The sequence below is a fragment of the Candidatus Borkfalkia ceftriaxoniphila genome (genome assembly GCF_004134775.1).
GTDB classification, from domain to species: Bacteria; Bacillota; Clostridia; order Christensenellales; family Borkfalkiaceae; genus Borkfalkia; species Borkfalkia ceftriaxoniphila.
This window is the reverse complement of the sequence record NZ_SDOZ01000002.1, coordinates 1,095,761-1,925,355: the sequence shown is the minus strand read 5'-3', so window position 1 is coordinate 1,925,355 and position 829,595 is coordinate 1,095,761. Positions and strand designations below refer to the sequence as shown.

Genomic DNA, 829,595 nt, shown 5'->3' with positions numbered 1-829,595 from the left:
ATCGTACCCAAAATAAGGCAAAAAAAGCCCCGTATTCGGCTTTTCTCCCACAAGAAACCAACCAAATACAGGACTTTTTTCAATGAAATTGCACAAAACCGTGCAAAAAACAGGCATTGGCGCAGAGAAAGGGATTTGAACCCTTGTTACCCGTGGGGTAAACACGATTTCGAGTCGTGCGCGTTCGACCGCTCCGCCATCTCTGCGTTACTTTTGATATTTTACCACTTTATTCTTGCTTTGTCAATCTTTCGGGCAGATATTTTATCAAGAATACGGCCAAAACGCCGATGACGATCCCCGCGCAGACGCTGAAAATACAGACGGCGGGAAGTTGTATAAACAGCGACGGCGCATCCATCAGCCAGACGCCGACCGCCGTACGCGCAACGTTGCTCAGGACCGCGCCTGCGACGCTGATTGCGACAAGGCTGACTTTCGGAAAGACAAATCGATACAAGAGCACCATGACCGCGTACGCCGCCAAACTGCCCGCGAGATTGAACGCGAGCGCGAACAAGGAACCGAACAGCGCGCCCAGAAGATTTTTCGCCAGCACAAACAAAAAAGCATCCCTTGCGCCGAACAGGACGATAACCAAAAGGACGATGCTGTTCGCCAGTCCGATCTTCACATAGGGCGCCATCGGCAGCAACGGGGGGATCAGGCTTTCCACCAGAAACAATACGAGCGCCGCGGCGAGCAGAACCGCAAGCGCGGCGAGCCGCCTTGCCGTGCGCCTCACAGATCCGTCTCCCAATCGTCGGAGACGATCCTGAGCGTCATGCGGTGCGGCAGGCAGACTCCGTTGCCGAAACAAACTTTGTCCGCACAGTCGGACGCGACGACAGACGCTTTGCCGTCCTTGACCTCTATGACATTATAATCGGAAAGCCCGTCCGCGTCTCCGCCCGCAATCACTTTGCCTTTTCCTCCGTCGATATAAAACACATACAGCGCGTCCTTTTCCAATCCCGCCATAAAGATGACTTCGCCGCGATAGGAAATTTCCAGCCGCGTCCCCTCCTCTTTCCTGCCCGAAAAGGAAAAAAAAGTAAACAGCAGAACAAGCGCGAGCAGAACCGCGTACACGGCGAGATCGCCGAACGCAAAAAATGAATTGTGCCTGCCGCGGCAGATTTTAAGAGGTTCACTCATGTCCGCTCACACTTCGAAATGTATTCCTTTTCTTTTTCGCAGGGTATTACCCGATCGGTCGCTTCGGAAACGGCGCCGCGCGTAAAGACGTCGGTATAGGATTCGGAAACTTCGCTCATATTCAGAACGGAAAGATCCCCGATGGTATAAAACTGAAAATCCGAACAGATGACGACGGCGGAAACGCCTAAAGATTCGGATAACCGCCCGTAAAAGTTGAGCGAATCGGTCAGATCCATGCAAAATCCCGCCGTGGACAGCGCGTCCGCCAGCGCGCCGCAATCGGGGACTGTATTCGGGACGACGACCGTAATGCTGATGATCCCGCGATCCGCGGGCCGCCCCGTTTCGGGATCGAGAATATGGCAGTATATCTTGCCGCCGTAGGAGTAAAAGCGGTACATATCCGAACTGGTCGTGATCGCCGCGGAAGACACTTCGGGCAGCATCATGCACTGCATATAGGGCGTAACGCGGGCGCGGGGGTTGTCCACGCTCACTTTCCACGGTCTCGTGCTCTGCGCGCTCTCGTGATAATTCCCGAGCAAAATCGTGTTGGACATGACGGAAACCGAGCCTTCCACCTTTTTCCCTCGGAAACGCTCTTCCAGAAGCGCGCGCAGACAGTCGCTCATGTATCCTTTGGCAATGCCGCCCAGATCGAGTTTGAGCGCAGCGTTCTTTTTCTGCACCCGCTGCCCGTCCAACAATTCCAGATCGGAAAAATCGCTGCCTGCAAGCGCGATTTCGATCTGCATGAGAGAAGGCTCGGAGCGCGAAACATTGTATTTCCCTTCGCAGTCGGGCGAAAAGCCCCAGATCTCGGAAAGATTATAGAGCGCGGGAGAAAATTTCCCCGCCGTGAGCGAGTGCAGTTCGCCGCAAAGTTCGAGCATCCGATAGGTATGCTCCCCCACGGCGACAGGCTCGTACGCCCCTGCCGCGTTGATTTCGGAGAGATCGCTGTCGGGAAATTCGACGCTGATCTCGCGCTCGATCGAGCGGATCAGTTCGCCCGCAACGGCGTTTAGCGCGCGGTATTCGGCATCGGAAATCTTCTTCCCATCGATATACAGTTGCGCGGCGTTTATCTCATACTCCACAAAATACCCCTTTTGCCCGCTGTCGGCGCTTTGACAGGCGGTAAAGGAGAAAAAAACGAGCATGAGCGCCGCCGCGAGCGCAAAAAGGCGAATTTTTCTTGTTTTCAAAAGTTTCCTCTTAAAAAGCGCAAGGCTTTCGCCTTGCGCCGCAATTTATGATTCAGCGGGATTCCCCGTGGAAGATCACGCCGAGCGTTCCGGGGCCGCAGTGAGAGGCGATGACGGGACCGACGATCTGATAATCGATTTGAATATTTTCTCCGAATTCCGCTTTGAGCGCGTCCACGAACGCGTCGCCCGTGTCCTTGCAGTCCGCCTGCAAAACTTCGACGCGGTAATTCTGCACGTCGCACTTTTTATGGCGCATGATGCGGATAAATTCGCTGAATACGCGCTTGGCACCTTTGACTTTGCCCACGCTCTTCAAACTGCCGTCGGGCATGATGGAGATGATGGGTTTAATATTTAAGAGAGAGCCGAACGCCGCGGTGAGCGCGGAAATACGTCCGCCGCGTTTCAGATAGACCAGATCGTCGACGATGAAATAGACGACGGTATGCGCCGAAATATCCGCAAGGTAGGCTTCCAACTCGTCCATCGTGGCGCCTTCCTTATATTTCTTTGCGGCATAATAGACCTGAAATCCCGCGCCGAGACTGATGCTCTTGGTATCGAACGTGCGCACGGTGCGCTCGGGATAGCGTTCTTTCAAGGTTGCGATCGCGCGGTCCATACTCTCGAAAGTAGCGGAAAGTTTGTGTGAAAAAGTGATGTAAAAAATATCGTCCCCTGCTTTTAAGATCGGCTCGAAATAGTCTATATAATCCTGCTCGTTGATGGCGGACGTCGTGGGAACGGCGCCCTCGCGCATTCTTTTATAAAAATGATCGAAATCCGTCGCTTCGCCCATGTCGTAAAAATATTCTTGCCCGTCGAGCACGTACGGCATGCGGATGACGTTGAGCCCGAGTTCTTTTATCGTAGTATGCCACAATTCGCAGTTGGAATCGCAAAATAATTGATACATTGATTTTACTCCGTTCTTTGGTTTGTTTCCTTCATTATACAACACAATCGCCCGATGTGCAAATGATTTTTCTTAAAAATTAAAATCGGGGTACAATTTTCAGAATTTTTTGACCGCTACGCCGCTTTTGCCCTCTTTTTCCAATCCGTGGCAGTTGACGATGACGCCCGTCACGAAACAGATCATCAGAATGTATACCCAAAGCAAAAACACGATGAGCAATGTGATGGCGCCGTACAGTTTTTCCATGGAACTTAAACTCAGATACAGGGAAAACCCGAAGGAGGCGACGCCGCCCATCAGTACGGTGAGAAGGCTGCCCCACACCACGTTTTTCAGATTGACGCGGTACGGGCACACGTGCAGATTGAGGATGAGAACGAGCAGGAACGCCAGCCCCGCCAAAATGATATAGACGGCGATCTGCGCGAACACGGTATGAAAGAGGCGGCGGATAAACCCGCCGAGAAAGAGGAACACGCCCACTTCGGCAAACAGTAAAAGCATGATAACGAACAGAAGAATGAGCGCGCTGATGCGAAGGAGAATACCGCTCTTGCGGCGGCGATAATCGTAAATGATCTCCCCGCTGCGGCGCATATGGTAAAAAAGCGTGGTGGAAGAATAGAGCGTCGTCAGAGCGAGAATGACGGACGCGCCCGCGGTGGCGCTCTGCGCTGCTTCGAGAAAATAGGAAAGCACGTCGCGGATCCCCGCGAAGATAGACAGCGAAAAAATCTGGTCGTAATCCAGATTCAGATTGCCGAACAGCAGCGTGAGCCAGAAGATAAAGGGAACGATGGACAGAATAAGAAAAAACGCCAGCGTGCCCGCGATCGTAGTATATTTTTTTGAGGAAAGATACGCCAGCGTATTCTTTGCCTTATTGTAGACTTTTCGCACGAAACCCATACTCTTATTGTATGCAGTTTTTTGCGGGAAAATAAATATTCGGGCAAATTAAAAAAGGCGACTGTACGTCGCCTTCGTATTCGAGGATCTGATATTGCGCGTCATCCCGCCGACGCTCCCCTTCCAGATATAAAAGCAACAGGAAGATAGACGCAATCGCAACGAACAGGAGAAAGACGACGATCATTTTCAAGTAGAATTTTTTCATATGTAGCCCTACCTTTTACTCCATAATATGCGATCCGCGCCCCGCGCGTGAAGACCCCGAAGGATTCTTCCTTCGGGGTCTTTCTCAAAATTTATTTATGCTTTTTGGGAATGATCAGTCCGACGTCGCCGCTTTCGCGCAGATACACCACGCGCACTTCGTTGGTTTCGGCGTCCTGAAAGATATGGAACGAGTGCCCCAAAAGATCGAGTTGGGTGATCGCCTCGTCGACGTTCATGGGCGTAAGTTCGAACGTCTTGGTCTTTACCAGTTTGCTTTCGGGCACGGCCGCATCCTGGAAAAAGATCTGCTTGTCGAAAAAGGCGTCCTTTTTGAGTTTGGAAGAAATCTTGCTCTTCTGTTTATAGATCTGCCTTTCTATTTTGGGGAGAACGGCGTCGATATCGTCGTAGAAATTATCGCCCGAAACTTCCGCGCGCACGAGGCTCCCTTTATATTGAATGGAAACTTCCATCTTGCTCAGTTTGCCCTCTTCTTTGAGCGCTACTTTACAAACCGCGTCCGACTCGAAATATTTATCGAGTTTGGAAATCTTTTTTTCCACCAGATCTTTGAGTTTGTCGCCGACGGTAAAACTTTTTGCCGTAATTTCGATGCGCATAGTGATTCCTCCTTACGCTTGTTTATTTCACGGGCTGAAACACGAACGCGCCGTCCTTTACGTCTACGTTCACTTTCTGCCCCGTGGATACCTTGTTCAATAAGATCTCTTCGCTCAGCGCGTCCTCGATGCGCCGCTGTATAACGCGTTTTAACGGACGAGCGCCGTACACTTCGTCGTAGCCCTCGTCTAAAAGTTTCTGTTTGGCGGCGTCGCTGACGTTCAGTTCGATGTCGCGGTTTTTGAGGCGCTTTGACAGCGTTTCCAAAAACAGGTCGCACACCTTTGCGCCGTCTTCGCGCGTCAGTTTATGGAAAATAATGATCTCGTCCACGCGGTTTAAAAATTCGGGTTTGAACTGCGCTTTCAGTTCCTCGGTGATATTGTCCTTCATCTTGTCGTACTCGGCGTCTTCCGCGGGGGTATTGAACCCGAGGCGGGAAATGCTCTTCACCTTGCCCGCGCCCACGTTCGAGGTCATGATCACGACCGTATTTTTAAAACTGATCACGCGCCCCTTGCTATCGGTCAGACGGCCGTCGTCGAGGATCTGCAACAGGATATTGAATACGTCGGGATGCGCCTTCTCGATCTCGTCGAAGAGCACCACGCTGTACGGTTTGCGGCGTATCTTTTCGGTGAGTTGGCCGCCCGATTCGTCAAATCCCACGTATCCGGGGGGCGCGCCGATGATCTTGCTCACGGCGTGCTTTTCCATGAATTCGCTCATATCCAGGCGGATCATCAGTTTATCGTCGCCGAACATCGCCTGCGCGAGCGCCTTTGAAAGTTCGGTCTTGCCCACGCCCGTGGGCCCCACGAAAATGAACGAGCCGATCGGTTTGTTGGGGTCTTTCAGCCCCGCGCGCGCGCGGCGGATGGCTTTCGCCACGGCGGAAACCGCCTCGTCCTGCCCGATGACGCGCTTATGCAATTCTTCTTCAAGGTGCAGAAGTTTTTCGCTTTCCTCCTGCGTGAGTTTCAAAACGGGGATCCCCGTCCAACTGCTCACGATCTTTGCGACCTCGTCCGAGCCGATAGACGCCATATTTTCGTTGGGGCGGCTCTTCCAGTCGGCCTGTATCTTGTCGATCTCGGCGCGGATCGCTTTGATCTGATCCATGATCTCCTGCGCCTTGCCGTATTCGTCGCGCCGCACCGCCTTGTTCTTTTCGGCGTTCAGACGCTCGATCTCCGCCTCTTTTTCCTTGACTCCCTTCGGTCCGTTGTAACTGTCCAGCCGCGCGCGGGACGCCGCCTCGTCGATGAGGTCGATCGCCTTGTCGGGAAGGAAACGGTCTGTGATATAGCGGTCGGAAAGGCTCGCCGCAGCCACGATCGCCTCGTCGGTGATGGTCACTTTATGGTGCGCCTCGTACTTATCTCGCAGCCCGCGCAGAATTTCGATGGTTTCGGGCACGCTGGGCTGCTCCACGTTGACGGGCGTAAAGCGGCGTTCCAGGGCGGGATCCTTTTCGATATATTTTCTGTATTCGTCGATGGTGGTCGCGCCGATGGTCTGCAACTCCCCGCGTGCCAGCATGGGCTTTAAAATGTTCGCCGCGTCCATGCTGTTGTCCGCGCTCGCGCCCGCGCCCACGATGTTGTGAATTTCGTCGATGAATAAAATGACGTTGCCGCTCTTTTGCACCTGTTCGATGGTTTCTTTGAGCCGCTCTTCGAAATCGCCGCGGTATTTCGCGCCTGCCAGCATGCCGGGAAGGTCGAGCGCGTACACGATCTTGTCGCGCAAAAGATCGGGCACGTCGCCGTGAACGATCGCCTGCGCAAGCCCCTCCACGACTGCGCTCTTGCCCACGCCGGGTTCGCCGATCAGCACGGGATTGTTTTTGGTGCGGCGGGATAAGACCTGAATGATCTTATCGATCTCCTTTTTGCGCCCGATGACGGGGTCTATTTTCCCCTCGCGAGCCTTCTGCGTGAGGTCGGTCCCGAATTTGAAATTAGCGAGCGGGCCCTTTTCCGCACGCGCGCCGTTTTGCGCTGCGGCAGGATTGGCGGCGTACGGCTCCGCCGAAAAACGGATAAAGGTCGGCGCACTGTACTCGTCGCGCACGTCTGTATCCTCTTCGGAAAAGCCCATTTCCTTGTCGAGCGCGGAAACGAGCCCGGAAATATCCGCGCCGAGCATTTTTAAAATGCGGAAGGCGATGGAATCTTCGTCGTCGAGAATGGCGAGAAGCATATGTTCGGTGCCGACCATGGCGCCCGCGCCGTCGCAGAGGGCGAACTCGCACGCGCGCTCGAACATATTTTTGGTGCGCGGCGTAAAGCCGGCGACTTTGGTGTTCTTGTCGAGGCTGCGCACGAATACGGCGCGGTACGCCCCTTCGTTGACGCCCGCCGCCTTTAAAAGTTTACAGGCGCGGCACTCAGGCACGTTTAAAATGCCGAACAGGATATGTTCGCTCCCGATATAACTGCTCCCGAAATGCTTGGCAGCATCCGAGGAAACTTTGATCGCCTTTTGCAAATTGATGGTGAATTTATCGAAATAACTCATAAAAGAAGCCTCCGTTATCCTTATTTTGCCGCTTCAAGGAGTGCGGACGTACATTTAGCCGCGCGGCAGACGTTCTGTTCCAGTTCGCTCACTTCGCGGTCGCTGAATAAATTGATATTGGCGGGGCGCACGGCGACGATCAGGTCGTCGATCTTGGATATATCGCCGATGGGCACATAGCCCAGCGCCGCGCCCAGTTTTACGTTGGAGATCAACTGCAGGAATTCCTTAAAAGAAACTTTTTCGCAGTTGGTGAGAATGCCGAACGAGCGGCGGCAGTCGTCCTTGACGCCGATGAGATCGTTTTTGACGAGTTGTTCCCTCGCGCGGGCTTCCAGCCCGACGACTTCCAATACGGCGTTTTCCACTTCGGAAAGTATGGTTTCCTCCTCCACGCCCAAAGTCACTTCGTTGCTGATCTGATACATATACCCTTCCGCAACGCTCCCCTCTCCGTACACGCCGCGCACCGTGAGCCCCAGGCGGGAAATGTGGTGAATGAGATTGTTCATCTTATTGAGGCGCGTGAGTCCCGGCAGAAAGAGCATGACCGAGGCGCGTAAGCCCGTGCCCAGATTGGTGGGACAGGCGGTCAGATAGCCCAACTGTTTGTCGTACGCAAAGCGTATGGATTTGGACAGCATATCGTCCATTGCGGAAATTTTTTCGTAGGCGCGGTTCAGACGAAAGCCGCGCAAAAGATACTGTTCGCGCAGGTGGTCCTCCTCGTTGATCATGATGGAGAACTTCTCTTCCTCGTCGATGAGCGCCGCGCCGTATTTTTTGTTGGCAATGAGGTCCGCGCTGATGAGATGATCTTCCATCAGACAGCGCGCCACGATATCGGAAACTGCATCCATAAAATAGAGATTGAACACGCCCACGCGGCTCGCCTCGGTATTGACGAGTCGGATGATCTCTTTCGCCTGTTCGGTATTTTTCAGTTTCGAGGGAAAAGGATAGCCCGCGATATTGCGCGCGAGACGCACGCGGGTGGAAACGATGGTGCTTTCCAGATCTCGGTTGTTAATCATCGCTCCCTCCGAAATCGCCTCTGTATATTATTTTGTTGATGGCGCGGATATCTTTGTTGATGCGGTCGGCGTCCTTCATCCGCTTTTCTTTGAGCGCGCGTTCCAGTTCCGCGCGCAGCAGGCGCTGTTCTTCCAGAAGTTCGTAATAGGTGCTCTCGCCCGAGGGGTGCTTGCCCTTATGCGTCGTCTTGCCGTGGATCTTGCGGATGGCGGGCATCAGTTCCTCGCGGAACGCCTCGTAACACTTTTCACAGCCTAAAATGCCCGTTTTGGAATATTCCGCGAGCGTCGTGCCGCAATTTTCGCAGCAGCGGCTTTCCTCGGAAATATCCTTCGTGAAAAAGGAGGCGAAAAGGTCGGGCCCGAACACGGGATCCTCTTGCGCCCGCGCATAGCATTCCTCGCAGAGGAACATTTCTTCCACGCCCGCCTCGGTATCTTTTTTGATGCAGTGCGCCGCCTGCCTTTGTTTGCATTGATTACAGAGCATCAGTCTTGTCTCTCCTGTATGAGTTCGAGAATGATATTTTTGAGGATCTGCGCCCGCAGGCGGTCTTTGATGACGATGGGCGAAGACAGGGAACTGTCGGACATCGCCAGGTTTAAAAGCGCGCTTTCGCGCCGCGTGACGACGTTTCGCTCGGCGAGTGTTTCCAGAATGCTCTGCGCCCTGCGGCAGGAGATCTCTTCCCCGATCTCGCGGCACAATATTTCGTTTAAATAACCGTCCTTGCTGACGTCGATCTTGCGTATTTCGATGTATCCGCCCCCGCCGCGGCGGCTCGCGGTGAGATAGCCCCTGTCGGCGGTAAAGCGGGTGGTGAGCACGTAATTGATCTGGCTGGGCGCGCAGTCGAAATGCTGCGCCAGATTGTTGCGCGAAATGAGCACAACGCCGTCTTCGGAAAACGCGTCGAGCAAAAATTGTTCTATCGCGTCGCAGATATTCATATGCCGCCCTCCTTTATAGACTTTCTTTGACCTTTGACTATATTATAGCACCGAGCCGCCCTTCTGTAAACGATTTTCGGAAAATTTGTGATAAAATTTTTAAAGCCGCCGCGAAAACACTTTCGCGGCGGCGGAATTTTGTTCAATCCATAAAAAAATCGCAGCGCTTCAACTCTTCGCGCACCTTTTCCACGGCGCGCTTTTCGATACGCGATATGTACGAGCGGGAAATTTTCAAAAACTTGGCGACTTCGCGCTGCGGCAGCGGCGCGCCCCCTTTCAGCCCGTAGCGAAGACACAAAATGGTGTATTCGCGCTCGGTCAGGACCTGTTCCAACACTTTCATGAACTTTTCTTTGAGCAGTTTGGATTCCACCGTCTTGAAAACGCCCTCCTCCTTTTCGAAGAGAAGGTCCATCAGCGTCAGTTCGTTCCCGTCCTTATCCACGCCCACGGGATCGGAAAGCGATACGTTGTTCTTGTGCTTTTTGTTGCTGCGTATCAGCATAAGCATCTCGTTTTCGATGCAGCGGGCGGTATAGGTCGCAAGTTGGGTACCCCGCCCCGGCTCGTAGGTGTTGATCGCCTTGATGAGCCCGATGCTGCCCACGGAAATCAGATCGTCGGTTTCCGCCGCGCCGTTGTATTTTTTGACGATGTGCGCGACCAGGCGCATATTGTGACGCACGAGTGTATCCTTGGCATTTTTGTCGCCTTCGCGCGCGAGGCGCAGGTACTTCGCCTCGTCCTCGGGAGAGAGAGGTTTGGGAAAAGAACTTTTTCCGCCGATGGCGGAAGTGAAAAAGACCAACTTGCCTAAAACGGCATACAGAAATTCAAAAAACATACGTCACCTCATTGTAGGTTTAATGTATGTTTTTCTCTGCTTGTACTATTACGCCGCGGGCAATTTAGGACAGGCGGAGCCTGTTTTTTTTGCGATGGCGACGGAGCAGGAAGACTGCGGCACACGCGGTGAGTATCTCCGCCACGGGAAAGGAGAGCCAGACGCCCGTCATGTCAAAGAGCGCAGAGAGCGCGAAGGCGGCGGGAATGATGAATATAAAGCCGCGCATAAGCGAGATGGCAAAAGATTCGCGCGGCAGATCTATGCCGCCGAAGTACACCGCCGTTACGATATTGACGCCCGCGAATACAAAGCCCGCAAAATACAGATACAGTCCGTGGACGGCGATCTGCGTCAGTTGCGCGTCGTTGTCGCGGTTGAAGATATTCACGATGGGGTTTGCGAACAGCGCGCCGAAAAGATACGCCGAAAGCGCGAATCCCGCCGCCGTCAAGAGGGCGAGTTTCATCGCCTTGGCGGCGTTTTTCTCCTCTCCCTGCCCCAGATAGCGGCTGACCACGGGCTGCAAGCCCTGCGCGATGCCCGTAAATACGGACAGCACGACGAGCGAAATATTGGCGATCACGCCGTACGCCGCAACGCCGACGTCCCCGTTCAGTCTTAAAATAATCACGTTGAACACGAGAATGACCAGCCCCGAGGAAAGTTCCGTGATGAAAGACGACACGCCCAGCGAGCACATATCCCCCAAATGACGGAAAGACGGAAGCGCGCATACAAGGCGGAAAGTATTTTTTCGCTGCAAAAAATGCACGGACGAGAGCAGTACGCCGAGCATGGGTGCGAATCCCGTCGCGAGCGCCGCGCCGAACATCCCCATATTGCATGGAAACACGAACACGTAATCGAGCGCGATATTCAAAAAACTGCCGCTGAGCATGGAGATCATGGCGAGATTGGGATTTTTGTCGTTGCGGATAAAACACAGCATCACGTTATTGACCATGAACGCGGGCGAAAATTTGAGAAAAGTGCCCAGATAGTCGGCGGTCATGTCCAGAACTTCGCCGCGCGCGCCGAGCGCGTAGGAAATCGGACGTGCGAGAAACAGCCCGCACAGCAGGTATAAAACGCCGAACGCCAGCGCGAAACAGAGGGCGCTCGTAAATACGCGGTTTCCTTTTTCCGTTTCGCCCCGCCCTTGCAAGAGAGAAAAGCGGGTGGCGGCGCCCATGCCGATCATCAGCCCCGTACCGTGCAGGACGCTGTACGCGGGCAGCGCGAGATTGAGCGCGGTCAGTCCGTCCCGCCCCACGCCGCGCGCGATGAAAAAAGTATCCGCCAGGATATAGCAGGAAATGCCCACCATGCCCAGCACGCTGAAAAAAGTATACCTTAAGAACGTTTTGCCGACGCTTGCCGTTTGCACCCCTAACCTCCATAAAAAAAACGTCCGATCATCCCTCTCCTTCTTCGGCCTACGGAAAGGGCATCGAACGTGCAGCGGAAGGGAGATCCGGCGATCCCCGCCCGCTTTTGTTTTTTTATCATGTTACCATTTTTACGGAAATTTGGCAAGCGAATGCCGCCCGAAATTCACGCTTTTTTCAAATAGCGGAGCATCGCCTCGTACGTTTCGCCGCTGATCATATGCTCGAAACGGCAGGCGTCCGCCTCCGCGGTCTCCTCATTTACGCCCAGCGCGCATAGAAACGCCGCGATATTTTTGTGCTTTTCGTACACGGCTTGCGCGTATTCCCGTCCTTCGTCCGTAAGAACGATATGGTTGTTTTCCACTTCCACATAGCCTTTGGCGCGCAGGATCTTCATCGCCTTTGTAACGGCGGGCTTGGATACGCCCAGTTTGCGGGCGACGTCCACCGAATGCACTTCCCTTTCGGACGAGGCAAGTTGCAATACCGCTTCGAGATAGTCTTCTCCCGATTCGTTATCGATCATGCGTCCTTTCCCTCCTTCTTGCGTTTTTCTTCTTCTATCCAGGAAGCGAGGCAAGCCTCTTTATCTGCAGTCAGTTTTAAAAGTTCGGTAAGTTCCTCTATATTGTCCGCGCCCAACACTTCGATATATTTATCGAAATATGCGAGCAGAAAATCATACTTTTCGTCGAGGTAACTCTTTCCCGATTCCGTGAGCAGCACCGTCATCTTACGGCGGTCTTCCTCGGAAATATCCATCGTCACATAGCCCTTTTCGCGCAATGTGCGCAAAATGATGGCGGTGCGCGCGCGGCTGATACGCAGATTGTCGCTGATCATGGAAGGGATAATTGTCGTATCTCCGCTGACGTTTAAAAACCACAACGTGGCGAGTTCTCCCTCGATAAATTCGCGCAGGTGCGTGACGATATCCATTTTATTCATGCGCCAAAGTTGCTGGATCAGCGCGTCGCGCAATTTTTCATCTTCCATCAGACAGTTCCTCTCCTGTGTTTATTCGTTGGACTTTAAGGAATCCGCCATATTGATCTTATTGAGTTTGATCAGCATGAAAGCATAGACGATTCCCGCGAACAGTACCGTAAGTCCCAACGAATAAAAATAACTTCCGACGCCGATGACGCTCGCAAACATCATGGCGACGCCGTTGATACGCGTGACCAGAAACATATGCAGAAGTACGCCAAGTCCCAGGCCCAAAAGCGCGCCGATGACGGTCAGAACCGCGCTTTCGCGGTAAATATAACCTGCGACCTCCCGCTTGCGGTAGCCCAGAACGCGCAGCGTCGCGATCTCCCGCCGCCTTTCGTCGATATTTATATTCGTCAGATTGTAGAGCACGATCGCCGCCAGCGCTCCCGCGCAGACGACAAGGACCGCGATCACAAAGCCCATGGTCTGTTCCAATCCCTCGTAAGTCTTTCTGTTGTTAGCCGTGAAGGTGACCCCGTTTACCCCGCTGTCGGAAAGGAGCGTTTTCGCAAGGTCGTCGTAATCTTCGGGGGAGATCCCCGTCTTGACGAAGAGCGTGTTGTCTTTCTTTTCTCCGAACAGTTCGGCGTAATACGCGCTGTCGACGTACAGATAATTACCCATATAATTTTCCGCGATCGCCGTAACGGTCAAGGTTTCCTTCGTTCCGTCGGAACGCCTGTAAACAATGGAATCGCCGACGGCTACCCCATAGCCGTCCGCTATATTTTCCGAAATCGCCACCCCGTTTTTACTCAAATCTATTATAGCAGACTTTTTGGAATTACGCAAGGCTAAAAACGAGTTAAATTTTTGATCGTCCGCTTTTACGGCGTAAAGTTCTACCGATTCGGTGAATTTTTCCCCGTCTTTTTGCAGTTCCACGTGCCCGTCTTCACCGTACAGCGAAACGTAATCTTCGCAATCCGTTCCTTGGAGAAAAGATTCGAGCGCGCCTCCCTCGTCGATGGCGCTGTACTCCACGAGCGCCTCGTATTGAACGATCTCGTTGAACTGCGTGTCGATGGCAGCCGTTACCGAATCGTTCAGCCCGAACCCTACGAGCATGAGCGCGGTACAGCCCATGACCGAGAGAATTGTCATAAACATATTCCGTTTATAGCGGAATATATTGCGCAGCGTCGCTTTATACTTGAATTTCAAATGATTCCACACGAATCCGACGCGTTCGAGAACGATGCGTTTGCCCGCTTTGGGCGCCTTGGGCTGCATGAGTTGGGAAGGCTTTTCTTTGAGCGACGAGCGTGCCGCAAAGTAAGTGACCAGCATGGTGCCCGCCAGCGCCACGGCGAGCGTGATGACGGCGAACCAAGGGGAAAACGCGAGCGAGAGCGGCGGCAGATAGTACATGATCTTATATGCCTGCCAGAAGATGGTGGGCAAAAGGCTGAATCCGAACAGCACGCCGACCACGCAGCCCACGATGCTCGCGATACAGCAGTAGATCATATATTTAGACATGATGCGCCCGTTCGTGTAGCCGAGCGCCTTGAACGTGCCGATCTGCATGCGGTCCTCTTCGACCATGCGCGTCATGGACGTGAGCGCGACCAGCGCCGCGACCACGATAAAGAATACGGGAAAAATACCCGCGATGTCCGCTACTTTTTCCGCGTTCATTCCGAACCCGATATAACTTAAATTCGTGGTAACGATATCCAGCACGTACCATTCCGCGGCGGGCAGATCTCCCGCGAGCGAGGCGAATTTTTCCAGTTCGGCATTGAGCGCGACGCACTGCTTTGCGCCGAGTTCCTTGTAATCTTCGATGCGCCCCTTGACGAAATCTTCGAAAGCGGGCGTAAACGCCATCCGTTCGTCCGAACCTTTTAAAAGCACGGATATATCCGTGTACATGGAATGCCCTTCCTCTTCGTAAAACAGATTGTTATACAGGTATTTGAAGAGCATATTGTTCGTCAGGTCGAAAACGCTTTCCTGCGCGTAAAAGATCGTGCCGAGAACGCCCGTGCCGAGCGTGGTCACTTCCCGCGCGTCGAAATAATAATAATCGGGCGAGGAAACCACGCCGACGACTTCGAACGTCGATTCCGTAAGCACGGATTTGCTCAGAGGCACGTCGAAATCGAGCGTCGTATCGCCCGTCACCGTAATCACGTCGCCCACCTTCACGTCGAGAATATAATTCGTCTTTCGCTGAACGACGACTTCGTCCGGTTTTTCGGGGAAACGCCCTTCGACCAACGTCAGGCGGTTGACGCCGCCGTCGCCCTGCAACGCCGCGAAATCGACCGCGTTGACGCGCGCGATGGTTTCGACGTCCGCCTCCCCGCCGCGCGTGATCGTTACGGGCGCGTCTGCGGAAGTGTAGGCAAAAGCGCGCTCGGTGAGCGCTTTTCCGTTCTCGTCCTGTAAAGCGAGTACTTCGGCGACGTCGTCCTCGGAAAAAGCGTAGACCGATTTGAGTCCCAGATCGAACGCGGCGTTTTCCTCGTAATATTTGTCCATGGAATTTTTCATGTCGGGCGTGGCCTGCATCACGCCGATCATGAAACCGACGCCGAGCGCGATGATCGCCATGATGGCGATAAAACGCCCGAACCCCGACGTGAATTCCTTTGCGATTGTTTTGGTAAATCTTTTCATACTAACACCGCCCGTAAGGAATTATTTTTACCATTCGATGACATCCACGTCGGCGGGATGCGCATTGAGTTCTTCGCCGCTGACTTTGCCGTTTTTGACGTGAATGACGCGGTCGGCCATGCGGGTGATCGCCTGGTTGTGCGTAATGACGATGACCGTTTTATGATTTTCGCGGCAGATCTTTTGCAGAAGTTTGAGGATATTTTTTCCCGTTTCGTAGTCGAGCGCGCCCGTCGGCTCGTCGCAAAGTAAAAGTTTGGGATTTTTCGCAATGGCACGCGCGATGGAAACACGCTGCTGTTCGCCGCCCGAAAGTTGCGCGGGGAAATTGCTCATGCGCTCGGACAGCCCCACTTCTTCCAGCGTTTTTCTGGCGTCCAGCGGATTTTTGCAGATCTCCGAGGCGATCTCCACGTTTTCGAGCGCAGTCAGATTCTGTATCAGATTGTAAAACTGGAATACGAACCCGACGTCGTAGCGGCGATAGTCGGTGAGTTTCCGCTCGTTGAAGTCGCTGATCTTCACGCCGTCCACGAAAATCTCTCCGCCCGTGACCTGATCCATGCCGCCGAGCATATTCAGAACGGTCGTCTTGCCCGCGCCGCTCGGCCCCACCACCACGCAGAATTCGCCCTGCCCGATGCTGAAATTGACGTCGTCCGCCGCCTTGATCACGTTGCTGCCCATTATGTAGTGCTTGCTCACGTTTTTGAATTCCACAAAGTTCATATTGTTCCCTCCGAAGATGTTGTCACCCTATGTAACGTCCTTTTTGACAAAGTCAGCGCAGTCTGTTACAATATCACTAATTGTTTTTACTGCTAATCAATTTCATTTTTATTATATTCTAAAGATGTGAAAAAGTCAACCCCTCCGCGGTTAAAATTATGTGAAAAAAAAGCGCCGTGAAAGCGCTTTTTTCCCAAAGATTAATAATCGTATTTGGTGAATCTCAGGTATCCGCGGGCGAATACGGTCGAAATAATCAGCCAGATTGCGGCGAGCGCGATGATGACATAGGTAATGATCGCACCGATACTTCTATCTCCCATAAACACGGCCGAAACGAGATTGAAATTAAAGGCCCCGTACAATCCCCAGTTAACTGCTCCTAAAAGCACGAGGATGTAAGAAACTAAATTTGCAATAAACATTTTCCACCTCCGAATAACAGTTTGCGCAACAATCCCTATTCTATACGCCGCGAAATCTCTTGCTTTTTGCGCGCATTTCGTGTAAAATATATAATACGCGAGTGTGTTGGAACTGGCAGACAAGATAGACTTAGAATCTATTGCTTCGGCGTGCAGGTTCAAATCCTGTCACTCGCACCAAAGGCGCGGAAGGGATCCCTTCCGCGCCTTTTTCATGCGTCCATATATTGCGAGAGCGCGTTATTTTTCAATAACGCCGCGGGCGGGGCGAAATCGACGATTTTGCCCCCGTCCATGACGCAGATATAATCGTATTTTTCCAATAGGTCTGCGTGCAGTTTATGCGATACGTTGAGAACGGTCTTATCCCGCAGCGCCAAAATATTTTTTTCGACGCGGTAGGCGGTTTCCTTATCGAGCGACGAAGTCACTTCGTCTAGCAACAGAATATCCGTGTCCTTGTAAATCGCGCGGGCAAGCCCGACGCGCTGCTTTTCCCCGCCCGAAATCTGGTTGATCTCCTCGCTGATCTGTTCGTCCAAACCGTTTTTCTGCGCGAGCACGAAATCGCGGAGTTCCGCAATTTCGACGGCGTGTTCCAAAAGTTGCGCGTCGCCCGTCCCGTTGAAATCGATATTTTCACGCACCGTAAGATCGAACAGATAACTTTTCTGCTGGGCAAACGCGATGTTTTTGTAGAGTTCGCGCTCGGAAATATTTTTGTAATCGACGCCGTCTATCTCGATTTTCCCGACGTATCCGTTGAAAGTCTTGCCGATCAGTTTCAACAGCGTGGACTTTCCGCTCCCCGACTTTCCGACAATAAGATATTTTTTTCCCTTTTCGAATGCGGCGCTCACGTTTTTTAAAGTGAGATCTTCATGATCGGGATAGCTGAAACCGACGTTTTCGACTCTGATCCCTCTCTCGAAACCGAAAAGTTTTTCACCCTGCGCTTCGGGCGGCTGCGCCATCGCGAGCAAAGTTTCATCGAGTTCCCTTATCCCCGAAATGAGCGCGGCTTTGCCCGCGATCTGCATGAGCGGCGAATACATATTGCCGCTGAGTTGCACCACCGCGATGACGGCGCCGATGAGAATGACCGATTGCAGCATCATATAGCCCGCGATCGCGATACTGCCCAGTTGCAGGAGCACCACGATAAAAATTCCGACGTCCCCCGCATACAAATTCAGTTTGTCGAGCACCGTGTTCTTTTTGCAAAGCGTTTCGTTGATACGCGCGATCTCGCGCTCCGTCCGCTCTTCGCTGCCGAAATTTTTCACGACGTCGATCCCGAGAAAGGTCTGTTTGAGCGCGGCGGTATATTGCTTGACGGCGTCGGACAACCGCACGTTCGCGCGGTTGAGCGGCTTATTGAAAACGACGGGCACGATGAAGATGAGCAGCGTGAGCCCGAGCATGGTCAAAGCGACCACGTAATTGATGAAAAACGCCGCGGCAACCGCGAAAACAAATGTAAATATTTCTTCGGGAAGTGTGATCACGGAATTAAAACCGCTTACGGCAACGGTTTTGATATCGTTTGTGAGATGGGAAAGGTATTTCGCCGTGTCGTTCGAGGCGAAATCTTCGTAGCGTTCGTGCAGAAGGCTGTGCGTCAGATCATTGCGAAGCAGCATGACCGCCTTGTTGATATATGCCGTGCTCGCTTTATCTTTTAAAAGCAGGATCGCGGTGAATACCGCGACGTACCCGATCGCTATGCCCACGCAAAAGAATAACTGATCGGCCGTCGCCCCGTCGGCAGTGATCGTGTTGACCAGCCATTGCAAAATGAGCGCGAAACCTACGAACGCGGCGGCGTACAGCGCTTTGAACAGGACGAGCGCGATAAACTTGATTTTACTGTAAACGATGTACCGTTTCATTCGACCGCCTCCGCAAGCGCGACCGCCAAAGGAGCCAGAGCGCCCTTTTCCATATTAAGCATATTTTCGACGACGGTCAAAAATTCTTGCAGACGAAGAACGGAAGACGACTCTTCCTCCGTAAAAAATCTGTCGTTAAACATAAACTGCGCGGCGATGAGCAGCGTTTCCACAGTCGTTTTCGGAAACTGCACGCGGCACAGCCCCTGTTCGTTGCCCTCCTCTACGATATCCGTCAGAACGGGCACCAGACATAGTACGGACACGACAAGACTTTTGAGATGCAAAAGTTCGTTGCCCTCCTGATGGATCGCCGCGACGATGCGCTGTTTGAACAAACTGTCGGAACAACTCGCCTCGACGATGACTTTGATAAACTTTTCGACCGCGTTCAGATCGCTTTCACGCCCGATTCCGTTCAGTTTCGCCGTAAGGTCGCGGGTGTACATTTCGATCGCCTCGTCCAAAAGTTCTTCCTTTGATTTGAAATAATAGTAAAAAGTCCCCTTTGCGATATTCACGGCCGCTAAAATATCGTTGACCGACGTGTTCCGAAATCCCTTTTCCGCGAATAACCGCACGGCTTCGTTTACGATCTCTTCGCGCCGTTCGTCCGCTTCTTTGACAATCCTCATAGATGTGGCTCCCTTTCAATTGTTATAGACCGACCGTCGGTCTATAAACATTATATGTGCTTTCCAAGGAAATGTCAAACGTTTTGCAAGAAAAAAAAGGATATGCGTTTCGCAAATCCTTTTTATGTATTATTCTTTGATACCCGAGCCGTAGCGGCAGAAAAATCCGTTTTTAGAGTGGTGCTCCTCTTTTTGCCGATACATTTCCTTTTCCGCGCGCACCATCAGCGTTTCGAGCCGAACGCCCTTGTCGTCGTAACAAGAGCCGACGGAACAAGGAAGATTCTGCGTTTGAATATGTTCGCTCAACTGCCGCATTTTTCCTTCCGTCTTTTCTTTGCCCAAATCGGGCAGGAACAGTACGAATTCGTCGCCGCCCGTGCGGAAAATATCAATATTCGGAAAGACGTCGGTCAAAACTTTCGCGGTTTCGATGAGATATTTATCTCCCAGATCGTGCCCCAGCGTATCGTTGGTCTCTTTTAAATTATCGAGATCGAGATAGACGACGCCCATATTGGCAAATTTTTCTTTGCGCAGGCGCATGACCGTATCCTTGAAACAGTTCCGATTTTTAAGCCCCGTGAGCATATCCGTATAACTGGCGTAAGCGAGTTGCTCGATAAGGCGGCGCTTTTCCATTTCCTGCCAGATAAATTTCGACGCCGAGTGCATGAGCGTGCGGTTTTCGAGATTGGAAGACGGATCGTCCACCCCGAAAAACCCCGTCACTTTTCCTTCTTTGAAAAAAGGTACCGCCATCAAACTGCGGATATTCTGCGCTTCCAGAATGCGGAAATCTTCGCCTTTCGGATCCATTTCGTCATATAGCGAAGATATGAAAAACTCTCCCGTCTTTTCGAATTTATCGATCCAGTCGGAAAGCAGATCGAGCGAAAGCCCCTTCAGATTATCGATTTGCGAAGTGACGCCTTCCGAGCACCATTCGAAGGTGTTGTCAGCCACCTTTTTATCCGTATCGAATTCGAAGATATAGGAGCGCGCAGCCTGGTAAAAACGCCCCACGACTTCCAGAAATCGATTGACCGCCTGGGAAATTTCCGTCCCCTCAGACAGAGCGCTGACGCATTCCAACAGCGCCTGTTCGCTCGTCAGTTTTTTCGACAGACGCATGATCTCGTCTTTTTGCAGAAAAAAGTCGTGCACGACTTCCAGCCGATACTCCCTTCCGTCGATCTCTATGATGCTGTCCTCGATCGAGGCGCTGCGTTTAAGCGTTTCGTTGAAATGTTCCCAGCAATATTTTTCCCCTCGCACGAGTTTCGCGTTCGTGCAGTAAGGACAAGGCGAGTTTCTTCCCTGCAATATCTCATAACATTTGCGGCCGAGATAGTCCTTTTCCGACTGCAAGCCGAACATACGCAATCCGGGATCGGACAGAAACAGCATTTCGTATGTTTCCATATCGGAGATATAACAAACCATGGAGAGATGGTCGATGATAAAAGTATTGAGTTTTTCGCGTTTCATGTATGTTATTCTCCCGATTGATACTATCATTTTACACTAATTTTATGTTAAAAGCAAGGGCTTTTGCCGCTTTCTTTTTGGTAAAATAAAAGCGCGCGTACGTTTCCATACGCGCATAATCTTTACAGGCTGTCGGGAGAAAATTTTTCAACGGATTCGTTTAGACATCAAAAAAGGTACTCTGCGGCAGGTCTGGATGGCGAGAATGCCTAAAATTGAGCAGCACAGCGGCTGGATGCTGTCCAGCGCGAGGTTTAAAAGCGCCGCGCTCCACCCCACAAGAAATACGGAGTTGAACACGTAATAGCCTGCGAGCATCCATACCGACGCGGCGACCGCGCCGAGTACGCAGCGCCAAAATGTAGGCTCTTCTCCCGCGATCAAACAGAAAATGAGCGCCATGACCGCCTTGATGATCAGCGTGGCGGGCGCGTATACGGGAAAGGCGATGACGTCGGCCAGCGCGCTGCCCATTGCAGACGCGGCGATCGCATACGGTTTTTTTAAGAAAAAACAGGCAAGAAAGATAAACGTGTCGCCCAGATGGATATATCCCGTGAGCGGCAGCGGGATCTTGACGAATGCCGTCGTGACCATGACGAGCGCCATGAACAGGGCGGCGACCGCCAGCGATTTCGTTCGCATAACAAATTCTCCTTATAATACAGAAAGCCCCGCACGGGAACCGTACGGAGCTTTTTCCTTTGGATTTACACCACGCCGTGCGCCATCATCGCCTCGGCAACCTTTTCGAAGCCCGCGATATTCGCGCCGACAACGTAATTGCCCTCAAAGCCGTATTTCTTCGCCGCAGCGTCGATATTTTTGAAGATATTTACCATAATGGTGCGGAGTTTCGCATCCACTTCCTCGAAAGACCAGAAGAGCCTGCCGCTCGACTGCGCCATTTCCAGCGCGGAAGTCGCAACGCCGCCCGCGTTCGCCGCCTTTCCGGGCAGGAACACGACGCCCGCCTCCTGCAAAATATGCGTCGCCTGCAAAGTCGTGGGCATATTCGCGCCCTCGCCCACCAGCGTCACGCCGTTTTTGACGAGGATCTTTGCCGATTCTTCGTCCAGTTCGTTCTGCGTCGCGCAGGGCAGAGCCACGTTGCAGGGGATCGTCCAGATGCCCTTGCAACCCTCGTGATATTCGGAGCCTTTCACGCGGTCGGCGTATTCTTTGATGCGTCCGCGCTCCACTTCCTTGATCTGTTTCACGACGTCGAGCCGAATGCCGTTCCGATCGTAAATATAGCCGTTGGAATCGCACATCGCGACCACTTTCGCGCCCAACTCCATCGCCTTTTCGCAGGCATAGATCGCGACGTTGCCCGAACCGGAGATGACGCAAGTCTTACCTTTGAGGCTGTCGCCCCTGCTCTTCAACGCCTCTTCGGTGATATAGACGAGACCGTAGCCCGTCGCCTCTTTTCTCGCAAGGCTGCCGCCGTAGGAGAGCCCGCGGCCGGTGAGAACGCCCACGTGTTCGTCGCGGATACGTTTATACTGTCCGAACAAAAACCCGATCTCACGCGCGCCCACGCCGATGTCGCCGGCGGGAACGTCGGTATCCGCGCCGATGTGGCGATAGAGTTCGGTCATAAAACTCTGGCAGAAACGCATGATCTCGTTGTCGCTCTTGCCCTTGGGATCGAAGTTGCTGCCGCCCTTGCCGCCGCCGATGGGCAGCCCCGTCAGGCTGTTTTTGAAGATCTGTTCGAAACCGAGAAATTTGATGATGGAAAGATTGACGGAAGGATGAAAACGTAGGCCTCCCTTATAAGGACCGATCGCGCTGTTAAACTGGACGCGGTAGCCCTTGTTCACGTGCACGTTGCCCTGATCGTCCACCCAAGGCACGCGGAAAAGAATGGTGCGTTCGGGCTCGACAAGGCGTTCCAGAAGCCCCGCTTTTTCATAGGCGGGATTGGCGTCGATGGCGCATTGCAAACTGTTCAACACCTCGGTCGCCGCCTGGTGGAACTCAGGCTCGTTGGGATTCTGCTCTTTCAAACGCGTCAAAACGCTCTCTACATAAGACATGGCTAAATAAACTCCTTTGTTTAGTTCAGGATTATTTTAGCATTTTCCGCGCACGAAAGCAATCGTTGCCGCGCACAATATCTATTCGAAATTATTATATCTCTTATAACTTTGCGTTAACGACTTCAATAACGTCCGTACTTATGCGCCGCGTTGTACATGGCGACCACGTTTTCCACGGGCGTATTATCCTGGATCTGATGCGTGGGCGCGAAGTGATAGCCGCGCACTTGCATCATGATTTCCAGCGTGTCTTTGCATACCTGCTCGGTCTGCGCGGCGGTGCCGTAGGCGAGCGGACCCGCCGTGGAAATACAACCGCGGAAATTCAGCCTGCCGCCGAAAGTCTTTGCAAGATACGCGGGGCTCATGTTCACAGCCTCGGGCTGCAAGGTATCCACGCCGCGCACGCCCATTTCGATGAAATCTTCGTAAGCCCAACTGCTGCTGCCGCAGGTATGCACGATAGCGGGAAGACGGTAATGCTTTGCAAGGTCGACGAAAGTTTTGTGAATGGGTTTGATCTGCGCGCGGTATAGTTCCAGGCTGATCATGGGCGCGATCTGTGTGCCGAGATCCTCTCCCAGCCAGATGAAATCGAGATGATCTTTGCATTTTTCCACGAGCCGTTCCATCATGCCCAACTGAAACGCCGCCCTGCGGCGGATAAAGCGCATGGCTGCCTCGTCGTCCAGCATGACGTGGCACAATACGTCCTCCACGCCCATGATGCGGCCGTTGGAGTTGAGAACGTCGGGCACGCCGGCGCTGCCGACGTACAACCCCATATCTTTTCCGTACGCCTTGCACTGCGCGAGCGCCGCGTCGTAATCGAAATCGTCGGGGTCGGGAACGGGGAAATCGTCGAACATTTCGTCCGTCGCGTCTTTCAAGGGAAAATCGCAGAAATCCCAATATCCGCCCGTTTCGTGTTCCACCCAGCGCATCACGCACCCTTCGAGCGGGTCTACCCGCCTGTTCTCGGGCGCGCGGTACAGCGGCTTTCCGATATAGGGCGCGGCAATGCCGCGGTAATCGACGCCCAGTTTTTGCAGCAGCGTTTCGTAGTCGTCCTCCCGCACGCCCAGCGCGCGGCAAAGGTTGCGGTGAATGACGGGGTTAGTGTCGTAACCGATGGTCACGCGGTCGGTCTTTTCGTATTCGAACGTGCGGCGCACGCGCTCTTTCGCGCTCATGCGCTCGGGTGCTTTCAGAATTTCCATAAACGATCCTCTCTCGCTTTACTTTTATCTCTCTTTATTATATAATAAAATCGAACTGTAAACAATGCACTAAACAACCTAAAAATTATAGTTTCGCACAATTATGGAATCATTTACCGCACAATTCAGAGTGATCAATCATTTCCCCTGCGAAAAGGGATTTTCCACGCCGCCGCGCGTGTTCGATTACCCCTATCTTTTGTACGTGCACGGCGGCAGGGGCGCGTATAAAGTGAACGGCCGCCGCTACGAATGCGAACGGGGCGATCTTTTTTATTGCCCGCCGTTCGAGGAAAACGTCATTTTTGCGGACGAATACGAGCCGTTTATTCTCTCGGGGCTGGAATTTACCGTTTCCGACGTGCACTTTCTGAACGAGAATATGCCGCGGCGGGCGAACCTGAACGACGATCCGTTCGCGGCGAGTTGCATTTTAAAAATGATCGACGAATACCTGTACGACAAGACGGGCGCGGGCGAGATCTGTTCGCACCTTTTAAGCGCGCTTTTGCTGGAACTGTTCCGCGCGCAGACGCGAAGCGCGGCGCCCCCAAAACGCCCCGCCCGCGAAATCATGCGGTATCTTTCGCAGAACGCGGCGAAAAAGGTGACGTACGCGGAACTTTCCGAAAACTTCCACTATCACAAAAACACCATCAATCGGCTTGTGAAAGAGGCGGCGGGCGTGACGCCGAAAGAATACGCGATCCGGCAAAAGATCAAAGAGGCGCAGAAATTTCTGTGCTTTACCGATATGAGCGCGGAAGAGATCTCGCAGGCGCTCGGGTATTCCTCCCCCTGTTTTTTCAGCCAGCAATTCAAGCAGAAAACGGGTTTCACGCCCGCGCAGTTCCGAAACCGCAACAAAACGCCGTGAAAAAATTTCACGGCGTTTTGCAGTAGAATAATATATCGGAGAATGTGTAATCATTTTCTGCGCGGACGGGCATAAAACGCGCGTTCGCTCACGTTCAGCCCCGCAAGAAGGCTGAGGCTTTCGATCATTTCGTCCAACTCGTCGCCCGAGCCCGCAAACGATCCGAATACCATCGCGCGGCGGGCGGGCACAGCACTTTCCGCACCGAGCACGCGCCGAACGCGCGAAAGGTACGCTTGCGCAAAATCGTCGTCAAGACGCGCGATTTCCGCGTGTCTTTCGCCCCGCGTGACTCTGTGTTCCCCAAACGACAGAGCGGGCACATAGCACGCGCTTTTCTCTCTTTTCATCCGTTTTACGAGCGAAGATAAAATTTTCATAACTTGTCCTCCTGTTTACGCGCCTATTATAACAAATAATACTTGACAGATATTGTCATATATTCTAAAATAATTCTAAAAAGTTTTCAATAAAAGGCGGAAATCTCATGAAATTCGAAGTGATGCTGGGCATTTTGTTCCGATTGCTGCGCAGAACGAAAGCGAGCGCGGCGGAATTGGCGGATCTTTACGGCGTTTCGCAGCGCAGTATTTATCGTTATGTGGAAGAACTTATCGTATCGGGTGTCCCGATAAATATTATACGGGGGCGCAACGGCGGAATATTCCTTCCCGATACATATAAATTGCCTGAAAATTTTTTATCCAAGGAGGAATACGCCGCGGCGGTTGGCGCGATGGAAGTTTTTTACGCGCAGACGCGGGACGAGAGCCTGCATGCCGCGCTGGAAAAAATGAGCGCGCAGCAGAAAGACCACAGCCGAAACCTGTCCCTTTCGGGAAATATTTTAGTGGACAGCGGCACCTGGGGCGACGCCTACAATTTTTCGGAAAAACTGAAAGTACTGGAAGAGGCGGTGGAAAAAAATCTCTGCCTGGACGTTTCCTACATCAACCGCGGCGGCGAGGAGAGCAGGCGCGTCATCGAGCCGCACATTCTCGTGTATAAACAGAACGTGTGGTACGTGTACGCCTGGTGCCGTCTCAGGGAAGAATTCCGCTTATTCAAGATCGGGCGCGTTAAGGCGGCGCGGCGGACGGGCGAGATCTTCGAAAAGCGCCCCTTCGAGCGGGAAAAGATCCCCTTGAAATTCAATTTCGAATCGTACGAACTCATTCCCGTGCGCCTGCGCATCGAAAACGCCGCCCTGCCCGACGTAGAAGAATGGCTGGGCACAGACAATATCCGCCGCGAGGGCGGCGCCCTCGTCGCGGACGTGACTCTGCCCGACAGCCCCGCGCTGATCTCCAAACTCGCCTCCTTCGGCAGCGGTATCCGCATCGAGTCCCCTTCTTCGCTCATCGAAAAAGTGCGATCATACGCGCGGGAACTTGTTTCTTTATATGAAGGCAACTAAAAAAAAGAACGGCTGCATAACAGCCGTTCTTTTTAATCTTCCAATATTTGCAACGCGTTGCCGTAAAAAATTTTTTCTTCCCATAAAGGGGGCAACCGCATGGCTTTGAGATAAGCGAGCGTACGCGCGGGGGTATCCCACGGGCAGTCGGTTCCGAACAGAACGCGCTCCGCGCCGAACGCTTCTATCACTTCGCGCCCCGCCGATAGCGGAACGTACTGCGAGGAAAACGCGGTGTCCGTAAATACGTTGGCAAGGGGCGCCAGAAATTCGACGCTCTCCTTCGCCGAGCGCATTCCGCCCAGATGCGCGAAAATAAAATTTGCCGAGGGAAACGCTTTTGCGGCGCGCGCCATGCGCGCGGGCGAACACTTTTCGGGCGGCGAAAACGCCAGATCGGCGCCGCCGTGGAAGAGCATGGCAAGCCCCAGCCGCCCGCATTCCGCGTAAACGGGAAAAGCCTTTTCGTCGTCCGCAAAAAAATTCTGATATTCGTTATGGAATTTTACGCCCTTGACGCCAGCCTCTTTCAATGCGAGAAGTTCCTCTTTCCAGCGGGCGGAATCGGGATGCACCGAGCCGAACGAGGGATGGCGGGCGCTGTTCGTCTGCCGCGCGAACGCGTTCACGTTGCCCTCGTTTTTCGGCGACGTGGCGATGTGCAAAAGAACGAACCGATCCACGCCCTCCCTGTCCATCAGCGCCGTAAGAGAGCCGAGCGTGCCGTCGGTATAGTGCGGGATATGCGCCTTTGCGCCCAGCGTTTCCACCGTGCGCGACGCCAGTTTTTCGGGATAGATATGCGTATGAAAGTCAATCAGCATAGATCGTTTTTATGTTTCTCCCTGTATTTTTTATTGCGTTTGATATAGATCGCCGCGGCGGTCGCGGCAAGCGCGGCGACGACGGCGACGACAGCCGCCAGCGTCCAGCCGAATACGTCGTCGGCAGACAGATTTTCGACGCCGAGCGTGAGCAGAACGGTATCCCCCATGGCCTCCACCGTGAATCCGTCCTTTTGCATTTCCCGCGCCATAGCGAAAAATTCCACGACGCGGTCGGAATTTTCATCGATACGCAGGCGATATTTAAAGAGGGATACGACAATGCCCTCCTCCGTTTTGCGATGCGAATAACCGTATAAGTCCGCCTCTTCGACGTCGCCGCGGAATAAGACCTTAACCGCGTACTTTCCGACTTCTTCTTCGGTTGCGGGCATCTCTTCCGAAACGATCTCCCACGGGTATGCTTTGAACAGCGGCGCGTCCTCGGCAAAGGCGACGAATTCCTCTTCCGAACCGAATATCTCCGTACGGACGACGGCCGCTTCCCTTCGCATATCCATCTGTTGCAGCACGACGGCGCCGACGGCCGCCGCGAGCACGACGATACCGCAAAGGAGCGTAAAACTTTTGGCGCGGAAGCGGGCATAGCCGTGCTCGGACGCATCAAAGCACTTATTTTTGCCCGCTGCCGCAAGGCAGACGGGATAACCGATCAGCAAGAACAGCACGGCGCCGACGAGCCCGAACCCGAGCGCATAGGGAAATTCGAATCCGAAATGCGGCGGGATAAAAGCATTGGGCAGGATAAATCCGAAAGCCGCCGCGTCTATCAGAAGGACGCGCGCCGCCGTACGGAACAGGTATTTCCGAAAATCTTTTAGTTTATCGCCCTCTATTTCGTCCGACGACACGTTAAAAAGCAGGCGCTTATACACGACGACGATACATACGGCGGAGGCGATGAGCACGACGGTACCGAGAAGAAAGCCCAACAGGCTCTGATACGCCACGGCGGCGAGAACGAGCGTTAAAATCATTGCAAAGACGGCAAGCCCGCCGCAGATCCACGACGCCGCGTTCGCCGTGCCGCGGCACCGTTCCAGCCGCAGGGCGAGAGATTTTTCCAGACGTTCCCACGAAATCTTTTCGGGCTCGCCCGCGTGTATGCGTTCCCCGCGCAAGAGTTCGTCGCAAGTCACGCCGTATAATTCGGCGATGGCGGGCAGCATGGAGATATCGGGGCACGAGCCGCCGCATTCCCAACTGCTCACCGTCTTGTTTGAAACGCCCAGAATATCCGCGACCTCCTGTTGGGTATACCCCTTGGATTTTCGCAGAACGGACAAAAATTCTCCCATCGGCAATTTTGACATAAAATTCTCCTTTTCCGTGTTTTCTTAAAAGTCTAACGCCTACGGAGAGAAAAAACAACACGAGAGAGTCGGAATTTATCTCATATCCTTGGAATCGGCAAGTTCCGACTTCAATTTACGCACGATCGGCGCGTCGGCGGGCGCCCAGTTATTTTCATCCAACTCGTCCCCGCGTAAAAAGTCCGCACGTTCGTGTTCCAAAACCTGAAAGTCCGAAAGGAAGCGGCAAAGATAGGTTTGCAGCGTCACGATAAAATCGGGATATTCGTGCGTCACCGTCATGTAATGGGAAATCACTTCTATTTTTGCGCCCATCTCCTCGCAAAGTTCGCGCGTAAGCGCCTGTTCGGGCGTTTCGCCCGCCTCGATCTTGCCGCCGACGAACTCGTATTTGTGCGCGACGTACGCGTATTTGCTTTCGCCGCGCATGGAAGCGAGCACTTTCCCTTTTCGGATAAAGATCCCGCCGACGACCTCTATATGCTTTTTCATGATTCCTTCCCGCCCTTACAGAATTTTTCGAGATAACGCACGTCCAGTTTCCATGCGGGCACGAGGTTGCGGCGGCGATGGTCTTCGTTGGCCTTGCCGAGCGCCGCGCGGTACTGCGCATATGTACAACCGTTCACCTTTTGAAACCATGCCTCCGCCTCGCGCTCTCTTCCCATCAACTGCGTGCGCCCGATATGGATCACCTCGTGGCACCGGCGGCAAACCGCCACCACGTCGGCAAGTTTCTGCGTCTGCGTGCTTTCGTCGTATTCCCAACGCTCGTGCGCTTCCAAGCGCTTGGCGGGACAGCCGCAGATCATGCATCTCCCTTCCGCACGCGCGTACGCGTCTTTCCGCACCACGTCCCATTGGGCGGGCGTAAGAATGGAGCGCAGATTGCTGTACCAACAACTGTCGGGCACCAGTTCGAAATTCAATTTGTATTCCATATCTTTTATTATAAACCTTTCCGAAAAATTTTACAACAAAAAAGCCTTTCCTCATGCGGGAAAGGCTTTTTTCTTATGCCACCAGATTGAGTTTGTGCGTGACGATATATTTCGTGGAAAGGAAACAAACGGCCGCTATCGCCGCGAAAAATAAGATCGACAGCAAGGTACTTACATATTGATTGAGTTGATACAGCCACGTGTACAGATCCGACAAAAACGGTTGCAGAAAGAGAACGATAAAAAATATAACCACATAAAATAAAACGGTCACCATGCTCTTGCGCGATTTGGAAAGTTGCCCCACGCAGATCCCCGTAAAAATAAACAGGATACCGCTTACGGATGCGACGAGCGCCAGGACAAGTTGTTCAGCAAAGAGCAGCGGATCTTTCGCGACATCATGGAAAAATTCGTTGAAGAACGTCGACCATTGACTGAGCGAGTTCTCAATATCGAAAGATCGGAGCGAGAGCGAAAACAATAAAGAGAAAACAAAGAAGAGCAGCAGCGTATATATCCATAAAATCATAGCGGAAACGAGTTTCGCGACGATTAATTGTACGGGCGTGGCGGGAATGGAAAAAGTCATATAACCCTCGCCCGAAAACATCGTTTTTCGGAACCGTTTGGCAATGGGGCCTAAAAGCATGGCGATCACGCCGTAGATCAAAACGACGAGCATGATGAGCGACAGCATCCAATAAAAGAGCGAATTTTGCGCAAACGACATGATCCAGGAAAGAACGGTCAACCCCAGTACCACGATGGTCACGGGCCAGACCGAGCGGAAATAGGCATACAATTCGTGTTTGATCAATTTTTTTACCATCGGAACACCTCCCTGAATATTTCGTCCAGACTTTTCCCTTTTTCGCTGCGCACGATCTCCGCGTCCTCATCGAGCACGACGCGCCCGCGGTTCAAAAAGATCGCGTGCGTCAAAATGGGTTCCACGTCCGCGATCAGGTGCGTGCACAAAAAGATGGTCGCATGCGCGGGCTTATTGGCAAGCACGGTTTCGAGAATGAAATCGCGCGCGGCGGGATCGACGCCCGCGATCGGCTCGTCGAGAATGAAAAGTTCCGCTTCCCGCGCCATGGTGAGGATCAGCCCCAACTTTTCCTTATTGCCCTTGGAAAGCGTGCGGATAGGCTGTTTCAGCCCGATTCCCAGCCTATCCAGCATGGCTTCCGCCTTTTCCCGCCTAAAGTCGGCGAAAAAGTCCATGGAATAGGCGAGCGCCTGCTCCACGCGCATCCAGTTCGACAAAAAATTCGTGTCGGGAAGATAGGCAGTGACAGATTTGGTCGCGGGACAGGGTTTTAAGCCGCCGATGCGCACTTCGCCCGACGTAGGCTGCAGCATCCCCATCGCAAGTTTGATGAGCGTGGATTTGCCGCTGCCGTTGGGGCCTAAAAGCCCCACGATCCCCCCTCTTCCGATATTCAAATCCACGTTATCCAGCGCGAGCGTAGATGCGTACGCCTTGCATAATGCGGAACATTCGAGAATGTTTCCGTCGGTACGGATCTGTAATTGTTCTTTTTTCAAATCTCTCCTCCCAATAAAATGCTTGGATACAGTATAACACACCCCGCCGCCGATTGCAACGTATCCGTGAAAAAACCCCGCGGAAATTTTCCGCGGGGAAATGATTAAAATGCAGACATCAGACCCGAAACGAGAATGGCGATGAGGCAGACGGGCGCGACGAATCGTATCATGATCTTAAAATACTTTTCGCGCGCGGACTTTTCTTTCAGTCCGATCTCTTCGGTAATGAGGCGCACGTTGGTAAAATATCCGACGATGACGCACGTTCCGATGGCGACGAGCGGCATCAAAACGCTGTTGCTGATAAAGTCGAACATATCTAAGATCGTCTTACCGTTCAGTTGTATGCCGTTCAAGACGCCGAACCCGAGCGAAGACAAAGTGCCCAGCACCACGATCACGCCGAAAACGATAAAACAGGAAACCAATCGTTTGAGTTTGAAATGTCGGCACAATACCGCGACGATCGCCTCGAAGAGCGATATGGCGGACGTGAGCGCGGCAAACAGCACCAAAAGGAAAAAGAGCATTCCTATGAGATTTCCGAACGAGGAAAAAGCGCCGAATACGTTGGGCAAAACCACAAACATGAGCGAGGGGCCCGAACTTGCCAGATCTCCGTCGGGATTGGCGGAAAAGGCGAAGATGGCGGGAATGATGATGAGACTTGCCACGATCGCGAACGACGTATCGCACACGCTGATCTGCCGTCCGCTCTTTTGGATATTCGCGTCCTTTTTCATGTACGAGCCGTACGTGATCATGATACACATGGCAAGCGACATGGAATAGAACAGTTGTCCGAGCGCGTCCAGCAGCATCTCCCCCGAAAATTTGCCGAAATCGGGCACGAAAATGTAACTTAACCCTTTCCAGGCGTTGGGCTGACAGAGGACAAACACCGCCAGAACGACGGCGAGGATTGCGAGAATGGGCATGAGGATCTTACTGACCTTTTCGATGCCTTTCTGCACGCCTAACACGACTACGACGAAAGCCATCGCCGCGAAGATGAGAAAATAAATAAGCGGTTCCCAACTGCCCGAAATAAACGTGGCGAAAAAGTCGCCCGTCAATGCGCCCGTCGCACCCATTCCGTTCATATAGGAAACGAGGTATTTGAGAACCCAGCCGCCGATCACGCAATAGTACGGCACGATGATGACGGGCACCACCAGGGAGAAAAAGCCGAACCATTTGGTCTTTTTGTTGAGTTCGCCGAACGCGCCCACGACGTCTTTCCCCGTCTTGCGTCCGATCGCGATCTCCAGAATCAGCAGCGCGAATCCGAACGTGACGGCAAACGCAATGTAGAAAAGGATAAAGATCCCGCCGTGCCTTGCGGCAAGGTAGGGAAAGCGCCACAAATTTCCAAGTCCCACGGCGGAACCCGCCGCCGCGAGCACAAAGCCGAGTTTGCTCGAAAAACCGTGATGTTTCTTTTCGTGCGCAGCGCCCTTTTCTTCCTGCACTGCGGCTTGTTCCTGGTTTTCGTTCTCGCTCATACGAACCTCTCTGTTTTTTAATTTTCTCGTTATGCGTGGAATTTATACGCCGCGGACATAGACCGACACGCGGCGCTTGGCGTTCATTATACTAAAATTTGCCCGTTCTGTCAATCTTTCCCGCGGGAAACGAACAGATTGTTCAATGCGGCGCACAGCGCCTCGAAGGAGGATTGTATGATATCCTCGTCGATGCCGGCGCCCCAGCCTGTTTTTCCGTCCCCTTCCACGCCCACGAAGGAGAGCGCTTTGGAAGTCGACTGCTCGCCCAGCGAATGTTGTTCGTAGGTCGTGAGCGTGTACGCTGCGCCGAAATGTTTTTTAAGCGCGTTGGAAACCGCGTCCAGCCGCCCGTTTCCGACCGCCTGCACGACGCTCTTTTTTCCCTGTTCCGCGACGGTGACCGTCGCCTCGATACCGCCCGCAAGTTGTTTAAAATGACATTCGCTCACGTCGAACAAGGGACGGTTTTCCACGAAACGCTCCAAAAATACGCGGTATACCTCGTCGGGTTTCAACTCTTTGTGCGTCTTATCCGATACGTCTTTGGCGGCGTAGCCCATCGCCTCTTTGAATTTGGGAGGAAGGTTCACGCCGAAGTTTTCCTGTAATATAAAGCCCACGCCGCCCTTTCCCGACTGGCTGTTGATACGGATGACGTCCGTCTGATATTCGCGGCCCACGTCCGCGGGATCGATGGGAAGATACGGCACTGTCCAGAATTCGCATTTTTTGTCGCGCCGCCACTGCATGCCCTTGGCGATGGCGTCCTGATGGGAGCCGGAAAAAGCCGCGAACACGAGCGCGCCCGCGTACGGCTGACGGGGTGATATTTCCATCTGCGTGAATTCCCTGTATTTTTCGCAGATCTCGGGCATAAAGGAAAAATCCAGTTCGGGATCGACGCCCTGCGAAAAGAGGTTCATGGCGACGGTGACGATATCGGCGTTGCCCGTGCGTTCGCCGTTGCCGAACAGCGTGCCTTCCACGCGGTCGGCGCCCGCCAAAAGCCCCATTTCCGATGCGGCGACGCCGCATCCGCGGTCATTGTGCGGGTGCAGGCTGAGCACCACGTTCCCGCGGAATTTGAGATTTTTCGAGATATATTCCACCTGTTGGGCGAACACGTGCGGCATGGCGTTTTCCACGGTCGCGGGTATGTTGATGATCGCCTTGCGGTCTTTCGTCGGCTGCCATACGTCTAAAACGGCGTTGCAGACTTCCAGCGCGTATTCGGGTTCTGTGCCCGTAAAACTTTCGGGACTGTATTCGAAACGGTAGTTTTCCCCCGCTTCGTCCGCTAGTTTTTTCAATAATTTCGCGCCGTCCACCGCGATCTTCAAAATTTCTTCGCGGCTCTTTTTAAACACCTGCTCGCGCTGGGCGACCGACGTGGAATTATACACGTGCACGATCGCGTTTTTCGCGCCTTTGATCGCCTCGAACGTCTTGCGGATGATGTGTTCGCGCGCCTGCGTCAGAACCTGCACGGTAACGTCGTCGGGAATGAGATCGTTTTCGATGAGGGTGCGCAAAAACTCGTATTCCGTTTCGCTCGCGGCGGGAAAGCCCACTTCGATCTCCTTAAAGCCGATCTTTAAAAGGAGTTTGAAAAATTCGACTTTCTGACCGAGGCTCATCGGTTCGATGAGCGCCTGGTTGCCGTCGCGAAGATCCACGCTGCACCAGACGGGCGCTTTCTCCACGCACGTTTTTTCAGCCCAATCCATGCTGCGCACGGGCGGCATGGAGAACATTTTGGTATATCTCTGATAATTTTTCATTATAATCACTCCTTTTCTTGTTCAGAATAAAAAAATAAACCTGTTTTCGTCTTTTTTGAAGACGAAAACAGGTTCCGCGGTACCACTTCATTTCACGCGATTTCCTTCGCGCGCTCTTACAAAGAATACTTGTCTTTTCCGACGCATATCCCTCTCTTGTAACGGTGAGATACCGTTTTGCTTCTACTCGTTTCCTTTCGAGCAAACCGCTCGGCGGGGAGTTCTCCCAAAACCATTGACCGTCTCGCATCATCCGACGGTTTTCTGCAACCCGTTTTTGAGATACTGTTCCGCTTCACAGCGTTTCCATATAAAACTATATGTTGATAACATAATAGCATATCCCGCCCGATTTGGCAACCGTTTTGTTGAAGATTTTTAAAAAATTTCTATTTTTGTCAGGCGACGTTTGCGTTTACGCGCGAGATATTTTCGTCGATCACGGTGAAATCCACGGCATTGCCGCAACTTTGATGCGTCAGATCGAATTTCATCGTGATGACCGATACGAGTATCATCGTGCCGTCGAGTTTGACGAGATCGTAATAATCTTTGCCTTCGAGACGGGCGCGGGTAATATTCAGCGTCAGTTCGCCCAAGGCGGAATCGCCCGCGATCGCGCCCACGTCGAGTTTCAGCGTATGCACGTCGTTTGCGAAAGAATAGCCCTTCACCATTTCGCCCGCGTCCTTCGTCGTGCCCGAGCCGCCGTCCGAGGAATTTATCTGTTTGGAAATATAACTTTTCGCGCCGTCGCTCAGATTGATCGCGAAAAAGATCTGATCCATCGCGTCGCCCGCAAATTCTTCCAGCGACATTTTGCGGTACTGATATTCGGGCGTGATCGGTAAGAAAGCGTATGAGATCCAATTTTTCTTCTGCCAGGAGGTAGACTGCACGCGCGTCATGTAAATCGATCCGTCTTTGAACGTAATGTCCGTTTCCGTATCGCCGTTTGTTACGACCTGCGTACCGAAAATAGCGAGAACCAAGATATTATTATAACCGTTCGTTTTCAGATTTACGTTCAGATACGGCGTTCCGTCCGTCTCTACGCCGACTTTCAGTTCGATGTTCACCGTAAGGTCGAGGTCTATCCCCAAAAGGCTCAATCCGAGCGAACCTTTGAGTTCATAGCCCGTATCGGTATATTGATAGGCGTTGAGCAGATCTTCGAACAACAGCGAAACCGAAGAGATATCGATATACGTTTTGCTCGTATCGACCGCTATTTCACCCGCTCTTTGCGCCGTGATCGAAAGCGAAAGCGTTTCGCCGTTTCCGACAGACAGCCCGCTCAGCGTGAAAGAAATATCGCCGTTTTCGTTTGCGCCGAACGCAAACAACGACAGATTTTCCGACAGCGCCGCCACGCCGTCAGCCGATACGCCCTGCGCCTGCGGTATGCCGTCAAGCAATTTTAGAAGATCCGCAAACTGGATCGCACTGAAAATACCCGTCGTAAACTGCGTTTCGCCCGCGGAAAGGAGATGATCGATCAGATCGTAATACGGAGCGTTCGCGTCCAGTCCCATGATGGGCAGAAGCATATTTCCGATCTTATACAACTGCTCTACGGGAATACTGACGTACAGCGCGGTATCGGCATTGTAGCCACTCAACGAATAGGAAACATAAGCCGTTTCGCCCACCGCCGTCATATTGAGGTAATGGGAGCCTGCATCGATTTTCTCCGCCGCATCGTTCAACGCGAAGGTATGGATCTCGGCGCGAAGATCGAAATTGATAGAAAGTTCTGTTCCCGTATCGGACGCGGGCACAAATTCGAACAATCCGCTCACGTTCGCCTGCAAAAGTTCGGAATCGTATTGCGCCGAAACGTTGAGGTATTTCGTATCGAAGAGCGCAACGTAAGCGTTGAGCGCAAATTCGAATACGTTGCCGCATTCTTCCGCGCCCGAAAAATCGTACGGGAATTCGTCGGCGGCAGGCCAGAGCGATACTTCGAGCATATTCACGGGCAAGCCGAAAACAACCGTGCCGCCGACAAGGCCTGCGGACAATTTCTGTCCGTCCGTCGATATCTCTATTCGTGTTTCCGAAAGCCGCTCGTCAAGAAGTCTCAGATCCGCAAACAAGCCGAGAATGGTTTTCCCTTCTTCCGTACGTCCCGAAAGGCACAGGCTCTCCAGAAACGCCTGCAAATCGATGCCGTCTTCGCTGAATAACAGGATCGCCGCCTGCAAACCTTGATCTGCGGTTTCACCCTTCGAGGCAAACAATCCGCCGAGTTTTTGCGCGATCTGTTGCAATTGCGATACGGGCACGCGCATCATCTTGCCTTCATAGACCAGCGTTACGTAGTCGTCGCGATAAGTCAACTCTATCACTTCATCCGCAAATCCGTCCACAAAGATCTCCGCTTTCAGATACGCCTGCATATCCTGTCCGATATGTTTGATCTCGACCGAAAGCGCGACCGTCATTTCGACGTCGTGAATTTTTGCGCCGAATTCCAGAGCAATCGCGATATCGTCGCTCTTTACAAGATTCTGGACAGGCTCGATAAACTTTTCAAAAAGTTCAAGCGAAACGTAATCGTCCGCGTCCGCGGGCGCGCCCGCTTCGCGGGCGGTCACGCCCTGCATTTTCGCCGTTACGCCGTATACGGACAAACCGAAAGCGTTTTCCGCGGGCATGAAGTTTGCAGAGAGTTCGCCGAGGTTCATATCCGCTATGAGCGCGTCCATGTCAACGGTAAGCGAAAGACTTTCGTCGGAGATCGTAAACTGTTTTATGAATTTTGTATAGTCCGCAGTAATGACCGCGCCCAGAATCTCCGTCACGTCCACGCCGCCAACGCTCGGCAAACTGACGTTGAAATATTTCAGTGCGCTTTCGATGGCATATGCGGCGTATTCCGCGGTCGTCTGTATTTTTACGTTGTAAACTTGCAGATAAATATTTTTATTTATGTAAGTAAAGTTTACGGGTATCGTCAGTCCCGCGTAACTTACGGTCAGTTCGCCCGACACTGCTGCATTTTTCACGTTTGCGTAGATCATGCCGTTGACGGACAGCCCGAGGCCGTTATTCTCATACGCCGCAGTGATCTCGAAACTCTGCTCTTCCGCGAGTTTATAAATGCTGTCGAGATACGGTTTTAAATCTACGGAATTTGCAAAATCGTAGGCGTATTCATTTTCCGCCGCGCAGACCGACGCTTCCAGTTTGCCAAGCGAGATCCCGAACAGATCTACGGGTTGGATCGCGGAAACGAACAGTTTATGTCCGTCCGTCGTGATTTTCGCACCGATGTCGGTAAGATTTTCGTTGAGGATTCCCAAGTCCACGAACAGATTCAGGATAGCCGCGCCGTTTTCTTCCACGCCCGTAAGACGGATACTTTCCAGCAGCGCCTGCAAATCCAGTCCTTCCGCGGAGAAGAACGCGAGAAGATCTTTTTCACCTTCCGTGTTTCGGAACAATACGCTCAGTTTTTCGGCGAGCACCGTCAGTTCGCTTTCCGCGAGTTTTACTTTTTGACCCGCAAACCCGAGATACACGTTATTGTTTCGGTACAACACTTCGACGGTCTTGCCGTTGAGCGTGATCTGAAGATATATTTCAAGAGCGTTTTCGAACTTGATTTCGCCGAGGATCTCGCCGGTCAACGCGATATTTTCCACCGTCGTTTCCACGGCGAAACGGAACGCGATATCCTTTGCGTTCGCAAGTTCCAGGACAGGCTGCACGAAATTTTCGAACAGACTCAGTTCCATAAAACTTTCCGCGTCCGCGGGCGCGCCCACTTCGCGGATAGCCACGCCCTGCATTTTCGCCGTTACGCCGTACACGGACAAACCGAACGCGTTTTCCGCGGGCATGAAGTTTGCAGAGAGTTCGCCGAGGTTCATATCCGCTATGAGCGCGTCCATGTCAACGGTAAGCGAAAGACTTTCGTCGGAGATCGTAAACTGTTTTATGAATTTTGTATAGTCCGCAGTAATGACCGCGCCCAGAATCTCCGTCACGTCCACGCCGCCAACGCTCGGCAAACTGACGTTGAAATATTTCAGTGCGCTTTCGATGGCATATGCGGCGTATTCCGCGGTCGTCTGTATTTTTACGTTGTAAACTTGCAGATAAATATTTTTATTTATGTAAGTAAAGTTTACGGGTATCGTCAGTCCCGCGTAACTTACGGTCAGTTCGCCCGACACTGCTGCATTTTTTACGTTCGCGTAGATCATGCCGTTGACGGACAGCCCGAGGCCGTTATTCTTATACGCCGCAGTGATCTCGAAACTCTGCTCTTCCGCGAGTTTATAAATGCTGTCGAGATACGGTTTTAAATCTACGGAATTTGCAAAATCGTAGGCGTATTCATTTTCCGCCGCGCAGACCGACGCTTCCAGTTTGCCAAGCGAGATCCCGAACAGATCTACGGGTTGGATCGCGGAAACGAACAGTTTATGTCCGTCCGTCGTGATTTTCGCACCGATGTCGGAAAGATTTTCGTTGAGGATTCCCAAGTCCACGAACAGATTCAGGATAGCCGCGCCGTTTTCTTCCACTCCCGTAAGACGGATACTTTCCAGCAGCGCCTGCAAATCCAGACCTTCCGCGGAGAAGAACGCGAGAAGATCTTTTTCACCTTCCGTGTTTCGGAACAATCCGCTCAGTTTTTCGGCGAGCACCGTCAGTTCGCTTTCCGCGAGTTTTACTTTTTGCCCCGCAAACCCGAGATACACGTTATTATTTCGGTACAACACTTCGACGGTCTTGCCGTTGAGCGTGATCTGAAGATATATTTCAAGAGCGTTTTCGAACTTGATTTCGCCGACGATCTCGCCGGTCAACGCGATATTTTCCACCGTCGTTTCCACGGCGAAACGGAACGCGATATCCTTTGCGTTCGCAAGTTCCAGGACAGGCTGCACGAAATTTTCGAACAGACTCAGTTCCATAAAACTTTCCGCGTCTGCGGGCGCGCCCACTTCGCGGATAGCCACGCCCTGCATTTTCGCCGTTACGCCGTATACGGACAAACCGAACGCGTTTTCCGCGGGCATGAAGTTTGCAGAGAGTTCGCCGAGGTTCATATCCGCTATGAACGCGTCCAGATCGACGACGAGCGAAAGTTTCTCGTCTGTCAGTCGGAGTTTTTGAATGATCGAGTCGTAATCCGCGGTGATAACGGCGGAAATCGCCGCTTTCAGATCCAGCGCGCCGAGATCGGGTAAAGTTACGTCCGCAGCGCGCAGCGCCGCTTCGAGCGCCTCAACGAGATATTCCTGCGAAGTTTTCAGTTTGATTTCAAAGACCTGCAGATAGACGGTTTCGTCTATAAACGTAAATCGTACGGGAATATCCAATCCCGCATAGGCGATGAAAATCTCGCCGCGAAGCGCGGGACGCAAGGCGTCGATATACAATTCGCCCGAAACCGAAAGTCCGAGGTCGGCGTTATCATAGCCGAGCGCGAGCGTGAAACTCTTGGAATTTACGATCTCGAAAATACTATCGACGTAAGGTTTGAGATCGACCGCTTTCGAGGCATCGATCTTTGCGACGGCGTCGGCGCCTTTAGCGGGCGCGAAGGACGCTCCGATATCGATCGGCTCGAACCGCAAGGCAGCCGAAACGTCGACGAACGAAACGCCGCTTTCCGTTTCGAGAAAACGGAAGGTCAACGGCAGATGCAGTCCCGCCAAATCAAGAGCGCATTCGATGGTGACGTTTTCCCCATCCTTGGAAATGCTGCCCGAAGCGAGTTGTTCCATCAGTTTATCGGGATCGACGCCTGCAAAACCGCCTCCCGCCAGTGAAATCAGGTCGGAAAGCGCCAATTTGCCCGTCAACTCTTTATATTGTACGTAGAGCGAATCGCTTTCGACATTGAGGAGAAGATCGCCCAAAGACGCGCGGATCTCCAGACCGTTGGCGAGATCGAGCGTCACGCGCCCCGCAACGGTATCGCCGTTGACCGCGATCTTCAGATCGAACGTGGAAGGCTCGGCGAGATACCCCGCAAAACCCTGTTGGAGATAATCTACGACGGTAAGCGGCGTTTCGCCGCCGCCCGTAACGGGAGCATCGGCATAGTTTTTGAAATACGATTCGTACGCGGAAACGTCCACGGCGCTCTCTTCGTATGTGTACACGATAGATGAAGTCGCCTTGCAGGATACGTTGAGCACCGAAACGGAAACTTTGTATTCTTCCTCGATATCCGCACGCAAAACCGACCATGTGTCGTCGAACGTAAACGTGATCTGCACCGACGAGAAAGAGGGATAATCCCCGAGATTCCCCATAGTGCGCATCTGACGCTTATAATAATAGGTCGAGCCCGAGGGATCGAGCGTGAAAGTCTGCACGAAATTTCCGTTCTCGTCGCGGGCAAGGTCGGAAACGTCGCTCACGGTTTCGGCATTGAGCACGTAATCGGAAAACTCGTCCGCCCAAAGCCCGTACGCTTCCAGATATTGCGCCTCGTCGAGCACGGAAACGGGCTTATCGTTCGACCACTCGGTATGTATTCCGTTCCACTTGCCCTTGTCATATCTGGGTCCGCGGACGACCACTTTGCCGTCGCCGTAAAATTTCTGCTGCGCGACGCTCGCAAAGGCGCTGGTGCTCACCGATTGCGTGATGAGAATGCCGTTATAATAATCCTTGGTCCCCACTACGTTCTGTTTTGCGATGGTGTCCACCAGTCCCGTATTCTCGCTGTGAAAATACGTACGCGCGGAAAGCCTGCCCGCCATATAAGCGAGATTTTCCAGCCCATCGTAATCTTCGGGAGAAGTTCCGTCCTCGGGCGGCGCCATGCTGACCGTATGCCCGTTTTTGGGCGGCGGCGTGGCGGCCGGTTTGGGCTGACAAGCGAAAAAGACCACGGTAGCCGTGGCGATGATCGCGATGACGACGATTATGATCAGCACTTTTTTCGATAAATGTTTCATTCTCTTAACTTTCCGTAATAAATGTCATGATTAACTATTACATTTTCTATTATATTATTTCTATGCCGATTTGTCAAATATATCACAAAAATTCATGACAAAAATTACAAAAGCAGTCGAAATTCGACTGCTTTCTTTCTGAGTTAACGGGCGATCTCACGATCTTCGAAGGGAGAATGATGTTTTCGTTTTGGCGTTTTGGCGGTGGGAATGGATTTTTTGGCGAGCACCGCGTATACGATGACGAGAATGACGTCCGCCCCGAACCATGCGGCGGGATTGGCGGAACACACGCCGATATATCCCCAATAACGCGCGAATATGAGCGCGGCGACGATACGCATGACGAGTTCCGCGCCGCCCGCAAGCATGGTGACGGCGGAAAAGCCCATGCCCTGGATCCCGTTCCGATAGAGAAAGATAAGCCCCAGAAGCAGATACGTGCCCGCGTTGATATACAGGTACATGGCGGCATTGTCGTAGATCCTCTCGTAATCCTCCCCCGCAAATAGGAGAATGAGCGGTTTTTTCAAGAGCAGAATGAGTAAAAACCCCGCGGCGCTGAAAATAACGGTGAGCAGCAGTCCGATATTCATGCCCTTTTTGATGCGCCCGTACTGCTTTGCGCCGTAATTCTGCGCGCAGTAGGTGGCAATGGCCGCGCCGATAGCGACGAAGGGCTGCTGCGCGATGCTGTCTATTTTGGAGGCCGCGGTATAGGCGGCGACGGTGTCCGTACCCATGGTGTTGAGCACCGACTGCACGACCATGACCCCGATGGCCGTAATGGAGAATTGCAGCGCCATCGGAAGCCCCACTTTCAAATGTTTCCAGCCAAAGAGCGCGTTCGTCCAGAAATGGCGGCGCCGCGTGCGCAGGATCTTATATTTTTTCAGTGCGTACAAAAGGCATAATACGCCCGATACGAGTTGGGACAAGACGGTGGCGACGCCCGCGCCCGCCACGCCCATGCGAAATACGAGAATGCACAGATAATCCAGCCCGATATTGAGAACGGAGGCGAAGATGAGAAAATACAGCGGCGCGCGGCTGTCCCCGATGGCGCGGAGCATACACGACGCCATATTATATAAGGTAGTCGCGCCGATGCCCCAGAAAATGACGATTATGTAATCATAAGCGTCGCCGATAATGGCGGAATCGGTGCGCATCAGTTTTAAAAGGGGCATGGCGGTCGCGACCGCAACGGCAGTGACGACGGCGGTGACGGCAATGCAGAGCACATAGGAAGTGCCGACCGAACGCCTGACGTTTTCTTCGTCCCCCGCGCCGTAAAACTGCGCGATGAGAACGCCGAATCCGCTGCATACGCCCGATATGAAGCCGAGTATGAGAAAATTGACCGAACCCGTACAGCCGACCGCGGCGAGCGCGTCGAGCGAGATGGTCTGCCCCACGATGATGGTGTCGACCATGCTGTAAAGTTGCTGAAAAATATTCCCGATAAAAATGGGAATACAAAAAAACAAAATATTTTTAAACGGACTTCCCGTCGTCAGGTCTTTATAGCCTTTCATATGGCGCGCTCCTTATTTCGCGCAACAATGATACAGCAATTGCGGGCAAATGTCTATTGATTTGAGGCAACTTTTTTCATAAAAAAACGGCGGGGATTTCCCGCCGTTTTTTTGTTTATAAAATCTTTTCGGAAAGCAGTTTGATGCCTCTTTCACCGAGCAATTTCACAGCGCGTTCGGTATCCTCCACGCGCATCAGGATCTTTGCGGAATTGTGATTGGTGAGCACGAAGGAGTATAGATATTCGATATTTATATTCTCTTCTTCGAGCAGCGCGATGACTTCCGCCAAGGCGTTGGGCTTATCTTCCACTTCCACGCCGATCAACTCCGTCTGCCCCACGGTAAAGCCCGCCTGTTTCAGAATTTCGTATGCGCGGTCGTTGTCGCGCGCGATGAAACGCACGATGCCGTAATCCTTGGTGTCCGCGATGGACAGGGTGACGAAATCGATGCCCTCCTGCCCCAGCGCGTGCGTCAGTTTGTACAATCTTCCGGGCCTGTTTTCCATAAATACGGAGAGTTGTTTTACCAACATCTTATTTTCCTCCTTTCAATGTTATTTTCTGCGGTCGACGACGCGCTGCGCTTTGCCTTCGCTCCGCTGAATGGAGCCCGATTCGCAAAGTTTGATGCGCGCGCCCACGCCGATATAGGAATTGACTTCCGTTTCCACTTTCTTTTTGATGGATTCCAGATCGCTCACCATGTCGGGCGCGATATTGCCCGCAAGTTCGATATGGATCTCCATGGTATCGAGATTGTTCACGCGGTCCACGTAGATCATATAATGCGGCGACACGCCCGCAACGTTCATGATTGCCGCCTCGATCTGCGAAGGGAACACGTTGACGCCGCGCACGATGAGCATATCGTCCGAACGCCCCTTGACGCGCCCCATCTTGACCGTGGTGCGGCCGCAGGCGCACTTCTCGTTTGAGAGGGTGCAAAGATCGCGCGTGCGGTAGCGTATGAGCGGCTGTCCCGTCTTGGTGATCGTGGTGAACACGAGTTCCCCTTCGCTGCCGAACGGCAGCGGTTCCAGCGTTTCGGGATCGATGATCTCGGGAATGAAATGGTCTTCCTGCACGTGCGAACCGCTCTTTTGCAGGCACTCCATCGCAACGCCAGGCCCGCAGATCTCCGAAAGGCCGTAGATATCCAGAGCGTCGATATGCAGGGTGCGTTCGATCTCGCGGCGCATATTGTCCGTCCAGGGTTCGGCGCCGAACGCGCCGCCCACCAGGGAGAAATCTTCTATTTTCATGCCCGCCTTTTCGATCTCCGTTCCCAGAAAGATGGCGTAGGAAGGCGTACAGCAAAGGTGCGTCGCGCCGAAATCCCTTAAAAGCGTCAACTGGCGGATGGTGTTGCCCGCGGACGCGGGAACGGTGGAAGCGCCGATCTTCTGCGCGCCGTAGTGCGCGCCCAGCCCGCCCGTAAACAGGCCGTAGCCGTAAGCGACGTGCACCATGGAATCCTTGGTCACGCCCGCCATGGAAAGCCCGCGCGCGACGATCTCGCTCCATACTTCCAGATCGTTGCGGCTATATCCCACCACCGTGAGTTTGCCCGTGGTGCCGCTGGACGCGTGCACTTCCACGATATCCTCTGCGGGCGAAGAATAAAAGCCGAACGGGTACGCCTCTCTTAAATCGTGCTTGACGGTGAACGGCAGTTTATAAAGGTCGGAAACCGACTTGACGTCGGAAGGTTTCAGTTTGAGTTCGTCCATCTTTTTGCGGTAAGGCGCGCAGTTGTTGTAGACGCGTTCCACCGTCTTTCTCAGCCGTTCGCTCTGCAGATTCTGCATTTCCGAACGGGACAAACACTCGTATGCGGGATTGAAGATATGATCTTGTATCTTTGTTTTCTGCATCTTTTCGCCTCTGTAAAGAATTTTTATACGGCGGCAAAGCCCAGTCCGAACGCCTTTTCGTTCATTTCCGCCAGTTTCTGCGGAATGGAGGATATGAGCGCCCGTAAAAACGCCTCTTTATCGAATCCGAGTTTTTTGCAGAGCGCGCCGAGCATGACCGAGTTTGCGGCTTTGGAGTTGCCCGCCTCCAAGGCGAGATCCAAAGCGTTCACGGCGCAGCCGTTCAAGACGCTTTCGATGCCCTGCGGATATTCCGCCGCGCCCGTAACGACGGGCATGGGCATGATCTCCTGCGTCGAATACAGCACGACGCCCCCCTCTTTCAGATAATGAAGATAGCGCAGCGCTTCCAGTTTTTCGAACGCGAGGATCACGTCTGCGCCGCCCTCGTCGATGATGGGCGAACGCACGGCGTCGCCCATGCGGACGTACGTCATGACGCTGCCGCCGCGCTGCGCCATGCCGTGCACCTCGCTCAGTTTGACGTCCTGTCCCTGTTTCAGCGCGTATTTGCCCAAAACGCGGCTCGCGAGCAGCGTTCCCTGCCCGCCTACGCCTACGATCAAAATATCCATTATTTGTTCCTCCCCTGAATAGCGCCGAATTTGCAGACGTTCTGGCAAAGACCGCATTCCGTGCACAGCGAAACGTCGATGGTCACGCCGTTTTTGCCGTTCACGATGGCGGGACATCCGAGTTTCAGACACATTTTGCAGTTCTTGCATTTGTCCGTAATGACGAAACTTTCATACAATTTTTTGGTGAGAAGAACGCACGGACGCTTTGCGATGATGACGGAAACTTCCTCTTTCAAAAGTTCCTCTTTCAAAACTTTTTCAAACGTTCCGATATCGTTGGGATCGACGGTGTTCACGCTCTTCACGCCGACCGCGCGGCAGACCTGTTCCAGGTCGAGTTCGTACGTCGGCTCGTTTTTGATGGTCTTGCCCGTGGCGGGGTGGTTCTGATGCCCCGTCATGCCCGTGGTGCGGTTATCCAGAATGATGACCGTCACGTTGGAACGGTTATACACCGCGTCCATTAGCCCCGTCACGCCGCTGTGGCAGAAGGTGGAATCGCCGATGACCGCGACCGAATGTTTATGCGCTTCGGGGTCGGCTTTGTCGAACCCGATCGCCATGCCGATACTCGCGCCCATGCACACGACCGCGTCCATGGCGGAAAGCGGCGCCACCGCGCCGAGCGTATAGCAGCCGATATCGCCGAGCACGTTGAGTTTGAGTTTGGACAAAACGTAGAACACGCCGCGGTGCGGGCAGCCCGAACAGAGCACGGGCGGGCGCGCGGGCACTTCCGCCGCCTTGTGTCCGATCTTTTCCCCGAGCACGCGCTCGCGGATGAGCGACGCGGAAAATTCGCCGTTGAGCGGGAAAAGGTTCTTGCCCTCCACTTTGATCCCGTGCGCCTTGACGAGCGTTTCGATGTGCGGCGCAAGTTCTTCCGCAACGATACAGCGTTTGACGCTCTTAGCGAATTTTTCGATCAGTTTATACGGGAGCGGATAACTCATGCCGAGTTTTAAAACGCTCGCGTTCGGCAGCGCCTCTTTGACGAACTGGTAGACGCCGCCCGCGCAGATGATGCCGATCTCGCCGTCGCCCTCTTCGATTTGATTGAATGAAAATCCGTTCGCATCCTCGGAAAGTTTTTCGAGGCGCTCCTCCACCACCACGTGCTTGCGCTTGGCGTTGGCGGGCATCATCACGTATTTGGCAATGTCTTTTTTGTATTCTTTGACGGGGCGCTCTTCCCGTTCGCACAACTCCACCTGGCTCTGGGAGTGGGCGACGCGCGTGGTGATGCGCAAAATGACGGGCGTATCGTATTTTTCCGAAATTTCAAACGCCGCCTTGGTAAAGTCCTTCGCCTCACGGCTGTCGGAAGGCTCAATCACGGGGATCCTCGCGCTGACCGCAGTCAGGCGGGTATCCTGTTCGTTCTGCGAACTGAACACGGACGGATCGTCCGCCACGGCGATGACCAGCCCCGCGTTGACGCCCGTATATACAGACGTAAACAGCGGATCGCACGCCACGTTGAGCCCCACGTGCTTCATGGAAACGAGCGTGCGCGCGCCGCGGATCGCGGCGCCTATGCCCACTTCCAGCGCCACCTTTTCGTTGGGGGACCATTCGCTGTACACTTCGTCGTAGCGCGAGATCTCCTCGGTGATCTCCGTGGAAGGCGTTCCCGGATAGGCGGTCGCCACTTTCACGCCCGCCTCGTACGCGCCGCGCGCGACGGCGAAATCGCCTAACAATAATTTCTTCATCTATACATACCTCACAAAGTTTTTCGCTGTTATTTGCTGCGCAGATCGATCACGCGCTTGACTTTTCCTTCGCCGCGGCGGATGGACATGGGCTCAACCAGTTTGACTTTCACGTCCAACTGCACGACCACACGCAAATTGTGGCGGATACGCGCGACCAACTCTTCCAGCTTTCCGTAATCGGTCAAAAGGTTGGCGTCGTCCACCTCCACGCGCACTTCCAGAGAATCCATGTAATTTGCCCTGTCCACGATGATCTCGTAATTCTTGCCCAGTTCGCGCATGCCCATGAGCACGCTTTCGATCTGCGAAGGAAACACGTTGACGCCGCGGATGATGAGCATATCGTCCGTTCTTCCCACCACGCGGGACATACGCGCCGTCGTGCGGCCGCACTTACACGGCGCATAGGTGAGTGAAGTGATGTCCTTGGTGCGGTAACGGAGAACAGGCATTCCCTCTTTCGCGAGCGTCGTGATCAGAAGTTCGCCGCTCTCGCCCTCTTTAAGCACCTCGTTCTTTTCGATATCGACGATCTCGGGATAAAAATAATCTTCGTTGATGTGCATGCCAGCCTTTTCGCGGCATTCACCCGAAACGCCGGGGCCGCCCACTTCCGTCAGTCCGTAGTTTTCCGTGGGGAACACGCCCGAAATTTCCCGCAAAGACGCGTGCATTTCCGCGGTCGAAGCCTCGGCGCCGAGAATGGCGAGGCGCAGTTTGAGATCTTTGAGCATGCCGTTCCGCCTTGCCGTTTCCATCAGATACATGGCGTAACTGGGCGTTGCGACCAGCCCCGTCGCGCCGAAATCTTTTAAAAGCATCAGTTGGCGCTCGGTATTTCCCGAGGACATGGGAACAACGGTGGCGCCCAGTTTTTCGATGCCGTAATGCAAACCGAACCCGCCCGTGAACAGTCCGTAGCCGAAAGACACCTGTATGATGTCCTCGTCGGTCGCGCCCGCCATCGCCAGAACGCGGGCGATGCAAGTCGCCCAGTCGTCCAGATCTTTGCGGGTATAGCCGCCCACGACGGGTTTGCCCGTGGTGCCGCTGGACGCGTGCAGGCGGATGATCTTTTTCATGGGGACGGCGAACAGCCCGAACGGATAATTTTCGCGCAGGTCGTCCTTCGTGGTATAGGGAATGAGCGAAACGTCTTTAAACGTCTTGATATGCGAGGGTTTGAGCCCGATCGCGTCGAATTTACGCCGATACATGGGCACGTTATCATATGCGTAGCCGACGATATATTTTAAGCGTTCGAGTTGCAGCGCCTCGATCGCTTTTCTGTCGGCTGTTTCGAATTCGGGACTGAACATGACCATGGATCTTCACCTTCCGTGCAAATTATTATAAAATCTATTTTATCACGCTTTCCCGAATTTTGCAATATATTTGCCCTATTCATTTTGTATAAGCATTGCATTTTGTATATGTTTATGCTATACTTCATCTATCGGCCTTTACGGCAACAGGAGAAAAAATGTTAGAAATTCGCAATCTTACCAAAATTTATACCGCCAAAGGCGGGGTTAGCGTGCGCGCGCTCGACGGGGTGTCCCTCACCTTCGAAGATACGGGCATGGTTTTTCTTCTCGGAAAATCGGGAAGCGGCAAATCCACCCTATTAAACTTATGCGGCGGCCTGGACAGGCCCGATTCGGGAGAGATCATCGTAAAAGGGCGGGGCAGCGAAACTTTCACGGCGGGCGACTTCGACAGTTACCGCAATACCTACATAGGTTTTATCTTTCAGGAATACAACATTTTAGACGAATTTACGGTGGAAGCGAACGTCGCGCTCGCCCTCGAATTGCAGGGCAAGGCGAAAGACAGGGAAAAAATCCAGGAAATTCTGCGCGCGGTGGAGTTGGAAAACTTTGCAAAGCGCAAGCCGAATACCCTTTCGGGCGGACAAAAACAGCGCGTCGCGATCGCCCGCGCGCTCGTCAAGGAACCCGAGATCATCATGGCGGACGAACCGACGGGCGCGCTCGATTCGGCAACGGGGCGGCAGGTTTTCGATACGCTGAAAAAACTTTCCGAAGATAAACTCGTCCTCGTCGTTTCGCACGATCGGGAATTCGCTGAATTGTACGCCGACCGCATCATCGAACTCAAAGACGGGAAAGTGATCTCCGACGTGAAAAAGAACAAGATCGCGGCGAAAAAGGCGAGCGAAAACGTGTCCTTTATCGGCACGGACCTGATCAGCGTCAAGAGCGGCGCGGCTCTTACGGACACGGATCTGCAAAATATCCGCGCGTTCATCGCATCGTCCGAAAAACAGGTTCTGATCGCCAACGGAAACGCCGATATCGAAAAATTTTATCGGCAGGCGCACGTGGACGAAAACGGCTCGCGCGAAGAATTTTGTGAAACGAAACCCGAAGATATCCGTATCAGGCACTATCGGCAGGACGAGAGCGAATTTATCAAGTCCAGACTTCCCATGCGCCACGCGGCAAAGATCGGCGCGAGCAGCATGAAAGTAAAACCTTTGCGCTTGTTCTTTACCATCTTTCTGACCTTTATTTCTTTCGTCATGTTCGGACTTTTTTCCACGCTGATGCTGTTCAACGAAAAACAGGTCCTGGGCGAGAGTTTGAAAGTTTCGAACGACGAATATCTGCAAATCGTCAAGAAATATCAAGTCACCATAAAAGAATTTAACGCGAACGGCTTGACAGGCACGTACGAGAACCCCACCTTGACCCAATTCAAGGAAAGCGACGTGGACGAGATCCGCACTGCTTACGGCAACGAGGCAGTCATTGCCTTTACATACTCAGATTACAGCATAGTCTTTTCCATCGAGAACATATCCTCCCAAGACGCGCCCCCGCTCTACGAAAATCAAATATTCGGTTTCGGCATAACTGGCCAGGGCAGTTCCTACCGCTCCGACAAGATACTTTGGGGAAAATATCCCGCAGGGACGGACGAAGTCATGATCTCCGACTATACCTTCGAGTGCCTCAAAGCGGCGGGTTCGATCATATCCCCCGACGGAACGGAAACAGAAATAAATAGTTTCGGGGATTTGAAAAACGTAAAAATCAGTTTATGGAATAATCGTTATTATACGGTTTGCGGCGTCTATAAGGCGCAGACCGTTCCCGATAAATTCGACGATTTAAAAACGGGAGGAATCGGTCAGTCGCGGCTCAAAGAGCAATGGGAAACCGAAATCCGCACGGGTTTTTATAATTACCTGCTCGTTTCCGATGATTTCTACGCGGCGAACGAAAAATATTTTACGCATTCTTATCAACCGGAAGAGATCATAGGCGTATCGACGTATTTCAAAGACTATACATATGATTACGACCTGACAGACGAAAACAACAATACAATAAGCCTGAATTATTTTTCCAAACATACGGAAAACGGACTTCCCCTATACGGATTTGAAGGAACGCCCCTCGCTTCCCTGCGGCCCGACGAGATCGCGGTATCACGGGAAGTCTGGGCGGAATGGCTTTATAATGCGATTCAAAATTCCGACGGGTATTGGCATCTCTCTGACGAGGACGAACACGGAATATCCTATTACGACAAATTGCAAGCATTGCAGTACGGCTATTATGATGACGACGATAACAACAGAGTCTACTTAGACGAAGAAAAAAGCGTAGAATTTTATCGGGATATCAAAAAGGGTATCATCGACGCGTACAACGTACCTTTGCCCAAAACCGAATATGAATTTGCAAACGGATACACGCAACTCTCGACGACGGCAAGCGTCGCAGGATTTTATATAGAACCATGCGGGGTCAACGATAGCTGGTACGAAGCGGCGTATCTCGGCGATTCGCTGTACGATTTCGTTTTGCACGATCCCTCCAACACCTGGACCGAATACGAAACCAAGTACGATGCGGCGGGCGGCAAATATGCGGCTGTTTTCGTAGAAAAATCGGACGCAGCGATCGACAAGACGCTCGATAAACTGTATCACGTGAAAGAGGACGATTCTTTCTTCGACGTGAACAGCGAAACCAAAGAAACGATCGGCGGCATCGTCGAAACGGTGAGTATATTTTCCAAAGTTTTTTTATACATAGGGCTTGCCCTGGCGCTGTTTGCCATGCTGATGCTGTTCAATTTTATTTCCGTTTCCATCACCTACAAGAAGAAGGAGATCGGCATTCTGCGCGCGGTCGGCGCGCGCGGGACGGACGTCTTTAAGATCTTTTACGCGGAATCCGCCATCATTACGGCGATCAGTTTGGTTCTGTCAATCATCGCGAGCATCGTTCTTTGTTCGATCATCAACAATATCATACTGCAAAAACTCGCTCTCCCTCTGACGCTATTCGTGTTCAGTCCGCTGTGCGCCGCGCTCTTGGCGGGAATTGCCGTTTTCACTTCCGTCGTTTCCACGTTCCTGCCCGTTTATTCCATTGCAAAAAAACGCCCCGTGGAAAGCATACGCGCCTTATAATTACCAGAAAAGAGCGTTCGGCAAATGCCGAACGCTCTTTTACAAATAAATTTATTGGTTTTCGATTCTTTTACGGAGTTCCATCATCTTTAAGTCGGTGGCGGCGATGGTCTCAGCGCACGTTTTGAGTTCGTCGGAGATCTTTTTGGCGGCGGCGTTGTCGTTTTTATAGCGCATCTGGTGTTCCAGACTCGCCCAGAAATCCATTGCCACGGTTCGGATCTGTATTTCCACGCGCATATTCTCCTTGCGGTCGGAAAAAAACACGGGCACTTCCACGATCATGTGATAACTCCGATATCCGTTAGGCTTGGGATCTTTGATGTAATCCTTGACGCACACGACTTCGATATCGTCCTGCTTTGCGAGCATTTCCGCGACCGAGTAGATGTCGTCCACGAACGAGCAGATGACCCGCACGCCCGCCACGTCGTTCAGATTGTCGCGGATGGATCCCACCGTGACGGGGTATCCTATTCTTTTGAGTTTTTTGGCGATGCTGATGGGCTTTTTTACGCGGGAGGAAATGCTCTCGATGGGATTGCGGCTGTTTCTGAGCGACAGATCGTCGTTGAGCACCTCGAATTTTGTGCGGATCTCGCGGATCGCGGAATTGTAGCGCATGAGCATTTCGCTGAAATTTTCCAGCGTTTCGAACAGTTTATACTCGTCGTCGCCCATCAGTTCGCGTATGATGGCCTGTTTATCGTAATTCGTCTTTTCTTGCGTATCCATAGTGTTCCTCAAACGAAATATTCGGCATAACTGTGCTCGGCAACGAACGCGCCCGACCCCGCCAAACGGTATCCGCGCGAACGCAGAATATCGGCGCACTCGAGGAGCGCGTCGTCATAATCGCGGTCCGAGATCTGAACGGGCACCCTACCCCCGTATACGGGAAAAGAAAAAACGAGTATGCCCTCGCCATCGAAACTTTGCCCGCGCGCCTTGACGGGCGTGATATCGGTATGTACGACTTCGAAACCGAGTTCCTTCCGCAAGCGAGCGCAGAAGGAGTCGGCTATCTTTTTGCTTCCCCCCGTAGGACTGAAAAAAACGTTTCGTATCCGCATGGTTTATCCCTCTCAGGGCGTATTATATCATTTTTTCATACTACGGTCAAGAAAGTTCGCTCAGTTGAATTCTTTGTTGCGGTAGATGCGAAGGGACACGAAATAAGAAATCGCGAGGATCGCAACGGAGAGCACGGCGAGCAGCACGAGCATCCAGGGCGCCTGCGCGGCAAAATTCAGCCGTTCGAATAAAGAAATGCCGCCGACCATCAACGCAACGGTGAAAACAATGACGATCATGTAAATGACGCGCGCCTTTTCCACGCCGAAACGGAAAAAACAGGGCAGGACGATGCCGACGCTTAACACGCCCGCAAAGGAATAGGCGACGACAGGCAGAAAATCCACCGCCTGCCGATACCCGAGCGCCAACGCCAAAATCAAGCCGAGCGCCAGCGAACAGAGTATGGTTACGACTGTAAAAACATACTTCGACAAGACCGCCGTGCGTCGGGAAACGCCCGAAGAGAGGGCATAGCGGTCCCATTTATCCTGCGCGTCGTAGGAAATGGTCGAAGAAACCAATCCCACGGAAATAAAAATCATAAAGCCGCAGAAAAAATAAATATTGGAACTGACGACGGACACGACGGCAAAGACGGCCGCGACCAATGCGTAATATGAGATCAGGTTTTTCACGTTGTAAAAATCTTTTAAAAGCAAACCTTTCATGATTCCCCTCCTTACGGGCGCTCGCCCCGAATAAAGTAGAGCATAATATCCTCGATTTCCGCGCGCTCGACGAGATATCCCGCGGGAATTTTATCGCGGTAAACGAGCGCCCATACGCCGTATTCCGAACGCGTATAGCCGACCACCGCGCCTTTATCGAGATTTGAAAAATCCGAAACGCCGCATTTGAGCACGCCGAATTTTTCCCGCAGCGCGTCCTTTTCCTCGAAAAATACCACTTCGCCATGATGGATAAAGCAGATATAATCGCAGATTTTTTCCAGATCGCTGACGATATGGGAGGAAATGAGAATGGAATGCTCCTCGTTCTGCATAAATTCGTATAAAATATCCAGGATCTCGTTGCGCGCTACGGGGTCGAGTCCCACGGTCGCCTCGTCGAGCACGAGTACGCGCGCGTCGTGCGACAGCGCAGCCGCGACGGCGGCTTTCTGTTTCATGCCCTTGGAGAGATCCTTATATTTTTTATCGAGAGGGAGAGAAAAATCTTTCAGATATTTTTCGTACGCGCTCTCCTGCCAGTTTGCAAACAGATTGCGCATGATATTGCCGATCTGCTTTAAGTTGAGATTTTTCGGCAGGCACTCTTCTCCGAGCACCACGCCGATCTCGCTCCGCTCGGCAGCGGTAAGCCGCGACGCGTCCTTGCCGAAAATGCGGATACTGCCGCCGTCGGGATTCGCGGAACCCAGTATACAGTTGACGGTCGTGCTTTTACCCGCGCCGTTCTCGCCGATAAATCCGACGACGGCGCCTTTGGGAATATCGAAAGATACGTTTTTGAGGGCAAAATCCTTGTAACGTTTCGCCAGTTTGCGAATTTCTATGTTGTTCTCCATATTCTAAACCTCTTCCGCAACGACGCGGAGCATCTCCGCGAGTTCGGCTTTCGAAACGCCGCACGCGCGGGAAAGTTCATACGCTTTCGAAAGCGCCGCTTCGATCTCGCGCAAAATCTCTTCTTTGAGCATCTGCGGATTGGAAGGCGCCACAAAACTGCCCTTCCCCTGCACGGAATGAATAAATCCGTCCCGTTCGAGATCGTCGAACGCGCGCTTGGTCGTGATCACGCTGATCTTTAAATCCCTTGCGAGCGCGCGGATGGAAGGAAGGGCGTCCCCTTCCTTCAACACGCCTTTCATAATAGCCGACTTGACCTGACTGTAGATCTGATCGTAAATGGGCTTTTCGCTCGCATTGCTGATGATGATATCCATGGTTCTCCGTCTTTTTCAGTTAACTGTATATATAGTATATATACACTATAATCATTTGTCAAGCATTCGGCACAAAAAAAGAGAGGCATTAGCCTCTCTTTTTTTTAAAATTTAATACGCTCTCGCGAAATAGACGACTTTTTCCGCTTTTTTGCCGCAGCAGGCGCAGGTTTCGGCGGTTTCGCCCTCGGCGATGACGCGCGAACTCGCGGCGGTCTTTTCTTTGATTTTATCCTCGCATTCGCGGCAGCCGCACCAGCCCGCCTTTACGAAGTTGCCGTTTTCCACGCCCGCAAGGATCTCGTCCATGTTCGTTGCGGTGACGACGCGGCGCTCCTTGTTCTGTTTCGCAAGTTCGTAAAGATTTTTCTGAATCTTTGCCAAAAGTTCTTTGACCACGGTTTCGGCGTTGCAGAGGTCCGCCTCGATCTTTTCGTGCGTGTCGCGGCGGACGAGCACCATTTTGCCCGCCTCGATGTCGCGCGGTCCGAGTTCGATGCGAAGGGGCACGCCCTTCATTTCCCACTCGTTGAACTTCCAGCCGGGGCTGTTGTCGGAAACGTCGCTGTCCACACGGATATCCGCAGCCGCGAGCCGCTCTTTGAGCGCTGCCACCGCTTCCAGAACGCCCTCTTTTTTGGCGGCGATGGGAATGAGGATCGCCTGCACGGGCGCGACGACGGGCGGCAATACAAGACCTCTCTGGTCGCCGTGCGCCATGATGAGCGCGCCGATGAGCCGCGTGGATACGCCCCACGACGTGGTATATCCGTATTTATGCGTGCCGTCCTTATCCAGAAACTGAATGTCGAACGCCTTGGCGAAATTCTGTCCGAGATAGTGCGAAGTGCCCGCCTGCAGGCTCTTGCCGTCGTGCATCATCGCTTCCATACCGAAGGTCGCGACCGCGCCCGCGAATTTTTCTTTTTCCGTCTTGCGGCCCGTGAATACGGGTATGGCGAGGCAGGATTCGGCAAATTCTTTATAGACGCCCAGCATTTTCATGGTCTCTTCCATCGCCTCTTCCTCGGTAGCGTGGACGGTGTGCCCTTCCTGCCACAAAAACTCGCTGGTACGGAGGAACGGGCGGGTGGTCTTTTCCCAGCGCACGACGTTCGCCCACTGGTTGACGAGAATGGGCAGATCGCGGTAGGATTGCAGCCACTTGGAATACATTTCGCCGATGATGGTCTCGCTGGTCGGACGGATCACGAGCGGCTCCGCGAGTTTTTCGCCGCCCGCGTGCGTGACGACGGCGACTTCGGGCGCAAAGCCCTCCACGTGCTCCGCCTCTTTCTTTAAATAACTTTCGGGGATCAGCATGGGGAAATACGCGTTTTGGTGCCCCGTCGCGCGGAAACGCTTGTCGAGTTCTCTCTGAATATTTTCCCAGATCGCGTAACCGTACGGGCGAATGACCATGGTGCCCTTGACGGGACCGTAATCCACCAGTTTGGTCTTTAACACCACGTCGGTATACCACTGCGGAAAGTCGGTTTCGATATCCGCGATGTCCTTTACGAATTGATTGTCCTTAGCCATAAGATCCTCCGAAAAAAACTGTACTTTTTTTATTTTACCACAAAATTCCGCGTCCGTAAATCCATTTTAACGGAGAAATTATTTTTCACGGAGAAATTATTTTTCGTTGCGAAGTTCTTTGCTCGTCCAGATCACGGAAACCGAACCGGGGCCCACGTGCGAACCGATGACGGGCCCCATGATGGTGACGGGCGGCGTGTAACCGTATCTCTCTTCCACCATTTTTTTGAGTTCTTCCGCGTCCTGTTCGGCGTCGGTATGTACGATGCTGATCATGCGGTCGCGCTCTACGGGCGGCATGGCGCTCATTTTATCCAATGCGTAGGCAAACGCCTTTTTCATGCCCTTGCACTTTTCGACGACGGAAAGTTTCCCTTCGCGGTCGAACGTGAGTACGGGTTTGACTTTTAAAAGCGTGCCCGCGACGGCCGCCGCCGCGGAGACCCTGCCGCCGCGTTTCAGATAATACAGATCGTTCGCGATGATCACGTGCTGGATATGGTGTTTCATTTCGTTGACGTAATCGGCCGCCTCTTTCGCGCTTTTCCCCTCGTCGCGCAGGCGCACCGCCGCTTTGACGAGTTCGCCCTGTCCGATCGTCGCCGTCAAGGGGTCGATAACGGTGATATTCAATTCGGGATAATCTTTTTTGACCATCTGGAACGCCTTTTCCGCCACGGTATAGGTGGTGGCAAGTCCGCTGGAAATGGTAAAGTGCAGCACGTCGCGGCATCCCTCTTTTGCGAGTTTCAGAAAATGCTCGTAGTGGCTTTCCAGATTGAGCATCGACGTTTTCGAAAAGCCGCCCGCGCGCAGTTTGGCGTAAAAGTCGACGTATTGCTGATAAGAAGTAAAGGCGTCCAGTCCGTCTGTCAGCGTCCCCTTTTCTTCGACCGTAAAAGTCAGACTGACGAATTTGACGTCGTTCTCGTCGACGTATTGCCTATAAAGGTCGCAGGTAGAATCGGTGGAAACCGTAAATTTAACCATGATAATCCTCACTTTGAAAGCATAAGCGATGAGCCGCCCCCTTTCGAATGTATTATATCATACCTTGCGCAAGAATGTAAACGATTTTAAACAGTTTTCTGTTTCCGCAAAATGCAGACAAATGTAACGAAATCACTTGTATAAATCCGCCTTTTTATGTATAATGATAGGGAAACGTGAACGGGAGGCAATCATGCGCGAAGAAGATTTTCTGAAATTGAAGAGCGGCACGGACGTGCGCGGCACCGCGCTCGGCGAAAAGACCGATCTGACGGACGAAGCGGTAGACGCAATCGTGCGCGCGTTTTTGTACTGGATAGAAGAAAAGACGGGAAACCGCGCGAAGATCATCGCCGTCGGGCACGACTCGCGTCTTTCCGCGGAGCGCATTTGCAAAACGGCAGTTTCCGCGGCGCAGGCAAGCGGCGCGAACGTGCTCTTTTGCGGGCTGTCCTCCACGCCCTCGATGTTCATGCTGCTGCAGGAAAAAGAATTTTGCGCCGATGCCTCGATCATGATCACGGCGAGCCATATGCCCAGCGATAAAAACGGACTGAAATTCTTTTTGCCGGACGGCGGGCTGGAAAGCCGCGACGTGACGGAAATTTTAAAACTCGCGGCGAAGGGCACGACGCTTTCGGGCGCGGGGCGCGTACAAACGCTCGACTATATGCCCCGCTACGCGGCGGCGCTCGTTGAAAAAGTGCGCGCGGCGACGGGTAAAGACAAGCCGCTCGCGGGCAAGAAGATCATCGTGGACGCGGGAAACGGCGCGGGCGGTTTTTATGTGGACAAAGTGCTCGTTCCTCTGGGAGCGGACACCGAAGGCAGCCGTTTTTTAGAGCCTGACGGCAATTTCCCTAATCACATACCCAATCCCGAAAACGAACGGGCGATGAACGCGATCTGCGAACAGGTGAAAAAAACGGGCGCGGATCTCGGCATCATCTTCGATACCGACGTGGACCGCGCGGGTGCGGTAGACGATACGGGTGCGGAGATCAACCGAAACCGGCTCATCGCGCTCGTTTCCGCCATATTGTTATCCGAACAGGCGGGCGGCACCATCGTCACCGATTCGGTGACGAGCGAACATCTGACCGAATTCATCGAAAAGTATGGCGGGCGGCACCACCGCTTCAAACGCGGATATAAAAACGTCATCGACGAGGCGAAACGGCTGAACGACGAGGGCGTTTATTCCCCTCTCGCCATCGAAACGAGCGGGCACGCCGCGCTCAAAGAAAACTACTTCCTCGACGACGGCGCGTATCTCGTGACGCGCATCCTCATATCCGTCGCCAAGGGCGAAAACGTGCGGGATCTGATCTCGGGCTTAAAAACGCCCGCCGAGGAAGGAGAAGTCCGCCTGCCGTTCTCGGACGGCGCGGATTTCAAAACGCTGGGTGAAACCGTTTTACAGGATTTAAAGTCCGCCGCGGCAGGCGAAGGGCTTTCGCTCGCCGAAAAGAATTACGAGGGCGTGCGCCTCCTCTTCGGCAAGGGGCGCGGCGACGGCTGGGCGCTGGTGCGCATGAGCCTGCACGAGCCGATCATGCCCGTCAATTTCGAAAGCAACGTAAAAGGCGGCATGGCGGTCATCGCAAAAACGCTGTATTCCCTGCTCGGGAAGTATGATTTTCTGAAAGCAGATCCACTGAAAAAATTTTTTTAAGGAGAAACACATATAATGAACGTTCGTGAGCAAACGGTAAACGCCATCCGCGTCCTTTCCGCGGAGGCGATCCAGAAGGCCAATTCGGGACACCCCGGACTCCCCTTGGGCAGCGCGCCCATCGGCTATACCCTGTTCGCCGATTTTCTCAAATTCAACCCGAAAGACCCGAAATGGGACGACCGCGACCGTTTCGTCCTGTCCGCGGGACACGGTTCCATGCTCAACTACTCCCTTTTGTACCTGTTCGGCTACGATATCTCCAAGGAAGATTTAAAGAACTTCCGCCAACTCGGTTACAAGACGCCGGGCCATCCCGAATACGGCCATACCCCCGGCGTGGAAACGACGACGGGCCCGCTCGGTCAGGGCATCGCGAACGCGGTGGGCATGGCGCTTGCCGAAGCGCACCTTGCGGCAATCTTCAACCGCGAAAATTTCCCCGTCGTGGACCACTACACCTACGCGCTGTGCGGCGACGGCTGTCTGGAAGAGGGCATTTCCTATGAGGCTTGCTCGTTCGCGGGTTCCCATAAACTGGGAAAACTCATTCTCTTTTACGACGACAACGATATCACCATCGAGGGAAATACCGACTGCACCTTTACCGAGGACGTGCCCGCGCGATTCAAGGCGCAGGGCTGGCAGGTGCTCAAAGTGGACGACGCCAACGATATGGACGCGCTCAAACGCGCCGTAAAAAAGGCGAAAGCCGAAAAAGATAAACCTTCGCTCATCGTCTGCAAGACGGTCATCGGGTTCGGTTCCCCTCTCGCAGGCTCCGAAAGTTGCCACGGCTCCCCGCTCGGTGCAGAAAATCTGCAAAAAATGAAGGAAAATCTGGGATGGTCGGAAGAGCCTTTCGAAATTCCAGCAGAAGTCGCCGAGCACTGCGCGCAGATCGCCCGCCGCGGCGCCTCCCGCCAGGGAAAATGGAAGAGAATGTTCAAAGAATACGCCAAAGCGTATCCCGAACTTGCGGCAACGTACAAAAAGTTCCAGAGCGGCGAACTCCCCGATCTCAAAAACAACGAAGACCTGTTCAAATTCGAAAAGCCCGACGCGACGAGAAATACCAGTTTTGCGGTTCTCAACAAACTGGCGGATCTTCTGCCCAACCTCATCGGCGGTTCGGCCGACCTCGCGCCCTCCAATAAATCCAATATGAAAAAACGCGCCGATTTCACGGCGGCGGATAAAGCGGGGTCCAATATTCATTTCGGTATCCGCGAGCACGCGATGGCAGCGATCACAAACGGAATGCAGTTGCACGGCGGACTGAAAGCCTACTGCGCGACTTTCTTCGTGTTCACCGACTACATGAAAAACGCCATGCGCCTTTCCGCACTGATGCACCTGCCCGTCACCTATATCCTCACGCACGATTCCATCGGCGTGGGCGAGGACGGCCCGACGCATCAGCCCGTGGAACAACTCATCGGGCTGCGCTCCATTCCCAACATGAAAGTGTACCGTCCCGCGGACGGCAAAGAAACGGCGGCGGCGTGGATCTCCGCGCTGTCGGGCAACGCGCCCACCTGCCTCGTTCTCACAAGGCAGAATCTGCCGCAGTACGAAAAATCGGGGCTTGATGCGCTCAAAGGCGGCTATATCCTCGCCGACAGCGACAAAAAGACGCCTGACGTTCTGCTCATCGCCTCGGGTTCGGAAGTCGAACAGTGCATGCAGGCGAAAGTTCTGTTGAAAGAAAAAGGCGTGGACGCCCGCGTCGTATCCATGCCCTGCATCGAAGAATTCGAAAAACAGTCCAGATCCTATCAGGACGTGGTGCTGCCGCCGCACGTCCGCGCGCGCGTCTGCGTGGAGGCGGGTTCCCCCTATTCCTGGTATAAATACGCGGGGGATCTCGGCGAGATCATCGCAATGAATACATTCGGCGCCTCGGCGCCTGCGGGCAAACTGTTCGAAATGTACGGCTTTACCGCCGAAAACGTTGTGGAAAAGGCTTTCCGCACCATCAATAAGCAGTAGATCCGTATATGGACATGAGGTATTTTTATGGATATCCGGTCTTTTCAAAAACTTGTCGTTGAAACCGTGGAGGCACCCCTGTATGCTTATCTGCAAGAGGAACCCGAATGTGGGTTTTCCAAACGCGATATAAAAAAATGCAAAAACCTCATGTTCTCGTATCTCGGCAAGTTGAAAAAAATCACCGCAGTTACAGATGAAAAAATCTTAAAGCAAGTCAAGAAAACGGTGCTTGCCCTGAACAAACTGAACGAGCGCACCGATTATTGTCTTTTGGAAACGGATGAAAGAGAAGCCCTGTGGGAAATCTTTCAAAACAGCGCCGTCGCCTGCGGTCTTCGGGATACGGACGGAGACGTGACCGAAGAATGGCGCGAATGGTAATTTAAGGAGAACTTCTTTATGGATATCGAACAACTGCTTTTGACGCGGCAGAGTTGCCGCAACTATCAGGAAAAGCCCGTTGACGAGGAAACGCTGCGAAAAATCGCGGAACTCGCGCATCTCGCGCCCTCGGCGTGCAACGCGCAGCCCTGGAAAATTTATGCGGCGACGGGCGCCAAAGCGAAAGAAGTGGCGCACGCCCTGCAAGGTATGGGCATGAACAAGTTTACGGAAAAGTGCCCCGCTTTCTTTGCCATTGCCGAGGGCAAGACGAGTTTTATCGGCAAGGTCGGCGGCGCGTCGCATCTCGTGCCTTACGACGTGGGCATATTCGCGGCTCATATCGTCCTCGCGGCGCAGTCGCTGGGCGTCGGCTCGTGCATCATCGGCTGGCGCAACGAAAAGACGCTGCAACGCGTTTTAGGGCTCAAAGATAAGCAGTGTATTCCCCTCGTCATCGCGCTCGGCTATCCCGCCGAGGACGATCCGCTCCGCCAGAAACGGCGAAAACCGCTTGAAGAAGTTTTCGAAATTTTATAGTAAAAATCTCCGCAGGATTTGCGGAGATTTTTACTATACAAAAGTTCGGCTTACGTTTTTACCGAAAATTTTAAAACAAGTTCCCGCCCGCCGAGCGAGGTCGAGACGGCAAAGACGCCGCCGTCCGCGGGGAAAGTCTTTTCGTATTTCTTTTTGCCGCGCGTCGCCGTCATTGTGATGGTCTTCGCTTTTTCGTCGAAAGAGTAGTTGCCCTCCTGCCGCACGGTAAAGCCGAATTTCGGTTTTGCGATCACGAGGAACGTACCGCCCTCTTTGAGTTCCAGCGTGACGATCTTGAATCGGGACAAAATGTCTTTTCCTTCGAGCGTTGCGCTCTCGCATTCGTAAACGCCGATGTAAGGCTTCGTCAGAGAATACAGCGAAGAAAGTTCGCTCGTTTTACAGCCCGTAAACGCCGTCGTGCCAAAAAAGCACAGCAAAATTAAAATGAGGCATCCTATCTTTTTGATTTTCCGTTTCACCCTGTTCCTTCCTTTAAAATAACTTGCTTTTTCCTGGAATTCCAGTTATAATTAGTATCGTACAAATCACGAAAAAATACTCTTGAAAAGGCAAAATTATGAAATACGACGTGGAATTGGTGGGAAAGATCGGTTCGATGGCGCTCATCGACAAGGCCGACAATATGATAGATTATACGCGCGTGGCGCGTATTTCGCGGGAACTGAAACCCGGATATATCTGGATCTCCAGCGGCGCGACGGAGATCGGGAGGCTGGATTACCGCATGCGCAACGGCTGCGATCTGCCCGACACAGAAGAATCCAAAGCGGACTATTCCTCGCAGGGACAGACCATTCTCATGCAGACCTACCGCCAGTTCGTGGACAGCAAATATTCCGTGCGTCAGATCCTCGTGGAGCACCATCACTTCAACGACGAGGTGAAGAAAGAATATCTCAAACGGTTGCTATTGCGCTGCAAAGAACAAAACGCCGTGCCCATCATCAACTATAACGACGCGGTGTCGCAGTCGGAAAACCGCCGTCTGGAACTTTCCGCACTATCCAAATCGCACGCCAAAGTGTACGAATGCGTGGACAACGACGAAACCGCGTCGCTCGTGGCGTGTCTCGTGCACGCGGAAACGCTGCTCATCTTAACGAGCGTCGACGGCATCTACACCGACCCGCACGACCCTTCCACGATTATCGAAGAGATCGGCGGCAAAAACGCCTACGAATTGGTGGAAAACATCGAAAACTATAAAAAGTACTGCGACGGCGCCTCCCGCAAGGGCGCGAACGGCGCGAAAGCCAAACTCGAATACGTGAAAGAGGCCGCGGCGCAGGGCACGAAAGTGCTTATCGCCAATGCAAAATACACGCTCAAAGAGATCCTCTCGGGCAAAGCGCGCTGTACGAGAATCCAGATACGCTAAAAAAGAGGCTTGCGCCGTACGGCGCAAGCCTCTTTTACATTGTTAAAATGAACAAATCATTTCCATCCTCTACCCTTAACACCTCGAACGAACCGTGTTCTTTTTTATATTTTTTTAAAATGCGCACGATCTTACGCCACGAAATAAATCTGAAACCTGACAATTTTTTTAATATGAAAACTCCTAAAAAACAAGGTATATAAATTTTCTTAACGTCCGAAATCGTTTTTTCCGAAATTGTAAGATACATCATTCCACCCAAATTTCGACAGAATCTTCGCCATCTTCAAATTCCAACAATTTGCCTGCCACACCGATATCGACCATCTGTAAAAGTTTTGAAAAGTCTATCTTTTCTAAAATGTCATTCTGTATTCCCTTCCAAATGCCTCCGTCGGAGATAAGCAGTTTCACTGCCTCCACGGGAATATTCAAATTCGTCGTCGACGAATCGTCCCGCGCTTTTATTTTCAGCAATTTCATTTTTCGTCCGGAATCGTTTAGATAGACGGTCGATTCTCTGCCGAGAAGTTCGTCACAACTGATTTGAAAAAGGTCGGCAAGAGTTTTAAGCAACAAGATATCGGGATACGTACTGCCGTTTTCCCATTTAGAAACCGCCTGTGCGGAAACCCCGCACCGTTCTGAGACCTGTTCTTGCGTAAGTTTCGCATCCTTTCTCAGCCGCGCCAATCTTTCTCCGAAATGATCCATAAAACCCTCCTTGAATCTATATCTGCATTGTACTATACTTTATTCAGTTTAACAAGAGAGCATCGGTTGAACAGGTATCTGAACGGTTGTATTTTTATCAACCAACGATTGAGTTTTATAAATTTTTCTGTTTTTTGATGAGGAACATACGGGTATACATACAGCCCGAATTTTCGCGCGCGGACGCATCGTCGTAAAAGTCGGGGAAAAAGAGTTCGCCGCACATCAAAACGTCGCCGCCCGCCGTAAAGGAAAGATTATTTTCGTAATTTTCTTGTCTGCGCGCGGTCACTTCGTAAACGTAAGCGGGATTGAGCCCCTTGAACGCGACGCGGGGCGGCGGAACGTTGGTGCGCTTTTCCGCGGCAATTACGGCAATCGCCGCGCCGCGGTCGGGGGACACGGAAATAAACCCGCCGTAATCCCCTCCGAAACTGTCGCCGAGGCGATAAAAATTTCCGAATTGTAAAAGTTTTCTGTGTTCTTTGTAAAAGGAAATTTGCGCAGCGACCGTCTTTTTATCCTTTTCGGAAAGTTTTCTCACGTCCAGTTCGTATCCCAAAAGCCCCCCGCAGGCGACGTTGAACCGCGTTTCCAACGGGTGCGAATCGCCGCTCTGATGGTTTGGCGAGGCGGACACGTGCGCACCCATGACGCTCTGCGGATAGCCGTAAGAACTGCCGTCCTGTATTTGCAGACGGTCGCGCGCGTCGGTATTGTCGCTCGTCCATATCTGCGGGAAATAACTCATCATCCCCAGATCGAACCGCGCGCCGCCGCCCGCGCAGCCCTCGAACAGCACGAACGGAAAGCGCTTTACGACTTTGGAGATCACTTTATATACGCCCAGCATATAGCGGTGAAAATATTCGCCCGCCGCCACGCCTTTGCCGAAACAATCGGTGAGCATACGGTTATAGTCCCATTTGACGTAGGAAGCGCCGCAGCGCGAGATCACGTCGCTGACGGTGCGGACGACGAAATTCTGCACTTTTTCGTCCGCCATGTTGAGCGCGAGTTGATTGCGAAGCCGCACGGGCGTCCTCCCGGGAACGCGCATGGCGTAGGCGGGGCGGGATCGGAAAAGTTCGCTCTCTTCGCTGATCATTTCCGGCTCGATCCAGATACCGAATTTCAGACCGCAGCCGCGCACGCGTTCGGCAAGTTCCGCGAGCGTGCAGCCGAGTTTTTCGACGTTGTCCGACCAGTCGCCGAGCGAAGACGTATCGTCGTTCCGCCTGCCAAACCAGCCGTCGTCCAAAACGAACAGTTCCGCCCCCAGGTCTTTGGAAACTTTCGCCATTTCCACGACGGAATCGGCGTTAAAATCAAAATACGCGCCCTCCCAACTGTTGACGAGCACGGGGCGCTCTCTTTTCTTCCATTTACCGCGCACGACGTGCTCCGCCGCAAACGCGTGCATCTGCCGCGACAGCGCGTCTTCCGTTTCGGCATAGCACATCGCCGCTTCGGGCGCGCAGAATTCTTCGCCCGCGCCGAGCGTCCAGTCGAACATAAAGTCGTTAATCCCCGCGATCACGCGGGTGACGCCGTCGTATTCGGTCATGCTCTCTTTGTGGTTTCCCGAATACAGGAGATGAAACCCGAACACGCCTTTTTCCCCTTTCGCCATGACGAAAGGATTGTGCGCGTGCGAGGACGCCCCCGCGCGGCTCTCGTTGACGAAGGTGCCGCCGCATACGGCGCGCGCGTTCTTACGGCGTTCGCGCGCCCATGCGCCGTTGAACGTGATAAACTCGAAACGCCCCGTCAATTCCGCCTGGACGCTCGCAAGTTTTTTGATATGTATTTCCTTTTTCGCGCCGTTCACGATCTTTGCGGACACGGCGATCGCGTCGGTGTCCTCAAACACGGTATAATACAGATAGAGCGCGACTTTCGTCGCATCGACGTATTTCAGTTCGAGCGTCTTGCTCTCGCCGTAAGAAGAAGGCAGATTTTCAAGAACGGGTTTTTCGGCAAGGATCTTACTTTTGGAATAGACGAAATTCGTGGAAAAGCCGCCGTCCGCATTGACGAGCAAAACGCTCTGCTCGTTAAAATCCCCCTGCCCGTATTCGGAAAAAAGACGGCAGGGCGAAGATCGCAGCGCCTCGCACCAGTCGGCGGAAACCAGTTTTTTCCCGTAATAGAGGATCTGCGCCGTATCCGCTTTGAGTACGAGCGTCGTGGCGGGCGTTTCCAGACGATATACAGTGCCCTTTTTCTTGATCATAATTGCCTCCGTTTTACTTAGAATCGGTTAAAAATCAGGGGGATTATATCATATTTTTCTTTATTTGTACAGCAAAAAGCCGATAAAGCGCAAAATCGATTGCGTTTTATCGGCTTTTTGAAACTTTTTGTTCAGCCCTGAGCGATTTCTTTGGAAATTTTCGAAAAATCCTGCGTTTTCTGATCGAGCATCAGTTTCTGCGCGGGCTGCAATTCATAATAGCCCTTTTCCTGCATCTGCTTGAAAACGGTGTACTGATCGTCCGCCGCCTTGTTGAAATTCTGCATGAACATGGTGCGCAGGCTCTTGGTGCTGCCTTCCTTGATCGCAAGAAGATAGTTGTCCATGAGCATTTTTTCCGTATTGAGCATATCCTGCAAAGAATCTTGCTCGTTCAGTTCGCTTTCCTTTTTACTCAATTTAGCCATGATAATTCCTCCTTATTTACCCGTCAGCATCTGCAAAAGCGTATTAAAGCGCTTTTCGTGACATTCCGCAATGCCGCACATACATTCCGCCAGCGACTGGTCGGTCAGCGTTTTGGAATACATTCTCGCCTTTTTGCACGCCATGCCTTCGCTCGCGAGCAGAGAAGAGAGCACTTCCAGATCTTTTGAACTGAAATTTGACATATTTACCTCCGTCAAAAAAGATGTACGCTAAGTATGCTCGTTCTAAAGAGGAATTATACGGAAGAATTATAACGTATAAGGCAAAAATTTCGATGTTTTTGCATAAAGAGGATGGCGTGGATTTCCCTGTTTCGTCCTGCCGATCATGAGATAATTGCCTTGAAATCCGTCATGTAAAAGGTCGACGATACGTTGCAGACACGTTTTCAGGTACTTTCTTTTAGAAATCAGATTGCCGTAAGCGAACAAAACGTCGCAAGCGGGATATGTTTGGAGCAGGTTTCGGATATGTAATAAGTTCGTCTGCATTAAACCGAAATCTTCTGATACGGACAGATCGTTCGGATCCGTTGCCCTCTGCGGATAAATATTTAACATAACCCAGTTTTTATAACCGTTGAAATGCGCCAACCGTATGGTACTTTTCAGCGTCTGATCGAATTTTTGCAATGTTGCCGTGCTCGGGTTGATCCCGAAACATAATAGCGTGCGCGAACGAGGATCCGCGACCTCACCCAACACAAAACGCGACCTGTCCTCTTCGTCGGTTTCGTACAGCCAAGCCATATTTACTCCTTTGTGTATAAAAATTTTCAGTTTTTGGGGAATATTTCGCGGGCTTCTGCCGCCATGATCTTCTGATAATTTTCGTCGGAAGAGAAATCGCGCTCTTTGTTGTATTCGCCGCCGAGAGCCTCGATGGCGAATTTGAGTTCCTGAAAGAGCACGTAATCGATATCCTCGCGCTCGATGGTCCCCATGAAAACGGGCAGCGCGCGCTCGTCGCCGTAGGAGGCGAGATAGGCGCATAAAAGGGGCAGTTCGCGATCGTCCGCGGCAAGAAATGCGTTCATCAGCGCGGCGTATGCCCTGTCGTCCTTGTTTTTCAGTTTGGAGAGGATCTCCAGAGCGTACGGTTCGGTCTCTTTGTCCTTGCAAAGCGCGAGCACCTCTTCGAGCAACAGATCGGCGTTGGGTTTGAGCATATCCGCAAGGCTGTCTTTCACGTGCTCGTCGTACGCGTCCTCTTTCAGCATTTCCGCATAGCGCACGGCGGCTTTCGGATTCGTGTTCAGAAGATTGATCGCGTATTGCACGAGTTGTTCGTCCGTTTCGTAGAGAAGTTTCAATAGCGGCTCGGTACAGTCGCGCCCTTCGAGCGCCTCGCACAGAAAATCGGGCACGGAAATATCCTGCAAAAGATATTCTTTGAGCGTTTCGACGAGCGCCGACTCGCTCATCGCTCCGAAATACGCGCGGGGCGTGGCGCCAAGTTCTTTCAAAGGCGTGTCCCCAAACTTTTTGTATAGATCCGCGATCAGATCTTCCCACTCGCTTTCGGTATGCTCCGCGGCGTGTTTTTCGATCATCTTCGCCATCTTGTTGTTAAAAATACCGTCGAAATCAATGAGTTTCATTTTTATCTCCTTGCCTGACCGCTTCCAATAAGGTGCGGACGTTCGTTTCGTCGGCGCGGAACGATTCCAGCGCGCCCTTGAAATCGCCCTTTCCCTTCCGCGTGAAGAGGAAAATCGCGCATGCCAGGCTTTCCTTGTCCGTCACCAGCGTCAACAGATTTTTTTCTTCCAGAATATTATACATTTTAACTGCCGCGCGGTTGAATTTATGCGTATGTTCGTTGCCGAGCAGACAGAATTTCGCCGCGCACATCGAATAGGCGGAAACGAAGATCTTGTGTTTGACGCGCCCCACTTCCAAACGCACGAATTCCAGTTGTTTGAACACGTCGCAGAGCACCACCGCGATGCTCGCGTCTTTGTTTCGCTCGAAGATCTTCCGCGCCGTTTCGATCTTGATGACGTCGTTCACGGTGCTGTCCAGAAACATTTCCTGCAAAAAACCGTACTCGCCCGCACGCACCGCCACATTCACGGCCAATAGCTGCAATTCGGGCTCCTGCCCGTCAAACTCGTCGAAACACCAGCGAAACAGCGGCACGAGGTCGTATTCCCTGCCGTAACGTCTGAGTTCGTCGCTTTTGACGTCCGAGAGCGCCGCCAACAACTGCACGCGCTTATCGCGCTCAGCTTTGGGAAGTTTATAAAAATAGTCGACCGCGGGCGGCTGTCCGCCCTCTTCCAGATACAGGCGCATCGCGTTATAATAATAGCGCGCGACTTCCGCATGGGGGAACACGTCTATGATCTTGCCGAACCCTTCCAGGCTTTCGCGGTATTTGCCGCATTTGCAGGCGGCTACCGATTTAAAGTAGATAAGAGTCAGATCGTAACGGACGATCTCCTCCAAAACGCAGAATTTTTCGTATGCCTCTGCGTCCAGTCCGCTTTCGCAGCAGACCGTGGCGATTTTGTACAGTTCGTCGGGATTTTCGGTGGAGATAGAAGCCAGTCTGCGCGCGATCTCGCGGCTCTTTGCCGTCTGTTTCTTTTCGATGAGCACGGCGCAGTAAGTGGAAAGCGCCTGCACGTCGTCGGGATCTTTTTCCAGAAGTTCCAGACAATCCTTTTCCGCCGCATCGGAATCCCCCGTGACGAGATGGCAGACGGCGAGATAATTTTTCGCCGCGCCCGCAAGGCGAGAGGCGGGATGCACCTTGGAAAACGCCGTCGCGGCGTCCTCGTACTTTCCCGATTTCAAAAGTTTGACGCCCTCGTCCACCGTTTCGCCGTAATCCGCTTTTTCAGGCGGATAGACCACCTTGAAAAGGCTCTTGGGCGAACGGGTGAACATACGCGCGATCTCCATTTTGCTTTCGGCGGGCACGTCGTCGTCTTCGGAGAGCATTTTATTGTAATAATAGGCGGACTGCGCTTCGTTTCCCACATTGTAATAACAGGCGGCAAGCCCTTCGTATGCGTCCGCGAGCGCCTCTATCTCGCAGACGGCAAGATAGCGGAACCAGCAGTTGATCGCCATTTCGTACGTTTCCATGTCGTCGTAAATTTCCGCCAGAAACATCCAGTCGTCGGGCTCCGCACCGTAAAGGTTGATCTTTTTATGGATCATGCGCAGCGCCGCGCAAAAATTCTTTTCGTCGCAGTAACGCTCGGCGAGTTCGACAAGACGATCTTCGCCCGCATCGAACGCGATTACTTTTTCATCCATTCGGGTACCTCTTATGTACGGGCGCCGGCAAGAAGTTTTTCGACGTCCTCCGCCGAAAAAACATAGTCCGTGTTGCAGTAATGGCAGTGCACGCAGATCTTCCCCTCCTCTTCGAGCGCGTCCATAAGTTCTTTTTCGCCCATGGAGAGAAGAACTCCCTCTATATAATTTCTGCTGCAATTACACTTGTATTCGGGTTTTAATGTGTAATATTTGACATTCCCGAAATATTTTTCCGCGATCTCTTCTGCGGAACCCTGTTCCACGAGCGAGCTGACGCTGCGGAAATTTTCCATGATCTCTTCGGTTTTGCGGATATTTTCTTCGCTCGCGCCGGGAAGCGGCTGCAAGATCACGCCGCCCGCACCCAGACAGGTCCCGTCTTTTCCCACCTTGACGCCCACTGCGATGGCTGTGGGGATCTGTTCACTGTACGCGAAATAGGCGGCGAAATCTTCTCCGATCTCTCCGCTTATCAGTTCCGTCGTCCCCACGAAAGGCGCTCCCTCGCCGTCGCTGCGGACGACGCTCAGGTATCCCTTGCGCCCGACGCAGCCGCCCACGTCCAGTTTCCCCGCCTCGTTGGGGGGAAGAAAAGCCGCGGGATCTTCGATCGTGCCGCGCATATGCAGGTCTTTGTCCCCGCTCACGCAGATGGGGCCGCCGACGCCGTCCCCTCGGATATTGACGGAAAGCGCCGCGTTTTCGCTCTTCAGGGAAGAACACATATATGCCGCCACGGTAAGCGTGCGCCCCAGCGCCGCCGCCGCCAGAGGCGAAAGGTTATGTATGCGGATCGCTTCGTTGACGAGTTCGGTGGTGTCGAGCACCGCCAAAGAAACTTCGTCGTCGAACACCAGCCCTCTTAAAATTTTATTTTCGGTCTTACCCATTTTCAGTTCCTCACACAGATAAAGTTCACGCGCGTTTTGTCGCCGTCGTCCCCGAACGCGCCCGTCTTTTTCACGAGCGTAAAATCAGCCTCGCGCAGGCAGCGTTCCACGTTCTCTTCTGTGTGGATATACTGCACGTGCCGCTCGTCGCCGCGCTCGAACGCGCCGTCTTCGCGCTTGGCGAAAATGGTAAAATCCATTTCCACACTGTCGCCTTTCAGTCGGTTGAACCACAGATACGCGACTTCTTCCCTGTCCTCGCAAAAGGTATTGTTTCCGACGATCTCTCTGAGTTTGTATTCGGAAGAGATATCGAAAAGATATGCCCCGCCCTTTTTCAGCGCGCCCGCCGCGCGACGGAAAGCGGCCGCAAGTTTGCTTTGCGGCACATAGTTGAGGCAGTCGTTCACGCACAGGGCGAAATCCGCCTTTTCAAACGTTTTCAATTTTAACAGATCGCACAGGATATAGCGCGGCCGCACCCCTTCGGAAACGGAAAGAGAGTTTGCTTTGGCGAGCATGCGTTCGCTCACGTCGTATCCCGTCATGGAATAGCCGAAACGGGCAAAGGCGCGCGAGAAACAGCCGCTGCCGCAGCCGATATCCAGCCCCGCGCCCGCGCGCACGCCCAAAGAAAGCAACTCGTTATGCAAATACTGCGACCATTTTTCATAGTCGCAGTCTGCATTCAGATATTCGAACCAATCCGCCAACGCGAAATACGCGGGAAAACGGCGCATTATTTGCCTTCCCCCTTGGGTCCTGTGCCCAACTTGTCCTTGGATTTTTTGGATTTTTTTCCTTTTTCGGCTTCTTCCGCGGCCTTCGCCTCAGCCTCCTGCTGTTCGAACATGGCATTGTATTCGACGTATTTCTTGTCGTTTTTATGCTCGTTCTCGTAGCGTTCGGAATCCTCCGCGATCGCCGTTTTGGATTCGCGCAGTTTTTTCAGATCTTCGCGCGAGAAAGCGTCGGGCAGTTCGTACACTTTCAGATTATCGGTGATGGGCTTGATGGGACGGGACGCGAGTTCGGATTTCGTGCTCGCGAGCGCCGCGTTGTATTCCTGCACCGCCTTGCTCTCCGCGCCGCCCTTGCCCGCCTTCGCGTAGATGCCGCGGTTGACTTTGCCGCCTTCCCTCTTGGATTCGAAGAATTTATCGAACGCCCACTGCGAGTAGTCGAACCACACGAGGAGCATGAAGGAAATGCCGAAAAGGATCATGATGACGATGCCGATCATCATAAAGAAAGAGCCGAGGAGCAGCAAAATGAGAGGGATCGCCATCAGCGCGATGAAGAAAATATTCTGGAAAATAAGCCCGAACGTCATCAGGAAGGAATTTTTCAGAAGTTGGAAAAATTTGAGTTTGTAATTTCCGCCCATGGACAGCATCCACAGATACATGACCGTCACGACGCCGATCGCGATATACGAAAGGACTTGTGACGTAACAAGGAGAAAGGCGACGCCGCCGTCTACGGACAGAAGATAGTTCGCCCAACTGATGCTCATGGTAAACAAAAAGAGCATGACCGCGTAAAATAGAGTAGACTGCATGACGATGACGAAGTTGATCTTGATGCCGCGCCAGAAATCATTGGCGATAAAGATGCCTTCCGTCCAGACCATGTTGCGGATGACGTAGATGCCGCCCGAAAGCCCGACCGCCGCGATGACGCACGCGACGATGATAAACAGACCGAACATGAGGTTGGTGGACATCGCCACGTTTTCCTGCAGGCCCGCGAGGTTGGGGATCGCGCCGAAGCCGCCGCCCATACCGGAGGCAAAGGGCATCAGCCCGCTCTGCACCTGAATGTAGAGAGAGCGGAACACGATCACGAGAATGAGCGGAATGAAAAAGATGAGCATCAAAAGGTTTAAAATGACGAGTTTGGAAAACCTGCCCTTGAATATATCCCAAAACAGCCCCCAGCGGTTGGAAGGAAGCGTGCTCCGTGCGTACGCGTCGTCCCTCTCCTTGCCTTCGAGCATGCGGGCGATAAAGCCTTTCTTTTCTCCTGTTGCCATATGTCCTCCGAAATTATCTTCTTACTAAATAAATAGCGAAACGACTTCGCAGTTTAAAATACCAATTCATTGTACTACAAAACAAAATTTTTTTCAATTAAATTGCTGTCGGGAAATAAAATCTTTGACTTTTTTTTCGCTGTATGGTAAGATACTGTTGCTAAATAGAGGAGCGGATGAACAAAAGTACCGTGCGCGCGGACAAAAGGCAGATTTTGGTGCGCGGGAAAGGGTATCTCCGCCGAAGCGCCGTTCGTTTGCCCGAACGGTTCGCTGGGCGCAAAGGTCAATACCCTTGCGACTGTCACCGACGTGGAGAACTATTTTTGCAGGCTGTTCCGACAAGGTCGGTTTCGGCGTTTCGCGCGCCCGCAGACAGAGTTTCTTTATTATTACGGCGGTGTCGGATTCGGCGCCGTTTTGTTTTACGGAAAAATTTTTGAGGAGCATAGAAAAATATGAAACAGTACAACGTCGCGATCATCGGCGCGACAGGAATGGTCGGTCAGAGATTCAGTCTTTTGCTTGCGGAGCACCCCTGGTTCCGCGTCGCCGCTTTGGCGGCTTCCCCCTCTTCCGCGGGGAAAAAATATAAAGACGCGGTCGGCAAACGCTGGGCGATGACCTCCCCCATCCCCGAAAAACTCGCGGACATGATCGTCTACGACGCGGAAGCGGATCTTCAAAAGATCAAAGAAAAAGTCGATTTCGTATTCTGCGCGGTCAACATGAAAAAAGAGGAGATCAAGGCGCTGGAAGAGCGCTACGCAAAGGCGGAGATCCCCGTCATTTCCAACAACTCCGCGCACCGCGCGACACCCGACGTGCCCATGATCATTCCCGAGATCAACCCCGATCACGCGAAAATCATCGACGCGCAGAAAAAGCGTTTGGGCACAAAGCGCGGCTTTATCGCGGTCAAGAGCAACTGCTCGCTGCAAAGTTACGTGCCCGCCCTGCATCCCCTTATGAAATACGGCGTAAAGGCGGCGGCGGTCACCACCTATCAGGCGATCAGCGGCGCGGGCAAGACGTTCGAAACCATGCCCGAAATTTTAGACAACGTGATCCCCTATATCGGCGGCGAAGAAGAAAAATCCGAACGCGAACCGTTGAAGATCTGGGGGCATATCGAAAACGGCGCCATCGTGAACGCGAGCGCGCCCGTCATTACGGCGCAGTGCCTGCGCGTGCCCGTTTCCGACGGGCATACGGCGGCGGTGTTCGTTTCCTTTGAGAACAAACCTTCCAAAGAAGAAATTTTAAAGGCGTGGGCGGAATTTTCGGGCGAACCGCAGGCGTTGAAACTTCCCAGCGCGCCCGCGCAGTTTATCCACTATTTCGAAGAGGACAACCGCCCGCAGGCGAAACTCGATAGGAACCTGGAAAACGGCATGGCGGTCAGCGTGGGGAGGCTCAGGGACGACATCCTGTTCGATTACAAGTTCGTCTGCCTTTCGCACAATACACTTCGCGGCGCGGCGGGCGGCGCGGTGCTGATGGCGGAACTTCTGGCGGCAAAAGGATATTTCGGCTGAGCCAAAGCCGAGGGAGAAATCTATGTTGAATTTTTTCAGAGGCAGCGCGACTGCCATGATCACCCCGTTCACGGCGGAAGGCAAAGTCAATTTCGAAGCCTTCGGCCGCATGATCGAGTATCAGATCGAGAACGGGACGGACGCGCTCGTGGTGCTGGGCACGACGGGCGAACCCGCAACCATGACCGAAGAAGAAAAAGAAGACGTGATGCGCTTTTCCAAAGAGCGCGCGGCGGGCCGCGTACGTTTGATATTCGGCAGCGGCAGCAACTGCACCGCCCACGCGGTGGAAGCGAGCGTCAAGGCGCAGAAACTGGGCGCCGACGGGCTTTTAGTCGTCACGCCCTATTATAACAAGTGTACGCAGAACGGGTTATACGAATATTATAAGGCCGTCTGCGAGGCGGTGGATATCCCCGTCATCTGCTACAACGTGCCGCCGCGGACGGGCGTCAATATTCAGCCCGCCACCATGGGCAGGATCGCCGAGATCCCCAACGTCGCGGGCATCAAAGAGGCGTGCGGCAATATGGAGCAGATCATGCACACCGCGCGCGAGGTGCGCGGCAAATGCGAGTTGTATTCGGGCGACGATCACCTGAATTTACCCATGCTCGCGATCGGCGCCGCGGGGCTCATCTCCGTCGTGTCCAACGCGCTCCCCCGCCAGATGAAACAACTCTACGAATATATGGCGGCGGGCGAGTTCGAAAAGGCGTATATTTTACAGGACGAACTGCTGCCCTTTACCGATCTCATGTTCTGCGAGGTAAATCCCATTCCCGTCAAGGCGGCGGCGGATATGCTCGGGCTTTCGGGCGGCGTCCCCCGCGCCCCTTTAACGGAATTGGAAGAGGCGCACAAGGCGGCGGTGAGAGATTCTCTCCGCGCGCTCGGCTATAGGGTGGACTGACATGACGAATCTGATCATCAGCGGCATTTTCGGGCATATGGGCCGCACGGTTTTGGAACTCGCGCAGGCCGACAAAGAATTTTGCGTGCTTGCGGGCGTGGATATGAAAAACGGCGAAACGGCGGGCGTGCCCGTCTACGACGGTTTCGATAAAATTTCCGCGGCGGCGGACGCGGTCGTGGATTTTTCCGCGGCGGCAAATCTTTATAACGTGCTTTCCTACTGCGAAAGAACGGGCGCGGCTGCAATTTTATGCGCCACGGGCTATTCGGAGGAAGATCTCAAAACCATCGAACGGGCGAGCGGAAAGATACCACTCTTCAAGACGGCGAACCTCTCCGTGGGAGTCAATCTCCTGCAAAAACTCGTAAAAGAGGCGGCGGCGTTCCTCGGAGAAAATTTCGACGTGGAGATCATCGAAAAGCATCACAACCTGAAAAAGGACGCGCCTTCGGGTACGGCGTACATGCTCGCGGAAAGCGTGAACGAGGCGTTCGACGGCAACAAAAAATACGTATACGGTCGCGAAGGCATGACGGGCGCGCGCGACAGGCGCGAACTCGGTATCCACGCGGTGCGCGGCGGCACCATCGTCGGCGAGCACGAAGTGATGTTCGCGGGCGAAGACGAGATCATCACCCTTTCGCACAGCGCGCGCAGCAAGCGCGTGTTCGCGGCGGGCGCTTTAAAAGCCGCCAGTTTTATGAAAGGCAAACCCGCCGGAAGATACGACATGAAAAACGTCATCGACGGTATGAAAAAATAAAAATGCATTTCGAAAACACACCATGCATCGAAACCGAGCGCCTGCGCCTACGAAGATTTACGGAAGACGACCTCGGTGCCGCGTTCCGCATATTCAGCGATCTCACGGTGAATACGTATCTGCCGTGGTATCCCGCGAAAGATTCTGAACAAACGCGTGCGATCCTGGAAGAGCGGTTCTTTCAAGTATACAGGCAGCCGCGCGGTTACAGTTACGCGATCTGTCTGAAAACTGACGATATCCCGATCGGATACATACATGCGAGCACGGAAGAACACCACGATTTCGGCTACGGGCTTTTGCCTGCGTTTTGGCATCGCGGCATCGTAACCGAAGCGGGAAAAGCGCTCATCGAGCAACTGAAACAAGACGATTTCCGCTTTATCACCGCCACGCACGACGTAAACAATCCCCGCAGCGGCAAAGTCATGCGGCGGCTGGGTATGCGCTATCGCTATTCCTACAAAGAGCAGTGGCAGCCGAAAAATTTCCCCGTTACGTTTCGGATGTATCAGTTAAATTTCGACGGCCGGGATCAGAACGTTTATCGGAAATATTGGGATCTTTCGGCCGTCCGCTTCATAGAAGATTTCGATAAAACCGAATAAGAGAGCGTCCGAAATTTCGGACGCTCTCTTTTTTACGAAAACATAAACAAACATAAACCGAATACGGCTAAAAAATATCCGCAGCCACGAACAATATAAACCGCCAAATCGCTCGGCTCGGAACTTACCTCGTAGCGATGGCCAAAATAGCCTTGGATGAAATTGGAGAATTTACAAAGATTGTACGCGTAACGGGCAATCAAACCCCCCGCAAAGTAAGAGAATACTGCTAAAATCAGCATCAATGTCTCTAAATGGCGCACGCAAAGAGCAACGACAAACGAGAGTATACCCAACGCATAGAGCGAAGCCGTAAATAATTTTCGCCTGGTATAATTAGACATGGTAATAATCCCCCTCTATGCTCTGTATCGTAATTTCGGCAGGGATTACATTCGAAGCGTTAGGATCTTTTTTTACATGAATCGTGCAATCTTCCGAAAAGCGACTGTCCGTCTTTAAATGCCCCGATAGAGTGATCGTTTCCGCCGTCACGCCGCCGACCGCCGAAACAAGAACGGTGACGGAAAAGTTTTCAATTTCGTACTTTACTCCGTACGGGATTTGCACACTGACAGAAAAGTAAGCATTAAATTCGGTCTGGGTCGCGTTTGATATATAATCAGAACCCTTTATATTCACGAAATCCTCGTAGTTGTCGAGCGTCAGCGTGCCTTTCGCGGGCTTGTAATTCATAATTGCGAGCGCCGTGCCGACAGCGAAGATCACCGCGAGCAGCGCGGCTGCCAGCCATTCATATTTTGTGATTTTTTTAAAAACGACTTCATAATACGTACCGTCATCTATCTCGTCCATTTTCATTTTCCCTCTTCGTTGAACATTTTGAAAAATTCTTTGACCGCGTAGGAAAGCGGCTGGTTTTTAGGGAAGGCAATGCCGACGGCGCGCGCGGGAAGCGGCGGATCCGTGCGGATCTCGACGAGCGATTTTTCTTCGTTGAGTTCGCGCCTGACGTATTCGCGCGGCGCACACGCGATGCCCACGCCGTTTTTCGCGAGTTGGATCAGAAGTTCCAGGCTTCCGCATTCAATCTCGGGATGCAGATGCACGCCGATGGAATGGGAAAACTGAATGATCGCCTTGCGCGTGACCGTGCTCATGTCCAGCATCAGAAGCGGATAATCGTGCATGGAATTGAGCGGCTGCACTTCCTTGGAAAGTTCCGCGTAATTTTCGTTGGCGACGAAAATATCGTGCAGCGGCATGACCACGCTCGTGAGGTTGATGTCTTTGTCCTCGATGGGCAGATTCAGAAAGGCGATGTCGCACTTGTTGTTCTTCAATAAGTCAAGCGTTTCCGTGGTGATGCAGTTGACGAGATTGAGTTTGACGCTCGGGAATTTTGCGTGATATTCCGCGATCTTGTCGATGAGCACGTAAGAAAAAATGGTATCCGACGCGCTGATACGGATAGTGCCCGTCGCGGTCTGGTTGATCTCTTTCAGTTTGTTTTCCGCCGTTTCCAATTGACCGAGCGCGCGCTCGACGATGTCGAATATCTGCTTGCCGCCCTGTTCGGAAAGTTCCATGCCGCGGTGCGTGCGGTTGAACAGCGGCGTATCCAACTGCCCTTCCAACTGTTTGATCGCCTGCGAGACCGCAGGCTGGCTGATAAAAAGTTCCTCCGCCGCGCGCGTCAGGCTGCCGCACTTCGCGACGGTATAAAAGACGCGGTATAATTCCAGGTTTACCATAAAACTCTCCTTTATTTGCCCACGCAGAATTTTGCGAATATTTCGTCGATGATCGCCTCGTTCGCAGTCATGCCGCTGATCTCTCCCAGAGCGTCCCACGCGGCTTTCAAGTCGATCCCGAGAAGATCGAGCGGCGCATTGCCGCAGGCGCGATATGCGGCTTCGACGCCTTCGAGAGCCTTCCCCAACGCGAAATAATGGCGCTGCTCGATAAGGTATTCCGCGTCCGCGCTGTAACCTTGGAGGCTCTTTTCCAGCATCATCTGTTTGAGCGTTTGGATATTTTCGCCCGTTTTCGCGCTCACGCGGATATCGGCACGCATCCCGCGCGCGTCGGACAGGTCGGATTTATTGTATACGACGATCTTATTCTTGTTTTCGATCTTTTCGGCGATCGATCTGTCCTCTTCGGAAAATTCTTCGCCCGCGTCGAGCACGAAGAGCACGAGGTCGGCGCCCTCCGTAAGTTGCCGCGCGCGCTCGATGCCGATATTCTCAATCTCGTTCTCGCTCTCGCGCTGCCCCGCGGTATCGTAGAGATTAAAGCGTACGCCCCCGATCTCGAGCGCCCCCTCCACCGCGTCGCGCGTGGTGCCCGCAACGGACGAAACGATCGCCTTATCCGCGCCGAGCAATGCGTTCAAAAGCGAACTCTTCCCCGTGTTCGGCCGCCCCGCGATGACCACGTTGACGCCCTGCCGTATCTTTTGCCCCACCGAATAGGTGCCCCGAAGTTCGATCAGTTTATCGCGGATCGCGCCGATTTTAGTTTTGACGTCGGCAAGGTCGGTGTGTTCGAGATCTTCCTCGGGAAAATCGACGTCCGCGTCGATGCCCGCCAAAATTTCCGTCAGCGACGCTTGCAGTCCGTCGGCGACCTTTTTCAGGCGCTCGCAGTACAGCATATATCCAGCGCGCACTTCCGCCTCGCTCTCGCCGTTGATCATGTCGATGAGCCCCTCCGCGGAAGAAAGGGAAAGTTTTCCGTTTAAGAACGCGCGCTTGGTGAATTCGCCGCGCTGCGCGCCCGCCGCGCCCAGTTCGAAAGCGCGCCGCAGAACGCCGCGCGCGATGCTTGACCCGCCGTGGCAGTGAAATTCCACCACGTCCTCGCCCGTAAAACTTTTGGGCGCGCGGAAATAGACGCACAGCCCGTAATCTTTAAAATCGCCCGCGTCTATCTCGCCGGGGTACATATGATTGGGCGAAAACGCCGCAACCGCCGTTTTGCCCGCGGGAACAAACATTTTTTCCGCAATGGAAAGCGGGTCGCCGCCGCTGATGCGGATGATCGCGACGCCGCCTTTCCCGGGCGGCGTGGATATCGCGGCTATATTGGGATTTTTCATACGCTGCGCCTCTTCTGCCTGTCGTTTTTTATCATCCCGATTATATCATAAGCGAGCCTTCTTGTCAATCGGCATAAAATAAAGCGCGGCCTGAAAAGCCGCGCTTTCGTTCAGTTAAAGAAATCGTCGGGGTCGTTGTCGTCCTTCTTGCCCCCCTCGTTCTTGTCTTGGGAAGAAAATTCGTCGAACGGATCGTCGGGCGGAGCAGGCGCGTCGCCGTTGTACGAGTCCTGCCCGTAAGGAGTATTGCCGTACGGATTGTAGGGATTTCCCTGCTGTGCGCGGCGCATGCGCTCCATCTGCTCCTGCATAAATTTTTCGTAGTTGACCGCGGGATTGTTGCGGATGGCGAACAGGAAAAACGCCGATACGGGAAACAGCGCGGAAATGATGGTGAACAGCACATGCCCGCGGGCGTAATAGGTGCGGAAAATAGCGATATACAGGAATACGAACACGAAGAGATAGATCCACGACAAAATACTGTACACGATATCGCCGACCTTATAGAGGTTGAATAACCATAAAGGCACGGAATCTACGATCTGCAGTCCGCCGCTGCCCTTTACGGGTTCGAGATAATAGCCGCCGTCGATGATATAGTACTGCGGCACGTAAGAGCAGAGAAACGCCAGTATGACGACGATCTCGGTGATCATGGCGATCAGCCCGATCTTCTTGAACGTATGATTGAAAAAGCGCGTGTCGCCTGCAAGTTCCCCCATCAGATAGGTGCTGGCGACGGGCACGAAGGCGCACCAGACGAGTTTATCTTTGCCCGCGTTTTTCGCCATGGTGGAAAGCGCGATCGCCTTGAACACGTAGATCACCGCGTACAGGCAGAGGGACACGATGAGAGCCGTCGAGCAGTCCCATACGCGGAATCCCGCTTCGACGCCCAGCAATGGATTGCAGAACGAGAAAAATATCGAAAATAATACGAATAATTCCATTTGATTTACTCCTTTATCGCTCTCGGAAAGAGCGGAAAACCGTAGTCTACGTTCAATAAAGTCAGCCCCTTGGCGGGCATCGTTTTGCCGAGCAGAGCGCGTTCGCCGCTTTCGAACGCCCGCAAAATATCCTCCGCGCGGATTTTCCCCTCTCCGACGGCAGCGAGCGTGCCCGCAATGATGCGCACCATATTATACAGAAACCCTTTGCCGCACACGTCGAGCACGATATCGTCGCCGCCGAGCGATCTTTCGAGAGATATTTGTGCGGAGAGCACGTGCCGCACGGTGCTTTTTGCCGCCGAGCCGCTCGCGCAGAAACATTTGAAATCGTGCTCGCCTTCTATCAGTTTCGCGGCGGCGCGCATTTTTTCCGGATCGGGCATGCGCTTCAACTGCGCCGCGTAGCGTTCTTTGAGTGGATTTTGCCGCGCGCTTACATAAAAGCGGTAGCGGTAGGTCTTTTGTTTCGCCATGCGGCAGGCGTCGAACCCTTCGGGCGCGGCGGCGCTTTCGAGCACGCGGACGTCCTCGGGCAGAAAGCGGTTGAGCGCGTCCGCCACCCTCTCGGGCGCAATGCGGTTTTCCAAGGAAAGCGAACACACCTGCCCCGCCGCGTGCACGCCCGAATCGGTGCGCCCGCTCGCGGCAACGCGCACGTTTTCGGAAAACGCATCGTAAACCGCCCTTTCCAGCGCGCTCTGCACGCTGTCGGCGTTCGACTGCGTCTGCCAGCCCGAGAGCCGCGTTCCGTCATAGCAAACAAGCAAAGCGATCGTCATACGCGCCTCACTTGTTGAACCAGGCGAGAAAGGCGAACTCGTTGCCGAAATACAGATTGATAAATACGATGCCCGTGATCAGTCCGCCGAGAACGAGAAGCCCCAGAAGATCGCGCCAGGTAAAGGTGAGTTTTTTATATTTCGTGCGCCCTTTCGCGCCGCTGTAACAGCGGGCGTCCATCGCGTCGCCCAGATCTTCGGCGCGGCGGAAGGCGCTCACGAGCAGCGGGATCAGGATCGGGAGCGTCGCCTTGGCGCGCTTGATCAGCCCGCCCGTTTCGAAATTCGCTCCGCGCGCCTTTTGCGCGCTGATGATGCGGTTGGTCTCGTCGGTCAGCGTGGGGATAAAGCGCAGCGCGATGCTCATGATGAGCGCCAGTTCGTGCACGGGGAATCTGATCCATTTGAGGGGCGTGAGCAGGCTCTCGATGCCGTCGGTCAGAGAGACGGGCGTGGTCGTGAGCGTGAGCACCGACGTGCCCATGACCAAAAGAAAGAGCCGCAGCGCCAGAAAAGCCATGTTGACCAGAGATTCCTGCGTGATGGTGATGATCCACCAGTCCACGAGCGGCTTATACGCGCTCTCGCCCGAATAGAAAAACAGATTGAGGATCGCGGTGAACACGATGAGGAAGAGGATCATCTTGACCGAGCGCAGCACGCTGCCGAAAGGCACGCGGGACAACAGCACGACAAATATCAGAAATAAAGTCACCGCGCCCAGCGCGATAAAATTGTCCGCCAGAAATATCGCCACGATGTAGGCGATCACGAAGACGATCTTCGCGCGCGCATCCATGTTGTGCACAAAGGACTTGGCGGGATAAAATTGTCCGAAAGTAACGTCGTTTAACATATGCCCTCTTTGGAACGCCGATACAGCGCGAGAACTTTGGCGGTAAAATCTTCGGTGGAAAAATCCGTGTCTATCTCGATGCCCCGCTCCTTTAAGAGCATACAGATCTTGGCGGTCACGGGCACGTCCAGTCCCAGCGACACGAGCGTTGCGCCCTTCTTGAACAGTTCGTGCGGCTTGCCCTCCATCACCACTTTCCCGTCGGCAAACACTGCGGCGCGGGTGCAGTTTTCGCTGATCTCGTCCATGTCGTGCGACACGATGACGATCGTCTTGCACCATTTGCCGTGAATGGCGTGCAAAAGCTGCATAACTTCTTTTTTACCGAGCGGGTCGAGCCCCGCCGCGGGTTCGTCGAGAATGAGCACCTCGGGTTTGGTGACGATGACGCCCGCAATGGCGACGCGCCGTTTCTGTCCGCCCGAAAGTTCGAAGGGGGATTTGTCCTTGATCTCGGCGTAATTCAGATCGACGATCTCGAGCGCCTCTCTGACGGCCGCTTTCATCTCCTCTTCCTTCATGTCCTTGGCAAAGTTTTTCAGCCCGAACATGACGTCCTTTTCCACCGTTTCCGCGAACAGCTGATATTCGGGATACTGGAACACCATGCCGACTTTGCTGCGCAGTTCCAGAAAATTGCACTTTTTGTCGGCGAGGTCGTATTCCCCCACTTTGAGAGAGCCGCCCGTCAGCCGTATGAGCGCGTTGAGGTGCTGCACGAACGTGGATTTTCCGCTGCCCGTGTGCCCGATGATGCCGAAAAATTCGCCCTCCTCAATGGTGAGCGTAACGCCGCAAAGCGCTTGACTTGCAAAGGGCGATTTGGCGTTATACGTATATGTCAGATCCTGCGCAACGATTCGCATATTTCCTCCGCGACGGTTTCCGCGTCGAACGCGGTCGCGACGGGCATTCCCCCCGCCGACAGTTTTTTGGCGATGGCCGCCGCACGCGGCAGCGCGAGATTGTAGATCTCCAGTTCGTCGCTCCTTCGAAAAATTTCTTCGGGTGTGCCCTGCATGACGATCTCGCCCTGGTTCATGACGATCGCCCTGTCCGCTTCGAGCGCCTCGTCCATAAAGTGCGTGATGAGGATGACCGTCATGTTTTCCTCTTTATTGAGCCGTTTGACGACGTCCATCACCTCCCGCCGCCCCTTGGGATCGAGCATGGCGGTGGATTCGTCCAAGATCATGATCTTCGGCTTGATCGCGAGGACGCCCGCGATGGCGATGCGCTGTTTCTGCCCGCCCGACAGGCGCGTGGGCGTAGACGTGCGGTACTCCTCCATGCCGACGGCTTTGAGCGCGAAACCGATGCGCTCCCCGATCTCTTCCCGCGGCACGCCGATATTTTCGGGGCCGAACGCCACGTCGTCCTCCACGATGGAGGCGACCATCTGGTTATCGGGATTCTGAAAGACCATACCCGCGTTTTTGCGGATCTCGAAGGTCTTTTTATTGTCCGAAGTGTCCATGCCGAACACTTCCACCTTGCCCGAAACGGGCGTTAATAGCGCGTTGATCAGTTTTGCCAGCGTGGATTTGCCGCTGCCGTTTCTGCCGAGCACGGCGACGAATTCCCCCTCTTCGATCGAGAGAGTGACGCCGTTTACGGCAAAGCGTTTGCCGTTTTCGGTATATGAATATTTCACGTTTTCGAAATGAACTGCTTCCATACCTTGATATTATAGCAAAAGCGGAAAAAATTAACAACAGTTTTCAAACACATTCTTTTCAATTCACAAAGCCGAGACCGCCTTTTAACGAAATAACCACAAAAGGATTGACTATTGACGGGAAAAATATTATAATAATATAGGCTTTCGGTGCGATTTTGCACGAAACGCCGTGAAACTTATCAATCGGAAAAAATAATAGTATTCGGAGGTTATATTTTTTTATGAAAAAGATGACGATCGACGGCAATACCGCCGCCAGCCACGTCGCCTACGCATTCTCGGAGGTTGCGGCCATTTACCCCATTACCCCTTCTTCCCCCATGGCGGAAGTGGCGGACGAATGGGCGACTGCCGGACGCGTGAACATGTTCGGCCAGAAACTCAAACTTGCCGAAATGCAGTCCGAAGGCGGCGCCGCGGGCGCCGTGCACGGTTCGCTCTGCGCGGGCGCGCTCACCACGACGTATACCGCCAGCCAGGGTCTTCTTCTGATGATCCCCAATATGTATAAGATCGCGGGCGAACTCATGCCCACCGTGTTTCACGTCAGCGCGCGCGCGATCGCGGCGCACTCCCTGAACATTTTCGGCGATCATCAGGACGTGATGGCGTGCCGTCAGACGGGTTTTGCCATGCTCGCCTCCGGTTCCGTGCAGGAAGTTATGGATCTCGCGCTCGTGGCGCATCTGTCCACGCTCAAAGCGAAAGTCCCTTTCCTGCACTTCTTCGACGGATTCCGCACCTCTCACGAAGTTTCCAAGATCGACGTGATCGACTACGACGAGATGAAACCCCTCGTGGATATGAAGGACATCGAGGATTTCAAAAACCGCGCGCTCAACCCCGAACACCCCATCCAGAAAGGCACCGCGCAGAACGGCGATACGTATTTCCAGAACCGCGAGACCGCGAACGAATACTATAACGCCACCCCCGCCATCGTGCAGGAAATGATGGACAAGGTTTCCGCTCTCACGGGCAGAAGTTATCACCTGTTCGACTACTGCGGCGCTCCCGACGCGGAGAACGTGGTCGTCATCATGGGCTCGGGCGCGGACGCCATGGAAGAGACCGTGAACAAGATGAACGCCGAAGGACATAAAGTCGGCATGATCAAGGTACGCCTGTACCGTCCGTTCGTGACCGACGCTTTCGTCGCCGCCATTCCCGCCACCTGCAAGAGGATCGCGGTACTCGACCGCACCAAGGAACCCGGCTCGATCGGCGAGCCCCTCTATCTCGACGTGTGCTCCGCGCTCTTCGAAAAGGGCCTCAAAAAGATCAAAGTCGTCGGCGGACGCTACGGCCTCGGCTCCAAGGAGTTCAACCCCTCCATGTGCTACGCCGTATATAAAAATCTGGAAAAAAGACGTCCCAAAAACCACTTCACTGTGGGTATCTACGACGATCTTACGAAAACTTCCCTCGACTTCTCCGAAAAATACGACGCGGCTCCCGAAGGCGCCATTTCCTGCAAGTTCTACGGGCTCGGCTCGGACGGCACCGTGGGCGCGAACAAAGATTCCATCAAGATCATCGGCGACCACACCGATATGTACGCGCAGGCGTATTTCTTCTACGATTCCAAAAAGTCGGGCGGCATCACCGTTTCGCACCTGCGTTTCGGCAAGACGCCCATCCAGTCGTCTTACCTTATCGACAGCGCCGACTTCGTCGCCTGCCACAACCCCTCCTACATCACCCGCTACGATATGCTTTCCGACGCGAAAGAGGGCGGCAAGTTCCTTTTGAACTCTTCCTGGAATACCGTGGAAGAGTTGGAGAAGAACCTTCCCGCGCGCGTCAAACAGCAGATCGCGAAAAAGCACCTCAAATTCTACAACATCGACGCGATCAAGATCGCGCAGGATATCGGCCTGAACGGCAAGACCAGCACCATCATGCAGTCCGCGTTCTTCTATATCAACCAGGCAATCATGCCCTACGAGCAGGCCGCCGATTACATGAAGAAGGCCGTTTACAAGAAATTCTCCCGTAAGGGCGACGCCGTCGTCAACATGAACTACAACGCCATCGACAGCGCGATCTCGGGCCTCGTCGAAATTCAGGTACCCGAAAGTTGGCAGACTGCCAAGACGGGCGCTCCCATGGTCAAAATCGCCAATAACGAGTATTTCAAGAACGTGGTCCATCCCATTCTCGCGCTCGAAGGCGACAAACTGCCCACCTCCGCGTTCAACGCCGACGGTTCCGTTCCCACGGGCACCACGAAGTATGAAAAGCGCGGCGTAGCGGTCAAGGTCCCCAAGTGGATCCCCGAAAACTGCATCCAGTGCAACCAGTGCTCTTTCGTCTGCCCGCACGCATGCATCCGCCCCGTCGTCATTGCGGAAGGCACGGAAAAACCCGATTCTTTCGTGACCAAGCCCACCACGGGACTTGCCGGCACGCAGTACAGGATCCAGGTTTCCCCGCTCGACTGTATGGGTTGCGGCGTGTGTGCGAACGTGTGCCCCGCCAAGAATAAGGCGCTGGAAATGGTTCCCCTTGCGAAACTCGTGAAAGCCGAGAGCAAGAACTGGGATTATTCCCAGAGCGTAGAGCAGGCCGACACCGCGGCGTTCAAGCGCAGCACGGTGAAGGGAAGCCAGTTCAACCAGCCTCTGTTCGAGTTCTCGGGCGCGTGCGCGGGCTGCGGCGAAACGCCTTACGTCAAAGTCGTCACCCAGATGTTCGGCGACCGCATGATCATTGCCAACGCCACGGGCTGCTCCTCCATCTACGGCGGTTCCTCCCCTACGTGCCCCTACACCGTGAACAAGGACGGCCACGGCCCCGCATGGGCGAACAGCCTGTTCGAGGACAACGCGGAATTCGGCTTCGGCATGAATCTTGCGTATAAAGCAAGGCGCGAAAAACTGGAAACGGAAGTCAAAGCGCTTGCCGAAAACGGCTGGAAAGAGTACGCGGAAGGAAAGGCGGCCTGCGAAGAATGGCTCGCGAACATGAACGACGCGGAAGGCAGCAAAGCGGCGGCGGAAAAACTGGTCAAAGCGCTGGAAAGTTGCAAGGACTGCGGCTGCGAATGCGACGCGCTCTGCAAGGAGATCTATAAGGCCAAAGACTGCCTCGTCAAGAAATCCATCTGGATCTTCGGCGGCGACGGCTGGGCTTACGACATCGGTTACGGCGGCCTCGACCACGTGCTCGCCTCGGGCGAAAACGTGAACGTGCTCGTCCTCGATACCGAAGTGTATTCGAATACGGGCGGCCAGGCTTCCAAATCCACCCCTACGGGTTCGGTCGCGAAGTTCGCGTCCGCGGGCAAGCGCGTCAAGAAAAAGGATCTCGGAATGATGGCGATGAGTTACGGCTACGTATACGTGGCGCAGGTATCCATGGGCTCCAACAAACAGCAGTTCCTCAACGCGATCGTCGAGGCTGAAAAGTACGACGGGCCTTCGCTGATCATCGCTTACGCGCCCTGCATCAACCACGGCATCAACATGAGCAAGAGCCAGGACGAAGAAAAGCGCGCGGTGGACTGCGGCTACTGGCAGTTGTACCGTTTCAATCCCGAACTTGCGGACGAGGGCAAGAACCCCTTCACGCTCGACAGCAAGGATCCCACCGCCGATTATCAGGAATTCATCCTCGGCGAGACCAGATACTCCTCGCTTAAAAAGACGCAGCCGGATCTTGCCGACAAACTGTTTGCGGAAACGGAAAAAGAGAGCAAAGAACGTCTGGAAAGTTACAAAAAATTGGCAGGCAGGGAATAAAATATCCCGCGCCTTCGAATCAAAAGCCCCGCGGCGCTGCCGCGGGGCTTTTTATGGCGTTTTCGTGGATTTTTTCGGAAAATCGTGCAAAAATCTTTCCAATGATATTGACTTTTCGGCAAAAATGGAGTATTCTATTTAAAATAAGAACCAAGGAGGGGATTTTTATGCATTGTCCGAAATGCGGCAATAAATTAGTATTGAAATTTTGCGAAAACGAAGGTCTTGTCCCCTACTGCGAAGTGTGCGAAAAATTCAAGTTTCCGCCTTTTTCCACAGCGGTCAGTATGGTCGTCGTCAACAAGACGCAGGATAAAATCTTAATCGCAAAACATACGAAAAACAACGATTTTCTGTTGTTCGCGGGCTATATAAAAAAGGGCGAATCGGCAGAAAAGACGCTCGTGCGCGAGATCAAAGAAGAGACGGGACTCAACGCCGTCAAATATAAGTACATGAGTTCCAAATATCACGAACCGAGAAACGTTCTGATGCTCAACTTCATCGTCGTCGTCAGCGACGGCGAGATCGTCTTCAACGAGGACGAGATCAGCGAGATCAAATGGTGCGGATTCGACGAAGCGCTTCAAACGGTCAGCCGCGATTCCACGGCGGAATTTTTTCTGCAAAACGCAATTGCGGAACTCAAAAAGAACAAAATTTAAAAGAAGTCCGTACCGCAAGAATGCGGTACGGACTTCCTCTTTTTCCTTATTTTCTCTTAAAATTTTCGCAGCAAGTGCATTTGTCGGCTTCGCAATCGCAGGTGTTTCCCACGGTGATCTTATCCAAAGAGCAGTTTCTGCCTTCGCAGTTAAACATGCATTCGGTCACTTCGCAGCCGATGGAATGATTACATCTATCCATTTCAACTTACCTCCTATATGCTATTATGCGCAGAAAGCGGCGTCTTCATACAAAGAAGGGTTGACATTTTCGCGCTTTCCATGTAAAATAAAACCATATCATCTGAGGTGACAATTATGAAAGTAATTTTAAAACAGGACGTAAAAGGCACGGGTAAAAAGGGCGCGATCCTCGAAGTCAGCGACGGCTATGCCAAAAACTTCCTCCTGAAAAAAGGATTGGCGGAACAGGCGTCCTCCGTGGCGGTCAACAGCCTGAAACTGCAAAAAGAGGCGGAAGAACGCAAAAGAGCGGAAGAGATCCGCGAGATCAAAGAACTTGCCGCAAAGATCGACAAGACGGAAGTGACGCTTTCCATCAAGTGCGGCGAAAACGGCAAAGTATTCGGCAGCGTGACTTCCAAAGAGATCGCTTCCAAATTGGAAGATCTGGGATTTGCCGTCGATAAAAAGAAGATCCAGTTAAAGGACGCGATCAAAAACGTGGGCATATATCCCGTAGAGATCCGCATGATGGAAGGCGTGATCGCCAAAATCGCGGTCAAAGTGATACCCGAAGAAAAATGAGGACCGAACGGGAAATGTTTGCGCTTTTGCGCGGTTTCGCCCTGTCGGACGAGCGCATCCGCGCCATGTGGCTCAACGGCTCACGCGCGAATCCCGACGCGGATAAGGACGTTTTCATGGATTACGACGTCGTATGCGCCGTGACCGACCTTGCGCCCTTTGTCGATGCAACCGACTTTTTGCAACGATTCGGCGAAATCGCCGTCATGCAGGAGCCCGAAGGCCCGCCCTACCGCGAAAACAAATCGCGGGAGCGCTACGCGTATCTCATGCAGTTTGCCGACGTCAACCGCATCGACCTGGGTTTCGTTCCGATGGAAACCGTGCTTGCCGAATACGGCAAAGATTCGCAGACGCTGCTTCTTTTGGATAAAGACGGCATCCTGCCCGCGATCCCGCCCCCTTCCGACAGAGATTACCGTGTAAAAAGACCGACGGCACAAGAATTTGCGGCGTGTCTGGGCGAATTCCGCTGGGTGGCGCCTTACGTCGCCAAGGGCATCCGACGCGGCGAGCCGACCTACGCGCAGGCGCAGATGAACGGCTGCGTGCGCCCCGAACTTTTGAAAATGCTCTCCTGGAAAGCCGCCCTTGCCTCCGGTTTTCAAATCAGCGCGGGAAAGTGCGGAAAATATCTTCGCCGTTATCTTTCGCAGGAGGAATACGCGTTGCTCCTTTCCACGTACAGCGGCGCGGCTGCCGAAGAAATGTGGAACGCCCTTTTCGCCGCGTTCGATCTGTTCATGCGGAGCGCGCGAAGCGTCGCCGAGTCGCTCGGGTTCGACGACGAACGGCAAAAGTCGCAGGCGGCGCTCGATTTGATACGTAAAATGAAAAATTTATAAAAGGCAAGCGCCCCGCAACGTATGCGGGGCGCTTTTTTACAGCGATGTAACGCGCTGTGTTTTGCGCAGTCTTTCGGCGGGCTGCGCGGGGCGCAGGCGGCGCACGACGAATTTGTAAAGTTCGCCGACAGGTATGATAGCGAGCGATGCGGCGAACACGAAAAGCCACTGTATCGCCGTCAGTTGCACGATGCCGAACGCAGCGCGGAATACGGGCACGAAACACAGGATCATATTCACGGCGATGCCGATAAATACGGTCAGAAACATCATTTTGTTGGAGAAAAATCCTTTCCCGAAAGTCGATTCGACGTCCGAACGGATATTGAAGGAATGGAACAGTTCCAAAAAGGACAGGACGAAGAAAGTCACGGTCACAGCCACGGCGTTGCCGTATGCATTGACGCAGTAGATGAAAGCGAGAATGACGATGAGCGCCTGCACCGCGCCGAAAAAGAGCATGGAAACGACGGAGGGCGCGGCAAATATCTCCGACGCGCGTCTGGGCGGGCGTTCCATCACGTCGCGGTCCGCGCCTTCCGCGCCGAGGGCGAGAACGGGCAGGCTGTCCGTGATCAGGTTGATCCACAAAAGTTGCGTGGACGTGAGAAAATCGAATCTATACAGCACGAGCGTTACGGCGAGAATACATAAAACTTCCGCCAGATTGGTCGCCAAAAAGAACTGAATGGTCTTTTTGATGTTGGAAAACACGCGCCGTCCCTCGCGCACAGCCGTGACGATGGTCGTGAAATTATCGTCGGTAATGACCATGTCCGAAGCACTCTTTGTCACGTCCGTGCCCGAAACGCCCATCGCGATGCCGATATCCGCCGTACGGATACTGGGCGCGTCGTTAATGCCGTCGCCCGTCATTGCCACTACGTTGTCCTTTTTCTGCAAAGCGCGCACGATCATCGTCTTGTGTTTGGGGCTGACGCGCGCGAATACTTTATACTGCGCTATGGACTCGAAAAACGCGCTCTCCGCCATGGCGTCGATCTCCGCGCCCGTGATCACCTCCGACTCGTTTTGGGCGATCGTGAGCCGTTTGGCGATGGCAAAAGCGGTGTCGGGATGATCTCCCGTGATCATCACGGTCGTGATGCCCGCGCGGCGGCATTCGCGCACCGCCTGCGCCACGCCCTGCTTGGGCGGGTCTATCATGCCGCAAAGCCCCACGAAGATCAGATCTTCTTCGAAAATTTCTTTTTCGTATTCGCGGCAGGCAAACCCCAATACGCGCAGCGCGCGCTTTGCCATATTCTGCACCGCGTCGGAAATGGCGCGCCTGTCGGAAAGCGTCAGCGCACGCACGCCCGACGAGGTCAATATCCTCGTGCATTTTTTCAGGACGATGTCCGCCCCGCCCTTTACGTAGCATAGCGGGTATTCTTTTTCCGCCGCCACGCTCATCATTTTCCGTTCGGAATTAAACGGAATGGTGCCGAGGTGCCGATAGCCCTCGGCGGTATGATCCCATTTTTTCGCGAAATTCACGAGCGCGGTTTCCGTGGGATCGCCCAGAAGTTTGTCGCCGTCCGCTTTCACGCTGTTGCAGACCGCCATGCAGGCGAGCAGCGTCCGGTGCACGGGCTTGTTCTTATCCGCGGTTTCCGAAGCCGTGAAATCCGTCCAGATCTCCTCGACCGTCATCTTGTTTTCTGTGAGCGTGCCCGTCTTATCCGAACAGATATAGTTGCAGCCGCCCAGCGTTTCCACCGCGTGCAGTTTTCGAACGACCGCGCGCTCGCGGCTCATTTTCTGTACGCCGAGCGCCATGATCACGGTGACGACCGCGGGCATGCCTTCGGGTATGGCTGCGACGGCCACGGCGACCGCCGCCATAAAGTTGCCGAGGATCCCGCCGTCTTTAAAGAACAGTCCGAATATAAAGATGACAGCCGCCACCGAAACGACGAATGCGGTGATGATCTTTCCGAGTACGGACAAAATCTTTTCCAGCGGCGTCATAACCGCTTCCGCGTTGTCGATGAGATCCGCGATCTTGCCGATCTCCGTATTTTGTCCCGTGCCGACGACGAGCGCTTTCGCTTGTCCCCCGACCACGAACGTAGAGGAAAAAAGCATATTCTTCCGATCGCCGAGAGAAGTCTTTTTGTCGCTCAGAATATCCGCGTTTTTCTTCACGCCCTGCGATTCGCCCGTCAGGGCGGACTCGTCGCATTTGAGCGCATCGCATTCCAAGATCCTGCAATCGGCGGGAACCATGTTCCCCTCTTCCAGATAGACGATATCGCCGGGTACGATGTCCTCGCTGCCGACCATCTGCGTGCGGCCGCCGCGGAGCGTCTTCACTTCGCATATAGAAAGGCTTTTCAGTTTTTCGATGGCGGTATCCGCGCGGTACTGCTGGATAAAGCCGACAAAGGTGTTTAAAAGAATGATAAAAAGAAGGATACCCGTATCCACCAATTCGCCCCTGTCTCTCGTGATAAAGGAGATACCTGCGGAAATGGCGGCAGCGCAGATGAGAAGGATCGTCATGATATCCTTGAACTGCGCAAAAAACAGGCGCAGGGCGCCCCCCTTCTTTTGTTTTTTCAGCGTGTTGGCGCCGTGTTCTTTGAGGCGCTTTGACGCCTCCTCTTCCGAAAGTCCCTGGCCGCTTGTCTTTAATTCATTCAGACAAGCCTGCGTGCCCATAAGATGATAATCGCGCATTACAACCTCGTGAAAACATTTTACTCTAAATTATGTTATTCGCCGCCCGCCGCGTTTATGTTCGCCGCCCGAAAACATTTCGATTTTGTCCGTGAAAATTTTTCTTAAAAACCGCAAAATGATTTGACAAATCCCCCCCGAACATGATATATTTATAAAGTCATCTGCGGGGGTGTAGCTCAGTTGGTTAGAGCGCATGCTTGACATGCATGAGGTCATAGGTTCGAGCCCTACCATCCCCACCACGTTTAACCTAAATTGAACATCTCAAAAAGGTGTTTGGTTTAGGTTTTTTCTTTTGCCGCGGAAAGCCGTTTAATCGCGTTTAAGGCTCGAAATCGGCAATTTACGGCGCACAATGCTTTCGGTCGAGTAAATCTCCGTAACGGTGAGCGGCGGCGGTTTATGCCGCGAAAGGCTCTTGACGCGAGTCGGAGCGTGTTAGGCTGTTTCCGCCGAAGGCAAACCAAAACCCCGTACCCTGTTTGGGTGCGGGGTTGCATGGTTTCGCCCGTATTTGCCCTCAAACACGCTCCGAGAGAGGCTCGTGTCAAGAGCACCGTGGAATAAATAGCCGCCGCTTATACGGTCATGATCACTCGTATCGCGCGCATGGCGGGATTAGGTTTATTCTGTATGATATACGGCATGAAAGCAATTTCATCGTAAAAAGAAAAGCCCTGACTGTTTCCGTCGGGGCTTGTTTGTATGGGGCTATTGTAGTAAACTATCATTTTGTCGTTATACAATACGATTTGCTTTATAAGCAGGTTTATCAGCATTTGCGGCTCTTTCAGTAAAGCCTGTTCGTAATATTTCCGTATCTTATCTTCGGATAGGGTTATCTTTGTTTTGCTCTGTTCTATCAATATATTTCTTTCGAGTTCCGTAAGTTTGTTTTCGAGTTCGTGCAAACGCTTATTTGTCGTAGCGGAGATAATACCCTGTTCGATAGCGGACATCAAGTTGTTCAATGCCGTTTCCGTCTGACGCTTTTCCGAAAGCAATGTTTTGAGTATCGGGCTTTCTTTGTTCTGCATTTCCTGTATCTGCATAAGCCCGTCAACGACCTTGTTCATTGTATCGGGCTTGGAGAGTTCGCGCAGGATAGTTTCAAGTACAAAGTTTTCCAAAAACTCTTTGCGTAATGCCGTTTTTTCACAACCGTTGCGATACTTTTTTCTGCCGTGGCATTTGTAGTAGTGTATCACTTCACCGTTTGAGGAAGTACCGCTTTCCGCGCTTATCGGGTGTCCGCAATATCCGCATTTCAGTTTATGGCGCAATAGGTATGTTACCTGTACGCTCCTTTTGCCGTACTTGTTCTTTTGTACTTTTGCCCGTACTTTATCGAAAATTTCAATCGGTACGATTTGCGGATAGATATTGTCGTATTCTTCGCCTTTATTGCGGTAAATGCCGAGATACTTTTCATTTTTCAGTATATGGTACACGGTATTGGGCGCAAACGGTTTTCCGTTATGGTAAACGCCGCGCTCCGTCAAGGCTTTGATAATCGTAGGCACATACACGCCGAGGGCATATTGCGAAAATATGTAACGGACAATATCGGCTTTTTCGGCATCATCAACGATTTTGCGGGCAACCACTTTGTACCCGTAAGGCACGCCCCCGCCGCAGTAAAAGCCTTTCTTACGGCTCTCGTTCAACCCGCGCAATATCTTTTGGGAGAGTTCTTCGGAATAATATTCGGCAAGCCCGATATACATATTTTCAAGTAAAATGCCGTCAAGGTTCTTGGTGCCGTCTATATTTTCCGAGGTGCGTTGCGTAGCGGAAATAAGCGTTTTACGGTTCTTTTTCAAGCGTTGTTTATTGACGGCTATCTCAATGGAATTTCTGCCGAAACGGTCGATTGCATATACAAGCACGATTTCCCACGTTACGGGCTTTTCGCTGTCGGACAATAACTTTTGAAATGCGGCGCGTTGGTCGTTCTTGCCTGTCATGGCGCGGTCGATATAGGTATCGACGATTTGTAAATCGTTGTCTTGTGCATACTTTTTGCAAACGTCTAATTGCCCTTCGATAGACTGCTCGGTCTGGCTTGCGCTGGAATAGCGTGCATAGATAACTGCTGATTTCATGATACATAACTCCTTTGAATTGTTTTTTGTCTTTCGACGGAAACGGACGAAACGGAAACGCAAAGTCTTTCCCTTATCTGTCCGTGTGTTGTCTTTCCGTCAAGGGTTGCCGCAGGCAATGTATTTTACCCTTGACGGAAAGGGTGTTTTCGTTTACGCTCCGACGGACGAAAGACAAAAAGGATTGTTTTCCATTTCTTCTTTGCTCAATTCTTTTATTTCTGCCAATACCGCGGAGAAAAAGGCATTTGTTTCGCAATCTGATAAAGGCGCTATATACAAGTCATTCCCCGCGATATAAGTTAAATCCTGTCGTTTCATATTCTTTCCCTGTCCGTAAAATCTTTATGGACAGATTATATCAAAAACGAATTCAAATTGGTACGGACTGTTCCCGTACAAAAACCATTATCAATCGGATTGTTTTCATTAAATATCGTTTTTTTTCGTACTCTTCCCGCAGATATACGGTTGGGGAAAAGAGAAAAGCCCTCGGACAAAATTCCGAGGGCTTTCAAAAGACTTTTATTCCTTTACTTGTATAAAAGACAAGCGCACGTATTACTGCCATTTGCGAAAAAAAGGGGGGAACAGCAGAATAAAAAAGTATGCGCGACGGTATGCGCGGGAGTGACCGCCGAGCGGTTTAGCGGCGCCACCCCGCGCCGCCGCGCTTTTTTTGTGCGTTCCGCTGTTGCGTTGTTGCTTTGTTTGGGGCGCGTGCTTGTCTTAGGCGCCCGCGAGCGCAGCGAGCGGGTGACGAGGCGGCTCTGCCGCCTCGTCAGCGTAGCCGCCGTACTTGTATCAAGACAAGCACGCGTCCCATCGTCACTTACCTACCTTATCTCGGACTTTTCCCGCGATTTCCGTTTGCTGTGAACATGAAAAAAAAGACGCTCGAAAGCGTCTTTTTCAGTACTGATTTTTATTAAATTATTTGAACCGAAATTCATTATTTGGGGTTATGATTTCCTGTATATCCGTTCCTCGGAATGTCAAGTACCATACTGTATAACGTTCATATTCGTTTCTGTTTTCCATTAAAAAATGTATTTCAAATTTTTTGTCTGTGCGGTACAACTCGGCGGCAATCACCATGCTCCAACCGCTGTTGGGGATATCCGCGTTCCATGCAAACAGTTTTTCTTCCTCCCTTTCGAGTATTTCTCCGTTTTTGATAAGCAATTTTTCGCCGTTGTCAAACAGTAAATAGATATCTTCGTTTTCAAAAATGATATCTGTTAAAAACAATTCCGTGTATTCGCTTACCCCGAGCCTTTTTGTCAGATATTTTTCCGCTTTTTCCGTTTCGCGTTCTGCTTGTTTCAGTACACCTTTACATTGCCGTTTCAATTCTCCGCAATAGGGTTTTAATAATCTTTTTACTTCCTCGCTTACATATCCGAACGCAAAAACACCGATATCTGCAACCTTATCCAATATCGTCGGCGGCATATGCTGCAATAATTCTATCTTTTGCCGCAAGCCTTCTTCGAATTTACGGGCGGCATGGTTTTCATCGAACACAAACGGCGCGCCTGCCGCTATCCGCTTTTCGCAAGTTTTTGCATAATACCTGTATATACATTTTCTGAGTTTTCGTTCCTCTTCGGTTATCCCTTGCTCGTTCATTCTTTGTTCGCACAATTCTAAATCCTTGCAGGGATCCGAATAGATTTCGTCAGATTTTTCAATCTCGATAAATTTTAAATAGCGATTTCGATAAAGGTTGTTGTAATAAACGATATTTTGAGTTTGAGCCTGTTTAGACTTCTTTGTGACGCTGTTTATATATGATAATTTGTATTGTATCAGCCATTCTTTCGTTAAATATTTCATTTTGCACTCCTTTCCTTGTATTCTATATATTTTCGAATGTCAATAAATTGTTCAAGAATATGTTCATAATTGTTACATAGTTGACTATAATTCTATTATATGGATTGTGGGTCAATTAGTCAAGGAATTTTATGAGATAAACTATAAGTATGAAATTCGAAGATTTTAGCATAAATTTAGCAAAAGAAAGAATGGCTGCAAATTTATCCGCTTATGAATTAAGTTTAAGAATTGGTAGAGATGCAAGTTATATTCATAAAGTAGAAAACGGTAAAATTAATATAAGTTTGAAAATGATATTGAAGATTTGTGAGGTTTTAGAAATTGAACCCGTTGAACTATTTAAGCCCCCAAGTAGCAATTAAAAAAATCTATCGAAAATTCGATAGATTTTTTTTCGTTCAATTTACGATATAGGCACTCCACCAAATCAAAAAACACAATATATAGTATTTTTGATCAATTACTATATATTGTGTTTTTTTATGTCCTGCTAAAATTCGTAATTCATGGATTATTTTTGTTTTCAAAGATAAAAAGGCGACAAAGGTCAACCCTTTATCGCCTTTTTGAATGACGTCGGAAATCTGTTTTATCCTCTCCCGTAATCATAATCGGGATCATATCCGTTCGTCCAGCCCCGCGTATCAATGTTCAGCGCCGAAATCATCGTTTGGGCTCCCTCGTACAGTTTCTTATCGTATGATGCAAGAAATCTTGCGTCGTCGTATCTTCCTGCGATCCAATACTGAAAACTTTTCGACATCGAACTTTGCGTTGCAACCGTAACGCCCGTCGTCCACTGGCAGGAAGGCGTGCGGGCAAACTCGCCGCGGATATAATCCTCGATTTCCGCGGGGATGATCGTACCGTAAACGGCGCCCACGTACTCGCCCGCCTTTTCATCGACCATGCGGTTGATATTTTCGGGAACCGTTAACCACATCAAGAACAACTTTGCCGCTTGCAGTTGACCTTCACCCTTTTTTTCGACCGCTTGTTTGCAGATATTGAACGATTCCGCAATCGGCGGATTATATGCCCCCTCCCCGAATTCAAAATCCGCACAGTATTCGGACGTTTTTGAATCGGCTAGGGGCGTTGCGAAAATACCGTATTCGAATTTGCGCTCGGCGTTCACGTTTTCCGTGCCGATACGCCACATACCGTCTTCCATCATCGCTACTTTGCCCTGGTTCCAAAGCGGTTCGTAATCGGTGTTTGCCGCGCCCGTCTGCAAAATATTTTCGTATTTGTAGCGCACTTCGCCGTACATCGACATGAGATTATCACGGTTGGGCCCCTGTCCGTAAAAAACGCCCTCATATACGGCGCGCAGCATTTCGTCCTGCGTCATATATCCGTTTTTATCGTAATCCCACTGGTCTTGAATGGCTTTCGCATAGGTTGGTCCGAGCGAAAACTGAATATCCCATGTGTCGACGTTCGCCTCTGCGTTCAATGACCACGGCGCGACAGGTATGTAACCCGCATCTTGTATGATCTTACAGACATTTTTAAACTCCTCCCATGTGCGCGGGATCGACAGGTTCAACTCCTCAAAAATATCTTTATTGTAAAAATACGCCGTCGCCGTTCCGGGATAACACATGACGGGAACGGCGATTGTATTCCCGGCAGCGTCGGTGGTCATATCGCTCGTCCACATATAGTTCGGGAACATATCTTTCCAATGTTCGCTGCCCCGTTCGCCTTCTTCCACAAAAACGTTCGGTTCCTGCAAAATATCGTCCAGACCGATAAACCACCCCCTGTCCGCATATTCCGCGCCGTGCATCATTACAATGTCGGGCGGCTCGTTCGAAGCGATCTGCGTAGTCATCCACTGTGCCCAATCGCCGACGCTTTTCTTATTATACGCCCATCTTACCGTTACATTCGGAAACATCTCGCAAAACTCGTCGGTGATATCCTGAATGGAACGAAAAACGATGGGCTGCTGTTCGGTCGGTTCGGTATTGGTCGTAGGAAGAAGACCGTTCAGATCCACCAACAGAGTCACGGGTTTTCCTTCATTGATCACGATATCGTTCCAGCCGCCGGAAATCGTTTCTTTCTCACCGCCGCAGCCGACGCCCGCCAGGCAAAGCGCGGCGCCGATCACGATCGCCATAGTCCGTTTTAGTAATTTATGCACATTCGTTCCTCCGAATCAAAATTTGACTGCCGCGCTCGTAAGCCCTTCCACATAAAATTTATTGGAAAAGACATAGAGAAGTATTAAAGGTATCGACGAAATCAAGTAACCCGCAAACAGAGTGGGATAACTGCCTGAATTCGCTGATAAGAACTCCTTTTTGATCGCCGCGGCAATGGTCAGCCTGTCCGTTGCCGAAGGTATGGCGATCATCGGCCAGATATAATCGTTCCAGGTGCCGGACAACTGCATGATCGCAAGCGTAAGCAAAATCGGCGCGGAAAGAGGCATACATATGTTGAAATAACAGCGGAGATCGCCCGCTCCGTCGATTTTTGCCGCTTCGAATATGCTTTCGGAAATGCCTTCGAAAAACCCGCGCAGCAGAAAGACCCCGAATACCGACCCGCCCGTGATGATCGGAATGATCAAAATCAGATAAGTATCGGTACCGACCAACTGCTTATACAGCATAAAACTGGGGACGAGCGTCATGATCGCAGGAATCATCATCAGCGCGATCACCATTCCGTAAAGAAAATTTTTAAGGAAAAATTTTATGCGCGCAAACGCAAACGCCGCCAGCGACGATACGACAATGACGCCCAGAGTGCCGACGCCGCCGACAAACACCGTATTTAAAATATAGATCCAGAGTTCATTGACGGCAAAGGCTACGTTTTCGAAATTCAGCGGCAAAGTGGGATACCACTTGGAAATATTGAATTCCGCGGTCGACTTAAAGGAGCACCAGACCGCCATAAACAAGGGATAAACCATCAGAAACAGCAGAACGACGAGCAAAATATGGTCGATCAACTGAGCGGCGTGCTTTCTTTTACGTAACATTAAATCTGATCCCCCTGATTTTTTTTGCCGAGACGGAACGCAAGCAAAGTGAACAGCATAATGACGGCGAACAGAAACGTACCGATCGCACTGGCATATCCCATGCGTCCCGACTGAAATGCCGCCTGGTACATATAGTAGCCGGGAACCATCGTATCATAGCCGGGGCCGCCCTCGGTGAGCAAAAACTGAACGGAATAATCCTGTATGCCTGCAATGAGCCCGTTGATCAGGAAAAATTTGACCTGGCCGAAAATTTGCGGCAAATCGATCAGAAAAATGATCTGCCACGTACCCGCGCCGTCGATCCTCGCGCTTTCGCGGGCCTCCGCGGAAGTTGCGTTCAAACCCGATGTATAAATGAGCACGCTGGTACCCCCGATCCACGGGAACCCCATAAATATGATCGCAGGGATGACCGTGCGCGTATCGTTGAGCCAGTCGACGGTTTCACCGCCGAACATCGTCCATAATGCCGAAACCAAACCGAAATTCGGATCGTAAATATAATCCCATACCAACGTGATGACGACTCCGGGCGCGACCATAGGAATAAGCACCCACAGCCTGTAAAACGATTTCGCCTTGTTACTATTTAAATTGAAAATCATTTCGGCAATGACGAGCGGGACCACGATATTGATGATCAGTTTCGGGATCATGATTTTCAGCAGCGTCAGGCACGACGGCCAAAACACCTCTGTGTCCGTAAACAGTTCAACGTAGTTTGCAAACCCGATGAACGACGATTCTCCGATATCCTTCCAGTCGAAAAAAGAATGATAAATTCCGCTGAAGGCAGGATAATAGGAGAATAAGAGCAGAAAAAAGAAAAGCGGCAAAAGAAACGCATAAGCCTTTTTGGACGCATACAGTTTTTTTCCGACCGAAACGACGCCCCGTCCGACTTCTGACAATGATTTTTTAATAGATCGCATTTCATACCCCCGTCTTTTAAATATCGTAAAAAATATCGTCCGTGGTCATGCCGTCGCCGTCGCTTTGAGAGGGTTTGTACATTTCCAGATCGTACGACCGCTCGGCAGGAACAAAAATAAACAAAGAGTTGTTTTCGTCCCGCACCGTAACCGTGACAGGCTCGGCTTTCGCCGTCGTTCCCGCCCTGTAACACCGATAATCGAACCGTGCATAACCGTCTTCGTCGGTAACGACCCTGCCGACGACGTTTCTGTTCGTCTTGATATACAACGTGTGGTTTTTCCGGGGCGCGCCGCCCTGCGTCACGCGGACGACGAATTCCACGTAAGTTTCCCCGTCCGCCACGCCGATATCCTCTTCCAGCAGCGAGCCGTCGTCGGTATAAACAGGATCCCCCTGCCGCCGTATAGAGATAAATTCGATATCGTACGTCAGCGATATAAGAAAATCCACCAACGCGCCGAGAGCAAAGACGGCTATCAAAGCGCCTATTACGATCAATTTTTTAATCGTGTTCATTCCTATACCCTTCCAAAGAATACGCCATAGCGATATTTTCGTCGCCGTTGTAACAAACGTGCAATTCTTTTTCTCCGTGTACGCGAAAATACAGCCAGGAAATGCCGCTCCATATATCCGTTTCGACGCTGCTTTGCAGAACTTTTTCGCCGTCTGTAACGATCAGCCCTTCCGGATATCCGAGAAGACTGCGCAGCGGCAGACCGTTTCGCTCAAACCGCAAAGCTACGTCTTTTCCATTCGTGCAAAGGACCAGTTCGCTGTGCGCGTCCAATACGAGTTTGCCCTCGCGGGAAACGCGCTGCAAACGTTTCCAACGGAACAGGCGGTAACCGTTCGGAGAAATTTCGCCCGTATAGTTTGTAAAGATCTTTTCTTCCGAATTTACCTTTTCGCCGTTTTCTATGATGCGCTCCACCACGATCGAACAATTTTCCCATTCGGGAAGGCTTAAGGAAAACGGACGGGCATAGGTAGCGGGATTGAGTATCACCGCGTAACCGGTATCGCCTTCCGAAATGCTGTAACCGTACACTTCTGCGCGGCGCGCATCGCCGAGTATGCAGGATGTTTCGTAAATCCCGGCGTTGATATCGTCAAACACGTCGGATACTTCGCGCATATATTCCAAGTCAGAATCGTCCAGAAGATCTACTTTTCCGTATAAATGCAGTTTTCCGCCGCCGCGCATCGCGTTCATCAGCCAGCCGCAACGGAACAACTTTTTGCCGAGCCTGTAAATCGTGGCGGTATCCCCGATCATGGTACCGTGATCGTCGATCCCGCCGAATGGCATCAGCGCGTCGTAGAAATTGCGGATCATGGCGTCCGTATAATACACGAGCGAATCGGCAAGATCGGGGGTTACGATCTCGCTCGGGCGCGGATCGCCGCAATATACATAGTCTACGGATCTGCTCCAATACGGCGAAACCGCAAACCCGCTCTTCTGCTTTACGCTGCCGATCCAATCCAGTTCCGTCGTCCAACCGTTGTAGCAGATAATTTTCAATCCGGGATCGATTTCTTTGAGCCGCTGCGTCATGCGAATAAAGTTTACGATGCTCTTTTCTTTTGATTCCACAAAATCGATCGAATGTCCGTGCGTCGGATTCTTACATTCGAAATACGCAAAATCCAACTTGATCAACTGGACTTTATGGTTGAGGATATGATATCGTATCGCCTCGAACATCATGTCCGCGATCTCGTCGCAGGCAAAACACAGCGAGCCGTTCTCCAAAAGCGTGTCGTATTTTTCCATTCCTTTCAGATGCACGTGTATACAGTTGAGATCGAACCATAACCCGAATTTGATCCCCTTTTCTTCCAGCATTTGAATAATGTAGTCGATGCCTTTGGGAAAAGTGCGCTCTTTAAAACAGATATACGGCTGATTCTCTTCAAACCAGAATGCGTCCATCAAATAATAATCGAAACGCACGCCCGATTTTTTCATCAGTATATCCAATTTATTAATGTTGTTGCGCGTCATTTCTTCGGTCAGTTCGATGTTATCCGACAGATCGTCATGCAGTCCCCAATCGCAGTAGATCTTTAAATTTTCGCGCGGACGCATCTGCTCTATATATCTGCGGAAACTGTTTTCCAAAGAATTTCCGCGGCTGAACGCGAACACGACATCGAACGACTCGAAAGGCGTATCCAATCTGCAGAACGGCGCCTGCATTAAATTCAGCGACTGCCCGTCCTGCCCGTTGTTCGCGGCGGGAAATTCGATCCCGCACCACATAACGTTCCCGATGAATACGGGCTGTCCCTCGCCGCCTCGCTGTAAGGCAAGATTGCATCGGCGATTTTCGCACGCAATGCGGACAAGTTTCCGCTTTGCGTTATCGGCGATACGCACGCGCTTTATGATACGGTAATCTTCGATTTTATAAGAAACTTCCGCCTCGAACCCGTTTCCCGCAAAACAAAACGTTCCTGCGCCCTGTTTGTCCGAACGAAACGTTTTTTCCATTTCGGAAGAAAAATAAGGCCGTATCGCTCCGTTTTCGCTCACATACAGCACAAATTCATCCGCGCCTGAAAAAACGATCGTCGTTCCCGTATACTCATCCTTGCAGACCATTGCCGTATCCGTGAAACAAATATGTATGTGCTCTTGCTTTAAAATAACTTTATTCATCGTTCCTCCGCGTGACTTTTCCGTTTTTCTGAATTGATTTGCGCACTACCAACTCACACGGCACCAATAATTTTACAGGAAATTTACGCTTGTAATTGATTCTTTCCAACAGAAGATCGGTCACAAGCCGCCCGATCTCTTCCTTATATATGCGCACCGTTGTGAGCGGTACGCGGCTGTAACTCGATTTGAGTATATCGTCGTGCCCCGTGACCGACACGTCCTCGGGCACGCGCAATCCCGCGTCCAAAGCCGCATTCATGACGCCGAGCGCCATTTCGTCGTTCATGCAGCACATCACCTGCGGAGGTTTCAGTCCTTGTTCCAGGCGCCATTTCATCATTTCATAGGAACGCCGCATCTCGTTCTCCGCATTGAAACTGAATTGTTTTACAATGTGAAGCCCTATACTTTCCGCATACGTAAAGAGCGCGGGTTCGCGATGTCTGTCTCCGCTCACGATGCCGATCTCTTTGTAACCGAGTCTGGCGATATAATCCAGCATCAGATTGATCGTGCTCGACAGATCGCTGCCGACGAAATCCGCGTTTTCGATGATGTCGCCGTAGATACTGGAAATATACAGACTTTGCCGCCGCAGCCATTGGATCAGTCCGTCGTCGTCGATCGACCCGAATAGAACCAATCCGTCCAGTTTTTTTTCGCATAACGGCTTCTTCTGCCGATATAATTCGTGTACTTCGTCGATGTAATATTGATAAACCTGACAACGGGAATTGATCAGGATCGCCGTGATACCTTCGATGATGCGGTCAAAAAAGGGATTCGGTTTCATAACCGCGCCTTTGTATGTGATATAACCGATACGGATATCGCTCTCCTCTTTTACGGAATTATTCGCCAGCATCCGCGCGTTATAATTCGGGGTATACGACGTGCGTTCGATCTCCCGCAAAATTTTTTCCCGCGTTTGCGGGGTACAACGCAAAGTTTCGTCTCCGTTCAATATCCTCGACACCAAACCGACCGAAACCCCGCATGCACGCGCTATGTCCTTAATGGTTGTCTTCAATGATTCCTCCGATTTGGCCATTCTGTATTGTACCGCGCGTTTTTCAACGCGCGGTACACAGTTTTGCTTATCGTATTATTCTTTACGACGTTTTATTGCAAGCATAAACACCGCGCCGCCTATCGACAAAACCGCTATGGCAACGGATCCTCCGAACAAATAGGAACCGCAGCCTTTCTCCGTATCGTCTTTGTTCGGATCGTCTTTATCCGTATCGTCTTTATCGCCGCCTGGATTGAGCGCCTCTTCCCTGCTAATCGTCTTGAATTTGGCGAGTTGCGAATATCCTATCACGTTGTCGTCGTTGTCATACGCTACGATTTGGATCGCATATTCCGTCGTTGCGGAAAGCCCCAAAAATTCTTCCGCATAAGACGCGCTGCCCGCGTACACAGGTCCCTCGACGGAAAGATGCGTGTACGGCTCTTCCGCGCCCGCAGCGTTTACGGCGTAAACGTAAAATTTGTATGTTTCCGCCCCCTCGAATTCGTTCCATACGGCGCTCGCTTTATTGTAGGAAATATCTTTGACGGATGCCGTAAAACCTTCCGTCGGTTCCTGCGGGCGAATCGTGGTATCCGCCGCTTCGCCGAAAGTCAGAATCTGATCGAAATAAATGGTATGTTTATAATCGTTATCTGCCCAGGCTTCAGAACTGCTGCGCGAATCGCGATGTTTTACGCATAGGCGGATAGTCGCGCCTGGTTCATAGGCGTCGGGAATATAAAATCCGTAATCGAACGTATATTTGCCCTCACCGTAGCCGGTCTTATCCTCCGCCGTCGTAGACATAGCGAGGAGCGAAGGGCTTCCCAGATCGTTATGAATGTGATTCAGCCATAAATCATAATTGCCGCGCGTTTCCAGATAACAATCTTCGGTCCCAAGATATACGTAAATGCCGTCTTTGTTGAAACACGTCGTGGGATCGTTTACTTCCATGCGGAAATAAATATTCTTTGCGGCGGTAAACACTTTCACCGTGCCCGTCGCACCGCTGAGATTGCCGTTGTTCGGCAGCATTTCGTAGGCAGTAGCATTCTCCCAATCCGCTTCTTTCGGCTGCGAAACAAGGTCGGTGACTACAATCTGCAGATCTTCATTGTCGGGCCCGGGCGTCGGCTCAGGATCGGGGTCGGGCTCAGGATCGGGGTCGGGATTCGGAGCAACGGGATCTTTCTCCGAATATTCTCCCAAATACAGAGTATCCGCAAAACGGATCGCGTGCGGGTACGAAGTATAATTATCCGCCCATTCGTTTTCTGCTGTTTGCGCATCGGCGGCAGATATATCCACTTGAATATGCGCTCCCGTTACGAATAATTCCTTTCCGATGTCAAACCCCACTTCCAAATTGTACACGCCGTCGGTATAGACAGAACTCATCTTGATCGGCTGCCCGAAATCTGTATTCCTGTCCGCCATCCAGGGAGCGCCTGAAGGCGAATCCCAGAATTTGCCGCGCGCGCTCGCCGTCTTGCCGCCGATCGTGATCGTGTAATCGGGGCGGTCGGAATCGAATTTCGTCGCGTCCTGCACCTGCATCAAAAAATACAGGCGCGTTCCCGTCGCGAGAAAACTGACCGTACCCGTTGCGCCGGAAGTTCCTTCGCTCACTGCGGTCATCTCATATTTTTCGGCGGAATCCCAATCCGCTTGCGTGATCTCCGTTGTCAAGACGGGAATGACGTTTGTATCCCCGCCCGTTTCCGCGCAGACGCTCACCGCACCGAATGCCAGACTACAGCACAATATTGCCGACAGCAATGCCGTCCATAATTTTTTCATAATTTCCTCCTCCTTATTTATCCATAAAATACATTTCGCCCGCCTTGCGATAATCGTAAGAAGCGTGACAATCGTTCCATGCGATCAACGATTTGAAATCTTTGCTATCACGGTTATCGAACACATAGCAATCGAACCCGAACCCTTCGTATTGCGCGAAGGACGTGCGTATACGCCATTGCATTCTGATCTCCGCCGTATATCCCTGCGCCGAATCCTTTACGACGACTTCCGCGTTAGAAAGCGGATTCCCGTCCCCGTCCGAAACGGTCACCGCGCCGTTTCTCTGCAATTCGATATTTGTCACTTGAGAAAGTTCTTCCGCATAACGTTTTTCGTCGATCAGGCAAAAGACGCTGTCGCTTTCGTGCATGAAAGAATCTTTCACTTCTATAAAGATATAGAGCGCCTGCTCGGTATACCCCATGCGGAAATTTGCCGTTGTATCATTCGGTACCGCGCGGTAATCGGATACCGCCCGCGAAACGGAAAAAGTTTCCGAAACGCCGTACAGATCGTCGCACGTGCCGTCTACCTTCGGTCCGCCGTTCAGTTTATGAATGCCGCACAGCAGATCCGCATACTCCTTGTGCGTTTCCCTGTACGGGGCGATCGTATTTTGCGTGACGACGTGACCGTCAGGCAATACCTGCGTACGGTTGCCGAACTCTTTCGGATTGACGGCCGCAATATGAATATCCCATGTATTGCTGTATTGCCGCCAGTCCTGCCCCGAATCCGCCATCGTTCCTTCCATGTAAGCGACGTAAAAGGTATGGGTATTTACATTGCCGTGCCCGTCGGATATAAAATCGGGATAACAGCGAACGAATCCGCCGCCCGTACTGAGTATATCCGTATTTTTGCCTGCATCCGAAAGCCCCGCATAGGTAAATTCGATCCCGTCGTCCGATTCCATATAATACACGCGCGAAACGCCGTTCTGCGTATATTCGTAAGCCATCATGAATTTCTGCGTCAGCGTATTGAACTTTACGCCGCAGTTGGCGCGGTCGAATACCCTCTGCCCTTCGGAAAAATGGATCCCGTCGTCCGAGGTGAATACATACATCCGATCGCCCTGCTCCAAGGAATAGGTGCAATATACGTAGTATTTCCCGTCATGATATAGAGCCGAAGGCTGCCCGATCCCGTAATAGCCGTTCCCTTGCGCTTGATACTGCGCCATGCTGGCGGCCATCTGTTCATCGGTCATGCGGATCACGGGATACGGCTCGCCGGCATCGCCCTCATACATTTCCCAGTGAATACCGTCCTCCGATCGCGCCATCAAAACGTTATTGTCGAACTCGTAATCGAGCAAAGTCGCGGGCGCCTCGAAATACATGATATACTGCCCGTCTACTTTCAGAACGGAGGGTTTGCCCACGTGCATCTTGATCCAAGTCGTATCCTGCTCGACCGTCATCAATTTCTGCGCGTTCGTCCAGTGTTTCAGATCTTTGCTTTCCGCATACCAGATGGTATCGTAACCGGAATTTCTGCACCACCACATTTGATACGACTGCGTTTCTTCATCCCACAGAATGCTCTGCCCCCAATCGTATTTATCGTCGTAAGGATAGGCGTCCAAGAGACAATCCCCGAGATCTGTGACGGCCATGCTGTTGCCCGACCAACCCGACGGGTCGCCGAAATCGTAATTTTCCGCCAACGTCTCATCTTTTTCGCCGTCCTTATCCGGCTCGGGAGGCGCGCACGCCGTCATGCCTGCCAGCAATGCGATCACCAGCAACAGCAGGACTGCTTTTATACCTTTTTTCATTCCCCCTCCTATTTCGCTTTAATCAGATACACGTCTCCCATCACGTCCAGATAACGGAATGCGTTCCCCGTATTGTCGCTCCAACTCTGCAGCGCTTCCCTGCCGACTTTTCCGCCCATGCAATCGTTGATCTGAAAATCCATGCCGATACATTTATTTTCTTCGATGCGGTCCGCGATGAACTCGTACCATTCGACACGAAACTCGAAAGAATAACCGTAATCGGTTTTGCGGACGCGATGGCGCGGTGCGGAAACGACTCCGAATTCATCGGTGATGTCGTTTGACTTCTCGCCGCCGCTCTTGATGATAAAATCGGTATTGTTGGAGCCCGTGCAAATGATATACTGATCCAGCGTATACGGAACTTCCGTCCCCGTATGATCGTTCGGCACGTCTACGAACACGTCGACGCTGTCCCGCATATACGTATCCAACATACTCGAAATCGCGTAACTGTTATCGACGGTTTTGTCGTATACCTGACCGTATACGTACAAAAATTCTTCGTTCCAAGCCACGTATATTTCCGCCCAACTGTCCGTAAACGTGCTGCCCCATTCGTAGACGGGACGCGTGACCTCGATCTTTGTCGCGCCTGTATACGCCTCATCCTTCTCTCCGTCGATCGCGATCGCGTTGTCCGCCACATAGATCGCATCCGCCGTCGGTCTGGAATACACCTGCGTTCTGTCCCGATATTCCTGTATATTTTTTTCCGTTGCCTTGCCGCCGTTCGGAAGCGTGAGCGGCCTGTTTTCGTATTCGCAAGGATTTACGGCATGAATGTGCCCGTCCCACGTTTTATGCTCGCCGCGCCAGTCGCCCGTCGTGGATTTCGCGCCCTGTAAATGAATGGTATAGAAAGTTTCGGTATCCACCAGCCCGGAAGGATTTTTCACAAACTCGCAAAAACCCGTCTGCACGGAAGAGGTATCGTATGTATAGTAAGTATAAGATTTTGCGGAATTGAAATCCAAAGTATCGCTTTCATAGATCTTTTCGGGCGTGGCCATCATGTATTTCTCGGTTTTCGTATTGTAAGTAACGCCGTACCCGTTGCCGCCCGAGATCTTCCTATGCGTCGATACGTCACCGAACGTTTTACCGTCCTCAGAACTCGCAACGCGAATTTCCGCTATATTCTGCGAATAGATCACGTAACAATACGTCACGTAAAATTTGCCGTCTTTATAGAACGCCGAAGGTTGTCCCGCCCCGTATTCTTTATCGTTCGTATTGCCCATCAACTCTTCGGGCATCGCGATGACGGGGATCGGCTCGCCGTTTTCGTCGCAATAAAATTCCCACTCGATCCCGTCGGAAGAAGTTGCAAGCAAGACTTGGTTATCCCATTCGAGCACCGTTTGCGTAATGTCGGGATCTTCCGAGGCGGGCGCTTCAAAATACATATAATACGTTCCGTCGACATGCAACACGGAAGGTTTGCCGATCATGCCCTTGATATTATCGTATTTTTTAACGTTTGTAGAATTGGGAGAAAGGCAGATGACCCGTTGGACGTTCGTCCAGTTTTTCAGATCTTTGCTCTCCGCATAGTATATGGAATCGTAAATGGCAGGACGGACCCACCACATCTTATATGTACCGTCCTCATAGATAACGCTGTGTCCCCAATCGTAGACGGTATCGTTTATGACGTCCTGCAAATACACGCTGCCCAGGTCCAAAGACGCATAAGCATCGCCCGCCCAACCGCTATCGGCGCCGTAATCGTTGTCTGTATCCACGATTTTCGCAACGGGCATTTCCTGCTTTTTACGCGGAATAAACCCCTCGCTATCGCCGCCAGGATCGACGACAGGCGGTTTGTTATCGTCACCGCCCGAATCATCCCGCTGCGCGCATGCCGCGACCGAAAACAGCATGAGCAGTACCAGAAAACAACACAATATTTTTTTCAAAAAAACCCCTCCTTTCGATGCGGATTTTCTGCTTCCCGCCTCAAATTCGTTTGTACTATATCATACAACATTTGGTTCGTCAATACTAAAAAGCGGTAAAACGTTATACCAAATATTGGCTGTCTTTGATGCGTTTTTGAAACTTTTCGGCAGTATAACGTTATACCCTAAGCGCATATTGACAGAATAAACCAAATATGTTACAATACAAATAAAAACCTTAGGAGCAGATTATGTATTCTTGTTTTCGCCCCGGTAAAACCTGGTACGATACGGACGGAAAGCCGATCCAGGCGCACGGAGGGTCGATTCTGTTTGCGAACGATACCTTTTATTGGTACGGGGAAAATAAAGAGGGAATTACGGGCAGGGCAACGGGTACCGCCTGCCGCTATTGGCATCACGGGGTAAAATTATATTCTTCGAAAGATCTATATAACTGGAAAGACGAAGGGTTGATCATGCCGGAAAGCGCTGACGAGAATAATCCTTTTTATCCCGCACATATCATGGACAGGCCGCACATCATATTCAACAAAAAAACCGGAATGTACGTAATGTGGGCGAAAACGGCGCGGGGAAGTTTTGACGGCGCCGCCTTTTCCGTATGTATCAGCGACGATATAAAAAAGCCGTTTCGTTTTTTACACGAAATCAACTTACCGCCTTTTCACGCGGGAGATTTTGATTTGATCGAGGAAGACGGAAAAGGATACGTCGTGTACGAAAACCCGCACACTTCCATGATCTGCCAGACGCTGACCGAAGATTTTACTTCGTTAACAGACGAATATTCCGAGCATATGAAAGAAAAATGCCCGCCCTTCGTCAGAGAAGCGCCCGCATTCTTTCAGCGCGGGGGCAGAAAATTTTTGCTGACGTCGGGAACGACAGGATATTTTCCCAACCCTTCCCGTTTTGACGAGATCAAAGAACTTCACGGCCGCTGGGTTACGCTCGGGAATGCTTGCCGAAACGATACCGCAAACAATTCTTTTCACGCGCAGTTTTCGTCCGTATTCCGTCATCCGTATAAAAAAGACCTTTATATCGCCCTCGGCGACCGCTGGCTGACAGATCTTTCTCCGCAAATGCCTGATATTCAAAAAGTTTTCCACGGGCTTTTTGACGAAACGGCGCCGAAGATCGCTGCGAATGCCGATCTGTCGACGTTTTCCGATGAAAACACGAGCGAAGCCAAGTATGTCTGGCTCCCCGTCCGATTCGATAAAAACGGCGATCCGTATATCGAGTGGGCTTTCGAATGGCGCATCGATGCGTTTGAAACAGTTTAAATTATAAGGGAGCGTGCCATGCAGCAAGTCTGGTGCAAGCAATTGCTGAAAGAAAAAAATATTACCCTCGCTTTCGTATACACAGCAAAAAGCGAAACTTCACTGCGCCTGAAACTCGCCGCATCCAACGAATACCAGGTATTCGTGAACGGAAAGTTTCTTGCCTACGGTCCCATGCGCAGCGCGCACGGTTATTCGCATATACGGACATATCCGCTCGTCCCCGACGAAAACGGCCGCATCGCGGCTGCGGTTCTCGTATGCGGCGCGCAGATCAATTCTTACGACCGCGTAAACGAACAGCCTTTTTTTGCCGCGGAGATCCTTTCTTCGGGGCAAATCATCGCAAATTCGCTCGATTTTAAAGCGTTTCATGTTACAGACCGCCTGCAAAAGGTGCAGCGTTACAGTTTTCAGCGCACCTTTACGGAAAGTTACCGCATAACTTCCGACAGAGAAAACCTTTTGCGCGGCTTGCCTTGTAATTTCCCTGTGGTTGCCCTTTCGGAAATAAACGGCAATACCCTTTTGCCCGAAAATTCTCTTTCCGAACCCGATTACCATTTTGTGACGGGCAAGGCATACGAGCAAGGGAGGGCATTTACGGACGAAAACCGTCCGATCTACCGCGACCGTTCCCTCACAGGCGAAACTTGCGTCGATGGATTTTTGCGCTTTGACGAAAATATTCTGGAAGAGGTCCTCAGCGCGGAAGCGGGAAAAATCGTATGCCGACCCGACAGCGATCGGGAGCATCGCCTGACTTCCAACAGATACGTCGCTTACGACCTTGGGCAAAATACTTCCGGATTCTTTCGTTTTTGCGTGAATGTTTTCACAAAAACGACGCTCTACTTTCTTTTTGACGAGATCGCGACTCCCAAAGACGGCGAAGGGCTGTTTATCGATATCAACCGACTGCAATGCTGCAATGCGATCAAATACGTTTTCGAAAAGGGAAACTACTCCGTTACATCGTTTGCCCCCTACACCGCAAAGTATGTCCGCGCCGTTGTGTTGGAAGGCGCGGCCGAAATCAATGATTTTGGCATGGTGACTTACGAAAACCCTGACGATTCGTTGGATTTTACTTGCGAAGACGGGGATCTGATGAAAGTGATCGGCGCCGCCCGCGCGACTTTTCGGCAAAACGCCGTTGACGTTCTGACCGACTGTCCCTCCCGAGAACGCGCAGGCTGGCTATGCGACAGTTATTTTACCGCCCGCGCCGAAAAATTTTTAACGGGCGAAAACCGCGTAGAAAAGAATTTTCTGCAATCTTACCTGCTTGCCCCCGAATTTTCTTTCGGCAAAGGCATGGTGCCGATGTGTTACCCCGCCGACCATATAGACGGCGTCTATATCCCCAACTGGGCGATGTGGTTCATCGTCGAACTCAAGGATTTCCTTGCCCGCACGGGCGATCGTGAATTCGTGGAGCAATGCAGAGATAAAGTATACGGTATCATCCGCTTTCTAGATTGCTATCTCAACGAGTACGGACTTTTGGAAAATTTGGAAAGTTGGGTGTTTCTGGAATGGAGCAAAGCGAACGAATTTGTCGGCGGCGTGAATTTCCCAAGTAATATGATGTATGCGCTCGCACTGCAGAGCGCCGCCGAACTCTACGGCGACGAAGAATTTTCGATAAGACATAAAAAAATGCAGAAAACCATCTGCGCCATGTCATATAACGGCGAATTTTTTGTAGACCAGGCTTTGCGCGACCGAAATCACGATCTGATTCTGACAAACAATATCAGCGAAACATGCCAGTACTACGCTTTTTGGACAGGTATTGCGCAAAGAGAAGACTACCCCGTTTTATACGAAACCATGTTAAAATATTTTTCAAACAGGGATCCCGAAAAGGTTTATCCTTACGTGTACCCTTCCAATGCGTTTATCGGTCGTTTGTTGAGAATGGACTACTTTTTAAGGCAAAAGGAATACGCGACCGTATTGAACGAAGCAAAAAAATATTATCTGCCCATGGCGCAAAGCACGGGAACGTTATGGGAAAACCTGACTACGATCGCCAGTTGCAATCACGGTTTTTCCGGATACCTCGCATATATTCTGATTCATGCGTATAGAGCCTCCGACGGCCTTTCCCTATGATCGCATACAAATAAAAAAAGCCTGAAACGTTACACCTTTTCAAAGATGTTCGGTTCGGGCTTTTTGACTGCGCAACTATAATTTTTCGGCAAAACACATAAAATTGGAAAAATGAGGCAAATTAGGAGAAAATAACCGTTAAGGAGGTTTTCCCCAATGAAAAAAAGTAAAATCGTTTTGCTGACGGCCGTCATCGGCTTGACATCGCTCATATGTGCGGGCAGCGTATGCGCGTTCGCCGATACGACGGAAACGACGGCAGGCATCGACAACGCGCATCTGATCGTCATGGGTTGCGCCGACGTACAGGGCGAAGCGGACGAATGCGTCATCAGCGGCAGCATCGAGGCGATCGGCAACGACATGGCGGACGCCGAAAAAAAGAGCGGCGAAATTCTCGCAAAGGCGCGGGAAATTTTCAAGCCCTACGGCGAAGTTTGCGAAAATCATTACGGCGTATATCCCATGTACGAGAGCAACGGCTATACCGCAACGCGCTATCTCACTTTTACGACCGATAAGACGGACAACATGAACGAGATCCGCGAAAAACTCGCATCTGCGGGTGTGAATCGTCTGGACGGCGTCTGCTACCGCATGAAGGACGATTCTGCGCTCAAACTGCGCGCTTTGCAACTTGCGGTGGAAAACGCAAAGGCGAAAGCCGCGGCGCTCGGCGCGAGCGGCGAACTCGTGAAAGTGGAGGAAATTTCCTGTTACCCCACCTTCCGCGACTGCGGCGACGGTAAATACGACAACGGCGTGACGTACACCGCCAGCGTGCGCGCGGTATTCGCAACTTTTCCCAAAAAAGAACACGAACAAAAACTCCCCGAAAACAAGAACGAACCGCAGGAACCCGCTGCGAACCGATAACAGAAAAGAGCCGCCCAAAGGGCGGCTCTTTATTCAAACAGACCGAGAAAATATGCGTCGAGTTCGTCCCAGACGGGGGAATCTGAAACGCTATCTCCCGCCGCGAGACGGATTTCCTCGAGCGAACTTTCGATATATTCCTGCAGGGCGGGCACGCGGGCGATCATACTCGTTTCCATGCCCTCTTTTTTCTTTTGCAGCAATGCGTCCACCTCGCGGATAAGCGGCTCGGGCAACTCCTCTTTGACAAGCGTATCGAACAGTATGGGCGGCGGCAGATTTTTATCGATGATCCAGCGGCAGGCGAGCAGCGGCCTCAATGCGTAAAGATACTTTTTCATGCGCACCGTTTCGCCCTGCAAAAAGTTTTTCTTCACCCCGTACGCAGTGCTCCAATAGTGATAGAGCGCGGCTTTGGGTGAAAAATAACGCAGCGCGAGCGCGCGGAAATCGTCAAACTTGCGGCTCGTGCGATAGACGATGGGAGAATTGCACCATTCGAACAGCGTCGGGTTGGATTTATAGAGCAATACGAGCGCCTTGCGGATATCCCAGCCGTTGATGTCGAGCACCTCGTCGAGCTGCCATTCGATGACGTCGCGCGGCGGTTGCAGTTTCAGATAATCTTCCCTGCTGCGCACGTAGAGAAAGCGGACGTCGTAGTCGCTGTCCTTGGAGGCGAAGCCCCAGGCGCGGCTGCCCGATTCGACGGCCATGATGACGGTGACGTTCTCTTTCTCTTCGATCTCTTTCAGTTTTCGTTCGATCTCTCGGGTTATGCTCTGCATATCTGCATTATATCACAAGCGACGCCGTTTGTCAAAAGGGATTTTCGTCGGGATACAGGCAGTTTGCTGGGCGGGGCGTACCTACGTTTGCGACGCCGAGAAGTTTCAAGACTTCGAACAGCGCTTTACCGACGTTGCCGCGCGCCACGCCCGCGTGGTGCGGGAAGTTGTTTTCTATGAGCACGTGGCGGTAAAAGCGCCCCATTTCATGCACTGCGAACACGCCCACCGTACCGAACGTATGCGTGGGCAGATCGAGCACTTCGCCCTCCGCGACGTACGCTTTCAGGCGGGTATCCGCGCCGCTCTGCAAGCGGAAAAGCGTAACTTTGCCGTCGGCGATCTCCCCTTCCAGCGTGCCGCGCGTAATATCGGGCTCGCCGTCGGGTTCCAAAGAGCGTTTCATGATGAGTTGATATTTCATTTTGGGTTTTTTCAGCAGACAAGGGCTGCCGTTTCCGCAGTGGAATCCCATAAACAGGTCGGTGATGCGGTAATTTTCGACTTCCTTCGCAAGGTCTGCGGGCACGGTGTTATTGATATCGAGGAGCATTGCGGGCGCATCGGACACGCATTCGAGAATAAACTCGGTGAGCGCGCCGTAAATATCCGTTTCGCAGGCGACGGGAATGCCGCGCGCGGCGAGCCTGCCGTTCACGTAACAGGGAACGAAGCCGAACTGCGTCTGGAACGCGGGCCAGCACTTGTTCGCGAACACGCCGAACTCGCTCGCGCCGAGATGGCTTTCGTACCAATCGAGCAGCGTGATCTCGTACTGCGCGAGTTTGGGAAGGATACCGGGATAACAGTTGCCCTCGCCGAGTTCCCCTTCCATTTCCGCAACGAGCGCAGGAATGCGCTTATCGTCCTTATGCGCGTGAAACGCCTCGAACAGGTCGAGTTCGCTGTTCTCCTCGATCTCCACGCCCAGATCGTACAGCGCCTTGATGGGCGCGTTGCAAGCGAAAAAGTCTTTGGGGCGGGGTCCGAAGGAAAATACTTTCAGTTTTTTGACGCCCACGATCGCGCGGGCGATCTTTGAAAAATCGCGTATCATCGCGGCGACTTCCGACGCGGTGCCGACGGGATATTCGGGTATGTAGGCGCGGATCCCTCGGAGATTGAGATTGTAACTCGCGTTGAGCATGCCGCAGTAGGCGTCGCCCCTGCCCTGCACGAGGTCTTCTTTGCTCTCTTCCGTAGCGGCGGCGAACATGACGGGTCCGCCGAATTTCTGCGCGAGCATGGTTTCGGGCGCTTCGGGGCCGAAATTGCCCAGATAGACAACGAGCGCGTTGACCTCCGCCCTTTTCAGTTCTTCGAGCGCGGCGAGCACGTCCTTTTCGTTTTCCACGACGACGGAACAGTTATACAGCCCTTTGCCGTATTCTTTGACGACGCGTTCTTTTCTCTCTTTGGAGAGAGTGACGGGAAAACAGTCGCGCGAAACCGCGACGATGCCGACCTTGATTTCGGGCAGTTTTAACATAATTCTTGCAACTCCTTAAAATTATTTTTCAAAGCGGGATACAATCCGCAATAAATCCGATAGAATTTCCGATATTCGCGCGTTTTTTCGGGGTCGGGCGAAAAGCGTTCGGTAATGCGTATCATGTTGCGGCAGGCGGTCTCCACGTTTTGATAGACGCCCGCGGCGACGCCCGCAAGGATCGCCGCGCCCAGCGCGCCCGCCTCGCCCGAATTGGTGGCGACCGTCTCGCAGCCGAATACGTCGGCGATCATCTGTTTCCACAGCGCGCTCTTCGCGCCGCCGCCGCCGATACGAATCTCGCGCGGCGAATTGCCCATTTCCCGCAAGATTTGCAGACAGTCCAGAAGGGAAAAACTCACTCCCTCCATGACCGCGCGCGCGAAATGCGCTCTCGTGTGGCGGGGCGTAATGCCGAAAAACACCCCTTTCGCGTCCGCGTCGAGATGGGGCGTACGCTCGCCCATCAGATACGGAAGGTACAAAAGCCCCTCGCATCCGACGGGAACCGACGCTATGTCGGCGTTCACGATCGCATAAATGTCGTCCGTCTCTTTCGCCCGTTCGGCGTAAAAATGATCTTTGAACCATTTCATGGACAGCCCCGCGCCCTGCGTGACGCCCATCACGTGCCATTTGCCCCGCACCGCGTGACAGAAGGTGTGCACGCGCCCTTTCGCATCCGCACGGGGCGTTTCCGTATGCGCAAAGACGACGCCGCTCGTGCCGATGTTGCAACTCACGATACCGCTCTCCACGATGCCGTTGCCGATGGCGGCAGCCGCCTGGTCGCCCGCGCTGCCCGCGACCGCGGTCCCCTCTTTCAGCCCGCAAACTGCCGCGGCGGCAGCACAGACCCTTCCGCCGCACTCCGCGCTTTCCACGATGCGCGGCAGGAAACGGCGTTCGATATGTAACTTTTCGAGCACCTCGTCGGAATAACAACGCCCCGCGATATCCATCAACTGCATACCGCTCGCATCGGAAACGTCGGTGATGAATTCGCCCGTCAACACAAAGCGCACGTAATCTTTGGGAAGAAGGATATGCGCGGTCTTTGCCCATATTTCGGGCTCGTTTTTTTGCACCCAGCGTATTTTCGAGGCGGTAAAGCCCGTGATCGCGGGATTGGCGGTGATCTCCGTCAGCCGTTCTTTGCCGACGATTTCCGTGATCTCGTCGCATTCAGCCTGCGTGCGCTGATCGCACCAGATAATGCTTTTCCTGAGAACGCGGCACGCTTTGTCGAGCAGAACGAGCCCGTGCATCTGCCCCGATAGCCCGACGCCTTTGACCTTGTCGGGCGCGATCCCCGATTTTTCCAACACCTCGCGGACGGTCGCAAGGACGGCTTCCGCCCAGTCCCTCGGATCCTGTTCCGCCCAGCCGCTCTTGATCTGATAGAGCGGATATTCCCGAAACGCCGTTTCGACGATCTTTCCCGTTTCGTCGAACAGCACCGTTTTCGTGCCCGACGTTCCCACGTCGCTGCCGATCAAATATTGCATTGTTACTCCTTTCGTGCACGTGCACGGTCATCTACGAAAATTGCCCCGTACTACGGGGAAAACTCAAATATTATACTGCATACGGATCGCCAGATCGGTATAAAAGCGCTCGTTTGCGGGACGCTCGCCGAGCAGGATATCGAACATATTTTTGAGCGCCGCGTAACCTTGCCGCGCGGGCTGTTGGTCGATGGTGGCAAGCACCCTCCCCTGCCGCACGTATTCGCGCGTGGCGGGAATGAGATCGTTGGCGATGATAAAGAGCGGTACGCCGCTTTCCGCGACCGCCTCGACCGTGCCCGCAACGCCCGCCGCGGCGACGTAGACGGCGCAGAGCGCAGGACGGTTTTTCAGAAGACGCGCCGTCTTTTCGTACGCGGTTTTGTCGTCGTCGTTACATTCCAGAATTTCCGCAACGCGCAGATCCGTATCTTTTAAAACCGAGCGGAAGCCGCGCACGCGGTCGTTATGCCCGAGCATCTTGAACGAGCCCGTGACGATCGCGACTTCTCCTTGTCCGCCCGTGGCGAGCGCAGTGATTTTTGCCGCCGTCTGACCGCTCTTGTAATAGTCGCACCCCACGTACAGCACGCGGTCGCTCCCCTCCACGTCCGCCGTGACGGTGACGGCGGGCTTTCCCGCAGCCGCATAGACGCCGATCTCCCGCGCGATCTTCGCATCGTCGATGGGCGTGAACACGAGCCCGTCTACCTGATCGAAGAGCGAACGCATGGCAGAAATCTGTTCCTCCACGTCGTACCCCTTGATCTCGCGGCGCAAAACGGAAAAGCCGTAATCGCGGTATTCCCCGAGCGCCTCTTCCACGCCGCGGTACACCTCTTCGAAAAAAGGATTGCCTATGGAGTTGGTGATCACACCCACGACCATGGGCCGTTTGCTGCGCACCAGCGCCACGCCCGCGCGGTTCGGGGTGTAACCGCTTTCCTCGACGATGCGGCGCACCCTCTTTTCCGTTTCCGGATTGACACCGCCGCGGTTTTTCATCACGCGGTCGACGGTGCCGCGGGATACGCCCGCCCGTTCGGCAATTTCTTTCAGCGTCATTATATCTTCCTTGCGTGCACGTGCACGATCTTTGTTGATCCGATTATATCACGCGCCGCCGCGCTTGTCAAGATTTTTATAAAAAAAGATGCCCCCTAAACGGGAGGCATCATATCTTTGATTTGTTGCAGAATTTCGTCGGGAAGAATACCCGCATACAGGAGTGTCGGTCTGCCGCTGCCGCGCGACCATGCATCCGAAAGTTGAATATTTTCCGCCTGTGCTTGCCAATCGACGATGGCAACCGCGTCGGAGCCGTCGGCAAAGTAACTTTCGCTGTCGACATAAACGTTGTGACAAACAACGCCGTCCGCTACGCTGCCCATGCCCGACATTGCTTCCAAATCGACATCGCCGACCACGGATCCCTCGATCCAACCTTCCCCGCCGCCGTTCAAGGCTGCCAGCGCGAACGCGCTGTCGGCTATGATGAAAGCCCCGCATACCTCCGCGTCGGAAATTTCGCAATCGTACAATCTGGCGCATATGCCGCCCGCTAATGCGCGGTACAGATCGCCCATATACGACTCGTTGCGGATCTCGCCCGAAAATTTACAGCCACGGATCTCGCTCTTTGTCATCACGCCGTCGAGCAAGTCGGAATAGGAACCGTATTCTACCCCGGCGTCCCCGACGATCCCGCCGAAGTACGTATATTCGCCGATGGGCATATCCGCCCGCTCGGGAAAGGAAATGACGCCGCTGAATGCGGACATCATCAGATTGCTGCGCCACAATTGACCTACAATGCCGCCCGCGATCAGCGCGGAATAAATATTCGCGTCGCTCTCGCAGCCCGCGATGACCGCCTCGTCGCAGCGCCCCACGACGCCGCCCGCGACAATACCGCTCTCTATTTTCCCGCTGAATTTACAATTCAGCATGACGCTCCGGCGCAATTCGCCCACCACGCCGCCGAGCATACCGACGCGCGGATACACCGTGGGGCTTTCTCCGAAAAGCCCCAGATCGCTCGTGACGCTGCAACCTTCTATATAACTCTGGTTCGCAAATCCGACGAGCCCGCCCATATTGCTGAACGACCAACTGCCGCTTTCGAAATTTTCTTTTCTGCCCTGTACCAGTTTACAGTCGGTCACTACGCAGTTCTGCGCAAAACCGACGAGCGCGCCCACCGTGCGGGTGTAACGCACTTCGACGCGGTAATCTTCCAAGGTCACGTTTTTGAATTCACAGTTTTCCGCATAGCCGAAAAGCCCGACGCCTTCCGACTGATAACTCCAATCGAATCGCTGTATGGAAAGGCGGGCGATCTTGAAGCCGTTTCCGTCAAAATGGCTGCGGAAAGGATATGCGGCCGTGCCGATGGGTTTCCAACGGTCTACGGGCGCATTTTCGCCGTTCTGATATTTTTCGCCCGTATCCACGGCGGAAAGGTCGATGTCGTTCGCCTGTCTGAAATAAGTGCCCGCAGGATATTCGATCATATCGAGCAGCATTTCCGCGTTGTAGATGAGATAAGGATTTTCCTCCGTGCCGTCCCCCGTGCGCGTGGGAAGAACGACGGGCTTATACTCGTCGGCAATGGTCACGTAATAACGGATGGAAAGATCGCTCATGATGACGATATCGTCGATACCGTATGTATCGGTCACGCCGTCGTAGACGAGTTCGACGGAAAACGTCACGGTCTTTTCCTTGCGGTCGCGTTCGGTATTTCCAAGCACGCCGTCGGAATTTCTGTATTTGATCCCGTTGATGACGACCGTATAGATAAAATCGACGGTATCTTCCAGATCGATGAGCGTCACGTCGATATAAAACGTGTCGCCCTCTTTAAGATACGCGGCGGAAGAAACCGCCCGCAAAGACGATTCCTTTTTTGCCGCCGTGCCGCGAAAGGTACAACTGTACAGTTCGACGGTGTCGCTCACGGAAAAATCATCGTCCTTGTCGTCCGGCTTTTCCGTTTCGTCCTCTTTGCCGCCGCCCTCGACCTGATCGGTCGGCGGGCGGTTTGCCTCGATCCTTTTATCCGCGCACCCTGCAAAACCGAGCGCCAGCACGCAGACCAACAAAAACACCAGTATTTTTTTCATAATTCCCTCTTTCCTTATTATATGTCATCCAAGATAGGAAGTTCCCGGAACGTTCGGATAACTCCCCATCGCGATCAAAAGTTCCAACCCCAACTGCCGCGCGGAGAGCACGGCTTCTTTTACATTGTCCGCTTTGCCCGAAAACGCGAGGATCACTTCGTTGGAGTGCCGCGTTCCCTTGTCGGGCGTCATGTAGTTGACGATCTCCACTTCCGCCGCCTTGACGGCGTTATCCGCCATCACCAGCCCGATGGACGCGGGCGAGCCCGCCAAAAAGCCGAACGCCTGCCCGAGTTTTGCGCCGAACGCCTTTTCGAGCACCTTGCCCGCACTCGAAGAATAGGCGAATTCCAGATGCCCCGCCTCGCTGATATACAATTCCCCTGCATACTTATCGGTGAGCGAAAGCGCGATCTCGATCGCCCTTCTCACGTCGGAGGGCGTATCGCCGCCGATGACGGCGTAATTTCCGTGCCCGCCCCAGCCTTTCGTGTCGCGCGGCAGTTCGACGGAAAGAATTTCGGTATTCGTGGACTTGACCGCCTCGTCCAGCGCGGTGAGTTGCCCCGCCGCGCCCGTGCGCGAACTGTACACGCCGAGCGAGCGGTATTTCATACCCAAACCCATCTGCCGTAACAATTGTTCGTCCGCGCCGCTGATGACGAGGCCGATGGTATCTAAAACGGCGGTCCCGACAAATTCGGTGCGCGTGCAATTTTTGGAAATAGAAGTCACATCCATGATAAACACATTGTAACAGATTGTATCATAAAAGTCAAGATATTGAAAAAATCCCCCGAAAAATCGGGGGATCTTGTTAATTTGTTTTCTTTTTCCCGAACAGGCGTTCGACGAGTTTGACCAATTCGTTCAAAAGGACGATACTGAAAGCGAGCGCGACGACTTTGAGCCACATGAGCGCATCCAGCGGCACGGTGTCGAAGAACAGCCCGCCGAACTGCGTGATGACGACCTGCAAGGCGAACGTGACGGCAAAACTCAACAGCATCAGTCTGTTTTTGAAGAGATTTTTGAAGATGCTCTCTTTGCCGAGTTCGCGGCAGTTGAAGGCGTTAAACAGTTGGAACAACACGAACAGCGTAAAGATGACGGAGGACATCATCGCCTCGTTCCCTTCGGGCACGCCGAGGAAGTTGAAAAGGTGCTGCATAAGGCATATCACGGAAACGTAAACGCCGTTGAGCACGATGCGCCGCAGCATTTTCGCGGACACGATGCTCTCGCCGCGCGCCGTGGGCTTGTTTTTCATGAGATTGTCGCTCATCGGCTCCAATCCGAGCGTCAGCGCGGGCGGGCCGTCCATGATAATATTGATCCACAGAAGTTCGAGCGCGGTAAAGGGCATTGTAAAATCCGGAATAATTAAACGAATGATGACGGACGCGAAAACCATGATAAAGGAAGACACGTTGACGGTCAGTTGAAACTGGATAAAGCGCTTGAAATTTTCGTAAATGCCCCTGCCCCACTTGACGGTGGTGGCGATGGTGGAAAAGGAATCGTTCAAGAGCACGATATCGCTCGCCTCTTTGGAAACTTCCGTCCCCGAAATGCCCATGGCGATGCCGACGTCGGCATTTTTGAGGGCGGGCGCGTCGTTGATGCCGTCGCCCGTGACGGCGACCACGTTGCCCTTGGATTCGAGTTCCTTGACGACGCGCATTTTCAGAAGCGGCGTGCTGCGCGCGATGACGCGGATCTTGGGCAGAACGTCCGAAAACTCCTCGTCGGAGAGCGATTCGAGCGCGGACGCTTCCACGGCGATATGCTCCTCGTCCAATATGTTCAGTTCGCGCGCGATGGCGGAGGCGGTCACGATGTTGTCGCCCGTGAGCATCTTGATGTCGATGCCCGCGCTCTGGCAGGTCTTGACCGCGTCGTACACCTCGGCGCGCAGCGGGTCGGTGATCGAGGCGAACCCGTCGAAAATCAGCCCGCTCTCCGCGTCCTCGCGGTCTTTCGGGCGGGACGGCACGACTTTATGCGCAAAGGCAAGCACGCGGCACGCCTTTTCCTGCTGGGCGGTAATTTCTTTTTCCGCGTTCTCGCGCTCTTTCTCCGTCATGTTACAGAGGGAAAGAATCTTTTCGGGGCTGCCCTTGGAGTACACGACGATCCCCTTGTCCGTTTCCACGGCGGTGGTCATGTTTTTGGTATCCGAAGAGAAAGGATACAGGTCGCACACTTTCGCCGCGGCGCGCACTTCCTTGTAGGCAAGCCCGCACTTTTCGGCATTGACGAGCAGCGCGCATTCGGTGGGATTGCCCACGAAGGTGACGCCGTTCTCGTTTTCGAAGAGATCCGCCGTACTGTTGATACAGCAGTTTTGCAGCATGAGAGGATCGCACGTTTCGCCCGCGCCGCGCATCTTTCCGTCGGTATACGCGCCCACGACGGTCATGCGGTTTTCGGTGAGCGTACCCGTCTTATCCGAACAGATGACGTTGATACAGCCGATGGTCTCGCAGGCGATCATCTTTTTGACGAGCGCGTTCTGTTTCGCCATGCGCGCGATATTGATGGATAGGGAGATCGCCACGATGGTGGGAAGGCCTTCGGGCACCGCCGCCACGATGAGCACGATGCTGGTGATGAAAATATTGCTCACGCTCTCGAAAGATGCCGCCCCCTGCACGCACAGGACGATGAGTTGAATGATAAAGATGAGCGCAGCCGCCGCCGAACCGATCAGGGTGATGACCTTGCCGAGGCGCGCCATTTTTTCCTGCAAGGGCGTCTGACCGCCCTTGTCCGTCTGGATCTCGCGCGCGATCAGCCCGAACTCGGTATTGTCGCCCACGTTCGTGACGACCATTTTACCCGTGCCGCCCGTGATGAAACAGCCCGAATAGAGCATATTTACCCGCTCCGCAACGGGTACGTTTTCCGATTCGAATACCGCGTCCGCGTTCTTTTCCACGGGCATGCTCTCGCCCGTGAGCGAGGATTCGTCGCACAGAAGGGATTTGCTTTCCAAAAGCCTGCCGTCCGCGGGGATCTTGTTGCCCGTTTCCACATAGACGATATCGCCGGCGACGATCTCCTGTTGGGGAACGTACTGCACCACGCCGCCGCGCACTACTTTGATCTCGATGCCCTCTTTGATCTTGTTGAGTTCCGCGAACGCCTTGGCGCTGCGGCCTTCCATGACCACGGTCAGGACGACGGACACGGCGATCGCAAAGACGATGCCGATGACCTCGAAAAAGTCGCCCGTTCCGGGGTTCTGCACTTCGCGCACGATGTTCACCGCCATGGTGATGATCCAGGCGAAGATGAGCAGGATGAGCATGGGCTCGGTCGCCGCCTCGAAGATGCGGCGGAAAAGCGATTTGGGCTTGGTACGGGTAAATTCGTTCGTGCCGTATCTTTCGGCGTTGCGCTTTACCTGTTCGGGCGAAAGCCCCGACCGGGCGTCTGATTCGAAATCTCTTACCACGGACTCCGTGTCCGTATTGAAAAATGCCACTACTACTAACCTCCCGACGGTAAAAACAAAAAACTCACGCACGCAGACGCGTACATGAGTTCAAAACAAGCGAAAAAAGACGAAAATGATCCCATGTAAACGTTTTGTGCGTTACATGAGTCTCATTATTTAAGACAAGCCTATGCCTGACGGCACGGGTTGTAGACTTGCCACGCCCAAAAGAAATTACGGGCGCTAACTACTCCCTCACGAGTTATTTTTTTATTATTATATTACACGGCGGCGCAAAAGTCAACGAAATCGCCGAGGTTGCCGCCAAATTTTTCCGCACCTTACGATTTTGCGCTTTTCCGCCGCTTTTTAAACTTTAGGTATGAGAAAACCGCGCACGCGGAGACTCTCTTCGATGCCGTCGAGCACCGCTTCGCTGTCGGCGCTGACCGTGTGGTAATGATAGTCGGAAGTGATGCGTTTGAGCGGCGTGGATTTTCCGCTTTTCAGTTTTTCCACCATTTCCTCCACCTGCGCGCGCGCATGCACGCGCATATCCGCGCTGATGCGCCCATACACCTTGTGGTTGACGAAAACGTCCTCCACCGTTCCGCCCGCGTCGACGATGAGCAGCAATTCTTCCGCCGTCTCTTCGTCGGTGTGCCGCACCTTGAATACGCGCTCACAGCGCTTTTCGGAAAGGATATAGCCGCGGTTGGTGGCGATGACGGGGTGACCGCCCGCGCGCAGAAGGGCGATATCCTGCACGATCACCTGTCGGCTCACGCCGAATTTTTCGGAAATTTTCGTTGCGGAAAGCGGAGCCTGACCGAGAGCGTTCAGGATCCCGCGCCGCCGTTCTTCACCGTTCAATCTTCCTCCCTCCTCATCGTTACTCTTACCGTACGGGATGCAGATTTTTCAAGGATACGTCCAGAATGGGCGCGGAATGCGTGAGCGCGCCCGACGACACGATATCCACGCCGATATCCGCAAGGCGGGAAATATTTTCCAGGGTGACGTTGCCCGAACACTCGACGATCGCGCGATGGTCGATATAGCGCACCGCCTCGCGCATTTCCTCGTCCGTCATGTTGTCCAGCATGATGATATCGGCGCCCGCTTCCACGGCGTCTTTCACCATCTGCATATTTTCCGTTTCCACCTCAATTTTCATCACGAAGGAGGCGTACTCTTTGGCGGCTCTGACCGCCTGTTTCACGCCGCCCGCCGCGCCGATATGATTATCTTTGAGCAGAATGGCGTCCGAAAGGTTATAGCGGTGGCTGCCGCCGCCCCCGACGCGCACGGCGTATTTTTCGAATACGCGCATATTGGGCGTGGTCTTGCGCGTATCCACGAGGCGGATCCCCGTCCCTTTCAACAGACCGCAAAGGCGCGCGGTGTACGTGGCGACGCCGCTCATGCGCTGCAAATAGTTGAGCGCGGTGCGCTCGCCCGTCAAAATGGCGCGCATATCGCCGCGCACTTTGGCGAGAAGATCGCCCTTTTTCACGCGGTCGCCGTCCTTTTTCAGATATTCCACCGTCACGCGGTCGCTGAGCAGCGAAAACACGCGCCCGAACACAAAGAGCCCCGCGATGACGCCCTCTTCCTTAGCGATCAGATCCGCCTCGCCTTCCGCGTATGCGGGCAGCACGCACGCCGTCGAAACGTCCTCGTTGGTCACGTCCTCTTTGAGCGCCATTAAGATCAGATCGTCCGCATGGATCTTTAAAGTAATTTCGTCAATCATATTGTTCCTCCTCCTGCATTGCGTCGAGTACCGCGCGCCGGTTTTCTTCTTTGAGCGCGGCGTAGTTTTCGTATCGGGAAAGATCAACGGCGGGCATAGAGTCGGAAACGCCGTTTAAAGCCATCGTTTCCGCCGCCCGTTTCGCCCAGATCAGGCTTTCCAAAAGCGAATTGCTCGCCAAGCGGTTTTTGCCGTGTACGCCGTTGCAAGCGGTCTCCCCCGCCGCGAACACGCGCGGCATGGAAGTTTCGCCCTTCCCGTTCACGGCGATGCCGCCCATAAAATAATGCTGGGCGGGCACGATGGGGATCGGCTGCCGCATCAGGTCGTATCCCTCTTCCAGACACCGCGCGCGTATGGTGGGAAAATGTTCGGCGATCATCTTTTCGCCGAGCGGCCTTACGTCCAGCCAGACGTGTTTCAGATTTTGTTCCTTCATCTTCGCGTAAATGGCGGCGGTGACGATGTCGCGGGGCAAAAGTTCGTTGACGAACCGTTCGCCCTTGCCGTCCAGAATAAACGCGCCTTCGCCGCGCACCGATTCGGAGATGAGAAAGCGCCTGCCCGCCTTTTCCGAATAAAAGGTGGTGGGGTGGATCTGCACGTAATTCAAGTGCTGCGTTCGTATCCTGTGTTTAAGTGCGATCGCCACCGCGTCGCCCGTCAGCAGGGAGAAATTCGTACTGTTTTCGTACAGTCCGCCCACGCCGCCCGCGGCGAGCAGGACGTTATCCGCATAGACGGGGAAAATTTTTGAATCTTTCCTCACGACAACGCCGCGGCAGACGCCCTTTTCTTCGACGACGTCAAGCATTTCGGTATATTCGGAAAAGGAAATATTTTTGCGCGATCTCGCTTCCCGCAGCAGTTTGCTCGTAATTTCGCGGCCCGTGACGTCGTCGTGAAAGAGAATGCGCGGACGGGAGTGCCCGCCCTCGCGCGTAAAGCGCAGCGCGCCCGTTTCGTCGCGGGCGAATTCCACGCCGAACCCTATAAGATCGTCAATGATCTCGGGAGAAGAGCGGATCATCTGTTCGACCGCCCTCTCGTCGTTTTCGAAATGTCCCGCACGCATGGTGTCCTTGAAGTAGGCGTCGAAATCCTCTTCGCCGCGCAGCATACAAATGCCGCCCTGCGCGAGATAAGAATCGCTTTCGTCCAGCGCGCCCTTGCTCAAAACGAGCGCCTTTGTAGCGGCGGGAAGATTGAGGGCGCAGAACAGCCCCGCAACGCCCGCGCCCGCGATGACGGCGCCGTATTTTTTTTCGATATTCATTTTCGTTCGGCAATCTCCAACATGGCTTTGAGAGGTCTTAACGCGTTTTCCGCGACCGATGCCGCGAGCGTCACTTCCCCGCAGCCGCTTTCCAGACAGGAAAGCACTTTATCGAGGGTGATCGTCTTCATATCGGGGCAGCACATGCCGCCTTCGGTCGTATAAAAGAATTTCTCGGGGCAGGCGTTTTTCAACTCGAACAGCACGCCGTTTTCCGTGCAGACGATAAATTCGCGCGAGGCGCTTTGCCTTGCGTATTCGATAATGCCCGCCGTGCTGCCCGTGTACGACGCGAGCGCGAGAACGCCCGCGCGGCATTCGGGATGCGCCAGAACTTCCGCGCGCGGGTGCGCCGCCTTTGCCGCAAGCACGGCGCTTTCGCGCAGGTTTGCATGAATGGGACAGCAGCCGCCGCAAAAGAAAAATTTCTTTTCGGGAAGAAAGGACGCGATATAATGCCCCAGATTATCGTCGGGAATGAACAGAATATTTTTTTGTTTGAGCGCGCGCACGATTTTGAGCGCGTTGGAAGAAGTCACGCATACGTCGCAGTGCGCTTTCAACTGCGCGGTGGAATTGATATAACAGACCACCGCGAGATCGGGCACGCTCTTTTTGAGTTCTTCGATCTGTCCGATGCTCGCCATGTGCGCCATGGGGCAATCGGCGGAAAGTTCGGGAAGGAGCACCTTTTTATCGGGATTGAGGACCTTCGCGCTCTCGCCCATAAACTGCACGCCGCAGAATACGAGCACGTCCGCCTTGGTTTCGGCGGCGACTTTCGCCAAATAAAAACTGTCCCCCACAAAGTCGGCGGCTGACTGCACCTCGTCGGGCACATAATAATGCGCCAGTATCACGGCGTTTTTTTCGGTTTTCAGCCGCTGTATCTTCGCTTGTACACTTTCCAAAATTTTTTCCTGCCTTTGATGGAATCCAAAATACTATACACTAAAATTTGACAACTGTCAAGACAATCGGGCGTCGTTTATAAAAACAAGCGGCGCAAAAACTCGCGCCGCCTGCAAACGTATGAAATTATTCGGTACGGAGGGCGATGACGGGATCTTTTTTCGCCGCCGCACTCGCAGGGATCAGCCCCGATACGAGGGTGAGCACGACGCTGACCAGAATCATGATCCCCGCCTGGTACAAGGGCAGCGAAGCCAGCCCCGCAATGCCCGTGAGAGGCGTCAGGATCAGGTTGACGATGAGGCACAGCGCGTAGGACACGAGCACGCCGATGAGCCCCGCGCACAGCCCGATGATAAAGGTTTCGGCGTTGAACACATGCTTGATATCGCGTTTCCGCGCGCCGATGGAGCGCAGAACGCCGATTTCCTTTGTTCGCTCTACCACCGAAACGTAGGTGATCACGCCGATCATGACCGAGGAAACCACGAGCGAAATGCCCGTAAACGCCACCAGAACATAGGTGATCGCGTCGAGTATGGTCTGCACGATAGACATCATCAAGCCGATCTGGTCGGTGTATTGAACGACGTTGCCCTCGTCGCCCAGTTTTTCCTGTTCGTCGTTCCAGGCGTCGAGATAATTGAGAATATTGTCTTTGGTTTCGAAATCTTTGGCATACAGCGCGATCGAGGTCGCCGTATCGTTGCCGCCGAAAGCGCGGATTGCGCTGTTCCAGGCTTCCTCGTTTTCATAGCGGGTAGCGGGAGGGTCGGCTTTCCAGTCGTCAAGCGAATAGGCGAGATATTTGATAAGATTGGTTATGCAGGGAACTTTGTAGACCGTACCCGATTCGCTCGTTGCAATCCCCTTTCCTTCCGTTGTCATCCACTCGATGATCTTGGATTTCAGACTGTTGGCGCGCAGTTTGTTCACCAACGCTTCGGTGCAGTTCAGCCCCGAGGAAAGGCAGCCGTAATTCATGTCCTCTTTGGGACGCAGGATGCCGACGATATTCAGATTGATACCCTCGCTCTCGCTTGCATCGAGCGAATCGCGTTCATAGGCGTAAGTATACGGAAATCCGAAATAATTCGCGACTACGTCTGCAATGTTATCGGTTGTGGGATTGGTGGCGGATTTGTCCGTATCGGGATAAATCGTGTCGTTATAATAGAGAGTAAATTGTTTGTTGAGCACGGTTTCGAAATCGATGGAGATCTCTTCGTCCGTTTTGTCCTCCCCTTCCTCTTTATCGGTGAAAAGGCCTAAAAATTCTTCCTGCGACAAAAATCCCAACTGCGCGAGCACCAAGTCGGTGACTTCGTTTTTCGAATCGATCACGAGCACGATCTCATCCTCGCTCTCGGGCATTTTTCCCTCGATGACCTCGTACTGGGAGAGCACGTACTGTCCGTAATCGTCGGACGTAAGATCGTCCGTGCCGGGCATCTTGCTGAATGTGGAACCCAGCGAGGACAGGAGCGACGCCATCGAAGAATATTCGGCGGCCGCGTCGGAATTGAGCAGCATGCTGTAATAATCGTAGATCGCCCTGACCGACCAGTTTTTGCTCTGCCCCTTATCGTCCGAAGTATCTGGCGTCAGCACGCCGGGATTGATCTCCACTTCGGTATATAAGTTCTCGTTGAGCGACATGCCGTACCCGTACTGGATCGCGCCGTACAGCGAGGGATCCATGGCGGCAATGTAATCGAGATATTCCCGGGTGATATTGTTTTTCACCGTCATGCCTTCGGAAAGTTTCGTAAGGAAAGAATTGACGTACACCTTATCGTCCATGCGGTCGAGGTCGGGTTTCATCATGCCGTTCATCATGTTGTTCATGATGGTTTCGTAATCCATGGTCGTTTCGGTCACTTGTATGGGATAGGCGGAAAGCATATCTTCTTCCGTTCTGGTTATGTAACCGCCGAACCCGCTGGAAAGCGCGAGCACGAGGCACACGCCGATAATGCCGATGCTGCCCGCGATGGAAGTGATCAGCGTTCTGCCCTTTTTCGTCAGAAGGTTTCGGCCGCTCAGTCCGAACGCGGTGAGAAAAGACATGCTCGTCTTTTTCTGTTTTTTTCCTTTGACTTTGGGCTGTTCCGCGAGCGGCGCGGCGATCTCTTCTCCCGTTTCGTCCTCGACGAAAGGATCGCTGTCGTCCACCACTACGCCGTCCGTGAGGCGCACGATACGCGTGGAATATTGCTGGGCGAGTTCGGGGTTGTGCGTGACCATGATGACCAGTCGTTCGCCCGCGATCTCCTTGATGAGATCCATGATCTGCACGCTGGTATCCGAATCGAGCGCGCCGGTCGGTTCGTCGGCGAGCAAGATCTCGGGATCGTTGACCAGGGCGCGCGCGATGGCGACGCGCTGCATCTGCCCGCCCGAAAGTTGGTTGGGCTTTTTATCGATATGTTCTTCGAGCCCCACGCGCACGAGCGCCTGCCGCGCGCGTTCCTTGCGCTCCGCCGCGGAGATGCCCGAAAGGGTGAGCGCAAGTTCCACGTTTCCCAGAACCGTCTGATGCGGAATGAGATTGTACGATTGAAATACGAATCCGATACTGTGATTGCGGTAAGCGTCCCAGTCTTTGTCGTTGTAATTTTTGGTGGAAGTACCGCGGATGACGAGATCGCCGCTCGTATAGTGATCCAGCCCGCCGATGATATTCAGAAGGGTGGTCTTGCCGCAGCCCGAATGTCCGAGAACGGACACGAATTCGTTTTTGCGGAAAGAAAGACTGACGCCTTTGAGCGCGTGCACGACGGTATCGGCAACTTTATAGTCCTTGACGATGTTTTCCAGTTTCAGCATTGCTTTTGCCATAATAATTTCTCCGTTATTTATTGTCCGTTTAAACGATGGGGATCGTTTCCGCGTACTGGTCCTTGATCTCGCTCAGCGCGTCGATAAAAATATTGGTGACGCGTATGAAATCTTCCATTTCCTTTTCCCCGATCTTGGCGATCAGTTTTTCGAAAAAGAAATTGGTTTCGCCGCGCAGTTTTTCATAGTATTTGTAGGCGTCGGAACTCAGTTCGATGTAGGCGATTTTGCGGTCCTTTTCGTCCGCGACGCGCCGCACGATATTTTTCTCTTCCAGTTTGTTCACCATCTGCGAAACCGCCGAGCGCGTGATGCCCAGCCTTCTGGCGATCTCGCTCGAGATCAGTTTCTGTCCTTGTTCGGACGCGACGACGACCTGCTTCAAAAGTTGTAATTCCGAACTGTTGAAAGGGATCTTTTTGCTGAACAGCCTCATCTCTTCGAACTTTTTGCAGATCGAATAGATTTCCTGCATCGTCTTATTATTATCTAACATATTTGCCTCCCCTCCTCGCTTCATTTGTTAAGCTCTTAATCGTTTATTATGATACTAAATTGCTTAACAAAAGTCAAACGAAAAAACGTCGGTTAAGCGCATTTCACAGACTTTTCATGCGGCGCACATTTTGTGATGATTTGTCGCAAAAAGACGAAAAAAACGCCCGCTTTTCAACAAGCGGACGCCACATTTTACCAATCCTGTTTTTTCAGAGAATTGCTCTTCACGTCGTCGTAATAGGAAAAATATTTTTCCTTGTAGGAGCGATCCCGTTCGTTCTCCCGCCCCAGAAGGCGCGTAAGTTCCTCCACGGTAAAGTCGGAAAGATCCACTTCGCCGTCGTATTCGGAAAATAATTTGTAAAGGTCGCGTTCGGACAAATTTCTCACCTCTTTTTCATGCGTTTCAGGTACATGGTGGTGCCGTCCACCTCGGTAAAACTTTCGTATTTATTGAGCGTGGGCAATATTTTTTCCATCAGTTTTTTAAAAGAGTTGCACTCGTAGTTTTTGGGAATGAAGTCGGCGTGTTTCTGTTTCATTTCCGCGCTGACGCGGGCGTAGTACGCCTTGCCGTCGTTATCGTCGATGAGCCGCTCGATGATCTTGATGAGATCGTCGCGCTTTTTGCGCTCGGCAAGTTCCGCCTTGTCGGGCACGGGCGGCGCGGCTTTTTTGCCCGTACCGCTCTTTTTCTGTTCCTTTTCGGCGCTCTCGCCGTTGTCGAGATAGACGTATTCGCTGAACGCGTTTACGAACGCGGGATTGACGTTCCTTCCGCCCATGCCCACCACGACTTTATTGCGCTCGCGAAGTTCCTGCACCAGCCGCGTGAAGTCGCTGTCGCCGCTCACAAGACAGAAAACGTCGATATCCTTTTCGAAGAGCACGACCATGGTCTGAATGATGAGCGCGATGTCGCTGCAATTTTTTTTGCTCACGATGCCGAATTGCTGCTCGGCGGTGATGGAATAGCGGTTGATCTCCTCGCGCCAATTTTTCAACGCTGCTTTCGACCAGTCGGCGAAGATGCGCTTGACGATGATATCGCCGTAGTTCGACGCCTCGTCGAAGATCTGTTTGGCGTTGCCCGCCCCTACGTTTTCCGCGTCGATAAAGACCGCCACGTTTGTATTTCTCGGCATAATTCACTCCTATATCTTCATTATAACACTCGGGCGGGCGCGCTGTCAAACGAAAACGGCGGCGGGAAACTTCCCGCCGCCGCAAACGGCTCTTACGCCGCGTTTTCGAACTGAGAATTGTAGAGGTCGGCGTAGAAGCCTTTCTTTGCCAGAAGTTCCTCGTGCGTGCCGCTCTCGATGATGTCGCCGTCCTTCATGACCAAAATGAGATCGGCGTTCTTGATGGTGGATAGGCGGTGCGCGATGATGAACGACGTGCGCCCCTCCGTCAGTTTATCCATGGCGCGCTGGATGAGCACTTCCGTTCTGGTATCGACCGAACTCGTCGCCTCGTCCAAAATGAGCATGGGCGCGTTTTCGACCATGGCGCGCGCGATGGTCACGAGTTGTTTCTGCCCCGCGGACAGATTGGCTTTGTCGCTCATCACGGTATCGTAGCCTTCGGGCAGCGTCATGATAAAGTGATGCAGCCCCACTGCCTTGCACGCCCGCACGACGTCCTCGTCGGAAACGCCCTCTTTACTGTACACCACGTTTTCGCGGATGGTGCCCTCGAACAGCCAGGTATCCTGCAAGACCATACCGAACAGATCGTGCACGTTCGCGCGGGTGAGTTCGTCCGTGGGCACGCCGTCGATCTTGATATCGCCTTGATTGACTTCGTAAAAGCGCATTAAAAGATTGACCATGGTCGTCTTGCCCGCACCCGTGGGACCGACGATGGCAACTTTCTGTCCCGCTTTGGCGATCGCGGAAAAGTCGTGAATGATGGTCCTGTCCTCGTCGTATCCGAAAGTGACGTGTTCGAAGGCGACCTCGCCTTTGACGTTTTCGGGCAAAAGTTGAACTTTCTTGTCTTTCTCGTCGGAAAGTTCTTTTTCGCCCAAAAATTCGAATACGCGCTCGCTCGCAGCCGCCGCGCTCTGCATGCTGGTAAACGCCTGCGCAAGTTGCGAAAGAGGCGAAGTGAACAGTCTGACGTACAGCGTGAACGATATCACGACGCCGAAACTCATGCCCTTGGAAACGAGCACCGCGCCGACGACGCACACCGCCACGTAACCCAAATTTCCGATAAAGTTCATGAGAGGCATCATCAGTCCCGAAAGAAACTGCGATTTCCACGCACTCGAATAAAGGTTGCGGTTGATGGAATCGAACTCGGCCTTGACCTGTTTTTCGGCGTTGTACGCCTTGACGACGTTGTGCCCCGAATAGACCTCCTCCACGTGCCCGTTGAGATCGCCGAGATACCGCTGCTGGCGCATAAAGTATTTCTGCGATTTGCCCATGATAAGGAACATGAACACGAACCCGATCAGGCTCGCGACGATGGCGGTGACCGCCATGATCGCGTTGGTGACGAACATCATGATGACGCTGCCGATGAGCATGACGACGGCGGTAAACACGGTCACGAGCGACTGATTCAGCGTCTGACCGATGGTATCCACGTCGTTGGTAACCCGGGAGAGCACGTCGCCCACGCTGTTGGAATCGAAATATTTGAGGGGCAGCAAGTTGATTTTTTTGGAGATCGCGCGGCGCAGCCCCTGCGAGTTTTTCTGCGTGACCGTCGCCATGATGACGCCCTGCAAGTACGAGCAGAGCAATCCCACCGAATAGATGACGACGAGGAAGATACATACGGAAGTGACTTCCTGCAAGTTCACATCGCTCAAAATCCACTGTAAACTGTTCTCATCGAAATCGAAAGACGCTTGGATCAGATTGGTCAGATCGCCCAGTTTGTTGGGACCGATGAGATTGAGCACGGTGCCCGCGACGGCGAATAAGAGCGCAACAATGATGGGTACGATAAACGGTTTTATGAAACCGTACAGTTTTCCGAGCGCTTTTTTAAAATCTTTGGGCTTTTCCGCTACGGCGGGGCCGGGTCCCATGGGTCCGCGGTGTCTGTTATTACTCATTTTCCAGTTCCTCCTTCGAAAGTTGGGAGTAGGCGATCTCTCGGTACACTTCGCACGATTCCATCAGTTCCTTATGCGTGCCCTTGCCGACCACTTTGCCCTCGTCGAGCACGACGATGCAGTCCGCGTCGCGGATGGTGCCGATCCGCTGCGCCACAATCAGAGAAGTCGCGTCGCCCGTCTGTTGTTTGAGCGCCGAACGGAGCACCTTATCCGTCTTATAATCGAGCGCGGAAAAGGAATCGTCAAAAATGTATATTTCGGGACGACGGTAGACCGCCCTCGCGATGGCAAGACGCTGTTTCTGCCCGCCTGACACGTTGGTGCCGCCCTGGGCGATGTGCGCGTCGTATTGTCCTTCCATATTTTCCACGAACTCCTGCCCCTGCGCGATGGCGACGGCGCGTTTTACGCCTTCTTCGGAATACTCCAGTCCCTTCTTTTCGCCGTAGGTCACGTTGTCCTTAATGGTGCCGCTGAACATGACGGCACGCTGCGGCACATAACCGATCTTATCGTGCAGCGCGTCGAGGGTGTAATCTTTGACGTTGACGCCGTCGATCAGAATTTCCCCTTCCGTCGCGTCGTAAAATCGGGGCACGAGATTGATGAGCGTCGATTTTCCGCTGCCCGTCGAACCGATAAAGGCGACCGTTTCCCCTTGTTTGGCGGTAAAACTCACGTTTTCGAGCACGTATTCCGAGGCGTCGGGATATTTGAAGGAAACGTTTTTAAACACCACATTGCCCTGCCCGCCCTCTTTGGGGGACTGCGTCACCGTGCCGCCCTTGATCTGCGCCTCGGTAGAAAGCACTTCGTTGATACGGCGCACCGAAACCATGGCGCGCGGCAGGATGATAAAGATCATGGCGAGCATCATGAAGGCGGAGACCACCATCATCGCGTAGCCCGAATAAGCCGCCATCTGCGAAAACATTTCTGCACGGCCGGGTCCGTCGGGAACGCCGCCCACAAGATAAGCGCCGATCCAATAAATGGCGAGGGATAACCCGCTCATCAATATCGTCATGAACGGGGATACGATCGCCATCGAACGGCTGGTAAACAGTTGCGTGTTGGTCAGATCGTCGTTCGCCTTTTCGAATTTCTTTTCCTGATACCCTTCCGCATTGTAGGCGCGCACCACGCGCACGCCCGACAGGTTTTCGCGCGTGACCGCGTTGAGGTTATCCGTCTGTTTCTGCACTTTTTTGAATTTGGGAAAGACGATGACGAGAATGAAGAGCATCATCAGCACCATCGCAATGACCGCCGCCGCGGTGGCGACAGACCACTGCCAGCTCTTGCCCGAAATTTTGACGATCGCCCAAACCGCCATGATAGGCGCCTTGATGACCACCTGCAATCCCATGGAAATGAGCATCTGCACCTGCGTGACGTCGTTGGACGTTCGGGTAATCAGGCTCGCCGTGGAAAATTTATTGATCTCTTCCATGGAAAAACTCTCCACTTTTTCGAAGAGCTGCCCTCTGAGCCTGTAAGAGAGCGCCGCGGCGATGCGCGCCGTGAAATACCCGACGATGACCGCGCCGAGCGCGCTCCCCAAGGCGCAGGCGAGCATGATGCCGCCGTTTTTCCATATTTCCGCCATCCCCGCGTTAGAGATGGCCAACGCGGTGATCTTCTGCATATAATCGGGCAGCAACAGCTCCAGCCATACCTGCAAAACGATAAAGCCCAGCGACAGAACGGCGTACAGCCATTCCTTGGGTTTCAGATTTTTGAGCAATCGTAACATAAGCACTCCTTATTTTGCGCCTTTCGCGAAAGATTACGCAATAAATTATAACACGCTGAAAAAATACTGTCAAATGCTTCATATGTGTTAAATATAAATATTTGTGAAATATTAGTGAAATGATTTGACTTTTCCGTCGGTTGAGATTATAATAAAATACGAGGTCAGACAAATGAAGGAAGAAAAAATCAGACAGATCATCGACAATTTATGGTATATGGCATTGAAATCGCGCAAGCACATGGACGAACCGCGGCGCGCGGCGCATGAGAGAACCGTGGCGCACCATCAGATCTTCTGCCTTGCGATGCTGCGGGATACGGGCGGAGGCTCGATGAGCGAACTCGCGCGCAAGATGGGCGTTTCCAGCCAGCAGATGACGCGCGTCGTCAACGATCTGGAAAATCTGGGCTGTGCCAAGCGATATATCGACGAAAACAACCGACGCCACGTATTGGTGAAAATCACCGAAGAGGGCGAACGGACGCTGGACGCGCAGTTCAAGGCGGCGTACGATTACATGGCGCATAAGTTCGAGATATTTTCGGACGAAGAACTGGACGAGTGTCTCTGTCATCTCGCGGCGCTCACAAAATACTGGGACAGATTGCAGGACTGACGGGGAGCGGATTCGCTCCCCTTTTTTCATATTTCGGGCGATGATTGACAAACGTTCGGTAATACTATATAATGAACTTAACATAGTATCGGGAGGTATCGAAAAATGTTTTACTTATTATTGCCCGGATGGGTCGTGCCCACCATCATCGGCGGCGTCATCGCCCTCGTCGTCATCATTCTCATCGGCGTCATCGTCGGGGCATATAACGCGTTCGTACGGATGCGCAACACCTGCGAGGAAGCATGGGCGACCATCGACGTATATCTGAAAAAGCGCTACGATCTGATCCCCAATCTCGTGGAAACGGTCAAAGGCTATGCAAAACACGAGAGCGGCACGCTGGAAAAGGTCGTCGCGGCGAGAAACGCGGCGATGAACGCGCAGGGCGTCGAGGCAAAGGCGGAAGCGGAAAATATGCTTTCGGGGACTTTGAAATCTCTATTTGCGCTGAGCGAGGCGTACCCCGATCTGAAAGCGAACGCCAATTTTATCGATCTGCAGAATCAACTCAAACAGATCGAGAGCGAACTCGCCAACGCGAGGAAGTATTACAACGCCACGGCGCGCCAGATCAATACCAAAATGCAGTCTTTCCCCAGCAATATCGTCGCGCACTTCATGCACCTTTCCAAATTCTCTTATTACGAGATCGAAGAGGAAGCGCGCCAAAACGTGAAAGTACAGTTCTGACGGCTTCGCCATGAAAAACAAAATCGGATTATTCGTTTCCGTCTGCGTTATGATGGCGGTGTTTATAACGCTCGCGGGCGTATTGCCCTCGCTTTCGTCCGAACCGCCGCGGGCGGACGATTCGTTTACCGTCAAAAGTTACGACGCGACGTACGAATTCGAACACGACCGCACGTTCGGCGTTTCGCTCGACTTAGTCGTCGAGTTCAACCGCAACGGCAAGCACGGCATCATCGTCGACCTTCCCTACAATTCGGGGGAATCGTACCGCGACATTGAGTCAGACTCGCATATCGAAGTCAAGAGAGACGCGAAAAATTTTATTTCCGTCTATCTCTATTTCAGCGAAACGGGCACGGCGCCCGTACACACGCCGCTCGAACTCAGCCTGTTTTACAGAATGAGCGTGCCCGTCGCGACGGATATAAAGCAACTGAGCCTCAACGTTTTGGGTTCGGGCTGGACGGCCGAGATCGAAAGCATGCGCGCGAAAGTCATTTTGCCCGAGACGCCCGCAAGTACGGCGGGCTGGCGCGGAACGAATTCTTCGATCGATCTGACCGTAAAAGAAAACGTGATTTCGGTGACGGCGCAGGATCTCAGGCCCTTTACGCCCGTGACTTTCGACATGAATATGCGCACGGACGCGCTGGGCGGCAGATACGTGGAGCCGTCGGTCTATATTTATATCGTCGTCGCACTGCTCTTATTGGCGGCGGTGATTTTGGCGAACGTATTCACGAAAAAAGAGAATATCGTGCCCGTCGTCAACTTTTCCACGGAAAAGGATCCGCTGTACGTGGGGCTCGTCATCGACGGGAAGACCAACCGCGAAGATCTGACGTCGCTCATATTTTACTGGGCGAACAAAGGATATATCCGGCTCAATCTAGAAAACGAGGACGACCCGATCCTTTTAAAGGATAAAAACCTGCCTGACGGCACGCCCGATTACGAGAGCATTTTGTTCGACGGCATTTTTTCTCGCGGCGACGAAGTGGCGGTGAGTTCGCTCAACGAATCTTTCTACACGACCGCAAACAGCGCCGTGAACGCCGCAAAGGCGCATAAAATGCCCTGTTTTAAATCGAAGATCACCGCTCTTTCCGTCTTATTCGCGCTCGCAGCCGCGCTTTTGGCGGCGCTGCCGCCGTTCATTGCGGCGCAAAACGTGCATCCGACCTTTATCAACGCGTGGGGATTTCTGATGTTTTTGCCCGTGATCGTCCTCGCGCCCCTCGGCGGCTATATCGTGCAGACCGAACTCAAATGGACGAAAGCGAAAAAGATCGGTTACGTCGTCCTGTTATTCGCGCTCGCGGCGGTTGCGGCAGCCGTTTACGGCATCTTTACGCCCGCGTACGTATTTCCCGTGTGGGCGCGGTTCGTCGTGGGAATACTCACGGCGGGCACGATGGCATTTTCCGCGCTCTATCGCCGCCGTACGCGCGAGTACGCCGAGGCGCTCGGCGGCATCGTGGGCTTCCGCGACTATATCCGCCTGGCGGAAAAAGATAAAATGGAAACGATGCTCGAAGAGAACCCCTCGTTTTATTACGACATTCTCCCCTACGCGCAGGTGCTGGGCGTTTCGGATATCTGGACGGATAAGTTTGCGGGGCTTTCGATGCAGCCGCCCTACTGGGCGATGAACACGCACGTGAGTCTGTTCGACGTTTACGTCATCCACTCACTTCTCCGCAGTACTTCCGCGACTTTGTCGCATTCCTTCCATTCGCTCCCGCAGGGCGCGAGCGGTAGCGGCGGCGGTTTCGGCGGAGGAGGTTTCGGTGGCGGCGGCTTCGGCGGTGGTGGCTTCGGAGGCGGCGGCGGACGCAGTTTTTAAGCGATGAAAAAGACTTCCCGTATTTGCGGAAGTCTTTTTTTTCACTCTTTTCTTTTGTATCTCTCGAGAAAGGGATATTCTTGTCCCTTCGTATCGAAAGAGATCAGCGTATCCGCGTGCACGTTGTACATACTGCGGAATATATTGATATCTACGTTATGATCTTCTTTTTTCAGCGCGGCGATCAGTTTTTTGACCGCAAGGCGCTTGGACGTTTCCTCTTTGTCGTTTTCGCAGGCTTCGGTAAACCGGCAGGCGCAGCGGAGAAATTCCAGATCGTTATAATTTTTCCAGGCGACGATATCGCACTCTTTGACGTAATACAGCGGGCGGATGAGTTCCATGCCCCCGAAATTTTTGCTCTTAATTTTGGGCGGCATGCCCTGCACCTGCGCGCCGTACAAAATACTCATCAGGAGCGTTTCGATCACGTCGTCGAAATGGTGCCCGAGCGCGATCTTGTTGCACCCCATCTTTTGCGCGCGGTCGTACAGAAAGCCGCGGCGCATACGCGCGCACATATAGCACGGATTTTTCCCGATCTCCGCCACCGCCTCGAAAATATCGCTCTCGAAAATTTCCGCGGGAATGCCCAGAATTTCGGCGTTGCGTTCGATGAGTTTACGGTTGGCGGGATTGTACCCGGGATCCATCACCAGAAATTTCAGTCCGAATTTCACGGGGCTGTGGCGCTGCAATTCCTGCATGCACTTGGCGAGCAGCATGGAATCCTTGCCGCCCGAAATGCACACCGCCACGTTGTCGCCCTCGTTGACCAATTCGAATTCCTTGCAGCCCTTTAAAAAGCGGCTCCATATGAGTTTGCGGTACTTGGTGATGATGCTGCGCTCGATCTCCTTGCTGCGTTCCATATCAGCCCTTTAAGCAGGCGGGAACGCGCGAAAAGGCGATGCCGCTCTCCTTTTCCCAGGTTTCGAGTTGCGCGCGGTATCCTTCCGCACAAAAATCTCCTTCGCCCTTTTGACAGGAAACGAGTTTTACGCCCCGCTTTACAAGGGACAAAAACTGCGTTTTCCCCGCAACGAGAAAGAAATCGCCGTCCCGCTCCGCGACGGCGATCTTGCCGTCCTCTTTCGGAGAAAGCGGGTAGATCCGTTTGGGAGAGAGCACGTATTTATCGAACTTTTTCCCTTCCCGCGCCATCTTATAATATTTGAGGACGGTGTCCGCTACTTTTTCGGGCGGCACGAAGGAAGTGTCCAGAACGAGGTCGTAGTTATCCATATTTTTGATATCCACGCCGTACATGGAAAGGTAGCGGCGGCTTTCGCTGGCGCGGCGCAGGCTGATGGACTCGATCGCCTCGTCGATGCTCGCGAACGGCTCGCTGTCGCGTTTGGCGTTCATGATGCGGCGCGCGGAGATCTCGGACATGGTCGTCATATACACGGCAAAGGAACTCGGCACGAAATGCCACGCGAGCCGCGAATCGATGACGAGGTTTTTATCCGAGTTTTCCAGCGCTTTCAGCCCGTTGTCGATCTCGTCGTCGATCTCGGGATGGTCTTCCATATAGCGGTTGAGTTCGTACGTGGTCATGCCGCGCTCCAGCGCGATCTTTCTCTGAATGGTGCCCGTCGAATAAAATTCCAGGCCGCACTTTTCTCCGATGATGCGGCCGACGGTGCTTTTTCCGCTCCCCAGATCGCCCGCGAGTGAAATTTTCATGCTTTCCATACTATTCCCTTTCAAACAATAATGTGTATTTTATCACAGATCCCGACCTTTGTAAATAATATGAGCCGCGTTTTCCATCGGATAAGCGCGGCTCGCTTTCGGATTTATTCTTAAACGCTGAACAAAATGTCGCCGTAAGTCGGGAAAGGCCAGTACTTTTTGGCGGTGACAAGTTCCATTTCGTCCGCAAACGCGCGGAGTTCGTTCATTGCGGGGATCACCTTTTCCGCAAAGAACACCGAGCAGACGGCGACGTCAGAACACGTCTTTGCCTCGGCGAGCAGTTTTTCGATCTCGTTCGCCTTATCGTACATGGATTCGTTGGCGGCGGAAAGTTTTTCGATGAGTTCGCATTCCGAGCGCACGGAAATAGTTCCGAAAACGGCGCGCTTTTCGCGCACGCACGCGCACAGATCGGTTATATAGGCGGCGACGGCGGGATAGATGTCCTTTTTCGCCATGTCCAGCATGGTGAGGCATTCGATATTGACGACCTTGCAGTAATTTTCCTGCATGATCTCCTGTCTGGATGCCGCTTCCCGCTCGGTAAACACGCCCATGCGGCGGAAGAGTTCGATATTTTTCGGCGCGGTGAAGTACGGCAGCGCTTCGGCGGTATTTTTAAGGTTTAAAAGCCCGCGCTTTTCCGCCTCGGCAGTCCATTCCTTGCAATAGTTGTTGCCGTTGAAAATGATGCGCTTGTGCTTTTTGATGGTATCCACGACCAGACGGTGCAGCGCCGCGTTGAAGTCGGGGGCGTTTTCGAGTATATCGGCAAATTCGCGCAGGGTATCCGCCACGATGGTGTTGATCATGATGTTCGGGCCCGCGATCGAAAACGTCGAGCCGAGCATACGGAATTCAAACTTGTTTCCCGTAAAGGCGAAAGGCGACGTGCGGTTGCGGTCGGTCGTATCCTTGGGAAGTTCGGGCAGCGTGTCCACGCCCAGTTTCATGATCTTTTTGCCGCGCCCCGCGGGTTTTTTATCCGCTTCCAGCGCTTCGACGATCTCTTCGAGTTCTTCGCCGATGAACACCGAAACGATGGCGGGAGGCGCCTCGTAGCCGCCCAGACGGTGGTCGTTGCCCGCGCTGGCGACGGAAAGGCGCAAAAGATCCTGATATTCGTCCACCGCCTTGATGACCGCCATGAAAAAGAGCATGAACTGCCCGTTTTCGGCGGGGGTGGAACCGGGATCGAGCAGGTTGACGCCCGTATCCGTCGTCATGGACCAGTTGTTATGTTTGCCGCTGCCGTTGATGCCCGCGAAGGGTTTTTCGTGCAGCAGGCAGTACAGATTGTGTTTGTGCGCCACCCTCTTCATGATGTGCATCATCATCTGGTTCTGGTCGCTCGCGACGTTCGTTGTGGTGAAAATGGGCGCAAGTTCGTGCTGGGCGGGCGCCGCCTCGTTATGCTTGGTCTTAGCGAGAATGCCTAACTTCCAGAGTTCTTCGTCCAGATCGCGCATGAATTCGCTCACACGGATCTTGATGGCGCCGAAATAGTGGTCTTCCAACTCCTGCCCTTTGGGCGGGCGGGCGCCGAACAGCGTTCTGCCCGCAAAGCGCAGATCCTTTCGCGCATAGTACATGGAGCGGTCGATGAGAAAATATTCCTGCTCCGCGCCCACGGTGGGCAGCACCGCCTTTGCGGTGGTGTTGCCGAACAGGCGCAATATCCTGAGCGCCTGCTTGTTGAGCGCGTTCATGCTCTTTAAAAGGGGCGTTTTTTTATCCAGGACCTCGCCGCTGTACGAACAGAAAGCGGTGGGAATGAACAGCGTACCGTCCTTGACAAAGGCAAAAGAGGTGGGATCCCACGCGGTATATCCGCGCGCCTCGAAGGTCGCGCGCATGCCCCCGCTGGGAAAGGAAGAGGCGTCCGGCTCGCCGCGCACGAGTTCTTTTCCCGAAAAGTCCATGATGACTTTGCCGTCCTTAGTGGGCGTGATAAAACTGTCGTGCTTTTCGGCCGTGACGCCCGTCATCGGCTGGAACCAATGCGTATAATGCGTCGCGCCCTTTTCCACCGCCCAATCTTTCATGGCGTTGGCGACGATATTCGCAAGACTGTTGTCCAGAGGCCTGCCCTCTTCGATGGTCTTTCTTAAAGACCTGAAGATATCTTTGGGCAGTTTATCCTGCATCACCTGCCAGTTAAAGACGTTTGAAGCGAACATTTCGGGTATGTTCATAAAAGATTTTATCTCCTTGGATTCGTTCGGTCTGTATGATAGAAAAATTATAGGTTAAAAACGCAATTTTGTCAAATAAATCGGGGGTGCGCAGGGAATTCTTGCGCGCATAAATCGGCAAATATGTTGACAAATGAAAGCATTTGTCATATAATTATCTTATAAAGCGCATGAAATATTCGCGCTCTTTGTAAAAACAAACATTTAGGAGGATATCGAAAAATGGCAAAAAGCGGAAAAGGCTATCTGAATGCGGGGCTCCCCTGGATCGTGAATCTGATCCTGGCGATCATTCCCTTTACAAGTTGGTTGCTCGGCGGTGTCACCCGTATCATCAGAGGACATCTCGTCGCGGGTATTTTACAACTCATCCCGCCCATTACGCTGGTATTCTGGATCCTTGATATCGTCGGCGTGGCGACCACCAACGATCTGAAATTTTACGCATAACAAAAACGAAAACGGCTGCGCCCTCGGCGCAGCCGTTTTTATTTGTCTTTGCCTTCGTCGCTTATGATCTCCCCTTTTTTCGGGCGCATGAGCCTGCCGCCCTTCAAATCCATGGTAAGGCTGGCTTTATCTTCGAACATGATGCCCCGCTGCAACTTTTCGTAGCCGTATTTGCTGCGGATCTTTTCCACTGCCTGCTCCGCGCGGGCTTTTTTTTCGTAATCGCCCGAGAGAAAACCGAACGTGAGTTGTTCCACGCCCTTATCGAAGCCCGAAACGGTGACGCCCAGCCCGCGCACCGCCCGCCGCAAAGCGTAATGTTCGCAAAAAAGCGCGTACGCTTCCTGCGCGATCTCGCCGCAAAGCGCGGTCGGACGCACTTTTTTCTGATAGGAATAGTCGTTCAGATCCCTGTCGCGCACCCATAAATGCACGGTATTCGCCTTGCCGAGGCCCGCGTCTTTGAGCCGAGAGGCGACGCTTTCGCTCAGAATATACAGCACCCGCTTGACGTCGGACAGATTGAGGATATCTTCGCGCCAGGTGGTGGAATTGCCGATGGATTTGAGTTCCTGCGCCTCTTCGATATGTCGCACGGGCGAATCGTCCTCGCCGCGCGCGTAAGTTGAAAGCGTCTGTCCCCACTTGCCGAGATAAGATTGCAGAAAGGCGGGTTCCGCTGCCGCCAGAGCGCCGATCGTGCGGACGCCGATCTTTTCCAGCCGCGCCGCCATCGACTTTCCCACGAACAAGAGGTCTGTGACGGGAAGCCCGTAGATCTTATCCCGAAAATTCGAACGGTCTACGACGGAAACCGCGTCGGGCTTTTTCAGATCGCTGGCGAGTTTCGCAAATACTTTGTTGAAACTCACCCCCACCGAAACGCTTAAACCCAGTTCTTCGCGCACGGCCCTGCGGATCTGTTCCGCGATCTCGTATCCGCTGCCGAACACGCCGCTTTTCGTCACGTCCAGCCAGCATTCGTCGATACCGAAAGGCTCGATGTGATCGGTAAAACGCCCGTAAATATCGCGGACTTCTTTCGAAAGTTTGGTATATACGGAAAAACGCGCGGGACGGATGACGAGATGAGGGCATTTTCTCTTTGCCTCCCAGATGACGTCTCCCGTGCGCACGCCGTATTTTTTCGCCTCTTCGCTCTTGGCGAGCACGATGCCGTGGCGCGCCTTTTCGTCGCCGCACACGGCGAGCGGCTTATTCTTAAATTCGGGAAAGAGGATACATTCCGCCGATGCGTAAAAATTATTCAGATCGGAATGAAGGATCACTCGGTCGGGCATATTTATCTCCGCGCGCTCAAAAGTTGTACGGCGCGGTTGAGTTCGGCGCCGTCCGCGCCGCAGGGAATGCACAGTTCGCCCGACGCAAGCCCGATAAAGAGTTTCGCCGTCGCCGCGACGACGGCTCCCTTACCCTCGGCGCTTTCGCCTACCGGGCGCGTTTCGCGCACGGCGCGCGCGCAGACGATATCGCGGTAGCAGACCTCCGCCACTTCTTCGCGCGCATATCGCCTGATGACCGAAAACAAGTACGAGTACAGAAAAATGCGGTCTGAGCCGAAATACAGGTGCGTGACGCAGTAATTGGAACTGACGGCGCTCCCCTTTTTCCTGTCGGTGCCGACAAGACAGGGGATCTTGGAAATTTCGCCGTATTCGAAAGAGGACAAGACCACCTGCTCGAGTTCGGAAACGAAAGAGGCGATGCCCGTCCGTTCGACCGCGCGGCGCTTGATGTCCAGTCCCTCGAGTACGTCGCCCAGCAATTTGCAGTATTTTTCCGATTCGCCCCTCTTTATGTATTTTTCAGCAAGGCGCGCGTTTTTGCCGTCGGGCGCCGTATCGCTATGTTTCTTCATGATCATTTTCTCCTTTTATTTTTTATCTGCAACGGGCCGCCGTAAAATATCCCCCGCGCGTAGCAGATAAGGACAGCCTATACGTAGCGTCTGCTGCACGAGTTTCGCGTCTTCTACGGGATTTCCCTCCGCGTCGCACAGTGAATCCACGACAAATTTTTGATTACACGTATCCGTCGGCGACAGAATTTCCAGCGTTTCGCCGACGCGGAAACGGTTGCGCATTTCCACGAGCGCAGAACATTCGCCGCCCTCTTTGACTTCCGCGACGAAATCGCACGTCCCCTTTGTCTGTGAATCGGCGTAATTGACGGTCTTTTCGTTTTCGCCCAGCGCGTAGGCTGTCGTAAAATCGCGGTGCGCGCATTTTTTCAGTTCCCCGAAGATATCCGCATCGGAAAAAGCGGACGGCTTGCCCGCCAACCTGTCGAAGGCGCGGCGGTAAGCGTTCACCACGGTTGCGAGATAGTACGCGCTCTTCATGCGCCCCTCTATTTTAAAGGAATCGACGCCCGCCTCGGAAAGTTCTTTGAGATGTCCGATGAGATTGAGGTCTTTGCTGTTAAAGATATAGGTGCCGCGCGCGTCCTCTTCCACGGGACAAGACGCGCCTTCCGCCCGCACCTCGTATTTCCAGCGGCATGCCTGCACGCATTCGCCGCGGTTGGAATCGCGCCCCGCGAGATAATTGCTCAAAAGGCACCGCCCGCTGTACGAGATGCACATGGCGCCGTGCACGAAGGCTTCCAACTGCAGTTCGGGGCAGAAATCGCGTATCTCCGATATCTCCGCGACGGACAGTTCGCGCGCGAGCACGACGCGCTCCGCGCCCTCTCCGTACCAGAATTTCGCCGCGTATTTATTGGTGGTGTTCGCCTGCGTGGAAAGGTGCAGTTTGAGCGCGGGCGCGGCGGCTCTTGCGGCGGCGAACACGCCCGCGTCGGTCACGAGCGCCGCGTCTGCGCCGATTTCGCTTAAAAAACGAAAATAATCGGAAAGCGCCGAAAAGTCCGCGTTGCGCGCGAAAATATTGGCGGTCACGTAAACTTTTTTGCCCGCCGCGTGCGCAGTTTCCACCGCCCGTTTCATTTCGTCGGCGGTGAAATTATCCGCAAAGGAGCGGAGCGAAAAATCCTTTCCGCCTAAGTAAACCGCGTCTGCGCCGAAATACAGCGCCGTTTTCAGTTTTTCGAAATTGCCAGCAGGCGCGAGCAGTTCGCTAAAACGTTTCTCTTTCATCCTATTATAACCTGACCGAAACCGCCACGCCCTCGCCGAGGGGAAGAACGCTGGTGATAAAATCGGGATCTTCCAGCACGGCGCGAAGATACGCGCGGATCTTTTCCACGAGCGGGCGGCGCTTTGCGGGCATCGGCTCGCGCCCGTCCACCCAGCCGTACAGCAGCACGTCGTCCGCGAACAGCACTCCGCCCGACCGCAGCAATGCTTTAAGACAAGGAAAATAGTTCAGATACTGCGCCTTGGGACCGTCCAAAAAAATCAGATCGTACGCGCCGTTCAGATGCGGGAGCACTTCGCCCGCGTCCCCGAAGATCAGATCTGCGCGGATCGAAAGCCCCAGATCGGCGAAATTTTTTTTCGCAGTGAAAAACCGCTCCTCTACGCACTCGATGCTCGTAAGCCGCGCGTCTTTTGCCGCAAAAAGCATCGCCGCGCCCGACAGCCCCTCACCCGTGCCGATCTCCAAAATGCGGGAGGGACGGAGCGTTTGGATCGTATAGAGAAGATAGTTGAGCGTTTCGTCGGGGGTGGAAGGATCGCGCCCGCTCTTTGCTTTTTCCCGAAGGCAGGCAAGGCGTGCGTCTATCCGAAGTTGACCGAACGATAAAAGATTTTGCATAACTTCCTGAAATGTTTAAAATCGCGGCTGCGCCGCGATTTTTTCCGTCAGATACGGATGATATTTACCATGACGACGGGATTTTGTTTTGTCTTTTTGTAAATGAAATTTTTGACGGATTTCTGTACCGCCGCCTTGTATTCGGTATTGTCGCGGTCGCCCCTGACGTTAACCTGCGAGGCGCAGCCGACGACGATCTGACGGATATCCGACGCATAATCGGCATTTTCGGGCATGACGAAACCGCGGTTGATGACTTCGGGTTCGCTCAGAAGTTCGCCGCTGCGCTCGGAAACGCAGGCGGTGATGACGAAGATGCCGTCTTCGGACAGGCTCTTTCTGTCCTTCATCACTTCGCTGTTTTCCCTGTCTTCCAGGCTTCCGCCGTCCACGAGACGCGAGCCGGAAGAAACGCTTTCGCCGAACTGCATGGTTTCCCGCGTCAGTTCGACGCAGTTGCCGATCCCGCAGATGAGCATATTGTTTTCGCCCATGCCCAGATCCGCCGCCAGTTGCACGTGGCGTTTGAGATGGCGGTATTCCCCGTGCACGGGAATAAAGAATTTGGGCTTTAACAGAGAGTGCATGATCTTCAGTTCTTCCTGGCAGGCATGTCCCGAAACGTGGATCTTTTCCAGCGATTCGTAGACGACGTTCGCGCCCTTGCGATAAAGATTGTTGATGACTTTATACACCATCTTTTCGTTGCCCGGAATGGGCGAGGCGGAGATAATGATGGTGTCGTTGGAGCCGATGGTCACTTTATTGAAATCGCCCGACGCCATGCGCGTGAGCGCGCTCATCGGTTCGCCCTGGCTGCCCGTGGAAACGATGACGATCTCCCTGTCGAAATAGTTTTTGATCTTTTCCACGTCGATGAGCACGCCCTCGGGAATGTTCAGTTCTCCGATCTTGCCCGCGGCGTCCACCACGTTGAGCATGCTGCGGCCCGACAGCGCGACTTTTCTGCGGTACTTTGCCGCAAGGTCGATGATCTGCTGCAAACGGTGCACGTTGGAGGCGAAGGTCGCCACGATGATGCGGCGGTTGACGTGTTCCGCGAACAGATGGTCGAGCGTGGTGCCTACCACCGTTTCGCTCATCGTGTATCCCTGCCGCTCCACGTTCGTGGATTCGCACAGCAAAAGGTTGACGCCTTCCCTTCCGATCTCGGAAATGCGGGGAAGGTCTATCTGGTCGCCCGCGACGGGCGTCAGGTCTATCTTGAAGTCGCCGCTGTGGAAGATGCGTCCCTGCGGCGTGTCGATGCACAGCGCCACCGCGCCCGCGATCGAATGGTTCACATTGATGAATTCCACGCCGAAACAGCCGAGTTTGATCTTATCCTTGGGCTTGACGCAGCGCATATCCACCTTGTTGAGGCGGTGTTCGCGCAGTTTGTTGTCCGCGAGCGCGAGCGTCAGTTTGGTTCCGAACACGGGCGCGCTGACCTCTTTTAAGAGGTAGGGAAGCCCGCCCACGTGGTCCTCGTGCCCGTGCGTGATGAGAATGCCGCGCACCTTTTTGCGGTTGGCGACAAGATAACTGATGTCGGGAATGACCAGATCGATGCCGGGAAGTTCCTCGTCGGGAAAGGTAAGCCCCGCGTCGATGACGATGATGTCGTTGCCGTATTCGATGGCGGTCATGTTTTTGCCGATCTCGCCGACGCCGCCTAAAAACATGATCTTGACGGGATTGCCGAAGCGTTTCGACTTGCCGCCGCCCTTCCTTGCGCCCTTTTTCTCGCCCTGCACGTTTTGCGGTTCCGCCGCGGGCGCGTTCTGCGGTTTTCCCGACGCGGGTTCGTTTCTGCGGCGGTGCTGTACAGGGGCGTTCGCATTGCCGCCGTTGTTCCTGTTTCCGCCGTTGCCTCCCGTATTTTCCCTGCGCGCGTCATTGTCTTTGGGGCGCGCGGCGCGCGGATGAACGGGACGCTTGTCCCCCGTTTCCGCAAGACGCTCCTGCGGCTGTCTGTTCGGATTCGGCGCGGCGCCGCCCTGCGGTTTTCCCGCCGCGGCGCCGTTATTGCCTAAAAACAAGCCGAAATTCGGCTTGGCGGCGCGCTTCTTTTTTTCCTGCGGTTGGTTCGTTTGATCTTGTTCTTTCATGAAACTCCTTAGCAAAAGCCGTTTTTTAAAACGCAACAAAACAAAAGGCTGAACGAAAAAATCAGCCTCGTATACACGAAATCTTCTTCTGTCTGAAAACGCGGCGCGCAGCATAAGCGGCGGCACGGCTTTTGCGGGTACCCTGTACCCCTAAATTATTATTTCCAAACCCGCGTAAAGCGGGTAAAAATCTTATTGAATACTCAAAGTCCGCCGCGCAAAAAACGCGCGGCGGGCGTAATTATTTGATCATGCTGTTTGCGATCTTCTGCGCGACCTGCCCCACAAGCGCTTTGGAAAGCGCGTCGGGATTTTCTTCGCTCGCCTTGATACTGCGGCGCACCACGCGCAGAGGCTGCACGACTTTTTCCGTCTTGTTGTCTTTGGAAGAAACGGCGGGGCGCAGAACGCGCGCTTTCTTCACGCGGACGTTCGGGCTGTCCTTTTTGACTTCTTCGAGTTTGCTTTCCGTCGGTTCTTTCGCCGCCGCAACGGGCTGCGAAACGATTGCGACCGCCTCGGGGATCTTGATATTAGAAATGGCCTCCAAAATGGCCTGCGTATCCACGTTGTCCGTCTTTTCGGGCTGCGCCGCGACGGGTTCGAGTTCAACGAAATAGGAAAGGTTGAAACTCATCAGTTCCTTTTTCAATGCGCCGATATTGACGATCGTAGTTTCCGAAGGCAGTTCGCCCGCGGGGATCTCCGCGAATATTTCCAGAAGTTCGCCCATGGTGTCGTTGTCGAACTGCGCCAGATCTACGTCGTTGAGGAGCGCTTTTTTGGTACGAACCACTTTTCCGACCAACTCGTCGCCGCAGACGGCGGGGCTTCTTTCCAACTCCGCGCACGCCTCTTTGAACTCGGCGAACGCCTCGTCGCTGAGGGTTTTAGGCAAAGAATGCGTCTTGATCGTGTCTTCGATGACGACGAGCGCGCCGTATCCGCCGAGCGCCACGTTGCGAAGGCGCGCGCCCAGATCCGCGAGCATTCCCTCGCCGCGCAGCGTGTTGCCGCCCGCGATGTGGCGGTTCGCCTTTTTGCGTATCTCGTCGGATAAGATCAGAATATCGGGAATCGTGTCGTAAGAGAGCGTGCGGAGATACTCCTCCACCATCGTATCCAGTTTGCGGAACTCGGGCATCTGCTTGACGCTCATGATACCGCTCAAAGCATACTGCATCTCTTCGAGGCGCTGCTCGATGGCGCTCAGTTGCATTTTGGGCGAGATCGCGTTTTCGGCGTAGGACGTCATCAAAGCCGCCACGCGTTCCGCCAGAACGTCGTAATCGATCTTTGTTTCGGTGAGTTTTTCGCTCACCTTTTCCACGATGCAATCGTAATCGACCGTTTGCAGCGCGTTGAGTTTTTCATCGAGCGTATTGAGAACCTGCAAGGGTTTGAGTCCCTCTTCGAGCGTGTTCGCATCGATGGTTTTGATGGATTCTATCTTTTCCGCCAGATCGTCGTAGATGGAGATATCCTGCTTGTAGGAATATTTCATTTCCTGCAAAATATCGTCGCGCATCTTTTCGATGTCCATGGAAAGTCCCGTGTAGAGCCCTTCGATGGCAAGGGCGTTGTCGCCTTTTCTGAAACTCGTGACCGCGTTGTCGTTTTTGGTGGGCGCGAGCGTGGCAAGTTCCTGTTCGCGCAGCGCGAGAGCCGCCTGCATTTTGAGTGCCTCTTCCTTGGCTTTGAGCGCCTCGTCGCGGGCGCGGATGGCTTCCTGTTTTTCTTTCTGTTCGCGGGAAAGTTTTTCTTCGTGCGCGGCGCGCTCTGCGCGAAGGCGCATGAGTTCCCTTTCCTTTTCGGCAAGTTCCGCTTCCTTTTTCGACAGAAGTTCGGATTTATCCTTTTCGGTGCGCGCGGCCTCGCGCGCTTTCAATTCTTCGATCTCCTTTTCTTTGACGGAAAGTTCCTTCTCTTTGGCGGCGACCGCTTCGTTCTTTTCCCGTTCGATGGCGGAAAGCAGCATTTCCCGCTGTTTTTCCAGTTCGGAAACGAGTTTTACGACCGACGAACGCTTATACCCCCCGATCTCGTCGGAATCGGCGTCCTTGTCGCCGTTCGCGCGCTTGATGCGCGAGATCTCATCCATTGTGGACAGAACGTCTTTCATTTTCGCTAAATATTTTTCCGTGGCTTTCAATTTCTCATAAGAAGTCAAGGTATTCCCGCTATTCGGATTGTTGTCAGAAAACGCCATTTTAAACCCCGCGATCGATTATTTTTTCTCCGAGAGAAAGAATATAAACTATTCCGATATCTATTTTACACTATTTTTCAAAAAAAGTAAATACTTTGCCGATTTATTTTTGACAACTTACCCGAATTTTTATACCCTTTCCGCGCAAGCAGAATTTTTTTACCCGCAAAGCGCCGATTGTCGGCCGATTTACTTGTCAAAAAATACAGTTTATTGTATAATAATTCACGATATACCCTGTTAAACAAATCTTGAAGGAGATTTTAAGATATGAGAGTTTACAATTTTTCGGCAGGCCCTTCCATGCTTCCCGCGGAGGTTCTGGAAGAGGCGCAAAGAGAGCTTCTGGATTTTGCGGGCACAGGCATGAGCGTGACCGAGATCAGCCACAGGGATAAGGCGTACTCCGCCGTCGTGGAAGAGGCGGAACGCAATTTAAGAGATCTTTTGAATATTCCCGAAGATTATTGCGTCATCTTCGTACAGGGCGGCGCGAGCCAGCAGTTCGCGGCGGTGCCCCTTAATCTGATGCACAAAGGCAAAGCCGACTACCTCGTGACGGGCAACTTCGCGAAAAAGGCGTGGCAGGAAGGCAAGATCTACGGCGCGGCGCGCGTCGCGGCCTCTTCCGAAGATAAAGTTTACACATATATCCCCGATCTCGACAAAGTGGAATTCGACGACGACGCGGACTACGTGCACTTTACCTCCAACAACACCATTTTCGGCACGCGCTTTACGAAATTTCCCGAAACCAAGGCGCCCCTCGCCTGCGATATGAGTTCCGACATCCTTTCCCGCGAGATCGACGTTTCCAAATTCGGCGTTATCTATGCGGGCGCGCAGAAAAACCTCGCCCCCGCAGGCGTGACCATCGTCATCGCGCGCAAGGACCTCATCGAAAATCCCCGTCCCGAATGCCCCACCATGCTCAAGTGGAAGACGCAGGCGGAAAACGGCAGTCTGTACAACACCCCTCCCTGCTTCTCCATCTACATGGCGAACCTCGTTCTGCGCCATCTCAAAAAACTGGGCGGCGTGAAAGAGATCAACAAGATCAACGAGTATAAAGCGGGACTCCTGTACGACTTTATCGACAACTCCTCTTTCTACTCCAACGGCGTCGTGAAAAAAGACCGCTCCATCATGAACGTTCCCTTCGTCACTCCCTCCAAAGACACGGACGAAAAGTTCGTCAAAGAGGCGAAAGCCGCGGGGCTCGTTTCCCTGAAAGGCCACAGGCTGGTGGGCGGCATGCGCGCCTCCATCTATAACGCCATGCCCGTCGAGGGCGTGAAAGCGCTTATCGAGTTCATGAAAAAGTTCGAAAACGAGAACAAATAGGGAGAAAGATCATGGCAAATATTTTAAAACTCAACGAGATCAGCGAAGTCGCGGACAAATTTCTGCCCGCAGGCTACGTATTCGGAAAGGACGTAAAAAATCCCGACGGCATCATGCTGCGCAGTTTCAATATGCACGAATACCCTTTAAACGACGAACTTCTGGCGGTGGCACGCGCGGGCGCGGGCACCAACAATATTCCCATCGACAAGTGCACGGAAAAGGGAATCGTCGTTTTCAATACCCCCGGCGCGAACGCGAACGCGGTGAAAGAACTGGTGTTATGCGAACTTTTCCTCGGCGGGCGCAAGATCACGGACGCCATCGACTGGGTGAAAACGTTAAAGGGCGCGGAAGGCCTTTCCAAAATTGTCGAAAAGGGCAAATCGAGTTTTGTGGGACATGAGATCTCCGGCAAGACTCTGGGCGTGATCGGACTCGGCGCCATCGGCGTGAACGTGGCGAACGCGGCTGTCGGACTCGGCATGAACGTGCTCGGCTACGACCCCTATCTCTCCATCGACGGGGCTTTGCACCTCGACACGCAGGTCAAGACTTCCGACCTCGATACGCTTTTGAAAACGGCGGACTTTATCACCGTGCACGTCCCCTTCACCCCCTCGACCGCCAATATGTTCAACGCCGATACCTTTGCGAAAATGAAGGACGGCGCGGTGCTCATCAACAATTCGCGCGGCGAACTCGTAGACAACGCGGCAGTCGTCGCGGCAGTCGAGAGCGGAAAACTCGAACGCTATATCACGGACTTTCCCGCCGACCAACTGATCGGCGTCAAAAATATTATATGCGTACCCCATCTCGGCGCGTCCACGCCCGAAGCGGAGGACAACTGCGCGATGATGGCGGCGAAAGAACTCGCGGAATACATCGAAAACGGAAATATCGTCCACAGCGTCAACTATCCCGACGTTTTCTCGCCCCGTTCTTCGGTGAGCCGTATGACCGTCATGCACGACAACGTAAAGGAAGTTATTTCCAAGATCACTTCCATCATTTCTGCTGCGGGCATCAATATCGCCAACCTTCTGGATAAATCCAAAGGCGACAAGGCGTATCTCATCGTCGACCTCGACGAAAAGCCTTCCGATAAAGTGATCGCCGACATCGGCGCGCTCGAATTCGTGACAAGATTGAGAGTTTTATAAAAGAAAAACGAACGCCCCGCGCCGACAGACGCGGGGCTGTTTTTTACGCATAATTTCAAAACGTTTTGTCCATACTGTTGAAAAACCCAAAGGGAGTGTTTTAGTATGTCAAAAAAGAAAAAAAACAAAATAAAAACTCTGACGGATCAACAGTACAACGATTACTTGATGGCATTGAAGGACGAACGCCCCGTAATGGTGGCCGATAAAGACGGAAATCTGCACCCGCAGCATTAAAAAGAGCGGAACGCAAAAGCGTTCCGCTCTTTTTTATTCGCCTCTCGCAAACTGCGAATTATACAAATGATAGTAAAATCCTTTTTTCGCGAGCAGTTCCGCGTGCGTCCCCTGCTCGATGACGGAGCCGTGGTCCATCACCAGAATGGTATCTGCATCCAGTATGGTCGATAGGCGGTGCGCCACGATAAAACTGGTTTTGCCCTTCATGATCTTCTGAAACGCTTTCTGGATACGCATTTCCGTCATGGTGTCGATATTGCTCGTCGCTTCGTCCAATATGAGCATGGGCGGATTGACGAGCATGATGCGCGCAATGCACAACAACTGCTTTTCGCCCTGCGATACGTTCACGTTGTCGCTCAGCCGCGTATCGTACCCCTCTTCCAGATTGCGTATAAAAAAGTCGCAGTACGCCGCTTTCGCCGCTTGTTCGATCTGTTCGCGCGTCGCGTTTTCCGCGCCGTAGGAAATATTGTAAGCCACCGTTTCGCCGCTCAAAAAACTCTCCTGCAGCACCATGCCGAACAGTTTGCGGTATTCGTCCAGCGGAATGTCCTTCGCGTTGACGCCGTCCACGTAGATATTGCCCGCGTTCAGATCGTAAAAGCGCATCAAAAGATTGATGAGCGTCGTCTTGCCGCACCCCGTGGGTCCGACGACGGCGATCTTGCTGCCCGCCTTCACGTCGAGATTGAGGTTTTCGATCAGTTTTTGTTCGGGCGAATAGGAAAAACCGACGTTTTCGAGCCGGATATCGCCGCGGCAGACGGGAAGCGCGGCTTCGCCCGCCAGATCTTCGCCGGGTTCGTCGATGACTTCGAACACGCGCCCCGCGGACGCGAACGCGTTTTGCAACTGCGTGACGACGTTGGAAATTTCATTGAACGGTTTCGTATATTGGTTGGCGTAACTAATGAACGCCGAGAGCATGCCCACGGAAAACGCGGGAAGGGTGAACGCGCCTAAAACGAGCGAATCGCCGACGGTGAGAATGCAGAAGATCGCACCCAGAACGCCCACCACCGCGCTGATGACGGCATTGACAAAACGGGTGCTGGGGTTGACGAGCGCGGAAAAGGACTGCGCTTTCCAGCCCACGTCGTACAGCCGCTGGTCGATCTCTTCGAATTTTTGCACGGAGTATTTTTCTTCGTTGAAGAGGATGACCGTCTTCTGTCCGCCCAAGAGTTCCTTGGTGTGCGCGGTCAGTTCGCCCTGCACCGCCACCTGCCGTTTGTAACTCTTAAAGGTATTTTTAGCGATGAACGCCGCCACGAACATGGAAACGGGCGTTAACACGACCACTACGATCGCGATGATATAATTGATGACGAACATGACGGCGAGCGTCGCCAGAATGGTCATTACGCCCGTAAAGAGTTGCGCCACGCCCTGCAACAGGCCGTCGGAAATGACGTCCACGTCGTTGACGACGCGGCTCATCACGTCGCCCTGGGCGTGCGTATCCACGTATTTGACGCGCGCGGAAGTGATGCTGTAAAAAGCCTCGCGCCTGAGATCGCGCACAAGTTTATAACACAGCGAATTGACGCAGTTATTCAGAAATTTTTGCGAGAGCGAGGAAAAGACGACGCTGACGATAAATCCCGTCGTCATTTTCGCGACTTCCGCGAAATCCACCGCGCCCTTGCCGATCATCGCGTCGATCGCCCAGCCGTAGAGCACGGGACCGATGAGCACGCAGGCGACGTATAAAATACTGAATACGAACGCGCCCGCCACATAACCGCGATACGGCTTGACGTAGGTCAGAAGCCTGCGGGTGATCCCGCTCTTGACGCCTTTCAAACGTTTATTTTTCATGCTTCCGCCCTCGCCTGCGAATCGCAGATCTCGCGGTACACGCCGCAATTTTCGTATAATTCTTCGTGCTTTCCCCTGCCCGCAATGCGGCCGTCCTCCAAAACGAGAATTTCGTCCGCGCCGCGTATGGACGAGGCGCGCTGGGAAATGATGACCGTCGTCGTGCCTTCCAGCGCGGCGAGATTGGCGCGCACTTTGGCGTCGGTGGCAAAATCCAATGCCGAACACGAATCGTCCAAAACCAGCACGGGCGGTTTGCCCGCGACCGCGCGCGCGATGGTCAATCGCTGTTTCTGTCCGCCTGAAAAATTGCGTCCCGATTCCGCCACGGGCTGATCCAGCCCGCCCTTTTCCATGACGAAATCATAGGCGCAGGCGATCTTCAAGGCTTCCGCAAAATCCTCGTCGCTCGCCTTGTCGTTGCCCCAGAACAGGTTGGAGCGCACGGTGCCCGAAAACAGATTGCCGTTTTGCGGCACCACGCCGAAGATAAAACGCAGGCTTTCCTGCGAATAGTCCTTCACGTCGTGCCCGAACACTTTCACGCTGCCCAACGAGCAGTCGTACAGGCGCGGAAAGAGGTTCACGAGCGTGGTCTTGCCGCTGCCCGTGCCGCCGATGATCCCCAAAGTCTTTCCCTTTTCCAGAGAAAAAGAAACATCGGTGAGCGCGTATTTATCCGTGCCCGCATAGGAAAAACTGACGTTTTCGAATTGGATCGCGGGCGCGGTGAAGTCGGGCTGCGCGTTCCCCCCGTCGCGGATACATGACTGCAGATCGAATACCTCGCTGACGCGGTTCATGGAAGCGTGCGCCTTGGTGAACAGCGAAACCATATTGGAAATGACGATCATCGCGTTGAGGATCTGCGCCATGTAACTGATGACGGCGATGATCTCGCCGCTGGTGAGCCTGCCGATATTGACTTTTACGCCGCTGACGAAGAGAATGGCGGCGATGCCTAAGTTTACGAGCGCAAACGTGAGCGGATTGAGATAGGCGGAAATACGGCCGATGCGCATGGAATTTTGCAGCATCGCCTCAGCCGCACCGTCGAACCGCGCGCGCTCTTTGTCGCGCTTGGAAAAGGCGCGCACCACGCGGGCGCCCTCTAAATTTTCGTTGGTGATCTGCGACATTCTGTCGAGTTTTCTTTGATTGGTCGCGTAAAACGGCACGCTCTTTTTCATGATGATAAAGAGGACCAGCCCCACGAGAACGGAAACGAGGGTGACCAGAAGCCCGATCTGCCAGTCCGTGATCATGCACAGCACGATGGCGCCCGCCGCGATAAAGGGAGCGCGTACGACGAGCCGCAGGATAATGGCGACCGCGCTCTGCATCTGGTTGACGTCGTTGACCACGCGCGTGACGAGCGAGGCGGAGCCGACTTTGTCGATCTCGCGATAAGACAGCGTATTGATATGCGAAAACAGGGCGTTGCGCACGTTGGTCCCGAACCCCTGCGACGCAATGGACGCGACGCGTTGGCAGAACACGGCGCACCCCAGCCCCAACGCGCCCATCGCCAGCATGACGCCGCCGTATTTGAGCACGTAAGGAATGTCGCCGTTGGCGACGCCCACGTCGATAATTTGTTTCATTACGAGCGGCACCATCAGTTCGAGCGCCGCCTCGATCCATTTCAGGAGCGGCCCGAAAATGCAGTGCCATTTATATTCTTTGAGATATTTGAAATACCGTCTCACCTGTCGTCATTCCTTTGATTATTCTCTCTTATTATAAAGAATTTTCGCGCGTTTAGCAAGCGAAAAAGGACGCCCTTTCGGGCGTCCTCTATTCGTTTTTATTATAACAGGATGCAGATGACTCCGCCGCGGCCCTCGTTGACGATGCGCGTCACCGTGCGGCGCATTTTGCGCTTCGCGTCCTCGGGCATGGCGACGACTTTGGCGTTTAAGCCTTCGCGCACCATGTCGCGGAAGGTCTTGCCGAAAAGGTCGGTCGACCACAGCGATTCGGGGTCGTTGTCATATTTATCCAGCATGCCCTTGACGAGTTCCTCGCTGCCCATCGCCGTTCCCAGAACGGGATTGACTTCGCTCTTCACTTCGATCTTCATGATATGATAACTCGCGGCGTTGCCTTTTAAACGGATGCCGCAGCCCCTGCCCTGGCGCACCATGTCGGGCGCGTCCAGAACGAGATCGCCCTCGGCGGGATTCACCACGCCGTAGCCCGTCTCTTCGGCAGCGGCAAGCGCGTTCTTGAATTTCTCGTAACAACTTTTCGCCTCTTTGAGCGATTTCACGTACCGCATGAGCGTGAAGTCATCGGAGATCTCTTCGCCGCACTCTTCGCTGAGCGTCGAATAGAATAACCCCTCTTTCGCACTCAATTCCACTTCCGCGCGGCCTTCGCCCAATTTTAAGGAAACGGAAAGCGGATTGTTGAGCGGAGCCTCCGCCTCGAACATAGAATCGAACAGCGAACAATCGCGCATTTTGCGCACTTTACAGCACGTTTCCTTGACTTTGGCAAGAATCTCCGAAATAATGCGGCTCTCCGCGGGCAGCGCCTGCATCCACAGAGGAATTTTGAAATCGACGGTGACGACGGGGAATTCGAACAGCACTTTTTCCAGAACGCCCATCAGTTCTTCGCCGTCCGCGCGCTCGCAGTTGAGGGCGAGAACGGGCACCGCGTACTTTTCTTCGAGCGCGGCGCGCAAGATCGTGCTCTGCTCGCTCTGCGGTTCGCGGCAGTTGAGGACGATGACGAAGGGCTTGCCGATGGCTTTCAGTTCGTTGACGGTGCGCTCTTCCGCAGCGATGTAGCCGCTGCGCTCGATGCCCGCCACGGAGCCGTCGCACGTGACCATGATCCCGATGGTGGAATGTTCGCGTATGACCTTCTGCGTGCCCGTTTCCGCCGCCTTGTCAAAGGGTACGGGAGTGTCGCTCCACGGGGTGGAAACAAGTCTGGGCTTTCCGTCTTCGGTGGCGCCCTGCGCCCCTTCGACCATAAAGCCGACGCAATCGATCAGACGGACGCGCACGTGCGCATTGTCCTTCACGTCGATGCCGACCGCCTCGCCGGGAACGAATTTCGGCTCTGTGGTCATCACCGTCTTGCCCTCCGCGGCCTGCGGAAGTTCGTCCGTCAGCACGGCGCGCTTATTCGCGTCCTTCACGTTCGGAACGATGAGCTGTTCGGCGAATTTTCGGATAAACGTGGATTTACCCGTACGCACGGGACCAACCACCCCCACATAGATATCGCCACCCGTGCGCCGCGCTATATCCTCGTAAATCTGATTATTGAACATAGAAAAAAGCCTCCATACACTCTTTCGATACAGTTTAGTATATGAAGGCATTTTTTTATTTAGTACGAAATTTTTTCAACTTTCCTTCTTCCCGTGCGAAAGTTTTCTGACGGAAGTGCGGTGTTCTTCGCCCGCCAAAAGCGCCACGATATTTTTGCGGTGCGCAAACCAGGTGAGAAAACAGTTGAACGCAAGAAGCATGAATACCGCGATCACATAGGGATTGTTCAGTTCCCCCGCGTAGCGGAAATAGAAGATGAGTCCCTGCGCCACGGTCAAAAGGCTGACGCCGAACAGCGAGCCCATCGAGCCCCATTCGCTTTTGAATATGTATAATAGCGTGAGTACGAGTATACCGAGCGCCGCGAAAAACATCCACCAATAATCGCAGGTAAGCGCAAACCAGAACATTCCGAGCGTGGAAGCGATGCCCTTCCCGCCCTTGAATTTCATGGTGACGGGGTAGATATGCCCGACGATCACGCACACGCCGCAGACGTAGCGGGCAAGATCGGAAACGAGAAAATCCGTGCCCGCGAATACCTTTCCACGAAAAACGAAATACCCGACGAGCACCATCGCGCCGCCCTTGAACATATCGAGAAAGAGAGTCGCCGCGCCGATCTTCAATCCGAACTGACGGCTCATATTCATCGTGCCCGGGTTGCCGCTGCCCATCTTGCGCACGTCCTTATGCTTGATCTTGGAGATCAGCAGCGCGAAATTGAAACACCCCACGAAGTAGGACGCAACCGCCAGCACCGCAAAGATCCACCATACGTCCCGAAACAAAATTTCATTCATAACTGATTCCTCAATATCCGCCTTCCGTTTCGCTGCGCTTGCGGCAGACGATGCGGATAGGAGTGCCCGAAAAGTCAAAAGAGCGGCGGAGAACGTTTTCCAGATATCTTTTATAAGAAAAATGCATCAGTTCCTCGTCGTTGACGAAGAGCACGAAAGTGGGCGGGCACACGGAAGGCTGCGAACAGTAATAGATTTTCAGCCGTCTGCCGCCCGTGGCGGGCGGTTCGTTGGTGCGCACCGCGTCGAGCATCAGATCGTTGAGCGTGCCCGTCGTGATGCGGCGGTTGGTGTTTTCGAACGCCTCGCGCGCGATCTTCAAAACTTTGTCGGCGCGTTGCCCCGTCTTCGCGGAAATGTAGACGGACTTAAAATAATCCATGAATTTGAGGTCGAAATGCAGTTTCTCTTCGAACTTATTGATGGTCTTGGAATCCTTTTCGATGACGTCCCACTTATTCATGACGATGACGGAGGGTTTGCCCTGTTCGTGCACGTAGCCGATGATCTTCACGTCCTGCTCGGTAAGCCCTTCGGCGCTGTCCACCACCAGAAGGCAGACGTCGGCGCGGCGCACCGCGTCGAAAGCGCGCATGACGCTGTAATATTCCACGTCGTCGCTCACGTTCTTCTTGCGGCGGATCCCCGCCGTGTCGATGAGCGTATATTTCTGCCCGTCGAGCGTGAATCTGGTATCGATCGCGTCGCGCGTCGTGCCCGCGATATCGGTGACGATGGAACGCTCGAACCCCAAAAGGCGGTTGACGAGGCTGCTCTTGCCCGCGTTGGGCTTGCCCACCACGGCGATCTTTAAACTTTCGGTATCCTCTTCTTCCCCATCCCCGAAATAGGTGAGCGCCTCGTCTAAAACGTCGCCGATCCCCTGCGAATGTTCGGCGGAAACCGCGAACGGCTCCCCGAGACCCAACGCGTAATATTCGGAAAGTTTATCGGGCGAATAGTTATCCACCTTGTTGATGACGAGAATGACGGGTTTTTTGCTGCGGCGCAGTTTTTCCGCCACGTCGTAATCGGACGCGGTCAATTCTTCCCGCCCGTCGAGCATCAGCAAAATGACCTCTGCGGTTTCGATGGCGGTATCCGCCTGCCGCAGGATCTCTTTCCACATGACGTCCTCGCTTTTCAGTTCGATGCCGCCCGTGTCCACCACGGTGAAGTTTCTGCCGCGCCAACTCGCGTCGGCGTACAGCCTGTCGCGCGTAACGCCGGGACGGTTTTCGGTAATGGAAATTTTCCGTCCCGCGATTTTATTGAAAAGCGTGCTCTTGCCGACGTTCGGACGTCCGACGATCGCGATCAAAGGATTTGCCATGTTCTCTCCGTACTGTTTGAATTCCTATTCATTGTACCAATTTTGCGGCGGTTTGTAAAGAAAAAAGGCGGCAATGCAGCCGCCTTTTCCGTTTTATAAGGTTATTTTCCGATATTGATGTTCAGCATACCGAATACGCAGCCGAGCACATAAATCACCAGTGCAATCCAGAATACGATTTTCCAACCTTTATTCAATCCTCTGCTGAACTGATACGCGGGGAACGCGATCGCGATGAGCAAGGCGATCTTCGCCACCAGGTTGAGGATATCTCCCACGATGGAACCGTTAAACAATCCGCCGAACGTAAATGTGAACGCCGCGATGATCAGCGCGACAAACGCGCAAAGTTTCACCAAGTCCCTCTTCGCCTGTCCTTCCGTTCTTTGTTTTCTAGACATAACAAACTCCTTTTTAGTTTTAATTCTGTATTATTTTACCACGATTTATACAGCCGCGCAAGCAAATCGACGGAAATAATTTTTATTTGTCGCAGATATACACGGCGTTTTCGCCGTCGGTTTCCCGATACCGCACGAGGATGCCCTCGCGGCGGGAGGAAGGGACGCTTTTGCCCGTAAAATCCGCCTTGAAGGGAAGTTCGCGGTGCCCGCGGTCGATGAGCGCCAGAAATTTGATGCTGCGCGGCCGCCCCAATTCCAACAGCGCGGAAATAGCGGCGCGCACCGTGCGTCCCGTGTAGATCACGTCGTCGCACAGCAGCACGTTTTTGTCGGTCACGTCGAAATCGATGACGCTGTCCAGAACGCGCGCTTCGTCGGGCAGCGTTTCCAGATCGTCGCGATACAGCGTAATGTCGAACTCGCCCAAAGGAACTTTTTTGCCCTCTATCTTAAATATTTCTTCCGCGACGCGTCGCGCCGTGGGGACGCCGCGAGTGCGGATACCGACGAGCGCGAGATTTTCCGCGCCGCCCTCCGATTCCAGAACTTCGAACGCGAGACGGCGGAAGGTATTCTCCATGTCCGCGCCGTCCATCAGTTTTCCCTTGATCACCATGGTTTTCTCTCCGTATATCCGCCCTTTTTCAGCGTTTCCAATACTTTTTCGAACGCTTCGGGAAGGGGCGCTTCGAAAGTCATGCGCTCGCCCGTGGCGGGATGATCGAGCGAGAGCCGCGCCGCGTGCAGCAACTGCCCCGCAAGATTGAATTTCTGTTTTTTGACGCCGTACACGGGATCGCCCGCGACGGGATGCCCGATATACTGCGCATGCACGCGTATCTGGTGCGTCCGCCCTGTTTCCAATTTGAACAGTACGAGCGTAAAGCCTCTGTCAAACCGCGCGAGCACCTCGTAATGCGTCACGGCGCGCCGCCCCTTGTCTTCGCTCACGACCGCCATTTTCACGCGGTCGGTCGGGTGCCTGCCGATGTACGTCGAGATCGTGCCTTCGTCGTCCTTGAATATCCCCTCGCAAAGGGCGAGATATTCGCGCGCGCAGGTCTTTTCGGCGATCTGCGCGGACAGCGACAGATGCGCGCGGTCGTTTTTGGCGACAACGAGAAGCCCCGTCGTGTCCTTGTCGATGCGGTGCACGATGCCGGGACGCACGACGCCGTTGATGCCGCTCAACGAATCCAGCCGATACAAGAGCGCGTTGACGAGCGTGCCCGAAAGATTGCCACTGCCCGCGTGCACCGTGAGCCCCTGCTGCTTATTGACGACGGCGATGTCCGCGTCCTCGTAAACGATGTCGAGGGGAATATTTTCGGGCGTCAGATCGAGCGTCTGCAAAGCGGGGATCTCTACCTCGATCGTTTCCCCGACGGCGAGCGGGCGGGAGGCTTTGACGGGCCTGCCGTCCACGACGACGCGTCCCTCGTCGATGAGTTTTTTCGCCGAAGAACGGGTGATATCCATAAGCGCCGCCAGTCCTACGTCCGCACGTTCGGCGGCGGTTTGTACGAGAAAAGTTTTTTTATCCATCCTGCTCGGCAGAATCGGAAACGTCCTTTTTCAAAGAACCCGCGGCGTCGTCCAGATCCCTCTTCTCCTTATCCTTTTTCCCGAAACGGAAGATCGCGTCCTCGTCGATAAACAGCAGATCGAGAATGAGCATGACCGCGCCCGCGGTGATGGCGATATCCGCAACGTTGCAGTTGAAGTTGAGAAAAGAAATATTCCCGACGCTCAGCGCGATGAAATCGCGCACGCCTTCCAGAACGACGCGGTCGATAAAGTTGCCCAGCGCGCCGCAGAGAATGAGCGCCAGCGCCGTGCGCATAAAGCGGCGGCTCGGTTTGGTCTTTACGAGCAGTACCAAAAAGACGACCATGGCGACGGACGTGACCGCGATGAATACGGGGATCGCCCATTCCTTGTCGCCCAGCATGCCGAACGCCATGCCCGTATTCATAGTTTTATCCAGCGCCAGAAGGCCGGGTATGATCGTAAGTCCTTCCACGTTGAAGGCAAAGATGAGCGCTTTGCTCAACTGGTCGGCGAAAAGTACCGCAAAGATGATGATCGCGTAAGCCATATATACTCCGTTATTTATTCCTCGTCCATGAGTCCCAGTTCACGGCACAGTTTTTCTAAGTCCAGTTCCTGTTTGGGATTGAGAACGTCGTCGAGGTTGAAACCCGTATCGCTCTCCTCGGCTACGTATCGCTCGATCCGCTTTTTGGGATCGAACGGCATCTCCTCCGCGGAGGGCGGATCGTCGCTGAAAAAGGCGGTGCTTTCCCTCCCTAAAAGGGCGGCGAGATGGTCTGCGAACGCCGCGTATTTCTCGCCTTCGCCCTTGGGCATGCTGTCCGCCATCTGCGCGGCGAGCCGCTTCCATTTTTCCGCAAACATTTGCAGCGTGCGAAGTTCGCATTCCGCGTTCAGGCGGTACAATTCCTTAATTTCCGAACCCTTTTCCTCGGCGTCCACGATGGCCTGTCCCACCCGTTTTTCACGCGACTGGTATTCCGCGCACGCGGCGCGCAGGTTCTTGTTTTCCACGTTCAGCCTGTCCACCCGCTCTTCCAACTGGCGGATACGCTGCTCGTATGCCGTTTTCATGCCTTCGGCGAGTTTTTCGAAATCTTTTTTGGAATAACTCTTTTTAAACATTTTTGTTCCTTATTTCCGAAATCATCTCGTTCTTGACGTTATATAATTTTTCAGACAAGTCTACTTTATAAATATGCGGATTATCCAGCCGCTTATACTCGTCCCAGAAACTTTGCTTTTCTCTCTCCGCATACGCGCACACTTCGGCAAGGCTCGGCGAAGGCGCGACGGGTTTTCCGCCTTCGATGACCTTTCGGGAAAGGCGGCGCACCGTATAATTCGTGAAGGTCGTCCGCTTCCAGGTATCCTTGGGATGGAAAATCGTGAGCGGTTCGCGCTCGTCGATCTCTTCTCCTTTCAGACAGATCAGATCCGCCTCCGCCTTCCCGCTCTCCTTATCGTAAATGCGGAACACTTCTTTGAAGGCGGGGTTCGTGATCTTATCGGAATTGTCGGAAAGTTTGATCTTGTTGATCTCGCCCCCCTCGGCGGGATAGAGCGCCGCCAGTTTATAGACGCCGCCCAGCGCGGGAAGGTCGGAACTTGTGATAAGTTTCGTGCCCACGCCCCACAGATCGATCTTCGCGCCCTGGCTTTTGAGGGAAGCGATGAGTTTTTCGTCCAGATCGCCCGAGGCGCAGATGATCGCGTCGGGATAGCCCGCTTCGTCGAGCATGCGGCGCGCCTTTTTGGAAAGATAGGCGAGATCGCCGCTGTCGAGGCGGATGCCCTTGGGCTCGTGCCCCGCCGCGCGCAGTTCGTCGAACACGCGGATGGCGTTCGGAACGCCGCTCTTCAAAGTGTCGTAGGTGTCCACGAGCAGCAGGCAGGCGTCGGGATAAATTTCGGCATAGGCGCGGAACGCCTCGTATTCGGAGGGAAAATTCATCACCCAACTGTGCGCGTGCGTGCCCGCGACGGGAATACCGAACAGTTTGCCCGCAAGCACGTTGGACGTGGAACTGCAACCGCCGATGATCGCGGCGCGCGCGCCGTACAGCCCCGCGTCGGGCCCCTGCGCGCGGCGCAGACCGAATTCCATGACCGAGTCTTCCCCCGCCGCATACGCCACTTTGGACGCCTTGGTAGCGATCAGCGTGGCGTGGTTGACCACGTTTAAAAGCGCCGTTTCCAGAAACTGCGCCTCGCAGATGGGCGCGCGCACGGTTATGATAGGCTCTTCGGGAAAAACGAGCGTGCCTTCGGGCACCGCGTACACGTCGCCCGTAAAGCGGAATTTTTCGAGATACCGTAAAAACGTTTCGTCGAATAAACGCAGAGAGCGAAGGTATTCGATGTCCGAGGGTGTAAAGCCGATGTGCGTGATATAGTCGATCGCCTGTTCCAGCCCCGCCGCCACCGAATAGGTGATGACGGCGTTTTTACGGAAGAACAGATCGAACACTGCGACGTCCTTTTCCCGCCCGCACCGCAGATACCCGTTCATCATGGTAAGTTGATAAAGATCGGTCAGCATGGTCAGATCTTTCATGTCATTTCTCCGGATCGTCGTCGGCAGGCGGCGCGTTTGGTTTCGGTTCTTCCGTTTTTTGTTCGGAAATCTTTTTCGCCTCTTCTTCCTGTTTCATCTTTTTCAGTTGCTCTTTGGTATATAAGCGCGGCATGATCGCGAGCGGCTCTCCCGACGCGGCGCCGACGAACTTGCCGTGCTTTTTGTAATTCCAGATCAAAAGGCCGATGGCGAGAACGACTCCGCCCACCGCCATGATGATCGCCATCACCTGCGAAACGGGTATATTCGAACCGAGAATAAACTCTCCGTCGCGCAGCGGTTCCATGACGGAACGCGTCGTGCCGTAGGCGAACAGATACCCGCAAAGCGCCAGGCCGTTGGGTTTTTTGAAAAATTTCCACATGAACGTGAACAGCAACGCGAACACGATCAGATTGAGCATACTTTCGTAAAAGAAAAACGCATAGTGCCATTCCTGCAACTTATCGATGAATACTGCGAACGGAAACCATTGCAGCGCCTCGTTGGTGACGACGCCGCCGTACACTTCCTGATTGACGAAGTTGCCCCAGCGCCCGATCCCCTGCCCTAAAATGAGCGCGGGAACGACGCAGTCGGCAATGCGGAGAAAGTTCACTTTATGGAGGATACAGAAAATCGCGACGCCGACCGCTCCGCCGATCACGCCGCCGATGATGGAAAGCCCCCCGTCGCGGATACCCGAGATCCATTCGCTGATCGGGACCTGATCCGTGATACAGTAAAAGACGCGCGCGCCGATAATGGCGAGCGGGAGCACGCAGATGACCAGATCGAGCACCCAGTCCACGGGCAGATTGCGCCGTTTGAAAAGGAGGCACGCCACGCCGATCCCCAAGATCATGCCGCACACGATGATGACCGCGTAATAATATATCGCAACGCCGAAAACGGTGAAATGCGGGTTGTCGTTCGCTAATAGCGTATTCAGGTTCATATCGACCTCCTTGCCGTCTTACTTTTATTATAACATATCGCCCATGAAAATTAAAGTTATTTTATGAAAAATTTACAAGTGAAAACCAAAACCCCTGCGGAAAATTTCCGCAGGGGCGTTTTTTCGGGCGATCAAGCCTCTTCCGACTCGAACATATCCTTGCCTACGCCGCATAAGGGGCAGGTAAAATCTTCGGGAACGTCTTCCCACTTGGTGCCGGGCGCGAGACCGTTATCGGGATCGCCCGTTGCTTCGTCGTATTCGTAACCGCAGATCGAGCAAACGTATTTCGCCATAAATAAAATCTCCTTTTGAATTTTTATTGAAACCATTATAACAGAAATTATTGAAATTTCAAGCCTTTTTTCCAAATTTTCCCGTAGAACCGAACCCGCCTTCGCCCCGCGCCGTATCGGAAAGCGTTTCGCATTCGGTAAACTCCGCCCTGAGATAGGGCGCGATGACGAGTTGCGCGATGCGCTCGCCGTCCGCGATGGTGCGCGGCTCGTTCGATTGGTTGTAGAGCGCGACCATGATCTCGCCGCGGTAATCGCTGTCGATGACTCCCACCTTGTTGGCGGGCGCGAGCCCCTTTTTGCAGGCGAGGCCGCTGCGCGCGTACACGAGGCCTACGAGGTTTTCGGGGATCTCCGCGGCGATGCCCGTATGGACGAACGCCGTTTCCCCCGCGCCGATCGTGATCTCTTTGTCCGCAAGCGCGTACAGGTCTGCGCCCGCGGCACAGTCGCTGCCGTACGTGGGCGCGATCGCCCTTTCGTCCAACTTTTTGAATCTGACTAAAATTTTGTTCAAAATAATTTCTCCGTCGGATGTATTTTCAGTTTGTGCAAATGTTCTATCTATATTCGCCCTGGCGGTAGAAAACCAGCCCGCCCGTTTTCAGGCACTCCTTCACGTCTAAAATGCGCTGGTTGGAAGAACCGCGGAATTGCAGTTTCAGATCCTTTTTCTCTTCCACGAACTCTCCGTCTACGAGAACGTCGATGAAAGACAGCATTTCGTCCGTCGCCTCGCAGTGCGCCCTGCCTCCCTCGCACAGATCAGAGTCGTACAGATAACCCGTGTAGCACCAGACGGTCTTTTGCGGATATTCGCGGCGTACGCGCCGTAAAAGTTTTACGAGCGCGCGCTGGTTGGCGGGTTCGAACGGTTCGCCGCCCAACAGGGACAGTCCCGCGATATAAGAGGGCGCCAAAGCCTCGACGATCTCTCGTTCGGTTTCTTCGGTAAATTCTTTGCCGAAAGAAAAATCCCACGCCTCGGCGTTGAAACAGCCCTTGCAGCGGTGCGTGCAGCCGCTGACGAACAGCGAAACGCGCACGCCCACGCCGTTCGCCACGTCGTGTTTTTTAATGGTCGCGTAATTCATACGTTCTCCTCGCGCCGACGGCGCAAAATCACAGATGCAAAACGCGCGACTTGATCTCCTTGGTCTTGCCGAGGTTCCAGAAATTTTCGCCGAGATAACCGCACGTGCGGCGCGTCACGTTCATCTTTTTGTGATCTTTGTTGTGGCAGTTGGGACATTCCCACTCATTGTCGTCGTTGATGATGATCTCCCCGTCGTAGCCGCAGACGTGGCAATAATCGCTCTTGGTATTGAATTCGGCATACTGGATGTTGTCGTAAATATATCTGACGACTTCTTCCATGGCTTCGAGGTTGTTCTGCATATTGGGGATCTCGACGTAGGAAATGCAGCCGCCCGAAGAGATGGGCTGGAATTGGCTTTCGAACGTGAATTTGGAAAAAGCGTCGATATCCTCGCGCACGTCCACGTGATAGGAATTGGTATAATACCCCTTGTCCGTCACGTCGGGTATGGTGCCGAATTTTTCCTTGTCGATGCGCGCAAAACGGTAGCAGAGCGATTCCGCGGGCGTTCCGTACAGCGCAAATCCCAGTCCCGTCGCCTTTTTCCATGCGTCCGTCTTGTCGCGCATATGCTGCATGACGCGGACGGCGAAATCCTGCCCTTCCTCTTTCGTGTGCGTGACGCCCTTCATCAGTTTGGTCAGTTCGTACAGCCCGATATAGCCGAGCGACAGCGTGGAATAGCCGCCCATCAGAAGTTTGTCGATGGGCTCGCCCTTTTCCAGCCGCGCGATGGCGCCGTACTGCCAGTGGATGGGGCTGACGTCGGACTTGGTGCCTTTGAGCGCGCGGTGGCGGCACATGAGCGCCTCGTAGCACAGATCGAGCCGCTCGTCGAACAGTTGCCAGAACTTTTTCTCGTCCCCTTTCGCCACGATGCCGATCTGCGGCAGGTTGATGCTCACGACGCCCTGATTGAAGCGTCCCTCGAATTTATACTGCCCGTTTTCGTCTTTCCAGGGGGAAAGGAAGGAGCGGCAGCCCATGGGAGCGAACACGTTGCCCTCGTAGATCTCGCGCATCTTTTTGGCGGAGATGTAGTCGGGATAGAGCCGCTTGGAAGAGCATTTGACCGCAAATTTCGTGATGTAATCGTATTTGCCGCCTTTCAGGCAGTTGAATTCGTCGAGCACGTACACGAGTTTGGGGAACGCGGGCGTAACGTAGACGCCTTTCTCGTTCTTGATGCCCTCGTAACGCTGGCGCAAAATCTCCATGACGATCATGGCGTTCTCTTCGAGATACTCGTCGTTTTCATCCAGATGCAGAAAGAGCGTGACGAAAGGCGACTGCCCGTTGGTCGTCATCAGCGTATTGATCTGATACTGAATGGTCTGTACGCCGCTTTTCAGTTCGTCCTGCACGCGGTCTTCCACGAGTTTTCCGATCGCCGCATCGGTTAGGTCGGGGCAGGTCTCGCGGTAATGCTTTTCGAATTTCACGCGGCTCTTGCGCAGATATTTGCCGAGATGACGGGTATCCACCGACTGACCGCCGTACTGAGAGCAGGCGACCGCCGCGATGATCTGCGTGACCACGGTGCAGGCGACCTGGAAACTTTTCGGGCTTTCGATCATCTTCGCATTCATCACCGTGCCGTTGTCGAGCATATCTCCGATATTGATGAGACAGCAGTTGAAAATAGGCTGCACGAAATAGTCCGCATCGTGGAAATGCAGAATACCGTCCTCGTGTGCCTTGGAAATTTTTTCGGGCAGCAGAATGCGCTTGGTGAGATCTTTGGAAACTTCGCCCGCGATCAGGTCGCGCTGCGTCGCCGCGGCGAGCGCGTTTTTATTGGAGTTTTCCTCCATCACGTCCTTATTCGCATTGCGGATCAGGCTTAAGATCGCCTCGTCCGTAGTGTTCGCCTTGCGGACGAGCGCGCGCGTATAGCGATAAATGATATAAGTTTTGGCGAGTTCGAAATGCCCCTGTTCCATCATCTTTTCTTCGATGATATCCTGGATGTCCTCGACGAGCATTCTTTTCTTTTTCTTGCTTTCGATATAGTCGAGAATGTCTTCGATCTCCTCTTTCGAAACGCGTTCGGATTTTTCCACTTCGGCGTTTGCCTTGCCGATGGCTATTGTTATTTTCGCCCTGTCGTATTCGGCAATGCTGCCGTCTCTCTTGATCACCTGCATAGTTGTCCCGTCCTTCTTGTTTTTGCATCACATATTATAATACGAAACGTAAAAAAAAACTGTTGCTAAAACAACAATTTCAAAAAAATACAATATGTAGTGTTTTGTGCGACATTTTTATTCTATATGTAGAAAACGCGATCAGTAGCGTATGATGCCGAAAGGCTTGATCTCGTTCGCCTCCGCCTCGATGGAAATGCGGTAGGAATCGCCCTTTTCGATCTTGATGGAAACGGGCCCGAGAAGGGAAAAATATCCTTCGAGCACCCGTTCCAGATCGGCGAGCACGACGGCTTCGCATTCCGCAGAAAGAGGCGACTGCTCGCGTTTGAGTATTTCGCGCGCACGCGCCGCGTTGTTGTTTAAAGCCTTCATACACCTTCCCTACAAACTCTTTTTCAGGCTCCTTCGGATACTGCCGAAAAAACCGTGATATTTATACGTCACGTTAAAGATGCGCCGCTGCCCGCGCGCAATGTTGCCCGCCAGAAGTTTGAACGCTTTCTGTGCGTCGCCGCCCGCCACGCGTTCGCCCAGAAATACGCCGTCGTCCTGCGGAACGATGCCGATAAGGGGGATTTTCAGAATGTCGGAGATCTCCTTGGGCGTCAGTATTTCGCCGTCGATGATCATATCCCCGCGCACCATGTTGATGACCAGTTCCACACTCTTCAATTTATAACTTTTGAGCACGGAGATCACCTTATCGGCGTCGCGGAGCGATGATATATGCGGCGTGGTGACGACGATCGCTTCTTCCGCGGACGCGACCGCGCGGTGAAAACCGCCCTCGATGCCCGCGGGGCAGTCGATGAGGATATAATCGAAACGCGGCGAGAGATTGTCGAGAATGAGCCGCACCGCCTGCGGCGAAACGTATTTGTCGGGTTCGCTCTTGTTCGACGCCAGAATAAATAGGTTGGCGTACTGCGGATGGCGCACGAGCGCCTGTTTGGGACGGCAACGCCCTTCGATGGCGTCCACGAGATCGTACTGGATCAGCCCTTCCACGCCGCATACCACGTCGATATTGTTGAGCCCGAAATCGGTATCGCACACGATCACGCGTTCGCCCGCAAGCGCGAGCCGTATTCCGAGGTTGGCGGCGAGCGTGGTCTTGCCCACGCCGCCTTTCCCCGATGTTATGACGATTTTTCTTGCCATATCCTGTCCTCTGCGCACTGGTAAATCTTACCGTACAGTATAACGCCCGCGCGCGGACAAAATTTGAATTTTTTCGTCGTTTTTTACCGAAAGCGGGAGTATTTATTCTTTCCCTTTCTTTTTTCGGGAGCCCCAGGTCGTCTTCATGACGATCTTATCGCACAGATACAACAGCGAAGGCAGCGCAAAGAAGATCATGACGACGGAAGAGATCGTACCCACGCCCAACAAAAGTCCCACCGTTGCGATGGAATTCTGGCTGGATATGATGCGGATGACGAAACCGCAGCACATGAGAACGGAACCCGAACTGAGAATAGTCGGCATGGCGGCGGAGACTGCGCCCGACAGCGCGTCGAATTTTTCCGATTTCTTGCGGAGCGCCACGTAATTGGAAGAGAGCAGAATGCCGTAGTCGATGGTCGCCCCCATCAAAATACAGTTGGTCACGATATAACTCATGAAAAAGATCGGGGACGAGGCGAGCGCGAACACCGACAAGAATATCCAGACCGCGCCCTGGATGACGGCGACGAGCAAAACGGGTATGGACAGCGAACGGAATATGATGAGCACGATGAGGAAAATCGAAACGATGGTGAACACGCCGATGAGGATCTGATCGCTGCCGAAGGACTGTTTGAGATCGCTTGTGGACATGATCTCCCCCGCCACGTGACCGTTGCCCTCGAACACCTCCGCGGCGAGCGCGTTGGCATATTCGGCAAAGGCGTACGTTTCCGCGCCGTCGTTCGGCACGTCTACGTTGAAGAGTACGCGCGTATAATTGTCGCCGAGGAACAATTCCGTCGCGCGGTCGATCTCTTTTTGCGATGCGGCGACTTTCGCGCGCATTCCGTCGTCCATTTTATAGAGAAGAAGGGCGTTTTTATCCATATTTTCCGAAACGAATCCCAAAAGATCGCGCGCGGCGACGGGAGACGCGGGTATATTTCCCCCGTTCATTAAAATTTTGAAGTACACGCCCGAGATCTGGTCTGCGCCCACTGCGGGTATCCCGCTCATCGACTGCATGGAATCGGCGAGCGCGGAGAGTTCCTCCGCCACCTCTACGAAGGTGTACTCGCCTTCCTTTAAAAACGTCTGATAGACAGCCGACATATCCTGCACGCTCGCAAGTTTACTGCCCAGAAAGATGCGGATGGTCGGATCGGAGAGCATAAAATCAACGAGGACGTTTCCCTCGATCGCCGAATCGGCGGGAATGCCCTGCTGCTTGCCGTACAACGCGTATACAAATTCGATCTGCTCCTTTGTAACGTCCGCAAAGCCCTCCATCGCGCCGCTCGTCAGCGTTTCGTAAAACTCTGCCGCGGTATTCTCGGAGTGCATGAGCGCGTTGACGGTATACAGCCGTTGCACGGTGAGCGCCATATCCGCGGGCAGCATTTCCTGCGTTTCGGGATCGTTTAGGACGAGTCCGTTCGCCGCCGATAAAAATTCCGTCATCGTCATTTTCAGAATTTCGGGCGCATCGTACAGATGATAGAGCGCGAACAACTGCGAAACCGTTTCCTCATCTATTTCCAGTTTTTCCGCAGCCGTTTCCACGCTGTACTCTTCGAGAACGGTATTCGTATAGGCGGAGTAGCCGACGAGCGCGGGGCGGCCGTCTTCGAAACGGTAGTTCGCCAAGCCGTCGATAAACCGCTGCTGTTTTTCCACACCCTCGTCGCTCTTATACACGAGCACGACGGTATTGCTGTTGCCGAACGTCTGAGCGATGGCGTCGTTGGCTGCGCCGCTGTCGGTAAAGGTATAGACGTTGCCCGTCTGCACGAACGCCGCCCCCGCGACGAGCGCGACGACGAGGGGCACGATCACGAGATTGCCTTTCTTCGCGACGTTTGCCAGAAAATGCGCGCGCACGGCGATATGTTCTCTCTCGCCCTTGGTTTTTTTGTTTTTCGCGCGGAGTTTGGTCTTTATTAAAATTTTATCGAAAAGAAGGATCACGCACGGAAAGAGGGTGACGGAAACGAGCGCGGAGATCACGATGCCTTTCATCAGCACCATGCCGATGTCGAAACCGATGGAAAAGGACATGAATAACAGCGCCAAGAGTCCCGCGATGGTGGTCAAAGAACTTGCGGAAACGGGTTTGATACATTCCGCGATGGAATCGCTCATCGCCCGCTTCGGGTCGGGCTGCGTTTCTCTGTTCTTATGATAGGAATGCAGAAGCATGATGCTGTAATCCATCGCCAGAGCCAACTGCAATATGGCGGCGATGGAATTGGTTATGTAGGATATGCTCCCGAAAATGATATTCGTGCCTAAATTGATCAGCACGGCCATCCCCGCCGTGGCGAGAAACAGGAGCGGTTCGAGCCAGGAACGGGTGGTCACGACCAGGATCCCGTAAGCGATACAGATGCAGATGGCGAGGATCATCGGGATCTGCCTTGTGATCGCCTCTTTCTGGCTCTGTTTCTGCGCGGCGGTGCCGCCGAATTCCGCGTCGTAACTCGCGACCGCCTCTTTGATATCGGAGATGACCTCGGCAGCCGTTTCCGAATAGTCGTCGCCCTGGATCAGTACGATATACAGCGCCTTGCCGTCCTTGAAATAGTTGGTGCTCTCCGCGTCGAACTCCACCTGGGATACGTTTTCGATGTCCGAGAGCATTGTCTTGATCTCCTTCGCGGCGCTCTCGTTTACGCCCGAAAGCATGACCTGCACGTTGCCCGTCAGCCCGAACTCGTCCTCCATGATATCCAGCGCGATGCGCGTTTCGGTATCTTTCGAAAGATAGTCGGAAAGATTATAATTGACTCCGATCTTCGGCAAAAAGATACAACTGACGACGAGCAGCGCCGCGCACACGGCAAAGACGACGTATTTTCCTTTGATGATCCGATCCGCTATTTTTTTCATGGAAACTCCTTATTATTGATACAGTTGAAAGTTAATTGACATTTGTAACGGATAATATTATAATAAAGATAAGAAAAAAAGTCAATGACCAATCTGGGCGCAAATGTCAAATAATTGACGTTTTGCCGACGAACGTTTCCGTACGAGAGGAGAAACATGGATCTTCGCATTCAAAAAACATACAAAGCGCTGACCGACACGTTTTTGGAACTACTCGAAGAAAAGCATTTCGAGGACATCACCGTGGAAGAGTTGTGCAGCCGCGCCATGATACGGCGCGCCACCTTTTACAAGCACTTTGCCGATAAAAACGACTTTTTCATATTTCTCGTACGGGAGATACAGCAAAAGTTTATCGATGAAAATCTTGTCAACGCCTGCGCGCCTTATTGCAACGAAGGCGCTCTCCGCTCGTTTATCGAATTTATGTGCGAACACGAAAAACTCGTAAAATCGATCTCGGAGAGCAGTATGTTCTTACTTTTGGCGGATATGATCTGCGAACAGATCGCGTTCAATATGCAACTTTCTTTCAAAGAAATACAGCGCGGGAGCGCATATTTTCCCGTACAACCGGAAATCGCGGCGCATTGTTTCGCGGGCGCGCTCGTTCAGACGGTAAAATGGTGGGTACTGCAAAAAAATAAAATATCCAAAGAGCAACTCGTGGAACAACTTTCAAAACTGTTATTTCCGCTGTTTCCCGCGCAGTCTTAACCGAAAGAGCGGCGTCCCCCGTAGACGCCGCTCTTTTATTGTATGCTTTATTCCGCGTCGATGTCGATAAACGAAAATTTCGTAACGTCGAACAATCCGCGGTCGGTCAGTTTGAGTTCGGGTATGACCGCAAGTCCCAAAAAGGAAAGGCTCATGAACGCTTCGTAATCGCGGCTCACGCCCATCGCGTAGGCGCGTTCGAGCAGCGCTTCCGACGCCCCGACGAATTCTTCGGCGGAGGCGCTGCTCATCAGCCCCGCAATATCCAGCGGATAAGAATACGCCTTTTTTTTGTCGATGACCGCCATGCCGCCGCCGATGCGCTCGAGTTCCGCGACCGCCGCCGCCATATCCTCGTTATCGTCGCCGAGCACGACGATATTGTGGCTGTCGTGCGAAATGGTCAGCGCGATCGCGCCCCCTTTCAGCCCGTACCCTTCCAAAAGCGCCTTGCCGATATTGCCCGTCCTGTGATGCCGCTCCACGATGGCGAGTTTCAGAAGATCGGTGCCCTTCAACCGCACGTCGCCGTTCGCGCTCTTCACTTCGCGCACGACTTTTTCCGTCACCACGCCGCCTTTGACGATGCGCATGACGTTCGCGCGCGCGCCTTTGAGCGCGATCTTGAAATCGTCCGCCGAAACAGGCTTGATCTTGACGGTGTTTTTCACTGCGTCGGGAATATATTTTTTACAGGTAAAGAGCGGTTTCCCCTCTTTCGCGACGACTTTGCCCGCCTTGACGACCAGTTTCGCATTGAAATTTTGTAAATCGTCCACTACGACGAGGTCGGCGTCGTAAGCGGGCGCGACGGCTCCCTTGTACGGCAAGCCGTAACATTCCGCCGCGTTGAGCGTGGCGATGGTGACCGCCCGAACGGGGTCGAGCCCGCTTCTAACCGCGACGCGCAAGGCGTTGTCCAGATGCCCGTTGGCGACGAGGTCCGCCGCGTGCCTGTCGTCCGTACAGAAAAGAAAGCGGCGCATATTGTTCGCGTCCACCGCCTGACTGTTCAAAGCGGCGTTGCGCGTTGCCGAGCCTTCCCGAAGGTGCACGTACATGCCCTTTGAAACTTTTTCCCGCGCCTCTTCGGGCGTGGCGCATTCGTGGTCGGTACGGATCGCCGCCGCGATATAGCCGTTCAGTTCCCTGCCGCCCGTAGAGGGCGCGTGGCCGTCAATCACTTTTCCCGCGTCGATCGCCGCCTGCAATTTTTTCAGAACGTCCGCGTCGGTGTTGACGACGCCCGGATAATTCATGAATTCGCCAAGACCGAACACGAAATCTTCGCGGATATATTTTTCGGTATCCTCGCCCGTGATGACGGCTCCGCTCGTTTCAAAGGGCGTTGCCGGCACGCAGGAAGGCAGCATGACGTGCACTTCGAGCGGGGTGCCCGCCGAAGCCTCGGCAATATACCTCGCGCCCTCTATACCGCAGACGTTGATGATCTCGTGCGGGTCGGCGATGACGGTCGTGGTGCCGCGCGGCAGAACGAGTTTGGAAAACTCCTCGGGCGTGAGTTGCGAACTTTCGATGTGCACGTGCGCATCGATATACCCGGGAAGGACGATTTTGCCCGAAATGTCTATTTCCTCTTCCCCCTCGTACGCGCCGAACCCGACGATCTTGCCGCCGCAGACCGCGATATCCGCCGCAGTCACCTCTCCCGTGAACACATTGACGAAACGCCCGTTTTTCAATACGAGGTCGGCCTTTCGGCGGCCCGTACCCTGCTCGATCTCATTTTTCAGCATAGCCTTTTTACCTCTCGTGAATTATGCCGTTATTATATCATATTTTCCGATTTTAGCAAAGCAAATCGCAAAAAAATAAAAGCCCCGCATTTGCGGGGCTTTCGGTCGATGATTTAGTGCGTGAACAGGAAGGTAAACAGGAAGATGAGCGAAAGGATCGCCGTAACGGGGCTGATATCCTTGTATTTACCCGTGCACAGTTTGATGATCGTGTAGGAAATGAAACCAGCCGCGATGCCGTACGAAATGGAATACGTAAAGGACATCATGGTGATGGTCAGGAACGCGGGGACAGCCGCCGCGGGGTCTTTCCAATCGATATCGACGACGTTTCTCATCATCAGAACGCCGACGTACATCAAAGCGCCCGCCGTAGCCGCGCTGGGGATGAGTTGCGCGACGGGACTGAGGAACATTGCGACTGCGAAGAAGAGCGCGACCATCAAAGAGGTAAAGCCCGTTCTGCCGCCTTCGGACACGCCCGAAGAGGATTCCACGAAGGTCGTGACGGTGGAAGTACCCAAAATAGCGCCCGTGCAGGTTGCGATGGAGTCGCAGAGCAGCGCTTTCTGGATATTTTTCACTTCGCCGTTTTCGTCGATGAGCCCGCTCTCTTTGCCGGCAGCCTGGCAGGTGCCCATCAGAGTACCGATGGTATCGAACATATCGACCATGGCGAACGCGATGAGCGCCGCGACAAAGTCGAAGATCTGATTGGCGCCGATGCCCTTGAAGCCTTCCATAAAGACTTGTCCGAAAGCCATGTTGCCGAAATCTTTGAACGCGTTCAGAGGATTATTGAACTCGATCTGGTTGAACATATCGATGCAAACCTGCGAACCCGCCGCCACGCCGATACCGGCAAACACGTAATAGAGAACGGCGCTGCCGACGATGCCGATGACCATAGCCGCTTTGACTTTCAACTTGGAAAGAATGGCAATGAGCAAAAGCGAGATGATCGAAACAACCGCCGCGATCATGGCAAGACCGTTCGACGTGAAATTTAAGACGTTAAAGGAAATGAGCGCTACTTTCGTGGATTCATTCAAAACCACCAAGCCCGCATTCTGCATGCCGACAAAGGCGATAAAGAGGCCGATACCCGCGGGGATCGCGATACGGATCGACTGCGGCACCGCTCTGACGATGGCGCGGCGCGCACCGACGAGAGTGAGGATCAAAAACAGAACGCCCGAGCACAGCACGATAAGCAAGCCGTTGGCATACGAATATCCCATGCCTACGCAAATCGTATAGACAAAGAAAGCGTTGAGCCCCATGCCCGAAGCCTGCGCGAACGGCAGTTTCGCGAGGAACGCCATGAGCAATGTACCCACGATCGCGGAAAGCGCCGTAACGATATACATCGCGCCGAACGACACGCCCAAAACGAGTTGTCCCAATTCGTGATTTCCGGTGCTGAACGGATCGCCGAACATATTCGCGTTTACGATGAGGATATAAACCATCGTCATAAACGTGGTCAAGCCCGCTAATATCTCGGTCTTGAAGTTGGAGCCCATCTTGCTGATGCCGAAAAAGTTATCGAGTTTGCCCTTAAATCCCGTATATACGGGAGCGGCGACGGCGTCGCCGACGGGCGCGTTCTCCGCAGGCTGTTTCTCTTCGACTTCATCGGTCTGTTGATTATCAACCATCTTAAACCTCCGTGAAAATAATAAACTATAACTATTTTATCACAAGACCGTAACAAACGCAATCGAATGAACACATTTTTTAAAAATTTTGTCATATTGCGCCGTGACAAAAAGAGAGCGCGTTTTAATACGCGCTCTGTGTCAAATCATTATTTTTACTCTTCGCGGGAACGTTCGCAGCAGCCGCCGCAGGTACAGGCGGTCTCTTTGCCCTTCCCGTTTGAAAAGCCCGTCCGCGTGCGGAAAGAATTGAGCACCGCGAGCATCATCACGCCCACGTCAGCCAGCACCGCCACCCACAAAGGCACGATATCCAGAAGCCCTAAAACCATGAGGATCAATTTGACGGCGATGGAAAATGCGATGTTCTGCACGACCACCGCGCGGGTCTTGCGCGCGATGCGCACCGCGAGCGGTACCTTTGAAAGATCGTCGGAAACGAGCACCGCGTCCGACGCCTCGATGGCCGCGTCGCTGCCCACGCCGCCCATGGAAACGCCCGTATCCGCCTCGATGAGCACGGGCGCGTCGTTGATGCCGTCGCCGACATAGGTGAGCGCGCCCTCTTTTTTGAGTTTCGACGCGATCTCCAGTTTTTGATCGGGCAAAAGTTCGCTGTACGTTTCGTCCAGCCCCACTGCGGCCGCCACCTTTTCGGCGCGGCGGCTGTTATCGCCCGTAAGCATGACCGTACGGGAAACGCCGAGTTTTTTGAGCGCCGCGAGCGACTCCCGCGCGTTTTCTTTGATCTTGTCTTCGATCTCCAAAAACCCAAGATACTTATTATCGTACGCCGCGTACACGAGCGTGCCGTCCGCCTCCGCAGGCTCGAACGCGACGCCGTTTTCCGCGAGTAGTTTGGCGTTGCCGACGAGCGCGGTCTTGTCGTTTATCCTGCACTTTATCCCGCGCCCCGAAATTTCGAAGACGTCCTCCGCCTCGCCCAAGGGAGCGATCCCCGCAAAAGCGCGCGCCAAAGGATGCGAGGATTTTTGTTCGGCGGCCGCGGCGACGGCAAGCAGAAATTCGCGTTCCCCCTCCTTTACGGGATGCGCGGCGGAGACGCAGAAGTCGCCCAGCGTCAGCGTGCCCGTCTTGTCGAACGCGGCGATCTTCGTGCGGGCGAGCGTGTCTAAGGAGGTGGAACCTTTGACCAGTATCCCGTGTTTCGCCGCAAAGCCGATGCCGCTGAAATAGGAGAGCGGCACGGATATGACCAATGCGCAGGGGCAGGAAATGACTAAAAAGACGAGCGCGCGGTAGACCCAGTCGCCGAAATCGGCGTAATGATTGCCCGTAAACAGGGGGACGAGAAACGCCACCACGGCAGCCGCCAGACAGACGACGGGCGTATAGATCTTTGCGAATTTCGTAATGAATTTTTCGGGTTTCGCCTTCTTTGCCGTGGAATTTTCCACAAGGTCTAAAATTTTGGCGACCGTGCTGTCGCTGTACGCCTTTTCGGCGCGCACTTCGATGACGCCGCCCGCGTTGATGCTGCCGCCCAAAACGGCGTCGCCCTCCGAAACGTCCGCAAACGCAGCCTCGCCGCTGAGCGATTTGACGTCCAGCGCCGTCCTGCCTTTGACGACTACCCCGTCCACCGCGATCTTTTCGCCCGCTTTTACGAGCATCACATCCCCGATCTCTATTTGTTCGGGCGTTACGGTCTTCTGCCCGTTTTCGGTTAAAACGGTGGCGCTCTCGCTCTTTAAGTCCATCAGGTCGGCAATGGACTTGCGGGAGGCCCCCACCACGATGCTCTGCAGCAGTTCGCCCAAGCGGTACAGCAGCATGACCTCGATCGCCTCGGCGTATTGCGCCAGACAGATCGCACCGATCGAAGCGATGGTCATGAGAAAATTTTCATCGAAAATGCGCCCGTGCGCAAGATTTTTCACGGTCGTCCACACGATGGACGCGGCGACCGACGCGTAGGAAAGCGCATACAGCACGTACAGCGCGACGGAATAGCGTTCGGGAATGAAAAACGTCGCCAACAGAAGCGCCGCCGAAAACGCGATACAGAGGATGTCCGCCCGATAGGTCTTCCAGACGTTCGGTTTTGCCGCACGCAGCGGCTCTTCTATGACTTTCACCTCTTCGAAATTCGACGCCACCCGTTTGACTTTTTCCAGCGTTTCTTCATCGTCGCATTCGAGCGACAGCCGCTGTTTCATAAAATCCACGGAGGCGGAGCGCACGCCCCGCACGCGGCGGATCTCCTCTTCCAGTTCGAGCGCGCACGCCGCGCAGTCCAGTCCGGAAAGTTGTATGTGTTTCTGCATAAAATACTCCTCGTTCAGCAAGAAAGATGCTCGCGGCTCATTTCAATGATTTTCGCCACGTGTTCGTCCGCAAGGGAATATAAAATATTTTTTCCGTCGCGGCGGGATTTGATGATACGGCTGTCGCGCAATATCCGCAGTTGATGCGATACCGCGCTCTGCTGCCCCTCCACCGCCTCCGCGATGTGATACACGCACATTTCCCCTTCCGCCAAGGCGAGAAGGATCTTCATGCGCGAAGGTTCGCCCAACGCTTTGAACGCCGCGCACATCGTCGCCACGTCCTCCTCCGAGGGCATACTGCACCGCACCTTTTGCACGGACGCTTCGTGTTCGCAGCGGCTCCTTTCGTCGTCCGCCATGCTCTTATCTTGCTCGATTTCTTTTATTTCCATAACGATTTTCCTCTCTTATATAAATTTAACTTCGGTTTACACATGAATAACTATTCATATAATAATATATTCATAATTATTTGTCAAGCGTTCCGAATAAAAAATTTATTTTTTCATAAAAAAAAGCGTTCCGCAAAAACGAAACGCTTATGATGCAGTTTATTCAGTCCCAACGCTCCGATTCCACGGCGGCGCAGAGCAGATGATACAGAGGCAGATGCAGTTCCTGCACGCGGTAGGTTTCCGCAGCGGGCACGTTTAAAAGCAGGTCGCATTCTTCTTTGAGCGCGCCGCCGCTTTGTCCCGTCATCGCGACGGTAAAGACGCCCTTTCTTTTTGCGACGCGCACGGCGCGCAGAACGCCCGCCGAATTGCCCGAAGTGGAAAGCCCGATGAGCACGTCGCCCGCGCAGCCCAGACCGTACACCTGCTGCGCGAAGATCCATTCGCCGCCGATATCATTTAGAACGGCCGTCGCAAGCGGAGAACTTTCCCCCAGGCACAGAGCGGGCACGGCGCCCTCCAATTTTCCGTAAACGGTTTCATCCCCGTCGGAGAGCGCAACGGGGCGTTTTTTCAAAAACGATTTCATCAGTTCGCCCACGATATGGCCGCTGTCGGAAAAACTGCCGCCGTTGCCGCAAGTCATGATCTTATTCGGCAGATAGACCCCCGCCATCTTTTCGACGGCAAGGCACGCGCGATCGAAAAGATAGGACATTTCGGGGTGCTCTTTGAAAAACGTTTCGATGAGACGATGCGTCGTTTCTTTCATTTAATCCTCCTGTCCGTCGGACTCGCCGACCAGATTCGCCGAGGCGAGAATTTCCACGTTCCCGATCTTCGACGTCACGATTTTGATTTTTTTCTTTTTGATGGAGCCCTCTTCCACGATCTTTTGCAGCCGCGCGGCAAAGATCTCTTCAAACCGATAGACGATCTCACCCGCGAATACGACCGCGTCCAGCGCAAACGAGTTGACCGCGTTGACGAGCAGGCGGCCGAGGTACAGCGTTTCCCGCCCGACAGCCTCCTTGCAGAGCGCGTCGCCTGCGAGGTACCCGTCGGCGATCCCCTCCCACGAACGATACGGGCAGCCGAGGCTCTGCGCATAGCGCAGGAGCGCTTTCATCGAGGCGTACAACTCCGCGCAGCCGAAATTGCCGCAACTGCATTTTTCGCCGTCCGAACGAAGGGAGGTGTGGCCGAATTCGCAGTCGAACCCCACGACGCGCCCGTCAGCATAGAGCATGACGCCGCTTCCGAGCCCCGAATCGACGATCAGTTCCATAAAACTGACGCCGCGCACATCGGGATTGTAGAAAGGTTCCGCCTGTGCCGCTGCGTTGGAATTGTTATCGAGACATACCGGACAGGAAAACGCGTCTTCGAAATATTTTCGGACGGGGAAATCATTCCACGCGGAGAGATTCGGGACTTTCAAAAGCGCGCCGCTCTCTCTGGAAAGCGGCCCCGGCATGGTGACGCCGATACCGAGGAAGACGCCTTCCGCCCCCTCTTTCATCGCCCGTATTATTTCGCAGATCTCTCCGAGCGCTTCCGTCGGCGCAAGATCGGCCGAAATTTCTTTCCGAAAGGAACGTATGATCTTGCCCCCGAAATCGACCAGGCCCAGCGTGTACGCCTCGCGCGAGATATTCAGCCCGATGCGGTGCCCGTAGCCGCCGCGCGTACGCAGCCCCACGGATCTGCGCCCAACCGCCGAAGGATTTTTGTCGCCCTCTTCGAGCATGCCGAGACGCAGGCACTCGTCCACGATTAGCGAGACCGCGGCGCGCGTGAGCCCCGTCCTTTTGGCAAGTTCCGCGCGGGAACAGCCCGTCTGCCGTATAAGCCGCAATATTTCCGCGCGGTTGCGCTTTTTCATCCGCGATGCGTTCAACGTGTTTTCCATTTCCTTTATTATACCCCGCGCGGAAAAATTTGTCAATCAAATAAAATTATTTGTTAATTCGATTTACAAATGAAAAAATTAGCGTTATACTATATTTGTCAAATCATTTAATTATCGAGGAAACAATGCAGATATTTCAAAAAGGTTTCAACTATTCGCAGGACGGTCCGGGCAATCGGCTGGTGTATCATCTGACGGGCTGCAATATGCGCTGCCCGTGGTGTTCCAACCCCGAGTGCATGGAAACGGGCGGCGAAAACTTATCGCCCGAAGAAATTTATTCGGAGGCGCTCTCCTGCCGCGCGCTGTTTTTCGACGGCGGCGGCGTGACCTTTACGGGCGGGGAGCCGACTTTGCAGTTCGAAGAATTGAAAACGGCGCTGATTCTTTTAAAAAAAGCGGGGATCTCCGCCGCCATCGAGAGCAACGCGACGCACCCGCGCCTTGCCGAACTTTTTCCCCTGCTCGACGCTTTGATCCTCGATTTCAAGCACTGGGATGACGGGGCGCACTTTGCGGCGACCGGACAGCATAACCGCGCGGTGAAAGAAAATCTTTGCGCCGCGTTTTCCCTGCACCCGAATCTGCTCGTCCGCACGGTGCTGATCAAAGGTTTCAACGACACGCAAAACGACGCGGAGGCGTTCGCCGCGTTTTATCGGAAAAACGGCGGCGAACGGGCGAAATTCGAGTTTTTGCCCTATCACGAGTACGGAAAGGCAAAGTGGAAAAAATGCGGGCGCGAATACGCCGTGACCGACGCGTTCGTGTCCGAACAGACCGTGCAGACTTACGCCGAAATCTATCGGCAAAATCATTTGAACGTCGTAAAGACGTAAAGGAGTAAGATATGCAGAAGGATAGCGTTTATACGGACAAAATCCTGGACGAAAAGGCGCGAAGGCTGTTCGCGAACGAGCGCAAGATCAAAAGGCTGGACGGATGGTTTCTGATCCGCGAGATCAGCGAAGAATACGAAAGCGCGCACCCTTTTATCCCCGCGGCACTGAGAAAAGCGCGCGCGCTTTTGCGGGTATGCGAACGCATTCCCCTCTCGCTCGACGAAAACGCGGTGTTCGCGGGCACCCAGAGGGACGCGTTCGCCAAGAGTTACGCGCTCATCAATCCCAACTTCAAAGTGAGCACTTTCAACGGCTACTGCGACCCTGCCGCGGTATTTCGCGACATCGAGCCGAACGAGGAATTTACCGAGGAGCGCATCGACAAGGTACGCCGCTTATCAGAACGGAGCGAATACGTCCGACGGCTGAAAATAGTGTACGAAGAGGCGGAAAACGATACGCGCGAGGCGGCGTATTTCGTCGAACAGGTGACGGGGCATCTCGTGCCCGACTTTCGCCCCGCCCTGCGGCGCGGCACGCACGCCCTGCGCGAGGAGGCGGAAAATGCGGCAAACGAGTGCGCGGACGCGGAGAAAAAGACCGTGTTCGAGGCGATGGATATAGCGCTCTCCTGCGCGGAAGTACTTGCAAAGAGGTACGCGGAACTTGCCAGACGGCTGCAAAAAACCGCGGACGGACAGCGCCGAGAAGAACTCGCCCTCCTCATACGCACGTTGGAAAAAGTGCCCGCGCGCGGGGCGGAGAATTTATTTGAGGCGCTGCAAAGTTTTATCTTATTGTGGCAGGTCATGTGCATGGAGCAGGCGCCCAATCCGTTCGCCTTTTCCGTGGGCAACGCGGACCGCATTTTCGAACCTTTCCGCGCCATTGAAAACACGCCGCGCGAAACGGCGGCGGGGCTGTTCAAACATCTGCTCGTCTTTTTCAACGTGGGCGACCGAAGTTGGGCGATCTCGCAGAATCTGATCGTCGGCGGCAAAAGCGCCGACGGGCGGGATCTGACGAATTTAACCTCTTACGCCCTGCTCGACGCTTATTACGAAATGAACCTGCCCCAGCCCATTCTTTCCGTCAAAGTGCACGGCGGCACGCCCGACGAACTGTATCGGGAAATGGGAAAATTCTTCTTCACGCCCGGCTGCCTTACACCGTCCGTATTCAACGACGATTCGCTCTTTCCCGTCTTAAAAAGCCGCGGCGCGGACGAAGAAGATCTAGAAAATTACGCGGTGGCGGGCTGTCAGGAACCGCTGATTTCGGGAAAAGACAACGGAAACACCACCAACAGTTGGCTCAATCTGGCAAAGATCCTCGAACTGACGCTCACGGACGGCGTTTCGCTCATCAGCGGCGCCGAGATCGGCGAAAAAAGCGGCAAAAGCGCGAAAGAGATCCTGCAAAACGTACGCGCGCTGTTTTACGAAAACGTCGAAAAGTTCGTATCGCGCATGGTGAAAGCCGCAAACGGCGCGACGGAGGCGGTCGCCGCCCTGCCCGTCCCCTTTCTCTCCGCCTTTCTCGGCGGCATGGAAAGCGGCGTCGACGCGCGCGACGTGCGGCGTCAGGGCACCAAATACAACGGCAGCGGGTGCCTGATCCACGGGCTCGCGGTGGTCGCGGATTCCTTCATCGCCATAGACGAATTTTTAAAAGACTATCCGAACGAAAGCGAACGGCTGATCAACGCTCTGAAAAATAATTTCGAAGGGGACGAACCGCTGCGGGAATACCTTCTTTCCCGCCCCAAATACGGCAACAATCTGGACGCGCCCGACAAGGAGGCGGCCGAGATCGCGGACAGGATCTCCCGACTCGTTTCCGCGCAGAGAAATTTGTTGAACAATCCTTTCCGCCCCGATTGGAGCAGTCCGTCCACCCACCTTTTGTACGGTTATTGGGTGGGCGCGACGCCCGACGGGCGCAAGGCGCGCGAAATGCTCGGCTACGGCGTCGATCCGCTGTACGGCGAAGCGACCAGCGGTCTGGGGTTCCGCCTGCTCTCGACAATGAAACTGCCCTTTGAGCGATTCGACGGCGGCTACGCTTCCCATCTCGGTCTGAATCCCCGCTATTTTACGGGAAAAACGATGGAAGAAAAGGGTCTGGAATTTAAGAAAAAGATTTTCGGTCCCCTGTTTTTCAGCGCCGATAAAGGCAAACCCGCGCCGTTTTACGTATATTTCAACGTGACTACTCCCGAAATGCTGCGAAAAGTGCTCGAACAGCCGCAAATTTACGCACCGAGCGGCGTGTATATCGTGCGCATTCACGGTACGTTCGTCAATTTTCTCGACTTGTCGCCCGAGATACAGAAGGATATCATCCGACGGCTGGACCTCGGTTCGACGACCTGTTAGGAGGCGGCATGAAGATCATCGGTATCGACGTGGGCACCACTACCGTGTGCGGCGCGGCGCTCGACGCGGACAGCGGAACTCTTTTGAGGGCGATCACGCTTGCCAACGACAGCGCCCTTCCCGCACGCCCTTTCGAACGGTTGCAGGACCCGCGGCGCATTTTCGAAATATGCAAGAAGTTGTACGGGGCGCTGCTCGCCGAATTTCCCGACGCGGCCGCCGTGGGGCTGACGGGGCAGATGCACGGCATGCTCTATCTCGACGGCAAGGGCGAGCCGCTCTCGCCCCTCTACACCTGGCAGGACGAGCGCGGGGAACGGTTGTTCGAGCGCGGCGAATCCTACGCGCAAGCCCTGACGCGGACGACCGGCCGTCGCATGGCGTCGGGCTACGGGCTGACGACGCTCTTTTACAATGAAATAAACCGACTTACGCCCGCGGGCGCGGCAAAAATCTGCACGATACACGATTTCGTCGCCATGAAACTCTGCGGCGCGTCCGCACCCGTCGCGCACGTTTCCGACGCCGCGAGTTTCGGTCTGTTCGATCTCGATCATCTCCGTTTCGATCTCGGCGCGGCGGAACGCGCAGATCTGCCCGTTTCCTTTCTGCCCGAAACGGCTTGCGGCTTAAAGATCATCGGCCGCACGGCGGAAAACGTCGCGGTGTGCGTCGCCGTCGGCGATAATCAGGCGAGCGTCCTCGCCTCCGTTACAAAGGACTCGGCGCTCGTGAACGTGGGCACGGGGAGCCAGGTTTCCGTCGTTTCGGATTGTTATCTGCCCGAGAGCGGCGCGGAATTCCGCCCCTATTTCGAGGGCAAATATTTAATGACGGGTTCGTCGCTCGCAGGCGGGTATGCCTATTCCCTTCTCAGAAATTTTTTCGCCGAAACGCTGAAAATGTTTTCGCTCTCCCTGCCCGATGACGCGTACGAACGCATGAACGGAGGAGCGAGGGAGACGATGCGCGCGCCGCGTAAGATCGAGTGCGCGCCCTATTTTTGCGGCACGCGCGAAAACCCCGCGCTGCGGGCGTCCTACGCGAATATCGGCGCGCAGGAATTTACGCCGCAGCAGTTCGCGCTTGCAACGCTTTCGGGCATATGCGAGGAACTGTATCGGGCGTTTCGCCGCTTTCCGCTCGAAAGAGCGCCGCAAACTTTGGTGGGTTCGGGAAACGGCATCCGAAAAAACGCGCTTTTGGCGCAACTCGTTGCCGAACGCTTTTCCCTGCCCCTTTTAATCCCCCTATACGAAGAGGAAGCGGCTGTCGGCGCGGCGCTCTGCGCCCTGTCCGCGCTGGAAAATACGCCCCTTTCCGATCTGAGCAACATGATACGCTATCGAGGAGAACAATGATGGAAGATACAAAACTCTGTACGCGCCCCCTGTTTTTCGAGCGCAACCGCGTGAGCCGCGTGTACCGCGGCGGACTTTTATTCCACGACTTTTTCGGCGACGAGCCGAAGGATTCCCGCAAACCCGAAGAATGGGTGGGAAGCCTTGTGCGTGCGATGGACAAAGAGGACGGCGAAGGTCTGTCCGTCGTGCGCGGCGAAAACGTTTCCTTTGCGGAACTTGCCGCACGCCGTCCCGAACTGCTGTTCGGAGAAAACAACCGTTTCGACGTGCTCGTGAAGGTGCTCGACAGCGCCGAACGGCTGCCCGTGCAGACGCACCCCGACAGGGCGTTTTCGGAAAAATATCTAAATAGCACGTTCGGCAAGACGGAAATGTGGCTGATCCTGAAAACGCGTCCCGATGCGTGTATTTATCTCGGGTTCGGACGAAAAATTTCCAAAGAAAGATTTTCCGAACTCGCGGAGCAAACGAAAACAGCCCCCGACGCGATGCTCCCCTATCTGAACCGCGTAGAGGTACGAGAGGGCGACGTCTATCTCATCCCCGCGCGCACGGTGCACGCGATCGGCGCGGGATGCCTGATCCTCGAAGTGCAGGAGCCGACCGATTTTACCATCCAGCCCGAATATTGGTGCGGCGACTATCTTTTAAACGAGCGGGAAATGTATCTGGGACTGAAAAAAGACGAGGCGCTCGACTGTTTCGACTTCGGGTCATGCGGGACCGACGTCGCTCTGCGCGCGAAAAAACGCCCGAAAATCATCCGAAAAACAAATGCCGCGCTTTGGGAATCTTTGATCGGCGAAAAAGACACGCCCTGTTTTTCGGTAGAGCGCCTGTCGATCACGCGGGGAAAAGAAACGCTCGGCCGCGCGCCCGCCCTGTGCGTCGTCCTCGAAGGCGAAGGCATGATTCGGGGCGAAAATTACGGCGAACAACTGAAAAGAGGCGATTATTTCTTTTTGCCCGCCTGCGCCGCGGATAAATATTTTATTTCTTCGGAAAGTTCTATACAGATCGCCGTATGTAAAAACTGAAAAAGCCCCGTACCGACATTTCGGTACGGGGCTTTTCGTTATGCGATTTTATATGCGTAATTGAGCCTGCCGAGGGGCGCGCTGTCGCCCGAATAGTAGAAATCGTCGATATCTCCGAATTTTTGCAGATTGTCGGTCGCTTTGACGCCGACGACGGTATGCTCCCTGACGCCGAGCAAGGAGAGCGGGATTTGGTAAAGCACGGTCTTATCGGAAACCGAACAGACCGCGTTTCCGACGGCGCTCGCCGCACTGCCGACGCCCGTGAATTTCTCCACGCGCGCGCTGTTGCCTTCCATGCCGCGGCCGACGACGAAATCGTAATTCTCCCAGCCCTTCCCGCCGCAGGAAAGATAGACGTTCATCCAGTTTTCGTCGTTTCCCGCGCGCTCGGTGATCTTCTCCTTGCAAATCACGGCGACGTACAGATTATTTTCGTCGTTGCCGATCAAAACTTTTACGATATTGTTGCGGTCGGTGCGGTCAGTATAATCGTAAATATCGCCTACCGAAAAGGACGTGCGCGGCGCGGCGTCCGCGCCGACGTCGCAAAACACGGCGGGAAGCGCGGAAACGTCTGCGGCGGAAGCGACGGACGCCTTTTCGAAGAGCGCCACGTTATCGGTATTGTTTACCGATTTCCCCTTGAAATTCCGCACGTTGCGGGCGATCTGCATATAGTAGTTGTCACCGTAGCCGCCCTTCATCATCTCCGCATCGCGCGAAAAAGCGCAGTTGAACAGGTCGTTGAACACCGCATACGAAGTGGAGTAACTGATCTTGGGCGCCGCCCACTCGTTCCAGCCCGTGATCGTGACCATGTTCAGATCGTCTTTCGCGTTTAAAGCGTTTTTCCACTGAAACTCGAAATTGGTGCCCGCAAGCACGTTGTCGGGATCGACGCCGTATTCGTTCGGTTCGTTCTCCGTCCAGCCCCGCGCGCGGTATGCGTAACTGTGCCCGCCCTTCAAACTGTCGAGATAACTCGTGCTCGACCAGGAGCGCACGTGCTGCGCGACGGAAACATTCATCGTGCCGCCGTGATTCGGCTGGCTCGTGCCCGCCTCGTTCCATTCGATCCAAGGAAAAGAGTTTTCGTCCGCGGAGTCCGAAGGCCACTGCATCTCTTTGAGCCACAGATTTTTTTGGATCTTTTCGTCCGTGACCTTGGAAAAATGCCCGACGACCATGGGTTTATACGCGGGATTGATCTCCCTGTCGCCGCGGAACCAACAGGTTTTGTATTTGGAATCGGTGTACCAGTTTTCGTAGAGCGAGGAAACTTTCGCCGCGCTGTCCGACTCGTTGTCGGGAAGCATAAAGGTGAGAAGGGGCACGTTTTCATACCCTTCTTCCTGCAATTCCAGAATGACTTTCAAAATCGCCTGCACGGCAGTCGAATATTCGTAGGTGGAATTGGAATAATCCAGATACAGAAAATCGATGCCCGCCTGCATGAATAACTCCATATGGCGGCGTATCACCCACTCGTCCTCCGACTTATAGTAGCCGTAAAGCGGCTCGCCCCAGTAATGAAAGGAAGTGTACGGGCTGATCTCCGCATCGTACGCGGCGCTGTCGGGAAGGGCGAAGAGCGGATTGTTCTCCGTTTCGCTGCCGTATCGTTCCAACAATTTGGAAATGTCGTAGATCTTGTTATGACCGCTCGCGCCGAGGTTGACGAAATAGAAGATGCCGACGTATTTGTTTTCGACGCCCGCGGTCGGCTCGACGCGCCTGCCGAGACTGTCCGTTCCCATGAGTTGCGAATAGGTGAATTCCTCTTCGGAAAGCGCAGCCAGCATTTCGTTGAGTTCTTTTTGCTCCGCGGATATCTGACCGCCCGGCGGATCGTCGCCGCCGCCCGACGGCGCGCAGCCGCACAGTCCCGCAGCGAGCAGCGCCGAAAGAATTAAGGCAAGAAATTTTTTCATGGATCTCCCTCCCTGATTCATGCGATTTTATACGCGTAATTGAGCCGCCCCATCGGCGCGCTGTCTCCGTGCGTGTAAAATTCGTCCGCGTCGCACAGTTTCTGCAAATTATCCGTTGCTTTCACGCCGATTGTCGTCTTTGACGTTACGCCCAAAAGGTTTAAGGGAATGCTGTAAACGACGGTGTTGCCCGAAACGGCAAAATTTGCCTCGCCCTTGTCCGTCGCTTTTCCGTCCGCGGAGAGCGACTGCACGCTCGCTTTCTTTCCGTGAAACGAGCGCCCCACGATAAAGTCGTAACCCTGCCAGCCCGCGCCGCCGCAGGACAGGTACAGATTCATCCAGTTTTCGTCCTTGCCGTTATATTCTTCGATATCGCTCTTGCAGGTGACGGCAACGTACAGATTTTGCGCATCGTTTGCGATTTTGAGCGATTCGATGTCGTTGCGGGCTGTATCGTCCTCGTACACGAGCGACGGATCGACCGACTGATAGTTCCGCGCGATCGTGGAAACGCCCAGATCGAGGTATTTGCGCGAAACTTTATCCCAGGAAGAAAGATCGTCGATATCGATGGAGGTCTGTTCGAAGAGCGCCACGTTGTCGCTTTCCTCGACGGTGATGCCCTTGAATCTGCGGATATTCTCCACGAGTTGCATATAATAATTGTCCCCGTAGCCGCCCGCCATCATTTCCGCGTCGCGCGAGTACGCCATGTTGAAACTGTCCACGTACATACCGCGGTCGGATACGGAACTTGCGGGATCGTCGGGCGGAAGTTTGCGCACGATCCACTCGTTCCAGCCCGTGACGGTGACCATGTTCACTTCCGTTTCCGATTCGAACACGTTGTTCCATTGATAATCGAAATTATCGCCGCGCAGCACGCTCTCGTCGTCCGCGCCGTGGTCGAGGCCCAATTCGGGTTTCCAACCGCGCGCGCGGTAATCGGCTTTGGGATTGAAATACGCCTCGCTGGAAGCCTCTCCTCCCTGCGATACGGAAACGTTCATGATGCCGTTATGGTTTTTCTGATATACGTTCCAGTCCATCCAGGGGATGGCGTCGGCGTTGAATATCTGACCAGGCCATTGTATATATTTCAGCCAGAACATATCCTTGTATTCCTCTTCGCAATTCGACCAGTTGCCCACGAGCAGAGGCTTTTGCGAGGGGTTCATCGTTTCGTCCGCGCGGAACCAGCAGGATTCGTATTTTTTCAAATTGCTGCCGCTGAAATACGTGGATACCACGCTCGCCATCGTATATGCCGCGCCGCCCGGATCCATGCCGCTCAAAAAGAACGTGACCTGCGGCACGTCGTAACCCTCTTTCTGCATATCTAAAATTGCATCCAGAAGGGCTTTCGTCGCCTCGGGATAAATAATGTTATTCGTGTAATCCAAATACAGAAAATCGATATCCGCATAGGCGAAAAGTTCCAGATGTTTTCTCAAAACCCAGGGATCTTCGCTGCAATAATAGCCGTAGAGCGGTTCGCCCCAATAGTGCGCCAATTCTTCGGGACTGAGCGAAGGGTCGTAGTATTCGCTGGTCGGCCCCGTCGAGATCGCGGTGATGGGACTGGTGTAGACGGTCCTGTCGGGAAACTGTTCCAACAGTTTGGTGATGTCGTAAATTTTATCCGTGTGGTAGCCGTTGGCGACGAAATAGAACATACCGACGTATTTTTCGTTCTGTCCCGCGGTCGCGCTCACCTTGCGCCCCAAAGCGTCCGTGCCGTTCATCTGCGCGAGCGTAAACTGTTCGTCGTCCAGTGTCGAAAGCGCGTCGTTGACCTCTTTCTGCGTATCCTTTGCAGGCGCAGGCGGCTCGGGAGAACCCGAACCGTCGCATCCGAACAAAGATAAAGCCATGATCAGCGCAAAGAAAAACGCGGCGCATTTTTTGAAAATTCTCATCTTACCTCCTATCCTTTAAGACCGCCGATCTTGATGCCCCCGATCATCTGTTTCTGGAAGATCAGATAGAGCGCCATCGGCAGGAACGTCATACATACCGCCATCGCCATTTTCGCGTTGGAGAAGATCGCCGCGGCGCCCGAAGAACTGAACTGTTTATAGAAGGCGACCGCAATGGTCATCTTTTCCAGCGTCGTTAAATAAATGAGCGGCCCCTGAAAATCCGACCAACGCCCGATGACTGTGCTGATGCCGATAAACAACAGCACGTTTTTACACATCGGCAGCATGATATACAGGAAAATCTGGAACATATTCGCGCCGTCGATGGTGGCGGCGTTGTCGTAATCGCGCGGAATGGCGCGCAAAAACTGGATCATGAGGAAAATGTTCATGGCGCCGCCGCCGAAAAAGGCGGTCACCCACTGCGAGGCGAGATTGTCCACCAGCCCGAACGCGTTGAACATGACGTACGTCGGCACCATGACCACCGCGCCCGGCAGCATGACCGTGCTCATCATGATCATGAACATGGCGTTCTTGCCCTTGAAATTTCGGCGCGCGAAAGGATAAGCCGCCATAAAGCCCGTAAGCGGGATAAATATTCCGTTGATGAGAACGACGATCAAGGAATTTTGAAAGTACGTCCAGTATTCCAGAAATATTTTATAATTGGAAAAATACACCCCCGACTTCGGGAACAGCATGGGCGTCGGCGCGTTCGCGTCCACGAGGTTCATCAGGCTCTTGGAAACCATAAAGATATAGGGAAACAGAAGAAAGAGCGCGAGCAGGACCATCACGAAAAATTTCGCGACGAGAACGATTGTTTCGCGCAATTTTTTGCGGGAACGGCTTCTTCGCAAAAACTCGTGCGATGAGATCGGAATTTCTTTCATCTTATTCGCCCTCCCCGTAATTCACCCATTTATTGGTCTTGAACATGACGAGCGTGAGCGCCGCGATGACGATGAACATCAGCCAGCCGAGCGAGCAGGCGAGTCCGTATTGGTTGCTGCCGCCGAACGCCGTTTCGTATATGCGGATACTGATAAAATACAGACAGTCGTTCGGTCCCCGCCCGACCATCGCGTAGACGTCGAACGCCTGCATCGCCGCGATGAGCGCGTTGATGAGATTGTAGAAGATCATGGGCGTGGACATGGGAATCGTGATGCGGAACAATTTGGTAAAGTACCCCGCGCCGTCCAAACTGGCCGCCTCGTACAGTTCGGGTCCGATGTTGCGAAGAGCCGCCAGCCACATGATGATATTGCCGCCGATGCCCCACACGCCCGTTAATATCAACGTGGCGAGAGCGGTGTTCTCTCCTTCCAGAAATTTACTCGTCGGGAGCCCCAGCGTCAGGAGCAGTTGATTGGCAAGCCCCGCCTCGCGGAATACGTCCGCCCAGATAAAAGACATGGCGATGCCGGGGATAATGGTGGGCATATAATAGAGAAGGCGGAATACGCCCACCCCCTTCACTTCGCGGTTGACGAGCAGCGCGACCATGAACGAGAGGACCATGCCGAGCGGGATCGAAATGATCGCCCACAAAAACGTGATCCCGAAAGAAAACGCCACGCCCTTGAACAGACCGTTCTCGCTCGGGTCGAACAGTTTCGCGAAGTTGAAAGCGCCGATCTTGGAAAAGAAAATCCCGTTATAATCGGTAAAACTGTACAAGAGCGACGAGATCACGGGATAGACCGTGAAGATGAAGAATCCCAGAATTACAGGCAGTAAAAACAGATAACAGCCGTAATCTTTTTTGAGCCATTTGAAAAACTTATTGCCGTGATTGGGTCCGCCCGCGCGCCCCGCGCGCGGCTTTGCAACCGTTTGCACCTTTTCTAACATGAAAGCCTTCCTTTAATCAATCAGCCGTTGGCAGTCTTGATATCCGACACCATTTTGTCCGCCGCCGCTTTCAGATTCCAGGGGAAGTTGGCCGTGGAGCCCGAAATACACGACTTGAACGCTTCTTCGATACGTGCGGTCACGTACGCCTGCGCGGCAAAGGGCACGTAGGGATAAAAGTCGTTTACTGAGCACGCGGCCTCGTCCATTTTGTAGATAAACGCGTCGTGATTGAAATCGGAACCCAGTTTTTCGGGCAGGCAGGTGCGCCAGGTCGCGGTTGGGTCGGTCAAAAGACTGGTGCGTACGGGTACGCAGTCGCCCGTTTCGGAATAGGCGTTCTGTCCCTCGATACTGACGACGTGTTTCAAAAACTGCCATGCTTCCGTGCCGTGCGCGCAATTTTTGTACATGGCATAGCCGCTGCACCCCGCGCCTACCGCGTATTCGCCGCCGAAGTTGGGCAACGCCGCCACGCCGAGATTGTTGTTCCCGATGCCGAGGTAGGTCTGTCCGCCCATCGTTTCTTCATTCAGGATATCGCTCATGACCGCGCGCGCGTGCAGGTAAATGGGAGATTGCTGCATACGGAACTGTACGCCGTTTCTGTCGGCGCCCGTAGTCAGATCGATCGCTAAGGCGATCCCTCCGACCTTTGTGTTGACCAGATCTCCCCAATATTGAATCGCCGCGGTAGTTTCGGGGCTGTCGAATACGACTTCGCCCTGTTCGTTGACGACGCTGCCGCCGAACGATTTCACCAAAGGGTAATCGAGCGAACTCCACGCGACGTTGCAGTCCACGATATAATTGCACACATCCGCATACACGGCGCCGTAATCGTTGGTTTTATCGTCGAGTTTTGCAATATTGGTGGCGAGTTTTTCGCACATCGCCTTGAATTCCTCGCCCGTCATCTCATCGGTGGGATAGTCAACCTTGGCGGCTTTGAACATTGCCTTATTATAATACATGACGACCTGATTGTAATCGCGGGGCATCATGTACAGTTTGTCGTTTACAGAAGAAACTTTCAGCATCTGCGCATTCAGATCCTCCTCATCGATCGACTCATCCGCATCCATCAGAGATTCGAGGGGCGAAAGGATGTCAAGATCGATCCACTCGTTGATATAATTCTGGTCCAGCCAAAAAATATCGTACATATTGGCGGGATCCTTCATAGACGCAGCCGCGACGCGGCCGATCGACGCCTTGTAACCGTTCAAGTCAAGATAGGTGGGTTCCACCTTGATTTTGGGATATTTTTTCTGAAACGATCCGATAAACGCGTTCAGTGCGTTTCTGTGACTCGCAACGTCGGGCGCGGCAATTTTTAAAGTACCTTCGAAGCCGGAATCGGGATTGAGCACGATGTTGCCGAGCATCTCCTGATTCCCTTCGCCGCCTCCGCCGCCCGGACGGAAATCGCATGCGGTGAACATGCTCAGCGCAAGAATGACCGTTAAGATAACCGTAATAATTTTTTTCAAACTTTTTCTCCTTTATCGGGTGAATATGCGTTCATCCCGTCCCGCATCTCATCGGATAAACGAGAGATGCGGCGGGAATGAACGGGGGTGCGATTTTAACTTTGAACTCTTTTCTGATTATCTTGCTTTTTTCTTTTTGGCGAGCGCGACGGCCGCAACAGTCAGCAATACGACAGCCGCCGCCGCGGAAGCGGAAACAGCCGCGACGCTACCGCATCCTCTTTGATTCGCCTCCCATTTCGCATAGACGGTAACGGTATCGGATACAGCCGTGTTAAAGTCGAATTCCTTGGTGCACTCTTTGTCCGTAAACCAGCCGACGAACGTAAATCCGTCCTTTTCGGGAACTTCGGGCGCGACGAATTTATCTCCGTATGCAGCGGTCGCCGTCTTGTATTTGTTCTCGCCGTCCATAAAAGTGATGGTGTATTGGTTCGCATCGTACTTGGCATACAGCGTCGTCGCCTGCGACACGACGGTGTTTTCAAAGTCGAACGCCTTTGTCAACGCTTCGTCTTCGAACCAGCCCGCAAACGAATGCCCCGTCTTTTCGGGTGCGGCGTCCACGTCGAACTCGTCGATGATCTCGCCCGCAAGAACGTACAGTTTTTCATTCACTTCTTTGCCGTCCGCCATAAAGGTAACGGGAACCGAAAACTTCACGGTCACTTCGCTCGCCCCGAAAGGCATATTGAAATAATAACTCTTCTTGGTTTCGTCGTAGCCTACGGATACTTTGGCGCCGTCTGCAAACACGCCTTCTTCCGAAAATTGATAGCCCTCCGCGGGAGTCGCGGTAAAGTACACGCGTTCGCCCGACAAAAGTCCCGTCGCCGCCTCGGCGGTATCGATGGTGAACGTTCCGTTGCTCACAGCGCCCTTGGTGACGGTCGAAACCTGCGAAGCGCGCGCGCTGAGCCAGGTTATGCGGGTAGTTTCCAATACCAGATACATTCCGTCGGGGAACATTTTCTGCGTGGCGTCCATGGTCGCAATTTCCACCCAATTGCCTTCTTTGAGTTGATAAATTTTTGTGTTGTCCGTGCCGATCGTAATTTTCAGATCGACGGGTTTCCCCTCTTCATAGGTAAAGGAATTCTTTTCGGAACTGCCGCCCGTCAAAACATTGATCTTGCCCGCGCCCATCGTATCGTTTGCCTGCACTTCCGTATTGACTCTGTGACCGAATACGGCGATCGAACCAAAGTTAGTTTCATGCATCTGCCCTTGGTTGATCAAAGCGCCTGTAAGGCTGTTGAACATGCCCACGAAGAAATGTTTCTGTTCGTGTTTGGGACCGTCTTTATCGTTCGCGCTCTCGTTTTTGGAATCGAGCGTGTAACTCAGATAAATATCTTTGGTCACGTCGAATTTACGCGTATTCGCGATATAGCCGACGTAATCGATATTGATGTCGGAATAACCGTCCACGGATTTCATCGCTTCCGCGCTGCCGTACTTGGAGTTGGGCGCGAGCGTCTGATTTGCCGTCAGAACGTTTCCGTCGGCGTCCTTGCCGCCCGAGCGGTTGCGGTCCCAGCCGTCGGCGTTGGGGCGAACGTATTCGTTGGCAATTTCGATATCCTTGTCTTTGATCGCAGCAATAAATGTGAGGGGGCCTTCTACCGTGACGCCGTTCGCGCCGAAGTTGACCTTTTCCGCCATCGTCGCGTCCGTGTACCAGACAAGTTCGATATTCGTATATTCGGGGAAGCCCGTGATCTGCCCGAAGGAAGGCATCATCTCTTCGGTGATCTTACCGCCGTTCATGACGGGAACGACAGCCGTCTGCGTATTTGCGTTTTTGCCGTTAAAGCCGAGGACTTTCGCCGTTACGTTATAACCGAAAACAGCGTAAACGTCGGTCGTGCCCGTGATCGCTTTATCAAAATCGAAAGCCGTCTTGCCGTCGGGGGCGGTAAACCATCCGATAAAGGTCATTCCCTCTTTTTCGGGATCGGCGGGTTGAACAGCCTTTGCTCCGTCGTCGATATTCTGGAAGGAAAGCACCTCGTCTCCGTCCTTGAAATTAACGACCAGAACGTCTACCGTTTTTGCATACAGTGTGGTATCCGCCGTAAGCGCCGTATTGAAATCGAACGCCTGTGTCAGAGCCGCGTCCGCATACCAACCCGTTATGCGTTTGCCCGCAATGGCGATATCTTTGTCATACGCCTTGTCACCGCTCTTCAAAACGGTATCCAGCAGTTTGGTCTCGCCGTGCATATAGGAAACGGTGAAATCCCCTTTCGACACGCTGACCTGACCGCTCGTCGCGCTCGAAGGCAGCGTGAAACTATAAAATCCATCCGTGTCGATGTCTACCCGCGTTCCGCCTATGGTCACGTACGGCATACGGTCCGTACCCGACGCCAACGCAAAGCGCGTGAGCACGTTTTTAAAGACGCATATATTGTATAAATTTTCTTTATAAATATTGGAACTGCCGTCCAGAGAGATCGCATATCCCTCTTCGAATCCCGACCAATTCCAACTATCGTCTATACCGCTGAACGTGAGGCCATGGCTCAAGTTTACGGCGATAGATTCTATGCCGTCGCCTTCGGCAACGATCGTTATGTACGCTTCATCCGGTCCGTACCAGACCCCGAGCGTATCCGTCTCATCGTTCAGGCAGCACTGCTGATATTCGCCGCCGCCCATCGTGAAAGCCTTGGATATCCCGCTGTTCGTTTCGGGATAGCGGATCTCGCCGCCGATGGCGCTGAATTTATCGAATATGAAAGAGACGGGCTGACCCGCCGCGACCTGCTTTCCGTTGAATCCGTTGTTCACGCCGCCCGCGGCGACAAGCGACGCTCCGCCGATCTCCATGGTTCCCCAGTACATATCGACTATCGTATCGCTGTAAGTCCGCTCGCCGGTAGAAGGGTCGACCGTGGCGAGTTTTTTCGCGGAGACCACCCATTTGATATTGCCCGTACCTTTCCCTTTTATGTCCAATCGGAAAGGAATCTGGTTCGATAGTTGCTTGCCCGACCCGAAAACGTCCTGAAAAGGAATTTTGACCGCCTCGGAAAAAGTGATCTTATCTCCGTTTTGCAGATCGGTGAACGTGGAATAGCCGTCGTCGCCGACAGAGTGGCCGACGTCCGCCTTCGCATCCCCGCGCGTTACCTGCGTGTTCCAGCCGTTTTCATCTACGGCTGCCGCCGATGCGCCGTCGGCAAACGTAAACATGCAAACTCCGCACATCACGCACGCGACGAAGACCGTCGCAAGCAGCGTACAAAGTTTCACCCTGAATTTAGTCATATTTTCCTCCTGTGAAGAATTTTATTATTGACTGCCCCAAAGGGCAGTTCAATTTCTTTGAATGGATTTGCCCAAAATCAAAGATTTTGGGCTTTTTTGTATACAAAAAAGAATTTCTCCGTATCTGATTCAATTATAAAACTTAAAATGAACGCGTTCCTCTCGTCTTTATGCAAACTTGTTTCAAAAATTGCGTTATTCGACGGGTTCGATCGGAACGACGCACGAACAGTCGACCGTGGCGAGTTTATCCGGGTTGTACGCCCAACGCACTGCGTTTTTCAAAACTTTTTGCACGAGCGGGTGATAAAAAGTGGGGAAAGTTTCGTGCCCGGGCTGAAAATAAAACACTTTTCCCGCGCCGCGCTCGAACGTGACGCCGCCGCGGAACACCCTTCCGCCCTGATACCAGCAGGTGAAGATCGTCCGCGAGGGTTCGGGGATCCCGAACGGCTCGCCGTACATTTCTTCTTTCGGAAGATCGATATAGGCAGGCAATCCCTTGGCGATGGGATGTCCCGGCGCGCAGACCCAAAGGCGCTCGCGCTCGCCGTCCTCGCCCCAGCAAAGTTGGCCGCTCGCGCCGATGATGCGCTTGAACGGTTTGCTTAGATGCGACGAATGCAGCAGGATCAATCCCATACCGCCGTGCACGCGGCGGGCGATCTTCTCCACGAGTTCGTCCGACACGTCATCGTGGCGGCAATGCCCCCACCACACGAGCACGTCCGTTTCGTTCAAAAGCGAATCGGGCAGCCCTTGCCCGGGCATACCCATCGTGACCGCCGTCGCCGCGATATCCCCTTCGGCGTTCAAAAATTCTTTAATCGTTTCGTGATGTCCCTTCGGATAGACGGCGAGCGCCGCCTCGCACTGACAGGAAAACGAAAATTCGCTCCAAACCGTTACTTTGATCATAACTTTACCTCCTTACCCTCTTTAGCGGAGCGATAGATCGCTTCTAAAATTTTGACCATGTTTTCGCCCTGCGCGTTGTCGAAGTCCGCCGCCTCGCCATAGAGGACTACGTTCACGAAATGGCGGAGATTGTCGCGGTGTCCGTTTGCGGGACCGAGTTTGGGAACGACGTCGACGAGCGCGCCGTTCTTCTCGTTGAACACTTTGACCTGTTCGTCCTTCCACGTGCAGCCGCCCTTGGTGCCGCGAAGTTCTACAAAGCGCGATTCCTCTTCGATATTGCTCGCCCAACTGAACTCCACCTGTAAACTCGCGCCGTTCTCGAATCTGATAAAGCCCGTCGCAAGATCCTCCACGTCGAATATGCCGTCCTCTTTCTTTTCGCCGAACGAGGAATGCTCGGAATCGGATATATCGTCCGCCTCGGCGAATTTGCAGTACGTGCTGCCCGAAACCGCGACCGCTTTCGGGTTGCCCATAAGGTAGATCGCAAGATCGAGCATATGCACGCCCAAATCAATGAGCGGCCCGCCGCCCGAACGGCTCTTGGTGGTGAACCAGCCGCCCTTGCCCGGGATCCCGCGGCGGCGTATCCAGCCGCAGCGCCCCGCGTAAATCTCGCCGAACTCGCCCGCATCGACGCATTTTTTCAGATACAGGCTTCCCGCGGTATGTCGGTTATTGCGCATGACCATCAGAACCTTGCCGCTCTTTTGCTGTGCCGCGCTCATTCTTTTGCGCTCTTCGAAAGAAATCGCGTCGGGCTTTTCGCAGAAAACGTGCTTGCCGTGTTCGAGCGCGTACACGGCAATTTCCGAATGCAGATCGTTCGGCGTGCAGATATCCACCGCGTCGAGCGATTCCTTTTCGAGCATCTCGCGGTAATCCGCGTACTTTTTCGCGGTCGCGGGGATCTGATCGTAATTCATTTTTTCGGGAACGATATCCGAGACCGCGACGATCTCCACGTCTTCCATTCCGTTATACGAACAAATATGCGCGACGCGGGCGATACTGCCGACGCCTACGATCCCGATACGCAACTTTTTCATTCCATGCCTCCGTTCGATAAATTTTCGGTTTTGCTATTGCTTTTTTATGAAATTTATTATATACTACATATGCGGCCGATTCATCTTGATTTTGTATGCGACCGTATCAAATATTGCAGTAAATCAAAGGAAACGTTTTGGATAAAAATAATTCGAATTACGAATTGACGCAGGATCGATACCCCCACATTTATACTGCTTCGGGACGCGACCAATGCTGTACCACGCATTTTCACCGCAAGATCGAATTGCTTTATAATATGGAGGGCGTAAAAAAAGTCACCGTAAACAATCGGGATTACGTTTTGAAGCCGCACAATCTGTGTATCGTGGACAGTTATTCCCTGCACTATTACGAACCGACGGAAGGAAAACAGTCCATTCTGACGCTGACGACCGCCTGCAGCGAGCACTATTTTCAGTATCGGCGCAATAAAACGCTGCGCGGCAACGTGGTCGCCGACCAAACGTACTGCCGCGAAAATTTACTGCCATACTTCGAACGCCTTCTCGGGTACGAAAAACTGGACGCCTTTTCCGTACAGGCGAACGTAGACATGCTCCTTTCGGGCATCTGCGCGGCGGTGGGGTTGCAGGAATCTTCCGAATCGCTCGAGCCCGAAAGCATGGATTCCATTCTCGCTTATATCGAACAGAATTACCATACCGATCTGACGCTCACCACGCTTGCGGATCATTTCGGATACAGCAAATATTATTTTTCGCGCATTTTCAACAATATGTTCCACACCAGTATCAACGACTATTTAAGCGTCATTCGCCTGGAAAAGACCTTTCAGTATCTGGAGGCGAACAAGTGCAGCATCACGACCGCCGCTTTCAACAACGGATTCAACAGCATGCCGACTTTCTACCGCGTGCTCAAAAAGAATCACGGCGTGCTTCCCGCAAAAAAATAAATGATATAAAAGCCCCCCGACTAATACAGCCGGGGGGCTTTTTTGTCTTGCAGATCAAAGTTCGAAACAATAATTCAGCCGTCCGTACGGCGCGCTGTCGCCCGTCGTATAGAGCGCCATGATATCCGCAAGCAGATCGACGTTATCCGTCGCCTTGAGTTGCAGCGAAGTAATATCGCCCAAAAGCGATCTGGGAAGGGTAAACTGTATGGTCTTGCCGCTGACTGCGTAAGCCGCCTCTCCCACGGTCTGCGCGCTGTCGCCCGTCAGCCGTTCGACGTTCGCCCTGTTTTCCCCGCGCGAGCGGTTGATGACGAAATCGTACCCCTGTCCGCCGCCGACGTTCAGCCAGACGTTCATCCAATTCTGTCCGTCCGCGCGCGTGATCTCCTCCGCCGCGGTCAGAAGGATATAGATATTTTCACTGTCCTGCGCGGCGCGGATCTCTACGATATCGTTGCGCTTGGAAGTATTCTGATAACTCGCGCTGCCGTCGCTGTTGATAAAGTCGCGCGTCTTCCGTCCCGCGAAATCGGCAACGCCCGAAGTCACCGTGTTCCAGCCCTCGTCCACGCGCTCCCGTGAGATCGTTTTTTCCTGCACCTTGATGCCGCTGCCGCTCTCGCCGCGGAACGCGCGCATGTTGCGGATCATCTGCATATAGAAATTATCGCCGTAATAGCCTTTGATCGGCTCGATATCGCGGGAAAATTCGGGCGTGGCGCAGTCGAAAAAGACGACGGTATTGCCGATGCCCTCGACCGTGGTGGCGAGTTTGAGCGCCGACCACTCGTTCCATTCGAGAAGAAACACGATGCGCGCGTCGGATCTCATCGCCACGTCCCACTGTTCCTGGAAGTTCGCGCCCTCGTCGACGCGGTCTTTGCTGTTTTTGCCCTCGTCCGTGTAGCCGCGCCCCCAGTTCTTGTTGTAGTAGTCGATGCCGTTGGGGCTGTTTTCGAACTGTACCGAATCGCTCATGTGCATGCCCGAATTCTGCGCCACCGATACGCTGATGACGCCGTTGTGCACGGGCTGCGGGCGGGTGAATTCGATCCAGGGGAATCCGTTTTCCTTGAAAGGTTCGTTGGGCCACTGGCTGTCGCGGAAATAAAAGGTATCGCGTACGGCGCGCGGCAGATATACTTTCTGCTCGCTGCGCATGGTGAGCCACGGCTTGCCGTCGGGGTTGCGCCCCTCGTCCGTATCGCAGAACCACAGTTCCTTGTAGCGCTCTTCCTTGTACATAAAATCATACAACTGCTGCACGCGTTCGTGCGAATTCGTATTGGTGAGGAACATGATCTTGGGCACTTTATAGCCCGCCTGGCGGTAAAAATCCAGAATTTCCAACAATACGGCGAGCGGTCCTTTATAAATATTGTTGTTGGTCGCGTCGATCCCTAAAAAATCCACGCCGGCGGCGATGAACATCTGTACGTGCCGCTCCACGACCCATGCGTCGCGCATATTGTAGTAGCCGAACAGCGGTTCTCCGTAAAAGTGCATTTTCAGAAAGGGAGAGCCGCTGCCCGAATAGATCTCGTTGAAATCCATTTTGGACATATCGTAGATCCCGTCGAAATAGGGCGTGCCCTCGTCCGAATAGTCGTTGCCCAGCCACAGCACGTAAAAGATGCCGACCAGTTTTCCGTTGGTTTCGCCCGCGGGCGAGATCTCCCGCCCCAGAGCGTCGGTGCCGCCGAGCGCGCGGCTCACGTTCTGACGCTCCGTCAGGGGTGTGATTTTCGGCTGTTCCATTTCCTCTCCTTTTTTATCCGCGGGCGCGCACGCGCCGCAAGCAAGCAGCAGGCACGCGCCCATGATAAGACTGACTATTTTTTTAAAACTCATGTTAAACCTTCCAGGTATAGCCCAGCCGCCCGATGGGCGCGCTGTCTCCCGAAACATAGTAATCCATGATATCTTCGGGATGGGTGACGTGATCGGTCGCCTTGATCTTCAGCGTGAACGAATCCCCCACGCCCAAAAGCGCTTTGGGAACAGACAGTTGCAGATATTTGCCCTGTACCGAGCATTTCGCCTGCCCGATCGTTTCGAACGAATAGCCGCCGAGGCTCTTTTCCACAGACGTGACCGCGCCGTCGGGCGTACGGTTGACGACGAACTGGAATCCCTCGAACGAGGGCGCGTCGCTCCCCTCCACCCCGATGAGAACGTTCATCCAAGTCAAATCGCCCGCCTCGTGCTTTGTGATCTCTTCCGCCGTAGAAACGAGGATATACACGTTGTCGTTATCGTAAGTCAAACGGATCTCAGAAAGATCGTTGCGCGCGGAAGTATCCGTATAGGTCGCGATCTCCGCCGCGTCCTTATAATTGCGTTCGACGGCGTCGCCCACGAAATCGCGGAAGGAAGAGGTGACCTCATTCCACTGTTTGACCGAGCCCGCGACGTCTACGGTAAGTTTCTGCCCCGCAGAAACAATACCCGTTTCGCCCTTATAGGCGCGGATATTCTGTATGAGTTGCAAATAGTAATTATCGCCGTAGCCGCCTTTCATCGGTTCGATATCGCGGGAAAATTCTTCGTTGAGCGTATCCACGAAGAACACTCTGCGGTCGGGAATATTGGGGCGCGTGGGAACGCCCGTCGTGACGGTAATATCCTCGAAAAATTTGACGGCGATCCACTCGTTCCAGCCCGTTACGAATACCGTGGAAGGCGATTCTTCGAGCGCGTTGTTCCACTGCTCCTGAAAATTCGCGCCTTCGTCGATCTTAGACGGGTCGTTTTTGCCTTCGGTCGTATAGCCGCGTCCCCAGTTGGCGTTATAGTACGTGCCGCCCGTTCCGTCGGAAACGTCTTTATATTGCACGGAGTCGGAGAAGGGCCAGCCCGGATGCTGTGAAACGGAGACGCTCATGATCGAACCGCCCTTGGCGCCGCCATTCGGGTACACTTTCTGTTTGCGGTTGAAGTCGATCCAGGGGAAGCCGTCCTCTTTGTCGGGCGTTCCGGGCCATTGGCTGGAACGGAAATCGAAGAAATTCTGAATTTCCTTGGAACAGCCCGCCTTGTTGGCGCAGATGATGAGCGGTTTGCCGTTGGGAGAGAACCACAGATCTTTGTAGAGCCCTTTGGAGTACAACTGCGAATACAACTGCGTCACGCGCTGGTCGGATTCGGTATTCGTATAGAACGCGATCTTCGGCACGGCAAAGCCCTGCGCCGCGAATTCCTCCATGATGGGGAACATCACCTGCCACACCTGGTTATACGTGAACTGGTTGGTCGCGTCGAAAACCAGAAAATCGACGCCCGCCATGGTGATCATTTCCAGATGGCGGCGAATGACGAAGGGATCCTGCGCGTTGTAATAACCGAACAGCGGTTCGCCCCAATAATGATATTGGTTGGGCGGCGAAGTCAGAATTTCCGTTCCGTCCCAGAACTCGTCGCCCAAAAGTTCCATCAGGCGCGTATTGTCATAAATTTTGGTCTGCTTGCTGCGCTCCTGCCCGTTCCACAGGAAATAGAACATTCCCACGTATTTTTCGCCGTCCGTCCCCTTGATCGCGGGCACGTTGCGGCCGAGACGGTCGGTCGCCGTCAGGCTCTCGACCGTCTGTTCGCAGGTATTTAAAAGCGCGATGGTATCTGCAGGCGCGGGCGTATCCGCAGGCTTACAGCCTGCAAACAGCACCGACGCGAATGCGAGCGTCAAGATCGCACAGATCAGTTTTTTCATACATTTCCTCCGAATAAATTACAACTTCATGCCCGATGCGAAATCGCCGTTGATAAAGTATTTGAGCCCTATCAGCGAAGTGATCGCAAGCGGCACGCCCGCCAAGAGATACATGGCGTACGCCACGCCCGGTTTGGTCATGTTGACCGATTCCGCGAGATATTTGAGGCGCGGCATGAGCGTCTGGATAGCGTCGTTGCGCACGACGAGCGTGGGCCAGAGAAAGTCGTTGTACATCAGGCTGAACGTGCCCAGCCCCTGAATGATGAGAACGGGCACGGCGAGCGGAAGCGTGATCTTCGCGTACAGCACGAGATCGTTCGCCCCGTCGAGCGTGGCGCTCTCGAAAAGCGACGCGGGCTGTTGGGAAAAGAAAGTCCGGAACAGAAAGATCGCCCCGACCTGTCCGCCCGCGATGCCGGGCAGAATGAGCGCCCAGCGGGTATTGAACAGCCCGAGTTTGAGTACGGTGAGATAGGAAGGCGTCATCGTCAGCACGCTCGGCACCATCATCAGCGCCAGGACCAGCGAAAAGAGCACTTCTTTCCCGAAAAAATGATGTCTGGAAAACACGTACGCCGTCGCCGAACTGAAAAAGACCACGCCGATCGTCGTGACGACGCAGACGATCAAACTGTTGAACATATTGCCCCAAATGCCGTGAAAGGCTTCGCCGTAGTAGCCCCACTGGGGATCGCTCGGCCAGCGCCAGATGCTCATCATGTGTTCGTAGGGAAGTTTGAGCGAATACAAAAAGGTGATGACGATGGGCATGAGCACCAGCGCGATGATGACGGCGAGCGAGAGGTATAAGAGCGTCTGCGCCACCGCGCCTTCGATGCCGTGTTTTTTATGTTTCAGCATAGAATACCTCCCTTAAAAACTGCTTTCCGTCTTCTGCGCTTTCAGATTGACGAGCGTCGCGCCGAATACGATGATAAAGAGCAGCATTCCCATCGCCGCCGCCCTGCCGTAGCCCGAACCTGAATTGAGCGTCATATACATTTGCAAAGCGGGAATATTGGTCGCGCTCGTCTGTCCTGTGGTCATGTACACCCTTCCGAAATCCTGAATGGAGGTGATAAAGGTGATGATGAACACGTATTTGAGTTGCGGGCGGATCATGGGAAAGTCGATGTAAAGAATACTTTTCAGCCACGAACAGCCGTCCAGTTTTGCCGATTCTTTGTACGATTCCGGCACGGACATGAGCGCGCCGTAGAACAGAATATACTGCCCGACCCACGGCAGCCCGATCATGACGAGGGACATGAGCGCGGTCTTGTCGTTGCCCAGCCAGTCGGTTCCCCTGCCGCCGAACAATTCCACGATTGAGTTCAAAAGCCCCATATCGCCGTAAATACCCTTTGTCCAGATGAGAAGTACCGCAACGCCCGGCAGAATGCCCGGGATATAGATGAGCACGCGCACCCAATACTGCGCCTTTTTGGAATTGAGCGCCAGAATGAGTTCCGCGATGAGCACCGCGGGCACAAGCGCCTTGATAAGGTCGGTGACCAGAAAGATGAGCATATTGCCGATGCCGCCCGTAAAGAAAGGGTCTTTGAGCACGGCGACGAAATTTGCAAAGCCGACGGGGCGGGTATACACACCGGGTACGTAATCGAAAAACGAGAGGATCAGCCCCCACACCGCGGGCACGTACATGAACAGACCCAAAAGCACGAACGTGGGCAGGATAAATGTATAACTCTTCCAACTCTTGCGAAATCCGACTTTCAGACGGCGCAGTCCCTTTTGCAGGGTGACGCGGCGCTTGTCGCCCACGGCGAACCAGCCCGCAACGGCGACAGGTATCGACAGAACGGTCAGCGCCAGTCCCACGTATTTCGCCCAGCCGAAAAACAGCAGGGTGCCGATGCGGTCAATATCGTAGAACTGCGTGCGGAACCCGCGGTATTCGGAAAGGACGATGACGCCGCTGTCGGATACGGAGATGCTCTGCACTTCGGTGGGCGCGGAAATTTTCGTCACTTTGCCCGTATTGACGTTGACGATCGCCGCCTTGCCGCTGACGTTGGCGGCGACGACGGTCTCCGACGTATCGTTCGCGGCAAAGGCACACAGCGTCATGCCCGTGTTGACCGACCGTTCGAGGCTATTGCCCGAAAACACGTTGATATAACCCGTGGTATCCGCGACGATCAGTTCGCCGCCCGAAAATCCGAGCGCCAGAGGCTCGTAGGGAACGGAGGCGAACCGCTCTGAAACGAGCGCGCCCGAAGCATTTTCAAACGTGAATATATTGTAATCGGTGCTGACCCCGTACAGTACTTTGCTCTGCGGATGAATTTTCACGTCGCCGATCACATTGGACAGGGAGAGCGAAACGCCCTCTTTCTCCTGCGCGTAATCGGTGAAGTGATAGATCTCGCTTCCCTTCAAGCCGCCCTTTTTCGCCGCCACGTACACGTTTGCGTCGTCCGCGTCCAGGGACAGCACGGGGTAAGGAATTTCCAGCGTATTCAGTTTTTCGCCGTTCTCCTTGTCGAACACGTCCACTTTCCGCTCGGAAACGTATCCCGCGACCACGTATTCGGACGTCACGACGACGTCCGAAGTGCGGTCGGCGAGCGCGGCTTCCCACTGTATTTCACTTCCGTTTGCGCAAACGAGCCGCAAATCGTCGGTGGAAATATAGGAAACGTCGTCCTCCGACTGCACGGAGATCACCTTCATGTTCTTTTCGGGAAGGGAAAACCCGCTCGTCTTTGAAGAAAGGACAAAGCCGCTGATCGTGAACGCCAGAAAGAGCGCAAAAGCGAATATCGCCGCCCCGAATAAAATTGTCTGTTTTTTCCATCCGCTCATGGTTGTTTTCTCCTGTCAGGGAAAACCACGCTTTCCGCCCTCGGGCGGAAAGCGTCTTTTCCGTTTGTGATTCAATTAACTGTTTTTGCGCTTTTTCACCGCCAGTACGACTGCCGCGCCTGCTGCTGCAAGCCCCAGTGCAGCGGCTCCCGCCGCAAAGCCGATTTCGCTTCCGCAGCCGCCCTTCGACGCGCCGCCTTCGGCCGTCACCGTCACGGTGATCTCTTCGCTGAACAGGCTGCCGACGCGCACGTAAATTTTGACCGTGCCTTCCTTGACAGCCGTCACTTTGCCGTTTTCGTCCACCGTCGCGATGCGGTCGTCGCCGCTGGCGAACGTAGCCTTGATCGAAGAGGGATCAACGGTCGCGGCGATCTGGTAGGTCTCGCCGACTTTCAGGCTCTTTTCATGTTCGGAAACGGTCAGTCCGCCGACGACGGTCACCTCGCAACTCGCGCTCTTGCCGTCAACCGTATACGTGATAGTCGCCGTGCCGCTCTTGACAGCCGTCACTTTGCCCGTTTCGTCTACGGTCGCAACGCTGTTATCCGAACTGCTCCACTCTGCAGAGGTAGGAATATAACTGTTGGGGTTGGTCGTGCCGTTCAACTGGAAGGTCGTACCCTGTTTCATCTGTTGGGTGGAGCGGCTCACTTCCACGCCGTACAGAACGCCGACGTTCACGTTCTCCACGGAAAGTTCCGCTTTCGCGGAGTTTGCGGCGATCGTGTTGCCCTCGCCTACCGCGATGCACCACGTACCATCGTTAATGCCCTTGGAAACCTGCGCCCAATCGAACTGCATGGTGTAAGGGCCGACATAATCGTAAGGCGAACCGCTGGGATAAGTCATGTTTTCGCTGCCGTCGGGCACTTCGCCCTCGGTGAATACGGGCGTGAACGCCACGAAGAACGAATCTCCGTCCTTCCACATTTTCACCTGTATGCGGGTGCCGTCGCAGAATGCGCGGGCAAAGGCGTTGCCGTATCTGTCCGTGCCTGTCAGATCGCCCTTATTTTCGGGTGTCTGTTTCTGCTCTACCGTGCCCGAAACGCCCGTCTGGTACGGGAGCATGAATTTAAGACCGTAATTCCACCATTCGGCGTTGGTCGTCAGATTGACTTGCAATCCGCTGTCCGCGCCGAGCGCGAAATCCGCCGCCGTCATAGAGTTTGCGTCGCCGTTTTTGATGCTGATGCCTAAAAACCTTCCGAACTGGTTGGCGTACGTCGTATTGCTCGCGTCGAATTTATTGATAATATCGAACGTGACGGGTTTATCGAAAGTCACGCCTTCGCCGATCACCGCGTACGTATAGCCGTTCTGAATATTTCCGTTGAAGGAAATGCCCTTATCGGTCTTTTCATAGCCCGTGCCGCGCGCGATCAGGTTTTCGGAATAGAGATAATGCGTTCCGTCGCCGTGCACGTCCTCGGGCTTTTCATAAGCCTTGACGGTGACTTCGCACGTCGCTTTCAGTTCCAGTTCTCCGCTCTCGAAATTGAGGATCTTCGCGGTGACGGTGGAAGTACCCGCTTTGAGCGCCTGCAAAACACCGCCGTTCACGCTGACGACTTCATCGTCGGAAGAACTCCACACAACGCTGAGGTTTGCGGGATTGGTGGTAGCGATCAGATTGGAAAATTCGCCTACCTGCATTTCCTTTGCGTCGGCGTCGAGCGTGATCCTGTTGGCGACGGTGACGTACGCCTCGCCCTTTCTGCCGTCCGCAGCGGTCGCGACGATCTTGGTCGTGCCCGCTTTCAAAGCGGTGACGAGCCCGCTTTCGGAAACGCTCGCGATCTCGGGATTTTCGGAAACATACGCGACGTCAGCGACAGCCTCGGAGGAGATCGCGTCCTTTGCGGAAAGTTGTTTGGTCTGCTCGGGTTTCAAAAACACCGATTCGGGTTCGAGCGTCAAGCCCGCCTCTTCGGCGGTGATCGCGGAAACTTCCGCGTCTACGCTGCGCTCGGTCGCGTTCATATTGGCAAATTCGAAAGCAACATAATAGGGAGATTGATTTTCCGTATCTTTGACGAGATCGGTCAGAGGGAACGAAATCTTGGATTGGCTGACCGCAGGTCTTTCAGGCGTGCGGTCAACTGTGATCAAAATATAGAATTGATCGATCCCGCCCGCTTTTTCGGTGCCCATTTCGATCGTGAAAGGTTTATTCTGAGAAATTGCCCAGCCGATATCCGTAACGCCCTCGCCGTGCGTATTTCCGTACATGGAATCGGTATTGACAATGTCGCGTCTTCCGAAAGTCGAAATATTTACCATACCGCGGTAATTGCCGCCCGTATCGGGGGAGAGATCCTCCGATGAAAACAGGTGCAAAGAAGCGCCGTTGCCTTCCGTGCGGGAATTTTTAAAGTCCGCCGCATCGAAGCCGTTCTCCCCTTTTTCCGCCTGCGCGAAGAAGAGCGAGAAATACACCTGCGATTTCAGGTCGCCGCCGTTCAGGCCCGAATAGTCCTGATCGACGCGCGCCGTAAAACTGACTTTGCTGCCCAACTGATAGCCGTGGTCGTACACCGCGACGGTGCGGCTGTCCTTTTGTTTGCCTGCGACGGTAAAGCCGCCGTCTTTTTCCGTGAGCGCGACGGAATTGCTTCCGACGGGCTCGCCTTCGTTCGTCGCCGTGTCGGTCAGAAGCACGAATTTGTCGGTATCCGCCGCCCGCGCCGCAAGGGGCGCGAGGGACAGACAGAACATGACCGCAAACACGAGCGCGAGAAGAGGCAACAGAATGGTTTTTGTCTTGTTTCTCATAATTCCTCCTAAATTAGTTTTTATGAAAGGTTCCTTTTACAGTCTGGGATCCTTTTCGGGCGTCAGATAAGCATCCGATTTCCAACCCATCTGCGTGAAGTAGGTGGGAATATCGTTCTGGAAAGCCTTGGTGAGTTGTTCTCCGAATCTCGCCACGGTGATGTCGCCGTTGAATACGTTTTTGCACAGCGCTTCGAACATCTGATAGGAAGAGCCGTTCATGCTCGCGAGGTTTCCGAAGAACTGCCCCACGGGATTGTTGTGGCAAAGTCCGGGGAATTCGTATTCCTTTGCGGGATAAATTTCCGCGGGCGTATCCACGTCTTTCACGAGAGAGTTGCCGCTGATATACGCGCCCTGCTCTTTGAGGCTCTGATTGTAAATGTCCTGTCCCTCTTTCGAGCCCCAGAACATCATGAAGTCCATGACCAGATCGTTCTGTTTTTTGTCCTTTTTGACGACGCCGTACCAGCCGACCGCACCGCCGACCGAGCGCACGGTATCCGCATCGGGTTTCGCGTCCCCCGTTCCCGTCATGGGAGGCGCGGGGAAGAAACCGATCTCGAATTTTTCCGCGTCGGGGCGCTGGGCGAATATCTGTTTATAGGTGTTGAAAAAGTCCGTGGTGTTGTAGACCATCGCGGCGTTGCCGCCCCAGAACAGTTCCTCCGCCTGATAATAGTTGTTGGAAATAAAATTATCCTGACAGTACACGGGAATGAGTTTTTTGAGATTGGTGATCATCGCCTGATACTTGGCGTCCTTGGGCGTGATCTGGTTGTCCATCAGCGCTGCATAAAAACGGAGCATATTCGCCGTGTAATTGGAGGGAGAATCGTTGTTCTTGTCTGTAATGTCCAGCGTCCAGTCCGCGTCGATATCGGGATCGTAACAGTAATCGCCCGCAACCGCGTGGATGTCGTCGGCAATGCCGCGGTAATACTGGTCGCCGTAAATGTTCAAAAGCCAACTCATCGCGCCCGTGGTATACGTGGCGCCGCCCACCGCAAAGGGAACTTTATCCTGCGTGTTGCTCTCGATCTGCGCGCAGAATTCGAGCAGTTCGTCCCACGTTTTCGGGGCTTTGTCCGTACCGTCCGCGTTGGTCAGGCCCGCCTGCTTCCACAGCGTCTTGTTGTAGAAGAAAAAGCTCATGTTCGTGGTAAAGTTGAGCGTGTAGATGCCCGAACGGTCGGTGGAAAGCGGATACGCTTCCTCTTCCATCGTGTCTTTCCAACTCTTGTTCTGATTATAAGGATTGGGCTTGACGAGATAGGAACTGTAATCCACCATCTTCGTCGTGAGATAAGCGTTGCTGATCAAAAGCGTCTGCACGATGTCCGCGTCCGTCACCGACGAGCCGCCCGCAAACTGCGAATCCAGCCAGTCCTTATAGGTGGAAGAAGTCTGCCCCTCGACTTTTACGTCCGTTTCGGGGTGCTTATCCATGTATGCTTCCGCGACAGCCTTTAAGGCGATATCCTCAAAGGGATAGTCCTTGATGGGCAGATTGATATTGATCGTACCGTTATAGTCGATCTTGTCCGTCGTAGTGTCGGGCGGGTTATCGTTTCCGCCGCCGCAGCCCGTAAACGCCGCAAAGGCGCCCAAAAGCAGCAAAGCGGAGAGCAGTAGTGCCGAAAGTTTTTTCATTCAGATGACCTCCTTATTTTTGATCACAGTGCCCGTGCAGCGAATTTCCGTGTGAACGGGCTGCGCGAGTTCTGAAAAATCCGTCCAGATTTTAATTTCTTCGGGTGCGTCGACCGTGACGAGCGTCCTCCCCTCGTCGATGGAAATTTCCAGATCGAGATTGCCGTACAGAGTGGGGACGCGGCAGCGCACGAAGCGGCAGTTCCCGAGGTGCGGTTTTACGAGCACTTCCGTAAAGCCCGCTTTCAGGGGCATCACGCCCGCGATACGCGAAGACAACACGCCGCAGATCCCGCTGTCGGGGTGCGAAAGATCGCCCCAGTTGAGATTATCCCCGAAATCGCAGGGGGGATTGTGCATACACTCGTACACCGTTTCGGGAAGATCGGGATTGTTCACCACCGACATCCAGTCCACGTTGCTGTAAAAGTGCCCGTCCAGATAAAGAGGAAGTTTTCCGCAAAGCATTTCTTCCGCCTTTTCGGGATAGCCGTAATCGTACAGTCCGCGGATCATCAGGACCGCGATCTTTCCGTAAGCGTGCGTGATTTTTTCCGCCTGCGCGGCGATCTGTTTTGCCTGCGCGCGGCTGACCATGCGCTTTCCCATCGCGTAGGGATTGGACATATCGCACAGTTCGCGCCAGTCCTTTCTCTTGACGAAGCCGCCCTGCACACTGTCGTACAGATGGGTGAATATCCCCTCCCGCATGATTTTCGCGCGGTCGCGGCACGTTTTTGCGTACGCCGTTTCGCCGCAGAATTCCGCAAACGGAGCCAAACGCTCAAAAGCGTCCAGAATCATAAGATTCGTATATGTGTTCTTGCCGGTATCCCCCAGATAGTGGTCCCATAGCCCCTTGCTCGTTTCAAAGCGCTGTTCGAAAAGACCGTCTTCCTTATCGACGTAGCGCCACAGATAATCCATGCAGCGGCGCAGCGTACCGAACAGTCCTTTTACGCGCATATCGGCGCTCAGTTCGTAGTACGTGAGGGCGGAAACGACGTACCATGCGGCAAACATATCCGACTGATAATCGCCGTATTCGCCGTTGTTCGGGGGAACGGTATTTTCTGGATAGCAGGTGCCGAATATGTAGCCTTCGGGCGACTGGTGCACCGCTAAGATCTGCAAGGTGTTGAGCGCGTCCATGCGCTCCCCGAACGAATACCAGCCGCAGTCGAACGCCCAGTCCAGATCTCCCGACCAGGGCAGGCGGTCGCGCTTGGCGCCGTCCGAAATGAAAAAGCCGCTGCGGCGGATATCGAAATCTTCCGTTCCGCCCTGCCATTCGTAGACTGGTTCGCCTTTTACAAAGACGGACAAAGCCTCGCAGACGGCGCGCCATTCCGTATCCATCCAGAATCCGAAACTGCCGCCCGTTTGCAGGGGGGCATCGAAACGCAGGATCTCTGTTCCTTCTAAAAACACAGCCGCGCCAGACGCGGCGGCGTCGATCTCCAAATGATAGGAAACGTTATCGGTAAGAGGCGCAACGCGCGAAGCGGCGAGGAGGACGCGATCGTCTTTCCCCGTCTGCCAGAGCGAAACCTCGCCTTTTTCGGTGATTTCGAGAAGGGCGCCTTCTCTCGGAGTTTGTGCAAAAAAGAGGATACCGATACCCGTCGGGTATTCGGGATTGCGCGAAATCTGAAAATCGCAGCAAAGGCGCATTTCGCCGAGATCGAATTCTCGGGCGAGCGCTGCGTTCTGCCATTTGGTCAGTTTGCGAAGGCATAATTTACCCCGTACGTCCTCCCACTGATTCGCCTGCACGCTCGCGAGCCGCAGCGTGCGCGCGCTGGCGAGCCAGAGCCTGTTCAGATCTTCCCGATCGCTTTGAAAATACCCGACGGGAAGAACGGGGGCGGAATCGTCGACGATGGCAAACTCGGAAAGGCTCACCTGCCCCGCCGAGCCTTCGGGCACGGAAATGCACACGAACCGCTCCTGCCCCTGAATGAGGGGATAGACGAACTGTCCCGTGCGGCGCACGGAATAGTCTTCGAAACGATAGGGATTGGCGGGCATGACGGGAAGTTCTACCCCCAAATAGGTGCAACTGCCGCGCGTGAAATCTCCCTTTTCCATCGTTTCTTCCTTTTCAAACGGCGCGAAGCGGTCGGAATAGGAAATATGCAGCGCAGGTTCGCCCGAAAAGGCGCTGACGCGGAAAGTCGGATACCCGCCCACTGACGGCGCGCCCATATCGTATACGACATAACTGCCGGCTGATAGCGTGAGTTCTCCGCTGCCGCCGCACAGCGTCGCGGCGCCCTGCGCGTTTTTCTCTTTGCGGACCGAAAGCGGATAATTTATCTTCTTGTAAAACTCGGCAAAAACTTCATCCATCATAAAAAAATCTCCGTTTACAAATTTATTGTATCACGGAGATCGGAGTTTGTATTTAGACAATATTTTCGTATCTTTGGATTTTTCGATTAAAAAAAGCATACCCCCGTCAAGAGGTATGCTGTAAATTTTTGATAAAAGCAGTGGGCGAACACCCTACTTTCTGTTTGAATAGGCGGGAAAAATAATGCATATCGTCGTACCCGACCATGTAGCCCACTTCGGAAATATTGTATTTTCCCGTCAGGAACAACTTTTTCGCCTGTTCCATGCGATAATCAATGATATATTCCAGCGGCGCGCGGTTCATCTGATGTTTGAAAATAGCGCGGAAGCGGCTGGGCGAAATACCGTAATCGCGCACTACCTTGTTGAGGTCGATCTCTTCGGAATAATGATTCATGGTATAATCGATGAACTGCGAAACGTAATCGGCGCCACTTGCATTTTCCGCATCTTGATTTTTCAGATCGTCCAGAAATTCGGCGATAATGAGGATCATATACGCTTTGGTGCAAAAGCGGCCGCCCACCGATTTATCCTGAAAAGTTTCGTAAAGTTTGTTGAAAAGTTCCACGAATCTGGGTTTGTTGCGGACGGGATAACTCTCGACGAGTTCCATGATGGCCGGTTTATAACTCTTTCTCGCCGCGAGGTCGGGGCGGATCGGAACGGTATTGAGTTTGCGCTCGCACGGCTGTTTATAAACTTCCCACGCGGAAAAATCGGGGCTGCTCTCGTCGAACATAAAATCGAGATGCACGCCGTAATAGGTCGTCGCCACACGTTCGGGCACGATGCGCGTGTGCCGCACGAACGGCGGCATGATATGAAGGCACCCCTCTCCGATCGTGTATTCGGAATCATCCTTCAAAACTTTCAACGCGCCCTTAGTGACGAATATCACTTCGAAATCGTACAGAATGCGCCAGGGCACGATGTGATTTTCGTGGACGGAGCCTTCCAGCCGATTTACGTAACGGACGTAGGGATTGAACTGCGCCACGCCGATCTCACGGATCTTTTCATCCATCTTTTTTTCCGCCTTCAAATTTGCGGCCATCCGCCGCTTCTTTTTTCAGTATATCATAAACGGCCGAAAAAATCAATCTGCCGCAAAAAAAATTACGGGCGCCGCGAATGTGGCGCGGCGCCCGATCGGGTTTTTAAGAATTTTTCTTTTTACGCAGGACGAACAGCGCCGCCGCGAGAAGCAGTCCCGCAGGAACTACGGACGCAAACGCGACCGCGGAAGCACAGCCTTTCGGCGCGGGTTCGGGATCCACGCCGTCGTCTTGCTCTTCTACCGTGACCTTATAGGTGATCGTCTTGCCACCGTAGGAAACGGTGATGACGTTGTCCCCCGCTTTCAGCAAGTCGGCTTCCACGGTATAACCCGTGTACAGAAGTTCGCTGATGCCGTCCACATAGTTGATCTTGATCACAAGTCCTGCCGACACATACGTATCTCCGGGCCGATAATCCTGCTCTGCGGGCAGCGTTTCCACCTCGATGGATTCGATGGCGGGTTTATTGACCGTCACGTTGAGCACGGTGGACAGTCCCTCGTACTGAATGGTAACGGTACGGTTGTTCAGCGTGAGCGGCTTATCGCCGCCGACGATGCTATATCCTTTCGTGATCTCCTCCCTGGAACCGTCGGACCAGACAAGTACGAGCACCATGCCCGCGGGATCGAATTTTTCACCGCGCAGATAACTCATCTTCGCCGCTTCCTTTCCTACGGAAATGCTCTTGCGGGTAACGATTTCGCCGAAATCGGCGGCACGCTCGCGCATGGCCTCTTCCACTTGATAGAGAGTTTCGGCGTTGGTAACGAATCGACTCTGCGTTGCGGATACCAGATTTAACGCTTCGCGCGCGGCAGCCGCCGCGGAACGGTATTCTTTCCATGCGGCTGCGTCGCTCTTATCGAGCGCAAGCACCGTTTCCGCCGAAGGGAGTTGCCCGATCAGAGCGAGCGCGCTGCGCGCGTTGTCGTCCGCGATGATTTCGCTCGTGCGCCTGTCGGAGAAATACGCCGCATAAATCCGCCCGTCAAAGCCAGTTGCGTTTTCGGGGCAGACGAGTTTTAATTGCAGATCATCCTTGCCTACGATGCCGTTTTTGCCCGCAAAGAGTACGAGCGCAACGTAGTCTTTAAAGTTTGCGTAGAATTTTTCGCTGGCAATGCTGCCCGCATCGTCGAGAATACGGTACATTTCAGAGCCCGCCGCAAAGTCGTCCGCAGTCAAGGGCTTGGCTTCGAGCACGGGCGCTTTCAGACAGCCGAACACGTATTCGCCCGCGCCGCAGTTGAAGAAGGCTCTATTCCCGACCGCTTTGAATACGTACGGGAATTCGACGGAAGTGATGCGGGTGGCATTTTCAAAGGAACTGGCAGCCACGCGCACGGTACGGTCGTTCAGCACGACTTTACCCGTTTTTCCCGCAGGGCAGGCAAGAATCTGCACCCCGTTGGGCACGCGCTCATACAAAACGCCGTTTTCAACAAAGTATTTATCGTGTTCGCCCATAGAGAAAGCGGTGATAAAAGTCAGTCCGCCGAGCGCGCCCTCGCCGATCTTTTCGATGCCGGAAGGAATCGATAACGTGCCGTTTGCGCCCGCGATTGCGGTATTGAAGAACGCGTAATCCCCCATCGTTTTGATATTGGGGAAATCCAGACTTTTCACGCCCGAGGCCTCGAACGCGCGCGCGCCGACCGCCGTGACGGAAGGAAGGTCGAACGAAAGCGATTTTACGCAGCCGTAGAACGCTTCTTTGCCGATGATCTGCAACTGACTGAGATCGCCCGCCGCAAATACGGAACAGTTTTTGAACGCCGCGTCGCCTGCGGTTTTCAGTGCGGAAAGATCTATATTTTTGAGCGAAGTACAATTTTCGAATGCGGAATCGCCCACGCTGACGGGGACGAACGGCACGCCTTCGAGCGCTTTACAGCCGCGGAACACGCCGTTTCCGATCTCGGTGAGCGCTTTCATGCTTTCGGGAAGTTCCAAAAGGCGCAAAACGGCCTGACGAGAGAAAGTATTCGTGCCAAGCGCGCTGCTGCCCATGGCAAAGGAAACGCTGACGAGCGCTCCGCTGCCGTGCACGGCGAACACGCCGTCGCCCATGGAAACGATCCTGCCCAGTTTCACGCCGACGAGTTTTTCGCAATTTTCGAACGCGCCGTCGCCGAGCGCGCTCACATTCGTCGCGCTGAGATCCACGTCACCGAGTTCCGTATAGGCGAAACACTGCGCGCCGATTTCCGTGATGTTTGCGCCGAACGATACCTGTTGCAACGCCGCGTTGTAGAACGCCTGTTCGGGCAATGCGCCGCGGAAAACGGAAAGGTCTGCGCTCGTCATGAACTCGCACCAGGAGAAAGCGCCTTTCCCGAGTTTTTCCAGCGTCGCGGGCAGTTTGACGGAAGTCAGTCCCGTGCCCGAGAAAGCGTACGCGCCGATCTCTTTTAAGTTGCCGCTCTCCGCAAAGTTGACGGAAGACAGTTTCGAGTTACCCGAAAACGCGTTCGCCGCAATGACTTCGACTGAGGCGGGAACCGTGAAAGAAACCGCGTTCTGCCCCACCCGTATAAGCGTCTTTTTGTCCTCGCCGCGGTAGATCGCGGAAACGCCGTTCACTTCTTCCATGACGAAAGCATCGCCGCCGCCGAGGAACGTGATCTCCCGTATATTGCAATTTCCGAAAGGCGACACCTTGTTGGGATACGTGATGACGTCTATCTGATCGGGGGTAAGGTCGGTGTAGACCAACTGAGTAAGATTTTTACAGTTGAGGAACATATCGTCGCTGATGGCGGTAAAGCGGCTCAGCGTGACTTTTTTGAGCCCGATACAGTTGTAGAAAGCCCCCTGTCCCGCGACGCGAAGCCCTGTGATATCCAGTGCTTCAAGGCCGCTGCATCCCGCAAAAGCCTCGTCGCCGATGGACGCCATATGCGCGGGAATACGCTTGAAATCCACACCCTCTTTCAGATCGAGGATCTGTACGTCCTCTTTTTTGAGTCCGTTCAGAAGTTGCACGTTGTTGATGCGTTTGAGCGATACGCAGTTTGCAAAGCACTGCGCACCGAAAGAGATCGCCCGCGAATGCAGATCGATCTGTTCGAGTTTGGAACAGCCGTAAAATGCGTTGCGGTAGACGAATTCAATGGTTTCGGGGAAAACGACGCGTTTGAGCGATTTCATGTTTGCAAACGCCAAGGGCTGGATTTCCGTGCAGGGCGCGGAAATTTCCAGTTCCGTGATGTTCACGTTGTCGCGGAACGCTTCTTCGTAGATATAGTAGACGTTGAGCGATTTGGGAATGGTCACCTTGCCGCCCGCGCCGTGATACTCTCTGAGATATCCGTTCTGCACCACGAATTCGGGGCCGACCGCGAGCGTCGTGGACACGGAATACAGGCTGGGTTTTCCGTTGATCATCAGGGTTCCCTTGATGACGGTACTTCCCTCCGAAAGCGTCTTGACGTAGCCCGTATCCTTACCGATGGAAGCGACTTCGGGCACGGAAGATTCCCACTCGATGACGGGCGGCACGGAGGTATACCACGGTTCCAGAGTCGCACGCAGGCGGAAACTTTCGTTCGGGTGCACCTTAACCACCGCATTTGTCGGATTGACGAGGTTATCGTCGGTATTCTGAATGAGTCCCAACTCCATTTTATTGACGCCCGGCTCACTCTTGACTTCGTCCGAAACGGTCACGAGAATGCCGTCCGATGCGCTCGCATATTCGTTCTTGCCGCCGTACACGCGCACCAGCGCGGTGCCGGGACCGACGCCGAACAGTTCGCCGTCTTTGACGCGCACGACGTTCTCGTCGTCCGAACTCCAATACAGGTTGACGGACGTCGCGTCGGCAGGCGCGATCAGCGTTTCAAGTTTATACGCTTCGTTGACGCCGATGGTGACGGCCTTGGAATAACCTTCGCCCGTCGCGTCTTCGCCGCTCACGATCTCGATGGATTCGGGATAATTGACCGCGTCGGCAAGCGATTTGAAGTTATTGATGCGATAAGCCCGCGCGTTGAGCGCGTAATCATCTACCTGCAAATATAAATCGACGTTCTGATCGTAATAGTCGGTGATATCCAGCGTCACGGTGGTCGTCGAGTTCTTTTCGCTGTAAATAGGCGTCATGTTCGCATCGAGAAGTTCGAGCGTCATGGTAGAATAATCGGCGAAACACAGCGCAATGGACTGCGCGTAATGATTGTCGTATACGTCCACGTCGAGATATACCGAATAACGGATCTTTTCGCTCTCGTCCTTATACGGCTCGTAGCGCACGCGGTAATCGACGATCTCGGGCGCTTCGGTATCGACGTAGAAATTGAAGTCGAAAGATTTGCCGTAGGCATACTGACTCGCGTCGTACGGGCGGTTTTCCATGCTGGCGAGTTTTCCGTCCATATGGAATACGTACTGCTTGTTGTTATCCAAGCCCAATTCCTTGGCGCTCCATTCCAGTTCGACGACGGCGGCACGCGCGGTGCTCGAACCGCCCGTGTACGCCTTGCGCACGTTCTTGTCAGTCTTTTGGAACACGACTTCGCCCGTGACGGCGTCGGTGATGGAGATATTCATATATTCTGCGCCGCGCAAAAGTCCCGCATATATCGCGTACAACTGGCTGACTGTGCGGTGTCCTTTCGTATCGTAGATGGAGATCGCCGCCTTGTCCGACGAAGAATAGATCTGGCGCACGCCCGCTTCCTGTTCGTAGAGATAGGTGCCGAGAGGAATAATATATTTGTTTTCGTTATAGGAGCCGAGCGGTACGGTGGGATAGATGGCTGCCTGCGGCTTTTCGTCGTCGGGAATGCTGTCGTCCTGCAATGCTTCGCTCAGTTCGTATTCGGAAATATCGAACATGGGCGCGGCGTACCAGTCGCCGTAAAAGCCCAGCCAGGGAATGTTCAGATCGACGGGCGTATCGGTCGAAGTGTCCGTAAGAGTTACGAAACCTTCGACGTACATTCCGTTTTCGAAATTCTTATCGATATACGCTTTCGCGCTTGCGCCCAAGTTGATCTGTACGGCGATCTCCACGTCCGCGCCGGCGGCGAGCACGAGTTTATCGCCCGTCACGCCCTTGCCTTTGAACGAAATATCCGACATATTGTCGAGCATATACGCGCGTTCGGCGACGGTCATGCCGTCGGATGCGATCGTTTCGGTCATCGTCTTGGTGCCGAGTGTATACGTACGCTGTGCGTCGGACATATTCTTCACGCGGAATTTCAGCGTATATTCGCCCGTTTTTTCGGGATCGTCGCCCACTTCTATTTTCGCTTTGTCGCCCTTGTCCACATACAGATACGCCTTGGTGGACATCGCCTTTTTGATGTCGGCAAGACCCGCGCCCTGTTTTCTCGGCGAATAGGGCTGATCGGCTTCGTCGCGGGCGATGGTCGCCGTGCTCATCACGAGGAAGTTGGACATTGCCACCGCGTCGCGGTCGGTGTTGTTCTGATCGTATGATACGTTTTGTTTGACGTAAGAAAGGATCAGGCTCATCGCGCCCGCCATATTGGGCGAAGCCATACTTGTGCCGCTGTATTCCGCCCAACCGTTGGGAACGGTGGATGTGATCTCGCCGCCGTGCGCGGAAATTTCGGGTTTGAGTTTCAGATCGGGCGTCGGGCCCCAACTGGAAAAGTCGGACATGAACGGACCCGCTTTCTGCGATTCGTTCACATACATGGTCCCCTTCTGGAAGGAAACAAAGTTGTTCGCCGCGTCCATGGTGATCGAGCAGGTTGGAATGGGATCGTTCAGGTTGCCCAGACTCATGCGGATAATGCCCGACACGTTGTTGTAGATGACGCAGGCGATCGCGCCCTTCAATTTTGCAACGCGCACCTTTTCCTCGAACGTGACGTTTCCGCCGCGGCGGACGACTGCGATCTTGCCCTTCACGTCGATATTGCGCGTATAGTTGACGGACAAGCCGTACCCGGGAACGACCACGTAATCGAGTTTGATGTCGCCAGTCTGGCTGTTCACGAGTTCGGGGTGTTTGGCTTTCAACTCGGCAATGAAATCCTTCTGATTTCCGTTGCCGTCGCTCGCCTCGGTATAGTACAGATATTTATCGTTACCCGCCACGTTGACGCGGATATATTTCGCCTGCTGACCGTTGATGCTCGCAACGCTCAGAGCGCCCGCGTAGGTGGAGGGAGAGCCGACCGTGGCGGAATCGGGATTGCCCGAAAGGTTGGTGCCGTATGCGCCGCCGTAATTCGAACTGTAATCGTTGCTCGCCGCGACCACGAGAGAAATCCCCGCTTCGCGCACGCTGTCGTACACGGTCTGCATATATTCGTCGTCGCCCGTCGAAAAGCCCGCGGACGAGCCCAGACTCATATTGACGACGTCCACGCCCAGTTTCACGCAGTCTTCGAGCGCCGCGAGAATGTCGGCGGTTTCCGCGCCGCCCAAAGTTTCTTTGGTTTCGCTGTCCGTAAATACTTTGCAGATGGCGAGTTGCGCCTGCGGCGCGACGCCCGTAAAGGTCATGGGATTGCCGTTTTTATCGAGGATCTCGTTGCCGTCCTGATCCTTGATGGTTTCCTGTTCGCCGTTATCGTCGAGAATGGGAGAACCTGCTATGATGCCCGCCACATGCGTGCCGTGCGCGGAATAGGAAGGATATACGTCCGCATCGTTATCGGCGTAGTCGTAGGCGAAGGGAACTTTTTCGCTGTAATAGACGTCGTTCACGGTAACCGAAGAATTTTTCGCCTGCACGCCCGATCTGGCGCCGTCGAACACGCGCGCGCCCACATCGTCCTTGGTCAAAAGGGCTTCCTTATCCGAAGGGTTGGTCAAAAAAGCCTTGTGGCTGGCGTCCAGCCCCGTATCGAGGACGGCGACGACCATGCCCCTGCCGTTATACTCGGCGGCGATCTCCTCGTCTACTTTATAGATACCCGTGCCCCACACGTTGGCGTCGTTGGTCACGGCGCTGTCCTTGGGGGCATAGTAATATTCGGAAATATTCACCGATTTTACGCCGTCCATGCCCGAAATACGGTTTGCATATTTTACGTCCGCCTTGATGGCGACGGCGTTGGCGAGCAAAGTATATCCGTACTTGTATTCAAAGGGAATTCCTTCGCCGCGGAGCGCGGAAAGAAACTTCGCCTGCTTGGACAAAAGTTTATCCGCTTCGCGCTTGCCTCGCGCGGATTTCGCGTACTCCTGCAGCGAAGAGCCGTGTGTTTCGGATAGGCTTTCGCCTTTCAGCGATACGATCATCCAGTGTTTTCCCTGCACGTTCGCGTTTACATTGACTACGTTGCTTTTGTCAAAGGCTGCGGAAGTGTCGGCAAAGCCCAGAGAATCGTCTTCGCTCAGGCTGAATTCTTTGGAAGAATCCGCACTGATGTCTACGCGTTTCCCCTCGGGAAGCAGCGCCGAAATTGCAAACGTGGCGCACATGACGAGCACGAGTACCCACGACAAAAATTTAAACTTCTTGTAAACCATAAACTCCTCTTTAACCCCTGCGGCACTCTTCGTCGTAGAGGTGGCAGGCTACGTAATGTCCGGGCGCGTATTCACGGAATACGGGCTCTTCCCTTTGGCAGATCTCCATGCACTTTTCGCAGCGCGTATGGAATTTACAGCCCAAAGGCGGATCCGCGGGCGAGGGAATGTCGCCCTTTAAAATAATGCGGTTCATCTTGTAATCGGGATCGGGAACGGGAACGGCGGAAAAGAGCGCCTCCGTATAAGGATGCAGCGGCCGCTCGAAGATATCCTCCGTTTTGCCGTATTCCGCCATGCTGCCTAAATACATCACGCCCACTTCGTCGGAAATATGTTCCACGACGGACAGATCGTGCGAAATGAAGATATAGGCGATGCCGTCCTTTTCCTGCAAAGATTTCAAAAGATTGATGATCTGCGCCTGAATGGAAACGTCGAGCGCGGAAACGGGCTCGTCGCAGATGACCAGTTTGGGTTTGAGCGCGAGCGCGCGCGCGATGCAGATGCGCTGGCGCTGTCCGCCCGAAAATTCGTGCGGGTACCGCTCGAAATATTGCGGCTGCAAGCCGCATTTTTGCATAACTTCCAGTATGTATTTTTTATATTCGGAGGGCGGGACGATCCTGTGCTCGCGCACAGCCTCTCCGATGATCTCCCCGACCGTTAGGCGGGGGGAAAGGCTGGAATACGGATCCTGAAATATCATCTGGATCTGGGGACGGATCTTGCGAAGTTCGCGCGCTTTCATCTTTCCCAGATCGTAGCCGTTGAATTTCACGTCGCCGCCCGTGACCGAATAAAGACGAAGGATCGTTCTCCCCATCGTCGTTTTGCCGCAGCCCGATTCGCCGACGATGCCGACCGTCCGGCCGGGGTACACGTCGAAAGACACGTCGTCGACCGCGCGCAGATATTTCTTATTCTTGCCGATGCCGCCGACGGGAAAATATTTTTTCAGATTCCGCACTTTCAGAATGGGCTCCGACGCCTTGAAGTCGTTATAAACCTCGATATCTTCGTTCATTCTTTTTTGCCGCCCTCCGTATAGCGATGGCACGCCACGCCGTGCGTGGGCGAGACCCATACGAATTCTGGATACGCGCCTGCGCAGTCGGCGACGCAGCGGTCGCAACGTTCCTTAAAATAACAGTAATCGGGCATATTGATGGGATTGGGTACCTGCCCCGGTATACTGTACAGTTCTCTGACTTCTTTCCCCACGACGGGTTTGCTCTTTTGCAGCCCCACCGTATAGGGATGCAGCGGATCTTTGAAGATCTCCTGCACGGTGCCGCTCTCCACCACTTTGCCCGCATACATGACGTACACGTAGTCCGCCATCTCCGCGATGACGCCCAGATCGTGGGTAATGAGCATGATCGAGCCCTTCATTTTCTTGCGCACGTCGCGCAGAAGATCGAGGATCTGCGCCTGAATGGTCACGTCGAGCGCGGTCGTAGGTTCGTCCGCGACGATGAGGCGCGGATTGCACGCGAGCGCCATGGCGATCATCACGCGCTGGCGCATGCCGCCCGATATTTCATGGGGATAAGATTTATAGACGCGCTCCGGCATGGCGATTCCCACCTGTCGGAGCATATCCAGACTCCGCAGTTTCGCCTCCTGTTTATTTGTGCCCGGAATGTGCAGAAGCGTCACTTCGTCCAGTTGGTTGCCCACGGTAAATACGGGATTGAGCGAAGTCATGGGCTCCTGAAAGATCATGGCGATCTGCCGCCCGCGGATACGCGACATCTGCGCGACGGGCATTTTGGCAAGATCGAACACCTTTTCTTCCATTTCGAAACACAAGACGCCCGCTTCGTCGCGCTTTTGCAGCGGAACCATCACGGGTTCGCCCTTCGCATCGCATATTTTGAGCCCCGTTTTGTCGCGCTTTGCGACCATGACGGGACGTTCTCCGCCCTGTCCGTCGGGTTCCGTGCAATAAATCGGAATAGGCTTTCCGTCCGCGCCCAGTTTATATTCGCTGGATTTAAAACGGATCTCGCCTTCCACGATCTGTCCCTGCGGCGCCTGCACGAGGCGCATGAGCGACAGGCTCGTGACAGACTTTCCGCAGCCCGACTCGCCGACGATGCCGACGACGGAGCCTTCCGGCACGTTCAACGAAACGCCGTTGACCGCTTTCGAAACGCCCGAATCGGTAAAAAAGTAGGTATGCAGATTTTCGAATTCTACGATATTATGCTCGTCCGAGAGCGTCGCCGTATATTCCGTTTCGTCCGCCTTGCGGCGCTTGTTTTTTTCCAGAACGCGGATAAAGCGCTTGTTTTCGCTTGCGATCTTACGCGATTCTTTTTTGGAAAGGTAATGATTCTTTTCTTCCGACATGTTCTACCTCTTCATTTTGGGGTCGAACGCGTCGCGCAGACCGTCGCCGACAAAGTTGAAGGCGAGCACCGCGAGCACGATACAGATACCGACGGGGACCCACTGGTTCGGATATGCGCCCCAATAGGAAACTTCGCTCGTAAGCACGTTGATCATGTTGCCCCAGGTCGCAAAGTCGGCGGGAACGCCCAGTCCCAAAAATCCGAGCGTCGCTTCGGTCAGAATTATGCCGCCGAGCCCCAGCGTCATGGAAACGATGAGTTGCGGCAGGACGTTAGGCAAAAGGTGTTTGAATAACTTTCGCCATACGCTGATGCCCGTACATTCGGCTGCCATCATATATTCCTGCTCCCGAAGATAGAGGATCTGCCCCCGTACCATGCGCGCGACGCCCGCCCAGCCGATCAGCGTGAGCATCGCCATCATGATATAGAGTTTCGGCATGTCCGCCACTCCGTTTGCGTCAAGCATATAACTGATAATCAACATGATCGGCAGCGTCGGGATACAGTTGAATATATCCACGATTCGCATGATGAGCATATCCACCCACTTGCCGAAATATCCTGCCAAGCCCCCCAGAAAAACGCCTAAAAGCGTTTCCAGGATGACGACGACAAAACCCAACGTCAAAGAGATCCTTCCCCCGTACATCAGACGGGAAAAAATATCGTAGCCGTTTCTGTCCGTACCCAGTAAATGCGTGGGACTGACGGGAGCATCGAAATTGAAACTGTTCGGCGTGGCGCTGTATTCGTAAGCGACCTGCGTTTCGCCGTCTGCGTCCTGATATTCGTAAGGACGATTGATCTCGATGATCTTGCCCTGGCTACGGTCCACTTCGTCCTGTTGCCAGATCGCGGGACAGACGAGTTGCAAAAGCGGTCCGAAAAAGGAAAATGCGAATAAAAGTATGAGCGTCACCAGCCCTACGACCGACAGTTTGGAACGGAAGAACCGCTTTGCGACCATCGCCCCCGGCGATAACGTCTTGATGCGGTCTTCGAGTTTTTCTTCGGGGGCTTCGCCGCGGGAAACAAGCGCCGTTTCGGCGTACTCTGTTGCGCTGTCGTTGACGGGCCGCCCCGTCGCCTGCAGGGGCGACAGGTTTTCGAATTCTTCGTTGGGCACGACCTCGTCCGCGTTTTTATTTTGATCTTTCTCGCTCATGTCGGTCTCCTACTTCAAAATTTTAACGCGGGGGTCGACGACCGCGTACATCAGGTCGGCGAGCAGCGTTCCCAAAACAGTCAGAATGGCGAGGAACATATTATATCCCATGATAAAAGGAATATCGCCCGCTTTGAGCGCCTCATACGCTTTCAGCCCGATACCGGGAATGGCAAACATCTGCTCCGTGATCATCGCGCCGCTGAAAAGTCCCGGCAGCGTGCCCGCAAGCAGCGTGACGAGCGGGATCAAAGTATTTCTGAAAGCGTGTTTATAGATGACTTTCCCCTCGCTCAGACCCTTGGCGCGCGCCGTACGGATATAGTCTGCATTGAGCACTTCCAACGTGTTGGTGCGCGTGTATCGCATCAGCGAGCCGACGGAAAGGAATACCATGATGAACACGGGTATGACCAGATGCCAGATCTTATCCCAGAACCTTGTCCACTCGGTTGCGTCGGACGGGAGCGTGCTCGTCAGTCCGTTGACGGGGAACCACCCCAACTGCACCGAGAACAACTGGATACAGATCGCCGCGAAGAAGAAGGTCGGCAGAGCCGTTCCGATCATCGAAAGGACGCTTGCGGAATAGTCTACGACGCCGTATTGGTTGGTCGCCGCCTTGACGCCGAGCGGGATCGCGATGATGAATTCGAGAATGAGCGCCGCAAAGGCAATGCCGAAGGAGATGCCCATGTTCTCGACGATGATCGTGCTGACGCTGTCTTCGTACTTGAACGAGCGGCCGAGATCCCCTTGGAACACATTGCCGATCCATGTGAAATACCCTTTTAAGATACCCCAGAACGAACGATCCGCAAGACCGTACACCTCTAACAGGCGGTTGAATTCTTTCTCGCTCATCTTGCCGTCGATAACCATCTGCATGAATTTATTGGTAATGAAATCTCCCGGCATCATGCGGACGAGCGAATAAATGATGACGGATACGCCGAACAGTATGACGATGGCGAGCAGTATCCTCTTGATGATATATTTAACCATGAAAACTCTCCGAGGCGAACGCCGTTATCTGACGTATCCGACTTCCCAAATTTTCGCAAAGATACCGTCGTAAGACGTAGGATTCTGATTGACCGTTTTTGTATCGATCTTAGAAATGTTATAGACGGTCAGATCGTTACGCTGATACGTGGGCATTTCCACGGCAAGTTCCATAATGAGATCGAGCGCCTTGGCGTAAATATCCTTGCGGGGAGGTTCTTCGATAAAGGTACGGGCGCGGTCGATCAGATCGGAAAGTTCCTCGATAACGCCCCATTCGTAGGCGTATTTCTGTTTGTCCGCCTTAATGGCGCGGTAGCCCCAGTTCAAGGTGCTGCCCGCGTTGGAATCTTTGTGGTAAACCTGGTACATATCCGGATCGATCGTGCTCGACCAGGCAGCCGCCCAAACGGTAAGTTCGCCCTTGGAAAGTTTTTGCAGCGCAAACTGATCGGTCTTTACGTCGATCGTGAAACCGATGCCTTCCAGAACATTTTCCGCGTTCTTGAACATCTGCCATGCGGGGTGATCGTTGGATTCGCCCGCGATGGTAAAGGTGATCTTGGGCAATTTATTGCCGTCGGGATCGGCAAGGACTTTATTATCGTTGCTGACCTGATAACCGTGAGCGGCAAGCATTTTCGCAATATCGGCGCCCGAACCGTCGTAAACGTAATCCACTTCATACCCCAGATCGTCGGTAAAGGCGTAAGGCCTCTCAGCCGCGTCGTTTTTCGGATACGCCCAGGATTCCATGGATATGGGACGGTAAATCAGGTCGCACAGGCCGCCGTTGTAATAACCGTTGCTGATAATCGTGGTATCCATCGCCTTCATGATCGCGCGGCGCATCCAGACGTCTGCAATTTTGGCGGCGTTGATTCCCACGTAACCGTAACCGTTGGTGCGCGTGGTGTCGCCCTTTAAATAATCGATGCCGTTGATACGCTTGACGTTTGCGGCCGTCGCGTTAACGTTCCCCACGTCGATTTCTTTCTCGGAAAGCGAATCGAGCAGAAAATTCGAGTTGACGATCTGATATTGCAAATATTTGACCTTTGCATTCTGAATTTCGCCGCCCTTTTTGCCATCGACCAAATCAAAATAGGTATTGCGCTCGTAATAGACGCGGTTGTTCTTTTTGAATTCGTTCTTGGAGGGATACAATTCGTTTTCGCCCAGTCCCCTCTCTTTGCTCGCCTTGTAAGGGCCTGCTCCTACGGGAACGCCCAGTTTTTCGCTGTCTTTTAAGACGTTGTTCATAAAATCGGTATCGTTATAGCGGACGCCGAAATTATTTTTGACGTTCCATTCCCCTTCATCTCCCGCGCCTGCGTACGAATAATAATGCAAGGGAGCCACCGTAAAGGCAAAGTTCCAGATCGCCTTGGGGTCGACGTTTTTAATTTTAATGGAAAGCATATCGTACTCGCCGTCCAACTTTTCGCCCGCAAAGGTATCGACTTTCGAGGTGGTGATGCCCGAAATCGACCTTACGAGATTGTCGCCCGCCGTATTGTCGATGATCTTGGATTTTTCGTCCGCCTGCATTTCGGTCAACAGCGTATTCGTGCTGCCGCTGGAAAGAATGGTCAGGGCAAACTGGGAATATTCGTATTTGAATTTGCCGTTCTCGTCGTTTGCGCCGACCGTCGTACTGTAAACGAGTTCGATCGCCGCTTCCATTTTTGCGTTGTTGTGCTTTTCAAGCGTGGTCGCGCCCGACATATTCTCCCAGTTTTCGGCGTCGTATTCTTCTATGTAATCCTTTACCCATTTGCAGCCGTTGGTCATGGTAGGATCGTCGGCAAAGTTGAACGTATATAGTTCGACTTTGTCATCGCCCGTGCCGACCGTCGTTTTTATGGGTTCGCCCTTCGCGTTGTACGCGATGTCGATAATGCCGTACATATACAGGAAAGACTGCCAGTATTCGCCATCGTCATAAGCGTAAGTATTTTTGCGGTCGTCTTCAAACGAGGAAATTGCTGACTGATAATTCCCCTCTACTTCCTGACGGTAATACGGAATGAAAAATTCGATATCCTTGTTGATTTCGGCTTCGTATTTTTCCAAACCCATTACGTACTGTTTCTTCTGTTCGGCAGTGAGTTCTTCGTATTTTCCGTTCGGCGTATCTTCGAGGAGCGCCTGGTTGTTCAGCCAGTCGGATGCGCGTTTCAAACGCGTCTGCGCGTTGACGGCCGCCTGTTCCTCGAGCGCGTCGTTCGCGCTTTCGTCTTTGGACTGCGTTCTGTATTCGTTCAGCCCCACGATATCCGTCGAATAGATGGTGGCGCTGCCCGTATAGACGGGATCGAGATACACGTAAAGGTTGAAAAGAACGTCTTTGATCGTCAGATCGACGCCGTCGGAGAATTTAAGGCCTTTTTTAATAATAAAATCATAGCGGGTAAACTTTGCGTCGCTCGCATTTTTGATCTCGTTTCCCTGACTATCCAAATAAACGCTGCGATGATCTTTCGCCACGCAGGCATAATTATCGCCGCTTTTCAGTTCGCCGTTATCCGTAGTGAGCATACCGAGTTGCGTCTGGCCTACAATCTCAGAATCGTACGCGGCGCTGGAAAAGAAGGGGCTGAATACGCCGTCCGCGCCGTCGATCCCGAATACCAACGCTTTTGTCTGCTCGTCTTCCGTGGGAACGTACACTTCCTTATCGGGCGGATTATCGTCTCCATTATCCTTTTTCCCGCAACCGGCAAAGATGCCGAGACAGAAAACAAAAGCAAGCATGACTGCCAAAATCTTTTTCATTCTAAACTCCTCGCAATATTATTCGTTCGGGCTTTCGCCCCTGCAATCTATCCGTTTCCGAAAATGTTCGGAAAAATTGTAAAAAATATTTATTCGACGGTCACGGATATTGCCGTGCTGCCCGCAACGGGCGTAAAATTCTGTTCGCTTTTCAGCGTTCCGAAAATCCCGAAATGCGTGCTCTCACCCGTCTTTACTGGCATATCCACTGCCGCGACTTCGCGCTTGACGTTCAAGACACAATTTCTGAATCCAAGTCCGACAAAGTTTTCCAGATCGAGCGCCTCGCCGTTCCCGCAGAAAAATCCCACATTGAAACGCGCCCCCACGCCCGTAAGTCTGGACGTTAACGTGACCGCCAACGTCGCGTCTGCAAACGTCACGTTCTTCACGCAGCCTCTGCCCGCAAAGGAAAACAATCCGACCGACGATACCTGACCGCCCTGTCTGACAGAAGTTTCGAAATTGGAGATCGTGTGTCCGTTTCCGTCGAACGTGCCCTGATAATTCGTCGGCGTCTTGAATTCCCTTCCGCCCATATCGATGTCCGCGTCAAGGATATAATTGCGCTGTCCCATGTCGGATAATCCGTCGGCGGAAGTGACGATATACCACTTGCCCGTCAGCCAGCGAACGTAAATAGTCAGTTCGGGAGTTTCGTCATTCAAAACCAGTTGCGCCCAATCTTCAGAAGTTCTCAAACGTTTTCCGTCTTCCGTATAATAATAGTGGAAAGTATATCCGTTCCATTCGGGGTTGAGTCCGGGCTGCGAAATAGGACCTGCTTCGGTAAAACTCTGATTGACGATGTTTTCCACGCCCGCTTTGCGGGCTTCTTCGCCTACGTCGATGGTGAGTTTATAGTTCATTCCCCACTTCGCGACCAAATACAATTTATAGCCCGCCTCGTCGGGAAGGCGATCCGCCGAAAAATCCCAGGGCTCGTCCGCAAGTTGAAAAGAGCCGTCTTCGTTTTTCAAGGGTGCGCCGTTCTCGTCGAGAAGGGCCGGAAACCACGCGATGACATGCTTTGAGGACATGCTCGGCGCGTTAAACTGCAAATTATGTTTTCCGCCCGGTTCCATGATGGATACCGACGGTTTATATTTATACGTCTTGATCCCCGTCGTGTCGGAAGTGCCGAAACTGCCGCCGTTCGCATCGTACACGACGAGAGCGGTGAAGCCGTGCTCCTCGGGCAGAAACGTTTTGCTGCACGCCGCGAGCGCAAGACACGAAAGAAACAGGAGAAAAAGACATAGAATCGTTTTCCGCTTTGAAAGGTGAAAGTTCATAGGTACCTCAAGATTTCAACCAAAGCCGCAATAACAGGTAAATGAGCGTAAAAGCGGCGATAATACAAAATAGTACGGGCAGCATCGCAAGATATTGCCCTTTGACCGCGTCGCGAAATTGTTGTTTTTCCGTCTTTTTGTCACGGGCAGCGCGTTCGCGCTTGCGGCGTTTGCCGCGCCTGACGATACCGCGGTTCCACGGCATCCAATCGAAGGACATATCGGCAATCGTGCGCCCGTCGTCCGACGGATCGGTTGATTCGGGTTTTTCGTTCATAAAAATCGACTCCGAAACGGCATCCTTGCCCCCGCGGACCGCGGGGGCAATGCCGTAACGCTTTACATTTCGTTCCCCTTCTTATCGAAGAGTGTTGTCTGCGGTTTTACGCCGCCGTTTTTTCCGTAACCGTCATCTGGTTGTTTTCGATCTTCGCCTCGTAAGTCTTGCCGTCTACGTTAAATTCAAGAGAAGACATATAGTCGCTGTATTTCGCGGTCGTCGTACAGGATTTTCCGTCATATGTAACGACAAACGAAGGCGCGTTGAATCCGGCAAAACCGTCGTCGTCCTCTATTGATTCAGAAGAAATCAAAATCGTCAATTCTTTGCCGTCCTCGGTGGTATGCGATCCCATGAATTTAGCGGTGGTACCCGAATTATAAACGAGAACATAGTCTACATAGAAATCATCGACAGGATTTAAATAGATACGATAAGCATAATAACTGAGTGTCGCTAAAATATAAGAACCGTCCGAACTGAGCACTCCCTGATACGTTCCGCTTATGCTTCCGGAACATTCGATATTGAACAGAGCGCCTTCGCCCGACATGCCCGCAAAAGTAATATTCATCATCGTTTCATGATACGAATAATACGTATTGTAAACATACGTGTTTCCTTTAACGAACTGCATGACCGCTGCGGGAATCTCTTCAAGCGCGAAAGAAACTTTTTCATTTTCGATCGTCCAAGTCACGTAATAATATTTTCCGTTCAAGACCAAAGTAAAGGAATTTGCGTTGAAATCGGGTTTGATATCCACGGCATCGGCGCCGTCATACGAAGCGGTATAACTTCTGACGCCTGCGGCAATGCTGCGCTCGATCACAAGAGTTTTTCCGTCTACGGTAAACTCGCCGTCAAAGAGATATTCGCTCTCTGTATAGAGAACAAACGTACCGTCCGCCTGTTTTTCGAGATATGCGGTCACGGAATCTGCCGCAGCCGTTTTTCCCGTCAGTTTATAAAGATTTTCGTTTACACGGACAGAAGTCGCCAGGTTGAGATTCGTACCGCGATAACTATCGTCGAAATAGAAACCGAGAACGGCTTTTCCGCTCGTCTTATCAAACGACACAAAGCGGACGAGAATCTGTACGTCATCCAGAACGCTTCCGTACTCGCCTTCGTTCACTGCGCCGCGGAAATCGCTGCCTTCGGGCAAAACGTCGCTATATAATTGTTTTGCGGCAATGTCGTAAGCATAACTCTGGGTTGCGGTTTCGAAAATCAAAATGCCTTCGGTATAGAGATACTGCGCATAGATAACGCTCTCTTCGCCGTATTTCGCATTCGTCAGATCAAATTTGATCGCATAGCCGTTCACGTACTCTGCAAAATCGCCGGATATCACAACAGGCAGGGAAAGCGCTTTGCCCTCTACCGTATTCGTAAAGTTTTCGGTATAGAAGAAATCATATTCAAACGTCTTGTATACGGCAACGTTGACAGACCCCGTTTTGCTCATGACGCCCTTATACGTAACTCCGTCCAAAGTAAACGTCATCATTTTACCGCCCGTTATATCTTCGAACGCAGGTTCTATCTCTTCGCCGTTGAACGTCGTTTTCAATACGGTGGCGGGCTGATCCTCCGCGCCGCCCACGGTGATTTCAAGTTTGACCGTATTGCCGTTGAATTTGTATTCGCCGTCATAATCTTCCCACCAACTTTCGAATACGAGAAGCGGCAGAATATCTTTCGTTGCAGAATCGCTGTTGCTGCGCAAGAAGTACTCTTTCCCGCCCAACGTCACTCTGAAATTCTGGTAATCCTCTTTCACGAGCGTAGCGGTTTCGCCGTCGTACAGCACGACGAGCGAAGGCATCAAATCGGTGCTGTCGGGTTTGGTGGTCACGCCTACGGCAATGGAAAGACTTTTACCGTTAAACAATTCCGAGCCGATCAAGTTCGCAAATTTATCCTGTACGGCAAGGTAAGGCAATTTCGCCGCCGTGGCGCCATCGGTATTTTTGATCAGATATGCATTGTCGCCGTAGTTGAAATTGATCACAGGCGTGATCTCGCCGTTCCGAACGATCAGTTTACTGAGTTTGGGCGCATAATATGAGGTATCATTCGGATTGTAACTCATTTTAATGCCGCCGGAATTGCCGTTATAGACGATATAATCTCCGACAATATCGTTCAGGTCGAAAGATACAGGATTGTAAGTGATTCCGTTATAAACCAAAGAAATAACGCCTTGGGCGGTTTTGGTAAATATTGCGGTACGATCGCCCAATTTCATCGTTGCGCCGCTCTCCGTAGGGATGACGCTGAAAGACGTGGATGAAGTTTCGTCATAATAAACGGTTTTTTCCGCGAAATAGAAGGCTTTCGTACCGTCTGCGGAGATATATGCGCCTTTAAAATCGAAAAACGCCGCAAAATAATAGGGAACTTCATAGACGATGGAATCGTTAAATGTAATATTCGTCGCATTTACCGAAAAGGAATAATAATACAATTTCGAATCCTGATAGAAATCAAAATGCGTATAGGTGTTTGCGGAATAGACAAATATTTCTTTTCCGCGGAACATCATTTTTCCGTCCGCGCCCAGTTTGAATGTGTTTTCGGAATCAACCGTCGGCTTGAATTCGCTGCCGTAAATGCCGCCGAACACTTCCGCTACATACACTTCGCCGTTTACTTTGAGTACCGCCTGCGAATAATGCACGATCGTATACTCGACCGCGCCGAGTTTGCCTTTCACCTGCAAAACGTTTCTGCCGTTTTCATTGCCGTCGTCGACCAAAGAGAACGAAAGGTCTGTTAACGGGGCGTCGTTGACAAAATAAGTATCGTCGACGAATTTTACGACGTCATCCCCCGAAACGTAATTCATGCCGGAAGTTCTGCCGTCCGTATCTCTCGCCATCTCGCTGTAAACGAACAGATCGTTTCCGTTCACGGTCAGGTAACGGTTATCTGCGCCCCATTCGACCGTACGCGTTTCGCCGCCGAAATTCAGCGTTAATTTCGTACCGTTATCCGTTTTCTGAATGGTATAATCGCCGGTAGTCTCGCCGCCGAGCGTAAACGCACCTTGATTGTCGTAAGAAAGGTGTTCGCCCTTTGCGTTGCCATAAATATATTTGCCCGCATAACCTGCATATTCTATCAGACTCTGTACTTTCAGGAATTCGGAATCTCCGTTCGCAACGGTTATACCGTCCGTAAACACAACGTCAAAAGCGGTTTCGCCTTCTCTCGTCAACGTTGCGGTCAGAACGTCTCCGTTCAGTACAAATTTGACCTGCCCTTTCAGATAATCGTAAGTGACGGAACCGACTATTACGGAATATTGTCCCGAATATTCCATGAAAGAAATCTTATCGCCGCTGTGCAGACCGTCGTTATCTTTCAGATAATAAATACCGAAGAACTGACTGTAATCCTGAGGAAGATAGATATATTTATAAATGCTCAGTTGGAAATAATCTTTATCGATCACAAAATTCTGTTCGCGATTGTTGGAATTATAGGAAATATAGCATTGAACGGAAGCGTTGTACATCGAGCAATAGATCGTGACGGGATACCCGTTATAGAAAATTTCCCCGTTTTCATTTGCCGTTATCGTACCGGTGTTATCGTAATTCACGAACGTTCCGACAGGCATGTTTGCGACGTATGCGTCCGCCTCTTCTTTGGCCGCAAGGTAAACGCCGTCCGTATCGATCACATTGAAATCGGCGGGATTTGCATAGTTGTCCAATCGCAGGTATTTCGCGGCGAAGTCGTATCTGAACTCCCAATCGACGCCTTCCACGGCGATCACGGCGTCTTCCACGTCGCCTTCGTCCGCTACCGTTAAGGTTACGGGACGAGTGACGGACTCTTGTCCTTTCAATTTGGAAACGAGGTTTGCCGTGCCGTTTACTTTATCGAAAACGAGTTCGAATTCTTCGACCAACATGGAATACTGCCCCGCAAAACGCGCCAGCGCGCTTTCGGAAACAAGCGCATATGTACGATCCGCTTTTTGTACGCGGAGAACGCCGCCCTTTACGGTAACGGAAATATAGCCGTCAACGGGTATGACGGCGTTGCCGTCCGCATCGTATTCGAACGTTTCGTAATTACTCGTCGTTCCGTCGAAAGTAAACGTATCCTTATCGAAAACCGCGGAAATCAAAGTTCCTTCCGAAATACCGAACCAGGGTTCGAGATCGACTGCGCTCGCTTCCAGGATCCTCCAGGTAAGGACGCATGAAGTCAGCGTATAGTTTTTGTTCGAACCCGTAAAGTTTGCGGTCGCCTCATAATAGCCTTTTTCCGTAGCCTTGACCGCCTGATTATCCTTCGCGGTAAAATTGTTTAAAGAAATCCCCTCGGGCATCCCTTCGCAGGTTGCCGCAAGTTGTATTTCCGTCCCCGTATAAAGATAACCGGTGTTTGACCAGATGAGTTCGGAAACGTCGAACTGCGCTTTTTCAATGGATATCGTCGCAGTCTTCTCGACGGTAGCGTAATTTTTCGCGCTGATTTTGATCTGCACGAAATATTCGCCCGCGTCGACGGCTTCGTCCACTTTGTTCGCTTCAACGGCGCTCGTGCCGCTGTAAACGGTGTATTCGATCTTCGCATCCTTGGGAGCGCCTTTCACTGAAGGAAGGACGGGCTCGCCCGTATAAACCGCGGAGGCGTTTTCCACGGTTACGTCCATTGCCAGAGGATTGACCGTTACTTGCAGAGTCGTCGTGCCGCCCATACAGTTGACGGTAAGCGAATGCGTTCCGATCTCCGACAATGAAAGTTTGTCGTCTTCGGAAATCATTGCGGCCGTAAGTTTGACCTTCTCGGGTGCTTTCTTCCCTTCGTAAGTCACGGTAATTTCAAAATCGTCATAATTCAGTTCTTCGCCTACCGTCAAAGCCGCCGAAGCGGGTTCGATCGCTATAGACGAAATTTTGTCGCCGTCATCTTTTTTGGCGGGTTCGCACGCCGCCACAGCAAACAGTACGGCAAGTACGAACACGCACAATAGCAATCTCAGAAGTATTTTTTTGACCTTCATCGTTTATTCTCTCCTTTAAAGATTCAGGATTTACACAAGCGCGGCTTATCGCGCTGCTTTTACAGTTTTCCGAAAGAGGCGCCGTCTTCGGAGAGTTTTTTCAGATCCTCCGTTTCGACGACTACGTAGCGGCGTACGCCGGACTCGATAAACTGTCCTCCGTCACGCACGATCACAAATTGATCGCTCCCCTCTTCCCGTCGAATGCTATACATCGCGTTGCCGTTTGAATCGAAAGCGATAAAATAGAGTACGTCCCCGGTTGCATTGGTAACGGAAATAAAATATTCCACATCGCCTTTTTCCAAGGCCTTATAAGTTACATTGCCTTTGATATCGAGCACATAAGAATACTGTACATACTCGGTGTTTCCGTAAATATCTACGGTGAGGTCAAATAATTTATAGCCGAAATCGTCATATGCGCTGACCACCGTTTCCTCATGGTCGGTATAGATCGAGGCGATCTGTCCGTACCATTGCGCATCGCTGTCCTCGTCCGACCAGGCGGAAAGCGTTCCGAAATCATACAGGATCCACATATTTACCGTTTCATCCGAGACGGGCTCGCCTTTCTTATCCACTTTTACGCCGCTGAACATCAGTTCGTAATAAGAAGCCCCGTTTGAAACAAAACCGTTATAGTCGTCGTACGTGCCCACATACATATCGCAGATATCGTCGTCATGCTCGTCGAGAATATACATATTCCCGTAGCCGTCCGTTTTGACCGTATAGTAATATAGCAAGGTGCCGTAGAAATTTTCGGTCAGGACCAACGTCATGTCTTCCGAATCGTCGTAGCGGATATAATTTTTTTCACCGATCTTAAACGAACCGCGATTATCCTTTGTTTGCGCCGTCCTGGTATTTCCGTCGCTGTCCGTGATAGAAAACTCCGCGCCTGCGCCGTATTCGACCGTGCCGAACGATATCATATTATTGACTTCATCGTATTCGCGATAATACGCCGCTGCGATCGTTTCTTTCTCGTCAAAAGAAACGATATAGATAGAAATATTTCCGAGAACCTCGACGGTCGAAAGGCGGGTATAACGCCAAAAATCATCGTTTACGTCGGTACTGTATTCTGGCATATGGATTTTTACGGAAGATACGTAATCATACGTATAACGATACCAGCCGGAATCATACGTGACGTTCAGTATGGTATAGGAAAACTCTCCGACCGTTAAATCGATACAGGAATAGTTTCCGTTCATATAGTCGCGGAAAACCGCACTGCCATCCAGCCCCGATACCGCCGTACCGTCGGATTTGAATTGAACAAGCCGTACGGTATATCCTTCCTCGCCGAATTTCTTCTGCGAATCTTCGATGACCGAACAATTATATTTGACTTTCCCGTTTTCTATACTGACGATGGCGCCGCCTCTGCCATCCAGATACAATTCGTTGGAATTGTTATAATATGCGTTGGTCTGCAACGTCATGTAGTCTTCGCTTTTCGGATAAATCGGCGAAGACCAACTTGCCGTCACATCATTATAACGGACGAAAACCTTTTCGTCGATCACCTTATAATCTTTGTCGAAATAGGTGAAAGTATAGGAAATGTCGTCGTCGGTCATGCGGGAATAGAACGTCCCCGCAGGATCGGGAATCGCGTCGAGGTAATAGAACGCGCCGTCTCTCATGACTTTGTTCAGTTGCGGGACTCCGTAGGCATTGGTGCCTATCACATAACTGCCTTCCGCAGTAGCGCTGCCGAAATCGGCATTTTTATAGCCTGTTTTTTCCAGTACGGGCAAAGCGACGCGGGAGCCCTCATATCCGTAAGGAAGATCGCTGATCATAAAATACAGATCGTCGAGGACCGTGCCGTCGTAACTGACGAGTTCGGGATGCCACAGATGCAAAAGCGTCTGATTTTCGTATAATTCTTTGGCATGCGTGCCCGCGTTCTTGCCTAACGCCTTTTTCGCATATGTTTCCGCATCGATGAATTCGTACATCATCGGATAATACGTACCGCACGTTGCGCCGTAAGTCATTTCACCGAAATTCAGATAATCGATTTCCGAAATGAATTTTTGTTCGGGATCGGTCACGAACACGATGCTTCCGTCGGTAAATTCGAATTTCGCGTCCCACGAGGAACCGTCTTTCGACCAATAGGCAGGCGCGCGGCTGCCTGTCGCCGTATAAATATAGGACGTGTATTCCGCCCAGTCGGGATCGAGCAGGTACTCTTCCGCCGCGGCCGTAGGCACGTAAATACGGAAACTGTCAAATCCGATATTATAGCCATCCGAACCGTTATCGGTCAGAGTATTGCTGAAACACTGTTTCCCGTCGAGTTCGGGAACCTGCGTGCCCTTGAAAACGACTTCGGACAAGTTGGAGCATTCCTCGAACGCCATGACGCCGATGTAGGTGATGCCCGTGCCGAATTCGATGTTCAGCGCGCCGTTGAGCGCAAAGGCAAAGTTTCCGATCGATTCGAGCGAATCGGGAAATTTCAGTCCCGAAACGGAGAGCGTATAGGCGAACGAGCGCTCGCCTATGGTCTTCAATTTGTTGCCGAATTCCAAGGAATCCAACGCGGCGGCAAAATAGAACGCCTCGTTTCCGACACTCACGATATTGTCGAGTTTCGGAATGGTTTTCAAACTGTTGAAAGGATAAGCGTATGTAATCAGGGTTGCGGTGTAACTCGGCAACTGTTCGCCGTAAGGATAGATCACCTTGACGGAAGATTCGGTGTTGCCCGTGTAGGATTTGAACGCCGCTTCGCCGATCGTGCTAACGTAACGCAACCAGGCGGGACTGACCGCAATACTGAGCGCGGCATTGTAGCCGAAAGAAATGCAGTTTTCAAAGGCGGATTTGCCGACCTTGTCCAACGCCTCGGGGTAATCAAGCACAACGTTTTCGAGAGCGTAAGCACTGTAAAAGGCGCCCTCGGCAAATTCCTTCGTCTTTTCGGTGACGCGCACCGTCTTTAAAGAGAGGGGCAGGACCTGATTTTCGAAATGCTGGTCCCCCATATAGAGCGAAGAGCCGTCGGTATAGCCTGCGAAAGAATAGGTGTTCTCGTCGTATTTCTTTGCGCCGAACGTGTACGCCAAAAAGCGGTTCGCCGTGCGGCTGCCGCCTATAAACGGCACGGTAAGCGATTCTAACGCGGTCAAGCCTTCGAAAGCGCCGCAGGCGATCTCTTTATACGTTGCCGGCACGATGAGGGAAGTCACCTTTTCGCTGTTTTTATTGTTCGTAAAAACTCCGGCAGCGATCTTTGTCGCCCCCAGAGGGAGAGTGAGAGAGGTGCTCTTGCCGTTATATGCGACGACGGTGCCGTTCTCGATGGTATAATCGCCCGCGTCCTTTACTTCATAACGCGCATAGAGAGTAGCCGTGCCGCCTTTTTCCGCAAGATTTTTGACAGTGTCGCCGAGAAGGAAATCCGCCTCGCCGTCTTCCGTCTTGGAAAATCCGACCGCAAGCGAGCCCATGGGCGCGATATCGGGCAGTTTTTCGTTGACGCCGCGGCGGAGTTGAAAATGCAACTGTCCGCTCGTTCCGTAGTCGAGCACGAGATTGTAATACTGCAGATTCAACTTATAATACAGCGTTACGTTCTTGTCGGGAACGACGTCGTTTTCATAGCGCACCTGATAGCCGCTGTCCGTCCAGTACCCCTCGAAATCCCTGTCCTCTACCGAAAGCACGGGCAGAGGGTCGCCGGGCTTGGCCTCGACCTCTTTTTTTTCGAGCGTCTCGCTGATCAAAGTGACGGTCACGGAATCCTTGATCTGCCGCTGGCAGGCTACGATTCCGAGCGCAACGCAGACGAGCGCCGAAACAGCCAAAAGAGTGATGAGAATCTTATGGATGACTCCTTTCATAAACACCTCTTGCAATATTTACGTCTAACAAAAAAGCCGGGAACGCCCCGGGGATGTTGACGGTGCTGTCGAACAAATATTTCGGCTGTCAATATCATTCGTTTTCTTGCAACGCAAGAAAACGAAAAAACAACCGGTTGTTTTTAAAATGAATACACTACTAGTTTGTGTTTAATTATACATTTATTTTTACAATTTTGTCAAATAGTTTCCATGTTTTTTCACAATTATTTCACGAATAATCACTTATGGAATGTATTACCAAAATTTATCCTTGTCACGATGCAAAAAAAGAAGCGGTTGAAATTCAACCGCTTCCCTTTTTCTCAGAACCAAAAATCGCAAAACATACAGTAACAACAGCAGTCGCAGCAATCCTGACAACTCCGGCTGCAGGGATAGTAATACGGCGTAAATCTCGGACGGCGGCGAACGAGCGTCGTGACGGGGTTGCTGTAATAGACGCCCTCGTTATCCGTCACATTCGATACGTTGACGATCGTATTCATAGCGCTACACCACCTTTACGTCGAATTCTACCGTAACGCTCTGCCCTACCGCGAGATCGCTCAGAGGGAACCCGACCGCGGGGTTATACGCGGGATAGGACACGCCGTTGATCTTCACGCTGCCCGCTACGAAAGTCGTGCCCGCGGGGATCGGATCATAGAACACGAGATTGGTTTTGTTCAGAGTGCCCGTATTGGTGATCAAAGAAGTGTAATGCAGAATTTCTCCGCTGACCGCGTACGCCTTATCCACGCTCTTGACCACGCTCATACGGGTAGAGATCAGAGCGATGGTGACGGGGTTGGTGTTTTCGGTATACGTCACGGGGCCGCGCACGGGATCGTTGACCGTGTACGTGACGGCGCCGTTGTTGGTAACGGAATTGTCCGTTTTGGGATTATTGGCAAGAATGGTGTATTCGACGGTCACGCTTCCGCCCGCAGGCAGATCGGGAAGCGGGAAGCCCGCGGACAAGTCGTACGAAGGCTGCGCCACGCCGTTGATTGCCACGCTGCCCGCGACGTAAGTTGCGCCCGAAGTCATGATGTCTTTGAAGATCAGTGCGGCAAGATACGCCGAACTGTTGTTCGTGACGACGACTTTCTGCCGCGCCGTTTCGCCTTCGTTCAAAAAGGCTTTATCCGAACTCTTGACTTTGGATACAGACGAAGAGAGCACTTCCGTTTGCACGACGTTGCTGTTTTGTTCGCCGCTCTGCGTGGATTGGTCGGGCAAAACGTAATCGAACGTTACGTTGGATTGGTTGAGTATGATCATTTGTATTTTTTCTCCTACGGATTGATTTGGACTTGAAACGTTACAATCGCGCTCTGCGCGGGAACCAGGCTCGGCAGCGGAAACCCGACGGACGGATTGTAAGCGGGAAAGGAAACGCCGTTTACCGTGACGGAACCCGCGATAAAACTCGTTCCCGCGGGAATCGGATCGGTAAATCGCACATTGGTGAGAGGCAGATTTCCGTGATTCGTCACGACGGAAGTATACGTCAGCGTTTCGCCTGCGACGGCATACGCTTTATCCACGCTCTTGACGACGTCGAGGGCAATGCGGACGATATACACGGCGACGTAATTGGAATCGGAAGAACTCGTCACCACGTTGCCCGGGAACGGGATAAAGGTGTAATCCGCCTGCGCTATATTGAAGATCGGATTGGAAACGGGCAAAGAATTCACACGGACGGAAAATTTGACGACGGCCGTGGCGCCCGCATTCAAAGGCCCGAAAGTCACGGGCAGCGCGCCGCCGTACGGAACCCCGTCTATGGTGATCGAGCCCGCGATCAGTTCGGCCTCGTTGGGAAGAAGATCCTGTACGGTCACCGTTTCCGCGCGGATGCTGCCCGTATTCGTGATCTGCAAGGTGTAACCGATGGCTTCCCCGACTTCCGCAACGGTCTTATCGACGCTCTTTTGCACGATGAGCTGCGCGCCTTTGCTGTCGATCTGCAAGGCGAGCGCGTTGGCGACGTACAGATCTCCGTCGGTCGTAAAGCGGATGGCGGCAGTCGTCATTCCCGCGGAAAGAAGGGACGAAACGTCTACCGCCGTGATGTCCCAGCCCTGTCGGCAGGCCGTCGAATTCGTGCCCGCAGCGGCGTTCGCGTTGCGCGTTCCGAACGTCCCGCTCGTATCCAGTACGCCGTTCGAATCGTTGATCTGAGAGGCGAAAAAGTTTCCTACGGGGTTGTTCGGCCCCGATACGGGCGTGAGCGAAGCCGAATCCGGCCCGAACAGCATTCTGTCACCCGTGAGCACCGCGTCCCCTTCCTGCGCGGATATAAACAGTTTTCCCGCAATGGGAAGGGCGTCGGGCGTGATAAAATCGGTAAGCGTCACGTCGGTGCTGCCCGAAGAGGGCGAAACCACCGTGCCGCCGCCCCATAAAGTGAGATCGCGCAGGGGCAGCGACGCATTTTCGTAGACGATTGCCAAAGTCCAGCCCGCGTGGTTGGTTTCCGAGGTGCGCGAATCGATCGCCTCGATGAGCGACGGGATCGAGCCCGCCGAATACGTGCCGTTCATCGCCGTTTTCACGAGGGAAGTCACATTCGCGCTGCGCACGTAAAAACCGACGGTCTGCCCGTCGTTGGTGATGTTGAAATTCTGCCGCGTCTGCGTGTCGGGGACGATCGAATTGACGCCCTGCGGCGTCGTAAACGTGACGGCGTTATCCAACAGGTTGGAAATATTGTTGACACTCGAACGGAACAGGCCGCCCCAGATCAGTTCCGCATACAGCACGCTGCTGCCTGCGGGAAGATTCAGGGAAGCCGCCGAACTGTTTTTGGTGTAATCGAGCGTGGTCCCCGGGGGAAACGCGCCCACTTGCAGCGACGTATCTAAACTGACGAACGCACCGATGGAACCGAGCGTGCCGGGTGCGTTCGCATTGGCAGCCTTGCTCAGCCCGAGCGTATTTCCGATCAACACGATCCCGCCGTTTTTAATGTTGGAATATCGTTGTAGGATTGGCATTATTTATGAACCTCAAAAAAATTACATAACAATACCGCCCTCCGCACGCAAAGAGAGATACCGTTATGTAATCAAAGTCTTACTATAATAATATGAAAAGCGGGGCGGCAAATGTGCCGCCCCGCGATCCTGTTTTTTCAAACGAGAACGCTCGCCGCATATAAACCGCGGCTGTCGCGAAGAAGGATATAATAATGCCGTTTGTATTTTTCTGCGGAAACGAATACGTATCCGCCGCTTAGCGTGGCTTTTTCTTCCGCCCACTCGGTCGACGAATCGACGGTTTCCGAAAGAGTATAGCGCTGTACAGCCTCGGAAACCTTTACGCTTTCGGGCACGGCGATCCCGATCTCGCCGTTTTCGGGGAAGGTCAGAACGCGGACGAGCGGCGTCTTTTTCAAACAGATTTCGTCGGCAAAGGCGAACACTTCCCTGACCTCGGCGCCCTGCGCGTGACCGTGCGTCAGCCCCGGTATGACGGTTGCCGCGCCGTACTTTGCCGCGCGGATGCACCGCGCCATCGAATCGAGTGTAAAGTGCGTGTCCGTATCGCTGTTCACGAACAGAATCGGCGCATTGCCTGCCGCGAGCGCGCCCGTATCGTCCCACAGGTCCGCGCCTTCGTTATTGCGGATATAACTCCCGAATTCGCCCGCCCCTTCCGCGTTGGAAAGGCACCCGTAAACGGGCGCCGCAAAGGCGTAACGGTCGTCATACCCCACCGCAAGACAGGTGAGAAAACCGCCGTAGGAAACGCCCGTAATGCCCATGCGGGAACTGTCAACGCCCGCAAAACTCTTTAAAAAACTGGCTGAGGCGATCACGGACGCGAGCGCGTGATAAACCCACTGTTCGCCGATCGGTTTCGTGCAGTCGGTAAACGACGCGTTGGCGGGACCGTGCGGCATGACGCTCGTTTCATATACGGCGTTGTAGGTAGACGTATCGGTTTTCGGCATACGCCCCTCCGTATCCATGGCAACGGCGGCATAGCCGCGGTCGTTCCAGGCGCGCACCCAGTCGTAAAACGCCGTGCCGAGCGCGCCGTGAACCAGAACGACGGCGGGAACGGGATCTTCCGCGCTCGCGCCTTCGGGCAGTCCCACGTAGCAGAATACTTTCGTATCGTCGACGGACTGAATGAAATACGCCTTGATCTCGCCTCTGTCGAGCGCTTCATATCGTTCGGAAGCGGGCGTCTGCCACAGCGACGCGGGAAATTCTACGCCTTCGGGCGCGTAGTACTGCCCGTCCTCTTTCATCTGCGTCCTCTGCGGATAGTACGGGAACGTATCCTCGGGCGTTCCCGCGCCTTTATCGGTACAGCCGACCATCATACACACCGCCGTCAGCAGTCCGATCGCAAGCGCCGACCACTTTTTGATTCGTTTCATCGCATTCTCCTATTTCTATGATAAATTTACCGTTGGTAAGTTCGATCCCGTCCCGGACCGAACGCCCGTTCATGCAAAGTTCTTTGCCCGCCGCGCGCACGACGAGCCGCGTGTTCGCGGGCGTGTCTACGGACAGCACGATCGTTTTACCCGTTCTTTCCCAACGGACGGAAATTTTGCCGCGGACCGTTTCGAGCGATGCCGAAACGCTTTGCAGGCACTTTACGAAACAAGGCTCGACGACGATCTTCTGAAAGGCATTTTCGCATTCTTTCGTGCGGATCCCCGCCAGATAGTTGAAGAGAAACCCGTCGTAGGCGGCGAACATGGGATGATCGAAAGAGTGCATATCCGTGCCCACGTCCGATTCCCATCGTTCCCATACCGTCGTTGCGCCCTGTTCGAGCATATAGCCCCAGCCGGGGTATTCCTTGTTCAGAAGCAGGCGGCAAAGTTCCTCCGCGTACCCCGCCTCGGCGAGGCGGTAAAAGAGATGCCTGTATCCCTGATTTCCGCACGTGGTATGATACCCGCGCGCGCGCAGATCTTCCGCGGCGCGCTTTGCCCATTCTTTGCAAAGTTCCGACTCTTCGGGAAAAATCGTCATCGCCACGGCGCATTCCGTCTGCGAGCCGCCGCCGATTACGCCGTCTTTGACGTACTTTTCGAAAAACGCGCGCTTGCCCTCCGCGAAAAGCGCGCCCCAGCGCTCCGCGTCCTCGTTTTTTCCTAAAATTTCTGCGATCTTCTGCGTAAGGGAGAGGTTCCACAGATAATATGCCGCGCCCATGAATTTGGGCGTGACCATCGCGGAATGGGTGCCGTCGCCGCCGTTGGAATAGGCGAACGCGGGGCACCAGTCGCCGTATATGCCCCATTCGCACACGCCGCCCTTCACGAATCCTGCGAGTTTTTCGTTCCAGCGGCAAAAACTTTCGTAATTCTTTTCCAGCACCCGCCGATCGCCGTAAAAGCCATAGGCGACGAGCGCGAGCAACTGAAACGCGTCCACCGCGTCCGCCGTGTCCGAACCGACGGTAAAGGGCACGGTATCGCCGAATGCGCCCGTATCGTCCTGCGAGTCGGAGATCATATCCACGAAATTGGGAAGAAAGACGGACAGATCGAAATTACATACCGATTCGAACACGCGCGACGACAAATCGTTGAGCCAGCCGAGCCGCTCGTCGCGCTGGGGACAGTCGGTGAATACGCCGTGCAAATTGTTCGCCTCCGTCAAAAAAGCCATTTCATGCAGGCGGGACAGGCACTCGTCGGAACAGGCGAATTCGCCCGCCGGCGTCACTGCGGTGCGCATCTGCTGCGCCGTCACGCCGAGGATCTCCACGTTTCCTTCCGTCACGATCTCGGCGTAACGGAATCCGTGATAGGTGAAACAGGGCGCGTACGTTTCCTCTTCCTTCCCCGCGGCGATATATACGTCGCGGCTTTTCGCCGTGCGCAGGTTCGCGCGGTTCACCCGACTTTCACCGCTTATAATTTCCGCATACCGCAGCGTGATCTTCGCACCGCGCTCCGCCCGAACGGTGATTTTCAGCCGTCCCGAGATATTTTTGCCCGCGTCCGCGAGATACCTGCCTCCGCCCATGCCGCGCACATAGAGCGGCGCGAAACTTTCGCTCACCGCGACGGGCGGCAAAGGATTGGAACAAAGTTTTCCTTCGGGCGCATCCGTACAATACGCCGCGACGAATTCCGAAGTGCTCACCGCGTAATCGGGCGAAAACCAATCGCGTTCGCGCCGCGCGTCGTACACTTCTCCGCCGTAAATGCTGTTTTCCGTCACCGCGCCGCCCGTCACGTTCCACAGTCTGCCCGCCACGGTAGGAACGGTTTCGCAAGAGCCGTCCGCGTACTCGACGAACAGTTCGCCCTTCATTTTTTTTGCGCCGTAAAAGCCGTAGCCTATCTCCATGCAAAGGGCGTTGCGCCCCTCCCGTATCTCGGGCGCGTACACGCTGTAATATACTTTTTTCCGATAGACGGATACGGAACCGTTAAAGTAACTGTCCTCCGCGAGTTTACCGTTGCAATAGCAGCGCCCCGTGCCGAGCGCAGCCACATAAAAACGGGCGCGGCGCACGGGTTTGCGCGCCGAAAAGTCCAGCCGGACGACGTCCGTGCCGCCCGCGTACGAGAGCGGCATGCCGATCCAGCGCGCGCAGGGCATCGGTTCTCCGAGATAGGAAACTTCGAACCGCGCGGGAGAAGAAAGCGCGCCGTTGACCTCCACCGTCCAAACATACTGCCCGTGCTCTTTCAGCGGCGTTCCCTCGTAGCATACCCCGGACGTTGCGTCGGATACGATCGTACCGCTGTCCCAGGCTTCTCCTGTTTTCGACAAAGCCGCTTCTTCGGAATAGTCGACGCGGATCCTGTACGTCTGCTGAAAGACGTTCTCGCCGCGTATCTTCCAGGAAAACGCGGGATGCGCCGCGTCGATGCCGAGGGGCTCCTGCCGCCCTTCCGTTCTTAAATCGTAAATTTCCATTGCCGTACCCGAATTTTCATCCGAAGCGCGGAAAAAACCGCGCCTCGGACAAAACGTTATTTATGCTTTTTTCTTTTTCAAAAGGACGATCGCCGCCGCGCCCAAAAGGAGCGCCGCCGCTGCCGACGAAACCGCAGCCACGCTGGAGCCGCAGCCGCCCGCCTTGCCGACCTGGATCGCAATCGTGCCCGTAACAGACTTGCCGTCCACCGTTAAGCGGAACGTAAGCGTCTGTTCGCCCGAGGTATCGGCGTCGTAGCCCGTCACGCGCGCTTTGGTAAGATCCACGCTGTCGCCTTCGGCGCCCGACGCGAGCACTACCGTGCCTTTCAGTCCGAATTTTTCGATGAGCGAAGCGACGTCGAGTTCGGCTCCCAAGTCTAAGCGGATCGCCTTGTCGGAAGTGAGTTTCAGCCCCGCGACCGCGTCGGTGACTTTTACTTTGTAGGTGACCGTTTTGACGATCGTGCCGTCGGAAGTCTTCAAAGTGGCGGTCACGGTGGTTTCTCCGATGCCCTTGCCGCTGATCAGCCCGTTGGCGTTGACTTTCGCGATCTTGTCGTTTTCTTCGGTAAAGAACCATTCGCCGTTGGTGGCGTAAGAAGGGATCGTTTCCACGTTGGAGGCGTGCGTTTCGCCCAGGCCCACTTCGACGATCTCTTCCAATACCCTGCCGTCGGCGGGCGCGATGTTCCAGGCAAATTTACCCTGCGCGTTGTATCGGATGACGACGTCGTATTTGATCTCGCCCACTTTTACGAAATCGCCGTCGCCCTTGGGCGTGTTGGTGCCGTCCGTTTCCCCGAACCATTTATAGAAACACAGCCCCTTTTTGAGGGTGATCGTGTCGCCCGTTTTGTATTCGGTGATCGCTACGCCGTCGATTTTCGGCGTGAACGCGAGCATATTCGTGAGATATCCGGGGTTATCCACCGTGACCGTGGCGCCTTCGCGGGTATAGGTCACGAAATCGGTGATCGTCTTGCCTTCCTCTTCGGTCAGATCTTTGGGGTATACGTTCGCCTGGTTGGGGAAAGTTTTCTGGAAGTAGATGAGGATCGTCGTGCCCGACCACGCGTTGTCGTCGTTGCAGGTGAGGTTATCGGGATAGGTTTCCACGACAGGCTGTACGTCGACGGAAACGGTCACTTTGGCCTCGATATCCACGCCGTTGACTTTGAGCGTGCATTCGATCTCGACGTTCTTCCTGCCCGCCGAGGCGGTATCCAGCGTAAACACGGCGGTCGCGTCGGTAAGCGCGATCTCGTCGCTTAAAAAGCCGTCGCCGTAATCGATCTGCACTTTGACTTTGGAAACGTCGAAAGTTCCGTTTTGCGCAACGTAGAAGGTGCGGTCGTTTGCGACGACGAGCGAAACGGAATCGGGCGCCTTGACGTTGACTTTCAAAACTTTCGTCTTATCGCCGAGTTTCAAAGTGATCTCCGCATTGCCCACGTTTTTCGCGACCAGTTTGCCGCCCTCGACCGCCACGATATCGGCAGCGGAAGAAGTCATCGACAATGTTGCAAAGGAGCCCTCCGGCAGCAGTTTTACGTCGGGCGAGAACGACGCGCCCTTGGGCACGACGAGTTCGGTTTTCGCAAGTTCGAAATCGTCGGCGTCCGCCACATAGTTCTGCCATGCGGCGCCGTCCCACACGTAGGAAACGGGGCCGTCGAATTTGTAAGAGGCGATCCAGGTTTCATCGACGTACCGATAGAAACGGAAATTTTCGTTCAGCGTCAGCACGCCCCCGACGGGGAACTTTTCGGGTTCGGTGGCTTTATAATTGTTGAACGCCAGAATGCACTGTTTTTCGGAAACCTGTCCGATGGTGTACAGTTCGTACGACGCACCCGCTCCCGTCGCGGGATCGCGCAACGTCGCGATCGTATTGTCGATGCCGTATTCGGGTTTCTGGCGGAAATCAATCGTTTCGACGAGAGCCGACTCGTTCCCGTCGATCACGTCCGTAAACCAGAGATCCAGAAAATCTCCCCAGGACACCACCTTATCGGGCGCCAGGGCGTCGACTTTCGTCACTTCGTACACGTACACGGGCACGTCGCAACTGACATCGTCCTTGGTGACGGTGATCGCCGAAACGCCTTCTTTCGTAAGATCGAGTTTGGAATCGGAGATCATTGCGGCGGTCACGTCGAACGTGTCGCCGAAAGTTCCGTTTTCATATTCGATGGTCGCGTTCAGGCGGGACGCCGCAAACGCCGCGTCGAACGCCCTGTCGGTATACTCGACGAGATACTGCTTGCCGTCCTTTACCGCAGCGCCCTTGATCTCGAAAGTAAATCCCTTGATCGCGGATTCCGCGTTGACCGTGATCTCGATTTGCGCGCTCACGTTCAGAAAATGTGCGGTGATCGTGACCGTCCCTTCCTTGACGCCGTGCACCACGCCCGTTTCGTCTACGGTGGCGATCGCGGGATCGGAAGAGGTGAACGCAGGCATAGGCTCCACGGCGCCCTCGTTGATCTTCCATTTCAAAGGCACGTAGTTGCCCACGCAGACGCTGTTCAGTTCTGCCTGGGTATTGGTGAATTCGGCGCTCGTCGCAAAATTTTCGACGGCGTTCCATTTGTTTCCTTCGAACTGAAAGACGAGATCTTTTTGCAAGATCATGACGGGGTGATAATTATTTATGCCCAGACAGTAATCGCTGTTCAAAGCCTCGTCGATATGCCCCACTTCATATACGGGCAACCCTTTGCGCAAAATCAGTACGGCGCCCTCCTGTACGATCGTATCGGTGACGGCGATCTTTCCGTTATTGATCGCAATGCGCGTAAAAGCGTTTACCTCGTTTCCGTTGGTAAGTTGGATATATTTCGCGATCTTATTGAATATGACTTGCGGCTTATTGCCGAAAGTCGCGTACCACCCGCTCTCCTTATCGCATAAAGCCCCCTTCCCCGCTACGTTCGTCAGATTGAAATCCACGATGATGCAGTTTCCGGAATTGATGGTATGCGTTTTAAAATCTCCGTTGGAAACCGCCGCACCCGTCACCTTGTCGCTGACGAGATCGCCGCTCCAACCGTCGGCGGTGTAGGTGATCGTCACGTCTTTCGCCGTCGCGATGCCCAAGTCGCCGCCGTCCCAGTTTTTAAAGGTAAAGCCGCTTGCGATCTTCAAAGTGTCCCCGACCTCGTAAACGACCGCTCCGTCCGTAACAGTGTCTTCATTGAACGCAAAGACGAGTTTGCTCACCGCGTCGTCGAAGACGTATGAGATATTTTTCAATGTTCTCGTGCCGCCGGAAGCCTTTGTATACGTTACTTTATCCGTCGAAGGAGAACCCACGTTGAACGAGTTTTCGCCCAAATTGGTATTGATGACAAACGCTACCGACTGTTTGTCGGTCTCGCCCTGCGGATCTGCGGACGTGACCGCGACGAAACCGAAATTTGTGCGGGCCGCGTCGATCCCTTCGGCGCGCGCAAACAGCAGCATTCCCGTCAAAAGGGAAAGCGACAGTATGAGCGCCGCGGCCAGTGATAACAGGACGCCGAATCTTTTTTTGCTCATAGTTTCCTCCATAAATTTTTTATTTTGCGCCGCGATCATGCGGCTTTCGGATCAGTTTAATAACCGTACGCGTAATTCAGTCTGCCGATGGGCGCGCTGTCGCCCGAAATATAGTAGTCCATAATGTCGGTATATTGCGTCACGTTGTCGGCCACTTTGAATTCGAATACGAAATTTTCCGCGGAAAGCCCGAGCATGGCAAGCGGTATGGTGATCATCATCTGATTTTTTTCGATCTTCATGTCCGCCGCGCCTACGTTCTTCCAGTTCCAGCCGCCGACGCTCATATCCACGCTCGCCTTGCCGTCTACGGGAGCACGGTTGATGATGAAGTTATAGCCTTCCCAACTGTTTTCCGCCGTACTCGCTTTGGTTTTGACGAGCACGTTCATCCAGTTTTCTCCGCCCGCGTAAGGCGTGATATCGTCTTTCGTCTGGATACGCAGATACACGTTTTTCCCGTCGTGCACGATCGCCGTCTCCACGATATCGTTGCGGTTGGAAGTGTCGGTGTACCAACTCCCTAAAAGATTCGCTTCCTTCGAGCCCGTGCGGATATCGAAGCCGTAGAAATCCCGCACGCGCGCATCGCCAACGAAATCCTTGTATTTCGCCTGCACTTTGTCGAAGTCGGAAAGAGAAGAGACGGTCTTTTCCTCCCATTCGTAATCATCTTTTGCCGCGCCGTACTTGTATTTACGCACGTTGCGCACCAATTGCAGATAGAAATTATCCTGATAGTAATCCCGGTCCATTTCCAGATCGCGGGAAAACTGATTGTTGAAGTTATCGACGTACAGGATGCTGTCGCCCGCGGGGTTGTATTTCCAGGCGAGCCACTCGTTCCAGGCGGAAACGGTGACCATTTCCACCTCTTTCCCGTTTTCTTCGTAGCGGAACACGCTGTCCCACTGGTCTTCGATATTTTTACCCGATTCCCAGTCCTCGTCGATGGAAAACTCCGCTTCGTTCCAGCCGCGGGAACTCCTGCCGTCCGCGGGCCGCCCGTAGTGCGTGTAAGCCGAATAGGAAGTTTCGCTCGAACCGTGCTGGGCGACGTTGACGTTCATCACTTTATTGTCTTCGAAATAGAAGTTCTGGTTGCCCTCCGACCAGTCCATCCAGGGAAAGCCGTTGCTTTGCGAGGCCTGATTGGGCCACTGCGATTCGCGCACGTCGAAGTATTCCTGCATATCCGCGGAAATATCCACGCGATTGTCGCCCGTCTGATCGGTGCCCTTGTTTTTGTCGGTCGTACCGACGATCATGGGCTTGCCGAACGGGGCGAACCAGATAGAATCGTATTTGCCGCTCGCATAAAAATCTTCGTAGATCTCTTTCACGCGTTCGCCCGATTTATTGTTGGTATAAAAGACGACCTGCGGCACGTCCCACCCCTGGTCGGAAAGTTCCAGAATGGTATCCAGAACCGCGTACGTCGGGCGGCTCAACTGCACGTTTTTGGGATCGGACGGGTCGGAAACAAAGCCCGTATGCTCGTTCTCGGCATAATCATACTCGTTGGTGGTGTCGAAAAAGATAAAATCGACGCCAGCCATCGTGAGAAGTTCCATATGGCGCGCGACGACCCAGTCGTCCGCGGTGTTGTAATAACCGTAGAGCGGCTCATTGGTCCAATGCACGTAATTGGTGGGGCTTTCCATGCCGTCGGGATAACCCTCCTCCGCGTTTACGGTATTCGGGACTTTCTGCCCCAGACGATAGGATGCGTCGAACACGGCCGCCGCCCCTTCCGCCGTCTTTTGCAATTTTGTCACGTCGTACACGCCCGCCGACGACAGGTGCGTGCCCAGCCAAAGGAAGTAGAATACCCCCACATACCGTTCATGGTCGGTCTTTTCCTTATGCATGGGCGTGATCTTCCGTCCCACGCGGTCTGTCGCGGAAAAACTCGCTTTCGTGAACGAATATTCGTCCATTCCGCGCCGTATATCAGTCATCGTATCCCCTCCGCAAGCGCTCATACAGGCGGCGCTCACGCATAAGAGCAGCGCCGTCAGCAGCGATACTAATTTTTTCTTCAAATCATTTACCTCCATTATCCTTTCAGTCCCGCCGTCTGTACGCCTTCGATCAGATATTTCTGGAACACGGCGAATAAAACGGTGGGGACGACCGACATGATCGTCGCAGCCGCAAAGATCCATTCGGGGTGCACGGAATTCGTTTCCTTGCTCGTCATATCGTAGAGCGCGTAGGCGAGCGTAAACGGCGCGTCGGTGCTGTTGTTATACATGGAAGGCGTGAGATAATCGCCCCATGCAGCGATGAACGCGTTGACCGCCAGATAGATGAGGATGGGCGCGCACAGCGGCGCGCAGATGACGAAACACCGCACGAACGCGTTCGCCCCGTCGAGTTTCGCGCTCTCTTCCAACTCCTTGGGCACGCCGAGCAAGAACTGCCTGGCGAGGAATACGTTCATCGCCCCCGCGAAAAAGAGCCCCGGGAGAAAGAGAGGAAACAAGGTGTTCGTCAGCCCCATATCGTTGTATAAAACGTAGAGCGGCACCTGCGTGACGATGGAGGGAAGGAGCGCCGTCACCATCATAACGGCAAACACGGTATTTTTGCCGATCCATTCCAGCCGCGCGAACGCGTAGGAGGCGAGCAGCGTCGCCAACGGCGTGCTCACGCACACGATGAGGCAGACGATCAGACTGTTCACGAGCGGCATACCGTAGCCGCCGTCGCTGAACGCGCGCACGTAATTGATAAAATGCAGCCCGTCCGTCCAATAGTACATATGCGCATCCAGCACCCGCTCGTTGGACATCAGCCCGCGGTTGAGCATAAATCCGTAAGGAAACAGCAATATGACTGCGATCAGTACGAGAAAGAAGTAAACGATCGCCTTTCCGACAACTCTTTTTACTGTTTTTTTCTTTTCAACTGTCATACTGCACCCACTTATTGGTTTTGAAAACCAGCCCCGTCAGCAGCCCGACCGCAACCACGAGCACCCACGCCAAGGCGCAGGCGTAACCCATGTTGTAGCGGCGGAACGCCTCGTGATAAATTTTCAGCCCGAACATATAGGTAGCCTTGTCGTTGCCCCGCCCGCCGTTGGGCGCAAAAGTGAGCGTGCCGTTGAATTGCAGCGTTACGATAAAGGTGGTGATCAGATTGTAAAAGATCATGGGCGTGGACATGGGCAAGGTGATGGAAAAAAATTTCCTTCCCGCGCCCGCGCCGTCCATTTCCGCCGCCTCGTACAGTTGTTTGGGTATATTTTTGAACTGCGCCAACCAGATGATGGTGCCGCCGCCCAAACTCCATAAATTCATCAGCACGATGGAAAGGATCGCCGTCAGGTTTTCCGCATTGAAAAATGCAGAGGAGGAAAGCCCCAGCGAGATCAAAAACTGGTTGAATATCCCCGGCGTTTCGGGATTATCCCGCATGAGATAACTCCATACGATACCCCCGACGATGGCGGGCATCACGCACGGAAGATAATAAAGCACGCGGAACACCTTGATCCCCTTTACGTTTACGTTCAGAAACAGCGCTAAAAGATAGGAGCCGCACATGACGACGGGTATATTCACGGCGGCGAAAAACAGCGTGTTCGTCACGACCTTGCTCATTTCCGATTCGGTAAACACCTTGATATAGTTTCCGAATCCGACAAAGTCGAAGACGGAAACCACGTCGTAATTAAAAAAGGAATAATAAAAGGACTGCACGATGGGCACGAGCGTAAAGACGCAGATGCCGACCGTCATCGGGAGCACGAACAGCCAGCCGCTCACGCTCCCCCGTATCCTTTTTTTAAGCGTTACGGAAATCATGCGAACGATACCGCCTCCTCCAACTGCTCCTTGCAGGCGATCACAAGCGAATCCACCGACTTATCGGTATCGACCAGTTTCATCATAAATTCCTGCATGGCGGTGAGGATATCGAATGTGCAGGAAGGCGCCTGCGAAACGAAAAATTTGGAGGAAACTTTGTATTCTTCCCCGACGAGCCAGGCGTCGAGATTGAGGTCCTGATAGCCCTTCGACCAAGCCTTTTCTTCCGCAAGATCGATACGCACGGAGGGCGTGGCAAGCCCCGCGTTGATGAGCGCGCTCTGCCCTTCCTTGGAGATCATGTATTGGAGAAACTGCCAGGCAAGGTCGCGCTTGGCGCCGACAGGCGTCGTGGAACTGATGCCCCAGCCCGCGAAACCGCAGCCGATTTTCGGATCTTTTCCGATCAAAGGGAACGGCAGCGCGTCGAATTTACCTTTGATCGCCGCGTTCAGATCCATTCTCGCGGGTCCGAGGGAGGAAAAATGAAATGCGCAATTTCCGTTGCCGAACGTGGAGCCCGAAGTACTCGTGCGCAGGATCCTCCCCGCCTCCGCCAGTTCGCGGATCATTTTCGCCATGGTTTTCATGTTTTCCGATTCGACGGCGACTTTACCTTCCCCGTCGAACACTTCCGCGCCGTAGGAAAGCATCATCGCGTTGAACACCGCTTCCCAATCGAAATCCGCGTGCAGAGCGAAAGCATTGCCGTAGCCCGCCGCTTTGCCTTCCTCGCTCGAAAAGTAAGCGTTCAGATCGTAGCAGACGGAAACGAGGTCTTCCCAAGTCCAATCGTTGGAAAAGCGCTCGTCCGTTTCGGGATCGATGCCCGCCGCCTGCAAAATTTCCGTATTGTAATAGGTGACGACGGAATCCATCGAGCGGGGCACGACGTAGCGCTTGTTTTCATACGTGCTCATGTTGAAAAACGAATTGTAATAATCCGCTTCCAGATCGAGCGTGCCCGCCTTTTTCGTCGCCTCGTAGTAAGGTTCCAGGCTGACGACGCAGTTTTTGCTCACGAGATAGTAATAAAAGACCGTGTTGGTGTAAAACAGGTCGGGAACGTTGCTCGAAGCGATCGCGCTGCTGATGGACTCCGCATATTTCGCATCCGAAATGGTGCGGCGGTCGAGTTTGATCTCCACGTTGGGGAACATTTCCTTAAATCCGGGCTTTAACGCCTCGATATAGGATTCTTCCAACCCGCCGTCGTTGCTGGGCACGAGTATGGTGAGCGTTTCGGAAATGTTTTTATCGACGTTGAGGTTGACCTCGTATTCGTCGTCGGGTTTGTCGATAATGTTCGGGCGACAGCCCGCGCCGACCGCGCAAAAAAGTGCCAGCGTCAAAAACGCACAAAGTATTTTTTTCATCTGAATTCCTCCTGTTTTCCTCTTTATTTCGCCGCGAGGGCGTCAAAATCGAATATCGCGCTCAGTATATTCATCGCATAAAAGCGGTGAATAAAATCGTTGGGATGGTTGGCGTTGTTTCCCGCCACTTCGTAATAATTTTTCGTTTCGAGCATATCGCGCACGCCCTCGTACAGGCTCACGTACGCCACGTCGAGTATGTTTTTCGCCGCACAACTCTCCGAAATGCTTTGCAACGTACGGCAAATGAGTTCGTGGCTGTGCGCGGATTTCACCTTTTCGTTGGACGGAAAGGGCGCAATGAGAAGGATCTGACATTCGCTGTTGGCCGCTTTTGCCGTTTCGATGATCTTTTCGATATTGGCGCGGTAAGTTTTCCCTTCCAGATTGTTCAACGAATCGTTCGTGCCGAACGCGACGAGCAGAAGATCGGGCGCGAGAGAGGTCAGTTTCGCAAGTTGCTCCTCGTCCGCCGCCCAAGAAGAATCCATGCCTCCCTTGGAAATGTTTTCATAGCCCACTTTGATGCCGCCGAACAATTCAAGCCCCTCTTTGACGAGTTTCGCATACGGGGGCGAATACGGCGCGTGCCCCCACAATTCGCTGGAAGAGTGCCCCTCGGAGATACTGTCCCCGAATACGACCATTTCGATATCCTCTTTCTTTCCGATTTTTTGCGACAGCCCGTACAAATCGTCCGAAAACTTTTTGAAATTCGAGCGGTCCGCAGCCGCGGGGTCATATACATAGGTCACGTGAATGTAATTCTTATAAATCAATCCCGTTTCCGTATACATAACGCTGTTGCCGTCTCCGATCATCACATAGCCCGTCCCCGCGTTGCCCTCGGGGTAAACTTCGGGCACGTTCACGCCGCGCGACCATTCGTCGTCGAACACGGGAATGGAACTTCCCGCGGGAAGCGTGATCGTATCGCCCTCTATCATGTAATCTTTGCCCGCCTCGTATTCTTTTTCCAGCGTCCAGTCGCGCACGGAGATCACGCGTTTTGCGTCATATAACAGACGTCCCTCCGTCTTGCCGTCCTTTTTCACGACCATGATCTGTTCATTGTAAATGACGTTGCCCTGCCAGAACGGCTGAATGCGTTCGCAGGCGGTATAACTGTAATTCAAACTGTCCGTATCCTCCACATAAAAAGGTAAATCCGCCGCGTCGAATCCGGGTTCGGGCGGCGCGGACTGCGCGCAGCCGGCCGCAAAGCATAACGTCAGCACGAAACCGAGAAACGAAGCAAACTTTTTCAATTTCATTGCCTTTCTCCTTTCTTTGAATCTCGTTTTTCGGGTTTTTATAAAAACCCGAAAAAGGGCATGCCCTTTTAAATGATCTTTCTGTATTTATTTTATCATAACAATGCGTAAATGAACATAGATAAATCCTATAATAAATTGTAAAAGTCCTACATTTCCCCCTGTAAAATATTGACAAGCGAAACGCCGCGGAGTACAATGAAAGAAAAACGGAGCGCGCTTGCATGAACGATTTTTACAATTTTTTTCAATCTGCGAAACTGGACGTCGATATGGCGGCGTATCTGGATATCGGCACGGAATGGAAACACATGGTCAGCGCCTTCCAATACGTGCGTATCTATTATATCCGCTCGGGTTCCGCACGGCTTACCCTGACCGACGGGATTTTGCCATTGGAAGAAGGATATATGTACTTTATTCCCGCTTTTTCCATACTGAACGGCACCTGCGACCATCATTTGGGGCATTATTTCATTCATATCATTCCCGACCTCGTCACCGAGCACTTTTTGAAACTTCTCCCCTTGCAGCACCGGATCAAAATGGACAGAGATACCGCGGACTACCTGTTCTGTCTTTTATCGAAAACTTTTAATCAGCGTTCCTTTTATTCTCAATTCGCCATGGACAGCGTCTTAAAATTGATACTTTCCTATTTTTTCGAGAACATGCAGGAATTATCCGTTCCGTCGGGCATGGAACGCTTCACCAAAGTTTTCGAATACATCGACAGCCATATCAACGAAAAGATCCATATCAAAGACCTTTCCGCGCTCGTCTATATGGACGACGCCTATTTTTCAAACCTGTTCAAAAAAACATTCGGCGTCTCACTGCAAAAATATATTCTCGAAAAGAAAACCGATAAGGCGCGGTATCTGCTTTCCACCGACATGACAATCGCGGACATCGCCAACGCGCTGGATTTTTACGACGCCGCCTCTTTTACCAACTTTTTCAAAAAGCAGACCAATCTCACCCCGAAAGATTTCCGCAAACAACTTTTCACCCTCAAGCCCTAAAAAGGGAGCCTGACTTTTGTCAGGCTCCCTTTTTAGGTACTTCTATTTATGTCAAGGAAACATTTTTTCAAATTTTTTTAACCAAAAAAATATAGGAGCATACTTGCTGTTATTCAAATATTTTTCTGCTTTTTCCCTCAGCGGTACGGGAATACCATAATATGCTTCTGCAACCGAACCCGTAATTGCGGCAATCGTATCACTATCTCCTCCGATACTGATTGCATTCCGTATGGCATCCTCGAAACCGACCGATTCAAAAAAAGCCTCCAAGGCTTGCGGAACGCTCCCCTGACAATCAACATGGTACTCATACGAATCGCGGATTTGCGCCAACCTAAAATCGATCGAATAATAATTTTTTAAAATTTCGGAGCGAATTTCTTCTTTACTTTTACATTGTCTCGCAAGCAATATTGCCATAGCGACGGCTTCCGCACCTCTTAAACCTTCCGGATGATTATGACTAATCTCCGTCACTGTTTTCGACATTTGTCTAACTTCTTGCGCATTCCGCGCCGCAAATCCAACTGCACAGATTCTCATTGCTGCCCCATTACCATAACTTTCGTACGGTTCCGGCTTTTCGGAATATATCCAGTCATAGAATCTAGAACCATATCCGCAACGCGGATATGGTCTTCCCAACTCTTGCATACAGCGTATCGCACGAGCCCCGAGATTTTGATACTCTCCTTCAATCTCCAAAATAGCTTTCCCGACAGCCACAGTCATGATCGTATCATCGGTAGGAAAACATTCTTTGGCAAAAAGCTCAAAATTTTTGTTTTTACAATTGTCGTATTCAAATCGGCTGCCCACGATATCTCCGATTACCGCACCTATCATTTCCTACTGCTCCACTTTATTTATTTTAAAAAAGTCTTTTACATCATCCATTATTTCATTCTTTACTGAAAATGGTTTCCCCGTCCTATTACGAACGTAAACAATAAGTTTTTTATCTTGTTGATAGATTTCTAATTCAGGCCCGTGGGGTGAATGTTTTTTTAAAATCAAGCAATTCTGTTTTAATTGAAAAGATTCCAGCACTTGTTGCCATTCTAAGGAAATGAGTACAACGTCGGGCGATAATAATTCCAATAATTTTATAAACAGCCCGAACTGATTTATTGAATTTTTTTTAAATTTATTTAACTTACCCCAAGTCGGATTTGTCGCGATCGATGAGTACATGTCTATATGAATCGCCGTATTCTTTTTTCCGTATGTAAAGTTATACGTTGCAATCTGAGTTTCCAAAATTTTACTAAAACAATTAAAATAATTTCGATACGGGTTAACTTTAAAATAATCGTTTAAAACACAATACAATTTTTCCACAGAAAAATCTTCACTACCTATATGAAATCTACTTTCAGAAAACTCTTTTAACGACGGATTTAAACCTACTGTAATCACCTTCTTTGAAGAATTCAGATAACCTTCTATATCCCCGAACCAAATAATAGGAATAGATGGTTTGACAACAAAATCTAAATCTCTTTTCTGACTAAAATCAGAAACATATTCTTCTGTTATTTGTTTTAATCTTTCATCCACAGCCGTTTTTTTCTCCGATTTTCTATCCTATCCATGGCGTTCTTTCTCTCAATATCTGACTCTAAGATTTTTTTCCAACTTGTCGAAATTTCTTTATCGTCGCGAAATTCATCCACCGCTAAAACTAACGCTTCGTTGAAACAATTTCGTATTCCGCGGACATCACAAGAATACTGTGCAGCCCGATCCGCAGATATACCGATTTGCCCCGCTGTTGTGACAGTGTCTATATTTGCGCCTAAAAACAAAAATTCCCATGAATACTTTTCTTTCTGATGCGTAATTTTTTCACGTATTTGTTCTGATGTATATAAACAGCTTGCATTTTCCTTACCATCCGTCATAATAACGAATAAAATTTTAGATGGACGATCTTCCTCCGAAGTATATAACAATGTTTTTCCAACCCCGTCAATTGTCTTTCCGATAGCATCCAACAATGCCGTTGAGCCACGAGCAAAATATTCTTTATTTGTAAGAGGTCTGATTTGATTAACGTTTTCACGTTTATATAATACCTTGTATTCATTATCAAATAAAATTACAGTCAGCAATGTTTCCGTTGAATTTTTTCTTTGCTTATCTACCAACGAATTAAAACCAACGATCGTTTCTTCTTCTAAATTATGCATGGAACCGCTCCTGTCCAAAATGAAAACGAGTTCCGTTAAATTTTCTTTCATAAACTTTACCCTCCATTATTTTTTCAAATATTGTTTTAATTTTTTCATATTCACGTTACTTTGTTGCGCAATCAATTTTTTTTGTAATCTCATTTTTTCTAATTCATCTAATTTTGAATTTTTAACTAAATTTATCAGTGTTTCACTTTCTGCTTTGGTAAATTCGTTTTTATTTAAATAATACCCTTTTCTTTTTACAGAAACAATGTCATACCCCGCGGCAATCAACAACTTAATATGCCTGCCGACGGTCTTTCTGTCACACCATACATCACAATCCAATACACCTCCTATATCATTTACCATCTTTACAAGATGAATTTGAGAAACAGGATGCGCCATATCACTCATCTGTTCCAACGCTTTTAAAACCAAAATCAACGAAATCTTTTTATTTCCTTGACGATTATTCATCTTTTATTTCCCCCTCATTTATATTATAACAAACCGATTGTACCAAAAATCGCCCCTAGCACCGCTTGAAGTAAAATCTTTTGTTGTATTATATCTTACTCTTTCTCAAAAGTATGCTGTCACTTGGAATGCACTGAATGTTTTGGCAAATTCTAATAAAAATATAGCCAAATTTCCCCCTCTTAAAAGAAATAAAAATATGAATGATCTTGTCGATCTCACAAATGCGGCATCGAACACGCCCAACTCCGGGTTCTCTAAAAAAGATGGATTTAATACGATAGTAGATTCCACACTGGCAACAAAATTGCAAATAGTTTTAAAATAGCATATTCCGTTTTTTGCTGATTGCTTCAAACTCATATCACTCAATCCAGAACTGCTTTTAAAAGTATTGGAATTTTTACTTATGAATGATTTAACATCTAAAAATTTTACCCCCATTATCAAGCACGGTATCAACACAAACGGAATTTCTGCGGAACATCGGGCACTGTTGCTCGATATCCGAAAAAATTTTCTTAACATAAAAACAATCAATCGTCTCGTCCGTCCATTTTCCCTCTAACGGATATTAAAAAAATTTTAATCCTCACGGAAACTTTTTCTTTTATTAGATATCATCCAGTATAAATTATTACAGTCATAATAAAAAAGAGCACCAAATTGGTGCTCTTTTTTGGCTGCCCCTGACAGACTCGAACTGACGACACTTCGGTTAACAGCCGAATGCTCTACCGACTGAGCTAAGGGGCAATATTAGATGCGGCAACTACCTATCCTTCCGGGGTAATGAAACCCAAGTACTTTCGGCGTAGGAGAGCTTAACTTCTGTGTTCGGTATGAGAACAGGTGGATCCTCTCCGCTATCGTCACCGCAATGGCTATATAAACCGCTTATCGCGGTATACATACACGGCTCTGTCCGCTCCGTTTATCCCCCGTTGCGGACATTCTTTTTCTCAATCTGCCTGTTTTCCCAAGCAAACTGACAACTACACAGCAATATTCTTTCCATAGCACTTTCGGCAAGGCTCGTAAAAATTGTTCTTTCTTTGTATATTTAAGGATTGTATTACGCCTTTTCTCATTTTATTGAGATCAAGCCCTCGACCTATTAGTATCGGTCAGCTGCATGCATTGCTGCACTTCCACCTCCGACCTATCAACCTTGTTGTCTTCAAGGGGTCTTACTACCTTACGATATGGGATATCTTATCTTGAGGTGAGTTTCACGCTTAGATGCTTTCAGCGTTTATCTCATCCGCACTTCGCTACCCTGCTATGCCGCTGGCGCGACAACAGGTGCACAATAGGTGCGTTCATCCCGGTCCTCTCGTACTAAGGACAAAGCCTCTCAAATATCCTGCGCCCACGATGGATAGGGACCGAACTGTCTCACGACGTTCTGAACCCAGCTCGCGTGCCACTTTAATCGGCGAACAGCCGAACCCTTGGGACCTGCTTCAGCCCCAGGATGTGACGAGCCGACATCGAGGTGCCAAACCTCCCCGTCGATGTGAACTCTTGGGGGAGATAAGCCTGTTATCCCCGAGGTAACTTTTATCCGTTAAGCGACGGCAATTCCATTCTCTACCGCCTGATCACTAAGCCCTGCTTTCGCATCTGTTCGACATGTCTGTCTCACAGTTAAGCTCCCTTCTGCCTTTACACTCTTCGCATGATTTCCAACCATGCTGAGGGAACCTTTGGGCGCCTCCGTTACTCTTTAGGAGGCGACCGCCCCAGTCAAACTGCCCACCTGACAATGTCCCCACACCGGTTTCACGGTTGCAGGTTAGAATCCCAACAATTAAAGGGTGGTATCCCAACGTCGGCTCCGCATTCCCTGACGAGAATGTTTCTTAGCCTCCCACCTATCCTGTACATCAATGGTCGTGATTCAATATCAAGTTACAGTAAAGCTCTACGGGGTCTTTCCGTCCAGTCGCGGGTTAATACGCATCTTCACGTATACTACAATTTCGCCGGGCCCACTGTTGAGACAGTGCCCAAGTCGTTACGCCATTCGTGCGGGTCGGAACTTACCCGACAAGGAATTTCGCTACCTTAGGACCGTTATAGTTACGGCCGCCGTTCACCGGGGCTTAAGTTCGGTGCTTCGGATTGCTCCTAACACTTCCCCTTGACCTTCCGGCACTGGGCAGGCGTCAGCTCCTATACGTCAGCTTACGCTTTCGCAGAAACCTGTGTTTTTGATAAACAGTCGCTTGGGCCTCTTCACTGCGGCCACGTTGCCGTGGCTCCCCTTCTCCCGAAGTTACGGGGTCATTTTGCCGAGTTCCTTAACAATGGTTCTCCCGTTCGTCTTAGAATTTTCTTCTCGTCTACCTGTGTCGGTTTGCGGTACGGGCACCTTCAGACGTATTTAGCAGCTTTTCTCGCCAGCGTGGATTCATTCGCTTCGCTTCTCTAATCCGCTCCCCGTCAGCGCTACGTTTTGCGACAGCCGTACTTCACTAACTGCCAACGCTTCGCCTTGGACGCACTTTTCCATCCGTGCGCTCGAACTATCCTTCTGTGTCACTGCTTCATTTAGATGTCTGTCGGTGGTACGGGAATCTCAACCCGTTGTCCATCATCTACGCCTTTCGGCCTCGACTTAGGTCCCGACTTACCCTGGGCGGACGAACCTTCCCCAGGAAACCTCAGACTTTCGACGGCGGAGTTTCTCGCTCCGCTCTCGCTACTTATGCCGGCATTCTCTCTTCCATACCGTCCACTGCCGCTTCCGCTACAGCTTCTGCCAGTATGCATTGCTCCTCTACCGATAGAATTACTTCTATCCCCAAGCTTCGGTGTCAGGTTTGAGCCCCGGTAATCTTCGGCGCATCATCACTCGACCAGTGAGCTATTACGCACTCTTTTAATGTGTGGCTGCTTCTAAGCCAACATCCTGGTTGTTTCTGCAATGACACATCCTTTACCACTTAACCTGTACTTTGGGACCTTAGCTGTGGATCTGGGCTGTTTCCCTTTTGACAATGGCACTTATCTGTCACTGTCTGACTCCCATGAATCAATTTTCCGTCATTCGGAGTTTAATAAGCTTCGGTAAGCTGTGAAGCCCCCTAGGCCATTTAGTGCTCTACCTTCGGTAATCTTTCATGAGGCTAGCCCTAAAGCTATTTCGAGGAGAACCAGCTATATCCTGATTCGTTTGGAATTTCTCCGCTATCCACAAATCATCCCCGACTATTTCAACAGGCGTGGGTTCGGTCCTCCACAGCGTTTTACCGCTGCTTCAACCTGTTCATGGATAGGTCATCAGGTTTCGGGTCTACGTCATGCTACTTACCGCCCTTTTCAGACTCGCTTTCGCTTCGGCTCCGCGACTTTATCGCTTAACCTCGCAACACAACGTAACTCGCCGGCCCGTTCTACAAAAAGTACGACATCACACGCGTGTGGTGCTCTGTCTGCTTGTAAGCATACGGTTTCAGGTTCTCTTTCACTCCCCTCCCGGGGTGCTTTTCACCTTTCCCTCACGGTACTATTCGCTATCGGTCACATGGTCGTATTTAGCCTTAGGAGATGGTCCTCCTGTCTTCCGTCAAGATTTCTCGTGTCCCGACGTACTCCGGATACCCCCGGCCTTTGAACAATTTCGCCTACGGGCCTGTTACCCTGTTTCGATGTGCTTTCCAACACTATTCGGCTATCGTTCTCCGTGCTTTTCGGGGTCCATACCCCGCACATATTGCTATATGCGGTTTGGGCTTCTCCGATTTCGCTCGCCACTACTTTCGGAATCGTTTTTACTTTCTTTTCCTCCGGGTACTAAGATGTTTCAGTTCCCCGGGTTCCCCTCATACACCTATGGATTCAGTGTATGATAACGCGGCATTACCCGCGCTGAGTTTCCTCATTCGGACATCTGCGGATCTCGGCTCATTTGCAGCTCCCCGCAGCTTTTCGCAGCTTGTCACGTCCTTCTTCGGCGCCATGTACCAAGGCATCCTCCGTATGCTCTTTGTAGCTTGATCTTTTTCGTCTACTTTCCTTTAGCTATACAAAAAATTCTAATTTTTACTCGGCTATTTGATTCTCGCTTTCTTAGGCTCCTTCCGGTGCTTAATTTCGCATACTTTCGTATTAACCAATTAGCTCTTTTTTTATTTTTCTTTGCCTTCTGTACTATTTCTTTTCTATTGCTATGCAGTTGTCAATCTACTTAAAACTCTCGACAGAGAGAAAACTTAAGCTGCCTCAATCGACAGCTTAGATATAATACCATTATTCAAAAAATAAGTCAAGTAATTTTTTTAGATTTTTTTAAATATTTTTGTATTTATTTGAGCATTTTTTCGAAGGCGCCGCGCATCCTTTCTAAAGCCTTTTCCGCCGACTCCTCGTCTTTCGCTTTGACCGAATAATAAATTTTCAGTTTGGGTTCGGTGCCGCTGGGCCGCACGCAGATAAAACTGCCGTTTTCCAACTCGTAATAGACCGCGTTGGAGGTCGGGATATCCATTTTTTCTTCCGTGCCGTCCGCAAGCCTACGCACGGCGGAGGAATAATCGCGCACCGCAACGACGTTGTAGATATCGAACTTTTCAACGCTCTTGCTTTTGAGCGAATCGACGACCGCGTTCATTTCTTTCATGGCGTTGAGCCCGTCGAATTTGATACTCACGTTGCGGTCGAGCACATACTGGTATTTTGCGTAAATATCCATCAGATGCTGGTACACGGTCTGCTGTTTATAGGTGTAATAGCAGCAAAGTTCGGCAAACAGCATGGAGGCGACCACCGCGTCCTTATCGCGGCTGCCGTCGGTGCCGCGCAGATATCCGCAACTTTCTTCGAACCCGAATAAAAAGGTATGCGAACCGTCCGCTTCGAATTCCTTGATTTTTTCGCCGATAAACTTGAACCCGACGGGAACGTCCAAAAGTTCCACGCCGAAATCGTCGCAGATGGCCTTTGCCATGCCGGTCGTGACGAAACTTTTGACGACCGCGCCGTTTTCGGGAAGTTTGCCCTCCTCTTTGAGCCGCGTCAGGATATAATCGAGCAACAAAATGCCCACCTGATTTCCCGAAAGCGCGACGAATTCGCCCTTTTCGTTTTTGACGGCGACGCCCAACCGATCGGAATCGGGATCGGTGCCGAACACGGCGTCCGCATGTATCTTATCCGCAAGCGCGATGCCCTTGGACAGCGTTTCCTTGAACTCGGGATTGGGCACTTCGACGGTGGAAAAATCGGGATCTTTGGCGACCTGCTCCTCCACGACGGAAACGTTGATTTTCAACTTTTTCAAAATGGTGGTGACGGGAACGTAGCCGCTGCCGTGCACGGGGGTATAAACGAGTTTGAGATCTTTGCCGACTTTGCGCACCGCGCGGCGGGAAAGCGACAGTTTGGTCAGATTTTTATAATAACTCTTATCGACGGAGGCGGGCACGCGGCGGATAAGGGCGTTTCTCTCCTCTTTCACCGCGAAACAATCGCCGATCGCGGAAATAAACTTCACGACGTCGGCCGTCGCATCGGGCGACATTTGCGCGCCGTCCTCGCCGTACACTTTATAACCGTTATATTCTTTCGGATTGTGGCTGGCGGTGATCATGATGCCCGCGACCGCGCCCAGTTTACGGACGGCATAGGAGAGCATGGGAACGGGATGCACGTCGTTATACAGCCAGACGCGTACGCCGTTGGCTGCGAGAACGCCCGCCGCGGCTTTGGCGAACTCGTCCGACTTTCTGCGGGTATCGAAAGAAATCGCCACGCCGCGGCGGCAAGCCGCCTCGCCCAGCGATCTGACGTATTCCGCAAGTCCCTGCGTTGCGCGGCGCACGGTGTATACGTTCATCATGTTCGTGCCGTAGCCGATGATGCCGCGCATGCCCGCCGTGCCGAACTCGAGTTGTGCTCCGAACCGGTATTCTATCGCCTTTTCGTCGCCCGCGATCGACGAAAGTTCCGCTTTCCCCTCTTCGCAGAGAGCCGGATCCTTCAACCAACTCTCGTACTTTTCCTTATAATCCATAAAACCCTTCTTTAACCTCCGATATATTTGATTCAGTTTATGCTGATATTGTCGTAAAAATTCTCGTCTTTGCGCGTTTCCTCGGGTACGACGATCTTATCCGCCGCCACGAAATATTTTTTCTTTTCGGACGTGTAATAACTGACGAATTGAATACACACCAACAAAAGATAGGACGAGGGAATCGTTATAAGGAGCGCGCTGCCGAACGTGACGAGCGCCGCAAGGATGTTGAGCCCCATGATGAGATAGCACGTCACGAGATAAGTGGAAAACATTTTTCCGAATCCGTCGAGCGAAGCGCGGAATCCCTTTTTGATGGCTTTGCCCATCTTTTGCCGATCGGTGACGATGGCGGGAACCATGCTGTTTGCGAACGTGAGTTTGATCGCCTGCGAACCGACAAAGAGCGTGACGGAGAGCATCAGCGCCGCGAGCGTGGCGATGACGCCCACCTGAAAGACGGCGAGCATGAGGAGGAAAAACGCGTAGCAAAGAAGAATGACGAGCACGTCGTAAACAAAGGTGACGGGCACGTAAAAGAGTTGCCAGAGGCTGCTTTTCCCCAGATTCTTGATAAATGCGCCGCTGAACGAAGTGTTCGCGTAACTGGAAAGCCGGTCGTCCAAAAGGCTTCCCAACGTAAAATTACCCATGCCGCCCAAAAATTTGGAAACGAGCAGGATCACCACGGCGGATACGGCGGTAAAGACGATATTCGAAGTTTTCGACTGCAAGAGCGTGCCCATGTCGGCGACAGCCGCAGTGAGTCGTTCGGAAAATCCCGCCAAAAACTCCGTGTCGCCTTTGGCGATCGCGTCGAAAAAATCTTTGAAAAGCCCGACGAGCGTGGATAGTTCCGCGCTCGAAAAGATGAAAGAGATATTCGGAACGATGAGCGCCGCGGACAAACCGACCGTCAAGAGCACGACGATGATCTTATACAACAAATATTTATAATTGAGTTTGAAATTATCGATAAACAGATTGAACGCGTTTCTGAAAATCACGACGGCGCCTCCCGCAACGTTTAATATTTCTTTTTGAGATCCAAGCGTTCCTCGCCGTTGGCATCGAAGAACAGGACGTACATCAATACATTATAATATAAGAATACGAATATGTAGATGATCTCTATGCACAGGAACACGACGGGCCGCATATCCGCGAAAGCGGAAACGGTGACCACGATCCCCTGCAAGAGAGAGCAGGAAAGATAAGGAATCAATACCGCAAGGAATATGTTTCCTCTCTTACCCGTCGAGATCTGCGAAGAATAGGAGAGCGAATCCATGAAACTGTATCCCGTGATCTGGCGGCAGGGCAGCCAAAGCAGGAACAGAGAAACGAGGTAGCATAGAAGCACCATCATGCCGCACGCGAGCGCGATGCCGAGAATGCAGCGCGCAAGCCCGTTGGTCACGATCAGAACGACGAGCGAGCACAGCCCCGCCGTGACGAGCGCCCAGAATTCGTAGGCGATCAGCGCCAGCAAGAGAATGAAGAACGTGCTGCCGAGGTTGTAATCTATTCTTTTGAACAGGTCGCGGAAGGAACGCGAACCGACGCGCATATGCTTTTCCATCATGGACAGCAACATCGCCATGAACAGGAGGGTGAGCACGAACGCCGCGAGCGCGAAAGGCCAGCGCTTCAACGAGAACAGCGAAAAAAAGTTGAAAAGTTGTACGAAACTGAGATCGAATTCTCCCGTAACGATATTATCCGCCACCGCGCCGATATTATGGATATCCGTGGACATGGCGAAAAAGAACGAAGGGATGAGCGCGAAGAAGAAAATGAAGATGAAATTTTTAAAGATATATTTGAAAGTCATTCCCAGATAACGCATATCTCATCCTCCTTTTGTAAAACTCAAATACTGCTACCGCTCTATTATATAATAAAAACGGCGTTCTGTAAAGCCCTTATTTTGCCTTTTTTTGACTGAAAGCGAAAAGGAGGGGCGAAAATCCCCTCCCGTATCAGTTTCCGCATTCGATGGAAATCTCGTTGAACACCTTTAAAAGATCGTCCACGCTCGTGTTTTTCTTGTCTTCGCCCGCTTTATCGAGCACCACGCGCCCTTTGTCGAACATACACAGCCTTGTGCCGTACTGCTCGGCAAAGCGCAGATTGTGCGTGACCATCAGCGCGGTCAGTTTCTTTTCGGATATGATCTTGTCTGTGAGAAGCATGGTGATCTCGCTCGTTTTCGGATCGAGCGCCGCCGTGTGCTCGTCCAACAGCAACAGATCGATGGGCGTCATCGTGGCGATGACGAGCGTCAGCACCTGTCTTTGCCCGCCCGAAAGCGCGCCGACGGGCACGTTCATGCGCTCTTCCAGGCCGAGGCGCAGGGGCGCGAGCATGTCGCGGTACCCTTCCACCCGTTTCTTATTGAGCCCCGCCGTCAGATTATAGGGCTTTCCTTTATTTTCGGCGAGCGCCATATTCTCCGCGACCGTCATCGAATTGGCGGTGCCGCGCGAGGGGTCCTGAAACACCCGCCCGATGCGCCGCGCGCGCACGAATTCTTTCTGGGCGGTGATATCCTCCCCGCCCAGCAGAATCTTGCCGCCGTCCGCAGAAACCGAGCCGCTGATGAGATTGAGAAGCGTGGTCTTTCCCGAGCCGTTCGAGCCGACGATCGAAACGAATTCGCCTTGTTTCACGGTAAAAGAAAAATCGTCGAAGAGCACCGATTCGTCGGGCGTGCCGCGGTTGAATGTTTTACGGATCGATTGCAGTTCCAGCATCGCCCTTCCTCCTTTTGCGAAAGATTTTTTTCAAAGTGCGCCCCGCCAGCCCGCTGTCGAAGAGCAGCACGAGCACGAAGAGGATCGCCACGATGAGTTTGGTATATTCGCTGCCGCACAGGAACAGCGCCGCGGTGAGCACCGCGTAATAGAGCACCGAGCCGACGGCGACGCCCGCCGTATCCGACAAAAAGCGGATATGCTTTGCGACCACGCAGCCGATGATGACGCACGCCAGGGCGATGACCACCGTGCCCGTGCCCATGTCGGAATTATATACCGAACCGTATTGACAATAGATGCTGCCCGCCAGCGCCACCAGACCGTTGGCGAGCATCAGCCCCAGCATTTTATAGTTGTCGGTATTTTTTCCCATCTGCGTGACCAACTGCGGATTATCCCCCGTGGCGCGCAGCAGGAAGCCCGATTTTGTCTTTAAAAACAGATCGAGCAAAACTTTGCACAGCACGACGAACAGCAGAATAAATCCCGCCTGTACGTAATTTCTCGCCGTGCGCGGAATCGAACTTAAAAACCCGCCGCTGAGCAGCGTTTCCGTCTGCGAAAAGGACACCGACGGCCCGCCCGCGATGAGATAGTTGACGGACAGCAGCGCGGTCATGGTAATGATACCGGAAAGAAGATTGTTGATTTTCAGTTTGACGTGCAGAATGCCCGTCACAAATCCCGCCGCACAGCCCGAAAAGAAGGAAACGGGCATTGCCAGAAACCAGGGACAGCCGTTCGTGACGAGGACGGCAAACACCACCCCGCCGAGCGGGAAGGTGCCGTCCACCGACAGATCGGGAAAATCGAGTATTTTATAGGTGATATATACGCCCAGCGCCACGATGGCGTATATAAACCCCATTTGCAGTACCGTGCTCGCCTGATTGAGAAAATCCATGGTTTTATGCCTTTACGTCGTTCGCGTCCTTGTACGCGTCGGCGAGCGTCATGCCGAGCGTTTTCAGCACTTCGGAATTGTAATCGACGGTGTAGCCGTCCTCGATGAACAGATATTCGATCTCGTCCGCCTTTTTGCCGTTTAAAATGTCCGCGATCATGTAGCCCGTGCGGCGGCCCAGTTCCACGTAATCGAGGGAACAACTGGCAAGGCACCCTTTTTCCACCTGCTCGATCTCGCTGCCGAACACGGGGATCTTCGCGCCGTTCGCCCTGTCGAGCACGGTGTTGAGGTTCTGCACCACTTTATTGTCCGTGAGATTGTTGAGACAGTCTACTTTTTTGCCGATGAGCGTATCCACCGCGCCCGGGATATCCGTGGCGGCGTTGATGCCCTGCGTTACGATCTCGATGTTCTTCTCCGCTTCGAACGCCTCGAATTCCGCGATCTGCGAAACGGAATTCGCCTCGGACAGAGAATAGACGATGCCGATCTTTACAATCTTGTCGGCGGGATAAAAAGAGCGTATCAGGTCTATCTGATTTTCCACGGGCAGTTTGTCGGAAGAGCCGGTCAGGTTTTCGAATTTGCGGAAATCCATGCTCTCCGCATACGGGTCGGAAACGGCGGTAAAGACCACGGGCACGTCGCCTTTGGAAGCGTTCGCGAGCGCGTACGCCGAGGGCGTGGCGATGCCCACCGCCACGGCGGGATTGCCGTTGATCAGAGAATTTGCGTAAGTGGTATTATCCGCGTCGATGCCCTTCGCGTTTTTGAAATTGAAAGACACTTTGTCCGCGCCGTACCCTTTTTCCGCAAGCCCCTCTTTGAGCCCTTGATAACAATTGTCCAAAGAGCCGTGTTCCGCGTACTGCAAGACGGCGATTTTAATTTTTTTGCCGAAACTGCCACGGCTGTCGCACGCGGTAAGCGCAAATGCGCAGGAAACGGCCGTAAGCGCGGCCAGCAGAAAAGTCAACAGTTTTTTCATAGGAATACCTCTGATAAAAAAATTTTGCAAATAAAAAAACACGGTATATCCGTTTGGGACGAATACACCGTGTTGCCACCCAATTTCGCAGTCCGTAAAAGGACCGCCTCGTTATGAATACGCGGGCGCGACGCCCTGAATATCCTCTTTCTGTAACGTGAAAGCCACGTCGCCCGCTACCCGCGCGAGATTCCGCGCGCTCGAAGACGCCCTCGGCAGTCCATTCAACTTTCGTGCAGCCGTTTTTTTCCACCAACCAAAAACTCTCTTTGCGCTGACGACGAAACCTACTCTTCTGCCTCATCGGTTTTTTTATAATACTATCCTATCACCGCCGCGCCCGTTTGTCAAACGTTTTTTTATGGAAAATAAATCTTTTTTTAAAGTGACATTTTCAAAAGTTGTAAAAGATAATCGTAATAGACGCCGAGATATTCCTTCGCGACCTCGTCTTTCATACAGTCTTCCACCGCCTGCGCCTTGTCGTCATAGGCGAGATAGTAATTTTTGACGGTGACGTAGCGCTCCCGCATGGGCAGGGAATAATCCACTTCGTAGGGCGCGTCGGTACTGCCGCTGCCCCCGCCGCCCTGCTCGTTTTCCAGATACAGCGCGGCGAGGCTCTCGTCCAGATCGTCCTGTATTTTTTTGAGCGCGCGGTCGCACGCCTCTTTGAGATCCGTCTTGACAAACCCGAAGATCGTCGAGCGGGCGGTGCGGTTTTTGAGCGCGGCGCCCTCCGCTTTTGCATACGCCGCCGCGTACTTGCGGTTTTGCTCGGCGCTCAGATCGTTTGCCTCCGCGATAAGTTTTTTCACCGCCGCGTCCAGTTCTTCCTGCGTCATAGTTTTCCTCCCCGCGAGAGCGCGAACAGACAATCTATTTCCCCGAGCGCCGCGTCCGCGGCGTCCGTTTCTAAAGTCAGGCGGAACACGTCGCCGTACAGTCCAGCGTATATTTCCGCCCGACCGTCTTTGAACCGCACGGGCGCAGTGCGGCTGCGCCGCCCGCCCTGCACGCGAAGAAGAAAGTTTCCTCTGCCGCGCACGATTACGCGTTCGAGCACCTTGTTTCGCGCCTCGCCCAGATCGCACGCGCCGCTCTCCCATGCGGATACGAGCGGTTCGCCGCCCGCCGACCATTCGCACGCCCGCCCGTCCCGCAAAAATACGCACGCGTTTCCGTACCCGCACACGTCGGAAATTTCCGCGCGGAAAACTTCCGTGTTTTCTTTAAATCGCAACAGATACGTTTCGCCCTCGGCGGATCTTGCCGACAGTTGATAACAGCCCTCGGCATACGCGCCGCAGATCCCGCGCGCGGAAATCCCTTCGGGCGCTTGCAGGCGCGAAAAACTTTCGCCTTTGCCTCGGTACGCGCCCGCGTCCGTACAGAACCATACGTTTCCCCCGCCGCAGGCGATCGTATCTTTTAAGATATGTTCCGAAAAGAGCGCCGCGTCCCGCAGGCAAAAATCCGTCGGCTCGCCGCGCACGTCCAATATCTGTACGCCCCTTTCGCGGAAAAGCAAAATTCTGTTTTCGAAAGGAACGAGCGCGAGCACGCCGCCCGCCCCGTCGGGCGCTTCGATCTCGCCGCCGCCGTCTTTGCGCACCGAAAAATCGTCGTAGGCAAGGGGCGCGCTGAATTTCAGTTTGCCGCCGCCGAAGATCCACAGCCGTTCGTAGGCATAACACGCCGCCGTAAACGGGGGCACGTTTGCGGCATACAAAGCGCCCGACAGAAAGACGTACGTCTTTTCGCCGTCGGAAAAGAGCGGCGCTGCCGCGCTGCCGTCGAACGCCCCGCAAAACGCGGGCGCGGCGGCAAAAACGCTTTCAAGGGCAAGGAACGCGCCGCCCTCCGAAGAATAGATTTTTTTGTCGTCGCACCACGCAAAGAGCGTTTTCCCCGACGCATACAGTTTTTCGGCGCGCACGCCTTCGGGAAGAGCCGCGATTGCAGAAATGCCCGCGCACTTTCGCAAGGTTTTGTTTTCCTTGCGAAAATTGACGGCGCGCCCCGCCTCGGCGGGAAAAAAACGGTAAACTTTTGCCTCTCGCTTTTCCGAAAAAAGGCTGTTATTTGAAAATATCATACCCACCTCCGCGCTTTCAGCGTGCCGCCGCGGGCGCGGCAGAGGGCGGCGAGCGCGTCCTTGTACCGCTTATCCCACAATACGGCCTCGTCGTACAGTCCCGACGAGAGCGCATATTCGCAGCAAGTGCCGAGGGCGAGGGCGCGCGCTTCCCCTTGCCCGTATTCGCTGTCGTCCTCCGCAGTCTTTGCGGCGGGCGCGTAGCGGTACAGGACTTCCACTTCGCCCGCAGCCGTTTTCAGTGCGTCCGCAAGGAGAGTAAAGTCTACTTCTTCGCCCCCTTTCCGGACTTTTTCCACGTTCACGGGGCGCTCGGAAAGCGCGGAATAGGCGATCGTTCCGTCCGCCGAGGAAACCTTTTCCGAAAGGCGCAGAGGGCGGTAAACGAGCGCAGTTTCCGATTCCGTCAGGTTGTAGGCGCGGAGAAGGGCGGAAACCTCCCCTTCCAGCGCCCGCACGTCCGCTCCCACGCCGTCCGTCAAAAACGCAGCCGCGTCCACGCGCCCCAGCATGCCTGCGGCGGCGCAAAGTATCTCTCTCACTTTCATATCGTTTCTCCCTGCGCCCGTAAAGATCACGCCTCCGTGATGCCCGTGAGCATCGCCTGTCCGCAGGGGCGCGCGCAGACGAGGTCGGCGTACTTGACCAAAGTCGCCGTATAGAGCGGTTTGCCCGCGATCTGTTTGAGCACTTTGCCGTCGTCCCCTTCCAGCCACTTCCAGTCGCATAACTGATGCAGGCAGAAATCGGAGGTATTGAGAAGGTACATGGTGCCGTCGGGACAGAAACGGTCGGCGACCACGGGAATGCCGTTGTAAGTCATCGCCTTGTACCCGCCCGCGAGCACTTCCACGTCGGTCGAGCGTCTGTTTTCGGACAAGAGGTTTTGCAGCGCGCGCTTGACGCCCCAACTGCATACGATGAAATCGACGCGGCTGCCCGCGCGTTCTTCCAGCCAATCGATCGCCTTTTGCATGACGGTCTCGCTCAGCGTGCCCACCGAGGACTGCATATAGGGGATCATCCACTTGTGCGTCGCCCTGTCCAGCCCGTAGAGAGAGCCTGTGTCCTTGAAAATAGCGCCGAGCCCCGTCAGTTCGAGATTGTACGAACCCTGCACGCACACGAGATTATCCTTCGCAACGCCCGTCAGCGCGTCGCCCGAAAGGGTAAAGGTCTTCGCCGCGCGGTCTACCGCGACTACGCGCCGCCCTTTCGCGCCCGAAATCGGCGCGCCGCCCGCGGCCAGAACGTCCACGACCATGCCTTCGATGAGATTTTTCACGCCGTCCGCGGTGACGGTATTGCCCGAAACGGACACCACCTTGCACAAAACGCCGCTGCCGTCGCCGAACAGCATGCGACCGAAATTGAACGCGGAAGAGCGGATCAGTCCGTCCATTTCGGCGTTGAGTAAATTGACGAAAGCGCCCACGTTGTTTTCCGAAGCGCGCACCGCCTTGTCGCTGATCTCGATGGTGCCGTATAAATTTTTGAGGGTGGTCACGAACTGCTCGTAATTGTTGCCCGCGGCGGAGGGCAGATCCCCCTCTTCGGTGCCCGCGCCCACGCCGCCGTTCACGCCGTACTGCGCGAGGCGGCGCACCTCTTTGCCCCACACGTCCGCCGTCGATCTCTGTATTTTTGCGAGCAGCGGGTTGATGGCGGTGTCGAGTTGTTCGGACACCGCGCCGAGGTAAACGCTCTTTAACGCGTTGTCCGCGCTTGTCATTGTTACCATAAATTTTATTCTCCCTGAACAGATTTTTTAAAGAGTTCTGCCGCCTGTCTGGCGGCTTCTTCCAGCGTTTTCGCGCGCGCTTTGGGAGCGCCCACGTACGAACCGCCCCCCGCCAGAACGTTGGGCGCCTCGTTTCTGACCTTGGAAAGATATTGCGCGATGATTTTCTCCCTGAGCTCGTCGGGAACCGCCGCCGCAACGTCTTTCGGGCCTCCGTCCGCCGAATGGACGGACTCTCCCGCGTCGGTCGGCAAGACCGCGGCGGCAGGTTTCTGTCCCGCGCCGCTCTCGCCGTTTGCCGATCTCCCCTCCAATTCTCTCAGCCGCTGGCTGCGGCGGGTAAACTCCGCTTCGAGAGAATTGTACGCATCCAGAAGGGCATCGACGCTCTTGAATTTCCCCAAGAGCGGCGTTTCCGCCGTACCTTTTGTTTCCTGCGCCTCCGCGCCCTGTACCGAAACGCTTTCCTGCATGTTTTCCTTCATAAATTACTCCTTTCCCGATTATTTCGATCGATCCCGATGCGCGCGCAGATGCCGTTCGAAGCGCTCCTTGGCTTTCTGATCTTTCGACTTGAACTCGTCGGAAAGCAAAAAGCGCGTATGCTCGGCGATGTGCGCGCCGTCGTCGTCGTAACTGTCCGCGGCGACTTCCTCTTTTAAAAGCCGCCTGTTTTCTTCCGCCGCCTTATTCGTATGCAGCGAGGTGAGTCCGCGCGCGTTTTCCAGCCCGCCGAACCCCAGAGCGTCCAGGATCTTCTGGCGCATCTCGTCGGAAACTTTTCCGTTTTCGTCCGCTAAAAGCCCCATGTTGTACAATTCGTAAATGAGCGAGCGCCGCTGTGCGGGTGATACCGCCGATTCGTTTTCCACCTCGAATATTACGTCGTCCGAGGAAATATCGCTGCCGCTGAAATAGTAAAGTTCCACCCGTTTCCCCTCGCCCGTCATGCGCAGGACGCGCTCGCTCGTCGCAAACTGCCGCGTCAGGCGCAGGATATGTTTGCCGATCTCCTTGACCGCGCGGCGTATGCTTTCCGTCGTCACCGCGAGGCGGGTGTCGTCCTGATCGATCAAGAGCTGCAAGCCCGTCGCGCTCGTCACGTTCGTGCGGTTTAAAGACGTGGAACTGATCTCGCTGACGCCGCTCACGAGAATAAATTCGTTCAAAAGGCTCGCCTCTTCTTTTTCGAATTCGGCGGGCAGCGTATCCGCGCCCAGCATTTTGGGCGGCTCCGCCCCCTGCCTGTACACGAGCACTTTGCCGGGCGAAAGCCCCTCTTCCAGAAGTTCGTCGGTGTCGAGCGAGCCGTCCTCCACCGCCAGAACGCCCATGGTCAGTCGGTTCAAAAATTCGTGTTTGCGGTTTTTGACCGCGTTGAACGCGCGCTGTACGGGGATCATGCGGTCCACGATGCTCCCGCCGAAAAAGCAGCCCGAAAGTTCGATCGCGCACTGCCTGATGAACGGATAGGAACGCGCGCCGCCCGCGCCGTTGAGATAGGGCAGCGCGCCCATATACACGAGCCGATCGCCCGCCACGATGGTGAGACGTCCGTCGGGCAATTCTTCGCTCGGCTTTTCGTAACGCTCGATGACGAGTTCCGCCCCGCGTTTGACGCTCTCCGTCCGCGCCGTCTGCCCGCCCGCAAAGTGCGCGTACTGCGAATAGGGCGCGAGTGAAAATTCGGAGATGTCCCGCCCTTTGAGTTTCACGCCGTAACGCGCCTCGATCTCCTCCGCGCTCACCGCCTTGGCGTGCAGAATGCTGCCGCACTCCTCCACGCTTTCCGCGCAAAGCGAATCGGGATAAATTTCGAAGGGCGGCACCGCCACGATGCGCACGCAACCTTCGAAAATCGGCTCTCCCTCTGAATATCCCAAAAAGTTGCCGCCGCGTACATCCCAGAGCACCTTGTAAAAACTGCTCCCGCACGTTTCGCTCCACATGGTCGCGCGCATCATCACGTCGTCCAGAGCGCTTTCGCGGCTCACCGAGCGGATGATCGCCGTCGATAGTTTTGCGGTGCGCAGATCCCCCTCCTCGTCGCTCGCGGCGCGCACAGTGAGCGACGGCCGCACGCGCGAAAGTTTTGCGCAGCGCGTGTCGATGGCGGGCGCGATGTGGTTGAACACCCTGCGGTACTGCCAGTAAAAGCGCGGCTCTTCCTCCTCGATCTCCCCCGCGGCGTTCAGAGCGCAGTACTGGTTTCCCGCCAGAAAGTTCATGTTCAGTTCCCAACTCTTTTCCAAAAAGCGCCGCTCGCTCTGCCGCCGCAGAAAATCCTCTTTGACCTCCCGCACCGTCCTTTCGGCGAACCGCTCGTCGAAATCAGTCATGTCTGTTCCTCCTTCAATAATAATAGAAGCCTCTCTTTCTCCTTCTGCAACTGCTCGTCGGAAAGGGAAGTGAGCGGCGGCGCGCCGTCCAGCAGCATTTTCGCCGCCTGAATATCGGGCGGCACCCGCTTTTTGGTCACTTTCCGCTTGACGAGCACCGCCTCGCCCTCGGAAAAACCGTATTCTTCCACCACCTCGTCGGCGTCGTAGCCGAGCGCCCGCTCCAAAAGCGCTCCCTTGATCTTTTCTCCGTCCAAAATTTCACACGCTCCTTTTGCGCCCCCGCGAAAGCCGCAGTTTATCCCGCTGCACCGCCGTCAAGGGCTTTTCGGGCGGCGCGTTGTGCGGCTTGCTCATGATATAATAGCGCAGTTCGTCGAGGGCGTGGTCGTCCCTCTTTTTCGGCACGTCGCCCGTACCCCAGAAATATCCTTTCAGTTCGCGGATGAGATGGACGCAGTTGCTGAAAATATACAGCCGCGGCTTTCCCCCTTCCCCTTTCAATGCGTTTTTCACCCGCGCGATGCCCGCAAACAGGTCTTTGTTGACGTTGGCGTTCACCTGAATACCGCGTTCCCAGAACAGTTCGCTCACGCTTTTCGAGCCTGCCAGCGTGCGCTGGTTCGCCGCCGAATCGATGAGCGCGCCGACGCGCCCCTTACCGTCCGTGTGCCAGCCGAGCGCCGCGCTGATCCGCTTGATCGCCGCCGCGTGGTAATCGATGTCCCGTTTCGCCTCGTAGTGTTCCGCGACCACGTATATATTGTCGTCGAAATCCACGCAGTACCAGTGCGCGGAGAGAGGATTGTTGAGCCCGGGATCGATGGAGATCGTGTCCTGCCACTCGAAGGGAACGGAAAACGGCTCGATCACGTGTATATTCTCATCGAACTCGGGATAGACGAGCCCCTCGTTCACGGCGAATTTCCCGTAACGGCGGCTCAGAAGTTCGTTTTCCCCCATCGCCTCCGTCAAAAGCGCGATCTCGCTCTTTTTTAAAAAGGGATTGTCGCCCCACTCCATAAACTCGTACCAGATCTCGGGATTTTCGTATCGGTTTAGGTAAATCTCGTCGTATAAAAAGGTGATGCCTTTGAGCGGCGTCATGGTGCCGAAAATGTCGCCGCATTGATCCAGCACGCGCATTCGGCATTCGTCGTAGATATCTTTGGGCGGCTCCTCGTCGAACCACACGTAATCCAGAGAACTGCCCTGAAACTTTTCCCGCCCCTGGTCGCAGCTCTTGAACCCGATCACCGAAATGCCGCCGAACACGTTTCTGACGCGGATCTGGTCGATCACGCCCGACTCGGCGCTGTCTTTGCGCCCCGAAAGCATGGTGACGGACTCGATCCAGTCGGGACGCAGATAGTGTAAAACTTTCTTTTGCGCCACGTCCCTCTGCACCTGCTGCGAAAGGGACACCACCCAGCCGAAGGTGTCCTTTTTGTTCTTGCGGTAGGGATGGACGCCCCGCGCCATATAGACGCATTCCACCGCGCCGCACTCGGTCTTGCCGCTTCGGTTGCCGCCGAACACCCAGCGGTTGCGCTTTCTGCATTTATGAAAAGCCATCTGCTTTTTGTGTTTTTTGCGCCCTGCATTGTATTTTGAAAGAAAGTCGCCCGCGCGGCGGCGCGCTTCCTCCGCCTCGATCTCGCGTATCCGTTCGATAATTTCCCGTTCAAGCATATGACAAAACCTATCGTGTTTTTACATATTTCTCCGATATCTGCCCCGCCGCCCGCGGTACAATAGTCACTGTTCCCCCTTTTTACGGGACGATAAGACATAAGGAGATCTGATATGAAAAAACTCATCTTTCCGTTGCTATTGGCGATGCTGCTCATACCTTTCGCCGCCGCACGGACTGCATATGCGGACGATACCCAAAGTTACGCGCGCATCGAGTCGGAGGGAGTCTATCTGTACGGCTCGCCCGACGAATCGGACGGACTGTTCACCCTGCCCCGCACTTATTTCGTGCAGATCCTCGGCGAGACGGCGCAGTTTTATTACGTTTCCTATCTCACCGACCGTTCCGACTACAAGGCGGTCAAGGGCTATTGCAAAAAGACGGAAATCGTTCCCGTGGACTACACGCCCGTCACGCCCTTTTTGGAATACAAGATCACCGTTACATATTCGGTGGACGGCTCCTTTCTTCCCGACGATCCGCTCTCCACGTTTACCGCGGAAGTCGTGTACTACGGCGAATTCAATTTCGGCACGAGCGTCTATTATTACGTGAACCGCGACGGCGCCTTCGGCTACGTGCCTGCCAAGAGTTGTTCCAAGCCCGAATATCCCGTCAATACCGAACATACCGAAGTCAATAAACCCGATACGGGCCAAGGAACGATTTCCGCGCAGGGCAATGCCGTGCGCATCGTGCTCATCTGCACGCTCGCCGTGTTCGCCGTCGGCGCGGTCTATTTTCTCTTCCGCCCGCAAAAGACGGCGAAAAAGCCGCGCGATCCCTTTTACGACGAAAACGAAAATTACTGATCATTCCGCCCGCGCTCTTGCGCGGGCGTTCGTGCAGGCAAGCCCTTTTACGCTGCGCTTGTCCGTCATCGAACCGCGGCCGCGCAAGTTCTCTTTCGCGCTCATCATGAATCCCACGTGGGAAAAATTTCCCGTAAACCACGCCTCGTCCATGCCTTCGTGCAGAAACGAGGCGTTCAGTTTTTCCGAAAGCCGCGCCTGACGGCGGAAATAGGTGCGCTCGTTGCAGTCGAGCGCATAGCCGCAGAATTCCCCTTCCAGTTTGCTGCGGCGCCGGAAATATTTATATTCGAGCATATACCGCTCGTCTTTCGTCAGCCGCGACAAAATATTTTCCAGCGCGCCCTTTAAAATAACGAAACTGCTCTTCGCACACATATACCCCGCGATACGTTCGGCGGTTTTTTCGCAACTTTCCGTGCCGAAACAGCAAAAAGCCTGCGCCTCGACCATTCCGTCGATATCCCGAATGATCTTCCCGATGCGCGGATATACGTACAACATCGCTTTTTGATAATCTTTCATCGATTTACCCCGCATAATGTTCCCTTCGACCTCTATTATGGCATACGAAACGCTGTTTTGAAATGATAACTGACACAAAAAACAAACATATGTTCGTATTTTATCCATATTTTACCATATAAATCAAGCACCCGTTCGCCTGTTTTATAAAGTTTTTGGGAAATTTTGCGGGAGTGCAAAACGAAAAAGAGAGAATATTGTCGACAAAGAAAAAAAAGTATGCTATAATCAAACCGTATTTACAAATAAAGAAATTACGGGAAACTCATGAAAAAACTCATTGCATACCTGACAACGATATTGACGCTCTGTTCCCTTTCCGCGGCATTCGCGTTTGCGGAGCCTTCGGCATCGGACGATCATCCCGGCGCGCTCTTTCTGCCCTCCTCCTACGAGCAGTATCTGGAACTGACTAAACCCTCGGACTTTGCCATCTCCGAGCGATACATCGCGATCGCGGATAATCAAAGCGTTGACAGCGCGGTCATCTATTTGTACGATAAATCCTCGCAAGAGTACCGTTCCTATTCGTACGCAACGCAAAACACGCTGTCTTCTCTCAATTTTTACAGTTGTTCGTCGGGCGATTATCTTTTCTTTTTAGAAACGGGAAATTACGTTAATTATATCTCGTGCAGCACATTCTCGTCCCACGAAAGGATCGAATCTTTCAGAGCGTCCGCCATGCTCATCAATGGCAACGAAATATACTACGCCATTCAAACAGGCTCAAACAGCAACGTATATTATGCGACGATAGAAGAACTGAACATTCAGTGGCAAGACAAACAGATAAATGAAATTCCCTTTAATACCGATATTAAGCCTTCTTTTTCTTTATACAACGGAATTATTTACTTTTCTTCCAATAAAAACGTTTACAAATGCTCGCCTGACTCCGTAGATCATACATACGACACGGCAGATACGATCAGCAACTTTACAATCATTGGAGAAAACAAGTACGATATCGTATATTCCAATACCGGCGGTTTTCTCTATCTTAAAAATGAAAGTGAAAGCGTTTGTAAAACAAAAAACATTACCGTCGTTAAATATTACAAAGATTTGATCTACGCGCTGACGCCAAACGGGATCATACAGTACGATCTGACGAAAAAAGATTTTACCGATTATGAAATCGGCAAGTATTCCTTGTCCGACAACCGACTCAACGCCGCCACAGACCTTTCCGTCTATGACGGCAAACTCGTGATCGCGGATAACGGGAATAAGCGCGTCACCGTGTACGACGGCGTATCATACAAGAACGCCGCGCCCGCGACCGCCCCCGAATTCGTATGTGCAGGAAAAGACGCATATCTCGTTGTGAGCGGCTCCAAAGCCTATTTATACGATTACGAAAATAATTCCTTGGGCAACATCGAAACGATCGAAAATTCAATTATTTCCGTTACCTATGCGATGGGCACCTTCTATATTCTTTCAAACGACGGGGCCAACAGTTACGCCGTCGACGAAAGCACGGCGACGATTCGCGAAGCAGGCACACCGAATATCGAGAATCCCGTCAGCGTCGCGGCGGATATTTACGGCAATCTGTTTGTGCTTTCCAAATCGGGCCAGATCGATAAATATGTAGAAGCGCAGTTTCTGGCGAGCGGGACCAGTTCTTCCGTAAAAATCACTCAAATGGATTCTTCATGCAAAAAACTGCTCGTCGACTTCGCGGGCAATTTATACGGTCTCAGCGAAAACAAAATAACCATCTTTTCTCAAGGAAAAACCAATACGCGCGAGATAAATTTTTCCGAATACGTATACGGCGGCGGCAATAAAAAAGCGATCTCCTTCGCATTCGGTCTGACCGACGGCAGCGCATACATTCTCTCCGACGGATTTATCGTGCGCACAGATCTCGGAATTTCCACGCTCAACAATATTTCGGCGGACGGGCTGTATAACTCCCTGTACGAAACGCAGCCCTCAAAAGATGATCTGATCGTCGAAGTGAAGGCGGGCTCCGTTGCGGTGTCACTCGATATCAAATCGCTCGAAAGCGATTCGGCTTATCTTCCCTACCGCTCCTACCGCCGTTTGGAGGAAGATTGCAAGGGCGTCGTTTTGGGAGAAACCGACGCGGGATATGTCGTTCTGTTTTATGAATATATCCCCGTAGGAGAGGGGATCACATCGCCCATTCATACGTATGACGTCTGTCTGATCGCAAAGGGAAGCGCGGAAACGCCCGCAGTCGTTGCGGATTATTTCAGCGAAATCAAGAAGACCGGCTATCTGTCCAGCGACGTCAATCTGTACAGCCGCCCCGCCATGCAGGAATTTACGATAAAAGATCGACTCAAACGCAGCAGCGCGGTGGCGGTATTGGGAAAAGTTTCCCTTGCGGACGGCTCGCTCGACAACGAGTATTATTTCGTACAGGTCGGCGACGCGTACGGATTTATTCCCGCGACCTTTGTGACCGACGCGAATATCGCGGCGCTCGAAAACGAGAATTTCCACTATCAGCAACTGAAAAAAGGAAAGAGCGTCACGCTCGAAAGCGAACAGGGCGCGCGTATCACGCTGGAAAATAAAGAGCGTCTGAAAGTCTACGACGGCGCGACGGACAAAGAAGGATACTGCTTGGTTTCCTATGAACAGGACGGCGTCGTGTATTTCGGAGAAATAGAAACCTCCTCCTTGAGCGAAGCGTCCCCCCTCGTCATCGTGACGTTGGTCATCGTGATGGTGGTCACCGCTGCGGTGCTGCTCAGCGTATGCTACTTACTGTTACGAAGAAAACCCACCTTGGAATAAAACAAAACGCAGCCCCCGACGGATACCCGTCGGGGGCTGCGTTTTGTTAGTACAAAATTTTAAGTAAAGCGCCGTTTCTGAATTTCCGAAACGGCGCCTTGCCTTTAAGATATTTTTTTGAGATCTTGCGCGGGCCGCCGCAGGCTTTTGAGCGTGGCGTAAACGCTGTATACCAGCCCCACCCCCACCGCGACGCAGGAAAATACCAACGTGACGATAAAGCGCGACGCATAGCCTTCCTTTTCGGCAAACAGCCGTTTCAACTCCGCGAAAAGCCCCGCATCGGGCTTGGAAAGCGCGATCTGCACGAAATAACAGGCAAAAAAAGATGCAAGCGTAAATACGAGGCAGACGACTCCCACCGTGACGATTTTCTTTACCGAAGGTTTCCCGCCCAACGCGCCGTACAGATAATGCGCGGCGACGACGCCGATAACGGGCGCGATCACCTCGAAATATCCCCACGCGAACAGCCCGACGAAAGCAAGAGCGCCGATCAGCGCGCCCAAAACCGCGCCGAGAAATCCTCTTCCGTAACGGTCGGGAGAACTTTTTTCTTCTTTTTCCGCTTCCTTTACGAGTTGCAAATTCGCGTTAAAACACGCTTCGTGCACGTAAAAACAATGACCGCCGTCGGAAACGAGCGTTTTTTCCGTCATCTTTGCGCCGCAGTACGGGCACGTATCTCCGCCCGCCACGTTTTTGGATTTCAGGAAATCCGCCACCGTCTTGAATATCTTTTCGATCTGTTCGTAAACCGAAAAATACAGCGCGGGAAACAAAATGACGCCGACGCCCAGAACGTCGAAACCCGTCAGTTTCAAATCGTCCTTTTTCTTTTTGAGAAAGGATCTGATCTGCTCCGCCGCCGCGGCGGTGTGCGCGGAAATACAAAGCACGTACTGCGGATTGGCGAATCGGTTGATATACAGCCCCGTCTGGTATCCGAAAAGTTGTCCGTAACAGCCGTTTTTGCGCAGGGTAAGGGCGTTTTTTTCGGCAAACGCCCGCAATTTTTCGTTCATCTTACAGTTCCCGCAACTGCGCTTCGATCTTGGCTTTCATCTCGATGAATTTTTCCAGTTTCGCGCGCTCCGCCTCCACGAGATTTTTCGGCGCCTTGTCCATAAATCCGCGGTTATGCAGTTTGCCGTCCGCGCGGCCGATCTCGCCGACGACGCGTTCGAGTTCGCCCTGCAATCTGGCGCGTTCCTTTTCGAGGTCCACCATATCTCCGAGCGCGATATACACGGTGCACAGTTCCGTCACCTGCGAAACCGTCTTTTCGCCGATGCACGCGCCGTTGTCGCAGAACACGATCTCGCTCGCGCCCGCAAGTTTCAATATACTCGTCGTGTTGGCGTTAACGTAGGCTTTGTTGGAAGTCGAAACGAACAATTTTACCTTTTTCGCCGCGGGACAGCCCACGGACGCCTTCATGTTCCGCACGACGCGGATGACTTCCATCACCCGCTCGAAAGCCTTCGCCTCCTTTTTATAAGCGAGTTTGGAATTGTAACGGGGAAATTCCGAAACCATGATACTGCCCGAAACGTTGGGCAGGTTTTGGTAAATTTCCTCGGTGATATACGGGATATAGGGATGCAACAGTTTGAGCGCGTTTTCCAGAACGAAACACAATACGCCGAGCGTTGCGCTCTTTTTCGCCTCGTCGTCGCCGTAGAGGGCGCTCTTGCAAAGTTCGATATACCAGTCGCAGAAATCGCTCCACATAAAGTCGTATAAGATGCCGGCGGCAATGCCCAGTTCGAATTTCTGCAAGTTGAGCGTCACTTCTTTGACGCACGATTCCAACCGCGAAACGATCCATTTGTCGGCGGCGGAAAGTTTCACGTCTTGAATATCGGGAATAGTTCTGCCCTCCGCGTTCATGATGACGAAACGCGAAGCGTTCCATATCTTGTTCATGAAATTGCGGCTCGCCTCGACTTTGGAACGGCTGTAACGGGTATCGTTGCCGGGCGACACGCCGTTGATGAGCGAAAAGCGCAGCGAGTCGGCGCCGTATTCGTCGATGACCAGCAGCGGGTCGATGCCGTTGCCGAGCGATTTGGACATCTTGCGCCCCTGTTCGTCGCGCACGATGCCGTGCATCAGAACGTCGCGGAACGGCACTTTTTTCATGTGTTCCAGACCCGAGAAAATCATTCTCGCCACCCAGAAAAAGATGATGTCGTAGCCGCAGGACAGCACGTCCGTCGGATAAAAATATTTGAGGTCTTCACTCTTGTCGGGATAGCCCAGCGTGGAAAAAGGCCACAGCGCCGAGGAGAACCAGGTGTCAAGAACGTCCTCGTCCTGTTTTAAATCATGCCCTTTACAGTGCGGGCAGCAGTCGGGATCGGTCTTGGAAACGACGGTCTCGCCGCAGTCTTGGCAGTACCATACGGGAATGCGGTGGCCCCACCACAATTGACGGGAAATGCACCAGTCCTTGATGCCCTCCATCCAGTTATTATAAACTTTCGTGAACCGTTCGGGCGTGAATTTGATCTTGTTGCGCGCCACGGCGTCGAGAGCGGGCTTTGCGAGCGGCTCCATTTTCACGAACCACTGTTTGGAAACGATGGGTTCCACCGTGCTCTTGCAGCGGTAGCAGTGCCCGACGTTATGCGCGTGCGGCTCGATCTTTACCAGAGCGCCGCACGCTTTGAGATCTTCCACGATCTTTTCACGCGCGATAAAGCGGTCGAGTCCCTCGTATTTGCCCGCGGCGGCGTTCATAGTGCCGTCGTCGTTCATCACGCGGATCACTTCCAGATCGTGGCGCAGCCCCACTTCGAAGTCGTTCGGATCGTGCGCGGGCGTGATCTTCACCGCGCCGCTGCCGAATTCCATATCCACGTAATCGTCCGCAACGACGGGGATCTCTCTTCCCACGAGGGGAAGAACGAGCGTCTTGCCCACTAAATCTTCATACCGCTTGTCCGCGGGATTGACGGCCACCGCCGTATCGCCCAGCATGGTTTCGGGACGCGTGGTCGCCACAGTGATGGACCTGTTTTCGCCCTTCACGGGATATTTGAGATGCCAGAAAAAGGACTCGTCCTCGGTGTATTCGACTTCCGCGTCGGAAAGCGCCGTCTTGCAGCCCGGGCACCAGTTGATGATGCGGTCGCCGCGGTAGATGAGCCCCTTTTCATAGAGGTTCACGAACACTTCGCGCACGGCGCGCGAGCAGTTGTCGTCCATGGTAAAAGCGAGACGCGACCAGTCGCAGGAAACGCCCATTTTTTTGAGTTGTTCGACAATGCGGCCGCCGTACTGTTCTTTCCAGCCCCAGGCGCGCTCTAAAAATCCCTCGCGGCCCACGTCGTTTTTCGTCAGCCCCTCTTTTTTCATCTGCTCCACGATCTTCACTTCCGTGGCGATGGACGCGTGGTCGCAGCCGGGAAGATACAGCGCCGAATAGCCCTGCATGCGCTTGAAGCGGATCAGAATGTCGATGATCGTGTTGTCGAGCGCGTGCCCCAGATGCAGTTGCCCCGTAATGTTGGGAGGCGGGATCACGATGGTAAAAGGGATCTTCGAAGGGTCCGCCTCCGCCCTGAAATAGTTGTTTTTCTCCCACTCTTCGTACAACCGCGCCTCGAAATCTTTGGGGTTGTAAGTCTTTTGCATTTCCATATCGAACCGTCCCTTTACTTTATTTGCTCCGTTCTTTGACCAACGAACGGCGTAATCGCCCAGTTTGTTCTATTATAGTAAATCGCTCGCATAAAGTCAAACGTTTACTTTTTCCCCTTTTAAATTTTTTGCGTCGGCTGTCAAAATTGCACACGCGCGCATACCATGTAATATTGAAAGTTTTTGACTTGAAACCAATTTTAAGGAGAACTACGATTGAAAAAACTACTTACGGCAATTTTATGTTTTATGATGGTCATTCTTCCCCTCTCGGCGTGTGCGAATAACGACGACGGACTGAAAAAGGTGCGCGTGAACGAAGTGACGCATTCGATTTTTTATGCGCCCATGTACGCGGCGGACTCGCTCGGTTATTTTAAAGAGGAAGGCATCAAAATCGAACTCACCAACGGCGGCGGCGCGGACGCGGTCATGTCCGCGGTCCTTTCGGGCAGCGCGGACATCGGATTCTGCGGTCCCGAGGCGGCGCTTTACGTGCTCATCGGCGGCAGCAACAACGTGCCCACCGTTTTCGGCCAACTCACCAAGCGCGACGGTTCGTTCCTCGTTTCCCGCAAAGACGAGAAGGCGACCTTCAAATGGTCTGATCTCGAAGGCAAAGAAATTCTGGCAGGCAGAAAGGGCGGCGTTCCCGCCATGACGTTCGAATACGTGCTCAACGCCAACGAACTTTACGACGGTCAGAACGTGAAAATGAATTACGACGTCGCCTTCAACCTGATGACGAGCGCTTTCGAGGCGGGCACGGCGGATTACTGCACCATGTTCGAACCCGTCGCCAGCGAATACGAAAAGGCGGGCAAGGGCTACGTGGTCGCCTCCGTGGGAGAAGCCTCGGGCGAAGTCCCCTACACCTGCTATATCGCGAAAGAGAGTTATATCGAAAAGAACACCGACACGGTGAAAGGATTCCTCCGCGCGATCATGAAAGGCATCAAATATATCAACGAGACCGCAAGCAACGAGGCTGCGAAATATCTGACCGCCTATTTCGACGGCACGGACGAGGCGGCTATCGCGACCTCCCTGGACAGTTACAAAAAGATCGATTCCTGGCAGAAAGACATGACGATGACGACAGACAGTTTTGACCGTTTGCAGGATATCATCGAAAACGCGGGAGAACTTTCAAAACGCGCGGAATTTTCCGAACTCGTGAACACCGAATATTCCACGGCAATATACAAAGAAGTTTACGGACTCTGACGACTATCTTATACGCCCGCAAAAAAAGAGACTTTGCATATTTCGCGCGGGCGGCACCATGCCGCCCGCGCCCATTTTACAGAGGTTATTATGAACGAAAATACAAAAGCAATTTTGGAGTTTCAGGGTGTCACCATGAACTACCATACTCCGCAGGGAGAAACGCTGGCCGCGCAAGATCTCTCGTTTTCCATTTATCCGGGCGAGTTTATCGCCGTCATCGGTCCCTCGGGCTGCGGCAAGACCACCGTTTTGTCGCTGGCGGCCAATTTATTGAAGCCTTCGGGAGGCGAGATCTACATTCACGGCAAAAAGGCGGACGGCCGCTATAACAATTTCGGCTATATGCTGCAAAAAGACGAGTTGTTCCCCTGGCGCACCATCGAAAAGAACATCACGCTCCCTTTGGAGATCCGAAAGGCCGACACGGCGGAAAACCGCGAACGCGCCCTCTCGCTCGCCGTCAAGTACGGGCTGGGCGATTTTTTGAAACACTATCCCGATCAGTTATCGGGCGGCATGCGCCAGCGCGCGGCGCTCATCCGCACGCTCGCCTCGGCGCCCGAACTGCTCCTTCTCGACGAGCCGTTTTCGGCGCTCGACTACCAGACCCGCCTGTCCGTCTGCAACGACGTGTATTCCATCATCAAAGGCGAAAAAAAGACGGCTATCCTCGTCACGCACGACATCAGCGAGGCGATCTCGCTCGCCGACCGCATCATCGTTTTAAGCAAGCGGCCCGCCACGGTGCTCTTCGTGCACGACATCGATTTTAAGGGGATCGCGCCCTTAAAGCGGCGCGAATCCCCGCAGTTTTCCGTCTGGTTCGAAAAACTTTGGAAGGAGTTGAACGTATGAAAAACGAAACTTATTCCCGCGAACATCTGCTCTATCTCAGAGGCCGCCGCCGCTCCCGCATCGCCGTCTGGTGCGCGCGCGTCGGGCTTTTGGTCATCTTTCTCTCGGTATGGGAACTCATCGCGGCTTTTCAACTCGTCGATCCCTTCATCATCAGTTCGCCGTCGCGCATCTGGAAAGCCATCGTCGATCTGTACCGGAACGGCACGCTTTTCTATCACATCGGCACGACGCTCTGGGAAACGCTTCTGGGCTTTGCCGTGGCGGTTGTGGCGGGCACGATCATCGCCCTGCTTCTATGGTGGAGCGACACCGTGCGCAAGGTTTTAGAGCCGTACATCGTGGTTCTGAACTCTCTGCCGAAGATCGCGCTCGGGCCCGTCATCATCGTGTGGTTCGGCACGGGTGCGAAAGCCATCGTATTCATGACCATTCTCGTCGGCATCATCGTCGTCATTCTGAATATGCTGGCGGGATTTCTGGCGACCGACAAAAACAAGATGCTTCTTTTGCGCTCGATGGGCGCTACCAAATTTCAGATATTGCGGAAACTCGTCATTCCCTCCGCGCTGCCCGCGTTCATCAGCATGCTGAAAATCAGCGTCGGCATGGCGTGGATCGGCTCGATCATGGGCGAATATATCGTTTCCAAAGCGGGGCTCGGATACCTCATCGTGTACGGCGGCCAGGTCTTCAAACTAGACCTCGTGATGGCGGCGACGTTCATTCTGTGCATACTCGCCGCGGCCATGTACTTTATGGTCGTACTGCTGGAAAAGATCGTCATCAAGCGCACGTATTGATCTCGTTTACAACGCGTTTTTTGAAACGCGAAGATATAGATGCGGGCACGCAAGGTCTTACCTTGCGTGCCCGTTCCTTTTCGCCCTGCGCGGTGATGCGAGGCGCTCGCGGTCTTTGAAAAGCCGCACTGCCAGAAAGACGCCGAATACCAGCCCGAACGCGCCCAGCGCGGGATAAATGGTTTCTATAATGCCTTTGAGCCCTACGCGCGCGAGCAGGATCGCGCCCAGGCACAGAAATACGCGCAGCAACTCTCTTTTCTTCTGATGCTCCGTGGCGGCGTGCAGCGGATAATAGGAAGAAAACAGCGTCGTGACGATGCCGCACAGGCTCACGAGGGAAAACACCTTTCCGAGCACCGCTCCGCGCTTACCCACGACGTATAAAAGAGGCATATCCGCGCCCAGCGCGTTGGCGCCCTCGCGACAGATGACGCCGAGAATAAGCGCGGCGCAAAAGGCGATGCAAAAGGACGCCGTCAAAGATACGGGGAGCGGCGGCGCGCTCTTTCCCAGATCGCACACGACGGGCGCGGCGAGAAAGGCGTTCATGCCCACATACAGCAGCGTGTACAGCAAGCCGCGCGAATTGTCCGCCATGGTAAAGTCGTATTCTCCCCCCTTCTCGGTAAAGGCGAAGGCGACGACAAAGACGAGGATCACGGGCACGAGCACGAAATTCACCTTGCCGATGCCGCCGATGCCCTTGCGGCAGATGAAAAACACGGCGGCAAGCACGGCGGCGGAGAGGACGGGCACGCTCTTCGGGATGCCGAACGCTTCGAAAAACACGCTGTCTATCCCCGCGAGCATGGTCGCGCATATGACGAAACAACACAAACCGAACACCGCGTGCACGGCGGGCGCGAATTTTTGAAAGAGCGCGGATAGCACGCCGTCGAATCCGCCGTACTTTTTCCCGCAGGCGAGCAAGAGGGCGAAGTAAGCGAAAAAAAGCACGCCTGCGGCGTAAACATAGGGCAGATAGTTGGACGTAGGAAAAAATCGGACAAGTTCGCCGCCCGAAATAAACCCCGCGCCTACCACCGAGCCGATGATGATAAAGGCGGCTTGCAGCCAGCCGAAAATATACGACGATCTTTTTCCCATACAATAATGTATGCCGCACGTCGCCGAACTTTGCGCCTTTTTGTCCGGAATTGTTGACAAATCGGGCGCGGTGATTTAAAATAAAGAAAAGCCGCTTAAAAGCGCGGCAATTCAGGAGGTAAAAAAATTGTTTAAGAAAACCGAAAAATTCTTCGATATCATCGGCGAGATCCTCGCCGTCGTGATGGTTCTCGTCTACGCGCTGCTCATCCTCAACGCGAATTTCGAGTTCATACCCGAGGGAACGTTTATGAACGTTTTAGAGATCATGCGTACATACGGCTCGCTCCTTTTGGTGGGCGTGGTCGGGCTGGAAGCCATGTCCAAGCGCAATTTCATTTTCCAGATCATCTTTCTCGCGCTCCTTGCGCTCATCGTCATTTTCCTGTTCTTCCCCGGCACCTACGAAAACCTGATCGGCATCGTGAAAAAGTAAATCAAAAAAAGACCGTTCTTTCGGAACGGTCTTTTTTTAATCCAGTTTCACGTCGGCAAGTTCTTTCGGCGGCACGGCCTCTGCGGAACCTTCCACCATTTTACGCACGAGCGCGGTCGCCTTGCCTATGGGAATATTGGTGCCCGCGCCCGCGACGCAGCCGCCGGGACAGCCCATTCCCTCGATCAGGCAGCCGTTCTTTTTGCCCATTTTGGCAAGGAGCAGCATCTTCCTGCATTCTTCCAGCCCCTCGCAGTGCTCTATTTTGACTTCGGTTTCGGGATAATATTCGCGGATACACTTGTCGATGGCGTTGGCAACGCCGCCCGCCACCGCGTAGCCGCGCCCCGCGCCCGTCGCGTCGTTGAGTTTTTCATCCTCGTCGAAATGCTCGAAATCGATGCCTTTCGCCTCGAAAATGGCGGAAAGTTCCTCGAACGTGATGACGAAATCCACGTCGCTGCGCACCGTGCGGCGGGAAGCCTCCAACTTTTTCGCCGCGCAAGGTCCCACGAATACCACGCGCGCCGCGGGGTGTTTTTTCTTGATGGTGCGCGCCGTCGCCACCATGGGCGTCAGGGCATTGGAAATTTTGTCCACCGTTTCGGGGAAATAACGCTTTGCCAGCATCGCCCAGGACGGACAGCACGAGGTGAGCATAAAGGGCTGCTTTCCGCTCGCCACTTCCTCCACGTAATGGTGCGCCTCGGTGACCGCGCCCATATCCGCGCCGAGTGCCACTTCGAATACGTCCCGGAACCCGAGTTTCAAAAGCGCGGCTTTGATCCGCCCGGGCGTCGCCTTTTCTCCGAACTGTCCCACGTATGCAGGCGCGATCTCCACCATGATCTCGTCGCCACGTTTCAAAGCGCGTATCAACTGAAAGATCTGCGATTTATCCGCGATCGCGCCAAAGGGACAACTGACCATGCACATGCCGCAGGATACGCACTTGTCGTTATTGATCTTGGCGCGGCCCAGATCGTCGCTCTCGATGGCTTTCACGCCGCACGCTTCCGCGCACGGGCGCGTGTGGTGGGCGATGGCGTCGTACGGGCAGACGGCCTTGCACCGCCCGCACTTGATACACTTGGACTGATCGATGAACGATCTTCCGTCCACGATGGAAACCGCGCCCTTGGGGCACACTTCCGTACAGGGATGCGCCACGCAACCGCGGCAGTTATCCGTGACCTTGTAAAGGTTGGGCGCGCACGCCGCGCACGCGGAGGGAATGACCTGCATCAGAGGCGGTTCGTAATACTTGTCCGCGATGTCGCTTTCCCGCAGTCCGCTCGTGATATGCACGGGTACGTCCTCGGGGCGCAGCGACAGCCCCATCGAAAGGCGCACGCGTTCCGAACAGATGGCGCGCTCGCGCCAGATGCTTTCGCGGTAGATCGGTCTGTCGCCCGGGGTGATCTTATAGGGAATGGCCTCGATCGCGTCCTTCACGTCGTTTTCCGACTCGAAAGCGACGCGCGCCACTTCGACAAACACCTGTCTTCTCAGTTTCTTTAAGGGTGTCAATAATCCTCTTTCCATGATTGCACCATTTTACCGCGCGGAACGCGCTTTGTCAAACACTCTTGCGCGCCCTGCAAGAAAAATTCACGAATTTTTCAGAGCCGCGCGGATAAAGCCCGCAAAGAGCGGGTGCGGCGCGTTGGGGCGGGATTTGAATTCGGGATGGAACTGTACGCCCACGTAAAAGCGCTTTTCGGGAAGTTCTACCGCCTCCACGAGTTTTCCGTCGGGCGAAACGCCCGAAATACAGAGCCCTTTTTCCTGCAATTCTTCGCGGTACTCGTTGTTGAATTCGTAGCGGTGACGGTGCCGTTCGGAAATCAAAGAAGCGCCGTACAGATTTTCGAGGAGCGTACCGTTTTGTACCGCGCACGGATAAGCGCCCAGACGCATGGTACCGCCCATCTTCACGCCGTGCTGGTCGGGCATCAGATCGATGACGGGATGGGAACTGTTTTTTGCGAATTCCGAAGAGGCGGCGTCCGCCCAGCCGACGACGTTTCTCGCAAATTCGATGACGGCGATCTGCATGCCGAGGCAGATACCCAAAAAGGGAATATCCTTTTCGCGCGCGTACTTCGCCGCGACGAGTTTACCCTCGACGCCGCGGTTCCCGAAGCCGCCGGGCACCAAAATGCCGTCCGCTTCCCGCAAAACTTTTTCCGCGTTCTCCTCGGTCAGTTTTTCCGTATCCGTCCAGAGGATCTCCACGCGCGCACCGTTTTCGAATCCCGCGTGCGTGAGCGCCTCCGCAACGGAAAGATAGGCGTCGTGCAGCCGCACGTATTTGCCGCAGAGCGCGATCTTGACCGAACGCGCGCGCGAAGCCGCCTGCCCGAGCATGCGATGCCAATCGCTAAGGTCGGGCTCGCGGTCGGCAAGCCCCAGGATACGGCAGACCGTGGAGGCGAGTTTTTCTTTTTCCAGCATGACGGGCGCTTCGTACAAAAGCGGCAGCGTGCGGTTTTCCACCACGCAGTCCCTGCCGACGTTGCAGAACATGGCGATCTTTTCGCGGATCTCTTCGGGCAGAGGCTCGTCCACGCGCGCGACGATGACGTCGGGACGGATCCCCATCCCCTGCAACTCGCGCACGGAATGCTGCGTGGGCTTGGATTTGAATTCGCACGAACCCGCGATATACGGCACGAGCGTCACGTGGATGAAACAGCAGTTTTCCCTTCCGATCTCCATGGAAATCTGGCGGATCGCCTCGATAAAGGGCTGGCTCTCGATGTCGCCCGTGGTGCCGCCGATCTCTGTGATCGCCACGTCCGCGCCGCTGTGCGCGCCTACGTTATAGATAAAGGACTTGATCTCGTTGGTGATATGCGGAATGACCTGCACCGTCTGTCCCAGATACTCGCCGTTTCTTTCCTTGTTCAAAACGTTCCAGTACACTTTGCCCGTCGTCAGGTTGGAATATCTGTTCAGGTTTTCGTCGATGAACCGCTCGTAATGCCCGAGGTCCAGATCGGTCTCCGCTCCGTCCTCGGTCACGAACACTTCTCCGTGCTGATACGGGCTCATGGTGCCCGGGTCGATATTGATATACGGGTCGAGTTTCTGCGCCGTCACTTTGTAACCGCGCGCCTTCAAGAGCCTTCCCAGGCTCGCCGCCGTGATGCCCTTCCCCAGCCCGGAAACGACGCCGCCCGTCACAAATATATATTTCGTCATAAAAACGCCCCTACATTTCCACAAACGCGTCGCGCTCCGCGCCTACCGACACGTAGCGGATCTTACACGCGCATTCCTCTTCCAGCCGCGCGATATAGGCGAGCGCCTCTTTGGGAAGATCGCCCTTTTTGCGGCAGGCGGAAATATCGCGGTTCCAGCCCTGCACCGTTTCGAAAACCGGCTCGCAGGAATCGAGCAGGTCGGGGAAAGGAAACTCGGTCAGTTTTTTGCCGTCCAACCGATAGGCGGTGCAGATCTCCAATTCCTTGAACCCCGACAAAACGTCGAGTTTCGTGAGCGCGATCTCGTCCGCGCCCTGCATGCGGATCCCGTAGCGGGAAGCGACCGCGTCGAACGGGCCTACCCTTCTCGGCCGACCCGTCGCGGCGCCGTATTCGCCGCCCGCCTCGCGCAGCGTATGCGCCTTTTCCCCGAAATATTCGGCGGTGAACGGCCCTTCGCCCACGCAGGTGGAATACGCTTTCATAATGCCGATCGTGCGATCGAGTTTCAGATTCGGCACGCCCGCGCCGATGGGCGCATAAGCCGCGATGGTATTCGACGACGAGGTATAGGGATAGATGCCGAAATCGATATCTCTAAGCGCCCCCAACTGCGCCTCGAAGAGGATCTTCTTTCCCTGTCTGTGCGCCTCGCTCAGATACAGCCCCGTATCCGTGATATAGTCGGAAAGCGGAAGCCCGAACTGTTCGAAATAGTGCAGGATCTCTTCCACGCTCGTCCCTTCTGCGCCGTACGCGCCCTGCAATGTGAGATTTTTCCAGTCCACGATATCGGGAACGCGCTTTTTCAGCCGATCCCATTCTTTGAGTTCGCCAATGCGGAAGGCTTTTTTGAGATACTTGTCCGCGTACACGGGCGCGATGCCGCGCTTTGTCGAGCCGAATTTTTTATCGGCGAGGCGCTCTTCTTCCAGACAGTCCTGCGCCACGTTGTAGGGCATCGTGACGACCGCGCGGTCGCTGATTTTCAGATTTTCGGGAGAGATTTTCACGCCCGCCTCGCGCAGTCTGCGCATTTCGCCCGCAAGATGGCGGATGTCTACGACCATGCCCGGACCCATCACGCACGCCACGTTTTCGCGCAAAATGCCCGAAGGCAGCAGATTTAAAATAAACTTTCCCCGTTCGTTGATGACGGTGTGCCCCGCATTGTTGCCGCCCTGATAACGGCACACCACGTCGTAATCGGAGGACAGCAAGTCCACCATTCTTCCCTTTCCCTCGTCGCCCCAGTTGATGCCCACGATCGATGTTAACATAAATACTCCTTTGGCTGTTTTTTCCTTTCTTCCCTATTATAAACGCCGCGCACGCACTCCGTCAAGCGCGCAGGCAAAAGCCGAAACCTTGTAATTTTCAATAGAAAGTATAAGCAGGAATTATTGCAAATATCTTTTTGCCGTGCTATAATATTTTTATCATGAATAATGTCATTCTCGGCTCGTTCGATCTGTACGAACTGTTCGTCTATTTTTTCGTATATTCCTTTATCGGCTGGTGCAGCGAAGTCGTGTTCGCGGCGGTCAAACACGGAAAATTCGTCAACCGCGGCTTTTTAAACGGGCCTTTATGCCCCATCTACGGCGCGGGCGCGGTATGTATTCTCCTCGCGCTCACCCCGCTGCAAAAGGGTCGGTCGTGGGATTTTCTCGCCGTGTTCGCGTGCTCGGCGCTTTTATGTTCCGCGCTGGAATTTTTTACGGGATTTATCATGGAAAAATTCTTTCACCGCAAATGGTGGGATTACGGCGACAGGCGCTTCAACCTGATGAGTTACGTGTGTCTGGAAATGACGCTTTTATGGGGCTTTGCGTGTCTTCTGCTCATGTACGTACTGCATCCCGCGATCGCGGCGGTCTTTTCGCATATCCCGTACAAGGCGGGATTCTGGCTCCTGATGGCGGCGATCGCCCTGTTTATCGTCGATCTCTTCTTTACCGTATTGCAGGTCACGAGCCTCGGCAAGAAGATGCGCGAACTGGAAAACATCAACAAAAAACTGCGCGCGGGATCGGATTTCATCGGCGAAAAACTGTACGGCATCACAGCCAAGAGCGAGGCGCGCGTCGCCGCTTTGAAACAAAAGATCGAAAAGAGCCGTCTCGGGAAGGCTTTTCCGAAACTGATCAAAGAACACAAAAAAGACGAAACCAAGAAACAATGAGGAAACGGGACGCAAAATTTTGCGTCCCGTAGTTTTTTCCCGTTTAATTGACTTTGCATCCCAGACTGATTAAAAGCGCGCTGTCCACGTCGCGCATGGTTTTGGCGGGGAGTTCGCCGATGCGCTCTTTCAAGCGGCGCTTATCCAAGGTGCGGATCTGTTCGAGCAGAATGACGGAGTCCTTCGCCAATCCGTAATTGGCGCAAGGAAGTTCGATGTGAGTGGGAAGTTTGGCTTTGTTGATCTTGCTCGTAACGGCCGCCGCTATGATCGTCGGGGAGTACTTGTTGCCAATATCGTTTTGCACGACGAGCACCGGCCTTACGCCGCCCTGCTCGCTGCCGACTACGGGACTTAGATCGGCATAATACAGTTCTCCCCTTTTGATATCCATTTCGTACCTCTCAAAATTTTTTTCGGGTACTTCCCCCTCTTTTCCATTATATGTAGAAATCACGCGGAATGATTTCGAGGAAAGTTGCCCGTACTCGATTTTTGACAGGAAACGCTTATTTTATACGCGCGAGCGATTCTAATTTTTTGACGGTCTTAGGGATCTCCTGCAAGAGGTCGGAAGCGCACACGCCGTATTCGCCCAGTGTCTGGGAAAGAGAAATTGCGCTTTCGCCCAAAATGAACGACGCGCAGGCGCACGCAAGGAGAGTATCGTCCGTGCGCGCCGCGATCGCCGCCGTCAGGCCCGCGAGCACGTCGCCGCTGCCGCCCTTGGCGAGGGCGGGAGAACCCGCGCTGCTGACCGCCGCGCGGCTTTGATCGCTTATCAGCGTCGCGTTGCTTTTGAGCATGAGCGTCACGCCGTATCTTTTTGCGAACGCGCGGGCGAGCGCCGCGCCGTTTTCGCAAACCTCCTGCACCGTCGTTTGGCACAGCCTGGAAAATTCCTTGACGTGCGGCGTCAGAATGACCGTGCAGCGCTTGTTTTCGAGCGCGTTCACGCCGAACTCCGCCAGCGAATTGAGCGCGTCCGCGTCGAGTACGAGCGTACCCGTAAAATGTTCGAGAAGATAGCGGACGATGCGATAAATTTCCCGATCCTTGCAGCAGCCCATACCGACGGCGATGCTGTCCGACTGCGCGGCGATTTCCGAAAGCGCCGCCTCATCATAGGCGAGCACGCCGTTTGCGGAAGGCATTTTTTGCAGAATGGCTTCGGGATATTTTCCGATGAGCGGGGAAAAGATACAGTCGGGCACGCACAGGCGCACATAGCCCGCCCCCGCTTTGAACGCGCTCATGCCCAAAAGGGGCGCGCCCGAATAGCGCTCGCTGCCGCCTAAAATCGCAACGCGGCCGTAATCGCCCTTATTCGAACGGCTCTTCCGTTTGGGAAAAAGCGCGCAAAGATCCTTCGGGGCGTACATCCGCATATAATCTTTTTCGGGCAGAACGATGCCGATATCGCACACGCGCAATTCGCCGCAGAGATCGGGCCCGTCATTGAATAGGTGCCCCGCCTTGAACTCGCCGATGACCGCCGTCATATCGGCGCGCACCGCCTCGCCCGCACATAAGCCGTTGTCGCCGGCAAGCCCGCTCGGAATATCCGCCGCCAGCACGAACGCGCCGCTTTCGTTGATCTCTTTGACGATCTGCGCCGCCCGTTCGTTCAGCGTTCCGTGAAAACCCGTTCCGTACAGACAGTCTATGACAAGCCCGTAACCTTTTTTCAGAGTATTGATCCGCGGCGTCCTGCATCGCGCATTTTCCAGTTGACATTCCACCGTTTTGGGGGGAAACGCCTCGAACACGACGACGGAGAACCCTTTTTTCGCCAAAATACGCGCGGCGCAATACCCGTCGCCGCCGTTGTTCCCGCTGCCGCAGACTACTGCGACGCTCTTTTCGGAAAGATAAGAAAGCGCCTTTTCGGCAAGTTTGGCGACCGCCTTTCCCGCGCGCTCCATCAGCGTGCGGGAAGATACGCCGCTTTCCATGGTAAACTCGTCCGCTGCGCGCATTTCCGCGTTCGTCAGCACGTATCTCATCGCTATTCCTCCTCCGTTTCCGCGCCGAGGCGTTCGAGCGCGGCCCTCGCGTCGTCGTAATCGAACCCCTTGCCCATCAGGTATTTAAAACCTCTGGACAGATTTTCCCGCGAAAATTCGCGGTTTTTCATGTACTTGGAAAGGACTGCGAACGCGGAATCCGCGCCCCCTTCCAGCGAGGCGAGCGCCTCCTCGACGCACTCCGCTTTCGCGCCCCGCTTTTTCAGTTCCGCTTCCAGAAGCCTGCGCCCCTTGGTCTTGGAGGCGGAGGCGAGATAGGCGCGGCAGTATTCGGCGTCGTCCACATATCCGTAGCCTTCCAGCCGTTCGCGCACGTATTCGCACACGGCGGGCACGTAACCCTTCTTTTTAAGATAGTCCGTCACCTGCCGCCCCGTCTTCATGCTCGCGGACAAAAAATTGAGCGCGCGGTCCATTGCCTCGGACTTTTCGTTTTCCAACTGGATCTCGTCTAAAAACGCTTTTTCCACGTGCTGCCCGACTTTCAGGCGGCTCCTGACTGCCGTTTCCAGTTTCATGCCGCAGTAAAAACTGCCGTCCACGTAGATATTGCAGCGGTTTTTATCCTTGACCTGCGGCGAAATTTCGGTGATTTCGGACATAGTTTCTCCTCAATAGAAATACCGCACCGAAGATCGGTGCGATAATAAAATTTATTCCGCTGTCAGAAACAGCATTTTTTCTTTGAGCGATGCGGGGTACTGTTTTGCAAGGCTCTCCCCCACGCGCTTTAAATACGCATCGTTCGCGTGATGAAACACGAACCGCATGGGCTCGCTCTCGGTATCGAAAGAAAAATCGTAGGCGACTTCGGCATCGATGCAGCACCGTTTCAGCCCGTCCTTGATACAGGAGCGGACGAAAATATAATCGTCGGTGTCCTCGTCGTCCTTCACGATGACGTCCAGATAAAAATCGCTGCGCGTCTGAAATTCGTTCCAGAACTTGGCGATCGTCTTTTCATTCGGTTTTTTCTCGAATAATTTTGCGAAGATCAAAGTTTTACCACCCAGTTATGCGTATCGGCAAGCCGTCCCGTCTGAATGCCCGTTATGGTGTCGTACAGCCATTTGGTGATCTTGCCCATCTCGTTATTATTCACGACGTAATCTCTGCCCTTGTATTCCATCATGCCCACGGGCGAGATGACCGCCGCGGTGCCCGTGCCGAACGCCTCGTCCAGTTTTCCCGCAGCCTGCGCCTCAATGACTTCGTCAATGGAAATTTTGCGCTCGCTCACTTTATAGCCGTTGGCTTTCAACAACTCGATGCAACTCTTTCTCGTAATGCCGGGGAGAATGGAGCCGGTCAGCATGGGAGTGATCACTTCTCCGTCGATGACGAAGAACATATTCATGGAGCCGACTTCCTCCACGTATTTTTTCTCGTTGGCGTCCAGCCACAGCACCTGGTCGAAGCCCTTTTTCGCAGCCTCTTCGCCCGCCCTCAAAGAAACGGCGTAGTTGGCGATACACTTCGCCTCGCCCGTACCGCCCACGGTCGCACGGGTGTAGAAATCCTCCACCAAAAGGCGCGTGGGCGCCAGTCCGTGCGCGTAGTAACTGCCTACGGGCGACAGGATGATAAAGAACAGGTATTCGGTGCCCGCGTGCACGCCGAGCGCCACGTTGGTCGCAACGATGCTGGGACGGATATAGAGCGCCGTGCCGGGCGAGGTGGGTATCCAGTCCTTTTCGATCTTCAAAAGTTCGAAAAGCCCTTCGAGCACGAGTTTTTCGTCGATCTCGGGAATGCACATGCGAACCGCCGAACGGTTCATTCTCTTGAAATTCTCTTCGGGACGGAATACGCGGATCTCGCCCTTCTCGTTTTTAAAGGCTTTCAGACCTTCGAAAATGCCCTGCGCGTAATGGAACACGGTGGTGGCGAGATCGAAGGCGATGGGACGGTGCGGTTCGATCTGCGCATCGTACCAGCCCTGTCCGACTTTGTATTTCATCGTGAACATATAGTCGGTAAAAATTTTGCCGAAACCGAGTTTGCTTTCGTCCGTCGGTTTTTGTTTCAACACGTCTGCCTGAATGAATTTCATACCGTTTATCTCTCCGTAAATTTAAGGCGTTTTCACGCGCCTTTATTTTTTTATCCTATTATACCACGCCCGCCCGCTTTTGTAAACAATTTATAAAATTGATAATTTTAATCGTATCCATCGATTTTTTCGATCAGAATTTCATAAAACCGCAAAGCCAATCGATATCGTCGATTTCTTTGCGTATATCCGCGCGTTCCGGCGCGCTCAGATAGCGCTTGCTTTTCCGCTCTTCACCCGCGCCCGCCGCAAAGGAAGAGTTCTGCGTGGCCTGTTTTTTCTTATAGTCGTAGGCGATGCCCACGCTCGCAATGATGATGAATACGATAACGACAAGAAAAAAAACGATTCCCGTCGCCACATTTACCATAGAAGATGTTTCCGACAATATGGCAAAGACAATAAAAAAGACGACGACGATCGGGATCAGCGCCCACAGCCATGTATGCTTCTTCTTCGTTTCCTTTTCGCCGCTTTCTATGTACGAAACATCCGCGTCCGCGGCTTTGATGCGGTTTACGAGCGTTTCTCTCCGCTCTGCGAGCGTCTTGCCGTGCGTTTTATAGAGTTGCGCGCGCTCCGAGGCGCTCATCTTTTGAAACGCCTCTTTCGCGTCGCCGCGCACGGAGTCGAATTGCGAAAGGTCGGTCAGTCCCTTGGTCCTTTGCAAAACTTTCCGCCACGGCGCACGCCAGTTTTCTTCTTCCGCTTGTAGATCCGCGGCTTTCGGCTCCGCGGCGGTTTCCGTCAAAGGCGCGTCGGTCTTTTCGCTTTGCTCCGATTGGTCCGTTACGGGCGCCGAAAGCGCTTTTTCTTCCTCTTCGAGCGCCGCTTTCGCCTGCGCTACGTCGATAAAGGACATGCACTCGGGACAGATATCCGTCGTCGCGTAATCGTACACGGAGATCCGCTTGCCGCACTTGTAACACTTCACTTCCGTTTTCATATTCTCTCTCCCCCGATCATTCGGACGCAAACGCGAAAATAAATTCGTCCTGTTTTTCGACGCGGACCCTGCCCGCCGTAAAATCGACGATTTTTGCGGCGAAAGCCTCTTCTTCGCGCGAACGCACCGCAACGGTCAGGCGCACGCAGTCGGAATACTGCGCGTCGGCGAGCGTCCAGCCGTTCGCCGAAATATATTTTCTGACGGCGTCCGAAAGTTCGTAACCCAACGTCAGCATATAGCGCGCGCACGGCTCGAAAAACCGCTTTTCCGCTCCGTCCAGGCACTCGGACGCGGCGCCCGAATAGGCGCGCACAAGACCGCCCGCGCCCAGTTTCACGCCGCCGAAATAGCGGGTGACGACGACGGCCGTCTGATAGAGTTTTTTGCCGCGCAGAGCGTCCAGAATGGGCATGCCCGCCGTGCCCTGCGGCTCCCCGTCGTCGGAAAACCGCATGAGAGTGCCGAGCGTATCCGCGACGAACGCATAACAATGGTGCGTCGCGTCGGGAAACTCCGTTCTGACGCGCGCGAGAAATGCGCGCGCCTCCTCTTCGCTTTCGACGTGCGAACACGTCGAAATAAAGCGCGAACGCTCGATCACTTTTTCCGAACGGTACTCGGTAAAGACGCTATAAACGCCCTTCATTTCATGAGTATGCGGATATGCACTTTTTTGCCCTTATGCAGGACGAATTCGCCTTTTTCGCGGGCATTTCGGGGGATCTGCGCGTTCACGTCGGATATTTTTTCGTCGTCTATGCGCACGCCGCCGCCCTCGATGAGCCTTCTCGCCTCGCTCTTGGACTTTGCGGCGTTTGCGAGCACCATCGCGTCGCACACGCTTTCGGTATCTGCGGGGATCTCCGCCGAGGGCATATTCTCCGCGTCGCCCCCGAATGCGGCTTTCGCCTGTTTCGCCGCGTCCTCCGCCTTTTCTTCGCCGTGCACCATTTTCGTAAGTTCCATGGCGAGGCGCTCTTTCGCCGCGTTGATGCGCTCGTCCTGATGCGCGCACAACTCCGCGATCTCTTCGAGCGGCAAAAAGGTGAGAAGTTTCAGGCATTTTTCCACGTCCGCGTCGTCCACGTTTCTCCAATACTGATAGAATTCGTAAGGGCTCGTTTTGTTCTCGTCCAGCCAGACGGCGCCCTTCGCCGTTTTACCCATTTTACGACCGTCCGAGGTTGTGAGAAGCGTGAACGTCATCGCGAACGCGGGCTGCTGCTCCTTGCGGCGGATGAGGTCCGCGCCCGCGAGGATATTGCTCCACTGGTCGTCGCCGCCCAGTTCGAGTTTACAGCCGTATTTTTTATAGAGCACGAGAAAATCGTACGCCTGCATGAGCATATAGTTGAATTCGAAGAAGGAAAGCCCTCTCTCGTAACGCGACTTGAAACATTCCGCCGAAAGCATCTTGTTCACGGAAAAATGCACGCCGATGTCGCGCAAAAACTCTATATAGTTGAGATTCATCAGCCAGTCGGCGTTGTTGACCATCAACGCGCCGTTTTCGCCCTCGAAATCGATAAACTTCGACATTTGCTTTTTGAAACATTCGCAGTGAAAGTCGACGGTCTCGCGCGTCATCATCGAGCGCATATCCGTTCGCCCCGAAGGGTCGCCGATCATGCCCGTGCCGCCGCCGATGAGCGCGATGGGCCGATGCCCCGCGTCCTGCATGTGTTTCATGGCGATCAGTTGCAAAAAGTGCCCCACGTGCAGGCTGTCCGCAGTGGGGTCGAACCCGATATAAAATGGAACGCTCTCGCTGCCGAGGAGTTTATAAAGATCCTCCTCGAAAACCGTCTGCTTGATAAAGCCGCGCTCGCGCAGCGTGTCCATGACATTCTTTTTCATTGCTCAAAACTCCGATATATTTACTTTAATTACCTTAATTTTAGCACATTACGCGCCGTTTGTAAACCCAATGCGCGATGATTCGCCCAAATCTTCTTTTGAAAACAGCAAAAAGCACCGCGCAAAATATTGAAAAATTTCCCCGACTATGGTATAATTTAACTCGGTTATGCTTAAAAAGCAAATTCTGTAGGTTATTAAATGTATCGGAGGAATAAAAATGCAATATTCACGCGAAGTTGAAGAGATGATTTGCGTTGCCAAGGGCCCCAACCACGGCCCCGCCCCCATTCCCGAAGAGGGAAAATGGATCCAGGCAAAAGAGATCAAAGACATTTCCGGCTTGACGCACGGCGTCGGCTGGTGCGCGCCGCAGCAGGGAGCGTGCAAACTTACCCTGAACGTCAAACAGGGCGTCATTCAGGAAGCGCTCGTGGAGACCATCGGCTGCTCGGGCATGACGCACAGCGCGGCGATGGCGGCGGAAGTTCTCCCCAATAAGACCATTCTGGAAGCGCTCAACACCGATCTTGTGTGCGACGCCATCAACACCGCGATGAGAGAGTTGTTCCTCCAGATCGTGTACGGCAGAAGCCAGTCCGCCTTTTCCGACGACGGCCTCGTGATCGGCGCGGGCCTCGAAGATCTGGGCAAAGGCAACCGTTCGCAGGTGGGCACCATGTACTCCACCGCGAAAAAGGGCGTACGCTATCTCGAAATGACCGACGGCTACGTGACCCGCCTCGCGCTCGACAAGGACGATCAGGTGATCGGCTACGAATTTATCAATTTCGGCAAGATGATGGATTTCATCAAAGGCGGCATGTCCACGGACGACGCGTTCAAGAAAGCGCAGGGACATTACGGCAGATTCGAGAAAGCGGACGGGGCGGTCAAGTATATCGATCCCCGCAAACAGTAAGGAGGTACACGGAATATGAGTATCACGTTCGAAGGTTACGAGAGAAGGATCAAACAGATCCGTCCCGTCATGGATAAATACGGCATCAAAGATTTCGAAGACGCGAAAAAGATCTGCAACGACAAGGGTTTCGACCCCTACGAGATCGTAAAGAGCGTACAGCCCATCGCCTTTGAAAACGCGGGCTGGGCATACACGCTCGGCGCGGCGATCGCCATCAAGAAAGGCTGTACGAAAGCAGCAGACGCGGCGGAGGCCGTCGGCGAAGGCTTGCAGGCGTTCTGCATCCCCGGTTCGGTCGCCGACCAGAGAAAGGTGGGCGTGGGCCACGGTAACCTCGCCGCCATGCTGCTGCGCGAAGAGACCAAATGTTTCTGCTTCCTCGCGGGCCACGAATCGTTCGCGGCGGCGGAAGGCGCCATCGGCATCGCGAAAAACGCGAACAAAGTGCGCAAACAGCCCCTGAAAGTCATTTTGAACGGTCTCGGCAAAGACGCGGCGTTCATCATTTCCAGGATCAACGGCTTCACCTACGTGCAGACCAAATACGATTACTATACGGGCAAAGTGACCATCGTGAGCGAAACGCCGTATTCGGACGGCGAGCGCGCCAAAGTGCGCTGCTACGGCGCGGACGACGTGAACGAGGGCGTGGCGATCATGCGCCTCGAAGACGTGGACGTTTCCATCACGGGCAACTCCACCAACCCCACCCGTTTCCAGCACCCCGTCGCGGGCACCTATAAAAAGTGGACGGTCGAAAACGGCAAGAAATATTTCTCCGTTGCCTCGGGCGGCGGCACAGGCAGAACGCTGCACCCCGACAACATGGCGGCGGGCCCCGCGAGTTACGGTCTGACCGACACGATGGGCAGAATGCACTCCGACGCGCAGTTCGCCGGTTCCTCTTCCGTTCCCGCGCACGTGGAAATGATGGGACTGATCGGCATGGGCAACAACCCGATGGTCGGCGCTTCCGTCGCAGTCGCGGTCGCCGTGCAAGAGGCTATGACAAAGTAACCGATATTTAAGATTTTTGTGGGATTTGCGGATTTTTTCCGCAAATCCCCTTTTTTTTACGACGAAAAAGAGGGATACGGAAATTCCGTATCCCTCTTTTCCTAATCGCTGAGAATGCTTAAAGTACCGAATCGAACCGCGATCCGATAATTTTTCGTGACGTCTTTGCCTGCGGTGTTGACGATCCTGACGTCGCTCATGCTGTTGGGAATTTCTCCGATGTCGGTGATGGAAGACGTCATTTTCAAGGATAGCGTATGATTTTCCGCAAGACTGCCTTCCGAGATCCAGTACTCGCCGCAAGTCAAGGGCGTGCCGTCGTACACTTTGCTTTCAGACATGCTCGAAAGCGCGACCTTGCGGCGGCTCACCATCATCAGGGTTTCCGTATCGAAACATACGTAAAAACCGCCCGTGCATTCGACGCCCGCTCCGTCTACGATCTGCAGCGGCAAAGCGTACAGCGTATCTTCGCTCAAAATCCCCGCATCGGTCATGCCCACGCCCGCAAGGTTCAGTCGGAGCGTGTATCCCGTCGGAAGTCCCGTCACATAGTATTCGTCTTTTTGATAGACGAGCGGCGTGCCGTCGTAGTACTTTTGCAGGCTGTACGGGTGCACCGTGACGACCTGCTCCTCCACGACGCGCAGCATGCCCTGCCGAAAGACGAATTTGATTTTTTCCTCTTTCTGCCCGTTCGGCCGATACAGCGAAAAGGATACGATCGACGATCTGCTCTGTCCGATCTCCGTCCGGCTTCCATCGAATTCCGCACTGTAAGAATAGCCTTCGAAGAGAAGTTCCCGAAGCGTCAATCTGTCTTTCCCTGCGCCCTCGGCCGCGTCCGCATACAGCGGACTCCCGTCGTATTGTTTCACGGCGTCGACAGGCTTGATCTCAATCGTCCGCGGTAAAAAACCGATGTTGGCGTCTTCGCCGCTGCCGCCGAACACAGGCCCCGCGCCGGTCACTTCGACCTGCACCCAGCCCAAACCGTCGATATACACCTCCACCCAGGCATGCGCGTTCGCGCCGTAGATATCCGTCCACTGTCCCGCGCTGACGTCCCCTGCGTAACCGATGGTATATCTCGCGGGAATGCCCAGCGCGCGGTACAGCATGGTCGCCGCGCTCGCAAAGTGACGACACACGCCCTCCTTGTAATCGCGCAAAAAACTGACGACCTGATCGCTCTCGCCGTTCATGAGCCTATTGTACGATAAGTTGTACTGCGCGGCGTTCTGAATGTAATCGGCAACGTCTTTTATAATATCGTCGTCGTTCCTGTCAAACCCTTCTTTTGCAATGACTTTTTTCAGATACGCCAGCGTGGAACCGGGGATCTGCAAATAATTTTGCTTCACATAGAATCGATACGCCATTTCCGCGTCGCGGTATTCCCCGAGATCGACGTTCAATCTGCCCTGCGAAACGTAATCGTAGGGATAATATTGCAATTCGTATATCGCTCTCGAATCGCCCTGGTACCACACGTCGCTCGCCTGGATCGTATAGTCGTATTCGCCCAACCCCATATAATAGGGCAAGAAATAGTCGTTACTCTTCGCGTCGATACGGATGAGCGAACTTACATACCCCGCCTTTTCCAGAGCGACGCCCGTGAGATAATTGAGATTGTAATCGTTGTCCAGACGGCCTTCGTAACTGGACGCTCTGTTCCAGCGGATCCCGGTATAATCCCCGTAACTCATCACACGCAGATATATTTTACCGCCGAATTCCGAATAGACCTTGGCGGCTATACGCTCTTCGCCGCCTCCGCCATCGTTTCCGCCATCGCCGCCAGAGCCGCCTTGTCCGCCCCAGTCGCCGATATTCCCGTCCTTATCGAGTTCTGAGCCGCCCTGGCCCTCATAATCCGATTCGACGATCTCTAAAAAGCCATAATCGTACTCGATGAGATAATTTTCGGAAACGTCAAAACCATTCGCGACCACGCCGATATCCAAAACGTTGGTTTTTACGCCGACGTCGAAAATATACGTATAGCCGTAAACTCTGGTTTCGTGCCCTTGCGCGAGCGTATAATCGCTCTTGTCGGAAATCCGATGTCCGCGGTCAGAATGCAACCTGCCGTCATACGGCCAGGAATTGCTGTTCGTTTCGACCAAGATCGGGCGCGGCGTAACGGCCAATATCCCGTATTCATATTCGACGCGGATGTAATCGGAAACATTTTCGCCCGTAGGACCGAGCACGGTGACGGAAACGGTATTTAAAACCTTGTTCACGTTTGTGACACTTCCGTCACAGGAGATCTCCACGCTGTACGTATCGGGAAGAGTGTTTTCGCATTCATAGAGCGCGCAGGTCAAGGGCGTGCCGTCGTACACCTTTTCGGCGGCGTGCGTCTTGATATACAGCATGCCGTCGGGAATCTGCACGACGAGCAAACCGCTCTCCGTGACGATATTGTAATTCGCGGTCACGTCGCGGCTGCCCGAGAAGATCTGTACTTTATCAACGACATTGGGAATTTTGCCGATCTCGGTGATCGAACCGCGCATGGACACTTTCGCCCGCTCGCCCTCTGCTACGGCGGGCGTCAAACTTTCCAAAGGCGAAGTAATACTGTAATCCGCACAGGTAAGAGGCGTGCCGTCGTACTGTTTCTCCGCGCTGCCCGCCGTGATTATGATGGGACGCGCGATCACTTCGATAACGCCGTCGGCAAACTCCAACGCATAATTAAAGGTAACGTTCCGCCCGTCTTCCAGGATACGGACGCGGTCCTCGACGACCGTATTGGCTTGCGTGCCTACATCCGTTCGGCTGCCGAGCGTGTCCGCATACAGCGCGTGCCAATTCAGCATACCGCGCTCCGGATCGTAAGAAACTTCTTCCGCAGTCGCATAACGGTTGGACTGCGGTCTGCCGTTGTAATAATCGCGCAGGCTCGCCGCTGTGATGAGGACGGGGCGGGGCGTAATGATCAGAACGCCCGTCAGGAAAGTGACTTCGTAATCAAAAGTCACGTCCCTGCCGTTCCCGTCGAAGATCGCGAACTCCGAAACAAAGCCCACGCCCGTGCCCACGTCCGTCTGTGAGCCCTCCGTCAAATACATGGGCGTGTGTCCCTCGACGATCGGCGGTTCACAGGAAGAAGTCACGGTTATGCCGAACGTGCTGAGCGGACGGCCGTCGTACACCTTTTCGTTATCCTGCACCTTGACCGTGATCGGGCGGGGCGTCACTTCCAGCGTGCCCCATATGTAAGAGATCAGATAGTTGAAGGTCACCTCCCTGCCGCCGTCGTATATTGCGACGAGTACGGAGTTCTCCGTTTCCCCCACGTCGGTGATCTCGTTCGCCCAGACCGCAGTCGAAACGTGCCCTTCCACGAGCGGATACTCGCTGTCCTTGGATAGGGAATGTTCCCCGTTGCTGTGCGGCGCGCCGTCATATACGAACGTATGGCTGCCCGACGCGATCTCGATCGGACGGCGCTTGACAGTCAGAGTTCCGTTCAAAAGTCTGATCTTATAATTGAACGTGACGTCGCGCTCGCCGTCGAACACTTGATACTGATCTATGCGGTTGATACCGAGACCCGCGTCCGTCTGTGAGCCGCGGTAATGCGCAACGCCGCGGTGATTCAACACGAGCGCCGCTCCGTATTCGCACGTAACTTCGCACTCTTCCACGACGAGGGGCTTGCCGTCGTAAATTTTTTCCGCGCTGCCCGCCGTGACCGTAACGGGACGGGGTTTCACCGTCAGCGCGCCCTCCGCAAAGGATATCAGGTAATTGAACGTCACGTCGCGGTTTCCGTCGGTAACGGTAAATTCTTTGACGCGGTTCGTGCCCGTTCCCGCGTCCGTCTGCGCGCCCTCGTTCACGGCTACGCCCGTCTGATTTTCTACGATTGCGGCGCCGTATTCGCTGCGCGCGGTAAATTTGTCTGTCGTAAGCGGCGTGCCGTCGTATATTTTTTCATCGCTGCCCGCCGTGACCTCTATGGGACGGGGCGTCACCGTCAGCGTGCCCGTCACGTAAGATATATCGTAACTTTCGGTCACTTCCCGCCCGTCTTTGGCAAAGACGCGCACGTCGAGCGCGTTATCGGCCGAACCGCAATCGCTCAGTCCCGCGCCCCATTCGACGCGCGTTTCATCCCCGTCCGCAAGCGCGTATGCGCTCAGATCGGACAGAAAATGCGCGAAGTCCGTATGTAATTTGCCGTCGTACACCCAGGAATTTCCCGCGGTTTCGATGACGACGGGACGCCGCGTCACCGTCAGTGTGCCCTTACGGTAAGCAACGGCGTAATTGCCCGTGACGTCTTTTCCCGTTTCGTCAAAGATACAAATGCTCGTCGCGTTCTCTTTCGTCCCCGCTTCTACGATCTCGTCGGGTACGCCCAAAGCATGGCTGTGCCCCGCAAGCAGACCGCTTTGCTCGTTTTCGCCGTCGCAAACGGTATACGCGGGATTCCGATGCGCCGCCCCGTCGTACATCCAGATGCCGCTGCCCGTCGAAACGGAGAGCGGGCGCGGCTGGACGGTGAGTTGCCCGCATTCGTAAAAGATTTGATAATTTTCGGAAACGTCTTTTCCCGCGTCGTCGCGCACGAGAAAGCCGAGGTAATTGTCAGCCGTTTTCGCATCGGTGACTTCGCAGAGTTCCGAAACGGATATAGAGTGCCCCGATAAAAGCCCCGAATCTTCTTTGGGTTCCTGAATTTCAAAACCGTCGCAGGACAGGGGCGTGCCGTCGTACACCTTTTCGGCGCCGTAAGTCGTTACGTACAGCGGACGCGCCTGCACCGTCAGTTTCCCGGGTACGAGGTCGATATTATAATTTCCCGTGACGTCCAGACCTTCCGCCTCTTTTACGATCCTGATCTCGGGAATATTTTCGCTCTCGCCCTCGTCCGTACGGCCCGCGCGGAAGGTAGCGACGATCTTATCGCCCTCGGCGAGCGGCGTCGATCGGCTCAGTTCGTAGCCGTCGAAGGTCAGTTCGCTCCCGTCGTAAATTTTGTCGGCATTTTGCACCGTCACGGTGATATCGCGCGGAATGAAACCGATCGTCGAAGTCAGAGCATGAAAGACGTAGCAATCCGTCACGTCCGTACCGTCCGCGCTCGTGACCGTAATGGAAGAAACGTCGGCGGTCACAGTGGAATCGGGTTTAGACGGGTCGCCGTACACAAAGCGCGCGCAATGGATCTCGTCCTCGTACGCGAGCGGCGCAAAAACAGAGGGAACTTCGCCGTATCCGACTTTTTTCTGAGAAACGGAAACTTCCGCTTCTTTGGGCGCGACGGTAAATCCGTGCGCAGTTCCGTAGCGTTTTGTGCCGAACGGTCCCTTTGCGACCGCACGCACGCGGTAATCTCCCGCGCGCAGCGCCATATCCTGCGACCACTCGTCCGAGCCTTCGGCGCTGAATTCGTACTTGACGCCGCCGAACACAGCGTCCGCCCGATAACCGAGTTCTTCCCCGTAAGCGATCGTTGCAGGGCATGCGGCTACTTCGTACACGATCCCCTGAATGGAAACGAGCACGGTGATCACAGTGAGGATCAATGCTAAAACGGCAATGATCGGCACGCGGAAGCGCTTGATGAAATCAAGCACGTTCGCAAGTTTAACGACTTTGCGTCGGTAATCGTCGTAAAGCATATATTCCTCCTTGTTTTTTTACGCGGGGTGCACGATCAGCGTACCCGTGCGGAATCCGATCGAATAATTGCCCGTCACGTCGTTCCCGTTTTCATCGAAAATGACGATGGAACTGACGACGTTGTCACACCTTCCCACATTCGTCTGCGATCCTGTCACGGTGACAGCCGCTCTATGCCCATGCGCGAGCGCGGTATCGTATTCCGATTGGATATAGTAAGAACGATTGGTCAACGGAGCGCCGTCGTACGCCTTTTCCGCGCTGCCCGCAGACACGACGATGCTGCGCGGCGTCACTTCCAGAACGCCGTAATCGGCGTTGATCTTATAGAACTGCGTCACGTCCTTACCGTTTTCGTCGGTGATGCGAACCTCCGTTTCGTTCAGGCTGCGCCCGACGTCGGTGCGGCTGCCGACCGTTTTGACGGAAGCGGCATGCCCGAATAAGAGTTCGCCGCGCAGATCCCACGCAGGGTTTTCAAGGGGCGTCCCGTCGTACAGTTTGGAGCCGCCCTCCGTGGAAACGGAAATCTCCACGAGATATACCTGTAATTTCCCCTTTTCGCAGATGACGGTAAAGAGGTCTGTCACGTCTTTTCCCGAAGAGTTGAAAAGACGGAACGAAACGATGGTACTCTCTCCGATGCCCGCATCCCGCCTCGATCCCGTCACGATTGCGGAGTAGGTGTAGCCGTGCGCAAGATAGTCGCTGATACCCTGCACTTTGCCCGACGGAACGAGGGTGTTTACCCCGTCGAATTTCATATATTCGTTGACGGGCTTGATGCGCAGGATCCCGTTGTTTCCTCCCGAGCCCGCGCCTCCGCCGTCCTCGAAATCTCCGCCAGCGCCGTCCAGAGCGGGCCCCGCGCCCGTCACTTCCACCTGCACCCAGCCCGTGCCGTCGATATAGACCTCCGTCCAGGCATGCGCGTTGGAAATGCTGACAGGCGTCCACACCCCCGCCGCGGCATTTGCCGTATATCCGATCGTATAACGCGCGGGAATGCCCAGCGCGCGGTATATGAGCGTTGCGGCGCTCGCGTAGTGCTGGCAGATGCCTTCCCGATAATCCTTTAAAAAACTCACGACGATATCGCTCTCGCCGTCCAGCGTTTTGTCGTAATCCGCATTGTACTTCGCGGCTTTCCGAACGAAATCCGCCACTTTTTGCACGATATCTTTGTCGTTTTTGCTGAATCCTTCGCGCCTGACGAGCGTTTGCAGATATTCGTTGGTGGACGCGGGTACGAAAAGATACTGCCCGCGCACGAAATCAGCGTACGCGTTCTCCGCGCCCGCATACGAGCCGAGCCCCGCCGCAAGCGGGCCGTTCTCGATATAATCGTAACGATAATAGTACAGTTCGTAGATACCGTCCACATTGCCCCGATACGCCACGTCGCTCGTCTGTATCGCATAATTTAGGGGCGCGGCTTCCATATAATACGGCAATAGATAATCCCCGCCCATGGTATCGACGCGCATGCGTCCGCTTTCGAAACCGCTCGCTTTCAGCGCGACGCCCGTCAGATAATTGAAACTGTATTTGCCGTCTAAAAGTTTGGAATATTCTTCCGCTTCACTCCATCGGTTGCCGTTGTAATCCCCGAAACTCATCAATCGAAGATATATTTGCCCGCCCATATCGGACAGAACGCGAAGGGCCGCCTTGTCGTTATCCTGATTCGGGTCGCCGCCGTCGATCTTGCCGTCCGTATCCAGTTTTTCGCCGTCGCCGCCGGGCACAGCGGGCGTATCGTCCGTTACGACCAATACGCCCTCCTGTTTTGTGACCGCATAGTTATTCGTAACGTCTTTTGCGCCGTCGTACACGACGACTTCGGCAATGGTATTGGCGCTTTCCCCGACCGCCTGCCGCTCGCCCGAAACGCTGACCGAAAGTTTGTGCCCGCCGACGGGCTGCGTGAGGGAAACGAGTTCCCACTCGTCGCAAATGAGGGGCAGTCCGTCGTACGCTTTTTCCGCGCTGCCGGAACGGATGGTGAGATTGCGCGGCGTAATCGTCAGTTCGCCGTAATGATATGCGAATGTATAGTTGGAAGTCACATCTCTCGTCCCGTCGGATACGACGATCTCGGAAATATAATTTTCGCTCACGCCGACGTCTACCCTTTCCGCTGGCATTTCGACGCGCGTAAATTTATGCCCCGCCAACAGCCCCGTTTTGGAAGTTATTTTATATTCGGGACAGGCGAGCGCCGTGCCGTCGTACACTTTCGTGCCCGAGAGCGTGGATACGGTAATGCCGATCGGCTTGACGGTGAGCGTGCCGAACAGGTATTCGATCGAGTAATCGGACGAAACGTCCGATCCGTTCCCGTCGACGACTTTTGCGGAAAAGGTATTCTTGCCCGTGCCCGCGTCCGTGCGGCTGCCCGTCATATCGACGAGAATGCGCTGTCCGTCGGACAATTCGCCGCTCACGAGTTCCCAATGGTCGTCGGTGTGCGCCGTACCGTCGTAGACGAATTCCTGCGAACCGGACATGATCACGAGCGAAGGTTTTTTCGAACCCGTCCCCCCGCCCGCGAACAGCGCCAGCAGAACGATCGCGGCCAGGATCACGCCAATCGCGATCGAACCGAGGATATATATATATTTCGTTCTTTTCGTCACAGGCGGCCTCCTTGTTTACGCGCTTCTGCCCAAACGGCGCACTATCTCTTTACATTGCGATAAGTTTTCTTCCCCGAACAGTTCGTCCATGTATCTGCACAGGTTTTCCGCGTTGTTGCGAAGATATACGGGATTCTGCATGCCCAGTTTGCGCATCACTTTCTTCGCCAGGATATCGTCCAGCGCGTTTAATTCTTCTCCCCCGCACGCCACGTACGCGGGAACGTATCTCTCTATCTGGTAGCGGATCCGGTTTCCGAACGTCACGCGGAAATGCTCCGTCATGAAATCGTCCAGTTGCCGCAAGCGGCGGCGGTTCCGCTCCGTCAGCCCGTATTCTTCCTGCGCCTCTTTCACAAGTTCCTTAAATCGCTTTGCCGTGATCTTCACGCCTTCGGGCCGTTCCGCGGAAAACGCCTGCGCCTTTTTATCCAGATCCAACACCATCGCCCTGTCGTATACTTTATCCGAGATCGCGAACGTCGAATCGTCGTTGTTCGCCGTACCGATGAACCACATGTTTTCAGGCAGCCGCACGTGACCGTCTTTCAGTTGTTTCGGGTCGTTCTTCCACTCGTCGCTCACCACCGTCAACAGCCGTTCTTCCGCGTTCGGCAGTTCCAACAGCGACAAAAACTCCGCAAAATAGTATTCCACGCGCGCGATATTCATTTCGTCCAACACCGTGATATAGATCTGCTCGCTGTAATTCGCCTCGTATATCTTTTTCAGCAAGTCCGTTTCGTTGAATCGCTTGGTGAATTCGTTGTAATAGCCTATCAGGTCCGTCCTTTCTTTCCACATGGGCTGTACGGGGATGACCGTCGAGGTGTTCCCCAGAAACTCGCCGAACGCGAACGCAAGCGACGTTTTGCCCGTGCCCGACATTCCCTGCAATATCAGGATATGCGATACCGCCATGCCAGCGATAAAGCGGCGGATATCCTCTATCTCGTAATACAATCTCAGTTTCCCAGCGGCATAGTCGCGGAACGTTTCGCAGAACTCTTTCAAGCCGATGCGCCCGTTGAACTCCCCGCCCGCATAGCGCGTCTTTTCCTCGTCGATGCGGCACAACCCGTCAAAACGCCTGCGGTTGGTTTTTTTCACTTCCGTTTTGGTTTGTTCTACCGTTTCGGCAACGATTTGCAGGGGTTCTGGCTCCTCCTTGCGGTTCAGATACAAGACAGCGAGCAAGCCCCCCAGCAAGATCGGCACCAGGATCAGCAATGCGACAACGGCGATCGCGCCCCCCTCCGACGTTTCGGGCGCGGCGGAAGAACTGAAATAAAGCCCCATGGAAATTCCCATCAGCACGACGACCGCGGCGATGGCGATCAATACGGCAAAATATTTCTTTTTGAGTTTCGGTAGTTTCAGATTTTTCATATTCATTCGCCGTCTTTCTTTTCCGCCGAAGAATGCAAAAGTTCCGCGCGGATCTGCTTTTTGGTCTTTTTCCATTCTTCCTTAAAAAAGGTTTTGAAAACTTTATACTGCCGTTCGAGTTCGGCGAACTGTTCGCGGGAAGTAAAACTATCCGACTCGGAAAAGCGCCCGCATTCCTTTTTCAACGCGTTGAGCCGCGCCTCCGAAAGCGTCTTTTCCCGTTCCAGAAGTTCCGCCTGCGCGTGCAGGCGCGCGCGCTCTTCTCTCTCTTTTTCCAGCGCGTCCTTCGAATTGCCGATCTGTTCCAGTAAAGCGGCGGCGCGTTCTTCCGTCCGCTGTTTTTCCGCCTTTGCCGCCTCTTCGTAGGTTTCCGCAGTCTGCCGCAAAATTTTGTCGGCAGACTCTTTCTGTTCCCGGAGCGCGCTTTCATGCGCAATAAGCAGGCGGGTTTTTTCCGCTTCGCGCTCCTCTTCGGCGGTACAAAGGCGGTCTTCCCACTCTTTTGTCAGCGCGCGGATCTCCGTCTGATGGGAGATAAGCAGTTCTTCGTTGCGCTTCTTCCGCGTTTCCGCGAGCGCGGAAACTTCTTCGATATTTTGATGCAGAAGCCCGATTTTATCGTGCAGGGTTTCGATCTCCGCGCGGGCGGCGATCAACTGCAATTTGTCGTTTTCGAGCGCGCGGAGCCGCTTTTCCATGAGCAGCATGTATTCTTTTTCGCCCTTGCCCGATTCTTCTATCCGCCGTTTCAGGCTTTCAAGTTGCCTGCGCTCACGCTCTTGATCCTCGCGCTTTTTCGCCTCTTCCTGCTCGTCGTAATTTTTTTGCAGGTATTCTTCCAGTTTCAAACCGTGTTCGTACGTCAAAAACGAACTGAGTTCGGCAATTTCGGCAAATTCGTCCGCAAGCCCTCGTTCGAACGGGTGCAGGGATACTTCGTCCTTTTTTACGGTGAAACCGTCCTTTTCATAGGAAGTAATAAAATAATACAGCCGCATCGCGCCCTTGAAGTTTTTGTTCATTTTCAAGACGTTCGTTTCGGTGATCGGCGGTTTGAGCATAGGCGCTTTCGCCACGAATTCCATCAAAGGCAGCGAAAGATACAGCAAAACGGTCTTCAACAGCCCGTCGATACGGTCGACCTGCTCTTTTGCGGAATGATTCGCGGCAAGGTACGCGTCGTTTCTTTTCTCCTCGTCCAGAAAAATTTCGAACCGCAGTTTACGGTCGTCCGCTTCCACCGATTTTTGCATGGACAGACTGCCGCTGTACGTGCTCGTAAGCGCCACGATCTTTTCGTAGCGGTAGGCGATAAAATCGCGCAGATAGCACAGCAGCATATATAAAAACCTGTTTTCGTAGACGGCGTAATCGGTCAGCCGTTCCACGGTAAAAAGTCGGTCGGGAATGATATCCTCCCCCTCGCCCCGATCTTTCGTGAACAGATTGCTGTGGCGGGCGAGATGTTCCACCGATTCTCTGGAAACGCTCTTGACCTTTTCGATATCCTGCACTTCGCCGTTGGAACGGATGAACTGCCGCTCTTCCGCGATGGCTTTGCCGATAAAGACGAGCCCCTCTTCGATGGCGTCTATCCAGTCGTTTTCCACTTCGCATTCCGTGCGTACGACTTGCAGCCTGTCTGCGTCGGCGTTGGCGCGGGAAACCGATCTGCGGGCCCTCTTGCAGTCCCGCTCCTCTTTCGTATTCTTTCTGTAATCGGTAAACGCCCGAAACAATCGATCCAGTTGCCCCATCTCGCCGTCCTCTCTCTTTACGCGCTCCTGCCCAAACGGCGCACGATCTCTTTACATTGCGATAAGTTTTCTTCCCCGAAAAGTTCGTCCATGTATCTGCACAGGTTTTCCGCGTTGTTGCGAAGATATACGGGATTCTGCATGCCCAGTTTGCGCATCACTTTCTTCGCCAGGATATCGTCCAGCGCGCTTAATTCTTCTCCCCCGCACGCCACGTACGCGGGAACGTATCTCTCTATCTGATAGCGGATCCGGTTTCCGAACGTCACGCGGAAATGCTCCGTCATGAAATCGTCCAGTTGCCGCAAGCGGCGGCGGTTCCGCTCCGTCAGTCCGTATTCTTCCTGCGCCTCTTTCACAAGTTCCTTAAATCGCTTTGCCGTGATCTTCACGCTTTCAAACCGTTCCGCCGAAAACGCCTCCGCCTTTTTATCCAGATCCAGCACCATCGCCCTGTCGTATACTTTATCCGAGATCGCGAACGTCGAATCGTCGTTGTTCGCCGTACCGATGAACCACATGTTTTCAGGCAGCCGCACGTGGCCGTCTTTCAGTTGTTTCGGGTCGTTCTTCCACTCGTCGCTCACCACCGTCAACAGCCGTTCTTCCGCATTCGGCAGTTCCAACAGCGACAAAAACTCCGCAAAATAATATTCCACGCGCGCGATGTTCATTTCGTCCAGCACCGTGATATAGATCTGCTCGCTGTAATTCGCCTCGTATATCTTTTTCAGCAAGTCCGTTTCGTTGAATCGCTTGGTGAATTCGTTGTAATAGCCTATCAGGTCCGTCCTTTCTTTCCACATGGGCTGTACGGGGATGACCGTCGAGGTGTTCCCCAGAAACTCGCCGAACGCGAACGCAAGCGACGTTTTGCCCGTGCCCGACATTCCCTGCAATATCAGGATATGCGATACCGCCATGCCAGCGATAAAGCGGCGGATATCCTCTATCTCGTAATACAATCTCAGTTTCCCCGCGGCATAGTCGCGGAACGTTTCGCAGAACTCTTTCAAGCCGATGCGCCCGTTGAACTCCCCGCCCGCATAGCGCGCCTTTTCCTCGTCGATTCGGCACAACCCGTCGAACCGCCTGCGGTTGGTCCTTTTCGGTTCTGTTTTGGTTTGTTGGGGAAGTTCGCCGTCGGCCTGCACGATCTTCGGGGCTTTGGATTCCCCGACCATGAGAAACGCGATCAAAAGTCCGATCAGGGCCAGCAACACGATCAGATAGACGACGATCGCGTACCAGGAGGAAAAAAACTGCGCAAAACTCAGAAAATTTACCATATCCGCTCCCTCAAACCTGTAAATTTTCCAACGTTTTTTTACATTCGGACACGTCCTCCGCGCCGAAAATATGTTCCAGCCCGCGAACGAAATCTTCGGGCGCGCGGCTTTTCAGGGACGTCATCAGAACAGCCGCGGCGGCGCAGTCGAGCGCCTCTTCCTCGCCGCTCCCGCAGGCAAGACAGGCGGAAGAAAACTTTTCCAACCGCATCCACGTCTTGTTATCAAACTTGGCGCCGACGAATTTTTCCAGTTGATCGATTTTTTTCCAACCCTTGTCCTCGTCGAGGCAGAAATCGTTCCTGCCCGCTTTGGAGAGCGCGGCAAACTGATAATAGTTGAGCGCGCCCGCGGGCACTTCCGCCTCCGTTTCGGTGCATTCTTCCCAATCGAGATCGACGACGCAGGCGTTATCGGGAATATCCGCGCCGCGTTCTCCGCAAAGCGCGAATACAAACCATACGTTGGAAGAATGAATCAACCCGACTGCGCTTTTCGCCGCGCGCGCGGGATTTTCTATGTAAAACTGAAAGGGCGCGACGACGGACACGATCTGTCCGACGGCGCCGCTGTATGCGGCCACGTGCACGACGTGCCTGCGCGATGCGGCGTCCTGAAACGCCCGCGCCGCGTTGGAACGCACTGCGCCGCCCTCTTCCGTTTCGCCGCATTCGTGCAGATATATGCCGCTGCCGAAATAATCGGAGAGTATCTTGAAAAATTTGGGCGGCAGTGCTTTGCCGCTTTGCAAAACGACGAGGCGGGACGCCGAAAACGCCGCCAACAGTTTGCGCGCGCCTTTCGTTCCGATCGTGATGCCACGTTCAGAAAAAAACGCCGCCATCTGTCCGCATACCGCGGGAAACGTGACCGACGCGTCGCAAAATTTGAGCGCCTCCGCGCTTTCGTCCGTTTTGGCATCCTCCGAAGATCCCGCCTTTTCCTCGCTTTGCGGCGCATCTTCGAACAATTTTTCATAGGAAAGTTCGGACGCAACTTCGCCCTGCGCGGCGAGGCACCCCGCCGACGCGGGCACATACGCCCCTTTCGCCCGTTTCCGCTTTATGAGCGAGACGATCGCCACGACACCGCCCGCCAAAAAGATCGGCGGCGCGACAAATATAAGCAGAAAAGGAAGCACGGTATTGAAAAACACCTCGCTGTCGCTGCCTACACGACAGACTCCCAACAGGGTGACGAGCAGCGCAAGGGAAAACCCGCTTCCCATGAGAATGAGTCCCCTATTGAGCAATTTTTTCCAGCGGCGCGGTTTGACCACGGGACCGAGCGTATAATTTCCCGCAAAGATATTGGTCAGCGACGGGATATATTCGGTAATATGGCGCCCGTCGGGCACGAGCCGCCCGCCTTTCACGTACACGGTAGTTTCCAGCCGCACGTCGAGCGACGACGCGGCGATACAGACGCGGTACATGCCGTCCTCTACGGCAAATCCGCCGTCGTTATAGACGGCGAGAGAATCGCGCGCGACGGGAAAGGAGAGCCGAACGCTTTCGCCCGCGCGCAGAAATACTTTTTGAAAGGCTTTGAGTTCCTTGCGGGGGCGCAAGACAGCGGATTCGTCCTTGCCGATATACATCTGCACGACTTCGGCGGCGTCGTATTTGCCCTTATTGCGGAGCGTAAACGTCGCGTTGCCGTTTTGTATCGTAAGGTCGGAATAGCCGAAACGCGAATAACCGAGCCCGAACCCGAAGGGAAAATCGGGATGTTCGCCCGCCGCGTCGTAGCGGCGGTAGCCGAGAAAGGTCCCCGCTTTGCATCTGCCCGCTTTTTTATCCTCTGCAAACGCAGCAAAGCGCGCGTCGGTATCGTTATACCGCGTCGAGGCCAGTTTGCCCGAAGGCGAAACTTTCCCCGAAAGAATATTCAAAAGCGCCTCGACGCCGCGTTCGCTCTTCGTATCCGCCATCAAAAGGGCCGATACTCTCTCATTGAAAGACAACTCCAAAAGATCTTCGGGCGACACGACGGCAACGATGTTGGGATTGACTTTAAAAAGCGCGTCCGCGAGCGCAAGGCGGTTGGCGGGAAATTTCGCGCGCGCGTACGGTTCCGCGGTTTCTCCTTCCGATGCGTGACGCAGAAATACGAGCACGGCATCGGCCTTTTCCGCAAGTTTGCAGGCGTACGGGATCTCCTCGTCGCTGCGCGACTGCCCCGTCTGATAGCCCTCCGCGAACCCGACGCATTCAAAACCGCCGTACGCTTGCAGGCTCTCGTAAAACTCGCCCGCGGAATTGCCGTCGGGATGTCCGACGATCGCGACGCGGCATCCCTTTTTCAAAGGCAAAACGCCCTCGTTTTTCAAAAGGACGGCGCTCTCTTCCGCCGCACGGAGAGCGAGATCCTGCTCCGCCTCTGCGCTTGCCTCCGTCTTTAACGCCCTGCATTGCATCATCAGATCGATCGCCCTGTCCACGGAAGAATCCAACTCGACAGGACTGAGTTCCTTTTTGCCGTCGATATCGCGTTCCAACGCCGATCTCAACGTATCCCGATCGCCGTCGGCCAGGATATTTCCCGCGTTCAGACATTCCGCGTCGCGCCCGAGATCGGCGCGTTCGGCAAGCACAAAACCGATCGATTCCTCCCGATGCAAAAATTCGTCGATCGCGGCGACGTTCGCATCGGCGTAAGTCCCGCTCACCTTTGTATAAGAAAACGATACGGCGTTTTTCGAATTTTCCATGACGCGCCAGGGCGCGAGAAAATATTCATACAGCGCGCGGGCGTCGAATTCTTTGTCGAGCGCCGCGATATCCGTTTCGCGCAGGGATACGCACGACAGACAGGGCGTCACGCCCGCGGAACGGACGCCGCGGCAAACCGAATCGGCGATCTTTCCCGCCAGATACGGATCTTCGGAGATTCCCTCGCAGAACGGATCGCACTGCACGCCGAGCCGCGGCGTATAAAGCAGGTCGGCAAGATCTTTGCGCGCAAGAGAAGCGTATCCTTTCGCCGCCTCTTCCCAAAGAGCGGGATCCCAGCAATTGGCGAGCGCCGCAAACGAGGGATAAGGCGATCCGTGATCGGCGTTCGTCTTTTGCATTTCCGCAACGCGGACGGACGGAATGCCCGCCTCTTTCGCCCAAGCCGACGAAAACGCCTGCACGGACGCCGCAAGCGACAACTTTTGTTCGACGGTCAGATGATCTATGATAGTTTGATATTTCAGCATAAGTTCTCCCACATTAAATCGTATGCGTCAATCCGTTTCGTCCAACGTCTTATATACTTTCTCCGCGTAAAAGGCGACGAATCCGAAATTTTGCGATGTTTTGACGATCGGCAGATCGCTCAGGTTATACACCGTCTTTAAACGCGAACAATCCAGAAACGCCTGCGATTTGATGTCCGTCAGCGTTTCGGGCAAAATGATCATAGGCAGCGAATAACAGCCGCTGAAAGCGGCAAAACCGATACTCTTCAACCGATCGGGCAGGGTGACGCTCGTCAGAGAGGAACATGAATGGAACGCGCCCTCTTCCAAATCAGTCAGGTACGAGCCCTCTTCGAAAACCACGGTGCGCAGCATAGGGCATTGAAAAAAAGCGTATTTTCCGAGTTTGCGCACGGCAGGCGGAATAATCACGCGGTTCATCGTGTCGTCTTCCCGGAACAGATGATCGGGCACGCTGTACACCGAACTGATAACTATGCCCATTCGCGTAACGGCGTCGGGAAGTTCCTGCACATATTGCCCTTTCGGATATCCTACCAAAAACCACTCGCCGTCGAAGTCGGCGAACGTATAACCGCCCGATTCGAGCCTTTTCGCAAAACTTTCCCCCGCGCCGTATATTTTCATGGCATACTCCGAAACTCTCCCCACGATCGCGGGAACGGAAAGGTCGAGGCGGCTCTCGTTAAGCACCTCGTACAGCCGATAACAGCCGCTGAACGCGTCCTGCCCGATACTTTTCAGCGGCGGCGGAAGGGTGATCCGACCGAGAGATATACAGTTGGCGAACGCATTTGCGCCGATGGAAACCAAATTCGTCGGAAATTCGAACGATGAGAGCCTCCTGCAATTCATGAACGCGCCTTGCCCGACTGATACGACGGTATAGGGAAGATTCACGGACACGAGGCTGTCGCAATTGGCAAAAACGTAGTCGTTCAGCATTTCGATCGGCCCGCTGACCGTTACAACTTTTAAATTGTAGGGCGTGCCACCGAAAATGTCGCTCAGCATACCGTTTTCCGAATTTTTGGTATTGCCCAAAAAAGGAAGGGTGAGTTCGTCGATGGAATGGCAGTTTTCGAACGCGTTCATGCCGATATATTCAACGCCCGAAGGTATACGAACGGAAGTCAGCGCATCGCAGCAGGAAAAAGCATAGTCCCCTATTTCCCGCAGATCATCGCCCAGGAGAATATTTTTGAGATCATAATTATTGTAAAAGGCAAAAGGCGCTATGATTTCCGTTTCGGAACAGTCAAAATATTCGATACGGGTTGCCCCGAAAGCGTATTGCCCGATCTCTCGGACAGGTGGAATTTTGATCTCCGTCAATCCCCTGCAATTATCAAATGCATGATCGCCGACGATTGGATCCCCGATCTCTCCGATCTCGACCGAATTCAAATAAAGATCGGCGCAAAAATTTTGGGGGATCGCATCGATGCTCCCGATCTTCAGTTTGCTTACGTAGCACTGAGTCCCCCACGGGTTGCCGAACAGAGAAGAAAGCGTCACGCTGCGCCCGATCGTTTCGGGGAAATTTTTGAGTTCCAACGTCTGGATATTTTGCGTGCCTTCGAAGATCGTTTCATTGTAGGAATACTCGATCGTCTGATCGATCGTGACCGTATGTAAGTTATAGCAGGAATCGAACGCCCTGCGACCGATCGAGAGCGGTTTTTGTGCGTTTTGGATGAAAACCTCCTGCATGTAGGAGCAACCGAAAAAGGCGGAGTCCCCGATTTTCGAAAGGTTTTTTGCCCGAATATACTGCAAATTATCGCAGTTCTGAAAGGCGCGATCTTCTATAACAGTGACCTGTTCCAGATCGACGGATCTTAAATAACGGCAATTCGCAAAAGCCATGTAACCGATGCGAAGGCTGCCTTGCAGCGTTACGCTTTGCAATTCGTAATAATTTTCGAAGGCGCGTTGGGCGATTTCCGTAACGGGATGCCCCTCGATGGAATCGTAAACGGTAATGCTTTTGCGGCTGCCGTGATATCCCGTCACGATCAGTTCGCTGTCCTCGTCGTCGGGATCGGATACAAAAGTATATTTGACGCCTTCCTTCAAAAAAGTATAAGCGTGGATTTTGAAATCGTGCAGGCGGACGCAGGTAAATATCACGAGCGCCGCGAGCAAAAGGCAGAAAAACACACCGATCCAGACGGGATAAGCGGGCCTTCCGACGCGCGCGTCGAATTCTTTGGTATGCTTCGTGCGGACGGGGGGAGCGGCGCGCTCCGCCTGCAGCGACGAAACGTATTCTGCGGCGACGCCGCCCTCGACGGCGGAATAGAGATACCTTCCGTACCGCGCGCTTTTCAGATCGGCTTTAAAATCGACGCAGTCCTCCGATACTTCGATTTTGGGAAGCAGAAAATCGGCGTTCGCCGCCGCGCACAAGCCGTCGAACGAATGCGCTTCCTTTCCGATCTCCGCGCCCGCAGCGTCACGGAACGTGATCGTCATCCGCATACCGTCGAGCGTTTCGCCGCGTCGGTTGCACCATTTCAAAAGCAGATATTTTTTTCCGTTTTCATAAAAGAAAACAAACTCTTTCAAGGGGAGTTCCGCGTCGCTTTGCGTATAAGCGTAGGCGCCCTTTGCAATGACGTCAGGATTGCGCACAGCCGTTCCCCCTCTTCTTTTCTCGGTTTTTCAGTTTTACGGCGACGAGCGTAAAGATAATATTGCAGACGACGATGATCGAACAGAACAATTCGAATTCATCGGTATAGAAATCGGACACGAGAAAACTCTCCGCAAACAGCCCGCCGAAAGAATATGCCAGGCAAGCCCGTAAAGCCAAAAAGCCCAGTGCTTCCGTGAGGACGCACAAGGCTGTAAAGGCAAGCAGCAGGCTCTTACTGATTTTACGCACTGCATGATGATCGAACAGGATCCCGTCCGCTTCGTTGATGAGCAATGAAACGTAACAGGTCTTTGAGGGAAGATCCACTTCCCGCGTATATCCGGCGCGTTCGACGAACTCTTTGACGCGGATACCCTTGAACGCACGGCTTTTTTGATCGAAGAGCACGACGTCGTAATCGAGATATCCGACGCCCTCATCGATCTTGCAGATCAAACTCTTTTTCCCGTCCTTTTCCGACAAGATATACTTGCGGATATAAGGGCGGAGCGTACATGCCGGCTCGTATACGATGCTTTGACCGTTTTCACCGCGCGCGATCTTTAACCCGCGGTCGGCGGGCGTTCCGATACGATATCGGTATTTAATAAAAAATTTCGGTAAAACCACGGTATACAGCGCTACGAGTAAGGCGCAGACGAGTATGAATAGAAAAAACCACCCTACCATTTTCGAACCTCAAGTATAATCGGCAATTTTTATCGTTTGCCAAAACGGGGTAACGCAATCTGATCTATTCCATTGTATCACAATTTCATCATATTTGTCAATATGGTATCAAATTAAATACTTACCAATATTCCTTACCGCAGGGCTTTGCCCGTTTCGTAAGCCTGTACGGACGCGGCGGAGCCTTTCGCCTGCCCGATGCCGGTCACGCCCGTCGCACGCACGACGCCCGCAAGGCGCACGCCCGCGAAACAGTCTATCCAGCCCTGCACGCCCGACACCGCGCCGTCCATCGCGCTCCCGTCGTCCTCGGCGGCACTCGCGAGAAGGTAGACTTCGCGGAATTTGTTGTTTCGAGGAAACAGCGGATTCAGGCGGTCGAGAAAAGTCTTGAGTTGGCCGCTCATCCCGTAATAATACACGGGCGTGGCGAATACGAGCACGTCGGCGTTTTGCACGCTCTCGTACAGCGCGTTCATGCCGTCCTGCAATACGCAGCCCTCGTGATTCTGGCAATACAGACAACCGATGCAAAATTGTAACTGCATTTCACGGATATTCACTTTGCACACTTCGTGACCAGCGTCCCGCGCGCCGCGCGCAAATTCTTCCGCAAGAATGTCCGAATTGCCGCGCTCGCGCGGCGTCGACGATACGATAAATACTTTTTTAGCCATTTTTTGTTTTCTCCTCTTCGATATTTTTTATGATCTTCGCGGGAACGCCCGCAACCACCGCGCCCGCGGGAACGTCTTTCGTCACCACCGCGCCCGCCGCGACGACGCTGTTTTCGCCGAGAGTCACGCCCGCAAGTATGGTCGCGTGCGCGCCGATCCATACGTTGTTTCCGATGATGATGGGCGCGTGAAACATATTTTTGCGCTTTGCGGGGGCAAGGTCGTGGTTGAGCGTCGCCAGCACGACCTGATGCCCTATCAACACGCCGTCCCCCACGAATATGCCGCCCTGGTCCTGAAAACAACAACCCGCGTTGATGAACACGTCGTTGCCGATGCGGATATTTCTGCCGCAGTCGGTGTAGAAGGGCGGGAACAGCACGAACCCTTCGCAGATCTCTCTTCCCGTCAGTTCGCGAAAGAGCGCGCGGATCTCTTCCTGCGTCCTGTAAGCGCCGTTCATCTGCGACGTGATCTTCCGCGCGCGGTCGGCAAGCCTGTGCATGCAGTCCTGCGCTTCCGACGGAGATTCAATGTATCCGCGCGTTTCCATGCTTTTCAAAAATTCTTCGCAATCCATATTCAGTCTCCCGCAAGGCGCAGCGTCACGGTAAAATCTCCGCTCTGCGCCGCAAAAATCCCGATCCCGTCCCCTTCGATCTTGCCGAGATAGACGAGGTCGGAAGAATAGCCCGACGAATCGCGGTAAAAAATCGCTATGTTGCCCCAGGGCTTATAGATCGTCACATCCCCGATTTCGGGATCGCAGCCTTCCGCATCCGATAACGTAAAGGGCGGCGAAGGATAGGCGATCTTTTCCGCGCCCGCAAAATCGGAAAACGCGAGCGTCGTTTCGCCCTTTGCCAGCCTGTCGGCAAACTCTTTCGCGGCGGCGTTATCCGCAAGCGCCGCATAGATTTTCTCTCCCGAAACTTCCATTTCGACGCGCGCCGCATTGCCGGAATGCAGCCCGTCCAGCCAATCCTTGACGAGCGTCGAACCGCTTTCCCCTTCGGGCGCGCACGCCGCCGCCGAAAACGCAAACAAAAGCGCGAACAGCATTGACAAAATCACTTTCATTCTTTTCGTCTCCTCTGCCTCTATTGTATTTCAATGCCGATAAAATGTCAAATACTTATATTTTATGCGAAACCATAATTGACAAGCATAGATTTTCGTGCTATAATCCGTATTATGGAACTGAGGGAATTAAAGTATTTTCTGGCGGTGGCGCGAGAGGAAAACATCACGAAAGCGGCGGAACTCGTCAACACGACGCAGCCGAATCTTTCCCGCCAGATGCAGAAACTGGAAGAAGAGATCGGTAAGCCGCTTTTCGTGCGCGGCAGCCGCAGAGTGACGCTGACGGAGACGGGCATCCTCCTTCGCAAGCGCGCCGAGGAGATCGTCCATCTTTGCGAAAAGACGGAATGCGAACTCACCTGCAAGGCGGGGGAGATCAGCGGCGAAGTTTCCATCGGCTGCGGCGAATCGTATGCGGTGCGGCTGATCGCAAAGGCGGCGAAACGCACCAAAGAACTATGCCCCCGAATCGATTTCAATATATTCAGCGGGGACGGCGGAATTGTTTCCGAGCGTCTGGAAAGCGGGCTTTTGGATTTCGGCGTGCTCATCGACTACGCCGATCTGTCGCGATACGACTATCTGCGTCTGCCGCTCAAAGATACCTGGGGCGTTCTGATGAAAAAGGACTGCGCCCTCGCCCGAAAAAACGCCGTGACGGCGGACGATCTGCGCAGCGTTCCCCTCTTGTTTTCGCAGCAAGTCTTAAATAACCGCCAGCACGTCGCCATGAACTGGTTTTCCCAACGCGAGATCACGCCCAACGTGGCGGCGAGATATAATCTTATCTACAACGCGTCCCTGCTCGTCGAAGAGGGGCTCGGATATGCCCTCGGACTGGATAAGATCATCAACACGAGCGGCGACAGCAATCTTACGTTCCGCCCACTCTATCCGCGCGTGGAATCGCATCTGGACGTCGTCTGGAAAAAGTACCGCACTTTTTCAGGCGCTGCGGAAATATTTTTGGAACAACTCAAAAAATTTTTATAACGCCTGCGGTTTTGTTGACATTTTCTTTGGATTCCGATATACTGTTTGACGAGGAATGAAGTTCTCCTCGGGCTTTTGCCGAAACCGCTTTTTTAAGCTGATGACTTCTGCGAAATCATGACAATTCGCAGGGGCATCGGCTTTTTTTGTTGCCCCCCCCCGCGAAAAAGGAAAAACATATGTCTTTTTTAACGAGTCTGGGTATCATTTTACTGAGCGGCCTGTTATTGGGCTCCGTCTGCGCCAAGATCAGACTGCCGCCCCTTTTGGGCATGCTGGTCGTGGGGATCGTGCTCGGCCCCTATGTGCTCGATCTGATCTCCCCGCAGATCTTGAACATTTCCGCCGATCTTCGGCAGTTGGCGCTCATCATTATTCTGACGCGCGCGGGCCTGTCCTTCGATTTCGGGGAACTGAAAAAAAACGGACGCAGCGCGATCCTGTTGTGTTTCGTGCCCGCCTGCGTAGAGATCGCCGCGTATATCGCTTTCGGAACGCTGCTTCTGGGACTGAACTGGATCGAGGCAGCCGTTTTAGGCTGCGTGATGGCGGCAGTTTCCCCCGCCGTGGTCGTGCCGAGAATGCTGAAACTCGAACGGGAAGGCTACGGCACCGATAAAGGCATTCCGCAGATGATCACGGCGGGCGCCTCCGCGGACGACGTATTCGTCATTCTGCTGTTCACGGCGTTTCTGGGAATGGCGGGCAGCGGGAGTTTCGATTTCAATGTGCTCTGGAAGACGCCCGTATCCATTCTGACGGGCGTCGCGCTCGGCGCCGCGTTCGGATGGCTGTTCGCGAAGTTTTTTCAGAAGATCCATGCGCGGGATACCGTTAAGATCATCGTTCTCTTGAGTTTTTCATTTCTGTTCGTCGCTTTGGAGAGCGCCGCGGGCGCATACGTGCCTTATTCGGGGCTGCTCTCCGTCATCGCGATGGGAGCCGCGCTCTTCCGCGCGCACCCCGTCTGTGCCGATCGGCTTTCGGCGCGCTATTCGAAACTTTGGGTCATCGCGGAAATTTTGCTGTTCGTATTGGTCGGCGCGACGGTGGATATCGGATTCGCCGTCAAAGCGGGGGGCATGATCGCCGCGGTCATCGCCGCCGCATTGCTCTTTCGTATGCTCGGCGTCTTTATCTGCGTTCTGAAAACCGGATTGAACAAAAAAGAGCGGCTGTTCTGTATGATCGCTTATACCCCGAAAGCGACGGTACAGGCGGCGATCGGCACCATTCCGCTCGCCGCGGGGCTCGCCTGCGGCCGGATCGTACTGACCGCAGCGGTGCTCGCCATTCTTCTCACCGCCCCTCTCGGAGCCTTTCTCACCGATCTGACGTATAAAAAACTGCTTATAAAATCCTGACGGGCAAAAAGCGCTCTCCCTTTTCGGGAGAGCGCTTTTCATCAGATTTCGTAATTGTCGTTGTCGTATGTCTTTTCGGAGGAGTAAAGGTTGAATTCGTGTTCCAGATCGAAGTTTTCGGCGCTGTCGAAAGCGGCGAGTTTGGAGACCGAAACTTCGTAAGCGGTCATCGTTTTGACTTCGTATTCGCTGAGTTTTTTCTGATATTCGCGGCTTTGAATGCGCCCTGAAAGCGCGATCTTATCGCCGACCTGTAAATTTTTGACAAAGCGCGCGTTCCGCCCCCAGGCGATGCACGGAATATAGTCGGATTTGTTGTAAGCGCGGTTGACGGCGACGAGAAGGTCTGCGATCTCGCGGTTGAACGGCGTCGTGCGGTACACGGGCGGTTTGCAGATATAGCCGCTCAATACGATGCTGTTGGGATTTTTCGAGGGCGGCATATCCACCAGTTCGCGCACGAACACGGTGAGCATCAGGCGCGATTTTCCGTTTTCGATCTTATTATACGAGCGGAACTGCCCCAAAGCGCAGAGCGTTGCGCCGATCTTCAATTCCCCGTCGGTGATCAGCCGTTCGGACACGGTGACGGGCAGCACGTCCGCCTGCCCCGAAAGGCGCATCACGCGCACGTTCAGATCGTAGAAACCTTCGCCGTACACCTCGTGCGAAAAGGTCGCCTCGCTCACCACTTCACCCATAATGAATACCTTATTGTTCTTCTCGGTATTGTAGTTCATAAAATCCTCCAAAACAGTTTTTCAAAAATTTCTTATGCGGCGGCGTTCGGAATTTGCCGTCCCGTAGAATCCATGGTGTATCCTTCGCGGTAAATGAGTTCCCCGATGGGAACGAACGTAAATCCTTTATTTTTGAGGGTATCCAGCACGATGGGAAGCGCCTCGGCGGTATGTTTGCCGTTATTGTGGCACAAAATGATGCTCCCCTCCCGCGTGCGGCTGACGATGCGCATGGCGATGTCGCTTGCCGAAAGATCTTTCCAGTCCAGACTGTCCACGTCCCACTGAATGGTGTACAGCCCCATATCCGTGGCCGTTTCGATGAGCAGATCGTCGTAATCGCCGTAAGGCGGGCGAAACAGTTCCACTTTTTTCCCTGTGATCTTTTCGATCGCCTCGCTCGACGTGGTCAGTTCTTTTCTGATCTCGCTCTCGCCGAGTTTCGACATATAGGGGTGCGTCGCCGAATGCGTGCCGATCTCGTTTCCGTTATCGCTGATCTTTTTCACGTATTCGGGATATTTTTCCGTCCAGAATTCCACCATAAAGAAAGTGGCTCGCACGTTTTCGCGCTTTAATACGTCCAGAAGGGTGTCGGTATAATCGACGCCCCAGGCGCAGTCGAAAGAAATGGAGATCTTTTTCTCCTCCGTGCCTACGCTGTATATGGGCAGTTTGCGCACGGTATTATTAAAGTACACCGCATAGGCGCCCGTATAATGCAGCGCCAGGCACAGAGCCAGCGCGATCGCGACCGCGCAGACGCTGAATATCGTACTCTTTGCTTTAAAAATGATCGCCTTCATTCACACACCTGTTATTATATAATTTCGCGCGCCGCAAAATTTAGCGCTTTTTGACGATTGCCGTCTGTTTTGCTCGCAACTTCCGCCTGTATTCTGCCACCGTTTTGTATCATATCTATATGTGCCGAAAATGCCGAATATTCCATAAAAAAGACCCGCAGGTTTTGCCTGCGGGTCTTTTTTCGTTACAAATTTTACATTTCTTTCGTAAATTTTTTTCCGCAATACGGACACGCTTTAAAGGAAAGTAATCGGTGAAATCCGAGCGGTACGCCGCAAAACGGACAGCGATAAAAAAAATATAGCATCAGCGTCGGAATCGAATATACGGCTAATCCGACTAGCCCCGCGGCCCACACGGGACAAGCCGTATAATAAGCCAAAACGATTCCCGCGGAGATCCCTATCATTATCAGCCCGATCTCAATAAAATGACATATCAGTAACCGTTTCAACGTATCTCTCCGGGAGTATAAGGATTTAATAGTTTAATTGTGGCAACCTTTTGTCCCTCAATCCCATAGATAGAAAATGAAGACATAACATTGTATGTAAACGCCTCTCCTTTAACATAGTCTTTCAGCGCAGTATATCCCGACGCATAGTCCTCAGCTCTGAATTCCCCCCTAAATTCATTGAAAATTCCATCTGATACGGGAAGATCATTTTCAAACTTTAAAGTTTTTGTTATTGTTCCTACATAATTATTTCCCATATTATAATGCCCGATCAATAAATAAGCGCCTGTGTTCAAAGCCAAATAAATATAACTGCACATTTCAGTAACATTCCAAGAATAAACTGTACGCATATCCGAAATTACAGACGTTGTTTGAATCGATTTCGATTTTCGAAGCAATATCCGATATAAATTCTAAATTGCATTTTTGATTTTTAGGAGTTACATTTATGACCCTGAACGTATAATCGATACCATTCATTCGAACATCTTCTGAAAAAATATTGAAATAATAATTATCATATTCTTCAACATATCTCGGCATAGAAGAACCTGTTATTTCGCAAATTTCCTGTATTGATATTTCGTCAACACCTTGTTGCTTTAAAGCTGCATTCATTTCTTCTTCAAGTTTTTTGTTTCCGCAACAGATTGCATTCAGTCTTTCGGAGTACAGTTCGGATATGGTTTGCTCTTGTTTCAAAACCGAATTTTGCGTTGCTTAGGCAAAAGCATTTTGAAAAGAAAATACAGTGACCAACATCAATAGTATAGATATAAAAATTGTTGCTTTTTTCATATGATTTCTCCTCTATATTTTTAATACAATCATATCAAACGAATGTATATAAACATCGAAACATTTGTATTATTTTTGTAAAAAGCCCCGCAGGTTTTGCCTGCGGGGCTTTTTTATTATTTATCGGACAGATATTTCATAGACCAGAAGGCGGTCGCCTTACAACCTTTTTTGAGTTTGATCCCCTTGCCCTTGGTCGTGCGGTCCTCGATGGAAACGTCCTCTTCGGTATCCGCCTCGATGAGGCTGCCGTCGTCCATTTTCACGGCGATCTTGTACGGCATGGTCACGTAATCAGCGTACACGACCGAACGGTTAGAACCGAGATCGACGATTTTGACGCCCTTGCGGTAGCGCGCCATCGGATCGATCTGCGAAACGATGACCCTCTTGATCGTGTTGCCGTCGGTACCCACCAAAATCTCGCCGCCGTCGTCGATCTGGCCCGCAAAGACGACCTTGTCGCCCTCGTTCAGCGCGATGCCGCGCACGCCCGCGGAAATGCGCCCCTGCGAGGGAATATCGTTCTTGTACGCGTTCAGGCACATGCCCTTCGCCGTGACGAAGAACAGCGTCGTAGTCGGCTCGGGATCGTCGGTTTCGATACCGATGATCTCGTCGCCCTCGTTGACTTTGACGGCCTGGAAAGTATATTTAAGAATGTTATATTCCTTCCAGTCGCTCTTTTTCACGTAACCGCCGCGCGAATAGAACAGAAGGCTGCCCTTGGGCAGTTTCTCCCCCACCTCGTAAAAGGCAACGGGCCGCTCGCCTTCGAGCGCGTCGGGACAAAGTTCGTCGTACGCGAACCCTTTATCTTTGATTTTGCCGACTTCCACGTCGCTCATGTCGATCTTGTGGCAGTTGCCCATATTGGTAAAGGAATAGACCGTCTTATCCGACGCCGTGTGCAAAAGCGCGGTGAAAATATCGTTTTCGTTTGAACGTTCGGAAAGATTTTTGTCGGTCATGTTGAAGTTCTTTTCCGCGACGCACTTGATCGTGTTCGCCGCGGTCGCGCACAGCACGCAGTTTACGACGGGTTTTACGTCGTCGAACTTTTCCACTTTGATTTCCGAAACGTCGAAAACGAGGGACGTTTTGCGCTCGCTCTTATACTGTTTTTTCAGTTCTTTCAACTCGTCCTGCACCACCTGCATCTGCAATTTTTTGCTGTCTACGATGGCTTGCAGACGGGCGATCAGTTCTTTGAGTTCCTTGAGTTCCTGTTCGAGTTTGAAAATTTCCAGTTTGGTCAGGCGCGCGAGCCGCAGATCGAGGATCGCCTGCGCCTGCCGCTCGGAAAGGGAAAAGCGCGCGCGCAGTTTCTGGCGCGCGTCGGGCACGCTCTCCGCCTTTTTGATGATCTCGATGACCTCGTCGATATTGCGCACCGCGATGATGAGCCCTTCGAGGATATGGCAGCGGTCCTTCGCCTGCGCCAGATCGAATTTCGTGCGGCGCAGCACCACCTCGCGCTGGTAGGCGACGTAATATTTGATGATATCCAGAAGCCCCAGTTGCTGGGGTTTCCCGTCCGCGATGGCGACCATGTTGATGCCGAACGTGCATTCGAGATCGGTGTACTTATAGAGCGCGGCGAGGATCTTGTCCACGTCCGCGTCCTTTTTCACCCGCACGACGGCGCGCATGCCGTTGCGGTCGGATTCGTCGGTAATTTCGCTGATGCCGCCCAAAATCTCTTTTTTCTCTTCGCGAAGGTCTGCGATCTTCGTCAGAAGGCGCGACTTATTGACCTGATAGGGAAGTTCCGTTATGACGATGAGTTTTTTATCGTTTTCGCCCTCCTCCACGGTGACTTTGGCACGCATGGTGATCTTGCCGCGCCCCGTTTCGTACGCCTGTAAAAGTTCGTTGGCGATGATATAGCCGCCCGTGGGGAAATCGGGCGCCTTGATATATTTCATCATCTGGAAAAGAGAGATCTTCGGATTGTCTATATAGGCGACGACACCGTCGATGACCTCGCCCAGATTGTGCGGCGGGATATTGGTGGCAAGTCCCACCGCGATGCCCGACGCGCCGTTCACCAGAAGGTTGGGGAATCTCCCCGGCAGAGTGTCGGGTTCTTTCAGACTGTCGTCGAAGTTCAAAGAAAACCGCACAGTTTCCTTTTCGATATCGCGAAGTAGTTCGAGCGCGAGCGGTTCCAGCCTCGCCTCCGTATAACGCATGGCGGCGGCGGGATCGCCGTCCACCGAGCCGAAATTTCCGTGCCCGTTGACGAGCGTCATGCGCATATTGAAATCCTGCGCCATACGCACCATCGCGTCGTACACGGAAGAATCGCCGTGCGGATGGTATTTACCCATGCAGTCGCCGACGATACGCGCGCTCTTTTTATGCGGCTTATCGGGCAAAAGCCCCATGTCGTACATGGTGTAGAGTATCCTTCTCTGCACGGGCTTCAAGCCGTCCTCCACGCGCGGCAGCGCCCTGTCCAGAATGACGAACTCCGCATACGGGAGCATGGACATGGGCAAAACTTCTTCCAGGGGGGTGACGAAAACGTCCCCCTTGATCTTCTCGGGAATGGGCTCTTCCTGCTTTTTATCTTTACGTTTCGCCAAAATTCCTTCCTCCCGCGTTAAATGTTCACTTTATCCATAAAGGTATCTACTTTGTTGAAGTTTGCGTTCTGCGCCAGAAATTCCTTGCGCGCCTCCACCCTGTCGCCCATGAGCGCGGTCACCATCTGCTCCGCCTCGGCGGCGTCCTCGATGGTCACCTGAATGAGATTGCGCGCCGCGGGGTCCATGGTCGTCTCCCACAACTGTTCGGCGCTCATTTCGCCCAGCCCCTTGTAACGTTGAAGTTGATACCCCTTGCCGACCTTTTCGATCTTTTCCTGCAACTGCGCGTCGTCGTAGGCGTATTCCACCACGTCCTTTTTATACACCTTATAGAGGGGAGGCATGCCGATATACACGTGCCCGTTGTACACGAGTTCGCGCATATAGCGGAAAAAGAAAGTCAAGAGAATACAGCGGATGTGCATGCCGTCCTGGTCGGCATCGGACAAAATGATGACTTTATGATAATTGAGGTTGTCCAGGTTGAAATCCGAGCCGATCCCCGCGCCCAGCGCGCTGATGATGGTGCGGATCTCCTCGTTGGCGAGCACCTGGTCGATGCGCTTTTTTTCCACGTTCAAGGGCTTGCCGCGCAGCGGCAGAATGGACTGGTATTGCCTGACGCGCGCCTGTTTTGCCGTGCCGCCTGCCGAATCGCCCTCTACGATGAACAGTTCGTTGAGTTCGGGTTTTTTGCCCGTGCACGCGGCAAGTTTTCCGACCAGCGTGAGATTGTCTATGCTGTTTTTGGCGCGGGCGACCTCTTTCGCTTGACGCGCCGCCAGCCTGACGCGCGCCGCCGACTGCGCCTTTTTGACGATCTCCTCGAACACCGTCTTATTGGCGGGATCTTTATACAAAAGCGACAGTCCCTCGATGGTCGCCGTTTCCACGGGCGCGCGCGCCTCGGGGTTGCCCAGTTTGGTCTTGGTCTGTCCCTCGAACTGCACGTTTTTCATTTTGACGGACAAAATGGCGGTCAGCCCTTCGCGGAAATCCTCGCCCATCAGATTGGCGTCCTTATCCTTTAAAAACCCCGCGCTCCGCGCCACGTCGTTTAGGCATTTCGTAAGCCCCGAACGGAATCCCGTTTCGTGAAAGCCGCCCTCGGGCGTGGGAATGTTGTTGACGAAGGAAAACAAACTTTCGGTGAAATCGCCCGTATGCTGCATGACGAATTCGATCAGAATGCCGTCCTTTTCCGTCTTGTAGCCGATGGGCTTGTCATAGAGCGTGGACTTGCCGTCGTTCAGGTACATGGCGAAATCGTGCAGACCTCCCTCGTACTTATAATTGACGACGATGGGATTTTTGCCCTCCGCCACGCGCTCGTCCACCAGATTGATTTCCAGCCCCTTGTTGAGAAACGCCAGTTCTTTGAGGCGTTTGGAAACCGTTTCGAAATTGAAACTGATATTTTCGAACACCGCTTTATCGGGCTTGAAACGCACCAGCGTGCCCGTTTTCTGCGTCTTTTCGCCCGTATCGCGCAAATGTTCGTTGGGCACGCCCGATGCGTATTTGCCTGTCTTTTCGTCGAGATACGAATGGAAGGACATTTTGTATACGGTCTTGCGGAACACCGTCACTTCCAGCCATTCGGAGAGCGCGTTGGTGACCGATGCGCCCACGCCGTGCAGTCCGCCCGAAAACGAGTAGTTGTGTTCGTCGAACTTGCCGCCAGCGTGCAGTTGGGTAAAGACGACCTCCACGCCCGAAACGCCCGTTTTGGGGTGGATATCGGTCGGAATGCCGCGGCCGTTATCCTCTACCGAGGCGCTGCCGTCCTTATAGAGTTTGACTTCGATACGGCTCGCAAAGCCGTTGGAAGCCTCGTCGATCGCGTTATCCACGATCTCCCAAAGGATATGGTGCAGGCCCTTGACGCCCGTCGAACCGATATACATACCCGGCCGCAGGCGCACGGCGTCCAGCCCCTCTAAAATCTTGATGTCTTCGGCATTATAGTTCTTTCCTGCCATTGGTTCCTCCGCATTGGGTTTTGTATAGGGTCTATGCCGAGCATAAACTTCCGCTATTCTAACGCCATTATACCATATTTAGTGGTTTTTTTCAATTAAATCGACGATATTCCACAAAAAAAGCGGCGGACGCACCGTCCGCCGCTGTAAATATCACAATCATATTTTGCGAAGAAAGTCCGAGATCACGGAAAGCGCTTCGTCGCGGTTGCTCTTTTCGTTCAAAAATTCGTGACGGGAACCCTTGATGAGGTGCAGCGTCACGTTCTTCATGCCGCAGTCCCGATAAAACTTATACAGTTTGCGCGTGCCTTTCCCCATGCCGCCGACCGCGTCGTCCTCCCCCGAAATGAGCAAAAGCGGCATCTCGGGGTTCAACCCGCCCGCCCAGTTTTTGCTGTACAGTTTCTTCATGTTTTTCATAAAACTGCGGAAAAAGTTGTTGCTGCACACATAATTGCAGTAGGGATCGGCGTGATATTTTGCGTTGTTCTCCTCGTCCACGCTCAAAAATTCGCCGCCCTTCATCTTTTTGTCGTAGCCGCCGAAGATCATTTGATTGACAAAGCGCGCAGGCGCGTCCCCGCCCTTGCACTTTGCGCCGAGCGACGCGAAGAGGTAGCCCGTTTCGGCGAGCGCCCAGCCGTTTTTGCTGCTGCCGCCGAGGATCGCGCCGTCGAGAAAACGCGCGTATTTCTGAATAAAGCGCTGGCTTAAAAATGAGCCGTAGGAAAAACCGAACAGAATATATTTGAGGTCGGGATATTCCTCTTTATAATGTTTGGCGACGCACGCCAGATCTTTCACGGTGTCGTCAAACATATCCCCTTCCCAATAGCCGAGCGTTTCGGGATCGGTTTCGCCGTGCCCCCTGTGATCGCTCGCCACCACGATATAGCCGAGCGAATTGAGATAGGCGGCAAACGCCTCGTACCGCCCCGAATACTCGTTCATACCGTGGGCGATCTGCACCACGCCGCGCGGCTCCTCTACGTTTTTCCATTCCCGTACATAGATCTCTTTATTGTCAAAACTCGTCAGAATCATCGAACGCTCCTTTTTTTCTTTATTGTACCCTAAATGCGCGCATTTGTAAAGAGTTTAACAAAGAATCTCGCCAAAATTTCATCGAAGGACGGCGCCGCGAAACATAGTTTCCGACCTATTCAAATATACTAAGAGTATGAAAAAATTATTGATGACGGGCGGCGGGAGCGCGGGGCACGTGATGCCCAACATGGCGCTGCTGCCCGCGCTGAAAGAGCGTTTCGACGTAAGTTACATGGGCACGGACGGCATTGAAAAGGATATCGTGCGGCGGTCGAACATTCCTTTTTACGAGATAGAATGTCCCAAACTCGTACGGGGCAGTGTTTTGAAAAACCTGTCTTTGCCCCTGCGCCTTTTCAAAAGCGTGAAACTCGCGCGCCGCGGGCTTTTGGTCATTCAGCCCGACGTTGTGTTTTCCAAGGGCGGATACGTTTCCTTGCCCGTGGCGATCGCCGCGAAAAAATTGAAGATCCCCGTCCTTTCGCACGAGAGCGACTTAAAACCCGGGCTCGCGAATAAACTCATTTCGCGCTATTCGAGCGTCGTGCTCACGTCCTTTCCCGAAACGGCGGATCAAATCTTAAAAGGAAAATACGCGGGCTCGCCCGTACGCGGGGAATTGTTCGGCGCGGACAGAAAAGCCGCGCTCGCCGCGTACGGATTTGACGGAACACGCCCCGTCCTGCTTATTTTCGGCGGCGGGAGCGGCAGCGCCGCGCTCAACGCCGCGGTGCGGGAAAACCTCTTTACCCTTTCGCAGAAATACGATATCCTGCACGTATGCGGCAAGGGAAATCTCGTGCAAAGCAACGTAAAGAATTACGTGCAAAAGGAATTCGAGAACGATATGGGCGCGGCGTACGCCGCCGCAGACCTCGTCATTTCCCGCGCGGGTTCCAACACTTTGTTCGAGATCCTCGCGCTTAAAAAGCGCGCGCTGGTCGTGCCCCTTGCCAACAAACGCTCCCGCGGAGACCAGATCGAAAACGCGGCGTATTTCGAGAGCCGCGGGCTTCTTCACGTGCTGCCCGAGCGCGGACTCGCCGAAAAAGACGCGCTGACGGACGCGATATCCGCGGCATTCGCGGACGGATCGCTTACAGAAAACTTGCGGGGAGCGTCCTTTACCGCGGGCAACGAAGCCATACGCCGCGAGATCGAAAAATGTTGTAAATGATAAAAGATGCGCCGCATATCCGCGGCGCATCTTTTTATTTGATTTTATGCGGGCAAAAACCCTTATCTTTCAGGAAATCGAAACACATGGGCAGCCACGCCGCCACGCGTTTCGCGCGTTCGGGCGCGTGATCGTCCGCCAATACGTCGAACGAACAGGTGGACAGACCGTGATCGCCGTGTTCGAACACGTGCAGTTCGCACGGCACGCCCGCGCGGGCGTACGCCTCGGCGAGCACGAACGAATTGAAACAGGGCACGCCCTCGTCGTCCATCGTTGTCCAAATAAAGGCGGGCGAAGACGAGGAAACGACCTTTTTTTCCAGAGAATAATCCTCCGCGCGCACAGCGCCGCCGCACAGATTGACAAAGGAATCCTCGTGAATGTTCACTTTTTCGGTGCTCACGACGGGATAACCGTAGATCGTGGCGTCGGGACGGATGCGCTTGCAGCGGCCGCCGAACGCCTCTATAAGCGCCTTATCCTCATAAAAGAGGGAGATGAGCCCCGCCAGATGCCCGCCCGCCGAAAAGCCGATCGCGGCGATCTTATCTTCCGTACAGCCGAGAGCCTCGGCGCGTTCGCGGATATACAGCATCGCCATGCCCGCTTCGAGCAGGGGCGCGGGATAATGAAACGCGGGCGCCACGCTGTAATCGAGCACGAACGCATTGAATCCCTGCGCGTAAAACGCAAGCGCCACGGGTTCCCCTTCCCGCCCGGACACGAAAGCGTAGCCGCCGCCCGGGATCACGAGAATCGCGGGGCGGCGTTCCTTTATGCCCATTTCACGGATCGGCGTATGCAGATAAGCGGTCAAACTCCCCTTTTCTTTGCCGCATCTTTCGCGGCCGAAATATTCGTATAAGTCAACCTTTTCCAAAATCATCGCTTTGCCCTTCCATTCAAAATGATAAAATCATTTTAGAACAAAATAATAATTTTGTCAACGGTTATTCGTATTCGTCGTAACTTCTCCGATCGGGCTTGGGCGGAGGCGGGGGCGGCGGGCATTCGTACTCCGCTTCTCCGTAACCGCAGCGCCGCTTTTTGTCGGGCTTGCAGTCGGATTTGACGACAGGACGGAGATTGACGAGCACGACGTCCTCGCCGATCTTCGTAATGCTTTTCAGATCGATGAACAGTTCGCTGCTGCGGAACCAGTGCCGCCCCTTGCTCCCTGGCACCACGATGCCGCACACCCGCCCTTCGGGATATGTAAATACGATATCGCACGTCCTGCCCAGCCTGCGGCCGTCCACGACGTTCACGACTTCCTTTTGTTTTAACTCGGAAAACGAAGTTTCCATGCTCGATACCTCCCGCAAAAATAACTTCCCTCTTATCATTGTATGCGCGAGGCCGCCGCAATGTTCCGAAATGAAAAAACCCGCTTTCTATGAAAGCGGGTTCAAATTTCAATTTTTGCGCGAGAATACGCGGATCGCGCGTTTTACGTCCTCTTTCATGGCGAGCATGGCGGCATGTTCCACGTCGTGCAGATAGCGGCTCCCGCCCCCGAGCACGGCCGCTTTCGCCGCGTCGAACCCCGCTTTGGACATGTACGAATAGTAGTTGATTTTACGGATGCCGCTCCGTATGGATTTTTCGAATCCCTCTTCGTTTACGCCGCTGCCGCCGTGCATCACGAGGGGCAGACCGGTCGCCTTCGCGACGCGTTCGACGACGGAAAAATCCAGTTTCGGTTCCGCGCCGTAAAATCCGTGCGCCGTGCCGAACGCGACGGCGAGCGCGTCGATGCCCGTTTCAAGGGAGAACGCCGCCGCCTCGTCGGGGTCGGTATAATAATCGCTCGCATTGCCGCCCGACAACTGTTCGCCGCCCTCGGCGGTCACGAGCCTGCCCAATTCCGCCTCCACGCTCACGCCCATATCGTGCGCCGCCTCAGCGATCTCGCGCGTGATTGCGAGATTTTCCGCATAGGGATACGCGGAGGCGTCTATCATCACCGACGTAAAGCCGATGCGAAGAGCCTTCCGTATCATCTTTTTCGTGACGCCGTGATCGAGATGCACGCATACGGGAACGGACGCGTTTTTCGCGGCGGCGAGCATGGCGGGACCCACGTACGAAATATCGTTGTATGCGTTATGTACTTCCGCGTGGGCGAGAATGACGGGCTCGTTCAGTTCTTCCGCCGCGCCGACGATCGCCTGCAAACTGTCGAATCCCGTGGTGTTGAACATGCCCACCGCCTTTTTATCGCGCTCTGCGAGCGATAAAATTTCTTTTAAATTGACAAGCATATCCTACTCCTCTATTTGGGGCGTTCTTTGCACGCGCGCATCGCGGAATACGTCCGCCTCGTCGCGGCTTTTGGTAGAAAACTCGCTGATGATCGCGCCCTCTTCGCCCGCCTGAAACCAATGCCAGGTACCGGGAGACAAGGTGTACTGCTCTCCCTCGCGCAGAACGATCTCATGAAAGACGGTCACTTCCGTATCGGGCACGCGCGCCCGTATCGTTTCTTTATGCCCTTCGCCCGAAACGTAGAGATAACAAGTCCCCCGCCGCACGCGGAAAGTCTCTTCTTTCCCCTCGTAGGGTTTCCCGTTCTCTAACCCTCCGTTATGTATGTGTTCGGGGCAGGTCTGGAAAGGGCGCAGCACCATTTCTTTGGCGCAGCAGCGCTCGGTATTGACGTAAACCAGCAGTTGCAAGCCGAGATTATCCAAATCTCCCAACCCGAAATCGGCGATTTCGATGCGCCGCGCCTCTTCGTCCGTAATAGCGATACCCGCGTTTTTCAGCGCGCGCCGCGTATATGCGGCGGCGCGTTCGTATTCCTGTTTCGTGATCATAATTTTCTCCTTTTAAATTGTTTTTCCAACGCCAGCGTTTGGGCAAGGGAGCGCGCGCCGCCCACCGAGTCGTCGGAGGAAAGATTGCAGGCGGCGCAAAGCGAGGCGAGCGAAAGCCCTTCTTCCATCGGCAGTCCTTTCATAAAGGCGTACAGCATGCCCGCGCAGAACGCGTCCCCCGCGCCCACCGCGCCCGCGATATACCCGCGGGGAAGATCGAGCGAAGGCACGACGCAAAAGTTCCCCGTTTCGTCCATGCCGCATCCGAGTTCGGGGCAATGAATGACGGCGGCGCGCGAAACGCCCGCTTTGAACAGCGCGCGGCACGCCTCTTTCAGGTTCTCTGCGATCAGTTTATCTCCGTTGCGGAGAGGGACGCCCGTCACCGCGGCCGCCTCGATCTCGTTCATCACGGCGTAATCGGTACAGGCGAGCGCCGCACCGACGATCCGCCTGAACTTGCCGCCCTCCGCGCTGACCGTGTCGACGGCAGTGCGAATCCCTTTTCGTTGCAGCGAATGCAACAGCCGCGCCGCCGCCGTGCCGTATTCCGCGTCCGCCGCGTCCAACCGATCCAGTAAGAGCAAATAGCCGAGGTGGAACAAATCGCAATCGAGCGCCTCTTCGGGCAGATCGTCCGCGGAAAAAGCGGCGTTCGCGCCCCGCGCGTGAAAAAAGGTGCGTTCGCCGTTTTTCAGCGTCATCACGTCGGTGAATCCCGTGGAGCGTTTCTCGTCCTCCGCGAACGCGGCCCGCACGCCTTCTCCTGCGAGCCTTTCGCGAAGATATGCCCCGAACGCGTCCTTTCCGACGCGCCCCGCCGCCGTGACGCAAAGTTCGGGCGCCAGCCGCTTTAAATCGACGGCCGTATTGGGCACACAGCCGCCCACCGACTGCCGCACGGCAGTGATATCGGTCAGCATTCCCCGTTGAGGATACGCGTCGATTGTTTTGACAAGGTCGGTCAGAGCCGAGCCCGCGACGGTAATCGTATTCATATCCCGATTGTACCATGTTTTCCCGCGTCCGACAAGGGCGGGCGCGAAACACTATAATACATAATATTTTTATTTTCATATTTTTTTAAAATAATATATATCATATAATAGTTTTATGATATAATACAGACATGGAAAGTATAAGAAGATCTACGAAGAACTGTATTACGCCATCAAATCGGGCAAGTATGCAAACGGCGACGTGCTGCCGTCGGAACAGGAATTGTGCGAACGGCACGGGGTGAGCCGTATCACCGCCAAACACGCGCTCGATCTTTTGCGGGAAAAGGGACTCGTAAAAAGGATCCGTCGGCGCGGCACGGTGGTTGCGGCGCAGGATCTTTTCGTGCGGCAGACGCGCGGGTTCGTCGCCGTGGTTTTCCCGCACTTCGAAAACTGCGGCAACCGCATCTATCACGGGCTGAGGGAACTCGCCGAACGCGAGCGCGTCAGCCTGTCCTTTTTCGATACCGAACGCTCGCCCGAAAAAGAACGGGAGATCCTCTCTTTTCTTCTCACCCAGAACGTGCTGGGCATGATCCTGATGCCCCTCGGGCGCGTGTCGAACATCGACCTTCTCAGCCAGTTCTCGCTACATAAGATCCCCCTCGCCTTTCTGGATTTTGCCGTTTCGGGTATCCGCGCGCCCCTCGTGACCTCCGATAATTTCGGCGGAATGTACGCGCTCACGCAGTATCTGATCAGGCGGGGACACAGAAAGATCGCCTATTATCCGTACAGCGACGCGTTTCTGCCCACCGAAGCGGAGCGGTTCCGCGGCTACTGCGCCGCCCTTATCGACAGCGGCATTGCGATCGTACCCGAATACTTTCTTGCGGGCAGTCTTTCGCCCGTGCGCAGCGCGGGGGACGTCATCTCCGCGGACTTTCAGTCGGCAAAAAGAGCGGCGGACGTTATATTTCATGCGGCGCAGCGGCCGACCGCCGTCGTCTGCGTGAACGACGTTTCCGCGCATTGTTTCGCCGCGGCGGTTGAGGCGCGCGGGCTTTCGGTGCCGCGCGATCTGTCGGTGACGGGTTTTGACAATCTTTCCGCCTCCATCAGCGAAAACATTACGACCGTCGGGCAGAATTTCGGCGAGATCGCCCGAAACGCTCTGACGGCGGTTTTGCGCCAGTTGGAAAAGGGCGTGCCCGCCGGGGATTACGTCGTGCGCGTTCCCACCGTTCTCGTCGAGCGCAGTTCCGTGCGCTCTCCCGAATAGAAAAAAGACGGGCGAAGCCCGTCTTTTCGATTATTTTCATTTAACAGTCGCATACGATATTGCCGCGTATGGCGTTGATGGCGTTCTTTTCCAGGCGCGAGACCTGCGCCTGCGAGATGCCCACTTCGTCGGAGATCTCCGTCTGCGTCTTGCCCTCGTAGTAGCGCAGGAACAAAATTTTCCGCTCGCGCTCGCCCAATCTCGTCATCGCCTCGGAGAGCGCGGCGTGTTCCGTCCACACTTCGTCGTTGTTCTTTTCGTCGTAGATCTGATCCATCAGCATAAGCGCGTCGCCCGACTGGTTGAACACGGGTTCGAATAAAGATACGGGATCCGAGATCGCGTCCAGCGCGTAGACGACTTCTTTCAGGGCGACGTTCATGGTTTCCGCGATCTTTTCGATGGTCGCCTCTTCGTCCTTCTCCTCGATGCTCTCGCGCGTTTTCAAAACGCGGTACGCGGTATCGCGGATACTGCGGGAAACGCGCAGAGAATTGCCGTCGCGAAGGTAACGCTTGATCTCGCCCATGATCATGGGCACCGCATAGGTGGAAAATTTCACGCCCACGCGGAGATCGAAATTATCGATGGCTTTCAACAGCCCGATACAGCCCGCCTGAAACACGTCGTCCGCGTTGGCGCGCTTCGCCCAAAACCGCTTGACGAGCGAAAGAACGAGGCGCATATTGCCCACGACAAACTGTTCGCGCGCCTCTTCGTCCCCTTCTTTGAGCCGTTTCATCAGCTCCTCGCTTTCCTTCTGCGTGAGTTTGGGAAGTCCCGAAGTATTCACGCCGCATATCTCTACTTTTTGCATCATACGATTTCACCTCCGAAAGTATGTAACGACCTCTTTCGGCAGTATGCGCAACCGTATATTTTTTATGTAGAGAATTCTTTCACGATCTTAAACGAGTTTGCTCATTTCGTTTTTCAGACGGGATATGATCTTTTTTTCCAGACGGGATATGTAACTTTGCGAGATCCCGAGAAGATCGGCGACGTCCTTTTGCGTCATTTCCTCGTGGCCCGCCAGCCCGAAACGCATATACATGATCTTTTGTTCGCGCTCGGGCAACTTTTTCAGCGCGTCGCGCAAAAGTTGCTTTTCCACGCTCATTTCGATGTCCTTGTACACCGTGTCGCTGTCCGTACCTAAAATATCCGAAAGGAGCAGTTCGTTCCCCTCCCAGTCGGTATTGAGCGGCTCGTCAAAGGACACTTCGCTTTTGAGGCGCACCATGCGCCGAAGATACATGAGTATCTCGTTCTCGATGCAGCGCGAGGCGTACGTCGCCAGTTTGATATTCTTGTCCGTTTTAAAGGAATTGATGGCCTTGATGAGTCCTATGGTTCCCACCGAGATCAGATCGTCGGCGTCCACGCCCGTATTGTCGAACTTGCGGGCTATGTAAACGACAAGGCGGAGATTGTGCTCCACCAGTTTGGATTTCACCTCTTCGTCGCCCAAAGAGAGTTTTCCGAGCATATCCGATTCTTCTTCGGGCGAGAAAGGCAAAGGCAACGCCTCGCTCCCGCATATGTAATCCATTACGTTGTCGCTTATACTCATCTTCTGTAAAAAATCTTTAAGCGACGACATTATCTTGCCAAACATCTCACGCCTCCACGATTTTTTATTTTTGCTCCCGCACAAAGTCGAACGGCAGAATCAAGTCGTATTCCCCGTGCACTCCGTCGGGGCTGATTCCCAACGTCACATCTTCTATTATATTCCTTGTCCCGTCGCAATATATCTCGATTTTGTCGATTTTGAAGGCGGTCATGAAACTTTTTCCGCTTACCGTCGCCACGGGTATCCTGATACCGTTCGTAGATCCCGTAAAGAGGTGTTCCCCCAACAGTTTGACGGCGAGCGCTTTTTCCGCCACCGCCACGAACGTGCCGTCGGGCGCCGTGACCATGTTGCCGCTGTCCAAAAACGCGCGGGTCCTGACTCGATTTTCCCGATAAAAAAGCGAACAGTCGACGACGAGGGACAAGATCTTTTTCCGCTTTGCGATTTTCGCAACCGTCTTTTTCGCCGCGGCGACGAACAGGACCGTACAGGCGACGAGAACGCCCGAAGGCACTCCGCCGATCGTATACGTGAGCGCGCCCCCGCCCTCTTCGATCTGCGGATCGGAAAACAGAGCAGTCAGAAGGCCTGCCAATGCGAACATATAGGCGAGAAAGGCGCCGACGGCGATCGCGAGCGTGCTTTTTTTCTTGTACTTTGACGCAAAGACGGGCAGCAGCGCGGCGACGCCGTATTTCACGAAAATCTCAACCGCGGGCGGCAGCGTATAATAGAGCGTGAACACCGTATATCCCACGGCGAGCGCGGTACCCGCCAGCGCCGTGAGGGCGAGCCGCCAAAGTTTCACCTCTCCCCGCGCCGTTTTCACAGCGAGATATAAAAGCGCGAAATCGGCGGCGAAGTTGTCGAGGATGATGAGATCCAGATATACCGTCATCGCATGATCGTTTCCCCTTATCGTTGATCCTTCTTTTACGAAGCCCGTCCCTTTTTCAAAGTATCCCCATTATAAGGCTGCGCCCGACGGATTTTTTGGTTAACTTTGCCGCACGCAGTCGATTTTTGTATGAAAAAACGCCTGTCGGAAATTCATCCGACAGGCGTTGCAGGCGCGATTTTATTCATTCGGCATGCGCATTTTGTCTTTTTCGGTCAGTTTGCGGATCACGCGGCAGGGCACGCCCGCCGCGATCACGCCCGCGGGGATATCGCGCGTGACGACGCTGCCCGCGCCGATCACGCTGCCTTCTCCGATCGTTACGCCGCCGCAAACGGTCACGTTGGAGGCGAGCCACACGTTGTCGCCGATCGTGATGGGTTTGGCGTACTCGTAGTCGTATTTCGCCCCCTCTTCGCCGCGCATATTGCGGTCGCAGGCGAGCAAGGGGTGCACGGGCGTCGCGAGCGTCACGTTGGGGCCCATGAATACCTGGTTTCCGAGGCGTACAGGCGCGCAATCGAGAACTGTAAGATTGAAATTCCCGTACACGTCGTCGCCGATAAAGGTATTTTTGCCGTAATCGAAACGGAAAGGCGGCTCGAAGTACACGTCCTTGCCGTGCGCGCCGAACAGTTCGTCGATGATCTTTCTGCGTTTTTCCGTTTCGTCCTCGCGCGAATGGTTATATTCGTACATGAGTTCGCGCACGCGCTTTCGCATGGCGAACAGTTCCTTGTCCGCGGCGTTGTACAATTCGCCGCGTATCATCTTGTCATATTCCCGCATAGGTTCCTCCTTTTCGTTTTCCGCCGAAAGGCTTTGCGCCATTTCCGCAAGCCGTTCTTCCGAGAACTCCTCGCAAAGAGAAGCAAGTTTGCCGTATGCTTTTTTATCGTGATGGATCGTCATGCTCGTACTCCCGGTTTGATAAAAACGGCTCGCAAAAAGCGAGCCGTTTCATATCCGATTCAAACGGAATTATTTGATGATTTTGGAAACAACGCCGGAACCGACCGTTCTGCCGCCTTCGCGGATAGCGAAACGGAGACCTTCTTCAACCGCGACGGGTTTGATGAGGGAAACGTCGATTTTCACGTTATCGCCAGGCATGACCATTTCAACGCCTTCGGGAAGTTTGATGGAACCGGTCACGTCGGTCGTTCTTACGAAGAACTGAGGACGATAGTTGTTGAAGAAAGGCGTATGACGGCCGCCCTCTTCCTTCGTCAAAACGTAAACCTGCGCTTCGAAATCGGTATGAGGGTGAATGGAATTGGGTTTCGCGATAACCTGTCCTTTCTCGATCTGGTTTCTGTCGATACCGCGGAGCAATGCGCCTACGTTGTCGCCGGCAATCGCTTCGTCGAGCATTTTACGGAACATTTCAAGACCGGTAATAACGGTCGTGCGGGGCTTCTCGATGAGTCCGACGATTTCGGCGGGATCGCCGACTTTCGCGATACCTCTCTCAACACGGCCCGTAGCAACGGTTCCGCGTCCGGAGATGGTGAACACGTCCTCGACGGGGAGCAGGAAAGGCTTGTCGCTTTCGCGCGCGGGATCGGGGATATAAGCGTCGATGGCGTCCATGAGTTCAAGAATAGGTTTGCACTCGGGAGCAGCCAAAACGTCCGCATCGGAAGCGCCGGAAGTCGCTTTTTCCAAAGCCTTCAAAGCGGAACCCTTGATGATGGGCGTCTTGTCGCCGGGGAAGCCGTACTTCGTGAGAAGGTCGCGGATCTCCTCTTCGACCAATTCCAGAAGTTCGGGATCGTCGACCTGATCGGTCTTGTTCATGAATACGACGATATAAGGAACGCCGACCTGACGGGCGAGCAGGATGTGCTCACGGGTCTGGGGCATAGGACCGTCGGTGGAAGCCACGACAAGGATCGCGCCGTCCATCTGCGCCGCACCGGTGATCATGTTTTTGACGTAGTCGGCGTGTCCCGGGCAGTCAACGTGCGCATAGTGACGTTTGTCTGTCTGATATTCTACGTGCGAAGTGTTGATCGTAATACCGCGAGCCTTCTCTTCGGGAGCCTTATCGATCTCGTCGTATTTCATCTTCGCTGCCTGACCTTTACATGCCATAACCATTGTGATAGCTGCGGTCAGAGTCGTCTTACCATGGTCAACGTGCCCGATGGTACCAACGTTAACGTGGGGTTTGCTTCTGTCGAATTTAGCCTTAGCCATTGTTAATTCCTCCAAATTATACTTATTTATAAATGATAACTTGTCCGCCGGAAACCCGGCCTTTGCAGCTATCTATCATTATTTAGATAAAGCAGCTTATACAAGCACCTACAATTATATATTAAAACGAAAATAATTTCAATATTTTTGCAGGGTTTTTTAAAAAATTTTTTAGAAAAGCGCCATTATTCGGCTTTTTTGCCGCGTTCGCCGATGATCTTTTCGGAGATCGACTTCGGCACTTCGCTGTAATGCGAGAACTGCATGGTGAACTGTCCTCTGCCCTGCGTGCGCGAACGAAGGTCGGTCGCGTAGCCGAACATTTCGGACAGCGGGATGATGGCGTCGATGACTTTCACGCCGTTTCTGTCCTCGGTGCCCGTGATCGTGCCGCGGCGGGAAGATACGTTGCCCATCAGATCGCCGAAGTAATCTTCGGGGGTGACGATCTCCACTTTCATCATGGGTTCCAAAAGTACGGGATTCGCCTTTTTCAAGCCTTCTTTAAAGCCCATGGAGCCCGCGATCTTGAACGCCATTTCCGAGGAGTCGACTTCGTGATAACTACCGTCGTACACGACGACCTTGAAGTCCACCACTTCGTAACCCGCCAAAAATCCGTTTTTCGCGGCTTCCTGAATACCTTTGTCGATGGCGGGGATATATTCCTTGGGAATGGAACCGCCCACCGTTTCGTCCACGAATTCGTAGCCCGTGCCGGGTTCCTTGGGTTCAAGACGCAGTTTACAATGACCGTACTGGCCTTTACCGCCCGACTGACGGACGTATTTGCCTTCCGCCTCGACCGACTTTCTGAAAGTCTCGCGGTACGCGACCTGGGGTTTACCCACGTTCGCCTCCACTTTGAACTCGCGAAGCAGTCTGTCTACGATGATTTCCAGGTGCAGTTCGCCCATACCCGCGATGATGGTCTGACCCGTTTCGGTGTCCGTATAGGTCTTGAAGGTGGGATCTTCTTCCGCAAGTTTGATGAGCGCGAGCGTCATCTTTTCCTGACCCTGTTTGGTCTTGGGTTCGATGGCGACTTTGATAACGGGTTCGGGGAACTCCATCTGCTCCAGAACGATGGGATGCTTTTCGTCGCAGAGCGTGTCGCCCGTGGCGGTGTCTTTCAGCCCCACGATGGCGCAGATATCGCCCGAATAGATCTCGGGGATCTCTTCGCGGTGGTTGGCGTGCATCTGGACGAGGCGCCCGATGCGCTCCTTCTTCTGCTTGGTGCTGTTATACACGTAAGAGCCCGCTTCCAACACGCCCGAATAGGCGCGGAAGAACGCGAGTTTTCCGACGAACGGATCGGCCGCGATCTTGAACGCGAGACCTGCGAACGGCTCGTCGTCCGAAGTTTTTCTCTCTTCCTCTTCTCCCGTAACGGGGTTGATGCCTTTGATGTGGTCTACGTCCAAAGGAGAGGGCAGATAGTCTATGATGGCGTCCAAAAGGAACTGAACGCCCTTGTTTTTATAACTGGAACCGCAAAGAACGGGCGTGACCGCCATCTTGATGGTGGCGATACGAAGGCCCTTTTTGAGGTCTTCGACAGACAGATCGCCGTCTTCGAAGAATTTCTCCATCAGTTCGTCGTCCTGTTCGGCGACGGCCTCGACGAGGATCGCTCTGTATTTTTTGGCATCCTCGGCCATATCGGCGGGGATCTCCACTCTTTCGTACTCTTTGCCCAAATCGTCTTTGTAGATTTCGGCGTTCATGTTGACGAGGTCGACGATCCCTTTAAAGGTCTCTTCTTTGCCGATGGGGAGTTGAATGCGCACGGCGTTCGTGCCCAATCTCTCGCGCATCATTTTGACCGCGTTGTCGAAGTTCGCGCCGTTGATGTCCATCTTGTTGACGTACGCGATCCTGGGAACCTTATACTTGTCCGCCTGGCGCCACACCGTTTCCGACTGGGGCTCCACGCCGCCCTTCGCGCAGAAGGTGGCGACGGCGCCGTCGAGAACGCGCAGCGAGCGCTCGACTTCTACCGTGAAATCGACGTGTCCGGGGGTATCGATAATGTTGATCCTGTGATTTTTCCAGGTACACGTAGTCGCCGCGGAAGTAATGGTGATCCCGCGCTCCTGCTCCTGGACCATCCAGTCCATGGTAGCGGCGCCTTCGTGGGTCTCACCCAATTTATGCGTTTTGCCGGTATAGAACAGAATACGCTCGGTCGTCGTCGTTTTGCCTGCGTCGATGTGGGCCATGATGCCGATGTTTCTGGTAACCGCAAGGTCAAATTGTCTGGGCATAGTGTACTCCTTTTACCATCTGAAATGCGCGAAAGCCTTGTTCGCTTCCGCCATTCTGTGCGTATCTTCCTTTTTCTTGACCGAGCCGCCGGTGTTGTTGAACGCGTCCATCAACTCGCCCGCGAGTTTTTTGGACATTTCGCGCTCGCTTCTCTTTCTCGTATTGATGACCAGCCAGCGGATCGCCAAAGTCTGGCGTCTTTCGGGACGGATCTCGATCGGGACCTGGTAGTTCGCACCGCCGACGCGGCGGGCTTTGACTTCCAGCACGGGCATCACGTTGTTCATGGCCTGGTTGAAGATCTCGATGGGTTCCTGATTTAATTTGGCTTTCATGATTTCGAAAGCGTCGTAAACGATTTTCTGCGCCGTAGCCTTGTTGCCGTCGAGCATGATCTGGTTGATGAGTTTGGTCACAACCTTGCTGCCGTATACGGGATCGGGCAGGACGTCTCTTTTCGGGACATTGCCTCTTCTGGGCATAACTTGATTCCTCCTTGAATTGATTCGTAAGGGTTTTTAAATACCCTCAGTACAGCTATCGCTTGCCGCGGACGCGGTAGCGAATCTTCCGCCTTTCGGCGTACTGCCTACTTTCAATCGGGCATATTTTAAGGTATATTCCGACAAGTAGGGTCGCGGGGAAATTCCCCCGTCGCATGATTCCGAGAATTATTTAGGGCGTTTCGCGCCGTATTTGGAGCGGGCCTGTTTTCTCTTGGCAACGCCTGCGGTATCGAGAGCGCCGCGGATGATGTGATAACGGACGCCCGGAAGATCCTTGACACGTCCGCCACGGATCAATACGGAACTGTGCTCGTTGAGGTTGTGACCTTCGCCGGGAATGTACACGGTACCTTCCTGCTTGTTCGTAAGACGCACCCTCGCGATTTTACGCATAGCCGAGTTCGGCTTTTTGGGAGAAGTGGTGCTCACCGAAAGGCATACGCCTCTCTTCTGAGGGCATTGCTCCATGATCGGAGATTTGCTCTTGTAAGTGAGTTTCTCTCTGCCGTGTTTGATCAGCTGATTGATTGTAGGCATGATTTACCTCCTTGTAGTATTTGGAATATCTCTTAAAATTGCCCTTACGCAATTTCAGAAGCAAATTTCGGCGGCCTGCCTTATTTTAGGCGCGCAAAACCCTTTACGCACTGGTCGCAAGGTATATTTTAGCATTTCAGCCCCTCTTTGTCAAACGTTTGAAACAAAAATTAGCGACTTCGGCGGTTTTTATGCAAAAAAAAGGCGCAGTTTCGCATTTTTGCGAACCGCGCCGGCAATTCTTTCCTATGATTTAATTGTATGCTTGATAATCCGAAAGATCGGAAGGCATTGAAACGGAAACTTCGCCGATCTCCAGTTCGAACGCGCCTTTGATACGCATCGTCATTTTGCCGAGCGCTTCGGCGGCCGCGTCGCCGAGTCCCGAAAAATCGAACGCGCCGTCCAGATCCATTCTCGCGGTAACCTTTTTCAGAAGGCCGTCCGCGCCGACGTGCAGATAAAATTCCATATAAGAATCTTTCGAGAAAGAGAAATACTCGCCCGTCGCGGGAATGCCCGTAGAGGGAAGCGAGCCGTTCACGCCCTCTAAGATCTCCGTAAAGACGCTCTCGTTCGCGGTCAGTTTTATCTTGATGCCGTCGGAAGTATCCATTTCGAGCGTGAAGCCGCTGTCCGCCAGTTCTTTCAAAAGCGCGTCCGCGTCGGTCGGCAACGCCGCGTCGGTCGGGCCGACGGGTTCGATCGGCAGCATATCGCCGTAGCCGTCGAATATGTCCGCAATGCTGATGCGGACTTTCGCGTTTTGATTTTCGCCGTTCGCATGCGCCGAAGCGTCCAGATAAATATTTTTCATATCGTTGTAGGTCTTGACGGTATATTTTTCTTTTTCGCCCGCAAGGTTGGTCTGGAGCGCGAGGCTGCCCTCTCCTTTCAGATCGAGCGCATCCTGCGCGGATTCCGCGGAGATCTTATGCGACAGATCGAACGACATACTCATTTTTTCGCCCGCCGCGCTCATTTCATAGGAAAGGTTTGCGCCCAGCGACATCCCCGTCTTCCAGCCTTCCGCCTCCGTATCGCCCAACAGTTTCTCCGTGTCTATCGCGTCGAGCGCGGATTGCAGTTCGGCTTTGGTCGGCTCCGTATAATTTCCTTTGATGACGCCCGACCGCTCCCCTTTGCCGCAGCCCGCGAAAATTGCGAGCGCGCCGACGAGTAACAGCGCGGTTGCCAAAGATAAAAACTTTTTCATGTTCGTCTCCTTTGCGATTTATACTTTCATTGTATTCCAAATTTCCGCGTTTGTCAATGGTTGATTGACAAAATTATTTTCCCGTGCTACAATATCGGCAGAAACGACAAAGGAGAAATCATGTACATTTCTTGCAGATAACAACCGAATTGCGAAAAAGAGCGGACGTTGCGCCGCTTGTTTTCGTGCGTTGCAGCAAGAAAGAATCCCTTTATAGTCAGATACGCCGCAGGGGTCGCTGCGGCGTTTTATTTTTTGCGGCATACATCGCGAGGTAAAAATATGTCGATGATACAGATCCGGGGGCTTTCCTTTTCTTACGGCGCGCAGACCGTATTCGAAGACGTAGATCTGACGCTGGACACCGATTGGAAACTCGGTTTTACCGGCCGCAACGGCCGCGGAAAGACCACTTTTTTAAAAATTCTGGCGGGGCGGCTCGCAGCCGCGGGCAAAATATCCGCGAGCGTCGGATTCGAGTATTTCCCCTATCCCGCGCCTTACGGCACGGCGGAAGAACTGTTCAAAACGCTCGCGCCCGACGCCCCGTTATGGCGGATCAAGCGCGAGCTTTTCGCGCTTGGGCTGGACGAAAACGCGCTGTACGCGCCCTTTGCGGGTTTGTCCGAAGGGGAAAAGACAAAGGCGATGATCGCCGCCATGTTCCTGAAAGAAAACGCGTTTCTGCTCGTGGACGAGCCTACCAACCATCTGGACGAACGCGGTCGCGAAATGCTTGCGGCATACCTTCGGAAAAAGAGCGGTTTTATCGTCGTTTCGCACGACCGCGCCTTTCTGGACGGGTTCTGCGACCATATCCTTTCGCTCAACCGCACGGGCATCGAGGTGCGCAAGGGCGATTTCTCCGCCTATCTTGCGGATAAAGCCGCCAGAGAAGACAACGAACGGACGGAAAACAAGCGCTTGCGTTCGGAAATTTCGGCGCTGGAACAGTCCGCGCGGCGCACCAAAGAGTGGGGCGAACGGGTGGAGAAAAGCAAAAACGAAAAAACGGCGGGTCTGAAACCCGACAAGGGACACGTGGGCGCGATGGCGGCGAAGATGATGAAGCGCGCAAAATCGACCGAACGGCAGAAAGAGCGCGCCGCCGCGGAAAAGCGCTCGCTCTTGAAGGACGCCGAATTCGTGGGAAATTTGAAATTGTCCCCGCTTCCCTATCGCGCGGAAACCGTATGCGCGCTTTCGCACGTGCGCGTGCGGTACGGGGAACGGGAAGTGCTCTCCGACTTTTCCCTTGCGGTGCGCCGCGGCGAGGCGGTGCGGCTTTCGGGCGCAAACGGCTGCGGAAAATCGACGGTATTGCGCCTGTTGACGGGTGAGATCCGCTGCGACGCGGGCGAAATTTCGCGGCCGAACGATCTCGTCATCTCCTATCTGCCGCAAACGCTGCCCGATTCACCGCTGACGCCCGCGCGTTACGCAGAAAGCCTTTGCGTCGACCCGGCGCAGTTTCTGGCGATCCTCAATAAATTCGATTTTAAAAGCGAACTGTTCGGCTCTCCCGTCGCGTCCTTTTCCGACGGACAGAAAAAAAAGGTAGCTCTGGCGGCGAGCCTTTCCCAAAGCGCGCACCTGTACGTGTGGGACGAACCACTCAACTTTCTGGACGTGATTTCCCGTATGCAGATACAGGAACTTTTGCTCGAATATCGCCCTACACTGCTCTTTGTCGAGCACGACGCGGCGTTTTGCAAAGCAGTTGCGACGCGCACCGTCGAAATGTAAAAATCGCGCGGCACAGCCGCGCGGATCGACATGGGATGAAATATTAAAGACAGTTCATGCGTATTTTGTCAGCCCAAAGGGCAATGAAATGCGCGTTGGTCATACGTTCGGGCGGCGTGTAAACGTCGGCGGCGAAAAAGGTGTTGATCGTACCGAATTTTCCGCTCTTAATGGCGCTGAGCACGAGATGACGGATACAGCGCTCCACTTTTTCGGCGGCTTTGCCGTAAATCTTTCCCACTTCGTCGTACAAAGATTTCATATTATTCTGAGTATCGGGCCGACGCGCCGCGATCTTAATGCAATCTCGCACGAAATGAAAGCCCTGCAATTTGATCTGCATGCCGAGTTGTAAAAAAATATCCGACAACTTTTCGTCCAGTGATTTTACATGAGCGGCTGCGCCCGCCGCGGGAGCGCTGTGGAAAGCCATACCCGTCACGTCGCAGATGCGTTCTTTGAGTTGGTCGAACTGGAAGGGTTTGATCATATAGTAAGACGCGCCGTAACGGAGCGCTTTTTCGATGAGCCCGTCGTCGTTGAGGCTGCTCAGCGCGAGAAACTTCACGGGAATGTTTTCCGCGCGGATAGTTTTGAGAACGAAGAACCCGTCCGATTTGGGTAAGATCAGATCTAAAAGGACGATATCGGGGCGCTTCGCGCGGATCAGTCCGATCCCGTCGTCGCCGTTATCCGCGATACCGACGAGTTCCCAATCGGGCTGCTCCGTTACCATATCTTTGAGCATTTCCGCCATCAAACTGTTGTCTTCTATAATTGCAATTTTCATTTCATCTCCCCATCTTTCGTGAATTTTTGTAAAAAATATATAAAAAATTATTTTATATTTTACAGATTATTGCGAAATTTGTCAAACTATTTGTGGCATATTTTGGAAAATTTTTTTGATTATTTTTTATCATAAAAGAAAGAGGCGTCTTTTTAGGTTCGCTTTTTTTGAAAATCAACCAATATACGAGTTTTAAGAATTTTATAAAGTTTTGCGCTAAAATTGAATCATGAGACCAAGCAATAAAGTAAACAGCGAATTTGAATTCATTTCACAAAGATTGCGCGAAGCGATTTCGGACAGCCATATCTCCCAAAAACAAATAGCAAAAAATGTATTCGTATCTCAATCCGCTATTTCCAGTTATATGCACGGCACTTCTCTTCCCGCGTTGGATACGCTCGCAAGGCTTTGCGCATATCTGGACGTTTCGGCGGACTATATTTTAGGTTTAAAAGAATATTAAATATCAAAAGGCTCGGCGCAAAAGCGCCGAGCCTTTTTTGGTTCGTTTATTCGACGGCGATCTCTTCTTCCAGAGAAGGAAGGGTTATGTCGCTGTCGCGGTGTCCCGAGGTGATCTGGGGACTCACGTTCTTGTAATCGCGCATGCCCGTGCCCGCGGGGATCAGTTTGCCGATGATGACGTTTTCTTTCAGACCGATCAGCGGGTCGACCTTGTTCTTGATCGCCGCTTCAGTGAGTACCCTTGCGGTTTCCTGGAAAGACGCCGCAGACAGGAACGAATCGGTGGACAACGCCGCTTTCGTGATACCCAACAGCACTCGTTTCGCCGTCGCGGGACGGCCGCCGCTCTGGATGGTCTTTTCATTCTCCTCTTCAAAGGTGAACATATCGACCAGTTCGCCGGGGAGCATCTGCGTATCGCCGCAGTTTTCGATGCGTACCTTTCTCATCATCTGACGGACGATGATCTCGACGTGCTTATCGTTGATATCCACGCCCTGCGAGCGGTAGACCGACTGCACCTCGTGCAGAATGTAGTCCTGCACGCCCTTGACGCCCTGTATACGCAGAATGTCCTGCGGATTGACGGAACCCGCGTTGAGCTGTGTGCCCGGCTCCACTTTCTCGCCCGAACGGATCTTCAATTCGGCATTGAAAGGCAGCACGTATTCTTTCTTTTCCGTACCCGCAAACTCGTCGCGGATCACGATGTGTTTCTGATTGTCCACTTCGTTGATGAACGCCACGCCCGAAACTTCGCAGATGGTCGCGACGCCCTTCGGCTTTCTCGCCTCGAACAGTTCCTCGACACGGGGAAGACCTTGCGTGATGTCCCCCGTCGCCGCGATACCGCCCGTATGGAAAGTACGCATGGTCAACTGCGTGCCCGGTTCGCCGATGGATTGCGCGGCGATCGTGCCGACCGCCTCGCCGACCTGAATGGGCGAGCCCGTAGCCATGTTTTTGCCGTAGCACTTGGCGCAGACGCCGTGGCGCGCCGTGCAGGTGAAGATGCTGCGCACGGCGACTTCCGTGATGCCCGCCTTGACGATGGCTTTGGCCATATCTTCGGTGATCATCTCGTTCTGGCGGACCATGATCTCGCCCGTCGCGGGATCCACGACGTCTTCGGAAACGAAACGCCCCGCAAGACGGTCTTCCAGCCCTTCGATGATATCGCCGTTGTCGCCCGTGATCGCGGTGATCTTCATGCCGCGCGGCTTTTTGCCCGCGCAGCAGTCGTCTTCGCGCACGATGACGTCCTGCGAAACGTCCACAAGACGGCGTGTCAGATAACCCGAGTCGGCCGTTTTCAACGCCGTATCCGCCAAGCCTTTGCGCCCGCCGTGCGAGGAAATAAAGTATTCCAGAACGGTGAGCCCTTCGCGGAAGCACGATTTCACGGGAATTTCGATCATTTTACCCTGCGGGTTGACCATCAGTCCGCGCATGCCCGCAAGTTGCTTGATCTGGTCGATGGAACCGCGGGCGCCCGAGTTCGCCATCATCCAGATGGGGTTGAATTCGTCCAGTCCGTTTTTCAAAAGGGCGGTCACTTCGTCCGTCGTTTCTTTCCAGACGGAAACGACCGCGTTGTAGCGCTCCTCTTCTTTCAAAAGACCGCGGTTGAATTTCTTTTCGATCTGCGCGACTTTGTCTTCCGCCGCCTTGATCTTCGCCTGTTTTTCGGGCGGAATGTGCATATCGAACACCGACGTCGTGATCGCGCCGATGGTGGAATACTTGAATCCGAGCGCCTTGACCTTGTCGAGCACGTCCGCCGCCTTGGGCGCGCCGCCCGTTTTAAAGCATTTGTCTACGATCTTGGAAAGGTGCTTTTTGCCGACGAGGAAGTCTATCTCGTATTTGATATAATCCTCTTTTTCCGCACGCTCGACAAAGCCCAGATCCTGCGGGATCGCCTCGTTGAAGATGATGCGGCCGACCGTCGTCTTGACGCGCCCCGTCACTTCCTGCCCGTAATACGGGCTCTTTTCGTCGGCGATGCGCACGGTCCTTCTGACCCAGATCTCGTCCTGCAAGGTGATGGTCTTGGTCTGATACGCCATGATCGCCTCGTCCGTGGACGAATAGATGCCCGCGCGGTACAGTTCGCCGTTTTCGTCCTCATCGTGCATTTCGTTGTACTTTTTGCCGTCGTATCTGCGGATAATGGTCAGATAGTAGGCGCCGAGTACCATGTCCTGCGTGGGGCTCATGACGGGTTTGCCGTCGGAAAGTTTCAAAATATTGTTGGAGGAAAGCATCAGAAAACGCGCTTCCGCCTGCGCCTCGATGGAGAGCGGTACGTGCACCGCCATCTGGTCGCCGTCGAAGTCGGCGTTGAACGCGCCGCAGACGAGCGGGTGGATCTTGATGGCGCGGCCCTCGATGAGCACGGGTTCGAACGCCTGAATGGACAGACGGTGCAGCGTCGGCGCGCGGTTCAAGAGCACGGGGTGCTCTTTGATGACCTCTTCCAGAACGTCCCAAACGATGGATTTCGCCTTTTCGACGGTGCGTTTCGCGCTCTTGATATTGTGGCACTGGTTGCTTTCGACCAGTTTTTTCATCACGAACGGCTTGAACAGTTCGATCGCCATTTCTTTGGGCAGACCGCACTGGTACAGTTTGAGTTCGGGGCCTACGACGATGACCGAACGGCCGGAATAGTCTACGCGCTTGCCCAAAAGGTTCTGACGGAAACGCCCCTGCTTGCCGCGCAAAAGCCCCGAAAGGGATTTGAGTTCGCGGTTGGAAGGACCCGAGATCGCCTTGCCGCGGCGGCCGTTGTCGATAAGCGCGTCCACCGCTTCCTGCAACATACGCTTTTCGTTTTTGACGATCATGTCGGGCGCGCCCAATTCCATCAGTCTTTTCAAACGGTTGTTACGGTTGATGACGCGGCGGTACAGATCGTTCAGATCGGAGGTCGCAAAACGCCCCCCGTCCAACTGCACCATGGGGCGCAATTCGGGCGGAATAACGGGCAGCACGGTCATGATCATCCATTCGGGCTTATTGCCGCTGCGGCGGAACGCCTCGATGATCTCGATGCGCTTGACCGCTTTGAGGCGTTTGGCGCCGCTCTGGTTGTTTTCGATAATTTCACTGGTGATCTTACTCTCTTTATCGAGATCGACCGCCATCAAAAGTTCGCGGATGGCCTCCGCGCCCATACCGACGCGCAGTCCCGTCACGGAACTGTCGCCGTACTGCTCTTCGATCTCACGGAGTTCACTGTCGTTGATGACCTGTTTGCGGGAAAGCGTAGGCACTTTGCCGGGATCGAGCACGACGTAAGCGGCAAAATAGATGACCTGTTCGAGTTGTTTGGGGCCCATGTCCAGCAAAAGCCCGATACGCGACGGAACGCCGCGGAAATACCAGATATGCGATACGGGTGCGGCGAGTTCGATGTGTCCCATCCTCTCGCGGCGCACCTTGGCGCGGGTGACTTCCACGCCGCACTTTTCGCAGATGATGCCTTTATAGCGGATCCTTTTATATTTGCCGCAATGGCATTCCCAGTCCTTGGTCGGTCCGAAGATCTTTTCGCAGAAAAGCCCGTCTTTTTCGGGTTTTTGCGTGCGGTAGTTGATCGTTTCGGGTTTGGTGACTTCGCCGTAGGACCATTCTCTTATCTTTTCGGGAGACGCAACTCCGATCTGTATAGAGTCAAAATCGTTTAATTCGTACATATAAATCCTCCCGTTAAATTACTCTTCGTCGTCCGATCCGAAACCGAGATCGTCCAGATCGTCTAAATCGTCGAGATCGTCCAGTTCCTCGTCGTCGAACAGTTCCGCGGACGCGAAATCGTCTTCGTCGTTGTCGTCGTCTTCGAAGATGGACTCCATGCCCTCGTCCTCTTCTTCCTCATCCTCGTCGTCGAAGTTGAAATCGAGTTCTTCCACCTCGTCGTTGCGGGAAGTCTGCTCTTCGTCCGCATCGAGTTCTGCGTCGGAGAAGTCTTTGATGATCAGTTCGTCTTTGGACTCGGTGAGCACTTTCACGTCGAGCGCGAGCGACTGCAATTCCTTGAACAGCACTTTGAACGCCTCGGGAATGCCCGGTTCGGAAATGTTGTTGCCCTTGACGATGGATTCGTAGGTCTTGACGCGGCCCACTACGTCGTCGGATTTGACGGTCAGGATCTCCTGCAAAATATGCGCCGCGCCGTAGGCTTCGAGCGCCCACACTTCCATTTCGCCGAAACGCTGTCCGCCGAACTGCGCTTTGCCGCCGAGCGGCTGCTGCGTGACCAGCGAGTAAGGCCCGATGGAACGCGCGTGGATCTTGTCGTCGACCAGGTGAATGAGTTTGATCATATACATCTGACCGACGGTGACGCGGTTTTCGAACGCTTCGCCCGTGCGCCCGTCGTACAGTTGGATCTTGCCGTCCACTTTGCCCGAGGGGGAAACGATGTTGTTTTCGTAGAAAAGTTCTTTGATGTCTTTTTCGGTCGCGCCGTCGAATACGGGGGTCGCGATCTTCCAGCCCAACTGGCGGCACACGTGCCCCAGGTGCACTTCCAGAACCTGACCGATATTCATACGCGAAGGAACGCCGAGCGGATTCAAAACGATCTGCATCGGGGTGCCGTCCGCCATAAAGGGCATGTCGCTCTCGGGCAGGATGCGCGAAATGACGCCCTTGTTGCCGTGGCGTCCCGCCATCTTGTCGCCGACGGAGATCTTACGTTTCTGCGCGATATACACGCGCACCAACTTATTCACGCCGGGCGAAAGTTCGTCTTTGTTCTCTCTCGTGAAAATTTTCACGTCTACGACGATACCTCCCTCGCCGTGGGGAACGCGCAGGGAAGTGTCGCGCACTTCTCTCGCCTTTTCGCCGAATATGGCGCGCAGGAGGCGCTCTTCGGGCGTCAGTTCGGTTTCGCCCTTGGGCGTGACTTTGCCGACGAGGATATCGCCGCTGCCCACTTCCGCACCGATGCGGATGATGCCGTCTTCGTCGAGGTCTTTCAAAGCGTCGTCGCCGACGTTGGGAATGTCGCGGGTGATCTCCTCTTCGCCGAGTTTGGTGTCGCGCGATTCTATTTCATGTTCTTCGATATGAATGGAAGTGAACACGTCCTCGCGCACGAGACGCTCGGAAATGAGGATCGCGTCCTCGTAGTTGTAGCCTTCCCATTCCATGAAGCCGATGAGGATATTTTTGCCGAGCGCGAGTTCGCCGTTGTTGGTCGAGGGGCCGTCCGCGATGATCTCGCCCGCCGCGACGCGGTCGCCCGTATGGATGATCGGGCGCTGGTTGAGGCAGGTCCCCTGGTTGGAGCGCTCGAACTTTTTCATTTTATATTCGTCGATAAAGCCCGCGTCGGTGCGGATCTTGATGAGGTCGGAAGAAACGCCGATGGCGACGCCCGCGTTCTTCGCCTTGATCATGACGCCGCTGTCGCGCGCGATCGCCGCTTCGATGCCCGTCGCCACGATGGGGCTTTCGGTCTTTAAAAGCGGCACCGCCTGACGCTGCATGTTGGAGCCCATCAGCGCGCGGTTGGTATCGTCGTTTTCCAAAAACGGAATGAGCGCGGTCGCCACGGAAACGAGTTGTTTGGGCGAAACGTCCATGTAGTCGATCTTTTCTTTGGGCAGTTGGGTGATCTCCGCCCTTCTGCGGCAGGAAACGCGCTCGTTGACGAACGTACCGTCGTCGTTCAGAGGTTCGTTCGCCTGCGCCACGACGTATTTATCCTCTTCGTCCGCGGTAAGGTAGTCCACGTCGTCCGTGACGACGACGCGGCCGTCCGTCTTGTCCACCCTGCGATAGGGCGACATGATGAACCCGAACTCGTTGACCTTCGCAAAGGTGGCGAGCGAGGATATGAGGCCGATGTTCTGACCTTCGGGCGTCTCTATGGGGCACATTCTTCCGTAATGGGAGTGGTGCACGTCACGCACGTCGAACGTGGCGCGGTCGCGGTTGAGACCTCCGGGACCGAGCGCGGAGAGTTTGCGCTTATGCGTGAGTTCTGCGATCGGGTTGGTCTGGTCCATGAACTGCGACAACTGCGAAGAGCCGAAGAATTCGCGGATGACCGCGGAAACGGGACGCACGTTGATGAGGCCCGAGGGCGTCACTTCGTTGGGATCCTGCGTCGCCATCCTCTCTTTGATGAGGCGTTCGAGGCGCGCGATGCCCACGCGGAGTTGATTCTGCAAAAGTTCGCCCACGCTGCGCACGCGGCGGTTGCCCAAATGGTCGATATTGTCCACCGTGCCGATGCCGTAGCGCAGATCGAGGTTGGAGGAAACCGCGGAGATGATGTCGTCCACGGTGATGTGTCTGTGGTTGAGTTTGTCGATCAGGGGGCGGATGAGTTTCTTTTCTTCCGCGGTGATCGACACTTCATCCCGTGCAAGGATCTCGTGGAACAGTTTGCACGCGACGACGAATTTCACGCGGTTCTCGCGGCGCTTTTCGCGGTTTTTCTTTTCTTCCTGTTTCTCGTCGTCCTCTTTGCGGCTCTCGGCGGTAAAGTAGACGGCGTTGATCTCGTTGATATAGTGCTCGGCGACCGTTTCCGCGTCGGCGTTGTCCGCTGCGGCGGCGATCTCCTTGGAAAACACGAAGTTGGGGTAATAGATGGTCGAAAGCAGTCCGAAACTCTTGGGGTTCTTATCCGAAACGGCGGCAAAATCGATGGTGTTGTTGCCGATGATCTTGTGGCGGATCTCCCCTGCCTTTTCGTCGAAAACGAGCACGTACACGGCGTTCACGCCCGCGTTCTGGATCTCTTTCGCTTTCTCGTCGGAAACGATCTCGCCTTTGCCCGCCAGAAGTTCGCCCGTTTCGGGTGCGAAAACGTCCTCCGCGAGCACGCAGCCGGGCAGACGGTAGGCGATGTTGAGTTTTTTGTTGAACTTATAGCGCCCCACTTTGACCACGTCGTAACGGCGGGGATCGAAAAAGAGGTTGTGCAGATGCTGGCGCACGGAATCGTCGGTGGGGACTTCGCCGGGGCGCAGTCTTCTGTACAGTTCGATCAAACCGTCCTGTTCGCTCTTGGCGGTGTCCTTTTCGATGGTGGCGGCGATCATGCGGTCGTCGTCGAAAATGTCGGTGATGGCGCTGTCGGAGCCGAAGCCGAGCGCGCGCAAAAGCACGGTTGCGCAGATCTTTCTCTTTCTGTCCACGTGCACCCACAAGACGCCCTGGCTGTCCTGTTCGAATTCCAGCCACGCGCCGCGGTTGGGGATGACGGTGGTCTTGTACATGTTGCGGCCCGTCTTGTCGGGTTCCGCCTCGTTATACGAGCCGGGCGAACGGACGAGTTGGGAAACGATGACGCGTTCCGCGCCGTTGATGATAAAGGAGCCGTTTTCCGTCATGAGCGGGAAATCACCCATAAAGACTTCCTGATCGATCACCTCTTCCTTCACTTTGTTCACGAGGCGGACTTTCACGCGCAGGGGAAGAGCGTACGTCGCGTCGCGGTTGCGGCATTCTTTTTCGTCATATTTCGGTTTGCTGCCGAATTCATGATCCAAAAAATACAATTCAAAGTGGTCGGAATAATCGGTGATCGGGGAGAAATCCTCGAAGACCTCGCCGATACCCTCGTTGATAAAGGTATCGTAGGAATTCTTCTGGATCTCCACGAGGTCGGGGATATCGATGACCTCGTTGATCTTACCGAACTTCCTTCTCTCGGTTTTGCCGTACTTCTGAATAGGTAAATTCATCAATGACTGCTCCTTTCAATTTTCGTTCTATCGCCGCGGCGCGCGAAATGCGCACCGCTTTTTGTTGCTGAAAAAATTTTTCAAACTTTTTTCGCGCGTTCCTTTACAGAACGGTTTTTTTCATGTATAATTGTCAAAGACGGAAAAAGCGCCGCCCGAATTCCCGATTTATAAACCATATTATATATAATACGGGACGAGCCGACACGCTTTGCAGGAAGAAAAGTTCGAAAAAAGCGCAAAAAACACATTATACTCTATAATGATACAGTTTAGTATTATATAAAAATTTGAAAGTTTTGTCAACTTCTTTTTCGCGCTTTGGCGATTTTTTTTGTCGCTTTCGTCAAAAACTTGTCCGAAAATTCAAAAAAAAACAAATTTCGCAAAGCGGAAAGGGAATACCGCGCCCCATTTTTGCACAGTTTTCCCCTGTCCGCGTTACGGGAGGATCATGAGGATCGATAAATTTTTAAAGGTTTCGCGCATCTTAAAGCGCCGCACGGTGGCGGGCGACGCCTGCAAAGCGGGCAAAGTCGTCGTCAACGGCAGAGAGGTCAAGCCCGCCTGCCAATTAAAGATCGGCGACGTGGTAGAACTGAAATTTTCGGCGGGGAGCCTGAAATTCCGCGTGCTCGCGCTCAAAGAAACGGTGAAAAAGGACGAGGCGTCCTCGCTGTACGAGATCATCGCCGACGCGGACTTATCATGAAGATCTCCGCCGTCGTTCCCGCGGCGGGCGCAGGCGCGCGCGCGGGCTTTTCCAAAAACAAACTTCTGACATTCTTTCGGGGCGAACCCGTGCTTTACCGCACTGTGTCCGCCCTTTCGGCTTGCGAAAGCATCGGCGAGATCGTGATCGCTGCGGCAAAACGCGATATTGCGGAAATTTCCGCAATGTTTGAAAAGTTCGCGAACGTACGCGCGGTATGCGGCGGCGATACGCGCACGCAATCCGTCCTTTTTGCCTTACGCGCCTGCGACAGTCCCGATTACGTTCTCATTCACGACGGCGCGCGCCCGTTCGTCACGCAGAAAATTTTAAACGACTGCATCGAAACGGTGCGCGCGCACGGCAGCGCCGTCTGCGCCCTGCCCGTCACAGACACGATCGCGCTTTGCGCCGAAGAAAAGATCGGGAGCATCCCCGACCGCAGCGCCTTGTACGCCTTGCAGACGCCGCAGGCGTTCTCTTATGCGGAAATTCTCGCCGCTTACGAAAAAATCGGCGGCGAAACGTTTACCGACGACAGCGGCGTATACGCGAAATTCGTCGCGCCGCCGCAGATCTTTGCGGGCGACGTTAAAAATAAAAAACTGACCTTCCGCGAAGATTTCTTATCCGACCCCCTGCCCGCGCCCCGCGTCGGCGTGGGCATCGACACGCACGCTTTCGGAAAGGCGCAAGATCATATCGTGCTCGGCGGCGCGCGCATACCCTCCGAAAGCGGGCTGATCGCTCACAGCGACGGCGACGTGCTCGTCCACGCGGTCATGGACGCCCTTTTATCCGCCGCCGCCCTGCCCGACATCGGGCACTTTTTCCCCGACACCGACCCCGCGTTTGCGGACGCGGACAGCCTTCGTCTGTTGGAACGGGTGCGGGATCTTTTGGCCGAAAAAAGATTCGCGCCCCGCAACGTGTCGGCGGCGATCCAGGCGGAACGTCCGCGCCTTCAAAAATACATCTTTTCCATGCGCGAAAACATCGCCCGCGCGCTGCGTATATCGCCCGACGACGTGGGTCTCTCGGCGGGCACCAACGAGGGTTTGGGCTACGTGGGCGAAGGGAAAGGGATCACCGTCACCGCATACGTTTCGCTGGCGGAAACAGACTGACAAAGGAGAGATCATGGCAAAGACGAAATCTGTCTACATCTGTTCGGAATGCGGCGCGATGAGCCCGCAATGGATGGGCAAATGCCCTTCCTGCCATCAATTCGGCACGCTCGTCGAGGAAATCACCCAAGCCGAACCTGCCGCACAGAAACTGAAAAAACCGCGTTCGGCCGGCCGCGCCGCGCCCGTCCCCCTGTCCGCCGTGAAAGAAGAGCGCTACGCCCGCGTTTCTTCGGGTATCGCGGAATTCGACACGGTGCTCGGCGGCGGCATCGTGCCCGGCTCGCTCGTTCTGATCGGCGGCGATCCGGGAATCGGCAAAAGCACGCTGCTTACCGAGGTTTCGGCGCACCTTTCCGCAAAGCACAAGGTGCTGTACGTTTCCGCGGAGGAAAGTTGTTCGCAGGTCAAAATGCGCTGCAACCGTCTCAATCTCAATTCGGAAAACCTGCTGCTGCTCAACGAAACCTGTCTGGAAGACATCGAAGAGGCGATCACCGACGAAAAATTCGTGGTCGTCGACTCCATCCAGGCGGTCTATTCGAGCGAAATGTCCTCCGCGGCGGGAAGCGTGGGGCAGGTGCGCGAATGCGCGGGCAAACTCATGCGCATCGCCAAGAGCCACGGCATCACGTTTTTCATCGTCGGGCACGTCACCAAAGAGGGCGCCCTGGCGGGACCGAAAGTTCTGGAACACATTATGGACACCGTGCTCTATTTCGAGGGCGAACGCGAAGAAAGTTTCAAAATCCTGCGCGCGGTGAAAAACCGTTTCGGTTCGGTGCAGGAAGTGGGCGTTTTCGAGATGACGGGCGAAGGCTTATTCGGCGTAACAGATTATTCGGGCATATTCCTCTCCGAAAGCCGCGGGATCGCAGCGGGAAGCGTGGTCACCCCCTCGGAAACGGGCAACCGCTGCATGATGGTAGAGATCCAGACGCTGCTCGCAAAGACCGCCTACGGGCTGCCGCGCAGAATGCCCCTCGGCGTGGACAATAATAAAATGATCCTGTTGATCGCGGTGCTGGAAAAGCGGTGCGGCATCCCCTTTTACAATCAGGACGTGTATCTGAACGCGATGGGAGGCATACGCCTCGCGGAGCCGAGCATCGACCTCGCCGTCTGCGCGGCGCTCGCGAGCGGGTTCAAAAACGTCGCCGTAGACAAGTACACCGCCGTGTTCGGCGAAGTGGGCCTGACGGGCGAAGTGCGCGGCGTGACCTACGCCGAAAAGCGCGTGAACGAGTGCATCAAAATGGGATTTAAAAGAATCCTCTTTCCCGCCAAAAACTTTAAATCCGTGAAAAAATTCGAGAACCAGATCCAGTTGGTGCCCGTCGCTTACGTAAATCAGATGATATCGAAATTATTTTCGGAATGAAAGAAGAACTTGGTGAAAACCAAGTTCTTCTTTATTATATGGTAAGTAAACTATCTAATTGTATTTCATACTGTTGCCTGTTGAACTTAAATGAGAGATTATACTTCCATTCGTCTCTATGAGAATGTTCAAACTTTTTCCAGTAAACATATTTTTCATCATGTCTGATAAAAACCTCTACCGACCAACAACACGCCTCTCCGCATTCGGGACAACAAAATAAAGGAGCGGGAATATTGCTATCCATAGCCGTTGTTAAATAACTATGCAGTCTTTTAGGTTCTAAATGCCCATAAGATAAATATTTTTCATCTTTTTTCAGATAAGGCAATTCGATCTTTTTTAGCATATCGCATAAGTTTAATCCATTCACGAATATTTTTATTGCTTTTGTAACTTTTTCGTCGTCAGCTCTCAGTTCTTTACCAATTGGATTAAACATCTGAAAAGTTAAATTATCTACCATTTCTTTTATCCTTGATTACGAATGAAATGCGAGGCATAAATATTTATGCCTCGCAAAATTTATACGATATATTTATCTTCCGCTTTGGGAGCGTTGTCGAGTTCTTCGCGCTTGGCCTCGTAGCCCTTTTTGCCAAGCAGCGCGTAGGTCGCCTGCTTGCCCGCCTCGACGCCCGGCTGATTGAAAGTATCGATATGGAACAGCGCGCCCGCATAAGCGGTCTGCAATTCAAAGAGATACATCAACTGCCCGAGGGTGAATTCGTTGACTTCGGGGAGAGTGATCGTGTAGTTCTGCCGTCCCGCCTTGGTGAGCGCGTAGGCGGTCGCCTTGTTTTCGGCGGCGATCAGTTCGTTCATCGTGTGCCCGCCCAAAAACGCCACGTCGGGAATATCCTCGCAGCCGTGCGGAATGGGGAATTCCTTGCGGTAATTTCCGACCGACAGGAACGTAACGACTTTGTCGAAGGGACCTTCGGTATATAACTGCACCTGCGAATGCTGGTCTGTAACGCCGAGCGCTTTGACGGGCGTCTGCCCCACGTTGCAGGGTTTTCCGTCCAGGGTGACGTTTTTGCCGAGGCTCTCCGCCCACAACTGGCAGTACCAGTCGGACATAAATTTCAAACTGTCCGCATACGGCATCATCACGCCCACGTTTTTGCCGCGCTTCATCGCCATGTATTGTAAAACGGCCGATGCGAGCGCGGGATTTTTCGCGACGGAAGGCTTGGAGCAGACGTTATCCATGAACGCCGCGCCCGCGAGCATCGCTTTGATATCCAATCCCAGAACCGCCGCGGGCAAAAGTCCCACGGGGCACAGTTCGGAAAATCTTCCGCCCACGCCGTCGGGGATACAGAACGTCTTGTAATCGTTCTGTTCGGCAAGTTTGATGAGGTTGCCCTTCGCCGCGTCGGTGGTGGCGATGATATGATCGTTCGCCTTGTCCCCGACCGCCTTGACGAGCATGTCGTTGATGATCAGGTACTGCGCCATGGTCTCGCTGGTCGCGCCCGATTTGGTGATCACGTTAAAGCAGGTCTTTTCGGGTTCGATGACGTCCAGAAGCGCGGCCATCCTTTCGGGATCCACGTTGTCTTCCACGTAGAATTTGGGGCCCTTTCTCTTGGAGGGCGCAAGGTCGTTATAGTGCAGATGACACAGGGCGTTGAACACCGCGATGGGGCCGAGCGCGCTGCCGCCGATGCCCAGCACGACGAAATATTTGAACTTTCTGCGCACTTCTTTGGCGGTGGCGAGGATATCTTCCACGATCTCTTTCTGGTTATAGGGAAGTTCCGTCCAGCCCATCATGCCCTTGCCGCGGCCTTGCGCGACGCAATCGAACGCGTCCGCCGCCGCCTCTTTGAGTTCGTTTATCTCGGAATCTTTAAATCCGTCGGCGCCGACGAATTTTTTCATCATATTGTTGTAGTCCACCGTGACGCGCATGCCGTTGCGCCAATCTTTGTTCCTGAAATTCATAAAAACCTCCGTTTCTGATGCAATACTCTTGCCATTTATTGTAAAACAAAACGGCGGCAATGTCAATTAAATTCGCAGAAAGTCAGTTGAAAAGTACGCGTAGGAGCAGCCCGCCCGCCAACGCGCTCACGATGTTGGCGCAAAGCACGAACAGAAACAGGTATTTATTCCGGCAAACGCGTTTCAGTATCAGATACTCGACAGCCACGGCAACGCACTCCCCGATCACGTACACGACGTCGATGGCGGAAACGTCGACGGGAAAACATTCCAACAATCCGAGCGCGAAATTGAGCGTGACATTGGTGATCACGTTGACGAGCACGAACACGCCGATCAAATATTTGTCGCCTTTGATCAGTAACGGAAGCAGGACGATCCCTTCGAGCAAGAGCGTCATCGCCAATGCGAGCGGAAAATATACGATATCGCTCATTCGTCTTCGTCCTTACGTTCATCTTCGGGTTTGTTCTGCGTCCGCTTTTTCCGTTTCAGCACGATCACGAGAACGATAATGCTGACGATCACGACGATCGGCGCCAGAATCGCCATAGCACCCAGAACGAACATGGGCCAGACGGCGACGTCCAGGATCAAATTCAGAATATTCATAAGATTCCCTCCTCAAACAGATTTTTATTCTTGCTCTTGATTTCCGCAAACAGTATGGCGGCGCCGCCCGCGAACGTGAGCGCCAACGTGATATATCCGGACGGCGCGCCCCACATCGCCAGAACGGAGCCCGCCATCAGAAGCGCCGCGAGCATGCCGAACGCGGCGTTCCGCCAGCGCGGCAGGGCGCGTATCGCCATAAACAGCGTGACGGGCATGGAGGTGTTGAACAGCAGCGTGCCCACGGCATAGAGCGCAACGCTCTGCGCGCCGAAACACATCAATAGAGCGCCGAGAGGCAGAAACGAGGCGATCGCCGCCTTGATGCCCACCGTATCCGCCCAGAACCCGCCCATGATCTTTCCGCACGCGGCGAACGCGCCCAAAAAGACGACGGTGAGCGACGTGGACGGAAACTCGCCCGCGGCTGCGGTGCCGCAGAACCCGCGCAGAAACACGGCAACGCCCAGACTGACGAGCGGCAGAACGTCGGCTTCGGTCTGCACCTTTTCCCTTCGCAGTTTTTCATAATACGGGCGCATGGTCTCCCCTTTCGCCTTTACGAAAAAGAAAGAGACGGCGCAGACGAGGCAGCCGAGGCCGACGTAAAAGGCGGCGGCGGACGAGAGCACTTTTCCGAGCGCCACGCCCAGCGCGCCCGTGCCGACGAAAATCCCGAGCGGTGCGCACCGTTCCGCGTCCGCGATGACGAACGCGCCCGCCGCAACGTGAAATGCGGCGTTTGCGACGGACACGAGAACAAGCCCCGCGATCGCCGCAGCGAAAACGTTTGTAAAATCCAGCGCCGCGGCGAGGATATCGACGAGCGCCACGATCAAAAGACTTGCAAAGAGAACGGGCGCGGCGACGTTCTTCTGATCCGCCCACGCGCCGAAAAACGGCTGCAAGGCAAAGGCGCAAAGATCGTACGCAAGCACCAGCGCGGCGGTCAGCGCGGTCCCGTAAACATAGGGCGAATAGCCGGCCGCATCGGGCACGGCGCCGTATAACTGCGGCGCGATCACCGAATACAGATAGGCGATGGTCGCAAAATCCATGCAAAAATGCGCAGCCGCGCATACGGCGAGCCTCGCTTTTTTCATACGTTTCCCTCCTTCAAAAAATTTTCCAGTTCCCCTTGCAGACCTTCTCCGTCGAAATACCAGTCGTATGAGAGATGAGAAAAGTAAAATTTGCCGTCGTTTTCAATGACTTCCACGCCCGCAAGCCATATTTTTTCGCCCGTAAGGAATTCCCCGCCGCCCGTAACGGGCACGGACGAAACCGCCGCAAAGACCGTTCCCGTCTGCCAGCGGGAAAGCACCAGTTCGTTTCCCCGATAAAAATACCAGACCTCGCCGCCTTCCATGGCCGCCTCAAACAAAAAATCGGGGATCGGCGCCTCGGCGAGAGAGAACAAAAGCCCTCTGTCCGAAGATTTGAGCGCGTATTCCCATTCGGCGGGCGCGAGGCCGTACGAAAGCGATGCGTCGTACCCGACGCGTTCGTACTGCGGTCCCTGCTCTTCTCCCTTGTTATTGGCGGGCGCGAATACGACGAGCCCCGCATACAGCGATACGACCAGCACGAGAACGAACGAAACGGCGGAGGCGGCGAGCGCGCGCCAATGCCTCTTTCGTTTTTTTGCGTTTTTTTCCGCTGCCTCTATCAATGCGGGCGGCAGAGTTTTTTCGACGGGCTGCGCCGCAAACATCGTATAAAGTTCGGATTCAATCTTCTTCATCCAGCCACCCCCGCAGATCGTTCAGCGCCGCCGCAAGTCCGCGCGATACCGCCGATTCCCCCAAATGCAGCGCGCAGGCGATCTCTTTTTGCGAAAACCCCGCAAAGTATTTGAGTTCCACCATCTGCCGACGCTTTGCGTCCAGTTTTGAAAGGGCAAAGCGAAGGTCAAAATGATCCTCCTCTTCGCGCGGTCCCTCCGCGGGCAAAAGCCTGCGCTTTCTGGCGCGGTCAAAACATTCGTTTTTCGCAATGCGGAACATCCAGGCGAAACAGTCGGTGAAAAAGACGAGGGAAGGTGATTTTTGTATGACCTTCAAAAATACAGCCTGCACCACGTCCTCCCGCTCGGAAAAATCCGCGCAATAGGGCGCGACAAAAGACAGTAAGGGCACTTTCATCAGCCCGTACAGTTTTTCCGCGGCGGAAACGTCGCCGCGCGCGATCTCGCGCACCAGATTGTTGACTTCCCGTTTGTCCATCGCACCGTCTCATATAATAAACGCACAAACGCGCAAAAAATTGCGCCGCATACAAAAATAATACGGCCGCGCCGAAAAAATCGGGGGCCGATCTAGTAAACCTTGTCGATCACCTCGTCCAGATAATCGCAACTCTCTTTTAATTCCGCATATTCGCCGTAGTCGCCCGTGTACGCCTCCACGATGGCGGCGCCGTCGAACCCCGCGTCTTTGAGGCGCGAAAACACCTCGAAAAAATCCGTACGGCCCTTGCCGGGAAGGCACATTTTCCCGTTCCCGTCCACATCCGAGAGGTGCACGTGGGAAATGCTGCCCGCCATGTCCTTGATATACATGGCGTACGGATACCCCGAAAGGCGCGCCTGCTTGATGTCGAATACGCCTTGCAGGGAAGGCGCGTACGCCTTCAATTTCCGAAAGACGCCCGGCTCCGCGTAGGTCGCCCAGTGCACGTTTTCCAGACATAAAGCGACGCCGTATTTTTCGCAGGTTTGGGAAATTTCGCACAGGCTTGCCGCGATCTGCGGATAATCCAGCCCCTTGAAACTCTTTTTCAGCCGCGTGACGCCGTGAAAGGTATACGCCCGCGCGCCGAAAATGCGCGCGGAACGCATGACGCCGTCCAATATTTCGTACGCGTCCCTGCGGGCGCGCGGATGCGCGCCGAACAACTGCGGTTCGAACTGCGTGTTCAGAACATGCACCGAACGGACGTCAAGCCCCTCGGCGCGCGCCTTTAAAAGCCGCGCGTAGTCCTCGGTGTATTCGGAAAAGGTGGCGAGAAAAATTTCCGTGCACTTTACGCCCAGATCCTTGAACACCGTGAGCGCGTCCTCGTTCATTTCCCTTAAAAATAAAGAGGCGGTGGAAACGCCCGTCGTCATTTTTTCGCCTGCCCGTAATATGCGTTCGCGCCGTGCTTGCGCAGGAAATGTTTATCCATCATCGCCCGATCAGCGCGCGAAACTTCGGGATTGACGGATTCGGTCAAAAACGCCATTTTGGCGATCTCTTCCATCACGGTGGCATTGTGCACGGACTCGGCCGCGTCTTTCCCGAACGCGAACACGCCGTGGCTCTTGACGAGCACGCCGGGCACTTCCATGGGTTTCAGTCCGTCCTTTTGAAAGCGTTCCAGAATGACCAGCCCCGTATTCTTTTCGTACTCGCCCTCCACCTCTTGGCGCATCAAAGCGCGCGCGCAGGGAATATCGCCGTAAAAATAGTCGGCGTGGGTGGTCCCGTAAAAGGGAATATCCCGCCCCGCCTGCGCCCAACTCGTCGCAAAGGTGGAGTGGGTGTGCGTCACGCCGCAGATCTCGGGATACGCCTTATATATTTCCAGATGCGTCGGCGTATCGCTGGAAGGGCGCAGCTGCCCCTCTACGACGTTTCCGTCCAAATCCACGACGACCATGTCGTCCGCGGTCATTTCGGCGTAGGAAACGCCGCTGGGCTTGATGACGACGAGCCCGCTTTCCCTGTCGCGCTCGCTCACGTTGCCCCAGGTATAGAGCACGAGTTTGTTTTCGACCAATTGAAGATTGGCGCGGAACACTTTTTCCTTGCATTTTTTCAGCATATCTTATTCTCCTTATTCCTTCCCCATGCAGCGCACGGCTTCGCGCACGATCGGAAGCCCCGCCTTGTAGCGCGCGGCAAATTTTTCGTAACCAGCAACGGTTTCGGGATCGGGCGCGAGCGTATAACTTTCGCGCCCCGCGAACACCTTTTGCGCAAGGTATTCTTCGAGCGGAAGAGAGCCGCCGCGCACGCGGTAATTGGCTAAGATCGCGATGCCCCAGGCGCCGCCCTCGCCCGCCGTCTTCATGACGGTGACGGGCGCGTTCAGCGCCGCCGCGAGATAACTCTGCCCCACGCCCTCGGTCTTGAACAGTCCGCCGTGGCCCGTGATCGCGTCCACTTTCACGCCCTCCTCTTTGAGAAGGATGTCGCAGCCGATCTTCAGCGCGCCGAGCGACGCGAACAGATGCGAACGCATGAGATTGGCGAGCGTAAACTTACTCTCGGAAGTCCTCGCGAACAGCGGCCGCCCCGCGTCGATCCCTGTAATATGTTCGTTGGAAACGTAGTTGTACGAAATGAGGCCGCCGCAGTCGGCGTCGCCCTTTTCGCTCTCGCGGTATAAAAGTTCGAAGAGTTCCGATCGTTCCATGTCGCGCCCTGAAAGGCGGGCGAATTCCCCGAACACGTCCACCCAAGCGTTGAGGTCGGACGTGCAGTTGTTGCAGTGCACCATGCCGACGAGATCGCCCGCAGGCGTAGTGACGAGATCGATTTCGGGATAGACTTTGGAAAGCGGTCTTTCCAGCACGATCATGGCGAATACCGACGTGCCCGCCGAAACGTTGCCCGTGCGGCGCTTTACGCTGTTCGTCGCCACCATGCCCGTGCCCGCGTCGCCCTCGGGCGGACACATGGGAGCGCCCGCCGCCAGTGTCCCCGTCGGGTCTAAAAGGCGCGCGCCCTCTTCGGTGAGCGCGCCCGCGTCCTTGCCCGCAACGAGCACTTTGGGCAAAATATCTTTCAAACGGTACGGTACGCCGTAACTTTTTACGGCGTCGTCGAATTTTTCCAGCATCGCCGCGTCGAAATCCTTGGTTTGGGTATCCACGGGGAACATACCCGAGGCCTCGCCGATACCGATCACCTTTTCGCCCGTCAGAAGATAATGCACCCAGCCTTCCAGCGTCGTCTGGAAAGATATCTTTTTCACGTGTTCTTCCCCGCTCAGAATTGCCCGGTACAGATGCGCGGCGGACCAGCGCGCGGGCACGGGATAGGCGAAAAGTTTCGTCAGTTTTTCCGCGGCGGACGCCGCGTTGTTGTTGCGCCATGTGCAAAAAGGCGCGAGTTGTCTGCCCTCGTCGTCGAATACCAGATAACCGTGCATCATCGCGCTCACGCCGAGCGCCGCAAGTTTCGAAACGGTCGCGCCGTAGCGCGTGAAAACGTCGTCCGCGAGTTTTTTGTACGCGTCTTGCATCCCCGCGACGACGTCTGCGAGCGCGTACGTCCAGATCCCGTTCTCGAATTTGTTTTCCCAGTCGTGGCCGCCCGTCGCCAAAGGCTCGTTGTCCTCGCCGATGAGCACCGCCTTGATCCTCGTGGAGCCGAATTCGATGCCGAGCGAACAGCCGCCCGATTCTATGATATTTTTTATATCTTTCACCATGGTTTTCTCCCTTGATTTCTTCCCTTTCATTATAAGGAAGATTCGTGAAAAAATCAATCGTTCCGTTCAAATTTCATCATAAAAAAAGCGGAGCGCACAGCGCCCCGCACTTTTTATACGGATTTTCGTTTTCTCGAAGCGCGCATGAAGATCTTGCTGATCTCCACGGCGACGAGCGGAAAGAGCGAAAGCCCGATGGCGATGAGCCATTCCTTCCAGCCCAGGGATACGAATTTGAAAAATCCCTGCAGGGGCGGAATGAGCAGTACCGCGAGCGCGATGGCAGCCGAAACGGCCATGGCGCCGAACAGATAGAAGTTGTGTTCCTTATTTTTATGGAACACGCTGTCGTAGTTGCTGCGCTGGTTGAGCGAGTGCACGAGTTGCGAAAATGCCAGAACGATAAAGGTCATGGTCATCGCTTCGGGGTGGTTTCCGAAATACAACTCGCCGATCCAGTACGCGGCGAGCGTCGCAATGGAAATGAATACGCCGTGCAGCACGATGCGGAAAAGCAATCCGTCGGCAAACAGCGAGCCGCTCTTGACGGGTTTAGTCTTCATCACGTTGGAATCGGAAGGATCCACGCCCAGCGCGATGGCGGGCAGCGAATCGGTGGCGAGGTTGATGAGCAGGATATGCACCGCCAAAATGGGATCCGCCCAGTTGAAACAGACGGCGAGAAAGAGCGTAAGGATCTCCGCGATATTGCCCGCGACGAGAAACTGGATGACCTTTTGAATATTGCGGTACACCCGCCGCCCCTCGCGCACGGCGTATTCGATGGTGGTGAAGTTGTCGTCCATCAGGATCATGTCCGCGGCGTCCTTGGCGACGTCCGTGCCCGTAATGCCCATCGCCACGCCGATATCCGCCTCTTTCAGGGCGGGCGAGTCGTTTACGCCGTCGCCCGTCATGGCGGCTATTTCGCCGTTTCGTTTGAGCGAACGGATGATGCGCATTTTATCGGAAGGCGAAACGCGCGCGAACACCGTGGTCTTTTTGACCGCCGCGTCCAATTCGTCGTCGGTCATTTCGTCAAGTTCCTGTCCCGTAATGACGATGTTGCCCTCTTGATAGATATGCAGTTGTTTCGCGATCGCCGTCGCCGTGATCTTATGGTCGCCCGTGATCATGATGACCTGAATGCCCGCCGTGTGGCAGGTTTCGACCGCGCCGATGACCTCGTTTCTGGGCGGGTCGATCATGCCCACCGCGCCGACGAAGGTCATGTTGATCTCCACGTCCGCCTGCTCGTCGTCGGGCACCGCGGCAAGTTCGCGCTTGGCAAATCCCAGAAGGCGCAAAGCCTCCGCGCTCATCTTCTGCACGAGGGCGAGGATCTGTGCGCGATCCTCTTCGGTCATCGCGCGCACGCCTTCTTTTGTCAGAACGTGCGTGCAAAGCGGCAACATTTCGTCCACCGCGCCCTTGGTGTACGCGACGATCTTTCCGTCTATTTCGTGCACCGTGGTCATGCGCTTGCGCACGGAATCGAACGGCTGTTCGAACAGGCGCGGATACTGCGTTTTCAGTTGGTCGTAATCGTCCCCGAATTTGTCAGCGTAGAATAAAAGCGCGCCCTCGGTGGGATCGCCCAGCGTTTCGCCGGGGCGGTCGGGATCTTTCGACGCGTTGTTGCACAGCGCGCAGCCGAACACAAGATCGCGGCACAGATCGCCGTACTTTTGCACCGATTCTGAAGCATCGGTCGCATTCCCCTCCACAAAATCGCCGTTGATGGCGACGTGCGTGACCGTCATTTTATTGAGCGTGAGCGTGCCCGTCTTGTCGCAGCAGATGACCGTCGCGCCGCCGAGCGTCTCCACGGCGGGCAGGTTGCGCACCAAGGCGTTCTTTTTCGCCATGCGCTGCACGCCGAGCGCCATGATGATGGTCGCGGTCGCGGGAAGTCCTTCGGGAATAATGGAAATCGCGAGCGAGATCGCCGTCATCACGAGCGGCAGGATCTGCCGTCCGCGCAGCATACCGATGACGAATACCAAAACGCAGACCACAAGCCCCACGAGGCTTAAAATTTTTCCCACGGAATTGAGTTTTTTCTTTAAGGGAGTTTCCAGATCGTCTTCCTCTTCGAGCATGCCCGCGATCTTGCCGACTTCGGTATTCATGCCCGTGCCAACGACGATGCCCTGCGCGTTGCCGTACATGACGACGGACGACGTATACGCCATATTCACGCGGTCGCCCAAGGGCGCGTCCTCGGGAAGGATGCTGGGGCCGTCCTTTTCCGACGGCACGCTCTCGCCCGTGAGCGCGGCTTCCTGTATTTTTATGTTCGAATCCGCGACGATGCGGATATCCGCGGGCACGATGGCGCCGTCCTCGAGATAGATATAATCTCCCGGCACCAGTTCGCTCGCGGGCACGACGCTCTCCTCCCCTTCGCGCAGGACGCGCGCGGTGGGAGCGCTCATGCTCTTCAAAGCCGCCAACGCGTTAGCGGCTTTTTTCTCCTGAATGATTCCGATGACCGCATTGAGCGCGACGACGGCGAGAATGATGACCGCCTCCGCCCATTCCTGCATGACCATCGAAAAGACCGCCGCCGCGATAAGAATGAGCACCATCACGTCGGAGACCTGTTCCCACAGCATTTTCAGGATGCTCTTGGGTTTTTTCTGCCGAAGATCGTTTTTGCCGTATTGTTCCAGCCGTCTGGCGGCCTCTTCGTCGCTGAGTCCCCGTTCGCTCGTGGATAAAATCTCCTCCACTTCGCGCACGGACAACGAGTGCCAGGGTTTGTGATCTTGACTTTCCATAGATTTCGAGTTTTTACTCCTCCGAATAAATTTTTGAAAACACAAAAAGACATAGCCGGGTACGGCTATGCCTTAAAATTCTTTCGTATTATCATAACTTGGGTCGGGGGCTACGTCTCCGTTGCCGTCGTTCATTTTTCGAAAAATCCTTATTTTTGTGTTTTTTAACATTCTATCATAGAGTTTAACCCATGTCAAATGTTTTTAAACTTATTTTTACGGGAAAGCGCGAAAAGGATCGCGATCGCCGCAACGCACAGGACCGCCTGCGTGAGAGGCAAAGCCAGCCATACCCCGTCAAGTTTTAAAAAAGACGAGAGCGCGAACGCCGCCGCAAACACGATCGCCAATTCCCCGTACACAAGACCGTAGGACACTTTGCTCTTGCCGATGGAATAAAAATAGGAGGAAGTCACTTTGATAATTGCCGTGAACAGCGTACCCGCGCCGAATATCGGCAGTACGCGCGCCGCGAGCGCACCCGCCTCATCGCTCGTGCCGAATGCTTTCGGAATGAGTTCGCGGCAGAAAAGCAGCGCGAGGAAATAAACGAGCGCGGTGACGAGCGCCGTAACGTAGGCGTAATTCCGGAATTTTTTCGCGGTCTTTTCCTGTCCCTCTCCGTAACAGGCGCTGACAAGAGGCTGCGCGCCGTCGCCCACGCCCTGCAACAAAAAGAGAATGACCGAATACATATACGCGACCACCGCGTACGCCGCGACCGCCGTATCCCCGCCGAATTCCAGACAAAATTTATTGAGTATGAGCGTGGTGATATTGGGGCAGAGCGTCAGCCCGAAGGGCGATGCGCCCACCGCGGCGATCTTGCCGATACGCCGAAGGGAAAAGGAGAATACCCCGCCGCCCATCTTTCTGATGCGCAAAAACAAAAAGACCGCGCACGGCACCACCGTGACCGCCTGCCCGATGCCCGTTGCAAGCGCGGCGCCGAACAGTCCGAGGGACATATACTGCACGAACAGCCAATCGAGAAAGATATTGCTGACGAAACCGCCGCTCATGGCGAGCATCGCCCCCACCGCCGCGCCGAAATTGCGAAGCAGCGGGATACAGCCCGTGGCCAATACCTGCAAAGCAGTGCATAAAATGAGCACGAGCGAATAGGTTTTCGCGCCCTCCAGCACCTCGCCCGTCGCGCCGAACGCCTGCAGAAACGGGCGGTACACGGCGAGCAGCAAGAGCGTGCACACTACGCTCGCGCCCAATAAAAACATCAATGTGTTGCCCAGATATTTTTTTTCGCTCTCCGCATCGCCCTCGCCGCGCGTTAAGGAAACGAACACCGCGCCGCCGATACCGATGCCCGTTCCCACCGAGTTGACGAGTGCGATCATGGGATAGGCGATATTGATGGCGGCAAGCCCCGCGTCCCCCACGTTGTTGCCGACGAAATACCCGTCGACAATGGAATACAACCCCGAAAACGCAAACGCCGCCATGGAGGGCAGCACGTAGCGCAAAAATTGTTTTATCATTGCCATTTTCTCCAAAATGTGTTATACTTGTATAGTATAAACCTTAAAGCAACTTGAATGTCAAGAGGATAGCGGAACATTATGAAACAAGAAAAATATCTTTCGGAAATCGCAAAAATATTCGGGATCCGCGCCTCGGCGCTGCGCTATTGGGAAAGCGAAGGGCTGCTGAAATTCGAGCGCAACCGGGAAAACAACTACCGCGAACCGACCATGCAGAATATGCTGGCGGTGTACGACATACTGTTTTTGCGCAGTCTGTCCATACCCGTCGATAAGATCAGGACCTGTTTCGCCTCGTCCCTCGGAGAAATTTCCGACGTGTTCGAAGAAAACGAACAGACGCTTACCCGCCGTATCGCGGAGTTGGAAAGTTCGCTCGTACGTCTGAAAAAAAAGTCCGCGGCGATCCGCCGTATCGGCGAACTGAGAGCGCGCGGCAACGCCTGCGTGTACGAGCGGCTGCCCGCATTTCACCCCTTCGCACTCTCCGAACAAAAGAGCGCGCGCGAATTCGTTTCCGAATACGAACGGTTGGGCGTCTGCATTCGTTCGCGTGGCGAAGAACCGCAGTTCCTCGTCTTCGAAAAAAATCGATTTGCAGAAGAAAAACGCTATATGAGCGGCTTACTGTCCATCGATACCGCTACGCAGAAAGTGATCGAAGCGCCCGAGGGAAGCAAAATTTTTGGCAAATACCTCGTCACCGCTACCGAAAACGGCGTGCAGCAGGACTTTTACGAGGCGTTCGCCGAGATCGACGGCTGAGCCGCGCCCCGCCTCTTTTTAAATTGCGCGTACAGCGCGAGAGCCAGCGCCGCCGCCGCGCATTCGGAAACGGGAAAGGCGAGCCATACGCCCGCAAGCCCCATCGCGGGCAGGAGCGCGAGGGCGAGCGGCGGAATGAGGATGAGTTGTCGGACCAGCGTGATCGCCAGAGAGCGCACGCCCATGCCCAGCGCCTCGAACGCGCCCGGCAAAATGACGCCGAACGTGGACACCAGAAATCCCGACGCGAGGATCCGAAGCCCGGGAATGCCGATCTCCATCATCTCGTTGTCCGCGCCGAACAGCGCGAGAATGGGGCGGGGAAACAGTTCGAACAGCAGCGTTCCCGCCAGAATAAAACCGCCCACGACGAGAAGGCTCAGCCGCACGCATTTGTCCATGCGCCCGTATAATTTTGCGCCGTGATTGTATCCCACGATGGGGCGCATTCCCTGCACCAGACCCGAGGCGGGCACATAGATGAGCGTCTGCAATTTGTAATAAATGCCGAAAAAGTTGACCGAAAGTTCGGATACGCGCCCGAGAATGGTGTTCAATATCCCCACGAGCGCCGAGGGCATCGCCATCATCAGCGCCGAAGGGACGCCCACCGCGTAGATGCGCCCCACTTCCTTTTTGCGGAAACGGAAACCGCGGAATCTGACTTTCAGCCCGTTCCCCTTTGCGAAAAACCACACGAGCGACACGATGCACGCGCACGCCTGCCCCAAAACGGTTGCGACCGCCGCGCCCGTGACGCCCATTTCCGGAAATACGCCCACGCCGTAGATCAGGAGCGGGTCGAAGATGATGTTGACGATCGCCCCGAGCGCCTGCATCAGCATGGGGAACATGGTATTCCCCGTCGCCTGGAACAGTTTTTCCACGGCGATATGCACGAGGGAAAAGCACGCCAGACACAAGACGATCTTCCCGTAAGAAACGCCGTATTCCAGAACCGCGGGATCGTCGGTAAACAATTTCAGAAACGGTTTCGTGCCGAACAGCCCCAATACGAGAAAGAGCGCGCAGTGAATGAACGAGAGCATGAACCCGTGCGCGGCGTACGAATCCGCCTCGTCGCGCCGTCCCGCGCCCAGAGAGCGCGAAATACAGGAATTCAGCCCCACGCCCAATCCGACCGCGACCGCCAGCACGAGATTTTGCAGCGGATACACGAGCGTGACGGCGTTGAACGCCTGCTGACCGAGGCGCGTGACGAAAATGCTGTCCACGATATTGTACATGGACTGAATAAACATGGACAGCATGGTCGGCACAGCCATTTTCATCAACAGCCGAAAAATCGGTTTTTCGCCCAATAGGCGCTCGTTATCCTGCGGCATAAGTTCCTCTTTCGCATAAAAAATGCTATAAGCCCTCTGTTTATCTCAGAAACAGTAAAACTTATAGCATGCAGCACGTTTTGATTTTGGTATAGTATAGCCGAACGCGCAAAAAATGTCAACTTTTTAATCGAACAATTTCCGCACGGAAACCGCGCAATTCGTCGGGGTCCGGGCATTTTCGCCCGTATATACCATGATCACGCCCTGTTCGACGCACACCCGCACGGCGGCGTTCTTTCCCGTGATCGGGTGCAGCGCGCCGAACGCCGTGTCCGCAAGATCTGCGACGAGCAATATTTCCGAAACGCCGCGCGTCGCACCGTCCGCCGCGGGCACGAAAAACTGATAGGTGCCCGCGCCCTCCACCGTTAAACCGCCGCTGCGCCCGTTTTTCCAGGCGGAAGGCGCGATCCCCTCTAAATCGATCTCTGCCGCCGCCGCGCCGTCGAAAGAATATTCGCGCCCGCCCGCAGTCAGTTTCAGCGCGTGTTTCACCTTATCCGCGCACGCCGCGTTCAAAACCGCCTTGCCGTCCGCGGCGAAAATTTCCGCAAGCGGCGCGCCGCCGATGCTTTCCGTCACTTTCGCGGCGTTTTCGCTCTCGGGCACGCGCGCGGGCGGCGTGTTCCCCTCTATAATATCCCGTATCATCTGCACCGTGGCAGGATTTTTCACTCTCATATTTCACTCCTTATATAACCGCCGTCAAAATAGCGCGCAGTTCCGTTGACGGCACGGTGTCCGCCGTAAACGTGAGCGTGCCCGCGCCGACGGAAACCAGCCGCACGTTGTTTTTCAAAAACGCCGCCGCGTATCCCGCCGCGGGCGCCGCGCCCACGAAACTTCCCGCCGTGAGAGAGGAAAGCGCCGCAAGCGCCGCAGAATCGAATACCGCCGTCTTGTTCTGCCACGCCGATACGGGCAAGACGAGTTCTTCCGTAAAGGACGCACCCTCTTCCAGCGCGGTGATGCGCCCGAGCATTCCCGCCGCCTGCGTTTCCAGCGCGGAAAGCGTTTCTTCATGGTTCTGCGCCGTTTGCTCCGCCGCCGCAATGCGCTCCGCGTTGCCCTCCGCCAGCGTTGCCACCGAATTGATGCGCGTATAGGCTCCCGAAAGTTTGGTATCCGATTCCACCGTCGTGGAATAATCACTGAGATCCAGCCTGAGTCCCGCGCTCGTGAGCCGCAGCGCCTCGTCGGACGCGGCGTCCAGCACCACCGAAAAGGTATTGTCCGTCTTGGCGAGGCCCTTGCCCGCCTCGTATTTGGGCGTTTTTTCCTGGATCTCCGCGCGCACGTCTTCCAAAGCCAGATAAACCGCGCCGCTACTGAGCGCGTTGGTGCTATCTTGCGTAGGCGCGGCGTCGAACGACAGAACGTCCTGCTTGGCGGTGAGGGCAGCGTCCGTTTCCCTTTTGGAATAATATCCCGCGTACAGTTCGTCGGTCATCGGCGCGGCGACGAGCGTCACCCCGAGGTCGCTTTGGGGCGCGCGTTTCGCCGTAAATACCACGTTTCCGCTTTCTGCCGACGCTTCGACGCCGCACGTCAGATATTCCTTTGCCGAATCGTCGTCGGGATACACGGATATTTCCGCCGCCGCAAGCCCTTCCGCGGTAAAGACTTGCTTGTTTTGCGCCCAGTTTTGCGCTTTGAGCGTGAATGCGAACGCGCGGCTGCCCGAAAGATGCAAAGCGACGCTCCCTTTACTCTGCCATGCGCCCGACGCATACGTAAACAGTTCGAACAGGCTTTCCCCCGCGTCGTCCACGCGCAGGTACAGAACGCCGCTCTCGCCGCGCGCGGGCAGATTTTCCACCGTTTCCACGCGCATTCCCGCCATCTGAGCCAGTTTTTCCGCATAACTCTCGGCGCGGTTCGCCTCTGTTTTGCTCTTTTCCGCGAGCGCCTGCGCCTCCGCTTTCACCTTTTCGAGCGAAGAGAGGTGCGCGGCGGTCATTTCGGAAAAATCGAGCGCCGTCTGCCAGTAACCGCGGTTGAGTTGACCGTCGGCAAAGGGCGGCTGCGCGTTTTCTGCGACGAGCGAGCGCACGATACAGCCTTCGCCGCCGTCCCGCACGGCGAACACGAGTTCCCCTTTTCCGTAGGACGAATCCTCTTTCCAGCAATAGAGCGAGCGCGCCCCGTAGCGCCCGTCCAGTACGTCCGCATTGAGCGACGAAACGGCGGAAAGCAGGCGGCCGTACACGTCGTCCGAGGGCGATTCGGGAAGATTTTCGCGCACGCCGCGTTCGACGGTAAAGACGAAGGGTTCGAGGGCAAAGATCTCTGCGCCCGCCTGCCCGTTATAGCGCACGTGGAACTGCACTTTGACTCTGCCGTGTTCGGAAAGCACGGGCGAAGGAAAGAGCGCGCTGCGAACGACGAGCGGCGCGCCGTTGTCGTCGCGGATACCCGAAAGGGAAAAGTCGGTTGATAAAAGGACGGGCGGGCAGGTTTTGCCGCCCGACAAAGTGAACGACGCGGTGACCGCGTCGGTTTCGGGGAAAGGAGAAACCAACCCCAGGCGGTACGAGCCCGCCGCGCCCTGAAAGACGCGTTCCTGCACGGCATTGAGAATTTTTCCGTTGCCGTCGGCATAAATGATCATAGAAAACCTCCACTTTCGACCTCTGCCCCATTATAGCGCGAAAGAAGCGGATTTTCCAATGTAACTGACAAAAATGAAAAAGCGCTGCCCCGTTTGCGGGCAGCGCTCTTTTACTTTTGTTCTTTGGAAATTCTTTTTTTGATTTTGTTCCATAAGGCGTCGGCGGCGCGGTCTTCCTCGTCGGAAGGCAAGGGCGAAAGCGGCGAAATATAGACGATGAACGAACTTCCGTCGTCCGCGGTGATCTGCAAGTGCGCGTTTTCGCCCGAGCACGAAGTTTGCACGAGCCAACCGTTTTTATTGCGTAAAATCTTGTAAATTTCGCCCGCAACGTCGTCGCTCGTTAATTTTTGCATAGTTTTTCTCCTTTTGCTGATAATGATATTATATCCTACTATCTAAGACAATGCAAGCATTTTGTCTAAGTTGGTAGGATAATTTTTATATGGAAAAATTTTCTGAAAGACTCAAAGAATTGATGTTTTATTGTGATAATATAAAATCCGAAAGTTTAGCAAAGGCAATCGGAGTAGCAGGTTCTGCGGTGCGTGCATGGTGTAACGGCAGCAGAACCATTTATTTATCGAATGCTATAAAATTAGCGGACTTTTTTACTTGTTCATTAGATTTTCTCGCTGGTCTGACAGAAGAACGTATTACGGTTTCTCCAAAAGTATGCCCGCCTTTTTACAAAAACTTGCGTAAAGTAATGAATGAAAAAGGAATTACTCGCTATTATATCGGAACACATACGCAAATAAAAGATTCCTATTTTCAAAAATGGAAAAACGGCACAGACAGTCAACTTGATACTATCATATACTTAGCCAAACAGTTGGATTGTTCCCTCGACCATCTCGTGGGAAGAGAAGATTAAAAAAACGCACCTCTCAAATCTGGGGTGCGTTTTTTCTTATAATACGATCCCGTTCTTTTGCAGCAGTTCGCGCGCGGTTTCCACGCTGTCCACGCCCGTTCGGTTTTTGATGGGAGCAAATTCTCTCTCGCGTACCACTTCGAACGGCAGGCACGTTTCCATCAGTTTGATCATGTCGAGTATCAGCGTTTCAAACTTATACCCGTTTTCCGTCTGCGGCTTGACGAGTTCGCCCGCCTCGCTGAGATACGGCACCTTTTTCTTCACCACGTGCACGGGAATTTTTGCGTCCGCCACTTCGTCCAATTTTTCCAGACGGAACAGATAATTCAATATTACGCCGTAAATATACTGCAAATCGCCCTTTTCGTCCCGCGCGTTCGCCATTTCTTCGGTGAGTTCGTAATATTCTATAATATTCGGCTTTCCGTCTTCCAGACACAGCACGCCCACTTTTTCGTGCGGCTCCGCTTTGCATACCACCTTAGACCCGCAGTTCACGCCCTCCGCGATGCACGCCCCCACGAATACGGGATCCGCGATCCGCTGCAATACGTTGTCCACCGCGAACGCGTTCAGCCACTCTATGCCCCGCGCGCGGATCTCGCTTAAAAGCCCGCACCGCGCAAGCGACGAGTACCACCCGCCGTTCCCGTTGGGCGAAAGCGCGATATTCGCCTTGCCTTCCAGAATCACTTTACCCGAAAAATCCACCGCGGGCGCCATATCCTGTTTGAAAAACCGCACGTACTGCGCGGGATATCCGAAATAGTTCTTTTCTTTCCAGAAAGCAACCGTTTCGTCGTTGTTCTTTTCGCTTGTCATCACGTACAGCGGCACGTACGCGCCGCACTCGTTCGTGACTTCCAATAAGTTTTCGATCTGCTGCTGAAATATATACAGCGGACGCGTTATGCCGATATCGAACGTGCCCTTGGGCGCGTCCGTTCCCAGCCGCGTGCCCTGCCCGCCCGCAAGCAGCACCGCGCTGACTTTGCCTTTTTTGATCGCCTCTTTCCCGAGCGCGAAAAACTCTTCGCGCCGCGCTTCGATCTCTTTCGCGCGCAAACCCGAAATCGGCTCGATCTTTCCCTTTCCGCTTAAATTTTCGGGATGCGCCAGATTTTCCAGCACCGACCAGTCGGTGCCCCGTACCTGCGCCTCCAACGATTTTTTTTCGCTTTCGTTCAATTCGCCCCAATAGCGCAAAATCTGCTCCTGCCCGATGCGTTTCAGCGTGTTTTCTGTCGTTTCCATCTCACTCCCAGCCGCTTTTTTTATGGTACATTATAGCATACGAAAACCGCTTTGTAAACAAATGGACGGCGATAACGCCGTCCTTTTTTGTATCTTACTTATCTTCTTTATTCTTTTCTTCTTTTTTGCGCTCGTAATAATTTTTGTAGCCCGCTTTGTGATTGTCGCCCTCGTCCCACTTTTTGCCGCCCGTAGCGAACAGTCCGATGACGAGCGCCGCAGCAAGGATCACGGCGATGATGGGCCACACGAGGTTTTTCGGCAGCGCCAGCGCGAAAGCGATGCAGACCGCGGCAATGACCAGAAGGCACGCGCCGAGGATAATGTTCATTTTTTTCAGCGTAACGCTGTTCTTTTCCGCAAACCCGTTAAAGAGGAATGCCAAACCGCCCACGCCCGCAAAGAGCGCGACCGCCCAGTTAAGATTGAAAAAGCCGAAGGTGTCGGGCACCAATACGGACAAAAGCCACAAAACGGCCGCCGCCAAAAAGGCGAGCACGACCAAAAATTTCACGAAAAATTTTCTGCTCATAAAATGTTCCTCCCCGCGTTTAACGCAAAATTACCGAGCAAGATACGGCGCAGATGCTCTCGCCGTCGCCCAGAACGACGGTATCGCCGTGCTTATATTCGCGCACCAGCCCGCCCAGGCGCAACTTGAAAGCCGCAGTCCCGTCGCTCGTCGCCAAAACGGTGTACGTTCCGGGCAGCAATTCGCCGTTCTTTTCCGCGGTTTTTTCTTCGCCGCGGGCAAGGACGAAATCCCCCACGCGGTGCGTCGCCCGTACTTCGCCGTTTTCGCTCACGGCGTCCGATCTCGAATAGCGCACGCCGTCGATGATTTTCACGTCCTCGGCGCGGCCGCCCGTCTGTTTTTTTCTGAGCGCAGCAAGCAGTACGATCACCGCCACCACGGCGAAAGCAAGCAGTACCGCAAGCACCAAGATGATAATTTGTTCCACAGTCATAAAACCGCTCCTTTGTCCGCGTCAGCGGATCTTCTCGCCGCACTCGGGGCAGAATTTGCCCGTAGCGGGAAGTTTGGCGCCGCATTTGGGGCAGGCGGTCAGAACGCGCGTGCCGCATTCGGGGCAGAATTTCGCGTTCGCAGCGAGCGCCGCGCCGCATTCGGAACATTTGCGCCCCGCGCTCTGCGCCGCAGGTTCGCTCTGTACGGGCGCCGCGGGCGCATTTCCGAACATTTTTCCCATATTCATACCCATGCCCCAGCCGAGCCCCGCGCCCATGGCGGTGCCCGCCATGCCGGGATTTTTCGCCGCCTCTTTCAAGGCGTCCGCCTGCGCCATCTGGGTATAAACGTCCATATTGCGGCGCATCATGCCCAGTTTCGTCGTTTCGTCCAGCGCCTTTTCCAACTCCTGCGGCATGGAAAGGCTCTCGAAATTAAAGGCGCAAAGTTCCAGGCCCAATCCTTCGAATCTGCCCGAAAGCGTCTTTTTCACGATCGCGCTCAACTCCATCAGATTCCCCGCCATATCCAAAACGGGAATGCCGCATTCGCCGACGGCGTCGGAAATGCCCATCACGAGCATACTGCGGATATAGTCGGTGATGTCCTGCGTGCGGAAGGAAGAATGCGTGCCCGAAAGTTCGTTCATGAACACGAACGCATCCTTGACGCGGAAAGAATAAGTACCGAACCCGCGCACGCGCACGGCGCCGTAATCGGCGTCGCGGATGATGATGGGATTGGCGGTGCCCCACTTCATGTTGGTAAACTGACGGGTATTGACGAAATACACGTCGGATTTATAGGGCGTTTCGAAACCGTATTTCCAGGACAGTAACTTTGTGATGAAGGGAAGGCTGTCGGTATCCAGTTTATAAAAACCGGGCAGGAACACGTCCGCCATGCGCCCTTTATCGCAGAAGATCGCGACCTGAGAATCGCGCACGGTAAGAGCGGAGCCGCGTTTGATCACGTTTCCCGCCATGTCCACTTTATGTACGATGACGTCGGGCGAATTATCCGTCCACTCGATTACCTTTAAAATAGCCATATTTTACAGTATCCTCCGTTGTTCAGCATGGAAATAATATAGCATAAAGCGGCTGAAAAGTCAATATTATTTTATAAAGAGCATTTGACAAACACCGCGTTTTCGCTTATACTATTTATAAATACATCACGAGGTTTCCCTAATGCAACCCATTCGCAGCGCTCTTCGCAAAAGTTTTTTTCTCGCGGCGATCTTGTCCTTTCTTTTCGTCGGCGGAATTCCCGCCATCGTGCTCGGAGCCGTAAACGGCATTGGGGCGGTGATGGGGATCGGAATCGGCGCGACCGTCGTCGGGTTCTACGGAGCGCCCGTCGCGTGGGTAGGCTACGCCGAAAAACGTTCGCTGTATCGGCTCGTGAGCGCCGTCGTCGAAGAGCATATCTACACCGTGCAGGAACTTTCCGCACAACTTTCCCTCTCGGAAAAGAACGTCAGCGGCAAATTGACGACCTGTTTTCAAAAGCAATACCTTATGGGTTTCAAGCGCGTCGGCGACGAATTGAAACTCAACGAAAACACCGCTCTGTCCGAAACGGTGCACGCCGCCGTCTGCCCAAACTGCGGCGCGAAATATTCCTATCAGGGAACGCATTCCCAATGTCCCTACTGTGGAACGCCTTTTTCCGAAAAATAAACAAAACCGCCGCACGGTACCGTGCGGCGGTCTTTTATTGTGTTACTTTTTTTCGTTCACGGCGATCCAGATCTCGCAATAATATTCGGGATCGTCCACGTTGTCCGAAGGGTACACTTCGAGTTCGACGCCGCTGCCGTATTCGTAATTGCTCTGCGGGAAAAATTCCGAGCAAATTTGCAGATACGTCTTTTTAAACGCGTCGGGCATCTTGCCCCTGCACTCGAAAACCGCGTACGTTTGCGCGGGGATCCCGACGATTTCCAGCGGCTCGCCGTCGAGCGGCGCGCCGTTATACTCCGCGCCGATGGCGTAGGGAAAACCCGAATCCGCCATATCTTTCGAAAAACAGACGCCGAGCACGCCGTTCAGGTTGTCGAAACGGGCGTATTTGCACAACTTTTGCATCGTACCGTCGTTCGTGCATTCGTTCCAGAATGCGGAGATATCCGCCGTGGCGGTGTCGCCCTGCGGCTTGTTCACATACTTTTTCTTGCAGACGAGTTGAAACGCCTGCTTTTTTTCGATCCTGTAATCCATCGTATTGCCTCCCGACAAAATAAGTTTTACGGAAAGTCTGGAAAAGGATTTGACGCTTCCGCCGCGGCGCGCAGCCGACGGAGCGACCCCGTGGAAACGCGTAAACGCGCGGGTAAAACTTTCGGGGGAATCATAACCGTATCTGAAAGCGATATCTGCGATCTTTTCTTTCGAACGCTGCAGATCTTCCGCCGCGAGCGTCAATCGGCGCATGCGGATATAATCTCCGAAAGAATAGCCGCACAGCATGGCGAATATTCTCTGAAAATGAAACGATGACGAATAGGCCTGTTTCGCCGCCGTTTCATAGACGATCTCTTCCGCCATGTGCTCTTCCGCGTAATCGAGTGCCCGCTGTATCCCCGTGATCCAATCCATTCGGTAAATCTCCTTCCGTATACGATGATTATAACACGTTTCCTCGAAAAGTTCTTGACTTTTTGTGCGCTCCGATGACAGATCGCGGCGATTATTTTATCCAGACGCTCCGCAATATCCTGACTTGCATTTCGCAGGCGCGCAGCGCGCCGCGGTACAAGGTCGCGGAATTTTCGTCGTTTCGAGGGAAAATGTAGCCGCAGACGGGGTATTTGCCCCCTTGCGCGTACAGTTCCAGGCTCATACTGTCGCGTATTGCTAAAAGGCTGAGTTTACCCGATTCGAGAGGCACTTTGGTATTGACGCCGAACGCCTGCAAAATCTGTGTTTCGCTGTGATATCGCACGAGTTCGCCGCCGAAATCCAGTTCCAGAATGGCGTGGCAGTCGAATTCGGCTTCAAGCAAAATCGACAGACATCGCGCGTCGAAAGGCTTTAAAATGCGTTCGTCGCGCTTTTCCGCGCTCACCGCGCCCAAAACGCACTCCCATTCCCGCGAGGCGGGTATTTTGAAAAATTCCTCAACAGGATAGCGCGCAAGGCGCAGTTTGCCGTCGATCTCGCAAGGCGAGATTCGGGTGGGCAGGGAAAACTCGCCGTTGAACGGCATGCCGTTGCGTTCGGGCAAATAAAAATTTTGCGTGCGCCAGCCCATGAGGATACGGCGGCCGCACGGATCCCCCTCGAAGGTCTGCAACGAATAGAAATCCTTGCCGAAATCGATCGGATACGGGCCGTCTTCCTTACAAAACCGATGCCCGTCAAAGGCGCCGATATAGTATTTTCCCACACTGTGATCGCCCCAGTAATCGGCGCCCGCCAGCATGACCCACTTTCCCGTACCTTCCAGTTCGAACAGGTCGGGGCACTCGTTGAGCGGCGGAAAAATCTCCTCCGACTCGAATTTCCAGTTTAAAAGATCGTCCGACGAAAAAAAATCGAAACGGTATCCGTCCATGAACAGCGCCATGATCCACTTTTTCGTGGGCGCGTGATAGATCACTTTGGGATCGCGGTTGCCGTATGTAACGTTGGGCAATACGGGATTTTGAGCGTATTTTTCGAATGTCTTTCCGCCGTCGAGGGAATACGCGAGACAGATCGTAAACGCTTTGCCCGCGGAAAGGCGGTTCGTGCCGCCTGCGGCAGTATAGTAAAGCAAGAGCGGCGGCTCTTTTTCGGTGCCGAGACCGCTGACGTTTTGCGTATCGTTTACGCCGCAGCCCGAAAACATGGTGCCGTCTTTGTCGGGATAAAGCGCCTCACCCGCCTCTTCCCAATGGATCAGATCTTCCGAGCACGCGTGCCCCCAGTGCATATTGCCCCAGCGCACGTCGTACGGATTATGCTGGTAAAAAAGATGATATTTGCCGCCAGCATAGACCAGCCCGTTAGGATCGTTCACCCAGCCGCGCATAGGCGTATAATGCAGTTGCGGTCGTAGTTCTTCCCGATACACGCCCTCGGGCAGCGAATCGCTCTCTTCTATCAGATCCAAAAGTACGGCGTTTCCCGCAAGGGAAAAACACAGATTTTTTCCGATAAACCGCTCCGCGTCCAGCCATGCGATAAAATCGGGCCTATCGCAAAGCCGCAGATCGAGATCGTACAGAGATTCTCCGTTGCACGATAACAGTACGTTGACCGCGACCGCGTTGCCGCCGATGGGAAAAATCAGATATTTTTTTCCGATGCTGAAAATTCTTTCCGCCATGATGTCTCCTCTCCGTCGATTATGCTATGTAAAGTGTGCGTGACAGTGCGGGAAAACGCGGGCAGAGCGCCCGTATTCGCCGCCACGAACGCGCCCAAAACATTTCCGCAGTGCGCCGCCGTGAAGGCGTCCTTCCCCGAAAGGTAGGCGTACAGAAACGCCGCCGAAAACGCGTCGCCCGCGCCGATGGTATCTCCGCCCGACGAAGGAGCGGATTCGATATGCCTCTCCCCGCCGCGGGTATAGACGAAACACCCCTTCGCGCCCAGCGTCACGAGAACCGTTTGGATATCGTGATCCTTTGCAACGCGGCGGCAGAACGATCGGACGCAAAGATCTTTCCCGTAAAGTAATTTCCCCAAAAGCGCGCATTCGTCCTCGTTCAGTTTCAGTACGTCGCACGCTTGCAGCGAAAATCCGATCACTTCCTTTTCCGCGAAATCCATGCGGATATTGACGTCGAAAAATACGCAGTCCGCTTTCACGTTTTGTAAAATGCTCTGAACGGAGGCGCGGGAACGCGGAAACCGCTGCTCGAACGAGCCGAAACACACCAGATCGGGCGCATACGCGTTCAGCGCCGCCAGATCTTCTTTGCCGATCTGGATTTCGTCGAACGCTGCGCGGGGGATGCGGTAAGTCGCGCTGCCCGTCTCGTCCAAGACCGCCTCCGCGACGCCCGTCGCAAATCTTTCGTCCCGCTGCGCGAACGAATGTACGCCGTACTCACGGATTTTTTCCAGCGCCCTGTCGCCGCGCGCGTCGCGCCCCACGCAGGTGACGAACGCGCTTTCCGCGCCCAACCTTTTTAAGTTGACCGCCACGTTGAAGGGCGCGCCGCCGATGTATTCCTTCTCGTTGATAACGTCCCAAAGCACCGCGCCCACCGAAAGCGCCCTGATTTTTTTCATAGCGATCCTCTACTTAAAATATTCTCTGCCCGTTTCCACGAGCGCGAGCACGTTTTCCACGGGAATATCGGGCGTTACCGCGTGCGTGGGCGATAAAATGTAGCCGCCGCCCCGCATCATGACGTCGAGCACCTCTTTCGTCTTTTCCCGCACTTCTTTGACGTCTGCAAAGGGCAGAAACTGCTGGGTGCTGATCCCGCCGTAAAAGGTGAGATCTTTGCCGTATTCTTTTTTCAGATCTTTTAAAGAATAGATCTCGGGCTGTACGGTGTTATAAACGTCCACGCCCATATCGATGACCTCGCCGAGGATCTCCCGAAGATCGCCGCACGAATGCAATACGATCTGTTTGCCCGCCGCCTTGATCTTGGAAAACAGTTTACCGACCTTCGGCTTGATAAACTTGCGCCACATCTCGGGCCCCATGATCAAACCGTTCTGCTGCCCCCAGTCGTCCCCGAAATAGACGGCGTCGAAATCGCGCTTCAGAATTATATCCAGCAGTTTGTCGTGATGCTCGTAGATGCCGTCGAATACGCGTTCCGCCTTTTCGGGTTCCAAAATCATGTCGCACAGCAGATTTTCCATACCGCAGAGGCTCCATGCGCGCTCGAAAAAGCCCATCGTGATGGAAAACATGGTATAGCGCTCCTTTTCCGCTTCCAGCGCGGCGAGCGTCTGTTCCGCCAGATCTTCGCAGACCGCAGGAAACGCATAATCTTCCAATTCACAATGTTCCAATGGATACGTCTTGACGATACCCACGTCGCCGCCGTCCTTGGAGGTTTGCCAGGTTACGCCGAACAAGTCGAGTTCGTCGCCGTTTTCGAGTTTTTTGTTGCGCTTGTACTTTTTGCGCAGCATATGATTGCCGAGCGCCGCGTCCACGTTTTTTTCGCCTACGACGGCGGCGAGATTTTTCTCGAAACCCGCGGTCGTTTCCACGTTTATCGGCACGAAATCAACGTTTCTGTGGGCGATAGACGCCCTGATCTTTTCACGCATAGTCATGGTTTTTACCTCAGTCATAAAATCGGATATCGGAAAATTTCGCCCCTTCGCCCGCGGCGTAGAAGCCGAAACCGTAACCTGTCAAATTGTAGATCCTCGTTGAAAGAGCGATCTCCCCGTTCACGTACAGAGTGAGACATTCCCCCTGCATATAGAGTTCGCATTCGAATTTGTCCGCATTCGGCAGTTTTACGAACGCCTGCGAGGGCGCCGTCTGCGTCAGCGTCGGTTTGGTGTTGTAAAAGGACAAAAGCCCCGCCTTCACGTCGAATTCAACGCATACTTCGCCGTAGCCCGATACGCCGCGCGCAAAGGTCAGCCCCGCCTTATCTTCGGCTTCCAGCGTAAAATCCAGTTTCAACGCGCCCTTTTTGACGGGTTCGAACAGAAGATATTGATAGCGCGGCGACTTTGCAAACCGCGCGCTGCCGATTTGATATTCGACGGCGTCGCCCTTGTAGGCAGTCTCGTACGCCGTTTCGTGCGCGAGCGCTTCTGCCCGCTCCCGCACGGGCACGACGTATAACGTGCCGTCGGCGCGCTGTTTCAATTCGTGCAGAGCGAGATTTCCCGCCCAGGTAAACTGTCCCGCGTCGTAATCGGAGATTTTCGTACCGATCCAGCCCACCGTGATCAGACGGTCGCCGCACTGCACCAGCCTTGCCGCGGACAGCCCCGCGCCGTCGAAACAGTCCGTTTCGGGACGGATCCATTCGTCGGAAAGGTTCTTTTTATAGACGTAGCGCGTGACGCGCGCGTTCGTGCCGTCCACCGCTTTCTGAAAATAGGAGAGATACCAATAACCGTTGTACCGAAGAAGGGTGGGACACTCCATAAAGTCGCCGTTGACCGCGTCGTCGTAGTACACGCCGCCGTATTCCCACGTTTTCAGATCGGAAGACGTATAGAGTTTCAGCACAGCCGTCCAGTCGCCCTGTCCGCGCCAGGTGGAAACGAGCATCCAGTAGCGGTTCTCTTCCTCCACCCACACCACGTGCGGATCGCGGAAATCGTCCACGCCGCCGTAAAATCCGTCCTCGGGGATTTTCGTCCAGTTCAAAAGGTCGTCGGATACGGCGTGCTGCACCTTTTCGCTATACTCCACGTCCGCTTCGGGGTAGCCGTTCCAGCCCGTGTAAAAGGCGTGATACCGCCCGTCGCGGCCTTCGAGAACGGTGCCCGTGCCGATGCCGTAATCCTGATTGGCTTTGTCGTTGAAGTTGCCCTCGATGACGCGCCCCTTATCTTCCCACTCGGTATAATTTTTCGTGCGGAACAGATTCCAGGGATGAAAATAGCCCTCGTTCCAGCCGCGCGCGTCGTGGATATAGTACACGTTGAGATTTTCGCCGTCATAAAAGGGAATGGGGTCGCCCGCGTACCCTTCGGCGGGTTTGGGAAATAAATTTATATTCCCCTGCTCGTAATCCTCTTTGTGCGGTTTCGCGCAGGCGGCGAGGGAGCAGCAGCCCAGCCCCACCGCCGCGCAGAGCGCGAGCGCAAGAATTTTTCTGATCATCGGTATCTCCGCTATGCGATCTTATACACTCTGAAATCGCTGATTTCGATATGCAGCGCGCCTTTGCCCGCGTTGTCCGCGCCGCCGCACTGGTAAATGATATCGTAAGAATTATCCAAAAGCACGTCCCTTGTCGCAAGCACGGTAAACTCCTGCGCTTCTGTCGTGAGCACGGGGAACGCGAGCGCGATGGGATCGTACGCGCCGTTGGTCAGATTGACGAGAAACGCGCCCTTGACTTCCTTGTCGGCCTTGGCTTTGAACACGAATTTATAGGTCGCCATTTCTTCGAGTTCGAGGCGGAAGATCACCTTGTTGTAATAATCCACGCTGCCCACATTGCTGACGATATAGTGCAGCGCGCCGCCGTCCGTATAGATGCGCCCCGTACCGTCGAATTTGCCGCTCGTATCGTCCGAACCGTTGAATACGTCGTAACCGGTATTTTCGCCGTAGGGCATAAAGCGCGTCGTTTCTTTGACCGTGTCTGGAACGGAAGTGATCTCCTCCACTTTCAAATTATCGATGGTAATGACGTTGGAAGCCGTTTCCGCGGGCGCCTTTCCGAGTTGAAAATGGAACGACATATTTTCGAGGTCTTTGCTCGCGGTAAAATCCACGGAAAGAGCGTTGCCGCCCACAGCCCAAGTGCCGCCGTTCTGTCCCGCGCGGCTTTCGAAGGCTAATTCCGCGTTTTCATAGTTGATATAATAGGTCTGCGCCGCCGTCGCCGTGACACTCGCCGTCACGCGGTACGAGGAGCCCTCTTTCAGATCGAGATCGGTCGCGACGGAAAAACTTCTGAGCCATACTTCCTCGCGGTTTTCGGGATAATTCGGGATCTCCACCTTTAACTTCCCTTCGGAAAGGGAAAGCACGCTCACTTCGTCGAAAGCGGTGTTGGCAACGCCGTTCATCACCGCCGCGTCGGAAAAGTCCTGCTTATACACTTCGGTCAGATTTTCCACGCCCGTGGAAGAATAGATCTCCGCCTTCTCCAGATACACGCCGTACGCGCCCGCGCCGCCGCCCATATAGACGACGATCTTCATATTGTCCGCCGTCGTATCGGCTTTAAAGGTCATGGTCACGATCTGCACGGAATCCGTCAATTCGACGCTGCGGAACGTGGTATCCACGTTGACGCCGTCCGCATTCTGCACCGCGGTCAGGACATTGAGGTTTGCCGTCGCGCCGAGATACAGTCTAACGTCGTACGACGCGCCTGCCTCCACTGCGAAATCGGTCTTTTGCAAAATGACCTCGCCCGCACCCGCGCCGCCCGCAGTCACGTCGGCGTATAACAGCCCTTCCCGCAGATTTACGGTCGCCGCACCCGCTCCCGCAAGCGTGACGTCCCAGCCGCCGCGGCCGATTTCCGCCGAACTCTTGGAAAAATCAAATGTGTGGTAAAGCGTTTCCACCGCGTCCGCTGCCGTCACCGTAAGCGCGGCAAACTCTTCCGTCTTCAGTTTTCCGCTGTCCGTCACGCTGTATATAATATCGTAACTGCCCTCCTGCGCGAATACCGCCTTGCCGCCGCGAAACTCGACTTCGGGCATAGACGAAACCACGATCTTGTCGGTCAGGTCGCCGTCCTCCTTGTCGAACGCGCTCACGCCCTGTAAAGCGTCGAACTCTTCTCCCGCTTTCACCGTGTACGTATCCGCAAATCCGCTGATGACGGGTTTGGTATTTTCTTCGATTTCGCCGCATGCCGCAAAAAAAGCGAGGCACAGTACCAGCGATAAGATCGCCGCAAATTTTTTCATAGGAATAATCCCCCTTTTTTATGATTGATTTTCAAGATAGCGCCCGAACGCCGACTGATAACATTCGAGAACTTTCTGCAAACCGATTTCGTTCAGTTTTGTGCCGAATGCGGCAAAATCCGCATCGTTCACGCCGCCGTTTAACAGCCATTTCATCAGATTCTGCATGATATAGGAACGCACATTGGTCTCGTACTGCGCCAATACGTTGATCTCCTCCAGCGAATAACTGAGCGTGGGAATACGCTGCACGTTGTCGGGATTATACGGATTGGCGTATTTCTCCAGACGCTCCAGACGAAGCTGCGCGCGCGGTTCCATATTCACGTAATTGTCCCATTCGTATTCGGTAAGACACATGATGCCCATGGGCGCGTTTTGCAGACGGAACTCGTCCGCAGTCATACCCTCGGGCGTGGGCTTTTGCACCAATTTCCCATTGGCATCGCGCTCCTCTTCATACACGACTCCGATTGGCCCGTAATTGAGCTGCGCCGATTCGACGGGATCGAAATGACGGTCGAAATAAGTCAGGAGCACTTCGGGGTTGGGGCAGGTACTCATGAGCACCACACCGCCCGTGGAAATTTCGGGATAGTTGGAAACGCCCAGGACCTGTTCGCCGTTCATGCCTTTCAAGGGATTCAGCAGAATATAATTTGCGGGATTGGAAACGACCGTTTCGCTTTCCCACCAATAGAACGCACCGAGTTTTTCGATCCCTTTGCCGCTGGCGAGAAAGGCGTCCTGACTGTTTTCGAACACCGATTTTGGAACGATCTCCCGTTTGACCCAATCCGCAAGAAAATTGGTAGCCGACTGAAATTTTTTGTCCGTCGCCGTACAGACGACCTTGTCGTTTATAATGGTCAGATGATCGGGATTATCGGGCACACCGAACGCTCCGTACAGATCGGTCTGATTGCCTTGCCAGTGATTGAACACGAAACTTAGGGGAATCTCGTCGTCTTTGCCGTTGCCGTTCATGTCCTTGTCTTTGAACAGCGTCAGAATTTCGCTCATCTGCTGCAAATTCAGTTGCAGTCCGTCCGCAACGTCCGCGTGCGTCAGAAAGGAGATGTCGCCGCTGTCGATGAGCGCGTTCAACCAATTTTTGTTTATAAATAAAAGGTTCGGGTTGGCGGTCAGCCCCATTTCGTCGATGCGCGGCAGAGAGTAGATCTTGCCGTCGAACGAGGTGATGGCGGCGCGGATATCGGGGCGGCGCTCCAATATAGCGCTGAAATTGGGCATATATTCCAGATAATCGGAAATGGGCAGGATCGTGCCGCGACGGGAATAGCGCGCCACCTCGGCGTTAGTAAAACCGGCGTGATAGATGGCGTCGGGCCAATTGTCCTTATCGCTTAAAATGAGCGTCTTTCGCTCGGCGTACGCCGATTCCGTAATATTTTTCCAATGAATATCCACGTTTGTCTTGTCGTACAGATCCTGAAATACTTTCAGCGTATTATAGTCGGGCGTGAGCGAATTTTTCTGCGCAAGGATCTCGTATTCGACGAGCCCTTTTTCCTTTACGATCGGTTTTTGCGTATCCGCCCATTGATAGCCGAGCGTTTCCCAGTCCTTGTCCTGCGTCTTTCCCTTCCCGCCGCAGCCGACCGCAGAAAAAAGAAGCGCCGCCGAGAGCACGAGCCCTGCGATCTTTGCAAAGGTTTTTTGTTTCAATGTTTTACCTCCTTACCGAAACGATTTATTTGAGAGCGCCGATCATGACACCCTTTTCGAAAAATTTACTGACGAACGGATACAGCACCAGAATGGGCAGCGTGGATACGATAATAGACGAATATTTGATGGAGTTTGCGAGTTTCGCCTGTTCGAGAATAGTCCCCGCGTCGCCAGCCGAGCCGCCCGCCGATTCCGTCATGATGAGGATCTCTCTGAGAACGAGTTGCAAAGGGAAATACTTCTGCTCGGACAAAAAGATCAAGGCGCTGAAATAGTTGTTCCAGTGCGCAACCGCGTAGAAGAGCACCATGACCGCGATGATGGGTTTGGAAAGCGGAATGACGATGCTGAAAAAGGTGCGGATCGTCCCCGAACCGTCCACTTCGGCGGCTTCCAGGATCTCGTCCGGCACGCTGCTCGAATAAAAAGCGTTGACCATAAACATATTCCACACCGAAACGCCGTACGGCAGAATGACCGAAAGCGGATTGTCCAAAAGCCCCAGATCGGATACGAGCAGATAAAAAGGGATCAACCCGCCCCCGAAAAACATGGTTATAATAAAATACGTGGTGATAAACTTCCGCCACGGGAGTTCTTTTCGCGAAATCGCCCAGCCCGCGGGAATGGTCACGGCAATGTTGATCGCCGTTCCCAAAAGCGTGTACCAGATCGTATTGAGATAGCCCGTCCAGATCATGCGGTTTTCGAACAGCGCGGCGTACCCTTTCAAATTAAAGCCGATGGGATAGAGAAACACTTCGCCGTTAAAGATGGCGTCCGTATCGGAGATCGAGGCGATGACGATAAAGTAAAGCGGGTACAAAATGGCGAGCAGCATGAGAATGAGAAATGTGTCGATGACGATATAGTAGATCCTGTCTGCCTTTGAGACGGCTTTGCTCAGTTTATTCATTCGTTCCATACCCCGACCTCAAAACAGCGTGTTCTTGGAGAACAGTTTGGCGACGGCGTTCGCTGTGACCAAAAGAATGACGTTGATGATCGAATTGAACAGTCCGACCGCCGTCGAATACCCCTGCATGACGTAGCCCGTCAGTCCCTTTTTATAGACGAAAGTCATGATCACTTCAGATTTTCCCACATTTGCGTCCGTCTGCATGAGCAAAACTTTTTCATAGCCCACCGAGATGAGATTGCCGATGGAGAGGATGAGCAGGATCGACACCGTGCCCGCAATGGCGGGAAAGTCGATGGCGAACACGCGGCGCAGGCGGGACGCGCCGTCGATGAGCGCCGCCTCGTGCTGCTGGGGGTCTACGCCCGAGAGCGCCGCGAGGTAAATGATCGCGTTCCAGCCGAAATCCTGCCATACGCCCGAAAAAATATACAGCGGTCGGAACGCGTCCTCTTCCAGAAAAAAGGAATAGCGCGACAGCCCCAAGACGTCCAGCACGTTGTTGACCAGTCCGAACTGCCCGAAAAAGAGATAGAGCATGCCCACCATGACGACGAGCGAAATAAAGTGCGGGATATAATAGATGATCTGAATGATACGCGAAGCCTGTTTATTGCGCATGGAATTGAGCATCAGCGCGATTGCGACGGGCAGCGGAAAACCGATGACGAATCCCCAGAAACAGAGAAGGAATGTATTTTCGAGCAGCGTCAAAAACATGTAATCTTCGAAAAACATTTGAAAGTTTGCCAATCCCACCCAGATGGTCGAGGCGGACAGGATCTCATCCCCGGGCACAAAATCCTGAAAGGCGATAAGGACCCCGTACATGGGAACGTAGTTGAATATCAGAATAAACAAAAAGGCAGGCAGCACGAAAAGCCACAGGATATAGTTTCTTTTTTGCCGCTTCTTGATTTCATTCAAGGAAATTTTTGTCTTTTTCACTTGCTCCATTTTTGCCCCTCCTTCTGCACATATTATAACTTTCTGCTTGCGAAAATCAAGATAAACAGAAAAATATTGTCACGTTTTTGTGCATATGTAAAATTATTTAAATAAATTGTTACATACGTATTTCTTTCTTGCCAAAACGCGCAGAGTATGATATGATAGAGAAAAGGAGAATTAGATGAAAAAAGCCATCACACTCAACGACATCGCCTGCGCGCTGCATCTTTCGCGCAACACCGTTTCCAAAGCGCTCAACGGCAAATACGTGCCCGCAAAGACGCGCAGGCTCGTACTGGATACCGCCGTGCGTATGGGTTATAAAAGTTTCGATGTCATTGCCCCCGAAAAGAGTGCTGCCGAGGAGGGGAAAATCCTGATTCTTTCCTCCGTTCCGCTGATTTCGGCAAACTACTATATCTATCTCATCCGCGGCATCATGTCCGAGGCGGAGGGGCACTCGCTCGAAGTGCTGCAATATATATTCCGCCCCAATTCCGATCTGGAAACGCTGAAAGAATACATTCGGCAGTTCGACGTAAACGGCATCATCTGCATCGAATTCTTCACGCGCAGGAGTGCGGACAAGATCTTGTCGCTGGGCATCCCCACCGTTTTTATGGATCATTTTTACGGCGATGAAGATTTGAACGGTGAATACGATATCGTACTACCCGACAATGTGAATGCCGTCAGATCAGCCTGCAAAAAACTTATCGCGGCGGGCGCGGACGACTTTTCCTTTATCGGAAATCCGCGCAACTGCAAAAGTTTTTACGAACGTTTTCTGGGAATGCGCGAGGCACTCTACGAAGAGGGCCTCCCCTATTCTCCCGAATTGTCTTTAACGCGCGACAATTCTTTTCCCTACGGCAGCGCGGAGGCGCTCGCGGAGGCGTTCTCCCGTTTTGTGCGCTTGCCCGATTGTTTTGTCTGCGCCAACGATTTTATCGCGCTTTCCGTCATCGACGCCTTAAAACAGATGAAAAAACTGCACCTCGACAAAATCAACGTGTTGGGATTCGACAACATTCCCGAAAGCCGTTTGAGTTCGCCCAAACTTTCCACCATCAATATAGACAAACAAGTCTTGGGAAGGCAGGCGGTATGCACTTTGATGGACCGCATCTCCAACCCCGCGCTGCAAAGCCGCACGATAGGAATTTTCTGCAATTACATCCAAAGAGAAACGACCATGCCCCTGTTGCGGTCGCCCCTCGTATAGTTTGCGCATAAAAAAAGACCGACATCATCCGACGCCGGTCTTTTTTCGTTATTCCGAGAAAATTCGTTTTAATTTTTCCTGATCCACTTTGCAGCGCCGCTGAAAATCGAACAGCCCGTTGATCTCGTGCTGCACGTCCGTCAGTTGCGTTATGCAGTAGCCGCAAAAGCCCTTTTCCGCGCGGACGGCGGATACGAGGGAGGATAGGCGCGCGAGAAAACTCTGCTCGTCCTTGACGGGTTCGCCGTAGCCCCAGCCCTTCGCGCGGTCCTTTTCGAAACTGATGCCCGCAAATTCCGAGAGCATCACAGGCTGGCCCGCATACGAAAATCCCTTTGCGAAGGCGAATTTGTGCGGAACGCCCGCCGTCTTGTTGTTTTGCAGGGCGTCCTCCAACGAATCATATACCGCTTTGAGTTGTTCGCCGTTTTCGGCGTAATTGTGCAGGGTCACGACGTCGCTTTCGGTATGCTCCCATCCGTCGTTGGAAATCACGAGTTTTTCGGGCAGCAACGCTTTGCTCAGGCGATAAACGCCGCGCGAAAAATCCTGCTGCCGAAGATCGGAAAACACCTGCGGAATGCCCCAACTTTCGTTAAAGGGAACGAGCGCCATGATCGACGGATGATTTTCGTACTGTCGCAGGATCTCCAGCCACTGGGCGGTAAATTCTACGGCAGCCCCGTCAGAATACTCGAACGCGGAGGGCATTTCCAGCCATACGTACAGCCCGAGTACGTCGCAGTAATAATAAAAGCGTTCGTCCTCGATCTTCTGATGCTTGCGGACGCCGTTGAGGCCCAGCGCGCGCACCGCCTGCACGTCGTTTACGATCTGCTCTTCGTCGGGCGTGTACCAGCCGCGCGGGAAATAGCCCTGATCGAGCACCATTTTCAAATACACGGGATAGTCGTTGACCGTCACGTTGTTTTGTTCCGTTTTATAACCGACCAGCCCGAAATAGGATGCGGCTCGGTCGATCTCCTTCCCGTTTTCATACAGGAAATATTCCACGTCGTACAATTCGGGCGCGTGCGGAAACCAGAAATGTTTTTTGAACGGATCTGTTTCCGAAGTCAGATCGAAAGTTTGAGCGACATGCGGGCGGCACACGGCGCATTCGTCCTCCGCGACGGTCGTTCCGTTAAACGAAATCCTCGTTTTCAGCCGGAGATCGTCCCGAAAACCCGCGATATCGTACTCGAATCTCGCGGAATAGTCGGAAATATCCGCCGTGATCTTGGCGCGCTCGAGATAACTCTTCCCTACGTATTCCAGCCATACGCTCTTCCAGATGCCCGTCGTTTCGGTGTACCAGCAACCGAAAGGCCGCGCCTCCCACTTTTGCTTTCCGCGCGGCTGCGCACACGATTCCGTATCCTCGCTGCGCACGACGATCTCCGCATCTTCTCCCGACAGATACTCAGATATGTCGAAGGTAAAGCGCGCGTACGCTCCCTTATGGCTGCCGACAAATGCGCCGTTTATCCAGACTTCGGCAAGATAGTCCGCGCCCTCGAAATGTAAAAGCGCGCGCTTACCTGCGGGGACGCTGACCTTCGTTCTTTTCCGATACCAGACGACGTCGCATTTTCTCTCTTCGCCTATGCCGCTCGCCTCGCTCTGGTAAGCGTAGGGAACGCGTATTTTTCTCGGTTTTGCGGGGAAATCCCGATAGAAACGATCCGCTTTTCCGCAATTTTTTTCATCGAAACAAAAGTCCCATTCCCCGTCAAGCGATATAAAGGCGCGACGCGTGAATTGCGGCCTCGGATGCCCCTCGATATAACTTAAAGTGTGTTTCATTTTTACCTCACACAACCATCCGGACAGCGCCTCGCGCCGGATTTTTTATTTTTTCGCCTCTTTTAAGGCGTTGTATAAAATATTGATATCGATCGGTTTGGATACGAAATCATTCATGCCCGCCGCGAGCGCCGCGTCTGTATCTTCCTGAAAGGTGTTGGCGGTCATGGCGATGATGGGGATACGGGCGTACGGCGTGTGCATCTCGCGGATCTTTCGCGTCGCGTCCAGACCGTTCATTTCGGGCATCTGGATATCCATGAGGACCGCGTCGTACTGTCCGCCGTTGCGGGCAATTTCTTCGACGGCCTGCAAGCCGTCCGCCACTCGAGTTACTTTGGCGCCCACCATTCCGAGAATGTCCTGCGCGATCTCGGCGTTGAGATCGTTGTCCTCCGCAATCAGCACGCGCATGCCCTCCAAAAAATCGCCCTCTTCAGACACCTGCGGCATTGCGACCTCTTCCGCGGAATCCAGCGGAATGGTGAAATAAAATTCACTGCCCTGCCCCACGACGCTTTTTACTTGCAGCGTGCCGCCCATCAGTTCGACGATAGAGCGGCTGATGGAAAGCCCCAAGCCCGTTCCCTGACTCTTTGCATAACTGTTGCCCGCCTGTTCGAAAGGCAGAAAAATGCGTTCGCAGTCCTCCTGCGCGATCCCCACGCCCGTATCCTCGACGGAAAAGGAAACGAAACCTTTTTCTTCCGATTTTACGCGCACGTTCACTCTTCCGCCCGCGGGCGTAAATTTTACCGCGTTGGAAACAAGATTGGTCAGTACCTGCCGCAGCCGGATACAGTCGCCCGAAAGCACGTCGTCCTTTACTTCGTTCTCTACGGTCAGCGAGATGCCGCGGCGCTGCGCCTCCGCCGTCATCATGCTGTTCATTTCGTCAAGCATCTGCGACAGAGAAAAAGGTTCGTTGCCGATGGCGAGCATATCGTTTCCGATGCGGCTCATATCGAGTATATCGTTCAGAAGCGATATGAGATAATGCGCGGAGGAACGGATCTTGAACAGATTATCGCGAACGGGTTCGGGAACGCCCTCCTGCATGGCGGTCAGATCCGTCAGACCGATGACTGCGTTCATGGGAGTTCTGATCTCATGGCTCATGCGCGAGAGAAACTCGCTTTTCGCACGGTTATCTGCGTCTGATTTTTCCAGCGCGAGTTCCATGTTCGCGGAACGCACGCGGAAAACCGCCACGATAATAATGATCGCCACGGTCAACAGCAGCAACGCGCACATAATGGTGAGAAAGGCGAAAGGATTGGAATAGATAAAGTCCGTCAGAGTATAAGTGCCGATGCCGACAGATTCGATATTTCGGTTGACGATGGAGGCGATCTCCTCTTCGCTCATCATACCGACGGCTTTGTTCAAAATAGTGAAAAGTTGCGTCTTGGCAGGCTTCTTCACCGCGAAATTGAGCGTTTCGGTACTGTCCGCCAACGCCACCGGCACAAGATTGGTAAAGTGCTCCTCTTGTATCTGCCTCTCAATCTGCGCGGAAATGCCGCACGCAAGTTCGACTTCGCCTCGGTTGACGGCGCGGAGCGCTGACGGCATATCGGGATAATATTTTACTTCCGCGTCGATCTCATCGGGTTTCTGCCGTCCCTCGACAATGGCTACGGTAAGCCCCTTGGAAGGGTAACTGACCTTTTTGTTCCGCACCAGCGTGCGGTAGACGGAAGCGTACGATCTGGTCACCGCGAATCCGGCAGCGTCCGCCGCGCTTTGATCGTCGAGGAAAAATCCTAAAATATCCGCCTGCCCGTTCTGTACGATACGTATGGTTTCGGAATAATTTTTTCCCTGTACGTATTCGAATTGAAGACCTGTGTTAAGCGTTATCTTTTCGAGTACTTCGGGAAGAATGCCGCTGTGCCCCGCATTTTGATTTACACAGAACAGCGGATGCGCTTCTCTCGGCACGGCGACCTTCACAACGGGGTTGTTTTTAATATATTCCAGTTCCTCGTCGTTGAGTTTGATATTTTCCGAAATGATATCCCCGAAATTGGCTTTGTACCGTTCTTCCGCGAAACTCGGATTGGAAGAATAGATCTTTCCCAACGCATCGTTGAGTTCTTTTAATAATTCCGCGGCATCGGGCTGCGTGACGATATAATAGGGCTGCGATTCGAACATTGCCACGCTGCGGAAGCCTTTTCCGATATCGTTGCTGTTTCCCAACAGCAGATCCACGCTGCCGTCTGCGAGAAATTTATATAAATTCCCGTCCTCGGAAAGGTCTGCGTATTGATATTCGACGATCTCGCAGGTTAAATCGTTCATCGCCAAATATTGTTTCAGGCGACGGATATTTTCCTTGGCGTTGGTATAAACGCCGATTTTTTTGCCGTTAAAGGTTTTCAGATCGAAACTTTGAACGCTCTCGTCTTCCCAACGCGCCAAAAGTACGGATTTGCTGTACCCCATATTGTATCGGGGGTATCCGTATATGCCTTCGAGCGATTTCATATAATAGGCGCCGCCCAACAAGTCATATTTTCCGTCCGTAAAATCTTTGAGCATATCGGAAACGTCGGTCACGTCCACGTAATCGTATTTCCAACCCGTATAATTGGAAATTTCATTGAGATAATCGACCATAAGGCCCGTATATTTTCCGTCGGCTGTCTTTTCGCTGATCCCTTCCACGATCGGGAAGGCGACTTTGAGAACGGACGCTGTCTCTTCCGCGTGCGAAGGCGCGAACGGCATCAACTGCACGGTGAAAACGAAAAATAAAAGCAGCAGCCCGAAAGTTCGCGCGATCTTTCTGATTACGTTTTTCACGGTTGCAGCCCCTTTTCGACTTCTCCGTCGATGGGCGAGAGCGCCGAAAACATATTGCACATGCTCTCGTCGTAAATACGGTAAGTGCCGCGCCCCGCACGCTTGGAGGCGTACAGCGCCTGATCCGCCCGATGAAAAAGCGTTTCGTAACGCACGTTTTTCCCGTCGATGACGGCGACGCCCATGCTCACCGAAACACGGAAGGCCTGTTTATTGGCTGCCAGTATTTCGAAGATTCCTTCTATGCGCCCCTCGATATCCTTTTCGAATTTTACGAACAATAAAAACTCGTCGCCGCCGATACGGGCCGCCACGTCGTCGGGCGTCACGTTTTGCGAGATCTTATCCGCGATAATTTTGAGGATCTCGTCCCCGAACAGGTGTCCGTATCCGTCGTTCACTTGTTTGAAATAATCGACGTCTACGATGATGAGCGCGAATTTTGACCCGGGATTTTTTTTGAGCCTTTCAAGGATCTGTGCCTTGGCGGCAACGCTGTTCAAAAGCCCCGTGAGCGTGTCGTGATGCGCCATTTTTTCGAGATTCGTCAATCTCCGCTGCTCGTCAGTAATGTCCACCAATTTGCCGATGGCTCCGATAAACTGCGGGATATCGTCCGCCGACCACATCGAACGGGCGATGATGCGGCACCAGCGGGCTTCCCCTTTCACGAATATTTTACAGACGCGCTGGATGACCGGCTCCCGCGGCGTTGTGCTTTTCAGCGCCGTTTCCATATGTTTCAGATCGTCGGCGCGGAATACGGAATTGATTTCTTTATCCTCGAACGGATTCATAATGAATTCCGATATTCCCAGTTGCTTCGCTCCGCCCTCGGAAACCGTGACCATCGCGGGCGAAACGGTATATTCGAACTGCACTTCGTTGGACATGGACGCGAAAAACCGATATTTCGTCCGCTCATGTTCCAAAAGGCGCAGCGTGCGCTCGGAAGCGGATAATTCCTCGTGCTTGATCATTTCGTCGGTGATATTGCGCACTTCGTTTCTATTGAAATCGACAAGCGAATTGACTTTTAATTCTCCCTGCAACACGTCGGAAATGTCGTTTAAACATTCCAAAAGCAAGGGGTTGAACGCTCCGCATTCGCCGCCCAAAATCATTTCGAGCGTCTTTTCGTGCCAAAAGGCGTCCTTATAAACGCGCTTGCTCGACAGCGCGTCGTAAACGTCCGCAAGCGCGACCACCTGCGCGGCGATGGGGATCTCGTCCCCCGCCAATCCGTCGGGATATCCCTTGCCGTCAAATCGCTCGTGGTGCCATCGGCAGATCTGATACGCCGTCCTGACCAACGGTTCGTTTTGGCGGAAAGGCAGATTTTTCAGCATCGCCGCGCCCGCCGCCGGGTGCTTTTTGACGATTTCGAACTCTTCGGCAGTCAGACTGCCGGGTTTGTTGAGGATGGTTTCGGGAATGACGATCTTGCCGATATCATGCAGTGCCGACGCGATACCGATGAGCGAAATATCCGAATGCGAAAGTTTATAGCGGTCGGTCTTTCGGATCAGTTGGCCCAGCAGAAGTTCGGTGAGAATATGGATATGCAGAACGTGCAGCCCGCTCTCGCCGTTTCTAAATTCCACGATATTGCTGAGGATCTCGATCATCAGACTGCTCTGTTTTTCCTTTTCGTAGATCTGGTCGGCGACAAGCCCCACCAATTTCTTCTGCTTGGAATAGAGCATGATGGTATTGATGACGCGGCGATGCACGATACGGCCGTCAAATGGACGGTTGATGAAATCCGTGATCCCCAGATCGTACGCGCGTTCGACGTACGAAGGCGTATTTTCCGCCGTGATCATGATGACGGGTATGTCTTCGATCCAATGGTTTTTATTCATGATCGCCAGAACTTCGAACCCGTCCATTTCGGGCATAACGATATCCAATAAAACCAGCGAGATCTCGTCGCCGTATTTTTGCAGGGAGGACACCGCTTGCAATCCGTTTTCCGCCTCGATAATTTCGAATTCGTCTTCGAGCATATCCGACAAAATAGAACGGTTGATCTCCGAGTCGTCCGTAATCAGTATCTTCTTTTTGGAATTTTTCATCTTTTGCGCTCCGACCTACTGCAAGTTTTCGAGTTTTGCGACGATTTCCGAATATGCTTTGGAAAAACTTTCAAACGTTCCATTGAGATCGCTTTCGCGATCGGGAGTGTAATTGCGCAGTATGTCCGTCAAGTTCACGGATATTTCGCTCAAGGGTAATAATTCGAGATTAAGGCAGATGCCCTTCAAGGTATGCGCCGCGCGAAAAGCCGCTTGATAGTCTTTTTCCGCGATCCCCTTTTTCAAATCGGCAAACGTGCCGTCTTTGGCAAACTTGTTGAGGTATTTTTTTATCAGAACCACGCTGCCAAGACGGTTCAGAACGTCTTTCGCGTCCACCCCGATCTCCCTGTAAAATTCATTAATATCCATTGATTCCTTATCTTTTTTAAATATTATCATAACACCCCCATGTTACCATCTTCGGAGGCATTTGTCAACAAATATCTAAAATAAGGCGCCGCAAAAGATGTGGGGTTTTTCGCTTCAATTATCCAATAAATTTTCGGGAGTGAAAAGATGAGAATCGAAAAAATCCTGCAGAGTGATCTCCAATCCTCTGCAAATATTGATGATGTTCAAAAATCCCGTATTTTTCGTCTGTCCGTTTAAAATGCTCGATAAAGTCGAATGCGGAATCGCGCTGCGGCGCGCCAATTGATACATCGTCATTCCCTTACGGGCCATGAGTTCATTGATACGAGTTATAAGTGCAAGATACGGTTCCATAATATATTTACTCCTTTGTCAGTCATAAATATATTACTATACCCAAATTTTGTAATATAACCAAATTTTGGCAATCTTTTTGTCTTCTTGATAGCCCGAGATGTCCTTCGGTTTGACTATATAAATTTATATGTTATAGTATCCGTATGGCAACGCGCGTTAAAATTAAAATCACGGACGATCGTGATCTGAGAAATTTATTAGATGCGGAACATGAAAAATCTTCGCAAATCAAATCGTGCCGATACGCCCGACGATATGGACGCGGTTAAAAAAGAGAGAGCATCGCAACTACAAACATTCAAAAAACAAACGCACGGTGATCCATGGCAATAAAAAAAGTCCGTTACTTTGTAACGGACTTTTCTGCGCGTTCGCTTTACGAACGAATTGGTGGGGATGGTAGGGCTCGAACCTATGACCTCATGTATGTGAAACATGCGCTCTAACCAACTGAGCTACACCCCCGCGCTCTTGCAGTAAATATGATACTACTTTTGCGCGGATTTGTCAACGATTTTTTCTTCGAGAATGCGCACTTTTTCACCGAGCGCCTGCACGGACGCGATCAAAAAAGGAATAAACGCCGAATAGCGCACCGTCAGCAGGTTCTCTTCCGTCCCCTTCCGCTCGGGCGCGTCGTACAGGTCGTCGTTGACGATATCGGCGAAATTGTCCGTACTGAAAAGTCTGAAAAGTTCTTTCTGCACTTGCTGCGCGAGCACGCCCACGCGCTTTCTTTTCCCCTTTTTCTCGCCGCGCCCGTGCGCCTCTCTATCGTATTTTTTCCCCTCTTCGGCATAATAGGAACGTCGGTTGTTAACGTAGCGCACCGCCTGCACGCGCCCGATAAATTCGAGCGCCTTTTCCTTGTCCAGTTCTTCGATATCTGCTTTGTCGCGCTCGTCGGAAGTGACGCTCAGATCTACCTGACAGTTCAGAGCGGCGATCTTATCGTTCCCCAGACAAATCGTATTTGCTGTATCGGCTGTCGCGCCCTGACCGAGCGCGATGGAATTCGCCGCCGTGGCGTGCGCCACTTTCCCCACCGCGACGGCGGCGTCGCCTTCGGCAAGCGCCCCCTTGCCAACGGCGATCGAATTGATCTGTTTTGCCATGGCCGCCGAACCGATCGCAAGCGCCTCCGTGATCGTCGCCGCCGATTTTCTGCCGATACTGATGCCGTTGATCCCCGAACAGATCGCCTGCACGCCCACCGAAATGCTGTTCATCGCGGGCGCCTCCGCGCTCTTGCCGACGGCGATCTTATCCGTATCCCTGACGATGACGCTCGCGTAGGAATAAGCGTCGCCCGATTTCTGCTTGACGCACGTTTCGTTTTCCAGCCCCACGATATCCGCGCTCGTCTCGCCCGCTTCGGGAAGTTCCGACAAGCGCTCGACGATCGCCGTCGCCGTCTGAATATCCAATGAAACTTCCTCGGAGCCGTCGAACGAGCCTGCCGCCCGACCGTTGACGCTGAGCGAAAGCGCGTGCGCCACTTTGTCCGCCGCCGCGGATCTAGCGGGTACGATCTCCCCGTCGACGACGCATTTTATTGTTTCCGCCGTGGCATAATTCGTAACTGACATATAAGTGATACCTCCCCGTGTTTACGAGTCGATTATACCACCGCGCGGCGGGATTTTCGATTATAACTGACAAAAAAACGCCCGTTGAGATACGGGCGTTTTTTTCAGCGTTCGGCTTTGCTGATCGCCTCGACGGCGACCGAGCCGCCGCGGACGACTTCCATGCGGCTGAGATAATATTTTTTGAACAGGCGTAGGATCTCGTCGTTTTCCGACTCGGTCTTGGCGCACTCGAAAATGACGGTGGACTTGTCGTAATCGGCGGCAGTCAGCCCGAACACCGCGGCGATGCGGAACACTTCCTCCATTTCGTCCTTTTTCAGGCTGCGGAGTTTGACGAACAAAATTTCTTTTTTATGAATGGCGGTTTCGGTAAAATCCAAAACTTTGATAACTTCCACCGAGCGGTTAAGTTGCTTTTTCACCTGCTCGAAAGTCTTGTCGTCGCTGATCAGGCTGATGGTCATGCGCGAGACTGTTTCGTCCTCGGTCTCCCCGACGGTGAGGCTGGTCAGATTGTACGATTTGCCCGAAAACAAGCCCGATATCTTGGCGAGCACGCCCACGTCGTTTTCCACATATAATGAGATCCATCTCTTTTTCATAGCGCTGTCCATGCTCAACCCTCCTCGTCCATGTCGTAAATCATTTCCGAAAGCGCGTTCCCGCCCGGAACCATGGGTAATATATTCGTTTCTTTTTCGATGATAAACTCGATCACCGTCGGCGAATGTTTGTTCGCTTTGGCGGTTTCGAGCGCGGCGCGCACATCCTCCGCCTTTTCCACGCGGATCCCGACGGCGCCGTAACTTTCCGCAAGTTTCACGAAATCGGGAATATACGGAGGGCAGTCGTCGCAGGGCGAGGAGCAGTCTGCGGGACAGGTGCGGCGCCTTCGCAGGCACGTGCACGAATATCTGCCCCCGAAAAACATTTTCTGCCACTGGCGCACGTTTCCGAGATAGGAATTGTTCAGGATGCACACGGTGAAGGGAACGCCCAGACAGCCCGCGGTCGCAAGTTCCTGAATGTTCATCTGCACGCCGCCGTCGCCCGTGATGCACACCACGTCCTGATCGGGGCAGCCCAGTTTCGCGCCGAGCGCCGCGGGCAGCCCGTAGCCCATGGTACCCAGCCCGCCAGAAGTGAGAAGGCGGCTCTTGCCCGTCATTTTCAAAAACTGCGTCGCCCACATCTGGTTCTGCCCCACGTCGGTCACGGCGATAAAATCGCTGTACGCATCGTTGATCTCCTGTAAAATGCGCTGGGGCGTCAGTTCGCTCTTGGCGCGCATGACGATGGGCTTTTCGTCGCGGAGTTTTTGCAGACGCTTCGTCCACTCTTCGATATTTTTTGGAATCTTGACGATTTCCAGAAATTTGGAAAGCGCTTCCCGCGCATCCGCCACGATGGGCACGTCCACGACGATATTGCGCGAAATGGACGCCGCGTCGATGTCGATATGCACGATCTGGGCGTTCTTGGCAAATTCGCTGATCTTTCCCGTAATGCGGTCGTTGAAACGCGTGCCCACCGAAAAGAGCAGATCGCATTCGGAAACGGCGGTATTGGACGCCACGTTGCCGTGCATGCCGATATTGCCGATATACAGCGGGTGATCTGTGGAGATCGCGCCCTTGCCCATGATGGTCGTGATGACGGGAACGCCCGTGCGCTCGGCAAGTTCGGTCAGTTCCGCGCCCGCGCGGGACACGACGACGCCGCCGCCGATGAGAAACAGCGGCCTTTTCGCCTGTGCGAGCATCTCCGCCGCGCGTTTGAGTTGGCCGATATGCACGCCCGTCGAGGGCTTGTAGCCGCGGATGTTGACTTCCGCGGGATATTCGTCGGAGCCGAGCGCGAGTTGGATATCCTTGGGGATATCCACGAGCACGGGCCCGGGTTTGCCCGTTTTTGCGATATAGAACGCCTCTTTGATGATGCGGCCCAGATCTTCTCTCTTTCTGACCGTCACGGCGTATTTGCAGATACTGCGGCAGATGCCCACGATGTCCACTTCCTGAAAGGCGTCGTTGCCGATGAGGTTGGTGGGGACCTGCCCCGTAAAGCAGACGAGAGGCACGCTGTCGTAATTGGCGGTGGCGATGCCCGTGACGAGGTTGGTCGCTCCCGGACCGCTCGTGACGAGGCAGACGCCCGTCTTGCCCGTGGCGCGGGCATAGCCGTCCGCCGCGTGCACGAGCCCCTGCTCGTGTCGGGGCAGAACGACCTCGAACGAACGCTCTCCGTAAATGGCGTCGAACAGGTCGATCGCCATGCCGCCGGGATAAGCGAACAGCGTATCCACTTTTTCCTCGCGCAGCGCTTTGACAAACAACTGTGTGCCTTTTATGTTCATATTGACATACCTCCGTATTTCTGCTATAAAAAAGCCCCGAACATATCTACATATGTTCAGGGCGACTTGCATCGTGTTACCACCTGAATTCGGGGCGACCGCCCCGCACTCTGCCGATACGGAAACTTTCGTTTCGATACCGCTTTCCCGATAACGGCGGAAAACACCGTTGAAATCTACTCGGATCGCTCCTTTGGGTCCAAAGCTCTTGGGCTACCTTCACACCGCCGCAGGCAAGACTCGCACCGACCGTCTTTTCTCTGTTCCCCGCGAAACGAAGTTACTCCTCCCCGTCTCAGCCTTTACATTTTTTAACATAGTACCATAAATTTTCATCGCTGTCAACACTTTTTTTGCAAATTTTACGGCGCGTCCGTGCAATTTGTCGAAAAAGGATTGACAAAGCGGGCGCTTTCGTGTAGTATATATCGGGTTTTGAAATCTACGGGAGGAAAATCATGAAATACGACGTACTCGTCATCGGAGCCGGCCCCGCCGGCATTTTTACCGCTTTGGAGTTGAAGCGCAAAGGTTTTGCGGGCAAGATCGCCATCGCGGAAAAGGGCGCCGCCATCGAAAATCGCGCCTGCCCCAAAGTAAAGACGCAAAAATGCGTGGACTGCAAGCCCTACTGCCATATCACCACGGGATTTTCGGGCGCGGGCGCGTTTTCCGACGGAAAACTCTCTTTGAGTTGCGAAGTGGGCGGCGATTTTCCCGACCTCGTGGGCGCGGCGAAGGCGCAGGCGCTCATCGATTATACCGATCGGATCTATCTGGAATTCGGCGCCGATACGCACGTGGAAGGCGTGGAGAAAAAGGACGAGGTCGCCCAAATTCGCAAGCGCGCCATCGCGGCGGGGCTGAAACTCGTCGACTGCCCCATCCGCCACCTCGGTACGGAAAAGGCGCAGAAAATTTATTTTGCCATCGAAAAAAAACTGGAAGATTACGGCGTGGACGTGCTGTTCGGGTGCGAATGCGTGAACGTGGTCATCGAAAACGGCGTGTGCACGGGCGCGGTCTTGAAGGATAAGACGGGCGAACGCGCAGTTTCGGCGGAAAAAGTGATCGTGGCGACGGGACGGCGCGGCGCGGATTGGCTGGAAAAACTGTGCGCCGAGCACAACATCGCCCACCAGCCTGGCACGGTGGATATCGGCGTGCGCGTGGAAGTGCGCAATGAGGTGATGGAAAACGTCAACAACGTATTATACGAAAGCAAACTCATCGGCTATCCCCACCCATTCAAGAATAAAGTGCGCACCTTTTGCCAGAATCCGGGCGGGTTCGTCAGCCAGGAAAATTACGACAATCATCTGGCGGTGGTCAACGGGCATTCCTATAAAGAAAAGAAATCCGCGAACACCAACCTCGCGATCCTGTGCTCGCACAATTTCTGCGAACCCTTCAACCAGCCCATCGCCTACGCGCAGAAAGTGGGCGAACTCACGAACATGCTGGGCGACGGAAAGATCATGGTGCAGCGCTACGGCGACATTCTGGACGGAAAGCGTACCTGGCAGGACGAACTGATGCGCGGCAACGTGATCCCCACCCTGCCCGACGCGGTTGCGGGCGACATCACCTCGGCGATGCCCTACCGCGCGATGATCAATATCATCAACTTTATCGCCGCCGTCGATAAGGTCGTGCCGGGGTTCGCCTCGGGCGAAACGCTGCTGTATTCCCCCGAACTGAAATTTTACAGCAATAAAGTGAAAATGGACGACGATCTGAACACCAACGTAAAGAACCTCCACTGTCTGGGCGATTCGAGCGGTTGGACGCGCGGACTGATGATGGCTTCGGTCATGGGCGTACACATGGCGCATAAAATACTGAATTAAACAAAGGACGCAGCCTTGGCTGCGTCCTTTTCGTTTATCGGATGATTTCCACTTGCGGGGGAGCGTCGATCTTCACTTCGACGTTGGCGCCCTTTTTGTCGCAGCGGATCTTCACGTCGCCGTACGCGGTGGGGACCACGCCCTCGATAAAGGTCAGATCGCCTAAATCGGGACGGACGCGCAGTTTTTTGCCGCCTTCCGCCAACGATTCCACGCCCAGCACTTTATCGAAAATAAACGGCACGACGCCCGCGGACCAGCCGTGACAGAAACTGTGACGGAAGCCCACGTAGCAGTATTTGCCGAAATCGCCGTGAATGTCGCGTTCGCCCTCTTCGGGAAGGCGCGTGAGCGGCGCGGTGTTTTCCATCCAGTCGATATCGAAATCTTCCCAAAAGGTAGTCGCTCCCATTTCCAGCATACCGCCGTAGTAGGTGCGCATGGCGGAGAGCGCCTCGCAAAGCCCCGCATTGTCGGTGAGTGCGGAGAGGATGTACGAACTCATGAACGTGGAGAACCCGTGCGCCCCGCCCTCGCACAGCACCGCCTTTTCGTGTGCGGTGAGCGCGGTATGCGAAAGATATTTGAGCGCCGCGATCTGCTTTTTGTCGATGATTTCGTCGCTCTTTCTGGAAAGTTTATTGTAGATGCCCTTGGCGACCGAATCGTCCAGTCCCAGAACGTGACAGAGATTTTCCGCTTTGAGTGCGCAAAGTTTGCAAAGCGAACGCACGCCCTCGGGCTCGTCGGGCTGCTCGTGCGTGGGCCAATCGACGAAATTGAACCCGAAATCGAAATCGCCGTTTTCAAAGACGCATTTGTCGAGTTGTTTCAACAGCCCTTCGAAATAATCTTTCTGCGCCTCGAGATACGCGCGGTTGCCGCACGACATGAAATAGTCGTTCAATATGATGATCCACCACATGGAGTACTGGGGAAAATCGTTCATCCACGCGGGCAAAGGGCTCTGCGCCTTTTCGAAATCGAGAGAGCGGGGAATGATGTCGTCGTTCCCGTAAAGCGCCGCGATGGCGCGCGTTTCGGGGTGCAGGTCGCCCACCCACACGAGACGGTCGCGCTTGATGCCGTCCCAGATATACGTCTGCATGCACAATTCCACCGTGTACGCCGCCGTATCGAAAATGCGGTTGACGAGTTCGTCCGAACAGCGGAAAGAACCGCGGCGCACGGAAGACGTATGCACGTATACCGCGCAGATCGCCTTGAACCCGCAGATGCTTCCCACGCCCAGCACGTCGATGCGTGCGAAACGGAATCCGCTCATGCAGAACTGCATATCGGAAAGTTGGCACATGGGAATGGTCAGATCGCGCAGGCTGTGATCGTTGCACGCGCCCTTTTCGCCCAGTTCCGCGCAGCACTCGCTCACCGATTCTCCGAGGCGTATGCGTACGAGCGCCTCGCCCGCGGTGCCGCTGGTGAGGATGCGCACGCCGCCCTGCAATTCCCTGCCGAAATCCAGGATCACGTACCCGCCGCTGTGCACGGTGGCAACGTCCATTTCCCGCAGGCCGATCTGTGTCAAATCGGCGTTCAAAAGCGTTTTCGCGTTGTTCGTCTTCTCGCTCGCCACGATGCGCACGGGAAGAACATAGTCTCTCAATCTGTCGTCTCTTTTCAACATATCCTGTTATCCTGTCTTACTTGCGGGAAAAACCTCCCCGAAGGAGAGGTTTTTCGTATCGCACTATGTTTCGGGTTATACTCTTGCGTTCAATATTTTCTTTTCGTATGCTTCGACTTCGCCGAACCAGTCCTCGCCCGCCACGTTGCAGCGTTTGAGATATTCTTCCCATACCGCGCCGAAAGGAAGCGTCTTCAATTCTTCCGCCTCGACCATCAGTTTGGTGAAGTTCGCCTCGTCCTGCAATGTTTTCAGCTCAGCGTGCGGCATCAGAAGCGCCCACAAAAGCGCCTTCTGCATATTGCGCGCGCCTACCGTCCAGGCGGAGATGCGGTTGATGGACGCATCGAAGAAATCCAGTCCGATGAGCACTTTTTCCGCAGCGTCGTTGCGGATGATCTCTTTGGCGATCTCTTTGAGTTCGTCCTCGAACAGAACGACGTGGTCGCTGTCCCAACGCACGCCTCTCGTGACGTGCAGCGCCACCTTGTCGTAGAAAGCGAGCAGACTGGGAATTTTATCGCTGACGTATTCGAGCGGATGATAATGTCCGTTGTCCAAGAGGCAGCAGATGCCGCGGCTGGCGGCGTAGTTCTGATAGAATTCGTTGCTGCCGACGGTATAACTTTCTATGCCTACGGCGAACACCTTGCTCTCGACCGCGACCACGACTTTGTTCTTGTCGTAGGGCACGGAGAGGATCTCGTCCAGAGAGTTTTTCAGACGCAGTCTGGGCGTCAGCCTGTCGGCGGGAACGTCCTTGAATCCGTCGGGGATCCAGATGTTCATCAGAGAGGGCGTACCCATCTCGTTTGCGAGGTATTCGGTGATCTTCAGGCACGCCTGTCCGTGACGGATCCAGAACTTGCGGATCTCTTCGTCGGGCGAGGAGAGAGAAAGCCCGTTTTTCATGTTTTTATGGGAGAAGAACGTGGGGTTGAAATCGATGCCGTCCAGCCCGATCTCCTTGGCGAACGCCACCCACGGTTCGAAATATTTGGCGGTATATTCGTCCCTGTCCACCTTGCCCTTGTCCGCGCCGAGGATCGCGTAACTGGCGTGAAGATTCAAACGCTTTTTGCCGGGAATCAAAGAAAACGCCTTTTTGATGTCCTCTTTGAGTTCTTCGAAATTTCTCGCCCTGCCGGGATAGTTGCCCGTGATCTGCAAACCGTCGCCCAAAGCGCCCGCCCCGTCGAATCCCACGACGTCGTCACCCTGCCAGCAATGGATGCTGACGGGAATGGTTTTGAGTTTTTCGAGCGCGCTTTCGACGTCTACGCCGGATTTTGCGTATTTAGCCTTTGCCTGTTCAAAAATCGTACTCATGGATCCCTCCTGAACGTGAAAATTCACGTTATAAAACTGTTTTTTCGCGTAACCGAAATCAGTTACGCTCGGTGTCTTAAATTATACATATTTTTTTGCATTTTGTCACTTCTATTTGCGCTTTTTTTTATTTTTTTTGAGGAAAACCGCATTGTTGACAATTTCGCGGCAATTCAGTCAATTTTCAATCATATTCAATCATATTCAATCACATACAGTCATTTCAATTGCAAAATCAAAAGATTTATGATACAATATCATGCATAAATAAACACAAACGGACAAAAACATGCTTATACTTGAAAGACAGGAAAAAATCATCGAATATTTAAAAGCGCACAAGTCGGAAAAGACGGCGGCGCTCGCCCGCGCGATGTACGTGAGCGAGGCGACGGTGCGCCGCGACATCGCGGAAATGGAAAAACTCGGGCTCGTGAGGAGATCTCACGGGGGCGTGGTGCTCTTCGAAAACAGCAACGACGAGCCGTCCATCGCCATACGCATGAACGAAATGGAGGCGGAAAAGCAGAAGATCGCACGGCTCGCGCTGCCCCTTTTAAAGCCTTTCCGCACCCTTTTCCTCGATTCCAGTTCGACGGTGAGCGTGCTCGCCAAACACTTTCACGAACAGCACAAGACGGTCATATCCACGGGCATACAGGCGGTCACGTTCCTTTCGGGAAAGGAAAACGTGGACGTGTTTTTGCCCGGCGGGTTTCTCCACTACAACTCCAACTCGGTGGAAGGCGCGATGACCGTGCGGCAACTGGAAAATTATAATTTCGACGCGACGGTCTGCTCGTGCGGCGGCGTGACCGAGGACGGCGTGACCGAGGCGACCATGAACCAATGCATCATCAAAAACACGGTGATGCCGCACGCGGGCACGAATATTTTGCTCGCCGACCATACGAAAATCGGCAACGTGTGCGCCTTTAAGATCTGCCGCCTCGCCGATTTCGACGTCATCGTGACAGACGAAGCCCCGTCCGCCGCATTCGCGGATTTTTGCCGCGCGAACGACATAGCGCTCGTGTACTGAATAAAATATTCCGATAAAGATTCAAAAAGCGAAAGGCGCGAGATTACGCGCCTTTCGCTTTTCAGTTTTGTTTGATCCGCAGACAAAGATAAAGATTTTGTCCGCCCGACGTTTTCAGACGAAAGTGATAATTGGGATAATCTTCGATGTAATCCTTCAGCTTTTCGCATAAAAAACGCAAGCCCTCAAGATCAATTCGTATGCAACTGCCTTGCTGCGGCTGTTCGCCCGTTTCATATTCCTCTTCACTCTGTACAAACACGTACCCTTGCATAATCCACCCCACGCCTCGTTAGATTTTCGAACAGAACGAATTATAACATAATCCAAAATATACAAATCGTCAAAATCTGACGATATCCAATCTGTAAAATCCTTTATACTGTTCGTAAAAAAAGGATTTTTATGGAAACGACAAAAGATATCGAAAATCTCATGCGGCAGGCGATCCTATTTCCCGACAATCCGCTTTTTGCCGCAACGCGCAACGTGATATCGCGCTGTTTGCTGTATTGGAAAACGCACGACCATCTAAATCATGACGACAAGAGCAAAATATTCTCCTTTCTTTATCTGAAAACAGAAACCTTTTCCTTGTCTGAAAAACAAAAGAGCGAAGAACTGAACGTAAGCGAAAAGTCTTTGGAACGCTACCGCGACGACTTTGTTAAAACTTTTCTGTTTTACCGCAAACGCATGGCCGAGGGCAAATGCGTTCCCATACCCGAACCCGATTCTTTCTAAGATCATTTCTTCGGCTCGCTCGTTTTTTTCAAATAAACGATGATAAATACGATCGCAACGAAAGCAAGAGGACTGGCGATATAAAAATATATTGGTTGACGGAAAATCAAGCCCAGCGGGATCAAAACGATCACGGTCAACTGTACGGCGGCGTAGATGCCTATTAAAATTTTCTTTTTCATAATTATATTTTACCTCATCCACGAAATTCCGTCAAGAACGACGCCGCGAGATCGTGGACCGAAAGCGTTTTTTTCAAACGGAATTTCCAGTTTTCGCCCAGCGTCGCGGGCGTGTTCATGCGCGCTTTGCCGTCCAGAAGCAGCAGATCCTGCGCGGGTATGATCTTGCGCGCGGCGCGGCTCTTTAACGCAAGCAGCAGCATGGCTTCCGCCATGCTTTTTTTATCGGCGAGAGGAAACGAGAGAGATTGCTCGCGCAAAGCGGTTTCCAGGCTTTCGCGGAACACGCGCAGATTTTTCCCTCGCAGGCTTTTCACGTAACCGTACAGCGTGTCGTTGTCGTGCGTGCCCGTATAGCACACACAGTTTTTTCCGATATTTTTTGGCAGATGCGGATTATCCGGATTGCCGTCGAATGCAAATTCTATGACTTTCATGCGCGGAAAACCCGTTTCTTCCAGAAGGCGCAGCACCCCCTCGTCCATCTCGCCCAGATCTTCCGCGATGAGATCGAGCGGGCCAAGCGCCGATCCGATCGCATCGAACAGCGCTTTACCCGGCCCCTGCCGCCATTTTCCGTTCTGCGCGGTTTTTTCCGCCGCGTCAATCTCGAAATAGCGGTCGAACCCGCGGAAATGATCGAGCCGCACCGCATCGTACAGCCCGAACGCCTGTTTCATGCGGGAGATCCACCAGGCGTAGCCGTCCCGCGCGTGCGCCTTCCAGCAATATACGGGATTGCCCCATAGTTGGCCCGTCGCCGAAAAATAGTCGGGCGGAACGCCCGCGACCTTTTCGGGACTTCTGTCGGCGTTCAGTTTGAAAAGATCCGGATGCAGCCACACGTCGGCGCTGTCGTACGCCACGTACAGCGGAAGATCGCCGATGATCCTGACTCCTTTTTCGTTCGCGTACGCTTTCAGTGCCGTCCACTGCCGCAAAAATTCGCACTGCGCAAACAGCCAGAAATCGATCTCGTCCTGATTTTCCCGCCAGAATTTCGCAAGCGTGTTCCTATGCGCATATTTATATCTGCGCTCCCATGTATCGAAAGAGGCGCCGCCGTGCGCCTCTTTGAGCGCCATGAAAAGCGCGTAACCCCGAAATCCGTTGTCCGCTTTCAAGGCGCAAAAATCGGGCGCGCTGCGATCGAACCGCGAAAAAGCGCGGCGCAGGATTGCATATTTCTCGCGGAACAAACATCCGTAATCGACCGCGTTTTTCAAAGAGCGGCAGCAGGCGAGTTCGCGCTTTTGCAAGAGCCCTTCCTCTTGCAGCATTTTTAAATCAATGAGATACGGATTGCCCGAACCGCTGTACGCCGACTGATAGGGAGAATCCCCGAAACCCGTCTGCACGAGCGGCAGGACCTGCCACCACCCCAGATGAAGCCCGCTCAGAAAATCGACAAAGGCGTACGCCTCTTTACCCATCGTACCGATGCCGTAAGGACCAGGCAGGGAAGATACGTGCAACAGGATTCCCAAATCTTTGTTATCGTTCATCTTTTTGTATATGCCAGATCTTATCGGCATATTCCAGAACCGAGCGGTCGGAGGAAAAATATGCCGAATTGGCGACGTTTTTCAATTGTTTTTCGGCAAAACGCTCGCGTTGCGCGTAATCGGCGTTGGCGCGCAGGATCGCCTGATAATATTCTTCGATATCGCGGAAAATGAAATAATGGTCGGGCTTGTGCCAACTCGCGCCGACAAGCAGCGAATCGTACAATTCGCGGAAAATGCCCGTGCCGCCGTCGGAATAGGTGCCGTCCACGAGCGTTTCGGCAATCTTTGCCCATTCGGGATGGTCTTTGAGATACGCGGCGGGATCGTAGCCGCCCGCGCGCAGCCTCTCGATCTCCTCCACGCGCGCGCCGAAAATATAATTGTTCTTTTCGCCCGCTTTTTCGACGATTTCGATATTCGCGCCGTCCATCGTGCCCAGCGTGACCGCGCCGTTCATCATGAATTTCATGTTGCCCGTGCCCGAGGCTTCCAGCCCCGCCGTGGAAACCTGCAGCGAAACGTCCGCCGCGGCGACGATCTTTTCCGCGTAGGAAACGTTGTATTCGGTGACGAATACGCCTGCGAGCCGCCCGCGCACGGCGTCGTCGGCGTCGATCTTTGCGATAATTTCGTTGATATATTTGATGATGCCCTTGGCGCGCGCATAACCCGGCGCGCTCTTCGCGCCGAACAGGAACAGCGAAGGCGTGAAATCGGGCAGTTTGTTTTCTTTCAGATCCCGATACAGCCGCACGAGCGCGAACGCAGTCATCAGTTGGCGCTTGTATTCATGCAGGCGCTTGACCTGCGCGTACACCATGCGTTCGCCGTTCATCTGCGTCTTTTCTTGTTTCGCGATATGGGAAAACAGTTGATTTTTCTTTTCGCGCTTGACGGCGATAAATTCGGATATGGTCTTTTGCTCGCAGATAAAATGCCCGAACTCGGACAGTTTTTCGAAATCCTGCCGCCATTCTTTGCCGATGCGGCGGTCTATGAGCGCGCAAAGTTCGGGATTCGCCAGCATCAGCCACCGCCGCTGCGCCACGCCGTTGGTGACGTTCGTGAATTTTTCGGGCATATGCCGATACTCCGCGGCGAACAGTTTGCGCTTGATGATCTCCGAATGGATATCCGCCACGCCGTTGACTTTATCGGCGACGAACACCGCGGCGTTCGCCATGGAAAAGGTCTGATTCTTAGGCTGATAGATCGCGGTCTGCTCGATTTCTGCACGCGTATAACCGCGTTTTTTGTGCAGCCGCGCCTGCGTGTCCGAAAGCGCCCGCAAGATCCCCGCGATATCGGGCAGAATTTTCCGCACGAGCCGCGCGTCCCAGCATTCCAACGCCTCGGGCAGAATGGTGTGGTTGGTGTAATCGAACGTCTCTTTGGCGATCTTCACCGCGCCCACGTAAGAAACGCCCTTTTTTACCAGCACGCGGATGAGTTCGGGAATGGCGAACACGGGATGCGTATCGTTGAGTTGTACGGCGCTATATTGCGCAAAGGACGCAAGGTCGCCGTGCAGCCTTTCGTGCTCTTTTACGATATCGCCGACGGCCGCGGCGGAAAGAAAGTATTCCTGGCGGATGCGCAGAAGTTTTCCCTCCTCGGTATCGTCCGCGGGATAGAGAACGCCGCTGATCTTTTCCGCGCTTTCGCTCCCCTCCGCCTGATAGAGGCGAAGTACGTTCACGCGCTTGCCCGCGATCGGCATATCGTAGGGCACCGCCTCGACGTCCATATCCGCAAAATGCACGACCTGCCGCTCGTGTTCGCGGCGCACGCTCCACGGATCGCCGAAGCGCTGCCAGTCGTCGGGCATTTCGATCTGGAAGCCGTTTTCGAATTTCTGGCGGAAAAGCCCGAACTTATAACGTATACCGTAGCCGTATAAGGGCACGCCGACCGCCGCGCCCGAATCGAGATAGCAGGCGGCAAGCCGCCCGAGCCCGCCGTTGCCGAGCGCGGCGTCCTCGATCTCCTCGAACACGGAAATATCGACGCCCTTCTTTTTCAGGATTTTCGCCGTTTCTTCCAGAACGCCCAGTTCTAAAAGATTGTTGTAGAACACGCGCCCGATCAGAAATTCGATGGAGAGATAGTGCGCGCATTTCCCCTTTTTGGCGCTCGCCTGCAACCTGTGCATGGCGAGCGCGGAAATTTCGTTATACAGTTGTACGGCGCTCTTGTTTTCCGTTTCCAGCAATTTCAAATCGTTTAAAAATAAGTTTTTGTCCATATTACTCCTTTACCGCGCCCGCGGCCATTCCGTTGATCATATATCTTACCAGCACGAAGTACAGCACCACGATGGGCACCGCGATGAAAATGGACCCCGCCGCAAAGCGCGAAAATTCCGTATCGCCCAGGCTCATCAGCCCGACCGCGACCGTCCAGGTGTCTTTGGTCTTTAACAAAAGTTTGGGAAGGATGAAATCGCTCCACGGCCAGGTGAAGGAAGTGAGCGCGGTGTACACGATGATGGGCATGGAAAGGGGCAGAATGATCTTTCTGAAAACGGTGAAATTGGTCGCGCCGTCGATGCGCGCCGCCTCGTCGATGGAGGCGGGAATGGTATCGAAAAAGCCCTTCTGCACCATGTAACCCATGGGCGCGCCCGCCGAATAGATGAGAATCAGTCCCCAGGAATTATTGATAAAATTGAACTGCGTCATCAGAAGGTACACCGCCGTCATGCCCATAAAGGAGGGAAACATTCCCAAAACGAGGGTGGTCTTCATGAGCGAGCGGCGGCTCTTGAATTTGAACCGCGACATACAATAGGCTGTCAGAATGGTCAGAAACGTGCCTAATATGCAAGCCATCACGGCGATGAACAGGGTGTTTTTGAACCAGTTGGGATAATCGTACATGGCGGTATCCGTAAACAGCGTGATGAAACTTCTGAAACTGAATGCCGAGGGAAAGAACCCCTGAAAGGAGTAGATGGAGCCCGATTCGGAAAAGGACGCCAGGATCAGCCATAGGCACGGAAAGAAAAAGATAAATGCCACAACGATCAGAATGATATAGGTGACGACGGTATCGACCGTTCTTCCCAATTTTATACTCTTTTTACTCATCGGTACGTTTCCTCCTGCCTGTACGAAGGCGAAAATACATAGACGGCGAGCGATATGGCGGACGTGATGATAAAGATGATGAGGCTGATCGCCGCGCCGATGGAATAGTAATTGTTGTCGATGGACAGATTATACAGCCAGTTGATGAGAAGGTCGGTGTCGCTGGCGAGAAAATAACCGTCGATATACAAGCCGCCGCGCAGGAAATAGAAAATTCCGAAGTTATTGAAATTTCCAATAAACTGCGTGATAAGCACGGGCGTGGTGGCGAACACCACGAACGGGAGCGTCAGATACCAGAACTGCTGCACCGCGTTGGCGCCGTCGATGCGCGCCGCCTCGTACTGGTCCTGATTGGCGTTGGACAAAATGCCCGCCGCCAGCAGCATGGACGAGGGTACGCTGATCCAGGCGTTGACCCCGAGGCCGATCATGCGCGCCGTCCATTTGGCGTCCAGATCGAGAAAGCCGACCGCGGTCTTGCCCGCCTCGGTGATATAAAAGTTGATGGGTCCGCCGTAGGAGAACATGAACTTGAACCCCAAAAGCGTGATAAATCCCGGAATGGCGTACGCGAGTATGGGGAACGCGCGCCAGAACACTTTGCCGCGCACGCACTTTTTATTGAGCAAAAGCGCGAGCAGCAGACCGCCGAAATAGTTGATGAGCGTGGAAAGCACCGCCCACACCACGTTCCAGGACAAGATCTTGAAAAATGTGGGCGCGAACTGTCCCAGCGTCAATATTTTGGCAAAGTTCTGAAACCACACCCAATCGACCAGCGCGGGCGGCACCACGTCGCCGCCGTAATTTGTGAACGCGACCAGAATCATGAACACGATGGGCAGCACGTTGAAAATGCACACGCCGATCACGGGCAAAAATAAAACGGTGCGATAGAACTTTTTATCGAACAGTTCGGCAAATTCTTCGCGGAACGTCTTGGGCGCTTTGCCCTCCTCCACCCGTTTTTGTGTCGCGAACACGTCGCGCACGTTGGAGATATAGAGCGTAGCGTATAAAATAATGACTATAAAGGCGAGCACGCCCATGATGAGCATGACCGTCGAATTATCCCCTTCGATGCCCAGCCACGGGTTGGACATGACGGAGCCCAAGGTAAAGAATCCGAAAAGGTCCGCCGCGCCGCGCAGGATCACGTATACGATAAAGCCGACTTCCGCGAGCATATACAAGAGCCCCTTCGCCCACTGGCCGTACAGGATCTGCCCCAGTCCCATGAGGCCCATCGAGGCGGCGACCTTTTTGTTTCCGTCTTTCAGAACGCGGGAAAAGCCTTGCGTTTTTGCCGCGAACCGATGTTTGATATTTTCCATTGCCATGAGATCTCCCCCTTTACGCGAGCGTGTGGATCGCCGCGTAAATCTGGTCGTCCACTTTTTTCAAAGCGGTTTTGAGCGCGTCCGCCACCGTGTATTTCTGGTCTTTTTTCGGGCGGAAGGGATCTTTCGCCAAATCGGAAAAGAACGTCTGCGCGGGCGTCCAGACCTGCGCGATGGCGCGCACGCTGGGCATCACTTCGATGCGCCCCGCCACGAGATTTTTGTTGACGGTCTCCGAAAGCCCGCCCACGCTCTCTGCGACGTCCGCACGGGCGGGCGCGATGCCCAACAGTTGATTCCGTTTCATGATCATCTCGTAACTCGTCGCGAAATCCACGAACGCGAGCGCGGCGTTGGGCGCTTTGGTGTACGCGCTGACCGCGTAGCCGTTGATACCGCCCATCATCACGCTGTCGATGGTTTTCCCGTTCCTGTCCTCCAGATCCCCGCTCTCGGGAAGTTTGGGAATGTCCGCCACGATCAGATTTTCCTTCGCTTTCTTTTCCGCCTCGGCGCGGTCGAGTTTATCCCTGCGCATATATTCGCGCGTGAGTTCGCTGATGAACATGGTGTACACGTCGGGCGTGGTCATGGTGGCGAAATAGGTGCCGTTTCCGATCATGCTGTACGCGTTCACCGTGATGGTGTCGTCGATACAGTCCTCGTTCATGGACGAGGCGAGTTGACGGATGACGGAAGCGCCCTTGTACGATTCGTTCGCGGACAGCCCGATGTCCTTGGTATCCCTTCCCTCGTCGCCGAAGATATAACCGCCGTAGGAAAAGAGATAACCCATCGCAAAATACGGGTCGAACAGCGATTTCATATAGCCGAATTTTTTGCCGCCGCTCTCGCTCTTGATCTGTTTGGAATACGCGTATAAGTCCGTCCAGTATTCCACCATATCGGGCACGCCGTTTCGATCCTTATCCCACGCAGTCTGCCAGTCGGCGGGCAAAAGATCCTTGCGGTAATAGAGAAGGGGGCCCTGAATATTGACGGGGACGCCGAAAATATAATCTTCGCCCGCATACGAGGCGGCGTACGCCGACCACGCCTGTTCGGACACTTCGTCGTAGCAGTCGAGTGCTTCCACGGGAAGGGGCTGGATATGCTTGCCGTCAGTATACTTCATCAGAGCGTCGTTCGCTTGATATAAGATATCGGGACCGTAACCGTACGGACCGTCCTTTTCCAGATCGATATACTGATCCATGTTGGCGTCCTCTGCCTTGATGCCGTAGGAGGCGTATTTTTTGTTGAACGCGTCCAAAAGTTCGTCGAGATATCCCATTTCTTTCGCGGTGTCGTTTTCGAGAACGCGCAGTTTCACGTTGCGTTCGAGTTCGCCCGTGAATTTATCCGCGCCTTCCGATTCGTTCCGCGCAAGTCCCAAAATGCCGAACGTCGTTAAGAGCGCAACCACGACGAGAATGTGCGCGACGACTGCCGTCAGGGTTTTCGTCATAATTTCCTCCTTTTTTGTTTGTTCACGAAATTTGTTCGAAAGAAACGAACAAATTTCCGTGAGTTTTAGGAAAACCCCGACGTTCGCCGCAAATAAATTTGCGGCTCTGCGCCCGCGTTTTCCTCTGACCGCCTTTTTAAGATGCTACCTTATTATAAAACGGCGGTCATTCACCTTTCCCGCCCAAGCGCTTTACGCGCAAATCGGGGGCGTTTTGTTTGCGATATAATCTGCAAAGTCAGATTTCTTCGATCATAAATTCAAACGATCGCAGCCGTCCCTCCGCGTTGGTGCAGATATTTTTCCGCAAAGGCAGAGGGGTTTCGCCGCCATTGACGACGAGCCGCAGTTCGCCGCGCTCCATGACGAATGCTTCACCTTCCGCATAGGCGCGGAACTCGTTTCGGTGCAAACATTTTCTGCGCTCTTTGAGGCCCGCGAGCGCGCGGACGAGTTGCGTCAGGCTGCTGCCCTTTCTCGCCTTTTCCCAATCCATGGTGCGGCGGCAGTCTGGATCGTATCCCCCCTCCATGCCGATCTCCGTGCCGTAATAAATACAGGGAACGCCCACGAAAAGATATAAAACGGCGAGCGCGCTTTCCAGTTTTCTGACGTCGCCGCCCGCCTCGGTCAGAAAGCGGTGCGTGTCGTGGCTGTCCAGAAGATTGAGCATCATGCAGTTGACCGTATCCGTGTTGCGCATCAGAAGCGCGTTGAGTTTTTCGGCAAACGCTTTCGCGTCGGCGCTTTTGAGCACGAAAAAGTCGAGGCACGCCTTGGTGAAGGCGTAATTCATGATGGAGTCGTACTGGTCGCCTTTCAGATAGGCGTTGGCGTCGTGCCAGTTTTCGCCGATGATCGCGCATTCGGGCTTGATTTTTTTCACCGCGTCGCGGAATTTCCGCCAGAAAGCGTGCGAAACCTCGTCGGAAACGTCCAGCCGCCAGCCGTCGATATCGTACTTTTGCAGCCAGTACAGCCCCACGCCGATGAGGTATTCCTGCACCGCCTCGTTGGAGGTGTTCCATTTCGGCATATAATCGCACGAGGCGAAACACTCGTAATTGACTTTTTCGCGGTCGATCTTGTCGCCGTGTATGATGAACCAATCGAAATAGGGAGAATTTTTTCCCTTTTCCGCGACGTCGGCAAACTGTCTGCACCGCGCGCTGACGTGGTTGAACACCGCGTCCATCACCACGCGCATCCCCCTTTCGTGGGCGCTCGTCACGAGTTTTCGGATATCCTCTTCGTCGCCGAACATGCCGTCCACGGTAAAATAATCCTCGATATCGTATTTATGATTGCTCACCGACCTGAAAAAAGGCGTGAGATAAATTGCGTTCGCGCCGAGCCCCGCGATATAGCCGAGATTTTCCGTAACGCCCCGCAGATCGCCCCCCGCGTAACTTTTCGGTCCGGGAACGGTACCCCACTCCAAATTGATATATCTGTCGTCCTTATCGAAATTCCCGCGCGCGAAACGGTCGATGAAGATCTGATAAAAACGCGCGTTTTTCATCCACTCCACCTGTCTGTGAACGTCGGCGGCGTTGATATACGCAAACTGGAATGCGTTGTAGAAATTGAAGTGATAATCGTATTTTTCCGTCAGTCCGTCCTCGGAAAAATAACAGATCCTGTCCCCCTCTTTCAACTCGAACACGTACACGAGGCGGACGTCCGACAGCGTCAGTTCCGCGGTAAAATAGTTGTACAGCCGATCGGTGTACGACAGCCTCATGCGCGCGCGCTGCCGCTTTTCGTAAAAATCGTATTTACCGCCGTAAACGACGTCGACCTGCAATACGTCCGTCTTGGAAGCGCGCAGGCGCATCGCGATCGTATTTTCCGAAATCGGATAACAATATTCGGTTTCCGGTTTGTGGTACAGGGCTTGCTCTAACATAGTTCTCTCCGTTCATTGATTGACAAAAAGCCTGAAACATTCTATAATTTATACATGGATAAGAAAATAACGATGCAGGACGTTGCCGACGCCGCGGGCGTGAGCAAATCGACCGTATCATTCATCTTAAATCACCGCGAGGATCAGCGTATCAGCGAAGACACCAAACAGAAGGTCTGGCAGGTCATCAATATGCTGAATTTCAAGCCGAATACCTACGCGAAATTTCTGCGCGGTGCGCAGCCCGACAAACTCGTCGCCGCGTACTGCCCGCAAGATCTCACCGATCTGGGGCGGATCGTGTTTCTCGATTTTTACAGGCGGCTTTCCGAGGCGTTTTCCGCGCAGTCCGTCCGCGTTTTTCATCTCTGTTCGCCCGCAAGGCTGGATACCGTGGAGGCGATCGTCACCTACGGCGTTTCCAAAGAGGAATTTTCGCAGTTGGGCGGACTCAATTTCGTGCCCGTCGTTTCCGTGAACTGCACCATCGGCGACGCGCTTTTTTTCGAAATTTCCAACGACTACGCCGCGCTCGCGCGCGACGCGGCCGCGTATTTCGGGGCACCCTTCCTCTTTGTCTCGCAGCCGCCGCGCGACGAATATCTGCGCGCGGCGATCGAAAGCAGTTTTTCGGACGTTCGCTTTATATCGAATCTCTGCGAACTTACCGCGTTCAAAGGGCAATACGTCGTGACGGACGAACCCTCGCTCGCCGCGCTGCTCAACGAAACCGCGGGCGCGAATGCCTATTGCCCCGCGCGTGCGGATCGGCCGAAGATTCAAAAGATCGTCGAGTGCGTGCGGCTCGCGACGGATCGCGAACCGCATCCCGAACACAGATTTTTCGTTTGAATTTCGGACGGCTCTTTCACAAAAGCCGTCCGATTTTTTCGCCCTTTACAGTTTGACGATGGTCACCGTTTTGTGGAAGGAATCGAGCGTAATGCGGTACGTGCCTTTCGAAGCGATGGAGATATTCCCCTCGCCCGACGCCTGGTCGGTGGAATTTTCATAATCCACCCACGTGCCGTTGGCGGCGGCTCCCGTATCGTTCGCCCCCTCGAAGAAGGTGAATACGAACTGCGCCGTATTTTCCACCGTCAGATCGAAGGTATAGGTGTGCTTGCCGTCGTTTTTCATTTTGAACTCGTCCTTGTTCGCCCACCCCGAAACGTCGCCCTTGATATACACGGTACGCGTATCTTTGTCGGTATCGGACATAAACTTGGGCGCGCAGGTGATCGTTTGCCCCGTCTTATCCAGAGCGGCGTTAAAATTCATAGGCACGTTGTTCGTAAGGTCGGTATACCATCCGATGAAAATTTTGCCCGTCTGTCCCGCAGGGTCGCCCGGATTGGGAACGCGCGCGCCCTGACGGACGTATACGGTGGGTTTGCCGTCGGTGAATTTGACCTCGTTGTCGCCCGCGGTGCGCTCGAACGCGCCGACTTTTTTGATGATGACGCTGCCCGCGTCTTTGCCGTCCTTTTCCTCGAATTTCGCGGTGATCTTATATTTCGCGGATTCCAGCATGGTGATATTCGCCAATTCTTTGGTATCGTAGACGGCGTCGCTCAAAGCCGCGTCGACTGCGGACGTGCGCAGCACGTCGTCCCACGAATTTTCGTAAGGCAGAACGGAGAAGAAATCGCCCTTGTTCAGGCTGATGGTCATTTCAAAGACCTTGCTGCCTTCCGCCGTTTCGGTAAATCCGAAATCGCCGAAATTTTCCTTGTCGGGAATGGCGTTGCCGCCCGTGACCGAGCCGGAAATACTGGGCGCATACGATTTTTCGAGATTGGCGTTCGGATCGCCGTTTCGCTTGATTTCCAGAGAGTCGAGCGTGGAATTGCTCATATCGGTGGTGAGCGTCAGCGTATAGTTGCCCTCTTTGATCATCTCGATATTCGCTTTGGTCAGATCTTCGGTGAAGATATTTCCCGCATTTTTCACGAATTCTTCCGTGCCCTCGGTCTTTAAAAATCCGTAGCCGCGCTGATGCGTCCAGGTATACGCGTTGTCCACGTCCACGTCCGCGATCTGGAACTGGTCGCCCACATACAGATCGAGGGTAAGTTCGAACTCGTTTTTCCCCTCTTCCACGCGCTCGAACATGAATTTTTCGCGTTCCGCGCCCTCTACTTTACCCCAGGCGCTCGTATTGAGCAGCGCACCCTTATACGAGGACTGCCCCGCGATCAGCCATTCGCGCGTATCTTCCTGAAACACAGCCGATTTCCAACTGGAAAACAACGAAGTGTCCGCGTTGACGGGATCGTCGAACGGGAAAGGACGTTTGAGGCTGGGCGTCGCGTACCAGCCCAAAAAGGTCCAGCCCTCTTTTTCGGGCGTCCAGTTTTCCGCCTTTTCACCCTTGTCCACTTTTATCTCTTTGAGCACTGTTTTGGCGTCCGCGTCGAAATACGTTACCTTACAGGTATCCGCCGAACCGCCGCACGCGGCGAATACGGACAGCCCCAGAACGAGAACCGCCAGGAGCGCGAGCCATTTCATCTTTTTCATAAAATTTTCCCTCCAAAAAAGAATTTTTGCCTTACCGTTTATTTTGCTAAATCGGTTTAGCAATTAAATTATAAATAGCTAAACCGATTTTGTCAATACCTTTTTGGAAAATTATTCCAATTTTAAATAGGCATCGGCGATCGGAACGATTCCGATCCATACCCGTATTGTGCGAAATCCGGGGCGATTCTATGCCGCCAAAACGAAAAAAAATCCCCCGACCGCACGTCGGGGGATTTTTTTATCAAACCAATAAAGTTTTAATGTTGTTTCCCGACTTTGCGTCGAGAAAGGCTTTGTTGACCTCTTCCAGAGGATAGCGGTTTCCGAGTTCGCGGATCTTTGCGTGCAGTTCGGGATGCGCGAGCAAAAAGGAGAGATAATCCCGCACGTCGCTCACCGAATACTGCGAAGAACCGATGATATGCAGCGCTTTGAAAGTGATGAGTTGGGGCGCAATGGCGACGCTGCCGCTGTTGGAATACTGCCCCGGCACGAGATAGACGCCGCGGTTTCTGAGAAGTTCCATGCCCTGCGGCACCGCCGCGGGCGCGCCCGACGCCTCGAACGCGAGATCCGCGCCCAGACCGCCGCTCGCTTTCACGATGCTTTCGTTGATCTGCGCCGCGCCCGTACGCGACAGATTGAACACTTCCGAAGCGCCGAGGCTTTTCGCAAGTTCTTCCCGCCGCGCGTTCGTGCCCGCCGTGATCGCGAACACCTGCTTTACGCCCATCGCTTTGAGATACATCACCGCATAGGTGCCCACGGGCCCCAGCCCCTGCACGACCGCCGTACGGATATCCGCAAGATCCACGCCTGCGCGCCCCGCGAGCGCGAACGCGTGCATGGCGGTCGGCCCCGGGCAGGCGAATATGCAGACCATTTCCGCGTCCAGTTGCTCGGGGATCCGGATGAGGTTGGAAAGCGGCGTGTAGTTCACGCGCGTATAACCTCCGAACAGGTAGGGCGGCGTTTCGATGCTGCCGCCGTTGGTCACGCGCATACGGACGCAGTTCGCGTCGTCCCCGCTTTTGCACAGAAGGCACTCCCCGCAGGGCACGGCAATGTCCGCGATGACGCGATCTCCCTTTTTCAGACCGTACCGCTTGCCTTCCTCCTCGTTCAGATCGATGAGCCTGCCCACGAATTCGTGCCCGATGATCGTCGGCGCCGCCACGGAAAGTTTGCCGTTGTGGAAATGCACGTCCGTGCCGCAGATGCCGCTCGCGATCAGTTCCGATCTGCCGTAGCCTGCGGGCGTATCGGTTATCTCGAACTCCCTCACCTCGAAGGGCACGTTCGCCCCCATAAATACAGCCGCTTTCGCTTTCATGATTTTTCTCCTTTACCTTTCGATTTTTACCTGAAAATATTTTTTATAGATCGCCGCGATCTCTTCCGCCCGCTGCAAAGACATAGGCGGCGTTTCGCGGTACGCATAAGTTTTTCCGAGCGCCGCATACTTGGCGCTGCCCATGCGGTGAAAGGGCAGCAAATCGACCTTTTCCGCGCCCAGCGAACGAAGAAAAGCGCACATTTTTTCGCAGTACTCCTTGCCGTCGTTGAAATTCGGTATGAGCGGCACTCGTGCGCGCACGTTTGCACCCGCTTTCGTCAGTTTTCCGAAATTGTCACGGACGAGGAAAAATTCACCGCCGATACGCGCGTAATCTTCCTCCGTGCACGCCTTGACGTCAAACAAAAACCCGTTTGCATAGGGCATAACCTTTTCGAACGCGGAAAAGGGAACGCACCCCGCCGTGTCGATCAAAACCTCCGTCCCCTCGCTGCGAAGGCTCTTTGCAAGAAACGCCGCCCCCTCCGCCTGCAACAGCGGTTCGCCGCCGCTCAGCGTGGCCCCCCCGCCGCTCGCCCGATAATACTCCCCGTCCTCGCCGATTTCCGCAACAAGCGCGGCAACGGATACGTTGCGGCCGCAGGCGATCTCGCGGTCGGCATAACGCAGGATCTGCGGCGCGGAAGAAACCGTTTCGGGGTTATGGCACCAGGGGCAGCAAAGGTTGCACCCCTTGAAAAACACGGTTGTGCGGATCCCTTCGCCGTCGCCCGTGCAGAAATGCTGGATATCCGATATGTTCAGCCGCATCTTTCACCCCTGCTGCGTGCGGCGCAGAATATCTTCCTGCACGTCCCTGTCGAGCGTGACGAACAGCGCGGAAAAGCCTGAAACGCGCACCACGAGTTGCGGATAGTTTTCGGGGTGCGCCATCGCGTCTTTGAGAACCTCGCGCGAGGTCGCGTTCACCTGCATCTCCTGCCCGCCCTTTTGAAAATACACCCTGAGAAGGGCGGACAGTTTTTTGCGTTTTTCCCCCTCGAACATGGACGGCGAAAACTTCTGGTTGAGGACCGTGCCGCAGGCGACTTTCGTATAGTCGGGTTTGGAAACGCTGTTCAAAGTCGCCGTCGCGCCCCGCACGTCGCGCCCGTAAGTCGGGGACGCGGCGTCGGAAAGCGGTTCGCCCGCCCTGCGCCCGTCGGGCGTCGCCGCAATGATTTTCCCCGCCGCAATGTTGCTGACGTTCGCCGCCATCGCGATATAAAACGCGCCGCCGTCGCGCGTGCGGAATTTCGAAAAGATCGCAAAGAGCGTATCGACGAACCATATTGCGTATTTGTCCGCGAAATCGTCGTTATTGCCGTATTTTGGCGCGGCGAGAAGTTTTTTCCGCAGATCTTCGTATCCTTCGAAATTCGCGGCGAGTGCATCGCGCAGTTCTTCAAGCGTAGCCGCCCCGTCCGTAAAAACCACCTTTTCCACCGCGGCGAGCGAATCGCACACCGTTCCCACGCCCATGAGCGCCGCGCCGTGCACGGACGGGTATTTGCTGCCCCCTTCCAGAATGTCCTGCGCCCGCGCAATGCAGTCACGGCAGAAACAGGACAGAAAGGGCTGCGGGTACCGCGCGGGCGAATAGCGGCAGTTTTCGTTGTTGAAAAAGGCGTAATATTCCTGCGCGCCGTATTCCAGTTGCTCGCGGAATTTCCTTAAAAAATCTTCCATACACGAAATTTCCCGCACGGGCCCCGTGTTCACTCCCATCGACGGGTGAACGATCCCGCGTCCCTCGTTGAACAGGTATTCGAAAAAGCGCGGCGTATCGAACCGCCCGTCGCTCCACGGCGGCTGTCTGCCCGTGATGAAATTTTCGATGCAGCCGACCATGGAATAATCATAGGCGTCCGCCTCTTCATAGCCGTATCTGCGGAGCGCCGCAATATTCACCTCGTCGTTCATCAGCGCGGGATATCCCAACCCCGTCCCGATCACCCGAAGACAGGCGTCCAGAAAATCGTCGGGCGTTTGAGAAGAAACGCGCGCGGAAAGATTCGGACCGGGCACGTTGCAGTTCTTCACGGCCTCCAAAATGCAGTAACTCAAATCGTTCACTTCGCATTTGCCCGCAAGATCCGTGCCGCCGATGCAGATGTTCACCACGTCGTCGCCGTCCTTATAGGCGCGCGATTCGTAGATCTTCATGAACACGTTTTCCAGAAGTTCCACAGCCTGCCCGCGCGTGAGCGCGCCGCGCTTTATGTCGCGTTCATAAAAAGGGAACAGATATTGGTCCATTCTGCCCAGCGCCATCGCCGCGCGCCCCTCCATCAGAAAACCGACGTGGCACATCCATACGAGTTGCAACGCCTCTTCAAACGTTTCGGGCGCGTCGTATGCGAGTTTACGGCAGTTGCCCGCAATGCGTTTCAGCCGATCGCCGAAATAGCCCTCGCAGCCTTGCAGCGTTTCCGCTTCCACGGCGTAGGAAAGCAAGAGATTTTTAAAACCTTCGAGCGTTTTTTGCATCGCCGCGAGGTAGGAAGATTTTGCCGCGTCGTCCGCGTGCACCGCTTTCGAAATTTCAATCTTTCGGAGCATGCCCGCGATGCCGTCGCAAACGACGCTCCCGTAATCGGGAGAAAAATGATCTGCGTTGTGCCAGAACGTGCGCTCGCCGAAACTGTCCGCGATCGAACGGGCGTAACGAAGTTCCGCTTCACTTTTTTCGCACCATAACGGGCGGATACTGCCCGCGATCAGATCGTTGCGGTAGACGTACGCACCCGCACGGGAAAAGAGCGTATACACGGCGTTTGCGCGCGCCTTGACGGCGGGCGCGCAGAGATCTTCCCTGTACCCGAGATATTTATAGTAATAATTCGCAAAAACGCCCGCGGGGCGTTGACGCATTTCCTCTTTCAATGCCTGTGTCGACATAATTTTCACCTCTGCCGACAGTATACGCCGCACGCCCCGCGATTGCAATAAACAATTTTATGTTCTCTTGACAAAATTAAGATAATTTATTATACTGTCCCCATGGAAACGATCAGAATTTTAAGTCTGCCCGAGATCGCGTTCGCGCACGAGTACGGCGATACGATTTACCGAAACGACCTTCCCGCAAAAACAAACTGCATCGAAGTCACGTATATCGCGGAGGGTACCCTCACGCTTTCACGGGAAAACACGGAAAGCACTGCGCGCAGAAACGACGTACTTTGCAACCTCTCTCGCGCGCCCCTGCGCGTGACGGGCGACAGCCCCCACAAGCACCGTACCGTCTGCTTTTTCGTCGGGTTCGCGGACGCGGAAAAGGACGAAAACGGAGCGCTTTGCCTGCCTCTTGTCACCGAGGCGGCGAAGACGGGCAAGATCCGCGCGCTGATCGACGAGATCATCCGCACGTATACGCTCTACGGCGAGAGCAAGTGCATTCTGTCGGGGCTGTTTTTGCAGATTTTGGGAGAGATCCACGCTTGCGCGGTGCGGGGCGGACGCGGCGCCGCTTACGGCAATCTGCGCTATGTGGAGCGCGCGAAAGAGTACGTGTTCGAAAATTTGTATAAACCCGTCAAGGAACGCGAAACCGCGCAATTTCTCGGCATTTCACCCGAATATTTTTGCGCGGTATTCAAAAATACGGAGGGCATCCCGTTTCAGAAATTCGTAAACCGCGTCAAATTGGAAAAGATCCGTTCTCTCATGGAAAAAGAAAAAATGCCGCTCTGTAAAGCGGCGGAACTTCTCGGCTATTCCGACCCAAACTACGTAAGCCGTCTCTATAAAAAATACTTTCAACGAAATCTCACAGATCATTTGAAATAAAGAGGAGCGCGGTCAAATGCCGCGCTCCTCTTTATATATATTTTACATTTTTACAACTGATGGTGATATGCGCATATCCGAATATCGCCGCAAAGACGATGAGCGGAATATGAAGAAGCAAAACCCCGCACGCAAGAAATAACAGCGTCGGCAAAACCGAGAGCGCGAGCGCCTTTGCAAGATGCGATTTCCGCCAAAAAAGCGCAAACAGCAGAATATACAGGAAGAGCAGCGCCCCGCCCGCAAAGAGATACGCCGCAAAACCGCCTGCAAACCAAAATCCGAAAACAACGTACGGTATGTTGAAGACCATGCACGCCATCGCGCCGTATCTTCCGATCTGTTCGCAAATTTCCAGCACTTTTCCGCATTTCGGCGGCTGAACATCCCGATGCAACGCCCCGTAAACGATATTGGGAACGAGCAGCGTCGCGACGAATATCAGACCGTAAATATTGAACCAGTCCATTTATCTGCTCAAAAGAACAAGCGTTTCGACGTGCTTGGTCTGCGGGAACATATCGAAAGGTTGTACGCATTGGATTTTAAAGTGACCGCCGCCGTTTTTCCGATAGTCCGGATTTTTTCTGAGTTCGCCGTCGATTTCGGTCAAGGCGCCCGTCAGAATACCCGCGTCGCGCGCCATGGTGGCGGGGTCGCAGGAGATCATCGCCATTTTTTTGACGCCCGATTTTAAGATCGCGCGCAGCGTCGCGCGGTCCACTCCCTTGCGGGGCGGGTCGACGACCAAAAAACATTGATCTGCGTCGACTTCTTCCAGAACGGAGGGCAGTATATCCTCCACCTTTCCGCAGCGGTTGCTCATTTTATCCTGCAATTTATTGAGCGATTTCAAACCGTCGGCGCAGTCCACAGCCTCGCGCACGATTTCGATGCCGTACGCTTTCCCGAGCGTCTTGGCGAGCATGGCGGTCATCAGGCCGCCGCCGCTGTAACAGTCTATCGCCGCCGTGCAGCCGCTCTCCGCTGCAGCCTTGACGGTGCGATCGTACAGTTTGCGGCAAACGCCCGAATTCACCTGTATAAAGGTATTCGCCCCCACTTCGTACTTGATGCCGCATTCCGTTGCGGTATACCGCCCCGCGCCGTGCAGGAGAATAAATTCTTCGCCGAACACCACGTTGGTATCCGCGTCGTTGAGATTGAGATAGAGTGAAAAACTCGAAAGTTTTTCCGATAAAAGGCGGATCAGTTCTCCGATGCCTTTCAGATCTCTGTGCGTCGCCACCACGGTGACGATCAGATTGCCCGCCACGTCGCGCACCACGATGCTGCGGATATCGCCGCGCCCCGTTGCATCGTCGTAGCCGCACAGCCCGCACTTTTCCATATATGTATAGAACACGGCGATGACCGTTTCCGCCCATTCGGGGTGGATGGGACAGGTTTTGAGCGGCACGATGCGGTGGCTCCGCTCGGCGAAAAAACCGATGACGTTCTGCCCGTCCGCGCCGACGCCTACGGGGATCTGCAATTTATTGCGATAGGCGAAAGGCTCGTCGCTCTTGATCGTGGGAAGAACTTCCGTATCGATGCCCGCGATCTTTACAAGCGCGTCGCGGACGGTTTTCTGTTTGAGTTTGAGTTGCGAAGTATATTTCACGTGCTGTAACTGACAGCCGCCGCAGCGCATAAAGTTCTTGCAAACGGGGCGCACGCGCTCGTCCGCGGGCGTATAAACTTCCAGAACTTTTGCGTAACCGATCTTATTTTTGACTTTGAGGGCTTTCAGTTTCACTTTTTCGCCCGTCAGCGTATAAGGCGCGAAAAAGGTCGTGCCTTCGCTCCTGACGATCCCCTCGCCGTTGGAGCCGAGGGCCTCGACAAAACCCGTGAACTCCATATTCTTATCCAGCATATTTCTTCTCTCCACTATAAAATAGGCATTTTTACTGCCGCGCGATTCTGCCTACGTAATAGTTGACGAGGCGCTGACAGCGGAACATCACGAAATCATAAAAGACGAACAGCGCCGAACCCGCGGTCGCGATGATCAGAATAATGTAGTCGTTGATCCAGTCGTACTGCACGACGAACAGTCCCGCGAACTTCCAGACGAGCCAGACGCTCACGTCGAACCAGATCGTCTTGACAACGAGGGCGATCCATTTGTTGATCTTAAATTTTATTTGCAGGGAATTGACGATGGGATGAAGCCCGAAAAAGACGACGAACGCGAACAGTTTCCAGAAATTCCCCACGCCGCCGAACAAAAGCGCCAGAAGGCAGGTGGCGATATAGCACAAAAAAGCGCTGAACCGAAAATCTTTGGCGAGCGGCAGCATGATCGCGAGGCCCGCGAACACGTATGCCGTGATCGTCATAAAAGGCACGTACATGCCCAGCGTCAGCATGACGACGGCGAGCGCGCACGCCACCGCGGAAAGCGCGATGCGGAAAGAATGATTTTTCATAAACTTACACTCCGCGGGCAATGCTTTTCCCCGCACACGGTACGAAACCCCGAACGGTAAACCGTTCGGGGAAGACTTTATCTGCAGCCGCAGCAGGCGTTCATACAGCAGTTGAGCAGCATGTTGCACGCGCAGCAGGTGGCGCACTGCTCGCAGAAGCCGCCGCCCATCTGTTGCTGCGTTTCGTCGTATCCGCCCGTTCCCGCGGCGCCCTGCGGCGGCGCGGTCTTGGCGGGATCCGCCTGTTTTTTATCGAATTCGATCTTTTCTTTCAGTTTATTGTAGGCAGTCCTGTACTTGGTGTTTTCGCCGTCCATCTGAATGGCGATCTCCAACTGCTTTTTGCTCTCGTTCATCCAGTTTTTCTTATAGAAGATGACCGATTGCAGATAGTGCCACTCTGCGGGACGCTCGTTGAATTCGTCCAGAGCGGCCTGCGCCTCCGAAAGATTGCCCGCGCGGATGAGTTCGTCTACTTTGGCGTACGCGCTGCCCGCATCCTCGCGCGTGCGGCGCTCGCCGCGCTCGGACATGATCTCATGATACGCAACGTCGATCCTGTTGAGCATTCTCGCGGCTTCGTTGCCCGCTTCGCCCTCCAAAAACCGATCTTCGGAATATTTCTTTTTGAGTTCTTCGTACCGAGCGGTGACGGATTCGTCCGTTGCGCTTTCGTCCAGTCCCAAAAGTTCGTAATATTGTTTGTTCATCGTCGTTCCCTTGGCTTTTCGCCGTTTATTTTATCTTATCGAAAAAGAGCGGTTTCTATGCGCGCACTTTCTTCAATTCGCTTTTTGTTTTGCAGGCGCATTTGCCCGCCAGAATGCGTTTGGTCGTCGCGGGAATGCCGCGAAGAATGATATTGTCCGTCAGATCGTGGTTGAAATGGAATCTGATATTCCGCAAACACTCCGCGTTTTCCGCAAATACGCTTTGAAACACGAAATTCACCTCTTCGCCGTGGGCGGCGAGCATTTCGCACTTGCTCCCCTCGCCGAACGCCGCGAAAAAAGGATTGTAATTTTTCTTTTTGATATCCTTCTCGTAATCGTCGAGCGCGTCGATGAGGTACACCCATTTGCCGATGGAATAGCACAACCGCCGCGTATATTCGGTGGCGAACTCTTTTAAAACGTAATCGGAAAGGTCGGCGATCATCATGCCGAACGGATCGGCGGCGCGATCGAGGCTGTCCGCGTTCTCCTTTTCCAATTTCCAGAGTTCTTCCATGCGCCTTTGAATAATCCGCGCGATCTCGGGATGTTCGTTTTTGGACTTTCGAAAGCCCTTTGCGAAAAAGGCGCGTTTGATCTTTCCTTTATGTTCGTCCGCAACGTCGTCGGACAGTTTATAGTACGTGAAGGCGGTATTGAGGCAAGCGACCGCGCGCGTGATCGCATCGTCCCCCGCGACGGGGCGCTTTACGATCGGATGAAGCACGCAGTGCGCCTTTTCGATATGCACGTCGGTATTCATGATATTGTGCAGGAGCGCGGATAAAAAGGTCATGTCGAACGACAGAGCAAACCGCGCGCGCTGCCCGCAGGAAGCGCCGATGCTCTTGCACAGCCCGCAGTACATCGCTTTATACAGCGTCGCGTCCTTGCCGTACAGATAGGGCATATCGGGCTGAATGTAACCGAACATAATTTATTCTCCCGCGTAAAAGCCGATTTTTCTGTATACTTTGGAAAGCGTTCTGCGCGCGGCTTTAAACGCCGATCCCGCGCCCGATTTCATGACGGATTCGAGATACGCCTTATCCGCCAGAAGTTCGGCGCGCTTTTTCTGTATGGGCGCGAGCGCGTCCGCAACGGTTTCGCCCACCGCGAGTTTGAAATCACCGTAGCCTTTGCCCGAAAACTCCGCTTCCGCCTCTTTGACGCTCTTTCCCGAAAAGACGGAATAAATGGTAAGAAGATTTGAAACGCCCGGTTTTTCCTCGGCAAAGCGGATCTCGCTGCCGCTGTCGGTGACGGCGCGCTTGAATTTGCGAATGACGGTATCCTTATCGTCGGTCATGGTGACGAACGCGTTGACGTTGTCGTCCGACTTGGACATTTTTTTCGCAGGCTCCGCAAGGCTCATGATCTTCGCGCCGTTCTCTTTGAGGATGTACGGCTCGGGGACGGTAAAGGTCTGCCCGTAGCGGTTATTGAAACGGAGCGCCAGATCGCGCGAAAGTTCCAGATGCTGTTTCTGGTCGGCGCCGACGGGCACGAGCGCGGACTGATACAAAAGAATATCCGCCGCCATTAAAACGGGATAGTCCATCAGCCCCATATTCACGTTTTCGGCGTGCCGCGCGCTCTTGTCCTTGAACTGCGTCATGCGCGAAAGTTCGCCGGGATAGGCGATGGTGTTGAGCGTCCAGGTAAGTTCGCAATGGGCGGGCACGTGCGACTGCACGAAGAGCACGCATTTTTCGGGATCGACGCCGCAGGCGATAAACAGCGCCAGAAGTTCGAGCGTGTTGCGGCGAAGGGCGGAAGGCTCCTGTCTGACGGTGATGGCGTGCAGATCGGCGACCGCGTAAAAACAGCGGTATTCGTCCTGTAACGCCACCCAGTTTTTAATGGCGCCGATATAATTTCCGATGGTCACCGCGCCGCTCGGCTGTACCGCCGAGAACAGAATTTTTTGTTCGTTGCCGCCTTCCATGCCAATATCCTCTCGTTTTTCATTTTAGTATTCGTATCCAAGTATAGCATAATTTGCCGCAAAAATCAAACAACTTGCAAGCACAACTGCAATGTTCATGATAAATAGACCGAATTTTCACCCGCCCGATACAAAAAATCGACAAAAGTCAGCACGCGCACCCCCGCTTTTTGCAACCGAGGGGCAACGATACGAAAAGAGAGCCGCTCGATCGAGCGGCTCTCTTTTAAAATACAAGTTTGTTGTTTCCGCAATGCAGCGGCGTTTCGGTCCCCTCCCGCACGAAGACCGCCTTTCGTCCCTCTGGGACGAAAATCTCGAAAGTTTCCCCCTCTTCCTTTCGGTATTGCACGGAAAAGCCCGCAAAAGAGCAGGAAAACCACGAAATCGGCGCCGGGATCTGCGGTTCGATGCGGGCGCTCTTACGCCCCCGCCCCAATAAAACGCCGCAAAAGCCCTTCGTCATCAGTTCGGTGATGCAACTGTACATGGGATGATTGAGCGAATTCGTCAGTTCGAAATCCTCGCACAGCGCCGTCTGCCCGTGCGCGGCCCAATACCCGAACGAGGGATATTCGGCGCGCGTCAGCAGCCGATAGGATAAATCGCTCCGCTTCATTTTCAACAGCGAAAGCACTAAAAACCGCATGCCCAGAATCCCGCAGTGCGGCGCGCAATCGTTTTGTTCCAGATATGCGGCGATCTCTTGCCCCTTGTCGATAATCCCCGAAGAAGTGAGCGCCGCAAGCCCCGTCAGACTCGTTTCATGCGCGTATTTTTCCGCGATCGCGCGCGCCGTCTTTTCCGCCTGCGCCGCATACGTTTCCGCGTTTTCGGGCGCAAGTTCGGCGGCGGTTCGCAGCATTTCGAGATAGTAACACGAATCCGTCAGTTCGGTCGGGCAGACGGCGAAGGAAACGTTTTTCGGATAATTCCAGTCGCCTAAGCCGTAACAGACCAGCCCGTCCTTTTCGTACGTTTTCGCATAGCGCAGGTACTTTTCGAGCACGGGAAACATCTCCCGCGCGAAATCGTGCTCTTCGTAATAAAAATCGAGCGCGCGCGTCAACTGAAAGAGAGCGAAATCCCACGCGGGACCGCTGCCCCAGTTGTAGCCCCAGCCGCAAGAGGGAATGATCGCGCTGATCTGTCCGCTCCCGCGCTGGTTGTCGGCAAAATCCGACAGCCATTTTTTATACGCCTCGCGCATATCGAAATGATATACGCACGTTTCTTCCGTCAGTTGGGCGTCGCCCGTCCAGCCGTTTTTCTCGCGGTGCGGGCAATCGGTGGGAAAGCCGTGATAGTTGCTCAGGATGGCGTTGAGGCTCATCGAATGCAAATCGTTCAGCCGTTCGTCCGAACAGCGGAAATCGCCCGTCCTTTTCAGATCGGTATGCACGAAATGCGCCGTGAGCCCGCGCACGCGCGCATCGCCGCGCACTTCGACGTAGCGGAATCCGTGATAGACGAATTTGGGTTTAAAGAAAGTTTCCTTATCGCCGACGATGACGGTGTCCGTCTGGTATTTCACTTCGGGATTGAAAATGTACATGCCGTTGCTCGCGTTGTCGCACCGCCCGTCCGTCAGGCGGTCGGAATAGACGAGTTCCGCCCGCGCGCCGCGCTCTCCCGAAAAAGAACCCGAGCAGTAGCCCGCGATATTTTTGCCGAAATCGTAGAGCGTATACCCCTCGCCTTCCGTGACGGAAACGGGAAAAAGCCGCTCGCATTCCCGGATGGGCGGCAGTGTCTGCGGCGACAGGACGCCGCCTGGCGGCGCCACGATCTGCGCGGGGCGGTCGGTCTGTACGGATATGCGCGCATCGTACGTTTCGCCCGCGCGCAGCGCATTGGAAACGACGGGACCGTGCCCGACGAGCCAATTCCCGTCCGAATAAACAAATTCCCCGTCCGTTTCCAACTGAAATATCATTTTCGGGCAGTCGCGCCACGCCGCGCGGTAAAATCCCCAGGTATCGCGCGTGGTCTGGTTGTACCAGCCGTCCCCCAGCACGACGAGAAAATCGTTCTCCCCTTCGAGAAGATATTCCGCAACTTCGAAAACCGTATAGAGCGCACGCTTGTCGTACTGCGTAAAGGCGGGCTCCAATACGCGGTCGGACACCTTTCGCCCGTTGATCGAGAGTTCGAACAGCCCCAGCCCGCACATCGTCACGCGCGCGGTCTCTGTTTTTTTCAGACGGACGCGGTGTGAAAGGTAGAGCGCGGGCGAGCCGACGGCGTCGCTCTCCGCAACGAAACGGCTGCCGTCGGAGATCCACTTCGCGCGTTCGTCAAAGATGGTATTCATCAGATATCGAACCAGACGAAAGGTTTTTCGAGCGCCTTTTCCGCCGTTTCGAGCATCCCCATCAGATCGATGGTTTCGCCGCAATCCACCTGCGGTACGCGCGTGGCGAAAAATTCCACGAGGTGCTCCACAAAGCGCGTCTGATACCCGTCCGCGATGGTGTAATAATGCGCGCTACCGTCGGGCATCTGCGCGGAAGTGATGAAGGGAACGCCGATGGGATCGTCGGTGTGCATCTGTAAAAAACTCGCCGAACGCCCGCCGCCGTAATCGACGACGATATTGCGGTTGCGCCCCGTCTGCACGGCCATCATGCGCTTTGCGCCCGTCTTCATGATGGTGCACATAAGTTCGAAAATGTGTATTGCGTAGATATCGAAACGGTAACAGCCGCACACCATGCAACTCTTTGCGCCGACTTCGCTCTCGCGGTAAAATTTCATTTCGTCGGCAAAGCGCAGCGACGAGGTGGAATACACGGGCGTGCCGTGCTCTTTCGCGAGCGCGAAGAGTTTTTCGGCCGTCGCCTTATCGGGCGCGAACGTCTTGTCGATATAGGTGGGTTTGCCACTTTTCAAAGCGTATTCGGAAAGCGCGAGGTGCAGTTCGGGATTGTCGGGCGAGAGCACCGCAATGCAGTCGGATCTGTCCACGAGTTCCTCGACGGAACCGACGCGCCGCACGCCGTGCGCGCGGCACCATTCGTCCGTCGTCACGCCGTCGTAGGGAGAAACCTCCTCTTTCGCATACGCATAGCACACGTCCATGCCGAGCGCGCGCGCACGCCCGTTGGCACGGATCATGTCGGGATAGTTGTTCGCGTGCCATTCGCTCAAAAAATTATCGATAAAACCGATCTTGATCATTTTTTCTCCTCATTCAGATATACGGGTCTGCCCGATTTGCCGCTCTCGTACACGGCGCAGATAAGTTTTTGGATTTTCAGCGCCTCGCGCCCGCTGATCTCCAAAGGTTCCAGTCCGAGCACGGCGTTGTAAAACTGGGAGATCTGTTTGATGTGCTGGAATCCCCAATAATCCTTGCCGCCCTCGTACACGATGTCGGAGCCTTGTTCGACCACCGTTTCGTTGGTGCCGTCGTCGTAGGAAATGCACGCGTCGTCATACGTGAGCACGGCTTTGCCCTTTTCGCACAAGAGCCGTATTTCGATGGGCTCGTCGCAGCCGTAGTTGTTCATGCAGTAAAAGCCGTAGCGCACGCCGTTCCGATAGGTGATCAGCCCCTCGGCGCTGTCCTCCACCTTCACGATCTCGTGCCCGCGGTTGGCGATGGAAACATCCACCTTGACGGGCGTATCGCCGATGAACCAATTGACGAGGTCCATGGAGTGAATGGCCTGGTCGATGACGACGCCGCCGCCCTCCTTGTCCCAGGTGCCCTTCCAGTCGGATTCGGCATAATAACTGTCGGGGCGCGTCCAGGTGAGCGTGGAACGCGCGGAAATAATTTTCCCCAGCCTGCCGCCGAGCAGCGCGCGTTTGACGAGTTGGGCGGACTTATTGTAGCGGCATTGCAAAATCACGCCGTAGTTGAGCCCGAACCTTTCCGCCGTGCGCACGCATTTTTCCGCCGATTCGTAGTCGATCGCCATGGGTTTTTCGCTCAGCACGTTCACCCCGCACGAGAGCGCGTATTCGGAAACGATCGGGTGCAGATAGTGCGGTATGCACACGTGCACGGCGTCTAATTTTTCCTTTTTCAAAAGATCTTTATAGTCCGTATATGCCTTGCAGCCGTACTTTTCCGCCGCGGCTTTTGCGCGCTCGGCGCGGATATCGCACACGGCGACGAGTTCCGACTGTTCCAGAACCGTGGCGGGCACGGCGTGCATGGGCAATATGCGGCCGCAGCCGATGATGGCGACTCTCAGTTTTTTCTTCATAATTTACAGTTCCAGTTCGCGTTTTTTCTCCGCCGACCGATACAGCGCGTCGAGAAGTTTTGCCGATTCCAGAATCTCGCCGATATACGTCTTGGTATGCTCGCCCGTGCGCGTCGCTTTTAAAAACGCCTCGTCCTCGCAGCGGAAATGGTCGGGAATGTTATAAGAAAACTCCGTCTTTTGCAGCGTATTGTTTTCATCCGCGGTATAGAGCGCGAAATGCCCGCCGTAGGTGAGCCGCGCCCCGCCCTTGTCGCCCAGAAAATCGATGAACATTTCGTCTTCTCCGATATTCTGCGCCCAGGCTCCGTTGAAAGAAATGGACGCCTTGTCCGTACGCACGTAGCCTGAAATGAAATCTTCCACGTCGTTCACGCCCGTTTCGGTGTTCTTCGTGTCTTCCGCCCACATACCGAGATAGGAGTATTTTTTCATATCCTTCGCCATTTCGTTGTACGCGTCGCAGGTGACGGTTTTCAGTTTCGCGCCGCCCAATATGTACAGAACGAGATCGAGAAAATGCACGCCCCAGTCGATGAGCACGCCGCCGCCCGCTTCCGCTTTGGTCGTGAACGCGCCGCCCAGCCCCGGGATACAGCGGTAACTGCGGAAAGAGCAATATACATGATAGATGTTGCCGAATTTTCCCTTGCGGTTCATCTCTTCGAGCATTTCCACCGATTTGTTGTAGCGGTTGCAGACGCCGATATTGAGTATCTTACCCTGTTTTTTCGCCTCCGCAGCCATCTCCTCCGACAGTTTATAGTTGACGGTGATGGGTTTTTCGCAGAACACGTGTTTGCCCGCCCGCAACGCGTCCATCGTGACGACGTAATGCGCGTAGTTGGGCGTGAGCACGTACACAGCCTCGACTTCGGGATCGGCGAGCGCGATCTTGTAATCGGTGATCACGTTTTCCACGAGTTCGGGATATTCCTTTTGTTTGAGAGCCGCTTTGGACTCGATCAGATCGCACGCGTATTTCACGCGCACCATGTCGGAGAGCGCCCGAAACGCGGGGAAATGCCCGTTCGTGGCGATACGTCCGCAGCCGACGACTGCAATACAAATTTTTTGATTCATGATGTTTCTCCTTTTGCTCCGTAGGGCAAATCAAAATTTTGTCGTTATACGCGGCCCGTTTTCAGCCGTACGTTTTTTGCATATAAGGCGCTCTCGCTTGCGAGGCGCACAAAGTATCGCATGTTTTCCGAAAACACGAACGCGGAATACCAGTTTTTTCCGCCGTCCGCGAATACGTCGAGCGCGCAGCCGTCCTTTACGACGCGCACTTTACCACGTTTCCCGAGCGGAATTTTCCCCACGGTGTGTTCGTAAAATTCTTCCGCGCGCGTCAGATCGATATATAAATATCCTTCCTGCGGGCACGCGAAAAGGCGGATGATTGAACGTTCGTTTTCCAGAAAGACGGTATAATCCTTTTCGCCCTCTATCGTAAGATCGAACAGGAGCAGCGGCTCGGGCGAAAGCGAAGTGTTTTCGCTGACGCGCGCGGCGCAAAATACGATTTTCTCAAACTGCCGATCGACTTCCCTTGCGGGATATGCGCACAGGCGGCCGCCTTGCATACGCAGTTGTAAGGGAAGGGAAAGCGCGCCGTTCCAGGGCTTGTTTTCGATCTCCCGCGCAGTCGTATCCATATGCCAGAAAAAGGCGAGGCGGCGGCCGTCGGAAAAGGTCTGCATGGCGTAAGGCTCGCCGCGGTGCGCGAAAAATTCTGTCGAACGCGCGAACGCGCGCTTGCCGCTCTCGGCAATAAATTCATATTTTCCGCTTATCTTTTCCACTCTTCCCACTACGTAAAAGAGCCCGCCGCCCGATAATATCCATTTATTTCCCATGGGGAACAGGTCGGGACATTCGGAGATCATCTTCTCTCCGTGCGTCACGTTATCGGGAAGATATTTTTGCAGGATCAACAGTTTTTCCGTGATCTCCGCATCCTCCGCGTCCATATTTTCGATCTCCGACTGAAATTCCCAATGCCTGAGATCGCGCGATGCGAACAGGCGCAGAACGCCGCCGCCCACGATCATCAGCCAGGTATCTTCGTCGCAGCGCACGACTTTCGGGTCGCGGAAAGCGTTCACGCCGTAGCGATCGTTTTCGTTGTCGATGACGGGCGCGCCGCCGCGGTACGGCGTCCAGGAAACGCCGTCCGCGGAATAGGACATCGCCTGATACTCGTGCTTTGTTTCTAAATCATGCACGGTGTAAAAGGACAAAAGGTTCGCGCCCTCTTTGCCAAACAGTCCGCTCGCGTTTTTTTCGTCGCGCACCGAACTTCCCGAAAATATAACGCCGTACGGATTCGGCTCTATGACGGTGCCTTGTTCGCGCAGAGCGCACAAATGATCGCCTACAGCGTGCCGCCAGCCGATATAAAGGTCGCAGTTCACGTCCCTTTGATACTGAAAACACACGTGATAGGTATGCGAACGTTCGTCGTACGCCAGCCCGTTCGGATCGTTCAAAAAGCCCGCGCGCGGCGTAAAGTGCAGGCGCGGGCGCATATCTTCGTTATATTTCATGTCCGCATGAGCGCGCGGATAAATTCCAGTCCCGCGGCGATGTCTTCGAGCGGATTTTCGCCCGCCTCGCGTTCGACGGTCAGAAAGCCGCTATACCCGACGTCCTTAAGCGCGCGCAGATAGGCTTTCCAATCCACGTCGCCTTTGCCTATGGGCAGTTCCTCGAATCCGTCGCAGGCGTTGAGCGCCTCCACGCCGCCGAGGGCGAAAGCGTGGTACACCTCTTCGGGCGTCTGCGCAGAGTCCAGTTTTCTGCCGTCTTTCAGATGCGTATGGACGATATATTCTTTCAAAAGATACACCGCCTCGGCGGGGTCCTGCGCGGTGACCATGACGAAATTCGCGGGGTCGAGATTGACGCCCACGCCGCCTTCGGTGCGCTCGACGAATTTTTTTAAAGTCGCCGCCTTTTCGGGGCCCGTTTCGACGGCGAGCGTGACGCCGCGGCTCTTTGCGTACAGGCCGCACGCGGTGAGCGCGTTCAGCATGACGCGGTAACGCGGATCTCTTTCGTCGGCGGGGATCACGCCGATATGCGTAGTCACGGTGTTTGTTCCGAATTCCGCCGCCAGATCGACGATACGCTTTGTCTTTTCGATGCGCGCGGCATTGTCCTTTTCGATCTCGAACCCGAAACCGCCCATATCTCCGCACAGCGCGCTGACGCAAAGATCATGTTCCGCGAGCAGCGTTTTGTAATACGTTTTGTCCGCTTCGGTCAGATTTTCGGGGCTGAATTCGCCCGTTGTCGCGTAAATCTGTACGCCGTCGAGTTTCAGAGCCGCCGCGGCGGCGATCGCTTCGCGCAGGGTAGGTTGTTTCAGGCAGTCGGTAATCGCGCCGAATTTCATGTGACACCTCTTTCAAATGTTCTTGCTTTCCCGTATCATGGAGGCTGCCAGGCAGTTCCAACTGAAAAAGTTATGATGCAATATCCCCTCGCCCGTATCCGGGTGATACGACTCGCTCATGCTCCCGTGCGTTTCGATATCGCGCGCGAGATAGGCGAGCGTCTGATTTTTGATCGTGAGCGCTTCTTCGGCAAAGCCGTAATCGAGAAATCCTCTGAACAAGGCGTAATTGGAAACCGTCCAGATCGCCCCAAGCCAGTTGGAGGGATTCCCCGAAGGCGTAAGATCGTACATCTTTTCGTCCTTTGCGACCGTGCGGATGCCGTAATCCGAACAGAGCGCGCTTTGAAAGTACTCTCTCACCATGCGCTGCGCCTGCTGCGGCGTGGCGATATGGCACAAAAGCGGCAGATAACAGCCCCACGTCTTGATTTTCAGGGGCATGCTTTTCCAGAACGCGGGCAGCCCGCGATGGAAAATTTCCGTCTTGTAGGTATGTACGAGCAGGTCCTGCGAATAGTAAAGCCCCGTGCCCTCGTCCCACATTTCGCGGCGGATGCTCTCCAAGAGGCGGTTCCCCTCCTCTTCGGGCAGGCGCGCGTCCTCTCCTTTCCATCGCAAAATTTCCGCGAACGCGCGGTACTCCGCGTATAAAAAACAGTTAAGATAGAGATCCGCGGCGCTGTTTCGGGGTCTTCCGAACACGGTGGGATTGTTGTCGCCGCCGATCATGATATCGTCGCGCCAGAAATACAGGCCGCTGCGCTCGTCGAACTGATTTTTGCGGTAATATCCGAGATAGAGGGCGAGTTTTTCAACGGGCAGCCAGGAAAGATCGCCGCACAACTCCCCCGCCATTTTCGCGCTTTGGCAGAGAAAGGGCTTGTGCGTGTTCATCACGTCGGGGCGCACCGCGTAGGTATCGTTTTCGTGATCGGCGCGCAGCATGATGGGCACGAACCCGTCCTCTTCCTGAAAGTCCAGAAAGTTTAAGACGTTGCCTTTCGCCGCTTCCGATACCAGTCTGCTCTTTTGCGCAAAGTCGAAGGTTTCGTCCCCGCGCAAAAGTTCGCAGACGTCTTTCAGCGCGTAAGTGTACCAGTAGGAATCCCAGTCCCACAGCGTATTGGAATACGCGAGCCCCGGTTCCACGCTGGCATATTTCAGTTTGAATTTAGGCGGCTGAACGGGCTGAAAGGCCGTGTCTTTCAGACAATCCAAAACCGTTTGTTCCTGTTTGGAAAAAGACATCTGCAAACTCCGTTTTATGCTTGAAAAGTTTTATTCGAAAGTACGGTAAAACTCATGGGCGGAAGCGTAACGTACGACACGCCCTTGGAAGAATCCACGCTCGCGTACGCTTCGGGGAGAACCACCGCGCGGTCTTCGGGAATGAGCGATTCGGTGATCTTGTAAGCGGAAAGCGTCTTGGCGCGGTCTTCCTTTCCGTACACGACGGCCACTTTTTTGTTCGAAGCGCCGTTATTCGTCATCATGTACGACCAGGAGCCGTCGGGCAGTTTGAATGCGATCATGCACACGTCTTCATCTTTGGACTTGATGGGATGAATTTCGCTGCCGATATCCGTATACTTGCACACCATGCCCCAGAAATAATACTCGGGGTGCGCTTTCCAGTCGTTGTCGCGGTACATCCAAAGTCCCATCGTATGCACGTAGGAATTCGTGAAGAAAGTATCTCCTAAAATATAGTGATTGAATGCGCTCACGCCGTTCTGCGCGGCTGCGATCATGAAGCGCGTGAGATAGATGCCCGCGGTATAGTCGTCGATATCCGTCTTGTTCACCGCATCCAGAAAGTGCAGGCCCTGACAGAATTCCGATTCGACCAGCCCTTTGCCGAGTTTGCGGCACGTCTTCATCAGATCCTGAAAATAATAGTCCATCGCCTCGAACGGACTGTCGTTATCCCAGTTGTAGTTGCCTACGCCGCAGACGTCGTAAATATCCGCCATCATCTCCTGTTCTTCGGCAAAGTACTTTGCGTTATGCGCCATGGCGGACGTGCCGATATGCTTGACTTTCCCGTAAAGCCCGTCTTTTTTCAGGCGATCCACGATGATGCGTGCGCATTCGCGGTAATCATCCCAGACGATGGTGCCCTTATCGGTGATGAACATTTCCGCAATGACGCTGTAACCCCAGATGCAGGTATATCCTTTGGTATTGATGAGATAATCCAGCCCCACGGCGATGTTTTCCGCGTATTCGGCGTAGCCGTCGAAATCGTCGGTCTTGCGCGGCGCGGTCACCCAGCCGAGGCTGCCGTCGTTGTTATAACCGAGCCAGGTACCGTCGTACTTTCCGTCGTAAGAATCGAAAGTCGCATACGCGCCGTACCAACTCAGATCCACGCGGATGCCGTACTTTTCGCAGATATCCAGAATTTTATAGAGCGCTTTCATCTCCACGCTGTCGAAATCCACGTCCTCGGAATCGTAATCGAACACGTTCGGATCGCCGTTATCGTTGCCGCGCTCGAAAAATTCGGGGAACATTTTGATACGGGTGTATTGCAGGTTCATGTCCGCGATGCGCTGTTCCAGCATTGTTTCCTCGTCCGCGGTCAATTTGTTCCAGGGCATATATACGTCGGTATCGATCTGCGCGCCGAATCCGTCCGTCTTGTAATCGATGGCTTCGGTGATATCGTAGCGCGTGTACGCGGGGTCGACTTCGATCTCGGTGATCTCGCCTTTTTGGTCGGGCGCACAGCCCGCCGCGGCGAACAGAAGCAGCCCCGTCAATAGCAAACTGATGAATTTTTTCATTGCATTTTTCCTTTTCATTTTACTGTTTATCCGACAGAACGACGAAAGAGTTGGGCGCGAGCGTCACGTGCGCCGCGCGGTTTTTCGCCGAAACGTCGCCCGTCTTGGCAATGAGTTCGAGCGCGCCGTCTTCGGGGAGGGAGGAGCCCGTCATGCGATACTGCGCAAGCGTTTCGGGGCGGTCTTCCCGCTCGTTGACGATTGCGACTTTCTGCGTCTTTTTGGAACTGTTCGCGAGAAGATACGTCCAGGAGCCGTCGGGCAGTTTAAACGCCGTGGCACACACCCCTTCCACATCGCTCCCGATGGGGAAAATATCGCTGCCGAACTCTGTGTAGCGGGTGATGAGCGACCAACTGTACCACACGGGTTTCGCCTTCCAGTCTTCGTGTTTGAAGCGGAAAAGTCCCAATTCGTTCAGGTTTCCGTCGTAATAGCAGTCGCTGAACACGAAATATTTGATATTCGTGCAGCCGCCGTTCACCATGTTGATGAGAAAGCGCGCCATGAACAGCGCCCGCTCGTAAGTATCCGAATCGGAATTGGTCACGGCCGTCAGAAAGTTGGAAGTACCGCTCTCCGCAATGCCCCAACTGAGCCCGTATTTGTCGCACACCGCCGCGTAAGCCTCGGCAAACGCCAGCATTTCCGCATCGCTCGACTCGTTTTTGAACGCGTAGACCGAGGAGGTCGCCTTCTGATAGTCGATATACGAGAGATATTTACTCTCGTACGTTTCCGTGTTATTGTTGTAATCCGCAGGGCCGCTGAACAAAATTTTGTCCGCTATGCCGTATTTTTGCAGATTCGCCGTCACCTTTTCGCAGATCCGCTTGTATTTCGCCATGTCGTGAATGACGCCTTCGGGTTCGGGAAACAGGCTGTATTCGTACAGGCAGGTATATTTTTTCGTGTTGATGAGGTAATTCAGACACGCCGCGACCGACTCCGCGAACTCCTCGTCGGGATGGTCGGTGAGAACGGGCGCGTTCATCCAGCCGAGGATGCCGTCCTGCCCGAACGTGCCGCCCAGCCAACTGCCGTTGATTTTTCCGTCTTCCGACTGAAACGTCGTGCGGCAGCCGTACCAACTCAGATCCACTTTGACGCCGTTTTTCTCGAACACGTCCAAAAGTTTATAGAGATAATTCATTTCGATGGAATCGAAATCCACGTTGGGGCTGTCGTAATCGAAAGATTCGGGATCGTTATTATCATTGCCGCGCTCGTACATTTCGGGATAGAAACGGATACGCACGCTCTGCAACTGCATTTTTTCCAGCGCGTCGATTTGCACCTTCCAGTCCGCGTCGTTCAGCCCGTTCTGCTTTTCCACGATACAGGTGTCGAACTGCGTGCCGAAACCCTCCGTCTTTCTGCCGTTGCTTTGCTTTACGTCCAGGCGCGAATACCCCTCTTCGATGACGGTCACAGGATTCTCCTTTTCATTGCCGCCGTCGCAAGCCGCCGCACAGAATACGAACGCTGCCGCGAGCGCCAGACAAAGACACGTTTTGAACGGCTTCACCTTATTACCTCTCCCTCTTGCGCCCGATAAGCGCGAGCGCCGCGCCCGCCAGGATCAGCGCGCCGCCTGCGATTCCCGCGGAAGCGCTCACAGCACTCTTGCAGCCGCTTTTACCCGGTTCGGGTTCGGGCGTCGTATCTCCCGCCACGCGGAAAGTCACGTACGTGGTCGCGCTCTTGCCGTCCGCATTGGAGGCGATAAAGTCCACGTCGTAGTTGCCGCCCTTTTCGGGCGTCCATACCCAGTAGCCGTTGCGGATGGAGCCGATATCCTTGCCCTCGCATTTGATGGCATAGGAAAGCGCGTCGTCCCCTTCGTACGCGAACAGATCCGCAAGTTTCACCTCGATCTCCGTGCCCGCGTCGTAACTCGCCTCGGGCGTAAAGTTGACGCTCTCGATATCGAAATCGGGCTTGGGCGCGATGCCGTAAGGCGTCTTGTTGCCGTTATCGTAGGAAGTGATCTGGATCTTGTCGATCTCGACGTAGCATTCGGTTTCCGAACTGTCCATGCCCACGGGGAAATCGCTCGACGGCCAGAAACCGATGTAGCCGGACGTGGTGCTGAACTTGCAGTCCTTTACGTAGTCTTTGAGATAATCGGAATACACGTTCTGGTCGCGCTGGAAATATTCGAACCGCATGACGCCGTCGAAGTAGAATTTAAAAGTTTTGCCCGTATAGGTGACGGGTTTGCCGTCATAGACGGCTTCCTGTGTGTCGTTGACGAATTCGAACTCGAACCAATGGAATTCGCCGTCGTTCCATAAAATATCGTCGTGCGAACTGACCACTTTGCGCGTCGCGCCGCTGCCCGCGAAACACTCGTTGAGGTAGAGATTCGTTTTGGGCGAGCCCTGCAGATTTTCGAAACAGATGCTGAAATACGCTTTATCGCCGTTCCAGGGACAGGTATAGGAAGGCGCGGGCGTATCCGCGTTGATCATAAAGGATATGTACAGGTTAGAATAATCGTGATTGTAATCGGCGCCCACCTGGCTGGGACGCGTGAGATTGAGGTTGGCGTGCATCGAATATTTGAATTCGTTCATCTTATTGGTCTTGTAGATGGCGTAGATGCTGCTGCCGAGGTTGAAGTTTTCGATCTTCATGCCGTTTTCGCCGAACGTGGCGCTGCCGCTGCCGACTTTGTCGGTCGCCCAGTCCCACTTGTTGGCGGCGAGGTTGTTTTCGTCCTTGACTTCCACCGTATAATCCGCAGCGAAAGCCGCGAACGTGCAGGTGAACATGAGCGCCAGAACGACGAAGAGCGACAAAAGATATTTGATTTTTTTCATGCAATTTCTCCCTTTTTTTTATTTTCCGCGGGGCGCACAGCCCCGCGGACTTTGCAGAAATCGTTAACCGCGCTGGGCGATATAGAGTTTATATTGCTGGGTGAGCCACTCGATATATTCCGCAGCCTGCGTAAAATACATTGCCGAGTATTCGGGATAGGTCACCGCGGGATCGGCGGAGGCGTTCCACGCCTTGGTGGGACAGTTGAGATAGAAATTATTTTCCGCCGTCTGATAGCCGTTGGCGACCGCCGCCGTCATGTTGTAGAAAAGCATGCAGTCGGTGGGATTGGAGATGGTCTTCGCATTCTCCACCTTTTCGATCCAGCCCCTCTCCTCTTCGGTATAGTTGTTGAACAGGCGATAGGCGAAATCGTCGTTGTATAAAAATTTGAACACGCCCGAATAGGGAGGGTTGGTGAGGTATCTGTCCTCTTTGCCGGCGGGGAATGAATAGTACCCCTCTCCCGCGTCTACCCAATGTTCGCCTTCGATGCCGTAGGAGCACAACTCGTAGTTCTCCACGTCGGAATACAGCCAGTCGAAATAAGCGAGAATGAGTTCCGCCTTTTCCGAACGCTTGTTGATGATCATGCAGTCGGTCGCCTTGGAAACTTCGACGAAAGCGCCGCTGTTTTCGATCGCTTTGCCCTGCGCGTCCACCGCGTCGAGCGGTCCTAAAATGGTAAATTCCGCATTCTTATCCACCGCTTTTACCTGGCGCGCCACGTCGATGAGTTCTAAAATATTGGTATCCACGCAGTAAATCGCGCCCTTGCCGTTGGAATAATCGGTGATGCGCTGTTCCTTGGTCTTGACCTGATTGTCCGCTTCCCACAAGCCTTCTTTCTGCCACAGGTATTCGTAGCCGAGCACCTTGTCGTACCCCTCGGAAAGCCAGCCGGGGACGACCTTATCGATACTGCCGTCGTCGTTGTAAATGACCGATTTGTACTGATAACCGGGCGTGCCGCACGCGCCCGCCGTAATGGCGAATTCGATGTCGTAAGAATTGCCGATCAGCGGCATGGTGCACGCGGGGATCTCGGCTTTCATCTTGCGCATCATATCCGTAAAGTCGTCGATGGTCTGACAGAATTTGAGTTTGCCGCCCGACGCCGCCGCTTCCGCCTTGTCTTCGGTATAGCCCGCTTTCGTCATATAATCCTTGCGGATGAGTATACCCTTGGTCTTGGATTTGACGGAGGAAGGGATCCCGACCACTTCGCCCGTGAGCGTGGTGGTCGCGTTCATGACTTCGGGCGCGATCGCCTCGCCGATGTGCTCGTAATTGTCTAAAAGATCGGCAAGATCCATGGAAACGTCCTGTTTTAAGACAATTTCGTCCAGACCTGCCTGACCGAGGTAACTCACCGCCATATCCCATTTGCCCGTGGTCATTACCCCGCCGAACTTGGTGCTGAACGTGGCGTGCGATTCGTAGTTCACCTGGAAATTCACGGCGTTGCCCGTGTCTTCGTAGAACTTCTTCTCAATGGCGTCCTTTACGTACGCCTCGTCGCTGCCCTTGATATAACTGCCGTAAATGTTGCTCGCGTCCACGTACACGGTGATCTCGGCGGCGTTTTTCTTCGCCTCTTCCCACGAGCCGCTCGGCTTGGGAGTCGGCGTGCCCGAATCACGGCAGGCGCAAAGCCCCAAGAGCATACACGCAGCCAAAGCCGCGCATAACAGTTTTTTCATCTTGTTCCTCCTGATTTTTTTATTCTTTCACCGATCCGAGCAGCACTCCGTTGATAAAGAACCGCTGCAGGAACGGATAAACGATGACGATAGGTAAAGTCGAAACGATGACCGCCGCGCTCTTGATCCCCTCGGAATTGAGCCCGATGGTCGAGCCGCCGCCGATGGAACTGACGAGCGAGGAAAAATCCGTTTCCAGTTCTCTCACGAGCGACTGCACGGGCCACAAATGTTTGTGCGAACTGTCTATGAACAGCATCGCCTGGAACCAGTCGTTCCAGATGGCGACCGCCGAATACAAAATGATGGTCGCCATGATGGGAAAACCGAGCGGCAGCACGATCTTAAATAAAATTATCACGTTATTTGCCCCTTCCAACTGCGCCGATTCGACCAGCGCCTCGGGAAGGTTTCCGAAAAAGTTTTTGGCGAGCACGATATACCAGGCGTTGACGGAAAAGGGAAGAATGATCGCCCACTGGGAATTCATCAGCCCCAGTCCGTTGATGACCAGATAATAAGGAATGGTCCCGCCCGCAAACAGCATGGGAATCACGAGCACCATCACGAAAAACTTTTTGAACACCAACTTTTTTCTGGAAACGGCGTAGGCGTACAGAGAAGTCGTGATGACGAGGAAAAACGTTCCCAAAGCGGTCATAAACAGCGAATTTCCCATCGCCCGCAGAAAGAGGTCCTGCGCGGTGAATATGTATTTGTAGGACGAGAGAGAAAACTCGCGGATGATCACGCTGTACCCGTATTTCGTGAGCATGTTCGCCGACGTGAACGAAGCGCACACGATCAGGATCGCGGGATAGACGAACATGACGGTCAAGAGGATCATCAGGAAAATATTGAAAATGTCGAAGGCTTTTTCGCCCTTGCTTTTGATCAGCATAATTTTTCCTCCCCCCTTAGAACATGCCCTGCATGCCCATCTTTTTGACGATGATATTGCCCGATAGCACGAGCGCCAGCGATACTACGCTCTGCATCAGTCCCATCGCAGTGGCGGTGGCGTAGGCGGATACGGTGCCGATCGCCTTGAAAACGACCGTTCCGATGACTTCCGTCGTTTCGATGAGGTAGGAATTCCCCCCGCCCGTCATGGTATAGATCTGATCGAAATCGTCGCGCACGAGATTCCCGAGGCTGAATATGAGTTGAATGCCGATGACGGGGAACAGCCCGGGCAGCGTGATATGCCACAGTTGGTTGACGCGCCCCGCGCCGTCGATGGTCGCCGCCTCGTACAGAGCGGGATCGACGGCGGTCATCGCCGCAAGGTACACGATGGTGGAATAGCCTACCGTCTTCCAGATAGAAGTAAAGGTGAGGATCGCCCGCCAGTACTGCGGTTCACTGTACCACTGCACCGCATCGCCGCCGAACAGCGCGATGAGTTGATTTAAAATACCGCCGTCCGCCGCGAGGAAGAGATAGGCGATGCCCGAAACCACTACCCACGACAAAAAGTACGGGAAATACGAGATAGTCTGCACCGACTTTTTGAACCAGTTGTTTTTGAGATAACTGAATAAGATCGCCAGCAGGATGGCGCAAAGAAATCCGAATATGAATTTCAGCCCCGCCAGGATCACCGTGTTTCGCGCCAGCATACCGAAACTCGTGCCCGGCGTCGTCAAGACGTCGTAAAAGTTTTTAAAGCCGAGCATGCCCGCCCATTCGCTGCCGAAGATCCCGTCGTCGATGGAAAAATCCTTGAAGGCGAGCACGATGCCCGTCATCGGCGCGTAGGAAAATATGATCAGCATGACAAGCGCGGGCAGCATCATCAGATACAAGCCGTAATTCTTGCGGATAAAGCGGCAGCGCGCGCCCCGCCAGATTTTTTTGAACCAGCCGCGCCAAATGCCGACCGCGATGAGCGCCGCCAGCAACAGACCGGCGCCCGAAAGGCACAAAATCAGCGTGAGATTGGCGCTTTCGACGAAGTACACGTAGCCCGTAAAGCAGTCGACGCTGCGCTCCACGCCGACGGGGTCTTCCCCCTCGCGGATCTCCGTCACGTTGACGACGGACTGCACGGGCGTCACCTTGACGGCGTTGTCGCCCACAAGTTCCACGTTTCTGCCGCCGACCACGCCGATCTTGCCGTTGAAACGGAAGGTGATGGATTCCAGATTGGAAAAGCCGACGATATAATACGTGAAGATCATGCCCTTGTCGTTCGCGGCATACGGAGAATCCTGCGCGGTAAATTCTTTGGCGGTCAGTTTTTCCCCGCCCGAAGTGACGGGAGAAAAGGCGCGGGATTCGTCCGCCTGGTTGTTGAAATTATAAATAAATTCGTTATAGTTCTGAATATTTTTATACTTTCCCTTTTCCCAGTTGGAAACGAGCGACGTCTTGTTCATTTCCTTGATGAAATCGGAAAAGGACATAAAATTGTACTGTCCTATTCCCTCTATGTAACGAATCCTGCGGAAAGAGATCTTGACGGAAAATCCGTCCGCGCTTTCCTTGACGGATTTGAGTTTCAACACGTCTCTGCCCTGAGACAGTTTTGCCGCGCCCTCGAAAATCTCGTTGAGTTCGCTCTCGATACTTTCTTTCGTCACGCCCTCTTCTTTGGAAAGAGTCAACGTCGCCGTGCCCGAGCCGTCCCTGTCGAGTTGAACGTCCAGCGAAGCACAGCCGCTAAGCACCAGAATCGCGGCGGAAACGACGAGCAGAATCGTAAGTATTTTTACGGCGATCTTTCGCATATTGCCTCCTTACACATTTTTATCATCCGATCTACACAAAGTATAGTACAGAATACAATCGAGTACAATAGCACAATTTAACCAGTTGTTTAGCATTTTTTGACTTCCGCATAAGTGCCCGTCCCGCGCGCTTATTTAACGAATTGAAACGAATGATTTAACGAATTTTTACTCGTTTGCCTTCCCCCCCTATACAAAAGCGCCGAATCATGTACAATTAGGTTTAATTCAGTTAAAGGGAGTAACAAATGCGCGACAACGACATTAAAATAGACAATAAATTCCATTATAATTTCAATTATCTGAACAATCCGCGCTTATTTAACGATTTATTACTTTTTCAACTCGGTGAAATTTACTGCGACAACGGCGCGAGCGTGAAAAGCCACGTGCACGACGATTTTTTCGAGATCACCTACGTCATTTCGGGAAAAGGAACCTCGTATGCGGGCATCGTGCCCACGGAGATCTCCAAGCACGATATCTTTTTATCCCTTCCGAACGAAACGCACGAGATCGTTTCCGACCAGGCGGACCCCTTGCGCTACTATTTTCTGGCATTCAGTTTCAAGGAGCGGTCGCAGTTTCACGAGATCATGTATCAGGACAAACTGTTAAAACTCGGCGCGCGGCTGCGGGTGTACAACTCGCCGCCCATGGCGGCGTCCTTTACCGAACTGATTTCCCAGTTAGAATCGTATAACGAATATTCCGCACTTAAATTCGAACTGCTCGTAAAGGTGCTCTGCATCAACGTAACGCAGGTATTTTCCAATATTCACACCCAGCACTACACCTCTCCTTTGATCGACAGCGAACAGACGCTGTACTACCGCATCATCAACTATATCGACCACAATCTGACCAAGATCGACCGCCTCAGCGACATTGCGGGCGAACTCAACTACAATTACGTGTACATTTCGCGCGTGTTCAAAAAAAAATTCGGGAAATCCATCTATACGTATTTTTCCGATAAAAAACTGGATATCGCCAAACAGTTGATCGAAACGAGCAACATGACCATCACGGAAATAGCCGCCTATCTCAACTATTCCTCTATTTTCGTATTCAGCCGCGTGTTCAAAAACAAGTTCGGCATCAACCCCAGCACCTACCGCGCACAGAAAGTCCAAAAATAAAAAGAAACGCCCGAAAGCGTTCCGCTTTCGGGCGTTTCTTTTATACTTTTTGCAGGGCGTCGGCGGCGCGCTCGGCATCGCGCCGCGGCGCGGGCGCGCCCAGAATCGGTCCGAGCGCCTCCAAAAGGCGGAGCGCGTATAGGTCGTGCCCCGCAGAATTGGGATGAATGGCGAAATTCGGATCGGAAAAGAGCGAAAAATCGTGCGGCAGAAAGGGATAGCAGTCTATGACGGATATCTCGGGATACCGCGCGTACACCTGCCGCATTTTTTCCGCTATGTCGCGCAGGGAAAAGCGCACGCCCGCCTCGTCCGAACGCCACACGGGCAGCAGCGCGACGATCTTCGCGCGCGGAAAGGTGCGTTTCGCCGCGCCGATCACCTGTTCCATCTGTTGCTCCAACAGCGCGAACGCCTCTTGCGGCTCCGCCGTGCCGCCGCAAAAACTGTTGGTGCCATTCGCGATCATCACCACGTCCGCGGGCATGGGATATTCGCCCAGAATGGTGTAATCGGAAAAGGTGCGGCCGCTGACAGCCTGGTCGATCGCGTAAAAATCGTACGCGTTGGTCACTTGGTTAAAATACGCGGCGCAGGGGTCTATGCACTCGCTGCCCTCCGTAATGGAATCGCCGAAAAAGTAGACGGTCTTTGACTTTTCGACTTTTGCAAACCGCGCGCCCTCGGAAAACCGCGCTTTTTTGAGCGCGACGGACGCGGAAGCGGGAAAGACGATCGTCCAGCGGTTGGCTGCGGGGCTGTGTTCGGGAAGTTCGAACCGCACTTCGTATTCCCTGTCCTTTTTCACCGTAAGTACGGATACGTTCTGCCGCGCGCCGTTCAGCAAAAAGCCGAATTGCAGAGGCCATTCGGGCGCAGGAATGTCCGTCACTTCGAACTCAAGCGCAAAAAATTGCGTATCCGAATAAAAATCCAGTTCCACGTTCGTCTGATAGGCGGGAGAATTGCGCGTCGTACATAAAATGTTCTGCGCGACGTTCAGGCGGTCGAAATACACCCCGTCGGGCGCGTTGTGCCAGAAGAGATAATTGCAGGCGAGCCCCTCTTCGATCAATTTCCGCACGCCCGCGTCTATCGGCCAATCGCCGTTTTCCGACTCCGTAAAGGTAACGCTCTCCTCGTCCAGTTCGACCGCAACGCTCTTGCGCGCATAAAACGCCGCGTCCGTGATCTCTTCCCGCCCGTTGCCGTAGGAAGTTTTAAATTGCCCGCCGTTGATTTCTACATAGACGCGGTATTTCGTGAGCGTAAGTTTTACGCGATAACTTTGCCCCGCAGCAAAACGACCCTCGATCACGTTGGACTTTCGCGCGAAATCGGGCGCGTAACCGTTGCAGCAAAGATCTCCGCCGTCTTTGAACACGGTGAATTTGGATTGAAAAATTTTATCCGAAGTAAATTTGCCCGTTTCGCCCACGTTGACGAGAAAAATTTCGTCTTCATAGGGAAAATTCTCGTCCTCTTCCAAAGAATCGGGAACGCGGACGACTTTGAAGCGGAATTCGAGCGTCACCACGTCGCGGGAAAAAGCGCGCGCGGGACGCACGTGAAAAACTCTGTCGATGAGCATATGCGCATTCAAAAGGCACGCAAAGCAGTTGCGTGCCTTTCACTCCTTTTATAAAATATCAGTCTTTCTTTTTGCGTGCGAACGCGATGACGCCCGCAGCCAGCACCAGCGCGAGGGAAACGCCCAGAGCGCTGTACGCGACGGTGTTCGAGCAGCCGCCTTTGGAATTCAGGCTGTCCTCGTACGTTTTCAGGGCGCTTTCCGCCGCCGTCAGTTTGGAAGAGGAAGTAACCTGCTGTTTCTGCGCGTCGGTCAGCGCATCGTACGCCGTGCGGGCGGCTTCGATCGCCGTTTTGGCCGAATCGTAGTTTTCCGCGGTGATTTCTGCGGGCAGCGCGTCGATCTGCGCGTTGACTGCCTGCGCCGCTTCCTTTTCGGACAATTCTTTTTCATATGCGGCGAGCGCGCTTTCCGCCGCCGTCAGTTTCGCATAAGAAGTTATCAGAGCGCGTGCGTCCTCGCTCAGCGCGTCGTATGTCGCTCTCGCGGCGATGATCGCCGACTTCGCCGCCGCGTAATTTTCGGCGTTGACGCTCGCGGGCAAGGCTTTTAAGAGTTCTTCCGCAGTTTTTGCGGCAGCCATGCCCTGTTCGTACGCGGCGATCTTCGCTTCGATCTGCGCGATGAGATTGCTCTGAAATTCCCTGGACTGCGGATAATTCATGTCCGCCTGCGCCGATTTCAGTTCTGCGAGAACGGCTTTTACTTGCTCGACGTTGGCGGTAGTAACCGTTTCCGTCGCCGCGTTATTCGCTTTTAAATTGAGCGCGGGGATATCGAGGTCGGGAATGAATCCCTCGCCCTCTTCGATGCCCGTCACCGTCAGAGAGTTGATGTTTACGAATTTATCGGGTGTTCCCGCGTCCGAAGTGAACATACCGAACGACATAAAACTGTCGCCTTTGATTTTTTCGTTCGTGCTGTCGTATCCGAAGGTGGTCATCTGTCCGCTCGGTCCCACGAATTTGATCTCTGCGTGTACGCCCGTATCGGTGTCCGCAGTGGTGATCCAGATCTTCGTATCCTGTTTATACCACCACCAGACCGAAGTATTGTCCGCCACGGGTCCGCCGTTGGCTTTGTCCTTGATCTCGGTTTTCGTCACCGCGCCGTCCTTGCAATCGTACATAAAGCAGCCGTCGCCGCCGATCTGCAAGGCGAGATAATTCCCCTGCTCTACGGGTTTGATATTTTCTACAAAGGTATAACTTTTCGATTCGTTTTTAAACACGAAATAAAAGTTGCCGTATTGTCCCTGCGAAAGCGTGCCCGTCATGTCGATCGTGATGGTCGAGGCGGCGGGTATGGTCTGGTTAGAGATCATCGCTGCGCCCTGCGTATCGAAAAAGCCGACGCCGCTCGTTCCGAACTGGAAACACGCGGGATTGACGCCACCCTTCCAGAACGCGGAAGACGTAGCAAGATTTTCCAGAGTTACTTCGGGCTGCTGCTCCGCGGCGAGCGTCGCGTTAAAGGTTTTCAGCGTGATATTTCCTCCGTCTTTCACTTCTCCGAAATATCCGACGGAAACTGAAAAATCGCCTTTGAGCGCCACGTTGTCCGAAGTATAGGTAAGAGTTTTCGTTTCTCCCGTATTGTCCGACCAACCGCTCGCAAGATATTTGACCTCCACGTCCACGCCCGTTTCGGTGTCGGTCGTTTTGATCTCCAAAGCCGTCGTCTGTTTGTATACGTACCACGTATCGAATCCGCTGATAATGCCGTCTCGGCTCGTTTTCGTTACGACTCCGTCTTTAGATTCCACAAATTGCGTTACCCAACTTGCGCCGAACACGAATCCAAGCCAATTCCCCGCGGAACTCGTTTCGTTATCTTGTACGATTTTTTTAGGAGCGTCGGGTGAAACGGTATCTTCGGATTTGAATAACACATACATGTTTCCCCAAGTCGTTTGCGGCGTATTTCCCACAAACTCGAACTTCATCGTTGAATTTGCGGAAACTTTTTTGGAAAATGCCATAGCCGTATCCATTGCCGTCATTTTCATGCCGTTTTCGTCGAACGATGTCGTCGTATATCCGACGCTGGTATCTTTCCAGTTCGCCTGACTCGTCGCGAAATTTTCGGGCTCGTCTGCGGCATAGGCAAGCGTAAACCCGAATACGGAACACAGCAGGGATAAAGCCATAATTACCGATAATACTACGGTTCCCCTTCTTTTCATAATCTACCTCCATAGATTTATTATCGGTTTCATTGTAGCAATATTTTTTCTTACAGTCCATATCACAATTTAACTATTTATTTGATAATTTTAAACTTCACCCCACAATTTTTAACTTATTGCAACAAAAAAAGCACAGCCGCTCGGCTGTGCTTTTTCTTAATTTTTCGCTCGTTTTTTCAAAAGGTGCAACAATACGTAAACGCCTATCAGCACTGCGACCGTGACGCCGAGTATTAAAAACATCGTTCCAACTTCCACTTTATGCCCGAAGAAGAACATATTGCAATCGAAAGAAGTGCGGATGCCGTCCACCACTTCGGGCGGGAAATAATTTCCGATTTCGGCGAGCACGCCGCCCATGAAATGATTTCGGAAAAGCCCCGTGCCGTAGGTGCCGGGAAGCAGAGATACGAAGATCTGAATGCCATTCGCAAACTGCGAAATGGGCATATACGCGCCGCTGATAAAACCGTAAACGGAACTTACGACGACGCTGACGGCGGTGCTCCCGCCCTGCGTCTTTATAAAAAAGCATATGACGGAAGAGAGAGCCGTACCGAACAGCGACAGCAAAAATACGTCGAGAACGATGAAAAGCGCGTCGCCTGCGGAAATATACCAGCCTACGCAGGCAAGATAGATAAAACCTGCGCCGAGCGCCACGTAACAGATGGCGGCGGTGACGGCGGCGGTCGCCAGGTAATACGAGAGCGCAAGATAGGATTTTTTGTACGGCGTCACCGAAAAATCGCCGATCGCGCCCGTCACTTTATCCTGCACGATCTGCATATTGGCGCAAAACGCGACCGTGACGCAACTCACCGCCAGAAGCGAAGAAAGAAGCCAGCCGCCGACAAAGCCTTCGATGACTTTATCGGGCACAACGATATCCGCGGGAACGGAAGAATAAAAACTGTCGCGGTACACGTTCCCCAAAAAGAGCACGAACAGTACGAGCAGAATGAGCGGCGCGATCAGGGAGGTGAAAAACGTTCCCTTATCCTTGAAAAACATTTTGATATGGCGTCCTACGAGCGCCGAAAGCGTCTTCATGCGTTTTCCTCCGCTTTGAGTTTTCTCCCCGTTACCGCGAGGAACACGTCGTCCATTTTTCCCTTGGTGATCTCGTAATCCTTGAAAAGTTCGGGATGTTTCAAAATCAGTCCCGTCGCTTCCGCCGTATCCGAAACGGCGACGCGGAAGGCGTCCCGCAATTTTTCATAGGACTTTCCGAGCGCGGCTACGCTTTCTTCCGCCACGTTGTACAGGGTGACGAAATCGCCCGTGTACTGATTTTTCAGCGCCAGCGGCGTGCCCTCGGCGGCGATACGTCCGCGGTCCAGAATGACGACGAAATCCGCCTCCGCCGCCTCTTCCATATAATGCGTGGTCAGAAACACCGTCATATTTTCGTTCTGCCTCAAATGAGAAATAAAGTTCCAGACGAGTTTGCGCGTCTGCGGGTCGAGTCCCGTCGTGGGTTCGTCGAGGATGAGTATTTTTGGACGGTGCAAGAGCGCGCGGGCGACGTCGATGCGCCTTCTCTGCCCGCCCGAAAGTTTGCCGACGGGGCGGCGCAGCAGGTCGGAAAATTCCAGCATTTCCGAAAGCGTAGAAAGCCGCTCATCGAATTCTTTTCCCGTAATGCCGTACAAGGCGGCGCGGTATCTGAGATTGTCTTTGACCGACAGCACCTTATCGAGTACGGAACTTTGAAAGACGACGCCGAGATCGCGCTTGATCGCGTCCGCATTCTCGTCGAGATCGACGCCGTTGATTGTAACAGAGCCGCCGTCCTTTTGCAAAAGGCCGCAGATGATGGAGATGGTGGTGCTTTTGCCCGCGCCGTTTTCGCCGAGAAAGGCGAACAATTCGCCCTGTTTCACGCGGAAACTCAAATTGCGCACCGCCTGCACTTCTCCGAAACTTTTACAGAGATTTTTGATCTCGATACTGTTTTCCATATGCTCTCCGATGATAAAAAAGCGAAACCGAAAATCTATTCGGTTCCGCTCCCGTTCTTATTTGCCGTCTACGAATTCGAGTACTTTTTCGTACAGTTTATCCGCGTCGGCGACTGCCGTAAACCGCACCTTTTTATCGCGCAGTTTGGAAAGGCTCTTGGGCACTTTCATCGCCGTTGTCAAATTCAGATGCTTGATCGCCTTGAAAGAATCTTTGATGTCGTTGCCCGTCAAGGCGTACATGACGTCCTGCGGGAATTTATAGGGACTTGCCGTGGACACGACCACCATGGGCGTTTCGTCCTTGCTCACCGCCATATAGCCGCTCGCAGCGTACATGGCGCAAGCGGTGTGCGTATCCATCGGATAGGCGTACTCCTCGAAGAATTCGTAAATGGTCTCCACCGTTTCGTCCTCGCCGCAGAAATCCGCCGCAAACAGGCTTTGGATCTTTTCGCGTTCCTCTTCGTAGATCTCGTACACGCCCTCCTCTTTCAGTTTGTCCATGCGCAGTTTCACGCGCGTAGGCTCTCTTCCCGAAAGTTCGAATAAAAGGCGTTCGAGATTGCTGGAAATGAGGATATCCATGGAAGGCGACATGGTTTTATAAAATTCGCGGCGCTTGTCGTACACGCCCGTTTTGATAAAGTCGGTCAGGATATTGTTTTTATTGGATGCACATACCAATTTTTTGACGGGCAGCCCCATGCGCTTGGCATAGTATGCCGCCAGAATGTTTCCGAAATTGCCCGTGGGCACGGCGAAATTCACCTCGTCGCCCATAGCGATCTGATCGGAAGACACCAGATCGAGATACGCGGAAAAATAGTACGCGATCTGCGGAGCGAGCCTGCCGAAGTTGATGGAATTCGCCGACGAGAGAATGACGTTCCTCTTTTTCAGTTCTTCCTTTACGTCGTCGCTGGTGAAAAACTGCTTGACGGCGCTCTGGCAGTCGTCGAAATTGCTGCGCACGGCGACGACGTTCACGTTGTCCCCTTCCTGCGTCGCCATCTGCAATTTCTGCATTTTGCTCACGCCGTCGTTGGGATAGAACACCATCACCTTGACGCCTTTCGCGTCCTTGAAACCTTCCAGCGCGGCTTTACCCGTATCGCCGCTGGTGGCGACGAGGATAAGGACCTCTTCCTCGATGCCCGAAAGGTCGCAGCCCTTTCTCAAGAGATAGGGTAAAAGGGTGAGCGCCATATCCTTGAACGCACAGGTGGGGCCGTGAAAGAGTTCGAGCATATAGAGCGAAGAATCGATCTTCACGAGTGGGGCGGGATCGTCGCCCTCGAACTGGGAATACGCCTGTTCGCAGGCGGTTTTCAGTTCCTCGAAATCGTAATCGTCCAAAAATTTATACAGTACGGTCGCCGCGCGCTCGGCGTAACTCATGGGAAGCATGGCGGATAACTCTTCCGACGTCACTTTCGGAAAAGTTTCGGGGACGAACAGTCCCCCGTCTTTGGCGATGCCCTGCGCGATCGCCTGCGCGCCCGTGACGCTCTCATTCCCCCGCGTGCTGATAAAACGCATAATGTTCTCCTTGTTCCACGCGATAAACCGACGTAAAACCACGTTTTACGCCCGCGCTTTTCTCTCCGATAGAATTATAATAAAATGCCGATACAATCCCGCAAAATATTGCGGGATTGTATCTATGTACCGTTATGCTTTTCCGCCCCCGAAAAGGGGCGCGCCGTATTAGAGATATTTGGTCACGAACTCGGGAAGTTCGCCTTTATCCGCGCTGCAAGTCACGTACACGGTCAGCCCGTTCTCTTCGGACAGTTTGTCGAGCATATAGTAGAAGGCGGGCATATCCTTGATCTCCTTGCCCGCGATGCGCGCCGCGCCGTCGATGAACAGATATTCGTTGTCGTTGTTGGCTGCGACCACGCCTTTGACAAAGCCGCACAGCGCCTCTTCGCCCGCGATCTGGTAATCGGAAGTATCGATCATGCGGATCTCGCGTTTCAGATCGTACATATAACGCTTGGTATTCGTGATAAAAATCAAATGGCCCTTTGCCGTCTCGATCTTGCTGTTCGCCTCGTCGATAATGATCTTAGTTTTGCCCGTTCCTTTGGGTCCGTATATAATTTTAATCATCTGAACCTCCGTTCACAATATTATTGGTATCTCTATTTTAACTTATTTTTGCCGCAGTTTCAATAACTTTTATAAAATATTTTGAAATATTTTGAAATTTTTCACAAAGCGGCAATCAGTTGCCCTTTTTCACACGGCCGAATGCGACGAATTCGCGGTGCTTGTTGTGGTCTATGCTGCGGATGATGCTGTCCAACTCGTCGTCGCCCCAGATGCTGTTGCGCCCCGCCGCGTATTCCGCGTCGATGATCTCTTTGATCTTCACGACCAAATCGTCTTTTTTATCGATCTTATGCTCGTCGGGCAGGAAATAATAGTCGTTGATCCAATAGGCGATGCCCGCCAGCCCGCTGGCGTTGTTGATGGAAACGCGCGCGGGGCGGTTGAGGATCTTCGCCGTATCGAAAATGTTGTAGATCTCGGGATCTTTGAGCATTCCGTCCGCGTGGATGCCCGCGCGCGTCGCGTTGAACGAGCGCCCCACGAAAGGCGTGTTGTGAGGTATGATATAGCCGAGTTCGTCCTCGAAATAGCGCGCGATGTCGGTAATGGCGGTGAAGTCCATGCCGTCGTCTGTGCCGCGCAGCGAAGCGTACTCGATCGCCATCGCTTCGAGCGGGCAGTTGCCCGTGCGCTCGCCGATGCCCAGAAGAGAACAGTTGACCGCGCTCGCGCCGTACAGCCACGCCGTGGCGGCGTTGACAACGACTTTATAAAAATCGTTGTGTCCGTGCCATTCCAAAAGTTCGCTGGGAACCCCCGCGTGGTGGTTGAGCCCGTACACGATGCCCTGCACGCTGCGCGGGAGCGAGGTGCCGGGATACGTCACGCCGAAGCCCATCGTATCGCACATGCGCACTTTGACGGGAATGCCGCTCTCTTTGGAAAGGTTCATCAGTTCGTTCGCGAACGGCACCACGAAACCGTAAAAATCGGCGCGCGTGATGTCCTCGAAATGGCAGCGCGGACGAATGCCGTGCGAGAGAGCGCTCTTGACGATGCCGAGATATTTGTCCATCGCCTGCGCGCGGGTCAGGTTCATCTTTTTAAAGATATGATAATCGGAACAACTGACCAGAATGCCCGTTTCCGCCACGCCCGCGTCCTTCACGAGTTCGAAATCTTTCTCGTTGGCGCGGATCCAGGTGGTGATCTCGGGGAATTTCAGTCCGAGATCCTGGCACTCTTTGAGCGCCGCCCTGTCCTTGTCGCTGTACAAAAAGAACTCGGACTGGCGCACGATGCCCCTTTTGCCGCCTAGCCGCGCCATCAGTTTATAAATATCGACGATCTGTTTGACGGTGAAAGGCGAAGTGGACTGCTGCCCGTCGCGGAAGGTGGTGTCGGTGATCCAGATCTCCGCGGGCATCTGCATGGGTACGTTGCGGTAGTTGAACACCGTCTTGGGGATGGCGTCGTAACTGTACAGATCGCGGAACAGTTCGGGTTCCTTTACGTCCTGCAATTCGTACTGATACGGATCTTCTTCCAGAAGATTTCTGCCGGGACGATAAGAAATCATCAGAAGACCTCCTTGACGAACGATTCGATGCGGTTCAAGCCTTCCGCGATGTCCTCTTTGGAGATCGCATAGGAAAGGCGCACGCACTCGTCATCGCCGAACGCGATGCCCGGCACCACGGCGACGCCCTTTTCGAGGAGCATATCCGCAACGTCCAGCGAGCCGTTGATCTTGCGGCCGCCGAAACGCTTGCCGAACAGGTTTTTGACGACCAACATAATATAAAAAGCGCCGTCGGGCACGATGAGGTCGAGCCCTTCGATCTCCCGGATGCGCCCGATCATGAATTTTCTTCTGTCGTTGAACACGTCGCGCATGGCGTTGAGTTCGTCCTCGCTGCCTTCGAGCGCGGCGATCGTCGCGTACTGGGAGATCGACGAAGGATTGGAAGTGGCGTGGCTCTGGAAAGAGTCGATCGCCTTGGCGACGTCTTTGGGAGCCGCCAGCCAGCCGATGCGCCAGCCCGTCATGGCGTAGGTCTTGGAAACGCCGTTGACGACAACGGTACGTTCTTTGAGTTTCTCGCTCGCCGCGGCGATGGAGAAATGTTTGACGCCGTCGTAGATGAGTTTGGAATAGATCTCGTCGGAAAGCACGTAAATACCCGCCTCTTCCACCACTTTGCCGATGGCGCGGATCTCCTCTTCGGTGTACACGGCGCCCGTGGGATTGGAGGGAGAGTTGAACACGAGAAGTTTGGTCTTGGGCGTGATCGCCTTTTTGATGTCTTCGGGCGAAACTTTGAAGTGGTTGTCCTTGCGCCCTTCCACGAACACGCTCACGCCGCCGCAGACCTTGACGAGTTCGGGATAGGTGAGCCAGTACGGAGCGGGAATGATGACTTCGTCGCCTTCTTCCAAAAGCGCGAACATCGCGTTGAAGATGGAATGTTTCGCGCCCGAGGACACGATGATCTGGGAAGGCTCGTAATCGAGGTTATTGTCTTCTTTGAATTTTTGCGCGATCTTTTTGCGCAGTTCGAGCAATCCCGAAGAGGGCGTATATTTGGTAAATCCCTTATCGAGCGCCGCTTTCGCCGCGTCGATAATGTGCTGCGGCGTGTTGAAATCGGGCTCGCCCGCGCCGAAACCGATGATCGATTTTCCTTCCGCTTTCATCGCCTTCGCTTTTGCGGTGATCGCAAGGGTGAGAGATGGAGAAATGGAGGAAATTCTTCTTGTGATGCTCATGATTTTCTATACCTCGTAAAAATTTATTGACAATAAATAAAATCTGTGCGAAACCTTATGCTTCCTCTTCCGACGAAAGCTGGGCTTCGCGGTCGGCGATGGCAAGGCTTTCGATCATCTGGGAAATGTCGCCGAGCATGAAATTGTCCAAGGAGTACAGCGTCAGCCCGATCCTGTGGTCGGTGACGCGGTTCTGCGGGAAATTGTAGGTGCGGATGCGCTCGCTCCTGTCGCCCGTGCCCACCTGATTTTTTCTGTTCTGCGAATATTCGCTCTGATATTTGGTATTGTAGTAGTCGTACAGGCGGCTCTTTAAAACTTTCATCGCCTTTTCGCGGTTTTTGATCTGCGAGCGCTCGTCCTGACAGGTGACCACGATACCCGTGGGAAGATGCGTCAGGCGGATACAACTCTCCGTCTTGTTGACGTGCTGGCCGCCCGCGCCGCCCGAACGGTAGGTGTCGATTTTGAGATCTTTTTCGTTGATCTCCACGTCCACGTCCTCCGCCTCGGGCAGAACCGCCACTGTGACGGTGGAAGTATGCACGCGCCCCTGCGATTCCGTTTCGGGCACGCGCTGCACGCGGTGCACGCCGCTCTCGTATTTGAGTTTGGAATAGACGCCCTTTCCCGATACGGAAAACACGACTTCTTTCATGCCGCCCAGTTCCGTATCGCTCATGTCGATGATATCCAGTTTCCAGCGCATGCTCTCCGCATAGTGCTGGTACATGCGGAACAGTTCCGCCGCGAACAGGTTCGCCTCTTCGCCGCCTGCGCCGCCGCGGATCTCCATGACCACGTTGCGCTCGTCGTTTTTATCTTTGGGCAATAAAAGGATACGCAGTTCCGCGTTGATCGCCGCCAGTTTTTCCTTACAGGCGTACCCTTCCTGCACGAGCATATCCTTCATTTCGGCGTCGGTTTCCGTTTCCGCCGCGGCGAAAGCGTCCTCCATTTCCTTTTCCACCTTTTTGTATTCGAGATACTTTTCGGCGGATTCGGAACAGTCGGAATGCTCTTTTGCGCACTTCGTCCATTTTTCGGGGTCCGCGATGACGGCGGGATCCGCCATCTGTTCGGACAGCGCGCGGTATTTGGCGAGAATGTCTTCTAATTTCTTTATCATAATAACCTTAATAGACGGCGCGCACGATGCGCTCTACCCCTTCCAGATCGCGCGTGACCATGGTGTAGTCGAATTTGGAAAAGAGTTTTACGATCTCCTGCGCCTGCCCGATGCCGCACTCCATGATGAGCGCGCCGCCGCGAACGAGATGCTTGGGCGCTTCTTTGGCGAGCCTGCGGTAAAAATCCAGCCCGTCCTCGCCGCCGTCGAGCGCCATCGCGGGTTCGAATCCCACTTCTTTGGGCAGCGTCTTCATGTCCGCGCTCTTGACGTAGGGAGGGTTGCAGGTGATGATATTGTACTTCCCTTTGATCTTGGCAAAGAGGTCGCTCTCGACGAATTTCACGTCCGCCCCGTTGGCGCGCGCGTTTTCTTCCGCGAGCGCGAGCGCGTCCGCGCTGACGTCCGCCGCCGCGACGGAAATATTTTTCTGTTTGGCGATCGCGATCGCCACCGCGCCGCTGCCCGTGCAAAGATCGAGCACTTTGTCCCCTTCCTCGTACGTTTTGACGGCGATCTCCGCCAGAAGTTCGGTTTCGGGGCGGGGAATGAGCACGCGTTCGTCCACCTTGATCTTGTAGCCGTAAAATTCCGTGTCGCCCAGGATATACCAGAGCGGACGGCCCCCGAGTCGTTCGCGGGCGATCTTGTCCATGCGCGAAACTTCCGTGGGCACGAACATTTTTTCGCTCGTGTATAGCTCGCTGCGGGCAATGCCGCTCGAACAGGCGACGAGCCACTCCGCGTCGCTCTCGTCGATCGAGGCGGCTTTGAATTTTTCTTTGAGCGTTTCCACATACTTTCTGACGGTCATGGAAACGGTAAATTCCGATTCGGGGATCGAAGGATCGGCGTCCATCTGATAGACGCTGTTGAAGGCGGCGATGGCGACTTCGAGCATGGAATCGTCCGGCTCGCGGGTCGTGAGCCGCTGCAACAGGAATCCGGGCGCCTTGACGGGCAGCAGGATTTTGCTCTGCGATTTCGCGAGAAGTTTCAAGACTTCGTAGGAAAGCCCCGCGACCAGCGGAATGAACAACAACTTGACGGCAAACTGAATGAGATAGTTGACCACGTTGTTGTAGACGAAAATATTGAGATATTCGTCGCACAGCCAGTTGATGATCGAAAAGACCACGATGGAGACCGCCATGACGAGGAACATAAACGTCGTGCCGCAGCGGTCGTGGATGCGCGAACAGGTCTTTGCGTTTTCGGGCGTAAGGTCGAGCCCCTTTTCAAAGCAGGTGATGGTCTTATGTTCGGCGCCGTGGTACATGAACACGCGGCGGATATCTTTCATCGCGCTGATGGCGACGATATACAGGATAAAGATGACGAGGCGCAGCCCGCCCTGCGTAAGGTTGTACCATACGTTGCCGAAACGCAGATTTTCCGAGAAAATGAGGTTGGCGAGCAGCATGGGCAGGGCGACGAACAGCCCCACCGCGAGCGCCACGCCCAGAACGGTGGCGATGACGGAGATCGCGCTCATCATGTTGATATGCAGTTTATCGCGGCACCAGATCTCGAATTTCGAGGGTTCGTCGGTGTCGCCGTACACTTCCGCGCTGCGCATCAAGATCTTCGAACCCGTCACGAGCGAGGATACGAAGTTGACGACGCCGCGCACCAGCGGGATCTTGGAGGCGCGGCGCATATGTTTGGAGATCGAGAGGCGCTTTTTCTCCACCTGGATATTGCCCTCGGGATCGCGCACGGCAGTCGCGTAGGAAGTTTTGCCGCGCATCATCACGCCCTCTAAAACCGCCTGTCCGCCGATGTACGTGCGCTGTTCCTTTTTCTTTGTCTTTTTTTCTTTGCTCATAAAATTTTCCGTAAATGTGGTTAGAAGGAGCGAATGCCGAGAATAAAGAAAAATCAGCCCCAAGAAACACTTAGAGCTGACAAAAACTAAATTCCGTATCTTTTTTTAAACTTATCGACTCTGCCGCCGGTATCAACGAGTTTCTGTCTGCCTGTGAAGAAAGGATGACATTTACTGCAAATATCCACTTTGAGAATATCCCCTTTTTTGGTAGAGCCGGTTTTGAACGTAGCGCCGCAAGCGCACGTGACCGTGACCTCGTGATAATCGGGATGTATTTCGGGCTTCATAATTTCACCTCTTTTCGATTACTTTCTTAATTGCCCCGCCCGCAGGCGTGCGGACGTCGGGGAAACGTTCTTCCGTTTTTATAAGATGCTGATTTATTATATATTATTTTGTGGGACAAGTCAACCGGAAAACGGGCGGGAAATACGAATTTTTCAAAAAATTTCAAAGAATTCGCAAAGGCGCGCTTTTTGCTTGATTATTTCGGCCGCTTGCTTTATAATTACCCGTATAAGCGATAAAATGGTGCAAATGTCACCCTTTTATAAAACCAAAAAAATTTCAGGAGTATTATGAAAACTTGTAAAATAGTTTTCCCCCGCGTATTGCAGACGGAGGAACGTCCGGACAATATCAGTTCGCCCGAACAGGCGAAAGTAAAGATCACGTCCGCACTTTTGACCGCCGTGGAATACGCGGCATACCGCGGCGACGAAGACCTCAAATATCCGCTCGTCCCCGGGCGTTTCGCCGTGGGCATCGTGGTGGAGGCGGGCGAAAACTGCTGCGCGGTGGAAAAAGGCACGCGCGTCTATCTCAACGGCGTCTATGCCTGCGGGCAGGACGCGGAAGAAAAACTGTGCGTTGCGGGCGCCGACTGCGACGGATTCTTGCGCGACTTTATCGTTACGGACGAAGAAAAACTTTCCCCTCTCCCTGCGGCGGTGAGCGACAAAGAGGCGGTGTTTACCGAAGCCGTTGCGCTGTGCGAGGCGGTGGCGGATAAGATCGAGGCGGACAAGGGGCGGCACATCGCCGTCATCGGCGCGACCGCGCTCGGCATGATCCTGTGCCAACTTTTGATCTATCATCAGGCGGTGCCCGTACTCATCGATTCCGATCCCGAAAAGTTGAAAAAAGCCAACCGCGCGGGCATATATTACACGCTGGCGGCGGACGAAACGCTGCAAAGCAATCTCTCGCAGATCACGGGCGGGCGCATGGCGTACGGCGGCGTGCTGATGACCGAGAGCAAACTTTCGCCCGAACTTCTGTTTTCCGTGACAGGAAGCCACAAAAACGTCGTGTTCGCGGGATTCACCGATCCCGACCACAAGATCTCCGTCAAACAGGCGTTCCGCAAAAATCTGAACGTGTTCAGCGTCAACAACGGATATTCCTACACCTCGGCGGCGATCAATCTATTGGTCAACAAGGCGGTCAACGTTTCCGCGCTCGAATGCCCTTCCGTGCAGGCGACCGATATCGAACAGGCGCTCGCCGCGGGCGCGAAAGATCTGGACGACGGGAAATATCCCGCGTGCACGCTCCTCAATATGATGTGACAAATTGCCGCCGAATCTTTTGGCGGCTTCGTTTCTTTTTTACGGGTGGACCATGCGAAAATTTTTCAAACTCATTTTCAGCAAATTTTTTATATTCAGTCTTATTTTGCTCGCGGAAATCGGCATTCTCGTATTTTTCGTGCTCTTTCTCAACTCTACCATACACTCTGCCATTTTTACGGGCATCACGATCGCGCTCGACGTCATATTCGTGCTGTACATCATCAATTCCGACATCAACGCCGAATATAAGATCGCCTGGATCGTGCCGATCCTCTTTCTGCCCATTCTCGGTTGTCTGTTTTATATCATCTTCGGGCGCAAAAGACTCTCCAGGTTCACGCGCAAAAAACTGACGCGCAATTTCCGCGGCGTGGAATGCCTGTACGAGAGCCGCCGGGGCGTTTTAGAACGCTTCGAAGAGACGGACGCATTCTTTGCCAGTTGCGCGAAACTCATCTCGTCCGAGGGATATCTCCCCCCGACCGACTGCGAAGAGGCGCTCTATTTCAAGGTGGGCGAAGAATACGCGGAAAAACTCATAGAAGTCCTCGAAGGCGCGAAAAAATATATTTTTCTGGAATATTTCATCATAGCCGAGGGAAAATTCTGGAATCGCGTTCTGGAGATCCTCACGGAAAAGGCGCGCGAAGGCGTGGACGTGCGCGTCATTTACGACGATATCGGCTCGATCATGACGCTGCCTTTCTATTACCCCGAAAAACTGAAAAAACTCGGCATCAAATGCTGTTGTTTCAATCGTTACCGCCCCGTTCTGGACGTGGCGCAGAATAACCGCACCCACCGCAAGATCGCGGTCATCGACGGCGAATACGCCTTTACGGGCGGCATCAACCTTGCGGACGAATACGTCAACGAACAAGCGCGTTTCGGACACTGGAAAGATACGGGCATCATGCTGCGCGGCCGCGCCGTGCAGAACTTCACCACCATGTTTTTGCAGTTGTGGACGGTGGAATTCGGCAACGAAAAATACGGCTACGAGCAGTATCTCGCGGAGGGCGGCCCGGGAAAATACCTGTGCGTGCCCTTCGGCGATTCCCCTTACGATTCCAACCGCCAGATCTGCGAAGATCTGTATATCAAGATCATCTACAACGCGAAAAAGTACGTCTATATCAACACGCCCTATCTCATCATCGACGGCGAAATGAAAAAGGCGCTCGTTTCCGCCGCCCATTCGGGCGTGGACGTGCGCATCACCGTGCCGCACATTCCCGACAAAAAATACGTGTTCGCACTGACCAAGGCGTTTTATTCTCCTCTCGTGAAAGAGGGCGTCAAAATTTACCAGTACACGCCCGGATTCATACACGCCAAGAGCATCGTCAGCGATTCCCGCTATGCCGTCATCGGCTCTTCCAATATGGATTTCCGCAGTTTTTATCTGCATTTCGAGTGCGACGTTTTAATGTACGGCGAAGATTTCTGCAAACAACTGCGCGACGACTATCTCGACACCTGTAAAAACAGCGAACTCATCACAGAGGATAAGATAAAAATTCGCCTGCACAGCCAGATCTACCGCGCGGCGCTGCGGATCTTTGCGCCGCTCATGTAACGATTTACGAGGATTTATGATCAGACTTGCCGTCTCCGACCTCGACGGAACGCTGCTCACGCCCGAAAGGCGCCTGCCGGAAAATACGTTCGAGATCATCAGAAAACTCAAAGAAAAAGGGATCGTATTCGGCGCCGCAAGCGGCCGCCAGTTACAGAATCTGATCGACTTTTTCGCACCCGTCGCCGACGATATCGTCATCATCGCGGAGAACGGCGGCCTCGGCTGGATGCGGGGCGAACTGCTCTTCTGCAACGCGGTGCCTCCCGAAAAAGTCGAAAAGACGCTGCAAGCGGTGCACGGCAGCGAGGGATTGTTTCCCCTGTTGTGCGCGCCCGACTGCGCCTATTACGAGGATTTGAAACAGCCTTTCGAAAGTTACGTGAACGCCTCGTACACGCACACGGCGCAGGCAGATTTACGGACGGTCGCAAAGAGCGTTCCCATCTGCAAGATCGCCGTCTATGACGCGCTCGGCGCGGAAAAGAACGGGATACGCGTCCTTCCGGAACTTCTGCCCGATCTCCGCGTCATTCAGTCGGGCATGGACTGGCTGGACGTTTCCGAAAAAAGCGTAAACAAGGGCGCCGCGCTCTCCGTCGTTTTAAAGAAACTGGGCATCTCACCCGACGAGTGCATGGCGTTCGGCGACCATATGAACGACTTTGAAATGTTACAGGCTTGCGGTCATCCGCGCGTGCCCGAAAACGCATTTTATAAGATGAAAGAGGCGTTTCCGCACACCATTCCTTCCAACAAAGACTACGGCGTGGTGCGTACGCTGGAAAGCCTGTTATAAAGAAAAAAGCGACGGTTTTAAACCGTCGCTTTTGTTTCCGTTTGAGGAAGCGGTTCGGGCAAAGGTCCGCCGCCCGCGGAAAGGGGCAGCCCTTTGTCATTTTTGAATAGCAATTTGAGAAAGATGGGACACAGCAGCGAAGAGATGATGACCAGCATGATGACGGGCATGACGGGGTCGATCGCGGTGCCCGCAAACAATCCGCCCTCGATACCCTTTTTGCACACGACGAGCGCCACTTCGCCGCGCGCGATCATACCGCAGCCGATCTGCGCCGACTCCCGCCAACTGTGCCTGCACAGCCGCGCCACCGCGCCGCAGCCGACGATCTTGCCCGCAATGCCCGCCGCCACGAACAGCAATCCGAATAAGAGCAGCGATACGGTAAATCCGTCGAAACTCGCGCTGATGCCGATATTCGCAAAAAAGACGGGCGAAAAGATCATGTACGAGTTGATGTCTACCTTGCGGTCGATATAGTGCGTATCGCGCAGAGAACTCAATACGATCCCCGCGACGTATGCGCCCGTAATATCCGCGATGCCGAACCATTTTTCCGCTGCAAAGGCATAGATAAAGCACACGACTAGCCCCAGAATGGGAATACGGCGGGTATGGTCGTATTTTTCCGATAAGTATTTGAACAATTTTTTGATGAAAAATCCCACGACGATCGCCGCCGCAAAAAAGGCGAGCGTCATTAAAATCGTCACCCAGGGATTGGCGGAAGGGTCTTTAAATCCGATAACGACGGAAAGCACGACGATGCCGATCACGTCGTCGATGATCGCCGCGGAAAGAATGGTCGTGCCCACCCTTCCGTTGAGTTTGCCCATCTCTTTGAGCGTTTCCACCGTGATCCCCACGCTCGTCGCCGCAAGGATGACGCCCACGAATACGGCGTCTAAAAGCACCGTCTGATCGGACAGCGCCGAAAACCCGCCCAGAAAGGGCACGGCGATCAGGAAACCGAACGCCATCGGCACGACCACGCCCGCGCCGGCGATCATCGTCGCGGCAAGCCCCGAGCGTTTGAGTTCGCGCACGTCCGTTTCCAGCCCCGCCGAAAACAGAATGAGCACTACGCCGATCTCCGCGATCCCGTCCAGAAACTGCGCCTCGCTCTCCGTCGGATTGACGGGCGCCCAGCCGAATCTGCCCCAGATGGCGGGACCGATCAAAAGCCCCGCGATGACCGCGCCGACCACCTGCGGCAAGCCCAACTTGCGCATCAGCATACCCAATAATTTGGTGGCAAGCAATATGACCGCCAAATCCCAAAAAATCGTAAAATTCATAAACTCTCCTTCTTACACAATCGTTCAAAATGATACGACTTTCTCAAAGAAAAGTCAATGAAAAAAGCGGCGGATTTTTCAATCCGCCGCAAGCTTTTCAAATTATTTCTATCTGACAGACCGCCATGGCGCGAAGCGCGTTTTCATGGCTCTCGGGCGTAACGCCCGCGCAGCAATCTCTGCGCACGGCCACCCTCGTTTCGGGGGAAAACGCCTTGACGAGAAGGGCGTTGGAAATGACGCAGATATCCGTGCATACGCCGACGAGTTCGATCTCGCCGTACCCGCCGCTTCGGACGTATTCGCCTAGCGCTACGCTGCCGAACGCGGGTTTGTCTAAAATTTTCGCGCCCGCCGCATCAAGCCGCCCGTCGATCTGCCAGCCGTACGTGCCACGTAAGCAGTGCGCGACGGGAAGTTTTTTCCCCTCCGCGCTCGCAGGATAATCGTCGCCGTGCGTGTCGCGCGTAAATAAAATTTCATCGCCGTCCGCTTTCGCCCGTTTGATGCGCGCCGCCACCGCGGGCACGACCGCCTCCGCCTCTTTCGTTCCGAGCGGCCCGCCGATAAAGTCGTTCTGCATATCCACTACGACGAGCAGTTTTTTCATTCCGCCCTGTCCCCGTTCCCGATGAAACGCTTATAATTTTCGATGCTCTTTTCGATGATGGCGATGGCATTCTCGCGCCCCATGATCTCTTTGACGGAGGTCTTTTTATGTTCGAGCACTTTGTACACTTCGAAAAAGTGCATCATCTCGTCGAAAATATGTTTGGGCAGCGCGGAAATGTCGCGGTACATATTATATGTGGGTTCCGTAAACGGGATCGCGATGATCTTTTCGTCCATTTTCCCGTCGTCGATCATGTTGATGACGCCGATGGGATAACAGCGCACGAGCGTCGCGGGAAGAATGGGTTCGCTGCACAGAACGAGCACGTCCAGCGGATCGTCGTCGTCCGCGAGCGTGCGCGGGATAAAGCCGTAACTTGCGGGATATACCGTGGAAGTATACAGAATGCGGTCGAGACGCAAAACGCCCGTTTCCTTGTCCAGTTCGTACTTGCTCTTCGAGCCTTTCTGGATCTCGATGTAACACATGAAATCCTCTTTTGTGATCCTTGTTTCGTCGATATCGTGCCAAATATTCATAATCATTACCGCCTTTATTCTATTATTCTACCATAAAAACGGAAACCTTGCAATAGGTCTTGAAAAATTTCCCGCGAAAAGAAAAACTTTTTTGAGAAAAAACAAAAATAAACTTTGACAAACTTTTGAAATTATGGTATTATATTTTAGCGCAATGCAGAAGTACCCAAGCGGCTCAAGGGGCTCCCCTGCTAAGGGAGTAGTACGGGAAACCGTAGCGCGGGTTCAAATCCCGCCTTCTGCGCCAAAAAGAACCTAAGTCGAATATTCGGCTTAGGTTCTTTTCATTGGGATGCGCCTTAATAAAATGGCTGCTTATACTTGACAAAAATAGAAATTTTTGATAAACTTTCGATGTTGGACAGCAAATGCAAGCGTAGAATTTCAGCAGGAAATTCTACGCTTATTTTTTTGTTCTTCGCAGATTTCAGACGCTCTTTTCTCTGACAAAGACGGAAATTCGGTTGGAGGTTCTATGTATGTCTTACTCTCAAAGCACGGAATTTCTGGGCAAAGAAAAAATCTCAAAGTTAATGCTGAAATTCTGTATTCCGTGCGTTCTGTCACTGCTGATCAGCGCACTTTATAATATCGTTGACCAGATTTTTATCGGTAACAGCGAACTTTCTACGCTCGGTAACGCGGCAACCGGCGTTGTATTCCCTATCTTTATTATAGCGCAAGGAGTCGCCTGGTATTTTGGCGACGGTTCAGCCGCATATATCAATATACATCAAGGCAAAGGAGATACGGATAAAATCCACATATGCGTCGGCACCGGTATGACGCTTACATGCATTCTGAGCGTCTTTTTACCGGCCGTATTTTATCCTTTGAAAACGCAGGTTCTGTCTTTGTTCGGTGCGTCGGAAAATACAATAGGCTATGCGATCGAATATTTTAATATTATTCTCGGTTTTTTCCCCGTTTATATGCTGTCGAATATGATCAACGCAGTTGTCCGCGCCGACGGCAGTCCATCGTGGTCGATGTTCTCGATGCTTGCGGGCGCGATCATAAATATCATCCTCGACCCTGTTTTCATATTTGCCTGTAAATGGGGCATGGCCGGCGCGGCCTGGGCAACGGCAATCGGCCAGATCGTTTCGTTTGTCATCAGCATCGCTTATCTGTTCCGCACAAAAACTTTCAAATTGACAATCAGAAGTTTTGTTCCCCGTTTAAAAATATATGGCGAAGCATTTAAACTCGGCATATCATCGCTGATTACGCAAATGACAATCGTTGTCATTTCGTTAGTTTGCAATATGATGCTTGCGAAATACGGAGCGACGTCGAAATACGGCGTTGATATTCCGATTGCCGTTATCGGAATCGAAAGCAAAGTTTTTACCGTTGTGATCAATATCGTCGTGGGCATCGTTCTCGGCTGCCAACCCATTATCGGATATAATATCGGGGCGAAAAACTTTGACAGAGTGAAGAAACTGTATCGTTCCATCTTACTCTGCACAGTCTGCGTAGGCGTGATCGCGACATTATTGTTCGAGATCGTCCCCGATGCGGTCGTCGGCATGTTCGGCAAACCTACAAATATACCGAACCCCGACGATTATTGGGAATTTTCCGAAAAAACATTCCGCATATTTCTCGCTCTCGTAACGTTTACCTGCATTATCAAAATGTCGTCCATCTTCTTCCAGGCAGTCGGAAAACCCGTATTCGCAGTTTTAACGTCATTGATAAGGGATATTATCTGCTTTATTCCGCTCATATGCACGCTGCCCGTTTTTTTCGGGATCGAAGGTATTTTGATCGCCGCGCCCGTTGCCGATTTCATTGCAATGATAGTTACCGTAATTATGACGCTTTTCTATTTCGTTGAAATAAAAAAAGGGAAACAAAATCGTAGAAATAATTTGTTACGTTAAATTCGTTCGATTTAGGATGATATTGCTTATCGCGCCCAACCCTGCCGCAAACGAGCCGAGTATAGCGAGCCATACCGTCTGTTTTCGCCCACGCGCAAAAGCAGACCGATCACGACGAAAATTGCGATAACGAATATTTTCGAGAACCTACGGGCGGACGATTCCGCCCGTTATATTTTTGTGCATTTACGATCTTTCCGACTGCAACGCAAGCATTCTCGCATAAATTCCGTTCTTTTTCTTCAATTCTTGCGGCGTACCTTGTTCCGCCACCTTGCCGCCCTGCAGTACGACGATTTTTTCCGCTCCGTCCACCGTTCTCATACGGTGCGCTATGATCAGAACGGTTTTATTCGCGATAAGCGCCGAGAGAGCGCGTTGTACTTCCGATTCGTTTTCCGCATCGAGCGACGCGGTGGCTTCGTCCATTATCACGATCGGCGCATCTTTCAGCATAGCGCGCGCTATGGATATCCTCTGCCGTTCGCCGCCCGAAAGCATGGAGCCGTTTTCGCCGATCACCGTAGCGTAACCGTCGGGCAGTTTGTTTACAAATTCGTCGCATTGCGCTTCGCGCGCTACGCGCAGCACCTCCTCGTCGGTCGCGCCGTTCCTGCCGATACGAATATTTTCCATTACAGAATTATTGAACAGCGTTACGTCCTGGAATACGATCGAATAGGCTTTCAACAGTTCTTCCGGTTCCACCGTTTTTATATCCACGCCGCCTACGGTTATCTTGCCGCGGTCTACGTCCCAGAATCGCGCCGCGAGTTTCGCCGCGGTCGATTTACCGCCGCCGCTCTCTCCGATCAGCGCGGTGACTCCGCCCTGCTTTGCGGTAAACGATACGCCGTCCAGCACCGTTTCGCCCGTGTTATACGCAAAACCGACGTTTTTAAACTCGATATCGTAGCCTTTGGGACAAAACGTTCTTTCGCCGCCCTGCTCTTCGTAGTTTTCTATTTCGTTCATCCTGTCTATGTTGACCTGCAAACTGTTCATTGCCGCAAGATTTTGCATCGCTCCCGACAGCGGCTCGTACACGCGGGATACCACGAGCAAAAACATAAAGAAAGTGATGAGCGAAAGCGTACCGTTTACAAGCAACATACCGCCGACGAGCGCAACGGTCGCGATCCCGAGTTTGAGTATCATCTGCGCGGGAACGACGAACATCGCGCTTCCGAGTTCGCTTTTGATCTGACGGCTTTCCATGTTGCGGATCTTCTGATTCAATCCTTCCAGATATTTCTTTTCGGCATTATTGCTCTTCAAGTCGCGCAGCGTATCGAGATTTTCCTGAATACCGTCCTGCACCGCCACGCTTGCCAGATTTTGTTTGCGCGTAAAATAGTTCTGCGCTTTTTTGGAAAAGCCTACGATGACGAGCGATACGGGGAACACCCACAATGCGGCGAGAGCCATACGCCAGTCGAATACGAATATTCCGATGCTTACGATGCAAACCGTGATGACCGAGCCGTAAAACTGCGGAACGTAATGCGACATCATCTGTTCCGTCACCTGAACGTCGCCCATGATCGTATTCGTCAAATCCGCCAAATCTTTTTTACCGAAAAACGAAAGCGGAAGTTTCCGTAATTTTTCGGCAAGCCGCACACGCTTGATTCCCGATTCGCGGTACGTTGAAAAATAAGTTGCGTTATATTTCCAGAAGTTGGTCAGGATGATCAGTGCAAGAGCCGCGGCGATCCCGAAGCCGTAAAGATAATAATGCGATGACGGTACCGCTCCTTTGAGCAGATCGTCCGTCAGATAATATAGAAGCGATACGGGGATCATCAGCGCAAGCCCTTCTGCCGTGCAGGCGATCACCGCCCAAAGAAAACCTTTCGCGCCGCGCTCCGAGAGCGCGAATTTTTTCATGATACGCTTTATCATTTTGCACCTCCCACTTTCCAACTGATAGAAGTCTGATAGTCTTTCCACATTTTCGCATACAGCGATCCGCTCTTTACGAGTTCTTCGTGCGTTCCCGCGTCCTCGATCCTGCCGTCTTTCAAAACGTATATCTTATCCGCGTTTCTGACCGTGGTCAGCCTGTGCGCGATCATAATGACCGTCTTGTCTTTGGACAGTTCCGCAAACGCTCTTTGCACAAGCACCTCGTTTTCGGGATCGGCAAACGCCGTCGCCTCGTCCAATACGACGATCGGCGCGTCTTTGAGTATAACGCGGGCGATCGCTATCCTCTGCTGTTCGCCGCCCGACAAATATACGCCTTTCGTTCCGATCTTCGTATGGATGCCTTCGGGTAATTTTGCGACGATATCGTCGCATTGCGCCTTATGCAGCGCGTTCAATACTTCGATTTCGCTTGCGTGCGGTTTCGATAACCGCACGTTATCAAATATCGACGTTTTCAGAAGTCTGCTGTCCTGAAACACATACGCTACGTTATCCATCAGATCGTTATGGCGGATATTCTTCACGTTCACGCCGCCGATCTTTACCGTTCCCTCGCGCACGTCCCAAAAGCGTGAGATCAGCCCCGCGACGGTCGTTTTTCCGCCGCCGCTCGGACCGACGAACGCCACCGTTTGACCTGCGTTCACTTTGAAAGATACGTTCGAAAGCGCATCCTTTTCGGTATTCCTGTAACGGAAAGATACGTTTTCGAACTCTACCGAGTTATCGTCGGGCGTTTCTCCGTCTTTCGTTTCGGGCAAAGGTTTCATGTCGAGTATGGAATGAATACGCGCGAGCGCGTCCGATACTACCATTCCGTTTTCGCTCATGTATAAAACTTTCATGAGCGCCGTGGTCAATATAGGCGTAAATATGACGTAAAACAAAAAGTTCAGAAGCGTATTTTGCGCGATCGCCCGTCCGCCCGCAAGGATCAGCGCGAGCGCGATCAGAAAGGCAAACGCGCTGTTGATAAACATCGTAAAAAGTATCATCGGCCGACGGCACTTTTTACAATACCCCGTCGCAAATTTATAATAATTGTCGATCGAGCCTTGAAACTTTTTGAACGAGCGCACCGTCTGCCCGAACGTCTTTACGACGGGAATGCCGCGCACATATTCCACCGCCTGATTGTTCATATCCTCCAGGGCGTTGTTATAGTCTTTCATATCCTGTGCCATTTTCGGGCCCGCCATTTTCCACATAGCCGCAAAGCCCAAGATAACGGGCAACAGGCAGATCAGACCGAATCGCCAATCGAACAGGAATAACATGACCATCATTCCGAGCGGCGTTGCGATCGCTCCCGCCATATCGGGCAGTTGATGCGCAAGATACGTTTCGGTCGCAGCGCTCGAATCGTTTACGATACGACGCACTTTCCCGCTGCCCGCTTCGCCGATAAATCCGAGCGGAAGTTCGGAAATATGTTTCATGGTGGTTTTACGCACATTGCCCGCAATTCGGAACGCCGACAGATGCGAACACATCAACGCTCCCACATACACCACTATAGACGCGAGCGCAAAAACGACCGCCATCCAACCGTTGGTCGCGATATTCGTCGCCTGCGAAAAATCGGGCGCGACTTCTATCGCTTCTTTTATGATAAAGAAAATATAGACGAACGGCACGAGCGCAAGCGCCGCGCTTACGACCGAAAGCACCCACGACGAATAAGTCAGATACTTATGCCTGCCCGCAAACCGCATAAGTTCCGACAAGTTTCCATTTTTCTTTTTCATTTATGTATTGCCTCCTTGCATTTTTTGACCGTTTTATATAGTTAGCAATGACTAACATAAGCCCGTTAAAAAAGAGATCTTTCCATCTCTCATCTAACGCCGTTTGAGCGACTTCTGCCAATCCGACGGCAACCCGAGCAGGTTATCCCAACCCGCATTGAAAAAGTCCTGTACCTGTTTGATATACCCTCTCGCTTCTTCCCGCGGCAAATCGTGGGCGACCACTTCGAATATTCCGTTAAACATAGCGCTTGACAGCATATGGCTCAGGTCTGCGCGGACATCGTTGATCCGAATGCCCGCGCTGTTCAGCGCGTCAATAAACCGCAAGGTATTCGCCGTTTCCACATCTATCATTTTATCGATATAATATTCGTAGCCGCTCCCCGCGCTCTTACATACTATAAGTTTGAATGCGTCGAAACGATCGTATATGATATCTATCATTTCGTCTACTTTCCCCTCGACGTACGTGTGCATTTCAGAAAGTTGCTGTTCGGGCGGCAGATCCGCAAAAGCGTTTTCCGAATCGGAAAAATACCGGAAGAGTTTCTCCGCGGCATCGTCAACGAGTTCTTTAAACAGTTGGCTTTTATCCGCAAACCGCGCGTATAACATGCCCGTCGTATACCCCGCCCGTTCTGCGATCGTCCGCATAGACGCGCCCTCGAAGCCTTTTTCCATAAATTCTTCTTTTGCGCAATCCAATATTTTATCTACGGCAATTTCGTTTTTCCTACGCACACAAAAAACTCCTTTATTAAATAACATTGTTATTATAACATCGTTATTTTATGTTGTCAAATGTTTTGTATACTACAAAGTCAAAAAATCGTTTGCTTTTTTTCGTAAAAAATGCTATACTGTCAGTCAAGTGAGTAGTACGTAACGTGCGTAAATCCGGCTTAGGATTTACGCACGTTTTTTTATAAGGCGGTAAAAATATGGAACGAACGAATCAAAACAAAATGGAAACTTCGTCTATGCACAAACTGATATGGAAAATGGGTTTGCCCATGATCGTTTCTATGATATTGCAGTCAGTCTATAATATCGTCGATACTGCATTTGTCATAAATATGGGCGAAGACGGGATCGCAGGCAATCTTGCGCTGACTTATGCCTTTCCCATTCAATTATTGATTATCGCGGTCGGCGTCGGCACGGGCGTAGGCATTAACGCACTGTTATCGAAACAATTGGGCGAAAAAAACGGCGAAGGCGCGGCACGGACGGTAGGCAACGGGATCTTTCTCGGAATATGTATCTACGCCGCGTTTTTGATCTTCGGTCTGTTCGGGTGCGATTGGTTTATCTCCATGCAGGCGGGCGGAAACGCGCAAGCCGCCGGAATGGGGACAAATTACTTAAAAATATGCTGTCTGTTCTCTTTCGGCTCGATAGGCTTTACCGTTTACGAACGCTTTTTACAGGCTACGGGCAAAACCCATTTTTCCACGATCTCGCAAATTTCGGGCGCTGTGACGAATATCGTGCTCGATTATGTTTTTATCTACCCATGCAAAATGGGCATCGAAGGCGCGGCGTGGGCGACGATCATCGGACAGATCGTTTCGCTGATCACCGCAATGCTGTTTCACTATCTCGCCAATAAAGAATTGAAAAACAGCGTCAAAGCGATCAAGCCGAACGGCGAAATCATCAAAGGCATTTACAAGATAGGCATATCCGCCGCGCTCATGCAGGGACTGCTCTCCGTGATGATGCTCGGCATGACGAAAATTCTCGGTACGGTCAGAATAAAAGAAACTGCCGATCTTTTGCAAGGCAGTTTCGGGATCTACTATAAAATCATGCAGTTTGCGCTGTTCGCCGCTTTCGGCGTTTCCAATACGATCATATCGATCCTGTCGTTCAACTACGGTTTGCGGAACGGGCGGCGGGTGAAAGCCTGCATACAATACGGCGTTTTGGATTCGGTCATCGTTGCCGCCGCGATCACCGTGCTGTTCGAGTGCCTTGCCGTCCCCCTCGCCCGGCTATTCGGTATGGCGAGTCAGCCGACGAGCGGCGACGCCATTCGATCCACGGTCGTCGCCGCCGTACGGATCGCAAGCGTCGGCTATATCTTTATGGCGTTCAGCGTTGCCGTACAGGGCGTTTTGCAAGCGTTCCGCTATGCGCTCTTTCCCCTGCTCATTTCGTTCCTCCGCCTATGCCTTCTCGTCCTGCCCGTCGCGTATTTGTTTACGCTCTCTGCAAACGCCGCGGATCTCGTCTGGTGGACGTTCCTGATCGTAGAATTTGTTACCGCAATCGTCTCGGCTTTCATGCTGAAATACGCTTACAAGAAAAAAGTTTGCCCGTTGCAGCGATAAAACAACTCAAAATTACGATATAGTCGCGGTAAATTGACATAACTGCCTTTGAAAATTGTGATATAATTTCCGAAGATAATAATTTCAAAGGGGATTTGTTTTCAATGACTGTTCAATTTACGATTTCCGACGAAGAACAATACGACCGCGACGAAAACTGTTTCAGTATTAAACAAACATGACCGAAGACCGCTTTCGTCAAGTTTTGAAATTGTTCGATGTTTACCTCGCCGATTATCCCCGATTTCATTGCCATGTGCGCAACGATTTCGGAAAAGATATCTACATTTGCTTTCACATTCTCAAATAGTTTTCTGAAAATACGTGAGCGTCGTAATGAGGATGACCTGATCGGTATAGACGAACAGCGGCACCGCGACCACGAACGCGAGCACGGGAGATAAAAAACGGTACAACACGAAGAACAGCGCCGCAAACAACGCGTAACAGATGAGCATGATGAGCGCGACTTTGCATACGTTTTTGGGGCTGCCGAATTTTTTTCGGTCCTCTTTGGAAAAATAGACGAACCAAGTCGAATACAGCGTTTGCGAAGCGTTGACGAGCAGATATACGGCGATGACCACCCATCCGCCGTATTTCCAAAATAACGCGAAAAAGGAAAAAGCCAGCGTGAACGCGACGCCGATGAGCAGTTTGACGATCCAGTTCAAAAGTCCGTAACGGGTATTCTCGTCACCGAATTCGCGCTTATAAAAAAAGTGCCCCGCCCCTTCCGCCAGTTTGACGCCGAGCACAACGAGAAAGACAAAACCCGCCAATAAAAGCAGCAGTTCTGCCGCGGAAGTTTCGCCGCCCGCGCGCACCATGGCGACCAGATCGGACAAAGTTTCCTGCCAAAAGCCGCCGTTGACGTAAACGCTCAGCGTGCGTCCGCCCGCAAAGCGTTCCGTAAGATACGCCGCGATCTGCCGATACACCTCGCTCCCCTGTTCCGCGACGACGCGAAACGCGCCCTGCGCCAAAGCGACGCAGGCGAGTATAAAGAACAGATAGACGATCCCCATGGCGATGAGCAGATATTTTACGCAGCGCACGTAATTTTTCAGACATTCCCGAAACATAAAACCACCTTGCAAAGACAAAAGAGCCGTCGGATCCCGACGGCTCTTTTTTACCGCGCCGAAACGCAGTCGATCGCGTATTTGACCGCGCCGACCAGCCCCGCGTCGTTGCCCAAAGACGCGATGACCACTTTGACGGGCGCGTATTTCGTGCCGCCGTAGATATAGCGGTTGATGCGCCGTTTCAAGGGTTTCAGGAGCACGTCGCCCGCGCCGCACACGCCGCCGCCGAGCACGATCGCCTCGGGACGGAATTCATTGCAGATATTGACGAGCCCTTCCGCCAGATATTTGACGTAGCGGGAAACAATGCGCTTTGCAGTCTCGTCGCCGAGCGCCTGCCCGTCGAACGCGGTCTTCCCCTCGACTTTTTCGAGATCTCCCCCGCATAGATCCCACAGTTTGCTTTCGGGATGTTTTTCCATTGCCTCGCGCGTCTGCCTGATGAGCGCGGTGGCGGAGGCGTACGCCTCGAAACAGCCCTTGCGCCCGCAGGTGCACTGCGCGCCGCCCATGCGGATGACCACGTGGCCGAGTTCCGCGCCCGCAGAACGGAATCCCTGAAAGAGTTTCCCGTCGATGATCACGCCGCCGCCCACGCCCGTGCCGAGCGTGATGAATACGATGGATCCGTATTTGCGCCCCGCGCCGCACCAGGCTTCGCCCAGCGCCGCCGCGTTCGCGTCGTTGGTCACAAACGCGCGGATCCCGAGATTTTTTTCGATCTCCGCGCACAGCGGAACGTTGTTCCAGGCAATGTTGTTGCTGTAATAGATGACGCCGTTTTTGCTGTCTATTGTCCCCGGCGAACCGATGCCGACCGCCGCGACGTCGGACATGGATACGTTCGCGTCCGCCGCGATCTTTCGCACGAGCCCCGCCATGTCGGCGGCGATTTCGCCGTACGGGCGGTCCTTGCCCGTCGGGATCTTATCCGCGCGAACGATCGCGCCCGTTTCGTCTACGATTCCGCCCTTGACGAACGTGCCGCCAAGATCCAAGCCCGCATAATATTTCATATTTCCTCCGCTTGATTTGTCAATATCATTTTTGCTTTTCCCTGCAAAGAAAGCGTATCGCCGCAGGGCACGATAAAACTGTCGCCCGCCCGAAATGCCGTACCCGAGATCGTGCCCCGCCCTTCCAGTACATTGACCGCGGTAAAAGAATTTTCGTCTTTCGCGGAAAACGTTCCGTCCAGAATCAGTTCGCGGCAGGTAAAATAAGGACACCTCGTCAACAGCCGCATTCTGCCGCCCGCAACGTTCCCAAACGCCGTCGAGCCCGTGCGGTCGGCAAAGGGGCGGAAATCGATGACGTCGAGCGCCTTTTCCACGTGCAGTTCGCGTAAGTTTCCGTCCGCGCCGCGGCGGTTATAATCGTACACCCGATAGGTGACGTTGCTGTTTTGCTGGATCTCGCAGATAACGCACCCCGCGCCGATTGCGTGCACGGTGCCCGCCTCGATGAGATAGCAATCGCCCGCCCGCACGGGAATAAAGTTGAGGCAGGCCTCTACCGTACCTTCGCGCACTTTCATTCGAAATTCTTCGCGGGTAATATTTCTCGAAAAGCCGCAGTAAATGCCCGCGCCCTCTTCGGCGGAAAGGATATACCACATTTCCGTCTTGCCGTTGTCGCCCTCGCGTTCGCGCGCATACGCGTCGTCCGGGTGTACCTGTACGGAAAGATTCTGCGCCGCGTCTATATATTTGATGAGAACGGGAAGAGGAGAATTCCGTTTGTCGATAAAATTTTCGGTGCGGGCGATGATACTTGAAAGTTTTTCGCCGCCGCAGGTGCTTTCGCCGTCCTTATGCACGGAGATCTCCCAACTTTCGCTGACTTTTTTACCGCCGTTATCGCGGCCGAACATTTTTTCGAGTTTGTGCCCGCCCCAAAGATAGTCCTTTAAAACGGGTTCGGTTTTATACGCGCCCATATCTTCCTTCCTGCGATTATTGCTTTATTCATTATAATATAATAAATCTTCTCTGTCAACGAAAAACAAAAACGGGGAAAGTTTTTCGCTTTCCCCGTACAGGTATTAAAAGGTTACGGTAAAACCGAACTCTTTTTCCGCCCGCCCGATCAATTCTTTTTGAGCCTCGCTTAATCGCACGAAATCGATCGGTTTATCCTGCTCCCGCAGACCTTTTTGATTGATATCCCCTAACAGGCTCCAATTTCTCTGAATTTTTCCAATGCGATAATCCGAATCTTCGGGTTCGGCCGCCTGTTTGGTATAATCCGTAAAGTCTATGACTTTTTTCGTGCCCCGTTGAATATCCTCCCGAATGCAAAGGCGGAAATATTTATTCATGTACCAATACAGGCGGACATTTTCCAAACTGCCCCCGAACCCAATACCTTGATGCACGAATTCATAATGCAGTTGCCGGTTATCGGGATGTTCTTTTCGGAAAGACTCGCCCACTTCGCCGAAAGGAACGATTTTCAAATCGGGATATTTTTTCTTCAATGCCGATAAAAAAGCCGTCACAGTCGTTTCATCGATATTCATCTGATGATGACCGTCCCTTTGGATCAGGCAAAGTTCCCATATCGCCGTAGCATACCCGAACCCGTTATTACGTCCGAAATTTTCACCCAGCATCTGATCGGCAGAGACCAACATGATCTCAATGCCTTTTTCCACGCAGAAAGGACGCAATGTTTCGATCGGTCCGCAGCCCATACGGCTGTTGTACCCCTCTTTCGTTACGCCGCAGTAAGTAGCGTTGATAAAATCCACAGTCCAACCGTCCAAATTGACGCAGTCTATAAAATCTTCGTCTCCCTGCGCAGGCTTGCAAAAATGTTCTTTCGAAGGATAATACGGATAACAGATCGAGCCGTCTCCGTCCTGATTGTCGACAGCATATTGACTGAAAATATTCCCCTGCACGACATGAATATGCTCGACTTCCGCTATGTACCGTATGACGTCCGATGCAACAAAGCCTCCTACGATTGCCTGCGGACGGTATTCGGGGCCCATAAAATCTTTCAATAAACACAACGCGCTGTGTACGTTCGCGCAGATCTGTGCTCTTTTCTCATAAGCCGCCGAAAAAAAGGCGCCGAGCATATAAGTTACGTCATCCCCGAATTTCTCGTAATATTCGCGCAGTTGCGCACGGATATTTCTGAAATTCTCGCTTTCATCGCGCAGCGCGGCATCGCTCAAAGCAAAGGTGACGCGCGCCGACGGATCGGCTCTGAAAATGCTTTCTCTGTACTTTATCAGATTTTCCAAAGTATTTTCGCGCCTTTCGTCCACGCCGAGATTTACGCCGGGCGCAACTTCGATCTGATTGACGCGTATAACAATGGTAAAACAAAAATAACGTCCTTTCATGAAATAATTTACCGCAGGGCGAAATTCAGTTCCTTGCGCGCAGAATTTTATCTATCTGGGAATCCACGGCGCTGCTGATGCTGCCCAGCGTTATCGCGCGATTCATGAGATCGGAATACTGAACTTTGACCTCTGACATTCCTTGATTATATTTTTTTAAATATGTATTGACGTATTCCAAAAATTTTTCGCCGAGTTCGACGATCCTGCCGTCCAGAACGACATGGGTTATATCCAAAAGATAATTTATGTTCAGAAAATGCAGCGCCAATTTTTTCGCAGTAAGTTTAACGACCGAACAAACAGTTTCGTCGCCGCTCAAAAACAATAGTTTTACCTCGTCGAATTCCAGAACTTCTTTCCCTGCCAAAGGATGAGAAAGTTTTTCTTTTTTGATCTTTTCGATGATATTGATAAAAATCGCAGTCAGCGATACGTAAATACCAAGCCCTTTGGCGGGATCGGACATATTGGGCATGAAAAAACCCGTTTCGCCCGCAAACCCATGGTCGCCCTCATACATTTTACCGTCGAAAATAAACGCGGAAGCAATATTGATATCAAAATGCATGAACAACGCATTTTTCGCCTGCAAAGTACTCAGTACGCCGAATTGCATTTCGCCGATCACACCGGAAATGATATCTTTCTGCAATAAAATATCGCAGCCGAATATTTCCGAAAACAACGATTTGATATTGACCTCCCTGCAATTTTCGATTCGGTTCGCCAGTAAAAATTCACCCGTGTCTTTATTGAAATATCCCGGGATCGCAAAACAAATGCACAGCAAAGGTTTATCGGAAATACCGGGCTTTTGCAGACCTTCTTTGATGATCTCTACAATATCATTTAAGATTTGTTCGGTGATCATAATGATATTCTTCACTTCCGAACGGAAAAGAATCTGACGGTTCATGTTGGAGATACAGATAAGGAGATCGCGATCGGTCAGATCGACAGAAACAACGACGCCGAGTTCGCCGTTGAGCTTATATTTGATGGGACGCCTTCCGAGTTTACCGTAATCGGTGATCGGACCTTTGACCAAAACGCCCATTTCCACCATTTCGTCAACAATATTTTCAGCCGCCGTATTGCTCAGCCCGGTCGCCTTCGCGATATCGCTGCAAGACTGCGAACCGCTACGCATCAAATCAATCACTTGTTTTTGGTTATTGTAACGGATCGGCTGTTGATTCTTTACCCATTTCTTTTTGTTTTGCATTATACTTTCTCCTTTTCATAAGTTTACAATTAAATCGCGCGAAAGTCAATACAAAATGGAACTTTTTGACAAAACCGGCATGTTTATGCGGTTAATACGTTGTTCCAATCGCTGTTTAAAATCTGTTCTGACATTAAATCGAAGTAAAACGAGTCTAAGTAATTCCCGTATTCGGATTCGTTCTCAAATAAAAATTTATGCATTTCGGAAAATTTTTCCCGTACTTTTTCCCGGGCTTCCCCACGTGCTTTGGCGCCGAGAGCCAAAAAATAATGCGCGCATAATTCACAATAATAAGCGAGCAGTTTTAAACTGAGATCTACCGTCTTATCGCTCTCTTCTTTGCGTAAAAATCTGAGTTGTTTAGCCCCCTCCCGCAATCTGTCCGCGCCGTTATCGAACGCTTCGGCCTGCCGCGCGTCGATTTCGCTATGCTCGTTGCGAAGATATTCGGGACAATGGCAGTCGTAAAATATTTGCAGGATATTGACGACCGACGAAACATGGTCACCGAACGCAGCCGATAAATATTCTTTCCGAAGTCGAGCGAAATCGACGTCTGAATTTTCCAACGTCCGCCCCATCGCATAGATCCCGAGTCCGTGCGGCATGAACGCTTTCTGGATCTGGCAGGAAACCATGCCGTTTAAACCGAGATCTTTGAGCGCACGGACATCATCGTGAATGACTTCCGCCAATTTTACGCCCGCCAGGTCTTTGAAAGGTTCCCACATCAAGTGATAGTCGAAATCGAAAGCATCGCCGGAAAACCTGTCCTGATTGGCATAAAGAAATTCAAGATTTTCCCTCAGATCGGAAGGAAAGCGCAGGCGGTTGAGACGGAACTTCGGCAATGCGCGTTTTACCCCCTCGACGCGCTTTTCGCCCAGAAAACTTTTGGAATAGGTGCGGGTGATGGGCGCGAACATCATCACGAATCTTTCGGGGTGTTTCAATTGTTTTTGAACGGGCGGCCATAACAGTTCGAAATAAATCAAAAATACGATTTTTGCGGAAATATGTTTTTGCGTCAGCCGTTCGTCGAGTTTATTGAGCAGAACGACGTACCAATCGCTGACGGATAGTTGCGCACACTTCTCGCATTCGCAAAAATTATTATAATTGTCTCCCAACCAGAAATGCAGATAGTCCACTTCGGGATGATCGAGTAAATATTCGACCACACTGTCGATCATCTTTTCCTGCACTTTCTCGTTGGAATAACAGAGTTGCGAATAAAGAGGCGTATCCATATAGAAATCACGCGCGCCGTCGATTTCCGCAAGGTATTCACGGTCATAGTCGGGAACGGAACCGGGTTTGACTTTATACCACCCGCGGGCTTTGTAGCCGATACTTTCGCACGTCCAGCCGTGGCCTACGGCATGAAACAGCATCCCGCGTTTTTTCAATTCGTCTGAAATTAAACGGACGAACGCGCGCGCCTCTTCGTCCTGCAATCCCACGCCGTTTGTTAAATCGTTGCGCTCCCGATTGTACCAGCGTTCAAAAAAGGTATTGCTGTCGCGAAATTGCGTAAAATATGCGTTGAAGCCGTTTTTTATTGACCAATCTATCAAACTCAGCACGTCGCCCAAAGAATTTGCGCCTTCGATGGTAATCGTGCGAAAGCGGTAAGAGGGACGGCAGACAAGTTCGACCGTACAATCTTTGACAGACAATCGGGGAATACGATCTCCGTTTACGCCCGGTCTTACGAATACGCAGCCGCATTCGCGGAAAAAACGATAGACGCCGATCAGAACGCTGCGCGCGTTTACGCCGCGTATCACGCCCCTCCCGCCTCGAACGCTGATCTCATATTTATCGTCGAGATATGCGTCCATATCCTTTTCCAGCAACGACATATCGACCGACAGTCGAATATCCGCCTCGTCCCCCGTCATGATTTTAAAATACCGCGCAAGTTCTTTATACGCGAATCTGATAACTCTTTCCATGAATAGCCTCCGCATGTTCAGCCGATTTAAAAACGGGCGGGATTGTATACGAAATCCCGCCGTTTATTTTAACTTTACGACTTTTTTTTATGAACCGACAGAACGCCGACCGCCGTCAATCCCAGCCCGACGAGCGCCGTTCCTCCTCCTAAGACAGAGGAACCGCATCCGCCTCCCCCCGCCGCTTCGGTGACCGTGACTTTAAAAGTCACTTCGCCCCCGTCGGTGCCGACAAGAAATTCATATTCGCCCGCGTCCAGACCGCTCATATAGTCCGCACTGAGCGTAAACCGTTTATCCGCATAAGAATAATATTTGCTCATGACGCCGCGTTTGTTCGCGTCGACCTTTACGATCACCTGATCTTTCGTATCCAGTCCGACCGTCAAGGCTTTCTTTTCACCGGCAGTCACGGTAAACTCTTTTTCACCGGTTAAAACGGGACTCACGTCGGGCGTCGGTTCGGGATCGGGCTCCTCCTCGTCGGGAGGCGCCGCAGTGTCCTTGTTGACCATCTGAAAATCATCGATATAGACATTGGCGACGGTAGACACAAGACTGAGATAACCGTGTTTATTCGCAGAAGTCTGCGTAATCGTCGCGCCGCCGAAATGCGATCCGTCGATGAACATATCGAACTCGTTGTCCTGCACGACGAGTTTATAAGTATGCCAATCCGCGTAGATATCCGCGATATCCATGGGAGTAAAATCGGCAGATCTGTCCTGATTTTTCAATTTCAACTGCAAACCCGACATTCCCAGTTGTCTGTAAGCGTCGGGACGGAACGTCGCCTGATCCCACACGCGCGCGTTCATCATCACACAGTTCGTGCCGTTGTAGCGTGTGTCCGCCGCTTTGCGCGACGCAATGCCGAACCAATACGCTTCGCCGCCTTCCGCACATAAAAAGCGGAAAGATACTTCGAAATTCTTTACACGGATGCCCTGTCCCTGATCGTCTTTGATCGTCAGGTAAAAAAACGAACTGTTTTTTGTCGCCGTATCCATATGTAAAACTTTGTTTGCGGGATCCGTCGGATCGGTTTCGATAGAAAATTTATCGTCCGCCCCCTCGGAATCCACCTCATCGGGACCGGGAGGATCAAGCCATCCGTTCTGCCATTTTGCCGCGATCTGCTTAGAATCGTAACCGTTATCCGTTTTTACCTTGTACGACTCGAAATCCTCGGTAAAATTCGGTCCCGTATACGCTTCCTCCGCATCTGCCTTGGCGGGAAACGCCGCTAAGGCACACGCGCTCAGTCCCAATAATGCCGCCAGTGAAAAAGTAAATATTTTATTCATACTGTTTCTCCTTATTCGATTACGATCAATACGCCTTCCCCTTTCGGAATGGAAAGAGTGAGCGTATTTCCGCTTTGTTTCGTTTCCTTTGCGTCCTGTATTAAGGTCGCGTTTACTTTCCCTGCGAAATTCAGCGTGACATCTGCGTCGTCCGTCAATGAATTCGCCGTTACGTAGTAGGCCGTTTTGTCACGGTAATCGAAACACCCGATCAAAGCGTCCCCTCCCGTTGCCGAAGTCAGTTTTTCGTAACTCGTTAACAGATCTTCTTCCGGGATCGGCGCGGGAGACTGCCCTACCTGCATTACGCCGCGGTTCGCGCTTTTCATCAGAACTCCGTCTACGGCGGCGATCTGTTTGTTCAGCCGTACGCCGTAATCGTAAATGTAAGTTTTATTACCCTCTCTATCCACAAATCCGCAATTGTTTCCGGGAATTTCCAGCGCATGCCAATAATTGAAGTACTGGATCCCCTTCGCCCCGTAACTCAAAGCGGCGTTCACCTGCCATTGCAGTTCGCACTCTTCTATTTTACGGGTATCTCCGCCGTCGAAAAATCCCGCCTGCGCAAAAATCCAGAAAGGAATATTTGCCTGTTCGACGCGTCTCTTCACGATGGAAAGTTGTTTGTAAAAATCCTGTTCTATATTTTTATTTTTTCCGTTAAAAGGATAATAATCAAAACTGAACAGATCGGGCCTGACTTCGCGAAGATATCTCGCAACGTATTCTTCATACGTGATCTTTCCGCCCTCGGAACCTCCGGCCGCGCCGTTCAAAAGTTGATTTTCAGACGCATAGAGCGGCAGCAAATTCACGTACATATTTTTTCCGCCGCCGAATTCTCTGTCCCAATTCACTTTGAGCGAAGCCAGCGCCGCAAAAGAATTTACGCCCGGTTCGTCGATGATGAGATTCCCTCCGTACGCAGGTTTGGAAGTGTAATCTTCAAAAAGTTCAAACAGGTCCGCCTCTTCCGAAGCCGCCATCATCCGAAGATCGCGCGCAAGATATACCATATTGTATTTGTCCGCATAATCGAGCGCCTGCAATATCAAATCGGGATGATTCACCGGTGTATCGTACAGTGCGTAGATGCTGTTTATCCCGCTTTGCGCCATGGTTTTATAATTTTCGTCGGTGATATAGTTCGGATTGCCGAAATTGCCGTAGTTCGGAGTAGGAGGCGCGCACCATGCGCCGACCGGCATCACGTCGCGTCCCAACTGCGGATAATAATAATACGAATACGCGCCGTAATGCTGATATTCTTCTTCCGTCATCGTGTCACCTCCATCGCCGTCATCGTTTTCGGAAGGAGCACAGCCGAAAACGGGCAACGCAAAACATGCGATGCAAAGCGCAGCAATCAATATAAGAAATATCCGTTTCATTTTTTCTCCCTTTTATCCTTTCAAGCCGCCCGCGACCGTATTTTCCATAATGGTTTTCTGAAATACGATAAACAAAGCCATCACGGGGATGATCGATATGATCATCGCAGCAAACAGTTTGGGCCAATCGGATTGCGCAGTCATCATATTCACGATGGATTGTAAACCTACCGCCACCGTAGGGTGCGCGCGCAAATACATATAGGGAGTAAAATAGTCGTTCCAGTAGTTAATGGCCGAAATGATTGAGACCGCTATCAACGCGGGTTTGATCTGCGGGAGCATGATCTGCCAAAACACACGGAAATCGCTCGCGCCGTCGATCATGGCAGATTCCGCATACGCCCATGAAATGCTTTTGAAATATCCGTAGATCAGGATAAAATTCATTCCGAACCCGCCGCTGGACATAATGATAATGCCCAGATAGGTATTGTACAGTCCCGTCGTGACCATCAGTTTATAGGTAGCGGTCAGCGTGCCGACCGTCGGAATCAGCATGGTCGCGATCGCTACGGTATAGATCACCTGTCTGCCCCTGAACTTAAACTTGCTGACGACGTAAGCGCACAGCGTGGAAACGAATATACTTGCGGCCGTACAACCGACAACCAAAATAAAACTGTTCAGGAACATGCCCGCAAGATTGGTTCTTCCCACTTTCAGTTTAAAGGCGCTCACGTAATTTTCCGTCAGAAACTTTTTAGGCAATCCCCAGATATCATCGAAAAAATCCCGATTCGTCTTGAAAGAATTGATAAAAGTCCAGATGAGCGGCAGCACAAGGCTGATCGCATAAAAGAAAAACAGGACGAATACGATCCACAGAGTGATTCTTTCCGCTTTGCCTTTTTTCATTGTTTACTCCCCTTGGAAGGCGGCGCCTCGATTCGTCGGCGCCGCCGCCTTGCCCGAAATTCTTATTTTTCTTTTTTGCGCAGAACTGCCGTCCCCGCGGATGCAAGCGCCGTTGCCGCGATTGCGATGCCCGCGCCGCCCGCAAATACTACGCTGCTGCCGCAGCCGCCCGCCTGTTTTACGACTTTCACCGTAAAGGCAGCGCTTTGCGAACGATAGGCCACCTTTATTTCATATTCGCCGTCTTTGTTTCCGTCAAAGGCGGAAGTATCGATTGTATATTCCGAAGCCTGCAAAATTTTTACGCTTCCGTCGCTCATTTCGGCCTTGACGACCATACCGCTCAGATCGAGTTCCTCCCCGATCGTATATTCCGTCTTGGTCGGCGCAGTCACGCTGATCTTGCTTACGTCCGTAATTTCGACGACGATCTTGCCGTTTACGGTATATCGGGACGCCTCTCCCGCAGGAGAATACCACCCGCCGAGTTTCCAGTCGTCTATCGTAACGCTATACGAAAACTCTACTTTGCCTTCGGGTTTTGCCGCAGGAGCGGTATATTCATAGGAACCGTCCGCGTTCAGTTTCAAGCCGTCCTTTTCGACGGGCGTAAACGCGGCGCTTTTATTGACCATATCTCCCAGATCGATCTTACCGGTAACCTTTTCGCCGACTCCCGCTTTAACTTGCGTATCGGCAGGCGTCTTTTTCGTCAAAGTATAATTTTCTGTTTCGTCTGTGTTGATGAGAATCAAATTATCGACGTCAAAATTTCCGTTCTGCGTGCATTGGATCCCCACATGACCATAAGTATCAATGTTCGAAATTACCGCTTTGGGCGTATCCAGTACGGATTCGTCCTCACCTTCCACGCGGTAAGCCAGGGATAAACTGTTGTCCTTTGCAACAAGACGGACCGTCACGGTTTTGCCGGCAAAATCCATATTCCATAAATCCTGCGGCGCCCAGATGCGCGTCGAACCATCGTCGAATTTTGCATTTAACAGATCGATCGTACCGGGCCCCATATAAATCATTTTCTGATTTTCGGCACTGAACAGCGTTTCCGCAGATTCCATTCCGAAAGTCAACCCGATCCAGGTAGAAACCGTGCGGGTGATATTGCCGTCGTCGTCCTCCTGCCCTTCCCTTTCGATATAGGGCACGTCGAACTGTAAAACGAAATTCTGGAATTTTTCTTTGGAAGAAATGACAGAACCGTCCGCCGCATTGAAGAAACTGAGTTTTCCGTCCGAAACGCGCAATCCGCCGTCCGTATAATCGGGTGAAGACGCGGATCCGACGTGCCAGGCATTCGCATCGATCGCCTCGACGGAAGTCAGTCCGTCAAAATTCACGGCAGCAGATTTTGCGGAATTCTGCACGTAACTGCCCGCCACTCGGATCTGTAAATTGTCCACCTGCACAGCCTGCGCGCCGTTCGAACTGCCGTAAGCAAACAGACCGAAGGGAGCGTTCGCAACGGCGGCCGTTACGCTGACGCCCGCATACGCGGCGGTCAAAGTCCCGTTTCCGTTATAAGTAATTTTGATCTTTCCGTTCGCAAGGGTGATTTCTTTTTCCGCTTTCACTGCGTTCCCTTCCCAAACGGTCAGATAAAATTTTCCGTCTTTGGCGTTGACGCCCGCGGCGAGCGTTTTACTTCCCTCGATATTTTTGTCTGTTTTATCGATTCCGAAAGCAAACTTTGCCGAACCGCCCGTCATACCCGTCGTATTCAGATCCGCGCTTACGGAAAGCGCGTTCCCTATTCTGTGATCGACTTCGGGGATCTCCTCTTTGGACAACAGCGAGCCGCCGTTTTCCTCCGAAACGATATAAGCCGCGCTCGTGACCCAGCCCTGAATATCGCTCTGGTTGGAAACGAAATCATCGGAAAGCCCCGCTTTGTCGGCAGAGTCATCTACGATATCCCAGGTGATCGCATCGGTTTCCACCGTATCGGCTACCGCCGCATGGCCGATTTTAAAATAGTTGAAAACCGAAGTCACGTTCGATTCGGAAGTTGCACCGCTGAACGAGATACCGAGGTAACCGTTTCTGACTTTTTGCGCCGCGCCCGCATCTTTTGCCTGTACCTGCGCGATAAGCGTACCGTCCTGATACATTTTTTGCGCGCCGTCGGGATAGATCACGATCCGCGTGACCGCGTCCCTCGACCAAGCGATCCAACGCTGACTGGTCAGATCGGCATTATATACGATGGTCGATTCGGTCCCGCCAAAGAAAATCTGGCTCGTGCCGTAAAAACAAATGGCATTTTCCAAAGTCAGATCCGTACTCTGCGCGCCGTACGTAACGCCCCAGAACCCGCCTTCCACGTCAATGCTCTGCATATCGTACTCGACAACGAGCACGTCGGTATCCGCCACGGTAACTTCTTCCTTTGTAGAGACAGATTTTTGATGATAAATCCGATAAGTCAAGGAAGGCTCGACATTTATCAGTTCGATACCCTCCGCGGGCGTTTGCCATACGTCGCCGTTCAGAGATCCGCTGTTGAAATCTTCCTTGATGAAATCATTGAATCCGCTGACAGACGCCGACGCGCCTAACGTTCCCGCTCCGAGCGCAAGCGCCGCGGTCAGCGCGAGCGTTGCGCCCAATAACATCTTCTTTTTTTTCTTCATAATTCCTCCTTATATTCTGGTTAAAAATCCACCTGCGGTGTAATCTTTTCCATTCCCCATTTTATCAGTTGTACGATCGGTATACCGATGATACTGAATATAATGCCCGCGGCGGCCGCCTCTTCCAGCCTGTTATTGTTTACCATATCGACGATGTAATAAGCGACGGTATATGTGGTTCCGTTCGGACCGCCGTTCGCCAACAGCATCGGCTGCAAAAACAGAGTAAAGACGACCATGCTTCCGGTAATGAACAGCGTCGAAATGGTCGGAAATATCAGCGGCACGACGACCATAAACAATTCTTTGCGCATGGGGATACCGTCGAGTTTTCCCGCTTCGAGCACTTCTTCGGGGATTCTTGTAATCGCGCCCGTGAGGAGTACTACGTTGTATCCGATTCCCGCCCATAAGCAGTATAAAAACACCATTCCCTGTGTAAGTCCGGGCGTTCCGAAAAATCCGTTGGGAGGGACAAGCGCCCCCAACCCGATATTTTGCAGAATTTTGACAATCGGCCCGAATTGTGTATTGAACATGAACGAAAACGACATCGTCAATACGACGATCGAAATGATAGAGGGAAAAAAGAAAACGACGCGGAATACTCTGTGCCCGAATACTCCTTTAAACAAAAAATAAGCGCAGATGACAGACAGCGGCAATAATATGAAGTTATTGAAAGGCAGATACAAAATTGAGTTGACAATCGCATGGCGCAGCGTCGCCGACGAGGGCAAACTCAGATTCCGGAAAAACTCTTCATAGTTCATAAAGCCGACGAAAACATTTTTGCCCGACGTATATGAAAAACGTTCAAATGAAATGACAAATGTATTGATGTTGATATACAGCCAAAAGACCAAAAAATGTAAAATAGGATATGCCAGCATCAAGGCGATAAAAATTTTACGCGAACGCGGCATGCTCAGATTGTTTTTTATCTTTTTCGGCTGTACGGAATTAAACTCCGTCTGCTCCGCGGTGCTCGTTTTCACTTTCGGCATTGCGATACTCCCTCATTTATTGCAGAGGCACGACAAACGCTCCGTTGCCTGCTTCCAATTCAAGCGTCAATTTTCCGCCTTTTGCTTCTGCCACGCTGCGCACTCCGTTTTTATAGACGACGGCGGACGATGCGCTCTTCATTACGACTTCGGTTTTACAGGATTTCTCGTCGCCCGGGTCGGAAAAATTCACGACCATAAAGGCATCGTTATCCGCACGGTCCTTGAATGCCCCTACGATCACGTCCTGATCCGACTTGACGGAACGGATCCGTCCGACGGAATCCAATGCGTGGTTCATCATATTGAACAGTTTGTTTTTCGAATTGCCCTCGGCGAGGACGGGCATGACTCCCTGCCACTCGTAATTGAGATATACATGGTCGAAATTCAGAATTTCTCTGTTGATTTTTTGTCCTGCATACCAAACGGGCGTTTTTTCGCCGAATTCCGTCACGCAAGCGGATTTCGTCACATTATCCCCGGGACCCGCAGGCGTCCAATAACAAAAATATTGATAACCTTGAGCCCCGAACGCCATGCTGCACAGTACTTGCCAGCGCAGTTCTGCTTCTGTGGGGCAGCGCGTCGCGTTGTCGTAACTCATTGCCTGCAAGAACGTCCAGAAAGGTACGCCCGCATCACGCGCCTCTTCCGCACAAACTTCCAGGTTATAAAGATAATCGGCCGTCAGCGAGCCTTTGCCCCATCCGTCTTCCAACAGCGGATAGTGATCGTAAGACAGCATTTTCAAGCCTGTTTCCTGCAAAAATCTGCGGATATAATGCTCGCGGTAATTTTCCGTTTCGCCGATGCCCAGTTGCCCCGGCAGCGCATACGTGGGAAACAGGTTCACATAAAAATCTTTATCGGGGACGAATTTATCCCACCCTTTCCGCATAGCTGCAATTTCGGGAAACAGCGCCGCAGACGGTTCGTCCACCGCCATAATGCCCGCGAACGAATCGTATTCCATATACTTTCCGAACACCTGATCGAAAGTATCTTTGTCCCCTTCCTGCAAGGCGGCGCCTGCCTGCAAATCGCGCACGTAAAACCCTATACCCGCTTTTTCGGTATATTCGAGCGCGCGTTCGTTTGCATTTTTGCCGTCAACGGTCAATCCCCAAGGCTCATAAAGCCCGTATATCGTATTGATGCCGAAATCGGCAACGTCGTTATAGTTTTCCTGCGTGCAATAATCCACGCCTCCCGCTTTCTGCACGGGCGGCGGAGCGACCCAGCCGCCTATGTGCATTGCAAGCGTATCTTCCGACGCGCTGTAATCGGGCTCGACTTTCGTATAATTGCCCTTTTCGCAACCGACGGCGGGCAAAATCATACACAGAGCCAAAGCGAACGTTAAAAATTTCTTTTTCATCTTTTCTCCCGTTTCTCAATTACATATGGATGAGTTTCTGCCATTCGGGCCATTTTTCAGACACATACGAGTTCATTTCGGCGTACAGATCAGAAGCCTTTTCGTTATCCAGTATCATTCTGGAATACGGGCTGCCCGTTCCCGGCCACTTGCTCACAAGATTCTGCCAGGACAATACGCTCTGCGAAAATTCGTAAACAGTGACGCTGTTTTCATAAATATTCAAACAGGATTTCTGAAAATCGCTCAGTCCTTCCGCTTCCAACGGATTATAGTCAAAGGGACGTGCTGTGCCCGTATTTTCGGTATAGAGCAACGTCATTTCTTTCGTATGAATAAATTTCATGAACTTGATCGCGCCTTCCAGATTGGGAGCATTTTTAGGCACAATAAAGAAATCACCCGCCTGTGATGCGTTTACCTGAATGGGTTTGCCCGACGCGTCCGTTTTCGCGCCCGCGATAAAGGGTGTAGGCATCATAAGCATCTCGAAGCCGTCGGGAATCGACTTGCGCATTTCCGTTTCCATCCATGCGCCCATGGGAATCATGGCGCCTTTCCCCTGCAAAAATGCCATTTGCGAAAGAATATGAGAATCCCCCATCGCGCCCGAATAACTGTTTTTGGGGACGCCGTCCTTTCCGACCACCAGGTTTTCGAAAACTTCCAGCGCTTTTAAACGGCCTTCCTGTTTAAAACCGTCCACCGAATCGTATTTGAAGTATTCGGAATATCTCTCGGCGCCCTCGTATTGCGCCCACCATGTCTGCACTACGAAATCCCAATAGGAAATGACCTGGCCGCCCCAGGCAAAGGGGGCGATGTCGTTCGTCTTGTCACTATCCGTATTCACGGGCAAACGGTTGATGGTATCGCACAGCGCGTACAGATCCTCCACCGTTTGGGGAACCTGCAATTTATATTGATCAAAAATCTTTTTGTTGTAGATGAGTCCCGCCGCACTGTCGTTCCAGGGAATTGCGTAATATTTTCCGTTCACCTTTCCGAAATCGCGCGCACCCGGCCGCATGAAATCCAAAAGAGTAGTACCTTCGTCATCTACGGGCGCTCCGTATACATCGCCGAGATCAGCCAAAAGCCCGCGGGAAGCCCACTGCTGCCAGTTCGTCGTCAATCCGAAGAAGATATCGGGCACTTCATTATCGGTGCTCAGACGCGTGCCGATCTGCCCGGTCATCTGCGGATCTCCTTCCAGTTCGAATTTCCAGTTGTCTTCGGGATATGCTTTCTGAAATTCTTCGATCCAGTCTTCCAGATACTCTCTGCCGTATCCCGTCTCTGCGAATGCAATCCAGATTTCGTTGGAAGCGCCGCCTCTGCCGTTCGTACAACCGACAACAGACAATGCGCACAGCGCACCCAAAATGATCGCAATAATTTTTTTCATTGACTTCCTCCTTCCATTTTGTGAATATAGTATAAATCATGAAATACGTTTTGTCAATATCTTTTTTAAAGTTAGTTTAAAAATATTTTTAAACTGAGTTTCAGAACATTGACACCTTTGATCTCTTATGGTACTATAAATACAGATAATCATGCAAAGGAGATTTTCTCATGAAAAAATTTCTACGTACAGCCGTATGCTGTCTGGCGGCGATTCTTTTATGCAACGGAATCATAATCGGGTGTTCCGAATATAAAAAATCGGATTTTGCCTTCGGAAAGCACTTTAAAAGCGGAACGCCGTACACAAACGGATACGCCGTCGTTTCGGAAGACGACGGAGAAAAAGTAATCGATACGGACGGAAAAGTGATATTCAGCGGCAATTATGACAGTATTTTTATAGCATCCCCTCATCTGATCGGCGTGGAAAAGGCAGGAAAGTTCGGTTTTATGAATTTAGACGGAACGACCGCCATAGAATTGCAATTTTATTCTGCCGCGCCGTTTTCCGACGGTTTTGCGCGCGTCACCCTGCGTCACGGGTTCGGAATGCAGTTCAATTATACAGACGAACAGGGCAATCTGCTGCTCGATTTTGCTGTCGGATCCAATATGTGCACACTGAAAAATATGTTCGGGGAAACAATCGAGAAAGAAATTTCCAATACGACGAACTTCCAAAACGGTGCGGCGGCCGTTTGTGACGCTGAACAAAATTGGGCGTTGATCGACAAAAACGGGCAGTTGTTGACGGATTTTATGTATAAAGAAATGCACGAATTTTCAAACATGATTGGAAAATGTAAAGATGAATCGGGAGCGATCGTCTTCATCGATACGGCAGGCAAAGTCCTTTTCAGGACCGATGCCGCCGACTGTTACGAATGTATTTCCGACCGTATCCGCTTTCGAAAAAACGGCTTGTTCGGTTACTTGGACCGAAACGGGAAAGTTTGCATAGAAGCGCAGTTCTCTTCGGCGACCGACTTCGGCAACGATACGCCGCTTGCCGTCGTGAAAGACGAAAACGGGCAAGCCTTCGTATTAGGCAAGGACGATAAAAAAATCGAAATACAACAAAGCATAGAAAATATCGCGCCCTATGCGGACGGTCTTGCCGTCGTAAAATTGACAGATGGGCAATATGCTTACGCCGACACGGACGGGAAAATTTGCGAACAGCGGTTTGACTTTGCCGATATCTGCGCCGACGGTCTCTGTCCCGTAAAAATTGACGGAAAATTCGGATATATCGAAAAAGTAAATCTGAAATTTTAAACGATTTCATAAAAAAAGGAGAGCATATGCTCTCCTTTTTTCTATTGAACGTTTTTTTGAATCATGGGACTGGGCGGCGTATCCAAATTTCTTTTTTCGTAGGTTTCAGGTACCGGGATCCCGCACAGGCGTTCACGAAGCACATAGATATATTGAAAGATCGTCTTATAATAACTGATCAATACGCCCTGACCGCCGCGGTCCGCCGTATACTCCGTCGTGATGCGAAGATATTTTTTCGCGTATTCCAAGGCGCAAGAGCAAACCTGTGCCATTTTTTCTTTGGAATCCTGATCTTTGCATTTGGCCAATTCATTCAGAGGCATCAGCGCACGGATCGTTTGTACGTGACAAACGCCCGCCCGTAATCTGTTCGACCAAAACGCCCGAAGCCGTTCGCCGACAGCCCCCGTCGGTTGCAGAGAATCCGCGACGGCGCGCGCTTCGTCCAGCAATTTCTCATATTTTTCGAGTTTTTGCGGGTCATACAATGATATGTAGCCTAAATACTCGCGATCTGCATTATACCAGCAATATACGGCGCAAAAACCGATATTCGGAAGTTCGTCTCGGGCGCAATCCTCCGCTTTGGCAATGGTTTCGCATAATTTTTCGATCCCGCCGCGCGATAAACCGCAAAGCAGATCTGCTTTTTCGTAAAAGAACGCGGGCGGAGTACAATCTATCATCAATTCGGCACAATAGGCAATTGAAAGAGAATTTTCGGCATTGCGCCAATGATTCAACGAGATTTCGGGTATCCGGCTCCCTCGGCTTTTTTTGCGCAGCATATGCAGCAAATCGAAATTATGTCCGTCCTTATTTTCCGGCTGAAACATATTTCCGTCAAATTCGATCCAACTATATACCCCTGGTATAGAATCCCCTTCGGCAAGCAATTCATCCAGATTTTTCTCCACATATTTGGCGCCGTGCGCACATAAAAACGCGTGTTCCACACCGTATTCCTGCAATATGCGGCGACATACATGTAACGTCTGTATACAGGTCGCATAAATCAAAACACGGCACCGTTCGTTTCTCTTTGCCGCTTCTATGCATTTTTTCATTTCCCGCAGCGTGAGAGGCATCTGACTGTATCTGCCGTTTAACAAAGGGCCTATTTTTTCAACGATGGGTTTTCCGTATAACTGCGTTGCCAGTTCCCGCAGGTCTCCGCTCGGAATACAAGCGGAATCGTCCCATCCGCAGCCGCACTCCTGCGTTGCCAATTCTACGATATCCGCCTGCGGATAAGATTTGCGGACCCACGCGATCATGCCGTCGATCTCCGCCGCGTCCGCCCCGCGCACCTCAAATGAAAAAACCACTCTCATGCCGTACGATTTGCATTCCTGCATGACCGAGCGAAGCCAAAAAACCGCATACTCGGATAATTTCTCTTCGTCGTTGAAATACTGTTCCGATTCTTCGATACAAAAATAATTTAAATTCGAAACATTGTTTTTTAAAAAGGCGATGTTCGAAACGGGCTGCACTTCCCCGTAAAAAAACTTACCCGCCGATATTTTTTCTCCCTGATATTTTCCGCAATAAAATTGTCCGGGATAACTGTGGAAAGTAATGCTATTATAGCGCAGACGTGCAAGGTTTCGGATATACCGCTTGGCCTCGTTCAACGAATACGAACTGATATCCATCGGAAAATTCAAGTGCTGACGGATCCCCCGATACAGAACGGCAGGCGTTACGTGCCGCTTGAACGAAACGGAAAAATCAACGGATTCGGGTATGACCTCGCCGGAAATACCGAATTTCACCCCGTATTCTTCCAGCGCCGTATAAACGCCGCACAACACTTCATTTAATCCGTTGCCCGCAATATCCAGAACTTTTCCATCCGATTTTAAAGAGAAATCCCCCTCTTGCATTTTTTTACAGACAACCCGGATAAGAAAGTCTCCGTCGGTGCCGGAATTCACTTCCGACACGTTTCCTATGGCTTTCAGGTAACAAAATAATTCTTCCTCCGCTTTTTGCAGGCCGCTTTCCGCCTTAACTGCGATCCGATAATACATCATCGCCCTCCATTTTTTAAACTAAGTGTAAAAAATATAGCACGGTATTATCGAAAAGTCAATACTTTTTTTAACATTTTCAGAACAAAAAAAGAGCGTAACATTCATTACGCTCTTTTCAATCACACTTTACACTTTGATTTTTTTGATCTCGTCCACGTAGTACTGCACGAGTTCCCATTTGCTGCCGGGCATGATGCGGTGATCGGGACAGGGAATATACCCGCCCAGATCGACAAGGCGCTTGATGCGCTCGATCTCCGCGTCCACAGCCGCTTTGTCCTTGCGCAGCGCGGTCTTATCCATGGCGCCGACGCCCAGAATGCCTTCCCCGAACTTTTTGCGCGCAGGTTCGAACTGATCGCCCCACGTTCCGATCTCGATGGGGAACATTGTGTTCACGCCGTTTTCGTACCAGATGGGCAAAAGGCGGTCGGTCACGCCGTCGCAGTCGAGCGAGATGATGTCGATACCGTATTGTCTGCAAAGATCGTTGCGCTTTTTATAGTGCTTGGCGCACAGTTCCTCGAACATATCGGGCGAAATGAGCGGGCCGTTCTTGAAGCAGATATCTTCCCAGTAATGCGCGAAATCGAATTTGGCGCCCGTCTTCAATACCGCCTCGGCGCATTTGTACTGCATATCCGCAAACGTATCGATAATTTCCGCGAACAGATCGTAATCGTCGCAGATCATATACGACATACCCACGACGGACAGCATATTGCGGATATTGCCGAGCACGCTCCCCAGATGCAGCCCTACGGGATCGTCGCCCCTGTTTTCATTGAATTTTTCGAAAAATTCCGTGGGGATCCGATCTTCCGAAAACTGCATTTTCGGCTTGTACAACTCTTCGAACGCCGCACGGTCTTTGAGTTGATAATCGTCCTCTGCCGGAATGGAGCCCGCGCCTTCGCGTATACGCTCGATCAGTCCTTCGGGGTTCTGTACGCGCTTAAAACCGTCGGGCAGCGTTTCCAGAATTTTATATTCGAAAGGCGGATTGAGTCCGTTGTTCGGACACACCGTCGTGTACCAGTTGAAATCCCAGCCAAGCAAGCGGTTTAACTCATGGTCTGCGGGCGAGCCGTCGTACCAGGATTTCGCCAGATCCATGCTGATATGCCCCTGCTCCGCCCATTCGATCAAAAGTTCGTTCCAATATCCGAAATGCACCGCAGGCATCCTGTCCACACTCTTATAGTGCAAAAGATTGTACGCGCGCTCCCTGTTCGTCATAACGACCTCCAAAACATTTGCTTTCTATCACTATATCACAAATCATCAGCGCTTGCAATGCCCGAAATTGCAATAAAATATGCAGATATTGCTGTACAAACGCGCGGAGATATGATAAGATAGAAATATGTTCAACATCAAACTCAGCGGCGTATCGGCGCAGTCATATTCGGATTCGTGCACATATAACTCTTCGGTGGGGAATTTATCTCTTTCCGTGCAGACGTACGGCGAATTTTACTGTACTTCCGCCTATCGGACGGAGCGGTCGGGCATGAACCAGCACCTTCTGATCTACACGCTCGCGGGCAAAGGCAGACTTTTATACCGCCGCAAGGAATATTCGCTGACGGCGGGCACGCTGATGCTCATCGATTGCGCGGAGGCGCAAGTGTACGGCACGGACGGCGATCACTGGCATTTTCTGTACGTGCACTACACGGGTTCGGCGGCGGCGGCTCTGACATCGCTCGTTACGAAAAACGAAAATTTCTGCGTGTCCGTCACAGACCACGAAGAATTTTACAGGACGCTGTGCGAGATCGTACAGCCGCGGGAATTGTTTTTGCCCTACGACGTTCTGTATGCCTCGCACGTGCTCGAAAAACTCTTTCTGATGCTCTTGAAACAGCAGAGCGAGGACTGCGAATATCAAAAAGCGCTCACGCCCGTAGAGCGCGCGCTCGGGTACGTAGCAGAACATTACGGCGAAAAAGTGACGCTCGACGACCTCGCCGGAAGCGCCTTCCTCTCGAAATATCATTTTTTGCGCCTGTTCAGCCGCATTACGGGCATGACGCCCATGGAGTATCTGCAATCGTACCGCATCGGCCGCGCGCAGATCTTTTTAAAGACGAGCGACCTCTCGATCGAGGAGATCGCCGCAAAGATCGGCTACGAGAACGCGGCGGCGTTCATCCGCGCCTTCAAAAAACAGACGGGCACCACCCCGGGAAAATACAAATCACAGTAAAAAAGGGAACGCCGCTCGGGCGTTCCCTTTCGCTATAACAGATAGAAGACCGCGCCCAGTCCCCCCGCGCCGAGCATGACGAGTATCGGATTGACCTTATACTTTCTGAGAATGAAAAACGAAGACAGAAAGATAAAAAAGGAGATCAGATTGAGATCGACGACGCGCGGAGAAAAGCCGCCCTCGCCCCATAAGGCGAGCAACGTAATGGAGATCGCGGCGGGAGCGATAAGCCCCACCACGGCGGGGCGGAGCGTGCCGAGCATTCCCTGCACCAGCGTGAGTTTTCTGTATCTGAAATAGAGAAACGCCAAAAGACAGACGATGATGCCCGACGGCAAAATACAGCCGAGCGTGGCGAGCACCGCGCCGCCGAGTCCGCCCACGCGCATACCCACAAAAGTGGCGCTGTTAATGGCGATGGGACCGGGCGTCATTTCGGCGATGGTAATGAGGTCGGTAAAATCCGTCATGCTCAGCCAACCGTGCCCCTCGACCACGTAATCCTGTATGAGGGGAATGGCGGCGTATCCTCCGCCCACGCTGAACAAGCCCACCTGTACGAACACGAGAAATAGTTGCCAGTAGATCATTTTTTGGTTTCCCCCTTCGGCTTCTTTTCGCGGGCGCGCCGCACGAAAAAGACGGCGACGCTCCACAAGATACAGGCGAGAATGATATATACAACGTTGACTTTCAGAAAATACGTGAGCGAAAAGGAAAGCAGCATGATCACGATGGGCAGTATCTTTTTCCCCTTCGCCTCTCCGAGAAACATACTGACGACCACGTCGCAGATGACCGCCGCAACGCCCGCCTGCATGCCCGACAGCACCGCGTTCACCACTGCGTTCGTGCGGAACAGTTCGTAAAAAACGGACACGACGGCGATGATGGTCATGGGCGGAATGATCGTGCCCAGAATCGCCAAAAGAGAGCCGAACACGCCGCCGATCTTATAACCCAAAAGAATGGCGGCGTTGACGACGATGGCGCCCGGGGAAGACTGCGCGATGGCGGTCAGATCCATCATTTCCTTCTCTTCCAGCCATTTGAGATCGTCCACGAATTTTTTGCGCATCATGGGCACGATGACAAGGCCGCCGCCGAACGTAAACGAACTTAAATAAAGACAGGTAAAAAAGATGGTCGCGTATTTTTTTCTCTTTTCTTTCATGGTTGCTCCCGCAAAAAACATTACCCGTTTATTATACTACTTGACGAAACCTTTGTAAAATATTATAATGTTATCAAATTCATAATTCTTTTATTATATCGGAGAAAACATGACTCTGCGGCATCTGAAAATATTTACCGAAGTGTGCAGGACGGGCAGCATCACGCGCGCGGCGGAAAATTTATACATGGCACAGCCCGCGGTGAGCGTGGCGATCGCGGAACTGGAAAGAAATTACGGCATTCAATTGTTCGAGCGCATCAACAAACGCCTGGTCATCACGGAGATAGGCAGCCGTATGTACGACGAAGCAAGTCTGGTACTCAACGCCTTTTCCGCTTTCGAAGAACACGCAAAGCGCGAAAGCAGCCATGAAAAACTGCGGTTCGGCTCCTCGCTCACCGTCGGAAAATATATGATCCCGCGCATCGCGGCGGACATAACGCACGCCTTTCCCGACGTACAGATCTCCATCAAGATACATCAGACCAGACTCATCGAAGAGATGGTGCTGCGCGGCGAACTGGATTTCGCGCTCATCGAGAGCGGCGCTTCCGGCGAAGCGCTCACCGAGATCCCCTTTTATGAGGACCGCCTCGTCGCGGTATGCGCGAAAGATTATCCCGCCGCTGATGAATTGAGCGCAAAGGAACTTGCGGGGCACCGTTTTTTTCTGCGCGAAAAGGGCAGCGCCGCACGGGATTATTTCGATCAGTACTGCGCGCGGGAAAAGATACGGATCGAACCCGCCGTCGAATCGGTGAGCACGCAGGCGATCATTCAGTGTCTTACGGGGCTGGGCGGCATATCGATCTTGTCCTATCACATCGTCAAAGCGTTTCTAAGCGACGGCACGCTCAGACAGATACGCATCGAAAACGCCGATTTTACGCGCACGTACAACGTGATCATGCGCAACAACAAGCGGCTGACCGCCGCGCAAAAACAAATTTTACAACTCTGCCTCAAATCGGCGGAATTGTTCAAATAGGAGCGTTTTATGAGGTTCGTTTCATCGAAACAGGATAAAAATATCTATCGGGATTTTTCCGCGCTGTATAAGGAGGCATTTCCCAAAGAGGAGCGTGCGCCGCTGTTCTTTTTGAAAGCCAAGGCGAAAAAGAAAGTTTCCGATTGCTTCGGCATTTACGACGAAGATACTTTCGTCGGGCTTTTGAATTTAATATATCATAAAGACATCGTCTTCGTGTTTTATTTCGCGGTGCGCGGCGATTTGCGCGGCAAGGGATACGGGTCGCAAATCCTCGATGCCCTGAAAGAAAAATTTCCCGCGCGGCGGCTGATCCTGACCATCGAAGACCCCGACGCACCGTGCGAAAACAGAGAACAAAGACAAAAACGCAAGGCGTTCTATCAGAAAAATTGCTTTGCCGCGTGCGGCTATCCGATGATCGAAAAAGGCATTGCCTATCAGGCTCTGTCTTTCGGAGGGCAAGTGAGCGCAGACGAACTGCAAGCGCTTTTAAAAGCGTACATGGGCGGTTTTTGGTACCGCTTATATTACAAATTTTAAATTAAAAGCATACCCGCAAGGGTATGCCTTTTATTATAATAAATACAATAATTCGGAGAGCGAACGCACAGAAACGTCCGCCTCCGTCAGCTTTGCGCCCGAGTCGTCTAAAAGGACGGTAAACATGCCCGCCGCCCTGCCGCATTCGATATCCGTCTCCCGATCCCCCACCATGGCACACTCGCGCCTTATCAGACCGTATTTTCGCACAGCCTCGTCCAAAAGCCCCGTTTTCGGCTTGCGACAAGCGCAGCCGTCTTTTTTGTCGTGCGGGCAGATGAACCAATCATCCGCGCCCAGAAGAGAAAATTCACGGGCAAAATCGTAGCCGCCATCGGTACCCCGCGCGACACACGACTGATTGCTTGCGATAAAGACAAACATTCCGCGCGCTTTTAACGCGTCTATCGTCTTCTTCGCGTCGGGAAAAAGACGGAACGTCTGCGGATAGCGGACATCGTCCAGCGTACCCAGCGTGCCGTCGCGGTCAAAGAATACGCAGCGGATCACCGTAGGCTCCCGAAAGTAAATACGTAACTTCCCGACCCCACTTCGTGCTCTTTCCCGTCGGGCGTAACGACGAGGGCGGTCGTGTTCGGAGGGATCTTGACGCGCAAAACGCCCTCTTTATAGTCTGTTTCCGCACTGATCTCGCCGTACACGCTTTCATACGTACCTTTCACACGGTCGATCCCCTCCATATAGACGGGACTGACCTCGTCGCTCGCGGTCACGGTGCCGCGGCTGTAATCGTAATAACCCGCGCTGTAAACGGGGCAAATGCGTATCTTACGGTAGCCAGGCTCTATTTCTTCGATACCCGCGAGTCGGCGGTACAGCCATTCCGCCACCGAACCGTATGCACAGTGGTTGAAAGAATTCATGTCGCCGGGGTTGAAATCGCCGTTTTCCAGACGGCTGTTCCAGCGCTCCCACATGGTAGTGGCGCCGTGGCGGATGGGATACAGCCAACTGGGGTATTTATCGCGGCGCAGTATAAGATCGGTCAGCGACTGTCTGCCGTTGTCGGTAAGGGCGAAACAGATGAAAGGCGTGCCTAAAAATCCCGTCATGAAATGCCCGCGGCGTTTTATGTCCGCGGAGAGCCGCTCCACGAACGCTTGGCGGAAATTTTCGGGCACGATATCGAAACACAGCGCAATGACGTACGCCGTCTGCGTTTCAGAAACCATGCGCCCCGTGGCGGTGATATACTCGCGTTGCATGGCGGAAAGCAGGTTTTCATAGAGCGCGCGGTACTTTTTCTCGTCATCTGCCCTGCCTAGCACATGTGCCGCGTCGCATACGATGCGCGCGGAATTAAGGTAAAAGGCGTTGGCGAGAAAGTATTTGTCCGTACTGCCCGTGCGGTCGGAAAATTCGTCCATGTCCAGAGCGAGCCAGTCCCCGAACTGGAAATTGCTCTTCCACAGCCCGTCCCGGTCGGCGTGCGCCGCCACGTAATCCACCCATCCGCGCATACTCCCGAACTGTTCTTCCAGAATGCGCCTGTCGCCGTACACGCGGTACAATACCCAGGGAATGACCGCGGCGGCGTCGCTCCACGCGGCGGCGGCGGAATCCGTTTGCTCGAGCGGGTTCGGCACGATGTGCGGCACGCCGTATTCGGTGCTCTGCTCGTGCGCCACGTCTTTGAGCCATTTGCGGAAAAACAGGTAGGCGTTGAAATTGGTGCACGCCGTACGGCAATAGATCATGGCGTCCGCCGTCCAGCCCAGCCGCTCGTCGCGCTGGGGGCAGTCGGTGGGAAGATCCAAAAAGTTGCCGCGGTTGCTCCAAAACTGATTTTCGTACAGTTTGTTCATATCCTCGTCGGAAGTTTCCAGCCTCCCGCTGCGCGCCATATCGCTGTACATGGCGACCGCCCGAAAATCTTCAAGAGTTAAGCCGTCCGCGCCCTGCACTTCGCAGTAGCGGAAACCGTGAAAGGTGAACCGCGGCGCGTACGTCTGTTCTTTACCGCTCAGAATGAAAGTATCCGTCGCCTTGGCGGTGCGGAGATTGTCCGTATAGAGGTTGCCGTACCTGTCGAGCACTTCGGCAAAGCGGAGAACGACCTTTTGTCCCTTTTTGCCGCGCGCGCGAAATTCCACCCGTCCCGTGAGATTTTGACCGAAATCGAGAATGGTTTCGCCCTGCGGGGATTTCAGGATCTCTTTTACTTTCAAAATCTCGCGGCGGCGCACGGGTTCATTCAACTGCGAAACGAGAATGCCCGTATCGTGCGCATAGACGCGCGCGGGGCGCGTTTCTCCCTTTTCCGCACAAAAGTTCTGGCATTCGCCGTCGTACAGCGAAGATATGATACTGCTTTGACGTGACTGCCACGTTTCGTCGGTGACGATTTTTTCCGTAGTGCCGTCCTCGTAACAAACGTGTAGTTCCAGCCAGCCCGCCAGGCGGTCGCCGTACAGATTCTTTTTGCGCAGCCAGGTGAGTTCCCCCTTGTACCAGCCGTCGGCAAGCGTCATTTCCAACTCGTTGTGTTCCCGCAAAAGCGCCGTGACATCGTACGTCTGGTATTCGAGCGCATAGCGGTAACTCGTCCAATAGGGCGTGAAATACAGATCGCCGACGCGTTCGCCGTTGAGCATCAGATCGTACATGCCGAGCGCAGAGGCGTACAGGCGCGCGCCACGCACCTTTTTGCCGCAGGAAAAGCGCTTGCAGAGCACGGGGCATAGATTCTCTTCCTCGAACCCGTGGGTGACGAACTGTGCCTTGACAGGCGATATACGGGGCATCAGCCCCGTTTCGAAACAGGTTTCGGCGCTCGCCGTATCCCCGTGGTTGTCCTCGGCATGTACCTTTACGTCGTAGCGCGTGCAGGGCGCGAGCGGCGCGCCCGCATATATATGATAGAGCGTTTCGCCGCTTTCGGTCATGCCCGTGTCCCACACGGTATTCTCCCCTTGCCGGACGACGAGCCGCATTTTTTTCTGCACGACGTTCCTGCGGTCGGATTCGAGACGATAGGAAAACGCGGGGCGCTCCTCATCCAGCCCCAAAGGCTCGATTCTGTGTTCTACGGTGAAATGTTGAATTTTCAGCATACAAGTCTTCCTTTTCGAAGGCGGGGAAAGCGTCGCTTTCCCCGCCCGTTTTATTTATACGATTTGATTTACGGATATATTATCGAACAGGATATCGTAGTCGACGTTCTGCCACGAATCCGCTTCCAGCCGCACGCAGCCTTCGTGTCCTGAGGGCGTGTAGACGAATTCGAATTTTACCGTGTAGACGCCGTTTTCTCCGCCCGTAACGGTAACGCCGACATCCTCTGTGACGGTGAGCGCGCCCGTCGTCACATCGAAGTAGAACTTGCCGTCGTGATCGGTGCCGTGCAGGATAAAGTTGACCGCGGCCGCGGGCGCGTCCTTGGTGCCGTGCGCGTACTGTCCGAGAAGTTTTACGTCGAATTGCAGCGCGTATCTGACGCCCGCGCGGAATTCGGTGATCGTAGCGGGCCACATGTTGACCGAAAGCCACTGCGAAGCCGCGGGCGCAAATGTCATGAAGTTGCCGCCCGTCGCCGTAAGTTGCCAGGACTTGCCCTCGATGCCGTTTTCGACCGCGCCGTTCTGCGTAGAGGTCAGAATGTCCGCCGCCATAAAGCCCGGATCCGTTTCGCGCTCGAAGTCGATATCCTGTAACAGCGTGGAAAGAAGTATGAACGTTTCCTCGGCGTCGTCGCTCTTGGTGGCGACGATCTCCGCAGAGCCGACGATCGTTTCCGCAAACGCGCCGCGGATTATGAGTTTGCCGTCTTCCAGTGCGTATTGACCGGCGGCGAGCGCCACTCCGTTCGCCTTGACTTCTTTCACTTCTTCAAACGTCACGTTGTAGGAAACGTCGCGCATCGAACCGTGCTCGTAGAGCGCGGAAGTCGCCAGAGGCACCGCGTAAACGACGACCTTATCAAAGAGAATATCGTACGAATATTCGTTATACTGCTGCGCCTCGATGCGCACGCATCCTTCTTCGCCCGAAAGTCCCTCTAACATATACGTGAATCGGAAAGATACGGTATATACGCCGTTACCGCGGTCGACGAACGTGACGCCCTTGTCCGCTTCGGGCACAAACGTCTTGTTCTCGTCGAAATGGAAAGACGCGAGGACAGAAGTGCCGTGGAGAATAAAGTTGACGAACGACGCTTCTCCCTCAAGTTTGGTCTGGGAATTGAGTTTTACGTCGAATTGCAGGCAATAGAGCGTGTTATCCACGAAGGGAGCCTCATACGAACCGTAACTCCACGCCGCGCCCGCCGCCTTCATCGCCATAAAATTGCCGCCCGTGGCGGAGAGGTTCCACGCCTTACCGTCCCAGCCGTCGGCGATCTCGTTTTTCGCGGGCGCGATCGCCCCGACGATGCCCGAACTCAGGATATCCGATTCGCCGAACCCGATATTGACCGCTGCGTTGGAGGTGATGAAAAAAGCGTGCGTTTCCGCCTCGTCTTTACCGTCCACCAGCCCCGCATTGTCCACGGTGAGCACGAAGTCGTTCTTCCCTTGCAGCGTGTCGAGATACGCCTGTTTGACGGTCAGTTTGTTCTCTGCAAGCACATACGCGGATTCGGGCACAAGTTCCTGCCCGTTTTTGACGGAAAGTACGGAGAATCCGCGGAAATTTACGTCGAAGGAGAGATCGCCGCTGCCGTAGAGATACTCGCGCTCGTTGTCCTCGTCGAACACGGTGGAAAGGGATTTGCCCAGTTTCACCTTGAAAGCGACCGTCTTGTCGTTTTCAAACGTCACGATAAACTGCGTGTCTTCGGTAAGTTTAGAAAGGTAGGAATTTTTAAGGATCACGCTCGACGCGAGCACCGAATAGTCTTCGGCGGAAAGCGTTTTGCCTCCCGCAGAAACGCTCTTGACTTTGGAAAGCCCGAATTCGCCGTCGAACCACAGATCGCTCTCCTGTCCTTTGGAAAAAGTCTTTTCCCCGTCGCGTTCGTCGAGAACGGGGGGGCGGTCTTCCGCTTCCAGAAGCACGATATTGTCGAACAAGAGGTCGAACAGCACCGCGTCGGAACCGTCACGATAGCCCGTGTACATATAGGTGAACTGTCCCGCGGCGGGCGCGTCGAAGTAAATTTTCACGCTCCACACGCCGTTTGCGTCGCAACTCGCCACGCCACCGTCCACCGTGTTATTGAGGTAATTCAGATTGAACAGCGCAGTGTTGGAAAGACTCATGCCCACGAATCCTTCGGGATTTCCTTCGCCCGTCCAGTTGTTTTTGAACTGGAAGGACAGGCAGTAGGTCTTGCCTGCCTCGAACGCAGTCTGCAAACCGTAATTATAGTTTTCCACATAGAAGATCATCAGATTGCCGCCGTTGCCCTTCCAATGCAGCGCCCTCGTGCCGTTCCAGCCCGCGGCGGTCGTCGTCGCGTTGCGGTATTCGTTGTAGAATGAAGGAATATTATCGTCGTCGAAGTTGGCGGCGAACAGGCAGTCGGAAGTCACTTTGAATTTATACGACTGGTTGTTGGAAAGATTGACGGTGATCTCCGTTTCACCGTACAGCGTATCCAGAAACGCCGTCTTGACCGCAAATTTTTTCGCCGCGCCGTCGTACGAATAATCGGCAGAGGCAAGTTTGCGCCCGCCCGCAGTCACCGAGGACACCGTGGCGGTCGAAAAGTCCGCGTCGATTTCGAGATCCTTGCCCGAACCGTAAGCATAGCCGCGGTCGGACTCGTCGAAACTCGTCTTGACTTTGTTGGTAATATTGACGATAAATTCCGTTTCGCCCTTGTCGGTCACGAGCGTAAAGGTGTGTTCCTTCGTCTCCGCGTAGAGAAGGTACGATTCGAAAATCGTCAGTTTGTTTTCCTTTTCCTCGAAGAGGTATTCCGTCGGATCGACGACCGCGCCGTCGTCCTTGACGCGCGTGAGTTTGCCGCCGTTCAGATCGACGGTAAATTCCAGATCGCCGCCCGCGCCGATATCGTATTCCGCTTTGGAGGGCGTCACTTTCGGCCCGCCGCCCCCGCAAGAGGCGAGCGCGAACGCCGCCGAAAGCGAGAAGAGCGCCAAGATAAACACTAAAAGTTTGTTTCTCATATTCCTGTCCCCTTATAAAATTTTTATTTGAGTAAGCCCGCGGCCCTGAACTGCTGCTCCGCCGTCCTCTTCGCCGTTTCCCCGCCGTATTGCAGCCAGGTATTGCGGAATTCCTCGTACGAGCGGGAAGCCGTGCCCAGAATATACGTCGTTTCGAACTCGTTCAAAAGGTCGGTGAGTTTGCTCTCTATGCGCGAACTGATGTTCACCATTTCGCCGTAGTTGAAATTGGGATTTTTCAGATTGTATTCCAGCGCGCCGTTATAGAGATCGATATAGTCGTACGCGCTCTGTCCGTAACTGGTCGCGCCCAGATACTCTACAACTTTGTCGTTGGTCGTCGCCATGGGCACGCCGTAATCCCAGGTCGCGCCGTTGGTCGGGCGTGCGTGGTTCTGCGGGTTCTTCTGATAATAATAAGTGATGAATCCCGTATCTTTGCCGTCTCTTAAAACGGGTTCCATCTCCTTGCCCTCTCCGATCTCGTAATTGTCCACGTCCACGCCCCAGCGTATCTTCATATACGTACTCTCGTTGCGCTCCGCCTCGTCTTCGGGATATAGCATATCGTTCAGGAATTGCAGCACGGAGGCGAATTTTTCTTCGTTTTCCGTCAGTTTTTTGTTGATGACGAAATAGTACTGGAAAGTTTCCTGCGTCACGCCGCCGCGCGTCACGCCCGCCGTATCCGTAGGCATGGGCATATTCATCCAGATATTCGTCTGGCTCTCGTCGTTGTTATTATAAAAGATCTGTTCGGTGGCGATAGCGGGCGTATAATAGTCGATGCCGATATGCCCGTTGTGCAAAAGCGTCTTTTTCTGCGTCCAGTCCTGCAACAGGAAGTTGGGATCGATATAATCCTTCTCGTACAGCGTACGGCAGAACTTCAAAAACTTTTCGTGCGTGCCGTCCAGAATGGGATGACTCACCTCACCGTCTTTGACGTACCAGTCGTCGTAATCGCCGAACATGAACTGGAAACGGTGGAGATCGCCGATATCCTTGCGGCTGCCCGCGGCGGTGAACAGATATTTTTCGTCGCCCGCCTTGGAATCTTTCTTCACGTTTTCCGCCATTGCGAGCAGTTCGTCCACCGTGGCGGGAATCTTGCCGTTCGCGTATTTTTCCACCCAATCCTTGCGGATCTTGTGCATCCACACAGGATCGTTCGCCTCGCGCGTAAGCGCGATGATATTGCCGTTTTCGGTCAGTTTCGCCTTGGCGGCGAGATTGTTTTCAAACAGAGCCTTATACTGCGGCAGCGAATCGAGATAAGGCGTGTAATCCTCGATGAAAAATCCCTGATTGTACAGGCTCTTCATCGCCGCGTAGTCCTGTGTCTCGAACATGACGATGTCGGGAAGGCGCGTCTTTGTCGAGGCAAAGCGTTTGGACACTTCGTTCGTAAAATCCGATGAAAGGGAAACACGGTAATCGAAATTGTATTTTTTGTCGATAAATTCCTTGTACGGATTATTTACGTAGGAATTTTCGATGGGCAGATTGTTCCACCCGCGGTAGAGTATTTCCACGATGTCGTCGGTCGCCGTCTGCGAATTTCCGCGGCCGCCGCAGCCCGCCAAAACGCTTCCCGCCAACAAGAGCGACAATAGCACTACCAAACATTTTTGAATCAGTTTCATCATCTTCTCCTTTTATTTTTTATCCCTTGACCGCTCCGACGTACACGCCCTTTGTAAAGTATTTCTGAAAGAAAGGGTATACGCAGAGGATAGGAACGATACCGATCACGGCGACCGCCATTTTCTGTGTTTCCACGTTTAAGAGGGTCGCCTGCCCCGAATCGGGCTTTTGTTCCGCAAACACGCGCTGCAAAAAGAGTTGCAGAGGCGTGAGCGACGCGTTGGACGAATCGATATACATCGACGCGTCGAACCAGGAATTCCACTGCCCCACCGCCGAAAAGAGCAGTATGACCGCCACCGTGGGCATATTCATGGGTAACAGAATGGACCACAATATGCGCAGCGGCGACGCGCCGTCCACCATGGCGGACTCCTCTATCTCGGGGGGAACGCCCTGGAACGTCTGGCGGAACACGAGCGCGTTCCAGCCGCCCAGCATGGAGGGAATAACGAATACCCAGAAGGTGTTCAAAAGCCCCATCTGCTCGATGACGAGATAACTCGGGATCAACCCTCCGTAATAGATGAGGGTGATAAAGAGCAGCACAGACAGCGGCTTTTTTCCGAAAAAGTCATTTCGGGAGAGCGCATAGCCCGTCAAAGCGCAGGTGACGACGGAAAGGACCGCGCCCACAACCGTCCTCGCGACGCTCACGCCCAAAGACTGGTACAACTGGTGCTGGGACAGTACGAATTTATACGCTTCCAGCGTGGGGCGGTGCGGCACCAGAAACACGCCGCCGCGCGCCTGCCATTCGGAAACACTCATCAGCGAGGCGCTCAAAACGTATACGAGCGGATATAGGCATACGAGCGAAAGCAGAAAAATAAAGACGTATAAAAAAATCTGATAATACCGCTCTGCGTTCCAGCGCTCGCGGCGCATGGCGCGTTTTATTTTCGATAAAAGGCCTACCCTGTTGTTTTCCATGTTTTCCCCCTTACCAGATGCTGATCTTCGCATATTTCGTGGACAGTTTGTTGGAGATGAGCACGAGGATCATGCCGATGGTCGCCTGCAAAAACGAGAGAGCCGCCGCCACGCTGAACTGGTCGGGATTTCTCAGTCCCTCGCGGTACATCCACGTGCCGATGGTATCCGCTTTCGACCAGGTCGCGGGCGAGTAAAAGAGCAGGATCTGTTCGGTATTGCCGCCGTTCAAAATGCCGCCGAGAGCCAGAACGAGCAGAAACACTGTGATGTTTTTGATGCCCGGGAGGGTGATCACGAAAGTGCGGCGGATGGGGCCGCAGCCGTCGAGTTTGGCAACGTCGTAGAGCGTCACGTCGATCGAAAGCATGGCGGCAAGGTAAATGATGGTGCCCCAGCCCACCTGTTTCCAGATATAGGTGACGACGAGAATGGTGCGGATATAATTGGCGTTCAAAAGAAAATCCACGCGTTTGCCGCCAAGGCCCGTGATGATGGAATTGAGGATACCCGTGTTGGACAACAAGCCGTAACAGATACCGTACACGATGACCCAGGAAAAAAAGTAAGGTATGTAGACGATGGTCTGCGAAACCTTTCTCAGCTTACTCGACGAAAGATCGAACAGCATAACCGCCAGAACCAGCGACGGAAAAAATCCCGCGATGAAATAATAAAAACTGATGACGAGCGTGTTGGTGATCAGTCTGCCGATTTCGGGAAGTTCTGTAAACAGCGACTTAAAATTGGCAAACCACACCCAATCGCTGCCGAAAATACCGTCGATGAGCCTGTAATCGGTAAACGACATGATAAATTGCAGCAGCATCGGTCCGTACGCGAAAACGATAAGCGAGACCACGCCGGGCAATATCAGTAAATAGATCAGCCAATATTTTTGAAAACTGACAGTCACCCGCTTTTTGAGCGGCGGTTCGGAAAGCGCGTATTCCAAACCGTCACTGCCGAAGAACTTCTTGTGTTGTTTCATTCGCTCCTATCCCCCTGATTTCCATAAAATCGCGAATATAATGGATGGTACCGAGCAGCACCTGCTTTCCGGCCTGATCGGAAAAGGCGACTTTCACGCCGTATTGCCCGATCTTCTGAAAGGCGGCGGCATTTCTGAACGGCTCCGCCTCGGCGACGCCCCCGCCGATAACGACGAGTTCGGGATCGAGGATTTTTTGAATGTCCACGACCGCCTCCGCGATATACCCCGCAACGTTTTCGTAAATGCTCACAGCCGCCTCGTCGCCGATGTTCGCAAGTTCCGCAATGTCCACGCCGCTCAAACGCTTGCCCGTACGGCGAAAATATTCGCTTTCCACCGCCGTGCCCGAGGCGTACAGTTCCAGACAGTCCTCACGTCCGCACCCGCATTTGAGATGCCTGCCGCCGGCGTACAGATGCCCGAATTCCGCGGCGTTGCCCTGCCCGTTGTACAGTTTTCCGTCCACGATGATGCCCCCGCCGATGCCCGTGCTGATGCTCATATACGCCATGTTTTTGCAGTTTCTCACGACGTATTCGCCGTAAGCGCCCGCGTTGCAGTCGTTGAGCAGGGCGAACTCCACACCGAATTTTTCCGAAAACAACCGGCGCACGGGCACGTTGTACCAGCCCAGCGTGGTGGTATTGTTGACCACGCCGCGGGAAACGTCCAGCGGCCCGGGGCAGGCGATGCCCGCCCCCGCCACGGGATATTCCTCAAACAGGCGTCCCGCCATGCCGTACAGTTTATCGAGAAGTTTTTCGCACCCCTCGGAAGGCTCCGTCAGAATTTTACCGTGATAAATTTCGTTGTACGCCTCGTCGTAAAGTCCGATAGCCGTTTTGGTGCCGCCGATGTCCGCGGCGAAATAATATTTCATAGAACGTTCCTTAACTTCGTGGTCAGACCGTAGAGGTTGAAACAGTAAACGTAGCGGTCGATGCTGTCCTTGATCTTCTTGACGACGTAGGTATGACCGTTTAAACCGAGCGCGGAAAGGTTTCCGTACAGTTTGGAAAGCGCCTCTTTCACTTCCGGCTCGTTGAGCGTATAATGACCGCACATTTTCGTGATGAGCGCTACATCCTCCGCATTTGCGGCGATCTCCTTTACGCTCGCTTCCCGTTTTCCGCCCACCATCCACTTGCGCCAGCGTTCTCCGCCGATCGCGTATTTCGACACGATCGCTTTCACGTTCGAGCGTTTTTTCTCCTCGGTAAATTTCTCTTCCGTCGCGCACAGTTCCAAGAGCGCTTCGGTCTCCACCAACCCGAATTCGGGCGCCACGTTCATCGCCGTCACGCCGATGATCGGGTGTTCTAAAAGAATTTCGTTGGAAAGATAATCCCCGTTGTGCTCTTTCAGCCCCGTGCCGTATTTTTCCACGATGCGGCCCAGCGCGCCCGCCGTAGCCCTGTCGTAACTTCCCACGTTCGACGTCAGCCGCGTCAGCGTACCCGTCTGCCCCACCACGAAAAGCGGCATGGGTAAGTTCCGCTCGCTCAGTTTCGCTTTCAGTTCGCGAATAAATCCCTCGAACGCTTCCGCGCTGATCAGTCCGCCCATCGTTTCTTCCGTGCCGACTTCGTACGCGACGCCCTCAATGCCCAACTCCTTTCTCTTTGCTTCCACCGTTTCGATGAGTTCCAGCGTGCGGTGCAATACCAGATCGAGCGGCACGACCTTGCCGCAAAACGGATCTTTCGTCGGGTCGATATGCAAAAGGTGAAACCCGCTCTCGATATCCTCTATGTACGAGCGTTTGGCGATCTTCATCGCTTCGTTTACGGGCAGACGGCCGGCGCGTTCCTTGTCACGCTGCCACGGTCCGCCGTGGTCGCGGCAAAAATAGCAGAGGTTGTCGTAACCTATTTCCTCGGCGATCTCGTTTGTCTTTGCCACAAATCGTTTCTGATCGAATCCGCACACATACCCGCCGCCGAATTCGTCCCCGTCCACTTGATTGCGGCTCGCTATGAGGATAAGCGGAAAGTCTTTTTCTTTGGAAAGTTCCAGCGCCGCGCGCAGTAAATTTTCCGACATGGGGCCGATGCCCAGATGCGTGAACCGCTGTCCCTGTTTTTTCAGTTTCTCCGACGCGCGCATCATCTGCGTTATGGTCATATCGTTTTTCATCTTTTCGCCTCCTGCAAATGATCTTTGTACCGTATCTTTTCGATCGCGCCGATGCCCAGCCAGGCGTTCAGTTCCGCGACCTCGTCGCAATAATCGCCCTTCGCGACGGGGTAATGGTGTTCGAATCCCGAAGCGAGGATCGTGTTGGTAAAATCGAGCGCGGATATCTTTTCGCCATTCATTTTCAGCCCGCCCAGCCAGCCTCGGCTGCCGCAGAAACTCGGTTTGCCCTTGCCCATGAATTTTCCGCCCAGATTCAGATATTTTTCCATATCCCCGCTGAAACGGAAGACGGTCGCCTCCGTTTCGTCAAACTCCATGTCCCGCGCAACGCCCACGCCGTTGATCTTGCCTTTCTCGTGCGCCATGCCGCTGTAATTCTCGCCCAGGGTGTACCCGTTCTTTTGGCAGAACTTTTTCGTCGCGGGCCCGCAGTGCCATAAGAGCACGCTCTCGTCCGTTTCGTCGAACGCGGAAAAGTCCATCAGCGCCGTGCTTTCCCCGCTCATCTCCTGCAACGCGAGCATGGAAATCGCGCTCATCAGATCGCCTTCGCACGCCGCTACGATCTTATCGTCGTTCAGCATGCCCAGGACCGAACAAACCGAATAGCGGTAATCATCCTGAAACTTCGGCCAGCAGGAAACCGCCAGGGCGTCGTAGCCGTGTTCTGCCGCGAACTTTTTATATGCCAGATATATTTTCAGGCTCAGCGAGTATAATTTTTCCGCGTTTTTCGTTTTGGGAATCGCATCCTCGCCCAGACTTTGCGCGCAGTTTTTCACTTCTTCGTCGGATATCTTATCCGCGATCGCGATGATCTCCGAATACTCGTGCAGGCGGTTGATATAGATGCCGTCCAGTTTGGAAAACGCCGTACGCTCGTCGAAATACAGATCGTTGAACCCGGGCGCAAACCCGCCGATGAGCGCGACGCGCGACGAGCGCAGTTTTTTCAGCGCGCGCAGGGCGCGCACGGTCACCGCAAGGCGGCGCTTGAAACGCGCGTCGTCCGCAAAGCCGTAAAACCACTTGCTTTTGATGCCGTAATCGCGCAGATAGTGCGCGTTGATACCCTGAAACATATTCGCCGAACAAAAAGAATTGTACGGCACGGGCCCGCTCGCCGCCCCTTCGGGGACAGCCCAGAGTCCCACCCTCGCGCCGCGTATCCGATACAACGCCGATACCAGATGCCCCGCCGAGTACGACACGTTGAGAATGAGCAGAAAGTCAACTTTCTCCTCTTCCAGCGCCCGTCGCGCGGCAAGCGCCTCTTCCTCCGTGACGACGAGTTTCTCGTACGCGTACAGTTCGAAGCCCATTTCGCTTGCGTTTTTCCGCATTTGTTCCCGCATTCTTCCGTACAGGTTCTCTTTCTCTCCGGGAAAACTCAGTTGATGCGTTCCCACCATTCCGATTTTGATCATATGCGTCTCCGTTAATATTGATATAGATTCATGTACAGGAAGTAAAGTTCCTGTTTTTTATAGCGATAGAAGGGTTTGACGGCGAGCGTTTCGTCCGCAAGCGCCGTATAGGCGAGAGGTCCTTCCTCTTTGAGCTGCGCCGCGATATCGCCGTTGCCGTCCAATACGTCGGCGGGGTCTTTCAAAGGGTTCTGCATGGAAGCCGCCAATGCGACGGGACCGTGCATGATCGCGAACACGCCTTCCTTGCCGTAGTCCGCCTCGTATTCCATTTTGCTCACGGTCAGGGAAGAAGGCAGCGTCAGTTCTATCGTGTCGCCCTTTTCCCAGGTGCGGCTGAGGACCAGCCAGCCGCATTCGTCCTCCGAAAGCCCGACCGCCTGCCCGTTGACTTTTGCCTGCGCCTTGCCCGAAAGCCATTCGGGCTTACGGAACTTGACGGAAAAATCGGACGGCTGTTCGGGTTCTACGGTAAAGACGATCGTGTCGCTCTCGGGAAAATCCGATTGCTGCGTCAATACGATCGTGCCGCCCGCGGCGTTTTTCATCTCCGCTTTGGAATTGACGAAAAGATTGACGTACAGATTTCGGGTGTCCTGATAGTAGATGGTTTTGAGCACCTCGTTCACCGTGAGCGGCCGCGAGCCCGCGCAGCACGCCCAGCGCCAGTCGTAACGCAGGTTTTTCTGCCCGCCCGCCGAACTGAAATCCGAATAATAGAAGGCGTAGCCGTCCTCCGTTTCCAGCGAGGCGATCGTGGAATTGTATAAGAGTTTTTCGCTCCAATCCCCGTATTTCGCCTCGCCTGTGTAGCCCGCCAGTTTGTTGCCTAGGCGGTACACGGCGTACGTGTCGCACTGGTTTTCATAACTGTCGTGATATTTTTGCAGGGCATCCACCATATCCTCGCGCGGCAGCAGCCATTCGGTGTGCGCGCCGTAGCCGCCGGGAGCGGATTCCTGTTCCGCGCGCATGAAATCGTAAAATTTGATCATGGAATCGACGTAATAATCGTTGCCGCTCCAACCGTACGCCGCTCCCGCGGAATTGAAAGAATTCAGATGACTGTACGCGTGGAAATGCTGGATATTCTGCCCCGAAACGGGGCGGTAATCGTAGAAGTTTTTGTTTTCGTAGAAGATGTTCCAGAATTCTTTATACTCGAATTCGGCGGCAAAGCGGGCGTATTCCTTGACTTCTGCGGCGGGACGCCCCGCGGCTTTCAACGCGTCCGCAAAGGCGTACAGAGATTCGGCGATGGTGTACCACTCGATTTCCTGCGGGTTGCTCGCGGAACCGTTATCCCCCAAGCGTTTTTCGGCGTTCGCGTACGCGGGGTCGTTTTTCACCGCGTCCACCATGCGCTGCGCCATTTCCAACCCCTTTTCCAGACCGCAGAGGGTATACAGGTCCAGACAGCCTCGCAGATACTTTTCGAAACTGTACATGGATTTCCCGTCGTTGAACAGGGGCGAAACTTTCGAGATCTCGTACAGTCCGTCGCAAAGTTCCGTAACGCGCGCTTTGAGTTCGGGCGTGCCCAGCGCCGCGCAGTAGCGGGCATTGCCCTGGATCCACTGCCCCAAAACGTTGCCGCCCGCGCCGAACCCGCCGAGATCTTTGCCCGCGCCCGTATCCAGAAGCACCGCCTTGCGCTGGCCGTACAGCATATCGTCCACGCTGAGTCCCAAATAGTAATCCGCCGCGGATTCGTAGGTGTCCTTGAATATACCGTCGGTGAGCGTCACGTCGCCGTAATCGAATTCGAGCAGTTTCACGCGGTTTTCCATGAGGGGATTGTCGCTCTTTTCCTTGCTTTCTTCGGGCGCGCAGCCGACCAAGAGGGCGGCGATCAACGCGCACGCCAGAAAAATCGCTGTTTTTTTCATGCTTTCCCTCCGTAGCGGAAGTACGCGCGGTAAATTTCCCCTTTCGGGTAATCCATGTACGGCGTGAACAGCACGTCGCTCCCCTTCGCTCTATATTGCAGAGGCCCGATCTTTTCCAACTGCGGCGCAGCCTCTTTTCCGACGTCGAGAGCGGATAGCACTTCGTCGGCGGAAGACGCGCTCGCCAAGGCGACGGGTCCGCAGCAAAGCCCCGCGACTCCCTCGCCGAAAACTTCCAGCCTGCTCCAAACAGGCATCGTTTCCAGATCCAGCGCGATCTCGTCGCCGTCGGCAAATGCGCGCTCGACGAATATCCAGCCGTCGCGGACAGGGCACTTTTCCTCCCGCCCGTTGATATGTACGGAAAACGACGCGGCGCTTTCCGGACGGCGGAAAGCGATCTTCCTCTTTCCCGCGCCTTTCTCCACGCAGAGCGTCACCCGCCCGCCGCGCGGGTATTCCGATTTCAGCCGCACGCGCATGCCGCAGAAGTCCAGCGACGAGGGAATATAGAGATTGACGTACAAGTCGTTTCCCCGATGAAAATAGACGGAACGCAGAAGTTCGTTCATAAGGAGCGGCCGCGTGCCCGTGCAGCACGTCCAGGTATTTTCGTGCAGGTGCTTGCAGGCATGGTCGGTATTCAGATCGGAATAATACTGCACGTGCCCCGCTTCGTCCATGGGAATGCTCGCAAGCGTGGCGTTGTATAAAAGTTTTTCGGGCCAGTTGCCGTACGCGGCGTCGCCCGTAACTTCCATGAGCCAGTCGCTCAGGCGATACACGGCGTACGAACAGCACTGCGTTTCGAAACTATCGTGAAAAAATTCCAACGCGTTGATCATGCCCGTGCGGGGCATCAACCATTCGAGGTGCGGACCGTAACCGCCCGTCATCAATTCCTGCTTTTCGCGCATAAACCGATAAAAGTTGACGATCGATTTCAAGTAGTAAGGATCTTGGCTCTTCTGATACGCATACGCCGCCGAATTGAAAGAATTCAAATGGCTGTACGAATGAAAATAAGCGGTATTCTGCCCCGCGAGCGGGGAATAATCGAATAAATTTTTACCCTCGTAAAAAATATCCCAGAATTGCGGGTACTCGAAACCCTTTGCAAAGGCGCGCACTTTTTCCGCCTCTTCCCGCTCGTTCCGCAATTCTGCGATATCGGCGTAGCGGTAGAGCGATTCAGAAATGGTGTACCACTCTATTTCCGCGGGCACAGGCATGGTACCGTTATCGCCCAAACGTTTTTTCGCCGCGGTATAGACGGGGGATCCCATCGCCATGCGTACGAAAGACTGCGCCATGGCGAACGCATCTTCGTTTTCGCAGTAAACATAGCAGTCGAGAAACCCCCTCACGTATTTTTCCAGAAAGTACATGAACAACCCGTCGCCCAACTGTGCGTCGCGACCGGTAACTTCCCGAAGCCCCGCAACGAGCGCGTCCGCCTTGTCTTTGACTTCCTGCCGTTTCGTGGCGGCGTAAAAGCGCGCGTATGCTTGCAGCCACTGCCCCAAAACGTTCCCGCCCAGTCCGTACCAGGTCCCCTTTTCTCCGGCGAGAGTCTTCGCCGCGGGCGGATTGGCGATACCGACGCGCTTTCGAAGTTCGAACAGCATATCGTCGACGGAGATCGCCATGTAATAGCGGTAACATTCCTCGTACGCTTCGAAAAAGGCTCCCTCGCTTACTTTTACGTCCGCGTACCCGAACGCGATGAGTTTGCCCGCGGGCTTGTCGTAATCCTGAAAATCCATCTTTCCCTCCGTTGGTCGTATTTGAATTATATCAACCTTTGATATAATATTATCACGCATAGTTTGCTTTGTCAATAGCGATTAGAAAATTTTTTAAAAAATATTTTATCGGGAATTGACGCGCAATTTTTAAATGTTCATTGACAAAATAAGCCGTTCACCTTATAATGAAAGAAAGCAAGGAGAGAGTTCAATGCAGTCCACGAAAACCAACTATGAAATGAAGCAATATAATTTTCAGACCGTCTTTAAGATCATTCAGCGATATTCAAGCATTTCGCGGCGCGAATTGCAGAATTTATCCTCATTGAGTTGGGGGAGCATCTCTTCGATCACGGCAGATATGGTGAGCAACGGGCTGATCATCGAAAAATCGCATAAACTGGGATATTCGGGGCGCACACCGAAACTTCTAACCATCAATAACCAAAAAAACAGGATCCTAGGCATCGATATCAATGTTTCGGCTATCACTTTCGCTCTTTGCGATCTGGGCGGACTGGTCCTGCAATCGGAGCGCGTACGTCCGCAGGAGTTGCATAAAAGTTATATTTTATCACTCATTGATGAATATATCGCTAAATATTTCGCCACATACGACGAGATCATCATGATCGCCTTTTCCGTGCAGGGGCAGATCGACCGCACGGAAAATATATCCGTTTCCATCGACAAGATCGATGGCTGGGAAAACGTGCCTCTGCGCTCCCTGTTCGCGGAAAAGTACGGCCGCCCCGTCTACATATTCCACGATCCCGACTGTCTGCTCATATATACGCTCGCAAAAATGCGCAATTTTACCGATGTGAACAACTGCGTCGCCCTGCGGCTGAGCCCCGACGGCATCGGCTTTTCCGCGCTCATTGACGGGAACATATACAAGGGCGCGGGCGATACTGGCATTGAGATCGAGCATACCACCCTCGTTCCCAACGGGCAAAAATGCAAGTGCGGAAGATCGGGATGTTTTTACGCCTACTGTACGCTCGAAGGGCTTTCCCGCCAATATAAGGGCGGCACATACGAAGAGTTTCTGTCGCTCATTCGTGCAAGCGAGACGGACGAAACGAGCCTACGAATTTTTAAAAATTATTCTTATTATCTTGCCGTCGCGGTGCAGAACCTCATCATGTTGTTCAATCCCGAATATCTCTTTCTCAACGGAGAAATGACAGAATATAAAAAACTGTTTGAAAAAGAATTTTATTTGAAACTGAATAACAATTATCACAGCCGCGTGTTCTTCAATTCCTTCGATACTGAGCATCCAGCCGTGGGCGCGGCGCTTTTGGCGGTCAGCCGCAATCTCAACGAACTGCTCTTCCGAGATTGAAAAAAGAGGCATATGTGCCGCAAAGCACATATGCCTCTTTTACGTCTTCCCGAAGAAATTTTCGGGATGGATGACGTGTTCGCCCTTGATATCCGTTTTTTTCAGCCGCTCGTCCTTTAAAATGGCGGCGCGCTGGATCACGTTGTTGCCGTAGCGTTTGCGCAGGCGGTCTATGGTGTTTTCCAACCGCTCTGCTTTCTGTTCGCTTAATATATCCGTAAACAGATTCATCTGCTCGATCGGCCCTATAAAATCGGAAACCGACACGCTGACGGCGCGCACGGGATAATTCCAGGGAAATACCGCGCGGAACAGTTCGTATGCGCAGTCGGCGATATCAGTCGCGGAGCGCGACGGCAGGGACATTTTTCCCTGCTTGGAATAATGTACGAGCGAAGAGTCCGTCACGATCAGATGCACCGTGCGGGCCTTGCTGAACGTGCTTTCCCGAAGGCGCGCCGCCACCGAATCGGACAAGAGAAGAATGAGCATCCGAACGTCCTCGTCGTTTTTCAGATCGCGGTAGTTCGTCAGGCTATTGCCGATGCTCTTGATGTTCTGTTCCTCTTCCCTTTTTACGACGGGCGAGCAGTCGAGGCCGTTTGCGAATACGTAAAGATACCTCCCCCATTTGCCAAGCCAATCGGAAAGCAGCGCCTCGCCGGTGTTGGCGAGTTGTCCGATGGTGTAAACGCCGCGCCTGTTGAGTTTGTTTTTGGTCGCCCGACCGACGTACAGCAGTTCTTCGACGGGCATGCGCCATACGAGGTCGCGGTAGTTTTCCTCGGTGATCTCCGTCACCGCGTCGGGCTTTTTCATGTCGGAACCGAGTTTTGCGAAAATCTTATTCCAACTCACGCCCACGCTGACCGTAATGCCGATCTCCTTTTTCACGGCGGCGCGTATCTCTTCGGCGATCTTTTTCCCGCCGCCGAACAGGTTTGCCGATTCCGAAACGTCGAGCCAGCACTCGTCAATGCCGAACGCCTCCACGCGGTCGGTGTAGCGCTCGTAAATTTTGCGCACTTCCTTGGATACGCGCAGATATGCTGTAAAATCGGCGGGGATCTCGACGACGTTCGGGCATTTCTGCTTTGCCTGCCAATACACGTCGCCCGTGCGGATGCCGCTTTTTTTGGCGATACCGTTTTTGGCGAGCACAATGCCGTGCCTGTCCTCTTTGCTGCCGCACACGACGACGGGCGTTTCTTTGAGTTCGGGATGCCGCAGAATTTCCACCGAAGCGTAAAAATTGTTGAGATCGCTGTGCAATATCGTCCTCACAAGCGTTCCCTTTCCACGAACCAGCGCAGGCCCTCTTCTTCGAAATACAGATACTTTTCCCGCCCGCCCATCACGCAGGTGTAACGCATGGGCAGCACCGCGCTCACGCGCGCGGGCGCGCGGTCGATAAATTTTATTCTGTCAATCTCGAAACGGCTGCCGTTTTCCCAGATCACGGCGACGGGGCGCATCCCCCCTTCCGCGGGAAAGCGGACGAGCGTTTCGACATAAATTTTCTCGTATTCCATACCATTATTGTATGAAACTCTTGATTTTATATCCCGAATCGCGTACAATAAAGGTAAGAGGTGGAATATGTGCGGCAGATTTCAAGTGAATATCGACGAACCCGAACTATTGGAGATCTTGAACGATCTGCAAAAAGAAGGCCGCGAGCCGCCCGAACTGGGCGAGATGTACCCAACGGAACTCGCGCCCGCGCTTGCTGCGAGAAACGGCTCCGTTGCAGCGGGACTGTTCCGCTGGGGGTACGAAAAGCTCGACGGCAAGGGCGTGCTCATCAACGCGCGCGCGGAAACGGTGCGGGAAAAGCCCCTATTTCGGCGCGACTTTTTCGAGCGGCGCTGCGCGGTCCCCGCCAGCGGGTTTTTCGAGTGGTCGCCCGACAAGAAGAAATATTATTTCCGGAAACAGGCGGGCGGGCTTTTGTACCTCGGCGGCTTTTTCAAACGCAGCGGCGGCGAAGAAAAATTTATCATTCTCACCAAAGACGCCACGCCGCCCGTATCGCAGTTCCATCACCGTATCCCCGTACTCGTGGAAAAGGACGCGCTCGGCGACTGGCTGACAGACGTATCCTTTGCCTCGGATTACTTATATCGGGATAACCCCGTGCCCCTGATCTATTGAAATACCCCGTTCGGATCTTTCCGAACGGGGTTTAATCGTCTTTGAATTTCTTTGCATATTCCGCGTCGATACGGGCGAAATACGGGATAAAGCATCTGTAAAATCCGCAGCTGTTTTCGTCGATATAGGGCGCGCGGGGGGAAGTATCCTCAAGAATTTCCGAAAGACGGTAATCGCCGTTGACTTTCCAGCCCTCTAAAAAGCCGATGCGGACGGCGTTCGTCGGACAAAAGAACGAACAGCGCATGCACATATCGCAGCGGTGCCCGAATTTGATCTTTCCCCGATCCAGACGGATATTCTTTTCGGGACAGTTCCGAACGCACAGCCCGCAGCGGACGCATTTTTCTTTGTCGACTTTGTAAAAAAACGAATTGACGCACCCGCCGATCTTCTGTACGGACACCGCCGCGGAAGCGACGTTGTAAATAAAATTGCTACCGATTTCCGATATTTCGCCCCGTTCCAGATTGTCGATCATGATGCGGGCGAGTTTTTCGTCCTTGTCCAGAATCTCACGGACAAATTCCCTGTCGAACGCAAAGTGAATGTTATACGGCATGACGAAATGATATTCGCCCGCAAACGCCGCGCCTCTCCGCTTCATGCGCCTTAAAAGAATGCGGCTGGACGCGTTGTTCATCGCAAACGTCTCGCCGCTGTTTTTATAGATAAAAAACTTCTGTCCCCTTTCGATTTCCAGCGTATTCACGTAGCGGTTGAACGGCAAGGGAGAATTGAAGCCGTAGATCGGATAGCCGAACCCGATCAGATCGTAACCCTCCGTATCGGCGGGCGGCACGCCCCGCTCGATCTCCACCCGCGAACATATGTGTCCGTGCTCTTCTAACCTCAAAATGAGAAGGTCGGTCAAAAACCGCGTGTTGTACGTTCCCGTATAGTAGACAAAAAGGATCTTCATAACCTGACCATGCCGTTTTCCGCGAGAAATTCGACGTGATCGCGCACCGTTTCTTTGAGCGGACGGGGCGAATAACCGAATTCGCTGACGGCTTTTCCGATGGGAAATTCGGCTTTTTCCCGAATCGAAGCGAGCGCCGCGCCCGTGTACAACGGGCGCTTTTTGCGCGCTTTCGCCGCTAGGCTTAAAAACGGAAGTCCGACGTACGCCACCCAGAGAGGCAGCGTGGGGAGCATTTTTTTGCCTGTCATTTCGGAAACGACGGCGAGGCTGTCGTTGATGGTATCCGGCTTGTTGGCGAAAATATAACTTTCGCCTTTCTTCGCTCTTTCCACGACGGCGGGGAGCACTTCCGCCACGTCGCGGATATCGAAATCATTGTAACCGCCGCGGATCGAGGCGGGCAGACGCCCCTCGATATAATCAATGAACATTTGCGACATATGGCTGTTGCTGTAATCCCCGGGCCCCAGTACGCCCGCCAAAAGCAGCAGGCTGGCGTTCAGCCCGCGCTCCTTTACGGCGTTCAAGACGACGGCGTCCGCCTCGCTCTTGGCGCGGGCGTATCCCTTTCTCGCACGCTTGGGACAGGGAATATAATTGCTCAAATCTTCTTTCAGCCGCAGACCGCGCGGCAACGCCTCGGTGGAGGAGATATGCAGAAGTTTTTTCGCGCCGTGCGCGCAGCAGGCGTCCGTTACGTTCCGCGTGCCCTTGACGGTCACGTCGTACAGTTCCTTTTTAGAGCCTTCGCCGATCGTGACTTTCGCCACCGTATGAATGACGACAAAGGGACCTTCTCCTTCGAACAGGCGTTCCACGTCCGCACGGTTTGCGATATCTCCGAATACGAACGCGGGTTTTTGTTCTTTGAATACCTGTTCCGCTTTTTGGTGACTGCGGGCAAACCCAATGACGCGGCAATTCTCCGCAAGCAGTTTTTTCGTCAAAACGTTGCCCACATAACCTGTGCAGCCCGTTACGATATACGTGACGCCGCGATCCATATTTCTATTGCCTCCCCTTTTATGCCGCAGGTTCGGGTTCGGGCGCGGGTTCGGGCGTTTTCAGAACGCCGCCGTTATCGGCTACTTTCTGCGCCAACGCCGCGAAATCCGGGCATCCGAACGTCTTAGCCGCATCCGAAACCGCCGCATGGAAAGCGCTGAAATCCACCGCCTGACCGGGGTTGTTGTTGGTCATGGTGATATTGCCGCTTGCGATAACCAAATTCGTGCCGAAAAATTTCATTTGCAAATTCAAATCGATATTGACAGATTTTAAAACGTATGTCTGCGAGCCTGCAACTTTTTCGCGCACGATCTGTATAGACAGGCCGCCTTCCATTCCGAGCAATTTTCCTAAATCGACGTTCACCCCATATCCGTTTTCATCGACTGTGCCGGAAATAATTTCGCCGATATCGGCTTTAAACCCGAAATTTCCCGCCATGCTTCCGACCAGATCAATGATCCCCTGCAGCGATTCCATATTCAAATTGCTGGCAAACAACAACTCTTCGGCAAAATTATTCATGAATTCCGAAGTCGTTATCGCGTGCGCCGTTACGACGGGCGTTTCCAAACTGATATGTTTGTTTTTATCCTTGTCGTAAACCGTCGTCTGCGTTTTGGTGATAACGACCAAACCGTTTTTAAGAACGATCTCACTATGACCTTTGCCATAGATAAATTTGCCATCATTGATCTCGAGTCCTACGCGCAGGAATGCCGCGCCGTTCGAATCCACGCCGATCTGCAAATTATATTCGGCGTCGATAATGATATTCTCACCCAAAATATTTAACATGAAACCGCCCGACAAGTCGATACCCGTAGCCTTGTTGTCGGCGGTGGCGTTAAAGTCGGCAAGCAACCGAGAGAGGAAGGCGAGATCGGTGTAATCGCCGAGGGGCGCCGCGATCGTTTCGAACGCAGCATTTTTGACCGCCCCGATCGTAAGCGCAAGAGTTCCGCCGTTGACCGACGCGTTTTCCAGCCCGACCGAATGATCGCCCCAAGCGTCCGTTTCCGCCGTAAAGGCCGCGCCCACGCCCGTTGTAAACATAGATTGCAGCACGATCGGCGCGCTCTCCTGCGTCAGCGTCGCCGCGGAAAGGATCCCGCCCAGATCGAAGCCGAATACGTCGTTCAAAATGTTTATGAGTTCCATTCCCGACATCATCAAATCGAACATGGAAATCTTGACGCGGAGTGCCGTTTCCGCATCGAGAGAAACGAGCGAATAACTCAGATACAGCACGTCGTCCGCAAGGATCGCGTGCACGAAGTGCCCGCCGTCGGGCGTGCGCGCATTATTTTCGTCGCGTATCGCCGCGCCCGTGTCGTCCGTCTTATAATTCTGCACGCAAACGGCAACGTCCGCCTTTACGGGCACGATCCCGGACTCCGCGTTTTCGATATTCGCGTCTACGTGCACGTCCTGCGCGTCCGTCGCATAATCCGCGGACCCCGTCAATGCCTTCAGGCTTGAAAAATCGGCAAGGTCTTTGGCAAACAAGGTCATATCCACGGCGTCATCCGCAATGACGGGATCAAACTGCACCTTTTCGGAGGAAGGCTCCACCGTTGCAGAGATCTCCTGCCCGAACACGGAAAGGCTCGCGTTTATGTATTTCCATTCCACCTTGCCGTCCGTTTCGCTGAACCCGAACACGAGAGGAATATCGCCCGTACCGAGCGGCAGAACGCAGGAAACGGTGACGAGGTTGCCCTCCTTTTCCAGAACGCCGTTTTCGATGGCGGACACGATTTCCTCGGACCCCGTGCCGAAATCGGGCAGCGCGCCCTGTAATTCGGAAACCGTCAGTTTGGCGACCGCCTTGTCGTACATGGCGTAGAGCACGTCGTCTGTATAAACGAATTGCGTTTGCGGTGTTTTCACCAGCAAACGGCTGAGCGAGGCCTCGCTCATTTCCAAACGGGCAAACCCTTCGACGAGACTGCCCGCAACGTCCAGTTGAACGGATAGCGTGGATTTTCCGTTGAGTACGGGAATGAGCCCCTCGCCGATATAATCCATGGCGGTCATCTCTTTCTCGCCGTCGTCCCCCTTTGTGGGCGCCGAGGCGTATTTGCTGAAATAATCCTCGTAAGCGGAAACGTCCGCCGACTTTTCGTCGTACGAGAAAGTAATTTCCGCCTCGCCCTTGCAGGACGCCGTGATGCCCATTTTCTTGGAGGTATAGTTTTCCCGCGTTCTGACGGAGGAAACCGTCCAGTCGGAACCGAACACGATGGTCATGGAAACGTCGTCGAACTGCGGTTCTTCGCTCAGATCCCCCATCGTCTTCATCTGTTTTTTATAATAATAGGTCGCGTCTGCGTTGTTCGCGCCGACGGACAGAGAAACGGTCAACTCGTACTTGTCGCCGTTTTTCACGGGTTTGGCATCCTTGGTCAATAGCGTATTTTCGTTGATGACGTAATCGGAAAATTCGCTCGCCCAAAGGCCGTATTTCGCCTCGTACTGCGTTTCGTCGAGAATTTCCGAAGGCTCGCCCGACGCCCATTTGGTATTGAGCCCGTTCCAGTCCGCAGGTTTATTCGATGCGGCGGTGCGCACGACCACCTTTTTCTCGCCGTAGAATTTCTGGAGCGCCTTGGAAGGCGCCAAAGAAGAACTGCTCGTGCTGATTGTAGAGGAAATGAGAAGCCCGTCCTTATAATCCTTGCTGCCCACGACCGTCTGTTTTACGTTGACGATACCGAGCGAAGTCGCGTTGGCGGTATTGCGGTTTTCGCTGTGATAATATTTGCGCGAATTGAGTTTGCCGATGACGAACGCGATATTGTCGAGCGCGTCGTAATCTTCGGGAGAACCGTCCTTGGGCGGCGTCTTGGTCACGCTGGGGCTTTCGGGGCGGTAACCCTGCGGTTTATCGGAACAGCCGCACAATACCATTGCTCCGATCGCTAAAACAAGTACGACCGCCAGAAAACATACGGCGATCCTTCTCTTTGATCCAGTGTAATTCTTATTCATAGTTCATGTCACTCCTGTCATACAATCTTATGACATTTGTATTATAACGATTTATGAACGATTTGTCAAACGAATTACGCCGCAGCGGCATTATTGCCGCGAAGGAAGTTGCGCGTCGAGGCGAGCGGGCGCCTGTTTTTCACGTTCGTATGAAGCATAGAAGGGCTCGTCGCTCAGATCGAGCGATTTTAAAAAAACCGTACAGGGCTTTTTGCAACGGAACAAAAATTCCGCCTGTACGAAGAGATCGCGCCGTTCGGGCGGACAGTCGGTCACGGACATATCGCCGGCGAATGCGCGCTTAAATTCCACGCAGTAGCGGCGCGGCTCTTTCGAAAGGGGCAGAAAATCCGCCATATTTTCCCCTTCGAGGGGCGCGAAGCGGAACACTTCGCCCCGCGCGTCGCGCACGGCTATCCCGTAAAAGGAAGCCTCTTCCGAACACGATAATTCCACGGATAGATAATCGAAATCGGAAAGATGATTGACGATACCCGAAAGGCAGATATTGGGAGATACGCCGAAAAAGAAATAATCTGCATTGGAAGGCTTTGCTTTGATCTTCAACCCGCCGCCCGCGTGAAAAATTTTGACGGGCGCGCCGTAGATCTTGCCGCTTTCCCAACAGGGAACAAGGCGGCAGGTGCCCACGTTGTATCCGAAACAGTTTTCGCGCACGAATTTTTCGCGCAAGCCCCAATAGGGCGGCGAAAAATAATACCCCTTGCGCACGCTCCCCCGCTCGCTGCGGTACGGTAAAATCGCTTCGCCCGTTTTAAGGCGCGCGTTGCATTCCCGCTGTTCCTGCATAAAGGCGTACGTCATATGCACGGGCTTATTAACGTGCGGAGAAGAAATGCGGATGCAGTCCTTTCCCTCGGCGCGCGCTTCAGCGGGATAATATTTGCCGTTTTCCCCGCACACGGTGAATCCGTAGAGCGGGCCGCGGCAGATCCCGCTTTCCGCATCGTTTACGCGGCAAATGAAATGATCGCCCTCCCGCCGCACGTTCCCGATCGCGGGAAACTTTTTATTTTCCGAAAGGACGCGGACGAGCGCCTCGGCGACGGGAGCCTTGTTGACGGGATGAATGGGATGATAATAGCAGTCCCCGTCCTCGACGAGCCAGCGCGGCTCCGCATTATAAATAGGCACGGCAAAATAATTTTCGAGTTTTTCCTGCAACAGGGAAATGCTCTCGTTGACGTACAGATACCCGTATCTGTCGCCGTAGGGGTAATATTCGGGCGCGATCTGCACGGCGGCAAAGGGAATACCCCCGAACAACTTCCGACAGCGCGACACGATCTTGATAAGTTCCCGCGCGTAAAACTGCGCGTATTCGTAGTCATAGGCGGAACTTTCGCCCAGATACCAGACGATCGCTTTGAATTTCAGCCCTTCGAGCGGCGCGATCTTTTCGTTGTAAACGCCGCCGAGTTGGGTAAAATTACGCTCGCCGCATCGGTTGTACGCCTCGGCGGACACATAGCGCCCCGCGCGCTTTAAAAATTCCAGCAGTTCCCCGTCCCCTTCCGCGTCCTCGCGAGGGAGATAACTTTCCACGGAAAGCCCGCCCATCGATGTATCCACAAAACCCACGGGAATACGCGTCTTTTCGTACAGGCGGACGGCGGTCATCACGCCGACGGCGGAAAGCGAAGAGAACTTTTCGTCGCGCTCGGTCACGTATTCGTAGTCCTTTCTAAGATCGCAAAGGGGCGCTACGGGACGAAAAATTTTCGCGGTATCGGGCGCGTCCTCCGAGAGCGCCAAGGAGGAAATGCGGCAGCCGCGCGCACGCGCAGTCCATTCTTCGCGCCCCTCCGCCGCAGACAGCGCATAGGACATATTCGACTGCCCCATTAAAAGATAGCAGTCCCCGAACCGTATTTCATCGGCGGCGATCTCTTCACCGCCGCAAACCGCGCGCAAAACGTACGGTTCGTCGCCGCCCGCGACCGCCTGCAATTTTACGCGGAACGCACCGTCCGCCGCGCTTTCGCACTCGGCGCGGCGCGATTCTTTTCCCGAAAGTTCGACGATCACTTTGCCGCGCGCGCCGAAACCCCAGACTTCCGTTTCCGCGTTTTGCTGTAAGATCATGCGGCTGCGGAAGACGCGCGCGAATCGGAAATTTTCCATTTCAGATCTTCTCCTTTGCGTAACGTTGAAAAATATAACAGGGCACGGCGGACCAGCCGTGGCACAGACTGCCTGCGAGATGGAAGTCGGCTGCGCCGCCCTCCGTTTCATACAGCGTCGTGTCGCCGCACGTGACCATGCCGCCGAAAGTTTTTTCGATATCGCGAAGCACGAAACCGAGATTTTCCGTATCCGCTTTCAAAAGCGCCTCGTACGCCCAGATCTTGTTACTCAGGCTGAGCGACGTGAGCGTCGCGTCTTCGAGCAATTCCCCGAAAGGACGCATTCCCGCGGGAACGCAGCCCGTCATGACCGCCAGCGCCTGCGGCAACTGCGCGAATCCCCGTTTTTGCCCGTTTTCCGAAACCGTCGAGAACGCGCCGCGTCCCGCGTCGAAAAATTCGCGCACGATCGCATATTTCAGCGCGGAAATTTCTTTTCCGTACGCCGCATTTGCGCAAAGCGCCGCAGTCTTTTGCAGCGCATAGAGATAGAGCAGGTTCAGGCAACTGTCGTAGCGCGGCGCGAGCGGCTCGCCTCGGAAGATCGCGCCGCCGTCCAGATCGTCCTTCCACTCGTAAAAATTCCAGTACGGCGTTTCCGCAAAGACGGGAACAAGTCCCCTTTCTTCTCTGCGCCTTTCAAAAGCGCCCAAAATTGCGTGCACGGTCGGCATCATCTCTTCCAAAAACGCTTTGTCTTCGGTAAATTCGTAATTTTCGACGACGGCAAAGACAAAATACAGGCTGAACGAGGGAATCGTCACCCCCACGCGCGCGGGAAAGCACAGTTCCAACAGCCCGTCTTCACGAAGCCCCTTCGACATCAGCCGCAGATTCGACTGCGCGTACAAAGGATCGTCAAACACAAAATAGCCGAAAAGCATCTGATTGCGGCTGTCCATCGCGTACAGAGCCTGTTCGCGCCAGGGACAGTCCTCGTAATGCTCGTGCATGCAGTTTTCCAGCGTGCGCACGCCGTTTTCATAGATCTTGCGGTACAGTCCGTCGCGGATGTCGGTATGTTTCCGCTTTGCGGGGTAGCGGCAGGCGAGAACGCGGCAATCGTACAAATTCGCGCGCTCGCAAAGAAAATACAGTTGCAGATAGCGGAGCCCCAGCCGCCGCAGATTGCCCCGCCACACGTTGCGGCCGCGGTGCGCGCGGTAGGTAAACGCAAAATTTCTGCCGTCGATATAGGAACGCACCCGCAGATCGTCGAGGTGTTCCCCGAACGCTGCGATCACGTCGCAGTCGCACGGCACTTCGAAATCCAGGCAGACGAATCCCGCAGTTTCCTCTCCCATATCCGCGAGCGCGTACACGCCGTCGCCCGCGCCCTGTAAACGGTAACCGTTCCCGGAGGGCAGCGGACAGCGCGGCGCAAACGTATTTCCCATTTCGTCCAAAGCAATATGGCGCAAATAGGCGTTCGCCGCAGTTTCGGCGGCGGTCGGCATCGTCCGTTTCAATACAAAGTCGCCCTGCGAAACGAGCACCGCGCCGCGGCACTCTTCGAATACAAGACGCTTATTGGGGCGGGGAAAAAGTTCGCATGATTTTTCGACGGCAACGCTCTTCGAAAAGCCCTCCGTCCAATCGTCCTCTTTCGTGGAATCGTACAAAAAAGAAAATCCGAGTTGCGGGCTGATCTTCTCCATCGGTCCGCTCCGATAGCAGAGATCTTCGCGGGAAAGTATGTGTTCGCCGCTGTACGCGACGATTCGGCCGAGGCTTTCGATTTCGAACAAAAGTCCCGCCTGTTCGCGGCGATAGGTGCTCGTGTCCTCTCCCACGTATCGGCAGCGGACGGCGAGCGTATTTTCGCCCTCTTTGCAGACAACGCCGACGTCGAATTCGTCGTAGATCTTATAATGCGGATAGTCGGGATACTGCCCCGCATAGACAAAATGCCCGTTTACGTACGCCTCGTAATCGGAATCAGCGCTGATACGCAGTTTCGCGTCCTTTTCCGTTACAATAAACTTTACGATAAAGTCCGCATACTGGTTCGCCTTGCATTCTTTCAGCCATATCCATTTGCTTTTGGAAAAAACTTTGTTCATCGGAGATCCTCCCGCTTGTATTTCTTACCATTCTTTCTCGCTGACCGCGCGAAGCATTGCGAAATATTTTTCGTCGGGCACATAGTCCGGAATGCTGTTTCCGCTGCCAAGTGCATAACCGCCTCGCAAAGATGCCCGTTCAAGCATCTTTTTACAGCGCGCAACAATTTCATTTTCCGAAGCCGTAATCAGATAATTCACGTCGATACCGCCCAAAACCGCCATTTTACCCGCAAACTGCTCATACGCCTGCTCAACGGGTATGATATTATCCTCATAACTGTGGCGCGCATCGTAGCCGAGGGCGAGAAGATCATCAAAGATCATGGAATAATTTCCGCAGGAATGCAGGATCGCCGGCTTTTGGGCATTGTGAATGACTTCTACAATACGCTTATGCCAAGGGAATACAAATTCTTTGAGATCGGCGGGCGAGAGCATTGTCTGGGTATTGAACCCCCAGTCATCATTGGAAATCAGCGCGCCTACGCTGTCATATGCAGCGCAACGGCGATAATATTCCACAAGTCCGCTGCCGATCCTCTCGAAAACGTCGCCGACCAGTTCCCGATCGTCGTACAGCATCATGCACAGATTATCGAATCCGACCAGAGAAATGCAGTTTTCCAGCACCCCGCCAGGCCCCATGACGACGACTTTCATGCCGCGCGGAAGATCCGTCGCTATTCTTTGCAATGCGGAATAGTCGCACGCCGCGGCATCCATCCACGGATAACGGTCAAAGGATATGCGATCAACGATGCAATGCCCCGCATTCAGCGAAACCGTCGCTTTTTCTTGCGATTCGCCATTGGAAAACCAGTATTCGCTGCCTCGCACAGTCGCATAATCGTAGCCGTAATATTCGAATGAACGCACCATTGTCCGCATGATCGCATAGGGCGTGGAAACGTCGTATTTTTCCTTACATGCGCGGCGGTACAGACGTTCGTTGAGATAAAATTCGAACAATACCGGACGGGAAGGCAATCCTTTTCCGAGAACTTTCAAAAGTTCCTTAAAATCCGCCATCGACATCCTCCATTTTTTAAACTTACTTTAAAAATATTATATCACCACCCCGCAAGTCTGTCAATCTGTTTTTAAAAATTGCAAATAACATTTAAAATAAATCGTTTGCCGCAAAAAATAAGCCCGCTCGATTGAAACGAGCGGGCTTGCGCTTTTTAAATTACTTTCTGGGATTCTTGATATTCGCCTGCGCCGCGGACAGTCTTGCGATGGGAACGCGGTAAGGAGAGCAGGAAACGTAGTCGAGGCCGATCTTATGGCAGAACTCGATGGAAGAAGGATCGCCGCCGTGCTCGCCGCAGATGCCGCAGTGCATGGTCGGACGGGTCTTCTTGCCGAGAGTAACCGCCATATCCATCAGTTTGCCGACGCCTGCCTGGTCCAATCTCGCAAACGGATCGGATTCGTAAATCTTGTTCTCGTAGTACGAAGGCAGGAATTTGCCCGCGTCGTCACGCGAGAAACCGAAGGTCATCTGCGTCAGATCGTTGGTGCCGAAGCAGAAGAACTCCGCCTCTTTGGCGATCTCGTCGGCGGTGAGCGCCGCTCTCGGGATCTCGATCATGGTGCCGACTTCGTATTTGAGGCCGCTCTTGCTCTTTTCGATGAGTTCGTCCGCCGTGGCAACGACGACCTTTTTCACGAACGCCAATTCCTTGACTTCGCCCGTCAAGGGAATCATGATCTCGGGAACGATGTTCCAGTCGGGATGCTTTTTCTTGACGTTAATGGCTGCTTTGATGATCGCGGAAGTCTGCATTTTCGCGATTTCGGGATAAGTGACCGTCAGACGGCAGCCGCGGTGTCCCATCATCGGGTTGAACTCGTGCAAGTCGGCGATGATCTGTTTGATCTGCGCGACCGTCTTGTTCTGCGCCTTCGCGAGCGCAGCGATGTCCTCTTCGGTGGTGGGTACGAACTCGTGCAGAGGAGGATCGAGGAAACGGATGGTCACGGGATAGCCGCCCAGCGCCTCGTACAGTTTTTCAAAGTCGCTCTGCTGCATAGGCTCGATCTTCGCGAGCGCCGCTTCTCTCTCTTCGACGGTGTCGGAGCAGATCATCTCGCGGAACGCCGCGATCCTGTCGGGCTCGAAGAACATATGCTCGGTGCGGCAAAGGCCGATGCCCTGCGCACCGAAAGAGGCAGCCTGTTTCGCGTCCGCGGGGGTATCCGCGTTGGTGCGTACAGCCAAAGCCTTGTATTTATCGGAAAGTTCCATGATCCTTCCGAAGTAGCCGCTGCTCGTATCCGCGGCAACGGTGGGAATGCCCTCGCCGTAAATGTTACCGGTCGAGCCGTCGAGGGAAATGACGTCGCCCTCTTTATAAACTTTGCCGTTCAGGGTGAACTGCTTGTTCTCTTCGTCCATCTTGATCGCGCCGCAGCCGGAAACGCAGCAGGTTCCCATACCGCGCGCCACGACGGCCGCGTGAGAGGTCATACCGCCGCGCACGGTCAGAATGCCCTGCGCATAGTGCATACCCTCGATATCTTCGGGAGAGGTCTCCAAACGGACGAGAATGACTTTCTTGCCCTTTTTGCCTTCCGCAACCGCGTCCTCGGCGGTGAAGACGATCTCGCCCGTCGCCGCGCCCGGGGAAGCGGGCAGAGCGTTGCCGATGGGTTTTGCCTTTTTAAGAGCCGCCGCGTCGAACTGCGGGTGCAGGAGCGCGTCGAGCGTTTTCGGGTCGATCTGCATGATCGCGTCTTTCTCGCTGATCATACCTTCATCGATGAGGTCGCAGGCGATCTTGATCGCCGCGGCAGCCGTACGTTTGCCGTTACGGGTCTGGAGCATATAGAGGTGCTTGTCCTCGATGGTGAACTCCATATCCTGCATATCGCGGTAATGGTTTTCCAGCGTGTTGCAGATCTTCTGGAACTGCTCGTACACTTCGGGCATGATCTCTTTCATCTTGTCGATGGGCATCGGGGTGCGGACGCCCGCGACGACGTCTTCGCCCTGCGCGTTCATCAGGAACTCGCCCATCAGTTTCTTTTCGCCCGTGGCGGGGTTACGCGTGAACGCGACGCCCGTACCGGAAGTATCGCCCATGTTGCCGAACGCCATCATCTGCACGTTGACGGCGGTGCCCCAACTGTAAGGGATATCGTTCTGCATTCTGTAATAGTTCGCGCGGGGGTTGTCCCAGGAACGGAAGACCGCCTTGACCGCGCCGAACAACTGTTCCTTGGGATCGTCGGGGAACTCCTCGCCGATCTTGGATTTGTATTCGGCTTTGAACTGGTTTGCGAGCGTCTTCAAATCGTCCGCGGTCAGTTCGACGTCCTGCGTGACGCCCTTTTCTTCCTTCATCTTGTCGATGAGTTGTTCGAAATATTTTTTGCCGACTTCCATAACGACGTCGGAATACATCTGGATAAATCTTCTGTAGCAGTCCCAGGCCCAACGGGGATTACCCGACTTATCGGCGATGACGTTGACGACCTTCTCGTTCAGACCGAGGTTCAGAATGGTGTCCATCATGCCGGGCATGGAAGCGCGAGCGCCGGAACGGACGGATACGAGAAGCGGGTTTTCGTTATCGCCGAACTTTTTGCCGCAGATATTTTCCATTTTGGAGATATACTCCATAATTTCCGCCTGAATATCGGGATTGATCTGTCTGCCGTCCTCATAGTACTGCGTGCAGGCTTCGGTAGAAATGGTAAAGCCCTGGGGTACGGGAAGTCCCATTCCCGTCATCTCCGCGAGGTTTGCGCCTTTGCCGCCGAGCAGTTCACGCATTTTCGCGTTACCTTCGGAAAAGAGGTAACAATATTTTTTTGCCATAAAAACTTTTCCTCCTAAATTTGGATATATAGTTACGAATTAACATATCTATTTTAATATAAAACGCAGATAATTTCAAGCAATTCCGTCCCGAAAATCAAAACTTTACACAATTTTTACGATTCCGAGCCGAGCAGGCGGATATATTCGTCGAGCGAGCGGAGTTCGGTATCCGTCTTGTCGCGGAAATAGACTTTTAAAAGTTTGAGCGCGCGGCTTTCGGCGGCCTTGTCGATCTTTTCGGGAAGATAGGATAAATCCGAACATTTCCGCAAAAAGTTATAAGTATTTTCGCCCGTGCCCGCGCCCTTGGCGCATTCCGCGCAGTAAAAGCAGCCGCCCGCGACGTCGAAATACACCCGCCCTTCCAGAATGCCGCCGCAGTCTGCGCAGGCCTCCAACGAGAGCATATACCCCGAGAGGCGCAGCGCGCCGATGAGAAAGCGGACGAGTTCTTCGGCGGCGTCCCCTCCGCACATATTTTTGAGGGCGTTCACGGCGTAGAGAAAGAGTTCCTCGTTGACGATGCCCTCGAAGAGCAGCGCGTCGCACACCTCGCACACCGCGCAGGCGGCGTAGAATTTTTCGATATCCTCGCGGAGGGCGTAAAATCCGTCGGTATTGGCGGCGGAAATGACGGTGCGGCGCTCGCCCTTTTTCGCGAGCACGTATTCGGCGAAACAAAAAGGCTGCGCGGCGAATTTCAGCCGCGCGCCCGCTTTTTTCACCCCTTTCGCCGCCGCGGTCACTTTGCCGTTTTGCAGCGTGAAGAGCGTGAGTATTTTGTCGTTATCCTTATAATCGATGCTCCGCAGCACGAGCGCGTCTACTTTTTCTTCCATAGATTTTCCTTTCGCAGTTTATTATAATTGAAACGCGCTCGATTGGCAAGTAATTTTTTGTCTTAGAATTCTAAGACTCCATGCAAAAATGAAATCTTTATATTATAATATTAACAAATCAACTTAAGGAGCACAAAATGGACAAAGAATGTTTGAATTGCAATCATTACAGGGCATACTATGTCAAAGCGAATTTCCGATTTGACTGAACCAACTGCGGTTTATGCAAATTGAGCGGCGAAACCTGCAAAAAGCACGACGAATGCGAAAAATGGGAACCGATCGATTGGCGTTTACAGAGAAAGGAACGAAATTTCGCTTTAAAAAAATGATACGATTTAATGCTGGAAACGACCGCCGTACGGCAGATTTTGGCAGAAGAAGTGGACGAGTTCAAAATCAAATGAAAAGAGCGCCCGAAATCGGGCGCTCCTTTTTACTTTTTCAGTTCTTTGTACAGCATGTAATAGGAAAGATTTCCCGTTTTTTCAAACATGTCCCACGCGAGTTTCGACGCGTCGTTATCTCTCATGAAATTGGCCATATTCTCCTCCCTATAAACAGTATGGGAAGGGAACGCGCCGTCTATTCATAAAATTACAGCGAATCTTTCAAATCTTCGTAGCCGTACTCTTTTAACAGGTTCGCCTTGTCGCGCCAGTCGTCGCGCACTTTGATATAGGCGGTCAGAAATACCTTGGCTTCGAGAAACTCTTCCATACCCTGCCGCGCGAACGAGAGCGTTTCTTTGAGAGCCTTGCCCTGCTTGCCGATCAGAATCGCCTTGTGGTTGGGCTTTTCGCAGATGATGTCCAGATCGATATCGTACAGGTTTTTCCCCTCGCGCTTTTCGAATTTGTTGATGAGGACCGCGACGCCGTGCGGGATCTCTTTGTCGTATTTCAGAAGAATTTTTTCGCGCATGATCTCCGCGATCATGAACTTTTCCGATTTATCGGACACCACGTCGTCGGGGAACAGTTTGTCCCCTTCGGGCAGTCTTTCCAGAATCAACGCTTTCAGTTTGGCGATGTTCTTCCCCTTGCGCGCGGAAACGGGGCACACGTCGCAGTCGATGCCCGCCTCGAACAAAAGTTTCGCGTCGGCGGGAATTTTTTCTTCGGGCATGATATCCGTCTTAGTATAGGCGATCATCATGGGGATCCCGAAATTTTTATATTTTTTCATGAGGGAAATATCCTCTTCGGAAATCCCCTTGTGCCCGTCGTGCACATACAGGACGAGATCCACGTCCTTTGCGGAAGTTTCCGCCGTGCGCATCATCATGTCGGAGAGCGCGTTTGCCGAACGGTAGATGCCCGGGGTGTCCACGAACACGATCTGCGCGCCCTCTTCGGTCAGAACGCCCAAAATGCGGTCGCGCGTGGTCTGCGGTTTGGGGGAAACGATGGCGATCTTTTCGCCCACCAGTACGTTGATCAGCGTGCTTTTGCCCGCGTTGGCGCGCCCTACGACCGCCGTATATCCGCTCTTCATTCTCTTGTAACTCCCAATTTCTGCAAAATTTTCTCTTCCTTTTCCCGCATTTCCCGCTTTTCGTCCTCGTTCACGTGATCGTATCCCAGAAGATGGCACATGCCGTGCACGGCGAGATAGTAATATTCGCGCTTTAACGAATGCCCGAACTCCGTTGCCTGCTCCGCCGCCCGTTCGCGGCAGATGATGATTGAACCCAAAAACAGGTTGCCCGCCTCGTCGCGATCGAAAGGGAAATCTTCCCCTTTGATCTCCCTGTTTTTGATTTCGTCTAAATTCGGAAAACTGAGAACGTCGGTCACGGCGTCCACGCCGCGCGCCTCCGCGTTGAGTTTTTGCATGGCCGCGCCGTCGGTGAATACGATCTCCGCGGAAAGGGCGGTATCGCTATTCGCCTCGTCCGAAAGAGCGGCGGCGAGCGCCTCTTTGTCTATTTCTTCGTCCTCGCAGTCGAGTATGAATCGCGCCATTTATTTTTCCTCCTCTTTGTGGGGTTCGGGGTGTTTGATTTTCAATTTCGGGTACTGCACGCGGCTGTGGTACACGCCCGACAGGCAGTTTACGATGGTTTCCTTGATGATGCTCAGATCCTTCATCGTAACGTCGCACTCGTCGAACTGTTCGAGGTCCATGCGCTCTTCGATGATCTCGCGCACCGCCGTTTCCACGTTTTCGGGCGAACGGTCGGGGAGCGTGCGGCTGATCGCCTCGCTCGCGTCCGCGATCATGATGATCGCCGCGATCTTCGTCTGCGGCTTGGGGCCGGGATAGGAAAAGTCCTCGATATTCAGTTCGCCGTCGGTCATTTTGAGTGCGCGCGCATAGAAATATTTGATGGGCATGGTGCCGTGATGCTGCAACGCCACGTCCGCAAGGATCTGCGGCAGATGCTTGGAACGGATGAGTTCGTACCCGTCTTTGGCGTGCGAACGGATGATATCCACCGAAAGTTCGGGCGAAAGTTCGCTGTGCGGGTTGAATCCAACCTGATTTTCCGTAAAGTATTCGGGCTGGCGCAGTTTTCCCACGTCGTGATAGTACGCCACGGCGCGGGCGAGCGCGGTATCTTCGTTGAGCGCGATGGCGCACGCTTCCGCGAGGTGCGCGACGACGATGCTGTGGTTGAACGTACCCATGGCGCGGTCTTTCATCTCTCGCATGAGCGGCGCATCGTGGTCGGTCAGTTCCCTGAGCCGATAATCGGTGACGCAGTTGAAACACATTTCGTACACGGGCAAAAACGCCATAAAGAGCACCGAGGAGAGTATGCCCGCCTCTACCCCGAACAGAAGGAGATAGACCATATCGCTCCCCTTTCCGTATTCGAGGCATACCGCCATGATGAGTATGGGAATGCAGATGACGAAACCGAGCAAAAAGGAGCGTAGGCGCGTTTTGACTTTGCTGCCCGCGAAGATGGCGACCATGCCCGCCGTAAAGGTGATGAGCGGCGTGCAGTTGAGCGCGACCACGTAATCGGTGGAAAAATTCGTGAAGTTATCGATGGAAAACATCATCAGCGCGAAGATGATATTCAGGAATATCGCGTCGCGCATACCCAAAAGGAGGAGCGCCAGAAGCGCTAAAAGCCCGATCGGACGGGCGTAGATATTGAAAAAATAACTGAAAAAATAGCAAACCACGATGCACACGCCCAGAACCGAAAAGAGCAGAAAGATATTTTTCGGCGTGGCGAGAAAATTCTTATCCTCGAACAGATAGTAGAGGTAAATAGCGAGATACAGCATGAAGATGCTGGACGCCAGATAGATAATATTATTGGGCTGGTTGCTGAAAAAACCGATGAAACTATCCGCTTGCTTTTCCAGAGAATTCAAAAAGATAAAAAAAGTGATCACGAGCAGCAAGAGCACGTAATTGAACAAAAACAGAAACGCGCTCTGCACGCCCGATTTGCGCGTGAACTTTTTCCCTTCGACCATTTCCGAATACATCATCTTTGCGTTCTCACATCCTTTGTACTTTCCTTTTCATAGGCACGCACGATCTGCATGACGAGCGGGTGGCGCACCACGTCCTTGCTGGTCAGCGTCACCGTTTCGATGCCTTCGATATTCTTCAATATGGAAACGGCGTGCTTTAAGCCGCTCTTTTTGCCCTCGGGGAGATCGATCTGCGTGACGTCGCCCGTGATGACCATTTTTGAACCGTCGCCCATGCGCGTCAGAAACATTTTCATCTGTTCTTTGGTGGTATTCTGCGCCTCGTCCAGAATGATAAAGGCGTTGGACAGCGTACGGCCGCGCATATAGGCGAGCGGCGCCACTTCGATGACGCCTTTTTCCATATGTTTCTGGTACGTTTCCAGACCGAACAGTTCCTGCAACGCGTCGTATAAAGGGCGCAGGTAGGGATCGACTTTCGTCTGCAGATCGCCGGGAAGGAAACCGAGTTTTTCGCCCGCCTCCACCGCGGGGCGGGTGAGGATGATCTTTTCCACCTGCTTGCCCTTGAACGCGGAGACCGCCTGGCACACGGCGAGATAGGTCTTGCCCGTGCCCGCGGGACCGATGCCGAACACGACCGTGTTGTTGCGGATGGCGTCCACGTATTTTTTCTGCCCCACCGTCTTGCACTTGATCTGTTTTCCGCGCGAAGTGATCGCCACCACGCCGCTCATCACCTTTTCGATGCCCTCGAATCCGCCCTCTCTCGCAAGTTCGATGCAGTAGACGATGCGGCTCTTGTCGAAAGGCTCGTTCGCGGCGATCAGTTTCAACAGCCCGTCGAACACCTTTTTCGCCACTTCCACGTCCTCCCGCTGCCCCGAAAGGCGGAGCGTCGCCCCGTCCACGGCCGCGGATACGGAAAGTTCGCGCGTAATGATATTTAAATTTTCATCGAACGTGCCGAGAAGTTTCTGCATGGCGTCAAGAGTTCCCGCGTCGACGATCGCTTTATAAAGTTCCGTAAAAAATTCCTCCGTGTCAATCCATATTCACCGCAAACGTAGCGGCGTAACGGATATGTATTTCATATACGAACGCGCCGTTTTCCGCGCGCACGTCCGCGCTTTTTTCCAATATTTCCGCGTCGCCGATCTCTAACGTCGCGGCGGCATACGCGTCTGCGAGCGCCTTGTCGCTCTCTTCCTTGCTCTCGTACTCGTAGGAAAGCTCGCATTCGAGCACGGCTTTGGCGATCGCCGCGACCTCGCGCCGCACGGCGCCGCTCTCCCCGTAATCGACGTAGCCCGCCACGAGCGTGGCGCCCTTTTCGACCGTATCGCCCTCTTTATAAAGGGGCGTGCCGCGGATACAGACGAGTTGTAAGATCTTGCCCGAAAAGGCGGCTTCCAGCGAGCGCGCGGAAACTTTTGCGGGCGTTTCGGCGTTGACTTCCACGCCGACGACGATGACGCCGCCCTTTTTCTGCACCGAGCAGAAACTGACGGCGGGCAGATCGAGAATGCCCGCGCGGGCATTTTGCGCGCGTTCCTCCGAATAGGGAGAAAATGGCGAAAGTCCCGCCCGGGATAAGAGGGCGCAGACCTCCTCGCGGTAATGGCTGCCGCTGCCGACCACTTCGACTTTGAAAACGAGGGCGCCCGAAAGAAAGACGGTAAGGCAGAAGAGCGCGATCCCGACGAGCACGCCCACGCGGCAGAGCGCCCATACGGCGAGTCTTTTGAGTCCCCTGTCTTTCAATTTATTTATAGTATAACACGAACCGTGAAAAATTGCAAAAAATTTTTCGGAATCTTTTGCACGGATGGATAATCTTATGCGGGTTTTGCCTGTTTTGCGTACGTTGAAGACCTCTATGCCCGCGCGCGCGAGTTTATTGACGGCGCGGTTTACGGTCAGAGAGGTGATCTCGTAACGATCGAACATGGTCAGCGCTTTCATTCCGCCCTCGCGACGCTTTCGATCTGCCCGTACACGGCGAGGTCGCCTTCGACAAAGCGGCGGATGTATAAATTTTTGCCCGACACGAGCAGTTTTCCTTTTTTCAGTAAGATCTCCACGGCCTCGCCGGAAAAATCGCCGATGCCCTTTACGTTTTCAAAGTACCCGCAGCGGCCGTCGAACACTACGTATTTCACGCCGTTGAACACGAGTTCTTCGTCGGCGCCGAGACGGCGCATGATCTCGTCGAACAGTTTCATAAGATATTCCTCCGTATATATTAGTGTATGCGCAAAGGGGCGTATTTATCATAAAAAAACCCGACGGCATATGCCGTCGGGTTTTTTATTGTTCGTTTGAAAGGGAAACGGCGATTTCCGCCGGAGCGTTAACGGCAGCCGCCGCACGTCTTACAGTTTCCGCTGCATTTTTTGCTCTTCGTACCCGTTGCGGAATAGACGCAGCCGCTGTAATCGCGCCCGCAGCGCTCCCCGCACCGCGGACATTTCACTTCGTCCGTGTACGTCTTTACCAACTCTTCGAACTTTTCGCCGCATTTTGCGCACTTGTACTGCAACAGGGGCATAATCTTCACCTCGAAATTTTTTATTCCGCCCATCTATTGTAATACAAATTTTCGGATTTGACAACCGAATTTAAATGACCGCTTTCCCCTCGACGTAGGAAGCGAAGAATCCCGCCACGTCTACGCCCACTTTTTCGAAACAGGAAACCATATCTTCGGGCTTTGCGATTTTATAACAGAATTCGTTATAATAGCGCTTTAACGCGTTCGTGAACTTTTTATCGCCCAGGGCTTCGCGCAGGTTATCGAACAGGATGAGCCCCTTATTGTAGGTCACGTTGACGTATTCGTACTCGCCGCCAAATTGATCCAGTTTGCGGTTCATCGTGGTGTCCGTTTCGCCGAACAACTGGGCGTACACGTCGAAAAACGCCTTATATGCCGAATATGCCGACTGCACGAGATTCTTGCGTTCCAGTCCGTACGCGGGATAGTTTTCGAAAAACATGACCGTGGAGTATTCCGCCAGCCCTTCGTCCATCCACGCGTTTTCAAGTTGGTTACTGCCCACCGCCGAATACCACCACTGGTGCGCCGTTTCGTGCACGATGGTGTATTTGTTGTTGAGATCGTCGAGCGCGTCGCTGATCATGGAAAGCCCCGGATATTCCATGCCGCCGTAGCAAAAGCCCGTCTGCACCGCTGCGTAGGTGGAATAGGGATACGCGCCGAAAGTCTGCGAGAAATATTCGATGCTCTCGCACGCGATATTCAAAGATTCTTCCGCTTTTTCGTCGCGGTAATAGTAATAGGAAACTTCCGCTTTGCCCGTATCTTTTTTGAGCACCTGAAAATCCTTGCTCATGACGAAACAGAAATCGCGCGCGTTTTGCAGTTCGTAACTCCTTTCGGTGTTGCCGCCCAAAGCGCGCTCGCCCGTCTGTTTGCCGCTGGAAGCGACGACGTAGTCGGAATCCGCGACCAGTTTCACCGAATAATCGGCGCATTCGCTGTAAAAAGGATCGCCCGCCGCATAATATTCGCACTCGTAAAATCCGTTGTCGTAGGCGCACAACTGGGGATAGAAATTGGAAAGATTGACCGCATGTTCGGTGACGCCCGTGCGGTGATTGACCTTGGCAAGTTCGAGCGTATAGACGATCTCCAGACTGCACTGCTCGTCGGGGAACACGCTTTCGGACAGCGTGACGGTCAGAATATTTTCGTCCAGCCCCGCAATGTCCCATTCGGAAACGTCGCCGCGCACGTCGTTCACTTTCATATTGCCGTAACTCGCGCCGTCGTAATACGCTTTGGCGGTATAGCCCGAAGAAACGGGGCGGTACTTGGAATCCTCGCGGAAGGCGTTGCCGAACAGATTGAATTTCAGTTCGGATATTTCCGTATCGGTGTAGTTATAATAGGTGAACGCCATTTCGCCCGAAAGCGAACGGGACGCCTCGTCGTACGTGGCGTAAATATCGTACTCGCAGCGCTCCGCGTCGTTCTTCTTGCAGGCGGTAAAGGACAGCGCGCCTAAGATAAGCGCCGCCGCAAACAGTAAACTCAAACCTCGTTTCAACAAAACAGAACCCTCCCGCCCCTATTGCGGGGCTTTGTCCTCTTATTTATTGGTATATTGTATGTCGCGGTTTTTCAATATATGAAAGAGCGGGGGCGCGGAAATTTCCGCGCCCCCGCTCTTTATTTAAGAAGGGAGAAATGAGGATTGGTTTTATGCAAACTGTCGTCTGTTCCAAAACCCGATTTCGTGTATGCGATTATTTTTCTTCGATGTCGAGGTAGGCCGTGGGATTGATAAACTGGTCGTTTTCCATCGTTTCGAAATGAAGGTGCGAACCCTCGTTGTATTCCTTGCCCATTACGTCCGTCGTTGCCGAAACGGTGCCGATCTGATCGCCCGCGCTGACGCTCGCGCCCACTTTCATGGAAGAGTTGACGTCGATGGACGAATAGACGGTCTTCAACCCGTCGCCGTGGTCGATCACGATCTTGCCGCCTTCCAGAAGATCGTCCGTGATGCTCTCGATCTTGCCGCCGTACGCAGCGCACACCTTGGTGCCCGCTTCCGCCGCAAAGTCGATGCCCGTATGCAGGCAATACTTGTTGAGCGTCGAATTATACCAGAACGAATAGGTCGTCTTGACCGTGGCGTTCGCGACAGGCATGGAGAATACGATCTCCGTATCCGTAGGCTCGTCGGGACCGGGTCCGGGTTCTTCGCCGCCGTTTCCGCCGGGATTATCGATACTGGTACCGGGACGGTCCGTCGCGATCAAAACGGTAAATACAGTCACCGCCGCGAGCAAAAGCACGCAGACCGCAATGATGATAAAGTAAAGGTTTCTTTTTTTCACCGCTGCGTCGGTTGTCTTTTTTTCTTTCATAACATTCCTCCGAAAAATTTTTGATAGGTAGATTGTTGACACAAATTTTTTATTTATACGCGATCCGCAAAATTTTTTTTAATATCCGCCGAAGATGAGCGGACTGCCGATGGCGGAGCCGCGTTCGGAAACGGCGACGTGTACGTTGATCCGCTCGCCAAAGAGCGTTACGCCGCCCGAAAGGCGGGGGGAATAGCCGTAATAATTGGTGACGCCCGCCGCGCTCTCCTCGATGAGAAAGCGGGTTTCGAGCCGCTCCGCTTCGAAAAAAGCCGCGCCTTTGTCGGCATAGGCGGCGCTTTCGCCCGTGACCTCTCTGGTAAAGAGTTTGGTCAAAAATTCCTTCCCCTCGCCGCACACGATCATCCGCGCGTTGGAACTGACGCTGCCCGCATAGAGGGTATAACTCGTACCTTTTTTGAAGAGCAGGGATTTATTCATAATCTGCGGCAGCGCCGCGAGCATGAGGCACATTGCGGCGAGCGCGAACACCGCCAGTCGTTTTTTAAGCATTTTCTGTGTTCTCCCGATGGATTTGTCCTCTCCTTTATCGTCAGATATTTTCGGATTTATACCTTCATCGCAAAAAAAGCGCGGAACGAATTTTCGTTCCGCGCTTTTTACGTATTATTGTTTTCCTTTTTTGCCGAGCGGGATATGCGCCGCCGCGTTGAGGGAGAGAGGCGCAAAATTCCGCCGCCGATACTGTACGAGCCCTTCCGCCGCGATCATGGCGGCGTTATCCGTGCAATAGCGCTTTTCGGGCAGGATCAGTTTCAGCCCCGCCTCGCCGCAGGCGCTTTGCAGCCGTTCTCTGAGATATCCGTTGGCGACGACGCCGCCGCCCGCGGCGATCGTGTTCACCTTATATTCCTTAGCCGCGCGCACGGCGCGCTCCACGAGAACGTTCACCGCGCTCGCCTGAAAGGACGCCGCCACGTCGGCGCGGCATATAGGTTCGCCCTTCTGCTCTTTGGTGTGGCAATAGTTGATGACGGCGGTCTTTAAACCGCTGTAAGAAAATTCGTAGCCGCTCTCGCCTTTCAGCATTTTGGGAAAGACGATATTGTTCTCCCCTTCCCGCGCCAGCCTTTCGATATTCGGCCCGCCGGGATAAGGCAGTCCCAGAACGCGCGCCGCCTTGTCGAACGCCTCGCCCGCCGCATCGTCGCGGGTAGAGCCTAAAATGGTAAAGGAATCGTATGACTGCGTGTACAGGATCGCGGTGTGACCGCCGCTCGCGAGCAGGGTGACGAAGGGCGGTTCGAGCGCGGGATCGGCGAGATACGCCGCCGCCATGTGACCGCGGATATGGTTGACGCCCAGAAGCGGCACCCCAAGCGTAAAGGCGAGCGACTTGGCAAAGGACAGCCCCACGAGAAGCGCACCCATCAGTCCCGCTCCGTAGGTGACCGCGACCGCGTCCACTTCGCCGAGCGATACGCCCGCGTTTTTGAGCGCGCGGCGCACGACTTCGTCGATCGCCTCGGTATGCGCGCGGGAGGCGATCTCGGGCACGACGCCGCCGTATTCCGCCTGTACGGAAGCGGAAGAGATGATCTCGTCGGACAGAAGCGTGCGTCCGCGGACGATCGCCGCCGCCGTTTCGTCGCACGAACTTTCGATGCCGAGTATGAGCGGCGCGTCCTTCAAAGAAACGCGCGCGGTTTTTTCCGAATACGTCATGCAGACCTCCGCCCTTGCGGGCATGCAAAATGCGGCGTGCGCCGCATTTATTTTTGTCCCGCGTTCCCGCCCGTGCGGCGGAACACCACGGTGTTATCCTTGTTTTCTTCGCTTAAGAGCGCGTCGAACTGCGCCTGATAGGAAAGATATACGGGTTCGTTGATATAAATTTTACCCGCGAATCCCGCGTTTAAAATTTGTTCGAGAAAGCGGAAATTCAAAAACATTTCCCCTTTGAGCGTTTCTTTACAGCAGATTTTCGCGTTGCAGCGGGTATCGCACAGTTCCAGATCGCGCTCTTTCACGCCGCCGAGCAATAAAAGCGCGGGCACGATCTTCCGTTCGCCGTTCACCGTCGTATAGACGGGTTTGAACCCCTTCCACTGTTTATAGGCGTCGTACACGGTGATAAGCAGTACGGGAATCTCCGCCGCTTTCATTTCGCTCACCGAGAAAAAGCCCTTATTCACGCGGATGACACCCTCTCTGTACGTGTAGCCAGCATGGATGGTGAACTGCGGAACGAGTACGACGAGCGCGCCGACGGCGACGAATACGGCGCCCCATATTTTATTGAGATAGAGAAGTTCCACCGTTCCGAGGATCAGAAACATTCCGCCCAAAACGAGCGAAAGCGCGGTTTGCGCGCCGCGGCGGAAGTTGGAAAAATAATGTGTTTTCATATCAACTCTTCTTCAGATAATCCACGATGAATTGTTCGATATCGCCGTCCATCACCGCGGAAATGTTGCCCGATTCGCAGCCCGTGCGATGGTCTTTGACGAGCGTGTACGGACAGAATACGTAACTTCTGATCTGACTGCCCCACTCGATCTTTTTGATCTCGCCCTTGATGTTCTGTTCCTTTTCCATGCGCTCGCTCTCGCGAAGTTCGATGAGTTTGCTTCTGAGCATCTTCATCGCCATTTCGCGGTTCTGGATCTGCGAACGCTCGTTCTGGCAGGAAACGACGATGCCCGAAGGAATGTGTTGGATGCGGATGGCGGATTCCGTCTTGTTGACGTGCTGGCCGCCCGCGCCCGACGAGCGGAAGGTGGTTACTTTGAGATCTTCCGCACGGATCTCCACGTCGCCGTCGTCCTCGATCTCGGGCATGACTTCCAGCGAGGCGAACGAGGTATGGCGGCGCTTGTTCGCGTCGAACGGGGAAATACGAACAAGGCGGTGCACGCCCTTTTCCGCTTTCAGATAGCCGTAGGCGTTTTCGCCCTCGATCTTGAAATCCACGCTCTTGATGCCCGCCTCGTCGCCGTCCAGACGGTCGAGTTCCACGACCTTGAAACCGTTCTTTTCGGCATAACGGCAATACATACGGTAAAGCATGGATACCCAGTCGCAACTTTCCGTGCCGCCCGCACCCGAATGCAGCGTTAAAAGCGCGTTATAGTTGTCGTATTTGCCGCGGAGAAGGGCGCGGATACGCAATTCCTCAATGTCCGACTCGGCGGCGGCGATCAGGCCGTCCAGTTCCGCCACAAGTTCCTCTTCGCCCGTTTCTTCGACGAGGTCGATGACTTCGTTCACGTCGTCGACGGCCTTTTTGCTCTTTTCGTAGGAGGCGATCTTGGATTCCACGGACGAAACTTCGCGCCCTATTTTTTTGGATCTTTCCAGATCCTGCCAAACTTCGGGATCTTCCTGCTCGGTTTTGAGCGCGGCAAGTTGCGAAGTAAGCCCCCCGATATCCAACGCCTCGGCAGTTTCTTCCAACGTGGCGCCCAGCGCCTTGATCTTCAGTCTGTAATCGTCCGCTTTAAACATATTTACCAATCTTTCCAAATTTTTTATTCAGACCGATTATAGCACAATCGGCACGGGTTGTCAATAAAACGAAAGACGGCGGGTATTCCCGCCGTCTTTCCCGCCTTTACAGCGGATTTTTTAAAAAGTAACTCTGCGCGTCGATGGTCTCGCCCAGCGTTTCCACTTTGCGGTATCTCCCATCGGGGCAAAGTTTTTTCGCCTTGACGTTGTCCGCCAGCATGATCCTGAGGATTTTTTCGATCTTGTCGGCGATCTGACGGTCGAGCACGGGCGCGGCGATCTCTACGCGCTTATCGGTATTGCGCGTCATCAGATCCGCGCTGGAAATGTACGTCGTGCGATCTTCGCCCTTGCCGAAGGAATAGACGCGCGAATGTTCCAGAAACCGCCCCACGATACTGATCACGCGGATATTATCCGTCTTTTGCGGAATACCCGGAAGCAGACAGCATATGCCGCGGATAATGAGGTCTATCTTCACCCCCGCGCAACTCGCCTCGGCAAACTTGTCGATCATGGTCTTGTCGGTCAGGCTGTTCATCTTGCAGAGGATGGCGCCTTCGCCTCCCGCCTTCGCCTTTTCGATCTCGCGGTCGATGAGCGCGGTCAGCCCGCTTTTCAGCGTTTCGGGCGCGACCAGAAGGCGGTTATACGTAAACTCGGTGTTGCAGATGGCTATGTTGCGGAAAAACGCCGCCGCGTCCTCGCCGATCTTTTCGTCCGCGGTGATGATGTTGAGATCGGTGTACTGTTTGCTCGTCGATTCGTTGTAGTTGCCCGTGCCGAGGTGCGTGATATAGCGGATCTGTTCCCCCTCTTTGAGCACGACCGAAACGATCTTGGAATGCACCTTGTAGTTTTCCATGCCGTATATGATGGTGCAGCCCGCCTCCTGCAATTTGCCCGCGAAATACATATTGTTTTCTTCGTCGAAACGGGCGCACAGTTCGATGACTACGGTCACCTGCTTGCCGTTTTCGCTCGCCTTGCACAAAAGTTCGGCAATGCGCGAATGGTGCGCCAGTCGATATATGGTGATCTTGATGGATGTCACCCGTTTGTCGAGGGCGCATTCCTCCAACAGATCGACGAGAGGCGTCATGCTGTCGTAGGGATAGGATAAAAACACGTCGCGGCGGAATACCGTTTCGATGAGCGAGGGCGCGCCGCAAAGTTCCTTGGCGACGGCGCCCTTGAAGGGCGGATATTTGAGGGGAAGGCTGCGTTCGGGCGGCAGATATTTATCCAGCGAAAACATGAATTTATAGTCGAAAAACCGCTCGTCACAAAAGCAGAAACGGGGATGCAGTTTCAGAAGTTTCAAAACGAATTCTTTGAGTTTTTCGTCTTCTCTGTCGATTTCCAGCCGCACCACGTTGAGGCGGGCGCGCGACTCCACCTTTTTTTTCATGATCTCGGAAAAATCGCGCTCGACGTCGGAATCGTCGATATTCGTGTCGAAATCGGCGTTGCGCGTGACGCGCATCATCATTCTGCCGCCCGCGGTGTAACCGGTAAAGGCATTGTGCCCGAACGCGCGCACGAGTTCTTCGAGCGGCACGAGGCGCGCCTTTTCGCCCCCGCCGATACGGTACAGCCTGTCGAGCGCGGCGTTGAACGCCATCACGCCCACCATGCGCCGCCCGTCCCGTTCGAGATCGTACAACATATAGTTTTTCATGTTTTCGAACTGCATCAGCGGGTGTTTCGCATCCAGCACCATCAGCGACAAAAGGGGCAGAACGTGCGTCATGAACACAGTTCTCGCCTCCTCCTTCTGGCGCGGCGTCAACTCGTCCGCGCGCAGAATGCGCACGCCGTACTTGGAAAGTTCCTTTTTGAGCCGAAAATAGCACACGGCGCGCTCGGCGTACAGATCTCTGACCGTCTCGCACACGCCCTCCAACTGCTTTGCGGCGGTCAGTTGCGTCTTATTGTCGCGCGCCTGGGCGTCGGACAGGCTCTCGTTGTATAAACTCCCGACGCGCACCATAAAAAATTCGTCCAGATTAGAACTGAATATGGATAAAAATTTGCACCGCTCCAACAGCGGATTCGAAAGATCCTGCGATTGCTCCAAAACGCGCTTGTCGAACAGCAGCCAACTGTATTCGCGGTTGACGTAAATATCGTTGATAAATCGGCTTCTCGTCTTTTCGGTCACCTTTTACTCACTCCCTTTTTGTTCCCCTTCCGTATCGGCGGTCTTTTTCGGGCGGCCGCGACGCTTTTTTTCGCCGCCGCAGATCCGATCGCTCGTAAAATCATAATATCTTCCCGACTCTTTCCCGTCGAGGATCAGTTGTAAATATCCTTCCTTGACGCCGCGCTCGCTCACCACGATATTGTCCGCGTCGAACCGTTTGAAGAGATTGCGCAGAACGATCGCCGCGGGCCCGATGAGAAAGAGTTTTTCCGGCGCGTTGTTGAGAATGAGGCTGGAACGGTCGGCGCCGACAAGCAAATTTTTGGTCAGATTTTTGAACGTTTTGCGGTCGATGATCTTGCTCTCTTCCTCACGGGAACACTTCGCGTAATCGGCGTACACGTCGTAGACGGCGCAGTTGGTCGCGCCCACCAGAACGACGGTGGAAAAGGCGCCCTTTTTGGGAATGCCCGCCTCGTCGAAACGGCCCTTGATATATTTTTTGATCTCTTTCGCCTCGTTTTCGTCGGGCTGCAACTTTTTCACGAATTTGCGGTTGAGATCCAGAAGCCCGAAATCGAGATACGCCATCTCCTCTTTCGCGTTCTTGGAAAAATCGCAGATCTCGATGCTCTTGCCGCCGAGGTCTACAAGCACCGCGCGCTCGTATGTCTGATAATAGGCGTTCGCAGCCAGATCGCAGTACGCCTCGGTGGCGCCGTCGAGAAAATTGACGGGCAGGCCGAGTTTTTCTTCCACCGTCTTTTGCACCTCGTTGAAATTTTCAATGAGGCGCAGCGCCGCCGTGGAAATAACGTAACAGCGCTCCGCATGAAACTGCGCGCACTTTTGCTGAAATTCTTTCAGCTCGCCCGTCAGTTTGTTCAGCCCGTGCTCGGACAGATTTTTTCCGTCGAAATGCGGAAAAAGAAAGAGAGGGACACGGTCTTTGAATACGATCTCCGCTTTTGCGCCGTCGATCTCCGCGACGATCATGGAAAGGCTGCTCGAACTGATATCAATGATGGAATATTTCATAAAATCCTTCTCCGTTATGAAATCTTTTGCGCGTCGCCGAAGCGAATGCCGATGCTCTTTGCAAAGCGCACGAGTTCGCCGTCGGGCTCCACGAGTTTGTAGCGTCCCGCGATCTCCGCCAGGGCGTTGTAGACGATGCGGTTCCCCGACACGGCGACGCTCACGCCGAATACGCCCTTTGCGGCAAGATCGGCCGCAAAGGCACCAAGGCGGGAAGATAGCAGCCTGTCGTAGGCGCAGGGCGTGCCGCCGCGCTGCAGATAACCTAAAACGCTCGTGCGCGTTTCCACGCCCGTTCGTTCTTCGACGATTTCCGCAAGGTGCTGCGTCACCGTGCTTTCGCCCCGCTCGATGCGCGCAAATGCGCGGTCTTTCTTTTTATACGCCGCCTCCGAATCGAGAACGGCGCCCTCCGCCACCGCGATGATATTGTAGGGCCGCTCCCAGTCGGACGCCCCTTTTCTTTCCCCGCTCTTTTGCACGAATTCGCATACGGCGTCCAGCGAAAAGGGAATTTCGGGAATGAGGATCATATCCGCGCCCGCGGCGAGCCCTGCGTGCAGGGCGAGCCAGCCCGCCTTGTTGCCCATGATCTCCACGAGCATCGTCCTTCCGTGTCCCGCCGCCGTGGTGCGGATGCGGTCGATGCTCTCCGCAGCGATCTCCGCCGCCGTCTGAAAGCCGAACGTGACGTCGGTGCCGTAAATGTCGTTGTCGATGGTCTTGGGCAGCCCGATGACGTTGCAGCCCTCGGCGCACAAGAGCGCCGCCGTCTTGTGCGTGCCCGCCCCGCCCAGCGTGAACAGGCAGTCCAGTCCCATCTTTTGATAGTTGGAACACATTTCCTGCAATCGCGTTTCGCCGTTTTCTTCCACCGTCATCAATTTATAGGGCTGGCGGGAAGTTCCCAGAATGGTGCCGCCGCGATCGAGTATGTCGGAAAAATCTTGTCTCCGCAAAGGGCGGCACTCGCCGCGGATGAGCCCGCCGTACCCTTCCGGAATGCCGACGATCTCGACGTTTTCCATGTTATTGAGGGCATACAGCCCGATGGCGCGGATGACCGCGTTCAGCCCGGGGCAATCGCCTCCGCTCGTTAAAATTCCGATCTTCATAAGATTCCTTCAAATTTTTGGATTACGATTATTGTAACACGCTCGTACGGCCCGTGTCAACGGGTTTTTTCCGCGCAAACGTCGTTGCTGCCGAAAGCCAGACAAGTCCGCTCTATTTGTAAAGTTTCTCCCTTTCCCGATTCCATTATACTACGCAAGCAGACGGTTCAATGACTTTTACGCGGCATTTACCATAAAAAAGACGCCCGTCAGGCGTCTTTTTTTATATTACCTCGAATTTTTCGTCACGTCCGAAAGGGCGCGCAAGAGATCTTCGCGTTCGACGGGCTTGGCGAGGTGGCGGTCCATGCCCGCATCCAGCGCCGCCTGTCTGTCTTCCGCATAGGCGTTGGCGGTCATCGCAAGGATGGGAATTTTCTTCGCGTCGGGCTTTCCGCATGCGCGGATGGCGCGCGTCGCCTGCAATCCGTCCATGACGGGCATCATCACGTCCATCAGGATCACGTCGAACGTACCCGCGGGCTTTTCTTTGAAAAGTTCCAGCGCCGCTTTGCCGTCGAAAACGGGCGTGACCTCTGCAAAACCGCTTTCCAGTATATATCGGGCGATCTCCATATTCATTTCATTGTCTTCCGCGATCAATACGCGCAGTCCGGACAGATCGATCTCTTCCGAACTCTTGCTTTTTTCGAGTTTCTCCGCATTGCCGAAGGGAAGAACGAAGCGCACGGTAAACTCGCTCCCCTTTCCCGGTGCGCTTTTTAAAGAAATTTTGCCGCCCATGATATCCAGAAGTTGCTTGACGATCGCCATGCCCAGCCCCGTGCCCTGGTACTCGCTGCGCCCGCTTGCGGTTTCCTGCGAGAACGGCTCGAAGATCCGCTCCTGATATTCGGGGCTCATCCCGACGCCCGTATCGCGCACGCACACGGTGAGCGATGCTTCGCGCTCATTTTCCGAAACGGTTGAGGCGGAAAAGAAAATCTGCCCGCCTTCCGGCGTGAATTTGACGGCGTTGCCCAAAATATTGATGAGAATTTGTCTAAGGCGTATCTCGTCGCCCTCCAGCACATCCGCCTCGATCGGGCTGAAATCCGTTTCGATTCGGATATTTTTTTGGATCGCCTGCCCCGCGACGACGCTGTAACAGCCGTCGAGAAGGACGGAAACATAAAACGGCTTATCCTCGATGACGACTTTGCCGCTCTCGATGCGGCTCATGTCCAGCACGTCGTTGATGAGCGAGAGAAGATGATGGGAGGAAGAATCGATCTTTTTGAGGCAATCGACGAGGCGCTCTCTGTCGTCGATATTGCGGAGCGCGATGTCCGTCATGCCCAGAACGCCGTTGATGGGCGTGCGGATATCGTGCGACATATGCGAGAGAAAGATCGTCTTGGCGCGGTTGGCTTTTTCCGCGGCGTCCAGCGCGGCTTCCAGTTTTTTCTGGATCTCTTTAAGTCCCGTCACGTCGGTCACGTCGATATAGATCAAAAGATACACGCAGCCGTCCGCCAGCGTTTCCACGCATTCCCCGCTCACCTGCATCCAAAGCGTCTGCCCTCTGCGGTTTTGCAGTTGTGTGAGAAAATGCAGAGGTTTGGTCTGCCGTATATCCTCCCAAAGGTTTTCGAGCACTTCGGCGTTTTTTTCCATATTCAGTCGGAACATTTCGTTAGCATCGTCCAAAATCCCGTCCGAACCGAAAAATTCACGAAATTGGTCGTTGGCGTAGACGATCTTCAGCCGCTTGCCGCGGGAGACCAAAAACTTGGCGACGAAACCTGGGATATTGTTGTACGTGATAGATTGGTCGGTCTGTATGCGCACCAGATCGTCGATATCGCTCATGACGGTATAGGAAACCTGTTTGCCGTCAACGTATTCGTCTGTAAACGTGCCCGCCATGCGGATCCAAAGAAATCCGCCTCCCTTGACGGGCATGCGCGTATCCAACGAATACCCGCCCTTGCCCTCTGAAACTGCGCGCGAAACCACGGCGGCGATCTTTCCGAGTTCGCTTAAAAGTCCGTGGCTCGCGTAATATTTCTGCGGATTGTTTTCGAATTTTTCTTCGTATTCCTCTTTTGTATATCCGATCAGATCATAGTAGTAATCGTTGGCCCATATCAGCGTATAAAATTCATCCAAAAGATGTTTGCTGACGCTCACCCGCAAAGAACTCATCAACGCGTCGTATTCGTAACCCGAGATCATGGTATGCTGTTTCATTTCAACCTTCCTTTGCAGAGAGCGTCTTTTCAAGCGCCGCGCGCAGAACATCGAGATCGACGGGCTTTGCGACGTGCGCGTTCATGCCCGCCTCCATCGCCGCATGAACGTCTTCCGCGAAGGCGTTGGCGGTCATGGCGATCACGGGGATGCTCTCCGCATCGGGACGGTTAAGGGCGCGTATGGCGCGCGTCGCCTCGTAACCGTTCATTTCGGGCATCATGATATCCATAAAGATCGCGTCGAACGTGCCCGCCTCAGACGCGGCAAAAGCCTGCACCGCCCTGACTCCGTTTACCGCCACTTGCGTCTTCGCGCCGCGCATCGAAAGAAGTTCGCAGATGATCTCGGCATTGATGCGGCTGTCCTCTGCGACGAGGAAATTACGCCCGCGGTAAATATTTTCTTCAGTCTCTGCGGACAGAGGCGCGCTGACGATCTCCGCCTTGAGATCGGACGCGACCTCAAAATCCAGTTGTACGAAAAACGCCGTGCCCTTGCCCGGCTCGCTTTCGGCGCGGATGCTCCCCTCCATCAGATCGACAAGCCTTTTCGAGATGGAAAGTCCCAGTCCCGTACCCTCGATATCCGCCGCGCGGCGGCTGCGGGCAAAGGGCGAGAACATATGCGCCATAAATTCTTTCTGCATGCCGATCCCGTTGTCGCGCACGACAAAGCGGTAACGCGCGCGATTCGGGCGCGAAGAGGCGATCTCTTCGATGCAGAATTCCACTTTGCCCCCCGCGGGCGTGAATTTAACGGCATTGCTCAAAAGGTTGATCAAAATCTGATTGACGCGCAAAGGATCGCCGTAAAATCCCTCGTGCGCAATATTTTCAAGTCGGGATACGAATTCGACGCCCGAAGCCTCGGCCTGCGGCTGTATGATGGAGGAAAGTTGGTTTTCCAGAGCGGACAGCGAGATCGCCACGCGGTTCAAAGTAATTTTGGCGCCGTCGAGTTTGCTCATATCCAGAACGTCGTTGATGAGGCTCAAAAGGTGCTTGGACGATACGGAAATTTTTCTGAGGCAGTCGGATACCTTGGCTTTGTTGTCGATATGCGCATCGGCGAGCGCGGTCATGCCCGTAATGGCGTTCATCGGCGTGCGGATATCGTGGCTCATGGAAGAAAGAAAATCGCTTTTGGCGCGGTTCGCATCTTCCGCCGCCGAAAGCGCTTTTTCCAGCGCGGCTTTGTTTTTCCGTTCGGATAGGATCAGATCGGTCACGTCCGCCCGTACAAGGCACACGGTGCGGTGATTCAGATCGCCCCACAGCACGTTGACCTGTTTAAAGAGAATTTCTTCCTCCTCGCGGTAAGGAAATACGTAATCGTATCCCGCGGGCTGCGCCCGCAAGCGTTCGAGCATGGATTTCAGGCGGAACTGCCGCACCGCTGCGGACATATCCTTTTCCGTTCCGTAACGGGAGATAAACTCTTGCATATTGCGGTCGTATTGTTCCACGACGTGCGGCGGAAGACTCTTCAAAATGGTTTCGCGCGTGTACATGGTCAGCCGTTCTGTGGCGATATCGATAAAACAAGCCAGGTCGAACGTGTAGGCGATCATATTCAAAAGCCCTTGCTGCTCGCGCACGGAATCGGTGATATCGGCGCAGACCAGGCAGACGCGCCCCAACCGCAGATCGATGGCGGACACACTCATGCTTTTCGTGCGGATATCCCCGCTTTCGTCGATGAGCGAATAAGAAAACGTATATCCCTTTTCGGCGGAAAGGCGCTTTTTGATCCCTTCGGGTTCGAGCAACGCGCGATAGCGTGCCGCGTCCTTGGGAACGACGTGTTTTTCCGCCATATCCGCCACGCGCGCGGAGTGAGTCCCGCTCGGCGGAGGCGCGCAATGTGCCGCCTGATTGTAGACGAGCACCGAAAATGAGTCCTCGTCAAGTTTTAAATCGATGACGTAATCGTAACTTGTCACCGACAGATGGTGCATGATGCGGTCTGTGATCGTCTGCTCGGTCACGTCCGTGACGGTGAGCACGCCCGTGATGTCCCCCGTATCGGGCGTTTCCAATAGATTTACTTTAAACTGCACGTAGCGGCCCTTTTCTTCTTTGGGAAATTTGACGTAACAACTCATCACCTGTTCGGTATCGCGGCGGTGAAACGCCGCAATCGACGGTTCGTTGAAAAATTTATTGCAAAACTCCTTTTGTTTTTCCTCGTCGACGACAAGGCGGGAAATGCCGCGGAAAAAATCTTCGCGGGAAGAGCCGAACGTCTTTAAAAGGTCGGAATCGGTATGGTCGTCGATCTCCAATATGACGTTATTCGTAATGTTGCAATGTCCGAGGATGAGCACATTGGGCTCGGTCACTCGGTAATGCTGCATGATGAATTCGTCGTATTGTTTGCGGAACTGTTCCTTTGCGCGCACGGTATCGGAAATATCGGTATAGACGGTGTACAGGCGCTTGTACCCGTCGAGCGACTGAATGAGCGAGATCGTGCATTTCGTCCATTGATAGACGCCGTCCCCCGTAAGGAAACGGAGTTCCATTTCGAGCCGCCCTTCTCCCCCCGAAAGAAATTTTTGCAGTTTTTTTCGACCCGCAGCCGCGTCTTCCGCGTGCACGCCCGCGAACAAATCGTCTTTATAGCGTCCTTCCGCCTGCCGCGCCGTCATTCTCATGAGCGCGGCAAAGCCGTCGGAGAGGAACTCGGTGGTAAGGCTCCCGTCCGATTCGCAGCGGACGACGGAAATTCCGTCCGGCAAATTCTTGACGACCGTCTGGAAATATAATTCCAGACGCTCTTTTTCCCGCCTGAGTTCGACCTCTTCGGTCGCGTCGCGGATATACTGCACGTATGCGGGGATCCCGTTCCAGTCGGTTTCCTTAAAGCGGGAGGTATAGTAACGATCTCCTCCCACGGCGATTTCGTGCTCCTCCCCGTCCGCACGATATTGATTCATTGTGCAAAAATCGCAGGGCGCGCTGTTGCCGTGCAGCGTTTCGTAACATTTCTGCCCCGCAAAATGGGCCGTACCCGAAAACATGGCTTTGGATTCGTTGCAGTACAAAAGTTCGTAGGTTTTCTTGTCGATGACGTATATGCCGTCCGCCGTTTCGTCGGCGATGCTCTGAAAGAGCCGCGTTTCCGCAGACATACCCGTAAATACGGCATAAAAGACGGTAACGTCTGCTTTGGGCCCCATAAGACGGCCGTTCAGGTGGATCCAGACGATACTGCCGTCCTTATGCCGCATCCTGTAAGAAACGTCCATCGCCTCCCCGCTCTCGAGCGCGGCGGAAAGAGCCGCGTTCACGCGCTCCCGATCGGGTTCGTACACCGCTTGCAGCATATCGAACTCTTCCCGCGAATAGCCTACGAGCGCAGCCACGCCGTCGGACACGAATACGGGCGTGAGCCTTCCGTCTTCCGCTTTGAAACTTGCGATGCCGCCCGGAATGGAATTGACGAGATGATCGAGTTCGCGCTGCGTTTCTTTGAGTTTGGAAATATTATGAAAAACGCATTGCACGAGAGGAAAGCCGTTTTCCTCGCCGATTTGTTTCGCCTGCGCGTGCACCCATACGATATGCCCGTCGCGGTGCTGTTTGCGGAATTCGAGTTCCGCCGCGGTATTCGAGGCGATCACGCCGCCCACTGCGGCGAGTACATTCTCCCGATCTTGCCAATAAATGAGGCCGGAGGCGTCGCCTTGCGTCATTTTGCGGTATTCTTCCGCCGTATAGCCGGTAAGAGCGGGCACGCCGTCGGAAAAATATTTCGTTTCCAAAATATCGGAAATTTTATAGATGGCGACTCCGCCGGGGATCGCGTTGACGATCTCCTGCATTTTTTCCGTCGTCTGCGTCAATTCGCTTTGCAGACGGAGTTGCTCCCCTACGTCGTTGTAAACGCCGTATAAAAGTTTCGAACCGTCTTTTTGCTCCTTGACCGAGCCGTCCAGACGGATCCAAACGTATTCGCCTTTCCGATCGTTGAATACCCGATACGTATAACTTGTCCGACCGTTGGCCGCAATAGCCCTTTGTATTTTCGCTTGCAGAACGGGAAGGTCTTCTTCGTGCACGTTCAGAAAACTGGTGTAATGTTCGATATTGCGGATATGCTCGACGGAGTATCCCATGATCCGATAAAAGGCGTTGTTGTGAAAGACGGGGGAGATTTCCCCTTTGTCGAAGCGGTAAACGGATAAGCCGCAAGGAATGCTCGCGACGGTTTCGCGCAGATCCTTTTCTCGCGCGGCGACCTGCTCCGCCGCCTGTTTTTTTTCTGTGACGTCCTCTATGTATTCGATATGCGCGAGCCGGCCCGCCCAGTCGATGAATTTGCCGCTCAGTTGAAATATGCGGGCGGCGGAGGCGAATGAAAATTCGCGGACCAGAAGCGAATCGCGACGCATATTTTTCACCTGGCAAAAAGGGCAGGGCACAGAAAAGCCCGCCAATTCGTAGCACTTCGCTCCCGAGGGAAACGAAGACCACCCCAAAACTTTTTTCGCGGCGCGGTTCGCATACATCAGTTCATAATCGTCCGCCGCGGTCACGTAGATCGCCGTCGGCGTATTATCCAATATTTCCGTCATCTGCTCCATGGTCACACGGCTCGGCATTTCCACCTTAAATCCCCCCTCTCAACGCGTCGCGCAGGCGCTCCGCTCTTGAAAACTCTGCTGCGATATTCGCATACAGCGTGCGATAATCCGCCTTTTCTTTGGACCGCAGCGGCTCCACGATGGCGCATACGGCGGCGTAAAGAGGCTGCAACCCCAGATTGCCCGTTACCCCTTTTAAAGTGTGCGCGGCGGCAAAGGCGCCGTCCCAGTCTTCCTGCTCGACAGAATCTTGCAGATTTTGCAAATTCTCATCCGCAAACAGCATATTCAAAATGCGCAGATACATTTTTTCATTGCCTACAAAGCGCTTGATAGTGGCAGTATAGTCGCCGCCGTAGGCCTCGAATATTTGTCTGAAATCCGACACTTTCACTCCTTTTCATCGTTGCGTTTTTCTTTAAATGCGATAAAGGCGCAGGACTTCTTCCTGCGCCTTTATTTTGTGCAGTGATGCCGATACAGACGGAGACGATCGCCGCGCGCGACGAAAATCCCTTCCGTTCCGCTCACTTTCTTTTACTTCATTATCTGCATTGTACGATAAGTATAACAGAATTCAACGCAAATTACAAGTGCTTGCCGCAATTTCGGCAAACCAAAAAAATCCGACCGCAATCATTTTGCGATCGGATCTCTATATTATGCGTTTTTGCCGCAGCAATTCTTATACTTTTTGCCGCTGCCGCAGGGGCAGGGATCGTTGCGGCCGATTTCCTTGGCCGACTTGGTTACGGGTTTCGCCGCGCCTTCCGCCGAACGGTTGGTGACGAGTTCCGCGTTGTCCGTAAGGTTTTTGGGCGCTTCCACGGGCCGCACCGCGGGACGGTTGACCTCGATACGCACTTTCAGGAGCATGGAGATGGTGCCCGTCTGGATGCGCTCGATCATCTCGTCGAACATTTCGAAACCTTCCTGTTTGTAGGAGATGACGGGATCCACGTTGCCGTATGCGCGCAGGCCTATGCCCTTTCTGAGTTGATCCATCGCGTCGATCTGATCGATCCAGTTGCGGTCCACGTTCATCAGGAGGAAACGGCGCTCCACGTCCGCGTAATCGATGCCGAACTGCTCGCGCACTTCCGCGATCTTTTCGTCGTACGCCTTTTCCGTCTCTTTGACGATCTTTTTAAAGGCGTAATCGTAATCCCATTTATTCAGTTTATCCTGCGTGACGAACCCGCTCCCCTCGGGAAGGAGGCGCTGTTCGAGCGCGCGGTTGAGCGCTTCCGCATCCCATTTTTCGGGCATCTCGTCCACGTTGACGGCGCCCTTTAACACGGTCGTGACGAAATCGGGAATGAACTTCACCACCTCGTCGTGCACGTTTTCGCCCTTCAAGACCTTCATTCTCTCCGCATAGATGACTTCGCGCTGTTTGTTCATGACGTCGTCGTATTGCAGAATGGTCTTTCTGATACCGAAGTTGCGGCCCTCGATGGCTTTCTGCGCGTTTTCGATGCCGCGCGAGAGCATACGCGATTGCAGGCAGGTATTGTCGTCCTTGCTGAACACGTTGTAGATCTTTTTCATCGTTTCGCCGCCGAAACGCTTGATCAGATCGTCTTCCAGAGAGAGGAAAAATACGGATACGCCGGGGTCGCCCTGTCTGCCCGAACGGCCGCGCAACTGGTTGTCGATACGGCGGGATTCGTGGCGCTCGGTGCCGAGAATGCAAAGGCCGCCCGCCTCGATGACTTTGAGTTTTTCCGCATCCGTTTCCGCCTTGTATTCGGCGTACAGTTCCTGATAGCGGCGGCGCACTTCCTCCGCCTCGCCCTCGAGTTCCGCATAGGAAGTAGCGAGTTCGATAAGTTCGTGCTCCACGCCCTCTTCTCTCAAACGCTTTTTGGCGAGATATTCGGGATTGCCGCCCAAAAGGATATCCGTTCCGCGCCCCGCCATGTTGGTGGCGATGGTGACGGCGCCCAGACGGCCCGCCTGCGCCACGATCTCCGCCTCGCGCTCGTGGTTCTTCGCGTTCAATATATTGTGCTTGACGCCGTTTTTACGCAGAAGTTTTGCGATCTCTTCGGATTTTTCGACGGTCGCCGTACCGATAAGGATGGGCTGACCCGATTCGTGCCGCGTCATGATCTCTTTCAAAATGGCGCGCTTTTTGCCCTCGACGGTGGAATACACCATATCGGGCATATCCTTGCGGACGACGGGCTTATTGGTGGGAATTTCCAGAACGTCGAGCGAATAGATGGTACGGAACTCGCCCTCCTCCGTCTTGGCGGTACCCGTCATGCCCGAAAGTTTTTTGTATAAACGGAAGAAATTCTGGAAAGTGATGGTCGCGTAGGTCTTGTTCTCGTTGCGCACCTTCACGCCTTCCTTCGCCTCGATCGCCTGATGCAGACCGTCGGAATAGCGGCGGCCGATCATGAGACGTCCCGTGAACTCGTCTACGATGACCACTTCGCCGTCGTTGACGATGTAATCCTCGTCGCGGTGGAACAGTTTATGCGCTTTGAGCGCCTGCTGGATATGGTGGTTGAGCGCCGCGTTGTCGATGTCGCCCAAGTTCTCGATATTGAAAAACCGTTCGGCTTTCGCCGCGCCCAGTTCCGTGATCTGCACGCTCCTGTCCTTGCGGTCGATGACGTAATCCCAGTCGCCGTACTTGCCGCCCGTCTGGAATTTCTCGTCGATCTCCTCTTCGATCTCGCCGGTCTCTTCGGAAGGCTCTTCGATCTCCTCTTTTTTCTTTTTCTTCTTTTTCTTGTCGGTGTCCTCTTCGTGCACGCCGTCGTCGTCAAACCCGCCTTTGAGGGTACGCACGAATCTGTCCACGCGCTCGTAAAGTTCCGAGGACTTGTCCCCCTTGCCCGAAATGATGAGCGGCGTTCTCGCCTCGTCGATCAAAATCGAGTCCACTTCGTCGACGATGCCGAACGCAAGTTCGCGCTGCACCATCTTATCGATATCCGTTTTCAGATTGTCGCGGAGATAATCGAATCCGAGTTCGTTGTTGGTCGCATAGGTGATATCGCAGTTATACGCTTTCTTCTTATCGTCGTCGTCCATGCCGGGCACGACCACGCCGACGGTAAGCCCCAAAAAGCGGTGCACTTTGCCCATCCACTCGGCGTCGCGCTGCGCAAGATAGTCGTTGACCGTGACGATATGCACGCCCTTGCCCGTGAGCGCCGCGAGATACGCGGGGAGCGTCGCGACCAGCGTCTTGCCTTCGCCCGTCTTCATTTCCGCGATACGCCCCTGATAAAGAGCGATACCGCCGATGATCTGCACGTGGTAGTGCTTTAATTTGAGAACGCGGTTCGCCGCTTCGCGCACGACGGCGAACGCGTCGTAGAGGATGTCGTCCGTCGTTTCGCCCTTAGCGAGGCGGTCTTTCAAAATGCCCGTCTGACTTTTGAGTTCTTCGTCGCCCATGGCGGCGTACTTCGGTTCCAGCGCCTCGACTTTTAAAGCCATCTTGTCCAACTTTTTTAAACTTCTTCTTCCGTCGCTGTTCAGCATGTAATTGATAAGTCCCATAACCTGCTCCTATCCCTTCCGCACCCGTAACAATGCGGTTACTATTGATCTTCGGCAAATTTGCCCTCTTTCCCCGAAAGAAAATTTACACGAAAATATTTTACATTATTTTCAAAGAAATGTAAAAGATTTTTGCCACATATTTCAAATTTCACACGGCTTTTTCGCTTTTCACCCGAAAACGGGCGGATTTTCTCTCCTTTCAATCCCTTTGGGGAACGCTCGCGACGGTCAGCACCAGCACGCGCGCCGCATGCGCGGCGAACAGAACGCGGGAAACGGCGTTTGCCGTGGCGCCCGTCGTGAGAACGTCGTCCACGAGCAGGATCGTCTTTCCCTCGCACGCTTTCCTCTCGTGCACGCGGAAACTTCCCGTTAGATTTTTCTCGCGCTCTCCGAGCGTCAGAAATTTCTGCGCGGCGGTATCGCGCGTCTTTACGAGCGCCGCGGCGCGGTGCTCTATCCCCAGCCGCACCGACAGTTCGTCCGCGAGCAGCGCGGACTGGTTGTAGCCGCGCCTGCGCAAACTTTCTCCGCTCATCGGCACGCTTACGATAAAGTCGGAAAAATCATATTCCGCGCGAAACACGGGTTCCGTTTCGCGGGCAAACGTGCGGGCGAGATATTTCGCGCCCGTTTTGAAACGGCGGACGAGCCCGACGATTTCGCCCCCGTAGACGAACGCGCTGCGCGCAGCCGTGTAGACGGGCAGTTCGCGCTTGCATTCAAGGCACACGGGGAAGTCTTCGAGAATGCGGCGGCCGCATTTTTTACAGAAAAAACCGTCGTTCCGCGGCAGCGCCCTTTCGCATGCGGGACAGAAAGAAGCGCCGTCGAACACTTCTTTTCTGCAGATCTCGCAGGTATAATGCGCGGGAAAGAGGGCGCCGCGGGCCTGCTCTTTGCAGCGTTTGAAAAAATCTTTCATCGGTTCAAAAAAAGGCGGCAAAACGCCGCCTTTTCCCCTACTTATAAATATTTTTTAAGAGACTCCGCCCTGTCCGTACGCTCCCAGGCAAATTCTTCACGCCCGAAATGGCCGTACGCCGCCGTTTTGCGGAATACGGGCCTGCGCAGCCCCAGCGTTTCGATGATCGCGTACGGGCGAAGATCGAAATTTTCGCGGATGATCTCGACGAGCCGATCGTCGGAAACGCGCCCCGTGCCGAAACTGTTGACGAACACGGATACGGGATTCGCCACGCCGATGGCGTACGCGAGTTCGATCTCGCACTCGTCGGCAAGGCCCGCCGCCACGACGTTCTTGCAGATATAGCGCGCCATGTACGCGCCGCTTCTATCCACTTTGGTACAGTCTTTTCCCGAGAAAGAACCGCCGCCGTGCGCGCAGCGCCCGCCGTACGTATCCACGATGATCTTGCGCCCCGTAAGGCCGCTGTCGCCCTCGGGGCCGCCCACTTCGAACCGTCCCGTGGGGTTGATGAGAAATTTCGTCCTGCCGTCGAGATATTTCGGATCGATGACGCTTTCGATGACGTACTTGCGGATATCCGCTTTCAGTTGTTCCTGCGAAACGGCGTCGTCATGCTGCGCGGAAACCACGACGGTATCCACGCGGACGGGCGTTCTCCCGTCGTATTCCACAGTGACCTGCGTCTTGCCGTCGGGGCGCAGATAGGGCAAAAGCCCGCTCTTTCTCACTTCCGCAAGCCGCGCCGCCATCTTGTGCGACAGCATGACGGGAAGAGGCATCAATTCGGGCGTTTCGTTGACCGCGTAGCCGAACATCATGCCCTGGTCGCCCGCGCCGATCTGGTCGGCAATCTCGCCTCCCGCTTTCTTTTCCAAAGACGCATCCACGCCCATGGCGATATCGGGGCTCTGCGAATGGATGGCGGTGATGACGGCGAGGGAATTATAGGAAAATCCCTGCCCGTGCACGTAGCCGATCTCTTTGATGGTATTCTTGGCGATCTTGGAAATATCCACGTAGCAATTCGTGGACAGTTCGCCCATCACGAGCACCATGCCCGTGGTCGCGCAGCATTCGATCGCCGCGCGCGCGTTTTCGTCGTTGGTCAGCACCGCGTCCAGCACCGCGTCCGCGATCTGGTCGCAGACCTTGTCGGGATGCCCTTCCGTTACGCTTTCGCTCGTAAAAAATTTGTTCATTTTTCGCTCATTTCCTAGAATTTTAATACCCTTTCAGTATATATTTTTTCAAACGAATTGTCAACGCTTTACAATTCCGAATTAAATATGATACACTTTTATTTATGGAAACGGGATGCAGTCTGTGCCCCGTCTCGTGCGGCGCCGACCGCAAAACGGAAGACGGCGCGTGCGGCGGAGGCAATCAAATGAAAATCGCCAAGTACGGGCTCCACTTTTACGAGGAACCGTGTATTTCGTACCGAAACGGTTCGGGCGCAATTTTTTTCTGCGGCTGTTCCCTTCGGTGCGCCTTCTGCCAGAATTTCGAACTTTCGCGGAATTTGCGCGGCAAAGAGATCGGCGCCAAAGATCTCGCAGCCATTTTTCAGGAACTCGAAGAGCGGGGCGCGGAAAATATCAATCTCGTGACCGCTGGGCATTATATCCCGCAGATATTAAAGGCGTTCGCGCTGTACCGCCCGAAGATCCCCGTGGTGTACAACACCCATTCTTACGAAAAAATAGAAGCGCTGCGCGCGATAGATCCCTTTATCGACGTGTATCTTCCCGACCTCAAATATTTTTCGCCGAAAATTTCGCTGCGGTATACGGGCAAGGCAAACTATTTCGAATACGCCTCGCGCGCGGTGGAATTTATGATGGAAAAGCCGCTCGACATGCGGGCGGGCAAAATGTTTTCGGGGTGTATCGTGCGGCATCTCATCCTGCCGCTGTGCTCGAACGACAGCCTGGAAATCGTCAGATGGTTTTTCGCGCATACGGGCGACGCGTACTTTTCGCTGATGGGACAGTACACGCCCTACGGCGATATTGCTGCGTTTCCCGAACTCAATCGCCGCATCACGCGGCGCGAATACGACAAAGTCGCAAATCTTGTCTGCGCGCAGAATTCCGACCGCATTTTTTTGCAGCAACTTTCGTCGGCGGACGAAAAGTACATCCCCGATTGGGATTTCTGAGCCGCCGCACATATGTTTTGCGGTCCATACGGGCTAATTGTTGATGAAATCGTCCTTATAACGGACAAGTTTCCGAACGAGCGGCGCGACCTTTGCGGGCGGCGCCGCGGCGAGTTTTGCTTCCAACTCGCGGATTTTACGATAAGATACTGTTCGCATAACGAAAGTATGCGGCAACGGAAGGAAAAATATGTTGATCACTTGCGAAAACGTCTGCTTCGGCTACGACGACAAACGAATATTGGAAAACGTCTCTTTTACGGTGAACGAGGGCGAGCGCATCGGGCTGATCGGGGGCAACGGCGAGGGCAAGACCACCCTTTTGAAACTTCTGACGCGCGATCTTTTGCCCGACGAGGGCAGGATCCTCACCAAGAGCAATTTAAAAATCGGCTATCTGGAACAGAACGGCGGCTTTGACAGCGACAAGACGGTGTTCGAGGAAATGCGCTCGGTCTTTTCGCGCGTCTTTTCGGCGATCGGCGAACTGCGTTCGCTCGAACACGAAATGGCAAAAACGCCTTTCGGCAGCCGCGAATACGCAGCGATCGCCGCGCGCTACGAGCGGCTCAACAAACTGATCGCCGCGGAGGACGGCTACAACGCGGAGGTGAAAATACGCACCGTACTCGGCGGCATGGGTTTCGAAAAGATGCACGATCAGGTCATCAATACCATGTCGGGCGGGGAAAAGACGCGACTCAAACTGTGCCGCCTGCTTCTGGAACAACCCGAAATTCTGTTTTTGGACGAGCCGACAAACCACCTCGACGTTTCCACCCTGTTCTGGCTGGAAGAATACTTGCAGGATTACAGGGGCGCGGTGTTCACCGTGTCGCATGACAGGTATTTTCTCGACAAGACGGTCAAAAAGATCTTCGAGTTGGAAAACAACCGCCTGACAACGTTCCGCGGCAATTATTCCAAATATAAAATTTTGAAAGCGGAAAAATACGAATACGAACTGAAAGAATACGAGCGCCAGCAGGAAGAGATCGCGTCCCTCAAAGAATACATCGACAAAAATATTGTGCGCGCCACTACCGCAAAGAGCGCGCAGTCGCGCGTGAAAAAACTGGAAAACATGACGATGCTGGAAAGGCCCTTGCCGCCGCCCAAACCGCCCGTATTTTCCTTCACCTTCGGCGAGCGCAGCGAGGAACTTTCCCTTTCGGTGAACGGGCTGACGCTGGAAGCGGGCGGCAAACGGCTCTTTACCGACGCGGCGTTCGAAGTGCGGCGCGGGGAAAAATTCGCCGTTGTGGGCGAAAACGGTACGGGAAAGAGCACGCTGATCCGCGAACTTCTGAAAAAGACCCACCCCGCCGTAAAGTGGGGAAGGTTCGTGAAAATAGGCTATTACGACCAGGAAAACGCAAATCTCGACGGCGAGGATACGGTGCTCGGCGCCCTGTGGTTCAAACACACCGCCCTTTCGCAGACGCAGGCGCGCAATCTTTTGGCGCGCGCGAAACTCTCCGAGGAGGACGTAGACAAAAAAGTCAAGTCGCTTTCGGGCGGCGAGCGCGCGAAACTCTCCCTCGTTTTATTGCAGGCGGAGAACGCGAACTTCCTCATTCTCGACGAGCCGACCAACCACCTCGACCTGGCGGCGCGCGAAAGCCTGGAAGCGGCGCTCCGCGCATTCGAAGGCACGCTCCTGTTCGTTTCGCACGACCGATATTTTATCCAGAATCTCGCAGACCACGTTCTGGAGATCGAGAACGGGCGCGTGACGGCGTTCAAAGGCTCGTACGACGAGTTTAACACCCGCAAGAAGGCGCAGGCCGCGCGCGCCGAAGAGGCGGCCGCAGCGGCAAAAAAGACGGCGCAGACGCCCTCCTACCGCTCCAAGGCGGACCGCGCGGAGGACGCCCGCAAAAAGGCGCGGCTCAAAGAGGTGGAAATCTCCATTTCCCGCACCGAAGAGGAGATCGCGGCGCTGAACGGGGAGATCGCCCGCCCCGAGGTCGCCGCCGACTACAAACTTTTAACGGAAAAATGCGCGCGGCTGGACGAACTGCACGCATTGTGCGACGGGTTATACAAAGAATACGAAACGCTGCTGTGATCAAAAGAGCGCTTTCCTTCTCGGAAAGCGCTCTTATTTTATGATTTGGACTTATAATATTCGTCGATCGCCGCAAAGTAGGCGTCCACGTTTTCCCATTTGGAAGCGGCGGGAATGTCGCAGCCGCTGGAAATGACGAAATTGGGATATTTTTCGCACATATCGTTCATCAGCGTGAGAACTCGCTCGCGCATGAGTTCGGGCGTTCCGTCCTTGAAGGCGCTCACGGGGTCGATATTGCCCATCGCGATCGTGTTTTCGGGGAATTGCGGCAAAATGTTGCGCATATCCACGGCGTTGCCGAAGTGATACGCCTTGCAGCCCGTGCGCAGGATAGAAGGGATCATTCTGTCCGCCGCGTTGCCGCAGTTATGGTAGACGACGATAAAGTTCTGATCCTGCACCGCTTCGACCACCGCGCGGACGTACGGCTCGGAGAATTCCGCCGCCAGATCGGGCGAAAGCACGCCCGCCAAAGGCTCCGCCATGATGATGCCGTTCGCGCCGATCTTTTTATATTCTTTGGCGTATTTGATCAAAAATTCCGTGCATTTTTCGAGCAGGATCTTCATATTGTCGGGATCTTCGTAGCACAGGATCATCGCCTCGGAAACGTCGGTCAGACGCCCCGCCAGCGAGAACGGTCCCACGCAGCCCGCGAATACGGGGCGGTCGGTCACGCGTTTCAAAAGTTTTTCGATGCCCTCGATATACAGCCCGCTGCGCGCCGCTCCCACTTCGGGCACTTTGAGTTCGGAGACCGTGGAAAGGTCGGTGATCAGCGGATCGTGGATGGTGGGGATATCGTCGGGATTTTTCACGACGTTCGAGCCGAAACATTCCGCCTCGACGCTTAAGTCCATCAGCCCCACCGCGGCGAGCGTGGGCGCGCGGTCCGCGACCGCCTTCATCATATCCGCCTGCAGATCGCTGTTCGTGCACACGTCACGCACGGTCGCCCCTATGAGCTGCGTGCCGGGAAACGAGAGAATGGGCATGGACTTTTTGACTTTGGCGTTTTTCAGATCTTCGATCCATTGATACATATTCATATACGTTACCTTCCTAATCTTGGTTTGTGCCTCTATTTTAACATGAAAAAACCGCCGAAACAAGATAAACTCTTGCTGAAAAACATCAATATTTTGCACAGTTGCAGAAAAAAAGCGCTTATCCCTTTCGGGCAAGCGCTCTATGTCAGCATTCTTTATCGAGCAGCGCGCGGTGAAACGCGGCATAGTCGGTATTCTTTTCGCGGACGCAGCGGATGGCGGCGTTCGGGTGTTCGTTCAAACGTCCCGTCAGAAGGTACGGGATATCGTACCCCCACACCACGCCCTGATCTTTCAACGGCAGCATATAGTCGGTGATGAATTGCAAAACGGGCTCGATGCGGTATTTGGGATTTTTCAGAAAGCCGAGCAAAAGTTCCATTGCGCAGTTTCCCGCGCCGCGCCCCATGCCGTTGACGGTCGCGTCCAGAAGGCTCGCGCCCCAACTCGCCGCCTCGATGGTGTTGCCGAACGCCAACTGCTGGTTGTTGTGCGCGTGCATGCCGATGATCTTTTTGTATTTTTCGCCCGCTTCGAGGTAGGAAAGCGTGAGTTTGGCGATCTGTTCGGGGTAGAGCGAACCGTAACTGTCCACGATATAGATGACGTTTACGGGGCTTTCGCCCAGAATTTCCAGCGCCGAAGAAATTTCTTCCTCCCGCGCCTTGGAAACCGCCATCACGTTGACGCACGTTTCGTAACCCTTGGCGGCGCAGTATTCCACCATGCGCACCGCGGCGGGAATCTCGTTCAGATAAGTCGCCACGCGCACCATGTCGATGACGCTGTCCTTAGCCTCGATGATGTCCGTTTCGTAGTCGGTGCGCCCCACGTCCGCCATGACGGAAATTTTCAGCGGCGTATCGTTGTCGCCCACCACCGCGCGGATATCCTCTTCGTCGCAGAACTTATATTTCCCGAATTTGGAAGTATCGAAGGATTTTTTCGACGCTTTATAGCCGAATTCCATGTAATCCACGCCCGCGGCGAGATTCATTTGATAGAGCGCTTTGGCGAAATCGTCGCCGAAACGGAAATCGTTCACGAGCCCGCCGTCGCGCAGCGTCGCGTCGAGCACCTGTATATCCTCCCGGAAAGAGAGGAGCGAGCCTTTTCTCTGCATCATACTTTATCCTTTAAGAATGTCTTTCTTCGAGTTCGGCGCATACGTCCGAAAGTTTCACGCCCGCGTTTGCAAGCAGGACGAGCGTGTGATAGAAAAGGTCGGCGCATTCGCCCACGATCTCTTCCTTGTCGCCGTTTTTTGCGGCGATGACCAATTCCACCGCCTCTTCGCCCGTCTTTTTGGCGATCTTGTCCACGCCTTTTTCAAACAGGTAGCAGGTGTAGGAGCCCTCTTCGGGGCGATCGCGGCGGTCTTCCACGACGCGTTGGAGCCGTCCGAGCATTTCCGCGCCCGCGCCGCCCTCTTTTACGGTGTTGAAAAAACAGGAATAATTTCCCGTATGACAGGCGGCGCCCGTCTGACGCACGCGCAGCAGAACGCAGTCGCCGTCGCAATCGAGGGAAACGGAAACGACCTCCTGCAAATGCCCGCTCTCCTCTCCCTTTTTCCAGAGTTTTTGCCGCGAGCGGCTGTAATAGTGCGCATAGCCCGTTTCCAGCGTCTTTTCGTATGCTTCGAGATTCATATAAGCCTGCATGAGCACTTCGCCGCTCTCGCAGTCTTGCGCGACGGCGCATATGAGCCCTTTTTCGTCAAATTTAAGTTGCATCTTCCACCGTCCTCACGCGGATGCCCGCGTCTTTCAGATATTGTTTAAGCGCGCGCATCTCGATCTCCCCGAAATGGAAGAGCGATGCCGCGAGCGCCGCGTCCGCCTTTCCCTCGAGGAACACGTCGTAAAAATCGCGCATATTCCCCGCGCCGCCCGAGGCGATGACGGGAATATTGACTGCCTCCGCCGCCGCGCGGGTGAGTTCCAGATCGTAGCCCGCCTTCGTGCCGTCGCGGTCCATGCTGGTCAAAAGCACTTCGCCCGCGCCAAGTTTTTCGGCGCGGCGGATCCATTCGATCGCGTCCAGCCCCGTATTCACGCGGCCGCCGTTGCGGTACACGTCCCAGCCGCCCTTTTCGTTTTTCTTCGCGTCCACAGCCAGAACCACGCATTGCGAGCCGAATTTCTGCGCCGCTTCGCCGATCAGCGAAGGGTTTCCGATCGCCGCGGAATTGACGGCGATCTTGTCCGCACCCGCCGAGAGCATGGCGCGGAAGTCCTCCGCCGTACGGATGCCGCCGCCCACCGTGAGCGGTATGAATACCTGCTCGCTCGCGCGGCGGATGATATCGTACGCCGTGGCGCGGTTTTCGCAACTGGCGGTGATATCCAGAAAGACGATCTCGTCCGCACCGATCCGATCGTACGCTTTCGCCGTTTCCACGGGATCGCCCGCGTCGACGAGATCGACGAAATTGACGCCCTTCACCACGCGCCCCTTGTCGATATCGAGGCAGGGTATGATGCGTTTACACAGCATAGAAACTCCTATATTTTTGTTCACGAAATTTGTTCGAAAGAGACGAACAAATTTCCGTAAGTTTTGAGCGACAACCGCCGTTCATGCGCTACTCGCGCATTTCTGCGGCGTTTTTCTCTCTGTGAAAATTCGTTACGGCTCTCTTATTATCACAATTTTCGCATTCACTCTTTTTCCCAAAGCGCTTTACGCGCAAATTGAGGTTCGCTGCGCAAAAACGCGGTTTTGCTTGCGAGAATTATTTTATATTCACGAAATTATTCGTCCATCTTTTTATTTCGCGGCGCGGATGGCTTCGGAAAGATCGAGCGCGCCGTCGTAGATCGCGCGGCCGAGCACCGCGCCGTATATGCCGCTCTCTTTCAATCTGACGATATCGTCCAGGGTGGACACGCCGCCCGACGCGATGACGTTGAGACCCGTTTCACGGCTCATGTTCACGGTCGCCTCCACGTTGGCGCCGCCGAGCACGCCGTCCTTGGAAATATCCGTGAACAGCGCGTATTCCAGACCCATGCGGCGCACCTTTTTGCCGAAATCGACCGCCTTCACGTCCGTCTGCTCCGTCCAGCCGCTCACGGCGAAATAGCCGTCCTTCGCGTCGATGCCCGCCACGATTTTATTGCCGAATTTATAGACCGCCAAGGCGAATTCGTCGGGATGGCAGATTGCCATGGTGCCGATGATGACGCGGTCCGCGCCCGCGTCCAGCCGCCGCTCGATATCCTCGATGCTGCGAAGGCCGCCGCCGCTCTCAATGGGAATGCCGAATTTCGATTTGATCTCGCGGATCACATCGTCGATGCCGCTCTCGCCCGAAAACGCGCCCGAAAGATCAACCACGTGCAGATACTCCGCGCCCGCTTCCGCCCACATTTCCGCAAAGTCGAGCGGTTCTCCGTACACCGTCGCCTGCGACTTGTCGCCGTGTTTCAGGCGCACCGCCCTTCCGTCCAGAATGTCGATTGCAGGAAATAAGATCATTAATTGTGTCCCCCTTTGATTTCAATTATCTTGAATTTTCGCAAAATTTTTCAATAGTTTCAGTCCCGCTTCCCCGCTCTTTTCGGGATGGAACTGCACGCCGTACACGTTGCCGTAACATATCGCCGAGGGATATTCGACGTAGTATTCCGTCATCGCCGCGGCGAACCACTCTTCGGTTTTGGCGCGGTAACTGTGCACGAAATAAAACTGCGTGCCCTCCGCAATGCCCGCAAACAGCGGCGTTCTCAGCCGCGTTACGCTATTCCAGCCGATCTGCGGTATTTTTCCCTCTTCGAAACGCACGACCTCGCCCGGGATCAGCCCCAAGCCCTCGTTGCGCCCGTCCTCGTAACTGACTTCCAGCAAAAACTGCATGCCGAGGCAGATACCCAGTATTTTAGTGTTTACGGCGCGCTCTTTGACGTATGTATCCAGCCCCGTGCGGCGCATTTCGCGCATGCCCGCGCCGAAAGAGCCGACGCCCGGCAAAATGAGTTTTTCGCACCCGTCCAAAAGTTCGGGATCGCCCGAAACGATCGCCGTTTCGCCGATGAATTCCAGCGCTTTCTGCACGGAGCGGAGATTGCCCATGCCGTAATCGACGATGCCGAACACTTACAGCACCCCTTTGGACGAGGGGATCTCGGTGCCCGAAACCGCGACGGCGTCGCGCACGCACCTTGCGAACGCTTTGAACAGGCTTTCAGCCTCGTGATGCGCGTTGCCGCGCTTTAACAGTTTCATATAGAGATTGACGCCCGCATTGAAACAAAACGCGCGCATGAATTCTTCCACGAGTTCCGCGTCGAACTCGCCTATCTTGCCCGAAAGTTTATCCTCGAAATTGAGGAAAGGCCTGCCGCCGATATCCAGCGCGACGAGCGCTGCGCATTCGTCCATGGGTATGACGCGGTCGGCAAAGCGCGCGATGCCGCGCTTATCGCCGAGCGCCTCTTTGAACGCCTGCCCGAGACAGATGCCGATATCTTCCACGCTGTGGTGAAAATCCACGTCCGTATCGCCGTGACAGAGAACTTTCAGACCGACGTTCGCATGGACGGCAAACAGTTCCAGCATATGGTTGAAAAAGCCGACGCCCGTGTCTATTTCGTGCGCGCCCGCGCCGTCGAGATCGAGTTTCAAAACGATTTCCGTTTCTTTGGTTTTACGCGAAATTTCCGCTGTTCTCATGCTATTTTTCCTCCAAACGCACGCGGACGGCATTTGCGTGCGCGCGCAGTCCCTCGCTTTCCGCGAGACGAACGATGTCCGCGCCGTCCTCTCTGATCGCCCTTTCGTCGAATTTGATGACGCTCATCTTGCGCAGGAACAGATCCTGGTTGAGCACCTGAAAAAATTTCGCCGTTCCGCCCGTGGGAAGGATATGGTCGGGTCCCGCGAAATAATCGCCCACGGGTTCGGGCGTGCAACTTCCCAGAAACACCGCGCCCGCGCAGTCGATCGATTCCAAAAGTTCGTCCGCGTTTTCGGCGGCGATCTCCAGATGCTCGGGGGCGATCTCGTTGGCGAGTTCGCACGCCGCGCGCATATCTTCCACCAGAATCACGCCGCCGCCGTTTTCCAGCGATGCGCGCGCGATGTCTTTGCGCGGGAGAAATTCGATCTGGCGCTCCACCTCTTCGCAGAGCCTTTCTGCGAACGCGGCATCGTCGGTCAGAACGATGGCGCGGGAAAGGCAGTCGTGTTCCGCCTGCGATAATACGTCCGCCGCGACGAATTTTTCCTTCTGCCGCCCGTCGGCGATGATCAAAATTTCGCTCGGCCCCGCGAGCATGTCGATCCCCACGTCGCCGTACACTTCCTTTTTCGCAAGCGTGACGAAGATATTGCCCGGACCCGCGATGACGTCCGCCTTGGGAATGCTTTCCGTGCCGTAGGCGAGCGCGGCGATCGCCTGCGCGCCGCCCGCTTTGAACAGCGCAGTGACGCCGCATTCCTTTGCCGCCACCAGCACGGCGGGATCGACCTTGCCGCCTTTGGCTGGCGTAACCGCGTAAATTTCCTTTACGCCCGCCGCTTTCGCGGGAAGGACGCCCATTAAAACAGAACTGGACAGGGGCGCCGTGCCGCCGGGCACGTAAATGCCCGCCCGCCGCACGGGCCGCACAACATAGCCCGTCGTTCTGCCGTTTTCGGTGCGGATATCCGATTGCAAGGGATTGCGCGCGTGATAATCGTACACGTTTTTCACCGCTTTTTTCAGGGAAACGAGAAAATCTTCGCTCACCTCTTTATAAGCGTTTTGATATTCTTTTTCGCTCACGCGCACGGTATCGGCGGTAAGAACGCTGCCGTCGAATTTTTCCGCATAGGCAAAAAGCGCCTTATCCCCGCGCTTTTGCACGTCGCGCACGATCTCTTTTACCGCCGCAACTTTCGCCGCGTCGTCGAATTTTCCGCGCACGAGGATCTCTTCCGCCTCGTCCGCGTTCGCGTATATCTTCATAAACTACCTGTCAAACATATTTTTTCATTTCGCCGATGAGGGGCAAAATTTCGTCCGCTTTGGTCTTTAAACTCACTTTATTGGCAATGAGCCGCGCGGAAATATCGAACACCTCTTCCAGAACTTCCAGCCCGTTGGCGCGCAGCGTGCCGCCCGACTGCACGATATCGAAGATCACGTCCGATAGCCCCGTGAGCGGCGCTAACTCGATGGAGCCGTTGAGTTTAATGATCTCCACGTCCTCGCCGCGGCTGAAATACAGGCGCTTGGCGGTATTCACGTATTTGGTCGCAACCCGCAAATGCGCGCCAGCCTTTTTTTCGTTCTCGGGAAAACCCGCCACGCACAGTTTGCATTTTTCAAAGCCCAGATCGAGCATTTCGTACAGATCGCACCCGGCTTCGAGCAGTGTGTCTTTGCCCACGATGCCGATATCCGCGATGCCGTATTCCACATAGGTGGGCACGTCCGACGGCTTGACGAAAAAGAACTTGAACTTTTTGTCCGCCGTTTCCAAAACGAGTTTGCGCGTTTCTTCCTTTAAAATTTCCGCGCGGATGCCGCACTTGATAAAGATATCCGCGCACTTTTCCGCGAGCCGCCCCTTGGCGAGAGCCACGTTGATCATAATTTTTGCAAACCTCCCGCCGTCGCCTCGAACTTTTCGCCGCCGCGCGATCTCAAGATCTCTTCCGACGCCGCGCCTTCGGGCAACAAATCGCAACTCGCGCCCTCTTTCACATACTTCCGATAGGCGGCGTAGCCGTTCGCTTCGCCCCCCTTGCGGCAGATGACGGTGATTGCGGGTTCGGGAACGTCTATTGTCTTTCCCGCCTCTTCCAGAGCAGCGAGAACGCGCTTCAAGCCGATCGCGAAACCGATGGCGGAAACGCCCCTGCCGAACTCCGCGGCGAGGCCGTCGTAGCGCCCGCCCGAAAGTAGCGGCGCGCCCACGCCCGCGGCAAGACCCGTGAACACGATGCCCGAATAGTAATCGAGGCTCTTCACGGTCCCGAGATCGAACGAAACGTATTTTTCATAGCCCATTTCGCAAAGATACGCGTACACCTCTTTGAGTCGCGTGAGCGCGGACAGCGCGGCGGGATTTTCAGTGAGTTTTTCCGCCTCTGCCAAAACTTCCACGCCGCCGAACAGCGACGGGAGCGCCAGAATCGCGCCGAGCGCGCGCCCGTTTGCGTTGTATTTTTTCAAGGAAAGTTCGGTATTGATGGCGTCCTTCGCGTTGACGTAGCCGCGCACTTCCTCCGCCTCCTCGGCGGACAGCCCGCTGCCCTCCAAAAGTCCCTTGAAAAAGCCGACGTGCCCCACGTCGATGATGAAATTTTCCACGCCCGCGGCGGCAAGGCAGTCGATGGCGAACGCGACGAGTTGCGCGTCCGCGAACGCGCCGTCCGAGCCGAACACTTCCACGCCCGCCTGCGATACTTCGCGGTAGGAATTGCCCGACGCGGAAAAATCGTAAATGTCGGAAAAATAGCAGAGTTTCGCGCTCGGCGCGGTCATTTTCGTCGCCGCGATGCGCGCGACCGCCAACGTCATATCGGGGCGCAGAACGATGAGATTGCCGTCCTTATCGGTCATTTTAAACATTTTCGACTGCGGAATGGGGCTTTTGATGCCCGCGTACGTGTCGAAATATTCCAGTCCCGCCGTCTGAACGAATTCATAGCCCGAAAGCAGAAATTCGCGGCGCAGCGCCTCCTTGACGCGGTTGACGTTGTAGCACTCTCTTTCGAGGCTGTCCCGCACGCCCTGCGGGAGTTTGACGTAATTCATTCTTTCTTTCCTTACACAAAAAATCGTGAATACATTTTATCATTTTTACAGCAATTCGTCAATGCTAATTGAGCACAACGTCCTTCAATCCGCTGTATTTTTTGAGCGCGAGCGCCGCGAGCGCTTCTACGCCGCCCGCCTCGAACGCCTCGTCGGAAAGTTTTTTCGCCGTAAAGATGACCGAGGGCGGATAGCGCAGGTTGCGTATCTCGTTGATGAACTTGCCGCTCTGGCGCGTGCCGAGAAAATCGCCGCTGCCGCGCATTTCCAGATCGTATTCCGCGATCTTGAATCCGTCCGTGTTGTTTTTTAATACGGCGAGCCGCGCGCGCGCCTCCTCGCCGTCCGCGCCCAAAAGAAGGAAACAGTAACTCTGTTTGCTGCCCCGCCCCACGCGTCCGCGCAGTTGGTGCAACTGGGAAAGCCCGAACCGCTCGGCGTTGTAGACGATCATGATGGTGGCGTCGGGCACGTCCACCCCTACTTCGATGACTGTGGTGGAAACCAGGCAGTCGAACTTTTTTGCCTTGAAGTTTTGCATGATCTCCGCCTTTTCTTTATCCTTCATCTTGCCGTGCAGAAGGGCGAACCTGACCGAAGGCAGGCGGTTTTTCAGTTCGTCGAAAAGTTCGGTCACGCTCATGACCGAGCCCTCCTCGTCCTCCTCGATCTTGGGACAGACGAAATAACTCTGATTGCCCGCCTTCGCCTCTCTTCCCACGTAGGCGAGCATATCGTCGTACTTGCGCGAGGGAACGATCGCCGTGGTCACAGGCGCGCGCGCCTTGGGCTTATCCTTGATCTCGGTGATGTCGAGATCGCCGTAAAAGATGAGCGAGAGGGTGCGGGGAATGGGCGTGGCGCTCATGACGAGCATATCCGCGCCCGCGCCCTTTTCCGAAAGCGCACTCCTCTGCGCCACGCCGAAACGGTGCTGCTCGTCGCACACGCACAGGGCGAGCGAGGCGAATTCCACGTCGTCCTGCAAGACGGCGTGCGTGCCGCACACGACGTCGAGTTCTCCCGCCGCGAGGGCGGCTTTGACGCTCTTTTTTTCCTTCGCGGAGGAAGAACCGCTCAAAAATCCCGCGCGGAACTCGGGAAGATAGCGGCAAATCAACTGATAATTCTGCTCGGCGAGCACTTCCGTGGGCGCGAGCATCGCCGCCTGATACCCGCTCGCGAGCGCCATATAGATGCCGCAGATCGCGACCGCGGTCTTTCCGCTGCCCACGTCGCCCTGCAACAGGCGGTTCATGCGGTTGGGCGAATGCACGTTTTCGTAAATATCGTCCACGGCGCGTTTCTGCCCCTCCGTCAGGGGGAAGGGAAAACGGGCGCAGAATGTTTCGACCTGCTCTCTCGTGCACGTATAGCGCAGCACGCGCGCGTCGTCCTTGCCGCCTTTGATGACCTTGAATGCGGAGATGAGGATAAAATATTCTTCCAAAGCGATGCGTTCCGCAGCCGCGTCCTTGTCCGCAAACGTCACGGGATTATGAATGTCGGAATACGCTTTTTTCAGATCGGAAAGCGCATACTTTTTCCGAACGGCAGGCGGGATCGCGGAAACGAGCGCGACTTTTCTGAGCGCGTCCGCCACCGCGTCGCGCACGGCGCGCTGGGAAAGCGAGCCCCGCAAGGGGTACACGGGCACGATGCCCTTGAGCCTGTAATTTCGTTCCAGCGGCTCGAACGTGGGATTGACCATGGAGGGCGCGCCGTACTTGTTCTGCACGCGGCCGTAAAAGAGGTATTCCCCGCCGCTTTTCAGTTTGTCGCGCACGTAGGGCGCGTTGAACCAGACGGCGGAAAAGGGCTCGCCGTCGTTTTCGCACCACACTTTGACAAAGGAGCGGCGCCCCGTGGAAACCGTCTGCGGCGCGGACGAAACGCGGCAGGAAACGAGCACCACGTCGTTGTGATAGCACGCGGACAGGCGCGAGGTCGTCGTCAGATCGAGATATGCGCGCGGATAAAAGCGCGCCATGTCTTCCGCCGTAAATATATTGAGTTTGTTGAGGTCTTTCGCGCGTTTGTCGGAGATCCCCTTCAATTCGGTCAGTTTCATTTTTTCGGTCCCAAAAAAATCAAAAGCGGGGCGCATAAAACTCCCCGCTGCTTTTTCCTATTCCAAAGATACCAGATAATAATAGATGGGCTGCCCGCCGTAATGATAATCGACGTCGCAATCGGGAAACCGTTCGGAAACCTTTGCCGCGAGCGCCTCCGCATCCTCTTCCGCAACGTCCTTGCCGAAGTACAGCGTGATGATCTCGTGGGTGCCGTCTTTCAGTTTTTCCAACAGCGTCAAGACCGTGTCGTCCACGGTGTCGCCCTTGGAAAGAATTTTTTTGTCGTCCAACCCGATGATATCCCCTTCCTTGAGTTGGAACCCGTTCAGGCTGGTCGAACGCACGGCGTAGGTGACTTGTCCCGCCTTGACGTTGTCCATCGAGTGGATCATGTCCGTCTTGTTCTCCTCGCTGGAACTGTCGGGGTTGAACGCGAGCGCCGCCGCAAAGCCCTGCGGCACGTTTTTCGTGGGGATGACGTGTATCGTGCGGTTGGTCACGAGCGCTTTCGCCTGTTCCGCCGCTAAAATGATGTTTTTATTGTTGGGGAACACGAACACGTGCTCCGCGTTGATCCTCTGCACCGCGTCCGCAATGTCGCTCGCGCTGGGGTTCATTGTCTGCCCGCCCTCGATTACGCGGTCTACCAGAAGATCTTTGAATATTTCCGAAAGCCCGTCGCCTGCGCAGATGGCGAGCATACCCATTTCCTTTTTCTCCGCCTCGCGCTTGGCGCGGAGCGCCCTGTTCTGTTCGAGCATGTTCTCGATCTTCACTCTGTCGAGTTCGCCGAGTTCCACCGCCGAAGAGAGCGCGAGCCCGGGATTATTGGTGTGCACGTGCACTTTCACGAGTTCCAGATCGCCGATGCAGATGACGGAATCGCCGATGGTCATCAGTTTTTCTTTGAGTTTGTCTATGTCCGCGAGCGTCGTCTGTTTTTTGAGGTTGATGATGAAAAATTCCGTGCAGTAGGCGAATTCAATTTCGCCTAGATCGAGATTGACGATATCCGAATTGTCGCCGAACGCGTCTTCCGAATCGGAAGTTTCGGGTTCGTATACGGCGGACTCGTCCACCTCTTCGCCGTTGAGAACGGACAAAAATCCGCGGTACACGCACAAAAGCCCCATGCCGCCCGAGTCCACGACGCCTGCTTTTTTCAATACGGGCAGAAGTTCGGGCGTCTTGGCGAGCGCCTCTTCGCCCTTTTTGATGACCGCGTCCAAAAACGCGTTGAATTCTTTGTATCTGGGAGCCGCCTGTTTGGCAAACTCGCTCATCAGGCGCGCCACGGTGAGCATTGTGCCTTCCTTGGGCTTGGACACCGCGCCGTAAGCGACCTGCGTGCCGCATTCCATAGCCTTGGCGAACGCTTTGATGGTGATCTCGTCGTACTTTTTGATTTCCGAACAGATCCCGCGAAACAACTGGGACAAAATGACGCCCGAATTGCCGCGCGCCCCTTTCAAGGCGCCCTTGGCGACCGCGTCGCAAAGTTCGGGCAGACGATTGGACGAGCATAGACCGAGTTCTTTGACCGCCGATTGTATGGTCAAAGACATATTGGTCCCCGTATCGCCGTCGGGGACGGGGAATACGTTCAATGAATCTACTTTCGCTCTGTTTATTTCAAGCACGCGCGCTCCCGAAATAATCATTTTGCGGAACTCGGCGCTGTTAATCGTTTTCGGCATGAAAAAGCAATCTCCTTAGATCCGGGACAGAATTACAGTCTGACCCCGATAATATTTACGTTGACCGTGTCAACTATCATACCCGTAAATTTCTCGACTCTGTATTTGACGCTCTCTTTCAAAGATTCGGCGACGGCGTTGATGGAGACTCCGAATTTTATAATGACGTACACGTCGATATAGATCCTGTCCCCGCTCGTCGTGACTTTCACGCCCCGCCCCTGCGTCTTTTTATTGAATAACTCGGAGAGGCTGTCCGTAAAACGGCGCGACACGGTTTCGACAATTCCGTAGCACTCTAAAGCCGCCTGCGAGGCGACTTTGGCGATGGCCATGTCGGATATGGAAATATTGCCGTAAGCATTGCTCGTTTTTACTGACATAATAACACTCCTGTATCACTGCTATTTTAAACTATTTTCACATAATTTGCAAGAAAAATACGAACGCGGACAATACATTTTTTTATTTTTCATAATTTTTGCGCAAAACGCCGTAAAAATAATTGCTTTTTTTCGGATATTTTGATAAGATAACAATGCTCGTTTCGGGCATAGCGCGGTTTCGCGCTGTTTATCATGATTATTTACCGTGGAGGTGTTTGATATGTCAAGAGTTTGCGTCGTTTGTCAGAAGGGGCAGAGTGCGGGTAACAACGTGAGCCACAGTAACCGCAAAACGAGAAGAACTTTCAAAGCCAACGTACAGAAAGTAAAGATCGTAAAGGACGGCAAAGTCGAGTCCGCTTACGTCTGTGCGCGCTGCTTGAAGAGCGACAAAGTCGAAAGAGCGTAACCGTTTTTGATTTTGAACTTTTCGCCCGCCTTCGGTTTTCCGAGAGCGGGCTTTTTTCCGTATTCGCAAAAACAAGGGGGTTCCCGTTCGGGAGCCCCCTTGTTTTACTTGCGCACAAAGACTCTTAAAACTTTTCGTATGACGAGGGGCGGTTTGATACAGATGATCCTCAAATGACGTTCACTCCTTTCCGCTCACGATTTTAAATACGAAAAGCGCGCCGCCGTCGCAAAAGATTTCCGCCTCGTCGGAAAGTGCGACGTTGCTCACGCCGCGGCAGCTCCCCGCCAGCAGGGTCAAGTCGGTAAGCGGATACTTTACCCCGCTACTCTCCATTATATGCGCCTCGTATCCCACGGGTGCGAGGCTGAACGTCCTGCCTTTACAGCCGCGGATCGGGAAACGCCCGCTCTCGCAGGAAATTTCGCTCGTTTTCGTGTACATCACCGCGTGCGCGCCGCGAAGCCGCGCCGCGTACAGCAACTGGATATTGCCCCAGAGATGGTCTTCCCTGCCGCCGCCTCCGCCGTAGATGGAAATTTCTTTCAGTCCCGCTTCCAGCAGTTTTTCCAGCGCGAGTTCGCCGTCGGTAAAGTTTTTTTCTTCGGGGTATCTGACGCCGTTTTCGGGCACGTAACCCAAAGAATCGAAATCGCCCGTCAGAAGGTCTACGCGCCCCGCTTTTTCCATTGCCCAGCGGTACGCGCCGTCGCAGCAGGCGACGAAATCGTCTTTCTCCACGCGGATCTTTTCTTCGGGCGGCTCGCCGTTTAGTAAAAGAATGCCTTTCAACTTATTTTCCTCTTTTCAGCGCGGCGATGGTCCCCTCCATATCGTCGGAACAAAAGACCGTATTGCCCGCCACCAAAATATTGACGCCCGCCGCGACGATCCCGCCGCAGTTCTGCAAATTCACGCCGCCGTCGATCTCCACGTCGGCATCGGGATTGCAGCGATCGAAGATCGCGCGCGCCTCCCGCGTTTTTTCCAGCACGTGCGGAATGAATTTCTGTCCGCCGTAGCCAGGAAATACGCTCATGACGAGCAGCATATCCACCTCTTCGAGCACGCCGTACACGGCGGAAAGGGGCGTATCGGGATTGATGACGGCGCCGCACTTCGCGCCCAGAGAGCGAATGAGGCGCAGCACGTCTTTGAGCGATGCGCCGCACGCCTCGTGATGTACGGTGACGATATCCGCCCCCGCTTTGATAAAGTTTTCCACGTGCCGTTCGGGCCGCTCGATCATCAGGTGCACGTCGAGCGGCAGCGAAGTATGTTTTCTGATATCGCGCACCATGTGATGCCCGAAAGTGATATTGGGCACGAAACTGCCGTCCATCACGTCGCAATGGATCAAATCGGCGCCCGCTTGCTGTAAAGTTTCCACCGCCTGCCCCATCGCGGAAAAATCCGCCGATAGAATGGAAGGCGCGATCTGGATGTGTTTCATTGTAACTCCTTTGTGTCGCTTTGGTCATCTTGCACTTCGCGCAGTCTTTTCGCGCGAAGTTGGCCGCAGGCGCCGCCGATGTCCGCGCCGATCTGGCGGCGCAGGGTGGCGGAAAGCCCGCTCTTTTCCAATATCCCCAAAAAACGGTACGCTTCCTTTTCCGAAACGGACGAAAGACGTTTTTCCTTGACTTCGTTGAGGCGGATGAGATTGACGTGGCATGGCCTGCCCTTTAAAAGTTCCGCCAAAAGTTCCGCGTGGCGCTTGTCCGCGTTTTCGCCGTCTATGAGCGAATATTCGAAAATATACCGCCGCCCCGTCTTTTCGAAATAATAGGCGCACGCCTTTAAAATATCTTCGATCTTATACGCGTTCGCCACGGGCATGATCTTTTTGCGCTCCTCGTCGAGCGGCGAGTGCAGCGACACGGTCAGATTGACGGGCAGATTTTCCTCGGCGAGTTCGTACATTTTCGGCACGAGCCCGCAGGTGGAAAGGCTGATGTTGCGCGCGCTGATACAGATGCCGCCCTCCGCCGTGACGTTTCTGAGAAACTTCACGGTATTTGCGTAATTGTCGAGCGGCTCGCCGCTGCCCATGAGCACGACGTTGGTGACGGCGCGCTTTTCGAGCGTGCCGCCGCGGCGCGCGTTGACGGCGAGCACCTGCGACAAAATTTCGCCGCCCGTCAAATCGCGCACCAGCCCGTTTAAGCCCGACGCGCAGAAAGCGCAGTTCATGCGGCAGCCGACCTGCGTGGAAACGCACTGCGTGCAGCCGTATTTATAACGCATCAACACGCCTTCGACGATGTTCCCGTCCGCGAGTTCAAACAGATACTTTTCCGTGCCGTCGGACGAAACGAACGTTTCGCGGATCTTCACGGGCTCGTCTTCAAACCGTTCGCAAAGTTTCGCGCGCAGCGTTTTGGAAAGTTCGGATAGTTCGGAAACGCGCTTTCCCTGCATCAGCCCGCGGAAGATCTGCGCGGCGCGGAACTTCCGCTCGCCCCACTCTTCCATCAAAATTTGCAATTCGGAAAGGGAATGATCCTGTAAAATCTCTTTCATCGTTTCCTCAGTTTTGCGACGTAAAAGCCCGCGCCCGACGAGATATGGGGCAGAAACTGCACGCCGAACCTCGTTGTCTTTCCCGCGAGCGGGCTATGTATTTTTTCCGCGGTAAAAGCGGGATTTTCCTTTAAAAAGCGCCCGACCACGTTGTCGTTTTCTTCGCGGAACACCGAACACGTGGAATAGTACAGCGCGCCGCCCTCTTTCACGTAGCGCGAACAGGCGGAAAGTATGGCGAACTGCGTTTCGGGAAGTTCGGTAAGGCTCTTTTCCGTGCGGAACAGTTTGATATCGGGATTATCGCAGACGACGCCGAAACCCGAGCAGGGCACGTCGCACAGGACGCCGCCGAACGCGTTTTCATAGGCGGGATCGAACACGGACGAATCGCGGCAGACTGCCGTGACGTTGTTTACGCCCATGCGCGCGGCGTACTGTCCGATGAGTTTTACGCGGTGCGGATGCAGTTCGAACGCCGTAACTTCTCTGCACTTTGCCGCCAGAAGCACGCTCTTGCCGCCCGGCGCGGCGCACGCGTCCAAAAAGCGTTCGGCGGGTTCCACAGCGTCGCAGACGGCGATTGAGCCGATTGACTGAAAGGTATATTTCCCCTCGTCGTAGCCCTCTCCGCGGCGGAAAGAGGAAAAGCGATAAACATGGTCGAAAGGCGTCTTTTCCCCGCCCCGAGCCAAAACGTTTTCTTCCTCTTGGGAACAGGCAAAACGCACGCACGCTTTGTTTTCTCGGAACGCGAGTATTTTTTCCGCCTCGTCGCCGTACTCTTTCAAAAGGCGGCGGACGGCGTATGCGGGATAAGAATATTTTTGCGCGAGCACCGCGATTTTATCCGCAGGCACGGGCACTTTTTCCGCGTCGAACGCGCGCAGAAATGCGTTCAGAAAGCCCGCGGCGCCGCCCTTTCCCAACTTTTTGCACAATTCCACCGCGTTGTCGGTGATCATATAGCGGGGCTTGTTCATAAAAAGCAGCAGATAGAGGGAGATTTTCAGCAGAATACGCACGGGAAGTTTGGGGCTTTTGGGCGCGAACGCGCGGATACAGTCGTTGAAATAGCCGTCGTTTTCCAGAACGCCGTAAGATATTTTTACCGTACGAGCGCGGTTCGCCTCTTCCATCGGCGTATCGGCGAGCGCCTGTTTGAGATACGCGCCGCCGCCGTAAACTTTGGAAAGGACGAGATAGGGATCACAGAAAGGATTCGTCATGCGTTTTCTCCCGTCAGCACGTCGCCGACGGCGATCTTGCGCCCGTTGACGAAGTCGGCGGCGCGCATGCGCTTGCCGCCCTCCGCCTGCACTTCCAGAAGGCGCACCGCGCCTTTCCCCGCCCGTACCAGAATGCCTCTCTTATCCGCGGCGATCACTTCGCCCGAGGCGCCTACCTCCCCTTCGGCGGTTTCCGCAAAAAAAACGTTGAGCGCCTTGCCGTTAAGATAAGTATAGGCGACGGGCGCGGGGTTCATGGCGCGGATGAGGTTTACGATCGCGGCCGCGTCCTCGGTAAAATCGATGCGCGCGTGCTCCTTTTTGATTTTTTTCACGAGCGTCGCCCGATCGTTATCCTGCGGCGTCAAGACAGCCTTGCCGCCCTTTAAAAGAGCGAGCGCCTCGACGATGCAGTCCGCGCCGAGCGCGGAAAGTTTTTCGGACAGCGTGCCTGCCGTATCCTCGGGGGCAATCGGGATACTCTTTTGCAGCAGCATATCCCCCGTATCCAGCCCGACGTCCGTCTTCATGACGGTGATGCCCGTTTCCGTTTCCCCGTTCAGAATACACGCGGCCACGGGGGACGCGCCGCGGTATTTGGGGAGCAGGGAAGCGTGGATATTATAGACGCCCGCGGGAAACGCGTTCAGAACGCTTTCGGTGAGCAACTGGCCGTACGCGCAGGTCACCATGAGATGGGCGCGCAGGCTTTCAAGTTCCCCGATATGTTCGCGGATCTTGGGAAAATCCAATACGGGAATGCCGCGCGAGCGCGCGAAAACTTTGAGCGGCGTGGGCGTAACGATCGCCTTTCGCCCCACGGGCTTGTCTGGCTGGGTGACGACTGCCGCCACCTCGTAACCTTCCTCTAAAATTTTTTTCAAGGGCAGAACCGAAAATTCGGGCGCGCCCGCAAAGACGAGTTTCATAGCCGCTCCTTTTTAATCCCTGGCGCCTTCCACAAATTCGGCGCGGTCGATATAGAGAACGCCGTCGAGATGGTCGAGTTCGTGGCACACCGCGCGGGCGAAAAAGCCCTTTGCGACGAGCGATTGTTTTTTACCGTACCGATCGAAAAACTCTACCTTGACCACGTTGGGGCGGGTGACGACGCCGTGCTTTCCGCGCACGGACAGACAACCCTCGAAACCCGTCTGGCTGCCCCTCGATTCGACGATGACGGGATTGACGAACTCGAAAAACCCTTCGTCCACGTCCACCACCACCGCGCGGCGCAAAACACCCACCTGCGGCGCGGCGAGCCCCGCGCCCTCTTCTTTTTTTACGGTATCTTTGAGATCGTCCAAAAGCATCCACAACTTTTCGTCGAACGAAGTCACTTCGAAACATTTTTTACGCAGGACGTCGTCGCCTACCTGCACAACTTTTCTGATTGCCATTTTGCTCCTCTTTTACATATGTATTTCCGCGCAACTTAACTGAGATTGGCGGGATTTTCTTCCACGTAGACGAGAACGTCCTTTCTCTTATGCGCCGCTGCGCATTCGTATATTTGCGGAAGAAGGGATTCGTCCGCGATCCGCATCAGCACCTGAAAGCGGAATTTATTCTGGATACGCTTGATGGGCGCCTTCATTTTATTGAAAAACAAAAATTTTTCGCGGTTGCTTTCGAACAGTTCTTTGAGAGGGAAATATACCTCTTTGAGCGCTTCGAGCGCCTTTTTCTCCTCTTCGGAGGAAACCATCACGCGCACGATCTTTGCAAAGGGCGGAAACGCGGTCGCCTTTCTGAGGGAAACTTCGTGTTCGAAAAATCCCTTGTAATCGTACGTTACCGCGTAGCGCAGGATATAATTTTCGGGATCGAACGTCTGCAAGACCACCTTACCCTTTTCCCGCGCGCGGCCGCTGCGCCCCGCGACCTGCGTGATGAGCTGATAGGTACGCTCGCCGCTGCGGTAATCGGAAAAATGCAGGCTCATGTCCGCGTCGAGAATCCCCACGAGCGTGACGGAAGGAAAGTCGTGCCCTTTGGCGATCATCTGCGTGCCGACCAATATGTCCGCCTGCCGCTCGGAAAACGCCTTTAAAATTTTGAAGTGCCCTTCCTTGCCCGCCGTCGTGTCGTTGTCCATGCGCAAAATACGCGCCTCGGGAAAGATCTTTTTCAGTTCCCCCACTACTTTCTGCGTGCCTGTGCCCGTGTAGTTCAAATGCACGCCGCCGCATTCGGGACAGGCGGAGAGCATATGGTACGACGCGCCGCAGTAATGGCATTTGAGCACGTTTTCGTCGCTGTGGTAGGTGAGCGAAACGTCGCACGCCTCGCACTTGGCGACGTAGCCGCAGTCGCGGCAGATGACGCTCTGCGCGAAGCCGCGGCGGTTCAGAAATAAAATGGCCTGGTTTCCCTTTGCAAGGCAATCTTCCAACTCCTCGCGGAGCGCCGCCGAAAACGGGGTATTGTTGCCCCGCCGCACCTCTTTTCGCATATCCGCCGTGACGATCTCCGGAAGCGGCCGCGCGTTGATGCGGTCGGGCAGTTCGTACAGTCCGAACTTTCCCTCTTTCGCCTGCAAGTACGTTTCCACCGAGGGGGTGGCGCTGCCGAGTATCAGTTTTCCGCCGTTGTATTCGGCGCGGAACTTTGCAATCTCGAACGTGGAATAGCGGGGATTGGTTTCGCTCGCATAGGAGCCGTCGTGCTCTTCGTCCACGACGATGGCGCCCACGTTTTCGACGGGCGCGAATACGGCGCTGCGCGCGCCGACGGCGATCTTCGCCTCGCCCGTCCTCAAACGCCACCATTCGTCGAATTTTTCGCCCGCCGAAAGGCCGCTGTGGATGATCGCCACGCTGTGACCGAACTTTGCCCGCAGTTGGGAAAGCATCTGCGGCGTAAGTGAAATTTCAGGCACCAGAAAGATTGCGCTCTTTCCCTCTTCCAGCATTTTTTTGATGAGGGTGAGATAAATTTCCGTCTTGCCGCTGCCCGTCACGCCGTGTACGAGATGCACCGTCTTATTCGAGGCGAGAATGCCCTCCACCGTTTTTTTCTGCGCGTCCGTCAGGGCGCGTTCCTCATGTTCTCCCTCCACGTCTTTATAGGGCGAACGTGCGACGCGCTGTTTTTCCAGCGCGATCGCGCCCTTTTCCGCAAGCGCGTTGACGGCGGCGCGGCCGAACTTTTCGCACAGGGCAGTATAATCGAAACGCCCGTTTTCGCGGATGAATTCCAGCGCCGACAACTGTTTGTTCGCGCGGGCGGAGAGTTCGCAGTCCTTTCGATAGACCGCCACGCTCTTATAAAGTTCCCGTACGCCCCCTTTGCGCATTTCGGCGGGCAGAAAGAGCCTCAATACGAGCGCCTTGGGGCACTTATAGCGTTCGGCGATCGAATAGGCGAGTTGCAGACATTCCTCGGTTAGGACGGGGATCTCGTCGACCACGGAGAGGATATTTTTCAATCTGTCCGCGGAAAAATCCGAGGTTTCCTTGAGGCGCATCACGTATCCGTCCGCGACGCCGCGCGAAAAGGGAACCTTGACGCGGCTGCCCGCCCGCACGTTCTCGCCCGCGCGGTATTCGAATATTTTGTCCACTTCGCTGTGGGCGATGTCCACGATGACTTCGGCTATCATTTCGCTCCGTAAAAAAACAGAATGCCCCGCCTATCGAAAACGGAGCAAACAAGGGGATTTTTTCCGCAGAAATGCGGACTGAACGTTCAGTCTCTCGTCAGGGAGAGTTTGCCGCTCTCGATCTCGCGGCAGGCAAACGCGATCTCTTTCATCTTGTCGGGCAGTTCCTTGATGCCCTGATTCTGTGCCTGGTCGATGACCTGGCGCGCCCTTTTCGCCACCACGACGCACAGTTCGTAGCGTGAAGCGGGATGCTCCTTCGTACCCAGTTTTTCCACCAATTTATCTACCGCAGGTTCGTTGATCATAAAATACCACTCCTAATTTCATTTTGTTTATTCCACGTTCTGTACCTGTTCGCGGATCTTTTCTATCTCGTTTTTCAAGGCAAGACCGCAATCGGTCACTTTCAAGTCGTTGCTCTTCGAGCAGACGGTGTTGCATTCGCGGTTGAATTCCTGTACCAAAAAATCCAGTTTGCGCCCTACGCGCTCTTCCCTGCAGATATTGCGGAACTGCGCGATATGCGAACGAAGGCGCGTCAACTCCTCGTCGATGTTGGCTTTGTCGGTAAACACCGCCACTTCCGTCAAAAGCCGCGCCTCGTCGTAAGCCGCGCCGTTTAATATCTCCTTCATGCGCTCTTCCAGTTTGCTCTTGTACTGCGCCGCAACGAGGGGGGCGCGCGCGGAGATCTCGTCGACCAGTTTTTCCACCGCGTCCATGCGCGAAAGCATGTCGTCGGAAAGTTTTTCGCCCTCTTTTTTCCGCATGGCGTTGAGATTGTCGAGCGCCTTGCAAAGGGCGGCTTGCAGCGCGTTCAAAAGCGCCTCGTCCGCGCCCTGCGTCTCTTCCTGCCTGACGACGTCGGGCGAGCGCATGAGCGCCGTGAGCGTGAAGTCGTCCGCAAGGCCGGGAAACAGATCTTTGAGTTTTTTTGCGGCGGCGCAGTAGCCCGACGCGGCGCCCGCGTCCACGTACAGCGACTTGGGCCGTTCGCGCTTGTCGATATAGTTCACGAACACGTCCAGATGCCCGCGCGTGATCCTTTCGCGCACTGCGGAACGGATGATCTCTTCGTAAGCGTTGAAAATTTTCGGGCTCTTGATCGCCACGTCCAGATAACGGTTGTTCACCGTTTTCACTTCGACGGAAATCTCGATGCCGTCCGCTTTGTATTCGCCTTTGCCGAAGCCGGTCATACTGAACATGGAGTCCTCTCCCGCTTTTTCGTTCTCGTGTGTATTATAGCAAAATATGCAAAAAAATTCAAGTAAAAACGGCGCTATTGCAGCATTTTGGAAAATTCCTCTTCATCGACGATGCGGATGCCGAGGCTTTGCGCCTTATCCAGTTTACTGCCCGCGGCCTCGCCCGCCACGACGAGCGTGGTTTTGCCCGTAACGGCGCTCTGGCACACGCCGCCGCGTTCTTCGACGGCTTTCTGCGCGTCGCTGCGCTTGAAATTTTTCAGCGTGCCCGTCAGAACGACGTTTTCGCCCGAAAATATCCCCTCCGCGCGCTTTTTGACAAAGGGCGATACGCCCGCCGCAAACAGTCTTCCGATCTCTTCCCTGTTTTCGGGCGAGGAAAAATATTCGACGACGTTCGCCGCCGTCTTTTCGCCGATATTTTCCAGTGCGACGAGATCTTCCGCCGTCGCCTCCGACAGCGCTTCGACCGAGCCGAAACGCGCCGCCAGATCTTTGGAGGCGACTTTTCCGATGCCGTCGATGCCGAGCGCGAACAAAAAGCGGTCGAGAGGCGCCTGTTTGGACTTTTCCAGCGCGCCCAGAAGATTTTTGATTTTTTTGTCGCCGAACCCTTCCAGCCGCGAAAGTTTTTCTTTATCCAACGAGTAGAGATCGGAAAAATTCGATACGCCCAGAACGTCGATGAGTTGATACGCGGTCATCTCGGAAAAACCTTCGACGTCCATACCGCCCTTGGAGGCGAAATTGGCGAGCGCAGCCGCCACGCGCGGGCGGCACTTTTTGTTGGGACAGAACACGTTCGCCCCCTCTTCGAAAAGTTCCGCGCCGCAATAGGGGCAGAAAAGCGGCTTTTGGATATCCACGCTCTCGCCCGTGTGCTCGTAGGCGCCTAAGATCTCGGGGATCACCTCGTTGCTGCGGCGGATGAGTACGCGCGAACCGATCTTGACGTCCTTGCGCAGTATGTCTCCGAAGTTGTTGAGCGTCGCTTTTCTGACGGTCGCGCCCGCAAGTTCGACGGGGGAAACGGTGGCGAGCGGCGTGAGTTTGCCCGTGCGCCCCACCTGCCAGGTGACGTTTTCCACCGTGGTAACGGCCTCTTCCGCCTCGAATTTGAAAGCGATCGCCCAGCGCGGAAATTTATCGGTGGCGCCGAGCGTGTCGCGCGCGGAAAATTCGTTGACTTTGACGACCGCGCCGTCGGTCAGAACGTCCAGCCCCTTGCGGCTCATTTCGATCCTTTCGATGGCTTCGAGCACCTGATCGCCGCCCGTACAAATTTCGAAAAAGCCGAAGACTTTGAATCCTTGTTCCTTTAAAAAGGCGACCGCCTCGCTCTGGGAATGCAAAAAGGGCTCGCTCGTGTAATTGACGTCGTAAAAATAGATCTCGGGCTTTCGCGCCGCGGTTACCGACGGATCGAGATTGCGGATGGCGCCCGCGGCGGCGTTGCGCGCGTTTTTGAGCGGCTCCGCCGCCGTTTTATTGTAATTTTCCAGAACGGAAAGGCGGATGATCGCCTCCCCTTTCACTTCCAGCGTGCCCTGATAGGGTATGGAGAGAGGGAAACTTTTGATGGTGAGCGCCTGCGCGGTGACGTCCTCTCCGACGCTCCCGTTGCCGCGCGTGGTCGCGCGCACGAATTTCCCCTCCTCGTAGGTGAGGCACATCGTGAGCCCGTCGAATTTGTATTCCACGGTATAGCCCACCTCGCCGCACGCCTTTTCGACGCGCGTGAAAAAGGCGCGCATCTCGTCCTCGGTGACGGCTTTATCCAGGCTGTACAGCCGTTCGATATGCTCGTGGCGGGAAAACGCCTTGACGGGCTCGCCCCCCACCCTTCGCGTGGGAGAATCGAACAGCACTTCGCCGCTCTCTTGTTCCAGTTGCTTGAGTTCGTCGTACAGCCTGTCGTATTCGCGGTCGGGCACGGACGGATCGTCGAGTACGTAATATTCGTACGCGTAGCGATTGAGAAGTTCCACGAGTTCGCGCATTCTCTGCATAGAGTTCACCTCAGCCGATGATTTCGATGGGCGCCAACTGTGCGGAAAGTTGTTTGATGCCCAATCCCGCAAAGCTCACGTTGAGCACGAGCGCGCTTCCCTCGCCTTTGGTGGAAACGATCATGCCCTCGCCGAATTTGGCGTGACGCACTTTGACCCCCGCGCGGAATTTCGAATAATCCTTGCCGGGCTTTACGGTATGTATGCCGTACGGCGCGCTCTTTTGCGCGCTTTTCGCGCCCCCGAAACTCGAAGCCGCCGAGTAGGAGGAAGAGGGTCCGGCGGGAAGATCGCTCTGATAGCCGTAATCCTCGTCCCGCTTATCTTTGAAAGACTGATAGGAACGCCGCGCCGCCGCGCCGTCGCGATAGCCCCCGTAGGAGGAGCGCGCCGCGCCCGCGTAGCCGTATTCGGAATATCCCGAATAGCCGCGCGGCTTTTCTTCTGCGCCGAGCAGAGAGGAAAGTTCGCCGATAAACCGCGATTGCAGCGTCATCGAGCGTTCGCCGTACAGATAGCGGCTCTTGGAACGGGTGAAAAACAGCCGTTCGCGTGCGCGGGTGATGGCGACGTACATCAGCCGCCGCTCCTCTTCCAGTTCGTTGGTATCGATCGCCGCGCGGGAAACGGGCATGATGTTCTCTTCCAGCCCCGCCAAAAACACGACCTTGAATTCCAGCCCCTTGACCGAATGGATGGTGGCGAGCGTCACGTATTCGGTCTCGTCCATCTCGTCGGTGTCCGAACTCAAAGTCACCTGGTTCAGAAAGTCGGAAAGGAGCGCGTCCTTGTTGAGTTTGCAGAACTCGTCGATGGAGTTGACGAATTCGTCGATGTTCGCCTTTTTGTTGATGCTCTCGTCCGAATCGTCGGCATACATGGAAAGGATGCCGCTGTCGTTGATGACGTCGCGGATGAGTTCGTCAGGGCTTTCGTCCGCGCCCTTGACGACGAGATTTTTCAAAAGATTGCCGAATGCCGCAAGTTTAGATTTGCTGCCCGCGTTGAGGGGCAGCGCGTCGAGGTCCAAAATCGCGTCGTACACGGAAAGTTCGGTCTGCGCCGCGTAATCTTCCAAAACCTGCACGGTCTTGGCGCCTATGCCCCGTTTGGGCACGTTGATGACGCGCGTGACCGCCTCGCTGTCGAAGGGATTGTTGATGATGCGAAGGTACGCCAGAAGGTCTTTGATCTCTTTTCGCTCGTAGAAACGGAAACCGCCGAAAACCTTATACGGAATGTTGTATTTGGAAAATTCCTGCTCATACGAGCGGGTGAGCGCGTTGATGCGCATGAGCACGGCGAAATCGGAAAATTTATAGCCCCTGTTCATCAAATCGGAAATGGTGCGCGCCGTAAAGAGCGCCTCGTCCTGCTCGGTCTCCGCCTGAAAATACTTGGCTTCCTCGCCGTCGTTATTTTCCGTCCAGAGTACTTTTTCCGTGCGCATGCCGTTGTTTTTGATCACTTCGTTCGCAAGTTTCAGGATATTTTTGGTGGAACGGTAATTTTGTTCCAGTTTGTACACTTTCGCGCCTTTGAAGTCCTTTTCGAAATGCAGAATATTTTCGATCTTCGCGCCGCGCCAGCCGTATATGCTCTGATCGTCGTCGCCCACGGCGAACAGGTTGCCGTGCACCACGGACAAAAGGCGCACGATCTCGTACTGCACCGCGTTGGTATCCTGAAACTCGTCCACATGAATATAGCGGAAACGTCCCGAAAGGATCTCCAACGCCTCTTTATCCGCGGACAACAGGCGCAGCGTTTCCGTCAGAAGATCGTCGAAATCCAGCGCGTTGTTCATTTTGAGGTGGCGGCAATACAGACCGTAGACGTTGCAGATGTCGCGGATCCCCTTGACGTCGGCATTCTTTGCGCGGTATTCTTCGGGTCCCAGCCCGAGCATTTTCGCGTTGGCGATGTGCCATTTCACGTTTTTCAAGAGTTTTTCGTCGTCGTATTCGCACTCCTGAAAGGATTTTTTGATGACGGCGGCGCGCTCTGTTTCGCTGTAAATGGAAAAATTTTTATTATAGCCCAGACGGTCGGCGAACATGCGCAGGATCCGCACGCACATGCTGTGGATGGTGCAGATCCACATGCTTTCGGCGTTGTCGATCATCAAAGACAATCGTTGCTGCATCTCCTTGGCGGCCTTGTTCGTAAAAGTGATCGCCAAAACGGAGGAAGGATATACCCCTTTTTCCTCTACAATGTAGGCGATGCGCGAAGTAAGGACGCGCGTTTTGCCGCTGCCCGCGCCCGCGAGCACCAGTACGGCGCCTTCGGTATCCAGAACGGGTTTGAGTTGATCGGGATTGAGTCTTTGCAAAATTTCGTTCATATCGTTTCCACAGTAAAATATTTTCCTCGTTATTATATCATATTTGCCGCGAAAACTCAATATAAAACTATCTGTTTTTCAACTCAAACTCGTATTCCTTTTTAAAGCGTTCCAGCGCTTTTAAATAGCGTTCGGAAAGGCGCAGAGTGTAGCGCTGTTTCTCCTCGTACCCCAAAGAGGCAAAATATTCGCGGTCGGTGAGCCGCCCGATCGCGTCGCTCACCTCGCCCTCGGTCAAAAGAAGTTCCTTCACCTTTTCGTAAAAGGCGTCGTCGTCCGCCATGCCCTTGACGGTACAGGTGACTTTGCCTGCGAAATAGCGCTCGACGAGGCTCTCGTTCATGCCCTCTTTCTTCGCGCGCGCCAACTCGTCCTGCAAACTCGATTTGTAGTCCTGCCAAAATCCCTTTTTCAGGCGCATTTTCGCTTCTTTTGCAACGCTTTTAAAGTTTTTGCCTTCCGTTTTCATGCTTTTCACTCCTTAAAGGACATCTTTCTACAATATTCGCGTAAACAAAAAGCCTGTTATCTTGGATAACAGGCTTTTGTAATCAATTTTTCACGCTTCTCTTTCTTGCCGCTTCCGACTTTTTCTTTTTCCGTACGGAAGGCTTTTCGTAATGCTCTTTGCGGCGCAGATCTCCGATGATGCCGTCGCGCGAGCATTTTCTCTTAAAACGGCGCAGCGCGCTGTCGATCGATTCGTTTTCTCCGACTTTGATGGTAGACATTCCTTTCAACCCTCCTTCGCCCAAAGCACTTATTTCATATAGCATTTATTATTTTAATATAATATTTGCAAAATGTCAAGTTTTTACAGGCGCTTTTCACGGATTTTCAGAATTCGTCCCAACCCAAAAGTTCGTCCGGCGAAATTTCGAAAAGTTTGGCGAGTTTTACGAAATTCAGCAGCGTAGGAAGCGCCTCCCCCGCCTCGTACGCTTGATAAGACTGCGCAGTGATCCCCAGCGCGTCCGCCACCTGCTTTTGCGTCCATTTGTTCGCTTTTCTGAGCCCGAAGATTTCCTTGCGGAAATTCTCGAATTCTTTTTCCTTGTTTTTTTCCATACTTACTTGACATTATACAGTTTGTAACTGTATAATGAAAAAAATACAGTTTATAACTGTTTCAAGAAAAGAGGAGAAAGGATGGGCAAAGGCAAAAAACAAGACGCGCCCGAACGGGGTTTGCCGAAATCAACCAAGCGCGCGACCGCCGCCGCACTGCCCGCGCCCGTATTCTGCTTGACCGCGCTTTTACTTTTTATCTTTATGTCGCTGCCCGTCGGAGAAGAACAAAATCTTTGCTATTATAATCTGCAAAGCGAGGGACTTTCGGCGCGCCCCATGATCACGAGCGCGGTCTGCGCCGCGCTTTTGTTTCTGGTTTCTCTTGCATATATTCTTTTTCACGCGCGCGCAAAAAACAAAAATGCGGCGCGGCTGACGTGCTCTGGCATCTGCGCATTTTTGTGTATGGGAGCGCTCACAGCCGCGTGTTCGCTTTTGAGCGAAACGGGCGCCGAGGGCTACATGATTGGCCCTGCGCCCCTGCTCTGCATCGCCTTTTCTCTGTTCGCCATCATAACGGCCGCCGTCTGCGAACTGTTCGCATTATAAAATAAACGCCCCGCAAACGTAAGTTTGCGGGGCGTTTCGCTCACAGCAGATTTTCGCCCATATTCTGGCCGCCCAGAATGTGGATATGCAGATGAAAGACGGTCTGCCCCGCGTCCTCGCCCTGGTTGATGATGACGCGGTAACCGTTTTCGATGCCCGCGAGGCGGGCGATTTCGGGAAGTTTCGCCATACACTTTCCGACGAGTCCGCGTTCCTTTTCGCCCATTTCGGAAAGATAAGAGAAGTGCGACTTGGGAACGCACAATACGTGCACCTTCGCCTGCGGGTGAATGTCGCGGAACGCGAGCATATCCCCGTCCTCATACACCTTGTCCGAGGGGATCTCCCCGCGGAGGATCTTACAGAAAATACAGTTTTCGTCCAGACTCATTTTGATTCTCCTTTCGTTTGGTTCACAGGCTCGACGAGAAGCCCGTCGGCATAGGGCCGCACGGCGACGACACCGAACTTGCCCGTATATTTCCCCGCAAGATACAGTCGGATATAATTTTCGCCGTATCCTTCGGTAAATCCGTGCTTTTCCTCCTCGCAGATCATGGAAAGCGTTTCGCCGACAAATCCGCGCTCGTACTCTTCGCGCACCTCTTTCGCCCTTTGCAGCAGGATATGCAAACGCTCGTTTTTGACGGTCGCGGGCAGTTCTTTCCACTTTGCGGCGTTCGTCCCCTCGCGGCGGCTGTAACAGAAACAGTGGATCTGCGAAAACCCGACGCGGCCGATAAAGTCCAGCGTCTCGGCGAAATCCTCTTCCGTTTCGGTGGGAAAGCCCGCGATGATATCCGTCGTGATCGCCGCGCGCGGGAAATATCTGCGTATGAGTTCAACTTTTTCGAGATATTGCGCACTCGTATAATGGCGGTTCATCTTTTTCAGCACCGCGTCCGCGCCGCTCTGCAAAGAAAGGTGAAAGTGCGGCGCGAAATCGCGCACCTTTTTCAGCGCGTCGAGCAGCCGTTCGGTGATGACGCCCACTTCCAAAGAGCCCAGCCGCAGACGGCTCTTCGCGTTCGCGACGGCAATCATCAGATCAGCGAGATCGCGTTCGCCGTCGCGGTAAGAGGAAACGTCGATGCCCGTGACGACCGTTTCCAGCGCGTCCGAACCGAGAATTTCCGCCGCCGCGCTCGCAAGGGAGCGGGAACGGCTCCTGCCGCGCAGATACGGAATGACGCAATAGGAACAGAAATTGTCGCACCCGTCCTGAATTTTGACGAACGCGCGCGTTTTCAGGTTTTTCGCGGGCGGAAGTTCGTCGTACGCCTTGTCGCCGTCGTCGATGTACACGCCCTCCTTGCGCAACAAAGAGAGGATCTTGCCCTTTTGCCGCGCGCCCGAAACGAGGGTGACGTTGGGTTTTTCCGCAAACGCACGCGGATCGCGCTGCGAGGCGCAGCCGCACACGACGACGCGCGCCGCGGGATTGAGTTTTTGCACGCGCGCCACGCATTGGCGGGATTTTTTTTCCGCCTCGCCCGTGACGGCGCAGGTATTCAGAATATACAAATCGGCGGGGACGAGTTCGTCCGTGACCTCGTAGCCGAGTTCGGAAAGCCCCTGCATGAGCGAACCGCTCTCGCAGTCGTTCACCTTGCAGCCGAGCGTAAAGACGACCGCCTTTTTCATTGCATTTCCCCCAGCGCGAACAAGGCGACGGAGGTCAGCGCGATCGCCGCCGTTTCGGCGCGCAGGATACGCTTTCCCAGCGTCACGCCCGCATAGCCGAGTGAACGCGCAAGTTCGAACTCTTCTTCGGAAAAGCCGCCCTCGCTGCCCACGACCAACGCGCAGTCGCCCTCCAGACGGTGCAGATCGATTTCGCTCTCCCGCGCAAATTCACAGGCGAAAATTTTGTTGTGAATGCTCTGGGCGCTTAAAAGCGCCTCTTCGAGCGTAGTAAAATAGACCACTTCGGGCGCCGCGGCGCGCAGGCACTGTTTGGCCGCCTCGCGCGCGACCTTGTTGAGCCGTTCCAACTTGTTTTCGTTCATGTACGCCGAACAGTATTTACTTGAAAAGACGCCTATGCGCTTTACGCCCAATTCCGTCGCTTTCTGCACCACGAGTTCGGTCTTATCCCCTTTGAGCGCGCCGCAAAGCAGCGTGACGGAAGTCTTGCATTCCTTGTCGTTCGCGCGCTCGGACACGACGCGGCAGACGATCTCTTTCTTTTTCACTTCGTTGACGATCGCGCAATATTCCTTGCCCGAGCCGTCCAAAAGCACGATCTCTTCGCCCGCCTCAATGCGCAAAACGTTCTTCGCGTGCGAATATTCCTCGCCCGTCAGGATGGTTTCGGGCGATATTTTTTCCACAAAAAATCTTTTATGCGCCATATGCGACCTATCTTTTGAATAACAGGGCGAACCACTCGCCCTTTCTCAACTGTTTTTGCAGGGCGAGCCCCTTGGACTCGTACGCGGCGACAACTTGCGCGAGTTTGCTCTCGATAATGCCCGACAGAATGAGCGTGCCGCCCTCTTTGAGATTTTCGGGAATACTCTCGGAAAGGGCGCATAAGATATCTGCCGTAATGTTCGCGGTCATAACTTCGCCCGCGATCTTCGCGTCGTCCAGAAGGTTGGAAAGGGCTATGACCGTCCTGTCGGCGGTGCCGTTGAGTTCGCTGTTGTGTTCGGCGCTGCGCACCGCCACGTAATCGATATCCGTCAGATACGCCTTTTTTGCGCCCAGTTTGACGGCGGCGATGCCGAGAATGCCGCTCCCGCAGCCCACGTCGATGACGGTATCCCCCGCCTTCACAGCGCCCTGCAACAGTTCCAGACACATGGACGTCGTTTCGTGTTCGCCCGTGCCGAACGCCATGTTGGAATCGAGTTTGACGACCTGTTCGCCCTCCTGCGGCTCGTAAGGGATCCATTCGGGACAGACGACGATCTTTCCGATATGAATGGGGCGGAAATGCTTTTTCCACACGTCGATCCAGTCGTCGCCGTCGATCTCGCGGCGGCCCGTTTCCAGAGAGCCGAGGCGGACGGAGCCGCGGGCGCGTTCGCTGAGTTCGTTTAAGTCGGAAACGATGCTCCTGATATTTTCGTCCGCGATATCCACGGGCAGAAAACATTTGACGAGCACATCGCTGTCCTGCACGGCGGTCAGATCGTCGTCCATGTAGTCCCAGAACGTGCGCTTGTCGTTTTGCAGGGCGACGATATCATTGACGTCGCAGATGGTCACGCCGTAATTGGTATAATTCCAGAATATATCCGAAACGAGTTCGCTCCCTTCTGTGGTCGTATGCACGGTGAATTCGATGAATTTCATTGGTTTTATTCCTTAAAAATTATTCGCGTTTGTCGGATTTTTCGTCTTGTTCGGGATCGGAGGAGGACGCATCCTCTTTCATGACGATCTTTTCGAACTGCTTTTCGGTCATGATGACTTTGCCCTTGAACCAGTCGGGCTTTTTCTTCATGCTCACGTAGATGATGACGCACATGACGAAACTGCCGACGACGTTGACGATCATGTCCCCCATCGTATCGGCGATGGCGTTGCCCCAGGGAACGCTGTGCACCGTATCGCCGTTCGGCAAGGTTTCGACGATGCTGTCCTGCCAGCGCTGCATATTCAGCCCGATCAGACGGTCGCAGCCGTATTCCACGATCTCCCAGAGATATTCCAGCGTCAGCGTAAAACAGAAAGTGAAAAGCACCACGAAAAAGGGCGAAAGTTTCACTTTGCCGTCCTCGGAGTTGTTGAAAAGCCAGACGATGGAAAGGCTCAGAAGGCAGAATACCATGCCCGACGAAGTGTGAAGAAACTTATCGTAGAGCAGAATATGGTCGTACGCGCGATAAATTTCGCCCAGAATGAAGTGCATAAAGATGAAGATATACAGCAAAATGGTGATAAAATTGGGGATATAGCACTTGAATTTGCGCGAAATGAAGAGCGGCACGTTGAAAATGACGAGCGCCATGACGCACTGCATCAGTTGAAAAACGGTGGTATCCAGTCCTCTGTTGTCGTCCACGAAAAACATGACGAGCGATGCGATCGCGGTCAGGAGCGTAAATCCCTGCAAAATAAAATTGAGCCGCAGGGATTTTTTGCTCTTTTCGTCCATGGCGCGAAGGATCGCCTTTTCCTCGGGCGCGGGTTGCTTTTTTGCCATTCGAAAACCTCCGAAAACGTTCAAAGCCTTTACCGTAAATTTCGGTAAAGGCCGGGGTATATCAGTTGTACGGGTCCTTGCCGTACATTGCCTGCATATGGTCGCGGAACTGCTTCATCTTCGAACACTGCTTTATGTCGACGTTGGAATCCAGTTCCTCCAAAAGGCGCTTTTGCTCCTTGTTGAGTTTGGAAGGCACCTCCACCACGACGGTAATGTACAGATTGCCCGTGCCCGTGCGCGTTTTCAGCCCTTTGCCGCGCACGCAGAAAACGGTGCCGCTCTGCGTGCCCTCGGGTACGAGATATTCGAACGTTTCGTCGATGCCGGGGACTTTCACCTTGCCGCCGAGCGCCGCCGTCTTGAAAGAAACGGGAAGTTCGATGTACAGATCCTTATCCTTTCTCTTAAATATCTTATGCGGTTCGACGCGGAAAATGACGATGAGATCGCCAGGCTCGCCGCCCATCGAGGACGCCTGCCCGAATCCCTTTTTGCGCACGTACGAATTGGTGTCCGCGCCCGCGGGAATATTGAGGGTGACGACCGTCTCTTTCTTGGTATAGCCCTTGCCCTTACAGTCGGAGCAGAAATCCGTGATCTTTTTGCCGCTGCCGCCGCACGCGTCGCACGCCGCCATGCGGATGGTGCGCCCGAACAACGTATCCTGCGTATAGCGCACCTGGCCGCTGCCGCCGCATTTTTCGCACGTTTTGAAAGCCGTGCCGCCTTTGGCGCCCGTACCCTTGCACGAGGGGCACGGCTCGTTGCGGGTATATCTGACTTCCTTGACGCAGCCCTTGGCGGCGTCCAAAAAACTCAAAGTGACTTCGCGGGTGATATCCTCGCCCTGCGTATCGCGCGAGGACGCGCTACCGCCGAACCCGCTGAAAATATCGTTGAAAATATCTCCGAACCCGCCGAAGCCGCCGAACCCGCTGCCGGAGAATCCGCCGCCCGAAAAGCCGCCGCCCGCACGCGCGCCCGGATGATCGAGTTCATAATCGTAGGCGGCGCGTTTCTGCGCGTCGGAAAGCACTTCGTTCGCTTCGTTGACCTCTTTGAATTTTGCCGCGGCGGCCGCGTCGCCCGGATGAAGATCGGGATGGTACTGCTTGACGAGTTTGCGGTACGCCGACTTGATGTCGGCGTCCGTCGCCTTTCTGTCCACGCCGAGAATTTCATAATAATTTTTCGTTGCCATATTCCTGTCCTATGTACCGAATTTTTACGCGGCAAAAACCGCGGGGCAAAATCACCTGTCGGAGATTGTACCACAAAACGGCGGATTTGTACAGCGTATCGGCCGTGTAAAATAAAATTGCCGAATAGTACAGGAATGCCGTGAAAAATCACGGCATTCTGTTTTTTTCTTAATTTTGGTGGAATTCGGTGTCGCCGTCGTCGGCAGGTCCCTGTCCCTCGCCGGCGGCGCCGCCCGCCTGCTGATAGATCTTGGCGAAGATTGCCTGGCTCTCGTTCGCGAGTTTTTCCGTCGCCGCGACGATGCGCTCGTCGTCCTCCGATTCCATTTCCGTTTTGGCGCTCTTTACAGCCTCTTCGAGGGACGCTTTGTCCTCGTCGGAAAGTTTGTCGCCCAGTTCCTTGACGGATTTTTCCACGGTAAAGATCATGCCGTCCAGTTTGTTCTTGTTGTCGATCTTTTCCTTTCTCTTTTTATCCTCTTCGGCAAACTGTTCCGCTTCTTTCACGGCCTTGTCGATATCCGCCTCGGAGAGGTTGGTCGAAGACGTGATGGTGATATCCGTGCTCTTACCCGTGCCCATATCCTTGGCGGTCACGTGCACGATGCCGTTCGCGTCCACGTCGAAAGTAACTTCGATCTGCGGCACGCCGCGCGGTGCGGGAGGAATGCCCGTCAACTCGAAACGGCCCATCGTCTTATTGTCCTTGGCGAATTCGCGTTCGCCCTGCAAGATATGAATGTCGACCTGCGTCTGATTGTCCGCCGCGGTGGAGAACACCTGCGACTTTTTGACGGGGATCGTCGTATTTCTCTCGATGAGTTTGGTAGTCACGCCGCCCAGCGTTTCGATGCCGAGGGAGAGGGGCATGACGTCGAGAAGCAGTACGTCCTTGACTTCGCCCGAGAGAACGCCGCCCTGCACCGCCGCGCCGACCGCGACGCATTCGTCGGGGTTGATGCCCTTGAAAGGCTCTTTACCCGTAATATTTTTTACTTTTTCGACGACCGCGGGGATACGCGTGGAGCCGCCGACGAGAATGACTTTGTCGATGTCCTTATACGTGAGGCCCGCGTCTTTCATGGCGAGGCGCATCGGCTCGACCGTCTTTTCGACGAGATCCGCCGTCAGCGCGTCGAATTTCTGTTTGGTGACGTCCACGTCGAGGTGCTTGGGGCCTTCCGCCGTAGCGGTGATGAAGGGCAGGTTGACGTTGGTGGAACTCATGCCCGAAAGTTCGATCTTCGCCTTTTCGGCAGCCTCTTTGAGCCTCTGCATGGCCATTTTGTCCTTGGAAAGGTCTACGCCTTCCTTTTTTTTGAACTCCTCTACGAGATAGTCCATGATCTTTTTATCGAAGTCGTCGCCGCCCAGCATATTGTTGCCGTTGGTCGCCAGAACTTCGAACACGCCGTCGCCGATCTCCAGAATGGAAACGTCGAACGTGCCGCCGCCGAGATCGTAGATCATGACCTTGTGGTTGGACGTGTCCTTATCCAGCCCGTAGGCGAGCGCCGCCGCCGTCGGCTCGTTGATGATACGCAGGACGTTCAGCCCCGCGATTTTGCCCGCGTCCTTGGTCGCCTGGCGCTGGCTGTCGGTAAAGTATGCGGGGCAGGTGATGACCGCCTCGGTCACTTTGCTGCCGAGGTACGCCTCCGCGTCCGATTTCAGTTTGGAAAGGATCATCGCGGAAATTTCCTGCGGCGAATACTTTTTATCGTCGATCGCGACTTTGAAATCGCTGCCCATATGCCGTTTGATGGAGAGCACGGTCCTGTCGGGGTTCGCCACCGCCTGACGCTTGGCGACCTGCCCTACGATGCGCTGGCCGTCTTTCTGAAACGCCACCACGGACGGCGTCGTTCTGGCGCCTTCGGGGTTGGGGATCACGACGGGCTCGCCGCCTTCCATGACCGCCACGCAAGAGTTCGTTGTTCCTAAATCGATTCCGATTACTTTTCCCATAATATATCACGCTCCTGAATTGAAAATTTTTTATTTGTTCAGCAGGTCACTTTGACCTGCGCATAGCGCAGAATTTTGTCGCCGCGCTTGTAGCCTTTTAAAAATACTTCCTTGACGTAACCCGCCTCGACGCCTTCCGCCGCGGGTTCGCTCATGATCGCCTCGCAGAAGTTGGGATCGAACTCCTCGTCTAGAGGGTCGATCTCTTCGATGCCCTCCCCTTCGAGAAACTGACGGAAACTTTTAAGCACCATCTCGATGCCTTTTTTCGTGTTCTCGTCGCACATGGTAAGCGCGCGTTCGAGATTGTCGCCGATGGGCAGAACTTTCAGCACGACGTCCGCGCGCCCTTCGAGATAACTCGTGCGGCGCGTGTCGGCGTTGCGCCTTTTGAAGTTTTCGAACTCCGCCGCGCTGCGCATCCATTTATCCTTGAAGTCAGCCGATTCGCTTTTCAGTTTTTCGATCTCTTCCTTCCACTTTTTGCCCTGCTTGCCGTGCTCGGCTTTTTCGCTCTCCGCCTTTACGGGTTCCTGCGGCGTTTCCGTTTGGGTTTCACAGGGCTGCGGCTGCATATTTTCTTCATTTTCGTTCATTTTCGTCACTTCCTTTCGTGCTTTCGGGCAGATTGCGGCTGTTGATGATGTCTTCCAGCACTTTGCCTACGTTTTCCAGCACGGTAATCACTTTGGTATAGTCCATCCGGATGGGGCCGATCACGCCGTACGTTCCCAGGTTCTTGCCGCCCGCCGAATAGGTCGCGGTCACGAACGAGCAGTCTTTGGGGATCTCCCCCTCCTCGTTGGAACCGATCTTGACGTTGATCTGGATCTCGTCCGATTCTTCCCCGATGATCTCCGCGAGCCGATCCTTGCTGGAAATGACCGAGATGAAATTTTTGACGTTTTCCACGTCCTCGTATTCGGGATGATTGAAAATTTTATTTTCGCCCGAGAGCACTACGTCGCCCTCGCGCGTCTTGGTGTACATTTTCAGCGCGTCGAGCACTTCGCACATGAGTTCCTTATACTGCGAAAATTCCGATAAGACTTCCGCCTCGACCTCTTTCGCTTCGGAGAGAGAGCGCCCCGAAAAAACCTTGCACAGCGTCTTGGAAACGCCTTCCAGATCTTCCGCGGTCATATCCTCGGGAATATCCACGAAACTGTCGCGCAGGATGCGCTCGCCCGTGACGATGACCAAAAGCGCCTTTTTATCGCCGCAGTACAAAAGGGCGATGTTGCGGATGCGCTCCGCCTCCGCGTGCGGGGTGATCGCCACCGACGTATAATCGGTGAGATCGCTGATGACTTTCGTCACGTTTTTGAGGATATATTCCAGATCGTTGCTCTTTTTGCCGATGACGGAACTGATATAGTCGAGGTCGGCTTGCGAAAGCGAACCCTTTTCCATCAGTTCTTCGATATAAAAGCGGTATGCGGCGGGCGACGGCACGCGGCCGCCCGAAGTGTGGAACTGCGTCAGATAGCCCAACTCTTCCAAAGAGGCGAGTTCGTTGCGCACCGTTGCGGACGATACGCCGCCGAGATGCTTTTCGGTTATGGTCTTGCTCGATACGGGCACGGCGGTATTGATATACTCGTCGACCACGATCTGCAAGATTTTCTTTTTTCTGTCGGAAATTTTCATAACCCGTTTCTCCGCGAACCTTTGGCACTTCTCCGTTCACAATGTTAGCACTCTGTTTGTTTAAGTGCTAACGCTATTATATTCTTATTGTGTCATATTGTCAAGAGTTTTAAACGGAAAACCGAAAAATTTTTTACACAAAAAAAGACCGCTGCAAAACGGTCTTTTTTCCCTATTTTCCGTTGAGGTCCTTTGCGATCTCGACGCCCGAACTCGTTCCCACGCGGTCGGCGCCCGCGTCCAGCATGCTTTTGAACTGTTCGCCGTTTTTGATGCCGCCCGACGCCTTGACGAAGCACGCGCCCTTGACCGCCTCTTTCATCAGCCGCACGTCCTCCGCGGTCGCGCCGCCGCCGAAAAAGCCCGTGCTCGTTTTGACGAACGAAGCGCCCGCGTCCTTCGCGCACTGGCAACCCTTGACGAGTTCGTCGCGCGTCAAAAGCGAAGTTTCCAGAATGACCTTGACGGGGCGGCCCTTTGCGGCGGCGACCACCTTTTTGATATCCTTTTTCACGTACGCCCAGTTGCCGTTTTTGACGGCGGAAATGCAGGCGACCATGTCCACTTCGTCCGCGCCGTCCGCGATCGCCTTTTTTGTCTCGAACGCTTTGGTTTCCGTAAGGTTTTCGCCCATGGGAAAGCCCACCACGCACGCCACGTCCACGGGACTGTCACCCAGATACGCGCACACCTCGCGCACGTGCACGGGCTGCACGCACACCGAATAAAAACCGTATTCCATCGCCTCGTCGCACAGTTTTTTCAGATCCGCTTTGGTGGCGGTCTGTTTCAAAAGAGTATGGTCGATCTTTTTGAGCAGGCGGCGGATCTCCAACAATTTTTTCTGGCGCTTGAATTCCTCGAATTCTTCCAGTTCGTTTTCGGGAATGCCCGAAGGCGTTTCTTTTATTTCGGAAACGGGCTCCGCTTTCGGCGCCGCCTTTTCTTCTTTGGCTTTCTTTTTGAATGAAAACATAATTACCTCCTTATTCGATGAACGAATATACGAGCGGCTTTTGCGCGGGCCGCTCCGCCGTTATGCCGAACGCGCGCTCGGCGAGCGCCGTTTTCTTTTGATTTGAATATTCCAGCGCGAGCACTTCGCCCTTTTTCACGTGATCCCCCGCGCGCTTTTTCAGGGAATAGCCGACCGTGTGATCGATTTCGTCCCCCTCTTTGAGCCTGCCGCCGCCCAACTCCGCGCAGGCGGTGCCCAGAATCAGAGCGTCGACGGAGAGCCAACCCTCTCTGTCCGCGCGTATCTCGCGCACGTTTTTTGCCAGCGGCAAACGCGTTTCGTCCCGAACGGAGCGCCCGTCGCCGCCCTGCGCGCGCACGATCTTTTCCAACTGTTCCAGCGCATTACCCGAGGCTATGCACTCTTTCGCCAGCCGCAGCCCCTCCTCTTCGGAAACGCCGCGCGCCGCCCGCAATATTTTCGCGCAGTGGAACAGCGAAAGTTCGGCAAGATCGTTGCGTTTGCCTTTGAGCACTTCCACGCACTCGCGCGCTTCCAGATTGCAGCCCACGTTGTCGCCCAGGGGGGAATCCATGCGCGTGATCGCGGCGGACACGCGGCGGTTTGCCGTCTTGCCGATGGATACCATCAGCCGCGCCAGCGTTTCGGCGTCCTTTTCGCGCTTCATGAACGCGCCGCTCCCGTATTTGACGTCCAAAAGAATGATATCCGCGAAAGAGGCGAGTTTTTTGCTCATGACCGACGAGGCGATGAGCGGAACGCTGTCCACCGTGGCGGTCACGTCGCGCACGGCGTACATGCGCTTGTCCGCGGGCACGGTGCTCTTCGTCTGCCCCGCGACGGCGGCGCCGATCGTCTGCACCTGCTCTTCGAATTCTTCGGGGGAAAGATCCACGCGGCAGCCGAAACTTTCCATTTTATCCAGCGTACCGCCCGTGTGCGCCAGTCCCCGCCCCGAAAGTTTGGCGCATTTGACGCCCAGCGCGCTCAGAACGGGCACGAGCACGAGCGTGGTCGAATCGGACACGCCGCCCGTGGAATGCTTGTCCGCGAACACGCCGCCGCCCTGCGGGCGCGGCAAAGTTTCGCCGCTCTCCGTCATGGCGAGCGTGAGGTTTGCGCACTCCCTGTCGGTCATGCCGTTCAAAAGCACCGCCATGCAGAACGCCGCGATCTGCGAATCGGTCGCCTCTTCCGAGGCGACGGCGCGGCAAAAGAATCGCAACTCCTCTCGGGTCAGTTCCGCCCTGTTTTTCTTTCGTTCGATCACGTCGAATACTCTCATTCGGGGAAAAAACTCCTTTTTTCGCAAAATCAGCCACGCCGCGCGCTTTATAACATGATATATTCTGTCAAAAGACTGCGGAGGCAAAGAATGAATTTATTGGCAAGCACCTTGATCGGCGGGCTATATCTTCTGATCCTGTTCGGCCTGTGTTTCAGCGTCGTGGTGGGCGTGAAAGCGGTGCGCATCGAACTTAGAAACCGCAAAAAGAACGCGGAAAAACCCGAAGAGTCCGAAAAGCCGAAAGCGGAACCCGCCCTCCCGAAGCCGCGGGAGAAAAACGTCTATTATATCGTGGAAAAAAAGCGGACGCGCCGCGCCAAAGAGACGACGGGCACGCCCAAACGCATCGAATTCCGCGACTAATCGGCGTAGCGGACGACGTTTTCGCCGTCTTCCCACAGCCGTTCGAGATGATAAAAGAGCCGCGATTCGTCGTTGAACACGTGCACGATGACGTCGCCGTAATCGAGAACGCCCCACCGCCCGTCGCGCACGCCCTCCGTGCGTTTGGGTTCCAACCCTTCCGCGGACAGTTTATCTTCGAGATTTTCGCAAAGAGCCTTGACCTGCTGGGTGCTGCGGCCGCTCGCCACGATAAAGTAGTCGCACAGCGAAGTCTTTTCGCGCACGTCGATGAGCACGATGTCCTCGCCCTTTTTCGAGGATAAAAATTCGCAGATGCTCTTTGCAAGCGTTTCGGTTTGGTTTTCTGTTTTCTTCTTCATGTTTTTTTCCGTTCCTTTAAAAATTGATATGCTTCGAGGGTGAGATGATAGATCTCGCCTTTTTGTCGTTTGAGGTATTTGATCTGAAGGCGCAGGCTTTCCAGAAGGCACGCGTCCAGATCGGTATAAAAGAGTTTGCGCAAAGATTCCACGCCGCGGAAATCCCGACCCGGTTCGAGCATGTCGGCAAGGTATATCGCCTTTTCCAGTTCGGTCATGTTGGGCTTTGCGGAAGTATGCCAGCGCACGGCGCCCAGAACGTCCGCATCCGTCACGCCCAAAACGTGCTCGGCGACGTACGCGCCCGTAAACTGGTGCAGAACGGGAGGCGGCACCTCTTCTTCCATGGAAAAGCCCGCAAGTTCGGGCGCGTCGGGCGGCATGTTTTTCGCCACGTCGTGCAGCGCCGCCGCAAGAATGATCTTCCGCTCTTCGAGCCTGTATTTCGCCGCCACGTCGCCCGCCATGAGCGCGAGCCGCAGCGAATGGTTGCGCCGCGAAGGTTTGAGATAGCGGAAACAGTCCTTCACCCCGTCCACGCGGTATAGTTTGTTCGCCTCGATATAATCGATCACGTCCTCGCACAGATACGGTTTGAGATCCTCTCCGAACGCGCACAGTACGCGCGCTTTCGTGGAGGATACGTTGCGCCCCACGTATTCGATTACGCGGAACTTTTTCTTGAACCGCGCGAAAAATCTGAGCGCTTCCACGGCGAAATTCACTTTGTCGCCCTCGCGGTTGCACACGACAAGTTCCGCAAGGGATAAAATGGTTTCGGGATTTTTCCAGTTGTAAAAATCTTTGAGCATATCCGAGCCGACAAGAAAGTACAGCTCCGCGTCGGGAAATTTGTTTTTGTAGTATTCGAGGGTCAGGTAGGTGAAACTGGTGCTTTTGGCGTTGATCTCGTAGGCGCTCACCTCGCAGCCCTTGACGGACTCGAAGGCGCGGCGCGTCATTTCCAGACGGTCGGCGGGCGAAGCGATCTCTTTGCCCTGTTTATGCGGCGGCACAAAGGCGGGCAGAACGATGACTTTGTCCGCGCCCAGCTGGGCTTTCGCCGCCTTGACGATATTGATGTGTTCCACGTGCACGGGATCGAACGTGCCGCCGAAAATGGCAATTTTCATACTCTTTCTCTCTTCGCCGCATATGACGTATAGAATGTATATCCAAATTATACCACACTTATTCCGTGCGCGCAAGGTTTAAAATTCGGAAAACGGGATAAAATCAGTTTATGAAAAAATTTGTGTTTTCCGTGTATTCGGATACGGTGTTCGTTGCGTTCGTCGCATTTTTGCTTTCGTTTGCGCTCTTCCGCTTTTATCTGCGCTCGTTCGCACTGTCGCTCGCGCTCGCGCTTGTCACCGCGCTCGCCCTTTCCGCGCTCGCATTCTTACATATGCGGCACAAGTCGGATAAAAAGTTGTTGAAACTTTCCGACGAGCGGGAGATCAGCAAACTCGCCTTTCACCTCGCCATGGACACGGAAGAAAACAATCTCGAACGGCTCTTTGCGGCGCTGTTCGAAAAAGACGATAAGGCGCAGCGCGCCGACGACTCCGTCGTCGTGGGAAACGAGGAATATTTTTTCTCCTTCCGCTTGGAACCCGTGCGCGCCGACGAGATCGCCAATCTCGTGCGGCGGGGCGGGGAACGCGAAAAAATATTGCTGACCGCCGACGTCACGCCCGACGCGGAAAAACTCGCCGCGGCGTTCGGCATCCGCATCATGCGCGCCGCGGACGTATATCTTTTATACAAGGAAACCGAACAACTCCCCGAAAATTATATCCTTGCGGAAAAAATGAAGACGGGCTGGAAAGAAAAACTGAAATTCCGCTTTCAGAAACGCATGTATAAGGGATATCTGTTGGCGGGCGCGGCGCTGCTCGTTTTCAGTTTATTCACGTTTTTCCCCGTCTATTACCTCGTCGCGGGCGGCATTTTATTGAGCCTCGCCGTGGCGGTGCGCTTTTTCGGGACCACCTGATCCAAAACCAAAAAGCAGTCCGTTTTGCGGGACTGCTTTTTTTAAAATTCGACGTGCTCGAAATCTTTTCTCGAAGAACGGCGGTACAGAATGACCTTTCTGCCGATGACCGCCACGCAGTCGGCTTTGAGCGCTTCGGCGAGCGCCGCGCCCGTTTCTTTCGCCTCGTTTTCGGCGTTGGTCAGAACACTGATCTTGATCAGTTCGCGCGCTTCCAACGCGTCGGACAGCGATTTGACCATATTTTCGTTGACGCCGCCCTTTCCCACCTGCGCGACCGGCTGTAAATTGGCGGCGAGCGCCTTTAAATTGCTTCTTTGTTTGCTCGTTAACATATTGCTCCTTTTTTCTATTCCTTGAACTCGAATTCCACCTGCCCGACGACTACGACGTCGTTTTCGCAAACGCCCGCCTTTTTCAGGGCTTTGATGACGCCTTTATCTTTGAGCACTTTCTGAAAATACGCCATCGAATCGGGATCGGATAAAACCACGTTGCGCTCCAGCATGTCGATCAGTCCGCCCGTCACGTAGTACACGTTTTCCTCCTCGTCCTTGCCGACGGAAAACTCGTTGACGTCGGGACGCTCGTAGGAAAACTCGTCCGCGGGAATGGGTTCCGCGGGCGGGAGCGTCGACAAAACTTCGAAAATTTCGTCGATCAGTTCCGCCGTACCCTCGCCCGTCACCGCGGTGACGGGAAATTTTTTGTATTTGCGGCATTTTTTGCGGAATTCTTTCATGTTCTCTTCCGCGCCGTACACGTCGCATTTGTTCAGAACGACGATCTGCGGCAAAGACGCCAACTTTTTGCTGTACTGTTTGAGTTCGGCGTTTATTTTTTTGAAATCCTCGTACGGATCGCGCCCTTCCATGCCCGAAATATCCACTACGTGGCAGAGCATGCGCGTGCGCTCGATATGCCTGAGAAAGTCGTGCCCCAGCCCCTCGCCGTTCGCCGCGCCCTCGATGAGGCCGGGGATATCCGCCGCCACGAAAGACTTTTCGTAGCGCCGCACCACGCCGAGATTGGGCGAAAGCGTGGTAAAATGATAATTTGCGATCTTCGGCCGCGCCGCGCTGATCTTGGATAAGAGCGTGCTTTTGCCCACGTTGGGAAAGCCGATGATACCCACGTCCGCAATGACTTTCAGTTCTAAGATCAGTTCGTGCACGGGCGTCTTTTCCCCTTTCTGCGCGAAATGGGGGGCGTGCCTGCGGCTGGTCGTAAAACGGATATTGCCCTTGCCGCCGTAACCGCCGCGCGCGATGAGCACGCGCTCGCCGTCGTTGTATACGTCGCACAGCACCGCGCCCGTCGCCGCGTCGCGCACGAGCGTGCCGAGCGGGACGGAAATTTCGATATCCCCGCCGCCCTTGCCGTAACGGTTGTTGGTGCCGCCGCGTTCGCCGTCGCCCGCCGTAAAGCGCGAGCCGAAACGGAATTCGAACAGATCGTTCCTGTCCTTATCGCCCACGAAATAGACGTCGCCGCCCTTGCCGCCGTCGCCGCCGTCGGGCCCGCCCTGCGCAAACCCTTTGAAACTCTTGAACGAGTTCATGCCGTCGCCGCCGTCGCCCGCTTTGACCGTGATCTTTACTTTATCGGTAAACATGGGTACCCCCTCGGATCATTTTTGTTTATAGTAGTCGCAGTATTCCCGCAAAGCGCAGTTTTCGCAGTCGGGCTTTTGCGAATGGCATACGCGCCGCCCGTGATAAATGAGCCAATGGTGCGCCTTGGACCAATCCTTTTGGGGAATGACCTTTTTGAGTTGTTCCTCGGTTTTTAGCGGCGTATTCGCGTCTGCCAGCCCCAGACGGTTGGAAACGCGGAACACGTGCGTATCCACCGCGATCGCGTCCTTATCGAACCAGACGGCACTGACGACGTTCGCCGTTTTCTGCCCCACGCCCGCAAGCGATTTGAGATCGGCAAAACTTTCGGGGACTTGTCCGCCGAAGCGTTCGACGATATCTTTGGTGGCGGATAAAATGTGCGCCGCCTTGCTCTTGTACAGCCCGCAGGAAAAGATATATTTTTCCAGTTGTTCCTGCGACAGCAAAAGCATGGTTTCGGGCGTATTGTGCTCTTTGAAGAGTTCCGCGGTGACTTTGTTCACGCGCTCGTCGGTGCACTGCGCGGAGAGAATGACCGCGATCAAAAGTTCGTACGCGGTGGCGTAGTGCAGAGCGGGACGCGCATCTTTATACAGTTCGGACAATATCCGCAGCGACTGCTGCGCATTTTTTGCATTCATGGAAATATTTTACCATAAAAAGGCGCGGGGCGCAATCAGTTTGCGCCCCGCGTGAAAATTCTTTATCCGTTCAAGGGATATACGAAGTTTTTGCCGTATTTGAATTCGAAGGCGTAAAAGCCGACGAACGCACTGAAACGATAATTCTGCGCCACCCTGCGCGCGCGGGAAAGTTCCGCCTCGTTGATCTTTGCGGAGATCCCGCAGCCTACGTTCGCTTCTTTGGGGGTGGAAACCGCCGTTGCCGACAGACCGTTCGCGCGCAATTTCGAAATAAAATCCAGCGCCTGCGAACGCGAACGGAACACCGCCAGAATGATTTTCATGATTATCACCGCCTGTTGTCGTTTGTTTTTGCAAAATTTGAAAGCGTGCGGCATAAAATATTAGTAGGGCGCCGCATGGCTTTCGCCCTTTCCATATCAATATATTCGGCGGAGGGAAAAAATGATTTACTTTGACAATGCCGCGACGGGCGGAAAAAAGCCGCTCGCGGCGGTTCTCGCGGCATATGCCGCCATTAAGGACGGCTCTGTCAACCCCGGCCGCAGCGGTCACCGCCTGTCGGTAAACGCCGCGTTCAACGTGCTCGCGTGCAGAAAACTTTTGTGCGGGTTTCTCGGCGGTTATTGCGCCGACCGCGTCGTATTCACGAAAAACTGCACGGAGGCGCTCAATATCGTCCTGTTCGGCGGCATTCCCGCGGGCGCCCGCGTCGTGACCACGGCGGCGGAACACAATTCCGTGCTCCGTCCCCTACATAAACTGCAAAAAGAAGGGAAAATAGAACTGGAAATCGTGCGCCCCGCCGAGGGCGAGAGTTTCGAAAACGCGCTGGCAAAGAGCGGAAAGGACGCGGATTTTCTCGTTTTCACGCTCGCTTCCAACGTGACGGGCATGCCTATCGACGCGAAAGCGGTCAGAAGGCTCGCGGGCGAAAAGCCGTACATCGTCTGCGACGGCGCGCAGGCTTGCGGGCATATCGGCGTGAACATGAAAGAATCGGGCATCGACGCGCTCGCCCTCGCGGGGCATAAGGGAATGCACGGCATTCAGGGCTCGGGCGCGCTTTTATTTTCGCCGCGGCTGAAAATCGAGCCCGTACAGTTCGGCGGCACGGGCAGCGAGAGTTACAACCTCGATATGCCCGACGTGTACCCCGACGCTTTGGAGGCGGGCACGCTCAATTATCCCGCCATACTGTCGCTGTTCGAGGGAACGCTGTACGTGCAGTCCAAACTGACGCAGAACGCACACTACGTGAGCGACCTCACGGCGCTCGCCATCGAGCGGCTGAAAACGGTCTCGGGCGTCAAAATCTATTCGAAAAAGAACGCTTCGGGTATCGTGGCGTTCGAGCACGCGAACGTGCCTTCGGAAATGCTCGCGCAGATGCTGTCCGACGAGTACGGCATCGCGGTGCGGGGCGGGCTGCACTGCGCGCCGCTCATGCACGAATATTTAAAGACCGAACAGGGGCTGGTGCGCGCGTCGCTTTCCGAATTTAATACGCCGAACGAAGTGTTGACGTTCTTTTCCGCAGTGCGCGATATTGCGCATAAATATGCGTGACCGACACAAAAAAAACCGCGTACTTTGACGCGGTTTTCGGGACGATCTATGTAATTTACATACCTTTCAGTTTTTTGATGACGGCAGCGAGTTTTTTGCGTTTCTGGGCATCGAGCATAGGGCTGAGCGTGTTGTAAAAGTTATCCAACTCGGCGTCGGAAAGCGTGCCCGCCTTGCGGTTCTTTTCCGCTTCCTGATAGATCGCTTTCATCAGATCGGCCTCGCTCTTGCCGTTGAACGACCCCATCATTTTCGCGGCCATCTGCGCCACATTGCTCTTTTCAAAACTTTCCTTGTCGCTGTCGCCGCCGGGCGTATAAGAATTGAAATCTTTCATGGAAACCCTCCGAAGTTTATTCAATTTATGTATATGCCGAAAGCGCGACCTTTGACACGAACCATACGGAGGACGTATTATGGAACTCATACTCATCATCATTCTTTTTCTCACGCAAATGAACGGAAAAAACGGAAAGCCCGCGTTGGAACTTTCCAAACTCACGCCCCTTTTGTCCATGCTGGGCGATAAAAATTTATCGGAACTCCCCGCGCTGAAAAATCTGGATCTCAAATCCCTTCTGCCCGAAAACATGAACATTTCGGATATTCTGAGCGCGGTCAACACATTTTCGTCGTTTGCCGCGCCGCAAGCCGCCGAGCCGAAAGCGGAGCCGACGCAGTCGATGCCACCCCTGCGCCCTATCTCGAAAATCGCGGACGCGAACATTACATACGCGCTCAATCAATATTTTTCGGAGTAAAACTCTTTCGCAAAACAGCAAAACAAAGTCTGCACATTGGGATAGCGTTCGGGGGAAAAATCCAGCCGAAAACTCGGTATCATGGCGATCAGCGCCCTTTCGGGCGTATCGACGACGGACATTTTGCGAAGCACGGGGAGCGGAACAGAGCGCAGATCTGCACACAGACGACGATATTCGGCGGTTTCGTCGGGCATAAAAACCGCCGAAAAATCTATTTTTTCCAGACGGCGCAGGCAAGCGTCCACACATTCTTTTTCCTGCGGGGAAAATTCCTGTCCGAACGCAAAAATCCGCGTCAGACGCGCGGGCTGAAAAAAACAGCGCGCGATCTCGTAACGAAGCGCGTCTTGTATTTTTTGACGAATTTCTTCCGACGAAAGATTGATTCGCACCCCCTCTCTTTCAAATACAAATCCTTGTAAAAATTTTTTCAAAACGCGCCTATTTTTGTAAATAAAATTTTGCATTTTAAAATCTATCTGTAAAGTATCGTACAAAATCCGACGGCACTCGCCGTGTGTGAAGACGTAGCCGCACACGGCTTTTTCCATATGATCGGAAATATCGATCAATTCGGCATTCTTTTCTGCATTCATGGTTTTACTCAAAAATATTGATGATTTGTTTATTGTTTTTTTTCGCGTGCTCGCAGGCGAGAAAAGCGCCGCCATGCGTGCGGCTGACACCCGAAACGATAACGTCCGCCCTTTCCGCCAAAAGTCTGTTTGTTTCCAGAATGGCGAGTTTGGGCGGAATTTTTCTGTCCGCAAGGTACACGGAATCGTCGAAGAAATACGGCAGTTCAAAAGACGGACGCGGAATATACGAAAGCACCATTGTATTTTTGATTTGGGGAAAGTTCCGTTTCAGTTTCCAAACGACCTGCGCGCACAATTTATCGAAATTCCCACGATAGCCCGAACAAAACTCGACTATTCCCTGCTGTTCAATCAATCCGACGATGATATTTTTAATTTTTTCGCAATACGGCATATAATCGAAATTTCTATGACCGAAAAAAGCACATGTTTTCATAATATATTTCTCCTCGTTTTATTTAATACTATTTAGGTATAATTTTAGACCTATTTTATATACTATAATAGTCCTATAAGGGAATATTTTTATGAATATCAACCAAAGAATAAAAATTGAAATGACCAGCCGTGGTTGGACCGTCTATAAATTATCTAAAATTACGGGCATCAGTAAATCAGCCATCAATGGTTGGTTTAAAGAAATCCCCACTGCTCCGAATTATAAGTCTATTCGTTTAGTTGCAAAGGCTTTTAATATGAAAGCCGAAGATTTAGTTTCCGAAAAAAAAGATGCCGACCCTCAAAAACAAGAAATGTTGGAGTTATGGAATCGTTTGGAAACAGCCGAAAAAGATACCGTCATCGGCGTTATGAAAACGATTATCGAACATAATAAATAACTTCAATTAGTATAATTATAAATGAGTATTCTCATAATGTCAATGAAAATACTCATAATATTTTATAATTCAACTATGTTTGATATTCGTTTAAAAGAATTAAGGCTGGAAAAAGGATTAACGCAAAAGGAACTTGCGCAAGTCATTCAATGTGATCAATCCATGATTGCTCGTTGGGAAAAAGGCGAATGTGAGCCGACCGAAAGCATAATCAGGAAAACAGCACGATTTTTTGAAGTTACAGCCGATTATTTAATAGGTTTGGAAGATGAATCGGGTACGAAAATTTAATGGTATAAAGGAGAGGGACGCCCCCGTCGGGGGCGTCCCTCTCCTTATTTTTTAAATTCTCGCAAGTACTTTCGAAAGTTCGGGATCGCCGTAAACCGTCGCGCCCGTCGTTTCGATCGGCGTCGCGCCGTCCGCCTCGGTCACGCCCACGCCGTGGATGCAATGCCCGTTCGGCCAAAAAATCTTCGCCGTCGTCAGTTTCGCCGCCTCGCCCGTGAGCGGGTTGGAAAAGGTCGTCTGCATGATGCCCTTGCCGAACGTTTTACAGGTGTTTCCGATTTTCGAAAGGAATATATCCCCGTACCCTATCGTGCCGTAAGATATCATCGCGCCGATGAGCGCCTCGCTCGCGGACGCGCTGTTGTGGTTCGCCATCACGTAAATTTTGCTGTCCGCAAAATATTCGTCGTAGTAATTCGCTCTGGAATAATATTTTTCCTCTCTGCCGCCGCGGTATTGCGCCGTCATGACCAGATTCTTTTTTTCCTTCGCGTCCTTTAAAAGAAAATTCGAAAGCGACTGCATCACGTCCACGCTTCCGCCGCCGTTGTTGCGCAAGTCCAGAATCAGTTTGCTTTTGCCGTCGGCTTTGTACTGCTCGCACGCGTGCGCGAAACTGTCGTACGCGTTGCCGTAAAACTGCACAAGCCGCACGTACGCCGTGTCTTGGTCCAGTTCCGCGTTCCCCTCGCCGTATTTTTCCCACGCCATGCCGTTCTCGCCCTCGACGAGCGCCCAACTCGAATTGTAGGTCTGATACACCGCGTAACTTTCGGTAAACGCTTTCTTCTGCACTTCGTAAATTTTTACGTTCTCCGTATCGTCCGCGGCATCGGCGGAGGCGCGCAGATAAAAAGTCTGATTGCTCGAAATATCGTCGAGCGCCTTGGAAAGTTCGGTCGGCGTAAACGTGGAAACAAACTCTTCGCGGCTCATGCCGACGCCCGTGATATACGTGCCCTCCTCCATGCCCGCGAAAAAGGCGGGAGAGTTGACGGCGACCTTATAAATCATATTGGTATCCGCAAAAAAAGATAAGCCCGCGCCCAGTTTTTCGCCCTTGGAAGAACTGACGATCACGTCATACTCGTCGGCGGTGTAGAGCGTGGAATATTCGTCCAGCAGCCCTTCCGCGCCCGAGATCGCGGCGTTCCAGAAATCCTCGTCGGAAATATTTTCGTAATATTCGTCCTGCACCTTGTTCTTGAACCATAGAAGCGAGCGCAGCCCTTCGTCGAGCGTCAGATAATAGGTGAAAAACCCTGCAAAAAACAGCAGGACGGCCGCGGCGACGCAGCCCAGCGCAATGAGTAATTTTTTCGTTTTCGCATTCATATTTATTTCCTTTCGTTCCACCAGTCGGGCAGAAATTCTCCGAGCGTCTTGTACCGCTCTTCTTCAAGATCCGTCAAAAATTTCGTGTTTACGTTTTCGGGCGATAATTGATACAAAAATTCGCGGCAACTGCCGCAAGGCGTCATCAGATTTCCGCGCTTGTCCACGCAGACCACGCGGCGTACGACGCGTTCGCCCTCGGTGAGCATGGTGCCCGCCGCGTTGCGCTCGGCGCAGTAGCCCAGCCCGCAAAAGAGGTCGACGTTCACCCCCACGTACACTTTCCCGCCCGCGCTTTCGAGCGCCGCCGCCACCATGCCGTAGGACAAGCCGTCTTCTTCGGTGGGATTGAGCGCGGAAACCGCCCTTTCATACATTTCCCGATGCGTCATTTTGGTACCTCCGAGTAAAAAAGCGCGCATACGTAGCATATGCGCGTTCTCATTTTTTATGTCCGAATCCGCGGCGTTTTATCCGCCGCCAGCGCGAATTTTATTTTACGAGTTTAAACAAGATCGTAATGATGCGGAAGGTGACCGCGTCGGAAAATTTGCGCAGGTTCAGCCCCATCACGCGCTCGATCTTGTCCAAGCGGTACATGAGCGTGTTTCTATGCATGAAAAGATTGCGCGACGTTTCGCTCACGTTGAGGCTGTTTTCCAGAAACTCCTCGGCGGTGTTGACCATTTCCTCGTCGCGCAAGAGTTCCTTCGCTTCCTTGTCCAGCAAAACGGAAAGATAATCGCCCAGTTTGCCCTCGGGGATATCTTCGAGCATTTTGATGAGGATAAACTCGCGGTACGTGTGCACGTTGCCCTTGGAACCGAACACGCTGCTCATGCGCAGCGCCGTTGCCGCCTGCTGATAGGATACGCACGCGTCCTCGAAACGGCGGAAAGTGCCGCCAACGCCGATCTCTACGCGCAGTCCCAGTTCTTCGTACATGGAATTGGCGAGAAAAAACGCGAAATCCGCACTCGACTGATATTCGCCGTCGTCCTCGATGAACTTGACGATGACGCACTCGCGCTCGCCGATCTTCACCGCGAAATCCACGCCGTTGGTCACGTATTGCGCGGAAATGTTCAGAACTTCCGCAATTTTCTGCCCGCTGCGCACGGCGAGCACGTAAAACGGAAGTTCGGGCACGGCGTACTTGATCTTGAATTTATGCACGTCCGCGCCGCTGCAATCGCCGAGCAGGATCCGTTTGGCGTATTCTTCTTTGGAAAGGTTGCCTTCGCGCGCCGCCATGTTTTCGATGAGGTTGGAAAGCATATAGGCATAGTTCGCGGCGACGGCGCCGTCCCCTTCGATCTCGCCGAACAGGCGGTCGGTCTTGTAATAGAGTTTAAAATGCGTGCGGTGGGATTCCGTATCGGTAAATACCGTATCGAAAGAAAGTTTTACGGGGCGAAAAAACGTTCTTCCCGTCGCGGAAGCGATAAACGAGCCGTCCGACGCATATAATAATACGTCGATACCCGTATTTTCGTAGACGGTCTTTAAAATTTTCGTGAGTTCTCTGTTCATGGCGGCGCCCCTTTTCGCAAACCTTAGCGGTTTCCCGTTTATTATAGCGTATATTCCAAAAAATATCAATAAAAATTTTTTTATTGCGCGAGAAAGTCCGTAAAATTTTACCAAACGAGCACATACTGTTCATATCCCGTTCCGACGATTTGCACCGTTGTCGAATTTTCCTGTTTTTAGGGAGGAATATTTGTTTATAACTTGACACTTGGCGGGATATGTAGTAAAATTATTTATACAATAATATAGAGTTCCGCGGAAAAAGCCGATTTTTCAAAGGTATTTTCCACAGCGGCGGACGGTGCGGCGTTCCGAAAAAAACGCGCCCGCTTTCTCATTAAAATTCAATTATGGGGTACATTTATGAGTAATCAATCTGCGGCGACGGCCGCAAAAAAACAAAGCAAGGCTTTACAGCTCGTGCTTGCCCTCCTGTTTCTGGCTGGGTTTGCCGTGCTTGCCTTCCTGCCCGACGCGGCGGGATTCAAAGGCGACAGTTTTTTCGATCTCATCACAAGACTGTTTCGGGACGGAGCCGCCTCACTCGGCAAATTTGCGGGCGCGGCCATGTACGGCGTGCTCGGCTTTTACGCCGCGCTCATCGTTCTGACCGTCGTTTCTTTCTTCGTCAAGGGGAAAGGCGCGCTCGTTTTGAACTACATGAAGGCGGTCTTGGCAGTACTCGCGTTCGCGCTGTTCGCCTTAGCGCTCCGCCAGGACGGCACCGCGGGATTTGCGGCGATCTTGACCGATGTCAACGCGGTGCTCTTCTCGCTCGCGCTCGCCGTCCTCTACGTCGTCGTGCTCAACTTCTCGGCGTACGGGCGCTACGGCATCGTCAAATGCCTGCTTTTTCTCATTGCGGCGGCGTTCTTCGCGTTCTATTCCTTCGTATTCGTCAACGGGCTGAAACTTAGCGGCCTGTTCACGTTCGGGCTCGATCTCGGCGCAAAAACCAGCGAAAAGATCGCGAGTTACGCGTTTATGGCGCTCGCGTTCGGCGCTGTCGTCAACGCGGGGCTTGCGGGGCTCGACCTCATCATCCCCAGAACAGGCGCTCTGGATCTCATCCGTTCCATCGTATTTTTCATCATCGCGGCATTCGCGTTCGTCATGCTCGCGGTGTTGACTTCCTTTAAGGATATTTCCGATAATCTCGGGACCATCTGTTTCCTGGGCCTTGCCGCGTTGCAGGGCATCGTCGTGATCATCGTCAACGCGCTCAATAAGCGCGCGGCGCAACGGCGCGAGAGCGAGGACGGCGCGTTCGTCTTCGACGAGAACGACCAGATGGCGATCAAGGGCTTCGAGCCCGCGGCGGAGACCGAACCGCAGGCCGCGGAAGAAGCGCCCAAAGCGAGCAGCGCGCTCGACGACGCGGCGCAGATCTCCATCGAGGATATCGTAAACGAAACGCAGGCGGAAACGGAGACCGCGGCGAGCGCGGCGGAGGCCGAGCCGTTGGACGAGGCGCAAGAGCCCGAACCCGTAATCGAACCCCTGGAAGAAGAGCCCGCTTACGAGGGCGAACCGCAGGAAGAAAAGCCGTTCAACTTCGAACAGGCGCAGTACGACGGACAGTTCAACCGCGAATACGCGGACTTCGCGCGCAGACAAGAACAGGCGCAGGAAACGCCCCGCGAACAGGCACAGCAACAGCCGAACAACGACCGGCAGGCGCAGCAGCCGGACGGAGGTTTCGCGGGTTATCAACAGCAGCAACAACAGCAGCCGAACAGCGGCTATAACAATTATCAGCAGCAGGCGCCCTACACCTACGGACAGGGCTACGCACAGCAGTTCGCGCAAAATTACGGCATGCCCTATTTCGGCGGCGCCGTGCCCTATCTGCCCGACGCGTTCATCAACAGCCTGACGCCGCAGGAAAAAGACGAGTTCGACCGCCTGTTCATTTCCCGCATCTACGGCGAGAACAAGCGCCTTCCCATGTACCAGGTGGGCGGCGACAACCGCGAGTTTTTCTCCAAAGTGTTCGTATTCATCGGCCGTTACAGAAACGTGATATCCGACGGACTGCTCGAAAAAATTTATAACCAAAGCAATCTTTTGAAATAATTTTTGCCGTTCATAAGCGGAGCCTCTATGCAGGCTCCGCTTTTTTTGGTTTTATTTCCCCGAAAAATTTTTAAAAAATATATTTTAAAACGCTTGACAAATAATACTATGCAATGTATAGTATAACGCATAAGACAGTATTGCAAAGGAGGCGGCATTGGATACACAGTTAAAAAAAGGGCTGCTGGACGTATGCGTTCTGTCCGTTTTGAGACGGGAGGAGTCGTACGGATATAAGATCATATCCGACATAGCGCCGTACATAGAAATATCGGAATCGACGCTCTATCCCATTTTAAAGAGGCTGGAAGCGACGGGCGCGGTCACGACGCGGAGCAAAGAACACGGCGGGCGGCTCAGAAAGTATTACATGATCACCGATAAAGGAAAGCAGAAGATCAGAGAATTTATCGAGGATATCAAGGAATTCGACAAGATCTATCAATTCATATTGAGCGGAGGACGAAAATGACCAAGTACGAATGGGAACGGGAGCTGAAAAGACATATCGCCGTGCTCCCGAAAAACGAACAGGCGAGAATATTCGATTATTACAGCGAGATCTTCGAAGACCGCATCGAGGCGGGCATGCAGGAAAAAGATATCATCTATGAATTCGGCAACCCCTTCGACGTAGCCCAGAAGATCCTATCCGATTATCGGTACGAGGATTACGAAACGGTGCGTCCGCCCAGATTCCGCCCCGACCGCCCCGAAAGGGATGAAAAAAAGGCGGAGCCCGTTTTCGAAAGCGAACCCGCCGCGCCTGCCTATACCGCGCCGAAAGAGGCGCCCCGCCAGACGGCGGATTTCAGCCAAAGCGCGCCGCGCGAAGAAAAGAGTTCCTCGGGGAAATTCGGCAGATTCCTTTTCATGTTGGTCTTATACCTCTTTTTGGGAATTCCCGTCATCGCGGTCATCTTAAGCCTCGCGGCGATCGGGCTGGCGCTCGCGTTCTCCTGCATCGCCATGATGGCGGGCGGACTGGTCTACGCCGTCTATTGGGCGGTACAGATCGGCATCGCGGGATACGCCGCCTCTACCCTCGCGCTCATCGGCGCCGGGCTTGCAGTCGCCGGGCTCGGCTTCATCTTCGTCGCGCCCTGTTTCAAACTCACCAAAATCATCCTCGTCAGCGTAGGTAAAATATTCAGAGCCACATTCCGCTATATCCGTGGCAAAAAGGCGGTGAAAGCATGAGTGAAAAGAAAAAATCGGGCGCGGGCAAAGGCCTCGCCGTATTCGGCGTAATTATTCTGTTATTGGGCGCCGCCCTCTTTATTTACGGAATGTCCGTCATCGATTGGGATTTCAAGCAACTGAGCACCTTCCGTTACGAGTACCGCACGTACGAGGCGGAAAACGATGAAATCGATTCGATTTTCGTGGATTTCGACCAGACGAACGTGCGCGTGGAAATTTCCGAAACCGCGCAGAAAATTACGATTTCCTACCCCCTCACCTTCGACAGAGCAGATAAGCAAAAAACCGACGTTACCGTTTCTGCGGAAGGCGGCAAACTCACCCTGCGGGAAGAGAGCCGTTACAACTGGGCGGATCACGCGTTCAACCTGAATTGGGTATCGCCGCAGACGGTGATCACTCTGCCCTCCTCCGCTTTTGTCGATATCAACGTCAAGACGAGTTACGGCGACGTCGTGCTTGCGGGCGGTTCGTACGGTATGCTCTCTTTGGAAACGTCGTGCGGCGACGTGAAAGCGAGCGGATTTGTTGCGGATGCGGCGACCCTGAAGACCGATGCGGGCGACGTAAAGATCAACGACGCCGACATAACGAAAAAACTCGTCGCGAACACGCACATGGGCGACATAGAGGCGTACGGCGTACAGGCATACGAAATCGACCTCCATTCCGATCTGGGCGAGATCGAAGTCGAAAATCTGGACGCGCAGTCGATCAGGCTGACCTCGTCGTACGGCGACGTGAGCGGCAGTATCGAGGGCGCGGCGGAAGATTTCAAGATCGACGCCAAGACGGATCTCGGCGACAATAATCTTTCGAACCGCACGGACGGCGCCAAGTCGCTTTACGTTCACACCGCCCTCGGAGATATCGAGATCTCCTTCAACCGTTAACCCCTACTCTTCTATAAATCCATAAAAGGAAAGGGCGCGAATGTAAATTCGCGCCCTTTCCTTTTAAATACCTATATTACTTGCTGTAATTATCCAAAATAGAATTAGAAATGCAACCGTAGCAATACTTACCGAGATACCAGCAATCGCAAAAGCATTCATTGTACATTCTTGCCGTTTTGTTATACCTAATGCGGAAAATACTATACCTATTACCCCCAAAACAATGCCCGCCAAAATCATAATCCAACCGATCAGAAACGCTACGATTCCCACTATCATGCCGACCAACCCATAAATGTTCGCATTCTTTTCATTTTGACTGTTATTATCCACTTGAGAAGTCTCGGTGCGTTTATCCTCTTCTTTTGAATCCTTCTGCGACTGTTCCTTAATGATCACATCTTCCATAGACACTACTTCATGTAAACATTCAGGGCAAACCAAACAGTCTTCCTCCAACTCTTCCCCGCATTCTTTACAAATTTTCATAATATCCTCCGTTATTTTTCTTGTCCACATTTAGTATACTATAGTATTTTTAAAAAGTCAAGTATTTATATATAATAGTATTGTTATATTAGTCAATTCGGAGAAATACAATGTTAAACGATAATATAAAAAGGCTGCGCCTTTCTTTTCAAATCAGTCAAGTAGAATTGGCAAAAAAATTGGGGGTAAGCAAGCAGTGCGTATCGAATTGGGAAAACGACAACGTGCTTCCTTCTATTGAAATGCTCGTAAAACTTGCGCAAATTTTTAATGTCACGACGGACAATCTTTTAGATTTAGATTCTTCAGAAACAATCAATGTAAAAGGACTGAACGAAAAAGAAATTTCACATATCAAATGTGTGGTGCAGGATCTTTTAAATCTAAAATAACAAACGTCCCCGCTTTTGCGGGGACGTTTGTTATCGCGCTCTTTTCCTTGTTTATAAGCGTATGTAATTGTAAATGTCGATATGCGCGGCATAGTACAGGATCAGCGCGATGACGAACAATATGATCGAAATAACGCCCAATATCTGTCCCGCGCGGGAAAACGCATTTTTGCGCGTCGTTAAATTTTGTCCCGACTCGCAAGAAAAGGCGATCGCCATGATCGCAAGTATGATATTGCAGCCGCAGAAAAAGGACGCAAGCCCCAATATGAATCCCACGACGGAAGACGCGCTCTGGCGCGGCTTATCCGCCGCACCGTACTTTTCCAAGACGTCGAGCGTCTTTTCCGCGTATTCCAGGCGCAAATTTTTCGCCAACGCCCTGTCGTATCCGCAGACGGGACACATATTGCTGTCCTTTTCCAGTTCCGCGCCGCAATGCTCGCATTGAAACATATTTATATCCCCCCTATTTTCCTTTTTGCAGAAGCCCCGCTCTTTTCGAGCGGGGCTTTCCGTCCGTTATTTTTTACGGTTTACGTATTTTGTATGGAGTATCTCGTGGGCTTTGTGGGAGCCGGGAGCGCCGAAAAATTCTTTATAAAGACTGTTGACGGCGGGATTTTCGTGGCTCTTGCGGATATCGGACTTCTTGTCCTCGTCGTACAGCGCTTTGGCGCGCTTGCCCTTGATATCCACGGTGCGGCGCGTGTACGCGCTCTGAATGGGCTGTCCGCCGCCGTTGATGCAGCCGCCGGGGCAGCACATCACTTCCACGAAAGTGTAGTCGCATTCGCCCTTTCTGATCTTCTCGCACAGCGCTTTGGCGTTGGTGAGGCCCGACGCGACCGCCACTTTGACTTTGAGCCCGTTGAGGTCGTATTCCGCCTCTTTGATGCCCTGCATACCGCGCACAGCCTTGTAATCGACCGCGTCGAGGCTCTTGCCCGTAATGGTTTCCGCCGCCGTACGCAGCGCCGCCTCCATCACGCCGCCCGTCGCGCCGAAGATGACGCCCGCACCCGTGAATTCGCCCAGAGGGTTGTCGAAGGTGCCGTCGGGAAGTTCGTTGTACAAGATGCCCGCTGTGCGGATCATTTTCGCAAGTTCGCGCGTGGTGAGCACCGCGTCGATATCGGGATAGCCGCTCGCGGACTGATCGTCGCGCGTGCGCTCGAATTTTTTCGCTGTGCAGGGCATCACGCCGACCACGTAAATATTTTTGGGGTCGATGCCCTCTTTCTGCGCGTAATAGGTCTTGACCGTGGCGCCGAACATCTGCATGGGCGATTTGCACGAAGAGAGATTGGGGATCAGTTCGGGATAGTAATATTCCACATAGCGGATCCAGCCGGGCGAGCAACTCGTGAACATGGGCAGTTTGCCGCCCTCTTTGACGCGCTCGACGAGTTCGTTCGCCTCTTCCATGATGGTGAGGTCGGCGGCGAAGTTGACGTCGAACACCTTGTCGAAGCCGAGCATACGGAGCGCCGTGAACATTTTGCCCTCGGTATTGGTGCCTACGGGGTTGCCGAACTCTTCGCCGATAGCGGCGCGGACGGCGGGCGCGGGCGCCACGACGACAACCTTTTCGGGGTCTGCGATCGCTTCGCGCACGTTGTCGATCTCCTCGCGCTCGTGCAGCGCGCCCGTCGGGCACACCGCGATGCACTGACCGCAGGCGACGCAGGGAACGTCCGCGAGGTCGCTTTCGAACGCGCAGCCGATATGCGTCTTGAATCCGCGGCGGCTGGGCGCGATGACCGCGACCTGCTGCACGCTCTTGCACGTGGCTACGCAGCGGCGGCAGAGAATACATTTTTCATTGTCGCGCACGAGATAGGAAGTGGATTCGTCGGGTTCGGACAGGTTGCGCTCGCCCTGGAAAGCGGCGGCGTCGCACCCGTATTCGTTGGAAAGCGTCTGCAATTCGCAGTTGGTGCTGCGCACGCACGACAGGCATTCCTTTTTATGGTCGGACATTAAAAGTTCGATAGTCGTCTTTCTCGACTTTCTCACCTTTTCGGTGTTGGTGAAAACTTCCATGCCCTCGTTGACGGGATACACGCAGGAAGCGACGAGGCTTCTCGCGCCCTTGACTTCGACGACGCACACGCGGCACGCGCCGATCTCGTTGATGTCTTTCAAATAGCACAGGGTGGGGATATTGATACCTACGCTCTTAGCCGCGTCCAGAATCGTGGTGCCCTCTTTGACCTGCACGGGAATATTGTTGATCTTTAAATTAACCATTGTCTTTTCTCCCCCTTTACGCCTTTACGATCGCGCCGAACTTACATTTTTCCATGCAGACGCCGCATTTGATGCACTTGCCCGTATCGATGACGTGAGGATTTTTCACCGTGCCCGAGATCGCGCCCACGGGGCAGTTTCTCGCGCAGAGCGTACAGCCTTTGCACTTGTCCGCGACGATGCGGTACTGCAACAGTTTTTTGCAGACGCCCGCGGGACATCTCTTTTCCTTGACGTGCGCTTCGTACTCGTCCCTGAAATAATGCAGGGTGGAGAGCACGGGGTTAGGCGCCGTCTGGCCGAGGCCGCAAAGGGAATTTTCTTTGATATAATAGCACAACTCTTCCATCTTATCCAGATCTTCCATGGTCGCGGTGCCGTCGGTCACTTTGCACAAAAGTTCGTAAAGGCGCTTGGTACCCACGCGGCAGGGCGTGCACTTACCGCAACTTTCGTCCACGGTGAATTCGAGGAAGAATTTGGCGATATCGACCATGCAGTTGTCTTCGTCCATGACGATGAGGCCGCCCGAACCCATCATGGAGCCGATGGCGATCAGGTTGTCATAGTCGATGGGCGTATCGATGAGGTGCGCGGGGATACAGCCGCCCGAGGGGCCGCCCGTCTGCGCCGCCTTGAATTTTTTGCCGTTGGGGCAGCCGCCGCCGATATCGTAAATGATCTCTCTGAGCGTGGTGCCCATGGGGATCTCCACGAGTCCCGTATTGTGTATTTTTCCGCCGAGCGCGAACACCTTTGTGCCGCGGCTCTTGGGCGTGCCGATGGAGGAGAACCAATCCGCGCCCTTCAAGATGATTTGCGGCACGTTGGCGTAGGTCTCCACGTTATTGAGAATGGTCGGTTTGCCGAACAGTCCCTTGACCGCAGGGAACGGGGGACGGGGACGCGGCTCGCCGCGGTGCCCTTCGATAGAGGTCATCAGCGCCGTTTCTTCGCCGCAGACGAACGCGCCCGCGCCGAGACGGATATCCAGATCGAAACAGAAATCCGTTCCGAAAATGTTCTTGCCCAAAAGCCCGTACTCTCTCGCCTGCTGAATGGCGATCGTCAATCTCTGCACCGCGATGGGATATTCCGCGCGGATATATACGTAGCCCTGGTCGGAACCGATGGCGTAGGCGGCGATCGCCATCGCCTCGATGACGGCGTGCGGGTCGCCTTCCAGAATGGAACGGTCCATGAACGCGCCGGGATCGCCCTCGTCCGCGTTGCAGCAGACGTATTTTTTATCGCCCTTGGAGGCTCTGGCGAACTGCCATTTGCGCCCCGTGGGGAAGCCCGCGCCGCCGCGGCCGCGCAAGCCCGACTTGGAAATTTCCTCGATGACTTCTTCGGGCGTCATTTCCGTGAGCACTTTGCCTAGCGCCTGATAACCGTCGTAGGCGATGTATTCTTCGATTTTTTCGGGATTGACCACGCCGCAGTTACGAAGGGCGAGGCGCATCTGTTTTTTATAGAATTGCGTATCGTTGAGCGCCTTGATATTGCCGTCGTCCCCCACCGTTTCGGTGTAGAGAAGCCGCGTTACGATACGCCCTTTCACGATATGCTCGGCGATGATCTCGTCCACGTCCTCCACTTTCACCTGTGAATAGAAGGCGCCTTCGGGATAGACGATCATGATGGGACCGAGCGCGCAAAGTCCGAAACAGCCAGTTTTCGTCACGTGCACTTCGCTTTCCAGCCCCTCGCGTTTGATGCCCTCCACGAGTTTATCGTATATTTTCATAGAATTGTTGGAGGTACAGCCCGTACCGCCGCAAACCAAAATGTGTGTCCTGAACATGAAAACTCCTCCGCGTTATTTCTCCGCGATCAAAAACTCTTTGACCGCGTTGCCGTTGACGACGTGCTCGGCAACGACTCTTCGCGCCTTTTCGGGAGTCATCAAAACATACGTATATTTTTCCCCGTTCTTAAATACTTCCACAATGGGCTCTAACCTGCAAAGCCCGATGCAGCCCGTCTGCGAAATGCTGACGTTGTGCAGTTGCCGTTTATCCGCTTCGTCCAAAAGCGCGCCGAGAACGGGGCGCGCGCCCGCGGCGATGCCGCAGGTCGCCATACCGACCTTGACGACTACTTCGTCGTCGCCCGCGACGGCACGGTTGTCCGTGGCCGATTTCATTTTATCGCGCAGGGCTTTGAGTTCTTCCAAACTCTTCATAACTTACCTCCGTAAACACTGACTAAATTTTCCTGAATATACTCTTTGAGATATGCTCTCACTTCGGGATCCGTTAAGGAGATATCCCCCAAAATTTCTTTGATCTCGCGCGTGTCGAGCACGCCCGTTTGTTCCCCGTCGGAAACGGTGATATAAAAGTCCACCCGCTCGTTCATCGTGACCATCTGCAAAACGACGCCGCCGAAATCGCCCAGCGGCATTCTGTCGATATGTCCGATGCGATAGGTCGCCTCTACCCTTGTGCCCTCGCCCCTTTTCGATTCGATGGAAAAGGCGCCGCCCGCGCTCTCGGCCGAAAAACGGAAGAGCGGCAGCCCCAATCCCACGTTTCGCGTCGTGCGCGAGGTAGTAAAGGGGTCGCAGGCCTTTGCAAGCGTCGTTTCGTCCATGCCGCAGCCGTCGTCCTCGATACAAATGGAAAGAAAATCATCGCATAACCGCACGGTCAGAGCAACTTTCACGAGTTTCGCGCCCGCGGCGAGCGAATTTTCCACGATATCGAGCACGTTGAGAGCAAGTTCGCGCATCAGTCGTTATATTTCGCGAGGATGGATTCCACTTCGTCCACCGTCACTTTGCCGTATACGTCGTCGTTGACGGTCATGACGGGCGCAAGCCCGCAGCAACCGATGCAGCGCGTGGCGTCCAAAGAAAATTTCAGATCGTCCGTACATTCCCCGCCCGATATTTTCAGCGAATCGCAAACCTTTTGATACACTTCGCCCGAACCTTTCACGTAGCAAGCCGTACCCAGGCAAACGCCCACTTTATAGCGGCCCTTGGGGTACAGCGAAAACTGCGCGTAAAACGTGGCGACGCCGTAAACTTCCGCCAATGATACGTCGAACGCGTCCGCGACCATCTGCTGCACGGCTTCGGGAAGATATCCGTAGATCTCCTGCGCCTTTTGCAGGGCGGCGATCAAAAGCCCTTCGCCGCCGCTTTCTTTGAGCGCGGCGAGTTCGCTTTTCAAGCACTCTTCCTGCTCTTTCGTGCCGTTGAAGGGCACGTCGATTTTTTTAGCCAACCTCATCTACCTCCGATTTTTGCGGCGGATGGAAAAAGACAATCCGCCCATTTTATTCAATGCTTTTATTTTATCATATTCCGAAAAAAATTTCAATATATCTTGCCGTTTTCTAAAATATAATTTTTCCCAAAATTCCGCACGTTCCGACAAAAAAACAAGCCGAAATTTTTTTCGGCGTTCGTTTTTTACGCAAAAACTCTGCTCCGCGCCGTCCAATTTTTCAACGGCTTGACAAATCGTGAAAATTGTGTTATTCTATAAGGACTTTCATACGGGCGAGACTTTTAGTATTTTTTCCGCCCGTTTCAATTCCAAAGGAGGTGAATCAAATGAACTACACCGAGTACATGGAATATCTTACCAAAAAATACGGTCAGGATATTGCAGAACTTACGAAAGCCGCTTCCAAAAGCGACGTGATCAACCCCAAACTGTACGAAAAGTACGACGTGAAGCGCGGCCTTCGCGACATCAACGGCAACGGCGTGATCTGCGGTCTGACGGAAATATCCGAAATTACCGCGTTCGGCAAGGACGCGGAAGGCAACAAGGTGCCCGTAAACGGAGAACTCTATTATCGGGGCGTGAACATCCGCGATTTCGTCAAGGGCGCGGCGGGCCGTAGATTCGCATTCGAAGAGGCGACTTATCTTCTTTTATTCGGGCATCTCCCCTCGAAGGAGCATCTCGAACGTTTTTGCGAACTTTTGGGCGATCTTCGCGTGCTGCATCCCAATTTCGTGCGGGATATCATTATGAAGGCCCCCTCCAAGGATATGATGAATATGCTCGCGCGCTGCGTTCTCAGCCTCTATTCGTACGATCCGAAAGCGGACAACACTTCGCGCCGCAACGTGATGCGCCAGTCGCTCCATCTCATCGCGCAGTTCCCGCTTCTGTGCGTCTATTCGCAGAAAGCGTACAACTACAACAACAGCGACGCGTCGCTTTGCATCCACAAGCCGAAAAAGGAACTTTCCACCGCGGAGACCATCCTCTACACCCTGCGCGACGACATGAAGTTTTCCCAACTGGAAGCGCAGGTCTTAGACCTTTGCCTCGTTCTGCATGCCGAACACGGCGGCGGCAATAACTCCACGTTCACGACGCACGTGGTCACGTCCTCGGGAACGGACACCTATTCTTCGGTGGCGGCGTCCTTGGGCTCGCTCAAAGGACCCAAACACGGCGGAGCCAACATCAAAGTGTGCGAGATGTTCGACGCCATCAAAGAAAACGTGCCCGATTTCGAACGCGGCAAACTCACGGATTACATTGCTAAGATCCTCGACAAGGAGGCGTTCGACAAAACGGGTCTCGTGTACGGCATGGGGCACGCAGTCTATTCGCTTTCCGACCCCCGCGCGGACATTTTAAAGGAATTCGCGGAAAAACTCGCCGTGGAAAAGGGCATGGAGAAAGAATACGAAATGCGCAAGTCGGTCGCGGATATCGCCGCCGAACTGATCGCGGAAAAGCGCAAGATATACAAGGGCGTCAGTCCCAACGTAGACTTCTATTCGGGATTCGTATACGATATGCTGGGGCTGCCGCGCGAACTGTATACGCCTCTGTTCGCCGTGGCGCGCATCGCGGGCTGGTCGGCGCACCGCATCGAGGAACTGACCAACGGCGGCAAGATCATCCGTCCGGGATATCAGGCAGTCGCCAAGCGGCAGAAATACGTTCCTTTGGAATCGAGAAAACTCGATCAATAAAAAAAGCGTTCCGCAAAAATCATGCGGAACGCTTTTTTTGATCACAAATATTCGGCGATTTCGTTTAAACTTTCCGCCACCGCCTCGGCGCGGTCGCAGGAAGTTTCCGCCTGTTCGGCGGTCGCCTCTCCGCTTAAAACCAAAAGAGTACGGAACCCGTTGTTGACGCCGAAGCGGATATCGGTATTCAGCCTGTCCCCCACCATGACGATGCGCTCTTTGGGCGCAGAAAGTTTGCGCCGCACGCAGTCGCCCATGACGGTGTACGGCTTTCCGCAGATCACGTCGGGCAGGCGTTTGCAGGAAGTTTCGAACAATTTCAGAAAGGATCCCACGTCGGGCCAGGAAACGCCGTCGGCGGGACACACCGCGTCGGGGTGCGTGGCGACGTAAAACGCGCCCTTGACGAGAAATTCATTGCATTTGCGGATCTTTTCAAAGGTGAGAGCCGTGTCGTAGGCGAGCACGCAGACGTCGGGCGATTCCTCGCAGAGCGCAATGCCCGCGCGCAAAAATTCTTCGCGCAGCGCCTCGGTGCCGACAAGGTACACGCGCTTTCCCGCGTGGGTTTCTTTGAGATATTCCGCCGCCGCCATCCCGGAGGTATAGACGCTGTCGCGCTCGTCCCAAAAGTGCAGGCGGTCGAGTTTGCGTATATATTCTTCGGCGCTTTTAGAAGAATTGTTGGTGAGATAGACGATGGATTTCCCCGCCCCGCGCATTTTTTGCAGGGTATTTTGCATATCTCCGATCGGGCGCTCGCCCAAATACACGGTGCCGTCCATATCCAGAAGGAATACGTCGCACTCCCGCGCGATACGGGCAAGATTTTCATTTTTCATAAGTAAATCTATCCTTGCATTTTTATGTAAGCAATCCGAAATCCCGCATGAGCGCGGGAACGGACAGCATGTCGGAAAGTTCCGCCGCCGCGGAAAACGCCTCGTGCGCGCGCACCGCGTCGATCGCAGGCGCCTTTGCGCCCAGGGCGTAGAGTCCGCTCTTTACCCGTTCGGTATAGACCGCAACGCTCTGCGCCTTGCGGCAAAATACCGCGCGGCTCTCCGTAAACACCTCGGCGAGCGCGTCCGTGCGCTTTGCCGTAGGGACTTTGTTTTTGAGAAAGAGCGCGCGTTCATCCTCTCCCGCGTATGCCGCCGCAATGCGGATACGGCGCGCGTAATCGGGCACGTAAAAGGCGCGCGGTTTCGCCGCCTGAAAGAAATGGCGGTATCGCTCCAAGAGATAACAAAAGGAAAAAAGCGCCGCCGAACCGCCCGTACAGCCGCATTTTTTACAGAGCAACCTCGAAAAAATTTCCGCGGCGGTGCGTTTTTTTCTGCGGCTCAGAAAGAGCGCGAGATCCGCGGACAATGACAGCAGTTCTCTTTGAAAATTCTGCCCCGTGAAATCGGCGAGCCGCACGGCGTCCTCGAAGAACCTGTGATACGGCGCGGAGGCGTCGCCGCCGCCCGCAAAGACGGAATGCGCCTCGCAGTCGAATGCGGAGAGCGCGCAAAGGCACAGCTTTCCGTACGCCGCGTCGTACGAGCCGATACGCGAAAGATCGCAATAGACCGCGTCGGGCGCATCTGCGGGATAGCGGGAAAAGCCGCCGCTCACGAACAGCCGCACGGGATTTTCGAACGCGGCGGAAAGATCCGCATGATCGGGCACGACTATACAGTACGCGCCCCTGAGGGTGCAAAAATACCGCGCCGCACAAAACGCGCCTTTCCCCACCGCGATCGCGGCGCGCACGTCGTCGGGAAGGGAAAAAAGCCCCGAGGCGTTGTCGCCTTCGCCCGCGACGACGCAGAAACATTCGAATCCTTTGAGCGCCGCGCGGATGGTCTGCACGGCGGGGAAGTTGGATTCGCCGTCGGCGATCAGCGCCACTTTCCCGCAGGGTATGTAGCCGCGCAAGAGTTTCGCGACGTCGCAGAGCGGTCCGAAAACGATATCCGTATCGGCCGCTTCATTTTTTTGTAAATTCAAAGCGCACATAAAGACTCCTCGATTTTTCTTTCCCTTCTCTTTTGTGCTTTCGAATTTTTATAAAATTTCGTCGAGCGCCGCAAACAGCGCGTCGTTCTGTTCGGGTGAACCGATCGTGATGCGGCAGAAATTTTCGATTTTCGGTTTTGTAAAATGGCGCACGAGCACGCCCCGCGCGCGCAGTTCTTCGTAAACGCGCCGCCCCGAAAGGCATTTATGCGCGGCAAAGACAAAGTTCGCCTTGCTCGGAAGAACGGTAAATCCCTTTTTTGCAAGCGTTTCGCTCACCCGTTCGCGCTCGGAAACGACGATCGCGTTCCTTTCGTTGTAATAGGACTTGTCCGCGATCGCCGCCGCGCAGACGGCCTGACAAACGCGGTCCACGGGGTAAGAATTAAAACAGTCCTTCACGCGTTCCAGTCCGTCAATGAGCGCGGGGTCGGCAACGGCGTAGCCGCAGCGCATGCCCGCCAGGGAATAGCCCTTGGAAAAGGTCTTGACGACGACGAGATTGGGGTATTTTTTGACGAGCGATACCGCCGACTGGTTGAAAAACGGCATATACGCCTCGTCCACGATGACGACGCGCGCGGCGTTCGCGCGGATAAACGCTTCCATTTCGTCAAGGGGAATGCCGATGCCCGTCGGCGCGTTTGGATTCGCCACAAGCACGCCCTGCGCTTTTGCGGCGGTCAGTTTGGCAAGATCGAGAGAAAGGTCCTCTTCCATCTCTATCGTATGCGCCTTCACCTTGAAAAAATCACAGAACACGGGATAAAAGGAATAGGTGATCTCGGCAAAAGCCGCGCCTTCTCCGTCGCTGTCGAAAAACGCGGGAAAACACAGCGCGAGGATCTCGTCGCTGCCGTTGCCGCAGAAAATATTTTCCTTTGCAACGCCTTCGGCGCGGGCGATATTTTCTCTCAGCGCGTCCATCGTCAGGGAAGGATAGAGATTGAGCGAAGAAAAATCAAACGTTTCGTACGCCTTTCTCGCCGCGGGCGAGGGCGGATAGGGATTTTCGTTGGTATTGAGTTTGACGTAGCGTCTATCGGCGGGCTGTTCCCCCGCGGTATAAGGCTCGATCTCGCGCGCCGTGCGGCTTAAAAAACTTTTCATATGTTACCGTCCTTTTTCATCGAAAATCATACTATTTTTACTTTCATTTGTCAAGTAATCTCGGCCGCGCGCGCCCCGTACGACAAACAATGCCCTTTTTCGGCAAAAACGCGGACGGCGCATATGCGCCGTCCACACATTTATATTTAACTTTTCGTCCAATTCGCAAATAACTTCGTTTCCGTAAAAATCAGATTTCCCTGTTCGTCGTACTCCGCCGCTGGTAATGTATCCTCGGCAAAATCCCATACATGTTCGCACTCGGATTCTTTATACCAACCCGCGAAATTATAGCCTTCTCTCTGCGGTTCATACGGCGTATTTTCTATCTTTCCACCTCTCGCAAAATCATCGATGAAAAAATAACCATTGTTCGGCGCTCCCTCGTAGTTGAAATGGTATGAAGTGTTAGCGATTTGAACTTCTCCTTTAGTCATATTAGCAGCTTTCGTGTAATACGTAAAATAATTATCAGTTTCTTTTTCAATAATATAATGATCCATTGTTTTCAGCAAGCATATAGCATAATTAAAGAACAAAGGCGTAACATAGGCTTTGATACCACCACCAGATCTAATATATGTTAACATGCTGTTTACATAACTTTCATCGTTTTTAACAAAGTAAACTTTTTTTGGCAATATATCTACGAAATAGTCGTCCCCTCTCATTTCATGCAAATATGACAAATATAATTTATTCGCATTACGGGTATAAATAAAATATCGGTTTTGCGCAAGCGAATGATCTATATAGGTAATATAACGGACCTCTTTTCCCTTATAATACGCCGGTACGATCAAAGTGTCTTTTTTACGTCCCTCTTTCGTAGTATCGACGATTGCGTAACAATCCTTATCGCTTGCATAGTAATAAGTAAAATCTCCGTCATCGAAAAAATCTTCTTTAATACTTCCGCAAGCTCTAAATCCACATAAAACAGTTACCGATAGCAATAAAATAATAGTTAAAGCAATAAACTTTTTCATTTCAAACCTCCGTTTCGCTCAGTTTTTTGAGCGCGGCGAATACGCCGTGCGCGGAGAGCGTTTCGACGTCGAGTACGTTTTCCGCTTCGGAAATTTCCCAGAGACGGTGCGCGTCGGAATCGACGAGGCGGGGCAATTTCACCCCGCTCCCCGTGCGGCTTTCGACGAGTCTGAATCCGAGATGATAGTCGAACGCGCCCAAAACGCCGATCAGACCGTTGGACTGCTTGTCGATATGCGCCGCGACCGCGAGTCCGCCGAACGATTCGACGAGCGCCGCCGCGTCCTCTACCGATACGCCCGAACTCACGATGAGAAGATCCTCTTCCCGCCCGATCAACTCGTCAAACTCGTTCATAATGAGTTGTCTGCCGAAAATCTCCTCGCGGTTTTTGATCCGCAAACGGCGGGGAGCAATATATTCTTCCAGCGCGGCGAGTTGTTCGTACTTTTCGAACAGGCACAAAACGTGTATATCTTCGCTTGTGGTGAGTTCCATGGCGGGCAGCACGACCAGGCCGTTTTTCTTACCCGCAGCAATCGTCGCGGGACAGTTTTTACCCGTGTTATGGTCGGAAAGCGCGATCGCGTTCAGCCCTTTGATAAGCGCCATGTTGACGATGTTGTTGGGCGTGTTGTCGTCGTCGCCGCAAGGGCTCAGACACGAATGAATGTGAAAATCGTAATAGATATTCATACGCCGCACGCTTCGAAAAGCATTTTTGCAGTCTGATATACGTCTTTGGAACACCCCAAAAGATTGATATTCTGCGTTTTGGCGCGCGCTGCAAGCGGTTCGTCGGGCGCTACGCCCTCGCACAGGACCACGCAGGCGCAGTCGACGAGCGTCGCCACCGCCGCCACGTTGACGTTATTCATCACAGTGAGCCAGGCGCACGCGTCGGGCGCGCGGCTGATCACGTTGCTCAAAAAGTCGCCGCAATAGCCGTTTTTTATCTCCGCGTCGGGATTCCCCAAACAAAATACCGTGAGGCCCGCGCGGGCGCACCATTCTTTGACCGTCATATTTCCACCTATTTTACTTCGTTGAGTTTCACGCAGTTCAAGATGCCGCCGCTCATCGCGACGTCCTCCGCGTGCGTGCGGCAGGAGGGCGCGCCGCAGGCGCCGCAGTCGATGCCGGGCAGTTTTTTCAAGTATTCTTCCACCAGCATCATCTTTTCCATCGCCGCGAACACGTCGGAGTCAAAACGGAAAGAGGTGATCGGCTCGGGCTCCTTATCCCATAAAAAGAAATCCGTCGTCAATCCGAATTCTTCCATGGTGGCGGGCGGCGTTTTCATCTTTTCGGCGAGTTGGCGCATCTTGTTTCGCGCGATGAAGGGATTTTCCACGTTGAGAACGCCCCCCACGCAGCCGCCCGGGCAGACGTTCATTTCCACGAAATCGGCGCCGTCGAGTTTGCCGTCGCTCATCTCGGTCAGAAGCCCCAATACGTTGCGGATCCCCGAACAATGGATATAATTGCCGAGTCCCAGCCCGTTGCTTTCGCCGCCCGAAGAGCCCCAGTTGATGCCGAAATGACCGCATTTGCCCAATTTGCGCGGCTTTTCGATCTTGTTCATCTTTTCGACCAGACGGAAATACACGTCGCTCTGCGAGAGCACGCCCGATATGTATTTTTCGTTGGAAACTTCCTCTTTGTGCAGGGAGTATACCTTTGCGGGGCAGGGCGAGATGAAGAAAATGCCGATATCATCTGCGGGAATGCCGCGCCCGATCGCCCGTTTTTTGGCGAGTTTCGCCGCGATCTTGGCGGGCGCGTACACTTCGAGCATATGGTCGGCAAGTTCGTGAAATTTCATTAAGATGAGTTCGACGACGGCGGGGCACGCCGTGCTGATGACGGGACGGGGCAATTTCCCCTCCGCCATGAGTTTTTTCGAACAGTCGGTGACGAGTTCCGCCGCTAGTCCCACTTCGAACACCTCGTCGAACCCGAGCGCCAAAAGCCCCTCGATGACGTAATTGGGATCGTCCAGATGATTGAACTGCCCGAACAGCGACGGCGAGGGCAGCGCGATCTTATAAGGATAACTCTTCACCAGATCGAAACTGTCGTATACGGGACGCTTGGCGCCCCCCTTGCAACTGCGGATACATTCGCCGCAGTTGATGCACTTCTCATACTGTATTTTCGCCTTGCCGTTGACGATACGGATCGCTTCGGTAGGACATCGGCGCATACACGTGATGCAGCCGATACACTTTTCGTCGTCTAAAACGACCGTTTTGAGCGTTACCATTTCTTCACCCTTACCGCTAAAAATTCACCCGTAAAAACACCGTCGTACCCACGCCGACCGTGCTGTCGATGCGCATTTCGTCGCTGTATTTTTTCATATTCGGGAGGCCCATGCCCGCGCCGAATCCGAGGCTGCGGATATTTTCCGACGCCGTGGAGTACCCTTCTTTCATGGCGAGCGCGATGTCCGCGATGCCGGGCCCCCTGTCTTTGAGCCAGATATCGGCGTGGTCGGGATAGACTTCCACCTCCGCCCTGCCGCCGTGCGCGTGAATGACCATGTTGATCTCCCCTTCGTACATGGCGATGGCGACGCGGCGCACCGACGCGGGGGCTATGCCGATCTGTTTCAAGGTGCGCTTGACGCTCTCGCTGGCGTTGCCCGCGGAAGAAAAATTCTCGCCGTCCACGTCAAAACCGAGTTTTACGCATTGCATTTCATTCACCGCCGCCCAGACCGTTGGTATAAAGTATGCCGCAGGCGGTAAACAGCCGCTCTTCGGTGGAAAGAAGCACAATGCCCTTTTGCCGCGCGAGTTCGACGACCTCCGATTCCGGACGCTTGCCGCGCACGAACACGATGCAGAGCATATCCATCATTTCGGCGGTGCGCACGACCTGCGGATTCAAAAGCCCCGTCAGAAGCACCGATTGATCTTTCACGTATGCCAAAACATCGCTCATCATATCCGAACCGCACGCCGTATGGATATCGGTGTCCAGATGATCTTCCCCGCATAATATTTCGGCTTTGAGAAGCCGAACAACATCCTTGATTTTCATTTTATGTAACTCCTTTGTTCTATCATACCACAAAACGCGCGCGTTTTCAAGATATTCGGTCAAAATAAAAGGACGGGAATTTCCCGCCCTTACATTGCCAAACGGCAAAACAGGTCTATGATCAGTCCCGCCGCCGTACCCACGGTATAGAGCACGAGCACCATCAGACAATTTTTTTTGAGATTTTTCGGATTTTTGAAGAGCACGACCAGCCCCAGCCCCGCGTTGGAACACAGCCCCGCGAACAGCCCGCCGAAGGAAATGCCGCCTAAAATGTATGTCTGCGTGAGGATGACGCTGCTGGCGCAGTTGGGTATCAGGCCCACGAGCGCGGTCAGAAACGGCTGGAACACATAACCGCGTTGCAAAAACGCGGAGATCTGTTCCTCTCCCGCAAAATAAAAGATCACGCCGAATACGAGATTGACCGCGAGGATAAAGAAAAAGATCTTTAAAGAGTGGTACAGGGGCGTGAGGATATAGCGCTCGATAAATCCGTTGCCTACGCGGGCGCAGTCGTCGCATTCCTCACAGCACGCGCCGATGGGTTCTTCGGTCCTGTCGAGCCTTTCATGCTTTAAAAAGGCGTTCGCCGCATAGCCGACGACGACCGCGAGCAGAAGTTTCAATCCGATGAGCGGCAGCACGGAGAGCGCTTTGGAACCGTCGGACAACAAAATAATGATCGCCTCGTCACTGGTGGCGATGAACACCGAAAGAATCGTTCCCGTGCGGATCAGTTTGCGGTCATACAGTTTGGCGGACATCACCGAAAACCCGCATTGGGGAACGATACCCGTCAAGGCGCCCAGAAGAGGCGCCAGATTCCCCTGCAACACGCCGCCCTTCTTGCCGATGGCGGTGTTGTGTTCAAGGACCTCGATGACTGCGTAGATCAGAAACAGGAACGGGAATAATTTTAGGCTGTCGACGATCGCGTCGACAATGATATCCGTCATAAACTACCCGTTTCCCCTGAAATAATGAAATTATATCACGGCGCAGACAGTTTGTCAACGGAGCGAGCCCGCAGCGGCGTAAAAAAGAGGCGGCTCCGCTGCGGAACCGCCATTTTTTTGTCGAATTCGGTTTTTTAGAAATCGATATCTTCGTCGTTGTACACGGCGAGCAACAATTTTTCCATGTCTTCCTGCGAAGGCTGGCGGGGATTGGAACCCGTGCACGCGTCGCTGATGGCGAGCCGCGCGACCTCTTTCAGTTTCTGCTTATATTCCTTCTCGTCGATGATCGAAGTTTCCGCTTTCACGCCGCCCTGTCCGTAATTTTTGATGGACTGCGGGATATCCAACTCGTCGTTCATATGGCGCAGTTCCTTGACGAGCGCCTTGACGAGCGCATCGGTGGAATCGCCTTCCAAACCGATATAGCGGGCGATGTACGCATAGCGCTCCGCCGCCTCGGCGTTTTTGGCGTTATACTGAATGACCTTGGGCAGATACATGGCGTTGGCGCAGCCGTGAATGATATGGCCGCCCGTAAACGCCGCGCCCGTCTTATGCGCCATGGAGTGCACGATGCCGAGGAGCGCGTTGGAGAACGCCATGCCCGCAAGGCACTGCGCGTCGTGCATGGTGGCGCGCGCCTGCGCGTCGCCGTCGTAGGACTTTTTCAGATTTTCGTGAATGAGTTTGATCGCCCACAATGCCAGAGGGTCGGTATAATTGCAGTGCAGCGTGGAAACGAACGCCTCGATGGCGTGCGTCATCGCGTCCATGCCCGTATGCGCCGTCAGTTTGGCGGGCATGGTCTCCGCGAGCGCGGGATCGACGATCGCCACGTCGGGCGTGATATTGAAGTCGGCGAGCGGGTATTTGATGCCCTTCGCGTAATCGGTGATCACGGCGAACGCGGTCACTTCGGTAGCCGTTCCCGAAGTAGAGGGAATGGCGCAGAATTTCGCCTTGGTGCGAAGCGAGGGGAACGAAAAAGGCTGAATGATCGCCTCGAACGAGGTTTCGGGATATTCGTAGAACACCCACATGGCTTTCGCCGCGTCGATCGGCGAGCCGCCGCCCATCGCCACGATCCAGTCGGGCTGGAATTCGCGCATGACCTCGGCGCCCTTCATCACCGTTTCCACCGAGGGGTCGGGCTCGACGTTTTCGATAAAACGCACCTCCATGCCCGCTTCTTTCAGATAGCCGACCGCCTTATCCACAAAGCCGAATCTCTTCATGCTGCCGCCGCCGAGTACAAGAACCGCCTTTTTGCCTTTTAAGTTTTTGAGTTCCGCCAAAGAACCTTCGCCGTGATACAGATCGCGGGGTAACGTAAAACGTCCCATTTTTGAATGCCTCCGTTTTTTTAAATTTTCGGGAACGGTTCAACTGCCGCTCCCCTTTTTCCGAACATATTTTATCACTTCCCCCGTATTCTGTCAACGGTTTCAATGGTATCGATAAAAATTTATCAATAAAATTTTATCGATTTAACACAAAAGAAAAATCCCTCCGCGTTTATGCGGAGGGATCCGTACTTATTCTGCTTTGTTCTGGTCGTCGGGATTTTCAGGCTGCTCGTCGTTTGCGGCGCCTTCCTCTTCGGCGGCCTCGGCTGCTTTCGCGTCGGCCTTGTCGCGCTTGGCGGCGGCTCTCGCTTCGCGGCGCATCGCGGCCTTTTCTTCCTTGGTCACGACCTTGTTCTTCTCGATGATCGCCTGCATTTCGGCGGGCGTCAGAGGAATGAAGTTGGAAGAAGACTCGTTCTCGGGCGTAACTTCATAGCCCTCGTCTCTGGCGAGAATGGACATTTCGGTGGTCGCGTCGAACAGGTGGATGTGATTCGCGTCGAACGCCAGTTCGACCACTTCGCCCCTGCCGATGGTGCTTCTCGAATCGACTTTGGCGATCATGTTGTTGGAATCGCCGATGATGGTCTCGATCTCCTGTCCTTCCTTAAAGTCGAGTTTGCAGTAAATGAGCGTTTCCGCGCCGAGTTTCTCGACGACTTCGGTAAACACTTTTACGACGGTGTCGGGAGAAGTAGCGATAAATCTCTCTTCCTCGTGAATATCTTCGGGACGCACGCCCAGCATGATGGGTTTGCCCGTATTCACGTAATCGTCGATATTGATGATCTTCGCCTCTACCGTCTTGGGAAGAGCGATCTTATTGTTGGTGAATTCTACATACACCTTGTTTTTGGATTTGGTGAGCGTCGCGGGGAAGAAGTTCATCTGCGGCGTTCCGATAAAGCCCGCAACGAACTGGTTGATGGGATAATCGTACAAATTCTGCGGGGTGTCCACCTGCTGCATGAAGCCGTCTTTCATGACGACGATGCGGGTACCCATGGTCATCGCCTCGATCTGGTCGTGCGTGACGTAAATGAAGGTGGTGGCAAGTCTTGCGTGCAGTTTGGAAATTTCCGTTCTCATCTGGGCGCGGAGTTTCGCGTCGAGGTTGGACAAAGGTTCGTCCAAAAGGAAGACTTTCGGTTCGCGGACGATGGCGCGGCCGAGCGCGACACGCTGTCTCTGACCGCCGGAGAGAGCCTTCGGTTTACGGGTAAGGTAGTCGCTGATGCCCAAGATGGCGGCAGCCTCTTTTACGCGTTCGTCGATGATCTGCTTGGGAACCTTTCTCAGTTTCAAGCCGAACGCCATGTTATCGTAAACGGTCATGTGGGGATACAGAGCGTAGTTCTGGAACACCATCGCGATATCTCTGTCCTTGGGGACGACGTCGTTGACGAGTTTGCCGTCTATATACAGTTCGCCCTTGGAAATTTCCTCCAAGCCCGCGATCATACGAAGAGTCGTGGATTTTCCGCAGCCGGAAGGTCCGACGAAAACGATAAATTCTTTATCTTTGATTTCCAGATTGAAATCGGTAACCGCGGTCACGCCCGACGGATACACCTTATAAATTCCTTTCAAAAAAAGGCTTGCCATGAATACACTTCCTCCCTACAAATTTATCTATTATCTATTTTACACGATTTCAAGCAAAAAAACAATGGGCAAATATTACAAATAATCAATAAGATTGTGTCAACATTGCCCAACGTTCGGAAAATTTGTTGTACTTTTACATATTTTCTGCTATAATACAGATATCGTTTCAATCAGACCGCGCACATGCGCGTAAGGGGTCATTTTATGGATATCAATAAATTTTCACCGAAATTTAAGGTGTCTTCGCCCAACCTGATCAACCTTTCCAGGCTGACCACAGAGGACATTTTCGAATATCTGTACGCCGCCAAGGCGCTCAAAACAAAGTACCGCGCGGGAGAAAATCCCGCTCTTTTGAAACATAAGACGATCGCGCTTTTGTTCGGCAACGTTTCCACCCGCACGCGCATCTCTTTCGAAATGGGCATCCGCCAGTTAGGCGGAGATTTTCTTTTTCTCCCCAAAGGCGAAACGCAACTTTCGCGCGGCGAGAGCATCCGCGATACTGCCGCCATGTTCAAGCGCTACGGCTTTTCCGCGCTGATCCTGCGCGCGTTCTCCACGGAAGAGATCGAAACGTTCGCAAAATACAGCGGTCTGCCCGTCATCAACGGCATCAGCGAAAACGCTCATCCGTTGCAGATCCTTTCCGATCTGTTCACGATCTGGGAACATAAAGGGAAACTCGAAAATCTGAAACTTGCGTATATCGGGGACGGAAACAACATTGCCAATACCCTTTTGATGGGCTGCGCAAAGTGCGATATGAATATTACGCTCGCCAGCCCCAACAATTACCGCCCTTCCGAATCCATGCTGGAACGCGCCATGCAGTATGCCGACATTCAACTGACTTCGGACGTGCGGGAAGCGGTGCAGAACGCGGATATCGTCTACACCGACGTGTTTATTTCCATGGGCGACGCCGAATCGGAGGAAAAGAAACGGGTTTTGCGCCGCTACCGCGTGACCGAAGAACTGATGTCGCTCGCCAAACCCGACGCGCTGTTCATGCACTGTATGCCCGTGCACCGCGGCGAGGAAGTGACGGAAGAAGTGCTCGACGGCCCGCAGTCCATCGTCTACGAACAGGCGGAAAACCGCCTGCACCTCAACAAAGCGGCGCTCGCGCTGCTCGTGAAATAAATGTACATTCACGCAAATTTTTTCGTGCTGACGAAAAACAATCGGTTTAAAAAGAGAGGTCTTTCGGACCTCTCTTTTAGTCTGTTCTGCCCAATAAATATTCTACCGAGCAATCAAACAATTCCGCCAATTTAATAAGCGCATTCGTGTCGGGTATCGTTCCTTCATGCCTCCATCTCGAAACTGAGGAATGCGCGACTCCGCACGCCTGCGCAATTTTATAATCGCTTAAACCGCTTATTTTCGAAAGAATAATAAACCTTTCATGAAATGATTTTGGATTTTTGCTTAAAGTTAATTTATCGTTATCAGTCAATCCTAACATATAATCAATGGAACTGTGGTTTAATTCCGCCAACTGAATCAATTTATCGTAACGCGGTTTTGTATTTCCACTCACCCAACAAGCGACTGTTGTGTAACCGATATTCAGTATCTTTGCCAAGCCTCTGCCCGAAACTTTTAAGTCTTCCATCAACTCTTTTAATCTTTCCACAAAGTTATCTGTCATAATTTACCCTAAAAAGTTACTATGACAGTATTATGTCTATTTTTAGAACAATAATTTTATATGACCTAAATATAGACGTAGTTTTCGACAAATAATGTTTAAATTAGTGTTTTTTCGAAGATTTTTCTCATCAGATTTTATTGATGACCTAATAATAAACGTATTATAATATAAGTACAATAACAAAAAGGAGATTTACTCACATGGAAAACAAAAGCAACTCACAAACAAGCACCGCGGAAGAACTGATGAATTTCGTTCGAATGATATTGAGCGAAGAATGGATCGCAAAAATTTCTCCCGTTCATCAAAATCATATCGATATCGATATGCTGAACGATGAAAAAAATTCAGAATTCAAATTGAAAAAATATAAAAAAGAGCCCCCGAAATTTCGGGGGCTCCTTACTTATCTGTTATGGCGCATATCCGCGCCGAGGTCGCTTAAAAAATACGACTGTATCTTTTTCAGATTGCGTGGGTATTTATAATAGAAATCCGTTCTCTTTACCGAATCGTCGGAAAAGGTAAGTTCCAGCGAGAATCCCGCGCCGTCGTAGATAACTTCGTCGGTTTTGTAAGAATCTTTCCAACCGTATATGCCCGCCTTGCGGATGTGCGAAACAAACGCCTCTTCCTGCTCTTCAGTAAACGTGGCGACGGTTTTCGGGTTGTTGTACTGCTGCAAGATCTCTTCTGCCTGTCCTTCTTCCGCACGGTCTATCATTTCTTGCAGCGCTTCCTCTTCGGCAATCGTAATATCGTAGACGATATTTTTTTCAAAATCGAAAACGCGGTAGTCGTTTATGCCCCACAGCCCCATGCCGTCACCTCCGTGATACTCGATTTTAACGAGTTCCTTATCGTCGTATTCGGTCTTGGGCGCGCAGCCTGCGAGTGCCAGCGCCAGAACGAGCGCGGCGAAACACGCAAAAACTTTTTTCATAAATCCCCCCTTGTAAAAAGACGGAGCCTTGCAATGCATGTCGGGCCCCGTCGTTTTGTCTTATAATTTTTCCGCGATCGCTTGTAAAAATTCGCGGGAATTCAGTTTTTGCGGCGCGATCCCTTCCGCCTTGAACAGAGGCACAAGATCGCCCGTCATTTTGCCTTCCTCGATGGTCTTGACGGTCGCCTTTTCCAGTTTTTTGGCGAACGCCGTCAGTTCGGGGATTTCGTCCAGTTCTCCGCGCTTTGCAAGCGCGCCCGTCCAGGCGAAAATGGTCGCCACCGAATTGGTGGAAGTTTCTTCCCCTTTTCGATGCTTGTAATAATGGCGCGTGACGGTGCCGTGCGCCGCCTCGTATTCGTAATTGCCGTCGGGAGATACGAGCACCGAGGTCATCATGCCCAGCGAGCCGTACGCGGTCGCTACCATGTCGCTCATCACGTCGCCGTCGTAGTTCTTGCAAGCCCACAGCACGCCGCCGTTGCTGCGCACGATGCGCGCCACCGCGTCGTCGATCAGCGTGTACATATAATAGATACCCGACGCCTCGAATTTCTCTTTGTACTCTTTTTCGTACAATTCCTCGAAGATGTCCTTGAAATGATGATCGTATTTTTTGGAAATGGTATCCTTAGTGGCGAACCACAGCGGGAATTTCAAATCGAGCGCGTATTGGAAACACGAGCGCGCAAAGCCCGAGATAGACTCATCGGTATTGTGCATTCCCTGCACGACGCCGCCGCTCTTTGCAAAAGAATGAACGAGTATCTTTTCTTTTTCCTTGCCGTCCGCGCCGACTACGCTCAGATACGCGCTGTCGCCTTGTTCCGCCGCGGCCTCTACGCTCGAATACACGTCCCCGTAGGCGTGACGCGCCAGCACGATGGGCGCCGTCCATGTGGGAATATAGGGCGTGATGCCCTTGGCGAGAATGGGCGCACGGAATACCGTGCCGTCCAGGATCTTGCGGATGGTGCCGTTGGGACTCTTCCACATTTGTTTGAGTTTATATTCTTCCACGCGCTGCGCGTTGGGCGTGATGGTGGCGCACTTGACGCCTACCCCGTATTTTTTATTGGCATTCGCCGCGTCCACGGTCACTTTATCGTCGGTCGCGTCGCGGTTTTCCAATCCCAGATCGTAATATTCCGTCTTTAAATCCACGTAGGGCATGATCAGGATCTCTTTGATCCACTGCCACAGCACGCGCGTCATTTCGTCGCCGTCCATCTCGACGAGAGGAGTCTTCATTCGGATCTTTTGCATTGCGGTACACCTCTTGATTCGTTTTTCTTCTGTATTGTATCAAATTTATGCAAAAATTACAAGCGTTTGCCGTGAGCGGCGGGCATTTTGTTGATGACGCCGCACGAGAGCGCCACTTTCTGCCCGTCCTTGACGGCGCGCTCAACAAGCCCCTGCTCGATAACGTCGGTCAGAACTTCTTTAAAATCGCCGAGTTTCTCGCAGAAAAGATAATACGCGAGCGAACCGGGCACGGTGTTCATTTCATTGAAATACACTTCGCCGCCGCTGATGAGAAAATCGGCGCGCACGATGCCGCGCAGATCCAGCCGCTTATATAAAAGTTTGGTATAGCCCTTGATGAGCGTTTCGTCGCGTTTGGAAATACGGGCGGGAAACGCCGCGGTGCGCTCCTTGCCGCCCTCTATGTATTTATCCTGAAAGGTCAAAATCTCCCGTTTGAGCGCGGGCTCCTCGCATTCGGAAACGATCACGTCGCCCCCTTTGCGGTAAGCGGCGCAGTTGATCTCCCGCTTTTCGGCGAAAAATTTTTCCGCGAGCACGATGTCGTCGTAGGCAAAAGCGGTTTCGAGCGCGCCTACAAGTTCGTTTTTATCGTGCGCCACGATGATGCCGATGGACGAGCCCTGCCGCGACGGCTTGATGATGACGGGATATTTCAGGCGCGTTTCCACGCACTTGATCGCCATTTTGCCGCGCTTGTCGTAATCGCGCTTGCAGATCTTAAAGGAATCGGCGCATTTGACGCCCAGCGCGCGGGCGGCGAGTTTCGTCGCAGCCTTATCCATAAAGAGAGAAGAGGCGAGAAGATCTGGCGAGGCGTTGGCGAGTTTGTTGAGGTCGGCAATTGCGGCGACGGCGCCGTCCTCGCCGCCGCGGCCGTGACAGCAGTTCAGGATCACGTCGGCCTTGCACAACTCTTTGAGGCGGCTGCCCTTGCGCCGATACAGTTTGCCGTCCGCAATCAGCGCCCGCCCCGCTTTTTTTCGGAAAGAGGGATCGGAATAAAAGGAAACGTCCCTGAGGCGCTTGTCGGCGAACATTTCGCCGTCCGTGTTGAGATAGACGGGATACACCCCGTATTTTTCTTCGTCCACGAGGTTGGATACCATCGTGCCCGTGATAACGGAAATTTCGTTTTCCGAAGACATTCCGCCGAAAACGACGATTACGTTTTTGCGCATGAAAAAAACACCTCCGCTTTATTTTGGCATTTTTATGCCCTTTCCGCTTTGGTGTTTCTTTTGTTTGGAAATTTCAATATATATCGGGCAGATCGTTTAAAAACAAGACCGTATCCCCCGTTTTCAACTCGGCGGCGAGGATCTCTTTCGCTTTGTCGAGCGTGGGCACGAGCGTCAGTTTTTCCTTTTCGCCGCCCGCTTTCAGATACCCGTTTTTCAGTTCGCCCGCAAGCGTTGCGCCGACCAAGATAACGCGGTCCGCCGCGACGAGTTTTTCGCCCAGCGCGGCGTTTGCCGATTCTTCCAGAATGCCCATTTCCACGAGCCCCGGCGTCACGACAAATTTCGTCCCCCCGAAGTCACACAAAACGTCTATCGCGGCTTTCGCGCCCTCGATGTTGGAATTGTAACTGTCGTCGAGAATGGTCACGCCCTCCCCGTCCAGTTTTTGCAGGCGGTGCGGCACGAATTCGAGTTTTCCGATCGCCGCGACGATGTCTTCCCGCGTGGCGCCCAGTTTCCACGCCATGGCCGCCGCCGCCGCGATATTGCGCGCGTTGTGCGCGCCGAGCAGTTTACAGTGCGCCTTTTCCCGCAATATTCCGAACATTAAATCGAAATCGATGCCGTCCGGGCTCGTGCGCACGTTTTTTGCGCACACTTCGCCCCCTTCGCCCGCGAACACTTTGACAAGCCCCTCGCAGTTTTCGGCGAGCGAACGCACGTTTTCATCCTCTCCGAATACGGCAAATCCGCCCTCTTTGGTGCCCGTTAAGATCTCGCCCTTGGCGCACTTGACGTTTTCGAGGGATAAAAAAGTTTCCAGATGCTGGCCGCAGATGCCCGTGAGGATACAGTGGTCGGGCTCGACCAGTTTGCACAACTCTTCGATATCTCCCACGTGCCGCGCGCCCATTTCGGCGATGAAATATTCGCAGCCGTCGAGGTCCGTCCCGTTGATGAATTTCGCTATGCCCAGCGGCGTATTGTACGAGGCGGGCGTGGCGAGCACCGTATGCTTTTCGGATAGCATGGCGGCGAGAATGTTTTTCACGCTCGTCTTGGCGAAACTCCCCGTGATACCGATGCGGACGGCTTTGCTTTCCGCAAGTTTTTGTTTGGCTTTCGCGACGTAGCGCGCGTTCTTGGGATTTTCGTACAGACTGTCGAAAAAGTTTGCCGCTCTTACCAACAGCGGCAAAAGAACGGGCAACAGCGCGAGAGGCACGTAGCGGAGATCCCGCACGATCCCGATGCCCGAATAGTGCGCCGCGGCGTTGACCGCCAGAACGATCGCCGCGCCTGCGAGCAAAAAGAGAACGTATTCGGCAAGATAAATGTGCTTGACGCGGTTCGTGGGAACGAGCGGCACTTTCAGAGCGCGCTTATCGGCATAGAAATACAGTCCGAAAAAGAGCGGGAAGGGAACGAGAGATATGTAAGCCGCCGCCTTGCCCGTAAAGGCAAAACAGACCGCGAGCACCGCCGAGGAGAGCGCGGCGAGAAAGCCGAGAAGCGCCAGGCGCGACCATGCCATATTCCCCTTTTTCGTCAGCCATCCGGCGTATTTTTTCCCGTCGTATCCCAACTGCTGCAATCCGCCCAACAACTTGAACGTGCACAGACAGCACAGCGCCGCCATGGCGAGGGATATGAGAAAATATTCCGCGATATTCGGTAATGAAAACATAAGTCACCTTCCTGCAAAAAATGAAGTTTCAGCGCAAAAACTCCCCCGCGATCCTGTTGAATGAATCGGGATCTTCGCTGAAACAAAAATGCGTGCCGCGCATCGTGACGAGCGCGCCGTCCCGTACGCCTTCGCTCAGAATTTTGCCCATATAGAGGGGCGTGGCGGTATCTTGCTGCCCGAATACGAACAGAACGGGATTGCGAACGTCTTTCAGACAGGGCGTCAGATCTTCGTTGACGATCTTTTTATAACTTTCCCGCATGACGGGAGAAAGCGTTCTGTATTCCGCCGAACCGAAATGTTTTTCGGCGTAGCGGGGCGCGATCTTGCGCACGGCGCGGTAGGAAAAAACCTTTGCGCGGTACGAGATCCCGCGCTTGGGCGGAATGCCCGCGCAGCCCGTAAACACGGCTTTCAAAAAGCGTTCGCCGTGCGCGGCGAGAAGTTTCAGCCCCACCCTGCCGCCGAACGAATGCGTCAGAAGATGCGCGCGGCCGATATGCAGTTCGTCTAAAAGCGCGAGCGTATGCGCCGCGTAATCGTCCACCGACCACGGCTCCGTGAGGGGCGGGCTCTTGCCGAATCCCCAGAAGTCGAAGGCGGTGACGCGGAAGTACTTTGAAAAATATTTTATCTGCCAGTAAAAACTTTCTTTGCACGAGAGATACCCGTGCAGCAGCACGAGATCTTCGCCCGCGCCCTCCTGAATCAGCGAAACTTCGCTTTCGGACAAGTTTTTACCTCCTTATTTTTACGTCAGATCTTTGGCCATGATGACGGCGTCCTCGCCGTCGCCGTAGTAGCGCGGGCGGACGAATTTTCCGCAGAAACCGCATTTCAAATACAGGGCGAGCGCCGCGCTGTTGGAAACGCGCACTTCCAGAAAGACGCGCTTCATGCCCTCTTTTTGCAAATTCTCTTCCAGTTTGCGGACAAGTTTTCTGCCGATCTTTTTGCCGCGATGCGCCTCGTCTACGGCAATGTTGGCGATATCCGCCTCGTCAAGGCCGACGATCGCGCCGCCGTAACCGACGATCTTTCCGTCTTCTTCGCACAAGATCGTGCGGAAACGGCCGCCCATAAACGAATCGGCAAGCATCTGAAAACTCCACGGATCGCGAAAACACGCCTTTTCCAGTTCGGAGATGGCGGCGATGTCCTCGTATTTCCACTCCCTGAAAATCATTTTTTCTCCTCTTCCGCCTGACTTTTTTTCAGATAAAAAGCGGCGATCTCACCCATATCTTTTTTCAGAACGCGCGCCCGCACCGCACGGGACAACCCTGCCGCAACGTCCGCTTTCGTATATGCGAACGGCAACTCGTCCGCGGAAACGGCCACCCTTCCCCGCATGAGCGGCAAAAGTTCCGCTTCGGAAACATAGCGGGGCGCGATATCGATCTGCTTATTCGGGTCAAACCCGCATACGTAATAGTTGCCGCGGGCGGCGTCTATGACCGCAAGACACGCTTTCTCCGTATTATATGCCAGCACCTCGAAAGAGGTTACCCCCATGGCGGGAGCGCTTGTCCCCAAACAGAACCCCTTGACGGCGGACACGCCGATGCGGATGCCCGTAAAAGAACCGGGCCCCGTGACCGCGCAGAAAAAATCGCAATCGGAAACGCCGAGGTTCGCCTGAGCCATTGCGTTTTCGATTGCGTCCATCAAGCGCACGGAATGCTGCAAAGCGCAATCGGACGCGAAAACAACGCTTTCCGTCCCCTCTCTGCACGCGATCACCGTTAAATATTTGGAACTCGTATCGATTGCAAGATAATTCATTCTACCGTGATTTCCCGTCTGTTTTCCTCTGTTTTCCGAATCGTCACCTTTTTGCAGTGCGGGGGAAGAACACTCTCGATATTTTCCGCCCATTCGATGAGGCATACGCCGTCCGCATAAAAATAATCGGTCAAGCCCAACGCCTCCGCCTGGCCGCCGTTTTGCAGGCGGTAACAGTCGTAATGGTACAATTTCCCCTGATAGTCGTTCATGTACGCGTAGGTGGGGCTGACGATCTCGTCCTCGATCCCGAAAGCCTTAGCGACTCCCTTGACGAAAACCGTTTTGCCCGCGCCCATTTCGCCGCCCAGAAGCACCACGTCGCCCTTTTTGAGGGTGCGGGCGTACTGCGCGGCAAATTCAATCGTTTGTTCTTCGCTGTCGGTAACCATATCAACAGTATAGTACATTTCGCGCGCTTTTGCAATTAAAATCTATTGAATAGCCGAGAAATTCTCTTATACAGAAGGACGGTCACGAGAGATACGGCAATTCCCTTGACGAGATTGAAAAGCACGATATACCACCAAAGCACCGCAAAAGCCTCGGCGGCGGTCATGCTGAGAAACTGCGCGTACAACGGAAAATTGATATAGCGGTTTACGACGAGCCCCGCGGCGTTTAAAAGGACGCAGCCGACGGCGAGCGTTATGCAAACGGTCTTGATGCCCTTTTTGTAACGATAGACGAACGTAGGCACGATGATGAAGGAAAAGGTGAGAAGAAAGTTCGCAAGTTCCCCCACGCCCGCGGTCTGCGTATCGAGAAGGGACAAAAGTTCCTTGACGCCGCTGATGACGACGGCGGTGACGGGCCCGTACATAAATCCGCCCAAAAGGACAAAGACGGCGGAAAAATCCAACTTCAGAAAGGGAGCCGCGGGAAAAATCGGGAATTCCAAAAAGGTGACGACATAGGCGAGCGCGGACAAAAGCGCGATCTTCGCGATGCGGCGGGCGCTGAAAAACTTTTCTTTGCGCGCGGGGGGCTCTTCGACGGGCGCGGCCGCGTGAAGGTGTTCTTCCTGCATAATAAAAATACCTCGAAAAATATATTTTCCAAGGGGTGAAAGAAAGCCCCGTTCGAAAACGGGGCTGCATTTTAAAGTTTCCGCGCAGAGAATACGTACGCCGAACATTTAAAACAATTCTTTTTTCATCCGGACTATACCGTCGGTACGGGAATCGCACCCGTTCGGAGGACAAAACTGCCCTTTCGCAGACTTTACTGCCGGTGGGGAATTTCACCCCGCCCCAAAGAATTTATTTGATTGTCGCTATTATAATACGAACTTTGGATTTTGTCAACAATTAACCTTACTTTTTCTATACAAATAAACACTTGGTAATTATACTGAAAAAATTATTTTTATGAGTTATAATAGTATCAAATAAATACTTTTGGCAGGCAACAAATGCAAAACATATTCGAACAAATTTATTTTCAAAACAAATGCAACGGCGAAAAAGTTCCTTTGAGCCAAGAATATAAACGCCTTGCGCAGATCCTGATCGAAAAAGAAAAAATTCTTCTTGAAAAACTTGAAGACAATGCGGAATTGAAAAAACTGTTTTCCGAATTCGGCGACGCCGAAATGCAGACGCACGCCCGAAGCGTATTCGAATTTTATCGTGACGGTTTTTTTACGGGATTTCGGCTCGCAATGGAAATGTTCGACGGCAGCGACGCGTAAATTACAGAATATCGTCCTGATACAAGGGATGCTTGTCGCAAAGTCTTTTCACTTCGGCGCGGACGGTTTCGAACGCCGCCTCGCGCTCGTCGATGATCTTCGTGATCAGGCGGGCGATCGTGCGCGCATCTTCCTCGGTAAAGCCGCGGGAAGTGATCGAAGGCGTGCCCAGACGGATACCACTGGTCACGAACGGGCTGGTTTCCTCAAAGGGGATCGTATTTTTATTGACGGTGATATTCACCTCGTCGAGCATTTTTTCCAGTTCTTTGCCCGTCATATTTTTATCGCGTAGATCCACGAGCATCAGATGGTTGTCCGTGCCGCCCGAAACGAGGCGCACGCCGCATTTCGTGAATTCGTCCGCCATGGCGGCGGCGTTTTTGACGACCTGACGCTGATACTCTTTGAATTCGGGCGAGAGCGCCTCTTTGAAGGCGACCGCTTTCGCCGCGATGACGTGCATCAAAGGCCCGCCCTGCATTCCGGGGAACACCGCTTTGTCGATGGCTTTGGCGTACTGTTCTTTGCACATGATGACGCCGCCGCGCGGCCCGCGCAGCGTTTTATGCGTGGTTGTGGTGACGAAATCGGCGTACGGCACGGGCGAAGGATGCAATCCCGCCGCCACGAGTCCCGCGATATGGGCGATATCCACCATCAGATACGCGCCGACTTTATCCGCGATCTCGCGGAGGCGCGGAAAGTCGATGATGCGCGGATACGCGCTCGCGCCCGCGACGATCATTTTCGGTTGGTTTTCCGCGGCAAGGCGTTCCAACTCGTCGTAATCAATGGTTTCGCTCTCTTTGGAAACGCCGTAAGGGACGATCTTGAAATATTTTCCCGAAATATTGACGGGACTGCCGTGCGTGAGGTGTCCGCCGTGCGAAAGATTCATGCCCAGAATGGTATCGCCCGGCTGCAACATGGCAAAATACACGCATGTATTGGCGTTTGCGCCGCTGTGCGGCTGGACGTTGGCATGATCGCAGCCGAACAACTGCTTGACGCGCTCGCGCGCCAGGTCTTCCACGACGTCCACGTACTGACAGCCGCCATAATAGCGCTTGCCGGGCAGACCTTCGGCATATTTATTGGTCAGGTGGCTGCCCGCCGCCGCCATCACCGCGGGGGAAACGAAATTTTCGCTCGCGATCAACTCGATATTGTTCCTCTGGCGGTCGAGTTCCTGTTTCATCGCCTCATACACTTCGGCGTCGGCATTTCGAATGGTCGTTAAATCAATCATGGTATTTTCTCCGTGCGTATTTTTATTCGGTTTTATCATAGCACAGTTTTCGCTTTTTTTCAATCGATTTGAGCGCCCTGCCTTTCATTTTCTTTCCGCCCGTCAAGAAAAAGGCGGCGCCGAAAAATTTCGGCGCCGCCTTGCGCGGTTCAGATATTTTTATCGATGAATTCGCGCATGGTTTCCTTGGGAACAAAGCCCACGTTTTTGCCCGAAAGTTCGCCGTTTTTGAACACCATTACGCAGGGGATGCTCATGATGCCGTACTCTTCGGCAATGTCGGGATTGTCGTCCACGTTCACCTTGACAAAGTCCGCTTTTTCGCCGTAATCTTCGCTCAACGCGTCCAGAACGGGGCCGAGCATACGGCACGGGCCGCACCACGCCGCCCAAAAATCGGCGACGAGCGTCTTTCCTTCTTTCAATGCCGCACGAAAATCGTCGGTATTCATTTCACGTACCATTGTGATTGTCCTCCTGTTGTTCAGTATTGATTATTTCAACGACTTCCATACCGAAGCCCTTGCTTTTTGATAAAATCCTGTCGAAAATCACGACCGCGGCAAAACCCGCAGCCAGCATTCCCAGACAGAGCAGAACGGTATATACTTCCTTTTCGAAGACGAAAAACCCGATCAAAACGCCCAGTCCCGCAAAGAGCACGGGCACGATATAGACCAGAAAAGAGGCGAGCGTGCGGTTATCCTTTTCGCAGGCGACCGTCACGCTGTCGCCGACGGCGGCGCCGATCTCGTTTTTCACTTTGACGTTGACCGTGCTCTTGCCGTTTTTAAAGGCGCACGCGCGGCACGATTCGCACTGCGGGTTCTTAACGATGCGCACGGTGGCGATCTTTCCCGCGGTTTTGACGACGGTGGCGCGTTCTCTCATGCGGCGGACCCCTTTACAGCACGTATTTTTTCAGATCGCGGTTGCGGATCATGGTTTCCAAATGCTCTTCCACGTATTTTTTATCGATAGTGACGGTAAATTCGGGATAATCGCCGCCCGCGTTGAAAGAGATATCTTCCAAAAGATGCTCCATGACCGTATGCAGACGGCGCGCGCCGATATCCTCGCTGGTCGAGTTGACGTCCGCGGAGATCTGCGCGACCGCGTCGATGGCGTCGTCGGTGAACACCAGATCGATATTTTCCACTTTTAAAAGTTTTGCGTACTGCGTGGTGATGGCGTTCTGCGGCTGGGTCAGAATATTTTTAAAATCTTCTTTGCTCAGGCTCTGCAATTCGACCGTGATGGGGAAACGCCCCTGCAATTCGGGGATGAGGTCTTCCACCTTGGAAACGTGAAAGGCGCCCGCCGCGATAAAGAGAATAAAATCCGTCTTAACGGGGCCGTATTTCGTCATGACCGTGCTGCCCTCCACGATGGGAAGGATATCTCGCTGCACGCCCTCGCGCGACACGTCCGCGCCGCTCTGGTTGGCTTTGCCCGCGATCTTGTCGATCTCGTCGATGAAGATGATGCCCTGTTCCTCGGCGCGGGAAAGCGCCTCGGCGTTGAGGCTGTCCTTATCGATGAGTTTTTCGCTTTCCTCCGCGATGATCTGATTCATGGCGGCTTTGACGCTCATCTTGCGTTTTTTCTTCTTTTGGGGAAGGATATCCCCGAATATACTGCCTAAATTGATCTCGGCGCCGCTTCCCGGCACGATCTCCATGCTCTTGGGCGCGTCCACCACTTCGATCTCGATGGCGAGATCGTCGAATTTTCCCGCGCGCAGATCTTCGAGGATCTGCGTTTCGAATACTTCCTTTGCAAGTTCGCCGCGCTCGTCCTTTTTCATCGCGGTGAGCACGTTGACGAGTTTGCGCTCGGCGACGGCCTCCGCCTTGATGGCGACTTCCTTCATCTTTTCCTCGTGCACGAGGCGCGCGGAGCATTCCACGAGATCGCGGATCATGCTTTCCACATCGCGCCCGACATAGCCGACTTCGGTGTATTTGGTCGCTTCCACTTTGATAAAGGGCGCTTTGACGAGTTTTGCGAGCCTTCTCGCGATCTCCGTCTTGCCAACGCCCGTGGGGCCTTTCATGATGATGTTTTTCGGGGTGATCTCCTCCCTGTCCTCGTCGGACAGGCGGCTCCTTCTGTAACGGTTTCTCAGGGCGATGGCTACGGCGCGTTTTGCGCTGTGCTGCCCGATGATATATTTATCCAGTTCGTTGACGATCTGTTTGGGTGAAAGATCCATAATGTTCTCCTTAATCGATTTTAAACGGTTTCCACCGTGATGTGGTCGTTCGTGAAGACGCAGATCTCGCTCGCGATTTTCAGGGCTTTGACGGCGATCTTTTCGGCGTCGTACTTGGTTTCCTGCACGAGCGCGCGCGCCGCCGCGAGCGCGTAGTTGCCGCCGCTGCCGATGGCGCAGACGCCGCCGTCCGGCTCGATGACCTCGCCGCTGCCCGATACGATGAGCATGGTCGTTTCGTCCGCGCAGATCATCATGGCTTCGAGTTTTCTGACCGCCTTGTCGTTTCTCCAAAGTTCCGCAAGTTCGACCGCCGAGCGCATGAGATTGCCCGAAAATTTATTGAGCATCCCCTCGAACTTTTCCGTCAGCGAAAAGGCGTCCGCGACCGATCCCGCAAAGCCTAAAATGACTTTGCCGTTGTAGATGCGGCGCACTTTGACCGCGTTGTTTTTAAAGACGATGGATTCGGACATGGTGACCTGCCCGTCTCCCGCAATGGCTGTTTTGCCGTCTCTCTTGACGGCGCAGATGGTTGTTCCGTGAAATTCAGGCATTTGATTCTCCTTTATGATATCTTATCGATGCGGGCGCGCAATTCTTGTATTTTTTCCAGGGCGCGCTCGGCGTACAGGCGTTTTTTGAGCGCTTTATCCCGCGTGTTTTGGGACAGAGGCGCGAGGATCGCGTAGTTGGCGTTCATGGGCTGAAAGTTTTCCCGCGGGGTTGAAACGTGCAGCGACAGCGCGCCGCACACCGTTTCCGCATCCCATGCGGCGGGCAATTCGCCCTTGATTTTCAAAAACAGATTGATCGCCGCGCACAATCCGCTGGCGGCGCTCTCCACATACCCCTCCACGCCCGTCATCTGTCCCGCAAAATATAAATTCGGGTCTTCTTTCGCCGAATAATCGGCGTTGAGAACGGCGGGAGCGTTCAAAAAGGTATTGCGGTGCATGACGCCGTAGCGGGCGAACTCCGCGTGCGCGAGCGCGGGGATCATGGAAAACACCCGCTTTTGCTCGGGAAATTTCAGATTGGTCTGACAGCCGACGAGATTGTACGCCGTGCCCTCCGCGTTCTCCTTGCGCAGTTGCAGCACCGCGTACGGCCTTTTCCCCTCCGCGTCGTACAGTCCGACGGGTTTGAGCATACCGAAACGCAACGTATCCGTTCCGCGCTGCGCCATGATCTCCACGGGCATACAGCCGTCGAACACGTCGCGCTTGTCGAAATCTTTCTGCACCGCCTTTTCCGCGCCGACGAGCGCCTCGACGAACGCTTCGTATTCCTCGCGGTTCAAGGGGCAGTTGACGTAATCGCCGCTGCCTTTGCCGTACCTGTCCCCGATGAACGCTTTGGAAAAATCGATGCTCTCCGCCGTGACGATGGGCGCGGCCGCGTCGTAAAAATACAGATTGCCGCCGAATCTTTCGGCGATCTTTTCCGCGAGATCATCGCTCGTAAGCGGGCCGGTTGCGACAATCGTATATTCCGTTGCAGGAAAGTCCTTCGCCTCTTTTTCGACGATCTCGATATTGGGATGTTTTTTGAGCGTTTCGGTGACGATACGGGAAAATTGATCCCTGTCTACGGCGAGCGCGCCGCCCGCGGGGACTTTGGTCCTGTCCGCCGCCGCGATGACGAGCGAGCCGAGCGTACGCATCTCTTCTTTCAACAGCCCGCAGGCGTTGCCGAACGCGTCGTCGCTCTTTAAACTGTTGCTGCACACGAGTTCGCAAAAATCCGAAGAGTGATGCGCGGGAGATCGCTTTTCGGGCTTTTGTTCCCAAAGTTCGACCTTGACGCCGCGCTCTGCGAGAAAGTACGCCGCGTCGGACCCCGCAAGCCCCGCGCCTATGATTTTGACGCGCGCGTTATTCATCTTCTTTTTTCTCTTCCTCCGCCTGCGCGGTATAGTCGCAGCCCGTGCACTTGATCTGGTTCTTCCCCTTTTTCACGAGATATTTGCCGCACTTGGGACACTTTTCACCCGTGGGAAGATCCCAACTCATAAATTTGCATTCGGGATATTTGGAACAACTGTAATAAATTTTTCCCGCCTTGCTCTTCATGCGCTGGGTGGGCGCGCCGCACACGGGGCAGGTGCCCGCAAGTTCCGCCATGCGCTTGTTGGTGCCGCACTTAGCGCAACTGAGATATTTGCCGTATTTGCCCACGCGGTAGATCATGAATTCGCCGCATTTGGGGCATTTTTCGGTGGAAACTTCGCTCTCGAAAGGCAGAATGGTGGAACATTCGGGATAGTTGGGGCAAGCGAGGAATTTTCCGTACTTGCCGCTCTTGACGACCATGTTCGCGCCGCATTTGGGGCATTTGGTAGCGGAAACTTCCATGCCCTCGCTCTTGATATTTGAGCAGGCGGGATAGTTGGAACACGCCAGAAATTTTCCGTAACGCCCCGCTTTGCGCACCATGGGATGTCCGCACTTTTCGCAGAGGATATCCGTCGGCTCGTCGCCGTCGTTGGCGGCGAATACCAGTTTTTCAGCAAAAGGCGGGTAAAAATCCGAAATGATCTTATGCCAGTCCACGCCCCCTTCCTCGATATCGTCCAGTTTATCTTCCATGCGGGCGGTGAAGGAAACGTCCATAATGTCGGTAAAGTACTGCATGAGCATATCGGTGATTTTATACGATACCTCTGTAGGCACCATGTACTTTCCGTCCTTTTTCACGTATTTGCGCTTGTTTAAAACGGAGATGATGGAAGCGTAGGTGGAAGGTCTGCCGATGCCCTTGTCCTCCATCGCCTTGACGAGCGACGCGTCGGTATAGCGAAGAGGCGGTTTGGTGAACTTCTGTTCGGAGGCGAGTTTGATAAGGTCGAGTTCTTCCCCTTCTTTCAGATCGGGCAGAAGTTTGGAACTTTCGTCCTCGTCGTCCTCCTTTTTGATCTCCTGATACACGGCGGTAAAGCCCGCGAAGAGCAGCGTTTTGCCGCTCGCCTTGAAACCGTAGCCGCTGTTTTCGATCTTGATCTGCACGCTGTTGTACTTCGCCTCGCTCATCTGCGACGCCATAAAACGCTCGTAAATGAGTTTGTACACGTTGTAGTGCTTTTTATCAAGACTGTTTTTCACGCTTTCGGGCGTGCGCGACAAATCTATGGGACGGATACATTCGTGCGCGTCCTGCGCGTCCTTTTTGGATTTATAGAAATTGGGTTTCTCGGGAATGAATTCCGTGCCGAATTTTTGGGAGATAAATTCGCGCGCGCTTGCCTGTGCGTCCGCCGATACGCGCACCGAGTCGGTACGGATATAGGTGACGAGCGCGATATGCCCTTCGTTTTCCGTATCCACGCCCTCGTAGAGGTGCTGGGCGACGAGCATGACTTCGGGCGAGGTCATGCCGAATTTGTTCGAGGCGTCCTGCTGCAAGGTGCTCGTGGTGAACGGCGCGGGCGCGTGCGACTTTGTGACGCTCTTTTTGATATCCTTGACGATATAGGGATTGCCTTCGAGCGCCGCGACGACCGCCGCGGCTTCCTCCGCCTTGGAAGGTTTGTACTTTTTGCCGTTCTTTTCCGACAAAAGCGCTTTGAACGGAGAATAGCGCTTGGGCTGATCCTGCAATTCCGCGGTGATGTTCCAGTATTCCTCGGGCACGAACGCGGTGATCTCGCGCTCTCTGTCCACGATGAGCCTGAGCGCAACCGACTGTACGCGCCCCGCGGAAAGCCCCGTCTGGATCCGCTTGCAAAGTAGCGGCGAAAGTTTGTAGCCCACAAGGCGGTCCAACACCCTGCGCGCCTGCTGGGCGTCCACGAGGTTATAGTCGATGTCGCGCGGATTTTGCAGCGCGCGATTGACCGCTGCGGGAGAGATCTCGTTGAACTCGATGCGGTAATTTTTGCCGTCTTTGAGTTTTAAAACGTTTTTTAAGTGCCAGGAAATGGCCTCGCCCTCGCGGTCCGGGTCGGTCGCGAGATAGACGTTGTCCGCCTTGCCCGCTTCTTCCGCGAGGCGCTTGATGACCTGCTTTTTTTCGGGCGTGATGACGTAGGTCGGCTCGAAATTCTTTTCGATATCCACGCCGAGGCGCTTTTCGGGAAGGTCGCGCACGTGCCCGCCCGACGCGTCCACTTTATATTTTCCTTTGAGATATTTTGCAATGGTCTTTGCCTTGGAGGGCGATTCTACGATGATTAAGTCCATATTTTTCTTATCCTTACCTTTCATTTGACCGCGCAGTAACGGTTGCCGCCGCAGTCCGCGATGCGGTTCTTCATTTCCAGCGAAACGAGCAGCGGCCGCAATTCATACGGCTTTTTGCCGCTAAGAACGGCGAGTTCGGAAATATGTTTTTCGCCGCCGCGCAGAATTTCCAACAGATTTTCTTCCTGCGAAGATAAACCGATCTCTTCCGTTTCGGTCAAGTGTATACCAAACGAGGCGGTTATGTCAACTAAATTTTCCACTAATTTCCCGCCGTTTTTAATAATATCGTTGCAGCCCTCGCCCGCTGCGACGCCGATACCGTAGGGAAAGGCGAACACGTCGCGCGCGTATTCGAAGGCGTAGCGCGCGGTATGGCGGGTTCCGCTTTTCAGTCCCCCGCTGACGACGAGCACTCCGTCCGCAAGTCCCGCGATGATACGGTTGCGGAAAGGAAAATTGTATTTTTGCGGCGCGACCGCAGGCGGGTATTCGGTGACGGCGAGTCCCTTTTCCATAATTTTTGACAAAAGATCGCGGTTGCATTCGGGGTAGACGTGATCAAACCCGTGCGCCAATACGGAAATGAGTTTTCCGCTTTCCAGCGCGCCGCGGATCGCCGCGCTGTCTCCGCCGTCCGCGAGCCCCGTCACGATCGTGAACGCCTCGGCGAGTCTTTTCGAAAATTCTTCGGTCAGTTTTAAAATATTCGCGGGCGTGCGGCGCGAGCCGACTACGGCGAATTTGCGCCAGTCGGACAAGAGCCGCGCGTTTCCCTTGCAGTACAGAACGAGAGGCGGCTGCGAAGTCTGTTTCAATAGTTCGGGATAGCGCGAAGAGGCGTGCGTGACGCAGGATATCCCCTTTTTTTCATACTCGCCCAGTATTTTTTCGATATAGCGCGCAGAATAACGGCGTTTCATTTCCTCAAAATTCTCTTCCCCCGCGATGCGTTGCATACGGGACAGATCCGCGCCGCCGCCCTCCGAGAGCGCGGCGATCTTTGCTTTGCGCGCGTAATCGAGAGATAAAAAACTGTCCAGCCAGATCAAAAATTTTTCTTCGCGCGTGTACTCCATATTTTCCTCTTATCTTTTATGCCGAAAAATCGGGCGCTATGCCGTGGTTTATCAGATAAATTTGTCGTATTTTCGGTAAGACACCGCTTCGAATATATGTTCGGGCTTGATCTTCTCTTCGCCCGCGAGATCTGCGATCGTGCGCGCCACCTTGACGATACGGCTCCTCGCGCGGGCGGAAAGTTTCAAAGCGGCAAAGGACATGCGCAGGATATCGTCGCACTCCTTGTCGAGCGGGCATAATTTTTTCATTTCCCGCTCCCCCATATCCGCGTTCGTGAAGATATCCGATTTCGCAAAGCGTTCTCTCTGGATATACCGCGCCTCTTCCACCCGCTTTTTCACTTCCGCGCTGCTCTCTTCGAGGGCGTCGCCCGCAAGATCGTCGTACTTGACGCTGTCCACTTCCACTTGAATATCGATGCGGTCCAGGAGCGGTCCGCTGATCTTGGCGCGATATTTATGGATCTGCGCGGGCGTGCAGGTGCAGGGCTTGTCCGCGGAGCCGTAGTTGCCGCAGGGGCAGGGGTTCATGCTCGCGCAGAGCATGAAATTGGCGGGATATTCCACCGCGCCGCCCACGCGGGTGATCGTGATGACGCCGTCTTCGAGGGGCTGTCTGAGCGCTTCCAGCGCCGAACGGTTGTATTCGGGCATCTCGTCGAGAAACAAGACGCCGTTGTGCGCGAGGCTGATCTCCCCTGGTTTGATGAAACGGTTGCCACCGCCGCATATGGAAACGGTACTGGCGGTATGGTGCGGCGTGCGGAACGGACGCTGCGAAACCACGCCCCGCCCGTGCAAAAGGCCCGCCACCGAATGGATCTTGGTCACTTCCAGCGCCTCTTCGAAGGTCATGTCGGGCATGATGGTCGGCAGACAGCGCGCCAGCATGGTCTTGCCCGTGCCCGGCGGGCCGATGAGCAGAATGTTGTGCGAACCCGCGACCGCGATCTCCACGGCGCGCTTTGCGGCGGGCTGACCCTTGACGTACGCCATGTCGAAGACGCTTTCGCGCGCCGCCGCGTGCGGACTGTACGTTTTATGCGCCACGGGCGCGATCGGCGCAAGATCGCTCAGATGGTCTATCACCTCGATGAGATTATTCGCTGCAAAAACTTGCGTCCCCCCGATATACGCCGCCTCCTCCGCGTTGGCGCGGGGCAGAATGAACTTCGTATAGCCCTTGTCCCTCGCCGATATGAGAAGCGGCAGAACGCCGTTTACCGGACGCAGTGCCCCGTCGAGCGCCAGTTCGCCCCAAAATACGTGCCGTCCGTTTCCGCTCCCACGAGTTGTTCGCTCGCCTTCAAGAGCCCGATCGCGATGGGAAGATCGAGGAAGGCGCCTTCCTTTTTGATATCCGCGGGGGCGAGATTGACGGTTATCTTCCTGTCGGGAAATTTTCTGGCGCTGTTTTTGACGGCGGAGCGCACGCGCTCTTTGGATTCCTTGACAGCCGCGTCCGCAAGCCCGACCAACTCGAACGCGGGCAGGCCGTGATTGATGTCCGTTTCCACGGAAATGGGCACCCCCGCCAGCCCGCAAAGCGCGAAACTCGTCACTTTCGACAGCATGATTTTCCTCCTTTATACGCAAATTTCCCGGCTGTTCATTAGCAAAAATTTCCGCCTGCAAAACAAGCGGAAATTATGGCGGGTTTTAACGGTAAAATCCGTTATTGAAGATGGAAGTCCAGCCGAACAGTCCGTGCGCGAGCGGCGCGGGCACGCCGAATCCGAAGAGCATGGGCAGGCTCGCCACGAAGATCAGCGCGTACACCGCGAGCACGATGAACAGGACTTTCATCGTATGATTGATCTCGTATTTTTTGCAGACGACCGTCTTTCCCGACGCGTCGTGCGCGTTCGCGATATACACGAGCAGCGGGATATAGCCCGTAAAGAACACGTAGAACAGCAAGCCGTACATGACGCTCATGGAGGGCACCACGGCGCACGCCAAAAGCGTCAGAAAACTGCCCGAGGTCAGAACGAGATAGGCGCGCCCGATGCGGCGGAAACTTTTGCGGTATTCGGGATTATCCTTGCCGCCCGCGGCAAAGTATACGATGACGTAAACCGTGCTGACGATAAAGCCCACGAGCGCGGAGAGCGTCATGGCGATATTGTTCTGGACGTTCAGCGCGACGTACATATTGTCCGACGAGGCGGTGAAAGCCGTGGCGCCTTTCAGACCCAATAGCCAGGAAAACGCGTTCATCGCGTTCGCGTCGGTGAGCGAGGTGAGATTGCTCACGTTCCGCGTGTTATTCACCATTTCGGATACGAGCGCGAAAAAGCTCATATGCGGCGCGGCGGGGTTATCGTACAGGCGCACGTAAGAATAATACGCGGGGAGCACGGAAAGGATCACCACGAGGAACGTGCCGAACACGAACGCGGCGAGAAAGAACACGACGGAAACGCGCGTATGATAGGCACATGCGGCAGCCTGCCGCGCCTGTATACGTTCCGACTCGTCCAGATTTGCCTGCATGACCTCTTTGTCCGTCTCTTCGGCGTTGACGCGGTTGGTTTCCCTGGCGACTGCGCGCGACTGCGCCTCCTGCTTTCTGCGCATTTTCAGAACGCCGAGAACGAACAGCGCAACGGCGCCGAGCGCGACGATCCAACTGTTTGCCCAGACCGCGAACGCCCCCGCGAAACACAGACCCGAAAATAAGACGTTGAGCGCGGAATGAACGGGCCGCGCGGGGTCGACGCCCTTTTCGAAAAAGCGGTACATGAGATAATAACACCCGACGAGCAGCAGCGCGAGCAGAGAAAAGCCCAGCCCGAGCCTGCCCGCCGTGAGCGCCATGCCGCCGAATGCGAGAAGGAGCGCGGACAAAAAGCCGTAGCCGTCCGAACGGAAGATCCTCCGCATGAACAGATAGACGAGCCCGATGAGAAGAACCGTGCAAAGGAGCGGTATGAACCGCAGACCGAACGTGCTCTTGCCGAAAATAAGAACGCCCAGCGACAAAACGAGCGCGGAGAGCGAGCCGAAATCGGTATCGCCGTTGTAAACGCTGCCCTCTTCGGCTTTGTCCCCGAGGAGAAGATTGTCGATCTGCATCAACGTATACATTTCGTCCTCGGTGAAATTTTCGCGCCAACTCTCGCCCTTGGAAACGTTGTGCTGACGGTCGGTCAGATTTTTCGCGTCGTTCGCATTTTTGCGGAACAGTTCTTTGACCTTGGTGTATTGCTCGTCGGAATACTTGCTCTTCAATTTTCCGTCCAGAGTCGTTTCGCCGATTTTTTGATCCAACTGCGTGTAGGCGGGGATCACTTTCCCCTCTTTATCGAAAAACACCACTTCGTTGACGATCGTCTCCTGCGCGACGGTCAATTTGATGAGGCGGTAACTCGTGGAAAGCGTATTGCTTTCCATATTATATAAGTTGACCCAGTTATAATTCACGCCCGAGGGCACGTCCTCCGAAGACGTAAAGACGTTTGCGAACTTGCGCGCGCCCATGCGCGTGCCCGAACTCCATGCGATGCTGGAAGATGTGCCCGTGGAATACTGCATGGTGATGCTCGCGTCCTTGCCGATCTCTGTGTATGCCGCGCCGATATTCACGTAAATATTGGCGAGCCCCGACTGGTTGTTCGTGTCGTAATCGAGATAAAAGTAAGCGGCGTCGCTCTTCGTGGCGTGATAGGCTCTGCCGGGCGAGTTGAACACCCCCATGGTGGATGCGCCTACGACGAAGAAGGCGAGCATTAAGATGATCGCCGCCAGACTGAATTTGGAGAGAGCGGCAAACGGCTTTTTGCCGCGCACCGTATCGTGATTGTTCATGTGCTTTCAATTTCCTTAATTTTCTTTGGATCTCGCAGAGTCCATTATACCTTATTCCGAAAAATATGTAAATAACTTTTCGAAAAAAACGAAAAAACCGTCGGAATTCCCGACGGTTTTCAAACAAAAAGTTATCTGATCTCTTTGATCTTTGCCGCTTTGCCCGTACGGCCTCTCAGATAGTAGAGTTTCGCTCTGCGCACGCTGCCCTTCTTGATCACCTTGATATCGGCGATCTTCGGGGAATGTACGGGGAACGTTCTCTCCACGCCTACGCCGTAAGAAAGCCTTCTTACCGTAAACGTTTCGCGGATGCCTCCGTTTTTCTTCGCGATCACTACGCCTTCGAACGCCTGCAATCTCTCGCGCGTGCCCTCGACGACTTTCACCGAAACTTTTACCGTGTCGCCCACGTTGAACGCGGGAACGGTCTCTTTGAGATTCTCTTTCTCGATTGCTTCAATCAATCCTTTCATCGACTTTACCTCCATTGTACTAAGCGTTCGTTGCCCCAAAAGGCAAGAGGACCGCCCGAAGTCATTTATTATCTTACCATAAACAAGAGCGCCTTGTCAACGGTTTTTATGCGCCGAAAGCGGAAATTATGTGACGAATTTGCCCGTTCTGCACTTCGATCACGTCGAAACGCACGTCCGTATCGCTTATTTTCTCCCGCAAAAGATAAAATTGCGCGATCTTGACGTAGCGCCGCCGCTTTTGCCCGTCTACGGCATCCGCGCCGCTGCCGTACGAATCGCCCGTGCGCGTTTTCACCTCGATGAACACGAGCGTTGCGCCCTCTTTCGCCACGATGTCCGCTTCGCCCGCGGGCGTTCTGTAATTGGTCTTTACGATCTTATAACCCGCCTTTACAAGATATTTTCGAGCGAGCCGCTCTCCCTGTTCTCCCAGAATTTTTTTGTGAAGGTCCTGCGGTGAATTTCGCATAAGCCGTATTCTCCGATGGCGTCCAGATGCGCCTTTGTCCCGTAGCCCTTGTGCTGCGCAAATCCGTATTGCGGATAGAGTTTGTCCATCTCGCACATGAGATGGTCGCGGTACACCTTGGCGATGATGCTCGCCGCGCCGATACTGTAAGAGAGCGCGTCCCCGCCGACGATGTTGTTCTGCCGAAAGGGAATATCCAGACGGAAATTGCCGTCCACGAGCACGGCGTCGGGCATGACGCTCAGCCCAGCCAGACAGTTGAGCATACACAGTTTTGTCGCCTCTAAAATATTGAGGCGGTCTATTTCGGTATGGCTGATCTCGCAGATCTTATACGCGACGGCGCGCTCTATGATCAGTTTCGAAAGCCGCTCGCGCTCCGCTTCCTTTACCTTTTTGCTGTCGTCCACGCCTTCGATGAGCAATTCCTCTTCGAGCGGCATGATGACCGCCGCACAGACCACGGGCCCCGCCAGAGGTCCGCGCCCCACTTCGTCGAGCGCCGCTATGTATTGTATGCCTTCCTCTTGCAGTTGCCGTTCGAACTGCAATTTATCTTTCGCATTCTTTTGCATATCACACCCCGAAATTTTCGTATTCTTCGGGCGATTCCAGGGTGATGCGCCCGATGCGCCCTTTCCGGAAATCGTCGACGAGCGCTTTCGCGCCCCGCTCGTAATCGAACTCGCCGCCGCGCAGGATAAAGCCGCGGCGTTTGCATAACTGTTCGAGCATGGCAAGCGGCGCCGAAAAATCGGAAATGCCGTAACGCTCGGTCAGTTTTTCGGGGCACAGGCGCGAAAGTTCGCCCAGAAGTTCGATCGACAGGTCGCCGAAATCGAGAATATCGTCGTTGATACAGCCGATAAACGCCAGATGGCGCGCCAGATATTGATTTTCAAAGGAGGGCGGCATGGTGCCCGGCGTATCCAGAAGTTCGAAACCCGCGCAGCGGATCCACTGTTTTCCGCGCGTGACGCCCGCCTTGTCGCCCGTGATCGCGCGTTTTGCGCCGCTGAGGGCGTTGATGACGGTGCTTTTGCCCGTATTGGGTATGCCCGCCACCATCAGCCTGTCGGGGCGGCGCATGCCCTTTTCCTCGTCCTTTCTGTGTTTTTCGGAAAGCATGGAGGAGATCTTCGCCCCCACGCGCTTTGCGGCGGAAGAATCGGTCGCGCACAGCGGAAGGGCGTACGCGCCGCCGCGCTCGATGAGCGCGCAAAAGCCTTTCGCCCGCCCCTCGTCCGCCAGATCGCTCTTGTTGAGAACGTATAAGACCGGCTTATTGCCGAACAGTTTTTTCAGGTTTTTGTTGTAGGTCGCCGCGGGCGCGCGCGCGTCAAGGATCACGAGCACTCCGTCGCACAACTTGACGCTGTCCTCCATCATGCGCATGGCTTTGGTCATGTGCCCCGGGAACCACTGAATGTGTTTCATTGCTAAACTCCGTCGATCTTTCCTTTGAAGAACATTATAGCATAAAGTTATCCGAAAAAGACCGATATTTTTCCGTTAAATTCAGGAAATCAAAGCGGCTCGTAAAATTTGCCCTTGAAAAAGTTTTCGTTGCCGAGTTTTTTCGCGGTAAGGCGGAACATGACGCAGCCGTCGGGACAGACGACGGTCTTGCTGTATTCGCCGTCGCCGCCGATATTCGTAAGATCGCCGCCGCTGCGCACCGCTTCCATGATCGGGAACAGCACGCCCATCGTCTTGGAACAGATGCCCTGCCCGTCCCGGTTGACGGGACAGCCGTACGTGCAGGTGTAAACATCTCCGATCTCCTCGCCGTTTCGGCAATAGCGCTCCGTATGATCGCCGCGCAGAAATCCGATCACTTCGACGGTGAACTCGTATTCTTCGTCATACCACTTTTTCATCGTTGTTATTCCTTACCGTTCAACAAATCGGGGCGCTTTAAAGAAGTGACCGCCTCGCTCTGTTCGCGCCGCCATTGATCGATAAGCGCGTGATTGCCGCCGCGAAGGACTTCGGGCACTACTTTGCCGCGGAATTCCACGGGGCGGGTGTACTGCGGGTATTCCAGTCTGTTTTCCGAAAAACTTTCCTGTACGAGCGAAGAAGTATTGAGCACGCCGTCCACATAGCGCGCGACGCAGTCGCACACCACCATGGCGGGAAGTTCGCCGCCCGTCAGCACGTAGTCGCCGATACTGATCTCCTCGTCGATGCAGATCTCGATCGCGCGTTCGTCCACGCCCTCGTAATGGCCGCATAAGAGGATCAGCCATTCCCGTTCCAACAACTCGAAAACCTTTTGCTGTCGGAACGTTTCGCCCTTGGGCGAAAGAAAGATGCGACGCGCCCGATGCTCGGGATCGATGGCTTCTACTGCGGAAACGATGGGCTGCGCCGTCATGACCATGCCCGCGCCGCCGCCGAAGGGATAATCGTCGCATTTTTTGTGCTTGTCTTCGGAGTAGTCGCGGATATTGTGCACGTTGATCGTCAGTTTATTGTCGCGCTGCGCCCGCCCTAAAATGCTCAGCCGCAAAGGCTCGAACATTTCGGGGAAGAGCGTCAAAACGTCCATTCTCATCTTCATGAATTTTAATCCTGTTTGATGCAGACCTCGCGCAGCCGCTTTTCGTCCACAACGATCTTTTTCCGCTCCACGTCGATCTCTTCGATGACGCCCTCGGCGGCGGGAAATAAATATACCGCATCGCCCGCGCGCAGTTCGTAGATATCGGTATGCGCGCTCGTGACGTCGGCGATCTCGCCGAGATCTTTTCCCTCCGCGGTATATACGCGGCAGCCGATGACGTCCACGATATAATAGCGCCCCTCGGCGGGCGCAGGCGCCTCGCTCCGCAAAGCCTCGACCTCTTTTCCGCGCAAAAGTTCGGCGGCGTCGCGGTCGGCGATGCCCGAAAGCGCCAGATAGGCGGCGGAAGGGTCGGTACGGCAGGCGAGCACTTTATATTCCTTGCCCGCGATGAAAAGCGTTTTAAAGTTCCTGATGTCCGCAAAATCGTCGATATACGGCTTGATCTTGATCTCGCCGCGCACGCCCTGCGGTTTTAAAACTTCGCCGATGATGATGGTGCCCTGCATAAAAACCCCTTTGAGAAGAAAAAAGCCGAAAATTATTCGGCTTTATCTCTTTCCTTGATTTCGATATTGTATTTTTTGCCTTCTTTCTGGGAAGCGCAACGGACCAGGGTGCGCATCGCCTTTGCGATCTTGCCCTGCTTTCCGATGACTTTGCCCATATCCGATTCTTCCAGAACGACGGTCACGTCCACAGCGTTCTCCGTTTCGTTGACGATATACTCGATTTTGTCGGTATGCTCGGCAAAACTGTTCACGATATATTTGATCAGATCCAACATAAATCAAAACCCCGCGTTATTTCTTTTTTCTCGTCTTGGTCTTGGGCGCGGAAAGTTTCGTAGGCTTTTCGATGACGCCCTCGCGCACCAACAGACTGCGTACGGTCTCGGTGGGCTGCACGCCTTTGGAGAGCCAGTCTTTCGCCTTGTCTTTGTCGATGACCAGTTCCACGGGCTGCGACGTAGGATTGTAATGTCCCACTTTGTCGATATACTCCGCGTCTCTCGCCTTTCTGCTGTCGACTACGACGATACGGTAGAAGGGGGACTTTTTGTCGCCCAGTCTCGTAAGTCTCATTTTTACTGCCATTGTATAATACCTCCGAAAATTGATTTTCTATTACATCATGCCGAACGGCATTCTTTTGCCTTTTTTAAACTGTTTCATCATGACTTTCGTCTGTTCGAACTGTTTTAAAAGTTGATTGATCTCCTGCACGCTCGTACCGGAGCCCGCCGCGATGCGTTTTTTGCGCGAAGAGTTGATGATCGACGGATTGTCGCGCTCTTTTTTCGTCATGGAAAGGATCATCGCTTTGAGCCGCTCGATCCGCTTTTCGTCGATATCGCCCTCTTTGAGTTTGAGTTTGTTCATCCCTGGCATCATGCCCATGACCGAGGCGATGCCGCCCATTTTTTTGAGCGATTCGAACTGGTCGAGATAATCTTCCAGCGTGAACGACGCGTCTTTGAGTTTCTGTTCGAGTTTTTTCGCCTGCTCTTCGGTGACCGCGTCCTGTGCCTTTTCGATGAGGGAGAGAACGTCGCCCATTCCGAGGATCCTCGATGCCATGCGGTCGGGATAAAACGGTTCGAGATCGGTGAGTTTTTCGCCCACGCCGATGAACTTGATGGGTTTGCCCGTGACCGCCTTGATGGACAGGCACGCGCCGCCGCGGGTATCACCGTCCAGTTTTGTGAGGATCACGCCCGTGACGTCCAGCCGCTTATTAAAGGTTTCCGCCACGTTCACCGCATCCTGCCCCGTCATGGAATCGACGGTGAGAAGAATGTCGTTCGGGCGCACTTCCTCTTTGATGTTTTCCAGTTCTTTCATCAGCGCGTCGTCGATGTGCAAACGTCCCGCCGTATCGATGATGACGGTGTCGTAGCCCATGGAACGCGCGTGCTCGATCGCCTGTTTCGCGGTCTTGACGGGGTTCTGCGTGCCCTTTTCGAACACCTCGGCGCCCGCTTTGCCGCCCACGATCTGCAACTGGTTGATCGCCGCGGGGCGGTAGACGTCGCACGCGACGAGCAAGGGTTTTTTGCCCTGTTTTTTGAGAAGATAGGCTAGTTTCCCGCACAGCGTGGTCTTGCCCGCGCCCTGCAAGCCGCACATCATGACGACTGTCGGCGGTTTGTCGGAAACTTCCAGTTTGGCGTTGGTGGAACCCATCAGCGCGCACAACTCGTCGTTGACGATCTTGATGACCTGCTGCGTGGGATTAAGACTCTGCAAGATCTCCTGCCCCACCGCCTTTTCCGAAACGTCTGCGATGAATTTTTTGGCGACGAAAATGTTGACGTCCGCTTCCAAAAGCGCGATGCGCACTTCCCGCATCGCCCCTTTGATCTCTAATTCGGTCAGTTTTCCGTGTTTGGTGAGTTTGGAAAAAATATGATTGAGTCTCTCCGAAAGAGAGGAAAAAAGCGCCATATGACCTCCCCTAATCCGCTTCGCTTTCCACCGTAACGGTGGAAACGCGTTCCCCGCTGATCGTCATCAGCGACAGAATGTTGTCGATATCCCCGGAAAAATCGGGATGCGCCGCCTTAAAATCTTCCAGCGCCCGCATCGTGCGCGTGAGCATATGCGAAATTTCCAGCATGCTTTCCTGATTGATCGCGTTGAAATGCAGTTTGCTCTCGTATTCGTCCAGAATAGCGCGGCTCTTCGAGAGCGCGTCGGACACGCTTTGCTTGGAAACGCCCTTCTGTTCGGCGATCTCCGTCAAAGACAGGTCGCATATATAATACAGTTCGCAGATTTCCCGCTGATGTTCGGTGAGCAACGGGCCGTACGCGTCCCAAAGTTGCAAATACCTCAGATCTTTCATGGATTCATTATAAAGAAAAACAAAACGTCTGTCAAGCATTTTTACTTGACAGACGAATTTTTATCCGTAATAGGCCTGCACGATCTCGTCGAGATTGTCCACGAGGAATTCCTGCGCGGTCTTGGTGTACAAAATGGCTACGTATTTTCCGTATAGCCCCTGCCGCTCTTCGGTGATGACGCCGAGATTGTTGCCCAAAAGCGTGGGGAATTTGCGGTTTTTGTCTTTGATAAACTTTTCTTCGAGTATCCCGTTGGCGATCATCCAGTCGGTAAACGCCTTGGCGCTCACCTTTTTCATCACGTTGAGATCCACGTTGGCGTTTACGCGCTCCACAAAATCGGCAAGGAGCACGGGGGTTTCCGTGATCTCGATGGCATCCTTTTCCGTTTGGGAAAGGGAAAAGATCAGTTTTTTGGGTTTTTTCACGCGCGCCCCCACGCTGCCGCCGTTTTCGATGACTTTTTCCAGCACGGACGACACGTAGAACAGGCACCGGCTGACCCGCACGTTATTCACGCCGCTGTCTTCGGGCAGAATCCGCCCCGTAAGCGGATCGACGCCGTTCGCCAGATCGTCCAGATACTTTTTTGCCGCCGCTAATTTTTCTCTTTCTTCCATGATTTTGTTTTTCCTCAGTTTTTTATAACAATATTATAGTACCAAAGACTTTTTTCGTCAATATTTTTACCATTTTTTACCAACTTTTTTTGTAAAAAAAAGCGCCCCATCCTTTCGGACAGAGCGTTTCGCACAATAAACTTTTAAATAATGCCTTCGGTGAACTCCTCGGCGTCGAATAATTCCAGATCTTCCATCTTCTCGCCCGTCCCCACGAACAGCACGGGAACGTGCAGTTCGCCGCACAGGGAAACGACGAATCCGCCCTTGGCGGTGCCGTCCAGTTTGGTCAGAACGATGCCGTCCAGATCGACCGCCTCGTCGAACAGTTTCGCCTGCGAGAGCGCGTTCTGCCCCGTCGTCGCGTCGAGCACCAGAAGTTTGTAAAAATGCGCTTCGGGATAATCGCGGTGTACCACGCGGTCCATTTTTTTGAGTTCTTCCATCAGATTCGCCTTGACGTGCAGGCGCCCCGCCGTGTCCACGATGACCACGTCCGTCTTTTTCGCCTTTGCGGAAGAGACCGCATCGAACACGACCGCGGAAGGGTCGCTGCCCTCCTCGTGTTTGACGATGCGCACTTTCGCGCGGTCCGCCCAGACGGAAAGTTGGTCCGCCGCCGCCGCACGGAAGGTATCCGCCGCCGCGACCGTGACAGACTTGTTCTGACGGCTGAAATAATTTGCGAGTTTGCCGATGGTGGTCGTTTTGCCCACGCCGTTGACGCCCACGAGCATGATGACGGCGGGAAATTCGAGTTCGGGCGCCTCCGCTTCGGACAGCGTATCCTCGATGACGTCTTTCAGCAAATCGACGATGAATTCCTTGTCTTTGAGTTTTTCCGTCTTTGCCTCCGCGCGGATCTGTTCGACGATGTCCATCGCCGTCGCGACGGAGATATCCGCGGAAATGAGGATCTCTTCCAACTCGTCGTAAAACTCGTCGCCGATTTTATTTTTGGAAAACAGCGCGTTGAGTTTGCCCGAAATGTTGTCCCTCGTCTTTTTTAACGCGCCTAAAATTTTGCCGAATATTCCCATAGTGCCTCCAAACCAAATTTCGGTATTTACGCCACCGTATCGCCGCCGAGCGTGCTTTCCACCTCGGAAAGTTTGACGGAAACGATCTTTGAAACGCCCTTTTCTTCCATCGTCACGCCGAACAGCGAATCCGCTTTTTCCATGGTCGGTTTACGGTGGGTGATGACGATAAACTGCGTTTCTTTGGCGAACTTTTTGAGAAACTGCGCGAATTTATCGACGTTCGCCTCGTCGAGCGCCGCCTCGATCTCGTCGAGCACGCAGAAAGGCATGGGGCGCAGCATCAGAATGGCGAACAGAATGGCGATGGCGGTCAGCGCGCGTTCGCCGCCCGAGAGCAGGGAGATCTTCGTCAGTTTTTTGCCGGGAGGGCAAGCCACGATCTCCACGCCCGCGTTGAGCGGATCGTCGCAGTCGGTGTAGTCCATCTGCAATTCCGCGCGGCCGCCGCCGAACAGTTCCTTAAAGAGCCGCTTGAAATTCTCGTTGATCTGGTTAAAGCCGTCGTCGAACTGCGTCTGCATCTCTTCTTTGAGTTTATTGAGCGCTTCCGTCGTGTCGTCGATGCCCTTCTGCACGTCGTCGCGCTGGCTGCACATTTCCGTGTACTGGGCGTTGAGCGCCTCGAATTCTTCAAGCGCGTTGTGGTTGATGGCGCCGAGCGCGCCGATCTCGCGCTTTAAACGGTTGATCGCCGTCTGGCCCGCGCGGGGATCGAAATTTTCGTCCTTATAATTTAAACAACTTTCGTAGGTTTCCTGATACTCCTCGTCGATGCGCGCCTGCAAATTTTCCAGTTCGGAATCTATTTTCGTCAGTTCGATCTCTTGCGCGTGGCGGCGCTCGGAAAGTTGTTCGATGCGCTCGTTCACGGCGCGGTTTTCGCCGAGAATGTTTTCAAGTTCCGCGTTCAGCGATTCCTTTTCGCGCGTCGCCTCTTCCTTTTTCGCGCGCAGCGCGTTCAGATTTTCGCGCTGTTCGGGCGTGAGCGCCGTCTTTTCCGCCATTTCTTCCAATTCGGAAATAGTGGCTGCGATATTCTCGATATTCTTTTTCGTATCGGAGATCTTTCCGTTCAACTCCTCGCGCTCTTTGTAAAGGCGCGCCGTTTCCGCATCGTCTGCATCCGCGGCGGCGCGGTACTGCGCGATATACACTTGCAGCACGTTATAGCGCAGGTTTCGCTCGTCGCGTTCGGATTTGAGTTTTTCGTACTCGCCCTTGCGGCGGTTGGTCTCGTCCGCGGCGTCGCTTTTGAGTTTCGTGATCTTTTCTTCGCCCTCGGAAGAGGAGGAAAACTCGCTGTCCAGATGCTGCGCCCGTTCGTAGAGCACCGCGAGGGTGTTTTCCTGCGTTTTCAGCGCCTGTTCGCTCTCGGCAAGCGCCTTTTCCAGCGTGCCCTTCTTTTCGGAAAGCGCGGCGATCTTGGCGCGCGCCTCCTGAAAACTCTCGCGCAGCGTTTCCATTTCCCCGGCGGTCTTCGCCTTTTTCTCATCCAAAAGCGTTTTCTTTTTGGAGAGCGCGGAAACTTCTTTGCGCACCTCTTCGATATCGGCGAGCGCCTTTTCGATATTGCGCTCGTTGGCAAGAAGATTGCCGCTGTCTGCGCGGCGCGAGCCGCCCGTCATCGAGCCCGACGTGGAAATGATATCGCCGTCGAGCGTGACCATGCGGAACGCGTGCGGAAATTTTTTGGAAATTTCGTTGGCGTTGGCGATATTGTCCACGATCAGGGTGTTGCCCAACAAATTATAGATGATATTGTCGTAATATTTGTCGTAGCGCACGAGTTCGGTCGCAAGCCCCAAAGCGCCGCGTTCTTTGAGCGCGCGGCGGGTAAAATCCGTTTCGTAGCGCGGCTTTAAAGAGGCGACGGGCAAAAACGTGACCGAGCCGCCCTTAGTGCGTTTGAGGTATTCGATGAGGTAGCGCGCATCGTCCGAAGTGGCGGTGACGATATTCTGCATGGCGCCGCCGAACGCCGTTTCGACGGCGGTCTCGTACTTCTCGTCGCACTTGACGATATCCGCGATGACGCCTTTGATGCGTCGGGAAAGTTCGGGCTGATTTTTGCTGTCGCTCATCAGTTTTTTGACGGAAAATTTATATCCTTCGAACCCGTCTTTCACCGAGGAATAAAAACGGTATCTGTCCTGCAATCCGGCGATTTTCGCGTTGCAGTTGAAAATGTTTTCGCTGACCGCGTCGGTTTCGGCGTTGATCGAATAAATTTCCTCTTCCTTGGCGTCTTTGAGTTCCTTTTCGCGGGAAACGTATTCCAAAAGTTCCTCGTACCAGTCCACGCAATCGGAAAGCGCCTTGCGGTGTTCCGCGATGACGCCTTTGCTCTTTTCCGCTTCGAGGGCGATCTCGGCGATGCGCTCTTCCACCGCTTCTTTTTTGGCGGAGAGGGTTCCGATGTTCTGGCGGATCTCCGAAAGGTTTTCGATGGAGTCGATGACGCTCTTTTGCGACTTGTCGTTGAGTTCTTCGTATTCGGAAAGTTTTTCGTTGAGCGAGGCGATCTCCGCGCCGAGGGTGGAACTTTCCTTCTGCGCCTCGCGCATTTTCCCCCCGTTTTCCTTGGAAGAACTTTCCGCGGCGGAAAGTTCCGCGGCGATCTCTTCCAGCCGTTTTGCGCCGTCGGAAAGGAATTTTTCGTCGCTTTCGCGCTGTTCGCGGTAAAAATTGATGCGCTCGCGGATGAGATTGACGTCCCCCTCTTTCTTTTGAAGATCGAGGGTGTATTTCAGAATTTCCTCGTTGAGGCGCTGCAACAACTCGTCCGATTCCGCGATGCGGCGCCTGTCGTCGCCGTATTTGCGTTCGAGGTTTTCCGCCTGCTCGCGCCCTTCGGCGATCTGTTTGTGCAGATCGTCCAACACGGCGTGAATGGCGCTTTTCGACGATTCGGCGGTATCGTGCTTGTATATGTAGAGATTGATCTCGTTCTCTTTCAGTTCGTCGTATAATTCGCGGTATTTTTTCGTCTTTTCCGCCTGCCGTTGCAAGGGCGCGAGCATATGCTCGACCTCGCCCATGCGCTGCATGAAAATATTCAGATTGTTATAGGAATTGCCGAGTTTGCGCTCGATCTCCTGCTTGCGGTTTTTAAAGACGATGATGCCCGTGGCTTCCTCGAAAATGGCGCGCCTGTCCTCGGGCTTGGCGTTCATGATCTGCTCGATCTTGCCCTGCCCGATGATGGAATACCCCTCTTTGCCCACGCCCACGCTGTGCAGAAGGTCGACGATGTCCTTCATGCGGCAGGGCTGTTTGTTGATGAGATATTCGCTTTCGCCGCTGCGATAAAGGCGGCGCGTCATCGCCACTTCCGCGAAATCCAGATCGAACATACGGCCGGCGTTGTCGAATGTGAGCGTGACTTCGCAGAAAGACTGCGATTTGCGCGTCTGCGTGCCGCCGAAAATGACGTCCTGCATGTTGGAACCGCGCAAGGTCTTTGCCGACTGTTCGCCGAGCACCCAGCGGATGGAATCCGCCACGTTGCTCTTGCCGCAGCCGTTCGGCCCGACGATACAGGTCACGCCGTTATCGAATTTTATTTCGGTTTTGTCCGCAAAGGACTTGAAACCGTTGAGTTCGACTTTCTTGAAATTCAATGTGCGTTTTTCTCCCCATGGCGTTCGAGTTTGGAAAGCGCGTCCTTCGCGGCGGCGTGCTCGGCGTCGCGCTGGCGCTTGCCGCTGCCCTCGCCCGTCACGTTCGCCGCGTACACGCGCACGGTAAAGACGGGCGCATGCTCTTCGCCTGATTTCGCGATGAGTTCGTAACGCGCGTTTTCCAGTTTACGGTATTGCAGAAATTCCTGCAATCTTCCCTTATAATTGCTGTCGTGCGTGTCTGTGACTGACAGCAGTTTGTCGTTGATGAAATTTTTCGCGGCGTCCGCGCCGCCGTCCACATAGATCCCCGCCACGATCGCTTCGAACAGACTGGATATCGCTTTTTCCCCTACGTTTTGCCCGTCGCCGCCGGCGAGGATGAACTTTTGCAGCCCCATCCGCTCGATCGCCGTCTTTAACGGCGCCGCAGCCACGAGCGCCTTGCGCTTTTCCGTCATTTTTCCCTCGTTGTCGCGGGTGGTCTGAAAGAGAAAATCCGCCACGAACGCGCCCAGGAGCGCGTCTCCCAAAAATTCCAGTCTCTCGTTGTTTTCTCCCCCGTGCTCGTTGGTGTACGACGAATGGGAAAAGCATACTTTCAATAATTTTTTATCCTTGAAAACATATCCTATCTTTTGTTCGATGCGGGAAACGTTTTCAGGCTTCATCGGCGAGCGCCTCCAGATCGACTTCGGACAAAAGTTCCTTGATGGAGCCCACCAGATTATTTTCCGCGGTTTCCTTCGCCTGCAGCAGCGAGGCGCAGACGGACGCAGCCTTGCTCGAACCGTGGCTCTTGACGACCACCTTGTCGATGCCGATCAGCACCGCGCCGCCGTGCTTGGAATAATCGAGGGTATTTTTGAGTTTTTTGAACACCTTGCGCATGAAAAGATAGCCGATCTTCGCCATAAAAGACGATCCGATGCCTTCTTTTAAAATGCTCATCACCGCGAGCGCCGTGCCCTCGGTCGTTTTGAGCGCCACGTTTCCCGAAAAGCCGTCGCACACGGCGACGTCCACGTCGCCGCCCATGATGTCGCGCCCCTCGATATTGCCCACGAAATCGACGCAGTCGAGTTCTTTCAAAAGGCGGTAGGTTTCCTGATGGAGAGGATCGCCCTTATGCTCTTCCGTGCCGTTGGAAACGAGCCCCACGCGCGGCTTTTCCACGCCGAACTTCGCGCGCGCATAAGCGGTGCCCATGATCGCGAAATGCACCAGGTTGACGGGTTTGCATTCGGCGTTCGCGCCCGCGTCCACCAGAACGACGTTGCCGCCCTTTGCGGTGGGAAGGACGGGACAGACCGCGGGGCGGGTGATGCCGCGGATACGGCCCACGCGAAGCAGCGCGCCCGTAAGGACCGCGCCCGTGGAACCTGCGGAAACGAGCCCGACGGCCTCTTCGTCCTCTTTCAAAAGTTTCAAGGCGACCACCAGCGAGGAATCCTTTTTCTTGCGGATGGCGAGGGTCGGCGCGTCGTCGTTGGTGATGACTTCCGTGCAGTGCACGATCTCCAGACGTTCTTTATCGTATTCGAGGGGCAAGGCGTTGTGCCCGCTGCCGCCGCCGCTTTTCAAGACCGATTCGATCTGTTCGCGATCGCCCGTAATGACGACTTTTAAATCTTTATCCTGTCCGAGCGCCATGACCGCGCCCTTGACGATCTCACAGGGCGCGTGATCTCCGCCCATTCCGTCTAAAATAATTTTCATAAATCTCCTCAATATTCCAGATTGGAAACCGTTCTCGGGAAGGGAAGGACGTCGCGGATGTTGGCGATGCCCGTCAGGTACATGATCATGCGCTCGAACCCGAGGCCGAATCCCGAATGCACGGTGCCGCCGTAACGGCGCAGGTCCAGATACCATTTGTAATCGGCGGGATCGATATTCATCTCTTTCATTTTGGCGATCAATACGTCCTCGCGCTCCTCCCTCTGCGAGCCGCCGATCAACTCACCGATGCCTGGAACGAGCAGATCCGCCGCCGCGACCGTCTTTTTGTCGTCGTTGAGGCGCATATAGAACGCCTTGATCTCTTTGGGATAATCGGTTAGGAACACGGGTTTTTTGTACACTTTTTCCGTGAGGTACCGCTCGTGTTCGCTCTGTAGGTCGCAGCCCCAGTAAACGGGATATTCGAACGTATCTTTCACCTTTTCCAGAATGGAAACCGCCTCGGTATACGTCAGGCGCACGAAATCGCTCTCCGCGACGTTTTTGAGGCGTTCCAAAAGCCCTTTATCCACAAAACTGTTCAGAAATTCCAGTTCTTCCGCGCAGTTTTCCATGACGTGCGCGATGACCGATTTGACCATCGCCTCCGCCACGTCCATGTCGTCCGCCAAATCGGCAAACGCCATTTCCGGCTCGATCATCCAGAATTCCGCCGCGTGGCGCGCCGTGTTGGACCGCTCGGCGCGGAACGTCGGCCCGAACGTGTACACGTTGGAAAACGCCATGGCGAACGTTTCGGCGTTCAACTGCCCCGAAACGGTCAGGCTCGCTTTCTTTTCGAAAAAGTCCTTTTTATAGTCGGGCTGCCCTTTGATCTTGTCGATCTCCAAGGTAGTCACCTGGAACATCGCGCCCGCGCCCTCGCAGTCGCTGCCCGTAATGATGGGCGTGTGCACGTAGACGAACCCTCTGTCGTGGAAAAATTTATGAATGGCGAACGCCGCCTCGCTGCGGATCTTGAACACCGCGTTGAAGGTGTTCGTGCGCGGCCTGAGATACGCGATCTCGCGCAGAAATTCCAGCGAATGGCGCTTTTTCTGCAGGGGGTACTCGGGCGAGGAAGCCCCTTCCACCGCGATCGTCTTCGCCTTGATCTCGAAAGGCTGTTTGTTTTCGGGCGTGGCGACGACGACGCCCGTAACTATGAGGCTCGCGCCCACGTTCTGTTTTGCGATCTCTTCGTAGTTGGACAGGTTTTCGCGCTCGAACACGATCTGACAGTTCTTGAAAAAACTGCCGTCGTTCAGTTCGATAAACCCGAACGCCTTGCTGTCGCGCAGCGTCCGCACCCATCCGCAGACGGTGACTTCCTTCCCGTCGAAACGGGAAACGTCGCGATAAATCTCTTTAAAACAAGTTCTTTTCATACCTTTATCCTCAAACTTAAAATCGCATTTATAATATGTTCTAACCATTGTACCAAAAAATACGAAATTTATCAAGTATTAAATTGTCGAAAAATCAAAAAAACGCGCACCCTTGCGGGGTACGCGTCGGACTCAGATTTGTTTGACGAAAGTCTTGCGGCGCTTGATGACGCGCCGTTCGAGGCTCGTCCACTGCGACTGCACGGCGACGTTGGACACGAGTTCGGGGTTGGATTCGATCTTGTGTATGCCGTCCTCGATGATGTTTTTCATGATGCGGGCGATCATCAGCGAATTGACGCCCAGTTTCTGGTAATCGGGGCGCACCGCGATGAGCGCCATTTCCAGTTCGTCGGGCCTGGAGATCGCATGGAGCAAACGGAAAATGCCGAACGGGAACAGCCGTCCGCGGCTCTTGATGAGCGCGTTCGCGACCGAAGGCAGGATAACGCCCATGCCCACCACCTCGTCGTCGCGGTTGACGAGCAGGGAAAAATACCGCGGGTTGATGATGGTGACGAACTGCTGGAAAATATTTTCCACCTCGCGCCCCTCGACGGGCACGTAACAGTCGAGCGACGCGTACGCCGCGTTGGTCATTTCGATGGCCTCGTAACCGTACTCTTTGACCATCTTTTTCATGCTCATGGATTCGGCGAGGTCGCGCACGCCCAGTTTTTCCTTGATACGCTCGGAAATGCGCGAGATGCGCTCGTCTACCTCTTCGGGTACGGTGAAGTCGTATTCCAGCCATTCCGATTCGTCGGTAAAGCCGTTGTCTTTGACGAGTTTTTCGTAATATTCGTAGTTATAATTGGTGACGTACGTCGCGCGGCGGTCGAACCCGTAGGTCAAAAGCCCCTCGCGGTCCTGGTCGTTGAACCCCCAGGGCCCGTGCATGGTATCCATTCCCTTTTCCTTGCCGAACGCCTCCACCGCGGCGAGCAGCGCTTTGGCGACTTCCGCGTCGTCGATACAGTCGAAACGGGAAAAGCGGATACATTTGCGTCCGGAAATTTCGTTGTACTTGTTCTGCACGATGCCCGCGATTCGCCCCGCGATCTTTCCGTCCTTATAGGCGAGAAAACAGCGCACCTCGCAGTGTTCGAGACTAAAATTCTTTTTCGGGTTCAAAACGGACAGTTCGTCCGCGTACAGAGAGGGAACGTACAGTTTGCAGTCGCGGTATAAAACGTCTACGGCGAACCGTGCGAAAGCCTTCAAATCTTTTTTGGATCCGACTTGTTTTATTTCTATCATGGAAAATTCCTTTTGTATATTGCGTTTAACATCACTATTCTATCACAATCGAACGGATTATGCAACAATTTTTTCGCTCTTCTGTACTTTGCCGCGCACGGCGGTATACTTGTCCCTGCGTATCTTGCGCGTGGACACGGGTTTTCCGTCGCGGTAGGCGATGAGATACCCTTCGCTCACAAGCCCCTTTTTTTCGGCGCGCAAGACTTTGTCCTCGTCGCCCGCGACGACTTCCTGTTCGGGAGGGAGAATTTCCTCTTTCACGACGCTCTTTCTGACGTATTTCACGCCGTTATCCAACCCGTAAAAACCGACGGAGATACTGTTTCCCGTCGTTTTGCAGACGATGTAAATATCCTTTCCGCTCGTGTTGCGGAATTTCAGATCGCACGTTTTTCCGCTGACCATGGCGTCGAAAGACGGCTCCACGTACCCCACGCGCAGGCTGTGCGGGTGCTGTTCGGTGATCTCCATGCCCGCGAGCAGCGCGGCGTTGTAGACGGTCGTGCTCGCCTGACAGACGCCGCCGCCCACGCCCTCGACGAAGTCGCCCTCTAAAATGATGGGCGCGGAAAGAAAGCCGTTCGATTCCGTCCGCGCGCCGACGCGCCCGTTGAAAGAAAATTCTTCGCCGTCCGCGAGGATACAGCCGTTGATTTTTTCCGCCGCGAGGGCGATGTTATGCACGCGCGCAGTTTTGTCGGGACTGAAACAGGTGGTGAACGAAGAAAGTTTCGCGCGCTCCTTTTCCAGATCGGCGCGGCGGCACGCCTCGGGCGCGTACACGGTCTTGGCGACCACCGCCGAAAAATTCGTTTCCAGCGAGCGCCGCACGTCCTTTTGCAACTGTTCGAAGTCGATGAAATGCGCGCCGCTCCCCTCGGTATATTCAAAAGGCTTATCGTAGTCGCCCGTAAAGCGCACGCGCGCGGAAACGGCGCGGCGCGCATAGTTTTCGCAGATGCCGCCGAGCGTTTCTTCCTCGCGCAAAAGAAAAAACCTGCGCGAAACGATATAATCGCCCTTTTTATCGCGGGCGGCTTTCAGAACTTCGGCAAGGTCGGAAGAATATCCGATCTCGGGATAGGTAAACTCGTATTCGTCGCCCGCCGCCTCGACGAACAATTTTTTGCCCTGTAATTCCCGCACGTATCTTTCGCGCAGCACGCGCTCCGCCGCGGCGGGCGTTAGGCCTTTTAATTCCAGCCCGTCTACGGTGCCGCCGCGGTAGCGGAAAGGCGCGACAAAAGCGCTGCCCGCCAGCCACAGCGCGGCGCACAGCGCGAAAAGCACGCTGATTTTTCCCCATCGTTTCATACCCGTTTCCCCTTTCTTACCAGTATGCGCGGGCGCGGAAACAATCATGCCCCCGCGCCCGCTGGTAAAATATTCACGCGTTTTCCCGCCGCAAAAGGGACGCCGCCTCGAACCCCAATATCAGCCCGATGCGGAACCCTTCGTATAAGAACTCCTCGTGACCGTACGCATAAACTTCCGCCGCCGTCCTGTCGAGATCGTTGTATTCCCCCACTAAATCATTTTGAACGACTGTATGCCAAAATTTTTCGTCGCGAAATTGGCGGGCACGCAAATCTCGTAATTTTTCGCTGAAACGGAAATTTTCATAATGGCATAGCCCGCTGTAAAACAGCTTTTCGAGCGCCGAATTGTCCTTCGACGCGGAGCGAACGGTTTCCATGCCCAGCAAAACGCCCAACCGCAGTCCTTCGGCGTAATAGTCCTCGCAGATCACGGGATCGATGCGCGCATAATCTTCCATCTGCTTTTTAAGGGCGTCGAACTCCTTTTCGCTTAATAACGCACGGAATTGCGGCAATAAAGACAAATATTTCTCTTTTTCTTTTTCGGCTTCTTTTTTCGCTTCTTCCGACATCTCGACGGGTTTTCCCCGCAACAACTGTTGTACGATTGTTCGCATTGTTTTATCCTCCATAAATTCGCTTTAGTTAATTATATATTAGCTAAAGCGAATTGTCAAGCAATTTTCTTAACTTTAGTGTATAATAAAATTATGATAAATAAATTTGCTGAAAGAATAAAAGAACAACTTATTTTAAAAGGAAAAAATCAAGCAGAATTATCTCGCGCGATTAAAGTATCTGGAGCGACAGTTTCCGAATGGATAAATGGTAAAAAGCAGCCGACCGCCGACAATATCATTTTAGTTGCAGATTATTTCGACGTTTCAGCCGATTATTTACTCGGCAGAACAGAATAAACGCTCTCCGTTTTCGGAGAGCGTTTTTATTTATATTCGCTTTCGCAAGCAAAACCACGCTTTTGCGCGGCGAACCCCGATTTGCGGCTTTGCCGCCTCAGCGGGTGAATTCGCGGCGCGTAATTATGGCGTGCCCCGAAAAAGCGCCGCGAAGAGGGCGGAACCCTGCAATCACGGAAATGATTTTGACGTCTCAAAATCATTTCCGTGAACTTGAAATAATCTTCCCGTTCGCGATGCGTATTTTGTTGCATTCTTTTCCGTAGAGCACCTTTTCCGTGTGCGTGCAGGTGAGAATGGTCTGGATCCCGTCGATCTTGCCGATCAGTTTTTTGCGGCGTGACAGGTCGAGTTCGCTCATCACGTCGTCTAAGATCAATACGGGATACTCGCCCGAAATCTGTCTGAAAATTTCCACTTCCGCAAGTTTCACCGCGAGCGCCGCCGTGCGCGTCTGCCCCTGCGAGCCGTACACGCGCGCTTCCACCCCGTCGATCAGCACCTTGATATCGTCGCGGTGCGGTCCCGACGCGGTAAATCCCAGCCGTATGTCGCGCTCGTAGTTGGAGGAAAATTCCGCAAACAGCGCCTGCTCCGTTTCCATCGCGTTTTTGCCGTAGCACTTTTCCGCGGAAATTTCCAGTTTTTCGGCGTTATCCGTCAGATACGCGTGCTTTTCCTGCGCCAGAGGCGCGAGCATTTCCAGATATTCCTTGCGTTTATCGACGAGTTCCGCCGCGTAATGCGCCAACTGCGCGTCCCAGACGGGCAGCGTTTCGTAGATCAGTTCGATATCGCGGTTTTTTAGGAGCGCGTTGCGCTGTTCCAGAATTTTATTGTAGCGTATGAGCGCCGTATAATAACTTCTCGACATCTGCGAGTTGGATACGTTCAGAAACCTTCTGCGCTCTTCGGGCCCGTCCTGAATGAGCCGTAGTTCCCCCGGGCTGAAAAATACGCTGTTGATATTGCCCAGAAGGTCGGCGTTTTTGGAGATCTTCACGCCGTTGACGCGCACTTCGCGCTTGTTTTCGTAGACGTTCGCCTCGATCGTCACCGAACCGTAGCGCCCTTCCGCCTCGGCGCGGATATAGGCGGATTCTTCGCCGCTCTTGATGAGTTGTTTGTCCTTTTTGGCGCGCGGCGAAGCGCCCGTGCACAGATAGAACACGGCTTCGGCGCAGTTGGTCTTTCCCTGCGCATTTTTCCCGTACAGCACGTTGAGCCCTTCGTCAAACCCGAAAACCTCTTCGCCGTAATTTCTGAAATTTTTTAACAATAATTTTTTTATGCGCATGGTCAAAAAATACTTTCTTTTCCTCGAAATTTGTATTATAATAGAAAAACCTTATCGGCTGCGGGTTTATTATACCAAATTTGCGGAAAAAGAGAAAGTGTTTCGAGGTTTATAATGTCCGAAAACAATCAATTCGAATTTTTATGGAAACAAATACAAGGAGTTATGCAGGAAATGATCTCCCCCATCACCTACGAGATGTACATTTCCAAACTCGTTCCCGTGGATATCGAAGAGACTAAGATCGTACTGAAAACGGACACCGAATTTTTCGCGAACTATATCGGAACGAAACTCGCCGACACCATGAAAAGCGCCATCCGCAAAGCAAACACAGGCATCACCGATTTCGAGTTGATGGTCGAGGGCAAGGACGACGTGGTGTTTACGAGCGTAGAAGATTTCGACGATGACGACGACGTTGCGGGCAATCTGAACCCGCGCTACACCTTCGATTCGTTCGTGGCGGGCAAGAGCAACGATTTCGTGTTCGCGGCGGCGCAGTCGGTCGCCAAAAACCCCGCGGCGAATTTCAACCCCCTGTACATATACGGCGCTTCGGGACTGGGCAAAACCCACCTTTTGCAGTCCATCGCCAACTATATCAATCTGCATAAACCTTCCCTTCGCGTCATCTACACCACCTGCGACAAGTTTATCAACGAACTCATCGATTCCATTTACCTCAACAAGGGCGGAAACAGCAGGGACAAGCAGGCGCGTTTCAGGAGCCGCTACAGAAACTGCGACGTGCTGTTGCTCGACGACGTGCAGTTCCTCGCCAAAAAGCAGGCGGTGCAGGAAGAATTGTTCCACACGTTCAACGAACTGCAATCGCAGAACAAACAGATCGTGCTCACGTCCGACGTGCCGCCCAAGGAGATCGCAACGCTCGAGGAGCGCCTCAGAACGCGGTTCGAGGGCGGGCTGATCGCGGACATTCAGCCGCCCGACACCGAAACCAAGATCGCCATTCTCAAACAAAAATCCTACGAGCGCAAAGTCGTTATTTCCAACGACGTTCTGGATTTTCTGGCGCGCGATTCGGGCACCGACGTGCGCACGCTGGAAGGGCGGCTCACCAAGGTCATTTTCGCAAGCAAACTGCACGAACAGCCCATCACGCTCGAACTTGCCGCAAACGCGCTCAACGAGGCGGTGAGCGAAGAAGAACACGAAACGGTGACTTCGGATAAGATCATTTCCAGCGTCTGCGCTTTTTATAAAATTTCGCGCGAAAACCTTTTGGGCAAGAGCAAGAAAAAAGAACTCGTACAGCCCCGCCAGATCTGCGCGTTCCTCATGTGCGATATCATGAACATTCCCCTCGTTTCCATCGGCGAGGCGATGGGCGGCAGAGATCATACCACCATCATCCATTCGCGGGAAAAGGTGAACAACCTTCTGAAAGTGAACGACCGCGTGGCGAAAGAAGTGAACGATATCAAAAATATCATTTTAAAACAGTAACGAAGGAAAATCCGTTTCAATTTTTGAAACGGATTTTGTAAACGGAAATTTCTTATGGTCAAAAATCGCTTCTATACAACCGAATACGACGCCGTGGTCGTGGGCGCGGGACACGCGGGCTGCGAGGCGGCGCTCGCCCTCGCGCGCACGGGCATCAAGACGGTGATGCTCACTTTGAATCTCGACAGCATCGCTTTCATGGCGTGCAATCCCTCCATCGGCGGCACAGCCAAGGGGCATCTCGTGCGCGAGATCGACGCGCTCGGCGGCGAAATGGGCGTCAACGCGGACAAGACCGCGTTACAGATACGGATGCTCAACGTGGGCAAAGGCGCCGCGGTGCAGAGCCTGCGCTCGCAGGCGGACAAAAACGCCTACCATACGCAGATGAAAAAGACGCTGGAACATACCGAAAACCTCTCGATATTACAGGGAGAGGCGGCGGAAATTCTGACCGAAAACGGCAAAGTGACGGGCGTACGGACCGCCGTCGGGGAGATTCTGACCGCCAAAGCGGTGATCCTGGCGACGGGCGTCTATCTCAAAGGCGAGATCGTGGTGGGCGAAACCAAGCAAAGTTCGGGCCCCAACGGGTTCGCGCCCGCAAACTTACTAACCGAAAATCTCATTTCGTTGGGATTTAAGGTAAGGCGGTTCAAGACGGGCACCCCCGCCCGCGTGGACGGGCGCACCGTCGATTTTTCCAAATGCGAAAAACAGGACGGGGAAACGGATATTTATCCCTTTTCCTATCTTTCGGACGGCGTTCCGCAAAAACAGACGCCCTGCTATCTCACCTACACCAACGAAAAGACGCACGAGATCATCCGCGCCAATCTGCACCGCTCGCCCTTATACAGCGGCGTCATCAAGGGCACGGGGCCGCGCTACTGCCCTTCCATCGAGGACAAAGTGGTGCGTTTTGCCGATAAGGAGCGCCACCAGATATTTTTGGAACCCGAATCGGCGGACACCGCGGAAGTGTACGTGCAGGGCATGTCCTCTTCGCTGCCGCACGACGTACAGCGGGATATGTACCGCACCGTGGCGGGGTTGGAACACGTGAAGATCATGCGCTACGCCTACGCCATCGAATACGACTGCATCGATACGCTGGACGTGTTCCCCACCCTCGAATTCAAAAAAATCGAGGGGTTGTACACCGCGGGGCAGATCAACGGCACGAGCGGATACGAGGAAGCGGCGGCGCAGGGGCTGATCGCGGGGCTGAACGCCTCTTTGAAACTGCGCGGCAAGCCGCAGATCGTGTTGCGAAGGGACGAGGCGTATATCGGCGTTCTGATCGACGATCTCGTGACCAAGGGCACCAACGAGCCTTACCGCATGATGACCTCGCGCGCGGAGCACCGCATACATCTGCGGCAGGACAACGCGGATTTCCGACTGACACAGATCGGGTACGACGCGGGACTTGCGGGCGAAGAGCGCTACCAAAGGTTTTGTGAACGGCGGCGCGCCGTGGAAGAGATCTTGCGGGAATTGGACGGGCGCGTATCGCCCAAAGATGCGGACGGGTTCATGAAAGCGCACGGATTCGGGGAACTGTTCGGGGGCGTAAGTTATGCGGATATGATACGCCGCGCGATCCCCTTGGAGGATATCATCGAGACGTTCGGCATTTTGCAGGGACGGCGGCGCGAAGATATCGAAACGGCGTGTATCGGCGTGAAATACGAAGGATATCTGAAACGCGGGCTGGAACAGATCGAAAAGGCGAAAAAGTTGGAAGACAAAAAACTGCCCGCCGACCTCGACTACATGAAGATAGACGGGTTAAGGCTGGAAGCGCGGCAAAAACTCAACCAGATACGCCCCGCGAATCTCGGGCAGGCGGGACGCATTTCGGGCGTCAATCCCGCGGATATCGCCGTTCTCATGGTGTATCTTTCTTTACGTTCTTAAAAACATCGCGAAAAAAGGCACGGTTCAACCCGTGCCTTTTATTTTTGATTTTGTATAAAATCTCTGCCGACAAGTTCGTCCAGCGAAATTCCGTAAAAGTCTGCAAGCGTTATGCAAAACTCAATAGGTATTGAATGTTTGCCGCTTTCGTAATAACTTATTTTTTGTTGAGAAATACCTGTTGCCGTAGCAAGAGAACTTTGTGAGAATCCATTCTTTTCCCTATGGTATTTCAACTCTTCTCCGATTTCATACATACTACACCTAATATTATTCTACAAAAATATTTGTGAATATACTTGCATTACAAACTTGTTTGTAGTAATATTAAGATACGGAGGTTTACTATGGAAGAAGAACAAAAAAATAGATGTTTTCGATGCGAAAATTTCGACGCGTACTACATAAAAAAGGCGCGTGATTTTAAAAGGGCTAAATTCGGTTATTGTGCGGTACAACAAAAAGTTGTATTAAACTTTGAATCCTGTAAATCGTATCAATTAAAAAGAGGTTGGCGTAGCAGTAAAAAAGCGGCTACTATGGCTTTAAATGAAATCCTTGCAGAAATTTCGGCAATCCGACAAGTATTACGAGATAATGAAGAGGAAAATTTCGATGACGAATAAAGTTTGCCGCCGTTGCATGTTTTATGAACCGCTTTATTGGAAAGTAACTTATACTTTTTGGAATGCGGACGCAGGAGTATGTGCCGTTCATAAAAAATATACGGAAAAGAAAAATTTTTGCACGCAATTCCGTCCCGCCGAAAAAAGCGTGAAAATTTCTGTTCAAATGCTCGAAGAGGCGGAAGAAGACGTCAAAATCCTTTTATCGTTTTTTCGCGAAGAGCAATAGCGGCAAGACCAAATCGGCATAAATTCGCTAAAATGCGGCAAATTTTGTACGCGCGCGCGTGATATAATGAATAAAATCATTTTCATTCGGAGTACAAATCATGTCGGATAAATTCAAGTTGAAATACGGATACACAAACGTGATCCTGTATTTCACGCTCTTCCTCTGCATGCTGTTCCTAAACTTTACCATGCCCGCGTTCGAGCCGTTTTCGCTCGCGCTCTTTGTGGCGATGCTCGTGTGCGGCCTGAATATCTGGGCGAGCGTGGGGCTTTTTCTGCTCGCGGGCGGGCTGAGTTTTTCCGTGAGCCTGCTCGCCTTTCCCGTGTACGCGATCGCGGGCGTGTTGTTTTTCGCCGTGTTCTGGTTCTACAACCGCGCGGGCAAAAAACCCGGCGCGGAAACGGTGATTTTTCTCGCCGTCGCGCTCGCGCCCTTTTTATGGATCTACGCCGAGTACATTTACGCCGATATCTACCGCGCCGCCATCGTGGCGATCGTCATTTTCATTCTCGCGTTCGTGTTCATCAGCGCGCTCAAATGCGTGCTGTTCAAGGCGGGGCGGTGCCGCCTCGCGGCGGAGGAACTCGTCTTTTTGTCGGCCGCCGTCGTCGCCGTCGGCACGGGATTTTTCAACTGCGCGGGCGGTTACGCCTACGACGGCGCGGCGATTTTGCTCATACTCATTGCCTGCGCCGTGCTCAAAAACGCTTCCGCCGCCTACGTCGCGCTCGTTCTCTCCATCCCCCGCGCCATCGCGATGAGCGTGCAGGCGGGCGCGCCCGATTTATCCGCCTGCGCCGCCTTTATCCTCTATTCCGCCGCGGCGCTGTGCTTTCTGCGCGCGGGAAAACTGCCCGCCGCGCTGGCGATCTTTCTCAGCGACGTGTTCGTGCGCTATGCGCGGGATTTTTGGTCCGTGGGCGCGGATGCGTTCGTGTCTTCCGCCTTTTATCTGACCATGCTCACTTCCCTCGTGCCCTGTTTTCTCTTTCTGCTCATCCCCGAATTTGTTTACGAAAAGGCGGCAAACGTATTAAAACTGTATTCGGAACGCCAACTGACAAGGCTGAATATCAACGCCAACCGCTCCGCGACGGGCGAAAAACTGTTCGAGATCGCGGCCGTGTTCAAGGAGATCGAAAACACGTTCATCAGCCTGGACGAATCGGGCGCGACCGCGGAGGACGCCTCGCAGTTCATCTGCAACAAGATCGCCGAGGACGTATGCGGCCGCTGCGCCAATTTCGAGCGGTGCAGAAACGAGGGCATGGGCGAGAGCATTCAGAAACTCGTTTCCGTGGGCGGCGGCAAGGGCAAAGTGAATCTGATCGACCTGCCCGCGCGGCTGACCGCCGAATGCGTAAACCCCTCGGGCATCATGTTTACGCTCAACGCGCTGCTTTCCGAATACCGCAAGAGCATGCTGGAAGCGGAAAACGCCTCCGCGGGCAAGCGCCTGCTCGCCGAACAGGCGCGCGGCGTGAGCACCATTTTGAAAAACCTCGCGCTCGAACAGAGTTCCCCTCTTTCCATGAACCCCGACGCGGAGCGGCGCATCCGCGACCTCGTCGCCAAAAAGGGCGTGGTGCTCAACGAGATCATGGTGTACGGCGAGGACGATCTGACGCTTTCCTTGACGGTGAGCGGGCGGCACGATCTGAAAAAACTCGTTTCCGCCGCCGAACAGGTTTTGGGAAGGCGCATGACGCTCTCGAAAAAACTGCCGCTCGCCGCAAACAAATACTGTTACGTTTTAAAGCCTAAGCCCGCGTACGACGCGGCGTTCGGCATCGCTTCCGCGACCAAGACGGGGGAGATCGCCTGCGGCGATACCCATTCCGTCATCAAAATAGACGAGCGCACTTTTATGCTCGCACTCTCGGACGGCATGGGCAGCGGCGAGTACGCGCGGCGCATTTCCGACTGCACCATCTCGCTCGTGGAAAGTTTTTACCGCGCGAAAATGCCTTCGGACACCATTCTTTCCACCGTCAACCAACTGCTCTCGTTCAACCGCGAGGAAAGTTTTTCCTGCATCGACGTGGCGACGGTCGATCTCGACACGGGCTGCGCCGATCTCGTGAAAATAGGCTCGCCCCTCTCCTTCGTGCTCTCGGAAAACAAGATCCGCGTTTTGGAGAGCGAATCGCTGCCGCTCGGCATTCTGGACAGCGTAAAGCCCACGGTGCTGCGCGAAGCGCTCGGCGCGGGCGACACCGTCGTTCTCATCAGCGACGGCATCACTTCCGCATTCTCTTCCAGTACGGATATCTGCGCCTTTATGGAGAGCGTGCCCTGCCTCAATCCGCAGACCTTTGCCGACGAACTGTTGAAAAAGGCGATCGATATGTGCGGCGGCGTCGCCGTGGACGACATGACCGTGGTCGCCGCGCGCATCTTCGAAAGTACCGACTGAAACGGAACGCCCCAAGGGCGCCGCGCAAATGCGCGGCGCCTTTTTTGTCGGTCACTGTTGGTTTTGCAGTCTTTCCGCGGTATAATGGGAATGCGGCGGGGAAAATAAACGGCGGGAGGTGGAAAGATGTTTGCGGTGTTTTTGTTTCACGCGCGGTTGCAAGACCGTGCCGAAGGCGTGTACGAGAGCCTTTGCGAACTTTTCGCCTCCTGAAAAGGCGGTAAATCATGGAGTGGCTGCAAATTGCTGCGATTTTCGACAAGTTCGGAGCGGACGTGCTCGCGTTGGGCGCGCTCGCGTACGTTCTGACGCTGATACTCAAAAAGACGCTCTTGAAAAAGGCGCCCAAAAAGTATCTGACGTTCGTGCCCTTTCTTCTGGGGATTCTGCTGTATGCGGCGTTTTCCTTTTTTACGCATTGGCAGGCGCCGCCCGTACAGGAAACGTTGCAGAAAGGCGTCGCCGCGGGCGGCGCCGCCACGGTGATACACGTGGTGTACGAACAGTTTCTGCGCGGCGGCGCGCCGACGGAAATTTCCGTGCGGACGGACTGCGTGCGCGAGATATTGGCGGGATTTTTCGAAGAAGTGCCCGAAGGTCTGGCGGAAAACCTGTGCGCGCTGGCGGGCGAGGAGGACGGACAGGAAAAAATGCGCGGACTTCTCGCAGAGAATCTGCCCGAATTTACTCCTTCGCAGCGGGAAAATTTGTTGAAATGGCTGGTTAAGACCATCGAAAACGTATAAGCCCCGCTTATCCGCGTTCCCTTTTCGGGGACGCGGATATTTTTTTATTTTTTTGCGGATACTGTTGGAAAAATGAGGAAGATACGCGAATGAACAAAATGAACGCCAACCTGCAAAAGAACGTACGCGCCGTCAAAAATATATTGTCGGCGGAAGATATTCTCGTCTTTCATTTCGAAACGACGGACGGCGCCGCCTGCGCCGCGATCTACGCCGACGGCATCTGCGACAAAGACCTTCTGGGAGAACAGGTCATCCGTCCCCTCTCTTCGGACAAACGCGGCGACAGCATCGACGAAGTGGCGAAAAAGTTGACCTCGCCCGAAGTCAAGAAAGAAAAGAGCATTCAGGCGATCGCCGACGAAGTGCTTTCGGGAAACACCGCGCTCATCGTGGACGGGCTGGACAGCGCGCTGATCATCGGCGTGAAAAAGATCCCCGTGCGCACCATCACCGAGCCGCCCACCTCCATCGCCGTCAAAGGCCCGCGCGAGGGCTTTATCGAGGACATCAAGACCAACATGGCGCTTCTGCGCAAGAGGCTGAAAACGGGCGATCTGCAATTCGAAACGCTGACGGTGGGCACGCGATCGAAGTCCATGATCGCCGTGTGCTATTTAAACGGTATTTCCGATCTGAAAGTCAAAAAGCAGATCGTAGACAGGCTCAAACGGATCGAGATCGACGGCATACCCGATGCCTCATATATCGCGAAATTTCTCGCAAAAAAGCCCTATTCCATGTTCAAACAGGTCGGCACGACGGAAAAACCCGACATTCTGGCAGCCAAAATGCTCGAAGGGCGCATCGGGATCTTTGTGGACGGTTCGCCTATCGCGCTGACGCTCCCCTATATTCTGGTCGAAGATTTTCAGAGCGTGCAGGACTATCTGGTTTCCCCTTACCGCGCGACCGTCAGCCGCCTTTTGCGCCTCGTCTCGCTCGTCATCGCCCTGCTCTTGCCCGCCTACTACGTTGCGGCGCAACTGTTCAAATTACAACTGCTGCCGCTGGGGCTGTTGATGACCATTTCGGGCAACGTGCGCGATCTGCCGCTTTCCCCGAGCCTGGAAATGTTCTTTTTGATGGTGATCCTCGAAATACTCATCGAGGCGAGCGTGCGCATGCCCAAATACGTGGGGCTGGCGCTCTCCGTCGTGGGCGCGCTGGTCCTGGGGGACACCGCCGTAAAGGCGGGCATCGTATCCTCTTCCGCCATCATCATCGTGGCGCTTTCGGGCATCGCCGCCTATACCCTACCCGACCTTGCTGGCAGCCTGACGCTGCTGCGGTTTGCCTTTCTGATCGTGGCGGGAAGCCTCGGCACGTTCGGCATCGTGCTGTTTACGGGGCTGGTACTTTTATACCTCGTCACGTCCGACAGTTACGGCGCGCCGCTGCTGGCGCCCTTCTCGCCGCTGATCACGCGCGATCTCAAAGATTCGGTCGTAAAGGCGGATATCCTGAATCTCAAAATGCGCCCCAAGTTTTTGCAGGGGCAAAACAAAGTACGCCTTGCAATTAAAGACGAAGAAGAGCAGGAGGATTAGACCGAATATGGATAAAATCAAAATCAGACAGATCTGCTTTATACTCGCGTGTATGCTTCCCTTGACGAAGACGATCATCTACCCCACCACGCTCGTCTACGACGTGGGGCACGATCTTTTATGGAGCGCAGCCATCAACCTCGTCGCGGAAAGCCTCATCATACTTTCCGTGATGCTGCTTTCCAAAAAGACCGATAAGACGCTGTTCGAACTGGTGGAAAACACCTTCGGAAACGTGGGCGCGCGCATCGTGTACGGGCTGTTCGCCGTATTCTTTATCGTCGCCGCCGCCCTGCCGATCATGGAGCAGAAAAGTTTCGTTCTGACGGTATTTTACGAAAACGTTCCCTCGTTCATCTCGTTCGCGCCTTTTTTCGCGCTCAGCCTGTTCGCCTCGATCAAAGGCATCAAGAGCATCGGGCGCATGGCGGACGTGCTGATGCCTATTTTCGTCGTATCGTTCGCGGCGATCATCGTCTTTTCGCTGCCCGAAGCGGAATTCGGCGAACTCCTGCCTGTACTTTCCGCAACGCCCCCGTCAAAACTTTTTCATTCGTCCTATACCTCGCTGAGTTGGTACACGGACTGCGTGTTTCTCTTATTTTTCATGGGGCACTACCGCTATGAAAAGGGTTCCACGCTCAAAGTGATGATCTCCTATGGCGTGGGCGCCGTTCTCACGCTCGTTTTTCTGGCCGTGTTTTACGCCATTTTCGGCAGCATCGCCCTGCGCCAACAATATACGCTCTCGCAGATCTCCAAATACACGACGACCTTTTCCTCGCTGGGAAGGATCGATTTCGTATTTATCTACGCCCTGACGCTCGTGCTCGTGTTCTATCTGATGCTGCCGCTCGTGCTGTGCGTGCACTGCGTGAAAAAGACGATCGGATGCAAGGCGCTGTACCCCGCGCTCGCCGTCAACGGCATACTGTTTCTGTTCGTCATGCTCTTCACCCGCTCGTTCAACGCAATGCAAAAGTTCATGACGCAGAAAATGGGGCTGTTCTTTATCTTATTCTGCTACGTGGTGCCGCTTCTTGCATGGTTTTTGAGAAAGGAGAAGAAAAAATGAACCGACTGTGGACAAGAGTTTTCATCGTAGCCGCCTGCGTGCTGCTGCTCCTGTTCTTTTCCAACGATTTCGGGATCATCGATATCCAGAAGACCGCCATCGTGGTGGCGGTCGGCATCGACAAATCGGAAAAGCAGGAGGATAAATACGACGTGACGGCGCAGATCGCCATTCCCGTAACTGCGGGCACGTCGGGTGCGGAGGCCGCCTGCGAGATCACCATACGCGACACCAACACCATCGGCGAGGCGGTCGCGCAGATCAATTCGCAGACGGGCTGGTTCCCTACCCTCGTCTACTGCAATTTGGTGCTGTTCGGGAAAGACACCACCGACCGCGACGTGTTCGACGCGCTCGACTATTTCCTGCGCAGCGATTACGTGCCCGATACCGCGCTCGTCGCCGTCGTGGACGGGCGGTGCGACGAGGTGCTCGGCAGCCAGTCGCCCATCAACGATATGTCCGCCACGGCGATCACCAAGACGCTCTCTTCCGAGGCGCAAAAGTCGGGCACCGTATCGGTGAGCAACCTGCGCGATTTCGCCAAGGGTTACTATTCTCCATCCCAAAGCGGATTTCTGCCTATGATCGAGATGAAGGATTCGGGCGAGCAGAGCGGCGGACAGACGGGCGGAAGCGGCGGAAGCGGGGAGAGCGCGGCGGTCGCAAACTTTACCCTGCCCTATTCGGCGGGGTTCGACAACACGCTCGCGCGGCTCAAAAGGCTGCGTTTCCGCTGGTGGGATTTCCGTAAAACGCCCCTGCCCGTTTCGGCAGAAGAAAGTTCGGGCGGCGGCGGAAGCGGAAAGAGCGGGCAGCAAAAGCCGAAAATCTTCAAGGCCTCTAAGACGGCGCTCTTCAAAGCGGGCAGGATGGTCGGGCTTTTGAACGAGGACGAGACGCTCGCGCTCAATGTCACGACGGGAGACACGGAACTGGCGACCATTCCCATCCGCATGGAAGAAGAGGGAGAAGAGATCACCTATATCTTGCAGATCAAGCCCGAATCCAAGGGCGTAAAACTGAAAGTGACGGACGATCTCGCTAAGTTCACCGTCATGATAAAGTGCAGCGCGCAGATCACAGACGCGAGCAAAGCCAAGAGCGTGGAAGATATCACCCGTTCGCAGATCGTGCAGAAAAAGGTTCTGGACGCGGCGGAAAAACAGATTACCGAAACTCTTTCCGACGTGTATACCAAGAGCATGGAGAGCGGCTGCGACGTTTACGGCGTGCAGCAAAGTTTGTACCGCCACAATTATAAGTACTACGAAAAAATGAAAGACGATATCCTGCAGGCGGTGCATCCCGAGTACAGCGTAAAACTCCATACACTCCGCTGACTTCACACGTCTGTCACAAATTCACAAAAACGGCAACTTTTTTTCATAAATAATTTCGAAAAGCCCTTGACAAGCGAAAAATCTATGCTATAATAAAGGTACAAAAGGGAAAAATAAAACATTTCCCGATAGTACATCTCAATACGGAGAGGGCAACGTTCGCCCGGATCGTTCCGAAACGGCAATCATTTTCAGGATCCTAAGTGCACGGGAAAAGTGAAAGCCGTTCAAAGTTCAAAAAAACACGGAAGGAGTAAAAATTCTTTACGGAACGAAAGGAGAACGGAGCCGAAAATGGTTCCCTGCCAAATACACGCACACGTGGGATATAGATTGCCGGAAAAAGCAATCGGGGAACGAGATCGGTTCTGCCCGTATCAAAAAGGAGGTACTGTTATGTACAAATCCGATTTTTTGAGAAAACTTGGCTAAGGAGGTATAGACCGATGTACTATTTAACCAAGGGGGCAGACAGATAAGATAAATTCCGCGACGGGCAGACGGCCGATAGCGCTGCAGGCAGGAGGCATCTGCGTTGTTATGTTCGATTTCTGACGGAAAATAAAATCTTTAAGAGTGTCTCTTAAAACTGAATATGCAATCAAACAGCCCGCGGGGACAATTGCTCCGCGGGCTTAAAATTTTTTATTCAAATATTCACTCCCCTGCCTTCGCCTGTATATCGGTACATTCGAGTTTAAAGATAACGGGGCGGATGCCGTCGTTGCACGAGCAGATCGCGACGCCCTTTTCGCGGATCCAGTCGCCGTAGTAAAAGAGTTGCTCGCCGCCGTGCGCGAGCGCGAACACGTATTGATAAATCGCTTTCCACGCTTCGTCGCAAAGCCCCTGCGGCTTGGCGTAATCGGCATAAAACACCTGCCCCGCTTTCAGCATGGGGCACGGTCCCAGCCCCGCTACGCCGTATTCTTTTGCAAGTTCTTTGTCGAGCGTCGTCTTTAAAACGGTGATTCTGACCTTGTTCATTCCAGATCCTCCATTTCGTCGAGCGTCAATAAAAACGCGGGGATAAAGTTTTCCATGAAATAATCGACGCAGGGCATACGCTTTTCCCGCAACTCTTTTTCGATGCTCTCCTTTGCCCGCTTGAACTCGTCGTTGCCGCTTTTCAACTCTTCGAGGCACTTGATGTAAGCCGAAAGCTTGTCCGCCGCCTTGACGAGTTTATATTCGTAGGACGCGGCGTCCGCCTTGACGTAAGGTGCGAGATAGGGAGAAAGCGGTTCGGGCAGCATATGCAAAAGTTTATCCGCCGCCTTGTCCTCCAACTGTTTGTAAGCGCCGTGGATCTCGCTGTTGAAGTATTTGATGGGCGTGGGAAGATCGCCCGTCATCACCTCGCTCACCTCGTGATAGAGCGCGTAAAGCACGGTTTTGGGGATATCCGCTTTGCCGCCGAAAAGTTCGGTGTCCGCGGCGGCGAGCGCGTGCGCGAGGACCGCCACCTGCTGGGAGTGCTCCATGATATTTTCGTCGCGCGAGGAGCGCATGAGCGACCAGCGGCGGATGTATTTCATTCTGTCCAAAAAGGCGTAAAAATTGTACATGACGTTTTTCTCCGTGCTTTATTGTATCATAAAACAGTTGACTTTCGCAAGGAATTGTTCTATAATCGAAGAAAATTTAATATCCGCCGGGGGTGCTGTAAAAAGCTGAGATTATACCCTTTGAATCGGACAAGGCAACACTTGAACGAAAGAGCAAAGAGATGATTTGGCGCGCCCTTTTTCGGGAGCGCTTTTTATATTGTCGGCGGAATACAAAGGAGGTTTCTCATGTTACTCAATTTGTTGAGCGCCGAATGGTTTTTGTTCCGTTTCGACTCGCCGATGAACGCCTGCCGCACGATCGCTATCTGGCTGAGCGCGGTGCTCGTGATCGTTTTCGCGCTCATAATGCTTCTGACGTCGGGCGGAACGCGGAAAAAATGCGCGAAGATCAGCCTGATCGTCACGATCGTTTACGTGGCGGCGCTGAGCGTTTTGTTCCTGTCCCTTTCGTTTGCGGAAGACGGAATCAAGCCCATTCTATTTTATCCCCTTCTGGCATTGATCCTCGTTCTGGGCGCGAGCGGCGTGTGCCTGTATTTCAGGCGCGACAAGGCGGTCTTTCTTGCCGCGGGAATCGCGACGGGCGCGGCGCTGATCGCCACGCTGGTCTGCATGATGGTTCATTTTTCGACAGGCGACCCCGTCACGGATAACGGCATCGAGGATGCGGGCACTGTGAACACGCTCGCCCTGTGGCTGCTCGCAGCCGTGCTGCTGGCGGCCGTCGTCGCGCTGGCTTTCCTGTTCGGACGCAAGGATAAAAAAGGATTCGATTCTCGTTCCATCGCCTTTGCCGCGGTCTGCATCGCCATGAGTTTCGCCCTCTCCTACCTGCGCATCGTAAAACTGCCGCAGGGCGGATCCATTACGCTCGCGAGCCTGTTGCCGCTGATGCTCTATTCTTATATGTTCGGCACCAAAAAAGGCGTGTTCGCGGGTATGATCTACGGCGTTTTACAGGCGTTCCAGGATACGTATATTTTGCACCCCGCGCAGTTTTTGCTCGACTATCCCCTCGCGTTTTCCGCCATCGGTCTGGCGGGCATGTTCGCGCGCACCGATTCTTTGCGATATCCCCAAGTAAAATTCGCTTTGGGCGCGGTCGTCGCGGGAGTGGGACGGCTGGCAATGCACTTCGTTTCGGGCATCTTTGCTTTCGGAGAATTTGCCCCCGAAGGTCAGCCCGTGGCGCTGTACAGTTTCATCTATCAGGCGAGTTACGTTCTGCCCGATATCGCCATCGTCATCGTCGTGGGCGCGCTGCTCCTCTCTTCGCGCACTTTCCGTCACGAAATAGAACGATATACGCTTGCCCCCGCGGCAGGTGAACCCGTCGCAGAGGATAAATAACATTCAACTAAAAAAACGCCCGACGCAACGTCGGGCGTTTTTTCTAAAACAATTGCAAAATATCCACTAAGATCGCAAACCCTATGAGGAACAAAAATCCCACCGTGTGGATGACCGCCTCCACTTTGCGGTTGACCGGCTTGCCGCGTATCCACTCGATGATCGTGAACACGACTTTGGAACCGTCGAGCGCAGGGATCGGCAAGAGGTTGAACACCGCGAGATTCACGCCGATGAGCGCCGTGATCTCGAAGAACTGCACCCACCCGAGCGTGGCAATGGCTGAAGTCATGCGGATGGTCGTGATCGGCCCGCCGAACGCGGATAATCCGAGTGCACCCGTCAAAAGTTCGCCCAGCACGCGGAACAGCGTGCCCGCAATACGTATGGAATAGGTGAACGCGCGGCCGATAGTTTCGAAAAACCCGAATCCCTTGACTGCGGTCGACGCCATCTTGTACGTATACGTTTCCCCGTCCTCGCTCAACTGTTTTGCGACGCCGATACATTCCCACACCGAATTGGTGTCCGTCATGCCGGAAAAATCCGCGTCGGCGCGCATCATGATCTCCACTTCCACGATCTTGCGGCCGTCCTCGAACACACGGGAAATTTTGAATTTCGCAAGTTCTCCGTCTTTCAGCCCTTCCAACGCGTCCATCAGATCGGAGGTCAGATAAATGTTTTTGCCTTCGCAGGCAATGATGACGTCGCGGTCCTGAAATTTATATTCGCTCTCGATATAATTTCCCGCAGCCGTATAGGAGGAATCCTCCGTTTCCAGCGTCATCAAAAGCAATTGTCCGCAGGCGAAAAAGGAAACGATGATCACGAGCACCGCCAGAATATAGTTCATCAGAGCGCCCGAAATCAGTACGATGATCCTCTGCCACGGCTTTTTATTGTTGAACGCGGCGGGGTCATCTTTATCTTCGTCCTCTCCCTCGAACGCGCAGTAGCCGCCGAGCGGAAGCGCGCGCACCGAAAAGATCTCGCCGTTCTTTTTCGTATGTTTGAAGAGCGCGGGCCCGAACCCGATCGCAAATTCGTTGATCTTGAATTTGAAAATTTTGCCCGCCACGTAATGCCCGAATTCGTGCACCGTGATCATGACCAGCAAGATGAGAACGGCGACCACGACAGAGCCGATGGCGGAAAATACGCTCGCCGCCGAAAGTAAACTGAATTGCATGATTTAACCTTCCGCTATAAGTTGATTTGCGATCGCCCTCGCCCGTTCGTCCGTTTCGAGTAGTTGCGCATAATCGGAAACCTCTTCCCGCGCGAAGCGAAAAAGCGTTCCCTCTAAAATTTGCGCAATTTTCGTGTATTTTATTTGTCCGCCGAGGAATGCACGCACGGCGATCTCCCCCGCCGCGTTCAAAACGCAGGGAAGGCTGCCCCCCTCGCGCGCGCACTCTTTGGCGACGGTAAAGCAAGGGTATCGCGCCTCGTCCACCGTTTCGAACCGCAGCGCGCCGAGTTTTGCGAAATCGGGCGTCGGGAGCGCGCAGGACAGACGCTCGGGATAGGTGAGAGCCAACTGAATGGGAAGTTCCATGCTCGGCGCACTCATCTGCGCGAGCACCGCGCCGTCCTCGAAAGCGACCATGGAATGCACAACGCTCTCGCGGTGCAGCACCACGTCGATCTTGTCCGCAGGCGCGCCGTACAGCCACATCGCCTCGATGACTTCGAACCCTTTGTTGAGCATGGTGGCGCAGTCAATGGTAATTTTGGCGCCCATGTCCCAGTTGGGGTGGCAAAGCGCCTCCTTTGCCGTGACGAAGGGCAGTTTTTCAAGGGGAACGTCGCGAAGCGCGCCGCCGCTCGCCGTCAGGATCAGTTTGGAAAACTTCGCCGCGCGGTCGAAATGCAGGCACTGCCAGATGGCGGAATGTTCGCTGTCCACGGGCACGATCTCCGTGCCTTTCGCCTTTGCCGCGGGCATGACGAGCGCGCCGCCGACCACCAGCGATTCCTTATTGGCGAGCGCCAGCCGCTTTCCCGCGGCGATCGCATCGAGCGCGACTTTCAGGCCCGCAAATCCCGTTACGGCATTAAAAACGACGTCCGCCCCCGCATACCCGCAAGCCTCGGAAAAAGCCGTCTCGCCCCCTTTTACGAGCGTTCCCCGCGGCGCCTCGACGCGCTTTGCCGAGTTCTCGTCGCGCATACAGGCAAAGGCGGGGCGCACGGCGGAAATCTGACGGGAAAAGGTGATATCGTCGGTATTTGCCGCCATCGCCACGATCTCGAAGCGTTCGGGATAACGCAGCGCGACGTTGATCACCTGTCTGCCGATGGAGCCCGTACTTCCGATCAGGGCTATTTTTTTACGCATGTCCCCTCCTTCGTATAAAAGCGATACCTGCGGGAAAGCAGGTATCTTTTCTTACATTCTATTCTATTTTGCGTCAAAGGATAAATAGTACAAAAACGATATAAATAAATGTGCTGGCGAACAAAGTTCCGTCGATACGGTCCAAAATGCCGCCGTGACCGGGCAGTATTTTGCCCATATCCTTGATGCCGATGCGCCGTTTCAATACGCTTTCCACCAGATCGCCGAATTCCGTCATGACCGAACAGATGATGCCGACGATCGTGAACATCACCCAGGGATTCCCGAATCCCGCATAGACGTAGGAAGTTGTGAGCGTGTACAGCCAGTAAATGAGAAGGCAGCCGCCCGTGCCGAACACCACGCCGCCGATCGCGCCCGAGATCGTCTTATTCGGACTGATGGAAGGACACAGTTTTTTGCCCTTTACCAGACTTCCGACGACGAAAGCGAAACTGTCCGCAATAGGCGAAATGGTAAAAATGAGAAGCAGCGCGAGCGTGGAGCCCTGCCCCAGATCGTTCGTGAGCAGCATGGTCGCGAGGATGGCAGTGGGATAAAAGCCGCATAAAAGCGAAGCGCCCACCCCTTCCAGCGTGGTCTTTCTGTCCACGACGAGAAGGCACAAAAGGATGATCCCCAATACGAAGGAGAGCACGAGCATGGCGCGGTAGCCCTCGCCCGGATAGAGATGATTTACGGTATAATACGCGGGCGCAAAGAACACGGCGTACGTCATCACGGCGGATTTCTGTGCGTTGGTCATCGCCACTTTCGGGGCGAGCGAGCCGTCGGGCTGCGCGCTCTTATGGGCGAACGCCTGAATCATTTCCAGCGTGCCGATGATGGAAAAGGCGTACACCAGAATACCGAACAAGGAGGTATGCACGTGGCGCAGAAAGAAAAAACCCACGATGATACCGATATAGACGATGCCCGTAATCAACCTTTTCAACATATTATCAACCCTTTTTTACGTTTCCGAACCTTCTGTCGCGCTGCGAATAATTGACGAGCGCTTTTTCCAGATCTCGCCTGGAAAATTCAGGCCACATTTTATTGGAAAAATACAACTCGGTATACGCCGCCTGATAGAGTAAAAAATTACTCAGCCGCACCTCGCCGCCCGTTCGGATGATGAGGTCGGGATCGGGCATGCCCGCGGAATACAACAGCGATTTGAAACTGTTTTCGTCCACGAAACGCCCGAACGCCACGGCATGATTGACCGCCTGAATGATCTCCTGGCGCGCGCCGTAATTGATGCACAGATTTAAAAGTCCGTTGGGTGCATTGACCGCGGTGTCGCGCATAGTTTCCAGCAAAAGTCCGCGCACGTCCTCGGGGAGAGGCGTCAGATCGCCCATCACGTTGACGCGCACGCCCAACTCCTGGATTTTGCCCTTCTGCTTTTGAAAATACGAACGGAAAAGATCGTAGATCCCGTCGAGTTCTTCCTGCGGACGGGAGAGATTTTCGGTGGAAAGGGCGTACACCGTGACGATCTTCACGCCCAGTTTGAACGCATGCGAACACAGTTTGATCATGTTCTGCACGCCCATTTTATGCCCGTATCCGCGGGGACGGAAATGCTTTTTCGCCCAGCGGCCGTTGCCGTCCATGATGAAGGCGACGTGGGCGGGGAGTCTGATATTTCTCATAGCGTCTTTCCTATACGGAAAGGATCTCTTTTTCCTTATCCGCCGTGCATTTTTCAATCTGCTCGATGCACTTGGAGACAGTCTTTTCGACGTCTTTTTCGACGCCCGCGCATTCGTCCTCGGAGATCTCTTTATTGTTTTTGAGTTTTTTGAGGGCTTCCATCGCGTCGCGTCTGACATTTCTGGCGGCCACCTTGCTCTCTTCGCTCATCGCTTTGATTTGCTTGGCGAGTTCGCGGCGGCGCTCTTCGGTAAGATCGGGGAAAACGAGGCGGATCACTTTTCCGTCGTTGGTGGGGTTGATGCCGATATTCGAGGCGATGATCGCCTTTTCGATGCCCTTTAACAGGCTGACGTCCCACGGGCTGATGACGAGGCACTTCGCATCGGATACGGAAATGTTGCCCACTTGATTGAGAGGCGACATGGTTCCGTAATAGTCCACGAGAACTTTGTCAAGAATGTGCGGATTGGCCCTGCCCGCCCGCACGGAGGCATAGTTTTCTTTGAGGACGGAAAACGTTTTTTCCAATCTCTCTTCCAAAACGAGCAAAATCTCTTCCACTTTTTCGTTGTCTGTCATGTCGTTCTCCTTTTTTTAATTTTCGTTGGTGATGAGCGTTCCCGTCTGTTCGCCAGCGATCGCGCGCACGATCGCGTCCTTTTCGGAGAGCGCGAACGCCAGAACGGGCACGTCGTTATCCATACACATCGTGATCGCCGTGGTGTCCATGGCTTTCAGTCCGCGATTGATGACTTCCATATGCGTGATGCGGTCGATCTTCTTCGCATCGGGGTTGGTCTTGGGATCGTCGTCGTAGATCCCGTCCACGTTCTTGGCTAAAAGCAGGATATCCGCGTTGATCTCGCAGGCGCGCAGCGCAGCGCCCGTATCGGTAGAACAGTAGGGATTGCCCGTGCCGCAGGCGAAAATGACGATCCTGCCCAGTTCGAAGTGCCTGAGGGCTTTGCGAAGGATAAAGGGTTCCGCCACGCTGACCATATTGAGCGCGGTCTGCACGCGGGTGGGAACGCCCTTCTGCTCGATCGCGTCCTGCAAGGCGAGCGAGTTGATGACGGTAGCGAGCATTCCCATGTGATCCGCGGTGGTGCGGTCCATGCTGGTGCCCTGACGGCCGCGCCAGAAATTACCGCCGCCGATGACGATGCCGATCTCCACGCCCATATCGTGTACGCGGATGAGCTGATCGACGACGCCGGCGATGATCTCTTCGTCCAGCCCGAAGCCCTTATCTCCCGCGAGCGCCTCGCCCGAAAGTTTTAAAACGATCCTCTTATACTTGGGTTTTAAATCTGTTTTCATAAGTCCTCCGTACCGTTAGTGGAAAAAAAGGCACACAAAAATCGATAATTGTGCGCCTTCGGTCGTTAACCTTTCATCTTGGAAACTTGTTTTTCGACTTCCTCCGCGAGGTCGTCCTTTTTCTTTTCGAGGCCCTCGCCCATTTCGAAACGGGCAAAGCGTCTCACCGTGATCTTTTCGCCGATGGCGGCGACCGCCTCGGTAATGAGCGTGCCGATGGTCTTGGAAGTATCCTTTACGAAAGGCTGCTCCAACAGGCAGAAATCTTCGTAATATTTCTTGATCCTGCCCTGCACCATCTTTTCGGCGATCGCTTCGGGCTTGCCCTCGTTCATCGCCTGCACTTTCAGGATTTCTTTTTCTTTATCCAGAACTTCCTGGGGAACTTCTTCCTTGGTGATATATTCGGGTTTCGCCGCCGCGATCTGCAAGGCGATATCGTGCACCAACTCTTTGAACTGGTCGCCCCTCGCAACGAAGTCGGTCTCGCAGTTGACTTCTACGAGCACGCCCACTTTGCCGCCCATATGGATATAACTGTCGACGATGCCTTCCGCCGCGATGCGTCCCGCTTTTTTCGCCGCGGTCGCCATGCCTTTCTCGCGCAGGATCTCCACTGCCTTGTCCATGTCGCCGTTCGCTTCGGTCAAGGCCTTTTTGCAGTCCATCATGCCAACGCCCGTCTTCTGACGCAGCGCGTTTACGTCGCTTGCTGTGATTGCCATTTCTTTATTCTCCTATATTCCGTATTCTTAACGATTATTCCGCATCCGCGGCAGCAGCCGCTTCCACGACTTCTTCGATGGATTCGGGCGCGGCTTCCTCCTTTTCGGCGGCAAGCGCAACGTCCATGGTCTCGCCTTGGTTCGCCTCGATGACCGCGTTGGCGATGACCGAAGAGATGAGTTTGACCGCGCGGATCGCGTCGTCGTTACCGGGGATCACGTAGTCGATGAGGTCGGGATCGCAGTTGGTATCGGTGATCGCGACGGTGGGAATGTTGAGTTTTCTCGCTTCCTGCACCGCGATGTCTTCGTTATGGGGATCGACGATGAACATGACGCCGGGCAGGCCCTTCATGTCCTTGATGCCGCCGAGATTGTTTTCCAGTTTTTCCATCTCTTTTTTGAGGCCGAGAACTTCCTTTTTGGGAAGAAGATCGAATTCGCCCGACTCTTCCATCTTGTTGAGTTTATTGAGACGGTCGATTCTCGAACGGATGGTCTTGAAGTTGGTCAGCGTGCCGCCGAGCCAGCGGGAATTGATATAGAACTGACCGCAGCGCTGCGCCTCTTCCTTGATGGCTTCCTGCGCCTGCTTCTTGGTGCCGACGAACAGCACGCTCTTGCCCGCTTTCACGGAATCCGCGACGAACGAATACGCCTGCTCGATGAGGCCGACCGTAAGTTGCAGATCGATGATGTGAATGTCGTTTCTCGCCGCGAAGATGTACTTCTTCATCTTGGGGTTCCATTTACGCGTCTGGTGACCGAAGTGCACGCCCGCTTCGAGAAGCTGTTTCATTGTGATGACTGCCATTTTGAATTCCTCCGTTTATTCCTCCCCGGAACGCCTTTGATCCGCGCGATTGACCCGTAGTGCAAACAAAAATTTACGGGAACGGAGCGCGGGGCTTTGCGGGTGTGAATTTTTAGCCATATTATTTTACCATATCCTACCGCCGATTGCAAGCGATTTTCACGGTACTTGTCCCGTTTTTACAAAAACGCGGCGCAAAATCTTAGTCTTGCGCCGCGCAAAAGCCGAAAGGTGAACTTATTTGTCTTCCTTGGGATGCTTGTGGTCGTGATGTACGCAACCGCAGCCGCAGCCCTCTTCGAATTCGGTGTCGAGACTTGCCGCCTCGTCCGCGTCCTCGTCCTCTTCCATGATACGGCAGAACTCTTCGAATACCTCGTCCAGAAGTTTGTCGTCCTCGACGGGTACGAGTTCTTCTTCGCCCTCTTCGCCCACGATCTGCAAAATGGTGACGGAATCCTCGTCGTCCTCCTCTTCGTCGGCGGGCTGAAAGAAGGCATACCAGCCGTTCTTATACTCGATCGTACCGATGTGATAGCATTTATGAACCTTTCCTTCGTCGTCCACGAGATCGACGATATTGACGTCCTCCTCGCAGCAGTCGCACTCTTCGTCGTGCATTTGTTTGTCTTTGCTCATTGGTTCGCTCCTTTATTTCTTTTATTCAAATAGCCCTCCAATATATAGGAAGCCGCTATACTGTCGATGGACTGTTTGCGGTTTTCGCGCCGCACGCCGCCCGATATCAAAACGCGCTCCGCCTCCATGGTGGTAAAGCGCTCGTCCTCGAACACGACGGGAAGTTCGGTGCGCGCTTCTAAAAGCTGCGCAAACTTTTTCGTCTTGATCGTCTGCGCCGATTCGCTGCCGTCGAAATTGAAAGGAAGTCCGCATACGATGAGCCCCGCCTCCTTTTCCCGCGCCAGCGCGGCGAGTTTTTCCGCATCCTCTTCGGCGTTTTTCGTACGGAAAAAAGTGCTCGCGGGCAGGGCGAACGTGTTGAACGGATCGCTCACGGCGACGCCCACGCGTTTATCTCCGATATCGAAAGCAATGATCCTCTTTTCCATATTTCCTCGTCGCAGGTATTTTTATGCGTAAAAATCCGAATGCGCACGGTTTCGGGCATTCGATCGAACCCATTATAACACATTACCCCGAGCGCGTCCACAGTTTTATTTAAATATTTTGGTGAAATATGGTGTAAGGCGACGCTTGATCGCGCCGCCTTACATCACACTCATTCCTTATCGGATTTCTTCTCACCCGATTTCGCTTTGCCCGCGCCCTGCTTGGAGACCGCGTTTTCCATGTTTTCGAGTTTTTCGTCGATGTAGGCGTCCACTCTCGAAATCATTTCGTCCTGGCCCTTCTTGACCAGCGAACGCGTGCGGTTGCTGTTGGCAACGATCAGCGCGCCGCCGATCATGCCGAGGGCAAGACCAGCAATAAATTTTTCCATTTGTTTTTCCTCCGGATAAGCTTTCGCTCTATGCCGAGTATGTGCATTATGAAAGAATTTATGCCGTTACGCGTGCTTGTTTTCCGACTGCGCGCGCGCGGCGCGGCGCAAGAGTTCGTTTTCCTCGTTGAGTTGCCTGAGCGTCTCTTTGAGCCGTTCGTTTTCGTTTTTCAAAGAGAGCGCGAGGCGGTCGTACAGTTCGTTGATCTCCTTTTCCAGACGCCGTTCGAGAAAATCTTTGCCCCGTCCCTGCCCGTTTTTCTGCACCACAACGTTTTCCAGTCCCATGTTTTTCGCCGTTTCTTCGATGCGTTCGGGCTGCTTTTTGAGCATATTGCGGTACTTGTTCTGATAGCGGAGCATCAGGCGGTCGTCGCCGTCCGCGATCTTCTGAATGGCGCGGCGCACCGAAACGCCCTTGCTTCGTTCTGCAAGAATATTTTTGAGCATTTCGTCCGTTTCCCGATCGGAAAATTCTTTGATCTTTTCCGCTTTCAGCCCCTTGCCGCGCAGAATGCGCTTCGCCTTTTCGTCCTTGGTCTTCAACAGTTGGTAGTAGTAATTGCGTACGCTGCCCGAGGCGCGGCCGTGGCGGCTGCCGTAACTCGAAAAGAGAGAGGTGAGCGTCTTGCCCGCCTTTTTCCCTTCGGAAATATATTCGACCAGCCCTTCGGCTTCCTGCGCGCTGTATCCGTTGATCTTATCCATCGTTAAGCCTCCTTAAAATTGATTTTATCCCATTATTGACATAAAAAATGAGGCTTATACATACTTTTATAACCATGAGAGTATATTTTATGAGCGCGAAGAGCGCAGCGCTCAAACTCAACGGAATTTTTCTCGGGTTTATCGGAAATTTCGAAAAATTTACCGACCTTTCGCCCGCCGACCGCATTTTCGCGGAGATCCTGCCCGAAAGCGGCGATTTTTATCCGCTATCGTGCGTGCTGGACGAGAATTTTTTCAAGGCTCCGCCCGACTTTTGCGACGTATACGTGTTCGAGGGCGGGGCGATCGTGCAGGTGACCGCCTTTCCCGCCCGCGCGCGCGAATTGAAAGTTTTGCGGCAGGAACGCATGGACGATGCGCTACTGACGCTGTACAGCGAAGGGGACCTCAAACTTTCCGTCGAGCGCCAAAACAAATTCGCGCTGACCGTGCTGCCGCGCGAATTCGAAGACTGCGAACTTTCCTCGCAAAAATTGGGCGGGGAAGTCTTTTTCTGCGCGAGCGCGCCCGCCGACGGGGAAACCGAACTGATCGTCTTTTCGGGTACGCCCGAAAAGACATTCGTGAGCCGCGTGCTGGAATATTCCTTTACCGACTGCCTTAAAACGAAGATCGCCTATCACGATCCCGCCGGACACGTGGCGGAAACGGAGTGGGCGTTTTCGAACGGCGCGTTCGTCATGCGCCGATATTCCGTGACCGCGCAAAAAACGTTCGACCTTGCCGAAACCAATCCCGCGCTCGTTCCCCTATTGTTTTTCAACGAAGTGCTCGTGCGCGGAGACCCTTCCCAATACCTGGGCGACGCACTGAAACCGCGTGCGGCGGAACTGGCGGATTATCTCGGCGCCTTTGCGGGCGTTTCGGCGCCGCCCGAACTGTTCGATTTACAACACCCCGGCAAGAACGCCGCGGGGTTGGTGTATCCGCGTTCGGCAAACCTCTTCGAAGTGCGCTTTTTCGAGGTGCAGATGCAAGGCGGTCTGATCTCGAACATCTGCCCCGTGGAAGGCTGAGAATTTCTTGATAAAAGCCGCGCGGCGTGGTATAATAGAATCAAACGGAACCTAAGGAGACCATTATGTTTCTGGATATCTATACCATGTATCTGATCAGCGCGGTCATCGTTTTGCCCTGTATTCTGATTTCCGTCGTCGCGAGCAGCAAAGTGCATTCCACCTTTGCCGCGTTCGACAGGCTGCCGACGAGTTCCAATTGGACGGGCAGCGACACGGCCCGTATGCTTCTGGAAAAGAACGGGATATACGGCGTCGCCGTACAGGCGGGGAAAGGGCATCTGACCGATAACTTCAATCCGCGCGCCATGACCATCACGCTTTCCGAGAGCACCTATTCCTCCAATTCCGTGGCGGCAGTCGCGGTTTGCGCCCACGAAGTCGGGCACGTGGTGCAGCGGGAAGAGGGTTACATCCCCTACAAACTGCGTTCGGTGCTCGTACCCGTGACAAACATCGGCTCGTCGCTGGCGATCCCTCTCGTGCTTCTGGGCGTGTTGCTGGAAATATTCCTCGCCACTTCCATCGGCAATATCATCGTGTTTGCGGGCGTATGCGCTTACGGGTTGTCCTTTATTTTCACACTCGTCACCCTGCCCGTGGAACTGAACGCCTCCTCCCGCGCCAAAAAAATGCTCGCCGAAACGGGCGTATTGCAGACGGACGAGGAAAAGCGCGGCGCCTCGAAAGTGCTTTCAGCCGCGGCGATGACTTACGTTGCGTCGTCTTTGGTATCTCTTTTGTACTTTATAAGATTCCTCGTTTACGTGATCATGCTCACGGGGCGCAACCGCAAATAATTTCGAAAAATAAAACACCCGACCGAAGTCGGGTGTTTTTCTATATTCTTTTTAATATTTGAGGACTTCCACTTTCTTGATCGTGATGCGGCCCTCTTCTTTGGGAACGTTGTATTTCACTTCCGTCTGTCCCGTATATTCGTTGCCTTCGATGTCGTAATCCTGTTCTTCGGTAAAGGAGTATTCCGAATCCGCTTCCGTCTTGTCCGCAATGAAATCCTTGATCGCGTCCAGCAATTCCTGGAATTTATCCTCGTTTTTGGAATCCGCCAGATAGCCGAACGTGCAGTAATTCGCGTCGAGCGAAGAGTTGGAAGAGGAAGAAATAAAGAACAGGCTCGTGGTGCTGTTGTACTTGTATTCGCGCTCCACTACGCCGAGTTTGTTGCTCTTGACCGCGACTTTCTTGCCGTTGGCGTCGCTCACCGCGTTGTAATGGGTGGCGAGAGAACCTTTTTTATGCGTAAGACCGTTATTTGCGACCTTGAATCCGTTGGCGGAAAATTCTCCGTACAGCGTATTTAAGGGTTCGTTCTGCGCCGTATCCTTCCATACGGAAATATTTTTCAACGTGACCGAGTCGTTCGTCATCGTCGCTTTCTCGTAATCGAGTTCAGCCATACGGTCGGCGTTGTCTTCCTGCATATAATAGCCGCCGCCGTAGAATCCCTGCCCCTTGCCGTCCGACGAGGACGTGGAGTAATCGTGGATCACGGTGTTGTCGTAAAAATCCATGTCGATGAGTTCGAGATAGTGCGCCACGGTCTTAGGGTACATGTTCCGATACAGTTTATAAGTGAGTTCGTACGATTTGTCGTTGAACTCAATGGTCATTTTGATTTTGGGATGATCGGTTTCGCACGCCGTGAACAAAAACGCCGCGCTGCAAATCAAAAGCGCAGCGACGAGTACGGAAAAAATTCTGGCAACTTTTTTGCCTAAACTCTGTGCCATACAGCCTCCTGAAAATAGTTTGTGCATTATCGTTTTTAGATTTTGTGTCTATATTATTTTACCTGTAAAAAGTAAAATCGTCAAGCACTTTTGCAAAGCATTTCGAAATTGCAAATAACTTTATCGCATTTTATCACGCGGCTCACACGAAAACAAACGCCCGGGGAGATCTCCTCGGGCGTTTGCGACTTTTTTATGCTGGTTTTGAAGATTATTCCGCAACGGCGGTCGCGCCGGCTTCTTTCATGCGGGCAACGATCTTTTCCGCCTCTTCCTTGTTGACGCCTTCTTTGATGGTGCCGAGCGCTTCGACGAGCGCTTTCGCCTCGGCAAGACCCAAAGAGGTGAACTCGCGGACAGCCTTGATGACGTCGATCTTCTTCGCGCCGATGTCTTTGAGAACGACGTTGAACTCGGTCTTCTCTTCCACTTCCGCAGCGGCAGCTGCAGCGGGAGCAGCCGCAACGGCAACGGGAGCGGCGGCGCTTACGCCGAACTCCTCTTCCAACGCTTTCACGAGTTCGTTGAGTTCGACAACAGTCATATTTTTGATTTCATCGATAAATTTAGCGATATCAGCCATTTTAAATTTCCTCCGAATTATTTATTAATTGATTATTTTGAAACGTTTTACGCCTTTTTCTCGGCGATGGCGTTGAGCGCGACAACGACGCCTCTCAACATATTGGACAGAACGCCCGCGAAATTCGCGATAGGCGCCTGCATGGAACCGAGCATCTTGGCGAGAAGTTCTTCCTTGGAAGGCATTTCCGCAAGCGCTTTCAGTCCGCTCTTGCCCACGTACGCACCGTCTACATAGGCGCTCTTGGGGATGATCTTTTCCGGCATAGCCTTGACCGCTTCCGCAAAGATCTTTGCGGCGGTGGTCTCGTCCGGACAGAACGCCGTAGCGGTAGGACCGTTCAGATCCTCGTCGAAAGCAGTGACGCCCAGATCGTTGAACGCTTTCCTGAGCAAAGTATTTTTATAGACTTTGTATTCGACGTTCGCTTCTCTGAACTTATTGCGAAGAGCGGAAACTTCCGCCACGGTAAGCGTCTTGTAGTCGACAAATACGACCGACTTGCTGTTTTGGATCTTTTCTTTGATCTCTTCGACAACCTGCTTTTTGGCTTCTAAATTAGATGACAATGTCTTTACCTCCTGTTAGCATTAAAAAAGTCCTTATACCGCGCGGGTATAAGGACTTGCAAACATTGTATGCAAACAAAAACCTCGTACCTCGGCGGGCCTTACGATTAAACCTTGCGGTGCCTGCTTTCTGCGGTATATTCGATTCTCAAAGATTATACCGCAAAACGAGCGGCAAGTCAAATCTTTTCGAGGGGATAAACTTATAATTTTGCGTAATTGACCTTGATTCCGGGTCCCATGGTGCTGGTGACGGTCACGCTCTTGATATACTGGCCTTTCGCCGCGGCGGGTTTCGCCTTGACGACGGCGTCCATCAGCGCGTTGAAGTTTTCGGAAAGTTTTTCCTTGCCGAAACTCTTTTTGCCGATCGGGCAGTGGATGATGGCGGTCTTGTCCAGTCTGTATTCCACTTTACCTGCTTTGACTTCGGAGATCGCCTTTGCGACGTCCATGGTGACTGTGCCGGATTTCGGGTTCGGCATGAGTCCTTTCGGGCCCAAGACCTTACCGATGCGCCCGACCACGCCCATCATGTCGGGGGTGGTGATGACGACGTCGAAATCGAACCAGTTTTCGCTCTGGATCTTGGCGACCATTTCTTCCGCGCCTACATAATCGGCGCCCGCCGCTGCCGCCGCGTCCGCCCTTTCGCCTTTGGCGATGACCAAAACCTTTTTGGATTTGCCCGTGCCGTTGGGAAGGACTAAAACGCCTCTGACCTGCTGGTCGGCCTGGCGGGGATCGACGCCGAGACGGACGTGCAGTTCGACGGTCTCGTCAAACTTCGCTTTCGCAGTATCGACTACGAGCCCCATCGCTTCGTCGACGTCGTATAATTTGGAACGATCGTATGCCTTCAGACTTTCGGCATATTTTTTCCCGTATTTCATTATCTTAAACCTCCTTGTGGTAATCGCGAGATAAACTCTCCCACATACTCCTTTTTTACTCTTCGACCGTAACGCCCATGCTGCGCGCCGTGCCTTTGACCATGCTCATCGCCGATTCCAGCGAAGTCGCGTTCAGATCGGGCATTTTCAACTTTGCGATCTCTTCCACCTGTGCGCGGGTGAGTTTTGCTACCTTGTCACGGTTGGGTTTCGCGCTGCCGCTTTCGATCTTGCACGCTTTTTTGATGAGTACGGGTACGGGCGGAGTCTTCAGAATAAACGTGAAAGAACGGTCCTGGTAAATGGTGATGACCACGGGGATGATAAGACCCGCCTGGTCGGCCGTCTTCGCGTTGAATTCCTTGGTGAACCCGGGAATATTGATTCCGTGCGGTCCGAGCGTGGAGCCGACGGGCGGACCGGGAGTTGCCTTGCCCGCAGGAAGCTGCAATTTGACTACCGCAGTGATTTTCTTAGCCATAAAATCTCCTCCAATATTGTGGTTTTAACAAAGCGCCGCTTGATTACATATTTGCGCTTCTCCCACTTTTTAAGAAAAAAGGGTCGCCCCTTACTCTTTCGTAATTTCCATGGGATTTATTTTGCGGATCTGGACGTACTCCACTTCCACGTCGGTGTTGCGGCCGAACATCATGACGTTGACCTTCGCCTTTTGCGCCGTGTCGTTGAGTTCCTTGATCTTGCCCACAAATCCCGAAAGCGGGCCCGCGTCGATGCTGACGTCGTCGTCCACCTCGAAATCCACGTTGGTCGCCACCGTTTCGAGTTGCATTTTGCGCACTTCTTCTTCCTTTAAGGGAAGAGGACGGCCCTGCGGGCCGACAAAACCCGTAACGCCCCTCGTGTTGGTGACAAGGTACCAGACCTGGTTCGAATAGATCATTTTTATAAAGACATAGCAAGGCAGGAGTTTGCGCTCCACGACCTTTCTTTTGCCGCTTTTCTCTTCGATGGTCTGTTCCATGGGGATCCGAAGATCGAATATACTGTCTTTGAGATTGTTGTTTTCGATCAATCTTTCCAGACTCGCCTTGACCATCGCCTCGTAGCCGGAGTAAGTATGCAGAACATACCACTTTGCCTGACTTTCAAGAGAATTGTCCATGTTCAACTCCTCTTATTACGAACCGCTGCCCAAACTCGTTATCAGTTTCAAAAGCTCGCCGAGACCGTAATTGATGGCCCCGAAAATGACGAGGAAAATCACCACGACGACGAGAACGACGCCCGTGGCCTTGACCACTTTACCGAACGTAGGCCAGGTAACTTTTTTCAGTTCGGAAAAAACTTCTTTGAGTTTTCTGCCCATTCTGACGAAAATATTGGGCTTTTTTTCTGCCGATTTCGCTTTCATTTCAACCTCTTTGTAATTTTAGAGAACGGGCAAAAGCGCCCGAACACGCGTTCCTTACTTGGATTCCTTGTGAACGGTGTGCTTCTTGCAGAAAGGACAATATTTTTTGAGCTGCAATCTTTCGGGATCGTTTTTCTTATTCTTCATATTGTCGTAATTTCTGTGCTTACATTCGGTACACTCGAACGTAACTTTGGTTCTGTTTATAGCAGCCATTTTTAAAAAACTCCGTACAAAAAAATCACACCTCTTCACGATGGTGTGTTCTTAGAGTTTATCATATTCTTTTTGCCTTGTCAATGATTTTTGCGTCCGTTCGTCCCTCTTTTTTGCCCCTTTGCGTATTTTTTTGCATGAAATATGCCTTTTGACTTGCATTCTTTCCGCAAAATGTGTATAATATAGTCCGATGTTGCAAATGCAACACGAAAATTTTCTATCCATATTATATAATGCACGCGAAAACAGGGATCAAGGAGGTTTTTATGAAAGCATTGAAAATATCCGAAAACGTTTACTGGGTGGGAGCCATAGACTGGAACGTGCGCAATTTCCACGGGTACGAAACGGAAAAAGGCACCACGTACAACGCCTATCTCATTCTCGACGAAAAGATCACGCTCGTCGATACCGTCAAGGATTGCCTGCAGGAAGAAATGCTCGAACGCATCCGCTCCGTCATAGAGCCCGACAAGATCGACGTGATCATATCCAACCACGCCGAACCCGACCACAGCGGCGCGCTGCCCTTTATCCTGCGCCATGCGCCCCGCGCGAAAGTCTACGCGGTTTCCCCCGCGGGAGAAAAAGACCTCGGCGGCTATTACGGCGATCTTCCCGTCGTCGGCGTAAAGACGGGGGACAAACTGTCCGTCGGCAAACACGAATTCGCCTTCGTTTCCACGCCCATGGTGCACTGGCCTGACAACATGGTCTGCCATATGACGCCCGAAAACATTCTCTTTTCCAACGACGCGTTCGGCCAGCACTACGCCTCCTCCACGCGTTTCGACACCGACAGCGACCTTCCGGAAGTTTTGAAACAGGCGAAAAAATACTATGCGAACATCGTACAGCCCTACGGCCTGCAGACAAAAAAGGCGCTGGAAGCCGTCTCCTCCCTGCAAATTTCCATGATCTGCCCCAGCCACGGCGTCTGCTGGACAAAGCATATCCCCGAGATCCTCGCCCGCTATCAGCGCTGGACGGCAGGAGAACAGGAAGAACGCGCCGTCATCGTCTACGATACCATGTGGCACTCCACCGAACGGATGGCGCACGCGCTGGAAACGGCGTTCGTCGATTGCGGGATCCAAGTCAAACTGTGCGACTTGAAATGCGAAAACAATTCCGACGTCATAACGGAGGCGATGCAGGCGAAATACATTGCGGTCGGCTCGCCCACACTCAACAACAACATGATGCCCAACGTCGCGAGTTTTCTCACCTATTTCAAAGGTCTGACGGGCAACGCGAAGAAGTTTATCGCTTTCGGTTCCTACGGCTGGGGCGGACAATCGATCCAGCAGGTGTACGACGCTTTGACGCAGTGCAAGGCGCAGCCGTTGCTGCCGCCCGTGCGCCAGGCGTACAGACCGACGGAAAAAGATCTGGAAAAGATCGCAGGCGACGTGATCCAAGCGCTCGAAGCGCAGCAATAATCAAAAACAGCCGACCGCGGTTTGCGGTCGGCTGTTTTCATCTTTTTGCGGTCGGCGCGTAAAAGGCTGACAGAAGATCTCCCCTCCCGACGAGCCGCATATTGTTGTCGTACGTCTTGTCGCTCCCGGAAAAATAATAACCGAGGACGCGGTAGTTGGTGTCGTACGCCGTCTGTTTGCCGTCTGCGTTTTCCGAAACGTATCCGATCGGGTTCATGTTGTAATCGTAGAGTCTGCGCATGATCTTTTCCTCCCGACATAAGTATATCGCGGAAAGAACGGAAAACAAAGCGCAGCCGACATTTTTATCCCCCGATGACCAGCCCCGTGAGAAAGTGTTTGGAAAAATCGTTGTATTCGAGCGGCGTCCCGTTTTCGAGGCAGTCGAAAAAGCGGGTGATCAGGCGTACGCTCTCGGACACGGCGCGGTCGAACAGTTCGTCCACGCCGTCGGTAAACACCAGCGAGTCGTCGTTCGGGTAGCGCCAGGGCGCGCGTTCGAGATTGAAATAACTCTCGTCGTAATCGGCGCGGTGAATGAGCGAGGACAGCGTGTGCGGGATATGGAATAGTTTTTCCGTGCCGTACACGAATTTCTTTTTACCGCCCGTGCCGTCGTGCAGCCAGCGGTTATAGCGGATAAACCGCTTGACGGCCGTCTTGAAAGCGTGCATGCGCACGTTGCGCTTGGTCCTCTCCCCCGTGGAATCTTCCATCAGACGAAAGAGAGACTCACAGGAAATATCCGAATAGGAGAGCGGATATTTATATTCGTGCGGGGTAAGGTCTTTGTATTTGCGCACGAAATAACTGTCCATGTCGCTCTCGATCAGGGCGTGGCGGTTGCCCTTCCAGTTGCCCGTATCCTCGAATTCCAATCGGTTCAATAGAGAATATACGTAAGGATGAAATACGATGTCGCCCGCGTAGTGAGTAATGTAACCCGCGATATAGGAAGTGACGCACCCGTCGCCCGAACGGGCGGCTTCCAAAAAATTGCAGAAAACCATATACACGTTCTTGCGGTGCAGGTATTTTCCCAGGTTTTTCTGCCCCTCGCGCATCTTATATAAATAGAACACGTCGCCGCCCTGCGCGCCGAGGAAATATTCTCCCTCGCGCGTGACGTACCGCCGCGTGCGCTCGGGCAAGAGTTCCATTACTTTTTCCGCCAGAATCTGGTGCGTATATAAAGACGGCATAGTATCCCTCCCCTGCGGAAATTTCCGCAGCATTCCTATTATACTGCATTTTTCTCAAAATTAAAGCGGTTTTTCGCAATTTCACAAAAATTTCTCACGCGGCATAAATTGATAAGGAGCAGAAAAATTTTAAAAAAAATTTTAAAAATACCGATGAAAATAGTTGCATTTTTTATATAGATTTGGTATATTATATAAGCGTTCGGAAGCTTAGCTCAGCTGGGAGAGCATCTGCCTTACAAGCAGAGGGTCATAGGTTCGAGCCCTATAGTTTCCACCATATAAAAGTGCGGAATATCAAACATATATGCGGGAATGGCTCAGTGGTAGAGCGCCACCTTGCCAAGGTGGATGTCGCGGGTTCGAATCTCGTTTCCCGCTCCAAAGATACTTCCGCACTTTTATTTTATGTTCGGCGCTATAGCCAAGTGGTAAGGCAAGGGTCTGCAAAACCCTGACTCCCCGGTTCAAATCCGGGTGGCGCCTCCAAACTGCATGCCGGCCCCTTTCAGGGCATTAAAAAGGGACTGATAAAGTCCCTTTTTCGTTTCAATTCTTTCCGTATAATATGCTGGTATGGCGAAATAGGCAGACGCAAGGGACTTAAAATCCCTCGGTGGCAACACCGTATCGGTTCAAGTCCGATTACCAGCACCAGACCGTAACAGTTTGAACCGTTCGGTTCCAATGACGATACGATCCCCTTTCGATTTTGAAAGGGGATCGTATTTTTTGCTTGCAACGCAATTACAGGGCGATCACATCGGTGGAAACTTCCAGTCCGCGGCTGTCTTGTATATTGATATAATAATATTTCGCTCCCGCAGGGATCTGCACGGAACATCTTCCTCCGTCTTGGGAGCCGTCCACAGACTTCCACTCGGTATTCATATCCAAAATATCGTTTTCGGTGTAATATCCGATAACTTCCCCGACCGAAATATTTTTCGGAATTTTAATCCTCGCGGATTGATTTTCGGAGGTTGGCTGCCCGTCGATCAAAATCAGACTGTCGCCACCCTTGCAAAAGTAATCGGCAAAGGCGTACACTTCGGGCACTTCCAACGCGCCCTGCGGCTGCCCGTGCACAAACGCGTATTTCAGCGACATTGCGGCATACAACACGGAAGCCCTGCACTTACTCGTCGATTCGACCGAAAACCAGTAATCTTTGTTGCCGTTCAGGAATAAAAACGGCGTGGTATTTTCCTTTAAAATCCCGACGTCATCCCAAATCTCTCCCGCACGGCCGGTCACGAGAGTACTGAACGTACAATGCCCTATCTTCTGTTCCAGACTTCCGTAAACGGGAGCCGCGCATACGAACCGATCGTCATACGCGACCGTCTGGCAGGTAAGAAATGCGCCGTAAGAGATGCCCGTGATCCCTATGTGCGAACGGTCAACGCAATCGAAACTCCGCAAAAAAGAATTGCTGACGATCACAGAGGCGATCGCATGATACGCCCACTGCTGCTCTACGGGATAATTCATATCCGTCAGCGCGGAATTGGAAGGTCCGTGTTCCTTGATGCTCTCTTTACGGTTATTATTCGTCATCAGGCTCGTGATCTCGGGCATCCTGCCCTCGGTATCCATGGCGATGGCGGCGTATCCGCGCTTTACCCAGAAATCGACCCATTCGTAATATGCCGTGCCGTCGCCGCCGTGCACGAGAACAATGCCCGGCACCTTATTTTCCGCGCTCGCCCCTTCCGGAATACCGACAAAGGCAAATACTTTGGTATCCTGCACGCTGTCTAAAAAATAGGCACGGATATTCCGTTCTTCGTAATCCAGTTCCTCATATCGTTCGAACGCGGGCGTCTGCCACAGGGATTCGGGAAATTCGACCTCGCCCCCGCGATATAACTGCCCGTCCGTTTTCATCTCCGTCTTGATCGGAAACATCGTTCCCTCCTCCTCATGTTCGCACGCCGTACACGCAAGGCAGATCAGCACAACGAGAAACAGACATAAAAATTTTTTCATCGTTTCCCCCCTCTTTTTCAGCCGCGCACGGCATATTCTTTGAGCAACCGTACGTATGTGCGGTAGTCCTGTAAACTGACCGACGGAGGCGTCTGATGATCGACGGAAAGAATATATCTGCCCCTCTGGATACACGGTTTCAGCCGTTCGAATTCTTCCCGCAGCGCTTTTTCTCCGCCGTTCATGATCATCTTATTGAAATTGCCGATAAACGCGGTATCCGGATATCTTTTGCAAAGTTCATTTACGTCGCAATGCGCCTGCGCTTCCAGGGGATGGTATCCCACGGCTCCGACTTCGTTGAACCAAGCGATCGCTTCAAAAATATCCCCGTCGCTGTCGACGAGTACGGGCAACCCGTATCCGTTCAAGACAGGCACCATTTCGCGGTAAAAGGGCGCCATGAACGCGTCGAAATGCTCCCGGCTGAGCATGGGTCCGTTATTGTAACTCACATCTTCGGCAAACGTGACGTAATCGAACGGAAGCACGTTCATCGCATATTCGACCGCTTTCTTTTGCCAGGCCTTCATATCCGACAACATTCGTTTGTACAGATCGGGCTGATCGTAAAAGGAATACAAGTGCGCCTCGATCCCCATATATTCGCGGGGCTCCCAGAAAGCGCCGTCCAGAATCAATTCAAGGATCAGTTTGCCTTCGCTCTTATATTTTTTGACCATGCGGATGAAATCATCGTCCATACGCGGTTCGGGATATAATGTGGGAAGCAATATTTTCTCATAACTCTCTTCGTCGACGGCCCCCATGCCCGCGCCCACGACTTTGGCAAACGGAGTGCGCTCGGTATACGGCCGCGCCCACCAATGCGCAAGCAGATCCAGCCCGAAATGTTCCTGGATCGCCACGACGTCGCGCATCGCATAAGCATAATTTTTTCCTGCGGGCAAGCCTTCCCCCGCCCAGCGGGAAATGGTCTGATCCCACCACAGCGAATTTTCGATAACGGGCATCCTGTCCGTCTCTTCGCCCCGCAAAGTTTTCAAAAACCGTTCGTCCGCCCTCATTTTCTTTCTCCTCAATCGATCAAATTTTTCAGCATCAAAAAGTACAGATAATGTCCGTAATCCGTGGGATGATTGATCCCGTTGCGAAGGAGATCGTCCGGCTGCTTATATTGCAGTTCATCCTTCCACAGCGCGTTCACGTCCGCAAGGCAGGCGCCCGTGCGCTCGGAAACTTCATACAGTTTCGCAACGTAATCGTCCATGCGTCCGCTCGTGTGGATCCAACGGGGATGCGGACAACAAGGAGATATAAGGACCGCTTGCGCGCCCGTATCCTGCACGGCGCAGGTGATTTCCAAGATATTTTTATAATAATCGTCCGGCGGCACCGTCAGTTTGCCGCCGATCGTGTTCTGATCGTTCATGCCGAACCCGATCGAAACGATATCAGGCCGGCTTGCAAGAACGTCTCTGCGATATCTGCGCACTCCTTCGAAAGTACTTTCGCCACCGACGGCAACGTTTTCGATCGGCACGGACACACCGAACTTTTGCGCCGCATAGCGGGAAAAGCGTTCGAAAAACGTATATTGCGGGATACTTGCTTCGCAGCCGGTGCTGATGCTGTCGCCGAATACCGTATAGCGGATCTCGCCGCTGCGGCGCGCTTCAAAAAATTCTTTCAGTCTTCCCGCCATTCCGTTTTTGCGGGAAAGTTCCCGCGCGCGGAATTCGGGCGTCCGCTCCGTCGCGGCGCAGCACTCGTAATCGGCAAAGAGCATATACGGTTCGTTGCCCCAGACCGAAAATTTTTCGTGGTCGAACCCTTTCAGATCGTAAAAGGGCGAAACGCTGAAATCGGGGATCGGCGAACCTTTCGCGCGGCGGATCTTCCCGTCGCGGTATTCATACGCCTGCGCGGGAAATACCCTGCGCGTTTCCCCTTCCTGTCTGTACACTACGAGCGACGACGGATCGATATCCGCATAGCGCAGACTTTTCCACTTTTCGCCTTGCAAAACAAAACTTTCGTGTTCCTGTTTAATCTTCATCGTTTTCCCTCGGAAAAGCAACGCCGTATTCTTTTAAATAATACGTATCCGTCCAGAGCCGCATCGGAGGATCGCACCAGCCTGGTTCGTCCGCAAACGTCGTAAACCCGACCATGCGCGGCTCCTTCAACTTATTATGGTGCGGACCGAACAGATTGCGCAAATCGTTATAAATATGTAACTCCACTTCATTCTCGCCGTCAAGCAAAAATTCCGTCGCGTCTAAACGGCTGTTCCAGAGGATATCCCCCAAAAACTTTCCGTTGATCAAAACGCGCACCGCAACGCCTTTCAGCGCACAGGCAAATTCGAGCGCACCTTCCCGCAGATGCAAGCGAATCTTCTTCCGCGCGACGATCTCGCCAATGTAAAACGGAAATCCGCTCTCTCCGAAGGCGGAAATGCGGGTCGGCATTTCCAGTTGCGAAAGCGCGAACGCACCGTCGGAAACGAGCATATCGCCCTCTCTTTGCACGCCCGAAACGCAGAAATCTCCGATCAGATAGATATTTTCCACCTCGGGCAGATCCTGCAAACGGTTGAAATCGCTCTCGATCGCATCTTCGCCCAAGAGCACCCTGCGCACGTCGTCAGAAATGACAAAATCAAAGCGCAGCGATATTTCGATATCCCCCGCCGAAAGATCGGGGAGCGGGACACGGGAAATACATTCCGCCGCGAAAATGGAAAAATTTCCGTGCGAAGGTACGGGTTTGCCGTTCACGGCGATCTCGTACCGCTCCGCGTCTTCGATCCCTAAATACGCGCCCCGCAGCGGCACGTCCGAATGGGCGCGGTAGACCAGTTTCAGACTGCAATTTCTGCCGTCGCGCACCAATTTTTCCTGCAAAAGAATGGGAGCGATATTTTCGGCGTACAGTTCTCCGTCCCGATAACAATCCACACGGTCGAGCAACAGCGCGTTCCGATCGGACAGGCCGCATACCCAGCCGTCCTCCGAAAGGCGCAGAACCGTCGATTTTTTCTCCCGATTTTCGCCGTCAAAAACAAACAGGGCGCTTTCGCCGCCGTTCAATACGTATTCCTCCGAGAAAGTTTCGCGCAGGGTGATCAGATCCAGCCTGCTGCCCTGCTTTCCCGCGCGGCTGCAGACAGAAAAGCGTACGCTTCTGTTTGAAACGTTCTGCACGCTCACGGCTTCCTCGTTGTCCAGCACGAACCGCCCCGTCCGAAGATCTTCCGTGCAGTCGCCGCAAAGCGCGCAGTCGCGGAAAGGCTCCAACACCTCCGGCCAGCGCTCGTCCCGATCGGCGAGCAAAACCGTGCCGCCTGAATGGCGGAACTTTACCAAAACTTCGCTCTCTTCGCCAGTAAAGCACACCGCGGCGGAATAGACGCATTTCCCTACGCGCAGTTTTTGATCTTCCGCGCTTCCGTATGCGCGCAAAATATTGGCATTGGTAACGTGATATGAAATATGTTTCTTTTCGAGAATATTGACGGCCTCGTTCAAACGGTCGGAAAAGATATTCTCTTTCCCCACGCCGAACGTTTCTTCCGCCTGTCCGAGCGGACTGACGAGCAGAACTTCGGCGGTGTTTTCCGACTCCGCGGACAGTGCGCAAAAACGTGATAAATACAAATTGAAATCGTCCGCGATCTTAAAATACGGCTGAAAAGGTACGATTCCCGAAGGATAATCGCGCTTGCGCCTGCCGCGCGCGGAATACGGAATGATATAACACAAATTCGAGATACCGTTTCCGATCTGCCAATCGGCGATCGTTTTCAGATCCTGCACGGAAGCACCGTACCCGACGCAGGCGTAACTTTCGGACGTGTTTTCTTTTTTTCCGAATTGTTTGCAGATCGAGGCGACCTGGCGAGGCGCGAGCGCGTTTTCGCCGATATCGCGTCCCAGCCAATCCATGCCAGGATTCTGCATGAGGGAATAGACGGAGAGTATATCGCCGCAGGATAGTATCTGCCTGTCGAGCGATTTTTCCTCCAAAATGTGCCCCGTCAGCCTGTATCCGTACCGTTCGCACCAACGCGAGATCTGCCCGACGTAATTGCGTAAAAACAGGGTGCCGATCGCATCGAAATACAGTCGGCGGATACGCTTATAATCGCCCGTTTCCATAAACAGTTGAATCCCGAAATCGCGTATGTCTGCGCCGTTCTCCCGCATGAGCGTTTCCACGGACGGCGTATAGGGCATACGCAGCATACCGAACTGCGGTTCGTCGGTAAAAAATCCCTCGATCCTGTTCCCGTAGCGGACGCGGTATTTTTCGTATGTGATTTCGATAAACGTCTGCACGGCGTCTTCGTTGAGCACGTCGATATATCCGTCATTGGAAACTTCGCAGAGGAAATAACTCGCGTTCTCTTCTTTGCACGGGCGGGCGTTTGCATCGTAGCAGGCAACGAGCCTGCCGCATATCTTTTGACGGGAATCGAACAATTCCAGCCAGCGCGACGCATAGTCGGCGTTTTTCGCCGTTACCTGTCCGCCCGCCGAACCGCTCGGCCATCCCATTTCATCGTATATCCAGAACCGTAAGCCCGTCTTTTCGCACTCGTCCGCACAGATATCGATGATGCGGAACCATTCCTCCGAAAGATAAGGCGCCGTAAGTCCGCTCCTCGCATGGGCATAAAATCCGCCCAATCCGTGCTCAGCCATCGTGCGGATCAGTTTCCGCAACGATTCTTCGCATATCGTATCGTTCAACGTCAAAAAGGGCTTCGGTTTATATAAATCCGCTTTGTCGCGTAATGTCTGCAATAACTTATTCATCGAATTTACCTATCAAATGATCAAACGTCCAAAAGATCCACTTCGAATATTTCGTGCACCACGCTCTTGCCTTCATCGGTGAGCATACGCTTGTTCAGCATAGACACGGCGCGCTGCGCCATGATCTCTTTGGGCACTTTCATTACGGTATAACGCGCCTGATCTTCAAAACTATGCTCGAAAAAGGCGACGAGTTCGTAATCTTTCTTTTTCTTTTTGCCGTACTTGTGCAATACGGCGCGTATCATGGGAAACAACTCGTTCGAATAGATATTTAACCCTATCTTTTCATAATTTCCTTCCAGAAGTTCACCGAAACGTGCGGCAAAGATCGGATCCCGCACGTCATAGCGATATAATTCTCTCTGCCCGTGCCGAAGCGCGGCGTCGTCGTATCCTTTCATACGGTCCCGCGAAACCACGCTGTCCATCGTGGAATCGTAAAAATACGCCACTTCCCTGCATTTCTTTTTATATAAAAGTTCGGTGATGCGGTACGCTCCCGAATAATCGTCCGCATAGACCGCGTCGCACATGAGCGATTCGTGAGGGCGGCCGATCATGACGTAGGGGATCCCCGCCTCTTTCAATCGCAAATAGTTATATGTGCACAGTTCGCCGCGGCGGCGGAAGGGAACGACGATCGCCCCGTCATAGTTCCCCTCCTTGATCTTTGTGATGCAATCCTGTTCGGCCTCCTCGCTGGAATTATAGAACACGTCCAGACTCCACCCGAGCGACGCCGCGCAGGTCTGCACCGCATTCAAGATCGCATCGAGGTATTCCGAGCGGTTCAGCAGCATCAGCGCGACGCGCCATACGACTGCGGGATACCGCTCTTCCGCCGACGTGCCGCCCGCGGACACGACCGTACGCCGCTTTCCCTTCGAACAGGCGAGATATCCCATGGATTCCAATTCCGTCATCGCTTTGCGCACCGTACCGCGCGATACGGAAAAGGCTGCCGCGATGTCTTCCTCAGATTCGATCGAATCTCCCTGATTCAAGTCGTGCGTTTCGATCCGATCGATATAATGTTTCACGATCTGTTCGTAAACAAGAAAAATGCGGTTCATCCACTACCTCTCAAAGTTCGGCAAATTGATACAGATCCCCTTTCCCTCCATAGATCTTCTGCAATGCAAATGCCTTTTCCCGAGGATAAAAACCTCGGCCGATATCGTAATCGGGCTCCAAAAACAACCCGAACATCACCTCGCCGACGCCGTTCCAGAGCGCGTCGTGCGCGGAACAATTCAGTCGGAAGAAATGGCACGTATGTACGTAATCCATGTCCTTCATCGTGTCAAAGTACAGTTTCAGCCAATCGGCATGCTTTTGTTCGGAATCGTCGTTCAGCGTATAATATTTGTTGTTGATCAAGTATCGGTCCATATCGGTGCAGTCGCTTTCCGCGGCGTCGAGCATCTCAACGGGCATGGTAAACCCGAATTCGGTAAACCATACCTCTTTATCCCCGTCGCCGTGCTCTTTCATCACCTGAAAAACGGCGTCGTTCGCCTCTTTCCACGCATCGGCGTCGGGCTCCTTTGTCAAAGATATCCCGTTGACCGTATCGTACGGATGCCATGCCACGCCGTCGAAATAGTTGTCGGCATCGCTGCACTTTTCTTCCCCCGCGGGGAACTCGCCGCTCTCGATCCGCTCGTACAGTGCTTCCATGAAGCGGCCGAGCGAAGGGATCCCTTCATAGGCGGGCGCAAGCCCGGGCGTGAGTGTGACCGCGTCGGGATTGACCTCGCGGATCGCCTTGGCGGCGTAATACATCAAATCGACGTTGATATCCGCGAGTTTTTCAAACTGCGTTTCCGTGCTGTCTTTTTCGTATCCCGTGTACGTCAGGAAAGTGACTTGATTCGTTTCGTTGCCCATTTCCCAGACATCTACGTCGGGCATCGCCGCTGCGACAGCCTTCCAGATTACATAATATTTGTGCAAAAACTGCATATATTCTGAGCCTTCCGACGTATCGCGCGCTGGGATAAAATTTCCTTCTTTGCCGTTTGCAGTGGAAGGCATCCGCGGAAAAAAGTTTCCCATCGCCGTAATTTCCTCTACGCCGTTTTTGCGGATCTGATCGACATACGTCTGATACAGAAGCCGCGCGTTTTTATCGATCGAGGAGAGGCTTTCATCGGAGAACACCGTCGTTTGATTCCATCCCGCATACAGCGTCTGCGGCGTGACCCAAAGTCGGAAAGTTTTCGCCCCCAGAGCGCCGATGAGCGAGGACGCCTTTTCGGAATTGAATCCTTCCACGCCCGAACCCGCAAAGGGTTCCCCGATGCCGTAGAGCAAACTTTCTCCGACTTCCGTGCCGGGGTCCGGATCGGGTTTATCGGAATCCGGGGCGGTGTTACAAGCAACGAGGGAAACCGCGACGAGCAATGCCGCAAGAAACGCGCATAATTTACGGATCATTTTTCCCCTCACGATTTCGCGGGCGTTTCGTATTTGGCAAGATCGCCGCTGCCGCCGTAGATCTGCTGCAATTTATATGCTTTCGCCTTGGGGCTGAACCCTTTATCGCCCGTCGGTTCGCGGAAAAATCCGAAATGCGACTCCTGACTGCCGCCCCAGGTCGCGGCATACTCGCATTCGTACAAACGGAACGAGAGCACGCTTTCGACGAAAGGCAGTTCGTTCTCGCAGTATTCGAAAACACGCTCGGTATAGCCGATCTGCAATTCTTCGACGTCGTCCACGCCGTTATCGGAAAAGCCGAGTTCGGAGAAAATCACTTTCTTTCCCTCGTCCCCGTTTTCGATCACGATATTATAGACATCCTTTTGCGACTGTAACCAGGATTCGTCGATACTTTTTGCATACGGATGCCAGCAAAGCGCGCCGAAATAATCGTCGGGATCCTTCGACTTCGTGTTGCCGTAGGGCGCCTCGCCGCTCTTGATGCGGGCATAGACGTCCTCAACGAAATATTCCACGTTTTTCATGTTCAACTGCGTGGGCGAAAGCCCGGGCATGATCGCGATATTTTTCGGATTCGCCGCCTTGATGCCCTTCGCGGCATAATACATATAATCGGTAACGACGATCACCTGTTCCTCGCGCGAGAATCCGCCCACGCCCTCTTCCAGCGATCCTGCGATCCCCTGATAGCCGTTGGGATGGAAAAAGGTATTGGTGTTAAACTCGTTGCCCATTTCCCACTGCGTGATCTCGGGGAACAATTCCGCGACTTTTTGCCACATTTCGGTAACGGCTTGCAGCCAATCCCCGTAGTGCTCGTCGTCGGGGCGCGGCGCGCTGTTTGCCGAATCGGGGCGGAAGCCCGAATATGCGGGGAATAAACTCGCCTGCCCGATCAGGTTGGTGACGCCCGCATTGCGAAACTTTTCGGACGCGGACTGCAAATATTCATAAATTTCTTCGTCGTATTGACCGGGCGACTGGATAAACCCGTTCGGCATACGGAAACGGAATGATTTTGCGCCGAGCATGGCGACAAAATCGACCGTCGTATCCAGATCGAACCCGCGCACCTGCGTGAGAGAAGTACTGCTCGCGCCCTTTTCGTAGAGCGGTTCGTCCATGCCGTACAGGAGCGATTTATCGATATCCGCATAAGGATCTTTTTCGCCCCCGCCGCAGGCGGATAGACCGAACGCCGCACCGAGTGCGAAAGTCCCCCCTAAAATCAAACTTAAAATCTTTTTCATCAGCCTTTAATACCTCCGGCTACCGTATTTTCCATGATCGTTTTCTGGAAGATGCTGAAAAGAACAATAATGGGAACGACGGAGATCGTCATGATCGCAAACAGCGCGGGGTAATCGTAGGAATTGGCGCCCGTCGTGATATCCGAGGACAACTGATAGATGCCGACTGCGAGCGTGGGATAGTTGCGCAAATACATATACGGCGCATAATAGTCGTTCCAATACCCGATAAACGTGATGATACCCACCGCAAACAGCGACGGTTTCGCGAGCGGAAGCATGATCTTGAAAAAGATGGTCGCATGCCCTGCGCCGTCGATCTTCGCCGATTCCGCGTACGTCAAGGACAGATTCTTGAAAAAACCGTACAGTAGGAAGAAGTTGAAACCGAATCCGCCCGAATACATGATGATCAAGCCGATATGCGTGCCCGCCAACCCCGTATCGTTCATCAGGCGATAGGTCGTGGCGATGCTGCCCGTCGTCGGGATGATCATCGTAACGATGACCAACCCGTAGATGACGTTGCGCAATTTGAAATTATATTTACTGACCACATAGGCGGCGCAGGAACTCGCCAGAATCGAAGCGAAAGTTCCGCACACAGACAGAACGATGCTGTTTGCAAACAGTTCCGCCATATTATACTCGGTAAATATCCTCAGATAGTTTTCCCCGTAAAAGGATTTGGGGAAATCCAGCGGATACCAAAAGAAATCAATCTTCGAGCGGAAGGATTGAACGAATACCCATAAGAGCGGATAGACCAGCGTGATCGCATACAACGTGAAAATAATGTAGACGATCGTATACGCGATCTTATGCTCTGAAAAGGCCTTATTGATCCCCTTTTTCGCCCGAACCTCGTTTGTCTTTACCATACAAGATCTCCCCTGTTATTCATTCCGTCAAATTTTCTTTTTCTTACGAAAGCACAGCACTGCCGCGGCAAGCACTACGGCGGTCCCGCCCGCAATACTGAACCCTACTGCCGTACCTGCGCATCCCTTTTTCTTCGGATCTTCGTCGCCGGGTTTTTCGCCCGGGTCTTCGCCGGGATTTTCACCGGGATCGGAGGGCTTGGAAGGATCCGTATTCGGATTATCGACGCCCGCCATGTTGACGAACTGCACGTCGTCGATCGTAATCCTGCTGCCCTCGGGTACGGTAACGCCTATGCTTCCCACGAGGCGGATGCCTTCCAACGTGCACAGAGCCGTTTCCAGCGTTTCCTCCGACTCGTCCTCGATCATGCCGTAGAGCATCGCTTTATCGGAAGCGAGTTCCAGACGCAGCGTAACTTTTTTGCCCGCGAGCGCCGCTTCGACAAAGTTTTTACCGACAGCGATCTCCCTCGAACCTTCGGGAGTGATAAATTCAACGCTCGTTTTGTCCGTAAACCGAAGGGCGTACCCGACGCCGTCCTGCCCGAAGATCAGATCGAAGGAGGAAGAACCCGCCTTCATCGACGTGACGTCGAACGTGAAATAGCAGATCTCGGAGAACCCTTTCGTGCGGAAAGTTCCGCCTGCAATGATCAATGCGCCGTCCTTGACCGCAACGCCTTTCTCCGTGATCGCCCACAGATCGCCGTTGAAATACCCTTTGTCGAAATTGGCTTCGGCGTTGGGTTGGGTGGAATGATTCTTTATATAAACTTTAACGCTATCCTGCAAAATGATCTCTTCGTTCACGGTCACCGCGAATTCGGCGGTATAGATACCCTGCGCGGTAAACTTGAACGTACCGTCCGCCTGCGCCGCGATCGCATTGCCTGCGGCATCCTTTACGATAACGGAGAGTTCGCCGCCCTCCGGCATATCGTCCACCGTCGGCGTCAGATGGAACGTTTCGTCGAGGTATCCCTCGCGTTTGAGCGCCGCAAAGTTGAACACGGGTTTCGCTTCCTGCACGTTTTTGACGCGCAGTACGGCGCCGCCGTTTTCGACGTTGGTTTTGAGCGCGTCGCCTCCCGTACGGATATACGAATCGGTCAGAACTTTGGAAAAATCATCCTGAAACAAAGTAACGCCGTCTTTATCCGCTATTTTCAGGTTATACAGGACGACGTCCTGATTTGCGGCGGGCGCGCGGAATGCAAATCCGAAGTAGCCGCCGTCCGTCATTTCCTTGGAGTAAAGATTTTCCTGCGTGAGGATCAGAATGTCCTGCAACGACTCCTGCGCGGTCATGCCCGTATACGAATCCGCGCCTTCGATGCTGGAAACGTACACGTTGAGCGTACCGGAAGCGGAAATATTCATGCGCAGGCGGATACGGTCGACGAATTTCAGACCGCCCTCCACGCCGGTATTTTCGTTATAATTGCCGTTGTCCGCAGCGTTCGCATCATACGGTAAAACGATTGCGGAACTGGACATCTGCATAACGTGCGTATTATAAAAATTGCTGTTTGTTTTATCCGTGAATACGCCGAAAAAGAACGTCGCTTCGTTCCGATTCATCTTCATATCGAGCGTGATCTCCGCGCCGCCCTGTACTTTGGTGTCGGCATAGACCATCACGTCGCCCATCGTCATCTTAGAATTGACGGAAAGCGAACTCTCTTCGACGATTTCGGGAACGGCGAGAGCGCCCGCTTCGATCGCCGCGTCGATGCCTTCGCTGCGCACATAGGCTTCCGTCGTGTATTTCAGAAAACCGTTATCCGTAAAGATCTGGTTGCCCGCGCCGTCGCGCACTTCGAGGGAGTACAATTTGTACGCGTCGTTTGCTCCCGCACGGAGCGCTAAGCCCGCGTAGATCTGCTCGTCGGAAGCGAGAGCGCTGTAATACCCCGCCTGTGTCGTTATGAGCGTTTCCGTTGTGATTTGCGCGTTGTCGCCCACGTATGTAGAAGGATCTTCCGTGCTGCGCGCGTAAACGTTCACGTCGCCGTTCGATTTGATCTCGAAACGGTACATTACCCTATTGTAATAGTACGTGTTCCAATAATCCTCCATATATTTGCCGTTATCCACAGGCGTCGCGGCGTCGCTGAAGAAAGTTTTGATCTCCTGCGAGCCCATCATAAAGGACTTATGCGCATAGGGAGCACTGTCCGTTTTATCTGCAAATAAGCCGAAAAACATCACCGAATCCGTGTACTGCCCCATTTCCGCCTCGACATAGAGGTTTAAGCCGTTTGCCAGAGTGAGCGGGGTATTGACATACGACATTTTATCCGCCGCACTGCTGCCCGCAATACTCTTATTGACCGTTATATACGATTCAGGCGCGCTCTCTTCCGCGGCAAAGGTTCCCGTGAAGCAAATGCCGAAGAGCAGCGCGAGCGACAAAATAGATGTTATGATCCAATTGTATTTCTTTTTCATCTCTTTTTCCTCTTTAAGCCAGCAGGGAAGCATCGCCTGTGACCCGCTTGGATTCCTCTACTTCACCCTCCGCAATGAACGAACGGTTCGGATCGAGGTTGGTGATCGAAAAATTCGAAACCGCGAAATTGCCGTTGTAATTGCAGCAGATGCCGATATAGCCGAACGTGTTGATATCCTCGACGACCGCGCGCGGAACGGAGAGCATGCTTTCGGGTTCGTCCGCATATTTGAAATAAAGAGTTACGGTGCGGTTCACGGCAACAAGGCGGACGTTTATACGCTCGTGACCCGTTTCGCTGTTCATATCCTGGAAAAAGTTATACGAACTTTCGATCATGGAAGACGCCGTATTGAACTGCACCCCGGAAAGCCCCTCGATATTCATAACGCCCACGATACCCGTATCATGATTCTCATTGCGCGGAGCGAAAGTGATCGTCGGTGCCTGGGCATATCCGTCGGTGTAACGATTTTTGGCAAACGTGATGCCGATCCAACTGCAGCCGCCCGCCCCTTGCGTAATGTCATACAGATCGAAGTTCAATACGAAATCTGCATACTGATGCTTGGTCGAAAAATTTGCGTTGGGGTCAGCGTTGATGAAAGAGATTTCGTCGTAACGGGTCTTCATTGCGCTGCCGCCGATATACCAGTTTTCGCCGTTCAGATAGGTAATGCCGTCTTTATCCTTGATTGTGAAATCGATAGCTTGGCTCTGAGAGCCGCTCGAAACATACGAGTAGACGTTCAAAGTAACGTTGTCGACCTCAAATGTCGAATCGCTGCCCGTCGAAACAAACGCGATGCTGCCGTCGACGGAGGTGAATCCGTTCAGCGTCACCGCAAAAGCGTTGTTGCAATACACGTCCGCCGTACCGTTCGTTTTGACGCGGAACGTAAATAAATTAGCGCCGGAAAGTTCTTCCCCGAAAGCATAGCGGCTGTCCCCGACGGAGAGCACGCTCTTGCCGTCCACCGTTTTCAGGTTGACGACCGTCTGAGAAGAAGCGTTTTTGCCGACGATGAGATTCATGCCGTCCGCGCCGACGGAGAACATATGCAACTGATAGGAAAGATCGAATGCGGAGATCAGCCTGTCGTCCGACTGCACTCGATACTTCGATTCGATGGAAGCGCCGTTGGCGACGCGCGCCTTGCCGAGCGGGCCGGTAAAATACGATCCTTCCAGCCTTAGATCGGCGGACTGCCACATACGAAACTCTTTTTGGGGATCTGCTTGCGAAGCCCCTTCCATGAAGTCGATGCAATCGCCTTTTAGATCGCCCTTCGGGGTATAGAGCACGTCGCCGCTCGCCCCATCGGTGACCTTGATACCCGACACCGTAACGGTGCCCGTGCTTAAACTTCCGAATCCGAAATATCCCGCCAAAGAGAGATTATCGATCGTGCCGACCTTTTCGCCGTAAGCGGGTTCGCCGCTCTCGGGCATGGGCGCGATAAAGATATCCGCACTGTTTTCGGGGAAATCGCCCGTGGCCGAAGCGGTCTTCTTGATGTGCGTGACGACTTTGACGGCATACATCGTTCCGTCGCTCGTCATCGCCTTGTCGCCTTCAAGCGCGATCGTAACATTGCCTTCTTTGGGCTGCGTACCGAATCCGTTGTAGTTGTTGATCGAACTGTCCGTAAAGACGAGTACGTTGCCCGGCTGCCCGATTATCGTGGTAAAATTCTGGTCGGGGCTGTCCAACCCGATATACAGGCCGAACCAGTCGCTCGGGTTACAATCTCTCGAAATCGTCATTTCGAGGATATAATCCTCGGTAAGCGGCGTCCCCTTGCCGTCGGACGCGGCGGAGTTGTTCAGCCCCATCCAGTTGCAGGCAGGCGAAAACTGACCGTTTACCATCTGGATCGCGCCGCCGTAATCCTTGACGGCCGCGTCCGTTGCAGAAGACGCCGTCCAGTTGTCCGTGTTCAGCACCGACGAATTGAAATCGTCGCTGAACGCGGATTCCTTGGTGCGGGCGGCATCGCCGACATATCCGTTCGGGATCGACAGGAACAGGCTGCACAAAAGCAGCAGCGACAATAAAACCGTACCGATCAAACCGAACCTGGTTTTGCTTTGTTTCATATTTTCCTCCTTGTGATTTATTCTTTCTAAATATCTATCAAACTTAAAAATCGACGTCCGGCGTGATTTTTTCCATGAACCATTTAATGAACAGGACGAAAGGCACGCCTAAGATCGAGAAGAAGAGGCCGAGCGCCGCCGCGCTTTCGGTATCGCCGCCCTGCATCAACTGCATCACGCGCAGGGCGATCGTACCCGTACTGCCGTTTACGCCGCCCGTTTCGCCGCACAAAAGCATCGGCTGCAAATAGTATCCGAATATGCTCATAGAGCCGATAATGAACAGCGTCGTGATCGTAGGCATACACAGGGGCAGGACCATCTGCACCATCTCTCTCCAAAGCCCCACGCCGTCCAGTTTCGCCGCTTCGAATATTTCCTGCGGTATGCGCTTGATCGCCCCGTTGATGAGCACGGCGTTATAGCCGAGCCCCGCCCAGATGCCGAACAGAAACACCAGCGGCATCGCCGTCGGTGAAAGCGAAGAGAACCAGTCTACGTCCACGCCGAACAGTTTGCTCAATGCCGAATCCACGGGCCCGAAATCCACGTCGAACATAAAACGGAAAGACATGGCGAGGACGACGACGGACAATATGGACGGGAGAAAGAAGATCACGCGATACGCGCTCGTTCCCGCAAGTTGTTTGGAAAGCAAAAATGCGATCATAAACGAAAGCGGCAAAATAATGAAATTCTGCACGGGGAAGCATAACAGCGAGTTGCGCAGGTTGTTCTGAATGGCGATATCCTCGCCCATGAACATATCGCGGAACAAAATCGCGAAACGTTCGAACCCGAACCACTCGTACTGCGCCGTCTGCGAATTAAAGTGAAAAAACGTCAGACGGAACGTGTCGAAATTGACGTAAAGCCAGAACACGCAAAAATGCGCGAGCGGATAGGCGAGCATCAGACATATGAATATCGTTGCGCCCCAATCTCTTTTGCGTTTCTTTTGCTTCATCATCTCCAAAGCGGTGCTTTCCATATCTGTTTTCCCTATTAAGAAAGTTTCTCCCAAGTCGACCACTGTTTTTTGGCATATTCATACATATCGTTGACGATCCATTCGGGCGTTACCTTCGTTTCCGTCATCAGATTGCCGAACACGTTGTCGCCGTACTTGGGCCATTCGCTGACGTTTGCATACACGTATAACGGACTGTTTGAAACTCTGTACATCAAAGTGCTGTTTTCGAACAGTTCAAAGCAACTCTGCGCAAATTCGCTCGTCCCCTCGATCGTGGAAGGTTTATAATTGAACGCGCGCGGCACGCCCGTGATTTTCGTAAAGCGCTCTACCCACTCGGGTCTGTTCATGTAAGCCAAAAACGCTTTCGCCGCGTCTACGTTCTTTGCGTTTTTGGGAATGCAGGCAAAATCTCCCGCCGAAGTATTCAAAATCTGTTCGTCCGACTTTGCGCCCTCGATTATGGGCGTAGCCATCATCTTCATGCGGAAACCGGGTTTCGTGAACTCTCCCACTTCCGTCTCGATCCAAGAACCGGTCGGAGTCATCGCCGCCTTGCCCGCTACGAACTGCGTCTGCGCGGACATATGATCTCTTCCCATCGGCTTGTCTACGCTGTTGATGATCGATCCGTCGTCGGGATCGACGATCAAATCCTGCCACAGGCGAAGCGCATTCGTTCTGCCGGGATCGTTGAACACTTCGGGGGACTCGAATTGATAGAAATTCTCCCACGTATCCACGCCCGAAGACTGCGCCCACCACGTGAGCACGGGAAAACTCCAATACCCCATTTCCTGGCCGCCCCAACTGAAGGGCGCGATGCCCTTTGCAACGAGTTTTTGGCAAAGATCCTTCAACTGCGCTTCCGTCTTGGGAGGCTGATCGTATCCTACGCTTTCCAAAATATCGACATTGTACACGATACCCGTGCACGGAGACGTCCACGGCATGACGTAATAATGTTCGTCATCTCCGCGTTTGGGCGCCATTTTGCCGTAATCCACGAAATCGGAAGTCATGATGTCTTTCAGCGTCAGATCGGTCTTTGCACCGCTTTCCGCATATACGCCGGTATTGCCGACGTCGTATTTCGACGTGATCTTGATATCGTTGACATCATAACTGAACGTGCCATCGAACAGATCGTCCATATCGGCGAGCCAGCCCTTTTGCACGTATTCGTGCCAGTTCGTGTACAAAATGAACATCAGATCGGGCAGATCGCGGTTGGATTCCAACAGCGTTTTCGCATTTTCCGTCGCTTTCGCATCCGCCGTAAGTTCGACCTTGATCTTCGTCGCCTCCTCGAATTCCGCAGCGAGTTCTTCCAGCCATTCGCTGCCCGTGCCGCCTTTATAATATGTAATCTTCAAGGTGCCGTTTATTCCCGCGTCGGAATATTCGCGGCAGCCGGCAAACAGAGTACATACGCCCAGACACGCAGCCAATGCTACCATCAATAATCTCTTTACCTTCATTGATTTAATTCCTCCTACCTAATTTATTGATCAACCGAAGCATCATCTCTTCGGTAAATTTCCCGCCGGTCAGATCGTACAGCGCGCGGAGAGGCATATTCCGCATCACGTTGTCGAACATCGGATTTCCGATCGCCTTACCGTTTTCGATGCGCACGTCCGCATTGAACGTGCCCATGATCGCAAGACAGAGATACGGTTTCAGTTCCTCGTCCACGATCCTGCGTCCCTCCGCCGTGCGGAGCAACTCGCCCACGATGCTGTTTCGATCGTAATGCAGCGGATCCCCTTCCACATCCAGTTCGCCGCCGATGATTTCCGTTTCGCAGTCGGAACAGAATGCAAATCTGTATTTTCCGCCGTATAAGCGGAACGAATGCTGCGAAACGTCATAATTTTTCAGCCGTTCGAGGGGCAGGCTGTATTGCAGACGCCGCATTTCCCCCGCTCGCAGGAAAACTTTATCGAATAACTTTAATTCCCGCACGGGCCTTGCGATCTCCTCATCATTGCACGAAGCGTACAGTTGGACGACCTCCGCCCCGTCGCGCGCGCCCGTATTTTTCAGGGTGACGGAGATAGATATTTCTTTCTCGCCGCCGATGATTTCAAGCCCTTCGTACGCAAACTTCGTATAGCCGAGCCCGTATCCGAAAGGATACGCGGGACGAATGCCTTTGGCCGTATAATAGCGGTAACCGACGAATATGCCCTCCCCGTAATACGCGGTGTTCCCGCGATTTCCGAAATACGGAGCCGCCGAACAGTGCCGCAGATCGGCGGGAAAAGTCTCCGCAAGACGCCCCGACGGGCTTTTTTCGCCGCTGACGAGTTTCGCGACGGCGCTGCCGACGCCCGACCCCATCATGTAACATTCGAAAATACCCTTTACCCGATCCCTCCAGGAAACGTCGACCGCGCTCCCGCTCATCAGAAGCACGGCAACATTCGGGTTGATCTTTGCGATCGCCTCGATCGCTTCGATCTGTTCGGAAGGAAGCGCAAGCGACGCGCGGTCGTACCCTTCCGACTCGTACGCGGCGGGCAAGCCGCAGAACAGCAGGCATACGTCGCAGGTATCGGCGGCCCGCAGGCTCTCTTCGAAATCTGCGCTCTTGCCGTTTTCGCCGAATGTTTCGCAATAGAAAACGTCGTTGTAAATATGTTTCAATTCATCTAAGGGCGAGACGGGCATTTCGTGCTCGACGTGCGCGCTTCCGCCTCCCTGCAAGAGAGGCTCTTTCGCGAAAAAGCCGAACACTCCGATCTTTTTATTCTTCGGGACGGGAAAAATCCCGTCGTTTTTCAAAAGCACGGCGCAATCCGCCGCCAACTCGCACAGCAAGGCTTTCCGCTCCGCAAGCGTATATACTCTGCTCTTTTTCCTGCGCATCGCGCACAGGCGCAGTACGGAATCGATCAGATCCGCGCAGGCCCTGTCGAGTTGACGCATCGCAAGTTCTCCGCTCTCCACGGCGCAAACGAGTTTTTCCGAATCCGCGGGATTGGAAGGCATTTCCAGATCCATTCTCGCCCTGACGGATGCGACGATATCGTTGACGGCGCCCCAGTCGGAAAGGACAAACCCTTTGAACCCCCATTCCTTGCGGAGGATATCTACAAGCAGATCTTTGTTTTCGCTTGCATACACGCCGTTGATCTTATTATAAGAAGACATCATGGACACGGGCGAGGCTTTTTCGACGACTGTGCGGAAGGGCGACAGATACATTTCGTGCATCGTACGTTCGTCCGCGACCGAATCGACGCTCATGCGCCGTGTTTCCTGATTGTTCATGGCAAAATGCTTTACGCAGCACCCGACGTGCTCCTGCGCGCCCAGCACGAACGCCGCCGCCATTTCGCCGGAAAGATGCGGGTCCTCCGAATAGTATTCGAAGTTACGCCCGCACAGAGGCGACCTTTTCAGATTCATCGCCGGGCCGAGGATCAAATCGAGCCCTGCGTTTTTAAATTCGCTGCCCAGCAGTTCGCCCGCGCGCCGCGCCGTGTCCACGCTGAAAGACGACGCCAGCGCGCACGCGGAAGGGATCACGTCGGTGTCGCACCCCGGCATGCGTATCCCGTTCGGACTGTCGGACATTTTCACGGAGGGCAGGCCAACTTCTTCGATCTCCAGAGTGCTCCAGCAATCCTTGCCCGTCAGGATAGCGGCTTTTTGCCGCAAAGAGAGTTTCGATAAGATCTCACGCGTTTTTTTCAGCATTTTTCATCCTCGTTTTCTCATTCTGTGTCCCTATTGTAATATAATTTATCCCGGAGTTAAAGCACAAAAAATATACAAGTTTGCGCCGTAAATCCCGACAAAACAGGCAATTTCAAGTTTAAAAAATATACAAATTTCCGCGGCATGAAAATAAATTGCTCTCTTTTTGAACTTGCTTTTTGCCGCTTTTTGATTTATAATCGAAAAAACGAGGCGTACGGGGACAATTTTACGATAGCGCCCGTACTAAAAAGGAGTAACATGACCGCCCGCGAACGCTGTTTACAAGTTTTTGAAGGCAAAACAGTCGACAGATTGCCGAATTTCAACATTATCATGGGCTTTTCCGCAGCCTATTGCGGCAAAACGTACCGTCAATACGTTTCCGATCACCGCGTACTCTGCGAATGCGACCTGCGGTGCGCGGAAGATTTTCGGCTGGATATCCTTTCCGCCATTTCCGACCCGATGCGCGAAGCGGAAAGTTTCGGCGCCGAGGTTCTGTTGCCCGAGGACGGCGTACCCTACAGCCCCGCGCCTTTGATCGCGGACCTTTCCCAAATCAGACGACTGAAAGCCGCAGCCCCCGAAAACAGCCCCAGAACGCTCGACCGACTGAAATCTGTGGAATACTTCAAAACGATCGGGAAAGACTATTGCATCGGCGGTTGGGTCGAAGGCGCCTTCGCAGAATGCTGCGATCTGCGCGGCATCGACCGCTTTCTCATGGATATCGCCTTGGAAGAACCGGACTTTATCCACGAATTTTTGGAAAAAACCTGCGAACAGGCCATCCGTTTCGCACTGCTCCAGATCCAGGCGGGCGCGGATATCATCGGGATCGGCGACGCCGCCGCCTCGCTGATCTCTCCCGCCATGTTCGAAGAATTCGCCTTCCCCTATCAAAAGAGGATCGTCGAAGCAGTACATCGGGCGGGCGCGCGTACCAAATTGCATATCTGCGGCAATACGAGCGCGGTACTGCCGCAGATGATCGAAACGGGCAGCGATATCCTCGATTTAGACTGGATGGTCGATATCGGAAGCGCAAAACGCCTTTTGCAGGACAAGACGACGATCCTGTGCGGAAATTACGACCCCGTAGCGGTGCTCTTGCAGGGATCGCCCGAAAAGATCGCGCGCAAAGTAAACGAATGCGCCGACGCCGTCGGAAGTTACTACTTATCTTCGGCAGGCTGCGAAGTTCCGCGCGATACGCCCGCGGAAAATCTGCTCGCCGTTGCGGACGCGCTCGCAGCAAGGACGCCAAACGCATAAAAAAAAAGATATCCGAAATTTCGGATATCTTTTTTCTTTTACTTTTTATTATTCCGACGCTTTAAAATTGTAAACGGGGACGATACGGCAGACGACATCGACCGAGGGACCGATCTGCGCGAGGATAGAATCCATGCTCTTGTACGCCATGGGGGATTCGTCCAAGGTATCTACGGCAATGCAGGAAGAATAAACGCCCTGCATTTCGCGGCGGTATTCCTCCATGGATAGCGTTTCATTTGCCTTTTTGCGGCTCATGACGCGGCCCGCGCCGTGCGGCGCGGAACAGTTCCATTCGGGATTCCCCTTGCCGATACAGATAAAACTGCCGTCCCGCATATTGACGGGAAGCAGAAGTTTTTCCCCTTTCTTTGCGGAAACCGAGCCCTTGCGCAAAATCATTTCTTCCGTATCCACGTAATTATGAACGGTCGAAAATTCCTCTTCCGCCGTCAGCCCCATGCCGCGCAGAATGACTTGCGTCATGGCTTTGCGGTTTATGTCCGCAAACTTTTGCACGATGCGCATATCGTAAATATAATTTTCGAACAGTTTGCCCTCGACGTACACCAGTTCTTTGGGAATTTCGCTTTCCCTCTGTTTTTTGAGCGCGCCGACGGCGGTCTGTATTTCTTCGAAACGCCCCTCGCTTTTGAGCCGCTCGATCGTTTTGTCTATCTGATATTGCGCGCGGTCCTGCAAAGCGCGCAATCCCTGCTCCTGATAATAATCGCACACTTCAACGCCCAGATGACGGCTGCCCGAATGTACGACGAGATACAGATCCCCGTTTTCGGCGCGGTCTATCTCGATAAAATGATTTCCGCCGCCCAACGTGCCGACGCTCTTTTCCGCGCGTTCCAGTCCGACGCGCGACGCGCAGCGAAGTTCGTTCAAATCGACGTTTTCGGTGAAAGCGTGCGGCGTTTTGCGGATATTTCGCCCGCAGGGGATATTTTTGCGGATGAGCGCGTCCAACTTTTCGAAATCGATGTTCTTTTCCGCCAGTTTCACCGTTTCCATACCGCAGCCGATATCCACGCCTACCATGGCGGGAACGATTTTATCGCGTATCGTCATCGTCGTGCCGATGGTGCATCCTTTGCCCGCGTGTACGTCGGGCATGATGCGTATTTTGCAGTTTGCGAACGCCTGCATATCGCAGACCGCGCGGATCTGCCGCGCCGCCGCGTCTTCCAACTCGTCGCAGAAACAAACGGCGGCGTTACAGAGACCTTGTATTTCGATCATTTTTATTCTCCTTTATTCCTTTTTTTGCAAAAGGTTCACAAGTTGCGAAAGTATGTCGACATTGCCGTTTAAGGTAATGTTACCCACGTTTTCGCAGATACGCTCCACGTATTCGAGTTCTTTGAGTTTGTAGAGCGTCTGGTTTTCTTCCATCAGTTTGGCGGTATTTAAAAGCGAACGCGTGGACGCCACCTCTTCGCGGCGGGCGATCACGTTCGCCTGCGCGCGTTTCTCCACCACCAAAACGGTGTTCATGATGTCGCGTATCTCGCCTGGAAGAACGATATCTTTCACGCCCGCGTCGGCGATCTCGACGTACAGCGACTTTTCTTTGGCTTTGAGGCGCGCGAAAACGTACGCGGATACGCCCTCCTTGTCGTTTAGAAGATCGTCCAATCTGTATTTGGACACGCAGTCGCGCAGCGCGAGTTGCGCGGCGACGTGCAGTTGTTCGGCGTAATCGTTCACTTCCTCCGCGATCCTGATAAAATCGGTCACTCTGTAATTGCACACGAAATTCACGCGCACGGAAACTTTATCCTGCGTCAGGATCTCCTGTCCCAGAATATCCATCTGCGTCAGGCGGGTATCGACGAGATCGACGTCCACGCGCAAGTCGGTCTGCCAGAAATAGTACGTGCCCGCGTCGAGAAGTTTAGAAAACCTGTGCCCGATATACAGGCGCGCTTTCAGATACTGCGCGACTTCGACTTTCCGATAGAGCGAAGGATCTATTTTGTCAAAGATATAGCGGGGAACATACTCTCCGACTTCGGGCGAAGAGAGATCCACCGTTTGAAATTCGTGCTTGTCGATATCCGAGAAAAAGGCGTATTTGCCCGCCGTAAGCGCGTCGGAAAATTTACCGTTGACAAAATGGAGCGCTAAGGCGCCGTCCGCGACTTCGGCGACGGTAAGTTTTTCCGCGACCGCGCGGTCGGAGAGCAGTGTTTCCAACGAGCATTTGCGCGAATATAATGGCTGATCCTGCGACACGATCTCGATTTCTTTCGAGCCGGATACGCGATATCTGCCCGCGTTTAAAAGCCCCGCGAACTTGCCGCCGTAAAACAGTAACCCCTTTTGATTTTCATTGACGATGATCTTTTTCATATTATATGTACCTCCGATAGAGTTTTGATGCGGAATACGACCGTTCCAACGCGCCGCGCGGCTGAAAATTTGAGCGGGCGGCCGCGGCCGCGGGAAGTTGTTTTTCCGGCGTCCGTTTTCGCGACGCGGTATCCGTTTTCAGGCAGGGCGGGGCGCGCATTGTCGAAAAAAAAGTTTTTTCTCCCGACAGAACGGTCTTTTCACTTTGTCGCGCGCGAAACCGCGCGCATCTCTTTTGCCGCTTTCGCGGCGAATACCAAACCGCTGGCATACGTCTGACACGTACGGTAGGATTCGAACCTACGAAAAAGCGCGGGCCGCGTTTCCGTCTTTGGCATGCGTTTCGGAAGATCCTGACGCACCACAGTGATTCGTTCATACACACGCAGAACCGACTCGCATGAGTATTTTATTACAGAATCTGGAAATTATCACGGAAAAAAAGTTGCGAACTCTAAAAGAGTCCGCAACTTTTTTGCATTTTCAATCTTTCTGTGATGAGCGCCGCGAAACTTTGCGGCGCGACGACTTTGACGAGCGGTCCGAAGGACAGCACCCGTATGACGATCTCCGTTTCGTCCTCCGCGTCGTATAAAATTTCCAGGCGGTAGCGCGTATCGCCGAGCCTGCGCGTTTCCTTTTCGAAATGCGCGAAATGCAGCACGACGCGCTCCAACGCGTTGCGCTCGTCGAAAAGTTCCAGAGCGACGCGCCGTTTCGACCGCGGCCGTCCCTTCCCTTCGGCGGAAATGGTCTGCCCTTGGCACGTTTTGACGGAAACGATGCGCGCGAGATTGAGGATATTCCCGTATCGGCAATGCGAGGAGATCAGACGGAACTTATCGTCCTTTTCCGAATATTCCAGCCGTTCGGGAAAGACGTTCACGCGCAAAGGCTCCCCTTTTCTGTTCAACACGTCGATTTTGAGGGGAATTTTGCGCCCGATCGCGTCCAGGATGACGCGGAAATTACGGATATAGTTCTCATCTTGATAGGGATCTCCGTCCGCGTATTTGTCGAACACGTACACGTCGTCGGGCGTAAACAGCGGTTCCACGCCAAAATCTTCGATCTTCCCGCCGAACAGGCGGATGCGCGGATCGAGGCGGATCGCCTGCAACCAGCGCTTTTGCAGGAGCGTGAGCGGCATTTCGGGCATATGTTCGAGCGGGGTTTTCCCCCTTTCGTCCAACAACTGCCACCGCTCTTCCCGCAGTGCGGGGACGATGGCGAGCACGCTTTCCGAAAAGGCATACGCGCGGACGACCCCGCGCATTTCCTCTTCCGTCACGGGATGATCGAGCGCCGCTTTCAGAATCTTGGCGACGACGTTATAATAACTGCCGTACAGTTCGCTGAATATCATTCGTCCTCTCCGTATAACGCGTACGTCGCGCGCAGATCGTTTTTAAACCGCGTTTCCAGTTCTTTATCGGAAAATTTGAGCGATACGATACGGCAGATAAAGGTGCGGATCCAGGGGATCATCTCCTCCGCGTCGTACACGTCGGCGGAAAACCTGCTCGTATGTTCGTCGATCTTCTCCACGCGGCCGCAGCGCTTTTCACGTTCCAGGCGGCGGTGTATGTACTCTTCGTCTTCCCCGTAACGCACGGTGAATTCTACGTGCTCCGTCCCGTTGCCTCTGCCCCGCATGCTCACGCCCCACATGCGCGGCTGCATGCCGTCCAGCGTCTTACGGAGCGCATCGAACTTTTCAAAGCACTCTTTCGCGACGACGGTCAGAATATTGTCCAGCCTGTACGGCTTCATTCTTTTCAGCCGCAGATTGTACGCCAGAAGATATTGTCGGCCGTTCTGCACGCTGATGAATATGCGCAGGGGCACGACCGCGTTCCGACTCTTCGCGCCCGTATTCCGGTTGACGCTCTCGATTTCTACGCGCCTCTTTTCGTGCATGGCGCAAAAGAGAGAACAGAGGATCTCGCTGTCCAGCGCCTGCGTGATATAATGATGTTTGAAAACGAACGGCGCTTCGCGCGCGTCCGTTTTATCGAGAAGAAAGGAGCCGATCACGCCGCAGGGCGCGATTTCCGAAAAGAGGTCCAGAACATTTTCGTCGGGCAGAGGGACCGACGCCGCGCGGCGGTACAGGAGCGCTTTGCCGCGTTTTTCCGTTTCCAAAATACCTTCCGCGACGTATTCTTTGAGTTTTTTCCGCACCGTCGATTCGTCGAAAGTTTTGGGATTGCGGAACGCGGCGAGGTATCGGTCGATCTTTTCCATGATTTCGGGAAGAGGAAGCGCGGTTTCGTAATCGGCGAGAATATCGAAGAGAATGAAATGCAGCGTCACGTCGCCGTCGGTGAAACTTTTCGCCTTCCATGCATGATAGAGCGGATTGCGGCTGACGACACGGCTGTCGATCTCCAAAAACACGCTTTTGCCCTCCACGGTGCGGCAGGAGCCGACAAAGTCGCCCAACCAACTCTCGACGCGCCGCCGCTCGTCGTCGTAGGAGCGCGCGCTCTTCATAGAAAAATTTTCGCGGCTTTTGAACCCGTAAACGTAAAATTCCCGCACATATTCGCGTATGCGTCCGAAATTTTTGATCAGTTCGCTGTACGGCATGCTCTTCCTCTTTCAAATTATTATGTCCAGTATACCATTCCTTCCCTCATCTGTCAACAGCGCACCGCAAGTGCGGTGCGCTGTCGGATTTAAATGTAGTTATCGCCCGCAACCGTCTGTAAAACGACCTGCGCGTAGACGCGCGCGAGAAAATCGTTGGGATGGTTGACGTTGTTTCCCGTCATGTCGCGGAAACGTTTGGCTTTTAACAGGTCGAGATGCATGGCGGTCATGTCCGCGACCGCGACGAAATCGTATTTTTCCTCCCGTTCCAGCGCTTTCAGCCCCGCAACGTACTCCTTTTGATTGCCGTAAAACCATTCCGTTTCGTTGTTGGGTACGCTCGTCGCCACCGCGACGACAGCGCAGTCGGGAATTGCCGCGTGTATCTTGTCGATCATTTCGGAGATCATCCGCTTATATTTTGCTACCGTGAGATCGGCGTCGTTCATGCCGAACGCGATCACGACGAGGTCGGGCGCATGGGAGATCACATTTTTTTCCACGTTCTCCAACCCCCATTCAGTGTTCGCGCCGCCGAGGGAGGTATTGACGCATTCGATTTTTGCCGCATACTTATCTTCCAGAGAACTTGCGACCATTTGCGCGTAGGAGGGCGTATAGGGCAAAGTATTGCCGCCGTACTCGGTGCCGCTCGCGTTGCAGCCCGCGGTGATGCTGTCGCCGTAAAAGACGATCTTTGCGGCCTTTTCCCCTTCCAGTTTTTTCAAAAACTTGCCCGCCCGATCGCTCTTATCCTCGGGAATACTCCCTTCCCAGACACAGTCGTGCGCGTAGGTCACGGCGATCTGGCGGGAAGTAAAGGTATCCTTTTCGCCGTATTTGATATAGCGGTTTTCCTGAAATCCTGCGGCGTACTTGCCGAAAACGGCGACAGGCACGCTGTCGGGCTCCTTTCTGTAATATTCGTCCGTTTCAAAATACGGGATCGCGGAGCCGCGAAGGCGCCTGATTTTGCCCTCTTCGGTGAGGATATAATCTTTCCCCTCCGTATATTCGACGTTCAGCCCGTAACTGCGCACAGACCTGATTTCCGCGGGGCGGTACAATAGCGGCGCTTCGTCCTCTTCGCCCACGAACAGGACCGTTTCGTTATACATTTCGCGGGTGTGCCAGACAGGGCGCAGCCAGGTTTCAAGACTATATGAATCGTACGGCATCCAATCTCCCCTTTCCGCCAGATCGTCATCGTGCGGGGCGGAGACGCAACCGCAAAGAACGATTGCGCACAGCAGCCCCGCGAAGGCGGCTCTCAAACCTTTTTTCATTTTTCTCTCACTACCCGTCTATACGGCGTAATCGTAGGAACCGCCGCCTACGCGGTAAATATTTTTGCCAAGACAAATTTCCGCGCTCGTCTGGGGCGGCACTTCGATATGCACGCTGATCCTGCCGTTTTCTCTCTTCCACTTTGAAACGATTTCGCCCCGCACCGTCTTCATCGACGCCGAAACGTGATCGACGAGTCGGGTAAATACGGGCGCGATGCGGATCTTATCGCACGCGAACGCGTCTTCCGCGACGTCGATGCCGCCTAAATAGCGGTACAGGAACGCGTCGTAACTGCCGAACATGGGATGGTTGAAAGAATGCATTTCGTTCTGCATTTCCGCTTCCCAGCGCTCCCAGACGCTGGTCGCGTCGTTTTCCATCATGTAACCCCAGCCGGGATACGCGGGATTTTTCAGTATATTGACGACCTCGTCGGCATAGCCGTATTCGGCGAGCACGTAAAAGACGTGGCGGTAGCCGATATTGCCGCTCGTGCAGTGATGGCCGCGCCCGACCGCGTCGCGGTAAATATTTTCCGCAACGCGCGAACGGAACGCTTCGGGCACGATGCCCAAAGACAGCGCGAGAGCGTTTTCCGTCTGCGTGCCGCCGCAGTAATCAAAGGTCTTTTCGTCGAAATATTTTTCGTGCAGCGCGGCGGCGCAACGCTCGGCATGATCGCCGTACTGCGCTTCGTCCTCCGCGTTGCCGACGATCACGGCGAGGCGGCGCATCTCTTTGAGATGCCACAAAAGATACAGCGAAGATACGTACAGATTGTCCGCGCGCACGTCCGCAAACGGCGTGACCCAGTCGCCGTAATAGGAATATTCCATGATATAATTTTGAGAGCGCGACAAAAGATATTCCACCCATTTGCGGATCGAAGCATATTCCGCCGCGGCGGTCGCCCTGTCGCCGTAATAACGGTACGCGTAATCCGCGAGCAGCGGATAAATGACGCACACGGGATCGGCGGGCACGCCGCCCGTATAATAGGGAGCCGTATCGCCGATGCCGCCCTCCGCCGTCTGCGTGTGGGTGATATCGCGTATAAATTTGGGAATGAACCGCGACATATCCACGTTATACATCGTCTGATAAATGCGGGAACCCAGATCGTTGAGCCAGCCAAACCGCTCGTCGCGTTGGGGGCAGTCGGTGAGAATGGAATGCTGGTTGTTCTGTTCGGTGCGCACCGCGATCTCGTGCAGGGCGTTGAGCGTCTTGTCGGAACAGGAAAAATCTCCGATCAGGGGCGCGGCGGTATGCACGTGTTCGCCCACGCAGGACAAAAGTTCCGCTTTGCCCGCAATTTCCGCCTGCACGTAGCGGAACCCGTGATAAGTGAACCGCGGCGCGAACTCTTCCACACCGTCGCCCTTTAAGATATAGGTATCCGAACAGCGCGCCGAACGCAGATTGAGTTGGTTGACGTACCCCTCATTGGTGAGTTGTTCGCCGAATTTCAGCGTGACGGAAGCGCAGCGCTCGCCGCGCACGGAAATTTTCAGCCACCCCGCGATGTTTTTGCCCACGTCCACAATATAGACGCCGCCGCCCATATCCGTCCTCGAAACTTCGGGAAAGCGCGCGCACACCTCGATCGGCTCGATCTCCTGCGCCGCCAATTCCCCGTTCGGGGCGGCCGCGGCGATGGTGTACATCCAGCCGTTCGCCCAGGTAGGCTCGAACGCGAGCGTGTTCCAGTTTTTAGGATATTTGTCCTCGATGCGCGCGTCGTACACTTCGCCGCCGTAAACGCTGTTGTCCACGGTGGGGCTGCCGCCTACCCACCAGCCGTAGCCGGGGCCCGAATGGTCCTCGTACACTTCGCCGTCCTCGTACTCCACGTAGATCTGCGCCAGAAGTTTGCGCGCGCCCAGCCAGCCGTAGCCCACTTCCACGCCGATGACGTTTTTGCCCGCAGCGAGATCTTCCATTTCGTACGCGCAGTAGAAAACGCGCTCGCCGTATTCCGTGACGCCGGGATTGAGCACCGCATTCCCCATTTTTCTGCCGTTCACGAAAAATTCGTGATAACCGAGGCCGCAGATATATGCGCGCGCACGCGCGATCTTTTTATCTTTCAGCGCAATCGCTTTCCGGAACAGCAGCGTGCCGCCGTTGAAGTTGACGGGCACGGAGACCCATTGCCCCTTCCAGTCGCTTTTCTCGTACAGAGCGGTCTCAAACGAGGCGATTTGCGAACGGTAGCGATTCCCTTCGCCGTCCGTTGTTTCACAGCATACGAAATATCGGCTGTGCGAGCAAAGCGGTCTGCCGCCGTACTGTACGCCGACGCTCGCGGCGGAGCGGACTTCGCCGCTGTCCCACATATCCTCACTGCCCTCATAGAGGAGTTTTTCGCTCGTCGCCACCCGTATGCGGTAGGATGTCTGCTCTCCTTTAAAACTTTTTTCATATTGCCAGGAAAAATGCGGCGTCCGCGATTGAACGGCAAGCGGCCGCTGCTGGTATTCTGTTCTGAAATTGATCAATTCCGACATTTTCGATCTCCGTAAGTTATGCAAAGCGACCGCCCCCGTCCGACAAGGACAAGACGGTCGCCGCAGAATTTTTTTATTCGGTTTCTATCATTTTCCCGCCCCCGCGGGGGAATACTCGTTTTTTTGCGGCGGCGGAAAACGCCGCCGCGGTTTGTCCTTACTTTTTCGCCTTTTTACGGAATCCGACGACGAGCGCCGCAGCGCTCAGCGCGATGACCGCGCCCGCGAATACGGATGCGCCTGCCTCCGCGACAGAGCCGCAGCCGCCTCTCTGCACCCTTACGGTCAGTTGCGCCTGGTACGTCTTGCCGTCCACCGTCACTTTCACGGTCACTTCGCTCTCGCCCGCAGCGTCCTTATCGTAACCTACGATCTCCGCTTTGGAAAGATCCGCCTTTTCCGTCTTGCCGCTCGCCCAGACGAGGTTGGCGGTCAAGCCGCTCAGATCGAGTTTTTCGGTGCCTTTTTTGACGGTGAGGACGGTGCCTTCCGCAAATTCCAGTCCGACGATGCCGTCCGTGACGGTCACGGTAACGGTCTTTGTCTTTTCGCCCGCGACGCCGTCCTTCAAGGTAACGGTGACGGTGGCGGTGCCCTGTTTCACGCCCGTGATGCGGCCGTTATTGTTGACGGTAACGATGCTCTCGTCGCTGCTTTTATAATAGAAGTTGCCTTCGGTCGCGGTATCGGGAACGCGCACGGCGCCGAGGCTGACGGTATCGCCCACCTGCACGGTCGCCGTTTCGTTCACTTTGAGATCCGTATAGGGGATATAGATGCCCCAGACCATGCCGTCGAACACAAACGTCACTTCTTCCGCCAATCTGCATTCGGGAACGATCATGCCCGTGCCCGCCTTCATGGCGGCGTTATCCGTTTCGGTCGGAGCAAGTTCGCCCGTCCACATATAGCCGCTGAATCCTGCTTTTAACGTGATGCGGTCGCCTTCCTGCATATAGGGAGCCTTGTTCCAGTTATCGGCGTCCTGTTTTCCGTCATAGAATGTGGGAAGAATCGCCACGTTGCCGCCGCCGAGATTGTAGGTACCGCACTTTACTTCGGTACCGTCAGCCCGCGTGTATACATACTTCGTCGCATCGGGGATGCAGGTCGCATCGGTAATATTCGCAACATTTACGGTGCTGTCGGGATACTGTACGAAAATGCTGTAACTGAACCATTCGACGACCGCGACTTCCTTGATGTCCATGGGAATGACTTCATATACTTCGACGGAAACGTCGAGCGTATATTGTTTACCCGCGAACGAAACGGTCGCTTTGGAAACTTTCGTGCCCACAGTCGCGGTATCGACGTCGGAGAGCGTGCAGTTTTCCTCGTTCAGTTTAAAATCGCTGCCGTACACGTCCTTGCCGTCATTGTCGAATACGGCGTGCGCCGTGAAATCCGAGGGAAGAGCAAGTTTCCCGCCTTTTTCCACATAGATTTTATAGGAAGTGGCAAATTCCAGCCCTTTCATTTCGAGTTCGGGCAAAACTTCCACTTCGTAAGTTTCGCTCAGATCGCCCGCTTTGGCGGTGATGGTCGCCGTCCCCTCTTTCACGCCGAGCACTTTGCCCGTCGCGTCGACGGTGGCGACCTCGGCGTCCGAAGTGGTATAATGTACGGTGGAAGCCGCGCCGTCGTTGAGCGTGGCGGTCAGTTGCAAGGTCCCGCCCACGTGCACCGCGTTGTCCTCGGGATTGTTGTCGATGGTAAGCGTCTTGGGATCGTGCTTGGCGGGATCGTATGCGACGAGGGTAGCGCCCGCCGTGGCATAGATATAAGAAACGTCCGCTTTCATCTGATGCCCCGAAAATTCGAATCCTTCTTTAACGGTGATCACCGTTCCCACTTCGTTCGGACCGTGCAGACAAAAAAGATAGGTTTCATGATACATATAGTCGAATTCACCGCTTATGTCCTCACGAACGGAATTGGTGATCTTGACGTTCTCGACCTTGCCTTCCACGTTTTCTGTATCAACTTTATCTTTTACGTTGAAATTGATCAGAAATCCGCCCCAACCCGGGTCGTAATTGATATTGTTTACGGTAAGTTCGGGAAGTTCGTCGGAGGGCGTCACCGTCAGTTTGACGGAAGCCGTCTTTCCCTCGTACGTGCAAGTCAAGGTATAATCGCCCGCTTTCGTCAAGTCGTATTCGCCCGATATCATGTCTTTTGTGACGAGGAACGGAACGACCTCGCCGTCCGCATAGGTCGCTTTGCCGCGCAGAGCGGAAAGATCCAGGACCGTTGCGCCCGCCTGAACAGTCAATTCGCCCGCGACCGCGACGGATTCCACCGCGCCCGTCGGCTCTACTTTCGTGAACGTGGCGCCCTGGGTGCTGTACTTCCAGGTGATATCTTCCTTTACTTCGCTGTTCGCCGTATACGCATAGCCCGCGTGGATGGTGAACGTGGTACCAACGGCGGGTTCTGTATTATTGTTTACGCCAATGTAAATATAGTTGTTCAGATGTACGGCATTCGGCGCCAAAATACTGCCGTCTGGAGCAATCACGGTGATATGTGAGGGATCCGCCGTGCCCCAAGGCTCGGTAGCGCCGCTCGGTGTGTCCGTTTCGAACAAGACCATATTCCAATCGGTTGCGAAATTCGCGTTTTTAACGGTGACGGCGTCTTTCGTTCCCGCGGCAGACGCGGTGACCGCAACGCCTGCGAACGCCACTACGGCAACGAGCGAAAGCAAGATTGCCAGTAACTTTTTTTTCATGTTTTTCCTCCTCGAAAAATTCTATTTAAATCCGTTCGGCGGATATTAAATCAGTTGTACCATCCGCGTGGAAGTCACGCGGTCGAAATTATCTGTAAACCAGATATAAAACCAGGTCACTTCTCCGCCCGCTTCCTTTTTCATCTCGTCGGTGATCTCGTACGCCGCTTCGCCCTCTTTGAGCGTCAGACGGATATGTCCCCACGAGGGGATCTTTTTCATGTCGCCGCCCGTAAAGGCGATATATGCCTTGACCGAAAGCCCTTCGGGCACGGTAATTTTCACCGAGCCGCTGCTCTTTTCGGGCTGCGCGACGACTTTTACCATTCCGTCGCCGCCCTTGACAATGGAATCGGCAAAGGCATACGGTTCGGGTCTTGCAAAGGCGTGCGTGTGGCTGTGCAGCCAGTTACGCACCAGTGAAACGGTCGCGTTTTTGCAGCGCGCCGCCGTCATGGATATACTGTCGGGAAACGCGTTCACGTCGTCGTTCATCGCCAGAAAGAAGAGCGGCGTTTCGACGCGGCTCAATCCTTCGTCGTCGTCCCAGACGCGAGCGGCGGGATGGGCGCGGTAATAACCGTTCAGGTTGCCGCCCTTCGCCTCGGCGAGGTTCAATGAGCAGTAAATGGGCACGGAAAATGCGAAACGGTCGTCATAGCCCGAAATGATGGAGGTGATCACGCCGCCCCAACTCACGCCGCAGACGCCGACCTTGTAAATATCCACATAGTCAAGCCCGTGCAGCAAGGAATTTCCTAAAATGGCCGTGGATACGGCGTAATACATCCAGGTCTGTTCGATGGGAAGATCCGCGTCGCCGTAATTCTGGTTGTGCGGCGCGGGGTACTGCGATTTCGTGTAGAGGTCTGCGGGCATATTGTCGGACGTGCCTTCTTTTTTGGGCACGTGCCCCTCGAGATCCATCGCCAGCGCCACGTAGCCGCGGTTGACCCATTCTTTGACCCATTGCCAGTATGCCGTGCCGCCCCCGCCGTGCACCAAAAGTACGGCGGGCTTTTTATTGCTTGCGCTCGCCCCTGCGGGGATCCCCAAATAGGCGAACGCGTAACTTTCCTGCCCGTTGTAATCGCTGCGGTAGTAGATCGCTTTGATAGTGCCGCCGATGCCTGTTTCCGTCCTGTCGTTTTCGGTATCCTCGATGATTTTCGGCGCCTGCCACAAACTGTCGGGCAGAGAAACTCTGTCGTAGACGGCGTGATTCGTCATTTCTCTCTTCTCCTCGGGTTTCTCGTTTTCCCCCTCCTTGCCGCAGCCGCAAAGCGCGGGCGCCGCGAGGCATAAGGCGAGGGAAACGAGCGCGCATTTTTTCAGTAAAGTTTTAATAGCCATAACTGTAACTCAGCCTCCCGATGGGCGCGCAGTCGCCGCTGATATAATAATCCATGATATCGTCGGGATGCGTCACGTTGTCGGTCACTTTCAGGCGGAGATGGCAACTGTCGGCGGAAACGCCCAGCAAGGACAGCGGGATCTTGTATACGATGACGTCGCCGTACAGTTTGTATTCCGCGTTCCCCGCGTTTTTCCAGTTGAACCCGCCCGTCGATTTTTCGACGGAGGTCGTGCCGTCCGATTTCGGGCTGCGGCCGACGATATACTGATACGTCTGGAAATCCGCGTCTTGGGAATCGTTCCCGAGATACAGCGTCATCCAGTTGGTATCCGTGCCGTTGTAGGCGGTGATCTCTTTCGCCGTTTTGACGTACACGAACAGATCGGTCGAATTGTGCACGACTTTCACGTCGGTGATATCGTTGCGGTTGCTCGTATCGGTATACGTGCCCTTGTTGACCGCATCCTTGTAGTTGCGCTCCATCGCGTCGCCCGCAAAATCGCGGTAATGCGCTTTCACGTTTTCCCACTGCGCGAGCGTTTCGTCCGCAAGGTCGATCGTCATTTTCTGATATTTGTAATGCTTGGCGTCCTCGTACTTGTACTTGCGGATATTGCGGATCATCTGCAAATAGAAGTTATCGCCCAGATCGCTCTTCATCATCTCGATATCGCGCGAATACTCCTCGTTGTATACGTCGCAGAACACCGTTTCGTTGCCGTTGAAGGTCTTGATCGCCATCCATTCGTTCCAACTGGTAAGGAGTACGTTTTCGACGGTCTTGCCCTGCGCCTCGTAATCGAAGACGGTCTTCCACTGGCTTTCGAAGTTCTGCCCCGCGCCGTAATCTTTGCTGATTTTTTTCGTCGTGTGGTCGTAGCCGCGGCTGCTCGTGGGGCCTTTCGCGCTGAAATTGATCTGGAACGGGTCGTGCTGCGCCACCGATACGCTGATCGCTTTCAGATTCGGGTGAATGCTCTGCGGATATTTCCAACTCATCCAGGGGAGCGCGTTTTCGTGCTCGATGGAGCCCTGCGGCCACTGCGATTCGCGGAGATCGAAACGCTCCGCGATGCTGTCGGGGAATACGTCCGAATAATCGGGATTTGCGAGCACCTGATCGCTCGCGCCGCGGTTATCCGAGGTGATGCCGCAGATCATGGGTTTGCCGTTGGGGCTGAACCAGATATCGTCGTACTTTTCCGTCTGATAGAAAGCGTTGTAAATTTTCCGCGCGGTCGTGCCCGTGTTGGAATTGACGTAGAACATGGCTTTGGGCACTTTGAAGCCCTGATTTTGGTAGGTTTGCAGGGTATTCAGGACCAGTTCCGCCACTTCGTTGTATACGATGGCGTTGGTAGTGTCGAAACAAAGATAATCGACGCCCGCCGCGGTGAGAAGTTCCACGTGCCTTGCGACCACCCAGGGATCGCGCATATTATAGTAACCGTACAGCGGCTGCGAACAGAAATGAAATTCGTTGAGCCGCGTTTCCTCGCAGTCGTCGGGAGAGGCGAGTTTTGCCGCGCCCTCCTCGGTAGATAAAAGCACCTGATTGTCGTAGATCGCCGACTGCATATAGGTGTGCTGCCCCTCCCACAGGGAGTACCAGATCCCCACGTAGCGGGTGCCCTCGCGCGCTCTGTCCGCTTCCTCGATGACTCTGCCGAGCGCGTCCGTGCCGACGGTATTGAGCGCCGTGTACTGTTCGCTCGAAAGCGTTCTCGTGTCTTCGACGCGCGTGAACGTTTCGGGCTTTTCAGTCCCGCCACAGCCTGCCAGACTCATACACATGACCCCCGCGCATAGAACGGAAATAAATTTTTTCATGGCTTACCTCTCAATATCCGTAAGAATAGGCGAATCTGCCGATGGGCGCGCTGTCGCCGGACACATAGTAATCCATGATGTCGTCGGGTTTGGTCACGTTGTCGCACGCCTTGATGCGGATATAGCAATTCTGTGCGGTCAGTCCCAGAGATGCCAACGGAATACTGTATAAAACGACGTTTCCAGAAACGGCGTATTGCGCCGAGCCCGCGCTTTCCCAAGAAAAGCCGCCCCTGCTCTTTTCCACGCTCGTTTTGCCGCTGCCGTCGGGCGAACGGTTGACGATGTACTGGAAACCCGCAAACGAGTTCTCGCCGCCGTTTTCCGTCTGAATGAGCAGATTCATCCAATTTTTATCCGTACCGTTATAGGCGGTGACCGCTTCGGCAGTTTCCACCCGCACATACAGATTTGCTGTGTCGTGCGCGATGCGGACAGAAGAAATATCGTTGCGGTTGCTGTTATCCACGTAAGTGGTGGTCGAAAACGCGTCGCGGTAGTCGCGGGCGAGCGCGTCGCCGACGGGGTCTTTATATTCGCTCTTGACATCTTTCCACGCTTCGGCGCTGAAATCGTCGAGGGGCATGGTTTTCAGATCGTATTTGTAGTGTTTCGCGTCGGAATATTTGTATTTGCGGGTATTGATGAGCGTCTGTACGACAAAGTTGTCGCCGTAGCCGCCCTTCATCATCTCGATATCGCGGGAATATTCCTCGGAGAACGTATCGACGAAATAAGAATCGTTGCCGTCGTTGAGTTTGATCGCCATCCATTCGTTAAAGCCCGTCACGAGCACCTGGTCGACGTACTTTTTGGAAGAATCGGCGTTATTTTCGAATACCGTTTCCCACTGCCCCTGATAATTGGTGCCCTTGTCGGAGTTGGAAGTATAGTTGCGCATCTTTTTATAGTCGAATCCCCTGCCGTTGTTGGTCAAGGGGCCGTTGCTCATTTTCGCGTCGGGATGCTGCGCGAGCGATACGCTCATCATGCCGTTGAAATTCTTTTGCGGATACTGCCAACTCATCCAAGGAAAGCCCGTTTCGAGATTTTCGATGGTGGTCTTGCCGTCCGGCCACTGCGATTCGCGGAAATCGAAGAAATCCTCTTTGAGCATGGCGTACAGTTCGCGATTCTGCGCCGAAATGAGTCCGTCCTCGCTCACGCCGATAATTAAAGGCTTGCCGTCGGGCGCGTACCACAGATCTTTGTAAAGCCCCTTTTCGTAATAGCGGCGGTACAATCCGCAGACGACGTCCGCGGAACGCGTGTTCGTGTAAAAGGTGACTTTCGGCACGTTGAAACCCTGGTCGCGGAAATTCTGCAAAACTTCGAAGATCGCGTCCGCCTCCTTGTTATAGGCGGTGGCGTTGGTGTAGTCGTACACCAGAAAATCGATGCCCATCGCCATCATCAGTTCGACGTGGCGGGTGATCACCCAGGGATCGGCGGAACAGTAATAGCCGTAGAGCGGCTCGCCCCAATAGTGAAACTTATCGGCGTTTTCGTACAGATAGTCGCTGCCCAGATAATCGGGATTTTCCGCCATGATTTTCGTGATATCGAGCACTTTGCCCGGCGTTTCGTGCACGCCGTGCCAGGTGTGATAGAACACGCCCACGTCGTTGCCGTTAGAAATATCGCCCGCGGGCGCGGTGCGTCCGAGCGCGTCGGTCGCGGTCAGATTCGCTTCGGTATATTCGAACGCCGAAAGATTTCTGGTATCTTCTACGCGCTCCGTCGGCTTATCTTTGGGATCGCATCCGACGCTGCATGCGACGATGGCGCAAATCAGCGCGGCGGCGATCCATTGTATCGGTTTTTTCATAGTACCCCCGTATTTGGTTTTCCGTCGAAATGCTTTAGCCCTTCAAACTGCCCATCGTGACGCCTTCGATCAGTTGTTTCTGGAAGATCCCGAACAGGATCGTGGGAATGACAGACATAAACACCGCGCCCGCCATCAGGATATTGACCTTGGTTCCCTGCGAGTTGTCGGTGATAAAGTTGTACAGAACGAGCGCGAGCGTTTTGGGCGCCGTGGCGGAAGTACAGTAGACCAAGGGCCCGTAGTAATCGCCCCAGTACGCCAGAAACACCTGCACCATCACATAGATGAGAACGGGCTTGCACAGCGGCACGACGATGCGCGAGTAACGCACAAAGGCGTTTGCGCCGTCTATTTTCGCCGCGTTTTCCAGTTCGTTGGGAATGCCCATCATAAATTGCCGTATCAGAAAGATATACACCGCGCCGCCGCCGAACAGGTTCGGAATGGTAAAGGGCAGAATGGTATTCAGAAATCCCAGTTTGCTGTAAATGATATACAGCGGCAACTGCGTGACCGCGGAGGGCAGCATCATGGTGCCGAGCATGGCGGCGAACATGACGCCTCTCCCCTTCCAGCGCAGTTTTGCGAACGAATAGGCGATGAGCGTGGCGGAAAAGGGCACGGCGATCAGGTTGAACGCGATGATGCACAGCGTCCACAGAACGCCTTCGCCGTAGCCACCCGTCTTGAACACCGTCACGTAGTTGATAAACTGCGGCACTTTCGGAAAAAATCCCGCGTAAGGGTTATCCACTTCTTCCGCAGACATCAGGCTCTTGACGATCATGTAAAAATAGGGAAAGAGCAAGACGATCGCGATCGCGCCCATTAAGATATAGAGAAAAATTTTCAGGATCAGTTTTTCGCGGCGCGCCTGCCTGTTCTTTTCCTGTAAGATAGCGGCTGCGGTGTTTTCGAGTTGTGCAAATTCGCTCATTGCGCGTCCTCCCCGTAAAACACCCATTTGCTGGTTTTGAACAGCACGCCCGTGAGCGCCGCGATGATCGCGAGCATGAACCAGGCGAGCGCCGCCGCGTAGCCCTGCGCGCCGGAAATTTTAAAAGACGTGTTGTAGATCTTGACGCCCAGCATATACAAAGATTCCCCGTCGCTTCCTCTTCCGGGCAGAGGGCCCGTGGAATACAGGAGCGTTCCCGTGTACTGAATGGAGCCGATGACCGACATGATGAGATTGTAGAAGATCATGGGCGTTGACATGGGGATGGTAATGGAGATAAATTTGCGGAAGCGCGACGCGCCTTCGATATCCGCCGCCTCGTACATGCCCCTGTCGATGTTCTTGAACGCGGAGAGCCATAAGATCATGCCGCTGCCCGTGCTCCACAGATTGATAAAGAACAGCGAGGCGATGGCAGACGGCCCTTCGCTTTGAAACCAGCGCGAGGCGGACAGCCCGAACGCCTGCAAGATCTTGTTCATGATGCCCATCGTTTCGGGGTTGGCGGTATATTTCATCATATCCGTCCAAAGAAGCGCCGCCGCGACCGCGGGGATCATGCAGGGAAGGTAATAGATGACGCGGAAGGTATTGACGCCCTTGATGAGGGTCGTGTTGACGAGCGCCGCCAAAAGATAGGAAGTGACCAGTCCCAGGGGCACGCTGACCGCCACGTAGTAGAAGGTGTTGAGGCAGACAATGCCCATTTCTTTTTTGTCGACGGTGAACATGCGCACGTAGTTAGCAAACCCGCGCCAGTTCCAGATATTGATGCCGTTCGTTCCCCAAAAAGAAATGTAGAGCGAATACACGACGGGTATCAGCGTAAAGACCAACAGCCCGATCAAAAGGGGCGCGTTGAACAGCCAGCCCGTGTAATTATTTTTCAAAAACTTTTTGAAGGGCGTCTTCTCTTTTTTTTGACGCTTTTCGGGCGGCTTTTGAACCGCCCTTTCGCTAACGCTTTTCGTATCCATGCGAACCTCTCGCTTTAGTATTCGATCATCGCGTCTTTCATGTCGCGCACGGTCGCGGAAATGATCGCGTCCATATCTTTCGCCTTTTCTGCGTTGCAGGCGTTATTGAACATCTGCTTGATCGCCTGCTGCAATCCCGCCTTAGCGGAAAGTTTCGTCCGCGTGAAAAAGTCGGAGGATACTTTATATTCCGAACCGTACGTATAGGCGGACAGGTTGAGCGTTTCGTAATCCTTGCCCCAGTTGGCGTTCTTGTAATCGGACAGGTCTTTGCGGATGGAAGCGAGGTTCAGGCCGTTGAGCGCCATTTTCTGCTGTCCCGCATAACTGGAAAGATAGGTCAGAAACGCCCAAGCGAGTTCTTTGTTTTTGGAAGCGGCGTTGATGGCGTAACCCGCCACGCCCGCGCCGATCTTCGGCGTATCGTTCTCCGTGATGAGGGGGAAGGAAACGAGATCCACTTTCCCTTTCAGGGCAACTCTGTTCGCGTACAGGGAAACGGAAGCCGACTGGAAGAGCATGGCGCTCTTGCCGTTGTCGAAAGAGCCGCTGGTCGCGACCGTGGAATCGTTGATATAGCGCTTGGAAACGAGATCCGCGACCATGTCGAGGCATTCGCGCGTCGCCGCGCTGTCGATGGCGACTTCGCCTTTTTCGTTCAGAACTTCGGCGCCGTAGGAGAGGAGCATGGGATAGCACACGGACAGCCAACTCGTCAGATTCGCATCGAAAACGTAATCGTTTCGCATGCCGTTGTTATCCATGTACGTTCTGACTTTCGCGCACACTTCCATAAAATCGTCCCACGTCCAGCCGTTTTTGACTTTGGTGGTCGCGGGATCGAGATCCACGCCCGCCTTGCTCAGAATATCGGTATTGATGAACGTGACGACGGAATCGCAACTGCGGGGAATGACGTAGCAACTTTCCCCTACCGAACTCATGCCGTAAAATTCGGTGTAGAAGTCGTTTTCGAAAGAGTATTTGCCCGCTTCGCCGTTCGCGCCGATATAGGTATTCACCTTATCCTGCATTTCGTTCGCCTTTATGTAAGGGGTGAGATCGACGAACGTTTCCGATTCGACCAGATCGTAAAAATCGGGCGAATTGCTCCACACGATATCGGGCAGCGTGCCTGCGAGTTGCTGTTGACCCACCGCGCTGACGTAGTTGTCTACCGAAACGTAACTCATTTCGATGGTCACGTTTGGAAAGAGATCGGCGAAATCGTCGATCAGGCACTGGATCATCGTGCGCTCGTTGACGTTGCCGCCGGGCACCATGATCTCGATGGTCGCTTCCATATTCGGGTCGAGATTGACCGTGATATCGTCCGGATCCACGGGCTTGGGTTTGGACGGCGTCCTGTCGCAGCCGCTCAATACGGCGAGGGAAAGCAGTCCCGCGAGTAAAACCGTTAAGAATTTTTTCATCGTTTAACTCCTTTTAATATTTGATCAGCGCAGACAAAATGTTCATGGCGTACAGCCTGCTGCTGTAATCATTCACATGGTTGATCCCGTTGCCTGTCACGTCCATGTATTTCTTGTTTTGGAGGAGCGTAAGACTGGGCGTAAACATATCCAGCGTGAACGCTTCCCGATAACTTTCGGCGATCTCGTCGAGTTTTTTCCAATACGCCTTGAACGTATTGTAATTGTAATTGGCGGAATTGGGCGCAAACGCCTTGATGAGCATAAATTCGCAGTCGGGCACGCGCGCCTGTACGTCCGCCACGATCTTTTCGATATTGTCGCGGTAGGTGCCGGGCGTCATGTCGCCGCCCGCGTCGTTGATGCCGAAATGGATCATCACGAGATCGGGCGTTTCCGATGCGACGGCGTTGATCTGCGCGGCGGCGCTGCCCCATTCCGAAGTTTTTCCGCCCACCGCCACGTTTTTGACGCTCACTTTGCCCGTATATTTCTCGTCGAGCGCTTTTGCGGACTGATCCACCCAGTTTTCCATGTAGGGCGCATGGCCGAAATGCCCGCTGGAAGAGCAGCCCTCCGCCACGCTGTCGCCGATGGCGACGATCTTTACGTCCTTGCCCGAGATCAGTTTTTCTTTCAGTTCGGGAAAGCCCGACGTTTCGTAATCCGCGAATTCTTCCGTCTTCACGTCGTTCACGTCGTACACGTAACTGACGGATACCTGATGCCCGTAGATGAGCGAACTTTCCGTATAGATGGAGCCGCCCATGAGCACCCAGTCGGTCTCGACGTTCGTTATGGAGGAAACTTCGCGGTAGGGTTCGGGAATGTTCTTGCCCAAAAGGTTTTCCGCCGTGAGATAGGGCATGGAGCCGCCCGCTTTCATCGTGAGCGTGTTGCCGCTTATTTCGTATTCGGAGGCGGGATATTCCTTTTCCCAGGTATAGTCGCGCACGGACAATATTCTGACGGGTTCGTATTGCAGTTTTCCGCTGACGACGCCCTTATCCTCCACGAGCATGACCGTTTCGTTATAAATCACATTCCCTTTAAAATAAGGCGCGGTCATTTCGTTGAAACCGAACGCGTACGCCGCTTTGTCGGGCTCGACGTAGTTGGGAAATTTCGAAAGGTCTACTTGCTCTTTCTCTTCCTTTTGGCCGCAGCCGACAAAGGGAAAGACGAGCAGGAACAGTCCCAAAACACCTGCAAAGATTTTTTTCATGGCGATCTCCTGTTTTTTCCGATAGAATAATTTTCTTTGCGTTGTACAACGCAAAGAAAAAGGGTACCCTTTTTCTTTGCGTTGTACAACGCAAAGAAAAAGGGTACCCTTTTTCTGATTATGAATAGGCGTTTTTCTGCAAACTACGCCCTTTTTTATACTTTTATTTTAAAGCCATACGGCCGATAAATCAATGGATAAAATAAAGAAAATATTACACTTTTTACAGAAATTCTTAAATTACTTGACAGAAATCCTTCCTTATGACATAATAACGGTGTAGATATTCAAGGAGGCGGTCCATGGAAACGTTCAACCCTTTTCTCACCACCTCGCTGCACGTCACCGAGGCGGGTTATACCAAGGTTGGCCCCTCGTGGAGCCATCTGGCGACCTTTTTCCCCTACTACCGCATGTACTATATCACGAAAGGCGCGGCGAAAATGTTCATGCACGACGAAACGCTCGAACTTACGCCCGACCGGCTTTACTTTATTCCCGCCTTTTCCATTACGGGCGCGGAATGCCCGCGTGAAATGGAACACTTCTGGATGCACTTCAATCTGGATATCACGACGATCAGTTATCTGACGATCTATAAACCCGCCCTCTTCGTGGAAGCGCAGCCGCTCGACAAAGAACTGTTTCGCTTGGTACGGGAAAATTTCGACGCTGCGGACGACGGCGCGCACGCGCCCAACACGCTCGCCTGCCAGAGTCTGGCAAAATATCTCTTTTCGCGCTTTTTACCGAGCGGGAACGTTTCTTCCGAGTCCGCGAACTTTATCCCCGTACTCGAATATATCGACAGGCACCTCAATTCCAACATATCCAACACGGACCTTTGCAATATCATGTGCCTGAACGAAACGTATTTTTCCAACGTGTTCACCAAACAGTTCGGCATTTCGCCCAAACAGTACATTTTGCAAAAGCGCATCGGCTCCGCCGCCAGAATGCTGGTGGAAACGGACAAGACGGTCAAAGAGATCGCTTTCGAGTTCGGCTATGACAACGAAATGTATTTCAACCGCATCTTTCACAAGATCACGGGATCGGCGCCGGGAAAGTACAGAAAAAACTTCCGCGCCAAGGACAAACTATAAAAGGGATAAAAATATCTGTAAATAATGCATTGACGGGGATAACTCCCTGTACTATAATAGTGATAAAATCCATCGGGATTCGGAGGAAATTTATATGAAAACAATCAAGGAAAAACAGTTATTGGTCGGCGCGGACTTCGCAGGCTTTCCGCTCAAGGAAGCCGTCGTCGCGCACTTGCAGAAAAAGGGCTGGACGATCACCGACGTGGGCGTAAAAGCGGACAGCGATCCCGACGACACGGATCTTATGTTCCACCGCGTGGGCCTTCGCGTAGGCAGCATGATCTCCGAAGGCGAGTTCGAGCGCGCGCTCATCTTCTGCGGCACGGGCATGGGGATCCACATCGCCGCCTCGAAATGCCCGCACGTGCACGCGGGCGTGGTGGAGAGCGTTCCCGCGGCCCTTCGCGCCATCACGGGCAACGGCGTGAACGTGCTCGCCATGGGCGCTTTCTATGTGGCTCCCGCCATGGGCTGCGACATTGCCGACGCTTACCTCAACGCGAACCTCGGCAGCGGCTACGAGTGGTGGCACAACTTTTACGAATTCCACAAACTCGCCATCGATGAACTGGAAGCCTTCGATTACGAAGAGTACAAGAAAAACGGCTTTAAAGTGAAAAAACTGGGCGATTATCCCCTTTCGCTAGAAACCAAACCCGACTAAAAAAACACCCCGCGGAGATCTCCGCGGGGCTTTTTTTACTTTTCAAACGAAACTTCGATCGATTCCAGCCCGAACGGCACGAGTTTTTTCTCGGGCGTATAGGCCGCGTTGGTGCGCTCGTCTTTCCAGCCGCCGCGCAGGGTGAAAAAGTCGGGCGATACGCCGCCGTTTTCGTCGTACGCGCAGTGGAAAGGCCCGAACTTGTTGCGCATGGTCGAATAGCATCTGACGCGTATTTCGTGCCCGCCCTCCGCAAGGCGCATCGTAGCCGATTCGCCCAAAAGCACCGTGCTCTTTTCGCCTTCGCAGAAAAATTCGCACATGGCAAAATTCCCGACGGGCCGCAAAAGAATTTTTCCGCCCTCTTGCAGCGCGAACGAATACTCCGCCGCCCCGCAGAAATTCTGCAATCCCTGTTTCATAAGGTCGCCCGCAGTCTTCGGCGCGGGTGCGCTTAAACGATCGCCCGACGCATCGAAATCCCCTTCCAGATAGACGGGCTCCATCAGCGTGGCGTAACTGAAACAGTTTCTGAGGCTTTCGGGCACGGCGTCGTCGAAAAGAACGTTTTTGATCTGTTCGGAATCCGCAAAATCCGCCTCGTATTCATAGACGTTTTCGCCCGCTTCCGCACAGACGTCCGCCCTTATAAAGTTTATATCCGAAGCGTCTTGCGAAAAGCGGACAGGCTTGCCGTTGAACCGTTCGCCGCGCACGTTCTGCTTTTCGCAAAGCAGAGAGATCTTCCGCGCCGCATCGCTTTCGAAAACATAGCGTACGCGGATCTTTCCGCAATAGCCGCGCTTGACGAGCGTTTCGAATACCCCGTACACATAGCCCGACAGCGTTTCTCCGTTCTCGGTCAGAACCTGCGCGTTTTCCAGCGTCAGACAGTTTTTCTCTCTGCCGACGAACGCGGGCACGATCGTTTGTTTCCGTTTTGCGGCAAAGGGCGGCTCTTTGTACGCGCCGTTTTCTTCGAGCAAAAGAGAGCCGAACGGGGGCACGGTAAACTCGCTTTGCGGGGAAAACCCTTCGAGCGTTTCCAGATTTAACTCGCTGAACCTGCCCGCAAGCGACAGTTTCGCGGGCGCGGCGGAATCGTTGACCGCAAAGACGAAGCGCGCGCCGCTATCCAGCGTGCGGCAGGTATATTCGCATTCGCAGGCGACGACGGCGCTGGGCTTGGGCAGAGCGCCGAGAGAAATATTGCTTTTAAGAGCGGAAAGATCGGCGGGAACGCCCCCGACGAACGCGGGCGCCGCGCCCTCGACGGCGAGTTTGCCGCCCTCTTTCAGATACGAAGTCAAAAGGCGCACGGTATTTTCTTTGAGTTCGCGGCAGTTTGCGAGCACGACGGCGGAATAGGCACACTTGCCGACGACCAGCCGCCCGTCCCGCACGCCGCCGAGTTTTTCGAGCACTTTCTCATTGACGAACTGATAGGCGACGCCGTTTTCGCGCAGCGCGTCGGCGATCTTCGCAAAGCCGACGTCCACGTTTTCGCGCGCCGCGTCCTCGCTCAAACGCCGATAGTCGAGATAGACGCTTTCCATGGGCGTGACGACGGCGACGGGCGCCTCTTCCTTCGACGAGGCGATTAAAAAGCCGAGGCGGGCGAAATAGTCGTTGAACGTCTTATAGCCCGAAATCCAGGGCAGCGTCCTGCCGAAATGCACGGGGTGATCGGTCTTGCCCTGCCCCGCGATTGAATAGTTATACAGGTGCTGGCACATGAGGTCGACGCCGTGCACGTACTGTTTGTCCGCGATGTGCCTTAGTTCCATAGGCGTGGCGGAATTGCCGCTGCAACCGAACGTTTCGGTCATGACGAGGTTCACGCCCCGCTGCGCGGCGACAGAGCCCGCGCTACGCGCGGAAATGTTCGCGGGCGAATATTTCGCGAGGTTGTCGATGGCGGGGATATGCTCGTACAGATAACTGGACGCGCAGTCCGCGCCGCCCCACATCTGCGTGAAAAAGCAGGTTTCCTCCACGCTGTGACCCGTGAGCATACAACCGTGCCCCTCGCACCAGTCGTTGAGTTTGCCGTAAAAATTCTCGCAGTACAGGCGGTTCATCAGATTGTAGTACTTTACGCGGAAAGGATAGCCCTTTTCGTCGTTTAAAAACAGATAAATGAGCCCGTCTTTCAGATTTTCGCCGTACGTTTTGAAAAATTCTTGTTCGGTCACCGCGGAAACGGGCGTCGCGTAGCGGTAAAACTGCGGCTCGTCGGTGAAAAATCCCAAAAGTTCTTTGCCGAACGAGGGCGCGAAACGCTCGAAATATTTTTCGTGCGTTTCCTCGATAAACCGCTCGGTCACGGCGGGGTTCAGAATATCCACGTACGCGTCGGAAACGCGCTCGTACAGCGTATGATACTTTTCGGCGCGCTCGCCGCGCTTTAAAAGGCGCGGCGTACCGCCGTCGAGAGAATACACGGCAAAGGCACTCCCGTCGAACTCGTCTTTGATCTCGTATTCCAGATAGCGGGCGCGAAAATCCCGTTCGGAAAGCAGTTTGCCGCCCACGAATCCGCTCGGCCAGCCGAATTCATCGTACATCCATACTTTGAGATCCTGTTTTTTTGCCTCTTCGAGGCATACGCCCACAAGGCGGAACCACTCGTTTGACAGATATTCGGTCGTCAGCCCCGCCCGCGCGTGGAAAATGAACCCGCCCAGACCGAACGACTTCATTTCCCCGATCTGGCGGCAAAGTTCCTCTTCGCCGAGTTCGGAGTTGATGCTCCAAAAAACCACGGGCCGGAAATCGCGCACGTTTGCGCGCAGTAACGTCGAAAGCAGACCTTCGTTTTTCATAAATATTCCCTTTTTTATGTCGATTTGATTGCATAGTATAACATAACGCATGGATTCTGTCAACGTTTTTCAAAAAAAGCACTCCCGCGAAGGAGTGCTTTTTTCCTACTGCAAGTCGCCCCGCAGCCAGTTGTTCGTCGAGATGATATACGGGAAATCGGGGTCGCGCCTGAACTCGAACACGGGCACGCCCACGTCGGGATAGCCGAACGCCGTGACGTTGCGCGCGCCGTTTTCAAACATTTCTTTGAAATACGCATCGCACTTTGCGACGGTATCCAGCCCCGCGGCGTAGCCTTCCGCGCACGCAAATTCGTTGAAATTCGGATCGGCTTCGAAAAGTTGCTGTTTCATCTTTTTCAGATCGTATTTGCAGGTGACGGGCGACATGGTGTAGCCAGGCGTGCTGTAATCGTTGACCGCCGTCCAGATAGGCGGATAAAACGTGCTTTCGTTATTGAGGGTCGTCTGGCAGGAAACGGTGTGGGTAAAGATCTTGGTACGGGGAACGCCCGCCTCGTATACCGTTTTCGCCAGCATTTCGCTGTAATCGTGAATGACCTGATACAGGATATTTTTGATATGCTGTTTGGAAGATATGCCTTTTTCCGCCGCTTCCGCGTCTATTTTCGCCTGGTCGTATCCCAAAGAGTGCAGCGCGCCGTAGCCGTACTGCGCCAGTTCCCATTCGTACATGGGTTTGCCCGTAGCGTAGTCCTTGGGAAGGTTGTTGACGGAGAGATTCAGCATGCGGTTATCCGCCGAATAGTCGGGAATGTGCGTTTCCCAGCCGACCGCGCAGCCCGCGAACAGATACGCCTTATCTTCTTTTTTCAGTTTGGTATAGCGCTCGTTCAGGGGTTTCAAAAAGCCTTCTTTCAAATTGTGCACGATCAGTTCGCGGAACTTTTGCGAGGCGAAATTGGGCACGGGATTGGCAACGCGCCAACTGCCCCAGTTGTACCAGAACCTCGGCAGTTCCCCGTACTTGTTCTGCCCGCCGTACTCTTCGCCCTCTTCGGGAAATGCGATCCACTCGCACATGGAAGGATCTTCCCAATACTTCACTTCCGCATCGCCGCCGAAGAGCGTGGTGTAATTGTTGATGTCGTCCAACTGAAAATACACGGGAATATTGAACTTTTCCGCCATGTCGAACGCCATGTTCACTTCTTCCTGCATCTGTTCGATGGATTGCGTCAGCAGCATGGGCCCGATATAGCCCGCCGCGTACATACGTCCCGTGGAAGGATCGTTCTCGCCTAAAAGATATTTCATCTCGGGGGCGTAACTCTCCACTTCCTCATAGTGCGTGTTGGTGAATACCATCGTGATATATTTGTCGTCGCGCAAATCCTCGTACTCCTTTTCACACCCGCCCAACAGGGGCAGGCTCATCAGGCAGGCGGTCAAAAGCAAAACCGCCCATCTCTTTATTTTCATGTTATACTCCCTTCTTTTTGGTTTGGTTGAGCGTTTCCAGCCAGCATAAAACGTAGGAGGCGAACCCGTGATTGCAACTCGCCGCGTCCGTGTCGTTTTCCCAGAGCGTCATCGTCTTGTCAGCCATATAGGTAAAATAGCCTCGGATCTCGCTGATCAACTGTTCGCCGCAGCCGTAGCGCTCCAAGAGCGAAAGCCGCAAATAATTGCCGATAAAGGCATTGGCGGGCCACACGAGAGGATAGCGGCCCGTCTTTTTCCTGTCGGGTCCGAAATCGCTTAAAAGCGTCTGCCACAGCGCGGGATATCGTTCGGGCGTCGCCGTTTCCGTGAAAAAGGCGTAATACTGGCATACCTCCGTGGTATCCTTCGCGGGCGTGAGAACGCCCTCTTTGCGCACCGCGTGATCGGTGAAAAATTGTCCGTCGAAGGACAGTTCGCGTATTTTTTCCCGCATGCGCGCGGCCCTTTGCAGCGCGGCCTCGTCGCGGTACAGTTTTCCGACCGTTTCCAGCGTGAGCGCGTAGAGCATATTGACGCAGAAGTTGACGCCGTTCGTAAATTCCGCCGCCTTGCTCCATTCGATGAATACCCAGCCTTCGAGGTCTTCCAGAAGCCCGAACTCGTTTTCGAACGCCGAAAAGTACTCCAAAAGCGCGTAGATCTTATGCCGCGCGCGTTCTACCATGCCGAGATCGCCCGATTCGCTCGCGTAGCGGTCGAGTTCGAGGACGAACCACATCGCCCAGGTGGGGATAAAGTTGCCGTCGGGGTGGTCGGAAGGATAGCACATGGGCAGCATGCCCTTAGGCAGGCGTTCGAACTTTTTCGGAAGCAGAAAATTTTCCAGAAAGTCGTGCTCGGTGCGGTTTTCCCCAGTCAAAAGGTGCTCCACGCGCCCCGTGAAATATCCGTCGCACAGCCAGCCCGCGCGCTCGCGCGAGGGGCAGTCCATGAAGATATCCACGCAGTTGTAGGCGAACGTATTGAGCGCCGCCCGATAGATCTTTTCGAGTTTTTCGTCGGCAAAGGAGAATTTTGCCCCTTTCACGGCGGGATTCGCCACCTCTTTCAGGCAAAAACGCTCGACGCGGATCCTGCCCGCCGCGCAGAAAATTTTTGCGTAGCGCAGGGTGTAGGGTTCCAGCGTCAAAGTGCGGTACGTACCCTGTTCGCATACGTATTTGACGCAGTTCAGGCAGTTGAGCCGAAAGGGATCGACGTCGGAATCGCGCAGGATCTCGTCGAACAGCACGTAAAAGACGCTGTCTTTCTCCGCAACGACTTCCAGAGAGAGAAAGCCGCAGGCGTCGAGGGAAAAATCGAACAGTTGAAACAGTCCTTCTTCCAGCGTGCCGCCGTTGACTTCGTAGTCGAACGATACGGTTTTCAAGCCGCGCATCTCTTCGTACAGATCGCATTCGAGTTTGTTGCCGGCAAACGTCTTGAAAATTTTCGTCGGCTGCAAAAACTGCGGACCGTTCAAAACCTCGCTGTTTTCGTACGCCTGCGCGGACAGCATGGAACCGCTGCCGACGACGGTCGGCACCAGTTCCGAAAATGCGGGGATGCGGCTCGCGCGCGGCAAAATCTTTTTCTCTTCCTGCAATACGACTTCGCGCGCGTTCGCAACGCGCTCGCCCGCCAGCATTTCCGAATACCCCGCGTCCAGTTTCCATACCTCGGTAAAGGCGCGCTGGAAAGAGTAGCGCGGCGTCTTCTGCACGTGTTCGGGAATATCGAACGCAAGCGTGTACTTGTCGGTACAGGTGAGCGGCTTGCCGCCGCACAGGACTTCCGCCTGCAAAAAAGCGTCGTTTTCTACGTACTGGAAACTGTTTACCTTGTACGAGGCGACCAGAAATACCAGAATGTTTTCGCCGTCGCGCAACTTTTCCCCGATGGAAAGGGTATCGGCGCGAAAAGTATCTTTCGCCGAGCGGGCGGGCCCCGCGAGGAGGAACGTGCCGTTGAGATAGCATTGATAGCAATCCGCCGCGGCGACGTTCAACTCGTAATCGCTCTGCTCCGACTTATGGAATTTCAGTAAAAATCCGCACAGCCTGTTGTAATCTTTCTTTTTACTTTCGATCCAGATCGGTTTTGCTTCTTTAAACATACTGCTCCGTTAATTTTTCTTTCTGAAAGCGGTGAGAACGAGCGCCGCCGCGCCCAATACGCATACGAGCGCCAGAACCGCGCCTTCCGCGGCAAAGGACGAGCCGCAGCCGCCGCCGGCCGCTGCCTTGACGACGATCGTAAACGTCTGATCCTGCGCCTTATTGCCCGCGGAATCGCTCGCCGAATACACGATCGTATAGGTTCCCGCCTCCTGAGGCGTAAAGGAATTGTTCACGACCGCGACGCTTTTGCCGTCGGGTCCCTTCACGCTGATCTTTTCCGTAAGCCCGCTGTCGAGATCGTCCGTGACCGTCGCGGGAGGCAGAATGACCTTTTCCCCGACCGTCCCTTCGGTGGGTACGCCCGAAACGGTGATGACGGGAGGCGTGGTGTCCTCGACGACTTCCGTCTTCTCATGGCTGAGCGCGGTGAGCGTAAAGCAGCGCGTCTGCACGTTGGGAAGTTTCTGGTCCGCATCGTCGTTATCGTAGGCGGAAAGCGCGAGATAGGTACAGTTGTTCGCGTCCACGAGGTCCGAATAATATACTTTTTTCAGATTTTCGTGGCGCATTTCCTTGCCGTTGACGAACAGGCGCACGCCCTCGTCCTTCTTCTGGATCTCGATGGTCACGTCGCCGAGCGCATCGGATTCGTTGGCAAACGTATCCTCGATGGCGATGTCTTCCGCGCCGAACGGCGAGAAATAATGCACGGAAACGAGCAGTTTGCCGTCCTTATTGTTGAGCCGCACATAGAGTCCGTCCGCGGCAAATCCGCCGGGCGCGGTGATGGCGGGTTTGTTCACGAAACCGACCGCGACCCACGCGTCGGTGGAAGTCGCTTCGTCCGTATCGTTGCCGTCCCAAAGCCCGTTGATGTGGAACGTTGCGCGCAGTGCGCCTTCGTTCATGGACAGGGGAAGTTTGTAATAACTGTGCGCGAACACCTGCATACCCGCATCCACGGCGCTGACGCCGCCGTAAGGCGCGTGCCAGTTGTTCATATCCTTGATGGAATCCATCGAAAGCGCGTCGTCGGGATCTACGACGGTGATCTTGTAGGTATTGGACGCTTTGTTGCCCTTGCTGTCCTCGGCGCTGTACACGACGGTGTATTCGCCCTTGACTGCAGGCGTAAATTTGCCGTCTGTCACCGCGACGTCGCTGCCTTCGGGGTCGGTAACCGTGATATCCGCAGCAATCTCTTCGCCGTCCGCCTGCACCACTTTGCCTTCGGGCAGCGTCACGGCCGTGCCGACCATGCCGCTTTCGGGCATATCGGAAACCTCGATATAGATATTTTCTTTGGCTTTGATATCGGTGGTGATGCCGAGTACTTCCACATTGTTGGTCGACTGGTCGCCCTGCACGAAACTGCCGAAACTGAAATAGAAACAGCCGTTTTCATCGGTGAAGTCCGCAAAAGTGAGGGCGTCGAACGTCTCGTGCGACACGACTTTGCGGTTGATCGAAAAGACCATTTTGCCCTCGACTTCTTCCATTTCAATGGTGATCTTGCCGAGGCCGAAATCGGTCGTCTTTAAGACCGCGCCCTCGCCGCCGAACGCGTTGATTTCGGGCTGCATCGCGATCTTTCCCGCCTGGTTGCGCATCATGATATTCAGGCCCGCCTGATTTGCCGTGGGAAGAGCGGGCGTTTTGCCGAACCCGAGCGCTATCCATGCATCCACGTTGCCGATGATCATTTTCACGTCGAGCGTGAGTTTTAAGTATTTGGAAGACATATCCACCGCGCGCAGGTACTGCGCGCTGCCCGTGAGTTGCACGCCGCCCGACACGGCCGAAATGCCCGCACCCGACCAGTTGCGCACGTCTTCCACGCCGCCGAGCGTCGAAATGCTCGTGAATTTCAGTTCTTTGAGCGTCCCCTCGCCCGCTGCATAACTTGCGGTATTGAGATACGTCCTGCCGTAAGCGTCGGAAATCTGCGCGCGGGAAATGTTGGCAAGTTCCGCGTGCGATCCTTTGTCGTACACGCACGTCTTGTCGCCCTGTTTGACGGTTATGCTCGGATTTTCCCCGAACAGCGCGATATCCACCGTAAAGGGAACGCCCGCCTGCAAGCCGCCCTCGACGGGTAGCGCGCCGAGCGCGATATCCGTTCTCGCGAGCGCGCCGTCCTTTTCTTTCCAATGAAAGACGTTGAAATTCATGCTGTCCGCGCCGGGTTGCATCATAATGACGAAACACCCCGTGTTCGGTCCCGTATGCACCGATCCCGCCGAAAAATCCGCATTGTTCGCAAACGCGAGCACGTACCAAAAATCGGTATCGGGCACGATGGAAAATTGCATTGCCAGAGAAATCGTCTCTCCGTACAAAGGCAATTGAAGATTCGCGTCCGCGCCGATGCCGATACCGTCGTCGTATTCCTTGACCTGACCGAAAAAATCCTTCCATTCGCTCTTGCTCATGCCGAAACCGCGTTCACCCTCCGCAGAGGCCGAAAACGTCATGCCGACAAAGACCGAGCACAGCAGCGTGACCGCCGCTAAAATTGCGATAAGTTTTCTTTTCATCTTGTTTCCTCCTTTTATTCCACTGTTATAAAAGTACATCTGTTTGCGGGAAGGGACAGATCGACGATCGTTTCCTCCCCTTCCGTGCGGACGCTGATCAGTTCGACCGCGCCGCCGTAAACGTCCCATTGCCGATACAAATCTCCGATCTCGTTGAGACGCACGGTGATATTCACGTTCTGCGGCGACGAATTGACGAACATAAACACGGAATTGTTCTTGTATTTATGCTTGACCGCCACCACGTCCCTGTTGCTCTTTTCCAGCACCACCGACTTTACGCCCAGTTCCCGAAGATAATCGGATACGTTCGTAGCGGTCTTCTGATAAGAAAAATTCCTGCTCGTCGTAATATCGTCGAGCGCCTGAGTGAGCGCCGCCTGCCCCGCGGCCGTGTTGGACAGAATGCCGTTGGTATTCTGCATGATCACCGAAACGCCGCCCGCGGCAGCCTCGGCGAGTTTTTGCACGGCGGCGTCTTCCAGCGCCTTGGTGCGGGGAACGACGATCGCCTTGAACCGCTCGCCGGAGGGCGTGACGAGCGCGCCTTCTTCCACTTCGCACGCGGCGAGATTGACCGCGTCGAGAATGTCGTAATCGATCTGATTCCCGACGAGCGTGCGCACAAGATCGCTGAAATTCGCGCTCGTGCTTCTGACCTTGTCGTTAAATCGGTTGAGATGCGCGGGCGGCAATGTATCGATGTAGATGCCCTCGATGGGATAATACACCGCCACGTTGCTCTCGTGCACGCCGCCGTCGAGCATATAGCCCATGCGTCCGATGGTATCGGTAAACAGGCGGTTTTCCTCTTCGCTCATCAGATGCGGACGGTAAAACGTGCCGATCTGGTTGACGCCCATCGCGTACTGCACCGCCACCGAACCGAGTTTCGCATACATATCGCTCGTTTCCACGGCGTCGAAGGCGGCGGAAACTTCGCTCATCACCTTTGACTTTCCGCCGAAATGCGCGGCGGACGCGGCAAATTTCGCCGTCGTCGAACACCAGTTCACGGCCGTGGCGGGATTCGCCGTCAGAAGGTCGATCCCCGGCATCTGCATATTCGACAGATTGCGCATGATATTGCCGTTGAAGATCGGGTGCATATAGATATCTTCTTCCAGAAGGAAGTGCCCCGTCAGGCTCACGCCGTTGTCCTCGCACCAGGCGCCGATCTGCCCCGAATAGTTGGAAGCCATCAGTTCGCCCAACGTCTTGTAGTAATCCCAGCGGAACCGCTTGGCGGCGTCGGATTCCCCTTCATAGAGATATGAATAATAGTTTTCGGGGGAATAACCGCGCAGTTTCAGAAACTTTTCCGTCATATCGCTGCTGTAATTGGCAGTGGGAAGGAGCGGAATGTCCGGATCTACGGGGTCTTTGACGCCGGGCGTCGTGGGCGGGCCGTCGAAATACGTTCCCAGCATGGACGGCTCGTCGGTGAAAAACGCCTCGATGCCGTTGCCGAAATATTTGCCCAGACGCGATTTATACTGTTCGTGCGTCACGCGGATAAATTCCTGCACGGGTTCGGCTTTCAATACGTTGATATAGCGCCGAAGTTCCGCCCAGTTGTTGACCGCGTGCGTACCCTCGTAAAAATACTTGACGTACTGCACCGCCACGACCCTGTCTTTATCCGCCTGCCAGGTGAGCGTGCCGTTCTTCACGCGCGGCATCAGATCCACGCAGTCGGAAAGGTCCATATCGTCCACGCCCGTGCCCGCAAAGGCTTTTGCAAAGGCGAACGAATGCCCGTGCGGCGCGGAAATCTCGACGCGCGCGCCCGCGGACACGATCTTCGTGCCGTTCACGAGCCCTTCCGCCTGCCATTCGGGATGATCCCTCAAAACCAGCCCGCCCGCGGCGCCGCTGGGGTAATGCAATTCGTCGTACAGCCAGACGCGGAGGCCCAGTTCTTCGATGGCATACTCCACGTTGGATACGAGCGAATCCCACATCTCCTCGCTTTCCAGATAATTTTCGAGAAAGGAAACATTGGTCGCAACGCCGCCGTAGCCGTATTCTTTGAGCATATCCAGCGTCGCTTTATCCACTCCGTTCGTTTCGAATTCGCTCGCGTGAATGATGGGCAGCGGGCGGAATTTGAGCGCGGGGTCGGAAAACGCCTCCTCGTCGAAAGTACGCTCGTTGCCGACGATGGGCGGCGGCGTGAGTTTATCGTCCACCTTGCCGCAGCCGGACAATAAAAGCGCGGCGGCGGTCAGGCAGGCGAGACAGACTGCGATTGTTCTCTTCATTATACCTCCTTATGTTTTCGGAAACCTCGTCACGCGGCGCACGTATTCGCGCGTGAACGCATCCGCGTCCACACCCGTACCGACGAGAAGTTTACTGCTGCTCACGTCGTGCCGCCAGTTGAAATCGGACAGGTTCACGACGTAACCGTTGGCGAATTTCGCCTCCCGCTCGACCGCGCAGACCATGGGGCGGAACGTAACGAACGATTCGTCGAACGCGCACGTGAGCGCGAGCGGATCGTGCAAATATACGTCCGTCCCCCACTTTTTGCGCATACGGTTGAGCATTTGCAGGCAGGGGTGCGGGTGCGTCTGCACCTCGTTTAAAAGTTCTCCGCTCAGTTTGCACTGAAAGGTGATGTCCACCCCCACGCAGAGTATGGGCAGACCGCTGTCCATCACGATCGCGGCGGCGTCGGGATCGCAGGAAAAGTTGTATTCGCCGAGATTCATGGAAAATGCGCCGCCCATGATGCACAACTTTTCGATCTTTCCGAACAGGTCGGGGCGCTTTTGCAAAACGAGCGCGATGTTCGTCAGCGCGCCGAGGGTCACGAGCGTGATCTTTCTGTCGCTCTTTTCCAGCGTACCGACGATAAAGGAGACCGCGTCGTCGCCGTCATATTCGGTCGCATCGTATTCTTCCGCGTACGAGTGCGGCTTTTCGCCGTAATCGAGCGGGCGGCCGTGCACGCTCTCGCGCACGAGCGGCTTCGATTCGCCCGCGTACACGGGCACTTCGCAGAACCCGCCCGCGTTCAGGAGCGACTTTGCCATTTTCGCGCGGTAGGCGGCGCAGCGGTGCACCGTGGTGACGCCCAAAATTTCCAGTTCGGGCGACTGCATGGCGAGGCACAGCGCGAACGCGTCGTCGATATCGTCGCCCAGATCAGTATCAATGATAACAGGTATTCTTTCTTTCATGCGTTTTCTCTTTTCTTTGATTTTTTACATTTTAATCGCGGCGCCGACAAGTCCCTGAATATAGAATTTATTTGCGAAAATAAACAATAAGATCAAAGGTGAAGATGCCACCAGATATCCCGCGAACATGACGGGCATATTGGACGTGTATTCGCTCTTGAACGTGAGCAGCAGCCCCGCCGAAACGGTGAATTTTTCCTCGGACAAAACGAGTTGCGGCCAGATATAGTCGTTCCACACGTTGACGATCTGCATGATCGTGATCGTGCCTAAAATGGGCATGCTCAAAGGGAGCGCGATGGCGTAATAGCAGCGGAACAGCGACGCGCCGTCGATCTGCGCAGCCTCGAACAGATCTTTCGGGAGCCCCGAAAAGAAAGTCGTGAGCAAAAACACCGCAAAGATACAGCCGCCCGTCCAGATGGGCAGAATGAGCGCCATCAGATTGTCGTGGAGCCCCAGCGTCTTGTACAGAATGTAACTGGGCACGAGCGTGAGAACGCCGGGCACCATCATCAGCGCCAGAACCATGGATAAAAAGAACGAACGCCCTGGGAATTTCATTTTCGCAAAGGCGAAGGACGCGAGCGACGAGATGGCGAGCATGCCCGCCGTGCCCGCCACGCCGACGACCACCGTATTGAGCATATATTTGGAAGTCATGTCGAACGCGGTGGAAACGTTCCGTATGCGCAGCGGCAGCGTGGGATACCAGCGGGTATAGTCGTAGGCGATGTCCGATTTGAACGCGTTCCAGAGCGCCATTGCCAGCGGATACAGCATGATAAACAGTAAAAAGACGAGCACGACGTGTAAGACCGTCTGCGCTACGGGAAACTTTTTACGCCTTGATTTTTCGATATTTTCCACTACAACGACTCCTGGTCAAGACCCTGTATATTCTTGCTGCTGACGAATTTGAACGCAAACAGCGATACGACCATGATGACGACGAACATGACCGAGCCGATCGCCGAGGCGTAGCCCATATTGTCGTGCATGAAGGCCTGCTGATACATATAATATCCGGGCACGTAGGTAGAGTAACCCGGCCCGCCGTCGGTCAACACGATCTGCGTGCTGTAATCCTGGAATCCGCCGATCAGCCCGAAGATGAGAAAATAACGTATCTGCCCGATGAGTAGCGGCAGATCGATCTTCCAGATACGCACGAGCACGCTCGCGCCGTCAAGACGGGAAGCCTCTAAAACTTCGCTGGAGATCCCCATCAGCCCCGACATATAGATGAGCACGCTCGTGCCGCCGATCCAGGGAAAGCCCATAAAGATGATGGAGGGCACGACCCAGTTGGGATCGCCCAGCCAGTCGATGACCTGCGTAGGGCCCATGAACCCGAGAAGGCGCGCGACCGTGGTCAGAAGCCCGCTCGTGGGATCGAAAATATTTCTCCAGATAAGCGTGCCGACGACGCCTGGCGCGACGATGGGAACCAATACGAGCACGCGGTACAAACTCTGCAATTTCTGCGATTTCACGCCGAAAATGAGTTCCGCCATGACGAGCGGCACCACAATGCCGATGAGAAGGCGCGGGATCATGATGGCGAACATCGTGGGTATGGAGCGCAAAAACACGGAGTCGTGAAACAGATCGATATAGTTGCGGAATCCGACGAAAGACATTTCCCCGACGCTGTGTTTTTCGAAAAACGAGAGCGTCAGCCCGTAAACGGGCGGGTAATAGGAAAATATCAATAATCCGATAATGAGGGGTGCGATAAAGAGATAAGCGAGTTTTCTCTTCCAGATCTCTCTGCCCAGCCCCGCAAATTTTTGTTTCAAGCCCGACGCGGCATGACCGATCTTCATAGCGCACCTCCTGTCGTTTTGGGTTTCGGCTGTAAATCGATGACGAATTCGAAGCGCGTGTTGATCTCCAGAAACACCGAATTGGATTCGTCGATGACGGAGATCGTGACGGGCCTTGCGGGCTGCAAACTGGTCGCCGAAAAGGGAATGTAGATAAAGGAGGCGACGCCCTCTTCGTCCGTTTCGGCGCGGTTGCCTTTAAACGTGCCTCCGTTTTTCGAGATCGCGAACAGCGAGTGCCCCTCCACGCCCTTGCCCTTTTTGGTGACGCGCAGTTTGATCTGCACCTGCTGGCGCACGTCCGCCACGGGTTTTTCGGGCGTGAGGGAGACGACTTCGATGGTATAGGTTTGGGCGCGCACCGTATCGAACAGCGCGAATGCGCCGAATACGAGCACGATCGCCAGGACCGCGATGAGCGTTCTTTTCAGTTTCATACGTACCTTTTAATTCCAGCCGGAAGTATCGATGTTCAGATCCCTGATGTAAGCGTCCGCGCCCGCCTGCTGTATGGTGTTGACCTGCTCGAAGAATTTATCGTCGGTGTGCCTTCCCAAAACCCATTCGCCGAACAGGCGGTTGAGTTTGTCGTTCTGCTCGGAATTGAAAGCGAGCGGCCAGTTGGTTTCGGGCACGATGGGAAAGGACTGGTCGAGCCAATCGTCCAGAACGCTGTTGTAAGTGGATCCCTTGACGGCGCCCAGACTGGACCCCTGCTCTTCCACGATCATGGAGATATTTTCGGGAACGGTCAGGAATTTCAGGAATTTGACCGCCGCGGCTTCTAATGCGGGATCGTCCTTGACCGCGGGTTTCATGATATTGAGGATCATGTCGCCTTTGGGCTGATAAGGTCCCTTTTCGGTGTATTTGATCTCGGTGGTGTACTTCGTCGTCGAACTATCCATGAGCGGCGCGGGGAATACGCCGAAGTCGAATTCGCGCGCGGTGTTGTTGTACTGCGGATACAGCGCCCACAGCCCTTCTTCGTACATGGCGACCTTGCCCGAATTCCACTGGGGCGTGTAGTCGGTGCTCATCCAACCCTCGCGGAGAAGTTCGGTAAAATAGCGCTTCGCCTGCACGTATACTTCCTTTGCGTACGGCTGCGTCACGGGATTGTACAGCCCCGCCTTCATGGCGCGCAGTTGTTCGACCGTGGAAGTCACGTTATCCTTGTTGTAGTCGGTCTGCTCCATGATATAACTCGCGATGCTCGGCCCGATGGTGTACTGCATGATCCAGTTGTCGAGCGAGATCTTCTTGAAATACGACCAGGGCGCGACCGCCGTGATCTCGGGGTCCTTGTTGAGTTCCTTGGCAAGCGTTACGAACTGTTCCCAGTTTTTGGGGATCTGCGTCTTGGAAATGAGGTCGGTATTGTAATACCAGCCCGTGGCGGGACCCGCGTACAGCGTGATGGGAACGCCGACCAACTGCCCTTTGATGTCGCGCACGGTGGAGGTTTCGAAGAGATAATCCTCAAAGAGATCGCTCCACTTTTCGTTGCCCTCGACGTATTCGTTGGGTTCGTTATAATATTTCGTCATATCCACGTAATAGTCGCGGTCCTGATACTGCGTGCCCCAGGAAAAGGCGATGGCGGGACAGTTGTCGCCCGCGATCTGCGTGACGAACCACTGCGAAACTTCCGCTTCCAGCCCGCCCACGGGCTTGGAACGCGCCCATTTGATCTTGATATCGGGATTTTCCTTTTCGAACGCCTCCTGAATACGCCGCGTCGCCAAAATCACCGTAGGATTTTCCGTCGTGGGTTCGGTATTCAGCGTGGGCATCAGTCCGTGCATATCCACCAATAGTTCGATCTTTCCGTCATCTTTCTTTCCGCCGCACCCGACAAAGAGCGCCAAAGCGAAAACAAAACAGAGCAATATTGCAACGATCTTTTTTCTGTCCTTCATTTTCTACCTCCGAATAATTTTTACGTGCGTCTTAAAAAGACAGATACAGTATATAGTTTCATAGGGGGTTTTTCAATATCTTTCTGGTTAAGTATTTTTCAAATATGGCTGAATTTCGGCAATTTTTTTGTCAATTTTGGTAATATCTGTGAAATCAGTTATATTTTTTGGTTATTTTCCTGTTGACAAACGCGCCGCCGCCGTTTACAATAAAGGCATGAAACTTCCGAAATTCGAGTATCTTTACTGTTACTTCCACAATAAAGACACGTACGTGAAACCGCACTACCACAATTGTTACGAACTGACGTACTTTTGCGACGGGAACTCCGTATCCGACACCAACGGCGAGAGTTACAAGTGCTTTGCGGGCAATTTTCTCATCTACCCCCGTAACCGTCCCCACAACGAATCGCACTTGAGCAAAGTCAAAGTCCTGTGCCTCGGCTTTACGCCCGCCGAAGCGGACGCAAAACTGCAATGCGATAAACTGTACAGCGACCACGACAAATCGGTTTTAAAACTTCTGGAACAGATACAGAACGAAACGATCAACAAGGAATCCGACTTTTATTTCATGTGTTCGCTTTTGACGGGGCAACTTTTGCTCGGTTTGACGCGCCAGAACGACGCCCCCTATTCGCAGAACAGTTTTTCGCCCGTGCTGCGCTATATCAACGAGCAGTACACTTCGGACATCGATCTCGGATATCTTGCGAAACTTTCGGGGTATTCGTACGACCATTTCCGCCACGCGTTCAAAAAAAAGACGGGCATGAGCCCGCTCAACTATATATTGCAGAAAAAGATAGACCACGCGAAACTTTTGTTGAGCAATTCCACCATCTGTATCGCGGATATCGCCACCACCTGCGGATTCGCCAATATCTCGCAGTTTTCCGTGACCTTCAAAAAACTGACCGGACAAAGCCCCTCCGAATACCGCAAGCACGCGGAACCTTCCCCTACATAGAAAAAGAGCGCAAACCCTTTCGGTTTGCGCTCTTTTATATTTTTGTTATCCTTGATTTTTCAGCGCGATCGTCGCCCGCACGAACATAAACGCGCCCAGCGCGACGATGAGCAGGCAGACAGCGCCGCCCGTGACCGCGTTGTAAAGGCTCACGTCCGCTTCGGGCGAGAACGCCTGAAACATGGCGGTCTGCAAGGCGAGCACGGAAACCGCCGCGTCGGCAAAGTTGATATTCCGCACCGCGCGTATCTTGAAATCGCTCTGCTTGCGCGCCTTGACAAGATTATACAGCGCCATGATGATCTTATAAAATGCGTAGGCGGCGGAGGCGTAAATCATCAGCCCCGCGTATTCGAACGCGCGGTTTGCGTACACCATCTGTACGACGGCCGCCGAAAGCGCCAGCGTGAGCACGATGAGGAGGATCCCGCCCGTACGGTAGACGCGGATGCGCAGCAAATTCTTTTCCTCTTCCGTTTCGCCCTTGCGTCCTCGCAGGATCACGCCGCCGCGCAGGAATGCGAGTACCAGATAATACCCCGCCAACGCACCGAACCAGACGGAATGGGAAAGCACGGCGAGCGTGCCCTGAAACAGGGCGTACGCCACGCTGACCGCCCAGGTGACGAGCCCGAACGCCACCGTGCGATATCCGTAATCGTGTAAAAGTTTATCGGTAAATTCGTAATTCTGCGCCCAACGCGTAATATTCGTTTTCATTTTCGGTACAAAACAAATTACTACGTATATGAGATAGACGAGAGAGAGCGCGGAAAGCGCATAGAACACGTAGGAAAGAATTTGAAACCACAGATCGGGCAGGTGCAACGCGGCGGCGGCGACCGCACCGCCGATACAGAGGATCGATACGGCGATCAGCGCGGCTTTTTTCGCGCCGCGCACGCTTTTCAGTCGATCGGTAAATTTCACGGCGCTCCCCCTTTTTTTGGATTTTCCCCTGTATTATAACATAGAAACGACGAAAATGCAAACGCGGATCCGCTGTGCGGATCCGCGTTTTTTATTTTGTAAACCCCACCGAGCCGATCGCTTCGGCGGTGACGACGGCGCCCAGAAACAACTTTTCCTCATCGTCGTCGTACTGTGTGGCGGACGTGCTGTATTTGGAACGGGTGACGACGGAGATCTCGCCCGCCGCGCCGCGCATCTTCGCTTCGGCGCGGGCGGCGCTCTCCGCGTCAGCGGCGGCGAACGCCTCCGCATCTTCCAGCGTTTCGAATTCCCGCGTTTCGGCGTTGCCGTACACGATAAAGCCTTCGCCCGTTTTCTGCCGTATCTCCGCGGTGCAGGCGGCGTAGACGTTGCCCGTGACCGCGCCGACCACATTGGCGACTTCGGCATGCTCGGGTATCACGGCTGTCGTGCCCAGAAGTCGCGCGACCTCGGGCAAAAACAGTCCGACGGGCGCGCCGATGCCCACGAGTTTGAAATTCGTTTTCAGCCCCGCCTGCGCCACGCCGCGTCCCTGGCCGAGCGCGGTGCGGTAGCATTCCTCAATCCAATGGTCGCTCTCTTCGCCGAACTTTCCGTTTTTGTAAAAGCCGTCCTGGTATTGCAGGATGATCTTGACGATATTCACGTACATCTTATGGCGTATTTCCGCGTATACCCGTTCGCAGAGTTGTTCGGTCGCGATCTCCAGATTGCCCGCCACGATATCCGCCGCCATGCGGGAAACGGAACCGTCGAACCGCTCGAAATCCCCGCGCACGTGCATCACGTCCGTGGGCGTCAGTCCGATCACCTGCACGGTCCCCTCCTTCAACAGGCGGGGAATGCGGAAAGTATACAGATCTTTCCCCATCGCGGCCGCCGCGTCTTCCAGAATAAGAGGCCCGTCTTTGAGGGCGCGGCAAAGCGCGCGTTCCTCCTCGTTCAAGCGTGCAAGATCGGGCTCTTTGGCGAGCGCGTAAAACTCGTGACGGAAATGCGAATGCACGATCTTTCCCTCGTCCACAAGTTGTTGCAGGCGCGTTCGGATCTGCGGCCAGCGCGCCGCCGCCACGCACAGCGGGATCGCGCGGAACTCTTCCAAAACGAGTTTGCGGTCGCGGTAGCGCACGGCGCTGTCGCCGCCCAGACCGAACGTACGGATCATAAGCCCGTTGACGTAGGTGCGCCATTTGCCGATGGAAACGCCGTCGCCCGCGCGCACGGGGATCCCGTCCACGACGACGGCAATATCCGTAGTGGTGCCGCCCATGTCCACGATGACTGCGTTCTTCTCGTCGGTCAGCCCGAACCCGCCCATCACGCTCGCCGCGGGACCGCAAAGCAGCGTTTCCACGGGATGCAGGCGGGCGAATTGTTCGCTCATCAGGCTGCCGTCGCTGCGCATGATGACCACGGGCGCGGCAAGCCCGCGCGCCTTCATCACCTTTTCGACGGCGCGGATAAAATCGCGGATGACGGGATACAACTGCGCGTTTAAAAGGGTCCCCGCGCCGCGCTGCAAACTGTTGAGTTCGTTGAACAGTTCACAGCCGCAGGTGACGGGAACGTCCGAAAGGTTTTGCAGCCGCTCTTTCGCGCCCTTTTCGATGACGGCGTTGTTGCGCATGGCGTACAGTTCGATGACGCCCACGCCCTCGGCGTTTTTCAAAAAAGCGGGCGCCTCTTTTTCGAATTTTTTCCAGTCGGGCGGCTGCGGGATACTGCCGTCCAGCCCCGTCTTGCAGGGCGGTATCCAGATCTCGGAGGAGGGCGGCAGACCGTACTGCGCGCCGTAGCGGTCCAAAATGACCTTATCGCCTCCGAAAAATATCAATTTGGCGTTGCCGCCCTTGTTTTCCACGCAGGCGTTGGTCGCGAGCGTGGTGGACAGCGAGACCATGCGCACGCGCGCGAAGAGTTCTTGAGGCAGCGCGTCCAGCGCGTTCGCGATGCCGATGCACAGATCTTCTTTGGTGGTGAGCGCTTTGGCGCCCGCCAGAATTTTCTTTTCGTCGAAATCGTAGAGTACGGCGTCGGTATACGTTCCGCCCGTATCTACGCCGATCGCTATTTTCATGATATCACCTGTTCTTTGCTTTTTGCGTATACAATCAGTATATCACATCCGCGCGCGCGGCGCCACGTCCTGGTTTGCGCAAAAATCGTATTATTTTGCAGCGCGCCAAAAGATTTGGGGATTATTTTGTTTTGTATTGACCTTTCGATCATTTTCCTTTATAATATTAGGGAAGAATGAGAGTTTCATGCGCAGGCAGAGGTGGGAAACGAAATGACAAAAAACAATATCAAAAGCGGACAACTTGTCAAAGAACAGCATTTGAATACATTACTCAGACACTTGATCTTGGATGACTGCACCACCCGCATCGGCCTTGCCAAAAAGACGGGACTGACGAAAATGACGGTCACCAATCTCGTCAACGAACTGATCCAGAACAAATTGATCTGCGAAACGGGCACGCAGGAATCCAAGGACAGCCTGCCGGGACGAAGGCCCATCTATCTCGTCGTGCACCCCGAGGCGCCGCATATCATCGACGTGACCATCGGCCGCGATTTTTTAAGCGTTTCGCGCGTGGACATGAAACTGAATATCATCATCCAGCAAAAAATCAAACTCAGCGGCGAAAATCTGCAATCGTTTTTGCATAAGATCGAATCGGAACTGGAATACGTCATACGCTACAAGCCCAACGACATTCTCGGGATCGGCGTGGTGACGCCGGGGCCCGTGGACGCCGAAAACGGGCTGATCATCAACCCGCCCAATTTTTTCGGGATCAATAATTTCAACGTATGCCGCTACCTCAAAGATAAATTCAAGATCCCCACCTATATCCAGAAAGACGGCAACGCCTGCGCGCTGGCGGAGCAGATGTACGGCAAGGGAAAAAATATCGGCGATTTCATCTATTTTCTCGCCACGCAGGGCGTGGGCGTCGGGATCATCACCAACCACCGCCTCTTGAACGGCAGGCGGTCGAGCGGCGCGGAGATCGGGCATACCTGTATCGACCCGAACGGCGAACTCTGTTACTGCGGTAACCGCGGCTGTCTGGAAACGTTTATCAACCAGAACGCGGTGCTCGCGAAGTTCAACGCCGCTTTCGGCAAAGATTTTACCGACTTTTCGCAACTGCTCGCATTCTGCGATGCCGACGCGGAAGGCGAAAAACTGCTGTTCCGCAGTCTGGATCATCTGATCATCGGTCTCATCAACGCGGTGAATATTCTGGACTGCGAGGCGATCATCATCGGCGGCGTGTACGCGCAACTCAGCGACAAATATTTCGCCTATATCGAATCGGAGATCAACAACCGCATTTTGCTGTCGGGATACAAGCGCGTGCAACTGATGCGCGCCTCCATCGCCTCGGCGCAGCAGGCGCTCGGCGGCGCGTGCACCGTGCTCTATCACTATCTCAAACTGTAACGAAAAAGACCGACGCGCGTCGGTCTTTTTTTATTTCGTCTTTTTCGCGTATTCTTCGTTGCAATCGCGTATCAGCGCGAAGAGAAACTGCCCCTTGCGGCTCGTTTCGGTGAAACTGTATTCGATGCCGCCGAGCGGGTCGTAATTCCAAAGAAGGCTCGCCTGCACGTTGAAATCCACCATGCAGCCCGCCATGTAGCGGTACGCCGCCTCTTTTCTTTCCTCCGTAGGCTCGGGTTCGGTGAGATCGTTGTGACCGAATTCTCCGACAAGGAGAGGCTTTTTGATCGACGCGCACATTTCCGTCGTATACGCGAGATATTCTTCGAGCGTCATTTCCCTACCGAAATAATTTTCTTTCCGAAAATAAATGTGTTCGCTGACGACGTCCATATATGCGGGATGAAACCTCTCGGTGACCTTTTCGTGCTCTTCTTCGGTATCCTGTATCCAGGCGCCGTAGGCGTGCATATTGTACTGGGACGCTCGCAGCGTGGCGTTGCCGCTGGTGATCATGCGATCGTGCGGATCGTTTTCGCGCACGATCTCGGAAAACTCGCCGAACGCGCTCTCGATATCCGTCAAAGTGATGCAGTCGGACGCGTCGCGCGGACTGCCGTCGTATAGCGGCGGGCGGTTTTCCGCCGCGTTGGGAAGGTCCGCGCCGAGGTTGTATTCGTTGCCGAATTCCCATCCCCATATGCTTTGACAGTCCTTTAAAAGCGCGGTCATGTCGGCGGTGTATTCCCGCATGAAACGCCGCGTAAGACTTGTTTCGTCACCCCAGGCGCGCATGGGCTCGCGGTAATAATCGCTCACGCATTGAATGAGCCAGAAAAAACTGGGAATGATCCCCACGCCCAGCCGCTCCGCCTCTTTTGCGATTTTCAGGATCGCGGCGCGGTATTCCTCTTTGCGTCCGAGATAGACGGGCAGTTCGTGCCAGTAATAGCCGCCCAGATTTGCGCGCACATAGGGGATCTTGTTTTCAGCCAGCACTTTCAGCCCGTAAAAGGCAACGGACACGTCGAACGCGTCCCCCTCTTCTTTCGGGAACGAACTGTTGAACAGATTGTAAAAATTGACGCCCATGCCGAAGTAGGGCGCGCCCTCGAAAACGAGCGTTCCGTTTTGATTTGACAGACCGTATTTCATTGCATTTTCCTCCTTCGGCGCGCCGCAACCCGCGGCGGGCAATAAAAACAGCGCACACAATAAACATATGATAAACTTTTTCATGGCCGATAATTTCGCAGCGCGTCGACCATGTAACCGTAATTTTCATCGGAAAGGCCGATGGAATGGTACTCTTCCACGTAGCCGATAAACCCGCCCGATCCCGTGCCCAACGTTTCGACGAGCCGCCGCGTGTACGTCTCGATCGCCGCGCGGTCGGCGTTGATCGCAATCTTTTGCAAATCGACGGGGCAGTTGAAACACACTCTGCCGCGGAATTTCGCCAATTTTTCCAGCCCCATCACTTCGGGCTGGTTGAAATTGAATACGTCCGCCCCGATCTCGACGAGATCTTCCAAAATATCGTACACATAGCCGCAACTATGAAAATAAACGTGCTTGCCCGCTGCGTGCACGATGTCGAACTGGCGCTTGTAGCGCGGCTTGAAAAAATCACGCCACAGCGCGGGGCTGATCATCAGCGAAAACTGCATGCCCCAATCGTCGTAAAACGCCACCGCGTCGATATCCGTTTCGACGAGACGGCGGATGACGTCCTCCTCGTATCCGAACACCATATCCGCGAGCGTTTCCAGATTCTCGCGTTCCAGATACAGATCTTCCAGCGTATTTTCGAATCCGCGCAAAAAGGTCAGGATCCCGAACCCCGTGATGCCGAACCCCGCAACGATATACTTATCTCTGTATTTTTCCAAAAAGGCGGGAAGGCTCCGAAGGCGCGAACGGTCCCTGCCGTCGGGCGGGCGATAATTTTTCAGATCCGCCCAGTCTTTGATGACGGGTTCTTTGGGCTGCCCCATCGTATCGTCGAGCCGCTCCCATAAAAAGCCCCATTCCGAACGGTTCGGATCGTCGCCGTGAAAACTTTCCGCCGTTTCCACGCAGTAGGAAACGATATCCGATTGTTCGATATCCTTGTTGAACAGATATACGGGTATGCGGTCGACGCCCGCGCCCGCGATCGCGTTTTTCACCAGTTGTTTCGAGTTCATTTCTGCCCCTTTATTTTTTGCTTTTCTAAATTATATCAAAACTTTTTCCCGTTTGCAAGTGTATTAGTAAAATTATTTTACTAATTGTTTGACTTGCCGTTTTTTTTATTATATAATAGGAAAAAGCCATAAGGGAGGAAAGAAATATGGAACCGCTGTCACTGCGCGGCGCGTGCAGACTTTATCTGATCAAAGACGTCGATTCGGTGCGCACGCCCGACGATCTTGCGGGGAGGGAGAGCATCCCTTCCGCCATTCCCTCGAACGCGGAGATCGATCTTATGAACGCGGGAAAAATCGGGGACGTTTATTTCGGCAACAACATTTTATCCCTGCGCGGGCGGGAATTGTACGATTTGTGGTACGAGATCTCCTTTTCTCTCGACGAAAAGCAGTCGGCGGGCAACCCTTATCTCGTCTTTCACGGCGTGGACACGATCGCGGAATACTTTTTAAACGGCGTAAAGATCGGTGCGAGCGACAATATGCTCGTGGAGCACGCGTTCGATATCGCAACAACGGCGAAGATCGGAGAAAATCGGCTGTTCGTACATATCTTTTCGCCCGTGCGCGCCGCCTCGAAAGAGGAATATTACGCCTATATGGTCGCCTTTCCCCTCAATTTCGCGAGCGTACGGCTCAGAAAAGCGCCGCATATGTTCGGTTGGGATATCATGCCCCGCCTGCTTTCGGGCGGGATCTGGCGCGGGGCGGAGATCTTATTCCGCAAAGATATCGGGATCGAAAACTGTTATTTCGCCACACTGCGCGCGGATACACGGCGGGCGACGCTCTGGTTCCAGTATTCCCTCCGCTGTCCGCCCGAACTGTACGGCAAGGCGACGCTCAGACTTTCGGCAAAGTGCGGCGACAGCGAGATAGACTATGCCGAAAAAGTGAATTTTTGCGTTTCGACGGCGCGCATCGACGTTGCGGAAGCGAAACTCTGGTGGGTGCGCGATTACGGCGAGCCGAATTTGTACGAGGCGCGCGTTTCGCTGATTTCGGAAAACGGCGTAGTACTCGACGAAAAGCAATACCGTTTCGGGCTGCGCACCGTCGAAATCGAGCGTTCAGACCTCGCGGGCAAGGAAAACGGCGGCAGATTCCGCGTGCTTTTAAACGGAATCCCCGTCTTCTGCAAGGGCACCAACTGGGTGCCCGCGGACGCGCTGCACGCGCGGGACGAGGAACGCATCCCCGCCATTTTGGATAAGGTGCGCGACTTAAACTGCAATATCGTGCGCTGTTGGGGCGGGAACGTGTACGAGGACGATCGGTTTTTCGAATTTTGCGCGGATCACGGCATTTTCGTATGGCAGGATCTCGCGATGGCGTGCCAGATGGTGCCGACCGACGAAAAATTTCAGAAACAGATGCGCGAGGAAGTGAAAAAACTTTGCCTGCGCGTGCGCAATTCGCCCGCGCTCCTTCTGTATTGCGGCGACAACGAGTGCGATTGGGGGCTGATGGTCAACGAAATGGACCCCGCAAACAATCTGATCACGCGGAAGACCGTTCCCGAAACGCTCTTTCGATACGATCCGTTCCGCCCCTATCTGCCCTCATCGCCCTACGTATCGCCCTCGGCATGGGAAACACGCGATGAAAATTTGCTGCCCGAAAATCATCTGTGGGGTCCGCGGGATTGTTTCAAGGCAAACTATTACACGGGCTCGAAAGCGCACTTTATCAGCGAGATCGGTTATCACGGCTGCCCGAACGTATCTTCGATGAAAAAATTTCTTTCGCCCGACAAGTTATGGCCGTGGCAGGACAACGACGAGTGGATCGCCCACTGCACCGCGCCCGACGGCAAAGGCGATTTTTTCAGTTACCGCCTGAAACTGATGAGCGACCAAATCGGCGAATTTTTCGGCATCGAGGCGCAAAACTTACAGACGTTCGCGTTCGCCTCGCAAGTTTCGCAGGCGGAGGCGAAAAAGTTTTTCATCGAATGGGCACGGCTCTCGAAATGGGATAAGAGCGGCATCATCTGGTGGAACATACAGGACGGCTGGCCGCAGTTTTCCGACGCGGTCTGCGATTATTACGGACAGAAAAAACTCGCCTACTATTATATCAAACGGGTGCAAAAGCCCGTGGTCCTAATGATGCGGGAGCCTCAGAACTGGCATCTGGAAGCGGTCGTCGCCAACGACGGCTCGAAAGACGCGAAGGGCGAATACGAAGTCATCGACGCGGACACGGGCGAAACCGTACTTGCGGGCGAATTTTTCAGCCCAGCAAACGAAAACACAGCGGTGGGAAGGGTGCGCGTTTCTACGGGCGCGCACAAATTATTTCTGTTAAAATTGCACGTCGGCGGCGAAACCGTTGTAAATCACTATCTGCACGGCAAACCGCCCTTCGATCTCGAAAAATACAGATCGTATCTCAGACAGATCGCCGCGTTCGATCGTTCGTTCGACGCGGATTCGGTGGCAAAATGAGTTTCAGGGAGGAAAACATGAGAAGGCAAGATTTTTTAGACACGGTTTCGCACCGCGCGCCGCAAAAGATGACCGTAGATTTCGGCGGATGCCCGCTCTCGACGGCGGACGGCGCGGTGATCGCCAAAATGAAAGACTTTTTGGGCTTTTACGGGAATGACGAGGACGAGCGCCTGCCCTTTGCGGCGACCGCCTCCATCGACGAGCGCATTTTGCGCGAATACGATATCGACACGCGCGGGGTGGGATATATCCTCGCGCCCAAAAAGAGTTTGTACCGCAAGATAGACGATACGGCGTACGTGGACGAATGGGGCGTTACGCGCAAATTTACGGGCTTGTACTGGGATATCGTAGATTCGCCCCTAAAAGACGCGGGCCTCAAAGACGTGGAAAATTATCCCTTTCCTGATCCCGATTCGATCGACGTAAAAGCGCTGGACGCGATCAAACGGCAGGCAAAATATCTGTATGAAAACACCGATTACGTGATCTGCGCCTCGCACCCCGTGTACGGCATATTCGAACTGGGCTGCTGGATGTTCGGATTCGACGATTTTCTCTATCGCATGGCGGCGGAGCCCGAAGTCGTGCACTGCTTTTTCGAGCGCGTTTTAGCCTATCAGAAACAGGTTTCCGACCTCTATTACGGAGCGATCGGCGGTTATATCCACTACACTTCCAGCGGCGACGATTTCGCCACGCAGAGTTCCACGTTCTTTTCCAAAACCATGTTCGACGAAATGATTTTGCCCTATTTCAAGGAGCGCGTGCGCTTTACCAAAGAAAAGACCGCGGCGAAATTTTTACACCATTCGTGCGGCAACGTGTTCTCGCTCATCCCCTCGCTCATCGAGGCGGGCGTGGATATCCTCAATCCCATACAGCCGTGCAGCGGGGATATGGCGCCTTGCAGACTCAAAGAAACGTACGGCGCAAACATCGCCTTTCACGGGGGACTGGACACGCAAAGCGTACTTCCGCGCGGCAACAAAGAGAGCATCGGAGAGGCTGTCAGAAATCTGATGGACACCTTCCGCGAAAGCGGCGGCTACATTTTCGCCGCCGCCCACAACATACAGGGCGACGTGAGCGCGGAAAATATCCACTATTTCCTGCAAGCCGCAAAAAACTACAAATAAAAAAGAGGGGATATCCCCTCTTTTTTTATTCTTCGGGCAATTTCGTAAAATCGCTCACGCGGATATCCTCCGCGCGCAACGTTTCACTCGTTTCCAAAAATACGCGGCGCGTTTCCCCCGCCTCGAGGTCGAAAAAGTTTTCCGAATACCAAACGCGCGCGTTCTCTTTGGCGACGTCAAGGCTTACGGCGCGGGCGAACGCGCGGGCGCGGATATCCACAAAGTATCCCCCATTCGTTTCCGCGACCTCGTACGTATAGTCGCTTTGAAAGGGCAGTTTCCATAAATTCGGGAAATACACGCTCTTGATAATTTCCCCTTCCGCGGCAAATTCCGCCGTCCAGTAGTCGGCGCGCTCCCTGCCCGCAAGCATGGGGAAAAAGGCGATATTCGCGGTACCGACGCGCACAAACTTCTGCTCGCGCCATAAAATTTCGCCGCCGAGCCGCTTGCCGCACAGCGTGAGCGTGCCCGCGGCTTCGCGCATCGTATCGTTGACGACGTTGACGCGGAATCCGCCCGTTTCCTTTGTAAAAAAGGCGTGCAGAGGGCGGAACGCCTCCCGCATGGCGTAGTACGCGGATTTCGGTTCCAGATAGTAGTCCACCACCGACCAGGTGCCCGTGGGCCAGATATCGTTGTACATCCAGTTCATAAAGCCGCCGCAAAAACGCTGCGCGCGGGCGTGCTCGATCTCGCTCTTCAAAATTTCGTAATGCGCCTGCATGCCTTTGTGACAGAACTCCCGCGCGTTATTTACGGCGCCGAACAGTTGGCGCGCCGTCAAAAGTTCCCGCTCGGCAAAGGTGAGCGGGCAGGGCGAATAGGGATTCGACACAAAGCGCTCGGTATACAGATCGTTGAGCGGCCACAGTTTCTCCGCGGGCATGAATTTTTTCAGGGAACGGTAGCGGCAGGGCCCCAGAACCGCGCACTCGGAAAAGAACGCCGCGCGGTTTTTCGCCAGCACGCCGCGGTATTTTGCCATATCTCCGCCGATGATCGCCTCTTCGTAGCAGTTGGTATGCGTGTCTCCGTTTTGAAGGTCGTTGGCGACTTCGGTAAACCCGAAAGGACTTTGATTGACGTAAGGGAGATCGGGAAACCATTTCTGCGCGATGCCGCGCAGAAAATAATCGACGAACGGCAGACCGTACACGGGCTCTTCGGTCGGGTCGAGCGTGCCTTTGAGTTCGTTGCCGCCGCATATGAGCGCGATACACGCGTGAGCGCGAAGGCGGGCGAATACGTTTTCCGATTCCTCGGTGATCTTTTCGATAAATTCAAAGGAATCATAGGGAATATCACAGCAACTGAACATAAAATCCTGCCAGATCATGATGCCCTTTTCGTCGCATTTGTCGTAAAAAACTTCCTTTTCGTAATAGCCGCCGCCCCACACGCGCAGCATATTGAAGTTTGCCCGCCGCGCAAGTTCCAAGAGCGTTTCGTAGCGGTTCTCATCCAGCGTGCCCGCAAAACAGTCGGCAGGCACCCAGTTGGAGCCCTTTGAGAACACGGGCGCGCCGTTTACTTTCAGACGGCAGATATTGGAGTGCGCGTCGTACGCGCTCTGATCGAGTTCGATCTCGCGCACGGCAAACCGCCGCACCGCGGTATCGAGCGCCTTTCCTTCGCGCATCAATTGCACGCGGGCGTAATAAAATTCCTGTTTCCCGTATCCGTTGGGCCACCACAGCCGCACGTTCGGGATATGAAAATTGAGAACGCTCTTCTTGCCGCAAAGTTTATCCTTGCAACCGAGCACGGGAAGGGTGAGCGATTCGTCCCCGAAAATTTCCAAAACCGCCTCGTCGTCTTTGGCGCGTTCGTCGAAATAATCGGAAAAACTCCAAGTAATTTCCGCGCGCACACTGCCGTCGCGGCGGGTGAAAAAGGCGATATCGCGCATGCGGTACTTGTTTTCGCCGTACAGCGATACGCCCTGCCACACGCCGTACCCGGGCAGGTTGGGCGCCCAATCCCAGCCGAAATGGCACTGCGCCTTGCGCACGAAGATTCTCTTTTCGTTGAAAATGGATACGTAGCGGTCGTTTTCAAACTTTTCCATCTCTTTCAGGGTGGAGCGCAGCAAAATTCTGATCTCGTTTTTACCCTCGCGCAGCGCCGCTTTGACGGAAAATTTGTATTGCATGAACATATCGTCGGTCTTACCCACCGACACGCCGTTGACGAAAATTTCCGAAAAGGTGTCTATCCCGTCGCACTGTAAAACGACGTCGTCGCAGTCGAGCAATTCGCGCCCGACGGTCAGTTCGCGGGAATATTCGAAGTCGCTTTGCACGAGGTCGGCGTACAGTTTATAATTGTCCCCTGCGCGGTAGTCGGGCTTTTCGCCGTTTAAAAACGCGTCGTAACTGACGTCGCCTGGTACGTTGCCGCGCATAGTTTTGCCGCCGCCAGCGGGGCGGAGTTGCCATTCGCCGTTTAAAGAACGTTCAAATAATTTCATCTTGTCCCCTCGTCGCCGCGACGACCGCCGCGTAATCGCCTATTTTTTCTCCGAGCATGGCGGGCGCAAGACGGCATACGGCAAGCGACGCGCCCAACGCCTCGGCTTTGAGCGTTTCCATGGCGCTGTCGTACAAAAATTTGTGCGCGCGCACGAACACGCTGCCCGCCACGATCAGTTCGGGATTGAGGATATCCACCAAGACCGCAAGACCTTTCCCGAAATAGGCGCCCGTTTCGCGCAAAATGGCGATCGCGTCCTCGTGCCCCTCTTCCGCACATTCGATGACGCGCTTGGCGTCTATCTTGGGGATAAAGTCCGCGTCGCGGCAGAAACTGACGGGATCGCCGTGATTGAGGCATTTCGCCGCGTATTTCTGCGCGATCTGGCGGATCCCCGCGCCGCTGCAAAAACTTTCGAACGAGCCCGCCTTGTTGTAGCCGACGGGGCCGTCTTTTTCCAGACGCACGTGCCCCACTTCTCCCGCCATGTCGTTGGTGCCGCTGTACAGCGCGCCGTTTAAGATGAGCCCCGCCCCCAGCCCCGTGCCGAAGGTTAAAAATATCATGTTTTTCTTGCCCGCGCCCGCGCCGAATTTCCATTCCGCCACCGCGCACGCGTCCGCGTCGTTCATCAGGCGGACCGGTACCCCCAGCCTTTCGCCCAGATAGGCGCATACGGGCACGCTGTCCCACCCCGGCAGATTGGGCGGCGACAGGATGAGCCCCTTTTCGCTGCTCAGCGGGCCGCCGCAGGACACGCCCGCCGCCGTAATATCTTGTTTGGAAAGTTCCAGAAGCGCGAGTTGGCACTCGTAAATTTCGCAAAGGCGGTCCAGAATGCTCTGCCACGAGCCTTCCGTACAGATCTGGCTGCGCGACAGAAAATCCACCTTTCCCTGCGCGATCTTCGCGATCAAAACGGCGCATTTCGTTCCGCCGATATCAAACCCCACTACGTACATAATTACCTCCGGTATCATTATCAGTATTCAATTTCCACGCCTTCGGGTACGCTGCACGTAAGGCGCATTTCCCCCGAAACCATTTCCCAGCGCACATGAATGTCGCCGTAAGGCGTGGGCACCGCGCCGCGGCACCATTCGAGCCCGCAGGCGTGCGGACGAATGCGCACTTTTTTGTAGCCTGCCTCGACGGGCGTGACGCCGAGCACGTATTCGCTTAGAAAATAGACGGGCGCGGCCGACCAGCCGTGGCAATGGCTGCGCGTCAGCCTTCCGTCGGGCGCGGCATACGTCCACATTTCCCAGAAGGTATCGCAGCCCGTGTCGATCATTTTGCCCCAACTGCGCAAAAGATCGCCGATAAACGCCGCATCGTCGCCCCGTCGCATCATCGCTTCCAGATAAAAGAATTCGAAAAAGGGACTGCCCGCACGCACAACCCCCTCTTCGGGCGCTTCCATCAAAAGACGGCAGCGCTCCTTTCTTTCCCCTTGCGCCGCGCCGCTCATAAAGGCGATCGTCTGCGTCTGCTGGCTGAACACTTCGCTCAAAACGCGTTTCCCGTCCCGATACCGAAGGCAGTCGACATAGGCGCGCCTGTTTTCGTCCCACAACAAACGGTTGATCGCGGCGTTGATCGAATCCGCGAGCGTGCGGCACTGTGCGGCGCACGGCTCGCCGAATTCCTGCAAAAACGCGGCGGTTTCGGAAAGCGCGAGCACGGCGAAACAGTTGAGGTGCGTCACCGCGCCGTCGCAGGGGGTGTCCATCGCCGCCCAGTCGAACATATTCCAGGCGAACATCTGAAACAGCTCGTCGCCGTTGACGTGTTTTCGGATGCCTTCGAAATTTTTACGCAGGAACGGCACGAGTTCTTTTGCGCCCTTTCGATCGCCCGTATAGCGGTAATATTCGCAGATTGAGCGCATCCACAGAAACGTCCAGCAGGGCAATACGTTGAACCAGCCGCTCGGCACCTGCGATAGGGTGATATCCGAATATTCCAGCGATTCGCCCACTTGTTTTAAACAGCGCAGCCAGAGCGCTTTGTCGCCGTTCATCATAAAATGCACGAGCGCCTCGTTGCGCATATCGCCTACCCAATGCACCTGTTCGTAGGTGGGGCAGTCGGTAAACGTATCCTCCGCGCAGTTGACGAGGGTGTTTTTGCCGACTTCGTAAATGCGGTTGAGTTTCCAGTCGCTGCAAAGAAAATCGCCGCGCCCCGTCTGCGGATAGGAACAGCGCTCGACGTACAACTTATGAAAGACGGCGCTCTCGCAGCCGCGCACCGTTACGTAGCAGTAGCGCAGCCCGCGCCGCACGGCAAAGCGGAAGGTCTGCCGCCCCGCTTTCGCGGTATAGCGGCAGGTGTTGTTCATGCCCTCTGCGAAATTTTTCCGCCCGTCGGGCTGAATGAATTCGAAATTGTGGAAATCGAAAACCGCTCCCGCTTCCGCCGTAATATCCAAACACAGAAACCCGACGAGTTCTGTGCCGAAATCGAACAATAAACGTATTTCTTCCCCGCCCGTCTGCAACGCGGCGGAATTGCCCGCCGTGAGCCGTTCGGAGAGATACTGCCGTTCCTGTACGCCGAAACAGGGTTCGGCGGGCTCGCGGTAGCATTGCAAAAACACGTTTTCGGGAATCAGATCGCTCGTCAGATCGACGAGAAATCTTTCGGGAATCTTATCCAAACAGCCGCGGGCAGCGTTTTGGAAAATACTTTCCTTTTCCGCCGTTCCGATCGATTCCCCCGCGACCGTCTTGTAATGTGCGAAATCGCCCGTCATATTTTCATCGGGCGCAAACGGGCCGACGAGATATGCGTTTTCGACGGCGAGTCCCCCTTCGCCCGAAAGGGAAAAACCGACGACGCTCGAATGGCGCGTGCCCTCTTCGCGCAGAAAAATCCAGTTTTCGCCGCGGCGGAAAGAAAACTTTCCGTTGTCCGCGGGCGCGCCGTTGACGAGCATCTCTTCGTGATACCATTCGCGGTAACGTATTTCGGCAACATGCGCCTTTCGGGCGCGCACGCGGAAAAGCAGCCCCGCGCTGATCTTCCAAGGCGTGCAGTCGAATCCGTCGCGCGGCAGAATTTTACGGTAGTCGAGGCAAACCTGAGCGTTTTTCCCGACGATGCGCTCGGTTTCGACGAGGCGCGCGGGGTATACGGGCGTACGCGTGAGAAAAGGGATATCCCGCTCCTGCAATTCCTTATGCAGGCCGTCGTCGTAAGGGCGCAATTCGAGCGCGGACGGCATCTTTTTACGGCAGACAATTTCTTTCCAGCCGCAGTACGCGCGCGCGTCGACCCGCTCTTCGTAGCCTTGCTGGCAGCTGATGCGCGGCACGTTCGCGGCATATTCGCGCGCGGCGTCCGCTTTCCACGACCGATCGCTCACCCACACGGTTTCGCCTTCCGATTCCAGCCACGCCAACAGCCCGCCGTCCCGTTTCAGATACTGAAAGGTATCGCATCCGAAATGTTCGACGAGCACGGAAAGGACGTTTTTTCCCTTTTTCAGCAGCCCGCCGAGTTCGTAGACGTCCTTTTTATAGTGATCGGGATAGGCGCGTAACGGTCCGAATCCGAGATATTCGCCGTTGAGATAGAGTTGATAGCGGGAATCCGCCGTAATGTGCAGCGCCGCGGACCTGCCTTTGATAGTAAATTCTTTGCGGAAAACCGCGTACTGATGCGCGTTGAAGTCTGTGTTTGCGTTCCATATCCATTTTGCGTCTGTTTTTTGCATAATTCCTCCGCAGACGATGGCAGCATCCGCAAGGAATGCTGCCGAACGTTTCATTATTTTTGCACGAGTACGAGAACGCCGTGCGCCTTGCTCGTAACGGGCATGCACTGATTTTCAAAGGCCGCCGTATCCGTCGCCGCAATCATCGCTTCGCCCGCGGGCAGCGCGTCTTCCGCATAGGCGTACACGTCGAACTCGCCGTAAAATTCGTTGCGGAAAGCGAATTTTTTGTCCGCGTCGGAACTGTTGGCAAGAACGTACACCCACTTGCCGTCCCCGCGTAAAAAGGCGGAGGCGGCGATCAGTTCGTCGCCCGTGCGCAGCGGATAGATCTTCGAGCCGCGCGAAACGTGGTTCGCCATCAGTCCGTAGGCGTAGTACTGCGGGCGGATCTGATAATCGGTTTCGGGCGCGGGCAATTCGGGTTCGGAAACGTACGTATCCTTTTTATGGCACCACAGCCCCAACTGCATGAACTCGTTATACGACGCGCCGCGGTTGTAATATTGGTCGAACAGCACCCAATAACTCATGCCCACGGCTCCCGCGTTGAAGTAATTGAGCATGGAGCGCACGAGGAACACGCCGCGCTCGTAGGTGTACACGTCGTACTGGCGGGTGCTCGTGCTGCGGTTCTGGTTGGAGCCGAATTCGCCGATAAAGTGCGGCTTGCCGACCCGCGCGGTCTGCGCCGCGTTGCGATCTTCCCATTCCGTCATGTTTTGGTTGGGCGTATCGTGGTTGAATTTATAATTGTGCGAGTTGAAAAGGTCCGCGATCTCGCCCAGTTCTTCCACGCTTTTGGCGAGAAAGTCGTAATTTTCCGCGTCGTCCGACAGATTGAACAGCACCAGGTCGCGTATTTGATCCGCCTTGAATTTGGCGTCCAACTTTTTGCACATACGCACGTAGCCGTCCCAATCCGCCTCGTCTTTGGGGTTCTGCGCGTTTTGCACGTAATACGCCCAACTCGGCTCATTGACGGGCGTGATCTCTTTTACGCAGGAATAGTTCTTATCTTTTTTGAGGATCTGCACGAGTATGGAAAAACTTTCCGCCCATTCCTCTTCCATCTCTTCGGCGACGCCCATGATCCAGTTTTTGTTGGAATCGTTGCCCTCGCCCAAAAAATGTTTTTTGCCGTTCGCCTCGGCGGCGAAAGGATTTTTAAATTCACCCGACAGCGTGCCGGGAATGAGTTTTACCGTTTTGGAAACGCCCCACAGCGTGATATTCACGTGCGCGCCGATCTCTTCCGCCAAGTCGAGCACCGCGTAGAGCGACTTCATCTCCTCGGTCTCTTTGGTGATATTCTCCCAATTCACGGTATCGGGATCGTCGTTGTCGTTGACCGGTTCGAACCACTCGGGCAAAACCTGCACGCGGAATTTTTGGATTTTGAGTTCCTTCGTGCGGCGTCTGACGATCTCCCAGTCCTCTTTCGCCGCGCCCTTGGAAATATTCTGCGATAAAAAATGCGGGTCGAATTCCACGCCGATGCCGTCGGTCGCGTTCTCCATGGCGCGGCCGACGGCAAGTTCCTTATACCCGTCGGGAAGAAGGTACGTATCGTTTTTGCCCGCGGGACCGCCGCATCCCGCGGCGACGCCCGCAAATAACATCAGTCCCAAAAAGACTGCCAACCGCTTTTTCATGTCCGACCTCCGCTTTCAAGATCGCTGTACACGGCGAACGTCATGCCGCCGAGCCTGTCGGAAACGACGCGGCCGTCCGCAGTGACCGTCTTATCCGACTGTATCTGTTTTCCGTCCGTCGGCACGTTTCCCAACTCGTATACGTAGCGGTTGAGCGACGCGGGAAATTTGGTGTTGTTGACAAAGGCAATATTTTTGGTATCCGCAGAGTCGTTGACGACGAGATACGTCCATTTCCCTTCCTCCGTTCTGAGCGCGACGGCGACGAGGTTCGCGTCGTTGGTTTCCACGGGGTAGATGTGCGCGCCCGTTTGCACAAAGCGCGAAAGCAGGCTGTACGCATAGTAGACGGGACGGGGCGCGTAATCTTCGTCGGCATAGCCCCACAATCCCATGTTCATGATTTCGAAAGGATACGCCGTTACGAAATCGGAGGACGGGCGGTTATAGTACTGGCTGAACAGCGGCCAGTGGCTGAACCCGCACGAGCCCATATACAGCATATTGGCGGCGATGCGCGCGATCTGCAAGCCGCGCATTTCGGTATGGCGGTCGGTCGCGATGCTGGGCGGTTCCACGTGTCCCGTGCCGAATTCCCCGAACATATGCGGCAGAGGGCTGTCTTCGATGGCGTCCATATAACTCTTTAAATTATAAGTTGGCAGTTCGTATTGGATCTGCGCGTTCGTGTGTTCTTCGGTAAAATCGTAGGTATGCGAATTGAGGATATCCGCCACGCCTTCCAAAGTGGCCGCGGATTTGCCTAGCCAGGTGGAGTCGCGCGCGTCGTCGGAAAGGTTGAATTTCACGTCCTGACGGATGCCCGCCTCTTTGAACGCCTCGTCCGTGGCGATGCACATTTCCGTGTACAATTCGTGCCCCGTGATCGCGCCGTAGCGGTTATAGAAGGAGTTCGGCTCGTTGTAGAGCGTGATCTCTTGAATACAGGTATATCCCTTTTCTTCTCTGAGATATTTGATCATGGTGGCGAACAGTTCCGCAAAAATTTCCTCTTTGCCCTCCTGCGGTTCGCAGCACCAGGTGCCGCTGTCGCCCGCGGCGAGCCATGCGGAATGGGAAGTATCCACGCCCCACATGGTCAGATTGACGTACATTTCCAGTTCCTGGGCTGTGTCGAGCACCTGATAGAGCGATTTCATCTCCGTTGTCTGCCAGTCGTAAGCCTTCGAGGTGTAAGCCGCTTCGGACGGGCAGAAATAATGGGGCAAAACCATGGTGCGGATGCGTTTTAAATTCATTTCTTTCATGCGCGGCACGAAAATATCGTCCCAGTCGCTCGCCTTGACTTCCCACTTTTCGCCCGATTCTTTGCTGTCGGGTTGGAATGTGCCGCTCAGACCCGCGTTGCAGGAAAGAAAGTGCGGGTCGAGTTCGGTCCCCACGCCCAATACCTGCTTTCCGTTGGAATCCTGTTCGATCTCCAGCCGCTTATAGCCTTCGGGCACGGTCTTGTTGGCGTTGGGATCGCCGTGCGGCGAAGTTTCGCCGCAGCCCGCCAGCGTGCCGAGCACCAGAAGCGCGGTCAGTAAAAACACGATCGTTTTTTTCATACAATTCTCCTTATCAAAAAAAGGGAGAGCGAGGCGCCGCCTCACTCTCCGTCAAGAAGGGCCGCGAGCAGTCCTTTTCGTTTATGCAAACTTTTCGGCAAGTTTCTGTTTCGCCGTCTGGTAGTTTGCGTCCACCGCGTCGAGGTATTCCTTGCAGGAAACGCTCACTTCCGCAACGTAGTCCTTTAAAATTTCCACGGGCGATTTGCCGTTGTTGGTCAGCCCCGTCCAGGCGTAAGAACGGATGTCTTCCACGTATTTGCCGTCTACGGTCTGCGCCTGCATAGCGAGCGAGCGGGAAACCTTGGGCAGCCAAACCCCTTCCGTCACGCTGGCGAGCGCCTCGTTTTCCGAAGTGCACGCAACGTACCATGCCATTTCCTTATCCATGAGATCCGAACGCACGCGGTTGGATACGTTGAGATTGGGCAGAAGTTCCCACATACCCGAATAGGGCGGATTCTGCGTATATTCGTCGTATTTGGCGGCGGGATATTCCCACGTTTTGTAGGTCACGCCGTTGATGACCTTTTCGGGGCCCTCGATCCAGTGCTGCCCCTTGATGCCGTATTTGCAGAGATCGTAATTTTCCTGCGAGGCGTACATCCAGTCGAGGAACTGCACGGTGATCTCGGGGTGTTTGGATTTCATGGGAAGAATGACGGCGCCGAACGCGCGGTTGTTTTTCAAAAATCCGTGCACGACGGGCTCCCCGTTCTCGATGAGCGTGTCGCCGTTCTCATCCACGTCCGCAAGGGGTGCGATCATCATGTATTCGGTGTCGGCATTCTCCTCCATCGCGCGCGCCTGGCGGTGCAACTGGATGAGGTTGTTGATCTCGGGATAGGCGATGAACACGCCGCTCTTGCCGATCATGAAATCCGAACGCATCTGCACTTCGCTCTTGTTGTTGCTGTCGGGCGCCCACAAGCCGTCCTTCGCCCATTCGAACATGGTGGAGATATAGCGGTCGAAACCGTCTGTGAGTTGCGACGGGACGAGTTTGCCGTCTTTCAAGCCGTAACTCATAGCGTCCACGCCGAAGGTCGGCGCGATGACGCGGGAAATATCCCAGGGATACCCCGTCAGGGAGTACTGCACGTCGGGAATGGATTTCATCGCGCGAAGGAGCGTATCGAACTGCTTGAAATTCATGTTCTGATAGTTTTCGTTGGCAATGTCGAACGTTTCGGGATCCAGCCCCGTCTTATCCTGCACCTGTTTCATATACGTCTTGTTGAGCAGGATACCGTACTGTTTTTCCGCGTACACGCCTGGGATCATGGTCATTTTCAATTCGCCGTTTTCCTGCAGAACGTAGCCCGTCTTTTCGGCGATATGGTTTGTATCGCCCTGGCGGATGGCGGCGAGAATATGCTGGCCGTACTGTTCTAAAAGCCCCTCCACTTCCTTAACCGATTCGCTCTCTTTGGCGTACTTGACGATCGCGGAGCCTACGTCCTCGCTGGCGTAATGGAATACGAGATCCATCTGTTTGTCTTTTTTCGAGTAGTCCAGATCGACTTTCTGCGGAATGGACGTATTCGTTTCCAGAGTCATCTGCAAGTCGATGCCGATGCCCGTGTCCTCTTTGAACTTTTTCTCGATGGCCTCGGTCACGAGCGCGTCGTCCTTGCCGTCGATCATGCCGCTGCTCCTGCCGCGGTAAACGGACAGAATGTATCGGCCGTCGCTGGTCATGCCGCCGCTCCCGCCGCCGCAGGCGGCAAACGAACCGACGCACAGCGCTGCAATCAGGAAAACCAACAGGATCTTTGTTATTTTCTTCATGAAAACCTCCTTATTCTTTGACGCTTCCCATCATCATACCGTTGATAAAGTACTTCTGAAGGAAAGGATAGACGATGATGATCGGTAAAGACGCCGCAACGACCGCGGCCATCTTTACGCTTTCCGAGGGGATGAGCCCCGTGGAGGAACTGCCGCCGAGCATACTGTCGACGGAACTTAAAAGTTGCTGTATCATGTACTGAATGGGATATTTGTCCTTGCTGCTGATATAGAGCATGGGGCCGAACCAGTTGTTCCACACCGAAACCGCGCAAAAGAGCACGATGGTCGCGATGACGGGAACGGACAGCGGCAGATAAATTTTCAGAAATATGCGCATATTGGACGCGCCGTCCAGCGTCGCCGCCTCTTCCAGCGAATCGGGAATGGACATAAAGTAATTCCGTATCAGAATGAGATAATACGGCGCGAGCGCCCCCGGAATGATGATCGCCCACATGGTATCGGGAAAGATGCTGGATACCAATAAATACGAGGGAATCAGCCCGCCGCCGAACAGCATGGTAAAGATGATGTACACCATAATGCCCCTGCGCCCCACCAGATATTTTTTGGAAACGGGATAGGCGGTCAATAGACAGGTAAATGTCGTGATGAGCGTGCCGAGAACCGTCATTTTGACCGAATTCCAGATGGAGAGCAGCATATAATTGTTGGTCGTGAATAAAAATTCGTAGGCGTAGGTGGAAAACTTTTTGGGAAACAGCGAGATCCCGCCGCTTTTTAAAAGCGTCAGTTCGTCCGTGAACGAGGCGGATATGATCAGCCAGTACGGCATGATGAAGAGCAGCGCCCCGAACGTTAAAATGATGATATTGAATACATTGAACGCCTTTTCGCCCTTGCTTCTTTTAATCATGTCCCCTCCTTAATAAATGCCTTCGTAGCCCATGCGTCGCACGGCGAAGTTGGCGCCCAGCGTCAGAATGAGCGCTAAAAGGCTCTGCATCAGGTTGACCGCGGTGCCGTTGCCGTACGATTCGAAACTTGCGTTGCTGATCTGGCGGTACACCCAGGTGCTGATCACGTCTACCTTTTCATATAGAATGCTGTTCGTGCCGACGAGGGCGTATATCTGCTCGAAATCGTCCTTGACGAGCCCCGAAATACTGAGAACGAACGTGACCATGATGACGGGCATAATGCCGGGAATGGAGATATGCAGCGTCTGTTTCCAGCGGCCCGCGCCGTCTACCGTGGCGGCTTCGTACAGATCGGGAGAAATATTCGTAAAGCCCGCCAGAAAGACGATGGTGCCCCAACCGCAGTTTTTCCAGATATTCGTGATGGTCAGGATCGCGCGCCATTTGCCGGGATCCGCGTACCAGAACACGGGCTCCATGCCGAGGCTTACGAGCACCTTGTTGATCAGCCCGTAATCTTTCTGCAAAAATACGTACAGCATGCCCGAAATAATGACCCACGAGATGAAATACGGCAGGTATGAAACCGTCTGCACGACTTTTTTGAACCATTTGAGCCGCAGTTCGTTCAAAAGCAGCGCCAAAACGATGGACGACGGGAACGCGAAGATCATTTTCAAGGTGCCCAATATCAGGGTATTGCGCACCAGATTCAGAAATCCGCGCGAGGCGACCGCATAGTAAAAGTTCGCCCACCCGTTCATGTCCGTCCAGGGGCTGTCGAAGATCCCGAGATAAGGTTTGTAGTCCTTGAACGCGATAATGATGCCGTACATGGGGCCGTACGCGAAGATCAGAAGGCACAAGAGCCCGGGGACCATCATCAAATATAAGTCCCAGCGCTTAAAAATGCGCGCCCAGACCGAGTTGTTCTTCATGGGACGGCGCAGTACTTTTGCGCCCGTGAGCGGAACGCTCTGCGCGGTTTCCGCGTTTTGCCCGTCGGCGATTTCTTTCTTCATTGTTTTACTCCTTCACGCTCGGAAGAGAAAAGCGGTGAAAGCACCGCTTTTCTTCCGTTTCGGGAAATTTTAAGCAAGTTCCGCACGGATACCCGTAACGGTCATGGTGTTCGTTCCTGCGGGCGAGGGTAAAATGAGAATGCCGTTGGAGGTGATCTGCGCGGTGCTCATCGCGCTCACGTTCAGGTACCCCGCTTCGCCCGTGACCGCCGCTCCGCCAAAAGTTTTTTCCACGGCTGACAGCCCATCCTCGCTCGAGCCGAACCACATGGAAACGTCGATCGCCTTCACGCGGGTCTGCGACGCGTCGGTGTAAACGTATTTCATCTGCACCGCGAAATAATAATCGGTGTCGTCGGCAAGCGCGCCCGTATTGAAAAAGAAGTCGCGCGTGGAAACCGCGTCGTCGCGGCCGCCGTTGGTCACCATATAGAAACCGTTATAATCGTTGCGGTAATGCAGCGAAAGCCCGCCGCCGTTGTTCCATTCGCCGCTTGCCGCGCCCGTGAGAACGAGGGACATTTCGCCGCCCGTCTTTCTGAGTTTAAAATACACCTTGCTTTCGCCCTGCGGACCCTTTGCGATGGTTTTATCGGAAGGCGCGCCGTTGACTACCTGTTCGCCGTTCAGTTCGGGCGCCGCGGTCACTTTCGCGGGAGCCTCGATCCCTTCGGGCGGCTGCGGGTCGGCGGGATACTGCGTATATTCCTTGCCCACGTACAGTTCTTTGACGTGCGCCACCCAGCCGTTATATCCGACGATGCGGATAGGGCCTGCGGAGAGGTTGCCCCTCGGCGCCGCGCCGCCCTCGGCGAACACGGAAACGGGGACCGCCACAAAACCGCTTTCAGACTGCGTCCATGCGCCGCCGTTCTCGCTGACGAGAATAGGCTCCACGCCGGGCTTGTTCTGGACGCTGTATTGCACTGCTTTGCCGTTTATCCAGACCATAAAGCAGACGTAATCGGCGTCTCCCACCTTTATGTTTTTCACCTGATACTGCAAAAGGACGTCTTCCCCTCTCCAATAAGCGGTATTGAACACGTTGGAGGTGCTTGCAACGATCAGGCTGTCGTGCTTGATGAGGGAGATATCCGCCGTCGCGCCGAAACGCATGACGATGCCCGAGGGCCATTCCTTATTGCCGTCCGCGTAGGAGCCGCGCAGGTTGATCTGCAAAAGTTGATTGCTGCCGTCCGCGTATTCCGTGCTCATCAGAACGGATACTTTCTGATCGTACACGTACTTGTCGCCGTATTCGTACAGCGCGCCGGGCGCCACGATGAGTTCGCCGTTTTCGTAATCTTTGTTGTCCGCCACGAGGTTTTTCGTCGCGTCGAACCCGTCGCCTTTGACCACCACTTTCACTCTCTTTTCCGCCTTGTTTTCGGCGAAATCCGAAACGGTGTAGACGAGCCAATGTTCGCCTTCCGTCAGAATGGAAGTCTTCGTGCCGCTGATATTCGAAGCATAGAAGGGACCTTCCACGCCGACGTTGACCTTTTCGGTCAGATCTTTATCCACGTTGTCGGTGACGGTCGCCACGGGGATGTCGAACGCTTCGCCCACTTTCACGTTGATAACGGTATCGTCCACGTCAATGACGGGTGCCTCGTTGTCCTCCACGGCGCAGATGACGATCTGGTCCGCGTAGCCCATATTGCCGTTTTCGTCCTTGGCGGAAACGACGATATAATAGTAGCCCGCCTCTTCGAACTTGACTTTCCGCTCGTTCACCGCGAGTTTTTCGCCGACCGTGCGGGTGGCGTAATCGAATTTGTACACGTCGTACGCGACCACGCCTTCCGTGCTCGTAAAGACGGGAAGCGTCACAGTCTCGCCCACGGTCACGCGCTGCGGCAGAGATCCTTCGCTCGTCAGAACGGGACGGGCGATGTCCACGGCGAATTCCGTTTCGTCGGCGGCGTACATGGAAACACCCTTGATGCGCATGATATCGTCGTAATACTGTCCCTGCGCGTTCTTGGAGAATGTAGCCGCGCCGAACGTGAGCCAGCCCGCGCCCGTCGCCTCGTCGGCAAGACGGTCGAACAGCCCCGATTCGAGTTGCCCTTTCACGTTGGAAGTGCCGCGCGCCAGTTTGTATTCGGCGTAATTTTTGCCCTTCATCGCGTCGGTGATCTCGGTATCGGGCGTAACGTCCACCCAAACCTGCGAACGGATATACGACTTGCTCGGATCCGCCGCGTCGATGTTGAAAGTATGTTTTATGTACAGCGTATGATCCTTGGCGTCTTTGAGCGTGCCCGTGAACGCGACGATCGCGTCCGATTCCGAGCCGCTGCCCGCGGTGGTGCCGCGAAGTTCGAACGTACCCGATTCGCTGATACGTAAGATCAGATAGGGAGCCCAACTGCCCTCGGAGCCGTCGGGATAGAACAAAGTACCGTTTTTGCTGCCGACAAAGCCGATATCGTAGATCTGCTCGCCGCCCTCCTGAAAGGGATCGATATTGAGCGTGATACCCACATAATTTTCATGCAGTTTGGATACGCCGACCGCCGCAGCGGCGCAGTCGTCCGCCTGGCTGCCGTAGGATGTACGGCCGATCTCCAACTGTTGCAGCGTGGAGTTATAGCGCGAATCGAACCCGCAGCGCACGTTGCCCGCGTCCAGGATCAGGTTTTTGGACAGATCGGGCGCGCTCACCGTCAAGGGGTATTCGATGGGTTCGGCAGCGTTGCCCGCCGCGTCGGAGAGCGTCAGACGCACTTTATAGTTTCCCTCGATGAGGCGGAACGTCTGTTTCGCGCCGCCCGTGAAGTTCAGAATGGGCGCGGCATACTCTGCGTCGCTCGCGAGATATACGCGCGTTTCGATGCGCGAAGACACGTCGTAATCGTCCGCGGTCTCCTTGCCGACCGCCCCGGGAAGACGGATATCCTGCGTGGCGCGCACGCCCGTCACGCCCGTCGCGGGGTCGAAATTCGCGAAATCTCCGCTTTTGTCCAAAGACAGCACGGGGGCTTCGGTATCCGCCGCGGCCTTGAAGTCGAATTTGACTTCCTTGGTGTCGCCTGCGTCGTTGGATACGAAATATGTAATCTTATAGTCGAGAAGTTCGTTGCCGGAAGGCGTAAACTTCTGCTCCTTGTTCGCGGCGACGCGGAATAAGATCTGTTTGCTCGTCGTGCCGTCCGCTTTCAGAAGATCGACGTTCAGTTTGACGCGGTCCGTGAGATCGCCCTCTTTCGAGTCGCTCGCAGATGCCGCGGGCAGTTTGACTTCGCGGCCTACCATGCCCGTTTTCGGAACGTTTTCCACAGTCAGCGTGATGTCGCCGCCCGTCACGGGATCGTCGCCCTTGTCCGCGCAGGCGACCATCAGACCGATGGAAAGCACGAACGCAAACGCGAGCACAACCATCAAAAGTTTCCGTTTCATTCAATTTCCTCCTGGGATTTTTTTCGGAAGAACTCCCCTTCGGGCTCTCCCCTTTTTATGACTTTACATTATTTAGTAAAATCATTTTACTAATTAAGTATATACCACGATCTGCGAGTTGTCAATACCTTTTCCAAAATTTTCCGCAAAAAAATGCGCGCCCCGAAAGAGACGCGCATCGTGCGATTCAGTTTTTTGAAAGCCGAGCCTGCGATTTACCCTTCGCGGGCAACGAGATCGGCAATTTTTTTGAGAAGTTCAACCGAAGTGCCGTGCGGCACGGCGTCGCCCGTGGAGAGGATAAAGCCGCGTCCGCCGCGCATTCTTTCCAAGATTTCCGATACGTGCGACAGAATCGCCTCTTCCGATTTCATGACGAGGGAGGAAGGTTCGATGCCGCCGATGATCACTTTGCCGCCGAAGGCGCTCTTTGCGTCCCAACACTCCATATCGCCCGTGGTGGGCGGACAGACGGAGTCTATGCCGTCGGATAAAATCTTTGCGATATCCTCGGAAAAGCCGCTCAGTTTGCCGCACATATGGGTAATATACAGTTTGCCCGCGCCGTGCAAGATCTTTGCGTATTCGTTGAGGCAGGGCGCGGCGAGCGACTGAAACCAATCGCGCGACATGATGGTGGTCGACGTGTCCTCGTAGGCGAATACGACGGGAGTATCCAGATCGCACATCAGGCGGTAATAATTTTTGTTGCGCTCGTGGAGGGCGGCGAACATCTCCCGCATCGCGTCCTCTTCGTCCAATAAAAGATAGGTGGTATTTTCCAGCCCGCATAAGACCTGCAACGTTTCCAAAAGGGGCGAACAGGGCGCCGTAGGCGTGGGAATGCCGTCGTCGCCGATCGCTTTTTTGCGTTCTTCGAACAGTTCGAAACGGGGAATATACTGCGTGTTACGGGCGATATGCGTCATAACTTTCACGTCTTCGGGCGTGGAAAGAAGGTGTTTTTCCGTGTACATGGCGCCGTTCTGAAAATAAAAACGGTCGTAGATCTCGCCGTATTTTGTGATAAAATGCGTTTCTCTCTTGCCGCCGCCGACTTCGCGGCTCTCGACGGTAATGCCGCCGCCGTAGCGCACCTCGCAGCAGGGGCTGTGGCGTTCGATGATATCCGCGCCGATGTAGCGCAGCGCGCGCAATAAATCGTACGGATGATTCTGTTTTTCCAGAGAACTTGCGAAATAATCGTCGCAAAGCGGCGAAAAGGGAATGCGGTCGGTCTCTTTTTTATAAAGCGCCGCCAGAACGCGCTCTTTTTTGGTCATGCCCGAGTTCATGATTTTGACTCCCTGTAAATTTTATTTGTGGTCGTGCTGTTTCCGATACTGCACGGGCGTGCAGCCGAAATATTTTTTGAAGGTCACGTAAAAATTTTTCAGATCCCCCACCCCCACCAACAGGCTGATCTCCTCGACGGTCAATTCGGTTTCCAGCAAAAAACGGCAACTCTTTTCCATGCGGTAGCGGATGAGATACTCGATGACGCTGGTGGAGCGGTGTTCCCGAAAAATTTTCTGCAGATACGCGGGATACAGCCCCACCGCGTCGGCGATGTCTTTGAGCAGCAGTTTTTTCATGTAATTTTCCTGGATGAAGGCGGTCGCGTTTAAGATATAGTCGTCGATGGTCCTGGACGAGAGTTTGCCCCGCACAGACTTTCGTTCGTCGGAAAGTCGTTCGATCTTGAAACAGTTGACCAGGTTGCAAACGAGCAGGTATAAGATCTCTTCCGAACCGTATTCCGCCGCAAATTCCTGTTCGATGAGCGCGAATTGCGCCTCGTAACGAAGTTCCGGACGGGAAAACACTTGATTCGGGGCGGGAAATTCGATATCCGCAAACAGTTCGTGGCTACAAACGACGTTGACGATCTTAAAGTCGCTCTCCTTGCAGACGGGGCGGATGTTGTGTTCTTCGCCCGTGGCGATGACGAACACGTCGCCCTTTTCGATCTCCACGCAACTTTCGCCCACGTTGTGCAATGCGCGGCCGCTCTCCACGAACACGATCTCGATGAAACTGTGACTGTGCCGTAAGATGGATTCGTAGCCTTCGCTGCGCACCACGATGATGCTGCGGTCTGTGTTGTACATTTTTATATCGAATATCATATGTTTGCAACCATGGTCTTCAAGTCTATTTCCGTTTCAAAACGAGCGCCAGCGCCGCAAGCCCCGCGGCCGCGCTTCCCGCCGCGGCAAAGCCCGCGCCGATCGAGGAAGAACAGCCGCCTCCCTCTTTTTTGCGGTAATTGACGGGGCGCTCGACGATCAGAGTATCATCCGTCTTTTGGGAGAGTTTGCCGAGCGCGTCGTCGGTGTCCGCCTCTTCTACGGGCGGGATATCAGGAAGTTCGGGCGTTTCGGGTTCGGGAAGTTCGGTGATCTTGAAATTGTCGTACGCCGAATCGTTGTTGATGCTGATCAGGGACACGTAGCCCTCCTGATAAAAGGAGGCGTTCAGATTCCATTCGGTGGCGGGGTAAGAATCGACGGACAGCGTTGCCTTATTGCCCTGCACGGTGAGTTTGAGATGATGCCATGCGTTTCGGTCGTAATTCGGATAGGTCGTCTTTTCGAACGGGCCGCCCACGCCGATGGCGCCCCACATGGTGGGTTGGCCGCCCTCCTGCACAAAGATGCCCGCGCCGTCGTCGAAGAAGGATTTGCCCGCCTCCGCCTGACGGAACGCGACGCCCGTCCACCAGAACGTCTGGTTGCCCTGCTTGTAGTCCACTTCCATTTCAAAGTTGGAAAACGTTTGCTTGCTGTACGTCAGGATCGCTGCGCGCCAGGTGCCCGCATCCTTGTCGATGCTGTTTTCGCGTACGAGTTTGCCGTCCTTCAAAAACCAGTGGCCGTCGTCCTGTCCGACCTGTTCCGCCACGGTGGAATTGCCCACCGCGTTGACGTAGCCCGCGAAAAAGTCCGCGTTGACCGCCTCTTCGGAGGTAAATTCCTGCGTATAAACGGGAAACTGCGCCTCTTCCGCGGCGGCGGGCGCGAATACGCCCGCCGTAAGCGCCGCCGTCAGCGCGAACGCCGCGGCGAGAGTGAAAATTTTGCCTTTCGATTTTATCATATTCTGCCTCCTAACCCGCGATCAGCCGATTGTCGGCGGTGATATAGTAGGTCTTGTCGGCGGGCACGGTCACGTAGTAAACGCCCGCGTGGATCTCGACGGAAGGCTTTTGCACCGTTCTGGAGATCTGAATGGAATATTCGCGGTTGCCGTACCAGTATTCGGATATGCCCGCATAATCCATGTCCGAGGGGAGATTCGGGCTGATCTTCAAGCCCTTCACGTCGGGATTGATGCCCAAAAACCCGCTGATGAAAGCATAGGGCACGAGCCCGCTTTCGGGGAACTCGCCGATGACGCCCTCGATATACTCGCCGTGCTGCGAATAACTGTTGCGGCGCAGCGAATCCTTATGGAATTCCTCCATAATGACCGAGAAACGGCCGAACGCGTCGTCCGCGCCCACGCCCGCTATGCGCCCCATCAGATCGTAGTAACTGATATAGAAGATGGTGCCGCCGTTCTGCATCTGGTTGCCGAACCCGCCGAACGAGCCAGGCGTGCAGGGAAGCGCGCCCGCATGGTCGTACCAGTAGTAGGCGCCGCTCGCGTCGGTCACGGTGGACACGTCGAGCGTGTTGGAGCGCGCGGCGTATTTGAACTTGCCGTAAATATCCTCGCCCGTTGAGGTATCGCCCTCGATAATACGGTCGCCGTCCACCCAGTCGTACACCTGTTTCGCCTGCGCCTCGCTCGCGATGCCGTAACTCACCGCCATAAAGTTGACGTACGTGAAGCCGAAATCCAGCCGCTCGCCGTCGGCGTTGATGCCGCCGATATAGCGCCCTTTCGCCTCGTCCCAGAAAAGCGTGTTGTACTTTTCGCGGGTGACTGCCGCATAGCCGCGGTATTCCTCCGCTACGTCGCGCGCCTTTTCCGCCTCCGCGCTCTGCCCGTTCTTCGCGTAATTGTCAGCCTTAAAATCGTAGATATCGGCGTACGCCAGCAAAGAAGCGTAGAAGTATGCGTTTTCGTACGCGGACATATAGCCGAACGTTTTATGCACGTCCCAATAGTTGGAGGACATGCCCGACGTGGTGCCGTCCTTGGCGGGATCGTTGATGGTCATAATGCCCGTCTTGCCGCTGAGCGTGTTCATCATGTAACTCATCGCCTTATCCACTTTGTACTGAATGGACTGCCCCTGCGTGTTGGTAAGATTTAAAAACTCCGTGAATTCGGTCCCGTCGTCGTTGAACTTGCCCTGACGGTTGCACTGCAGGAGATAATTGCGGATGGCGAGGATATAAATGGGATTGAGCGAATAGTGACAGCCGAACGTGGCGTTTAAATGCAGCGGGCTGTCGGGCGTCGCCCAGACGTAGCCGTCGTCGTTCGACCAGGTATCGCTGCCCGTGCGGATACGGACGAGCAGGTCGAGATAAGTGTCGTTGACCTTTTCATAATCGGTGAAGTTGAATTTCAGCCCCACCCATTCCATCCATTCGGTGGAACCGATCATCGCGGAGCCGGTGCGGAAAGGCGACGCGTTCTGCGTTTCGCCCATGATCGAGCCGAGCACCACGGGTTCGGTCTTGGCGGTACCGAAGATCGTCCACATATTGTTGAGGTCCGCGTCGAAAGTGTGCCCTTTCGAGGTGTAAAGCAAGGTTCGCAGACTGCCGTACACGCGCATCTCCTCGACCATAAGGCACTTTTCCTTGTCGAGTTCGCTCAGGTTCATGGAACTCAGTTTCTGCGTCAGGCGTATGCCGTTGGCAACGATGCCGTCGAGATTGAGAACGAGCGTCGCGCCCTTGGGATTCGGAAAACGCATGATGGGATTAAAGCGCCCCACGCTGTAATCGTACAGGTAATAGTATTTGGGCAGGCTCTGCCAACTCTCGCCGAAATCCGACGTATACTCGACGGCGATGTTCGAAGGGAAAATATCCGCCTCGGCGGGAATTTTCACCTCGATCGTATCGAGGGTGTAATTTTCATCGAACAGATAGCCCGCATATAACTCGTCGTCGATGTCTTTCGACGCCTGGGACTTAAAATAAGTAGGTTTGCCGTCGGCGATCTTTTCCGCGCCGTGCTCCTTATCGTAGGCGGGGGAAGATATGGGCGAAACGTTCTGGATCATGGTATCGGGTTCGTAATCCTTGCCCTCCACCTTGATGGTCTTGGTTTCCGTCCAGCCGAGGTTGGCCTCGCTGTTCTGCATGGCGACGGCCGTCGCGCTCACCTTATAATCGCCTGCCTTTTTATAGGTGTGCGGCACGGCGACGCTCGACTGCTTGCTCGCGCTCTGCAAGCCGGGGCCCTGGTACGCCCAGGTACCGTCGCCCCAGTCCACGATATAATACACCGATTCGTAGCCCTCTTCGAACTTGGTCTTGGAGGAAATTTTCACGGTCGCGGTGATCTCGTCGCCCGTGGAAACAGTCTTTCCGGGCACGGAGAGAACGACTTTGGAATCCGCCGTTCCCTTATCGTACGAACTGGGCGTATATTCGATGGGCAACATATTTTTGACTCCTCCCGATTCGCGTCCCCCGCCGCACGCGCCAAGCATCAGCGCGCCGAGGGTGAGACAGGCTGCCATACAGCAGGATATGATTTTTTTCATAGAACTCCTTTTATTCGGCTCTCTTTTTGGCGATGACGAGCACGGCCGCCGCCAGCGCGCCCGCCGCGAAAATCATCGACGCCGCCGCGACGCTCGAACCGCAGCCGCTCTTTTCCTCTTTCTTTTCGGAAACGGTCACGGTGAAAGAATCGCTCTTGGAACTATCCGCCTCGGACTTGACGGTGATGGTCACACTGCCCGCTTTGAGGAACGTGACGACGCCCGTTTCGGATACGGTCGCGATGGTCTTGTCGCTCGATTCGAACGCGAGGTTTTTGTTCGTCGCGTTGTCGGGGCTGACTTTGACGGTCAGCGTCAGTTTGTCGCCAACCGTCGCGGCGGTCGGTTTGTTCTGTATGGAAACGGAAGTCACCGCAACGTCCGTGACTTTCTTGCTCACCGTGACGGTGAAACTGTCTTTTTTGGACGCGTCGTCCTTAGAAGAGGCGGTAATGGTGACCGTGCCTTCGGACAGGAAGGTCACTTTTCCCTCGGCGTTGACCGCCGCGACGGTCGGATCGCTCGAAGAGAATGCGACGCTCTTATCGGTCGCGTCGGCGGGCAAAACGTTCGCCGTCAGGTCGAGTTTGTCGCCGACGTAAGCGGTCTGCGCCTTGTTGGCAATGGAAACGCTTTCCACCGCTTTGTAGTCGATCAGATTGCCCTCATCGTCGAGCATTCCGAAATAGACGTCCTTGAACTGCGCGTTGCAGCCGCCGTCCGCAAACAGGGCGATGGCGCCCGTCAGATCGCCCTCTACCGTTTTGCTGATGCGGGGCGTGACCATGTCGTCTACGAAGAAATCGATCTGCCCTTCGAATACGCGCAGTTTAAAAGTGCTGAATTCGTTCTGCACGTAGGAAGGAGAGCCGCCCTCGTACGGGCCGCCTACGGGAGTGCCGCCCCAGATGGTGGCGTTGTGCGCCGCGGAAGCGTTCTGCATAAAGGCAGAGCCGCCCGTCTGGTTGCCCGCCTGCGTCTTGTTTGTCATGGCGAAAAACGCGCCGAACCAACCGTTGTCGGAATTGCCCTTGGCGCTGTAAACGAGTTCGAAATTTTTGCGGTCGCGGTTGTTGAAATACAGTACGCCGTAATCGTTGCCGACCTGCCCCGCCGCGGTGACTTTGCGCGCGAGCACGCCGTCCTGCAAGGTGAACAGATCGTCCCATTTCGCGGCGGCGCCGCCGTTGCCCGAGTTGCCTGCAATGCCGATCGACTCAAACGCACTCATACCCTCTTCGGTGAGCGGATACGCGATATAACCCGTTCTGTCGGCGTCTTCCGCGGTGATCTTAAAAGTCTTTTTGATTTCGGGGTTGCTCTTGGCTGTAAAGGTCACGTTGTACTCGCCCGTGTTTTTGAAGAGCAGTTTTCCGTCCGTGAGGTAGACGCCGTCCTTGTCGCTCGTAAAGGTGTATTCGCCGTCCGACCCCTTGGGGAGCACGTTGACGGTAACGGGGACGGGTGTGCCGACCGTGGCTTTTCCGTTGTTTTCGATGCCCGAAACTTCTATATCCGTGGCGGGGATCGTTTCGTCGGTGCCGACGGTGCCGTCCGCTTTGAGATAGGTCACCTTGAAAGATTTGACGGAAACCGTCTTGTTGGTCACGGCGACGCCCACTTTGCCCGAGGTCAAGGCCTCGTCGCCCGGCTGCAGATCGACAACGATGGGGTCTTCGTCGTTCAGCCAGTACTGAATGTGGTTTTTGTACACTTTCAGTTTATGTACGGTATCGGAAAGGCCGTTGAAATCCTTAGCCGCGATATGCGTATCGTTCCATTCGGTGTTGTTGATTTGCTGATCGTGCCAGGTATAAACGCCGTCACCCTGTACAAATGTCAGACCGCCTTTGGGATTCGCACTATCTTTGGCGGGTTTGGCGGTATTTTCCACGCCGAAGCAAAGGCCGCTCCAGCCCGCCCTATCCCCCACGTGCTGTAAGGTGACTTCCATATAAAAATTCTTGTAGTCCGCTTTGTCGTAATACAGATAGTAGAAATTCGACCATACCTCGTCGTTCGTCGAAAGGTCGCCTTTGGACGTGATCGTCTTGTTCTGCGTATCGAAATCCCAGATCTCATCGGCCTCGCCCGCGATCACCTTGTTGCCCGATCCCGCGAACACGCCTTTGAAATTGCTCTTGTCCGTCAGATCGACGTTCGTCGTATAGGTATCGTCGTCGGGCACGGCGGCCGCCGAAGCGAGAAACGCCGTTGCCGAAACAGACAGGCAAAATACCATCATCACGGACAAAAATGCCGTCAAAAACCTCTTTTTCATCTGATTCCTCCTCATATTTTACATTTATCCGATGAGTCCAAGTTCCGTAAACTGCGTTTTTGCGGCGGCGAGAAATTCCTGGCCGTGCAGGGTGGAGTTCCATTTTTTCACGTAAGAATCGTACTCCTTCTGTGCGTTTTCGGCGCTCCATTTGCTGTTTACGTATCTGTACTCGAACGAAACCATATCGCTCGTCATGTCGCTCAAAAGACTCGCGTCAAGACTGACGTAATCGCCGATCTGCGGCAGCGAAGGCATATTCGCGGTCAGATTGTCGTGCTCCGCGATCTTCAAGACCAACGCGTTCACGTGCGGTTCGTCCGCGCTGATGACGCCGTCGTTGGTGGAAGAGAACCACGCGCCCCAGTCCCACGCGCCGTTTTGCTTTTCCTTGTAATATTTTTCGGTAAATCCCGCGCGTTCGGAACTGGTGCAGATATACACCTGCGGGCTGCCCTCGATTTTCTGGAATTGCAGATTTTTTTCGATGCCGACGCCCCAGCGCAGCGCGTCGTATGCCTCGCCCCGCTTGTATTCGCCCGTTTCTTCATCGAAATAGCAATAGAGATCGTCGATGAGTTTACATATTTTTTCCATTTTGCTCTTCGACTGCGCCGTGGCCTTGGATACGGTGATGACCTTACCCGCGAGCCCCGTGCCGGGCATATAGCCCGCGCGCTCGTTCTCCGTGCCCTGCTTTTTGGGAAGAGCGTACGTCTTCCACAAATCGGTCGCGTCGATGACGTCGTTTTCGCTCTTGCCCTCGGGCGGCGTCATGCCGCGCTGGGCGTAGGTGATCTTTTTGTCGTTGAATTCCGCCTGCGTGTTTTTGGTGATCTCGCCAGGCATCCACTCGATGCCGATCTTGCCCGCGTACGTACGCTTGCGCTCCGCATACTGCTGCGTGAACCAGGCCGGCTCGATGAGCTGTTCTTCGACGATGATCTTGAAATAATCCAGAAATTCCTTATAAGAGCCGTCGGTGGTACCGAACTGCACTTCGCCGTTCTTATCCACGTAAAAGCCGTAGGGCGCGACGGTCACGGAGCCGAACATGAGAGGCATCCAGGTGCCGAGAACGCCCAGAGAATTTCCGCCGCCCGCGGTGGAAAATGCGTACGCGTCTTCGAACTCTTTCACGCCCGCCTTTTTCTGCGCGTCTATCCACCGCGCGAAATCGAGCAGATCGTCGGGCGTGGTCGGCGCCCAGGTCTCTTCCTTGGCCTTGTCTTTGCGGTACATATCCAGCCAGTCCTCTCTGAGTTTCAACGACCATGTGGGCGGATCGGCGGGCGTCCACAGCGCGGTCAGTTTCTCTCCGTCGGTAAACACCGCTTTGGAAGCCGCCTGCGACTGCGCGTTCAGCGATTTGGAAAAATTGGGCATATACTGCAGATACGGCGTCCAATCGTCCAGAAGCACTCCCTGTTTGAAAAATTTACGATAACTCGTATAACTGGGAAAACTGATGATGTCGGGACGGTTCTCGGTAGAGTTGAACGCCATGATCGCCGCGTTTTCAAAATCGCTGTTGGCATTGAGTTGCACGTTCAGCCCGTAATTTTCGGCGATGTACGCGCGGTAGGGATCGTCCGCCGTGGTGGGCGTATTGACCCAGCCCGAAAACAGGATGTTGATCTTCTGCGCGTTGTTCCCGCCCCCTGTTCCGCTCCCGCCGCAGCCAGCAAAACCGCATACGAGAACGAGCCCTAAAAGCAATGTGATGATCTTTTTCATAAAACCTCCTTTTTATCCTTTTACCGCACCAAGGTAAACGCCCTTGGTGAAATACTTTTGAAAGAACGGATAGATACACAGAATGGGCAGCGTTGTGACGATGGTGAGCGCCATTTTGATGGACATATTGTCCACGTCCTTGATACCCAAAATATTTTCCAGACTTCCGATATCGGCATTGTTGACCTGGTTGAGATTGTTCATTGAAATGGTCGCGTAATATTGCAGCGGCCACAGATGCGATGCCGCGGGAGATACGTAGAGCATCGCGTCGTACCAACTGTTCCACTGGAAAACAAGGGTGAAAATACTGATCGCCGCGATGACGGGCATGGACATCGGGAGAACGACGGCGGAAAAATTCTGCCAGTCGTTCACGCCGTCGAGCATGGCGGATTCCTCCACCTCCGCGGGGATCCCCTCCATCGACTGCTTGATGATGATGACGTTCCAGGCGTTGATGAGGTTCGGGAAGATATATACCCAGATGTTATCCAGAAGCCCCACGCTCTTAACTACGAGATAGGTGGGAATCAGACCGCCGTTGAAAATGATGATGAAGATCATCAGATACATGAAGTACCGCCGCCCGGGCAGATTTTTGCGCGCCATCGCGTAGGCGAGAATGGCGGTCAAAAGCACGCTCAGAACCGTTCCCACCGCCGTTCGGAATACGGATACCGCGATCGCTCGCCCCAGAAACGAACTGACGGTGAATACCTGTATGTAAGAATACAGCGTCAC

At 53.7% G+C, this 829,595-nt stretch carries 690 protein-coding genes, 10 tRNA genes, 2 rRNA genes, 1 pseudogene, 3 riboswitches and 4 other annotated features (1 of these 710 cut by a window edge); of the genes and pseudogenes, 118 read left to right on the top strand and 585 right to left on the bottom strand.

What is annotated here, in order from left to right; genetic code table 11:
• Window positions 1-117: 117 nt before the first annotated feature.
• From ESZ91_RS08635 to ESZ91_RS08545, 19 genes are all read right to left on the bottom strand, one after another.
• Window positions 118-206 (bottom strand) — tRNA-Ser (locus tag ESZ91_RS08635).
• 23 nt (window positions 207-229) lie between these two features.
• On the bottom strand, window positions 230-745 hold the full coding sequence (locus ESZ91_RS08630) for a Gx transporter family protein (RefSeq protein ID WP_161971107.1): 516 nt from the start codon (window positions 743-745) through the stop codon (window positions 230-232).
• The gene (locus ESZ91_RS08625; protein WP_129226210.1) at window positions 742-1,158 is read right to left on the bottom strand and encodes a NusG domain II-containing protein; all 417 of its coding nucleotides are present in this window, start codon (window positions 1,156-1,158) and stop codon (window positions 742-744) included. The genes ESZ91_RS08630 and ESZ91_RS08625 overlap by 4 nt, the downstream gene beginning before the upstream one ends.
• Window positions 1,155-2,369 (bottom strand): FAD:protein FMN transferase, encoded by a 1,215-nt coding sequence (locus tag ESZ91_RS08620; protein WP_129226208.1) that lies wholly within the window; start codon window positions 2,367-2,369, stop codon window positions 1,155-1,157. Before ESZ91_RS08620 ends, ESZ91_RS08625 begins: the two co-directional genes overlap by 4 nt.
• Before the next feature lie 52 nt (window positions 2,370-2,421).
• A complete protein-coding gene (locus ESZ91_RS08615) occupies window positions 2,422-3,288 on the bottom strand; it encodes a DegV family protein (protein WP_129226206.1) in 867 nt (288 codons plus the stop codon).
• Window positions 3,289-3,387: 99 nt separating this feature from the next.
• The gene (locus ESZ91_RS08610; protein WP_161971106.1) at window positions 3,388-4,191 is read right to left on the bottom strand and encodes a YihY/virulence factor BrkB family protein; all 804 of its coding nucleotides are present in this window, start codon (window positions 4,189-4,191) and stop codon (window positions 3,388-3,390) included.
• 13 nt (window positions 4,192-4,204) lie between these two features.
• On the bottom strand, window positions 4,205-4,408 hold the full coding sequence (locus tag ESZ91_RS08605) for a hypothetical protein (RefSeq protein WP_129226202.1): 204 nt from the start codon (window positions 4,406-4,408) through the stop codon (window positions 4,205-4,207).
• Window positions 4,409-4,499: 91 nt separating this feature from the next.
• Window positions 4,500-5,030, bottom strand: coding sequence for a ribosome hibernation-promoting factor, HPF/YfiA family (gene hpf / locus ESZ91_RS08600; RefSeq protein WP_129226200.1), 531 nt, complete (start codon window positions 5,028-5,030; stop codon window positions 4,500-4,502).
• 22 nt (window positions 5,031-5,052) lie between these two features.
• Complete coding sequence (locus tag ESZ91_RS08595; protein WP_129226198.1) at window positions 5,053-7,554, bottom strand: ATP-dependent Clp protease ATP-binding subunit; 2,502 nt, start codon at window positions 7,552-7,554, stop codon at window positions 5,053-5,055.
• Window positions 7,555-7,574: 20 nt separating this feature from the next.
• Entirely contained in the window at window positions 7,575-8,588 is a 1,014-nt protein-coding gene (locus ESZ91_RS08590) for an ATP--guanido phosphotransferase (RefSeq protein ID WP_129226196.1), read from the bottom strand.
• A complete protein-coding gene (locus ESZ91_RS08585; RefSeq protein ID WP_129226194.1) occupies window positions 8,581-9,078 on the bottom strand; it encodes a hypothetical protein in 498 nt (165 codons plus the stop codon). Before ESZ91_RS08585 ends, ESZ91_RS08590 begins: the two co-directional genes overlap by 8 nt.
• Complete coding sequence (locus ESZ91_RS08580) at window positions 9,078-9,539, bottom strand: CtsR family transcriptional regulator (RefSeq protein WP_129226192.1); 462 nt, start codon at window positions 9,537-9,539, stop codon at window positions 9,078-9,080. The genes ESZ91_RS08585 and ESZ91_RS08580 overlap by 1 nt, the downstream gene beginning before the upstream one ends.
• A 142-nt stretch (window positions 9,540-9,681) precedes the next feature.
• Window positions 9,682-10,386 (bottom strand): RNA polymerase sporulation sigma factor SigK, encoded by a 705-nt coding sequence (gene sigK, locus ESZ91_RS08575; protein ID WP_129226190.1) that lies wholly within the window; start codon window positions 10,384-10,386, stop codon window positions 9,682-9,684.
• Window positions 10,387-10,450: 64 nt separating this feature from the next.
• Entirely contained in the window at window positions 10,451-11,776 is a 1,326-nt protein-coding gene (locus ESZ91_RS08570) for an MATE family efflux transporter (RefSeq protein WP_201270872.1), read from the bottom strand.
• 167 nt (window positions 11,777-11,943) lie between these two features.
• Entirely contained in the window at window positions 11,944-12,306 is a 363-nt protein-coding gene (locus ESZ91_RS08565) for a metal-dependent transcriptional regulator (protein WP_129226188.1), read from the bottom strand.
• Window positions 12,303-12,776 carry a MarR family winged helix-turn-helix transcriptional regulator gene (locus ESZ91_RS08560; RefSeq protein ID WP_129226186.1) on the bottom strand — a complete coding sequence of 158 codons (474 nt, stop codon included), beginning with the start codon at window positions 12,774-12,776 and terminating at the stop codon, window positions 12,303-12,305. The genes ESZ91_RS08565 and ESZ91_RS08560 overlap by 4 nt, the downstream gene beginning before the upstream one ends.
• A 21-nt stretch (window positions 12,777-12,797) precedes the next feature.
• Window positions 12,798-15,404, bottom strand: coding sequence for an ABC transporter permease (locus ESZ91_RS08555; protein ID WP_129226184.1), 2,607 nt, complete (start codon window positions 15,402-15,404; stop codon window positions 12,798-12,800).
• Between the two features lie 27 nt (window positions 15,405-15,431).
• Window positions 15,432-16,133, bottom strand: a complete 702-nt coding sequence (locus ESZ91_RS08550) for an ABC transporter ATP-binding protein (RefSeq protein ID WP_129226182.1) — start codon at window positions 16,131-16,133, stop codon at window positions 15,432-15,434.
• Window positions 16,134-16,333: 200 nt separating this feature from the next.
• Entirely contained in the window at window positions 16,334-16,558 is a 225-nt protein-coding gene (locus tag ESZ91_RS08545) for a DUF378 domain-containing protein (RefSeq protein ID WP_129226180.1), read from the bottom strand.
• A 97-nt stretch (window positions 16,559-16,655) separates the two neighbouring features.
• On the opposite strand from ESZ91_RS08545, the gene ESZ91_RS08540 reads away from it, so the two are divergent.
• Window positions 16,656-16,738: transfer RNA gene (locus ESZ91_RS08540), tRNA-Leu, on the top strand.
• Between the two features lie 32 nt (window positions 16,739-16,770).
• On the opposite strand, the gene ESZ91_RS08535 is transcribed toward ESZ91_RS08540, so the two are convergent.
• The 6 genes from ESZ91_RS08535 to ESZ91_RS08510 form a co-directional block, all read right to left on the bottom strand.
• Window positions 16,771-18,450, bottom strand: a complete 1,680-nt coding sequence (locus ESZ91_RS08535; RefSeq protein WP_129226178.1) for an ABC transporter ATP-binding protein — start codon at window positions 18,448-18,450, stop codon at window positions 16,771-16,773.
• On the bottom strand, window positions 18,447-19,085 hold the full coding sequence (locus ESZ91_RS08530; protein ID WP_129226176.1) for a TetR/AcrR family transcriptional regulator: 639 nt from the start codon (window positions 19,083-19,085) through the stop codon (window positions 18,447-18,449). Before ESZ91_RS08530 ends, ESZ91_RS08535 begins: the two co-directional genes overlap by 4 nt.
• A 129-nt stretch (window positions 19,086-19,214) precedes the next feature.
• Entirely contained in the window at window positions 19,215-20,576 is a 1,362-nt protein-coding gene (locus ESZ91_RS08525; RefSeq protein ID WP_161971105.1) for a sensor domain-containing diguanylate cyclase, read from the bottom strand.
• A gap of 147 nt (window positions 20,577-20,723) precedes the next feature.
• Window positions 20,724-21,221 (bottom strand): ECF transporter S component, encoded by a 498-nt coding sequence (locus tag ESZ91_RS08520; RefSeq protein ID WP_129226172.1) that lies wholly within the window; start codon window positions 21,219-21,221, stop codon window positions 20,724-20,726.
• A gap of 65 nt (window positions 21,222-21,286) precedes the next feature.
• Complete coding sequence (gene gdhA / locus ESZ91_RS08515; protein WP_129226170.1) at window positions 21,287-22,621, bottom strand: NADP-specific glutamate dehydrogenase; 1,335 nt, start codon at window positions 22,619-22,621, stop codon at window positions 21,287-21,289.
• A 125-nt stretch (window positions 22,622-22,746) separates the two neighbouring features.
• Window positions 22,747-23,844, bottom strand: coding sequence for a uroporphyrinogen decarboxylase family protein (locus ESZ91_RS08510; protein WP_201270871.1), 1,098 nt, complete (start codon window positions 23,842-23,844; stop codon window positions 22,747-22,749).
• A 103-nt stretch (window positions 23,845-23,947) separates the two neighbouring features.
• Here ESZ91_RS08510 and ESZ91_RS08505 point away from each other — a divergent pair, with 103 nt between their 5' ends.
• On the top strand, window positions 23,948-24,721 hold the full coding sequence (locus ESZ91_RS08505; RefSeq protein ID WP_129226168.1) for an AraC family transcriptional regulator: 774 nt from the start codon (window positions 23,948-23,950) through the stop codon (window positions 24,719-24,721).
• A 50-nt stretch (window positions 24,722-24,771) separates the two neighbouring features.
• On the opposite strand, the gene ESZ91_RS08500 is transcribed toward ESZ91_RS08505, so the two are convergent.
• Entirely contained in the window at window positions 24,772-25,101 is a 330-nt protein-coding gene (locus ESZ91_RS08500) for a hypothetical protein (RefSeq protein ID WP_129226166.1), read from the bottom strand.
• A gap of 107 nt (window positions 25,102-25,208) precedes the next feature.
• On the opposite strand from ESZ91_RS08500, the gene ESZ91_RS08495 reads away from it, so the two are divergent.
• A complete protein-coding gene (locus tag ESZ91_RS08495; protein ID WP_129226164.1) occupies window positions 25,209-26,138 on the top strand; it encodes a helix-turn-helix transcriptional regulator in 930 nt (309 codons plus the stop codon).
• A gap of 32 nt (window positions 26,139-26,170) precedes the next feature.
• Here ESZ91_RS08495 and ESZ91_RS08490 read toward each other — a convergent pair whose 3' ends face one another.
• The 15 genes from ESZ91_RS08490 to ESZ91_RS08420 form a co-directional block, all read right to left on the bottom strand.
• The gene (locus ESZ91_RS08490) at window positions 26,171-26,962 is read right to left on the bottom strand and encodes an amidohydrolase family protein (RefSeq protein WP_129226161.1); all 792 of its coding nucleotides are present in this window, start codon (window positions 26,960-26,962) and stop codon (window positions 26,171-26,173) included.
• The gene (locus ESZ91_RS08485) at window positions 26,956-28,296 is read right to left on the bottom strand and encodes a helix-turn-helix domain-containing protein (RefSeq protein WP_129226159.1); all 1,341 of its coding nucleotides are present in this window, start codon (window positions 28,294-28,296) and stop codon (window positions 26,956-26,958) included. The genes ESZ91_RS08490 and ESZ91_RS08485 overlap by 7 nt, the downstream gene beginning before the upstream one ends.
• Window positions 28,297-28,371: 75 nt before the next feature.
• On the bottom strand, window positions 28,372-28,788 hold the full coding sequence (locus tag ESZ91_RS08480; RefSeq protein WP_129226157.1) for a (deoxy)nucleoside triphosphate pyrophosphohydrolase: 417 nt from the start codon (window positions 28,786-28,788) through the stop codon (window positions 28,372-28,374).
• Window positions 28,785-29,237: an HNH endonuclease gene (locus ESZ91_RS08475; RefSeq protein WP_129226155.1), complete on the bottom strand. Its 453-nt coding sequence runs from the start codon at window positions 29,235-29,237 to the stop codon at window positions 28,785-28,787. The genes ESZ91_RS08480 and ESZ91_RS08475 overlap by 4 nt, the downstream gene beginning before the upstream one ends.
• Before the next feature lie 73 nt (window positions 29,238-29,310).
• Entirely contained in the window at window positions 29,311-30,069 is a 759-nt protein-coding gene (locus ESZ91_RS08470; RefSeq protein ID WP_129226153.1) for a hypothetical protein, read from the bottom strand.
• Window positions 30,063-30,791 carry an ABC transporter ATP-binding protein gene (locus tag ESZ91_RS08465; RefSeq protein ID WP_236082717.1) on the bottom strand — a complete coding sequence of 243 codons (729 nt, stop codon included), beginning with the start codon at window positions 30,789-30,791 and terminating at the stop codon, window positions 30,063-30,065. The genes ESZ91_RS08470 and ESZ91_RS08465 overlap by 7 nt, the downstream gene beginning before the upstream one ends.
• A 104-nt stretch (window positions 30,792-30,895) precedes the next feature.
• Complete coding sequence (locus ESZ91_RS08460) at window positions 30,896-32,299, bottom strand: sodium-dependent transporter (protein ID WP_129226152.1); 1,404 nt, start codon at window positions 32,297-32,299, stop codon at window positions 30,896-30,898.
• Between the two features lie 110 nt (window positions 32,300-32,409).
• Window positions 32,410-34,083: a 2-isopropylmalate synthase gene (locus ESZ91_RS08455; RefSeq protein WP_129226150.1), complete on the bottom strand. Its 1,674-nt coding sequence runs from the start codon at window positions 34,081-34,083 to the stop codon at window positions 32,410-32,412.
• A 54-nt stretch (window positions 34,084-34,137) separates the two neighbouring features.
• Window positions 34,138-34,391 (bottom strand) — a binding site (T-box leader).
• A 90-nt stretch (window positions 34,392-34,481) separates the two neighbouring features.
• Window positions 34,482-41,015, bottom strand: a complete 6,534-nt coding sequence (locus tag ESZ91_RS08450; RefSeq protein WP_129226147.1) for a hypothetical protein — start codon at window positions 41,013-41,015, stop codon at window positions 34,482-34,484.
• A 143-nt stretch (window positions 41,016-41,158) separates the two neighbouring features.
• A complete protein-coding gene (locus tag ESZ91_RS08445) occupies window positions 41,159-42,553 on the bottom strand; it encodes an MATE family efflux transporter (RefSeq protein ID WP_129226144.1) in 1,395 nt (464 codons plus the stop codon).
• Window positions 42,554-42,668: 115 nt separating this feature from the next.
• Window positions 42,669-43,091 (bottom strand): ACT domain-containing protein, encoded by a 423-nt coding sequence (locus ESZ91_RS08440; protein WP_129226141.1) that lies wholly within the window; start codon window positions 43,089-43,091, stop codon window positions 42,669-42,671.
• A 21-nt stretch (window positions 43,092-43,112) separates the two neighbouring features.
• On the bottom strand, window positions 43,113-44,432 hold the full coding sequence (locus ESZ91_RS08435) for a phenylacetate--CoA ligase family protein (RefSeq protein ID WP_129226138.1): 1,320 nt from the start codon (window positions 44,430-44,432) through the stop codon (window positions 43,113-43,115).
• Between the two features lie 23 nt (window positions 44,433-44,455).
• Window positions 44,456-45,007, bottom strand: coding sequence for an indolepyruvate oxidoreductase subunit beta (locus ESZ91_RS08430; protein ID WP_129226136.1), 552 nt, complete (start codon window positions 45,005-45,007; stop codon window positions 44,456-44,458).
• Entirely contained in the window at window positions 45,007-46,725 is a 1,719-nt protein-coding gene (iorA, locus tag ESZ91_RS08425; RefSeq protein ID WP_129226133.1) for an indolepyruvate ferredoxin oxidoreductase subunit alpha, read from the bottom strand. Before iorA ends, ESZ91_RS08430 begins: the two co-directional genes overlap by 1 nt.
• A 29-nt stretch (window positions 46,726-46,754) precedes the next feature.
• Complete coding sequence (locus tag ESZ91_RS08420) at window positions 46,755-48,047, bottom strand: phenylacetate--CoA ligase family protein (RefSeq protein ID WP_177816132.1); 1,293 nt, start codon at window positions 48,045-48,047, stop codon at window positions 46,755-46,757.
• A gap of 164 nt (window positions 48,048-48,211) precedes the next feature.
• Between ESZ91_RS08420 and ESZ91_RS08415 the strand changes: the two genes are divergently transcribed.
• A complete protein-coding gene (locus tag ESZ91_RS08415) occupies window positions 48,212-51,178 on the top strand; it encodes an ABC transporter ATP-binding protein/permease (protein WP_129226126.1) in 2,967 nt (988 codons plus the stop codon).
• Between the two features lie 51 nt (window positions 51,179-51,229).
• Here the strand turns inward: ESZ91_RS08415 and ESZ91_RS08410 are convergent, their stop codons facing one another.
• The 7 genes from ESZ91_RS08410 to ESZ91_RS08380 form a co-directional block, all read right to left on the bottom strand.
• On the bottom strand, window positions 51,230-51,859 hold the full coding sequence (locus tag ESZ91_RS08410) for a GTP pyrophosphokinase (RefSeq protein WP_201270885.1): 630 nt from the start codon (window positions 51,857-51,859) through the stop codon (window positions 51,230-51,232).
• A gap of 62 nt (window positions 51,860-51,921) precedes the next feature.
• Complete coding sequence (locus tag ESZ91_RS08405) at window positions 51,922-52,251, bottom strand: flavodoxin family protein (protein ID WP_129226120.1); 330 nt, start codon at window positions 52,249-52,251, stop codon at window positions 51,922-51,924.
• Window positions 52,252-52,311: 60 nt separating this feature from the next.
• A complete protein-coding gene (locus ESZ91_RS08400; RefSeq protein WP_129226118.1) occupies window positions 52,312-52,923 on the bottom strand; it encodes an ABC-2 transporter permease in 612 nt (203 codons plus the stop codon).
• Between the two features lie 11 nt (window positions 52,924-52,934).
• Window positions 52,935-53,783 carry an ABC transporter ATP-binding protein gene (locus tag ESZ91_RS08395; RefSeq protein ID WP_129226115.1) on the bottom strand — a complete coding sequence of 283 codons (849 nt, stop codon included), beginning with the start codon at window positions 53,781-53,783 and terminating at the stop codon, window positions 52,935-52,937.
• Between the two features lie 3 nt (window positions 53,784-53,786).
• Window positions 53,787-54,161 carry a GntR family transcriptional regulator gene (locus ESZ91_RS08390; RefSeq protein WP_129226112.1) on the bottom strand — a complete coding sequence of 125 codons (375 nt, stop codon included), beginning with the start codon at window positions 54,159-54,161 and terminating at the stop codon, window positions 53,787-53,789.
• 111 nt (window positions 54,162-54,272) lie between these two features.
• A complete protein-coding gene (gene proS / locus ESZ91_RS08385; RefSeq protein ID WP_129226109.1) occupies window positions 54,273-55,703 on the bottom strand; it encodes a proline--tRNA ligase in 1,431 nt (476 codons plus the stop codon).
• 96 nt (window positions 55,704-55,799) lie between these two features.
• A complete protein-coding gene (locus ESZ91_RS08380; protein ID WP_129226106.1) occupies window positions 55,800-56,693 on the bottom strand; it encodes a DegV family protein in 894 nt (297 codons plus the stop codon).
• A 193-nt stretch (window positions 56,694-56,886) separates the two neighbouring features.
• Here ESZ91_RS08380 and ESZ91_RS08375 point away from each other — a divergent pair, with 193 nt between their 5' ends.
• Genes ESZ91_RS08375 through ESZ91_RS08360 form a run of 4 tightly spaced genes read left to right on the top strand, consistent with a single transcriptional unit; the run spans window position 56,887 to window position 61,284 of the window.
• On the top strand, window positions 56,887-58,368 hold the full coding sequence (locus ESZ91_RS08375) for a phosphohexomutase domain-containing protein (protein ID WP_129226103.1): 1,482 nt from the start codon (window positions 56,887-56,889) through the stop codon (window positions 58,366-58,368).
• Between the two features lie 15 nt (window positions 58,369-58,383).
• Complete coding sequence (gene tkt, locus ESZ91_RS08370; protein WP_129226100.1) at window positions 58,384-60,360, top strand: transketolase; 1,977 nt, start codon at window positions 58,384-58,386, stop codon at window positions 60,358-60,360.
• Window positions 60,361-60,387: 27 nt separating this feature from the next.
• Window positions 60,388-60,744, top strand: a complete 357-nt coding sequence (locus tag ESZ91_RS08365; RefSeq protein WP_129226097.1) for a hypothetical protein — start codon at window positions 60,388-60,390, stop codon at window positions 60,742-60,744.
• A gap of 18 nt (window positions 60,745-60,762) precedes the next feature.
• Entirely contained in the window at window positions 60,763-61,284 is a 522-nt protein-coding gene (locus ESZ91_RS08360; RefSeq protein ID WP_129226094.1) for a nitroreductase family protein, read from the top strand.
• Window positions 61,285-61,334: 50 nt separating this feature from the next.
• On the opposite strand, the gene ESZ91_RS08355 is transcribed toward ESZ91_RS08360, so the two are convergent.
• Complete coding sequence (locus ESZ91_RS08355; protein WP_129226091.1) at window positions 61,335-61,766, bottom strand: hypothetical protein; 432 nt, start codon at window positions 61,764-61,766, stop codon at window positions 61,335-61,337.
• A gap of 98 nt (window positions 61,767-61,864) precedes the next feature.
• On the opposite strand from ESZ91_RS08355, the gene ESZ91_RS08350 reads away from it, so the two are divergent.
• Complete coding sequence (locus tag ESZ91_RS08350) at window positions 61,865-62,686, top strand: amino acid kinase family protein (protein ID WP_129226088.1); 822 nt, start codon at window positions 61,865-61,867, stop codon at window positions 62,684-62,686.
• A 249-nt stretch (window positions 62,687-62,935) separates the two neighbouring features.
• Here ESZ91_RS08350 and ESZ91_RS08345 read toward each other — a convergent pair whose 3' ends face one another.
• The 10 genes from ESZ91_RS08345 to ESZ91_RS08305 form a co-directional block, all read right to left on the bottom strand.
• On the bottom strand, window positions 62,936-63,400 hold the full coding sequence (locus tag ESZ91_RS08345) for a helix-turn-helix domain-containing protein (RefSeq protein ID WP_129226085.1): 465 nt from the start codon (window positions 63,398-63,400) through the stop codon (window positions 62,936-62,938).
• 115 nt (window positions 63,401-63,515) lie between these two features.
• On the bottom strand, window positions 63,516-65,636 hold the full coding sequence (locus ESZ91_RS08340) for an alpha-galactosidase (RefSeq protein WP_129226083.1): 2,121 nt from the start codon (window positions 65,634-65,636) through the stop codon (window positions 63,516-63,518).
• A gap of 131 nt (window positions 65,637-65,767) precedes the next feature.
• Window positions 65,768-66,064 carry a spore coat protein gene (locus ESZ91_RS08335; RefSeq protein ID WP_129226079.1) on the bottom strand — a complete coding sequence of 99 codons (297 nt, stop codon included), beginning with the start codon at window positions 66,062-66,064 and terminating at the stop codon, window positions 65,768-65,770.
• 12 nt (window positions 66,065-66,076) lie between these two features.
• Window positions 66,077-66,268, bottom strand: coding sequence for a hypothetical protein (locus tag ESZ91_RS08330; protein ID WP_129226077.1), 192 nt, complete (start codon window positions 66,266-66,268; stop codon window positions 66,077-66,079).
• A gap of 66 nt (window positions 66,269-66,334) precedes the next feature.
• Window positions 66,335-66,835 (bottom strand): DUF1643 domain-containing protein, encoded by a 501-nt coding sequence (locus ESZ91_RS11665; RefSeq protein WP_161971104.1) that lies wholly within the window; start codon window positions 66,833-66,835, stop codon window positions 66,335-66,337.
• A gap of 26 nt (window positions 66,836-66,861) precedes the next feature.
• On the bottom strand, window positions 66,862-67,686 hold the full coding sequence (locus tag ESZ91_RS11660) for a hypothetical protein (RefSeq protein WP_161971103.1): 825 nt from the start codon (window positions 67,684-67,686) through the stop codon (window positions 66,862-66,864).
• Entirely contained in the window at window positions 67,673-69,355 is a 1,683-nt protein-coding gene (locus ESZ91_RS08320; RefSeq protein ID WP_129226071.1) for a tetratricopeptide repeat protein, read from the bottom strand. The genes ESZ91_RS11660 and ESZ91_RS08320 overlap by 14 nt, the downstream gene beginning before the upstream one ends.
• An 11-nt stretch (window positions 69,356-69,366) precedes the next feature.
• The gene (gene hslO / locus ESZ91_RS08315; protein WP_129226069.1) at window positions 69,367-70,248 is read right to left on the bottom strand and encodes an Hsp33 family molecular chaperone HslO; all 882 of its coding nucleotides are present in this window, start codon (window positions 70,246-70,248) and stop codon (window positions 69,367-69,369) included.
• 2 nt (window positions 70,249-70,250) lie between these two features.
• A complete protein-coding gene (locus ESZ91_RS08310) occupies window positions 70,251-70,988 on the bottom strand; it encodes a class I SAM-dependent methyltransferase (protein WP_129226066.1) in 738 nt (245 codons plus the stop codon).
• Window positions 70,988-72,283, bottom strand: coding sequence for a hypothetical protein (locus tag ESZ91_RS08305; RefSeq protein ID WP_129226063.1), 1,296 nt, complete (start codon window positions 72,281-72,283; stop codon window positions 70,988-70,990). Before ESZ91_RS08305 ends, ESZ91_RS08310 begins: the two co-directional genes overlap by 1 nt.
• Window positions 72,284-72,440: 157 nt before the next feature.
• Window positions 72,441-72,614, top strand: a riboswitch (Lysine riboswitch).
• Between the two features lie 127 nt (window positions 72,615-72,741).
• Here ESZ91_RS08305 and asd point away from each other — a divergent pair.
• The 4 genes from asd to ESZ91_RS08285 are packed head-to-tail and all read left to right on the top strand — an operon-like array spanning window position 72,742 to window position 76,108.
• Entirely contained in the window at window positions 72,742-73,821 is a 1,080-nt protein-coding gene (gene asd, locus ESZ91_RS08300) for an aspartate-semialdehyde dehydrogenase (protein ID WP_129226060.1), read from the top strand.
• A gap of 22 nt (window positions 73,822-73,843) precedes the next feature.
• Window positions 73,844-74,734 carry a 4-hydroxy-tetrahydrodipicolinate synthase gene (dapA, locus tag ESZ91_RS08295; RefSeq protein WP_129226058.1) on the top strand — a complete coding sequence of 297 codons (891 nt, stop codon included), beginning with the start codon at window positions 73,844-73,846 and terminating at the stop codon, window positions 74,732-74,734.
• Between the two features lies 1 nt (window position 74,735).
• Window positions 74,736-75,500 carry a 4-hydroxy-tetrahydrodipicolinate reductase gene (dapB, locus tag ESZ91_RS08290; RefSeq protein ID WP_129226055.1) on the top strand — a complete coding sequence of 255 codons (765 nt, stop codon included), beginning with the start codon at window positions 74,736-74,738 and terminating at the stop codon, window positions 75,498-75,500.
• 2 nt (window positions 75,501-75,502) lie between these two features.
• Window positions 75,503-76,108, top strand: coding sequence for a GNAT family N-acetyltransferase (locus tag ESZ91_RS08285; RefSeq protein ID WP_129226053.1), 606 nt, complete (start codon window positions 75,503-75,505; stop codon window positions 76,106-76,108).
• A gap of 32 nt (window positions 76,109-76,140) precedes the next feature.
• Here the strand turns inward: ESZ91_RS08285 and ESZ91_RS08280 are convergent, their stop codons facing one another.
• From ESZ91_RS08280 to ESZ91_RS08240, 9 genes are all read right to left on the bottom strand, one after another.
• Window positions 76,141-76,452 (bottom strand): hypothetical protein, encoded by a 312-nt coding sequence (locus ESZ91_RS08280; RefSeq protein ID WP_129226051.1) that lies wholly within the window; start codon window positions 76,450-76,452, stop codon window positions 76,141-76,143.
• Window positions 76,445-76,924: a hypothetical protein gene (locus tag ESZ91_RS08275; RefSeq protein WP_129226048.1), complete on the bottom strand. Its 480-nt coding sequence runs from the start codon at window positions 76,922-76,924 to the stop codon at window positions 76,445-76,447. Before ESZ91_RS08275 ends, ESZ91_RS08280 begins: the two co-directional genes overlap by 8 nt.
• A gap of 2 nt (window positions 76,925-76,926) precedes the next feature.
• Entirely contained in the window at window positions 76,927-77,823 is an 897-nt protein-coding gene (locus tag ESZ91_RS08270; RefSeq protein ID WP_129226045.1) for a LysR family transcriptional regulator, read from the bottom strand.
• Window positions 77,824-77,834: 11 nt separating this feature from the next.
• Window positions 77,835-79,172: a tRNA uridine-5-carboxymethylaminomethyl(34) synthesis GTPase MnmE gene (mnmE, locus tag ESZ91_RS08265; protein ID WP_129226042.1), complete on the bottom strand. Its 1,338-nt coding sequence runs from the start codon at window positions 79,170-79,172 to the stop codon at window positions 77,835-77,837.
• 110 nt (window positions 79,173-79,282) lie between these two features.
• Complete coding sequence (locus ESZ91_RS08260) at window positions 79,283-80,125, bottom strand: hypothetical protein (RefSeq protein ID WP_129226039.1); 843 nt, start codon at window positions 80,123-80,125, stop codon at window positions 79,283-79,285.
• A 5-nt stretch (window positions 80,126-80,130) separates the two neighbouring features.
• Window positions 80,131-80,907 carry a tRNA pseudouridine(38-40) synthase TruA gene (gene truA, locus ESZ91_RS08255; RefSeq protein ID WP_129226036.1) on the bottom strand — a complete coding sequence of 259 codons (777 nt, stop codon included), beginning with the start codon at window positions 80,905-80,907 and terminating at the stop codon, window positions 80,131-80,133.
• Between the two features lie 7 nt (window positions 80,908-80,914).
• The gene (locus ESZ91_RS08250) at window positions 80,915-81,763 is read right to left on the bottom strand and encodes an energy-coupling factor transporter transmembrane component T family protein (protein WP_129226034.1); all 849 of its coding nucleotides are present in this window, start codon (window positions 81,761-81,763) and stop codon (window positions 80,915-80,917) included.
• Window positions 81,757-82,629 (bottom strand): energy-coupling factor transporter ATPase, encoded by an 873-nt coding sequence (locus ESZ91_RS08245; protein ID WP_129226032.1) that lies wholly within the window; start codon window positions 82,627-82,629, stop codon window positions 81,757-81,759. Before ESZ91_RS08245 ends, ESZ91_RS08250 begins: the two co-directional genes overlap by 7 nt.
• Window positions 82,605-83,441: an energy-coupling factor transporter ATPase gene (locus ESZ91_RS08240; RefSeq protein ID WP_129226029.1), complete on the bottom strand. Its 837-nt coding sequence runs from the start codon at window positions 83,439-83,441 to the stop codon at window positions 82,605-82,607. Before ESZ91_RS08240 ends, ESZ91_RS08245 begins: the two co-directional genes overlap by 25 nt.
• 224 nt (window positions 83,442-83,665) lie before the next feature.
• On the opposite strand from ESZ91_RS08240, the gene nifJ reads away from it, so the two are divergent.
• Window positions 83,666-87,187 (top strand): pyruvate:ferredoxin (flavodoxin) oxidoreductase, encoded by a 3,522-nt coding sequence (gene nifJ / locus ESZ91_RS08235; protein ID WP_129226026.1) that lies wholly within the window; start codon window positions 83,666-83,668, stop codon window positions 87,185-87,187.
• A 167-nt stretch (window positions 87,188-87,354) separates the two neighbouring features.
• A complete protein-coding gene (locus ESZ91_RS08230; protein WP_129226023.1) occupies window positions 87,355-87,852 on the top strand; it encodes an NUDIX domain-containing protein in 498 nt (165 codons plus the stop codon).
• Between the two features lie 46 nt (window positions 87,853-87,898).
• Here the strand turns inward: ESZ91_RS08230 and ESZ91_RS08225 are convergent, their stop codons facing one another.
• Window positions 87,899-88,054: a DUF1540 domain-containing protein gene (locus tag ESZ91_RS08225; RefSeq protein ID WP_129226020.1), complete on the bottom strand. Its 156-nt coding sequence runs from the start codon at window positions 88,052-88,054 to the stop codon at window positions 87,899-87,901.
• A 116-nt stretch (window positions 88,055-88,170) separates the two neighbouring features.
• On the opposite strand from ESZ91_RS08225, the gene rplI reads away from it, so the two are divergent.
• Together rplI and ESZ91_RS08215 are read left to right on the top strand one after the other, a co-directional pair.
• A complete protein-coding gene (gene rplI, locus ESZ91_RS08220; protein WP_129226017.1) occupies window positions 88,171-88,620 on the top strand; it encodes a 50S ribosomal protein L9 in 450 nt (149 codons plus the stop codon).
• Window positions 88,617-89,465, top strand: a complete 849-nt coding sequence (locus tag ESZ91_RS08215; protein WP_129226014.1) for an aminoglycoside 6-adenylyltransferase — start codon at window positions 88,617-88,619, stop codon at window positions 89,463-89,465. The genes rplI and ESZ91_RS08215 overlap by 4 nt, the downstream gene beginning before the upstream one ends.
• 36 nt (window positions 89,466-89,501) lie before the next feature.
• Here the strand turns inward: ESZ91_RS08215 and ESZ91_RS08210 are convergent, their stop codons facing one another.
• On the bottom strand, window positions 89,502-92,150 hold the full coding sequence (locus ESZ91_RS08210) for a calcium-translocating P-type ATPase, PMCA-type (protein WP_129226011.1): 2,649 nt from the start codon (window positions 92,148-92,150) through the stop codon (window positions 89,502-89,504).
• Between the two features lie 168 nt (window positions 92,151-92,318).
• On the opposite strand from ESZ91_RS08210, the gene ESZ91_RS08205 reads away from it, so the two are divergent.
• Window positions 92,319-92,395 (top strand) — tRNA-Val (locus tag ESZ91_RS08205).
• Between the two features lie 336 nt (window positions 92,396-92,731).
• Here ESZ91_RS08205 and ESZ91_RS08200 read toward each other — a convergent pair.
• From ESZ91_RS08200 to ESZ91_RS08195, 3 genes are all read right to left on the bottom strand, one after another.
• Entirely contained in the window at window positions 92,732-94,258 is a 1,527-nt protein-coding gene (locus ESZ91_RS08200) for a recombinase family protein (RefSeq protein WP_129224476.1), read from the bottom strand.
• Between the two features lie 153 nt (window positions 94,259-94,411).
• Window positions 94,412-94,579: a hypothetical protein gene (locus tag ESZ91_RS11600; protein WP_154071819.1), complete on the bottom strand. Its 168-nt coding sequence runs from the start codon at window positions 94,577-94,579 to the stop codon at window positions 94,412-94,414.
• A 612-nt stretch (window positions 94,580-95,191) separates the two neighbouring features.
• A complete protein-coding gene (locus ESZ91_RS08195; RefSeq protein ID WP_161971026.1) occupies window positions 95,192-95,890 on the bottom strand; it encodes a DUF4085 family protein in 699 nt (232 codons plus the stop codon).
• Window positions 95,891-96,246: 356 nt separating this feature from the next.
• Here ESZ91_RS08195 and ESZ91_RS08190 point away from each other — a divergent pair, with 356 nt between their 5' ends.
• Window positions 96,247-96,462 carry a helix-turn-helix domain-containing protein gene (locus ESZ91_RS08190; protein ID WP_129224083.1) on the top strand — a complete coding sequence of 72 codons (216 nt, stop codon included), beginning with the start codon at window positions 96,247-96,249 and terminating at the stop codon, window positions 96,460-96,462.
• 227 nt (window positions 96,463-96,689) lie between these two features.
• Here ESZ91_RS08190 and ESZ91_RS08185 read toward each other — a convergent pair whose 3' ends face one another.
• The 9 genes from ESZ91_RS08185 to ESZ91_RS08145 form a co-directional block, all read right to left on the bottom strand.
• The gene (locus tag ESZ91_RS08185; protein ID WP_129226008.1) at window positions 96,690-98,255 is read right to left on the bottom strand and encodes an ABC transporter substrate-binding protein; all 1,566 of its coding nucleotides are present in this window, start codon (window positions 98,253-98,255) and stop codon (window positions 96,690-96,692) included.
• Between the two features lie 15 nt (window positions 98,256-98,270).
• A complete protein-coding gene (locus ESZ91_RS08180) occupies window positions 98,271-99,104 on the bottom strand; it encodes a carbohydrate ABC transporter permease (RefSeq protein WP_129226005.1) in 834 nt (277 codons plus the stop codon).
• The gene (locus ESZ91_RS08175) at window positions 99,104-100,042 is read right to left on the bottom strand and encodes a carbohydrate ABC transporter permease (RefSeq protein WP_129226002.1); all 939 of its coding nucleotides are present in this window, start codon (window positions 100,040-100,042) and stop codon (window positions 99,104-99,106) included. The genes ESZ91_RS08180 and ESZ91_RS08175 overlap by 1 nt, the downstream gene beginning before the upstream one ends.
• Before the next feature lie 16 nt (window positions 100,043-100,058).
• The gene (locus ESZ91_RS08170; protein WP_129226000.1) at window positions 100,059-100,562 is read right to left on the bottom strand and encodes an Ig-like domain-containing protein; all 504 of its coding nucleotides are present in this window, start codon (window positions 100,560-100,562) and stop codon (window positions 100,059-100,061) included.
• Window positions 100,549-102,714, bottom strand: a complete 2,166-nt coding sequence (locus ESZ91_RS08165) for an alpha-galactosidase (protein WP_129225997.1) — start codon at window positions 102,712-102,714, stop codon at window positions 100,549-100,551. The genes ESZ91_RS08170 and ESZ91_RS08165 overlap by 14 nt, the downstream gene beginning before the upstream one ends.
• Window positions 102,707-103,747: a LacI family DNA-binding transcriptional regulator gene (locus ESZ91_RS08160; RefSeq protein WP_161971102.1), complete on the bottom strand. Its 1,041-nt coding sequence runs from the start codon at window positions 103,745-103,747 to the stop codon at window positions 102,707-102,709. The genes ESZ91_RS08165 and ESZ91_RS08160 overlap by 8 nt, the downstream gene beginning before the upstream one ends.
• Before the next feature lie 75 nt (window positions 103,748-103,822).
• On the bottom strand, window positions 103,823-105,535 hold the full coding sequence (locus tag ESZ91_RS08155) for a DOMON domain-containing protein (RefSeq protein ID WP_129225991.1): 1,713 nt from the start codon (window positions 105,533-105,535) through the stop codon (window positions 103,823-103,825).
• A 13-nt stretch (window positions 105,536-105,548) separates the two neighbouring features.
• Window positions 105,549-107,321 (bottom strand): sugar-binding protein, encoded by a 1,773-nt coding sequence (locus ESZ91_RS08150; protein ID WP_129225988.1) that lies wholly within the window; start codon window positions 107,319-107,321, stop codon window positions 105,549-105,551.
• An 8-nt stretch (window positions 107,322-107,329) separates the two neighbouring features.
• Window positions 107,330-109,246, bottom strand: a complete 1,917-nt coding sequence (locus tag ESZ91_RS08145) for a sugar-binding protein (RefSeq protein ID WP_129225985.1) — start codon at window positions 109,244-109,246, stop codon at window positions 107,330-107,332.
• Between the two features lie 233 nt (window positions 109,247-109,479).
• Between ESZ91_RS08145 and ESZ91_RS08140 the strand changes: the two genes are divergently transcribed.
• The 3 genes from ESZ91_RS08140 to ESZ91_RS08130 all read left to right on the top strand — a co-directional run bounded on the left by ESZ91_RS08140 (window position 109,480) and on the right by ESZ91_RS08130 (window position 113,538).
• On the top strand, window positions 109,480-110,541 hold the full coding sequence (locus ESZ91_RS08140; protein ID WP_129225982.1) for a family 43 glycosylhydrolase: 1,062 nt from the start codon (window positions 109,480-109,482) through the stop codon (window positions 110,539-110,541).
• An 18-nt stretch (window positions 110,542-110,559) separates the two neighbouring features.
• Window positions 110,560-112,662 carry an alpha-L-rhamnosidase-related protein gene (locus tag ESZ91_RS08135; protein WP_129225978.1) on the top strand — a complete coding sequence of 701 codons (2,103 nt, stop codon included), beginning with the start codon at window positions 110,560-110,562 and terminating at the stop codon, window positions 112,660-112,662.
• A 156-nt stretch (window positions 112,663-112,818) separates the two neighbouring features.
• Entirely contained in the window at window positions 112,819-113,538 is a 720-nt protein-coding gene (locus ESZ91_RS08130) for an SIMPL domain-containing protein (RefSeq protein ID WP_129225977.1), read from the top strand.
• A gap of 29 nt (window positions 113,539-113,567) precedes the next feature.
• Here the strand turns inward: ESZ91_RS08130 and ESZ91_RS08125 are convergent, their stop codons facing one another.
• The 17 genes from ESZ91_RS08125 to ESZ91_RS08045 all read right to left on the bottom strand — a co-directional run bounded on the left by ESZ91_RS08125 (window position 113,568) and on the right by ESZ91_RS08045 (window position 136,008).
• Window positions 113,568-114,326 (bottom strand): nucleotidyltransferase domain-containing protein, encoded by a 759-nt coding sequence (locus tag ESZ91_RS08125; protein WP_129225975.1) that lies wholly within the window; start codon window positions 114,324-114,326, stop codon window positions 113,568-113,570.
• A 31-nt stretch (window positions 114,327-114,357) separates the two neighbouring features.
• Window positions 114,358-115,815, bottom strand: a complete 1,458-nt coding sequence (locus ESZ91_RS08120; protein ID WP_129225973.1) for an L-fucose/L-arabinose isomerase family protein — start codon at window positions 115,813-115,815, stop codon at window positions 114,358-114,360.
• Complete coding sequence (gene xylB, locus ESZ91_RS08115; protein WP_129225971.1) at window positions 115,809-117,323, bottom strand: xylulokinase; 1,515 nt, start codon at window positions 117,321-117,323, stop codon at window positions 115,809-115,811. Before xylB ends, ESZ91_RS08120 begins: the two co-directional genes overlap by 7 nt.
• 63 nt (window positions 117,324-117,386) lie before the next feature.
• Window positions 117,387-118,388 (bottom strand): LacI family DNA-binding transcriptional regulator, encoded by a 1,002-nt coding sequence (locus ESZ91_RS08110; RefSeq protein ID WP_129225969.1) that lies wholly within the window; start codon window positions 118,386-118,388, stop codon window positions 117,387-117,389.
• A 95-nt stretch (window positions 118,389-118,483) separates the two neighbouring features.
• Window positions 118,484-120,448 (bottom strand): hypothetical protein, encoded by a 1,965-nt coding sequence (locus ESZ91_RS08105; RefSeq protein ID WP_129225967.1) that lies wholly within the window; start codon window positions 120,446-120,448, stop codon window positions 118,484-118,486.
• A 24-nt stretch (window positions 120,449-120,472) separates the two neighbouring features.
• Window positions 120,473-121,192: a microcompartment protein PduB gene (gene pduB / locus ESZ91_RS08100; protein WP_129226289.1), complete on the bottom strand. Its 720-nt coding sequence runs from the start codon at window positions 121,190-121,192 to the stop codon at window positions 120,473-120,475.
• A gap of 73 nt (window positions 121,193-121,265) precedes the next feature.
• Window positions 121,266-123,938, bottom strand: coding sequence for a calcium-translocating P-type ATPase, PMCA-type (locus ESZ91_RS08095; protein ID WP_129225965.1), 2,673 nt, complete (start codon window positions 123,936-123,938; stop codon window positions 121,266-121,268).
• Between the two features lie 321 nt (window positions 123,939-124,259).
• Window positions 124,260-124,763: a transcription repressor NadR gene (locus ESZ91_RS08090; protein WP_129225963.1), complete on the bottom strand. Its 504-nt coding sequence runs from the start codon at window positions 124,761-124,763 to the stop codon at window positions 124,260-124,262.
• A 25-nt stretch (window positions 124,764-124,788) separates the two neighbouring features.
• Window positions 124,789-125,643 carry a carboxylating nicotinate-nucleotide diphosphorylase gene (gene nadC, locus ESZ91_RS08085; protein WP_129226287.1) on the bottom strand — a complete coding sequence of 285 codons (855 nt, stop codon included), beginning with the start codon at window positions 125,641-125,643 and terminating at the stop codon, window positions 124,789-124,791.
• Window positions 125,639-126,916 carry an L-aspartate oxidase gene (locus tag ESZ91_RS08080; RefSeq protein WP_407923390.1) on the bottom strand — a complete coding sequence of 426 codons (1,278 nt, stop codon included), beginning with the start codon at window positions 126,914-126,916 and terminating at the stop codon, window positions 125,639-125,641. Before ESZ91_RS08080 ends, nadC begins: the two co-directional genes overlap by 5 nt.
• A 2-nt stretch (window positions 126,917-126,918) precedes the next feature.
• Entirely contained in the window at window positions 126,919-127,833 is a 915-nt protein-coding gene (nadA, locus tag ESZ91_RS08075; protein WP_129225959.1) for a quinolinate synthase NadA, read from the bottom strand.
• Window positions 127,834-127,960: 127 nt separating this feature from the next.
• Window positions 127,961-130,663: an ABC transporter ATP-binding protein/permease gene (locus tag ESZ91_RS08070; protein ID WP_407923389.1), complete on the bottom strand. Its 2,703-nt coding sequence runs from the start codon at window positions 130,661-130,663 to the stop codon at window positions 127,961-127,963.
• Between the two features lie 40 nt (window positions 130,664-130,703).
• Window positions 130,704-131,171 carry a MarR family winged helix-turn-helix transcriptional regulator gene (locus ESZ91_RS08065; protein ID WP_161971101.1) on the bottom strand — a complete coding sequence of 156 codons (468 nt, stop codon included), beginning with the start codon at window positions 131,169-131,171 and terminating at the stop codon, window positions 130,704-130,706.
• Between the two features lie 194 nt (window positions 131,172-131,365).
• Entirely contained in the window at window positions 131,366-131,554 is a 189-nt protein-coding gene (locus tag ESZ91_RS08060; RefSeq protein ID WP_129225953.1) for a hypothetical protein, read from the bottom strand.
• Window positions 131,555-131,559: 5 nt separating this feature from the next.
• The gene (locus ESZ91_RS08055) at window positions 131,560-132,318 is read right to left on the bottom strand and encodes an NYN domain-containing protein (RefSeq protein ID WP_129225951.1); all 759 of its coding nucleotides are present in this window, start codon (window positions 132,316-132,318) and stop codon (window positions 131,560-131,562) included.
• Window positions 132,319-132,410: 92 nt separating this feature from the next.
• A complete protein-coding gene (locus ESZ91_RS08050) occupies window positions 132,411-134,249 on the bottom strand; it encodes an ABC transporter ATP-binding protein (RefSeq protein ID WP_129225949.1) in 1,839 nt (612 codons plus the stop codon).
• On the bottom strand, window positions 134,242-136,008 hold the full coding sequence (locus ESZ91_RS08045) for an ABC transporter ATP-binding protein (RefSeq protein ID WP_129225947.1): 1,767 nt from the start codon (window positions 136,006-136,008) through the stop codon (window positions 134,242-134,244). The genes ESZ91_RS08050 and ESZ91_RS08045 overlap by 8 nt, the downstream gene beginning before the upstream one ends.
• A 172-nt stretch (window positions 136,009-136,180) precedes the next feature.
• Between ESZ91_RS08045 and ESZ91_RS08040 the strand changes: the two genes are divergently transcribed.
• The 3 genes from ESZ91_RS08040 (at window position 136,181) to ESZ91_RS11730 (ending at window position 139,166) form a co-directional block, all read left to right on the top strand.
• Window positions 136,181-136,627, top strand: coding sequence for a MarR family winged helix-turn-helix transcriptional regulator (locus ESZ91_RS08040; protein ID WP_129225945.1), 447 nt, complete (start codon window positions 136,181-136,183; stop codon window positions 136,625-136,627).
• 105 nt (window positions 136,628-136,732) lie between these two features.
• Complete coding sequence (locus tag ESZ91_RS08035; protein ID WP_129225943.1) at window positions 136,733-137,320, top strand: LemA family protein; 588 nt, start codon at window positions 136,733-136,735, stop codon at window positions 137,318-137,320.
• A 10-nt stretch (window positions 137,321-137,330) separates the two neighbouring features.
• On the top strand, window positions 137,331-139,166 hold the full coding sequence (locus ESZ91_RS11730) for a DUF2207 family protein (RefSeq protein WP_129225941.1): 1,836 nt from the start codon (window positions 137,331-137,333) through the stop codon (window positions 139,164-139,166).
• Window positions 139,167-139,207: 41 nt separating this feature from the next.
• Here ESZ91_RS11730 and ESZ91_RS08025 read toward each other — a convergent pair whose 3' ends face one another.
• From ESZ91_RS08025 to ESZ91_RS08015, 3 genes are all read right to left on the bottom strand, one after another.
• Window positions 139,208-140,038, bottom strand: coding sequence for a tRNA 2-thiocytidine biosynthesis TtcA family protein (locus ESZ91_RS08025; RefSeq protein WP_129225939.1), 831 nt, complete (start codon window positions 140,036-140,038; stop codon window positions 139,208-139,210).
• A 1-nt stretch (window position 140,039) separates the two neighbouring features.
• Window positions 140,040-140,864, bottom strand: a complete 825-nt coding sequence (gene cmk, locus ESZ91_RS08020) for a (d)CMP kinase (RefSeq protein ID WP_129225937.1) — start codon at window positions 140,862-140,864, stop codon at window positions 140,040-140,042.
• A 110-nt stretch (window positions 140,865-140,974) separates the two neighbouring features.
• A complete protein-coding gene (locus tag ESZ91_RS08015) occupies window positions 140,975-143,062 on the bottom strand; it encodes a glutamine synthetase III family protein (protein WP_129225935.1) in 2,088 nt (695 codons plus the stop codon).
• Window positions 143,063-143,284: 222 nt separating this feature from the next.
• On the opposite strand from ESZ91_RS08015, the gene ESZ91_RS08010 reads away from it, so the two are divergent.
• On the top strand, window positions 143,285-143,512 hold the full coding sequence (locus ESZ91_RS08010; protein WP_129225933.1) for a hypothetical protein: 228 nt from the start codon (window positions 143,285-143,287) through the stop codon (window positions 143,510-143,512).
• A 38-nt stretch (window positions 143,513-143,550) separates the two neighbouring features.
• Here ESZ91_RS08010 and dinB read toward each other — a convergent pair whose 3' ends face one another.
• The 6 genes from dinB to ESZ91_RS07980 form a co-directional block, all read right to left on the bottom strand.
• Window positions 143,551-144,813, bottom strand: coding sequence for a DNA polymerase IV (gene dinB / locus ESZ91_RS08005; protein ID WP_129225931.1), 1,263 nt, complete (start codon window positions 144,811-144,813; stop codon window positions 143,551-143,553).
• Window positions 144,814-144,815: 2 nt separating this feature from the next.
• Window positions 144,816-145,391: a hypothetical protein gene (locus ESZ91_RS08000; RefSeq protein WP_129225929.1), complete on the bottom strand. Its 576-nt coding sequence runs from the start codon at window positions 145,389-145,391 to the stop codon at window positions 144,816-144,818.
• Between the two features lie 15 nt (window positions 145,392-145,406).
• Window positions 145,407-146,630: a peptidase U32 family protein gene (locus ESZ91_RS07995; RefSeq protein ID WP_129225927.1), complete on the bottom strand. Its 1,224-nt coding sequence runs from the start codon at window positions 146,628-146,630 to the stop codon at window positions 145,407-145,409.
• Window positions 146,631-146,634: 4 nt separating this feature from the next.
• Entirely contained in the window at window positions 146,635-147,252 is a 618-nt protein-coding gene (locus ESZ91_RS07990) for an O-methyltransferase (RefSeq protein WP_129225925.1), read from the bottom strand.
• A 47-nt stretch (window positions 147,253-147,299) separates the two neighbouring features.
• Entirely contained in the window at window positions 147,300-148,937 is a 1,638-nt protein-coding gene (locus tag ESZ91_RS07985) for a ribonuclease J (protein WP_129226285.1), read from the bottom strand.
• A gap of 667 nt (window positions 148,938-149,604) precedes the next feature.
• The gene (locus ESZ91_RS07980; RefSeq protein ID WP_129225922.1) at window positions 149,605-151,572 is read right to left on the bottom strand and encodes a coiled-coil domain-containing protein; all 1,968 of its coding nucleotides are present in this window, start codon (window positions 151,570-151,572) and stop codon (window positions 149,605-149,607) included.
• A 270-nt stretch (window positions 151,573-151,842) separates the two neighbouring features.
• Here ESZ91_RS07980 and serC point away from each other — a divergent pair, with 270 nt between their 5' ends.
• From serC to ESZ91_RS11825, 3 genes are all read left to right on the top strand, one after another.
• Window positions 151,843-152,916, top strand: a complete 1,074-nt coding sequence (gene serC / locus ESZ91_RS07975; protein ID WP_129225920.1) for a 3-phosphoserine/phosphohydroxythreonine transaminase — start codon at window positions 151,843-151,845, stop codon at window positions 152,914-152,916.
• A gap of 11 nt (window positions 152,917-152,927) precedes the next feature.
• The gene (locus tag ESZ91_RS07970; RefSeq protein ID WP_129225918.1) at window positions 152,928-154,082 is read left to right on the top strand and encodes a 3-phosphoglycerate dehydrogenase family protein; all 1,155 of its coding nucleotides are present in this window, start codon (window positions 152,928-152,930) and stop codon (window positions 154,080-154,082) included.
• A 105-nt stretch (window positions 154,083-154,187) separates the two neighbouring features.
• Window positions 154,188-154,319, top strand: a complete 132-nt coding sequence (locus ESZ91_RS11825) for a hypothetical protein (RefSeq protein ID WP_268878044.1) — start codon at window positions 154,188-154,190, stop codon at window positions 154,317-154,319.
• Window positions 154,320-154,352: 33 nt separating this feature from the next.
• Here ESZ91_RS11825 and ESZ91_RS07965 read toward each other — a convergent pair whose 3' ends face one another.
• The 19 genes from ESZ91_RS07965 to ESZ91_RS07875 form a co-directional block, all read right to left on the bottom strand.
• Entirely contained in the window at window positions 154,353-156,146 is a 1,794-nt protein-coding gene (locus tag ESZ91_RS07965) for an ABC transporter ATP-binding protein (RefSeq protein ID WP_129225916.1), read from the bottom strand.
• Window positions 156,143-157,855, bottom strand: coding sequence for an ABC transporter ATP-binding protein (locus tag ESZ91_RS07960; protein WP_129225914.1), 1,713 nt, complete (start codon window positions 157,853-157,855; stop codon window positions 156,143-156,145). Before ESZ91_RS07960 ends, ESZ91_RS07965 begins: the two co-directional genes overlap by 4 nt.
• 101 nt (window positions 157,856-157,956) lie before the next feature.
• Window positions 157,957-159,435: a stage IV sporulation protein A gene (gene spoIVA, locus ESZ91_RS07955; protein WP_161971100.1), complete on the bottom strand. Its 1,479-nt coding sequence runs from the start codon at window positions 159,433-159,435 to the stop codon at window positions 157,957-157,959.
• Window positions 159,436-159,510: 75 nt separating this feature from the next.
• Window positions 159,511-160,239 carry a glycerol-3-phosphate acyltransferase gene (locus ESZ91_RS07950; RefSeq protein ID WP_129225910.1) on the bottom strand — a complete coding sequence of 243 codons (729 nt, stop codon included), beginning with the start codon at window positions 160,237-160,239 and terminating at the stop codon, window positions 159,511-159,513.
• Between the two features lie 10 nt (window positions 160,240-160,249).
• On the bottom strand, window positions 160,250-161,572 hold the full coding sequence (der, locus tag ESZ91_RS07945; protein ID WP_129225908.1) for a ribosome biogenesis GTPase Der: 1,323 nt from the start codon (window positions 161,570-161,572) through the stop codon (window positions 160,250-160,252).
• Window positions 161,573-161,673: 101 nt separating this feature from the next.
• Window positions 161,674-161,973, bottom strand: coding sequence for a hypothetical protein (locus ESZ91_RS07940; RefSeq protein ID WP_129225906.1), 300 nt, complete (start codon window positions 161,971-161,973; stop codon window positions 161,674-161,676).
• Between the two features lie 82 nt (window positions 161,974-162,055).
• Window positions 162,056-162,592, bottom strand: coding sequence for a bifunctional pyr operon transcriptional regulator/uracil phosphoribosyltransferase PyrR (gene pyrR / locus ESZ91_RS07935; protein ID WP_129225904.1), 537 nt, complete (start codon window positions 162,590-162,592; stop codon window positions 162,056-162,058).
• Window positions 162,586-163,521 (bottom strand): RluA family pseudouridine synthase, encoded by a 936-nt coding sequence (locus tag ESZ91_RS07930; protein ID WP_129225902.1) that lies wholly within the window; start codon window positions 163,519-163,521, stop codon window positions 162,586-162,588. The genes pyrR and ESZ91_RS07930 overlap by 7 nt, the downstream gene beginning before the upstream one ends.
• Window positions 163,514-164,074 (bottom strand): signal peptidase II, encoded by a 561-nt coding sequence (lspA, locus tag ESZ91_RS07925; RefSeq protein ID WP_129225900.1) that lies wholly within the window; start codon window positions 164,072-164,074, stop codon window positions 163,514-163,516. The genes ESZ91_RS07930 and lspA overlap by 8 nt, the downstream gene beginning before the upstream one ends.
• Window positions 164,075-164,088: 14 nt before the next feature.
• Window positions 164,089-164,655, bottom strand: a complete 567-nt coding sequence (locus ESZ91_RS07920; protein ID WP_129225898.1) for a hypothetical protein — start codon at window positions 164,653-164,655, stop codon at window positions 164,089-164,091.
• Entirely contained in the window at window positions 164,648-166,087 is a 1,440-nt protein-coding gene (locus tag ESZ91_RS07915) for a nicotinate phosphoribosyltransferase (RefSeq protein WP_129225896.1), read from the bottom strand. The genes ESZ91_RS07920 and ESZ91_RS07915 overlap by 8 nt, the downstream gene beginning before the upstream one ends.
• Window position 166,088: 1 nt before the next feature.
• Window positions 166,089-167,045, bottom strand: coding sequence for a prolipoprotein diacylglyceryl transferase (lgt, locus tag ESZ91_RS07910; RefSeq protein ID WP_129225894.1), 957 nt, complete (start codon window positions 167,043-167,045; stop codon window positions 166,089-166,091).
• A 131-nt stretch (window positions 167,046-167,176) separates the two neighbouring features.
• The gene (rd, locus tag ESZ91_RS07905; RefSeq protein ID WP_129225892.1) at window positions 167,177-167,341 is read right to left on the bottom strand and encodes a rubredoxin; all 165 of its coding nucleotides are present in this window, start codon (window positions 167,339-167,341) and stop codon (window positions 167,177-167,179) included.
• 58 nt (window positions 167,342-167,399) lie between these two features.
• Complete coding sequence (dut, locus tag ESZ91_RS07900; RefSeq protein ID WP_201270868.1) at window positions 167,400-167,858, bottom strand: dUTP diphosphatase; 459 nt, start codon at window positions 167,856-167,858, stop codon at window positions 167,400-167,402.
• Between the two features lie 43 nt (window positions 167,859-167,901).
• A complete protein-coding gene (gene nrdG / locus ESZ91_RS07895) occupies window positions 167,902-168,435 on the bottom strand; it encodes an anaerobic ribonucleoside-triphosphate reductase activating protein (protein ID WP_129225890.1) in 534 nt (177 codons plus the stop codon).
• 28 nt (window positions 168,436-168,463) lie between these two features.
• Complete coding sequence (nrdD, locus tag ESZ91_RS07890; RefSeq protein ID WP_129225888.1) at window positions 168,464-170,587, bottom strand: anaerobic ribonucleoside-triphosphate reductase; 2,124 nt, start codon at window positions 170,585-170,587, stop codon at window positions 168,464-168,466.
• A 141-nt stretch (window positions 170,588-170,728) separates the two neighbouring features.
• Window positions 170,729-170,962, bottom strand: coding sequence for a hypothetical protein (locus ESZ91_RS07885; protein WP_129225886.1), 234 nt, complete (start codon window positions 170,960-170,962; stop codon window positions 170,729-170,731).
• A 9-nt stretch (window positions 170,963-170,971) separates the two neighbouring features.
• Window positions 170,972-171,751 carry a septum site-determining protein MinD gene (gene minD, locus ESZ91_RS07880; RefSeq protein WP_129225884.1) on the bottom strand — a complete coding sequence of 260 codons (780 nt, stop codon included), beginning with the start codon at window positions 171,749-171,751 and terminating at the stop codon, window positions 170,972-170,974.
• A 102-nt stretch (window positions 171,752-171,853) separates the two neighbouring features.
• Window positions 171,854-174,649, bottom strand: a complete 2,796-nt coding sequence (locus ESZ91_RS07875) for an efflux RND transporter permease subunit (RefSeq protein ID WP_129225882.1) — start codon at window positions 174,647-174,649, stop codon at window positions 171,854-171,856.
• 156 nt (window positions 174,650-174,805) lie between these two features.
• Between ESZ91_RS07875 and ESZ91_RS07870 the strand changes: the two genes are divergently transcribed.
• Window positions 174,806-175,366, top strand: a complete 561-nt coding sequence (locus ESZ91_RS07870) for a TetR/AcrR family transcriptional regulator (RefSeq protein ID WP_129225880.1) — start codon at window positions 174,806-174,808, stop codon at window positions 175,364-175,366.
• 47 nt (window positions 175,367-175,413) lie between these two features.
• Here ESZ91_RS07870 and ade read toward each other — a convergent pair whose 3' ends face one another.
• From ade to ESZ91_RS07840, 6 genes are all read right to left on the bottom strand, one after another.
• Window positions 175,414-177,123 (bottom strand): adenine deaminase, encoded by a 1,710-nt coding sequence (gene ade, locus ESZ91_RS07865; RefSeq protein ID WP_129225878.1) that lies wholly within the window; start codon window positions 177,121-177,123, stop codon window positions 175,414-175,416.
• 113 nt (window positions 177,124-177,236) lie between these two features.
• Window positions 177,237-178,784, bottom strand: a complete 1,548-nt coding sequence (locus ESZ91_RS07860) for an NCS2 family permease (protein WP_129225876.1) — start codon at window positions 178,782-178,784, stop codon at window positions 177,237-177,239.
• A 155-nt stretch (window positions 178,785-178,939) separates the two neighbouring features.
• The gene (locus tag ESZ91_RS07855; protein ID WP_129225874.1) at window positions 178,940-181,072 is read right to left on the bottom strand and encodes a heavy metal translocating P-type ATPase; all 2,133 of its coding nucleotides are present in this window, start codon (window positions 181,070-181,072) and stop codon (window positions 178,940-178,942) included.
• Window positions 181,073-181,086: 14 nt separating this feature from the next.
• A complete protein-coding gene (locus ESZ91_RS07850; protein ID WP_236082716.1) occupies window positions 181,087-181,467 on the bottom strand; it encodes an ArsR/SmtB family transcription factor in 381 nt (126 codons plus the stop codon).
• 163 nt (window positions 181,468-181,630) lie between these two features.
• Entirely contained in the window at window positions 181,631-182,242 is a 612-nt protein-coding gene (locus ESZ91_RS07845) for a D-sedoheptulose-7-phosphate isomerase (protein ID WP_129225872.1), read from the bottom strand.
• A complete protein-coding gene (locus ESZ91_RS07840; protein ID WP_129225870.1) occupies window positions 182,243-183,382 on the bottom strand; it encodes an ROK family transcriptional regulator in 1,140 nt (379 codons plus the stop codon).
• A 125-nt stretch (window positions 183,383-183,507) separates the two neighbouring features.
• Here ESZ91_RS07840 and ESZ91_RS07835 point away from each other — a divergent pair, with 125 nt between their 5' ends.
• From ESZ91_RS07835 to ESZ91_RS07820, 4 genes are read left to right on the top strand one after another with little or no spacing between them, the layout of a single operon-like run.
• Window positions 183,508-184,221: a radical SAM protein gene (locus tag ESZ91_RS07835; RefSeq protein WP_129225868.1), complete on the top strand. Its 714-nt coding sequence runs from the start codon at window positions 183,508-183,510 to the stop codon at window positions 184,219-184,221.
• An 11-nt stretch (window positions 184,222-184,232) separates the two neighbouring features.
• Window positions 184,233-186,602: a pyruvate formate lyase family protein gene (locus tag ESZ91_RS07830; protein WP_129225866.1), complete on the top strand. Its 2,370-nt coding sequence runs from the start codon at window positions 184,233-184,235 to the stop codon at window positions 186,600-186,602.
• Window positions 186,603-186,610: 8 nt separating this feature from the next.
• On the top strand, window positions 186,611-187,963 hold the full coding sequence (locus tag ESZ91_RS07825) for a sedoheptulokinase (protein ID WP_129225863.1): 1,353 nt from the start codon (window positions 186,611-186,613) through the stop codon (window positions 187,961-187,963).
• Window positions 187,960-189,003 (top strand): class I mannose-6-phosphate isomerase, encoded by a 1,044-nt coding sequence (locus tag ESZ91_RS07820; protein WP_129225861.1) that lies wholly within the window; start codon window positions 187,960-187,962, stop codon window positions 189,001-189,003. The genes ESZ91_RS07825 and ESZ91_RS07820 overlap by 4 nt, the downstream gene beginning before the upstream one ends.
• 38 nt (window positions 189,004-189,041) lie before the next feature.
• On the opposite strand, the gene ESZ91_RS07815 is transcribed toward ESZ91_RS07820, so the two are convergent.
• From ESZ91_RS07815 to ESZ91_RS07780, 8 genes are all read right to left on the bottom strand, one after another.
• Window positions 189,042-190,937, bottom strand: a complete 1,896-nt coding sequence (locus ESZ91_RS07815) for a hypothetical protein (RefSeq protein WP_129225859.1) — start codon at window positions 190,935-190,937, stop codon at window positions 189,042-189,044.
• A 17-nt stretch (window positions 190,938-190,954) separates the two neighbouring features.
• A complete protein-coding gene (locus ESZ91_RS07810) occupies window positions 190,955-192,859 on the bottom strand; it encodes a hypothetical protein (protein WP_129225857.1) in 1,905 nt (634 codons plus the stop codon).
• Between the two features lie 8 nt (window positions 192,860-192,867).
• On the bottom strand, window positions 192,868-193,758 hold the full coding sequence (locus tag ESZ91_RS07805) for a carbohydrate ABC transporter permease (RefSeq protein ID WP_129225855.1): 891 nt from the start codon (window positions 193,756-193,758) through the stop codon (window positions 192,868-192,870).
• Window position 193,759: 1 nt separating this feature from the next.
• Window positions 193,760-194,722: a carbohydrate ABC transporter permease gene (locus ESZ91_RS07800; protein ID WP_129225853.1), complete on the bottom strand. Its 963-nt coding sequence runs from the start codon at window positions 194,720-194,722 to the stop codon at window positions 193,760-193,762.
• A 20-nt stretch (window positions 194,723-194,742) separates the two neighbouring features.
• Window positions 194,743-196,215, bottom strand: coding sequence for an ABC transporter substrate-binding protein (locus tag ESZ91_RS07795; protein WP_129225851.1), 1,473 nt, complete (start codon window positions 196,213-196,215; stop codon window positions 194,743-194,745).
• Window positions 196,216-196,332: 117 nt separating this feature from the next.
• The gene (locus ESZ91_RS07790; protein ID WP_129225849.1) at window positions 196,333-199,491 is read right to left on the bottom strand and encodes an InlB B-repeat-containing protein; all 3,159 of its coding nucleotides are present in this window, start codon (window positions 199,489-199,491) and stop codon (window positions 196,333-196,335) included.
• Between the two features lie 195 nt (window positions 199,492-199,686).
• Window positions 199,687-200,409 carry a ThuA domain-containing protein gene (locus ESZ91_RS07785; protein WP_129225847.1) on the bottom strand — a complete coding sequence of 241 codons (723 nt, stop codon included), beginning with the start codon at window positions 200,407-200,409 and terminating at the stop codon, window positions 199,687-199,689.
• Complete coding sequence (locus ESZ91_RS07780; RefSeq protein WP_129225845.1) at window positions 200,406-201,461, bottom strand: Gfo/Idh/MocA family protein; 1,056 nt, start codon at window positions 201,459-201,461, stop codon at window positions 200,406-200,408. The genes ESZ91_RS07785 and ESZ91_RS07780 overlap by 4 nt, the downstream gene beginning before the upstream one ends.
• 137 nt (window positions 201,462-201,598) lie before the next feature.
• Here ESZ91_RS07780 and ESZ91_RS07775 point away from each other — a divergent pair, with 137 nt between their 5' ends.
• Window positions 201,599-202,381 carry an AraC family transcriptional regulator gene (locus ESZ91_RS07775; protein WP_129225843.1) on the top strand — a complete coding sequence of 261 codons (783 nt, stop codon included), beginning with the start codon at window positions 201,599-201,601 and terminating at the stop codon, window positions 202,379-202,381.
• Window positions 202,382-202,435: 54 nt separating this feature from the next.
• Here ESZ91_RS07775 and ESZ91_RS07770 read toward each other — a convergent pair whose 3' ends face one another.
• The 29 genes from ESZ91_RS07770 to ESZ91_RS07630 form a co-directional block, all read right to left on the bottom strand.
• Entirely contained in the window at window positions 202,436-204,235 is a 1,800-nt protein-coding gene (locus ESZ91_RS07770) for a glycoside hydrolase family 71/99 protein (RefSeq protein WP_129225841.1), read from the bottom strand.
• A 1-nt stretch (window position 204,236) separates the two neighbouring features.
• A complete protein-coding gene (locus ESZ91_RS07765) occupies window positions 204,237-206,093 on the bottom strand; it encodes a glycoside hydrolase family 71/99 protein (protein WP_129225839.1) in 1,857 nt (618 codons plus the stop codon).
• Between the two features lie 18 nt (window positions 206,094-206,111).
• Window positions 206,112-206,957, bottom strand: coding sequence for a carbohydrate ABC transporter permease (locus ESZ91_RS07760; RefSeq protein WP_129225837.1), 846 nt, complete (start codon window positions 206,955-206,957; stop codon window positions 206,112-206,114).
• A 12-nt stretch (window positions 206,958-206,969) separates the two neighbouring features.
• On the bottom strand, window positions 206,970-208,925 hold the full coding sequence (locus ESZ91_RS07755; protein WP_129225835.1) for a carbohydrate ABC transporter permease: 1,956 nt from the start codon (window positions 208,923-208,925) through the stop codon (window positions 206,970-206,972).
• A 75-nt stretch (window positions 208,926-209,000) separates the two neighbouring features.
• Window positions 209,001-211,703, bottom strand: a complete 2,703-nt coding sequence (locus ESZ91_RS07750; RefSeq protein ID WP_129225833.1) for an Ig-like domain-containing protein — start codon at window positions 211,701-211,703, stop codon at window positions 209,001-209,003.
• A gap of 36 nt (window positions 211,704-211,739) precedes the next feature.
• A complete protein-coding gene (locus tag ESZ91_RS07745) occupies window positions 211,740-213,356 on the bottom strand; it encodes an ABC transporter substrate-binding protein (protein WP_129225831.1) in 1,617 nt (538 codons plus the stop codon).
• On the bottom strand, window positions 213,357-215,711 hold the full coding sequence (locus tag ESZ91_RS07740) for a glycoside hydrolase family 15 protein (RefSeq protein WP_129225829.1): 2,355 nt from the start codon (window positions 215,709-215,711) through the stop codon (window positions 213,357-213,359). It lies immediately after the preceding gene.
• A 106-nt stretch (window positions 215,712-215,817) separates the two neighbouring features.
• Window positions 215,818-216,741: an AraC family transcriptional regulator gene (locus tag ESZ91_RS07735; RefSeq protein WP_161971099.1), complete on the bottom strand. Its 924-nt coding sequence runs from the start codon at window positions 216,739-216,741 to the stop codon at window positions 215,818-215,820.
• 133 nt (window positions 216,742-216,874) lie between these two features.
• The gene (locus tag ESZ91_RS07730) at window positions 216,875-224,236 is read right to left on the bottom strand and encodes a leucine-rich repeat protein (protein ID WP_129225825.1); all 7,362 of its coding nucleotides are present in this window, start codon (window positions 224,234-224,236) and stop codon (window positions 216,875-216,877) included.
• Between the two features lie 10 nt (window positions 224,237-224,246).
• Entirely contained in the window at window positions 224,247-225,263 is a 1,017-nt protein-coding gene (locus ESZ91_RS07725) for an ABC transporter ATP-binding protein (protein ID WP_129225823.1), read from the bottom strand.
• Window positions 225,260-226,594 (bottom strand): ABC transporter ATP-binding protein, encoded by a 1,335-nt coding sequence (locus tag ESZ91_RS07720; RefSeq protein WP_129225821.1) that lies wholly within the window; start codon window positions 226,592-226,594, stop codon window positions 225,260-225,262. Before ESZ91_RS07720 ends, ESZ91_RS07725 begins: the two co-directional genes overlap by 4 nt.
• Before the next feature lie 3 nt (window positions 226,595-226,597).
• The gene (locus ESZ91_RS07715; protein WP_129225819.1) at window positions 226,598-227,764 is read right to left on the bottom strand and encodes an ABC transporter permease; all 1,167 of its coding nucleotides are present in this window, start codon (window positions 227,762-227,764) and stop codon (window positions 226,598-226,600) included.
• 9 nt (window positions 227,765-227,773) lie between these two features.
• Window positions 227,774-228,769 carry an ABC transporter permease gene (locus ESZ91_RS07710; protein ID WP_129225817.1) on the bottom strand — a complete coding sequence of 332 codons (996 nt, stop codon included), beginning with the start codon at window positions 228,767-228,769 and terminating at the stop codon, window positions 227,774-227,776.
• A 24-nt stretch (window positions 228,770-228,793) separates the two neighbouring features.
• Window positions 228,794-231,547 (bottom strand): ABC transporter substrate-binding protein, encoded by a 2,754-nt coding sequence (locus ESZ91_RS07705; protein WP_129225815.1) that lies wholly within the window; start codon window positions 231,545-231,547, stop codon window positions 228,794-228,796.
• A gap of 89 nt (window positions 231,548-231,636) precedes the next feature.
• Entirely contained in the window at window positions 231,637-232,842 is a 1,206-nt protein-coding gene (locus ESZ91_RS07700) for a hypothetical protein (protein ID WP_129225813.1), read from the bottom strand.
• 7 nt (window positions 232,843-232,849) lie between these two features.
• Entirely contained in the window at window positions 232,850-233,119 is a 270-nt protein-coding gene (locus ESZ91_RS07695; protein ID WP_129225811.1) for a hypothetical protein, read from the bottom strand.
• Window positions 233,120-233,225: 106 nt separating this feature from the next.
• Window positions 233,226-238,151 (bottom strand): hypothetical protein, encoded by a 4,926-nt coding sequence (locus tag ESZ91_RS07690; protein WP_129225809.1) that lies wholly within the window; start codon window positions 238,149-238,151, stop codon window positions 233,226-233,228.
• Between the two features lie 59 nt (window positions 238,152-238,210).
• Window positions 238,211-242,020: a leucine-rich repeat domain-containing protein gene (locus ESZ91_RS07685; protein ID WP_129225807.1), complete on the bottom strand. Its 3,810-nt coding sequence runs from the start codon at window positions 242,018-242,020 to the stop codon at window positions 238,211-238,213.
• 326 nt (window positions 242,021-242,346) lie between these two features.
• A complete protein-coding gene (locus tag ESZ91_RS07680) occupies window positions 242,347-242,529 on the bottom strand; it encodes a hypothetical protein (protein ID WP_129225805.1) in 183 nt (60 codons plus the stop codon).
• 4 nt (window positions 242,530-242,533) lie between these two features.
• Window positions 242,534-243,307, bottom strand: a complete 774-nt coding sequence (locus tag ESZ91_RS07675; RefSeq protein WP_129225803.1) for a DUF11 domain-containing protein — start codon at window positions 243,305-243,307, stop codon at window positions 242,534-242,536.
• Between the two features lie 14 nt (window positions 243,308-243,321).
• Entirely contained in the window at window positions 243,322-244,983 is a 1,662-nt protein-coding gene (locus ESZ91_RS07670) for a DUF7507 domain-containing protein (RefSeq protein ID WP_161971098.1), read from the bottom strand.
• 182 nt (window positions 244,984-245,165) lie between these two features.
• Window positions 245,166-246,422 (bottom strand): alpha/beta hydrolase family protein, encoded by a 1,257-nt coding sequence (locus tag ESZ91_RS07665; protein WP_129225799.1) that lies wholly within the window; start codon window positions 246,420-246,422, stop codon window positions 245,166-245,168.
• On the bottom strand, window positions 246,343-248,934 hold the full coding sequence (locus ESZ91_RS07660; protein WP_129225797.1) for an alpha-L-rhamnosidase: 2,592 nt from the start codon (window positions 248,932-248,934) through the stop codon (window positions 246,343-246,345). Before ESZ91_RS07660 ends, ESZ91_RS07665 begins: the two co-directional genes overlap by 80 nt.
• A gap of 60 nt (window positions 248,935-248,994) precedes the next feature.
• Window positions 248,995-252,477 carry an Ig-like domain-containing protein gene (locus ESZ91_RS07655; protein ID WP_161971097.1) on the bottom strand — a complete coding sequence of 1,161 codons (3,483 nt, stop codon included), beginning with the start codon at window positions 252,475-252,477 and terminating at the stop codon, window positions 248,995-248,997.
• Between the two features lie 56 nt (window positions 252,478-252,533).
• Window positions 252,534-254,522, bottom strand: a complete 1,989-nt coding sequence (locus ESZ91_RS07650) for a hypothetical protein (protein WP_129225793.1) — start codon at window positions 254,520-254,522, stop codon at window positions 252,534-252,536.
• Between the two features lie 14 nt (window positions 254,523-254,536).
• Entirely contained in the window at window positions 254,537-255,397 is an 861-nt protein-coding gene (locus ESZ91_RS07645) for a carbohydrate ABC transporter permease (protein ID WP_129225791.1), read from the bottom strand.
• Window positions 255,387-256,292, bottom strand: a complete 906-nt coding sequence (locus ESZ91_RS07640) for a carbohydrate ABC transporter permease (protein ID WP_129225789.1) — start codon at window positions 256,290-256,292, stop codon at window positions 255,387-255,389. Before ESZ91_RS07640 ends, ESZ91_RS07645 begins: the two co-directional genes overlap by 11 nt.
• Window positions 256,289-257,671, bottom strand: a complete 1,383-nt coding sequence (locus ESZ91_RS07635) for an ABC transporter substrate-binding protein (protein WP_129225787.1) — start codon at window positions 257,669-257,671, stop codon at window positions 256,289-256,291. The genes ESZ91_RS07640 and ESZ91_RS07635 overlap by 4 nt, the downstream gene beginning before the upstream one ends.
• Window positions 257,672-257,694: 23 nt before the next feature.
• Window positions 257,695-258,945, bottom strand: a complete 1,251-nt coding sequence (locus ESZ91_RS07630) for an SGNH/GDSL hydrolase family protein (RefSeq protein ID WP_129225785.1) — start codon at window positions 258,943-258,945, stop codon at window positions 257,695-257,697.
• Window positions 258,946-259,169: 224 nt separating this feature from the next.
• On the opposite strand from ESZ91_RS07630, the gene ESZ91_RS07625 reads away from it, so the two are divergent.
• Window positions 259,170-259,970, top strand: coding sequence for a helix-turn-helix domain-containing protein (locus ESZ91_RS07625; protein WP_129225783.1), 801 nt, complete (start codon window positions 259,170-259,172; stop codon window positions 259,968-259,970).
• A gap of 51 nt (window positions 259,971-260,021) precedes the next feature.
• On the opposite strand, the gene ESZ91_RS07620 is transcribed toward ESZ91_RS07625, so the two are convergent.
• The 21 genes from ESZ91_RS07620 to ESZ91_RS07520 all read right to left on the bottom strand — a co-directional run bounded on the left by ESZ91_RS07620 (window position 260,022) and on the right by ESZ91_RS07520 (window position 281,176).
• Window positions 260,022-260,819 (bottom strand): ADP-ribosylglycohydrolase family protein, encoded by a 798-nt coding sequence (locus ESZ91_RS07620; protein WP_129225781.1) that lies wholly within the window; start codon window positions 260,817-260,819, stop codon window positions 260,022-260,024.
• 3 nt (window positions 260,820-260,822) lie between these two features.
• Window positions 260,823-261,533 (bottom strand): hypothetical protein, encoded by a 711-nt coding sequence (locus tag ESZ91_RS07615; RefSeq protein ID WP_129225779.1) that lies wholly within the window; start codon window positions 261,531-261,533, stop codon window positions 260,823-260,825.
• On the bottom strand, window positions 261,518-262,216 hold the full coding sequence (locus ESZ91_RS07610) for a vWA domain-containing protein (protein ID WP_129225777.1): 699 nt from the start codon (window positions 262,214-262,216) through the stop codon (window positions 261,518-261,520). The genes ESZ91_RS07615 and ESZ91_RS07610 overlap by 16 nt, the downstream gene beginning before the upstream one ends.
• A 15-nt stretch (window positions 262,217-262,231) precedes the next feature.
• Window positions 262,232-262,630, bottom strand: coding sequence for an HTH domain-containing protein (locus ESZ91_RS07605; protein ID WP_129225775.1), 399 nt, complete (start codon window positions 262,628-262,630; stop codon window positions 262,232-262,234).
• A 680-nt stretch (window positions 262,631-263,310) separates the two neighbouring features.
• Window positions 263,311-263,386, bottom strand: a tRNA-Asn gene (locus tag ESZ91_RS07600).
• A gap of 7 nt (window positions 263,387-263,393) precedes the next feature.
• Window positions 263,394-263,510: ribosomal RNA gene (rrf, locus tag ESZ91_RS07595) — 5S ribosomal RNA — on the bottom strand.
• Between the two features lie 217 nt (window positions 263,511-263,727).
• Window positions 263,728-266,637 (bottom strand): 23S ribosomal RNA (locus tag ESZ91_RS07590).
• A gap of 305 nt (window positions 266,638-266,942) precedes the next feature.
• On the bottom strand, window positions 266,943-268,649 hold the full coding sequence (locus tag ESZ91_RS07585) for a phospho-sugar mutase (RefSeq protein ID WP_129225773.1): 1,707 nt from the start codon (window positions 268,647-268,649) through the stop codon (window positions 266,943-266,945).
• A 32-nt stretch (window positions 268,650-268,681) separates the two neighbouring features.
• On the bottom strand, window positions 268,682-269,659 hold the full coding sequence (locus tag ESZ91_RS07580; RefSeq protein ID WP_129225771.1) for a hypothetical protein: 978 nt from the start codon (window positions 269,657-269,659) through the stop codon (window positions 268,682-268,684).
• Window positions 269,660-269,679: 20 nt separating this feature from the next.
• Window positions 269,680-270,501 carry a hypothetical protein gene (locus ESZ91_RS07575; RefSeq protein ID WP_129225769.1) on the bottom strand — a complete coding sequence of 274 codons (822 nt, stop codon included), beginning with the start codon at window positions 270,499-270,501 and terminating at the stop codon, window positions 269,680-269,682.
• Between the two features lie 133 nt (window positions 270,502-270,634).
• Window positions 270,635-271,408, bottom strand: a complete 774-nt coding sequence (locus ESZ91_RS07570) for an ABC transporter ATP-binding protein (RefSeq protein WP_129225767.1) — start codon at window positions 271,406-271,408, stop codon at window positions 270,635-270,637.
• Complete coding sequence (locus ESZ91_RS07565) at window positions 271,383-272,315, bottom strand: ABC transporter permease (protein ID WP_129225765.1); 933 nt, start codon at window positions 272,313-272,315, stop codon at window positions 271,383-271,385. Before ESZ91_RS07565 ends, ESZ91_RS07570 begins: the two co-directional genes overlap by 26 nt.
• A gap of 4 nt (window positions 272,316-272,319) precedes the next feature.
• A complete protein-coding gene (locus tag ESZ91_RS07560; protein WP_129225763.1) occupies window positions 272,320-273,306 on the bottom strand; it encodes an ABC transporter substrate-binding protein in 987 nt (328 codons plus the stop codon).
• 51 nt (window positions 273,307-273,357) lie between these two features.
• Window positions 273,358-273,619, bottom strand: a binding site (T-box leader).
• Window positions 273,620-273,686: 67 nt separating this feature from the next.
• Complete coding sequence (locus ESZ91_RS07555; protein WP_129225761.1) at window positions 273,687-274,151, bottom strand: hypothetical protein; 465 nt, start codon at window positions 274,149-274,151, stop codon at window positions 273,687-273,689.
• Window positions 274,148-275,404 (bottom strand): hypothetical protein, encoded by a 1,257-nt coding sequence (locus ESZ91_RS07550; protein WP_129225759.1) that lies wholly within the window; start codon window positions 275,402-275,404, stop codon window positions 274,148-274,150. Before ESZ91_RS07550 ends, ESZ91_RS07555 begins: the two co-directional genes overlap by 4 nt.
• Window positions 275,401-275,952, bottom strand: coding sequence for a hypothetical protein (locus ESZ91_RS07545; protein ID WP_129225757.1), 552 nt, complete (start codon window positions 275,950-275,952; stop codon window positions 275,401-275,403). Before ESZ91_RS07545 ends, ESZ91_RS07550 begins: the two co-directional genes overlap by 4 nt.
• 26 nt (window positions 275,953-275,978) lie before the next feature.
• Window positions 275,979-277,145: a phage major capsid protein gene (locus tag ESZ91_RS07540; RefSeq protein WP_129225754.1), complete on the bottom strand. Its 1,167-nt coding sequence runs from the start codon at window positions 277,143-277,145 to the stop codon at window positions 275,979-275,981.
• 5 nt (window positions 277,146-277,150) lie between these two features.
• Complete coding sequence (locus ESZ91_RS07535) at window positions 277,151-277,630, bottom strand: hypothetical protein (protein ID WP_129225752.1); 480 nt, start codon at window positions 277,628-277,630, stop codon at window positions 277,151-277,153.
• A gap of 18 nt (window positions 277,631-277,648) precedes the next feature.
• Window positions 277,649-279,484 (bottom strand): portal protein, encoded by a 1,836-nt coding sequence (locus tag ESZ91_RS07530; protein WP_129225750.1) that lies wholly within the window; start codon window positions 279,482-279,484, stop codon window positions 277,649-277,651.
• On the bottom strand, window positions 279,481-279,741 hold the full coding sequence (locus ESZ91_RS07525; RefSeq protein ID WP_129225748.1) for a hypothetical protein: 261 nt from the start codon (window positions 279,739-279,741) through the stop codon (window positions 279,481-279,483). The genes ESZ91_RS07530 and ESZ91_RS07525 overlap by 4 nt, the downstream gene beginning before the upstream one ends.
• A 4-nt stretch (window positions 279,742-279,745) precedes the next feature.
• Window positions 279,746-281,176, bottom strand: a complete 1,431-nt coding sequence (locus tag ESZ91_RS07520; protein ID WP_129225746.1) for a terminase large subunit domain-containing protein — start codon at window positions 281,174-281,176, stop codon at window positions 279,746-279,748.
• 114 nt (window positions 281,177-281,290) lie between these two features.
• On the opposite strand from ESZ91_RS07520, the gene ESZ91_RS07515 reads away from it, so the two are divergent.
• Window positions 281,291-281,992 carry a hypothetical protein gene (locus ESZ91_RS07515; protein WP_129225744.1) on the top strand — a complete coding sequence of 234 codons (702 nt, stop codon included), beginning with the start codon at window positions 281,291-281,293 and terminating at the stop codon, window positions 281,990-281,992.
• On the opposite strand, the gene ESZ91_RS07510 is transcribed toward ESZ91_RS07515, so the two are convergent.
• Window positions 281,993-282,517 (bottom strand): hypothetical protein, encoded by a 525-nt coding sequence (locus ESZ91_RS07510; protein ID WP_129225742.1) that lies wholly within the window; start codon window positions 282,515-282,517, stop codon window positions 281,993-281,995.
• 267 nt (window positions 282,518-282,784) lie between these two features.
• Here ESZ91_RS07510 and ESZ91_RS07505 point away from each other — a divergent pair, with 267 nt between their 5' ends.
• Entirely contained in the window at window positions 282,785-285,298 is a 2,514-nt protein-coding gene (locus tag ESZ91_RS07505; protein ID WP_129225740.1) for a hypothetical protein, read from the top strand.
• 104 nt (window positions 285,299-285,402) lie between these two features.
• On the opposite strand, the gene ESZ91_RS07500 is transcribed toward ESZ91_RS07505, so the two are convergent.
• Entirely contained in the window at window positions 285,403-286,323 is a 921-nt protein-coding gene (locus ESZ91_RS07500; protein ID WP_129225738.1) for a hypothetical protein, read from the bottom strand.
• Between the two features lies 1 nt (window position 286,324).
• Complete coding sequence (locus tag ESZ91_RS07495; protein ID WP_129225736.1) at window positions 286,325-288,946, bottom strand: valine--tRNA ligase; 2,622 nt, start codon at window positions 288,944-288,946, stop codon at window positions 286,325-286,327.
• 216 nt (window positions 288,947-289,162) lie between these two features.
• On the opposite strand from ESZ91_RS07495, the gene ESZ91_RS07490 reads away from it, so the two are divergent.
• The 3 genes from ESZ91_RS07490 to ESZ91_RS07480 all read left to right on the top strand — a co-directional run bounded on the left by ESZ91_RS07490 (window position 289,163) and on the right by ESZ91_RS07480 (window position 291,834).
• Window positions 289,163-290,173, top strand: a complete 1,011-nt coding sequence (locus ESZ91_RS07490) for an ABC transporter substrate-binding protein (protein WP_129225734.1) — start codon at window positions 289,163-289,165, stop codon at window positions 290,171-290,173.
• 90 nt (window positions 290,174-290,263) lie between these two features.
• Window positions 290,264-291,031: an ABC transporter ATP-binding protein gene (locus ESZ91_RS07485; protein WP_129225732.1), complete on the top strand. Its 768-nt coding sequence runs from the start codon at window positions 290,264-290,266 to the stop codon at window positions 291,029-291,031.
• On the top strand, window positions 291,028-291,834 hold the full coding sequence (locus ESZ91_RS07480; protein WP_129225730.1) for an ABC transporter permease: 807 nt from the start codon (window positions 291,028-291,030) through the stop codon (window positions 291,832-291,834). Before ESZ91_RS07485 ends, ESZ91_RS07480 begins: the two co-directional genes overlap by 4 nt.
• Before the next feature lie 57 nt (window positions 291,835-291,891).
• Here ESZ91_RS07480 and ESZ91_RS07475 read toward each other — a convergent pair whose 3' ends face one another.
• The gene (locus ESZ91_RS07475) at window positions 291,892-292,944 is read right to left on the bottom strand and encodes a hypothetical protein (RefSeq protein ID WP_129225728.1); all 1,053 of its coding nucleotides are present in this window, start codon (window positions 292,942-292,944) and stop codon (window positions 291,892-291,894) included.
• 127 nt (window positions 292,945-293,071) lie between these two features.
• On the opposite strand from ESZ91_RS07475, the gene ESZ91_RS07470 reads away from it, so the two are divergent.
• Window positions 293,072-293,380 (top strand): hypothetical protein, encoded by a 309-nt coding sequence (locus ESZ91_RS07470; protein WP_129225722.1) that lies wholly within the window; start codon window positions 293,072-293,074, stop codon window positions 293,378-293,380.
• A 36-nt stretch (window positions 293,381-293,416) separates the two neighbouring features.
• Here the strand turns inward: ESZ91_RS07470 and ESZ91_RS07465 are convergent, their stop codons facing one another.
• The 3 genes from ESZ91_RS07465 to ESZ91_RS07455 form a co-directional block, all read right to left on the bottom strand.
• Entirely contained in the window at window positions 293,417-294,925 is a 1,509-nt protein-coding gene (locus tag ESZ91_RS07465) for a 4Fe-4S dicluster domain-containing protein (protein ID WP_129225720.1), read from the bottom strand.
• A 66-nt stretch (window positions 294,926-294,991) separates the two neighbouring features.
• Complete coding sequence (locus ESZ91_RS07460) at window positions 294,992-296,587, bottom strand: CTP synthase (protein ID WP_129225717.1); 1,596 nt, start codon at window positions 296,585-296,587, stop codon at window positions 294,992-294,994.
• A gap of 10 nt (window positions 296,588-296,597) precedes the next feature.
• Window positions 296,598-297,869, bottom strand: coding sequence for an adenylosuccinate synthase (locus ESZ91_RS07455; protein ID WP_129225715.1), 1,272 nt, complete (start codon window positions 297,867-297,869; stop codon window positions 296,598-296,600).
• A gap of 161 nt (window positions 297,870-298,030) precedes the next feature.
• Here ESZ91_RS07455 and ESZ91_RS07450 point away from each other — a divergent pair, with 161 nt between their 5' ends.
• The gene (locus tag ESZ91_RS07450) at window positions 298,031-298,774 is read left to right on the top strand and encodes a putative ABC transporter permease (RefSeq protein ID WP_129225713.1); all 744 of its coding nucleotides are present in this window, start codon (window positions 298,031-298,033) and stop codon (window positions 298,772-298,774) included.
• A gap of 43 nt (window positions 298,775-298,817) precedes the next feature.
• Here the strand turns inward: ESZ91_RS07450 and ESZ91_RS07445 are convergent, their stop codons facing one another.
• From ESZ91_RS07445 to tyrS, 8 genes are all read right to left on the bottom strand, one after another.
• The gene (locus ESZ91_RS07445; protein ID WP_129225711.1) at window positions 298,818-299,168 is read right to left on the bottom strand and encodes a type II toxin-antitoxin system PemK/MazF family toxin; all 351 of its coding nucleotides are present in this window, start codon (window positions 299,166-299,168) and stop codon (window positions 298,818-298,820) included.
• Between the two features lie 115 nt (window positions 299,169-299,283).
• Window positions 299,284-300,780, bottom strand: a complete 1,497-nt coding sequence (locus tag ESZ91_RS07440) for an NAD(P)H-hydrate dehydratase (RefSeq protein WP_129225709.1) — start codon at window positions 300,778-300,780, stop codon at window positions 299,284-299,286.
• Window positions 300,781-300,782: 2 nt separating this feature from the next.
• Entirely contained in the window at window positions 300,783-301,403 is a 621-nt protein-coding gene (locus ESZ91_RS07435) for a RecX family transcriptional regulator (protein WP_129225707.1), read from the bottom strand.
• Window positions 301,404-301,454: 51 nt separating this feature from the next.
• Window positions 301,455-301,799 (bottom strand): hypothetical protein, encoded by a 345-nt coding sequence (locus ESZ91_RS07430; protein WP_129225705.1) that lies wholly within the window; start codon window positions 301,797-301,799, stop codon window positions 301,455-301,457.
• A complete protein-coding gene (locus ESZ91_RS07425) occupies window positions 301,796-302,854 on the bottom strand; it encodes a branched-chain amino acid aminotransferase (protein WP_129225703.1) in 1,059 nt (352 codons plus the stop codon). Before ESZ91_RS07425 ends, ESZ91_RS07430 begins: the two co-directional genes overlap by 4 nt.
• A 133-nt stretch (window positions 302,855-302,987) precedes the next feature.
• Entirely contained in the window at window positions 302,988-303,800 is an 813-nt protein-coding gene (locus tag ESZ91_RS07420; RefSeq protein WP_129225701.1) for a YdbT family protein, read from the bottom strand.
• Between the two features lie 16 nt (window positions 303,801-303,816).
• Complete coding sequence (locus ESZ91_RS07415; RefSeq protein WP_129225699.1) at window positions 303,817-304,449, bottom strand: YigZ family protein; 633 nt, start codon at window positions 304,447-304,449, stop codon at window positions 303,817-303,819.
• On the bottom strand, window positions 304,446-305,660 hold the full coding sequence (gene tyrS, locus ESZ91_RS07410) for a tyrosine--tRNA ligase (protein ID WP_129225697.1): 1,215 nt from the start codon (window positions 305,658-305,660) through the stop codon (window positions 304,446-304,448). The genes ESZ91_RS07415 and tyrS overlap by 4 nt, the downstream gene beginning before the upstream one ends.
• Window positions 305,661-305,880: 220 nt before the next feature.
• Here tyrS and ESZ91_RS07405 point away from each other — a divergent pair, with 220 nt between their 5' ends.
• Together ESZ91_RS07405 and ESZ91_RS07400 are read left to right on the top strand one after the other, a co-directional pair.
• Window positions 305,881-306,582: an iron-sulfur cluster assembly scaffold protein gene (locus ESZ91_RS07405; protein WP_129225695.1), complete on the top strand. Its 702-nt coding sequence runs from the start codon at window positions 305,881-305,883 to the stop codon at window positions 306,580-306,582.
• Window positions 306,583-306,597: 15 nt separating this feature from the next.
• A complete protein-coding gene (locus tag ESZ91_RS07400) occupies window positions 306,598-307,602 on the top strand; it encodes a GGGtGRT protein (protein ID WP_129225693.1) in 1,005 nt (334 codons plus the stop codon).
• 101 nt (window positions 307,603-307,703) lie between these two features.
• Here the strand turns inward: ESZ91_RS07400 and ESZ91_RS07395 are convergent, their stop codons facing one another.
• The 11 genes from ESZ91_RS07395 to ESZ91_RS07345 all read right to left on the bottom strand — a co-directional run bounded on the left by ESZ91_RS07395 (window position 307,704) and on the right by ESZ91_RS07345 (window position 328,621).
• A complete protein-coding gene (locus ESZ91_RS07395; protein WP_129225690.1) occupies window positions 307,704-313,250 on the bottom strand; it encodes a transglutaminase domain-containing protein in 5,547 nt (1,848 codons plus the stop codon).
• Between the two features lie 18 nt (window positions 313,251-313,268).
• Window positions 313,269-315,890, bottom strand: a complete 2,622-nt coding sequence (locus tag ESZ91_RS07390; protein ID WP_129225688.1) for a transglutaminase-like domain-containing protein — start codon at window positions 315,888-315,890, stop codon at window positions 313,269-313,271.
• A gap of 15 nt (window positions 315,891-315,905) precedes the next feature.
• Window positions 315,906-317,279 (bottom strand): AAA family ATPase, encoded by a 1,374-nt coding sequence (locus tag ESZ91_RS07385; protein WP_161971096.1) that lies wholly within the window; start codon window positions 317,277-317,279, stop codon window positions 315,906-315,908.
• Between the two features lie 2 nt (window positions 317,280-317,281).
• On the bottom strand, window positions 317,282-319,036 hold the full coding sequence (locus tag ESZ91_RS07380; protein WP_129225684.1) for a coiled-coil domain-containing protein: 1,755 nt from the start codon (window positions 319,034-319,036) through the stop codon (window positions 317,282-317,284).
• Between the two features lie 17 nt (window positions 319,037-319,053).
• Entirely contained in the window at window positions 319,054-320,325 is a 1,272-nt protein-coding gene (locus tag ESZ91_RS07375; RefSeq protein WP_129225682.1) for an AAA family ATPase, read from the bottom strand.
• Between the two features lie 10 nt (window positions 320,326-320,335).
• Window positions 320,336-323,530 (bottom strand): glycoside hydrolase family 3 C-terminal domain-containing protein, encoded by a 3,195-nt coding sequence (locus ESZ91_RS07370; protein ID WP_129225680.1) that lies wholly within the window; start codon window positions 323,528-323,530, stop codon window positions 320,336-320,338.
• A gap of 27 nt (window positions 323,531-323,557) precedes the next feature.
• Window positions 323,558-326,170 (bottom strand): leucine-rich repeat domain-containing protein, encoded by a 2,613-nt coding sequence (locus tag ESZ91_RS07365; RefSeq protein WP_129225678.1) that lies wholly within the window; start codon window positions 326,168-326,170, stop codon window positions 323,558-323,560.
• Entirely contained in the window at window positions 326,157-326,864 is a 708-nt protein-coding gene (locus ESZ91_RS07360) for a hypothetical protein (RefSeq protein WP_129225676.1), read from the bottom strand. The genes ESZ91_RS07365 and ESZ91_RS07360 overlap by 14 nt, the downstream gene beginning before the upstream one ends.
• Window positions 326,865-326,998: 134 nt before the next feature.
• Window positions 326,999-327,541 (bottom strand): flavodoxin family protein, encoded by a 543-nt coding sequence (locus ESZ91_RS07355; protein WP_129225674.1) that lies wholly within the window; start codon window positions 327,539-327,541, stop codon window positions 326,999-327,001.
• A complete protein-coding gene (locus tag ESZ91_RS11835; protein WP_129225672.1) occupies window positions 327,534-328,121 on the bottom strand; it encodes a DapH/DapD/GlmU-related protein in 588 nt (195 codons plus the stop codon). The genes ESZ91_RS07355 and ESZ91_RS11835 overlap by 8 nt, the downstream gene beginning before the upstream one ends.
• Before the next feature lie 2 nt (window positions 328,122-328,123).
• Window positions 328,124-328,621: a cyclophilin-like fold protein gene (locus ESZ91_RS07345; RefSeq protein WP_129225670.1), complete on the bottom strand. Its 498-nt coding sequence runs from the start codon at window positions 328,619-328,621 to the stop codon at window positions 328,124-328,126.
• A gap of 114 nt (window positions 328,622-328,735) precedes the next feature.
• Between ESZ91_RS07345 and ESZ91_RS07340 the strand changes: the two genes are divergently transcribed.
• Together ESZ91_RS07340 and ESZ91_RS07335 are read left to right on the top strand one after the other, a co-directional pair.
• Window positions 328,736-329,617, top strand: coding sequence for a LysR family transcriptional regulator (locus ESZ91_RS07340; protein WP_129225668.1), 882 nt, complete (start codon window positions 328,736-328,738; stop codon window positions 329,615-329,617).
• 42 nt (window positions 329,618-329,659) lie between these two features.
• Window positions 329,660-329,734: riboswitch (Fluoride riboswitch) on the top strand.
• 62 nt (window positions 329,735-329,796) lie between these two features.
• Window positions 329,797-330,981 (top strand): cation:proton antiporter, encoded by a 1,185-nt coding sequence (locus ESZ91_RS07335; protein WP_129225666.1) that lies wholly within the window; start codon window positions 329,797-329,799, stop codon window positions 330,979-330,981.
• Window positions 330,982-331,022: 41 nt separating this feature from the next.
• On the opposite strand, the gene ESZ91_RS07330 is transcribed toward ESZ91_RS07335, so the two are convergent.
• The 7 genes from ESZ91_RS07330 to ESZ91_RS07305 form a co-directional block, all read right to left on the bottom strand.
• Window positions 331,023-331,721 carry a single-stranded DNA-binding protein gene (locus ESZ91_RS07330; RefSeq protein ID WP_129225664.1) on the bottom strand — a complete coding sequence of 233 codons (699 nt, stop codon included), beginning with the start codon at window positions 331,719-331,721 and terminating at the stop codon, window positions 331,023-331,025.
• Window positions 331,722-331,753: 32 nt separating this feature from the next.
• The gene (locus ESZ91_RS07325) at window positions 331,754-332,527 is read right to left on the bottom strand and encodes a polysaccharide deacetylase family protein (RefSeq protein ID WP_129225662.1); all 774 of its coding nucleotides are present in this window, start codon (window positions 332,525-332,527) and stop codon (window positions 331,754-331,756) included.
• A gap of 451 nt (window positions 332,528-332,978) precedes the next feature.
• Entirely contained in the window at window positions 332,979-333,242 is a 264-nt protein-coding gene (locus ESZ91_RS07320; protein ID WP_153187724.1) for a hypothetical protein, read from the bottom strand.
• Between the two features lie 64 nt (window positions 333,243-333,306).
• Window positions 333,307-333,690: a hypothetical protein gene (locus tag ESZ91_RS11515; protein WP_153187723.1), complete on the bottom strand. Its 384-nt coding sequence runs from the start codon at window positions 333,688-333,690 to the stop codon at window positions 333,307-333,309.
• Window positions 333,691-333,902: 212 nt separating this feature from the next.
• Window positions 333,903-336,377 (bottom strand): DNA gyrase/topoisomerase IV subunit A, encoded by a 2,475-nt coding sequence (locus tag ESZ91_RS07315; protein WP_129225657.1) that lies wholly within the window; start codon window positions 336,375-336,377, stop codon window positions 333,903-333,905.
• A 17-nt stretch (window positions 336,378-336,394) separates the two neighbouring features.
• A complete protein-coding gene (locus ESZ91_RS07310) occupies window positions 336,395-338,362 on the bottom strand; it encodes a DNA gyrase/topoisomerase IV subunit B (protein ID WP_129225655.1) in 1,968 nt (655 codons plus the stop codon).
• Between the two features lie 159 nt (window positions 338,363-338,521).
• Window positions 338,522-339,409, bottom strand: coding sequence for an alpha/beta fold hydrolase (locus ESZ91_RS07305; RefSeq protein WP_129225653.1), 888 nt, complete (start codon window positions 339,407-339,409; stop codon window positions 338,522-338,524).
• Window positions 339,410-339,545: 136 nt separating this feature from the next.
• Between ESZ91_RS07305 and ESZ91_RS07300 the strand changes: the two genes are divergently transcribed.
• A complete protein-coding gene (locus ESZ91_RS07300; RefSeq protein WP_129225651.1) occupies window positions 339,546-340,589 on the top strand; it encodes a UDP-N-acetylglucosamine--N-acetylmuramyl-(pentapeptide) pyrophosphoryl-undecaprenol N-acetylglucosamine transferase in 1,044 nt (347 codons plus the stop codon).
• Between the two features lie 34 nt (window positions 340,590-340,623).
• Here the strand turns inward: ESZ91_RS07300 and ESZ91_RS07295 are convergent, their stop codons facing one another.
• The 5 genes from ESZ91_RS07295 to ESZ91_RS07275 all read right to left on the bottom strand — a co-directional run bounded on the left by ESZ91_RS07295 (window position 340,624) and on the right by ESZ91_RS07275 (window position 344,409).
• On the bottom strand, window positions 340,624-341,478 hold the full coding sequence (locus tag ESZ91_RS07295; protein WP_129225649.1) for an alpha/beta hydrolase: 855 nt from the start codon (window positions 341,476-341,478) through the stop codon (window positions 340,624-340,626).
• A 64-nt stretch (window positions 341,479-341,542) separates the two neighbouring features.
• Window positions 341,543-341,899: a YlmC/YmxH family sporulation protein gene (locus ESZ91_RS07290; protein WP_129225647.1), complete on the bottom strand. Its 357-nt coding sequence runs from the start codon at window positions 341,897-341,899 to the stop codon at window positions 341,543-341,545.
• 108 nt (window positions 341,900-342,007) lie between these two features.
• Window positions 342,008-342,856, bottom strand: coding sequence for a class II fructose-bisphosphate aldolase (locus tag ESZ91_RS07285; protein WP_129225645.1), 849 nt, complete (start codon window positions 342,854-342,856; stop codon window positions 342,008-342,010).
• Window positions 342,857-342,859: 3 nt separating this feature from the next.
• Window positions 342,860-343,411, bottom strand: coding sequence for a D-lyxose/D-mannose family sugar isomerase (locus ESZ91_RS07280; RefSeq protein ID WP_129225643.1), 552 nt, complete (start codon window positions 343,409-343,411; stop codon window positions 342,860-342,862).
• Window positions 343,408-344,409: a carbohydrate kinase family protein gene (locus tag ESZ91_RS07275; protein ID WP_129225642.1), complete on the bottom strand. Its 1,002-nt coding sequence runs from the start codon at window positions 344,407-344,409 to the stop codon at window positions 343,408-343,410. The genes ESZ91_RS07280 and ESZ91_RS07275 overlap by 4 nt, the downstream gene beginning before the upstream one ends.
• Window positions 344,410-344,557: 148 nt before the next feature.
• On the opposite strand from ESZ91_RS07275, the gene ESZ91_RS07270 reads away from it, so the two are divergent.
• Window positions 344,558-345,634, top strand: coding sequence for a GntR family transcriptional regulator (locus ESZ91_RS07270; RefSeq protein ID WP_268878049.1), 1,077 nt, complete (start codon window positions 344,558-344,560; stop codon window positions 345,632-345,634).
• A gap of 40 nt (window positions 345,635-345,674) precedes the next feature.
• On the opposite strand, the gene sigG is transcribed toward ESZ91_RS07270, so the two are convergent.
• The 10 genes from sigG to ESZ91_RS07220 form a co-directional block, all read right to left on the bottom strand.
• Window positions 345,675-346,454: an RNA polymerase sporulation sigma factor SigG gene (sigG, locus tag ESZ91_RS07265; RefSeq protein ID WP_129225638.1), complete on the bottom strand. Its 780-nt coding sequence runs from the start codon at window positions 346,452-346,454 to the stop codon at window positions 345,675-345,677.
• Between the two features lie 87 nt (window positions 346,455-346,541).
• Complete coding sequence (sigE, locus tag ESZ91_RS07260; RefSeq protein WP_407923388.1) at window positions 346,542-347,237, bottom strand: RNA polymerase sporulation sigma factor SigE; 696 nt, start codon at window positions 347,235-347,237, stop codon at window positions 346,542-346,544.
• A gap of 34 nt (window positions 347,238-347,271) precedes the next feature.
• A complete protein-coding gene (locus ESZ91_RS07255) occupies window positions 347,272-348,111 on the bottom strand; it encodes a sigma-E processing peptidase SpoIIGA (protein ID WP_129225634.1) in 840 nt (279 codons plus the stop codon).
• Between the two features lie 180 nt (window positions 348,112-348,291).
• The gene (locus ESZ91_RS07250) at window positions 348,292-349,023 is read right to left on the bottom strand and encodes a sugar O-acetyltransferase (protein WP_201270867.1); all 732 of its coding nucleotides are present in this window, start codon (window positions 349,021-349,023) and stop codon (window positions 348,292-348,294) included.
• A gap of 69 nt (window positions 349,024-349,092) precedes the next feature.
• Window positions 349,093-350,313, bottom strand: a complete 1,221-nt coding sequence (tuf, locus tag ESZ91_RS07245; protein ID WP_129225632.1) for an elongation factor Tu — start codon at window positions 350,311-350,313, stop codon at window positions 349,093-349,095.
• 185 nt (window positions 350,314-350,498) lie between these two features.
• Window positions 350,499-352,583, bottom strand: coding sequence for an elongation factor G (fusA, locus tag ESZ91_RS07240; RefSeq protein ID WP_129225630.1), 2,085 nt, complete (start codon window positions 352,581-352,583; stop codon window positions 350,499-350,501).
• Between the two features lie 12 nt (window positions 352,584-352,595).
• Window positions 352,596-353,066, bottom strand: a complete 471-nt coding sequence (rpsG, locus tag ESZ91_RS07235; RefSeq protein ID WP_129225628.1) for a 30S ribosomal protein S7 — start codon at window positions 353,064-353,066, stop codon at window positions 352,596-352,598.
• A gap of 189 nt (window positions 353,067-353,255) precedes the next feature.
• Complete coding sequence (rpsL, locus tag ESZ91_RS07230; protein ID WP_129225626.1) at window positions 353,256-353,627, bottom strand: 30S ribosomal protein S12; 372 nt, start codon at window positions 353,625-353,627, stop codon at window positions 353,256-353,258.
• A gap of 253 nt (window positions 353,628-353,880) precedes the next feature.
• Entirely contained in the window at window positions 353,881-354,843 is a 963-nt protein-coding gene (locus ESZ91_RS07225; protein WP_129225624.1) for a hypothetical protein, read from the bottom strand.
• An 18-nt stretch (window positions 354,844-354,861) separates the two neighbouring features.
• The gene (locus ESZ91_RS07220) at window positions 354,862-355,107 is read right to left on the bottom strand and encodes a hypothetical protein (RefSeq protein WP_129225622.1); all 246 of its coding nucleotides are present in this window, start codon (window positions 355,105-355,107) and stop codon (window positions 354,862-354,864) included.
• A gap of 18 nt (window positions 355,108-355,125) precedes the next feature.
• On the opposite strand from ESZ91_RS07220, the gene abc-f reads away from it, so the two are divergent.
• On the top strand, window positions 355,126-356,589 hold the full coding sequence (gene abc-f, locus ESZ91_RS07215) for a ribosomal protection-like ABC-F family protein (protein ID WP_129225620.1): 1,464 nt from the start codon (window positions 355,126-355,128) through the stop codon (window positions 356,587-356,589).
• 43 nt (window positions 356,590-356,632) lie between these two features.
• Here the strand turns inward: abc-f and ESZ91_RS07210 are convergent, their stop codons facing one another.
• Window positions 356,633-357,379, bottom strand: coding sequence for a response regulator (locus ESZ91_RS07210; RefSeq protein ID WP_129225617.1), 747 nt, complete (start codon window positions 357,377-357,379; stop codon window positions 356,633-356,635).
• 229 nt (window positions 357,380-357,608) lie between these two features.
• On the opposite strand from ESZ91_RS07210, the gene ESZ91_RS07205 reads away from it, so the two are divergent.
• Complete coding sequence (locus ESZ91_RS07205) at window positions 357,609-357,845, top strand: helix-turn-helix domain-containing protein (RefSeq protein ID WP_129225615.1); 237 nt, start codon at window positions 357,609-357,611, stop codon at window positions 357,843-357,845.
• Window positions 357,846-357,891: 46 nt separating this feature from the next.
• Here the strand turns inward: ESZ91_RS07205 and rpoC are convergent, their stop codons facing one another.
• Together rpoC and rpoB are read right to left on the bottom strand one after the other, a co-directional pair.
• Entirely contained in the window at window positions 357,892-361,548 is a 3,657-nt protein-coding gene (rpoC, locus tag ESZ91_RS07200) for a DNA-directed RNA polymerase subunit beta' (RefSeq protein WP_129225613.1), read from the bottom strand.
• Between the two features lie 18 nt (window positions 361,549-361,566).
• Window positions 361,567-365,562 carry a DNA-directed RNA polymerase subunit beta gene (gene rpoB / locus ESZ91_RS07195; RefSeq protein ID WP_129225611.1) on the bottom strand — a complete coding sequence of 1,332 codons (3,996 nt, stop codon included), beginning with the start codon at window positions 365,560-365,562 and terminating at the stop codon, window positions 361,567-361,569.
• A gap of 454 nt (window positions 365,563-366,016) precedes the next feature.
• On the opposite strand from rpoB, the gene ESZ91_RS07190 reads away from it, so the two are divergent.
• Genes ESZ91_RS07190 through radA form a run of 3 tightly spaced genes read left to right on the top strand, consistent with a single transcriptional unit; the run spans window position 366,017 to window position 368,782 of the window.
• On the top strand, window positions 366,017-366,274 hold the full coding sequence (locus tag ESZ91_RS07190) for an RNA-binding S4 domain-containing protein (RefSeq protein WP_129225609.1): 258 nt from the start codon (window positions 366,017-366,019) through the stop codon (window positions 366,272-366,274).
• Window positions 366,271-367,401 (top strand): 2-C-methyl-D-erythritol 2,4-cyclodiphosphate synthase, encoded by a 1,131-nt coding sequence (ispF, locus tag ESZ91_RS07185; protein WP_129225606.1) that lies wholly within the window; start codon window positions 366,271-366,273, stop codon window positions 367,399-367,401. The genes ESZ91_RS07190 and ispF overlap by 4 nt, the downstream gene beginning before the upstream one ends.
• A 13-nt stretch (window positions 367,402-367,414) precedes the next feature.
• Window positions 367,415-368,782, top strand: coding sequence for a DNA repair protein RadA (gene radA, locus ESZ91_RS07180; RefSeq protein ID WP_129225603.1), 1,368 nt, complete (start codon window positions 367,415-367,417; stop codon window positions 368,780-368,782).
• Between the two features lie 34 nt (window positions 368,783-368,816).
• Here radA and ESZ91_RS07175 read toward each other — a convergent pair whose 3' ends face one another.
• The 12 genes from ESZ91_RS07175 to ESZ91_RS07120 all read right to left on the bottom strand — a co-directional run bounded on the left by ESZ91_RS07175 (window position 368,817) and on the right by ESZ91_RS07120 (window position 381,047).
• Window positions 368,817-369,248, bottom strand: coding sequence for a hypothetical protein (locus ESZ91_RS07175; RefSeq protein WP_129225601.1), 432 nt, complete (start codon window positions 369,246-369,248; stop codon window positions 368,817-368,819).
• Between the two features lie 59 nt (window positions 369,249-369,307).
• A complete protein-coding gene (locus ESZ91_RS07170) occupies window positions 369,308-370,735 on the bottom strand; it encodes a glucose-6-phosphate isomerase (RefSeq protein WP_129225599.1) in 1,428 nt (475 codons plus the stop codon).
• 82 nt (window positions 370,736-370,817) lie between these two features.
• Window positions 370,818-371,171 carry a hypothetical protein gene (locus ESZ91_RS07165; RefSeq protein ID WP_129225597.1) on the bottom strand — a complete coding sequence of 118 codons (354 nt, stop codon included), beginning with the start codon at window positions 371,169-371,171 and terminating at the stop codon, window positions 370,818-370,820.
• Window positions 371,168-371,347 carry a hypothetical protein gene (locus tag ESZ91_RS07160; protein WP_129225594.1) on the bottom strand — a complete coding sequence of 60 codons (180 nt, stop codon included), beginning with the start codon at window positions 371,345-371,347 and terminating at the stop codon, window positions 371,168-371,170. The genes ESZ91_RS07165 and ESZ91_RS07160 overlap by 4 nt, the downstream gene beginning before the upstream one ends.
• On the bottom strand, window positions 371,344-372,450 hold the full coding sequence (locus ESZ91_RS07155) for an MFS transporter (protein ID WP_129225592.1): 1,107 nt from the start codon (window positions 372,448-372,450) through the stop codon (window positions 371,344-371,346). The genes ESZ91_RS07160 and ESZ91_RS07155 overlap by 4 nt, the downstream gene beginning before the upstream one ends.
• Entirely contained in the window at window positions 372,447-373,091 is a 645-nt protein-coding gene (locus tag ESZ91_RS07150) for a hypothetical protein (protein ID WP_129225590.1), read from the bottom strand. The genes ESZ91_RS07155 and ESZ91_RS07150 overlap by 4 nt, the downstream gene beginning before the upstream one ends.
• Window positions 373,078-373,572 (bottom strand): RNA polymerase sigma factor, encoded by a 495-nt coding sequence (locus tag ESZ91_RS07145; protein WP_129225587.1) that lies wholly within the window; start codon window positions 373,570-373,572, stop codon window positions 373,078-373,080. The genes ESZ91_RS07150 and ESZ91_RS07145 overlap by 14 nt, the downstream gene beginning before the upstream one ends.
• Window positions 373,573-373,664: 92 nt before the next feature.
• Window positions 373,665-374,456, bottom strand: coding sequence for a sugar phosphate isomerase/epimerase family protein (locus ESZ91_RS07140; RefSeq protein WP_129225585.1), 792 nt, complete (start codon window positions 374,454-374,456; stop codon window positions 373,665-373,667).
• Window positions 374,453-375,154 (bottom strand): L-ribulose-5-phosphate 4-epimerase, encoded by a 702-nt coding sequence (locus tag ESZ91_RS07135; protein ID WP_129225583.1) that lies wholly within the window; start codon window positions 375,152-375,154, stop codon window positions 374,453-374,455. The genes ESZ91_RS07140 and ESZ91_RS07135 overlap by 4 nt, the downstream gene beginning before the upstream one ends.
• A gap of 12 nt (window positions 375,155-375,166) precedes the next feature.
• Complete coding sequence (locus tag ESZ91_RS07130; protein ID WP_129225581.1) at window positions 375,167-376,768, bottom strand: xylulokinase; 1,602 nt, start codon at window positions 376,766-376,768, stop codon at window positions 375,167-375,169.
• A 113-nt stretch (window positions 376,769-376,881) separates the two neighbouring features.
• Window positions 376,882-379,551, bottom strand: a complete 2,670-nt coding sequence (locus tag ESZ91_RS07125) for a cation-translocating P-type ATPase (protein WP_129225579.1) — start codon at window positions 379,549-379,551, stop codon at window positions 376,882-376,884.
• A gap of 194 nt (window positions 379,552-379,745) precedes the next feature.
• Window positions 379,746-381,047 (bottom strand): MATE family efflux transporter, encoded by a 1,302-nt coding sequence (locus tag ESZ91_RS07120; protein WP_161971095.1) that lies wholly within the window; start codon window positions 381,045-381,047, stop codon window positions 379,746-379,748.
• Between the two features lie 81 nt (window positions 381,048-381,128).
• Here ESZ91_RS07120 and ESZ91_RS07115 point away from each other — a divergent pair, with 81 nt between their 5' ends.
• On the top strand, window positions 381,129-381,815 hold the full coding sequence (locus ESZ91_RS07115) for a MerR family DNA-binding transcriptional regulator (RefSeq protein WP_129225575.1): 687 nt from the start codon (window positions 381,129-381,131) through the stop codon (window positions 381,813-381,815).
• Here ESZ91_RS07115 and ESZ91_RS07110 read toward each other — a convergent pair.
• The 4 genes from ESZ91_RS07110 to ESZ91_RS07095 all read right to left on the bottom strand — a co-directional run bounded on the left by ESZ91_RS07110 (window position 381,785) and on the right by ESZ91_RS07095 (window position 386,131).
• A complete protein-coding gene (locus ESZ91_RS07110) occupies window positions 381,785-383,161 on the bottom strand; it encodes an MATE family efflux transporter (RefSeq protein ID WP_129225573.1) in 1,377 nt (458 codons plus the stop codon). The genes ESZ91_RS07115 and ESZ91_RS07110 overlap by 31 nt on opposite strands.
• Before the next feature lie 126 nt (window positions 383,162-383,287).
• Window positions 383,288-383,845, bottom strand: coding sequence for a hypothetical protein (locus ESZ91_RS07105; protein ID WP_129225571.1), 558 nt, complete (start codon window positions 383,843-383,845; stop codon window positions 383,288-383,290).
• Window positions 383,846-383,855: 10 nt separating this feature from the next.
• Entirely contained in the window at window positions 383,856-385,775 is a 1,920-nt protein-coding gene (locus ESZ91_RS07100; RefSeq protein WP_129225569.1) for a hypothetical protein, read from the bottom strand.
• 110 nt (window positions 385,776-385,885) lie between these two features.
• Window positions 385,886-386,131, bottom strand: a complete 246-nt coding sequence (locus ESZ91_RS07095) for a hypothetical protein (RefSeq protein ID WP_129225567.1) — start codon at window positions 386,129-386,131, stop codon at window positions 385,886-385,888.
• Window positions 386,132-386,220: 89 nt separating this feature from the next.
• Here ESZ91_RS07095 and ESZ91_RS07090 point away from each other — a divergent pair, with 89 nt between their 5' ends.
• Window positions 386,221-386,652 carry a helix-turn-helix transcriptional regulator gene (locus ESZ91_RS07090; RefSeq protein ID WP_129225565.1) on the top strand — a complete coding sequence of 144 codons (432 nt, stop codon included), beginning with the start codon at window positions 386,221-386,223 and terminating at the stop codon, window positions 386,650-386,652.
• 36 nt (window positions 386,653-386,688) lie between these two features.
• Here ESZ91_RS07090 and ESZ91_RS07085 read toward each other — a convergent pair whose 3' ends face one another.
• The 4 genes from ESZ91_RS07085 to ESZ91_RS07070 all read right to left on the bottom strand — a co-directional run bounded on the left by ESZ91_RS07085 (window position 386,689) and on the right by ESZ91_RS07070 (window position 389,930).
• Window positions 386,689-387,909: a UTP--glucose-1-phosphate uridylyltransferase gene (locus tag ESZ91_RS07085; protein WP_129225563.1), complete on the bottom strand. Its 1,221-nt coding sequence runs from the start codon at window positions 387,907-387,909 to the stop codon at window positions 386,689-386,691.
• Window positions 387,910-388,003: 94 nt separating this feature from the next.
• Window positions 388,004-388,441, bottom strand: a complete 438-nt coding sequence (locus ESZ91_RS07080) for a hypothetical protein (RefSeq protein ID WP_129225561.1) — start codon at window positions 388,439-388,441, stop codon at window positions 388,004-388,006.
• 19 nt (window positions 388,442-388,460) lie between these two features.
• Window positions 388,461-388,877, bottom strand: a complete 417-nt coding sequence (locus ESZ91_RS07075) for a hypothetical protein (RefSeq protein WP_129225559.1) — start codon at window positions 388,875-388,877, stop codon at window positions 388,461-388,463.
• A 21-nt stretch (window positions 388,878-388,898) separates the two neighbouring features.
• Window positions 388,899-389,930 carry an SPFH domain-containing protein gene (locus tag ESZ91_RS07070; protein ID WP_129225557.1) on the bottom strand — a complete coding sequence of 344 codons (1,032 nt, stop codon included), beginning with the start codon at window positions 389,928-389,930 and terminating at the stop codon, window positions 388,899-388,901.
• 142 nt (window positions 389,931-390,072) lie between these two features.
• Here ESZ91_RS07070 and ESZ91_RS07065 point away from each other — a divergent pair, with 142 nt between their 5' ends.
• Window positions 390,073-390,564: a hypothetical protein gene (locus ESZ91_RS07065; protein WP_129225555.1), complete on the top strand. Its 492-nt coding sequence runs from the start codon at window positions 390,073-390,075 to the stop codon at window positions 390,562-390,564.
• A gap of 42 nt (window positions 390,565-390,606) precedes the next feature.
• Here the strand turns inward: ESZ91_RS07065 and ESZ91_RS07060 are convergent, their stop codons facing one another.
• The 9 genes from ESZ91_RS07060 to ESZ91_RS07020 form a co-directional block, all read right to left on the bottom strand.
• Window positions 390,607-391,482: an AraC family transcriptional regulator gene (locus ESZ91_RS07060; RefSeq protein ID WP_129225553.1), complete on the bottom strand. Its 876-nt coding sequence runs from the start codon at window positions 391,480-391,482 to the stop codon at window positions 390,607-390,609.
• A gap of 91 nt (window positions 391,483-391,573) precedes the next feature.
• Window positions 391,574-393,196: a glycoside hydrolase family 32 protein gene (locus ESZ91_RS07055; protein ID WP_129225551.1), complete on the bottom strand. Its 1,623-nt coding sequence runs from the start codon at window positions 393,194-393,196 to the stop codon at window positions 391,574-391,576.
• A complete protein-coding gene (locus tag ESZ91_RS07050; RefSeq protein ID WP_129225549.1) occupies window positions 393,157-394,107 on the bottom strand; it encodes a carbohydrate kinase family protein in 951 nt (316 codons plus the stop codon). Before ESZ91_RS07050 ends, ESZ91_RS07055 begins: the two co-directional genes overlap by 40 nt.
• Window positions 394,108-394,116: 9 nt before the next feature.
• Window positions 394,117-395,118: a uroporphyrinogen decarboxylase family protein gene (locus ESZ91_RS07045; protein ID WP_161971094.1), complete on the bottom strand. Its 1,002-nt coding sequence runs from the start codon at window positions 395,116-395,118 to the stop codon at window positions 394,117-394,119.
• Between the two features lie 10 nt (window positions 395,119-395,128).
• The gene (locus tag ESZ91_RS07040) at window positions 395,129-396,637 is read right to left on the bottom strand and encodes a glycoside hydrolase family protein (protein WP_129225544.1); all 1,509 of its coding nucleotides are present in this window, start codon (window positions 396,635-396,637) and stop codon (window positions 395,129-395,131) included.
• 11 nt (window positions 396,638-396,648) lie between these two features.
• The gene (locus ESZ91_RS07035; protein ID WP_129225542.1) at window positions 396,649-398,409 is read right to left on the bottom strand and encodes a carbohydrate binding domain-containing protein; all 1,761 of its coding nucleotides are present in this window, start codon (window positions 398,407-398,409) and stop codon (window positions 396,649-396,651) included.
• A gap of 18 nt (window positions 398,410-398,427) precedes the next feature.
• Complete coding sequence (locus ESZ91_RS07030) at window positions 398,428-400,098, bottom strand: type 2 periplasmic-binding domain-containing protein (protein WP_129225540.1); 1,671 nt, start codon at window positions 400,096-400,098, stop codon at window positions 398,428-398,430.
• Between the two features lie 25 nt (window positions 400,099-400,123).
• Window positions 400,124-401,026, bottom strand: a complete 903-nt coding sequence (locus ESZ91_RS07025; RefSeq protein WP_201270866.1) for a carbohydrate ABC transporter permease — start codon at window positions 401,024-401,026, stop codon at window positions 400,124-400,126.
• A 9-nt stretch (window positions 401,027-401,035) separates the two neighbouring features.
• On the bottom strand, window positions 401,036-401,977 hold the full coding sequence (locus ESZ91_RS07020) for an ABC transporter permease (protein WP_129225538.1): 942 nt from the start codon (window positions 401,975-401,977) through the stop codon (window positions 401,036-401,038).
• Window positions 401,978-402,152: 175 nt separating this feature from the next.
• On the opposite strand from ESZ91_RS07020, the gene ESZ91_RS07015 reads away from it, so the two are divergent.
• On the top strand, window positions 402,153-403,196 hold the full coding sequence (locus tag ESZ91_RS07015) for a LacI family DNA-binding transcriptional regulator (RefSeq protein ID WP_129225536.1): 1,044 nt from the start codon (window positions 402,153-402,155) through the stop codon (window positions 403,194-403,196).
• 48 nt (window positions 403,197-403,244) lie between these two features.
• Here ESZ91_RS07015 and ESZ91_RS07010 read toward each other — a convergent pair whose 3' ends face one another.
• From ESZ91_RS07010 to ilvB, 9 genes are all read right to left on the bottom strand, one after another.
• Window positions 403,245-405,002, bottom strand: a complete 1,758-nt coding sequence (locus ESZ91_RS07010; RefSeq protein ID WP_129225534.1) for a glycoside hydrolase family 2 protein — start codon at window positions 405,000-405,002, stop codon at window positions 403,245-403,247.
• 45 nt (window positions 405,003-405,047) lie between these two features.
• The gene (locus tag ESZ91_RS07005; protein WP_129225532.1) at window positions 405,048-407,813 is read right to left on the bottom strand and encodes an ATP-binding protein; all 2,766 of its coding nucleotides are present in this window, start codon (window positions 407,811-407,813) and stop codon (window positions 405,048-405,050) included.
• The gene (locus ESZ91_RS07000) at window positions 407,810-409,891 is read right to left on the bottom strand and encodes a bifunctional diguanylate cyclase/phosphohydrolase (protein ID WP_129225530.1); all 2,082 of its coding nucleotides are present in this window, start codon (window positions 409,889-409,891) and stop codon (window positions 407,810-407,812) included. The genes ESZ91_RS07005 and ESZ91_RS07000 overlap by 4 nt, the downstream gene beginning before the upstream one ends.
• Before the next feature lie 15 nt (window positions 409,892-409,906).
• Window positions 409,907-410,263, bottom strand: a complete 357-nt coding sequence (locus ESZ91_RS06995; RefSeq protein ID WP_161971093.1) for an Hpt domain-containing protein — start codon at window positions 410,261-410,263, stop codon at window positions 409,907-409,909.
• 114 nt (window positions 410,264-410,377) lie between these two features.
• Window positions 410,378-410,620: a helix-turn-helix domain-containing protein gene (locus tag ESZ91_RS06990; RefSeq protein WP_129225526.1), complete on the bottom strand. Its 243-nt coding sequence runs from the start codon at window positions 410,618-410,620 to the stop codon at window positions 410,378-410,380.
• A 391-nt stretch (window positions 410,621-411,011) separates the two neighbouring features.
• Window positions 411,012-411,088 (bottom strand) — tRNA-Val (locus ESZ91_RS06985).
• Between the two features lie 23 nt (window positions 411,089-411,111).
• Window positions 411,112-412,212: a tail fiber domain-containing protein gene (locus ESZ91_RS06980; RefSeq protein ID WP_129225524.1), complete on the bottom strand. Its 1,101-nt coding sequence runs from the start codon at window positions 412,210-412,212 to the stop codon at window positions 411,112-411,114.
• 104 nt (window positions 412,213-412,316) lie between these two features.
• On the bottom strand, window positions 412,317-412,817 hold the full coding sequence (gene ilvN / locus ESZ91_RS06975) for an acetolactate synthase small subunit (RefSeq protein WP_129226274.1): 501 nt from the start codon (window positions 412,815-412,817) through the stop codon (window positions 412,317-412,319).
• Between the two features lie 14 nt (window positions 412,818-412,831).
• The gene (gene ilvB / locus ESZ91_RS06970; protein WP_129225521.1) at window positions 412,832-414,571 is read right to left on the bottom strand and encodes a biosynthetic-type acetolactate synthase large subunit; all 1,740 of its coding nucleotides are present in this window, start codon (window positions 414,569-414,571) and stop codon (window positions 412,832-412,834) included.
• 54 nt (window positions 414,572-414,625) lie between these two features.
• Window positions 414,626-414,877 (bottom strand) — a binding site (T-box leader).
• Window positions 414,878-415,029: 152 nt separating this feature from the next.
• Here ilvB and ESZ91_RS06965 point away from each other — a divergent pair.
• The gene (locus ESZ91_RS06965; protein ID WP_129225519.1) at window positions 415,030-416,421 is read left to right on the top strand and encodes an NAD(P)/FAD-dependent oxidoreductase; all 1,392 of its coding nucleotides are present in this window, start codon (window positions 415,030-415,032) and stop codon (window positions 416,419-416,421) included.
• A 34-nt stretch (window positions 416,422-416,455) separates the two neighbouring features.
• On the opposite strand, the gene ESZ91_RS06960 is transcribed toward ESZ91_RS06965, so the two are convergent.
• Together ESZ91_RS06960 and ESZ91_RS06955 are read right to left on the bottom strand one after the other, a co-directional pair.
• The gene (locus ESZ91_RS06960) at window positions 416,456-418,066 is read right to left on the bottom strand and encodes an alpha-L-rhamnosidase-related protein (RefSeq protein WP_129225517.1); all 1,611 of its coding nucleotides are present in this window, start codon (window positions 418,064-418,066) and stop codon (window positions 416,456-416,458) included.
• A gap of 75 nt (window positions 418,067-418,141) precedes the next feature.
• Window positions 418,142-419,395: an L-rhamnose isomerase gene (locus tag ESZ91_RS06955; protein ID WP_129225515.1), complete on the bottom strand. Its 1,254-nt coding sequence runs from the start codon at window positions 419,393-419,395 to the stop codon at window positions 418,142-418,144.
• 289 nt (window positions 419,396-419,684) lie between these two features.
• Between ESZ91_RS06955 and ESZ91_RS06950 the strand changes: the two genes are divergently transcribed.
• Window positions 419,685-420,437, top strand: coding sequence for a DeoR/GlpR family DNA-binding transcription regulator (locus ESZ91_RS06950; protein ID WP_129225513.1), 753 nt, complete (start codon window positions 419,685-419,687; stop codon window positions 420,435-420,437).
• A gap of 405 nt (window positions 420,438-420,842) precedes the next feature.
• Window positions 420,843-421,181: a hypothetical protein gene (locus ESZ91_RS06945; protein ID WP_129225511.1), complete on the top strand. Its 339-nt coding sequence runs from the start codon at window positions 420,843-420,845 to the stop codon at window positions 421,179-421,181.
• Between the two features lie 2 nt (window positions 421,182-421,183).
• Here ESZ91_RS06945 and ESZ91_RS06940 read toward each other — a convergent pair whose 3' ends face one another.
• The 7 genes from ESZ91_RS06940 to ESZ91_RS06910 all read right to left on the bottom strand — a co-directional run bounded on the left by ESZ91_RS06940 (window position 421,184) and on the right by ESZ91_RS06910 (window position 430,680).
• Window positions 421,184-421,363, bottom strand: coding sequence for a hypothetical protein (locus ESZ91_RS06940; protein WP_129225509.1), 180 nt, complete (start codon window positions 421,361-421,363; stop codon window positions 421,184-421,186).
• A gap of 14 nt (window positions 421,364-421,377) precedes the next feature.
• Window positions 421,378-422,868, bottom strand: coding sequence for a 4-alpha-glucanotransferase (gene malQ / locus ESZ91_RS06935; RefSeq protein WP_161971092.1), 1,491 nt, complete (start codon window positions 422,866-422,868; stop codon window positions 421,378-421,380).
• The gene (gene glgP / locus ESZ91_RS06930) at window positions 422,858-425,116 is read right to left on the bottom strand and encodes a glycogen/starch/alpha-glucan family phosphorylase (protein WP_129225504.1); all 2,259 of its coding nucleotides are present in this window, start codon (window positions 425,114-425,116) and stop codon (window positions 422,858-422,860) included. The genes malQ and glgP overlap by 11 nt, the downstream gene beginning before the upstream one ends.
• A 1-nt stretch (window position 425,117) precedes the next feature.
• Window positions 425,118-425,960: a sugar ABC transporter permease gene (locus ESZ91_RS06925; protein ID WP_129225502.1), complete on the bottom strand. Its 843-nt coding sequence runs from the start codon at window positions 425,958-425,960 to the stop codon at window positions 425,118-425,120.
• Entirely contained in the window at window positions 425,957-427,297 is a 1,341-nt protein-coding gene (locus ESZ91_RS06920; RefSeq protein WP_129225499.1) for a carbohydrate ABC transporter permease, read from the bottom strand. The genes ESZ91_RS06925 and ESZ91_RS06920 overlap by 4 nt, the downstream gene beginning before the upstream one ends.
• A gap of 19 nt (window positions 427,298-427,316) precedes the next feature.
• The gene (locus ESZ91_RS06915; protein ID WP_129225497.1) at window positions 427,317-428,771 is read right to left on the bottom strand and encodes a sugar ABC transporter substrate-binding protein; all 1,455 of its coding nucleotides are present in this window, start codon (window positions 428,769-428,771) and stop codon (window positions 427,317-427,319) included.
• Window positions 428,772-429,009: 238 nt separating this feature from the next.
• Entirely contained in the window at window positions 429,010-430,680 is a 1,671-nt protein-coding gene (locus tag ESZ91_RS06910) for a glycoside hydrolase family 13 protein (RefSeq protein WP_129225495.1), read from the bottom strand.
• A gap of 54 nt (window positions 430,681-430,734) precedes the next feature.
• On the opposite strand from ESZ91_RS06910, the gene ESZ91_RS06905 reads away from it, so the two are divergent.
• Window positions 430,735-431,532 (top strand): LacI family DNA-binding transcriptional regulator, encoded by a 798-nt coding sequence (locus ESZ91_RS06905; protein WP_129225493.1) that lies wholly within the window; start codon window positions 430,735-430,737, stop codon window positions 431,530-431,532.
• Between the two features lie 45 nt (window positions 431,533-431,577).
• Here the strand turns inward: ESZ91_RS06905 and ESZ91_RS06900 are convergent, their stop codons facing one another.
• The 4 genes from ESZ91_RS06900 to ESZ91_RS06885 form a co-directional block, all read right to left on the bottom strand.
• Complete coding sequence (locus ESZ91_RS06900) at window positions 431,578-433,203, bottom strand: InlB B-repeat-containing protein (RefSeq protein ID WP_129225491.1); 1,626 nt, start codon at window positions 433,201-433,203, stop codon at window positions 431,578-431,580.
• A 244-nt stretch (window positions 433,204-433,447) separates the two neighbouring features.
• Window positions 433,448-434,539: a zinc-binding dehydrogenase gene (locus ESZ91_RS06895; RefSeq protein WP_129225489.1), complete on the bottom strand. Its 1,092-nt coding sequence runs from the start codon at window positions 434,537-434,539 to the stop codon at window positions 433,448-433,450.
• Between the two features lie 12 nt (window positions 434,540-434,551).
• Complete coding sequence (locus ESZ91_RS06890; RefSeq protein WP_129225487.1) at window positions 434,552-435,313, bottom strand: 4Fe-4S cluster-binding domain-containing protein; 762 nt, start codon at window positions 435,311-435,313, stop codon at window positions 434,552-434,554.
• Between the two features lie 3 nt (window positions 435,314-435,316).
• Entirely contained in the window at window positions 435,317-437,443 is a 2,127-nt protein-coding gene (locus ESZ91_RS06885; protein ID WP_129225485.1) for a pyruvate formate lyase family protein, read from the bottom strand.
• A gap of 102 nt (window positions 437,444-437,545) precedes the next feature.
• On the opposite strand from ESZ91_RS06885, the gene ESZ91_RS06880 reads away from it, so the two are divergent.
• Window positions 437,546-438,334, top strand: a complete 789-nt coding sequence (locus ESZ91_RS06880) for a helix-turn-helix transcriptional regulator (protein ID WP_129225483.1) — start codon at window positions 437,546-437,548, stop codon at window positions 438,332-438,334.
• Window positions 438,335-438,365: 31 nt separating this feature from the next.
• Here ESZ91_RS06880 and ESZ91_RS06875 read toward each other — a convergent pair whose 3' ends face one another.
• The 19 genes from ESZ91_RS06875 to ESZ91_RS06785 form a co-directional block, all read right to left on the bottom strand.
• Window positions 438,366-438,803, bottom strand: coding sequence for a hypothetical protein (locus ESZ91_RS06875; RefSeq protein ID WP_129225481.1), 438 nt, complete (start codon window positions 438,801-438,803; stop codon window positions 438,366-438,368).
• Window positions 438,804-440,213, bottom strand: coding sequence for a 23S rRNA (uracil(1939)-C(5))-methyltransferase RlmD (gene rlmD / locus ESZ91_RS06870; protein ID WP_129225479.1), 1,410 nt, complete (start codon window positions 440,211-440,213; stop codon window positions 438,804-438,806).
• Window positions 440,214-440,244: 31 nt separating this feature from the next.
• Window positions 440,245-440,769: a hypothetical protein gene (locus ESZ91_RS06865; protein ID WP_129225477.1), complete on the bottom strand. Its 525-nt coding sequence runs from the start codon at window positions 440,767-440,769 to the stop codon at window positions 440,245-440,247.
• Between the two features lie 77 nt (window positions 440,770-440,846).
• Complete coding sequence (locus ESZ91_RS06860; RefSeq protein ID WP_129225475.1) at window positions 440,847-441,479, bottom strand: J domain-containing protein; 633 nt, start codon at window positions 441,477-441,479, stop codon at window positions 440,847-440,849.
• A gap of 55 nt (window positions 441,480-441,534) precedes the next feature.
• Window positions 441,535-442,416 (bottom strand): DUF5685 family protein, encoded by an 882-nt coding sequence (locus tag ESZ91_RS06855; RefSeq protein WP_129225473.1) that lies wholly within the window; start codon window positions 442,414-442,416, stop codon window positions 441,535-441,537.
• A gap of 3 nt (window positions 442,417-442,419) precedes the next feature.
• Window positions 442,420-443,430, bottom strand: a complete 1,011-nt coding sequence (gene trpS, locus ESZ91_RS06850) for a tryptophan--tRNA ligase (protein WP_129225471.1) — start codon at window positions 443,428-443,430, stop codon at window positions 442,420-442,422.
• A gap of 226 nt (window positions 443,431-443,656) precedes the next feature.
• Window positions 443,657-445,744, bottom strand: coding sequence for a family 78 glycoside hydrolase catalytic domain (locus ESZ91_RS06845; protein WP_129225469.1), 2,088 nt, complete (start codon window positions 445,742-445,744; stop codon window positions 443,657-443,659).
• Entirely contained in the window at window positions 445,744-446,610 is an 867-nt protein-coding gene (locus ESZ91_RS06840; RefSeq protein ID WP_129225467.1) for a Gfo/Idh/MocA family oxidoreductase, read from the bottom strand. The genes ESZ91_RS06845 and ESZ91_RS06840 overlap by 1 nt, the downstream gene beginning before the upstream one ends.
• Window positions 446,607-447,647 (bottom strand): Gfo/Idh/MocA family protein, encoded by a 1,041-nt coding sequence (locus ESZ91_RS06835; RefSeq protein WP_129225465.1) that lies wholly within the window; start codon window positions 447,645-447,647, stop codon window positions 446,607-446,609. Before ESZ91_RS06835 ends, ESZ91_RS06840 begins: the two co-directional genes overlap by 4 nt.
• Before the next feature lie 3 nt (window positions 447,648-447,650).
• On the bottom strand, window positions 447,651-448,730 hold the full coding sequence (locus ESZ91_RS06830; RefSeq protein ID WP_129225463.1) for a Gfo/Idh/MocA family protein: 1,080 nt from the start codon (window positions 448,728-448,730) through the stop codon (window positions 447,651-447,653).
• A gap of 44 nt (window positions 448,731-448,774) precedes the next feature.
• Window positions 448,775-450,199, bottom strand: coding sequence for a glycoside hydrolase family 32 protein (locus ESZ91_RS06825; protein WP_129225461.1), 1,425 nt, complete (start codon window positions 450,197-450,199; stop codon window positions 448,775-448,777).
• Window positions 450,196-451,050 (bottom strand): sugar phosphate isomerase/epimerase family protein, encoded by an 855-nt coding sequence (locus ESZ91_RS06820; RefSeq protein ID WP_129225459.1) that lies wholly within the window; start codon window positions 451,048-451,050, stop codon window positions 450,196-450,198. Before ESZ91_RS06820 ends, ESZ91_RS06825 begins: the two co-directional genes overlap by 4 nt.
• A gap of 12 nt (window positions 451,051-451,062) precedes the next feature.
• Entirely contained in the window at window positions 451,063-452,301 is a 1,239-nt protein-coding gene (locus ESZ91_RS06815; RefSeq protein WP_129225457.1) for an MGH1-like glycoside hydrolase domain-containing protein, read from the bottom strand.
• Between the two features lie 14 nt (window positions 452,302-452,315).
• Entirely contained in the window at window positions 452,316-453,842 is a 1,527-nt protein-coding gene (locus tag ESZ91_RS06810; RefSeq protein ID WP_129225455.1) for a hypothetical protein, read from the bottom strand.
• A 19-nt stretch (window positions 453,843-453,861) separates the two neighbouring features.
• On the bottom strand, window positions 453,862-455,370 hold the full coding sequence (locus tag ESZ91_RS06805; RefSeq protein WP_129225453.1) for a hypothetical protein: 1,509 nt from the start codon (window positions 455,368-455,370) through the stop codon (window positions 453,862-453,864).
• Window positions 455,371-455,374: 4 nt separating this feature from the next.
• Window positions 455,375-456,667: a hypothetical protein gene (locus tag ESZ91_RS06800; RefSeq protein WP_129225451.1), complete on the bottom strand. Its 1,293-nt coding sequence runs from the start codon at window positions 456,665-456,667 to the stop codon at window positions 455,375-455,377.
• A gap of 63 nt (window positions 456,668-456,730) precedes the next feature.
• On the bottom strand, window positions 456,731-458,371 hold the full coding sequence (locus ESZ91_RS06795; protein WP_129225449.1) for a type 2 periplasmic-binding domain-containing protein: 1,641 nt from the start codon (window positions 458,369-458,371) through the stop codon (window positions 456,731-456,733).
• A gap of 19 nt (window positions 458,372-458,390) precedes the next feature.
• Window positions 458,391-459,272, bottom strand: coding sequence for a carbohydrate ABC transporter permease (locus tag ESZ91_RS06790; protein WP_129225447.1), 882 nt, complete (start codon window positions 459,270-459,272; stop codon window positions 458,391-458,393).
• A 16-nt stretch (window positions 459,273-459,288) separates the two neighbouring features.
• Entirely contained in the window at window positions 459,289-461,103 is a 1,815-nt protein-coding gene (locus ESZ91_RS06785) for an ABC transporter permease (RefSeq protein WP_129225445.1), read from the bottom strand.
• 248 nt (window positions 461,104-461,351) lie between these two features.
• Between ESZ91_RS06785 and ESZ91_RS06780 the strand changes: the two genes are divergently transcribed.
• Window positions 461,352-462,245: an AraC family transcriptional regulator gene (locus ESZ91_RS06780; protein WP_129225443.1), complete on the top strand. Its 894-nt coding sequence runs from the start codon at window positions 461,352-461,354 to the stop codon at window positions 462,243-462,245.
• A 40-nt stretch (window positions 462,246-462,285) separates the two neighbouring features.
• On the opposite strand, the gene ESZ91_RS06775 is transcribed toward ESZ91_RS06780, so the two are convergent.
• The 11 genes from ESZ91_RS06775 to rpmE all read right to left on the bottom strand — a co-directional run bounded on the left by ESZ91_RS06775 (window position 462,286) and on the right by rpmE (window position 476,065).
• Window positions 462,286-463,836, bottom strand: coding sequence for an SGNH/GDSL hydrolase family protein (locus ESZ91_RS06775; protein ID WP_129225441.1), 1,551 nt, complete (start codon window positions 463,834-463,836; stop codon window positions 462,286-462,288).
• A 58-nt stretch (window positions 463,837-463,894) separates the two neighbouring features.
• On the bottom strand, window positions 463,895-466,021 hold the full coding sequence (locus tag ESZ91_RS06770; protein WP_129225439.1) for a GumC domain-containing protein: 2,127 nt from the start codon (window positions 466,019-466,021) through the stop codon (window positions 463,895-463,897).
• Between the two features lie 159 nt (window positions 466,022-466,180).
• On the bottom strand, window positions 466,181-467,077 hold the full coding sequence (locus tag ESZ91_RS06765; protein WP_129225437.1) for an ABC transporter permease: 897 nt from the start codon (window positions 467,075-467,077) through the stop codon (window positions 466,181-466,183).
• The gene (locus tag ESZ91_RS06760; protein ID WP_129225435.1) at window positions 467,074-467,988 is read right to left on the bottom strand and encodes an ABC transporter ATP-binding protein; all 915 of its coding nucleotides are present in this window, start codon (window positions 467,986-467,988) and stop codon (window positions 467,074-467,076) included. Before ESZ91_RS06760 ends, ESZ91_RS06765 begins: the two co-directional genes overlap by 4 nt.
• A 57-nt stretch (window positions 467,989-468,045) precedes the next feature.
• The gene (gene thrC / locus ESZ91_RS06755; protein ID WP_129225433.1) at window positions 468,046-469,530 is read right to left on the bottom strand and encodes a threonine synthase; all 1,485 of its coding nucleotides are present in this window, start codon (window positions 469,528-469,530) and stop codon (window positions 468,046-468,048) included.
• A 168-nt stretch (window positions 469,531-469,698) separates the two neighbouring features.
• Window positions 469,699-470,106, bottom strand: coding sequence for a hypothetical protein (locus ESZ91_RS06750; RefSeq protein ID WP_129225431.1), 408 nt, complete (start codon window positions 470,104-470,106; stop codon window positions 469,699-469,701).
• 115 nt (window positions 470,107-470,221) lie between these two features.
• The gene (locus ESZ91_RS06745) at window positions 470,222-471,628 is read right to left on the bottom strand and encodes a beta/alpha barrel domain-containing protein (protein ID WP_129225429.1); all 1,407 of its coding nucleotides are present in this window, start codon (window positions 471,626-471,628) and stop codon (window positions 470,222-470,224) included.
• Complete coding sequence (locus tag ESZ91_RS06740) at window positions 471,628-472,818, bottom strand: pyridoxal phosphate-dependent aminotransferase (RefSeq protein ID WP_129225427.1); 1,191 nt, start codon at window positions 472,816-472,818, stop codon at window positions 471,628-471,630. Before ESZ91_RS06740 ends, ESZ91_RS06745 begins: the two co-directional genes overlap by 1 nt.
• A 55-nt stretch (window positions 472,819-472,873) precedes the next feature.
• Complete coding sequence (gene prfA, locus ESZ91_RS06735; protein ID WP_129225424.1) at window positions 472,874-473,947, bottom strand: peptide chain release factor 1; 1,074 nt, start codon at window positions 473,945-473,947, stop codon at window positions 472,874-472,876.
• A 7-nt stretch (window positions 473,948-473,954) separates the two neighbouring features.
• Window positions 473,955-475,775 (bottom strand): peptide chain release factor N(5)-glutamine methyltransferase, encoded by a 1,821-nt coding sequence (gene prmC, locus ESZ91_RS06730; RefSeq protein WP_129225422.1) that lies wholly within the window; start codon window positions 475,773-475,775, stop codon window positions 473,955-473,957.
• An 86-nt stretch (window positions 475,776-475,861) separates the two neighbouring features.
• Complete coding sequence (gene rpmE / locus ESZ91_RS06725; protein ID WP_129225420.1) at window positions 475,862-476,065, bottom strand: 50S ribosomal protein L31; 204 nt, start codon at window positions 476,063-476,065, stop codon at window positions 475,862-475,864.
• Between the two features lie 291 nt (window positions 476,066-476,356).
• Here rpmE and ESZ91_RS06720 point away from each other — a divergent pair, with 291 nt between their 5' ends.
• From ESZ91_RS06720 to ESZ91_RS06710, 3 genes are read left to right on the top strand one after another with little or no spacing between them, the layout of a single operon-like run.
• Window positions 476,357-477,349: an alcohol dehydrogenase catalytic domain-containing protein gene (locus ESZ91_RS06720; protein ID WP_129225418.1), complete on the top strand. Its 993-nt coding sequence runs from the start codon at window positions 476,357-476,359 to the stop codon at window positions 477,347-477,349.
• 52 nt (window positions 477,350-477,401) lie between these two features.
• The gene (cls, locus tag ESZ91_RS06715) at window positions 477,402-478,931 is read left to right on the top strand and encodes a cardiolipin synthase (RefSeq protein WP_129225416.1); all 1,530 of its coding nucleotides are present in this window, start codon (window positions 477,402-477,404) and stop codon (window positions 478,929-478,931) included.
• A gap of 16 nt (window positions 478,932-478,947) precedes the next feature.
• Window positions 478,948-479,730 (top strand): HAD family hydrolase, encoded by a 783-nt coding sequence (locus ESZ91_RS06710; protein WP_129225414.1) that lies wholly within the window; start codon window positions 478,948-478,950, stop codon window positions 479,728-479,730.
• Window positions 479,731-479,747: 17 nt separating this feature from the next.
• On the opposite strand, the gene ESZ91_RS06705 is transcribed toward ESZ91_RS06710, so the two are convergent.
• The 3 genes from ESZ91_RS06705 to ESZ91_RS06695 form a co-directional block, all read right to left on the bottom strand.
• Complete coding sequence (locus ESZ91_RS06705) at window positions 479,748-481,028, bottom strand: cation:proton antiporter (RefSeq protein ID WP_129225412.1); 1,281 nt, start codon at window positions 481,026-481,028, stop codon at window positions 479,748-479,750.
• Between the two features lie 97 nt (window positions 481,029-481,125).
• Window positions 481,126-481,638, bottom strand: coding sequence for a cysteine hydrolase family protein (locus ESZ91_RS06700; RefSeq protein WP_129225410.1), 513 nt, complete (start codon window positions 481,636-481,638; stop codon window positions 481,126-481,128).
• Window positions 481,635-482,180, bottom strand: coding sequence for an inorganic diphosphatase (locus ESZ91_RS06695; protein ID WP_129225408.1), 546 nt, complete (start codon window positions 482,178-482,180; stop codon window positions 481,635-481,637). The genes ESZ91_RS06700 and ESZ91_RS06695 overlap by 4 nt, the downstream gene beginning before the upstream one ends.
• Before the next feature lie 156 nt (window positions 482,181-482,336).
• On the opposite strand from ESZ91_RS06695, the gene ESZ91_RS06690 reads away from it, so the two are divergent.
• Window positions 482,337-482,427: transfer RNA gene (locus ESZ91_RS06690), tRNA-Ser, on the top strand.
• 232 nt (window positions 482,428-482,659) lie between these two features.
• Window positions 482,660-484,072 (top strand): MATE family efflux transporter, encoded by a 1,413-nt coding sequence (locus ESZ91_RS06685; RefSeq protein WP_129225406.1) that lies wholly within the window; start codon window positions 482,660-482,662, stop codon window positions 484,070-484,072.
• Window positions 484,073-484,258: 186 nt separating this feature from the next.
• Here the strand turns inward: ESZ91_RS06685 and ESZ91_RS06680 are convergent, their stop codons facing one another.
• The 3 genes from ESZ91_RS06680 to ESZ91_RS06670 form a co-directional block, all read right to left on the bottom strand.
• Window positions 484,259-485,977 (bottom strand): ABC transporter ATP-binding protein, encoded by a 1,719-nt coding sequence (locus ESZ91_RS06680; RefSeq protein WP_129225404.1) that lies wholly within the window; start codon window positions 485,975-485,977, stop codon window positions 484,259-484,261.
• Window positions 485,974-487,752 carry an ABC transporter ATP-binding protein gene (locus ESZ91_RS06675; RefSeq protein WP_129225401.1) on the bottom strand — a complete coding sequence of 593 codons (1,779 nt, stop codon included), beginning with the start codon at window positions 487,750-487,752 and terminating at the stop codon, window positions 485,974-485,976. Before ESZ91_RS06675 ends, ESZ91_RS06680 begins: the two co-directional genes overlap by 4 nt.
• A 93-nt stretch (window positions 487,753-487,845) precedes the next feature.
• Window positions 487,846-488,496, bottom strand: a complete 651-nt coding sequence (locus ESZ91_RS06670; protein WP_161971090.1) for a TetR/AcrR family transcriptional regulator — start codon at window positions 488,494-488,496, stop codon at window positions 487,846-487,848.
• 200 nt (window positions 488,497-488,696) lie between these two features.
• On the opposite strand from ESZ91_RS06670, the gene ESZ91_RS06665 reads away from it, so the two are divergent.
• Window positions 488,697-490,091 carry an MATE family efflux transporter gene (locus ESZ91_RS06665; protein ID WP_129225397.1) on the top strand — a complete coding sequence of 465 codons (1,395 nt, stop codon included), beginning with the start codon at window positions 488,697-488,699 and terminating at the stop codon, window positions 490,089-490,091.
• A gap of 302 nt (window positions 490,092-490,393) precedes the next feature.
• On the opposite strand, the gene ESZ91_RS06660 is transcribed toward ESZ91_RS06665, so the two are convergent.
• From ESZ91_RS06660 to ESZ91_RS06600, 13 genes are all read right to left on the bottom strand, one after another.
• Window positions 490,394-491,176 (bottom strand): hypothetical protein, encoded by a 783-nt coding sequence (locus tag ESZ91_RS06660; protein WP_129225395.1) that lies wholly within the window; start codon window positions 491,174-491,176, stop codon window positions 490,394-490,396.
• Window positions 491,177-491,226: 50 nt separating this feature from the next.
• Window positions 491,227-492,195, bottom strand: coding sequence for an ROK family protein (locus tag ESZ91_RS06655; RefSeq protein ID WP_129225393.1), 969 nt, complete (start codon window positions 492,193-492,195; stop codon window positions 491,227-491,229).
• Entirely contained in the window at window positions 492,192-493,118 is a 927-nt protein-coding gene (locus tag ESZ91_RS06650; RefSeq protein WP_129225391.1) for a type I phosphomannose isomerase catalytic subunit, read from the bottom strand. The genes ESZ91_RS06655 and ESZ91_RS06650 overlap by 4 nt, the downstream gene beginning before the upstream one ends.
• 105 nt (window positions 493,119-493,223) lie before the next feature.
• The gene (locus ESZ91_RS06645) at window positions 493,224-494,537 is read right to left on the bottom strand and encodes a DUF3863 domain-containing protein (RefSeq protein ID WP_129225389.1); all 1,314 of its coding nucleotides are present in this window, start codon (window positions 494,535-494,537) and stop codon (window positions 493,224-493,226) included.
• Window positions 494,538-494,562: 25 nt separating this feature from the next.
• Entirely contained in the window at window positions 494,563-495,765 is a 1,203-nt protein-coding gene (locus ESZ91_RS06640; protein ID WP_129225387.1) for an ROK family transcriptional regulator, read from the bottom strand.
• Between the two features lie 83 nt (window positions 495,766-495,848).
• Window positions 495,849-497,726 carry a DUF4838 domain-containing protein gene (locus tag ESZ91_RS06635; RefSeq protein WP_161971089.1) on the bottom strand — a complete coding sequence of 626 codons (1,878 nt, stop codon included), beginning with the start codon at window positions 497,724-497,726 and terminating at the stop codon, window positions 495,849-495,851.
• 74 nt (window positions 497,727-497,800) lie between these two features.
• Window positions 497,801-499,033, bottom strand: coding sequence for a hypothetical protein (locus ESZ91_RS06630; RefSeq protein WP_129225383.1), 1,233 nt, complete (start codon window positions 499,031-499,033; stop codon window positions 497,801-497,803).
• An 11-nt stretch (window positions 499,034-499,044) separates the two neighbouring features.
• Window positions 499,045-500,427, bottom strand: a complete 1,383-nt coding sequence (locus tag ESZ91_RS06625; protein WP_129225381.1) for a hypothetical protein — start codon at window positions 500,425-500,427, stop codon at window positions 499,045-499,047.
• 12 nt (window positions 500,428-500,439) lie between these two features.
• Window positions 500,440-501,285 (bottom strand): carbohydrate ABC transporter permease, encoded by an 846-nt coding sequence (locus tag ESZ91_RS06620; RefSeq protein WP_129225379.1) that lies wholly within the window; start codon window positions 501,283-501,285, stop codon window positions 500,440-500,442.
• A 62-nt stretch (window positions 501,286-501,347) separates the two neighbouring features.
• Window positions 501,348-503,936 carry a bacterial Ig-like domain-containing protein gene (locus ESZ91_RS06615; protein WP_129225376.1) on the bottom strand — a complete coding sequence of 863 codons (2,589 nt, stop codon included), beginning with the start codon at window positions 503,934-503,936 and terminating at the stop codon, window positions 501,348-501,350.
• Window positions 503,937-503,956: 20 nt separating this feature from the next.
• The gene (locus tag ESZ91_RS06610) at window positions 503,957-504,943 is read right to left on the bottom strand and encodes a carbohydrate ABC transporter permease (RefSeq protein ID WP_129225374.1); all 987 of its coding nucleotides are present in this window, start codon (window positions 504,941-504,943) and stop codon (window positions 503,957-503,959) included.
• A gap of 16 nt (window positions 504,944-504,959) precedes the next feature.
• Window positions 504,960-506,324 (bottom strand): hypothetical protein, encoded by a 1,365-nt coding sequence (locus ESZ91_RS06605; RefSeq protein ID WP_129225372.1) that lies wholly within the window; start codon window positions 506,322-506,324, stop codon window positions 504,960-504,962.
• A 19-nt stretch (window positions 506,325-506,343) separates the two neighbouring features.
• Window positions 506,344-507,732: an ABC transporter substrate-binding protein gene (locus ESZ91_RS06600; RefSeq protein ID WP_129225370.1), complete on the bottom strand. Its 1,389-nt coding sequence runs from the start codon at window positions 507,730-507,732 to the stop codon at window positions 506,344-506,346.
• Between the two features lie 170 nt (window positions 507,733-507,902).
• Between ESZ91_RS06600 and ESZ91_RS06595 the strand changes: the two genes are divergently transcribed.
• Entirely contained in the window at window positions 507,903-509,012 is a 1,110-nt protein-coding gene (locus ESZ91_RS06595; protein ID WP_129225368.1) for a WG repeat-containing protein, read from the top strand.
• 41 nt (window positions 509,013-509,053) lie between these two features.
• On the opposite strand, the gene ESZ91_RS06590 is transcribed toward ESZ91_RS06595, so the two are convergent.
• A complete protein-coding gene (locus tag ESZ91_RS06590; RefSeq protein WP_129225366.1) occupies window positions 509,054-511,054 on the bottom strand; it encodes a hypothetical protein in 2,001 nt (666 codons plus the stop codon).
• A 126-nt stretch (window positions 511,055-511,180) separates the two neighbouring features.
• Complete coding sequence (locus ESZ91_RS06585; RefSeq protein WP_129225364.1) at window positions 511,181-512,293, bottom strand: uroporphyrinogen decarboxylase family protein; 1,113 nt, start codon at window positions 512,291-512,293, stop codon at window positions 511,181-511,183.
• 127 nt (window positions 512,294-512,420) lie between these two features.
• Between ESZ91_RS06585 and ESZ91_RS06580 the strand changes: the two genes are divergently transcribed.
• Window positions 512,421-513,266 carry an AraC family transcriptional regulator gene (locus ESZ91_RS06580; protein WP_129225362.1) on the top strand — a complete coding sequence of 282 codons (846 nt, stop codon included), beginning with the start codon at window positions 512,421-512,423 and terminating at the stop codon, window positions 513,264-513,266.
• A 32-nt stretch (window positions 513,267-513,298) separates the two neighbouring features.
• Here the strand turns inward: ESZ91_RS06580 and ESZ91_RS06575 are convergent, their stop codons facing one another.
• The gene (locus ESZ91_RS06575) at window positions 513,299-513,859 is read right to left on the bottom strand and encodes a chromate transporter (RefSeq protein WP_129225360.1); all 561 of its coding nucleotides are present in this window, start codon (window positions 513,857-513,859) and stop codon (window positions 513,299-513,301) included.
• Window positions 513,856-514,443 carry a chromate transporter gene (locus ESZ91_RS06570; RefSeq protein ID WP_129225358.1) on the bottom strand — a complete coding sequence of 196 codons (588 nt, stop codon included), beginning with the start codon at window positions 514,441-514,443 and terminating at the stop codon, window positions 513,856-513,858. Before ESZ91_RS06570 ends, ESZ91_RS06575 begins: the two co-directional genes overlap by 4 nt.
• A 109-nt stretch (window positions 514,444-514,552) precedes the next feature.
• Here ESZ91_RS06570 and ESZ91_RS06565 point away from each other — a divergent pair, with 109 nt between their 5' ends.
• Both ESZ91_RS06565 and ESZ91_RS06560 read left to right on the top strand, forming a co-directional pair.
• Entirely contained in the window at window positions 514,553-515,434 is an 882-nt protein-coding gene (locus ESZ91_RS06565) for a LysR family transcriptional regulator (RefSeq protein ID WP_129225356.1), read from the top strand.
• A gap of 9 nt (window positions 515,435-515,443) precedes the next feature.
• The gene (locus tag ESZ91_RS06560; protein ID WP_129225354.1) at window positions 515,444-515,977 is read left to right on the top strand and encodes a GNAT family N-acetyltransferase; all 534 of its coding nucleotides are present in this window, start codon (window positions 515,444-515,446) and stop codon (window positions 515,975-515,977) included.
• A 33-nt stretch (window positions 515,978-516,010) separates the two neighbouring features.
• Here ESZ91_RS06560 and ESZ91_RS06555 read toward each other — a convergent pair whose 3' ends face one another.
• From ESZ91_RS06555 to ESZ91_RS06505, 11 genes are read right to left on the bottom strand one after another with little or no spacing between them, the layout of a single operon-like run.
• Window positions 516,011-516,487 (bottom strand): HAD-IIIA family hydrolase, encoded by a 477-nt coding sequence (locus ESZ91_RS06555; protein WP_161971088.1) that lies wholly within the window; start codon window positions 516,485-516,487, stop codon window positions 516,011-516,013.
• On the bottom strand, window positions 516,484-519,051 hold the full coding sequence (locus ESZ91_RS06550; protein ID WP_129225350.1) for an alpha-L-rhamnosidase: 2,568 nt from the start codon (window positions 519,049-519,051) through the stop codon (window positions 516,484-516,486). The genes ESZ91_RS06555 and ESZ91_RS06550 overlap by 4 nt, the downstream gene beginning before the upstream one ends.
• A gap of 54 nt (window positions 519,052-519,105) precedes the next feature.
• Window positions 519,106-522,072 (bottom strand): hypothetical protein, encoded by a 2,967-nt coding sequence (locus ESZ91_RS06545; RefSeq protein WP_129225348.1) that lies wholly within the window; start codon window positions 522,070-522,072, stop codon window positions 519,106-519,108.
• A gap of 23 nt (window positions 522,073-522,095) precedes the next feature.
• Window positions 522,096-523,721, bottom strand: a complete 1,626-nt coding sequence (locus ESZ91_RS06540; protein WP_161971087.1) for a type 2 periplasmic-binding domain-containing protein — start codon at window positions 523,719-523,721, stop codon at window positions 522,096-522,098.
• A 16-nt stretch (window positions 523,722-523,737) separates the two neighbouring features.
• Window positions 523,738-524,652, bottom strand: coding sequence for a carbohydrate ABC transporter permease (locus ESZ91_RS06535; protein ID WP_161971086.1), 915 nt, complete (start codon window positions 524,650-524,652; stop codon window positions 523,738-523,740).
• A 10-nt stretch (window positions 524,653-524,662) separates the two neighbouring features.
• Window positions 524,663-525,643 carry an ABC transporter permease subunit gene (locus tag ESZ91_RS06530; RefSeq protein WP_129225342.1) on the bottom strand — a complete coding sequence of 327 codons (981 nt, stop codon included), beginning with the start codon at window positions 525,641-525,643 and terminating at the stop codon, window positions 524,663-524,665.
• On the bottom strand, window positions 525,612-526,526 hold the full coding sequence (locus ESZ91_RS06525) for an ROK family protein (RefSeq protein ID WP_129225340.1): 915 nt from the start codon (window positions 526,524-526,526) through the stop codon (window positions 525,612-525,614). The genes ESZ91_RS06530 and ESZ91_RS06525 overlap by 32 nt, the downstream gene beginning before the upstream one ends.
• On the bottom strand, window positions 526,523-527,782 hold the full coding sequence (locus ESZ91_RS06520) for a class II D-tagatose-bisphosphate aldolase non-catalytic subunit (protein ID WP_129225338.1): 1,260 nt from the start codon (window positions 527,780-527,782) through the stop codon (window positions 526,523-526,525). Before ESZ91_RS06520 ends, ESZ91_RS06525 begins: the two co-directional genes overlap by 4 nt.
• Window positions 527,779-529,212: a hypothetical protein gene (locus ESZ91_RS06515; protein ID WP_129225336.1), complete on the bottom strand. Its 1,434-nt coding sequence runs from the start codon at window positions 529,210-529,212 to the stop codon at window positions 527,779-527,781. Before ESZ91_RS06515 ends, ESZ91_RS06520 begins: the two co-directional genes overlap by 4 nt.
• An 11-nt stretch (window positions 529,213-529,223) precedes the next feature.
• On the bottom strand, window positions 529,224-531,101 hold the full coding sequence (locus ESZ91_RS06510; RefSeq protein ID WP_129225334.1) for a beta-L-arabinofuranosidase domain-containing protein: 1,878 nt from the start codon (window positions 531,099-531,101) through the stop codon (window positions 529,224-529,226).
• Entirely contained in the window at window positions 531,098-532,867 is a 1,770-nt protein-coding gene (locus ESZ91_RS06505; protein WP_161971085.1) for a beta-L-arabinofuranosidase domain-containing protein, read from the bottom strand. The genes ESZ91_RS06510 and ESZ91_RS06505 overlap by 4 nt, the downstream gene beginning before the upstream one ends.
• Window positions 532,868-533,060: 193 nt before the next feature.
• On the opposite strand from ESZ91_RS06505, the gene ESZ91_RS06500 reads away from it, so the two are divergent.
• On the top strand, window positions 533,061-534,200 hold the full coding sequence (locus ESZ91_RS06500) for an ROK family protein (protein WP_161971084.1): 1,140 nt from the start codon (window positions 533,061-533,063) through the stop codon (window positions 534,198-534,200).
• A 39-nt stretch (window positions 534,201-534,239) separates the two neighbouring features.
• Here ESZ91_RS06500 and ESZ91_RS06495 read toward each other — a convergent pair whose 3' ends face one another.
• Together ESZ91_RS06495 and ESZ91_RS06490 are read right to left on the bottom strand one after the other, a co-directional pair.
• The gene (locus ESZ91_RS06495) at window positions 534,240-535,484 is read right to left on the bottom strand and encodes a DNA polymerase Y family protein (protein WP_201270864.1); all 1,245 of its coding nucleotides are present in this window, start codon (window positions 535,482-535,484) and stop codon (window positions 534,240-534,242) included.
• Window positions 535,481-535,732, bottom strand: coding sequence for a hypothetical protein (locus ESZ91_RS06490; RefSeq protein ID WP_129225309.1), 252 nt, complete (start codon window positions 535,730-535,732; stop codon window positions 535,481-535,483). The genes ESZ91_RS06495 and ESZ91_RS06490 overlap by 4 nt, the downstream gene beginning before the upstream one ends.
• Window positions 535,733-535,799: 67 nt before the next feature.
• Here ESZ91_RS06490 and ESZ91_RS06485 point away from each other — a divergent pair, with 67 nt between their 5' ends.
• Window positions 535,800-536,354, top strand: coding sequence for an SOS response-associated peptidase (locus ESZ91_RS06485; protein WP_129225307.1), 555 nt, complete (start codon window positions 535,800-535,802; stop codon window positions 536,352-536,354).
• A gap of 31 nt (window positions 536,355-536,385) precedes the next feature.
• On the opposite strand, the gene ESZ91_RS06480 is transcribed toward ESZ91_RS06485, so the two are convergent.
• The 31 genes from ESZ91_RS06480 to metK all read right to left on the bottom strand — a co-directional run bounded on the left by ESZ91_RS06480 (window position 536,386) and on the right by metK (window position 578,674).
• Window positions 536,386-537,276 (bottom strand): EFR1 family ferrodoxin, encoded by an 891-nt coding sequence (locus ESZ91_RS06480; RefSeq protein WP_129225305.1) that lies wholly within the window; start codon window positions 537,274-537,276, stop codon window positions 536,386-536,388.
• Window positions 537,273-538,283: an NAD-dependent epimerase/dehydratase family protein gene (locus ESZ91_RS06475; protein WP_129225303.1), complete on the bottom strand. Its 1,011-nt coding sequence runs from the start codon at window positions 538,281-538,283 to the stop codon at window positions 537,273-537,275. The genes ESZ91_RS06480 and ESZ91_RS06475 overlap by 4 nt, the downstream gene beginning before the upstream one ends.
• A 19-nt stretch (window positions 538,284-538,302) precedes the next feature.
• Window positions 538,303-541,281 (bottom strand): hypothetical protein, encoded by a 2,979-nt coding sequence (locus ESZ91_RS06470; protein ID WP_129225301.1) that lies wholly within the window; start codon window positions 541,279-541,281, stop codon window positions 538,303-538,305.
• Window positions 541,282-541,371: 90 nt separating this feature from the next.
• Window positions 541,372-543,426 carry a sialate O-acetylesterase gene (locus tag ESZ91_RS06465; RefSeq protein ID WP_161971083.1) on the bottom strand — a complete coding sequence of 685 codons (2,055 nt, stop codon included), beginning with the start codon at window positions 543,424-543,426 and terminating at the stop codon, window positions 541,372-541,374.
• A gap of 1 nt (window position 543,427) precedes the next feature.
• Complete coding sequence (locus ESZ91_RS06460; RefSeq protein WP_129225297.1) at window positions 543,428-545,491, bottom strand: alpha-L-rhamnosidase-related protein; 2,064 nt, start codon at window positions 545,489-545,491, stop codon at window positions 543,428-543,430.
• Window positions 545,492-545,515: 24 nt separating this feature from the next.
• Window positions 545,516-546,523 (bottom strand): uroporphyrinogen decarboxylase family protein, encoded by a 1,008-nt coding sequence (locus ESZ91_RS06455; RefSeq protein WP_161971082.1) that lies wholly within the window; start codon window positions 546,521-546,523, stop codon window positions 545,516-545,518.
• A gap of 160 nt (window positions 546,524-546,683) precedes the next feature.
• Window positions 546,684-549,320, bottom strand: a complete 2,637-nt coding sequence (ppdK, locus tag ESZ91_RS06450) for a pyruvate, phosphate dikinase (protein WP_129225293.1) — start codon at window positions 549,318-549,320, stop codon at window positions 546,684-546,686.
• 116 nt (window positions 549,321-549,436) lie between these two features.
• On the bottom strand, window positions 549,437-550,162 hold the full coding sequence (recO, locus tag ESZ91_RS06445) for a DNA repair protein RecO (protein WP_129225291.1): 726 nt from the start codon (window positions 550,160-550,162) through the stop codon (window positions 549,437-549,439).
• 436 nt (window positions 550,163-550,598) lie between these two features.
• Window positions 550,599-550,706, bottom strand: a complete 108-nt coding sequence (locus ESZ91_RS06440) for a YqzL family protein (protein WP_129225289.1) — start codon at window positions 550,704-550,706, stop codon at window positions 550,599-550,601.
• A gap of 53 nt (window positions 550,707-550,759) precedes the next feature.
• Window positions 550,760-551,659 (bottom strand): GTPase Era, encoded by a 900-nt coding sequence (era, locus tag ESZ91_RS06435; RefSeq protein ID WP_129225287.1) that lies wholly within the window; start codon window positions 551,657-551,659, stop codon window positions 550,760-550,762.
• The gene (gene ybeY / locus ESZ91_RS06430; RefSeq protein WP_129225285.1) at window positions 551,656-552,129 is read right to left on the bottom strand and encodes an rRNA maturation RNase YbeY; all 474 of its coding nucleotides are present in this window, start codon (window positions 552,127-552,129) and stop codon (window positions 551,656-551,658) included. Before ybeY ends, era begins: the two co-directional genes overlap by 4 nt.
• A complete protein-coding gene (locus ESZ91_RS06425) occupies window positions 552,130-553,617 on the bottom strand; it encodes an HDIG domain-containing metalloprotein (protein WP_129225283.1) in 1,488 nt (495 codons plus the stop codon).
• Window positions 553,614-554,546: a PhoH family protein gene (locus ESZ91_RS06420; protein ID WP_129225281.1), complete on the bottom strand. Its 933-nt coding sequence runs from the start codon at window positions 554,544-554,546 to the stop codon at window positions 553,614-553,616. Before ESZ91_RS06420 ends, ESZ91_RS06425 begins: the two co-directional genes overlap by 4 nt.
• Window positions 554,547-554,607: 61 nt before the next feature.
• Window positions 554,608-555,528: a sporulation protein YqfD gene (locus tag ESZ91_RS06415; protein ID WP_129225279.1), complete on the bottom strand. Its 921-nt coding sequence runs from the start codon at window positions 555,526-555,528 to the stop codon at window positions 554,608-554,610.
• Window positions 555,525-555,788 (bottom strand): YabP/YqfC family sporulation protein, encoded by a 264-nt coding sequence (locus tag ESZ91_RS06410; protein ID WP_129225277.1) that lies wholly within the window; start codon window positions 555,786-555,788, stop codon window positions 555,525-555,527. Before ESZ91_RS06410 ends, ESZ91_RS06415 begins: the two co-directional genes overlap by 4 nt.
• A gap of 128 nt (window positions 555,789-555,916) precedes the next feature.
• On the bottom strand, window positions 555,917-556,114 hold the full coding sequence (locus ESZ91_RS06405; RefSeq protein ID WP_161971081.1) for an FmdB family zinc ribbon protein: 198 nt from the start codon (window positions 556,112-556,114) through the stop codon (window positions 555,917-555,919).
• 70 nt (window positions 556,115-556,184) lie between these two features.
• Window positions 556,185-557,639, bottom strand: coding sequence for a M1 family metallopeptidase (locus ESZ91_RS06400; protein WP_129225273.1), 1,455 nt, complete (start codon window positions 557,637-557,639; stop codon window positions 556,185-556,187).
• Window positions 557,640-557,835: 196 nt separating this feature from the next.
• Window positions 557,836-558,462 carry a M23 family metallopeptidase gene (locus ESZ91_RS06395; protein ID WP_129225271.1) on the bottom strand — a complete coding sequence of 209 codons (627 nt, stop codon included), beginning with the start codon at window positions 558,460-558,462 and terminating at the stop codon, window positions 557,836-557,838.
• A gap of 78 nt (window positions 558,463-558,540) precedes the next feature.
• Window positions 558,541-558,975: a hypothetical protein gene (locus tag ESZ91_RS06390; RefSeq protein WP_129225269.1), complete on the bottom strand. Its 435-nt coding sequence runs from the start codon at window positions 558,973-558,975 to the stop codon at window positions 558,541-558,543.
• Window positions 558,976-559,089: 114 nt separating this feature from the next.
• The gene (gene tsaD / locus ESZ91_RS06385) at window positions 559,090-560,148 is read right to left on the bottom strand and encodes a tRNA (adenosine(37)-N6)-threonylcarbamoyltransferase complex transferase subunit TsaD (RefSeq protein WP_129225267.1); all 1,059 of its coding nucleotides are present in this window, start codon (window positions 560,146-560,148) and stop codon (window positions 559,090-559,092) included.
• Between the two features lie 47 nt (window positions 560,149-560,195).
• On the bottom strand, window positions 560,196-560,831 hold the full coding sequence (locus tag ESZ91_RS06380) for a hypothetical protein (protein WP_129225265.1): 636 nt from the start codon (window positions 560,829-560,831) through the stop codon (window positions 560,196-560,198).
• A 1-nt stretch (window position 560,832) separates the two neighbouring features.
• Window positions 560,833-561,930, bottom strand: coding sequence for a peptide chain release factor 2 (gene prfB / locus ESZ91_RS06375; protein WP_129225263.1), 1,098 nt, complete (start codon window positions 561,928-561,930; stop codon window positions 560,833-560,835).
• 106 nt (window positions 561,931-562,036) lie between these two features.
• Window positions 562,037-564,097, bottom strand: a complete 2,061-nt coding sequence (gene ppk1 / locus ESZ91_RS06370) for a polyphosphate kinase 1 (protein WP_129225261.1) — start codon at window positions 564,095-564,097, stop codon at window positions 562,037-562,039.
• Window positions 564,098-564,100: 3 nt separating this feature from the next.
• Window positions 564,101-565,117: a Ppx/GppA phosphatase family protein gene (locus ESZ91_RS06365; RefSeq protein WP_129225259.1), complete on the bottom strand. Its 1,017-nt coding sequence runs from the start codon at window positions 565,115-565,117 to the stop codon at window positions 564,101-564,103.
• A 14-nt stretch (window positions 565,118-565,131) separates the two neighbouring features.
• On the bottom strand, window positions 565,132-566,232 hold the full coding sequence (locus ESZ91_RS06360; RefSeq protein ID WP_129225257.1) for a 6-phosphofructokinase: 1,101 nt from the start codon (window positions 566,230-566,232) through the stop codon (window positions 565,132-565,134).
• A 228-nt stretch (window positions 566,233-566,460) separates the two neighbouring features.
• Window positions 566,461-568,425: a PAS domain-containing hybrid sensor histidine kinase/response regulator gene (locus tag ESZ91_RS06355; protein WP_161971080.1), complete on the bottom strand. Its 1,965-nt coding sequence runs from the start codon at window positions 568,423-568,425 to the stop codon at window positions 566,461-566,463.
• Between the two features lies 1 nt (window position 568,426).
• Window positions 568,427-573,034, bottom strand: coding sequence for a hybrid sensor histidine kinase/response regulator (locus tag ESZ91_RS06350; protein ID WP_129226272.1), 4,608 nt, complete (start codon window positions 573,032-573,034; stop codon window positions 568,427-568,429).
• 7 nt (window positions 573,035-573,041) lie between these two features.
• Complete coding sequence (locus tag ESZ91_RS06345) at window positions 573,042-573,404, bottom strand: Hpt domain-containing protein (protein ID WP_129225253.1); 363 nt, start codon at window positions 573,402-573,404, stop codon at window positions 573,042-573,044.
• A 272-nt stretch (window positions 573,405-573,676) separates the two neighbouring features.
• The gene (gene secA, locus ESZ91_RS06340; RefSeq protein ID WP_129225251.1) at window positions 573,677-576,541 is read right to left on the bottom strand and encodes a preprotein translocase subunit SecA; all 2,865 of its coding nucleotides are present in this window, start codon (window positions 576,539-576,541) and stop codon (window positions 573,677-573,679) included.
• 202 nt (window positions 576,542-576,743) lie between these two features.
• On the bottom strand, window positions 576,744-577,490 hold the full coding sequence (locus tag ESZ91_RS06335; RefSeq protein ID WP_129225248.1) for a ComF family protein: 747 nt from the start codon (window positions 577,488-577,490) through the stop codon (window positions 576,744-576,746).
• 20 nt (window positions 577,491-577,510) lie between these two features.
• The gene (gene metK, locus ESZ91_RS06330; protein WP_129225246.1) at window positions 577,511-578,674 is read right to left on the bottom strand and encodes a methionine adenosyltransferase; all 1,164 of its coding nucleotides are present in this window, start codon (window positions 578,672-578,674) and stop codon (window positions 577,511-577,513) included.
• Window positions 578,675-578,778: 104 nt separating this feature from the next.
• On the opposite strand from metK, the gene ESZ91_RS06325 reads away from it, so the two are divergent.
• On the top strand, window positions 578,779-579,636 hold the full coding sequence (locus ESZ91_RS06325; RefSeq protein WP_129225244.1) for a radical SAM protein: 858 nt from the start codon (window positions 578,779-578,781) through the stop codon (window positions 579,634-579,636).
• 33 nt (window positions 579,637-579,669) lie between these two features.
• Here ESZ91_RS06325 and ESZ91_RS11820 read toward each other — a convergent pair whose 3' ends face one another.
• On the bottom strand, window positions 579,670-579,795 hold the full coding sequence (locus ESZ91_RS11820) for a hypothetical protein (protein WP_268878043.1): 126 nt from the start codon (window positions 579,793-579,795) through the stop codon (window positions 579,670-579,672).
• A gap of 31 nt (window positions 579,796-579,826) precedes the next feature.
• Between ESZ91_RS11820 and ESZ91_RS06320 the strand changes: the two genes are divergently transcribed.
• A complete protein-coding gene (locus ESZ91_RS06320; RefSeq protein WP_129225242.1) occupies window positions 579,827-581,707 on the top strand; it encodes an ABC-F family ATP-binding cassette domain-containing protein in 1,881 nt (626 codons plus the stop codon).
• A gap of 38 nt (window positions 581,708-581,745) precedes the next feature.
• Here ESZ91_RS06320 and ESZ91_RS06315 read toward each other — a convergent pair whose 3' ends face one another.
• From ESZ91_RS06315 to ESZ91_RS06255, 13 genes are all read right to left on the bottom strand, one after another.
• Window positions 581,746-582,759: a uroporphyrinogen decarboxylase family protein gene (locus ESZ91_RS06315; protein WP_129225240.1), complete on the bottom strand. Its 1,014-nt coding sequence runs from the start codon at window positions 582,757-582,759 to the stop codon at window positions 581,746-581,748.
• A 145-nt stretch (window positions 582,760-582,904) separates the two neighbouring features.
• Window positions 582,905-583,882, bottom strand: a complete 978-nt coding sequence (locus ESZ91_RS06310) for an aldolase catalytic domain-containing protein (RefSeq protein ID WP_129226270.1) — start codon at window positions 583,880-583,882, stop codon at window positions 582,905-582,907.
• A gap of 13 nt (window positions 583,883-583,895) precedes the next feature.
• Entirely contained in the window at window positions 583,896-584,495 is a 600-nt protein-coding gene (gene hisIE, locus ESZ91_RS06305) for a bifunctional phosphoribosyl-AMP cyclohydrolase/phosphoribosyl-ATP diphosphatase HisIE (protein WP_129225238.1), read from the bottom strand.
• Entirely contained in the window at window positions 584,485-585,258 is a 774-nt protein-coding gene (gene hisF, locus ESZ91_RS06300) for an imidazole glycerol phosphate synthase subunit HisF (protein WP_129225236.1), read from the bottom strand. The genes hisIE and hisF overlap by 11 nt, the downstream gene beginning before the upstream one ends.
• Window positions 585,259-585,531: 273 nt before the next feature.
• Complete coding sequence (hisA, locus tag ESZ91_RS06295; RefSeq protein ID WP_129225233.1) at window positions 585,532-586,242, bottom strand: 1-(5-phosphoribosyl)-5-[(5-phosphoribosylamino)methylideneamino]imidazole-4-carboxamide isomerase; 711 nt, start codon at window positions 586,240-586,242, stop codon at window positions 585,532-585,534.
• Between the two features lie 21 nt (window positions 586,243-586,263).
• Entirely contained in the window at window positions 586,264-586,860 is a 597-nt protein-coding gene (gene hisH / locus ESZ91_RS06290) for an imidazole glycerol phosphate synthase subunit HisH (protein ID WP_129225231.1), read from the bottom strand.
• The gene (hisB, locus tag ESZ91_RS06285) at window positions 586,861-587,436 is read right to left on the bottom strand and encodes an imidazoleglycerol-phosphate dehydratase HisB (protein WP_129225229.1); all 576 of its coding nucleotides are present in this window, start codon (window positions 587,434-587,436) and stop codon (window positions 586,861-586,863) included.
• A gap of 1 nt (window position 587,437) precedes the next feature.
• Window positions 587,438-588,712 (bottom strand): histidinol dehydrogenase, encoded by a 1,275-nt coding sequence (hisD, locus tag ESZ91_RS06280; protein ID WP_129225227.1) that lies wholly within the window; start codon window positions 588,710-588,712, stop codon window positions 587,438-587,440.
• 10 nt (window positions 588,713-588,722) lie between these two features.
• Window positions 588,723-589,340 (bottom strand): ATP phosphoribosyltransferase, encoded by a 618-nt coding sequence (gene hisG / locus ESZ91_RS06275; RefSeq protein ID WP_129225225.1) that lies wholly within the window; start codon window positions 589,338-589,340, stop codon window positions 588,723-588,725.
• Complete coding sequence (gene hisZ / locus ESZ91_RS06270; protein WP_129225223.1) at window positions 589,337-590,509, bottom strand: ATP phosphoribosyltransferase regulatory subunit; 1,173 nt, start codon at window positions 590,507-590,509, stop codon at window positions 589,337-589,339. The genes hisG and hisZ overlap by 4 nt, the downstream gene beginning before the upstream one ends.
• Before the next feature lie 64 nt (window positions 590,510-590,573).
• Window positions 590,574-592,580: an ATP-dependent DNA helicase RecG gene (gene recG / locus ESZ91_RS06265; protein ID WP_161971079.1), complete on the bottom strand. Its 2,007-nt coding sequence runs from the start codon at window positions 592,578-592,580 to the stop codon at window positions 590,574-590,576.
• 57 nt (window positions 592,581-592,637) lie between these two features.
• On the bottom strand, window positions 592,638-594,281 hold the full coding sequence (locus tag ESZ91_RS06260; RefSeq protein WP_129225219.1) for a DAK2 domain-containing protein: 1,644 nt from the start codon (window positions 594,279-594,281) through the stop codon (window positions 592,638-592,640).
• 32 nt (window positions 594,282-594,313) lie between these two features.
• Entirely contained in the window at window positions 594,314-594,664 is a 351-nt protein-coding gene (locus ESZ91_RS06255; protein ID WP_129225217.1) for an Asp23/Gls24 family envelope stress response protein, read from the bottom strand.
• Between the two features lie 223 nt (window positions 594,665-594,887).
• On the opposite strand from ESZ91_RS06255, the gene rpmB reads away from it, so the two are divergent.
• Window positions 594,888-595,076, top strand: coding sequence for a 50S ribosomal protein L28 (rpmB, locus tag ESZ91_RS06250; RefSeq protein ID WP_129225215.1), 189 nt, complete (start codon window positions 594,888-594,890; stop codon window positions 595,074-595,076).
• A 180-nt stretch (window positions 595,077-595,256) separates the two neighbouring features.
• Here rpmB and ESZ91_RS06245 read toward each other — a convergent pair whose 3' ends face one another.
• The 14 genes from ESZ91_RS06245 to ESZ91_RS06180 form a co-directional block, all read right to left on the bottom strand.
• On the bottom strand, window positions 595,257-595,868 hold the full coding sequence (locus ESZ91_RS06245) for a thiamine diphosphokinase (protein WP_129225213.1): 612 nt from the start codon (window positions 595,866-595,868) through the stop codon (window positions 595,257-595,259).
• 1 nt (window position 595,869) lies between these two features.
• Window positions 595,870-596,529 (bottom strand): ribulose-phosphate 3-epimerase, encoded by a 660-nt coding sequence (gene rpe / locus ESZ91_RS06240; protein WP_129225211.1) that lies wholly within the window; start codon window positions 596,527-596,529, stop codon window positions 595,870-595,872.
• Window positions 596,526-597,599 (bottom strand): 23S rRNA (adenine(2503)-C(2))-methyltransferase RlmN, encoded by a 1,074-nt coding sequence (rlmN, locus tag ESZ91_RS06235; protein WP_129225209.1) that lies wholly within the window; start codon window positions 597,597-597,599, stop codon window positions 596,526-596,528. Before rlmN ends, rpe begins: the two co-directional genes overlap by 4 nt.
• Window positions 597,596-598,828: a transcription antitermination factor NusB gene (locus tag ESZ91_RS06230; protein ID WP_129225208.1), complete on the bottom strand. Its 1,233-nt coding sequence runs from the start codon at window positions 598,826-598,828 to the stop codon at window positions 597,596-597,598. Before ESZ91_RS06230 ends, rlmN begins: the two co-directional genes overlap by 4 nt.
• Entirely contained in the window at window positions 598,825-599,757 is a 933-nt protein-coding gene (gene fmt, locus ESZ91_RS06225; protein ID WP_129225206.1) for a methionyl-tRNA formyltransferase, read from the bottom strand. The genes ESZ91_RS06230 and fmt overlap by 4 nt, the downstream gene beginning before the upstream one ends.
• 12 nt (window positions 599,758-599,769) lie before the next feature.
• Complete coding sequence (gene def, locus ESZ91_RS06220; RefSeq protein WP_129225204.1) at window positions 599,770-600,228, bottom strand: peptide deformylase; 459 nt, start codon at window positions 600,226-600,228, stop codon at window positions 599,770-599,772.
• A gap of 35 nt (window positions 600,229-600,263) precedes the next feature.
• The gene (gene priA / locus ESZ91_RS06215) at window positions 600,264-602,432 is read right to left on the bottom strand and encodes a replication restart helicase PriA (protein WP_129225202.1); all 2,169 of its coding nucleotides are present in this window, start codon (window positions 602,430-602,432) and stop codon (window positions 600,264-600,266) included.
• Between the two features lie 86 nt (window positions 602,433-602,518).
• A complete protein-coding gene (rpoZ, locus tag ESZ91_RS06210; RefSeq protein WP_129225200.1) occupies window positions 602,519-602,740 on the bottom strand; it encodes a DNA-directed RNA polymerase subunit omega in 222 nt (73 codons plus the stop codon).
• A gap of 27 nt (window positions 602,741-602,767) precedes the next feature.
• A complete protein-coding gene (locus ESZ91_RS06205) occupies window positions 602,768-603,643 on the bottom strand; it encodes a YicC/YloC family endoribonuclease (RefSeq protein WP_129225198.1) in 876 nt (291 codons plus the stop codon).
• 74 nt (window positions 603,644-603,717) lie between these two features.
• Entirely contained in the window at window positions 603,718-605,652 is a 1,935-nt protein-coding gene (ligA, locus tag ESZ91_RS06200; RefSeq protein ID WP_201270861.1) for an NAD-dependent DNA ligase LigA, read from the bottom strand.
• A 10-nt stretch (window positions 605,653-605,662) separates the two neighbouring features.
• Window positions 605,663-607,999: an ATP-dependent helicase gene (locus ESZ91_RS06195; protein WP_129225194.1), complete on the bottom strand. Its 2,337-nt coding sequence runs from the start codon at window positions 607,997-607,999 to the stop codon at window positions 605,663-605,665.
• 67 nt (window positions 608,000-608,066) lie between these two features.
• Window positions 608,067-608,468 (bottom strand): hypothetical protein, encoded by a 402-nt coding sequence (locus tag ESZ91_RS06190; RefSeq protein ID WP_129225192.1) that lies wholly within the window; start codon window positions 608,466-608,468, stop codon window positions 608,067-608,069.
• A gap of 82 nt (window positions 608,469-608,550) precedes the next feature.
• Window positions 608,551-608,730: a 30S ribosomal protein S21 gene (gene rpsU / locus ESZ91_RS06185; protein ID WP_129225190.1), complete on the bottom strand. Its 180-nt coding sequence runs from the start codon at window positions 608,728-608,730 to the stop codon at window positions 608,551-608,553.
• A 106-nt stretch (window positions 608,731-608,836) separates the two neighbouring features.
• Window positions 608,837-609,067 (bottom strand): helix-turn-helix domain-containing protein, encoded by a 231-nt coding sequence (locus tag ESZ91_RS06180; protein ID WP_129225188.1) that lies wholly within the window; start codon window positions 609,065-609,067, stop codon window positions 608,837-608,839.
• A gap of 81 nt (window positions 609,068-609,148) precedes the next feature.
• Here ESZ91_RS06180 and ESZ91_RS06175 point away from each other — a divergent pair, with 81 nt between their 5' ends.
• Window positions 609,149-609,619 (top strand): hypothetical protein, encoded by a 471-nt coding sequence (locus ESZ91_RS06175; RefSeq protein WP_129225186.1) that lies wholly within the window; start codon window positions 609,149-609,151, stop codon window positions 609,617-609,619.
• A 40-nt stretch (window positions 609,620-609,659) separates the two neighbouring features.
• On the opposite strand, the gene ESZ91_RS06170 is transcribed toward ESZ91_RS06175, so the two are convergent.
• The 11 genes from ESZ91_RS06170 to ESZ91_RS06120 form a co-directional block, all read right to left on the bottom strand.
• Window positions 609,660-610,010: a histidine triad nucleotide-binding protein gene (locus ESZ91_RS06170; RefSeq protein ID WP_129225184.1), complete on the bottom strand. Its 351-nt coding sequence runs from the start codon at window positions 610,008-610,010 to the stop codon at window positions 609,660-609,662.
• Window positions 610,007-611,263 (bottom strand): tRNA (N(6)-L-threonylcarbamoyladenosine(37)-C(2))-methylthiotransferase MtaB, encoded by a 1,257-nt coding sequence (gene mtaB, locus ESZ91_RS06165; protein WP_129225182.1) that lies wholly within the window; start codon window positions 611,261-611,263, stop codon window positions 610,007-610,009. Before mtaB ends, ESZ91_RS06170 begins: the two co-directional genes overlap by 4 nt.
• Entirely contained in the window at window positions 611,260-611,952 is a 693-nt protein-coding gene (locus ESZ91_RS06160; RefSeq protein WP_161971078.1) for an RsmE family RNA methyltransferase, read from the bottom strand. The genes mtaB and ESZ91_RS06160 overlap by 4 nt, the downstream gene beginning before the upstream one ends.
• Window positions 611,953-611,980: 28 nt before the next feature.
• Window positions 611,981-612,922 carry a 50S ribosomal protein L11 methyltransferase gene (prmA, locus tag ESZ91_RS06155; RefSeq protein WP_129225178.1) on the bottom strand — a complete coding sequence of 314 codons (942 nt, stop codon included), beginning with the start codon at window positions 612,920-612,922 and terminating at the stop codon, window positions 611,981-611,983.
• A gap of 19 nt (window positions 612,923-612,941) precedes the next feature.
• Window positions 612,942-613,775, bottom strand: a complete 834-nt coding sequence (locus ESZ91_RS06150; RefSeq protein WP_129225176.1) for a hypothetical protein — start codon at window positions 613,773-613,775, stop codon at window positions 612,942-612,944.
• Between the two features lie 61 nt (window positions 613,776-613,836).
• Window positions 613,837-614,979 (bottom strand): molecular chaperone DnaJ, encoded by a 1,143-nt coding sequence (gene dnaJ, locus ESZ91_RS06145; protein ID WP_129225174.1) that lies wholly within the window; start codon window positions 614,977-614,979, stop codon window positions 613,837-613,839.
• A 169-nt stretch (window positions 614,980-615,148) separates the two neighbouring features.
• Window positions 615,149-616,948 carry a molecular chaperone DnaK gene (dnaK, locus tag ESZ91_RS06140; protein ID WP_129225172.1) on the bottom strand — a complete coding sequence of 600 codons (1,800 nt, stop codon included), beginning with the start codon at window positions 616,946-616,948 and terminating at the stop codon, window positions 615,149-615,151.
• 38 nt (window positions 616,949-616,986) lie between these two features.
• On the bottom strand, window positions 616,987-617,544 hold the full coding sequence (locus ESZ91_RS06135) for a nucleotide exchange factor GrpE (RefSeq protein ID WP_129225170.1): 558 nt from the start codon (window positions 617,542-617,544) through the stop codon (window positions 616,987-616,989).
• Window positions 617,531-618,598 carry a heat-inducible transcriptional repressor HrcA gene (gene hrcA / locus ESZ91_RS06130; protein WP_129225168.1) on the bottom strand — a complete coding sequence of 356 codons (1,068 nt, stop codon included), beginning with the start codon at window positions 618,596-618,598 and terminating at the stop codon, window positions 617,531-617,533. Before hrcA ends, ESZ91_RS06135 begins: the two co-directional genes overlap by 14 nt.
• Before the next feature lie 172 nt (window positions 618,599-618,770).
• Entirely contained in the window at window positions 618,771-619,574 is an 804-nt protein-coding gene (deoC, locus tag ESZ91_RS06125; protein ID WP_129225166.1) for a deoxyribose-phosphate aldolase, read from the bottom strand.
• A gap of 10 nt (window positions 619,575-619,584) precedes the next feature.
• Window positions 619,585-620,862: a thymidine phosphorylase gene (locus ESZ91_RS06120; RefSeq protein ID WP_129225164.1), complete on the bottom strand. Its 1,278-nt coding sequence runs from the start codon at window positions 620,860-620,862 to the stop codon at window positions 619,585-619,587.
• Between the two features lie 90 nt (window positions 620,863-620,952).
• Between ESZ91_RS06120 and ESZ91_RS06115 the strand changes: the two genes are divergently transcribed.
• Window positions 620,953-621,228 carry a hypothetical protein gene (locus tag ESZ91_RS06115; protein WP_129225162.1) on the top strand — a complete coding sequence of 92 codons (276 nt, stop codon included), beginning with the start codon at window positions 620,953-620,955 and terminating at the stop codon, window positions 621,226-621,228.
• Here the strand turns inward: ESZ91_RS06115 and rsfS are convergent.
• Entirely contained in the window at window positions 621,225-621,590 is a 366-nt protein-coding gene (gene rsfS, locus ESZ91_RS06110; RefSeq protein ID WP_129225160.1) for a ribosome silencing factor, read from the bottom strand. The two genes, ESZ91_RS06115 and rsfS, sit on opposite strands and share 4 nt — an antisense overlap.
• A complete protein-coding gene (nadD, locus tag ESZ91_RS06105) occupies window positions 621,587-622,723 on the bottom strand; it encodes a nicotinate (nicotinamide) nucleotide adenylyltransferase (RefSeq protein ID WP_129225158.1) in 1,137 nt (378 codons plus the stop codon). The genes rsfS and nadD overlap by 4 nt, the downstream gene beginning before the upstream one ends.
• Window positions 622,724-622,833: 110 nt before the next feature.
• Here nadD and ESZ91_RS06100 point away from each other — a divergent pair, with 110 nt between their 5' ends.
• The gene (locus tag ESZ91_RS06100) at window positions 622,834-623,589 is read left to right on the top strand and encodes a hypothetical protein (RefSeq protein WP_129225156.1); all 756 of its coding nucleotides are present in this window, start codon (window positions 622,834-622,836) and stop codon (window positions 623,587-623,589) included.
• 41 nt (window positions 623,590-623,630) lie between these two features.
• Here the strand turns inward: ESZ91_RS06100 and yhbY are convergent, their stop codons facing one another.
• The 4 genes from yhbY to ESZ91_RS06080 all read right to left on the bottom strand — a co-directional run bounded on the left by yhbY (window position 623,631) and on the right by ESZ91_RS06080 (window position 626,175).
• Window positions 623,631-623,924: a ribosome assembly RNA-binding protein YhbY gene (gene yhbY, locus ESZ91_RS06095; RefSeq protein WP_129225154.1), complete on the bottom strand. Its 294-nt coding sequence runs from the start codon at window positions 623,922-623,924 to the stop codon at window positions 623,631-623,633.
• 14 nt (window positions 623,925-623,938) lie between these two features.
• Window positions 623,939-625,204, bottom strand: coding sequence for a GTPase ObgE (gene obgE, locus ESZ91_RS06090; protein WP_129225152.1), 1,266 nt, complete (start codon window positions 625,202-625,204; stop codon window positions 623,939-623,941).
• A 15-nt stretch (window positions 625,205-625,219) separates the two neighbouring features.
• A complete protein-coding gene (nth, locus tag ESZ91_RS06085; RefSeq protein WP_129225150.1) occupies window positions 625,220-625,849 on the bottom strand; it encodes an endonuclease III in 630 nt (209 codons plus the stop codon).
• A 62-nt stretch (window positions 625,850-625,911) separates the two neighbouring features.
• Window positions 625,912-626,175, bottom strand: coding sequence for a DUF3343 domain-containing protein (locus ESZ91_RS06080; RefSeq protein ID WP_161971077.1), 264 nt, complete (start codon window positions 626,173-626,175; stop codon window positions 625,912-625,914).
• A gap of 121 nt (window positions 626,176-626,296) precedes the next feature.
• On the opposite strand from ESZ91_RS06080, the gene ESZ91_RS06075 reads away from it, so the two are divergent.
• Window positions 626,297-627,421, top strand: a complete 1,125-nt coding sequence (locus tag ESZ91_RS06075) for an aminotransferase class V-fold PLP-dependent enzyme (protein WP_129225146.1) — start codon at window positions 626,297-626,299, stop codon at window positions 627,419-627,421.
• Between the two features lie 55 nt (window positions 627,422-627,476).
• Here ESZ91_RS06075 and ESZ91_RS06070 read toward each other — a convergent pair whose 3' ends face one another.
• The gene (locus ESZ91_RS06070; protein WP_129225144.1) at window positions 627,477-627,758 is read right to left on the bottom strand and encodes a hypothetical protein; all 282 of its coding nucleotides are present in this window, start codon (window positions 627,756-627,758) and stop codon (window positions 627,477-627,479) included.
• 79 nt (window positions 627,759-627,837) lie between these two features.
• Here ESZ91_RS06070 and ESZ91_RS06065 point away from each other — a divergent pair, with 79 nt between their 5' ends.
• Entirely contained in the window at window positions 627,838-628,182 is a 345-nt protein-coding gene (locus tag ESZ91_RS06065; RefSeq protein WP_129225142.1) for a hypothetical protein, read from the top strand.
• Here ESZ91_RS06065 and ESZ91_RS06060 read toward each other — a convergent pair.
• On the bottom strand, window positions 628,164-628,781 hold the full coding sequence (locus tag ESZ91_RS06060) for a hypothetical protein (protein WP_129225139.1): 618 nt from the start codon (window positions 628,779-628,781) through the stop codon (window positions 628,164-628,166). The genes ESZ91_RS06065 and ESZ91_RS06060 overlap by 19 nt on opposite strands.
• Window positions 628,782-628,785: 4 nt before the next feature.
• A complete protein-coding gene (locus ESZ91_RS06055) occupies window positions 628,786-629,220 on the bottom strand; it encodes a hypothetical protein (protein ID WP_129225137.1) in 435 nt (144 codons plus the stop codon).
• Window positions 629,221-629,311: 91 nt separating this feature from the next.
• Between ESZ91_RS06055 and ESZ91_RS06050 the strand changes: the two genes are divergently transcribed.
• Together ESZ91_RS06050 and ESZ91_RS06045 are read left to right on the top strand one after the other, a co-directional pair.
• Window positions 629,312-629,623 (top strand): helix-turn-helix domain-containing protein, encoded by a 312-nt coding sequence (locus ESZ91_RS06050; protein WP_129225135.1) that lies wholly within the window; start codon window positions 629,312-629,314, stop codon window positions 629,621-629,623.
• 36 nt (window positions 629,624-629,659) lie between these two features.
• Window positions 629,660-629,914: a helix-turn-helix domain-containing protein gene (locus ESZ91_RS06045; RefSeq protein ID WP_129225133.1), complete on the top strand. Its 255-nt coding sequence runs from the start codon at window positions 629,660-629,662 to the stop codon at window positions 629,912-629,914.
• Window positions 629,915-629,965: 51 nt separating this feature from the next.
• On the opposite strand, the gene ESZ91_RS06040 is transcribed toward ESZ91_RS06045, so the two are convergent.
• The 3 genes from ESZ91_RS06040 to ESZ91_RS06030 all read right to left on the bottom strand — a co-directional run bounded on the left by ESZ91_RS06040 (window position 629,966) and on the right by ESZ91_RS06030 (window position 632,782).
• Entirely contained in the window at window positions 629,966-631,249 is a 1,284-nt protein-coding gene (locus tag ESZ91_RS06040; RefSeq protein ID WP_129225131.1) for a S41 family peptidase, read from the bottom strand.
• A gap of 2 nt (window positions 631,250-631,251) precedes the next feature.
• Window positions 631,252-631,641, bottom strand: a complete 390-nt coding sequence (locus tag ESZ91_RS06035; RefSeq protein ID WP_161971076.1) for a cytidine deaminase family protein — start codon at window positions 631,639-631,641, stop codon at window positions 631,252-631,254.
• A 100-nt stretch (window positions 631,642-631,741) separates the two neighbouring features.
• On the bottom strand, window positions 631,742-632,782 hold the full coding sequence (locus tag ESZ91_RS06030; RefSeq protein WP_129225127.1) for a PucR family transcriptional regulator: 1,041 nt from the start codon (window positions 632,780-632,782) through the stop codon (window positions 631,742-631,744).
• 363 nt (window positions 632,783-633,145) lie between these two features.
• Here ESZ91_RS06030 and ESZ91_RS06025 point away from each other — a divergent pair, with 363 nt between their 5' ends.
• The 4 genes from ESZ91_RS06025 to ESZ91_RS06010 all read left to right on the top strand — a co-directional run bounded on the left by ESZ91_RS06025 (window position 633,146) and on the right by ESZ91_RS06010 (window position 636,954).
• On the top strand, window positions 633,146-634,858 hold the full coding sequence (locus ESZ91_RS06025; protein WP_129225125.1) for a hypothetical protein: 1,713 nt from the start codon (window positions 633,146-633,148) through the stop codon (window positions 634,856-634,858).
• 157 nt (window positions 634,859-635,015) lie between these two features.
• Window positions 635,016-635,330 (top strand): PadR family transcriptional regulator, encoded by a 315-nt coding sequence (locus tag ESZ91_RS06020; protein WP_129225123.1) that lies wholly within the window; start codon window positions 635,016-635,018, stop codon window positions 635,328-635,330.
• Window positions 635,327-636,058 carry a DUF1700 domain-containing protein gene (locus ESZ91_RS06015; RefSeq protein WP_129225121.1) on the top strand — a complete coding sequence of 244 codons (732 nt, stop codon included), beginning with the start codon at window positions 635,327-635,329 and terminating at the stop codon, window positions 636,056-636,058. The genes ESZ91_RS06020 and ESZ91_RS06015 overlap by 4 nt, the downstream gene beginning before the upstream one ends.
• The gene (locus ESZ91_RS06010) at window positions 636,055-636,954 is read left to right on the top strand and encodes a DUF4097 family beta strand repeat-containing protein (RefSeq protein ID WP_129225119.1); all 900 of its coding nucleotides are present in this window, start codon (window positions 636,055-636,057) and stop codon (window positions 636,952-636,954) included. Before ESZ91_RS06015 ends, ESZ91_RS06010 begins: the two co-directional genes overlap by 4 nt.
• Window positions 636,955-637,017: 63 nt before the next feature.
• Here the strand turns inward: ESZ91_RS06010 and ESZ91_RS06005 are convergent, their stop codons facing one another.
• A complete protein-coding gene (locus ESZ91_RS06005; RefSeq protein ID WP_129225117.1) occupies window positions 637,018-637,446 on the bottom strand; it encodes a DUF4190 domain-containing protein in 429 nt (142 codons plus the stop codon).
• A gap of 110 nt (window positions 637,447-637,556) precedes the next feature.
• Between ESZ91_RS06005 and ESZ91_RS06000 the strand changes: the two genes are divergently transcribed.
• Window positions 637,557-637,838, top strand: a complete 282-nt coding sequence (locus ESZ91_RS06000) for a helix-turn-helix transcriptional regulator (RefSeq protein WP_129225115.1) — start codon at window positions 637,557-637,559, stop codon at window positions 637,836-637,838.
• Between the two features lie 51 nt (window positions 637,839-637,889).
• On the opposite strand, the gene ESZ91_RS05995 is transcribed toward ESZ91_RS06000, so the two are convergent.
• The 6 genes from ESZ91_RS05995 to ESZ91_RS05970 form a co-directional block, all read right to left on the bottom strand.
• Window positions 637,890-638,294 (bottom strand): hypothetical protein, encoded by a 405-nt coding sequence (locus ESZ91_RS05995; RefSeq protein WP_129225113.1) that lies wholly within the window; start codon window positions 638,292-638,294, stop codon window positions 637,890-637,892.
• A gap of 66 nt (window positions 638,295-638,360) precedes the next feature.
• Window positions 638,361-640,091, bottom strand: a complete 1,731-nt coding sequence (locus ESZ91_RS05990) for an NADH-dependent [FeFe] hydrogenase, group A6 (RefSeq protein WP_129225111.1) — start codon at window positions 640,089-640,091, stop codon at window positions 638,361-638,363.
• A 16-nt stretch (window positions 640,092-640,107) separates the two neighbouring features.
• Window positions 640,108-641,898 carry an NADH-quinone oxidoreductase subunit NuoF gene (locus ESZ91_RS05985; protein ID WP_129225109.1) on the bottom strand — a complete coding sequence of 597 codons (1,791 nt, stop codon included), beginning with the start codon at window positions 641,896-641,898 and terminating at the stop codon, window positions 640,108-640,110.
• Window positions 641,899-641,913: 15 nt separating this feature from the next.
• On the bottom strand, window positions 641,914-642,279 hold the full coding sequence (locus ESZ91_RS05980) for a (2Fe-2S) ferredoxin domain-containing protein (RefSeq protein WP_129225107.1): 366 nt from the start codon (window positions 642,277-642,279) through the stop codon (window positions 641,914-641,916).
• A complete protein-coding gene (locus tag ESZ91_RS05975; protein ID WP_201270860.1) occupies window positions 642,276-642,827 on the bottom strand; it encodes an ATP-binding protein in 552 nt (183 codons plus the stop codon). Before ESZ91_RS05975 ends, ESZ91_RS05980 begins: the two co-directional genes overlap by 4 nt.
• Window positions 642,827-643,333, bottom strand: a complete 507-nt coding sequence (locus tag ESZ91_RS05970; RefSeq protein WP_129225103.1) for an NADH-quinone oxidoreductase subunit NuoE family protein — start codon at window positions 643,331-643,333, stop codon at window positions 642,827-642,829. The genes ESZ91_RS05975 and ESZ91_RS05970 overlap by 1 nt, the downstream gene beginning before the upstream one ends.
• A gap of 326 nt (window positions 643,334-643,659) precedes the next feature.
• On the opposite strand from ESZ91_RS05970, the gene ESZ91_RS05965 reads away from it, so the two are divergent.
• Window positions 643,660-645,048 carry a citrate/2-methylcitrate synthase gene (locus ESZ91_RS05965; RefSeq protein WP_236082715.1) on the top strand — a complete coding sequence of 463 codons (1,389 nt, stop codon included), beginning with the start codon at window positions 643,660-643,662 and terminating at the stop codon, window positions 645,046-645,048.
• A 41-nt stretch (window positions 645,049-645,089) separates the two neighbouring features.
• On the opposite strand, the gene ESZ91_RS05960 is transcribed toward ESZ91_RS05965, so the two are convergent.
• The 12 genes and pseudogenes from ESZ91_RS05960 to ESZ91_RS05905 all read right to left on the bottom strand — a co-directional run.
• Window positions 645,090-645,890 (bottom strand): HAD-IIA family hydrolase, encoded by an 801-nt coding sequence (locus ESZ91_RS05960; protein WP_129225101.1) that lies wholly within the window; start codon window positions 645,888-645,890, stop codon window positions 645,090-645,092.
• Window positions 645,891-645,912: 22 nt separating this feature from the next.
• On the bottom strand, window positions 645,913-647,046 hold the full coding sequence (locus ESZ91_RS05955) for a hypothetical protein (protein ID WP_129225099.1): 1,134 nt from the start codon (window positions 647,044-647,046) through the stop codon (window positions 645,913-645,915).
• 57 nt (window positions 647,047-647,103) lie between these two features.
• Window positions 647,104-648,165, bottom strand: coding sequence for a histidinol-phosphate transaminase (hisC, locus tag ESZ91_RS05950; RefSeq protein ID WP_129225097.1), 1,062 nt, complete (start codon window positions 648,163-648,165; stop codon window positions 647,104-647,106).
• Window positions 648,166-648,311: 146 nt separating this feature from the next.
• A complete protein-coding gene (locus ESZ91_RS05945; protein WP_129225095.1) occupies window positions 648,312-649,154 on the bottom strand; it encodes an InlB B-repeat-containing protein in 843 nt (280 codons plus the stop codon).
• Window position 649,155: 1 nt separating this feature from the next.
• Entirely contained in the window at window positions 649,156-649,851 is a 696-nt protein-coding gene (locus ESZ91_RS05940) for a PHP domain-containing protein (RefSeq protein WP_129225093.1), read from the bottom strand.
• On the bottom strand, window positions 649,848-650,180 hold the full coding sequence (locus ESZ91_RS05935; protein ID WP_129225091.1) for a DRTGG domain-containing protein: 333 nt from the start codon (window positions 650,178-650,180) through the stop codon (window positions 649,848-649,850). The genes ESZ91_RS05940 and ESZ91_RS05935 overlap by 4 nt, the downstream gene beginning before the upstream one ends.
• A gap of 8 nt (window positions 650,181-650,188) precedes the next feature.
• Window positions 650,189-651,421, bottom strand: coding sequence for a [Fe-Fe] hydrogenase large subunit C-terminal domain-containing protein (locus tag ESZ91_RS05930; protein WP_129225089.1), 1,233 nt, complete (start codon window positions 651,419-651,421; stop codon window positions 650,189-650,191).
• A gap of 16 nt (window positions 651,422-651,437) precedes the next feature.
• The gene (locus tag ESZ91_RS05925) at window positions 651,438-651,857 is read right to left on the bottom strand and encodes an ATP-binding protein (RefSeq protein WP_129225087.1); all 420 of its coding nucleotides are present in this window, start codon (window positions 651,855-651,857) and stop codon (window positions 651,438-651,440) included.
• A 1-nt stretch (window position 651,858) separates the two neighbouring features.
• On the bottom strand, window positions 651,859-652,203 hold the full coding sequence (locus tag ESZ91_RS05920; RefSeq protein ID WP_129225085.1) for a DRTGG domain-containing protein: 345 nt from the start codon (window positions 652,201-652,203) through the stop codon (window positions 651,859-651,861).
• An 89-nt stretch (window positions 652,204-652,292) separates the two neighbouring features.
• On the bottom strand, window positions 652,293-653,162 hold the full coding sequence (locus ESZ91_RS05915) for a putative manganese transporter (RefSeq protein ID WP_129225083.1): 870 nt from the start codon (window positions 653,160-653,162) through the stop codon (window positions 652,293-652,295).
• 134 nt (window positions 653,163-653,296) lie between these two features.
• Window positions 653,297-654,508 (bottom strand): iron-containing alcohol dehydrogenase, encoded by a 1,212-nt coding sequence (locus ESZ91_RS05910; RefSeq protein WP_129225081.1) that lies wholly within the window; start codon window positions 654,506-654,508, stop codon window positions 653,297-653,299.
• Window positions 654,509-654,955: 447 nt separating this feature from the next.
• Window positions 654,956-656,116 (bottom strand): annotated as a pseudogene (locus ESZ91_RS05905) (ABC transporter ATP-binding protein); the annotation flags it as partial.
• A gap of 207 nt (window positions 656,117-656,323) precedes the next feature.
• On the opposite strand from ESZ91_RS05905, the gene argF reads away from it, so the two are divergent.
• Window positions 656,324-657,265, top strand: a complete 942-nt coding sequence (argF, locus tag ESZ91_RS05900) for an ornithine carbamoyltransferase (RefSeq protein ID WP_161971075.1) — start codon at window positions 656,324-656,326, stop codon at window positions 657,263-657,265.
• Window positions 657,266-657,341: 76 nt separating this feature from the next.
• On the opposite strand, the gene ESZ91_RS05895 is transcribed toward argF, so the two are convergent.
• The 10 genes from ESZ91_RS05895 to ESZ91_RS05850 form a co-directional block, all read right to left on the bottom strand.
• Complete coding sequence (locus tag ESZ91_RS05895) at window positions 657,342-657,776, bottom strand: helix-turn-helix transcriptional regulator (protein WP_129225074.1); 435 nt, start codon at window positions 657,774-657,776, stop codon at window positions 657,342-657,344.
• A gap of 409 nt (window positions 657,777-658,185) precedes the next feature.
• Window positions 658,186-658,722: a hypothetical protein gene (locus tag ESZ91_RS05890; RefSeq protein ID WP_129225072.1), complete on the bottom strand. Its 537-nt coding sequence runs from the start codon at window positions 658,720-658,722 to the stop codon at window positions 658,186-658,188.
• Window positions 658,723-658,782: 60 nt separating this feature from the next.
• Entirely contained in the window at window positions 658,783-659,991 is a 1,209-nt protein-coding gene (locus tag ESZ91_RS05885) for an NADP-dependent isocitrate dehydrogenase (RefSeq protein WP_129225070.1), read from the bottom strand.
• Between the two features lie 56 nt (window positions 659,992-660,047).
• The gene (locus tag ESZ91_RS05880; RefSeq protein WP_129225068.1) at window positions 660,048-661,175 is read right to left on the bottom strand and encodes an ATP-binding protein; all 1,128 of its coding nucleotides are present in this window, start codon (window positions 661,173-661,175) and stop codon (window positions 660,048-660,050) included.
• Window positions 661,176-661,248: 73 nt separating this feature from the next.
• Window positions 661,249-662,865, bottom strand: coding sequence for a Mur ligase family protein (locus ESZ91_RS05875; protein ID WP_129225066.1), 1,617 nt, complete (start codon window positions 662,863-662,865; stop codon window positions 661,249-661,251).
• Between the two features lie 28 nt (window positions 662,866-662,893).
• Complete coding sequence (locus ESZ91_RS05870; protein WP_129225064.1) at window positions 662,894-663,601, bottom strand: alpha/beta fold hydrolase; 708 nt, start codon at window positions 663,599-663,601, stop codon at window positions 662,894-662,896.
• An 18-nt stretch (window positions 663,602-663,619) separates the two neighbouring features.
• Window positions 663,620-664,054: a ribosomal protein S18-alanine N-acetyltransferase gene (gene rimI, locus ESZ91_RS05865; protein WP_129225062.1), complete on the bottom strand. Its 435-nt coding sequence runs from the start codon at window positions 664,052-664,054 to the stop codon at window positions 663,620-663,622.
• Window positions 664,051-664,653, bottom strand: coding sequence for a tRNA (adenosine(37)-N6)-threonylcarbamoyltransferase complex dimerization subunit type 1 TsaB (gene tsaB, locus ESZ91_RS05860; RefSeq protein WP_161971074.1), 603 nt, complete (start codon window positions 664,651-664,653; stop codon window positions 664,051-664,053). Before tsaB ends, rimI begins: the two co-directional genes overlap by 4 nt.
• On the bottom strand, window positions 664,650-665,063 hold the full coding sequence (tsaE, locus tag ESZ91_RS05855; protein WP_129225057.1) for a tRNA (adenosine(37)-N6)-threonylcarbamoyltransferase complex ATPase subunit type 1 TsaE: 414 nt from the start codon (window positions 665,061-665,063) through the stop codon (window positions 664,650-664,652). The genes tsaB and tsaE overlap by 4 nt, the downstream gene beginning before the upstream one ends.
• 17 nt (window positions 665,064-665,080) lie before the next feature.
• Entirely contained in the window at window positions 665,081-665,683 is a 603-nt protein-coding gene (locus tag ESZ91_RS05850; protein WP_161971073.1) for an ECF transporter S component, read from the bottom strand.
• Between the two features lie 113 nt (window positions 665,684-665,796).
• Window positions 665,797-665,918, bottom strand: a riboswitch (FMN riboswitch).
• Between the two features lie 149 nt (window positions 665,919-666,067).
• Between ESZ91_RS05850 and ESZ91_RS05845 the strand changes: the two genes are divergently transcribed.
• Window positions 666,068-666,346: a DUF6809 family protein gene (locus ESZ91_RS05845; protein ID WP_129225053.1), complete on the top strand. Its 279-nt coding sequence runs from the start codon at window positions 666,068-666,070 to the stop codon at window positions 666,344-666,346.
• 1 nt (window position 666,347) lies between these two features.
• On the opposite strand, the gene ESZ91_RS05840 is transcribed toward ESZ91_RS05845, so the two are convergent.
• The 31 genes from ESZ91_RS05840 to ESZ91_RS05695 form a co-directional block, all read right to left on the bottom strand.
• Window positions 666,348-667,598, bottom strand: a complete 1,251-nt coding sequence (locus tag ESZ91_RS05840; RefSeq protein WP_129225050.1) for a serine hydroxymethyltransferase — start codon at window positions 667,596-667,598, stop codon at window positions 666,348-666,350.
• Between the two features lie 149 nt (window positions 667,599-667,747).
• Complete coding sequence (gene trxA, locus ESZ91_RS05835) at window positions 667,748-668,062, bottom strand: thioredoxin (RefSeq protein ID WP_129225048.1); 315 nt, start codon at window positions 668,060-668,062, stop codon at window positions 667,748-667,750.
• Window positions 668,052-668,489 carry a SoxR reducing system RseC family protein gene (locus ESZ91_RS05830; RefSeq protein WP_129225046.1) on the bottom strand — a complete coding sequence of 146 codons (438 nt, stop codon included), beginning with the start codon at window positions 668,487-668,489 and terminating at the stop codon, window positions 668,052-668,054. Before ESZ91_RS05830 ends, trxA begins: the two co-directional genes overlap by 11 nt.
• Before the next feature lie 13 nt (window positions 668,490-668,502).
• On the bottom strand, window positions 668,503-669,813 hold the full coding sequence (hslU, locus tag ESZ91_RS05825) for an ATP-dependent protease ATPase subunit HslU (RefSeq protein WP_129225044.1): 1,311 nt from the start codon (window positions 669,811-669,813) through the stop codon (window positions 668,503-668,505).
• A gap of 20 nt (window positions 669,814-669,833) precedes the next feature.
• Window positions 669,834-670,370: an ATP-dependent protease subunit HslV gene (gene hslV / locus ESZ91_RS05820; protein ID WP_129225042.1), complete on the bottom strand. Its 537-nt coding sequence runs from the start codon at window positions 670,368-670,370 to the stop codon at window positions 669,834-669,836.
• An 11-nt stretch (window positions 670,371-670,381) separates the two neighbouring features.
• Window positions 670,382-671,698 (bottom strand): methylenetetrahydrofolate--tRNA-(uracil(54)-C(5))-methyltransferase (FADH(2)-oxidizing) TrmFO, encoded by a 1,317-nt coding sequence (trmFO, locus tag ESZ91_RS05815; protein WP_129225040.1) that lies wholly within the window; start codon window positions 671,696-671,698, stop codon window positions 670,382-670,384.
• Entirely contained in the window at window positions 671,691-673,994 is a 2,304-nt protein-coding gene (gene topA / locus ESZ91_RS05810) for a type I DNA topoisomerase (protein ID WP_129225038.1), read from the bottom strand. Before topA ends, trmFO begins: the two co-directional genes overlap by 8 nt.
• Window positions 673,995-674,014: 20 nt before the next feature.
• On the bottom strand, window positions 674,015-675,073 hold the full coding sequence (dprA, locus tag ESZ91_RS05805; RefSeq protein WP_129225036.1) for a DNA-processing protein DprA: 1,059 nt from the start codon (window positions 675,071-675,073) through the stop codon (window positions 674,015-674,017).
• 51 nt (window positions 675,074-675,124) lie between these two features.
• A complete protein-coding gene (locus ESZ91_RS05800; RefSeq protein ID WP_407923387.1) occupies window positions 675,125-676,309 on the bottom strand; it encodes a YifB family Mg chelatase-like AAA ATPase in 1,185 nt (394 codons plus the stop codon).
• Complete coding sequence (locus ESZ91_RS11780; RefSeq protein WP_236082732.1) at window positions 676,297-676,650, bottom strand: magnesium chelatase domain-containing protein; 354 nt, start codon at window positions 676,648-676,650, stop codon at window positions 676,297-676,299. The genes ESZ91_RS05800 and ESZ91_RS11780 overlap by 13 nt, the downstream gene beginning before the upstream one ends.
• 85 nt (window positions 676,651-676,735) lie before the next feature.
• The gene (locus ESZ91_RS05795) at window positions 676,736-678,886 is read right to left on the bottom strand and encodes an ArnT family glycosyltransferase (protein WP_129225034.1); all 2,151 of its coding nucleotides are present in this window, start codon (window positions 678,884-678,886) and stop codon (window positions 676,736-676,738) included.
• Window positions 678,887-679,017: 131 nt separating this feature from the next.
• Window positions 679,018-679,362, bottom strand: coding sequence for a 50S ribosomal protein L19 (gene rplS / locus ESZ91_RS05790; RefSeq protein ID WP_129225032.1), 345 nt, complete (start codon window positions 679,360-679,362; stop codon window positions 679,018-679,020).
• A 106-nt stretch (window positions 679,363-679,468) separates the two neighbouring features.
• Window positions 679,469-679,834, bottom strand: a complete 366-nt coding sequence (locus ESZ91_RS05785) for a YraN family protein (protein ID WP_129225030.1) — start codon at window positions 679,832-679,834, stop codon at window positions 679,469-679,471.
• Window positions 679,756-680,409: a ribonuclease HII gene (locus ESZ91_RS05780; RefSeq protein WP_129225028.1), complete on the bottom strand. Its 654-nt coding sequence runs from the start codon at window positions 680,407-680,409 to the stop codon at window positions 679,756-679,758. The genes ESZ91_RS05785 and ESZ91_RS05780 overlap by 79 nt, the downstream gene beginning before the upstream one ends.
• A 1-nt stretch (window position 680,410) precedes the next feature.
• Window positions 680,411-681,271, bottom strand: a complete 861-nt coding sequence (gene ylqF / locus ESZ91_RS05775) for a ribosome biogenesis GTPase YlqF (protein WP_129225026.1) — start codon at window positions 681,269-681,271, stop codon at window positions 680,411-680,413.
• An 89-nt stretch (window positions 681,272-681,360) separates the two neighbouring features.
• Complete coding sequence (locus ESZ91_RS05770) at window positions 681,361-681,714, bottom strand: TIGR04076 family protein (RefSeq protein WP_129225024.1); 354 nt, start codon at window positions 681,712-681,714, stop codon at window positions 681,361-681,363.
• 5 nt (window positions 681,715-681,719) lie between these two features.
• Entirely contained in the window at window positions 681,720-682,400 is a 681-nt protein-coding gene (gene trmD, locus ESZ91_RS05765) for a tRNA (guanosine(37)-N1)-methyltransferase TrmD (RefSeq protein ID WP_236082714.1), read from the bottom strand.
• Window positions 682,401-682,405: 5 nt separating this feature from the next.
• Window positions 682,406-682,912 carry a ribosome maturation factor RimM gene (gene rimM, locus ESZ91_RS05760; RefSeq protein WP_129225022.1) on the bottom strand — a complete coding sequence of 169 codons (507 nt, stop codon included), beginning with the start codon at window positions 682,910-682,912 and terminating at the stop codon, window positions 682,406-682,408.
• Between the two features lie 32 nt (window positions 682,913-682,944).
• Window positions 682,945-683,190: a KH domain-containing protein gene (locus ESZ91_RS05755; RefSeq protein WP_129225020.1), complete on the bottom strand. Its 246-nt coding sequence runs from the start codon at window positions 683,188-683,190 to the stop codon at window positions 682,945-682,947.
• A 16-nt stretch (window positions 683,191-683,206) separates the two neighbouring features.
• Window positions 683,207-683,500: a 30S ribosomal protein S16 gene (gene rpsP / locus ESZ91_RS05750; RefSeq protein WP_129225018.1), complete on the bottom strand. Its 294-nt coding sequence runs from the start codon at window positions 683,498-683,500 to the stop codon at window positions 683,207-683,209.
• 30 nt (window positions 683,501-683,530) lie between these two features.
• Window positions 683,531-684,850, bottom strand: coding sequence for a signal recognition particle protein (gene ffh, locus ESZ91_RS05745; RefSeq protein WP_129225016.1), 1,320 nt, complete (start codon window positions 684,848-684,850; stop codon window positions 683,531-683,533).
• 10 nt (window positions 684,851-684,860) lie between these two features.
• The gene (gene ylxM, locus ESZ91_RS05740) at window positions 684,861-685,250 is read right to left on the bottom strand and encodes a YlxM family DNA-binding protein (RefSeq protein WP_161971072.1); all 390 of its coding nucleotides are present in this window, start codon (window positions 685,248-685,250) and stop codon (window positions 684,861-684,863) included.
• Between the two features lie 60 nt (window positions 685,251-685,310).
• Window positions 685,311-685,871, bottom strand: coding sequence for a hypothetical protein (locus tag ESZ91_RS05735; RefSeq protein WP_129225012.1), 561 nt, complete (start codon window positions 685,869-685,871; stop codon window positions 685,311-685,313).
• Between the two features lie 143 nt (window positions 685,872-686,014).
• The gene (gene ftsY / locus ESZ91_RS05730) at window positions 686,015-686,911 is read right to left on the bottom strand and encodes a signal recognition particle-docking protein FtsY (RefSeq protein ID WP_129225009.1); all 897 of its coding nucleotides are present in this window, start codon (window positions 686,909-686,911) and stop codon (window positions 686,015-686,017) included.
• Window positions 686,912-686,937: 26 nt separating this feature from the next.
• Entirely contained in the window at window positions 686,938-690,534 is a 3,597-nt protein-coding gene (smc, locus tag ESZ91_RS05725; protein ID WP_129225007.1) for a chromosome segregation protein SMC, read from the bottom strand.
• Complete coding sequence (gene rnc / locus ESZ91_RS05720; RefSeq protein ID WP_129225005.1) at window positions 690,531-691,205, bottom strand: ribonuclease III; 675 nt, start codon at window positions 691,203-691,205, stop codon at window positions 690,531-690,533. Before rnc ends, smc begins: the two co-directional genes overlap by 4 nt.
• Window positions 691,195-692,253 carry a phosphate acyltransferase PlsX gene (plsX, locus tag ESZ91_RS05715; protein ID WP_129225003.1) on the bottom strand — a complete coding sequence of 353 codons (1,059 nt, stop codon included), beginning with the start codon at window positions 692,251-692,253 and terminating at the stop codon, window positions 691,195-691,197. Before plsX ends, rnc begins: the two co-directional genes overlap by 11 nt.
• A gap of 8 nt (window positions 692,254-692,261) precedes the next feature.
• Window positions 692,262-693,644 (bottom strand): asparagine--tRNA ligase, encoded by a 1,383-nt coding sequence (gene asnS / locus ESZ91_RS05710; protein ID WP_129225001.1) that lies wholly within the window; start codon window positions 693,642-693,644, stop codon window positions 692,262-692,264.
• Window positions 693,645-693,776: 132 nt separating this feature from the next.
• On the bottom strand, window positions 693,777-694,904 hold the full coding sequence (locus tag ESZ91_RS05705) for a GNAT family N-acetyltransferase (protein WP_129224999.1): 1,128 nt from the start codon (window positions 694,902-694,904) through the stop codon (window positions 693,777-693,779).
• A 57-nt stretch (window positions 694,905-694,961) separates the two neighbouring features.
• Complete coding sequence (locus ESZ91_RS05700) at window positions 694,962-696,221, bottom strand: VanW family protein (protein ID WP_161971071.1); 1,260 nt, start codon at window positions 696,219-696,221, stop codon at window positions 694,962-694,964.
• Between the two features lie 73 nt (window positions 696,222-696,294).
• Entirely contained in the window at window positions 696,295-696,843 is a 549-nt protein-coding gene (locus ESZ91_RS05695) for a DUF6809 family protein (RefSeq protein ID WP_129224995.1), read from the bottom strand.
• A gap of 93 nt (window positions 696,844-696,936) precedes the next feature.
• Between ESZ91_RS05695 and ESZ91_RS05690 the strand changes: the two genes are divergently transcribed.
• Window positions 696,937-697,143: a helix-turn-helix domain-containing protein gene (locus tag ESZ91_RS05690; protein ID WP_129224993.1), complete on the top strand. Its 207-nt coding sequence runs from the start codon at window positions 696,937-696,939 to the stop codon at window positions 697,141-697,143.
• 199 nt (window positions 697,144-697,342) lie between these two features.
• Here the strand turns inward: ESZ91_RS05690 and recF are convergent, their stop codons facing one another.
• Window positions 697,343-698,440, bottom strand: a complete 1,098-nt coding sequence (gene recF, locus ESZ91_RS05685) for a DNA replication/repair protein RecF (protein WP_129224991.1) — start codon at window positions 698,438-698,440, stop codon at window positions 697,343-697,345.
• Window positions 698,441-698,554: 114 nt separating this feature from the next.
• Here recF and dnaA point away from each other — a divergent pair, with 114 nt between their 5' ends.
• The gene (dnaA, locus tag ESZ91_RS05680; protein WP_129224988.1) at window positions 698,555-699,910 is read left to right on the top strand and encodes a chromosomal replication initiator protein DnaA; all 1,356 of its coding nucleotides are present in this window, start codon (window positions 698,555-698,557) and stop codon (window positions 699,908-699,910) included.
• Window positions 699,911-699,964: 54 nt separating this feature from the next.
• Window positions 699,965-701,833, top strand: coding sequence for a tRNA uridine-5-carboxymethylaminomethyl(34) synthesis enzyme MnmG (gene mnmG, locus ESZ91_RS05675; protein WP_129224986.1), 1,869 nt, complete (start codon window positions 699,965-699,967; stop codon window positions 701,831-701,833).
• Window positions 701,834-701,871: 38 nt separating this feature from the next.
• Here mnmG and ESZ91_RS05670 read toward each other — a convergent pair whose 3' ends face one another.
• Window positions 701,872-702,090, bottom strand: coding sequence for a helix-turn-helix domain-containing protein (locus ESZ91_RS05670; RefSeq protein WP_129224984.1), 219 nt, complete (start codon window positions 702,088-702,090; stop codon window positions 701,872-701,874).
• A 90-nt stretch (window positions 702,091-702,180) separates the two neighbouring features.
• On the opposite strand from ESZ91_RS05670, the gene ESZ91_RS05665 reads away from it, so the two are divergent.
• The 6 genes from ESZ91_RS05665 to ESZ91_RS05640 all read left to right on the top strand — a co-directional run bounded on the left by ESZ91_RS05665 (window position 702,181) and on the right by ESZ91_RS05640 (window position 709,821).
• Window positions 702,181-702,459 (top strand): hypothetical protein, encoded by a 279-nt coding sequence (locus ESZ91_RS05665; protein ID WP_129224983.1) that lies wholly within the window; start codon window positions 702,181-702,183, stop codon window positions 702,457-702,459.
• Between the two features lie 329 nt (window positions 702,460-702,788).
• The gene (locus ESZ91_RS05660) at window positions 702,789-705,107 is read left to right on the top strand and encodes a SpoIIE family protein phosphatase (RefSeq protein ID WP_129224982.1); all 2,319 of its coding nucleotides are present in this window, start codon (window positions 702,789-702,791) and stop codon (window positions 705,105-705,107) included.
• Between the two features lie 227 nt (window positions 705,108-705,334).
• Window positions 705,335-705,853 (top strand): hypothetical protein, encoded by a 519-nt coding sequence (locus ESZ91_RS05655; RefSeq protein WP_129224979.1) that lies wholly within the window; start codon window positions 705,335-705,337, stop codon window positions 705,851-705,853.
• 89 nt (window positions 705,854-705,942) lie between these two features.
• Window positions 705,943-707,403 (top strand): spore germination protein, encoded by a 1,461-nt coding sequence (locus ESZ91_RS05650; protein WP_129224977.1) that lies wholly within the window; start codon window positions 705,943-705,945, stop codon window positions 707,401-707,403.
• A gap of 7 nt (window positions 707,404-707,410) precedes the next feature.
• Complete coding sequence (locus ESZ91_RS05645; protein ID WP_129224975.1) at window positions 707,411-708,478, top strand: GerAB/ArcD/ProY family transporter; 1,068 nt, start codon at window positions 707,411-707,413, stop codon at window positions 708,476-708,478.
• Window positions 708,475-709,821 (top strand): Ger(x)C family spore germination protein, encoded by a 1,347-nt coding sequence (locus tag ESZ91_RS05640; RefSeq protein ID WP_161971069.1) that lies wholly within the window; start codon window positions 708,475-708,477, stop codon window positions 709,819-709,821. The genes ESZ91_RS05645 and ESZ91_RS05640 overlap by 4 nt, the downstream gene beginning before the upstream one ends.
• A gap of 657 nt (window positions 709,822-710,478) precedes the next feature.
• Here ESZ91_RS05640 and ESZ91_RS05635 read toward each other — a convergent pair.
• The gene (locus tag ESZ91_RS05635; RefSeq protein ID WP_129224971.1) at window positions 710,479-710,808 is read right to left on the bottom strand and encodes a TIGR04076 family protein; all 330 of its coding nucleotides are present in this window, start codon (window positions 710,806-710,808) and stop codon (window positions 710,479-710,481) included.
• Window positions 710,805-711,389: a 5'-deoxynucleotidase gene (yfbR, locus tag ESZ91_RS05630; RefSeq protein ID WP_129224969.1), complete on the bottom strand. Its 585-nt coding sequence runs from the start codon at window positions 711,387-711,389 to the stop codon at window positions 710,805-710,807. The genes ESZ91_RS05635 and yfbR overlap by 4 nt, the downstream gene beginning before the upstream one ends.
• Before the next feature lie 228 nt (window positions 711,390-711,617).
• Between yfbR and thiT the strand changes: the two genes are divergently transcribed.
• Window positions 711,618-712,742: an energy-coupled thiamine transporter ThiT gene (gene thiT / locus ESZ91_RS05625; protein WP_129224967.1), complete on the top strand. Its 1,125-nt coding sequence runs from the start codon at window positions 711,618-711,620 to the stop codon at window positions 712,740-712,742.
• 43 nt (window positions 712,743-712,785) lie between these two features.
• Here the strand turns inward: thiT and ESZ91_RS05620 are convergent, their stop codons facing one another.
• From ESZ91_RS05620 to ESZ91_RS05565, 12 genes are all read right to left on the bottom strand, one after another.
• A complete protein-coding gene (locus ESZ91_RS05620; protein WP_129224965.1) occupies window positions 712,786-713,934 on the bottom strand; it encodes a M50 family metallopeptidase in 1,149 nt (382 codons plus the stop codon).
• A gap of 3 nt (window positions 713,935-713,937) precedes the next feature.
• Window positions 713,938-715,086, bottom strand: a complete 1,149-nt coding sequence (gene dxr / locus ESZ91_RS05615) for a 1-deoxy-D-xylulose-5-phosphate reductoisomerase (protein ID WP_129224963.1) — start codon at window positions 715,084-715,086, stop codon at window positions 713,938-713,940.
• A gap of 73 nt (window positions 715,087-715,159) precedes the next feature.
• Window positions 715,160-716,044 carry a phosphatidate cytidylyltransferase gene (locus ESZ91_RS05610; protein ID WP_129224961.1) on the bottom strand — a complete coding sequence of 295 codons (885 nt, stop codon included), beginning with the start codon at window positions 716,042-716,044 and terminating at the stop codon, window positions 715,160-715,162.
• Window positions 716,045-716,048: 4 nt separating this feature from the next.
• Entirely contained in the window at window positions 716,049-716,747 is a 699-nt protein-coding gene (gene uppS, locus ESZ91_RS05605) for a polyprenyl diphosphate synthase (RefSeq protein WP_129224959.1), read from the bottom strand.
• Window positions 716,748-716,757: 10 nt separating this feature from the next.
• The gene (gene frr, locus ESZ91_RS05600; protein WP_129226264.1) at window positions 716,758-717,312 is read right to left on the bottom strand and encodes a ribosome recycling factor; all 555 of its coding nucleotides are present in this window, start codon (window positions 717,310-717,312) and stop codon (window positions 716,758-716,760) included.
• A 33-nt stretch (window positions 717,313-717,345) separates the two neighbouring features.
• The gene (gene pyrH, locus ESZ91_RS05595; protein WP_129224957.1) at window positions 717,346-718,071 is read right to left on the bottom strand and encodes a UMP kinase; all 726 of its coding nucleotides are present in this window, start codon (window positions 718,069-718,071) and stop codon (window positions 717,346-717,348) included.
• A 65-nt stretch (window positions 718,072-718,136) separates the two neighbouring features.
• Window positions 718,137-718,796 carry a translation elongation factor Ts gene (tsf, locus tag ESZ91_RS05590; protein ID WP_129224954.1) on the bottom strand — a complete coding sequence of 220 codons (660 nt, stop codon included), beginning with the start codon at window positions 718,794-718,796 and terminating at the stop codon, window positions 718,137-718,139.
• 34 nt (window positions 718,797-718,830) lie between these two features.
• The gene (rpsB, locus tag ESZ91_RS05585; RefSeq protein WP_129224952.1) at window positions 718,831-719,610 is read right to left on the bottom strand and encodes a 30S ribosomal protein S2; all 780 of its coding nucleotides are present in this window, start codon (window positions 719,608-719,610) and stop codon (window positions 718,831-718,833) included.
• 237 nt (window positions 719,611-719,847) lie between these two features.
• Complete coding sequence (locus ESZ91_RS05580) at window positions 719,848-720,249, bottom strand: DUF1292 domain-containing protein (RefSeq protein WP_129224950.1); 402 nt, start codon at window positions 720,247-720,249, stop codon at window positions 719,848-719,850.
• Window positions 720,246-720,680: a Holliday junction resolvase RuvX gene (gene ruvX, locus ESZ91_RS05575; protein WP_129224948.1), complete on the bottom strand. Its 435-nt coding sequence runs from the start codon at window positions 720,678-720,680 to the stop codon at window positions 720,246-720,248. Before ruvX ends, ESZ91_RS05580 begins: the two co-directional genes overlap by 4 nt.
• A gap of 170 nt (window positions 720,681-720,850) precedes the next feature.
• A complete protein-coding gene (locus ESZ91_RS05570) occupies window positions 720,851-721,072 on the bottom strand; it encodes a hypothetical protein (RefSeq protein ID WP_129224946.1) in 222 nt (73 codons plus the stop codon).
• Between the two features lie 66 nt (window positions 721,073-721,138).
• Window positions 721,139-721,780 (bottom strand): hypothetical protein, encoded by a 642-nt coding sequence (locus ESZ91_RS05565; protein WP_129224944.1) that lies wholly within the window; start codon window positions 721,778-721,780, stop codon window positions 721,139-721,141.
• An 89-nt stretch (window positions 721,781-721,869) separates the two neighbouring features.
• On the opposite strand from ESZ91_RS05565, the gene ESZ91_RS05560 reads away from it, so the two are divergent.
• On the top strand, window positions 721,870-722,817 hold the full coding sequence (locus ESZ91_RS05560; protein WP_129224942.1) for a hypothetical protein: 948 nt from the start codon (window positions 721,870-721,872) through the stop codon (window positions 722,815-722,817).
• Window positions 722,818-722,882: 65 nt separating this feature from the next.
• On the top strand, window positions 722,883-723,617 hold the full coding sequence (locus ESZ91_RS05555) for a zinc metallopeptidase (RefSeq protein WP_129224940.1): 735 nt from the start codon (window positions 722,883-722,885) through the stop codon (window positions 723,615-723,617).
• Window positions 723,618-723,668: 51 nt separating this feature from the next.
• Here ESZ91_RS05555 and ESZ91_RS05550 read toward each other — a convergent pair whose 3' ends face one another.
• The 8 genes from ESZ91_RS05550 to rpmG all read right to left on the bottom strand — a co-directional run bounded on the left by ESZ91_RS05550 (window position 723,669) and on the right by rpmG (window position 728,207).
• Window positions 723,669-724,571 carry a peptidylprolyl isomerase gene (locus ESZ91_RS05550; RefSeq protein ID WP_161971068.1) on the bottom strand — a complete coding sequence of 301 codons (903 nt, stop codon included), beginning with the start codon at window positions 724,569-724,571 and terminating at the stop codon, window positions 723,669-723,671.
• 211 nt (window positions 724,572-724,782) lie between these two features.
• Window positions 724,783-725,154 carry a 50S ribosomal protein L7/L12 gene (rplL, locus tag ESZ91_RS05545; RefSeq protein ID WP_129224935.1) on the bottom strand — a complete coding sequence of 124 codons (372 nt, stop codon included), beginning with the start codon at window positions 725,152-725,154 and terminating at the stop codon, window positions 724,783-724,785.
• Between the two features lie 47 nt (window positions 725,155-725,201).
• Window positions 725,202-725,723 carry a 50S ribosomal protein L10 gene (rplJ, locus tag ESZ91_RS05540; protein WP_129224933.1) on the bottom strand — a complete coding sequence of 174 codons (522 nt, stop codon included), beginning with the start codon at window positions 725,721-725,723 and terminating at the stop codon, window positions 725,202-725,204.
• Window positions 725,724-725,737: 14 nt separating this feature from the next.
• Window positions 725,738-725,877 (bottom strand) — a sequence feature (ribosomal protein L10 leader region).
• 49 nt (window positions 725,878-725,926) lie between these two features.
• Window positions 725,927-726,616, bottom strand: coding sequence for a 50S ribosomal protein L1 (gene rplA, locus ESZ91_RS05535; RefSeq protein WP_129224931.1), 690 nt, complete (start codon window positions 726,614-726,616; stop codon window positions 725,927-725,929).
• 55 nt (window positions 726,617-726,671) lie between these two features.
• The gene (gene rplK, locus ESZ91_RS05530; protein ID WP_129224929.1) at window positions 726,672-727,097 is read right to left on the bottom strand and encodes a 50S ribosomal protein L11; all 426 of its coding nucleotides are present in this window, start codon (window positions 727,095-727,097) and stop codon (window positions 726,672-726,674) included.
• 90 nt (window positions 727,098-727,187) lie between these two features.
• Complete coding sequence (nusG, locus tag ESZ91_RS05525) at window positions 727,188-727,742, bottom strand: transcription termination/antitermination protein NusG (protein ID WP_129224927.1); 555 nt, start codon at window positions 727,740-727,742, stop codon at window positions 727,188-727,190.
• A 15-nt stretch (window positions 727,743-727,757) separates the two neighbouring features.
• Window positions 727,758-727,991, bottom strand: a complete 234-nt coding sequence (gene secE / locus ESZ91_RS05520) for a preprotein translocase subunit SecE (RefSeq protein WP_129224925.1) — start codon at window positions 727,989-727,991, stop codon at window positions 727,758-727,760.
• 54 nt (window positions 727,992-728,045) lie between these two features.
• The gene (gene rpmG / locus ESZ91_RS05515) at window positions 728,046-728,207 is read right to left on the bottom strand and encodes a 50S ribosomal protein L33 (RefSeq protein WP_129224923.1); all 162 of its coding nucleotides are present in this window, start codon (window positions 728,205-728,207) and stop codon (window positions 728,046-728,048) included.
• 269 nt (window positions 728,208-728,476) lie between these two features.
• Here rpmG and ESZ91_RS05510 point away from each other — a divergent pair, with 269 nt between their 5' ends.
• Window positions 728,477-729,652, top strand: a complete 1,176-nt coding sequence (locus tag ESZ91_RS05510; protein ID WP_129224921.1) for an FprA family A-type flavoprotein — start codon at window positions 728,477-728,479, stop codon at window positions 729,650-729,652.
• Window positions 729,653-729,689: 37 nt separating this feature from the next.
• Here the strand turns inward: ESZ91_RS05510 and ESZ91_RS05505 are convergent, their stop codons facing one another.
• A complete protein-coding gene (locus ESZ91_RS05505; RefSeq protein ID WP_129224919.1) occupies window positions 729,690-729,893 on the bottom strand; it encodes a hypothetical protein in 204 nt (67 codons plus the stop codon).
• Between the two features lie 64 nt (window positions 729,894-729,957).
• The gene (locus tag ESZ91_RS05500; protein WP_161971067.1) at window positions 729,958-730,854 is read right to left on the bottom strand and encodes a zinc dependent phospholipase C family protein; all 897 of its coding nucleotides are present in this window, start codon (window positions 730,852-730,854) and stop codon (window positions 729,958-729,960) included.
• 204 nt (window positions 730,855-731,058) lie between these two features.
• Between ESZ91_RS05500 and ESZ91_RS05495 the strand changes: the two genes are divergently transcribed.
• The 4 genes from ESZ91_RS05495 to ESZ91_RS05480 all read left to right on the top strand — a co-directional run bounded on the left by ESZ91_RS05495 (window position 731,059) and on the right by ESZ91_RS05480 (window position 731,511).
• Window positions 731,059-731,134 (top strand) — tRNA-Val (locus tag ESZ91_RS05495).
• Between the two features lie 29 nt (window positions 731,135-731,163).
• Window positions 731,164-731,238, top strand: a tRNA-Gly gene (locus tag ESZ91_RS05490).
• Between the two features lie 30 nt (window positions 731,239-731,268).
• A tRNA-Cys gene (locus ESZ91_RS05485) sits at window positions 731,269-731,343 on the top strand.
• A gap of 81 nt (window positions 731,344-731,424) precedes the next feature.
• Window positions 731,425-731,511 (top strand) — tRNA-Leu (locus tag ESZ91_RS05480).
• A 90-nt stretch (window positions 731,512-731,601) separates the two neighbouring features.
• Here the strand turns inward: ESZ91_RS05480 and ESZ91_RS05475 are convergent.
• The 13 genes from ESZ91_RS05475 to ESZ91_RS05415 form a co-directional block, all read right to left on the bottom strand.
• Window positions 731,602-732,846, bottom strand: a complete 1,245-nt coding sequence (locus ESZ91_RS05475; protein ID WP_129224915.1) for an alpha/beta hydrolase family protein — start codon at window positions 732,844-732,846, stop codon at window positions 731,602-731,604.
• A gap of 17 nt (window positions 732,847-732,863) precedes the next feature.
• On the bottom strand, window positions 732,864-733,874 hold the full coding sequence (locus ESZ91_RS05470) for a uroporphyrinogen decarboxylase family protein (protein WP_129224913.1): 1,011 nt from the start codon (window positions 733,872-733,874) through the stop codon (window positions 732,864-732,866).
• Between the two features lie 11 nt (window positions 733,875-733,885).
• Window positions 733,886-734,866 carry an SGNH/GDSL hydrolase family protein gene (locus ESZ91_RS05465; protein ID WP_129224911.1) on the bottom strand — a complete coding sequence of 327 codons (981 nt, stop codon included), beginning with the start codon at window positions 734,864-734,866 and terminating at the stop codon, window positions 733,886-733,888.
• A complete protein-coding gene (locus ESZ91_RS05460; protein ID WP_129224909.1) occupies window positions 734,856-737,570 on the bottom strand; it encodes a hypothetical protein in 2,715 nt (904 codons plus the stop codon). Before ESZ91_RS05460 ends, ESZ91_RS05465 begins: the two co-directional genes overlap by 11 nt.
• Before the next feature lie 80 nt (window positions 737,571-737,650).
• Window positions 737,651-738,706 (bottom strand): GntR family transcriptional regulator, encoded by a 1,056-nt coding sequence (locus tag ESZ91_RS05455; protein WP_129224907.1) that lies wholly within the window; start codon window positions 738,704-738,706, stop codon window positions 737,651-737,653.
• Window positions 738,707-738,716: 10 nt separating this feature from the next.
• Window positions 738,717-740,072, bottom strand: coding sequence for a hypothetical protein (locus ESZ91_RS05450; protein ID WP_129224905.1), 1,356 nt, complete (start codon window positions 740,070-740,072; stop codon window positions 738,717-738,719).
• An 8-nt stretch (window positions 740,073-740,080) separates the two neighbouring features.
• The gene (locus tag ESZ91_RS05445) at window positions 740,081-741,328 is read right to left on the bottom strand and encodes a cellulase family glycosylhydrolase (protein WP_129224903.1); all 1,248 of its coding nucleotides are present in this window, start codon (window positions 741,326-741,328) and stop codon (window positions 740,081-740,083) included.
• Window positions 741,328-742,209: a carbohydrate ABC transporter permease gene (locus tag ESZ91_RS05440; protein WP_129224901.1), complete on the bottom strand. Its 882-nt coding sequence runs from the start codon at window positions 742,207-742,209 to the stop codon at window positions 741,328-741,330. Before ESZ91_RS05440 ends, ESZ91_RS05445 begins: the two co-directional genes overlap by 1 nt.
• Window positions 742,210-742,236: 27 nt before the next feature.
• A complete protein-coding gene (locus tag ESZ91_RS05435) occupies window positions 742,237-744,663 on the bottom strand; it encodes a hypothetical protein (RefSeq protein ID WP_129224898.1) in 2,427 nt (808 codons plus the stop codon).
• Between the two features lie 13 nt (window positions 744,664-744,676).
• Window positions 744,677-746,764, bottom strand: coding sequence for a hypothetical protein (locus tag ESZ91_RS05430; protein ID WP_129224896.1), 2,088 nt, complete (start codon window positions 746,762-746,764; stop codon window positions 744,677-744,679).
• Between the two features lie 43 nt (window positions 746,765-746,807).
• Window positions 746,808-747,755 (bottom strand): carbohydrate ABC transporter permease, encoded by a 948-nt coding sequence (locus ESZ91_RS05425; protein WP_129224894.1) that lies wholly within the window; start codon window positions 747,753-747,755, stop codon window positions 746,808-746,810.
• Between the two features lie 14 nt (window positions 747,756-747,769).
• The gene (locus ESZ91_RS05420; protein ID WP_129224892.1) at window positions 747,770-749,218 is read right to left on the bottom strand and encodes an ABC transporter substrate-binding protein; all 1,449 of its coding nucleotides are present in this window, start codon (window positions 749,216-749,218) and stop codon (window positions 747,770-747,772) included.
• Between the two features lie 4 nt (window positions 749,219-749,222).
• Window positions 749,223-751,445, bottom strand: coding sequence for a glycoside hydrolase family 3 C-terminal domain-containing protein (locus ESZ91_RS05415; RefSeq protein ID WP_129224890.1), 2,223 nt, complete (start codon window positions 751,443-751,445; stop codon window positions 749,223-749,225).
• 261 nt (window positions 751,446-751,706) lie between these two features.
• On the opposite strand from ESZ91_RS05415, the gene ESZ91_RS05410 reads away from it, so the two are divergent.
• Window positions 751,707-752,723 carry a uroporphyrinogen decarboxylase family protein gene (locus tag ESZ91_RS05410; protein ID WP_161971066.1) on the top strand — a complete coding sequence of 339 codons (1,017 nt, stop codon included), beginning with the start codon at window positions 751,707-751,709 and terminating at the stop codon, window positions 752,721-752,723.
• A gap of 48 nt (window positions 752,724-752,771) precedes the next feature.
• Here the strand turns inward: ESZ91_RS05410 and ESZ91_RS05405 are convergent, their stop codons facing one another.
• From ESZ91_RS05405 to ESZ91_RS05335, 15 genes are all read right to left on the bottom strand, one after another.
• Entirely contained in the window at window positions 752,772-753,974 is a 1,203-nt protein-coding gene (locus tag ESZ91_RS05405; protein WP_129224886.1) for an RtcB family protein, read from the bottom strand.
• A gap of 12 nt (window positions 753,975-753,986) precedes the next feature.
• The gene (locus tag ESZ91_RS05400; protein ID WP_129224884.1) at window positions 753,987-755,087 is read right to left on the bottom strand and encodes a slipin family protein; all 1,101 of its coding nucleotides are present in this window, start codon (window positions 755,085-755,087) and stop codon (window positions 753,987-753,989) included.
• A 200-nt stretch (window positions 755,088-755,287) separates the two neighbouring features.
• Window positions 755,288-755,470 carry a hypothetical protein gene (locus tag ESZ91_RS05395; protein WP_129224882.1) on the bottom strand — a complete coding sequence of 61 codons (183 nt, stop codon included), beginning with the start codon at window positions 755,468-755,470 and terminating at the stop codon, window positions 755,288-755,290.
• 71 nt (window positions 755,471-755,541) lie between these two features.
• Window positions 755,542-756,453, bottom strand: coding sequence for a WYL domain-containing protein (locus tag ESZ91_RS05390; protein ID WP_129224880.1), 912 nt, complete (start codon window positions 756,451-756,453; stop codon window positions 755,542-755,544).
• Window positions 756,450-757,679, bottom strand: a complete 1,230-nt coding sequence (locus ESZ91_RS05385; RefSeq protein ID WP_129224878.1) for a WYL domain-containing protein — start codon at window positions 757,677-757,679, stop codon at window positions 756,450-756,452. The genes ESZ91_RS05390 and ESZ91_RS05385 overlap by 4 nt, the downstream gene beginning before the upstream one ends.
• Before the next feature lie 89 nt (window positions 757,680-757,768).
• The gene (locus ESZ91_RS05380) at window positions 757,769-758,968 is read right to left on the bottom strand and encodes an SGNH/GDSL hydrolase family protein (protein ID WP_129224876.1); all 1,200 of its coding nucleotides are present in this window, start codon (window positions 758,966-758,968) and stop codon (window positions 757,769-757,771) included.
• Window positions 758,969-758,986: 18 nt separating this feature from the next.
• Window positions 758,987-761,482 (bottom strand): alpha-L-rhamnosidase, encoded by a 2,496-nt coding sequence (locus tag ESZ91_RS05375; protein WP_129224874.1) that lies wholly within the window; start codon window positions 761,480-761,482, stop codon window positions 758,987-758,989.
• Window positions 761,483-761,639: 157 nt separating this feature from the next.
• On the bottom strand, window positions 761,640-764,219 hold the full coding sequence (locus tag ESZ91_RS05370) for an Ig-like domain-containing protein (protein ID WP_129224872.1): 2,580 nt from the start codon (window positions 764,217-764,219) through the stop codon (window positions 761,640-761,642).
• A 45-nt stretch (window positions 764,220-764,264) separates the two neighbouring features.
• Window positions 764,265-765,572: a dienelactone hydrolase family protein gene (locus ESZ91_RS05365; protein WP_129224870.1), complete on the bottom strand. Its 1,308-nt coding sequence runs from the start codon at window positions 765,570-765,572 to the stop codon at window positions 764,265-764,267.
• On the bottom strand, window positions 765,562-767,406 hold the full coding sequence (locus ESZ91_RS05360) for a hypothetical protein (protein ID WP_129224868.1): 1,845 nt from the start codon (window positions 767,404-767,406) through the stop codon (window positions 765,562-765,564). Before ESZ91_RS05360 ends, ESZ91_RS05365 begins: the two co-directional genes overlap by 11 nt.
• A 10-nt stretch (window positions 767,407-767,416) precedes the next feature.
• Window positions 767,417-769,234, bottom strand: a complete 1,818-nt coding sequence (locus ESZ91_RS05355; RefSeq protein ID WP_129224865.1) for a DOMON domain-containing protein — start codon at window positions 769,232-769,234, stop codon at window positions 767,417-767,419.
• A gap of 34 nt (window positions 769,235-769,268) precedes the next feature.
• Window positions 769,269-770,174, bottom strand: a complete 906-nt coding sequence (locus tag ESZ91_RS05350; protein WP_161971065.1) for a carbohydrate ABC transporter permease — start codon at window positions 770,172-770,174, stop codon at window positions 769,269-769,271.
• A complete protein-coding gene (locus ESZ91_RS05345) occupies window positions 770,171-771,172 on the bottom strand; it encodes a carbohydrate ABC transporter permease (protein WP_129224861.1) in 1,002 nt (333 codons plus the stop codon). Before ESZ91_RS05345 ends, ESZ91_RS05350 begins: the two co-directional genes overlap by 4 nt.
• A 14-nt stretch (window positions 771,173-771,186) precedes the next feature.
• Entirely contained in the window at window positions 771,187-772,605 is a 1,419-nt protein-coding gene (locus ESZ91_RS05340; protein ID WP_129224859.1) for an ABC transporter substrate-binding protein, read from the bottom strand.
• Between the two features lie 13 nt (window positions 772,606-772,618).
• Complete coding sequence (locus tag ESZ91_RS05335) at window positions 772,619-773,830, bottom strand: SGNH/GDSL hydrolase family protein (protein WP_129224857.1); 1,212 nt, start codon at window positions 773,828-773,830, stop codon at window positions 772,619-772,621.
• A 302-nt stretch (window positions 773,831-774,132) separates the two neighbouring features.
• Here ESZ91_RS05335 and ESZ91_RS05330 point away from each other — a divergent pair, with 302 nt between their 5' ends.
• On the top strand, window positions 774,133-774,936 hold the full coding sequence (locus ESZ91_RS05330; protein WP_129224855.1) for a helix-turn-helix domain-containing protein: 804 nt from the start codon (window positions 774,133-774,135) through the stop codon (window positions 774,934-774,936).
• Window positions 774,937-775,030: 94 nt separating this feature from the next.
• The gene (locus ESZ91_RS05325) at window positions 775,031-775,603 is read left to right on the top strand and encodes an RpiB/LacA/LacB family sugar-phosphate isomerase (RefSeq protein WP_129224853.1); all 573 of its coding nucleotides are present in this window, start codon (window positions 775,031-775,033) and stop codon (window positions 775,601-775,603) included.
• Window positions 775,604-775,638: 35 nt separating this feature from the next.
• Here ESZ91_RS05325 and ESZ91_RS05320 read toward each other — a convergent pair whose 3' ends face one another.
• The 10 genes from ESZ91_RS05320 to ESZ91_RS05275 form a co-directional block, all read right to left on the bottom strand.
• Entirely contained in the window at window positions 775,639-778,428 is a 2,790-nt protein-coding gene (locus ESZ91_RS05320; RefSeq protein WP_161971064.1) for a glycosyl hydrolase, read from the bottom strand.
• A 105-nt stretch (window positions 778,429-778,533) separates the two neighbouring features.
• Window positions 778,534-779,871: a hypothetical protein gene (locus ESZ91_RS05315; RefSeq protein WP_129224849.1), complete on the bottom strand. Its 1,338-nt coding sequence runs from the start codon at window positions 779,869-779,871 to the stop codon at window positions 778,534-778,536.
• A 1-nt stretch (window position 779,872) separates the two neighbouring features.
• On the bottom strand, window positions 779,873-781,990 hold the full coding sequence (locus ESZ91_RS05310) for an alpha-L-rhamnosidase-related protein (protein ID WP_129224847.1): 2,118 nt from the start codon (window positions 781,988-781,990) through the stop codon (window positions 779,873-779,875).
• Between the two features lie 9 nt (window positions 781,991-781,999).
• On the bottom strand, window positions 782,000-784,531 hold the full coding sequence (locus ESZ91_RS05305; protein WP_129224845.1) for a DUF5011/hyalin repeat domain-containing protein: 2,532 nt from the start codon (window positions 784,529-784,531) through the stop codon (window positions 782,000-782,002).
• Between the two features lie 14 nt (window positions 784,532-784,545).
• Entirely contained in the window at window positions 784,546-786,795 is a 2,250-nt protein-coding gene (locus ESZ91_RS05300; protein WP_129224843.1) for a glycosyl hydrolase, read from the bottom strand.
• A gap of 9 nt (window positions 786,796-786,804) precedes the next feature.
• Complete coding sequence (locus ESZ91_RS05295) at window positions 786,805-787,719, bottom strand: nucleoside hydrolase (protein ID WP_129224841.1); 915 nt, start codon at window positions 787,717-787,719, stop codon at window positions 786,805-786,807.
• Between the two features lie 24 nt (window positions 787,720-787,743).
• Window positions 787,744-788,589, bottom strand: coding sequence for a carbohydrate ABC transporter permease (locus ESZ91_RS05290; RefSeq protein WP_129224839.1), 846 nt, complete (start codon window positions 788,587-788,589; stop codon window positions 787,744-787,746).
• Window positions 788,589-789,548, bottom strand: a complete 960-nt coding sequence (locus ESZ91_RS05285) for a carbohydrate ABC transporter permease (protein WP_129224837.1) — start codon at window positions 789,546-789,548, stop codon at window positions 788,589-788,591. Before ESZ91_RS05285 ends, ESZ91_RS05290 begins: the two co-directional genes overlap by 1 nt.
• On the bottom strand, window positions 789,545-789,985 hold the full coding sequence (locus ESZ91_RS05280; RefSeq protein WP_129224828.1) for a hypothetical protein: 441 nt from the start codon (window positions 789,983-789,985) through the stop codon (window positions 789,545-789,547). The genes ESZ91_RS05285 and ESZ91_RS05280 overlap by 4 nt, the downstream gene beginning before the upstream one ends.
• A gap of 9 nt (window positions 789,986-789,994) precedes the next feature.
• Window positions 789,995-791,470, bottom strand: a complete 1,476-nt coding sequence (locus tag ESZ91_RS05275) for an ABC transporter substrate-binding protein (protein ID WP_129224826.1) — start codon at window positions 791,468-791,470, stop codon at window positions 789,995-789,997.
• A 217-nt stretch (window positions 791,471-791,687) separates the two neighbouring features.
• On the opposite strand from ESZ91_RS05275, the gene ESZ91_RS05270 reads away from it, so the two are divergent.
• The gene (locus ESZ91_RS05270) at window positions 791,688-792,443 is read left to right on the top strand and encodes an AraC family transcriptional regulator (protein ID WP_129224824.1); all 756 of its coding nucleotides are present in this window, start codon (window positions 791,688-791,690) and stop codon (window positions 792,441-792,443) included.
• Between the two features lie 45 nt (window positions 792,444-792,488).
• Here the strand turns inward: ESZ91_RS05270 and ESZ91_RS05265 are convergent, their stop codons facing one another.
• Both ESZ91_RS05265 and ESZ91_RS05260 read right to left on the bottom strand, forming a co-directional pair.
• Window positions 792,489-793,373, bottom strand: a complete 885-nt coding sequence (locus ESZ91_RS05265) for a hypothetical protein (RefSeq protein WP_129224822.1) — start codon at window positions 793,371-793,373, stop codon at window positions 792,489-792,491.
• A gap of 91 nt (window positions 793,374-793,464) precedes the next feature.
• Window positions 793,465-795,474: a hydantoinase/oxoprolinase family protein gene (locus ESZ91_RS05260; RefSeq protein ID WP_129224820.1), complete on the bottom strand. Its 2,010-nt coding sequence runs from the start codon at window positions 795,472-795,474 to the stop codon at window positions 793,465-793,467.
• Window positions 795,475-795,687: 213 nt separating this feature from the next.
• On the opposite strand from ESZ91_RS05260, the gene ESZ91_RS05255 reads away from it, so the two are divergent.
• Window positions 795,688-796,851 (top strand): ROK family protein, encoded by a 1,164-nt coding sequence (locus ESZ91_RS05255; protein WP_129224818.1) that lies wholly within the window; start codon window positions 795,688-795,690, stop codon window positions 796,849-796,851.
• Between the two features lie 30 nt (window positions 796,852-796,881).
• Here the strand turns inward: ESZ91_RS05255 and ESZ91_RS05250 are convergent, their stop codons facing one another.
• Window positions 796,882-798,006 carry a glycoside hydrolase 5 family protein gene (locus ESZ91_RS05250; RefSeq protein WP_129224816.1) on the bottom strand — a complete coding sequence of 375 codons (1,125 nt, stop codon included), beginning with the start codon at window positions 798,004-798,006 and terminating at the stop codon, window positions 796,882-796,884.
• Window positions 798,007-798,086: 80 nt separating this feature from the next.
• Window positions 798,087-799,040 carry a uroporphyrinogen decarboxylase family protein gene (locus ESZ91_RS05245; protein ID WP_129224814.1) on the bottom strand — a complete coding sequence of 318 codons (954 nt, stop codon included), beginning with the start codon at window positions 799,038-799,040 and terminating at the stop codon, window positions 798,087-798,089.
• A gap of 146 nt (window positions 799,041-799,186) precedes the next feature.
• Here ESZ91_RS05245 and ESZ91_RS05240 point away from each other — a divergent pair, with 146 nt between their 5' ends.
• Window positions 799,187-801,493, top strand: coding sequence for a glycoside hydrolase family 2 protein (locus ESZ91_RS05240; protein ID WP_129224812.1), 2,307 nt, complete (start codon window positions 799,187-799,189; stop codon window positions 801,491-801,493).
• A 17-nt stretch (window positions 801,494-801,510) separates the two neighbouring features.
• Window positions 801,511-802,635 carry a uroporphyrinogen decarboxylase family protein gene (locus ESZ91_RS05235; RefSeq protein WP_129224810.1) on the top strand — a complete coding sequence of 375 codons (1,125 nt, stop codon included), beginning with the start codon at window positions 801,511-801,513 and terminating at the stop codon, window positions 802,633-802,635.
• 25 nt (window positions 802,636-802,660) lie between these two features.
• Here the strand turns inward: ESZ91_RS05235 and ESZ91_RS05230 are convergent, their stop codons facing one another.
• The 16 genes from ESZ91_RS05230 to ESZ91_RS05155 all read right to left on the bottom strand — a co-directional run.
• Window positions 802,661-805,108, bottom strand: coding sequence for a beta-mannosidase (locus tag ESZ91_RS05230; protein ID WP_129224808.1), 2,448 nt, complete (start codon window positions 805,106-805,108; stop codon window positions 802,661-802,663).
• A complete protein-coding gene (locus ESZ91_RS05225; protein ID WP_129226262.1) occupies window positions 805,095-806,075 on the bottom strand; it encodes an ROK family protein in 981 nt (326 codons plus the stop codon). The genes ESZ91_RS05230 and ESZ91_RS05225 overlap by 14 nt, the downstream gene beginning before the upstream one ends.
• Before the next feature lie 17 nt (window positions 806,076-806,092).
• Window positions 806,093-808,831 carry a family 78 glycoside hydrolase catalytic domain gene (locus ESZ91_RS05220; RefSeq protein WP_161971063.1) on the bottom strand — a complete coding sequence of 913 codons (2,739 nt, stop codon included), beginning with the start codon at window positions 808,829-808,831 and terminating at the stop codon, window positions 806,093-806,095.
• A gap of 53 nt (window positions 808,832-808,884) precedes the next feature.
• Window positions 808,885-810,486, bottom strand: a complete 1,602-nt coding sequence (locus ESZ91_RS05215; protein ID WP_129224804.1) for a glycoside hydrolase — start codon at window positions 810,484-810,486, stop codon at window positions 808,885-808,887.
• Window positions 810,483-812,057, bottom strand: coding sequence for an LptM family lipoprotein (locus tag ESZ91_RS05210; RefSeq protein ID WP_129224802.1), 1,575 nt, complete (start codon window positions 812,055-812,057; stop codon window positions 810,483-810,485). The genes ESZ91_RS05215 and ESZ91_RS05210 overlap by 4 nt, the downstream gene beginning before the upstream one ends.
• Before the next feature lie 81 nt (window positions 812,058-812,138).
• Window positions 812,139-813,848 (bottom strand): type 2 periplasmic-binding domain-containing protein, encoded by a 1,710-nt coding sequence (locus tag ESZ91_RS05205; protein ID WP_129224800.1) that lies wholly within the window; start codon window positions 813,846-813,848, stop codon window positions 812,139-812,141.
• Between the two features lie 10 nt (window positions 813,849-813,858).
• Entirely contained in the window at window positions 813,859-814,728 is an 870-nt protein-coding gene (locus ESZ91_RS05200; protein WP_129224798.1) for a carbohydrate ABC transporter permease, read from the bottom strand.
• Between the two features lie 9 nt (window positions 814,729-814,737).
• On the bottom strand, window positions 814,738-815,754 hold the full coding sequence (locus tag ESZ91_RS05195; RefSeq protein WP_201270856.1) for an ABC transporter permease: 1,017 nt from the start codon (window positions 815,752-815,754) through the stop codon (window positions 814,738-814,740).
• A 69-nt stretch (window positions 815,755-815,823) separates the two neighbouring features.
• Entirely contained in the window at window positions 815,824-819,159 is a 3,336-nt protein-coding gene (locus ESZ91_RS05190; RefSeq protein ID WP_129224796.1) for a hypothetical protein, read from the bottom strand.
• Between the two features lie 215 nt (window positions 819,160-819,374).
• Entirely contained in the window at window positions 819,375-820,454 is a 1,080-nt protein-coding gene (locus ESZ91_RS05185) for a uroporphyrinogen decarboxylase family protein (RefSeq protein WP_129224794.1), read from the bottom strand.
• 21 nt (window positions 820,455-820,475) lie between these two features.
• Window positions 820,476-821,288 (bottom strand): helix-turn-helix domain-containing protein, encoded by an 813-nt coding sequence (locus ESZ91_RS05180; RefSeq protein WP_129224792.1) that lies wholly within the window; start codon window positions 821,286-821,288, stop codon window positions 820,476-820,478.
• A gap of 25 nt (window positions 821,289-821,313) precedes the next feature.
• On the bottom strand, window positions 821,314-822,258 hold the full coding sequence (locus tag ESZ91_RS05175) for a family 16 glycoside hydrolase (protein WP_129224790.1): 945 nt from the start codon (window positions 822,256-822,258) through the stop codon (window positions 821,314-821,316).
• A 10-nt stretch (window positions 822,259-822,268) separates the two neighbouring features.
• The gene (locus ESZ91_RS05170) at window positions 822,269-824,833 is read right to left on the bottom strand and encodes a PKD domain-containing protein (RefSeq protein ID WP_129224788.1); all 2,565 of its coding nucleotides are present in this window, start codon (window positions 824,831-824,833) and stop codon (window positions 822,269-822,271) included.
• Window positions 824,834-824,843: 10 nt separating this feature from the next.
• Complete coding sequence (locus ESZ91_RS05165) at window positions 824,844-827,114, bottom strand: Ig-like domain-containing protein (protein WP_161971062.1); 2,271 nt, start codon at window positions 827,112-827,114, stop codon at window positions 824,844-824,846.
• 24 nt (window positions 827,115-827,138) lie between these two features.
• The gene (locus tag ESZ91_RS05160) at window positions 827,139-828,851 is read right to left on the bottom strand and encodes a type 2 periplasmic-binding domain-containing protein (protein WP_129224783.1); all 1,713 of its coding nucleotides are present in this window, start codon (window positions 828,849-828,851) and stop codon (window positions 827,139-827,141) included.
• A gap of 12 nt (window positions 828,852-828,863) precedes the next feature.
• On the bottom strand, window positions 828,864-829,595 hold the 3' portion of the coding sequence (locus tag ESZ91_RS05155) for a carbohydrate ABC transporter permease (RefSeq protein ID WP_129224781.1). It continues 189 nt past the right edge of the window; 732 of the gene's 921 nt are visible here — the last part of the coding sequence; the start codon falls outside the window, past its right edge; its stop codon occupies window positions 828,864-828,866.

Excerpts from the sequence above, each read along its gene's own strand:
- ESZ91_RS07725 (WP_129225823.1), bottom strand. The coding sequence starts at position 225,263 with ATGAACGAAGATATCGAGGTTTATAACGACTTCAAGGCGTCGGAGCCC.
- ESZ91_RS06510 (WP_129225334.1), bottom strand. The coding sequence starts at position 531,101 with ATGAAAAAAACAGCGATTTTTCTGGCGTGCGCGTTGATCGCCGCCCTC.
- rplS (WP_129225032.1), bottom strand. The coding sequence starts at position 679,362 with ATGAAAGGATTGATTGAAGCAATCGAGAAAGAGAATCTCAAAGAGACC.
- ESZ91_RS08590 (WP_129226196.1), bottom strand. The coding sequence starts at position 8,588 with ATGATTAACAACCGAGATCTGGAAAGCACCATCGTTTCCACCCGCGTG.
- ESZ91_RS06080 (WP_161971077.1), bottom strand. The coding sequence starts at position 626,175 with ATGAAAATCATTCTGGCGGTGTTCCGTTCGCGTTCGCAGGCGCTGGAT.
- ESZ91_RS05690 (WP_129224993.1), top strand. The coding sequence starts at position 696,937 with ATGATAAATAAATTTGCTGAAAGAATAAAAGAACAACTTATTTTAAAA.
- ESZ91_RS05960 (WP_129225101.1), bottom strand. The coding sequence starts at position 645,890 with ATGAAAAATGAAAATCTTGCCCGTATCGCGCGGGAGTGCGACGTATTC.
- ESZ91_RS05995 (WP_129225113.1), bottom strand. The coding sequence starts at position 638,294 with ATGTTTCAATGCGAGCATTGCGGCGCGGAACTGGAAAAGGACAGCAAT.
- recF (WP_129224991.1), bottom strand. The coding sequence starts at position 698,440 with ATGCGCATAAAAAAATTATTGTTAAAAAATTTCAGAAATTACGGCGAA.
- ESZ91_RS07040 (WP_129225544.1), bottom strand. The coding sequence starts at position 396,637 with ATGATCAGAAAAATTCTTGCGCTCGCGCTCTGCGCGGCGGTGGGGCTG.
- trxA (WP_129225048.1), bottom strand. The coding sequence starts at position 668,062 with ATGGTACGTGAAATGAATACCGACGATTTTCGTGCGGCATTGAAAGAA.
- rlmD (WP_129225479.1), bottom strand. The coding sequence starts at position 440,213 with ATGCTGGATAAGAATATGGAGTTCACGGGTTTTGTCGAGGCCCTCGGC.
- ESZ91_RS06895 (WP_129225489.1), bottom strand. The coding sequence starts at position 434,539 with ATGAAAGCGAAAGCGGCTGTATTTATGGGGGCGAACGTGCCCTTCGAG.
- ESZ91_RS08305 (WP_129226063.1), bottom strand. The coding sequence starts at position 72,283 with ATGGCAACAGGAGAAAAGAAAGGCTTTATCGCCCGCATGCTCGAAGGC.
- ESZ91_RS08340 (WP_129226083.1), bottom strand. The coding sequence starts at position 65,636 with ATGATCAAGAAAAAGGGCACTGTATATCGTCTGGAAACGCCCGCCACG.
- ESZ91_RS05360 (WP_129224868.1), bottom strand. The coding sequence starts at position 767,406 with ATGAAAAAATTTATTTCCGTTCTATGCGCGGGGGTCATGTGTATGAGT.
- ESZ91_RS07755 (WP_129225835.1), bottom strand. The coding sequence starts at position 208,925 with ATGAGCGGATGGAAAAAACAGACAATTTTATTCGGGGCGGCGATATTC.
- ESZ91_RS08455 (WP_129226150.1), bottom strand. The coding sequence starts at position 34,083 with ATGAAAAATTATCAGAGATATACCAAAATGTTCTCCATGCCGCCCGTG.
- ESZ91_RS06610 (WP_129225374.1), bottom strand. The coding sequence starts at position 504,943 with ATGCCGAAAGTGAAAACGAGCACCGCGGAGCAGACGGAGTTTAATTCC.
- ESZ91_RS06575 (WP_129225360.1), bottom strand. The coding sequence starts at position 513,859 with ATGATCTACTGGCAACTATTTCTCGTGTTCGTACAGGTGGGCTTGTTC.
- rimM (WP_129225022.1), bottom strand. The coding sequence starts at position 682,912 with ATGCAGGGCACCATCATCATCGGCGAAGTTTTAAAACCGCAGGGCGTG.
- ESZ91_RS05355 (WP_129224865.1), bottom strand. The coding sequence starts at position 769,234 with ATGAAAAAACCGATACAATGGATCGCCGCCGCGCTGATTTGCGCCATC.
- ESZ91_RS06075 (WP_129225146.1), top strand. The coding sequence starts at position 626,297 with ATGATTTACTTTGACAATGCCGCGACGGGCGGAAAAAAGCCGCTCGCG.
- rpoB (WP_129225611.1), bottom strand. The coding sequence starts at position 365,562 with ATGAATTTACCTATTCAGAAGTACGGCAAAACCGAGAGAAGGAAGTTC.
- ESZ91_RS07250 (WP_201270867.1), bottom strand. The coding sequence starts at position 349,023 with ATGACGATCCATCACGATAAAAAAGCATACGGCAAACTTGCTTCTCTT.
- ESZ91_RS05965 (WP_236082715.1), top strand. The coding sequence starts at position 643,660 with ATGAACTACACCGAGTACATGGAATATCTTACCAAAAAATACGGTCAG.
- ESZ91_RS07860 (WP_129225876.1), bottom strand. The coding sequence starts at position 178,784 with ATGGTTGATAATCAACAGACCGATGAAGTCGAAGAGAAACAGCCTGCG.
- ESZ91_RS05440 (WP_129224901.1), bottom strand. The coding sequence starts at position 742,209 with ATGGTAAAGACAAACGAGGTTCGGGCGAAAAAGGGGATCAATAAGGCC.
- ESZ91_RS06785 (WP_129225445.1), bottom strand. The coding sequence starts at position 461,103 with ATGCGAAAGATCGCCGTAAAAATACTTACGATTCTGCTCGTCGTTTCC.
- ESZ91_RS06390 (WP_129225269.1), bottom strand. The coding sequence starts at position 558,975 with ATGCTTAAAAAACGACTGGCGGTGTTCGCGCTCGCCGCAATGTGCCTC.
- ESZ91_RS08550 (WP_129226182.1), bottom strand. The coding sequence starts at position 16,133 with ATGAACTTTGTGGAATTCAAAAACGTGAGCAAGCACTACATAATGGGC.
- ESZ91_RS07850 (WP_236082716.1), bottom strand. The coding sequence starts at position 181,467 with ATGGAAATAAAAGAAATCGAGCAAGATAAGAGCATGGCGGACGACGAA.
- hisG (WP_129225225.1), bottom strand. The coding sequence starts at position 589,340 with ATGATCAACGTGGCTCTCGCCAAGGGGCGGCTCGCGGAAAAGTGCGCG.
- ESZ91_RS05845 (WP_129225053.1), top strand. The coding sequence starts at position 666,068 with ATGCAAAACATATTCGAACAAATTTATTTTCAAAACAAATGCAACGGC.
- ESZ91_RS05500 (WP_161971067.1), bottom strand. The coding sequence starts at position 730,854 with ATGCCGTCTTTATATACGCACCAGATTCTGGCGGAAAAAGTAATGGAA.
- gdhA (WP_129226170.1), bottom strand. The coding sequence starts at position 22,621 with ATGTCTTATGTAGAGAGCGTTTTGACGCGTTTGAAAGAGCAGAATCCC.
- prmC (WP_129225422.1), bottom strand. The coding sequence starts at position 475,775 with ATGAGCAAAGAAAAAAAGACAAAGAAAAAGGAACAGCGCACGTACATC.
- ESZ91_RS07500 (WP_129225738.1), bottom strand. The coding sequence starts at position 286,323 with ATGAACGAAAAATTGCGGGCGTTTGCCGAAAAAAACGCCCTTACCCTG.
- ESZ91_RS08380 (WP_129226106.1), bottom strand. The coding sequence starts at position 56,693 with ATGGTTAAATTTACGGTTTCCACCGATTCTACCTGCGACCTTTATAGG.
- ESZ91_RS06990 (WP_129225526.1), bottom strand. The coding sequence starts at position 410,620 with ATGGAACCGTATCTTGCACTTATAACTCGTATCAATGAACTCATGGCC.
- rpoC (WP_129225613.1), bottom strand. The coding sequence starts at position 361,548 with ATGTACGAATTAAACGATTTTGACTCTATACAGATCGGAGTTGCGTCT.
- ESZ91_RS11825 (WP_268878044.1), top strand. The coding sequence starts at position 154,188 with ATGTCAAAAAAGAAAAAAAACAAAATAAAAACTCTGACGGATCAACAG.
- lgt (WP_129225894.1), bottom strand. The coding sequence starts at position 167,045 with ATGAACCTGAATACGCTATTAGCGAACGACAACCCGCATTTCACCGTT.
- ESZ91_RS08055 (WP_129225951.1), bottom strand. The coding sequence starts at position 132,318 with ATGCCGAGAAATACAAACGTGGCGGTCTTTATCGACGCGGAAAACGTA.
- ESZ91_RS07965 (WP_129225916.1), bottom strand. The coding sequence starts at position 156,146 with ATGAAAAATAAACGTTTGAAAGGCGTCAAGAGCGGGATCACCCGCAGG.
- sigG (WP_129225638.1), bottom strand. The coding sequence starts at position 346,454 with ATGATGCAAAAAGTAGAGATATGCGGCGTGAATACTTCGGGACTTCCC.
- ESZ91_RS07135 (WP_129225583.1), bottom strand. The coding sequence starts at position 375,154 with ATGCTGAAAAAATGCAAGGAAAAAGTGTTCCGCGCCAATCTTCAATTG.
- ESZ91_RS06645 (WP_129225389.1), bottom strand. The coding sequence starts at position 494,537 with ATGAAAGGACGTTATTTTTGTTTTACCATTGTTATACGCGTCAATCAG.
- ESZ91_RS06425 (WP_129225283.1), bottom strand. The coding sequence starts at position 553,617 with ATGATGTATTCGGAAATGGTCGAAGGGAAAAAGTTCACGCGCAAATCG.
- ESZ91_RS08555 (WP_129226184.1), bottom strand. The coding sequence starts at position 15,404 with ATGAAAAGATTTACCAAAACAATCGCAAAGGAATTCACGTCGGGGTTC.
- ESZ91_RS05270 (WP_129224824.1), top strand. The coding sequence starts at position 791,688 with ATGAAACTTCCGAAATTCGAGTATCTTTACTGTTACTTCCACAATAAA.
- ESZ91_RS07845 (WP_129225872.1), bottom strand. The coding sequence starts at position 182,242 with ATGAAAGAAACGACGCATCGTCTCATCGAAACGTTTTTCAAAGAGCAC.
- ESZ91_RS07190 (WP_129225609.1), top strand. The coding sequence starts at position 366,017 with ATGAGGATCGATAAATTTTTAAAGGTTTCGCGCATCTTAAAGCGCCGC.
- ESZ91_RS07140 (WP_129225585.1), bottom strand. The coding sequence starts at position 374,456 with ATGACGACGGGCGTTTCCACCGCCTCTTTATTTTTAAGGGAAATGAAC.
- recO (WP_129225291.1), bottom strand. The coding sequence starts at position 550,162 with ATGGAAGAAAAAGTAGACGCGCTCGTGCTGCGGAGCATCGATTATAAG.
- ESZ91_RS07090 (WP_129225565.1), top strand. The coding sequence starts at position 386,221 with ATGGAAAAATTTTCTGAAAGACTCAAAGAATTGATGTTTTATTGTGAT.
- ESZ91_RS07855 (WP_129225874.1), bottom strand. The coding sequence starts at position 181,072 with ATGCAGAAACACATACAACTTTCCGGACTGGACTGCGCGGCGTGCGCG.
- ESZ91_RS07585 (WP_129225773.1), bottom strand. The coding sequence starts at position 268,649 with ATGGATTATAAGGAAAAGTACGAGAGTTGGTTGAAGGATCCGGCTCTC.
- ESZ91_RS08250 (WP_129226034.1), bottom strand. The coding sequence starts at position 81,763 with ATGTTAAACGACGTTACTTTCGGACAATTTTATCCCGCCAAGTCCTTT.
- ESZ91_RS05550 (WP_161971068.1), bottom strand. The coding sequence starts at position 724,571 with ATGGCACAGAGTTTAGGCAAAAAAGTTGCCAGAATTTTTTCCGTACTC.
- trmFO (WP_129225040.1), bottom strand. The coding sequence starts at position 671,698 with ATGAATAACGCGCGCGTCAAAATCATAGGCGCGGGGCTTGCGGGGTCC.
- ESZ91_RS07715 (WP_129225819.1), bottom strand. The coding sequence starts at position 227,764 with ATGAGCGAGAAAGATCAAAATAAAAACGCGGACGAGGTCGTGCCCAAC.
- ESZ91_RS07425 (WP_129225703.1), bottom strand. The coding sequence starts at position 302,854 with ATGAAATTCATTCAGGCAGACGTGTTGAAACAAAAACCGACGGACGAA.
- ESZ91_RS06885 (WP_129225485.1), bottom strand. The coding sequence starts at position 437,443 with ATGTCGACACAGGCATTGAAAGAGGAAATGCGTCAACGCCCCGCGGGC.
- plsX (WP_129225003.1), bottom strand. The coding sequence starts at position 692,253 with ATGAAAATTATTTTAGACGGAATGGGCGGAGATCACGCGCCCTGTGAG.
- ESZ91_RS05425 (WP_129224894.1), bottom strand. The coding sequence starts at position 747,755 with ATGGAAAGCACCGCTTTGGAGATGATGAAGCAAAAGAAACGCAAAAGA.
- ESZ91_RS05695 (WP_129224995.1), bottom strand. The coding sequence starts at position 696,843 with ATGCGAACAATCGTACAACAGTTGTTGCGGGGAAAACCCGTCGAGATG.
- ESZ91_RS07335 (WP_129225666.1), top strand. The coding sequence starts at position 329,797 with ATGTCTTTTTTAACGAGTCTGGGTATCATTTTACTGAGCGGCCTGTTA.
- ESZ91_RS05430 (WP_129224896.1), bottom strand. The coding sequence starts at position 746,764 with ATGAAACAAAGCAAAACCAGGTTCGGTTTGATCGGTACGGTTTTATTG.
- ESZ91_RS06570 (WP_129225358.1), bottom strand. The coding sequence starts at position 514,443 with ATGAAAGAAAAGAGAAAAAAATACGCGACCATCTTTTTTACCTGTCTT.
- ESZ91_RS06410 (WP_129225277.1), bottom strand. The coding sequence starts at position 555,788 with ATGAAACTGTTCGACGAGATCATGCGCCGTCTCGGCGCCGACGAAGAA.
- ESZ91_RS06615 (WP_129225376.1), bottom strand. The coding sequence starts at position 503,936 with ATGAAGAAAAAAAAGAAGATGTTATTGGGCGCAACGCTCGCGCTGACC.
- ESZ91_RS07085 (WP_129225563.1), bottom strand. The coding sequence starts at position 387,909 with ATGGAAACGACAGAAAACACGCTGAAACGCATCGGGCAGGAGCAGATT.
- ESZ91_RS06780 (WP_129225443.1), top strand. The coding sequence starts at position 461,352 with ATGCGCGACAACGACATTAAAATAGACAATAAATTCCATTATAATTTC.
- ESZ91_RS06950 (WP_129225513.1), top strand. The coding sequence starts at position 419,685 with ATGCTTATACTTGAAAGACAGGAAAAAATCATCGAATATTTAAAAGCG.
- tsaB (WP_161971074.1), bottom strand. The coding sequence starts at position 664,653 with ATGAATTATCTTGCAATCGATACGAGTTCCAAATATTTAACGGTGATC.
- ESZ91_RS07570 (WP_129225767.1), bottom strand. The coding sequence starts at position 271,408 with ATGCTGGAACTGCAATCGATCCGTAAAACATTCAACCGCGGCACGCCC.
- ESZ91_RS07950 (WP_129225910.1), bottom strand. The coding sequence starts at position 160,239 with ATGAATGAAATTTTGTTTCGGGACGTATGGTGGATCTTTGCGGTGCTG.
- ESZ91_RS05665 (WP_129224983.1), top strand. The coding sequence starts at position 702,181 with ATGGAAGAAGAACAAAAAAATAGATGTTTTCGATGCGAAAATTTCGAC.
- ESZ91_RS08585 (WP_129226194.1), bottom strand. The coding sequence starts at position 9,078 with ATGCTCTGTAATCAATGCAAACAAAGGCAGGCGGCGCACTGCATCAAA.
- ESZ91_RS06790 (WP_129225447.1), bottom strand. The coding sequence starts at position 459,272 with ATGCTGATCAAAAGCAAGGGCGAAAAAGCCTTCGACATTTTCAATATT.
- ESZ91_RS06720 (WP_129225418.1), top strand. The coding sequence starts at position 476,357 with ATGAAAACTTGTAAAATAGTTTTCCCCCGCGTATTGCAGACGGAGGAA.
- nrdD (WP_129225888.1), bottom strand. The coding sequence starts at position 170,587 with ATGCAGGTGATCAAGAGAGACGGCAGCATTGCCGAATACGACAGGGCG.
- ESZ91_RS08460 (WP_129226152.1), bottom strand. The coding sequence starts at position 32,299 with ATGAGCGAGAACGAAAACCAGGAACAAGCCGCAGTGCAGGAAGAAAAG.
- serC (WP_129225920.1), top strand. The coding sequence starts at position 151,843 with ATGAGAGTTTACAATTTTTCGGCAGGCCCTTCCATGCTTCCCGCGGAG.
- ESZ91_RS05650 (WP_129224977.1), top strand. The coding sequence starts at position 705,943 with ATGAACAAAATGAACGCCAACCTGCAAAAGAACGTACGCGCCGTCAAA.
- hrcA (WP_129225168.1), bottom strand. The coding sequence starts at position 618,598 with ATGAAAATTTCCGACAGAAAAAAGAAAATCTTGCAGATCGTGGTCGAC.
- ESZ91_RS05935 (WP_129225091.1), bottom strand. The coding sequence starts at position 650,180 with ATGACGGTCAAAGAATGGTGCGCCCGCGCGGGCCTCACGGTATTTTGT.
- ESZ91_RS07815 (WP_129225859.1), bottom strand. The coding sequence starts at position 190,937 with ATGAAAAAATTTCTTGCCTTAATTCTTTCGGCGCTGCTCGCTGCGGGA.
- ESZ91_RS07115 (WP_129225575.1), top strand. The coding sequence starts at position 381,129 with ATGAAACAAGAAAAATATCTTTCGGAAATCGCAAAAATATTCGGGATC.
- ESZ91_RS06635 (WP_161971089.1), bottom strand. The coding sequence starts at position 497,726 with ATGGAAAGAGTTATCAGATTCGCGTATAAAGAACTTGCGCGGTATTTT.
- ESZ91_RS08490 (WP_129226161.1), bottom strand. The coding sequence starts at position 26,962 with ATGCTGATTGACTTTCATACGCATATCTATCCCGAAAAACTGGCGTCG.
- ESZ91_RS08520 (WP_129226172.1), bottom strand. The coding sequence starts at position 21,221 with ATGCGAACGAAATCGCTGGCGGTCGCCGCCCTGTTCATGGCGCTCGTC.
- ESZ91_RS05975 (WP_201270860.1), bottom strand. The coding sequence starts at position 642,827 with ATGCGCGAACTTGCTCTCAACGTGCTCGATATCGTGGAAAATTCGCTC.
- ESZ91_RS07820 (WP_129225861.1), top strand. The coding sequence starts at position 187,960 with ATGATGGAAGATACAAAACTCTGTACGCGCCCCCTGTTTTTCGAGCGC.
- ESZ91_RS07435 (WP_129225707.1), bottom strand. The coding sequence starts at position 301,403 with ATGTCCGAAATCACCGAAATTTCGCCGCAGGTCAAGGATAAAAACCGC.
- hslV (WP_129225042.1), bottom strand. The coding sequence starts at position 670,370 with ATGCCTGAATTTCACGGAACAACCATCTGCGCCGTCAAGAGAGACGGC.
- ESZ91_RS08440 (WP_129226141.1), bottom strand. The coding sequence starts at position 43,091 with ATGTTGGTAAAACAACTCTCCGTATTTATGGAAAACAGGCCCGGAAGA.
- topA (WP_129225038.1), bottom strand. The coding sequence starts at position 673,994 with ATGGACTTAATCATCGTAGAATCGCCCTCCAAGGCAAAGACCATTGCA.
- hslU (WP_129225044.1), bottom strand. The coding sequence starts at position 669,813 with ATGGATCTTTCACCCAAACAGATCGTCAACGAACTGGATAAATATATC.
- ESZ91_RS06000 (WP_129225115.1), top strand. The coding sequence starts at position 637,557 with ATGTTAAACGATAATATAAAAAGGCTGCGCCTTTCTTTTCAAATCAGT.
- ESZ91_RS07080 (WP_129225561.1), bottom strand. The coding sequence starts at position 388,441 with ATGAGCAGAAAATTTTTCGTGAAATTTTTGGTCGTGCTCGCCTTTTTG.
- ESZ91_RS07305 (WP_129225653.1), bottom strand. The coding sequence starts at position 339,409 with ATGATTCTGACGAGTTTTGACAATAAAGAGATCTATGTACGGGAATGG.
- ESZ91_RS05980 (WP_129225107.1), bottom strand. The coding sequence starts at position 642,279 with ATGAAGAGTTTGGAAGAACTCAAAGCCCTGCGCGATAAAATGAAATCG.
- rpe (WP_129225211.1), bottom strand. The coding sequence starts at position 596,529 with ATGAAACACATCCAGATCGCGCCTTCCATTCTATCGGCGGATTTTTCC.
- ESZ91_RS06740 (WP_129225427.1), bottom strand. The coding sequence starts at position 472,818 with ATGAGCATCACAAGAAGAATTTCCTCCATTTCTCCATCTCTCACCCTT.
- ESZ91_RS07320 (WP_153187724.1), bottom strand. The coding sequence starts at position 333,242 with ATGGGAAATAATTATGTAGGAACAATAACAAAAACTTTAAAGTTTGAA.
- ESZ91_RS05770 (WP_129225024.1), bottom strand. The coding sequence starts at position 681,714 with ATGAAAAAGTGGTATGACGAAGAATACGAGTTCACCGTCGAAGTGATC.
- ESZ91_RS07205 (WP_129225615.1), top strand. The coding sequence starts at position 357,609 with ATGAGACCAAGCAATAAAGTAAACAGCGAATTTGAATTCATTTCACAA.
- ESZ91_RS07445 (WP_129225711.1), bottom strand. The coding sequence starts at position 299,168 with ATGGATATCAAAAGGGGAGAACTGTATTATGCCGATCTAAGTCCCGTA.
- ESZ91_RS07120 (WP_161971095.1), bottom strand. The coding sequence starts at position 381,047 with ATGATAAAACAATTTTTGCGCTACGTGCTGCCCTCCATGGCGGCGTTT.
- ESZ91_RS06830 (WP_129225463.1), bottom strand. The coding sequence starts at position 448,730 with ATGAATCAAAAAATTTGTATTGCAGTCGTCGGCTGCGGACGTATCGCC.
- ESZ91_RS07990 (WP_129225925.1), bottom strand. The coding sequence starts at position 147,252 with ATGCAAAATCTTTTATCGTTCGGTCAACTTCGGATAGACGCACGCCTT.
- ESZ91_RS06920 (WP_129225499.1), bottom strand. The coding sequence starts at position 427,297 with ATGGAAAATATCAAACATCGGTTCGCGGCAAAAACGCAAGGCTTTTCC.
- ppdK (WP_129225293.1), bottom strand. The coding sequence starts at position 549,320 with ATGGCAAAAAAATATTGTTACCTCTTTTCCGAAGGTAACGCGAAAATG.
- ispF (WP_129225606.1), top strand. The coding sequence starts at position 366,271 with ATGAAGATCTCCGCCGTCGTTCCCGCGGCGGGCGCAGGCGCGCGCGCG.
- rnc (WP_129225005.1), bottom strand. The coding sequence starts at position 691,205 with ATGAAGCCTGAAAACGTTTCCCGCATCGAACAAAAGATAGGATATGTT.
- ESZ91_RS07560 (WP_129225763.1), bottom strand. The coding sequence starts at position 273,306 with ATGAAAAAACTGTTGACTTTTCTGCTGGCCGCGCTTACGGCCGTTTCC.
- ESZ91_RS05415 (WP_129224890.1), bottom strand. The coding sequence starts at position 751,445 with ATGCTGAAAAAAACGCGTGAGATCTTATCGAAACTCTCTTTGCGGCAA.
- ftsY (WP_129225009.1), bottom strand. The coding sequence starts at position 686,911 with ATGGGAATATTCGGCAAAATTTTAGGCGCGTTAAAAAAGACGAGGGAC.
- ESZ91_RS07575 (WP_129225769.1), bottom strand. The coding sequence starts at position 270,501 with ATGCGTTATCTGGGAATGACTTTCAAATATATCTTTAAAAATTTCATC.
- ESZ91_RS08025 (WP_129225939.1), bottom strand. The coding sequence starts at position 140,038 with ATGGAACGCAGCAAGGAGATCGAGCGCAGCATCATCACCAAGTACCGC.
- tyrS (WP_129225697.1), bottom strand. The coding sequence starts at position 305,660 with ATGAAAAAGAATGTCATGGACACGCTGCGCGAGCGCGGCTTTATCAAG.
- ESZ91_RS07610 (WP_129225777.1), bottom strand. The coding sequence starts at position 262,216 with ATGAAAGAAAATTTAACGGAACTCGTTTTCATTTTGGACAGGAGCGGT.
- ESZ91_RS07415 (WP_129225699.1), bottom strand. The coding sequence starts at position 304,449 with ATGAAGGGCGTTTATAGCGTCTTTACCGAGTACCGTTCGGAAAAAGTG.
- ESZ91_RS07020 (WP_129225538.1), bottom strand. The coding sequence starts at position 401,977 with ATGGAGCAAGTGAAAAAGACAAAAATTTCCTTGAATGAAATCAAGAAG.
- ESZ91_RS07620 (WP_129225781.1), bottom strand. The coding sequence starts at position 260,819 with ATGATAGGTGCGGTAATCGGAGATATCGTGGGCAGCCGATTTGAATAC.
- ESZ91_RS07735 (WP_161971099.1), bottom strand. The coding sequence starts at position 216,741 with ATGGATGAAAAGATCCGTGAGATCGGCGTGGCGCAGTTCAATCCCTAC.
- ESZ91_RS06550 (WP_129225350.1), bottom strand. The coding sequence starts at position 519,051 with ATGCTGAAAATTCAACATTTCACCGTAGAACACAGAATCGAGCCTTTG.
- ESZ91_RS05320 (WP_161971064.1), bottom strand. The coding sequence starts at position 778,428 with ATGAAAAACGAAGGTCTGCTTTCGACGTTACTGCGCGCAAACGTGCGC.
- dnaJ (WP_129225174.1), bottom strand. The coding sequence starts at position 614,979 with ATGGCAACGAAAAATTATTATGAAATTCTCGGCGTGGACAGAAAGGCG.
- def (WP_129225204.1), bottom strand. The coding sequence starts at position 600,228 with ATGGCAATCAGAAAAGTTGTGCAGGTAGGCGACGACGTCCTGCGTAAA.
- ESZ91_RS07700 (WP_129225813.1), bottom strand. The coding sequence starts at position 232,842 with ATGAACTTTCACCTTTCAAAGCGGAAAACGATTCTATGTCTTTTTCTC.
- ESZ91_RS06525 (WP_129225340.1), bottom strand. The coding sequence starts at position 526,526 with ATGAAATATTATTTCGCCGCGGACATCGGCGGCACCAAAACGGCTATC.
- ESZ91_RS08050 (WP_129225949.1), bottom strand. The coding sequence starts at position 134,249 with ATGAGTAATAACAGACACCGCGGACCCATGGGACCCGGCCCCGCCGTA.
- rimI (WP_129225062.1), bottom strand. The coding sequence starts at position 664,054 with ATGATTTTCAGGGAGTGGAAATACGAGGACATCGCCGCCATCTCCGAA.
- nifJ (WP_129226026.1), top strand. The coding sequence starts at position 83,666 with ATGAAAAAGATGACGATCGACGGCAATACCGCCGCCAGCCACGTCGCC.
- ESZ91_RS08065 (WP_161971101.1), bottom strand. The coding sequence starts at position 131,171 with ATGTTAGATAATAATAAGACGATGCAGGAAATCTATTCGATCTGCAAA.
- ESZ91_RS08110 (WP_129225969.1), bottom strand. The coding sequence starts at position 118,388 with ATGACGCTGAAAGAAATTGCCGAACGGGCGGGCGTATCCCGCGGCACC.
- ESZ91_RS05610 (WP_129224961.1), bottom strand. The coding sequence starts at position 716,044 with ATGTTGAAAAGGTTGATTACGGGCATCGTCTATATCGGTATCATCGTG.
- ESZ91_RS05945 (WP_129225095.1), bottom strand. The coding sequence starts at position 649,154 with ATGAAAAAGTTTATTGCTTTAACTATTATTTTATTGCTATCGGTAACT.
- der (WP_129225908.1), bottom strand. The coding sequence starts at position 161,572 with ATGGCAAATCCTTTGATCGCGATCGTCGGACGTCCGAACGTCGGCAAG.
- ESZ91_RS08450 (WP_129226147.1), bottom strand. The coding sequence starts at position 41,015 with ATGAAACATTTATCGAAAAAAGTGCTGATCATAATCGTCGTCATCGCG.
- ESZ91_RS05305 (WP_129224845.1), bottom strand. The coding sequence starts at position 784,531 with ATGAAAAGAAAACTTATCGCAATTTTAGCGGCGGTCACGCTGCTGTGC.
- ESZ91_RS08000 (WP_129225929.1), bottom strand. The coding sequence starts at position 145,391 with ATGAAGAAACATAGCGATACGGCGCCCGACGGCAAAAACGCGCGCCTT.
- hisC (WP_129225097.1), bottom strand. The coding sequence starts at position 648,165 with ATGAAAAGTTTTTTAAGCCGCACGGCGCGCGAGATCGAGCCTTATACC.
- ESZ91_RS07810 (WP_129225857.1), bottom strand. The coding sequence starts at position 192,859 with ATGAGAATTTTCAAAAAATGCGCCGCGTTTTTCTTTGCGCTGATCATG.
- ESZ91_RS07330 (WP_129225664.1), bottom strand. The coding sequence starts at position 331,721 with ATGAACTACAATACCGAGAAGAACAATAAGGTATTCATTATGGGTGAA.
- hpf (WP_129226200.1), bottom strand. The coding sequence starts at position 5,030 with ATGCGCATCGAAATTACGGCAAAAAGTTTTACCGTCGGCGACAAACTC.
- ESZ91_RS07545 (WP_129225757.1), bottom strand. The coding sequence starts at position 275,952 with ATGAAAGTGAGAGAGATACTTTGCGCCGCCGCAGGCATGCTGGGGCGC.
- mnmE (WP_129226042.1), bottom strand. The coding sequence starts at position 79,172 with ATGAAAAATCCCAATATAGCCGCGATATCCACGCCGCCCGGGAAAGGC.
- ESZ91_RS07325 (WP_129225662.1), bottom strand. The coding sequence starts at position 332,527 with ATGAAGGCGATCATTTTTAAAGCAAAGAGTACGATATTCAGCGTCTGC.
- ESZ91_RS05160 (WP_129224783.1), bottom strand. The coding sequence starts at position 828,851 with ATGAAAAAGATCATCACATTGCTTTTAGGGCTCGTTCTCGTATGCGGT.
- hisF (WP_129225236.1), bottom strand. The coding sequence starts at position 585,258 with ATGCTGTGTAAACGCATCATACCCTGCCTCGATATCGACAAGGGGCGC.
- ESZ91_RS08040 (WP_129225945.1), top strand. The coding sequence starts at position 136,181 with ATGAAGGAAGAAAAAATCAGACAGATCATCGACAATTTATGGTATATG.
- yfbR (WP_129224969.1), bottom strand. The coding sequence starts at position 711,389 with ATGTACAATTTTTACGCCTTTTTGGACAGAATGAAATACATCCGCCGC.
- ESZ91_RS05295 (WP_129224841.1), bottom strand. The coding sequence starts at position 787,719 with ATGAAAGAAAGAATACCTGTTATCATTGATACTGATCTGGGCGACGAT.
- ESZ91_RS05970 (WP_129225103.1), bottom strand. The coding sequence starts at position 643,333 with ATGAGGTTGGCTAAAAAAATCGACGTGCCCTTCAACGGCACGAAAGAG.
- ESZ91_RS07520 (WP_129225746.1), bottom strand. The coding sequence starts at position 281,176 with ATGCTTGAACGGGAAATTATCGAACGGATACGCGAGATCGAGGCGGAG.
- ESZ91_RS07630 (WP_129225785.1), bottom strand. The coding sequence starts at position 258,945 with ATGAAATTGAAAAAGTTTGCTTCGTTTCTCGGTTTCGTGCTGACGTTA.
- ESZ91_RS07295 (WP_129225649.1), bottom strand. The coding sequence starts at position 341,478 with ATGATTTTGGAAAAGGTTGACTTATACGAATATTTCGGCCGCGAAAGA.
- ESZ91_RS05375 (WP_129224874.1), bottom strand. The coding sequence starts at position 761,482 with ATGTCGGAATTGATCAATTTCAGAACAGAATACCAGCAGCGGCCGCTT.
- ESZ91_RS06150 (WP_129225176.1), bottom strand. The coding sequence starts at position 613,775 with ATGGCAAAAAAGCAACCCGCGCCCGAGGAAAAGGCGATCCTTCGCGCC.
- ESZ91_RS07310 (WP_129225655.1), bottom strand. The coding sequence starts at position 338,362 with ATGGCAGGAAAGAACTATAATGCCGAAGACATCAAGATTTTAGAGGGG.
- ESZ91_RS06980 (WP_129225524.1), bottom strand. The coding sequence starts at position 412,212 with ATGTCAGTTACGAATTATGCCACGGCGGAAACAATAAAATGCGTCGTC.
- ESZ91_RS08240 (WP_129226029.1), bottom strand. The coding sequence starts at position 83,441 with ATGGAAGCAGTTCATTTCGAAAACGTGAAATATTCATATACCGAAAAC.
- ESZ91_RS06965 (WP_129225519.1), top strand. The coding sequence starts at position 415,030 with ATGAAATACGACGTACTCGTCATCGGAGCCGGCCCCGCCGGCATTTTT.
- ESZ91_RS06705 (WP_129225412.1), bottom strand. The coding sequence starts at position 481,028 with ATGAATTTTACGATTTTTTGGGATTTGGCGGTCATATTGCTTGCCACC.
- ESZ91_RS08225 (WP_129226020.1), bottom strand. The coding sequence starts at position 88,054 with ATGGATAGATGTAATCATTCCATCGGCTGCGAAGTGACCGAATGCATG.
- ESZ91_RS07915 (WP_129225896.1), bottom strand. The coding sequence starts at position 166,087 with ATGAAAGATCTGACCATGCTGACCGATCTTTATCAACTTACCATGATG.
- ESZ91_RS06535 (WP_161971086.1), bottom strand. The coding sequence starts at position 524,652 with ATGGAAAACAACAGGGTAGGCCTTTTATCGAAAATAAAACGCGCCATG.
- ESZ91_RS05260 (WP_129224820.1), bottom strand. The coding sequence starts at position 795,474 with ATGAAAATAGCGATCGGCGTAGATACGGGCGGAACGTATACCGACGCC.
- ESZ91_RS06835 (WP_129225465.1), bottom strand. The coding sequence starts at position 447,647 with ATGAAGAAAAAACTGAGAGTCGCCATCATCGGCTGCGGCCGCATATTG.
- ESZ91_RS05645 (WP_129224975.1), top strand. The coding sequence starts at position 707,411 with ATGGATAAAATCAAAATCAGACAGATCTGCTTTATACTCGCGTGTATG.
- ESZ91_RS06900 (WP_129225491.1), bottom strand. The coding sequence starts at position 433,203 with ATGAAAAAGATGAAATGGCTCGCGCTCCTGGCGGTTCTCGTTCTGGGG.
- ESZ91_RS06260 (WP_129225219.1), bottom strand. The coding sequence starts at position 594,281 with ATGCCGAAAACGATTAACAGCGCCGAGTTCCGCAAAATGATTATTTCG.
- ESZ91_RS06475 (WP_129225303.1), bottom strand. The coding sequence starts at position 538,283 with ATGGATCGCGGCGTCACGTATATCGTAACGGGCTGCACAGGTTATGTG.
- ESZ91_RS05385 (WP_129224878.1), bottom strand. The coding sequence starts at position 757,679 with ATGCCGTACAGCGAACTGATCAAAAATTTCGGACGCATACGCGAATAT.
- rplL (WP_129224935.1), bottom strand. The coding sequence starts at position 725,154 with ATGGCTGATATCGCTAAATTTATCGATGAAATCAAAAATATGACTGTT.
- ESZ91_RS07170 (WP_129225599.1), bottom strand. The coding sequence starts at position 370,735 with ATGAATTTCAGGAACAAAGATTGGCGCAACGGCATGCGCGTCACGGTG.
- ESZ91_RS07210 (WP_129225617.1), bottom strand. The coding sequence starts at position 357,379 with ATGAAAATTGCAATTATAGAAGACAACAGTTTGATGGCGGAAATGCTC.
- ESZ91_RS07010 (WP_129225534.1), bottom strand. The coding sequence starts at position 405,002 with ATGAAACACACTTTAAGTTATATCGAGGGGCATCCGAGGCCGCAATTC.
- ESZ91_RS06050 (WP_129225135.1), top strand. The coding sequence starts at position 629,312 with ATGAATATCAACCAAAGAATAAAAATTGAAATGACCAGCCGTGGTTGG.
- ESZ91_RS05230 (WP_129224808.1), bottom strand. The coding sequence starts at position 805,108 with ATGAAATTATTTGAACGTTCTTTAAACGGCGAATGGCAACTCCGCCCC.
- ESZ91_RS07395 (WP_129225690.1), bottom strand. The coding sequence starts at position 313,250 with ATGCTTTACGACGATTACCGACGCAAAGTCGTTAAACTTGCGAACGTG.
- priA (WP_129225202.1), bottom strand. The coding sequence starts at position 602,432 with ATGATAGCCGAAGTCATCGTGGACATCGCCCACAGCGAAGTGGACAAA.
- ESZ91_RS08330 (WP_129226077.1), bottom strand. The coding sequence starts at position 66,268 with ATGTCAAATTTCAGTTCAAAAGATCTGGAAGTGCTCTCTTCTCTGCTC.
- ESZ91_RS06585 (WP_129225364.1), bottom strand. The coding sequence starts at position 512,293 with ATGACGAACAGGGAGCGCGCGTACAATCTTTTGCACTATAAGAGTGTG.
- ESZ91_RS08130 (WP_129225977.1), top strand. The coding sequence starts at position 112,819 with ATGAAAAAAAGTAAAATCGTTTTGCTGACGGCCGTCATCGGCTTGACA.
- ESZ91_RS07655 (WP_161971097.1), bottom strand. The coding sequence starts at position 252,477 with ATGAGCAAAAAAAGATTCGGCGTCCTGTTATCACTGGCCGCGGCGCTC.
- ESZ91_RS08135 (WP_129225978.1), top strand. The coding sequence starts at position 110,560 with ATGCAGCAAGTCTGGTGCAAGCAATTGCTGAAAGAAAAAAATATTACC.
- ESZ91_RS08335 (WP_129226079.1), bottom strand. The coding sequence starts at position 66,064 with ATGGCTAAATTGAGTAAAAAGGAAAGCGAACTGAACGAGCAAGATTCT.
- ESZ91_RS06415 (WP_129225279.1), bottom strand. The coding sequence starts at position 555,528 with ATGAAAGCGCTGACCATGTTCGATCGTTACGAGATCACCTCTCTGACC.
- ESZ91_RS05405 (WP_129224886.1), bottom strand. The coding sequence starts at position 753,974 with ATGATCGAAATACAAGGTCTCTGTAACGCCGCCGTTTGTTTCTGCGAC.
- ESZ91_RS08150 (WP_129225988.1), bottom strand. The coding sequence starts at position 107,321 with ATGAAAAAAGGTATAAAAGCAGTCCTGCTGTTGCTGGTGATCGCATTG.
- ESZ91_RS07785 (WP_129225847.1), bottom strand. The coding sequence starts at position 200,409 with ATGATCAAAGTAACGGTTTGGAGCGAATTTTCGTTTTCCTGTCAGTGC.
- ESZ91_RS06135 (WP_129225170.1), bottom strand. The coding sequence starts at position 617,544 with ATGAACGAAAATGAAGAAAATATGCAGCCGCAGCCCTGTGAAACCCAA.
- ESZ91_RS07255 (WP_129225634.1), bottom strand. The coding sequence starts at position 348,111 with ATGACGGTATATCTGGATCTCATCATCCTCGACAACTTCGCCGCCGAT.
- rpsU (WP_129225190.1), bottom strand. The coding sequence starts at position 608,730 with ATGTCTACCATCAAAGTCGGAGAAAACGAATCGATCGACAGCGCGCTG.
- ESZ91_RS05345 (WP_129224861.1), bottom strand. The coding sequence starts at position 771,172 with ATGGATACGAAAAGCGTTAGCGAAAGGGCGGTTCAAAAGCCGCCCGAA.
- ESZ91_RS07635 (WP_129225787.1), bottom strand. The coding sequence starts at position 257,671 with ATGAAAAAAATACTTTGTGCGTTTTTGACGCTGGCACTTTTTTGCGCG.
- ESZ91_RS06470 (WP_129225301.1), bottom strand. The coding sequence starts at position 541,281 with ATGAATAAGAATTACACTGGATCAAAGAGAAGGATCGCCGTATGTTTT.
- ESZ91_RS07065 (WP_129225555.1), top strand. The coding sequence starts at position 390,073 with ATGCAACCCATTCGCAGCGCTCTTCGCAAAAGTTTTTTTCTCGCGGCG.
- dinB (WP_129225931.1), bottom strand. The coding sequence starts at position 144,813 with ATGCCCGACCGAGTGATCCTTCATTCCGATCTGAATAATTTTTACGCA.
- ESZ91_RS07995 (WP_129225927.1), bottom strand. The coding sequence starts at position 146,630 with ATGAAAGAGAAACGTTTTAGCGAACTGCTCGCGCCTGCTGGCAATTTC.
- ligA (WP_201270861.1), bottom strand. The coding sequence starts at position 605,652 with ATGCAGAGAATGCGCGAACTCGTGGAACTTCTCAATCGCTACGCGTAC.
- ESZ91_RS05235 (WP_129224810.1), top strand. The coding sequence starts at position 801,511 with ATGAGAAGGCAAGATTTTTTAGACACGGTTTCGCACCGCGCGCCGCAA.
- tsaE (WP_129225057.1), bottom strand. The coding sequence starts at position 665,063 with ATGTACTATACTGTTGATATGGTTACCGACAGCGAAGAACAAACGATT.
- ESZ91_RS08175 (WP_129226002.1), bottom strand. The coding sequence starts at position 100,042 with ATGCGATCTATTAAAAAATCATTGTCAGAAGTCGGACGGGGCGTCGTT.
- ESZ91_RS08445 (WP_129226144.1), bottom strand. The coding sequence starts at position 42,553 with ATGAAAGGCTATAAAGACCTGACGACGGGAAGTCCGTTTAAAAATATT.
- ESZ91_RS07625 (WP_129225783.1), top strand. The coding sequence starts at position 259,170 with ATGAACGATTTTTACAATTTTTTTCAATCTGCGAAACTGGACGTCGAT.
- ESZ91_RS05190 (WP_129224796.1), bottom strand. The coding sequence starts at position 819,159 with ATGAAACGGAAACTTTTGATGGTTGTGCTCGCGTTTGCGTTCGTGCTT.
- ESZ91_RS06875 (WP_129225481.1), bottom strand. The coding sequence starts at position 438,803 with ATGGACTGGTTCAATATTTACGGTCTGATATTCGTCGCGACGCTGCTC.
- ESZ91_RS05310 (WP_129224847.1), bottom strand. The coding sequence starts at position 781,990 with ATGTTTAAAGAAGCAAAACCGATCTGGATCGAAAGTAAAAAGAAAGAT.
- ESZ91_RS05455 (WP_129224907.1), bottom strand. The coding sequence starts at position 738,706 with ATGAACCGCATTTTTCTTGTTTACGAACAGATCGTGAAACATTATATC.
- iorA (WP_129226133.1), bottom strand. The coding sequence starts at position 46,725 with ATGAAGAAATTATTGTTAGGCGATTTCGCCGTCGCGCGCGGCGCGTAC.
- ESZ91_RS08360 (WP_129226094.1), top strand. The coding sequence starts at position 60,763 with ATGGATATCGAACAACTGCTTTTGACGCGGCAGAGTTGCCGCAACTAT.
- ESZ91_RS05850 (WP_161971073.1), bottom strand. The coding sequence starts at position 665,683 with ATGCAGGAAGAACACCTTCACGCGGCCGCGCCCGTCGAAGAGCCCCCC.
- obgE (WP_129225152.1), bottom strand. The coding sequence starts at position 625,204 with ATGTTTACCGATAAAGTAAAGATCACGGTCAAAGCGGGCGACGGCGGC.
- ESZ91_RS11730 (WP_129225941.1), top strand. The coding sequence starts at position 137,331 with ATGAAAAACAAAATCGGATTATTCGTTTCCGTCTGCGTTATGATGGCG.
- ESZ91_RS05285 (WP_129224837.1), bottom strand. The coding sequence starts at position 789,548 with ATGAAGATCGGTCATGCCGCGTCGGGCTTGAAACAAAAATTTGCGGGG.
- ESZ91_RS06100 (WP_129225156.1), top strand. The coding sequence starts at position 622,834 with ATGAAAAAATTTGTGTTTTCCGTGTATTCGGATACGGTGTTCGTTGCG.
- dapB (WP_129226055.1), top strand. The coding sequence starts at position 74,736 with ATGACGAATCTGATCATCAGCGGCATTTTCGGGCATATGGGCCGCACG.
- ESZ91_RS06325 (WP_129225244.1), top strand. The coding sequence starts at position 578,779 with ATGGAAACGGGATGCAGTCTGTGCCCCGTCTCGTGCGGCGCCGACCGC.
- tsaD (WP_129225267.1), bottom strand. The coding sequence starts at position 560,148 with ATGACGTATTCGGAAAAAACCGCGCGCGTTTCTTTGAAGGACGCGCCG.
- ESZ91_RS07225 (WP_129225624.1), bottom strand. The coding sequence starts at position 354,843 with ATGAAAAAGTTTTTATCTTTGGCAACCGCGCTGTTACTCGTCGGCGCG.
- ESZ91_RS06650 (WP_129225391.1), bottom strand. The coding sequence starts at position 493,118 with ATGGGCGCGTATAAAACCGAACCCGTTTTAAAGGACTATCTTTGGGGC.
- ESZ91_RS06545 (WP_129225348.1), bottom strand. The coding sequence starts at position 522,072 with ATGAGAAACAAACTTTTAGTGTTTATCTTGGCGCTCTTCTCGCTTTCG.
- fusA (WP_129225630.1), bottom strand. The coding sequence starts at position 352,583 with ATGCCCAGACAATTTGACCTTGCGGTTACCAGAAACATCGGCATCATG.
- ESZ91_RS07450 (WP_129225713.1), top strand. The coding sequence starts at position 298,031 with ATGAATAATGTCATTCTCGGCTCGTTCGATCTGTACGAACTGTTCGTC.
- ESZ91_RS06995 (WP_161971093.1), bottom strand. The coding sequence starts at position 410,263 with ATGGATATTAATGAATTTTACAGGGAGATCGGGGTGGACGCGAAAGAC.
- pyrH (WP_129224957.1), bottom strand. The coding sequence starts at position 718,071 with ATGAAAACAGATTTAAAACCCAAGTATAAGAGGATCGTTTTAAAACTT.
- ESZ91_RS05700 (WP_161971071.1), bottom strand. The coding sequence starts at position 696,221 with ATGAAACGATGGGGAAAAATCAGCGTGCTTTTCGCGCTGTGCGCCGCG.
- ESZ91_RS07985 (WP_129226285.1), bottom strand. The coding sequence starts at position 148,937 with ATGTTTTTAGGCGGCGTCGGCGAGATCGGCAAAAACATGACCGCCATC.
- ESZ91_RS08485 (WP_129226159.1), bottom strand. The coding sequence starts at position 28,296 with ATGTCAAAATTGCCGATGGGAGAATTTTTGTCCGTTCTGCGAAAATCC.
- ESZ91_RS08390 (WP_129226112.1), bottom strand. The coding sequence starts at position 54,161 with ATGGATATCATCATCAGCAATGCGAGCGAAAAGCCCATTTACGATCAG.
- ESZ91_RS05780 (WP_129225028.1), bottom strand. The coding sequence starts at position 680,409 with ATGCAAAAGAATGCGAAAGATAAATTGCAGTTCGAACGGCAACTGCAA.
- cls (WP_129225416.1), top strand. The coding sequence starts at position 477,402 with ATGCGAAAATTTTTCAAACTCATTTTCAGCAAATTTTTTATATTCAGT.
- ffh (WP_129225016.1), bottom strand. The coding sequence starts at position 684,850 with ATGGCGCTTTTTTCCTCTCTTTCGGAGAGACTCAATCATATTTTTTCC.
- ESZ91_RS07730 (WP_129225825.1), bottom strand. The coding sequence starts at position 224,236 with ATGGTTTACAAGAAGTTTAAATTTTTGTCGTGGGTACTCGTGCTCGTC.
- ESZ91_RS06770 (WP_129225439.1), bottom strand. The coding sequence starts at position 466,021 with ATGAAAAGAAGGGGAACCGTAGTATTATCGGTAATTATGGCTTTATCC.
- ESZ91_RS06695 (WP_129225408.1), bottom strand. The coding sequence starts at position 482,180 with ATGAATATTTGGCACGATATCGACGAAACAAGGATCACAAAAGAGGAT.
- rd (WP_129225892.1), bottom strand. The coding sequence starts at position 167,341 with ATGGCGAAATACGTTTGCTCGATCTGCGGTTACGAATACGACGAAGCA.
- ESZ91_RS06480 (WP_129225305.1), bottom strand. The coding sequence starts at position 537,276 with ATGAAGATCCTTTTTGTCTACTATACGGGAACGTACAACACGCGGTTT.
- ESZ91_RS06065 (WP_129225142.1), top strand. The coding sequence starts at position 627,838 with ATGGAACTCATACTCATCATCATTCTTTTTCTCACGCAAATGAACGGA.
- ESZ91_RS08215 (WP_129226014.1), top strand. The coding sequence starts at position 88,617 with ATGAGGACCGAACGGGAAATGTTTGCGCTTTTGCGCGGTTTCGCCCTG.
- ESZ91_RS06600 (WP_129225370.1), bottom strand. The coding sequence starts at position 507,732 with ATGAAAAAAATTATTGCGATCATTTTGGGTGCGCTGTGCGCATTGTCT.
- ESZ91_RS07025 (WP_201270866.1), bottom strand. The coding sequence starts at position 401,026 with ATGGAACGAATGAATAAACTGAGCAAAGCCGTCTCAAAGGCAGACAGG.
- ESZ91_RS07930 (WP_129225902.1), bottom strand. The coding sequence starts at position 163,521 with ATGGATAAAAAAACTTTTCTCGTACAAACCGCCGCCGAACGTGCGGAC.
- ESZ91_RS05465 (WP_129224911.1), bottom strand. The coding sequence starts at position 734,866 with ATGAAGATTAAACAGGAACACGAAAGTTTTGTTTTGCAAGGCGAAAAG.
- ESZ91_RS08435 (WP_129226138.1), bottom strand. The coding sequence starts at position 44,432 with ATGCAGAAAACAAAGATACAAGATCATATCTTCAATCCCGCATACGAG.
- ESZ91_RS08535 (WP_129226178.1), bottom strand. The coding sequence starts at position 18,450 with ATGAAACGGTACATCGTTTACAGTAAAATCAAGTTTATCGCGCTCGTC.
- ESZ91_RS06205 (WP_129225198.1), bottom strand. The coding sequence starts at position 603,643 with ATGTTCAGTATGACCGGCTTCGGCAAAGGCGAATACAAAGCGGACGGC.
- ESZ91_RS06355 (WP_161971080.1), bottom strand. The coding sequence starts at position 568,425 with ATGAAACAGCATACCATGATCTCGGGTTACGAATACGACGCGTTGATG.
- rplI (WP_129226017.1), top strand. The coding sequence starts at position 88,171 with ATGAAAGTAATTTTAAAACAGGACGTAAAAGGCACGGGTAAAAAGGGC.
- ESZ91_RS07285 (WP_129225645.1), bottom strand. The coding sequence starts at position 342,856 with ATGCTTGTCAATTTAAAAGAAATTTTATCGCTCGCAGAGCGCGATAAA.
- hisIE (WP_129225238.1), bottom strand. The coding sequence starts at position 584,495 with ATGCAACTTAAATTTGACGAAAAAGGGCTCATATGCGCCGTCGCGCAA.
- ESZ91_RS06315 (WP_129225240.1), bottom strand. The coding sequence starts at position 582,759 with ATGAATATGTATCAATGGATCGAAGATCTGAAAAACGCCAAAGTCAAA.
- ESZ91_RS07605 (WP_129225775.1), bottom strand. The coding sequence starts at position 262,630 with ATGAATAATCGTCAAGGAAATAAAAAGATTTCGTTGATTTTGGTTTTA.
- ESZ91_RS07690 (WP_129225809.1), bottom strand. The coding sequence starts at position 238,151 with ATGAAGGTCAAAAAAATACTTCTGAGATTGCTATTGTGCGTGTTCGTA.
- ESZ91_RS05940 (WP_129225093.1), bottom strand. The coding sequence starts at position 649,851 with ATGAATATCTATTACGATTTTCACATTCATTCGTGTCTGAGCCCTTGC.
- ESZ91_RS11660 (WP_161971103.1), bottom strand. The coding sequence starts at position 67,686 with ATGAAACTCATTGATTTCGACGGTATTTTTAACAACAAGATGGCGAAG.
- thrC (WP_129225433.1), bottom strand. The coding sequence starts at position 469,530 with ATGCGTTTTATCAGCACGCGGGGGAATGAGAGCGTCACGGGCGCGCAG.
- rpsB (WP_129224952.1), bottom strand. The coding sequence starts at position 719,610 with ATGGCAGTCATCACAATGAAACAGCTTCTCGAAGCGGGCGTGCACTTC.
- trpS (WP_129225471.1), bottom strand. The coding sequence starts at position 443,430 with ATGGAAGGCGGCAACGAACAAAAAATTCTGTTCTCGGCGGTACAGCCG.
- ESZ91_RS06310 (WP_129226270.1), bottom strand. The coding sequence starts at position 583,882 with ATGCAGAGAAAAGGCTCGCTCCTCTCTTTCCGGGAGGATATACAGGTG.
- era (WP_129225287.1), bottom strand. The coding sequence starts at position 551,659 with ATGAAGAGCGGATATACGGCGGTCGTAGGGCGCGCCAACGCGGGCAAA.
- ESZ91_RS05565 (WP_129224944.1), bottom strand. The coding sequence starts at position 721,780 with ATGGATAAGATCAACGGATACAGCGCGCAGGAAGCCGAAGGGCTGGTC.
- ESZ91_RS06595 (WP_129225368.1), top strand. The coding sequence starts at position 507,903 with ATGAAAAAATTTCTACGTACAGCCGTATGCTGTCTGGCGGCGATTCTT.
- ESZ91_RS07070 (WP_129225557.1), bottom strand. The coding sequence starts at position 389,930 with ATGGCTATTTTAAAGGTAATCGAGTGGACGGATAATTCGCCCGACGTC.
- ESZ91_RS07340 (WP_129225668.1), top strand. The coding sequence starts at position 328,736 with ATGGAACTGAGGGAATTAAAGTATTTTCTGGCGGTGGCGCGAGAGGAA.
- yhbY (WP_129225154.1), bottom strand. The coding sequence starts at position 623,924 with ATGTTAACGAGCAAACAAAGAAGCAATTTAAAGGCGCTCGCCGCCAAT.
- ESZ91_RS05910 (WP_129225081.1), bottom strand. The coding sequence starts at position 654,508 with ATGGGACGTTTTACGTTACCCCGCGATCTGTATCACGGCGAAGGTTCT.
- nadD (WP_129225158.1), bottom strand. The coding sequence starts at position 622,723 with ATGAAAATTGCCATTTTCGGCGGCACGTTCGATCCCGTGCACGTGGAA.
- ilvB (WP_129225521.1), bottom strand. The coding sequence starts at position 414,571 with ATGAACATAAAAGGCACACAGTTGTTTGTCAAAGCGCTGCGCGAGGAA.
- ESZ91_RS06070 (WP_129225144.1), bottom strand. The coding sequence starts at position 627,758 with ATGAAAGATTTCAATTCTTATACGCCCGGCGGCGACAGCGACAAGGAA.
- ESZ91_RS07100 (WP_129225569.1), bottom strand. The coding sequence starts at position 385,775 with ATGATCATTTATGCCGACGGCAACGGAAAAATTCTCAATGCCGTGCAG.
- ESZ91_RS06440 (WP_129225289.1), bottom strand. The coding sequence starts at position 550,706 with ATGGCCAATTTCATGAGAGATAACGACGCGTCGAAACTCGCGTGGGAC.
- ESZ91_RS08415 (WP_129226126.1), top strand. The coding sequence starts at position 48,212 with ATGTTAGAAATTCGCAATCTTACCAAAATTTATACCGCCAAAGGCGGG.
- ESZ91_RS07405 (WP_129225695.1), top strand. The coding sequence starts at position 305,881 with ATGCAATATTCACGCGAAGTTGAAGAGATGATTTGCGTTGCCAAGGGC.
- ESZ91_RS07375 (WP_129225682.1), bottom strand. The coding sequence starts at position 320,325 with ATGGTAAATTTTCTGAGTTTTGCGCAGTTTTTTTCCTCCTGGTACGCG.
- ESZ91_RS05315 (WP_129224849.1), bottom strand. The coding sequence starts at position 779,871 with ATGAAAATAAAGAGATGGGCGGTTTTGCTTTTGACCGCCTGCCTGATG.
- ESZ91_RS06580 (WP_129225362.1), top strand. The coding sequence starts at position 512,421 with ATGTTCAACATCAAACTCAGCGGCGTATCGGCGCAGTCATATTCGGAT.
- ESZ91_RS07075 (WP_129225559.1), bottom strand. The coding sequence starts at position 388,877 with ATGACTGTGGAACAAATTATCATCTTGGTGCTTGCGGTACTGCTTGCT.
- ESZ91_RS07475 (WP_129225728.1), bottom strand. The coding sequence starts at position 292,944 with ATGGGAAAAAGATCGTCGTATATTTTCGGCTGGCTGCAAGCCGCCTTT.
- ESZ91_RS08320 (WP_129226071.1), bottom strand. The coding sequence starts at position 69,355 with ATGGATGAAAAAGTAATCGCGTTCGATGCGGGCGAAGATCGTCTTGTC.
- ESZ91_RS07660 (WP_129225797.1), bottom strand. The coding sequence starts at position 248,934 with ATGGAAATTTACGATTTAAGAACGGAAGGGCGGCAGGAGCCCCTCGGC.
- ESZ91_RS07540 (WP_129225754.1), bottom strand. The coding sequence starts at position 277,145 with ATGGTAACAATGACAAGCGCGGACAACGCGTTAAAGAGCGTTTACCTC.
- ESZ91_RS08180 (WP_129226005.1), bottom strand. The coding sequence starts at position 99,104 with ATGTTACGTAAAAGAAAGCACGCCGCTCAGTTGATCGACCATATTTTG.
- ESZ91_RS05735 (WP_129225012.1), bottom strand. The coding sequence starts at position 685,871 with ATGGAAGAAAGAGAAAAATTAGCGGCGGCAAAAAAGTATCTGGACGAT.
- ESZ91_RS05400 (WP_129224884.1), bottom strand. The coding sequence starts at position 755,087 with ATGAAAAAGATCATCGTCAATGAAAATCAAAAGGGGTTACTGTTTTAC.
- ESZ91_RS07160 (WP_129225594.1), bottom strand. The coding sequence starts at position 371,347 with ATGAATATTCTGAATTTGATCCTGGACGTCGCCGTCTGGCCCATGTTC.
- fmt (WP_129225206.1), bottom strand. The coding sequence starts at position 599,757 with ATGAAACTCGTCTTTGCGGGCGCGCCCGAATTTTCGGTTCTGCCCTTG.
- mtaB (WP_129225182.1), bottom strand. The coding sequence starts at position 611,263 with ATGAAAAAGGCGGTCGTCTTTACGCTCGGCTGCAAGGTGAACGACTGC.
- rpoZ (WP_129225200.1), bottom strand. The coding sequence starts at position 602,740 with ATGATCAACGAACCTGCGGTAGATAAATTGGTGGAAAAACTGGGTACG.
- ESZ91_RS07695 (WP_129225811.1), bottom strand. The coding sequence starts at position 233,119 with ATGAACGAAAAACCCGAATCAACCGATCCGTCGGACGACGGGCGCACG.
- ESZ91_RS07535 (WP_129225752.1), bottom strand. The coding sequence starts at position 277,630 with ATGAAGGAAAACATGCAGGAAAGCGTTTCGGTACAGGGCGCGGAGGCG.
- prmA (WP_129225178.1), bottom strand. The coding sequence starts at position 612,922 with ATGAAATTCATCGAATTCACCGTGCATACGACCACAGAAGGGAGCGAA.
- ESZ91_RS08045 (WP_129225947.1), bottom strand. The coding sequence starts at position 136,008 with ATGTTACGATTGCTCAAAAATCTGAAACCCAAGGAATGGCTGTACGCC.
- ESZ91_RS08615 (WP_129226206.1), bottom strand. The coding sequence starts at position 3,288 with ATGTATCAATTATTTTGCGATTCCAACTGCGAATTGTGGCATACTACG.
- ESZ91_RS06190 (WP_129225192.1), bottom strand. The coding sequence starts at position 608,468 with ATGAAAACGGAAGGCAAAAACTTTAAAAGCGTTGCAAAAGAAGCGAAA.
- ESZ91_RS07760 (WP_129225837.1), bottom strand. The coding sequence starts at position 206,957 with ATGCTGAAACATAAAAAACACGGCATCGAAGGCGCGGTGGCGCAGACG.
- ESZ91_RS05420 (WP_129224892.1), bottom strand. The coding sequence starts at position 749,218 with ATGAAGGTAAAGAGATTATTGATGGTAGCATTGGCTGCGTGTCTGGGC.
- ESZ91_RS06890 (WP_129225487.1), bottom strand. The coding sequence starts at position 435,313 with ATGCGGCTGAACATATCGGATATCCAGCATTTCTGCACGGGCGACGGC.
- ESZ91_RS06120 (WP_129225164.1), bottom strand. The coding sequence starts at position 620,862 with ATGAGAGTATTCGACGTGATCGAACGAAAGAAAAACAGGGCGGAACTG.
- ESZ91_RS05655 (WP_129224979.1), top strand. The coding sequence starts at position 705,335 with ATGGAGTGGCTGCAAATTGCTGCGATTTTCGACAAGTTCGGAGCGGAC.
- ESZ91_RS05380 (WP_129224876.1), bottom strand. The coding sequence starts at position 758,968 with ATGAAAAAAGGTTTGAGAGCCGCCTTCGCGGGGCTGCTGTGCGCAATC.
- ESZ91_RS06060 (WP_129225139.1), bottom strand. The coding sequence starts at position 628,781 with ATGAATGCAGAAAAGAATGCCGAATTGATCGATATTTCCGATCATATG.
- ESZ91_RS08430 (WP_129226136.1), bottom strand. The coding sequence starts at position 45,007 with ATGGATATTTTGATCGTAGGCGTAGGCGGGCAGGGAACGCTGCTCGCG.
- secA (WP_129225251.1), bottom strand. The coding sequence starts at position 576,541 with ATGGGACTTATCAATTACATGCTGAACAGCGACGGAAGAAGAAGTTTA.
- ESZ91_RS07510 (WP_129225742.1), bottom strand. The coding sequence starts at position 282,517 with ATGAAAGATTATCAAAAAGCGATGTTGTACGTATATCCGCGCATCGGG.
- ESZ91_RS06630 (WP_129225383.1), bottom strand. The coding sequence starts at position 499,033 with ATGAATAAAATATTTACTTTTTCACTGGCGGCATTATTGGGACTGAGC.
- ESZ91_RS08375 (WP_129226103.1), top strand. The coding sequence starts at position 56,887 with ATGCGCGAAGAAGATTTTCTGAAATTGAAGAGCGGCACGGACGTGCGC.
- ESZ91_RS08495 (WP_129226164.1), top strand. The coding sequence starts at position 25,209 with ATGAAATTCGAAGTGATGCTGGGCATTTTGTTCCGATTGCTGCGCAGA.
- ESZ91_RS05840 (WP_129225050.1), bottom strand. The coding sequence starts at position 667,598 with ATGATTGATTTAACGACCATTCGAAATGCCGACGCCGAAGTGTATGAG.
- ESZ91_RS08410 (WP_201270885.1), bottom strand. The coding sequence starts at position 51,859 with ATGGGCGACGACGAGTATAAACTGTTCGAAACGCTGGAAAATTTCAGC.
- ESZ91_RS07665 (WP_129225799.1), bottom strand. The coding sequence starts at position 246,422 with ATGAAACGAATCAAAAAGTGGTCGGCGCTTGCGATCGGACTGCTGACG.
- ESZ91_RS07840 (WP_129225870.1), bottom strand. The coding sequence starts at position 183,382 with ATGGAAAACACGTTGAACGCATCGCGGATGAAAAAGCGCAACCGCGCG.
- ESZ91_RS06955 (WP_129225515.1), bottom strand. The coding sequence starts at position 419,395 with ATGAGTACGATTTTTGAACAGGCAAAGGCTAAATACGCAAAATCCGGC.
- ESZ91_RS08510 (WP_201270871.1), bottom strand. The coding sequence starts at position 23,844 with ATGGAAATTCTGAAAGCACCCGAGCGCATGAGCGCGAAAGAGCGCGTG.
- ESZ91_RS06940 (WP_129225509.1), bottom strand. The coding sequence starts at position 421,363 with ATGAAAAAGAAAATTTTAATAGGCATCTACGCCGCCGTACAGTTGACC.
- rpmG (WP_129224923.1), bottom strand. The coding sequence starts at position 728,207 with ATGGCTGCTATAAACAGAACCAAAGTTACGTTCGAGTGTACCGAATGT.
- ESZ91_RS07220 (WP_129225622.1), bottom strand. The coding sequence starts at position 355,107 with ATGCCGCAAAAAATAAAACGCCGCAGCGACCCCTGCGGCGTATCTGAC.
- ESZ91_RS06700 (WP_129225410.1), bottom strand. The coding sequence starts at position 481,638 with ATGAAAAAACTGCTCGTCGTAGTGGATATGCAGAACGACTTTATCGGC.
- ESZ91_RS06420 (WP_129225281.1), bottom strand. The coding sequence starts at position 554,546 with ATGCAGAAACTTCTCGGCACGTTCGATGAAAATTTAAATATCATTACG.
- ESZ91_RS05670 (WP_129224984.1), bottom strand. The coding sequence starts at position 702,090 with ATGTATGAAATCGGAGAAGAGTTGAAATACCATAGGGAAAAGAATGGA.
- ESZ91_RS05795 (WP_129225034.1), bottom strand. The coding sequence starts at position 678,886 with ATGAACAATCACGATACGGTGCGCGGCAAAAAGCCGTTTGCCGCTCTC.
- ESZ91_RS06880 (WP_129225483.1), top strand. The coding sequence starts at position 437,546 with ATGGAAACGATCAGAATTTTAAGTCTGCCCGAGATCGCGTTCGCGCAC.
- ESZ91_RS05195 (WP_201270856.1), bottom strand. The coding sequence starts at position 815,754 with ATGAAGAAAGAAATCGCCGACGGGCAAAACGCGGAAACCGCGCAGAGC.
- ESZ91_RS08545 (WP_129226180.1), bottom strand. The coding sequence starts at position 16,558 with ATGTTTATTGCAAATTTAGTTTCTTACATCCTCGTGCTTTTAGGAGCA.
- ESZ91_RS07385 (WP_161971096.1), bottom strand. The coding sequence starts at position 317,279 with ATGAAAAATCTGAAACTACCGAAACTCAAAAAGAAATATTTTGCCGTA.
- ESZ91_RS07165 (WP_129225597.1), bottom strand. The coding sequence starts at position 371,171 with ATGAGCGATATCGTATATTTTCCGCTCGCATTGGCGATGACGCTCTTG.
- ESZ91_RS06905 (WP_129225493.1), top strand. The coding sequence starts at position 430,735 with ATGGATAAGAAAATAACGATGCAGGACGTTGCCGACGCCGCGGGCGTG.
- ESZ91_RS06490 (WP_129225309.1), bottom strand. The coding sequence starts at position 535,732 with ATGGAATACGAGAAAATTTATGTCGAAACGCTCGTCCGCTTTCCCGCG.
- ESZ91_RS05445 (WP_129224903.1), bottom strand. The coding sequence starts at position 741,328 with ATGAAAAAGATTTTAAGTTTGATTTTAGGGGGGACTTTCGCACTCGGT.
- hisZ (WP_129225223.1), bottom strand. The coding sequence starts at position 590,509 with ATGAATTACGTCAAACTCCCGCAGGGCGTGCGGGACAGCCTCGAAAGA.
- ESZ91_RS07175 (WP_129225601.1), bottom strand. The coding sequence starts at position 369,248 with ATGGTAGATAATTTAACTTTTCAGATGTTTAATCCAATTGGTAAAGAA.
- ESZ91_RS06025 (WP_129225125.1), top strand. The coding sequence starts at position 633,146 with ATGAGTAATCAATCTGCGGCGACGGCCGCAAAAAAACAAAGCAAGGCT.
- ESZ91_RS07790 (WP_129225849.1), bottom strand. The coding sequence starts at position 199,491 with ATGACTAAATTCAGGGTGAAACTTTGTACGCTGCTTGCGACGGTCTTC.
- ESZ91_RS06775 (WP_129225441.1), bottom strand. The coding sequence starts at position 463,836 with ATGCTCATCGACAGAGTTTTTCACGTGCGTCCCGCGCGCGCTTTTTCC.
- ESZ91_RS06840 (WP_129225467.1), bottom strand. The coding sequence starts at position 446,610 with ATGATCAAGATCGGTTTTATCGATAATTTTTTGAGCGAATGGCACGCG.
- ESZ91_RS06820 (WP_129225459.1), bottom strand. The coding sequence starts at position 451,050 with ATGAAATTCGGCGCGATTACCGACTGCCTGAAACAACCTACCCTGCGC.
- thiT (WP_129224967.1), top strand. The coding sequence starts at position 711,618 with ATGTTACTCAATTTGTTGAGCGCCGAATGGTTTTTGTTCCGTTTCGAC.
- ESZ91_RS06255 (WP_129225217.1), bottom strand. The coding sequence starts at position 594,664 with ATGTCAGTAAAAACGAGCAATGCTTACGGCAATATTTCCATATCCGAC.
- ESZ91_RS07045 (WP_161971094.1), bottom strand. The coding sequence starts at position 395,118 with ATGACTATGCGTGAAAAGATCAGGGCGTCTATCGCCCACAGAAACGTT.
- ESZ91_RS11780 (WP_236082732.1), bottom strand. The coding sequence starts at position 676,650 with ATGCTGTCGAAAGTGACGAGTTTCGCGCTTTGCGGGCTGGCGGGGGTG.
- ESZ91_RS06865 (WP_129225477.1), bottom strand. The coding sequence starts at position 440,769 with ATGAAAAATCATTCTTTCCGCATCGCGCTTTCCGCGGTGGCGTGCGCG.
- ESZ91_RS05470 (WP_129224913.1), bottom strand. The coding sequence starts at position 733,874 with ATGAGGGCGGACGAACGGTTTTTGAAAACTTTGCGGGGCGAAGAGACG.
- ruvX (WP_129224948.1), bottom strand. The coding sequence starts at position 720,680 with ATGGAAAAGAGGATCATTGCTTTCGATATCGGAGATAAACGCGTGGGC.
- ESZ91_RS07000 (WP_129225530.1), bottom strand. The coding sequence starts at position 409,891 with ATGAAAAATTCCAAAAAGAAGATACTGATTACGGACGACTCGGAGATC.
- proS (WP_129226109.1), bottom strand. The coding sequence starts at position 55,703 with ATGGCTAAGGACAATCAATTCGTAAAGGACATCGCGGATATCGAAACC.
- ESZ91_RS07420 (WP_129225701.1), bottom strand. The coding sequence starts at position 303,800 with ATGAAAACGGAAGTGAAGTGTTACAAGTGCGGCAAGCGGATCTCCGTG.
- ESZ91_RS08285 (WP_129226053.1), top strand. The coding sequence starts at position 75,503 with ATGCATTTCGAAAACACACCATGCATCGAAACCGAGCGCCTGCGCCTA.
- ESZ91_RS06540 (WP_161971087.1), bottom strand. The coding sequence starts at position 523,721 with ATGATGAAACTGATTCAAAAATGTTTGGTAGTGCTATTGTCGCTCTTG.
- rlmN (WP_129225209.1), bottom strand. The coding sequence starts at position 597,599 with ATGAAAGAGATTTTACAGGATCATTCCCTTTCCGAATTGCAAATTTTG.
- ESZ91_RS06460 (WP_129225297.1), bottom strand. The coding sequence starts at position 545,491 with ATGAACAAAGTTTTTTCCAAAAGCAAATGGATATGGCTGAAAGAATGC.
- ESZ91_RS05830 (WP_129225046.1), bottom strand. The coding sequence starts at position 668,489 with ATGAGAGAACGCGCCACCGTCGTCAAAACCGCGGGAAAGATCGCCACC.
- ESZ91_RS07515 (WP_129225744.1), top strand. The coding sequence starts at position 281,291 with ATGAAAAAACTCATCTTTCCGTTGCTATTGGCGATGCTGCTCATACCT.
- ESZ91_RS05255 (WP_129224818.1), top strand. The coding sequence starts at position 795,688 with ATGACAAAAAACAATATCAAAAGCGGACAACTTGTCAAAGAACAGCAT.
- ESZ91_RS08070 (WP_407923389.1), bottom strand. The coding sequence starts at position 130,663 with ATGCTGAAACTGGAAAACATCGTCAAGGACTATAAAGTTGCCGATACC.
- ESZ91_RS06030 (WP_129225127.1), bottom strand. The coding sequence starts at position 632,782 with ATGAACAGAGAACTCACGAAAATTTTAAAGACCGTCTACGAAAATACG.
- ESZ91_RS06625 (WP_129225381.1), bottom strand. The coding sequence starts at position 500,427 with ATGAAACGGATATTTCTTATATTGATTGCTGCGCTTTGCATCGCATGT.
- ESZ91_RS07110 (WP_129225573.1), bottom strand. The coding sequence starts at position 383,161 with ATGCCGCAGGATAACGAGCGCCTATTGGGCGAAAAACCGATTTTTCGG.
- rpsP (WP_129225018.1), bottom strand. The coding sequence starts at position 683,500 with ATGGCAGTAAAAATGAGACTTACGAGACTGGGCGACAAAAAGTCCCCC.
- ESZ91_RS06660 (WP_129225395.1), bottom strand. The coding sequence starts at position 491,176 with ATGTTTCGGGAATGTCTGAAAAATTACGTGCGCTGCGTAAAATATCTG.
- ESZ91_RS07970 (WP_129225918.1), top strand. The coding sequence starts at position 152,928 with ATGGCAAATATTTTAAAACTCAACGAGATCAGCGAAGTCGCGGACAAA.
- ESZ91_RS06800 (WP_129225451.1), bottom strand. The coding sequence starts at position 456,667 with ATGAAAAAAATCAAATATCTTTTGTCGCTCTTCGTCGTTCTGGCGCTC.
- ESZ91_RS05325 (WP_129224853.1), top strand. The coding sequence starts at position 775,031 with ATGAAAACAATCAAGGAAAAACAGTTATTGGTCGGCGCGGACTTCGCA.
- ESZ91_RS05185 (WP_129224794.1), bottom strand. The coding sequence starts at position 820,454 with ATGAACTCGGGCATGACCAAAAAAGAGCGCGTTCTGGCGGCGCTTTAT.
- ESZ91_RS05880 (WP_129225068.1), bottom strand. The coding sequence starts at position 661,175 with ATGCGCAAAAACGTAATCGTCGTTTTCGGCGGAATGTCTTCGGAAAAC.
- ESZ91_RS08475 (WP_129226155.1), bottom strand. The coding sequence starts at position 29,237 with ATGGAATACAAATTGAATTTCGAACTGGTGCCCGACAGTTGTTGGTAC.
- argF (WP_161971075.1), top strand. The coding sequence starts at position 656,324 with ATGGATATCAATAAATTTTCACCGAAATTTAAGGTGTCTTCGCCCAAC.
- ESZ91_RS08605 (WP_129226202.1), bottom strand. The coding sequence starts at position 4,408 with ATGAAAAAATTCTACTTGAAAATGATCGTCGTCTTTCTCCTGTTCGTT.
- ESZ91_RS08310 (WP_129226066.1), bottom strand. The coding sequence starts at position 70,988 with ATGCGCCGTTTTCCCGCGTATTTCGCGTTGGCGGATTGGTTCGAATAT.
- ESZ91_RS05200 (WP_129224798.1), bottom strand. The coding sequence starts at position 814,728 with ATGATTAAAAGAAGCAAGGGCGAAAAGGCGTTCAATGTATTCAATATC.
- ybeY (WP_129225285.1), bottom strand. The coding sequence starts at position 552,129 with ATGGCGCGATTCATACTCGACTGCGAGGACGAAGAAATAGACAAAGAG.
- sigE (WP_407923388.1), bottom strand. The coding sequence starts at position 347,237 with ATGTCGTCGCTTAAAGATTTTTTACAGAAGATGAGTATAAGCGACAAC.
- ESZ91_RS05505 (WP_129224919.1), bottom strand. The coding sequence starts at position 729,893 with ATGCGCAGACTCTACGATTACAACATGAACCCGATCGGATACGTTTCG.
- ESZ91_RS08280 (WP_129226051.1), bottom strand. The coding sequence starts at position 76,452 with ATGTCTAATTATACCAGGCGAAAATTATTTACGGCTTCGCTCTATGCG.
- ESZ91_RS06230 (WP_129225208.1), bottom strand. The coding sequence starts at position 598,828 with ATGACGAATCCTTTCTGTGATCCCTATCTCGTCCTTTCCAAAGTTTAC.
- ESZ91_RS06760 (WP_129225435.1), bottom strand. The coding sequence starts at position 467,988 with ATGGAAAACAGTATCGAGATCAAAAATCTCTGTAAAAGTTTCGGAGAA.
- rplK (WP_129224929.1), bottom strand. The coding sequence starts at position 727,097 with ATGGCTAAGAAAATCACTGCGGTAGTCAAATTGCAGCTTCCTGCGGGC.
- ESZ91_RS06565 (WP_129225356.1), top strand. The coding sequence starts at position 514,553 with ATGACTCTGCGGCATCTGAAAATATTTACCGAAGTGTGCAGGACGGGC.
- ESZ91_RS06465 (WP_161971083.1), bottom strand. The coding sequence starts at position 543,426 with ATGGAAAATTTCCGATTCGCGCGCGTCTTCCGCAGCCGCATGATCTTA.
- ESZ91_RS06910 (WP_129225495.1), bottom strand. The coding sequence starts at position 430,680 with ATGTTAGAGCAAGCCCTGTACCACAAACCGGAAACCGAATATTGTTAT.
- ESZ91_RS07940 (WP_129225906.1), bottom strand. The coding sequence starts at position 161,973 with ATGTCTAGAAAACAAAGAACGGAAGGACAGGCGAAGAGGGACTTGGTG.
- ESZ91_RS06680 (WP_129225404.1), bottom strand. The coding sequence starts at position 485,977 with ATGATAAAGCGTATCATGAAAAAATTCGCGCTCTCGGAGCGCGGCGCG.
- ESZ91_RS05245 (WP_129224814.1), bottom strand. The coding sequence starts at position 799,040 with ATGAACTCGAAACAACTGGTGAAAAACGCGATCGCGGGCGCGGGCGTC.
- ESZ91_RS06040 (WP_129225131.1), bottom strand. The coding sequence starts at position 631,249 with ATGAATGCGAAAACGAAAAAATTACTCATTGCGCTGGGCTGCGTCGCC.
- ESZ91_RS05620 (WP_129224965.1), bottom strand. The coding sequence starts at position 713,934 with ATGCAATTCAGTTTACTTTCGGCGGCGAGCGTATTTTCCGCCATCGGC.
- ESZ91_RS08400 (WP_129226118.1), bottom strand. The coding sequence starts at position 52,923 with ATGAAAGGTTTGCTTTTAAAAGATTTTTACAACGTGAAAAACCTGATC.
- ESZ91_RS07125 (WP_129225579.1), bottom strand. The coding sequence starts at position 379,551 with ATGGAAAGTCAAGATCACAAACCCTGGCACTCGTTGTCCGTGCGCGAA.
- ESZ91_RS06195 (WP_129225194.1), bottom strand. The coding sequence starts at position 607,999 with ATGAACGAAATTTTGCAAAGACTCAATCCCGATCAACTCAAACCCGTT.
- ESZ91_RS08525 (WP_161971105.1), bottom strand. The coding sequence starts at position 20,576 with ATGAAACGCGAAAAACTCAATACTTTTATCATCGACCATCTCTCCATG.
- ESZ91_RS06520 (WP_129225338.1), bottom strand. The coding sequence starts at position 527,782 with ATGAAAAACGATATGACCATAACGCAGATGATGCGCGCGTCGGAGAAA.
- ESZ91_RS06045 (WP_129225133.1), top strand. The coding sequence starts at position 629,660 with ATGTCAATGAAAATACTCATAATATTTTATAATTCAACTATGTTTGAT.
- ESZ91_RS07465 (WP_129225720.1), bottom strand. The coding sequence starts at position 294,925 with ATGGAAAGAGGATTATTGACACCCTTAAAGAAACTGAGAAGACAGGTG.
- ESZ91_RS05175 (WP_129224790.1), bottom strand. The coding sequence starts at position 822,258 with ATGATAAAATCGAAAGGCAAAATTTTCACTCTCGCCGCGGCGTTCGCG.
- ESZ91_RS05370 (WP_129224872.1), bottom strand. The coding sequence starts at position 764,219 with ATGAAAAAAAAGTTACTGGCAATCTTGCTTTCGCTCGTTGCCGTAGTG.
- lspA (WP_129225900.1), bottom strand. The coding sequence starts at position 164,074 with ATGGCTTACGCGATCATCATCTTTGCGGTACTTTTCGCCGACCAGTTG.
- ESZ91_RS08260 (WP_129226039.1), bottom strand. The coding sequence starts at position 80,125 with ATGGAATTATTCGTATTATTTTCGATATTTTTCTCGTTCTGCAATCCA.
- prfB (WP_129225263.1), bottom strand. The coding sequence starts at position 561,930 with ATGTTTAAAGCGGACGATTACAGACTGAAGATCAAGGCGCTGGGCGCC.
- ESZ91_RS07530 (WP_129225750.1), bottom strand. The coding sequence starts at position 279,484 with ATGACTGATTTCGACGAGCGGTTCGCCGAAAGGACGGTGCGGGAGGTC.
- ESZ91_RS06860 (WP_129225475.1), bottom strand. The coding sequence starts at position 441,479 with ATGAACAAACAATATTACGAACTTTTGGGACTGGACGAAAGCGCAACG.
- ESZ91_RS06640 (WP_129225387.1), bottom strand. The coding sequence starts at position 495,765 with ATGCAAAACAAAAAGAAATGGGTAAAGAATCAACAGCCGATCCGTTAC.
- ESZ91_RS05335 (WP_129224857.1), bottom strand. The coding sequence starts at position 773,830 with ATGAAAAAAATCTTTGCAGGTGTTTTGGGACTGTTCCTGCTCGTCTTT.
- ESZ91_RS07825 (WP_129225863.1), top strand. The coding sequence starts at position 186,611 with ATGAAGATCATCGGTATCGACGTGGGCACCACTACCGTGTGCGGCGCG.
- ESZ91_RS07640 (WP_129225789.1), bottom strand. The coding sequence starts at position 256,292 with ATGATTTCCGTAACGCTTAAAAAAAGGATACGGGGGAGCGTGAGCGGC.
- ESZ91_RS11820 (WP_268878043.1), bottom strand. The coding sequence starts at position 579,795 with ATGCGAACAGTATCTTATCGTAAAATCCGCGAGTTGGAAGCAAAACTC.
- ESZ91_RS07645 (WP_129225791.1), bottom strand. The coding sequence starts at position 255,397 with ATGACAGTTGAAAAGAAAAAAACAGTAAAAAGAGTTGTCGGAAAGGCG.
- rpsL (WP_129225626.1), bottom strand. The coding sequence starts at position 353,627 with ATGCCTACAATCAATCAGCTGATCAAACACGGCAGAGAGAAACTCACT.
- ESZ91_RS06010 (WP_129225119.1), top strand. The coding sequence starts at position 636,055 with ATGAGTGAAAAGAAAAAATCGGGCGCGGGCAAAGGCCTCGCCGTATTC.
- ESZ91_RS06845 (WP_129225469.1), bottom strand. The coding sequence starts at position 445,744 with ATGAATACCATCTTTGACGAACGCGCGAAGTGGATCTCCGACGGCAGC.
- ESZ91_RS07035 (WP_129225542.1), bottom strand. The coding sequence starts at position 398,409 with ATGAAAAAATTTGCGGCGATCTTATCGCTGGTACTGTGCCTCGCTTTT.
- ESZ91_RS08395 (WP_129226115.1), bottom strand. The coding sequence starts at position 53,783 with ATGGAGAACAACATAGAAATTCGCAAACTGGCGAAACGTTACAAGGAT.
- ESZ91_RS07680 (WP_129225805.1), bottom strand. The coding sequence starts at position 242,529 with ATGAATACGATCGTCAACGTATCGAATGTGACGGATAACGAGGGCGTC.
- ESZ91_RS08155 (WP_129225991.1), bottom strand. The coding sequence starts at position 105,535 with ATGAAAAAATTATGGACGGCATTGCTGTCGGCAATATTGTGCTGTAGT.
- ESZ91_RS05365 (WP_129224870.1), bottom strand. The coding sequence starts at position 765,572 with ATGGCTATTAAAACTTTACTGAAAAAATGCGCGCTCGTTTCCCTCGCC.
- trmD (WP_236082714.1), bottom strand. The coding sequence starts at position 682,400 with ATGAAGATGAGAATGGACGTTTTGACGCTCTTCCCCGAAATGTTCGAG.
- ESZ91_RS07150 (WP_129225590.1), bottom strand. The coding sequence starts at position 373,091 with ATGAAGAAGATTGAATCCGAACTTTATACGATGTTTGCGGCGCAGCCC.
- hslO (WP_129226069.1), bottom strand. The coding sequence starts at position 70,248 with ATGGGTAAGACCGAAAATAAAATTTTAAGAGGGCTGGTGTTCGACGAC.
- ESZ91_RS06405 (WP_161971081.1), bottom strand. The coding sequence starts at position 556,114 with ATGCCCCTGTTGCAGTACAAGTGCGCAAAATGCGGCGAAAAGTTCGAA.
- ESZ91_RS06795 (WP_129225449.1), bottom strand. The coding sequence starts at position 458,371 with ATGAAAAAACTGTTATGCGCGGCTTTGGCTGCGTGTATGCTCTTGGGG.
- ESZ91_RS08245 (WP_129226032.1), bottom strand. The coding sequence starts at position 82,629 with ATGCGAATCGTTGCGCAGGATCTGACATATACGTATAACGCCAAATCG.
- ESZ91_RS07780 (WP_129225845.1), bottom strand. The coding sequence starts at position 201,461 with ATGAAAAAGTTGCGTATCGGGATCGTAGGCGTCGGCAGTATCGCCCGC.
- ESZ91_RS05985 (WP_129225109.1), bottom strand. The coding sequence starts at position 641,898 with ATGTTCAGGACACACATTTTGGTTTGCGGCGGTACGGGCTGTACCTCC.
- ESZ91_RS07685 (WP_129225807.1), bottom strand. The coding sequence starts at position 242,020 with ATGAAAGGAGTCATCCATAAGATTCTCATCACTCTTTTGGCTGTTTCG.
- ESZ91_RS05895 (WP_129225074.1), bottom strand. The coding sequence starts at position 657,776 with ATGACAGATAACTTTGTGGAAAGATTAAAAGAGTTGATGGAAGACTTA.
- tsf (WP_129224954.1), bottom strand. The coding sequence starts at position 718,796 with ATGGCAATCACAGCAAGCGACGTAAACGCGCTGCGTCAGAAGACGGGC.
- ESZ91_RS05410 (WP_161971066.1), top strand. The coding sequence starts at position 751,707 with ATGACCGCCCGCGAACGCTGTTTACAAGTTTTTGAAGGCAAAACAGTC.
- malQ (WP_161971092.1), bottom strand. The coding sequence starts at position 422,868 with ATGAACGATAACAAAGATTTGGGAATCCTGTTGCACGTATCTTCCCTG.
- ESZ91_RS08165 (WP_129225997.1), bottom strand. The coding sequence starts at position 102,714 with ATGAATAAAGTTATTTTAAAGCAAGAGCACATACATATTTGTTTCACG.
- ESZ91_RS08625 (WP_129226210.1), bottom strand. The coding sequence starts at position 1,158 with ATGAGTGAACCTCTTAAAATCTGCCGCGGCAGGCACAATTCATTTTTT.
- tuf (WP_129225632.1), bottom strand. The coding sequence starts at position 350,313 with ATGGCTAAGGCTAAATTCGACAGAAGCAAACCCCACGTTAACGTTGGT.
- ESZ91_RS07750 (WP_129225833.1), bottom strand. The coding sequence starts at position 211,703 with ATGAGAAACAAGACAAAAACCATTCTGTTGCCTCTTCTCGCGCTCGTG.
- ESZ91_RS06665 (WP_129225397.1), top strand. The coding sequence starts at position 488,697 with ATGGAACGAACGAATCAAAACAAAATGGAAACTTCGTCTATGCACAAA.
- cmk (WP_129225937.1), bottom strand. The coding sequence starts at position 140,864 with ATGGAAAGCATGAAAATTTCACTCGCGGGCGATCTGGGGAGCGGAAAA.
- ESZ91_RS07050 (WP_129225549.1), bottom strand. The coding sequence starts at position 394,107 with ATGAAAAAAATCAGGGCGCTTTCGGTGGGCGCGGTGCTTTGGGACGTT.
- ESZ91_RS06015 (WP_129225121.1), top strand. The coding sequence starts at position 635,327 with ATGACCAAGTACGAATGGGAACGGGAGCTGAAAAGACATATCGCCGTG.
- ESZ91_RS05220 (WP_161971063.1), bottom strand. The coding sequence starts at position 808,831 with ATGCAAAAAACAGACGCAAAATGGATATGGAACGCAAACACAGACTTC.
- nrdG (WP_129225890.1), bottom strand. The coding sequence starts at position 168,435 with ATGAATTACGCGACCATTAAAAAACACGACGTGGCGAACGGCGTGGGC.
- ESZ91_RS05885 (WP_129225070.1), bottom strand. The coding sequence starts at position 659,991 with ATGCAAAAGATCCGAATGAAGACTCCTCTCGTCGAGATGGACGGCGAC.
- ESZ91_RS07675 (WP_129225803.1), bottom strand. The coding sequence starts at position 243,307 with ATGATCATACTCAACCAATCCAACGTAACGTTCGATTACGTTTTGCCC.
- ESZ91_RS05640 (WP_161971069.1), top strand. The coding sequence starts at position 708,475 with ATGAACCGACTGTGGACAAGAGTTTTCATCGTAGCCGCCTGCGTGCTG.
- ESZ91_RS07345 (WP_129225670.1), bottom strand. The coding sequence starts at position 328,621 with ATGAAAGTGATTTTGTCAATGCTGTTCGCGCTTTTGTTTGCGTTTTCG.
- ESZ91_RS05920 (WP_129225085.1), bottom strand. The coding sequence starts at position 652,203 with ATGAAAATCAAGGATGTTGTTCGGCTTCTCAAAGCCGAAATATTATGC.
- recG (WP_161971079.1), bottom strand. The coding sequence starts at position 592,580 with ATGAAACTGACCGAATTGAAGGGGATCTCCGACAAACGCGCGAAAGAC.
- mnmG (WP_129224986.1), top strand. The coding sequence starts at position 699,965 with ATGGTCAAAAATCGCTTCTATACAACCGAATACGACGCCGTGGTCGTG.
- ESZ91_RS06115 (WP_129225162.1), top strand. The coding sequence starts at position 620,953 with ATGAATTTATTGGCAAGCACCTTGATCGGCGGGCTATATCTTCTGATC.
- ESZ91_RS05180 (WP_129224792.1), bottom strand. The coding sequence starts at position 821,288 with ATGATATTCGATATAAAAATGTACAACACAGACCGCAGCATCATCGTG.
- rpsG (WP_129225628.1), bottom strand. The coding sequence starts at position 353,066 with ATGCCCAGAAGAGGCAATGTCCCGAAAAGAGACGTCCTGCCCGATCCC.
- ESZ91_RS08210 (WP_129226011.1), bottom strand. The coding sequence starts at position 92,150 with ATGCGCGATTATCATCTTATGGGCACGCAGGCTTGTCTGAATGAATTA.
- ESZ91_RS07155 (WP_129225592.1), bottom strand. The coding sequence starts at position 372,450 with ATGAAAAAAGCGAGGCTCGCCGTATGCGCGGCTGCGCATTTTTGCATG.
- ESZ91_RS06750 (WP_129225431.1), bottom strand. The coding sequence starts at position 470,106 with ATGATTAAAATTATATACGGACCCAAAGGAACGGGCAAAACTAAGATC.
- ESZ91_RS05280 (WP_129224828.1), bottom strand. The coding sequence starts at position 789,985 with ATGAAACTGAAAAGAACGCTCATCGCGGTCCTGGCGATCGTGCTCGTA.
- ESZ91_RS06745 (WP_129225429.1), bottom strand. The coding sequence starts at position 471,628 with ATGATTTCTTATCGTCCCGGCAGAAATCTTCTGGAAGAAGATCCGTAT.
- ESZ91_RS05250 (WP_129224816.1), bottom strand. The coding sequence starts at position 798,006 with ATGAAATACGGTCTGTCAAATCAAAACGGAACGCTCGTTTTCGAGGGC.
- ESZ91_RS06825 (WP_129225461.1), bottom strand. The coding sequence starts at position 450,199 with ATGAAATATAACGAAGATATGCGCCCGCGCCTGCACTTTACGCCGCGC.
- ESZ91_RS07550 (WP_129225759.1), bottom strand. The coding sequence starts at position 275,404 with ATGATATTTTCAAATAACAGCCTTTTTTCGGAAAAGCGAGAGGCAAAA.
- ESZ91_RS06350 (WP_129226272.1), bottom strand. The coding sequence starts at position 573,034 with ATGCCGAGCCGTGTGACCATGGAGCAGATGACGGAAATATTGGATAAT.
- asnS (WP_129225001.1), bottom strand. The coding sequence starts at position 693,644 with ATGAAAAGAACTTGTTTTAAAGAGATTTATCGCGACGTTTCCCGTTTC.
- ESZ91_RS07105 (WP_129225571.1), bottom strand. The coding sequence starts at position 383,845 with ATGAGAGTGAAAAATCCTGCCACGGTGCAGATGATACGGGATATTATA.
- ESZ91_RS05330 (WP_129224855.1), top strand. The coding sequence starts at position 774,133 with ATGGAAACGTTCAACCCTTTTCTCACCACCTCGCTGCACGTCACCGAG.
- ESZ91_RS05435 (WP_129224898.1), bottom strand. The coding sequence starts at position 744,663 with ATGAAAAAGAAATACAATTGGATCATAACATCTATTTTGTCGCTCGCG.
- ESZ91_RS07280 (WP_129225643.1), bottom strand. The coding sequence starts at position 343,411 with ATGATCACGAAACAGGAATACGAACGCGCCGCCGCATATACGCGGCGC.
- ESZ91_RS07505 (WP_129225740.1), top strand. The coding sequence starts at position 282,785 with ATGAAAAAACTCATTGCATACCTGACAACGATATTGACGCTCTGTTCC.
- ESZ91_RS11600 (WP_154071819.1), bottom strand. The coding sequence starts at position 94,579 with ATGAAACGACAGGATTTAACTTATATCGCGGGGAATGACTTGTATATA.
- ESZ91_RS06005 (WP_129225117.1), bottom strand. The coding sequence starts at position 637,446 with ATGAAAATTTGTAAAGAATGCGGGGAAGAGTTGGAGGAAGACTGTTTG.
- rpmB (WP_129225215.1), top strand. The coding sequence starts at position 594,888 with ATGTCAAGAGTTTGCGTCGTTTGTCAGAAGGGGCAGAGTGCGGGTAAC.
- ESZ91_RS08595 (WP_129226198.1), bottom strand. The coding sequence starts at position 7,554 with ATGAGTTATTTCGATAAATTCACCATCAATTTGCAAAAGGCGATCAAA.
- ESZ91_RS06815 (WP_129225457.1), bottom strand. The coding sequence starts at position 452,301 with ATGTCTTTTTCCAAACAGGAACAAACGGTTTTGGATTGTCTGAAAGAC.
- ESZ91_RS07830 (WP_129225866.1), top strand. The coding sequence starts at position 184,233 with ATGCAGAAGGATAGCGTTTATACGGACAAAATCCTGGACGAAAAGGCG.
- ESZ91_RS06530 (WP_129225342.1), bottom strand. The coding sequence starts at position 525,643 with ATGAAACAACACAAGAAGTTCTTCGGCAGTGACGGTTTGGAATACGCG.
- ESZ91_RS06560 (WP_129225354.1), top strand. The coding sequence starts at position 515,444 with ATGAGGTTCGTTTCATCGAAACAGGATAAAAATATCTATCGGGATTTT.
- ESZ91_RS07380 (WP_129225684.1), bottom strand. The coding sequence starts at position 319,036 with ATGGGGCAACTGGATCGATTGTTTCGGGCGTTTACCGATTACAGAAAG.
- sigK (WP_129226190.1), bottom strand. The coding sequence starts at position 10,386 with ATGTTTTTTGAATTTCTGTATGCCGTTTTAGGCAAGTTGGTCTTTTTC.
- ESZ91_RS05240 (WP_129224812.1), top strand. The coding sequence starts at position 799,187 with ATGGAACCGCTGTCACTGCGCGGCGCGTGCAGACTTTATCTGATCAAA.
- ESZ91_RS06505 (WP_161971085.1), bottom strand. The coding sequence starts at position 532,867 with ATGGATTTTCAGGATTACGACAAGCCCGCGGGCAAACTCATCGCGTTC.
- ESZ91_RS05350 (WP_161971065.1), bottom strand. The coding sequence starts at position 770,174 with ATGAGCGAATTTGCACAACTCGAAAACACCGCAGCCGCTATCTTACAG.
- ESZ91_RS11665 (WP_161971104.1), bottom strand. The coding sequence starts at position 66,835 with ATGGCTTGGCTGTACGAAACCGACGAAGAGGACAGGTCGCGTTTTGTG.
- ESZ91_RS08350 (WP_129226088.1), top strand. The coding sequence starts at position 61,865 with ATGAAATACGACGTGGAATTGGTGGGAAAGATCGGTTCGATGGCGCTC.
- ESZ91_RS05275 (WP_129224826.1), bottom strand. The coding sequence starts at position 791,470 with ATGAAGGACAGAAAAAAGATCGTTGCAATATTGCTCTGTTTTGTTTTC.
- ESZ91_RS05990 (WP_129225111.1), bottom strand. The coding sequence starts at position 640,091 with ATGGTTAATTTAAAGATCAACAATATTCCCGTGCAGGTCAAAGAGGGC.
- ESZ91_RS05635 (WP_129224971.1), bottom strand. The coding sequence starts at position 710,808 with ATGAACAAGGTCAGAATCACCGTTTTAAAGACGACGCTCGACAAAGAA.
- ESZ91_RS07555 (WP_129225761.1), bottom strand. The coding sequence starts at position 274,151 with ATGACGCAGGAAGAACTGGACGCGGCGGTGAAAAAACTTATCGCGGAG.
- ESZ91_RS08190 (WP_129224083.1), top strand. The coding sequence starts at position 96,247 with ATGAAATTCGAAGATTTTAGCATAAATTTAGCAAAAGAAAGAATGGCT.
- ESZ91_RS07805 (WP_129225855.1), bottom strand. The coding sequence starts at position 193,758 with ATGAAAGAAATTCCGATCTCATCGCACGAGTTTTTGCGAAGAAGCCGT.
- glgP (WP_129225504.1), bottom strand. The coding sequence starts at position 425,116 with ATGGACAAAAACTTATTTTTAAACGATTTGAAATTGCTGGAAACGGAA.
- ESZ91_RS07060 (WP_129225553.1), bottom strand. The coding sequence starts at position 391,482 with ATGGATTGGATCACGGGGATACAGCGGGCACTCGATTACGCGGAAGAG.
- pyrR (WP_129225904.1), bottom strand. The coding sequence starts at position 162,592 with ATGGTGATCAAGGGAAAACTGATGGACGGCGCGGACATGGAGAATACC.
- ESZ91_RS08195 (WP_161971026.1), bottom strand. The coding sequence starts at position 95,890 with ATGAACGAGCAAGGGATAACCGAAGAGGAACGAAAACTCAGAAAATGT.
- dnaA (WP_129224988.1), top strand. The coding sequence starts at position 698,555 with ATGTCCGAAAACAATCAATTCGAATTTTTATGGAAACAAATACAAGGA.
- spoIVA (WP_161971100.1), bottom strand. The coding sequence starts at position 159,435 with ATGTTCAATAATCAGATTTACGAGGATATAGCGCGGCGCACGGGTGGC.
- ESZ91_RS05215 (WP_129224804.1), bottom strand. The coding sequence starts at position 810,486 with ATGAAAAAGCGGTTGGCAGTCTTTTTGGGACTGATGTTATTTGCGGGC.
- ESZ91_RS05210 (WP_129224802.1), bottom strand. The coding sequence starts at position 812,057 with ATGAAAAAAACGATCGTGTTTTTACTGACCGCGCTTCTGGTGCTCGGC.
- ESZ91_RS08470 (WP_129226153.1), bottom strand. The coding sequence starts at position 30,069 with ATGGTAAAAAAATTGATCAAACACGAATTGTATGCCTATTTCCGCTCG.
- ESZ91_RS07460 (WP_129225717.1), bottom strand. The coding sequence starts at position 296,587 with ATGACGAAATATATATTTGTGACGGGCGGCGTCGTTTCCGGGCTGGGG.
- hisA (WP_129225233.1), bottom strand. The coding sequence starts at position 586,242 with ATGATCTTATTTCCTGCAATCGACATTCTGGACGGAAGGGCGGTGCGC.
- ESZ91_RS06810 (WP_129225455.1), bottom strand. The coding sequence starts at position 453,842 with ATGAAAAAATTCATCAGTTTGCTATTGACGGGGCTGCTTCTGTTCGCC.
- ESZ91_RS07130 (WP_129225581.1), bottom strand. The coding sequence starts at position 376,768 with ATGGTGAAAGATATAAAAAATATCATAGAATCGGGCGGCTGTTCGCTC.
- ESZ91_RS05510 (WP_129224921.1), top strand. The coding sequence starts at position 728,477 with ATGAAAGCATTGAAAATATCCGAAAACGTTTACTGGGTGGGAGCCATA.
- ESZ91_RS05390 (WP_129224880.1), bottom strand. The coding sequence starts at position 756,453 with ATGATATTCAGCGAACTGTACGGCAGTTATTATAACGTCGTCGCCAAG.
- rpmE (WP_129225420.1), bottom strand. The coding sequence starts at position 476,065 with ATGAAGCCCGAAATACATCCCGATTATCACGAGGTCACGGTCACGTGC.
- ESZ91_RS08565 (WP_129226188.1), bottom strand. The coding sequence starts at position 12,306 with ATGATCGATAACGAATCGGGAGAAGACTATCTCGAAGCGGTATTGCAA.
- ESZ91_RS05570 (WP_129224946.1), bottom strand. The coding sequence starts at position 721,072 with ATGGAAAAATTTATTGCTGGTCTTGCCCTCGGCATGATCGGCGGCGCG.
- rsfS (WP_129225160.1), bottom strand. The coding sequence starts at position 621,590 with ATGAAGAAGAAAACAGAAAACCAAACCGAAACGCTTGCAAAGAGCATC.
- ESZ91_RS06925 (WP_129225502.1), bottom strand. The coding sequence starts at position 425,960 with ATGAGTAAAAAGAGTATAAAATTGGGAAGAACGGTCGATACCGTCGTC.
- ESZ91_RS08580 (WP_129226192.1), bottom strand. The coding sequence starts at position 9,539 with ATGAATATCTGCGACGCGATAGAACAATTTTTGCTCGACGCGTTTTCC.
- ESZ91_RS11835 (WP_129225672.1), bottom strand. The coding sequence starts at position 328,121 with ATGGATTGCGAAGAATTTTTGAAAAGCATGGAAACGCGCGGATACATT.
- ESZ91_RS06320 (WP_129225242.1), top strand. The coding sequence starts at position 579,827 with ATGTTGATCACTTGCGAAAACGTCTGCTTCGGCTACGACGACAAACGA.
- ESZ91_RS08035 (WP_129225943.1), top strand. The coding sequence starts at position 136,733 with ATGTTTTACTTATTATTGCCCGGATGGGTCGTGCCCACCATCATCGGC.
- ESZ91_RS08500 (WP_129226166.1), bottom strand. The coding sequence starts at position 25,101 with ATGAAAATTTTATCTTCGCTCGTAAAACGGATGAAAAGAGAGAAAAGC.
- ESZ91_RS08365 (WP_129226097.1), top strand. The coding sequence starts at position 60,388 with ATGGATATCCGGTCTTTTCAAAAACTTGTCGTTGAAACCGTGGAGGCA.
- ESZ91_RS08480 (WP_129226157.1), bottom strand. The coding sequence starts at position 28,788 with ATGAAAAAGCATATAGAGGTCGTCGGCGGGATCTTTATCCGAAAAGGG.
- ESZ91_RS06685 (WP_129225406.1), top strand. The coding sequence starts at position 482,660 with ATGTCTTACTCTCAAAGCACGGAATTTCTGGGCAAAGAAAAAATCTCA.
- ESZ91_RS05785 (WP_129225030.1), bottom strand. The coding sequence starts at position 679,834 with ATGCGAAATTCACCGCAGGACCTTCACAAAAAAATTCTGGGAGAACAG.
- ESZ91_RS05925 (WP_129225087.1), bottom strand. The coding sequence starts at position 651,857 with ATGCAATGCGTAAAACTCGGTTTTGACGTGGACGGCGAGAATTTTTCT.
- ESZ91_RS08505 (WP_129226168.1), top strand. The coding sequence starts at position 23,948 with ATGGAATCATTTACCGCACAATTCAGAGTGATCAATCATTTCCCCTGC.
- ESZ91_RS05875 (WP_129225066.1), bottom strand. The coding sequence starts at position 662,865 with ATGTTTTCATTACCGAATATCGCGGAATATTTTCTCATATCCCTCGCC.
- ESZ91_RS07440 (WP_129225709.1), bottom strand. The coding sequence starts at position 300,780 with ATGAGATACGTGCTGACGAACGCGGAAATGCGCGCAGCGGACGAGTTT.
- ESZ91_RS07495 (WP_129225736.1), bottom strand. The coding sequence starts at position 288,946 with ATGGAAATGCAAAAGACTTACAACCCCAAAGATTTCGAGGCGCGGTTG.
- ESZ91_RS07980 (WP_129225922.1), bottom strand. The coding sequence starts at position 151,572 with ATGGCGTTTTCTGACAACAATCCGAATAGCGGGAATACCTTGACTTCT.
- metK (WP_129225246.1), bottom strand. The coding sequence starts at position 578,674 with ATGAACAAATTTTTTACGAGCGAAAGCGTAACGGAAGGGCATCCCGAC.
- ESZ91_RS05890 (WP_129225072.1), bottom strand. The coding sequence starts at position 658,722 with ATGAAAAAAGTTTTTGCGTGTTTCGCCGCGCTCGTTCTGGCGCTGGCA.
- ESZ91_RS08010 (WP_129225933.1), top strand. The coding sequence starts at position 143,285 with ATGGCAAAAAGCGGAAAAGGCTATCTGAATGCGGGGCTCCCCTGGATC.
- ESZ91_RS08270 (WP_129226045.1), bottom strand. The coding sequence starts at position 77,823 with ATGGTAAACCTGGAATTATACCGCGTCTTTTATACCGTCGCGAAGTGC.
- ESZ91_RS08105 (WP_129225967.1), bottom strand. The coding sequence starts at position 120,448 with ATGAAAAAAATACTGGTGTTTTTGTTGGTCTGCGTGCTGGCGCTCGGT.
- ESZ91_RS07885 (WP_129225886.1), bottom strand. The coding sequence starts at position 170,962 with ATGAAGGCTTTAAACAACAACGCGGCGCGTGCGCGCGAAATACTCAAA.
- ESZ91_RS06765 (WP_129225437.1), bottom strand. The coding sequence starts at position 467,077 with ATGAAGACGCTTTCGGCGCTCGTAGGACGCCATATCAAAATGTTTTTC.
- secE (WP_129224925.1), bottom strand. The coding sequence starts at position 727,991 with ATGAAAGCGAAATCGGCAGAAAAAAAGCCCAATATTTTCGTCAGAATG.
- ESZ91_RS07480 (WP_129225730.1), top strand. The coding sequence starts at position 291,028 with ATGAAAAACGAAACTTATTCCCGCGAACATCTGCTCTATCTCAGAGGC.
- ESZ91_RS06485 (WP_129225307.1), top strand. The coding sequence starts at position 535,800 with ATGTGCGGCAGATTTCAAGTGAATATCGACGAACCCGAACTATTGGAG.
- ESZ91_RS07400 (WP_129225693.1), top strand. The coding sequence starts at position 306,598 with ATGAGTATCACGTTCGAAGGTTACGAGAGAAGGATCAAACAGATCCGT.
- dxr (WP_129224963.1), bottom strand. The coding sequence starts at position 715,086 with ATGCGTAAAAAAATAGCCCTGATCGGAAGTACGGGCTCCATCGGCAGA.
- ESZ91_RS07565 (WP_129225765.1), bottom strand. The coding sequence starts at position 272,315 with ATGGATTTTCTCAATCAGGCGAGCACGGTACTGCAAATGGGGTTTATA.
- nth (WP_129225150.1), bottom strand. The coding sequence starts at position 625,849 with ATGAATGCAAAAAATGCGCAGCAGTCGCTGCGGATATTGTCCGAACTG.
- ESZ91_RS06655 (WP_129225393.1), bottom strand. The coding sequence starts at position 492,195 with ATGAAATATTATGCGGGCTTGGATCTTGGCGGCACGTTCGTCAAGGGC.
- ESZ91_RS05555 (WP_129224940.1), top strand. The coding sequence starts at position 722,883 with ATGTTTCTGGATATCTATACCATGTATCTGATCAGCGCGGTCATCGTT.
- ESZ91_RS07355 (WP_129225674.1), bottom strand. The coding sequence starts at position 327,541 with ATGGCTAAAAAAGTATTTATCGTATCGTCGACGCCGCGCGAGCGCGGC.
- ESZ91_RS06360 (WP_129225257.1), bottom strand. The coding sequence starts at position 566,232 with ATGAAGATCGGAATTTTAACGAGCGGAGGCGATTGCCCCGGGCTGAAC.
- ESZ91_RS05165 (WP_161971062.1), bottom strand. The coding sequence starts at position 827,114 with ATGAAAAAGAGGTTTTTGACGGCATTTTTGTCCGTGATGATGGTATTT.
- ESZ91_RS06915 (WP_129225497.1), bottom strand. The coding sequence starts at position 428,771 with ATGACGAAAACCCTGACGGCAGTCGTCGCGCACATTCTCGTCGTGGTT.
- ESZ91_RS06605 (WP_129225372.1), bottom strand. The coding sequence starts at position 506,324 with ATGAAAAAGAAATTTTTAACGTTCGCTTTGGCTCTGTGTATGATTTTG.
- ESZ91_RS05205 (WP_129224800.1), bottom strand. The coding sequence starts at position 813,848 with ATGAAGAAAATAACAAAGATCCTGTTGGTTTTCCTGATTGCAGCGCTG.
- ESZ91_RS06180 (WP_129225188.1), bottom strand. The coding sequence starts at position 609,067 with ATGGAAAAAAACAAGGAAAAAGAATTCGAGAATTTCCGCAAGGAAATC.
- ESZ91_RS06590 (WP_129225366.1), bottom strand. The coding sequence starts at position 511,054 with ATGATGTATTATCGGATCGCAGTTAAGGCGGAAAGCGGCCTGCAAAAA.
- ESZ91_RS07485 (WP_129225732.1), top strand. The coding sequence starts at position 290,264 with ATGAACGAAAATACAAAAGCAATTTTGGAGTTTCAGGGTGTCACCATG.
- ESZ91_RS06055 (WP_129225137.1), bottom strand. The coding sequence starts at position 629,220 with ATGAAAACATGTGCTTTTTTCGGTCATAGAAATTTCGATTATATGCCG.
- abc-f (WP_129225620.1), top strand. The coding sequence starts at position 355,126 with ATGTCGATGATACAGATCCGGGGGCTTTCCTTTTCTTACGGCGCGCAG.
- ESZ91_RS06620 (WP_129225379.1), bottom strand. The coding sequence starts at position 501,285 with ATGAAAAAAGGCAAAGCGGAAAGAATCACTCTGTGGATCGTATTCGTC.
- ESZ91_RS06175 (WP_129225186.1), top strand. The coding sequence starts at position 609,149 with ATGGGCAAAGGCAAAAAACAAGACGCGCCCGAACGGGGTTTGCCGAAA.
- ESZ91_RS06945 (WP_129225511.1), top strand. The coding sequence starts at position 420,843 with ATGGAAACGACAAAAGATATCGAAAATCTCATGCGGCAGGCGATCCTA.
- ESZ91_RS08200 (WP_129224476.1), bottom strand. The coding sequence starts at position 94,258 with ATGAAATCAGCAGTTATCTATGCACGCTATTCCAGCGCAAGCCAGACC.
- ESZ91_RS07875 (WP_129225882.1), bottom strand. The coding sequence starts at position 174,649 with ATGAAAAAAATAGCGGATCGGATCATCAAAGGAAAATACGTCGTCTTT.
- xylB (WP_129225971.1), bottom strand. The coding sequence starts at position 117,323 with ATGCAATATTTGATCGGCAGCGACGTGGGAACGTCGGGCACGAAAACG.
- ESZ91_RS07740 (WP_129225829.1), bottom strand. The coding sequence starts at position 215,711 with ATGATGGATGAAGTTTTTGCCGAGTTTTACAAGAAGATAAATTATCCG.
- ESZ91_RS08405 (WP_129226120.1), bottom strand. The coding sequence starts at position 52,251 with ATGCGGATACGAAACGTTTTTTTCAGTCCTACGGGGGGAAGCAAAAAG.
- ESZ91_RS08530 (WP_129226176.1), bottom strand. The coding sequence starts at position 19,085 with ATGAGGATTGTCAAAGAAGCGGACGAACGGCGCGAAGAGATCGTAAAC.
- hisB (WP_129225229.1), bottom strand. The coding sequence starts at position 587,436 with ATGAGAACAGCGGAAATTTCGCGTAAAACCAAAGAAACGGAAATCGTT.
- ESZ91_RS06455 (WP_161971082.1), bottom strand. The coding sequence starts at position 546,523 with ATGGCGGATTTTAAGGAACTTTTGAAAGTTCTCGGAAAAGGATTGCCT.
- ESZ91_RS07290 (WP_129225647.1), bottom strand. The coding sequence starts at position 341,899 with ATGGAAACTTCGTTTTCCGAGTTAAAACAAAAGGAAGTCGTGAACGTC.
- ESZ91_RS08560 (WP_129226186.1), bottom strand. The coding sequence starts at position 12,776 with ATGGAAGATGAAAAATTGCGCGACGCGCTGATCCAGCAACTTTGGCGC.
- tkt (WP_129226100.1), top strand. The coding sequence starts at position 58,384 with ATGAACGTTCGTGAGCAAACGGTAAACGCCATCCGCGTCCTTTCCGCG.
- ilvN (WP_129226274.1), bottom strand. The coding sequence starts at position 412,817 with ATGAAAAAGAGATGGATCTCATTATATGTGGAAAACGACGTGGGCGTG.
- deoC (WP_129225166.1), bottom strand. The coding sequence starts at position 619,574 with ATGTTTTCATTCAAAAAGAAAGCCAAAGAAGAAAAGGCGGCGCCGAAA.
- ESZ91_RS06500 (WP_161971084.1), top strand. The coding sequence starts at position 533,061 with ATGCAGTCCACGAAAACCAACTATGAAATGAAGCAATATAATTTTCAG.
- minD (WP_129225884.1), bottom strand. The coding sequence starts at position 171,751 with ATGGCAAGAAAAATCGTCATAACATCGGGGAAAGGCGGCGTGGGCAAG.
- ESZ91_RS07720 (WP_129225821.1), bottom strand. The coding sequence starts at position 226,594 with ATGTCGGAAGAAAAGAATCATTACCTTTCCAAAAAAGAATCGCGTAAG.
- ESZ91_RS06380 (WP_129225265.1), bottom strand. The coding sequence starts at position 560,831 with ATGAAAACACATTATTTTTCCAACTTCCGCCGCGGCGCGCAAACCGCG.
- ESZ91_RS06960 (WP_129225517.1), bottom strand. The coding sequence starts at position 418,066 with ATGTTGAAAAGAGACGACAGATTGAGAGACTATGTTCTTCCCGTGCGC.
- ESZ91_RS08120 (WP_129225973.1), bottom strand. The coding sequence starts at position 115,815 with ATGTTAAAACTGCCCGAAATCAAGGTCGGCATCGTCGCGGTTTCGCGC.
- ESZ91_RS07870 (WP_129225880.1), top strand. The coding sequence starts at position 174,806 with ATGGATCTTCGCATTCAAAAAACATACAAAGCGCTGACCGACACGTTT.
- asd (WP_129226060.1), top strand. The coding sequence starts at position 72,742 with ATGAAACAGTACAACGTCGCGATCATCGGCGCGACAGGAATGGTCGGT.
- ESZ91_RS06395 (WP_129225271.1), bottom strand. The coding sequence starts at position 558,462 with ATGAAAGAAAAAAAGACAACCGACGCAGCGGTGAAAAAAAGAAACCTT.
- ESZ91_RS06515 (WP_129225336.1), bottom strand. The coding sequence starts at position 529,212 with ATGATCAAAATCGGAATGGTGGGAACGCATCAACTGAGTTTTCCCGGA.
- ESZ91_RS07710 (WP_129225817.1), bottom strand. The coding sequence starts at position 228,769 with ATGGTTAAATATATCATCAAGAGGATACTGCTCGCCATCGTCATACTG.
- ESZ91_RS05915 (WP_129225083.1), bottom strand. The coding sequence starts at position 653,162 with ATGACGGATATCATTGTCGACGCGATCGTCGACAGCCTAAAATTATTC.
- ESZ91_RS05580 (WP_129224950.1), bottom strand. The coding sequence starts at position 720,249 with ATGAGCAAAGACAAACAAATGCACGACGAAGAGTGCGACTGCTGCGAG.
- ESZ91_RS07055 (WP_129225551.1), bottom strand. The coding sequence starts at position 393,196 with ATGGCGGAAAGAATTTTCAGCATCGGAAAAAAATATCTGATTTTTCCC.
- ESZ91_RS07765 (WP_129225839.1), bottom strand. The coding sequence starts at position 206,093 with ATGAAAAAACTGATCTGTGCGATCTTGACGCTCGCATTCGCGTCGGTG.
- ESZ91_RS08420 (WP_177816132.1), bottom strand. The coding sequence starts at position 48,047 with ATGTTCAGTCCCGAATTCGAAACAGCCGACAGAAAAGCGATCGAGGCG.
- ESZ91_RS06170 (WP_129225184.1), bottom strand. The coding sequence starts at position 610,010 with ATGAGTCTGGACGAAAACTGTATTTTCTGTAAGATCCTCCGCGGGGAG.
- ESZ91_RS07920 (WP_129225898.1), bottom strand. The coding sequence starts at position 164,655 with ATGTTTAAAAAGAGTTATTCCAAAAAAGATTTCGAAAAACTCGCCGAA.
- ESZ91_RS07835 (WP_129225868.1), top strand. The coding sequence starts at position 183,508 with ATGCAGATATTTCAAAAAGGTTTCAACTATTCGCAGGACGGTCCGGGC.
- dnaK (WP_129225172.1), bottom strand. The coding sequence starts at position 616,948 with ATGGGAAAAGTAATCGGAATCGATTTAGGAACAACGAACTCTTGCGTG.
- ESZ91_RS07745 (WP_129225831.1), bottom strand. The coding sequence starts at position 213,356 with ATGAAAAAACTTTCGGCACTACTGCTCTCCGCTTTGCTGCTTTTGGGC.
- ESZ91_RS05705 (WP_129224999.1), bottom strand. The coding sequence starts at position 694,904 with ATGATAGAAATAAAACAAGTCGGATCCAAAAAAGATTTGAAGGCTTTC.
- ESZ91_RS07705 (WP_129225815.1), bottom strand. The coding sequence starts at position 231,547 with ATGAAAAAGATTTTGGCAGTCATGCTTGCTTTTGTTTTCTGTCTCGGC.
- ESZ91_RS07455 (WP_129225715.1), bottom strand. The coding sequence starts at position 297,869 with ATGTTAACATCGATCGTGGGCATCAACTGGGGCGACGAGGGAAAGGGA.
- prfA (WP_129225424.1), bottom strand. The coding sequence starts at position 473,947 with ATGATAAAGAAATTAGAAGACATTCTCGCCAAATACCGCGCGCTGTCC.
- rplA (WP_129224931.1), bottom strand. The coding sequence starts at position 726,616 with ATGAAATACGGGAAAAAATATGCCGAAAGTCTGAAGGCATACGATCGT.
- ESZ91_RS05340 (WP_129224859.1), bottom strand. The coding sequence starts at position 772,605 with ATGAAAAAATTCTTAACGGTTTTACTCGCGGGACTGCTTTCCCTCGCC.
- ESZ91_RS07300 (WP_129225651.1), top strand. The coding sequence starts at position 339,546 with ATGAAAAAATTATTGATGACGGGCGGCGGGAGCGCGGGGCACGTGATG.
- ESZ91_RS06855 (WP_129225473.1), bottom strand. The coding sequence starts at position 442,416 with ATGTTCGGTTACATTCAGCCCGATATGCCCTATCTGTACGGCAAGGAC.
- ESZ91_RS06035 (WP_161971076.1), bottom strand. The coding sequence starts at position 631,641 with ATGACGCATCGGGAAATGTATGAAAGGGCGGTTTCCGCGCTCAATCCC.
- truA (WP_129226036.1), bottom strand. The coding sequence starts at position 80,907 with ATGACGATCGCTTTGCTTGTTTGCTATGACGGAACGCGGCTCTCGGGC.
- ESZ91_RS07360 (WP_129225676.1), bottom strand. The coding sequence starts at position 326,864 with ATGGTAGGGTGGTTTTTTCTATTCATACTCGTCTGCGCCTTACTCGTA.
- ESZ91_RS07015 (WP_129225536.1), top strand. The coding sequence starts at position 402,153 with ATGAAAAAAGCCATCACACTCAACGACATCGCCTGCGCGCTGCATCTT.
- nusG (WP_129224927.1), bottom strand. The coding sequence starts at position 727,742 with ATGGACAATTCTCTTGAAAGTCAGGCAAAGTGGTATGTTCTGCATACT.
- ESZ91_RS05170 (WP_129224788.1), bottom strand. The coding sequence starts at position 824,833 with ATGAAAAAAATCATATCCTGCTGTATGGCAGCCTGTCTCACCCTCGGC.
- ESZ91_RS06710 (WP_129225414.1), top strand. The coding sequence starts at position 478,948 with ATGATCAGACTTGCCGTCTCCGACCTCGACGGAACGCTGCTCACGCCC.
- ESZ91_RS08170 (WP_129226000.1), bottom strand. The coding sequence starts at position 100,562 with ATGAACACGATTAAAAAATTGATCGTAATAGGCGCTTTGATAGCCGTC.
- ESZ91_RS08230 (WP_129226023.1), top strand. The coding sequence starts at position 87,355 with ATGCATTGTCCGAAATGCGGCAATAAATTAGTATTGAAATTTTGCGAA.
- ESZ91_RS05660 (WP_129224982.1), top strand. The coding sequence starts at position 702,789 with ATGTCGGATAAATTCAAGTTGAAATACGGATACACAAACGTGATCCTG.
- ESZ91_RS07770 (WP_129225841.1), bottom strand. The coding sequence starts at position 204,235 with ATGAGTTTTAAAAAAATAGTCAGTCTTATCATGGGCGCGTGCCTGCTG.
- ESZ91_RS05930 (WP_129225089.1), bottom strand. The coding sequence starts at position 651,421 with ATGGTAACGCTCAAAACGGTCGTTTTAGACGACGAAAAGTGTATCGGC.
- ESZ91_RS07095 (WP_129225567.1), bottom strand. The coding sequence starts at position 386,131 with ATGCAAAAATTAACGAGCGACGACGTTGCGGGCGAAATTTACAAGATT.
- uppS (WP_129224959.1), bottom strand. The coding sequence starts at position 716,747 with ATGAGAAATATCAGACTCCCCGCCCACGTCGCCTTCATCATGGACGGC.
- ade (WP_129225878.1), bottom strand. The coding sequence starts at position 177,123 with ATGCTGAAAAATGAGATCGAGCAGGGTACGGGCCGCCGAAAGGCCGAC.
- ESZ91_RS06365 (WP_129225259.1), bottom strand. The coding sequence starts at position 565,117 with ATGAAATATTCCATCATTGATATCAGTTCGAGCAGCCTTTCCATGATC.
- ESZ91_RS07800 (WP_129225853.1), bottom strand. The coding sequence starts at position 194,722 with ATGTTAGAAAAGGTGCAAACGGTTGCAAAGCCGCGCGCGGGGCGCGCG.
- ESZ91_RS08125 (WP_129225975.1), bottom strand. The coding sequence starts at position 114,326 with ATGCAGAGCATAACCCGAGAGATCGAACGAAAACTGAAAGAGATCGAA.
- ESZ91_RS07370 (WP_129225680.1), bottom strand. The coding sequence starts at position 323,530 with ATGCTGAAATATCAAACTATCATAGATCATCTGACCGTCGAACAAAAG.
- ESZ91_RS08015 (WP_129225935.1), bottom strand. The coding sequence starts at position 143,062 with ATGAACATACCCGAAATGTTCGCTTCAAACGTCTTTAACTGGCAGGTG.
- radA (WP_129225603.1), top strand. The coding sequence starts at position 367,415 with ATGGCAAAGACGAAATCTGTCTACATCTGTTCGGAATGCGGCGCGATG.
- ESZ91_RS08345 (WP_129226085.1), bottom strand. The coding sequence starts at position 63,400 with ATGGATCATTTCGGAGAAAGATTGGCGCGGCTGAGAAAGGATGCGAAA.
- ESZ91_RS07275 (WP_129225642.1), bottom strand. The coding sequence starts at position 344,409 with ATGAATACGATTACCGTCGCGGGCTCGGCTCTGACCGACCTTGTCAAA.
- ESZ91_RS08140 (WP_129225982.1), top strand. The coding sequence starts at position 109,480 with ATGTATTCTTGTTTTCGCCCCGGTAAAACCTGGTACGATACGGACGGA.
- dprA (WP_129225036.1), bottom strand. The coding sequence starts at position 675,073 with ATGGAGTACACGCGCGAAGAAAAATTTTTGATCTGGCTGGACAGTTTT.
- ESZ91_RS06675 (WP_129225401.1), bottom strand. The coding sequence starts at position 487,752 with ATGAAAAAGAAAAATGGAAACTTGTCGGAACTTATGCGGTTTGCGGGC.
- ylxM (WP_161971072.1), bottom strand. The coding sequence starts at position 685,250 with ATGAAAGATCTGAGGTATTTGCAACTTTGGGACGCGTACGGCCCGTTG.
- ESZ91_RS05475 (WP_129224915.1), bottom strand. The coding sequence starts at position 732,846 with ATGAAAAAATTTTTATGTCTGTTTCTCGTTGTGCTGATCTGCCTTGCG.
- hisD (WP_129225227.1), bottom strand. The coding sequence starts at position 588,712 with ATGAAGATATACGCGAACGCGGACGAGGCGGAAGAGATCCTCGTGCGC.
- ESZ91_RS05560 (WP_129224942.1), top strand. The coding sequence starts at position 721,870 with ATGAGCGCGAAGAGCGCAGCGCTCAAACTCAACGGAATTTTTCTCGGG.
- ESZ91_RS05300 (WP_129224843.1), bottom strand. The coding sequence starts at position 786,795 with ATGAAGAGAACAATCGCAGTCTGTCTCGCCTGCCTGACCGCCGCCGCG.
- ESZ91_RS08275 (WP_129226048.1), bottom strand. The coding sequence starts at position 76,924 with ATGGACGAGATAGATGACGGTACGTATTATGAAGTCGTTTTTAAAAAA.
- ESZ91_RS07145 (WP_129225587.1), bottom strand. The coding sequence starts at position 373,572 with ATGGACAAACGGGAAGTCAACAATCTGGTGCGCGAGATCGCGCGCGGC.
- dapA (WP_129226058.1), top strand. The coding sequence starts at position 73,844 with ATGTTGAATTTTTTCAGAGGCAGCGCGACTGCCATGATCACCCCGTTC.
- ESZ91_RS05755 (WP_129225020.1), bottom strand. The coding sequence starts at position 683,190 with ATGTTGGATCTGATCAAATATATCGTGAACAGTTTTGCCGAGCATACC.
- ylqF (WP_129225026.1), bottom strand. The coding sequence starts at position 681,271 with ATGAAACACATTCAGTGGTTCCCGGGGCACATGACCAAAGCCATGCGC.
- ESZ91_RS05450 (WP_129224905.1), bottom strand. The coding sequence starts at position 740,072 with ATGATCCGTAAATTATGCGCGTTTCTTGCGGCATTGCTCGTCGCGGTT.